Annotated in this window: 789 protein-coding genes, 3 tRNA genes, 31 pseudogenes and 5 riboswitches (1 of these 828 cut by a window edge); of the genes and pseudogenes, 458 read left to right on the top strand and 365 right to left on the bottom strand. The window is 72.1% G+C overall.

What is annotated here, in order from left to right; all coding sequences use genetic code 11:
• The first annotated feature begins 155 nt into the window (after positions 1–155).
• Positions 156–1,634 (top strand): serine/threonine-protein kinase, encoded by a 1,479-nt coding sequence (locus tag WBK31_RS23850; protein ID WP_378787475.1) that lies wholly within the window; start codon positions 156–158, stop codon positions 1,632–1,634.
• A gap of 16 nt (positions 1,635–1,650) precedes the next feature.
• Here the strand turns inward: WBK31_RS23850 and corA are convergent, their stop codons facing one another.
• The 4 genes from corA to WBK31_RS23830 form a co-directional block, all read right to left on the bottom strand.
• The gene (gene corA / locus WBK31_RS23845; RefSeq protein ID WP_378790209.1) at positions 1,651–2,829 is read right to left on the bottom strand and encodes a magnesium/cobalt transporter CorA; all 1,179 of its coding nucleotides are present in this window, start codon (positions 2,827–2,829) and stop codon (positions 1,651–1,653) included.
• A 402-nt stretch (positions 2,830–3,231) separates the two neighbouring features.
• Positions 3,232–4,050: a DUF817 domain-containing protein gene (locus WBK31_RS23840; RefSeq protein ID WP_406673157.1), complete on the bottom strand. Its 819-nt coding sequence runs from the start codon at positions 4,048–4,050 to the stop codon at positions 3,232–3,234.
• A gap of 63 nt (positions 4,051–4,113) precedes the next feature.
• Complete coding sequence (locus tag WBK31_RS23835) at positions 4,114–5,280, bottom strand: zinc-dependent alcohol dehydrogenase (RefSeq protein ID WP_364055811.1); 1,167 nt, start codon at positions 5,278–5,280, stop codon at positions 4,114–4,116.
• Positions 5,281–5,311: 31 nt separating this feature from the next.
• Entirely contained in the window at positions 5,312–5,770 is a 459-nt protein-coding gene (locus WBK31_RS23830; RefSeq protein WP_378787480.1) for a hypothetical protein, read from the bottom strand.
• Between the two features lie 379 nt (positions 5,771–6,149).
• Between WBK31_RS23830 and WBK31_RS23825 the strand changes: the two genes are divergently transcribed.
• The 5 genes from WBK31_RS23825 (at position 6,150) to WBK31_RS23805 (ending at position 12,360) form a co-directional block, all read left to right on the top strand.
• Positions 6,150–7,811, top strand: coding sequence for a ubiquinol-cytochrome c reductase cytochrome b subunit (locus tag WBK31_RS23825; RefSeq protein WP_364055805.1), 1,662 nt, complete (start codon positions 6,150–6,152; stop codon positions 7,809–7,811).
• A gap of 78 nt (positions 7,812–7,889) precedes the next feature.
• Positions 7,890–9,113 (top strand): site-2 protease family protein, encoded by a 1,224-nt coding sequence (locus tag WBK31_RS23820; RefSeq protein ID WP_406673156.1) that lies wholly within the window; start codon positions 7,890–7,892, stop codon positions 9,111–9,113.
• Between the two features lie 961 nt (positions 9,114–10,074).
• Positions 10,075–10,485, top strand: coding sequence for a hypothetical protein (locus WBK31_RS23815; RefSeq protein ID WP_364055799.1), 411 nt, complete (start codon positions 10,075–10,077; stop codon positions 10,483–10,485).
• Between the two features lie 382 nt (positions 10,486–10,867).
• The gene (locus tag WBK31_RS23810; protein ID WP_364055796.1) at positions 10,868–11,146 is read left to right on the top strand and encodes a hypothetical protein; all 279 of its coding nucleotides are present in this window, start codon (positions 10,868–10,870) and stop codon (positions 11,144–11,146) included.
• Positions 11,147–12,012: 866 nt separating this feature from the next.
• Positions 12,013–12,360, top strand: a complete 348-nt coding sequence (locus tag WBK31_RS23805) for a hypothetical protein (protein WP_364055790.1) — start codon at positions 12,013–12,015, stop codon at positions 12,358–12,360.
• Between the two features lie 189 nt (positions 12,361–12,549).
• On the opposite strand, the gene WBK31_RS23800 is transcribed toward WBK31_RS23805, so the two are convergent.
• Positions 12,550–13,560: a hypothetical protein gene (locus tag WBK31_RS23800; RefSeq protein ID WP_406673155.1), complete on the bottom strand. Its 1,011-nt coding sequence runs from the start codon at positions 13,558–13,560 to the stop codon at positions 12,550–12,552.
• A gap of 86 nt (positions 13,561–13,646) precedes the next feature.
• Here WBK31_RS23800 and WBK31_RS23795 point away from each other — a divergent pair, with 86 nt between their 5' ends.
• From WBK31_RS23795 to WBK31_RS23785, 3 genes are all read left to right on the top strand, one after another.
• Complete coding sequence (locus WBK31_RS23795; RefSeq protein WP_406675522.1) at positions 13,647–14,597, top strand: helix-turn-helix domain-containing protein; 951 nt, start codon at positions 13,647–13,649, stop codon at positions 14,595–14,597.
• Positions 14,598–14,803: 206 nt separating this feature from the next.
• Entirely contained in the window at positions 14,804–16,675 is a 1,872-nt protein-coding gene (locus WBK31_RS23790) for an ABC transporter ATP-binding protein (protein ID WP_406673154.1), read from the top strand.
• Entirely contained in the window at positions 16,672–18,375 is a 1,704-nt protein-coding gene (locus WBK31_RS23785) for an ABC transporter ATP-binding protein (RefSeq protein WP_406673153.1), read from the top strand. The genes WBK31_RS23790 and WBK31_RS23785 overlap by 4 nt, the downstream gene beginning before the upstream one ends.
• A 2-nt stretch (positions 18,376–18,377) precedes the next feature.
• Here the strand turns inward: WBK31_RS23785 and WBK31_RS23780 are convergent, their stop codons facing one another.
• Both WBK31_RS23780 and WBK31_RS23775 read right to left on the bottom strand, forming a co-directional pair.
• Positions 18,378–19,037: a helix-turn-helix domain-containing protein gene (locus WBK31_RS23780; RefSeq protein WP_364055775.1), complete on the bottom strand. Its 660-nt coding sequence runs from the start codon at positions 19,035–19,037 to the stop codon at positions 18,378–18,380.
• Between the two features lie 35 nt (positions 19,038–19,072).
• Positions 19,073–20,173: a hypothetical protein gene (locus WBK31_RS23775; RefSeq protein ID WP_364055772.1), complete on the bottom strand. Its 1,101-nt coding sequence runs from the start codon at positions 20,171–20,173 to the stop codon at positions 19,073–19,075.
• A gap of 202 nt (positions 20,174–20,375) precedes the next feature.
• Between WBK31_RS23775 and WBK31_RS23770 the strand changes: the two genes are divergently transcribed.
• Together WBK31_RS23770 and WBK31_RS23765 are read left to right on the top strand one after the other, a co-directional pair.
• A complete protein-coding gene (locus WBK31_RS23770) occupies positions 20,376–20,762 on the top strand; it encodes a DUF6578 domain-containing protein (protein ID WP_364055769.1) in 387 nt (128 codons plus the stop codon).
• Between the two features lie 111 nt (positions 20,763–20,873).
• Positions 20,874–22,121 carry an IS4 family transposase gene (locus WBK31_RS23765; protein WP_364055766.1) on the top strand — a complete coding sequence of 416 codons (1,248 nt, stop codon included), beginning with the start codon at positions 20,874–20,876 and terminating at the stop codon, positions 22,119–22,121.
• Between the two features lie 308 nt (positions 22,122–22,429).
• On the opposite strand, the gene WBK31_RS23760 is transcribed toward WBK31_RS23765, so the two are convergent.
• Positions 22,430–23,644, bottom strand: a complete 1,215-nt coding sequence (locus tag WBK31_RS23760; RefSeq protein ID WP_364055763.1) for a helix-turn-helix domain-containing protein — start codon at positions 23,642–23,644, stop codon at positions 22,430–22,432.
• Positions 23,645–23,751: 107 nt separating this feature from the next.
• Here WBK31_RS23760 and WBK31_RS23755 point away from each other — a divergent pair, with 107 nt between their 5' ends.
• The 3 genes from WBK31_RS23755 to WBK31_RS23745 are packed head-to-tail and all read left to right on the top strand — an operon-like array spanning position 23,752 to position 27,466.
• Positions 23,752–24,960 carry a M24 family metallopeptidase gene (locus WBK31_RS23755; protein WP_406675521.1) on the top strand — a complete coding sequence of 403 codons (1,209 nt, stop codon included), beginning with the start codon at positions 23,752–23,754 and terminating at the stop codon, positions 24,958–24,960.
• Entirely contained in the window at positions 24,957–26,174 is a 1,218-nt protein-coding gene (locus tag WBK31_RS23750; protein WP_364055757.1) for a pyridoxal-phosphate dependent enzyme, read from the top strand. Before WBK31_RS23755 ends, WBK31_RS23750 begins: the two co-directional genes overlap by 4 nt.
• Entirely contained in the window at positions 26,171–27,466 is a 1,296-nt protein-coding gene (locus WBK31_RS23745) for an MFS transporter (RefSeq protein WP_364055754.1), read from the top strand. The genes WBK31_RS23750 and WBK31_RS23745 overlap by 4 nt, the downstream gene beginning before the upstream one ends.
• A 139-nt stretch (positions 27,467–27,605) precedes the next feature.
• Here the strand turns inward: WBK31_RS23745 and WBK31_RS23740 are convergent, their stop codons facing one another.
• The gene (locus WBK31_RS23740; RefSeq protein WP_364055751.1) at positions 27,606–27,956 is read right to left on the bottom strand and encodes a hypothetical protein; all 351 of its coding nucleotides are present in this window, start codon (positions 27,954–27,956) and stop codon (positions 27,606–27,608) included.
• On the opposite strand from WBK31_RS23740, the gene WBK31_RS23735 reads away from it, so the two are divergent.
• From WBK31_RS23735 to WBK31_RS23715, 5 genes are all read left to right on the top strand, one after another.
• Positions 27,948–28,778, top strand: a complete 831-nt coding sequence (locus WBK31_RS23735) for an SDR family oxidoreductase (protein ID WP_406673152.1) — start codon at positions 27,948–27,950, stop codon at positions 28,776–28,778. The two genes, WBK31_RS23740 and WBK31_RS23735, sit on opposite strands and share 9 nt — an antisense overlap.
• Before the next feature lie 150 nt (positions 28,779–28,928).
• Complete coding sequence (locus tag WBK31_RS23730) at positions 28,929–29,219, top strand: phosphopantetheine-binding protein (RefSeq protein ID WP_406673151.1); 291 nt, start codon at positions 28,929–28,931, stop codon at positions 29,217–29,219.
• Complete coding sequence (locus tag WBK31_RS23725; RefSeq protein WP_406673150.1) at positions 29,212–30,393, top strand: cytochrome P450; 1,182 nt, start codon at positions 29,212–29,214, stop codon at positions 30,391–30,393. The genes WBK31_RS23730 and WBK31_RS23725 overlap by 8 nt, the downstream gene beginning before the upstream one ends.
• Complete coding sequence (locus WBK31_RS23720; RefSeq protein ID WP_406673149.1) at positions 30,390–31,664, top strand: condensation domain-containing protein; 1,275 nt, start codon at positions 30,390–30,392, stop codon at positions 31,662–31,664. Before WBK31_RS23725 ends, WBK31_RS23720 begins: the two co-directional genes overlap by 4 nt.
• Entirely contained in the window at positions 31,657–33,036 is a 1,380-nt protein-coding gene (locus WBK31_RS23715) for an amino acid adenylation domain-containing protein (protein ID WP_364055745.1), read from the top strand. The genes WBK31_RS23720 and WBK31_RS23715 overlap by 8 nt, the downstream gene beginning before the upstream one ends.
• On the opposite strand, the gene WBK31_RS23710 is transcribed toward WBK31_RS23715, so the two are convergent.
• Complete coding sequence (locus WBK31_RS23710; RefSeq protein ID WP_364055742.1) at positions 33,012–33,689, bottom strand: carboxymuconolactone decarboxylase family protein; 678 nt, start codon at positions 33,687–33,689, stop codon at positions 33,012–33,014. The genes WBK31_RS23715 and WBK31_RS23710 overlap by 25 nt on opposite strands.
• Before the next feature lie 23 nt (positions 33,690–33,712).
• Positions 33,713–34,546: an SDR family oxidoreductase gene (locus WBK31_RS23705; RefSeq protein WP_378787499.1), complete on the bottom strand. Its 834-nt coding sequence runs from the start codon at positions 34,544–34,546 to the stop codon at positions 33,713–33,715.
• A gap of 223 nt (positions 34,547–34,769) precedes the next feature.
• Here WBK31_RS23705 and WBK31_RS23700 point away from each other — a divergent pair, with 223 nt between their 5' ends.
• Positions 34,770–35,486, top strand: a complete 717-nt coding sequence (locus WBK31_RS23700) for a hypothetical protein (protein WP_364055736.1) — start codon at positions 34,770–34,772, stop codon at positions 35,484–35,486.
• On the opposite strand, the gene WBK31_RS23695 is transcribed toward WBK31_RS23700, so the two are convergent.
• Positions 35,471–38,176, bottom strand: coding sequence for an ATP-binding protein (locus WBK31_RS23695; protein ID WP_378787503.1), 2,706 nt, complete (start codon positions 38,174–38,176; stop codon positions 35,471–35,473). The two genes, WBK31_RS23700 and WBK31_RS23695, sit on opposite strands and share 16 nt — an antisense overlap.
• 84 nt (positions 38,177–38,260) lie before the next feature.
• Here WBK31_RS23695 and WBK31_RS23690 point away from each other — a divergent pair, with 84 nt between their 5' ends.
• The gene (locus WBK31_RS23690; RefSeq protein WP_406673148.1) at positions 38,261–38,653 is read left to right on the top strand and encodes a helix-turn-helix domain-containing protein; all 393 of its coding nucleotides are present in this window, start codon (positions 38,261–38,263) and stop codon (positions 38,651–38,653) included.
• 38 nt (positions 38,654–38,691) lie between these two features.
• Here WBK31_RS23690 and WBK31_RS23685 read toward each other — a convergent pair whose 3' ends face one another.
• A complete protein-coding gene (locus WBK31_RS23685) occupies positions 38,692–39,156 on the bottom strand; it encodes an SAM-dependent methyltransferase (protein ID WP_364055727.1) in 465 nt (154 codons plus the stop codon).
• A 212-nt stretch (positions 39,157–39,368) separates the two neighbouring features.
• Between WBK31_RS23685 and WBK31_RS23680 the strand changes: the two genes are divergently transcribed.
• The gene (locus WBK31_RS23680; protein ID WP_378787505.1) at positions 39,369–40,331 is read left to right on the top strand and encodes an alpha/beta fold hydrolase; all 963 of its coding nucleotides are present in this window, start codon (positions 39,369–39,371) and stop codon (positions 40,329–40,331) included.
• 97 nt (positions 40,332–40,428) lie between these two features.
• Here the strand turns inward: WBK31_RS23680 and WBK31_RS23675 are convergent, their stop codons facing one another.
• The 3 genes from WBK31_RS23675 to WBK31_RS23665 are packed head-to-tail and all read right to left on the bottom strand — an operon-like array spanning position 40,429 to position 43,993.
• Positions 40,429–40,668: a PQQ-binding-like beta-propeller repeat protein gene (locus tag WBK31_RS23675; protein WP_406675520.1), complete on the bottom strand. Its 240-nt coding sequence runs from the start codon at positions 40,666–40,668 to the stop codon at positions 40,429–40,431.
• Positions 40,617–43,145: a PQQ-binding-like beta-propeller repeat protein gene (locus tag WBK31_RS23670; protein WP_406673147.1), complete on the bottom strand. Its 2,529-nt coding sequence runs from the start codon at positions 43,143–43,145 to the stop codon at positions 40,617–40,619. The genes WBK31_RS23675 and WBK31_RS23670 overlap by 52 nt, the downstream gene beginning before the upstream one ends.
• Entirely contained in the window at positions 43,139–43,993 is an 855-nt protein-coding gene (locus WBK31_RS23665; RefSeq protein WP_364055718.1) for a hypothetical protein, read from the bottom strand. The genes WBK31_RS23670 and WBK31_RS23665 overlap by 7 nt, the downstream gene beginning before the upstream one ends.
• A 753-nt stretch (positions 43,994–44,746) precedes the next feature.
• Between WBK31_RS23665 and WBK31_RS23660 the strand changes: the two genes are divergently transcribed.
• The 9 genes and pseudogenes from WBK31_RS23660 (at position 44,747) to WBK31_RS23620 (ending at position 60,718) form a co-directional block, all read left to right on the top strand.
• The gene (locus WBK31_RS23660; protein ID WP_406673146.1) at positions 44,747–49,462 is read left to right on the top strand and encodes an amino acid adenylation domain-containing protein; all 4,716 of its coding nucleotides are present in this window, start codon (positions 44,747–44,749) and stop codon (positions 49,460–49,462) included.
• Positions 49,459–53,904 (top strand): amino acid adenylation domain-containing protein, encoded by a 4,446-nt coding sequence (locus tag WBK31_RS23655; RefSeq protein ID WP_406673145.1) that lies wholly within the window; start codon positions 49,459–49,461, stop codon positions 53,902–53,904. The genes WBK31_RS23660 and WBK31_RS23655 overlap by 4 nt, the downstream gene beginning before the upstream one ends.
• The gene (locus WBK31_RS23650) at positions 53,883–57,629 is read left to right on the top strand and encodes an amino acid adenylation domain-containing protein (protein ID WP_406673144.1); all 3,747 of its coding nucleotides are present in this window, start codon (positions 53,883–53,885) and stop codon (positions 57,627–57,629) included. The genes WBK31_RS23655 and WBK31_RS23650 overlap by 22 nt, the downstream gene beginning before the upstream one ends.
• Positions 57,521–57,898 (top strand): annotated as a pseudogene (locus WBK31_RS23645) (pyridoxal-phosphate dependent enzyme); the annotation flags it as partial. The gene WBK31_RS23650 and the pseudogene WBK31_RS23645, both read left to right, overlap by 109 nt.
• A 91-nt stretch (positions 57,899–57,989) precedes the next feature.
• Positions 57,990–58,574 (top strand): pyridoxal-phosphate dependent enzyme, encoded by a 585-nt coding sequence (locus WBK31_RS23640; RefSeq protein WP_406673143.1) that lies wholly within the window; start codon positions 57,990–57,992, stop codon positions 58,572–58,574.
• Positions 58,575–58,641: 67 nt separating this feature from the next.
• Positions 58,642–59,085, top strand: coding sequence for an SRPBCC family protein (locus WBK31_RS23635; protein ID WP_406673142.1), 444 nt, complete (start codon positions 58,642–58,644; stop codon positions 59,083–59,085).
• Between the two features lie 202 nt (positions 59,086–59,287).
• Positions 59,288–59,767 carry a hypothetical protein gene (locus tag WBK31_RS23630; RefSeq protein ID WP_364055703.1) on the top strand — a complete coding sequence of 160 codons (480 nt, stop codon included), beginning with the start codon at positions 59,288–59,290 and terminating at the stop codon, positions 59,765–59,767.
• A pseudogene (locus WBK31_RS23625) lies at positions 59,698–59,916 on the top strand (histidine kinase); the annotation flags it as partial. The gene WBK31_RS23630 and the pseudogene WBK31_RS23625, both read left to right, overlap by 70 nt.
• A gap of 190 nt (positions 59,917–60,106) precedes the next feature.
• A complete protein-coding gene (locus WBK31_RS23620; RefSeq protein ID WP_364055700.1) occupies positions 60,107–60,718 on the top strand; it encodes a response regulator transcription factor in 612 nt (203 codons plus the stop codon).
• A 15-nt stretch (positions 60,719–60,733) separates the two neighbouring features.
• On the opposite strand, the gene WBK31_RS23615 is transcribed toward WBK31_RS23620, so the two are convergent.
• From WBK31_RS23615 to WBK31_RS23585, 7 genes are all read right to left on the bottom strand, one after another.
• Complete coding sequence (locus tag WBK31_RS23615) at positions 60,734–61,441, bottom strand: hypothetical protein (RefSeq protein WP_406673141.1); 708 nt, start codon at positions 61,439–61,441, stop codon at positions 60,734–60,736.
• Positions 61,354–61,818: a hypothetical protein gene (locus WBK31_RS23610; protein ID WP_364055694.1), complete on the bottom strand. Its 465-nt coding sequence runs from the start codon at positions 61,816–61,818 to the stop codon at positions 61,354–61,356. Before WBK31_RS23610 ends, WBK31_RS23615 begins: the two co-directional genes overlap by 88 nt.
• Positions 61,819–61,943: 125 nt before the next feature.
• Positions 61,944–62,855, bottom strand: coding sequence for an NAD(P)-dependent oxidoreductase (locus tag WBK31_RS23605; RefSeq protein WP_364055691.1), 912 nt, complete (start codon positions 62,853–62,855; stop codon positions 61,944–61,946).
• Positions 62,852–63,052, bottom strand: a complete 201-nt coding sequence (locus tag WBK31_RS23600) for a hypothetical protein (RefSeq protein WP_406673140.1) — start codon at positions 63,050–63,052, stop codon at positions 62,852–62,854. The genes WBK31_RS23605 and WBK31_RS23600 overlap by 4 nt, the downstream gene beginning before the upstream one ends.
• Position 63,053: 1 nt before the next feature.
• The gene (locus tag WBK31_RS23595) at positions 63,054–63,320 is read right to left on the bottom strand and encodes a hypothetical protein (protein ID WP_406673139.1); all 267 of its coding nucleotides are present in this window, start codon (positions 63,318–63,320) and stop codon (positions 63,054–63,056) included.
• Between the two features lie 727 nt (positions 63,321–64,047).
• A tRNA-Ile gene (locus tag WBK31_RS23590) sits at positions 64,048–64,124 on the bottom strand.
• A gap of 425 nt (positions 64,125–64,549) precedes the next feature.
• Entirely contained in the window at positions 64,550–65,482 is a 933-nt protein-coding gene (locus tag WBK31_RS23585; protein ID WP_364055682.1) for a LysR family transcriptional regulator, read from the bottom strand.
• Positions 65,483–65,586: 104 nt separating this feature from the next.
• Here WBK31_RS23585 and WBK31_RS23580 point away from each other — a divergent pair, with 104 nt between their 5' ends.
• Both WBK31_RS23580 and WBK31_RS23575 read left to right on the top strand, forming a co-directional pair.
• Entirely contained in the window at positions 65,587–65,805 is a 219-nt protein-coding gene (locus WBK31_RS23580; RefSeq protein ID WP_364055679.1) for a DUF6158 family protein, read from the top strand.
• The gene (locus tag WBK31_RS23575; RefSeq protein ID WP_364055676.1) at positions 65,802–66,038 is read left to right on the top strand and encodes a hypothetical protein; all 237 of its coding nucleotides are present in this window, start codon (positions 65,802–65,804) and stop codon (positions 66,036–66,038) included. Before WBK31_RS23580 ends, WBK31_RS23575 begins: the two co-directional genes overlap by 4 nt.
• 57 nt (positions 66,039–66,095) lie before the next feature.
• Here the strand turns inward: WBK31_RS23575 and WBK31_RS23570 are convergent, their stop codons facing one another.
• Positions 66,096–66,878 carry a hypothetical protein gene (locus WBK31_RS23570; protein WP_406673138.1) on the bottom strand — a complete coding sequence of 261 codons (783 nt, stop codon included), beginning with the start codon at positions 66,876–66,878 and terminating at the stop codon, positions 66,096–66,098.
• A 187-nt stretch (positions 66,879–67,065) separates the two neighbouring features.
• Between WBK31_RS23570 and WBK31_RS23565 the strand changes: the two genes are divergently transcribed.
• A complete protein-coding gene (locus WBK31_RS23565) occupies positions 67,066–67,845 on the top strand; it encodes a putative hydro-lyase (protein ID WP_406673137.1) in 780 nt (259 codons plus the stop codon).
• Here WBK31_RS23565 and WBK31_RS23560 read toward each other — a convergent pair.
• Positions 67,808–70,027, bottom strand: a complete 2,220-nt coding sequence (locus WBK31_RS23560; protein WP_406673136.1) for an ATP-binding cassette domain-containing protein — start codon at positions 70,025–70,027, stop codon at positions 67,808–67,810. The two genes, WBK31_RS23565 and WBK31_RS23560, sit on opposite strands and share 38 nt — an antisense overlap.
• Before the next feature lie 52 nt (positions 70,028–70,079).
• Between WBK31_RS23560 and WBK31_RS23555 the strand changes: the two genes are divergently transcribed.
• Complete coding sequence (locus WBK31_RS23555) at positions 70,080–70,691, top strand: TetR/AcrR family transcriptional regulator (RefSeq protein WP_406673135.1); 612 nt, start codon at positions 70,080–70,082, stop codon at positions 70,689–70,691.
• Here WBK31_RS23555 and WBK31_RS23550 read toward each other — a convergent pair.
• From WBK31_RS23550 to WBK31_RS23540, 3 genes are read right to left on the bottom strand one after another with little or no spacing between them, the layout of a single operon-like run.
• A complete protein-coding gene (locus tag WBK31_RS23550) occupies positions 70,645–71,229 on the bottom strand; it encodes an ATP-binding protein (RefSeq protein ID WP_364055661.1) in 585 nt (194 codons plus the stop codon). The genes WBK31_RS23555 and WBK31_RS23550 overlap by 47 nt on opposite strands.
• Positions 71,230–71,252: 23 nt before the next feature.
• Complete coding sequence (locus tag WBK31_RS23545; protein ID WP_364055658.1) at positions 71,253–71,642, bottom strand: PPOX class F420-dependent oxidoreductase; 390 nt, start codon at positions 71,640–71,642, stop codon at positions 71,253–71,255.
• A 55-nt stretch (positions 71,643–71,697) separates the two neighbouring features.
• Positions 71,698–72,609, bottom strand: coding sequence for an aryldialkylphosphatase (locus WBK31_RS23540; RefSeq protein ID WP_364055655.1), 912 nt, complete (start codon positions 72,607–72,609; stop codon positions 71,698–71,700).
• 148 nt (positions 72,610–72,757) lie between these two features.
• On the opposite strand from WBK31_RS23540, the gene WBK31_RS23535 reads away from it, so the two are divergent.
• Together WBK31_RS23535 and WBK31_RS23530 are read left to right on the top strand one after the other, a co-directional pair.
• Positions 72,758–73,222, top strand: a complete 465-nt coding sequence (locus WBK31_RS23535; RefSeq protein WP_364055652.1) for a TIGR02611 family protein — start codon at positions 72,758–72,760, stop codon at positions 73,220–73,222.
• A 130-nt stretch (positions 73,223–73,352) separates the two neighbouring features.
• Positions 73,353–74,252, top strand: coding sequence for a TolB family protein (locus WBK31_RS23530; RefSeq protein ID WP_406673134.1), 900 nt, complete (start codon positions 73,353–73,355; stop codon positions 74,250–74,252).
• A 45-nt stretch (positions 74,253–74,297) separates the two neighbouring features.
• On the opposite strand, the gene WBK31_RS23525 is transcribed toward WBK31_RS23530, so the two are convergent.
• Positions 74,298–74,618: a co-chaperone GroES gene (locus tag WBK31_RS23525; protein ID WP_364055646.1), complete on the bottom strand. Its 321-nt coding sequence runs from the start codon at positions 74,616–74,618 to the stop codon at positions 74,298–74,300.
• A 75-nt stretch (positions 74,619–74,693) separates the two neighbouring features.
• Here WBK31_RS23525 and WBK31_RS23520 point away from each other — a divergent pair, with 75 nt between their 5' ends.
• Complete coding sequence (locus tag WBK31_RS23520; RefSeq protein ID WP_406673133.1) at positions 74,694–75,950, top strand: ArgE/DapE family deacylase; 1,257 nt, start codon at positions 74,694–74,696, stop codon at positions 75,948–75,950.
• A gap of 64 nt (positions 75,951–76,014) precedes the next feature.
• Here the strand turns inward: WBK31_RS23520 and WBK31_RS23515 are convergent, their stop codons facing one another.
• From WBK31_RS23515 to WBK31_RS23505, 3 genes are read right to left on the bottom strand one after another with little or no spacing between them, the layout of a single operon-like run.
• A complete protein-coding gene (locus tag WBK31_RS23515) occupies positions 76,015–76,821 on the bottom strand; it encodes an ABC transporter ATP-binding protein (RefSeq protein ID WP_364055640.1) in 807 nt (268 codons plus the stop codon).
• A complete protein-coding gene (locus WBK31_RS23510) occupies positions 76,821–77,828 on the bottom strand; it encodes an iron chelate uptake ABC transporter family permease subunit (RefSeq protein ID WP_364055637.1) in 1,008 nt (335 codons plus the stop codon). Before WBK31_RS23510 ends, WBK31_RS23515 begins: the two co-directional genes overlap by 1 nt.
• Entirely contained in the window at positions 77,825–78,925 is a 1,101-nt protein-coding gene (locus WBK31_RS23505) for an iron chelate uptake ABC transporter family permease subunit (protein WP_364055634.1), read from the bottom strand. Before WBK31_RS23505 ends, WBK31_RS23510 begins: the two co-directional genes overlap by 4 nt.
• An 89-nt stretch (positions 78,926–79,014) precedes the next feature.
• Here WBK31_RS23505 and WBK31_RS23500 point away from each other — a divergent pair, with 89 nt between their 5' ends.
• Complete coding sequence (locus WBK31_RS23500) at positions 79,015–80,034, top strand: ABC transporter substrate-binding protein (protein WP_378787534.1); 1,020 nt, start codon at positions 79,015–79,017, stop codon at positions 80,032–80,034.
• An 11-nt stretch (positions 80,035–80,045) separates the two neighbouring features.
• On the opposite strand, the gene WBK31_RS23495 is transcribed toward WBK31_RS23500, so the two are convergent.
• Positions 80,046–82,460 carry a helicase-associated domain-containing protein gene (locus WBK31_RS23495; protein ID WP_364055628.1) on the bottom strand — a complete coding sequence of 805 codons (2,415 nt, stop codon included), beginning with the start codon at positions 82,458–82,460 and terminating at the stop codon, positions 80,046–80,048.
• Positions 82,461–82,538: 78 nt separating this feature from the next.
• Positions 82,539–83,036, bottom strand: a complete 498-nt coding sequence (locus tag WBK31_RS23490; RefSeq protein ID WP_364055625.1) for an ATP-binding protein — start codon at positions 83,034–83,036, stop codon at positions 82,539–82,541.
• A gap of 230 nt (positions 83,037–83,266) precedes the next feature.
• Between WBK31_RS23490 and WBK31_RS23485 the strand changes: the two genes are divergently transcribed.
• The 5 genes from WBK31_RS23485 (at position 83,267) to WBK31_RS23465 (ending at position 86,351) form a co-directional block, all read left to right on the top strand.
• Complete coding sequence (locus WBK31_RS23485; protein WP_364057530.1) at positions 83,267–84,088, top strand: helix-turn-helix transcriptional regulator; 822 nt, start codon at positions 83,267–83,269, stop codon at positions 84,086–84,088.
• Positions 84,089–84,325, top strand: a complete 237-nt coding sequence (locus tag WBK31_RS23480; RefSeq protein ID WP_345400620.1) for a DUF397 domain-containing protein — start codon at positions 84,089–84,091, stop codon at positions 84,323–84,325.
• 88 nt (positions 84,326–84,413) lie between these two features.
• Positions 84,414–84,689 carry a hypothetical protein gene (locus WBK31_RS23475; protein WP_364055622.1) on the top strand — a complete coding sequence of 92 codons (276 nt, stop codon included), beginning with the start codon at positions 84,414–84,416 and terminating at the stop codon, positions 84,687–84,689.
• Between the two features lie 310 nt (positions 84,690–84,999).
• Positions 85,000–86,088 (top strand): hypothetical protein, encoded by a 1,089-nt coding sequence (locus WBK31_RS23470; protein ID WP_378787540.1) that lies wholly within the window; start codon positions 85,000–85,002, stop codon positions 86,086–86,088.
• Entirely contained in the window at positions 86,088–86,351 is a 264-nt protein-coding gene (locus WBK31_RS23465; RefSeq protein ID WP_364055616.1) for a sigma factor, read from the top strand. The genes WBK31_RS23470 and WBK31_RS23465 overlap by 1 nt, the downstream gene beginning before the upstream one ends.
• 104 nt (positions 86,352–86,455) lie before the next feature.
• On the opposite strand, the pseudogene WBK31_RS23460 reads toward WBK31_RS23465, so the two are convergent.
• Positions 86,456–87,036: pseudogene (locus WBK31_RS23460) on the bottom strand (histidine phosphatase family protein).
• A gap of 254 nt (positions 87,037–87,290) precedes the next feature.
• Here WBK31_RS23460 and WBK31_RS23455 point away from each other — a divergent pair.
• The 10 genes from WBK31_RS23455 to WBK31_RS23410 all read left to right on the top strand — a co-directional run bounded on the left by WBK31_RS23455 (position 87,291) and on the right by WBK31_RS23410 (position 99,684).
• The gene (locus WBK31_RS23455) at positions 87,291–88,154 is read left to right on the top strand and encodes a Gfo/Idh/MocA family oxidoreductase (RefSeq protein WP_364055610.1); all 864 of its coding nucleotides are present in this window, start codon (positions 87,291–87,293) and stop codon (positions 88,152–88,154) included.
• A 41-nt stretch (positions 88,155–88,195) separates the two neighbouring features.
• Positions 88,196–88,316: riboswitch (adenosylcobalamin-variant (AdoCbl-variant) riboswitch) on the top strand.
• A 37-nt stretch (positions 88,317–88,353) separates the two neighbouring features.
• On the top strand, positions 88,354–89,328 hold the full coding sequence (locus WBK31_RS23450; protein ID WP_378787543.1) for an ABC transporter substrate-binding protein: 975 nt from the start codon (positions 88,354–88,356) through the stop codon (positions 89,326–89,328).
• Between the two features lies 1 nt (position 89,329).
• On the top strand, positions 89,330–90,358 hold the full coding sequence (locus WBK31_RS23445) for an iron ABC transporter permease (RefSeq protein ID WP_364055604.1): 1,029 nt from the start codon (positions 89,330–89,332) through the stop codon (positions 90,356–90,358).
• Positions 90,355–91,128 (top strand): ABC transporter ATP-binding protein, encoded by a 774-nt coding sequence (locus WBK31_RS23440; protein WP_364055601.1) that lies wholly within the window; start codon positions 90,355–90,357, stop codon positions 91,126–91,128. The genes WBK31_RS23445 and WBK31_RS23440 overlap by 4 nt, the downstream gene beginning before the upstream one ends.
• Entirely contained in the window at positions 91,125–91,766 is a 642-nt protein-coding gene (locus WBK31_RS23435; protein ID WP_406673132.1) for an adenosylcobinamide amidohydrolase, read from the top strand. The genes WBK31_RS23440 and WBK31_RS23435 overlap by 4 nt, the downstream gene beginning before the upstream one ends.
• Before the next feature lie 164 nt (positions 91,767–91,930).
• Entirely contained in the window at positions 91,931–93,397 is a 1,467-nt protein-coding gene (locus tag WBK31_RS23430) for a hypothetical protein (protein WP_364055583.1), read from the top strand.
• The gene (locus tag WBK31_RS23425; RefSeq protein WP_406673131.1) at positions 93,397–95,082 is read left to right on the top strand and encodes a serine/threonine protein kinase; all 1,686 of its coding nucleotides are present in this window, start codon (positions 93,397–93,399) and stop codon (positions 95,080–95,082) included. The genes WBK31_RS23430 and WBK31_RS23425 overlap by 1 nt, the downstream gene beginning before the upstream one ends.
• An 857-nt stretch (positions 95,083–95,939) precedes the next feature.
• Positions 95,940–98,006 (top strand): DUF6421 family protein, encoded by a 2,067-nt coding sequence (locus WBK31_RS23420; RefSeq protein WP_364055577.1) that lies wholly within the window; start codon positions 95,940–95,942, stop codon positions 98,004–98,006.
• Positions 98,003–98,632 (top strand): SDR family NAD(P)-dependent oxidoreductase, encoded by a 630-nt coding sequence (locus tag WBK31_RS23415; protein ID WP_406673130.1) that lies wholly within the window; start codon positions 98,003–98,005, stop codon positions 98,630–98,632. Before WBK31_RS23420 ends, WBK31_RS23415 begins: the two co-directional genes overlap by 4 nt.
• On the top strand, positions 98,629–99,684 hold the full coding sequence (locus WBK31_RS23410; RefSeq protein WP_364055571.1) for a low specificity L-threonine aldolase: 1,056 nt from the start codon (positions 98,629–98,631) through the stop codon (positions 99,682–99,684). Before WBK31_RS23415 ends, WBK31_RS23410 begins: the two co-directional genes overlap by 4 nt.
• 54 nt (positions 99,685–99,738) lie before the next feature.
• On the opposite strand, the gene WBK31_RS23405 is transcribed toward WBK31_RS23410, so the two are convergent.
• Together WBK31_RS23405 and WBK31_RS23400 are read right to left on the bottom strand one after the other, a co-directional pair.
• On the bottom strand, positions 99,739–101,307 hold the full coding sequence (locus WBK31_RS23405; RefSeq protein ID WP_406673129.1) for a phytoene desaturase family protein: 1,569 nt from the start codon (positions 101,305–101,307) through the stop codon (positions 99,739–99,741).
• Positions 101,308–101,319: 12 nt separating this feature from the next.
• Complete coding sequence (locus tag WBK31_RS23400) at positions 101,320–101,946, bottom strand: DUF305 domain-containing protein (RefSeq protein ID WP_378787561.1); 627 nt, start codon at positions 101,944–101,946, stop codon at positions 101,320–101,322.
• Positions 101,947–102,079: 133 nt separating this feature from the next.
• Between WBK31_RS23400 and WBK31_RS23395 the strand changes: the two genes are divergently transcribed.
• A complete protein-coding gene (locus WBK31_RS23395) occupies positions 102,080–102,790 on the top strand; it encodes a DUF3105 domain-containing protein (RefSeq protein ID WP_364055562.1) in 711 nt (236 codons plus the stop codon).
• A 19-nt stretch (positions 102,791–102,809) separates the two neighbouring features.
• On the opposite strand, the gene ald is transcribed toward WBK31_RS23395, so the two are convergent.
• Complete coding sequence (gene ald / locus WBK31_RS23390; protein ID WP_364055559.1) at positions 102,810–103,925, bottom strand: alanine dehydrogenase; 1,116 nt, start codon at positions 103,923–103,925, stop codon at positions 102,810–102,812.
• Positions 103,926–104,088: 163 nt separating this feature from the next.
• Between ald and WBK31_RS23385 the strand changes: the two genes are divergently transcribed.
• Positions 104,089–105,015 carry a hypothetical protein gene (locus WBK31_RS23385; protein ID WP_406673128.1) on the top strand — a complete coding sequence of 309 codons (927 nt, stop codon included), beginning with the start codon at positions 104,089–104,091 and terminating at the stop codon, positions 105,013–105,015.
• Positions 105,016–105,105: 90 nt separating this feature from the next.
• Here WBK31_RS23385 and WBK31_RS23380 read toward each other — a convergent pair whose 3' ends face one another.
• The 3 genes from WBK31_RS23380 to WBK31_RS23370 all read right to left on the bottom strand — a co-directional run bounded on the left by WBK31_RS23380 (position 105,106) and on the right by WBK31_RS23370 (position 108,988).
• A complete protein-coding gene (locus WBK31_RS23380; protein WP_406673127.1) occupies positions 105,106–106,485 on the bottom strand; it encodes an NCS2 family permease in 1,380 nt (459 codons plus the stop codon).
• Between the two features lie 72 nt (positions 106,486–106,557).
• Positions 106,558–106,791, bottom strand: a complete 234-nt coding sequence (locus tag WBK31_RS23375; protein WP_364055550.1) for an EF-hand domain-containing protein — start codon at positions 106,789–106,791, stop codon at positions 106,558–106,560.
• Positions 106,792–106,813: 22 nt separating this feature from the next.
• The gene (locus WBK31_RS23370) at positions 106,814–108,988 is read right to left on the bottom strand and encodes a molybdopterin cofactor-binding domain-containing protein (RefSeq protein WP_364055547.1); all 2,175 of its coding nucleotides are present in this window, start codon (positions 108,986–108,988) and stop codon (positions 106,814–106,816) included.
• A gap of 95 nt (positions 108,989–109,083) precedes the next feature.
• Here WBK31_RS23370 and WBK31_RS23365 point away from each other — a divergent pair, with 95 nt between their 5' ends.
• Positions 109,084–110,577, top strand: coding sequence for a helix-turn-helix domain-containing protein (locus tag WBK31_RS23365; protein WP_364055544.1), 1,494 nt, complete (start codon positions 109,084–109,086; stop codon positions 110,575–110,577).
• 37 nt (positions 110,578–110,614) lie between these two features.
• Here WBK31_RS23365 and WBK31_RS23360 read toward each other — a convergent pair whose 3' ends face one another.
• A complete protein-coding gene (locus WBK31_RS23360) occupies positions 110,615–113,674 on the bottom strand; it encodes an AfsR/SARP family transcriptional regulator (RefSeq protein ID WP_406673126.1) in 3,060 nt (1,019 codons plus the stop codon).
• Between the two features lie 510 nt (positions 113,675–114,184).
• Between WBK31_RS23360 and WBK31_RS23355 the strand changes: the two genes are divergently transcribed.
• The 4 genes from WBK31_RS23355 (at position 114,185) to WBK31_RS23340 (ending at position 119,361) form a co-directional block, all read left to right on the top strand.
• A complete protein-coding gene (locus tag WBK31_RS23355) occupies positions 114,185–115,477 on the top strand; it encodes a tetratricopeptide repeat protein (protein ID WP_406673125.1) in 1,293 nt (430 codons plus the stop codon).
• Positions 115,478–115,864: 387 nt separating this feature from the next.
• The gene (locus WBK31_RS23350) at positions 115,865–116,482 is read left to right on the top strand and encodes a copper resistance protein CopC (protein WP_406673124.1); all 618 of its coding nucleotides are present in this window, start codon (positions 115,865–115,867) and stop codon (positions 116,480–116,482) included.
• Positions 116,479–118,455, top strand: a complete 1,977-nt coding sequence (locus tag WBK31_RS23345; protein ID WP_406673123.1) for a cytochrome c oxidase assembly protein — start codon at positions 116,479–116,481, stop codon at positions 118,453–118,455. The genes WBK31_RS23350 and WBK31_RS23345 overlap by 4 nt, the downstream gene beginning before the upstream one ends.
• A gap of 504 nt (positions 118,456–118,959) precedes the next feature.
• Complete coding sequence (locus WBK31_RS23340) at positions 118,960–119,361, top strand: sensor histidine kinase (protein ID WP_378787571.1); 402 nt, start codon at positions 118,960–118,962, stop codon at positions 119,359–119,361.
• 35 nt (positions 119,362–119,396) lie between these two features.
• Here WBK31_RS23340 and map read toward each other — a convergent pair whose 3' ends face one another.
• Positions 119,397–120,245 (bottom strand): type I methionyl aminopeptidase, encoded by an 849-nt coding sequence (map, locus tag WBK31_RS23335; protein ID WP_364055526.1) that lies wholly within the window; start codon positions 120,243–120,245, stop codon positions 119,397–119,399.
• A gap of 32 nt (positions 120,246–120,277) precedes the next feature.
• On the opposite strand from map, the gene WBK31_RS23330 reads away from it, so the two are divergent.
• The gene (locus tag WBK31_RS23330) at positions 120,278–120,454 is read left to right on the top strand and encodes a hypothetical protein (protein ID WP_364057596.1); all 177 of its coding nucleotides are present in this window, start codon (positions 120,278–120,280) and stop codon (positions 120,452–120,454) included.
• Here the strand turns inward: WBK31_RS23330 and WBK31_RS23325 are convergent.
• Positions 120,439–120,714: a hypothetical protein gene (locus WBK31_RS23325; protein ID WP_364055523.1), complete on the bottom strand. Its 276-nt coding sequence runs from the start codon at positions 120,712–120,714 to the stop codon at positions 120,439–120,441. The genes WBK31_RS23330 and WBK31_RS23325 overlap by 16 nt on opposite strands.
• A gap of 76 nt (positions 120,715–120,790) precedes the next feature.
• On the opposite strand from WBK31_RS23325, the gene WBK31_RS23320 reads away from it, so the two are divergent.
• Positions 120,791–121,759, top strand: coding sequence for a LysR family transcriptional regulator (locus WBK31_RS23320; RefSeq protein WP_364055520.1), 969 nt, complete (start codon positions 120,791–120,793; stop codon positions 121,757–121,759).
• Positions 121,760–121,862: 103 nt separating this feature from the next.
• On the opposite strand, the gene WBK31_RS23315 is transcribed toward WBK31_RS23320, so the two are convergent.
• The gene (locus tag WBK31_RS23315; RefSeq protein WP_364055517.1) at positions 121,863–122,441 is read right to left on the bottom strand and encodes a hypothetical protein; all 579 of its coding nucleotides are present in this window, start codon (positions 122,439–122,441) and stop codon (positions 121,863–121,865) included.
• A gap of 172 nt (positions 122,442–122,613) precedes the next feature.
• Here WBK31_RS23315 and WBK31_RS23310 point away from each other — a divergent pair, with 172 nt between their 5' ends.
• Together WBK31_RS23310 and npdG are read left to right on the top strand one after the other, a co-directional pair.
• The gene (locus WBK31_RS23310; RefSeq protein WP_364055514.1) at positions 122,614–123,756 is read left to right on the top strand and encodes a lipase family protein; all 1,143 of its coding nucleotides are present in this window, start codon (positions 122,614–122,616) and stop codon (positions 123,754–123,756) included.
• Between the two features lie 65 nt (positions 123,757–123,821).
• The gene (gene npdG / locus WBK31_RS23305) at positions 123,822–124,475 is read left to right on the top strand and encodes an NADPH-dependent F420 reductase (RefSeq protein ID WP_364055511.1); all 654 of its coding nucleotides are present in this window, start codon (positions 123,822–123,824) and stop codon (positions 124,473–124,475) included.
• Positions 124,476–124,618: 143 nt separating this feature from the next.
• Here npdG and WBK31_RS23300 read toward each other — a convergent pair whose 3' ends face one another.
• The 5 genes from WBK31_RS23300 to WBK31_RS23280 all read right to left on the bottom strand — a co-directional run bounded on the left by WBK31_RS23300 (position 124,619) and on the right by WBK31_RS23280 (position 128,997).
• The gene (locus WBK31_RS23300; protein WP_364055508.1) at positions 124,619–125,224 is read right to left on the bottom strand and encodes a response regulator transcription factor; all 606 of its coding nucleotides are present in this window, start codon (positions 125,222–125,224) and stop codon (positions 124,619–124,621) included.
• A 213-nt stretch (positions 125,225–125,437) separates the two neighbouring features.
• A complete protein-coding gene (locus WBK31_RS23295) occupies positions 125,438–126,550 on the bottom strand; it encodes a histidine kinase (RefSeq protein ID WP_364055505.1) in 1,113 nt (370 codons plus the stop codon).
• A gap of 10 nt (positions 126,551–126,560) precedes the next feature.
• Positions 126,561–127,274, bottom strand: coding sequence for an ABC transporter permease (locus WBK31_RS23290; RefSeq protein WP_364055502.1), 714 nt, complete (start codon positions 127,272–127,274; stop codon positions 126,561–126,563).
• Between the two features lie 61 nt (positions 127,275–127,335).
• Entirely contained in the window at positions 127,336–128,253 is a 918-nt protein-coding gene (locus WBK31_RS23285) for an ABC transporter ATP-binding protein (RefSeq protein ID WP_364055500.1), read from the bottom strand.
• 45 nt (positions 128,254–128,298) lie between these two features.
• On the bottom strand, positions 128,299–128,997 hold the full coding sequence (locus tag WBK31_RS23280) for an alpha/beta hydrolase (protein ID WP_364055497.1): 699 nt from the start codon (positions 128,995–128,997) through the stop codon (positions 128,299–128,301).
• Between the two features lie 223 nt (positions 128,998–129,220).
• On the opposite strand from WBK31_RS23280, the gene WBK31_RS23275 reads away from it, so the two are divergent.
• Positions 129,221–130,396 (top strand): aminotransferase class I/II-fold pyridoxal phosphate-dependent enzyme, encoded by a 1,176-nt coding sequence (locus tag WBK31_RS23275; protein ID WP_364055494.1) that lies wholly within the window; start codon positions 129,221–129,223, stop codon positions 130,394–130,396.
• A gap of 29 nt (positions 130,397–130,425) precedes the next feature.
• Entirely contained in the window at positions 130,426–131,358 is a 933-nt protein-coding gene (locus WBK31_RS23270; RefSeq protein ID WP_378787582.1) for a serine/threonine dehydratase, read from the top strand.
• Here the strand turns inward: WBK31_RS23270 and panB are convergent.
• Positions 131,349–132,200, bottom strand: coding sequence for a 3-methyl-2-oxobutanoate hydroxymethyltransferase (gene panB / locus WBK31_RS23265; RefSeq protein ID WP_364055488.1), 852 nt, complete (start codon positions 132,198–132,200; stop codon positions 131,349–131,351). The two genes, WBK31_RS23270 and panB, sit on opposite strands and share 10 nt — an antisense overlap.
• Positions 132,201–132,332: 132 nt before the next feature.
• Between panB and WBK31_RS23260 the strand changes: the two genes are divergently transcribed.
• The 3 genes from WBK31_RS23260 (at position 132,333) to WBK31_RS23250 (ending at position 136,182) form a co-directional block, all read left to right on the top strand.
• Positions 132,333–133,673 carry an MFS transporter gene (locus tag WBK31_RS23260; RefSeq protein WP_406673122.1) on the top strand — a complete coding sequence of 447 codons (1,341 nt, stop codon included), beginning with the start codon at positions 132,333–132,335 and terminating at the stop codon, positions 133,671–133,673.
• Positions 133,674–133,884: 211 nt separating this feature from the next.
• Complete coding sequence (locus WBK31_RS23255) at positions 133,885–135,447, top strand: MFS transporter (protein WP_364055482.1); 1,563 nt, start codon at positions 133,885–133,887, stop codon at positions 135,445–135,447.
• Between the two features lie 129 nt (positions 135,448–135,576).
• Positions 135,577–136,182: a TetR/AcrR family transcriptional regulator gene (locus WBK31_RS23250; RefSeq protein WP_364055479.1), complete on the top strand. Its 606-nt coding sequence runs from the start codon at positions 135,577–135,579 to the stop codon at positions 136,180–136,182.
• A 22-nt stretch (positions 136,183–136,204) separates the two neighbouring features.
• Here the strand turns inward: WBK31_RS23250 and WBK31_RS23245 are convergent, their stop codons facing one another.
• Both WBK31_RS23245 and WBK31_RS23240 read right to left on the bottom strand, forming a co-directional pair.
• Positions 136,205–136,996 (bottom strand): ABC transporter permease, encoded by a 792-nt coding sequence (locus WBK31_RS23245; protein WP_364055476.1) that lies wholly within the window; start codon positions 136,994–136,996, stop codon positions 136,205–136,207.
• On the bottom strand, positions 136,993–137,121 hold the full coding sequence (locus WBK31_RS23240; RefSeq protein ID WP_364055473.1) for a hypothetical protein: 129 nt from the start codon (positions 137,119–137,121) through the stop codon (positions 136,993–136,995). Before WBK31_RS23240 ends, WBK31_RS23245 begins: the two co-directional genes overlap by 4 nt.
• 136 nt (positions 137,122–137,257) lie before the next feature.
• On the opposite strand from WBK31_RS23240, the gene WBK31_RS23235 reads away from it, so the two are divergent.
• Positions 137,258–137,389, top strand: a complete 132-nt coding sequence (locus WBK31_RS23235) for a hypothetical protein (RefSeq protein WP_406673121.1) — start codon at positions 137,258–137,260, stop codon at positions 137,387–137,389.
• A 13-nt stretch (positions 137,390–137,402) separates the two neighbouring features.
• On the opposite strand, the gene WBK31_RS23230 is transcribed toward WBK31_RS23235, so the two are convergent.
• Positions 137,403–138,623 carry a hypothetical protein gene (locus tag WBK31_RS23230; RefSeq protein WP_406673120.1) on the bottom strand — a complete coding sequence of 407 codons (1,221 nt, stop codon included), beginning with the start codon at positions 138,621–138,623 and terminating at the stop codon, positions 137,403–137,405.
• An 84-nt stretch (positions 138,624–138,707) separates the two neighbouring features.
• Between WBK31_RS23230 and WBK31_RS23225 the strand changes: the two genes are divergently transcribed.
• Positions 138,708–139,388 carry a TetR/AcrR family transcriptional regulator C-terminal domain-containing protein gene (locus tag WBK31_RS23225; RefSeq protein ID WP_364055464.1) on the top strand — a complete coding sequence of 227 codons (681 nt, stop codon included), beginning with the start codon at positions 138,708–138,710 and terminating at the stop codon, positions 139,386–139,388.
• A 280-nt stretch (positions 139,389–139,668) separates the two neighbouring features.
• Positions 139,669–140,016: a hypothetical protein gene (locus WBK31_RS23220; RefSeq protein WP_364055461.1), complete on the top strand. Its 348-nt coding sequence runs from the start codon at positions 139,669–139,671 to the stop codon at positions 140,014–140,016.
• 432 nt (positions 140,017–140,448) lie between these two features.
• Here WBK31_RS23220 and WBK31_RS23215 read toward each other — a convergent pair whose 3' ends face one another.
• From WBK31_RS23215 to WBK31_RS23205, 3 genes are all read right to left on the bottom strand, one after another.
• Positions 140,449–141,516 carry a DNA alkylation repair protein gene (locus WBK31_RS23215; RefSeq protein WP_406673119.1) on the bottom strand — a complete coding sequence of 356 codons (1,068 nt, stop codon included), beginning with the start codon at positions 141,514–141,516 and terminating at the stop codon, positions 140,449–140,451.
• Between the two features lie 257 nt (positions 141,517–141,773).
• The gene (locus tag WBK31_RS23210) at positions 141,774–143,546 is read right to left on the bottom strand and encodes an NAD+ synthase (protein ID WP_364055455.1); all 1,773 of its coding nucleotides are present in this window, start codon (positions 143,544–143,546) and stop codon (positions 141,774–141,776) included.
• Between the two features lie 206 nt (positions 143,547–143,752).
• Positions 143,753–144,946 carry an MDR family MFS transporter gene (locus WBK31_RS23205; RefSeq protein ID WP_406673118.1) on the bottom strand — a complete coding sequence of 398 codons (1,194 nt, stop codon included), beginning with the start codon at positions 144,944–144,946 and terminating at the stop codon, positions 143,753–143,755.
• Positions 144,947–145,005: 59 nt separating this feature from the next.
• Between WBK31_RS23205 and WBK31_RS23200 the strand changes: the two genes are divergently transcribed.
• Positions 145,006–145,965, top strand: a complete 960-nt coding sequence (locus WBK31_RS23200) for a DUF5937 family protein (RefSeq protein ID WP_364055449.1) — start codon at positions 145,006–145,008, stop codon at positions 145,963–145,965.
• Positions 145,966–146,029: 64 nt separating this feature from the next.
• Here WBK31_RS23200 and WBK31_RS23195 read toward each other — a convergent pair whose 3' ends face one another.
• Together WBK31_RS23195 and WBK31_RS23190 are read right to left on the bottom strand one after the other, a co-directional pair.
• Complete coding sequence (locus WBK31_RS23195) at positions 146,030–147,088, bottom strand: terpene synthase family protein (protein ID WP_364055446.1); 1,059 nt, start codon at positions 147,086–147,088, stop codon at positions 146,030–146,032.
• Positions 147,089–147,142: 54 nt separating this feature from the next.
• Entirely contained in the window at positions 147,143–147,688 is a 546-nt protein-coding gene (locus tag WBK31_RS23190) for a hypothetical protein (RefSeq protein ID WP_364055443.1), read from the bottom strand.
• Between the two features lie 154 nt (positions 147,689–147,842).
• On the opposite strand from WBK31_RS23190, the gene WBK31_RS23185 reads away from it, so the two are divergent.
• Complete coding sequence (locus tag WBK31_RS23185; protein ID WP_364055440.1) at positions 147,843–149,204, top strand: glutamine synthetase family protein; 1,362 nt, start codon at positions 147,843–147,845, stop codon at positions 149,202–149,204.
• A gap of 269 nt (positions 149,205–149,473) precedes the next feature.
• On the opposite strand, the gene WBK31_RS23180 is transcribed toward WBK31_RS23185, so the two are convergent.
• A complete protein-coding gene (locus WBK31_RS23180; RefSeq protein ID WP_406673117.1) occupies positions 149,474–150,067 on the bottom strand; it encodes an AAA family ATPase in 594 nt (197 codons plus the stop codon).
• 526 nt (positions 150,068–150,593) lie between these two features.
• Here WBK31_RS23180 and WBK31_RS23175 point away from each other — a divergent pair.
• Entirely contained in the window at positions 150,594–151,319 is a 726-nt protein-coding gene (locus tag WBK31_RS23175) for a hotdog fold domain-containing protein (protein ID WP_364055428.1), read from the top strand.
• Positions 151,320–151,377: 58 nt separating this feature from the next.
• Here WBK31_RS23175 and WBK31_RS23170 read toward each other — a convergent pair whose 3' ends face one another.
• On the bottom strand, positions 151,378–152,232 hold the full coding sequence (locus WBK31_RS23170; protein WP_364055425.1) for an alpha/beta hydrolase: 855 nt from the start codon (positions 152,230–152,232) through the stop codon (positions 151,378–151,380).
• Positions 152,233–152,283: 51 nt separating this feature from the next.
• Between WBK31_RS23170 and WBK31_RS23165 the strand changes: the two genes are divergently transcribed.
• A complete protein-coding gene (locus WBK31_RS23165; protein ID WP_364055422.1) occupies positions 152,284–152,994 on the top strand; it encodes a type 1 glutamine amidotransferase in 711 nt (236 codons plus the stop codon).
• Here the strand turns inward: WBK31_RS23165 and WBK31_RS23160 are convergent.
• Positions 152,886–153,551: an HXXEE domain-containing protein gene (locus WBK31_RS23160; RefSeq protein WP_406673116.1), complete on the bottom strand. Its 666-nt coding sequence runs from the start codon at positions 153,549–153,551 to the stop codon at positions 152,886–152,888. The two genes, WBK31_RS23165 and WBK31_RS23160, sit on opposite strands and share 109 nt — an antisense overlap.
• Positions 153,552–153,590: 39 nt before the next feature.
• Between WBK31_RS23160 and WBK31_RS23155 the strand changes: the two genes are divergently transcribed.
• Both WBK31_RS23155 and WBK31_RS23150 read left to right on the top strand, forming a co-directional pair.
• Entirely contained in the window at positions 153,591–156,563 is a 2,973-nt protein-coding gene (locus WBK31_RS23155) for a bifunctional [glutamine synthetase] adenylyltransferase/[glutamine synthetase]-adenylyl-L-tyrosine phosphorylase (protein ID WP_378790213.1), read from the top strand.
• Between the two features lie 62 nt (positions 156,564–156,625).
• Positions 156,626–157,660, top strand: coding sequence for a hypothetical protein (locus tag WBK31_RS23150; protein WP_406673115.1), 1,035 nt, complete (start codon positions 156,626–156,628; stop codon positions 157,658–157,660).
• Positions 157,661–157,726: 66 nt separating this feature from the next.
• Here the strand turns inward: WBK31_RS23150 and WBK31_RS23145 are convergent.
• A pseudogene (locus WBK31_RS23145) lies at positions 157,727–158,467 on the bottom strand (aminotransferase class I/II-fold pyridoxal phosphate-dependent enzyme); the annotation flags it as partial.
• A gap of 49 nt (positions 158,468–158,516) precedes the next feature.
• Here WBK31_RS23145 and WBK31_RS23140 point away from each other — a divergent pair.
• The 3 genes and pseudogenes from WBK31_RS23140 to WBK31_RS23130 all read left to right on the top strand — a co-directional run.
• Positions 158,517–158,882, top strand: a pseudogene (locus WBK31_RS23140) (amino acid ABC transporter ATP-binding protein); the annotation flags it as partial.
• A 5-nt stretch (positions 158,883–158,887) separates the two neighbouring features.
• Positions 158,888–159,439 carry a GNAT family N-acetyltransferase gene (locus tag WBK31_RS23135; RefSeq protein WP_378787601.1) on the top strand — a complete coding sequence of 184 codons (552 nt, stop codon included), beginning with the start codon at positions 158,888–158,890 and terminating at the stop codon, positions 159,437–159,439.
• Positions 159,440–159,623: 184 nt separating this feature from the next.
• Complete coding sequence (locus WBK31_RS23130; RefSeq protein ID WP_364055393.1) at positions 159,624–160,325, top strand: phenylalanine--tRNA ligase beta subunit-related protein; 702 nt, start codon at positions 159,624–159,626, stop codon at positions 160,323–160,325.
• A 5-nt stretch (positions 160,326–160,330) separates the two neighbouring features.
• Here the strand turns inward: WBK31_RS23130 and WBK31_RS23125 are convergent, their stop codons facing one another.
• The 4 genes from WBK31_RS23125 to glnA all read right to left on the bottom strand — a co-directional run bounded on the left by WBK31_RS23125 (position 160,331) and on the right by glnA (position 163,587).
• Complete coding sequence (locus WBK31_RS23125) at positions 160,331–160,528, bottom strand: DUF5708 family protein (protein ID WP_364055390.1); 198 nt, start codon at positions 160,526–160,528, stop codon at positions 160,331–160,333.
• Positions 160,529–160,712: 184 nt separating this feature from the next.
• Positions 160,713–160,868, bottom strand: a complete 156-nt coding sequence (locus WBK31_RS23120) for a hypothetical protein (protein WP_364055387.1) — start codon at positions 160,866–160,868, stop codon at positions 160,713–160,715.
• A gap of 372 nt (positions 160,869–161,240) precedes the next feature.
• On the bottom strand, positions 161,241–161,957 hold the full coding sequence (locus WBK31_RS23115; protein WP_364055384.1) for a hypothetical protein: 717 nt from the start codon (positions 161,955–161,957) through the stop codon (positions 161,241–161,243).
• Between the two features lie 205 nt (positions 161,958–162,162).
• Entirely contained in the window at positions 162,163–163,587 is a 1,425-nt protein-coding gene (glnA, locus tag WBK31_RS23110) for a type I glutamate--ammonia ligase (protein WP_364057524.1), read from the bottom strand.
• Between the two features lie 229 nt (positions 163,588–163,816).
• Between glnA and WBK31_RS23105 the strand changes: the two genes are divergently transcribed.
• The 3 genes from WBK31_RS23105 to WBK31_RS23095 all read left to right on the top strand — a co-directional run bounded on the left by WBK31_RS23105 (position 163,817) and on the right by WBK31_RS23095 (position 165,897).
• Positions 163,817–164,278 (top strand): RDD family protein, encoded by a 462-nt coding sequence (locus WBK31_RS23105; protein ID WP_364055381.1) that lies wholly within the window; start codon positions 163,817–163,819, stop codon positions 164,276–164,278.
• A gap of 63 nt (positions 164,279–164,341) precedes the next feature.
• Positions 164,342–164,962, top strand: coding sequence for a helix-turn-helix domain-containing protein (locus WBK31_RS23100; protein ID WP_364055378.1), 621 nt, complete (start codon positions 164,342–164,344; stop codon positions 164,960–164,962).
• Positions 164,959–165,897 (top strand): hypothetical protein, encoded by a 939-nt coding sequence (locus tag WBK31_RS23095; RefSeq protein ID WP_364055375.1) that lies wholly within the window; start codon positions 164,959–164,961, stop codon positions 165,895–165,897. The genes WBK31_RS23100 and WBK31_RS23095 overlap by 4 nt, the downstream gene beginning before the upstream one ends.
• On the opposite strand, the gene WBK31_RS23090 is transcribed toward WBK31_RS23095, so the two are convergent.
• The 15 genes and pseudogenes from WBK31_RS23090 to WBK31_RS23020 form a co-directional block, all read right to left on the bottom strand.
• On the bottom strand, positions 165,878–166,642 hold the full coding sequence (locus WBK31_RS23090; RefSeq protein WP_364055372.1) for a methyltransferase domain-containing protein: 765 nt from the start codon (positions 166,640–166,642) through the stop codon (positions 165,878–165,880). The genes WBK31_RS23095 and WBK31_RS23090 overlap by 20 nt on opposite strands.
• Complete coding sequence (locus WBK31_RS23085) at positions 166,642–167,322, bottom strand: DUF4191 domain-containing protein (RefSeq protein WP_364055369.1); 681 nt, start codon at positions 167,320–167,322, stop codon at positions 166,642–166,644. Before WBK31_RS23085 ends, WBK31_RS23090 begins: the two co-directional genes overlap by 1 nt.
• A 68-nt stretch (positions 167,323–167,390) precedes the next feature.
• Positions 167,391–169,766 carry a glycoside hydrolase family 3 C-terminal domain-containing protein gene (locus WBK31_RS23080; RefSeq protein ID WP_364055366.1) on the bottom strand — a complete coding sequence of 792 codons (2,376 nt, stop codon included), beginning with the start codon at positions 169,764–169,766 and terminating at the stop codon, positions 167,391–167,393.
• 148 nt (positions 169,767–169,914) lie between these two features.
• On the bottom strand, positions 169,915–170,709 hold the full coding sequence (locus WBK31_RS23075) for an alpha/beta fold hydrolase (RefSeq protein ID WP_406673114.1): 795 nt from the start codon (positions 170,707–170,709) through the stop codon (positions 169,915–169,917).
• Positions 170,706–171,092: a VOC family protein gene (locus tag WBK31_RS23070; RefSeq protein WP_364055360.1), complete on the bottom strand. Its 387-nt coding sequence runs from the start codon at positions 171,090–171,092 to the stop codon at positions 170,706–170,708. The genes WBK31_RS23075 and WBK31_RS23070 overlap by 4 nt, the downstream gene beginning before the upstream one ends.
• Before the next feature lie 98 nt (positions 171,093–171,190).
• On the bottom strand, positions 171,191–172,147 hold the full coding sequence (locus WBK31_RS23065; protein WP_406673113.1) for a helix-turn-helix domain-containing protein: 957 nt from the start codon (positions 172,145–172,147) through the stop codon (positions 171,191–171,193).
• Between the two features lie 113 nt (positions 172,148–172,260).
• Positions 172,261–173,191 (bottom strand): annotated as a pseudogene (gene lipA / locus WBK31_RS23060) (lipoyl synthase).
• 42 nt (positions 173,192–173,233) lie between these two features.
• Positions 173,234–174,022 carry a hypothetical protein gene (locus tag WBK31_RS23055; RefSeq protein ID WP_406673112.1) on the bottom strand — a complete coding sequence of 263 codons (789 nt, stop codon included), beginning with the start codon at positions 174,020–174,022 and terminating at the stop codon, positions 173,234–173,236.
• Positions 174,019–174,213 carry a hypothetical protein gene (locus WBK31_RS23050; RefSeq protein WP_406673111.1) on the bottom strand — a complete coding sequence of 65 codons (195 nt, stop codon included), beginning with the start codon at positions 174,211–174,213 and terminating at the stop codon, positions 174,019–174,021. Before WBK31_RS23050 ends, WBK31_RS23055 begins: the two co-directional genes overlap by 4 nt.
• 84 nt (positions 174,214–174,297) lie before the next feature.
• Positions 174,298–174,990 (bottom strand): lipoyl(octanoyl) transferase LipB, encoded by a 693-nt coding sequence (gene lipB / locus WBK31_RS23045; protein ID WP_364055348.1) that lies wholly within the window; start codon positions 174,988–174,990, stop codon positions 174,298–174,300.
• A 37-nt stretch (positions 174,991–175,027) separates the two neighbouring features.
• Entirely contained in the window at positions 175,028–175,765 is a 738-nt protein-coding gene (locus WBK31_RS23040) for a peptidase E (RefSeq protein WP_364055346.1), read from the bottom strand.
• Between the two features lie 39 nt (positions 175,766–175,804).
• The gene (locus WBK31_RS23035; RefSeq protein WP_406673110.1) at positions 175,805–176,698 is read right to left on the bottom strand and encodes a TIGR01777 family oxidoreductase; all 894 of its coding nucleotides are present in this window, start codon (positions 176,696–176,698) and stop codon (positions 175,805–175,807) included.
• Positions 176,699–177,218: 520 nt separating this feature from the next.
• On the bottom strand, positions 177,219–178,667 hold the full coding sequence (sucB, locus tag WBK31_RS23030; RefSeq protein ID WP_364055341.1) for a 2-oxoglutarate dehydrogenase, E2 component, dihydrolipoamide succinyltransferase: 1,449 nt from the start codon (positions 178,665–178,667) through the stop codon (positions 177,219–177,221).
• A gap of 38 nt (positions 178,668–178,705) precedes the next feature.
• On the bottom strand, positions 178,706–180,070 hold the full coding sequence (lpdA, locus tag WBK31_RS23025) for a dihydrolipoyl dehydrogenase (RefSeq protein WP_364055338.1): 1,365 nt from the start codon (positions 180,068–180,070) through the stop codon (positions 178,706–178,708).
• 51 nt (positions 180,071–180,121) lie between these two features.
• Positions 180,122–181,591 carry a leucyl aminopeptidase gene (locus WBK31_RS23020; RefSeq protein ID WP_364055335.1) on the bottom strand — a complete coding sequence of 490 codons (1,470 nt, stop codon included), beginning with the start codon at positions 181,589–181,591 and terminating at the stop codon, positions 180,122–180,124.
• A gap of 105 nt (positions 181,592–181,696) precedes the next feature.
• Here WBK31_RS23020 and WBK31_RS23015 point away from each other — a divergent pair, with 105 nt between their 5' ends.
• The 3 genes from WBK31_RS23015 to WBK31_RS23005 are packed head-to-tail and all read left to right on the top strand — an operon-like array spanning position 181,697 to position 184,001.
• The gene (locus WBK31_RS23015; RefSeq protein ID WP_406673109.1) at positions 181,697–182,044 is read left to right on the top strand and encodes a GntR family transcriptional regulator; all 348 of its coding nucleotides are present in this window, start codon (positions 181,697–181,699) and stop codon (positions 182,042–182,044) included.
• Positions 182,041–183,000: a hypothetical protein gene (locus WBK31_RS23010; protein ID WP_406673108.1), complete on the top strand. Its 960-nt coding sequence runs from the start codon at positions 182,041–182,043 to the stop codon at positions 182,998–183,000. The genes WBK31_RS23015 and WBK31_RS23010 overlap by 4 nt, the downstream gene beginning before the upstream one ends.
• A complete protein-coding gene (locus WBK31_RS23005) occupies positions 182,997–184,001 on the top strand; it encodes a CPBP family intramembrane glutamic endopeptidase (protein WP_364055326.1) in 1,005 nt (334 codons plus the stop codon). Before WBK31_RS23010 ends, WBK31_RS23005 begins: the two co-directional genes overlap by 4 nt.
• A 78-nt stretch (positions 184,002–184,079) precedes the next feature.
• On the opposite strand, the gene WBK31_RS23000 is transcribed toward WBK31_RS23005, so the two are convergent.
• Positions 184,080–184,865, bottom strand: coding sequence for an adenosylcobinamide-GDP ribazoletransferase (locus tag WBK31_RS23000; protein ID WP_406673107.1), 786 nt, complete (start codon positions 184,863–184,865; stop codon positions 184,080–184,082).
• A gap of 34 nt (positions 184,866–184,899) precedes the next feature.
• Between WBK31_RS23000 and WBK31_RS22995 the strand changes: the two genes are divergently transcribed.
• Positions 184,900–185,700, top strand: coding sequence for an ABC transporter ATP-binding protein (locus WBK31_RS22995; RefSeq protein WP_406673106.1), 801 nt, complete (start codon positions 184,900–184,902; stop codon positions 185,698–185,700).
• 36 nt (positions 185,701–185,736) lie between these two features.
• On the opposite strand, the gene WBK31_RS22990 is transcribed toward WBK31_RS22995, so the two are convergent.
• Complete coding sequence (locus WBK31_RS22990; RefSeq protein ID WP_406673105.1) at positions 185,737–186,732, bottom strand: bifunctional adenosylcobinamide kinase/adenosylcobinamide-phosphate guanylyltransferase; 996 nt, start codon at positions 186,730–186,732, stop codon at positions 185,737–185,739.
• Positions 186,733–187,057: 325 nt separating this feature from the next.
• On the opposite strand from WBK31_RS22990, the gene WBK31_RS22985 reads away from it, so the two are divergent.
• Positions 187,058–187,207, top strand: coding sequence for a hypothetical protein (locus WBK31_RS22985; protein ID WP_378787632.1), 150 nt, complete (start codon positions 187,058–187,060; stop codon positions 187,205–187,207).
• Positions 187,208–187,279: 72 nt separating this feature from the next.
• Here the strand turns inward: WBK31_RS22985 and WBK31_RS22980 are convergent, their stop codons facing one another.
• Positions 187,280–188,278: an aldo/keto reductase family protein gene (locus WBK31_RS22980; RefSeq protein ID WP_364055311.1), complete on the bottom strand. Its 999-nt coding sequence runs from the start codon at positions 188,276–188,278 to the stop codon at positions 187,280–187,282.
• A gap of 57 nt (positions 188,279–188,335) precedes the next feature.
• On the opposite strand from WBK31_RS22980, the gene WBK31_RS22975 reads away from it, so the two are divergent.
• Positions 188,336–189,337, top strand: coding sequence for an SMI1/KNR4 family protein (locus WBK31_RS22975; RefSeq protein ID WP_364055308.1), 1,002 nt, complete (start codon positions 188,336–188,338; stop codon positions 189,335–189,337).
• A 13-nt stretch (positions 189,338–189,350) separates the two neighbouring features.
• On the opposite strand, the gene WBK31_RS22970 is transcribed toward WBK31_RS22975, so the two are convergent.
• A complete protein-coding gene (locus WBK31_RS22970; RefSeq protein WP_378787635.1) occupies positions 189,351–189,935 on the bottom strand; it encodes a DUF3043 domain-containing protein in 585 nt (194 codons plus the stop codon).
• A gap of 153 nt (positions 189,936–190,088) precedes the next feature.
• On the opposite strand from WBK31_RS22970, the gene WBK31_RS22965 reads away from it, so the two are divergent.
• The 8 genes and pseudogenes from WBK31_RS22965 (at position 190,089) to WBK31_RS22930 (ending at position 198,076) form a co-directional block, all read left to right on the top strand.
• Positions 190,089–190,922: a PspA/IM30 family protein gene (locus WBK31_RS22965; protein ID WP_364055303.1), complete on the top strand. Its 834-nt coding sequence runs from the start codon at positions 190,089–190,091 to the stop codon at positions 190,920–190,922.
• A pseudogene (gene pspAA / locus WBK31_RS22960) lies at positions 190,919–191,196 on the top strand (PspA-associated protein PspAA). Before WBK31_RS22965 ends, pspAA begins: the two are co-directional and overlap by 4 nt.
• 4 nt (positions 191,197–191,200) lie before the next feature.
• Entirely contained in the window at positions 191,201–192,100 is a 900-nt protein-coding gene (gene htpX, locus WBK31_RS22955; protein WP_364055297.1) for a zinc metalloprotease HtpX, read from the top strand.
• A gap of 4 nt (positions 192,101–192,104) precedes the next feature.
• Complete coding sequence (gene pspAB, locus WBK31_RS22950; RefSeq protein WP_364055294.1) at positions 192,105–192,662, top strand: PspA-associated protein PspAB; 558 nt, start codon at positions 192,105–192,107, stop codon at positions 192,660–192,662.
• Between the two features lie 94 nt (positions 192,663–192,756).
• Positions 192,757–193,896 carry a DUF998 domain-containing protein gene (locus tag WBK31_RS22945; protein ID WP_406673104.1) on the top strand — a complete coding sequence of 380 codons (1,140 nt, stop codon included), beginning with the start codon at positions 192,757–192,759 and terminating at the stop codon, positions 193,894–193,896.
• On the top strand, positions 193,818–194,486 hold the full coding sequence (locus WBK31_RS22940; RefSeq protein WP_406673103.1) for an alpha/beta fold hydrolase: 669 nt from the start codon (positions 193,818–193,820) through the stop codon (positions 194,484–194,486). The genes WBK31_RS22945 and WBK31_RS22940 overlap by 79 nt, the downstream gene beginning before the upstream one ends.
• 267 nt (positions 194,487–194,753) lie before the next feature.
• Positions 194,754–197,426, top strand: a complete 2,673-nt coding sequence (locus tag WBK31_RS22935) for a protein kinase domain-containing protein (protein ID WP_406673102.1) — start codon at positions 194,754–194,756, stop codon at positions 197,424–197,426.
• A gap of 50 nt (positions 197,427–197,476) precedes the next feature.
• Complete coding sequence (locus WBK31_RS22930) at positions 197,477–198,076, top strand: SIMPL domain-containing protein (RefSeq protein ID WP_364055285.1); 600 nt, start codon at positions 197,477–197,479, stop codon at positions 198,074–198,076.
• A gap of 63 nt (positions 198,077–198,139) precedes the next feature.
• On the opposite strand, the gene nadA is transcribed toward WBK31_RS22930, so the two are convergent.
• On the bottom strand, positions 198,140–199,297 hold the full coding sequence (gene nadA / locus WBK31_RS22925; protein WP_406673101.1) for a quinolinate synthase NadA: 1,158 nt from the start codon (positions 199,295–199,297) through the stop codon (positions 198,140–198,142).
• Between the two features lie 158 nt (positions 199,298–199,455).
• Here nadA and erpA point away from each other — a divergent pair, with 158 nt between their 5' ends.
• Both erpA and WBK31_RS22915 read left to right on the top strand, forming a co-directional pair.
• Complete coding sequence (erpA, locus tag WBK31_RS22920) at positions 199,456–199,809, top strand: iron-sulfur cluster insertion protein ErpA (RefSeq protein WP_364055279.1); 354 nt, start codon at positions 199,456–199,458, stop codon at positions 199,807–199,809.
• Positions 199,810–199,921: 112 nt separating this feature from the next.
• A complete protein-coding gene (locus WBK31_RS22915; RefSeq protein ID WP_364055276.1) occupies positions 199,922–200,908 on the top strand; it encodes a carbohydrate kinase family protein in 987 nt (328 codons plus the stop codon).
• A gap of 236 nt (positions 200,909–201,144) precedes the next feature.
• Here the strand turns inward: WBK31_RS22915 and WBK31_RS22910 are convergent, their stop codons facing one another.
• From WBK31_RS22910 to WBK31_RS22900, 3 genes are all read right to left on the bottom strand, one after another.
• The gene (locus tag WBK31_RS22910) at positions 201,145–201,579 is read right to left on the bottom strand and encodes a CBS domain-containing protein (protein WP_364055273.1); all 435 of its coding nucleotides are present in this window, start codon (positions 201,577–201,579) and stop codon (positions 201,145–201,147) included.
• A 69-nt stretch (positions 201,580–201,648) separates the two neighbouring features.
• A complete protein-coding gene (locus WBK31_RS22905) occupies positions 201,649–201,894 on the bottom strand; it encodes a sulfurtransferase TusA family protein (RefSeq protein ID WP_364055270.1) in 246 nt (81 codons plus the stop codon).
• Complete coding sequence (locus WBK31_RS22900) at positions 201,891–203,033, bottom strand: aminotransferase class V-fold PLP-dependent enzyme (protein WP_364055267.1); 1,143 nt, start codon at positions 203,031–203,033, stop codon at positions 201,891–201,893. Before WBK31_RS22900 ends, WBK31_RS22905 begins: the two co-directional genes overlap by 4 nt.
• 383 nt (positions 203,034–203,416) lie before the next feature.
• Between WBK31_RS22900 and WBK31_RS22895 the strand changes: the two genes are divergently transcribed.
• The 4 genes from WBK31_RS22895 to WBK31_RS22880 all read left to right on the top strand — a co-directional run bounded on the left by WBK31_RS22895 (position 203,417) and on the right by WBK31_RS22880 (position 207,442).
• Positions 203,417–204,007, top strand: coding sequence for a cytochrome c oxidase subunit II (locus WBK31_RS22895; protein ID WP_364055264.1), 591 nt, complete (start codon positions 203,417–203,419; stop codon positions 204,005–204,007).
• Complete coding sequence (gene ctaD, locus WBK31_RS22890) at positions 204,004–205,671, top strand: cytochrome c oxidase subunit I (RefSeq protein WP_364055261.1); 1,668 nt, start codon at positions 204,004–204,006, stop codon at positions 205,669–205,671. Before WBK31_RS22895 ends, ctaD begins: the two co-directional genes overlap by 4 nt.
• A complete protein-coding gene (locus WBK31_RS22885) occupies positions 205,671–206,084 on the top strand; it encodes a cytochrome c oxidase subunit 4 (protein WP_364055258.1) in 414 nt (137 codons plus the stop codon). Before ctaD ends, WBK31_RS22885 begins: the two co-directional genes overlap by 1 nt.
• 149 nt (positions 206,085–206,233) lie before the next feature.
• On the top strand, positions 206,234–207,442 hold the full coding sequence (locus WBK31_RS22880) for an Ig-like domain-containing protein (protein WP_364055255.1): 1,209 nt from the start codon (positions 206,234–206,236) through the stop codon (positions 207,440–207,442).
• 215 nt (positions 207,443–207,657) lie between these two features.
• Here the strand turns inward: WBK31_RS22880 and trpD are convergent, their stop codons facing one another.
• Both trpD and WBK31_RS22870 read right to left on the bottom strand, forming a co-directional pair.
• Entirely contained in the window at positions 207,658–208,704 is a 1,047-nt protein-coding gene (gene trpD, locus WBK31_RS22875) for an anthranilate phosphoribosyltransferase (RefSeq protein WP_364055252.1), read from the bottom strand.
• Between the two features lie 6 nt (positions 208,705–208,710).
• Complete coding sequence (locus WBK31_RS22870) at positions 208,711–209,136, bottom strand: hypothetical protein (protein WP_364055249.1); 426 nt, start codon at positions 209,134–209,136, stop codon at positions 208,711–208,713.
• 179 nt (positions 209,137–209,315) lie between these two features.
• On the opposite strand from WBK31_RS22870, the gene WBK31_RS22865 reads away from it, so the two are divergent.
• From WBK31_RS22865 to WBK31_RS22850, 4 genes are read left to right on the top strand one after another with little or no spacing between them, the layout of a single operon-like run.
• Positions 209,316–209,969 (top strand): heme-copper oxidase subunit III, encoded by a 654-nt coding sequence (locus WBK31_RS22865; RefSeq protein WP_364055246.1) that lies wholly within the window; start codon positions 209,316–209,318, stop codon positions 209,967–209,969.
• Between the two features lie 14 nt (positions 209,970–209,983).
• Positions 209,984–210,793, top strand: coding sequence for a c-type cytochrome (locus WBK31_RS22860; protein ID WP_364055243.1), 810 nt, complete (start codon positions 209,984–209,986; stop codon positions 210,791–210,793).
• Entirely contained in the window at positions 210,790–211,902 is a 1,113-nt protein-coding gene (locus WBK31_RS22855; RefSeq protein WP_364055240.1) for a Rieske 2Fe-2S domain-containing protein, read from the top strand. The genes WBK31_RS22860 and WBK31_RS22855 overlap by 4 nt, the downstream gene beginning before the upstream one ends.
• On the top strand, positions 211,899–213,587 hold the full coding sequence (locus WBK31_RS22850) for a cytochrome bc complex cytochrome b subunit (RefSeq protein ID WP_406673100.1): 1,689 nt from the start codon (positions 211,899–211,901) through the stop codon (positions 213,585–213,587). The genes WBK31_RS22855 and WBK31_RS22850 overlap by 4 nt, the downstream gene beginning before the upstream one ends.
• Positions 213,588–214,527: 940 nt before the next feature.
• Here the strand turns inward: WBK31_RS22850 and WBK31_RS22845 are convergent.
• Complete coding sequence (locus tag WBK31_RS22845) at positions 214,528–214,815, bottom strand: Lrp/AsnC ligand binding domain-containing protein (RefSeq protein ID WP_364055234.1); 288 nt, start codon at positions 214,813–214,815, stop codon at positions 214,528–214,530.
• Between the two features lie 17 nt (positions 214,816–214,832).
• A pseudogene (locus tag WBK31_RS22840) lies at positions 214,833–216,556 on the bottom strand (DEDD exonuclease domain-containing protein).
• A 75-nt stretch (positions 216,557–216,631) separates the two neighbouring features.
• Here WBK31_RS22840 and WBK31_RS22835 point away from each other — a divergent pair.
• The 4 genes from WBK31_RS22835 (at position 216,632) to WBK31_RS22820 (ending at position 222,101) form a co-directional block, all read left to right on the top strand.
• Positions 216,632–218,143, top strand: coding sequence for a serine/threonine-protein kinase (locus WBK31_RS22835; RefSeq protein WP_364055228.1), 1,512 nt, complete (start codon positions 216,632–216,634; stop codon positions 218,141–218,143).
• Positions 218,133–218,864 (top strand): serine/threonine-protein kinase, encoded by a 732-nt coding sequence (locus tag WBK31_RS22830; protein ID WP_406673099.1) that lies wholly within the window; start codon positions 218,133–218,135, stop codon positions 218,862–218,864. The genes WBK31_RS22835 and WBK31_RS22830 overlap by 11 nt, the downstream gene beginning before the upstream one ends.
• 5 nt (positions 218,865–218,869) lie before the next feature.
• Positions 218,870–219,595 carry a hypothetical protein gene (locus tag WBK31_RS22825; protein WP_406673098.1) on the top strand — a complete coding sequence of 242 codons (726 nt, stop codon included), beginning with the start codon at positions 218,870–218,872 and terminating at the stop codon, positions 219,593–219,595.
• Positions 219,596–220,598: 1,003 nt separating this feature from the next.
• The gene (locus WBK31_RS22820; RefSeq protein ID WP_378787655.1) at positions 220,599–222,101 is read left to right on the top strand and encodes a hypothetical protein; all 1,503 of its coding nucleotides are present in this window, start codon (positions 220,599–220,601) and stop codon (positions 222,099–222,101) included.
• A 128-nt stretch (positions 222,102–222,229) separates the two neighbouring features.
• Here the strand turns inward: WBK31_RS22820 and WBK31_RS22815 are convergent, their stop codons facing one another.
• From WBK31_RS22815 to WBK31_RS22790, 6 genes are all read right to left on the bottom strand, one after another.
• Entirely contained in the window at positions 222,230–225,226 is a 2,997-nt protein-coding gene (locus WBK31_RS22815) for an FtsX-like permease family protein (RefSeq protein WP_406673097.1), read from the bottom strand.
• Entirely contained in the window at positions 225,223–226,035 is an 813-nt protein-coding gene (locus WBK31_RS22810; protein ID WP_364055216.1) for an ATP-binding cassette domain-containing protein, read from the bottom strand. Before WBK31_RS22810 ends, WBK31_RS22815 begins: the two co-directional genes overlap by 4 nt.
• Entirely contained in the window at positions 226,032–226,700 is a 669-nt protein-coding gene (locus tag WBK31_RS22805; RefSeq protein ID WP_378787659.1) for an ATP-binding cassette domain-containing protein, read from the bottom strand. Before WBK31_RS22805 ends, WBK31_RS22810 begins: the two co-directional genes overlap by 4 nt.
• A gap of 253 nt (positions 226,701–226,953) precedes the next feature.
• Entirely contained in the window at positions 226,954–229,032 is a 2,079-nt protein-coding gene (locus tag WBK31_RS22800) for a PH domain-containing protein (protein WP_406673096.1), read from the bottom strand.
• Positions 229,033–229,079: 47 nt separating this feature from the next.
• The gene (locus WBK31_RS22795) at positions 229,080–229,571 is read right to left on the bottom strand and encodes a PH domain-containing protein (RefSeq protein ID WP_364055207.1); all 492 of its coding nucleotides are present in this window, start codon (positions 229,569–229,571) and stop codon (positions 229,080–229,082) included.
• Entirely contained in the window at positions 229,568–229,795 is a 228-nt protein-coding gene (locus WBK31_RS22790) for a hypothetical protein (RefSeq protein WP_364055204.1), read from the bottom strand. Before WBK31_RS22790 ends, WBK31_RS22795 begins: the two co-directional genes overlap by 4 nt.
• Positions 229,796–229,906: 111 nt before the next feature.
• Here WBK31_RS22790 and WBK31_RS22785 point away from each other — a divergent pair, with 111 nt between their 5' ends.
• The 8 genes from WBK31_RS22785 to WBK31_RS22750 all read left to right on the top strand — a co-directional run bounded on the left by WBK31_RS22785 (position 229,907) and on the right by WBK31_RS22750 (position 239,987).
• On the top strand, positions 229,907–231,139 hold the full coding sequence (locus WBK31_RS22785; protein ID WP_378787663.1) for a sensor histidine kinase: 1,233 nt from the start codon (positions 229,907–229,909) through the stop codon (positions 231,137–231,139).
• Positions 231,136–231,807, top strand: coding sequence for a response regulator (locus WBK31_RS22780; protein WP_378787665.1), 672 nt, complete (start codon positions 231,136–231,138; stop codon positions 231,805–231,807). The genes WBK31_RS22785 and WBK31_RS22780 overlap by 4 nt, the downstream gene beginning before the upstream one ends.
• 628 nt (positions 231,808–232,435) lie before the next feature.
• Positions 232,436–233,698, top strand: coding sequence for an NYN domain-containing protein (locus WBK31_RS22775; protein WP_364055196.1), 1,263 nt, complete (start codon positions 232,436–232,438; stop codon positions 233,696–233,698).
• A gap of 144 nt (positions 233,699–233,842) precedes the next feature.
• Positions 233,843–234,757: an NlpC/P60 family protein gene (locus tag WBK31_RS22770; RefSeq protein WP_364055194.1), complete on the top strand. Its 915-nt coding sequence runs from the start codon at positions 233,843–233,845 to the stop codon at positions 234,755–234,757.
• A gap of 914 nt (positions 234,758–235,671) precedes the next feature.
• Positions 235,672–235,835: riboswitch (cyclic di-AMP (ydaO/yuaA leader) on the top strand.
• Between the two features lie 157 nt (positions 235,836–235,992).
• Complete coding sequence (locus tag WBK31_RS22765) at positions 235,993–236,436, top strand: C40 family peptidase (protein WP_364055191.1); 444 nt, start codon at positions 235,993–235,995, stop codon at positions 236,434–236,436.
• Positions 236,437–236,509: 73 nt separating this feature from the next.
• A complete protein-coding gene (locus tag WBK31_RS22760; protein ID WP_406673095.1) occupies positions 236,510–237,328 on the top strand; it encodes a hypothetical protein in 819 nt (272 codons plus the stop codon).
• A gap of 11 nt (positions 237,329–237,339) precedes the next feature.
• Positions 237,340–238,890, top strand: coding sequence for a M48 family metallopeptidase (locus tag WBK31_RS22755; RefSeq protein ID WP_406673094.1), 1,551 nt, complete (start codon positions 237,340–237,342; stop codon positions 238,888–238,890).
• Positions 238,891–238,898: 8 nt separating this feature from the next.
• Complete coding sequence (locus WBK31_RS22750) at positions 238,899–239,987, top strand: glycosyltransferase family 4 protein (RefSeq protein WP_364055182.1); 1,089 nt, start codon at positions 238,899–238,901, stop codon at positions 239,985–239,987.
• Positions 239,988–239,993: 6 nt separating this feature from the next.
• On the opposite strand, the gene WBK31_RS22745 is transcribed toward WBK31_RS22750, so the two are convergent.
• The 3 genes from WBK31_RS22745 to WBK31_RS22735 are packed head-to-tail and all read right to left on the bottom strand — an operon-like array spanning position 239,994 to position 243,057.
• Positions 239,994–240,911, bottom strand: coding sequence for a carbohydrate ABC transporter permease (locus tag WBK31_RS22745; RefSeq protein ID WP_364055179.1), 918 nt, complete (start codon positions 240,909–240,911; stop codon positions 239,994–239,996).
• Positions 240,908–241,780, bottom strand: a complete 873-nt coding sequence (locus tag WBK31_RS22740; RefSeq protein WP_406673093.1) for a carbohydrate ABC transporter permease — start codon at positions 241,778–241,780, stop codon at positions 240,908–240,910. Before WBK31_RS22740 ends, WBK31_RS22745 begins: the two co-directional genes overlap by 4 nt.
• A complete protein-coding gene (locus WBK31_RS22735; RefSeq protein ID WP_378787676.1) occupies positions 241,780–243,057 on the bottom strand; it encodes an ABC transporter substrate-binding protein in 1,278 nt (425 codons plus the stop codon). Before WBK31_RS22735 ends, WBK31_RS22740 begins: the two co-directional genes overlap by 1 nt.
• A gap of 616 nt (positions 243,058–243,673) precedes the next feature.
• On the opposite strand from WBK31_RS22735, the gene WBK31_RS22730 reads away from it, so the two are divergent.
• Positions 243,674–244,819, top strand: coding sequence for a hypothetical protein (locus WBK31_RS22730; RefSeq protein WP_378787678.1), 1,146 nt, complete (start codon positions 243,674–243,676; stop codon positions 244,817–244,819).
• Between the two features lie 220 nt (positions 244,820–245,039).
• Here the strand turns inward: WBK31_RS22730 and WBK31_RS22725 are convergent, their stop codons facing one another.
• A complete protein-coding gene (locus WBK31_RS22725; protein ID WP_364055167.1) occupies positions 245,040–246,791 on the bottom strand; it encodes an AMP-dependent synthetase/ligase in 1,752 nt (583 codons plus the stop codon).
• Between the two features lie 173 nt (positions 246,792–246,964).
• Here WBK31_RS22725 and WBK31_RS22720 point away from each other — a divergent pair, with 173 nt between their 5' ends.
• From WBK31_RS22720 to WBK31_RS22690, 7 genes are read left to right on the top strand one after another with little or no spacing between them, the layout of a single operon-like run.
• Positions 246,965–247,732 (top strand): metallophosphoesterase, encoded by a 768-nt coding sequence (locus tag WBK31_RS22720; RefSeq protein ID WP_406673092.1) that lies wholly within the window; start codon positions 246,965–246,967, stop codon positions 247,730–247,732.
• A 49-nt stretch (positions 247,733–247,781) separates the two neighbouring features.
• Complete coding sequence (locus WBK31_RS22715; protein WP_364055161.1) at positions 247,782–248,219, top strand: SRPBCC family protein; 438 nt, start codon at positions 247,782–247,784, stop codon at positions 248,217–248,219.
• A 1-nt stretch (position 248,220) separates the two neighbouring features.
• Positions 248,221–249,399: an ArsA family ATPase gene (locus WBK31_RS22710; RefSeq protein WP_406673091.1), complete on the top strand. Its 1,179-nt coding sequence runs from the start codon at positions 248,221–248,223 to the stop codon at positions 249,397–249,399.
• A gap of 27 nt (positions 249,400–249,426) precedes the next feature.
• A complete protein-coding gene (locus WBK31_RS22705; RefSeq protein ID WP_406673090.1) occupies positions 249,427–249,930 on the top strand; it encodes a hypothetical protein in 504 nt (167 codons plus the stop codon).
• A gap of 25 nt (positions 249,931–249,955) precedes the next feature.
• Positions 249,956–250,888, top strand: coding sequence for an ROK family glucokinase (locus WBK31_RS22700; protein WP_364055152.1), 933 nt, complete (start codon positions 249,956–249,958; stop codon positions 250,886–250,888).
• 16 nt (positions 250,889–250,904) lie between these two features.
• The gene (locus WBK31_RS22695) at positions 250,905–251,618 is read left to right on the top strand and encodes an endonuclease/exonuclease/phosphatase family protein (RefSeq protein ID WP_364055149.1); all 714 of its coding nucleotides are present in this window, start codon (positions 250,905–250,907) and stop codon (positions 251,616–251,618) included.
• Positions 251,619–251,656: 38 nt separating this feature from the next.
• Entirely contained in the window at positions 251,657–252,766 is a 1,110-nt protein-coding gene (locus WBK31_RS22690; RefSeq protein ID WP_364055146.1) for a hypothetical protein, read from the top strand.
• Positions 252,767–252,845: 79 nt separating this feature from the next.
• Here WBK31_RS22690 and WBK31_RS22685 read toward each other — a convergent pair whose 3' ends face one another.
• Positions 252,846–253,337: a hypothetical protein gene (locus WBK31_RS22685; protein ID WP_364055143.1), complete on the bottom strand. Its 492-nt coding sequence runs from the start codon at positions 253,335–253,337 to the stop codon at positions 252,846–252,848.
• Positions 253,338–253,383: 46 nt separating this feature from the next.
• Positions 253,384–254,142, bottom strand: a complete 759-nt coding sequence (locus WBK31_RS22680; RefSeq protein WP_364055140.1) for an alpha/beta fold hydrolase — start codon at positions 254,140–254,142, stop codon at positions 253,384–253,386.
• A 161-nt stretch (positions 254,143–254,303) separates the two neighbouring features.
• Between WBK31_RS22680 and WBK31_RS22675 the strand changes: the two genes are divergently transcribed.
• Positions 254,304–255,014, top strand: coding sequence for a lysophospholipid acyltransferase family protein (locus WBK31_RS22675; protein WP_364057521.1), 711 nt, complete (start codon positions 254,304–254,306; stop codon positions 255,012–255,014).
• A 78-nt stretch (positions 255,015–255,092) separates the two neighbouring features.
• Here the strand turns inward: WBK31_RS22675 and WBK31_RS22670 are convergent, their stop codons facing one another.
• Positions 255,093–255,554: a MarR family transcriptional regulator gene (locus WBK31_RS22670; protein ID WP_364055137.1), complete on the bottom strand. Its 462-nt coding sequence runs from the start codon at positions 255,552–255,554 to the stop codon at positions 255,093–255,095.
• Positions 255,555–255,636: 82 nt separating this feature from the next.
• Between WBK31_RS22670 and WBK31_RS22665 the strand changes: the two genes are divergently transcribed.
• A complete protein-coding gene (locus tag WBK31_RS22665; protein WP_364055134.1) occupies positions 255,637–256,059 on the top strand; it encodes a DoxX family protein in 423 nt (140 codons plus the stop codon).
• Between the two features lie 87 nt (positions 256,060–256,146).
• On the opposite strand, the gene WBK31_RS22660 is transcribed toward WBK31_RS22665, so the two are convergent.
• Positions 256,147–257,094: a LysR family transcriptional regulator gene (locus tag WBK31_RS22660; protein WP_364055131.1), complete on the bottom strand. Its 948-nt coding sequence runs from the start codon at positions 257,092–257,094 to the stop codon at positions 256,147–256,149.
• A gap of 107 nt (positions 257,095–257,201) precedes the next feature.
• Here WBK31_RS22660 and WBK31_RS22655 point away from each other — a divergent pair.
• Positions 257,202–257,690: pseudogene (locus WBK31_RS22655) on the top strand (MFS transporter); the annotation flags it as partial.
• Between the two features lie 67 nt (positions 257,691–257,757).
• The gene (locus WBK31_RS22650; RefSeq protein WP_406673089.1) at positions 257,758–258,567 is read left to right on the top strand and encodes an MFS transporter; all 810 of its coding nucleotides are present in this window, start codon (positions 257,758–257,760) and stop codon (positions 258,565–258,567) included.
• On the opposite strand, the gene mmuM is transcribed toward WBK31_RS22650, so the two are convergent.
• The 3 genes from mmuM to WBK31_RS22635 all read right to left on the bottom strand — a co-directional run bounded on the left by mmuM (position 258,539) and on the right by WBK31_RS22635 (position 262,821).
• Entirely contained in the window at positions 258,539–259,405 is an 867-nt protein-coding gene (gene mmuM, locus WBK31_RS22645) for a homocysteine S-methyltransferase (protein WP_364055122.1), read from the bottom strand. The two genes, WBK31_RS22650 and mmuM, sit on opposite strands and share 29 nt — an antisense overlap.
• Before the next feature lie 141 nt (positions 259,406–259,546).
• Positions 259,547–262,030: a VIT domain-containing protein gene (locus WBK31_RS22640; RefSeq protein ID WP_364055119.1), complete on the bottom strand. Its 2,484-nt coding sequence runs from the start codon at positions 262,028–262,030 to the stop codon at positions 259,547–259,549.
• Positions 262,027–262,821, bottom strand: a complete 795-nt coding sequence (locus WBK31_RS22635) for a helix-turn-helix domain-containing protein (protein WP_406673088.1) — start codon at positions 262,819–262,821, stop codon at positions 262,027–262,029. Before WBK31_RS22635 ends, WBK31_RS22640 begins: the two co-directional genes overlap by 4 nt.
• Positions 262,822–262,937: 116 nt before the next feature.
• On the opposite strand from WBK31_RS22635, the gene WBK31_RS22630 reads away from it, so the two are divergent.
• Positions 262,938–263,405, top strand: a complete 468-nt coding sequence (locus tag WBK31_RS22630) for a DNA starvation/stationary phase protection protein (RefSeq protein ID WP_364055113.1) — start codon at positions 262,938–262,940, stop codon at positions 263,403–263,405.
• A 322-nt stretch (positions 263,406–263,727) separates the two neighbouring features.
• Positions 263,728–264,750, top strand: a complete 1,023-nt coding sequence (locus WBK31_RS22625; protein ID WP_364055110.1) for an alkaline phosphatase PhoX — start codon at positions 263,728–263,730, stop codon at positions 264,748–264,750.
• A gap of 33 nt (positions 264,751–264,783) precedes the next feature.
• Here WBK31_RS22625 and WBK31_RS22620 read toward each other — a convergent pair whose 3' ends face one another.
• Positions 264,784–265,722, bottom strand: coding sequence for a GNAT family N-acetyltransferase (locus WBK31_RS22620; RefSeq protein WP_406673087.1), 939 nt, complete (start codon positions 265,720–265,722; stop codon positions 264,784–264,786).
• Positions 265,723–265,753: 31 nt separating this feature from the next.
• Here WBK31_RS22620 and WBK31_RS22615 point away from each other — a divergent pair, with 31 nt between their 5' ends.
• Together WBK31_RS22615 and WBK31_RS22610 are read left to right on the top strand one after the other, a co-directional pair.
• Positions 265,754–266,668 carry a lactonase family protein gene (locus WBK31_RS22615; protein ID WP_406673086.1) on the top strand — a complete coding sequence of 305 codons (915 nt, stop codon included), beginning with the start codon at positions 265,754–265,756 and terminating at the stop codon, positions 266,666–266,668.
• A 52-nt stretch (positions 266,669–266,720) separates the two neighbouring features.
• A complete protein-coding gene (locus WBK31_RS22610; RefSeq protein ID WP_364055101.1) occupies positions 266,721–268,052 on the top strand; it encodes a N,N-dimethylformamidase beta subunit family domain-containing protein in 1,332 nt (443 codons plus the stop codon).
• A gap of 83 nt (positions 268,053–268,135) precedes the next feature.
• Here the strand turns inward: WBK31_RS22610 and WBK31_RS22605 are convergent, their stop codons facing one another.
• On the bottom strand, positions 268,136–269,605 hold the full coding sequence (locus tag WBK31_RS22605) for a glycerol kinase (RefSeq protein ID WP_364055098.1): 1,470 nt from the start codon (positions 269,603–269,605) through the stop codon (positions 268,136–268,138).
• Between the two features lie 152 nt (positions 269,606–269,757).
• Here WBK31_RS22605 and WBK31_RS22600 point away from each other — a divergent pair, with 152 nt between their 5' ends.
• Complete coding sequence (locus tag WBK31_RS22600; RefSeq protein WP_364055095.1) at positions 269,758–270,783, top strand: 6-phosphofructokinase; 1,026 nt, start codon at positions 269,758–269,760, stop codon at positions 270,781–270,783.
• Positions 270,784–271,039: 256 nt separating this feature from the next.
• Here WBK31_RS22600 and WBK31_RS22595 read toward each other — a convergent pair whose 3' ends face one another.
• Complete coding sequence (locus tag WBK31_RS22595; RefSeq protein WP_406673085.1) at positions 271,040–272,002, bottom strand: MHYT domain-containing protein; 963 nt, start codon at positions 272,000–272,002, stop codon at positions 271,040–271,042.
• Positions 272,003–272,229: 227 nt separating this feature from the next.
• Between WBK31_RS22595 and thiI the strand changes: the two genes are divergently transcribed.
• Positions 272,230–273,441 carry a tRNA uracil 4-sulfurtransferase ThiI gene (gene thiI, locus WBK31_RS22590; RefSeq protein ID WP_406673084.1) on the top strand — a complete coding sequence of 404 codons (1,212 nt, stop codon included), beginning with the start codon at positions 272,230–272,232 and terminating at the stop codon, positions 273,439–273,441.
• 55 nt (positions 273,442–273,496) lie between these two features.
• Here thiI and aroF read toward each other — a convergent pair whose 3' ends face one another.
• Positions 273,497–274,537, bottom strand: a complete 1,041-nt coding sequence (aroF, locus tag WBK31_RS22585) for a 3-deoxy-7-phosphoheptulonate synthase (protein ID WP_378787705.1) — start codon at positions 274,535–274,537, stop codon at positions 273,497–273,499.
• A 240-nt stretch (positions 274,538–274,777) separates the two neighbouring features.
• On the opposite strand from aroF, the gene WBK31_RS22580 reads away from it, so the two are divergent.
• From WBK31_RS22580 to WBK31_RS22560, 5 genes are read left to right on the top strand one after another with little or no spacing between them, the layout of a single operon-like run.
• Positions 274,778–275,374: a molybdopterin-dependent oxidoreductase gene (locus WBK31_RS22580; protein ID WP_364057518.1), complete on the top strand. Its 597-nt coding sequence runs from the start codon at positions 274,778–274,780 to the stop codon at positions 275,372–275,374.
• A gap of 54 nt (positions 275,375–275,428) precedes the next feature.
• Positions 275,429–276,607: a histidine kinase gene (locus WBK31_RS22575; RefSeq protein WP_364055084.1), complete on the top strand. Its 1,179-nt coding sequence runs from the start codon at positions 275,429–275,431 to the stop codon at positions 276,605–276,607.
• A gap of 58 nt (positions 276,608–276,665) precedes the next feature.
• Positions 276,666–277,406 carry a LytTR family DNA-binding domain-containing protein gene (locus WBK31_RS22570; protein WP_364055081.1) on the top strand — a complete coding sequence of 247 codons (741 nt, stop codon included), beginning with the start codon at positions 276,666–276,668 and terminating at the stop codon, positions 277,404–277,406.
• Between the two features lie 13 nt (positions 277,407–277,419).
• Positions 277,420–277,770 carry a hypothetical protein gene (locus tag WBK31_RS22565; protein ID WP_364055078.1) on the top strand — a complete coding sequence of 117 codons (351 nt, stop codon included), beginning with the start codon at positions 277,420–277,422 and terminating at the stop codon, positions 277,768–277,770.
• Positions 277,767–279,257 carry a sodium:solute symporter family transporter gene (locus WBK31_RS22560; RefSeq protein ID WP_364055075.1) on the top strand — a complete coding sequence of 497 codons (1,491 nt, stop codon included), beginning with the start codon at positions 277,767–277,769 and terminating at the stop codon, positions 279,255–279,257. Before WBK31_RS22565 ends, WBK31_RS22560 begins: the two co-directional genes overlap by 4 nt.
• Positions 279,258–279,867: 610 nt before the next feature.
• Here WBK31_RS22560 and WBK31_RS22555 read toward each other — a convergent pair.
• Positions 279,868–280,707, bottom strand: a complete 840-nt coding sequence (locus WBK31_RS22555; protein WP_364055072.1) for a deoxyribonuclease IV — start codon at positions 280,705–280,707, stop codon at positions 279,868–279,870.
• A 190-nt stretch (positions 280,708–280,897) separates the two neighbouring features.
• On the opposite strand from WBK31_RS22555, the gene uraD reads away from it, so the two are divergent.
• The 10 genes from uraD (at position 280,898) to alc (ending at position 289,408) form a co-directional block, all read left to right on the top strand.
• The gene (uraD, locus tag WBK31_RS22550; RefSeq protein WP_364055069.1) at positions 280,898–281,413 is read left to right on the top strand and encodes a 2-oxo-4-hydroxy-4-carboxy-5-ureidoimidazoline decarboxylase; all 516 of its coding nucleotides are present in this window, start codon (positions 280,898–280,900) and stop codon (positions 281,411–281,413) included.
• On the top strand, positions 281,410–281,709 hold the full coding sequence (gene uraH, locus WBK31_RS22545; protein WP_364055066.1) for a hydroxyisourate hydrolase: 300 nt from the start codon (positions 281,410–281,412) through the stop codon (positions 281,707–281,709). Before uraD ends, uraH begins: the two co-directional genes overlap by 4 nt.
• The gene (gene pucL, locus WBK31_RS22540; protein WP_364055063.1) at positions 281,710–282,570 is read left to right on the top strand and encodes a factor-independent urate hydroxylase; all 861 of its coding nucleotides are present in this window, start codon (positions 281,710–281,712) and stop codon (positions 282,568–282,570) included.
• 5 nt (positions 282,571–282,575) lie between these two features.
• Positions 282,576–283,436 carry an FAD binding domain-containing protein gene (locus WBK31_RS22535; protein WP_364055060.1) on the top strand — a complete coding sequence of 287 codons (861 nt, stop codon included), beginning with the start codon at positions 282,576–282,578 and terminating at the stop codon, positions 283,434–283,436.
• Entirely contained in the window at positions 283,436–283,906 is a 471-nt protein-coding gene (locus WBK31_RS22530; RefSeq protein WP_364055057.1) for a (2Fe-2S)-binding protein, read from the top strand. Before WBK31_RS22535 ends, WBK31_RS22530 begins: the two co-directional genes overlap by 1 nt.
• Entirely contained in the window at positions 283,903–285,288 is a 1,386-nt protein-coding gene (locus WBK31_RS22525; protein ID WP_364055054.1) for an 8-oxoguanine deaminase, read from the top strand. Before WBK31_RS22530 ends, WBK31_RS22525 begins: the two co-directional genes overlap by 4 nt.
• A 36-nt stretch (positions 285,289–285,324) precedes the next feature.
• Positions 285,325–285,537 carry an EF-hand domain-containing protein gene (locus tag WBK31_RS22520; protein ID WP_364055051.1) on the top strand — a complete coding sequence of 71 codons (213 nt, stop codon included), beginning with the start codon at positions 285,325–285,327 and terminating at the stop codon, positions 285,535–285,537.
• Between the two features lie 464 nt (positions 285,538–286,001).
• The gene (locus WBK31_RS22515; RefSeq protein ID WP_364055048.1) at positions 286,002–287,156 is read left to right on the top strand and encodes a glycerate kinase; all 1,155 of its coding nucleotides are present in this window, start codon (positions 286,002–286,004) and stop codon (positions 287,154–287,156) included.
• Positions 287,153–288,463 (top strand): allantoinase AllB, encoded by a 1,311-nt coding sequence (gene allB, locus WBK31_RS22510; protein ID WP_364055045.1) that lies wholly within the window; start codon positions 287,153–287,155, stop codon positions 288,461–288,463. The genes WBK31_RS22515 and allB overlap by 4 nt, the downstream gene beginning before the upstream one ends.
• On the top strand, positions 288,464–289,408 hold the full coding sequence (alc, locus tag WBK31_RS22505) for an allantoicase (RefSeq protein ID WP_364055042.1): 945 nt from the start codon (positions 288,464–288,466) through the stop codon (positions 289,406–289,408).
• A gap of 100 nt (positions 289,409–289,508) precedes the next feature.
• On the opposite strand, the gene pknB is transcribed toward alc, so the two are convergent.
• The 4 genes from pknB to WBK31_RS22485 all read right to left on the bottom strand — a co-directional run bounded on the left by pknB (position 289,509) and on the right by WBK31_RS22485 (position 293,991).
• The gene (pknB, locus tag WBK31_RS22500; protein ID WP_406673083.1) at positions 289,509–291,488 is read right to left on the bottom strand and encodes a Stk1 family PASTA domain-containing Ser/Thr kinase; all 1,980 of its coding nucleotides are present in this window, start codon (positions 291,486–291,488) and stop codon (positions 289,509–289,511) included.
• A gap of 238 nt (positions 291,489–291,726) precedes the next feature.
• The gene (locus WBK31_RS22495) at positions 291,727–292,482 is read right to left on the bottom strand and encodes a thiazole synthase (RefSeq protein ID WP_378787719.1); all 756 of its coding nucleotides are present in this window, start codon (positions 292,480–292,482) and stop codon (positions 291,727–291,729) included.
• On the bottom strand, positions 292,475–292,675 hold the full coding sequence (thiS, locus tag WBK31_RS22490; RefSeq protein WP_378787721.1) for a sulfur carrier protein ThiS: 201 nt from the start codon (positions 292,673–292,675) through the stop codon (positions 292,475–292,477). The genes WBK31_RS22495 and thiS overlap by 8 nt, the downstream gene beginning before the upstream one ends.
• Complete coding sequence (locus tag WBK31_RS22485) at positions 292,672–293,991, bottom strand: FAD-dependent oxidoreductase (RefSeq protein WP_364055033.1); 1,320 nt, start codon at positions 293,989–293,991, stop codon at positions 292,672–292,674. The genes thiS and WBK31_RS22485 overlap by 4 nt, the downstream gene beginning before the upstream one ends.
• A riboswitch (TPP riboswitch) is annotated at positions 293,979–294,095 on the bottom strand. It overlaps the preceding gene by 13 nt.
• A gap of 64 nt (positions 294,096–294,159) precedes the next feature.
• On the opposite strand from WBK31_RS22485, the gene WBK31_RS22480 reads away from it, so the two are divergent.
• Genes WBK31_RS22480 through thiE form a run of 3 tightly spaced genes read left to right on the top strand, consistent with a single transcriptional unit; the run spans position 294,160 to position 296,359 of the window.
• Positions 294,160–295,329, top strand: a complete 1,170-nt coding sequence (locus tag WBK31_RS22480; RefSeq protein ID WP_364055030.1) for an FAD-dependent oxidoreductase — start codon at positions 294,160–294,162, stop codon at positions 295,327–295,329.
• Positions 295,330–295,359: 30 nt separating this feature from the next.
• Positions 295,360–295,734: an Rv2175c family DNA-binding protein gene (locus WBK31_RS22475; RefSeq protein ID WP_364055027.1), complete on the top strand. Its 375-nt coding sequence runs from the start codon at positions 295,360–295,362 to the stop codon at positions 295,732–295,734.
• The gene (gene thiE, locus WBK31_RS22470; RefSeq protein WP_406673082.1) at positions 295,712–296,359 is read left to right on the top strand and encodes a thiamine phosphate synthase; all 648 of its coding nucleotides are present in this window, start codon (positions 295,712–295,714) and stop codon (positions 296,357–296,359) included. Before WBK31_RS22475 ends, thiE begins: the two co-directional genes overlap by 23 nt.
• A gap of 283 nt (positions 296,360–296,642) precedes the next feature.
• On the opposite strand, the gene WBK31_RS22465 is transcribed toward thiE, so the two are convergent.
• Positions 296,643–297,710, bottom strand: coding sequence for a polyprenyl synthetase family protein (locus WBK31_RS22465; protein ID WP_364055021.1), 1,068 nt, complete (start codon positions 297,708–297,710; stop codon positions 296,643–296,645).
• A gap of 93 nt (positions 297,711–297,803) precedes the next feature.
• Between WBK31_RS22465 and metF the strand changes: the two are divergent.
• A pseudogene (gene metF, locus WBK31_RS22460) lies at positions 297,804–298,723 on the top strand (methylenetetrahydrofolate reductase [NAD(P)H]).
• Positions 298,724–298,902: 179 nt separating this feature from the next.
• Here the strand turns inward: metF and WBK31_RS22455 are convergent.
• Positions 298,903–299,475 carry a GNAT family N-acetyltransferase gene (locus WBK31_RS22455; protein ID WP_406673081.1) on the bottom strand — a complete coding sequence of 191 codons (573 nt, stop codon included), beginning with the start codon at positions 299,473–299,475 and terminating at the stop codon, positions 298,903–298,905.
• 10 nt (positions 299,476–299,485) lie between these two features.
• Positions 299,486–299,968, bottom strand: coding sequence for a YbaK/EbsC family protein (locus WBK31_RS22450; RefSeq protein ID WP_378787726.1), 483 nt, complete (start codon positions 299,966–299,968; stop codon positions 299,486–299,488).
• Positions 299,969–300,067: 99 nt separating this feature from the next.
• Between WBK31_RS22450 and WBK31_RS22445 the strand changes: the two genes are divergently transcribed.
• Positions 300,068–300,889: a peptidoglycan-binding protein gene (locus WBK31_RS22445; RefSeq protein WP_406673080.1), complete on the top strand. Its 822-nt coding sequence runs from the start codon at positions 300,068–300,070 to the stop codon at positions 300,887–300,889.
• Here the strand turns inward: WBK31_RS22445 and WBK31_RS22440 are convergent.
• Positions 300,886–301,503: a hypothetical protein gene (locus tag WBK31_RS22440; RefSeq protein WP_364055006.1), complete on the bottom strand. Its 618-nt coding sequence runs from the start codon at positions 301,501–301,503 to the stop codon at positions 300,886–300,888. The genes WBK31_RS22445 and WBK31_RS22440 overlap by 4 nt on opposite strands.
• 60 nt (positions 301,504–301,563) lie before the next feature.
• Positions 301,564–302,169, bottom strand: a complete 606-nt coding sequence (locus WBK31_RS22435) for a TetR family transcriptional regulator (RefSeq protein ID WP_364055003.1) — start codon at positions 302,167–302,169, stop codon at positions 301,564–301,566.
• Between the two features lie 95 nt (positions 302,170–302,264).
• Here WBK31_RS22435 and WBK31_RS22430 point away from each other — a divergent pair, with 95 nt between their 5' ends.
• The 3 genes from WBK31_RS22430 to WBK31_RS22420 all read left to right on the top strand — a co-directional run bounded on the left by WBK31_RS22430 (position 302,265) and on the right by WBK31_RS22420 (position 305,178).
• Positions 302,265–303,464 (top strand): cytochrome P450, encoded by a 1,200-nt coding sequence (locus tag WBK31_RS22430; RefSeq protein ID WP_406673079.1) that lies wholly within the window; start codon positions 302,265–302,267, stop codon positions 303,462–303,464.
• Between the two features lie 6 nt (positions 303,465–303,470).
• Positions 303,471–303,662, top strand: coding sequence for a ferredoxin (locus WBK31_RS22425; protein WP_364054997.1), 192 nt, complete (start codon positions 303,471–303,473; stop codon positions 303,660–303,662).
• A gap of 1,069 nt (positions 303,663–304,731) precedes the next feature.
• Positions 304,732–305,178: an SAV_6107 family HEPN domain-containing protein gene (locus WBK31_RS22420; RefSeq protein ID WP_364054994.1), complete on the top strand. Its 447-nt coding sequence runs from the start codon at positions 304,732–304,734 to the stop codon at positions 305,176–305,178.
• Between the two features lie 1,291 nt (positions 305,179–306,469).
• Here the strand turns inward: WBK31_RS22420 and WBK31_RS22415 are convergent.
• The 7 genes and pseudogenes from WBK31_RS22415 to WBK31_RS22385 all read right to left on the bottom strand — a co-directional run bounded on the left by WBK31_RS22415 (position 306,470) and on the right by WBK31_RS22385 (position 312,779).
• Positions 306,470–306,964 carry a transcriptional regulator gene (locus WBK31_RS22415; RefSeq protein ID WP_026214021.1) on the bottom strand — a complete coding sequence of 165 codons (495 nt, stop codon included), beginning with the start codon at positions 306,962–306,964 and terminating at the stop codon, positions 306,470–306,472.
• A 302-nt stretch (positions 306,965–307,266) separates the two neighbouring features.
• A complete protein-coding gene (locus tag WBK31_RS22410; RefSeq protein WP_364054991.1) occupies positions 307,267–308,133 on the bottom strand; it encodes a universal stress protein in 867 nt (288 codons plus the stop codon).
• Positions 308,134–309,555 (bottom strand): amino acid permease, encoded by a 1,422-nt coding sequence (locus WBK31_RS22405; RefSeq protein ID WP_364054988.1) that lies wholly within the window; start codon positions 309,553–309,555, stop codon positions 308,134–308,136. It lies immediately after the preceding gene.
• Positions 309,556–309,564: 9 nt separating this feature from the next.
• Entirely contained in the window at positions 309,565–309,864 is a 300-nt protein-coding gene (locus tag WBK31_RS22400) for a hypothetical protein (RefSeq protein ID WP_406675519.1), read from the bottom strand.
• Between the two features lie 124 nt (positions 309,865–309,988).
• A pseudogene (locus WBK31_RS22395) lies at positions 309,989–310,501 on the bottom strand (carbamate kinase); the annotation flags it as partial.
• A gap of 1 nt (position 310,502) precedes the next feature.
• A complete protein-coding gene (argF, locus tag WBK31_RS22390) occupies positions 310,503–311,510 on the bottom strand; it encodes an ornithine carbamoyltransferase (protein WP_406673078.1) in 1,008 nt (335 codons plus the stop codon).
• A gap of 24 nt (positions 311,511–311,534) precedes the next feature.
• Positions 311,535–312,779 (bottom strand): arginine deiminase, encoded by a 1,245-nt coding sequence (locus tag WBK31_RS22385; protein WP_364054979.1) that lies wholly within the window; start codon positions 312,777–312,779, stop codon positions 311,535–311,537.
• Positions 312,780–313,016: 237 nt separating this feature from the next.
• Between WBK31_RS22385 and pyrR the strand changes: the two genes are divergently transcribed.
• The 34 genes and pseudogenes from pyrR to WBK31_RS22215 all read left to right on the top strand — a co-directional run bounded on the left by pyrR (position 313,017) and on the right by WBK31_RS22215 (position 349,562).
• Positions 313,017–313,598 carry a bifunctional pyr operon transcriptional regulator/uracil phosphoribosyltransferase PyrR gene (pyrR, locus tag WBK31_RS22380; RefSeq protein WP_364054976.1) on the top strand — a complete coding sequence of 194 codons (582 nt, stop codon included), beginning with the start codon at positions 313,017–313,019 and terminating at the stop codon, positions 313,596–313,598.
• Positions 313,595–314,512 (top strand): aspartate carbamoyltransferase catalytic subunit, encoded by a 918-nt coding sequence (locus WBK31_RS22375; protein ID WP_364054973.1) that lies wholly within the window; start codon positions 313,595–313,597, stop codon positions 314,510–314,512. Before pyrR ends, WBK31_RS22375 begins: the two co-directional genes overlap by 4 nt.
• Entirely contained in the window at positions 314,509–315,795 is a 1,287-nt protein-coding gene (locus WBK31_RS22370; RefSeq protein WP_364054970.1) for a dihydroorotase, read from the top strand. The genes WBK31_RS22375 and WBK31_RS22370 overlap by 4 nt, the downstream gene beginning before the upstream one ends.
• Complete coding sequence (gene carA, locus WBK31_RS22365) at positions 315,792–316,898, top strand: glutamine-hydrolyzing carbamoyl-phosphate synthase small subunit (protein WP_406673077.1); 1,107 nt, start codon at positions 315,792–315,794, stop codon at positions 316,896–316,898. The genes WBK31_RS22370 and carA overlap by 4 nt, the downstream gene beginning before the upstream one ends.
• Positions 316,885–320,184, top strand: coding sequence for a carbamoyl-phosphate synthase large subunit (gene carB / locus WBK31_RS22360; RefSeq protein WP_406673076.1), 3,300 nt, complete (start codon positions 316,885–316,887; stop codon positions 320,182–320,184). The genes carA and carB overlap by 14 nt, the downstream gene beginning before the upstream one ends.
• Positions 320,185–320,207: 23 nt before the next feature.
• A pseudogene (locus tag WBK31_RS22355) lies at positions 320,208–321,073 on the top strand (dihydroorotate dehydrogenase electron transfer subunit).
• Positions 321,063–322,040: a dihydroorotate dehydrogenase gene (locus WBK31_RS22350; protein ID WP_364054961.1), complete on the top strand. Its 978-nt coding sequence runs from the start codon at positions 321,063–321,065 to the stop codon at positions 322,038–322,040. Before WBK31_RS22355 ends, WBK31_RS22350 begins: the two are co-directional and overlap by 11 nt.
• Before the next feature lie 34 nt (positions 322,041–322,074).
• The gene (gene pyrF, locus WBK31_RS22345) at positions 322,075–322,767 is read left to right on the top strand and encodes an orotidine-5'-phosphate decarboxylase (RefSeq protein ID WP_364057509.1); all 693 of its coding nucleotides are present in this window, start codon (positions 322,075–322,077) and stop codon (positions 322,765–322,767) included.
• A 1,213-nt stretch (positions 322,768–323,980) separates the two neighbouring features.
• Entirely contained in the window at positions 323,981–324,304 is a 324-nt protein-coding gene (gene mihF, locus WBK31_RS22340) for an integration host factor, actinobacterial type (protein ID WP_055503120.1), read from the top strand.
• Positions 324,305–324,425: 121 nt separating this feature from the next.
• Positions 324,426–325,013 carry a guanylate kinase gene (gene gmk / locus WBK31_RS22335; protein ID WP_364054957.1) on the top strand — a complete coding sequence of 196 codons (588 nt, stop codon included), beginning with the start codon at positions 324,426–324,428 and terminating at the stop codon, positions 325,011–325,013.
• Between the two features lie 5 nt (positions 325,014–325,018).
• A complete protein-coding gene (rpoZ, locus tag WBK31_RS22330) occupies positions 325,019–325,288 on the top strand; it encodes a DNA-directed RNA polymerase subunit omega (RefSeq protein ID WP_364054955.1) in 270 nt (89 codons plus the stop codon).
• An 8-nt stretch (positions 325,289–325,296) separates the two neighbouring features.
• Positions 325,297–326,793, top strand: a complete 1,497-nt coding sequence (gene coaBC / locus WBK31_RS22325) for a bifunctional phosphopantothenoylcysteine decarboxylase/phosphopantothenate--cysteine ligase CoaBC (protein ID WP_378787743.1) — start codon at positions 325,297–325,299, stop codon at positions 326,791–326,793.
• Positions 326,794–327,231: 438 nt separating this feature from the next.
• On the top strand, positions 327,232–327,474 hold the full coding sequence (locus tag WBK31_RS22320; RefSeq protein WP_393197090.1) for a hypothetical protein: 243 nt from the start codon (positions 327,232–327,234) through the stop codon (positions 327,472–327,474).
• Between the two features lie 128 nt (positions 327,475–327,602).
• Entirely contained in the window at positions 327,603–328,790 is a 1,188-nt protein-coding gene (gene metK / locus WBK31_RS22315; RefSeq protein WP_364054949.1) for a methionine adenosyltransferase, read from the top strand.
• Positions 328,791–329,116: 326 nt separating this feature from the next.
• A pseudogene (locus WBK31_RS22310) lies at positions 329,117–331,200 on the top strand (primosomal protein N').
• 49 nt (positions 331,201–331,249) lie between these two features.
• Positions 331,250–332,737, top strand: coding sequence for a hypothetical protein (locus tag WBK31_RS22305; protein WP_364054943.1), 1,488 nt, complete (start codon positions 331,250–331,252; stop codon positions 332,735–332,737).
• A 37-nt stretch (positions 332,738–332,774) separates the two neighbouring features.
• Positions 332,775–334,130 carry a hypothetical protein gene (locus WBK31_RS22300; RefSeq protein WP_378787746.1) on the top strand — a complete coding sequence of 452 codons (1,356 nt, stop codon included), beginning with the start codon at positions 332,775–332,777 and terminating at the stop codon, positions 334,128–334,130.
• 55 nt (positions 334,131–334,185) lie between these two features.
• Positions 334,186–334,734, top strand: a complete 549-nt coding sequence (gene def / locus WBK31_RS22295; protein ID WP_364054937.1) for a peptide deformylase — start codon at positions 334,186–334,188, stop codon at positions 334,732–334,734.
• Positions 334,735–334,738: 4 nt separating this feature from the next.
• Positions 334,739–335,665 carry a methionyl-tRNA formyltransferase gene (fmt, locus tag WBK31_RS22290; protein ID WP_364054934.1) on the top strand — a complete coding sequence of 309 codons (927 nt, stop codon included), beginning with the start codon at positions 334,739–334,741 and terminating at the stop codon, positions 335,663–335,665.
• Between the two features lie 169 nt (positions 335,666–335,834).
• Positions 335,835–337,547: a transcription antitermination factor NusB gene (locus tag WBK31_RS22285; protein WP_364054931.1), complete on the top strand. Its 1,713-nt coding sequence runs from the start codon at positions 335,835–335,837 to the stop codon at positions 337,545–337,547.
• Between the two features lie 442 nt (positions 337,548–337,989).
• Positions 337,990–339,015, top strand: coding sequence for a phosphatase PAP2 family protein (locus WBK31_RS22280; protein ID WP_406673075.1), 1,026 nt, complete (start codon positions 337,990–337,992; stop codon positions 339,013–339,015).
• Between the two features lie 12 nt (positions 339,016–339,027).
• Positions 339,028–339,690 (top strand): ribulose-phosphate 3-epimerase, encoded by a 663-nt coding sequence (rpe, locus tag WBK31_RS22275; protein ID WP_364054925.1) that lies wholly within the window; start codon positions 339,028–339,030, stop codon positions 339,688–339,690.
• A 123-nt stretch (positions 339,691–339,813) separates the two neighbouring features.
• Positions 339,814–340,623, top strand: a complete 810-nt coding sequence (locus WBK31_RS22270) for an oxygenase MpaB family protein (RefSeq protein WP_406673074.1) — start codon at positions 339,814–339,816, stop codon at positions 340,621–340,623.
• A 333-nt stretch (positions 340,624–340,956) separates the two neighbouring features.
• Positions 340,957–341,087: riboswitch (FMN riboswitch) on the top strand.
• A 112-nt stretch (positions 341,088–341,199) separates the two neighbouring features.
• Positions 341,200–342,333 carry a bifunctional diaminohydroxyphosphoribosylaminopyrimidine deaminase/5-amino-6-(5-phosphoribosylamino)uracil reductase RibD gene (gene ribD / locus WBK31_RS22265; protein ID WP_406673073.1) on the top strand — a complete coding sequence of 378 codons (1,134 nt, stop codon included), beginning with the start codon at positions 341,200–341,202 and terminating at the stop codon, positions 342,331–342,333.
• Positions 342,334–342,924, top strand: coding sequence for a riboflavin synthase (locus WBK31_RS22260; protein ID WP_364054916.1), 591 nt, complete (start codon positions 342,334–342,336; stop codon positions 342,922–342,924).
• Entirely contained in the window at positions 342,921–343,607 is a 687-nt protein-coding gene (locus WBK31_RS22255) for a nicotinamide mononucleotide transporter family protein (RefSeq protein ID WP_364054913.1), read from the top strand. Before WBK31_RS22260 ends, WBK31_RS22255 begins: the two co-directional genes overlap by 4 nt.
• Positions 343,604–344,821, top strand: coding sequence for a bifunctional 3,4-dihydroxy-2-butanone-4-phosphate synthase/GTP cyclohydrolase II (locus tag WBK31_RS22250; RefSeq protein WP_364054910.1), 1,218 nt, complete (start codon positions 343,604–343,606; stop codon positions 344,819–344,821). The genes WBK31_RS22255 and WBK31_RS22250 overlap by 4 nt, the downstream gene beginning before the upstream one ends.
• Entirely contained in the window at positions 344,818–345,306 is a 489-nt protein-coding gene (gene ribH / locus WBK31_RS22245; protein ID WP_364054906.1) for a 6,7-dimethyl-8-ribityllumazine synthase, read from the top strand. Before WBK31_RS22250 ends, ribH begins: the two co-directional genes overlap by 4 nt.
• Before the next feature lie 9 nt (positions 345,307–345,315).
• On the top strand, positions 345,316–345,771 hold the full coding sequence (locus WBK31_RS22240) for a PH domain-containing protein (RefSeq protein ID WP_364054903.1): 456 nt from the start codon (positions 345,316–345,318) through the stop codon (positions 345,769–345,771).
• Between the two features lie 134 nt (positions 345,772–345,905).
• Entirely contained in the window at positions 345,906–346,679 is a 774-nt protein-coding gene (locus WBK31_RS22235) for an AAA family ATPase (protein ID WP_406673072.1), read from the top strand.
• Positions 346,643–346,825: a hypothetical protein gene (locus WBK31_RS22230; protein WP_406673071.1), complete on the top strand. Its 183-nt coding sequence runs from the start codon at positions 346,643–346,645 to the stop codon at positions 346,823–346,825. The genes WBK31_RS22235 and WBK31_RS22230 overlap by 37 nt, the downstream gene beginning before the upstream one ends.
• Positions 346,818–347,900 carry a VWA domain-containing protein gene (locus tag WBK31_RS22225; protein ID WP_364054897.1) on the top strand — a complete coding sequence of 361 codons (1,083 nt, stop codon included), beginning with the start codon at positions 346,818–346,820 and terminating at the stop codon, positions 347,898–347,900. The genes WBK31_RS22230 and WBK31_RS22225 overlap by 8 nt, the downstream gene beginning before the upstream one ends.
• Positions 347,893–348,996 carry an XdhC/CoxI family protein gene (locus tag WBK31_RS22220; RefSeq protein ID WP_364054894.1) on the top strand — a complete coding sequence of 368 codons (1,104 nt, stop codon included), beginning with the start codon at positions 347,893–347,895 and terminating at the stop codon, positions 348,994–348,996. The genes WBK31_RS22225 and WBK31_RS22220 overlap by 8 nt, the downstream gene beginning before the upstream one ends.
• On the top strand, positions 348,993–349,562 hold the full coding sequence (locus WBK31_RS22215) for an NTP transferase domain-containing protein (RefSeq protein WP_378787763.1): 570 nt from the start codon (positions 348,993–348,995) through the stop codon (positions 349,560–349,562). The genes WBK31_RS22220 and WBK31_RS22215 overlap by 4 nt, the downstream gene beginning before the upstream one ends.
• 56 nt (positions 349,563–349,618) lie before the next feature.
• Here WBK31_RS22215 and WBK31_RS22210 read toward each other — a convergent pair whose 3' ends face one another.
• Entirely contained in the window at positions 349,619–350,506 is an 888-nt protein-coding gene (locus tag WBK31_RS22210; protein ID WP_406673070.1) for an endonuclease/exonuclease/phosphatase family protein, read from the bottom strand.
• 91 nt (positions 350,507–350,597) lie between these two features.
• On the opposite strand from WBK31_RS22210, the gene WBK31_RS22205 reads away from it, so the two are divergent.
• From WBK31_RS22205 to WBK31_RS22160, 10 genes are all read left to right on the top strand, one after another.
• The gene (locus WBK31_RS22205; protein WP_364054888.1) at positions 350,598–351,638 is read left to right on the top strand and encodes an LLM class F420-dependent oxidoreductase; all 1,041 of its coding nucleotides are present in this window, start codon (positions 350,598–350,600) and stop codon (positions 351,636–351,638) included.
• A 216-nt stretch (positions 351,639–351,854) separates the two neighbouring features.
• Complete coding sequence (locus WBK31_RS22200) at positions 351,855–353,135, top strand: dicarboxylate/amino acid:cation symporter (RefSeq protein WP_364054886.1); 1,281 nt, start codon at positions 351,855–351,857, stop codon at positions 353,133–353,135.
• 168 nt (positions 353,136–353,303) lie between these two features.
• On the top strand, positions 353,304–354,965 hold the full coding sequence (locus tag WBK31_RS22195) for a serine/threonine-protein kinase (RefSeq protein ID WP_378787768.1): 1,662 nt from the start codon (positions 353,304–353,306) through the stop codon (positions 354,963–354,965).
• Between the two features lie 349 nt (positions 354,966–355,314).
• The gene (locus WBK31_RS22190) at positions 355,315–356,376 is read left to right on the top strand and encodes an aminopeptidase P family protein (protein WP_364054882.1); all 1,062 of its coding nucleotides are present in this window, start codon (positions 355,315–355,317) and stop codon (positions 356,374–356,376) included.
• A 26-nt stretch (positions 356,377–356,402) separates the two neighbouring features.
• Positions 356,403–356,963: an elongation factor P gene (efp, locus tag WBK31_RS22185; protein WP_364054879.1), complete on the top strand. Its 561-nt coding sequence runs from the start codon at positions 356,403–356,405 to the stop codon at positions 356,961–356,963.
• 1 nt (position 356,964) lies between these two features.
• Positions 356,965–357,375, top strand: a complete 411-nt coding sequence (gene nusB / locus WBK31_RS22180) for a transcription antitermination factor NusB (RefSeq protein WP_364054876.1) — start codon at positions 356,965–356,967, stop codon at positions 357,373–357,375.
• Between the two features lie 195 nt (positions 357,376–357,570).
• Positions 357,571–357,918, top strand: coding sequence for an MmcQ/YjbR family DNA-binding protein (locus WBK31_RS22175; RefSeq protein WP_364054873.1), 348 nt, complete (start codon positions 357,571–357,573; stop codon positions 357,916–357,918).
• A 770-nt stretch (positions 357,919–358,688) separates the two neighbouring features.
• Positions 358,689–359,408 (top strand): methyltransferase domain-containing protein, encoded by a 720-nt coding sequence (locus tag WBK31_RS22170; RefSeq protein ID WP_364054870.1) that lies wholly within the window; start codon positions 358,689–358,691, stop codon positions 359,406–359,408.
• A gap of 73 nt (positions 359,409–359,481) precedes the next feature.
• Positions 359,482–360,723 (top strand): DNA polymerase IV, encoded by a 1,242-nt coding sequence (locus WBK31_RS22165; protein WP_364054867.1) that lies wholly within the window; start codon positions 359,482–359,484, stop codon positions 360,721–360,723.
• A gap of 229 nt (positions 360,724–360,952) precedes the next feature.
• A complete protein-coding gene (locus WBK31_RS22160) occupies positions 360,953–361,357 on the top strand; it encodes a DUF3040 domain-containing protein (RefSeq protein WP_364054864.1) in 405 nt (134 codons plus the stop codon).
• A gap of 441 nt (positions 361,358–361,798) precedes the next feature.
• Here the strand turns inward: WBK31_RS22160 and WBK31_RS22155 are convergent, their stop codons facing one another.
• The 3 genes from WBK31_RS22155 to WBK31_RS22145 are packed head-to-tail and all read right to left on the bottom strand — an operon-like array spanning position 361,799 to position 366,562.
• The gene (locus WBK31_RS22155) at positions 361,799–364,231 is read right to left on the bottom strand and encodes a DUF3488 and transglutaminase-like domain-containing protein (protein ID WP_364054861.1); all 2,433 of its coding nucleotides are present in this window, start codon (positions 364,229–364,231) and stop codon (positions 361,799–361,801) included.
• Complete coding sequence (locus WBK31_RS22150; protein WP_364054858.1) at positions 364,228–365,487, bottom strand: DUF58 domain-containing protein; 1,260 nt, start codon at positions 365,485–365,487, stop codon at positions 364,228–364,230. Before WBK31_RS22150 ends, WBK31_RS22155 begins: the two co-directional genes overlap by 4 nt.
• A gap of 40 nt (positions 365,488–365,527) precedes the next feature.
• On the bottom strand, positions 365,528–366,562 hold the full coding sequence (locus WBK31_RS22145) for an AAA family ATPase (RefSeq protein ID WP_378787773.1): 1,035 nt from the start codon (positions 366,560–366,562) through the stop codon (positions 365,528–365,530).
• A gap of 448 nt (positions 366,563–367,010) precedes the next feature.
• On the opposite strand from WBK31_RS22145, the pseudogene mraZ reads away from it, so the two are divergent.
• The 18 genes and pseudogenes from mraZ to WBK31_RS22055 all read left to right on the top strand — a co-directional run bounded on the left by mraZ (position 367,011) and on the right by WBK31_RS22055 (position 389,782).
• Positions 367,011–367,443: pseudogene (gene mraZ, locus WBK31_RS22140) on the top strand (division/cell wall cluster transcriptional repressor MraZ).
• Positions 367,444–367,667: 224 nt separating this feature from the next.
• On the top strand, positions 367,668–368,633 hold the full coding sequence (rsmH, locus tag WBK31_RS22135; RefSeq protein ID WP_364054849.1) for a 16S rRNA (cytosine(1402)-N(4))-methyltransferase RsmH: 966 nt from the start codon (positions 367,668–367,670) through the stop codon (positions 368,631–368,633).
• Positions 368,623–369,411 (top strand): hypothetical protein, encoded by a 789-nt coding sequence (locus WBK31_RS22130; RefSeq protein ID WP_364054846.1) that lies wholly within the window; start codon positions 368,623–368,625, stop codon positions 369,409–369,411. Before rsmH ends, WBK31_RS22130 begins: the two co-directional genes overlap by 11 nt.
• A gap of 881 nt (positions 369,412–370,292) precedes the next feature.
• Positions 370,293–371,971, top strand: a pseudogene (locus tag WBK31_RS22125) (peptidoglycan D,D-transpeptidase FtsI family protein).
• 40 nt (positions 371,972–372,011) lie between these two features.
• Positions 372,012–373,541, top strand: a complete 1,530-nt coding sequence (locus WBK31_RS22120; protein WP_378787777.1) for a UDP-N-acetylmuramoyl-L-alanyl-D-glutamate--2,6-diaminopimelate ligase — start codon at positions 372,012–372,014, stop codon at positions 373,539–373,541.
• Positions 373,541–374,776 (top strand): annotated as a pseudogene (gene murF / locus WBK31_RS22115) (UDP-N-acetylmuramoyl-tripeptide--D-alanyl-D-alanine ligase); the annotation flags it as partial. The gene WBK31_RS22120 and the pseudogene murF, both read left to right, overlap by 1 nt.
• Before the next feature lie 652 nt (positions 374,777–375,428).
• A complete protein-coding gene (gene mraY, locus WBK31_RS22110) occupies positions 375,429–376,487 on the top strand; it encodes a phospho-N-acetylmuramoyl-pentapeptide-transferase (protein WP_364054837.1) in 1,059 nt (352 codons plus the stop codon).
• Positions 376,484–377,860 carry a UDP-N-acetylmuramoyl-L-alanine--D-glutamate ligase gene (murD, locus tag WBK31_RS22105; protein ID WP_406673069.1) on the top strand — a complete coding sequence of 459 codons (1,377 nt, stop codon included), beginning with the start codon at positions 376,484–376,486 and terminating at the stop codon, positions 377,858–377,860. Before mraY ends, murD begins: the two co-directional genes overlap by 4 nt.
• Positions 377,844–379,130, top strand: a complete 1,287-nt coding sequence (gene ftsW, locus WBK31_RS22100; protein WP_364054831.1) for a putative lipid II flippase FtsW — start codon at positions 377,844–377,846, stop codon at positions 379,128–379,130. Before murD ends, ftsW begins: the two co-directional genes overlap by 17 nt.
• Positions 379,131–379,142: 12 nt before the next feature.
• Positions 379,143–380,218, top strand: a pseudogene (murG, locus tag WBK31_RS22095) (undecaprenyldiphospho-muramoylpentapeptide beta-N-acetylglucosaminyltransferase).
• Positions 380,215–381,612 carry a UDP-N-acetylmuramate--L-alanine ligase gene (gene murC / locus WBK31_RS22090; protein WP_406673068.1) on the top strand — a complete coding sequence of 466 codons (1,398 nt, stop codon included), beginning with the start codon at positions 380,215–380,217 and terminating at the stop codon, positions 381,610–381,612. Before murG ends, murC begins: the two are co-directional and overlap by 4 nt.
• 91 nt (positions 381,613–381,703) lie before the next feature.
• Positions 381,704–382,372, top strand: coding sequence for an FtsQ-type POTRA domain-containing protein (locus WBK31_RS22085; RefSeq protein ID WP_364054822.1), 669 nt, complete (start codon positions 381,704–381,706; stop codon positions 382,370–382,372).
• Between the two features lie 337 nt (positions 382,373–382,709).
• Entirely contained in the window at positions 382,710–384,257 is a 1,548-nt protein-coding gene (gene ftsZ, locus WBK31_RS22080) for a cell division protein FtsZ (protein WP_406673067.1), read from the top strand.
• Between the two features lie 128 nt (positions 384,258–384,385).
• On the top strand, positions 384,386–385,078 hold the full coding sequence (locus tag WBK31_RS22075) for a YggS family pyridoxal phosphate-dependent enzyme (protein ID WP_364054816.1): 693 nt from the start codon (positions 384,386–384,388) through the stop codon (positions 385,076–385,078).
• A 138-nt stretch (positions 385,079–385,216) separates the two neighbouring features.
• On the top strand, positions 385,217–385,717 hold the full coding sequence (locus tag WBK31_RS22070) for a cell division protein SepF (protein WP_364054813.1): 501 nt from the start codon (positions 385,217–385,219) through the stop codon (positions 385,715–385,717).
• 81 nt (positions 385,718–385,798) lie between these two features.
• Positions 385,799–386,092, top strand: coding sequence for a YggT family protein (locus tag WBK31_RS22065; RefSeq protein WP_364054810.1), 294 nt, complete (start codon positions 385,799–385,801; stop codon positions 386,090–386,092).
• Positions 386,093–386,198: 106 nt separating this feature from the next.
• On the top strand, positions 386,199–387,080 hold the full coding sequence (locus WBK31_RS22060; protein ID WP_364054807.1) for a DivIVA domain-containing protein: 882 nt from the start codon (positions 386,199–386,201) through the stop codon (positions 387,078–387,080).
• Between the two features lie 62 nt (positions 387,081–387,142).
• Complete coding sequence (locus tag WBK31_RS22055) at positions 387,143–389,782, top strand: hypothetical protein (protein WP_406673066.1); 2,640 nt, start codon at positions 387,143–387,145, stop codon at positions 389,780–389,782.
• Positions 389,783–390,452: 670 nt separating this feature from the next.
• Here the strand turns inward: WBK31_RS22055 and ileS are convergent.
• Positions 390,453–393,602 carry an isoleucine--tRNA ligase gene (gene ileS / locus WBK31_RS22050; protein ID WP_406673065.1) on the bottom strand — a complete coding sequence of 1,050 codons (3,150 nt, stop codon included), beginning with the start codon at positions 393,600–393,602 and terminating at the stop codon, positions 390,453–390,455.
• Positions 393,603–394,054: 452 nt separating this feature from the next.
• On the opposite strand from ileS, the gene WBK31_RS22045 reads away from it, so the two are divergent.
• From WBK31_RS22045 to WBK31_RS22035, 3 genes are read left to right on the top strand one after another with little or no spacing between them, the layout of a single operon-like run.
• Positions 394,055–394,456 (top strand): TraR/DksA C4-type zinc finger protein, encoded by a 402-nt coding sequence (locus tag WBK31_RS22045; RefSeq protein WP_364057500.1) that lies wholly within the window; start codon positions 394,055–394,057, stop codon positions 394,454–394,456.
• A complete protein-coding gene (gene lspA / locus WBK31_RS22040; protein ID WP_406675518.1) occupies positions 394,429–395,019 on the top strand; it encodes a signal peptidase II in 591 nt (196 codons plus the stop codon). Before WBK31_RS22045 ends, lspA begins: the two co-directional genes overlap by 28 nt.
• Positions 395,012–395,941, top strand: a complete 930-nt coding sequence (locus WBK31_RS22035) for an RluA family pseudouridine synthase (RefSeq protein ID WP_364054795.1) — start codon at positions 395,012–395,014, stop codon at positions 395,939–395,941. Before lspA ends, WBK31_RS22035 begins: the two co-directional genes overlap by 8 nt.
• A gap of 416 nt (positions 395,942–396,357) precedes the next feature.
• Here the strand turns inward: WBK31_RS22035 and WBK31_RS22030 are convergent, their stop codons facing one another.
• From WBK31_RS22030 to WBK31_RS22010, 5 genes are read right to left on the bottom strand one after another with little or no spacing between them, the layout of a single operon-like run.
• Positions 396,358–396,669 (bottom strand): AzlD domain-containing protein, encoded by a 312-nt coding sequence (locus tag WBK31_RS22030; protein WP_364054792.1) that lies wholly within the window; start codon positions 396,667–396,669, stop codon positions 396,358–396,360.
• Positions 396,666–397,328 carry an AzlC family ABC transporter permease gene (locus WBK31_RS22025; RefSeq protein ID WP_364054789.1) on the bottom strand — a complete coding sequence of 221 codons (663 nt, stop codon included), beginning with the start codon at positions 397,326–397,328 and terminating at the stop codon, positions 396,666–396,668. Before WBK31_RS22025 ends, WBK31_RS22030 begins: the two co-directional genes overlap by 4 nt.
• A gap of 11 nt (positions 397,329–397,339) precedes the next feature.
• Positions 397,340–398,194 carry an AraC family transcriptional regulator gene (locus tag WBK31_RS22020; protein ID WP_364054786.1) on the bottom strand — a complete coding sequence of 285 codons (855 nt, stop codon included), beginning with the start codon at positions 398,192–398,194 and terminating at the stop codon, positions 397,340–397,342.
• Entirely contained in the window at positions 398,191–400,155 is a 1,965-nt protein-coding gene (locus tag WBK31_RS22015) for a protein kinase domain-containing protein (RefSeq protein ID WP_406673064.1), read from the bottom strand. The genes WBK31_RS22020 and WBK31_RS22015 overlap by 4 nt, the downstream gene beginning before the upstream one ends.
• Positions 400,156–400,165: 10 nt before the next feature.
• Entirely contained in the window at positions 400,166–402,100 is a 1,935-nt protein-coding gene (locus tag WBK31_RS22010; protein ID WP_406673063.1) for a protein kinase domain-containing protein, read from the bottom strand.
• 591 nt (positions 402,101–402,691) lie between these two features.
• Between WBK31_RS22010 and WBK31_RS22005 the strand changes: the two genes are divergently transcribed.
• Positions 402,692–403,393, top strand: coding sequence for a chorismate mutase (locus WBK31_RS22005; RefSeq protein WP_364054777.1), 702 nt, complete (start codon positions 402,692–402,694; stop codon positions 403,391–403,393).
• Here the strand turns inward: WBK31_RS22005 and WBK31_RS22000 are convergent.
• Positions 403,347–404,516 (bottom strand): SGNH/GDSL hydrolase family protein, encoded by a 1,170-nt coding sequence (locus WBK31_RS22000; protein WP_406673062.1) that lies wholly within the window; start codon positions 404,514–404,516, stop codon positions 403,347–403,349. The two genes, WBK31_RS22005 and WBK31_RS22000, sit on opposite strands and share 47 nt — an antisense overlap.
• A 132-nt stretch (positions 404,517–404,648) precedes the next feature.
• Positions 404,649–406,073 (bottom strand): amino acid permease, encoded by a 1,425-nt coding sequence (locus WBK31_RS21995; RefSeq protein WP_364054771.1) that lies wholly within the window; start codon positions 406,071–406,073, stop codon positions 404,649–404,651.
• A 167-nt stretch (positions 406,074–406,240) separates the two neighbouring features.
• Here WBK31_RS21995 and dnaE point away from each other — a divergent pair, with 167 nt between their 5' ends.
• Positions 406,241–409,768 carry a DNA polymerase III subunit alpha gene (gene dnaE, locus WBK31_RS21990; protein ID WP_364054768.1) on the top strand — a complete coding sequence of 1,176 codons (3,528 nt, stop codon included), beginning with the start codon at positions 406,241–406,243 and terminating at the stop codon, positions 409,766–409,768.
• 172 nt (positions 409,769–409,940) lie between these two features.
• Positions 409,941–411,323 (top strand): amidase, encoded by a 1,383-nt coding sequence (locus tag WBK31_RS21985; protein ID WP_378787795.1) that lies wholly within the window; start codon positions 409,941–409,943, stop codon positions 411,321–411,323.
• A gap of 3 nt (positions 411,324–411,326) precedes the next feature.
• On the opposite strand, the gene WBK31_RS21980 is transcribed toward WBK31_RS21985, so the two are convergent.
• A complete protein-coding gene (locus tag WBK31_RS21980; RefSeq protein WP_364054763.1) occupies positions 411,327–411,731 on the bottom strand; it encodes a hypothetical protein in 405 nt (134 codons plus the stop codon).
• A gap of 192 nt (positions 411,732–411,923) precedes the next feature.
• Here WBK31_RS21980 and murA point away from each other — a divergent pair, with 192 nt between their 5' ends.
• Both murA and WBK31_RS21970 read left to right on the top strand, forming a co-directional pair.
• The gene (murA, locus tag WBK31_RS21975; RefSeq protein WP_364054760.1) at positions 411,924–413,234 is read left to right on the top strand and encodes a UDP-N-acetylglucosamine 1-carboxyvinyltransferase; all 1,311 of its coding nucleotides are present in this window, start codon (positions 411,924–411,926) and stop codon (positions 413,232–413,234) included.
• A 52-nt stretch (positions 413,235–413,286) separates the two neighbouring features.
• Positions 413,287–415,911, top strand: a complete 2,625-nt coding sequence (locus WBK31_RS21970) for a transglycosylase domain-containing protein (protein ID WP_406673061.1) — start codon at positions 413,287–413,289, stop codon at positions 415,909–415,911.
• A gap of 1,232 nt (positions 415,912–417,143) precedes the next feature.
• Here the strand turns inward: WBK31_RS21970 and ybaK are convergent.
• Complete coding sequence (gene ybaK / locus WBK31_RS21965) at positions 417,144–417,599, bottom strand: Cys-tRNA(Pro) deacylase (protein ID WP_406675517.1); 456 nt, start codon at positions 417,597–417,599, stop codon at positions 417,144–417,146.
• Positions 417,600–417,658: 59 nt separating this feature from the next.
• Positions 417,659–418,396: an AraC family transcriptional regulator gene (locus tag WBK31_RS21960; protein ID WP_406673060.1), complete on the bottom strand. Its 738-nt coding sequence runs from the start codon at positions 418,394–418,396 to the stop codon at positions 417,659–417,661.
• Between the two features lie 55 nt (positions 418,397–418,451).
• Between WBK31_RS21960 and WBK31_RS21955 the strand changes: the two genes are divergently transcribed.
• Positions 418,452–419,585 (top strand): MFS transporter, encoded by a 1,134-nt coding sequence (locus tag WBK31_RS21955; protein WP_406673059.1) that lies wholly within the window; start codon positions 418,452–418,454, stop codon positions 419,583–419,585.
• A gap of 6 nt (positions 419,586–419,591) precedes the next feature.
• Here WBK31_RS21955 and WBK31_RS21950 read toward each other — a convergent pair whose 3' ends face one another.
• The 3 genes from WBK31_RS21950 to WBK31_RS21940 form a co-directional block, all read right to left on the bottom strand.
• Complete coding sequence (locus WBK31_RS21950) at positions 419,592–421,295, bottom strand: trypsin-like peptidase domain-containing protein (protein ID WP_406673058.1); 1,704 nt, start codon at positions 421,293–421,295, stop codon at positions 419,592–419,594.
• A 102-nt stretch (positions 421,296–421,397) separates the two neighbouring features.
• A complete protein-coding gene (ligD, locus tag WBK31_RS21945; protein ID WP_364054745.1) occupies positions 421,398–422,402 on the bottom strand; it encodes a non-homologous end-joining DNA ligase in 1,005 nt (334 codons plus the stop codon).
• A 30-nt stretch (positions 422,403–422,432) separates the two neighbouring features.
• A complete protein-coding gene (locus WBK31_RS21940) occupies positions 422,433–422,654 on the bottom strand; it encodes a hypothetical protein (protein WP_364054742.1) in 222 nt (73 codons plus the stop codon).
• A 521-nt stretch (positions 422,655–423,175) separates the two neighbouring features.
• Here WBK31_RS21940 and hisD point away from each other — a divergent pair.
• The 9 genes from hisD to hisF are packed head-to-tail and all read left to right on the top strand — an operon-like array spanning position 423,176 to position 429,170.
• Positions 423,176–424,492: a histidinol dehydrogenase gene (gene hisD / locus WBK31_RS21935; RefSeq protein ID WP_364054739.1), complete on the top strand. Its 1,317-nt coding sequence runs from the start codon at positions 423,176–423,178 to the stop codon at positions 424,490–424,492.
• Complete coding sequence (locus WBK31_RS21930; protein WP_378787802.1) at positions 424,489–425,559, top strand: histidinol-phosphate transaminase; 1,071 nt, start codon at positions 424,489–424,491, stop codon at positions 425,557–425,559. The genes hisD and WBK31_RS21930 overlap by 4 nt, the downstream gene beginning before the upstream one ends.
• Positions 425,556–426,149 carry an imidazoleglycerol-phosphate dehydratase HisB gene (hisB, locus tag WBK31_RS21925; protein ID WP_364054736.1) on the top strand — a complete coding sequence of 198 codons (594 nt, stop codon included), beginning with the start codon at positions 425,556–425,558 and terminating at the stop codon, positions 426,147–426,149. The genes WBK31_RS21930 and hisB overlap by 4 nt, the downstream gene beginning before the upstream one ends.
• A complete protein-coding gene (locus WBK31_RS21920) occupies positions 426,146–426,301 on the top strand; it encodes a hypothetical protein (protein WP_406673057.1) in 156 nt (51 codons plus the stop codon). Before hisB ends, WBK31_RS21920 begins: the two co-directional genes overlap by 4 nt.
• Positions 426,298–426,933, top strand: a complete 636-nt coding sequence (gene hisH, locus WBK31_RS21915) for an imidazole glycerol phosphate synthase subunit HisH (RefSeq protein ID WP_364054729.1) — start codon at positions 426,298–426,300, stop codon at positions 426,931–426,933. The genes WBK31_RS21920 and hisH overlap by 4 nt, the downstream gene beginning before the upstream one ends.
• Positions 426,930–427,259 (top strand): hypothetical protein, encoded by a 330-nt coding sequence (locus WBK31_RS21910; RefSeq protein WP_364054726.1) that lies wholly within the window; start codon positions 426,930–426,932, stop codon positions 427,257–427,259. Before hisH ends, WBK31_RS21910 begins: the two co-directional genes overlap by 4 nt.
• Positions 427,259–427,981, top strand: coding sequence for a bifunctional 1-(5-phosphoribosyl)-5-((5-phosphoribosylamino)methylideneamino)imidazole-4-carboxamide isomerase/phosphoribosylanthranilate isomerase PriA (priA, locus tag WBK31_RS21905; RefSeq protein WP_364054723.1), 723 nt, complete (start codon positions 427,259–427,261; stop codon positions 427,979–427,981). Before WBK31_RS21910 ends, priA begins: the two co-directional genes overlap by 1 nt.
• A 20-nt stretch (positions 427,982–428,001) precedes the next feature.
• Positions 428,002–428,412, top strand: coding sequence for a Rid family hydrolase (locus WBK31_RS21900; protein WP_364054720.1), 411 nt, complete (start codon positions 428,002–428,004; stop codon positions 428,410–428,412).
• The gene (gene hisF / locus WBK31_RS21895) at positions 428,409–429,170 is read left to right on the top strand and encodes an imidazole glycerol phosphate synthase subunit HisF (protein WP_364054717.1); all 762 of its coding nucleotides are present in this window, start codon (positions 428,409–428,411) and stop codon (positions 429,168–429,170) included. Before WBK31_RS21900 ends, hisF begins: the two co-directional genes overlap by 4 nt.
• An 8-nt stretch (positions 429,171–429,178) precedes the next feature.
• Here hisF and WBK31_RS21890 read toward each other — a convergent pair whose 3' ends face one another.
• The 3 genes from WBK31_RS21890 to WBK31_RS21880 all read right to left on the bottom strand — a co-directional run bounded on the left by WBK31_RS21890 (position 429,179) and on the right by WBK31_RS21880 (position 431,590).
• Complete coding sequence (locus WBK31_RS21890) at positions 429,179–430,540, bottom strand: glutamine synthetase family protein (protein WP_364054714.1); 1,362 nt, start codon at positions 430,538–430,540, stop codon at positions 429,179–429,181.
• A gap of 61 nt (positions 430,541–430,601) precedes the next feature.
• The gene (locus tag WBK31_RS21885; protein ID WP_364054711.1) at positions 430,602–430,763 is read right to left on the bottom strand and encodes a hypothetical protein; all 162 of its coding nucleotides are present in this window, start codon (positions 430,761–430,763) and stop codon (positions 430,602–430,604) included.
• A gap of 197 nt (positions 430,764–430,960) precedes the next feature.
• Positions 430,961–431,590 (bottom strand): TIGR03085 family metal-binding protein, encoded by a 630-nt coding sequence (locus tag WBK31_RS21880; RefSeq protein WP_364054708.1) that lies wholly within the window; start codon positions 431,588–431,590, stop codon positions 430,961–430,963.
• 116 nt (positions 431,591–431,706) lie between these two features.
• Between WBK31_RS21880 and WBK31_RS21875 the strand changes: the two genes are divergently transcribed.
• Together WBK31_RS21875 and WBK31_RS21870 are read left to right on the top strand one after the other, a co-directional pair.
• Positions 431,707–433,503, top strand: a complete 1,797-nt coding sequence (locus WBK31_RS21875) for an ABC transporter ATP-binding protein (protein WP_378790215.1) — start codon at positions 431,707–431,709, stop codon at positions 433,501–433,503.
• Positions 433,500–435,299 carry an ABC transporter ATP-binding protein gene (locus tag WBK31_RS21870; protein WP_378787810.1) on the top strand — a complete coding sequence of 600 codons (1,800 nt, stop codon included), beginning with the start codon at positions 433,500–433,502 and terminating at the stop codon, positions 435,297–435,299. The genes WBK31_RS21875 and WBK31_RS21870 overlap by 4 nt, the downstream gene beginning before the upstream one ends.
• A gap of 88 nt (positions 435,300–435,387) precedes the next feature.
• Here WBK31_RS21870 and WBK31_RS21865 read toward each other — a convergent pair whose 3' ends face one another.
• Together WBK31_RS21865 and WBK31_RS21860 are read right to left on the bottom strand one after the other, a co-directional pair.
• A complete protein-coding gene (locus tag WBK31_RS21865) occupies positions 435,388–435,777 on the bottom strand; it encodes an ATP-binding protein (protein ID WP_364054702.1) in 390 nt (129 codons plus the stop codon).
• Positions 435,770–436,591, bottom strand: coding sequence for an MEDS domain-containing protein (locus tag WBK31_RS21860; protein ID WP_364054700.1), 822 nt, complete (start codon positions 436,589–436,591; stop codon positions 435,770–435,772). Before WBK31_RS21860 ends, WBK31_RS21865 begins: the two co-directional genes overlap by 8 nt.
• Positions 436,592–436,733: 142 nt before the next feature.
• Between WBK31_RS21860 and WBK31_RS21855 the strand changes: the two genes are divergently transcribed.
• The 12 genes from WBK31_RS21855 to WBK31_RS21800 all read left to right on the top strand — a co-directional run bounded on the left by WBK31_RS21855 (position 436,734) and on the right by WBK31_RS21800 (position 445,980).
• Entirely contained in the window at positions 436,734–437,084 is a 351-nt protein-coding gene (locus WBK31_RS21855; protein WP_364054698.1) for an STAS domain-containing protein, read from the top strand.
• A 37-nt stretch (positions 437,085–437,121) separates the two neighbouring features.
• On the top strand, positions 437,122–437,469 hold the full coding sequence (gene hisI / locus WBK31_RS21850) for a phosphoribosyl-AMP cyclohydrolase (protein WP_378787813.1): 348 nt from the start codon (positions 437,122–437,124) through the stop codon (positions 437,467–437,469).
• 4 nt (positions 437,470–437,473) lie between these two features.
• The gene (locus WBK31_RS21845) at positions 437,474–438,055 is read left to right on the top strand and encodes a Trp biosynthesis-associated membrane protein (protein ID WP_364054692.1); all 582 of its coding nucleotides are present in this window, start codon (positions 437,474–437,476) and stop codon (positions 438,053–438,055) included.
• A gap of 109 nt (positions 438,056–438,164) precedes the next feature.
• Positions 438,165–438,836, top strand: coding sequence for a DUF4190 domain-containing protein (locus WBK31_RS21840; protein WP_364054689.1), 672 nt, complete (start codon positions 438,165–438,167; stop codon positions 438,834–438,836).
• Positions 438,837–438,882: 46 nt separating this feature from the next.
• Positions 438,883–439,314 carry a DUF2752 domain-containing protein gene (locus WBK31_RS21835; protein WP_364054686.1) on the top strand — a complete coding sequence of 144 codons (432 nt, stop codon included), beginning with the start codon at positions 438,883–438,885 and terminating at the stop codon, positions 439,312–439,314.
• Between the two features lie 121 nt (positions 439,315–439,435).
• Complete coding sequence (trpC, locus tag WBK31_RS21830; RefSeq protein ID WP_364054683.1) at positions 439,436–440,275, top strand: indole-3-glycerol phosphate synthase TrpC; 840 nt, start codon at positions 439,436–439,438, stop codon at positions 440,273–440,275.
• 23 nt (positions 440,276–440,298) lie between these two features.
• Positions 440,299–441,519: a tryptophan synthase subunit beta gene (trpB, locus tag WBK31_RS21825; RefSeq protein ID WP_378790216.1), complete on the top strand. Its 1,221-nt coding sequence runs from the start codon at positions 440,299–440,301 to the stop codon at positions 441,517–441,519.
• Between the two features lie 109 nt (positions 441,520–441,628).
• Positions 441,629–442,426 (top strand): tryptophan synthase subunit alpha, encoded by a 798-nt coding sequence (gene trpA, locus WBK31_RS21820; RefSeq protein ID WP_364054680.1) that lies wholly within the window; start codon positions 441,629–441,631, stop codon positions 442,424–442,426.
• Positions 442,427–442,848: 422 nt separating this feature from the next.
• Positions 442,849–443,328, top strand: a complete 480-nt coding sequence (locus WBK31_RS21815) for a MauE/DoxX family redox-associated membrane protein (RefSeq protein WP_364054677.1) — start codon at positions 442,849–442,851, stop codon at positions 443,326–443,328.
• Complete coding sequence (locus tag WBK31_RS21810) at positions 443,325–444,089, top strand: DsbA family protein (protein ID WP_364054674.1); 765 nt, start codon at positions 443,325–443,327, stop codon at positions 444,087–444,089. Before WBK31_RS21815 ends, WBK31_RS21810 begins: the two co-directional genes overlap by 4 nt.
• A gap of 26 nt (positions 444,090–444,115) precedes the next feature.
• On the top strand, positions 444,116–445,279 hold the full coding sequence (gene lgt, locus WBK31_RS21805) for a prolipoprotein diacylglyceryl transferase (RefSeq protein WP_406673056.1): 1,164 nt from the start codon (positions 444,116–444,118) through the stop codon (positions 445,277–445,279).
• The gene (locus tag WBK31_RS21800; RefSeq protein ID WP_406673055.1) at positions 445,276–445,980 is read left to right on the top strand and encodes a VIT1/CCC1 transporter family protein; all 705 of its coding nucleotides are present in this window, start codon (positions 445,276–445,278) and stop codon (positions 445,978–445,980) included. The genes lgt and WBK31_RS21800 overlap by 4 nt, the downstream gene beginning before the upstream one ends.
• Positions 445,981–448,238: 2,258 nt before the next feature.
• Here the strand turns inward: WBK31_RS21800 and WBK31_RS21795 are convergent.
• Positions 448,239–448,508: a hypothetical protein gene (locus tag WBK31_RS21795; RefSeq protein ID WP_406673054.1), complete on the bottom strand. Its 270-nt coding sequence runs from the start codon at positions 448,506–448,508 to the stop codon at positions 448,239–448,241.
• A 711-nt stretch (positions 448,509–449,219) separates the two neighbouring features.
• Here WBK31_RS21795 and WBK31_RS21790 point away from each other — a divergent pair.
• Both WBK31_RS21790 and WBK31_RS21785 read left to right on the top strand, forming a co-directional pair.
• Positions 449,220–449,972: a hypothetical protein gene (locus WBK31_RS21790; protein WP_364054662.1), complete on the top strand. Its 753-nt coding sequence runs from the start codon at positions 449,220–449,222 to the stop codon at positions 449,970–449,972.
• Between the two features lie 23 nt (positions 449,973–449,995).
• Positions 449,996–450,562, top strand: a complete 567-nt coding sequence (locus WBK31_RS21785; RefSeq protein ID WP_406673053.1) for a hypothetical protein — start codon at positions 449,996–449,998, stop codon at positions 450,560–450,562.
• A gap of 103 nt (positions 450,563–450,665) precedes the next feature.
• Here the strand turns inward: WBK31_RS21785 and WBK31_RS21780 are convergent, their stop codons facing one another.
• Positions 450,666–452,210: a bis-aminopropyl spermidine synthase family protein gene (locus WBK31_RS21780; RefSeq protein WP_364054656.1), complete on the bottom strand. Its 1,545-nt coding sequence runs from the start codon at positions 452,208–452,210 to the stop codon at positions 450,666–450,668.
• A gap of 627 nt (positions 452,211–452,837) precedes the next feature.
• Between WBK31_RS21780 and gltB the strand changes: the two genes are divergently transcribed.
• From gltB to pyk, 7 genes are all read left to right on the top strand, one after another.
• Entirely contained in the window at positions 452,838–457,343 is a 4,506-nt protein-coding gene (gene gltB / locus WBK31_RS21775) for a glutamate synthase large subunit (protein ID WP_364054653.1), read from the top strand.
• A 14-nt stretch (positions 457,344–457,357) separates the two neighbouring features.
• Positions 457,358–458,836, top strand: a complete 1,479-nt coding sequence (locus tag WBK31_RS21770; RefSeq protein ID WP_364054650.1) for a glutamate synthase subunit beta — start codon at positions 457,358–457,360, stop codon at positions 458,834–458,836.
• Between the two features lie 137 nt (positions 458,837–458,973).
• A complete protein-coding gene (locus tag WBK31_RS21765) occupies positions 458,974–459,564 on the top strand; it encodes a TetR/AcrR family transcriptional regulator (protein ID WP_406673052.1) in 591 nt (196 codons plus the stop codon).
• An 85-nt stretch (positions 459,565–459,649) separates the two neighbouring features.
• Positions 459,650–461,167: an MDR family MFS transporter gene (locus tag WBK31_RS21760; RefSeq protein WP_406673051.1), complete on the top strand. Its 1,518-nt coding sequence runs from the start codon at positions 459,650–459,652 to the stop codon at positions 461,165–461,167.
• A gap of 241 nt (positions 461,168–461,408) precedes the next feature.
• The gene (locus tag WBK31_RS21755; RefSeq protein ID WP_364054641.1) at positions 461,409–463,082 is read left to right on the top strand and encodes a S8 family serine peptidase; all 1,674 of its coding nucleotides are present in this window, start codon (positions 461,409–461,411) and stop codon (positions 463,080–463,082) included.
• On the top strand, positions 463,079–463,429 hold the full coding sequence (locus WBK31_RS21750; RefSeq protein WP_406673050.1) for a DUF2784 domain-containing protein: 351 nt from the start codon (positions 463,079–463,081) through the stop codon (positions 463,427–463,429). Before WBK31_RS21755 ends, WBK31_RS21750 begins: the two co-directional genes overlap by 4 nt.
• A 35-nt stretch (positions 463,430–463,464) precedes the next feature.
• Positions 463,465–464,895, top strand: coding sequence for a pyruvate kinase (gene pyk / locus WBK31_RS21745; protein WP_364054635.1), 1,431 nt, complete (start codon positions 463,465–463,467; stop codon positions 464,893–464,895).
• A 681-nt stretch (positions 464,896–465,576) separates the two neighbouring features.
• On the opposite strand, the gene dapD is transcribed toward pyk, so the two are convergent.
• From dapD to WBK31_RS21725, 4 genes are all read right to left on the bottom strand, one after another.
• A complete protein-coding gene (gene dapD, locus WBK31_RS21740; RefSeq protein ID WP_364054632.1) occupies positions 465,577–466,542 on the bottom strand; it encodes a 2,3,4,5-tetrahydropyridine-2,6-dicarboxylate N-succinyltransferase in 966 nt (321 codons plus the stop codon).
• 25 nt (positions 466,543–466,567) lie between these two features.
• Positions 466,568–466,990 carry a pyridoxamine 5'-phosphate oxidase family protein gene (locus WBK31_RS21735; protein WP_364054629.1) on the bottom strand — a complete coding sequence of 141 codons (423 nt, stop codon included), beginning with the start codon at positions 466,988–466,990 and terminating at the stop codon, positions 466,568–466,570.
• Positions 466,991–467,131: 141 nt separating this feature from the next.
• A complete protein-coding gene (locus tag WBK31_RS21730; RefSeq protein WP_364054626.1) occupies positions 467,132–467,902 on the bottom strand; it encodes a helix-turn-helix domain-containing protein in 771 nt (256 codons plus the stop codon).
• 64 nt (positions 467,903–467,966) lie between these two features.
• Positions 467,967–468,040, bottom strand: a tRNA-Leu gene (locus WBK31_RS21725).
• A 117-nt stretch (positions 468,041–468,157) separates the two neighbouring features.
• On the opposite strand from WBK31_RS21725, the gene WBK31_RS21720 reads away from it, so the two are divergent.
• A complete protein-coding gene (locus tag WBK31_RS21720) occupies positions 468,158–468,742 on the top strand; it encodes a response regulator (RefSeq protein WP_364054623.1) in 585 nt (194 codons plus the stop codon).
• Between the two features lie 502 nt (positions 468,743–469,244).
• The gene (locus tag WBK31_RS21715) at positions 469,245–470,546 is read left to right on the top strand and encodes an ABC transporter substrate-binding protein (RefSeq protein WP_406673049.1); all 1,302 of its coding nucleotides are present in this window, start codon (positions 469,245–469,247) and stop codon (positions 470,544–470,546) included.
• 57 nt (positions 470,547–470,603) lie between these two features.
• Here the strand turns inward: WBK31_RS21715 and WBK31_RS21710 are convergent, their stop codons facing one another.
• Positions 470,604–471,266, bottom strand: coding sequence for a hypothetical protein (locus WBK31_RS21710; protein WP_406673048.1), 663 nt, complete (start codon positions 471,264–471,266; stop codon positions 470,604–470,606).
• Positions 471,267–471,660: 394 nt separating this feature from the next.
• On the opposite strand from WBK31_RS21710, the gene WBK31_RS21705 reads away from it, so the two are divergent.
• Positions 471,661–472,953, top strand: a complete 1,293-nt coding sequence (locus WBK31_RS21705; protein ID WP_364054614.1) for an ABC transporter substrate-binding protein — start codon at positions 471,661–471,663, stop codon at positions 472,951–472,953.
• Between the two features lie 192 nt (positions 472,954–473,145).
• On the opposite strand, the gene WBK31_RS21700 is transcribed toward WBK31_RS21705, so the two are convergent.
• The 6 genes from WBK31_RS21700 to WBK31_RS21675 form a co-directional block, all read right to left on the bottom strand.
• Entirely contained in the window at positions 473,146–473,547 is a 402-nt protein-coding gene (locus WBK31_RS21700) for a hypothetical protein (protein WP_364054611.1), read from the bottom strand.
• Positions 473,548–473,616: 69 nt separating this feature from the next.
• Positions 473,617–474,459 carry an ABC transporter ATP-binding protein gene (locus tag WBK31_RS21695; RefSeq protein ID WP_406673047.1) on the bottom strand — a complete coding sequence of 281 codons (843 nt, stop codon included), beginning with the start codon at positions 474,457–474,459 and terminating at the stop codon, positions 473,617–473,619.
• Positions 474,456–475,400: an ABC transporter ATP-binding protein gene (locus WBK31_RS21690; RefSeq protein ID WP_364054605.1), complete on the bottom strand. Its 945-nt coding sequence runs from the start codon at positions 475,398–475,400 to the stop codon at positions 474,456–474,458. The genes WBK31_RS21695 and WBK31_RS21690 overlap by 4 nt, the downstream gene beginning before the upstream one ends.
• Positions 475,390–476,388, bottom strand: coding sequence for a branched-chain amino acid ABC transporter permease (locus tag WBK31_RS21685; RefSeq protein WP_378787832.1), 999 nt, complete (start codon positions 476,386–476,388; stop codon positions 475,390–475,392). Before WBK31_RS21685 ends, WBK31_RS21690 begins: the two co-directional genes overlap by 11 nt.
• Before the next feature lie 16 nt (positions 476,389–476,404).
• Positions 476,405–477,574 carry a branched-chain amino acid ABC transporter permease gene (locus tag WBK31_RS21680; RefSeq protein WP_364054599.1) on the bottom strand — a complete coding sequence of 390 codons (1,170 nt, stop codon included), beginning with the start codon at positions 477,572–477,574 and terminating at the stop codon, positions 476,405–476,407.
• Positions 477,575–478,142: 568 nt separating this feature from the next.
• Positions 478,143–478,514: a hotdog fold thioesterase gene (locus WBK31_RS21675; RefSeq protein ID WP_364054596.1), complete on the bottom strand. Its 372-nt coding sequence runs from the start codon at positions 478,512–478,514 to the stop codon at positions 478,143–478,145.
• A gap of 104 nt (positions 478,515–478,618) precedes the next feature.
• On the opposite strand from WBK31_RS21675, the gene polA reads away from it, so the two are divergent.
• From polA to WBK31_RS21635, 8 genes are all read left to right on the top strand, one after another.
• Positions 478,619–481,309 (top strand): DNA polymerase I, encoded by a 2,691-nt coding sequence (gene polA, locus WBK31_RS21670; protein WP_406673046.1) that lies wholly within the window; start codon positions 478,619–478,621, stop codon positions 481,307–481,309.
• A 105-nt stretch (positions 481,310–481,414) separates the two neighbouring features.
• Positions 481,415–482,509 carry a polysaccharide deacetylase family protein gene (locus WBK31_RS21665; RefSeq protein ID WP_364054590.1) on the top strand — a complete coding sequence of 365 codons (1,095 nt, stop codon included), beginning with the start codon at positions 481,415–481,417 and terminating at the stop codon, positions 482,507–482,509.
• A 192-nt stretch (positions 482,510–482,701) separates the two neighbouring features.
• On the top strand, positions 482,702–484,180 hold the full coding sequence (gene rpsA, locus WBK31_RS21660; protein WP_364054587.1) for a 30S ribosomal protein S1: 1,479 nt from the start codon (positions 482,702–482,704) through the stop codon (positions 484,178–484,180).
• A gap of 503 nt (positions 484,181–484,683) precedes the next feature.
• A complete protein-coding gene (locus WBK31_RS21655; protein WP_406673045.1) occupies positions 484,684–486,360 on the top strand; it encodes a hypothetical protein in 1,677 nt (558 codons plus the stop codon).
• Positions 486,361–487,375: 1,015 nt separating this feature from the next.
• Complete coding sequence (locus WBK31_RS21650; RefSeq protein WP_406673044.1) at positions 487,376–487,930, top strand: alpha/beta hydrolase; 555 nt, start codon at positions 487,376–487,378, stop codon at positions 487,928–487,930.
• 19 nt (positions 487,931–487,949) lie between these two features.
• The gene (locus WBK31_RS21645; protein WP_364057482.1) at positions 487,950–488,411 is read left to right on the top strand and encodes a GNAT family N-acetyltransferase; all 462 of its coding nucleotides are present in this window, start codon (positions 487,950–487,952) and stop codon (positions 488,409–488,411) included.
• 37 nt (positions 488,412–488,448) lie between these two features.
• Positions 488,449–489,051, top strand: a complete 603-nt coding sequence (gene coaE, locus WBK31_RS21640) for a dephospho-CoA kinase (protein WP_364054584.1) — start codon at positions 488,449–488,451, stop codon at positions 489,049–489,051.
• 191 nt (positions 489,052–489,242) lie between these two features.
• Positions 489,243–490,853: a glycoside hydrolase family 43 protein gene (locus tag WBK31_RS21635; RefSeq protein ID WP_406673043.1), complete on the top strand. Its 1,611-nt coding sequence runs from the start codon at positions 489,243–489,245 to the stop codon at positions 490,851–490,853.
• On the opposite strand, the gene WBK31_RS21630 is transcribed toward WBK31_RS21635, so the two are convergent.
• Entirely contained in the window at positions 490,850–496,438 is a 5,589-nt protein-coding gene (locus WBK31_RS21630; protein WP_406673042.1) for a TIR domain-containing protein, read from the bottom strand. The two genes, WBK31_RS21635 and WBK31_RS21630, sit on opposite strands and share 4 nt — an antisense overlap.
• 57 nt (positions 496,439–496,495) lie before the next feature.
• On the opposite strand from WBK31_RS21630, the gene WBK31_RS21625 reads away from it, so the two are divergent.
• Positions 496,496–497,668, top strand: a complete 1,173-nt coding sequence (locus tag WBK31_RS21625; protein ID WP_364054575.1) for an SLC13 family permease — start codon at positions 496,496–496,498, stop codon at positions 497,666–497,668.
• A 12-nt stretch (positions 497,669–497,680) separates the two neighbouring features.
• Here the strand turns inward: WBK31_RS21625 and WBK31_RS21620 are convergent, their stop codons facing one another.
• The 3 genes from WBK31_RS21620 to WBK31_RS21610 are packed head-to-tail and all read right to left on the bottom strand — an operon-like array spanning position 497,681 to position 500,143.
• Entirely contained in the window at positions 497,681–498,478 is a 798-nt protein-coding gene (locus WBK31_RS21620) for an inositol monophosphatase family protein (protein ID WP_406673041.1), read from the bottom strand.
• A gap of 13 nt (positions 498,479–498,491) precedes the next feature.
• Positions 498,492–499,109, bottom strand: a complete 618-nt coding sequence (locus WBK31_RS21615) for a hypothetical protein (RefSeq protein WP_364054569.1) — start codon at positions 499,107–499,109, stop codon at positions 498,492–498,494.
• Positions 499,106–500,143 (bottom strand): hypothetical protein, encoded by a 1,038-nt coding sequence (locus tag WBK31_RS21610; RefSeq protein WP_364054566.1) that lies wholly within the window; start codon positions 500,141–500,143, stop codon positions 499,106–499,108. The genes WBK31_RS21615 and WBK31_RS21610 overlap by 4 nt, the downstream gene beginning before the upstream one ends.
• A 199-nt stretch (positions 500,144–500,342) precedes the next feature.
• Here WBK31_RS21610 and WBK31_RS21605 point away from each other — a divergent pair, with 199 nt between their 5' ends.
• Positions 500,343–501,125: a class I SAM-dependent methyltransferase gene (locus WBK31_RS21605; RefSeq protein WP_406673040.1), complete on the top strand. Its 783-nt coding sequence runs from the start codon at positions 500,343–500,345 to the stop codon at positions 501,123–501,125.
• Between the two features lie 6 nt (positions 501,126–501,131).
• On the opposite strand, the gene WBK31_RS21600 is transcribed toward WBK31_RS21605, so the two are convergent.
• Genes WBK31_RS21600 through WBK31_RS21590 form a run of 3 tightly spaced genes read right to left on the bottom strand, consistent with a single transcriptional unit; the run spans position 501,132 to position 504,815 of the window.
• Positions 501,132–501,905: a sporulation protein gene (locus WBK31_RS21600; protein ID WP_364054560.1), complete on the bottom strand. Its 774-nt coding sequence runs from the start codon at positions 501,903–501,905 to the stop codon at positions 501,132–501,134.
• A gap of 10 nt (positions 501,906–501,915) precedes the next feature.
• Positions 501,916–503,163, bottom strand: a complete 1,248-nt coding sequence (locus tag WBK31_RS21595) for an SPFH domain-containing protein (RefSeq protein ID WP_406673039.1) — start codon at positions 503,161–503,163, stop codon at positions 501,916–501,918.
• The gene (locus WBK31_RS21590) at positions 503,163–504,815 is read right to left on the bottom strand and encodes an SPFH domain-containing protein (RefSeq protein ID WP_364054555.1); all 1,653 of its coding nucleotides are present in this window, start codon (positions 504,813–504,815) and stop codon (positions 503,163–503,165) included. The genes WBK31_RS21595 and WBK31_RS21590 overlap by 1 nt, the downstream gene beginning before the upstream one ends.
• A gap of 245 nt (positions 504,816–505,060) precedes the next feature.
• On the opposite strand from WBK31_RS21590, the gene uvrB reads away from it, so the two are divergent.
• Together uvrB and WBK31_RS21580 are read left to right on the top strand one after the other, a co-directional pair.
• Entirely contained in the window at positions 505,061–507,169 is a 2,109-nt protein-coding gene (gene uvrB, locus WBK31_RS21585) for an excinuclease ABC subunit UvrB (protein WP_406673038.1), read from the top strand.
• 830 nt (positions 507,170–507,999) lie between these two features.
• The gene (locus WBK31_RS21580; RefSeq protein WP_364054549.1) at positions 508,000–508,635 is read left to right on the top strand and encodes a PepSY domain-containing protein; all 636 of its coding nucleotides are present in this window, start codon (positions 508,000–508,002) and stop codon (positions 508,633–508,635) included.
• Between the two features lie 476 nt (positions 508,636–509,111).
• Here the strand turns inward: WBK31_RS21580 and WBK31_RS21575 are convergent, their stop codons facing one another.
• The gene (locus WBK31_RS21575) at positions 509,112–509,657 is read right to left on the bottom strand and encodes a PadR family transcriptional regulator (RefSeq protein WP_406673037.1); all 546 of its coding nucleotides are present in this window, start codon (positions 509,655–509,657) and stop codon (positions 509,112–509,114) included.
• Positions 509,658–509,789: 132 nt separating this feature from the next.
• On the opposite strand from WBK31_RS21575, the gene WBK31_RS21570 reads away from it, so the two are divergent.
• Positions 509,790–510,482 carry an alpha/beta fold hydrolase gene (locus WBK31_RS21570; protein ID WP_406673036.1) on the top strand — a complete coding sequence of 231 codons (693 nt, stop codon included), beginning with the start codon at positions 509,790–509,792 and terminating at the stop codon, positions 510,480–510,482.
• Positions 510,483–510,571: 89 nt separating this feature from the next.
• On the opposite strand, the gene WBK31_RS21565 is transcribed toward WBK31_RS21570, so the two are convergent.
• Positions 510,572–511,177, bottom strand: coding sequence for a hypothetical protein (locus WBK31_RS21565; protein WP_364054541.1), 606 nt, complete (start codon positions 511,175–511,177; stop codon positions 510,572–510,574).
• Positions 511,178–511,372: 195 nt separating this feature from the next.
• Between WBK31_RS21565 and WBK31_RS21560 the strand changes: the two genes are divergently transcribed.
• Entirely contained in the window at positions 511,373–512,173 is an 801-nt protein-coding gene (locus tag WBK31_RS21560) for an alpha/beta hydrolase (RefSeq protein ID WP_364054538.1), read from the top strand.
• A 95-nt stretch (positions 512,174–512,268) separates the two neighbouring features.
• On the opposite strand, the gene WBK31_RS21555 is transcribed toward WBK31_RS21560, so the two are convergent.
• The 3 genes from WBK31_RS21555 to WBK31_RS21545 all read right to left on the bottom strand — a co-directional run bounded on the left by WBK31_RS21555 (position 512,269) and on the right by WBK31_RS21545 (position 514,820).
• Entirely contained in the window at positions 512,269–512,874 is a 606-nt protein-coding gene (locus WBK31_RS21555; RefSeq protein ID WP_364054535.1) for a DUF4126 domain-containing protein, read from the bottom strand.
• A 211-nt stretch (positions 512,875–513,085) separates the two neighbouring features.
• Entirely contained in the window at positions 513,086–514,213 is a 1,128-nt protein-coding gene (locus WBK31_RS21550; protein WP_364054532.1) for a nitronate monooxygenase family protein, read from the bottom strand.
• Between the two features lie 163 nt (positions 514,214–514,376).
• Complete coding sequence (locus WBK31_RS21545) at positions 514,377–514,820, bottom strand: acyltransferase (protein ID WP_378787852.1); 444 nt, start codon at positions 514,818–514,820, stop codon at positions 514,377–514,379.
• Positions 514,821–515,133: 313 nt separating this feature from the next.
• On the opposite strand from WBK31_RS21545, the gene WBK31_RS21540 reads away from it, so the two are divergent.
• The 9 genes from WBK31_RS21540 (at position 515,134) to WBK31_RS21500 (ending at position 525,131) form a co-directional block, all read left to right on the top strand.
• A complete protein-coding gene (locus tag WBK31_RS21540; RefSeq protein ID WP_364054526.1) occupies positions 515,134–516,801 on the top strand; it encodes a CTP synthase in 1,668 nt (555 codons plus the stop codon).
• Complete coding sequence (locus WBK31_RS21535; protein WP_378787854.1) at positions 516,798–517,430, top strand: NUDIX domain-containing protein; 633 nt, start codon at positions 516,798–516,800, stop codon at positions 517,428–517,430. The genes WBK31_RS21540 and WBK31_RS21535 overlap by 4 nt, the downstream gene beginning before the upstream one ends.
• Before the next feature lie 15 nt (positions 517,431–517,445).
• Complete coding sequence (locus WBK31_RS21530; protein ID WP_378787856.1) at positions 517,446–518,351, top strand: site-specific tyrosine recombinase XerD; 906 nt, start codon at positions 517,446–517,448, stop codon at positions 518,349–518,351.
• A gap of 117 nt (positions 518,352–518,468) precedes the next feature.
• Complete coding sequence (locus WBK31_RS21525) at positions 518,469–519,410, top strand: ParA family protein (protein ID WP_364054517.1); 942 nt, start codon at positions 518,469–518,471, stop codon at positions 519,408–519,410.
• Entirely contained in the window at positions 519,407–520,225 is an 819-nt protein-coding gene (locus WBK31_RS21520) for a segregation/condensation protein A (protein ID WP_364054514.1), read from the top strand. Before WBK31_RS21525 ends, WBK31_RS21520 begins: the two co-directional genes overlap by 4 nt.
• A 1,099-nt stretch (positions 520,226–521,324) precedes the next feature.
• Entirely contained in the window at positions 521,325–521,858 is a 534-nt protein-coding gene (gene scpB, locus WBK31_RS21515; protein WP_378790218.1) for an SMC-Scp complex subunit ScpB, read from the top strand.
• A complete protein-coding gene (locus WBK31_RS21510) occupies positions 521,855–523,486 on the top strand; it encodes a pseudouridine synthase (RefSeq protein WP_406673035.1) in 1,632 nt (543 codons plus the stop codon). Before scpB ends, WBK31_RS21510 begins: the two co-directional genes overlap by 4 nt.
• 70 nt (positions 523,487–523,556) lie before the next feature.
• Complete coding sequence (aroH, locus tag WBK31_RS21505; RefSeq protein ID WP_364054508.1) at positions 523,557–523,916, top strand: chorismate mutase; 360 nt, start codon at positions 523,557–523,559, stop codon at positions 523,914–523,916.
• 126 nt (positions 523,917–524,042) lie between these two features.
• Entirely contained in the window at positions 524,043–525,131 is a 1,089-nt protein-coding gene (locus WBK31_RS21500) for a prephenate dehydrogenase (RefSeq protein ID WP_406673034.1), read from the top strand.
• Positions 525,132–525,434: 303 nt separating this feature from the next.
• Here WBK31_RS21500 and WBK31_RS21495 read toward each other — a convergent pair whose 3' ends face one another.
• On the bottom strand, positions 525,435–525,629 hold the full coding sequence (locus WBK31_RS21495) for a DUF2795 domain-containing protein (RefSeq protein WP_364054502.1): 195 nt from the start codon (positions 525,627–525,629) through the stop codon (positions 525,435–525,437).
• A gap of 166 nt (positions 525,630–525,795) precedes the next feature.
• On the opposite strand from WBK31_RS21495, the pseudogene WBK31_RS21490 reads away from it, so the two are divergent.
• The 6 genes and pseudogenes from WBK31_RS21490 to aspS all read left to right on the top strand — a co-directional run.
• Positions 525,796–525,960 (top strand): annotated as a pseudogene (locus WBK31_RS21490) (TetR family transcriptional regulator); the annotation flags it as partial.
• A 266-nt stretch (positions 525,961–526,226) separates the two neighbouring features.
• Positions 526,227–526,442, top strand: coding sequence for a hypothetical protein (locus WBK31_RS21485; protein WP_406673033.1), 216 nt, complete (start codon positions 526,227–526,229; stop codon positions 526,440–526,442).
• Positions 526,443–526,463: 21 nt separating this feature from the next.
• Positions 526,464–527,837 (top strand): carotenoid oxygenase family protein, encoded by a 1,374-nt coding sequence (locus WBK31_RS21480; protein WP_364054496.1) that lies wholly within the window; start codon positions 526,464–526,466, stop codon positions 527,835–527,837.
• 53 nt (positions 527,838–527,890) lie between these two features.
• Positions 527,891–528,547 carry a (d)CMP kinase gene (cmk, locus tag WBK31_RS21475; RefSeq protein WP_364054493.1) on the top strand — a complete coding sequence of 219 codons (657 nt, stop codon included), beginning with the start codon at positions 527,891–527,893 and terminating at the stop codon, positions 528,545–528,547.
• A 39-nt stretch (positions 528,548–528,586) separates the two neighbouring features.
• Complete coding sequence (gene der, locus WBK31_RS21470) at positions 528,587–529,975, top strand: ribosome biogenesis GTPase Der (RefSeq protein ID WP_364054490.1); 1,389 nt, start codon at positions 528,587–528,589, stop codon at positions 529,973–529,975.
• A 268-nt stretch (positions 529,976–530,243) separates the two neighbouring features.
• Positions 530,244–531,572 (top strand): aspartate--tRNA(Asn) ligase, encoded by a 1,329-nt coding sequence (aspS, locus tag WBK31_RS21465; RefSeq protein WP_364054487.1) that lies wholly within the window; start codon positions 530,244–530,246, stop codon positions 531,570–531,572.
• A gap of 102 nt (positions 531,573–531,674) precedes the next feature.
• On the opposite strand, the gene WBK31_RS21460 is transcribed toward aspS, so the two are convergent.
• From WBK31_RS21460 to WBK31_RS21445, 4 genes are read right to left on the bottom strand one after another with little or no spacing between them, the layout of a single operon-like run.
• Positions 531,675–532,547, bottom strand: coding sequence for a hypothetical protein (locus tag WBK31_RS21460; protein WP_406673032.1), 873 nt, complete (start codon positions 532,545–532,547; stop codon positions 531,675–531,677).
• Positions 532,499–533,590, bottom strand: a complete 1,092-nt coding sequence (locus WBK31_RS21455; RefSeq protein ID WP_406673031.1) for an MFS transporter — start codon at positions 533,588–533,590, stop codon at positions 532,499–532,501. The genes WBK31_RS21460 and WBK31_RS21455 overlap by 49 nt, the downstream gene beginning before the upstream one ends.
• A gap of 60 nt (positions 533,591–533,650) precedes the next feature.
• The gene (locus WBK31_RS21450; protein ID WP_406673030.1) at positions 533,651–534,298 is read right to left on the bottom strand and encodes an LppX_LprAFG lipoprotein; all 648 of its coding nucleotides are present in this window, start codon (positions 534,296–534,298) and stop codon (positions 533,651–533,653) included.
• Positions 534,299–534,357: 59 nt separating this feature from the next.
• Positions 534,358–534,816 (bottom strand): MarR family winged helix-turn-helix transcriptional regulator, encoded by a 459-nt coding sequence (locus tag WBK31_RS21445; RefSeq protein WP_378787869.1) that lies wholly within the window; start codon positions 534,814–534,816, stop codon positions 534,358–534,360.
• A 33-nt stretch (positions 534,817–534,849) separates the two neighbouring features.
• Between WBK31_RS21445 and WBK31_RS21440 the strand changes: the two genes are divergently transcribed.
• Both WBK31_RS21440 and WBK31_RS21435 read left to right on the top strand, forming a co-directional pair.
• Positions 534,850–535,317, top strand: coding sequence for a cation diffusion facilitator family transporter (locus WBK31_RS21440; protein ID WP_406673029.1), 468 nt, complete (start codon positions 534,850–534,852; stop codon positions 535,315–535,317).
• A complete protein-coding gene (locus tag WBK31_RS21435) occupies positions 535,314–535,775 on the top strand; it encodes a cation diffusion facilitator family transporter (protein ID WP_406673028.1) in 462 nt (153 codons plus the stop codon). The genes WBK31_RS21440 and WBK31_RS21435 overlap by 4 nt, the downstream gene beginning before the upstream one ends.
• Here WBK31_RS21435 and WBK31_RS21430 read toward each other — a convergent pair whose 3' ends face one another.
• Together WBK31_RS21430 and WBK31_RS21425 are read right to left on the bottom strand one after the other, a co-directional pair.
• A complete protein-coding gene (locus WBK31_RS21430) occupies positions 535,776–536,045 on the bottom strand; it encodes a hypothetical protein (protein WP_406673027.1) in 270 nt (89 codons plus the stop codon).
• Between the two features lie 24 nt (positions 536,046–536,069).
• Positions 536,070–537,461, bottom strand: coding sequence for an aminopeptidase P family protein (locus tag WBK31_RS21425; RefSeq protein ID WP_364054472.1), 1,392 nt, complete (start codon positions 537,459–537,461; stop codon positions 536,070–536,072).
• 128 nt (positions 537,462–537,589) lie between these two features.
• On the opposite strand from WBK31_RS21425, the gene WBK31_RS21420 reads away from it, so the two are divergent.
• The 4 genes from WBK31_RS21420 (at position 537,590) to WBK31_RS21405 (ending at position 541,204) form a co-directional block, all read left to right on the top strand.
• A complete protein-coding gene (locus WBK31_RS21420) occupies positions 537,590–538,018 on the top strand; it encodes a CBS domain-containing protein (RefSeq protein WP_364054469.1) in 429 nt (142 codons plus the stop codon).
• A gap of 110 nt (positions 538,019–538,128) precedes the next feature.
• Positions 538,129–538,740, top strand: a complete 612-nt coding sequence (locus WBK31_RS21415; RefSeq protein WP_406673026.1) for a hypothetical protein — start codon at positions 538,129–538,131, stop codon at positions 538,738–538,740.
• A gap of 77 nt (positions 538,741–538,817) precedes the next feature.
• The gene (locus WBK31_RS21410; protein WP_364054466.1) at positions 538,818–539,591 is read left to right on the top strand and encodes a cyclase family protein; all 774 of its coding nucleotides are present in this window, start codon (positions 538,818–538,820) and stop codon (positions 539,589–539,591) included.
• Positions 539,588–541,204 carry a thiamine pyrophosphate-binding protein gene (locus WBK31_RS21405; protein ID WP_364054463.1) on the top strand — a complete coding sequence of 539 codons (1,617 nt, stop codon included), beginning with the start codon at positions 539,588–539,590 and terminating at the stop codon, positions 541,202–541,204. The genes WBK31_RS21410 and WBK31_RS21405 overlap by 4 nt, the downstream gene beginning before the upstream one ends.
• A gap of 50 nt (positions 541,205–541,254) precedes the next feature.
• Here the strand turns inward: WBK31_RS21405 and WBK31_RS21400 are convergent, their stop codons facing one another.
• The 3 genes from WBK31_RS21400 to dhaK all read right to left on the bottom strand — a co-directional run bounded on the left by WBK31_RS21400 (position 541,255) and on the right by dhaK (position 543,300).
• Positions 541,255–541,617: a phosphoenolpyruvate--protein phosphotransferase gene (locus tag WBK31_RS21400; RefSeq protein WP_364054460.1), complete on the bottom strand. Its 363-nt coding sequence runs from the start codon at positions 541,615–541,617 to the stop codon at positions 541,255–541,257.
• A gap of 82 nt (positions 541,618–541,699) precedes the next feature.
• Positions 541,700–542,323, bottom strand: a complete 624-nt coding sequence (dhaL, locus tag WBK31_RS21395; RefSeq protein WP_364054457.1) for a dihydroxyacetone kinase subunit DhaL — start codon at positions 542,321–542,323, stop codon at positions 541,700–541,702.
• Positions 542,320–543,300 carry a dihydroxyacetone kinase subunit DhaK gene (gene dhaK / locus WBK31_RS21390; RefSeq protein ID WP_406673025.1) on the bottom strand — a complete coding sequence of 327 codons (981 nt, stop codon included), beginning with the start codon at positions 543,298–543,300 and terminating at the stop codon, positions 542,320–542,322. The genes dhaL and dhaK overlap by 4 nt, the downstream gene beginning before the upstream one ends.
• 329 nt (positions 543,301–543,629) lie before the next feature.
• Between dhaK and WBK31_RS21385 the strand changes: the two are divergent.
• A pseudogene (locus WBK31_RS21385) lies at positions 543,630–544,264 on the top strand (lysophospholipid acyltransferase family protein).
• A 209-nt stretch (positions 544,265–544,473) separates the two neighbouring features.
• Here WBK31_RS21385 and WBK31_RS21380 read toward each other — a convergent pair.
• From WBK31_RS21380 to WBK31_RS21370, 3 genes are read right to left on the bottom strand one after another with little or no spacing between them, the layout of a single operon-like run.
• Entirely contained in the window at positions 544,474–545,280 is an 807-nt protein-coding gene (locus WBK31_RS21380) for a serine/threonine-protein kinase (RefSeq protein ID WP_364054448.1), read from the bottom strand.
• Between the two features lie 56 nt (positions 545,281–545,336).
• Positions 545,337–545,870 carry an MFS transporter gene (locus WBK31_RS21375; RefSeq protein ID WP_406675516.1) on the bottom strand — a complete coding sequence of 178 codons (534 nt, stop codon included), beginning with the start codon at positions 545,868–545,870 and terminating at the stop codon, positions 545,337–545,339.
• Positions 545,810–546,349 carry a hypothetical protein gene (locus WBK31_RS21370; protein ID WP_406673024.1) on the bottom strand — a complete coding sequence of 180 codons (540 nt, stop codon included), beginning with the start codon at positions 546,347–546,349 and terminating at the stop codon, positions 545,810–545,812. The genes WBK31_RS21375 and WBK31_RS21370 overlap by 61 nt, the downstream gene beginning before the upstream one ends.
• A 163-nt stretch (positions 546,350–546,512) precedes the next feature.
• Here WBK31_RS21370 and WBK31_RS21365 point away from each other — a divergent pair, with 163 nt between their 5' ends.
• Entirely contained in the window at positions 546,513–547,190 is a 678-nt protein-coding gene (locus WBK31_RS21365; RefSeq protein WP_378787882.1) for an ArsR/SmtB family transcription factor, read from the top strand.
• A 319-nt stretch (positions 547,191–547,509) separates the two neighbouring features.
• On the opposite strand, the gene WBK31_RS21360 is transcribed toward WBK31_RS21365, so the two are convergent.
• The 4 genes from WBK31_RS21360 to WBK31_RS21345 all read right to left on the bottom strand — a co-directional run bounded on the left by WBK31_RS21360 (position 547,510) and on the right by WBK31_RS21345 (position 551,863).
• Positions 547,510–548,145 carry a DJ-1/PfpI family protein gene (locus WBK31_RS21360; protein ID WP_364054442.1) on the bottom strand — a complete coding sequence of 212 codons (636 nt, stop codon included), beginning with the start codon at positions 548,143–548,145 and terminating at the stop codon, positions 547,510–547,512.
• A gap of 5 nt (positions 548,146–548,150) precedes the next feature.
• Complete coding sequence (locus WBK31_RS21355; protein ID WP_406673023.1) at positions 548,151–549,113, bottom strand: GlxA family transcriptional regulator; 963 nt, start codon at positions 549,111–549,113, stop codon at positions 548,151–548,153.
• A 206-nt stretch (positions 549,114–549,319) separates the two neighbouring features.
• Positions 549,320–550,945 (bottom strand): L-glutamate gamma-semialdehyde dehydrogenase, encoded by a 1,626-nt coding sequence (gene pruA / locus WBK31_RS21350; protein WP_364054436.1) that lies wholly within the window; start codon positions 550,943–550,945, stop codon positions 549,320–549,322.
• Positions 550,946–551,863 carry a proline dehydrogenase family protein gene (locus WBK31_RS21345; RefSeq protein ID WP_364054433.1) on the bottom strand — a complete coding sequence of 306 codons (918 nt, stop codon included), beginning with the start codon at positions 551,861–551,863 and terminating at the stop codon, positions 550,946–550,948.
• A 75-nt stretch (positions 551,864–551,938) separates the two neighbouring features.
• On the opposite strand from WBK31_RS21345, the gene WBK31_RS21340 reads away from it, so the two are divergent.
• Positions 551,939–552,991, top strand: a complete 1,053-nt coding sequence (locus WBK31_RS21340; protein WP_364054430.1) for a helix-turn-helix domain-containing protein — start codon at positions 551,939–551,941, stop codon at positions 552,989–552,991.
• Between the two features lie 76 nt (positions 552,992–553,067).
• Here the strand turns inward: WBK31_RS21340 and WBK31_RS21335 are convergent, their stop codons facing one another.
• On the bottom strand, positions 553,068–554,171 hold the full coding sequence (locus WBK31_RS21335; RefSeq protein WP_378787884.1) for a glycosyltransferase: 1,104 nt from the start codon (positions 554,169–554,171) through the stop codon (positions 553,068–553,070).
• Between the two features lie 110 nt (positions 554,172–554,281).
• Positions 554,282–556,117 (bottom strand): SpoIIE family protein phosphatase, encoded by a 1,836-nt coding sequence (locus WBK31_RS21330; RefSeq protein WP_364054424.1) that lies wholly within the window; start codon positions 556,115–556,117, stop codon positions 554,282–554,284.
• A 58-nt stretch (positions 556,118–556,175) separates the two neighbouring features.
• On the opposite strand from WBK31_RS21330, the gene WBK31_RS21325 reads away from it, so the two are divergent.
• Positions 556,176–556,898, top strand: a complete 723-nt coding sequence (locus WBK31_RS21325) for a GAF and ANTAR domain-containing protein (RefSeq protein ID WP_364054421.1) — start codon at positions 556,176–556,178, stop codon at positions 556,896–556,898.
• A gap of 195 nt (positions 556,899–557,093) precedes the next feature.
• Here the strand turns inward: WBK31_RS21325 and WBK31_RS21320 are convergent, their stop codons facing one another.
• A complete protein-coding gene (locus WBK31_RS21320; protein WP_364054418.1) occupies positions 557,094–557,459 on the bottom strand; it encodes an STAS domain-containing protein in 366 nt (121 codons plus the stop codon).
• Positions 557,460–557,627: 168 nt separating this feature from the next.
• Here WBK31_RS21320 and WBK31_RS21315 point away from each other — a divergent pair, with 168 nt between their 5' ends.
• Both WBK31_RS21315 and WBK31_RS21310 read left to right on the top strand, forming a co-directional pair.
• Positions 557,628–558,398, top strand: coding sequence for a SigB/SigF/SigG family RNA polymerase sigma factor (locus WBK31_RS21315; protein ID WP_364054415.1), 771 nt, complete (start codon positions 557,628–557,630; stop codon positions 558,396–558,398).
• 28 nt (positions 558,399–558,426) lie between these two features.
• A complete protein-coding gene (locus tag WBK31_RS21310) occupies positions 558,427–558,828 on the top strand; it encodes an ATP-binding protein (protein ID WP_364054412.1) in 402 nt (133 codons plus the stop codon).
• Between the two features lie 172 nt (positions 558,829–559,000).
• Here WBK31_RS21310 and WBK31_RS21305 read toward each other — a convergent pair whose 3' ends face one another.
• From WBK31_RS21305 to WBK31_RS21290, 4 genes are all read right to left on the bottom strand, one after another.
• Positions 559,001–559,198: a hypothetical protein gene (locus WBK31_RS21305; RefSeq protein WP_364054409.1), complete on the bottom strand. Its 198-nt coding sequence runs from the start codon at positions 559,196–559,198 to the stop codon at positions 559,001–559,003.
• A gap of 6 nt (positions 559,199–559,204) precedes the next feature.
• Positions 559,205–559,870, bottom strand: a complete 666-nt coding sequence (locus tag WBK31_RS21300) for a hypothetical protein (protein ID WP_378787889.1) — start codon at positions 559,868–559,870, stop codon at positions 559,205–559,207.
• Between the two features lie 7 nt (positions 559,871–559,877).
• On the bottom strand, positions 559,878–560,426 hold the full coding sequence (locus WBK31_RS21295) for a hypothetical protein (RefSeq protein WP_378787891.1): 549 nt from the start codon (positions 560,424–560,426) through the stop codon (positions 559,878–559,880).
• A gap of 68 nt (positions 560,427–560,494) precedes the next feature.
• Positions 560,495–560,887: a hypothetical protein gene (locus tag WBK31_RS21290; RefSeq protein ID WP_364054400.1), complete on the bottom strand. Its 393-nt coding sequence runs from the start codon at positions 560,885–560,887 to the stop codon at positions 560,495–560,497.
• Between the two features lie 130 nt (positions 560,888–561,017).
• Here WBK31_RS21290 and WBK31_RS21285 point away from each other — a divergent pair.
• Positions 561,018–561,091: transfer RNA gene (locus WBK31_RS21285), tRNA-Pro, on the top strand.
• Positions 561,092–561,832: 741 nt separating this feature from the next.
• Positions 561,833–562,909: a hypothetical protein gene (locus WBK31_RS21280; RefSeq protein WP_364054397.1), complete on the top strand. Its 1,077-nt coding sequence runs from the start codon at positions 561,833–561,835 to the stop codon at positions 562,907–562,909.
• 74 nt (positions 562,910–562,983) lie between these two features.
• Here WBK31_RS21280 and WBK31_RS21275 read toward each other — a convergent pair whose 3' ends face one another.
• Positions 562,984–563,778 carry an ATP-binding cassette domain-containing protein gene (locus WBK31_RS21275; RefSeq protein WP_406673022.1) on the bottom strand — a complete coding sequence of 265 codons (795 nt, stop codon included), beginning with the start codon at positions 563,776–563,778 and terminating at the stop codon, positions 562,984–562,986.
• Positions 563,779–564,557: 779 nt separating this feature from the next.
• Here WBK31_RS21275 and WBK31_RS21270 point away from each other — a divergent pair.
• The 3 genes from WBK31_RS21270 to WBK31_RS21260 are packed head-to-tail and all read left to right on the top strand — an operon-like array spanning position 564,558 to position 567,632.
• Positions 564,558–565,682 (top strand): L-talarate/galactarate dehydratase, encoded by a 1,125-nt coding sequence (locus WBK31_RS21270; protein ID WP_364054391.1) that lies wholly within the window; start codon positions 564,558–564,560, stop codon positions 565,680–565,682.
• A complete protein-coding gene (locus tag WBK31_RS21265; protein ID WP_378787901.1) occupies positions 565,679–566,815 on the top strand; it encodes an L-talarate/galactarate dehydratase in 1,137 nt (378 codons plus the stop codon). Before WBK31_RS21270 ends, WBK31_RS21265 begins: the two co-directional genes overlap by 4 nt.
• 10 nt (positions 566,816–566,825) lie before the next feature.
• Complete coding sequence (locus WBK31_RS21260; RefSeq protein WP_364054385.1) at positions 566,826–567,632, top strand: FadR/GntR family transcriptional regulator; 807 nt, start codon at positions 566,826–566,828, stop codon at positions 567,630–567,632.
• Positions 567,633–567,638: 6 nt separating this feature from the next.
• On the opposite strand, the gene WBK31_RS21255 is transcribed toward WBK31_RS21260, so the two are convergent.
• Genes WBK31_RS21255 through WBK31_RS21240 form a run of 4 tightly spaced genes read right to left on the bottom strand, consistent with a single transcriptional unit; the run spans position 567,639 to position 572,042 of the window.
• A complete protein-coding gene (locus tag WBK31_RS21255) occupies positions 567,639–568,907 on the bottom strand; it encodes a glucarate dehydratase family protein (protein WP_406673021.1) in 1,269 nt (422 codons plus the stop codon).
• Positions 568,904–570,424 (bottom strand): tripartite tricarboxylate transporter permease, encoded by a 1,521-nt coding sequence (locus tag WBK31_RS21250; protein WP_378787906.1) that lies wholly within the window; start codon positions 570,422–570,424, stop codon positions 568,904–568,906. Before WBK31_RS21250 ends, WBK31_RS21255 begins: the two co-directional genes overlap by 4 nt.
• Positions 570,425–570,443: 19 nt before the next feature.
• Positions 570,444–571,010 carry a tripartite tricarboxylate transporter TctB family protein gene (locus tag WBK31_RS21245; protein ID WP_364054376.1) on the bottom strand — a complete coding sequence of 189 codons (567 nt, stop codon included), beginning with the start codon at positions 571,008–571,010 and terminating at the stop codon, positions 570,444–570,446.
• 24 nt (positions 571,011–571,034) lie between these two features.
• Positions 571,035–572,042: a tripartite tricarboxylate transporter substrate binding protein gene (locus WBK31_RS21240; protein ID WP_364054373.1), complete on the bottom strand. Its 1,008-nt coding sequence runs from the start codon at positions 572,040–572,042 to the stop codon at positions 571,035–571,037.
• A gap of 169 nt (positions 572,043–572,211) precedes the next feature.
• On the opposite strand from WBK31_RS21240, the gene WBK31_RS21235 reads away from it, so the two are divergent.
• The 3 genes from WBK31_RS21235 (at position 572,212) to WBK31_RS21225 (ending at position 575,525) form a co-directional block, all read left to right on the top strand.
• A complete protein-coding gene (locus tag WBK31_RS21235; RefSeq protein WP_406673020.1) occupies positions 572,212–573,138 on the top strand; it encodes a LysR substrate-binding domain-containing protein in 927 nt (308 codons plus the stop codon).
• A 134-nt stretch (positions 573,139–573,272) separates the two neighbouring features.
• Positions 573,273–574,187 (top strand): 5-dehydro-4-deoxyglucarate dehydratase, encoded by a 915-nt coding sequence (gene kdgD, locus WBK31_RS21230; RefSeq protein WP_364054367.1) that lies wholly within the window; start codon positions 573,273–573,275, stop codon positions 574,185–574,187.
• A 15-nt stretch (positions 574,188–574,202) separates the two neighbouring features.
• Positions 574,203–575,525 carry an enolase C-terminal domain-like protein gene (locus WBK31_RS21225; protein WP_364054364.1) on the top strand — a complete coding sequence of 441 codons (1,323 nt, stop codon included), beginning with the start codon at positions 574,203–574,205 and terminating at the stop codon, positions 575,523–575,525.
• A gap of 34 nt (positions 575,526–575,559) precedes the next feature.
• Here the strand turns inward: WBK31_RS21225 and WBK31_RS21220 are convergent, their stop codons facing one another.
• Positions 575,560–576,411, bottom strand: a complete 852-nt coding sequence (locus tag WBK31_RS21220; RefSeq protein WP_364054361.1) for a DUF72 domain-containing protein — start codon at positions 576,409–576,411, stop codon at positions 575,560–575,562.
• Between the two features lie 85 nt (positions 576,412–576,496).
• Between WBK31_RS21220 and WBK31_RS21215 the strand changes: the two genes are divergently transcribed.
• Positions 576,497–577,354: an NAD(+)/NADH kinase gene (locus WBK31_RS21215; protein WP_364054358.1), complete on the top strand. Its 858-nt coding sequence runs from the start codon at positions 576,497–576,499 to the stop codon at positions 577,352–577,354.
• A gap of 7 nt (positions 577,355–577,361) precedes the next feature.
• Here the strand turns inward: WBK31_RS21215 and WBK31_RS21210 are convergent, their stop codons facing one another.
• On the bottom strand, positions 577,362–578,729 hold the full coding sequence (locus tag WBK31_RS21210) for a YibE/F family protein (RefSeq protein WP_406673019.1): 1,368 nt from the start codon (positions 578,727–578,729) through the stop codon (positions 577,362–577,364).
• A gap of 74 nt (positions 578,730–578,803) precedes the next feature.
• Between WBK31_RS21210 and WBK31_RS21205 the strand changes: the two genes are divergently transcribed.
• Positions 578,804–579,523, top strand: a complete 720-nt coding sequence (locus WBK31_RS21205; RefSeq protein ID WP_378787910.1) for a DUF72 domain-containing protein — start codon at positions 578,804–578,806, stop codon at positions 579,521–579,523.
• Positions 579,523–580,491 (top strand): magnesium transporter CorA family protein, encoded by a 969-nt coding sequence (locus tag WBK31_RS21200; RefSeq protein ID WP_364054349.1) that lies wholly within the window; start codon positions 579,523–579,525, stop codon positions 580,489–580,491. Before WBK31_RS21205 ends, WBK31_RS21200 begins: the two co-directional genes overlap by 1 nt.
• On the opposite strand, the gene WBK31_RS21195 is transcribed toward WBK31_RS21200, so the two are convergent.
• From WBK31_RS21195 to WBK31_RS21180, 4 genes are all read right to left on the bottom strand, one after another.
• Positions 580,386–580,862, bottom strand: coding sequence for a hypothetical protein (locus tag WBK31_RS21195; RefSeq protein WP_406673018.1), 477 nt, complete (start codon positions 580,860–580,862; stop codon positions 580,386–580,388). The genes WBK31_RS21200 and WBK31_RS21195 overlap by 106 nt on opposite strands.
• 67 nt (positions 580,863–580,929) lie before the next feature.
• On the bottom strand, positions 580,930–581,883 hold the full coding sequence (locus WBK31_RS21190) for a TAXI family TRAP transporter solute-binding subunit (RefSeq protein ID WP_378787915.1): 954 nt from the start codon (positions 581,881–581,883) through the stop codon (positions 580,930–580,932).
• Complete coding sequence (locus WBK31_RS21185; protein ID WP_406673017.1) at positions 581,880–583,550, bottom strand: TRAP transporter permease; 1,671 nt, start codon at positions 583,548–583,550, stop codon at positions 581,880–581,882. The genes WBK31_RS21190 and WBK31_RS21185 overlap by 4 nt, the downstream gene beginning before the upstream one ends.
• Positions 583,451–583,936, bottom strand: coding sequence for a hypothetical protein (locus WBK31_RS21180; protein ID WP_406673016.1), 486 nt, complete (start codon positions 583,934–583,936; stop codon positions 583,451–583,453). Before WBK31_RS21180 ends, WBK31_RS21185 begins: the two co-directional genes overlap by 100 nt.
• Positions 583,937–584,320: 384 nt before the next feature.
• On the opposite strand from WBK31_RS21180, the gene WBK31_RS21175 reads away from it, so the two are divergent.
• Positions 584,321–585,292 (top strand): helix-turn-helix transcriptional regulator, encoded by a 972-nt coding sequence (locus WBK31_RS21175; protein WP_364054334.1) that lies wholly within the window; start codon positions 584,321–584,323, stop codon positions 585,290–585,292.
• Between the two features lie 13 nt (positions 585,293–585,305).
• On the opposite strand, the gene WBK31_RS21170 is transcribed toward WBK31_RS21175, so the two are convergent.
• Positions 585,306–585,758: an ATP-binding protein gene (locus WBK31_RS21170; RefSeq protein WP_364054331.1), complete on the bottom strand. Its 453-nt coding sequence runs from the start codon at positions 585,756–585,758 to the stop codon at positions 585,306–585,308.
• 169 nt (positions 585,759–585,927) lie between these two features.
• On the opposite strand from WBK31_RS21170, the gene WBK31_RS21165 reads away from it, so the two are divergent.
• On the top strand, positions 585,928–586,395 hold the full coding sequence (locus WBK31_RS21165; RefSeq protein WP_364054328.1) for an adenylyltransferase/cytidyltransferase family protein: 468 nt from the start codon (positions 585,928–585,930) through the stop codon (positions 586,393–586,395).
• Positions 586,396–586,419: 24 nt separating this feature from the next.
• Here WBK31_RS21165 and WBK31_RS21160 read toward each other — a convergent pair whose 3' ends face one another.
• Positions 586,420–586,926 carry a hypothetical protein gene (locus WBK31_RS21160; RefSeq protein ID WP_364054325.1) on the bottom strand — a complete coding sequence of 169 codons (507 nt, stop codon included), beginning with the start codon at positions 586,924–586,926 and terminating at the stop codon, positions 586,420–586,422.
• Between the two features lie 67 nt (positions 586,927–586,993).
• Between WBK31_RS21160 and WBK31_RS21155 the strand changes: the two genes are divergently transcribed.
• From WBK31_RS21155 to WBK31_RS21145, 3 genes are all read left to right on the top strand, one after another.
• Positions 586,994–587,626, top strand: a complete 633-nt coding sequence (locus tag WBK31_RS21155; RefSeq protein WP_364054322.1) for a TetR family transcriptional regulator C-terminal domain-containing protein — start codon at positions 586,994–586,996, stop codon at positions 587,624–587,626.
• A 193-nt stretch (positions 587,627–587,819) separates the two neighbouring features.
• Entirely contained in the window at positions 587,820–588,407 is a 588-nt protein-coding gene (locus WBK31_RS21150; protein ID WP_364054319.1) for a hypothetical protein, read from the top strand.
• 43 nt (positions 588,408–588,450) lie between these two features.
• The gene (locus WBK31_RS21145; RefSeq protein ID WP_364054316.1) at positions 588,451–589,194 is read left to right on the top strand and encodes a DUF427 domain-containing protein; all 744 of its coding nucleotides are present in this window, start codon (positions 588,451–588,453) and stop codon (positions 589,192–589,194) included.
• Between the two features lie 11 nt (positions 589,195–589,205).
• On the opposite strand, the gene WBK31_RS21140 is transcribed toward WBK31_RS21145, so the two are convergent.
• Genes WBK31_RS21140 through WBK31_RS21130 form a run of 3 tightly spaced genes read right to left on the bottom strand, consistent with a single transcriptional unit; the run spans position 589,206 to position 593,536 of the window.
• Positions 589,206–590,474: a M20/M25/M40 family metallo-hydrolase gene (locus WBK31_RS21140; RefSeq protein ID WP_364054313.1), complete on the bottom strand. Its 1,269-nt coding sequence runs from the start codon at positions 590,472–590,474 to the stop codon at positions 589,206–589,208.
• A complete protein-coding gene (locus WBK31_RS21135) occupies positions 590,471–592,330 on the bottom strand; it encodes a prolyl oligopeptidase family serine peptidase (RefSeq protein WP_364054310.1) in 1,860 nt (619 codons plus the stop codon). Before WBK31_RS21135 ends, WBK31_RS21140 begins: the two co-directional genes overlap by 4 nt.
• A 3-nt stretch (positions 592,331–592,333) precedes the next feature.
• Positions 592,334–593,536: a C39 family peptidase gene (locus tag WBK31_RS21130; RefSeq protein ID WP_364054307.1), complete on the bottom strand. Its 1,203-nt coding sequence runs from the start codon at positions 593,534–593,536 to the stop codon at positions 592,334–592,336.
• 214 nt (positions 593,537–593,750) lie between these two features.
• Here WBK31_RS21130 and WBK31_RS21125 point away from each other — a divergent pair, with 214 nt between their 5' ends.
• Positions 593,751–597,332 carry a DUF6493 family protein gene (locus tag WBK31_RS21125; protein WP_406673015.1) on the top strand — a complete coding sequence of 1,194 codons (3,582 nt, stop codon included), beginning with the start codon at positions 593,751–593,753 and terminating at the stop codon, positions 597,330–597,332.
• Positions 597,333–597,378: 46 nt separating this feature from the next.
• Here the strand turns inward: WBK31_RS21125 and WBK31_RS21120 are convergent, their stop codons facing one another.
• Positions 597,379–598,488, bottom strand: a complete 1,110-nt coding sequence (locus WBK31_RS21120) for a DUF5925 domain-containing protein (protein ID WP_364054301.1) — start codon at positions 598,486–598,488, stop codon at positions 597,379–597,381.
• Positions 598,489–598,707: 219 nt separating this feature from the next.
• Here WBK31_RS21120 and WBK31_RS21115 point away from each other — a divergent pair, with 219 nt between their 5' ends.
• The 5 genes and pseudogenes from WBK31_RS21115 to scpA all read left to right on the top strand — a co-directional run bounded on the left by WBK31_RS21115 (position 598,708) and on the right by scpA (position 606,326).
• Positions 598,708–600,573 (top strand): CASTOR/POLLUX-related putative ion channel, encoded by a 1,866-nt coding sequence (locus WBK31_RS21115; RefSeq protein ID WP_406673014.1) that lies wholly within the window; start codon positions 598,708–598,710, stop codon positions 600,571–600,573.
• 35 nt (positions 600,574–600,608) lie between these two features.
• Complete coding sequence (gene mtnA / locus WBK31_RS21110; protein ID WP_364054295.1) at positions 600,609–601,547, top strand: S-methyl-5-thioribose-1-phosphate isomerase; 939 nt, start codon at positions 600,609–600,611, stop codon at positions 601,545–601,547.
• Between the two features lie 81 nt (positions 601,548–601,628).
• The gene (locus tag WBK31_RS21105) at positions 601,629–602,393 is read left to right on the top strand and encodes an N-acetylmuramoyl-L-alanine amidase (protein ID WP_364054292.1); all 765 of its coding nucleotides are present in this window, start codon (positions 601,629–601,631) and stop codon (positions 602,391–602,393) included.
• Positions 602,394–602,438: 45 nt separating this feature from the next.
• Positions 602,439–603,854: pseudogene (locus WBK31_RS21100) on the top strand (methylmalonyl-CoA mutase subunit beta); the annotation flags it as partial.
• Positions 603,855–604,181: 327 nt separating this feature from the next.
• Complete coding sequence (gene scpA, locus WBK31_RS21095; protein ID WP_364054286.1) at positions 604,182–606,326, top strand: methylmalonyl-CoA mutase; 2,145 nt, start codon at positions 604,182–604,184, stop codon at positions 606,324–606,326.
• 52 nt (positions 606,327–606,378) lie between these two features.
• Here scpA and WBK31_RS21090 read toward each other — a convergent pair whose 3' ends face one another.
• Complete coding sequence (locus tag WBK31_RS21090) at positions 606,379–608,604, bottom strand: serine/threonine-protein kinase (RefSeq protein WP_406673013.1); 2,226 nt, start codon at positions 608,602–608,604, stop codon at positions 606,379–606,381.
• A 110-nt stretch (positions 608,605–608,714) separates the two neighbouring features.
• Here WBK31_RS21090 and meaB point away from each other — a divergent pair, with 110 nt between their 5' ends.
• The 5 genes from meaB (at position 608,715) to WBK31_RS21065 (ending at position 614,020) form a co-directional block, all read left to right on the top strand.
• Positions 608,715–609,674: a methylmalonyl Co-A mutase-associated GTPase MeaB gene (gene meaB, locus WBK31_RS21085; RefSeq protein WP_364054280.1), complete on the top strand. Its 960-nt coding sequence runs from the start codon at positions 608,715–608,717 to the stop codon at positions 609,672–609,674.
• 178 nt (positions 609,675–609,852) lie between these two features.
• A complete protein-coding gene (locus tag WBK31_RS21080; protein WP_406673012.1) occupies positions 609,853–612,156 on the top strand; it encodes a CehA/McbA family metallohydrolase in 2,304 nt (767 codons plus the stop codon).
• A gap of 153 nt (positions 612,157–612,309) precedes the next feature.
• Entirely contained in the window at positions 612,310–612,930 is a 621-nt protein-coding gene (locus tag WBK31_RS21075) for a TetR/AcrR family transcriptional regulator (RefSeq protein WP_364054274.1), read from the top strand.
• The gene (locus WBK31_RS21070; protein WP_406673011.1) at positions 612,927–613,658 is read left to right on the top strand and encodes an acyltransferase family protein; all 732 of its coding nucleotides are present in this window, start codon (positions 612,927–612,929) and stop codon (positions 613,656–613,658) included. The genes WBK31_RS21075 and WBK31_RS21070 overlap by 4 nt, the downstream gene beginning before the upstream one ends.
• Positions 613,580–614,020, top strand: a complete 441-nt coding sequence (locus WBK31_RS21065; protein WP_406673010.1) for an acyltransferase family protein — start codon at positions 613,580–613,582, stop codon at positions 614,018–614,020. Before WBK31_RS21070 ends, WBK31_RS21065 begins: the two co-directional genes overlap by 79 nt.
• Positions 614,021–614,067: 47 nt before the next feature.
• Here WBK31_RS21065 and WBK31_RS21060 read toward each other — a convergent pair whose 3' ends face one another.
• Positions 614,068–615,828 (bottom strand): AMP-dependent synthetase/ligase, encoded by a 1,761-nt coding sequence (locus tag WBK31_RS21060; protein ID WP_406673009.1) that lies wholly within the window; start codon positions 615,826–615,828, stop codon positions 614,068–614,070.
• Between the two features lie 427 nt (positions 615,829–616,255).
• On the opposite strand from WBK31_RS21060, the gene WBK31_RS21055 reads away from it, so the two are divergent.
• Both WBK31_RS21055 and WBK31_RS21050 read left to right on the top strand, forming a co-directional pair.
• Positions 616,256–618,109, top strand: a complete 1,854-nt coding sequence (locus WBK31_RS21055) for an ABC-F family ATP-binding cassette domain-containing protein (protein ID WP_406673008.1) — start codon at positions 616,256–616,258, stop codon at positions 618,107–618,109.
• A gap of 142 nt (positions 618,110–618,251) precedes the next feature.
• The gene (locus tag WBK31_RS21050) at positions 618,252–619,115 is read left to right on the top strand and encodes a hypothetical protein (protein ID WP_406673007.1); all 864 of its coding nucleotides are present in this window, start codon (positions 618,252–618,254) and stop codon (positions 619,113–619,115) included.
• A 66-nt stretch (positions 619,116–619,181) separates the two neighbouring features.
• On the opposite strand, the gene WBK31_RS21045 is transcribed toward WBK31_RS21050, so the two are convergent.
• Both WBK31_RS21045 and WBK31_RS21040 read right to left on the bottom strand, forming a co-directional pair.
• Positions 619,182–619,433, bottom strand: coding sequence for a zf-TFIIB domain-containing protein (locus WBK31_RS21045; RefSeq protein WP_364054259.1), 252 nt, complete (start codon positions 619,431–619,433; stop codon positions 619,182–619,184).
• Between the two features lie 59 nt (positions 619,434–619,492).
• A complete protein-coding gene (locus tag WBK31_RS21040; RefSeq protein ID WP_364054256.1) occupies positions 619,493–620,350 on the bottom strand; it encodes a phosphotransferase in 858 nt (285 codons plus the stop codon).
• Between the two features lie 258 nt (positions 620,351–620,608).
• On the opposite strand from WBK31_RS21040, the gene WBK31_RS21035 reads away from it, so the two are divergent.
• Positions 620,609–621,496, top strand: coding sequence for a TIGR03619 family F420-dependent LLM class oxidoreductase (locus WBK31_RS21035; protein ID WP_364054253.1), 888 nt, complete (start codon positions 620,609–620,611; stop codon positions 621,494–621,496).
• Here WBK31_RS21035 and WBK31_RS21030 read toward each other — a convergent pair.
• The 14 genes and pseudogenes from WBK31_RS21030 to murQ all read right to left on the bottom strand — a co-directional run bounded on the left by WBK31_RS21030 (position 621,493) and on the right by murQ (position 645,337).
• Positions 621,493–621,867 carry a VOC family protein gene (locus WBK31_RS21030; protein ID WP_364054250.1) on the bottom strand — a complete coding sequence of 125 codons (375 nt, stop codon included), beginning with the start codon at positions 621,865–621,867 and terminating at the stop codon, positions 621,493–621,495. The genes WBK31_RS21035 and WBK31_RS21030 overlap by 4 nt on opposite strands.
• A 9-nt stretch (positions 621,868–621,876) precedes the next feature.
• Positions 621,877–623,070 (bottom strand): cytochrome P450, encoded by a 1,194-nt coding sequence (locus tag WBK31_RS21025; protein ID WP_378787937.1) that lies wholly within the window; start codon positions 623,068–623,070, stop codon positions 621,877–621,879.
• Positions 623,067–625,040, bottom strand: coding sequence for a beta-ketoacyl synthase N-terminal-like domain-containing protein (locus WBK31_RS21020; RefSeq protein WP_406673006.1), 1,974 nt, complete (start codon positions 625,038–625,040; stop codon positions 623,067–623,069). The genes WBK31_RS21025 and WBK31_RS21020 overlap by 4 nt, the downstream gene beginning before the upstream one ends.
• Positions 625,037–628,225, bottom strand: a complete 3,189-nt coding sequence (locus WBK31_RS21015) for a non-ribosomal peptide synthetase (RefSeq protein ID WP_406673005.1) — start codon at positions 628,223–628,225, stop codon at positions 625,037–625,039. The genes WBK31_RS21020 and WBK31_RS21015 overlap by 4 nt, the downstream gene beginning before the upstream one ends.
• Positions 628,225–631,350 carry a non-ribosomal peptide synthetase gene (locus WBK31_RS21010; RefSeq protein ID WP_406673004.1) on the bottom strand — a complete coding sequence of 1,042 codons (3,126 nt, stop codon included), beginning with the start codon at positions 631,348–631,350 and terminating at the stop codon, positions 628,225–628,227. Before WBK31_RS21010 ends, WBK31_RS21015 begins: the two co-directional genes overlap by 1 nt.
• Before the next feature lie 41 nt (positions 631,351–631,391).
• On the bottom strand, positions 631,392–632,042 hold the full coding sequence (locus WBK31_RS21005) for a condensation domain-containing protein (RefSeq protein ID WP_406673003.1): 651 nt from the start codon (positions 632,040–632,042) through the stop codon (positions 631,392–631,394).
• On the bottom strand, positions 632,039–633,703 hold the full coding sequence (locus WBK31_RS21000; protein WP_406675515.1) for a condensation domain-containing protein: 1,665 nt from the start codon (positions 633,701–633,703) through the stop codon (positions 632,039–632,041). The genes WBK31_RS21005 and WBK31_RS21000 overlap by 4 nt, the downstream gene beginning before the upstream one ends.
• 73 nt (positions 633,704–633,776) lie before the next feature.
• Positions 633,777–636,462: pseudogene (locus WBK31_RS20995) on the bottom strand (non-ribosomal peptide synthetase).
• A 218-nt stretch (positions 636,463–636,680) separates the two neighbouring features.
• Positions 636,681–637,739: a MupA/Atu3671 family FMN-dependent luciferase-like monooxygenase gene (locus WBK31_RS20990; RefSeq protein ID WP_406673002.1), complete on the bottom strand. Its 1,059-nt coding sequence runs from the start codon at positions 637,737–637,739 to the stop codon at positions 636,681–636,683.
• A 38-nt stretch (positions 637,740–637,777) separates the two neighbouring features.
• Positions 637,778–641,551: an AMP-binding protein gene (locus WBK31_RS20985; RefSeq protein WP_406673001.1), complete on the bottom strand. Its 3,774-nt coding sequence runs from the start codon at positions 641,549–641,551 to the stop codon at positions 637,778–637,780.
• Positions 641,552–641,559: 8 nt separating this feature from the next.
• Positions 641,560–641,763, bottom strand: a complete 204-nt coding sequence (locus WBK31_RS20980; RefSeq protein ID WP_406673000.1) for an MbtH family protein — start codon at positions 641,761–641,763, stop codon at positions 641,560–641,562.
• Between the two features lies 1 nt (position 641,764).
• Positions 641,765–643,066 (bottom strand): MFS transporter, encoded by a 1,302-nt coding sequence (locus WBK31_RS20975; protein ID WP_364054223.1) that lies wholly within the window; start codon positions 643,064–643,066, stop codon positions 641,765–641,767.
• A gap of 183 nt (positions 643,067–643,249) precedes the next feature.
• Entirely contained in the window at positions 643,250–644,311 is a 1,062-nt protein-coding gene (locus WBK31_RS20970) for a serine hydrolase domain-containing protein (protein ID WP_364054220.1), read from the bottom strand.
• A 126-nt stretch (positions 644,312–644,437) separates the two neighbouring features.
• Positions 644,438–645,337: an N-acetylmuramic acid 6-phosphate etherase gene (gene murQ, locus WBK31_RS20965; RefSeq protein ID WP_364054217.1), complete on the bottom strand. Its 900-nt coding sequence runs from the start codon at positions 645,335–645,337 to the stop codon at positions 644,438–644,440.
• Positions 645,338–645,394: 57 nt separating this feature from the next.
• Between murQ and WBK31_RS20960 the strand changes: the two are divergent.
• Positions 645,395–646,450: pseudogene (locus WBK31_RS20960) on the top strand (exo-beta-N-acetylmuramidase NamZ domain-containing protein); the annotation flags it as partial.
• A 61-nt stretch (positions 646,451–646,511) separates the two neighbouring features.
• Here the strand turns inward: WBK31_RS20960 and WBK31_RS20955 are convergent.
• The 9 genes and pseudogenes from WBK31_RS20955 to WBK31_RS20915 form a co-directional block, all read right to left on the bottom strand.
• Complete coding sequence (locus tag WBK31_RS20955) at positions 646,512–646,844, bottom strand: GNAT family N-acetyltransferase (protein WP_406672999.1); 333 nt, start codon at positions 646,842–646,844, stop codon at positions 646,512–646,514.
• 203 nt (positions 646,845–647,047) lie between these two features.
• A pseudogene (locus WBK31_RS20950) lies at positions 647,048–647,224 on the bottom strand (GNAT family N-acetyltransferase); the annotation flags it as partial.
• A 161-nt stretch (positions 647,225–647,385) separates the two neighbouring features.
• A complete protein-coding gene (locus tag WBK31_RS20945) occupies positions 647,386–648,396 on the bottom strand; it encodes an ABC transporter ATP-binding protein (RefSeq protein WP_378787951.1) in 1,011 nt (336 codons plus the stop codon).
• Entirely contained in the window at positions 648,393–649,379 is a 987-nt protein-coding gene (locus WBK31_RS20940; RefSeq protein WP_364054205.1) for an ABC transporter ATP-binding protein, read from the bottom strand. The genes WBK31_RS20945 and WBK31_RS20940 overlap by 4 nt, the downstream gene beginning before the upstream one ends.
• Positions 649,380–649,382: 3 nt before the next feature.
• Positions 649,383–650,282, bottom strand: a complete 900-nt coding sequence (locus WBK31_RS20935) for an ABC transporter permease (RefSeq protein WP_364054202.1) — start codon at positions 650,280–650,282, stop codon at positions 649,383–649,385.
• Positions 650,279–651,289 carry an ABC transporter permease gene (locus tag WBK31_RS20930; RefSeq protein WP_406672998.1) on the bottom strand — a complete coding sequence of 337 codons (1,011 nt, stop codon included), beginning with the start codon at positions 651,287–651,289 and terminating at the stop codon, positions 650,279–650,281. The genes WBK31_RS20935 and WBK31_RS20930 overlap by 4 nt, the downstream gene beginning before the upstream one ends.
• A 10-nt stretch (positions 651,290–651,299) precedes the next feature.
• Complete coding sequence (locus tag WBK31_RS20925; protein ID WP_364054196.1) at positions 651,300–653,120, bottom strand: ABC transporter substrate-binding protein; 1,821 nt, start codon at positions 653,118–653,120, stop codon at positions 651,300–651,302.
• A gap of 145 nt (positions 653,121–653,265) precedes the next feature.
• The gene (locus WBK31_RS20920; protein ID WP_406672997.1) at positions 653,266–654,234 is read right to left on the bottom strand and encodes a zinc-binding alcohol dehydrogenase family protein; all 969 of its coding nucleotides are present in this window, start codon (positions 654,232–654,234) and stop codon (positions 653,266–653,268) included.
• Between the two features lie 54 nt (positions 654,235–654,288).
• Positions 654,289–655,518 carry a M20 family metallopeptidase gene (locus WBK31_RS20915; RefSeq protein WP_406672996.1) on the bottom strand — a complete coding sequence of 410 codons (1,230 nt, stop codon included), beginning with the start codon at positions 655,516–655,518 and terminating at the stop codon, positions 654,289–654,291.
• 100 nt (positions 655,519–655,618) lie between these two features.
• Here WBK31_RS20915 and WBK31_RS20910 point away from each other — a divergent pair.
• A pseudogene (locus tag WBK31_RS20910) lies at positions 655,619–656,360 on the top strand (HAD-IIA family hydrolase).
• Between the two features lie 86 nt (positions 656,361–656,446).
• On the opposite strand, the gene WBK31_RS20905 reads toward WBK31_RS20910, so the two are convergent.
• The 3 genes from WBK31_RS20905 to WBK31_RS20895 form a co-directional block, all read right to left on the bottom strand.
• Complete coding sequence (locus WBK31_RS20905; protein WP_364054184.1) at positions 656,447–656,983, bottom strand: NADPH-dependent FMN reductase; 537 nt, start codon at positions 656,981–656,983, stop codon at positions 656,447–656,449.
• Between the two features lie 200 nt (positions 656,984–657,183).
• Complete coding sequence (locus WBK31_RS20900; protein ID WP_364054181.1) at positions 657,184–659,214, bottom strand: AarF/UbiB family protein; 2,031 nt, start codon at positions 659,212–659,214, stop codon at positions 657,184–657,186.
• A 209-nt stretch (positions 659,215–659,423) separates the two neighbouring features.
• Positions 659,424–660,353, bottom strand: a complete 930-nt coding sequence (locus tag WBK31_RS20895; protein ID WP_364054178.1) for an acyl-ACP desaturase — start codon at positions 660,351–660,353, stop codon at positions 659,424–659,426.
• Between the two features lie 77 nt (positions 660,354–660,430).
• Between WBK31_RS20895 and WBK31_RS20890 the strand changes: the two genes are divergently transcribed.
• Positions 660,431–660,874, top strand: coding sequence for an NUDIX hydrolase (locus WBK31_RS20890; RefSeq protein WP_364054175.1), 444 nt, complete (start codon positions 660,431–660,433; stop codon positions 660,872–660,874).
• 400 nt (positions 660,875–661,274) lie between these two features.
• On the opposite strand, the gene arfB is transcribed toward WBK31_RS20890, so the two are convergent.
• A complete protein-coding gene (gene arfB / locus WBK31_RS20885) occupies positions 661,275–661,682 on the bottom strand; it encodes an alternative ribosome rescue aminoacyl-tRNA hydrolase ArfB (protein ID WP_364057470.1) in 408 nt (135 codons plus the stop codon).
• Between the two features lie 169 nt (positions 661,683–661,851).
• Between arfB and WBK31_RS20880 the strand changes: the two genes are divergently transcribed.
• Together WBK31_RS20880 and WBK31_RS20875 are read left to right on the top strand one after the other, a co-directional pair.
• A complete protein-coding gene (locus WBK31_RS20880; RefSeq protein ID WP_406672995.1) occupies positions 661,852–662,667 on the top strand; it encodes a hypothetical protein in 816 nt (271 codons plus the stop codon).
• A complete protein-coding gene (locus WBK31_RS20875; RefSeq protein ID WP_364054169.1) occupies positions 662,664–663,251 on the top strand; it encodes an HAD family phosphatase in 588 nt (195 codons plus the stop codon). The genes WBK31_RS20880 and WBK31_RS20875 overlap by 4 nt, the downstream gene beginning before the upstream one ends.
• A 343-nt stretch (positions 663,252–663,594) precedes the next feature.
• Here WBK31_RS20875 and WBK31_RS20870 read toward each other — a convergent pair whose 3' ends face one another.
• Entirely contained in the window at positions 663,595–664,302 is a 708-nt protein-coding gene (locus WBK31_RS20870) for an efflux RND transporter periplasmic adaptor subunit (protein WP_406675514.1), read from the bottom strand.
• A 21-nt stretch (positions 664,303–664,323) separates the two neighbouring features.
• On the opposite strand from WBK31_RS20870, the gene WBK31_RS20865 reads away from it, so the two are divergent.
• Positions 664,324–664,581, top strand: coding sequence for a hypothetical protein (locus WBK31_RS20865; RefSeq protein WP_406675567.1), 258 nt, complete (start codon positions 664,324–664,326; stop codon positions 664,579–664,581).
• Positions 664,582–664,751: 170 nt separating this feature from the next.
• Here WBK31_RS20865 and WBK31_RS20860 read toward each other — a convergent pair.
• A pseudogene (locus WBK31_RS20860) lies at positions 664,752–665,015 on the bottom strand (biotin/lipoyl-binding protein); the annotation flags it as partial.
• 191 nt (positions 665,016–665,206) lie between these two features.
• On the opposite strand from WBK31_RS20860, the gene WBK31_RS20855 reads away from it, so the two are divergent.
• The 7 genes from WBK31_RS20855 (at position 665,207) to WBK31_RS20825 (ending at position 672,865) form a co-directional block, all read left to right on the top strand.
• A complete protein-coding gene (locus tag WBK31_RS20855) occupies positions 665,207–666,280 on the top strand; it encodes an efflux RND transporter periplasmic adaptor subunit (RefSeq protein ID WP_364054163.1) in 1,074 nt (357 codons plus the stop codon).
• The gene (locus WBK31_RS20850; protein WP_364054160.1) at positions 666,277–667,008 is read left to right on the top strand and encodes an ABC transporter ATP-binding protein; all 732 of its coding nucleotides are present in this window, start codon (positions 666,277–666,279) and stop codon (positions 667,006–667,008) included. Before WBK31_RS20855 ends, WBK31_RS20850 begins: the two co-directional genes overlap by 4 nt.
• Positions 667,005–668,246 (top strand): ABC transporter permease, encoded by a 1,242-nt coding sequence (locus WBK31_RS20845; RefSeq protein WP_406672994.1) that lies wholly within the window; start codon positions 667,005–667,007, stop codon positions 668,244–668,246. Before WBK31_RS20850 ends, WBK31_RS20845 begins: the two co-directional genes overlap by 4 nt.
• A 10-nt stretch (positions 668,247–668,256) precedes the next feature.
• Positions 668,257–668,799 carry a hypothetical protein gene (locus tag WBK31_RS20840; RefSeq protein WP_364054154.1) on the top strand — a complete coding sequence of 181 codons (543 nt, stop codon included), beginning with the start codon at positions 668,257–668,259 and terminating at the stop codon, positions 668,797–668,799.
• Positions 668,796–669,488, top strand: a complete 693-nt coding sequence (locus WBK31_RS20835) for a response regulator transcription factor (protein ID WP_364054151.1) — start codon at positions 668,796–668,798, stop codon at positions 669,486–669,488. Before WBK31_RS20840 ends, WBK31_RS20835 begins: the two co-directional genes overlap by 4 nt.
• Entirely contained in the window at positions 669,485–670,990 is a 1,506-nt protein-coding gene (locus tag WBK31_RS20830; protein WP_364054148.1) for a HAMP domain-containing sensor histidine kinase, read from the top strand. The genes WBK31_RS20835 and WBK31_RS20830 overlap by 4 nt, the downstream gene beginning before the upstream one ends.
• A 645-nt stretch (positions 670,991–671,635) precedes the next feature.
• Positions 671,636–672,865 (top strand): cytochrome P450, encoded by a 1,230-nt coding sequence (locus WBK31_RS20825; RefSeq protein ID WP_406672993.1) that lies wholly within the window; start codon positions 671,636–671,638, stop codon positions 672,863–672,865.
• 23 nt (positions 672,866–672,888) lie between these two features.
• Here the strand turns inward: WBK31_RS20825 and WBK31_RS20820 are convergent, their stop codons facing one another.
• From WBK31_RS20820 to WBK31_RS20800, 5 genes are all read right to left on the bottom strand, one after another.
• Positions 672,889–674,295, bottom strand: a complete 1,407-nt coding sequence (locus tag WBK31_RS20820; RefSeq protein ID WP_364054142.1) for an MFS transporter — start codon at positions 674,293–674,295, stop codon at positions 672,889–672,891.
• Between the two features lie 67 nt (positions 674,296–674,362).
• Positions 674,363–674,959, bottom strand: coding sequence for a TetR/AcrR family transcriptional regulator (locus WBK31_RS20815; protein WP_364054139.1), 597 nt, complete (start codon positions 674,957–674,959; stop codon positions 674,363–674,365).
• Positions 674,960–675,011: 52 nt separating this feature from the next.
• Entirely contained in the window at positions 675,012–675,692 is a 681-nt protein-coding gene (locus tag WBK31_RS20810; protein WP_364054136.1) for a biliverdin-producing heme oxygenase, read from the bottom strand.
• Between the two features lie 98 nt (positions 675,693–675,790).
• Positions 675,791–676,804 carry an oligopeptide/dipeptide ABC transporter ATP-binding protein gene (locus WBK31_RS20805; RefSeq protein ID WP_364054133.1) on the bottom strand — a complete coding sequence of 338 codons (1,014 nt, stop codon included), beginning with the start codon at positions 676,802–676,804 and terminating at the stop codon, positions 675,791–675,793.
• Positions 676,788–677,789 (bottom strand): ABC transporter ATP-binding protein, encoded by a 1,002-nt coding sequence (locus WBK31_RS20800; RefSeq protein ID WP_364054130.1) that lies wholly within the window; start codon positions 677,787–677,789, stop codon positions 676,788–676,790. Before WBK31_RS20800 ends, WBK31_RS20805 begins: the two co-directional genes overlap by 17 nt.
• A gap of 129 nt (positions 677,790–677,918) precedes the next feature.
• On the opposite strand from WBK31_RS20800, the gene WBK31_RS20795 reads away from it, so the two are divergent.
• Genes WBK31_RS20795 through WBK31_RS20765 form a run of 7 tightly spaced genes read left to right on the top strand, consistent with a single transcriptional unit; the run spans position 677,919 to position 685,726 of the window.
• Entirely contained in the window at positions 677,919–679,127 is a 1,209-nt protein-coding gene (locus WBK31_RS20795) for a dipeptidase (RefSeq protein ID WP_378787971.1), read from the top strand.
• Positions 679,127–680,710 carry an ABC transporter substrate-binding protein gene (locus tag WBK31_RS20790; protein ID WP_364054125.1) on the top strand — a complete coding sequence of 528 codons (1,584 nt, stop codon included), beginning with the start codon at positions 679,127–679,129 and terminating at the stop codon, positions 680,708–680,710. Before WBK31_RS20795 ends, WBK31_RS20790 begins: the two co-directional genes overlap by 1 nt.
• Before the next feature lies 1 nt (position 680,711).
• The gene (locus WBK31_RS20785) at positions 680,712–681,665 is read left to right on the top strand and encodes an ABC transporter permease (protein ID WP_364054122.1); all 954 of its coding nucleotides are present in this window, start codon (positions 680,712–680,714) and stop codon (positions 681,663–681,665) included.
• Positions 681,662–682,516, top strand: a complete 855-nt coding sequence (locus tag WBK31_RS20780; RefSeq protein WP_364054119.1) for an ABC transporter permease — start codon at positions 681,662–681,664, stop codon at positions 682,514–682,516. The genes WBK31_RS20785 and WBK31_RS20780 overlap by 4 nt, the downstream gene beginning before the upstream one ends.
• Positions 682,513–683,682 carry a M24 family metallopeptidase gene (locus WBK31_RS20775; RefSeq protein WP_378787974.1) on the top strand — a complete coding sequence of 390 codons (1,170 nt, stop codon included), beginning with the start codon at positions 682,513–682,515 and terminating at the stop codon, positions 683,680–683,682. The genes WBK31_RS20780 and WBK31_RS20775 overlap by 4 nt, the downstream gene beginning before the upstream one ends.
• Positions 683,683–683,694: 12 nt before the next feature.
• Complete coding sequence (locus WBK31_RS20770) at positions 683,695–684,714, top strand: alpha/beta fold hydrolase (RefSeq protein WP_406672992.1); 1,020 nt, start codon at positions 683,695–683,697, stop codon at positions 684,712–684,714.
• Between the two features lie 19 nt (positions 684,715–684,733).
• The gene (locus WBK31_RS20765) at positions 684,734–685,726 is read left to right on the top strand and encodes an Lrp/AsnC family transcriptional regulator (RefSeq protein ID WP_364054110.1); all 993 of its coding nucleotides are present in this window, start codon (positions 684,734–684,736) and stop codon (positions 685,724–685,726) included.
• 72 nt (positions 685,727–685,798) lie between these two features.
• On the opposite strand, the gene WBK31_RS20760 is transcribed toward WBK31_RS20765, so the two are convergent.
• The 3 genes from WBK31_RS20760 to WBK31_RS20750 form a co-directional block, all read right to left on the bottom strand.
• Positions 685,799–687,160, bottom strand: coding sequence for a phenylacetate--CoA ligase family protein (locus tag WBK31_RS20760; RefSeq protein WP_364054107.1), 1,362 nt, complete (start codon positions 687,158–687,160; stop codon positions 685,799–685,801).
• A 341-nt stretch (positions 687,161–687,501) separates the two neighbouring features.
• Entirely contained in the window at positions 687,502–688,158 is a 657-nt protein-coding gene (locus tag WBK31_RS20755; protein ID WP_364054105.1) for a response regulator transcription factor, read from the bottom strand.
• Complete coding sequence (locus WBK31_RS20750) at positions 688,155–689,762, bottom strand: sensor histidine kinase (RefSeq protein ID WP_406672991.1); 1,608 nt, start codon at positions 689,760–689,762, stop codon at positions 688,155–688,157. The genes WBK31_RS20755 and WBK31_RS20750 overlap by 4 nt, the downstream gene beginning before the upstream one ends.
• A gap of 234 nt (positions 689,763–689,996) precedes the next feature.
• Here WBK31_RS20750 and lon point away from each other — a divergent pair, with 234 nt between their 5' ends.
• The 6 genes from lon to WBK31_RS20720 all read left to right on the top strand — a co-directional run bounded on the left by lon (position 689,997) and on the right by WBK31_RS20720 (position 699,277).
• Positions 689,997–692,357, top strand: a complete 2,361-nt coding sequence (gene lon / locus WBK31_RS20745) for an endopeptidase La (protein ID WP_364054099.1) — start codon at positions 689,997–689,999, stop codon at positions 692,355–692,357.
• 1,154 nt (positions 692,358–693,511) lie between these two features.
• Positions 693,512–694,474 (top strand): ATP-binding cassette domain-containing protein, encoded by a 963-nt coding sequence (locus WBK31_RS20740; RefSeq protein WP_364054096.1) that lies wholly within the window; start codon positions 693,512–693,514, stop codon positions 694,472–694,474.
• Positions 694,471–695,127, top strand: a complete 657-nt coding sequence (locus tag WBK31_RS20735) for a methionine ABC transporter permease (RefSeq protein WP_364054093.1) — start codon at positions 694,471–694,473, stop codon at positions 695,125–695,127. Before WBK31_RS20740 ends, WBK31_RS20735 begins: the two co-directional genes overlap by 4 nt.
• Positions 695,128–695,136: 9 nt before the next feature.
• Positions 695,137–695,964 carry a MetQ/NlpA family ABC transporter substrate-binding protein gene (locus WBK31_RS20730; RefSeq protein WP_364054090.1) on the top strand — a complete coding sequence of 276 codons (828 nt, stop codon included), beginning with the start codon at positions 695,137–695,139 and terminating at the stop codon, positions 695,962–695,964.
• A 376-nt stretch (positions 695,965–696,340) separates the two neighbouring features.
• Positions 696,341–697,876 (top strand): acyl-CoA synthetase, encoded by a 1,536-nt coding sequence (locus WBK31_RS20725; protein ID WP_364054087.1) that lies wholly within the window; start codon positions 696,341–696,343, stop codon positions 697,874–697,876.
• A gap of 159 nt (positions 697,877–698,035) precedes the next feature.
• Positions 698,036–699,277, top strand: coding sequence for a S1C family serine protease (locus tag WBK31_RS20720; protein WP_378787980.1), 1,242 nt, complete (start codon positions 698,036–698,038; stop codon positions 699,275–699,277).
• Positions 699,278–699,361: 84 nt separating this feature from the next.
• Here WBK31_RS20720 and WBK31_RS20715 read toward each other — a convergent pair whose 3' ends face one another.
• From WBK31_RS20715 to WBK31_RS20675, 9 genes and pseudogenes are all read right to left on the bottom strand, one after another.
• A complete protein-coding gene (locus WBK31_RS20715) occupies positions 699,362–700,102 on the bottom strand; it encodes an ABC transporter permease (protein WP_406672990.1) in 741 nt (246 codons plus the stop codon).
• On the bottom strand, positions 700,095–700,976 hold the full coding sequence (locus tag WBK31_RS20710) for an ABC transporter ATP-binding protein (RefSeq protein ID WP_406672989.1): 882 nt from the start codon (positions 700,974–700,976) through the stop codon (positions 700,095–700,097). The genes WBK31_RS20715 and WBK31_RS20710 overlap by 8 nt, the downstream gene beginning before the upstream one ends.
• Positions 700,973–701,314 carry a transcriptional regulator gene (locus tag WBK31_RS20705; protein WP_406672988.1) on the bottom strand — a complete coding sequence of 114 codons (342 nt, stop codon included), beginning with the start codon at positions 701,312–701,314 and terminating at the stop codon, positions 700,973–700,975. The genes WBK31_RS20710 and WBK31_RS20705 overlap by 4 nt, the downstream gene beginning before the upstream one ends.
• Positions 701,311–701,940, bottom strand: a complete 630-nt coding sequence (locus tag WBK31_RS20700) for a hypothetical protein (RefSeq protein WP_406672987.1) — start codon at positions 701,938–701,940, stop codon at positions 701,311–701,313. The genes WBK31_RS20705 and WBK31_RS20700 overlap by 4 nt, the downstream gene beginning before the upstream one ends.
• 79 nt (positions 701,941–702,019) lie before the next feature.
• Positions 702,020–703,741 (bottom strand): thiol reductant ABC exporter subunit CydC, encoded by a 1,722-nt coding sequence (gene cydC, locus WBK31_RS20695; RefSeq protein ID WP_364054071.1) that lies wholly within the window; start codon positions 703,739–703,741, stop codon positions 702,020–702,022.
• A complete protein-coding gene (gene cydD / locus WBK31_RS20690; protein WP_406672986.1) occupies positions 703,738–705,537 on the bottom strand; it encodes a thiol reductant ABC exporter subunit CydD in 1,800 nt (599 codons plus the stop codon). The genes cydC and cydD overlap by 4 nt, the downstream gene beginning before the upstream one ends.
• Positions 705,538–705,591: 54 nt before the next feature.
• The gene (locus WBK31_RS20685) at positions 705,592–706,356 is read right to left on the bottom strand and encodes a cytochrome d ubiquinol oxidase subunit II (RefSeq protein WP_364054065.1); all 765 of its coding nucleotides are present in this window, start codon (positions 706,354–706,356) and stop codon (positions 705,592–705,594) included.
• 13 nt (positions 706,357–706,369) lie between these two features.
• On the bottom strand, positions 706,370–706,711 hold the full coding sequence (locus WBK31_RS20680; RefSeq protein ID WP_406675513.1) for a cytochrome ubiquinol oxidase subunit I: 342 nt from the start codon (positions 706,709–706,711) through the stop codon (positions 706,370–706,372).
• A gap of 168 nt (positions 706,712–706,879) precedes the next feature.
• Positions 706,880–707,538 (bottom strand): annotated as a pseudogene (locus tag WBK31_RS20675) (cytochrome ubiquinol oxidase subunit I); the annotation flags it as partial.
• Between the two features lie 101 nt (positions 707,539–707,639).
• Here WBK31_RS20675 and WBK31_RS20670 point away from each other — a divergent pair.
• Positions 707,640–707,975 (top strand): helix-turn-helix transcriptional regulator, encoded by a 336-nt coding sequence (locus WBK31_RS20670; protein ID WP_364054059.1) that lies wholly within the window; start codon positions 707,640–707,642, stop codon positions 707,973–707,975.
• 22 nt (positions 707,976–707,997) lie between these two features.
• Here WBK31_RS20670 and WBK31_RS20665 read toward each other — a convergent pair whose 3' ends face one another.
• Complete coding sequence (locus WBK31_RS20665; protein WP_364054056.1) at positions 707,998–708,651, bottom strand: permease prefix domain 1-containing protein; 654 nt, start codon at positions 708,649–708,651, stop codon at positions 707,998–708,000.
• 172 nt (positions 708,652–708,823) lie between these two features.
• On the opposite strand from WBK31_RS20665, the gene WBK31_RS20660 reads away from it, so the two are divergent.
• Together WBK31_RS20660 and WBK31_RS20655 are read left to right on the top strand one after the other, a co-directional pair.
• Positions 708,824–709,186, top strand: a complete 363-nt coding sequence (locus WBK31_RS20660) for a metalloregulator ArsR/SmtB family transcription factor (RefSeq protein ID WP_364054053.1) — start codon at positions 708,824–708,826, stop codon at positions 709,184–709,186.
• Positions 709,143–709,607, top strand: coding sequence for an SRPBCC domain-containing protein (locus WBK31_RS20655; RefSeq protein ID WP_378787990.1), 465 nt, complete (start codon positions 709,143–709,145; stop codon positions 709,605–709,607). The genes WBK31_RS20660 and WBK31_RS20655 overlap by 44 nt, the downstream gene beginning before the upstream one ends.
• A gap of 175 nt (positions 709,608–709,782) precedes the next feature.
• Here the strand turns inward: WBK31_RS20655 and WBK31_RS20650 are convergent, their stop codons facing one another.
• Together WBK31_RS20650 and WBK31_RS20645 are read right to left on the bottom strand one after the other, a co-directional pair.
• On the bottom strand, positions 709,783–711,030 hold the full coding sequence (locus tag WBK31_RS20650; protein ID WP_406672985.1) for a pentapeptide repeat-containing protein: 1,248 nt from the start codon (positions 711,028–711,030) through the stop codon (positions 709,783–709,785).
• Between the two features lie 245 nt (positions 711,031–711,275).
• Positions 711,276–711,626 carry a hypothetical protein gene (locus WBK31_RS20645; RefSeq protein ID WP_406672984.1) on the bottom strand — a complete coding sequence of 117 codons (351 nt, stop codon included), beginning with the start codon at positions 711,624–711,626 and terminating at the stop codon, positions 711,276–711,278.
• 113 nt (positions 711,627–711,739) lie between these two features.
• Here WBK31_RS20645 and WBK31_RS20640 point away from each other — a divergent pair, with 113 nt between their 5' ends.
• Positions 711,740–712,849 carry an ExeM/NucH family extracellular endonuclease gene (locus WBK31_RS20640; protein ID WP_406672983.1) on the top strand — a complete coding sequence of 370 codons (1,110 nt, stop codon included), beginning with the start codon at positions 711,740–711,742 and terminating at the stop codon, positions 712,847–712,849.
• 117 nt (positions 712,850–712,966) lie between these two features.
• The gene (gene trxA, locus WBK31_RS20635; RefSeq protein WP_364054041.1) at positions 712,967–713,344 is read left to right on the top strand and encodes a thioredoxin; all 378 of its coding nucleotides are present in this window, start codon (positions 712,967–712,969) and stop codon (positions 713,342–713,344) included.
• A 62-nt stretch (positions 713,345–713,406) separates the two neighbouring features.
• On the opposite strand, the gene WBK31_RS20630 is transcribed toward trxA, so the two are convergent.
• The 3 genes from WBK31_RS20630 to WBK31_RS20620 form a co-directional block, all read right to left on the bottom strand.
• The gene (locus WBK31_RS20630) at positions 713,407–714,174 is read right to left on the bottom strand and encodes an SAM-dependent methyltransferase (protein ID WP_364054038.1); all 768 of its coding nucleotides are present in this window, start codon (positions 714,172–714,174) and stop codon (positions 713,407–713,409) included.
• A gap of 182 nt (positions 714,175–714,356) precedes the next feature.
• The gene (locus tag WBK31_RS20625) at positions 714,357–715,694 is read right to left on the bottom strand and encodes a class II 3-deoxy-7-phosphoheptulonate synthase (protein WP_364054035.1); all 1,338 of its coding nucleotides are present in this window, start codon (positions 715,692–715,694) and stop codon (positions 714,357–714,359) included.
• Positions 715,695–715,785: 91 nt separating this feature from the next.
• A complete protein-coding gene (locus WBK31_RS20620; RefSeq protein ID WP_364054032.1) occupies positions 715,786–716,982 on the bottom strand; it encodes an FAD-dependent oxidoreductase in 1,197 nt (398 codons plus the stop codon).
• A gap of 142 nt (positions 716,983–717,124) precedes the next feature.
• Between WBK31_RS20620 and WBK31_RS20615 the strand changes: the two genes are divergently transcribed.
• Positions 717,125–719,350, top strand: coding sequence for a M64 family metallopeptidase (locus WBK31_RS20615; RefSeq protein WP_406672982.1), 2,226 nt, complete (start codon positions 717,125–717,127; stop codon positions 719,348–719,350).
• Here WBK31_RS20615 and WBK31_RS20610 read toward each other — a convergent pair.
• The 6 genes from WBK31_RS20610 to WBK31_RS20585 are packed head-to-tail and all read right to left on the bottom strand — an operon-like array spanning position 719,294 to position 725,914.
• Positions 719,294–720,289 (bottom strand): aminoglycoside phosphotransferase family protein, encoded by a 996-nt coding sequence (locus WBK31_RS20610; RefSeq protein ID WP_364054026.1) that lies wholly within the window; start codon positions 720,287–720,289, stop codon positions 719,294–719,296. The two genes, WBK31_RS20615 and WBK31_RS20610, sit on opposite strands and share 57 nt — an antisense overlap.
• A 54-nt stretch (positions 720,290–720,343) precedes the next feature.
• A complete protein-coding gene (locus WBK31_RS20605; protein WP_364054023.1) occupies positions 720,344–721,342 on the bottom strand; it encodes a LacI family DNA-binding transcriptional regulator in 999 nt (332 codons plus the stop codon).
• The gene (locus tag WBK31_RS20600) at positions 721,323–722,735 is read right to left on the bottom strand and encodes a GH1 family beta-glucosidase (RefSeq protein WP_364054020.1); all 1,413 of its coding nucleotides are present in this window, start codon (positions 722,733–722,735) and stop codon (positions 721,323–721,325) included. Before WBK31_RS20600 ends, WBK31_RS20605 begins: the two co-directional genes overlap by 20 nt.
• Complete coding sequence (locus WBK31_RS20595; protein WP_364054017.1) at positions 722,732–723,562, bottom strand: carbohydrate ABC transporter permease; 831 nt, start codon at positions 723,560–723,562, stop codon at positions 722,732–722,734. Before WBK31_RS20595 ends, WBK31_RS20600 begins: the two co-directional genes overlap by 4 nt.
• Positions 723,559–724,515 (bottom strand): sugar ABC transporter permease, encoded by a 957-nt coding sequence (locus tag WBK31_RS20590; RefSeq protein WP_364054014.1) that lies wholly within the window; start codon positions 724,513–724,515, stop codon positions 723,559–723,561. Before WBK31_RS20590 ends, WBK31_RS20595 begins: the two co-directional genes overlap by 4 nt.
• 58 nt (positions 724,516–724,573) lie before the next feature.
• Positions 724,574–725,914: an extracellular solute-binding protein gene (locus WBK31_RS20585; protein ID WP_364054011.1), complete on the bottom strand. Its 1,341-nt coding sequence runs from the start codon at positions 725,912–725,914 to the stop codon at positions 724,574–724,576.
• 776 nt (positions 725,915–726,690) lie between these two features.
• Between WBK31_RS20585 and WBK31_RS20580 the strand changes: the two genes are divergently transcribed.
• Entirely contained in the window at positions 726,691–726,999 is a 309-nt protein-coding gene (locus WBK31_RS20580; protein WP_406672981.1) for a YciI family protein, read from the top strand.
• A gap of 130 nt (positions 727,000–727,129) precedes the next feature.
• On the opposite strand, the gene WBK31_RS20575 is transcribed toward WBK31_RS20580, so the two are convergent.
• Positions 727,130–727,669 carry a hypothetical protein gene (locus tag WBK31_RS20575; protein WP_406672980.1) on the bottom strand — a complete coding sequence of 180 codons (540 nt, stop codon included), beginning with the start codon at positions 727,667–727,669 and terminating at the stop codon, positions 727,130–727,132.
• 113 nt (positions 727,670–727,782) lie between these two features.
• Between WBK31_RS20575 and WBK31_RS20570 the strand changes: the two genes are divergently transcribed.
• Entirely contained in the window at positions 727,783–728,217 is a 435-nt protein-coding gene (locus WBK31_RS20570; protein ID WP_406672979.1) for a hypothetical protein, read from the top strand.
• Positions 728,218–728,370: 153 nt separating this feature from the next.
• Here the strand turns inward: WBK31_RS20570 and WBK31_RS20565 are convergent, their stop codons facing one another.
• The 3 genes from WBK31_RS20565 to WBK31_RS20555 all read right to left on the bottom strand — a co-directional run bounded on the left by WBK31_RS20565 (position 728,371) and on the right by WBK31_RS20555 (position 731,200).
• Positions 728,371–729,069, bottom strand: coding sequence for a CHAP domain-containing protein (locus WBK31_RS20565; RefSeq protein ID WP_364054001.1), 699 nt, complete (start codon positions 729,067–729,069; stop codon positions 728,371–728,373).
• Positions 729,070–729,081: 12 nt separating this feature from the next.
• Positions 729,082–729,218: riboswitch (cyclic di-AMP (ydaO/yuaA leader) on the bottom strand.
• Positions 729,219–729,335: 117 nt separating this feature from the next.
• Positions 729,336–730,289 (bottom strand): Gfo/Idh/MocA family protein, encoded by a 954-nt coding sequence (locus WBK31_RS20560; protein WP_406672978.1) that lies wholly within the window; start codon positions 730,287–730,289, stop codon positions 729,336–729,338.
• Between the two features lie 89 nt (positions 730,290–730,378).
• Complete coding sequence (locus WBK31_RS20555; protein ID WP_406675430.1) at positions 730,379–731,200, bottom strand: aldo/keto reductase; 822 nt, start codon at positions 731,198–731,200, stop codon at positions 730,379–730,381.
• Between the two features lie 93 nt (positions 731,201–731,293).
• Here WBK31_RS20555 and WBK31_RS20550 point away from each other — a divergent pair, with 93 nt between their 5' ends.
• Both WBK31_RS20550 and WBK31_RS20545 read left to right on the top strand, forming a co-directional pair.
• The gene (locus WBK31_RS20550; RefSeq protein ID WP_364053992.1) at positions 731,294–732,238 is read left to right on the top strand and encodes a hypothetical protein; all 945 of its coding nucleotides are present in this window, start codon (positions 731,294–731,296) and stop codon (positions 732,236–732,238) included.
• On the top strand, positions 732,235–733,401 hold the full coding sequence (locus WBK31_RS20545; protein WP_406675429.1) for a DUF6716 putative glycosyltransferase: 1,167 nt from the start codon (positions 732,235–732,237) through the stop codon (positions 733,399–733,401). The genes WBK31_RS20550 and WBK31_RS20545 overlap by 4 nt, the downstream gene beginning before the upstream one ends.
• Here WBK31_RS20545 and WBK31_RS20540 read toward each other — a convergent pair.
• The 5 genes from WBK31_RS20540 to WBK31_RS20520 form a co-directional block, all read right to left on the bottom strand.
• Positions 733,385–734,662: a polysialyltransferase family glycosyltransferase gene (locus WBK31_RS20540; protein WP_378788014.1), complete on the bottom strand. Its 1,278-nt coding sequence runs from the start codon at positions 734,660–734,662 to the stop codon at positions 733,385–733,387. The two genes, WBK31_RS20545 and WBK31_RS20540, sit on opposite strands and share 17 nt — an antisense overlap.
• A 1-nt stretch (position 734,663) precedes the next feature.
• Positions 734,664–735,650 (bottom strand): glycosyltransferase family 2 protein, encoded by a 987-nt coding sequence (locus tag WBK31_RS20535; RefSeq protein WP_364053983.1) that lies wholly within the window; start codon positions 735,648–735,650, stop codon positions 734,664–734,666.
• A gap of 33 nt (positions 735,651–735,683) precedes the next feature.
• Positions 735,684–737,792 carry an N-acetylneuraminate synthase family protein gene (locus WBK31_RS20530; protein WP_406675428.1) on the bottom strand — a complete coding sequence of 703 codons (2,109 nt, stop codon included), beginning with the start codon at positions 737,790–737,792 and terminating at the stop codon, positions 735,684–735,686.
• 62 nt (positions 737,793–737,854) lie between these two features.
• On the bottom strand, positions 737,855–738,556 hold the full coding sequence (locus WBK31_RS20525) for a response regulator (RefSeq protein WP_364053977.1): 702 nt from the start codon (positions 738,554–738,556) through the stop codon (positions 737,855–737,857).
• Positions 738,553–740,076, bottom strand: coding sequence for an ATP-binding protein (locus WBK31_RS20520; protein WP_406675427.1), 1,524 nt, complete (start codon positions 740,074–740,076; stop codon positions 738,553–738,555). The genes WBK31_RS20525 and WBK31_RS20520 overlap by 4 nt, the downstream gene beginning before the upstream one ends.
• Positions 740,077–740,185: 109 nt before the next feature.
• Here WBK31_RS20520 and WBK31_RS20515 point away from each other — a divergent pair, with 109 nt between their 5' ends.
• The gene (locus WBK31_RS20515) at positions 740,186–741,523 is read left to right on the top strand and encodes a cation:dicarboxylate symporter family transporter (RefSeq protein ID WP_364053971.1); all 1,338 of its coding nucleotides are present in this window, start codon (positions 740,186–740,188) and stop codon (positions 741,521–741,523) included.
• A gap of 101 nt (positions 741,524–741,624) precedes the next feature.
• Here the strand turns inward: WBK31_RS20515 and WBK31_RS20510 are convergent, their stop codons facing one another.
• Together WBK31_RS20510 and WBK31_RS20505 are read right to left on the bottom strand one after the other, a co-directional pair.
• A complete protein-coding gene (locus WBK31_RS20510) occupies positions 741,625–743,004 on the bottom strand; it encodes a sensor histidine kinase (protein WP_406675426.1) in 1,380 nt (459 codons plus the stop codon).
• An 85-nt stretch (positions 743,005–743,089) separates the two neighbouring features.
• The gene (locus WBK31_RS20505; RefSeq protein WP_364053965.1) at positions 743,090–744,598 is read right to left on the bottom strand and encodes a glycoside hydrolase family 13 protein; all 1,509 of its coding nucleotides are present in this window, start codon (positions 744,596–744,598) and stop codon (positions 743,090–743,092) included.
• Positions 744,599–744,885: 287 nt separating this feature from the next.
• Between WBK31_RS20505 and WBK31_RS20500 the strand changes: the two genes are divergently transcribed.
• From WBK31_RS20500 to WBK31_RS20480, 5 genes are all read left to right on the top strand, one after another.
• Complete coding sequence (locus WBK31_RS20500; RefSeq protein ID WP_378788022.1) at positions 744,886–746,160, top strand: extracellular solute-binding protein; 1,275 nt, start codon at positions 744,886–744,888, stop codon at positions 746,158–746,160.
• A 6-nt stretch (positions 746,161–746,166) separates the two neighbouring features.
• Positions 746,167–747,729, top strand: coding sequence for an ABC transporter permease subunit (locus WBK31_RS20495; protein ID WP_364053959.1), 1,563 nt, complete (start codon positions 746,167–746,169; stop codon positions 747,727–747,729).
• Positions 747,726–748,565: a sugar ABC transporter permease gene (locus WBK31_RS20490; RefSeq protein ID WP_364053957.1), complete on the top strand. Its 840-nt coding sequence runs from the start codon at positions 747,726–747,728 to the stop codon at positions 748,563–748,565. The genes WBK31_RS20495 and WBK31_RS20490 overlap by 4 nt, the downstream gene beginning before the upstream one ends.
• A 9-nt stretch (positions 748,566–748,574) precedes the next feature.
• The gene (locus WBK31_RS20485; protein WP_364053954.1) at positions 748,575–750,353 is read left to right on the top strand and encodes a glycoside hydrolase family 13 protein; all 1,779 of its coding nucleotides are present in this window, start codon (positions 748,575–748,577) and stop codon (positions 750,351–750,353) included.
• A 63-nt stretch (positions 750,354–750,416) separates the two neighbouring features.
• Positions 750,417–751,703, top strand: coding sequence for a right-handed parallel beta-helix repeat-containing protein (locus WBK31_RS20480; RefSeq protein WP_364053951.1), 1,287 nt, complete (start codon positions 750,417–750,419; stop codon positions 751,701–751,703).
• Positions 751,704–751,899: 196 nt separating this feature from the next.
• On the opposite strand, the gene WBK31_RS20475 is transcribed toward WBK31_RS20480, so the two are convergent.
• The 3 genes from WBK31_RS20475 to WBK31_RS20465 form a co-directional block, all read right to left on the bottom strand.
• A complete protein-coding gene (locus tag WBK31_RS20475; protein WP_406675425.1) occupies positions 751,900–752,817 on the bottom strand; it encodes an SDR family oxidoreductase in 918 nt (305 codons plus the stop codon).
• Positions 752,814–753,974, bottom strand: a complete 1,161-nt coding sequence (locus WBK31_RS20470) for a thiolase family protein (RefSeq protein WP_378788027.1) — start codon at positions 753,972–753,974, stop codon at positions 752,814–752,816. Before WBK31_RS20470 ends, WBK31_RS20475 begins: the two co-directional genes overlap by 4 nt.
• A gap of 69 nt (positions 753,975–754,043) precedes the next feature.
• Entirely contained in the window at positions 754,044–754,616 is a 573-nt protein-coding gene (locus WBK31_RS20465) for a TetR family transcriptional regulator (protein ID WP_364053939.1), read from the bottom strand.
• 56 nt (positions 754,617–754,672) lie between these two features.
• On the opposite strand from WBK31_RS20465, the gene WBK31_RS20460 reads away from it, so the two are divergent.
• The 6 genes from WBK31_RS20460 to WBK31_RS20435 all read left to right on the top strand — a co-directional run bounded on the left by WBK31_RS20460 (position 754,673) and on the right by WBK31_RS20435 (position 764,563).
• Positions 754,673–757,786, top strand: a complete 3,114-nt coding sequence (locus WBK31_RS20460) for a bifunctional cytochrome P450/NADPH--P450 reductase (RefSeq protein ID WP_406675424.1) — start codon at positions 754,673–754,675, stop codon at positions 757,784–757,786.
• A gap of 958 nt (positions 757,787–758,744) precedes the next feature.
• Positions 758,745–759,374 (top strand): amino acid-binding protein, encoded by a 630-nt coding sequence (locus WBK31_RS20455; RefSeq protein WP_364053933.1) that lies wholly within the window; start codon positions 758,745–758,747, stop codon positions 759,372–759,374.
• Positions 759,375–759,594: 220 nt separating this feature from the next.
• Positions 759,595–760,107, top strand: a complete 513-nt coding sequence (locus WBK31_RS20450; protein ID WP_364053930.1) for a MaoC family dehydratase — start codon at positions 759,595–759,597, stop codon at positions 760,105–760,107.
• 13 nt (positions 760,108–760,120) lie between these two features.
• Positions 760,121–761,284 carry an acyl-CoA dehydrogenase family protein gene (locus WBK31_RS20445; protein WP_364053927.1) on the top strand — a complete coding sequence of 388 codons (1,164 nt, stop codon included), beginning with the start codon at positions 760,121–760,123 and terminating at the stop codon, positions 761,282–761,284.
• A 345-nt stretch (positions 761,285–761,629) separates the two neighbouring features.
• Positions 761,630–762,946 carry an acyltransferase gene (locus WBK31_RS20440; protein ID WP_364053924.1) on the top strand — a complete coding sequence of 439 codons (1,317 nt, stop codon included), beginning with the start codon at positions 761,630–761,632 and terminating at the stop codon, positions 762,944–762,946.
• A gap of 426 nt (positions 762,947–763,372) precedes the next feature.
• Entirely contained in the window at positions 763,373–764,563 is a 1,191-nt protein-coding gene (locus tag WBK31_RS20435) for a hypothetical protein (protein ID WP_364053922.1), read from the top strand.
• Positions 764,564–764,682: 119 nt separating this feature from the next.
• On the opposite strand, the gene WBK31_RS20430 is transcribed toward WBK31_RS20435, so the two are convergent.
• The gene (locus WBK31_RS20430) at positions 764,683–765,975 is read right to left on the bottom strand and encodes an ATP-binding cassette domain-containing protein (RefSeq protein ID WP_364053919.1); all 1,293 of its coding nucleotides are present in this window, start codon (positions 765,973–765,975) and stop codon (positions 764,683–764,685) included.
• A gap of 242 nt (positions 765,976–766,217) precedes the next feature.
• On the opposite strand from WBK31_RS20430, the gene WBK31_RS20425 reads away from it, so the two are divergent.
• The 3 genes from WBK31_RS20425 to WBK31_RS20415 are packed head-to-tail and all read left to right on the top strand — an operon-like array spanning position 766,218 to position 769,575.
• Complete coding sequence (locus WBK31_RS20425; protein ID WP_364053916.1) at positions 766,218–767,687, top strand: glycoside hydrolase family 13 protein; 1,470 nt, start codon at positions 766,218–766,220, stop codon at positions 767,685–767,687.
• On the top strand, positions 767,684–768,709 hold the full coding sequence (locus WBK31_RS20420) for a LacI family DNA-binding transcriptional regulator (RefSeq protein ID WP_364053913.1): 1,026 nt from the start codon (positions 767,684–767,686) through the stop codon (positions 768,707–768,709). Before WBK31_RS20425 ends, WBK31_RS20420 begins: the two co-directional genes overlap by 4 nt.
• On the top strand, positions 768,706–769,575 hold the full coding sequence (locus tag WBK31_RS20415) for an adenosine kinase (RefSeq protein ID WP_364053910.1): 870 nt from the start codon (positions 768,706–768,708) through the stop codon (positions 769,573–769,575). The genes WBK31_RS20420 and WBK31_RS20415 overlap by 4 nt, the downstream gene beginning before the upstream one ends.
• 3 nt (positions 769,576–769,578) lie before the next feature.
• On the opposite strand, the gene WBK31_RS20410 is transcribed toward WBK31_RS20415, so the two are convergent.
• Positions 769,579–770,790, bottom strand: a complete 1,212-nt coding sequence (locus WBK31_RS20410) for an MFS transporter (RefSeq protein ID WP_364053907.1) — start codon at positions 770,788–770,790, stop codon at positions 769,579–769,581.
• Positions 770,791–771,134: 344 nt separating this feature from the next.
• Between WBK31_RS20410 and WBK31_RS20405 the strand changes: the two genes are divergently transcribed.
• Both WBK31_RS20405 and WBK31_RS20400 read left to right on the top strand, forming a co-directional pair.
• Entirely contained in the window at positions 771,135–772,040 is a 906-nt protein-coding gene (locus tag WBK31_RS20405; RefSeq protein WP_364053904.1) for a D-isomer specific 2-hydroxyacid dehydrogenase family protein, read from the top strand.
• Between the two features lie 322 nt (positions 772,041–772,362).
• Positions 772,363–772,626, top strand: a complete 264-nt coding sequence (locus WBK31_RS20400; protein WP_406675423.1) for a hypothetical protein — start codon at positions 772,363–772,365, stop codon at positions 772,624–772,626.
• 205 nt (positions 772,627–772,831) lie between these two features.
• Here WBK31_RS20400 and WBK31_RS20395 read toward each other — a convergent pair whose 3' ends face one another.
• From WBK31_RS20395 to zwf, 8 genes are all read right to left on the bottom strand, one after another.
• The gene (locus WBK31_RS20395; RefSeq protein WP_406675422.1) at positions 772,832–775,390 is read right to left on the bottom strand and encodes a protein kinase domain-containing protein; all 2,559 of its coding nucleotides are present in this window, start codon (positions 775,388–775,390) and stop codon (positions 772,832–772,834) included.
• A gap of 182 nt (positions 775,391–775,572) precedes the next feature.
• Positions 775,573–776,718 (bottom strand): cytochrome P450, encoded by a 1,146-nt coding sequence (locus WBK31_RS20390; protein WP_364053899.1) that lies wholly within the window; start codon positions 776,716–776,718, stop codon positions 775,573–775,575.
• A 136-nt stretch (positions 776,719–776,854) separates the two neighbouring features.
• A complete protein-coding gene (locus tag WBK31_RS20385; RefSeq protein WP_364053897.1) occupies positions 776,855–777,643 on the bottom strand; it encodes an IclR family transcriptional regulator in 789 nt (262 codons plus the stop codon).
• Between the two features lie 185 nt (positions 777,644–777,828).
• A complete protein-coding gene (locus WBK31_RS20380) occupies positions 777,829–780,984 on the bottom strand; it encodes an NACHT domain-containing protein (RefSeq protein ID WP_364053894.1) in 3,156 nt (1,051 codons plus the stop codon).
• Positions 780,985–781,000: 16 nt separating this feature from the next.
• Complete coding sequence (gene eda / locus WBK31_RS20375) at positions 781,001–781,612, bottom strand: bifunctional 4-hydroxy-2-oxoglutarate aldolase/2-dehydro-3-deoxy-phosphogluconate aldolase (protein ID WP_364053891.1); 612 nt, start codon at positions 781,610–781,612, stop codon at positions 781,001–781,003.
• Between the two features lie 61 nt (positions 781,613–781,673).
• Positions 781,674–782,642 (bottom strand): glucokinase, encoded by a 969-nt coding sequence (gene glk, locus WBK31_RS20370; protein ID WP_364053888.1) that lies wholly within the window; start codon positions 782,640–782,642, stop codon positions 781,674–781,676.
• A 127-nt stretch (positions 782,643–782,769) separates the two neighbouring features.
• The gene (gene edd / locus WBK31_RS20365) at positions 782,770–784,713 is read right to left on the bottom strand and encodes a phosphogluconate dehydratase (protein ID WP_406675421.1); all 1,944 of its coding nucleotides are present in this window, start codon (positions 784,711–784,713) and stop codon (positions 782,770–782,772) included.
• Positions 784,710–786,137 (bottom strand): glucose-6-phosphate dehydrogenase, encoded by a 1,428-nt coding sequence (gene zwf / locus WBK31_RS20360; RefSeq protein ID WP_406675420.1) that lies wholly within the window; start codon positions 786,135–786,137, stop codon positions 784,710–784,712. Before zwf ends, edd begins: the two co-directional genes overlap by 4 nt.
• 218 nt (positions 786,138–786,355) lie before the next feature.
• On the opposite strand from zwf, the gene WBK31_RS20355 reads away from it, so the two are divergent.
• Complete coding sequence (locus WBK31_RS20355) at positions 786,356–787,567, top strand: ROK family transcriptional regulator (protein ID WP_364053882.1); 1,212 nt, start codon at positions 786,356–786,358, stop codon at positions 787,565–787,567.
• A gap of 172 nt (positions 787,568–787,739) precedes the next feature.
• Here WBK31_RS20355 and WBK31_RS20350 read toward each other — a convergent pair whose 3' ends face one another.
• Positions 787,740–788,441, bottom strand: coding sequence for a DUF2470 domain-containing protein (locus WBK31_RS20350; protein ID WP_364053879.1), 702 nt, complete (start codon positions 788,439–788,441; stop codon positions 787,740–787,742).
• A gap of 77 nt (positions 788,442–788,518) precedes the next feature.
• On the opposite strand from WBK31_RS20350, the gene rpsD reads away from it, so the two are divergent.
• On the top strand, positions 788,519–789,133 hold the full coding sequence (gene rpsD / locus WBK31_RS20345; RefSeq protein WP_406675512.1) for a 30S ribosomal protein S4: 615 nt from the start codon (positions 788,519–788,521) through the stop codon (positions 789,131–789,133).
• Positions 789,134–789,135: 2 nt separating this feature from the next.
• Positions 789,136–790,353, top strand: coding sequence for a low temperature requirement protein A (locus tag WBK31_RS20340; protein ID WP_364053876.1), 1,218 nt, complete (start codon positions 789,136–789,138; stop codon positions 790,351–790,353).
• Positions 790,354–790,368: 15 nt separating this feature from the next.
• On the opposite strand, the gene WBK31_RS20335 is transcribed toward WBK31_RS20340, so the two are convergent.
• Complete coding sequence (locus tag WBK31_RS20335; RefSeq protein ID WP_406675419.1) at positions 790,369–791,259, bottom strand: ion transporter; 891 nt, start codon at positions 791,257–791,259, stop codon at positions 790,369–790,371.
• A 117-nt stretch (positions 791,260–791,376) separates the two neighbouring features.
• On the opposite strand from WBK31_RS20335, the gene WBK31_RS20330 reads away from it, so the two are divergent.
• Positions 791,377–791,685, top strand: coding sequence for a DUF4190 domain-containing protein (locus WBK31_RS20330; protein ID WP_364053870.1), 309 nt, complete (start codon positions 791,377–791,379; stop codon positions 791,683–791,685).
• A 96-nt stretch (positions 791,686–791,781) separates the two neighbouring features.
• Here WBK31_RS20330 and WBK31_RS20325 read toward each other — a convergent pair whose 3' ends face one another.
• Positions 791,782–792,513 (bottom strand): TetR/AcrR family transcriptional regulator, encoded by a 732-nt coding sequence (locus WBK31_RS20325; protein WP_364053867.1) that lies wholly within the window; start codon positions 792,511–792,513, stop codon positions 791,782–791,784.
• 67 nt (positions 792,514–792,580) lie between these two features.
• On the opposite strand from WBK31_RS20325, the gene WBK31_RS20320 reads away from it, so the two are divergent.
• The 6 genes from WBK31_RS20320 to WBK31_RS20295 all read left to right on the top strand — a co-directional run bounded on the left by WBK31_RS20320 (position 792,581) and on the right by WBK31_RS20295 (position 798,248).
• Entirely contained in the window at positions 792,581–793,339 is a 759-nt protein-coding gene (locus WBK31_RS20320; RefSeq protein ID WP_406675418.1) for an ABC transporter ATP-binding protein, read from the top strand.
• Between the two features lie 2 nt (positions 793,340–793,341).
• The gene (locus tag WBK31_RS20315; protein WP_364053864.1) at positions 793,342–794,067 is read left to right on the top strand and encodes an ABC transporter permease; all 726 of its coding nucleotides are present in this window, start codon (positions 793,342–793,344) and stop codon (positions 794,065–794,067) included.
• Between the two features lie 265 nt (positions 794,068–794,332).
• Positions 794,333–796,372 (top strand): spermidine synthase, encoded by a 2,040-nt coding sequence (locus tag WBK31_RS20310; RefSeq protein WP_378788048.1) that lies wholly within the window; start codon positions 794,333–794,335, stop codon positions 796,370–796,372.
• 148 nt (positions 796,373–796,520) lie between these two features.
• Positions 796,521–796,667, top strand: coding sequence for a hypothetical protein (locus WBK31_RS20305; protein WP_406675417.1), 147 nt, complete (start codon positions 796,521–796,523; stop codon positions 796,665–796,667).
• Positions 796,664–796,846 carry a hypothetical protein gene (locus WBK31_RS20300; protein ID WP_406675416.1) on the top strand — a complete coding sequence of 61 codons (183 nt, stop codon included), beginning with the start codon at positions 796,664–796,666 and terminating at the stop codon, positions 796,844–796,846. Before WBK31_RS20305 ends, WBK31_RS20300 begins: the two co-directional genes overlap by 4 nt.
• Before the next feature lie 193 nt (positions 796,847–797,039).
• Positions 797,040–798,248 (top strand): cytochrome P450, encoded by a 1,209-nt coding sequence (locus tag WBK31_RS20295; protein ID WP_406675415.1) that lies wholly within the window; start codon positions 797,040–797,042, stop codon positions 798,246–798,248.
• Positions 798,249–798,381: 133 nt separating this feature from the next.
• Here WBK31_RS20295 and WBK31_RS20290 read toward each other — a convergent pair whose 3' ends face one another.
• Positions 798,382–800,391: an LCP family protein gene (locus WBK31_RS20290; protein WP_378788052.1), complete on the bottom strand. Its 2,010-nt coding sequence runs from the start codon at positions 800,389–800,391 to the stop codon at positions 798,382–798,384.
• Positions 800,392–800,525: 134 nt separating this feature from the next.
• Positions 800,526–801,539: a neutral zinc metallopeptidase gene (locus WBK31_RS20285; protein ID WP_364053849.1), complete on the bottom strand. Its 1,014-nt coding sequence runs from the start codon at positions 801,537–801,539 to the stop codon at positions 800,526–800,528.
• 623 nt (positions 801,540–802,162) lie between these two features.
• Here WBK31_RS20285 and WBK31_RS20280 point away from each other — a divergent pair.
• A complete protein-coding gene (locus tag WBK31_RS20280) occupies positions 802,163–803,032 on the top strand; it encodes a LysR family transcriptional regulator (protein ID WP_364053846.1) in 870 nt (289 codons plus the stop codon).
• Between the two features lie 474 nt (positions 803,033–803,506).
• On the opposite strand, the gene WBK31_RS20275 is transcribed toward WBK31_RS20280, so the two are convergent.
• Together WBK31_RS20275 and WBK31_RS20270 are read right to left on the bottom strand one after the other, a co-directional pair.
• The gene (locus WBK31_RS20275; protein ID WP_406675414.1) at positions 803,507–804,853 is read right to left on the bottom strand and encodes an ATP-binding protein; all 1,347 of its coding nucleotides are present in this window, start codon (positions 804,851–804,853) and stop codon (positions 803,507–803,509) included.
• A complete protein-coding gene (locus WBK31_RS20270; RefSeq protein WP_364053840.1) occupies positions 804,846–805,520 on the bottom strand; it encodes a response regulator transcription factor in 675 nt (224 codons plus the stop codon). The genes WBK31_RS20275 and WBK31_RS20270 overlap by 8 nt, the downstream gene beginning before the upstream one ends.
• A 145-nt stretch (positions 805,521–805,665) precedes the next feature.
• On the opposite strand from WBK31_RS20270, the gene WBK31_RS20265 reads away from it, so the two are divergent.
• The 3 genes from WBK31_RS20265 (at position 805,666) to WBK31_RS20255 (ending at position 808,803) form a co-directional block, all read left to right on the top strand.
• On the top strand, positions 805,666–806,820 hold the full coding sequence (locus WBK31_RS20265) for a DUF2092 domain-containing protein (protein ID WP_364053837.1): 1,155 nt from the start codon (positions 805,666–805,668) through the stop codon (positions 806,818–806,820).
• An 86-nt stretch (positions 806,821–806,906) separates the two neighbouring features.
• Entirely contained in the window at positions 806,907–807,875 is a 969-nt protein-coding gene (locus WBK31_RS20260; protein ID WP_364053834.1) for an ABC transporter ATP-binding protein, read from the top strand.
• On the top strand, positions 807,862–808,803 hold the full coding sequence (locus WBK31_RS20255) for an ABC transporter permease (protein ID WP_364053831.1): 942 nt from the start codon (positions 807,862–807,864) through the stop codon (positions 808,801–808,803). The genes WBK31_RS20260 and WBK31_RS20255 overlap by 14 nt, the downstream gene beginning before the upstream one ends.
• An 86-nt stretch (positions 808,804–808,889) precedes the next feature.
• Here the strand turns inward: WBK31_RS20255 and WBK31_RS20250 are convergent, their stop codons facing one another.
• Together WBK31_RS20250 and WBK31_RS20245 are read right to left on the bottom strand one after the other, a co-directional pair.
• Positions 808,890–809,612, bottom strand: coding sequence for a YcnI family protein (locus WBK31_RS20250; RefSeq protein WP_364053828.1), 723 nt, complete (start codon positions 809,610–809,612; stop codon positions 808,890–808,892).
• 48 nt (positions 809,613–809,660) lie between these two features.
• A complete protein-coding gene (locus tag WBK31_RS20245; protein ID WP_364053825.1) occupies positions 809,661–810,197 on the bottom strand; it encodes an MFS transporter in 537 nt (178 codons plus the stop codon).
• A gap of 121 nt (positions 810,198–810,318) precedes the next feature.
• Between WBK31_RS20245 and WBK31_RS20240 the strand changes: the two genes are divergently transcribed.
• The gene (locus tag WBK31_RS20240) at positions 810,319–810,792 is read left to right on the top strand and encodes a hypothetical protein (RefSeq protein ID WP_364053822.1); all 474 of its coding nucleotides are present in this window, start codon (positions 810,319–810,321) and stop codon (positions 810,790–810,792) included.
• A 50-nt stretch (positions 810,793–810,842) separates the two neighbouring features.
• Here WBK31_RS20240 and WBK31_RS20235 read toward each other — a convergent pair.
• From WBK31_RS20235 to WBK31_RS20225, 3 genes and pseudogenes are all read right to left on the bottom strand, one after another.
• Positions 810,843–811,532 (bottom strand): annotated as a pseudogene (locus WBK31_RS20235) (ATP-binding cassette domain-containing protein); the annotation flags it as partial.
• Between the two features lie 2 nt (positions 811,533–811,534).
• Positions 811,535–812,323: an ABC transporter permease gene (locus WBK31_RS20230; protein ID WP_406675413.1), complete on the bottom strand. Its 789-nt coding sequence runs from the start codon at positions 812,321–812,323 to the stop codon at positions 811,535–811,537.
• A complete protein-coding gene (locus WBK31_RS20225) occupies positions 812,316–813,011 on the bottom strand; it encodes an ABC transporter permease (protein ID WP_406675412.1) in 696 nt (231 codons plus the stop codon). The genes WBK31_RS20230 and WBK31_RS20225 overlap by 8 nt, the downstream gene beginning before the upstream one ends.
• A gap of 346 nt (positions 813,012–813,357) precedes the next feature.
• Between WBK31_RS20225 and WBK31_RS20220 the strand changes: the two genes are divergently transcribed.
• The 3 genes from WBK31_RS20220 (at position 813,358) to WBK31_RS20210 (ending at position 817,183) form a co-directional block, all read left to right on the top strand.
• Positions 813,358–814,335, top strand: coding sequence for an alpha/beta hydrolase (locus WBK31_RS20220; RefSeq protein ID WP_406675411.1), 978 nt, complete (start codon positions 813,358–813,360; stop codon positions 814,333–814,335).
• Positions 814,336–814,429: 94 nt separating this feature from the next.
• Positions 814,430–815,266: a siderophore-interacting protein gene (locus tag WBK31_RS20215; protein ID WP_364053810.1), complete on the top strand. Its 837-nt coding sequence runs from the start codon at positions 814,430–814,432 to the stop codon at positions 815,264–815,266.
• Positions 815,267–815,587: 321 nt separating this feature from the next.
• Positions 815,588–817,183 carry a protein kinase domain-containing protein gene (locus WBK31_RS20210; RefSeq protein ID WP_406675410.1) on the top strand — a complete coding sequence of 532 codons (1,596 nt, stop codon included), beginning with the start codon at positions 815,588–815,590 and terminating at the stop codon, positions 817,181–817,183.
• 92 nt (positions 817,184–817,275) lie between these two features.
• On the opposite strand, the gene aceA is transcribed toward WBK31_RS20210, so the two are convergent.
• Positions 817,276–818,562 carry an isocitrate lyase gene (gene aceA / locus WBK31_RS20205; RefSeq protein ID WP_364053804.1) on the bottom strand — a complete coding sequence of 429 codons (1,287 nt, stop codon included), beginning with the start codon at positions 818,560–818,562 and terminating at the stop codon, positions 817,276–817,278.
• Between the two features lie 260 nt (positions 818,563–818,822).
• Here aceA and WBK31_RS20200 point away from each other — a divergent pair, with 260 nt between their 5' ends.
• On the top strand, positions 818,823–820,295 hold the full coding sequence (locus tag WBK31_RS20200; RefSeq protein ID WP_378788067.1) for a helix-turn-helix domain-containing protein: 1,473 nt from the start codon (positions 818,823–818,825) through the stop codon (positions 820,293–820,295).
• 61 nt (positions 820,296–820,356) lie between these two features.
• Here WBK31_RS20200 and WBK31_RS20195 read toward each other — a convergent pair whose 3' ends face one another.
• Both WBK31_RS20195 and WBK31_RS20190 read right to left on the bottom strand, forming a co-directional pair.
• Positions 820,357–821,529, bottom strand: coding sequence for an FAD-dependent monooxygenase (locus WBK31_RS20195; protein WP_364053801.1), 1,173 nt, complete (start codon positions 821,527–821,529; stop codon positions 820,357–820,359).
• 86 nt (positions 821,530–821,615) lie between these two features.
• Positions 821,616–822,158, bottom strand: coding sequence for a PadR family transcriptional regulator (locus tag WBK31_RS20190; RefSeq protein WP_378788070.1), 543 nt, complete (start codon positions 822,156–822,158; stop codon positions 821,616–821,618).
• 139 nt (positions 822,159–822,297) lie between these two features.
• On the opposite strand from WBK31_RS20190, the pseudogene WBK31_RS20185 reads away from it, so the two are divergent.
• Positions 822,298–822,471 (top strand): annotated as a pseudogene (locus WBK31_RS20185) (hypothetical protein); the annotation flags it as partial.
• 45 nt (positions 822,472–822,516) lie between these two features.
• Here WBK31_RS20185 and asnB read toward each other — a convergent pair.
• From asnB to WBK31_RS20165, 4 genes are all read right to left on the bottom strand, one after another.
• Entirely contained in the window at positions 822,517–824,355 is a 1,839-nt protein-coding gene (gene asnB, locus WBK31_RS20180) for an asparagine synthase (glutamine-hydrolyzing) (protein WP_364053796.1), read from the bottom strand.
• 81 nt (positions 824,356–824,436) lie between these two features.
• Positions 824,437–825,699 (bottom strand): cytochrome P450, encoded by a 1,263-nt coding sequence (locus WBK31_RS20175; protein WP_364053793.1) that lies wholly within the window; start codon positions 825,697–825,699, stop codon positions 824,437–824,439.
• A 319-nt stretch (positions 825,700–826,018) separates the two neighbouring features.
• Positions 826,019–827,353 carry an MFS transporter gene (locus WBK31_RS20170; protein ID WP_406675409.1) on the bottom strand — a complete coding sequence of 445 codons (1,335 nt, stop codon included), beginning with the start codon at positions 827,351–827,353 and terminating at the stop codon, positions 826,019–826,021.
• A 57-nt stretch (positions 827,354–827,410) separates the two neighbouring features.
• On the bottom strand, positions 827,411–827,860 hold the full coding sequence (locus WBK31_RS20165) for a MarR family transcriptional regulator (protein WP_364053787.1): 450 nt from the start codon (positions 827,858–827,860) through the stop codon (positions 827,411–827,413).
• Between the two features lie 65 nt (positions 827,861–827,925).
• On the opposite strand from WBK31_RS20165, the gene WBK31_RS20160 reads away from it, so the two are divergent.
• The 3 genes from WBK31_RS20160 to WBK31_RS20150 all read left to right on the top strand — a co-directional run bounded on the left by WBK31_RS20160 (position 827,926) and on the right by WBK31_RS20150 (position 829,617).
• Positions 827,926–828,312, top strand: a complete 387-nt coding sequence (locus WBK31_RS20160; protein ID WP_406675408.1) for an FAD-dependent oxidoreductase — start codon at positions 827,926–827,928, stop codon at positions 828,310–828,312.
• On the top strand, positions 828,309–829,082 hold the full coding sequence (locus tag WBK31_RS20155) for an FAD-dependent oxidoreductase (RefSeq protein ID WP_406675407.1): 774 nt from the start codon (positions 828,309–828,311) through the stop codon (positions 829,080–829,082). The genes WBK31_RS20160 and WBK31_RS20155 overlap by 4 nt, the downstream gene beginning before the upstream one ends.
• 172 nt (positions 829,083–829,254) lie before the next feature.
• On the top strand, positions 829,255–829,617 hold the full coding sequence (locus tag WBK31_RS20150; protein ID WP_364053784.1) for a peptidase inhibitor family I36 protein: 363 nt from the start codon (positions 829,255–829,257) through the stop codon (positions 829,615–829,617).
• 37 nt (positions 829,618–829,654) lie between these two features.
• Here the strand turns inward: WBK31_RS20150 and WBK31_RS20145 are convergent, their stop codons facing one another.
• Together WBK31_RS20145 and WBK31_RS20140 are read right to left on the bottom strand one after the other, a co-directional pair.
• Complete coding sequence (locus WBK31_RS20145; protein ID WP_364053781.1) at positions 829,655–830,290, bottom strand: TetR/AcrR family transcriptional regulator; 636 nt, start codon at positions 830,288–830,290, stop codon at positions 829,655–829,657.
• A 45-nt stretch (positions 830,291–830,335) separates the two neighbouring features.
• Positions 830,336–831,325 (bottom strand): LacI family DNA-binding transcriptional regulator, encoded by a 990-nt coding sequence (locus WBK31_RS20140; RefSeq protein WP_406675511.1) that lies wholly within the window; start codon positions 831,323–831,325, stop codon positions 830,336–830,338.
• Positions 831,326–831,830: 505 nt separating this feature from the next.
• Here WBK31_RS20140 and WBK31_RS20135 point away from each other — a divergent pair.
• From WBK31_RS20135 to WBK31_RS20100, 8 genes are all read left to right on the top strand, one after another.
• On the top strand, positions 831,831–832,787 hold the full coding sequence (locus tag WBK31_RS20135) for a carbohydrate ABC transporter permease (RefSeq protein ID WP_378788082.1): 957 nt from the start codon (positions 831,831–831,833) through the stop codon (positions 832,785–832,787).
• Positions 832,788–832,790: 3 nt separating this feature from the next.
• Positions 832,791–833,705, top strand: coding sequence for a carbohydrate ABC transporter permease (locus WBK31_RS20130; RefSeq protein ID WP_406675406.1), 915 nt, complete (start codon positions 832,791–832,793; stop codon positions 833,703–833,705).
• Positions 833,706–833,775: 70 nt separating this feature from the next.
• A complete protein-coding gene (locus WBK31_RS20125) occupies positions 833,776–835,137 on the top strand; it encodes a sugar ABC transporter substrate-binding protein (RefSeq protein ID WP_364053773.1) in 1,362 nt (453 codons plus the stop codon).
• 46 nt (positions 835,138–835,183) lie between these two features.
• A complete protein-coding gene (locus tag WBK31_RS20120) occupies positions 835,184–837,229 on the top strand; it encodes a beta-galactosidase (RefSeq protein WP_406675405.1) in 2,046 nt (681 codons plus the stop codon).
• A 469-nt stretch (positions 837,230–837,698) separates the two neighbouring features.
• Positions 837,699–838,625 carry a glucosyl-3-phosphoglycerate synthase gene (locus WBK31_RS20115; protein WP_406675404.1) on the top strand — a complete coding sequence of 309 codons (927 nt, stop codon included), beginning with the start codon at positions 837,699–837,701 and terminating at the stop codon, positions 838,623–838,625.
• Positions 838,626–838,710: 85 nt separating this feature from the next.
• Positions 838,711–839,919, top strand: coding sequence for an acyl-CoA dehydrogenase family protein (locus WBK31_RS20110; RefSeq protein WP_364053764.1), 1,209 nt, complete (start codon positions 838,711–838,713; stop codon positions 839,917–839,919).
• A gap of 491 nt (positions 839,920–840,410) precedes the next feature.
• Positions 840,411–840,644: a LapA family protein gene (locus WBK31_RS20105; RefSeq protein WP_364053761.1), complete on the top strand. Its 234-nt coding sequence runs from the start codon at positions 840,411–840,413 to the stop codon at positions 840,642–840,644.
• 4 nt (positions 840,645–840,648) lie between these two features.
• Positions 840,649–840,804 carry a hypothetical protein gene (locus WBK31_RS20100; RefSeq protein WP_378788088.1) on the top strand — a complete coding sequence of 52 codons (156 nt, stop codon included), beginning with the start codon at positions 840,649–840,651 and terminating at the stop codon, positions 840,802–840,804.
• Positions 840,805–840,808: 4 nt separating this feature from the next.
• Here WBK31_RS20100 and WBK31_RS20095 read toward each other — a convergent pair whose 3' ends face one another.
• Positions 840,809–842,608, bottom strand: coding sequence for an alkyl/aryl-sulfatase (locus WBK31_RS20095; RefSeq protein ID WP_406675403.1), 1,800 nt, complete (start codon positions 842,606–842,608; stop codon positions 840,809–840,811).
• A gap of 218 nt (positions 842,609–842,826) precedes the next feature.
• A complete protein-coding gene (locus WBK31_RS20090; RefSeq protein ID WP_406675402.1) occupies positions 842,827–844,209 on the bottom strand; it encodes a glutamine synthetase family protein in 1,383 nt (460 codons plus the stop codon).
• A 108-nt stretch (positions 844,210–844,317) separates the two neighbouring features.
• Between WBK31_RS20090 and WBK31_RS20085 the strand changes: the two genes are divergently transcribed.
• On the top strand, positions 844,318–846,027 hold the full coding sequence (locus WBK31_RS20085) for a GAF domain-containing protein (RefSeq protein ID WP_364053752.1): 1,710 nt from the start codon (positions 844,318–844,320) through the stop codon (positions 846,025–846,027).
• A 79-nt stretch (positions 846,028–846,106) separates the two neighbouring features.
• Here the strand turns inward: WBK31_RS20085 and WBK31_RS20080 are convergent, their stop codons facing one another.
• Positions 846,107–846,553 carry a pyridoxamine 5'-phosphate oxidase family protein gene (locus tag WBK31_RS20080; protein WP_406675401.1) on the bottom strand — a complete coding sequence of 149 codons (447 nt, stop codon included), beginning with the start codon at positions 846,551–846,553 and terminating at the stop codon, positions 846,107–846,109.
• A gap of 207 nt (positions 846,554–846,760) precedes the next feature.
• On the opposite strand from WBK31_RS20080, the gene WBK31_RS20075 reads away from it, so the two are divergent.
• On the top strand, positions 846,761–847,789 hold the full coding sequence (locus tag WBK31_RS20075; protein WP_406675400.1) for a LacI family DNA-binding transcriptional regulator: 1,029 nt from the start codon (positions 846,761–846,763) through the stop codon (positions 847,787–847,789).
• Positions 847,790–847,807: 18 nt separating this feature from the next.
• On the opposite strand, the gene WBK31_RS20070 is transcribed toward WBK31_RS20075, so the two are convergent.
• The gene (locus WBK31_RS20070) at positions 847,808–848,848 is read right to left on the bottom strand and encodes a PP2C family protein-serine/threonine phosphatase (RefSeq protein ID WP_364053743.1); all 1,041 of its coding nucleotides are present in this window, start codon (positions 848,846–848,848) and stop codon (positions 847,808–847,810) included.
• Positions 848,849–849,147: 299 nt separating this feature from the next.
• On the opposite strand from WBK31_RS20070, the gene WBK31_RS20065 reads away from it, so the two are divergent.
• On the top strand, positions 849,148–850,149 hold the full coding sequence (locus tag WBK31_RS20065) for a hypothetical protein (protein ID WP_378788097.1): 1,002 nt from the start codon (positions 849,148–849,150) through the stop codon (positions 850,147–850,149).
• Positions 850,146–850,661 carry a hypothetical protein gene (locus WBK31_RS20060; protein ID WP_378788099.1) on the top strand — a complete coding sequence of 172 codons (516 nt, stop codon included), beginning with the start codon at positions 850,146–850,148 and terminating at the stop codon, positions 850,659–850,661. Before WBK31_RS20065 ends, WBK31_RS20060 begins: the two co-directional genes overlap by 4 nt.
• Here WBK31_RS20060 and WBK31_RS20055 read toward each other — a convergent pair.
• Entirely contained in the window at positions 850,597–850,893 is a 297-nt protein-coding gene (locus WBK31_RS20055; protein ID WP_406675399.1) for a hypothetical protein, read from the bottom strand. The genes WBK31_RS20060 and WBK31_RS20055 overlap by 65 nt on opposite strands.
• Between WBK31_RS20055 and WBK31_RS20050 the strand changes: the two genes are divergently transcribed.
• The 5 genes from WBK31_RS20050 (at position 850,894) to WBK31_RS20030 (ending at position 854,870) form a co-directional block, all read left to right on the top strand.
• Positions 850,894–851,592 (top strand): hypothetical protein, encoded by a 699-nt coding sequence (locus WBK31_RS20050; protein WP_406675398.1) that lies wholly within the window; start codon positions 850,894–850,896, stop codon positions 851,590–851,592.
• Complete coding sequence (locus WBK31_RS20045; RefSeq protein ID WP_364053734.1) at positions 851,589–851,978, top strand: FixH family protein; 390 nt, start codon at positions 851,589–851,591, stop codon at positions 851,976–851,978. Before WBK31_RS20050 ends, WBK31_RS20045 begins: the two co-directional genes overlap by 4 nt.
• Before the next feature lie 278 nt (positions 851,979–852,256).
• The gene (locus WBK31_RS20040; protein WP_364053731.1) at positions 852,257–853,201 is read left to right on the top strand and encodes a sulfite exporter TauE/SafE family protein; all 945 of its coding nucleotides are present in this window, start codon (positions 852,257–852,259) and stop codon (positions 853,199–853,201) included.
• 18 nt (positions 853,202–853,219) lie between these two features.
• Entirely contained in the window at positions 853,220–853,849 is a 630-nt protein-coding gene (locus tag WBK31_RS20035; protein ID WP_406675397.1) for an RrF2 family transcriptional regulator, read from the top strand.
• Between the two features lie 466 nt (positions 853,850–854,315).
• Positions 854,316–854,870 (top strand): hypothetical protein, encoded by a 555-nt coding sequence (locus tag WBK31_RS20030; protein WP_364053725.1) that lies wholly within the window; start codon positions 854,316–854,318, stop codon positions 854,868–854,870.
• A gap of 66 nt (positions 854,871–854,936) precedes the next feature.
• Here the strand turns inward: WBK31_RS20030 and WBK31_RS20025 are convergent, their stop codons facing one another.
• From WBK31_RS20025 to WBK31_RS19980, 10 genes are all read right to left on the bottom strand, one after another.
• Positions 854,937–855,983, bottom strand: a complete 1,047-nt coding sequence (locus tag WBK31_RS20025) for an endo-1,4-beta-xylanase (RefSeq protein ID WP_406675396.1) — start codon at positions 855,981–855,983, stop codon at positions 854,937–854,939.
• Between the two features lie 122 nt (positions 855,984–856,105).
• Positions 856,106–857,245, bottom strand: coding sequence for a DUF418 domain-containing protein (locus WBK31_RS20020; RefSeq protein ID WP_364053719.1), 1,140 nt, complete (start codon positions 857,243–857,245; stop codon positions 856,106–856,108).
• Between the two features lie 155 nt (positions 857,246–857,400).
• Complete coding sequence (locus WBK31_RS20015; RefSeq protein WP_364053716.1) at positions 857,401–858,375, bottom strand: aldo/keto reductase; 975 nt, start codon at positions 858,373–858,375, stop codon at positions 857,401–857,403.
• A gap of 276 nt (positions 858,376–858,651) precedes the next feature.
• Positions 858,652–859,473 carry a class I SAM-dependent methyltransferase gene (locus tag WBK31_RS20010; protein WP_364053713.1) on the bottom strand — a complete coding sequence of 274 codons (822 nt, stop codon included), beginning with the start codon at positions 859,471–859,473 and terminating at the stop codon, positions 858,652–858,654.
• 127 nt (positions 859,474–859,600) lie between these two features.
• Positions 859,601–860,209: a TetR/AcrR family transcriptional regulator gene (locus WBK31_RS20005; RefSeq protein ID WP_364053710.1), complete on the bottom strand. Its 609-nt coding sequence runs from the start codon at positions 860,207–860,209 to the stop codon at positions 859,601–859,603.
• Positions 860,210–860,282: 73 nt separating this feature from the next.
• Positions 860,283–860,726: a CBS domain-containing protein gene (locus WBK31_RS20000; RefSeq protein WP_364053707.1), complete on the bottom strand. Its 444-nt coding sequence runs from the start codon at positions 860,724–860,726 to the stop codon at positions 860,283–860,285.
• Positions 860,727–860,853: 127 nt separating this feature from the next.
• Positions 860,854–861,516 carry a TrkA family potassium uptake protein gene (locus WBK31_RS19995; protein WP_364053704.1) on the bottom strand — a complete coding sequence of 221 codons (663 nt, stop codon included), beginning with the start codon at positions 861,514–861,516 and terminating at the stop codon, positions 860,854–860,856.
• Positions 861,509–862,861, bottom strand: coding sequence for a TrkH family potassium uptake protein (locus tag WBK31_RS19990; RefSeq protein WP_378788109.1), 1,353 nt, complete (start codon positions 862,859–862,861; stop codon positions 861,509–861,511). Before WBK31_RS19990 ends, WBK31_RS19995 begins: the two co-directional genes overlap by 8 nt.
• 153 nt (positions 862,862–863,014) lie before the next feature.
• A complete protein-coding gene (locus WBK31_RS19985) occupies positions 863,015–865,156 on the bottom strand; it encodes an ATP-dependent RecD-like DNA helicase (RefSeq protein WP_364053698.1) in 2,142 nt (713 codons plus the stop codon).
• A gap of 214 nt (positions 865,157–865,370) precedes the next feature.
• Positions 865,371–866,612, bottom strand: coding sequence for an acetate/propionate family kinase (locus WBK31_RS19980; protein WP_406675395.1), 1,242 nt, complete (start codon positions 866,610–866,612; stop codon positions 865,371–865,373).
• 114 nt (positions 866,613–866,726) lie between these two features.
• Between WBK31_RS19980 and WBK31_RS19975 the strand changes: the two genes are divergently transcribed.
• The 4 genes from WBK31_RS19975 to WBK31_RS19960 are packed head-to-tail and all read left to right on the top strand — an operon-like array spanning position 866,727 to position 870,610.
• Positions 866,727–867,215, top strand: a complete 489-nt coding sequence (locus tag WBK31_RS19975; protein WP_364053692.1) for a 2Fe-2S iron-sulfur cluster-binding protein — start codon at positions 866,727–866,729, stop codon at positions 867,213–867,215.
• A complete protein-coding gene (locus tag WBK31_RS19970) occupies positions 867,212–868,180 on the top strand; it encodes a xanthine dehydrogenase family protein subunit M (protein ID WP_364053689.1) in 969 nt (322 codons plus the stop codon). Before WBK31_RS19975 ends, WBK31_RS19970 begins: the two co-directional genes overlap by 4 nt.
• Positions 868,177–870,210, top strand: coding sequence for a xanthine dehydrogenase family protein molybdopterin-binding subunit (locus WBK31_RS19965; RefSeq protein WP_406675394.1), 2,034 nt, complete (start codon positions 868,177–868,179; stop codon positions 870,208–870,210). The genes WBK31_RS19970 and WBK31_RS19965 overlap by 4 nt, the downstream gene beginning before the upstream one ends.
• A 37-nt stretch (positions 870,211–870,247) precedes the next feature.
• Positions 870,248–870,610 carry a DUF6328 family protein gene (locus WBK31_RS19960; protein WP_406675393.1) on the top strand — a complete coding sequence of 121 codons (363 nt, stop codon included), beginning with the start codon at positions 870,248–870,250 and terminating at the stop codon, positions 870,608–870,610.
• Here the strand turns inward: WBK31_RS19960 and WBK31_RS19955 are convergent.
• The 6 genes from WBK31_RS19955 to WBK31_RS19930 are packed head-to-tail and all read right to left on the bottom strand — an operon-like array spanning position 870,519 to position 876,811.
• Positions 870,519–870,836: a monovalent cation/H(+) antiporter subunit G gene (locus WBK31_RS19955; RefSeq protein ID WP_364053683.1), complete on the bottom strand. Its 318-nt coding sequence runs from the start codon at positions 870,834–870,836 to the stop codon at positions 870,519–870,521. The two genes, WBK31_RS19960 and WBK31_RS19955, sit on opposite strands and share 92 nt — an antisense overlap.
• Complete coding sequence (locus tag WBK31_RS19950) at positions 870,823–871,104, bottom strand: monovalent cation/H+ antiporter complex subunit F (RefSeq protein WP_364053680.1); 282 nt, start codon at positions 871,102–871,104, stop codon at positions 870,823–870,825. Before WBK31_RS19950 ends, WBK31_RS19955 begins: the two co-directional genes overlap by 14 nt.
• The gene (locus WBK31_RS19945) at positions 871,101–871,634 is read right to left on the bottom strand and encodes a Na+/H+ antiporter subunit E (RefSeq protein ID WP_364053677.1); all 534 of its coding nucleotides are present in this window, start codon (positions 871,632–871,634) and stop codon (positions 871,101–871,103) included. Before WBK31_RS19945 ends, WBK31_RS19950 begins: the two co-directional genes overlap by 4 nt.
• Positions 871,635–871,656: 22 nt before the next feature.
• Positions 871,657–873,219, bottom strand: coding sequence for a Na+/H+ antiporter subunit D (locus WBK31_RS19940; protein ID WP_364053674.1), 1,563 nt, complete (start codon positions 873,217–873,219; stop codon positions 871,657–871,659).
• A 17-nt stretch (positions 873,220–873,236) separates the two neighbouring features.
• Complete coding sequence (locus WBK31_RS19935) at positions 873,237–874,049, bottom strand: Na(+)/H(+) antiporter subunit C (protein WP_364053671.1); 813 nt, start codon at positions 874,047–874,049, stop codon at positions 873,237–873,239.
• Positions 874,046–876,811 (bottom strand): Na+/H+ antiporter subunit A, encoded by a 2,766-nt coding sequence (locus WBK31_RS19930; protein ID WP_378788115.1) that lies wholly within the window; start codon positions 876,809–876,811, stop codon positions 874,046–874,048. Before WBK31_RS19930 ends, WBK31_RS19935 begins: the two co-directional genes overlap by 4 nt.
• 161 nt (positions 876,812–876,972) lie before the next feature.
• Here WBK31_RS19930 and WBK31_RS19925 point away from each other — a divergent pair, with 161 nt between their 5' ends.
• Entirely contained in the window at positions 876,973–877,113 is a 141-nt protein-coding gene (locus tag WBK31_RS19925) for a hypothetical protein (protein WP_406675392.1), read from the top strand.
• Between the two features lie 106 nt (positions 877,114–877,219).
• On the opposite strand, the gene WBK31_RS19920 is transcribed toward WBK31_RS19925, so the two are convergent.
• Positions 877,220–878,458 (bottom strand): alpha/beta hydrolase, encoded by a 1,239-nt coding sequence (locus WBK31_RS19920; protein ID WP_406675391.1) that lies wholly within the window; start codon positions 878,456–878,458, stop codon positions 877,220–877,222.
• Between the two features lie 823 nt (positions 878,459–879,281).
• Positions 879,282–879,491, bottom strand: coding sequence for a hypothetical protein (locus tag WBK31_RS19915; RefSeq protein WP_406675390.1), 210 nt, complete (start codon positions 879,489–879,491; stop codon positions 879,282–879,284).
• Between the two features lie 340 nt (positions 879,492–879,831).
• Here WBK31_RS19915 and WBK31_RS19910 point away from each other — a divergent pair.
• The 8 genes and pseudogenes from WBK31_RS19910 to rhaS form a co-directional block, all read left to right on the top strand.
• Positions 879,832–881,007 (top strand): annotated as a pseudogene (locus WBK31_RS19910) (TIGR02677 family protein); the annotation flags it as partial.
• A gap of 61 nt (positions 881,008–881,068) precedes the next feature.
• Positions 881,069–881,386, top strand: coding sequence for a DUF2397 family protein (locus WBK31_RS19905; RefSeq protein ID WP_406675510.1), 318 nt, complete (start codon positions 881,069–881,071; stop codon positions 881,384–881,386).
• The gene (locus WBK31_RS19900) at positions 881,383–882,597 is read left to right on the top strand and encodes a TIGR02678 family protein (RefSeq protein WP_364053655.1); all 1,215 of its coding nucleotides are present in this window, start codon (positions 881,383–881,385) and stop codon (positions 882,595–882,597) included. Before WBK31_RS19905 ends, WBK31_RS19900 begins: the two co-directional genes overlap by 4 nt.
• The gene (locus tag WBK31_RS19895) at positions 882,597–886,661 is read left to right on the top strand and encodes a TIGR02680 family protein (RefSeq protein WP_364053652.1); all 4,065 of its coding nucleotides are present in this window, start codon (positions 882,597–882,599) and stop codon (positions 886,659–886,661) included. Before WBK31_RS19900 ends, WBK31_RS19895 begins: the two co-directional genes overlap by 1 nt.
• 257 nt (positions 886,662–886,918) lie before the next feature.
• Complete coding sequence (locus WBK31_RS19890; RefSeq protein ID WP_378788119.1) at positions 886,919–888,424, top strand: sugar ABC transporter ATP-binding protein; 1,506 nt, start codon at positions 886,919–886,921, stop codon at positions 888,422–888,424.
• Between the two features lie 40 nt (positions 888,425–888,464).
• Entirely contained in the window at positions 888,465–889,493 is a 1,029-nt protein-coding gene (locus WBK31_RS19885; protein WP_378788121.1) for an ABC transporter permease, read from the top strand.
• Positions 889,494–889,554: 61 nt separating this feature from the next.
• Positions 889,555–890,625, top strand: a complete 1,071-nt coding sequence (locus WBK31_RS19880; protein WP_364053643.1) for an ABC transporter permease — start codon at positions 889,555–889,557, stop codon at positions 890,623–890,625.
• A gap of 32 nt (positions 890,626–890,657) precedes the next feature.
• Entirely contained in the window at positions 890,658–891,722 is a 1,065-nt protein-coding gene (gene rhaS, locus WBK31_RS19875; protein WP_364053640.1) for a rhamnose ABC transporter substrate-binding protein, read from the top strand.
• Positions 891,723–891,869: 147 nt separating this feature from the next.
• Here rhaS and WBK31_RS19870 read toward each other — a convergent pair whose 3' ends face one another.
• The gene (locus tag WBK31_RS19870; RefSeq protein WP_406675389.1) at positions 891,870–892,934 is read right to left on the bottom strand and encodes a PfkB family carbohydrate kinase; all 1,065 of its coding nucleotides are present in this window, start codon (positions 892,932–892,934) and stop codon (positions 891,870–891,872) included.
• Positions 892,935–893,051: 117 nt separating this feature from the next.
• Between WBK31_RS19870 and WBK31_RS19865 the strand changes: the two genes are divergently transcribed.
• Genes WBK31_RS19865 through WBK31_RS19850 form a run of 4 tightly spaced genes read left to right on the top strand, consistent with a single transcriptional unit; the run spans position 893,052 to position 896,930 of the window.
• The gene (locus tag WBK31_RS19865) at positions 893,052–894,080 is read left to right on the top strand and encodes a sugar ABC transporter substrate-binding protein (RefSeq protein WP_364053634.1); all 1,029 of its coding nucleotides are present in this window, start codon (positions 893,052–893,054) and stop codon (positions 894,078–894,080) included.
• A 2-nt stretch (positions 894,081–894,082) separates the two neighbouring features.
• Positions 894,083–895,069 carry an ABC transporter permease gene (locus WBK31_RS19860; RefSeq protein ID WP_378788127.1) on the top strand — a complete coding sequence of 329 codons (987 nt, stop codon included), beginning with the start codon at positions 894,083–894,085 and terminating at the stop codon, positions 895,067–895,069.
• Positions 895,066–895,878, top strand: coding sequence for an ATP-binding cassette domain-containing protein (locus WBK31_RS19855; RefSeq protein ID WP_364053628.1), 813 nt, complete (start codon positions 895,066–895,068; stop codon positions 895,876–895,878). Before WBK31_RS19860 ends, WBK31_RS19855 begins: the two co-directional genes overlap by 4 nt.
• A 17-nt stretch (positions 895,879–895,895) precedes the next feature.
• A complete protein-coding gene (locus WBK31_RS19850; protein ID WP_364053625.1) occupies positions 895,896–896,930 on the top strand; it encodes a LacI family DNA-binding transcriptional regulator in 1,035 nt (344 codons plus the stop codon).
• Between the two features lie 158 nt (positions 896,931–897,088).
• Here the strand turns inward: WBK31_RS19850 and WBK31_RS19845 are convergent, their stop codons facing one another.
• Positions 897,089–900,511: a S8 family serine peptidase gene (locus tag WBK31_RS19845; protein WP_406675388.1), complete on the bottom strand. Its 3,423-nt coding sequence runs from the start codon at positions 900,509–900,511 to the stop codon at positions 897,089–897,091.
• Positions 900,512–900,641: 130 nt separating this feature from the next.
• Between WBK31_RS19845 and WBK31_RS19840 the strand changes: the two genes are divergently transcribed.
• The gene (locus WBK31_RS19840) at positions 900,642–901,712 is read left to right on the top strand and encodes a helix-turn-helix domain-containing protein (protein WP_364053619.1); all 1,071 of its coding nucleotides are present in this window, start codon (positions 900,642–900,644) and stop codon (positions 901,710–901,712) included.
• 572 nt (positions 901,713–902,284) lie between these two features.
• Here WBK31_RS19840 and WBK31_RS19835 read toward each other — a convergent pair.
• The 3 genes from WBK31_RS19835 to WBK31_RS19825 all read right to left on the bottom strand — a co-directional run bounded on the left by WBK31_RS19835 (position 902,285) and on the right by WBK31_RS19825 (position 906,816).
• Positions 902,285–903,757, bottom strand: coding sequence for a PQQ-dependent sugar dehydrogenase (locus WBK31_RS19835; protein ID WP_406675387.1), 1,473 nt, complete (start codon positions 903,755–903,757; stop codon positions 902,285–902,287).
• Positions 903,758–904,559: 802 nt separating this feature from the next.
• The gene (locus WBK31_RS19830) at positions 904,560–905,384 is read right to left on the bottom strand and encodes a PIG-L family deacetylase (protein WP_406675386.1); all 825 of its coding nucleotides are present in this window, start codon (positions 905,382–905,384) and stop codon (positions 904,560–904,562) included.
• A gap of 10 nt (positions 905,385–905,394) precedes the next feature.
• Positions 905,395–906,816 carry a tetratricopeptide repeat protein gene (locus tag WBK31_RS19825; RefSeq protein ID WP_364053610.1) on the bottom strand — a complete coding sequence of 474 codons (1,422 nt, stop codon included), beginning with the start codon at positions 906,814–906,816 and terminating at the stop codon, positions 905,395–905,397.
• A gap of 118 nt (positions 906,817–906,934) precedes the next feature.
• Here WBK31_RS19825 and WBK31_RS19820 point away from each other — a divergent pair, with 118 nt between their 5' ends.
• Positions 906,935–907,663 carry an SDR family NAD(P)-dependent oxidoreductase gene (locus WBK31_RS19820; protein ID WP_406675385.1) on the top strand — a complete coding sequence of 243 codons (729 nt, stop codon included), beginning with the start codon at positions 906,935–906,937 and terminating at the stop codon, positions 907,661–907,663.
• Here WBK31_RS19820 and WBK31_RS19815 read toward each other — a convergent pair.
• The gene (locus WBK31_RS19815; protein WP_406675509.1) at positions 907,632–907,964 is read right to left on the bottom strand and encodes a hypothetical protein; all 333 of its coding nucleotides are present in this window, start codon (positions 907,962–907,964) and stop codon (positions 907,632–907,634) included. The two genes, WBK31_RS19820 and WBK31_RS19815, sit on opposite strands and share 32 nt — an antisense overlap.
• A gap of 349 nt (positions 907,965–908,313) precedes the next feature.
• Positions 908,314–909,639 (bottom strand): amidase, encoded by a 1,326-nt coding sequence (locus tag WBK31_RS19810; RefSeq protein ID WP_406675384.1) that lies wholly within the window; start codon positions 909,637–909,639, stop codon positions 908,314–908,316.
• Positions 909,640–909,698: 59 nt separating this feature from the next.
• Here WBK31_RS19810 and WBK31_RS19805 point away from each other — a divergent pair, with 59 nt between their 5' ends.
• Positions 909,699–910,991 (top strand): hypothetical protein, encoded by a 1,293-nt coding sequence (locus WBK31_RS19805; protein WP_378788138.1) that lies wholly within the window; start codon positions 909,699–909,701, stop codon positions 910,989–910,991.
• Here WBK31_RS19805 and WBK31_RS19800 read toward each other — a convergent pair.
• The 6 genes from WBK31_RS19800 to WBK31_RS19775 all read right to left on the bottom strand — a co-directional run bounded on the left by WBK31_RS19800 (position 910,927) and on the right by WBK31_RS19775 (position 915,658).
• Complete coding sequence (locus tag WBK31_RS19800) at positions 910,927–911,742, bottom strand: amino acid ABC transporter permease (protein WP_364053598.1); 816 nt, start codon at positions 911,740–911,742, stop codon at positions 910,927–910,929. The two genes, WBK31_RS19805 and WBK31_RS19800, sit on opposite strands and share 65 nt — an antisense overlap.
• The gene (locus WBK31_RS19795; protein ID WP_364053595.1) at positions 911,739–912,407 is read right to left on the bottom strand and encodes an amino acid ABC transporter permease; all 669 of its coding nucleotides are present in this window, start codon (positions 912,405–912,407) and stop codon (positions 911,739–911,741) included. The genes WBK31_RS19800 and WBK31_RS19795 overlap by 4 nt, the downstream gene beginning before the upstream one ends.
• Before the next feature lie 6 nt (positions 912,408–912,413).
• On the bottom strand, positions 912,414–913,256 hold the full coding sequence (locus tag WBK31_RS19790) for a glutamate ABC transporter substrate-binding protein (protein WP_364053592.1): 843 nt from the start codon (positions 913,254–913,256) through the stop codon (positions 912,414–912,416).
• Positions 913,257–913,286: 30 nt separating this feature from the next.
• The gene (locus WBK31_RS19785; protein ID WP_406675383.1) at positions 913,287–914,030 is read right to left on the bottom strand and encodes an amino acid ABC transporter ATP-binding protein; all 744 of its coding nucleotides are present in this window, start codon (positions 914,028–914,030) and stop codon (positions 913,287–913,289) included.
• 100 nt (positions 914,031–914,130) lie between these two features.
• Entirely contained in the window at positions 914,131–914,961 is an 831-nt protein-coding gene (locus WBK31_RS19780; RefSeq protein WP_364053586.1) for a glutamate ABC transporter substrate-binding protein, read from the bottom strand.
• A 10-nt stretch (positions 914,962–914,971) separates the two neighbouring features.
• Positions 914,972–915,658, bottom strand: coding sequence for a response regulator (locus WBK31_RS19775; RefSeq protein WP_364053583.1), 687 nt, complete (start codon positions 915,656–915,658; stop codon positions 914,972–914,974).
• A 154-nt stretch (positions 915,659–915,812) separates the two neighbouring features.
• On the opposite strand from WBK31_RS19775, the gene WBK31_RS19770 reads away from it, so the two are divergent.
• From WBK31_RS19770 to WBK31_RS19750, 5 genes and pseudogenes are all read left to right on the top strand, one after another.
• On the top strand, positions 915,813–918,686 hold the full coding sequence (locus WBK31_RS19770) for a response regulator (protein ID WP_406675382.1): 2,874 nt from the start codon (positions 915,813–915,815) through the stop codon (positions 918,684–918,686).
• Positions 918,687–918,830: 144 nt separating this feature from the next.
• Positions 918,831–919,378, top strand: a pseudogene (locus tag WBK31_RS19765) (ATP-binding cassette domain-containing protein).
• Positions 919,375–920,007, top strand: coding sequence for a hypothetical protein (locus WBK31_RS19760; RefSeq protein WP_406675381.1), 633 nt, complete (start codon positions 919,375–919,377; stop codon positions 920,005–920,007). The pseudogene WBK31_RS19765 and the gene WBK31_RS19760 overlap by 4 nt, the downstream one beginning before the upstream one ends.
• A 192-nt stretch (positions 920,008–920,199) precedes the next feature.
• Entirely contained in the window at positions 920,200–920,742 is a 543-nt protein-coding gene (locus WBK31_RS19755; protein WP_406675380.1) for a histidine kinase, read from the top strand.
• Positions 920,733–921,376 (top strand): annotated as a pseudogene (locus WBK31_RS19750) (response regulator). The gene WBK31_RS19755 and the pseudogene WBK31_RS19750 overlap by 10 nt, the downstream one beginning before the upstream one ends.
• Before the next feature lie 88 nt (positions 921,377–921,464).
• On the opposite strand, the gene WBK31_RS19745 reads toward WBK31_RS19750, so the two are convergent.
• Positions 921,465–922,346 (bottom strand): maleylpyruvate isomerase family mycothiol-dependent enzyme, encoded by an 882-nt coding sequence (locus tag WBK31_RS19745; RefSeq protein ID WP_406675379.1) that lies wholly within the window; start codon positions 922,344–922,346, stop codon positions 921,465–921,467.
• A 74-nt stretch (positions 922,347–922,420) separates the two neighbouring features.
• On the opposite strand from WBK31_RS19745, the gene WBK31_RS19740 reads away from it, so the two are divergent.
• On the top strand, positions 922,421–922,746 hold the start of the coding sequence (locus WBK31_RS19740; RefSeq protein WP_364053565.1) for a MerR family transcriptional regulator. It continues 640 nt past the right edge of the window; the window shows 326 of its 966 coding nt (coding positions 1–326); the start codon lies at positions 922,421–922,423; the stop codon falls past the right edge of the window.

Here is a 922,746-nt window from a genome sequence, read left to right as displayed (position 1 = left end):
CCGGAAGAAATACGTACGCGGGCTCCCGGCCGCCGGAAAGCCCGTACGGTATGGGCATCGCGGCGACGCCGGAGCGATGGCGGAAACCTCAAGCACCCGCCGGAGCGTTGGAGCGGGTGAGAAAGCAGGCGCGCCCAGACGGGGAAAGGCGGAGGATGACCTCGGGAACGAGCAGCACGCAGGCGCAGGACATGCTGGGCCCCTACCGGGTGCTCAGGAAGATCGGCGAGGGCGGCATGGGCGTCGCCCACCTCGGGCTCGACCCCGCCGGCCTGCATGTCGCGATCAAGGTGCTGCACCCCCACGTGGCCGCCGACCTCAAGGCGCGCGACCGGCTCATCCGCGAGGTCGAGACCATGCGCCGGGTGCGCAGCCGCTACGTCGCCGAGGTGATCGACGCCCAGATCGCGGGCGGCCGCCCGTACGTGGTGACGCGCTTCGCCGACGGCCGCACGCTCGAGGACACCGTGCTGAGCGACGGTCCGCTGAAGCCCCATGAGGTCGTCAGGCTCGCCCAGGGCCTGTGCCAGGCGCTGGTGGACATCCACGCGGCCGGGGTGATCCACCGTGACCTCAAGCCGTCCAACGTCATGCTGGTCGACGGCGAGCCGCTGGTCATCGACTTCGGCATCGCGCAGCTCGTCGACTCGGCCCGGCTGACGCAGACCGGGATGTTCGTCGGCACGCCGGGCTACCTCGCGCCCGAGATCATCCGCGAGTCGCTGATCACCCAGGCGGCCGACGTGCACGCGCTCGCCTCGACGGTGTTCTTCGCCGCCACGGGGCTGCCGCCGTTCGGCACGGGCACGTTCGAGTCGGTCTGCTTCAACACCATGGAGGGCCGCTGGCAGTCCGAGCACGCGCCCGGCTGGCTGCGCGGCTGGCTCACCCGCGCGCTCGACGTCGACCCCGCCGCCAGGCCCACCGCGCGGGAGCTCGCGCGCATGGCCGCCGCGCTCGACCCCGACGGCCGCCGTCCCACCGCCACCCCGGCGTACGACCGCACGCTCACCATGCCCGCCGGCCAGGACGCCGTCTCCGACCTGCTGCCGCCCGTCACCTACGCCACGAGCGTCCACGAGCAGGCGCACCCCGCGACCACCGCGGCCCCCACCGTTCACGAGGACAAGCCAGAGCCGCCGCGCCCCGCGCCGCCCCGCGAGCCGTTCGAGCTGCGCAGATTCCTGAAGAGCAGCGACTTCTCCGGCGTGCTCGTGCTCATCATGCTGGCCTCGATCACCGTGCTCAGGCCGGTCACCATCGGCCTGATCGCGGCGGGGCTCTCGGTGGCGCTGCGGATCGCCGGCCACTACCTCGACGACGAGCGCGAAGACCTCACCAGGGCCGCGCTCGTGACGGTCGGCCACCTGCTGCTGTCGCTGGCGTTCGGCATCGTCGCCGGCACGCTCCTCCACATGACCGGCTGGCTGAACGCGAGCCACGCCGAGTCGCTGGCGGCGGGGGCGTTCACGATCGGCCTGTTCGCGCTGCCCGGCGCGGGCAAGGTGCGGCAGGTCGCCTCCACCGCGCTCGCCCGCGTGCTGCCCGGCCAGAGCGCGGTCATCGTGAACACCGCGATCCTGGGGCCGATCGCGCTCATCACGGTGATCGCCGCCCTGAGCCAGGGCGTGTGAGCGGGTCCGGCGGGGGTCAGAGCCAGCCGCGCCGCTTGAAGATCACGTACAGGCTGAGGCAGGTCAGCGCCATCAGGCCGAGCGCGAACGGATAGCCGTAGGTCCAGCGCAGCTCGGGCATGTTCGGCGGCTCGAAGTTCATGCCGTAGACCGTGCCGATGAGGGTGGGCGCGAAGAGGATGGCGGCCCACGAGGAGATCTTCTTGATCTCCTCGTTCTGTGCCAGGCTGGCCTCCGTCATGTGCTTGATCTCCTCGTTCTGCGCCTGCGTGACGAGGGTGGCGTTGACGGTGAGGATGTCGGCCAGCATCTGGCGGAAGCCGTCCACCCGCTCGGCCACGGTGGTGGCGTGGTCGGCGACGTCGCGCAGGTAGCGCTGCAGCTCCTCCTCGGTGCCGTACTTGTCGAAGCCCGCCGTCAGGCCGTCGAGGATGGCGAGCAGCGGCCTGGTCGCCCGCTGGAACTCGATCACCTCGCGCGACAGCTCGTAGATGCGCCGCGAGACGCCGGGGTCGCCGCCGAACACCTGCGTCTCGATCTCGTCGATGTCGTTCTGCAGACCGGCGACGACGGGGGCGTAGCCGTCCACGACGTGGTCGAGCACGGCGTACAGGACGGCCTCGGAGCCGCGTGCCAGCAGCGCGGGGTCGGCCTCCATGCGCTCGCGCACCGCGTGCAGCGGGGGCGCGTTGCCGTGGCGGACGGTCAGCACGAAATCGGGGCCGCAGAACAGGTGGATCTCGCCGAACTCCACCTGCTCGGCGGCGTCGTCGTAGCGGGCGGCGCGCAGCACCACGAACAGGGTGTCGCCGTAGCGCTCCAGCTTGGGGCGCTGATGGGCGACGACGGCGTCCTCGATGGCCAGCTCGTGCAGCCCGAACTCCTTGCCGAGCACCTCCAGATGCTCCTCGTCGGGCTGGTAGAGGCCGATCCAGGCCATCGTGCCCGGCTCGTCGCGCAGCCGGGCGCGCACGTCGGCGGGGGACGACGGGCTGTCGAGACGCCGGCCGTCGCGGTAGAGGGCGGCGTCGAGCACCTGGCCGTCGAGCACCCGCACGCCGTCGCGCCGGGCAGGGCGGCGGCCGTGCGGATCCATCGACTCCTCGGGCGCGGGCTTGCGCTCGGGCTCTGCCTTGACGGCCGGAGCCGCGATACGCCGTACGGGACGCAGAACGCGTGAACGCCAGTCGGACATCATCGGTGGACCTCCGGAACGTACTCAAAGGGCGACGACCCGGCGCGCGCGACGGCATGAGGGCACGCGGCAGCGCCGGGTGGAGAAGGGGATGTCGGCTGCTCAGTGAGTGCGACTAGGAGGTTGACTGCTCATGCAGCCTCACCTCCTCGCCCTGGGGCCACGCGGACGGTGGCATCCGGAAGAACCCGCCCAACATACCGCACGCATATGACGCGCGGATGGACGGCGCGGGGCCGGCGGGTGTGCGGCCGCCGGCGGGTTCGCGGAACGGTTCGCGTCATGGAGCAAGCAGTGATCTTCATGACGGGGACGGTTTCGCGGTCGGTCTGTTTCGCGTACGGACGGTTGGGCCTGCGGACGGGACGGCTGCGCGTACGGGATGACGAAACGGCTCGCGCTTTACGAGGGTACCCGGCGCACCGGCGTCGCCCATCCGCGCACGCGTGCCGCGGCGGGCAGGTGCAGCCGCCCCCGGGTCGCCTGCCACGAGGCGACCATCACGAACGTGACGCTGACCAGCAGCGCCCACGCCCCGAACTTCGCCGGGTGCACCAGGTGCCAGGCGTCCTGCTGATGCGGGTACTGCCAGGCGCCCAGGAAGGTCGCGATGTTCTCCGCCACCCACAGGAAGAACCCGATGAGCGCGAGCGACAGCGCCAGCGGCATCTGGTAGCGGTGGCCGCCCACGGTGAAGTGCACGACCGTGCCCCAGGTGACGAGCAGCAGTGCGGCGGCCAGCGGGATGCGCAGGTCGATCGAGAAGTGCTGGCTGACGAAGTTCACGTAGATGGCCGAAGCCACCAGGGTCGTCGGCACCGTGCGGTAGCCGACCAGCCGCAGCTCGAAGATCCGCCAGGCGGAGCAGACGTAGCTGCCCACGGCCGCGTACAGGAAGCCGCTGTACAGCGGCACCCCACCGATCTTGGTGTGGGCGTCCTCGGGGTAGCTCCACGAGCCGATCCGTACCTTGAACAGCTCGAACGCCAGCCCCACCAGGTGGAAAGCGGCGATGACGGCGGTCTCCGCGCCGGTCTCCCAGCGGGTCAGGCGCAGCAGGACGGTCACCGCGACCGCGTACAGCAGCAGCGCGTCGTAGCGCGGGATCGGCAGCGGCACGACCGACGAGACGGCGAGGCCCGCGAACATGGCGACCGCGAACGTGCACGCCCGCGCCTCCGCCCAGGCGAAACGGAACAGCTGGGTGACGAAGAATCCCACGCCTGTATCCGATGGCCGCCACCGCGCCCGAGTTCATGAGATTGTGTGAAATATCGGTGCAGGTCACGGACGGAAGACCGCGCGGACGCAGCCGTCCAGCTTCCGCTTGAACAGCTCGTAGCCCTCCGGTCCGTCGTCCAGGCGCATCGGATGCGTGAGCAGGTGGGAGGCGTCGATCTCGCCCCGGCTCATCCGGTCCAGGATCATCGGGATGTAGCGGTGGCCGTGCTGCTGGGCGCCGCGCATCGTCAGGCCCTTGTTCATCAGCGCGCCCATCGGGAACTTGTCGACCATCCCGACGTACACGCCGAGCACCGACACCGTGCCGCCCTTCCTGCACGCCTGCACGGCCTGCCGCAGCGCGAGGCCGCGGTCGCTCTGCAGGCGCACCGCCTGCTTGGCGCGGTCGTAGACGTACTGCGGGCCGGTGCCGTGGCTCTCCATGCCGACCGCCTCGATGCAGACGTCGGGGCCGCGCCCGCCGGTCATCTCCTTGAGCGCGTCCAGCACGTCGGCCCGTTCGTAGTCCAGCGGCTCCGCGCCGATCGCGGCGGCCATGCCGAGCCGTTCGGGGAACCGGTCGATCGCGATCACCCGCTCGGCGCCCATCCGCAGGGACGCCAGCGCCGCCATCTGCCCGACGCCGCCGCACCCCCACACCGCCACCACGTCGCCCGGCCCCACCTGGCCGAGATCCGCGCCCATCCACCCGGTCGGCACCGCGTCGGAGGCGAAGACCGCGTTCGAGTCCGGCACGTTCTCCGGCACCGGGAAGGCGTTGACGTCGGCGTACGGGACGCGCACGTACTCGGCGTGGCTGCCCGCGAAGCCGCCCATGGCGTGGGAGTAGCCGAAGATCCCGGCGCTGGAGTGGCCGTTCAGCTTCTCCTGAACGCCCGGGTTCGGGTTGGTGTTGTCGCACAGCGACCACAGGCCCTCGCGGCAGTAGCGGCAGCGGCCGCAGCCCAGGATCGAGCACACCGCGACGCGCTCGCCCACCCGCCGCTCCTTCACGTCCGGGCCGACCTCGACCACCTCGCCGACGAACTCGTGCCCCAGCACGTCGCCGGCCAGCATCGCCGGGACGTAGCCGTCCAGCAGGTGCAGGTCGGAGCCGCACACCGAGCTGGCGGTCACCTTGACCAGGGCGTCCTGGCGGTTGAGCAGGTGCGGCTCGGGGACGTCCTCGACCGTCAGCTCGTTCACGCCCGTCCAGCACAGCGCCTTCATCGCCTCGCCCTCCCTCCGCGCAGCGCGCCGTTCATCGGGGTCCCCTTCGCGTCAGGTGGCGGATGACGGGAGCGGCGGTGCGGCCGAACGCCGTACGCCGGCCCTCCGGCTGGCCCTCGACCCGCAGCACCTCGCCGGTCTCCAGGAGCTGCTTGAGCGCGCGTACCTGCTCCCTGGTCGCGCCGTCGGCGGTGCGGACCGCGATCTCCGTGCCCCGCCCGCCCGGCGCGCGGCTGATACGGATCTCGTGCCGCTCGGCCAGCCTCGCGAGCAGGTCCGGCCGGTCCCTGCCGGTCAGCGCGGCGGGGTCGGCCTCGACCGTGACCGCGTACCAGGGGACGGTCTCGGGGCGTCGGGACCGCAGCGCGCGTGCCGCCATCGCCGCCGTCGCTCCCGCCGCGGCGGCGCCCGCCAGTAGCAGCCCCCGCCGTCTCGGGGCGCGGGCGCGGTGGTGTCGCGTGCGCCTGGTGAACGTGCGTGTGCGTTTCATGAGTGCGCGGCTGCCCGTCACACGTACCCGCAAACCGGCCGCAGCGCCCGCCGCGAACCGCCCCGGCCAGCGCCGCGCGCTCGTCCGCGAACCGCCCGGCCCAGCGCCGCGCGCTCGTCCGCGAACCGCCCCGCTTTCCGTCCGTGCCCACTCGCGGACCGCCCGCGACGCCTGCCTTCCACCCCCACTCCCGAGGGCGCCTGCGGGAGCCCTGCCGATGCCCGTTCGGAGAAGTCCTTGCTGGTGCTTGTGTTTTCCCGGGGCCGATCGGGGGCAGCCGCCTAACCAGTCGCCCCGGAGTTCCAGCGTGGGGCAGGCGATCGCGGGGGCGGAGATCGTCCCGCCGGTGCCGGGGCCGCGGCTATGGGGGAGGCCATCGATGGAGACACCGCCGAAGTTCATCAGCGGGCCGAGCACGTTCCTGGACGACCGTCTCGGCGGTGCCGCCTTCCTCAAGCGCAACATGCGCAAGATCTTCCCGGACCACTGGTCGTTCCTGCTGGGCGAGATCGCGCTCTACACGTTCATCATCCTGCTGCTGACCGGCACGTTCCTCACCTTCTGGTTCCGTCCCAGCATGGGTCACGTCATCTACGACGGCCCGTACGCGCCGCTGCTCGGCGTGCAGATGTCCGAGGCGTACGCGTCCACGCTGGAGATCAGCTTCGAGGTGCGCGGCGGCCTGCTGGTGCGGCAGATCCACCACTGGGCGGCCCTGCTGTTCGTGGCGAGCCTGGTCGTGCACATGCTGCGGGTGTTCTTCACCGGCGCCTACCGCAAGCCGCGCGAGCTGAACTGGCTCATCGGCATCGGCCTGTTCACGCTGTCGCTGTTCGAGGGCCTGACCGGCTACTCGCTGCCCGACGACCTGCTGTCCGGCGCCGGTCTGCGCATCACGCAGGGCGTGCTGCAGTCGATTCCGCTGATCGGTACGTACCTGTCGTTCTTCCTCTTCGACGGCGAGTATCCCGGCGAGACCGTGATCGAGCGCTTCTACGCCCTGCACATCCTGCTCATCCCGGGCATCCTGCTCGCGCTCATCACCGCTCACCTCGTACTGATGTGGGTGCAGAAGCACACCCAGATGCCGGGCAAGGGACGTACCGAGCGCAACGTGGTCGGCTCGCCGCTGTACCCCGCCTTCATGGGCAAGTCGGGCGCGTTCCTGCTGTTCACGCTCGCGGTGCTGTGCGGGCTCGCGACGTTCGCACAGATCAACCCCATCTGGCTCTTCGGCCCGTACTCACCGGCCGACATCTCCGCCGGTTCCCAGCCCGACTGGTACATGGGCTTCCTGGAAGGCTCGCTGCGGCTCATGCCGCCATGGGAGATCAACCTCTTCGGCACCGCCGGAGGGACACTGCCGCTGAGCGTGCTCATCCCGGCCCTCGTGCCGCTCGGGTTGATCATCACGGGGCTCGTGCTCTTCCCGTTCCTGGAACAGTGGGTCACCGGCGACAAGCGCGAGCACCACATCGCCGACCGGCCCCGCAACAACCCGCACCGCACCGCGATCGGCATCTCCGCCATCACGTTCTACGGGGTCCTGTGGCTGCTCGGCGCGAACGACCTGTTCGCCACCCACTTCCACGTCAGCCTCAACTGGACGACGTACGCCGGCCGCGCGCTCATCTTCATCGGGCCCGCGCTGGCCTACTGGATCACGTACCGGATCTGCCTCGGCCTGCAGCGCTCCGACGCCAATGTCGTCTCGCACGGCGTCGAGTCGGGGGTCATCCAGCGGCTGCCGCACGGTGAGTTCATCGAGGTCCACGCGCCGCCGTCCGAGGACATCGAGGCGCACGTCCTCGGCAAGAAGCCCGTCCCGATGCTGCCGTCGGGGCCGGACGGCGACGGCGTGCCGCCCAAGGTCGCGCGCGGGCCGCTCGGCAAGCTCAGGATCAAGATGAGCCGCGCGTACGGAGGCGAGAGGATCCGCCTCTCCAGCGGCGACGGCCACGGAGACGGTCACGGGCCCGGCACCGACGTCGAGGGCCGCGACACCCCGCCAACGGCCAGGACCGGCCCGCCCGAGCAGTAGCCGCACCCCCGCGGAGCGCAGGTGACCTTTCCTGCCCTGAGGGTAAGGGACGGCGACAGCCATTCCGCGGGAGGAAAGATGCGCTCCTCGATTCCTCTTGGCCGCATCGCCGGGGTCCGGGTCGGGCTCAACATCAGCGTGCTGGTCATCGTCGTCATCCTGGTCGTGGGGCTGGCCTTCGGGCGGTTCCCGGCCGTCTTCCCCGGGCGATCCCCGGCGGTCTACCTGCTGGCCGGGCTGGTCGCGGCCGTGCTGTTCCTCGCCTCGCTGCTCGCCCACGAACTGGCGCACGCGGTCACCGCGCGCCGCCACGGCATCGACGTCGCGCAGATCACCCTGTGGCTGCTCGGCGGCGTCGCCGAACTGCGCGGCGAGCCGCGCACGCCGGGCGCCGACCTGAAGATCGCGGTCGTCGGGCCGCTCACGAGCCTGCTGGTCGGCGTGGTCTCCGGGGCCATCGCGCTGCTCGCCGACGCCGCTCTGGGGACGCCGCTGCTGGCCGGCGTCTTCTGGTACCTCGCCGCCGTCAACGTCCTGCTCGCCATCTTCAACCTCATCCCCGCCGCGCCGCTCGACGGCGGACGCGTGCTGCGGGCCGCGCTGTGGGCGCGCTGGGGCGACCGTACGCGGGCGGCCGTCGCCGCCGCCCGTGCCGGCCGGGTCTTCGGGTACGTGCTCATCGCCCTCGGCTTCATCCAGGTGCTCGCCGGGCTCGGGTTCCAGGGGTTCTGGCTGGCCCTCATCGGCCTGTTCCTGGTGAACGCCGCCACCGCCGAGGAGCAGCAGACCCAGCTCGGCCACGCCCTCTACGGGCTGCGCGTGGCCGACGTGATGTCCGGCAACCCCATCACCGCCCACCCCGACGAAACCGTGGCCGGCCTCATCGACCGGGTCGTGCTGCGGCACCGGCTGTCCACGTACCCGCTGGTCGACGGGCACGGCACCTTCACCGGACTCGTCACGCTCAACCGCATCCGCCAGGTCCTTCCCCAGGAACGCGCCGTCACGCGGCTGAGCGACATCGCCTGCCCGGCCCACGAGGTGCCCAAGGCACGCCCCGACGAGCAGCTCACCGACCTGCTCCAGCGCATGGGCCGCAGCACGGACGGGCGCGCCGTCGTCCTCGACCCCACCGGCCGCCTCCTCGGCCTCATCACACCCAGCGACGTCAGCCGCGTCGTCGCCACGGCCGGCCTGCGCGCCACAGACCCCTACCTGGGGCCGCGGGGTGCGGACATCGCCGTACCGCACCAGCGCCGAGAGGAGCCCGGCCGCGTCCGCCACCACCACGACGCCACCTGACCGCTTCCACCTGGGGGTGGACCACCGCTTCTCCCTGCCTGCGCGGCCCTACTGCCCGGGCTTGCCTGCCCCAGCAACCTGGGCCCGCTTTCGACCGCGTCGCGCACCGTAACCTGGGCCTGCTCCTGATTGCGTCCCGCGCCGCAGCCCGGGCCCACTTCCGATCGCGTCCCGCGCTGCTACCTGGGCCCGCCCCCTGAGCGCGTCTCGTGCCGCAGCCGGGCCCGCTTTCGACCCCGCCCGCGCCACAACCCTGCGCCTGCGCCTGCCCTCGGACCACAGCCCGCGCCACAATCTGCGCTTGCCCTCGGACCGCAGCCCGCGCCACGCCCTTGAGCCCGCCTCACAGCCACGGCCCGCCCTACTACCCACGGCCGGCCCTACCTTCCACGGCTGCTCACGGTCGGCCGGATCTCCCACGGCTGGCCTGCTCCCTGAGCGGGACCCCAGCCCACGGCCGGCCTGCTCCTTGGGCGCGGCCTCAAGCCACCGTCGGCCCAACTGCGGCCCACCCCGCGATCCCGGTCACTCCGAGACCTCGACCTATCTCGCGACTTCGACCTGCCTCGAGACCTCGACAAGCCATCAGAGCCCGGCTCGCACCATGACTCGGACCCCGGCGTGCCCGCGCTGCCGGCCCACTGGCGCGAACGCCGCCCCTACGGGCACCGCCTCCTCGTCGTGGCCCCGCAGTCCTGCAGCCCGCAGCTCCCCGTACCCCCGCCCCTGCCGCCACCCGAAAGCTCGTAGCCCTCGCCCCCAGAAACCTCGTCTGGGGGCCGGTGGGCGTCGTGTTATTGAATGCAATCTGTGGGTTTTGACGGGTTGTTTGGGTTTAAGGAGGTAACTGAGAACATCTGCATGGGTACGTCTGCTTGCGTCTAGGTGTCCCGACAAAAGTGCGGGTGCCGGATTCTGGCCAATTTATCCAGGCAAGGAAACGAGTGCAGTGAATACCAACATGTCCCGCCGCGGACGGTACGCGATGCTGGCCGTGGCCGCCGCCGCTTCCAGCGTCATCTTCCTTCCGCTGGCCCAGGGTGTGGCCTCCGCCAGCGCGGGCTTCCACACCGTTCAGGCCGGCGGCCCGCCCGCTCCGGCGGCGCCGGTGCGCCACGTCACCAAGGTCCGCCACGTGCCCAAGGAGAAGCCCATTCTCCACAACCCGCGGTTCCACATGCCGCGGATCCGGGTGATCATCCACAACCGCAACCACAACAAGAACCGCCGCCACGAGCTGCGCCACCACCGCCACGAGCGGGTGCAGCCGCTGCAGGTCGAGCGCGAGGAAGTCGAAGCGCCAGAGGAAGAGGTCGAGAACGAGCCGGAGAGGAACGACGGCCGCTGGTGGTGGCCGAGCGAGCTGCGCTAATGCGCGATCGGTCCTCGTACGGAAGCGACAGGGTCGCGGTGTGAGTGGTGGGGTCTGCGGGCCTCCGGACGGGACGGCCCGCACGGACCCCGCACCAGCCGCCCGCACCGCGGCCCTGTCGCGGCACCGGAGAAAGGACCACTGGGCCCCGTATCATCCCGCTCGGCGAAAGCCGCCTCCAGTGAAAAGGCCGGTCGCCGCTCAACGAATGACCGACCGAAAAGCGACGGCCGATCATGCCTGGCACCTTCGTGGTTCTCCACAATTGGGCATGACTCGGCTAGCATCGTGATTCACTCGGATATTTCCGGCGGCGCGGGGAGTTTCCACGTTGACCTACCTGGGGGAGGATCCGCCGCGAGAGTGGCCCGACACTCTCGACGTGACCAAACTGCTGGACAACGGATGGCGCCCCCGCCCCTTCCGGCAACTCCTCCTGAAAGTGCACAGCCGCTGCAATCTGGCCTGTGACTACTGCTACGTCTCCACTCTCGCGGACCAAAGCTGGCGGTCGCAGCCCAAAGTCATGGCCCCGGAACTCGTCACCGCCGCCGCGGAACGCATCGCCGAACACGCCACCGCACACGGGCTCACCTCCGTACGCCTGATCCGGCACGGCGGCGAACCCCTGCTCACGGGCGCACCTACTTACGCAAGGTAGTCGAGGCCATCGGGCTCATCTGGTCGTGGAGACCGCCGGCACGATCGAGCAGACCGACTCACTCGAAGCCGCCGGCCACGGCGCCGCCGCGACCGGCCTGACGCCGGGTGGCGGCGGCAAGCAGAAGGCAAAGTCCTCGTCAGCGGGCTGCCGCAGTCCGAACGGTGGGTCACGCGCGCCCTGGGCGCCGAGTACGGGCTGTCCGCCACTAACGCGCACGCCGCGGTCATGCGGGCGCGCTCGTGCTCATCGTGGACGGCATCGAGGAACTCGAATCCACCCGACCTTCCGAGTTCCTGGCATGGGCGCGGAACACTCCTTGCGGCGTCGTGCTCACCGGACGGGACGCGGAGCCGGATGGATTCGAGACGGTACGCGTGCTCGGGACCGCGCCCTCCGAGGCCCGGCGACGGCTGGAGGGCCTGCTGACCGCCCGCGAGGCCGACCCCGACCGGCTGCTCGGCCTGACTCTGCGGCGAGTCGCCCGTGCATTTGGTACGGCGAGTGGTCACGTGGTGTCGGGCGAGAGCACCGACGTCCGGACCAAGCCGCGGGACGCGGGCGTGTACGACGTGCCAGGCCTTCCTGGACGCCGCCGTCGACGCGGGCCTTCTCTGCCCGGCAGGCGACGGGATCTACCATTTCGTGCATCCGCTGATTCGCGAGCACCTGGCCGCCGTCACACCCACTTCATTCATGAATTAGCGGAGAAACGCGCGTCCGTACGCCATGATTGTGCAATTTCAAGGCCGCCGGATGTTTCAATCCCGGGCGGCCGATGTGGCGGCGAGAAAGATTTTCCGGTGGCCACTTGACGGCTTCCCGTCGGCGTTCGTCACCATGGGCGGAGAGGAAGGGAGGGACACATGCTCAAAACAGCATGCGCCACCGCTGCCATGGTGGCCGCCGCCCTCGTCCCGTCAGCGTCATCCCAGGTCAACGCCGATACGGCGGATTGCTTCCGTACCGCCACCGGTGTCTCGGAGTCGCGCGCGGCGCCGTGTAAGTGGATGACCGGCGAGTCCGGTCGCAGATGCTTCTACTGCAAGGGGAAGCGCGGCGGCTGGAAACGCCAGTACTGCGAGCAGAAACAGACCAAGCCGAAGCTCAGGGAATGCGATACGGCGCCCGACACGACCAATCCGAAGAAGGTCTGCACGATATGTAAGGAGGACGGCACGGTGGTGTCGCGGGACTGCAAGACGACACCATAGTCCGGCCTGCTCCTCACCGCGTGAACGCCCCGGCCGTCGTATGGCGGCCGGGGCGGCGTGCGCCTCGGCCGTCGCGTGGCGGCCGGGGCGGTGTGCGCCTCGGCACCGGAGCCACCCCGTCGCGTCTGACCGGGCGGCCGTCGCGTCGGCTGGGATGGCGGGTGTGTTCACGCACGCGCGGCGTGCGCGTCAGCCCGGCACTAGTTCCGTGCGCAGCTCGTGGGAGCCGTCCGGGCGGCGGGCCTCGTAGAACAGGCGGTGGCCGCCTCCGGGCAGGGGCAGCACCTCCAGGTAGCGCACGTCCGCCACGGGCTCCGCGCCCACTGGGATGAGTAGCGGGCCGCTGACCGGATCCGCGCCTATCGGGGTGGGTAGTGGGCCGGCGACCCGATCCGTGCCTTCCGGGGTGGGTAGTGGGCAGGCGACCGGGTCCGCGCCCACCGGGGCGTTGACGGGCTCTGTGCCCATCGAAGCCGGCAGCGGGCCGCCAGCAGGTACGGCGATGCCCGCGCGTTCCCGCCAGTTCTCCGCGGCCGAGGCGCGGCCGTCGTAGGACGCGCGGCCGTCCGGCAGCACGGCGGTCAGCCCGGCTCCGCGGGCGTCCCAGGCGCCGGGGCGGCCGGTCAGGACCGTGCCGTGCCACCGCCAGGTCAGCCCGTCATCGCTGGTCGCGTACGCGGTGCTCATGCGGTCCTCGGCCCCCGGCACGTCCAGCGGGTGGCAGCACAGCCACGCCCGCCAGGTGCGGCCGTCGTGACGGATCACCGGGTCCTTGACCCCGGTACGAGAATCGCCCGCGAAGACCGTACGCACCCGGGCCGTCGCCAGGCCCTCCGGCGATGCGGCTTCGAGCACGCCGATCCACCAGTGCTTGGTCCCCGGCGTGGCGCAGCTGACGTACAGCCGCCAGCGCCCGGACGGCGTGCGGACCAGGGCGGGACGCTCCACCATGGCCGCGCGGAAGCGGTCGCGCGGCAGCAGCGCGACCGTGGTGAAGCGCCCGCCGTCCACCGAGCGGGCCACGACGTTGCGGTCCTCGCCGTCGCGTACCCGGTAGGCGAGTACGTACGTGCCGTCGTCGTCGAGCGCGGCGCTCGGCGCGCCGGCCCAGCGCTGCGGCCCGGGGCCCGGAGCGGGCACGGCGACCGCCGGGCGGCCCTGTCCGGGCAGCGGGAAGCGCGGGTGCGTGGTGATGGTCATGCCCCCAGCGTCGCGGGCGGCACCGGAGGCGGGGGAGTGGCAGGAATGACCAGATGCGGGAATTTCCTGCCAGAATCGCAGACGTGATCCGCGATGTCGTCGCCGTCGTCGGGGACGTGGCCGCCACGTTCGAGCTGGGGATCGTCTGCCAGGTGTTCGGCCTCGACCGTTCCGACGACGACCTGCCCGGGTACGACTTCGCGGTCTGCGCGCCCACGCCCGGCCTCGTGCCGACCACCTCCGGCTTCTCCGTCCAGGTCGAACACGGGCTCGACCGCATCGCCCGCGCCGACCTGGTGACCGTGCCCGCCTGGCCCGCGCTCGACGCGCCCGTGCCCGAGCCGCTGCTCGCCGCCCTGCGCGCGGCGGCCGAACGGGGCGCGCGCGTGCTCACCATCTGCACCGGAGCCTTCCTCGCGGCCGCCGCCGGGCTGCTCGACGGCCGCAGGGCCACCACCCACTGGCAGTTCGCCGGCCTGCTCGCGCGCGCCCACCCCCGTGTCAGGGTCGAGCCGGACATCCTGTACGTCTCCGACGGCCCCGTCCTCAGCAGCGCCGGAGCGGCCGCCGGGATCGACGCCTGCCTGCACCTCATCCGGCTGGAGTACGGTGCCGCCACGGCCAACGCCCTGGCCAGACGCCTCGTGGTGCCCGCACATCGGGCCGGCGGGCAGGCCCAGTACGTCGAGGCGCCCATGCCGCCGCCGCGCACCCCGTACGAGCTGTCGGAGCTGCTCGACTGGATCACCCGGCACCTCGACCGGCCGCTCACCGTGGAGGCGCTCGCCGCGCGCGCCGCCATGTCGCCGCGTACGTTCGCCCGCCGGTTCAAGGCGCTGACCGGCACCACGCCGCACCGCTGGCTGCTCGAACAGCGGCTGCGCCTCGCCGAAGAGCTGCTGGAGACCACCGAGCTGAGCGTGGACGCCGTGGCGGCGCGGGCCGGGTTCGGCGGCGCGGACACCCTGCGACACCACTTCGCCGCCCGGCGCGGCATCGCGCCCGCAGCCTACCGCCGCGCCTTCCGCCGCCTGTGATCCGCGCCTTTTTATGCGCTTTCCGCCCCTGTCCTGAGTTCCCACCGGTGGGCGGCACGTCTCAAGCTCTTCCACCGCGCCCTTCCATCGCGCCCTTCCATCGCGCCCTCCCTGCGCCCGAGCCCCATTCCGGACATCGGCTCGCGCACCCCACCTCCTTCTCGCATACCCTTATTCGTACGCGTACGAAAAATGAAGGGAGCGCGATGACCGCCATCGAATCCGCACCGGCGGCGGCGCGGCGCGAACGCGTCCGCGACCCCGCGCCCGACCCGGGCACGGCCGGACTCCTGCGCCCGCACATCCCGGGCTTCGCCGCCGTGGTGATCCTCCAGATCGCCGGGGCCCTCGCCGGCCTCGCCCCGCTGCTGGCCGTCGTCGAGCTGGGCCGCACGCTGCTCGCGCCGGGACCGATCGACGCCGGACACGTCCGTACGGTGGTGATCGCGGGCGCGGCCGGGCTGCTCGTCCGGCTGGTGTGCACCGCGACGTCGTCCGGCATCGGCCACCTGGTCGACACCGACGTGCAGCTCGCGCTGCGCAGGCGGCTCGCCGAGCGGCTCGGGCGGGCGCCGATGGGCTGGCTGTCGCGACGCCGCACCGGCGAGCTGGCCAAGGTGGTCGGGGACGACGTCAGCGCCATGCACCCGCTGATCGCACACACGCCCGGCGAGCTGACCGCCGCGTTCGTGGTGCCCGCGGCATCGCTGATCTACCTGCTCACCGTCGACTGGCGGCTCACGCTCATCACGCTGATCCCCGTCGCGCTCGCCCTCATGCTGGTGCCGCTGCTGATGCTGCCGGCCAGGGCCCGCGAGCAGCGCGAGTTCGAGGCCGCCATGGGGCGCATCGCGGACTCGGTGGTCGAGTTCGTGCAGGGGATCGCGGTGGTGAAGGCGTTCGGCGGGTCGCAGCGGGCGCACCGGGCGTTCATCACCGCCGTGGACGACTTCGTCGGCACCTTCCTGCGCTGGGTGCGCGGCATGTCGCCGATCGCGGCGGCGATGCGGCTGGTGCTGGCGCCGCCGTTCGTGCTGCTGGTCGTGCTGATCGGCGGTGCGGTGCGCATCGCGTCGGGCGGTCTGGCGCCGGCGGACCTGCTGCCGTTCCTGCTGCTCGGGCTCGGGCTGACCGCTCCGGTGGCGGCGCTCGGCCACGGGTTCGACGACGTGACCGCCGCGGGCCGCGCGCTCGGCCGCGTCAAGGAGGTGCTGTCCGTACGGCCGCTGCCGGAGCCGGAACGTCCGGTGACACCGAGCGGCCACCGGGTGGAGCTGCGCGGCGTGCGCTTCGGCTACGAGGAGGACCGCGAGGTGCTGCGCGGCGTGGACCTGGTGCTGGAGCCCGGCACCACGACCGCCGTGGTCGGACCGTCGGGCAGCGGGAAGTCCACCCTGGTCCGGCTGCTGCCGAGGTTCTTCGATCCGGCGGAGGGCGCGGTGCTGCTCGGCGGCGCCGACCTGCGCGACATCGCCGCCGACGAGCTCTACCGGCGGGTCTCGTTCGTCTTCCAGGACGTACGCCTGCTGCGCGCGTCCGTCGCCGACAACATCGCGCTCGCGGTGCCGCACGCCGATCGCGACGCCATCGTGCGGGCCGCCCGGCTGGCCGGCATCCACGATCGCGTCATGGAGCTGCCGCGCGGCTACGACACGGTCATCGGCGCGGAGGCCAGGCTGTCGGGCGGCGAGGCCCAGCGCGTCGCGCTCGCCCGCGCCCTGCTGGCCGACACGCCCGTCCTGGTGCTCGACGAGGCCACCTCCTTCGCCGACCCGCAGACCGAGCAGGCCGTACGCCGCGCCCTCGCCGGCCTCGGCGGCGACCGGACGATCCTCGTCATCGCCCACCGTCAGGAGACCATCGCCGGGGCCGACACCGTCGTCCTGCTGGAGGACGGCGTGATCACCGAACAGGGAGCCCCGGCCGAGCTGCTGCGGCGGGGCGGCAGGTTCGCCGCGTTCTGGCGCGCCCACGACCCGCGACAGGCCGGGGAGCGCCGGCCCGCGCACGACCCGGCACAGGCAGGCGCGTACGACGCGGCGCAGGCCGGGGAGCGGCAAGGAGAGGAGGCACGATGATCAAAACGCTGCTGCGGGTGCTCGGCGACCAGTACGCCCGCCCGATGCGCCGCACCCTGGCCCTGATGGCGGTGGCCGCCGTCGCCGAGGGCCTGTCGTACGCGCTGCTCGTCCCGGTCCTGCGCGAGCTGCTCGGCGGCGCGCCGGAGAGTGCCGTGCCGTGGCTGGCGGGGTTCGGGGCGGCGGTCGCCGGTTACGCCGTGCTGCGCTACGCCGCCGACCTGTCCGGCATGAGGGTCGGCACCACGATGCTGCGCGGCATGTACCACCGGCTCGGCGGCCACCTGGCCAGGCTGCCCATCGGCTGGTACGACACCGGCCGGGTCGGCGAGGTGTCCGTCATGGCGGGACGCGGCCTGCTCCAGGCGATGGGCGTGGCCGCGCACCTGCTGGCGCCGTTCGTCTCGGCGGTCGTGACGCCGCTGACGATCGTGGCCGTGATGTCCGTCTTCGACTGGCGGATGGGCCTGGCCGCGCTGGTCGCCGCGCCCGCCGTCGCGGGGGTCCAGGCGTACGCCGCCCGCGCGACGGCCGCCGCCGACGCTGACCGGCACGAACGCGACAAGGAGTCCACCGACCGGGTCATCGAGTATCTTCAGGCCCAGCCGGTGCTGCGGGCCGGCGGCCGGAGCGGGGAGCGGTTCGCGCTGCTCGACGACGCGCTGCGGCACGTACGGCGGGCCGCGCGCGCCACCCTGCTCGCCACGCTGCCCGCCGCCGTGGGCCTGACGCTCACCGTCCAGGTGGTGTTCACGGCGCTGCTGGCCCTGGGCGCGTACCTCGCGCTCGGCGGCGGCATCGGCGCCGCGGAGGTGCTGGCGATCCTGGTGCTCGCGGCCCGCTGCGCCGACCCGCTGCTGTCGCTGGCGGAGATCGGCGGCAAGCTGCGCGGTGCCCGCGCCGAGCTGGACCGGCTCGACACCGTGCTGCACACCGAGCCGCTGCCCGAGCCGGCGAAGCCCGTCCTGCCCGACCGCCACGACCTGCGGCTCGACGCCGTCACCTTCCGGCACGGCGACCGCACCGTCCTCGACGGGGTGTCGCTGTCCGTGGCGGAGGGCGAACGGCTGGCCGTGGTGGGGCCGTCGGGCGCGGGCAAGAGCACGCTGCTGCACCTGCTGGCCCGCTTCTACGACGTGGACGCGGGCGCCGTGCGCATCGGCGGTGCGGACGTACGCGACGTCGCCGCGGAAGACCTGATGTCGCGCATCGCCATCGTCTTCCAGGACGTCTACCTCTTCGACGGCACCATCGAGGAGAACGTCAGGCTCGGCCGCCCCGGCGCCACCGACGCCGAGGTGCGGGCGGCGGCCCGCGCGGCCCGGCTGGACGAGGTCGTCGAACGCCTGCCGGGCGGCTGGGCGGCGAAGGTCGGCGAGGGCGGGGCGCGGCTGTCCGGAGGCGAGCGCCAGCGCGTCTCGATCGCGCGGGCGCTGCTCAAGGACGCCCCCATCGTGCTGCTCGACGAGGTGACCTCCGCGCTCGACCCGGTCAACGAGGCCGCCGTGCACGAGGGCGTCGAGCGGCTGATGGCGGGCCGTACCGTGGTGATGGTCGCGCACCGCATGCGCACCGTGCGCCGCGCCGACCGGGTGATCTTCCTCGACGGCGGCCGCGTCGTGGAGGAGGGCACGCACGAGGAGCTGGTGCGCAGCGGCGGCAGGTACGCGGGGTTCTGGGAGTTGTCGGTGACGCCGTGACCTCAGGGCGCGGTGGTCCGCAGCAGCCCGTCGATGATCGCGGTCAGCCCTTCGCGGTGGGTGTCGCGGGCGTTCAGCTCGGTCCAGCGGTCGGCCAGCGACGACAGCCTCGGATGGGTGCCCGCGCGCAGCCCGGCGACGACCGACTCCTCGTACGAGGGGACGCTGGAACGCCGCCGGGCGCCCTTCGCCCGGATCATGAGGTCGCCGACGATGTAGAACCAGATCGAGCGGTAGATGAACAGGGCGCGCTCCGGCGGGTGGCCGCACTGGACGGCGGCGTCGATCATCTCTTCGACGAACCACAGCGCCGAGGGGGCGATGAGGTCGCCGCCCGCCAGCACCTCGACGATCCACAGGCGTTCGGAGAGCTGCTCGTGCAGCATGGTCGCCACCGCGATCAGCCGCTCGCGCGGGTCCTCGGGGAGCTCGGGGCGGGGGATGCTCCTCGCCTGCTCCTCCATCACGCGCAGCAGCAGCTCGTCCTTGTCGCGTACGTGGTAGTAGAGCGTCATCGGCGCGCTGCCCAGCTCCTGGGCGAGGCGGCGCATCGACAGCTTCTCCGGGCCCTCCGAGCGCAGGATGCGATCGGCCGCCTCCAGGATCGCCTCAAGGGTGAGACGCGGGGGACGGCCTACGCCCTTCGCACGCTCCTGTGCCATGGCCACCAGCCTACGTCCAGGCCGGGCGGCGGCGATCACAGCAGGCGATCCGTACGCGCGGCGGCCTCCTCCCGGGTGGCGGCGACGAACGCCGCCCGCGGATCCGGTGCGGCGGGCTGCACCCGCGGATCCGGTGCGGCGGGCCGATCGTGCCGCTCGTAGTGCAGCAGGCAGGTCCTGATGCCGTGCAGCAGGTTGCGTAGCAGGTCGGGGGCGGGCCGCACCGGGTCGAGCGCGGTGAGCGGCAGATGGACGGCCTCGGACGCGGGCTCGCAGCCTCCGTACCCGGCCGCGTGGACGAGGTCTCGTGCGGCGGCGAGCCGGCGCCGTACCTCGCGCAGGCCGCACAGGTGGCCCTCGGCGACGTGCAGGGCGGTGCGGATGAGCGGGATGACCGCCTGCCGGGCCCGGACGCCGGAGTCGAGGGCGGCGGTGACGCCGGTGAGGCTCTCGACGGCGAGCGGCCGTCCTGGCCGCCCGGCCGCGGCCACGATGCGCTCGGGCGGCAGACCGGTGTGCCGGGCGGTGACGGCGAGCGCGGCGTGGAACCAGTGGGCGGCGGCGATGGCGGCGGCCGTGGGGTCCACCTCGGTCAGAAGGGTCTCGCCGCCGCACGGATCGTCGCGCAGCAGCCGGTCGGCCCGGGAGATCTGCAGGGGCGAGGCGTCCTCGCGGCTCAGCTCGACCGCCTGCCTGGCACGTTCGGACAGGTCACCGCGCTCCGCCTGCTCGACCGCGGCCAGCTCGGCCGCGACGTCGGTGGTGACGAGCGTGGTGAGCTGGGACGCGCCGATCGTCTGCAGCACCCTGGCGACGTCGTGCGCGGCCCGCTCGACCTCGGTGCCGTCCGGCAGGTCGGGCGGCCGCCTGGTGGCGATGAGGGCGGGCAGCACCTTGGCGAACGCCTCGCGCTCCCGCCGCCGGTTCGCGTCGTGGAGATCGCCGCAGCCGGCGGGGTGCGTGTACGCGCGCCAGCAGAGGCCGGACAGGCGGGTCAGCGCGGCGGCGAGCCGGCACGTGTCCTCACGCGGCTGGTCGCGGGTGAGCGGGGCCACGACGGTGGCGGTGTCGCCGATGCCGGTGCTCCACTGGGCGAGCAGCGTGGTGTGGGCACGATCGATGGCGTACCGAGTCACGAAGACCTCTTTATGCGGAGAAGGGGGACCGGAGTAGGTGAGGGCCATGCTCGGGCCGAATTCGGCCATGCCCAGGATGCTGGATTCGCCGCTCATGCGGAGCCGTTTTGCCGTTGTCCCACGTCCCTGATCTGCGGTTTTGCGGGGTAGTGCGGCTTAAATCCCGTTGTTGCGGGGCGGACGATCTGCCTACATTGCCGGTGTGAAGGTGAACGTGTGGGTGGTCGAGTGGCAGATGGCGTGCTGCGGCGACCCCTTCAGCGTGGGGTCTGAGGTCTCCTGGACCCTCGCCCCGGCCGACCGTAAGTGGCTGACGCAAGCTCTCGGAGAGGAGACCGCCGCCACGATCGAATGGGTCGAGGAGCATCACGACGAGCCCACACCCGACTACATCACCGTCGAAGGCCAGGTCACCGGCATCTCCCAGATATACGTCCGCTACGAGTACGCGCTGAACGAGAGAGATCCCCACCCGGCCGGAGGAGTGCTCGTACCGGTGCACTCCACGCACGGCGTGGACCGGCCGTCCGACCTCGGCCGCGACTTCAGCTGCATCGGGTGGGTCGCCACCCTCGACGTGCCGTCCTGACGACGCGTTCTCGCGACGCTCGGGTACGCCCGCCGCGCGGCTGAGCCAGGTGTCACGGAAGCCTTCCGCGTGCGCCGCACTTCATGATCACGACGTTGTTAAGATCAACTAGTGCGTAGAGTCAGACGGCGGGTCAGGACGGGTAAGGAGCCGGGGCTGCCGGATCGGGTGGCGATCGGCGTGCTCGTGGCGGCGTACCCGCCGGACCTGGTGGACGCCGCGATCGACGCCTGCGAGGCCCGCGAGTTACGGCGGCGGGCCCTGCCCGCGCAGCTGGTGGCGTACTACACGATGGCCATGACGCTCTGCTTCGACCTGGGCTACGGCGAGGTCTGGAACACGCTGCTCGCCGGATTGTCCTTGTCGCCCGCCTCCCAGCCGCGGCAGGACGCCCGCATGCGGCCCTCGGCCGCGGCGATCAGCAAGGCGCGGGCGCGGTTGGGGTGGCGGCCACTGGCTGAGCTGCTGAGCATGGCCATGGCCCAGAACGGCCGGGAGCCCGCGCCGCGGGCGTACTGGCGGAATCTGCGCAAGCTCACGATCTCCGGCCTCGCCATGAAGGTTCCGGCCAGCCGGGCGAACGGCGCGGCGTTCGGCAGCGAACGGGAGGGCGGGCTGCCCCAGGTCGGGATGGTGGCCTTGACCGAGACCGGCAGCCGGGCGCTGGCGGGCGTACACGTCGGGCCGGCCGGCGAGGGCGAACAGGCCATGGCCCGGCGGCTGTGGCCGCTGCTGCGTCCCGGCGACGTGGTGGTGGCCGATCGGGGCTTCCTGTCGTACGCCAACCTCGACGCGGTGGTCCGCGCCGGGGCGCATGCGATCTTCCGCGCGGACGACGACGAGGACCTGCCGGTCCTGGAGCCGCTGCCCGACGGCAGCCATCTGTCGCGGATCACCGACACCTCGCACGACGGGGAAGCGGCGCCGACGACCGTGTACGGCGGGGAAGCGGCGCGGGCGGCCGCGCGCGGCGAGGGAGCGGCGCCGACGACCGGCCAGGGCATCCCGGTCCGGGTCATCGACTACCACGTCACCCGGAAGGACACGCCGGCCGACGAGCATGTCCGCCTGGTCACAACACTTCTCGATCGCGAGGCCTATCCGCTGGAGGAATTCCCCGCACGTCTCGCTGAACGCTGCGAGCTGGCGAGCGCCATTGGCGAGCTGGAGGCCCGGCTGCACGACGGGCCTGGCGTGCTGCTGCGCTCGAAGTCTCCTGACATGGTGCGGCAGGAGGTGTACGCGCTGCTCTGCGTTTATCAGGCGGTCCGCCACCTGGTGACGGCGTCCGCGGAGAACGAGGCGATGGACATGGGCCGCATCACCTTCACCCGCACCCCCGCCCCGGCAGCCTCGTAACCCGCCCCACGAGGTCACACGCGCAGCACGGTGACCGGTCGGCCGGACGGCGTGACCGCCTCTTCGAACGCGCCTAGCTCCGGCCACGGCGGTGCCTCGGGGCGGCGGTCGAAGATGACGAGTTTGCCGGTGGGGAGGGTGAGCCGGTCGAGGTAGCGGTCGAGCTGGGCCAGGCACTCGGGCAGCGGGTCGTCCTGGCGAGCGTCGCGGTGTTCGGCGTGATCGTCGCCGTCCTCGACTGGTTCGCATCCGTGATGACCGCGCAGGAGGCACAGGTGTGAGCCGGCGCGACCCCGTCGCGCGCGGCGTCACTGTCTCGGTGGGGTCGAGTCGAGGTGGTGGAGTGCGAGGAGGAGGTCGGTGAGTGAGGTGACGTCGGTGAGGTCGCGGCCGAGCAGGTGCTCGATGGTGCGCAGCCGGTAGGGGACCGTGTTCGGGTGCACGTAGAGCGCCCGGGCGGTGGCGCGGGCGGACATGCCGTGGCGGAGGTATTCGCGCAGGGTGGCGAGGAGTTCGGGGCGGTCGAGCAGGGGTGCGAGCCGCGCCGAGAGCACGGCGGTCGCGTCGGGGTTGCGGGCCAGCATGACGTCGAGGCAGACGTCCTCGAACGTGACGACGCGGTCGGTCCAGCCGCGGCGGGCGGCGATCTGCGCCGCCTCCCTGGCCTTGCCGCAGACGTCTGTGATGTCGTCGAGCGGGGCGCTGTCGCGGCTGGTGGCCAGCAGGAACGAGCCGGGCCTGTGCGGGTCGGTGACGCTGCGCCGCAGCAGCCGGTGCAGGATCTCGTGGCCGTCGTCCGGGCGGTCGCCCGGCCCGTCGCCGGGCATGGGGCAGAGCAGGACGAGGTGCTGGTCGATACGGCCGAGGAGGATGCGTCCCGTGGTGTGGCCGGCCAGGAGGGCGAGCAGGTGCCGTTCGATGCGCAGGCTGAGCCCGGCGTCGCAGGCGGCGACCACGACCACGATCGCGGCGTGCGGCTGTGCGGGGTCGCTGCCGATGGCCTGGGCCTGCTGCCGGATCTCGTCGGGGGTCGCCTGCTGCTCGCCCACCAGCCGGGCGACGAGGTCGGTGCTCAGCCGGTCGTAGTAGGCGGTGACCTCGTTCTGGGTGCGCCGGTACTCGGTGGCCGACAGGCGCGCCACCTCGCTGAAGACGACGTTCAGCTCGGTGATGACCTGCCGGATGTCGGCGACGGGGAACGCGCCGGCGTGCCGGAGCACGTGCTGGACGCAGATCCGCTCCGAGGTGTTCCAGGACTGCAGCATCGCCTCCAGCGGCACGCCCGACAGCGCCCGGCTGGTGCCGATCTCCTTGGCCGCCTGCCGCGCCGCGCCGGTCAGCCGGGCGCCGTTCTCCAGGGAGGCGAGCAGTGCCTGGATGGAGATGGGGATGCGGGCGGCGAGGTCCTCCTTGGGCATGTGGGCGGTGTCGTAGCCGGGGATGCCCCAGACGCTCTCGAACGTCTCCTTGTTGATCTCCTCGGCGGACTCGGCAAGCAGGCGCTTGATTTGTGTGATTGACACAAACGCAGCATAACCGCGCCTGGTTCTTTGCCCATATGACCTGGCCTGGCTCTGGAGCATCCTGTGTGAACCGCTGAATCGCGCCCGGAAGGAGCCGTACGGTGCCGATGGAGACCAGCCGATCGCCCGGGCTGCCCGCCCTGCGCAGGGAGCGGGTGCTGGCCGAGATGGCCGCCTCCGGGCTGGAGACCGTGGTGCTGAGCACGCCGGAATCGGTGCACTACGCCACCGGCCACCGCAGTCTCACCGCGACGCTGCACCGAGGCCCCGCGGTCGCCGCGGTCGTGACGGCCGCGCGTACGGTGCTGGTCGTCCCGGCCGGCGAGGCCGCGGCGGCGGAGGAGGCGCTGGGCGGGACCGGCGACCTGGTGACGTACGGGGAGTTCTACTTCGCGCACGCCGACGGGTCGGTGACGAGCGGCGACTATCCCGATCTGCCGTCCGCCCTCGGCGCGGTGCTGCCGAAGACGCCGGCCCAGAAGCCGGCCCAGAAGCCGGCGCAGAAGTCGGCGCAGAAGTCGGCTCTGAAGCCGGTGCGGAAACCGGCCGTGGAATGGGGCGGCCTCACCCGGCCGCCCGCCGCGCTCGACGGGGCGCCGGCCGCCGACGAGTGGATCAGGACGGTACGCGCCGTCAAGCTCCCCGGCGAGCAGGAGCTGCTGCGCAAGGCCGCGCGACTGGCCGAGGACGCGATCGCGGCCGCGCTGGACCAGGCGGCGGCGGGCGTGACCGAGCGCGAGCTGGCCGCTGTGATCGCGGGGGCGATGGCGGCCGGAGGCGGCGAGCCGGGGTTCGTGGTGGTGACGTCGGGGGAGCGGTCGGCGCTGTCCGACGCCTATCCGGCCGATCGCGCGTGCCGGCCGGGCGATCTGGTGCGCTTCGACGTGGGCTGCAGGTACCAGGGCTACTGGTCGGACGTGGCCCGCACCGCCGTCGTGGGCCCGCCGGACGAGCGGCGGCGCCGCTTCTACGAGGCGCTGGCGGCGGGCCAGGAGGCCGAGTTCGTCATGGCCAAGCCGGGGGTGCGCGCCTGCGACGTCTTCGCCGCCGCCGTACGCGCGGTCGAGGCGCACGGCGGCCCGCGCCCGTACCGGCGCCGCCACGTCGGCCACGCGATCGGGCTGTCGGTCTACGAGACCCCGGTGATCGAGCCGGCGGACGAGACCGTGCTGCGGCCCGGCATGGTGTTCAGCCTGGAGACGCCGTACTACGAGCTCGGCTGGGGCGGGATGATGGCCGAGGACGCCGGCGTGGTCACCGAGCACGGGTTCGAGCTGTTCACCCGGACCGATCGCGGGCTGCGGGTGATCCCGTGAGCATCACCTACCTCGGCGAGCTGGTGTGCCTGCGCTGCGCGGCCCGCTACGGCGAGGCGGCGGCCTTCGGCGGCTGCCCGGCCTGCGCCGAGCAAGGCGTGCCGGTCGCGCTGCGCCCCGACTACGCGATCACCCGGGACGGCGCCTCCTGGCGGTGGCGGGACGCGCTGCCGCTGGCGCCGGAGCGGCCGCTGGTGTCGCTCGGCGAGGGCGGCACGCCCCTGCTGCCGCTGCGCAGACTGGGCAGTGAGCTGGGCATCGGCGAGCTGTATCTCAAGGACGAGTCCCGCAATCCGACGTGGTCGTGGAAGGACCGGCTGGCCTCCGTCGCGGTCAGCAAGGCGGCGGCCGACGGGGCGGACACCGTGATCGTCTCCACCTCCGGCAACCACGGGGCCGCCGTGGCCGCGTACGCCGCCGCCGCGGGGCTGCGCTGCGTGGTGCTCACGATGCGGTCGGCCCCCGTGGCGATGCGCACGCTCATGCAGGTCTACGGCGCGGCCGTCTTCGCCTACGAGGACGGCCCGAGCCGCTGGGCGGTGATGAGGGAGGCGGTCCGGGCGCACGGCTGGGCGCCGATGTCCAACTTCGCCGATCCGCCGCTGGGCTCGAACCCCTTCGGCGTGGACGGCTACAAGACGATCGCGTTCGAGATCGTGCGCGATCTCGGCCGGGTGCCCGACGACGTCGTCGTCCCCGCCTCGTACGCGGACGGGCTGGCCGGCATCTACCGGGGATTCGCCGACCTCGTGGCCCTCGGCCTGGCCGAACGCGTGCCCAGGCTCATTGCAGGCGAGGTGTTCGGCCCCTACACTCGGGCGCTCGCGGCGGGCGATGAGGTCGCGGGTCCCGTGCCCGCCCGGGACACCAGGGCCTTCTCGATCGCCAGCCCGGTCGGGACGTACCAGGGACTGGACGCCCTGCGCCGCAGCGGCGGCCGGGCGGTCGTCGCGGGCGACGACCGCGCGCTGCTGGCCATGCAGCAGCAGGTGGCGGCCATGGAGGGGCTGTATCTGGAGGTCACCGGGGTGGTGCCTCTGGTGGCGGCGCGCACGCTCGCCGGCGGCGGGGCGCTGCGCGAGCGGACCGTGGTGGCGGTGGGCACCTCCACCGGGCTGAAGGACGTGGCGGCCACGGCGGAGCTCCTGCGGGACCCGCCGGTGCTGCCGCCCACTCTCGCCGCACTCGACAGGGCACTGGAGGATCGCACGTGAGGCAGACCCAGGACCGGCTCAGGCTCCGCGCGCTCGGCGCGAGCCTGGCGGGCAGCACGCTTGAATGGTACGACTACATGATCTTCGGGCAGGCCGCCGCGCTGGTCTTCCCCAAGCTGTTCTTCCCCGACAGCTCGCCGGTCGCCGGAGCGCTGAGCTCGTTCGCCGCGTTCGCGGCCGGGTTCGTCGCCCGGCCGGTCGGCGCCGTCATCGCCGGGCACTTCGGCGACCGGGTGGGCCGCCGCGGCGTCCTGCTGGCCACCATCGTCACGATGGGGGTGGCCACCTGCGCCATCGGGCTGCTGCCCACGCACGCCCAGATCGGCGTCTGGGCGCCCGTCCTGCTGACGGTCTGCCGGATCCTGCAGGGGCTCGCGCTCGGCGGCGAGTGGGGCGGCTCGGTGCTGCTCGCGGTCGAGCAGCTTCCCGGAGGCAGGCGGAAGGGGCTGCTCGGCAGCATCCCGCAGGCGGGCGACCCCCTGGGACTGCTGCTGGCCGGGGCCTCGTTCGCGCTGATGACGACGGTGGCCGACGACGCGGCGTTCCTGGCCTGGGGGTGGCGGGTGCCGTTCCTGTTCGGGGCGTCGATCCTGCTCGTGGGGCTCTGGCTGCGGCTGCGGATCACCGAGACGCCCGAGTTCCTGGAGAACGTGAAGAAGGCCGAGCCCGAGAAGGCGCCGCTGGTCGCGGTGCTGCGCACGAACCCGGGCAACTTCATCCTGTCGGTCGGGTGCCGGCTCGCGGTCGACATCGGCTTCTACATCTTCACCGTCTTCTCGATCACGTACGTCACCGCCCGCGGCCTCATGCCCGGCGGCGCCGTGCTGACCGCCACGATGGTGGCCGCGGCGCTCGCCCTCGTCACCACCCCGGCGTTCGGCGCGCTGGCCGACCGGGTGGGCGGCAAGAGAATGCTGCTGTGCGGCCTGGCCGGTCTCGGAGTCGCCGAGCTGCTGTTCTTCCCGCTGCTCGACACCGGCAGCACGGCGCTGGCCTCGGTGGCCATGGTGCTCGGCTTCAGCCTCGCGGGGATGGCGATCTGGGCGCCGTACGCGGGGCTCATCTCGTCGGTCTTCCCGCCGGCCACGCGCTACACGGGCACGTCGTTCAGCTTCCAGTTCTCCGGCATCATCGGCGGCGGCGTCGCGCCCTTCATCTCGACCGCGCTGTTCGACGCGACCGGCTCGTCGGCGTCGGTCACGCTCTACGGGATGATCGCCGTGGTGATCAGCATCGTGTGCGTGGCCGCCGTCCGCACCCAGGAGGAGCTGGTCCCGGCCGCCGCACGCTGACGGCCGCGTCCCGAGCCGGCGTCACGCCACGATCGGGCAGCCCGAAGCCGGTGTCGCGCCACGGCGATCGGAGTGAGGCCGGTGTCGCGCCACGGCGATCGGGCAGCCCGGGGCCGGCGTCACCTGCACGCGGGCGGTGTCACTTGAGGGCATTGGCGGCGAGCCTGAGGTCGGTGAAGGCGCGGTCGAGGTGGGTGTGCAGGTCGGCGGCGCGGTCGGCGCGCCAGCGGCGGATCGCGATGGAGTAGGTGTCGAGGCCCACCTGGGCGCACAGAGCGGCGATCGGCTCGGCGACGCCGCGGGCGCGCAGCGCGTCGCTGAGCGCGGCGGCCAGGGCCGCGTTCTTGGCCAGCGCGCACTCCTGCAGGGCCGGGGTGGCGGCGATGACCGGGTGCCGCCGCCCGGTGATCGGGAGGTTGCGCTCGATCAGCGGCACGGCCTGGTGGAAGGCGGCGCGCAGGGTGGGCAGCGGCTTGGTGCCGTGGGGCACCGCCGCGACCGCGCCGGTGAGCAGGTCGCGCAGCTCGGCCTCGCCGTCGAAGAAGACCTCGCGCTTGTCGGCGAAGTGGCGGAAGACGCCGCCAAGGGCGCGGTCGTGAACCTCATCCGCGGGCTCGCCGTCGACCTCGGCAGGTTCGGCATCAGGGTGAACACCGTCGCCCCGTCGCTGACCCTGCCGGAGGAGGGGCCGGAGGAGGGGCCGGAGGAGGGGCCGGAGGAGGGGCCGGAGGAGGGGCCGGAGGAGGGGCCGGGGACGACGCTGGACGTCGCCCTCTACCGCCCGGCGGCCGCCGCCGGGCACCGCATCGACCCGCACCGGATCGCGCTCGCCGGGGCCAGCGGCGGGGGAGCGCCCGCCACGGCCGTCGCGCTCATGGCGCGCGCTCGGGACGCCGTCCGGCCGCGCTCGCTGTCCCTGCTGTACCCGATGCTCGACGACCGCCTCCAGGTGCCGTCGAGCCACGAGGCCGCCTCCGAGGTGGTCTTCGCCCGCCGCGACTACCGCCTGGCCTGGGAGGCGGTCCTGGGCGACCGGCGCGGCACCGACGACGTGCACCCGTACGCCGCGCCCGGCCGGGCCACCGATCTCGCCGGCCTGCCGGACACCTTCATCGCGCTCGCCCAGTTCGACCTGCCGCGCGACGAGGGCCTCGACCTGGCGCGGAAGCTGATCGCCGCCGGCATGCCGGTGGACCTGCACCTGTACGCCCGCGCCTTCCACCCCTGGGACCGCTTCGCCGCCTCCTCAGCGCCGGCCCGATCGTTCGAGCGGACCTGGCACACCTTCCTCCGCCGCAACCTGCACGGCTGAACGGCGCTCCGATCGTCCCGGGTCAGCCGACTCGACGCGGAACTCGACGCGAACCCGACACGAGACTCAACACGGGCTCAACACGGGCTCAACAGGGACGGGCGCACGCTGACCCCCGGACTCGGGAGTTCACCTCACCACGGAGGCGGGATGGCCACGTCACGGGACGATCTGGAGCTGGAGTCGGCGTACGCGCCGCCGCGCACCGACATCGAACGCCGGCTGGCCGCCCTGTGGTCGGCCAAGCTGGGCGTCGCGCCGATCGGGATCGACGACGACTTCTTCGAGCTGGGCGGCGATTCGCTGCTCGCGGCCGACGTGCAGTTCGCGATCGACCGCGAGTTCGGTTTCGAGGTGCCCGCGTGGACGTTGTTCCTGCAGCCGACCATCGCCGAGCTGGCCGCGGTGATCGGCGTGCCGGCCTCGCTCGATCATGCCTGATCTCGGCGACCCCGCGCTGTTCGAGGCGGGCGGCCAGTACGACAGGTGGCGGTGGCTGCGCGAGCACGACCCGGTGCACCGGCACGAGCGGGGCTTCTGGTCGGTCACCCGGTACGCCGACGTGGACCGCGTCCTGCGCGACCACACCTGCTTCACCAGCGAGCGCGGCACGCTGCTGAACCTGCTGGGCCGTCCCGACCCGGCGGCCGGCAGGCAGCTCGCCGCCACCGACCCGCCCGAGCACGACCGCATGCGGGCCCCGCTGCAGAAGGTCATGGGGATGCGCTCGGCCGCCGCGTACGAGCCGGCACTCGTCGCGGCGATCGACGAGCTGCTCGCGCCCGGCCTGGACGGGCGGCCGTTCGACCTGGCCGCCGCCGTACGGGAGCTGCCGCTCGCGCTGATCGGGCCGCTGCTCGGCCTGCCCAGGGACGACCGGACGCGCCTGCTCGCGCTGGTCATGGCCGCGAGCGCCGAGGACGACCCGGACTACCAGATCGCGGGCGGCCCGGCCGCGACGCTGCGCCGGGCGCACCGCGAGCTGTTCGCGTACTTCCTGCAGCTCGTACGCGAGCGCGCCCGCACCCCGGGCGACGACCTGGTGAGCCTGATGCTGTCGCCGGACGGCGGCGGGATGGACCCGGGCGCGGCGGTCTCCAACTGCTACAGCCTGCTGCTCGGGGCGAGCGTGACGCTGCCGAACGTGATCAACTCCACGGTGTACGAGCTGGCCCGCAACGGCGGCTACCGCGCCTGGGCGCAGCGGCCCGGCCTGCTGCGCAGCGGGGTCGAGGAGGCGCTGCGCTGGGCGTCGCCGGGCAGCCACTTCATGCGGTACACGACCAGGCCGGTACGCCTGTCAGGCGTGGAGATCGGGGCGGGCGAGCCGGTGGTCGCCTGGATCGGCTCGGCCGACCGGGACCCGGCGGCGTTCCCCGGCCCGGACGTGTTCGACCCGGCCCGCACGCCCAACCGCCACCTCGCCTTCGGCAGCGGACACCACTACTGCATCGGCTCCCACCTGGCCAGGACGGCGCTGCGCCGGTTCTTCGAGGCGCTGTTCGCGGCCTTCGCCGACGTCGGGCTCGCCGCGGAGCCGGTCCGGGTGCGGTCGGCCTTCCTCACCGGCTTCAAGAAGCTGATCATCACGGGCGTGCCCAGGAGGGGCGTATGACGACAGAGATCCCGTTCACCTACGCTCAGCAGCTGCTGCTCGGGCTGGAGTACGCCGTGCCCGGCAGGGTGCTCAACCCCTCGCTCATCGTCCGCGGGGCCTACCGCGTGGCGCACGAGATCGACATCGGCGTGCTGCGCCAGGCCGTGGACGACCTCGTGGCCAGGCACGACGCGCTGCGCACGACCGTGTCCCGCGACCCCGACGGCGTCATCAGGGCCCGCGTGCACGACGCCGTGCCCGGCAGGTTGCTGGTGCACGACGTGGACGACGAGGACGCCTTCCTGGCGATGGCCACGGAGATGCCGTACCCGCCGGACGAGCCGCCGCTGCTCTGGGTGCACATGGGCCGATGCGCGGACGGCACGAGCCTGCTGGTGATCGTCACCCACCACGTCGTCTCCGACGCCTGGTCGCTGACGCTGCTGGCGCGCGATCTGTCCGACGCCTACACGGCCCGCCTCAGGGGCGGCCCGCCGCTGGACTCCGGCGTCCTGTCGTACGCCGAGGTCGCCGCCGACGACCACTCGCCCGCCTGGGAGCGGACCATCACCGACGCGCTGCCGTACTGGAAGGACCGGCTGACCGGCGTGGCGGACCTCGCGCTGCCGGTGCCGACGCCCGGCAGGCGGGGCGAGCAGCACACGCGCCGCTTCACCGTGCCCGCCGCGCTGTGGCGGCGGCTCGGCGAGGTGGCGCGGCGGCGCAGGACGACGCCGTTCCCGCTGCTGCTCACCGCGTTCGCCGCGGCGGTCTGGGCCGGGCGGCGCGAGGCCGTCGTGCCGATCATCACGGCGGGGCGCAAGCCGTCGGAGTGGTACACGGCCGGGTTCATGCTCAACCTGCTGTGGCTGCGCCTCACCGCCGGCGACCCCGGCGACCTGGACGAGCTGAGCCGCCGCGCCGACGCCGAATGCCGGGCGGCCTACCGGCACGACGTGCCGCTGCTGCGGGTGCTGCCCGAGGCGCCGGACCTCACCGCTTCGATCTTCGACCCGTCGGAGATCGTGGAGCGCACGTTCCCGGTGTTCCAGCTCATCCCGAAGTCGCCGTTCGCCCCTGCCGCCGGCGACCCGGCGCTGCTGCTGACGCCCGTGCCGGAGGAGCGGCAGCCCGCCCCCGTGATGCCCCTGCACCTGCTGTGGTCGATGCGGGTGGACGAGGAGGTGACCGGCATCGTCACCTACGAGGCCGAGATGTTCGGCGGTGACTGGGTGGCGGAGAAGATCGGCGCCTTTCTGAGCGCGCTGGAGCGGCTGGCCGATGCTTGAGCTGATCGAACCCCACCTGACCGGCGATGCCGTCGCGATCGCCGACCGCGAGGGAGAACTGTCCTACCGGGAGCTGGGCCGCCGCAGCGCCGCCCTGGCACGAGTGCTGCTGAACGCGGGCCTGCGGCCCGACGAGCCCGTGGTGATCCACGCCCACCTGTCCCGGTGGGCGGTGCTCGGCATGCTCGCCGTCCTGCGGGCCGGCGGCCGTTACGTGGCCATCGACGCCGCCTTCCCCATCCGGCGGCAGCAGGACGTCGCGCAGGCGTCCGGGGCGCGGCTCGCGCTCATCGAGCCGGACATGATCGTCTCTTTGATCGGGCCTGAGCGCCGCTTCGACATGTCGCGTACGGACCCGGTCGACGAACCGCCGCCCGCCACCGGAGCGCGGCTCGCCTACACCTGCTTCACCAGCGGCACGACCGGCACGCCCAAGCCCGTCACCGTCTCGCGTGCGGCCCTGGCCTGGTCCACCTCCGCGAGGCTCGCCTACTATCCGACGCCGGTCACCGGGTTCCTGCTCTGCTCGTCCATCTCGTTCGACAGCTCGGTCGCCGGGATCTACTGGACGCTGGCCTCCGGCGGCACGCTGGTCATCCCCAGCCAGCGCCCGTCCGACCTGGCCGCGCTCGCGCGCTTCGCCGCCGAGCACCGGCCGTCCCACCTGCTCATGGTGCCGTCGCTGTACGGGCTCGCGCTCCGCAACGGCCTCGCGGAGGCGTTCGCGTCCCTCGACACGGTGATCGTCGCGGGCGAGACCTGCCCGCCCGCGCTGGTCGGCGCGCACTACGCGATGCTGCCCGACGCGCTTCTCTACAACGAGTACGGCCCCACCGAGTGCACCGTCTGGAGCACCGTGCACCGCTGCGTCCCGCAGGACGCGCGGGCGGCCCGGGTGCCGATCGGCCGCCCGATCCCCGGAGCGCGGGTGGAGGTCGCAGAGCCGGGCGAGGACGGCGTCGGCGAGCTGGTGATCTCCGGCCCCGGCCTGGCCGAGGGGATCGGCGACGCCTACCGCACCGGAGACCTGGTCTCGCTGCGCTCCGACGGCGAGCTGCTGTTCCACGGCCGCGCCGACCACCAGCTCAAGCTGAGCGGCGCGCGGGTGGAGCGCGCGGAGATCGAGCACGCGATGGCGACGTTCCCCGGCGTGCTGGACGCCGCCGTCGGGGTGACGCGGGCCGCGGCGGGCGCGCCCCGGCTCAAGGGCTACCTGGTCACCGAGCAGGACCGCATCGACCGCCGGGCCCTGCGCGCCCACCTGCTCGACCGGCTGCCGATCGTGGCCGTCCCGGCGACGTTCCAGCGGCTGGACGCGCTGCCGCGCCTGCCCAACGGCAAGATCGACTACACCGCGCTCGACGACGGCTGAGGCGGCTCCAGGCGCAGCGCGCGGGCGGCCGCCCAGGCCCTCGGAAGGCCGAACTCGGCCACGCCGCGCAGCAGGTCGCGCAGCGTGTCGTCGGTCGCGCCGGCCGTCCTGGCCAGCTCGGCGTGCAGCCGCAGCGACTCGCCGAGCGTCTGGTGGAACACGTCCACCACCAGGCAGGCGAGGGCACGCTCCCGCACGCTGAGGTGCGGGCGCGCCCAGCGCTGGGCCAGCTGGTCCTCGGTGAAGGCGGCGAGGCCGGGGTCCACGTCCTCCAGGGCGTGCACGGCACGGGCGAGCGGCCCGGACAGCGGCGTCGGCTCGACCGGCTTGTCATCCTTCGCCTCCGGCAGGCCGAGCTCGGTCAGGCGCTGCAGCGCGGTGACCACGATCGGATAGCCGGTATAGGGCGCGAGATGCCGGTAGAGCTCGCGGATCGCCTCCGGGTCGGTGCCGTTGTCCAGCGCCATCCGCAGGTGCATGGCCAGGGGCTGCCCGAGGTGCGGGTGGCACAGGTCGGCGGTCAGGCAGACGAACGCCTTCTCCCGCATGGTCAGGTGGCGCAGGCCCCACAGGTTGTGCCCGGCGCCCACGGCGTACTGGGCGAAGACGGGGTCGAGCGCGGTCAGGGCTTCCGCGCCGGAAAGGCGGATCATGGGACTCCGTTCAGCAGGAGGGTTCAGGACAGGCCGAGCGCGCGCATGCGGACGGCGTCGAGGGTGTACTGGGGGAGGATGCGGCCCATCGTGCTCATCAGCCGGGACTTCTTGCCGACCGGGTAGCGGGCGCGCGGCTTGCGCGCGGTGAGCGCGTGCAGGATGGCGCGCGCCACCACGTCCGGGCTCGATCCGCTGCGCTCCTCCTTGAGCCCGGCGGCGGTCATGGTCCGGTACGCCCGGCCGTACAGCCGCCGCCCCTCCTCGCCGAGCGAGGCCAGGCGGGGCTCGACCTCGTCTTCGAGCTTGTCCACCGCGTCAGTGTGAATGGAGCCGGGCTCGATGAGCACGGCCGCCACCCCGTACGGCTTGAGCTCCATGCGCAGCGCGTCGTTGAGCGAGCGGACGGCGTGCTTGGACGAGCAGAGCGGCCCGCCGAACGGCAGCGTGATCCAGCTCCCGACCGAGCCGACCGTGACCACCCGGCCGCGCGAGGCGCGCAGCATCGGCAGCATCGCCTGGGTGACGGCGATCTGGCCGAAGACGTTGACCTCGTACTGCCACCGCAGCGCGTCCAGGGGGACGAACTCCAAAGGCCCGGTGACGCCGATGCCGGCGTTGTTGACCAGCGCGTCGAGGCGGCCGAGCCGCCGGGCGGCGCCGGCGATCTGCCCGGCGTCGGTGATGTCGAGCGGTATCGGGGTGACGGCAGGGCCGAGCGCCTGGCCGTCGGCCTCCTTGCGCACGCCCGCGTACACCGTGAAGCCCTCGCGGGCCAGCAGCAGGGCGGTGGCCCGGCCGATGCCGGTGGAGGCTCCGGTGACCAGCACGTTCTTGGACTCGGTTCTCGTGGACATGATCCGGACACTAGGAGGAACGCCCCGGAGTCCGCCTCCGTCACGTGACTGATGTTCGTACGGAGGTCACCCGGTCATGCGGCGGGCGCGCTCCGCACAGGCCCGGGGACGGCGCCGCGCTCAGGGCCATCGGAGCCGCGTTCCCGCTGGTGACAGGCCATAGAGGCGGGTTCAGCGCGATGACGGAAGCGGCCGGTCACGCGTGCGGTCTAGCGTCGGCGGCGTGAAGCTGATCAACGACCATCTGGCCGTCAAGGCCCGCCTTCTGCCCGCGACCGGCGATGGTTTCGTCGTGCTCGCCGGCGAGGCCGGCTCCTGGCGCGGCCCTTTCGCGTCCGCTCCCACCCGGCTCGCCGCGCGGCTCAAGGCGCTCGCCGCGGACGTCGAGGCCCGCGAGGCCAACGTGTTCCGCGCCGTGCTCCGCCCGCCGGGCGAAGGCGACGAACTGCTCGCCGCCAGGGGCGTGCCGCCCGCGCGCTACGACATCGTCGTGCTGATCCGCACCGCGTCCGTGGAGGCCGCCCACGCCGCACGCGAGAGCGCAGCGTACCGCGAGCTCGCCAGGACGCTGCGCGCGAGGGCCCGCCGCACGTACGAGACCGTCGCGGAGAACGCGGCCCGGCTCGGCGACGTGGACCACGGCCAGGACCACTACTTCCTGTTCAACTACTTCTACGCCGACGACCGCGACATCCTGCTGAAGGTCTGGGAGTACACCGCGGGCTGGTTCCAGGCCAAGACCGCGCTGCCCGACTCCGCGCTCATGCGGCCGGTCGAGGGCGAAGCCGGCGGCTACGGGCTCATCAACCACGCGAGCTGGCCGACGCTCGGCACCTTCCTGCCCGGCCTGATCTTCCGGCCGTCGTTCCGCAGCTTCGTGCTCGCCACCTTCAAAGCGAACGGCATCGCCGCGCAACCGATCATCTACCGCCGGGTCTGATCCAGCCTGGCCAGCTCGGCACGCGAGGCCACGCCCAGCTTCGGGAACGCCTTGTACAGGTGCGATGCCACCGTGCGCGGGCTCAGGAAGAGCTGGGCGGCGATCTCCCGGTTGGACGCCCCCGTGACCGCCAGCCGCACCACCTGCAGCTCCTGCGGGGTGAGCCTGGACATGAGGTCGTCGCCGCCACCGCCGGCGATGGACACGCCGGCCGCGCGCAGCTCGCCGGCCGCGCGGGCGGACCACGGCGCGGCGCCCAGCCGGTCGAACGCCTGCATGGCCGCCTCCAGGTGGGTGCGGGCCTCGCCGCGCCGCTGGTGCCGCCGCAGCCACTCCCCGTACACCAGCCGGGTGCGCGCCTGGTCGAAGGGCTGCTCGTGCTGCAGGTGCAGCTCAAGGGCGCGCTGATACTCCTGCTCTGCGCGGTGCTCATCGGCCATCAGCGCCCTGGCCCGGTGCTGGACGGCCAGGGGGCCCGGCTCCTCGGTCGCCCGCGCCCACTCCGCGTGCCTGCGCAGCGCCGTACGTCCCCGCTCGGGCGTGCCCGCCCTGACGGCCGCCTCGACGTAGTCGGGCCAGGCGTACCGCCAGATGAACGCGTGCCGCGACGGGCCCGCCATCGCCCGGTCCATCGCCTCCAGCGCCGCCTCGTAGCGGCCCCTGCCCAGGTCGAGCAGCACTCCGGCGAACTCGGCCCAGCACCGGCTCGGAAACCACCGCCGGGCCTCGGAGAGCCGGATCGCCTCGGCGGCCAGCGCGGCGTACTCCTCCTCCGCTCCGGCGACCGCGGCCAGCCAGGCGCGCAAACCCGCCAGGTAGCCGCGCCACACCGGCTGGCCCACGTCCGCGGCGAGCGTCATCCCCTCCGCCGCCGTGTCCCGCGCGCCCGGGTGCCCGCCGTCCATCAACTGGGCGATGGCCAGTATGGTCATCGCCTGCGGCATGCGTCCGAGACGCCCCTCCGCCCGGCACTCCCTGACCATCTCCACCGCGGCGTCGAGCATCCCCGCGCGGTCGGCGGGCATCACGGCCTGCAAGGAGACGATCAGCCGCAGGTCGAACGGCACCTCGTCCAGCCTGGCCGCGCGCGTGATGGTCACCTTGGAGCCGCCTTCTATGACCGTGCGGAAGTTCGCGTTCATCGCCTTCACCACCGCGGTCACCCCATCGCCGTCCGGGGTCAGCTCCTCGATGCGGCGCACCAGGTGGAGCTGGTCCGCATGCGCGGTGCTCGTCCAGGTGTAGTAGCTGGCCGTGCCGAGCAGCGACAGCCGGGTGAGGTGGTCCACGCCCGCCTGGGCGCCCTCCACCAGCAGCCGCGCGGCCTCCAGCGGGCGGCCCGACTCGACCGCCAGCCGCGCGCGTACGACGTCCAGCTCGGCTCTGACGGAACCCTCCGGCATCCCGGGTCCGGTCCGCCGCAGCGCCCGCGCGACCAGCTCGGCGGCGCGCTGCCCGAGCCCCGCCTCGACCGCCGCCGACGCCGCCAGCGTGTAGCGGCGTGCCGCCTCGGCGGCGCCGGCCGACAGCTCGGCGGCACGCGCGTAGGCCGCCGACACCGCGGCCTGCCCGCCGCGCCGCTGCGCGCGCAGCGCCAGCCGCTCCATCTCCATGGCCACCTGCTCGTCAGGGCGCAGCGTGACCGCGGCCAGATGCCAGGCCCGCCGGTCGTCGTCGACCGACTCGGCCAGCGCCCGGTGCGCCGCCATCCGGGCGGCGATGTCGGTGGCCATCAGCACCGCGGCCCGTACCAGCGGATGGTGGAAGGCGACGCCGTCGGGGGAGACCCGGATCAGGCCCGCACGCTCGGCCGGGGCGGCGTCGGCGAGCGAGGCCCCGAGCTTGCTCAGCGCGTGGGCGAGCACGCCCAGCTCGCCCCGGTCGTCGAGCGCGGCGACCAGCAGGAACGTACGGGTGCCCGCGGGCAGCGCGGCGACGCGGTCGCGGAAACCGGCGAGCACCCGGCCGGTCACCGGCGCCGCGCCGCCCAGGCAGAACGGCAGCGGGCCCGTCGCCTCCGGGCTCAGCATGCGCGGCAGCTCCAGGAGGGCGAGCGGGTTGCCCTGCGCCTCGGCCACCACCTGGTCGCGTAACGCCGGCGGGAGCGCCTCCGAGTGCTCGGAGAGAAGCCGGCGGGACGCCTCGGCGTCCAGGCTCCCCAGGTGAAGCTCGGGCAGCTCCCCGGAGGAGAGCCGGGCGCCGGTCCTCGCGGCGAAGAGCACGGCGACCGGCTCAACGTGCAGGCGGCGCGCGGCGAACAGCAGCGCGTCGGCCGACTCGCCGTCCAGCCATTGAGCGTCGTCGATCAGGCAGAGCAGCGGCCCCTGCGCCGACAGCTCCACGAGCAGGCTGAGCGTGGCCAGGCCGACGAGGAAGCGGTCGCCCCTGGTGGTGCCGCCCAGGTTGAACGCGCCCAGCAGCGCCTCGGCCTGCTGCTGCGGCAGCCCGCTCACCCGATCGAGCGCCGGGCGGAGCAGCAGGTGCAGCGCGGCGAACGGAAGCTCGGCCTCCGACTCGACGCCGGTCACCCGCAGCACCTGCCCGGTGAAGTTCTCCGCGGCGTAGCCGAGCAGGGCGGACTTGCCGATGCCCGCCTCGCCGCGCACGACCAGCACGCCGGGACGGTTCTCAAGGGTGCCGAGCAGCAACTCGTCGATGGCGGCCTGCTCCGCCGCCCGGCCGTACAACATGCCACTCCTCGCACCCTTTGTCCCTGGCGTCACCGTAACGTTCATGTTCCCGTCACGCCATCGCGCAGGCCAGGCGATGAACGCATGCGGGATCTCCCCACGGCGGAGTCGTGCGGGACCCCCGAGGAGGTGCGGTGGCGGGCCATCGAGGGCTACGTCGATGTGCACCTGCGCCACCGCGACACGCTGACCATGCTGGTCAGGGACATGACGCTGCTCGTGCAGGCGCCGATCGCGGACCGCTGCCGCACCGCCATCGCGCGGCGGATGAGTCTGGACGGCGCTCGGGCACTGCTGGAGGCGCGGGGGCGAGGCGGCGGACGCCCCGCCATCCTGGGCGACGAGCAGATCGCCCAGGTACGCGCCCTGCACGCCGAAGGCGTCGCCGCCGAGGAGATCGCCGCGAGGTTCGGCGTCTCCAGGGCGACGGTCTACCGCTGTCTCGAAAACTCAAAACCTCGAATCAAGACGACTTGATTTCGATACTGAGACGGGGCCGGGATCTCAGTAGCCGCTCAGTAGTAGGCGCGCATCAGCTCCGTCGCCCACTCCGGCTGCACCGTCTCGCCCTGCGGGCCGAACTCGGCCATGTAAGGCTTGACGTCCAGCACCGGGCTGCCGTCCACGGCGTCGAGACCGCGTACGTGGATGTCGAGCCCATCCACGGCGAGCAGGCGGCAGCGGGAGACGCCCAGAAGGTTCGGGCGGTTCTTGCCCCGCTGGGCGAAGATGCCGACCTTGGGCCAGTCGGTGTTGCCGCGCGGGTGGCGCGCCGACGTGGTGATGGAGCCCGGGTCCACGAGGTGGAACCGGTACACCACCTCCAGATGCGAGAAGTCCTCAAGACCGGCGAGCGCCTCCGGCTCGAAACGCGTCCCGTCGATGCGGATCACCGCGACTTCGGCGTCCCAGCCGTCGTCGAAGGGTTCGGCACGGCCGCCGACGACGCTGCCCACGGGTTCCAAGGTGATGGCCTGCACGGCGTTCCTCCCAGGGTGTCCTCGTACGTTGAGCGGGCCACGAACGTACGGCCCGGCCGAGGCGCACCGCATCAGTAAGAGGACTGAAGTCCGGCGAGGCCGCTTAAGCATCGTGACCGGATCCCACGACGTGTGATCGAGATCACCTCCGCCCATGTCACGCGGGCGTGCCTTCGCCCGTCCTTGCTGCGACGAACCACTGAGGGGGGATCATGATCAACGTTGAGCAGGCACGGGCGGGGCGCCCCGGCAGGCGGCGCGGGCGTCGTTGGCCGCGTCGGGTGGCGGGCGCGCTCGCGCTGCTGGTGGCCGTGACGCTGTTCATCGCGTACGTCTGGCAGCCGTCGTCCGTGGACGGCTACCGCTCGGCGTACGAGGGCGGCTACCTCGACACGCGGCGGGCGCGGTTCCACTACAGCAAGACGGGCAGCGGATCGCCGGTGGTGCTGGTGGCGGGCGGCGCGCAGTGGCTGTACTCGTACCGGGACACGATCCCGGCGCTCGCGCGCGAGCACACCGTGTACGCCGTCGATCTGCCGGGACAGGGCTACACCACGGTGAAGGGCGAGTTCGCCTACGACATCCCGGCCATGGCGGCGGCGCTCGGCGCGTTCCTCGACGCGGCGGGGCTGACCACGGTCTCCCTGGTCGGCCACTCCTGGGGCGGCGCCTGGTCGCTGTACTACGCCGAGCGCAACCCGTCCCGCGTCGACCGGCTCGTCCTGCTCGACTCCCCGGGCCTGGACAAGCCGCTCGCCTCGCAGACGGCGCTGTTCTCCGTACCGGTCGTGGGGGAGCTGGCGGTCAAGCTCATGGGCCGCTCCGACTTCGAGAAGAGCCTGCGCACCGCTTTCGCCCGCCAGGACCGCGTCACCGCCGAGGTCGTGGACGAGACCTGGCACTGGATGTCACGCCCCGACAGGCGGGAGGCTTTCGTCCGCCTCGTCCGTACCCAGGACTACCAGCCGACGGACGCCGGCCTCGCCGGCCTGCGCGCCAAGACCATGGTCATCTGGGGCGAGGACGACCAGTGGCTCCCGGCCGCGTACGCCCAGGAGTACGGCAGGCGCATCCCCGGCGCCACGGTGAAGATCGTCCCGGACGCCGGCCACAACGTCCACGAAGACGCTCCCGACCAGGTCAACCCGCTCCTCACCGCCTTCCTCCGGTCCTGATCCGGCAGGCACCGGTGCCGGTCACCGCCACCACCTCGATGGCGGCGCGCAGCCGCAGCGCGTCGCGCACGGGGCCGGAGGGGGTGAAGCCACCCGCTCAGGGGGTCGGGACGGGAAACCCGTACACGTTGCCGTTCGAGCTGCCGACGAAGACGAAACCGCCGGTCACGACGGGTTCGGTGGTGATGCGGCCACCGGCGCGGAAGCTCCGCCGCTCGACGCCGGTACCGGCGTCGAGCGCGTGCAGCGTGCCCTCGTCGTCCCCGATGTACACGGTCCCGTCCGTCACCACCGGGCCGGTTCCCCGGTCCCGGCCCAGGGGAAGGTCCAGCGCGATGTGCCGGTGGCGGCGTCGAGCGCGTGCAGCCTGCCGTCCAGTCCGCTGATGTACGCGCGCCCCCGGGCCACTGCGATGGCCCAGTTGTACTGGAATGCGCCGCCGGTCGTGTGGTGGTTCCACAGCGGCTTGCCGGTGGCGGCGTCCAGCACGTACGTCGTGCCCTCCTTGTCGCCGAGGTACAGCCGCCCGCCGGTCACCACGGGCCGGAAGCCGATGGCGGCGCCGATGGCGGCGCGCCAGAGGACTTCTCCGGTGGCGGCGTCCAGAGCGCGCACCTCGCCCCTGGCGCTCGCGGCATAGAGCACCGCGCCGCTCCGCGTCAGCTGGATGAAGTCCGTGGCGCCGCCGGCTCGAGCGCGCCACTTCCGGGCTCCCGAGGCGGCCTCCAGCGTGTCCACCATGCCGTTCCCGCCGCCGACGTGGACGGCATCGCCCATGAGAACGAGATAGGGCTTGACAGGGAAGAGACCCTTCGGCCGGAACGTCCACAACCTCTCGCCCGTGGCCTGGCTCAGCGCCACGAGCTCGGGCGTCGTCTCCAGGTGGGAGCGCCTCGTCCAGGCGTACAGGCGGCCTCCCGCACTGGCGAGGTCGCTGACGACGAGCAGCTCGCGGCTCCACCTCGGGCGGCCGGTGGCGGTGTCCAGCGCGACCAGGCGGCCGGACTCGTTCGCGGCGTACACGGTGCCGTCCACGACCACATGGCCGTTATGGATGACGCCGCCCGTCGGGAAACGCCACCGCCGCGCGCCCGAGGCGGCGTCCAGCGCGGTCACCGTGCCGTCGCCGCTGGTGGCGTATGCCACGCCGCCGGTCACCACCGGCCCGGCGTGGACGATCGCGTCCGTCGGGTGGCTCCAGCCGTCCGCGTGCGCGGGAACGGGGACGGCAGCGCCTGGGCGGTAACGGGCGAACAGCTTGTTCCGCAGCAACGGGGAGAGGAGCCGTACCGCCTGCCGTGACGGAGAGGTCAACCGGACGATGACGGGGCCCACGTTCATGAGCGTCCCGCCGTAGTACCCGTTCGTCTCATCCACGGTGTAGGTGAGAAATCCCGGGCTCTCGGTGGTGGGATCGACGTGATCGGTCGCTTCGATGGCTTGCTCGTCGCGAGCGAACAGCCGGCGCGCGCCGGCGTCCGACGGCGACACCCATTCCACCGAGAGCGAGACGACGGGGTCGCCGTCCCCGGGCGGCACCCAGTCGCATTTCCCGGCTTTGCCCGGTGGGCCGACCGGCCAGGGGACCGCGCGGTAGCCGTCCGCGACCAGGGACAGATCGCGCTCGGTCAGCAGGCCGCAGGCATCCGGCCAGGCGCTCGCCGGGACTCCGCCGAACCAGGAGCGTTCGCGAGGCGGGCCGTAGGTCAGCCTGTACGCGGTGATCCGGCTGCCACCTGGCCACTTGCCGTGCACGAAGGCCATGTTCGTGATCACCCCGGCGAGGGACGCCTGGGTGAAGGGCTGATCGATCGGCAGCCCGCCGAGCCGTCCCGTCCCGGGGTCGACGGAGATCAAGTAGGCGGGCAATGGCCAGCCCTCCTGCCGTCGGGCTCCCCCGGGGTCGGCCGCGGCCGAGAGAGTTCCGGCGTAGATCGGTGGAGACCAGCGCTCCGGGCTCGTGATGAATCCGGCCTCCCGCGCACGCGGCAGCGGGCGGCCGTCAGGTCCGTGGAAGGAGCCGCTGGAGCCGGTCAGGACATGTGTGTGACCTTCGGCGTCGGTCGTCAGGCCGATCGCGAGGCCGGCGTACGACTGATCGGACGGCTTCGACAGCGTCCGGCTCCACCGATGACGCAGCGTGCGCGGATCGATCGAGGCGAGCCGGAGCCCGTTCTCCTTGCAGCCGCTGAGCAGCGTCACCGACCGGGCGGTCCCGGCACTCGTCAGGTGGCAGCCCTGCCCGTACGTCGCCCGCGCCGTGTCCGCCCCGGTGCTGAGGTCGAGGGCCCGGATGTCGAGCGGGTCGGCCGAGCGTTCGAACACCACGACGCCGCGCTCGGTCACCAGGATCCGCGGGCCGTCGTACGCACCGACGTCGTCCCACACGGCCGGCTCGGTGGAGACAGTGATCGCGCGCCGCCACAGCACCCGGCCCGTGGCCAGGTCATGACCGGTGAGGGCATGTCCGGTGGCATCCGGCCGCTGGCGTGCCACGACCAGCGTGCCCGCGGCGATCCACACGCCGGTGACGATCGTGGACGGGGACGGGTCGGCGGGGATGGTGCGCCGGAGCTCACCGGTGCGGGGATCGCGGATCTGGACGGTGTTCTCGTGCGCGGCCATTGCGACGGCACGGCCGGACGCGGCGAAACGCGGGGTGTCGTACGTCTTGTCGATGTCGGCGTTCGCGGACACCGACCACACCGCACGCCACTCGATCGGGACGAGCCGCCGCCACGGCGCGTCCGCCGCCGCGCACGCCAGCACCGCCACCGCGAGCAGCACTCCGGCCACGCGACGCCCGCTCAGCATGCCGCCCTCTTGTGGCTCTGCCTGCCCATCGCACATGCTTCCGCGTTGGAGATGGGCCGCCAGCCGCCGAGCGGGGAGACGGCGTAGTAGGAGCGGTACGTGCCGGCGAGGCCGGTCACCCGGAACGGGCCCCCGTCCGGCCCTTCGACGCTCACCTGCTCGGTCCGGTCCTCGGCGAGCACGGTGACCAGGAGATCGAAGGCGTAGGACGCCGCCTTGCCCTTGACCGACAGGGAGAGCGTGACCCGCTCGTCCCGTTTCAGGTCGATCTGCTTCTTCCTGAAGTAGGGGGTCTTCCGGTCCGCCGCGGTCACGAAGCGGGGAACCGGCGTGTCGAGATCCGCGGACAGTTCGATGGTGTCGGTCGTGCCGGCGGAGCTGTAGATCAGCAGCGCGCCGTCCGCGACGGGCCCGCGATCGAGGATGCGCGGCTCGATGTCGACGATGCGCAGGCTGCTGCGGTTCCCGGTGAGGACGACCGTCACCGCCGCCTCTTCGATGGGGGCCGCCTGGTGCCGGGCCATGACCGCGTCGTGCCGCGCGCCGGACGCGTTGGCCCGCAGGACCGCCCGTTCTCCGGGATCGGTCACCGGCCTGCCCAGGGCGATCTCGTGCTGGGAGCGGTCGACGGCCACGTAGCCGACCTTGATGGGCGGCCCGCCGCTGAGCCGATCGACCGCGGCGGGACCGCGCGCGTTGACCCACGCGGTGATGACGGCGCCGATCGCCGCGATGATCACGGCACTGAGTATCCCCGCCGACCACCTCCCCACGGCCGTCCAGCGTCCCTCCTCGGCCTCCTTCGCGCGGGTGGGCGCGGCACGCCTTTTCTGACGTGCTCTGGCCATGGAGTTCTCCCTGGGAATGGCGGGGCACCGCTTGGTTTGACAACTGTATAGCGTTGCGGCGCGCCGGCCATCAAGTTTTCACACGCATCAATAAAATGCTCTGATAATGCCCGATGTCATCATTTTCATTGTTTTGATGGCCGGGGTGGACAGCGGTCAAGCCAGGCGTGAAGCCCCAGGCAGATCGGGTCTCAGCCGTGTGGTCCGGCCGTCGAATGGGCTACGCGACCCATCCGTACGAAACGGCGCCCGGGTTCGGTGGGCCTGCTCTCCCCATTCCTGAACGATTCCGGTGAGTATGTAGTCCTTCCGCTTTTCAAGCGTGATCGTGAGATTGTGCACCACCGCCTCCGGCCGTTCGTCGGGTGCGCCGCGGCTCCGATGAGAACGGCACTGCGTCGGGGTGCCGAGATCGTGCTCCTGGCGCTACCCGGCTCGTTGACCTCTGTCCGATCTGTCCTGACTCCAAGTTGACGTCTCAGCAAGGATTTTCGCAGGTCACACGTAGGAGACAGACCTGATCACATGCCCCCATCCCGGAGCATAATGATCGTCTGCGGAGAGCAGATGACCCCGAGGAGGACAACCCGCGCGGCGATCGGTCGCGCCGATTACGCGACGCTGGACCGCCCGCGCGACCTCGTGCGGCCGGCGACGACCTCGCCTTGGACCCGTGCGCCATCCCCAAAGGAGCGGACCCGTTCGCGACCGCCCACCCGGGCCTGCGTTTGACCCCTGCTGGAAAGAGGACACATGAACCCCCCTGTGACGGGCGCGAACCGCCCTCCCACAGACATGCCCGGCCGCCTCCACGAGGCTCTGGAGGCGCAGTGCCGGCGCACGCCCGATCGCGTCGCCGTCGTCGCGGGCACGACCCGGCTGACCTACGCCGAGGTCCACCGCATGGCCAACGGGATCGCCAACGCACTCGCCGCGCGAGGCGTCGGGCGCGGCGACCTCGCGGGGATCTGCCTGGACCGTGACGAGTGGCTGGTGCCGGCGCTGATCGGGGTGCTGAAGGCGGGGGCCGCGTACGTGCCGCTGGACCCGGCCTACCCGGCGGAGCGGTTACGTTTCATGGCCGAGGACTCCGGCGCGGGCGTGGTGGTCACCTCGGCGGCCCGGCGCGGCACCGCGTCGCTGACCGGCGCCGACACCGTGCTCGTCGACGACACGACACCCGCCGAGCGCGGGCCCGAGGTCCCCGGCGAGCCGTCCGACGCCGCGTACGTCATCTACACCTCCGGCTCCACCGGCCGCCCCAAGGGCGTGGTCGTGGAGCACCGCAACACGCTGAACCTGGTGCGCTGGGAGGCGTCCGCCTACACGGCCGAGGAGCTGAGCGGCATGCTGGCCGGCTCCTCCATCTGCTTCGACGCCTCGATCACCCAGATCTTCACGCCGCTGTCCGCCGGCGGCACCGTGATCATGGCGGATAACGTGCTGTCGCTGCCGACGCTGCCGGCCCGCGACGAGGTGCGCACGGTCTTCGGCGTCCCGTCAGCGCTGTCAGTGCTGCTGCGCGAGCCGCTGCCCGAGGGCGTGCGCATGGTGCTGTCCGGCGGCGAGCGGCTGACCGCCGCCCTGGTGGCGCGCATCTTCGAGAACCCCGGCGTGCGCCGCGTGCTCAACATGTACGGCCCCACCGAGTGCACGACCGGCAGCACCCTGTACGAGGTGACCCGCGGCCACCAGGGCGAACCGCCGCTGGGCGGGCCCATGGCGAACGCGGTGCTCAGCGTGCGCGACGCCGACGGCCGGCCGGTCAAGGACGGCGACGTGGGCGAGCTGTGGATCGGCGGTCCCGGCGTGACCCGCGGATACCTGGGCCAGGAGTCGGACGCGTTCCGCACCGAGCCGGACGGCTCCCGCGTCTACCGCAGCGGCGACCTGGTCCGCTGGGTGGACGGCGAGCTGCATTACGTGGGCCGCGCCGACGACCAGGTCAAGATCCGCGGCTACCGGGTGGAGCTGGGCGAGGTCGAGTCGGCGCTGGAACGTCACCCCGCCGTGCGCCGCGCGGTCGTGCTCGCGCACACCGACGACGACGGCATCGCCTACCTCGTCGGGCACGTGGAGGCCCCCGGTGCGACGGAGCCCGAGCTGCGCGACTGGTTGCGCGAGCGGCTGCCCGACTACCTGGTCCCGGCCAGGATCGGCGTGACCGACGAGCTGCCGATCGCCCCCATGGGCAAGGTGGACCGCGCGGCCCTGCCCAAGCTGCGCCCCGCGCGTACGGGAGGCGAGGCGCCGGTCGCGCCGCGCACGGACGACGAGCGCCAGGTGGCCGAGGTGATCGCGGACGTCCTCGGCCTGCCCGAAGTGGGGGTGTACGACCGGTTCCCCGACCTGGGCGGGCACTCGCTGGCCGCCGCCCGGGTGGTGACCGAGCTGTCGCGGCGGCTCGGGCACACCGTGCCGCTTGCGGCGTTTCTGACCGAGCCGACCGCGGCCGGGCTGGCGGCGCGCCTGCGCGAGCCGGGCTCGGCCCCGGTGCGGCGGACCGGCGCGACCCGCCACCCGCTCACCGCCACCCAGCGCGAGTTCTGGACGCTGCGCGAGCTGCACCCGGGCAGCCCGGTCACCACGGTGTCGGTCCGGCTGCGCGTGCGCGACCTCGACGGGAGCGGGCCGCTGCGCGCGGCGCTGGACGCGGTCGTCCGCAGGCACGAGTCCCTGCGCAGCACGGTCGCCGTCGGCGATGACGGCGTCCCGTACGCGATCGTGCACCCGCCCGCCGCCGTCCCGCTGACCGAGCACCCGGCGGGCACGGACCCGGTGAAGGCGGCGCGGGCCGCGGCGGAGCACGTGTTCGACGTGACGACCGAGGTGCCGCTGCTGCGCGCGAGCCTCTGCCCTGCGGGGGACCACACGGCCGAGCTGGTGCTGGTGACGGACCACCTCGCCTTCGACGGCGGTTCCGTCGGCGTGCTGATGGAGGAGCTGGCCGCCGAGCTGGCGGGCGAGCCCGTACCCGAGCCCGCGGTGCAGCTCGGCGACGTGGCGGTACGCGAGCAGGAGGACCGGCCCGGCCTCGACGGGCTGCGGGAGTTCTGGCGCGCCGAACTGGAGGGGGCGCCGGTGGCGGGCCCGCCGCCCGCCGACCTGACGACGGACCGGGTGGTCAGGCCGCTGCCCGAGGAGTTCACCGATGGCGTGGCGGCGCTGGCCCGCGCGTGCGGCACGACCCCGTACGCGGTGTACCTGGCCGCGCTCGCCCTGGCCTCCGGGGAGCCGGACACGCTGATCGGCATGGTCGCCGCGCGTCGCGCCGCACCGGAGCTGGCCAGGGTCGTCGGACCGCTCATCGACACGGTGCCGGTCCGGCTGCGCCCGGACGCCGCGCCGACCTTCCGCGATCTGGTCAGGCAGGCCGGTGAGGCCGCGACACGGGCGCTGGTGCACCAGGAGGTCCCGCCCGCCGACCTGCCCCGCGCACCGGTGCTGCTGGCCATGCAGCACGGCGAGGTGCCGGTCCGCGCCGGACGCCTGGACCTGCTGACCGAGGTGGGCTCGGGCGCGGCGGTGCACGAGTTCAGCGTCCTGGTCAACCGCACGGTCGAGGGCTCCGAGCTGCACCTGGAGTACGCGCTCGCGCTGCTCGGCAGGCGGCAGGCCGAGGCGTACCTCGACGGGCTGCTGTGGCTGCTGCGCGGCGCGGTGGCCGAGCCGGACCTGGCGATCTCCGCGTTCGAGCGGGTCACCCCGGACGAACGCGCCGCGCTGCTCGCCCGCGCCGCCGGGCCCGAGCTGCCCGGCGACCTGCCGCCGGTGCCGGTGGCGCTCGCCTCGCACGCGACGGGCACGGCGGTGATCGGCCCGGACGGTGCGACGCTGAGCCACGCCGAGCTGAACGACCGCGCCGACCGGATCGCGGCCGGGCTGCTGGCGCACGGGGTGTCGCGGGGCGACGTGGTCGGCGTCCGCGTGCCGAGGGACCGGATGCTGCCCGCGGTGCTGCTGGGGGTGTGGCGGGCCGGGGCGGCGTATCTGCCGCTCGACCCGGACCTGCCGGAGGAGCGGCTGCGGCTGCTGGCCGAGGACGCGGGCGCCCGCGTGGTGCTCACTCGCGGCGAACCGCCCTCCGCGGCGGCGACGCTCGACGCGGACCTGCTCGCCGAGGGACCGCGCGCCGACCTGCCGGAGGTGCGCTCCGGCGACCTGGCGTACGTCATCTACACCTCCGGCTCCACCGGCGCCCCCAAGGGCGTCGAGGTCACCCACGGCGGCCTGTCCGCCCTCGTGCACGGCATGATCACCGCGCTCCGCCTCGGCCCGGATGACGTGCAGCCCGCGGTCGCGCCGCTGAGCTTCGACGCCTCGGCCTCCGAGCTGTGGTGCGTCCTGACCGCCGGCGGCACGTCGGTGGTGGTGGACAGGACCACGGCCACCGACGGGCACGCGCTGGCCGAGCTGATCACCGCGAGCGGCGCCACGGTGATCGACCTGGTGCCGACCTCGTACCGGATGCTGCTCGCGGCCGGCTGGACCGGCGGCCCGGCGCTGCGCGCCGTGGTCGGCGGCGAGGCCCTGGACCCGGCGCTGGCCGAGCAGATCCTGCTCCGCGCCGGTGAGCTGTGGAACGCCTACGGCCCCACCGAGACCACCGTCACCTCCACGCTGCACCGGGTGCGCACGCATGAGGGCGACCGGGTGCCGATCGGGTCGCCGATGCCGGGCGAGCGGGCGTACGTGGTGGACGCGCGGCTGCGGCTGGTGCCGCCGGGCGAGGTCGGCGAGCTGCTGCTGGGCGGCGCCGGCGTGGCCCGAGGCTACCGGGGACGGCCCGACCTGACCGACTCCGCGTTCGTGGCCGACCCCTTCACGCCGGGCGGCCGCGCGTACCGGACGGGCGACCTGGCGCGGTGGCGGCCTGACGGGACGCTGGAGTTCCACGGCCGCCGCGACCACCAGGTGAAGGTGCGCGGGTACCGGATCGAGCCGAGCGAGATCGAGGCCGTGCTGCGCGAGCTCGCCGAGGTCGCGGTAGCCGTGGCGGGCACGGGCGCGGACGCCCACCTGGTCGGCTACGTCGCGCCGGAGACGGCGGACCTGGCCGCGATCCAGCGGCACGCCACGTCCAAGCTGCCCGCCCACATGGTGCCGCGCCGCTGGGTCACGCTGCCGGCCCTGCCCACGCTGCCCAACGGCAAGGTGGACCGCGCCGCGCTGCCCGAGCCGGACACCGGACCCGGGCAGGAGCGGGTCGCACCCGCCACCGACGCCGAGCGCCTGGTGGCCGCCGTCTGGGCCGAGGTGCTCGAACGGCCCGAGGTCTGGGCCGGCGACGACTTCTTCGCCCTCGGCGGCGCCTCGTTCGCCGCGACCAGGGTGGCCGCGCGCCTGCGCGAGATGTTGCAGGTCGCGGTGCCGGTGCGGCTGCTGTTCGACCGCCCGGTGCTCGCCGACTTCGCCGCCGCGCTGGAGGAGCTGCTGGCCGCCGAGCTGATGGAGGGGAACGAGGGATGACCGAGGTACATGAGGACCGGATCGCCGGGCTCGTCCGCTCCAGGCTCGCCGCCGCGCTCAAGCAGGCCGAGAAGGCGGCCCCCGGCATCCCCGTGACGCGGGCCACGGACATGCCGCTGTCGCCGACCCAGGAGCGGCTGTGGTTCCTGGCCCAGCTCGAGCCGGACACGCCCGCCTACAACGTGCCGCTGGCGCTGCGGCTGCGCGGCCCGGTGGACCTCGCCGCGCTCACCGGCGCGGTGGCCGACCTCGCCGAGCGGCACTGGATCCTGCGCGGCGTCATCGAAGACGGCCGGGTACGCCCCGTCCCCGCCGTGCCGGTGCCCGTGGTGGACGTGGACCCGGCCGACCTGGAGCGGGAGCTGACCGGGCACGCCTGGCGGCCGTTCCGGCTGAACGCCGAGCCGCCCATGCGGGCCACGGTGTTCCGGCTCGCCGACGACGAGTGCGTGCTCGCGCTCACCCTGCACCACATCGCCACCGACGCCTGGTCGGAGCGCGTGCTGCTGGACGACCTCGCCCGCCTGTACGCCGCCCGCCTCGGCCTGGAACCGGCCCCCGACGCCCCCGCCCTGCAGTACGCGGACGTCGCGGCGTGGGAGGCCGGACGGCAGGACACCGACCTCGACTGGTGGGCCGGGTACCTGGCGGGCCTGCCGCCGGTGCTCGACCTGCCGCTCGCCCGCCCCCGCCCGCCCGTGCCCGGATGGAAGGGCGCGGCGGTGCCGCTGGAGGTGCCCGAGCCGCTGGCGGCGAAGGTCCGCGCGGTGCCGGGGACGTCGCCCTTCATGGTGTTCCTCGCCGGGCTGCAGGCGCTGCTGAGCCGCCTGTCCGGCATGGACGACATCGCCGTGGGCGTGCCGCACGCGGGCCGTCACCACCCCGACGCCGAGCGGGTCGTCGGCTGCTTCGTCAACACGCTGGTGGTGCGCGGCGACACCTCGGGTGACCCGACCGGCGCCGAGCTGCTGGAGCGGGCCCGTACGGCGGCGCTGGACGCGTACGCGCACGCCGGCACGCCGTTCGAGCGGGTCGTGGAGCGGCTGCGGCCGGAGCGGAACCTCGCGGTCACGCCGCTGTTCCAGGTGATGCTCAACGTCTACGACACCGGCGCGCCGATCACGCTGCCCGGACTGCGGGTCGAGGAGGTGCCGCTGGAGGCGCCGACCGCGAAGTTCGACCTGAACATCGAGCTCGGCGACGACGGCACCCGCTTCACCGGCGAGCTGCGCTACCGCAGCGACCTGTACGACGAGACGACCGCGCGCCGCCTCGCCGGCTGGTACCTGGAGCTGCTCGACGGCATGCTCACCGACCCGGACGCGCCCGTGCGGATGCCGGCCGGCGACGACCTGCGCGGCCCGGCCGCGGACCTGCCCGTGGACGTGCCGCTGCACGCGCTGGTCGAGCGGGTGGCCGACGCGAGCCCCGACGCAGTCGCGGTCGGCACGCTCGGCTACGCGGAGCTGGACCGCCGCGCCAACCAGGTGGCCCACTGGCTGCTGGAGCGCGGGGTGCGCCCTGACGAGCCGGTCGGCGTGCTGCTGGAGCGGCGGCCCGAGCTGGTGGTCGCCATGCTCGGCGTGCTCAAGGCGGGCGCGGCCTACCTGCCGCTCGACCCGGTCTATCCGGAGCGGCGCAACCAGGCGGTGGTGGCCGACGCCGGGGCGCGGATCGTGCTCACCGAGGCCGAGCTCGCCGCCGCCGCGGACGCCTCCGCCGAACGTCCTGGCGTGGACGTGCGGCCGGAGCACCTGGCGTACGTGATCTACACCTCGGGCTCGACCGGGCGGCCGAAGGGGGTCGCGGTCGAGCACCGGCACATCACCCACTACCTCGGCGCGGTGGCCGGGGTCCTCCCCGCGGGGCTGGCCTCGTTCGCGCTGGTCTCCACCGCCGCCGCCGACCTGGGCATGACGAACGTGTGGTGCGCGCTGACCACGGGCGCCACCCTCCACCTGATCGACCACGAGACGGCCACCGACCCGGCCGCGTTCGCCGCCCGCCTGGCAGAGCAGCCGGTGGACGCGATCAAGATGGTGCCCAGCCAGCTCGAACTCCTCGGCACGGCCGCGCTCCCGGAGAAGCTGCTGATCCTGGCCGGCGAGGCGGTGCCCGCCGACCTGGTGGCGCGCGTCCGGCAGGCGCGGCCGGACCTGGAGGTGCAGATCCACTACGGACCCACCGAGACCACGGTGTCCGTGCTGGCCTGCGACGCGGACGAGAGCGCCCCCGGACGGGCGCCGCTCGGGCGGCCGCTGGCCGACGTGGTGTGCCGGGTGGCCGACCCGTCAGGACGGGCGCTGCCGCCCGGCGTGCCGGGGGAGCTGTGGATCGGCGGGCCCAGCGTGGCGCGCGGCTACCTGGGCCGCCCCGACCTCACCGCCGAACGTTTCACCGGCGGCTGGTACCGCACCGGCGACCGCGTCAGGGTCACCCAGGACGGGCTGATCGAGTTCCTGGGACGCGTCGACGACCAGGTGAAGGTGCGCGGCTTCCGCGTCGAGCTGGGCGAGGTCGCCGCGGCGTTACGAGCCCTGCCGCAGGTCGCCGAGGCGTACGTGCAGCCGGTCGGCGCCGGCCTGGAGCGGCGCCTGGCCGCCTGGGTGACCCCGGCCACGGTGGACGCGGCCGAGGTACGGGCGGCGCTGCGCGAGCGGCTGCCCGACTACATGGTGCCGGCCGCGATCGGCGTGCTCGAGGCCCTGCCGCTCACCCCGAACGGCAAGGTGGACCGGGCCGCGCTGCCCGAGCCCGAGGCCGCGCCCGCCGTGCGGGTGCCGCTCGGCACCCCGGCCGAGCGCCTGGTGGGCGAGATCTGGACCGAGGTGCTCGGCCTCACCGAGGTGTGGGCGGACGACGACTTCTTCGCGCTCGGCGGGCACTCGTTCGCCGCGACCCGGGTGGCCGGGCGGCTGCGCGAGCGGCTGGGCGCGGCGGTGCAGGTGCGGCTGCTGTTCGAGCACCCGGTGCTGGCCGACCTGGCCGCCGCGCTCCCGCAGCCCGCCGCCGCGGCGCGGGCGCGGCGCGCGCCGGTGGACGGGCCGGTGCCGCTGTCCGGGGTGCAGGCCAGGCTGTGGTTCCTGGCGCAGCTCGAACCGGACAGCAGCGCCTACAACGTCCCGATCGCGCTGCGGCTGCGCGGCCCGCTGCGGGAGGAGGCGCTGCTGGGCGCGGTACGCGACCTGGCCGAGCGGCACCACGTCCTGCGCAGCGTCGTCGACGACTCGGGACCCGAGCCCGTGATGGTGGTGCGGGACGCCGCCGAGGTGCCCGTCTCCACCGAGCGCGTGCACCGGTCCGAGGTCGAGGACGTGCTGGCCGCGCACCTCGCGACCCCGTTCGCTCTGGACCGCGAGCCGCCCATGCGCGCGACGTTGCTGACCGTCGATCACGAAGAGCACGTGCTCTCGCTCACCTTCCACCACATCGCCACCGACGCGTGGACGCGCGGCCTGCTGCTCGACGAGCTGTCCGGCCTGTACGCCGCCCGCCTCGGCCTGCGCCCGCCGCTCGGCCCGCCGCCCGCGCAGTACGCCGAGGTCTCGCCGGTCCCCGACCCGGCCGACCTGGACTGGTGGGCCGAGCGGCTGGACGGCCTGCCGCCGGTGCTCGACCTGCCCGCCGACCGGCCGCGCCCCGCCGTGCCCGGCCCCGGCGGCGCCGCGCTCGACCTGGAACTGCCGGCCGGGCTGAGCGAGCGGATCAGGGCGGTGGCCGCCGCCTACCGCTCCACGCCGTTCATCGTGCTGCTGGCCGGGCTGCAGGCGCTGCTGGCCAGGCTGTCGGCGAGCGCGGACATCGCGGTCGGCGTGCCGGTCTCCGGCCGCGACCACCCGGACACCGAAGGCGTGGTGGGCTGCTTCCTCAACACCGTCGTCGTACGGACCGACGTGGGCGGCGACCCGACCGGGCGCGACCTGCTGGCCCGCGCCCGAGAGTCCGCGCTTGGCGCGCTCGCGCACGCGGGCACGCCGTTCGACCGGGTGGTGGACCGGCTGCGGCCGGAGCGGAACCTGGCGGCCACGCCGCTGTTCCAGGTGATGCTCAACTACATCTCCGGCGTGGCGCGGCCGGAGCTGCCCGGCCTGGAGTCGTCCGAGATCCAGCTGCCGGAGCAGACCACCAAGTTCGACCTGAGCTGGCACGTCATCGACGAGGGTCCCGGCGCGCCGCTGCGCGGCGGGCTCGCGTACCGCACCGACCTGTTCGAGCCGGGGACCGCGGAAAAGCTGGCCCGCTGGTACACGGCCCTGCTCGACGGGCTGCTCGCCGACCTGGACGCGCCCGTGGGCGCGGTGCCGCTTGAGCCGGTGACAGGGCCCGTCATCGACGGCGGGCCGCCGCCCGAGCCGCCCGCCGGGGCGGTGCACCACCTGATCGAGCGCTGGGTGGACGAGACCCCGGCGCCCTCGCGGTGGTGGGCGCCGATCGTGCCCTGACGTACGCGGAGCTGGAGTCGGCCGCGAACCGGATCGCGCACTGGCTCCTGGACGCCGGCGTGCAAGCGGACGAACCGGTCGGCGTGCTGCTCGAACCCGGGGCGGACCTGGCGTGCGCGCTGTTCGGCATCCAGAAGTCGGGCGGCGGCTACCTGCCGATGGACCCGGCCTACCCGGCGGCGCGGATCGCCGCGATGCTGGAGGCCGCCGGAGTGCGGGCCGTGGTGACGGTGAGCGAGTTCGCGCCCCTCATCGGGGACGGCAGGCGGGTGCTGACGCTCGACCGGCCGCCGTCCCTGCCGGACACCCGGCCCGACGTGGACGTACGGCCCGGGCACCTGCACCACGTGATCTTCACGTCGGGCTCCACCGGCACGCCCAAGGCGGTGGCCGCCGAGCACCGCGGCGTGCTCAACTACCTGGGCGGCATGCTGCCGCGCATCGGCGTGCCCGGCGGGTCGTTCGCCGTGGTCTCCACGCCCGCCGCCGACTTCGGCCTGACCTGCGTGTTCGGCGCGCTGACCACGGGCGGCACGGTGCACCTGGTGCCGCGCGAGACCGCGATGGACCCGGCCGCGTTCGCCGGCTACCTCGCCGGGCACCGGGTGGACGTCGTCAAATGCGTGCCGAGCCACCTGGAGCTGCTGGCGTCGGGCGGCGACCTGGCCGCCGTGCTGCCGCGCGAGCTGCTGATCCTGGCGGGTGAGGCGTGCCCGTGGGACCTGGTCGAGCGGGCCAGGACCGCCCGGCCCGGGCTGCGCATCCAGAGCCACTACGGCCACACCGAGTCCACGATGATCTGCCTGGTGTGCGACACCGAGGAGATCCCCGCCGACCGGCGGACCGGCATCGTGCCGCTCGGCCGCCCGCTGCCCGGCGTGCACGGCCACCTCGTGGACGCGGCGATGCGCCCCGTGCCGCCCGGCGTGCCCGGCGAGCTGGTGGTCGGCGGTCCCGGCGTCACCCGCGGCTACATCGGCCGGCCCGAGCTGACCGCCGAACGGTTCGTCCCCGACCCGCTGACCGGGGACGGACGCTGCTACCGCAGCGGCGACCTGCTGCGCCTCACCTCCGACGGGCGGATCGAGTTCCGCGGCCGGGTGGACGACCAGGTCAAGGTGCGCGGCTACCGCGTGGAGCTGGGCGAGGTCACCACCGCGCTGCGGGCGCTGCCCCAGGTCGCCGAGGCCGTGGTGCTGCCCGTCGGCGAGGGCAAGGCCAGGCAGCTCGCCGCGTGGGTCACGCCCGCGACCGTGGAGGCCGCGGCCGTGCGCTCGGCGCTGCGCGAGCGGCTGCCCGACTACATGGTGCCCGCGCACGTCGTGGCGCTCGACCGGCTCCCGCTCAACCCGAACGGGAAGATCGACAGGGCCGCGCTGCCCGAGCCGGTGGCCGAGCGGGCCGCGTACGCCGCGCCCGCGACCCCCGAGGAGGAGCTGGTCGCCGGGGTCTTCGCCCGCGTGCTCGACGTGGAGCGGGTGGGGACCGACGACGACTTCTTCGCCCTCGGCGGTGACTCGTTCGCCGCGGTCCGCGCGGTCAAGGAGATCGGCCGCGGGCTGCGGGTGATCGACCTGTTCACCCGGCCGTCCGTCGCCGAGCTGGCCGCGTTCCTCGGCCGCGAGGACGGCGGCGAGACCGGCGGCGGGCTGCTGCATCGCCTGGGCGGCGGGCGGGCCAGCGAGTTCACGCTGGTGTGCGTGCCGTACGGCGGCGGCTCGGCGGCGGTCTACCAGCCGCTGGCCAAGGAGCTGGGCGACCGGGTGGAGGTGCTCTCCGCCGAGCTGCCCGGCCACGACCCCGCCCGCCCCGACGAACGGCCGCTGCCGCTGGAAGAGCTCGCGGACAGGCTGGCCGCCGAGGTGGCGCGGAGTGCGTCAGGACCGGTCGCGATCTACGGCCACTGCGTGGGCTCCGCGCTCGCCGTCGCACTCGCCCGCCGCCTGGAGGCGGACGGCGTGCACGTGCTGGGCGTGATCGCCGCCGCGAGCTTCCCCGCCGCACGGCTGCCCGGACCGATCAGGCGGCTGTTCGGCGGCGACCGCTGGGTGTCGGACCGGATGTTCCGCGACGCGCTGCGCGCCTCCGGCGGGCTGCTCGACGACATGGACGAGGCCGCCAAGCGCACCGCCGTACGCGCCATGCGGCACGACGCCGACCAGGCGCAGGAGTGGTTCACCCGCGAGCTGACCGGCGAGGCGGCGCCGCTGCGCGCCCCGATACTCAGCCTCGTCGGGGAGCGTGACCGCGCCACCCAGCTCCACGAGGAGCGCTACGCCGAGTGGGCGGCGTTCTCGCCCCGCGTGGAGCGGGCCGTGCTGCCCAGGGCCGGACACTACTTCCTGCGCCACCAGGCGGCACCCCTGGCCGCCCTGGTGCTCGGCCACCTGACCCGCTGGGCGGCCGGCGACCTGCCCGACCCGGTGCGCCCGCCCGAGCGCACCAACCTGCGGCCCTTCTACACGGTCGCCGCCGGGCAGATCGTCTCGGCGCTGGGCACGGCGCTCAGCTCGTTCGCGCTCGGCGTGTGGGCGTACCAGCTCAGCGGCGAGATCCTGGACCTGGCGCTGGTCACGATGCTGGCGCAGATCCCGGCCGTGCTGCTCACCCCGCTCGGCGGCGCGCTCGCCGACCGGATCGACCGGCGCACGATCATGCTGGCCTGCGACGCGCTGTCCGGGCTCACCATGGTGGCGCTGGTGCTGCTGCTCGTCACCGGGCGGCTGGAGTTCTGGAACGTCTGCCTCATCGTCGGCGTCACCTCGATCGTGTCGGCGTTCCAGCAGCCCGCGTGGATGGCGGCGGTCGCGCAGCTCGTGCCGAAACCGTACCTGCCACAGGCCAACGCCCTCGCGAACGTGGGCTTCGGCATCGGCAACGTGGTCGCGCCGCTCGCCGGCGGCGCGCTGATCGGCCTGTTCGGGCTGTCGGCGGTGGTCGCGGTGGACGTGGCCACGTTCGCGGTCGGCGTGATCACGCTGCTGCTGGTGCGCTTCCCCGACCGGCTCTTCCACCGGCGCGAGGAGACGTTCACGGCGGCGCTCACCGGTGGCTGGCGGTTCCTGCGCAGGCGGCGGCCGCTGCTGGTGATGGCGCTCTACTTCGCGGTGGTCAACTTCTGCACCGCCCTCATGTGGGTGCTCGTCACCCCGATCGTGCTGGCCATCGGCACCTCGGCCGACCTGGGCGTGGTGACCGCCGTGGGCGGTGTCGGCGCGGCCATCGGCACCGGCGTGGTGATGGTGTGGGGCGGCACCCGGCGGCGGGCCACCGGCATGATCGGCTTCGTCGCCGGGTCCGGCGTCGGCGTCATCCTCATGGGCGCGTGGCCGGTCGTGTGGCTGGTCGCGGCCGGGCTGTTCATCCGGCTGGCGTGCATGAGCATCGGCAACGCCCACTGGCTGTCGATCATCCAGGTCAAGGTGGGCCAGGAGCTGCAGGGCCGGGTGCTCGCGGTGAACATCATGATCGCCACCGCGATGCAGCCGATCGGCTTCCTCGCCGCCGACCCGCTGGCCGAGTGGGCCGGGCGGTTCGCCGGCGGGCCCGGCGGCGGCGCGGCGGCGGTGCTGCTGGCCAGCGGCGTCTTCCTGGTGATCTGGGGACTGCTGGGGCTGTGGTACCGGCCGCTGCACCACCTGGAAGACCGCGTTCCCGACGCCGCGCCGCCCGCGGAGGCCGCGGCCGACCTGGACGCCATCCAGGAGAGGGTGCTGAGCGCGTGAACGTGGAAAGCGCGGTGCGCACGGGGCTCGTCACCGCAGGCGACGTCCAGGCGGCGAGCGCCCGCATCGAGCCGTACGTGCGGCGCACCCCGCTGCTGCGGCTGCCCGGCGAGCGGCTCTGGGTCAAGCCGGAGAACCGGCAGCCGACCCGCTCGTTCAAGGTCCGCGGCGCGGTCAACGCCGTGGTCCGGCTCGCCCGGCACGGCGTACGGCACGTGATCGCGCAGTCGTCGGGCAACCACGCCCAGGCCATCGCCTACGCCGCCGCCGAGCAGGGGGTGCGGGCCACCGTCGTCCTGCCGGACACCGCACCCGAGCTGAAGGTGAGCGCCGCGCCGGCTCGGCGCCGAGGTGGTGATCGTGCCGCCCGCCCTGCGGGAGGACGCCTGCCTGGCGCTGTCCGACCGGTTCGGCGCGGCGATCATCCGCTCCGACGCGTTCGACGTCATCGCCGGGCACGGCAGCGCCGGAGCCGAGATCGTCCAGGACCTGCCGGACGCGGGCTCGGTCCTGGTGCCCGTCTGCAACGGCGGCCTGCTCGCCGGGATCGCGGTGGCGGTCAAGGCCACCTGCCCGGCGATCCGGGTGATCGGCGTCGAACCCGAGCTGGCCGCCGACGGGGCGGCCAGCTTCCGCTCCGGCACGCGTACGGCCTGGCCGGTGGAGCTCACCTACCGCACCCGCGCCGACGGGCTGCGCGCCCCCGTCCTCGGCGCCCTGGCCTGGGAGCACATCCACCGGTACGTGGACGACATGGTGACCGTGACCGAGGACGCCATCGACACCGCCGCCGCCCTGCTCCTGCGCGAGCTGGGGGAGCGCGCCGAGCCCAGCGGCGCGGTCGCCACGGCCGCCTACCTGGCCCACCGGGCTTCCCTGCCGCCGGGACCGGTCGTCACGATCCTCTCCGGCGGCAACGTCGCCTCCGCCGCGGCGGCGAGCTAGCGGCGGCGAACCAGTGGCGGCCGGGCGGGGCCAGCGCGTACGGAATACTTGCAAGCAGAGGAGAACCATGCCCAGTACGACGTTCAGCAACGTCTTCCACGTCCCTGCCCCGCCGCCCGCGGTGCTCGCGCATCTCAGCGAGCCGTCGAGCTACATCGGCCTGTCACCGCTCGTGGTGGCGGTCCGCGACGTGCGCAAGGAGCCCGGCGTGACCCGGTACGTGTCGGTGGAGCGCTTCCGCTTCCTCGGCTTCATCACGTACGACAACCTGATCGAGGTGACGCTGCGCACCACCGAGGACAGCGTCGAAGGCGAGGTGGACAGCCCCGGCGGCGTGCGGCTCGTCTACCGGTTCCGGCTGACCCCCGACGGCACGGGGACGGAGGTGGAGGACGTGCTGACGGTGCACGCCACGCTGGCCCCGGTGCTCTGGTACGCCGCCCGCAAGGCCCGCCAGGTCCAGCTCGCCCGCGCCGGCATCCTCGCCGCCCGCGCCGCGACCCTGACCTGAGCCTGACCGGAGACCGACCAGGCGTCGAGCCCGCCGGGCTCGACGCGTTCCACCAGGCCGAGACCGCCTGGCTTACCGGCACGGGACGGCGGCAGGCTCCCGGCCGCGCGCCCGGGAACACGATGACCCGGCGACCGCTCCGCTGCCATCTCCCCCTGCCGGGGGAGGGCACTTCCGGGGGCGTCGGCTAGGGTCGGGCCACGTGAAGCGCCACCTCACCCAGGCCGTGCGGGCCGGGGTCTACCAGCTGCTGGGCGCTGCGCTGTTGTCCCCGGTCGCCGCGGCGCTCGGCTTGCTGATCCTGACCGCGCTGACGCCGGGACGCGTACTGGTGCTGTGGGCGGCATGTCTGCCCGCCTCGGTGCTGCTCGCGATGCTGCCGCTGACGCGCCGCCTGGAGGTGGCCGCGCTGTCGGATCTGCTCGACGTCGTCGTGCCCGAGCGCGGTGACCGCCTCTACCTGGTGGCCCTGACCAGCCTGCACCTGTACGTCGGCGCGACGCTGAGCGCGGCCGTGCTGGCCCTGTCTCCCGGGCTGCTCCCGCGGGCGTGGCGGACGGCTCCGGTGAGGTGGCCGAGGTGCTGCTGCTCGCCGCCGTCGTGCTGGCCGCGATGGTCGCCGCGGGTCTCGGCCAGCGCTGGGCCGCGCGCCGGCTGCTGCGCTCAGAGCCGTCCCAGCTGATCGACGAGCTCGGCCGCCGCCAGTCGCTCGCTCTGGAACTGCACGACTCCGTCGGCCACGCCCTCAGCGTCGTCCTCGTGCAGGCCATGGCGGCCGAGGCGGCCCTGCAGCGAGCCGCCCCCGCGCTCGCCGCGCAGTCGCTCGGACACCTGACGGCCACCGCCCGCGATGCCCAGCAGCAGCTCGACGTGCTGCTCAGCGTGCTCGACGACGGCACGACGGGCAAGACGCCCACCCTGGAGGCGCTCGGCACGCTCACCCGCGGCCTCGACGTCAGGGTCAGCGCCGACCCCTTGGACAGGGTGCCTGTCGCGGCTCATCCGCTCGGGCTGGGCCACCATGCTCTCCCTCCACGACGACATCGAGGTGACCGCCGAGGCCGCCGACGGCCGCGCGGCGGTCACGGCCGGCGCCGGCGCGGACGTCGTGCTGATGGACATCCGCATGCCCGGGATGGACGGCCTGACCGCGACGCGGGAGCTGGCCCGCCGCTCCCCGAGGACGCGCGTCATCGTGGTCACCACGTTCGAGAGCGACCAGCTCGTCTGGGGCGCGCTGCGCGCGGGCGCCGCCGGGTACGTGCTCAAACGCTCGCCCGCCGGCGACCTGGTGGAGGCGATCCGCCTGGTGCACCGCCGCGACGCGGTGCTCTTCCCCGACGCGCTGCGCCGCATCGCCTCGCCGCACGTCGGCTCGGCCCGGCAGCGCGTACCGGTCGAGCTGACGCCGCGCGAGCTGGACGTCCTGCGGCACATCGCGCTCGGACAGAACAACGCCGAGATCGCCTCGGCGCTGCACGTCACCAGGGAGACGGTCAAGACGCACGTCGGCAACCTCCTGGACAAGCTGGGCGCCCGCGACCGCACCCAGGCCGCCGTGCTCGCCTACGAGCTCGGTCTCGTCGGCACCGGCGTCGCGGAGACGGCGGAGAGCCTCTGGCATCGAGAATGACCCGGGCCACCCCGATCAGGGCCGGACATGGTCCGCCCGGCGACGCAGCCAGTAGGCCAGGACGGCTCCGGCGAGCAGCACACCCCACAGCGGGTACGGCCAGAGCAGCAGCGCCACAGGCTGACCGCGCACGACGGAGTCGATGACGAGCCCCGGCGAGGCCAGGCAGCAGATGCCCGCGACCGTCCCTCCGGCGATGACCGGCAGCCGCACCGGGACGGTACGGCCGTGGACGATCGGCACCCAGCGCGGGAACACCTCGCCCCACCTGCTGATCAGCCCGAGGGTCAGCACGGCGCCCCCCAGCGCGGCGAAGGCGAGAAGCAGCCCCTGGAGCCGGGTGTCGGCCGCGAGCGGCCCGGTGACGCCGGAATCGGTGGGCCACGGGGTCAGCCAGGTCAGCCGGTACAGCGCGTACGGAAGCGGGCACATCGCCGCCCCGATCGTGGCGACGCGTCCCCACCTGACGGCGGACTCGGGCCTGATCCAGCGCGACGGCTCGCCCGTCCTGAACGCCTTCGCCGCGATCACCGTCCACACCGCGCAGGCCACGGCATTGGCCAGCGTCCAGCCGAGCCGCCCGCCGTACGAGGCGAAGTCCCTCGTGATGTTGCCCATATAGCGTCCCACCAGGCTCAGCGCACCGAACCCGGTGACCGTGTCCGCCACCGCCAGGACGGCCAGCGTGGCGACGCCCACCAGTCCGGACCACTTCCCGCGCACGGCCGCCACGACCACTTCCCGCGCACGGCCGCCACGACCACGACACCGAGCAGCGCCACGGGCCCCAGGATCGCCACACCATAGGCCGCGACCGACATGATGCCGGCGTCGGAGAGCACCACACCGAAGAACAGCAGCTCGGCGACCGCTCCGGCGCGCACCAGCGGCCCCGGCCCGACGATCACCGCCAGGCCCACGAGCCCGGCGGCCACGGTCATCGGGCCGGTCACGTCGTGCTCGAGCAAGTGCGTGAGCGACACCGTGACCCGGTCGGCCGCGCCGAACGGGTAACTCGCGGGGGTCGTCCACCACATGATCCCCACCGCGGTCACGGCGATCGACAGGAGTGCGCCCAAGATCCGGATGCTTCTGGTCATGCTGGTCACGCTAGGAACTCGCGGCCGTCGTCACCTCCCCCATCTGGGGGAAGGCGCGGAACCGGCCTTGCGGGGGCGCATCGCCCGCCGGCACGGTGATCCGGCACGGTGATCCTGGACGGCGTCTAGGCCAGGCCGGCCAGCCCTTCCCGGTAGGACGGGTAGGCGGGCGTCCACCCCAGCTCGTCCTTGGCCAGGCCGGTGCTCAGCCGCAACCGCGTGCCCACCATGAGGGCGTACATGTACGGCGTGGCGCGCAGCAGCCATCCTGGCACCGTCAGCGGGACGGGACCGCCGGCCGCCCTCGCCAGCTCCCTGACGTACTCGTCGAACCGGACCGGATGGTCGTCGGCGATGTTGTAGGCCCGGCACGGCCTGCCGCGCTCCAGGGCCGCCACCGTGGCGGCGGCCGCGTCCTCGATGTGGACGAGCGAGACGGTGCTCGCGGGGCGGGGGACGGGAAGCAGCCGCCTCCTGGCCATCCTCACCAGGCGCCAGGTGGTCGGTTCCGGGCCGTAGAACATGCCGTAGCGCAGGGAGATGCCGCCGATCGCGAACACCTGCTCCTCGTTGGCGCGCATCGAGCGCATGTGCGGGTCGAAGGCTCCCTGGCCGGGTTCGGCGAAGGGGCGATCCTCGGTCACCGGCTCGTCGCCGTGGTCGCGGTAGCCGTACCCGAGGAAGAACGACTGCGTGAGGAACCTGCGGGCGCCGACGAGCCCGGCGGCCTCCACGAGGTGCGCGGTGCCGCGCTCGCGCAGGGCGTCGGTGGCGTACAGGGCGCGGTGGAAGAGCGGGAGCCCCGTGATCGCGGTGGCCTGATGGATGACCGCGTCCGCCCGCAGGCCGTCGAGCGCGGTCAGGAGCGCGTCACGGTCCATCACGTCCGCGACGACGGCGGTGGCACCCGCATCGGCGAGCCTCCGGGCGCCCGCGGCGGATCTCGTGATGCCGCACACCTGGTGACCGGCGGCGAGCAGCTGACGTACCAGGACCGAGCCGAGCGTGCCGGTCGCGCCGGCGATCAGCACGTTCACGCGCCCGCCCCCTGACCCGCCCGGCGGGCGGACGGCACGCACAGCCCGGCCACCAGCCCGATGCCGATTTGGAACACCCCGGCGTCGCGCCGGAAGCGCACGCGGTTCGGCCTGGCCCAGGCGGCGAACCCGGCCGGATCCAGCCACGCCGACACACCCGCGACCAGCAAAAGGACGATCCTGATGAGGACGTTCATGTCAGACCTCCACACTCTCGCCGGCCTCGACGTGCCCGCGCGCGGCCTGCCCGTCGTACGGATGATGCGCCGGGACAGCGTGCCCGAAGCAAGGAGACAGACGCGGGGCGGCGACCCAGACGCTCGCCGCGCGGGCGAAGCAGTCCGCAAGCCCGATGCCGACGAGGGCGCGGACGAAGCCGTCGCCCGCGACGCCGGCCCAGGCGTGCGGCTGGACGAACGCCCACACGAAGTGCATCAGGGGGCGATGATCAGCCAGGGGACTCACGAAGGGCTCCTTCTACCAGCACTTCAAAGGCATCCGCGGCGATAAGTCCGACTCGCTCGCCCACATCGGGGCCGAGCATACCGGCCGCCTCATCGCCGGTGCGGACAAGCCACCGGCGCGAGCGGCGACAAGATGCACACCCTTCCCGACCTGGTGCTTGGAAGCCCACGCGGGCAGCCGGAACCTGGAGACGGCCGTACGCGCCTGGGCCCGGCAGAACGCGACGTCCAGGCGTTCCAGATATGCGTTGACCTCATGCGCATGGACCATCTGCGCTCGCTGTGGCTGGAACTCGGCGGCGGACCTGACGAGGCCGACGGCACGCGACCTCTCCGACGCCCGGCCGCCTGATCGACACGACCTGTGCCGCTCAAGACCTCGCCGCCGAAGGCACCTCTGCTGCTCAGGACGGTGTCGCTGAAGGGATCTGCTGCTCAGGGCCTAGCCGCTGAAGGCGCCGGTGCCGACCGATTCTGCGGCGGCGGCTCTCCGCGCACCACCACCAAGGCTCGCATCCAGACGCCGCGGCATTCGTCGTCGTCGATCACGGCGGACTTGTACACGACCGTGCGTGCCGGAGTTGGCGCGAGAGCCTGCGGAGGCGAGCGGCGCGATGGTGCCGCGGGCGGTCCGTGAAGGGTGACCGTCCTGAACTGATCCCCTCGGTCTCCCTGCGCCCGGATCGGGGGCTCCCCCGATCCGTGATCAAGGAATCCGCTGGTCAGCGTGGTAGGGCGGGTGGGACTTGAACCCACGACCCACGGATTATGAGTCCGATGCTCTGACCGGCTGAGCTACCGCCCCTGGATGAAGTTGTGTCGCGTGCGGCGCGGCGAGAAGGATCTTGCCGTGGCCTGGCGCTAACCAAGGCTAGAGCATCGGATCCGGTCGTGGTGCCGGGCCGGGCGGGAGAAACGGGCTCCGCCGACATCATTCCACGTCTTCCGGGCTTGGTGGAGTGCCAGACGATCATATTCTCCGTCGGCGTAGCGCCATGCGTGGCTGGTCGGGGTGGGGTGAGCGGGGACGGGGGCGGTAGGAGCCGGTCAGAGCGGGACCGAGGCCGGGTACGGCGGTCGCCGTGGCCTCTCGTCGGTGCCGGCCTCCGGCCTTATGGGAGCGGGGGTCGGCCTGCGGCCTCGTGAGACCGCGGCGGGCCTGTCCGGCCTTATGAGCCGGCGGGTCGGCGGTGCGGTCAGGCGGCGTGGCTCTCTGACGCGGATGCGGTGCTAGGGGGTGGTGCCGTAGCCGGGGTTGCGTACGAGCCAGTCGGAGTACACGGGGCTGCGGCGTACGGCGTCCCGATGCGCCTGCTTGGCCTGCGAGATGACCCACTCGGCCTCGGGGGCGGTGGGGTGGCGGCCGAGCAGTTGCCGCCAGCGCAGCGGCACTCCCTCCAGCGGCACCATGACCAGGCCCGGGGCGGCCTGGTGGGTGGCCTGGCACAGGACGACGGCCCGGCCGACCTGGGCGAGGTGGGTGCAGGTGGGCACGTCGGTCTCGTAGATCGTCCCCGGCGTGAACCCCGCCCGCGCGCACGCCATCGCGAAGCAGTCGGCGAAGCAGCCGTCGCCCGGCGTCACCGCCCACTGTTCGTCGGCGAGGTCGGCCAGCGACACCTCTTTCTCCCGCGCGGCCGGATGATCCTCGGAGACCAGCAGGAACACCGGGTCGATGCTGATGGTCTCCCAGAGGAGCGTTCCGGTGGGGGTGCCGGAGTCGCCGCAGGCACCCGTGAGCACGTAGTCGAGGCGGCCGAGCTCGACCATGCTGTTCAGCTCGTACGTCGACCACGACGTGTACGTGCTGACCTTCCGCTCGGCGGCGAGGCGGTCGACCAAGCCGCCCAGGATCGGCCCGTTGGTGGCGCCTATGCGGAAGCTGGGGGAGGGGGCCTGAGCGAAACGTACGGCTTCGTCCTGCAGTTCCTTGGCTGCGGGGAGAAGCACGCGCGCGCGGGCGAGCACGAGTTCGCCGAGGCGGGTGGGCCTGGCGCCGTGGCGATCACGCTCGAAGAGGGCGCCGCCGAGCGCCCTCTCGATGCGCTTGAGCTGCGCGGTCAGGGCCGGTTGTGCCAGCCCGAGCAGGGAGGCGGCCTTACTCACACTTCCCGCGTCCGCGACCGCGCGGACGATCCTGAGGTGCCTTAGCTCGAGGTCCATAACGGGAAGGTAAAGCGACGACATCTTACAGACAATGCCTAATTGTCAGGAAATGTGACAGATGTTGTCCGAACGTTCCTGGGTAGGGGGTTCGCATGACGACGATGGGAATTGATCCGGCCCAGCTCAGCGACGAGGACGTCGTGCGCGAGCTGCGCCAGCTGCACGCCACCAGGAGCGACACCTTCTTCCACGGATCGGACGACGCCCTCGTCCACCACACCTCGCGGACCAACGAGCTCGAGGCCGAGTACCTGCGCCGTTTCCCCGACAGGGAGGTCGACCCGGCCAGGCTGAGAGAGGGAGCGAGACAACGATCATGACTGACAGGCACGATGTGCAGGCCCTGTCGGACGTCGACATCTACGTCTACGAGGCCGTCGCCGCCCAGACCGTCGAGTCCGGCGGCGCGTGGCTCGACGGGTTGACGCACGCGTCAGGGCTGAGCGAGGAGGAGGTGCGGGAGAGCCTCGCGACGTTGATCGGGCACGGGTACGTGGTGCCGCAGGGCGACGGCTACGGGCTCGGGCCGCACACCTTCGAAGTCGAGTACTGAACCGCACACGTTCGAAGTCGAGTACTGAACTCCACCAGTCCCCGCCCCGCCGTCAGCTCACCTTGTGGTCGCTGCCGGCGATGGTGTCATGCCGCCGGCCCATGCGCGGGTCCCCTGCCGCCGGCCCCGCCGCCCTTTCAGAGCGGGTCGGTGGTGAACGATGACCGTGCTCTGAGCACGCCTGCGCGCTCCGCCGTCAGCCGCGTGGCCAGGCGGGACCGGCCATGGGACGCGGTGCGGGCGCTCGCCGGCGAGGTGCCTGCGGGCGGCGACGTGTGCGACGACCGAGCCGAGCACGGCGTGCACTCGGTCCACGCGGGAGGGCAGCGGGGCGTCCCGGGGCCGGCGAGCAGGGTCTCCGGGTCGGGCAAATTTGAGGTCGCGCAGCCAGGAGAGCAGCTCGTATCCGGCCGCCTCGCCGACCGCGCCGGTGACCAGCTCGGCCCGTACCTCGTCGGGGGCCTTGATCGTGTGCGCGAGTGCGATGGCGGCCGGCTCCCAGGTGCGGGGGCTGGGCCAGGCGCGGGCGGGCCCGTCGGGGACGTTGAGCACCGGCTCGGGCCGTACCCGCAGGAAGGCGCCCACCAGCGCCCGCGTCCGGTCCACATCAGCGCAGACGCCGTAGCCCTCAAGGGACGGAGTGGAGAAGCCGCCGGTGAACCCGTCGGCGACCGAGGCGGCGCTGACCGTCCAGTCGAGGTGGATCAGCCGGTTGGCCAGCGGCGCCGGCAGGTCCCACCCGTCGGCGGCCTGCTCGGGCGGGTTGGCGGCGGCGACGATGCGTACGGAGGCGGGCAGCGTCAGGTCGCCGACGGCCCGTTCGAGCACGACCCGCAGCATCGCGGCCTGCACGGCGGGCGGGGCAGGCTCGCCGTGACGGCGACGGACAACGCGTCCAGGGTGCACAACCCCCTGAAGCGGGTCACCGAAGTTGACGCAGATATCATCGTCAACTTAGGTTGACGGACACGAAGATGTCAAGCCCGCGATGGTGGACCGGCGCACCCCGCGCTCTTACTGTCGAGAGGTGAACGTCGCCGACCTGAGCCCCGCGCAGGCGCGGGAGCGGTTCCGTTCCGGCGAGCGGGGGCCGACCGCCGGCTGGTGCCGGGGCTGGACGCAGGCCAACCTCATCGCCGTGCCCAGCGAGCTGCGCTACGACCTGCTGCTGTTCGCCCACCGCAACCCGCAGGCGTGCCCGGTGCTCGACGTGGGCGAGCCGGGGGCGTACTCGACCGAGCTGTTCTCCGGTGACCTGCGCACGGACCTGCCCGGCTACCGTCTCTACCGCGACGGCAGGGCGGTGGCCGACCTGGACGAGGTGGTGGAGGAGTGGCGGGCGGATCTGGTGCCGTTCCTCATCGGGTGCAGCTTCACGTTCGAGCGGGCGCTGCTGGCCGCCGGGGTGCCGGTGCGGCACCTGGAGGCGGGGACGAACGTGCCCATGTACGTCACGTCCATCCCCTGCGAGCCGACCGGCAGGCTGTCGGGGCCGCTGGTGGTGTCGATGCGGCCGGTGCCCGAGAAGCTGGTGGCGACCGCCGTCGAGGTGAGCGGCCGCTACCCGAGGGTGCACGGCGCGCCCGTGCACATCGGCGACCCGGCCGCCATCGGCATCCGCGACCTGGGCGCGCCCGACTACGGCGAGCCGGTCGAGGTGCGGGACGGCGAGGTGCCGCTGTTCTGGGCGTGCGGGGTGACGCCGCAGCAGGCGGTGCTGGCCGGCGGCGTCGAGTACGCGATCGGCCACCTGCCCGGCCACATGGCGATCATGGACGTCCGAGACGACCGCTATCGAGTGACCTGACGAGATATTTCGCCGTGTAGGTGGAGGCGGAGCACAGCTCGGCCGGCGTGCCCTCGAACATCACCTCGCCACCGAGCCGCCCCGCCTCCGGCCCCATGTCGATCACCCAGTCCGCGTGCTTGACCACGTCGAGGTCGTGCTCGACCACGATCACCGTGTTGCCCGCGTCCACCAGCCGGTCGAGCAGCGCCAGCAGCGTGTCCACGTCGGCCGGGTGCAGCCCGGTGGTCGGCTCGTCGAACACGTAGACCCGGCCCCGCTCCCGCAGCCGGTGCGCCAGCTTGAGCCGCTGCCGCTCGCCGCCCGACAGCGTGCTGAGCGGCTGCCCCAGCGTCAGATAGCCGAGCCCCAGCTCCACCAGCCGGGCCACGCCCGGCAGGCCGAACAGCTCCGCCGCCTCCTCGGCCGTCATCGCCAGCACGTCCGCGATCGTCCGCCCGGCCAGCCGGTACGACAGCGCCTCGGCGTTGTAACGGCTGCCCCCGCACGCGTCGCAGACCCGGGTCACCGGATCCATGAACGCCAGGTCCGTGGTGATCTCACCGCGCCCCTTGCACGCCGGGCAGGCGCCCGCCGAGTTGAAGCTGAACAGCCCGGCCGGCACCCCGTGGGCCTCGGCGAACATCCGGCGCAGCGGGTCCATGGCGTCGAGGTAGGTGGCGGGCGTGGAGCGGGACGAGGCGGCGATGGGCGACTGGTCGATGAGGATCGTCTCAGGGTGCTGCTCGACCAGCTCCTTGCGGACGAGCGTGCTCTTGCCCGAGCCGGCCACCCCCGTCACGGCGGTCAGCACGCCGAGCGGCAGGCGCACGGTGACGTTCTTGAGGTTGTGGGCGCTTGCGTCCGCGACGGTCAGCCTGCCGGACGGCCGGCGGACGCGCTCCTTGAGCCCGCGTGCGCGCCGCAGCATGCGCCCGGTCAGCGTGTCGCCCGCGGCGAGGCCGGACACCGGGCCCTCGTAGACCACGCGGCCGCCCGCCGTACCCGCGCCGGGCCCCATGTCCACCACGTGGTCGGCGAGCGCGATCAGGTCGCGGTCGTGCTCGACCACCAGCACCGTGTTGCCCTTGTCGCGCAGCTCGAGCAGCAGATCACCGAGCCGGTGCACGTCGCGCGGGTGCAGGCCGGTGCTGGGCTCGTCGAAGATGTACGTCATGCCGGTCAGGCTGCTGCCCAGGTTGCGCACGGTCTTCAGGCGCTGCGCCTCGCCGCCCGACAGCGTGGGCGTCTCCCTGTCGAGGCTGAGGTGGCCGAGCCCGACGGCGTCGATGCGGCGCAGCGTCTCCACGGCCGCCTCCGCCACCGGGTCGTCGAGCCCTTCGAGCACCTCGATCAGGGAGGTGACCTCCATCGCGCAGTAGTCGGCCAGGTTGCGCCCGCCGATCGTGGAGGCCAGCGCGGCGGCGTTGAGCCGGGCGCCGCCGCAGGCGGGGCAGGTGCGCTCGGTCACGTAGGGGCGGGCCTCCTCGTCCACCTGCTCGCGGGCCCGCTTGAGGTAGAGGCGCTGGAAGCGGAGCGCGACGCCCTCGTACGTGTTGTCGTACTTGCCGCGCTTGACCTTGAAACCGCTGCCGTACAGCAGCAGCTCGCGCTCGCGCGGCGTGAACTCGCGCAGCGGCTTGGCCGGGTCGAACAGCCCCGACCGCGCGTAGATCTGCCAGGCCGCCGAGCCGATCGGGAGCAGCGCGAGCGCGCCCTCGTCGAGCGAGCGGTCCTCGTCGATGAGCTTGCCGAGGTCGAGCTCCACCTTGCGCCCCAGGCCGTCGCACTCGGGGCACATGCCCTGCGGGTCGTTGAACGAGTACGCCGTCGCCGGGCCGGCCGACGGCTCGCCGCGCCGCGAGAACAGCACCCGCAGCAGCGCGTGGACCTCGGTCATCGTGCCCACCGTCGAGCGCGCGCCGCCGCCCACCGGCTTCTGGTCCACGACGACGGCGGCCGTCAGATTGGCCATGCGCTCGGCCTTGGGCCGCTCGTGCTTGGGCAGCCGGTGGCGGACGAACGCGCTGAACGTCTCGCCGAGCTGCCGCTGCGACTCCACGGCGATCGTCCCGAACACGATGGACGACTTGCCCGAGCCGGACACGCCGGTGAACACCGTCAGCCGCTCCTTCGGCAGCCGCAGTGAGACGTCCTTCAGGTTGTTCTGCCGCAGGCCGATCAGCTCGATGTCACGCGACACGGTGGCACACCCCCATAGCTTTGGCTAACAGTATTAGCCTAAGCTAACGGGTATGACCGGCATTCCGGATCGGCGGGCCCGCCGCAGGGCCGAGACGCAGGCGGAGATCCTCGGCATCGCGCTCGACGTCATGGCCGAGGAAGGCGTGGCGGGGCTGAGCCTGGCCACCGTCGCCAGGCGGCTCGGGGTCCGGCCGCCCTCGCTGTACAAGTACTTCCCGTCGCGGCACGCGGTCTACGACGCGCTGTTCCGCCAGGGTCAGGAGGGATATCTCGCCGCCGTGCGCGGGCCGGGCGGGCAGGGGCTGGCGGGGGTGGGCGCGGCGCTGGAGGCCGGCGCCCGGTGGATCATGGACAACCAGGTGCTGGCGCAGCTGCTGTTCTGGCGGCCGGTGCCCGGCTTCACGCCCTCGCCCGAGGCGTACGCGCCCGCGCAGGCCGTACACGAGCACTTCCGCACGCTGATCGAGCAGGCCGTCGAGCGCGGCGAGCTGCACCCCGACGCCGCCGGGCCCGAAGGGCTCGACCTCGCCTCCTCCCTCATCGCCGGGGTCGTCTCGCAGCAGCTCGCCAACCAGCCCGGCGTCACCTACGAGCAGGGCCGCTTCACGCGGCTCGTCAGCCGGCTGCCGGACGTGCTCGCGGCGGTATACCCGCCGCCGTGAGCTGCTCGCCGATCGCCGGCGCGCCCGGCCGGTTGTCGATCTCCAGATGCGGTACGGCGGGCGGCTCGTCCACCCGGATGTTGCGCAGGTAGTCGTCGAAGGCGGCGAGCTTGCCCGCGTCGCGCGAGAGCCCCCTGGCCACCAGCCGCTCGCGCAGCGTCGGCCCGTCGGAGCGCACCCACAGCAGCCGCACCGGCGGCCCGCCCAGCTCCGCCACCCACCGCTCCCAGCGGGCCGCGTCGTGCACCTGCGCGGTGAACGGGCCGTCCAGCGCGACCGGGCAGCCGTGGCCGCGGATCTGCCGGGCGATCCTGGTCAGGCCCGCGTACTCGTACCGCTTGATGTGCTCGTCGTACCAGGGGCCCTCGCGCTCGCCGTCGGGGCGGCCGTGGGCGCGCAGCACCGCGGCGGCGAAGTCGCCGTACACGGTGTCCTTGTCGAGCAGCGCGGGCACCGGGTCGAGCCGGGCGAGCAGTTCCGCCGCGACCGTCGACTTGCCCGCGCCCGGCGGCCCGCTGATCACCCATACGGTCGTCATGCGATCACCGTACGCGGGTCCGGTCAAACGGTGCGGCTCCGCCGGTCGCCGTCCAGGCCCCAGGAGATGACCTTGGACGGGGTGATCCTGATGACCTCGCGGGAGAAGTACGGTAGCGGCGGGTCCACGTCCGCCAGCGCCTGGGCGGTGCCCCTGATCTCGATCCCGCGCACCACCCACGGGTCCACCGAGGCCAGGTCGTCCACCACGAGCGCCACCGTGCTGCCCTGCCGCACGTTGGCGAACTTCTTCGACCTGCCCATCGCGTGCCCGCCGATGGTGATCGTGCCGGTCCCGGCGTCGACGAAGAAGCCGACCGGGTTGTTCTGCACCTGCCCGTCGGGGGCGACCGTGGCCAGGCGGCCGAGCCGCTGACCTGCGAGATAGTCCAGTTCGGCTGCTGTGAAGATCATGCGGCTCAGTCTGCAACCTTGACTTCGGTTGAGGTCAAGGGCGAGGGACGACGGGTCAGGAGGCGAGGCCCTCGGTGAGCCAGCGCAGCGGGTTGTCGTGGGTGATCGAGCGGATCACCTCGTCGCCGGCACCCGCCTCGCGCAGGCGCGGCAGCAGCGCGTCGAACAGGTCGGCGTAGCCGGGGCCGTCGTAGCGGCGCACCTGGGCGACCCGGCTGAGACCGGTGCTGAGCAGCAGGCGGCCGGCGTGGCCGTCCTCGATGAGGCCGAGCGCGATCCTGGCCGTCTCGTCGGCGCCGCGGGCGAGCGAGCCGAGGGAGACGTACGCCCCCGCCTCGGCGATCTTCCTGGCCGTGCCGAGGTCGCCGCCCGTGTAGCCGACGGCGACGCGGGAGGCGGGCAGGTTCTGGCCGAGCAGGATCTCCAGCAGCGCGAACGCGTTCCTGCCGTGCGTGGCGACCGGCAGCCGGGTGCGCAGGGACGCGCGGGCGGCGGCGATCAGGGCGCGCTCCTCGAACGCGGTGGGCTCGGCGCCCCAGCAGCCGACCTCACCGATCACGCCGGGGAAGACGCCGGTGCCGTCCAGGCCGCTGAGGATCTCCTCCATGAGGCGGGCGGTGAGCTTGTCCACGTCGGCGTCGCGGGTGTCGCTGAACGGCTGAGCGTACAGGCCGGTGGAGGCGATGACCGGGACGCGGCTGGCCGCGGCGATGCGGGCGAGCGCGGCGGCGTCGCGGCCCATGCCGATGCAGGTGAGGTCCACGACGAGGCCGAGCCGTCCGGACAGGCGGAGCTCGCGCAGCTCGGCGGCGACGGTCTGCTCCTCGTCGAGCCACCGGTGCGGGTCGGAGTCGATGCCGACCGCCCAGCGCATGTCGTTACGCAGGTGCTCGTGGGGGAGTACGGCGCCGTCGATGGCGTCCAGGCGTACAGGGCCGGTGACGGTACGGAGCAGAACATCGGGCATAGCAGACATTAACCGATGTTTGCCTGGCATGGCCTGCTTGAGCAGGAAATTTTACAGAAAACGGCGTTTCAATGCCTTGCTAGTCATCTGCAAGTGGCGGCGAAGGACGGGCCGTATCCTGGGGTGCACACCGACTGCAGGGGGACGTGTGCAGGTACAGAACTCCGACACCGGCGACGCCGACGTGGTGAAGGACGAGGCGGCCGCCCGCTCCAGCATGCCCGCACGCCGCAGGGGCCTGCACGGCTGGCTGGACGGCATCAGGGCCACGCGCACGGGCGCTCTCACGCTGAAGATCGTGGTCGGCCTGGTCGGGACCGTCATGGTGGTCGGCGGGCTGATCATGGTGCCGTTCCCCGGGCCCGGCTGGCTGGTCGTGTTCGCGGGGCTCGCGGTGCTGTCCACGGAGTTCCACTGGGCGCGCAAGCTGCTGGAGTTCGGCAAGCGCACGCTGCACGCCTGGACGGAGTGGTACAAGCGGCAGGGCTGGATCGTCCGCATCCTGGTGCTGATCGTCACCGCGGCCTGCGCCGCGGTCATCGTCTACGCCGGGCTGCGCACGCTCGGCATCGACATCATCAAGCTCGGTCTCGGCTTCGTCCAGACCCGATAGGCCCAGACCTGATAGGCATCGCTGCGGAAATCCGGCGATCGGCCTGTCTAGTCTGCGGGACGTGATCGCTCACCTTGCCGCCGCACTGACCTTATCTGTTTCTGCATCCGTCTCTGCAAGCGTCTCCGCCGTGCCCGCCGCCGCCCAAAGCGCCGCCGACCTGCGGTTGCCGGGCACGAACGGCATGACCTACCGCGAGCAGCAGGGCGATCCCGTCCGCCTGTCGGCCTACGGTCTCGGCACCAAGCGCACCTACCTGCGCACGCCCGCGGGCAACGCCTTCACCTGGGAGAAGAACCTGTCGGAGGTGTCGGTCGCGCCGGGCGGCACGCTGACGGCGGGAGTGCCGGCCGCGTACCGGTCCGGCTACGACTCCCTGGTCGTCACCGACCGCGCCACCGGCCGCAGCACCACCATCCGCACCGTGAAGAAGCCGCTGACCGCCTCTTACGCCTCCTGGTCACGCGACGGCAGGCGGGTCGCGCTGACCGTCGAGCAGAAGGTGCGCGGCGCCTGGCAGGTGCTCGGCTTCACGGTGGTGGACGTCGCCGCCAAGCAGGCGCGCACCGTGCGGATCTCCGGGCTCAGCCCCAAGGCGGGCTTCTGGTGGAGCCCCGACGGGAACCTGGTCGCGCGCCACGGCACCGGCCTGCGCGTCCACCGGCCGTCGGACGGGGCGGTGCTGCGCACGTACGCCAGCGCCGGCCTGCCCACCGGCCCCGAGGACGCCTACTCGCCGTCGGGCCGGCGGCTCGCCACCTGGTGCCCGGCCCGCTTCAAGGAGCCGATCTGCCTGGTCGACGCGGCCACCGGCACGATCGCGCGCAGGGTGGCGGCACGGCCGGAGGCGGTGTTCGGCTGGTGGGACGAGAGCCATCTCATCGCCGTCATGGCGCAGGGGAACGCCCACCGGCTGGCGGTGATCGACTTCAGCGGGAAGGTGACGCGGGTGCTGGCCGGAGTGCCGGCCGAGACGTGGGACTCGGACCTGTGGCTCTCCTTCACGCGGACGAAGCCGCAGGGATCATAGGGAGCCCGCGAGTCACGGGGGAGTGAGGGGTCGGACGGGCGCTGATCAGAGGTAGAGGCCGGTGCCGTGGTCGGTCTCCTGGGTGGCCACCGCGTGCAGGTCGCGCTCGCGCATCACAAGGTAGACCTGCGCGTGGATCTCCACCTCGAACTGGTCTTCGGGGTTGAACAGCACCTTGTCGCCGACCTTGACCGAGCGCACGTTCGTGCCGACGCCGCAGACCTCGCCCCAGGCCAGGCGGTTGGCCATCTTGACCGTCGCGGGGATGACGATCCCGGAGCCGCTGCGCCGCTCTTCGGCCTCCGGCTCCATCTTGATCATCACGCGGTCGTGCAGCATCTGAATCTCGAACTTGGGCTCTTCCACGGCTCAAGTTTACGAGCAGGCGGACGCACCGGGCTCCAGGACGGTGGCCCGCGCACCCGTGAGAAGGTGTGCTCCATGCACGACGTGGAAGCCCGGGTCCTCGATGCCATCGACGAGCCCGAGACCGTGAACCTGCTGGCCGAGACCGTCAAGGTCCCCAGCGTGACCGGCACCGACGCCGAGTCCGAGCTGCAGCACCGCGTCGCCCGCCTGCTCACCGAGGCGGGCATGGACGTGGACGTCTGGAAGCTCGATCTGCCCGACCTGACCGCCCGCCCCGGCTTCCCCGGCACCGAGGCGCCGAGGAGCGAGGGGTACGGCGTCGTCGCCGTCACCCCCGGAGGCGAGGGACCGCCCGCCCTGGCACTCCAAGGTCATGTGGACGTGGTGCCGACCGGCGACCTCGCCAAGTGGGCGGGCAGCGACCCGTTCGCCGCCCGCATCACCGGCGACGTACTGCACGGCAGGGGCGCCTGCGACATGAAGGCCGGCCTGGTGGCCAACCTGGCGGTGGCCCGCGCGATCCACCGCGCCGGCGTCAAGCTGGCCAGGCCGCTGGCCGTGCACTGCGTGATCAGTGAGGAGGACGGCGGGCTCGGCGCGTTCGCCACCCTGGCCAGGGGGCACACCGCCGACGCCGCGGTCATCACCGAGCCCACCTCGGGCGCGGTGATGACCGCGAACGCGGGCGCGCTGACGTTCCGCATCGAGATCGCGGGAAGGGCCGCGCACGGCGCCACCAGGAACGAGGGCGTCAACGCGATCGAGGCGTTCTGGCCGGTGTTCGCGGCGATCAGGCGGCTGGAGGCCGAGCGCAACCGCGACGTGCCCGAGCTGTTCGGCGACAACAGGCTGCCGTACCCGATCGAGGTGGGCACGGTACGCGCGGGCGACTGGGCGAGCACCGTGCCCGACCTGCTGGTCGCCGAGGGGCGGCTCGGGGTGCGGCTGGACGAGGACCCCGCGCAGGCGCGGGCGGCGTTCGAGTCGGCGATCGCCGACGTGTCCGACCCCTGGCTGCGGGCCAACCCGCCGGTGGTCACCTGGCCTGGCGGGCAGTTCGCCAGCGGCCGGCTGCCTGCCGGGCACGAGCTACTCGGGCAGGTGCGCGACGCGGTGGCCGCCGTCACGGGCACGACCCCGGCCGAGACCGCCGCACCGTACGGGAGCGACCTGCGCCTGTACGCGGCGGGCGGCATCCCGACCCTGCACTACGGCCCCGGCGACGTCCGCTTCGCGCACGCCCCCAGGGAGCAGGTGCGGCTGAGCGAGATGCTGGAGGTGACCCGCGCGATGGCGCTGCTCGCGGTCCGCCGCTGCGCAGCCCGCTGAGGAGCGGCCCCGAGGGACGGCCCTGAGGGACGGCCCTGAGGAAGGGCACTGTAGACGCGACCGGTCAGGCGGTGGCGGCGGCGACCCGGCGGCGCGCCTCGGGGACGATGAGCGGGGTGCCGGTCTGCGGATCCTGGATGATCTCGCACCGCAGGTCGAACACCTGCTCCACCAGCTCCGGGGTGACGATCTCCGTCGGGTCGCCCGCCGCGACGATCTCGCCTGCGCGCATCACGATGAGGTGGGTGGCGTACCGGCACGCCTGGTTGAGGTCGTGCAGCACCGCCACCATGGTCCGGCCCGCCTCGTGCAGGTCGGCGCACAGGTCGAGCACCTCGATCTGGTGGGAGATGTCCAGGTACGTGGTCGGCTCGTCCAGTAGCAGGATCGGCGTCTCCTGCGCCAGCGCCATGGCCAGCCACACCCGCTGCCGCTGCCCGCCCGACAGCTCGTCCACGATCCGGTCGGCCAGCCCCGCCACGTCGGTGGCGCGCATGGCCTCGGCCACCGCCGCCTCGTCGGCCTTCGACCACTGCCGCATGAGCTTCTGGTGCGGGTAGCGGCCGCGCGCCACCAGGTCGGCCACGGTGATGCCGTCCGGCACGATCGAGCTCTGCGGCAGCAGGCCGAGCCGCCGCGCCACCTCCTTCGACGGCAGCGAGGTGATCACGCTGCCGTCCAGGTGCACCGCCCCGGCCTTCGGCTTGAGCATCCGCGCCAGCGCGCGCAGCAGCGTCGACTTGCCGCACGCGTTGGGGCCGATGATCACGGTGAAGGACGCGTCGGGAATGGTCACGCTCAGGTCGGTGGCCACGACGCGCTGGTCGTAGGCGAGGGTGAGGCCGGTGCCGGACAGGCGGGAGGAGACCATCAGTGGCGGTCCTTTCGCAGAAGCAGGACGAGGTACGTGCCGCCGATCGCGGCGGTCAGCACGCCGACGGGAAGCTGGGTGGGGGCGAGCAGTCGCTGCGCGGCCAGGTCGGCGGCGGTCAGCAGCACGGCGCCCATCAGCGCGGATGACGCCATGGTGACGCCGGGCGAGCGGGTGAGCCGCCGGGCGAGCTGGGGCGAGGCCAGCGCGACGAAGGCGACAGGGCCGGCCGCGGCCGTGGCCACGCCGGACAGCAGCACCCCGGCCGCGATGGCCGCCGCGCGGACCACCTCGACCCTGATGCCCATGGCCCTGGCCGCGTCGTCGCCCATCTCGATCATGCGCATCGGCCGCGAGATCGCCGCGCACAGCGGCAGCAGCACGGCCAGCGCCAGCGCGACGGGCACCGCGTGGTCCCAGCCGCGCCCGCTGAGGCTGCCGGTCAGCCAGGCGCCCGCGGTGGCCGCGTCGTTGATGTTCGCCCTGGTCAGCAGGTACGAGTTGACGGCCAGCAGCAGCGCGTTGGCCCCGATGCCGACCAGGACGAGCCGGTAGCCCGCCACGCCGCCGCGGTAGGCGAGCAGGTACACCAGCGCGGCCGTCGCCACGCAGCCGAGCAGCGCGCCGCCCGCGATCACCAGGGCGGAGCCGCCCGCGACCACGGCGAGGATGCCGCCGGTCGAGGCGCCCGCGGTGAAGCCGATGAAGTCGGGGCTGCCGAGCGGGTTGCGGGTCAGGCTCTGAAAGATCGCGCCGCTCAGCCCGAACGCGGCCCCGACCAGCAGCCCGGTCACCACGCGCGGGGCGCGCAGCTTGCTGACGATCAGCTCGGCGACCGGCGTGCCCTGGCCGAACAGGGCGTCGATGATGTCGGGCACCGGCACGGTGAACTCGCCCGTCGCCAGCGCGGCCACGCTCACCGCGCAGCCGATCAGGATGAGCAGGACGGTGACGAGCAGCGCGCGGGGCGCGAGCCGTACGGACCAGGATCCGACGCGGACGTTCACAGCGCCGCCACCCGCTTCCTCCTGGCCATGAGGATGAAGATCGGCGCGCCGATCACCGCCCACACGATGCCCACCTGCACCTCACCCGGCCGGGCGATGAGCCGCCCGATCACGTCGGCGCCGAGCAGCAGCACGGGCGCGGCCAGCGCCGAGTACGGCAGCACCCACCGCTGGTCGGGCCCCACGGCGGCGCGCACCGCGTGCGGCACGATCAGCCCGACGAACCACAGCGGCCCCGCGGCGGCGGTGGCCGCCCCGCACAGCAGCGTGACCGCCACGCCGGTGAGAATCCGCGTGCGGTTGACCGCCACGCCGAGCGCCTTGCCCGCGTCGTCGCCGAGCGCGAGCATGTTGAGCGGCCTGGCCAGCAGCAGGCCCAGCACCAGCCCGGCGGCCATGAACGGCGCGAGCCGCACCAGCGTGTCGGCCGTCTGCCCGGCCAGCGAGCCGGTCAGCCAGAACCGCATGCGGTCGAACGTCTCCGAGTCCATGCGCAGGATCGCCGACGAGATCGCGGTGCACACCATGCCGAAGGCGACGCCGGCCAGGGCCAGGCGTACCGGGCTCGACCCCGAGCGGCCCGACGAGGCCAGCGTGTACACGATGAACGAGGCCAGCGCCGCGCCGCCGAAGGCGAACCAGAAGTAGACGGTGGGGTCGCCGAGCCCGAACAGGCCGAGCGCCAGCGTGACGCCGAGCGCCGCGCCCTGGTTGATGCCCAGCAGGCCGGGGTCGGCGAGCGGGTTGCGGGTCAGGCTCTGCATGAGCGCCCCGGCCAGCCCGAGCGTCGCGCCGACACCGAGGCCGAGCAGCGTGCGGGGGACGCGCAGTTCCCGGATGACCGTGTGGTCGCTTGAGCCGTTCGGGGCGATGAAGGCGTCGATCACCGTGCCGAACGGCACCGACCGCGCGCCCAGCGCCACGCTGGCCAGCGCGACCAGCACCAGCACCCCGAACGTGACCACCAGTCCCGCGACCAGCACCGGAGGCCGCCGCCCGGCTTTAGCGTCGGGGACGCCGCCGGTGCCTGCGACGGGTTCGCTCACGGCCAGGCCCGCCGCCTCTGCGGCGTCGGCCGTTTCCTCAGCCGGGCGCACCCGACCCCCTCTCGTCGTAAGTCAAACTTAGGCAAGGCTAATCTAATGGTCCAGCAAGCAGACAAGGCCAGGCAACTGAGGAGATGCACATGTCGGGACCGGTACTGCCGCGCAGGGGTTTCCTCGCGGGCGCGGCGGGGATCGCCGCGGCCCTGACACTCGCGGCGTGCGGTGAGGGCGGCGGCACGGAGGCGGCGCCCGCCTCGTCCACGGGCGCGTCCGGCGCGCCGTCCGCGCAGGGGTGGACGTTCACCGACGACCGCGGCAAGAAGATCGACCTGCCGAAGGTTCCCACCAGGATCGTCGCTCAGGTCGGCGCCGCCGCCGCGCTGTGGGACTTCGGCGTCCGCCCGGTCGGCGTGTTCGGCCCGCACAAGCTCGCCGACGGCGGCAAGGACCCGCAGGTCGGCAACGTCGACATCACCAAGGTCACCGGCCTTGGCAACGTCTGGGACGAGTTCAACGTCGAGCAGTACATCGCCCTGCAGCCCGACCTGCTCGTCAGCAGCATGTACGTCAAGGGCACCCTGTGGTACGTGCCCGAGAAGTCGAAGGACACCATCGAGCAGGTCGCACCCACGGTCGGCGTCATGCTCACCGGCAGGAGCGCCACCGAGGTCATCGGCACCTACGAGAGGCTCGCCCAGTCGCTCGGCGCCGACATGGCGGGCGTGCCGGAGGCCAAGGCCCGCATGGAGGCGGCCACCAAGAAGCTGGCCGACTTCAAGGACCTCAGGGTGCTCATGGTGTCGGGCGGTGCCGACGCGTTCTGGGTGGTCAACCCGCCCGAGTACCCCGACATCGTGCACCTGACCAACGCCGGCCTGAACGTCGTCAAGCCTGACAAGGTCGACGAGGGCGGCTTCTTCCAGACGCTGAGCTGGGAGAACGCCGACACCTACGACGCCGACGTGATCCTCTACGACACCCGCACGCAGGCGCTCAAGCCCGAGGAGATGATGAAGAAGCCCACCTTCGCCAAGCTCCCCGCGGTCAAGGCCGGCCAGCTCTACCCGTGGGCGGCCGAGGCGCCCTTCAGCTACCACGGGTACGCCGACTTCCTCGAGGACCTGGTGGAGAACCTGGCGAAGGCCAAGCCGCTGAAGTAGCGCGCGCCGCGTCAGTAGGCGCCGCGCACCTCGACGATCTCGGCGAGCGGGAACTCCAGGTAGTCGCCCGCCTCCTCGCACCAGGCGTCGAGCGCGGCGCCCTTCAGCTCCCCGTGGCTGATCGTCGCGGTCAGCCCGTCGGCCAGCGTGATACCGGCCCGCACGCCGCGATCGACCACGAACCCGAGCAGCGACTGCTGCGCGGTCGGCAGCCGGGTGGCCATGCGGCCGATGATGGCCCAGGTGCGGCCGTTCTTGTCGTCCTCGGGGCGGTCGGCGGCGAGCAGCCTGCGGGCGTGCTCGTACGGGTCGGGCGCGGGCTCGGCCAGCATGTACGGCGGCGTCTCGGTGATGCCGGGAAAGTCGGACAGCTCGGCCACCTGGCCGCCGGGCAGCAGGATGAGCTTGCCGCCCGCGGGCTCCTCCGGCTTGGCCCGGTGGACGGTGATCTCCCCGGTGTCGGAGACCGGCACGGGGGAGTAGCCGACCTCGCGCAGCGCGGCCAGCGTGCGGTCGGCGGGCGCCTTGCTCACCAGCACCGTGGGCGCGAGCAGCCGCAGCCCGAGCCGGCCGAGCCGCCGGTGCGCGGCGATCTCGGCGAGCAGCGCCGGGTCGGCGGCCTGCACGACGCAGCCGACCGTGGTCACCGTCACCTCGCCGTGGCGGCGGGCGGTGTCGCGGATCAGGTATTCGAGCGGCTGCGGGATCGTGCCCACGGCCGCCAGCTCGTCGAGCAGCTCGTCGGCGTCGTAACCCTGGTCGAGCGCCCGGCGCACGCTCTCGGTGGTGAAACGCCACACCGAGGCCGCGCCGCGCGACTCGCGCTCGGCGGTGCGGTCGAGCAGCGCCGCCAGCTCGGCCGACGGCGGGCCGGTGACGACGGCGGTCAGGTCGGGGCCGAACAGCGCGCTCCTGCGGACGCTGGCCAGCGCCCGGGTGGCCGCCTCCGCCAGCACCGGGTCGTGCTCCACCATGGGGACGGCGTCGTCGTTCTCGCCGCCCGGCTTCGCGGTGAGCCCGGCCAGCGCCCGGCCGAGATCGGTCAGCGCGTTGTTGGCCAGCAGCCCGAGCAGCCTGGCCTCGTCGAGCACGGCCGGCGCCGACGAGCGCAGCAGCGCCACGTCGAGCAGCGGCGCGTGCCAGTGGACTGCGGTGATGAGGCTGTCGCGATCGGCGAACGCGGTGCCCGCGGGCAGGTGGGCCAGCACCGACAGCACGGCTCTGCGGATCTCGGCCAGCGTGCCGCCCGCGGGGTCGTCGCCGAGCACGGTGCCGTACTTGCCGTCGACCTTGCGCAGGGACGAGCGCTCCATGCGCCACCAGGCGGCCAGCAGCACCCGCAGCCGCGCCGAGCCCTCGTCCAGCCGCCACCGGTCGAACCGCTCGGTGGGGATCATGCCGCCGGACGGCTCGTCCCAGGCCAGCAGCCTGGCCACCGCGCAGATCTCCAGCAGCAGGCGGGTCTCGTCCTCGTCGCAGCCGGTCTCCTTGGCCACCCTGCGCACCTCGCGCACGCCGACGCCGCCGGTCTTGAGCAGCGGCAGCGGGGTCTTGGAGGTGTTGTCGAGCAGCGCCGCGCAGCGTTCGACGACGTGCGGCGCGGCCAGCGTCATGAGGTGATCGACCTCTTCCGGGTCGATCGGGATCGTGGCGATCTCGGGGGCCACGGGCTGGAAGGGCGGGTGGTAGCCGGGGCCGCGCAGCCTGATCGCCACCTCGCGGGGGATCTCGGCGACGTGCCAGCTCGGGCGGAAGAGCAGGCCGTGGTCGGCGCACCACTTCTCCGGCGTGCCGGGGGTGACGAACCTGCCGCCGTCGACGTCGAGCGAGGGGCCTTTCCAGGCGAAGCGTTCGAGCAGCTCGGCGGTGCCCTGGGGGGCGGAGCCGAGGAGCGCGCGCAGGCGGCCGGCGTCGCTCAGCGCCTCGATGACGCGGGTGATCGTACGGCGCTTGTTGCCCTGGACGGGCAGGCCGAGCGAGCGGGCGAGCGCGTGCAGCGCGTCGTTGCTGATGGACCAGGAGTTGAGGTAGTGCTCAAGCGGCTCGCCCAGGCTGAGCGGGGCCGACCAGTGGCGGGCGACGCCTTCGGCGAAGTGGATGACGCCGTCGTCGCCGGGCCAGGCGAGGGCGTGGTCGTAGAGGTGGTCGAGCCAGGAGGTGACGTGGTCGAGGTCGCTGTCGAGGAAGCGGGCGAGGGAGTCGGCGGTGGGGCGGCTCATGGCCAGTGCGGCCTCGGCGAGCTGCAGGCAGGGGAGTGGCAGCCGGCGCAGGGTCTCCATCACGGCGAAACCGTTGCCGAGCCGCTGGGCGAGTGTGTCGAGACGGCGGGGCCAGGGCGCGGCGATGGCGTCGGGCCTGTTGGCCAGGATGCGCCCAAGCCTGTCCTCGTCTAGTGTTCGTAGCCAGCCGAGCAGGTGATCTTCCATCTGTCAGCACTCTCATGGGGTCGCGCGCGGGACTCACCGTGAGCCATGACCATCCACGGTAATGCAGATCACCCCCGGTCAGGAGAGGACTGCCCAGACGATCTTTCCGCGGGGCGCGAGTGCGGACCAGCCCCAGCGGAGGCTGAGCGATTCGACGATGTGGAGTCCGAGGCCGCCGGTGTCAAGGGGGCCAGGGTATCGCAGCACCGGCACCGATGAGCCTGGATCGGTGAAGGCGCTGGTCACGAGATGACCGCGGCGTACCAGGGAGAACTGCACCGAGCGCCGCGCGCTGTCGGGGTCGTCGAGGCACAGGCCGTGGCGCAGCGCGTTGGTGGCGAGCTCGGAGACCACCAGCTCCATGTTCTCGGCCATGTCATCGAGACCCCAGCCGGCCAGCGTGCCGGAGCTGAAGCTGCGAGCGGAGTGTACGGAGGACGCCGTGGGCGGAAGGACGAACGTGGCGCTGGCCGACGGGCCCGGGACCAGAAGGTCGCGAGCCGCCTCGGGCCACCAGCCGATCGGGGGCCACCAATCGAACGTGGTCCACTGGCCGTGCGCCGGGGTGGATTGCACGTGATCATTCTGCGTCAAACTCTCGTGCAGGTGCAAGAGCGAATGCACGTGCAGAGTGAGCGTGCACACGCTACGGTTCTCTTCAAAAGGTCAATTTGCGGGAAAGGGGATCTTGTCCGCGGCCATGATCTTTCGGCCGTGAAGTGACACACTTGGTGGCAAGGAAACGACCAAGGAGCAAGCACGTGTCCATTGATCCGCCAGGGACCGGTTCGACCGTTCGGCGCATCATGCTGGGGGCGAGCCTCAGGCGTCTCCGCGAGCGCTGCGGGCTCGACCGGGCACAGGCCGGATTTCACATCCGGGCATCCGAGTCCAAGATCAGCCGCATGGAGCTCGGGCGCGTGGGTTTCAAGACACGTGACGTGGAAGACCTCCTCACCCTGTACGGCGTCGTCGACGATGCCGAACGCCGTGCCCTGCTGGAGATGGTGCGCGAGGCCAACACCCCCGGGTGGTGGCACAAGTACTCGGCCGTGCTGCCGCACTGGTTCACCACGTACATCGGCCTGGAAGAGGCCGCGAGCGTGATCAGGACCTACGAGGTGCAGTTCGTGCCCGGCCTGCTGCAGACGGCCGCATATGCGCGCTCGGTCTACCAGCTCGGCAACCCCGATGCGACTCCCGAGGACATCGAACGGCGCGTGCACCTGCGCATGCAGCGCCAGGAGCGCTTCACCCGGAAGGACGGGCCCAAGCTGTGGGCCGTCATCGACGAGGCGGCGCTCAAGCGGACCATCGGCGGGCGGGAGGTCATGATCGAGCAGCTCGAGCATTTGCTGGAGGTCGCCGCCCTTCCCAACATCACCATCCAGGTGATGCCTTTCAAGTTCGGCAAGCACGCCGCTGAGGGAGGCGCGTTCAGCATCTTGCGGTTTCCCGAGTCCGATTTGTCGGACGTGGTCTACGTCGAGCAGCTCTGGGGTGCCCTGTACCTGGACAAACGTGAGGACATCGATCCGTACCTCACGGCCATGGAGCAGTTGTGCGTGGAGAGCACCACGCCAGGAGGCACCGTCGAGCTCATCGGCGGTCTTCTCAGAAAGATGTAGATGAACCAGACCTACAACGGCATGCCGGCGGCGGACCTGACGGAGGTCGCCTGGCGCAAGAGCCGCTACAGCAACTCCCAGGGCAACTGCGTCGAACTCGCGGAGCTCCCCGACGGGGGCATCGCGGTGCGCAACTCGCGCTTCCCCGACGGGCCTGCCCTCATCTATACCCGTGACGAGATCCGGGCCCTGGTGCTCGGTGTGAAGGACGGAGAGTTCGACGGCCTGCTCGTGTAACAACGTGTTAACCTCCGGCGCGCCTGCTTAACGGCGGCGCGCCGGAGGTGTAACCGCCCGGCCTCGTCGTGCGGCGAGTATCAGGGTCATGCTCGACCAGATGACCCTGTATCCGATCGCCGACGACGTGCTGTTCGCGCCGGGCGGCAAGGTCGTGATCCGCACATACGGTGTCGCGCCCGCGACCGGCGGGGCCAGCGGGAAGGAACCGGTCACCGTCTCCTACCGCACCTGGGTGACGGGCATCCGGGACCAGCCCCGCTACTGGCACTGGGGCCACTTCGAGGACGCCGCCACCGGCCACCGCAAGGTGCTCGAATGGCTGACCGGACGCGGGCCGCAGCCCGCCCAGGCGCTGGCCTGACCGAGGCCGGGCGCGTGTCCGGCCGCAGGGCCCGCCGTGCCCGGGACGGCCTCTTACGCGAGCCGCCGTCTTCATGACGGCCGCGGCGACGGGAGCACGCCGCGTCCGAGACGGCCCGCGAGCACGGGAACCTGCCGTGTCCCCGATGGCCGCGGGGGCGGGAGTCGTCACGCCAGGGACAACTGCGGATAAAACGCGTTCGCGTCTATCTGGAAAGCCCCTGGCGTGAGACGCTGCTGGCACCGTTCTCCGGCCGCCGTCCGGCGCGCCCGGAAACGGGCCGGGACAGCGTCGGCTGCGGAGGTGGCCAATGGCGGACTCCTACCTCTTCGACGGGCAGAGCCCGAACGAGCACGTCGCCTCGTGCATCGACTGCGGCGCGGCGATCGCGCTGCTCGATCATCCGGAGACCGTCGCCGAGCCGCCTGGCGGAGCGCCACTCGAGCCGCTCGCCGAGCCGCCGCCCAGGCTGCGCGAGGCCGTGCTGTCCGCGGCGCGCCGCCGCCGCAACCCGGCCGCCGTGGGCGTGGCCACCGTCGCCGTCCCGTACGCCGAACTGGTCGCGGGCATGGACGACGTGCTCGCCGAGCTGAGCCCCGTCCAGTGGGCGGCGCCGGTGCCCAAGCACGGCACCGTCAGGAGCTTGGTCGAGCACCTGACGGCCAACGACGCGACCGTGGCCCGCTTCATGGGCGTCCCGGCCACGGTGACCCGCGTTTCGGCCGGTGTTTCCGGCGGCAACGGCACCGCTCCAGGCGCTCCGGCCGGTACTCGCACCGGTCCGGATGCTCGCGCTGGGAACGGCACCGTTTCCGGCGCTCGGGCCGGTACCGGCACCGGTCCGGACCTTTCCGCCGGGACCGGCGCCGGGCAAGGCGTCGCCGTGCCCGAGCACCGGCGCTGGCGGGAGCAGGCGGGCCTGCTGCTGTCGCGGGTGGCGGCGGGCAGCGAGGTGCTGCTCGGCGTGGAGGTGGCGCTCGCCGGAGCGCGACCGGCCCGCGCGCCGCTGCGCCAGGCCATGATCCAGCGCACGTTCGAGACCTGGACGCACACCGACGACATCAGGGCGGCCACCGGCCGCGCCAAGGCCGAGCCGAGACCCGAGCACGTGCACATGATCGCCGAGTTCGGCCTGGCGCTGCTGCCGCGCGCGCTGCGCGGGCCGCGCCGCGACGTCTCGGCCACCATCGTGCTCACCGGCCCCGGCGGCGGCACCTGGACCATCCCGCTCTCGCCCGCCTCCGACCACGTGGCCGTGCTCATCTCGGCGGACGCCGCCGACTTCTGCCGCCTGCTGGGCAACCGGTGGCCACCCGGCGCCTTCCCGTACGCCGCCGAGGGCGACCCCGTGCTCGCCCGTGACCTGATCGCCGCCGCCGCGACGCTGGGGTGCGACTGATGAGCGACATGGATGTGCGTGCACGATTGGCCGCCGGCGACCTCGACGCGCTGGCCGACGCCTACGACCGGCACGGCCCGTACGTCTACGGCGTCGCCGTCAAGGTCACCGGCAGCCAGGCGCAGGCGGAGGAGATCACGCAGCGCGTGTTCGTGGCGTTGTGGGAGGAGCCGCTGTCGTACGACCCGGCCCTCGGCTCGCTGCGCGGCTGGCTGGCCGGCCGGGCGTTGCACGAGTCCGCCCTGCGGGCCCGCGTCGGCTGAGCTCCCCCGGCCGAGCCGCGCGCTGCCCGGACGGCCCTACGCGTCCGGGCCGGCTGAGCCTTTTCGTCCGAGTCGGTGCGGCGCGACCACCGGCCCGGGATCGGTCAGGTGACGGGGGCGTTCCAGGCCAGCAGCACCGGCTCATCGTGCTCGTACCCGAGGCGCGAGTACGTACCGGTGTCGAGCCTGAGCAACCGGCCGTCCTCGGGAGCCAAACCCAGCCAGCGGGCGGCCAGCACCCGCAGGAAGTGCCCGTGCGCCACCAACGCCACCCGGCCCTGCACAGCACGGGCCCGCGCGATCACCCGGTCGGCCCGGACCGCCACCTCCGAGGCGCTCTCGCCCGGATGCTCGGCATCGCCGGGGATCACGCCGTCACGCCACAAGTACCAACCGGGCCGCGTCTCACGGATCGTCGCCGTGGTGATGCCCTCATAGCCGCCGTAGTCCCACTCCCACAGGTCGGGATCCACCTCATACTCGGTCAAACCGGCCAGCTCCGCCGTTCGCCTCGCCCGCTGCGCGGGGAGACGAGCACCAGGTCGAAAGGCTCCTTGATCAGCGGCGCCAAGGCTCTGGCCTGCTCCTCGCCGTGCTCCGTCAAGGGCAGGTCCGTACGGCCCGTGTGCCTGCCCGCCTTACTCCACTCGGTCTCTCCATGCCGAAGCAGCAGCATCTCGTTCATGGCTCCCATCATCCGGCACGCCCGATCGCGCCCCACCGCCAGGTGCCCGCCCGCCTCTTTCTCGCGGCGCGCCGGTCGGTGATCGGCACCGCCGCCCGCGGGTCGCTCGCGCGGAGCGGGAGGAGCCGGCACGCCCGCGTCCGCCGACCGCCCACGCAGCAGGGCGGCTGATGTGCGTTCGTGGAGGTGCGGGCGATCTTTGGCGATATGTCATCTAAGGTGAAAGATCAGATGACTTGCGAAGGAGGACGTGCATGGAACCGGTGGCGGTCGGACTGATCGGCGCGGGGCCCTGGGCGCGGATGGCGCACGCGCCCATGCTGGCCAAGAGCCCGCACACGAGGCTGGCCGGCGTCTGGGCCCGCCGTCCCGAGGCCGCCGCCGAGCTGGGCGCGCCGGTGTTCGCCCGCGTCGAGGAGCTGTTCGAGCACTGCGAGGCGGTCGCGTTCTGCGTGCCGCCCGCCGTCCAGGCCGAGTACGCCGTCCGCGCCGCCCGCGCCGGCAAGGCGCTGCTGCTGGAGAAGCCGCTCGGCGACTCCCTGGAGTCGGCTCGGCGCGTGGCGGACGCGGTGGCCGAGGCGGGCGTCGCCTCCCAGATGGTCTTCTCCATGCGCTACACCGCCGCCGCCCGCGGTTTCCTGGCCCGCTGCGCCGAGGTCGAGCCGTTCGGCGGTCACGCCGCCAACATCTCCGGCGCGCTGCTCGGCGACCACCCGTTCGCGACGCCCTGGCGGCTCGAACGCGGCGCCCTGCTCGACGTGGGACCGCACGTGATCGACCTGCTGGACGCCGCGCTCGGCCCCGTCACGGGTGTGCGCGCGCACGGCCACCCGCTGCGCTGGGTCGGCCTGCTGCTCGAACACGAGGGCGGCGCCGTCAGCGAGGCGTCGCTGAGCATGGCCGCGGGCGGCGAGACGCCGCCGTCCAGCATCGCCGTGTACGGCCGCAACGGCAGCGCCGCCCTGCCGCCGCATGACAAGGACGACGACTACCTGGCCACGGTCGCCGAGGAGTTCGCCGCGACCGTCCGCAAGGGCGGCGGCCACCCGCTCGACGCCGCGCACGGGCTGCGCATCCAGAAGATCATCGCCGAGGCGGAGGCCCAACTGACCCCTTGACTCCTCCGGCGGACGGGGAATTGATACCGTTTGCCCGACGCGCAGTGCGCAGCGAAGTCCGGTGAGATTCCGGCGCTGTCCCGCAACTGTCATAGCCAGGTCGCCTGCCTCTGCGCCGACGCACATCAACCCTCGTGGAAAAGGGTGATCCGTCACTACAAGCGGGTCTCTCGGTTCCAACAGTGTGAAAGGACTTCTCGTGAGGCCCGTACGCACGGTTCTCGCGGGCGCGCTGCTGGGAACGCTCGCTCTGGCCGGTTGCGGCCAGACCGGCACCACAGCCGGCCCTGCCGCCCCCTCGTCCGCCGCTTCCTCCACCGCTCCCGCCGCCGGCGGCTTCCCCGTCACCGTCGAGGCCGCCAACGGCAAGGTCACCATCCCCAAGCGGCCCGAGCGCATCGTCTCGCTCTCGGCCACCCACACCGAGACCCTGTACGCCATCGGCGCCGGCTCGCAGGTCGTCGCCGTGGACGACCGCTCCAACTACCCGCCGGAGGCCCCCACGACGGAGCTGTCCGGTTTCAAACCGAACGTCGAGGCCATCGTCGCCCAGAAGCCCGACCTCGTCGTGGTATCGGACGACATCGACGACATCGTCTCCGAGCTGGGCAAGGTCAACGTGCCCGTGCTCCACCAGCCCGCCGCCACGAACCTGGACGAGGCGTACGAGGAGATCTCCGAGCTGGGCGCGGCCACCGGGCACCAGGCCGAGGCCGACAAGGTCGTCGCGGACATGAAGAGCGCCATCGACGACGTGGTGTCCAAGGCGCCCAAGGACGCCGAGCTCACCTACTACCACGAGCTCGACCAGACGCCGTACGCCGTGACGTCCAAGACGTTCATCGGCCAGATCTACGGCATGTTCGGCCTGACCAACATCGCCGACAAGGCCCCCGACGCGGCCGGCGGATACCCCAAGCTGTCGGCCGAGTTCGTCGCCCAGGCCGACCCCGACCTGATCTTCCTCGCCGACGTCAAGTGCTGCCAGCAGAACAAGGAGGCGCTGGCCGCCCGGCCCGGCTGGAAGAACCTGTCCGCCGTCAAGAACGACCGGGTGATCGAGCTGGACGACGACATCGCGTCCCGCTGGGGGCCGCGCGTCGCCGACCTGGCCAAGAGCATCGGCGCGGCCGTGGCCGACGCGGCGCGGGCGAAGACCGACGGCGCGAGCTGACGTGGCGACTCAGGCCCGCCCCGCACGGGCCCGGCCGCTGTGGCTCGCCGGCGCCCTGGTCCTGCTGGCCGCCTGCATGATCGCCGGCATGCTCGACGGCGCCGCCGACATCTCGCCCTGGCAGGTGGTGCTCCAGGTCGCGGACTGGCTGCCGTTCACCCACGTCGACTCCGGCCTCGCGCCGGTCGAGCAGGGGCTGCTGTTCGAGCTGCGGCTGCCCAGGGTGCTGGTCGCGGCCGTGGTCGGCGGGCTGCTCGCCATCGCGGGAGCCGGGTACCAGGGCGTCTTCCGCAATCCGCTCGCCGACCCGTACCTGCTGGGCGCGGCGGCGGGGGCCGGGCTCGCGGCGACGGCGGCGATCGTGCTGCTGCCGTCCGCCAGCGTGCCCGTGGCCGCCTTCGCGGGCGCGGTGGGTGGCGTGTTCCTCGCGTACACGCTGGGCAACACGGCGGGGCGCAGCGGCGGCACGGCCACGCTCGTGCTGGCGGGCGTCGCGGTCACCTCGTTCCTCACCGCGATCCAGACCGTACTGCAGCAGCTCGAGGTGGAGAAGCTGCAGCGCATCTACGCGTGGATACTCGGCGACCTCGGCGGCGGGTGGGATCAGCTCCTGCTCGTGCTGCCGTACGCCGCCGTCTCCGCCGTGCTGCTCCTGCTGCACGGGCGCATGCTCGACGTGCTGTCCGTCGGCGACGAGGAGGCCGCCGGGCTCGGCGTGCGGGCCGGGCGGGTGCGGTTCGTCGTGCTGCTCGCCGCCTCCCTGGCCACCGCGGCGGCCGTCGCGGTCAGCGGGCTCATCGGGTTCGTCGGCATCGTCGTCCCGCACGTGGTGCGGCGGCTGGCCGGCGGCTCGTACCGGATCGTGCTGCCGCTGTCGCTCATCGGCGGTGCGGCGTTCCTGGTGCTCGCCGACCTGGTCGCCCGCACCGTGCTCGCCCCGGCCGAGCTGCCGATCGGCGTGGTCACCATGTTCGTGGGCGCGCCGTTCTTCGTCGCCGTCCTGCGCATGACCAGGCGGGTGGTCACGTGATCAGGGCGCGCGATCTCACCGTACGGCTCGGCGAGCGCGAGGTGCTCTCCCAGGTGAGCCTGGACGTGCGGCGCGGCGAGTGGACCGCCGTCATCGGGCCCAACGGGGCCGGCAAGTCCACCCTGCTCAAGAGCGTCATGGGGCTCGTCGCGCACCAGGGCCGGGTCGAGCTGGACGGCCGGCCGGCCGCCGCGCTCAAGCCGCGCGAGCGGGCCAGGCTCGTCGCGTACGCCCCCCAGACCCCGGCCCTGCCGCCCGACATGACGGTCTTCGACTACGCGCTGCTCGGGCGCACGCCGTACATCCCCTATCTGGGGAGGGAGAGCGCGCGGGACCGGGCCGTCGCCGAGTCCGTCCTGGAACGGCTCGACCTGACGGAGCTCGCCATGCGGCCGGTCGGCGAGCTGTCCGGCGGCGAGCGGCAGCGCGCCGTGCTGGCCAGGGCGCTCGCGCAGGAGGCGCCGGTGCTGCTGCTCGACGAGCCCACCACCGCGCTCGACCTCGGTCACCAGCAGCAGGTGCTGGAGCTGATCGACCGCCTGCGCCGCGCCGACGGGCTCACCGTCGTGACCACCCTGCACGACCTCACCGTCGCCGGCCTCTACGCCGACTCCCTCATGCTGCTGGCCGGCGGCCGTGCCGCCGCCACCGGCGAGCCCGCCGCCGTGCTGACCGAGGAGCTGGTCGGGCGGCACTTCGACGCGCATGTGAAGATCGAGCCGGGCCCCGACGGGCGGCCCGTCGTGCACCTGGTCAGGGGAGGCCCATGAAGCTCACCTACCGCGTCGAGGACGGCGCCAGGCTCGGCTCGCTGCTGTGGGAGTTCGGGCCAGGCTGGCGGATGATCTCCTCCGCGCTGCTCGGCGGCGGCATCGGCGAGCGCGAGTGGGTGCTGAACGCCCAGGTCGTGGCCGGGTACGCGCGGATGGACCCGGTCGATCACCTCATCTCGCTCGGGCCTTCGCACGGGGCCGGGGTCGGCATGATGACCGCGGCCTCCGTCGACCGGTACGTCCGCGCCACCGACGGCGGCGTGGAGGCGTGGGCCACCGTCGGGCTGCGCGTCCCCACCTGGGCCGCCGCCCCCGAGGGCCACCAGGACCCCGAGCTCGCCCCCATCCGCGTCGGCACCATCAACATCGTGGTCGAACTGCCCGTCGCCATGACGGACGCGGCGCTGGTCAACACCGTGATGACGGTCACCGAGGCCAAGACCCAGGCCATGCTGGAGGCGGGCTTCGAAGGCACCGGCACCGCCTCCGACGCCGTCTGCGTCGCCGTACCGGTCGAGGGGCCGCAGGAGGTTTTCGGCGGCCCCCGCTCGGACTGGGGCGCCCGCGTGGCCCGCGCCGTCCACACCGCCGTGTTACGCGGCGCCGAAGCGTGGCGCTCCCATCAATCCGGGTGAGATCTTCGGGGTAAGCGGCGTGTGCACGGGGCCGTGTTTCCCGATACTGGGCGGGCGACCGCGAACGTGATGTTTCCCGAGCAAGTGCTTGTCTGCATCGTGGTCTATTGACTTACGGCACCTGCTTGGGACGCTGGTCCTAGTCGTGCGTTTGGAGCGGAGAGATGGCGCGCTGCAGAGCCCTTGCCGGTGGCATCGCGGTGGCCATGGTGCTCATCGGCTTACCGGCCTCGGCGCACGAGCACCCCAGCGGGATCACCGACCTGGTGACCCCGGCCGTCGTACGGCTCGAGGCCGTCTCCCACGTGGAGATCACCCTGCTCGACCACGTCGGAGAGCTCAGACATGTGGAGCGCTCCTACGACTTCCCCTTCGCCGAGGGAACGGGCACCGTGATCAGCCCCGACGGCACGATCGTCGCCCTGCGGCGGCTCGCCATCAATCCCGACGACGTCGCCGTCTACGCCGCCAACAAGATCTTCGCCGAGCACCACAAGGTCAAGATCCCCGCCGACGACAAGAAGCACCGCCTCAAGAACCCCATCCTCGACCGCCACCTCCAGCAGTGCTACAAACCCGAGAGCGACACCGCCACCTGCATCATCGACGTCACCACCGAGATCACCGCCTACCCCAACGTCTCGCCGGCCAGCACTGACGGCTTCAAGGTCACGTGCATCAAGGCCGGTCCGAAACCCGACTCGCCGGCCGTGCTGGTGCCGGTGACCCCCATGTCCGGCGGCGTCGGCATGCCGACCGCGCCGCTCGCCGACAAGGTGCCCGACCAGGTCGGCGCGCCCGTCAGCGTGGCCGGCTTCACGGGCCGCCCCGGGGCCAAGGTCAAGCACACCGTCGAGATCGCCCACCTCGGCAAGGGCGGCTCAGGGGGCGACGGCGGGCGCCCGTTCGCCGACCCCGAGAACAAGGTGGACGAGCCGGTCAAGCTCGGCGGCCTGGCCGACAAGGGGATGATCGGCGCGCCCGTGATCGGCGACAAGGACGGCCACGTCATCGGCCTGCTGGTCGGAGGCGGCAAGGACGGCCGGATGATCGGCATCAGAGAGGTCACCGGCCTCCTGGGCGAGGCCAAGGTCGTGCCGCGCAGAGGCGCCATCGACACGGCCTTCGAGGCCGCGCTCACCCGCTACCACACGCAGTACTACACCGAGGCCGCGCCCGGCTTCCAGCGCGTCCTCGAGCTCTATCCGGGCAACGTGGTGGCCGCCGAGCTGCTGAAGGACTCGCTGGCCAAGCGGGGCGGCCCCGAGGACCAGGGCACCAGGCAGGCAGCGGCGCGGCAGGACGAGCGCTCAACGCCCCTGTGGCCGCTCATCCTGGCCGCCGGGATACTTTTCCTGGCCGCCGGCGGCGGGGCGTATCTGCTGTGGCGCCGCCGTACTCCCGAAGTAGTGACAGAACCGCCACAGCCCCTGGCGGCCGGCCCACCGCTCGACGACCCCGCCGACCAGACCGTGGTCGTACGGCGGTCCCAGCCGTTCCAGGTGGCCTCGCAGCAGCAGCAGGTGATGACCGCGCCCAACCCGGCGATCAAGTACTGCACGTCGTGCGGCATGAGACTCGGGCCGGCGCACCGCTTCTGCGGCTACTGCGGCCACCCCATCGAGACGTGATGCCAGTGAACGAAAGATCGCTCATCGGCCAGGAGGTGGCCGGGTACTACATCGAGGACATCGTCGGCAAAGGCGGCATGGCCGTCGTCTACCTGGCGCTCGACCCCAGGCTGAGCCGCCGCGTGGCGCTGAAGATCCTCAACCCGGTGCTCAGCGTCGACGACAGGTTCAGGCAGCGCTTCATCCTGGAGTCCAGAACGGTCGCCAGCATCGAGCACCCCAACATCATCCCCATCTACGAGGCCAACGCCGACGCCGACGGCGTGCTCTACATCGCCATGCGCTACGTCGACGGGCTCGACCTGCGCCGCCTCATCTACGACCGCGGCCCGCTGCCGCTCGGCCCCGCCAACCAGATCTTCGCCCAGGTGGCCGCCGCGCTCGACGCGGCCCACGCCCACGACCTCATCCACCGCGACGTCAAACCGGCCAACATTCTGCTGGCCGGCGACCACGTCTACCTGACCGACTTCGGCATCACCAAGCACCGCTCGTCCATCTCCGGGCTCACCCAGACCGACCAGTTCATCGGCACGCCCCGGTACATGTCGCCCGAGCAGATCAACAAGGAGCACATCGACGGCCGCAGCGACCAGTACGCGCTGGCCTGCGTGGTCTACGAGGCCCTGTCGGGGCGGCTGCCGTTCCAGCGCGAGAACGACATCGCGCTGCTGTGGGCCCACCTGGCCGAGCAGCCCGTGCCGCTGTCGCAGATCAGGCCGGAGCTGCCGCCCGCGGTGGACGCCGTGATGAGCCGTGCTCTGGCCAAGTCGCCGGACCAGCGGTTCGCCACGTGCACCGAATTCGTGGCCGCGCTGCGGGATGCGATCAGCGGCCCGCCGTACGACCCGTACGGGGTGCCGGGCGAGCTGTACGGCGGGCAGCACCGTGCGCCGGGCTCTGGCCCGAACCTCATCCCCAGGCCGAGCCCCAGCCCGCACTCGGGCCCGCACGCCGTACCACACCTGGCCGCCCCCGCTCCGGGCTCCGCCACGCCACCCCGGACCGGCACGGACCCCGGCACCGGGCCGGGAACGGGACCTGGTGCACACACCGCCGCCACCACCACAGGGCAGAAACGGCCGGGCCGCCTGCCGGTCGTGATCACGACCCTGATCGCCGCCTTAGCCGCGCTCGCCCTCGTAGCGGTCGTCATCGTCAACAACCGCGCCGAGACCTGGACCCGCTACAAGACCAGCGCCGCCGCCCCGCTCACGTTCGAGTACCCGGGCGACTGGACCGTGCGCACCCACCAGGACCTCTTCGCCATCGTCTCCCCGCACGCACAGGAAATGGAGCAGCTCTTCGTGGCCGGCCCCGGCGCCGACTGGTCGCGCATCGCCGAGATCTTCGAAGACGACCCGGAGAGCCTGACCGGCGTGTACGTCCAGGTCTCCGACACCCTCGACGCCGGTGGGACATCGGAGATGATGAAGCCCAAGATGGAGGCCCTGCTGCCCGGCCGCGTCGACCTCGGCAAGCCCGTACTCGACCAGGCCGGCAACAGCCCCGCAGCCCGCTTCGACGGCTCACTCCACGACCCCGCCACCGGCACCCGGCTGGGCTTCGTCAGCTACGTGATCGACCGCGAACCCAAGACCATGCTCGTCATGTACTTCTGCCCCCGCACCACCTGCGACGACGCCACCCAAGCCCGCATCCGCCAGAGCGTCCACATCCCCTGACCCGCCCGCACGAACACGCCGACGCCATCGGGCGCCCGGCGACGACCGGCCACACCCAGCGGACCCACGGCGCTGAACCGCCACCGGCCGCCCGCCGGGATGCTCAGCGTGCCGCTGGGGTGCTCAGCGTGCCGCTGGGGTGCTCAGCGTGGGGCCGGGGTGCTCAGCGTGGGGCCGGGGTGCTTGGTGTGCTGATTAGGGGGCGGTCGCTTGAGCGCCGCGTCCAGGCGCGGCCCCGCTTGCGGGGCTGTGTGGCGGGGTCCGGCCCGCAGGCTGTGCGCGGCGGCCAGGGCGCGGGCCCCAGCCCGGCGGCGGCCGCGCTGCGGCGTCCGCCCTGCGACGCGCTGCCTGGCCCGACTGCGCCGCCGGACGGGCGGCGGACGGAGCGCGGCGGCGGCGACGTGCGGCGCTGCCCACTCCGCAGGTGCGCAACGCACCGCTCGCCATGCCGATGCCGCTGCACACTGAGGCGGCCGTCGCGCGCTCCTGAGCCATCACCCGTGGGCGTGCCGCGGCGCCAAGCGCCGGGCGGGGTTTCCGCGCGCCGTCGCACCCGGGTCGGGTGTCGCCTCGCTCGGCGTAGCGTCCGGGCCGGGTGTCGCCTCGCGCGCCTTCGCACCCGGGTCGGGTGTCGCCTCGCTCGGCGTAGCGTCCGGGTCGGGTGTCGCCTCGCTCGCTGTCGCGTCCGGGCCAGGTGCCGACTGGCGCGGCGGCGCCTGGCCCGGGCACCGGTCCCGCGTGGTGCCGGCGCCTCGAGCCGGCCCAAGACTGTCTCGGTATTCGGGAGGGATTGGCGGGGCATGCAGGAAGGGTGTGTATATTTTCCTGCATAAGGCGGTAGAAACAGGAGAAATTTCATGCGATCGTTCCCTCGGGTGCTGTTCGACGAGGCGCACAGCGAGTCGTGGACCATCCGCCGCGAGCTGGCCGAGACCGTCAACCCGGCCCACCCCGACGACACCAGCTACGCCCGCGCGGCCGGGCTGCTGCGGCACCTGGGGCACACGGTCGACGCTCACACGGGCGGCCCGCTCGACGCGGAGACGCTCGCAGCCCAGGACGTCCTGGTCATCGCCCACCCCTCGGACGCGCGCTGGGAGCGCACGACCGGACAGGGCAGCCCCGTCTTCACCCCGGCCGAGCTGGACGCGATCGAGTCCTACGTACGCGACGGCGGCGGCCTGGTGGTGCTGGCCGAGGAGGAGCAGGACAAGTACGGCAACAACCTCGCCGACCTGCTGGCCCGCTTCGGCGTCCGCGTCGAGCACACCACCGTGCGCGACCCCGGCCACTCCTACCGCGGAGTGGCCACCTGGGTGCTGGGGGAACGCTCCACGGAGTCCGGGCTGCTGGCCGGCGTGCGTACGGCCTGCTTCTACCGCTCGGGCGTGCTGGCCGCGGGCGAGGGCGCCGAGGTCCTGTTCCGCACCTCGGCCGCGGCGGCGCCGGCGAACGCCCCGCTGGCCGTCGCGCTGCGGCACGGCAAGGGCCGGGTGGTGGTGTTCGCCGACTCCGACCTGTTCGGCGACGACTCGATCGAGGACCACGACCACCGCAGGCTCTGGGGCAACGTGATCACCTGGACCGCCCGCGTACCCGACGACGAGACGGACCGGGCGCCGCGCGATGAGATCAAGGCCGCCCGCTTCGCCCGCCTGAAGGAGGCCGTGGAGGAGCTGCGCCCGCTGCAGGTCAAGGACGGCTCGGTGCCGGACGAGCACAAGGAGCGCGCCGCCGAGCTGGTCGCGACGATCGCGGAACGGGTGGCCGAGATCGCCCCGCACTTCCCGCACGACGCCGCCTACCTGGAGGCCGTCCGGGCGGACCTGGGCAAGTGGGCCGCCCAGGGGCTCGGCGTGCCCGACTTTCTCGACTCGCTCGACCTGTTCCACCCCGACACCCAGCGCGAGGACGGGCTGGAGCACGTCGTGGTCTTCCCCATGTACACCCAGAACGGCAACCCCAACAGGAACCTGGAGGCCGTCTGGGTCCGCACGATCTGGCCCGGCTGGCTGGCCGAGCTGGAGGCGGGCGGCTACGACAACCCGATGTTCGTGCCGATCGCGTTCGAGGACTTCACCTCCGGCTACGACACCCACTCGGCCGTGCTGTTCCCCGAGACGGTCGCCGTGCGCACCACCCCGGCCCGCTTCACCTGGGGCGGCATCTTCGCCGACCGCGAGGCCGCGAGGTTCCGCAGGGTCGCCGGGGCCGCCGCCGAGACGCTGCGGCTGGACCTGCCGCCGGACGCCGAGCGGCTGCTCGCCTCGCAGCGGCTCGCCCAGGACACGTACGTGCTGTGGGACCTCGTCCACGACCGCACCCACAGCCACGGCGACCTGCCGTTCGACCCGTTCATGATCAAGCAGCGGATGCCGTACTGGCTGTACTCGCTGGAGGAGCTGCGCTGCGACCTCACCGCGTTCGGCGAGGCGGTCAGGCTGGAGGAGCGCGGGGTGCCGCACGCCCGCTACGTCCAGATCGCGATCCTGTTCGACCGGCTGTTCCGCTTCCCGATCACGGGGGAGCGGGTGCGCAACTACGACGGGCTCGGCGGCCAGCTGCTCTTCGCCTACCTGCACCGCAACGACATCGTGCGCTGGACCGACAACCGGCTCTCGATCGACTGGGAACGGGTCGCGATCGGCGTCGCCGACCTGCGCGGCGAGGTGGAGAAGCTCTACCGCGACAGCATCGACCGGTCCAAGCTGGCGCACTGGCTGGCGGCGTACGAGCTGGTCAGCGCGTACGTGCCGCCGCACCCCGCGTCCGTGTGGGCCAAGGGTGTCGAGGCGCTGCCCGAGGAGCAGAAGGCCAAGGTGGACGCGGTGCTGCCCGACGAGTTCCCCCTCAGCATGTTCTACGAGGCGCTGCGCCGTAAGCTGGCGGACGTGGTCGAATCGACAAAGGGACTCCGCGCATGATCATCGTGGTGACCGGGGCAGGAGGCCCCACCGGCGCGGCGGTGTCGGCATATTTCCGTAAGGGCGGGCACACCGTCATCGAGGTCGGCAGGAAGGACACCGACCTGCTCGACCGCGCCGCCGTGCACGAGCTGGCCGCCCGCGTCGAGCGCGAGCACGGCCGCGTCGACGGCGTCGTCCACCTGGTGGGCGGCTGGCGCGGCGCGCCCTCGTTCGCGGAGACGAACCTCGACGACTGGGACTTCCTGCACGACCGCATCATCCGCACGCTCCAGCACGTGTCGCTGGCGTTCGAGCCGCTGCTGCGGCGCAGCGACAACGGCCGGTTCGTGATCGTCTCGGCCCAGGCCGCGCAGGCGCCCGCCGCGGGCGGCGCCGCGTACGCGGCCGCCAAGGCGGCGGCGGAGGCGTGGACGCTCTCCCTCGCCGACGCGCTCAGGGGAACCGGCGGCGCGGCCGTCATCCTGGTGGTCAAGGCGCTGGTCAACGACGCCATGCGGGCGGCCAAGCCGGAGGCGAAGTTCGCGGGGTTCACCGACGTCGACGACCTGGCAGCGGCCATCGGCGGCCTCTACGACCGCCCGGCCGAAGAGATCAACGGCACGCGATTGGACCTCACCTCTTGAATCCCCGGCACGACCCCCTGCTGAAGGCGTTCGGCAGCGACAACTACGCAGGGGTGCACCCCGAGATCCTCCAGGCCATCGCCACCGCCAACGGCGGCCACCAGGTCGCCTATGGCGACGATGTCTACACCGAGGCGACGCGGGAGGTCTTCCGCCAGCACTTCGGCGAGACGGCGCAGGCATGGCCGGTGTTCAACGGCACCGCGGCCAACGTCGTCTCCCTGCGCGCCATGACCGCCCCCTGGGAGGCGGTCATCTGCCCCGAGACCGCCCACATCAACACCGACGAGGGCGGCGCGCCCGAGGTGGCGGCGGGCATCAAACTGCTGACCGTGCCCACACCCGACGGCAAGCTCACCCCCGAGCTGATCGACCGGCAGGCGTGGGGCTTCGGCGACGTGCACCGCGCCCAGCCGAAGGTGGTCTCCGTCTCCAACGTCACCGAGCTCGGCACCGTCTACACGCCCGGCGAACTCGCCGAGATCTGCGCCCACGCCCACGGCCTCGGCCTGACCGTCCACCTCGACGGCTCGCGCCTGGCCAACGCCGCCGCCGCGCTCGACGTGCCGCTGCGGGCGCTGACCACCGACGTCGGCGTGGACGTGCTCTCCTTCGGCGGCACGAAGATCGGCCTGCTGTACGGCGAGGCGGTCGTCGTGCTCAACCCCGACGCGGCCCGCGGCGTCGACTACCTGCGCAAGACGTACATGCAGCTGTCGTCGAAGATGCGGTTCGTGTCGGTGCAGTTCGAGGCGCTGCTCTCCGGCGACCTGTGGCTGCGCAACGCCCGCCACGCCAACGCCATGGCGCGGCGGCTGGCCGCGGCCGTCGAGGGCATCCCGGGCGTGCGGCTGAGCAGGCCCGTCGAGGCCAACGCGGTCTTCGCGGTGCTGCCCGCCGACGTCGCCGACCGGCTGCGCAAGCGCTTCCGCTTCTACACCTGGAACGAGTCCACCGGCGAGGTGCGCTGGATGTGCGCGTTCGACACCACGGAGGAGGACGTGGACGCCTTCGCCGCCGCCCTCGCCGAAGAGGCCGCCGCCTCGGCGTGACCGCTGGTGCCGCCGCCTCGGCGTGCGGTCCGTGCCGCCGCCGGCCCGTGCCGGTCAGCGGCGGCGCAGGGCGAGGCGGGCGGCCTGCCAGCCGCCCATCCCGTGCACCCCGGGCCCGGGCGGCGTCGCCGACGAGCAGAGGAACACCCCGGGCAGCGGCGTCCGCCACGGCGCGGGCGACCAGACCGGCCGCCGTACGAACTGCCCGAGGCTCGCCAGCCCGCCCGCGATGTCGCCGCCCACCAGATTGGCGTCGGCCGCCTCCAGTTCGGCCGGGCCCATCGCGTGGCGGGCCAGCACCCGGTCGCGAAAGCCCGGCGCGTAACGCTCGATCTGCGTCTCGATGGCGTCGCTCATGTCCATCGCGGAGCCGTTGGGAACGTGGCAGTAGGCCCACAGCGTGTGGCCGCCGCGCGCCGGGTCGGCCGCGTACGGCTGGACGAGCAGCACGTACGGGCGGGGCGAGTGCCGCCCGGCGGCCGTCTCGGCCTCGCTCAGCGCGATCTCCTCCAGCGTGCCGCCGAGGTGCACCGTGCCCGCGCCCGCGACGGCGGGATCGCGCCACGGCACCGGCTCGTCGAGCGCCCAGTCCATCTTGAACACGCCGGGCCCGTGCCGGTAGCGGGCGAGCCGCCGCCGGTAGCGAGCGGGCAGGAGGTCGCCGGCCATGGCGAGGAACTGCCGGGGCGTCACGTCGAGCACGACGACGGGCGCGCGCAGCTCGGCCAGCCGGCGTACGCGGTGGCCGGTCACCGCCTCGCCGCCGAGCGCGCGCAGCTCGGACACCAGGGCGTCGGCCAGCACCTGCGAGCCGCCGCGCACCAGCGGCCAGCCCACCAGATGGGCCAGCGACGCCAGCATGAGCCCGTAGCCGGCCGTGAGCGGGGAGCGCAGGTCGAGCAGCGAGTGCGCGGCCATCCCCGCCAGCAGCGCGCGCGCCTCCACCGTGCGGAACGCCGTACGCGCGAACGTCGTCGCCGGCAGCGCCGCCATCGCCCCGAACGCGGCCGCCCGCACGAACGCCGACACCGGCAACGCCCCCACCGCCAAGGCGTCCCCGGATGGCGCTCCCGCTCCGCATGCGGCCCCGTCGATCGGCGCGGCCCCGAATGCGGCCTCGTCGATCGGCGCCGCCCCGGATGCGGCCTCATCGGCCGGTGCCGCCCGTCCCGAGCCGCGCCCCAGCGGCGGGGCGATCCGCCACGGCCCCAGAGGCTTCAGCAGCAGCTCGGCCAGCGGAAGCCCGCCGCGCGCCACCATGCCCGCGCTCGCCAGCCAGGCAGGACCGTCACGCCCGAGCCCCCGCGCCGTACGCCGCACGTCGCGATGCACCAGCACGGCGGGCCGGTCGTCGAGGGGATGGGCGGCGGGCACCGGGGGATGCGCGAACTCGACCCCTTTGAGCCCCAGCGCGCGGAACGCCGGCGAGGCCAGCGCCATCGCCATCACGGTCGCCCCCACGTCGTGGACGCGCCCCGGCAGCGTCAGCTCGGCCGAGCCCAGCCCGCCGCCGAACCGGTCGGCGGCCTCCAGCAGCGTCACCCGCAGCCCGGCGCGGGCCAGCAGGACGGCGGCCACCAGCCCGTTGGGCCCCGATCCCACGACGACCGCGTCGGCGCTCATCGGCTCAGCGGCCTATTCGGGCTTGAGTATCGACGGGAGGGGCTCGGCGCCCCGCTTGGCGAGCAGATCGGTCATCAGCTTGATCTCCGCGGACTGCCCGTCGATGATCTTCTGGGCCATGCCGACGACCTCGGTGCGCGTGGACAGCTGCCGCAGCCCCTCGGCCATCTGCACGCCGCCCTCGTGGTGGCGGATCATGAGCTGCAGGAACAGCACCTCGGCGTCGCGCCCCTCTGCCTGCTTGAGCTTGGTCAGCTCCTCCGGCGTGGCCATGCCGGGCATCTGGCCCTGGACGCCGGGAGAGGCGGCGGCGCTGTGGCCGTGGCCGCTCATCCAGGCCATGGGCCGCTGGTCGGTGGCCTGGCTCAGCCCCCACTGCTGCAGCCAGCCGAGGAACATGCCCCGCTGGTTGGCCTGGGTGTTGATGATGTCGAAGGCCAGACTGGAGATCTCTTTGGCGGGGCCCTTGTCCCTGATCGTGAACGCCATGTCGACGGCCTGCGCGTGATGCGCGGCCATGTCACGGGCGAACCCGGCCTCGGGCGAGGTGTCGCCCGGGGTGCCGGCACGGCCGAACAGCAGGAACGCGGCCGCGGCGAGCACCAGCACGCCGCAGATGATCAGGAACGGTTTCCTCACGGGCTTTTCCATGGCCCGTCCAGCGTACCCACCCCGGTGCGAAGCCGTGATCGCATGCTTATGCAGGCCTTATTCTCCACATACGCCCGGAGGGCATAGGGTGACCCGAGGTTGGTACGCCGATGGAGGAACGATGACGAAGGAGAAGGCGCAGGCGCGGCGCGAGCATCTGCAGAAGATGCGGGCCGAGCAGCGGCGCAAGGAGCGTCGCGCGGCGCTCCTCATGTGGGGCACTGGCGGGCTCATCATCGTGGTGCTCGTCGGCGTGGTCGGCTTCTACCTCGTCAAGCGGGCGCAGGAGACCTCACTCGACGCCGTGGTCAGCACCAAGTACGACGCGGGCCAGCACGTGTGGACGGCGGTCGACTACAAGGAGACGCCGCCGATGGGCGGCGAGCACAACAACTACTGGCAGCAGTGTGACATCTACGACAAGCCGATCCACAACGAGCACGCGGTCCACTCGCTCGAGCACGGCGCGGTCTGGATCACCTACCAGCCGGAGCTGCCGAAGGACAAGGTCGAGAAGCTCAGGGAGGCGGCGACCTCGGTGGGCCAGCAGGACTACCTGCTGATGAGCCCGTACCCGGGTCTGCCCTCGCCGATCGTGGTGTCCTCGTGGGGGCACCAGCTCAAGCTGACCGATCCGGAGGACCCGAAGCTGGGGGCGTTCATCAAGCGCTACCAGAACGGCCCCGACACGCCTGAGCCGGGCGCGACCTGCGGCGGACCCGACGCGATCACCACGACCGCCGACCAGGCTCCGCTGCCGCCCGAGCCCACCGGCGATCAGCAGGCGCCGATGGAGAACCTGCAGCCGTCGCCGAGCGAGTCGAAGCAGTAGGCCGGCACCGGCACAGGGTTCAGCCGAGCACTTCCTCGAGGGCCGTCCACTCCAGCCCGTGCGCCTGCGCGACCGGTTCGCTGGTGAGGCGGCCCTCGTGCGTGTTCAGGCCGAGCGCGAGCGCGGGGTCCGCGCGCAGGGCCTGCTGCCAGCCCAGGTCGGCGATGGCCAGCGCGTACGGGAGCGTGACGTTCGTCAGCGCGAACGTCGAGGTGTGCGGCACGGCCCCCGGCATGTTGGCCACGCAGTAGAAGATCGAGTCGTGCACCCGGTAGACGGGCTCCTCGTGCGTGGTCGGCCGGGAGTCCTCGAAGCAGCCGCCCTGGTCGATCGAGACGTCCACCAGCACGGAGCCGGGCTTCATCCGGGAGACCAGGTCGTTGCTCACCAGCTTCGGCGCCTTCGCGCCGGGCACGAGCACCGCGCCGATGACGAGATCCGCCTCCAGCACGGCACGCTCGATCTCCAGCGTGTTGGACGCCACGGTCTGGCAGTGGCCCTGGTAGATGAGGTCGGCCTGGCGCAGCTTGTCGATGTTCTTGTCGAGCAGCAGCACCTCGGCCTGCATGCCGAGGGCGACGGCGGCGGCGTTCATGCCGGACACCCCGGCGCCGATGACCACGACGTTCGCCGCGTGCACGCCGGGCACGCCGCCCATCAGCACGCCCCTGCCGCCCGCCGAGCGCATCAGGTGGTAGGCGCCGACCTGCGCGGCCAGCCGTCCCGCCACCTCGGACATGGGCGCGAGCAGCGGCAGCGCGCCGTCGGGCGTCTGCACGGTCTCGTACGCGATCGCCGTGCAGCCCGACTCCAGCAGGGCCTTCGTGCAGCCGCGCGATGCGGCCAGATGCAGGTACGTGAAGAGCACCTGGCCCTTGCGCAGCCGGTGGTACTCCTCAGGCTCCGGCTCCTTGACCTTCATCACCAGGTCGGCCTCGCCCCACAGCTCGTCGGGCTCGGGCACCAGGACGGCGCCCGCCGCGGCGTACTGCTCGTCGGGGATGGCCGATCCGACCCCCGCGTAGCGCTCCACCAGTACCTGGTGCCCATGGCGGACGAGCTCGTGCACCCCCGCCGGGGTCAGCGCCACTCGGTATTCGCTGTTCTTGACCTCTCGCGGCACTGCGACCTTCATGGCGTAACTCTTTCGCCGAAATGTGCGATCCTGCCCCTACTCTTCTTCCCATTTCCGGGTCAAGCATGGAACTTCCGCTTGATTACCTCGCTGCGGCCTCATCTCGATAGGCTCACCGGCAGCCCGACCGTCGACATGGGCCGTCAGGATGGGAACGTCATCGATGGACAAGCCGGAAGAGCCGCAGATCGCGGATCCGGGGGAGCCTAAGGCCAGCAGATTCACCACCATCGTGCTGATCGTCTCGCTGGTCCTCGTCGTGATCATCGCGGGCGTGCTGGGCACGGTCGCCGTCCTGATGACCCGCAATCCTGACACGCCCCTGTTAGGGGGCACGCCGCCGCGCCACCTCGCGGTGCCGATCCACTTCGCGCCGGTCACGGAGACCAAGCAGGCGCCCTGCCCCGGCGACCCGGCCGTGCTCGACGAGCAGCAGAGCACCTGCTATCTGCTCGAAGACGGGGTCACCGTGCCGTCGGTGCAGCGCATCGAGCCGCTGCGCGAGCGTGACGGCTCCTACTCGGTCCGCATCGCGGTCGCCCCGGCGTACAAGGAGCGGCTGACGGATCTGATCGACGAGATGGCGCTCGACCAGCGGCAGGTGGCGATCGTGCTGGCGCCCGAGCAGGCCGACCAGCCCAAGATCGTGCTGGCCGCGCCCATCGTCACCCAGCCCATGGAGGGCGACAGCGTCAGCATCGCCGGCTTCACCAAGGAGGACGCCGAGGCGCTGGCGGCGCGCATGCTGGGCGACGCGCAGGGCGGCACCCCCACCGGGCAGCCGTCCCCCGGCCAGACCCAGCCGGGCACCGGGCAGACGCCGGGGCAGGACCAGCCGACCCAGCCGGGGGCCGTGCAGTCGCCCCCCGGCACGGGCCAAACGGGGCAAACAGGTCAGACGGGGCAGACGGGTCAGACGCAGCCGGGCGTGGGTCAGACGCAGCCGGGCGTGGGTCAGACGCAGCCGGGCGTGGGGCAGACCCAGCCAGGCGCCCAGCAGACGGGCACGACGGGCACGCAGACGGGCGTCGGCGGCCGCGTCCCCGACAAGCGCTTCGCGAGCTGCAAGGAGGCCGTGGCGGCCGGCTGACGGCCCGTACCACAGGGGCCGCCACGAGGAGTACGCCTGGTACGACGACGTCGACAACAACGGCGTGGCCTGCAACAGCGCCGACATCCGCTAGGCGAACAGCTCCTGCAGCCCTTCGATGGCGAAGTAGGCGAAGAACACCAGCGAGACGATCCACAGCAGCACCGGGATCTCCGAGAACCGGCCCTTGACCGCCTTGATCAGCGTGTAGACGATCACCCCGGCGCCCACGCCGTTGGTGATCGAGTACGTGAACGGCATCAGCGCGATGGTGAGGAACGCCGGCACGGCCACGTCGAGATCGTCCCAGGGCACGTTCCTGCTCTGCGTCATCATCAGCGCGCCCACCAGCACCAGCGCGGGCGCCGCCGCGGCGGCGGGCACCACCCCGGCGAGCGGCGTGAACAGCAGCGTCAGCGCCATCAGCGCGCCCGTCACCACGCTGGCCAGACCGGTACGCGCCCCCTCGCCGACACCGGCCGCCGACTCCACGAAGACGGTGTTGGCCGAGGAGCTGACCGCGCCGCCCACCACGCCGGCCACGCCGTCCACGGTGAGGATGCGGCCCAGCCTGGGCACCCGGCCCTCGTCGTCCACCATGCCGGCCTCGTCGCTGACGCCGATGATCGTGCCCATCGCGTCGAAGAACCCCGACAGCACCAGCGTGAACAGCACGACCGTGGCCGTCAGCGCCCCCGCCCTGGCGAACCCGCCGAACAGGTCGAACTGCCCGACCAGCCCGAAGTCCGGCGCGGCGACCAGCGACTCGGGCAGGCGCGGGGTGACCACGCCCCACGTGCCCTCCTCGACCGTGGCCGTCTCGTTGACGACGATGGCGAGCAGCGCGGTGATGGCGATGCTGATGAGGATGGCGGCAGGGACCCTGCGGACGTACAGCAGGATCATCAGCAGCAGGCCGAAGCTGAAGACCGCGACCGGCCAGCCGGTGAGGTGGCCCGTCGCGCCGAGCTGCACCGGCGTGCCCGAGCCGCGCGCGACGAAGCCCGCGTCCACGAGCCCGATGAGCGCGATGAACAACCCGATCCCCACGCTGATCGCGTGCTTGAGCGCCAGCGGGATCGCGTTCATGATCAGTGTGCGCAGCCCGGTGACGGCCAGCACGATGATGACGACGCCTTCGAGCACCACCAGGCCCATGGCCTCGGGCCAGGTCATGCGCGGCGCGGCCTGATAGGCGACCACGGCGTTCAGGCCGAGCCCGGCCGCCAGGCCGAACGGCGCGTTGCCGACGAACGCCATGAGCAGCGTGGAGATCGCGGCGGCCAGGGCGGTGGCGGTGGTGAGCTGCGCGATGGACAGCCGGGCGCCGGTGACGTCCGTCGCGCCGGCCAGGATGATCGGGTTGAGCAGGATGATGTAGGCCATCGCCATGAACGTGGTGAGCCCACCACGCACCTCGCGGCCGACGGTGCTCCCCCGCCCGGTCAGCTCGAAGAACCTGTCGAGCACCGGCACGACTCCCCTCGTGTCCCCTCGCGATCACGGGGGAGTGCCCGGTTGCCTACCCAGCGGCGGGGGAGATCACGCCTTCTCGTGGCGGCCGTGGCCGACCAGCGCCACGAACTCCTCCAGCTTGATGGAGCCGTCGCCGTCGGTGTCGGCGGAGGCGATGAACGCCTCGATCTCGCTCTCGGTGACCCCCTGCCCGCCCAGCGCCTCGTTGGCCTTCCTGATCTCGTCGGCGGTCAGCAGGCCGTCGCCGTCGGTGTCGAAGCGCCGGAACTCGGCCTCGGCCGCCTCGCGCGCGCTTGCCATGAGATGCCCCCTTGTCGAGCCGTCATTCGGACAAGGCGATATCCTCCGGCCTGACGGGAACGCGAGTCAACCGACGTCCCGTGGCCGCTCTGACCGCGGCGGCGATGGCGGGCGTTGAAGAGAGCGTGGGCGGCTCGCCGGCGCCGCGCAGGCCATAGGGGGCCGCCGGGTCCGGATATTCCAGGATCTCCAGCTTCATGGGCGGCATGTCGAGGATGGTGGGGATGAGATAGTCGGTGAACGACGGGTTCAGCACCCGCCCGTCGCGCACCTGGATCTCCTCCATCAGCGCCAGCCCGAGGCCCTGCGCCGAGCCGCCGTGGATCTGGCCCTCAAGCGCCTGCGGGTTCAGTATCCGCCCGACGTCCTGCACCGCCGCCAGCTCGACCACCTTGACCAGGCCCAGCTCGACGTCCACGTCCACGACCGCGCGGTGCACGCACAGCGCGAGCTGCGTGTGCGAGTCGCCCTGCCCGGTCACCGGGTCCATCGGGTACGTCGGCCGGTGCCGGTACTCGCGCGTCTCCTCGATCGGGCCGAACCGTTCGAGCGCCTCCTTGGCGGGCAGCCCCTTGAACCGCTCGCGCACCGCCTGGCAGGCGGCCCTGACCGCGCCGCCCGTCACGTACGACTGCCGCGACGCCGACGACGAGCCCGCCGACCCGACCGAGGTGTCGGCCGTGGCCACGGTGACGTTCGGGATGCCGAGCTCGGTCCGCGCGATCTGCGCCTGCACGGTCACCAGGCCCTGACCCACCTCGGCCGCCGCCGTGTGCACGGTGACGTGCGGCTCCCCGCCGACCAGCTCGGCCCGCACCCGCGCGGTCGAGTAGTCGTCGAAGCCCTCAGAAAAGCAGATGTTCTTGATGCCGACGCCGTAGCCGACGCCGCGCCGCACGGACTCGCCGTGCGTGGTCTGCGAGACGCCGCCGGGCAGCGAGCGCAGATCGGTGTCCGTACGCTCGGGCGGCAGCGGCATCGACGCCAGCCGCTTCAGCATGTCGGCGAGCGGCGCCGGCGAGTCGATCACCTGCCCGGTCGCCAGCCGCGAGCCCTGCGAGACCGCGTTGCGCACCCGGATCTCGACCGGCGACAGCCCGCACGCCTCCGCCAGCCGGTCCATCTGCGACTCGTAGGCGTAGCACGCCTGCACCGCCCCGAACCCGCGCATCGCGCCGCACGGCGGGTTGTTGGTGTAGACGCCGGTGGCGTCGATGTGCACGTTCGGCACCTCGTACGGCCCCACGCCCAGCGACGCCGCGTTGCCCACCACCGCCCGCGACGAGGAGCAGTACGCCCCGCCGTCCAGCAGGATGTCCGCCTTGACGTAGACGAGGCGGCCGTCGCGGGTGGCGCCGTGCTCGTAGCGCATCCGTGCCGGATGGCGGTGCACGTGACCGAAGAACGACTCCTCGCGGCCGTAGGAGATCTTGACCGGGCGGTTCAGCCGCAAGGCCAGCAGGCACGCGTGGATCTGCATCGACAGGTCCTCGCGCGCACCGAACGCGCCGCCGACGCCCGCCAGCGTCAGCCGCACCTTCTCCGGCGGCAGGCCCAGGCAGGGCGCGAGCTGGTCGCGGTCCACGTGCAGCCACTGGGTGGCGATGTAGAGGTCGACGCCGCCGTCCTCGGCCGGCACCGCGAGACCCGCCTCCGGGCCCAGGAACGCCTGGTCCTGCATGCCGACCTCGTACTCGCCGCGGACCACGACCTCCGCCTCGAAGGTGTCGCCGCGGCGTACCGGCTGGTAGCGGACGAACCGCTGCGACTCACGCGGATCGGTCACCGCGGGGCGGGGCTCGTAGACGACCTCGATCGCCGCCGCGGCCCTGCGCGCCGTCTCCGGATGGTCGGCCGCCACCAGCGCCACCGGCTCGCCCTGGTAGCGCACCTCGTCGATGGCCAGCACCGGCTGGTCCTTGTGCTCAAGGCCGAAGTACTTCTCGCCGGGCACGTCCTCGTGCGTCAGCACCGCACGTACGCCGGGGATCCGCAGCGCCGGGCCCACGTCGATGGAGCGGATCCACGCCGACGGGTGCGGGCTGCGCAGCGTCGCGCCCCACACCATGCCCTCCAGCCACAGGTCGGAGGCGTAGGCGAACTCGCCGGTCACCTTCAGCGTGGCGTCGGGCCGCCGCGCGCTCTCGCCGATCCCGTGCAGGATCGCGGCAGCCGTCTCGTCAGCCGTTCGCGTCATCTTCCGAGTAGAGCACCGGCCGCCCGGTCCGTCCTATGCGCCTGACGTGAAATGTCGGTCAGCGGTTGTCCTGCCCGCCTTGTACATTCCTACAGGTGCGCCTCTCCGACCTGCTGGCCATCGAGGACCTGCGCCTGACCCTGCTCACCGGCGACCCCGCCCGCGAGTTCGCCGGCGTGCACATCACCGACCTGCCCGAGCCCGGCCGCTACCTGGCCGGAGGCGAGCTGGTGCTGACCGGGCTGACGTGGTGGCACGCGCCCGGCGACTCCGACAGGTTCGTGGCGGCGCTGGCCGAGTCGGGCGTCGCCGCGCTCGGCGCCGGTCAGGCGCTGCTCGGCCGCGTGCCCGGCGACCTGGTCTCCGCCTGCGAGCGGGCCGGGCTGCCGCTCGTCGAGGTGCCGACCGAAGTCTCCTTCCGCACGCTCGCCGAGCTGGTCGCCTCGCGGCTGGCCGGCGACGCGCGCGACGCGCTCGGCCGCCACCGCAGGCTCGTCGCGGCGCTCGCCGAGGGCGCCGGGCTGGCCGAGCTGTTCGAGCTGACCGCCGCCGAGCTGGGCGTCACCGGCGCCGTCCTGACGCCGTCGGGCGAGATCCTGGTGGGCGCGGCCGACGACCCGGTGGGGCTGGCCAAGGCGTACCTGACCGCGCCCAGCCTGCCCGTGGTCGCCGGAGGCCACACGATCTTCGCCGTCGGGCGCGGGCACCGGGCCGCCGGCTGGGCGCTGGCCTGCGACGGAGACCTGCTCGACCGGGCCGACGTCGGCTACGAGCTGGCCGCCTGCGTGGGACTCGAACGCGGCCGCGTCGAGGAGGGCCGCCGCGTCGAACGCCGCCTCGCCGAGCAGCTCATCGTCGCCGCGCTGGCCGGGGCCGACCCCGCCGAGCTCAACGCCAGGCTGCGCACCTGCGGGATCGGCGCGGACGAGCCGTACGCGGTGGTCAACGCCGTCGCCGTCAGGCCCGGCGCCACCCGCGGCCCCGACCCCGCCACCCTCGGAGGCCGGATCGTGGAGAACCTGCTCGGCCGCGAGGTCGTGGCCGCCGCGGGCGCCGACGGCGCGGTGGCCGTCGTGCCGCTGCGCGACGGCGGCGCCGGCGAGCTGGCCGCCCGGCTGCGCGCGGGCGCCGAGGTGCTGGCCGCGCTGCCCGACACCCGCCTGTGCGTCGGGCTCAGCGGCGCGCTCACCGGAGCCGCCGCCGTCAAGGGCGGCGTCGAGGAGGCCGGGCACGCCCGCCGCCTGGCCGAGGACCGCGACGGCGGCGTCGTCACCAGCGACGAGATCTACACCCACGCGCTGCTGCTCGCCACCGTGCCATCCGACGTGCGCCGCTCGTTCTCCCGGCGGCTGCTGTCGCCGCTGCTCGACTACGACCGCAGGCACCAGTCCGACCTGGTGCGCACGCTCGGCGTCTTCCTCGACCGGGCCGGCTCCTGGCACTCCTGCGCCGAGCAGCTCCACGTGCACGTCAACACCGTGCGCTACCGCGTGCGCAGGATCGAGGAGCTGACCGGCCGCGACCTGTCCACGATGGCCGACCGCGTCGACTTCTTCCTCGCCCTGAGGGACACCGCCCCACCGCCGTGACGCGCCGCCTCGCCGTTCATCGGCTCGCCATGGCCGCTCATCGGGTCGTCATGGCCGCGCGCGCCGCGATGGCAAGCGCCCGCTCGGCCTTCGCCTCTTCGAGCCAGTACGTGCTCCCGGCCCGCTCGGCCATCGCGACCGCCTCGACGCCGCGCCGCACGGCCTCGTCGATCTGCCCCAGCATGCGGTGGGCCCGCGCCAGATACACCAGGCAGCCCATCTCGGTCGTCCTGGACAGGATCCGGCCCCGCTCCAGTACCCCGGTGAGCAGGCCGAGAGCCGCCTCGCACCGGCCCAGTGCGATCATGACCCGGCCGCGCCACACCGCGAACTCCGTGGCGCTGTGCACGTCGCCCGCCCGCTCGGCCATCGCCGCGCCCTCGTCCAGCACGCCCACGGCCTCCTCGACGCGGCCGAGCTCCACGTACGCCCGTGCCGCCGCCAGCAGCGCGTAGCGCTCGCCGACGTCCGAGCCGATCTCGCGGGCGATCGCGCGCTGCCCTAGCGCATGGTCCAGCGACTCCTCGAAGCGCTCCCAGCGCAGCAGCGTGGCGGCCAGGTTGCCGTGCGCCCGCTGCTCCTCGAAGCGGTCGCCGAGCCGCCTGGCGAGCGCGAGGTGCCGCTCGTTGTGCGCCAAGCAGGCGATATCGTTCAGGAAGTAGCGCCCGGTCGCCATGTGCGCGTACCCATGCATCTCGATGACCTCGTCACGCAGGCGCTCGCCGGTCGCGACCAGCCGCTCGCCCGTCGCCACCAGGTCGGTCACGCGGTAGTTCTTCTGCTGGTACCACCACAGGGCCAGGCCGATCGCCGCCCCCGCCCGCGCCACGCCGTCGTCGGGGTCCGCCATGGCCTGGTACGCGGCGGCCAGCAGCGTCGCCTCCTCTCTGCCGAGCCAGTCGTCCGCCTCCGCCGCGTCGCAGAACGTGCGGCCCGTCGCGTCGATCGGCGGATACAGGCAGTGGACCCGGTGCGGGTCGCTGGTGCGCGCGGCTGCCCTGGCCGACTCGGCGTAGAAACCGAGCACCCGCAGCAGCGGCGCGGTCCGCCCGCCCGGGGGCGGCAGCTCGGCGGCGAACAGCCGGACCAGGTCGTGCGGGTGGTAGCGGCCGGGCTCCCCGGCCTCCAGGAGGTGGGCGTCGCACAGACGCTCCAGCGCCCGCTCCACTTCGGGCTCCGGATCGCCGGACAGCGCCGCGGCCGCCTCCACCGTGACGTCGGGCACGTGCAGCAGGCCGAGCAGGGCCAGCAGCCGTGCCGCCGCCGCATCGGTCTCGCGGGTGCTGCCGCTGAGCGCGCTCCAGCTCGCCGCCAGGCTCGACCGTACGGCCAGGTCACCCGCCTCCAGTTCGCGCAGCCGCCGCCGCTCGTCGCTGAGCCGCTCCGTCAGCGCCGCAACGCTCCAGTCGGGGCGGTCGGCCAGCCGTGCCCCCGCGATGCGCAGCGCGAGCGGGAACCCGTCGCACAGGCGGACCAGCCGCCCGGTCTGCTTCAGGTCGGCGGACACCCGGTCGGCGCCCGCGTACTTGGCCAGCATGGCGGTGGCCTCGGCGTCGGACATCGGCCCCAGGCGCACCTGAGCGCAGCCGTCGCCTGCCGCCAGCGACTCCCTGCTCGTGACCAGCACCGCCGTGCCGGGCGGCAGCGCGGCGAACGGCCTCACCTGCGCGTGATCCGCGGCGTCGTCGAGGAGCACGAGCAGCCGCCGGCCGTGGAGCGTGCTCCGCAGCAGGGCGGCGGCCTCGTCCTCGTCGGCCGGAATGGCCGCGCCGGGCGTGCCGAGGCCGCGCAGCAGCCGGCAGAGCACCTCGTACGCGGACGGTCTGGGCACGTTCGGCGTGCCGCCGCGCAGATTGACGTACAGCCGGCCGTCGGGGAACCGGTCGCGCACGGCGTGGGCGACGTGTACGGCCAGAGTGGACTTGCCGACGCCCGGCGGGCCGCAGATGACCACGAACGGGTGCGGCGGCTCCCCGCCCCACGGGTCGAGCAGGGACTTCAGCCGGACGATCTCCCGCGCCCGCCCGACGAACGCCGCCGGGTCCCGGGGAAGCTGCCGCGGCACGTGCCTTCCGGCGGGCTCCACCCCGCCGCCCGCACGGTCCGCGCGGCCGGAGGGCGGCTGCATGTCGGCCTCGCCCGGGGTGCGGTGGGAGGGCGGCTGTACGCCGGCCTCGCCCGGGGCGCGGTGGGAGGGCGGCTGTACGCCGGCCTCGCCCGGGGCGCGGTGGGAGGGCGATCGCCCGCCTTCGCCCCGGGAACGGACGGAAGCGGGTTCGCGCCGGGCAGGGGCGGCGGGCGGGTCGTCGCCTGAGGCGGACAGGACGAGCCGGTGGGCGTGGCGCAGGCCGTCGCCGGGGTCGGCGCCCAGCTCCTCGGCCAGCACGCGCCGTGCCTCCTCGAAGGCCCGCAGCGCTTCGGCCTGCCGCCCGCACGCGTGCAGGGCGAGCATGAGCAGCTCGTGGGGGCGTTCGCGCAGCGGATGGCGGCGGGCCAGCTCGCGCAGCGGGGCGAGGGCGTCCTCGGGGCGGCCGAGCAAGGTCAGCACCTCGGCCCTGGCCTCGACGGCGGTCAGGTGGAGCTCGTCGAGCCGGGCCCGCTCACCCTCCGCGAACGGCCCGGGGACACCGCTGAGCGCCGGGCCACGCCACAAGGCGAGCGCCTCGTCGAGGGCGCGCAACGCGGCGGAGAGGTCGCCGGCCGTACGTGCCTTCGACGCCGACTCCAGCCGGGCGGAGAAGAGGTGCGCGTCGATCGCGAGCGGGTCGAGCCGTAAGAGGTAGCCGCCGGGGGCCTTGGTCACCGTACGGGGCGGTTGCCGCCTGCCGCGTCCGGGCTCGAAGGCGCGGCGCAGCCCGGCGATGTAGGTGTAGACGCTCTGCTGGGAGCTGTTAGGAGCGGTCTCACCCCAAAGACCGGCGATGAGCTGAGGTAGGGTCACCACCCTGCCCGGCCACGTCGCCAGCATCGCGGCGACGGCCTGTTGGAGTGGCGGGCCGAGATCGAGCGCTTTGCCGTCGCGCGTTCCCACCACCGGGCCCAGGAGGCCGATGACCAGGCCGGACGTTGAAGGAGGTCGGGGATCGGCGGGATGCACGTAGGGAGCTTAATCGCGATCCCTGGAGAGGGGAGGGCCCACGCGAGCGTGTAGCTGGAATGTAGATGCGGTCGGTAGCTTGTCAACCGGCCGTGTCTGATGTGTAGTGGGTCACGTGGGCCCTTGATCAGCGACTCAGGCGAACGACGCGCGACCAGCAGGTGCCGGGACCCGAAGGCCCCCCACCGGCGCGGACGAGCGTGCGCGCACCGCGGCGGGCGAGGCGAGTGCGGCGCCTTCCCTGAGCGGTGTGCCGCCTGGGCGTTCATTCCGGACGACGTCCTCGATCATCTCGTGGACGGCGACCAGGACGGTGGTCGTCGCTCAGCAGCAAGAGGACTCGGAGAGTGCGCTCGAGAGGGGAGACGCTGAGGCATTCGCGGCCGTACCATTACCCGCAAGGGCTACCGCGGTGCCGATCGCGACGGCCAGGACTGACAGGGCAATGCGCTTGCGCATGGGGGTTCTCCCTCGCCTAGGTGGGTTGCTCGGACTTCATCTTCTCAGGGAGTGGCGGTTGTGACCACATCGGATCTCGTCGGACTCCGCATCAAGACGGTTCGCCGGCAGCGCGGTCTTTCGCAGGCTCAGTTGGCACACCCCGAGTTGTCGGACAGTTACGTTTCGCTGATCGAAAGCGGTAAGCGTACTCCCACTCCTGCGGTATTGGAGTTGCTGGCCGCGAAGCTGGACTGCTCGCTGTCCTACCTGATCAACGGTGTCACCGCCGAGCAGATGGAGGACATCGAGCTCGCCCTGGGCTATGCGCGGCTGGCACTCGAAAACGGTGAGGTCGCCGAGGCCCGCACGCGTTTCGCGGAACTCCTGGAGAACAGTAACTTGTCAGGCTTGACATCGCTTCGTCAAGAAGCGGAGTTCGGCCTGGCACTCGCCACAGAGGCGGCCGGCGATCTCGGCGAGGCGATCTCCATCATGCTGCGGCTGCGCGAGGAAGAACTGCCTCAGGAGCGCGCTCTCGAAGTGGCCATCGCGCTGTGCCGGGCGTACCGCGAGAGCGAGCGGCTGCACGAGGCGGTCGAGGTCGGCGAGCAGCTGCTCATCGGCAACAACCGCGAACCCTGGTCCGACCTGCGGGTCGAGCTGGGCGCGACCCTCCTGTCCGCCTACTACGAGCGTGGCGACATGCTGCGCGCCCGGCAGTTCGCGGCCGAGCTGCTCAACGCCGCTGACGCGCTCGGCACCCCGCGCTCGATCGCGGCGGCCAACTGGAACGCCTCCTTCATCGCCCGCGCCACCGGTCACTACGACGAGGCGGTGACGTTCATCGAGCGGGCCCTGGCCGTGCAGCTCGAGCACGGGCAGCCGCGCAACACCGCGAGGATGCGGCTGCAGGCCGCGCGTACCAAGCTCAGGACCGGCGCGCAGGACCCGGCGAGCGCTCGCGACGTGCTGCGCGCGGCGATCAAGGAGTTCGAGCAGACCTCCACGAGCACCATCGACCAGGCCACCCTGTACCTCGAGCTGGCCTGCGCCGAATACATGAACAACGATCTCGACGAGGCCGCTCAGCACGCCGTCAAGTGCCGCGAGCTGCTGCCGCAGTACGGCAATGTGCTGGGCGCCGAGGCCAACCTGCTGCTCGGCCGCATCTACGGCGCCGCCGGCCGGGTCGACGAGGGCCGCGAGCACGCCGCCGCCGTCGAGCGGTGGCTGCAGCCGCTGCCCGACTCCCGCCGTTCGGCCTCCCACTGGTACGCCACCGCCGAGACCATGGAGCAGCTCGGCGACACCGACCGCGCGGTCGACGCCTACCGGCGCGCGCTCGCCTGCGCGGGCCTGTGACCGCCGCCGTCGCCTGATGTCGTGGCCGGGTGAGCACGCCCGGCCACGACCGTTCTCGCCTCCATCTCCACGCCGCGCATCCGGCGCAGCTCGGCTGGGCCCGTTCGGCGCGTCCGGAGCCCGGCCGGGTCAGCGGCGCGCCCGGAAAAGGCCGATCACTCGGCCGGAAACGCGACTCGGGGCCGACCCGAACGGCGGCTCGGGGCCGACCCGAACGGCGGCTCGGGGGCGGACCCCGAACGGCGGCTCAGCGGCCGGGCCGGAAGGTGGGGCGGCGGCGGGCCGGAAAGCGGACTGCCCGAATGTGGGCATAGGGGCGGAATTGTAGACGTGTGTTGGAGGAGTGAGGTCCAGACCGGCCGGGTGCGTCGGTAGCCTGGGGTTGTCATGAACAGATCCCCGCTCGCGGCCCTTACCGCGATTCTCGCCGCCGCCCTGTTCGTGTTCGGCACCGCCGCTCCCGCGCTGGCGCACGACAGGCTCAAGAGCAGCAACCCGGCCAAGGGCGCCGAGGTGGAGTCCCTCGACGAGGTCAGGCTCGAATTCAGCAGCAAGGTGCGCATGCCCTTCGTCAGCGTCCGCGGCGACGGAGACGCCGAGCACCAGAGCGGCGAGCCCGAGGTCGACGGCGCCGTGGTGACCCAGGCGGTCAAGGGGCCGCTGCCCGACGGCACGTACACGATCGCCTACCGGGTCGTGTCGTCCGACGGGCACCCCATCGAGGGGGAGATCCCGTTCCGGGTGAAGGGCGCGGAGAAGGCGGCCGAGGAGGCGTCACCCGGCGCCGAGCCGTCCGATGGCGCTTCCGAGACGGCCGCGCCCGCCGAGACCGCGGCCTCGCCGCCGGCCGAGCAGCCCAGTGCTTCCATCGAGGCCGGCAACGCGGCCGCCGAGCAGGACGCCCAGCAGGACGTCACGTTCCCCGTCTGGCTGATCGTCGTCATCGGCGCGCTCGTCGGCATCGGCATCGGCTTCCTCATCAGCGCGAGGAAGAAGCAGCCATGACCCGGACGGCGCGCCTCGCCCTCGTGACCGCGGCGGCCGCCGTCGCGGCCCTGGTCATCGGCATGATCGCGGGTGGCAGGGCGTTCCCCAGGATCATCCCCGGCCTGCCCGACTCCGGCGCGTTCGTCCGCTGGGGCCTGCCGGTGTCGAAGCTGCTCATGGACGCGGCCGGCGTCGTCACCGTCGGCCTGCTGCTCATGGCCGCCCTGCTGCTGCCCAACGACAAGGGCGTGCTCGGCAAGAGCGCCGTCGACTACGTCAAGGCCGGCTCGTGGGCTGCGCTGGTCTGGGCGGGAGCGGCGTTCGCCTCGATCCTGTTCGGCGCCGCCGAGAGCATCGGCCGCACCATTCCCCAGATCCTCGACCGCACGATCCTCACCAGCTACGCCACCCAGACCACGCAGGGCGTCGCGCTGACGCTCGTGGTGCTGTTCGGGGTGGCCATCGCACTGTTCTCGCGCGGCGCCATCACCGCGGGGGCCGCGGCGGGGCTGCTGGTGTTCGCGCTGGTGACGATGCTGCCCGCGCCGCTCACCGGCCACACCTCGTCCTCGCCCAACCACGACCTGGCCACCTCGTCGGTCGCGCTGCACCTGCTCTCACTCGCCCTGTGGGTCGGCGGGCTCGGCGTGCTGGCCCTCCACGCGCTGCGCAAGCAGCCGCAGCTGGAGATCGCGGCGGAGCGCTTCTCCCGGCTCGCGCTGTTCTGCTACGTCGGGGTGGGGCTCTCGGGCGTCTTCGCGCTGGTCGCCCGCCTCGGCGCGGTCTCCGACCTGTGGACCACCGAGTACGGCCTGCTCGCCCTCGCCAAGATGGTGGCCTTCGTGCTGCTGGGCTACGTCGGCTACTGGCACCGGCAGCGCACGCTCGCCGACCTCAAGGCGGACAAGCCGCGGGCGTTCACCCGGCTGGCCGGCGGTGAGGCCGTGCTCATGTTCGCCACCATCGGCGTGGCCGTGGCGCTCTCGCGTACGCCGCCGCCCGACTACAGCATCCCGGCCGACCGCGCCTACGAGCTGCTCGGCTTCCCCATGCCGCCCGAGCTGACGCTGGGCAACGTGTTCACGCTGTGGTGGTTCGACCTGTTCTTCGCCGTGGTGGCGGCGGTGCTGGCCGGTCTGTACGGGGCCGGCGTGCGCCGTCTGCGAAGGCGCGGCGACCACTGGTCGTGGGGGCGCACCGCCTCCTGGTACATCGGTGTGGCGGTGCTGGTGTTCTGCACCCAGAGCGGGCTGGCCCGCTACGCCAAGGTCATGTTCGACATGCACATGATCGAGCACATGACGCTGTCCATGGTGGTGCCGATCTTCCTGGTCCTCGGCGGGCCCGTCACCCTGGCCCTGCGCGCGCTCAAGCCCGCCGCCAGGAGGGGCGACAGAGGGCCGCGCGAATGGATCACCACGATCCTGCACAGCCGGTTCACCAAGGTCATCTCGCATCCCGTGGTCGCCACCGCGATCTTCGTCGCGTCCACGTACGCGCTCTACTTCACGCCGCTGTTCGAGTCGGCCATGAACGAGCACCTCGGCCACATCTGGATGACCCTGCACTTCCTGCTCAGCGGCTCGCTGTTCTTCTGGGTGATCATCGGCGTCGATCCGGGCCCCAGCCGCCTCCCGCACGTCGGGCGGCTGCTGATGCTGTTCGTCACCATGCCGTTCCACGCCTTCTTCGGCATCGCGCTGATGATGATGGGCACCGTGATCGCGTCCGGCTGGTACGAGCAGCTCGGCCGCACCTGGGGCGACACGCTGCTGCAGACCCAGCGCGACGGCGGCGCCATCGCGTGGGGCTTCGGCGAGATCCCGACGCTCATCGTGCTGATCGCCATCGCCGTGCAGTGGTACCAGAACGACGACCGGCAGGCCCGCCGCGCCGACCGCAAGGCCGACCGCACCGGCCAGGGCGACGCCGAGCTCGACGCCTACAACGCCTATCTCGCCCGCCTCAACCGCGCGGACAAGGGCGAGTAGGCGCACAGCCGGCCCAGTCGCGTGGCCGATCGGAGATGGCGCGCAGGCGCGCCCGGCTCAGCCGTGTGATCGGGTGAGGCGGCTGTCGGCTCTGTGCGCGAAGGTGGAGCGAGTGTGCGCGCCGGGTTTGTGGGAGGGCGCCGGGCTCAGCCGCGTGGCCGCGTTGGCGCCTGTCGGCGGTGCGCATGTGGGCGGGGCGCGTTGGCGCGGGCCGAGCCTGGGCCGGTGTGCGCGCTGATCTCAGCGTGCAGCCGATCGGATGCGGGGGAGGGACGGGGTCGGGCCGTGGCCGCGTAGCCGTTCGGACATGGGCTTCTTCCTTACCACTACACGCCCGTGGAGCGACGGGTAGCCTTTCTCCCAGGGGAGACGGGTATAACCCCGAGTGGCAGCGTGCGTGGTCTTGAGGGGGATGCGCGCCGCGTCGACGGGAGCGCCGGAGTGGGGACCGGCGTGCGGCCCGGGTGCCAAGAAAGGCGAAACCAATTGTCGGAAGAGACACGGATGCGCGGGGGGCAGAGCCTGGCGGAGGCGCTGGAAAGCTGCCTGGCCGACTGGTCGGAGCGCACCGGGATCAGGGTCGAGACCTGGGCACTGCCGGCCACAGACGTGCCGTCACGCGTGTCGAGCGGCGTCATGACCACCTTGCGGGAGGCGCTGTCCAACGTCGAGCGGCACAGCAGGGCGAGGACGGTGTCCATCGCCGTGACGGTGGGCAAGAGCGGGCTGCGCATGACGATCAGTGACGACGGCCAGGGCTTCGACCCGGCGACGCCGGGGCGCGGCATCGCCCGCATGCGGGCGGCGTTCGCCGAGGCCGGGGGAGCCTGTCGGTCAACAGCGTGCTCGGTGAGGGGACCACGGTGTCCGGGGTGGTGCCGCCGCAGCGCGGCTGACCCCGGTTGACGCGCCCGGCGGCTCGCCCCCGCGACCGGGGCGGATCAGGGCAGGGTGAGGATCTCGCTGCCGGTCTCGGTGACCACGATCGTGTGCTCGAACTGGGCCGTGCGCTTGCGGTCCTTCGTCACCGCCGTCCACTTGTCGGGCCAGATCTCGTACTCGATCGTGCCCAGCGTCAGCATCGGCTCGATGGTGAACGTCATGCCCGGCACCATTTCGACCTTCAGGTTGGGGTCGTCGTAGTGGGGCACCATGAGGCCGGAGTGGAACGTGGTGCCGATGCCGTGGCCGGTGAAGTCGCGTACGACGCCGTAGCCGAAGCGCTTGGCGTACGCCTCGATGACGCGCCCGATGACGTTGAGCTGACGGCCCGGCGCGACCGCCTTGATGGCCCGCATCATCGCCTCGCGGGTGCGCTCGACCAGCAGCCGCGACTCCTCGTCGACGTCGCCCACCAGGAACGTCGCGTCGGTGTCGCCGTGGACGCCGCCGATGTAGGCGGTGATGTCGACGTTGATGATGTCGCCGTCCTGCAGCACGGTGTCGTCGGGGATGCCGTGGCAGATCACCTCGTTGATCGAGGTGCACAGCGACTTCGGAAAGCCCCGGTAGCCCAGCGTGCTGGGGTAGGCGCCGTGGTCGAGGAGGAACTCGTGGCCGATCCTGTCGAGCTCGTCGGTGGTGACGCCCGGCCGGACGTGCTTGCCGACCTCCTCGAGAGCCTGGGCGGCGATCCTGCCCGCCACCCGCATCCGCTCGATGATCTCGGGGGTCTTCACGTCGGACTCGCCGGTCTTGGGGCGCTTTTTGCCGACGTACTCCGGCCGCTCGATGTGGGCGGGGACCTTCCGCATGGGCGAAACTCGCCCTGGCTGGAGCAGTGTCGTCATGAAACACGAGTCTACGGGGCAGAATTGACCCCGTGAGCGAAGGCCAGTGGTGGTTCTGTCTCAAGCACATGCGGGTCGAGCCCGACAAGGGTTGCCCCAATAAGGACCGGATGGGTCCGTACGCGTCGGAGGAAGAGGCGGCGGGTGCGTTGCAGCGCGCCGCCGACCGCAACAAGGCGTGGGACGAGGCCGATCAGGACGACGACTGACGTCCGGCCGTCCTCGGCAGCGCCGCCCTGGCGAGTTTGATCAGGGCGGTGACGCCGATGGCGGCCCAGATCAGGTTGAGCGCCGCGGACGGCCAGGCGGCGTAATAGGCGCTGTTGATCATCAGCCCGACGGAGCCGGCGAGGTTGATGAGCTGGTACGCCACTCCGTCGCCCGAAAGACGGGACGACGAGACGAGGGCGTAGCCCGCCAGCAGCAGGGCGGCACCCAGCCAGCCGAGGGCGTCGAGCAGGAGATCCATGGGTAACATTCTCCGGATTCGCACCCTCGCGACACAATCACCGCAACTTCCTGGTGTGCGGGCTTAGGCTGGCCGTGTGGAGATCGACCCCCGGCGCTTGCGCGTGCTCCGCGAGGTGGCCAGGCGCGGTGGCGTGCTGCGCGCCGCCCAGGCCCTGCACCTGACCTCCTCCGCCGTCTCCCAGCAGCTCGCCCAGCTCGAACGCGAGGTCGGCCTGCCCCTCATCGACCGCTCCCAGCGCAGCGTCTCGCTCACCCCGGCAGGTCGCGTGCTGGCCGGTTACGCCGAGCGGGTCGAGGAGGAGCTGACCGAGGCCAAACGCGAGCTCACCCGCTTCACCGAACGCCTGGCCGGGCCCGTGCGCATCGCCGCGTTCCCCACCGCGATCAGCCACCTGCTCGTGCCCGCGATGCGAGGGCTGGCCCGCCGCCATCCGAAGATCGCACCGGCGATCCGCGAGATCTACGGCCCGCCGGCGCTCCAGGAGCTGCGGCTCGGGTCCGTCGATCTGCTCATCACCGAGCAGGACATGGGTCTGCCCGTCCTGGCGCAGCCGTCGCTGACCAGCCGCCTGCTGTACGTCGACGCATACCGCATCGTCGTGCCGCCGTCCTGGTCCGATCCGCCGTCCACCGTCGAGGAGCTGTTGCAGCGGCCGTGGGTGGCGGCCGATCCCGGGCAGGCGTGCGGGCAGGCGCTCGACCGGCTGGCCGGGCTGCACGGCATCGAGCCGCAGAAGCCGCACGTCATCGGCGAGTGGGGGCCGGCGCTCGCGCTGGTCGCGGCCGGGCACGGGGTGGCGATCGTGCCGGAGCTGGCGCTGCTCGACGTGCCGGAGGGCGAGGTACGCGTGAGCGACATCCGCGGCATCGGGGCCCGCAGGCTCGACGTCGTCACCCGGGCGAGCCGTAGGCGGTCGGGGGAGCCCGATCCGGTGCAGGCCGTGGTGATCGAGGCGATCGAGGAAGTGACGAAGGAGCTGGCCGCCACCTTGCGTTCCCGCATCTCCGACCCTGCCGACGAGGAGGCCGCCGACCGGGCTTGACGGCCGCGCCGCACGACGGTGGCGAGGGGCCGCGAGGCGGCCGGTGTCTGCGGTGGCGGCCTGAGACGGCCGGTCTCGGTGGTGGGGGTCTTCAGGCGGGCGGTCAGTCGGTCAGGCGGGGGCCGCTGACCTTGTCGAGCAGGCGGGCGAGCCGCTCGCGCAGCCCCGGCCGCTGCCCGGCCTCGCCGGCCGCCGCGCTCACCAGGTGCTGGGCCCCGTCGAACGTCATCGGCCCCTCGCGCGGCACCTCGATCGCGTCGTGGGCCAGCCCGGCCAGCTCGCGGTCGCCGCCTTCGATCGCCAGGATCGTGGCCCCTGTGCGGCGGGCGTCGTTCACGCGCTCCAGCAGCGGCACCGGCGCCTGCTGCTCCGACAGCACGAACAGCGTCTCCCCGCGCCCGGCCTGCTCCAGGCGCTCGATTCCGACCCGCAGGTGGGGCGGCGCGTCGGGCGGCGGAGACCAGCGCAGCAGGGTCGGGGTGAGCTGGGGCAGGCCGGAGTACCTGGCCTCGTCGGCCAGATGGGCGGTCACGTGCCAGGGCTCGTCGTCGGGGGTGCCGACCACCAGCAGGCCGCCGGGCGAGCGGGTGGCGCGCAGGGCCAGGCCCAGCTCGCGGGTGCGTTCGAGCCAGCCGGTGCCGGCCAGGAGTTCGCGCAGGAGGGCCACCGATCCTGAGTCCATGCCTCCATGGTGCCTGACGGGCCCGTCGCGGGGTGGCCGCTTCCCATGTGACGCATTTACACGAAACGTATTTCTCCGTCATTTCGGGCCTTGACATGGAGTTACTCACGGGTAACGATCGGCTCGCGGCGCGCCGTCCCCCAAGCGCAGACCTCACGGAGAGGGGCGGCACATGACCTTACGTGTGCGCGTCAGCATGTCCTTGATCGTGTTATCGATCCTGTCGTTCATCGCGGCGCCCGCCCGCGCCGCGGCACCGGGAGACGTCGTCTCCGCCCAGCCCACCACCGTCTACCTGCTGCCGGGCAAGCTGCTCGAAGTCCCGGTCAACGCCTGGCACCTGCGCTACACCTCCACCTCCGCCACCGGCACGCCCAACGTCGTCTCCGGCACCCTGCTCGTGCCCAAGGCGGGCTATCCGCTCGGCCGCCGCCCGATCATCGGGTACGCCGTCGGCACCCACGGCCTCGGCGACCAGTGCGCGCCGTCCGTCAGCATGAGCCAGGGCCGCGAGGCCGAGCTGGCGCTGGTCAGCCTGTTCCTGCTGAAGGGGTACGCGGTCGCGATCACCGACTACGAGGGGCTCGGCACGCCGGGGCAGCACACGTACATGGCGGGCATCTCGCAGGGGCACGCCGTGCTCGACTCGATCAGGGCCGCCACCCGCGTGCCCGGCGCCGGGCTGTCCGACGAGGCGCCGGTCGGCATCATGGGCTACTCCCAGGGCGGCGCGTCCGCCGGGTGGGCCGCACAGCTCCAGCCGTCGTACGCGCCTGAGCTGCGGCTGCGCGGCGTCGCCGCCGGCGGGGTGCCGGCCGACCTGGGCGAGGTGGCGCGCAACCTCGACGGCGGCCCGAACTTCGGGCTGGCCGCAGCCGCCGGGATCGGCCTCGACGCCGCCTACCCCGAGCTGGACCTGGAAGCGGACCTCAACGACCGCGGACGGGAACTGCTCGCCGACGCGGCCGACGACTGCGTGAACGACCTCGGCAAGCTCGCCGGGCTCGGTTTCTCCGACATCAGCCCGATCGACCTGATGAACCAGCCCAAGTGGCAGGCCCGCCTGGCCGAGAACCGGCTCGGCGGCATGCCGCCGCGCGTGCCGATGTTCCTGTACCACGGGCGGGGCGACGAGATCATCCCGCTGTCGGTCGGGTCCACCCTGCGCTCGGAGTACTGCCGGGCAGGCGTGAACGTGCGGTGGGCGTCCCTGCCCGCGCCCGACCACGTGACGGGCGCCATCGAAGGCGGGCCGCTGGCCATCGAATGGCTGGCCCTGCGCATCCTCGGGCTGCCCGCCCACGGCAACTGCTGACCGCTGCATGCCCGTCCCGGCCCTCCTTCGCGGGGGCCGGGAACGGGCGCGACATGATCTGCGTTATGACCGACGTGAGCAAACTATCCATTGGAATCCTCGGCGGCACCGGAGACCAGGGCAAGGGTCTTGCCCGCAGGTTCGCGCTGGCCGGGCACCCCGTGTTGATCGGTTCTCGTAACGCCCAGCGCGCCCAGGAGGCGGCCGAGTCCATCGGCGCCGGCGCGAGCGGTGGCGAGAACGCCGACGTCGCCCGCCGCGCCGACATCGTGATCGTGGCGGTGCCGTACGAAGGGCATAAGGCACTGCTGGAGTCGCTGCGCGACGAGCTCGCCGGCAAGATCGTCGTCGACTGCGTCAACCCGCTCGGGTTCGACAAGAAGGGCGCCTACGCGCTGCCGGTCGAGGAGGGCAGCGCCGCCGAGCAGGCGGCCGCCGTGCTCCCTGACAGCCGGGTGGTGGCCGCGTTCCACCACGTGTCGGCCGTGGTGCTGCTCGACCCCGAGGTGGAGAAGGTCGACCTCGACGTGCTGGTGCTCGGCGACGATCGCGAGGCCACCGACACCGTCCAGGCGCTGGCCGAGGCCATCCCGGGGGTGCGCGGCGTGTACGGCGGGCGGCTGCGCAACGCCCACCAGGTCGAGGCGCTGACCGCCAACCTCATCTCCGTCAACCGCCGCTACAAGGCCCACGCCGGCATCCGCATCACTGACATCTGACCCGGCCAGGGGAGGGGCCGGGACAGGCCGCACGGCGCCGAGGTGCCGGGGCCGTCGCGGCAACGAACGGGGGGTACGCCGCGCCGCCAGGAGGCCGGCGCGGCGGTGGAGGCGCGCCAGGCCGCGAGCCCGCGGGTGGGGGGTCACAGCCAGCCGGCGTCCTGGGCGATGCGGATGGCGTCGATCTTGTTGCGGGCGCCGGTCTTGGTGATCGCGCCCGTGAGGTAGTTCCGTACGGTGCCGGCGGACAGGTGCAGGGCGGCGGCGATGTCCTCCGCCGACGCGCCCCTGGCGGCCTCCTTGAGCACGGTGGTCTCCCTCGGCGTGAGGGGGCTTTCGCCGTACTCCATGGCGGCCGAGACCAGCTCGGGATCCAGGACGCGCAGCCCGGCGGCCGTACGCCTGATCGCGTCGGCGAGGCGGTCGCCCGGGGCGTCCTTGACCAGGAACGCCTCGATGCCCGCCGCCAGCGCCCTGCGTACGTTGCCCGGCTGGCCCATGGCCGTGAGCACCAGGATCCGGCAGGACGGCAGCCGCTGCCGCAGCGTGGCGGCGGCGGTGATGCCGTCGATCACCGGCAGGTCGATGTCCACCACCGCGACGTCCGGCCGCACCCGCAGCGCCTCCGGGACGATCTCGTCGCCCCCGGTGACCTCCGAGACCACCTCGATGTCGGACTCCAGCCGCAGCAGCGCGGTGAGCGCGGCGCGGATCATGTGCATGTCCTCGGCCAGCAGCACCCTGATCACGCCTGCCCTCCTTTCCACCACCTCGTCACCTGTCGGTTCACCGCGACCCGCCCGCCGGGACCGGCCGGACGGCGTGCCCGCCTGCCGCGACCCGGCCGTGCGGCCGGCCGATGGGCGGTGGGGCGGTGTGCCCGTCCGCACCGCCCCGGCCGCGCCGACCGCGGGCGGGCGGCCGGGCGGCGGACGTTGCGCCTCGTGCGGGCGCGTGGCGGGTCACGCGCTCACCTCCATCGCCAAGACGAAACCGCCGTCCGTGCGGGTGGCGGTGCAGGTGCCGCCGGCCTGGGCGGCGCGCTCCGCGAGCCCCGTCAGACCGCCGCCCGCCGTGCCGGGTCCGGTCGTGGCAGCGGACCCGGCGGCGGTCTCCGTCGGCACGCCGTCGTTGGCGATCTCCAGGCGGACCCTCGCACCGTGTACGGACGTGGTGATCGTGCAGGTCGTGGCGCGGCTGTGGCGGAGCACGTTCGTGACGCCCTCGCGTACCGCCCACGCCAGCGCCTCCTCCGACTTCGGCGGCGGCGTCGCGTCGGCGAGGTGCACCTGCACGCTCACCCCCGACGATTCCAGCAGCGCCGCCGCACGGTCCACCTCTCCGGACAGCGACATCGCCCGGTAGCCGCGCGCCACCTGGCGGACGTCCTGGGCCGCCTCCCTGGCCACCTGCACCAGCTCGCCGACCTCGGTGCGGGCGGCGGACGGGTCGCGTTCGATGAGGCGGGCGGCCAGGTCGCCCTTGAGCGCGATGGCGGTGAGGCTGCGGCCCAGCCCGTCGTGCAGGTCGCGGGAGATCCGCAGCCGCTCCTTGAGCACGGCGGCGTCCGCCAGCTCGGCCCTGGCCTGCTGCAGCTCGGCGGTCACCCGGGTGAGCCGGACCAGCGCGTACGTCATGGCCCCCGTGGTCGGCACGGTCATGACGTAGAACGCGGTGACGACGAAGAGCCCGGCGCCGGCCCAGAGCACGCTGCCCTCGTACAGCATCATGACGACGATCAGCGCGCAGCCCCACGGCAGCGGCAGGAACACCAGCAGCGTCCCGGCCAGCAGCGGCGCCGTCACCGCCGACCAGCCGGCGGGCAGCAGCACGTCGGGCAGATAGGTGATCACGGCCTGCAGCACCAGCGGCAGCGGGTGGAGGGGCGGGCGCTCGCCGCGCAGCCCGGCCCGCATGTTCACGTAGTGCGCCGCGATCACGGCGAGCATGCAGGCGGCGGCCGACAGGCCGTACCCCACGCCCCATGGGAAGTAGGTGAGCGAGATCGCCGAGTAGGCGCAGGCGACGGCGGTGATGAGCCAGCTCGCCAACCGTTGGGCGGCGGAGTGAAGCACGCCGAAGACCTTACGACCTGCGCGGTTCCCAGCGGAACCAGAGCCGCAGCGCGACCAGCCCGAGCGCCGTCCAGGCGGCGATGCCGAGCAGCGGCACGATCAGCTCGCCGGTCCTGATGGCGTGCACGGCGGCGCTGGTCGGCAGCAGGTCCAAAGCCGCCTGCAGCCGGCCGGGCAGCGGGATCGGCCCCATCCCGCCCGTCGCGGCCGTACAGATCATGAAGACCGGCATGGTGTAGACGGAGGCCAGCTCGGCGCGGGGGACGAGCGCCGTGAACGCCGCTCCGAGCAGCGCCATCGCGGCGGACCCGGCGAGCGTCGCGACGATGAACGCCACCGGGTGGGCAGGCAGCGGGATGCCGGCGGTGAGCCGCACGGCCACCGTGCACAGCAGGACGATGACGATGGACTGCGTGGCCGCGCCGGCGATCTGGCCCGTCAGGATCTGCCAGTCGGTCAGCTCGCTCGCCCGCAGCCGCTTGAGCACGAGCCGGTCGCGGCGCGCGGTCAGCGTCACGGTGACGCTCATGAACGCGGTGATCGACAGGACCAGCGCGAGCAGGCCCTGGAAGACGTGGACGGCGTTGTCCGCAGGCGTCACCTGCCGGAGCAGGGTGGGGATGCCGATGGTCAGGCCGACCGGCGTGATCACCGACGCGAACAGGTTGACACGGTCGCTCCAGAACAGGCGGGTGCCGAGGCGGTAGGTGGCGGCCAGGCTCATCGCGACTCCTCCATGGCGGCGGTCGTGCTCATCGCGGTTCCTTCGTTGGCGGGGGCCGTGCTCATCGCGGCTGCTCCGTGCTCTCCGTGGCGGCGGTGGTGAGCGTCGCGCTCTCCATGAACAGGTCTTCCAGGGTGGCGGGGCGTACCTCCAGGCCCTCAAGGCGCAGCCCGCGCGCCGCGGCCCAGGTCAGCAGGGTCTGCGCGGCCAGGTCGGGGTCCTCGGCGCGGCAGACGGCCCGCCCGTGCTCGACCGTGACGGGCAGCGGAAGATCGCCGGGCGGTATGTGCGCGGGCATACGGAACGAGACCTTGCCGGCGTGCGCCGCCAGCGTCTCGGCCATGTCGCCGCCCGCCACGACGCGGCCGGCGTCCATGATGGCCAGCCTGGACGCCAGGCGCTGCGCCTCGTCGAGGTAGTGGGTGGTCAGCAGGATCGTGGTGCCCTGCCTGGCCAGGTCGCGGACGACGGCCCAGGTGGCGGCGCGCGCCTCGGGGTCCATACCGGCGGTGGGCTCGTCGAGGAAGAGCAGGTCGGGGCGGCCGAGCAGGGCGAGCGCCAGGTCGAGCCTGCGCTTCTCGCCGCCGGAGAGCTGGCGGACGCGGGTGCCGGCCTTGGCGGTCAGGCCCGCCAGCTCCAGCGCCTCGTCCCGGGGGCGGGGCGCGGAGGTGAAGTCGCGCCAGGTGTCGATGGTCTGGGCGACGGTCAGGTCAGGGAAGAACCCGGCCTCCTGCAGCATCACGCCGGTGCGCCCGCGTACGGCCGCGCGGTCGGCCCAGGGATCGAGGCCGAGCACGCGTACGGTGCCCGCGTCGGCCCGCTGGAAGCCGGCCAGCACCTCCACCGTGGTGGTCTTGCCCGCGCCGTTCCTGCCGAGGAGCGCGAAGATCTCCCCCTCCGCCACCTCGAACGAGATGCCCTTCACCGCCTCGAATCCCTGATGGCTCTTGCGCAGCCCGCGTACGTCGATCGCTGTCATGCGCTCCACTGTCGCGAAGCGCGGCCGCGGACGGCAGTGAAGAATTCACGACTTCCTGGACAAGCCGAGCAGCGCGCCGGCGACGCCCTCGGGGTCGATGAGCTGGTGCAGGTGGAGGCCGGGCAGCCGGGTCACGGGCCAGCCGCGCTGGGCCGCGCGCTCGGCGGCGTCCGCGTAGCCGGGGCTGAACCACAGGCACGAGCACCTGACCTCGTCCCACCCGGCGGGGACGGGGACGGGCTGGGTGTAGTAGTCGAGCGGCAGGCGGGGCTGCTCGCCGGCCACGCGGACGCGCACGGCCGGGTCGGGCAGCATGGCCACGACGTCCTCCTCGTCCCACCAGTCGGTCCAGCGCGGCAGCACGCCGTCGGGGCCGGCCAGGTCGCGCAGGAACGGCAGGAACTCCTCCTCGGCCGTCGTGATCAGCCCGTCGGCGGGCGGCACGTGCGCGTCGGCGAACACGCAGGCCACGACCCGGTCGCCGAGCCCTTCCTTGATCACGGGGAGGAAGAACCCGGCGTTGCTGTGCGCGACCAGCACGACCGGCCCTTCGGGCGCGCTCGCCGCCAGCTCGGCGCGTACGGCCTCGACCACGCGCGGCCAATAGGGGGCGCCGCCCGCGCTGATTCCGGTCAGGTCGGGCACCACGGCCGCGTGCCCGCGCCGCTCCAATGCCTCGGCCACGGGCGCCCACGTCGAGGGGCCGACGGAGGGGCTGTGCACGAGTGCGAACGTCGTCTGCATGCCCTCCACCCTCGCAGACCGCGGGAGCCCGCGCCGCCGCCGCGTCGGCGGAGGCCCAGCGCAGGCCGGGTGTTCACCGCTCGCGAAAGAGACGGCGGGCCCAGCGTGTTCCACATCTCGGTACCCGGGTCTGCCATGTGGACGGCCGACAAGGGATCCTGCTGGTATGAACGATTTCCGCCCCGAGGCGCAGTCCCACGCACTATCCGGCGCTACATCCGAGATGTCGTCCGAAACGCGGCCGGAGACCAGGACCGTGCACGTGCCGCACGTCCCCATCGAGGGCAGCCGCCCCATCGCCGTGCCGATCTACCAGACCTCGGGGTTCTCCTTCGACGACCCGGCCGTGATGGCCGAGTCGATGGGCCACCCCGACAAGTCGTTCGTCTACGGGCGCTACAGCAACCCCACCGTGCGCTCGCTCGAGCAGGCCGTGGCCGGCCTGGAGGGCGGCGCGGCCGCCGTGGCCACCGGCTCCGGCATGGGCGCCATCAACACCGTGCTGCTCGGCCTGCTCAAGCCCGGCGATCACCTGGTGGCCCAGAACTCGCTGTACGGCGGCACCGCCGCCATGCTCAACGAGCTGATCGACAGGTTCGGCATCGAGGTCACGTACGTGGCGGAGAACGACCCCGCCGCGCTGCGCGCCGCCGTACGGCCGCAGACCAGGCTCGTCTACCTGGAGACCATCAGCAACCCCATGACGCTGGTGGCCGACCTGCCCGGCATGTGCGCGGTGGCCCGCGAGCTGGGCATCCTGTCGGTGGTGGACAACACGTTCGCCTCGCCGCTGCTGTGCCGGCCGATCGAGCACGGGGCCGACATCGTGGTCCACTCCTCGACCAAGTACCTGGGCGGCCACAGCGACATCGTGGGCGGCATCGCGGTCTTCGCCGACGCCGCCCTGTACGAGCGGGTCTGGCACTTCGCGATCGAGCTGGGCGCCTCGCCCGACCCGTTCGCCGCCTGGCTCACGCTGCGCGGCATGCAGACGCTGGCGCTGCGCATGGAACGCCACTGCTCCAACGCCCTTCACCTGGCGACCAGGCTTCAGGAGCACCCGGCGGTCACCGCCGTGCACTATCCGGGGCTGGCCTCGCACCCCTCGCATGAGCTGGCGGGCAAGCTGCTGTCCGGGTGCGGTGGCGTGTTCTCGTTCGACCTGGCCGGCGGGCGGGAGGCGGGGGAGCGGTTCATGAGCTCCGTACGCCTGGCGCTGCTCGCCCCCTCGCTGGGCGGCGTGGAGACGCTGGTCCTGCACCCGGCGACCACCTCGCACCGTGCGCTCAGCGCCGAGGAGCTGCGCCGCTGCGGCATCGGCGAGGGCACGGTCCGCGTCGCCGTCGGCATCGAGCACCCCGAGGATCTGTGGGCGGATCTCGCGCGAGCGCTGGCATAGCCTGGATCGCGACGATCTGAGGGGGAGACGTGACCACAGTCACCTATGACGATGTGACGGCGGCGGCCGCCCGGATCTCCGGGCATGTCCTGCGCACACCCGTGATCGAGGTCGCGCCGCGGCTCTGGCTGAAGCTGGAGCAGCTGCAGCACAGCGGGTCCTTCAAGGTGCGCGGGGCCTTCAACCGCATCATGTCCGCGGGTGACCTGCCCGCTGCCGGGGTGATCGCGGCCAGCGGCGGCAACCACGGGCTCGCGGTGGCGTTCGCCGCGCGGGCGCTCGGCGTGCGGGCGGAGATCTTCGTCCCTACGGTGACCAGCCCGGTGAAGGTGGCCGGGCTGGAGCGGCTGGGCGCGCGCATCACGCAGACGGGCGCCATCTACGCCGAGGCGGCCGAGGCCGCGGCCAAGCGGGCCGCCGAGACCGGCGCGCTGTCCGTGCACGCCTACGACCAGCCCGAGGTGGTGGCCGGGCAGGGCACGGCCGGGCTCGAGCTGATCGAGCAGACGGGCGGCGTCGACACCGTGCTGGTGGCCGTGGGCGGCGGCGGCTTCGCGGCCGGCGTCACGCTGGGCACGTCGGTGTCAGGGCCGCGCATCGTGGCCGTCGAGCCCGAGCGCATCCCCACGCTCAACGCGGCGCTGCGGGCGGGCGAGCGGGTGCAGGTGGAGGTCGGCGGCATGGCGGCCGACGCGCTGGGGGCCAGCATGATCGGCGGGCTCGCGTTCGAGATCCTGTCCGGCCCCCGGGTGGAGAGCGTGCTGGTGAGCGACGAGGCGATCGTCGCGGCCCGGCGTACGCTCTGGGAGCGCCACCGGGTGGCGGCCGAGCACGCCGGTGCGGCCGCCTACGCGGCGCTGCTGTCGGGCGCGTACCGGCCCGAGCCGGGCGAGCGCGTGGCGGTGGTGGTGTGCGGAGCCAACACCGACCCCGCCACGCTCGTCTCCGGGAGTCAGCCGTAGGTGTGCTCGGGCGCCGGGAAGGCGCCCGAGACCACGTCGTCGGCGAACGCCCGCACCGCCCGGTCCAGCTCGGCCCCGAGGTCGGCGTACCGCTTGACGAACTTGGCCGGGCGCGGCGTCAGCCCCATGAGGTCCTGCCAGACCAGCACCTGCGCGTCCGTCGCCGCCCCCGCGCCGATCCCGATCGTGGGGATCGCCAGCGAGGTCGTCACCCGCTGCGCGAGGTCGGCGGGCACGCATTCGAGCACCACCGCGAACGCCCCGGCCCGCTCCAGGTCCTTGGCGTCCGCCATCAGCTCGGCACCCGCCTGGCCGCGCCCCTGGACGCGGTAGCCGCCCATCACGTTGACCGACTGCGGGGTCAGCCCGAGGTGCGCCATCACCGGCACACCGGCCGAGACCAGCGTCTCGACCTGCGGCAGCACCCGGCGGCCGCCCTCCAGCTTGACCGCGTGCGCCCCCGCCTCCTTCATGAACCTGGCCGCCGACTCCAGCGCCTGCTGCGGCGAGCCCTGGTACGAGCCGAACGGCAGGTCGGCCACCACGAGCGCCCGCGACGAGCCGCGTACCACGGCCGCCGTGAGTGGCAGCAGGTCGCCGACGGTGACCGGCAGCGTGGAGTCGTAGCCGTAGACGACCATCGCCGCCGAGTCGCCCACCAGCAGGACGGGGATGCCGGCGGCGTCGAACACCTTGGCCGTCATGGCGTCGTAGGCGGTGACCATGGGCCACCGCTCTCCGCGCTCCTTGGCGGCGGCGAGGTCGCGGACGGTGACGCGGCGTCCGGACGCGCCGCCGTACAGCGTCGTTGAAGAGGTGGATGGGGTGGTTGAAGAGGACATGTGACAACCCTCCAGAAACGTCTCGAGGCGCCCTGGTGCGTCCCCGGACTCTCTTGATGATGGCACGCGGAAAACCGGTGGCGAAAACGTCGGAGGGCTTTGCCACAATCGGTGCGGAGGTAACGAACGTACATGGCTCTCGACCCTTACCGAAGACTGCTGAAGATCCCCGGCGTGCCCACGCTGCTCCTGGTGGGGCTGCTCGCGCGGGTGCCGACCACGGCCACCGCGATGACGCTGACGCTCCACGTCGCCAACACACTCGACCTCGGGTACGGCAAGGCCGGGGTGATCACCGCGGTCAACACGATCGGCATGGCGGTCGGGTCCCCGCTGTCGGGCAGGTTCGTCGATCGTCACGGGCTGCGTCCCGTGCTCATCGTCACCACCCTGGCCCAGGCGGCTTTCTGGTCGTGCGCGTGGGCGCTGCCGTTCCCCGCGCTGGTCGTCGCGGCGGGGCTGGCGGGGCTGCTCGCCATGCCGGTGTTCAGCGTGACCCGGCAGTGCCTGGCCGCGATGGTGCCGGTCGAGCAGCGGCGCAGCGGTTTCGCGCTCGACTCCGTACTTGTCGAGCTGTCCTACATGGTGGGTCCCGCGCTGGCCGTCGCGGGCCTGACCACGGCGGGCAGCACGGCGACCATGCTGGCCATCGGCGCCGGCATGACGATCGCGGGGCTGGGGATGATCCTGCTCAACCCGCCCATCAGGTCCGAGGAGGAGGACAACGAGCAGGGCGTGAAGGTGCCGCGGCGGCAGTGGCTCACACCCGGGTTCGCGGCGCTGCTCGGCACGATCGCCGCCGCCACGTTCGTGCTCACCGCGACCGAGCTGTCCCTGGTCGCCACCATGAACGAGGCGGGCCAGACCGAGTGGGTGGGCCTCGCGGTCGCCATCTGGAGCTGCTACTCGCTCGTCGGCGGCCTCATCTACGGCGGCCTGTCGCGGGGCTTCTCGCCGCTGCTGCTGATCGGCGGCATGGGGGCGCTGACCATCCCCGTCGGCCTGGTCGGCGGCGGCTGGCACTGGCTGGTGCTGGCGCTGCTGCCGTCCGGCATCCTGTGCGCGCCGTCGCTGTCGTCCACGGTCGACGCGATCAGCCGGTGGGTGCCGAGCGCGGCCAGGGGCGAGGCGATGGGCCTGCACGGCACGGCGCTGCTGATCGGCGGCGCCGTCTCCGCGCCCATCGCGGGCTCCGTCATCGACGGTACGGGGCCGTCCTGGGCCTTCGCGGTGGCCGGGCTGACCGGTGTGGCCATGGTGCTGGTCGCGCTGCCGTTCTGGCGCCGCCGACCGGCCGAGCGCTCCTGGACGCCCGCCGCGGAGCCGCCGGTGGATGCCGCCATGGATGCGCCCGTCGAGAAGGCGGCGGCCGTTCCCGCGGCCGGGGAGGCCGGCGCGGCTCCTGCCGCTGGGAAGACGGGTGCGGCTCCTGCCGCCGGGAAGGCCGGCGCGGCGGAGTCCGATCCGATGTGAGCCGTCTCACGCTCGTCGCCGCGGCCGGGGTTCGCGCGAACCCCGGCCGCGCCCTTTTGTGGCGCTGACCTGCGGCTTCACCGCATCGTTCGGCGTGCTGAGCGCCTCCGTTCACCGCGGAGTTACGAAACGAGACCGTTGCGTATCGGAATACCAAGCGATACGGTCGCGTTGCGAAACTTGGTCGTATCGAAATTAAGGAACTGTGCCAATGGATCCGATGACGGGACATCCGCGCCGATGGGGCATCCTCGGTGTCCTGGTGTTCAGCCTGCTGGCGGTCGTGCTGGACAACACCATCTTGAACGTCGCGATGAAGACCATCGCCGACGAGACCGCCGGCCTCGGCGCCACCCAGAGCGAGCTGGAGTGGGCCATCAATTCCTACACGCTGGTGTTCGCCGGGTTGCTGTTCACCTTCGGCGTGATCGGCGACAGGACGGGCCGCAAGCGCATGCTGATCATCGGCATGGTGCTGTTCGGCCTGTCCTCGCTGGCCAGCGCCTACGCCCAGGACCCGACCCAGCTGATCCTGGCCAGGGCGGCGATGGGCATCGGCGGCGCGGCCATCATGCCGGCCACCTTGGCGATCATCTCCAACGTGTTCCCGCCGGGTGAGCGAGGAAGGGCGATCGGCGTGTGGGCGGCCGGCGTGGGCCTCGCCGTCGCGATCGGTCCCATCACCGGCGGCCTGCTCATCGAGCACTTCTGGTGGGGGTCGGTCTTCCTCGTCAACGTGCCGATCGTGATCGTCGCCACCATCCTCATCACGACCCTCGTGCCGGAGTCGCGCGACCCCAAGCCGTCCAAGCTCGACCCCGTCGGCGTGGTGCTGTCGATCATCGGGCTCGTGGCCGTCGTGTACGGCATCATCCGCGGCGGCGAGCTGGCCACGTTCGCCGGCGCCGAGGTGCTCGTCCCGACCCTGTTCGGGCTGGCGGTGCTGGGCGTCTTCGTGTGGTGGGAGCGGCGCATCGACCACCCGGTCTTCGATGTGCGCAGCTTCGCCGACATCCGCTTCAGCTCGGCCATCGGCATGATGGGCATCGTCTTCTTCGCGATGATGGGCGGGATGTTCTTCTTGACGTTCTACCTGCAGATCGTGCTGGGCTACACGCCGGTGCAGGCGGGCGCGCTGATGATCCCGTTCGCGGCGGCGCAGCTCATCTTCGCCCCGCTCAGCCAGCGGGTGACGCAGCGTCTGGGAGCCAAGCTGTCGGCCACCCTGAGCATGATCCTGATCACGTTCGCGCTCGGTAGCTACGCCCTGATGGACCAGAACACCCCGATCGTGCTGATCGAGATCGTCTTCTTCGTGCAGGGCGCCGCGATGGCCAACATCATGCCGCCGGCCACCACCGCCATCATGGAGTCGCTGCCCAGGGAGAAGGCCGGCGTCGGCTCGGCCATGAGCAACACCGTCCGCCAGGTCGCCGGCGCGCTCGGCGTGGCCGTGCTCGGCTCGGTGCTGTCGTCCAGCTACCGCGGCGAGATCGCGCCCGCGCTCGCCGGGCTGCCCGCCGGTGCCCAGCACGCCGCGGGCGAGTCCATCATGGCCACGATGGGCGTGGCCCAGGAGCTGGGCGCTCGCGGACAGGCGCTCATCCAGCCGGCGTTCACCGCCTTCATCGACGGCATGCACGTCACCGCGCTGGTCTCGGCCGCGATCACTCTGGCCGGCATCTTCGCGGTGGCCCGGTGGATGCCGGGGAAGCAACGCAACGCCAAGCACGCTGAAAAGAGGGAGCCGGTGCTGTCGTCGTCGAGAGGGTGACGGCCATGCCGGTGGGCACATACCGTTCATCACGGGAGCGCACGGGAGGAGGCGTCCGCGCCGCCTCCGAGCCCCTGTGGCGGCATGGTGCGGATGCCGTCCGCGCCGGAGATGTATGGTGAGGCCGCGATGTCGAACCAGCAGACAGTGACCGCCCGCCCCGCGGGCCGTCCGCGCAGTGAGAAGGCCGAGAAGGCGATCATCGAGGCGACCCTTGACCTGATCGCCGAGGGCATGGGCGTATCCGAGCTGAGCATCGAGGCGATCGCGGCGCGGGCGGGGGTCGGCAAGACCACCATCTACCGGCGCTGGGCCAACAAGGAAGAGCTGGTCGCCGACGCGCTGTCCACGCTCAAGCGGCCCGTGCCGCCGCTGCCCGGCTCGTCCGTACGCGACGATCTCATCGCGCTGGTCGACAGCATGAGCAGCGACGCCGACACCCGCAACCGCCGCGTCATGAACATCGCGATGAGCGAGGCCGACCGCTACCCGCGCCTGATGGAGCGCTTCGTCAAACGCGCCATCGAGCCGCGCAGGAAGGCCGTGCTCGGCGTCATCGAGCGCGGCATCGCCACCGGCGAGCTCAGAAGCGACCTCGACCCGCACCTGGCGCTCGCCATGATCCAGGGCACGATGATGTACCTGAACAAGTGGGGGCCGGGCCTCGGCCTCGGCCTCGACCCCGACGTGGGGGCGCGCGTCGTCGACGCGATCCTCGACGGCCTGGCCCCCTGACCGTCCCGGCGTTCAGGCCGGCTCAACGGCCGGCCGTCCTGCGGCGGAACAACAGCGCAGCCGCCGGCACGCCCAGCGCCACCGCGCCCGCCAGCCACGCCGCCGCCACCGTGCCCGACGCCCCCACGGGCATGTCCAGGAGCAGCCCTCGCAGGGCCGCGACGATCGGCGTGTACGGCTGCGCGGCGGCGAAGTCCCGCAGCACGCCCGGCATCGTCTCGGCGGGCACGACACCGTCCGACACGTACGGCAGGAACAACACCACGAAGCTGAACGCGCCCGCCGCCTGCGTCGACCTGACCAGCAGCCCCCACACGGCCGCCAGCGCCGACACCGCCAGCACGTGACCCGTCACCAGGGCCAGCGTCAGTGCCCAGCCGGCGAGCGAGGCGTCCGGGCGGAACCCGAGCAGCAGCGCCACGGCCAGCGCGATGGCCGATGCGCCCACGTTGCGGATCACCGAGGCCACCACGTGCCCCGCGGGCACCACCCAGCCGCCGATCGGCAGGGTGCGGAAGCGGTCGATCATGCCGGCCGTCATGTCCTCGCACATCGCCACGGCGGTGAGCGCGGCCCCGTAACCGCCGGACATGACCAGCACGGCGGGCACCACGAAGTCGATGTAGGCGAGGCCGCTCGATCCGGTGGTGATCGCGCCGCCGAACACGTACACGAAGAGAACCATGATCATCACGGGCATGGCCGTGCTGATGATGAGGCCGTCGAGCACGCGCAGTTCGCGGCGCAGGTCGCGGAGCACCAGGCGGCGCAGGTCTCCGGCGGCGCTGATCCCGGGTGCGATGAGCGCTTTCATGCCGCCGCCGTCAGCTCGATGAAGACGTCGTCCAGAGTGGGGGTGCGCAGCCGTACGCGCTCGACCGCGACGCCGGCCCGGTGCAGCGCGTCCAGGGCGCGGCGCAGGTGGTCGGGGTCCTGCAAGGCCAGCGTCAGCTCGCCTTCCGCCGAGACCGGGTTCCCCGGCTTTGACCAGGACGGTGTCGAGGGCGCGGCCGACTACGGCGAGCTGCTCGCCGAGCTGCTCGACCCCGATGCGTACCCGGCGCTGTCGGCCGCGATGCGCAGCGGTGTCATGCGCGGCGCCACCGGGTGGATCGACGACGCCGACTTCACCTTCGGCCTCGACCTGCTGCTCGACGGCTTGGAGCAGCTCATCGCCCGGCGGTCGGCGCAGGGCGACTCCGGCTGATGTCCGTTGCGGGTCAGGTGAGGTCGGCGGGGATCAGCCGTTCGGTGATCAGCCGCCGCACGCGCTCAGACCCGGTACCCCGCTGATGCGCAGTGGCCCGCTCAGGCGCGGTGACCCGCTCAGGACCGGTGGGCTGGTCAGGCGCGGTGACCCGCTCAGGCTCGGTGACCCAGCGGCGCACCAGCTCCCATCCGTGGAAATACCCGAAGATGTACGGACTCATCGGCGACGGCCGGAGGATGCCCAGCGCGGCCGCGGCCTCCTCCTCGCCGGCGAGCGCCCAGCGCCGCAGGTAGCCGGTCAGCTCCGCCTCGCCGCGCCCCTCGTCCGCCATCAGCGCGACGTTCCCCCAGACGCCCCACAGCACGTTCTTCGCGTGGTGCACGGCCGCCAGATCGGCGTCGATCGGCTCCAGCCCCACCTTGGGCAGGATGTTCGCGTTCAGCCAGTCGCGGGCCTCGTTCCCCGGGAAGATCACCTCCTCGGCCACCAGCCCGAGACCCTCGCTGAGCGCGAACGACGGCGACAGCATGAACCGCACCTTCTCGCCCTTCAGCATCGACTCGGCGATGTGCCCGGGATGACCCTCGTGGGCGACGAGATACAGCAGGTCGGCCAGGTTGAATGGAATGTCGTTGTTGATGTGAATCGTCGACTTGTGCCCGCCCTCGTATGAGCCCGCGCCGTGGTACGTCACGCCCTGCACCAGCCGGCACTCGACCACCTCGTCATCCGGCAGCGGCACGATACGGGCGTTCGTCCGCGCCCGCGTCTCGGCCACCGCCGGCTCTGCGAACTCGGGCAGCCGCTCGATCGGGTCCAGCGTGTACGCCGCCGGCCAGGCCCGCCACCGCTCCTCCAGTGAACCCCGTGTCTTCGGCAGCGCCCGGTCCAGCTCGTCGTGCGCCTGCTCGAACACCTCCTCGGGCACCCACCGGACCTCCATGCCGAGGCACTCGCTCGCGTACTCGGCCAGCGGACGCCGCTCACCGTCCAGGTGACCCGCGGCCGCGCGCATCGCCCGTACCTGGGCGGCCGCGTAGGCGTCCGGTGCCCGCTCCAGCAGCCGCTCCGCCTCCTCCTTCAGCGCGCCCGCCGTCGCGGGCGGCTCGTTCGCGACCTGCTCGCTCCACTCGGCAGGGCCGTCGTAGATGAGCGCGGTGCCCGTCGCGCCGCCGGTCATGAGCCGATTGAGCCGCAGGGCCAGCAGGGCATGCTCGCGATCCCAGTCCATGACGTCACTTCCCTTCCGTCTGAACCTCAGCGGGCGGCTTAAGCTACCTGTACGGATTTCCGTACAGTGCACGGAAGGAGGGAGATGCCGGAGTCCATCTGGTTCCGCGAGGACGCCCGCCCGCGCCGCCCTCGCCTGTCCCGCGAGCGCATCGTCACCGCCGCCGTCGGGCTGCTCGACGCCGAGGGCGTGACCGGGTTCTCCATGCGCGCCCTCGCCGCCCGCCTGCAGGCCGGCACGATGTCCCTTTACGAGTACGTACGGAGCAAGGAAGACGTCCTCGACCTCGCACTCGACGAGGTCTTCAGCGAGATCGGCGAACCCTCGGCGGACGGCACGTGGCGCGAGATCCTGACCGGGCACCTCACCCGCAGCAGGGCCGTCATGCGCCGCCACCCGTGGATGCCCGCCCTCATCGCCACCCGCCCCCTGCTCGGCCCGAACGCGCTCGCCGGTTCCCGCGCCGTCTACGGCGCGCTCGCCCGCGAGGGCCTGCGCCCGCCCGAGCTCACCGCCGCGATCGGCACGCTCTCCTCCTACCTGTACGGCTTCGTCGCCTCCGAGAACACCTGGTGGGCCACCGTCCGCACGCCCGCCGCCGACGCCGAACTCCGCGCCCGCGTGACCGATCACCTGCTCGCGCACGAGGCCGAGCTCGGCCACCAGGCCAGGGTGGATGACGCCGACTTCGACACCCACTTCCTGCTCGGCCTCAACCTGATCCTCGACGGCATCGCAGCCCGCCTCCCCGAAGACACCCCCTGAGCGCCCCCTTCGTCGCAGGCGTCTCGTGGCCGGCCTGCACGAGCGCCTCGCGGCCGGGCAGCACTAGCGCTTCGTGGCCGGCCTGCACGAGCGCCTCGCGACCGCGCCGCACAAGCACTTCGCGCCCCGGCCGCGCGACCGCCTCGTGGCCGGGCTGCACGAGCGCTTCGTGGCCGGCCTGCCTAAGCGCCCTGTCCGGGCCACCCGGACTTCCGGCCGGGCTTGACCGAGCGCCCGGTGCCCGCGCGGATGATCGCCTGCGCGTTAGGCTGGCGGAATCATGTGCACCTACGCGTTTGTCGACTACAAGGTCCACTACGTGTGCGTGCCGTGCCGCCGCAGCTTCAAGCAGCCCAGGCGACGGCAGGAACCACGCTGTCCCCGCTGCGCGCGCCCGATGCGCTACGCCGGGCACGACTTCGCCGCGCCTCGCCGTGGCGACGAGCGCCGGTGGCGCGCCGTCGAAGCGGTGCTGGAGGCGGGCCTGCGCTACGACGGCTTCGAGCCCTGCGGATGCGGACGGCAGCCCAAGCCCCGGCCGCGGACGAGCGCCCAGGTCCGCGCCCGCCGCCGCCTCGCCGCCCGCACCGGCCTCCCCGAAGCCGACGCCTTGTCCCTGCAGCTGTAGCCCTGGCCCGCTCGAAACCGGCGTCCTGCCCATGCGCCCGTGACCCGGGCCGCTCGATGCTGTCTTGTCCACGCGCCGGTCATCCAGGCCACCCGCCGCCGACGGCCTCTTCCTGCGCTTGTGACTCCGGCCTGCCTGAAGCCGAAGCCTTACCCCTGCGTCTGCGCCCCGCCCGCTTACGCGCGCGGGCAGCGCCCATTGGCCTGGGTGACGACTGGCGGCTTGCGTCCGAACCCGAGCTGCGCGGGCCGTTGTCGCCTGCGCCGGTGTCGCCGGGACCGGCGTCGCGCGTGCCGGTGCTGCCCGGGTGGGTGCGCGTCCGGCTATTTCCTGAGGGCCGTCGTCTCGCCTGCCGGTCATCGGGAGGCGGGGGAGCGGGGAGCATGGCGGTCATCGGGAGGCGGGGAGCGGGGAGCTTGGCGGGACCTCTGGTCACGAGGTGAGGGTGAAGGGGACGGTGGCGGCTACGCGGCCGTTGACGATGACGTCGAGCTCTCTGGCTCCCGGTGGCTCGTCGCGGGTGGTGACCGGGCGGAACGAGTGGTTCTTGCGTACGGTGAACCGCGCCCCGGCGTCGGCGGCCTCGCGCTGTCCGAGGTGGAACACCCGGCGCGAACCCGTGCGCCTGATCGCGTACTTCAGCACCACCGGCCCCGCCGCGCCCGCCGTCACCGTGACCGCGAAGGCCAGTTTGCCGCCCACCGCCACCGTGTCGCTCTCCAGCGCCACGTCCTCCACAGAGCCGCTGCCCGGGGTCGCGCCCACCAGGGCCAGGGCCTCGGGGTGGCCGGCGCGCAGCAGGCCGCGTACGGCATGACGCAGCACCCGCTCCACGTGGGAGCCGCCGTCGGCACGCCACCGCCCGAGCAGGCGCAGCGCCACCTCGGGATGGTCTTCGGCCAGGTCGTTGACGTGGTTGGCGACCGAGCGGCGGACGTATTCGCTCGGGTCGTCGCGCAGCCGGTCGAGCAGGGGCAGAGTGGGGCCTGGCGTCATCAGCCAGGACACCCGGGTCGCCCACGGCAGCCGGGGACGCGAGCCCTCGGAGGCCAGGCGGCGCAGGTGCTCGTCGGGTGACTCCGCCCACCCGTACATGATCTTGAGGGCGTCTTCGCGGTGACGCTCGAGCAGGGGGCGTACGGCGAACTCGCCCGTCGCGTACGGCGTGAGCACGGCCAGTGTCCGCATCGCGTCGCCGAGGTGGTCGAGGCCGTGGACGGCGGTGTGCTCGGTGACGGGCCAGCCGCTCCACATGTCGAGCCGCACCCGCGTGGCCGCCTCGCGGACGACCTCGGCGGCGTGCGGGTAGGGGAGCGGCAGCGCCTCGCCGAGCGCGGCGGCGACGTGGGAGACCCGGGCCTTCAGCTCCAGCCCGTCGAGCCCGTGGACCGCCCGCGCGACGAACCGGTCGCGCGGGAACGGCGCCCAGGCCGCGGCCAGACCGTCGGCCAGCGCCGACACCGACCCGAGGTTGATCATTTCCTTGAGAGGTTGAGCCACGGGAAGACCCTGCCAGGCGCCACCGACAATTCCGCCCTCAGGAGACCCACATTCCGGGTCCGCTAGGAGGTCCTCCCGCGCTCTGGGTTCCCCAGGCGGCTCTCTCACGCTCGGGGTTCCCCAGGCGGCTCTCCCGCGCTCTAGGTTCCCCTACGCGTTCCGGGTGAGGGTGCCGGGCGCCGGATTCCGTGGTGAAGCGACCCGTACGCGAAAAAGCCCCGGCTCAACGAAAGCCGGGGCCTTGCACGCGAACGGAGTCAGGTGGTCTCGCGCCAGCGGTTGGTGATCGGGAGGCGGCGGTCGCGCCCGAAGTTCTTCGGCGTGATCTTGGGGCCGGGCGGGTACTGCCGCCGCTTGTACTCCGCCAGGTCCACCAGCCGGATCACCCGCGCCACCAGGTCGGGGTCGTGCCCGGCCGCGATGAGCTCCTGCGAGCCCATGTCCTTCTCCACGTAGTCGTCGAGCAGCCGGTCGAGCACCTCGTACGGCGGCAGCGAGTCGGTGTCGCGCTGGTCGGGACGCAGCTCGGCGCTCGGCTCCTTGGTGATGGAGTTCTCGGGGATGGGCCGCTCGGCGTCGAGCAGGAAGCCGGGGAGCGTGTTGGCGTTGCGCCACTTGGCCAGCTCCCACACCATCGTCTTCGGGACGTCCTTGATGGGCGCGAAGCCGCCGGCCGAGTCGCCGTAGAGTGTGGAGTAGCCGGTGGCCAGCTCGCTCTTGTTGCCGGTGGTGAGCACCAGGTGGCCGTGCTGGTTGGACAGCCCCATGAGCAGCATGCCCCGCACCCGCGCCTGAAGGTTCTCGGCGGCCAGGCCGGACAGCTCGATCTCCTTCTCGTACGCGTTGACGATCTCGGCGATCGGCACCACCCGGGAGTGGACGCCCTGCCTGCGGACCAGCTCCTGCGCGTCGGTCAGCGAGTGGTCGGAGGAGTAGCGGGAGGGCATGAGGACGACGTGGACCCGCGAGGGGCCGATGGCGTCGGAGGCGATGGTGGCGGTCAGCGCGGAGTCGATGCCGCCGGACAGGCCGAGTATGACGGAGTCGAAGCCGTTCTTGGCCACGTAGTCGCGGACCGCGAGCACCAGCGCCGCGTAGACCTCGGCGTGCGTGTCGAGGCGCGGCGCGATCGTGGCCTGCTGCGCCGGGTAGGGGGCGACGGGCTCGTCCGACAGCACCAGGCGCTCGACCGTGATGGTGGAGCCGTCGCCCGCGTCGTACGGGTACGTCCCGGGCTCGGCGTCGGACACCGGCAGGTCGTCGAGGTCGACGATCAGCAGCTCCTCCTGGAACTGCCCGGCCCGCGCCACCAGCTCGCCGGAGGCGTCGACCACGATGGAGTCGCCGTCGAAGACCAGCTCGTCCTGCCCGCCGACCTGGTTGACGTAGACGAGCGCGCAGCCGGCCTCGCGGGCGCGCCGCGCGCACAGCTCCAGCCGTACGTCGTCCTTCTCCTTCTCGTACGGCGAGGCGTTCGGCGAGATGAGCAGCCCGGCGCCCGCCTGGCCCACGACGGCCACGGGGCCGCCCTCCTGCCAGAGGTCCTCGCACACCGCGATGGCCACGTCGACGCCGTGCAGCCGGAAGATGGGCAGCCGGTCGCCGCGCACGAAGTAGCGGTATTCGTCGAACACGCCGTAGTTGGGCAGGTGGTGCTTGGCGGTCCTGGTGACCACCTCGCCCCTGTGCAGCAGCGCGGCGGCGTCGAGCGGGGCGCCCTTGGGCTGCCCGACCCTGGGGGCGAGGTTGGCGCGGTCGACGTAGCCGACCACGACCGGCAGCTCGCCGAGGCCCTCGTCGGCGAGCCTGCGCGCCACCTCGTCAAGCGTCCTGATGCTGGCCTCCACGAAGGACGTGCGCAGCACCAGGTCCTCCACCGGATAGCCGGTGAGGAACATCTCGGTGAAGACGACGAGATGGGCCCCGCGTCCGGCGGCCTCGCGAGTCCACGAGATGAGCCGGTCGGCGTTGGCGCTCAGGTCGCCCACGGTCGGATTGGTCTGTGCCAGGGCAATGCGCAGTTGTGCCACGCGACCAGCCTAGTACGCCCCGATTTTTATCGTCCAAGAGACGAAAAGTGTGCTTTATCTCCTTTTGAAAGACCGGATCGGCGGCGGCGGGGGAGGACCCGGTCGGCGTGAGGGGAGACTGGATCGGCGGCGGTGGCCGGGTCTGCGGTGACGGGGAGACTGGATCGGTGGCGGGGGATCGGGTCGGCGGTGACGGGGAGGCCGGGTCAGCGGCGGCGGATGGCGGGACCGAGGAGGAGCATGCCGCCCGCCGCGATCGCGCCGACGCCGCCGATCGTGAACCACAGCGTCGCGGAGCCCCTCTCGAGCAGCACGCCGCCGAACGTCGGCGCCAGCACCGCCGCCAGCGACCAGGAGAACCCGAACAGCCCGGAGTAGCGCCCGCGCAGCTCTGGCGGTGCCAGCCTGGCGACGATCGAGCCGGGGATGCCGGCGGTGATGATCTCGCCCGCCGTCCACACCGCGATCGTCAGCACCAGCCCCCACATGGTGGTGACGAACGCGGTCATCGCGAACCCGGCCGCCATCACCGCCAGTCCCAGCGCGAACGTGCGCGCAGGGTCGTGCCGCCCCAGCCACCCCGACACCAGCGGCTGGACGACCACGATGAGCACGCCGTTCAGTGCCATGGCCAGGCCGTACTCGCCGGGCGTCAGCTTGACCACCTCGGTCATCGCCACCGGCAGCATGGAGAGCGTCTGGGAGTAGACCAGCGCATTGCCCAGGGCGACCAGCGTGAACCCGACCATGACCCGGTCGCGCAGCACCACGCCGAACCCGCCGCTCGACTCGCGGCCCTGCGGCCGGGTCTCCGGCACCGCCCGCCACACCAGCGCGGCGAAGACCAGGCAGGACACCGCGTCGATCCAGAACAGCCACAGGAAGCCGAGCTGCGCCAGCCAGCCCCCGGCCGTCACGCCGACCGAGTAGCCGAGGTTGATGCCCCAGAACAGCAGCCCGTACGCCCGCGGCCGCTCCTCGGGCGAGACCAGGTCGGCGACCAGGGCGTTGGAGGCCGGCCGGTAGATGTCCGTGACCAGGCCGAGGAAGAACATCGACACCAGGATCGCGGGCAGCGAGGTGCTGTAGCCCAGCGCCAGCATGAACGCGGCCGTGGCCACCATGCCGCCCGCGAGCGTGGCCCGGCGCCCGACGCGGTCGGTGAGCACACCCGCCAGGAACTGCGACAGCAGCGACCCGGCGCCGAACACGCCCATCACCAGGCCCGCGGCGGCGACCGGAAGGCCGCGGCTCTGGGTCAGGAAGACGCCGGTGAAGGGCATGACCATGGTGCCCAGGCGGTTCACCAGCGTGCCGCCCCACAACGCCCAGAAGGGGCGGGGCAGCCCGCCGATCTGCGCCTTGATGAAGGAGGGATTCTCGACAGTAGGCCTCGACACGCCCGATAGCGTGATATGTCGGAATTCGCGGCGCGAACGATTTAGGCAAGACTGAAAGCATGCCCATCACCTGGCGCTTCACATCGGATGACGTCGCCCGCATCCGCTTCGCGTTCTCCCCGATGTGGGAGCTGGTGGCCAGCCTGCGCACGCTGCGGGCGCCCGCCAGGCAGTCGGTCCACCTGCCCTGGCTCAAGGCCGTACGCCCCCGGCTGGCCGGGCTCGACCTCACCGAGCTGTTCGCGCTCGTGCCGCCGACCGGCTACCTCGCCGACTTCCTCACCCCGCCGCCCGACACGCCGATGCCGGACTTCGCCGATGAGCTCGGCCGGGTCAGGCGCAGCGACCCCGGACGGGTCACGGAGGAGGCGGCCCGGCTGCGGGCCGGCGCGCCCGAGGTGATCGACCGGTTCATGGCCGACCCCGAGGCCGGCATCGCGCGGGTGGCCGACACGCTGGAGGCGTACTGGGAGCGGTGCTTCGCCGAGTTCTGGCCCCGCGTGTACGGCCTGCTCGAACGCGACGTGCTGCGCCGTTCGCGCCGCCTCGCCCAGGGCGGGGCCCGCGAGCTGTTCGCCGGGCTCGCCCCCGCCGTGCGGTGGACGGGGGAGCGGCTGATCGTCGACCGCCCCTGTGACATCGAACGGCTCCACGGCGACGGGCTCGTGCTCGTGCCCAGCGCCTTCCACTGGCCGGCCGTGGCCGTGATGTCGGCTCCGTACCAGTCGATGCTCGTCTACCCCGTGGAGGGCGTCGGCACGCTGTGGGAGCAGGGCCCGCCGCCCGCGCCCGACGCGCTCGCCGCGCTGATCGGCAAGAGCCGGGCGCGCATCCTGCTCGCGCTCGCCGAGCCCGCCACCACCTCCGCGCTGGCCGCCCGCATGGACCTCACGCCCGGCGCGGTCAGCCAGCACCTGAGCGTGCTCAGCCGCGGCGGGCTGGCCGTGGGGATGCGGATCGGCAAGCAGGTCGTCTACCGCCGCACCCTCGCGGGCGACATGCTGGCCGGCACCCGCTGACCGCCCCGACGATCAGGGCCGACGATCAGGGCCGACGATCAGGGCCGACGATCAGGGCCGGTGATCAGGCGTACCGCTTCGACTCCAGCAACCAGTCGAGGTGGGCGCGCGGCGCCGCCAGATACGCGCACGCCACCTTGCTCACGTCCCGTGCCACCGCGGGCGCGAGGTCGTCGAGCGGCAGCCGCCGCGCGGCCTCGCGCATGTCCTCGCAGCGCCTGGCGATCCTGTCGAGCACCCAGGCCGTCGCCTCCCGCTCGCCCAGCCCGAGCTGCCGCATCGCGAGCACCACGAAGTTGTGCACGTCGCCGCGCTCCTTGGGCCGCGACGCGACGTCGTTGCACCACGCCGTGACGTCGCTGCAGGCGTCCACCAGCAGCCGCCACGGCTCCGACCGCTGCACCCAGACCGGCACCTCGACCCGCAGGCACGGCTCGACCAGGTCGTACAGGTACGGGCCCACGGTGCCCCTGCGCAGCGCCGGATACTCCTCGATCGTCGGCATCCGCCCCGCCGCCCGGTTGTCGGCCTCGGTGCGGCAGGCGTCGTACTGGCGCTGCAGTCCCACCGCGAACCTGGCCCGCCAGCTGTCGCTCATCCGCGCGCTCGTCACCCGCCACAGATCGGCGAAGGCCGCTTCGAGCGGATGGCGGGCGGCGCCCTTGAGCAGGCCGTGGAAGACGTCCAGCGGGCCCGACCGCTCGTCCAGCTCGTCGTCCAGGTGGAACAGCCACGTCAGCCACTGCGCGAACAGCGCCGCGGCCGCGGCGTCGAACTCGGAGAACACCCGGCCCGCCACCCGGTGGTAGCCGACGCCGGGATCGGCGGGCAGGCCCGTACGCCTGGCCCAGTCGATGACGGCCGCCTCGATCGCGTACACGGCCGGGTGCATCCGGCACTGCGCGGCCATCGCGGGCACCCGCTCGGTCAGCGGCAGCAGCGCCGTCGCGGGCGCGTGGCCCCTGCGCGGCAGCGGCAGCAGCGACGACAGCGCCGAGCGCAGCGCGGTGCGCACCGTGGACAGCACGGTGCCGGACGTGGACGGGCTTGCGGCTTGGCCCGATGGCGCGTCGGCGGGCGCGGGCTCCCCACTGTTCGAAGGACTGTTGACTGTGCTCTTCATGGGCTTTTCACCGTGTTCTCTACGTGCTTCTCACAGCGCTCTTCACAGTGCTCTTTACAGAGGGCCGAAAAGCCAGTTGCCGACGGCGTTGGGGTCGTCGCTGCGGTAGTAGTCGGCGAAGGCCGCGACCAGCTCGTCCGTGGTGAGCGCGCCCCTCGCGGACCTGTCGAGCCGGTCGAAGGCCTGGTCCACGTCGTCGTAGGCGACGCCGTACGCCGACAGCAGCGTCCTGAACTCGCCCATGCCGATCTCGCCGTCCCGGTCGCCGTCGCACAGCTCGGCCACCGCCACCGTGGCCGGCCGGAACACCGGGTCGTAGTGCTCGCCGGTGACGAACGCCGCGGTCATCCCCTTGAGGAAGTCGGGGCGCGCGATGCCGGAGTCGCCGTCGCGTTCGAGCGCGTACGAGAGCGTGAACCAGATGCGGTCGAAGCCGTCGACGAGGCGCGCCCCGGTGACCGAGGTGGGGGACTCCCCGAAGCCCACCAGGATGCGGGCGCCCAGCCCCAGCAGGTCCTCACGCTCGACGACGCCGTTGCCGTTCGCGTCGATGTGGTCGAACGCCCGATCGAGCTTGTGATTGAGCAGGTCGATGGCCACCAATGCCTCCCCCGAGACTGACTGCGTTGATCACAGTAGGTCGGGGGAGGCCCTTTGTCAGCGAGGCTCGCACCGGCGACCCTCGTAACGTGTGCGAAACACGGACACGGCATGCTGGTAAGTGACCTGTAGTTTCGTCGATCGAGGGGATGCTGTGGACCGCCAGCAGGAGTTCGTGCTCCGCACGCTCGAGGAACGCGACATCCGGTTCATCCGGCTGTGGTTCACTGACGTGCTCGGCTTCCTCAAGTCCGTGGCGATCGCGCCCGCCGAGCTCGAAGGCGCCTTCGCCGAGGGCATCGGGTTCGACGGCTCGGCGATCGAGGGCTTCGCCCGCGTCTACGAGTCCGACATGCTGGCCAAGCCCGACCCGGCGACGTTCCAGATCCTGCCCTGGCGCAGCGAGGCGCCCGGCGCGGCCCGCATCTTCTGCGACATCCTCATGCCCGACGGCTCGCCGTCCCACGCCGACCCGCGCTGGGTGCTCAAGCGCACGCTCGCCAAGGCCGCCGACATGGGGTTCACCTTCTACACCCACCCCGAGATCGAGTTCTTCCTGCTCAAGAGGAAGCCGGAGCCGGGCGAGCGGCCCGAGCCCATCGACTCGGGCAGCTACTTCGACCACACGCCGCACAGCGCGGGCCACGACTTCCGCCGCCAGGCGATCATGATGCTGGAGTCGATGGGCATCTCCGTCGAGTTCAGCCACCACGAGGGCGCGCCCGGCCAGCAGGAGATCGACCTGCGCTACGCCGACGCGCTCACCACGGCCGACAACATCATGACCTTCCGCCTGGTCATGAAGGAGGTCGCGCTGGAGCAGGGCATCTGGGCCTCGTTCATGCCCAAGCCGTTCACCGAGCACCCCGGCTCCGGCATGCACACCCACATGTCGCTGTTCGAGGGCGACAGAAACGCCTTCTACGAGGCCGGCGCCGACTACCAGCTGTCCAAGGTGGGCCGCTCGTTCATCGCGGGCCTGCTCAGGCACGCCGCCGAGATCACCGCCATCACCAACCAGTGGGTCAACTCCTACAAGCGGCTGTGGGGCGGCGCGGAGGCCATCGCCGGGCAGGGCGGCGAGGCGCCCTCCTACATCTGCTGGGGCCACAACAACCGCTCGGCCCTGGTCCGGGTGCCGATGTACAAGCCGCACAAGACCGGCTCGACCCGCATCGAGTTCCGCTCGCTCGACTCCGCCTGCAACCCGTACCTCGCCTTCGCGCTCATCCTGGCCGCCGGGCTCAAGGGCATCGAGCAGGGCTACGAGCTGCCCGCCGCCGCCGAGGACAACGTCTGGACCCTCACCAGCGCCGAGCGCCGCGCCCTGGGCATCCAGCCGCTGCCCGGGTCGCTCCACGACGCCATCGAGGTCATGGAGCGCAGCGAGCTGGTGGCCGAGACGCTGGGCGAGCACGTCTTCGACTTCTTCCTGCGCAACAAGCGCACGGAGTGGCGCGAATACCGCCGCACCGTGACCGAGTTCGAGCTGGGCCGCTACCTGCCGATCCTCTGACCCGAGCCCGCAGCCGGCCCCGGCCCGCAGGCGCGCTGCGGGCCGGGGCGGGGCGCCGCACGACCGGGGGCTTGCAGCGCTGGGGTGCCGCTGCCGTCTGGAGGCGCCTGCGGTGCTGGGGTGACCGCTACCCCGGTGGGGGCCCGTGGTCCTGGGGTGCCGCTGCCGTCCGGCGGAGCCTGCGGTGCTGTGGCGCCGCCGCCGTCCGGCGAGTCTCGCCACCTGCGGGTTCTCGCCGTTTCTCCGGCCCCGCCGGCTGCGCGTGGGCGTCACCCGCTGATGTGGTGGGCGGGGGTGTCGAAGACGATGGCCTCCAGCAGGTCGGCCTGGGCGCGGTCCACGACGTGCGCGCCCGCGGCCGGGGCGGGGTCGCCGCCTTTGACGCGGGTCAGCAGGCTCCGCACCCGGCGCTGGTGGCGGGCGAACGTCCGCGGCGAGACCACCCGGCCCCGCGCACGCTGCCCGGCCAGCGCCTCCTCGGGCGGCGCGTCCAGCAGCAGCAGGTGGAAGTCCGCGCCGTGCCTGCGGGCCAGCCAGGCGAAGCCGCGCAGCACGTACGGCGCGCAGCCCCGGTTGTGCGCCACCACCGACGCGCCCTGCGCCAGCGCCCGCCGGATGCGGCTCACGTGGGTGACGAACACCACGGCCCGCCGCAGCGGGTAGGGCGCCCAGGTGAGCCTGCCGTCCCAGCGCCGCCGCGACTGCGATGAGTCGATCACCACGACCGTGCCGGCGGTCACGGGCACGCTCTCGTCGCCGTGCAGGCCGTACAGGCGGCGCAGCAGCGTGCTCTTGCCCGCGCCCGGCAGCCCCGTCAGGATGACCAGGGACCCCGGCGGGTACCGCAGCCTCGCCCCCTCCACGCTCCCCACCCCCGCCGATCACGCCTTTTCCGATCTTGTACGCCGCGCCAGGATAGGCCGTGCGCACCTCCAGCCTCTGCGACACCGGCGAAATCCGCGCACTCCCGGCTCCGGCGGGCCGCCCGGTACGGGGGTCAGGACGGGTGCTGACCAGGGGCGATCGGGCATGCCTGCGCATGCTTTGACGGGCTCCTCACCGGATTCGGCGGAATCGTTCGCGGCATGCGGGAAACCCCGTTAAGGTACTGCCAACGCCTTGATCGGCCTCACTCCTGAAGTGGTTCGGAGTGAGGCCGATTTTCGTTCCTTCTCACGCCCGGGACACGTCCCCGCGATGCGCGGCACCTATCGTCGTGAAACCCCCTGGGCGAGGGAAGTTTCGGGCCCCTTCGAGGCGTTATGGAGGAGCACCGAGTGGCCGCCAGGACCCCCGTCCCCTGGTAAAGCGGGAGTCCAGTAAAATCGGCCTGCTCTTTACGATATTTTCGGACTTTTCGCCGATTGGGGCGATATAGGAGGGTGTGGCATGACGACGGCTGCCTTGCAGACCGTGTTGACCGTTCCCAAGCGCTTCCGTGGTCCCGTGGGCGTCGCCAATGGCGGCTGGATCGCGGGCACCATGGAGGAGGCGCTGAACGGTGGCCGATCAGGTAGCCGATCAGCCGTCGAGGTCACCCTGCACGCTCCGACTCCGCTGGAGACCGAGCTGCGTCTCGACCACATGGCCAACTCCGCCTCCCTTTTCCACGGCGACAAGCTGCTGGTCGAGGCCATCCCCGTGACGGAGGACCTCGAGGGCCCCGGCTTCGTGCCGTTCAACGACGCGGCCCGCGCCGAGGCCGGGTTCGCGGGCCTGCGCAAGCACCCGTTCGCCGAGTGCTTCGCCTGCGGCCTGCGCGAGCCCGGTGACGGCCTGCGCATCTTCCCCGGCCCGGTCGAGGGCAGTGACCTGGTGGCGGCCGGCTGGCGGGTGCCGTTCACGGTGACCGACGAGGACGGCGTCCCGGCCTCCATCATCGGCGCGGTGCTCGACTGCATCACCGGCTGGGCCCACTTCGGCCCGGGCGAGAGCGCCCTGCTGGGCCGGCTGACCCTGCAGATCCGCGGTGAGATCCTGCCGGGCGGCCGCTACTCCGTGGTGGCCCGCCCGACCGGCCGCGACGGCCGCAAGCTCTACGGCCAGAGCGGCATCTACGAGGTGGACGGCACGCTGGTCGCGGCGGCCAAGGCCACCTGGATCGCTCCACGCTGAACCGCGTAGCGCAAGGGGCCTCCGAGCGCGTCTCGGAGGCCCCTTCGCATGTCCGGGGTCAGGACGTGAGCCGCTCCACGACGATGTCCGCGCAGCGCTCGTCGAACAGGATCGTGTAGTGATTGCAGTCGGGCACCACCTCGTCGCGCAGCTTCGGCAGGCGCTCGATCCAGGGCCTGACGAGATCGTCGGGCAGCATCCCCACCGGCTGGTCGAGCAGGCCGCGCGGGGCCCGCAGCAACGTCAGCGGCGCGGAGATCCGCTCAAGGGCCGCCGCGATCCTGTCCCGCTCGGCGTGCAGCCACCGGCCGTCCTCCAGCACCGCCTCGCCGACCGCCCGCGGCCGCAGCGCGCCCTCGGGCCCGGTGAGGTCATAGCGCGCGTACGCCTCGACGTCGTCGGTCCACTTGCCGGCGAAGGCCGGGTGGGCCTTGAAGAACTCCACGTACTCCTCGGGCGAGGCGTACGTCTGCCGCAGCCGTTCCAGCGCCGGGCCCAGCAGGGCCCGGGTGGCCGTGTCCGGATCCTGGCCTTCGGGCAGCGGGGCGAACGGGATGCCGCCGTCCACCAGCACGACCTTGGCGAACTCCCGCTGCGCGGCGGCCAGCACGGCCACGTACGCGCCCATCGAGTGCCCGGTCAGCACCGCGCCGGGCCCCGCGCCGACGCGCTCGGCGATCCGCAGCACGTCCTCGGCGTGCCGGTCCAGCCCGTACGGGCCGGGCAGCGAGTCGCTGTGCCCGCGTCCGCGCAGGTCGATGGCGACCAGCGACCAGCCGTCCGGCAGCCGCCTGCCCACCGTCGCCCAGGCCATGAGCGAGGCCGAGATGCCGTGCGCGGCGACGATCTTGCGCGGGCCCTTGCCGAACGTGGCGATGCGCTGCCCGTCCACCTCAGCGAATTCAACAGTCATGCGGGGCAGCATAGAGACCGGCACTGGCAAAATGGCCGGATAATTGTGGATATGCGGATCACGGTCATCGAACACGAGGCCGAGGCCGGTCTCGGGTACCTCGCCGGCTGGCTCGGCGTTCCCTGCGACGTCGTGCGGCCCTACCTGGGGCAGGAGGTGCCGGAACGGGCGGCCGACGGGCTGATCGTGCTCGGCGGCGCGGCGGCGGCCTGGGAGGACGAGCGCAGCCCCTGGCAGCCCGCCACCCGCGACCTGCTGCGGCGCGCCGTGGACGAGGGCACGCCCACGCTGGGCATCTGCCTGGGCGCGCAGCTGCTCACCATGGCCTGCGGCGGCACGGTCGAGCGCGGCCCGGCCGGCCTTGAAGTGGGCGCGTGCGAGGTGATCGCGCTGCCCGCCGCCGCCTCCGACCGGCTCTTCTCGGGCGTCGGCGAGCGGGCGGTGGCCGTGCAGTACCACCAGGACGCGATCACGCGGCTGCCGGACGGCGCGGTGCCGCTGTTCACCGGAGACCGCTACCCCAACCAGGGCTACCGCCTGGGCGAGGCGGCCTGGGCGGTGCAGTTCCATCCGGAGGCCACGCCCGAGATCTTCGCCGCCTGGACGGCGCAGTCCGCTCACTCCGCCGAAGGTGACAGCCTGAGCGCCCAGGGCTACCGAGCCGAGGAGCTGAACGCCGAGGTGAAGGCCGCCGAGGACCGGCTGGTGGCGACCTGGCGCCCGGTGGCCGAGGCTTTCGGGGCCCTGGTCAAGAACTCCTGAGCCCGCCGCGCCAGGGTCTGCGCGTTCTTCGAGTTCCCGCGGCGGCCGGTGAGGGCGTGGGCGAGCGCGTGCACGCCCGCCAGCACCAGCGGCAGCGCCGCCAGACCGCCCGTACGCGACGTCACCGGCACCTCGGCGGCCCGTAGCCGCCGCCAGGCCCACACCGCGTACGGGAGCACCACCAGGGGAGCGGTCACCACGCCGGGCACGTACCCCCTGACCAGCGCCGCCTGCGCCAGATGCAGCACCCCGTGCACCCCGAACCCGGCCAGCGCCGCCTGGAAGACCGGGCTGCGCCCGCCCGTACGCGCTCCCAAGGCCGCCGCGCCCGCGACGACCCCGCCCATGAGCCCGATGGCCGCGTTCACGTGCGCCTGCGACACCTCAAACCGCTCCCACGGCACCCCGGGGAAGCAGGACTCCAGCCGGGGCCGCGCCTGCCGCGTCCACCGCGCCATCGTGGCCAGCTCCTCGGCGTCGTGCACGACCCACGCCCCCAGCAGCCCCCACGCCACACCGGCGGGGACCCGGCCCGCCACTCCCTCGTCCCGGCTCATCAGCACGCCTCCTCGATTGCAACGCAACGTTGCGTTGTGATGTCATGCTACGGCCGTACGGGAAAGAGCTGTCAAGATGGAGGGGTGCCCAGGATCGAATCCACCGCGGCCAGGCTCGCCAAACTCGGTTTCGCCGACGGCGCCAGGGCCGCCCAGCTGGTCAGCCAGTCACCGGCCGATCTCGACGACATCCTGGAGGCGCTGGTCGACGTCGCCGATCCCGATCAGGCGCTGGTCTCGCTCACCCGGCTGATCGAGCGCGAGCCCGCCGTCCTCGCCACGGTGCGCGGCGACGACCGGCTCAGGAGCCGCCTGCTGGCCGTGCTCGGGGTGAGCGCGGCGCTCGGCGACCACTTCGTCCGCCACCCCGGCCACATCGCCCTGCTGGCGCAGGACGGCCTCGGCGACGCCAGGGCCGAGCTGCTGCGCGCCGTCGGCGCGGAGCCGGACGAAAGCGAGCCGCGCGCGCAGGCCGGCGGCAACGACGCGCTCACGGCCCTGCGCGTGGCCTACCGCGGCAGGCTCGCCCACCTGGCAGCGCGCGACCTCACCGGCACGCTCACGCTGCAGGAGGTCACCGCCGAGCTGTCCGAGCTCGCGGGCGCCGCGCTGGAGGCCGCGCTCGCCATCGCGCGCGCCGAGATCGACGCCTCCGACGTGCGCTTGGCGGTCATCGGCATGGGCAAGTGCGGCGCCAGGGAGCTCAACTACATCAGCGACGTCGATGTGATCTTCGTCGCGGAGCCCAAGGACGGCGCCGACGAGACCAAGGCGCTGCGCACGGCCACCCGGCTCGCCCAGGCCATGATGCGGGCCTGCTCGGCCACCACCTCCGAGGGCTCGCTGTGGGAGGTCGACGCCGGGCTGCGGCCCGAAGGGCGCTCGGGGCCGCTGGTCCGCACGCTGGAGAGCCACCTCGCCTACTACCGCCGCTGGGCCAAGACGTGGGAATTCCAGGCGCTGCTCAAGGCCAGGCCGGTGGCGGGCGACCTCGACCTCGGCGCCTCCTACGTCGCCGCCGTCAACGAGATGGTCTGGTCGGCCGCCACCCGCGAGCACTTCGTCGAGGACGTCCAGGCCATGCGCCGCCGGGTCGAGGCCCACGTGCGCGAGCAGGGCGACCGGCATCTCAAGCTGGGGCCAGGCGGGCTGCGCGACATCGAGTTCGCCGTGCAGCTGCTCCAGCTCGTGCACGGCAGGCTCGACCCGCTGCTGCGCCGCAGGGCCACGCTGCCCGCGCTGGCCGCGCTCTCCCGGGGCGGCTACGTCGGGCGCGACGACTCGCGGAGCCTGGCCGAGGCGTACTCGTTCCTGCGCCAGGTCGAGCACCTGCTGCAGCTCCACCGGATGCGCCGCACCCACGTCGTGCCCACCGACGAGGCCGATCTGCGCCGCCTCGGACGGGCGCTCGGCATGTACGCCGACCCGGTGGGGGAGTTCACCACCCGGTGGCGCCGCCACGCGATGGAGGCCAGGCGGCTGCACGAGAAGCTGTTCTACCGGCCGCTGCTGCAGGCCGTGGCGCGGCTGCCGGAGTCGGAGGCGCGGCTGTCCGCCTCGGCCGCCGAGGCCCGGCTGAAGGCTCTCGGCTACGTCGATCCCGCCGGCGCGCTGCGCCACATCGCCGCGCTGTCCACCGGCGTCTCCCGGCGGGCCGCGATCCAGCGCACGCTGCTGCCGGTGATGCTCGGCTGGTTCGCCGACACGCCCGACCCCGACGCCGCGCTGCTCGGCTTCCGCCAGGTCAGCGACAAGCTCGGCAGCACGCCGTGGTACCTGCGGCTGCTGCGCGACGAGACCGCCGTCGCGGCCAGGATGGCGCGGCTGCTCGGCACCAGCCGCTACGCCACCGGCCTGCTCATGCACGCCCCAGAGGCGGTCGCCATGCTGGGCTCCGACGACGAGCTGACCCCGCGCCCGCCCGAGTCGCTGCTGGGCGAGGCGTCGGCGGCGGTCTCCCGGCACGGGGGCGACCCCGAGGGCGCCGTCACCGCGGTGCGGGCGTTGCGGCGCAAGGAGCTGTTCCGCACGGCCGTGGCCGACATCTCCGGCCTCATCGACATCGAGACCGTCGGCACGGCGCTGTCGCGGCTCAACGACGTGACGCTGCAGGCGGCGCTCGACGCGGCGTTCGGCGAGGCGCGCGAGCTGACCTCGTTCGCGATCATCGCGATGGGCAGGCTCGGCGGTATGGAGTGCTCCTACGCCAGCGACGCCGACGTGATGTTCGTGCACTCGCCGCTGCCCGGCGTGGACGAGCGGGCGGCCACCGACGCCGCCTTCGCCGTCGCCAACGAGGTGCGCAGGCTGCTGGCGCTGCCCGCGCCCGACCCGCCCCTGCACGTCGATCCTGGCCTGCGCCCCGAGGGCCGCCAGGGGCCGCTGGTGCGCACGCTGGCCTCCTACCGCTCCTACTACGAGCGCTGGTCGTCGCCGTGGGAGGCGCAGGCGCTGCTGCGGGCCAGGTTCTCGGCGGGCGACCCCGAGCTGGGCGAGGCGTTCACGGCCGTGATCGACGAGCTGCGCTACCCGCGCGACGGGCTGAGCGCCGGCGCGGTCAGGGAGATCAGGCGGCTCAAGGCCCGCATGGAGGCCGAGCGGCTGCCGCGCGGCGCCGACCCGGCGCTGCACACCAAGCTCGGCCCCGGCGGGCTGTCCGACGTCGAGTGGGTGGCCCAGCTCCTGCAGCTGCGCCACGCCGGCACGCGGCCGTCGTTGCGCACCACGCGCACGCTGGAGGCGCTGCGCGCGGCCGTGGCCGAAGAGCTGCTCGCGCCCGAGGACGAGGCGGTGCTGGCCGAGGCGTGGCGCTTCGCCTCCCGCGTCCGCGACGCGATCATGCTGGTCAAGGGCCGGCCCGGCGACAGCGTCCCGAAGGACTCCACCGAGCGCGGGCTGATCGCCCGCACGCTCGGCTACCCGCCCGAAGGCTCTGAGGACTTCCTCGACGACTACCGCCGGGTCACCCGGCGCGCCCGCAAGGTGGTGGAACGCGTCTTCTACGGCGACTGATCCGCATTTCCGGGGGTTCCTGATGCGCTGCGTCATTGCGCCATCACCCCCGCGGGTGTTTCATGGCCGCCGTGTTATCCGTGTATCTGGACCTCGCACTCGGCCTGGTCGTGACGTTCCTGCTGCTGTCGTTGCTGGTGAGCGGCATCAACGAGGCCGTCGTACGGCTGCTGTCCATCCGCAGCAAGTTCCTGTGGGCCTATCTCAGGGACACCATGGACGGCGCGGGACCCCACGGTTCATGGCTGCCCACGAGGGTGGTCGACGTGTTCAAGACGATGCCGTTCCTCCGCGACCCGCGGCCCGCCCACGAGGCCAGGCCCGCGCCCGCCAGCGCCGGCGAGGTGCCGGAGACCGGCACCGGCGCCTCCATGATCAACCTGCTGTACGAGCGGGTCAGGGAGATCGACCACGGCAAGCAGGGCAGGACCAGCATCGCCGAGATCCCGCCCGCCAGGTTCGCGGTGGCGGTGATGGAGCTGGCCGCCGCGAACGGCGACGTCGAAGGCCTCCTGGCCAGGCTCAAGCAGATGGGCAGCCCGCTCTACGGCCACCTCAAGGGCGTCTGGGAGTCCGCGCAGGGCGACCTCGACCGGTTCAGGAAGGGCGTCGAGAGCTGGTTCGACGGCGAGATGGAACGCCTGTCGATGCTCTACAAGCGCTACGCCAAGTGGGTGCTCGCCGTGCTGGGCGTCGCGGTGACGCTGCTGTTCAGCATGGACGGCCTGGAGTACGCCAAGACGCTGCTGCGCGACGACGCCTTCCGCGCCTCGGTGACGGCCGTGGCCGGGTCGGGGCAGGGCGCGTACGACGAGCTGAAGGCCCGCTGCACCGGCGCCGGCGATCCGGTCACCTGCGTCACCGAGACGCTCAGCGAGCCCGCGCTGGTCAAGCTGATGGGCCAGGCGCTGGTCAGCGTCTCGCTCCCGGCCGACGGCGAGCCTGAGGTGCGTTGGAACGGCGGCGCGTGGTGGGACCGCGTCAGCACGCCGAGCCACTGGCCCGGCTTCGTGCTGACCTCCGTCGCGCTGCTGTTCGGCGCGCCGTTCTGGTGGGACGTGCTGCGCCGCATCGCCGGGCTCAGGTCGCGGCGCTGACAGCGCGTCGCGTACGGGGACCCAGAGCACCAGCCCGTCGCCGCCGCCGGTGCGCACGCCGCGCGCCGCCAGCTCGGCGGCCATCCGCGCCCGCCGCCGCGCGTAGACCTCGCGGGCGCGGGCCACGCACGCCTGCGCGCCCGCGTCCTCGAGCAGGTGGGCGAGCGCGTCCTGAAGGATCCTGCTCGTCCAGCCGGTGCCGAAGCTGCGCAGCACGCGCACCCGCTCCACCGCGTCGGCCGCGCCGCCGATCACCGCGATCCGCAGGTCCGGCCCGTGCGACTTCGAGTACGAGCGCACCAGCACCGTACGGTCGGGAAAGCGCGTCCCCATGCTGACCATCGGCGAGACCGACAGCTCGCCGATGCCGTCGTCCTCCACGATGAGCGTGGTGGCCGGCTCCAGCAGGCCGGCCAGCTCCGCCGAGCGCTCCGGCGTGACCGCGTGCCCGCACGGCGACTGCCCGCGCGGCTGGTAGACGAACGCCACCGGCCGCGCCTTCAGCGCCTTGGCCAGCGCGTCCGGCAGCGGCCCTTCCTCGTCGCAGGCGACCGGGATGATCTGTACGCCGATCGTCTCCAGGATGTCCAGGTCCACGGCCAGGCGGTCGCCCCAGTGGCCGAGCCGCTCATACCGGATGGGGCGCGGCGCGTCGGGCGGCCCGAGCACCACCGTGCCGCGCCGCCGATCGGTCTTGATCATGCCGTGCCTGCGCAGCTCCGACCATGCCTCCGCGACCGTGCCCGAGCTGACGCCGAGCTCCCTGGCCAGGCCGCGGACCGTGGGCAGGCGCGCCTGCGCCGTCACCGTCCCCTCCCTGATGAGGTCGGTGAGTGCGGCGGCGATGCCGCGCGCGCTGCTGCGCCGCGTCGGCCTGGAGGACAAGGCGGACAGCTACCCCCGCCGGCTCCCGGGCGGCCGGCAGCAGCGGGTCGCGATCGCCAGGGCCCTCGCCATGCGGCCCAAGCTCATGCTGTTCGACGAGCCCACCAGCGCGCTCGACCCCGAGCTCGTCGGCGAGGTACTGGCCACCATGAAGAGCCTCGCCGAGGACGGCCTCACCATGATCGTGGTGACCCACGAGATCGGGTTCGCCCGCGAGGTGGCCGACCGCGTGGTGTTCATGGACGGGGGAGTGGTCGTCGAGTCCGGCCCGCCGGCCAAGGTGCTGGACGATCCGAGCAACGAGCGGACCAAAGCGTTCCTGAGCCGCGTACTGTAGCTCTGATGGAAACGGCTCGACTGGAAACAGAGCGGTTGATCATGCGCAGGTGGCGCGAAGAGGACCGCGAGCCCTTCGCCGCCATGAACGCCGACCCCGAGGTCATGGAGCACTTCCCGGCCCTGCTCACCCGCGAGCGGAGCGACGCCCTCGTCGACCGGATCGAGCGGCACTTCGACGAGCACGGCTACTCGCTGTGGGCGCTCGAACTGCGCGGCAGCGGGCGGTTCATCGGCTTCGCCGGGCTGATGCTCCAGACCTTCGACGCACCGTTCCTCCCGGCCGTCGAGATCGGCTGGCGGCTGGCCCGCTCCGCGTGGGGCCACGGCTACGCCATCGAGGCCGCCAGGCGCGCCGCCCGCTACGCCTTCGAGGAGGCCGGCCTCGACGGGCTCATCTCGATGACGGCCGTGCAGAACCGGCGGTCGCGGTCGGTCATGGAGCGCCTGGGCATGACCCGCGATCCGGCCGAGGACTTCGACCACCCCCTCGTCCCGAAGGACAGCCCGATCTCCCGCCACGTGCTGTACCGCCTGCGCCGCCCCGCGACGACCTGACCCCGGCCAACGGCGGCCCGGACCGGCCCCTGGCGACGCGACCCGGCCGCTGGTGACGCGACCGGCCGCTGATGGCGTGGCCCGGCCGCGTTGACCGGGCGCCGGGGCCGCCCCGCTATAGGCTGCCGGAAGAAGATCCCGATCCCGGCAGCCTGCACAGCGCAGTACAGGGGAGTGAGGACCGATGCGTTTCCAGCATTCGCCCGCCATCTGGAACGACTTCCCCGCACTGGTCCCCGCGGCGCTCTACGCCGAGGGCATCACGCCCGAGGTGTCCGTGGCGGACCGCGTGCCCGCGTACGCCGCGCGCGCCGCGGCCAGGCTCGCCACCGCCTCCGAAAGCGACCTGCCGGAGATCCAGGCCTGGCGGCGGGCCTTCTCCCGCATGGGCCTGAAGCCCACGCAGTACCGGTGCGCCTCGGAGTCGCTGCTGCGTCGCTTCAGGAAGGAGGGCGCGCTGCCGTCCCTGCACCTGCTGGTGGACCTGTGCAATGCGATCTCCATCGCGTACGCGGTGCCGATCGCGGTCTTCGACGTCTCGCGGATCGCCCGCTACCTCGAGGTCCGCCACGCCACCGGCGACGAGACGTACCTGACCTTCTCCGGCGAGACCGAGCACCCCGCCCCCGGCGAGGTGATCTTCGCCGACGCCGAGGGCCGCGCGCACGCCCGCCGCTGGACCAACCGCCAGAGCGGCCTGTCGGCCGTGCGCGACTCGACGTCGAACGTGCTGATCGTCGCCGAGGCCCTGCACGCCTCGGCCCCGGCCGACATGGACTCCCTGGTGGCCACCCTCACGACCGAGCTGAACGCGCTCTGGCCGGTCACCCCGAAGTCGGCCGTCCTCACCGCCGCCGAACCCGCCTTCGACTTCGCCGGCGACTAGGCCGGTCAGCCGCGGGCGTCGCCGGGGCGCAGGACCTTGTAGAGGCCGTACAGGGCCTCCACCCCGCCGATCACCATGAGGACGACGCCGATCTTGGACGGGGTGAAGACGAAGATCTCCTCATCGAGCCCGAACAACCAGAGCGCCAGCCCCACCACGAAGGTGAGCGAACCGGTGAACAGCGTCTTCCTGGCAGAGGCCATGAATAATCCTCACAAAGGGGATTCGCGTGCTGATGACCCTGCACACCCTAGTGAGGGGCGCCCCGGCGGGGCCTCCTGCCGCTGAGGGAGATCGCCGTACACCTTTCGGCTGACCCCCGTACGCTCACCCGCAGCGCTCCTGCGCGCGCGGGCCGCCACCGGGGCGTCCGTGACGGTCCGGCGCTCACCACCGGTCGTGGCGGCCGCGCAGCTTGTCGAGCAGGCCGTGCAGCCGCTGCCGCTGACGGGGGTCGCGCGTCATGCGCCTGCCCTTGTCGACGTGCCTGCGGCCCTCAGGGCTGCTCAGGAAGTGGCGAACCTTGTTCATCAGGGATGTCATGATCTCCTCCTCGGGTTTCGCCATCCTCTACCCCGGATACCGGCTGGTTCACGGGACCGCCCGGCCCCGACCGCCCGGCGCACGCCACGGCACGGGGCGTGGGAGGGGGCGTGTCCGGCGTGCGTGGTGGGGGGCGTGTCCAGTCGCGTGGGTGGGGGCGTGTCCGGGTCGCGTTCGCGGGGGCAGATTTGGTCGCGTCGGCGGGTGTATCCGGGTCGCCAGAGCGAGAGCACGCCGGCGGGGCGTGTCCGGACGTTACGGCGCGGGTGCGGAACAGGGCGCGCCCGGTCGCCAGGGCGCGTCGGCGTAGGGCCGTCACCCCACGGCCGCGCGGGCCCGCCGCACGCGGGGTCGTCACCCGGCCGGCCCGGCTCAGCCGAAGCGCGTCGTCCACTCGCCGGGCAGCTCGGCGCGGACCCGATCGAGGGCCTCCACGGTGCGGGCCCGGACCTGGATCATGGCGCCGTCATCGCGGATGATCACGTCGCGACCGGCGTACCAGCGGATGCCAGGCGCCGCCTGAGACGTCGGATAGTCAGGCAGCGGCAGCCGCGTGAAGCGCCCCTCCAGTACGCCGCCCTCGTCATCGTCCAGCTCCCTGCCGTCGGCGAGCTCCTCCGGCGAGACGAGCGACTCCGACAGCACCATCTCCACGCAGGCGTGCGAGAAGCGGTCGAGCCAGCCGTCCCAGCTCTCGGAGGCCTTGTCGGCGAGGTCCAACCGGATCATCACCGGGGGATCGGGCCGCTCCAGCTCGGCGAGCGGAATGCCCCAGCGAGCCGCGCCCTGGCTCTCGACGCGGAACACCAGCGCCTTGTCGACGATGTGCAGCTCATCGGGGCCGAGGAGAACGTCCTGCACCCCGACCAGGTCGGTGCGGCGGCCGAAGAGCCCGTACGCCTCGCGCAGCGCCACGGGCAGGCGCACGCCCAGCCGCGCCTCGGTGGCGTCGAGCTCGGGCTCGGACCAGCCGTCGCCGTCGGCCGGCGGCGAGCCCCACGCCGCCGCGAACCCGCGGATGAACCGCCACGCCCCCTCCCGGCCGGCCATCGCCGCCGGGAACTCCCGGATCACCTCGAAGCCCGTCATGCGCCGAGAGGGTAACGCCACCCACCGACAATCGAGCATGAGAAGGCCTCGCGGCGAACGCCCGGAGGCCCGGGGCGAGGCACATCTCCTCGCCCCGGGCCTCCGGGGTTCACGACCTGTGGCGGACGACCGCCGCCCACGCGGACGGGGCGGCACCGGCCGGACGCCGCGCGCCGCCCGCAGCGGGCCGGCGTGCGGCGGCCGATCACACGTCGTAGTAGAGCTCGAACTCGTGCGGGTGCGGGCGGAGACGGATCGGGTCGACCTCGTTCTCCCGCTTGTACGACAGCCAGGTCTCGATCAAGTCCGGCGTGAAGACGCCGCCCTCGAGCAGGTAGTCGTGGTCGGCCTCGAGGGCGTCCAGCACCTCGGGCAGCGAGCCGGGCACCTGCGGGATGTTGCGGGCCTCCTCCGGCGGCAGCTCGTAGAGGTCCTTGTCCACCGGCTCCGGCGGCTCGATCTTGTTGCGGATGCCGTCGATGCCGGCCATCAGCATGGCCGAGAACGCGAAGTACGGGTTGCACGACGGGTCGGGCACCCGGAACTCGATGCGCTTGGCCTTCGGGTTGGAGCCCGTGATCGGGATGCGGACGCAGGCCGACCGGTTGCGCTGGGAGTAGACCAGGTTGACCGGGGCCTCGTAGCCCGGCACCAGACGGTGGTAGGAGTTGACCGTCGGGTTGGTGAACGCCAGCAGCGACGGGGCGTGCTTGAGCAGGCCGCCGATGTAGTAGCGGGCGGTGTCGGACAGGCCCGCGTAGCCGACCTCGTCGTAGAAGAGCGGCTGGCCGTCCTTCCACAGCGACTGGTGGCAGTGCATGCCGGAGCCGTTGTCACCGAAGATCGGCTTCGGCATGAACGTCACCGTGTGGCCGTACTCGAGCGCCGTGCTCTTGATGACGTACTTGTAGAGCATCAGGTTGTCGGCGGTCTTGAGCAGCGTGCCGAACTTGAAGTCGATCTCCGCCTGACCGGCGGTGCCGACCTCGTGGTGCTGCATCTCGACCTCGATGCCGGCCTCGATGAGGTTGCGCACCATCTCCGAGCGCAGGTCGGTGAAGTGGTCCATCGGCGGCACCGGGAAGTAGCCGCCCTTGTAGCGCGGCTTGTAGCCGAGGTTGCCGCCCTCGGTGGCCTTACCGGTGTTCCAGGCGCCTTCGATGGAGTCGATGTAGTAGTAGCCGGCGTTCGCCTTCGTCTCGAAGCGCACGTCGTCGAAGATGTAGAACTCGGCCTCGGGGCCGAAGTAGACCGTGTCGGCGATGCCCGTGCCCTTGAGGTATTCCTCCGCCTTGCGCGCGACGTTGCGCGGGTCGCGGCTGTAGGCCTCACCCGTCAGCGGGTCGTGCACGAAGAAGTTGATGTTGAGCGTCTTGTGCTGACGGAACGGGTCGAGCACGGCGCTGGAGGGGTCGGGCAGCAGAAGCATGTCGGACTCGTGGATCTGCTGGAAGCCGCGGATCGACGAGCCGTCGAACATGAGTCCGTCGGTGAAGACGCTCGCGCTGAAGTTCTCAACCGGGAAGGTGAAGTGGTGCGTCGTCCCCGGCAGGTCGGTGAACCTGACATCGACGAACTGCACCCCTTCGTCGCTGATGAACTTCAGGACGTCGTCGGCGGAGTTGAACACTCTCAAACCTCCCTGGGGACTGGCCACTCATGCGAAAGCTAGGGCGTAGCGGTTTCCGCATGGTGTCCCGCTTGTTTCGCACGTGTTACGCGCGGTCTGCCTGGTCACAGGGCGTGCGGGCGGCCGCTCACGTCTCCCCGGGCGGCGAGTCGTCCCCGTCGCGGCGGACCGGAGTGCGGCGCGCGCCCTGCGATTCGGACCGCCCCTGCCTGCGGCTACCGTGGAGTCCATGAGCAGCAAGGAGCCTCGGTGGACGCAGACCTGGCTGGGCGGCGTCCGTTCCGCAGGGGTCGATCTCGGCTACCCGGGTGAGCGCCTGGGGCTGCCCCAGGAGGGCAGCGGGTCGGTGTCGGGATGGGGGCGCAGGATCGGCGCGCTCGTCATCGACTGGATGATCTGCACGTGGGTGGTGGTGCAGCTGCTGCTCAGGATGAACCCCGCGGAGTCGCCGTGGGCGCCGGCGCTCGTGTTCGCCGTGCAATACCTGCTGCTCGTCGGCTTCATGGGGCAGACGTTCGGCCACCGGCTCATGGGCATCAGGGTCGCCGCGATGGACGGCGGCGACCCGCGCTGGCTGCCCGTCTTCGTCCGTACGGTGCTGCTCAGCCTGGCCATTCCCGCCGTCATCTGGGACCGCGACCACCGCGGCGTGCACGACCGCGTCTCCAACACGGTCGTCGTCCGCATGTAGCGCCCGAGCCGCAAAAACCGTACTGGGTATGATTTTGTACCCGGTAGGGTTTATGCTGTCCGCATGATGATGGCGGGGCTCAGAGAGCGCAAGAAGGAGCAGACCCGGCAGCGCATCGCGGAGACCGCGCTGCGGTTGTTCGCCGAGCACGGCTACGACGCGGTGACCGTCAACGAGATCGCCGAGGCGGCCGGGGTCGCCAAGGTGACGCTGTTCGCGTACTTCCCCAGCAAGGAGAGCCTGGTCCTCGACCAGATCAAGGACGACTACGCCGCGGTCGTGCGGAACCGGCCCGAGGGGATGCCGCCGCTCGGCGCGCTGCGCGAGCACTTCAGGGGCATCGCCAGGCGCGGCGTCGAGGCGCCGGTCGAGACGCTGCTGACCAGGGTCCAGGTGATCGCGTCCAGCCCCGCCCTGCTGTCGGGGGTCTCCCAGACGAACATGAGCGAGCGCGAAGAGCTGGCCGCCGCGCTCGAAGCCGCCATGCCGGACGCGGGCGTCGTGCCCCGGCTCATGGCGGCGCAGATCACCGCCGTCATCACCACGCTCCAAGAGACGTTCTTCCAGCGGCTGGTCAAGGGTGAGTCGCTGGAGAAGGCGGTGCGGCTGCTGGAGGACGAGGTCGAGCTGGCCTTCGACCTCCTCGAACGCGGACTTTCCTGGCAGGAGGGGACTGACTCATGAAGAAGGGCATCAACTATGACACCGGCTTCCTGCCGGGCGACGACCTGTCGCGCAAGAGCTTCGACCCCGCCGCCGTCGCGCGGGAGATGCGCGTCATCGCCGATGACCTGCACTGCCAGGTCGTCCGCGTCTCAGGCCGCGACCCGCACCGGCTGGCCGTCGCCGCCGAGCGGGCCGCGCAGGCCGGCCTCGAGGTCTGGTATGCGCCGTTCCCCGTCGACCTCACCGCGGACGAGATGATCGACCTGTTCGCCGAGGCGGCCGGGCAGGCCGAGTCGCTGCGCCGCGACGGCGCCGAGGTCGTGTTCGTCACCGGCTGCGAAATCACCGCCTTCGGCCCCGGCTACATCGAGGGCGAGACCTACCGCGACCGTCTCAAGGCGATGGGGGCGGGCGACGTCGCCTGGTGGACGGAGCTCTTGCGGGTCATGCCGCGCTTCAACGCCTACCTTGCGCGGGTGGCCGAGGTGGTGCGGGAGCGCTTCGGCGGGCGGGTGACGTACGCGGCGGGGCCGTGGGAGCTGGTGGACTGGGCGCCGTACGACATCGTGGGCGTGGACGCCTACCGCGCCTCCTACAACGCCCACGACTTCACCGATGAGCTGCGCGCCCGCTTCGAGTACGGCAAGCCGGTCGCCGTCACCGAGTTCGGCACCTGCCCCTACCGGGGAGCGGGCGAGCTGGGCGGCATGGCCTGGGCGGTGCCCGAGGGCGCGGTGCGCGACGAGGGCGAGCAGGTGCGTTACTTCACCGAGCTGATGGACGTCTTCGAGGCCGAAGGCGTGGACACCGCCCTGTGGTTCACCTTCGCCGCCTACAACCGCTTCGGCGACGACGACCTCGGCTCCTACGGCGTCGTCACCATGCTCGACGAGACCCGCTGGCGGCCCAGGGAGCTCTTCCACGCCATGGCCGCTAGATATTCGCGCAGCTGAAGATGGCCGTGCCCGGAATGTGGCGGCCGCGCAGCGGGCTCCAGCCGCCCCACACCCGCTCATGGCCCTCCGGCCACTCGGGCTCGATCAGCCCGGTGATCGTCAGGCCGGACGCCACCAGCAGGTTGACCCAGTCGGCCATCGTCCTGTGGTGCTCGACGTAGGTGAGCCTGCCGTGCTCGTCGCGCTCCTCGTACGGCGACCGGTCGAAGTAGGAGCGGTCGGAGGTCAGCCCGCGCGGCCCCGGATCGTCGGGGAACGCCCACCGGATCGGGTGGCTCACCGAGAACACGAACCGGCCGCCGGGCCGCAGCACCCTGCGCACCTCGCGGAAGACCGCCAGCGGGTCGGCCACGAACGGCAGCGCACCGTAGGCCGAGCAGGCCACGTCGAACGCCGCGCCGGCGAACGGCAGCACCTCGGCGTCGGCCTGCACCACCGGCACGGACACCCCGGTGTCGAGGTCGATGCGCTGGGAGTGGCGGAGCTGGCGGTGCGAGATGTCGAACGCCGCCACCCGCGCACCCTGCGTCACCAGCCAGCGCGCGCACTGGGCGGCGCCGCAGCCGATCTCCAGCACCCGCCGCCCGCGTACGTCGCCGAGCAGGCCCGCATCGGCCTCGTCGAGTCCTTCAGGCCCCCACACGAAGCCGGTGTCGCGCAGGAAGTCGCCGTGCTCGACCTGGTAGTCGTCGGCGTTGCCGTCCCACCAGCCGCGGTTGGCCCGCGACGAAGGCGACAGCACTAGCGCATCTTGGGGCCGCGCGGGATGCGGGCGCCCTTCGGCATCGGGCCCTTCGGCAGCGGCATGTTGCGCGGCAGCGAGCGCAGGCGGTCCTTCACCTCGTTGACCGACGGCTTCTTGAGGTTGCGCGGCAGCTTCATCAGGTGGCGCTGCAGCTTGGCCAGCGGCACCTGGCCCGGGCCGTCGCCGCACTGCACGTCGTAGATCTCGACGCCGAGCACCACGCGCGAGATGCGCTGCTTCTCGGCCTTGAGCAGCTTCGCCACCCGGTTGCCGGGACCCTCCGACACCAGCACCACGCCGGGATAGCCGACCACGAGGTGCACGACGTCCTGGTCACGGTTGGCCGCGATGGCGGGCGTGACCTGCCAGTTTCCGCGCATGCCCTGCAGCACGGCCGCCGCCGCGCCCTTCTGGCCGTCGAGGAGGGAGTATTGCGCCTTCTGGGCGAACTGCCCGAAGACCACGAGCCCGACCGTGAACGCGGCCAGCAGGCCGATGAAGATCGAATACCACAAGTAGTCCGTGACCAGACCGATCACGACGACCACCGCCAGCGTGCCCACCGCCGAGAGGAAGACGATCGGCATCCCCTTGGGGTTGGCCTGCTTGATGATCTGCGCGATCATGCGGAGCTGCTTGATGCGCCCCGGCTTCTCTGGGTCCTCGGACTTTGCCATGCTCAGAAGGATACAAACCAACAGGTGCAGGAGAGAAAACGCGGCCCCTGCCGTTTTTCCCTTGTGACCTAGATTTTCACCGTTGCCGCCAGGGGGAGGTCCGCCGCGTTACGCCCGGCGCGTACGACGTGCTCGCCCTCGACGGTCCGCCAGCCGCCGTCCCACACCTGAAAGGCCCGCTCGGGCAGGAACATCGTGGTCACGACCGTCTGCCCCGGCTCCGCCTCGACCACGTCGAACGCGGCCAGCCGCCCCCGCGCGTACACCTGCACGACCTCCCGGCCCGCGCGGTCGCCCGTGTTGGTGACCGAGACGGTGACGCTCGTGCCCTCGGCCGCGATCGCGTCGTACGACCAGGTCGTGTAGCCGAGCCCGTGCCCGAACCAGAACGCCGGCGACCCCTCCCACGCCCGGTAGCCGATCTCCTCCCCGTAGACCAGCCGCCCGTCCACCGGCCTCACGTCCGGCACCGGCGCGTCGGACAGCCGGCGCGGCCACGTCGTCGGCAGCCGGCCGCCCGGCTCGCCGTCGCCGAACAGCACCTCGGCCAGCGCCGCGCCCGCCTCCTGGCCGGGGAACCAGGTCAGCAGCACCGCCGCCACCTCCTCCAGCCACGGCATCTCGACCGGCGCTCCCGCGTTGACCACCACGACCGTGCGCGGGTTCGCCGCCGCCACCGCGCCGACCAGCTCGTCCTGCCTGCCGGGCAGCCGCAGGTCCCGCCGGTCGAACCCCTCGCTCTCCACCTCCGGCGTGGTCGCCACCACGACCACCGCGACGTCCGACTCCGCGGCCACCCGGACCGCCTCGGCCATCAGCTCGTCGTCGCTCGGCGCGGGGTCCGCGTGGCCGAGGGTGAGCGACACGAACGGCAGGCCCGCGAGCGTGCCCGCGGGGTGCGTCAGCGCCAGCTCGTACGTCCTGCCCGCCTCCATCGGCACCCGCACCCGGCGCTCCGGCGGCGTCAGGAACCCCGCCGGGTCGCCGTGCTCCGGTTCGAGCCGCTCGTCCATGACCACCGCGCCGTCCACGGTGAGCGTGAACGCGCCCACGCCCGCCGCCGACAGCTCGTGCGCCCCGGAAGTCTCCGCCCGGTACGCCGCCCGCAGCCGCACCGCGGCCAGCCGGTCGGCGTCCACGCCCGGCGGCAGCCCGCCCAGCCAGCGGCACTCGCCGTCGGCCACCTGCTGCTCGGCCAGCACCGCACCCGCCCCGTCCAGGAACTGCGCGGTCAGCGGGCCGGGCAGCGGGGCCAGGCGGATGCGGGGGTCGGTGCCCGTCGCGTACCTGACCTCCGTACGCTCCGACAGCGCCGCCAGCGGCGAGACGACCCGCTCGGGGTAGACCTGGGCGCTGCCGCCGCCCATCGCCCGCGCGTGCCGGGCGGCGGCCCCGATGAGCGCGATCGTCGTGCCCGGCGCCAGCGGCAGCACGCCGTCGTTGACCAGCAGCGTGCTCCCGCGTACGGCCGCCTCCCGCGCCAGCGCGGCCCCGTCGATCGCCTCATCCGTACGGACGGAAGCCGCGCCGGCCGGGGGAGTGGCAGTGCCAGGGGGAGCTTGAGTGCTCAGGGGCACCGGGTCGCCCGCAGGCGTGCGAAGCGCGCCGACGCGGGCGGCCAGGCGGAGGATGCGGCGGACCCGGTCGTCGATCGCCGACTCCGGCACCCGCCCCTCGCGGACGGCCCGCTCAAGCCGGGAGCCCCACGGACTGTCCGGGCCCGGCATGGCGACGTCCGTGCCGCCCAGCGCGGCGGCCTCGGTGGAGCGGACGGCCGTCCAGTCCGACACCACGAACCCGTCGAACCCCCACTCGCTCTTCAGCACGCCGTGCACCAGCTCGGCGTTCTCGGTCATCGTGGTGCCGTTCACCGAGTTGTACGCGCTCATGATCCCCCACACGCCCGCCGCCACCACGCGCTCGAACGGCCGCAGGTACAGCTCGCGCAGCGCCCGCTCGCTCACCCGGACGTCCAGGGTGAGGCGGTCGGTCTCGGAGTCGTTGGCCACGAAGTGCTTGGCCGCGGCGGCGACCCCGCCCTCCTGCACGCCCTCGACCAGCGCGGCGCCGATCTCACCGGTCAGGTACGGGTCCTCGGAGAAGTACTCGAAGTGCCGGCCGGCGAGCGGTGAGCGGTGCAGGTTGAGCACGGGGGCGAGGAGCACGTGCACGCCCTTGCGGCGCGCCTCCTGAGCGAGCAGCCGGCCCGCCCGCCTGACCAGGTCCACGTCCCACGTGGCGGCCAGCGCGGTGGGGCTGGGCAGGGCGATCGAAGGGTCGCCCGAGCGCCACTGCCTGCCGCGTACGCCGATGGGCCCGTCGCCCATCACGATCGCGTCGAGCCCGATCTCGGGCAGCGGCGGCAGCGACCACAGGTCGGCACCGGTCAGCAGGCGGATCTTGGCGGAGAGGTCGAGGCGGGCGAGCAGCGCGTCGAGGTCCACGACCCCAGTGTCCCTCGCGCACCGCCCGCCCGCAGTCTGTTTTCCGCCGGCCCCGGCCCCCGTCTCGGCGCCCCAGGCCGCCGGGTTCCGCCACCGGCGGCACGTCGCGCGATCGGCCCTGCCCCGCCGTCGCCCCCGCCGTCCGGCGTCACGCCGCCACGAAGAACTCCAGCAGCTCGGGCACCAGCGCCTCGGGCGCGACGTTGTGCGCCTGACCAGGCAGCACCCGCCGCACCGCGCCGGGCACCGTGGCCGCCACCGCCGCGCCCGCGTTCACCATCCAGCCGGGGCTCGCGCCCCCGTTGAGCACGAGCGTCGGCTGCGTGAGCCCGGCCAGGCGCGCGGCGGGCAGGGCGTTGCCAGGACCCAGCACCGCCGCCTCGTACACCAGCGTGTGCGCAAGCGCCTCCATGTCCGCCCAGGACGGGTGCTCCCGCATCCCGGCCAGGACGGGCTCGGGCACCTCGGCCGCCTCCACCATGAACCGCTCGACCACCTCGCCCCGCCGCCCGGCCGCGACGAGCGCGGCGAGCTGCTCGGCGAAGTCGGAGGGCAGCGGGGGAGCGCTGTCGTCCACGTGGTACGGCGGCTCCCACACCGCCAGATGCGTGACGCCGGGGAGCACCATGGCGGCCTCCAGCGCCAGCGCCGCGGCCGACGAGCCGCCGAACACCCTGGCGGTCCCGCCCGCCTCGGCGATCACCGCGGCCAGGTCCTCGATCTCCCGCTCGACCGCGTACGGTGCGGTGTCGCCGCTGCCGCCCCGCCCCCGCCGGTCGTAGGAGTACACCGTGAACCAGCGGGACAGCCCGTTCGCGATGGCCGCCATCGTCGGGTCGCTCCGGTCCGCGAACGCGCCCTGGACCAGGACCACGGCGGGGCCGGAGCCGTGGCGGTCGCAGGCGATGGGCGTGCCGTCGGCCGAGCGTACGACCGTGCTCACTGCGCGGGCTGAACCAGGCACAGCGCCTCCCAGTGGTGGCCGTCGAGGTCGGCGAAGCCGCGCTGGTAGCGCACGCCGTCTTCCTGCCGCACGCCCGCCGGGGTGGCCCCGGCCGCCAGCGCCTTGTCCACCAGCTCGTCCACCTGCGCCGGGTTCTCCATGCCGAGCACCAGGATCGCCTCGGTGCTCGTGCCGGCGTCGGCGATGTCCTTGGTGGTGTACCGGGAGAACACCGGCTCCTCAAGCAGCATGACCTGCGTCTTCTCACTGATGATCAACGACGCCATGCCCTCGGCCATGCCGAACAACTCGAAGCCCAGGCTGGTGAAGAACTCCGTGGACTTGGCGAGATCCTTCACGGGCAGATTCACGAAAAGCTGCATCGCTGAGGTCCCTTCTTCTCATCGCGCCTTCTCAGCTGTGTCGATCATGCCGGGCGCGGGACCCGCGGTCTTGCACGTGAGTGCCAGGAGATTGACGTTCAGCGCACGGCGTTGGCACGGCGGAACTCGGCGGGCGGCACGCCGTACGTACGCCGGAACAACCTGCTGAAGTGCGCCGAGTCGGGTAAGCCCCAGCGCGCGCCGACGGCGCTGACCGGCTCCGCGCCGCCCGCGAGCAGGTCGGCGCGGCAGCGTTCGAGCCGCCGCCGCCGGATCCACGCGGCCACCGTCGTGCCCTCGGACTCGAACAGCCGGTGCAGGTAGCGCACGGAGATGTGGCAGGCCGCGGCGATGGTGGCCGGGTCGAGTTCCGGGTCGCCGAGCCGCTGCTCGATGAAGGCGTGCACCTGCGTCAGCAGCGCCCGCCGCCGCGCGTCGTCGGGCAGCTCGTCCGTACGCCCCGCGCGCTCGGCCACGGCGGTGCCGATGAGGTCCATCGCCACCGTGGCCAGTCTGGCGGCGCTGTCGGGCCGGTAGGTCGCGTGGTCGTCGGCCACCCTGCGCAGCAGCGGCGCGGCCAGCGCCCCCGTGCCCGAGCCGCTGTCGATGGGCATCGCGGTGAACGGCGCCACCCGCCCTTCGGGCAGCGCGAGCAGGTCCCGCGGGAAACTGAACACGGCGAGCCGCACAGAGGCGTCGTAGGCCAGCTCGTACGGCCGCCCGAAGTCGTAGATCGCGAACTCGCCCGCGCCGAGCCGCGCCTGCCTGCCGTCCTGCTCCAGCCGGACGCCGCCCGAGAGCACCAGCACCACCCGGTAAAGGTCGGGGTCGTCGCGGCGGATCAGCCCGGGTGTGCGGTGCATGCTGTGGGGCGTGGAGGCGCGCACCCGGCCCACGCTCATCGGCCCCAGCCGGCCCAGCTCGATCTCGCCGCGCAGCGGCGCGCCGGGCGCGATGCGGGTGTCGAGCGGTCCGAGCACGTCGCACACGATGCTCCGCCACGTCTGGTGGCGCTCTTTGGCGGGCAGGTCGCTCGTACGGAACAGCATGGCCATGCGGTATCCCTCGCGAACACGGTCGGCTGCGCCGACATCGTAACGACGCCGCACCTGCCCCGCACACGGGCATGATCAGGCCCCGGGACGCGCCCGGGGCCTCAGCTGTTCGGTCAGGCGGTCTGCCTGGCCTCGATGGCCTGCTTGTAGAGCCAGGCCCGCGCGGTACGACGAGCGCACCAGCGGACCCGACATCACGCCGGCGAAGCCGATCGCCTCGGCCTCGGCCTGCAGCTCCACGAACTCCTCCGGCTTGACCCACCGCTCCACCGGGTGGTGGCGCGGCGTCGGCCGCAGGTATTGGGTGATCGTCAGCAGGTCGGTGCCGGCCTCGTGGAGGTCGCGCATGGCCTGGAGGACCTCCTCGCGCGTCTCGCCCATGCCCAGGATCAGGTTGGACTTGGTCACCAGCCCGGCCTCGCGGGCCATGGTGAGCACGTTGAGCGAGCGCTCGTAGCGGAAGGCCGGCCTGATGCGCTTGAAGATGCGCGGCACGGTCTCGATGTTGTGGGCGAACACCTCCGGCTTGCTGGAGAAGACCTCCTCCAGCTGCTCGCGCTTGCCGTTGAAGTCGGGCACCAGCAGCTCGACGCCGCAGTCGGGGAGCAGCGCGTGGATCTGCCGGGCGGTCTCGGCGTACAGCCAGGCGCCGCCGTCGGGCAGGTCGTCGCGGGCGACGCCGGTCACGGTGGCGTACTTCAGGCCCATCTGCTGGACCGACTCGGCCACGCGGCGCGGCTCGTCGCGGTCGTACTCCTTGGGCTTGCCCGTGTCGATCTGGCAGAAGTCGCAGCGGCGGGTGCACTGGTCGCCGCCGATCAGGAAGGTCGCCTCGCGGTCTTCCCAGCACTCGTAGATATTGGGACAGCCCGCCTCTTCACAGACCGTGTGCAGGCCCTCCCGGCGCACGAGCGATTTCAGCTCGGTGTATTCGGGGCCCGTCTTCAGCTTGGTCTTGATCCACGGGGGCTTGCGCTCGATAGGGGTTTCGGCGTTACGCACCTCCAGGCGGAGGAGCTTTCGGCCTTCAGGAGCAACGGTCACCTCTTCAGCTTACGTCTCCTGGCAAAACGCCCGGGTCGAGGGTCAGGAGATGAGGCCGAACCCGCGAACCGCCCGCGCGTAGTGACCGGTCAGCTCCTCGTCGATCCGTTCCGACTCCTCCACGCCGAGCAGCTCCGACGGCGGCGGCGCCGGGAGCACGCCGTCATCGGTGAGCTGGAACTTCGTGAGCGCCGTACGCCTGATCGCCGCGACGCTCTCGCCGCGCAGCGCCGCCGCCTGCATCGGCGCGAGATAGCGGCCGCCCGCCGCCTGCTCGTCCAGCTCGGCCAGGTCCTCCTCGGGCACCGCCCGCCTGGCCAGCGCCCGCTGCCTGGCCCGGACCCGTGGCTCGCCCGAGCGGGCCAGCCACGACAGCGCGTACCACAGCAGCAGCACCGGGACGCCCAGCACGCGGCCGAGCACCCGGCCGAGGAAGCTCGCCACGTCGTACGGGGTGTCGGGGGTCTGCGTGCCGCCCAGCGCGTACGCGATGCGTTCGCCGGCCGCCTCCCTTGCCGTCAGCGGCGCGGAACCCATCAGGGCGTCGCGCCAGGCGTCCAGCGTGGCCAGCGCCTGGCGCACCACCCGCTCGTCGCCGGTCGGCAGCCGCGCGTACGCGGCCGCGAGCAGCGCCACCCGCTGGCGGGGCGGCAGCGCCAGCCACAGCGGCAGCCCGACGAGCAGGACCGGGGTGCGGGCCACGCCGATCCGGTCGTAGGAGGTCACCGGGCTGAGGTCGACGAGCGCGATCGCGCGCGGCGGCCGCACCCCCATCCTGGCGGCCACCCGGGCGGCGACCGCGTACAGCTCGGGCGCGCTCGCCCGGCTCACCGGCTCGGCGCCGGCGGCATCCGGCCCAGCCGGGGACGCAGCGCCCACCCGACGGCCAGGCAGAGCAGCCCCAGGAGCCACCACAGGACCGACCCTGGGTCCCGCACGATGATCCAGCCGCCCAGCACGACGAACGCCAGCGTCAGCAGATGGACCACGAGCGCGAGCGCGAGAGCGGTGAGGCGCTTCACAAGCGGATGGTAAGCAGAACCGCCGCGAACCTTCCGCTGCTTTTTCGTGCCGATTCGGTCACCGGGGTCGCTTACCGGCCTGAACTACCGCCGTAGCAGATCTTCTTCGTGGAGATCGAACGGCTGCTTGCCGAGCGCCTCCGCCAGCCGCTTCTCCGCGATCGGCATGACCTCCTCGACCACGATGCGCCGGCCCGTCTCGGCCGACAGCGAGGAGACGCCCACGTCGGGGATGCCGCACGGCGTGATGCGGTTGAACCAGCTCGGGTCGTTGGCGCAGTTGAGCGCGAACCCGTGCATGGTGACGCCGCGCGACAGCCGCAGCCCCACCGCGCCGAGCTGACGGTCGGGCAGCCCGAGCGCGGGATCGCCGGACGCCCACACGCCCGCGCGCCCCTTCACCCGCCGGGCGGTCACGCCGAAGTCGGCGCACACCTGGATCATCGCGTCCTCGAGCCGGCACGCGTAGTCGACCACATCGGTGATGGCCACGATCGGGTACGCGACGAGCTGCCCGGGGCCGTGCCACGTCAGCCGCCCGCCCCGATCGACGTCGACGACCGGGGTGCCGTCGGAGGGCCGCTCATGCGGGGCCGTACGCTTGCCCGCCGTGTAGACGGGCGCGTGCTCGAGGATCAGAACGGTGTCGGGAAGCTCGCCGGCGACCCGCTTGCCGTGCACCCAGCGCTGCAGCGACCAGGCCTGCTCGTAGGGGACGTCGACTCCGAGACGGACGATGGCGAGTGCGTGGGGATCGTCCCCGGGGATGGGGCGCATGAGCCTATTGTGCCGTTCCCTCACCCTTGAAGGGTAATCAGGGGGTCAGCGACCGCGGCTCGATCCTCAACTCCTTTACCCCATCCGTACCGTCACGCTCCACCTTGTACGCATATCCGCCCGGCGCCACGCTCACCGCCTGGATGAACTCCGTGCCCACGTAGTGCAGCGCCACGCCCTCGTCGGCCGCGTACGCCTCCGGCAGCTCGCCCGAGGCCACCGACGCCTGCAGCAGCGGCCGCCGCTGCGGCTCGGAGTCGTAGTGGACCCCGCACGCGTAGGGCAGCAGCCCCATGCCCTCGGCCCACACCCGCAGCTCGGGCCCGAAGGAGTCGGTGTTGCCGCCGACGTGCCAGCACAGCGCGCCCGCGCTCTGCCCCGACAGCACCACGCCGGACCGCCACGCCTCTTCGAACGCCTCGTCAAGCCCGTGCAGCCGCCACAGCGCCATCAGGTTCGCCACGCTGCCACCGCTGACGTAGATCATGTCCTGGTCGAGCATCCAGGCGCGCGGGTCCTCCACGTTCGGCATCGGGAAGACCGTCAGGTGGCTCACCTCGACGTCCCAGCCGGCGAACGCGCCGTACATCTTCAAGATCCAGTCGGCGGAGTCGCCCACCGCGGTGGCCACCAGGCCCAGCTTCGGCCGGTCCTGGCCGGTGAGGTCGAGGCCGTAACGCAGCAGCCCGCTCGCCTCGATCTGGCCGTGCCGCTTGCTCGGGCGGAACGACCCGCCCCCGATCGCCAGGATGTGCGACTGTCCGGACCGGTTCATGTCAGGGATCCCCCACGCTGTGAAAACGATGAACGGCCACTAGAGTACGGCGCGCAGCGCCTCGTCGATGCTGGTATGGGCGAAGCGGTACCCGCCGTCGAGCAGCTTGGCCGGCCGGAGGCGGTGGCTCGACAGCAGCCCCTCGCGGGCGAACTCGCCGAGCCCCGCGGCCAGCGCGAACGCCGGCACCGGGATCGGCATCGTGCTCTTGCGCATCGCCTTGCCGAGCGCGCGGGTGAACTCCGCGTTGGTGACGGGGGAGGGCGAGACGAGATTGACCGGCCCGGCGATCTCCCGCTCGGCCAGCAGGTGCAGCACCGCGCCCACCCAGTCGTCCAGGCTGATCCACGACCAGTACTGCCTGCCCGTGCCCAGCGGCGCGCCCAGGCCCAGCCGGAACAGCGGCAACATCCGGGCCAGCGCGCCGCCCCGCCCGCTCAGGACCAGCCCCGTACGCAGGAACGCGGTCCTGATGCCCGCCTCCTCCGCCCACGCCGCCGCGCCCTCCCACCGCTCGCACAGGTCGGCCAGGAAGCCGCGGCCCTTGCCCTGCGCCTCGTCCACCACCCGGTCGCCGGTGTCGCCGTAGAAGTCGACGCCCGAGGCCGACAGCAGCACCTCAGGCGGCCTGTCCAGGCCGCGCAGGGCGTCCACCAGCACCTGCGTACCCTGCACCCGGCTGGCGAGCAGCTCCCGCTTGTACGCCGGAGTCCAGCGCCGGTCGGCGATCGGCGCCCCCGCGAGATGCACGACCGCCTCGGCACCCTCCAGCGGCGCCAGGTCCACTGTCTGCTCGGCCGGCTGCCAGAACGCCTCACCGGCCCCGCGCGGCGGCCGGCGCACGAGCCGGACCACCGTACGCCCCTGCGCCTCCAACGCCTTCACCAGCGCCGACCCGAGCAACCCCGACGCCCCCGTCACGATGATCGCCATACCCGCACCTTACGTCCCACCCCCGCGAAACCGCCCGCTCAACGCGCCCCACCGCACAGGCGGCGGTCGGGGAGGCGCACATGACGGCAACCCCATGGCGGCGCGCGCCGGGCAGACCGGCGGCGGCGAGGTGCTGTCACGCGTCGCGGTGCGGCTTCGCGCCCCTGCGCATCCGGCCCTGGCCGGCCTCCGCACACGCGGACGGGTGCCGAGCGGTGGGGTGGCGGGTTCGCGCGCACCTGGGCGCTCTGCCGTGGCGGGTGGGTCTGCGCGCGGCCTTTGTGCTGATGACGCGCCGAGGGCGGGCCGGCGGCCGCGCGCGCCGGACGGCGTGCGCTGCTCCTGTGCGCCCCCGCGCACTGCCCCGCCGCAGAGGCGCGCCACCCCTGTGCGCTGCCGATGTGCAGGGGCGGGCCGGGCATCCCGCGAAGACCCGGGCAGCGGGACGCCGTGGAAACGCGACGGCCGGGCGGCCCCTCGACGGGGCCGCCCGGCCGGTCAGCGGGCGAGCGCCGCGTGACTACGCGAGGCCGAGCTGCGCCTCGAAGCGGCCCTCCTCCAGACGACGCTTGATCGTCGTGAGGAAGCGGGCGGCGTCGGCGCCGTCGACGAGCCGGTGGTCGTAGGTCAGCGCCAGGTAGACCATCGAGCGCACCGCGATGACCTCGCCCTCGGGCGAGTCGATCACCACGGGCCGCTTGACGACGGCACCGGTGCCGAGCATGCCGACCTGCGGCTGGTTGAGGATCGGCGTGTCGAACAGCGCGCCACGGCTGCCGGTGTTGGTCAGCGTGAACGTGCCGCCGGTGATCTCGTCGGGCGTCACCTTGTTGGCGCGGGTGCGCTCGGCGAGGTCGGCCGTCTTGCGGGCCAGGCCGGCGAGGTTGAGGTCACCGGCGTTCTTGATGACCGCCGCGATGAGGCCGCGCTCGGTGTCGACCGCGATGCCCAGGTGCTCGACGTCGAAGTACGTGACCTCCATGGTCTCGTTGTTGATCGTCGCGTTGAGCTTCGGGTGCTGCTTGAGCGCCTCGATGGCGGCCAGCTCGAAGAACGGCATGAACGTCAGCTTGACGCCCTCGCGCCGCAGGAAGTCCTCCTTGGCCCGCTCGCGCAGCCGGGCGATCTTGGTGACGTCGACCTCGACCACGGTGGTGAGCTGGGCGGCGGTGTGCAGCGACTCGACCAGGCGCTTGGACATCGTCTGGCGCAGGCGCGACATCTTCTCGGTGCGGCCGCGCAGCGTGGTGTCGACCTCGACCGGCTCGGGCCCGGCGGCGACCGGGGCCTGGGCGGCCGGCGCGGCCTGAGCGGGAGCCTGGGCCGGAGCGGCCTGCGAGGCGGCCTGAGCCTGGGCCTTCTCGCGCTGCGCCCTGGCGGCCTCGAGCACGTCCTGCTTGCGGATGCGGCCGCCCACGCCGGTGCCGGTGATGGAGTCGAGGTCGACTCCGTGCTCGGCGGCGAGCTTGCGCACCAGCGGCGTCACGTAGGGGCTCTCACCCGACGGCACTGCGGGAGCGGGCGTGGGCGCCGGCGCGGCCTGCGGAGCAGGCTGGGGAGCCGCCTGCGGCGCGGGAGCCGGAGCCGGCGCGGGGGCCGGGGCGGGCTGCGCCGGGGCGGGCTGCGGGATCGAGGAGGCCGGCTGCGCCGGGGCGGGCTCGGGCTCCGGCTCGGGCTGCGGCGCCGGCGGAGCGGCGGCCTCGGGAGCGGGGGCTGCGGCGCCCGGCTGGCCGTTCTCGTCGATGATGGCGAGCTCGGCCCCGACCTCGACCGTCTCGTCCTCAGCCACGACGATCTTGGTCAGGACACCCGCGGACGGCGACGGGATCTCGGTGTCGACCTTGTCGGTCGACACCTCGAGGAGCGGCTCGTCGGCCTCGACGCGCTCGCCCTCCTTCTTCAGCCAACGGGTTACCGTGCCCTCGGTCACGCTCTCGCCGAGCTGGGGCATCTGTACGGAGACCGGCATCGTTATCTTCTCTCGCGTTCTGGATCTCGAGGGCTGGACTAGTTGTGTACGTGCAGCGGCTTGCCGGCGAGAGCCAGCATCGCCTCACCCATGGCCTCGGACTGGGTCGGGTGTGCGTGAATGAGCTGGGCGACCTCTGCGGGCAGGGCCTCCCAGTTGTAGATGAGCTGGCCTTCGGTGACGAGCTCGCCGATGCGCCGGCCCACCATGTGGACGCCGACGACGGGCCCGTCCTTCTGCGCGATGACCTTCACGGCGCCCGACGTGCCGAGGATCTGGCTCTTGGGGTTGCCCGCGAGGTCGTAGACCTGCTCGACGATCTCGATGCCGCGCTCTGCCGCCTGCTTCGAGGTGAGGCCGACCGAGGCCACCTCGGGGTCGGAGTAGGTGATGCGCGGCACGCCCGCGTAGTCGATGGGCGGCGGGTTGAGCCCGGCGATGTGCTCGGCGACCAGGATGCCCTCCGCGAACCCCGCGTGCGCGAGCTGCGGGGTCGGGATGAGGTCGCCGATGGCGTAGACGCCGGGCACGGAGGTGCGGCAGTACTCGTCCACCACGACGGTGCCGCGCTCGATGGCGATGCCCTGCTCCTCGAAGCCCATGCCGGAGGAGACCGCGCCGCGGCCGACGGCGACGAGCAGCACCTCGGCCTCGAGCGTCTTGCCGCCCGCGAGGGTGACGATGACGCCGGACTCGGTGGTCTTGGCGCTGTCGAAGAAGACGCCGAGCTCGTACTTGATGCCGCGGCGGCGGAAGGCCCGCTCGAGCAGCTTGGAGCTGGACTCCTCCTCGGTGGGCAGCAGGTGGGGCAGCGCCTCGACGATCGTGACCTCCGCCCCGAAGGAGCGGTAGACGCTGGCCAGCTCGACGCCGATCACGCCGCCGCCGAGCACGACCACGGAGGCGGGGACGCGCTCCATCTTGAGCGTGTGCTCGCTGGTGATGACGCGCTCGCCGTCGATCTCGAGGCCGGGCAGCGTCTTGGGCGCGGAACCGGTGGCCAGGACGATGTTGCGGCCCTCGTAGACGTCGGAGCCCACCTGGATCCGGTTGGGGCCGACGAGGCGGCCCTCGCCTTCGACGATCGTCACGCCCGCGGCCTTCAGCAGGCCCTGCACGCCCTTCCAGGCCCGATTGACGATCTTGTCCTTGAAGGCGTGGACGCCCTGGACGTCGATGCCCTCGAAGCTCGCCTTGACGCCGTAGGACTCGCTCTCACGGGTCTCGTCGGCGATCTCGGCGGAGTGCAGCAGGGCCTTCGTGGGGATGCATCCCCTGTGGAGGCAGGTGCCGCCGATCTTGTCCTTTTCGATCAGGGCGACCGACTTGCCCAGCTCAGCCGCCCGCAGGGCACAGGCGTAACCGCCGCTGCCGCCTCCTAGGACGACGATGTCATAGGCCACAGGAAGGCTCCTTGTCGGGGTGTTCGTGATGCCGTCATCTTTTCATTTGTTTCAGATGCTCGCGTGCCGCTCCGCGACTCCGATCAGGGTGCGGGTGAAGGCGCCCGTGCCGCCCTTGGGGATGTAGCCGTACGGCTCGCCCTTGTTGTACGCGGGACCGGCCATGTCGATGTGGGCCCAGCGCACGCCGTCGGGCACGAACTCCTTCAGGAAGATCCCGGCCGCCAGCATGCTGCCCCAGCGCTCGGGCTGGAGGTTGGCGATGTCGGCGACGGCCGAGTCGAGGCCCTTGCGCAGCTCCTCGGGCAGCGGCATGCCCCACGCGCCCTCGCCGGCGGCGCCGGCGGCCTCGACCACCAGCTCCCTGACGGCGTCGTCGTTGGCCATGACGCCGGCGGTGCGCCAGCCGAGCGAGACGATCTGGGCGCCGGTGAGCGTGGCGACGTCGACGATCAGGTCGGGCCGGTCCTCGGCGGCGCGGGCGATGCCGTCCATGAGCACCAGGCGGCCCTCGGCGTCGGTGTCGAGCACCTCGACGGTCTTGCCGCTGTAGCTGTGGATGACGTCGGAGGGGCGCTGGGCGGTGCCGCTCGGAAGGTTTTCCGCCAGGCAGAGGTAGCCGATGGCGTTGACCGGCAGGCCGAGCCTGGCGATGCCGATGAGCGCGCCGAGCACGGCGCCCGCGCCGCCCATGTCGGACTTCATCCAGTCCATGGAGGCCGACGGCTTGAGCGACAGGCCGCCGGAGTCGAACGTGATGCCCTTGCCCACGAACGCGAGCGTCTTGCTCGCCTCGGGGTGGCTGTAGGAGAGGCGGACCAGGCGCGGCGGGTTGGACGAACCCTGGCCGACGCCGATGAGGCCGCCGTAGCCGCCCTCCTTGAGCTGCCGCTCGTCGAGCACCTCGACGGTCAGGCCGGCCTTGCCGCCCGCCTGCTCGGCGAGCTCGGCGAACCTGGCCGGCCACAGGTCGGACGGCGGGGTGTTGACCAGGTCGCGGACCAGTGTGACGGACTCGGCGAGCACGCTCGCGCGCTCGGCCACGCCGTCGCCCTGGCCGGACAGCACGGTCAGCTCGGCGACGGGAGCCTTCTGGTCGCCGCCGGTGCGGTAGCGGGAGAACGCGTACGCGCCGAGCAGGCCGCCGAGCGCGACGGCCTCGGCCTCTTCCGCGGTGCCGGCGGGCAGCGCGAGCGCGGCCCTGGACTGGCCGGCGACGGAGCGCACGGCGGCACCGGCGGCGCGGCGCAGCGCCTCGAGGTCGGGGGAGTCGCCCAGGCCGACGGCGACGAGGAGGGGAGCGGTGACCGAACCGAACGTGGGCAGCTTCGCCAGCTCACCCGCCTTGCCGGTGAAGCCGACGGCGTCGAGCGACGCGGCCAGCTTGCCGCCGAACGCGGAATCCAGGGCCTCGGCGCCCACCGCGGGGACGGGGCCGTCCTGGCCGGACCGGAAGCCGACGATCAGGGCGTCGGTGTCGATGGAGACGGGATCTGCTGAGTTCAGCCGCACTGTGGTCACGTAAACCGATGCTATCCACGGTTTCTGCGTACTCACAAACAGGGGTTCATCCCACGAATCACGGCCGCGCGGTGATCGAATAATGGTGCTAGTGTCATTGGCACCATGTTGCTGACGCTCGATCTCAACGACGCCCGGCCGCTCCACGAGCAGGTGGCCGGCGCGATCCGCCGTGCCATAGGCGAGGGCTCCTACCGGCCGGGCGACCGCCTGCCGCCGGCCTGCGACCTGGCCGGCGCCCTGGGCATCAACTCCAACACCGTGCTGCGCGCCCTGCGCGAGCTGCGCGACGAGGGGCTGCTGGAGTTCAGGAGGGGCCGCGGCGTCAGCGTCGCAGGGCGCGCCGACGGGCGCGCGCTGCTCGTCCAGCGGGCCCGCGAGCTGCTGGAGGAGGGCAAGAGATACGGCTACAGCCGTGACGACCTCATCACCATCCTGGAGGGATTGACGTGATTCCCCGAGCCGTCGCCGCCGTCTGGTGGCTGGCCGTGACCGCCGTGCTGGTCCTGTCGACCTTCGCCGTGCGCGACCGGCTTCCCGATCCCATGGCCACCCACTGGTCGGGGTCCCTGCCCGACGGCTCGAACTCGCTCACGGGACACCTCATCACCAGCACGGCCATCTGGGCGGTGCTCGGCGTGGGCCTGGTCGCGTCGGCCGCGCGGGCGCAGGCCCGCCGCGTGCCCCGGATGACGTGGTGGTCGATGCTGTTCGGGATGGGCACGCTGCTGATCGGCGCCCAGGTCTCGACGCTGGCCGCCAACCTCGACGTCCCCGAGTGGACGGCCGCCACGCTGCCGGGCTGGCACATCCCCGCCGTGCTCGCGGGCATGCTCGCCGTCATGGGGCTGGCCGCCGTGCTCGCCAAGGGAGAGCCCGACGAGCCGTCCCCGGGAAACCTGGAGCCGCCCGTGCTCAAGCTCCGCTCCGGCCAGCGCGCGGTCTGGGTCGGCCGAGTGGTCAACCGCAAGATCACCTGGGCCGTCGTCGCGGCCTTCGCCGTCACCGTGCTGATGGCCGTGTCCGGCCTGCGCGGGCAGGGACAGTCCCTGGTGAGCGCCATCCTCCCGGGCGCGATCATCCTCCTGCTGGTCGGGCTCGCCACCATGGCCGTGTCCGTACGCGTCGGCGACGGCGTGATCAGGATCGGGTTCGGCCCGTTCGGCTGGCCCGCCCGGCACATCAAGCTGTCGGCCGTCGAGTCGGCCTGGGCCGAGGAGCGCTCGCCCGCAGAGACCGGCGGCTGGGGCTTTCGCGGGCTGCCGGGAGCGGCCACCATCATGTTGCGCGGCGGCGAGTGCCTCGTGCTCCGCTACCGTTCCGGTGGGCAGCTCGCGATCAGCATCGACGACGCGGAACGCGGCGCCGCCCTCATCAACGCCCTCATCGCGGAGCGTGCACAGACATGAGAAGACCGCTGCTCGTCTACATCGTCCTCGCATTCGGGCTTTCCTGGGCCGCGACGCTGCCGCTGTGGTTCGGCGACGGGCTCGGCACGCCGCTCAAGGTGCAGGCGCTGGGCGCGCTGATGATGTTCACCCCCACCATCGGCGTGCTCGGCGTGTGGGCCACCACGCGCGTCCCGTTCCGCCAGTGGGCCAGGGAGACCGGGCTCACCCTCGGCGAGCGCAAGGGCCGCACCGGCCGCCTCGTGCTCGCCGCCTGGTTCGGCGTGCCGCTGCTGACGCTGCTCGCCATGGGGATCAGCGCCGCCGTCGGCCTGGTTTCGCTCGACCTCGACACGTTCAGCCTCCTCGCGGAGGTGCTGCGGGCCCGCGGCGCCGAGCCGCCCGCCGACATGACCGCGGTGGCCGTCACCCAGCTCGTGCTGGCGTCGCTGCTGGTGCCCGTGCAGATCCTGATCCCGGCGCTGGGCGAGGAGTGGGGCTGGCGCGGCTGGCTGCTGCCCCGCCTCATCGCCGCCAACGGCGTCGTCGCGGGCCTCATCTACTCCGGGCTCATCTGGGGACTGTGGCACGCCCCGCTCACCCTGCTCGGCTACAACTACCCGCGGCTCGGCTCCTGGGCGGCGCTGGCGTTCATCGGCTTCTGCGCGGTGGCCGGCGTGGCCATCGGGTGGCTGCGGCTGCGGTCGGGCAGCGTGTGGCCCGCGGTGGTGGCGCACGCGTCACTGAACGCCGTCGCCGGGCCCGTCCTGCTGCTCGGCGACGCCGCAGAACCGCCGAACGAGATCCTGGCCGGCATCACCGGCGTGGTCGGGTGGGTGCTGCTCGCCCTGGTGGGCGCGGCCCTGCTCCGCTTCCTCCCGGTGGGCGTCCCGCGCCCCGCCGCACCCGAGGCGGCGGGGCAGTCCGATGAGGACGGGCCTGATGCCGGTGCCGCCGACTCCGACGAGCCGGAGCCCGAATCGGCCGGGTCGGGATCCACCCGTCCCGCCGACGCGGACTGAGGCTCGTGCCACGCGGTCTTGTGACGCGGGCTGAGGTTCCTCGCATGCGACCCGCCGGCGTGCTGCTGTCCGGCCGCGTCAGGCGAGCAGCGCGTACGCCACCAGCGCCGCCGTCGTGGCCGTCTCCACGAGCGCGCCGAGCACGTCCCCTGTGATGCCGCCGAGCCGCCGCCTGGCGCGCCTGAGCAGCAGCAGGGCGGCGGCGAGCCCCGCGAGCAGCGCGGCCGGCGCCGCGAGCGCTCCGGCGGGCGGGAGCTCTTCGAGCCCGCCCGCCGCGACCAGGCCGATCACGGCGGCGACGACAAGCGCGGCCACGGTGACGAGCACGGCGGCGGGGCGGCGTACGGTGCCCGCGACCATCGCGCCCAGCCCCTCGGGGCGGGCGGTCGGCACGCCCTCCCGGCAGGCCCACGTCAACGCCAGCCGCCCGGCCAGGCAGGCGGTCACCAGGGCGGCATGGCGTACGAGATGGCCGCCGCCGATGGAGGCGAGGGCCGCGACCTGGACGAGCAGCGTGAGCACCAGCGTCACCACGCCGAACGGCCCGATGTCCGACTTTTTCATGATGTCGAGCGCCTGGGCGGCCGGTTTCGCGCTGCCCAGCCCGTCCGCGAGATCGGCGAGCCCGTCCAGATGCAGCGCCCGGGTGAACAGCGCCAGCAGCGCGATCGCCAGCGCCGCCCCGAGCAGCGGCCGGCCGCTGAGCAGCGCCGGCGGCAGCCCCGCGACCAGCCCCAACGCGAGACCGACGGCCGGGGCGAGCGCCATCGCCTGCCCCGCCACGCGCCGATCCACCCGCTCCACGCGTACGGGAAAGACGCTCAGCGTGCCCACGGCGAACCGCAGCCCGTCCATCGATCGCATAACGGGCGATCCTAGGGCCCACTAGGGTGGCGGGATGCACGTGCTCGAACTGCAAGGCGTCGGCGTCAGGATCGCAGGCAAGACGCTGCTCCACGGCGTCGACTGGCAGGTGGACTACGGCGATCACTGGGCCGTCCTGGGGCCCAACGGCGCGGGGAAGACGACGCTGATGTCGCTCGCGGCGGCGGTGCGCCACCCCAGCGAGGGCACGGTCAAGGTGCTCGGGCACCGGCTCGGCCGCGTCGACGTGCGCGAACTGCGCCGCCACATCGGGCTCGTCGCCTCCAGCCAGCGGCTCGTCGACGAGGAGCTGATGGAGGAGGAAGGGGCGACCGCTCACACGGTGGTGCTCACCGGGCACACCAGCACGAGCGTTCCGCTGTGGGACCGGTACGGCGACGCCGAGCACGACCGCGCGCACCGGCTCCTCGCCGACCTCGGCTGCAAGGAACTCGCCGAGCGGCCGTTCCGCGTGTGCTCCCAGGGCGAGCGGGCCCGCGTACGGGTGGCCAGGGCCCTCATGTCGGAGCCCGCGGTGCTGCTGCTCGACGAGCCGTTCGCGGGCCTCGATCTGCCCGCCCGCGAAGACCTCGTCAGCGCCGTCGAGCACCTCGCCGCCGTCCGTCCCGTGCTCACCACCGTGACCGTCACCCACCACCTGGAGGAGGTGCCCGCCACGACCACGCACGCCATGCTCATGCGCGAGGCCAGGGTGCTCGCCGCGGGCCCGGCCGAGGACGTGCTCACCTCCGAGCTGCTCAGCGAGTGCTTCGGGCGGCCGCTCCAGGTGGACAGGATCGACGGCCGCTGGTACGCCCGCGCCGCCCGCTCCTGACCACCGCCGGGCCGGGTGCGGGGCTGACGGCTTCGCTCACAGTTCGAGTACGCGGCCCGCGACCACCAGGGCCACGTACTCCGATTCGGCGGCCAGGCGCTCGTTGAGGCGTCCCAGGGCGTCTCTGAACGCGCGTCCGCTGGCCGTCGCGGGCACCACGCCCATGCCGACCTCGTCCGAGACGGCCACCAGCGGCTGCGGCGCCTGCCGCCAGGCGGCCACCAGCTCGTCGCAGCGGGCGGACACCGGAGCCCGGTCGCCCTCCCAGGCCCCGTGCTCGTCGAAGACCGCCGCCAGCCACGTGCCCAGGCCGTCGATCAGCAGCGGCGTGGTGGCGGAGCGGATCGCCGTCGCGAGATCGGTGGTCTCCAGGGTGTCCCAGTGCGCGGGCCTGCGCTCCCGGTGCGCCCGTACGCGCGCCGCCCACTCGCCGTCGCCCGCGCAGGAAGGACCCGTGGCCACGTACGTGACGTGCGGCTCCGCCGCCAGCCTGGCCTCCGCCTCCGCCGACTTGCCCGACCTGGATCCGCCGAGCAGCAGCGCCCGCCGTGGCATCCGCGCCCGCACGCCCTGTCCCGGTGTCACCTCCGTGCCGTCGGATACGACGATCGCGCCCCACAGCCGCAGCCGCCGGGCCAGCTCATCCTCCGAACGGATCCGGTGGTCGAGCCCGACGGCCACCACCGTGGTCGCCGCGCCCGCCAGCCCGGCCCTGCGCAGCTCTCCGAGACGTTCCGGACGGCCGAGGAGGTCGATGAGCACGACGTCGTACGGGGCGGGCTCCGGCGCGGGCACGGGGACGCCCCGGGGGAGGTGCAGCAGCCGGGCGCCGTCGGGGCAGACCAGCCCGAGGCCGCCTGCGGACGTGCGGTAGCCGGCGGGCAGGCCGCGGAAGGGGTACGTGACGCGGCCGTCGACCACGAGCCCGAACGGGCGGCGATGACCGGCGGGCAGCGCGGCGCACGAGGCGCACAGGCAGCCGGCCTCCGGCCAGCCCGCGCCCCCGGCCGTACCGGTGAGAAGGGCCTTCACCGCGCCGAGCGTACAAAGGGAACGGCCGCGCGCCCCCGCCGGGTCCCGCGCGTCAGACAGGAGTGAGGGGGACGCGGAACCGGGGGAGACAGAGGAAGGCGCGCGGGGCAGGCCGGCGGGAAGGTCGGAGGCCAGGGGCGGAGGGTGCGCCGGCGAAGCCGTCACACTCGCTCCGCGAAAGGCGCGCGGGACAGGCCGGCGGGGAAGGCTCGACGGTAGGGTTCGCAGTGCCTGCGAAGGGTGCGCCGGCGGATAAGGAGCGTGTGGCATGACATGGCGATGGCGTTATGAGAACGCGCGTGGCGCAGAGGTGGCGGATCGCCCTTTGCCGCGAGAGGTCTTCCCGAGCCAGGCCGACGCCGAGTCCTGGCTCGGCGAGAACTGGCGTGAGCTGCTCGAGGCAGGTGTCGAGCAGGTCGCGTTGCTTGAGGAGGACCGCGTGGAGTACACGGGATTGTCGTTGCGCCAGGAGTAAGGCAGAAAGAGCCGGAGGAAACGAAGAACCCCTTGAGCGGAGTACGGCTCAAGGGGTTTCGTCGTACGGGGGCTACGGCCGGGTGGCCGGGCTCACCGTCTTGGACGGGTCGCGCTCGACCACGTCGCCGAGCACGTCGTCGATCTTCTTCAGCACGTCGGCGTCGAGCTTGACGCCCGCCGCCTTGACGTTGTCGCGCACCTGCTCGGGGCGGGTGGCACCGACGATGGCGCTGGAGACGTTCGGGTTCTGCAGCACCCAGGCGACCGCCAGCTGAGCCATGGACAGGCCCAGGTCGGCGGCGATGGGCTTGAGCTCCTGCACGCGGGTCAGCACGTCGTCCCGCATGAAGCGGGCGATCATGGCGGAGCCGCTCTTGTCGGTGGCCCGGGAGCCCTCCGGCGGCTGCTGGCCGGGCAGGTACTTGCCGGTCAGCACGCCCTGAGCGATCGGCGACCAGACGATCTGGCCGACGCCCTCCTTCTCACTCAGCGGCACGACCTCGGACTCGATGACCCGCCACAGCATGGAGTACTGCGGCTGGTTGGACACGATCCGGTCGAAGCCCATCTCATCGGCGATCTTCAGAGCGCGGGCGATCTGGTCGGCGGTCCACTCGCTGACACCGACGTAGAGGACCTTGCCCTGGCGTACGAGGTCGTCGAACGCCTTGAGCGTCTCCTCGAGCGGGGTCTCGTAGTCGAAGCGGTGCGCCTGGTAGAGGTCGACGTAGTCGGTCTGCAGGCGGCGGAGCGAGCCGTGGATCGACTCGAAGATGTGCTTGCGAGACAGGCCGCGGTCGTTCTTACCGGGGCCGGTCGGCCAGTAGACCTTGGTGAAGATCTCCAGCGACTCCCTGCGCACACCCTTGAGGGCCCGCCCCAGCACCTCCTCGGCCTTCGTCCCCGCGTAGACGTCGGCGGTGTCGAACGTGGTGATGCCCTCGTCGAGGGCCGCCTGGACGCACTGCTTGGCGGCGTCCTCCTCGACCTGAGAGCCGTGGGTGAGCCAGTTGCCGTAGCTGATCTCGCTGACCATGAGACCGCTGCGGCCAAGGTGTCGGAATTCCATGCATCCGACTCTAATGGCCATACATCGGATGATCTGATTCGGGATAGGGTGCGCGACGTGCTGAAGCTCGTACGGCTGGCGCTCACCGCCGCGATCCTCACCGCCATCGTGGTCCGGCTGCGCCGTCGCGCCCGCATGCCCGCCAGGCCGGACGCAGGACGGACCGCCACAGTGCCCTGGCCGGGCGGCTCGGCGCGCCGCACGAGGGTGTGGCCGGTCTGGGCGGCGGTCGCGGCGATCGCGGCCGTGGTGCTCGCGGTCGCGCTGATGCCCCCGTACGACGCCTCCGGCGCGCACGAGCGGGCCCGGCGGGAACGCCAGAGCGCGCTGATCGCGGCGGCCGAGCGCACTGCCGAGCCCATGACACCGTCCACCCCGGAGCCGGTCCCGACGCCCGACCCGTACTGCGCGCCCGCGCTGAGCACGGGGACGGCCCGCCCGGAGACCGGCCGCACGACGAGCGGCCGTGCGGTGACGATCCGCCCGATCGACCCCGAGGTCAGGCGGGCGGTGAACCGTCAGTGGCGGCGCATCGAGCGGTGGCTGAAGGCGAACGCGCCGCGTACGTACCGCGAACTCGGCAGACCCGGCAGGGCGCGCACGATCGCGATCGCCGAGGCGCAGATGGGCGTGCGCTTCCCCGACGACCTGCGCGCCTCGCTGCTGCGCCACAACGGCGCCGCGGGCTTCGGATTCGGCGCGGACCCCGATGGAGTGTCGAACCTGCCCATCCGCGAGATCAGGGACACCTGGCGCCGGGAGTGCGGGCACGACCCCACCGACAGCGGTGACGACCCCTGGAGGGAGCTGTGGAGCGGCAGGATGATCCCGTTCCTCGCCTTCACCGGCAGGGCGGACGGCTCCGCGACGTACGCCTTGATCGACTCCGCCGACGGCACGGTCGGCTGGGACGACGGGAGCGCCGGCATGGGGCGGCGGCTGCCGTCGTACTACGCGCTCATGCGGGCCGTCGCCGACGCCCTGGAGAACGGGACGGAGTTCGACGGCCGGCGGCCCGCGGTGGAGCGAGGCGTGCTGCGCTGGGAGTACGCGGACTAGGCGACCCGTGCCGTCACTTCTTGGTCGGCACCGGCTCCTCGCCGACCTGCACCCTCGGCGGCGGGAACCGCAGCTTGCGGATCTGCAGCGCCCGCATGGCCGCGTAGAAGCCCACGCCCTTGACGCTCTCGTTCGGCATCTTCTCGGCCACCAGCTTCTTCACCTTGAAGGCCACGTAGACCGAGGTGAACAGCACGCCGAGCATCATGATCGGCCAGCCGATCGTCACGACGTAGCCCAGCACCTGGGCGCGGATCGACATCGGCCACGGAATCCAGGTGGCCAGCAGGATCACTAGCGAGAACGGCAGGAAATACTGACTCGGCAGCCGCCGGGAGTCGACCCAGTCGCGCGCGAATTTACGCGCGGGGCCCTTGTCGCGGGCAGGCAGATATCGCTCGTCACCGGCGAGTATGCCCTGACGGACCTTTTCCCGCTCGGCCGCCTGCTTGGCACGCATCTGCCGGTACGCCTCTTTGCGGTCTTTCGGCGCGGAAACGTACTGGCGCCGCCTGCCTTCGGCATCCCGGCGCTTGGGTGTGGGACGACCTTTACCCTGGGGCTTAGGATCGTCAACGGGGACGGGGGTGTCGTCCACAGAGGTTTGGGAACGGCGTCGCAACACGACGTCAACCCTACCTGGAGTGCAACTTAGTGACGCCCTCGTGCGTTATGCGTAGGGTAATCCCAAGGCGGCTGCGCTGCATCGGGATGTACACCAGCACGACCTAGAAGGGGACGGCCGACGCGCATGAGCGTGATGAAGAGACTTTCGATGATCTTCAAGTCCAAGGCCAACAAGGCCTTGGACAAGATGGAGGATCCGCGCGAGACCCTTGACTACTCCTACCAGCGGCAGCTCGAGCTGCTGCAGAAGGTGCGCAGGGGGGTGGCCGACGTCGCCACCTCGCGCAAGAGGGTGGAGCTGCAGATAACCGGCTTGGAGAACCAGGCGAGGAAGCTGGAGGAGCAGGGTCGCAAGGCGCTGTCCGTCGGCCGCGAGGACCTGGCCCGTGAGGCGCTGCAGCGGCGCTCCAACCTGCAGGCCCAGATCGCCGATCTGAAGGTTCAGCACGACAACCTCCAGGCCGAGGAGGAGAAGCTGACGACGGCCTCGCAGCGGCTGCAGGCCAAGGTCGACTCCTTCCGTACGAAGAAGGAGACCATCAAGGCCACCTACACCGCCGCCGAGGCGCAGACGCGCATCAACGAGGCGTTCTCCGGCATCTCCGAGGAGATGGGCGACGTCGGCCTGGCGATCCAGCGCGCCGAGGACAAGACGGCGCAGATGCAGGCCCGCGCCGGCGCCATCGACGAGCTGCTCGCCAGCGGCGCGCTCGACGACTTCAGCGGCACCCGCGGCGACGACATCCAGGCCGAGCTCGACCGCATGGGCGGCGGCATGGACGTCGAGCTGGAGCTGGCCAGGATGAAGGCCGAGCTCGGCCAGGGCCCGGCGCCGCAGCAGGCCATCGAGCAGGGCCAGCCGCAGCAGCAGGCGCAGCCTCAGCCGCAGCAGCAGGCCCAGCCGCAGCAGCAGGCCGGTCCCACCCAGCAGTACCGCCAGCCTGGGGAGGGCGCATGATCGTCAGAATCATGGGCGAGGGTCAGGTGGACATCTCCGCCGACGACATCGCCGTACTCAACGAGCTCGACTCCGAGCTGGAAGCGGCCATCGACGCGGGCGACGAGAAGGCCTTCCGCGTCAAGCTGCACGCGCTGCTCGACAAGGTGCGCCAGGTGGGCAAGGCGCTACCCGACGACAGCCTTGAGCCGTCAGAGCTGATCCTTCCCCCGCGGACGCCTCGATCGAGGAGGTCCGGGAGATGCTGGGCGACCAGGGCCTCATCCCGGGCTGACCCCGTGAGCACGCGGTTCGCGTCCGACCCCGGCCTCAGCCGCCGGATGGTCGTGACGCTGTTCCTGCTCGGGTTGCTCTATGTCGTGTTCGTCGGCGTACTGATCGCCCTCGGCGCTCAGGCGCTGACCGTGCTGGTGCTGGCGGGCGCCTTCCTGCTGGTGCAGTACTTCCTGTCCGACCGCATCGCACTGTTCGCGATGCACGGGCGGGAGGTCTCGCCGCAGGAGGCGCCCGAGCTGCACGGCATGATCGACCGGCTCTGCGCGCTGGCCGACATGCCCAAGCCGCGGGTGGCGATCGCGCAGTCCGACGTCCCCAACGCGTTCGCCACCGGGCGTGACCAGAAGCACGCCGTCGTCTGCGTGACCACCGGCATCCTGCGCCGCCTTGAGCCGCAGGAGCTGGAGGGCGTGATCGCTCATGAGCTGTCCCACGTCGCACACCGCGACGTGGCGGTCATGACCATCGCCTCGTTCCTCGGCATCGTGGCGGGGCTGATGACCAGGTTCGCGCTCTACACGGGGCTCGGCGGCCGCCGCAACGGCGGCCAGGGCGGGCTGCCCATCGGCGTCATCATCCTGCTGGTGTCCGTCGTCGTGTACGCCGTCAGCTTCCTGCTCACCCGCGCCCTGTCGCGCTATCGCGAGCTGGCCGCCGACCGGGCCGGTGCCCTGCTCACGCAGCGCCCGTCCGCGCTGGCCAGCGCACTGACCAAGGTGTCCGGCGACATGGCCAGAATCCCGACGCGCGACCTGCGGGAGGCGGAGCCGTTCAACGCCTTCTACTTCGCGCCCGCGCTGGCCAAGGGGGCGACGCTGGCCGCGCTGTTCTCGACGCATCCGCCGCTGGAGCGCCGCCTGGAGCAGCTGGCCGGCATCTCCCGCCAGCTCGGAAGGGGCTGAGGCCATGGGCTGGCTCGACGTGCTGCTCGGCCGGTCGAAGCCCGTCAAGCCGAATCTCGACGCGCTGTTCGCGCTGCCGTCCGCGGCGGTGACGCTGCAGGCGGCGACCGGTCTCACGCCCACCGGGCTGGGCTCCGTCGCCTTCCGCGCCGCCGAGGGCGGCGCCTTCGCCAGTCTCGAACGCGACGTCCAGGCGCTGCTGGGCGATCGCGTCGAGAAGTCATCCGACGGCTACGGCTACACCTGGCTGCTCGTACGCCGCCCGCCGGAGGCGCTCAGCGACCTGGTCACCGAGCTGCACGCGGTCAATTCCTCGCTGGAGGGCGCCGGGTTCGGCCCGTCGCTGCTGTGCTCGCTGGTGTCGTTCGCCCGGCGGGACGGCGGCCGGCTCGCCGTCGTCTACCTGTACAAGCGCGGCACCTTCTACCCGTTCGCGCCGCTGCCGGGGGAGAAGCGCGACAACGCGCTCGAACTGCAGGCCAGGGGTGCGCTGGAGGGCGAGCTGCCGCTGGAGAAGGATCTCGGCCGCTGGTTCCCGGTGTGGGGCGCTCCCGGACTCTGAGGCTTCGGGGCGCTTCGAGACGCCGGCGCCTCGGGGAGGCTTATCCGCAGGGGCGCTCATCTGCGACTATCGCACCGAGTGATCTAATTGTCACGTGGGGCGAAGGTTGTACGTGTTCGCCGCGTGCGCGTTCATCGTGGCGGCGGTGCTGGGCAGCGCCTGGATCACCGGCCAGTTCACCACGCCCGCGGTCGACAGGACGCACGGCTTCGTCAGCGAACTGGCCGCCCGCGACCAGCCGTGGACCCGGCTGTTCCGGGTCAGCGACGGGCTGGCGGGGCTCGCGTGCGTGCTCGGCGTGCTGCTGGTGCCCCGGGTGGCCCGCGAATGGCCGGGCTGGCTGGCGCTGGCCGCGTTCGGGCTGCTCACCTTCGCCGGCGGGCTGTTCCCGCTCGACTGCGCCGCGCTCAGCGACCCCTCCTGCGGCGCCGCCGGCGTCTCGCTCGCCCACCGGCTGCACGAGACGGCCGGCACGCTCGCCACGCTCGCCGTCCTGGCCGCCATGGCGTTCCTCGCCGCGTGCTGGCGGTCGTGGGTGGCGTGGCTGCTGACCTGGCTCAGCCTGGTCACCACGCTGCTCCTGGTGATAGCGCTGCTGGCGGGGCACGGCGCCGGCCTCGCGCACCGCGCCCAGCTCACGGTGATCGCGTTCTGGCTCGTGTACGTGGCACTGCACCTCTTGGTCACCGACGACGTCTCTCCGGAGCGCGTTGACGGCGATGCCGCCGAGGGCCGGATGGCCGGTGACGCGGCCGCGGACCCGCCTGCTGACGGCGTCGCCGGCCGTGCGGACGGTCCCGGGGCCGCCACCGATGACCCGTACGGCGAGGGCTGCCTGCGGGTCGCGCCCGGCCGCATGGGCGGCGTGGGCGGCGCCCGCGTCCTGCCACCACCGCCCGCTGAGGGCCGTGTGGCGTTTCCACCGCCCGCTGAGGGCGGTATGGCGCCTCCGCCGCCCGCTGACAGCCGCGTACCGCCTCCACCCCGTGCGGGAGGTAGCCGCGTAGTGCCTCCGCCCCCGCCGGCGGTTGCGTCCTGCCTCCGCCGCCCGCAGGCGCGTCGCAGGGCGCCGGGCCGCATGTCGTCGAGCAGGGTGAGGGGCCCGCCGTGCTCATCACCGCAGGTCCCGGCGGCGCCTGGTTCCATTGGGACGCCGTGGCCGAGCTGTTGGCGGGGAGCCGCCGTGTCATCCGCTTCGATCGCCCGGGGCTCGGACGCAGCCCGCGTCCCGTGACCCCGCCGACCCTGTACGCCGAGGTCGCCCGCCTGGCCGCGCTCGCACCCGCGCACCCTGAGCAGGTGACGCTCGTCGCGCACGGTGTCGCCTGCTGGCATGCGGAGGCGTTCGCCCGGCTGCACCCGCTGTGTCTGGCCGGGCTCGTCCTGGTGGACCCGGCCTGCGTGGCCGGACGCCGCCCGTACGCCGCCGCCAGGAACGCAGGGCGGTGGCTGCCCGCGCTCGGCGGCACGTGGGGCGCGGCCGTGCTGGCCCGCATGACGGGTCCCGTCGCGCACCGGCTGCTCACCGGCCTGCCCGACCCGTCCGGCGTGTACGTCCTGGGCAAGGTGCCCGCCGCCGTCGTGGGGGAGTGGCTCGCCCGGGGTGACATGGCCGCCGATCTGCTCCTGCTCCGCGCCGACAAGCCCTTCCCCGCCGTCCCGGTCACCGTGATCAGTGGTGAGGACGCCGACGAGTGCCAGGCCCGGCTCGCCGCCACGCTCGGCGGGAGGCATGTACGGCTGCCGGGGATCGGCCGCCGCATCCCGCTCCGCGCCCCGCAGGCCATCGCCGGCGCCGTGACGGCCGGGCACGTGGATGCCTGACGTGTGCCCCGGGCAACGCCCGGCGCACGGCCGGATCAAGGCGTGCAGCCCGTTCCGGCGATCCCGTGACGTGCGGCCGGATGAGGGCGTGACGTGCGGGTGGTGATCGCGTGACGTGCGGCCGGATGAGGACGTGATGTGCGGCCCGGCGTACGCGCCATGTGCGGCCCGGTGAACCTGTGACGGGCGGTCCGGTGATCACGTGACGGGAAGCCCGGCGAACCGCCAGAATGGCGGTAAAGTCGCCATTTCGTGGGGGATGTGCCAATGCCGGACCACGCGCCCCTGCGTCCTGGCGACCCCGCGGCGGTGGGCGGCTATCGCCTGACCGGGCGGCTCGGCGAGGGCGGGCAGGGCATCGTGTACCTCGCCACGGGCGCCGACGGGACGCGTGTCGCGGTCAAGCTGCTGCGCGCCGACCTGGTGGGCGACGCCCAGGCGTCGGAGCGGTTCGTCCGCGAGGTGGCGATGGCCAGGCGGGTGGCGCCCTTCTGCACCGCCCAGGTCATCGAGACCGGGCTGAGCGACGGGCGGCCGTACATCGTGAGCGAGTACATCGACGGCCGCACCCTGACCGACGTCGTACGCGAGCAGGGCCCGCGCACCGGCACCGCCCTGCACCGGCTGGCCATCGGCACGGTCACCGCGCTGGTCGCCATCCACCAGGCCGGCATCGTGCACCGGGACTTCAAACCGTCGAACGTGGTGCTGGCCTCCGACGGGCCGCGCGTCATCGACTTCGGCATCGCCAAGGCGCTCGACCTGGCATCGACGCTCACCAGCGCCGTGGTCGGCACGCCGTCGTACATGGCGCCCGAGCAACTCGGCGACGAGGGCCCTGGGCCGAAGTCGGACATGTTCGCCTGGGCGGGCACGATGGTCTTCGCCGCGTCGGGACGGCCGCCGTTCGGGCAGGACAGCGTGGCCGCCGTGGTGAACCGCATCCTGCACGCCGAGGCCGACGTCTCCTGCATCGGCGACCCCGCCCTGCGCGCGCTGGTCTCCGACTGCCTGGCCAAGGACCCGGACAGCAGACCGGCGGCCGACGAGGCCCTCATGCGCCTGCTCGGCCACGTCCCTGCCGCGCCACGGCACCCCCTGCCGCCCCAGACCGCGGGCCAGCCCGCCTCGCAAGCCTCACCGCCCCAGAACCCGCCGCCTCATGGCTCGTTGTCTCAGAGCTCCTCGCCCCAGAGCCCGTCCTCTCGGGACGCGTCGCTCGAAAGCTCGTCGCCTCAGGGCTCGTCGTCTCGGGGCCTGGCGCTTCAGGGGCTGCCGTCTCAGGCAGGGCCGCAGCAGGGCCTGCTCTTAGAGGGCAGCGCCGCCTCGCGGAACACGCCCTTAGAGCCCAGCGGGCAGGCCGCGCCACCCGCGCCACCCCGGCCGGGTGCCCAGACGGCACCGCCCAGCCCGGGGGGCCCGGCCACACCGCCCGAGCATGGTGGCCAGGCCGCATCGCCCGCCCCGGCCGCGCCGCCCAGGCGGGACGGCCCGGCAGCGCCGCCCGGTGAGACGGCACTTCCCCCCATGGCCACGCCGCCAACGTCAGGTGGCCGGGTCGCGCCGCCGGCCCAGGCCGCCGCACAGCCCGGTCCGGGTGCCCGGACGCCGCCCGGACCGAGCGGCCCGGCCGCATCGTCCAAGCCAGGCGGCCAGGTCACGCCGCCCAGTCACGTCACACCGCCCAGTCACGTCACACCGCCAGGTGCGGTCGCGCCGCATGGTCAGACGGCATCACCCGCTCAGACCCCGTCGCCCACGTCAGGTGGCCAGGCCCCATTGCGCGGGCCTGCCGAGCCGGTGCCGTCGCCTGGGGCGGGCGGTGCGGCCACGCCGGCCGGGCCGCGCGGTCAGGTCGCGCCGGCCGCCCCAGGTGACGGGCCTGAGAGGGCGGCTCGGCGGCGAAGGGCCAGGTTGGTGGTGGCCGGAGCCACGGCCGGGGTGCTGGGGCTGGCCGCTGCGGTCACGCTGGTCGCCGTACGGCTGAGCACGCCTGCGTCGCCCACCGTCAGCCCGACCCCGTCGGCGGCGGCCATCACGACGGCGGGGACCACCGCCACGCCCGAGCTCCGTACGTTCACGCTGCCGGGCACCTCCGTGGAGGTCCGGGAGAGCGACGCCGACCCCGTCAAGCTGGTCTCCTACACGCTGGACGGCGGCAAGCGCCTCTACGTGCGCAAGCACGACGCGAACGAGTTCGCCCCAGAGGAGCGCTACTTCGAGTACGCCCTCGACCCCAGGACGAACCTCGCCCTGGCCACCGACGTGGACTACAGCACGGACCTGTTCTCCACCGTCTCGATCGTCGATCACCGCACCGGCACCAAGCGCGTGGTCAAGCTCAGCCCGAAGCCGGTCTTCCCGACCACGCCCCGCTGGTCGCCGGACGGTGAGCGGGGCCTGGTCACCCTCTACAAGGGCGAGGGCGACGCCGTGCAGACGTACGGCTTCGGCGTCATCGACGTCGCCGCGGGCCGGGGCGAGGTGTTCGAGGTGCGGGAGAAGGGCGCGGGGGAGTGGCGCTTCTTCTGGGACGCGGGCGGCCGCGCGGTGGGCACGTGGGCGGGCGGCGCGATGACGTTCTACGGCCTGGACGGCAAGGTGCTGCGCACGCTCAAGGACGTCGGCTCGCCGGTGTGGGTGGAGGGCGACGACGTCTCGCCGTCCGGCGGCCGGTTCCTGGCGCACTGTACGCCTGCGGGCACCGCGCTGTGCGTGCGCCCGACGGCGGGCGGTGACCCGGTCACCGTGCCGATCGCCGCCGAACGGCTCATCGGCTGGTGGGACGACGACCACCTGGCGGTGTGGCGGCGGGCGGGTAACGGCTACGAGGCGGTCGTGGTGGACCTCAAGGGCCAGGTCGGCAGGGTGCTGGCGAAGGCTCCCGACAAGGCGCAGTTCGAAGCGATGGGTTTCCGCTTCGCCAGGCCCACCGCGTAGCGCGTACCCGATCTAGGATCGGGGCCTGGACCCACCTGAGGGGGTTGCCCGTGGACATCACCGTGATCGGCGAGGGCTCGGTCCTGGCCGCGCCCGACATCCTGCGGCTGCACGCGGGCGTGGAGGTCCGCAGGGCCTCCGCGGCCGAAGCGTTCTCCGCCGCCCGCGCCGCCGCGACGCGGCTCGCCGAGGCGCTGGACCGGGCGGGAGTGACCGCCCGCGACGTGACGACGGTCGAGCTGTCCCTGGGCCCCGAGTACGCGGCGTACCCCAAGGTGTCGGCCTACCGGGCGGCGCAGGGCGTGGAGGCCGTCGTCCGCGACGTGAGCAGGGCCGACCACGTCATCGACACGGTGGCGGGCGTGGGCGAGGAGGTCAGGCTCAACGGCGTGGCGTTCGAGCTGTCCGACCCCGCGAGGGCGCTGGCCGAGGCCAGGGAGCGGGCATTCAGGGACGCCGCCGCCAAGGCCGTCCAGTACGCCGCGCTGGCGGGCCGGCCGCTCGGCCGCGTGGTGTCGGTGAGCGAGCTGCGCCAGGCCCCGCCGCAGCCGATGCGGGCGGCGGCGCTGGCGGCCGAGGCCGGGGCCTCGATCAGCCCCGGCACGCGGCAGGTCACGGTCTACGTGGAGGTCGGATACGACTTCGCCTGACCCTTGCGCGGGTACGACTTCGCGTGACCCTCACCGGGTCACTTCGCGCGACCCGGCACCGGGTTACGGCAGCGCCAGCATGCGGTCGAGCGCGACCTTGGCCCAGTGGGCGGTGTCGTCGTCCACTGTGATCTGGTTGACGACCTCGCCGAGCACCAGCGACTCCAGCGCCCACACCAGGTGCGGCAGGTCGATGCGGTTCATCGTGGAGCAGTAGCAGACCGTCCTGTCGAGGAACGAGATGTTCTTGTCGGGGAAGGTCTGGGCGAGCCGCTTGACCAGGTTCAGCTCGGTGCCGACGGCCCAGCTCGAACCGGCCGGCGCGGCTTGCAGCGTCTTGATGATGTACTCGGTCGAGCCGATGTAGTCGGCCTTGGTCACGACCTCGTGGCGGCACTCGGGGTGCACGAGCACGTTGACGCCGGGGATGCGGGCGCGCACGTCGTCCACGGACTCGGCGGTGAAGCGGCCGTGCACCGAGCAGTGGCCGCGCCACAGGATCATCTTCGCCCGCTCCAGCTCCTCGCGGGTCAGGCCGCCGTTCGGGCGGTGCGGGTTCCACACCACGCAGTCGTCGAGCGACATGCCCATCTCCAGCACGGCCGTGTTGCGGCCCAGGTGCTGGTCGGGCAGGAACAGCACCTTCTCGCCCTGCTCGAACGCCCAGTCCAGGGCGCGGCGGGCGTTGGACGAGGTGCACACCGCGCCGCCGTTGCGCCCGCAGAACGCCTTGATGTCGGCGCTGGAGTTCATGTACGTGACCGGTACCACCACGTCGGCGAGCCCCGCGTCCTCCAGCTCCTCCCAGCACTCCTCGACCTGGTCGTAGGTCGCCATGTCGGCCATGGAGCAGCCCGCCGCCATGTCGGGCAGGATCACCTTCTGGCCGTCGCCGGTCAGGATGTCGGCGGACTCGGCCATGAAGTGCACGCCACAGAAGACGATGTACTCCGCCTCGGGGCGCGCCGCCGCCTGCTGGGCGAGCTTGAACGAGTCGCCCGTCACATCGGCGAACTGGATGACCTCGTCGCGCTGGTAGTGGTGGCCGAGCACGAACAGGCGGTCGCCGAGCGCCTCCTTGGCCTTCCGGGCGCGTTCCACCAGCGCGGGGTCGGAGGCGGGAGGCAGCTCGCCGGGGCAGTCGACCCCCTTCTCACTGTGCGGATCGGCTCCCCTGCCGAGGACGAAAAGCGGCAGTCCGGTCTGGGTGGCCATCGCCATACCCCCTTATCGTCGGTTTGACGATACTCATGATGACATACCGCCGAAACGGTTTATTCCGGGATGTCCGGTACTCGGGAATGTGTGGACACTCGCAGGTGTTGGTAGCGTCATCTGTAGGACGTCGAAAACAGACAGCCGGGTTAGGGAGTCAGCAGATGACGGTTGAGAGCAGCGAGACCACGGCACAGGGCCTGATCCTGACTGACGCGGCCGCCGCCAAGGTCAAGAGCCTGCTGGAGCAGCAGGGTGAAGAGGGTCTGCAGCTGCGGGTCGCCGTGCAGCCGGGCGGGTGCTCCGGCCTGCGCTACCAGCTCTTCTTCGACGACCGTTCGATGGACGGTGACGTCGTGTCCGAGTTCGGTGGTGTGAACGTGGTCACCGACCGGATGAGCGCTCCCTACCTCATGGGCGCGACCATCGACTTCGTCGACACCATCGAGAAGCAGGGCTTCACGATCGACAACCCCAACGCCACGGGCTCGTGCGCCTGTGGTGACTCGTTCAACTAAGAGCGGGTCGTCCGCAACCACCGCAAGGTCCCGTCCGCCTTTGAGCGGGCGGGACCTTCGCGTATTCTCGTGGGGCTCATTTGGCCTGCTGACAACGAGGAAGAAGAATCCCGTGCGCATCGCCGTAACCGGCTCCATCGCGACAGACCACCTGATGACGTTCCCCGGCAGCTTCGGCGACCAGCTGATCGCCGAGCAGCTCGACCGAGTGTCGCTCTCCTTCCTGGTCGACGATCTGCAGATCCGTCGCGGGGGATGCGCGGCGAACATCGCCTTCGGAATGGCCTGTCTCGGCCTGCGGCCGATCCTCGTGGGCGCCGTCGGCAACGACTTCGCCGACTACCGCTCCTGGCTGGAGCGCCACGGCGTCGACTGCGACTCCGTGCACGTCTCCGAGACCCAGCACACCGCGCGCTTCCTGTGCACCACCGACGAGCACCACAACCAGATCGCCTCCTTCTACACCGGGGCCATGGCCGAGGCGCGGCTCATCGAGCTCAAGCCGGTCGCCGACCGTGTGGGCGGGCTCGACCTGGTCCTGATCAGCCCCAACGACCCCGACGCGATGCTGCGCCACACCGACGAGTGCCGCCAGCGCGGCATCCCGTTCGCCGCCGACATCTCCCAGCAGCTCGCGCGCATGGAGGACGAGCAGATCCGCCAGCTCGTCGACGGCGCCGCCTACCTGTTCTCCAACGACTACGAAAAGGGCCTCATCGAGCAGAAGACCGGCTGGTCCGACGCGGAGATCCTCGACCGCGTCGGCGTCCGGATCACCACGCTCGGCCCCAAGGGCGCGGTCATCGACCGCAAGGGCGAGCCGTCCATCCAGGTCGCCCCCGCCCCCGAGCGCGGCAAGGCCGACCCGACCGGCGTGGGCGACGCCTTCAGGGCGGGCTTCCTCGCTGGCCTGGCCTGGGGCCTGTCGCTGGAGCGGTGCGGGCAGATCGGCAACCTCACCGCCACGCACGTGCTCGAGCGCGTGGGCGGTCAGGAGTACGAACTGGGGCAGAAGGAGTTCCTGGAGCGCTTCGGAGCCGCGTACGGCGCCGACGCGGCCGCGGAGATCGCCCAGCACGTCCGCTGCTACCACCCCTGACCGATCCAGGGCCTTTCCCGCACGCGAAAGGCCCCTTTCACGCGCCAGGCCGGGCCGCTCACCGGCGGTCCGGCCCTTTCTGACATGAGCGCCCGGTACGGCCCCTCCCAGGCGCTCAGCGTGGTGCGACGGGCGCTCGGCCGGGCGTCCCGCGTGGCGTGCGGGCGCGCAAAGCGGCGTGCCCTGAGCGGCGCGCGGCTGCGCAAAGCGGCGTGCTCTGCGCGGCGTGCGGGCGCTCAGTGCCGCGCGTAGACGCGGTGCACGAACTCGGCGAGCTGGTCGTCGCTCAGGTGCGCGGCCAGGTCCGCCTCGCTGATCATGCCGACCAGCCGGCCGCCGTCCATCACCGGCAGCCGCTTGATCTGGTGCTCCTCCATGCGTGAGAGCGCCTCCTCCACCGTGGCGTCCGGCGCTACCCAGACCAGTCCGGTGGCCAGCTCGCCCGCCGTCGTCTTGGCCGGGTCGTGCCCCGCGGCGATGCACTTGATCACGATGTCGCGGTCGGTGATGATGCCCGTCACCCGGTCGTCGGGCCCGCACACGGGCAGTGCCCCCACTTCGTGCTCGCGCATGAGCTGCGCGGCCCTGTCGAGGGTTTCGTGCGTGCTGATGCACTCGGCGCCCGTGCTCATGACGTCGCGTGCGCAGTTGTGCGACTGTGAGCTGATCATGGCTTTCCCCTGGTGTCGGCGACTTCCTTCGGAAGTCCCCTACCCCCCATACAGGGACAAATCGGACCCCTAGTAATTGCGGCGGACGTGGATGGCCCAGCCGCCCTCGGGCAGCTCGTACGAGCCGACATGGCGATGCGACTTCAGCCTGCACCACGCCGGCACGTCGTTGTACGCCGCGGGATCGTCGGCCAGCACGGCCACCACCGCGTTCAGCGGGACGTGGTTGATCTGCTCGGCGAGCATGATGATCGGGATCGGGCACTTCTTCCCGAGCGCGTCGATCGTCAACGCCGGCTGGGTAACCTCGGTCATGCGACTCCTGCGTCCTGGCGGATGCGGTGCACCAGCTCGGGCAGCACGGCGAGGAACGCGTCGACCTCGGCCGCTGACGTGCCCCTGGGCAGCGACACCCGGACATTGCCATGCGTCAGCACGCCCATCGCTTCAAGAACGTGCGATGGACGAAGCGTACTAGCGGTGCACGAACTTCCGGAGGATACCGCGAAGCCCGCCTTGTCCAGTTCGGTGAGCAGCGCCTCGCCGTCGACGTACAGGCACGAGAAGGTCACGATGTGCGGCGCCCGCTCGACCGGGTCGCCGATGACCTCCACGTCCGGCACGAGCTGCGGGACCCGCTCCCTGATCCGGTCGACCAGCGCCGACAGCCGGGCCTGCTCCGCCTCCGCCTCGGCGGCCATCGCACGCAGCGCGGCCGCCGCCGCGACCACGGCGGGCACGTTCTCGAAGCCCGGCACTCGCCGGCGCTCGCGCTCGTCCAGCGGCAGGGGAGAGCGGAAGCGCGTGCCCTTGCGCACGGCGAGCACGCCGACCCCGGCAGGGCCGCCCCACTTGTGCGCGCTGGCCGTCAGCACCGACCAGCCCGGCGGGATCGGCAGCCGCCCGGCCGTCTGCGCCGCGTCCACCAGCAGCGGCACGCCGTGCTCCCGGCAGGCGGCGGCCACCTCGGCGACCGGCTGGAGCGTGCCGACCTCGTGGTTGGCCGTCTGCAGGCACGCGAGCGCCGTGCCCGGCCGCGCGACCGCCTCGGCGAAGGCGGCGGCGTCGGCTTTGCCGGTGATGTCCACGCCGACCGTCTCGACCGTCCCGCCGTCGCGTTCGTGCACTTCACCGGCGTGCAGGACGCTCGAATGCTCCACGGCACTGGTGACCAGGTGGCGCCCGGCCCTGCGCCTGCCGTGTAGGGTTCCGAGCACACCGAGATGCACGGCCTGTGTGCCGGACGAGGTGAACGACACCTCGTCGGGTCGCGCGCCGAGCACCTCGGCCACCTCCGTGCGGGCCTGCTCCAGCAGCAGGTGCGCACGGCGGGCAGCGCCGTATAGTCTCGCGGGGTCGGCCCAGCCGGCGTCCAGCGCCGCCAGCAGCGCCTCACGCGCCTGGGGGTGCAGCGGTTCGGTTGATGCCGCATCGAAGTACGCCACGAGACTCATCGTCCCACTTCCGGCGCCATGGAGGGGTCGCGCGGTGGGGCGAGGCACCTGCACGCTAATGTGTCTGCAATCAAGCTGTGCATCAGGAAATACGAGCGCCCAGGGGAAAGACTCTTGGGCTTCATCTGTGGGGTAGGCGATCCGTGAGTCCGACTCGCCGTACGACGCGGCGTTCGTTGGCCCGGCGCAGGGTGCCACGCGCCGCCGCTTTGGCGTTGCTGCTGGCCACTGCTACGGCGTGTGCTAATGACGTCCCCGAGGCCAAATGGTCTCGCGGCCTTCTTCCCGATCACGTCACCGAGCAGGGCGGGGTCGTCCAGAGCCTGTGGAACGGGGCTTGGATCGCCGCTCTCGCCACGGGCGCCGTCGTCATCGTTCTGATCTTGTGGGCGTCGATCTTCCACCGCAAGCGCAGGGCCAAGGCCGACCTTCCGCCGCAGGTGCGTTACAACCTGCCCATCGAGATCCTCTACACGGTCATTCCGCTGGTGATGGTCTCGGTGTTCTTCTTCTTCACCGCGCGCGACAGCGAGACGCTCACCAAGGTGAGCGGCGACGCGCCGGTCAAGGTCAAGGTCGAGGCGTTCCAGTGGAGCTGGCGCTTCACCACGACCTACAAGGGCAAGACGATCGAACCGGTCGCGGGCGTGCCGGTCAGCGACTACAACCAGGGCCCTCAGCTGGTCCTGCCGAAGAAGACGAAGGTCGAGTTCGACCTGTCGACCGACGATGTCATCCACTCGTTCTGGGTGCCGGAGTTCCTCTTCAAGCGTGACGTCATCCCCGGCATCCCCGAGGACAACCCCGGCCGTAAGTTCGAGATCACCACGCTCGACAAGACCGGCACCTTCGCCGGCCGCTGCGCCGAGCTCTGCGGTGTCGACCACAGCCGGATGCTCTTCTCGGTCAAGCTCGTGGACCAGACCGAGTTCGAACAGTACATCGCGACCCACCAGGCTGGGAGTGCCCAGTGACCGCCATCCAAGAACCACTGACGACGACGCCGCGGGTCCGGCCCAGCACCAAGGGCCAGATCATCGCGAAGTGGATGAGCTCGACCGATCACAAGATCATCGGGCACATGTACTTGATCACGTCGTTCGCCTTCTTCCTCATCGGCGGCGTGATGGCGCTGGTCATGCGGGCCGAGCTGGCGCAGCCGGGGCTGCAGTTCACCACCAACGAGCAGTTCAACCAGCTGTTCACCATGCACGGCACGATCATGCTGCTGATGTTCGCGACGCCGCTGTTCGCCGGCTTCGCGAACGAGCTGATGCCGCTGCAGATCGGCGCCCCCGACGTGGCGTTCCCGCGCCTGAACATGGTCAGCTACTGGCTCTACCTGTTCGGCAGCATCATCGCCGTCTCCGGCTTCTTCACCCCGGGCGGCGCCGCCTCGTTCGGCTGGTTCGCCTACACGCCGCTGTCCAACGCGATCAACTCGCCGGGCATCGGCGGTGACCTGTGGATCATGGGTCTGGCGCTGTCGGGTCTCGGCACCATCCTCGGTGCGGTGAACTTCATCACCACGATCATCTGCATGCGCGCGCCCGGCATGACGATGTTCCGGATGCCGATCTTCACCTGGAACGTCCTGCTGACCAGCATGCTCGTGCTGATGGCCTTCCCGGTGCTGGCCGCCGCGCTGCTGGCGCTCGAGGCCGACCGCAAGCTCGGCACCCACATCTTCGACTCCGAGTTCGGCGGCGCGCTGCTGTGGCAGCACCTGTTCTGGTTCTTCGGCCACCCCGAGGTGTACATCATCGCGCTGCCGTTCTTCGGCATCGTGACGGAGATCCTGCCGGTCTTCAGCCGCAAGCCGATCTTCGGTTACATCAGCCTCATCGGCGCGACGATCTCGATCGCCGGTCTGTCCATCACGGTCTGGGCGCACCACATGTTCCCGACCGGGCAGGTGCTGCTGCCGTTCTTCTCGTTCATGACGTTCCTCATCGCGGTGCCGACCGGCGTGAAGTTCTTCAACTGGATCGGCACGATGTGGCGCGGGCACCTGACGTTCGAGTCGCCGATGCTGTTCTCGATCGGCTTCCTCGTCACGTTCCTGCTCGGCGGTCTGACCGGTGTCATCCTGGCCTCGCCGCCGCTCGACTTCCACATCAGCGACACCTACTTCGTCGTGGCCCACTTCCACTACGTGGTCTTCGGCACCGTCGTGTTCGCGATGTTCGCCGGGTTCTACTTCTGGTGGCCGAAGTTCACCGGCAAGATGCTCAACGACAAGCTAGGCAAGCTGCACTTCTGGCTGCTGTTCATCGGCTTCCACACGACGTTCCTCGTCCAGCACTGGCTCGGCATGCTCGGCTTCCCGCGCCGCTACGCCGACTACAGCGCGGCCGACGGCTTCACCGACCTCAACCTGCTGTCGTCGGTGGGCGCGTTCATCCTCGGCGCCTCCACTCTGCCGTTCTTCTACAACGTCTGGAAGACCTGGCGCAGCGCGCCCAAGGTCACCGTCGACGACCCGTGGGGTTACGGCGGTTCGCTCGAGTGGGCGACCTCCTGCCCGCCGCCGCGGCACAACTTCACCTCGCTGCCGCGCATCCGGTCCGAGCGCCCCGCGTTCGACCTGCACTACCCGCGCACCTCGAGCAAGTCCACCGAGGAGGTTGAGGCCTGATGAAGGTCCAAGGTTGGCTGTTCCTGCTGTGCGGGGTCTTCTTCGCCGGCGTCGACATCGCGTACTGGTTCTGGACCAAGGCCGCCACCGGTCAGGGTGAGCCGGTCGGCACCACCGCGATGGCCATCTCGGTCGGGTTCGCCTTCATGGTGGGCTACTACCTGATGTTCACCGCGAAGCGCATCGGCGCCCAGCCGGAGGACAACAAGCAGGCCGAGATCAGCGAGGGTGCGGGCGAGCTCGGGTTCTTCAGCCCGAGCAGCTGGTGGCCGCTGTTCCTGTGCCTGGCGGCGGCGTTCGCCTTCGCCGGGTTCGTGATCGGCTTCTGGATGTTCCTGATCGGGGTCTTCCTCGTGATCATGGCCATGATCGGGTTCGTGTTCCAGTACTACCGGGGCCACTTCTCGCACTGAGCCACTGAGCCGCACACCTGAAGCGGGCGGCCTCCCTTGGGGAGGACGCCCGCTTTTTGGTGTTCTTTAACGGTGTACGGATGTGGTGATTCGATCACTCAGGGTAATAAGGAGGCGGAAGCGGTTCGATAAGGGACGAGGGAGTACTCGTGGGGCGCGGTACGTATGGATGCGGCCTGCTGGCCATGGCGCTGCTGGCGGCGTGCTCGGCGGGCGAGCCGGCCGACGACCCCAAGAAGGGCGTCGCCATGGCGGGCAAGGCCTACAGCGCCCCCGTGGGCGTCACTCCGGCGGACAAGTCGTCGAACGTCCCCACCGACCGGCCCGTGGTCGTCTCCGCCCAGGGCGGCACGCTCAAGAGCGTCCGGGTGGACGGCGGCAAGTCGGGGCCGCTGAAGGGCGTGCTGAGCGCCGACCGTACGCGCTGGCGCAGCCTCGGCACCGCCAGGCCCGGCGCCTCGTACACGGTGACCGCGGTCTCCGTGGACGCCACGGGCAAGGAGCACGAGACCACCAGCAAGTTCAGCACGGTCAAGGCCACCAAGACGTTCGACATCGAGAGCATCACCCCGAACAAGGAGGTCACCGGCCTGACCGTCGGGGTCGGCATGCCGGTGATGATCGCCTTCGACCAGCCCATCCAGGACCGGGTGGCCGTCGAGCGCAACCTCATCATCCGCAGCTCCAAGCCGGTGGAGGGGGCCTGGCACTGGTTCGACGACCAGCACGTGGACTTCCGGCCGAAGAAGTACTGGCCGGCCAGGACCAAGGTGCGGGTGGAGGCCAAGCTGGCGGGCGTGCGCGGCGGGCCCGGCATGTACGGCAAGCGCGACGTACGACTCGACTTCAAGATCGGCCGCCAGCAGATCACCAAGGGCAGCGTCAACGAGCACGTGCTCGTGGTCAGGCGGGACGGCAAGAAGATCCGTACGATGCCGATGAGCGCAGGCCAGGGCGGCCAGTGGAAGTACCACACGACCTCGGGCATCCACCTGGCGATGTCCCGCGAGCCCGTCACGATCATGACCTCGCCCGGCATCGGGCCCGGCCAGCCCGGCTACTACCAGATGACCGTCTACAACACCGTCCGCATCTCCAACAGCGGTGAGTACGTGCACAGCGCGCCCTGGTCGGTCGGCTCGCAGGGCCGCGCCAACGTCAGCCACGGCTGCGTGAACATCAGCCCGGCCAACGCGATCTGGTTCCTCAAGAACACGCTGATCGGCGACCCCATCATCATCACCGGCTCGCCGCGCAAGCTGGAGCCCACCAACGGCTGGGGGCACTGGCAGGAGGACTGGAAGCAGTGGCTCAAGTGGAGCTCGCTCAAGGCCGGTCCCACCATCGCACTGTCCTGACCGCGCGTACCTCGTCGCCTCCGGCGCGACGCGCGCTCTTGCGGCGCTGACGGGCGGGATCCCGTTCCGAGGCGCTGAGAAGGACGCTCACGGCATGAAAACGGCGCCGCCACTCCTGGTGAGGGGCGGCGCCGTCGCGCCAGGTCAGAGTCCTCTCAGAGCCGTCTCGGCGGTGGCGCTCCCGTGGGGGAGCCGGGACGCGAGAAGGCCAGGGGTCAGGAGCGCGGGAAGGCGCTGCTGACCTCGATCCAGCGCTCCAGCGTGGCCTTGGCGGCGCCGGAGTCGACGGCCTGCGCCGCGCGGGCGTAACCGTCGATCATCGCGGAGTCGAGGTCGTCGCCGGGCCCGTCGAGCGCCACGAGCGCCGCGGCCGCGTTGAGCAGCACCGCGTCGCGCACCGGCCCCGTCTTGCCCTCCAGCAGGTCGTGCACGGCCTGGGCGTTGAACGCGACGTCGCCGCCGCGCAGCGCGCCCACGTCGGCCCGCGGGATGCCGAGCACCGCCGGGTCGAACGTGGTCTGCGTCGCCGTGCCGTCCTTGACCACCCAGACGGTGGAGGTGGCGGCGATGGTCAGCTCGTCGAGGCCGTCGTCGCCGCGGAAGACCAGGGCGGAGACGCCGCGCTCGGCGAAGACGCCGGCCAGCACCGGCAGCATGCGGGCGTCGTAGACGCCGATGGCCTGCGCCGACGGGCGGGCCGGGTTGGTCAGCGGGCCGAGGAAGTTGAAGATCGTCGGAACGCCGATCTCCTTGCGCGTCGGACCGGCGAAGCGCAGCGCCGGGTGGTAGACCGGCGCGAAGCAGAAGGCGATGCCCGCCTCGCGCGCCACCTGCGCCGTCTGCTCGGGCGTGAGATCGAGCCGGATGCCGAGGTGCTCCAGGACGTCGGCAGCGCCGCACGAGGACGACGCCGCGCGGTTGCCGTGCTTGACCACCCTGGCGCCCGCGGCGGCGGCCACGATGGCGGCCATCGTCGAGACGTTGACCGTGTGGGCGCGGTCGCCGCCGGTGCCGACGATGTCGACCACCGGGCCCTCGACCTTCAGCGGCGTGGCCAGCTCCAGCATGGTGCGGGCCAGGCCCACCACCTCGGCCACGGTCTCGCCCTTGGCCCGCAACGCGACCACGAAGGCGGCGATCTGGGACGGCGTCGCGGCGCCGGACATGATCTCCCGCATCGCCCAGGCCGACTCGTCGGAGGTGAGGTTCTCTCCCGACAGGAGAGCGTTGAGCAGGGTTGGCCAGGTCGTCCGGGAGTCCATGGTCACCTACTTAGCGTTGAGACGGGTGGCGGAGCGGCGGCGCATGAGGTCGGCCACGGTGTCGGCGAGCACCAGCGGCTCGAGCGGCTGCGAGACGACGGCGTCGGCCTTGGACCACTCGGCCAGCCAGCGGTCGTCGCGCCTGGCGATGATCAGGCAGATGGGCGGGCAGTCGTAGACCTCGTCCTTGGCCTGCCGCGAGACGCCCATGCCGCCGGCGGGCTGGGTCTCGCCGTCGAGCACGGCGACGTCGATCTCACCGGAGCCCAGCCACTGGTGCACCTTGGGCTCGGTGGCGCACTCCACGATCTCCACGAGGGGTACGTCGGCCGCGGGACGCCTGCCGATGGCCTGGATCACCTCGGCCCTGGTGGCGGCGTCGTCGCTGTAGACGAGGACTTTCATCTTCTCGTCGGTGCTCCCACTGGACATCGGTCGCGCTCACTATCAGTCGAAGAGGTATGGTCACCTGGGATCGTACCGGTGCGTGGGCATGCGTACCCAGGCCACCATGCCTGGCGGGTGTTTTATGGCGATTATCCCAGGTTGGTCGGTGGTTCGTACCTGCTAACGGGGGGTCGTGCGCCGGACCGACCACCGGAGCCGCAATAATGCTGCCCGTGGCGACAGCATCCGCAATAACTTCGACGACGACAGCACAGTCGTACCGCAGACCCAACCTGGTCAGCGTGGGCACGATCGTGTGGCTGTCCTCTGAGCTCATGTTCTTCGCGGCGCTGTTCGCGATGTACTTCACCATCCGGTCGGTGAGCGTCGGGAAGGGCCTCGAGTGGGGTCCGGCGCTGCTCCCTGCGGGCGCAGAGGCAGGCGACGTCGCTCATCTGAACATCCCGTTCGCGACGGTCAACACGATCATCCTGGTCCTGTCGAGTGTGACGTGCCAGCTGGGCGTGTGGGCCGCAGAGAAGGGGCAGGTCGGAAAGCTCCGCTTCTGGTACGTCGTCAGCTTCCTCATGGGCGCGATCTTCATCGCCGGGCAGCTGTACGAGTACGGCGAGCTGGCGTCAGAGGGCGCGACCTTGTCCGCTAACGCTTACACCTCGGTGTTCTACCTGACGACGGGCTTCCACGGCCTGCACGTGACCGGTGGCCTGATCGCGTTCCTCTTCATGCTGGGACGCACGTACGCCGCGAAGCGCTTCACGCATGAGCAGGCCACCAGCGCGATCGTCGTGTCCTATTACTGGCACTTCGTAGACGTCGTCTGGATCGGTCTTTTCGCGACCATCTACATCATTCGTTAAGGAACGGGATCTCTGTGACTAGGATCACCGCTTGGCGGCGGCATCCCCTCGCGAGATACGCCGTCCTGATTTTGGCGTTGGCGCTGGTCGGGATGGTATACGCCGCCTTTGTCCAGGCGGGTAAGCCTGCCGACGCGGCGCTGGCGGCCGGCAAGGTCGACGACGTGGCCGAGGGCAGGAGCCTGTTCGTACAGCACTGCTCCAGCTGCCACGGCATGAACGCGGAGGGCACCAGCTCGGCGCCCACGCTCATCGGTGTCGGCGCCGCGGCCGTCGACTTCCAGATGAGCACCGGCCGCATGCCGGCGGGCGCGCCCGGCCCGCAGGCGCCGCGCAAGCCGCCGGCGAACTGGGTCAACGAGACCACGACCCGCCAGATCGCCGCCTACGTCCAGTCGCTCGGCGGCGGGCCGCAGGTGCCCGGCCACGAGCAGGTCGACCCGAAGCTCGGTGACGCCGGCAAGGGTGGTGAGCTGTTCCGCGCGAACTGCATCCAGTGTCACAACTGGGTGGGCGCGGGCGGCGCGCTGACGCAGGGCAAGTACGCGCCCAACCTCAACGAGGCGACGCCCACGCAGATCTACGAGGCGATGATCACCGGCCCGCAGGCGATGCCGGTCTTCAACGACACGACGATCACGCCCGAGGAGAAGCGGAGCATGATCGCCTACATCACCCAGGTTCGCGAGCAGAGGGACCCGGGCGGCTTCGGTCTCGGCCGCATCGGCCCGGTCACCGAAGGTCTCGTAGCGTGGGTGGTGGGCCTGAGCGCCCTCGCACTCGCCGCCATCTGGATCACCGCGAAGAAGCGACAGAAGTCATGACAGACAACGAGCACGAGATCGAGCAGCCGGACGAACGCGTCCCCAAGCGCGTCATCGGCACCCCCGCACCGGGCACCTCGATGCTCGGCACCGAGGAGGCCGACAAGGCCGAACGCGACGTCCCCGGCGTGACGCTGCAGGACGAGGCCAAGGCGCGCAAGGCCGAGAAGATCGTGGCGCTCTGCTTCACGATCACCTTCCTGGCCGCCATCGCGTTCATCATCTCCTACGTGGTGTTCCAGGTCGGCAGTCCCGAGGCCACGGGCACCTCCAACCTCGCGCTGGGCTCCTCGCTCACGGTCGCGATCCTCGCCCTGGCGATCGGCATCGTGATCTGGGTCCGCCAGATCATGCCGAAGTACTCGCTGGTGCAGGAGCGCCACACGATGGCCTCCGACGAGGACGACCGCGAGGTCGTGAGCGAGACGTTCGTGCAGGGCGCCAACGAGAGCGGCTTCGTCAAGCGGAAGCTGCTCCGCCGCACCCTGCTGCTGGCCGCCGCGCCGCTCGGCCTGGTCCCCCTGGTCATGCTGCGCGACCTGGACAACAGCAAGATGCCGGGCGCCAAGTTCAACAAGACGCTGCGGCACACCGTCTGGGGCACCACCAACAAGGAGGGCAAGCCGCTCAGGCTCGTCGTCGAGGGCACCGGCCAGCCCATCAGGGCGGCCGACTTCAACTCGCCCGGCGGCATCCTGTCGGTCGTGCCCGAGGGCTACGAGCACGACCTCAACGCCCTCGCCAAGGCCACGCTGATCCTGATCAAGTTCCGTCCCGAAGAGCTCAAGGACGGCACCAACAAGAACTGGACGCACGACGGCATCGTCGCGTACTCCAAGATCTGCACCCACGTGGGCTGCCCCGCGGCCCTGTACGAGCAGAACACCCACCACATCCTCTGCCCGTGCCACCAGTCGACGTTCGACGCCGCCGACGGCGCGAAGGTCATCTTCGGCCCGGCCGCCCGGCCGCTGCCGCAGCTGCCCATCACCGTCGACTCCGAGGGCTACCTCATCGCCAAGGGCGACTTCGCGGTGCCTGTCGGACCCAGCTACTGGGAACGCGGTGACGCGGAGGCCGAGGCCAGGTCGAAGGGAGGCCAGGCATGAGCACCGAGCTCAAGTCCGCGCCCAAGGCCATCGCAGGCCCGTCGAACTGGCTCGACGAGCGTCTCGGCGGTGCCAGTTTCCTCAAGCGCAACATGCGCAAGATCTTCCCGGACCACTGGTCGTTCCTCCTGGGTGAGATCGCGCTCTACTCCTTCATCGTCCTGCTGCTGACCGGTACGTTCCTGACGTTCTGGTTCAAGCCCAGCATGATGGAGGTCGCCTACGACGGCTCGTACGCGCCGCTCAAGGGCGTCATGATGTCCGAGGCCTACGCGTCGGCGCTGGAGATCAGCTTCGACGTCCGCGGTGGTCTGCTCATCCGGCAGATGCACCACTGGGCGGCCCTGCTCTTCGTGGCCGGCATGATGGTCCACGCGCTGCGTGTCTTCTTCACCGGCGCGTACCGCAAGCCGCGCGAGATCAACTGGCTCATCGGCGTGCTGCTGCTGACGCTGGCGCTCGCCGAGGGCCTGACCGGCTACTCCCTCCCCGACGACCTGCTCTCCGGCGCCGGTCTGCGGATCACCGAGGGTGTGGCGATCTCGCTGCCGCTGGTCGGCACGTACATCACGTTCTTCCTGTTCGGCGGCGAATACCCGGGTGAGGATGTCATCTCCCGGTTCTACTCGCTGCACATCCTGCTCATCCCGGGCATCATCCTGGCTCTGGTCTCCGCCCACATGGTGCTCATGTGGGTGCAGAAGCACACCCAGATGCCGGGCAAGGGCCGGACGAACAAGAACGTGGTCGGCGCGCCGTTCTACCCGGCCTTCATGGCGAAGGCGGGCGCGTTCTTCCTGTTCACGCTCGGCGTGATCACCGGTCTGGCGACGTTCACCCAGATCAACCCGATCTGGCTGTTCGGCCCCTACACCCCGGCCGACGTCTCCGCCGGTTCGCAGCCCGACTTCTACATGGGCTTCCTCGAAGGCGCGCTGCGCATCATGCCGCCGTGGGAGATCAACCTCTTCGGCACCGCCCACGCCGGCACGCTGCCGCTGAGCGTCATCATCCCGGCCCTGGTGCCGATGGGCATCATCATGACGGGCCTCGCGCTCTATCCGTTCCTCGAACGGTGGATCACGGGCGACAACCGCGAGCACCACATCGCCGACCGTCCGCGCAACAACCCCCACCGCACCTCGATCGGCGTCTCCGCCATCACGTTCTACGGGGTGCTGTGGCTGCTCGGCGCCAACGACGAGATCGCGGCCAACTTCCACATCAGCCTCAACTGGACCACCTACGCCGGTCGAGTGCTGATCTTCGTCGCCCCGGCCCTGGCCTACCTGATCACGTACCGGATGTGCCTCGGCCTCCAGCGCGCCGACCAGGCGATCATCTCGCACGGCGTGGAGTCCGGCGTGATCAAGCGGCTGCCGCACGGTGAGTTCATCGAGGTCCACACGCCTCCGTCGGAGGACATGGAGGCGCACATGCGCGGCAAGGAGCCCGTGCCGATGCTTCCGGTGGACGAGGACAACTCGGGCATCCCGCCGAAGGGCATGCGCGGGCCGCTCGGCAAGCTGCGTGGACGCATGTCCCGTGCCTACGGCGGGGAGAAGATCCCGCTGGAGGACCCGCACGGGCACGGCCACGACGAGCACGACGAGCACGGGGAGGAGCACGCCGCCGTCGGCGCCGGTGCCGGCGCGAGCGACGAGCAGCACAGCATCACCCGCTGATCCCTGACGCCACAACCGCACGGGCCCGGCCGAGCACCTCGCTCGACCGGGTCCGTCGGTGTTTCCTGAGGAATTTCGCGGGGGCCTGCGGGGCCGGAAAACGCGCCGTTTCGCGAGGGGCTGGGGAACGCGCCGGACACGTCTCGCGCGCCGCACTGCGTTCCTGCTGAAGGTGACACGCCCGTTTACGTTCGTGCGGAAGGCGACACGCCGTTCACGCACGTCTCGACGCCCGGCGGGCGGACGGCGCGTGGGAGCGTCGCCGCGCCACCAGGGTGTCGCTCACGCCACGGGCGAGGCGCTGACCTCCGATCGTTCGCGGCACGGAGCTGTGCCGGGCCGGCTGCGTCGTGAGGGCGTCTGCGCGGGTGGCACGCGCTACGTCGGCCGGGGCGCGGCGGTCCGTGCCCGCCTGCCCGTCAGCGGCGACCGGGCGCGCCGTGTGTTCGCTTGCTCGCCCCAGGGCCTTTCAGCGGGCCGTGAGGGCGCCGGGGGTGCGCCGCTTACGTCAGCGCGGCTCCGCGAGTGCTGTCCGGTCGGTGCGGGAGCGGGCCGGCGGCGTGCGTGCGCCTGCGGGCCGCGACCGAGTCCGGCCAGGGCGTCGGGAAGGCGCACCCGCGAGAACGGTTCGCGCAGAGGCGCCTTCGTGCACGCGGGCGCGCGCATTCCTGCACGGGGGCGCGCAAGCGGGCAGGGAAGAGCGGCTGACCTGCTCAGGGCGTGCGCGGGTGGGGGTGGCGGCCGGTCGGCTCGGTGGGCGTTCGGGGTGGGACGCGTGGAGCGCACTATCTGCTCGCACAGGCCCAGAGGGACCGGCCGATGGGCAGCACTGAGTGGCCGACCGGGTCGGCGGGGGACGCCAGGGCGCGGTCGGATTGAAGGGGGCGCGGCCCGACAGGTGCGGGCCGCGCCGGTTTGCGAGGTGTGGTCGGTGGCCGAGTCAGTCGGCTTCGGGGAAGCCGATGGAGAAGGCGGCGTCGAGGTCGTGGCGGGAGTAGGCGCGGAAGGCGATGTGCGTCTCCGTGTTGAGCACTCCGGGCACCTTGTTGATCCGCCCCGGGACGACCTCGGCGATCTCCTCGTAGGCGGCGACCCTCACCATGGCCAGCAGGTCGTACTCGCCGGTGATGGAGTAGACCTCGCTGACCCCTTCGATCTCGGCGATCGTCTGGGCGACCTCCGGGATCCGGTCTACCTCTGCATTGATGTGGACGATAGCCGTGACCATGCCACAACTCTATCGTTTCACCTCAAAGGTCGCCCCTCCCGAGGACGGCGTTGATCAAGATGCCGGTACGCGAGGTCAATGCGCGCCTTATGTCGCGCCGCACCCCACGCGGGCAGGCTCCACTCGCCGTCGACCTCCACCAGCCGCACCCCCGGCGACTCCAGCCAGCGCAGGATGCACTCGGTCTCCTCGGCGCTGGCCGCGTGGACCGGCCCGGGACCGGGTTGCACCGACTCTGCGCCGGCCTTGAGCGCGGCCACGAAGGGAGTGGGATGGGTGCCCTTGGGCATGACCCCGGCGGCGGCCAGACGGCCGTACCGGATGACGTGGATGTCCCAGCCGCCGCCGAAGGCCGGGCTCGCGGCCACTAACTCGGGGATGCGGGTGATGGCGCTCAGCCGCTGCATGCGGGCCGCCGTACGGACGAAGGAGGCGAGCCGGTCGCGATCGACGGACGCCTCCTCGTAGCGCTGCTCGACCGAGAGCCGCTCCATGCGGGCGGTCACGGCGGTGAAGACGGGGGTGGCGTCCTGGGTCATGGCGCGGCGCGCGTTCTCGACGTGGACGGCGTACTCCTCGGGGCTCTCGCGTCCTTCGCAGGGCGCGCCGCAGCGGCCCATCTCGTGCAGCACGCACGCCGAGCGCCGGGTGCGCAGGGTCACCGGCTGCGTGCACTGCCGCAGCGGGACGGCCTCGTGGAGGGCGATGCGGGCGTCGTCGGCCAGCCGGGCGCTGCTGAACGGCCCGAGATAGGTGGCGCCGTCGTCTTTGAGATCGCGCACGATCGACAGGCGCGGGAAGACCTCGCTGGTCAGCTTCAGCCACAGCATCTTCTCGGGGAAGCGGGAACGGCGGTTGTAGCGCGGCTTGGCCCCGCCGATCAGGCGCAGCTCCCTGACCTCGGCCTCCAGCGCGGTGGCGCAGACGATGTGGCGCACCCGCTCGGCGATGCCGATCATCTCGCGGATGCGCGGCCGGGTCTCGCCCGCGGTGAAGTAGGAGCGTACGCGGTTGCGCAGGTTGGTGCTCTTGCCGATGTAGAGGATCTCGCCGCGCGCGTCCTCGAACATGTAGACGCCGGGCGCATGGGGCACGGACTCGGCGAGGTGGCGCTTGCGCTGCTGCTCGGGCGTGGGCGCGCGGACGAACGACTTGAGCTCTTCGAGCGTGTGGACCTGGAAGGACCCGGCCCGCTCGATCAGCCCGTGGAGCACGTCGACGGTGGCGCGGGCGTCCTGCAGCGCGCGGTGGCACGGCTCGACGGGGCTGCGGAAGAACCTGGCCAGCGTGGACAGCTTGGCGTTGGGGATCTCGTCGCGGGTCAGCACGCGCCGGGCGAGATCGACGGTGTCGAGCACGGGATTGGCCGGCGGGGATAGCCGAGCGCGGCGCAGGCCGCCTTGATGAAGCGGGTGTCGAACCCGGCGTTGTGCGCCACCAGCGTGGCGCCCCTGATGAACTCGAGGAAGCTCGGCAGCACCGACTCGATCTTCGGTGCGGCCATGACCATGGCGTCGGTGATGCCCGTCAGCACCGAGATGAACGGCGGGATCGGCCCCCCGGGATCGACCAGCGTGGAGAACTCGCCGAGCACCTCGCCGGCCCGCACTTTGACCGCGCCGATCTCGGTGATCGCGTCCTCGGCGGGCGCGCCGCCGGTCGTCTCGAGGTCGAACACGACGAACGTGACGTCGCTCAGCGGCGTGCCGAGCTCGTCGAGGGTGCCTTGAACCGGGTCCACGTTCCAAGACCATAGAAGGACGGACCGACAGGAACGAGTAAGCACCCCCCTTGATCCTTAGTTACCCTTCCCTTTATGTCCGCGGGAAGACTTGCCGGTCGCTACCTCCTTCTGCGCCCTCTGGGCGCGGGCGGCATGGGGAAGGTGTGGCAGGCCAGGGACGAGATGCTCGAGCGCGATGTCGCGGTCAAGGAGCTCACGCTGCCCGAGGGCATGTCGGAGAAGGAGCGCGCCGAGGCGGTGACGCGGGCGGTGCGCGAGGCGCAGGCCATGGCGCGGCTGCGCCATCCCGGCATCGTGGCCCTGCACGACGTGGTGGTCGAGCAGGACCGTCCGTGGCTGGTCATGGAGCTGCTGCGCGGCCGTACGCTGGGCGACACCATACGCGACTTCGGCCCGATGCCCGCCGACTACGCGGCCAGGGTGGGCGCCGACGTCCTCGAGGCGCTGATGGCCGCCCACGCCCAGGGGCTGCAGCACCGCGACGTCAAGCCGGGCAACGTGTTCCTGACCGAGAGCGGCCGGGTGGTGCTGACCGACTTCGGCATCGCCAGGCAGGAGGGCCAGGCCACGCTCACCCAGCAGGGCCTGATGGTCGGCTCGCCCGGATTCATCGCGCCCGAGCGGCTGGAGGGCCACCCCGGGGGTCCCGCCAGCGACATGTGGTCGCTCGGCGCCACGCTCTACGCCGCGCTGACCGGCACGCCCGCCTACGTCGGGTCGGTGGCCGAGCGCGTACGCGCCACGCTCACCCAGCCGGTGCCGGTCGCGCCGGGTCCGCTCGGGCCCATCGTGGCCGCGATGATGGCGCAGAACCCCGCCGCACGCCCCGAGTCCCGGCTGGTCGTGCAGGCGCTCAGACAGGTCGCCGCGGGCGGCCCGGCGCCCGCGCTGCCGGTCCCCGAAGTGCCCACCCAGCCGAGCGGGACGGGAGGTCACGGCCGGATGGCCGTGCTGGTCGCGGCAGTCGTGGTGGTGGCGCTGGCCGCGGCGGCCACCACCGTGTTCCTGTGGCTGCGCGACCGCGACGGCGCCGCGGCGGCCGGGTTCACCACGCCCATGGACGTCTGCACGATGATCAGCAAGCAGGAGCTGAGCGGCATCCTGCGTACCAGGAACCTGCCCGAGGACCAGCCGGACGCCGACGAGGCGGGCCCGGAGTGCGCCTGGACGCTTCCTCAGGCCGGGACCGGCGTGAGCATCCAGGTGCAGAAGGACTCCGACACGGTCGATCCCTGGTCGATGACCGAGGCGTCGGCGCGCAAGCTGTACCAGAGCCAGAAGCGCTGGTGGAGCAGGTACGACTCGCTCGACTGGACCTGGCCCGAGATCGGCCAGAAAGAGAGCACCAAGGCCGCCCGCACCCCGTTGCGCGACATCCCTGAGCTCGGCGACGAGGCGTTCGGCTTCGAGCTGGCGGGCCCCACCGGCCAGATGCACACCTCGTACATCATCTACCGGGTTGCCAACCTCGTGGTGGCCGTCATGTACACCACGCTCGCCGACGGGCCGACCGACGAAGACATCAAGCAGCGGGCTCTGAGAGCCGCGCAGGCGAGCATACGGACGTTGCGCGATGGTGGCTGAGCTCTATCTCCTGGCGGGCCGCTACCGGCTCATCGAGCGGCTCGGCCAGGGCGGCGCCGGCACGGTGTGGCGGGCCATCGACGAGGTGCTCGACCGGCAGGTCGCCGTCAAGCAGGTACGCGTGCCCGAGGGCATGTCCCAGCGCGAGCACGCCGAGTTCATCGACCGCGCCATCCACGAGGCCAGGTCCGCGGGACGGCTGCGCGACCCGGCCATCGTGCTCGTCCACGACGTCGTCATCGAGGGCGCGCAGCCGTGGATCATCATGGACCTGGTCAGCGGCCGCTCGCTCGACAAGGTGATCAAGGAGAGCGGTCCGCTGCCCCCGGGGTACGTCGCCGCGATCGGGCTGCGCGTGCTGTCGGCGCTGGAGGTCGCGCACGCCCACGGCATGCTGCACCACGACGTCAAGCCGGCCAACATCCTGCTCGACGCCGACGGCACGGCGATGCTCACCGACTTCGGCATCGCCACGCCGATGAGCGGTCAGGGCGGTCCCTTCGGCCACGCGGGCTCGCCCGGCTACATGGCTCCAGAACGGCTCAACGAGCAGCCCTCGGGCCCCGCGTCCGACCTGTGGTCGCTCGGCGCGAGCCTCTACACCGCGGTCGAGGGGCGCGCGCCGTTCGACCGCGGGATGCCCGCCGCGATCGCCGCCGCGGTGCTGCTGCACGAGCCGCCGTATCCGGCCAGGGCCGGCCGCCCCTGGGCGACCTGCTGATGGCCATGCTCGCCAAGGACCCGGCGGCGCGGCCGCCGGCGGCGCACGTACGCCAGGTGCTGTCCGCGGTGACCACCATGACGACCCCATCGGGCACCTCCACCGCGCCCCGGCCCGCCCGGCGCCGCCGGTGGGTGCTGCCCGTGGCGCTCGCCGCCGTCGCGGTGCTGGGCGCGGGCGGCTGGTACGCGGTCAGCGCGCTCGGCACGTCCACGGCCCCCGCCGGCCGGTACGCCACCGCGCCCGACCCCTGCAAGCTGCTGACCACCGAGCAGGTCACCAAGCTCATGAAGGCCGACCAGGTCCGCGTGTTGCCCTCCATGACGGGGGAGTGCCAGTGGAAGGACGACACCACCCAGTACATCCTCACCGTGCGGGTCCGGGCCGAGCAGCCCACGAAGGACGTCAGCGGGCCGCAGGTGGCAGAGCGCCGGTTGGCCAGCGAGCGGCGGACGCGGGCCGCGGCCGAGGGCACCTCCCAGCGGCAGCTGTGGGGGAGCGTCCGCGACGTCGAGGGCATCGGGGAGCAGGCGATCCTGCAGAACGGCTGGAAGAGGTATCTCAACTCCGGCACAGAAGGTTCATCGGACAGCCGGTTGCTCTTCCGTACAAGTAACCTGCTGGGCGAGGTCATCTGGCATCGGGAGGATGTCAACGGCAAGACGGAGGCCAACGACGAGAAGACCGCGATAGACGCCGCCCGCCTGGTCGTCGCGGCACTACCGGAATAATCCGACGATCGTGTCGCAAGCGCCTCGCAAGGGGTGTGGCTAGCATGTTTCCCCGCAAGCCAGGGCAACCTCAGGAGTCGCAGTGAATCCCGGTAGTGATTACGGGCCGCCGAACCCCTATCAGGTCCCGGGCGGGCAACCCCAGCCACCACACCCGCCGCAGGACGGAGCGGCAGGCGGTCCTCCCGACGGACCGACCCCTCCGCAGGACGGCCCTCCGGGGCATCCGGGCGGTCCTCCTGGCGGGTATCAGGTCTGGCCTCCGAACGAGCAGCAGCAGCCTCCGCCGCCCCCGGGCGGGTTCCCCGGGCCCTATGGCGGGCCCCCGTACATGCCGCCGAACGGCCCCCACCCCGCCCCGCCGGGCGCCTACCCGCCCCCGGGGAGCGGTCCTTCGGGCTGGCCGCAGGGCGGATACCCGAACGGCCGCCAGGGAGGTCCGCCAAGCGGACCTCACGATGGGAGCGCTCCTGCGGGTTGGTCGCCGAGCGCGTATCCGAGCGGCCCCCAGGGCGGGCCGCCGAGCGGTGCGCAGGACGGGCCGGGAAGCGCTCCTGCGGGCTGGCCGCCGGAGGGTGCCCTGCCGGGTGGTCCCCAGGACGGGGCGGGCAGCGGGCCTTCGGGGTGGCCGCAGGGTGGACCGCCGAGCGGACCTCACGATGGGAGCGCTCCTGCGGGTTGGTCGCCGAGCGCGTACCCGAGCGGCCCCCAGGGCGGGCCGCCGAGTGGCCCGCAGGACGGGGCCGGCAGTGGCTCTTCGGGCTGGTCACAGGGTGGGTTCCCGAGTGGCCCGCAGGACGAGGCGGGGAGCGGGCCTTCCGGCTGGCCTCAGGGCGGGCCGCCGAGTGGCCCGCAGGACGGGGCCGGCAGTGGCCCTTCGGGGTGGCCGCAGGGCGGATACCCGAGCAGTCCTCAGGGTGGGCCGCCGAGCGGGCCACAGGATCGGGCGCCGGGTGGGACCGCGTACCTGCCGCCCACACTGCCCCCGACCCTGTCGCCGCAGATGCCGCAGGACCAGGCGGCCATGCCGCCCACGCTGCCGCCAACCAACCCTCCGGTGCTCACGCCGGACGGCGGCTCCAAGCGCCCGGCGTGGATGATGCCCACGCTCGCCGCCGCGCTCGTCGTGCTGGTGGCCGCGGCGGGGGTGGGCGCGTTCCTGCTGTGGGGCCCGGAGGACAGCGGCGGAGGCGGCAACCCGCCGGTCGCCCGTACGTCGGGCGAGGGCACCGCGAGTCCGAGCGCGACCGGCGTGTCCGTCGATGTGTGCTCGATGCTGCCCAAGGACGAGGCCGACCGCCTGGTGCCGGGCGCGACCGTGGAGAAGCGGTCCCGGGAGGACGACTACACGATCAACTTCTCCTGCAACTGGCTGAACAACCGCATCTCGTACGGCGAGTACTGGCGCAGCCGGGAGATCGACGTCAAGATCAACCAGCACAAGGGCGAGGGCACCAAGACGGGCCGCGCGATGGCGCAGAACTCGTACGAGGCCGACTATCGCGGCGGCAAGTACCGCGAGACGGCCAAGCCCGAGCTCGATCCGGACGAGAAGGAGTACATCTCGCCGGTCAAGGACATCCCGAACGTCGGCGACGGCGCGTTCGCCCAGTACACCTGGCGCCGCTCGGGCAAGCTCCTGTGGTACGCCTACGGCACCGCGTACGCGCGGGTCGGCGACATGACGATCGAGGTCAAGTACCAGGCCGGCCAGCAGCGTAAGGACGCGGCCATCCTGTCGAACGAGACCGCGCAGGCGGTCACGGAGGAGAACGCGATCCGCGAGGTGAGCGGCCTGATCGTGCACTTCGCCAAGGGCGTGGCCGAGTGGCAGCGCAAGCACCCTGACGTGCTGGCGCAGGCGGACCCGACGCCCACGGCGACCACCCCGTCCACCCCGGCGCCGACCGCCACTCCGACGCCGTCGCCGACGGTGCTGGCCTCGTTCCCCGCCGAATGCGCGGCCGTCACCGACACCGCGCTCAAGCTGGTGCCCGACGCGGAGACGCGGGCGCGCGGTACCCAGGTCGGCGACGACAACCAGACCGAGTGCCGCTGGCTCAACAGGAACCTTCCGGCCGGCGAGGGCAAGATCAAGATCCGCAGCGCGCTCATCACGGTTCACCGCTTCACCAACCGGGCGGGGGCCGAGGACGTGGGCGCCGCCAAGGACTTCTACGCCACCGACCGCGGCCGGGCCAAGGGCACCGCGGAGTCCACGATCGGCTTCATCACCTGGGGCAAGCTGACCGACATCAAGGGGCTCGGCGACGAGGCGTTCAAGCAGTACGTCCAGCACAGGGGCGGCGATGTGGCGGCCTCCAGCGGCTCGTACGTCATCCGCAAGGGCTCGATGGTGATCAGCGTGGACTACTCGGGGCACCAGCGGCCGGAGAAGGCGGAGATGAACGCGCCCAACGTCGAGATGATGTCGGAGAAGGAGGGCTTCGAGAGCGCGCTGACCCTGGCCAAGGCGTACCTGGCCACGCTGTCCTCCGGCGGCTGACGATCCAGCACGTCAGCCGCCGGAGGGCTGACGGTCCGGCACGTCAGCCGCCGGAGGGCTGACGGTCCGGCACGTCGGTCCGAGGGGTGACGGTCCGGCACGTCAGGCGGGGGTGACGGTCCGGCGCGTCAGGCCGGGGTGTCGCGGAGGCGTTCCACGCGGATGCCGCGCAGCAGCAGCTCCGACACCGCCGCCGCGGCCAGCAGGCTGAGCAGCAGGGCGGCGCCCACGACGAGCGCGACGGGCGCCGCCGCGATGTCGTGCGGCAGCGGCGGCGTGACCGGCGGCTCGGTGAACTGCGGGATGCGCCGCAGCGCCGCGCTCGCCGCCGCCAGCCCGGCGAGCAGCCCGGCCAGCGTGCCCGCCGTGACCGTGATGAGCTGTTCGAGCAGCAGCGCGACCCGCAGCGCCGACACCCGGGCGCCCGCCGCCTCCAGCGCGGCCAGCTCGTACGCCCGCCGCCGGGCCGCCGTGCGCAGCGCCAGCACCGTACGTCCGAGCGCGAGCGCCGCTGCGGCCAGCGCCGACACCAGCAGCAGCAACAGCGCAAGGCCCGGCCCGCGCGCCGCGAACGAGGCGGCCAGCTCGCTCGCGTGCCGCCGGCTCACCACCGTCAGCCCCTGCTCGGTCAGCGCCCGCTCCAGCGCGGCCACGTCGGCCGTCCGCGTCCACACCTGGAACTGGGCCTGCTCGTGCACGCCGTACGCCATCCTGTCGGCCTGCTCCAGGTCCACGATCGCGCCCGCGTCGGTCAGGCCGGGCGCGGCGGACGAAGTCGCGACGGCGTGGGCGGGTGCGGCGTAGCCGTTGTCCAGGCCGGGCAGCGCGCGGCTGCCGACGACCCCGACCACCAGGGCGGCCGGCTGGGGCCGGTAGGTGTCGGGGCGCAGCGTCTGGTTGCCGACCGGGGTGATGCCGAACGTGCCGCCGCGCTCGCGCGGGTTCTGGTCCACCCGCCAGGGCGGCAGGTCGAGGGCCTTCCAGCGGCCCTGGTCGCGTACGGACATGGCGGTGACGCGCACCCGTACGAACGCAGACTCCGCGTACTGGGCGGGGGAGATCGGCTCGCCCTGGAAGGCGCGCAGCTCGCAGGGCGACTCCCGGCAGATCGGCGGCAGGTTCCACGCGTGCACGCCGGAGCGCCCGCGCAGCTCGCCGAGCGGGATCAGCGTGGGAGTGCGCCGGTCGGGTACGCGCAGCAGCGCCGACAGCCGGATCGTCCAGCCCTCGGGCGGCAGGTCGTGGGCGACCGTCACGCGGAAGCGCTCGCCCTTCAGCCACACGCGCGGCGTTTGGGGGCCCTTCAGTCCGGACAGCGCGTCGGCCAGCGATCGGCCGCCCGCCAGCTCGGGACGCCAGTGGCCGACGGCGGCGAGCCGGTCCGGGTCGGTGGCGATGAGCTGCGGCGGCCCCGGCATCTTGATCACCGGCGCGGCCATGGTGCCCGACCGGTCGGCGGCGGCCACAGCGGCCATCAGCCGGCTCGGCTCGACCGGGCGTACCGTGATGGCGGTCGGCGCGCCGTTGTGGAACCTGGCCGCCTCCTCGTAGTCGCCTGACGTCGCGCTCCACGCCGACACCGCGAACGTCGCCAGCCCGAACGCCGTCCCCAGCACGATCACGCTGCCCGCCGTCACCGGGCCGCGCGCGACCTGCCGCAGCGCGAGGAACGGGCCCAGCCCGCCGCGCCGCCTGGTCACCCCGAACAGCCGCCCCGCCAGCACCGGAACCGCCCGGCTGGCCAGCAGCGCCGTGCCCAGCGCGATCAGGCCGGGCACCGCGAGCGCGCCCGAGCTCTGCCCTGACACGTCGGTGATGACGCCCGTGGCCAGCAGCTCGACCAGGCCGAGCGCGGTGATCGAGAGCACCGCGACGTCCAGCACCCAGCCCCGCGCCGACCTGCGCGGCGTGCGCCGCCACTCCTCCGTCACCGGGCGGGTCGCGGTGCGCCAGGCGGCCAGCGCCGCCGCCAGCACCCCGCCCAGCATGGCCGCCACCCCGGCCGCCGCCGCCTCCGGCGGGAACGTGACCGGGATGCCCGGCGGCAGCAGCACCCTCGCCATCGCCTCAGCGGCCACCCGGCCGAGCAGCAGGCCGAGCGGCACCGCGACCGCCAGCAGCAGCACCGGCTCGGTGAGCGCATACCGCCACACCCGCGCCCTGCCGTGCCCGCGCAGCCGGGCAAGGGCCAGCTCCGCGCTCCTCGCCCTGACCAGGTCGCCCACCGTCTGGAACAGCAGCATCCAGCCGAGCCCGACGAGCTGGGCCACCACGAGCAGCGTCGGGACGCCGAGCGAGCCGGTGTCGGCGGTCAGCCGCTTGAGCGTCTCGGCGATCCGCGAGTACACGATCGCCTCGCTCTCCCGGCCCGCCTGCTCCGCGCTCGCCTGCATGGCGGCCAGCTTCGGCACGTCGTCGCCCTCGACGCGGGAGGGATCCACATAGACGATGCCGTAGTCGGTCCAGCCGTTCGGCCGGCCCGAGGCGTCGGTGCCGCCGCCCAGCGCGTACGTCTGCAGCCGGGTCTCCGGCACCGTGAACAGCGCGTCCGCCTTGCCGTCGCCCGGGTCGCCCGTCGTGGAGAACAGCGTGCGGCCGAACCAGAACGGGTCCGTCGGCGAGCCTGGACGGTACAACCCGACGACCGTGAGCGGCGCGGGCACCCGCCGGTTCGCACTCTGCTCCATCTCGACGATCGAGCTGAGGCGCAGCCGCTGCCCCACCGTGAAGCCGGACGCCTGGCTCGCCATCACCTCCCTGCCCGCGCTCGGGCAGCGGCCCTTCGCCAGCGTCAGGTGCTCGCACTGGCCGTCCTGCCAGATCAGCGTGTAGACGGCCTCGTCGTTCACCCGGCCGCTGGTCGTCTCCATGCCCAGGATCGGCGGTGCGGTGAAGCCGGCGCCCGCCGTGAACGCCGCCAGCTTCCCCTCGATGTCGCCCGTCTTGGTGGTGTAGCGCCAGCCCCGGCCTTCGAGCGGCGCCGTGGTCAGCGCGTTCCTGGCGATCGCCGTGCGCGCCGCGGCCGAGTAGACGGGGCCGGCGGCCGCCGACGCGATTGGCACCACCGCGATGAGCAGCACGACCAGCGAGAGCGTGCGGCGCTCCCACAGACCCCGCAGGATCACGGCTCGGCCCTCCTGAGCGCGATGCCGTCAGGCAGCTCCTCGATCCGCGCCATCGAGCCAGGGGGCAGCAGATGGTGGTACTCGGGCGGCACCTGGACCCCGCCTTCCCTGCCCACCACCACGAAGTCCTCGCCGCGGCGGCCCTCGGCGCCGACCCGGCCGTCCCTGATCGTCACCGTACGGCTCAGCGCCGCGCTCACCGCCGTGTCGTGCGTGACGACCACCGCCGTCGTGCCCTCGGCCGCCGCCGCCCGCTTGATCAGCTCGACCACCCGCGTTCCGGACTCCTCGTCGAGCTGGCTGGTCGGCTCGTCGGCCAGCAGCAGCCTGGGCCGGTTGGCGAGGGCGACCGCCAGCGCGAGCCGCTGCTGCTCGCCGCCCGACATGCGCCCCGCCGGCCGGTCGCCGGCGCCGTCCAGCCCGACCAGGCGCAGCAGCTCGCGGGCCCGCCGCCGGTCCCGCTTGACCGCACGCTGGGCGAAGGCGACGTTCTGAGCGGCGTTCAGGTAGCCGATGAGGTTGCGCGCCGGGTTCTGCAGCACCATGCCGATCCTGGACGCCCGCAGCCGGTCCAGCCTGCGCTGGTCGAGGCGGCCCATGTCGATGCCGTCCAGCCACAACCGGCCCGCGCTCGGCCGCAGCAGCCCCGCCAGCAGCCACAGCAGCGTCGACTTGCCCGCCCCCGACGGGCCCAGCAGGGCGACCGTCTCGCCCTCGTTTATCACCAGATCCACATCGCGCAGCGCCACGACCTCCACATCGCGCGCCTTGTAGATCTGCACGATCCCGTCGCATCTCACCAGGCTCATGAACTGCCCTTCCCGGCACGGGGCGGCGCGCCGGCGCGCAGGTTGACGACGCGGTCGCAGCGCTCGGCCACCTCGGGGTCGTGGGTCGCGATCACCAGCGTGGTGCCCTGCCCGGCCGCCGCCAGCAGCTCGTCCAGGACGATCTCGCGATGGTCGGGGTCCTGCTCGGCCGTCGGCTCGTCGGCCAGCAGCACCCGGGGCCGCAGCGCCAGCGCCCTGGCCACCGCCACCCGCTGCTGCTGCCCGCCGGACAGCTCCTCCACCAGGTGGTCGGCGAACTTCGCCACCCGTAATCGCTCCAGTGCCTCCGCCGCCAGCCGCATCGCCTCCGGTGGCGGGATGCCCGCGGCGCGCAGCGCGACCTCGACGTTCTCGGCCGCCGTGAGCAGGCTCAGCAGCCCGTACGACTGGAACACCAGGGCCAGCTCGGCCCGCAGCTCCGGCTGCGCGTCCAGCGGCACCCCGTGCACCAGCACCCGGCCCGCCGCGGGCGGGAGCAGCCCGGACAGCGTGGTCAGCAGCGTCGTCTTGCCCGAGCCCGACGGGCCCATGAGCGCGACGCGTTCGCCGGGGAAGAGCTCCAGCGTGAAATCGGAGATGATCGTGCGGCCGTCGGCGCGGCAGGCGAGGGCGCGACACGCGAGCGCCGGTCCTCCAGTCGTCACGCGCGGATCATCCTCTGGCGGAACGAACCCCGTCAACGGTTAAAGGGGCTGCAACCCGGTTGCAAGTCGGACAAATAGCGTTATCAGGGCAGGCGCCTGAGCCGCGCGATCGCGTTTGCCCAGTACAGGGGCATGGGCAAACGCTGGGGGATCGCGCGGCTCGTCTGCTTTCCCGCGCCTGCTCACGGCGTCTCGGCCGGACCTTCAGCGGCTTACGGAGCTTGGCGGGTCTCTACGGACCCCGGGTGGGTCCCTACGGCGGGTCCAGGGTGAGGCCCTCGATCGTGTCGGGTGAACTTCGTGGACCGGGCGGGACCCTCGGACGCACGGAGGTGCGGCGGTCGCTCGGAGCCTCGCGGACGAGGAACGGGTCGAGCAGGCCGGGGACGGTGGCGGCGGCCAGGTCGAGGCCGTCCGAGCGGCCCACGTCCACCACCTCGTAGTGGCCGCGTCCCGCCGCCGTCGTGGCCGAGACCGTGAGCAGGCCGGAGCGGCGCTGGAAGAACGTCTCGGTGAACGTCCAGCCCGCGACACCGCGCCGGTCGAGCGCGACCGTGCGCCGCACCACCGCACCCCTCCTGGTGATCAGGTGGCGAGGGCTCAGCGCGTGACCGAGGTTCGCGGCACCCGCCACGGCCAGCCACAGCCCGTACGCCAGCACCGCCACCGGCACGGCCACCGCCGCCACGATCCAGCCCCCGCCGATCGCACCTGCGCCGATCCAGTCCCCGCCGATCGCACCTGCGCCGACCCAGCTTCCGCCGATCGCATCGTCGCCCATCCCGCTACCGCCGACTGAGCCTGCGCCGACCCCGCTCTGGCCGCTCATACCCGCGCCGATCAGGCCCTCGGCCCACGGCACGGCCCCCGCCCGCACAGCCACCACCAGCCCCGCCGACAGCATCGCCACGGCCCCGGCCGCCGCCAGCGCCCGTACCACGCGCCTGCGCAACGCGGCGACCGGATGCCGCACGGGCGCCACCAGGGCCCGAGCCAAGTCGCTCTCCTCCGCCACCGCCGCCACTGCCGCCGAGCCCGGCGCAGCAGCGGTGCCCGGCCGCTTGGGGCCGCCCGGATGCGCGCCTTCGGACGCAACCCCCTGATGCCCGGGCAGCGGCCCGAGGCGGTCGGGCGCGGGGACCTGATGCCCGGGCAGCGGCCCGTCGCTGAGGCGGTCGGGCGCGGGGTCCTGATGCGCAGGCAGTGACCCATCGCCAAGGCGGTCGGGCGCGGGCACGCGGGGTGGAAGGCCGGGCGCCGGTGCGAGCCCTGGACGTCCAGACACGGGGACGGGCGCCCACGCCCGGTCCAGCGCCTCGGGCGCGGGTGCGGAAGGGGGACGCGCGGGCACAGAGGCGAGCGGGCTGTGCGTCGCGACGGCGGTGGCGATGTGGAGGGCGGTGGCGCGGGGGAGTGGCGGGGTCAGGGCGGCGGTGTCCTCGGTGTCCTCGTCGTCGGTCTTGGCCAGTCCTGTGGCGATGGTCTTGACGCGGGCGGCCCCGGCCAGGCGCAGCAGGAGGGGCTCGTGCAGCTCCACCCCGCGCAGGCGGCGTTCCTCCAACGTCAGCGAGCGGGTGGTGAGCAGGCCGCGCCGGAGCCGGATCCTGCCGGGCTCGCGGTCGAGCCGGTAGCGGCCCCACGACTCGGCGAACAGCAGCATCGCGCCCGCCACCCCCACCACCACATGCACAGCGAGCAGCAGCGGGATGGCGAGCAGCGGCTGCGTCACGACCCACTCCCACAGCTCGCGCGCCAGCCGGGTGGTGACATTCTTCAGCCCGAACGAGTCGAACATCTTGAACAGCGCCGCGAGCAGCGCCGCCGTCCCGGTGAACGTCCACACCGATAGCGGCGCGTACCTGATCCACGACCACCGCAGCTCGGCGAGCGGCCCGTCGCAGGATTCGGCCGTCTCGCCCTGGTGCAGCAGTGCGCGGCGCAGCGCCTCGGCGTCGTGCCGGGTCAGCGGGTCGAGCGCCAGCTCAGGTTCGTCGCCCGCGTGCTCGCCGGTGCCGACTTTCACCACGGTGAGCCCGAAGACGCGGCGCACGGGGTCGGCGCGCAGATCGACGCTGCGCACGCGGTCGCGGGGGACCGCGCGGTGCCGCCGGGTGGTGATGCCGGAGCGCAGCTCCAGCCGTTCGGGGGTCAGCCGCCAGCGGGTGGTGCGCAGCCTGAGCACGTCGTACGCGACCGCCGCCGCCACGATCAGCACCGCGGCCCCGGCGCACGCCGCGACGACGCCGCCGGGCGGCAGGTCAAGGCCGGTGAGCAGCCGTACGAGGCCGAACGCGGCCCCCGCCGCGACCGCCAGCGACTTGACCCCGGTCACCCACAGGCTCCGCCGCGAAACCGTCCGCCACCGCGTCGAAGGCCCGTTCACGTCGCGTCCCCCGGAGTGGCCTGGGTGCGGGCGGTGAGGTGGTCGGCGAGGTCGGCCGCCAGCTCGTGGCCGAGCCCGCCGATGGTGATCGCGCCCGCCGACGACGCGGTGGTGACGGTGACGTCGGCCAGCCCGAACAGCCGCTGCACCGGCCCACGCGCGGTGTCGACCCGCTGGATCCTGGACATCGGCGCCACCCGCCACCGGTGCGTCAGCAACCCCGTACGGGTGTAGACGGCGTCGTCGGTCACCTCCCACCGCTCCACCCGGTAGGACACGCGCGGCGCCACCACGGCCAGCGCCAGGCACCCGAGCGCGAAGACCGCCACCAGCGCGCCCAGCCAGCCGGGCCGCGAGGTGAACAGCGCGTACGCCGCCACCGCCGCGCCCGCCAGTGGCGCCATCAGCATGAGCCACTGCACCGTCCACCACGAGACCGCCCGAGGGTCGGCCTGGTGGCGCGGCGGACGCAGCCCGGTCGCGCTCATCCGTCCTCCTCTTCCCGCCGCAGCGACCCGGCCGTGGCCAGCAGCGCGACCCCGAGCACGCCGATCACGATGGACGCGAACACCTCATATCCCTTGAGCACCGGCAGGACGTTGACCACGAGCAGGCCGTCCGCCCACTTCCACCAGCCCCACACGGCGTCGGCCAGGCCGGCGACCCCTTGCAGGAGCAGCAGCCAGCCCGCCACCGTCAGCACCGCTTGCATGCCGCCAAGCCTGGCCCGGCCGATGCGGCGGGCGCGTCGGCCGTAGGTCTCGTCAGGTATCGACTTTGGTCGCTGTCGGCGCACCCCCGGTAGGGCCTAACCTCGATGAACGTGACGGAACTGCGGGGAGACGAGGCGCCCGTCCACGCATACCGGTGGGCCCTGCCGTCGGTGCTGCTGGGCGACGCCCGCGACGGCGGGCGCGTGCGGCGCTCCACTCGCGACTGGATCGTCGACATCCTCATGTTCCTGGCCGCCTGCTTCATCACCTTGGTGTCGCTCGGCGAGCTGGAGAAGCAGCCGACGTCCGAGCCGCTGATGGCGGTGGAGCAGGTGGCGGGGGCGCTGGCCTGCGCGTCGGTGTGGCTGCGGCGCCGCTGGCCGGTGGCGCTGTCGCTGGTGCTCGCGGTGCTGTCGTCCTACCTGGAGCTGGTGGGCGGGGCGTGCGTGGTGGCGCTGTTCACGGTGGCGGTGCACCGGCCGTTCAAGATCTCGGCGCCGATCGCGCTGATCAACTTCCTCACCCTGGCCCCCTACGTGGTCCTGCGCCAGCAGAGCGACGACGACCGGGCCTGGGCGCTGGCGCTGGGCGTGACGGTCGTGCTGATGGTGTTCGCGTGGGGCGTCGTGGTCAGGGCGCGGCGGCAGCTCGTCTGGTCGCTCAGGCAGCGCGCGGAGAGCGCCGCCCAGCAGGCCAAGCAGCTCGAACGCGAGCGCATCGCCAGGGAGATGCACGACGTGCTGGCCCACCGCATCTCGATTCTCAGCCTGCACGCGGGCGCGCTGGAGTTCCGTCCCGACGCGCCGCCGGAGGAGATCGCCAGGGCGGCGGGTGCCATCAGGACCAGCGCCCACCAGGCGCTGCAGGACCTGCGCGAGGTGATCGGCGTGCTGCGGCACGGCGAGCCCGACGCCGACCTGGTGCCCGACCGGCCGCAGCCCACGCTGGCCGACCTGCCGGCCCTGGTCGAGGAGTGCCGCCAGGCGGGCATGGACGTCCGGCTCGACCTGCGGGCCGGCGGAGTGCCCGAGGGGCAGGGCCGCAACCTCTACCGCATCGTCCAGGAGGCGCTGACCAACGCGCGCAAGCACGCGGGCGACGTCCCGGTGACCGTCACCGTCGGCGGGGAGCGCGGCAAGGAGCTGACGGCGGAGGTGCGCAACCCGCTGGCGGCGCGCCACGGCGCCCGCCTGCCCGGCGCGGGTGCCGGGCTCATCGGACTGACCGAGCGTGCCGAGCTGGCGGGCGGCCGGCTCGAGCACGGTCCGACGCCGGAAGGAGAGTTCGTGGTACGCGCCTGGCTGCCGTGGCCGGTGGAGGCGACCAGGGAGGAGACCTCATGACCACACCCGCCGACGGCGGTCCCATCACGGTGCTCATCGTCGACGACGACCCGATGGTGCGCGCCGGGCTGACGATGATCCTCGGCGGCGCCGGCGACATCAAGGTGGTGGGGGAGGCGGCCGACGGCTCGGAGGTGCCGCCGCTGGTCGCCGAGCACCGGCCGCGCGTGGTGCTGATGGACATCCGCATGCCGGGCGTCGACGGGCTGACCGCCACCGAGGCGCTGCGCCGCACGTCCGCGCCGCCCGAGGTGGTGGTGCTGACCACGTTCCACGCCGACGCGCAGGTGCTGCGGGCGCTGCGGGCGGGCGCATCCGGGTTCCTGCTCAAGGACATCGCGCCCGCCGACCTGGTGGCGGCCATCAGGAAGGTCGCGGCGGGCGAGCCCATCCTGTCGCCCGCGGTGACCCGCCAGCTCATCAGCCACGTCTCCGACGGCGGGGCGGACGAGCGCACCGCGCGGGCCAGGAAGCTGCTCGCGCGGCTCAGCGAGCGCGAGCTGGAGGTCGCCAGGGCCGTCGGGCAGGGGAAGTCGAACGCCGAGATCGGGCGCGAGCTGTACATGAGCGTGCCCACGGTCAAGGCGCACGTCTCACGCATCCTCACCAAGCTCGACCTCAACAACCGCGTCCAGGTGGCGCTGCTCGTCTACGACGCGGGTTCGTAGCGGGCTCGCGGCAGGTGCGGCGGACGCCGGCGCGGCGCATGAAGCCCGGCTCGCCGGGGGTGAAGACCGTGCGGTGCAGGGCCGCCCTCAGCGGCGCCGGATCCGGCTCGAACCAGAGCGCCCGTGGTGCTGGGATCCCAGCTTTTTCGCGCACCAGGCGCATCAGCCCGCACCGTGTGCGCAGGTCGTCGTCCGGAAAGCCCGGAACCGCCTGCGGCGCAGGTGCCAGGCGGGCCGCACGGCGGGTGTCACGGCCGTCCCGACCGGCGGTGGAGAGAAGGGTCTCGCTGGACAGGCCGTTCTCCGACGGCCTGGTGAGCTCCGAGACCGGCGCGTCCGCGCCGGCCTTCTTCGGGAGCCGGGCGTTGGCGCGTTCCCGCAGTTCGGCCAGGTCGCGGGTGGAGGTGCGAAGCCGCCCGGCGACGACGGACCTCCCGGGCGGACACGGGGCCCATGACGGTCATAAAGCGCCTAGCGAGCGCTTGTCCACCTTGGGGCGGCCGTTACGGTCAGGTACGCGACGGCCGTACCCTTGTCTGAAAGGGCATGTCACGAAGGGACAAGTGGGATGAGTTCAGCGGGTGAAGGCCTGTCTCGCCCGCTTCCCGAGCAGGTGAGGCTCAACGTCGTGGACCTGGCCTCTCAGGTCCTCGGCTCGATGCCGCCTGCCGCCATCCCGCCACCCCTGCGTGGCATCGCCAAATTCGATCCCCGTAAGCGCGCGAAACTCGGCAGCGCGCCCATCGCGGCACAGCTCGAAAACGACAAGAAGTTCCGCGAGCTGGTCGCCGAGTCCGTCGCCGCCGGCTGGCCGGAGCTCGTCGCCGCGCTGGCCGAGGGCAACGTGCCACCGGCGGCCGATCCCGTCCTGGTGGCGGCGGCAGCCTACCTGACCCGGCCGCCCGGTTGGGCGGAAATGATCGAAATCGCCCGAGCCGACCTCGAACGTTCGGCCGTGGCGGCGGAGGACTCCGAGCGCGAGGAGGCGGTCGCCCGCCTGCGCGAGCAACTCGCCGCGCAGAAGAGCGCCGCGAAGGAGGAGGCCGACCGGCTGCGCGAGCAGCTCAAGGCGGCCCGCGCGGAGAACTCCGACCTGCGCCGCAAGCTCCACGACGCCCGCGAGCGCGCCAAGGCGGCCACCCGGCGGGCCGAGGAGATGGAGCGGGCGGCCGAGGAGGCCAGAGCGGCTGCCTCCCACGCCGGCAGCGGCGCCGAGGCCGAGCTGCGGCGGCTGCGCGAGCGCCTCGCCGACGTGGAGAAGCAGCTCGAAGCATCGCGCCGGGCCGCACGCGAGGGCAGGAGCATCGAGGACGCCCGCATTCGCGTGCTGCTCGACGCGCTCCAGGACGCCTCCGCCGGGCTGCGCCGCGAGCTGGCGCTGCCGACCACGATCAGCCGGCCCGCCGACTCGGTCGCCGCGATCACCGGCGAGCGCCCCAGCGTGCGCGGCGTGCCCGCGCGCGCCCTGGCCGACGACGACCCGCAGCTGCTCGACCAGCTCCTCGCGCTGCCGCAGATCCACCTCATCATCGACGGCTACAACGTCACCAAGACCGGCTACGGCACCCTCACCCTCGCCGACCAGCGCACCCGCCTGATGAACGCGCTCGGCGGCCTCGTCGCCCAGACCAGGGTCGAGGTGACGGTGGTCTTCGACGGGGCCGAGCTCAACGCGCCGGTGCAGGTGGTGGCGCCGCGGGGGGTGCGCGTGCTGTTCAGCGCGCCGGGGGAGATCGCCGACGACCTGATCCGCCAGCTCGTACGCGCCGAGCCGCCCGGCCGGGCCATCGCCGTGGTCTCCTCCGATCGGGAGGTCGCCGACTCCGTACGGCGGATGGGTGCGAGACCCGTTCCGTCGGGATTGCTGCTGCGCCGGCTTAGCCGCGCATAATTACGAATTGGTGCGTTTAGCCTTACCTCACGCGCCACTTCTGTACTATTTCGCCCCAGATTAAGATCCCTGGGAGGCGATACAGTGAGGTGTGGCCGGGTGCCGATGGCCGCGGGTCTCGCGTTCGGACTGATGCTGACTCCGATGGGAGCGGCCCTCGCTGATCCCAAACCCACGATCGCCCAGGCGAAGGCCAAGCTGGAGAAGCTCAACGACAGGGCGGACAAGGTCGTCGACCGCTACAACACCGCCACCGAGCGCTACAAGAAGGCCAAGAGCACCTACACCAAGCTCGACACGAGCTACAAGCGCAAGCTGGCCACCGTCGCCGACCTCCGCACTCAGGTGGTCGGCATGGCCGTCGACAGTTACAAGCTGGGCGAGGACCTCACGTCCTGGCCTGGAATCTTCGGCTCCAACGACCCGCAGGGCAGGTTGGCCGGCCTCGCCGTGGCCGGGCAGCTCGCCCAGGAACGGCTGCAGAAGCTGGCGGCCTTCGACCGGGAGAACCGGGGCCTGAAGATCGAGCGTGACAAGGCGCAGAAGGCGCTCAAGGAGGCCGACAAGGAGCGCGACGCCGTCCAGAAGGAGCGCGCGGAGGTGCTCAAGCTCATCGCGCAGCAGAAGAAGCTGCTCGACAGGCTGGGCGCCTACAACCCGGGCAACCCGAACAGCACCGGGCTCAAGTACACCGGGCCTGCCTCGGGAAGCGCCGCGGCGGTGCTGCGGTTCGCGTACGCGCAGATCGGCAAGCCGTACGTGTTCGGCGGCACCGGTCCAGGCGGGTACGACTGCTCGGGGCTCACTCAGGCGGCGTGGGCGGCCGCGGGCGTGCGGCTACCGCGGACGACCTGGCAGCAGTGGGCGTGGGGCGCGAACCGGCGGGTGTCGCTCGACGACCTCCAGCCCGGTGACCTCATCTTCAGCGAGGGTTTGGGGCACGTCAGTATTTATGCGGGCAACGGGCAAATCGTCCACGCGCCGCAGACGGGTGACGTCGTCAAGGTGGTCAAGCTTTCCGCGTACGGCCGCCGCCTCGTCGGCGCGATCCGCCCGTAAGGCTGACGTGGCGGGGTGACCCGCCTGGTTGCACCCGTTTCTCAAGGGCCGGCCCGCTCGTACGAAGGTCTGCGACGTAGCGCGCAGCCTCTATGAGCGGGCCGGCCGCTTTTGTCAGCGCTCCTCCAAGGCCATCGCCCGCCCATTCGGCCGCTCCGCGGGGCGGGGAACCGGCTTCGGCCGGTCTGCGGGGTTCGGCCGGTCCGGTGGGGTGGTGAACCGGCTTCGGCCGGTCCGGTGGGGTGGTGAACCGGCTTCGGCCGATCCGGTGGGGTGCGATCCAGCCGAGTGGCAGGGGGATCTCGGGCTTGGTGACGAGGCCGGTCCGGCGGGGCGGGGAACCGGCCCGAAAGCCTGCCATCCGGCCGTTTTCGATCGGTCACCATGTGGAGCCGCTATTCCTTTTAGTCGCCGTTCTTCGATGTGTGAATCGCGTCGCTCTCCTTCTACTACGCCACTTCGTAGGGAGCGTGGTGGCGACGGACTTGATCAGTGGCCACGGGCGTGATCTTGCTGCTAGGGCCTGTCGGAAATCGGGGAAATTCGGAAGTTACGTCTGTCACAACAACCGTTCGCCCAGGCCGGAGATCGCGCGGGAACGATGTTCACGTTTGTGACCAAGGTGACAGTTGTGGCGGATGGGACCTTACACAGCAGCGGGAAAAGAATTGTGAGTGAGGTCACATTTTGGTCACGGCGCCTGGGGTCCCAGCAGCGGTTCTGAGTCTGACAAATACCCCTATCTGATCTTTACAGCGTTACTCGGGCTTTGCCGATTCGTGACCGTTCGGCGTAACTTCTGGCGTCGCGGCGGACAAGCCATGTCGTCGCGAACCGATCATCGGTCCCTCCCGATGTGAGACAGCTACATATCCGCCGGTCGGCCCCGACATCCCCATCGCACTCATCGATCGGGGCGCGACCTGCCGAATCCGTGCAGACAGGAGGCACGGAGCCGGGGACCCAGCGATCCCACGTCCCCAAAGGATCAGGGGTGAATCGGCGCGCCATCGCGCCGTAGGGCGACTTCCACGCCCGAATCCGTCAGCTAACCCGGTAGGCGTTCGTGGAAGACCCAAGGAGAAATCCTGTCTGAATCCCTGCAGAACCCCCGCCTGTCCCGCCTTGCCCTGAGTGGTGTCGCACTCACGTTGACTGTGACAGCCGGAGGTATGGTCCTCCATGCCCCCGAGGCTCAGGCGGCGACGACCCGCGAAGCCAGTGCGGCGGCCGGAATGACGGTGAAGGCGGCCACCACCGCCCGCACCGCCATCTCGGCCAAGGCCCGCAAGAGGGCCGCCAGAGCCGCCCTGCAGAGGGCGAGGGCCAGCAAGGCCGTCGCCGTGGCCAAGAAGCAGATCGGTGACCCGTACCGTTACGGAGCCACCGGACCTGGTTCGTTCGACTGCTCCGGTCTCGTCCAGTACGCCTGGAGGAAGGCCGGCGTCAAGCTCCCGCGCGTGGCGAGCAGCCAGTTCGCCCGCGTCAGGAAGAAGGTCTCCTGGCGCAACCTGCAGCCTGGTGACCTGATGTTCTTCAACGGGCTCGGCCATGTGGGCATGTACGTCGGCAAAGGCAGAATGATCCATTCACCTCGGACGGGTGAACGGGTACGCATCGACAAGCTGAGCGGATGGCGTAAGGCGTCCTTCGTCGGCGCCGTCCGTCCCGGCGCGTGAAGAAGCCCCGTGCGGATCCTCCCCGATCCGGACGGGGCTCTCGCGTGTCAGGGGACCACCTACCATCGGGGCTGTGCCTGAGCAGGTGAGCCGACGTGCCCTGGCGGCCGGGCTGGTGCTCGCCGCCGCCTCGCTCGCGTCGGCCGCCGCCCCGCTGCCCGGCGCGCCGATCCTGCCCCAGCCGGTACGCGACCTGTGGCCGGGCCCGCACATCGTGCGCCGCGGCACATGGTCCACGGTCGTGGGCCACGACGCCACGGGGCTCGGCGAGCTGGCGCGCAGGGCCGACACGGCGAGCCGAAGGGTCTCGGCGGTGCTCGCCCGCCCCGTACGCCCCCTGATCGTCGTACCGGCCGATGCCCGCGAGGCCGCCGCGCTGGCCCGGGTGGGCGGCGTGGACGGGCTCGCAGCGGTCGCCGACGGCGAACGGGTGATCGTCGTGCCCGAGTCGTTCGCCAGGCTCAACCCCACGGGCAGGGACGTCGTCCTCGCCCACGAGCTCACCCATGTCGTCGCCGGCACCGGCGGCCTGCCCGTCTGGCTGTACGAGGGCTTCGCCGACTACGTCGCCTACCGCGACGCCGGGCTGCCCGTGACGACGGCCGCCGCCGAGCTGGCCGCCGAGGTACGGGCCGGCCGCCTCCCGACCGTTCTGCCCGGACCTGCGGCTTTCGCGGCGAACGGCGGTGACCCTGCCGCGCTCGCGCGGGCGTACCAGGAGGCCTGGCTGGCGTGTCGCTTCCTCGCTGACCGGTTCGGTGAGGGGACCCTGGTGGGGCTCTACCGTGCGGCCCGCGTACGCGGGACCGATCGGGCACTCGCCGCGCTCGGGCTCTCCGTCGCGACGCTGACCGCGCGGTGGCGCGCGTACGTGCGGGATCAGCTCGTGTGAAGGGGAGGCAGATGAGCGAACGACAAGACCCGGACGACCGGGAGACGGACCGCCAGGAGAAGACCCAGGGGGCGAAGGACGGCGCTCGCGCGGCGGAGGAGGCGCTGGCCACGGTGGGCGCCGCCCACCCGCCGGGCGCGCCCGCCGCGAGCGGCGCCCAGGACGCGGAGGCCGCGGGCAGCGGCACGCGGGCCCAGGACGCGGAGGCCGCAGGAAGCGGCGCACAGACGAACACGCCGGCCTCGGACGGAGGCGGCGGAAAGGAGCACGTTCAGGCCCTGGGCAGCGGGAAGGGTGCGGGCATGGACGAACGCGGAACCACCACCCCGGCCCTGCGCCGCCAGGCGGCCCTGGCGCTGGTGCTGCTCGGCATCGTGATCATCGCCGTGGCCGCGTTCACCACGCCCTGGGACGTGCTGACCGGAGGCCCGCCCGACCCGGCCCGCGACTTCACCGCCGCCCAGATCGCCAGGGGAGAGGCGTTCGACGCGGCGACCAGCCTGCCGAGCTACCTGTCGCTGGCGCTCACGCTCATCTTCGCCGGGGTGCTGGTGGCCACCCCGTTCGGCGCGAAGGTGCTGACCTGGCTGAGGGGCCCGTGGTGGCTGCGGGTGATCCTCGGCACGGTGGTGATCACGGCGATCGTCGAGGCGCTCAGGTGGCCCCTGGGCATGTGGTTCGAGACGATCCTGCGCGAGTACGGCCTGTCCACGCAGGACTGGGCGGGCTGGACGGCCGACCGGCTGAAGAGCCTGGGCGTGGAGACGGGCCTGCTCTGTCTCATGCTGCTGGTCCTGGTGGCGCTGGCCCGCAAGGTGCGGCGCTGGTGGATCCCGGCGGCGGCCGGGGCGTTCGCGTTCACGGTGGCGGCGTCGTTCGTCTACCCGGTGGTGTTCGAGCCGCTGTTCAACGACTTCACCTCGATGCCGCAGGGCACGCTGCGGACGAACCTGCTCGACATGGCCGCGCGCGACGGCGTGCCGGTGAAGGACGTGCTGGTGGCCGACGCCTCGCGCAGGACGACGGCGCTCAACGCGTACGTGTCGGGCTTCGGCGCCACCCGCAGGATCGTCGTCTACGACACGCTGCTGCAGGCCCCGCAGAAGGAGGTGGAGCTGGTCGTGGCGCACGAGCTGGGCCACGCCAAGTACGACGACGTGCTGCACGGCACGCTCATCGGCGCGCTCGGCTCGGCCTTCGGCGCGATCCTGCTGTACGTGATCTTCGACCCGCTGCGGCGGCGTACGAAGGTCATGTCGATCACCGATCCGAGGGCGGTCGGCGCGCTCATGGGGCTGATGACGATCGGCGGGTTCCTGCTGGGCCCGGCTCAGAACCTCATCAGCCGCCACATCGAGGCCAGGGCCGACGTGCACGCGCTGGATCTGACGCGGGATCCGGCCACGTTCATCGCCATGCAGAAGCGCCTGGCCACAACCAACATTTCCGACTTGACGCCGAATGCGGTGGAATATGTGCTCTATGCCTCCCATCCGTCAAGTCCCGAGCGCATCGCCATGGCCCGCGCGTGGGCGCGGCTGAACGGCGTACCCCTGCCGTGACACATCCCGTGCTCTTCGTCACGAACGACTTCCCGCCCCGCACGGGCGGGATCCAGTCGTTCGTGCACGGACTGGCGCTGCGCACGCCAGGCGTGACGGTCTACGCCCCCGCCTGGCCGGGCAGCGCCGAGTTCGACCGGCGCCAGCCGTACCGTGTGGTGCGGCACCCGACGCGCCTCATGCTGCCCACCCCGGCCGTCGCCCGCAGGGCGGCCGGGCTGGTCGCCGCGTGCGGCGCGCGGACCGTGGTGTTCGGGGCGGCGGCGCCGCTCGGCCTGCTCGCCCCGCGCCTGCGCCGGGCGGGCGCCGAGCGGATGGTGATGCTCACCCACGGCCACGAGGCGTCGTGGGCGAGCGCGCCCGGCTTCCGCTCGGTGCTGCGCAGGATCGGGGAGCACGCGGACGTGGTGACGTACCTGGGCGACTACACCCGCGCCAGGCTCGCCGCCGCCATCCCCCAGGACAAGCTGGTACGGCTCGCGCCCGGCGTGGACGTCGAGCAGTTCCGCCCCGCCCCGGCCGACCGGCCGGCCAAGGCCCGGCTGGGGCTCGCGGGCCGCCCGGTGGTGGTGTGCGTGTCGCGGCTGGTGCCGCGCAAGGGCCAGGACCGGCTCATCAGGGCCTGGCCGCGGGTGCTGCGCTCGGTGCCGGACGCGGTGCTGCTGCTGGTGGGCGGCGGCTCGTACCGGCGGACGCTGGAACGGCTGGCCGACGGGCACGAGTCGATCAGATTCGCGGGCACGGTCCCGGCGGCCGACCTGCCCGGCTACTACGCGGCTGCGGACGTCTTCGCGATGCCGTGCCGCACCCGCCTGCGCGGCGTGGACGTGGAGGGGCTCGGCATCGTGTTCCTGGAGGCGTCGGCGACCGGGCTGCCGGTCATCGCGGGCCGGTCGGGCGGCGCGCCCGATGCCGTACGTCCCGGCGAGACCGGCCTGGTCGTGAACGGCGAGGACCCCCGCGAGATCGCCGAGGCGGTGATCGAGCTGCTCACCGACCCCGACAAGGCGCGCAAGATGGGCGAGGCCGGCCGCGAGTGGATCGCCGCCGAGTGGTCGTGGGACCAGGTGGCCGCCCGCTTCCGCGCCCTGCTCTGACGAGCGTCACCCCTTCGTCGACCCCAGCGTCAGACCGGCCACGAACTGCTTGTGCAGGAGCTGGAAGACGATCAGCGTCGGCAGCGCCACCAGCATCGCCCCGGCGGCCAGCAGGTTGTAGTCGGTGAAGAACTGGCCGCGCAGGTTGTTCAGCGCCGAGGTGACCGGCAGCTTGTCGCCCGACGACATCAGCACCAGCGCCCACAGGAAGTCGTTGTACATCCAGGTGAACTGCAGCGTGCCCAGCGCCGCCAGCGCCGGACGGCACAGCGGCAGCGTCAGCGTCCAGTACCGCCGCCACACCCCCGCGCCGTCCACCAGTGCCGCCTCGGAGATCTCCTCCGGGATCGTGCGCATGAAGTTCGCCAGCACGAACACGCAGAAGCCGAACTGGAACGCCACGTGGATGAGGATCAGCCCCAGGTAGGAGTCGTACAGCGACTGCGAGTCCGACAGCCACGCGGGCAGGGGCACCATCGTGTAGAGCGTGTAGAGCGGCGTGATGAGCACCTGCGGCGGCAGCAGATTCCCCGCGGTGAACACGATCAGCAGCGTCTTGCGCCCCGGGATGCGCAGCCGGGCGATCGCGAACGCCGTGAACGAGGCCAGCAGCAGCGTCACCAGCACGCCCGGTACCACCACGTACAGCGTGTTGAGGTAGTAGCGGGGCAGCTCGGCCTGCGTCCACGCCTGAGCGTAGTAGCCGAGCGTCAGGTTCTCCGGCAGCGAGAAGTAGCCCAGGCGGGCGGTCTCCTCGTACGGGCGCAGCGAGGCGTACACGGCGAGCGCCAGCGGCAGCAGCCACCCCAGCGCCACCAGCACCAGGAACGCGTGCAGCAGCACCCGCAGCGGCCGGACCGGGCGGCGCGCCGGCGGCGTGACCGCCTGCGACGGGGGAGCGGACGCGGGGGCGGTGACCGTCATCGCTCCTCCTTGAACAGCTGCGACAGGTACGTGGCGATGAACCCCAGCGAGATCACCAGCAGGATCACCGCGATCGCCGAGCCGAACCCGATCCTGCTCGCCTCGCCCACGATGTTCTCCGTGACCAGCACCGACAGCAGCTCAAGGCCGTTCCTGCCCTTGTTGATCGCGTAGACGATGTCGAACGCCCGCAGCGCCTCGATCACCGTGATCACCAGCACGATCACGTTGACCGGCCGCAGTGTGGGGAGGATCACGCGGAAGAACGCCTGCCGCTCGTTCGCGCCGTCGATGGCCGCGGCCTCCTTCAGCGCCGGATCGACCGCCTTGAGCCCGGCCAGGTAGATGATCATGACGTATCCGACGTGCCGCCAGGCCGCCGCCACCATGACCACCCAGATGTTGATCGACCGGTCGCCCAGCCAGTCCACGCTCAGCCCGGTCACCGCGTTCAGCACGCCGTAGTCGGAGGAGTAGACGAGCTGGGCGATGAAGCCCACCACCGCGAGCGACAGCACCACCGGCATGTAGAGCGCGCTCTGGTAGAACCGCGACAGCCGCAGCCGCCGGTCCAGCAGCACCGCGCAGAACAATCCGAACGGCGTCGCCACCAGCCCGAGGAAGGCCAGCCACAGCACGTTGTTGCGGACCGCCGACCAGAACGGCGGATACTCCGCCGCCAGGTCGTGGTAGTTCCGCCCGCCCACCCACTCGATGGGCCCGATGCCGCTCCAGCTCGTGCCGGACAGCCCGATGGAGGCCAGCGTGGGCCCCCAGATGAGGCCCACGTTGACGGTGATGGCCACCCCCAGCCCGATGACCAGCACGGTCACGTCGCGGGCGGAGTAGCGACGGGTCTTGACGGCCATCAGCGGAAGATGTTCGCCTTCTGCTGCTCGATGCCGGCCAGCAGGGAGTCGATCTCGTTGGGTTTGTCGATGAACGTCTGCAACGACGGGATCATCACGGTCGAGGCGAAGTCGGGCCGGGTGTCACGGTCGAGGAACTGCGCGATGTGCTTGGCCTTCGACACCAGCTCCGCGCCGCGCTTCTGCAGCGGGCTGTAGCCGGAGGTGTCGGCCTTGGAGCTGGCGGCCAGCGTGCCCGGGTCCATCTTCGTGGCGATGTTCTGCGAGGACGCCTGCGCGAAGTGCTTGAGCAGGGCCTTGGCGCCCTCCACGTTCTTCGCCTTGGCGGAGATCATGTAGCCGTCGATGGGCGCGTCGATCGAGTCGGTGCCGTACGCCGGGTTGATCTCCGGGAACGTGAAGAAGTCCAGGTCGTCCCGGTCGGCCTCGGGGAACTGCTGGGCGACGAACATCCCGAGCAGGTACATCCCGGTCTTCTTCTGCGCCAGCGACTGACCGGCCTCCTGCCAGGTACGTCCCAGCGCGGCCGGCTGGTGGAACTCCATCAGCCCCCGCCACGTGTCGAACACCTGCTTCACCCGGGGGTCCGTCCACGACTCCTTGCCGCCCATGAGCGAGATGTGGAAGTCGTAGCCGTTGATCCGCATGTTGAGGATGTCGAACGTGCCCATCGCCGGCCAGCCGTCCTTGTCGGCGAACGCGATCGGGATCAGGCCGTCGGACTTCATCTTCCTGCACAGCGCGGTGAGCTCGTCCAGCGTCGCGGGCGGCTCGTAACCGCGCTCCTCCCACACGCTCTTGCGGTAGAAGACGGCCCACGGATAGTACGTGAACGGGACGAAGTACTGCTTGCCGTCCACGCCCGTCGACTGATCCTTGAACGCCTGCGTGTAGTCCGCGCCGATCTCCTGCCACACGTCCGAGATGTCCACCGCGAGGCCCTGCTGGGCGAAGAACTGCATCCGGTACCCCGCGAACCAGGTGAACACGTCCTCCGGGGTGCCGCGCAGGTAGCGGTTGATGTTCTCCTGGAAGGTGTTGTGATCGACGGTGTTGATCCTGGTCGTGGCCTGGGTGAAGCCCTTGACCACGGCTTCCAGCGTCTTCTTGGGGATCTCGTCGGAGGCGTTCGAGCCGATCGTGACCGTGCCCAGATCGCCGCCTCCTCCTCCGGGCGATGGGGCGTCCGAGCCGCAGCCTGTCAGGACGGCGGGAACGCCGAAGGCGGCGGCTCCTAAGAGAAGATTGCGACGGGAGATCGGCGACGGTTGGTCCATGTGGGTGCCTCCTTGCCGGACCCTTCAGATTCCCCCGAGTTCGCTCACTTTCCTTCATCGAAAAGCCCACATTTCGGACTGTCAACGCACGGTTTCATGACAAATTCCGAAACGCTCAAACTCGCCGCGCCGAGGCAGGGGCGCGACGGCCGCTGCGATCACAGCACGCTCCGCCGCCGCGCACCAGGCCCCGCCCAGCCCTCGGCCGGGGTGCGGAATCCATGTGCGGGCTGAGCCCTGTCCAGTCTTCGGCCGGGTGTGGAACCCGCGTGCGGGCTGAGCCCTGTCCAGTCTTCGGCCGGGTGTGGAACCCGCGTGCGGGCTGAGCCCTGTCCAGTCTTCGGCCGGGTGTGGAACCCGCGTGCGGGCTGAGCCCCGTCCAGCCCTCGGCCGGCGTGACGGCTGCGTGCGCTTGGGGCGGTCGGTGGCCGCCCGGTGGCGGGACGGGCGGGTGTGTGGCGGCGATGTCGTGAATAATCCGCCTATGCTCTGGCGACCTGTGCCGGTGGTTCCGGCGGTAGTGGCGGTGCTTGTCAGCTTGGCCGGATGTACGCCGGCCGCACCCGGCTCCGCGGCGCCCGCAGCCACTCCGGGCCAGGGGAGATCCGACGGCTCAGTGGCCGACTGTACGAAGGCGGGGGCGCGGGACTTCGACGGTGACGGCCGGGACGATGTGGCCGTCGGCAACAGGGCGCTCACGGGCGGCCAGGTCTCCTTGCTGACGGCGGGCAGGCTCGTCCCGCTCGCCATCCCCGACGAGGCGGCCGACGCCATCGGAGCGTCGGTGACGCTGACCCGGGTGGACGCCGACGGCTGCGCCGACATCGTCGTCGGAGCCCCGTACACGAAGGTGGACGGCAAGGGCGGCGCGGGCGCGGTCTACGTCCTGTACGGCGGCGGCGCCCGCCCGTACCGCAAGATCGTCTCGCCCGAGCCGCAGCAGAACGCCAGGTTCGGCAGCTCGGTGGCCGCGTACGGCGGCACGATCGCGGTCGGAGCGCCCATGGAGAAGGAGCGCGACGGCGCCGGCGAGGCCGGGGCCGTGTACGTCTTCTCCGGCGCGGCCGCTCCTCGCCGCATCACCCAGGACACCGACGGCGTGCCGGGCAACAGCGAGAAGGGCGACAACTTCGGCGAGTCCCTGGCGCTCGGCCCGCTGCCGGACGGGCGGCTGCGGCTGATCGTGGGAGCGCCGCGTGAGCGCGCGGACGGCCCGGGGCGGCAGCGCCGGCTCAGGTCCGCACGGAGCACGGGCGCCGTCACCGTGATCGACGACGTACGTGCGGAGAAGCTTGCCGCGGTCAAGTACGACGGAGAATCGGAGGAGTGCGGGTATGGCGCGGCAGTGGCGCACCTGCCCGGCGGCCGATGGGCGGTCACCGCGCCGCGCTGCGGCATGGCGTACATCAACGACCGGACCGGCCCCATCAGGAAAACCGGGTGCCGGGCCTGCGCGGCGTCCAGCCATCCGATGTCGGCCCTGGCCGTCTCCCCGGACGGACGCCTGGCGGTGGCCTGGGGCGACTCGGCGACGGTGCTGTCTCCGGACGACGAGCGGGGCGCGGGCGACCAGGTCGTGCCCACCCTGCCCGGCGGTGACTGGCCGGTCGCCTTCTACGGCTCCGAACTGGTCTTCGGCCGCCCCAGGGACACTCCGCCGCAGTCGGTGACCGTCTACGACCCGGCGACGGGCAAGCACGAGGAGGTCGGCCCCGAGGGCGGCCCCGGCGACGTGGAGGGCATCGGCGAAGCCCTCGGCTGACCACTTCCGGCCGCCCGCCATCGACCATCCGGCCTGCTGCGAGATCCGCCGCCGCCCGCTACCTGCCGTGTTGCCGGCGGTGGCGTTCGGGCGGGCGGCTCTCTGCGCCCAGCCGGCCGTGGAAGGGCGATGCACCGGTACTGCGATCGCTCCGCGGAGCGGCCCCGGGCTCCCGGCTCGAGGCGCGTTGCCGGGCGACGGCCCGCTCACCGGGCGCCATCTACGACTGGGAGTCGTAGATGGCGTCGATCTCCTTGGCGAAGTCGCGCATCACCAGGTTCCGCTTGACCTTGAGTGTGGGCGTGAGGTGGCCGCTCTCCTCCGTGATGTCCGCGTCGAGGATGACGAACTTCTTGATCTGCTCGGCCTTCGACACCAGCGCGTTCGCCCGGTCCACCGCCGCCTGGATCTGCGCCAGCACCTCCGGGTCGGACTTCAGCGAGGAGACGGTGGCGCCGTCCGGCAGGGCCTCGGGGTCGAGGGTGATGAGGGCGGCGACGAACGGCCGCCCGTCGCCGATGACCATGGCCTGCGAGATCAGCGGGTGGGCGCGCAGCGCGTCCTCGAGCGGCCCGGGGGCGACGTTCTTGCCGGCGGCCGTCACCAGGATCTCCTTCATCCGCCCGGTGATGCGCAGGTAGCCGTCGTCGTCGAGCTCGCCCACGTCGCCGGTGTGGAACCAGCCGTCGGCGTCGATCACTTCGGCGGTGGCCTCCTCGTTCTTCCAGTAGCCGTGGAAGACGTTGCGGCCCTTGGCCAGGATCTCGCCGCTGTCGTCGATGCGTACGGTGACGCCGGGCAGCGGCTTGCCGACGGTGCCGATCTTGTTGGCGCCCGGCAGGTTGACCGAGACGGGCGCGGTGGTCTCGGTGAGCCCGTACCCCTCGAAGACCTCGATGCCGACGCCGCGGAAGAAGTGGCCGAGCCGGTCGCCGAGCGCGGAGCCGCCGCTGATCGCCGCGGAGAGCCGGCCGCCGGTGGCGGCGCGCAGCTTGCCGTACACCAGCTTGTCGAAGATCGCCCGCTGCAGCCGCAGCCCGAGCGGCGCGCCGCCCGAGCTCTCGGCCTTGCTCCAGGCCACCGCGACGTCGGCGGCGCGGGCGAAGATCTTGCCCTTGCCGCCGGTGATGGCCTTCTGCTCGGCGGCGTTGTAGACCTTCTCGAACACCCGGGGCACGCCCAGCAGAAACGTCGGCTGGAAGCTCTGCAGGTCGGGGGCGACGTTCTTCATGTTGGGCGTGTGGGCGATGATCGCGCCGGCCTCGACGAGCGCCACCTGGATGATGCGGGCGAAGATGTGCGCGAGCGGCAGGAACAGCAGCGCGGCCGGCTGCTTGCCCGCGAACAGCGGCTCCAGCGGCCCGCGCACCACGTTGCGCGCGGTGAACAGCAGGTTGTCGTGAGTGATCCGGCAGCCCTTGGGACGCCCGGTGGTGCCGGAGGTGTAGACGACGGTGGCCAGGTCGGCGGAGGTGACCTGCTCCCTGCGCGCGGTCACGTCGGCGTCGGTGACGCCGCCGGTCTCCAGCGTGGCGTCCACCCGCCACAGCGACTTCAGCTCGGGCGCGGCCTCCTTGACGGCCTGCTCGTGCGTGTCGAGCTCGACGAACGCGGCCTTGGCCGCGCTGTCGGCGAGGATCCACCTGATCTGCTCGACGGAGGAGGTCTCGTAGATCGGTACGGTGACCGCGCCGATCGTCCAGAGGGCGTAGTCGATGAGCGTCCACTCGTAGCGGGTGCGCGACATGAGCGCGACCCGGTCGCCGTGCTCGATGCCCGCCGCGATGAGGCCCTTGGCCAGCTCGGCCACCTGATCGCGGAACTCGGCCGCGGTAACGGCGGGCCAGCCCGACTCGGTCTTGCGCCGCATGACCACGGCGCCCGGCTCCTGCTCGGCGCGCCGGAAGACGGTGTCGGGCAGGCCGGCGTCGACAGGCACATCGACCAGGACGGGGACGCTGTACTCGCGCACGAACTCAACTCCTCTTCGGGCTCCGCCTGGACGTTACCGTCTGAAGTTACGCGCCGGTAGCTTTGTCATTGAGGCGTTATGAAGGGTCTTTCACACACGCTAGCAAGCCGGAGCCGGTCCCGCGGTGATGCGCGAGCGGCGGGCGGCCGGTGCCCGCGCATAGGATCTTCCCCATGAGGGTCCACGTCGTCAGCGACGTCCACGGCAGGGCGGACGCGCTCGCCAGGGCGGGTGACGGGGCCGACGCGCTCATCTGCCTGGGCGACCTGATCCTGTTCATCGACTACGACGACCACGCCAAGGGCATCTTCGCCGACCTGTTCGGCGCCGAGAAGGCCGCGGAGTTCATCGCGCTGCGCACGGCCAAGCGGTTCGACGAGGCCAGGGCCATGTCGGCGCGGCTGTGGGCGACGCTCGACGGCGACCCGCGCGAGCACATCGAGCGCAACGTCCGCGCCCAGTACGCCGCGCTCTTCGAGGCCATGCCCACCCCCGCCTACCTCACGTACGGCAACGTCGATCTGCCGCGCCTGTGGTCCGACTACCTCAGGCCCGGCCACCAGGTGCTCGACGGGCAGGTGGCGGAGATCGGCGGGCTGCGGTTCGGGTTCGTCGGCGGCGGGCTGAAGACGCAGTACCGCACGCCGTACGAGATCAGCGACGAGGAGTACGCCGCCAAGGTCGAGGCGCTCGGCGAGGTGGACGTGCTGTGCTGCCACATCCCGCCCGCGCTGCCCGAGCTGCTCTACGACGTGGTGGCCCGGCGGTTCGAGCGGGGCAGCGAGGCCACGCTGGAGGCGATCAGGCGGACGCAGCCGCGCTACGCGCTCTTCGGCCACGTGCACAATCCTCTTCACGCGCGCGCCCGCGTGGGCCGCACCGAGTGCGTGAACGTCGGCCACTTCCGCAGCCGGGGCGTCCCGTACGTCCTGGAATGGTGATCTGCGGCCTTACGCCGTCACCGGTGGTTTGTGCACTAACGTGGTCGCCATGGCTGATCGGACCACTTCGAGCACCACGATCGGCGCGACGCGCGCCGACATCATGGCGGTCATCGCCGACTTCCCCAGCTACCCCCAATGGGCCGGCCAGGTCAAGAGCGCCGAGGTCCTGACCAGCGACGACGACGGCCGCCCGAGCACGGTGCGCTTCACGCTCGACGCCGGGCCGATCAGCGACACCTACACCCTCGGCTACACCTGGCAGGGCGACGACGCCGTGAGCTGGCAGGTGGTCGAGCCCGGGAAGATGGTCTCCGACCTGCGCGGAAGTTACCGGCTCTCCGAGTCGGGCAGTGGCACCGACGTGACGTACGAGCTGACGGTCGACCTCAGCGTTCCCATGATCGGGCTCATCAAGCGCAAGGCCGAGAAGGTCATCGTGGACACCGCGCTGAAGGGCCTGAAGAAGCGCGTCGAAGGCCGCTGAGGTGCATCCGCGGGTTCTGCTCTTCACCGGCAAGGGCGGCGTCGGCAAGACCACGGCGGCGGCCGCGACCGCCACGCTGGCGGCCAGGCGCGGGCTGAAGACGCTGATCGTCTCCACCGACACGGCGCACTCGCTGGGCGACGCGCTCGCGGCCGAGCCCGGCGAGATCGCGCCCGGCCTGCACCTGCACCAGGTGGACACGCAGAAGTCGATGGAACGCCACTGGGGCGAGCTGCGCGATTACGCCAGGAACGTGCTGGCCGAGCTGGGCCTCGACGAGATCACCTCCGAAGAGATCACCGTCCTGCCGGGCGCCGAGGAGCTGATCGCGCTGCTGGAGCTGCGCAGGCACGCCCGCGACGGCTGCTGGGACGTCATCGTGGTCGACTGCGCGCCGACGGCCGAGACGCTGCGGCTGCTCGCGCTGCCCGAGGCGCTCGACTGGCACGTCAACCGCCTCATGCCGGTCGGGCGCAGGCTGATGCGGCTGGCCGCGCCGTTCGTGCGCGGCGTGGCCAGGGTCAGCGCGCCGGACGACGAGGTGATGAGCGCGGGCGAGCGTTTCCACCGCGGCCTGATGGAGGTGCGCGAGCTGCTCACCGGCGACCACGCCTCCGTGCGGCTCGTGTTCACCCCCGAGTCGGTGGTGCTGGCCGAGGCCAGGCGCACGCTGACCTCGCTCAGCCTGTACGGCTACCGCGTCGACGCCGCCATCGCCAACCGGGTCTTCCCCAGGGAGGACGCCGACGAGTGGCGCACCGGCTGGGTGGCCGCGCAGTCGCGGCTGCTGGCCGAGGCCGAGCAGTCGTTCGCGCCGCTGCCCATCCACGTCGTGCCCTACCTGCCCGCCGAGCCCGTCGGCGAGGACGCGCTCGCCGCGGTGGGCGCCGCGATGTACGGCGCGTCCGACCCCTTCGCCCCCCACTCCGTACGCCCGCCGCTGCGGATGAGCGCCGACGAGCTGGAGCTCGCGCTGCCCGGCGCCGGCCGGGGCGACGTCGACCTGGCCCGCAAGGGCGACGAGCTGATCGTCACCGCGGGACCGTACCGCAGGATCCTGGCGCTGCCGGCGGCGCTGGCCCGCAGGCAGATCAGCGGGGCGACGCTGCGCGACGGTGTGCTTCGCGTCACGTGGTCCGCCGAGGGAGCGAATCCGCGACCTGATGAGTTGAATGGATGAGCGACCCCACGAGCTTGGAGGACCAGGATGACCGAGAGCAGCGACAGGAACGGCAGAGACCCTTATCGGGACACCGGCCGCGACTCCGCCGGTGACACCGGCAGGGACACCCGGGGCGGCGCAGAGCGGGACCCCATCGGTACGGTTGCCGACGAGGCGCGCAAGCTGTTCGAGTCGCTTCAGGAGCGGGCCACCCGCCAGGTCGGCAAGAGCGTCTTCGACTCTTTCGCCGGCACGCTGAGCGGCGCGGTCGGCGGCCGGTCCCGCAGGGAGCGCGACGTGTGGGAGGAGGCCGTCTCCGAGCCCCACGACGAGTACATCTGCCGGGCCTGCCCGGTGTGCCGGGCGATCGCGGCGCAGCGCGAGTCGGGCAACGACGTGGCCGGCCACCTGGTGGCCGCGGGCGGTGAGCTGTTCGCCGCCTTCCGCGGCGCGCTCGACGCGCTGAGCAGGCCTGCCCTCGCGGGCCACGTGACCGGCGCGATGAGCCTCGCGACGATCGCGGTCATCGCGACAACGTTCAACATATAGATCTGGGATAGGGAGACACGCGGCAATGCTCACGATCGGTGTCGACATCGGCGGGACGAAGGTGGCCGCCGGTGTGGTCGACGACAACGGCGAGATCGTCGAACACACGCTCAGGCCCACCGCCGCCGACCGCCCCGACAAGGTGGCGGAGACGGTGGCCGACGTCGTTCGCGAGCTGTCCGAGGGCCGCGACATCGAGGCGGTGGGAGTCGGCGCGGCCGGATTCGTCGACGAGAGCCGGTCCGTCATCCGCTTCGCGCCCAACCTGGCCTGGCGCGAGGAGCCGCTGCAGAAGAAGATCAGCGGGCTGGTCGGCCTGCCGGTCGTGGTCGAGAACGACGCCAACGCGATGGCCTGGGGCGAGACCAGGTTCGGCGCGGGCAGGGGCCAGTCCCACGTGGTCTGCATCACGCTCGGCACCGGCATCGGCGGCGGCCTCGTCTTCGACGGCAAGCTCTACCGGGGCCGCTGGGGCATGGGCGCCGAGCTGGGCCACATGCAGGTGCAGCCGGGCGGGCGCGAGTGCGGCTGCGGCAACATCGGCTGCTGGGAGCAGTACGCCAGCGGCAACGCCCTGGTCAAGGAGGCCAAGAAGCTGGCCGAGGAGCACCCCGAGCGGGCCGCCACGCTGCTCGGCCTGGCCGGGGGCAAGATCGAGGGCGAGGAGGTCACCGAGGCCGCCAGGCACGGCGACGAGGTCTCGCTGGAGGCGTTCCGCAGCCTGGCCGACTGGCTCGGGCAGGGCATGGCCGACCTCGCCGCCATCCTCGACCCCGGCTGCTTCATCGTCGGCGGCGGCGTGTCCAGGGCCGCCGACCTGTTCATGGACCGGGCCAGGGAGGCGTTCGCCGAGCGGCTCACCGGGCGCGGACACCGGCCGCTCGCCGAGATCCGGCTCGCCGAGCTGGGCGCGTCGGCGGGCGTGGTGGGCGCGGCCGACCTGGCCAGGCGGCGCTGAGGTCCCCGGCCGTCCCGTGACGGTCCCGATCCGGGTCGCGACGTACAACCTGCACGGGCTGCGCGACGACGTGGCCGCGCTGACCAGAGTCATCGCCGCGCTGCGCGCCGACGTGCTGTGCGTGCAGGAGGCGCTGAGGTTCGGCCGCTGGCGGGCCAGGAGGGCCGCGCTCGCGGCCTCGGCCGGGCTCACCGTCGCCACCCACGGCAGGGTGGGCGGCGTCGCCGTGCTCACCGGGCCGCGCGTGCGCGTGCTGCACGCCGAGCACCACGCGCTGCGCGCCTTCCGCGGGCTGGAACGGCGCGCGCTGGCCGTGGCCGTCGTGGAGCCCGTGCGGGGCGACGGCGGCGGGGCGCGGCTGGCCGTGGGCTCGTTCCACCTCGACCTCGACCAGACGGCGAGGACGTGCCACGTCGCCGAGATCACCGCGCTCATGGAGGACGTCGCCGCCCGCCACGGCGCCTCCATCGTGCTCGGCGGCGACCTCAACGAGCAGGACCACCAGCCTGCCTGGCGGCACCTGGCCGCCCGGCTGGCCGACTGCCACGCCGAGGCCCCTGCGGGCGGCGGGCCCACCTTCCCCGCGCGGGGCCCGCACCTGCGGATCGACGCGGTGTTCGCCGCGCGCGACACTCCGGTCGTCTCGTGCGCCGTGCCCGCGACCGGCCCCGACGCGGTGCGGGCCAGTGACCATGTCCCGGTCGTGGCGGAGTTGAGAGTTGGGCACTAACGGGCAAGACCGGCGCGCAAGCCCGTAGCATTTCCTACATGACCCGTCGCTCTCAGCGGCGTGCGCTCTCTCTGATCTTGGCGACGTCCGTGGCCTTGACGCAGGTCACGCCCGCCGCGCATGCCGATCCCCGGCCCGCCGCCGAAGCGTGGCAGCAGTCGACCAGCGTGCGCCTCCAGGCCGACGGCTCGCTGTCCGACGTGCTCGCGATCACGCCCGACGACGTGTGGGCGGTCGGCCAGCAGGAGATCTGGGACGTCTGGAAGAACCGCGGCACCATCCGCCACTGGAACGGCAGCAGGTGGTCCGAGATCGGCATCCGCGACGCCACGGCCGCGGGCAACCTGCGCAGCCTGGCCGCCGCGTCGGCATCCGACGTGTGGGCGGTCGGCGACGGGCACGACGGGCTGCCGTACCTCGCCCACGGCGACACCAACGGGTTCGACAGGGTCAGGCCGCCGGGGCTGCGCGCCGGCGACTGGCTGGGCGGCATCGACGCCAAGCCGGGGCGGGTCGTCGCGGTCGGCAGCCGCGAGAAGAACGGGCTCATCATCACCGGCCAGGGCAGCACCTGGACCGTGCAGCAGACCAAGGAGAAGGGCGCGCTCTACGCGGTCTCCAGCGGCTTCGCGGTCGGCGACACCGGCACCAGGCCGCTGATCGTCCACTACACGGGCGGCTCGTGGAAGTCCATGACGCTGCCCTCCATCCCCGGCGGCTACCTGCGCGACATCCAGGTCGACAGCCCCAAGCGGGCGGTGGCCGTGGGCGGCATCTACCGCGGCCCCGGCGACATCTCGCCGCTCGCCCTCATCTGGAACGGCAAGCGCTGGAGCCGCCTGCGGCTGCCCGGCTCGTCCGAGGCCCGGCTCTACGGCGTCACCGGCGACGGCAAGGGCCGCTACTGGATGACCGGCTACGACCCCGAGCACGCCAACGTGCCGTTCATGCTGCGCTGCGAGAAGGGCTCCTGCACGATCATCAGGGGCGCCGCGCAGAAGGACAGGGACAGCGTGCGCCTGCAGGCCGTCACCTACGTCGCGGACAAGGGCACGGTCTGGGCGGTCGGCCACGCGGTCGACCCGGACGACCAGTACACCGACGTGGTGGAGTCGTTCGTGCCCAAGACGAGCACGCAGAAGTCCTGACCCGCGCCCGCGAAACGCTGGCACCCCCAGTGGGTCGGCGCCGCCTGGAAGCGGCGCCGTCGTCCCGGCCGGGCCGGCTTCAGAGGCGGGCGCCGTCGTCCCAGCCCGAGTCGTTGGGCGGCCCGTCGCCCATGCGCACCACCAGCGCCACGAAGCCGCCGATGAACGCCGCCACCGCCGTGAACAGCGCCCACCCCTCCATGTGCCAGCTCGCCATGGCCGCCACCAGGAGGTAGGCGGGCCCGCCGAACAGCGCCACCCACGCCAGCTTGGTCGGCAGGTCGAGCTTGGGCAGCGGAGGCGGCGGCGGGGGCACGTAGTGGCCCTCGTCCTCCTCGTCACGGTCGGCCGCGTCGTCGGCGGCGTCGAGACCGCCGTCGATGCCGTCGGGAAGCGTGGCGCCGTTGACGCCGTGCTCGGTCTCGGACGGCTTGACCACCCGGCGGGTCGGCTCGGCGGGGAGGTTTTCGCTGTCCGGCCATGGCTGGTCGGCCGAGTCACGCTCGGCTGTGTCGTTGAAGGACGCGACGATCTGCCGCCAGACCTCGTCCTCGTCACTCTGGGGCGTCACCTAGATGGGCCTCTCCGCAGCGATCGCGACTTCCCCCTGGGTGCGATCAGTCCCTCTGCAAGGGTACCGAGGCATGTGTCCGGATGAAGTCGAGGCTACCGGCAAAGATCCTGTCGGCATCGTTGTCCAGCGTCGCAACATGGTAGCTATCGGTAAGCTCCTCGATCGTGGCCTGCGGGACCTTCGCGCGGATGATCGCGACACTCGTCGGCTTCACCACATGGTCCTCCGTGCTGTGGAAGACCAGCAGCGGCTGCGTCACCTTCGCCAGGTCGGCCTGCACCAGCGACCACAGGCTCGGCAGCGAGGCCGCGGCCTTGACCGGGGTGCGGGTGTAGGCCAGCTCCGTCACGCCGGGCTTCTTGACGTCGTTCGCGACGCCGGGCACCGACGGGACGAACCACTTGAGCAGCGGAGCCAGCCTCAGCAGCGGCACGTCGAGCGCGATCGAGGGGTTGACCACCATCACGCCCCTGATCGCCGGGCCGTGCACCTCGGCGAGCCGCAGCGCCAGGCAGCCGCCCAGCGACAGCCCCGCCACGAACACCTCCGTGCAGCGACCCTGGAGATCGGCGAACGCCTTCTCCACCTCGGCGTACCAGTCCTCCCAGCGAGTGCGGTTCATCTCCTGCCACGTGGTGCCGTGACCGGGCTGGCGGGGCAGCGACACGCTGATCCCGTGCCCGGCGAGGTACTCACCCCACGGCCGCAGCGACTGCGGCGTTCCGGTGAACCCATGGCACAACAGCACGCCCACCGGACCTGCATCATGGTGGTAGGGTTCCGCGCCTGGCATGAGCGGCATAACAGCTCCTCCGTGCTGTTTCATTCCGGCGATTTCTTCCGGAACGGCCCGATCGTCGCACGTTCTGGGGTAATTGTGCGAGAGGTGCGGTAGGAGCATGGCCCACGAGGTGGGAAGATGACTCTGCCGATCTCGACGACGTGAGCAGGAAGAGGTGCCAGGTGTTCTACTGGGTGGTCAAGGCCATTCTGGGGCCGTTCCTCCACCTCGTGTTCCGGCCCTGGACCGAGGGCGCGGAAAACGTGCCCAAGCACGGGCCCGCCATCCTCGCCGGAAACCACCTGTCCTTCGCCGACCACTTCTTCGGCCCGCTGCAGATCCGCCGCAAGGTCATCTCGCTCGGCAAGGCCGACTACTTCACCGGCACGGGCATCAAGGGCTTCTTCACCCGGATGTTCTTCAGCGGTGTCGGCACCGTGCCCATCGACCGCTCCGGCGGCAAGGCCAGTGAGGCGGCGCTGCGCACCGGCCTGCGCATCCTGCGCGAGGGTCAGATCCTCGGCATCTACCCCGAGGGCACCCGCTCGCCCGACGGCCGCCTCTACAAGGGCAAGACCGGCGTGGCCAGGCTCGCCCTGGAGTCGCGTGCGCCGGTCATCCCGTGGGCGATGATCAACACGCACGAGATGATGCCGCCGGGGCGCCTGTTCCCCAAGCTCGGCATCCGTCCTGGCGTGCGGTTCGGCAAGCCGCTCGACTTCTCCCGCTACTACGGCATGGAGGACGACCGGCTGGTGCTGCGCGCGGTGACCGACGAGATCATGTACGCGCTCATGGAGCTGTCGGGCCAGGAGTACGTCGACAAGTACGCCGCCAGCGCCCGCGTGGAGATGGAGCGCGCGGCCCGCGCGGCGGCGGCCGGCAAGAGCTGATCCCGGTCTCCCGCCTCCCGGCGGGTCGGGTTTCACGAGCGTTCCGCGAGCGCGCCCGCGAGGGGGCGGCCGGGATGATCAGGCGGAGGAGCGTAACGCCTGCTCCGCCTTGCGCATGGCGTCCGTCATCGCCTGCAGCTCCTCGCGGCTGAGCCGGTCGATGAGGTACGCCCGTACGACCTCGAGATGGCCGGGCGCCACCCGCTCCAGGCACCGCATGCCCTCGTCAGTGAGCACGGCGAGCACGCCCCGGTCGTCCGACGGGCACGTCTCGCGCGCCACCAGCCCCGCCTTCTCGAGCTGGGTCACCTGGTACGTCAGCGCGCTCTTCGACGCCACCACCACTCTGGCCAGCTCGGTCATGCGCATCCTGCGCCCGGGGGCCTCCGAGAGCCGCACCAGGATCTCGTACTGCGGGTGGGTGAGCCCTGCAGCGGACTTGAGCTGCTCTTCGATGCGGCGCTCAAGCAGGTGGAAGGTGGAGAGGAAGGCGCGCCATGCGGCCATCTCCGTCGAGTCCAGCCATCGGGGGTCCGTCACCGATTCAGTGTACTGTCGTTCGAATTTGAACTATCACTGCTAGAGTGGTCGTTCAAATCTGAACATCACACGAGGAGCACGCATGGTGGATCAGGCGCGTCCCGTCGTTCTGCTTGTCGCCAGGGTCGCCGTCGGGGTGATCTTCCTGGTGCACGGCTACCAGAAGTTCGCGACCATGGGCATCGCGGGCACGACCGAGTTCTTCGAGTCGGTGGGCATCCCGCTGGCCGGCGTCGCCGCGCCCGCGGTGGCCGCGCTGGAGGTGCTCGGCGGGCTGGCGCTGATCCTCGGCGCCGCGCTGCCCATCGCGGGGATACTGCTGGCTCTCGACATGGTGGGCGCCATCGTCTTCGTGCACGGCGCCAACGGGCTGGCCGGCGAGGGGGGATACGAGTTCGTGCTGGCGCTGGCCGCGGCGAGCCTGGCGGTCGGTTTCACCGGCGGGGGAGCGTTCGCGCTCGACAACGTCCTGCTGCGCCGCCGCAGCGCTCCCGCCATCGCCTAGCCGCCGCTTACGCGACCGGGCGGCCGCCGCAGCGCATCCGCCATCGCGCAGCCGCCGCAGCGCCCCGCGGTCGCGTAAGCGCGGCCTTCACGCCTTGCGATCATCCGGCGCCGCGTTCCCCGACGTCTCGGGGAACGCGGCGCCGACGACGTTCCGCACCTGGGCCCGCAGCCACGCATGCCCGGGGTCGGCGTCGTGGCGCGGGTGCCACGCCTGCGACAGCGTCATCTCCGGCAGCTCGAACGGCAGCGGGAACGTCACCAGCCCCAGCGCCTCGTACATCGGCCGGGTGAGCCGCTCCGCCGTCAGCCCCACCAGCTCCGACTCCCGCACCGCCAGCAGCATCGCGCCGAACGTCGGCACCGAGCCCGCCACCCGCCGCGACAGCCCCATGGCGGCCAGCAGCTCGTCCACCGGCCCCGCGCCACGGCCGCGCCTGCTCGCGATCACGTGCTCGGCCGCCGCCAGCCGCTCGGGCGTGACCGGGCCGTCGAGCAGCGGATGCCCGGGACGTACGACGCCGACCGGCCGGTCGACGAGCAGCGGCTCCACCCGCGTCTCCGGCTCCGGGTCGGCGATCGCCGCCAGCACCAGGTCGGCGCTGCCCCGGCGCAGCGCGGGCTCGTCCTCGTGCCCCTCGGGGATGAAGTGAAAGCGCACACCCGGCGCCGCCGCCCGCACCTCGGTCAGCAGCGGCACGCTGAGCGCCGTGATCATCGCGTCGGACGCCATGATCACGAACCGCCGCTCCAGCGTGGCCGGATCCGGCTCCTCCTGCGGCGTCAGCACCCTGCGCGCCGCCTCCACCAGCGCCCGCACCTCGCCGTGCACGGCCAGCGCCCGCGGCGTCGGCACCATCTGCCGCCCCGACCGCACCAGCACGGGATCGCCCATCGCCCGGCGGATGCGACCCAGCGTGCGGCTCATCGCCGGCTCCGACAGGTGCAGCCGTCGTGCGGCGGCCGAGACGCTGCCCTCCTCCAGCAGCGCGTCCAGCGCGATCAGCAGGTCGAGGCTAGGTTGCGTTTGACGCATATATCACCTGATGAAGATGCATTTGAGGTCATGTCCGGTCCGAGTCTACGGTGAAGCCCGCGGGAGGCCTCCGCCCACCTTCACCCTTCTCTGACCGGGGGTTCTGCATGCCTGCAACCGCTTCCATGACCGGCCCTGATACGGGCCATCCCGCGCGTACGCGGATCACCGCCCTCATGGCCGCCTCCGTGATCGTCGCGGTCTCCCTGGTGGCCGCCGTCAACCTGGCCATCCCCGTGCTGCTCGCCAGCGAGCTGCGCCCGTCGCCGGCCCAGCTCACGTGGATCGTCGACGCGTACGTCATCGTCTTCGCCTGCCTGCTCATCCCCGCGGGCGCGGCGGGCGACCGCTACGGGCGCAAGGGCGTGCTGCTGACCGGGCTCGGCGTGTTCGCGGCCGGCTGCCTGGCCGCCGCGCTCGCGCCGGGCACCGGCACGCTCATCGCCGCCCGCGCGCTGAGCGGCGCGGGAGCCGCCCTCATCATGCCCTCCTCGCTGGCCCTGACCGTCGGCGCGCACCCCGCCGCCCTGCGCGGCCGGGCCGTCGCCACCTGGACCGCCGCCACCGGCGTCGCGGGCGTCGCCGGCAACCTCGGCGGCGGGCTGATCATGGAGTACCTGCCGTGGCGGGCGCTGTTCGCCGTGCCAGGCGCTGCCGGCCCTCGTGCTCGCGGCACTGGTGGCCGCCGTGGTGCCGCGCGCGCCCCGGCACCCCGCCGCACTCGGCCTCACCGGTACGGCGCTGCTCACCGCCGCCTCCGTGGCCCTGCTCGCGGGCATCATCGAAGGCCCGGACGCCGGGTGGGCGAGCGGGCCGACGCTCGGCGCGTTCGGGGCGGCCGCCGTGCTCTTCGCGGTGTTCGTCGCCCACCAGCTCCGCGCCCGCGCGCCACTGCTCGACCCGCGCCTGTTCGCCTCCGCGCGGCTGCGGGCCGGCACGCTCGGCATCGCGGTGACCTTCTTCGGGCTGTTCGCGCTGTTCTTCGTCAACGCCCGCTACCTGCAGGAGGTCAAGGGCTTCTCGCCGCTGCTGACCGCCGTGGCGATCTTGCCGGTCGCCGTCCCCATGATCACCATCACCCGGATGGCGGGCCGCTTCCGCCCGCGCGCCGCCGTCGCGGCCGGACTCGCCGGGAACGCTGCGGGCCTAGCGCTGCTGTCGTTCGCCGACGCCGCCATGCCGTACCCCGTCTACGCCGCCGGGCTGATCGTCATGGGCGCCGCCATGGGACTCTCCGTGCCCGTGCTGTCGCACGAGATCATGGCGGCGCTGCCGCGGGAGCGCGCGGGGCTCGGCTCCGGGCTCAACAGCGCCACCCGCGAGCTGGGCAGCGCCGTCGGGGTGGCCGTCATGAGCACGGTCATGACCGCGTACGGGATGGGCGCGGGCTTTCGCGTGGTCGCCGCCGTCGTGCTGGCGGGCGGACTGCTGACCGGCTGGTGGCTCAGGACAGGTGCGCGCGGATCTGCCTGATGTGCTCGGGCGTCGTACGGCAGCAGCCGCCGATCAGCGACGCGCCCGCCTGCTGCCACTCCTTGGCCGCCTGGCCGAACTCCACCGGGTCGGCCAGGCCCGTCCATCGGTGGTCGCCGGCGTCCCACGTCTCGCCCGAGTTCGGGTAGACCACCACGGGCAGCCCGCCCGACAGGCAGCCGATGAGGCTCGGGATGTGGCGCGGGGCCGTGCAGTTGACGCCCACGGCCACCACCTGCGGGTTGCCGCCGAACAGGGCGGCCGCCTCGGCGATCGGCGTGCCGTCGCTCAGCCGCTCGCCGTCGCGGCACGAGAAGCTCACCCACGCCTTCACCCCCTGCGTGGCGGCCAGCAGCCGGGCGAGCGCCCGCGCCTCGGGGTAGGACGGGATCGTCTCGCAGGCCAGCAGATCCGCCCCGGCGCCGGCGAGGATCTCCCAGCGGGGGCGGTGCCAGGCGTACAGGCCGTCCTCGTCGAGGTCGTAGTCGCCGGTGTACTCGGCGCCGTTGGCCAGATAGGCGCCGTACGGTCCCACCGAGGCCGCCACCAGGCCGCGCCCGTGCTCGTCGCGGGCCTGCGCCGCCAGCTCGACCGACAGCCGCAGCAGCCGCTCCGCCTGGGCGGCGTCGAGCCCGCGCCGCGCGAAGCCCGGCAGCGTCGCCTGGTAGCTGGCCGTGGTCGCCACGTCCGCGCCCGCGGCGAAATAGCACGCGTGCGCCCGCCGGATCAGCTCCGGCTCCTCCACCAGCAGCCGCGCCGACCACAGCTCGTCGCGCAGGTCGGCGCCGAGGCTTTCGAGCTGGGTGGCCAGCCCTCCGTCCAGGACAAGAGTCGTCACCCGTTCAGCCTACGAGCCGCCGCGCGTGCCCGGCGCGCCTCCCGGCGTGCGCGTGGCCGATGGCCGAGCGGAGCTGCGGCCTGATCCGGTGCGCTTCCGGAAGCCGCCCGTCGCTCCTCGCCCGAGTCCCGGGCCGCCTCGTCAGCCGCGCTTCCAGAAGGGGCCGCGGGGACGAGGGCCGCCGGGCCCGCCGCCGGAGCCCGGGTCGCCGCCAGGACCGGCGCCGGAGGCCGGGTCGCCGCCAGGACCGGCGCCGCCCGCCGGGGGAGTGGCGGAGGAGCCGGTGAGCGCGGCGAGGACCTGGACGGCGCGCTCGTGCAGGGCCTGGGCGTCCGTGCCCGGCCGCTCGGCCGCCGCCAGCTCCTCCGCCAGCCGCTCCAGCTCCTCGTTCCCCCCGAGGTACGCCGCCAGCGCCTGCAAGCGGGTGCCCAGGTCGGCCAGGTAGAGCAGGTCGGGTGCGGGCATGGCCGTCAGCCGGTCGAGCTCGGCGAGAAGCTGGGGACGTACCGACTCCAGCCGCCCGCCGGCCGCCCGGCCGCGGCCACCCCGGCCGAACCTGCCGGCGACGGGGCCGCCACCGGAGCCTCGCCCGCCTGCCGTGCGGCCGCGCGCCACACCCGAGCGGCCGTAAGCCGTTCGGCCTCCAGCAGGACTCCCAGGCCCGGATGCGGGGGCGGGCGGGCCTCCGGCGAAGAAGCCCTGCTCGGCCTGGATGCCCAGCCCCGGCTGCGGCACACGCATGCCGGACGGGCTCGCGGGCGCGGCGGCCAGCATCACGTTCGCCCCGAACGCGCCCATCCCCGGCGACTGCGGCATCTCCCATCCGCTCGGCGGCTCGACGGGCTGGATGACGCGGTGCTCCGGCCCCTCGCCGGCGACCTGCCGGGTGTCCACCGCCACGTACGCGGTGAACCGGCAGAGCACGCCGTACTCCAGCGAGGTGCGCACGATGCGCTCCTCCAGGTCGTGCTCGCCCATGGCGTACCGGTCCTCCAGCTCCCGCAGATGGGCGCGGGCCCACACCGCACGCAGGGCCGGGTTGTCCACGGTGACGCCGTCCACGCGCTCCTCCCACGGCCCCTGCGAGGTGAGCCCCCGCACGGTCACCGATGAGCCCTCGCGGTAGCGCCCGTACGCGCGCAGCGGCACCCCCGGGAAGATCGACCCCAGGTGGGTGACGGTGTCCGGCTCGACGCCGAGGTCCTTGAGCGCCAGGTCGGTGACCAGGGGAGCGCCGATCCTGCGGTGAATGTGGTCCATGGCCGCGTCGAGCCGGTCCTCCGACTCGACCAGCTCGCACCGGCCCGCGCCGAGCCCCGCGAGGCGGCCGAGGAACCCGGCGTTCACCGCGCGGTCGATGCCCACCGTGTGCACGCGCATGGCCGACAGCGCGCCGCCCGCCTGCTCCAGGATCTGGTCCTCGTTGCCGACCTGGCCGTCGGTGACGAGCACGACGACCCGCTCGCGGCCCTCGGCGCGGCCGTCGAGCAGCGCGATGGCCCGCCGCAGCGGTTCGAGCATCTCGGTGCCGCCCCTGGCGTCCACCCCGGCCAGGTGCTCGACCGCGCGGTAGCGGTTGCGGTCGGACGCCTCGGCCAGCCCCTCGAACGCCTCCTCGACCACCGAGTCGAACGTCAGCACCGCGAACCTGTCCTGCGCGGTCAGCGTGTCGACGATGCGGGCGGCGGCCCTGCGGGCGCACACCATCTTCCAGCCGCCCATGCTGCCGGAGCGGTCGAGCAGCAGCACCACGTCGCGCGGCGCGCGGGCGGCCTGCAGCGGCGGCGGCAGCACGGTCAGCGCGAACGTGCCCCGCCCGTCCAGCTGCAGCGCCGTGGACGCGTCGAACGACAGCCGCAGCACGAAGTCGCGGTCGAGCCGCTCGCCGGGCCGCAGCCGCACCGTGCGCCCGCCGTCCGCGCCGCCCTCCTCCTCGACCACGTGCAGGCTGGAGGCGAGCTCGCGCAGCTCGAGACCGGCCGCGTCCACCGTGGCGGCCAGCGACAGCCGTACGGGGTTGGGGAAGCCGGGCAGCAGCACCGGCGGGCTGATCCTGGAGGCGTCGGGCACGGCGCCGGTGTCGGGTGCCGTGCCGTCACCGGCGGCAGGCCCGTCGATCGGGCTGCCGGGGATGTAGCGCGGCGCCACCACCAGCGGGAACCTGAACGTGGCCGCGCCGTCCTCGTACGGGAGCGGCTGGCTCATGCTCAGGTGCACCGAGACGCGCTCGCCCGGCAGGATGTTGCCGACCCTGATCGTGAACACGTCGGGCCGGTCCTCCTCGGCGATCGCGGCCCGCTTACCCTCGCGCAGCGCCTGGTCGTAGTCGGCCCTGGCCTGGCCGCGCTCCTTGAGCACGCCTTCCACGACCCGGTCGTCGGCCTCCATGCGGAAGCCGGTCACCGCAGCCCTGTCCGGCAGCGGGAAGACGTACGTGGCCTCCAGGGTCACGTCGTACGGGTTCGTGAAGCCCTGCGTGACCTCGACCCCGGCGACGAGACCCGTGATGCCGGCGGCCACGTCCACGCTCTCCAGCGGCAGGTTGCCGCGCTCGGTCCGCAGCGCGCCGAACCCGGCGTCCGGCACCGGCAGGCACCGCGCGGGCTCCAGCGAAGTGATCTTCATGTCAGCTCCCTCTCTTCGAGCACCGCGAGCAGCGGCCCGGCCGCCGCCAGCACCGCATGAACGTCCTCGTCGGTCAGCGCCCGGCCCTCGTCGAGCACCAGCCGCACCCCGTCGGCCAGCTTGACCCCCCTCATCGCCACGGCCCCGGCCTCCCGCCCGTTCACGGGTGCCCGCCGCGCGGCCCGGGAGCCCGCATGTTCGGCGTCCCGCCCGTTCACGTCGGCCCGAGGGGCCGTGTGCTCGGCCGCAGGCGTGTGCCGCGCGGCCGGAGAACCCGCGGGCTCGGGCCTTGCGGCCGTGGGGTCCGCCGGCTCCAGCAGCAGGCGACCGGCGGCGGCGTCCGGTCCCTCCGGTCGGCTACCCGGGCGCTCCGCCCAGAACCGCGTCCGTCCCGTGAGCGGCCGGGCGCTCACGGCCGGCTCTCCGGTGGGGCAGGCGCCGTCGCGGACGGCTTCGGGAACGGTCTCCGGGCGCGGCAGATGCAGTCCGGAGACCGCCTCCAGGGTGTGATCTTCAGCACCCGCGAGCGCCGTCTGGATCTCGGCGATCGAATGGCCGGCCGCCTGCATGCGCTTGATCGCCACGAGCTGGAGGAGGTGGCGGCGGCCGTAACGGGCGACTCTGCCGCGCCGGGTCAGCGGCGGATCAACGAGCCCGATCGTCGTATACCACCTGATCAGCCGCTCGCTGGGCACGTCGCGGACCCGGCCGTTGACAGGTGCCGCCGCGCCGTCGCGCAGGGCGCGGGCCGCGTGCTCGGCCAGCTCGCCGATGGTCCAGGTCTCGCCCATACCTCCACATTGACACTGTCATTATTGCAGTGTCAATGTCTCCGGCCCGGAAGAAGCGGAGGGGGAGATTGGTTGGGGGCAGGTGTAAACACCGACAGGCGGGGAGGAAAGTAGTCATGGCTACCATCACCGGACCTCTTACGGACGACGCCAAGAACACCGTCGTCCAAGCTCTCCAAGGCGCCCTCGTCGACCTCATCGACCTCACCCTGGTCGCCAAGCAGTTCCACTGGAACCTCATCGGCTCCCACTTCCGACCCATCCACCTGCAGCTCGACGAGCTCGTCTCCATCGCGAGGGAGCACGCCGACACCGTCGCCGAGCGCGTGGTCGCCCTGGGGGCCAACCCCGACGGCCGCGCCGCCACCGTCGCCCGCGACACCAAGCTCCAGCAGCCCGAGGGCGGCTGGCAGGAGGACGGCAAGGTCGTGGCGGCCATCACCGAGATCCTCAGCGGCATCAGCAAGCGCATGTACGAGCGCATCGAGGCCACCGACGAGCCCGACCCGGTCAGCCAGGACCTGCTCATCGCCGTGGCGAAGGAGATCGACAAGCAGCACTGGATGTTCCAGGCGCAGCGCTGACCCACCACGGCACCACCGGCTCACGGCGGGCGGGCGCCGTACGACGAAGGAGAGCCCGGGCACGCGGCCCGGGCTTTCGCATGCCCGGAGGCGATGGCACGCCGAGGTTTTCCCGCCCGATCGCAGGAAGGCGGGAAACGATTCCATCGTCACGTACGGTGACGCTCGCCCCCGGCGGGGGCGGGCCTCCTCCCGGAACGATGCACGGAGCGTCACGGCCCGGCCGATCACAGGCGGGGTTTGCGGATTGTTTGATTACCCGAGTCCCTGCCATTCATGTCCGTGCGGTCGACTAGCGTGGCACCTAGAGGGAGGCCCCACGATGTCGCACAAGACTCTCCTCCGCACGGGCCCGCTCTTGCCGGGCGGCATCAGCCCGTACGGTCCGCTCGGACTGCCGGGTCCCGACGGCCTGGCGCTGCCCCCGGGGTTCACCGGCCGGGTGGTGGCCCGCAGCGGTGCGAAGGTCGCCGGTCTGACCTGGCACGCCGCCCCCGACGGCGGCGCCTGTTTCCCCGACGGCGACGGCTGGATCTACGTGTCCAACTCCGAGCTGCCCCTGCTCGGCGGCGCGTCGGCGCTGCGCTTCCGCCCCGACGGCAGCATCGGCGACGCCTACCGGATCCTCTCCGGCACCGATCTCAACTGCGCGGGCGGCGCCACGCCGTGGAACACCTGGCTGTCGTGCGAGCTCGGCCACCGCGGTCGCGTCTTCGAATGCGACCCGTACGGCGCCCGCGCCGCGCGCCCCCGCCTGGCGATGGGCCGGTTCAAGCACGAGGCCGCCGCCTGCGACCCCGAGCGGCGGGTGATCTACATGACGGAGGACGAGCCCGACGGGTGCTTCTACCGGTTCCGGCCGAGCGACTGGGGCGACCTGACGGAGGGCACGCTCGAGGTGCTGTGCGAGTCGGGCCGCTGGGAGCCGGTGCCCTCGCCGGCCGCCCTGCTCAAGGAGGCCCGCCACCAGGTCGACGACGCCCGCCACTTCGACGGCGGCGACGCCTGCCACTACGCGGGCGGGGTGTGCTACTTCACCACCAAGGGCGACACCGGCCTGTGGGCCTACGACGCGCAGACCTCCACGCTCGACCGGCTCTGCGAGGGCGTGCGCGCCATCACCGCCGCGCCGTCCGGTGACCTCTACGTCGCCAGGGAGCGCCCCGAGATCGACGTGATCGCGCCCGACCGTGCGGTCACGCCGTTCCTGCGGCTGGAGGGCCACGACGGGGCGGAGCTGACCGGGCTGGCGTTCTCGCCGGACGGGCAGCGGCTCTACTTCTCGGCCAGGCGCGGCCGCACCGAGGGCCAGACGTTCGAGGTCACCGGCCCGTTCCGCCCCTGACCAGCGGGCCGGCGGCGGTCCGGGCACCGGCGCTCACGCGGAGCCGGCCGCGGGTGGCGTGGACAGGTCGAGCGTCCACATCTCCTCCACCAGCTCGATCCCGTTCTCCGAGCCCTTCTCCGACGACTCCAGCTCGAACCCGGCCGCCCGGTAGATGCGCCGCGCGCTGGTCAGGCAGTCGCGGGTCCACAGCGTGATGCGCCGGTAGCCCTCGGCGCGGGCGTGCCGTACGCACTCGTCCACCAGCCGCCGCCCGATGCCGAGGCCGCGCGCCCACGGCTCGACCAGCAGCAGGCGCAGCTTGGCGGTCTCGTCGTCCTGCCGCATGCAGAAGATGCACCCGGCCCGCTCGCCGTCCACCTCGGCGATCCAGCCGGTGTCGTGCGCGGGGTCGAACCCGGCCACGATCCCGGCGACGAGCTGTTCGAACGCGGTGCCCCAGCCGTACTCGGCGCTGTAGAGCTCGCCGTGCCGGTAGGCGACCCAGCCGAGGTCGCCGGTGCGCGGCGGCCTGATCACGTACGAGCGCCGCTCCCGCGTCCCGTCGAGCACCTGCCGGATCGTCGCCATGCCCTCGACCAGCCGCGCCTGGTCCCCGTCGGACAGCCCGCCGAGCAGCTGCTCGATCTCCTCGCCGGAGCGCCGGTCGAGCGCGGCGAAGACCTCCGCGCCCTTCGGGGTGAGGCTGACGAGCTGCTTGCGCCCGTCGGACTCCGAGCGCTCGCGCTCCACGAGCCCGTCGTTGCCGAAGCGGGTGAGGATGCGGCTGAGGTAGCCCGCGTCCAGGCCGAGCAGCGCGCGCAGCTCGCCGGTCTCCAAGCGGCCGGCCTGCGCCAGCTCGAAGAGCACGCGCACCTCGGTCAGCGAGTACGGCGAGTCGAGCAGCCCCGCCTGGAGCGCGCCGATCACCTTCGTATAGAACCGGTTGAAGGCTCTGACCTGAGAAACCCTTGCCTCTGTCAACGAACTCATTGCCTTAGTCAACCATAGGAGGATCCCCGCTGTGAAGCACGTGCGCATTGGCGGATACGGTCCCGGCATCGTCACGATCGGCGATGGTGAGGCACGCGGCCTCGCACGGGTGACGGCACCGTCGTTCCTGGCCGCCCACCCGACGCTCCCGGTGCTGTACGCCGTGGGCGAGCTCGAACGCGGCTGGCTCACCGCCCTGGAGGTCACCGGCGAGCTGACCCCGTTCGACGAGCGCCCGAGCGAGGGCCACAGCCCGTGCCACGTCGCGGTGGACCCCACCGGCACGCTGCTCGCGGCGGCCAACTACGGCGACGGCACCGCCGTGATCTGTCACCTCGACGAGCGTGGCGCGTTCTCCGGTGAGCCGATCGTGCTGCGCAACGAGGGCTCGGGCCCGAACGCCGAGCGCCAGGAGGGCCCCCACGCCCACCAGTGCGTCTTCCACGACGGCCTGCTGCACGTCTCCGACCTCGGCACCGACGAGATCCGCCGCTACCGGCCCGACGGCACCCGGCTGGAGCCGATCAGGCTGAGCCCCGGCACGGGCCCGCGCCACTTCGCGTTCGCGGGCGGCCGCCTGTACGTCGCGGGCGAGCTCGACGGCACCGTCACCCTCATCGAGGGCGAGCGCCGCACCACCGTGCCCGCCTCGCAGCAGGACGGCGCCAACGCGCCCTCGCACCTCCAGGTCGAGGGCGACCTCGTCTACGTCGCCAACCGCGGCCCCAACACCGTCACCGTGCTGCGCGCCGGCGACCTGTCGCGGGTGGCCGAGGTGCCGACGGGCGGCGACTGGCCCCGCCACTTCGCCATCGACGGCGAGGTGATGTACGTGGCCAACCAGTACGCGAACAAGGTCACCCGCTTCGCCCTGCGCGACGGGGTGCCCGAGCCAGACGGCACCTCGTACGAGGTGGACAGTCCCGCCTGCGTGCTGATCGTGTAAGGAGTTCACCAAGTCGCCGCCGATCCGGAGGGCGGGCCCCGACCATGGCCTCGTGCGCAAGGTGCCCGTCGTCGCCGCCCTCCTCGTCGTGCTCGCCGCCGGCTGTGGCGAGCCGCCTCCGTCCGCGCCCGTCCCCGTCGATCCGCGGATCCCGACCGAGCTGGACGTGCAGGAGTCCTGGCGGATCACCAGGCTCGGCGCGGACCACGAGATCGAGGGGTACGCCGACCGGGTGAGCGTGCTGCCCGGCCAGCCGCTGCGCCTGCACGTCTCGACGACCGCGCCCCGCTTCACCGCCCGCGCCTTCCGCATGGGCGCCAACCCGGCCAAGGTGTGGGAGTCCGACCCGGTCAAGGGCACGCGGCAGCCGCCCGCCAAGGTCGTGGACGGCATGGTCACCGCCGCCCACTGGCCGCCCTCCCTGACCGTGGACACCACGGGCTGGCCGGAGGGGTCGTACCTCATCAGGCTCGACGCCTCCACCGGCGCCCAGCGGTACGTGCCCGTCACCGTGCGCTCGGCCTCCACCGTCGGCCGCGTGGTGCTGGTGAACGCGGTCACCACCTGGCAGGCGTACAACCTGTGGGGCGGGCGCAGCCTCTACACGGGCCCGGGCGGGTACGCCGGCAGGTCGCGCGCCGTCACCTTCGACCGCCCGTACGACGGCGTCGGCGCCCGCCTCTTCCTCGACTTCGAGAAGGAGGTCATGGCGGTCGCCGAGAAGAGCGGCGTGCCGCTCGCGTACCTCACGAACCTCGACCTCGTGCCGGGCGCGCTCGACGGCGCCCGCGCGGTGATCTCGCTCGGCCACGACGAGTACTGGACGCCCGGCATGCGCCAGGTCGTCACCCGCGCCAGGGACAGCGGCACCAACCTGGCCTTCCTCGGCGCCAACGCCGTCTACTGGCGCATCGCCGTGCACGGCAGGACCGTCGCCTGCGACAAGGAGAGCCAGTGCCGGCTCTGGCGCGACACCCGCCCGGAGAGCGCGCTGGTGGGCCAGATGTACGACTGCTTCCCCGCCGAGGGCGCCTACCGCGTCACCAGGCCGGATCACTGGATCTTCGCCGGGACGAAGGGCCGCGTCTTCCCCGGGCTGGTCGGCGTGGAGACCGACCGGGTCTCGCGCGGCTCGCCCGCGGGGGTGCAGGTGCTGGCCGAGTCGCCGTTCTCGTGCGGCGGGCGGCCCACCGTCGCGCACAGCACCTACTACACGGCGCCGAGCGGGGCCGGCGTGTTCGCCTCCGGCACGATGCGCTGGGTGTGCGGGCTGCGCGGCAAGCGCTGCGGCCACGGCGTCACCGACGACGCCGCCGCCTTCACCCGCCGCGCCACCATCAACATCCTCACCCGCTTCGCCCAGGGCCCCGCAGGCCGAGCGTGAGCCTTCGCCCAGCGCTCTATGGGGCGAGCCTGAGCCTTGGCCCAGGTCCCGTGTGGCGAGCCTGAGCCCAGTCCTCAGCCCGGTCAGGTGTGGCGGGCGGCCGTGCGGGTCAGCTCGACGGCGGCCCGCCAGCGCGCGTACGCCGCCTCGTCCCGCTCACCGGGCTCGAAGCGCCGGTCGAGGAGCCACGTCTCGCGCAGCTCCGCCTCCGACCCCCACACGCCCGCTCCGAGCCCGGCCAGGAACGCCGCGCCCAGCGCCGTGGTCTCCTGCACGGCCGGCCGCTCCACGGCGGTGCCGAGCTGGTCGGCCTGGAACTGCATGAGCAGGTCGTTGGCGCTGGCACCGCCGTCGGCCTTGAGCACCGGCACCGACCCGGCCGTCATCGACTCCACCACGTCGCGCACCTCGAACGCGATGGCCTCCAGCGTCGCCCTGACCAGGTGCGCCCGCGTCGTGCCGCGCGTGATGCCGGTGATCAGCCCGCGCGCGTCCGGCTCCCAGTGCGGCGCGCCGAGGCCGGTCAGCGCGGGCACGAACACCACGCCGCCGCTGTCGGGCACCGTGCGCGCCACCGCCTCCGATTCCGGCGCGGTGCCGATCAGCCCGAGCCCGTCGCGCAGCCACTGCACCGCCGCGCCGGTGACGAAGATCGACCCCTCCACCGCGTACGTGCGCTCGCCGGACGGCGTCTGCCAGGCGACCGTGGTCAGCAGCCCGTTCTCCGGCCTGGTGATCTTGTCGCCGATGTTGGCCAGCACGAACGAGCCGGTGCCGTAGGTGCACTTCACATCGCCCACGTCGAAGCAGGTCTGCCCGAACAGCGCCGCCTGCTGGTCGCCGGCCACCCCGCTGATCGGCACGTCGAGCCCGAGGAAGACGGACGGATCCGTACGCCCGAGCGGCCCGTAGTTGGGCACGATCTCCGGCAGCGCCCGCTCGGGCACGCCGAACAGCTCGCACAGCTCCGGCTCCCAGCCGCCGGACGCGAGCCCGTACAGCAGGGTGCGGGAGGCGTTGGACGGGTCGGTCACGTGCTGCGCGCCCGCCGTCAGCCTGGCGATGAGGTAGGAGTCCACCGTCCCCACGGCGATGTCGCCGGACTCGACGCCCGCCCACACCCCGGGGTCGTGCTCGGCCAGCCAGGTGAGCTTGGTGGCGGTGAAGTACGGGTCGAGCCGCAGCCCGGTCAGCTCGCTCACCCGCGGCTCATGACCGGCGTCGCGCAGCCGCACGCACAGCCCGGCGGTGCGGCGGTCCTGCCAGACGATGGCCCGGCGCGGCGCGGCCAGCGTGTGGCGGTCCCACAGCACGGCGGTCTCGCGCTGGTTGGTGATGCCGACGCAGGACGGCCGCAGCGAGGTGCCGCGCAGCGCGGCGGCGCAGGCCGACAGCGTGGCCTGCCAGATGTCCTCGGGATTGTGCTCGACCCAGCCGGGCTCGGGGAAGTGCTGGGCGAACTCCTCGTATCCCTTGCTCGCCACGCTTCCGTCCTCGGCGACGACGAGCGCCGTCACTCCCGTCGTCCCGGCGTCGATGGCCAATACGCTCACGAAAACTCCTCCTCGATCGATGGCGGCACGAGCGGGCGCCCAGGTTTCATTCCCCAGCCTCGCGTTTGGTCTAGACCACTGCGTGTGATGCCGGGCACAATGCGAGTCTGACACTAGGTCTGGTTCGTGACCCCTATCGGGAGGAACCCGCCATGCGTATTGGAGTGCTCACCGGAGGCGGCGACTGCCCCGGCCTCAACGCCGTCATCAGGGCAGTGGTGCGTAAGGGGGTGAGCGTCTACGGGCACGAGTTCGTCGGCTTCCGTGACGGCTGGCGCGGCCCCCTCGAAGGCGACACGATGCCACTTGACATCCAGGCCGTGCGCGGCATCCTCCCGCGCGGCGGCACCATACTCGGCTCCTCCCGCACCAACCCGATGAAGATCGAGGGCGGTGTCGACCGGATCAAGGAGAACCTCGCCGCGACCGGCGTGGACGCGCTCATCGCCATCGGCGGCGAGGACACCCTCGGCGTCGCCAAGCAGCTCTACGACCGCGGCGTCCACGTCGTGGGCGTGCCCAAGACCATCGACAACGACCTGTCCGGCACCGACTACACCTTCGGCTTCGACACTGCCGTCAACATCGCGACCGAGGCCATCGACCGGCTGCACACCACCGCGGAGTCCCACCACAGGGCGCTCATCTGCGAGGTCATGGGCCGCCACGCCGGCTGGATCGCGCTGCACGCGGGCATGGCGGGCGGCGCCAACGTCATCCTCATCCCGGAGAAGCCGTTCGACATCGACCGCGTCTGCGAATATGTCGAGTCCCGCTTCCGCACCCGCTACTCGCCGATCATCGTGGTCGCCGAGGGCGCGCACCCGGTCGAGGGCCAGATGGCGCTGCAGACCAGCACGCTCGACGCGTTCGGCCACGTCCGGCTCGGCGGCATCGGCGAGGTGCTGGCCAAGGAGATCGAGAAGCGCACCGGTAAGGAGGCCCGCACCACCGTGCTCGGCCACATCCAGCGCGGCGGCACCCCCACGGCCTACGACCGGGTGCTCGCCACCAGGTTCGGGCTGCAGGCCATCGACGCGGCGCACGAGGGCGACTACGGCAAGATGGTCGCGCTGCGCGGCACCGACATCGTCCGCGTCGGGCTCGACGAGGCCACGGCCGAGCTCAAGACCGTGCCGGTCGAGCGGTACGAAGAGGCCGAGGTGTTCTTCGGCTGACTGTAAGCGGCCTGCAAGCGCGCGGCCGTACCGTCGGGGTCAGCGGGGTCAACCGCTACAACCCCCTCAGGGTACGGCCTGCGCCGCGACACGTCGGCGGCCCACCTGTGCGTCGCAGGCCGTACTCATGACATAGATCGACCGTGGGGCGTGCCGGAGAGATCGGTCTCGGCACGCCCTCCGCGTTCGCGCGGCGCGCCCGCGAGGCCCGCCGGCCTTCTCGCCGCCGTCTTCTGTCGTCCCGGCGTTCGCCCGCTCACCGGCGCCTGCTGCGCATCGGCTGCTGCCGGGCGGCGGGCTGCGGCTGGGCGGCCTGCATCGGCTGCTGCTGCCTGGGCTGCGCCGGTTGCATCGGCTGCATCGGCTGCGGCCAGGCGACCGGGGCCGCGAGCGGGGCGGAGGCCCCCGCCGGGTAGGTCAGCTGCTGCTGTTGCTCGGAGTTGCGGCGGCGCTCCTCCAGCTTGGCGAGCAGCTCGGCGTCCTCGCTCAGCTCCTCCTCGGAGGGGGACAGGATCACCATGAGCAGCATGGTCAGCGTGATCAGGCTGATCACGGTCATGAGCGGGACGAGGAAGTCCAGGGCGTCGGCGCCGAGCACCTCGCCGGGCTGCGGGTCCACCGTGACGTGCATCGCGAACATGCCGGTGTAGTGCATGCCGGCGACCGCGAGGCCCATGACGAGGGCGGCGCCGGTGATCCAGATGGGCTTCTTGACCCGGGTGGTGAACCAGAGCGCGACGGTGGCCGCCACGACCGCGATGACGACGGAGAGGCCGACGAGCAGGCGGTCGTAGGAGACGCGGGCCGACATGTTCATCGCGTACATGCCGAGGTAGTGCATGGAGGCCACGCCGAGGCCGGTGAGCAGGCCGCCGCCCAGCAGCGCGGGCAGCCGGCCGTTGCCGTAGGAGACGAGGAACAGGCCGGTGCCGACGACCACGACCGCCACGAGGGCCGAGGCCGCGGTGAGCCAGACGTCGTACTTGATCTGGGTGCCCTCCACCTGGAAGCCCATCATGGCGATGAAGTGCATGACCCAGATACCCGTGCCGCCGATGGAGACGGCCGCGCCCAGCAGCCAGCGCACGCGTGCTCCGCCGCGTGAAGCGTGCGCCTGGGCGGTCAGCCGCAGCCCGAGCATCGAGCCGATGCAGGACATGACGTACGCGAGCAGCGGCGTGAGCAGTCCGTAGGTGAAGTGGTCCACAGCGGAGGTCATCTATCGGTCCTTGCGAATTAGGGGTCCACGGATTTTGCCATCCTGGATGTCCTATTCGCATGGATATTGCAACTATCTGTCAACTTAACCGGTCGGGAACATGAGAAGTGCTCACAGCTGAGTGATCTCCGCAGGCGAGCGAGCCGCAGTCCGGCGCGGACTAAACTCAAGACGTCGCGACGTTGCCATCAACGGCCGCGTTTCCCCATCTTCCCGGAGGTTCCACCATGACGATGTCCGCCCTGGGCGAGCCGTGCGTTCTGCTCAAGCTGGGCGAGATCGTCCTCAAGGGCAAGAACCGCGAGCTGTTCGAACGCCGTCTGATCGGCAACATCCGTGACGCGCTCAAGAGCGTCGGCGTCCAGGTGGACGTGCGCAGGCGGCACGGCGTCATCGCGATCTTCCTGCCCAAGGGCGCCACCGCCGAGCAGGCCGAGAGCGTCGCTCAGCGCGTCGCCGACGTGCCCGGCCTGGTCTGGATCCACCGCGCCTGGCGCGTCGCCAAAGACCCCGACACGGTGCTCAAGGCCGGTCTCGAGCTGGCCGGTGAGAGCGAGGTGGCCAAGCGCGGCGGCACCTTCGCCGTCCGCTCCCGCCGCCGTGACAAGCGCTTCCCGCTCAGCTCCAACGAGCTCGACCGGCTCGTGGGCGGCGCCATCAACGACGAGTACAAGCTGCCCGTCGACCTGAGCAAGCCCGACCTGACGGTCTTCATCGAGGTCGACAGGGACGAGGTGTTCGTCTTCACCGACGGCATCCCCGGCCAGGGCGGCCTGCCGGTCGGCAGCAGCGGGCGGGCGCTCGTGCTCATGTCGGGCGGCATCGACTCGCCGGTGGCCGCGTACCGCATGATGCGGCGCGGGCTGCACGTCGACTTCCTCCACTTCTCCGGCATCCCGTTCACCACCTCCGAGTCGATCTACAAGGCGTACGCGCTGGTCAAGAAGCTCGACCGGTTCCAGGGGAAGTCGCGGCTGTGGGTGGTGCCGTTCGGCAAGGCCCAGCAGTCGATCCGCAACTCCGGCCAGGACCGCCTGGCGGTGATCGCCCAGCGGCGGCTCATGCTCAAGACCGCAGAAGAGGTCGCCCACCGCATCCACGCCTCGGCGCTGATCACCGGCGACGCGCTCGGCCAGGTGTCCTCCCAGACGCTGGCCAACATCACCGCCCAGGACAACGCGGTCGACCTGCCGATCCTGCGGCCCCTGGTCGGGTGGGACAAGACGGAGATCATGGCCGAGGCGCGGCGCATCGGCACGCTGGAGATCTCCGAGCTGCCCGACGAGGACTGCTGCTCGCTGCTCGCTCCCCGGCGGGCCGAGACCAGGGCCAAGATCGAGGACCTCAAGCAGATCGAGAAGCGGCTCGACGCCGAGGAGCTGTGCGTCCAGCTCGCCGACTCCATCCAGGAGTACACGATCTCAGCCGGCCCGCCCTGAGGCCCACTGAGACCGTCTGAGGCGCCCGGGGGAGGGGTTCCCCGGGCGTCACGCGTCAGGCCGTGGCAGGGGCGGCGGCCGGGGCGGCGGTCTTGCCGAGCAGCGGCGGGAAGTCCGTCATGATCTGGGCGAGCGCCCCCAGATCGGCCTCCACGAGCGCCTGCGGGCCGTCCACGAGGGCCTGCTCGGGCTGCGGATGCACATCGATGATCACCCCGTCGGCGCCCGCCGCGACCGCCGCCCTGGTCAGCGGCAGCACCAGGTCGCGGTGCCCGCCCGAGTGCGACGGGTCCACGACGACCGGCAGGTGCGACAGGCGCTGCGCCACCGGCACCGCCGAGACGTCCAGCGTGTTGCGGGTGGCCGTCTCGAACGTCCGCACGCCCCGCTCGCACAGCACGATGTCGAGGTTGCCGCGCTGGGCGATGTACTCGGCGGCCATCAGCCACTCCTCGATGGTGGCGGTCATGCCGCGCTTGAGCATCACCGGCCGCCCGGCCGCGCCGACGGCCTGCAGCAGCGCGAAGTTCTGCATGTTGCGGGTGCCGATCTGCAGCATGTCGGCGTACGAGGCCACCAGCTCGACGTCGCGGACGTCCAGGACCTCCGTGACGATCGGCAGGCCCGTCTCCGCGCGCACGTCCGCCAGGATGCGCAGGCCCTGCTCACCGAGGCCCTGGAAGGCGTACGGGGAGGTGCGCGGCTTGAACGCGCCCCCGCGCAGCAGCACCGCGCCGGCGGCCTGCGCCATCCTGGCCGCCGCCAGCGTCTGCTGGTGCGTCTCCACCGCGCACGGCCCCGCGATCAGCGTCACGGTGCCGGGGCCGATGGGCACGCCGCCCACGTGCACGGTGGAGCGTTCCGGATGGTTCTCCCTGCTGACCAGCTTGTACGGCGTCGAGACCCGCATGACGTCGCGCACCCCGCCCATGCCCCGCAGGGCGGCGGCGTCGAGCTGCGTCACGTCGCCGACCAGGCCGACGATCGTCCGGCTCACACCCTTGCTGACGAACGCCTCGACTCCGGCCGCCTCGACGACCGACACGATAGCCGCGAGATCGTCCGCGGTGGCCTCCGGGCCCATCACGATCACCATGTGCTGCTTCTCCTTGTCCGGAAAACGCGAAAGGCCCCGGGTCCTGTGCGGACCCGGGGCCTTTCGTTCGCCTGTGTGCTAGCGCAGCGTCACATGGCGAGCGGACTCGGGTCCGTCGCCATACCAAAACAGGAACGCTGCGTGCATAGCCCCAAACAATAGCGCACCGCACCCGCTGCCGAGCCACTCGGCGTGCGATGGCAGGATGGCGTGAGACGCGAGACGGTGAAGGGAGTGTTCGTGGAGGAGTCGCGCCTGCCCCCAGGTCAGTACGTCCCACGCGGCAGGCCCGTGATCCACTACGGTCGCGTGCCCACGTTCAAGCCCGAGACCTGGGACTTCCGCGTCTTCGGCGCGACCGCGTCCGGCGAGGAGCACGCGCTGCGCTGGCCCGAGTTCGAACGGCTGCCGCGCATCACGCGCGTCGAGGACTTCCACTGCGTCACCAAGTTCTCGCTCATGGCCAACGAATGGCGCGGCGTCACCCCGGCCACGATCATGGACATCGCGCCGCCCGACCCCGGCGTGCGCCACGTGATGATCTGGGCCGAGTACGGCTACAGCGCCAACCTGCGCATGTCCGACTTCACCGCGCCCGGCACGCTGTTCGCCCTGGAGCTCGACGAGAAACCGCTCAGCCCCGAGCGCGGCTACCCGGTGCGCATCGTGGTGCCCCACCTGTACGCCTGGAAGAGCGTCAAGTGGGTGCGCGGCATCGAATACCTGCTGGAGGACCGCCGCGGCTTCTGGGAGGAGCGCGGCTACCACAACATCGCCGACCCCTGGCGCGAGCAGCGCTACTCCTACCAGGAGGAACCCGGCGAAGGACCGGACTGATCTCACCGTCCGTTCCCGCCCGCGCACGCTGCGTTTGCGGCTACGGTGTGCCGCATGCCGATCATCGCGTGCGTGGCGCCGCCCGGCGCTCCCGTCCTGCTGGGGGTCCTCCTGCCGGGGGCCTTCGCGCTGGGGTACGCGCTCGCCAGGGCCGCCTGCCGCCGTCAGGCGCCGCCGCGCAGGGCGGACGACGCCACGTTCGCCACGCTCCACGTCGCCGCCATGGCCGCGCCCGCCCTGCGCGCGGGCCTCGACCGCGACTCCGCCCGCAAGGCCGTACGCCACCTGCGCACGCTGCTCGGCACCCGGGCCGTCGCGCTCACCTCGGCGGACGCGGTGCTGGCCGCCGACGGGCCCGGCGCGGGCGGCGTGCTCGGCCACGCCCAGGCCGCCCTGGCCGCCGGGCGGGCGCAGGTCTTCCCCGACGAGCCGTACGGGGCGGTGGTGGTGCCGCTGACCGTGGACGGCACCGTCGTCGGCACGCTGGCCGCGCTCGACGACGAGGTGAGCGCCGCGCTCGTGCGCACCGTCACCGAGGTCGGCCGCTGGGTGTCCGGCCAGCTCGAGCTCGCCGAGCTCGACGCCTCACGCCGGCGCGCCATGGAGGCCGAGATGCGCGCCCTGCGCGCCCAGATCTCCCCGCACTTCGTCTACAACGCGCTCACCACGATCGCCTCGTTCGTCCGGACGAACCCCAGGCGGGCCCGCGAGCTGCTGCTCGACTTCGCCGACTTCTCCCGTTACGCGCTGTGCCGCGCCCACGACTTCACCACCCTGGCCGACGAGCTGACCTGCGTCGACCGCTACCTGCTGCTCGAACGCGCCCGCTTCGGCGACAAGCTGCGCTTCAGCATGCAGGTCGCGCCCGAGGTGCTGCCGGTGCCGGTGCCGTTCCTGTGCCTGCAGCCCCTGGTCGAGAACGCCATCAAGCACGGCATGCGCGGCCGCGGCGAGCCCGGCGAGGTGCGGGTGGTGGTCCGCGACGCCGGGCCGGAGGCGCACATCACGGTCGAGGACGACGGCGCGGGCATGGACCCCGAGGCCGCTCGCCGCCTGCTCGACGAGGACCCCGCCCGCGAGGGCAGCGGCATCGGCCTGGCCAACGTGGACCTGCGCATGCGCCAGATCTACGGCGACGGTTACGGCCTGGTCGTGGAGACGGCGCTCGGCGCGGGCACGAAGGTGCGGCTGCGCGTCCCCAAATTCCACCATCATCTCTCCGTAGTCGAATAATTACGCTATGCTGGTGTGTCTCTTGTGACCTCTGCTTTCATACGACAGCGTGGTGGACATGCTGAGAGTGCTGGCCGTCGACGATGAAGTGCCTGCTCTGGAGGAGCTCGCCTACTTGTTGCGCCAGGACGACCGCATCGAGCACGTCACGACCGCGGCCGACGGCGTCACGGCCCTGCAGGACATGGTGCAGATGATCGGCGGCGGCGAGCGGCTCGACGGCGTGTTCCTGGACATCCGCATGCCCGGTCTCGACGGGCTCGACCTCGCCCGGCTGGTCGGCGGGTTCCCCAGCCCGCCGCGGCTGGTCTTCGTCACGGCCCACGAGGAGTGCGCGGTGCAGGCGTTCGAGCTGGAGGCGGTCGACTACCTCCTCAAACCGGTCAGGGCCGAGCGCCTGTCCGAGGCCGTGCGCAGGCTTGAGGCGGCCACCTGCCCCGCGCCCGAGCCCGGCCAGGACGACGTCATCCCCGTCGAGCTGGGCGGGCGCACCCGGTTCGTGCCACAGCAGGCCGTCTGGTTCGCCGAGGCCAAGGGCGACTACGTACGCCTGCACACCGTCGACGGCAGCTACCTCGTCCGCATGTCGCTCGCCGCCCTCGAGCGGCGCTGGTCCGGCGCCGGGTTCATCCGCATCCACCGCAGCACGCTCGTCTCCGGGCGGCACGTCAGCGAGCTGCGGTTCGAAGGCGGGCGCGTCACGCTCACCGTCGGCACCGAGACCCTCCAGGTCAGCCGCCGCCACAGCCGCCAGGTCCGCGACCAGCTCGTCCGCCAGCACCGCGGCGTGATCCCGTGAGGAGCGTGACGCGTTGAGCGCGCAGCGGCGCGTCGTCGTACGGCGGCGCGCCGCGCTCCGGGGCTCCCGGCGGACGGCCGCGCTCGCCGGTCCCGCCGGTTCCGGCGACTACGGCCTGACCGGTTCCGCCATGTACGGCGTGGCCGGGCACGATGTGCCGGGCGTGCCGGCGATCGTGGGCCTGCAGCTGCGCCAGGCGCTGCGCACCGTGGGCGCCGTCGCCGCCCTGCTCGTCGGCGCCCCCGTGCTGGCCGCCTGGCTGCCCGAGCCGGGCGCGTGGGTGGCGATGTCGGTGGCCGTGCACCTCGCGTGGGTCGGGCTGGCCGTACGCCAGCTCAGACGCGCGGAGCGGCTGGAGCGATGACCGTCGCGGTGCTGACCGGGATCGCGTTCGTGTCGGTCCTGGGCGTGATGGCGGGTGCCGCGAGACCCCGGCGCTCGGTCGGCGTGGCCGACTTCCACGTGGCCGCGAGGACGGTGCCGCCCTGGTGGAACGGCGCCGCCATCACCTCCGAGTCCACCTCCGCCGCCGCCTGCCTCGGCACGGCCGGGCTCATCGCCATCCACGGCTCGCCGATGCTCTGGTATCCGGCGGGTGCGGCGGCCGGGTTCGTCGTCGTGCTGGCGCTGGTGGTCGCGCCGCTGCGGCGGTCGGGGACGTACACGCTGCCCGACTTCGCCGGCTGGCGGCTGCGCTCGGCCCGGCTGCGCCGCTTCACCACCGCCTTCGTGCTGCTCGTCGGGCTGGCGTTCCTGGTCGCGCAGTTCCACGCCGCCGGAGTGGTGGTGCGGCTGCTCACCGGGCTGCCGCCGTGGCTGGGCTGGGCGGCCGTGGCCGGGGCGGCTCTCGCCGTGGCGTACGGCGGCGGCGCGGGCAGCGTCACCAGCGTGCAGGCGTGGCAGTTCTGGCTGAAGCTGGTCGTCTTCCTCGGCGTCGGCCTGGTCTGCTGGTGGGCGGCCGGCTCGTGGCCGGTCCCGTGGCCGGAGGGCGCCTACCGCGCCGGTGGGGCCGGGCTCGCGGGGACGGGCGACCCGTCGCTGCCCGGCGTGCTGGCCGTGCTGCTGGCCTGCGCACTCGGCACGATGGGGCTGCCCCACGTCATCGTGCGCGTCTACACCAGCAAGGACGGCACGGGAGCCCGCCGCTCGATCGTCGCCGCCCAGGCCATGCTGGCCGCCTTCTGCGTGGTGCCGCCCCTGTACGGCGTGCTCGGCCACGTCCACGCCCGCGACGCCGCCGCCGACGAGATCGTGCTCCTGCTGCCCGCCAGGATGGTCCCGGGGGCCGCCGGCGAGCTGCTCACCGGCCTGCTGGCGACCGGGGCGTTCGCGGCCTTCCTGGCGACCGCCGGGGGCGTGCTGGTGGCCGTGGGCGGCGCGGTGGCGGCGTGCGTGCCCGGCGCGGGGGCGCGTGCCTTCCGTACGGCCGTACCGGCGGTCCTGGCGGCCGCGCTCGTCCTCACCGCCGTCTCCATGCCGGGCGTGTCGGTGGCGCTCGTGCTGCTCGGGCTCAGCCTCTCCGCGGCCACGCTCTGTCCGATGCTGGTGCTCGGCATCTGGTGGCGGCGGCTGACCGACGCGGGCGTCGCGGCCGGGTTCGTGCTCGGTGGGGGCGTGACGGGGGCGTTCGTGCTGGGGGAGCAGGTGGGTGTGAATCCGGGCGCGCTGACGTCCTGCCCCGCGCCCGTCGCGGTGCCCGCCGCGTTCGCCGCCATGGTCGTGATTTCCCTGGTCACGCCCGGTCGGCTGCCGCAGGGGGTGGGTTTCATGATGGCCAGGATGCATCTCCCCGAGCGACTCGCGCGCCCCCCTGCCTACCGTTCGTCGCGCCAGGACGACCGCTGGTCGTGAGACCACTCTCCGTATGGCGATGACTACTGACCGCTCAACGAGCTGCCCGTGAAGAGGGTTTCGCCCGCAAGATCGCAACCGTAGTGTTTCGGCATCGGAAGCCATCCCGGCGCATCGGGAGGGACGAGCCGGGGGGCTCACGACAGGCTCGATGCGCCGGCTTCACCGGCGACGCGCAGGTCGCCGCGGCGGCCGGGCCCTTGACCGGGGGTAGGGCCCGCCACGCCGGATCCGTGAAGGGGCGCCCGCGAGGCCGCGCACCAGGGCCCCGCGATCCGGCACGCGGGGGCGGCCGTATCGCGCAAGCGGGCGCCCCTATCACGATCCCGGCGACGCCTTCCGCCCCACCCCGATCGCGGGGGTTCCCGTCTCCCGCGTGCGGGGTTCCCGCCTGCTCACGCTGCTCGCAGCGCCTGCTGCGGTGCATGGTGCTCCCACGTCGTTTGAGCGGATGCGTTGCCCTGCTTCCTCCGCCTGCCGGGGAAAGCGCGCACCGGCGCACCTCGACGTGGTAGCGCTCGCCCTGCTTCCTCCGCCTGCGGGGAAAGCGCGCCGCCCGGCTCTCACCGCCGCCCGCCGGCGGGGTGCCGGGCACCGCCGTCGAAGCCCGTCAGCCGTCGCGGAGTTTCTTCAGCAGGGCGATGTCCTCGGCGTGCTTCGGGGCCTTGCCCGGCGTCTCGATGCAGAGCGGGACCCCCGCCACCGCCGGGTGGCGCATCAGGTCGGCGAACGGCTGGATGCCGATGTGGCCGGCGCCGATGTTCTCGTGGCGGTCCTTTTTGGAGCCGCAGACGTCCTTCGAGTCGTTGGCGTGGATGAGCTTGAGCCGGCCGGGCGCGATGGCGTGCAGCGCGTCGAAGGTCTCCGTCACCCCGCCATCGGCGGCGAGGTCGTGGCCGGCGGCGAAGGCGTGGCAGGTGTCGAGGCAGACCCCGGCGCGCGGATGCCAGTCGAGCTGAGCGAGGTAGGGCTCGAGGTCCTGGACGGTGGCGCACAGCATGGCGCCCTGGCCCGCCATCGGCTCAAGGAGCAGGTCGGGCCCGCCGTCGGGGATCTCGTCGAGCAGCGGCAGCAGGTTTTCGCGCAGCTGGCGCATCGCGTCGTCGCGCGGCTGCGTGACCGCCGAGCCGGTGTGCACGACCACGCCGCGCGCGCCGGTCTGGACGCCGCGCCGCAGCGTGTGGCGGACGATCGCGACGGAGTTGGCCAGCGTCTCGGGGTTGGGCGAGCCGAAGTTGACGAGGTAGGGCAGGTGGATGAACGCCGGGACGCCCGACTCGGCGAGCTTGGCGTCCTCGTCGGGCTTGCCTTCGGTGAGCGCCCACCCGCGCGGGTTGGTGACGAACACCTGGATCATCTCGGCGCCGATCTCGGCCATGTACTTGAGGCCGCCCGTCGCCAGGCCGCCCGTGACGGACACGTGCCCGCCGATCAGGGATGTCACGGTCATGATGGCACCCAGTCTAGGGCCGCCGCCGGACACCTCCGCAGTTCAGCGCCGCCGCGCGAAACCGCGGCGCCCCGGACGTCACGAAGGCCCGGCGATTGGAGCATGACACGAAAAGTGCCCGCGTTCCTGGTCGTCAGTTGGGAGTTCTGGCGGATGGACCGGGCACGGAAGGGCTGTGTGTACTTCTGCCATGGCGCACCCGCACGACGGCAACCTCGCCGCGTTCAACGCCCGGCCCCGGGCCGAGGCCGTGGCGGACCTGCTCACCTGCTGTGCCTCCCCGGCGTTCGCCGAGGAGGTGGCGGCGCGCAGGCCGTACGGCGACCTCGACGACCTGCTCGACACCGCCGCGCGCGCCGTGCGGGACCTCGGCTGGGACGAGGTGCTGCGGGCGCTGAGCGCGCACCCCCGCATCGGCGAGCGCCCGGCGGGGGAGGGGAGACAGGCGGCCTGGTCGCGGCAGGAGCAGTCGGGCGTGCCCGACGCCCTGCGGGCGGCGCTGGCCGACGCCAACCGCGCCTACGAGCGCCGCTTCGGGCACGTCTACCTGGCGTGCGCCACCGGGCTCACCGGCGCGCAACTGCTGGCCAGGCTGGAGGAGCGGCTGGCCAACGACGAGGAGAGCGAGCGCGAGGTCGTCCGCGCGGAACTCGCGGCGATCGCCCGGCTCAGGCTGGCGAAGCTGCTGAAGGAGGAGGGGGCATGAGCCTGTCCACCCACGTGCTCGACGCGGTCACCGGCCGGCCCGCCGCCGGCCTGCGCGTACGGCTCGAACACGACGGCCGGGTGGTGGCCGAGGGCCGCACCGACGACGACGGCCGGATCAAGGGCTGGAACCCGGGCGCCGGGGTGCACCGGCTGGTCTTCGACACCGGGGCGTACCTGGAGGACACCTTCTACCCGGAGGTCGTCGTCACCTTCACCGTGGCCGACCCGGCCGCGCACCATCACGTGCCGCTGCTGCTCAGCCCGTACGCCTACAGCACGTACCGAGGGAGCTAGATGACCGTCAAGCTCGGCGCCAACCGCTACGGAAAGGCGGAGACCAGGCTCGTTCACGTGGTCAAGGACGGCCCGGTGCACCACCTCAAGGACGTCAACGTCAGCATCTCCCTGTCGGGCGACATGGAGGCCGTGCACCTGACCGGTGACAACGCCGCCGTGCTGCCCACCGACACGCAGAAGAACACCGTCTACGCCTTCGCACGCAAGTACGGAATCGGCCAGATCGAGGTGTTCGCGCAGCGGCTGGCCACGCACTTCGTGGCGACGCAGGAGGCCATCAGGCACGCCAGGGTGGAGATCGAGGAGTACGGCTGGCGGCGGCAGGGCCCGCACTCGTTCGTCCGCGACGGCGGTGAGGTGCGCACCTGCCTGATCCACCACGACGAGGACGGCCGCACCACGGTCGTGTCGGGACTGAAGGACCTGGTGGTGCTGAACACGACCGGCTCGGAGTTCCACGGCTTCGCCGTCGACGGGTACACCACGCTGGAGCCCACCACCGACCGCATCCTCGCCACCGCGGTCCACGCCCGATGGCGGCACGCCGGCGAGCCCGCCTCGTACGGGACGTCGTACGCCCAGGTCAGGCAGGCCCTGCTGGACGCCTTCGCGAACACGCACAGCCGCTCGCTGCAGCAGACCCTGTACGCCATGGGCGAGCGCACGCTGCTGACCTGCGAGGGGGTCTGCGAGATCCGGCTGGCCCTGCCCAACAAGCACCACTTCGCGGTGGACCTGTCGCCGTTCGGCCTGACCAACGACAACGAGGTCTTCTACGCCGCCGACCGCCCGTACGGGCTGATCGAGGGCGGCGTGCTGCGCGAGGACGCACCCGACGCCGGATTCGCCTGGGAGTAGACGCGATGGACTTCTTGCGCCCCACGACGTGGGAGGAGGCGCTGGCCGCCAAGGCGGACCGGCCCGACGCGGTGCCCATCCAGGGCGGCACCGACGTGATGGTGGAGATCAATTTCGGCGTGCGCAGGCCGGCCGCGCTGCTCGACCTCAACCGGGTGGCCGAGCTGCGCGAGTGGTCGATGACCGGGGACGCGTGCCGGCTGGGGGCCGGGGTGCCGTACGCGGTGATCGTCGACCGGCTCGGCGGCGAGCTGCCGGGCCTGGCGCAGGCCGCGCGGACGGTCGGCTCGCCGCAGATCCGCAACCGCGGCTCGGTCGGCGGGAACCTCGGCGCGGCCTCGCCCGCGGGCGACAGCCACCCGCCGCTGCTCGCCACGGGCGCGACGGTCGAGGTGGAGTCGCGCGACCGCGGCGTACGGATGATCCCGGCCGACGAGTTCTACCTCGGCGTCAAGCGCAGCGCGCTGGAGCCGGACGAGCTGATCAGGGCCGTGCACGTGCCGCGCGCCACGGGACCCCAGTACTTCTCCAAGGTCGGCACCCGCAACGCCATGGTGATCGCGGTGTGCTCGTTCGCGGTCGCGCTGCATCCGCGGGAGCGGCGGGTCGGCACCGGGATCGGCTCGGCCGCGCCCACCCCGCGCCGCGCCCTGGAGGCCGAGGAGCTGCTGGCCGCCGAGCTCGACTGGGACGCGCCGCTCGATCCCGCGCTGGCCCGGCGGTTCGGCGAGCTGTGCGCGCGGGCCGCCGCCCCGATCGACGACGTGCGCGGCAGCGCCGCCTACCGGGTGCACGCCATCGGCGTGCTGGCCCGCCGCACGCTCGCCTGGGCGTGGAACGACCACCTGGGAAGGAGGGCGGCCTGATGCGCGTCACGTTCACCGTCAACGGCCGCGAGGAGAGCGCCGAGGACGTCTGGGAGGGCGAGAGCCTGCTGTACGTGCTGCGCGAACGGCTCGGCCTGCCCGGCGCCAAGAACGCCTGCGAGCAGGGCGAGTGCGGCTCCTGCACGGTCTACCTCGACGACGTGCCGGTCTGCGCCTGCCTGGTGGCGGCCGGCCAGGCGGAGGGGCGGCAGGTGCGCACCGTGGAGGGCCTGGCCGAGGGCGACCGCCTCGACCCGGTGCAGGAGGCGTTCGCCGAGAGCGGGGCCGTGCAGTGCGGCTTCTGCACGCCGGGGCTCATCGTCCAGGCGCACGACCTGCTCGAACGCGTCCCGCACCCGTCGGACGCGGAGATCAGGGAGGCGCTGGCGGGCAACCTGTGCCGGTGCACCGGCTACGAGAAGATCCTCGACGCCGTACGCCTGGCCGCCGAGCGCAAGGCGGCGCCGTGACGCTGATCATCGACAACGTCCGCATCGCGCCCGTCTCCGGCCCCGAGATCCCCTCCGGCCACATCACGATCGAGGGCGACACGATCGCCGGGCTGGGCCCCGGCCCCGCGCCCGCCGCGCCGGGCGCCGAGCGCATCGACGGCGCGGGCTGCCTGGCCACCCCCGGCCTGGTCAACACCCACCACCACCTCTACCAGTGGGCCTCGCAGGGCCTGGCCCAGGACGCCACCCTCTTCGAATGGCTCGTGGCGCTCTACGAGGTGTGGGCCGCCATGGACGCCGAGGTCGTCGAGGGCGCCGCCACGGCCGCGCTCGGCTGGCTGGCGCTGTCGGGCTGCACCACCTCCAGCGACCACCACTACATCTTCCCCAAGGGCCGGGGCGACCTGCTGGCCGCCGAGATCGAGGCCGCCCGCGCGATCGGGCTGCGCTTCCACCCGGCGCGCGGCTCCATGGACCGGGGCCGCTCGCAGGGCGGTCTGCCGCCGGACGAGGTGGTCGAGGAGCTGGACGACATCCTGGCCGCCACCGCCGAGGCCGTGGACGCCCACCACGACCCGTCGCGCTCCTCCATGCTGCGGGTGGCGGTCGCGCCGTGCTCGCCGTTCTCGGCCAGCGGCGCGCTGATGACCGAGTCCGCCGCGCTGGCCAGGGACAAGGGCGTACGCCTGCACACCCATCTCGCCGAGACCCTCGACGAGGACGAGCACTGCCTGGAGCAGTTCGGGCTGCGGCCCGTGGACTACATGGAGAAGCTGGGCTGGCTCGGGCCCGACGTGTGGTTCGCGCACACCGTGCACCTGAGCGACGCCGACATCGGCAAGCTCGCCGCCACCGGCACCGGCTCGGCACACTGTCCCTCGTCCAACGGGCGGCTCGGCGCGGGCATCGCGCGGGTGTCGGAGATGCTGCGGCGCGGCGCGAACGTCGGGCTCGGCGTGGACGGCAGCGCCTCGTCCGAGCTGACCCCGATGGCCGGGGAGATGCGGCAGGCCCTGCTGTTCCAGCGCGCCCGCTACGGACCGCGCGCCCTGACCGCCGCGCAGGCGCTGGAGCTGGCCACGCTGGGCGGCGCGCGCAACCTCGGCAGGCAGGACGAGCTGGGCACGCTGGAGCCCGGCAAGCTGGCCGACGTCGTGCTCTGGCGAGTCGGCGGGCCGTTTCACGCCGCCGTCACCGACCCGGTCTGCGCGCTCGTCTTCGGGCCGCCTCCGCCGGTCGAGCTGGTGCTGGTCGGCGGACGTACGGTGGTCGCCGGCGGCGAGCTGCGCACGGTCGCCCAGGACGCGGCGGGACGGGCGGGCGCCGAGGCGCATCGCCGGCTGCTGCGGCTGGCCGCGGAACGCGGAGTCGCCGCCGCCCGCCGAATCCACGACGACTAATGTGGAGATATCCGGACGATCAGGAAAGGCGGTCCCGTGTCGGCGGAACTCCCAGACGAGCGGCTGGCGGAGCTCAAGAGCACCTTCGCGGCCATCGACACCGACGGCGACGGCTACATCACCGAGGCCGAGTTCAAAGCGCACTTCCCCGACCTGCCGGCGGAGGCGCTCGGGGCGATGAGCCAGGAGGCCGACTCCGACCAGGACGGGCGCTACTCCCTGGAGGAGTTCATCCGCACCCTCTCCTGACGGGCCACCCGCCTGCCGTCCCCGCCGCACCCCGCTCGGGGCGGGGCCCCGTGCGCGGAAAGCGCCGGGGTGCCGGTGCTCCCGCCCCTGGCTGGTACGCGAGCGGGCCGATGCGCCCCTGCTCCGAAAGCGCCTGGGCCGGCGCTTCGCCCCGCCCGGCGCGCGAGCGGGCTGCGTCCCCGCTTCGAAGAGGCCGGGGCGCCGGTGCTCCCGCCTCTGCCCGGCGCGCGAGCGGGCTGCGTCCCCGCTTCGGAGAGGCCGGGGGACCGGTGCTTCCGCCCCTGCCCGGCGCGCGAGCGGGCTGCGTCCCCGCTTCGGAGAGGCCGGGGGACCGGTGCTTCCGCCCCTGCCCGGCGCGCGAGCCGGGCGGGGCGGGATGTGATGATGAGTCACGCCTTCCTGCCCGCTCGCACCGGGCAGGAAGGCGTGTCAGCACATTCTTCATCATCAGGTGGGAGTTCGTAGTGGTTCAGCACGTACTGGTGGCCCCCGACAAGTTCAAGGGCTCGCTGACGGCCGCCGAGGTCGCCTCCCACGTCTCGGCGGGCCTCGGCGTGCCCACGGTGGAGCTGCCGGTGGCCGACGGCGGCGACGGCACCGTGGACGCGGCCGTGGCGAGCGGCTACAGCCGGATCACGATCGAGGCCACCGGGCCGACCGGGCGGCCCGTCTCCGCCTCGTACGCCTGGCATCCCACCGGCACCGCCGTGGTCGAGCTGGCGGAGGCCTCCGGGCTGCGCCGCCTGCCGGGCGAGCGCGAGCCGCTGACCGCCACCAGCCGGGGCACCGGCGAACTGATCGCCGACGCCGTACGCCGCGGCGCGAAGCGGGTCGTGCTCGGCCTGGGCGGCAGCGCCTGCACCGACGGCGGCGCGGGCCTGGCGCAGGCGCTCGGCGCCCGGTTCCTCGACGCGGAAGGCAACGACCTGCCCCCCGGCGGGGCCGCGCTCAAGAAGCTCGACCGCATCGACATGTCGGGCTTCCTCGACATCTCGGGCGTCGAGTTCGTGGTCGCGAGCGACGTGGACAACCCGCTGCTCGGCCCGCACGGCGCCGCCGCCGTCTACGGCCCGCAAAAGGGCGCGACCCCCGACGACGTCAAGACGCTGGAGGCCGGCCTCGCACGCCTGGCCGCCATCGCCACCGCCACCCACGGGCTGATGGGCGCTGTCGAACACGACGACGTGCCCCGGGCGATGGGCGTGGCGGGCGCGCCGGGCGCGGGCGCGGCGGGCGGCGTCGGGTTCGCCGCGCTCGCCTTCCTGCACGCCGAGCTGCGTCCCGGCATCGACTACCTGCTCGACCTGCTCGGCTTCGACGCCCACGCCGAGGGCGCCCGCCTGGTGATCACCGGCGAGGGCTCGCTGGACGAGCAGACGCTGCGCGGCAAGGCCCCCGCGGGCGTCGCGCGGGGGGCCGCGCGGGCGGGAGTGCCGGTGGTGGCGGTCTGCGGGCGTACCACGCTCTCGGCATCCGACCTGAAGGCCGCCGGCATCGAGGCCGCGTACGCGCTGACCGACATCGAGCCCGACCCCGCCCGCTGCATGGCCGAGGCGGGACCGCTGCTCGAACGGCTCGCGGCCAGGATCGCCGCAGAACGCCTCACGGAGGGCGCATGACACCGTACGACCTGGTCGTCCGATCCCGCAGGACCGTCACGCCCGAGGGGGAGCGGGCCCTGGCCGTCGCCGTGCGCGGCGAGCGCATCGCCGCGCTGCACGACCACGCCGAGCCGCTCGCCGCCGCCGAGGACGTCGACCTGCGGGATCTGGTGCTGCTGCCCGGCCTGGTCGACAGCCACGTCCACGTCAACGAGCCCGGCCGCACCCACTGGGAGGGCTTCGCCTGCGCCACCAGGGCCGCCGCGGCGGGAGGCGTCACGACGATCGTGGACATGCCGCTCAACAGCCTGCCGCCCACGGTCAGCACCGAGGCGCTGGAGATCAAGCTGCGTGCCGCCGAGGGCCAGTGCCACGTGGACACCGCGTTCTGGGGCGGCGCGATCCCGGGCAACCTCAAGGAGCTGCGGCCCCTGCACGAGCGCGGCGTGCGCGGCTTCAAGTGCTTCCTGTCGCCGTCGGGGGTCGAGGAGTTCCCGCCGCTGAGCGCGGGCGAGCTGCGGCAGGCCATGACGGAGGTGGCCGGATTCGGCGGGCTGATGGTGGTGCACGCCGAGGACCCGGCGCTGCTGGGCGAGCCGGACGGGCCCGGCTACCGCGCGTTCCTCGACTCGCGGCCGGGCGCGGCCGAACGCAGCGCCGTCGAGCACGTCGTCCGGCTGGCCGCCGAGACCGGCTGCCGGGTGCACATCCTGCACGTCTCCAGCGCCGAGTGCCTCGACGTGCTGGAGGCCGCCAGAGCCGAGGGCGTGCCGGTCTCGGCCGAGACCTGCCCCCACTACCTCACGCTGACCGCCGAGCAGGTGCCCGAGGGCGAGACGGCGTACAAGTGCTGCCCGCCCATCCGCTCCGCGCGCAACCGCGACCTGCTGTGGGACGGGCTGGCCAGGGGAGTGCTGAGCTGCGTGGTGTCCGACCACTCGCCGTCCACCGCCGACCTCAAGGTGCCCGACTTCGCCGCCGCGTGGGGCGGCATCGCCTCGCTCCAGCTCGGGCTGGCCGCCGTCTGGACCGAGGCGGCGCGCAGGGGCCACACCCCGTCGGACGTGGCCCGCTGGATGTCCGCCGCGCCCGCCGAGCTGGCCGGCCTGTCCGGCAAGGGCGCGATCGCGGCCGGCAACGACGCCGACCTCGTCGCGTTCGACCCCGACGCCGAGACCGTCGTCGACGCGGCCCGCCTGCACCACAAGAACCCCGTCACGCCCTACCACGGCCGCACGCTCAAGGGCGCCGTCCTGACCACCTGGCTGCGCGGCCGCCCCGTGGACGGCGAGCCGCACGGACGATTCCTGCTGGGAGCGCGATAGATGGCCGACTTCACCCGTCTGCCCGACCTGGCCCTGCGCACGTACGGCGGCTCGGTCGTGGCCGCGAGCGACGAGTCGTTCGCCGAGAAGGAGAGCCTGATCAAGCCGGGCCGCCCCGGCTTCCAACCGGAGACGTTCGGCAACAAGGGCCAGGTGTACGACGGCTGGGAGACCCGCCGCCGCCGCGAGCCCGGCCACGACTGGGCGCTGGTACGCCTCGGCATGCCCGGCGTGATCCGCGGCGTGGTGATCGACACGGCCTGGTTCAAGGGCAACTACCCGCCGCACGCCTCCGTCGAGGCCGCATCCGTGCCCGGCCACCCGTCGCCCGGCGAGGTGCTCGACGCGTCCTGGACCGAGATCGTGCCGCTGTCGCAGCTCAGGGGCGACCGCGAGCACTTCTTCCCCGTCGCCGACGACACCCGCTACACCCACGTACGGCTCAACATCCACCCCGACGGCGGCGTGGCCAGGCTGCGCGTGCACGGCGAGGCGCGTCCCGACCTGTCCGTCTACGACGGGCTCGGCTTCGACCTCGCCGCACTCGCCAACGGCGGGCTGGTCACCGCCTGCTCCGACGAGTTCTACTCATCGCCCAACAACGTCATCGCGCCCGGCCTGGCCCGCCACCAGGCCGAAGGCTGGGAGACCGCGCGGCGGCGCGGCGGCGGCAACGACTGGCTCGTCATCCGGCTCGCCGGGCGCGGCGTCATCAGGCTCGCCGAGATCGACACCACGAACCTGCTGTACAACGCGCCCGCGGCGGTCTCGCTCACCGGCATCGACGGCGACCGCGAGGTGGAGTTGCTGCCCAAGACGCCGCTGCAGCCCGACACGCCGCACCGCTTCCGCCTCGACGGCGACACGCCGGTCACGCACGTGCGCGTGGACATCCACCCGGACGGAGGGCTGGCCCGCGTACGGCTGCACGGCCACCTGGCCTGACTCACCGGCACCCCGGCCGCGCTCCTCAGGGCCGGCCGGGGCCGCGTCAGCGCCGGAGCCGGTGCCGGAGCCGGAGCCGGTGCCGGAGCCGGTGCCGGAGTCAGTGCCAGAGGATGACCGTGCTGCCCGGCGGGCGCTCGCTGTTGGGCAGCGGCCGCTGGAACTGCACCACGGGGGCGTTGGCCAGCCGCTGCACGCGTACGCGGAAGCCCAGCGCCTCCAGCTCGGACTTGGCGTCGTTGACGTTCTTGCCGATCACCCCGGGCACCATGGCGAACTGCTGGTCGTCGCGGGCCTCGTTGTCGCCGTTCCTGAACCAGTCCAAGAACGGCGTCTGGCAGCGCGCCACCGTGATCATCGCGGGCGCGCCCCTGTCCACCTCGGCCTTGGCCTTCGGCGACTGGGCGATGACCGTGCACGGCTCGGCGTCGTCGTCGACCTCGTTGACCTGCACCTGGAAGCCCTGCGAGCCGAGGAACTGGGCCGCCTCGTCCTTCGGCATGCCGGACACGTCGGGCATGGTCAGCCCGGCGCTGACGAAGATGTTGACCTTCGCGCTCTTCCTGACCCGCTCGCCCACCTGCGGCGAAGTGCGGATCACCTTGTCACGCTCGACCTGCTGGTTGGGCTGGCGCTTGACGGTGCCGACGGTCAGCCCGGCCTTGGCGATGGCGGCCCGGGCGTCGTTGCCGCTCATGCCGGTCACGTTGGGCACCACGATGCGCTCGGGGCCGAGGGAGAGCGTCAGCGTGACCGTCGTGCCCTTCTCCAGCTCGGTGTTCGCCGCCGGGTCGCTGCTCAGCACCAGGCCCTCGGCCACCTTCTCGTCGTACTGGCTCTCGCCCTTGCGCGCCTTCAGCCCGGCGTTCGCCAGGTCCTTCTCGGCCAGCGCCAGGTCCTTGCCCACGACGTCGGGCACCTTGACCTGCTCGGGCAGCGAGAAGTACCAGCCGGTCAGGCCCACCGCGATCACCATCACCGCGGCCAGGCCGGCCAGGAACAAGCTCGGACGGAACCGGCGCCGCGGCTCGGGCTGGGCCACCTCCATCCGCGGCTGGATCAGCGTGTGGGCCGGCGCCGCGTGCGGCACCGACGGAGCCGAGTGGACGGAGTGCGCCTGCCGACCCGACGGGGCCGGGGTGTCCGGCTGGATGGCCGTGAGCGCCGCCGTCTGCTGCGAGTGGAACGCCGCCATGCCCGGCAGCGAGGCCGTGCCCGGCGGGATCGACGTCTGCGGCAGCACGCGGTGCGCCTCGACCGCCGCCACCAGCATCGCGGTCGCGTCGGCCGGCCGGTCGTCCGGCTCGCGGGCCGTCGCGCTCGCCACCAGCCGGTCGATCAGATGCGGGACGTCGGGGCAGATCGACGACGGCGGGGGAACGGTGTCGTGGACGTGCCGGTAGGCCACCGACATCGGGGTGTCACCGGAGTACGGCTGCTGCCCGGTCACCAGCTCGAACAGCATGATGCCGGCGGCGTAGACGTCGCTGCGCACGTCGGCGGCGCCGGTCAGCACCTGCTCGGGCGCCATGTAGCCGATCGTGCCGATCAGCATGCCGGTGCGGGTCTGGTTGGTCGCCTCGATCGCCCTGGCCAGACCGAAGTCGACGACCTTGACCCGGCCGTCGTCGGTCATCAGGACGTTCTCCGGCTTGACGTCGCGGTGCACCATGCCGGCCTGATGGGCCGCGCCCAGGGCGGCCAGCACCGGGATGAGGATCTCCAGCGCCTCGCGGGCCGGCAGGCGGCCGCGTTCGCGCAGGATGTCGCGCAGCGTGCGGCCGGGGACGTACTCCATCGACAGGTAGACGACGTCGTTGTCGGTGCCCTGATCGAAGACGGCCACCACGTTGGGGTGTGACAGGCTGGCGACCGACTTCGCCTCGCCGATGAACCTCCTGACGAACGCAGGGTCCTCGGCGAGCGAGCGATGCATGACCTTCAGCGCGACGGTCCGGTCGAGCCGGACGTCCAGCGCGAGATAGACGGTCGCCATACCGCCCCGGGCGATCCGGCCCTCGATGCGGTAACGCCCATCGAGGAGCCGCCCGACCAGGGGGTCCGCAGTCGTCGTGTCCACCCCGCTGAGTTTACGGGCGATTTGCCACCGGGATGGCCTTGCCGCCCGAAACCGATGCGGAGACGTTCCCGTCCGCACCGCCGCGGGGATGCCGATGTGGCCCCGGCGTGTCGCCGGGGCGCACGAAACGGGCCGCTCGCGCGGGCGGCCTCCCAGGAGGCACGCGCGAGCGGCCCCCTGGAAGGCTCACGCGGGCCGTCTTATGGAAGCGGGGCTACGGCCTTCTTCTGGAAGCGGGCTACGGCGTCATGGGGGAGGACGCCTCGGCGTAGCGGCGGCGCGGGATGCGGCCCGCCTGGGCCGCGAGCCGCCCGGCGATCACCGCCTGCTTCATCGCCGCGGCCATCAGGTCGGGCCGCTGCGCCCGCGTCACGGCCGTGGCCAGCAGCACGGCGTCACAGCCCAGCTCCATCGCCAGCGCGGCGTCGCTGGCCGTGCCGATGCCCGCGTCGAGGATCACCGGCACGGACGCGGCCTCGACGATCAGCTCGATGTTGTGCGGGTTGCGGATGCCGAGCCCGGAGCCGATGGGCGCGCCCAGCGGCATGACGGCCGCGCAGCCGGCCTGCTCGAGGCGCCGCGCCAGCGCCGGGTCGTCCCCGATGTACGGCAGCACCACGAACCCGTCGGCCACCAGCCGCTCCGCCGCGTCGAACGTCTCGATCGGATCGGGCAGCAGCGTGCGCTCGTCGGCGATGACCTCCAGCTTGACCCAGTTGGTGCCCAGGGCCTCTCTGGCCAGCCGGGCCGTCAGCACGGCGTCGCCCGCCGTGAAGCACCCCGCCGTGTTGGGCAGCACCTTGATGTCGCGCTTGCGCAGCACGTCCAGCACGGAGCCGCGCGCCGACGGGTCGAGCCGGCGCATCGCCACCGTGGTCAGCTCGGTGCCGGACGCGGCCAGCGCCTGGTCCAGCACCTCCAGCGAGGGCGCGCCACCGGTGCCCATGATGAGCCGGGAGGAGAACTTCTCACCGGCGATGATCAGCTCATCCACCTTGCACCGCCGTCAGCACCTCCACGCGGTCACGGTCGCTGAGCGCCGTCGTCTCCCAGGCGCTGCGGGTGACCACCTCGTCGTTCACGGCCACGGCCACGCCGGTGGTGGCCGTCGTCAGCGTCCGTACGGCCTCCGCCACGGTGGTGCCGTCGGCCACCTCGCGCTCAGACCCGTTAATGGTGACAATCATGAAATTTCCTGAAACCTCCCTGGCGAGCACAGGGTCGCCAGCTCGCTCTCCTCGCCCATCAGGATGGCCGCCGTCAGCGGGGCCATCAGCACCCCGCCGCGGTGGTGCCCGGTCGCGTACGTCAGCCCCGGGGTCCTCGCCGGGCCGATCACCGGAAGGTTGTCGGGGGTGCCCGGCCGCAGGCCCGCCACCACGTCGGCGACCTCCATCTCGGTGACGCCGGGCACCAGCTCCCTGGCGTCGCGCAGCAGCTCGTACAGGCCGCCCGCGGTCACCGTCGTGTCGAAGCCCAGCTCCTCCTGCGTGGCCCCCACCACCAGCTCGCCGTCGCCCCGGGGGACGAGGTAGACCGGCGAGCCGTGGACGGTGCCGCGTACGCAGTGGGTGAGCAGCGGCTGCGGCGAGCGCAGGCGCATGATCTGGCCCTTGACCGGACGCACCGGCACGTCGGCCAGCTCACCGCTCCACGCCCCGGCCGCCAGCACCACCCGGTCGGCCGCCAGCACGTCCCCGTCCGCCCACGCACCGTCCGCCTCACCGGCCCCGGCGACGTCAAAGGCCCGCTCGGCACCGTCACCGGCGGCCCGTTCGCCGGCATCGGCGGGGTACGGCGCGGCAGGCGGTCCGCCGACGTGGTGAGCCCCGAGACGCAGGCCGGTCGCCGGTGCGCCGGTGGGCTTCGACAGGCGTACGCCCGTGACGGCGCCGTTCGTACGGACCAGCTCGCTGACGCGCGCCCGCACCAGCGGAACGCCGCGCCGCTCCAGGGCGGTCAGCAGCGCCGCCGTCACCCGCCGCGGGTTCACCCAGGCGTCGCCGGGCGCGAGCAGCCCGCCGCGCACGGAGGGGGCCAGCATCGGCTCCAGGCGGCGGCACTCGCGCCCGGTCAGCCGTTCGACCGGCAGGTCCAGCTTCTCCATGAACGCGGCCAGCTCGTCCAGCATCGCCATGTCGTCGGAGCCGAACGCGACGTCCAGCGTCCCCTCGGCCCGCAGATCCAGCCCGCCCGCGCCAAGCCCCGAACGGGGGCCGCGGGCCAAGGCACCGGCGGCGGAGACCTCGCCGGCGGGGAGTCCGGCGTCCTCGGCCAGCTCGGCGGCGAAGGCGGGCCAGCGGCTCAGCGCCGCCATGCCCAGCCGCAGCAGCGGCGCCTCGGTGTAGGTGACCTCGCTCACCGGCGCCAGCATCCCGGCGGCCGCGTGGGAGGCCCCGGTGGCGGGCGCGGGATCGACCACGGTGACCGGCCGTCCCTCGCACGCGAGCCGCCAGGCCACGGACAGCCCGACGACCCCGCCGCCCACGATCACGTCCATCATGCGCTCCCTTCGCCGGCATGATCCGGATCAGGTGTCTTGCGGTCGAAGGCCCGTCACAGCCTTCCTCTCAGCCCGGTCACGGCCGGACTCCCGCGCGTCTTACCGCCCACAGCCTACGACCTCGGTACGGGGCGCACGCACCGGCCCCTTATGGTCGCCGTTATGGTCATGAGCGTGAACCATGTCGTGGTGGCGGGAGCGGGTCTCGCGGGTGTGCGTACGGTGGAGGCCCTGCGCGGGCGCGGCTTCGACGGCCGCATCACGCTGCTGGGCCAGGAGCGCCATCGCCCCTACGATCGCCCGCCGCTGTCGAAGGCGGTGCTGAAGGGCGACGCCGACACCAGCTTCATCGACACCGACCTCGACGCGCTCCAGATCGACTTCCGGCCGGGCGTCGCGGCCACGTCGCTGCGCGCGGGCGTCGTGGAGACCACCGAGGGCGAGCTGCCCTACGACGGCCTGGTCATCGCCACCGGCGCCGACCCGATCAGGTTGCCCGGCGACGGCCCGCAGCACGTCCTGCGCACGCTCGACGACGCTCACGAGCTGCGGGTGATGCTCGTACCCGGAGCGCGGGTCACGGTCATCGGCGCGGGCTGGATCGGCGCGGAGGTCGCCACCGCGGCCCGGCGCGCGGGCTGCGCGGTCACGGTCATCGAGGCGGCGCAGACGCCGCTCGCCGCCGCCGTCGGCATGGAGCTCGGTGGCCGCACGATCCCCTGGTACGAGGGCATCGACCTGCGGCTCGGCACCATGGTCGAGTCGGTCGAGGAGGGCGGCGTCCGCCTGGTGGGCGGCGAGTTCGTCGAGTCCCACGTGGTCGTCACCGGCATCGGCGTGCGCCCGGCCGTCGAGTGGCTCGCCAACGCCGACATCGACCTGCACAACGGCGTCGTCACCGACGAGCACCTGCGCACCTCGCTGCCCGGCGTGGTCGCGGTGGGCGACTGCGCCGCGTGGTGGTCGCGCCGCTGGGGCACCCGCCTCAGGGTCGAGCACTGGGACACCGCGCTCAACGCCCCCGACGTCGCCGCCGCGACGCTCATGGGGGAGGAGGCGGTCTACGACCCGGTGCCGTACTTCTGGTCGGAGCAGTTCGGCCACATGCTCCAGTACGCCGGACACCACACCGAGGCCGACCGCCTCGTGTACCGGGGCGAGCCCGAGGGCAAGTGGTCGGCCGTCTGGCTCACCGACGGCGACACGCTCGCCGCGGTGCTCGCCGTGGACCGGCCGCGCGATCTCGTACAGGGCCGGCGCATCATCGAAGCGGGCCATCGACTGGACGCGGAACGCCTGGTAGATCCACAAGTGCCCCTACGAGATTGTGTTGTTTGAGCAAGCACGCCATGTGGTAGTTGTGGTTTCGTGACGCTTTCTGTTGCACAGATCGACCGGGAGACCGAGCAGCTCGTCGACGAGTGGCTCACCCTCCCCGAAGTGGCCCAGCGCCTCGAGCTTCCGATCGGCCGGGCCAAGCAACTCCTCAAGGACCACAAGCTGCTCGGCGTGCGCCGCGGCAGCGGCGGGCCGCAGGTGCCCGCGAAGTTCCTCGACGGAAAGGACGTGATGAAGGGCCTGCCCGGCACGCTCACCGTGCTGCAGGACGCCGGTTACGACGACGTCGAGGCGCTTCGCTGGCTCTTCACCCCAGACGACTCGCTGCCGGGGTCGCCCATCGAGGCGATCAGGGCAGGGCGTCACACCGAGGTCAAGCGGCGTGCCCAAGCCCTCGCTTTCTGAGGCCCGCCTCTACCTCTGCACAGACGGCCGCCGCGACCGCGGCGATCTGGCGGAGTTCCTCGACGCCGTGCTGGCGGGCGGTGTGGACATCATCCAGCTGCGGGAGAAGGGTCTCGAGGCGCGCGAAGAACTCGCGCTGCTCGAAGTCTTCCGCGACGCCTGCGACCGGCACGGAAAACTGCTCGCTGTCAACGACCGGGCGGACGTCGCCTACGCCGCCCGGCCCGACGTGCTCCACCTGGGGCAGGACGACCTTCCTGTGACGGTCGCGCGAGAGATACTCGGCGACGACATCGTCATCGGACGGTCCACCCACTCCGCAGCCGAGGCGTCCGCCGCGGCCGTGGAAGAGGGCGTCGACTACTTCTGCTGCGGCCCGATCTGGCCGACCCCCACCAAGCCTGGGCGCCCCGCGCCGGGGCCGCCGCTGCTGCGGCACGCCGCCTCGCTCGGCACCTCGCGTCCTTGGTTCGGGATCGGCGGCATCGACCTGGGCAACCTCGACGAGGTGATGTCGTACGGCGTGAGCCGGGTGGTGGTCGTCCGCGCCATCACCGAAGCCGACGACCCAGGGGCGGCCGCGGCCGAGTTCGCCAAGCGGCTGGCCGCCGGGCAGGCCCGCTGAAACCTCCGAGGCGCCCGCGCTCCCCGCACGGGCGCCTCCCGTCCTTCCCCGGCCCTCCGGGGTCTTTTCCCGGCCTTCCGCGACTCCTCGGCGGTCTTTCCCAGGCCCTGCGACTCCTCGCGGCCCTTCACGTCCTCCGCACCTTTCGCCGGCCCCGACCGCCTTTCCCCGCCCCGTCCGTGACGAGGCTTCGGAGCGTCCGTGACACGGCGGCGCGTGCCGTCCGTGGCACGGGAGCGCTCCCGCTACGAGGCGGCGGTGTCCGTGACGAGGCGGCGCGCGGTCAGGTCTTGCGGGACGTCGCCGCGATCGCCAGCTCGGTCAGCGCCGCACGGGCCTCCGGCGTGACCGGCGCCGCTTCGAGCGCGGTCAGCGCCTGGCCGAGATAGTCGGAGATCAGGTCCTCGCACTCCTGCAGCGCCCCGCTGTCCTCGATGATCGTGCGCAGCTCCGCCACGCCCCGCGCGTCCAGCTCGGGGTCCCCGAGCAGCCGGCGTACGGTGGCGGCCCCGGCGGGGGAGGCGGCGGCGAGGGTGCGCGCCACCAGCATCGTGCGCTTGCCCTCGCGCAGGTCGTCACCGGCCGGCTTGCCCGTCTCCGCCGGGTCGCCGAAGACGCCCAGGATGTCGTCGCGGAGCTGGAAGGCGATGCCGACGCGCTGGCCGTAACCGGTGCACAGCTCGTCCATCCACGGCGTCAGCTCGCGGGCGGCGAGCACCAGGCCGAGCCGCAGCGGCTGCTCGACCGAGTACCTGCCGCTCTTGTAGAGCGCCACCCGCAGCGCCGAGTCGAACGTGTTCTCCCCGGTGGCCTGCTCCAGCAGGTCGAGGTACTGGCCGCACATCAGCTCGCTGCGCATGTGGTCGTGGAGGGGCTGCGCCGCCTCCAGCGCCTCGCGCGGCAGGCCGCAGGTGCGCCACATCTCGCCCGACCAGAGCAGCAGCAGGTTGCCCAGCAGGATCGCCGCGCCCTCGCCGAACTGCCCGGACGAGCCGTGCCAGCCCGCGCTCTCGTGCATCGCCTGGAAGCGGCGGTGCGCCGACGGCATGCCCCTGCGCAGGTCGCTTTTGTCCATCACGTCGTCGTGCACCAGCGCGCTGGCCTGCAGCAGCTCCAGCGAGGCGACGGCGGTGAACACGGCGGGCTCGTCGATGCCGCCCGCGCCGCGCCAGCCCCAGTAGCAGAACGCGGGCCGCAGCCGCTTGCCGCCCGACAGCAGCGCGTCGGCGGCCGTGCGCAACGGCTTGAACTCGGGCTCGCCCCCGGCGGGGAGCTTCTGTTCGACGAACTCCGCGAGCGCGCGCTCCACATGGGCGCGCAGGATCTCCATGCCGGCGGCGTCAGTGGTCATGCCTTGAGCGTAATGGCCGAAAGGGCGCGGTTCGATCTCGGAGGGGCCGCTCTGGCCGGTGCGACAGGAGTTCCACGGGGTAGCCTTATCGTCATGGCTCTTGGTCGACCCTCCGTCCGGCCCGATCGCGTTCCGACGGTCCGCGAAATGCTGGCCTCCGGCGCCAGGTCGTTCTCGTTCGAGTTCTTCCCCCGAAGACCGACGAGGGCGAGCGGCAGCTCTGGCGCGCGATCAGGGAGCTGGAGTCGCTGCGGCCGACGTTCGTCTCGGTGACGTACGGCGCGGGCGGCTCCACCCGCGACCGCACGGTCGACATCGTGGAGCGCATCGCCCACGACACCACGCTCACGCCGGTGGCCCACTTCACGGCCGTCAACCACTCCGTGCGCGAGCTGCGTCATCTCGTGGGCCGCTTCGCCGACGCCGACGTGCGCAACATCCTGGCCGTGCGCGGCGACCCGCCGGGCGACCCCACCGGCGAGTGGGTGCCCCACCCGGAGGGCGTGATGTACGCCGAAGAGCTGGTGCGCCTGATCCGGCAGTCCGGCGACTTCTGCGTGGGCGTCGCCGCCTTCCCGTACAAGCACCCGCGCTCGCCGTCCATCGAGTCCGACACCGAATACTTCGTGCGCAAGTGCCGGGCCGGTGCCGACTACGCGATCACGCAGATGTTCTTCCAGGCCGACGACTATCTGCGGCTGCGTGACCGGGTGGCGGCCAAGGGGTGCGAGACGCCGATCATCCCGTGCATCATGCCGGTCACCCAGATGAGCACGATCGCCCGCTCCGAGCAGCTGTCGGGGGCGCCGTTCCCGCCCGGCCTCGCCGCCCGCTTCGAGAAGGTCAAGGACGACCCGGCGGCGGTGCGGGCCCTGGGCATCGACCACGGCGCCGAGCTGTGCCAGCGGCTGCTCGACGAGGGCGCGCCCGGCATCCACTTCATCACGTTCAACCGGTCGAGCGCGTCGCGCGAGGTGTTCCAGCGGCTGCAGCCCGCCGGCCTGCCGGCATAAGGCCTACCGGCCTGCCCGCATAAGGGGAGCCCGCCACCCGCCCGCAGGGGGACCGGGCGGGTGACGGGCAGGGGACACTAGACGGTGGGTAAAGTGTCGGCTACTTTCTGTCATCAAAGGTGCCCGTGCGTCATCCCCGGTAAACCTGTGGTCACCTGGTCTCCAGCAGGTCACCCAGATCAGGTGAGCGGGAGGCGGCGGCCCGCGATCGCGTACTCCTCGTGACCGCCGGGGAAGGCGAACTTCGTCAGCAGATCCATGAAGCCCATGCTGGCGTAAAGGTGGCGGGCCGCCGTGGGCTGGTCGTGCGTGGACAGGATGGCCGTACGCTCGCGCCGCCCCGTGCACAGCGTCTTGATCATCCGGCGGCCGATGCCCTTGCCCTGGTAGTCGGGGTGCACGTGGATCTCGGCCAGCTCGAAGGCGTTGCCCATCCAGGCCTGCGCGGCCTCCTGGCCGATGCGGTCGGCGAGGCCCCGTACGACGACGTCGTGCCACCACTGGCCGGGCGCGCCGCGGAAGCCGTAGGCGAAGCCCACGATGCGGGGTTCCACATCGCCCCCACCCGGGGATGAATCACGCAACTCCGCGAAATAGCACTGGAAGTAGGGATATGTCGCGTGATTGCGCATGATGGTCTGGCGCCCGGTGATCTGGTCGAGAGGCGGGTTCATGGCCGCCGTGTAGATGTCGATCACCGTGTCCAGCCGCTCGGTGAACTGGGCGGGACCGGCTCCGCGAAACTCGATCACCCGTCGCACACTACTCGACGTCCACCGGTGTGCCCCCGGTGATCCGCACCAGCTCGTCGAACGTCGTCGGGAACACCGTGTGCGGATGCCCCGCGGCCGCCCACACCACCTCGTGCTTGCTCAGCCAGTTGTCCACCAGCGTGCGCACCGGAGACGGATGCCCCACCGGAGCCACGCCGCCGATCGGCTGGCCGGTCGCCGCCCTGACGAACTCCGGCGTGGCCCTGCGCACCCGCTGGACGCCCGCCGTACGGGCGATCAGCTCGGTGTCGACCCGGTGTGCGCCGCTGGTCAGGACGAGCAGGGGAGTGCCGTCGGCGTCGAAGATCAGGCTGTTGGCGATGGCGCCCACCTCGCAGCCCAGCTGGGCCGCGGCAGTGGCGGCCGTGGGGGCCTTCTCCGGCAGGACCACGATCTCGCCGGTCGCGCCCAGCTCGCGTAGCGCTGACTCGACGATGACGGCGTTCGACGGCAACGGCAACTTCTCAGACATGGGGACACTCTAAACAGAATGGCCGCCCGATTACCGATTCATGGTGACTGGTGTATGGTCCCGTGATCTGTTCTGTACGGATTGTGAGAGGTGGTACCTGTGGGGTTTCCACGGCTGCCCGGGGTGGCTGCCCTCCTGACGGCCGGCGCGGTCGCCGTCTCGGGTTGCGGAACGCAGAGCGCATTACGTACGGCCGCCCCGCCCCCGAGCAGCCTCGGGGCCTCCGTCGCGCCGCCCGCGGCGGGGAAGAACGCGCCCGCGGCCGAGCCCGCGGTGGTGGCGCCGCGCAAGACGCTGCGGCTGGGCGCCAAGGGATCGGCGGTCAAGTGGCTGCAGAAGCGGCTGATCGAGCTCGGCTACCGGCCCGGCAAGGTGGACGGCCAGTACGGCACCACGACGCTGGCCGCCGTATGGGCGTTCCAGAAGGTCAACGGGATCAAGCCGACCAGCACCATCGCCCGCCGCACCTGGGAGGCGCTGGAGAGGCCGAGAGCGCCGCGCGTGCTGGTGCCGAACGGCCGGCCGACCCGCGCCGAGGTCGACCTGACCAGGCAGGTGATGACCCTGTACGTGCGCGGCAGGCTCAAGCTGATCAGCCACATCTCGTCGGGCAGCGGCATCCCCTACTGCGAGACCGCCACCTGGCAGGGCAGGATGCAGCGCTTCTGCGGCTCGGCGGCCACTCCCACCGGTGACTACCGCACGACGTGGCGGGTCGGCGGGTGGCACAGGTCGTACCTGGGCCAGCTGTACAACCCGATCTTCTTCAACGGCGGCATCGCCTTCCACGGCGCGCTGTCGGTACCGCTCTATCCGGCCTCGCACGGGTGCGTGCGCATGCCCATGAACGTCGCGGAGGAGCTGCCCGGCCTGCTCGGCAAAGGCGTGCCGGTGCACGTCAGGGGCAAGTTCCGCCGCTAGGAGCCCATGCCGGGCCCGCCGGGCTGCCGCAGGCTCGGCGGGCTCTCCGGACCCGGGGGACTCGGCGAGCTCTCCGGGGCCTGCTGAGCCTCACGGGCCTTGTGCGCCGCCGCCGCGCGCCTGCCGTCGGTGGCGGCCATGACCATCCCGACGGCCTGCGCCACGCCGCCGATGAGGATCAAATACGCCGCGTACGACTGCCAATCGGGCAGCCCCGACACGAAGCCGGACTGGTCGGTCAGCGCGGCGAGCGCCCTCGCCGGGTTGAGCAGCGCGATGGCGAACGCCAGCGTGTACGGCAGGATCAGCAGGCCCGAGACCACCAGCAGCGCCGTGCGGCCCCGTCCCGGGCGGCGTAACAGCAGGCCGATGACCAGATAGGCGAGCGCCACCAGACCGGCGAAGAGCGCCGTCAGCAAGATGATCCGCCACGCGTCGGCGCCCATCGTCGTCATGCCCGAGGCGTCGATCCTGCCGCCCTCCCACTCGGGGTCGGCGATCTGCGCTCGCACCGCCGCGCGGACGCCCAGGTAGCCGGCGCCCGCGTACGCCGCCGCCAGCACGGGACCCAGGGCCAGCAGCACGAGACCGGCCGGTCGTCCCCTGCCCGCCATGCGCTCTCCTTCCCGCTCGTCGGTCCGGGCCTCCGGGAGACAGCTTCTCACCGGATCGCGCTAGCCGAGCGAGCCCAGCCCGGCGATCGTGACATCCCCTGCCCTGCGTACGGCCGCGATGATCTCGTCGATCGGCTTGCCCTCGTCGACGCTCGTCATCACCGTCACCATGATCGCGCCGATCAGCGCGCCGACGGCGGTGCCCGCGTCCTGCAGGCTCAGCCGGTCGGGGAACGCCTCGTGCAGCGCCTTGGCCAGGGTGAGCTGGCTGTCGAGCAGCAGGTGCAGCGCCCGCGCCTGCAGCGACGGCACGGTCAGCACCAGCCGCGCCCGCAGCGCCGCGGCGTCGTACGTGCCGGTGCCGGTGATGACCTGCTCGATGCTGTCCTCGAGGAACTGCCGCAGCAGGTCGGCCACCGTCTGGTCGGGCGTTTTGGCCGCCAGCCGCGTCATCGCCCTGTCGAGCCGCTGCTGGGAGTCGAAGAAGAGCACGTCCTCCTTACTGGCGAAGTAGCTGAAGAACGTGCGCGTGGACACCTCGGCCTCCGCGGCGATCTCCGCAAGCGTCGTCTCCTCGTACCCCTTCTCTTCGAACAACCGCAGCGCCGCCTGGATCAGCGCCTGGCGGGTGCGCTGCTTCTTGCGCTCGCGCAGACCTTCGACCATGGCCGAACTATAGTGCACCGGATTATTCTTTTCACTCGTTGCATTTTTGCACTCGTTGAGGTTTTCTGGAGGGGAGCGAAGGAAAGGAGCCGACCATGACCGAGACGTCCGCGCTGACCTTGTCCATGACCCGCCAGCGTCCGCTCGACCCACCGGACGAGGTCGCCGGCCTGCGCCGGCACGGGGCGATCCACCGCATGAAGTACGCCGACGGCCACCTGGGCTGGCTCGTCACCGGCTACGCCGCCGCCCGCGCCGTGCTCGCCCACCCGCACTTCAGCAACCGCCCGGAGACGCAACACCCGCCGATCGCCTCCACCCGGCTGGAACTCGCTCAACGCGACTTCAAGCTGCCGCCGGGGTTCTTCCTGCGCACGGACGCACCCGAGCACACCCGCTACCGCAAGCTGCTGACCGGGCAGTTCACCGTGCGGCGGATGAAGATGCTCGAACCGCGCATCACCGAGATCACCAACGACTGCATCGACGCCATGGAGGCCAAGGGCGGGCCGGTGGACCTGGTGGAGGAGTTCGCGCTGCCGATCCCGTCACTGGTGATCTGCGAGCTGCTCGGGGTGCCGTACGAGGACAGGGAGACGTTCCAGAGGGAGTCCAGGACGCTCTTCGACCTCGACGCCGGGGCCGACGACGCGGTGGCGGCGCTGGGGCGGATCTGGGCGTACCTGATGGAGCTCATCCAGCGCAAGCGCGAGCAGCCGGCCGACGACCTGCTCAGCGGGCTGGTCCAAAGCGGGGAGCTGAACGACGAGGAGCTCACCGGGGTCGGCGTGCTGCTGCTCGTCGCCGGGCACGAGACGACCGCCAACATGCTCGGGCTGGGCACGTACGCGCTGCTCACCAACCCCGAACAGCTCGCCCTCCTGCGCGACGACCCCTCGCTGGCCGAGAACGCCGTCGAGGAACTGCTGCGCTACCTGACGATCATCCACCTCGGCCCGGTCCGCGCGGCGACCCAGGACGTCGAGATCGAGGGCGTCACGATCAAGGCGGGCGAGGCCGTCACCCTCCACCTGCCCGCCGCCAACCGCGACCCCGCGCGCTTCCCCGACGGCGAGCACCTCGACCTCACCCGGCCCGCCTGCGGCCACCTGACCTTCGGCCACGGCATCCACCAGTGCCTCGGTCAGCAGCTCGCCCGTACGGAGATGCGCATCGCCTACCCTGCGCTGCTGCGGCGGCTGCCTGGCCTACGCTTGGCGGTAACACCCGAGGAGGTGCCGATGCGCTCGAACATGTCGATCTATGGAGTGCACCGCCTCCCTGTCACTTGGTAGGTCACCATGAAAATCAAGGCAGACGAATCGGTGTGCATCGGGGCGGGCATGTGCGCGCTGACGGTGCCCAAGATCTTCGACCAGAGCGAGGACGAAGGCACGGTCGTGCTGTTGCAGGATGTGCCGCCTGCGGATCTGGAGGACGCCGTGCGGCGCGCGGTGACCCTGTGCCCATCGGGAGCCATCTCGATCGAGTGAGGCCCCGGGCGGGCCCCGGATGTCGGCTCGGCGCCGCTATGCGAAGGCGCGGATCTCGGTTGCCGCTCTCGTGGGCGCGGATCATCGGTCGGGCACCGCTGGGCGGACGCGGATCGATTGGACGCCGCGGGAGCGGACCGCGGATCGGTTGGACGCCGCGGGAGCGGACCGCGGATCGGTTGGACGCCGCGGGAGCGGACCGTGGATCGGTTGGACGCCGCGGGAGGGGGCCGTGGGTCGGTTGGATGCCGTGTGAGCGGGCGCGGGCGCCGCTACGCGGGCGTGGACGCCGGCGCAGCGCCGCTTCACGGGCCTGCCGTTGCACGGACCTTCCCGCTCCGCTCTGACGGCCCGACCGGCTGCGGCGCCACGTTCGCATGTGCGCCGCGCTGGACGCGGCCGGTCGCTTGGCGTGCGTGACGTGCGGGGCTGGTCCGGAGAGTGCGCGCCGGGCGGGGATGAGGCTTGTTCTTGGCTCGGGTGTCGCCGGGGTGGCCAGTCGCCTGGCGCGCGTGTCGCACGGGTGCTGCTCCTCGGAGCGCGTGCCACAGGGAACTTGACCGCTCCGGGGTCCTCACAGCCTCGGGCACCGTGCGCCGCGGCCGTGACGCCGTCATCGCCGTCACGTCGACACCACCACACCGCCGCCGTCACCACGGCGGCGGCTTTTCCTGCGGACGCGCGTTTTCGAGCGGGTACGCGCCCTCCACGTCTTCGTGTGGGTACGCATCCGTCACTTCAAGGTCATCGAACCTTTGTTCGCGAACCGGTTGACAACGTGGCGTGATCGAAATTATGTTCGACCTAGTGACGGTGAGGCTCGCGGCTCAACGTCACACGGGCCTGGTCGCGGACGTCGCTACCCCAGCGAGCCCCCCGCGGCCAGGCTCCCTGGGCGAAGGGCACGTCCTCGTCGTCGGCGGAGGCGAGTGGGCGTGTCCTGGCCGGACGGGGAGAGGGGAAGCTCCTCGTCCGGCCGGCCCGGCGGAAATGTCGGTGGCGTCTGCGATTGTTGTCACCACCGGCGGAGACGCCGGCGCCGCCCACGACTCCAAAGGAGGCGCGCAAGATGGCACCACGGCCTAGAGAAACGCCCGGGCCCCGGCTGTCGCCTGCGGTTCGGGCACACCTGACCGATTCCCGTTCCTGCCTGGCGGAGGCGAGCGCCGCTCGCACCCCGGCATCGCGCTACGTCGCCGCCCACCTGGCGGCGCTGCGCGCGGCGGCGGCGATCCTGGCCGCCCATCCCCGGCCCATGGAGGGCCGCAGGCGGCGCCTGCGCAGCGCGTGGGAGCAGCTTCCCGAGGTCGAGCCCGAGCTGGCCGAGTGGGCCGCCTACTTCACGACGACCGCCGCCAAGCGCGCCGCCGCCGAGGCGGGCATGGTGCGGCGGGTCAGCCAGGCCGACGCCGACGAGATCCTCGCCGAGGCCGAGACCTTCGTCTGCACGGTCGAAGACCTGCTCGGCGTACCGGGCCAGCCCCAATTGCCAGTGGACGTCCCACTGGCGGGCTGACCCCTCCTCACCGGCCCCTCCCACCCGGGCCGGACTGATGTCATCCCGCCACGGCGGCCGACCTGACCGCGCCACGGGAGACGAACTTCCCCCGCCCACGGCGTACCTGGTCCGTCGGCGCAGCGGCAGCCCCGGCGCACTCCCGCGAAGGCGAACGGGTCGCCGGACAAGTTACTGTAGCCACGGTGGCCCGGGTTCGGTCGCGCTACGGCAGTTCCAGTTCAGTTGCGCTGCGGCAGCCCCGCCGGCCTCAATGCGGGCATGGGATTCCGTCGCAGGAGCCTCGACGTTGCTCCACCGCCAACGACGTGCTCTTCTGTGGTGCGGGCGGCCTGTCCGGAGGAGTATTGCGGCGGGTTTCGCCGTCTAGGGCATCTGACGGCGCCTCGCGCCGATGATGGTTCCTCCGAGCGGGGATTTCCGCCCGGATCTTCGGGCTGGTTGCACTGCGGCAGCCCCGGCCGGCCCTGCTACGGCGGACGGGCTACGGGCTTCTGTCACGGGGAAGCCGACGTCACCTCGCCGACGACGATGCGCGTCTGTCCTGCGGCGACTTGGGCGGACGGCGCGGCGTAGAGCGAGTTCCTGCCGTCGCGGCGACCGGATCGGATGGCGCGCCGTAGGGACGTTCTTGCCGTTGCGGTGTCTTCTTCCGCCTTCCACGCCGGAGACGGATCCTTTTCGCCGCAGGCGAGGCGCATGGGGAGGAGCTTGCTCGGCTTGTACGGTCGGCTGCCAGGCCGGCTCGGCCGCCATGGCTCGCTCTGTTTGCGGCTCTCCACCCCGCGAAGCCCGCCCGCCTCTTCATGTGACCTCGGCACGTCGCCGTTGTGCGCGGCGGGCGGTCGCCCGGCGGGTGCGGGCGGTGGCGGCCGGGGTTCGTCGCGAGTTGGGCCTGGTCGTGCAGGCGGTCAGGGGGTGGCGGTCCACTCGAAGAGCGGTCGCCGGCTCTTCGTCCGCCGGTGCCGGTTTTTCCTTGTGGGTCTTGCCGGGTGCGTGGGCGGTGACCGGTCACACCGGCCCTTCGCGGGCCTCCGTGGGCGCTGGCGGGCGTTCACGGCCGGCCCAGCCCTTCAACGCCATCCCTGGGGTGCGCGAGCCCTGCGGCGTTCTGGGCGCGTCAGATCGTGCTGAAGGCCCGCCGCGGGACGGCGAGCCTTCAGTGAGCGGGTGACCTCGCAAGCGGTGCCCCCGCGATGCCCGGCCGATAAGACCGGGGACCGTCAGGCCCGAGGGAGACAGCCTCGGAAGCCGTACGGGCCCCGGCGCCGGTCCGGGGACCGCGGAGGGCTCAGAACGACTCGACGGCCCTGCGGGCCTCGGCGTCGAGAACGCCCCAGCTGATGAGCTCCTCGGTCAGCTCGCTCGGCGACTTGTCGTAGATCACCGCCAGGGAGCGCAGGTCCTCCTGGCGGATCGACAGCACCTTGCCGTTGTAGTCACCGCGCTGGCTCTGGATGGTGGCGGCGTAGCGGGCGAGCGCGCCGGCCTTCTCCTTCGGCAGCGTGGCGAGGCGCTCCAGGTCGATCACAAGCTTGGGCGTCGGCCCGAGCGGGCTGGGGGCGGCACCGCCCGGCAGCAGCTCGGAGACGGGCACCCCGTAGAAGTCGGCAAGCTCGGCAAGCTTCTGCACGGTCACAGCGCGGTCGCCACGCTCGTACGACCCCACGACGACGGCTTTCCACCGGCCACGAGACTTCTCTTCGACTCCATGCAGGGACAGGCCCTGCTGGGTGCGGATGGCGCGGAGTCGTGCACCCAGCGACTTTGCGTACTCAGACGGCATGGTGTGGCCCCCCGGCTCTCGTATGTATCGCTCTCAGTAGATTGTGCTCCCTTGCGGCGTATGCCCGGGCCACCGGGGGGTCTGGTGCCGGGCTCGGCACCATCGGTAGCCATGGCCCTGGGTTTACCCCAGAACGCCGCGCGGTGTGGTTACGCACAGTGACGGTAAAGGGGTGGGCGCCTGAGGTCAAGCTGATTGGAAAAAAGATGCCGAATCCGGTCCGGTAGGGATCGCCACAATCGCCCCTCATGTCGCGCTGGTAACAGTACTTCGTCAGAGTTTGACGAGGAATCGACACCAGGTCAGGGTTGCCTGGTCAAGATCATGACGGGACGGGTGGCGGCCTTGAGGATCTTGATTGAGGTGTCGCCGAGAAAGACCCTTCTGAGTGGCCCGGTGTCGCTGGAAGCGCATATGATCATCTCGCCGGGCAGCCACGAGGCCGCGCCCAGCGCCTGCGCCACGTTGCGGCCCTCCAGCACCTCGACCTCCACGGGGGAGCGTCGCCGCTGGCCGCGCGCCGCCGCGCGCAGGTCGGCCGCGGCCTGGTCGCGCAGGCGTACGAGCATCTCTTCCTCGATCCTCGCCCGCCTGCCGCTGCTGAGCACGAGCGTGACCAGGCGCAGCGGCACGTCCAGCGTGGCCGCCGTCCTGGCCGCGACCTTGACCGCCTGGTCGCAGCCGGGGCCGCGCCGGTAGGCGAGCGTCACCCGGTCGAAGGCGGCAGGGGGCGCGTCGGCGAAGCCGCGCGGCGCGAGCATGACGGGGACGGAGGAGGAGTGCAGCAACTGGTCGGCGGTGCTGCCCAGGCTGATGCGGCCCTTGCCGCCGCCCGGGGCCGGGCCGATCACCACGACGTCGGCGCCGCGCCTGCGCGCCAGCTCCACCAGGCCGCGCCCGCTGCCGCGATGGGCGGTCACCACGTAGTCGGCGTCCTCGCCGGCCAGCTCGCGGGCCTGGGCGAGCGCGGTGTCGGCCTGTTCGCGCAGGTACGCCAGCCACGCGCTCTCCTCGGCCCGCGCGGGCCCCGGCGTGGTCACCGCGGGCGGCCGCACGTACGCGACCGACAGCCTGGCGTGCGCCTGCCGCTTGAGCAGCACGGCCAGCGCGAGCCCGTCGTTCCCGCGGGGACCCGGCATGTATCCGGCCAGCACGTCGTCGAGCTTCATTCAGGACACCTCGGCATTCAGCCGCGAATGGCCATAGCCGTACAGGAAGTAACAGATCAGGCCGACGAGCATCCACAGCGCGAAGGCCAGCCACGTCACGCCCGCCAGCCCCGCCATGACGACGACGCACAGGATCGCGCCGATCACCGGCGTGGCGGGGAACAGCGGCGTCTTGAAGCTGCGCGGCAGCTCGGGGCTGCGGTAGCGGAGCACGAGCACGCCGACGTTGACGATGGCGAAGGCGAACAGCGTGCCGATGCTGGTCGCCTCGGCGAGCTGCCCGAGCGGCACCAGCCCGGCCAGCAGGGAGATGAACGCGGCCACGATGAGCGTGTTGAGCACCGGCACCTGGCGGCGCGGGTTCACCCGCTGGAAGACGCGCGGGATCAGGCCGTCGCGCGACATCGCGAACAGGATGCGGGTCTGGCCGTAGATGACGGTCAGCACGACGCTGGCGATCGCGATGACCGCGCCGAACGAGACGATCAGCCCCGGCCAGGTGGCGCCCAACGCCAGATCGGCGATGTGCGACAGGCTCGCCTCGGTGCCCTCGGGGTCGAAGTCCTGCCACGGCATCGCCCCGATCGCGGCCAGGGCCACCGCCACGTACACGATGGTCACGATGAGCAGTGACAGCAGGATCGCGAGCGGCAGGTCGCGCTTGGGGTTCTTGGCCTCCTCACCTGCGGTGGACGCGGCGTCGAAGCCGATGTAGGAGAAGAACACCTGCGAGGCCGCGGCCGTGATGCCGGCCAGCCCCATGGGCGCGAACGGCGCGAGGTTGCCCGAGTCGAAAGCGGTGAACGCCACCGCGCAGAAGAACGCCAGCACCGCGACCTTGATGAGCACGAAGACGGCGTTGGCGGTGGCGCTCTCGGACGCGCCGTACAGCAGCAGCCAGGTGGCCAGCAGCACGATGACGATGGCGGTGACGTTCACCACACCGCCGTCCTGGCCGGGGGAGCGGGTGATCGCGTCGGGCAGCGCGAACCCGAACGCCGAGTCCAGGAACGCGTTGAGGTACTCGCCCCAGCCGACCGCCACGGCCGCCACGGAGACCGCGTACTCCAGCATCAGGCACCAGCCGCAGATCCAGGCCACCAGCTCGCCCAGCGTCGCGTACGCGTACGAGTAGGACGAGCCGGCCACCGGGATCGTCCCGGCCAGCTCGGCGTACGACAGCGCGGAGAACAGCGCCGTGACCGCCGCGAGCACGAACGACAGCACCACCGCGGGCCCCGCCTTGGGCACCGCCTGCCCGAGGATCACGAAGATCCCCGTGCCGAGTGTGGCGCCCACGCTGAACAGCGTGAGCTGCCACAGCGACATCGTGCGGCGCAGCTCGCCGCCCTCGCCGTGACCGCCCTCGGCCACGATGCGACCTGTCGGCTTCGTACGCAGAAGCCGTCGGGCCAGTGTCACGCGCGCCCCCTACAGCGTGCTCGTCAGCGGCCACCTGCCGTTGGGCGTCACGATCGTTCCCGCCGTGCCGTCGAGTATGCGTTGTGCCTGGTCAAGTCTGCCGATCGCGGCCATGTCGCCGGTCGTCTCGACGAAGCGGCAGACCGCCTCGACCTTCGGCCCCATGGACCCGGCGGGGAAGTCGAGCGCGCGCAGCTCGTGGGGCGTGGTGTGGCGGATCGGGCTCTCGGCCGGCGTGCCGAAGCCGCGCAGGACGTGCGGCACGTCGGTCAGCGCGAGAAAGGCGTCGCAGTCGAGCGCCTCGGCCAGCAGCGCGGTCGTCAGGTCCTTGTCGACGACCGCCTCGACGCCGGTCAGCCAGGCCGCGCTCGTCGCGCACGACGGGGATGCCGCCGCCGCCCGCGCACACCACGATCACGCCTTCGCCCATCATCCGCCGGATCAGCCGCGTCTCCACCACGCGCTGCGGGGCGGGTGAGGGCACGACGCGCCGCCACTGCCCGCCGTCCTGCTTGACGGTCCAGCCGTGCTCGGCGGCCAGCTTCTCGGCCTCCTCGCGGTCGTAGGCCCGCCCGACGAACTTGGAGGGCGCCGCGAACGCCGGATCGACGGCCGACACCAGGGTCTGCGTCACCATGGCGAGCACCTGGCGGCCGGGCAGCGCGTTCTGCAGCGCCTGCTGGATCCAGTAGCCGAGCAGGCCCTGCGTCTGCGCCCCCAGCGCGTCGAACGGATAAGGACGGCTCAGCCCTGGGTCGGAGGCGCTCTGCACGGCCAGCATCCCCACCTGCGGCCCGTTGCCGTGGGTGATGACCAGCTCGTGCCGCCCGGCCAGCCCGGCCAGCGTCCTGACCGCGGTGCGGACGTTGGCGAGCTGCGTGGAGGCGTCGGGACGCTCGTCGCGCCGCAGCACCGCGTTGCCGCCGAGCGCCACGATGACCCGCATCTCAGCGGCTCCCCAGCGTCGCGACCATGACGGCCTTGACCGCGTGCAGCCGGTTCTCGGCCTGGTCGAAGACGATCGAGCGGGGCGAGTCGAAGACGGCGCCGGTCACCTCCAGCGCGTCGAGTCCGGTCCTGTCGAAGATCTCCCTGCCGATCCTGGTGCGCCGGTCGTGGAAGGCCGGCAGGCAGTGCATGAACCGCACCGACGGGTTGCCCGTCGCCCGCACCACGGCGTCGTTCACCTGGTACGGCAGCAGCAGCTTGATCCGCTCGTCCCACACCTCGGCGGGCTCGCCCAGCGACACCCACACGTCGGTGTAGAGGAAGTCCACGCCCTTGACGCCCTCGATCACGTCGTCGGTGACCGTGATCCGCGCGCCCGTCGCCGCGGCCAGCTCCTCGGCCGGGCCCACGGCGAGCCCGGCGTCGGGCCACAGCGCCTTGGGGGCGACCACCCGCACGTCCATGCCGAACATCGCGCCCGTCACCAGCAGCGAGTGCCCCATGTTGTTGCGCCCGTCGCCCAGGTAGGCGAACGACACCTCGCGCAGCGGCAGGCCGGCGTGCTCCTTCATGGTCAGCACGTCGGCCAGCGTCTGCGTCGGATGCCAGGAGTCGCTCAGCCCGTTCCACACCGGCACTCCGGCCAGCGCCGCCAGCTCCTCGACGTCGGCGTGGTCGCCGCCGCGATACTCGATGCCGTCGTACATCCGGCCCAGCACCCGCGCGGTGTCGGCGACCGACTCCTTGTGCCCGAGCTGCGAGTCGCCGGGGCCCAGGTAGGTGGTGTGCGCGCCCTGCTCGTACGCCGCCACCTCGAAGGCGCAGCGCGTACGCGTCGAGGTCTTGCCGAAGACCAGCGCCACGGCGCGGCCGGTGAGCCGCGGCCGCTCGGTGCCGGCGCGTCGCTCGGCCTTCAGCTCGGCCGCCAGCTCCACCAGGTGGCCGAGCTCGCCCGGTGTGAAGTCGAGCTCTTTGATGAAGCTGCGGTTGCGCAGGTCGAATGCCATCGGTCGGTGTCCCCCCGGATTCCCCTAGACGGCGTCACGCTCGAGCGGGCAGCTCATGCACCGCGGCCCCCCGCGCCCCCTGCCGAGCTCGCTGCCCCTGATCGTGATCACCTCGATGCCGTTGTCGCGCAGGTAGTTGTTGGTGGTGGCGTTGCGCTCGTAGGCCACGACCACGCCGGGCTCGATCGCCAGCCCGTTGCAGCCGTCGTCCCACTGCTCCCGCTCGGCGGCGTAGACGTCCTGGGTGGCCGTCAGGACCGTGATGTCCGGCAGGTCCAGCGCGTGCGCGATCGCCTTGTGCATGTCCTCAGGGGGATGGTCGGTGACCTTGAGCTCCTTGGACGTCTCCCCGGGCTCGATCGTGTACGCCGGCAGCATGCCGAGGCCCGCGTACTTGGTGAACACCCCCACGTCCAGCATCGTCATCACGGTGTCGAGATGCATGAACGCCCGCGCCTTCGGCATGTCGAGCGCCACGATGCGGCTCGCCGAGCCGGCCCTGAACAGCCGCTGCGCCAGCATCTCCACCGCCTGCGGCTGGGTGCGCTCGCTCATCCCGATCAGCACCGCGCCCCGCCCGATGACCAGCACGTCGCCGCCCTCGATGGTGGCCGGCGCCACCGCCCTGCCGGGCATCCAGCAGTGGTAGCCGCCCTGCTCGGGCCGGTTGAAGCCGTCGGCGAACGTCGGGTGGTACATGTAGACGGCCTCCATGTTGACCGTCTCCCGCATCCTCGCCTTCTTCTTCATCGCGTTGATGGACACGCCGTCGTAGATCCAGCAGGAGGTGTCGCGGGTGAACAGGTGGTTGGGCAGCGGCGGCAGCACGAAGTCGTCGTCGGCCAGCGTGTGGAAGGTCAGCGCCTTGGGGTTGCAGCCCAGCTCGACCAGCTCCCGCTTGGTGATGCCGCCCGTCAGATAGACCTGCAGGGTGGCCGGGTCCATGCCGTCGAGGGTGTTGCGCACGTCGTCGATCGCGACCGGGCCGAGCCAGCGCTCGTCCACCACGGCGTCGAGGATGTGCTTGCGCGCCTCGGGGATCTCGACGGTCTCCCTGAGCAGGTCCGACAGCAGGTGGACGCGGATGCCGCGGCTGGTGAGCACCTGCTGGAACTCCTCGTGCTCCTCGACGGCCCGCTGCACCCACAGCACGTCGTCGAAGAGGAAGGCGTCCTTGGTGGTGGGGGTCAGCCGTTTGAGCGCCAGGTCGGGCTTGTGCAGCAGGACCTGCCGCAGGCGCCCGACCTCGCTGTCAACATGAAAGGTCATCTTCGATCCATCCCCTCCGGCGGCCGGCCTCACGCCCGTACGCCCGCCGCCGCGCGCGGGTCCTGTGCCCCGCGCGGACCGCTCCGACACCGGCGAGGCCGGGAAATTACCTGATCAGGGAGATCGCGCCGCCCGGGAGGGTGCGCACGTTGTAGCTGGTAGCCCCTGATACTGTGTGTCCGACCAACACCCTTTTAAGACCCGTCCCGTGAGGCGGGAAAGGTGGTGAGCTTCGCCATGTCCGCAGAACCCGATACCAGGGAGCCCGGCCATAAGGGAGACTCCCGGGCGGTTCTCGAAGCCCCCGACATCCACCGGGCGCTGACCCGGATCGCGCACGAGATCCTCGAACGCACCAAGGGCGGCGACGGCGTCGTGCTGCTCGGCATCCCCACGCGCGGCGTCACGCTGGCCCGCAGGCTCGGCGAGCGCATCGAGCGTTTCGAGGGCCTGAAGATCCCCGTCGGCTCGATCGACATCACCATGCACCGCGACGACCTGCGGCGCGGCCCCGTGCGCCCGCTGGGGCACACCGAGGTCCCCGCCGACGGCATCGACGGCAAGGTCGTCGTGCTGGTCGACGACGTGCTCTACTCCGGCCGCACCGTGCGCGCCGCGCTCGACGCGCTCAACGACATCGGCCGCCCCACGGCCGTGCAGCTCGCCACGCTGGTCGACCGCGGCCACCGCGAGCTGCCCATCCGCGCCGACTACGTCGGCAAGAACCTCCCCACCGCCAAGAGCGAGAAGGTCAAGGTCTACCTCGAGGAGACCGACGGCCGGGACGCCGTGCTGCTCGTGAAGGGGGGTTCCCGGTGAAGCGGCACCTCATCTCCGCGGGAGACCTGACCAAGGACGACGCCCTCCTCATCCTCGACACCGCCGAGGAGCTGGCGAGAGTCTCGGAACGTTCCATCAAGAAGCTGCCGACGCTGCGCGGGCGCACGGTCGTCAACCTCTTCTTCGAGGACTCCACCCGCACCCGCATCTCCTTCGAGGCGGCGGCCAAACGGCTGTCGGCCGACGTCATCAACTTCTCGGCCAAGGGCTCCAGCGTGTCCAAGGGCGAGTCGCTCAAGGACACCGCGCTGACCCTGGAGGCCATGGGCGCCGACGCGGTCGTCATCCGCCACAGCGCCTCCGGCGCGCCGCACCGGCTGGCCGGCTGGGTGCGCGGCAGTGTCGTCAACGCCGGCGACGGCACCCACGAGCACCCCACCCAGGCGCTGCTCGACGCCTTCTCCATGCGCCGCCGCCTCGGCGGGCTCGAGGGCCGCAAGGTCACCATCGTCGGCGACGTGCTGCACAGCCGGGTCGCCCGCTCCAACGTGCTGCTGCTGCACACCCTCGGCGCCGAGGTCACCCTCGTCGCCCCGCCCACGCTGCTGCCCGTCTCGGTCGGCAGCTGGCCGTGCGAGGTCTCCTACGACCTCGACGCCGTGCTGCCCAAGTCCGACGCGGTGATGATGCTGCGGGTGCAGAAGGAGCGGATGAACGCCGCGTACTTCCCGAGCGAGCGCGAGTACTCCCGCCGCTACGGCCTCGACCGCGACCGCTTCGCCAAGATGCCCGACGACGCGATCGTCATGCACCCCGGCCCGATGAACCGGGGCATGGAGATCGCCGCCGAGGTGGCCGACTCGGCCCGCTCGACGATCGTCGAACAGGTCGCCAACGGCGTGACCATCCGCATGGCCGTCCTGTACCTGCTGCTCGGGGGAGAGACCGCATGATCATTCGAAACGTCAGGATCCTGGGCGGCGAGCCCGCCGACATCCGCATCGCCGACGGCGTGATCGCGGAGATCGGCACCGGTCTCAAGGACGGCGAGGTCGTCGACGGCGGCGGCGCCATCGCGCTGCCCGGCCTCGTCGACCTGCACACCCACCTGCGCGAGCCCGGCCGCGAGGACGCCGAGACCGTGCAGACCGGCACCCAGGCGGCCGCCAGGGGCGGCTACACCGCCGTGCACGCCATGGCCAACACCTCGCCCGTCGCCGACACCGCCGGCGTGGTCGAGCAGGTCTGGCGGCTCGGCCGCGAGTTCGGCCACTGCGACGTGCACCCGGTCGGCGCCGTCACCGTCGGCCTGGAGGGCAAGCAGCTCGCCGAGCTGGGCGCGATGGCCGACTCCGCGGCCCGCGTCCGCGTCTTCTCCGACGACGGCCACTGCGTCGACGACGCGGTGCTCATGCGCCGCGCCCTGGAGTACGTCAAGGCGTTCGACGGCGTCGTCGCCCAGCACGCCCAGGAGCCCAGGCTCACCGCCGGCGCGCAGATGAACGAGGGCGAGGTCTCCGGCAGGCTCGGCCTGACCGGCTGGCCCGCCGTCGCCGAAGAGGCGATCATCGCCCGCGACTGCCTGCTGGCCGCCCACGTCGGCTCCCGGCTGCACGTCTGCCACGTCTCCACCGCGGGCTCGGTCGAGATCCTGCGCTGGGCCAAGTCCAAGGGCTGGAACGTCACCGCCGAGGTGACCCCCCACCACCTGCTGCTCACCGACGACCTCGTGGAGGACTCGCCGGTCGGCGCCTACAACCCCATCTACAAGGTCAACCCGCCGCTGCGCACCCGCGCCGACGTCGAGGCGCTGCGCGCCGCGCTGGCCGACGGCACCATCGACATCGTGGCCACCGACCACGCGCCCCACCCGGTCGAGGACAAGGAGACCGAGTGGAGCGCGGCGGCCATGGGCATGGTCGGCCTGGAGACCGCGCTCAGCGTCGTGCAGGCCGCCATGGTCGACACGGGCCTGCTCGACTGGGCGGGTGTGGCCGAGCGCATGTCGATCGCGCCCGCCCGCATCGGCCGCCTGGCCGGTCAGGGACGGCCGCTCGCCGTGGGCGAGCCGGCCAACATCACGCTGTACGACCCGTCCGTGCGCACGGAGGTCGACCCGTCCGCCTTCGCGTCCAAGAGCCGCAACACCCCCTACGAGGGGATGACGCTGCCCGGACGCGTGGTGGCCACGTTCCTGCGCGGCAGGCCGACCGTACTCGAAGGGAAGCTGGTTTGAACACAGCGGTGCTCGTCCTGGAAGACGGCCGCGTCTTCCACGGATCTCCGTACGGCGCCGAAGGCGAGACGTTCGGCGAGATGGTCTTCAACACCGGTATGACCGGCTACCAGGAGACCTTGACCGACCCGTCCTACCACCGGCAGATCGTCGCCATGACGGCCCCTCACATCGGCAACACCGGCGTCAACGACGAGGACCCCGAGTCGGGCCGCGTCTGGGTGGCCGGCGACGTCGTGCGCGAGCCGTCCAGGATCGTCTCGAGCTGGCGGGCCAACCGCTCGCTCGACGACTACCTCAAGGAGTACGGCGTGGTCGGGATCGCCATCTCCGGCACCCGTGCGCTCACCCGCCACCTGCGCGAGCGCGGCGCCATGCGGGCCGGCATCTTCAGCGCCCCCGACGCGCCGGTCGAGGAGCTCGTCGAGCGGGTCAGGCGCTCGCCCGGCATGGAGGGCGCCGACCTGGCGCGCGAGGTCGCCACGAAGGAGCCGTACGTCGTGCCGGCCATCGGGACCAGGCGCTTCACGGTCGCGGCCGTCGACCTCGGCATCAAGGGCATGACCCCGCGGCGCATGGCCGAGCGCGGCTGCGAGGTGCACGTGCTGCCGGCCGACGCCACCTTCGAGCAGATCATGGCGGTGCGCCCCGACGGCGTGTTCTTCTCCAACGGGCCGGGCGACCCCGCCACGGCCGACGTCACCCCGCTGCGCCAGGTGCTGCAGGCCAAGGTGCCGTTCTTCGGCATCTGCTTCGGCAACCAGCTCTTCGGCAGGGCGCTCGGGCTGTCGACGTACAAGCTGCGCTACGGCCACCGCGGCGTCAACCAGCCGGTCCAGGACGTGCGCACCGGCAAGGTCGAGATCTCCGCCCACAACCACGGGTTCGCGGTCGACGCGCCGCTCGACGGGCCGTTCGAGACCCCGTTCGGGCCGGCCGAGGTCAGCCACATCAACCTCAACGACCGCTGCGTGGAGGGGCTGCGCCTGCTCGACGGGCGCGCCTTCAGCGTCCAGTACCACCCCGAGGCCGCCGCGGGCCCGCACGACGCTGCCTATCTTTTCGACGAGTTCTGCGAGGTCATGAGCCGTGCCCAAGCGTGAGGACATCAGGTCGGTCCTGGTGATCGGCTCTGGGCCGATCGTGATCGGCCAGGCGTGCGAGTTCGACTACTCCGGCACCCAGGCGTGCCGGGTGCTGCGGGCCGAGGGGTTCCGCGTCATCCTGGTCAACAGCAACCCCGCGACGATCATGACGGACCCGGAGTTCGCCGACGCCACGTACGTCGAGCCGATCACCCCCGAGTACGTCGAGAAGATCATCGCCAAGGAGCGGCCCGACGCGCTGCTGCCCACGCTGGGCGGCCAGACCGCGCTCAACACGGCCGTGGCCCTGCACGAGTCGGGCGTGCTGGAGAAGTACGGCGTCGAGCTGATCGGCGCCGGCTTCGAGGCGATCCAGGCCGGCGAGAACCGCGAGCGGTTCAAGGAGATCGTCGCCAAGGTCGCCCGCGAGCACGGGCTCAACGCCGAGTCGGCCAGGTCGGCCATCTGCCACAGCATGGACGAGTGCCTGGCCGCGGCCGCCGAGCTGGGCTACCCGCTGGTCGTGCGGCCCTCGTTCACGATGGGCGGCGCCGGCTCCGGCTTCGCCTACGACGAGGCCGACCTGCGCCGCATCGCAGGCGCCGGGCTCGACGCGTCTCCGACCACCGAGGTGCTCCTGGAGGAGTCCATCCTCGGCTGGAAGGAGTACGAGCTGGAGGTCATGCGCGACAAGGCCGACAACGTCGTCATCGTCTGCTCCATCGAGAACATCGACCCGATGGGCGTCCACACCGGCGACAGCGTCACGGTCGCGCCCGCGCTGACCCTGACCGACCGCGAATACCAGAACATGCGCGACGTCGCCATCGCGGTCATCCGCGAGGTCGGCGTGGACACCGGCGGCTGCAACATCCAGTTCGCGGTCGATCCGCGCACCGGCCGCATGATCGTCATCGAGATGAACCCGCGCGTGTCGCGCTCGTCGGCGCTCGCCTCCAAGGCCACCGGTTTCCCGATCGCCAAGATCGCCGCCAAGCTGGCCATCGGCTACACGCTCGACGAGATCCCCAACGACATCACCAAGGAGACCCCGGCCTCCTTCGAGCCGACGCTCGACTACATCGTGGTGAAGGTGCCGCGCTTCGCGTTCGAGAAGTTCCGCGGCGCCGACCCGACGCTCACCACTCATATGAAGTCGGTCGGCGAGGCCATGGCCATCGGCCGCTCTTTCCCCGAGGCGCTGCAGAAGGCGCTGCGCTCGCTGGAGAAGAAGGACTCCTCCTTCACCTGGGCGGGCGAGGTGCGGCCCAAGGACGAGCTGCTGGCCGCCTGCCGCACGCCGCACGACGGGCGGCTGCGCACGATGCAGCAGGCCATCAGGGCGGGCGCCACGCCCGAGGAGCTGCACGAGGCGACCAGCATCGACCCGTGGTTCATCGACCAGCTCTTCCTGCTGCACGAGGAGGCCGAGGCCGTCGCCGCCGCGCCCGAGCTGACCGCCGAGGTGCTGGAGCGGGCCAAGCGCCACGGGTTCAGCGACGTGCAGATCGGCGAGATCCGCGGCATCGACGAGGCCCGCGTGCGCGACCTGCGCCACGCGCTCGGGCTGCGGCCGGTCTACAACACGGTCGACACCTGCGCCGCCGAGTTCGCCGCCAAGACCCCCTATCTCTACTCGACCTACGACGAGGAGAGCGAGGTCCCGTACGGCGAGCGGCAGAAGGTGATCATCCTCGGCTCCGGGCCCAACCGCATCGGCCAGGGCATCGAGTTCGACTACGCGTGCGTGCACGCCTCGTTCGAGCTGTCCAGGGCCGGGTTCGAGACCGTCATGGTCAACTGCAACCCCGAGACCGTCTCGACCGACTACGACACCTCCGACCGGCTCTACTTCGAGCCGCTCACCCTGGAGGACGTCCTGGAGGTCGTGCACGCCGAGCAGCAGACAGGCCCGGTCGCGGGCGTCATCGTGCAGCTCGGCGGGCAGACGCCGCTCGGGCTCGCGCAGGCGCTCAAGGACGCGGGCGTGCCCGTCGTCGGCACCTCGCCCGAGTCGATCCACCTGGCCGAGGAGCGCGGCGCGTTCGGGCGGGTGCTGGCCGAGGCCGGGCTGCCCGCGCCCAGGCACGGCACCGCGCTGACCGTCGCCGAGGCACGGGAGATCGCCTCCGAGATCGGCTACCCGGTGCTCGTGCGGCCCTCCTACGTGCTCGGCGGGGCCGGCATGGCCATCGTGTACGACGAGGAGACGCTCACCGCGTACATGGCGGCCCAGGAGCAGCCCGACGGGGCCGGTCACCCGGTGCTCATCGACAAGTTCCTCGACGAGGCCATCGAGATCGACGTCGACGCGCTCTACGACGGCGAGGAGCTGTTCCTCGGCGGCGTCATGGAGCACATCGAGGAGGCCGGCATCCACTCCGGCGACTCGGCGTGCGCGCTGCCGCCCATCACGCTGGGCAGCGCCGACATCACCGCCATCAGGGAGGCCACCAGGGCCATCGCCCAGGGCGTCGGCGTGCGCGGGCTGCTCAACGTCCAGTACGCCATGTCGGCCGGCGTCCTGTACGTCCTGGAGGCCAACCCGCGCGCCAGCCGTACCGTGCCGTTCGTGTCCAAGGCCACGGCCACGCCGCTGGCCAAGGCGGCGGCCCGGGTGATGCTCGGCGCGTCGATCGCCGAGCTGCGCGCCGAGGGCATGCTGCCCGCCACCGGCGACGGCGGCACGCTGCCGCTGGAGTCGTCGATCGCGGTCAAGGAGGCGGTGCTGCCGTTCAACCGGTTCCGGGGCGTCGACACCGTCCTGGGGCCGGAGATGCGCTCCACCGGCGAGGTCATGGGCATCGACGAGTTCTTCGGGATCGCCTTCGCCAAGTCGCAGGCCGCGGCCTACGGCGAACTTCCGACCAAGGGACGCGCCTTCGTATCCGTGGCCAACAGGGACAAGCGTGCGATGATCTTCCCTGTGAAGGCGCTGGCGGATCTCGGGTTCGAGATCCTGGCCACCGAGGGGACCGCCGAGGTGCTGCGCCGCAACGGCGTCCATGCCAAGATCGTGCGAAAGCACAGCGAGGGAGCGGGTCCCGGAGGTGAGCCCACAAGCGTGCAGGCCATTCTCGACGGCGAGGTCGACCTGATCGTCAACACGCCGTTCGGCAGCCCGGGGCAGTCGGGGCCGCGCCTCGACGGCTACGAGATCCGCACGGCCGCCGTGCTGCGCGGCATCCCGTGCATCACCACGGTGTCGGGGCTGGCCGCCGCGGCGGCGGGCATCCAGGCGATCGTGCGCGGCGATGTGGGCGTACGGTCCCTTCAGGAGCACGCACAGGCAATCAGGGGATGACCCCGCACGGGAGGTGAAGACGACTGGCCGGCACACCGGTGCAGGTGACGGGCACGGTGCTCACGACGCGCCGGGTCGACGCCTACCATGCGCTGACGGTGGTGGCGCCCGGCATCGCCGAGCGTTACCGTCCCGGCCACTTCGTCTCCGTGGCGGTCGGCGGGGCGTACACGTCGATGGTGACGCGCCGCGCGCTGTCCATCCATGACGTGAAGTCCGACTACGGCGGGACGGTCGAGCTGGTCTTCACCACGCGCGGCCCCGGCACCGCCTGGCTGGCGGAGCGGCGCGCCCGGGACACGCTCGACCTCGTCGGGCCGCTCGGGCGGCCGTTCCCGCTGCCGCGCGACCCGGTCAACTGCGTGCTGGTGGGCGCCGAGTACGGCTCTGCCGTGCTGTTCCCGCTGGCCGACGCGCTGCTGGCGCGCGGCTGCCGGGTCGACTTCGTGCTGGGCGGCGCGGGCGCCGAGCGGGTGTTCGGCGCGATGCGGGCCCGCAGGATGGCCGAGACGACCACGCTGACCACCGAGGACGGGTCGCTCGGCCTGCGCGGCAAGGTCACCGACGCGCTGCCGTCGGTGATCACCGACACCATGGCCGACGTCGTCTACGCCTGCGCGCCCATGGAGACGCTGCGGGCGGTGACGGCGGTGGCGATGGAGTTCGACATCCCGGTGCAGGTGGCCGTCGAGGAGTCGATGGCCTGCGGCATCGGGGTGTGCATGACGTGCGTGTTGCCCGTCATCGGCGACGACGGCTCGACCAGGATGGTCAGGGCGTGCGCCGAGGGGCCGGTGTTCCGGGGGAGCGGGTGCGCTTCGAGGACGTGGGAACGATCCCGTTCGACGCGCTGGGCGCCCCAGGGGGCGGTGCACGACATGTCAGTTGATATGCGGACTTTTCTGGCGCACGTGGAGCTGTCGAACCCCATCACCACGGCCGCCGGATGCGCCTCGTCGGGCCGCGAGCTGGCGCAGTTCTTCGACCTGCACCGGCTCGGCGCCCTGACCACGCGGTCCATCACCATGGCGCCGCGCGCGGGCCGTCCCACGCCGCGCATGGCCGAGACGCCCTCCGGCATGCTCAACGCCGTCGGGCTCCAAGGGCCCGGCATCGACGCGTTCCTCGAACGCGAGCTGCCCTGGCTGGCCCAGCGCGGCATCAAGACCATCGTCTCCATCGGCGGCGGCACCGTCGCCGAATACTCCGAGCTGGCCCGCAGGCTCGCCGACGCGCCCGGCGTGACCGCGCTGGAGGTCAACCTCTCCTGCCCCAACATCGAGGACCGCGGACGCGTCTTCGCCCGCGAGGGCAGCGCCGCCGCCGAGGTCATCGCCTCCGTACGCTCGATCATGCGCTACGACGTGCCCGTCGTCGCCAAGCTCGCGCCCGACGTGGCCGACATCGTCGCCGTCGCCCGCGCCTGCGTGGACGCCGGCGCCGACGCGCTCTCCATGATCAACAACCCGCTGGGCATGGCCATCGACACCGAGGCGCTGCGCCCCTCGCTCGCCGCCGTCACCGGCGGGCTGTCGGGGCCGGCCATCCTGCCGCTGGCCGTACGCTGCGTCTGGCAGGTCCACGCGGCCCTTCCCGGCGTGCCGCTGATCGGCATGGGCGGCGTGATGACCGGCAGGGACGCCTTCCAGCTCGTGCTGGCAGGCGCCTGCGTGGTCGGGGTGGGCACGGCGCTGTTCCACGACCCGTACGCCTGCCTGCGCATCGAACGCGAGCTCGAGGACCTGCTGCGGGCCCGCGGCTTCCAGCGGCTGGCCGACGCCGTCGGCCTCGCCCACCGCCCGCCGGGGAGCGCACCCCGGCACCTGTTGGTAGACATCGAGGAGAGCACGCCTTGACTCCCGAGCGCCTGGAGAGCACGCCTTGACGCCCTTGACCCCCGCACCCATCGCCGTCGCTCTCGACGCACCCGACCTGGAGACCGCCGCGCGCTGGGCCGCCCTGGTCACCCCGCACGTCAGCACCGTCAAGGTCGGCCTGGAGCTCTACCTGCGCTACGGGCCCGACGTGATCGCCTCCGTGCAGGGCGCGAGCGGCGTGAACGTCTTCCTCGACCTCAAGCTGCACGACATCCCCAACACCGTCGCCGGGGCCGCCAGGGCCGTGGCCCGGCTGCGTCCCGCGATCCTCACCGTGCACGCCGCCGGAGGGACCGCCATGATCAAGGCGGCCGTCGAGTCCGCGCCGCACACCCAGATCGCCGCCGTCACCGTGCTCACCTCGCTCACCGAGGCCGACCTGGAGCGCATCGGGCTCGCCGGGCCCGCCGACGACGCCGTACGCCGCCTGGCATCGCTGTCGGTCGAGGCCGGCGCCACCGCGCTGGTGTGCTCGCCGCACGAGGTCGCCGCCGTACGCGCCGAGGTCGGCGGCGGCATCACGCTCATCACCCCCGGCGTCCGGCCCGCCGGCGCCGACACCCAGGACCAGAAGCGGGTCGCCACGCCCGAACGGGCGCTCGCCGACGGGGCCGACCTGCTTGTGATCGGCCGCCCCATCACCGCCTCACCCGACCCGGGGGCCGCCGCCGCGGCGATCGCCGCCTCACTGCGCCGGGCATCCTGACGCGGGGTCTGGGCCGCCGTACGGGGGTGCCGTCTCGTCCGGGTGCTGCGGGCGTGTGGCGCGCGGCCTGGGCGGCGACCGCGGGCGTCGCGGGTGTGTGTGCGGCGTAGGTTGCCGGCCTCCGGTGCGCCGTGGGTGCGTGCGGTGTGGGTGCCGTCCCCGCGCGGCGTGCTTCCGTGCGGCGCTGCCTCCATGCGTGCGTGAGCGCCCGTCCGCACGACGCCAGTGCCACGCACGCCTCGGGGCCTTTGACGTACGGGTGCCACCTCGGGTGTCGCTGTCGCGTGGGCGGCCGGCCCGGCGTGACGGAGGCGTTGGTCTGGGAGGGCATTGGCTGCGTCCGTGCGGCATGGGCATCATCGGCCGCCTGCCTGGCACGGGCACTGTCCTTGGGCGGCGGCGCAGGCTCGCTCGTGGGGCGCGGACGTCGTGTGCTTGGTGCCGCCGCGCCTGGCGCAGGTGTCGCCTGCTCCGTGGCGTGGCCGGCGTGCTGCGACGTCCTTGTCGCGCGCGATGCGCGAGTGCCGCATCTGCGGCGGGTCCGCCCTCCGTGCGGCGCGTTCGCACTGCGCCTACTCGGCCGTGCGTCCACTCGGCGGCCGTGCGTCTACTCGGCCGCGCCGGGCACTGCGCGTGGGCGAGTACTGCGCGTGCCTTGCGAGCACCCCAAGGGACCGAACGTAGGCGTCGCCCGCGTTCGCCTAACGGCGCCGCGCTGTGCACATGGTGCCGATGGCGTTCGCGAGGCCGACCCGGCCGCCTTCGGCCGCCGCATGGAACGGAAGCCGACGGCACCCGTACGAACCCCGGAGCGGCTCCTCACCGCAACGGTCGCACGGGGGTGGAACGGCCGGGGTGTGAGGACGGCGCACCGAGGGCCCGGAAGGGCCGCGCTAACAAGATCATAAGGCATCCGTCAGGGCCGTGCGCAAGATCGCGAAAAAGGGTTTCGGCCCAGGTGCGGCGGGGGTTTCGGACATCGAAGGGTGTCTCGAAATCGATCTTCGTTGCGTTTCGCGACAGCGGCGCGAGCCGACGCGCGTAGGCGGATGTGAGGGCGATTTGATCAGCGTAGGGTGACTTTACCCTTACGGAGAGTGATGAAGTGGATTTTGTCGCGAGAGAAACGGCTCTTGACGTTGCTTAGGGGGCGATGACCAGCTAGTTTCCCTTCCCGTCCGAGTACATCGACAGAAATTCGAGGTGACCCGGCGTGGCTCTTCCTCCCCTGACCCCTGAGCAGCGCGCCGCAGCCCTGGAGAAGGCTGCCAAGGCCCGTAAAGAGCGTGCCGAGGTCAAGAACCGGCTCAAGCATGGCGCGGTTTCTCTGGCTGAGGTGCTCAAGGATGGGCAGACCGACGACGTCATCGGCAAGATGAAGGTGTCGGCTTTGTTGGAATCGCTCCCCGGTGTCGGCAAGGTCCGTGCCAAGCAGCTCATGGAGCGGCTTGCCATCGCCGAGTCCCGTCGCGTGCGGGGCCTCGGTGCGAACCAGAGGGCTGCCCTCGAGCGCGAGTTCGGTGGCAACGAGAGCTAATCTCTGTTCCACACGAAAACGCGGGTTCAACGGGGGGTAGGAAGTGACCGAGAGGTCCTGGTCCGGCGATGTCAGTGCCCACGAGGCGGTCGGGCCTGGAACGGAGGTCGGATTCCTGCCCATGAGCGAACGGCGGCTGACGGTCCTTTCAGGGCCGTCGGGCGTCGGTAAATCCACGGTCGTCGCCGAGCTCCGGCGGGCACACCCCGAGGTGTGGCTGTCGGTCTCGGTGACAACCCGGCGACCCCGTCCCGGCGAGGTGCACGGGGTCCACTACTTCTTCGTCGACAACGAGGAGTTCGACCGGCTCATCGAGTCCGGTGAGCTGCTGGAGTGGGCGGAGTTCGCGGGCAACCGCTACGGCACCCCTCGCGAGCCGGTGCTGAAGAAGCTCGCCGAGGGCGTGCCCACCCTGCTCGAGATCGACCTCGAAGGCGCCAGGCAGGTGCGCAGGAGCATGCCGGAGGCGCTGCTGGTCTTCCTGGCCCCGCCCTCATGGGAGGAGCTGGAGAAGCGGCTGCGCGGGCGCGGCACCGAGCCGGAGGAGGTCATCGCCCGCCGGCTGGAGGCCGGGCGCAACGAGATGGCCGCGGAGCACGAGTTCGACCTCTCACTTGTCAACACGAACGTCCAAGACGTGTGCCATCGGCTGATAGCCTTGATGACCGACCCTCAGGGGGTCACGACAACCACCAACCGAGAGGTCTGACAATCGTGGCAGGCACCACCCCGGCCGCGGAGGGCATCACCAACCCGCCGATCGACACGCTGCTCGACATCGTCGACAGCAAATACTCCCTGGTGATCATGGGCGCCAAGCGCGCTCGCCAGATCAACGCCTACTACTCCCAGCTCGGCGAGGGCCTGCTGGAGTACGTCGGCCCGCTGGTCGAGACGCACGCCCAGGAGAAGCCGCTGTCCATCGCGCTGCGAGAGGTCTCCGAGGGCCTGCTCAACGCCGAGCCCATCGAAGGCGCGGTCTGACCCCTTCGATGAAGGTCGTCCTGGGCGTCAGCGGCGGCATCGCCGCGTACAAGGCGTGTGAGCTGCTGCGCCTGTTCACCGAGTCCGGGCACGAGGTACGGGTCGTCCCGACCCGCGAGGCGCTCAAGTTCGTGGGCGCGCCCACCTGGGCCGCCCTGTCGGGCAACCCCGTCTCGGCCGAGGTGTGGGACGACGTTCACGAGGTGCCCCACGTACGCATCGGCAAGAGCGCCGATCTCGTCGTGGTCGCACCCGCCACCGCCGACGTGCTGGCGAAGGCCGCCCATGGGCTGGCCGGCGATCTGCTGACCAACACGCTGCTGACGGCCACCTGTCCGGTCGTGTTCGCGCCCGCGATGCACACCGAGATGTGGCAGCACCCGGCCACGCGCGCCAACGTCGCGACGTTGCGTTCGCGGGGCGCGGTCGTGATCGACCCGGCCGTCGGCCGGCTCACCGGCGCCGACACGGGCCCGGGACGGCTGCCCGACCCCGCCGAGATCTTCCAGGTCTGTCTGCGCGTCGCCAGAGGGCGGCCGCTCGACCTGGCCGGGCGCAAGGTCGTGGTCTCCGCCGGCGGCACCCGCGAGGCCATCGACCCCGTCCGCTTCATCGGCAACCGCTCGTCCGGGCGCCAGGGTTACGCCTTGGCCCGTACGGCGGTCGCCCGCGGGGCCGAGGTGACGGTCGTGGCGGCCAACGTGACGCTGCCCGACCCGGCGGGGGCCACCGTCGTGCGCGTGGAGTCGGCGTCCGAGCTGCGCGACGCCGTGCTCGCCGCCTCCGCCGACGCCGATGTGGTCGTGATGGCCGCGGCGGTGGCCGACTTCCGGCCTGCGGAGCGGCACGACACCAAGATCAAGAAGACGGACGGCGAGCCCGAGGCCATCCACCTGGTCAAGAATCCCGACATTCTCGCTGAGTTGGGTGAACGTCGGCGGGCGCGGGCAGGGGCACCCGCTGGGTCCGCATCGCCGGCCGATTCCGCATCGCCCGTCGGGTCTGCATCGCCCGCCGGGTCTGCACCGTCCGCTGGGTCCGCACCGTCCGCCGGGTCCGCACCGTCCGCCGGGGTCGGGCCGGCCGTTGCGGCGGAGGCGGCGGTTTCCGCCCGTGCGCACGTTCCGGGCCCGCCTGCCTCGGGTGACGCTGCCACGGAGTGCGCTCCCGCCCCGGGCGGCACGCCCTCCGAGCCGGCCGAGCCGGTCGGGAGCGACACGCCCGGGCGTCTTGCCGAGGAGAAATTCGCCGGCGCCGGGCCGCGCGTGATCGTCGGGTTCGCCGCCGAGACGAACGACGTGATCGCCAACGGGCAGGCCAAGCTCGCCCGCAAGGGTTGCGATCTGCTGGTCGTCAACCAGGTCGGCGAGGGCCTCGCCTTCGGTACGGCCGACAACGCCGCGACGATTCTGGTGGCCGGCGGGGAGCCGGTCGAGGTGCCGTTCGGGCCCAAGGAGGACCTGGCCGACACCGTCTGGGACCTGGTCGCCGCCCGCCTCTCCTGAGCCCGGGCCATCCGGTCTTCCCAAGCCCGCGATAAGGCGGGCCTTGGCCTTATGCACGCTGCAGGTCGCGTGCGCCCTCCTTGTCGACGATCTCGCTTGAACCCGGCCGGTTCATCGCCGAGCGGTCATGGATCTGAACCCGGGCGGTCGCCGTTGACGGACTCGGTGTTCCGCGCTGTACGGCCGCATCTGTGGGGCGTTCCAAAGAGGTAATGGGATGCCGGGGCGTCGATCGTACAAAGCGTGCAAATCCCACTACTCGATCACCTGTTGCAACACCCCCGCACGCCTGCGGATACTTGGGGCAAAGGGGGATGGAATGCCGGTGGGTTCTGCTGTAAGAGACCGTTGTAGAACGTTGCTCGGTGACCAAGAGGAGATTCACTACCTCTTCCCCGCCTTATCCTCGGGCCGGCGGGAACAGGGCATTTCCTGATCGTGGTCACGCGCACGGCCATTTCCGTGCTGGCGACGAGGACGCTGCGGACCGATCGGCCGGTGTCGGTGTTCGCGGAGTTCCCGCGGCGCACCCGGCTGGGTCCGATTCTCCCGGGCAATGCGCTCGAGCTGGGCTCGATGGTCTTCGAGTTCGATGAGGAGTACGCGGCGGTGGTGTCGGCCGCGGACGCCGAGATTTTCGCGCCCGAGCTGCTGCCGCCCGACCCTTTGCCCGAACTCTGATGGGAGACAAATGGTGGACGGTTTCGCCGCGGGGCGCATGGTAGGGCTAGACTTCGGCGAGGCCCGGCCATGCCCTTCGGCTCCGGGCCTTACATCCGTCAGCAGCCGCTGCATGAGGAGCCACTGAGTTGTCACGTCGCCTGTTCACCTCCGAGTCGGTCACCGAAGGCCACCCGGACAAGATCGCCGACCAAATCAGTGACGCGATTCTCGACGCCATGCTCAAAGACGACCCCAAGAGCCGGGTCGCGGTCGAGACGCTGATCACTACCGGCCAGGTCCACGTCGCAGGCGAGGTGACGACGGAGACCTACGTCGACATTCCCGGCGTCATCCGGGAGAAGATCCTGGAGATCGGTTACGACGCCTCCCACAAGGGTTTCGACGGCGCCTCGTGCGGTGTGTCGGTGTCGATCGGCGCGCAGTCGCCCGACATCGCGCAGGGCGTCGACGACGCCTACGAGCACCGGGTGACCGGTGACGGTGACGAGCTCGACCGCCAGGGCGCCGGCGACCAGGGCCTCATGTTCGGCTACGCCTGCCGTGAGACCCCCGAGCTGATGCCGCTGCCGATCACGCTCGCCCACCGGCTCGCACAGCGCCTCGCCGAGGTGCGCAAGACGGGCACCGTGCCCTACCTGCGCCCCGACGGCAAGACGCAGGTCACCATCGAGTACGACGGCGACACGCCGGTCCGCCTCGACACCGTGGTCGTCTCCACGCAGCACGCCGCCGAGATCGACCTGCAGGAGATGCTGACCCCCGACATCAAGGAGCACGTGGTCGACCACGTGCTCGCCGGCCTCGACATCGAGACCGAGGGCTACCGCCTGCTGGTCAACCCGACGGGCCGCTTCGAGATCGGCGGTCCGATGGGCGACGCGGGGCTCACCGGCCGCAAGATCATCATCGACACCTACGGCGGCATGGCCCGCCACGGTGGCGGCGCGTTCTCCGGCAAGGACCCGTCCAAGGTCGACCGTTCCGCCGCCTACGCCATGCGCTGGGTGGCCAAGAACGTCGTGGCCGCCGGGCTGGCCGACCGGTGCGAGGTCCAGGTGGCCTACGCGATCGGCAAGGCCAAGCCGGTCGGCCTGTTCGTCGAGTGCTTCGGCACCGAGAAGCTGCCGGTCGAGAAGATTCAGGAGGCGGTGCTCCAGGTCTTCGACCTGCGTCCCGCCGCCATCATCCGCGACCTCGACCTGCTGCGTCCGATCTACTCCGAGACCGCCGCCTACGGGCACTTCGGTCGCGAGGGCTTCTCCTGGGAGTCCACCGACCGCGCCGAGGCCCTGAGGACCGCCGCCGGTTTCTGAACGACGTGACGGCCGCCTGACGGCCGTTGCGCTCAGCACCAACCCGATCGGTGCCGTCCGCCCTTTTCGCGGGGCGGGCGGCACCGATCGGTGTCTTGTGCACGCACAGCCGGGGGGTGATGGCGGGATCGCCCGCACGCCGCCCCTCGGCTGCTCTGGCGTGGCGTGGGTGAGTCGAGGCCCGTCTCCGGCGTTGTGCGTGCGATGGCGTCCGTCCGGGGCCGGGTGGGGCTGTTCGGTGTCGTACGTGCTGCGGGTGGCGTGATGGTGTTCCGGTGGGATCGCCATGGGCGATGGCGGAGGCGGGGGTCTGGTAGACGTTGTTCGTGACCGACTCCTCCGACGACGCCCTCCTGCCGCTCGAAGCCGTGCGGCCCCCGGCGTCCGAGAAGGACACCAAGGGGGCGGTGCTCCCGGCCCCGGAAAACCCCGTGGCCAAAGTGGTCGTCGACAGCCCGCTGCCGCACCTCGACCGCCCCTTCGACTACCTCGTCCCCGACCGGCTGCACGAGACGGCCGAGCCGGGCGTGCGGGTGCGGGTGCGGTTCGCCGGCAAGCTCGTGGACGGCTTCCTCCTCGAACGCGTCCAGGAGAGCGACCACGAGGGCAAGCTCACCCCGCTCGAACGCGTCGTGTCCCCGGAACGCGTGCTCACCCCCGAGATCGCCGGCCTGGCCAGGGCCGTGGCCGACCGGTACGCCGGCACCCTGACCGACGTGCTGCGCCTCGCGGTCCCGCCCCGGCACGCCAGGGCCGAAGCCGAGACGCCCAAGCCCGTCCCGCCGCAGGATCGCCCGCCGGCGCCGTCACCGAGCGCCTGGGACGCCTACCCGGCAGGCCCCTCCTTCCTCGCCGCACTCCGCGACGGGCGCGCGCCCCGGGCCGTCTGGCAGGCGCTGCCCGGCGCCAAGGGCTGGGCCGGCCCCTCGCCGAGGCCGTCCGCGCGACGCTGGACGGCGGCAGGGGAGCGGTCGTCGTCGTCCCCGACGGCAAGGACGTGGCGCTGGCCGACACCGCGTTCCTGCGGGTGCTCGGCCCCGGCGCCCACGTGGCGCTCACCGCCGACCTGGGCCCCGCCGAGCGCTACCGCAGGTGGCTGCGGCTGCTCAGAGGCGAGGTCAAGGCGGTCGTCGGCACCAGGGCGGCGATGTTCGCGCCGGTCGCCGATCTCGGCCTGGTGGCGATCTGGGACGACGGCGACGACCTGCACGCCGAACGCTTCGCCCCCTACCCGCACGCCCGCGAGGTGCTCGGGCTGCGCGCCCACAGGGCCGGCGCGGGCATGCTCATCGGCGGCTACGCGCGTACGGCCGAGGCCACCCAGCTCGTCGCGAGCGGCTGGGCCAGGCCGATCGTGGCCGCGCGTACGACGATCAGAAGCCTCGCCCCGCGCGTGCGCCCGGCGGGGGATGACGCCGAGCTGGCCAAGGACCAGGCCGCCAGGCAGGCCCGCCTGCCCAGCATCGCCTGGCGGGCCCTGCGCCACGGCCTCGACAGCGGCCCGGTGCTCGTGCAGGTGCCCAGGCGCGGCTACCTGCCCGCGCTGGCCTGCCGCCACTGCCGCACCCCGGCCCGCTGCGTCCTGCCGCCCACCAGGAAAGCACCCGGCGACACCCTCACGATGGAGACCGGCGAGGGCCCGCTGTGCCACGGGCCGCTCGCGCTGCGGAGCGGGCACGCGGCGCCGTACTGCCGCTGGTGCGGCCGCGTGGACGCCTCCTGGCGCTGCCCGTCCTGCGGCAGCCCCAGGCTGCGCGCGGTGGTCACCGGCGCCAGGCGTACGGCCGAGGAACTGGGCAGGGCGTTCCCTTCCGTGCCGGTGCGCACGTCCGGCCGCGACGGCGTGCTGGCCACGGTGCCCGCCGCCCGCGCGCTCGTCGTCGCCACCCCGGGAGCAGAGCCGGTGGCCGAGGACGGATACGCCGCCGCGGTGCTGCTCGACGGCTGGGCCCTGCTCGGCCGGGCCGACCTGCGAGCCGGCGAGGAGACCGTGCGCCGCTGGATGAACGCCGCCGCGCTGCTGCGCCCCGGTGCCGAGCTGGTGGTGCTCGCGGACGCGGCGCTGCCGGCCGTACAGGCGCTGCTGCGCTGGGACCCCATCACCTTCGCCGAGCGCGAGCTGGCCGACCGGGCCGAGCTGGGCTTCCCGCCCGCGGTACGGATGGCCACGCTCACGGGCCCGGCCCATGCGGTCAGGCAGATGCTCGACGAGACCCGCCTGCCGTCCGACGCGCAGGTGCTCGGCCCCGTCCCGGTGGCCGGCGACGGCCAGGAGCGCGCCATGATCAGAGTGCCCAGACCGGAAGGCGCCGCACTGTCGGCCGCGCTCAAAGCCGCCGGCGGAGTACGCGCGGCACGCAAGACACCGGATGTCGTGAGGGTGTGTGTCGACCCCCTCGACCTGATTTAGCCCGTTTCCCCGATTCGCTCATCCGTTGGCCAGCCGTTAGCGTGCCCCTGTGTCGATCGAATGGGTGAACCAGGCCATCGACGACCTGCGCGCTTGGGGGCGCGCGCGGGACGTCGAAGTGGACGCGGACGAGGTCCGCCTGCTCTGCGACTACGCCAGCGACTACCTCAACGTCAACGAACTTCGCGACTTCACTCCCGAGACCTTCGACGAGCTGCTGCTGTCCATCTATCCGCGCAAGGTCATCGCACCGCCGGAGAGCGCACCCGAGACCATCGCCGCCGCCCGCACGCTCGTCGACTACCTCAGCGAGACCGGCCACGTGAGCGCGGAGACCGCGGACGCCATGCGCGCCCGGCTCGACGACATCGAGCCTCGCATGCCCGAGGCGCTCGCCGACCCGGCGAACTTCGGCATGGCCAAGAGCCTGTTCAGCTCCATCGGCCCCGAATCGCTCGAGCAGTCGATCGCCATCCCCGCGGGCGAGCTGCCAGACATGCCCGACCTGGGAGACCTGGGCGAGGCGCCCTGCGACTGCCCGGCGTGCACGCCGCTGCCCGCCGTACGCCTGGCCGGGCCCGGCGAGCTGCGTACGGCGCTGGAGAGCATCCCCATGCTGGCCGAGCAGCCGCTGCCGGGCGGCGACGACCCGCTGCAGGCGTGGGCGAGGCGCGTCGCCGACCTGCTCGACCACGACACCGGCGGCGCCGTCACCGGCCACGCCGAGCTCGACGAGAGCCTCTACGACCTGTTCGACATGCTCTACCGGCTCCAGACGCGCGTGCCCGTCACGGTGATCGGCGACCACATCGACGAGATCGACGCCGACGGCGAGATCGACCTGCGGGCCGTGCTCGACCGGCTGGAGTGGACGGGCCTGCTGCGCGTCACCGGCGACACCGCCGAGCTGACCCCCGCCGGCGTCTGGGCGCTGCGCGAGCACTACCTGTCCATGGGCGTCGAGGCCCCCGAGGCGCCCGACCTCGCCGAGGCCGACGCGCACGGCCTCATCGAAGGGCTGCTCGACGGCGTGCCCACGGAGGTGGCCGAGGCCGACATCGACCGCTGGCTGGCCGGCCGCGAGCCCGCGGAGGCCGCCGCCGAGCTGCTCGCCGCCGCCTCCGGCGCGCCCGCCGTGGCGCGCGGCATCGCCATCACCATCGTCGACCGGCTCGGCCCCGAGGCCGAATCCGCCGTACGCGGCTATCTCGACGACCCCGAGCTGCGCCCGCACGCCATCCACTGGCTGGCCGCGAGGAAGCTGTCCGCGCCGCCCCTGACGCAGGACGAGCTGCTGTGGGTCAGCGTCGACATGCTGGCGCTGGCCATGCCCGCCGCCGAGGAAGACCCCGAGATCTTCGCCGAGAACATGGCCGCATCGGGCCCGCCCGCCCACCTCATCGAGGAGATGTGGCGGGTCGATCACCCCGACGTGGTCGAGGTGCTCGAGCTCCTCGGACGTTCCATCCCCGACGGCGCGGTCGCCAAGGCGGCCCGCAAGGCCGCGTTCAAGGCCCGGTCGCGAGCGATCCGTTGAGTACGCTCATGTGACCGGTGTGCAGTAAGTTTCGTGGGTGGCAAACAACGTCTTCGACCTCGCCGAGCTGCGCAAGCTGATCGATGAGCAGGCCGCCGTGCCTCCACGGCCCCCTGAGGAGACACCGGAGGAGCGCGAGGCCCTGACGTTCCCGCCGGTCGCGACGGCGCCGGACGCCGAGCTGGCCGCCGCGGTGCCGACGGTGCCGCTCGTGGCCGACGCCATCCGGCTCACCAACTGGACGGGCACCCGCGAGGTCGGCCCCGACGGCCACCTGAGCCCGGCCGACGCCGAAGCCGCCGCGGCCCACCTCGGCGTTCCCGTCTCCCGCGTACCCCTGATCTGGGTCGTCGCCGTCAACACCGGCCTGCTGCGCATCCTCGGCGGCAAGGCCAGCCGGGGCCCGCTGTCGATGCAGCTCTCGGTCGAGGCCACGCTGGAGTTCTGGGACGGCGTGGTCATGGACGTGCTCGACCGCGCCGACGACGGCCTGACCGGCTCCGCCGTGGTCGACGGCCACCTCGCCGAAATGCTCGCCACCATCTACTCCGTACGCTCGGGCGTCGCCACCGCCAACCTGGCCCGCGGCATCCTGCAGTCGCACGAGGTCGCCTGCGCGCCCGGCCCCATGGAGATGCGCAAGATCGCCGCCTCCCTGCCCGGCGAGCTGCTGGAGGCGCTGTCGCTGCTGGCGTACTGCGGGCTCGTCGAGCAGACACCCGCCGGCCGCACCGCGCTGACCCCGCTCGGCGTATGGGCCATCCGCCGCGACCTGCTGCGCGAGGGCCACGACGCGCCCACCACCGCGGAGGTGGAGGTGTTCGCCGACCTGTCGGCGGCCGAGCTCGTCGAGGCGCTGGTCAAGGGCAGCGCCACGCAGAGCGCGGTGGCCGGGTGGCTGGAGCGCCGCTCGCCCGAGTCCGCCGCCCGCGACCTCGTCGAGATCGCCGCCACCGGCACGGCCGGCCAGCGCGGCGCCGTCGGAGCCATCCTGGAGGAGCTGGGCCCCGAGGCCGAGGCGCCCGTCAGGGAGGCGCTGCAACACCCGCTCACGCGCCGCTACGCCGCCTCCTGGCTGCACATCCGCGACCTGCCCGCCCCCGCGCTCAGCCCCGAGGACCACACCTGGCTCGCCGTCGACTCCCTGGCCGCCCTCATGCACCTGTCGGGGCCTGCCGCGGGCCGCATCGACCCGCCCGAGCCCGGCGAAGACCTGATCAAGCTCATCGGCGACATGCCCGGTGTCGGACACCCCGACACCGTCGCCGTGCTCGACATGCTCGCCTCCGCCCACGACGACCCGGCCGTGGTCAAGGCGGCGCGCAAGGCCGCGCTGAAGGCCCGCACGCTGGAGCACGCCAGGAAGCACGCCAGGAAGCACGGCCACCGGTGACACCGGCGGCTGCACTAAACTGGGCTGATCCACGCATGAGAACGGAGTGACCCCCTTGGCGATCCAGCCCATCAGGCTGTTCGGAGATCCGGTGCTGCGCACCCCGGCGGCCCCGGTCGTCGACTTCGACAAGGAGCTGCGCAAGCTGGTCAAAGACCTGACCGACACGATGATGGACGCCCCGGGCGCGGGCCTGGCCGCCCCTCAGATCGGCGTGGGGCTGCGGGTGTTCACCTACTACGTCGACGAGCAGCTCGGCCACCTCGTCAACCCCGACCTCGACCTGTCGTCCGAGATCGACGAGGAGGGCGAGGAGGGCTGCCTGTCCTTCCCCGGCCTGTCGTTCCCCACCCCGCGGGCGGTGCGCGCCGTGGCCAAGGGCTTCAACATGTACGGCGAGCCCGTCGTGCTCGAGGGCACCGACATGATGGCGCGCTGCTTCCAGCACGAGACCGACCACCTCGACGGCATCCTGTTCATCGACCGCATGGACCCCAAGCAGCGCAAGCTCGCCATGAAGGCCGTGCGCGAGGCCGAGTGGAGCGGCCTTGCCGCGCCCGTGGTCAAGTTCTCGCCCCACGCCACCCGCGGAAAGGCACTCTGACAGCATGCGTCTGGTCTTCGCGGGCACACCCGAGACGGCACTCCCGTCGCTGCGCACCCTGATCGACTCGCCCCGGCACGACGTCGTCGCGGTCGTCACCCGCCCCGACGCGCAGTCGGGCCGGGGGCGCAAGGTCCACCCCTCCCCGGTCGCGGAGCTCGCGGAGGAGGCGGGCATCGAGGTGCTGCGCCCGCAGAAGGCCGGCGACCCGGAGTTCCTCGACCGGCTGCGCGCGCTGGAGCCCGACTGCTGCCCCGTCGTCGCCTACGGCGCGCTGCTCCCGCAGAGCGCGCTCGACATCCCCAGGCACGGCTGGGTCAACCTGCACTTTTCGATCCTGCCCGCCTGGCGCGGCGCGGCCCCCGTCCAGCACGCCATCCTCCACGGCGACGAGATCGGCGGGGCCAGCACGTTCCAGATCGTCAAGGAGCTCGACGCCGGGCCCGTCTACGGCGTCGTCACCGAGGAGATCCGCCCCACCGACACCAGCGGCGCGCTGCTCGATCGGCTCGCGGTCTCCGGGGCCGGGCTGCTCGCCGCCACCCTCGACGGCATCGAGGACGGCACGCTCGAGCCGCGCCCCCAGCCCGCCGACGGCGTCACCATCGCACCCAAGATCACGGTGGCCGACGCACGCATCGACTGGACCAAGCCCGCCATGCACGTCGACCGGCTGATCCGCGCCTGCACGCCCAACCCCGGCGCGTGGACCGAGTTCCGCGGCCTGCGCATCAAGATCGGGCCGGTGCGCCCGGCGCCCGGCGAACGGCTCGCCCCCGGCGAGCTGGCCGCCACCAAGGCCCGCGTGCTCGTCGGCACCGCCACCGACGCGGTCGAGCTGGGCGAGGTGCAGCCGCAGGGCAAGCGGCTGATGACGGCGGGGGAGTGGGCCCGCGGGGTGCGCCTCGAGGGCAAGGAGACCTTTCAGTGACACGGGGCCGGCGGTCCGCGCGGTGGCCGGGCCGCCCGGGTGACGTGCCGGGTGCCTGCCGAAACGGCGCGTGGGACGCTCGCCGGAGTGACGCGCGGGGCACTGACCGGAGTGGCGCGTGGAGCGCTGGCCGGGCCGGCGTGCCTGGCGCTAGTGAGGGTTCGTGGGCATGAAGACCAGGGGGCACCAAGGGACCGGCTCGGGCGGCGGCAACCGTACGCGCAAGCCGCGCAGGCCGGCGCGCGATCCGGCCCGCAACGCCGCCTACGACGTCGTACGAGCCGTCGACGAGCGCGACGCGTACGCCAACCTGCTGCTGCCGCGCCTGCTGCGCGAGCGCGGCATCAAGGGTCGTGACGCGGCGCTCGCCACCGAGCTGGCCTACGGCACGCTGCGCGGGCTCGGCACGTACGACGCGATCATCGAGATGTGCAGCGACCGCGCGCCCGACCCCGACGTGCGCGACGCGCTGCGCATCGGCGCGCACCAACTCCTGCGCATGCGCGTGCCGCCGCACGCGGCCGTCGGCACCACCGTCGATCTCGTACGGCTGCGCATCGGCGCGGGAGCCGCGAAGTTCGTCAACGCGGTGCTGCGCAAGATCGGCTCGAGGACGCTCGACGAGTGGCTGCCCATCGTCGCCCCCGACCCGGCCGACGACCCGGTCGGCCACCTCGCCATCGCCTACGGCCATCCCCGGTGGATCGTCTCGGCTTTCCGCGACGCGCTCGGCGCGCCAGGCGAGATGCCCGATCTGCTTGAGGCCGACAACGCCCGCCCGCTGGTGACCCTGGTCGCCCGTCCCGGGCGGTCGTCGGTGGAGGAGCTGGAGGCCGCGGGCGCCCTGCCGGGGCGATACTCGCCGTACGCGGCGTACCTGCGCGAAGGCGACCCCGGCGGCATCGACGCGGTCGCCGAGACGCGCGCCGCCGTCCAGGACGAGGCCAGCCAGCTCGTCGCGCTCGCCCTGACCCGGGTGCCCGTGGAGGGCGACGGCGAGGAGCTGTGGCTCGACATGTGCGCCGGGCCCGGCGGCAAGGCGGGTCTCCTCGACGCCATCGCCACCCACGGCGACCTCGCCGGTCTGGCCGAAGAGGCACGGGTTCGTGCCGGGACGTCGGCCGGCAAGCCTGCCGCGTCGTCGGGTGGCGCGTCGGTCGGGGAGCCTGATGTGGCACGTGGCTCGGTCCCGGGCGCTGTGACGGGTGGGGAGCCGTCCGGGGCGAGGGACGCGGCGGCTGGTGGCGCGCCTGGCGGGACGCCAGGTGCGGTCTCAGGCGCTGTGACGGGTGAGGAGCCGTCCGGGGCGCGGGATGTGGCGGCCGGTGGCGCGCCTGGCGCGGCGCGGGGCCGGTCCGGGGGAGTGGCCTTTCCCGGTGGGGCTCGGTTGCTGGCCGCCGACGTGCAGCAGCATCGGGCCAGGCTCGTCCGCGAGACGACCAAGGACGCCTCGGTGATCACCGCCGACGGCACCGAGCCCGCGTGGCGGCCCGGCGTGTTCGACCGCGTGATGCTCGACGCCCCCTGCACCGGGCTCGGGGCGCTGCGGCGGCGGCCCGAGGCGCGGTGGCGGCGCGACCCCGCCGGCATCGCCGAGCTGGGCAAGCTACAGCGGCGGCTGCTCGCCACCGCGCTCGACGCGGTGCGGCCAGGGGGCGTGGTCGCATATGTGACGTGCTCGCCGCACCTCGCCGAGACCCGGGTCGTGGTCGGCGACCTCCTGGCACAGCGCGATGACGTCGAGCAGCTCGACGCCCGCGACTACCTGCCCGAAGTCGAAGGGCTCGGCGACGGCCCGCACGTCCAGTTCTGGCCGCATCGGCACGGCACCGACGCCATGTTCCTGGCCCTGCTCCGCAAGAAGCCCGCCCAGCCCGCCTGACCCACCTGCCGGCCCGCCGGATGCGCCCACCTCCCGGCCGGATCCGTGCCCTCAGCCTGCCGGGTCCGACTGCCGGTCTGTCGGATGCGCCTGCCAGTCGGCCGGATGCGTGCGCCCAGCCTGCCGGGTCCGTGCGTCTGCTTGTTCGAGGGGTCGTTCGGGCACGTGCGTCCGCGGGGTCACGTTCACGGGCGCAAGCGCCTGGTTCCTCAGGGCCGGGCGATGCTCGGGGTTCTGGCGGGCCGCCCCCGAAGGCTCGGCGTCTGCGGACCCGTCCGGGGTCGAAGGCCGCCCTGGCTCGCTGTGCGTGGCAGGGGTTCTTCGCGGAGGCCGTTCTGATCGGGGCGTGTTTCCGGGGCGGCGCGGGGCAGGGGGTCGGGCGATGCGGCCGGGTGGTGAGTGGGGTGGCATGTGGGGGCGGAGGTGTGCTCCGATCGGCGGCGTGGACTTCCTCGATGATCTTCACCTGGCGGAACTCGCGCCTATCGCCTGGCTTCAGAGCTGGCCCGACGCCGTCAGGCCGATCATGGAGCTCATCTCGTTCTTCGGCACGAACGCGTTCTTCCTGCTCGTCCTCCCCATCCTGTACTGGTGCGTCAACCCGGCGCTCGCGCTGCGCCTCGGGCTCACCGTGCTGGCGGCCGCCGGGACGAACGCGGTCGGCAAGCTCGCCTTCCACCAGCCGAGGCCGTACTGGATCGACCCGCAGATCCACGCGTTCGCGGTCGAGCGGAGCTTCGGGCTGCCGTCGGGGCACGCGCAGACCGGCACCGCCGCTCTGGGGCGGCTGGCGGTGGCGGCGGCGCGGCCGTGGGCGTGGTGGGCGGCGGGGGCCGGGGTCGCGCTGGTGTGCCTGAGCCGGGTCTATCTCGGCGTGCACTTCATCTCCGACGTGGTGGCGGGCGTGGCGCTCGGGGCCGCCGTCCTGGTGCTCGTCGTACGGCTGGAACGCCCGGCGACGGCGTGGTGGCGGCGGCAGGCGCTGTGGGCGCAGCTCGGCCTCTCCTTGGCGGTGTCCGGGGTACTGCCGGTGGCGGCGGTGCTGGCCGCGCTGCCGTACGGGGACTGGGTCGTGCCGCCCGCCTGGAGCGCGGCCGGGGAGATCGATCCCGAGAGCATGGACACCGTCGTCCTGATGTCCGGAGTGCTGTTCGGCACGCTGGCGGGGACGTCGGTAATGTACCGGATCGGGTGGTTCGACCCGGGCGGCCCGCTCAGGCTGCGGATCGGGCGGTGGGTGCTCGGCACGGGGGTGGCGGTGCTCATCTGGTACGCCGAGCGCGAAGTGCTGCCCGAGGCCGAGGTGTCCACCTACCTGGCGTACGCGGTGCTGGCGTTGTGGGTGCAACTGGGGGCGCCGGTGCTGTTCATCCGGCTGAGACTGATGGAGCCCGCGGGCAGGGCACGCGGCGCGGAGACCGTGGAGGCACGGGGCGGCGCGGGCGGAGAGCACGGGCGGGGTCATTAGACTTGGCGCATCATGGCCGTACAGATCTCGCCCAGCATCCTCGCCGCCGACTTCGCCAGGCTCGCCGATGAGGCCGCCGCGGTGCCCAACGCCGACTGGCTGCACGTCGACGTCATGGACTACCACTTCGTGCCCAACCTGACGCTCGGGCTGCCCGTGGTCGAGGCGCTGCGCAAGGCGACCGACAAGCCGCTCGACTGCCACCTGATGATCGCCGACCCCGACCGCTGGGCGCCGCGGTACGCGGAGGCCGGGGCGGGCAGCGTGACCATCCACGCGGAGGCGGCCAAGGCGCCCATCCGTACGCTGCGGGAGATCCGGGCCCTGGGCGCCCGCGCCGGGCTGGCGCTCAACCCCGCGACGCCCGTCGAGCCGTACGAAGACCTCCTCGAGGAGGTCGACATGCTCCTGCTGATGACCGTCGAGCCGGGGTTCGGCGGGCAGAAGTTCCTCGAGATGGTGCTGCCGAAGGTGCGCAGGGCGCGCGAGATGGTCTCGCGGCACGGCGGCCGGGTGTGGCTGCAGGTCGACGGGGGAATCGACGAGGACACGATCGGCCGGTGCGCCGAGGCGGGGGCCGACGTGTTCGTGGCGGGCAGTGCCGTCTACGGCGCCTCCGACCCGGTGGAGGCGATCGACAAGCTCCGCGCCGCCGCCGACCGAGCCATCTCGTGATCCGGTTGCGCCTGCCACTGGCTCTTCCGGTCCTCCTCCGGGTACGTGGGGTTCCGCAGCGTCGTGCGGTCTCCGGAGTTGCGGGTGACATGAAATATCCGTCATCAGGGTAACTATTCACTTATGACCGACTATGGGATCTTCGGGCCCCGCTCGGTGACATGGCGGGTGATGGGGGAGCCGATCCTGCTCGTCGGCGGCTTCCGTGCGCTGCTCATGCAGGGGCTGCACCCCAGGGCGATGCGCGGGGTGCTGCAGAACTCCGCGCTCATGGACCCGCACGAGGCATGGTCCCGGTTCGTACGGACGACCGAGTTCGTCCGCGTGCGTACGTACGGCACCCATGAGGAGGTCGAGCGGGCCTGCCGCTGGGTGCGCAAGATCCACGCCGGCCTGACCGCCTATGACCCGGACACCGGCGAGACGTACCGGCTCGACGAGCCCGCCGCGCTGCGCTGGGTGCACGTGGGCGAGGTCGATTCGTACCTGTCGGTCGCCCGCAGGGCCGGGGTGCGGCTGACGGACGCCGAGGCGGACGCGTTCGTCGCGGAGTGGCGGAGGGCCGCCGAGGTGGTGGGCCTGCCGGCCGACGAGGTGCCCGGGTCGGTGGCGGAGCTGCGCGACTACATCGAGGCCGAGCGTCCGCATCTGCGGTTCGTGCCCGAGGCGTCCCATCCGCTGCGCATGTCGCTGAACGCCCCGCTCCCGCTGCTGCTGACGCCGCTCAAGCCGGTGATGCCCGCGCTGACCCTGCTCGCCTTCGCCACGCTGCCGCGCTGGGCCAGACGCCTGTACGGCCTGCCCGCCACGCCGGTCGGCGACCTGTGGGCCACGGCGACGCTGCGCACCCTGCACACCGGGATCGGGCTGGTCCCCGGGCACGTCCTGCACAGCCCGGCGGCACGCCGCGCCCGCCGGCTCATGGCCGCCTGAGCCGAACCCCCATGGCCCCTGAGCCGAACCCCTCATGGCTGCCCGAGCCGAACCCCCCATGGCCGCCCGAGCCGGATGCCGCCGTCCGATCCGGCGGTACACGACCGCATGCGGGCTCGTCTGATCCGGCGGTGCGCGAGCGCATGCGGGCTTGCCGGATCCGGCGGTGCGCGTGCGCAGGCTCGCGCGTGTCGTCCGATGGCCGCTGCATCGCGCTCCGCTCCCACCGCCCTGACCAGCCCGTTCGCCCTTCACAAACGAGCGCTTGGTCAAAAGTGGAGGGGTGGTCGCGTGCTTTGCGAAGGACGTGGCAGACTGGTAGCGAAAGAGAGCTAGCGTGCTCCGGGGTCGGTGAAAGTCCGAACCGGCGGTGAAAGTCCGCGACCCGGCCGATGCCATCGGCCGGTTGACCCGGTGGAACTCCGGGACCGACGGTTAAAGTCCGGATGGGAGGAAGCGCGCGAGGCGTCCGGTGTCCCCACCGGCCGCCTGCCGAGGACGTATGGCATGCGTCCCGGCGAAAAGATCCCCCGGGGCCCGCCGTGGCTTGGAGCTACTGGCGAGTAGGAGACCCGGGTGGAGATACCCGAGCAGGACGTCGCGCACATGGCGCGCGCCGTCGAACTGGCCGGTCGTGGACACGGCAGCACCACCCCCAACCCCGTCGTCGGCTGCGTCGTGCTCGATGCCGCAGGGCAGGTCGCGGGCGAGGGCTATCACGCGTACGCGGGCGGGCCGCACGCCGAGGTCGTCGCCCTGGCACAGGCGGGGGAGCGGGCGCGGGGCGGCACCGCGTACGTGACGCTCGAACCCTGCGACCACACCGGACGCACAGGCCCGTGCAGCCGGGCGCTGCTGGACGCGGGCGTGGCCCGCGTCGTGATCGCGGTGTCCGACCCCAACCCCACGGCCGCGGGAGGCGCGGCGCGGCTGCGCGCCCACGGCGTGTCCGTCACCACAGGAGTGCTGACCGAGGCCGCCGAGCGGGTCAACGAGGAGTGGCTGACCTTCATGCGCCTCGGCCGCTCCCACGTCACCTGGAAGTTCGCCGCCACCCTCGACGGCAGATCCGCCGCCGAGGACGGCACCAGCAAGTGGATCACCTCGCCCGAGGCGCGCGCCGACGTGCACCGCATGCGGGCCGCCTCCGACGCCATCGTGGCCGGCATCGGCACGGTGCTGGCCGACGACCCCCGCCTCACCGCCCGCCCCGGAGGTGAGAAGCCGGCGCGGGCGCCCGTACGCGTGGTCGTGGACCCCGACGCGAGGACGCCCGCGACGGCGCGCGTCCTCGACGACGAGGCGCCCACGCTGATCGCGGTGGCCGACGACGTGGACACCGGCCTCAAGGCCGACCTGCTGCGGCTGCCCCGCCACGACGCCGGGCTCGACCTGCGCGCCCTGCTGGCGGAGCTGGCCGCCCGGCAGCTCGTGAGCGTGTTCCTGGAGGGCGGCCCGGCGCTGGCCGGGTCGTTCGTCAAGGAAGGGCTGGTCGATCGCGTGGTGGCGTACGTGGCGCCCGCGCTGCTCGGCTCCGGCAAGGCGGCGCTGGGTGCGGCCGGTGTGGGCACGATCGGCGAGCTCCACCGCCTCAGATTCGACGACGTCACGGTGATCGGACCGGACGTACGGCTCATCGCACGACCCGTCCACCCCTCGACCCCGCGAGAAACCCGGCCGGCAGGCCCGCAACCAGGCAGGGAGCAGTGAATGTTCACCGGAATCATTGAGGAAAAGGGCGAAGTCACCGCCATCGAGCGCGCGGGCGGCGGCGCCCTGCTGTCGGTACGCGGCCCGCTCGTCACCTCCGACGCGGGGCACGGCGACTCGATCGCGGTCAACGGCGTCTGCCTGACCGTCGTCGAGGTCGACGGCGACGTGTTCACCGTCGACGTGATCAAGGAGTCGCTCGACCGCAGCTCCCTGGGCGGCCTCACCGAGGGCTCGGCGGTCAACCTCGAACGCGCCGTACGCGCCGACCAGCGCCTCGGCGGCCACATCGTGCAGGGCCACGTGGACGGCACCGCCGTGCTGCTGTCCAGGCAGCCCGGCGAGAGCTGGGACGACCTGCGCTTCTCGCTGCCTCCGGCGCTCAGCCCGTACGTCGCCGAGAAGGGCTCGATCGCGATCGACGGAATCAGCCTGACGGTCACCACGGTTGACGACGAAAGCTTCGGCGTGAGCCTCATCCCCACCACGCTCAAGCTGACGACCATGGGCGAACGCCAGGTGGGTGACGTGGTGAACATCGAGGTCGACGTGATCGCCAAGTATGTGGAGAGGCTGGTGGGCAGGAAGTGAGCTGGGCCGAGGCCGGATTCGAGATATTCGGCGCGCACGTGATGTGGACCGACCTGGTGGGCAACATCGCCGCCCTGGCCACGGTCCTGCTGGCGATACGCAAGTCGATGTGGACGTGGCCGGTGCAGTTCACCGGCGCGGTGCTGCTGCTCATCGCCTCGATCAGCGCCCACATCACCGGCAACGCGCTCAAGCAGGCGCTGTTCGCCGGTCTGGCGATCTACGGCTGGTGGGCCTGGCGGCGCGGCACCCAGAACGGCAGGGACCTGGCGGTCCGGCCGGCGCAATGGTGGGAGCGTGTGCTGCTGATCGGCGGCATGCTGGTGGGCACCGTCGTGATCGGGCTGCTGTTCTGGGTCACGGGCCTGTCGTGGGGCGCGCACGTGCCGCCGCCCGCCGGTGTGTTCCTGGTGCTCGCCGACGCCTACATCTTCGTCGGCAGTGCGATGGCGACCTGGGCGCAGGGCCGGGCGCTGGTGGACTTCTGGATCGTGTGGGTGGCGGTGGACCTGGTCGGGGTGCCGCTGGCGTTCAGCTCGGGGCTGGTGGTCTCGGGCGCCGTCTACGGGATCTTCTTCGTCCTGGTGCTCATCGGGTTCGTCAAGTGGCTGCGTGAGTACCGCGCCGCCGCGCCGGGTGCGCCGGTGGCCGGGGAAGTGGCGGCCGAGGGAGTGGCCCGATGAGCGACATCACGCTCGACCCGATTGAGCGCGCGATCGAGGACATCCGCAACGGCAAGCCGGTCATCGTGGTGGACGACGAGAACCGCGAGAACGAGGGCGACCTCATCTTCGCCGCCTCCAAGGCCACGCCGGAGCTGTGCACGTTCACCATCAGGCACACCAGCGGCATGATCTGCGTGGCCATGGAGGGCAAGGAGCTCGACCGGCTCGGCCTGCCGCTCATGGTCGTGCACAACACCGAGCGCATGCGCACGGCGTACACGATCACGGTGGACGCCCGCGACGGCGTCACCACCGGCATCTCGGCGGCCGACCGCGCCACCACCATCCGCACGCTCGCCGACCCGGCCACCGGGCCGGACGAGCTCGTACGCCCCGGCCACGTCTTCCCGCTGCGCTACCGCGAGGGCGGCGTGCTGGCCAGGCGCGGCCACACCGAGGCGGCGGTCGATCTCGCCAGGCTGGCCGGGCTGCGTCCCGCCGGGGCGCTGGCCGAGGTGGTCAACGACGACGGCACCATGGCCAGGCTGCCCGAGCTGCGCCGCTTCGCCGACGAGCACGACCTCGCGCTGGTCTCGATCGAGCAGCTCGTCGATCACCGGCGGCGGGTCGAGAGCATGGTCACCAGGGTCGCCGAGACGCGGCTGCCGAACGCGTACGGGATGTGGCGGGCGTACGGCTACGCCGGCGCACTCGACGGCGGCGAGCACGTCGCGCTCGTCTACGGTGACCTGAACGGCGGCGAGAACGTCCTGGTCAGGGCCCACTCCGAGTGCCTGACCGGCGACGTGCTCGGCTCGCTGCGCTGCGACTGCGGCGTGCAGCTCGACAACGCCATGGCGGCCATCGCCCGCGAGGGCCGGGGTGTGATCGTCTACCTGCGCGGGCACGAAGGCAGGGGGATCGGGCTGCTGGCCAAGCTCAAGGCGTACAGCCTGCAGGACGCCGGCAGCGACACCGTCGACGCCAACGTCGAGCTGGGGCTGCCGGTCGACGCGCGGGAGTTCTCCGACGCCGGGCAGATCCTGGCCGACCTGGGGGTCAAGTCCGTACGGCTGCTGACCAACAACCCGGCCAAGCTCAAGGGCCTGGACGGCTACGGCGTCAAGGTCATCGGCAGGGAGCCGATGCCGGTGGCCATGAACCCTTACAACGAGCGCTATCTCAGGGCCAAGCGGGAGCGGCTCGGCCACGACATCTCGGAGGCGTCATGAGCGGTGAAGGACGGCCGGTCGCGAGCGCGCCCGACGCGGCGGGGCTGACGGTGGGCGTGGTGGCGGCGAGCTGGCACGCCGAGATCACCGACCAGCTCCTGGCGCGGGCGTTGCGGGCCTGCGACGACAGCGGCGCGAGCGCGACCGTGGTGCGGGTGCCGGGGTCGCTGGAGATCCCGGTGGTCGCGCAGGCGCTGGCGCGCCGCCACGACGCGGTGGTGGCGCTGGGCGCGGTGATCCGCGGCGAGACCGCGCACTTCGACTACGTCTGCGACTCGGTGACCTCCGGCCTGACCAGGGTCTCGCTCGACGAGGAGACACCGGTCGGCAACGGCGTGCTCACCTGCGAGACGGTGGAGCAGGCACTCGACCGTTCCGGCCTGCCGGGCAGCAAGGAGGACAAGGGGTACGAGTCGGCCGTCGCCGCACTCGAGACCGCCTTGCTGCTGCGGCGGCTGCGCGTTCCCGAGGCGCAGCTGCGGTAGGTTTCCCTCGTGTCAGAGCCCGTGTCCCCTCCGCCCCTGCCCGTCACCTGGCGTCCGCGCCGGGCCCGCGTCGTCGCCTACGGCTTCGCCGCGCTGATCGTGGTGGGGGCGGTGGTGATGGCAGTGCTCATCGCGCCGCCGTTCCAGATCGCCGACCGGGTGGCGATCGTGGTGTTCGGGTGCGCGGTGGCGTACGTGCTGCACCTGCTCGGCCGGGTCAGGGTCGAGGCCGACGAGGAGGGCATCACGATCGTCAACGCCGTGCGCACCCACCGCTACACCTGGCCCGAGGTCATCGACGTGACGCTGCTGGTCGGCGAGCCGTGGCCGCGCATCGACTTCTCCGACGGCCGCACCATCGGCGCGATGGGCATCCAGGGCTCGGAGAAGGCCCGCGCCCGCCGCGCCACGGCCGAGCTGGCGGCGCTGATCAAAGAGCGCGGCGAGGCGCACGAGGAGCGCTGAGACGCGGGCGGAGCCTTGACAGCGGCCCGGACGCCGTTGAGGGCCGCCGGCCCGGACGCGCCGCGAGGAGCGCTGAGACGCGCCGCAGGCGGCAGGGCATCGCCTGCGGCGCGGTCGCGACGTAGCCTGAAGGCGTGCTGCGGCGGACAATCAGGGCGACGGACATCAAGTCGCCGGACGAGCTGATCGAGCTTCTCGACCGGCACGCCTACCTGGCCGACGAGGGGCTGGCCACGGCCGCCTTCCTGGCCCTGCGCATGGGGCGGCCGCTGTTCCTCGAAGGCGAGGCGGGGGTCGGCAAGACCGAGCTGGCCAAGACGCTGGCCGCCCTGCTGGACGCGCCGCTGATCAGGCTGCAGTGCTACGAGGGCCTGGACGCCGCACAGGCGCTCTACGACTGGGACTTCGCCCGCCAGCTGCTCCACCTCAAGGCCGCGGAGGCCGCCGGGATCACCGACGTCGGCAGGCTGGAGGGCGAGATCTACGACCGGCGCTTCCTCATCGCCAGGCCGCTGCTGAAGGCCATCGAGACGCAGCCGAGCGTGCTGCTGGTCGACGAGATCGACCGCGCCGACGACGAGTTCGAGGCGTTCCTGCTCGAGGTGCTCTCCGACTTCACGATCTCCATCCCCGAGCTGGGCACGGTGAAGGCCGGGACGCCGCCGGTGGTCGTGGTGACCTCCAACCGCACCCGCGAGGTGCACGACGCGCTCAAGCGGCGCTGCCTCTACCACTGGCTCGAACACCCGAGCTTCGAGCGCGAGGTCGCCATCCTGCGCCGCCGCCTGCCCTCCTGCACCGAGAAGCTGGCCGAGCAGGTCGCCGCGGCGGCCTGGCGCTGCGCCAGGCCGACCTGGTCAAACCGCCGGGCGTGGCCGAGACGCTCGACTGGACGGAGGCGCTGCTGACGCTGGGCGCCGAAGAGCTCGACCCCGGGCGGGCCGCCGCCACGCTCGGCGCGGCGCTGAAGTACCGGGAGGACGTCGCGGCCGTGCTCGGCAACGGCCTGCTCGACCAGGCGCTGAAGGCGAACGGGCGGTCCGGCCGTGCGTGAGCCCGCCGCCCTCATGACGGGGTTCGCGCGGACGCTGCGCGCCGCGGGCGTCGCGGCCGACCACGAACGCACCCAGAACCTGCTCAGGGCACTCGACCACCTCGACGTGACCGACGCGGCCGCCGTCTACTGGGCCGGGCGGCTGACGCTCTGCGCGGGGCCCGACGACCTGCCCCGCTACGACCGCTGCTTCGCCGCGTACTTCGGCGGGCACAGGGCGACGCCGGCCCGTACGGCGATCACGACCGTCACCCGCCACCTGGCCGAGCGCGACGGCGGCGACGAGGGCGAAGGTGAAGGGGACGACGAGACCCCGGCACCGGCCGGGGCGAGCAGGATCGAGGTGCTGCGGCACCGCGACGTCGCCAGGCTGACCGAGGCCGAACGCGCCGAGGTGCACCGCATGCTCGCCATGCTCAGGTGCGGCCGGGCCAGGCGCCGCTCCCGCCGGTTCGAGCCCGCCCACCAGGGCAGGCTCGACCAGCGCCGCACCATCCGCGACGCGCTCAGGAAGGGCGACGTGGCCAGGCTGCGCCGCCGCAGGCACACCACCAGGCCGCGCCCCGTCGTGCTGTTCGTGGACGTCAGCGGCTCTATGGCCCCGTACGCCGAGACGCTGCTGCGCTTCGCCCACGCGCTGGTCAGGAGCGAGCCCAGGGCCACGCGGGTCTTCTCGGTCGGCACCCGGCTCACCCCGATCACCGCCGAGCTGCGACACCGCGACCCCGGCACGGCGCTCGCCGAGGTGTCCAAGGCCATCCCCGACTGGAGCGGCGGCACCAGGCTCGGCGAGGAGCTGAAGGAGTTCCTCGGCCGTTACAGCGCCAGGGGTGCGATCGCGGTGATCGCCTCCGACGGGTGGGAGCGCGGCGATCCCGAGCTGCTGGGCACCCAGATGGGGCGGCTCGCCCGGCAGGCGTACCGGGTGATCTGGGTCAACCCGCACAAGGGTTACGACGACTACCAGCCGCTCACCGGCGGCATGCGGGCCGCCCTGCCCCATCTCGACGACCTGGTGGCCGGGCACAGCCTGGCCGCGTTCGAGCGACTCAGCGAAAGGCTCGCGCATGCGTGACGTGCTGCCGGAGATCATGAAGTGGTGGCGGTCCGGGGAGAAGTTCGGGCTGGCCACCGTGGTGGGCACCTGGAGCAGCGCCCCCAGACCGCCGGGCGCGGCCATGGCGGTGCGCGGTGACGAGGTGGTCGGCAGCGTCTCCGGCGGCTGCGTGGAGGGCGCGGTCTTCGAGCTGGCCTCCGAGGCCGAGGAGCCGGTGCTGCAGCGGTACGGCGTCAGCGACGACGACGCGTTCTCCGTCGGGCTGACCTGCGGCGGCATCATCGACATCCTCGTCGAGCCGGTCTCGCGGGAGACCTTCCCCGAGCTGGGCGAGATCGCCGCGGCGGTGGAGGAGCGCCGCCCGGTCGCGGTGGCCACCGTCGTCTCCGGCCCCGGCGAAGTGGGCGCCCGCCGGGTCATCTGGCCCGACCGCGCGAGCGGCAGCCTCGGCCTCGAACGGCTCGACGCGGCCGTGGACGACGACGCCCGCGGCATGCTCGCCCAAGGGCTGACCGGTCTGCGCCGCTACGGCGGGCAGGGGGAGCGGCGGCTCGACGACCTCGCGGTGTTCGTGCAGTCGTTCGCGCCGACGCCGCGGATGCTGGTGTTCGGCGCCATCGACTTCGCCGCCGCCGTGGCCAGGATCGGCAAGTTCCTCGGCTACCACGTCACGGTGTGCGACGCGCGGCCGGTCTTCGCCACCTCCAAGCGCTTCCCCGACGCCGACGAGGTCGTCGTCAAGTGGCCGCACGACTACCTGTCGTCGGTGGAGGTCGACGAGCGCACGGTGATCTGCGTGCTGACCCACGACCCCAAGTTCGACGTGCCGCTGCTGGAGGTGGCGCTGCGCACCGACGCCGGGTACGTCGGCGCCATGGGCTCGCGCCGCACCCACGAGGACCGCTTGGCGCGGCTGCGCGAGTCGGGGCTCACCGAGGACGAGCTGGCCAGGCTGCGCTCGCCCATCGGGCTCGACCTCGGCGCGCGCACCCCGGAGGAGACCGCCGTGTCCATCGCCGCCGAGCTGATCCAGATGCGCTGGGGCGGCTCAGGCCGCCCGCTGTCCACCACCGGCGGCCGCATCCACCACGACATGCGGCACGAGACGCCGTGAAGGACGCGAGAGTGGCCGGGCTGCTGCTGGCCGCGGGCGAGGGCGCGCGGCTGGGGCGGCCCAAGGCGCTGGTCGAGTACGCCGGCGAGCGGCTGGTGGATCGGGGCGTGCGGCTGCTGGCCGAGGGCGGCTGCCATCCCGTCGTCGTCGTGCTGGGCGCGGCCACGGTGCAGGTGCGCGGCGCGGTGACCGTGCGCAACCCCGACTGGTCTTCTGGCATGGGCTCGTCGCTGCGCGCCGGGCTGGCCGCCCTGCCCGAGCAGGCGGAGGCGGTGGTGGTCGCGCTGGTGGACCAGCCGCTGATCGGGCCGGGCGCGGTGCGCGCGCTGATCGGCTCGGGGGCGGAGCTGGCGGTCGCCACGTACGGCGGGCGGCGCCGCAACCCGGTGCTCATCGGCCGTGCGCACTTCGCCGGGGTGGCGGAGCTGGCCGTCGGCGATGTGGGGGCGCGGCCGTACTTGAAGGCGCATCCCGAGCTGGTCACCGAGGTGCCGTGCGACGAGCACGGCGACCCCGCCGACATCGACACCCCCGCCGACCTCGACCGGCTGCTGCCCCGCGCTTGACGGGCGCGGCCGGTGTGCTTGAGAGGCGCGGGACGGAAGCTCGAGAGGAGCGGTCGTCAGAAGCGCAGCCAGGCGATCGCGGCCCGGTGGTCGCTGCCGGTGGCCGGCGCCACGCCTGCCTTGGTGGCCGTCATGCCGCGATAGAGGATGTGGTCGGGCCTGGTCACCGGGAAGCTCGCCGGCCAGGTGAACCCGAACCCGTCGCCCGCCTCGCTCTGCGCGTCGATCAGCGGCGGCGTGAGGCCCCGCATGCCGCGGTCGGTGGTGGCGGTGTTGAGGTCGCCGAGCAGGATGATGCGCTTGCTCGGGTCGGCGTCGATCAGCTCGCGCGCCTTGGCCAGCGAGGCGTCGCGCGAGGTGGTGTGGCCCGGCCTGGCCGACGCGAGGTGCATGACGTACACGGTGACCTTGCCCTTGGGCGTGGTGACGACGGCGCGCAGGGCGCGCGGCCAGCCCATGCCGACGTCGAGCGGCTCGGTCTCGCTCAGCGGGTAGCGGCTCCACAGCCCGACCGTGCTGACCGGGTAGTGGTACTTGAACATCTTGTTGAGCTGCTTGGCCGCCGGGCCGCCGCGGGTCAGCTCCTGCGCGGCCAGCAGGTCGAGGTCCTTGGCGATGGTGCGTACGGCCTCGCCGGAGGCGTTGTTGCGCACCCCCACGTTGACGGTGCCGACGGCCAGATCGCTGGGGCCGCCGGGAGGCGTCTGCAGCAGGGTGGAGCCGAACATCGCGGCCCAGACCGCCCCGGGCAGCAGCGCGGCCAGCACGGCGCCGGTGGAGCGTGCCAGCGCGGCGGCCGTCAGCAGCAGCGGCACCGCCAGGCCCGTCCACGGCAGCAGGCTCTCCAGGATCGGCGTGAACCCTCCGAGCGCGGGGATCAGCCGGTGACCCGCCAAAGTCGCGGAAACCGCGACGGAGACGACGATGACGACCCGCTTCAGCACCCGAACCAGGCTAGCGGCTCCTGCGAGAGGCACCGTCGCGATACCATGGTGCCGACTCAACAGAACATCATTCGGTCGGTGGGAGCCCTGAATGCGCATCGGTATGGCACTCAACTACGCGGGCGGCTTCAAGGAGTCGGTGGCCGAGCTGGCCGACTACGAGAAGGCCGGGCTGGACATCGTCTTCGTGGCCGAGGCCTACTCGTTCGACGCCGTCAGCCAGATGGGCTACATCGCGGCCAAGACCGAGCGGCTGCAGATCGCCTCGGGCATCCTGCCGATCTACTCGCGCACGCCGACGCTGCTCGCCATGACGGCCGCCGGGCTCGACTACGTCTCCGACGGGCGGTTCACGCTGGGCCTCGGCGCGTCGGGGCCGCAGGTGATCGAGGGCTTCCACGGGGTGCCGTACACCGCGCCGCTCGGGCGTACGCGGGAGGTCATCGAGATCTGCCGCCAGGTCTGGAAGCGCGAGCGCGTCCAGTACGAGGGCCGCCACTACACCGTGCCGCTCCCGCCCGGCCAGGGCACCGGCCTGGGCAAGCCCCTGAAGATCATCAATCACCCCGTACGGTCCCGCATCCCCATCATGGTGGCCGCCATCGGCCCCAAGAACGTCCAGCTGGCCGCCGAGCTGGCCGAGGGCTGGGAGCCGATCTTCTACATGCCCGAGAAGGCCGCCGACGTCTGGGGCGCCGCGCTGGCCGCGGGCAAGGCCGAGCGCGACCCCGAGCTGGGCGAGCTCGACGTCGTCGCGCACGCCACGCTGGCGATCGGCGACGACGTGGCCGGGCTGCGCGAGTTCGGCCGCCCGATGGCCGCCCTCTACATCGGCGGCATGGGCGCCAAGGGCCGCAACTTCTACAACGACCTGGCCAGGCGCTACGGCTACGAGAAGGAGGCCGAGCAGATCCAGGACCTCTACCTGGAGGGCAAGAAGGACGAGGCCGCCGCACTGGTGCCGGCCGAGCTGCTGGAGAAGACCTCGCTGATCGGCAGCGAGGGCTTCGTGCGCGACCGCGTCCAGGCGCTGAAGGAGTCGGGCGTGACGACGCTCAACGTGGCGCCCATCGCGTCCACGCACGAGGAGCGGGTCCGCCTCATCGAGCAGATCAAGGAAATTGTTGCGTAGATCACACTAGGTGGGGGAATTTCCGGCATTCTCCGTTGGTTGTGCCGGGCTGTGAGGTTTTCCGTGGTGATCGTGTGGCTCATCGAGCGGCTGCACATCGATCTGTGCCGGCTGCACGCATCGCTCTGTAGCTGACGCCCCTTCCCGTCAACTGTCGAACAACATCCTCACTCCCGGCATGCCACAAGCATGCCCGCAACGCGAAGGCATCCCCCCGTGAAGAGATTCTCCTTCTCACTCCAACTGCTGCTCGGTCTCGTCGTCGGCATAGCCCTGGGCTTCGTCGCCAAGATCTGGGACGTCACCTGGCTCGCCGAGACGCTCACCAAGGTCGGCTCGATCTTCGTCCAGCTCCTGAAGCTCGCCGTACCGCCGCTGGTCTTCACCGCCGTGCTGGTCAGCGTCGCGAACCTGCGCAACGTCAACGGCGCCGCCAGGCTCGCCACCAAGACGCTGGTCTGGTTCCTGATCACCGCGGCGATCTCGGTGGCGCTGGCCATCGGGCTCGGTCTGATCATCAACCCGGGCCAGGGCGTCACGCTCGACACCGGCTCGGCCAAGGCGCCCGAGCACACCGGCACCTGGCTCGACTTCGTCACCGGCATCCTGCCCACGAACATCGTCACCGCCTTCACCGACGTGGAGGTCCTCCAGATCGTCTTCCTGGGCGTCGTGCTCGGCGCGGCCGCCCTGGCCGTCGGCGAGAAGGCAGAGCCGTTCCTCAACCTCGCGCGTTCCGTCCTTGAGCTGGTGCAGAAGGCGCTGTGGTGGGTCATCCGCCTGGCCCCCATCGGCACCGCGGGCCTGATCGGCAAGGCCGTCGCCACGTACGGATGGGACCTGCTCGCGCCGCTGGCCAAGTTCAGTGCCGGCGTCTACGCCGGCTGCTTCCTGGTGCTGCTGGCCGTCTACCCGACGCTGCTGGCCGTCTGGGGCAAGGTCAACCCCCTGCGCTTCTACCGCAACGCCTGGCCGGCGATCGAGCTGGCGTTCGTCTCCCGCTCCTCGGTCGGCACGCTGCCGCTGACGCAGCGGGTCTCCGTCGAGCGCAACGGCGTGGACGCCGACTACGCCTCGTTCGCCGTGCCGTTCGGCGCGACCACCAAGATGGACGGCTGCGCCTCCGTCTACCCGGCGCTCGCCGCGATCTTCGTGGCCCAGGTGTTCGGCATCCCGCTCGGGGTGGGCGACTACCTGCTCATCGCGTTCGTCTCCGTGGTCGGCTCGGCCGCCACGGCGGGCCTGACCGGCGCGACCGTCATGCTGACGCTCACGCTCAGCACGCTGGGGCTTCCGCTTGAGGGCGTCGGCCTGCTGCTGGCCATCGACCCGATCCTCGACATGATCCGCACCGCCACCAACGTGACCGGCCAGATGGTCGTCCCGGTGCTGGTGGCGCGGTCGGAGGGCCGCCTCGACACGGCCGTGTTCGACGCGCCGCCGCAGCCGCTCGACCAGCCGCGCGCGGCCCGCGTGGCGGAGCCGGCGACGGCCTGAGGTTCTTCGCGAAGGGGGCGGGGCACACCCGCCCCCTGTTTTTGTGCCCGTACGTTTCCGCCGCCCGTACGCCGTCCGGCCGCGTGTACGCGAAGCGGCCGGGGCCGTGGGGGCCTAAGGTAAGTCGGAACTCCTGAAAATTCCGGAATCCGAGTATTTGGCGGGGATATGTCCGACGCGGAGCGCGAACCCTCCTTGATCGCCGGCCGCTACCGGCTCGACGAACGCATCGGCAGCGGGCCGATGGGCGAAGTGTGGCGAGGGTACGACACGCGGGCCGACTGGGTCGTGGCCGTCAAGGTGCTCGGCGCGAGAGCGGCGGGCGCCGCCACCCGTGAGGTGCTCAGGCAGCACGCCCAGGCCGTCGCCAAGGTCATCCACCCCAACGTGGCCATGGTCCTAGACGTCGGCGAGCACGACGGGGCGCCGTTCCTCGTCATGGAGCACCTGACCGGGCTCAGCCTGGGCGAGGAACTGGCGGCGCGCGGCGGCCTGAGCATCGTCGAGGTGTGCGACCTCATCGGGCAGGCCGCCGCCGGGCTCGACGCCGCGCACCGGGCCGGCGTCGTGCACGGGCAGGTCGACCCCGACGCCTTCAGGATGGCCGCCAGCGGCGTGCTCAAGGTCGTCGGGTTCGGGATGGACGGGCGTGAGCCCGTACGCGGGAGCGGCCGTTACGCCGCGCCCGAGCGCGTTCCCGGGCAGCCCGCCGAGGCGCCGGGCGACATCTACGCGCTCGGCTGCGTCTGCTACGAGCTGCTGTGCGGCCGTCCTCCCTTCGAGGACGGCGCGCCCAGGGGCCAGGCCGCGCCGCCCAGCACCCTCAGGGCCGAGGTGCCGCCCGAGCTCGACCGCCTGGTGCTCGCCATGCTCGACGAGGACCCGGCCAAGCGGCCTGCCAGCGGCGAGTACATCAGGCGTACGCTGGCCGCGATCGCCCGACCCAAGCCCGCCGCGCCGAACCAGACGGGCGCGTTCGGCGCCCCAGGGGCCGCAGGGGCCGCAGGGGCCGGTGGGGCCGGGGCTGCTGGGGGAGTGGGCGCACCCGGGAACGCCGTTCCTGGAGGCGCCGTGCCTGGGGGCGCCGTGCCTGGGGGCGCCGTGCCTGGGGGTGCTGTGCCGCAGACCGGGGCGTCGTTGCGCGGGGCCGGGTTCTCGCAGGGGCCAGGGCAGGGGCCGGGCGGCGCCACCGAGGTCTACCCCGTGCCGCCGCCGCGGGCCGGTGACACCGCCGTCTACCAGGCGGCCGATTTCGAGCCCGAAGCGCCGTCGGGATCGGTCAACCGCAAGCTGGTGCTGCAGCTCGGCATCGCCGTCGCGGTCATCGCGGCCGTGACCGTGGCCATGGTCATGATCGCGGGGCAGCGTGAGGAGCAGCCGCTCGCCGAGGCCACGCCGACCCCGAGCCCTTCCCTCACGACGCAGACGGAGCCCACCGAGCCGCCCGTCACCCCCACCGCCGACTCCACGCCGGAGGTCGTGACCACGATCGACGAAGAGGACATGACCGCCCTGCGGGAGATCGCCACGCCCAAGGCGACCCTCGGCAGGTCGGTCCCGGCCGGTGGGTACGAGACCTGGTTGCAGCGGTTCGACCAGGCGCTGATGGCGCAGGAGGCGATGGGTGGGATCGACCCGCACGTCGCCGGCAAGGCCCGCGAGAAGCTCAGGAAGGCCGCGAGGAAGCTCGGCGAGGGCCACCTGGACTCCACGCTCAACCACGTCGCGGGCGTCTACCGCGACCTGCTGCGGGCCCAGGAGAAGGGCCGCATGGAGCAGTCTGGCCCGGCATCCGACTTCATGCGCGACTGGAGCGTGCGCCTGCGCTGACCGCTTCGCGCGAGGAGACCGGAGCGTGCGCCTGCGCTGACCGCTTCGCGCGAGGACATCGCGGCGGCACGGGTGGCTGCCGGCGGCAAGGGCGACACGGTCGCGGGACGTCGGAGGGCGATGCGGTCGCACGGCGGCGGGGGCGATGCGGTCGCGGGGCGGCGGGGGCGATGCGGTCGCGGGGCGGCGGGGGCGATGCGGTCGCGGGGCGGCGGAGGTGATGCGGTCGTGCGGCGGCGCAGGCGCGCGGGACGCCGGCCGGCGCGGGAGGCATCCGCGCGGGACGGTCGCCGGCGTGGGCGGCATCGGGCGGTGCCCGCGTTCTGTCCGGAGCGCGTAGATTGGCGGGATGACCTTCGACTACGCGGCGCGGCGGGCGCGGCTGGCCGAGTCGCTGCCCGGCCACGGGGTCCGCGCCCTGCTGGTCACCTCGCCCGTCAACGTCCGCTACCTGACCGGCCTGGCCAGCTCCAACGCCGCCGTCCTGGTGAACGCCGACGGCACGGCGAGGCTGGCCACCGACAACCGCTACATCGGCGCGGCCCGCGAGCTGGACCTGCCCGTCGTGGAGGCCGGCGACGTCGCGGCCGCGCTGCTCGCGTCCGGCCCCGGTGACGGCCCAGGTGACAAGGTGGGCATCGAGGCGGCGGCCATGAGCGTGGCCACGTACCTGCGGCTGGGCGAGGGCCTCGTACCGCTCGAACAGGCCGTGGAACGCCTGCGCGCGGTCAAGGACGAGCAGGAGCTCGACCTCATCCGCACCGCCTGCGCGATCACCGATCAGGCGTTCGCCGACGTCACGCCCAGGATCGTCCCCGGCATGACCGAGCGCGAGCTGGCCCGCCTGCTGGAGCGGCGGATGGCCGAGCTGGGCGCCGACAAGCCCGCGTTCGACACGATCGTGGCGGCGGGGGAGAACGGCGCGATCCCGCACCACAGCCCCACCGACCGGGAGCTGCGCGCCGGGGACCTGGTCACGATGGACTTCGGGGCCCGCTACCACGGCTATCACGCCGACATGACGCGTACCGTCAGCCTGGGCCCGCCCGCCGGCTGGCAGCGCGAGCTGTACGATTTGGTGGCCGACGCCCAGCGGGCCGGGCGCCACGCCCTGGCCCCCGGCGCGGGAGCCCGGGAGGTGGACGCCGCCGCGCGGTCCGTCGTCGAACGCGCGGGCCACGGCGAGCACTTCAGGCACGGTCTCGGCCACGGCGTCGGCCTGGAGATCCACGAGGAGCCGTTCCTGGGCCCTTCGCGGACCGGTAAACTAGAGGATCGAGTTCCGATCACCGTCGAGCCAGGGGTCTATCTCCCAGGCCGGGGCGGGGTTCGCATCGAGGACACCCTCGTGACACGTGAGGGCGGGCCGGAACTCTTCACCAAGACGACCAAGGAGCTGCTCGTCCTTTAGAGCGGCCACACGCGGGAGAAGAACGAGTGGCGACGACCAACGACCTCAAGAACGGCATGGTGCTGAAGCTCGAGGGCGGTGAGCTCTGGAGCGTTGTCGAGTTCCAGCACGTCAAGCCGGGCAAGGGCGGCGCGTTCGTGCGCACGAAGCTCAAGAACGTCCTCTCCGGCAAAGTCGTCGACAAGACCTTCAACGCCGGGGTGAAGGTCGAGGTGGCCAACGTCGACAAGCGCGAGATGCAGTTCTCGTACAAGGACGGCGACGAGTTCGTGTTCATGGACACCGAGACCTACGACATGGTCAACGTGCCGGCCGCCACCGTCGGCACCGCCGCCAACTACATGCTGGAGAACACTCTGGCCACGGTCGCGTTCAACGAGGGCTCCGCGCTCTACGTCGAGCTGCCGGCCGCCGTCGAGCTGACCATCGCCAACACCGAGCCTGGTCTGCAGGGCGACCGCTCCACCGGCGGCACCAAGCCGGCCACGCTGGAGACCGGCGCCGAGATCAAGGTGCCGCTCTTCATCACCACCGGCGAAAAGGTCAAGGTAGACACCCGTAGCGGCGAGTACCTCGGCCGGGCCTGAGGTGTCGGCACGCGGCAAAGCACGCAGGAGAGCGCTCGACATCCTCTTCGAGGCCGAGCTGCGCGGCGAGGATCCGCTGAAGATCCTCGCCGAGCGCGTGGAACGGAAAGAACCACCGGTCAACGAGTACACCTCGGCCATCGTCGAGGGGGTCGCCCGGCACCATGCGCGCATCGACGAACTGATCACGACGTACGCCGAGGGCTGGACACTCGACCGGATGCCCGCCGTCGACCGTAATCTGCTGCGCGGCGGCACGTACGAGCTGCTGTGGATGCCCGACGTACCCGAGGGCGTGGTCATCAGCGAATGGGTGCACCTGGCGGGGGAGCTGTCCACCGACGAATCGCCGCAGTTCGTCAACGGGCTGCTGGCGCGGTTCAAGCAACTCAAGCCAAGCCTCACCCTTTAGACACCCTTTAGGCACCCCGTTTCGGGGGACCGGAGGGGCGCGTTCGAGGTACGTTTCGAGCACGCCGGTTTCCGTACGGAGGAGGGGCGCGTCACCAGCCGCGACGCGCCCTTCTCCGCGCCGGCCCTGCTTCGCGGTGATTCCGCCCGGCCGGCCGCCGGTTTCTTGTCGGTGGCGGTGGCTAGGGTGACCGGCATGGTGACGGAAGAGGACGTACGGCGGCTGGCCCTGGCGCTGCCCGAGGTGGCCGAGCGGACCATGTACGGCACGCCCGCCTTCTCCGTACGCGGCAAGTGGTTCGCCCGGCTGCGCGAGGAGGGCGACCTGCTGGTGCTCCCGGTTCCGTCGGAGGAGCACAAACGCGAGCTCCTGACCGCCGATCCCGCCACGTTCACCACCACGCCCCACTACGACGGCCACGCGAGCGTCCTGGTCCGGATGGGGGCGGTGGACGCGGACGAGATGGGCGAGCTCCTGGCGGAGGCCTGGCGCCTACGCGCCCCTAAACGCCTCGCGGCCACCCTGGGCCCGCCCTCTGGCTGACGCCTCCCCGGACCGGGAGGGCCGGGTGGTGCTGACCGACTTCGGCATCGCCGGGCAGGTCCCGTGCGACGCTCCTTCGGGTGCCCGGATGACGAGCCTCGGCACGCTGGTGGCGAGCGCCGGCACGCCGCTGCGCACCGGCACGAGGGGTGAGAGGCCGCGCGGGGCCCGTGGCGCCCGCGATGGGCCCGTGCCACGCGCGCCTGCGCAGGCGCTTTCCACGCGCAACCGTGCCGGGCTCCCACGAGAGGCTACGCGCGGCATCCGAGAGCTGGGGACGGCGCAGATCGCCCGGGTGCTGCGCGCCGATGCGCATCCCCAGCATCCCAGAGCCACCGTGCAGGGCGTTCCCACCAGGCGCCGCTGACGGCCGTTCCCGAGCCGAGGCGGGGGACTCCTGGGCAGGCGGCGCGCACCATCCCGCGCGTCGTCGCCATGCGCTTCCGTACCGGCGTGGGAGCGGCGAGCCGGACGGCCTCGTGTGACGGCCGCCAGGGATGCGGCCTGGCGACGGGTGGGGCGGCCGGGGCCGGCGGCAATGGGTCTTCCTGGTGTGGAGCGGGCGCTGCCGCGTACGGCGTAGGCTGGGGCGCGTCCACGTAGAAAGCCGTCCGCGAAGTGCACGTTTCGCAGGACGCGCGTTCGCGGAACCGCGCGTTGAGCGGCGGATGCCCGGGGCGTCCGGGAGCCGCCGCAGGGGCGCCGGTCGCGGCGGAGAGGGAGGCGAGCCGAGGTTGCGGGCAGAAGGCGTCACCACGAGGACCCCGGCGGTGCGCACCGCCGTCGTCTGGGAGGCGTTGCGGTCCATGCTGGCCGAGCGCACGGCGGCCACCGGGCGGGAGTCGCTCGACATCGTCGACGCCGGCGGCGGCACCGGCGGGTTCGCCGTGCCGCTGGCCGAGCTGGGTCACTCCGTCACCGTCGTCGACCCGAGCCCCGACTCGCTGGCCGCGCTGGAGCGCCGGGCCAAGGAGCGCGGCGTGGGCGTACGCGGCATCCAGGGCGACGCGGCCGACCTGAGCGACCTGCTCAGCCACGAGTCGGCCGACCTTGTGCTGTGCCACAGCGTGCTGGAGTACGTGGAAGACCCGACCAGCGCGCTGACCGCGGTCGCGGGGCTGCTGCGCAAGGGCGGCACGGTCAGCGTGCTGGCCGCCAACCCGGTCGCGAGCGCCATCCACCGGGCGCTGGCCGGGCAGTTCGAGGAGGCCAGGGCGGTGCTGGCCGATCCGGTCGGCACGTGGGGCGACCGCGACCCGACACCGCGCCGCTTCTCCGCGGATACGCTGGCCGAGCTGCTGGAGGCGGCCGGATTCACGGTGGGCTCCATCCACGGCGTGCGGGTCTTCGCCGACCTGGTGCCGAGCCGGCTGATCGACGGCGAGCCCGGCGCGGCGGAGTCGCTGGTCGCGCTCGAACAGGCCGCCTCGACCCATCCCGTGCTCCGCGACATCGCCACGCAGCTCCACGTGCTCGCGCACCGGGCCTGAGCCGGAGGAAAGAGAAGGGAAACGATGGCCGCTCCCCTCGGTATAGAACGTCTGTTCGGATAGAATCGGCTGCGTGTCTCGCAAGCAGATCACCGGCATCGGCCCCGCTCCGCGCACCGGGGCCGATGACAGCGGCTGCCCGATCCTCCACGTCGACATGGACGCCTTCTACGCCAGCGTCGAGCTGCTCGAGCGACCCGAGCTGAAGGGGCGTCCGGTGATCGTGGGCTCGCCCGCCGGGCGCGGCGTCGTGCTCAGCGCCACGTACGAGGCGAGGGCGTTCGGCGTGCACTCGGCGATGCCGATGAGCCGGGCGCGCCGGCTCTGCCCCCAGGCCACGATCATCCCGCCGAGCCACGGTAAGTACGCCGAGGTCTCCAAGGGCGTCATGGAGATCTTCCACGCCATCACCCCGCTGGTGGAGCCCATCGCCTCCGACGAGGCGTTCCTCGACGTGGGCGGTGCCAGGCGGCGGCTCGGCCCGCCCGCGACGGTCGCCGCCATGATCAGGGAGCAGGTGTTCGAACGCTACGGCATCACGTGTTCCGTGGGCGTGGCGAGCAGCAAATTCATCGCAAAACTCGCTTCCAAGCAGTGCAAGCCCGACGGCCTGCTGGTGGTGCCCGCCGACGAGGTGGTCGACTTCCTCCATCCGCTGCCGGTCTCGGCGCTGTGGGGCGTCGGCGAGCGCACCGAGCAGGCGCTGGTGCGCCTGGGCATCCGTACGGTCGGCGACCTCGCCAAGGTTCCGCCCGCCACCCTCCAGCGTGAGCTGGGGCAGGCGGTGGGCGGTCATCTGGCGGCCCTGGCCTGGGGGCGCGACGAACGCCCGGTGACCGCGCACGTGCCCGACAAGAGCATCGGAAACGAGGAGACGTTCGCCACCGACGTCGACGATCCCGACGTGATCAAGCGCGAGCTGCTGCGCCTGTCGGAGCGGGTCGCAGCTCGCATGCGTAAGGCCGGTCACGTGGGAAGGACAGTAAGTGTGAAGCTACGCCGAGCCGATTTCACCACGATCAGCCGGTCGCGTACGCTGCGCGAGCCGACCGACGTGGCGCAGGTGATTTACGCCACCGCCTGCGAGCTGTTCGAGGCGGCCGGGCTTCAGCGGGTGCGGCTGCGCCTGGTGGGGGTCCGGATGGAGAACCTGCGACCGGCCGGCGAGGCCACCCGCCAGCTCAGCATCGGAGAGAAGGAGACCGGGTGGCGCGAGGCGGAGCAGGCCATGGACCGGGCCATCCAGAGATTCGGTCCCGACGCGGTGCTCCCGGCGTCGCTGGTACGTGGCAAGCTTGATGAAATAGAGACATGACGTTCGATGTCAGGACTTGCTGGGGGCGTCCGTGTCAGGATTTGGGGGAAGGGGGGCGAGATGAGCCACAATAGAGCTATGACGTCGCCTCCGGTTTGGTCTGCGTTGGACGTTTGCTTTCGCCTACGTCTACAGCCTCGTATTCTGGGGATAACCGACCGCGAGGTTCGGACACCCCGTGTCGTCCGTTGCCGTCTTCCCCGTCCTGGGGCCGTCCTTGGGAGGCGCCGTGCCGCTCTCTGAGCACGAGCAGCGCTTGCTCGACCAGATCGAGCAGGCCCTCTACGCCGAGGACCCGAAGTGGGCCAACACCGTAAGGATCAGCGACCCGCGCAGCCATTACAAGCGTCGCCTGGTCAAAGCCTCCATCGGCTTTGCGCTCGGCGTCGTCATCATGATGGTCGGCGTGGTCATCAGCGGCACCGCCCTGATCCCGCTCGGCGTCGGCGGTTTCGTGGTCATGCTCGCCGCGTGTCTGTGGGGCCTGTCCAGCTGGAAAAAGATGAATGGATTCGGCGACGGCCCCGGTGCCGGCACGGCCACCCCTCCGGGCAAGCAGGCCCGCCGGGGCAACCGAGGCACCTTCATGGAGCGCATGGAAGAGCGCTGGCGCCGTCGTCACGACGAACGCTGACCCATCCGGGCAAGCGTCGCGGCCGCCCCCGGTAGGGGACGGCCGCTGGCACGCCCACCGTCAGCCGGTACCGGCAGCTTGTCCGTGCCCCGTCCAGGCTTCACCGGGTGCCGGATCCCGTGCCCGGTTCTCTCGCGTCCTCCCAGCACCATCCCGGCCATCGTCTTCCGGCCGCCGCTCCGTTCAGGCAACGTCGAGCCTCGCACCCCGTCGCCGGCAGGAGTCCGTAGGCGTCGCTCTCGTTGAGCCGCGACACCCGCCATCGTCGGCTGCGGTCGGTCGGCGGCCACCTCGTCCAGACGGCCGCGCGCTCTTCACCGCCGTCGTCGGCTTCCTCCCGCGAGCGTCGTTTCGGGCCGGGCCTGCCGGCACAACACTCCCAGACGCGGCGCGACCGCCCAGCCCGTGAAAGCAGAGGGCTGGGCGGTCGCCTTCCGTGGGTCAGGCGCCTCGCTGGGCCGAAGTGCGGCGCAGGCGGATGGTCTCCAGCAGGTCGAACCCGTCGAGCAGCCGCTCGCCCACCTGCCGCATCCGCCGCAGCGTGGACGGCGGCAGCAGCACGGCGCGCACCCGCCGCCCGCGCGAGACGGTGGCCGCCAGCGCCAGGCGTACCCGGCGCAGCTCCTTGCCCATGGGAGCGATCCGGCCTGGATCGCGGGCGAACAGCACCCGCTCGACGCTCTGCGCGATGGCCGCCATGGCCGCCGCGGACTCGGCGTCGAACTCGTACTGCTCGGTCAGCCGCCGGGCCAGCGCGCGCGGCGTCTCGCTCGGCAGGCGGGCCATGCCGTAGTCGTACAGGACGTCGTCGAGCTCGGCCCATACGGCGGCGACGGTCGCCTGGCCGCGGCGGGTGACCATCCTGGCGGTCAGCTCGTCGGACGGCTGGGAGACCTTCCAGGTGAGGCGGCGTACCCGGCGGTTACGGGAGATCAGCCGCAGACCGGCCGGGATCAGCAGGACGAGCAGCAGCGCGCCCGCCCCGATGCCGATCTTGGCGGCCAGCGGCATCGAGTCGTCCGGCGGCGTCGTGCCGGTCGCGACCGTGCCCTCGCGGTCCAGCTCGCGGGTGTTGCGCCGGGCCTGCGGGTTCTGCGGCTCGTCGGCCTCGGAGCTGGTGGTGCCGGTCGACGGCTCGCTGGTGGAGCCGGTCGACGGCTCGGGCCTGGGCTGGGAGTACTCGGGCACCCGGGCGCTGCCCTGCCCGGCGGCGCCGGCCGGCGTCGGCTCGAACGGCAGCCAGCCCACGCCTTCGAAGTACAGCTCGGGCCAGGAGTGGGAGTCGTTGGTGCCGACCTCCCAGTGGTCGCCGACCTTGGTGCCGCCGGTGTAGCCGATCGCCACCCGCGACGGGATGCCGACCAGCCGGGCCAGCACCGCCATCGAGGCGGCGAACTGCTCGCAGTAGCCGGCCCGGGAGCGCAGCAGGAAGTCGGCGAGCGCCGAGTTGCTGTGCCCCTGCGTCTCCAGGCTGTAGATGAAGCCGCCGTCGGTGGTGAAGAACTTCTGCAGCATCACCGCGGCCTCGTACCGGGTGCGCGCCTCGGCGGTCACCTCGTCGGCGAGCTCCCTGATGCCGGGCGGCAGGTTCTCCGGCAGGGCGAGGAAGCGGTCGTCCGCCTCGGACGGCAGGCTGTCGGTCGCGTCCAGCAGGTCGGCGGTGGGCTCCGGCTCGGTGGTGCGGACCTCGTACTCGGCGCCCGCGGCCTCCTCGCGGGTGGAGAAGACCATGAGCGTGTCCACGTCGGCCCGCCAGTCGCCGTCGATGTCGATCTGCCGGGGCGGATACGGCAGCGGCAGGAACTGCAGCTTCGCGATCTCGTCGCTGATCCGGATGTTCGTCCGGACGTCCCTGATCTTCGGCCGCGGGCCGAGCCCCGGAGGGTCGGGCAGCGGGCCGTTCTCGGTCCTGTTCTGCGGCGCGCCCTTCGGCTGGGTCATGCCGAACTGCTGCCCGTCGAACGTGTCCAGAGCGTAGATCCGCAGGTAGCGCGGCCTGTTGTCGCTGTTGGAGTAGGTCAGCACCACGCGCCGCTGCGGCAGCTGGAGCTGGCCCTTGAGGTTGGCGATGGGGTTGGGGATGCTGATCGAATTGCCGGGCCCCGAGCCCCTGCCGCCCACGCCGAAGGTGAAGAACGACACCGGCTCCATCGTGGGCAGCGCCGCCGGCAGCAGCACGGCCAGCAGGATCGCCGCGAACCCGATGCGCTTGCCCGACAGCCGCAGCCCGCTGGTGTCGGCGGTGTCGCGCGGCGTCCTCTCCTGGGAGAGATTGACCGCGCGCGTACGGCGTACCAGCACCGCACGCCCCCAGTGGCCGATCCGCTCGCGCCCGTCGGAGATGAGCAGCCCGATGAAGCCGAGCGAGGCGATGATGAACGCGGGCCAGCTGATCGGGTCGGCGAGGATCGTCGCCGGCACCGTGGCGAGCGCCAGCAGCGGCAGCCCGGCCAGCGCCGCCCGGCGCAGCCGCGCGGCGAGCAGGTCCACGGCGATCGCGATGAGCGCCACGCCGCCCGCCGTCAGCAGCGTGATGCCCTCGGTGTCCGGTACGGGCGCCGCGAACCGCTGGATGTCGGCCCATCCGACGCCGAGCAGCCTGATCAGCTCCGCCACCGAGTCCTTGGTGGGCACCACCAGCGCCCACGCCTTGCCGGACGCGAACGAGACGGTCAGGAAGATCCACGCGGCCGCCAGCCCCACCAGCGGCGCCGCCCACGCGGGCAGCGACAGCCGGCTGCTCAGCAGGCCCGCCGCGACCACGGAGAGTACCGCGCCGAGCGAGGTCCAAAACCACGAACCGCCCGAGAAGAGGGGGTAGAGCAGGAAGGCGGCGGCGAAGGAGGCCGCCCCCGAGGCGATCGTCAGTCTCATGCCGCCCCTCCCGTGGGATCGAGCACGTATCTGCCGCGGTTGGCGGCGTCCGGCCAGACCGAGGCGATGGAGACGCCGGCGGGCAGGTTGACGATGCGCCAGCCGTACCCGGCCAGGATCGTCTGCACGGCCAGGTGGTTCTCCGCGGCGGTGCGGTCACCGCCCTCCCAGGAGCTCACGTCCAGCAGCACCGCCACCCCGGTGATGCTGCTGTGCCGCAGCCTGGCCAGCTCCCTGGCCTCCTCCGGCTCCATCGCGCCCAGCACGGCCACGATCAGCCCGTCGCCGCCGCCCTGGCGCAGCGCGGACACGCCCATCTCCAGGGAGCGCGCCGGGCTGTGCCTGATGACGGCGAGCGTGTCGAGCAGCGACTGGCTGCCCTGGTCGGTCAGGTGCTCGGCGCCCTGGTCGGTGACCAGCCGCAGGCCGAGGCCCTCGCGGGAGAGGTGCACGCCGATCGAGGCCGCCGCCGAGACGGCCACCTCGAACGACGAGCGCGGGCCCTCGCCGCGGTGCGCGTGCCTGCGGGTGTCGAGCAGCAGCGCGCCGCGGCTCTGCCACTGCTGTTCCTCGCGCCGCACCATCAGCTCGCCATGGCGGGCGGTCGAGCGCCAGTGCACCCGGCGCAGGTCGTCGCCCTGCCGGTATTCGCGCGGGGCCACGTCGTCGTCGCCGGCCGCCGCCACACTCCGCGTACGGCTCTCGCCGCCGCCCGCCCACTCGCCCGACAGCCGTACGTGGGGCAGCGCCACCACCTGCGGCGTCACCACGAGCGTGTCGCTGATCGTGAACGAGCGGGTCAGCTCCACCAGTCCGAACGGGTCGGCGATGCGGATCGACAGCGGCCCGATCGTGTAGCGCCCGCGCAGGTCGGAGCGCACCCGGTAGTCGATCTCCCGCACGCCCCTGGCCTCGACCCGGTCCAGCACGAACCGGGGGCGGACGCCCAGCGCGTACGGCACCGTGTCCTCGATGAGCAGCAGGCCGGTGGGCAGGCGGGTGACGTTCTCCAGCCGCAGGGTCACGGTGGCCTCGCCGCCCACCTCGGTGCGTGCCGGGTCGAGCCGGCGGGCGCAGCTCAGCCGGTAGCGGGTCCGCGCCACCACCATCGCGGCGAGCAGCGGCAGCGCCGTGATCAGGACACCGATTCTGAACAGGTCGTTCTCGCCCAGCAGCAGCGCCATGAGCAGCGCCGCGATCCCCGACGCCAGGAACGACCTGCCACGGGAGGTCAGTGCCCGCAGCCCGGCCCTCACCGCGCCCTGCCCCGCGGGCGCAGGTCCTGGATGCCCGTCATCAGGTGCCCCGCGTCTCCGGCACCGGCACCCGCCTGACCAGGTCGGCCACGACGTGCTCCGGCAGGCGGCGCTGGCCCTGGGCCTCGATGCTGGGCAGCAGGCGGTGCGCGAGCACGGGGATGGCGAGGTCCTGCAGGTCGTCGGGGATGACGTAGTCGCGGCCGGACAGCGCCGCGTGCGCCCTGGCGGCGCGCACGAGCTGCAGCGTGGACCTCGGGGAGGCGCCGAGCCGCAGGTCGGGGGAGTGGCGGGTGGCCACGACGAGGTCGATGGCGTACTTCTTGATGGCCTGGGAGACGTAGACGCCGCGTACGGCCTCGATGAGGGCGCGCACCTCGGCGGTGGTCGCGACCGGCTCCAGCTTGTCGAGCGGCGAGGTGCCGCCGTGCACGTCGAGCATCTCCAGCTCGGCGGTCGGCTCGGGGTAGCCCATCGCCACGCGGGCGGTGAAGCGGTCGCGCTGGGCCTCGGGAAGGGGGTAGGTGCCCTCCATCTCGACGGGGTTCTGGGTGGCGATCACCATGAACGGCGACTCGAGCTGGTACGTCCGCCCGTCCACCGTCACCTGGCCCTCTTCCATGCATTCCAGGAGCGCGGACTGCGTCTTGGGCGAGGCCCTGTTGATCTCGTCGCCGACGACGATGTTGGCGAACACGGGACCGGGCTTGAACTCGAACTCCCGCGTCTGCTGGTTGTACGCGCTCACCCCGGTGATGTCACTGGGCAGCAGGTCGGGGGTGAACTGCACACGGCGCACGGGACAGTCGATGGAGCGGGCCAGCGCCTTGGCGAGCATCGTCTTGCCGACGCCCGGCACGTCCTCGATCAGGAGGTGGCCTTCGGAAAGCAGGACGGTAAGGGTGAGGCGGACGGCGTCGCTCTTGCCCTCGATCACCGATTCGATGGCCTGCCGGATCCGGTGGGCGGTGGTGACCAGCTCGTCGAGCTGGGGAGGGACGTCATGGGTAACTGCCACCAGGCCTCCATGAGAAGTGCGACGGCTGTCCCGGTACGGTGCCTTTGCGGGAGCCATGCCATTCCTTTTCCATTGTTCTGTACGACCCTACGACGCTGCGGGTTCCGTAGCGACATTTGTGGATATTCAGGGAACACCGGTCATGTTCCGGTTCTTGTGGCATGGTCGTGCGAATCCCGTGACACAGCGCACTCCAAGGACCGCGGGAAGGCCCCGGCGCCGCCCTCCACCGAGCGCTCCACTTTCCTCCACTCCACGCTTCGCCCCTCCCCTGAGGGGCCTATTTGAAGGCGGTTTCAAAGCCTCGACACGCCCATGGCGGGGACCGCCGCCGCACCCCGCTCCACCCTGAGCCATGCCTCTGACCTGCGGTAACGCAAGGGAAACCAATGATGAAGACGGTTCGAATCAGTTGACGGTGGGGAGAAGTGGAGTATGGTGGTGCGCAGTGGAGGGCACGGTGCACCAGCGCTGAGCGCTTCACGAGGCACGGGAGGTGGGGCCGGTGTTCCTCGGCACCCATCAACCGCGTCTGGACGACAAGGGACGGCTGTTCCTGCCGGCTGAAGTACCGTGAGGAGCTGGCGGAGGGTCTTGTGATCACCAAAGGCCAGGAGCGATGCCTCTACGTCTTTCCCGTGGAGGAGTTCCAGCGCATTACCGAGGCTCTCAGCACCGCCCCGGTCACCGCCAAGGCGGTGCGTGACTACAGCCGCGTCTTCTTCGCCAGCGCGTCCGACGAGAAACCAGACAAGCAGGGACGCATCACCATTCCACAGAGTCTCCGCACGTACGCGGGCCTGGAACGTGACTGCGTCGTCATCGGGGCCAACACCCGGCTGGAGATCTGGGACGCACAGGCTTGGGACAGCTATCTCAGTGCACAGGAGCAGGCGTTCGCCGAACTGTCCGAGGAGGTGCTGCCAGGGATTCTGTAAAAGAACCACGGTCGATCCGTCGGTGATGTCGTTCGGCGAGGTCTCCACCCGCAACCACTGTCCGTCAGCTGATGCACCTTCCCCGGTGTCAGATGGCGGGCGTCCACGAAGAGGGTGCGGATGGGGACCTGGCCGGGCGGCGCCGGTTGGGGACCCAGGAATGACCGGCGATCGATCGATGAACGCGTCATCCGCGAGCAAGGACGCGAAAGGGGGGGTTGGAGATGGACGACAGCGTCGCCACGGGCGGTCACGTTCCGGTGATGCTCGACCGCGTTCTGGAGCTGCTCGGCCCCGCGCTGTCCGGCCCCGACCCCGTCGTCGTCGACGCCAACCTCGGACTCGGCGGTCACTCCGCCGCTCTGCTCGCCGCCCACCCGGCGCTCCACCTCATCGGCATCGACCGCGATCCCTACGCGATCGAACACTCCACCCGCAGGCTGAGCCCCTACGCCGACCGCATCACCCTGGTCCACGCCTCGTCCGCAGACCTGCCCGACGTGCTCGCGCGTGCCGGGCGCACCACGATCAACGGGGCGCTGTTCGACCTCGGCGTGTCATCGCCGCAGCTCGACGAGGCCGAGCGCGGGTTCGCCTATTCCTATGACGCGCCGCTCGACATGCGCATGGACACCTCCCAGGAGCTCACGGCCGAGCAGGTGGTCAACACGTACTCCGCCGCCGACCTCACCCGCATCCTGCGTGACTACGGCGAGGAGAGATTCGCTCAGCGTGTCGCGGGCCTGATCATCAGAGAACGTGCCAAAGAGGCAATAACCTCGACGAAGCGGCTCGCGGACATCGTTCGCGAGGCCATCCCCGCCGCGACCCGGCGCACCGGGGGCAACCCCGCCAAGAGGACTTTCCAGGCGCTGCGCATCGAGGTGAACGCGGAGCTGTCCGCCCTGGAGGCGGCGCTGCCCGCGGCGCTCGACGCGCTGGCGCTCGGTGGGCGAGTCGTCGTGCTCTCCTACCACTCACTCGAGGACCGGCTCACCAAGCAGGCCCTCACGGCGCGAACCAGGGACACCAGCCCCCCCGGGCTGCCCGTCCCGCTTCCGGCTCACCAGCCGAGGTTCCGCCTGCTGACGAGGGGAGCAGAGCTCCCGAGCGAAGAAGAGATCGCCCGCAACCCGCGGGCGGCCTCGGCCCGGCTACGGGCGGCAGAGAGGATCCGTGTTGACGACTGAGCAGGAGACCGGCCGGGGGGCTCCCGTCCGCCGCGCGGTGCCCAGGACGGGCGTCCGCAGGCCGGCCGTGTCGCAGCAGCCCAAGCTCCGGCCCCGTCCCGACGTGCGGGCCGAGGCGCGAGCCGACGTGCGCTCCGAAGCGGCGGGCAGGCGCTCGGCCGCCGAGCGCGCGCGCCTGGACGCGCGTGCGGGCGGCTCCACGGGCGCTGCCGCGGCGAGCGGCGCTCCCGCGCGCGGTCGTGCCAAGGCGGCTCCCGTACGCGGCAAGGCGCCCGCGCCCGAACGGACCAAGGCTCCCACGCGCGGCAGGACCGCCGCACCCGAACGCGGCAAGCCCTCCACGCGCGCCGCCGCGCCCGCCACCGCGCCTGTCACCGCGCCTGTCACTGCGCCCGCCAGTGAGCGCAGGCCCGGCGAGGCGGCCGGCGCACGCGTGCGCAAGGCGCCCGCAGCACGCCCCTCGGGCGGCCGTGGCCCCGCGCGCCGGCAGCGCACGCCGTTCGTCCTGCTCGTCGTCGGCCTGCTCTGCGGCGGCCTGGTGAGCCTGCTGCTGCTCAACACGATGCTGGCCCAGGACACGATCACCGACGCCAAGCTGCGCGAGGAGATCGCGGTGGCGCGGCGCGAGAACGAGAAGATCGACCAGGAATATCAGCTCAAGACCCAGCCGGGCAACATCGCCCGGCTGGCCGAGATGCAGGGGCAGCACCCCGACTGGGACGAGGTCAACGCCTACACCAGCGACGGACGGCCGAACCAGGCGGACACGGAACGGTGAGGGAATCAGGCGGCAGGGGGCAGGGCCCCGGCCGCGGCGCAGGCGGCGCCGGCTCTCAAGGAGGGCCCGGCGCCGCTCGTCGTACGCCGGGCGGTCCCGGAAGGACGACACGGCAGAGCGGCGGCTCGGGGCGCGGCGGGCCCTCCGGTGAAGGCCGCCCGCCGTCGCAGGAGCCGCCGCGCCGCCGTCGCGACCCCGACGACCCCCTCGACCTGCCGTTCGGGCCCGAGGCGTTCGGTCCCGCAGGCGACGCGCGGGGCCGCTCGCGCGGCGACGACCGGCCGGCCGGGCGCAGGCGTCCCCGTGACGACGATGACGCGGGCCCCCGCAGGGCTCCCCGCGACGACGAGCGGCCGAGAGGGCGCGCGGCCCAGGGCCGTGACGACGACGGCCGCCCGCGCGGGCGCGCCCCCCGCGACGAGGCCGACCGGCTGCGCGGGCGCGTGCAGGGGCGCGACGACGATCGGGGCAGGACCGCCAGGCCCGGCGGCGCCGGCAGGCCGGGTCCCGCCGGCCGTACGGGATCGGCGGCGGGCTCCAAGGCGGCCGGGCAGCCCGGCGGCAAGGCGCGCCGTCCGGGGGACGAGGAGCCCCGGGGGCGCGGCCAGGACGGCCCGCTGCGCCGCACACCGTCCGGTGCCCCCCGAGGAGCCGCGGGCGCCCCGCCGGGAGGTCCCAGAGGGGCCGCAGGCGCCCGGCAGGACGCCGCCCGGGACCGTGACGGCGCGGCGGCCAGGCGCACCCCCCACAGCGGCTCTCGCGGCGCCTCCCGTGGCGGTGACGTGCCGCCGCCCAGGGGACCGCGGCGGCCGCCGCCGCGCCCGCCGCTCGTGCTGCGGCTCGGCAACCCGCGCAGGCGCATCAACATCGGCCTGATCGGCATGACGTTCGTGCTGTCGATCTTCGCCGGCCGGCTCATCCAGATGCAGGGGCTCGACGCCAAGGTGTACGAGGCCGCGGCGGCCGAGCAGCGCGTGCAGACTGTGGCGATCCCGGCCAAGCGCGGCTCGATCACCGACGTCAAGGGCCACTACCTCGCCGTCACCCGCGAGGCGCGCGACCTGTCGATCGACCCGACGAAGGTGCCCTCGGGGAAACGCGCCGAGGTGGCGAGCGTCCTCGCCCAGCAGCTCGGCAAGAGCGAGCAGGAGATCGCCGCCAAGCTGGCCAGGACGGACACCCGCTACCAGCTGCTCGCCAGGGGCGTCGACCCGTTCGTCGCGACCCGGCTGCTGCAGGCCAAGATCCCGTCGCTGGCGGCGAAGAAGACCTACCGCAGGGACTACCCAGCGGGCGACCTCGCCGGCAGCCTCATCGGGTTCGTCGGCGACGACGGCACCGGGCTCGGCGGCATCGAGCGCGAGAAGAACGAGCTGCTGGCCGGCCGCGACGGCAAGATGCGCGTCGAGACCGGCCGCGACGGCCAGCAGATCCCGATGACCAGCAGCGAGCAGACGCCGCCTGTCGACGGCCGTGACGTGCGCCTGACCATCGACCGCGACATCCAGTGGGCGGCCCAGAAGTCCATCGCCGATCAGGTGAAGAAGTCGGGCGCCGACAGCGGCACCGTGATCGTCATGGACGTCCAGACGGCTCAGATCATCGCCATGGCCAACGCGCCCGAGCTCGACCTGAACAACTGGCGCAAGGCTCCCGAGTCGAGCTTCGTCAACAAGGCGGCCTCCGTCGTGTTCGAGCCCGGCAGCACCAACAAGGTGATCACCGCCGCGGCGGCGCTGGAGGCCAAGGTGGTGACGCCCGACACGGTCTACCGGGTGCCCGACCGGATCAAGTGCGCCGACCAGGTGCTGCGCGACGCCCACAGCCACAAGACGGAGCCGATGACGTTCCGCCAGGCCATGGCGCAGTCCAGCAACGTGGCCACGGTCATGGCGGCGCGCAAGGTCGGCAGCGAGCGGCTGCACGCCATGCTCAAGGCGTTCGGCTTCGGCAGCAGGCCAGGCGGCGGCGTGCCCGGCGCGAGGCCGGCCTGCTGCCCGACTACAAGAAGTGGTCCGGCAGCCAGAACTGCACGGTCGCCTACGGGCAGGGCGTCTCGGTGACCGCGCTGCAGATGGCCAGCGTCTACCAGACCATCGCCAACGGCGGCGTCAAGATCGAGCCGCAGATCGTGGCCGGCACGACGGACGAGCACGGCAGGTTCGTCCCCGCTCCTCCCGGTAAGCAGACCAGGGTGGTGAGCGAGACGACGGCCAAGGAGATCACGACGATGCTGGAGAGCGCCGTGGGCGAGGAGGGCACCGGGCAGCTCGCCGCCATCGACGGATATCGCGTTGCGGGCAAGACGGGCACCGCGAACCGCTACGATGCCGAACTCGGCCGCTATGACGGCTATACGGCGTCGTTCGCCGGGTTCGCGCCGGCCGACAAACCACGCCTGGTGGTGCTGTCGGTGCTGCAGAACCCGAAGAACGGGCACTTCGGCGGGCAGCTCGCGGCCCCCGTCTTCAAGGATGTGATGACGTTCGCCATCAAGAGCAAGAAGATTCCTCCCACAGGCTCGGCCGTCTCGCCGGTGCGGGTCGGCGCGGGACAGTGACCAGGGAAGGTACGCTCTCGCCGTGCGTCCCCCGTCGTCTATGCGTCCCACGACCAGCCCGCCCCGCCCGCTGAGCGGGCTCGCGACCATGCTCGACGCCGAGTCGGGCACGTCGCGCTCGCCGCACGCCGTGCTGACCGGCGTCACCATCGACTCGCGCGAGGTCAGGCGCGGCGACCTGTACGTCGCGCTGCCCGGCAACCGCGTGCACGGCGCCGAGTTCGCCGCCGACGCGATGGCGAACGGGGCCGCGGCCGTGCTCACCGACCGCGCGGGCCGCGAGGCCGCGGTGGCCACCGGGCTGCCCGTGCTCGTCGTGTCCGACCCGCGCGCCCTGCTCGGGCAGATCTCCTCCTGGGTGTACGGCCAGCCGGCCCACGACATCCAGATACTCGGCGTGACCGGCACCAGCGGCAAGTCCACCACCACGTTCATGATCAAGGCCGGCCTGCGGGCCGCCGGTCACCGTGCGGGCCTGGTGGGCGGCGTCGAGATCCACGCCGGCGAGCTGCGCTTCCAGCCCAGGCTCACCACGCCCGAGGCGACCGACCTGCACGGCCTGTTCGCGCTCATGCGCGAGGAGGGCGTCACGGCGGCGGCCATGGAGGTCTCCAGCCACGCGCTGGCGCTCGGCAGGGTCGACGGCGTCTACTACGACGTCGCCCTGTTCACCAACCTGTCGCAGGACCACCTCGACTTCCACAAGGACTTCGAGGACTACTTCGCGACCAAGGTCAGGCTGTTCCAGCCGGAGATGAGCCGCGTCGGGGTGACCAACATCGACGACCGCTACGGCCGCGAGCTGCTGGAGCTGGCGAAGGTGCCGCTGACCACGTTCTCGGCGCTGGGCGACCCCGAGGCCGACTGGCGGGCGGTGGACACCAGGCTGGGCTCCGACGGCAGCGCGTTCCGCGTGGTGGGCCCCGGCGGGGTCGAGGCCGACGCGACCGTGGCGCTGCCCGGGCCGTACAACGTGGCCAACGCGCTCGGCGCCGTGGTGACGCTCGTCGAGGCCGGCGTGCCGCTCCAGGCGGCCGTGCACGGCATCGGCACGCTCGCCGGGGTGCCGGGACGCATGCAGCGCGTCACGGGCGCCGACGACGAGTTCCAGGCCGTCGTGGACTACTCGCACAAGCCGGGGGCCGTGGAGTCGGTGCTGCGCTCGCTGCGCTCGGTCACCGAGGGCCGCCTGACGATCGTGCTCGGCTGCGGCGGCGACCGCGACAGCGGCAAACGCCCACTCATGGGGGAAATCGCCGCGCAACTGGCCGATGTGGCAATCTTTACGAGCGACAACCCGCGATCCGAGGATCCGCTGGCCATCCTCGCCGCGATGATGGAAGGGGCGCTCCGCGTTCCCCGGCACCACCGCGCTCATGTGATCATTGAGCCCGACCGCGCGGCCGCCATCGGCCTGGCGATCGCCCGGGCCGGGCGCGGCGACGTGATCGTCGTAGCGGGCAAGGGTCACGAACAGGGCCAGTACGTCTCAGGCGAGGTGATCCCCTTCGACGACCGCGAAGTGGTCGCCGAAGCGATCGACGCACGCAAGGAAAGCAGGAAGCACTAATGATCCCGTTGCCTCTGGCCAGGATCGCCGAGATTACCTCGGGCGCCCTGTCGGGCATGGCCGATCCCCGCGCGGTGGTGCGCGGGCCCGTCGTGATCGACTCGCGGGCCGTAGAACCGGGATCCCTCTTCGTCGCCATCAAGGGCTCGCGGGCCGACGGTCACGACTTCGCCGCCCAGGCCGTACGCGACGGAGCCGTCGCCGTGCTCGCGAGCAGGCCGGTCGACGCGCCCGCGGTGATCGTCCCCGACGCCGCCGCCGCGCTCGCCGAGCTGGCCGCCGCGCAGGTGCGCACGCTCACGAAGGCGACCGTCATCGGCGTGACCGGGTCGGCGGGCAAGACCACCACCAAGGACCTGCTGGCCCGCCTCACCGGGCGGATCGGGCCGACCATCGCGCCCGTCGGCAGCTACAACAACGAGCTCGGCCACCCGCTCACCGTGCTGCGGGCCGACCTCGACACCCGCTACATGGTGCTGGAGCTGGCCGCGCGCAACATCGGCCACATCAAGGAGCTGACCCGCGTCGCGCCCCCGAAGATCGGCGTCGTGCTCAACGTCGGCACCGCCCACCTCGGCGTGTTCGGCGGCAAGGAGGCCATCGCCAAGGCCAAGGGCGAGCTGGTCGAGGCGCTGCCGCGCGACGGCGTGGCGGTGCTCAACGCCGACGACCCGCTCGTGCGCGGCATGGCCTCGCGCACCGAGGCGCGGGTGACGTACTTCGGGCAGGGCGAGCAGGCGGCGATCAGGGCCGAGAACGTCGTGGTCGACGTGCGCGGGCGGGCCTCGTTCACGCTGCGCACCCCCTCGGGCTCCGCGCACGTGTCGCTCAAGCTGATCGGCGCGCACGCCGTCGAGAACGCGCTCGCCGCCGCCGCGGCCGCCTACGAGCTGGGGCTGCCGGTGGCCACCATCGCCGAGGAGCTGTCGGCCGCCACGCCGGCCAGCCGGTGGCGGATGGAGGTCACCGACCGGCCCGACGGCGTCACCGTGGTCAACGACGCCTACAACGCCAACCCCGACTCCATGCGGGCCGCCTTCCAGGCGTTCGACGTGATCGGCCGCGGGCGGCGGCGCTTCGCGGTCATCGCGGCGCTGCGCGAGCTCGGCGAGGACAGCGGGGAGCTCAACACCGAGCTCGGCCGTCTGGCCGGCGGCGCCGGTCTCGCCGGGCTCATCGTGGCGGGTCCCGACGCCGAGCCGGTCCTGCAGGGGGCGCGCGCCGCCGCCATGGAGACGGCCGCCGCGCTGGAAGCCGCCGCCCAGGAAGCCGCCCAGACCTCCGCGCCGCCCGAGCCCGCTTCCGACCCCCAAGGTCCCGGGGCGCCCGTGTCCGGTCCTCAGGCCGCGGGTCCGCAGGGGCCCGGCGCCCCCGCCTACGGGCCGCAGGCCCCGGGCGCGCCCGTCCCGGGTCCCGGTGCCCCCGGTCCTCAGGGCGCGGTTCCGCAGGCTCCCGGTGTTCCCGGGGCTCAGGGTCCGCAGCTTCCCGGAGCGTCCGTTTCCGGCCCTCAGGGTCCGCAGTTTCCCGGGCCGCAGGCTTCCGGTGCCCCCGCCGGTGTGCCTCAGGCGCCCGGTGCGTCCGCCTCCGGGCCGCAGGGCCCCGGTGGGCCCGTTCCCGGTGTGCCCGGTGCGCCCGCGCCGGTGCAGGGGTGGCAGCCGCCCGCGGGCGGGCCGCCCATCGGACCTCCCGGCGGACCGGCGGGCGGTCCGCCCCGGCCGTCCCCGGCGGCTTCGGCCGCCCCACGACCGTCGTGCACGTCTCCGACGCCGAGGCCGCGGCGGCGCAGCTCGCCGCGTGGCTGCGGCCAGGTGACGCGGTATTGATCAAGGGCCCGCGAGCGATGGGCCTGGAGCGAACGGCCGAGCTGGTGCTCGGAGGTGCCCCCCAGTGACCAACATCATCATCGCCGGCGCGGTTGGCCTCGTCCTCTCGATGCTGTGCACCCCGCTGGCGATCCGGCTGTTCTCGCGGCGCGGCATCGGCCAGCAGGTCCGCGAGGAGGGCGTGCAGGCGCACCTCGGCAAGCGGGGCACCCCCACCATGGGCGGCACGGTGTTCGTCCTGGCCGCCCTGCTCGCCTACGGCGCCTCACACCTGGCCACCCTGACCCCCGTCACCGTGTCGGGCATGCTGGTGCTGTTCCTGATGACGGGACTCGGCGCGGTCGGCTTCCTCGACGACTTCATCAAGATCTACAAGCAGCGCAGCCTGGGCCTGCGCAGCGGCGCCAAGGCGCTCGGCCAGCTCATCGTGGGCGCGGTCTTCGCCGTCCTGGTGGTCCGCCAGCCCAACGTGTACGGCATCACGCCCGCCGAGACCCGGCTGTCGTTCCTGCGCGACTTCGGACCCTCGATCGGCATCGTCGGGTTCACCATCTGGGTGCTCATCATGATCGTCGGGTTCTCCAACGCGGTGAACCTCACCGACGGTCTCGACGGCCTGGCCAGCGGTGCGACCGGCACGGTGCTCGCGGCGTACGTGCTGATCGGCAACTGGCAGCTGCGCAACAACTGCATCGACCAGCTCGGCCCCAACTGCTACTGGGTGCGCGACCCGCTCGACCTGGCCGTGGTGGCCGCCGCCGTGCTCGGGGCGCTCATCGGCTTCCTGTGGTGGAACGCGCCGCCCGCCCGCATCTTCATGGGCGACACCGGCTCGCTCGCGCTGGGCGGCGTGCTGGCCGGCCTGGCCATCGCCACCCGTACCCAGCTCCTGCTGATCATCCTGGCCGGCCTGTGTGTGATCATCACGCTGTCGGTCATCATCCAGGTCGGATCCTTCAAGATGACCGGGAAACGGGTGTTCAGAATGGCGCCGTTGCAGCACCACTTCGAGCTCAAGGGCTGGGCGGAGACCACGATCGTGGTCCGCTTCTGGCTGATCGCCATGCTGTGCGCGGCGCTCGGCCTCGGGCTGTTCTACGTCGAGTGGATGCCCAGGCCATGACGTACACGTGTGTCGCCGGGCTCGGCGTGTCCGGCACCGCCGTGGCCGAGGTGCTGGCCGCGCGGGGCGAGCGGGTCGTGGTGGTCGAGGCGACGGAGGGCGAGCGGCAGCTCGCCGCGGCGGCGGAGCTCGCCCGCGTCGGCGTGGAGAGCAGGTTCGGCGAGATGGCGCTGCCGGAGGGGGTGACGCGGCTGGTCACCACCGGCTGGCCGCCGCACCACCCGCTCATCGACGCCGCGCTGAAGGCCGGGGTCGAGGTCGTCGGCGAGGTCGAGCTGGCCTGGCGGCTGCGCTCCGGGCAGGCGGCGCCGTGGCTGGCGCTGACCGGCACCAACGGCAAGACCACCGCCGTGCGCATGCTCACCTCGATCCTGCTGGCCGCCGGCCGCAAGGCGCTGGCCGTGGGCAACGTGGGCGTGCCCGTGGTGCGCGCGGTGGGGGAGCCGTACGACGCGCTGGCCGTCGAGCTGTCGAGCTTCCAGCTCCACTGGTCGTCCACGCTGGCCCCGCACGCCGCCGCGGTGCTCAACGTGGCGCCCGACCACCTCGACTGGCACGGCTCCATGGAGGAGTACGCCGCCGCCAAGGGCCGGATCTTCGAGCGCGCCGGCACGGTGATCTACAACGCCGACGACCCCGAGGCCGCCAGGCTGGCCGCCCCCTACCCGGGCGCGGTCGGGTTCACGCTGCGCATCCCCAGGCGGGGCGAGATCGGCGTGGTCGAGGACCTGCTGGTGGACCGCGCGTTCGTGGCCGACCCCGTGGACGCCGCAGAAGAGCTCGCCACCCTTGACGACATCAAGCCGTTCGCGCCGCACAACGTGGCCAACGCGCTGGCCGCCGCCGCCCTGGCCCGCTCGCTCGGCGTGCCCGCCGAGGCCGTACGCCAGGGGCTGCGCGACTTCGTGCCCGACCCGCACCGGCTCGCCCACGTCGACAGGATCGGCGAGGTCGACTACGTCGACGACTCCAAGGCCACCAACCCGCACGCCGCGGCCGCGGCGCTCGCCTCCTACCGCTCGGTGGTGTGGATCGCGGGCGGCCTGCTCAAAGGCGCGGACGTGGAGGACCTGGTACGCCAGGCCGCCCCGCGGCTGCGCGCGGCGGTGCTGATCGGCGCCGACCGCGCCAGGATCGCCGAAGCCCTGGCGCGACACGCGCCGAATGTCCCCCTCGTGGACATCGCGGATCGGGACACTGGTGCGATGGACAAAGTCGTCACCGAAGCGGCCCGGCTGGCCTCGCCAGGCGACACCGTGCTGCTCTCCCCGGCGGGGGCATCCTTCGACATGTTCGCGAACTATCCGGCGCGAGGGGAGGCCTTCGCGCGTGCCGTACGCGAGCTGAGGGCGCGACGTGAGCACGAGCGCTGAGGAGCGGGTGCGGCCGGCGCGCGCCGAGGAGAGCCCGCAGAGCTTCCTGCGCGAGCAGCTGCTCGCGCTCAAGGAGCTGCTCGACAAGCCGCTGGCCACCTACTACCTGATCATCATGTGCAGCGCGCTGCTGCTCGCGCTCGGGCTGATGATGGTGCTGTCGGCCTCCAGCATCGAGGCGCTCAACAAGACCGGCAGCCCGTTCTCGTGGTTCATCAAGCAGTCGCTGTCGGCCGCGATCGGCGTGCCGCTCATGTACGTGTGCTCGCGGCTGCCGGTCAAGTTCTTCCGCTGGGCCGGCTACCCGCTGATGGCGCTGTCGATCATCGCGCTGGTCATGGTGCTGTTCGTCGGCTCGGCCGAGTGGGGCGCGCAGCGGTGGATCTACCTCGGCCCGCTGACCATCCAGCCGTCGGAGCCGGCCAAGCTCGGGCTCGCGCTGTGGGGGGCCGACCTGCTGGCCAGGCGGGCCAAGCAGGGCCGCATCGAGTGGCGGCAGATGCTGCTCCCGCTGCTGCCCGGCACCGCGATCCTGGCCGTCATGGTCATGCTGGGCAGCGACCTCGGCACCACGCTCGTACTCTTCATGATCTTTCTCGCGCTACTGTGGGTGGTGGGCGCGCCGATCAAGCTGTTCGGCGGCTTCATGGCGCTCGCGGTGCTGGCCGCCGTCATCGCGATCAAAGTGGAGCCGTACCGCACCGCGCGCATCAGCTCCTTCCTCGACCCGTGGGCCGACGCGCAGGGCGACGGCTACCAGGCCGTGCAGGGGCAGATCGCGATCGGCTCGGGCGGCTGGTTCGGCGTCGGCCTGGGCGAGAGCCGGCAGAAGTGGAGCTGGCTGCCCAACAGCGAGAGCGACTTCATCTTCGCCATCATCGGCGAGGAGCTGGGGCTCATGGGCACGCTCACCGTCGTGGCGCTGTTCGGGCTGCTGGGCTACGCGGGCCTGCGGGTGGCCATACGCGTCAACGACGCCTTCACCAGGCTCGCCGCGGCCGCCACGGTGGCGTGGGTGGTGGGTCAGGCGACCGTCAACATGGGCGCGGTGCTGGGGGTGCTGCCGATCACCGGCATCCCCCTGCCGCTGGTCTCGTACGGCGGCTCGTCACTGCTGCCCACGCTCGCGGCGCTCGGCATGCTGCTGTCGTTCGCCCGGCGCGAGCCGGGAGCGCGCGAGGCCTTGGCGGCACGTGGCCCCGGACCGGCCGCCCGGGCCCTAAGCTGGCTGGGCCTGCGGCGTACGACCAGAGGCCGAGCGACACGTTAGGGAGTGACCGAGATGAGGGTGGTCCTCGCCGGTGGGGGACGGCCGGGCACATCGAGCCCGCGCTCGCCCTTGCGGACGCGCTGCGCCATCTTGACCAGAGCGTCGGCATCACCTGCGTGGGCACGGAACGCGGCTTGGAGACGCGGCTCGTGCCTGCGCGGGGTTACGAGCTGGAGCTGGTGCCCGCCGTGCCGCTGCCCAGGACCCTCACGCCGAGCCTGCTCACCGTGCCCGGGCGGCTCGCGGGGGCGATCAACGCCGCGGCGGGCATCCTCGACCGGGTGCAGGCCGACATCCTGGTGGGCTTCGGCGGCTACGTCGCCACGCCCGCCTACCTCGCGGCCAAGCGGCGCGGCCTGCCGATCGTCGTCCACGAGGCCAACCCGCGTCCCGGGCTGGCCAACCGGCTGGGCGCCCGGCTGACCGAGCACGTCTTCACCGGCTTCCCCGACTCCGCGCTGCCCAAGGCCGAGTTCGTCGGCACGCCGCTGCGCCGCGAGATCACCACGCTCGACCGGCTGTCCATGGGCGACAAGGCGCGCTCGTGGTTCGGCCTTGAGAACGACCGGCCGACGCTGCTGGTGTTCGGCGGCTCGCAGGGCGCCAGGTCGATCAACCAGGCCGCGCTGGCCGCCGCGCCCGCGCTGCGCAGGGCCGGGGTGCAGGTGCTCCACGTGCTGGGCCCGAAGAACACCGTCGATCACGAGCCGCCGCCCGGCGACCCGCAGTACGTCCTGCTGCCCTACGTCGACCGCATGGACCTCGCCTACGCCGCCGCCGACGTCGCCCTGTGCCGCAGCGGCGCGCTGACCTGCGCCGAGCTGACCGCGGTGGGGCTGCCCGCCGCGTACGTGCCGCTGCCCCACGGCAACGGCGAGCAGCGCATCAACGCCGAGCGCATCGTCGCGGGCGGCGGCGGGCTGATGGTCGACGACGCCGAGCTGTCCGCCGAATGGATCATTCAGAACGTGCTGCCCATGCTCCACGACCCCGAGCGGGTCGCCGTCATGTCGGAGGCCGCCTCCAGGCTGGGGAGCAAGGACGCCGATATCATGCTCGCCAGGAAAGTGTTGGAGATAGCCCGATGAGTCTCGTGAAGCTGGTCGATCCCGTCGCCGTCGAAGATCTTGGGCGCGTGCACTTCATCGGCATCGGCGGCGCGGGCATGTCGGGCATCGCCCGCATCCTGCTCAAGCGCGGCGTACGCGTGACCGGCAGCGACGCGCGCAGCTCCGAGCTGATCACCGAGCTGCGCGAGCTGGGCGCCACGGTCCACATCGGGCACGCCGCCTCCCACATCCGAGACGTCGACACCGTCGTGGTCTCCACGGCCATCCGCGACTCCAACCCCGAGCTGGGCGAGGCGCTCAAGCAGGGGCTGCGGATCATCCCGCGGGCCGCCGCGCTGGCCTCCGTCATGGCCGGGCGCACCGGCGTCGCCATCGCCGGCACCCACGGCAAGACCACGACCACCTCCATGCTCACCGTGGCGCTGCAGAAGTGCGGCGCCGACCCGTCCTACTGCGTGGGCGGCCAGCTCGTCACCACCGGGCTCGGCGCCGACGACGGTCAGGGGCGGGTGTTCGTGGCCGAGGCCGACGAGAGCGACGGCTCGTTCCTCATGCTCGCGCCCGACATCGCCGTGGTCACCAACGTCGAGGCCGACCACCTCGACAACTACGGCGACCCGCGGGCCGTGCACGACAGCTTCGCGAGGTTCGCCGAGCGGGTCGGCTCGCTGCTCATCTGCTGCGCCGACGACCCCGGGGCGGCCGAGCTGGCGCGCCGCGCCACCGAGCGCGGCCTGCGGGTCAAGACCTACGGCGTGCGCGGCGACGACTACCGCGTGGGCGAGGTGCGGCCCGACGGGTTCGGCACGGTGTTCTCCATCGAGGGCAGGGGAGAGGTCAGGCTGGCCGTTCCCGGGGCTCACAACGCGCTCAACGCCACGGCGGTGATCGCCGTGGCCGATGAGCTCGGGATGCCGTTCGAGGAGATCAGAGACGGCCTGGGGGCCTTCACCGGGGCCAAGCGCCGCTTCGAGGCCAAGGGCGAGGCCGGGGGCGTGGCGGTCTTCGACAGCTACGCCCACCACCCGACCGAGCTGGCCGCCGACCTGCGCGCCGCCCGCGACGTGGTGGCCTCCTACTCCGGCACCGGCCGGGTCATCGCGATCTTCCAGCCGCACCTGTACTCGCGCACCCGGTTCTTCGCCGACGAGTTCGGCGCCGCGCTGGGGCTCGCCGACGAGGTCATCGTGCTCGACGTCTACGGCGCCAGGGAGGACCCGGAGCCGGGGGTGTCCGGCGCCATGGTGGCCGGGCGGGTGCCGCTGCCGCCCGAGCGGGTGGTGTACGCGCCCGACAGGTCGGCCGTGCCGGCGCTGGTGGCCGAGCGGGCGCGGCCCGGCGACATCGTGCTGACGATGGGCGCGGGCGACGTCACCGAGCTGGGGCCGCAGATCGTCGCCCGCCTGTCCTGAGCGAGGCGCGCTCTTGGGCGTGGCGCGCGGGCTTCAGGCCGCCGTCGGCGTAGGTTCGGTGCCGACATGAGCCGCATGCTGGGGGAGGGCGATGAAGGCGCGTACGGCGTTCCTGGTGCTGTTGACGGCGGGCGTGGTGGGCATCACCGCGTGGCTGGTGTTCTTCTCGCCTGTGCTGGGGGTGCGCTCGATCGAGATCGTGGGAAATCTCACAGTGCCGAGCGAGCGCATCAAACAGCAGGCGGGCGTGCCCGAGCTGCATCCCCTCGCCACCGTCGACCTCGCCGGCGTCGAAAGCCGCGTCCTCGGCATCCGGCAGCTCGCCTCCGCCAAGGTGGACCGGGTCTGGCCCGGCACGCTCAAGATCGAGGTGGTCGAGCGCGAGCCGGTCGCCGCGATCGAGACCGGCGGCAAGGTGGCGGTCGTCGACGGCGAGGGCGTGGTGATCGAGGTCAAACCGACGCTGCCGCCCCTGCTGCCCGTGCTCAAGGTCGACCGCCCGGTGCCCGGCGATCCGGTCATGACGGCCGCGCTCAAGGCCGTCCAGGCCGTTCCGCCCGAGGTGGCGGGCAAGGTCAGGCGGGTGCGCGCGGGCACGGCCGAGGGGATCACGCTGGAGCTGTCCGACGGGCGTACGGTCCTGTGGGGCGGCTCCGACCGTCCCGAGGAGAAGGGCCGCATCCTGGCCTCGCTGCTCAAACGGGAACGATCCGCCACCTTCTACGACGTCAGCTCTCCGGACGTGGTGACGCTGAAGTGATCGTGATCGTCAGGGTCCGGCAAGTCAGCGGCAAGCAGATCGCCGAGCCTGTACGAGCCGGGGCCCGGAACATGAGAGCCTGTAAGCCGGACTTTCGGCAGAGGAGGCGCGCCATCTGGCGCGGCGGCGGAGCGAAACGGACAGCGCGCGACACGCCGGACGTGCTTGCGGCGCGGTTAGTTGACCGGCCCGGAGCGTAACTCCTACTGTCCGTATCAATCATCAGGTTGACATAAATCTAAATCTCAACCTGAGGTTGAGAGTTACCTGAAGTGACAAAAAAGCGGAGACAATCCGCACCGGAATGGCAAGTCAACGAGCGGAAAGGCCCCTCGTCGTGGCAGCACCGCAGAACTACCTCGCGGTCATCAAGGTCGTCGGCATCGGCGGCGGCGGAGTCAACGCCGTCAACCGGATGATCGAGGAGGGACTCAAGGGCGTCGAGTTCATCGCGATAAACACCGACGCCCAGGCGCTGCTGATGAGTGACGCCGATGTGAAACTCGACGTGGGCCGCGAGCTCACGCGCGGGCTCGGCGCCGGCGCCAACCCCGATGTCGGCCGCAAGGCGGCCGAGGACCACCGTGAGGAGATCGAGGAGGTCCTCAAGGGGGCCGACATGGTCTTCGTCACAGCGGGCGAGGGCGGCGGCACCGGCACGGGCGGCGCGCCCGTCGTGGCCAACATCGCGAGGTCGCTCGGCGCGCTCACCATCGGCGTCGTGACCCGTCCGTTCAGCTTTGAGGGACGACGCAGGGCCTCGCAGGCGGAAGCAGGCATCGAGACGCTGCGCGACGAGGTCGACACGCTCATCGTGATCCCCAACGACCGGCTGCTGTCGATCTCCGACCGGCAGGTCAGCGTGCTCGACGCGTTCAAGGCGGCCGACCAGGTGCTGCTGTCCGGTGTCCAGGGCATCACGGACCTGATCACCACGCCCGGCCTGATCAACCTCGACTTCGCCGACGTCAAGTCGGTCATGTCGAGAGCCGGCTCGGCGCTCATGGGCATCGGCCACGCGCGCGGCGACGACCGCTCGGTGGCGGCCGCCGAGATGGCCGTCTCCAGCCCGCTGCTGGAGGCCAGCATCGACGGCGCGCACGGCGTGCTGCTGTCCATCGCGGGCGGCTCCGACCTCGGCCTGTTCGAGATCAACGAGGCCGCCCAGCTGGTGTCGATGGCCGCCGCGCCCGACGCCAACATCATCTTCGGTACGGTCATCGACGACGCGCTCGGCGACGAGGTGCGGGTCACGGTGATCGCGGCCGGCTTCGACGACGTGCCGGGCCCGTCCGACAAGCAGGCGCCCAGGCCCGCGGGCCGCCCCGCGGCGCCGCCCGTGTCGTCTCCTGCGCGGCCGAACGCGGCCTCCCCGAGTGTGAAGTCCGACCCTCCTCCGTTGCGCGCTGAGCCGCGTTCTGAGCCGCGTACGGAGTTCCGCCCCGAGCCGCGCCCCGAGCCCCGCGCCGAGGTGCGTCCCGAGCCGCGGCCGGAGGTCAGGCCTGAGCCGCGCATCGAGCCCCGTGCCGAGGTGCGTCCCGAGCCGCGTCCTGAGCCGCGTACGGAGTTCCGCCCCGAGCCGCGCGCCGAGGCCAGGCCCGAGCCGGTGCGGCCGGTCGAGCCCGTGCACGACTCGGCGCCGGAGCGTTCCGACGGCAGGGCCGACAACCGGAACGACGGCAGGAGCGAGGGCCGCGACGAGGGGAGGCAGGAGTCCGGAGAGGCCGACGGACCGTCCGGCCCCGTCTCGATCCCGAGGCCCACGCCCGAGCCGGCCAATCCGCCCACGCCCATCACCTCCCGCATGTCGGAGCCTCCCAAACGTCCCCGGGTGATCTTCGAGGAGCAGGAAGAGGAACTCGACGTTCCCGACTTCCTCAAATAGCCGGTCAACGAGTCGTTCGCCTGACGCCGCTCCCCGCAGCGATCCGGGAGCGGCGCCGTCGTGCGTACGGCGGCAGGGCGCGCCGGACCGGCGGGGCAGCGGGCGGCGCGGTAACGAAGGAGAGGCACGTGAGAAGGGACGAGATCGCGGCCGGTCTCGCCGAGGTCGAGGAGCGCATCACCGCGGCGTGCCACGCCGTGGGCCGCGACCGGAGCGAGGTCACGCTGATCGCCGTCACCAAGACCAGGCCGGCCGACGACATCCGCATCCTGGCCGAGCTGGGCGTGCGCGACATCGGCGAGAACCGCGACCAGGAGGCCGCGCCCAAGGCGCGCGAGCTGGCCGGGCTGCCGCTGACCTGGCACTTCGTCGGTCAGCTGCAGACCAACAAGGTCCGCTCGGTGGTCTCGTACGCCGACGTGATCCACTCCGTCGACCGTTCCAAACTGGTGAGCGCCATCAGCAAGGAGGCGGTCAGGCAGGGCCGGCGCATCGGCTGCCTGGTCCAGGTCGCGCTCGACGACGACCCCGGCAGGGGCGGCGTGCGGCCCGACGACCTGCTCGCGCTGGCCGACGAGGTGGCCCTGGCGGAAGGCGTGTGGCTGGGCGGCGTCATGGCGGTGGCCCCGCTGGGCGAGGAGCCCGCCAAGGCCTTCGCCAGGCTCCGCGAGCTCGCCACGGCGCTGCAGGAGCAGCACCCCCGGGCCACCATGGTCTCGGCCGGGATGAGCGGCGATCTCGCCGAGGCGATCGCGTACGGCGCGACACACGTTCGGGTCGGTACGGCGTTGCTCGGTCGTCGCAAGCCCTTCGTCAGGTAATGTCCCCTCAAGTGGGTCTTCAGGCCCATGACCAAGTAGAGGTCGATCAGCGGTGAGCTCCAGGGGGTACGCCTACCGCCTCAGGGCACGGCGACGGGCCCGAGCGAGTGCGACCATGAGCAGGAGGACGACGTAGCGATGGCCGGCGCGATGCGCAAGATGGCGGTCTACCTCGGTCTCGTGGAGGACGACCGCTACGAGAGGTACGAGACCTACACCGACGACTACGCCTACGACGACGACGTGCAGCGCCCCGGTGAGGAGCGTCCTGTCGCGGTCCAAGACCGCGACGACGAGCCCGAGACCGGCGGCCCCGCGCCCAGGCCGACCACGACCATCGTGGAACGCCGTACGACGGATCTGGCTCGCATCACGACCCTGCATCCTCGCACGTACAACGAGGCGCGTACAATCGGTGAGCACTTCCGTGACGGGACCCCCGTCATCATGAACCTGACCGAGATGGTCGACAGTGACGCGAAGCGGCTGGTTGATTTCGCGGCAGGTCTCGTCTTTGGCCTACATGGCAGCATTGAACGTGTTACCAACAAGGTGTTCCTGTTGTCCCCTGCCAATGTCGAGGTGACCGCCGAGGACAAGGCTCGAATCGCGGAACGCGGGTTCTTCAATCAGAGTTAGAGTCTCTGTGTATGCCTATCGGACCCAACCAGGTCTCCCCAAGGCCTGGAGGCACATCAGAAGTGGAGGCGCGGCCGGGCCGTGGAGATCGTTAGTGGGATCTTGGTCGTAGTCCTGTCTCTCTACTTGGTGCTGCTCATCGGCAGGATGATCTTTGAGACGGTGCAGGCGTTCGCACGTCAGTGGCGTCCGTCGGGCGTGGTGCTCGTCGTGGCGGAGGCCACCTACACCGCAACTGACCCACCCCTCAAGTTCCTCCGCCGTTTCATTCCTCCGCTCCGGTTGGGTACGGTGGCCTTTGACCTAAGCTTCACTGTCCTGTTCATCGTGGTTCTGATCTTGATTCAGATCGCCCAGGCTCTCGGCCCACGGTGAGCATGGCCTGTGAGGCCGCCGGTCGTGTTCCAACTCGTGTCCGCGCTGAAGTGATTCGGGTTACCGTCCTCCGGACAGACTCCAAGCGCGCCAAGGAGACCAAAAAATGCCGCTGACGCCCGCTGATGTGCGGAACAAGCAGTTCAGTACCACCCGGCTCCGGCCGGGCTACGACGAGGAGGAGGTCGACGCCTTCCTCGACGAGGTGGAAGCTGAGCTTGACCGCCTGATCCAAGAGAACGAGGAGCTCCGCGCCAAGCTGGCCGAGTGCCTGCGCGGGAAGGTGCCGGGCGGCATGAACATGCCCATGGCCTCGGCGCCTGTCCAGGAACAGCCCAAGCCGGAGATGATGCAGCCGCCGCAGCCGGAGCCCATGCGGGCGCCCGAGCCGCAGCAGCAGCAGCCGCAGCAGCCCCAGGTCCCCGTGGGCATGAACATGCCGCCCGCCGAGGACAACATGGACACCGCGGCCCGCGTGCTCGCTCTGGCCCAGCAGACCGCCGACCAGGCGATCGCCGACGCCCGCCGGGAGGCGGACGAGACGGTGACCCGGGCCCGGCGCGAGGCCGACGAGATCCTCACCAAGGCACGCCGCCAGGCCGAGCAGGTCATCGGCGACGCCAGGGCTCGCGCCGAGACGCTCGAGCGCGACGCCCAGGAGCGCCACCGCCAGGCGATGGGCTCGCTCGTGCAGACCCGCGACGAGCTCGAGCGCAAGGTCGAGGAACTCCGCAGCTTCGAACGCGAATACCGCAGCAGGCTCAAGCTCTACCTCGAAAACCAGCTCGCCGAGCTCAACGTGTCCGCCGAAGGCAGCGGTGGCTTCCCCGTGCTGTCCGGCGGTCCGCAGGGCCAGGCACCCGCCATGTCGCACGCCGTGCCCCAGAGCGGCCAGCAGCCGCTGCCCGGAGGCCCCGCTCCGTTCGGCGGCGACGCTCCGCAGGGCGCTTTCCCCGGCGGTGACGGTCCTCACAACGACCGGCGGTAAAGTAACGGGTCACTAGGACCTGCCACTCGAAAGAGCCCTCTGTGATCCTTATCAGTGCTGGTTTGGTGCTCGCGGCAGTGGTGCTGCTGATCGCGGGCTTCGTACTGGCGAAGCCGTTCCTGATCATGTGGTCCATCGTGGTCAGCGTGCTGTCCGCGTTGTTCCTGGTGATCGGGGCGTTTCTGCGGCGGAACGAGCTTTTTCCCGGAGGTGGGCAGGCCGCTGCGCCGGCCACCCCCCCGAAGGGGCTCATGCCGTCCGCGGCGCCGTACACCCAGACCGGCCCCATGGCTCATCAGCCGCCCCCGCAGCCCCGACCGCATCCGCAGGCACCGCAGCAGCGCACGGCGGCCACCCCGGCCACCGCACCGCGCCGCCCCGCGGCCGCCGGCATCGCGCCGGATGCGATCGTGCTGGTCATCCCTGGACGCAAGCGCTACCACGTCCACGGGTGCAGGCAGCTGGTCGGGCGGGAACACGAGGAGCTCACGTACGAGGAGGCACGCGAGGAGGGCTTCACGCCCTGCACGGCGTGCCTGCCCGACGCCGCGCTCGGCGGACGGCAGCTGCCGCCTGCCGCCGACCCCGAGCCCGCCGTCCACTCCAGCACCGCTTCTGCCAAGAACCGAGCAGAAGACTCCGCGGAGACCCGCGACGTTCGTCCGCAGGTCACCCCGCCGAAGCCCGGCACGAAGGCTTCCACCCCCAGCCCGGAGCCTGCCGCCGCCCACGAGGAAGGCGCCGCCGGGTGGTTCGGCCGTCCCAAGGCCGCCCCGGCCGACCAGGCATCGGGCTCCACCTCCGCCGCCCCCGAGACCGGCACCGGCTCGGACGATGAGCAGGCGGAGTCAGAGACTTCCTACTTCCGGCCGTCGCCCTCGCGCGGGGCCGGCACCGCGCCCTCCCGATCCGGATCTCCGAAGGCCGGTCCTTCGAAGGGCGGCCCTTCCACGCCCGGGGCCGGCGAGTCCGGCTCCTCGGGTGGAGCGCCCGGGGCCTCGGGAGGAACGTCCGGCAAGCCCGGCTCCCCGAAGGGCGCGCCGTCGAAGGGCGCGCCGTCGAAGGGCGCGCCGGCCAAGGGCGCGCCGGCCAAGGGCACGCCCGGTAAGGGCGCGTCCTCGCCGAAGACCGCGTCCGTCGCCTCTCGGGAGTCCGCCGCCACCGCCGGGGGCTCCGACGACGAGACCTCTCCCAACGTTCCCAGCCCGGCCAAGGCAGCCCAGGGCTCGGGTCCCAGCCCGGCCAAGGCCGTCCAGGGCTCGGGCTCGGCCCGCCCCGATCGGCCCGGCGACAAGCCCGGCCGCCCAGGTGCCACTGGTCCGTCCGGCGGCGCGCCTGGCCGCCCGGGTGCCGCTCCTTCCGGTGACGCATCTGGCCGTCCGGGTGCTGGTTCGTCCGGTGACGGTCCTGGTCGTCCGGGTGGTGCCGGCTCGTCAGGTGGTGAGGCCGGTCGTCCCGGTGGGCCCGATGGCAAGCCCGGCACCGCCGCCGCGTCGACGCCCGCCAAGCCTGGAACGCCCGGTGCGTCTGCCCCCGGGAAGCCCGGAACGTCCAGCACACCCGCGCCCGCAAAGTCCGGAGCGTCCGGTGTGTCCGCGTCCGGGAAGCCGGGTGCTGCGGGCGGGTCCGCTTCCGGCAAGCCTGGGACGAGCGGGGAGCCGGCGTCCGGGAAGGCCGCCACGGCCGCCGGTGCGTCCGGGGCCGCGAAGCCGGGCACGGCCGCTGGGGCCACGGCTGGAAAGCCTGGGACATCCGGCTCGTCCGCACCCGGGAAGCAGGGGACGACGGGTGCGTCCGCGTCCGGCAGGCCCGGCGCGTCCAGTGGGTCTGCGTCCGGCAAGCCCGGTACGGCCGGTGCGTCCGCGTCCGGCAGGCCCGGTACGGCCGGTGCGTCCGCGTCCGGGAAGGCAGGACAGGGCAACGGCAAGGCCGGGCAGGGGGCCGGTCCTGGCGAGCGCGATGACGACGCCGGGCCCGTTACGGCGCCGCAGCCTCGGGTGACCGCGTCGGGCAGCCCGCAGCGTCCCGGATCGTCCGGTGCGCCGCAACGCCCGGGGACGTCCGGGTCGTCCGAGGTTTCGGAGCGGTCGTCGGCGTCGGGAGGCGAGTCGGCCAAGCGCCCGTCCGGCGGTGGCGACGAGCCCGCGCCGGGGGAGACCGTCATCCTGCACGAGCGGCCCGCGTCCTCGGCAGAGGCGACCGCCAAGCCTCGGGGGCCGCTGCCTCCGGGCGCGCCGGTCACGTCCTCCGGTGCCAAGCCCGGGGCCACGCCGGGGAAGAGCGGGGCGTCCGGTGGCGGTGAGCAGGCCGCCTCGTCCGCCGGTAAGGGAGCGTCGGCCGCCAAGGGGAGCGCTTCTCCCGGGCAAGGGCCTCGCGATCAGGGGAGCGGCCCGTCCAACGGTGGTGCCGCAGCCAAGGCCGCAGATCCCAAGGCTGCGGGTGTCAAGGCCGGTTCGTCCGGTGGCAAGGCCGGTGACGGCTCCACCGGGGCCAACGGCAACGCGAACGGGGCCGGAAACGGCAAGGAGCGAGGGCCGCAGACCGTCAAGGTCATCATCGGCACCCGCCGCTACCACGGCTCGGCGTGCCCGCTGGTCCGGGGAGCGGGTGACGGCGTCGAGTCGATGACCCTCGCCGCCGCCCAGGCCGCCGGGCTGACGAGCTGCCCGGTCTGCCAGCACGACCGCGAAACCGTCAGCTGACGCCCCCGGCCACCTGCCTTGCCGTAAGTCAGTCTCTGCCGCAGGCCACTCAGGATGTTTTTCTGCGGGGCGTCTCTTCGTGGGGGTGTCCTGCCGTGGGCTGTTCTGTCGGCGTTGCGGGGTGTCCTGCCGTGGGCCGTTCTGTCGGGCGTTGCGGGTCGTCCTGTCGAGGGCCGTCCTTTCGAGGGCTGTGAGGCGTTCTTTCGTGGGGCGTTCTGGCGGGGCTGCGGGGCGTTCTTCCGTGGGGCGTTCTTTGAAGCTGTGGGGCGATCTTCTGCGGGGTGTCCATCCGCGGGGGCGTCATTCCTGCGTGCGGAACTGTGCGGAACGCAGCCATTCCTGTGTGCGAGACGTAGCCGCGCCGCGCTGCCTTTCCGTCAGAGCGAGTGGGCTACGCGCATCCGCCTTCGGCGCTGGGTGGTCGCCTGTTCCTGCCTGCGCGGGTGAGGTAACGCATCTCTCTGGTGCGGGCGGGTGAGGTCAGGCATCTCCCTGCGCGGGCGGGTGAGGTGAGGGTGTCTCTGCCTGCGTGGCGGGCGGGGTGGGGGTGCCGTCTCCTGCGGGCGCCATCACACAGCCTGACGCCACGAAGCGGGCCCCGGGTGCTGGTACCCGGGGCCCGCTCGATGGGTCCTTACCGTCCGGGGTGCGTACGCCCCCGGACGAGCGGCTACTGAGCGCGGCGGAGCTGGAAGGTGAGGCCGAGGTCCTCGTCTGCGTGGGTGGGCAGGTCGGGGGCGGTGCCCTCGGTGAACGAGGTGGCGAGCACCTCCTCGGTCACCACCTGGCCCTGGGTGCGCAGCGCCGTGGCCAGGTCGGGCGAGGACGCGCTCCACCACAGGTCGATGCGGTCGGTGATGGACAGGCCGGTCGACTTGCGGGCGTCCTGGACCAGGCGGATGACCTCGCGGAGCAGGCCGGCGCGGCGCAGCTCGTCGGTCAGCTCCAGGTCGAGCGCCACGGTCTCGCCGGTGCCGGTGCCGATGGCGCCGGTCTCGACGGCCCAGCCGGAACGGGGCTGCTCGTTGACGATCACCTCGTCGGGGCCGAGCATGACCTCGCCCAGCTCCTCGGCCTCGACCATGACGGTGGAGCCGGAGCGCAGGGCGCGCGCCACGCGGGTGGCGTCGGCGGCGGCCAGCGCGGCGGCCACCAGCTTGGTACGCGGCCCGAACCGCTTGCCCAGCGCCCGGAAGTTGGGCTTGACCGTGTAGGACACCAGGTCGGCGCTGAAGCCCGACATGTCCTCGAGCGCCTGGACGTTGAGCTCCTCGGCGACCAGCCCGCGCAGCTCGTCGGGCAGGGACGGCCAGCCGTGCGCACCCACCAGGGCCCGCCGCAGCGGCTGGCGGGTCTTCACCCCGGAGGAGGCACGGGCCGAGCGGCCCAGCTCGACCAGGCGGCGGACGAGGGCCATCTGCTCCGACAGCTCGGTGTCGATGAGCTCCTCACGCGCCTGCGGCCAGGAGACCAGGTGCACCGAGGTCGGCGTGTCCTCCCCGCGCAGGACGTCCCACAGGTAGTCGGTGATGAACGGCGTGATCGGCGCCATCAGCTTGAGCACCGTCTCCAGGCACTCGTACAGCGTCGCGAACGCCTCTTCCGAACCCTGCCAGAAGCGGCGGCGCGAGCGGCGCACGTACCAGTTGGACAGGTCGTCGAGGAAGTCGGCCAGGCGGCGGCCGGCGCGCTGGGTGTCGTAGTCGTCGAGCGCCGCGGTGACCTCGGCCACGGTGCGGTGCAGCTCGGACAGCGCCCAGCGGTCGAGCAGCGGGCGCTCGGCCGGCGGGACGGCCTCGGCGAGCTTGGCAGGCGACCAGGACTCGGCGTTGGCGTACAGGGTGAAGAAGGAGGCGGTGTTCCAGAGCGTCAGCAGGACCTTGCGGACGATCTCCTCCAGCGTGGCGTGCCCCACGCGGCGGGCCGCCCACGGCGAGCCCGAGCAGGCCATGAACCAGCGCAGCGCGTCGGCTCCGTGCCGGTCCATCAGCGGGATCGGCTCGAGGACGTTGCCGAGGTGCTTGCTCATCTTGCGGCCGTCCTCGGCGAGGATCAGGCCCAGGCAGAGCACGTTCCGGTAGGAGGACTGGCCGAAGACCAGCGTGCCGACGGCCATCAGCGAGTAGAACCAGCCGCGCGTCTGGTCGGTGGCCTCGCAGATGAAGTCGGCGGGGTAGACGCCCTCGGGCTTGCCGCGCTCGCCCCACTGCGCGAACGGCATGGAGCCGGAGTCGTACCAGGCGTCGATGACGTCGGGCACGCGGCGGGCGAGAGCGCCGCAGGTCGGGCAGTCGAACGTGACGTCGTCGACGTACGGGCGGTGGGGGTCGAGGGCGGAGACGTCACGGCCGGCGAGCCTGCCCAGCTCCTCCAGCGACCCGACGCACGTCACGTGGGACTCGTCCTGCTCGCACACCCACAGCGGCAGCGGCGTGCCCCAGTAGCGGGAGCGCGACAGCGACCAGTCGACGTTGTTGCGCAGCCACTCGCCGAAGCGGCCCCACTTGATGGTGTCGGGGTACCAGTTGGTGCCGGAGTTCTCGGCCAGCATCTGGTCCTTGACGGCGGTGGTGCGGATGTACCAGGACGGCAGCGCGTAGTAGAGCAGCGGGGTGTGGCAGCGCCAGCAGTGGGGGTAGCTGTGCTCGAAGTGGCCGCCCTTGAACAGCAGGCCGCGCCGCCGCAGGTCCTCGGTCAGCTCCTCGTCGGCGTCCTTGAAGAAGCGGCCGCCCACCATGGGGACGTCCTCGAGGAAGCGGCCGTCGGGGCCGATCGGGTTGACGATCGGCATGTCGTACCGCTTGATGACGGCCATGTCGTCGGCGCCGAAGGCGGGCGCCTGGTGGACCAGGCCGGTGCCGTCCTCGACGGTGACGTAGTCGCCGAGCACGACGTAGTGGGCGTCGGGGATGTCGACCAGGTCGAACGGCCGGCGGTAGGTGGTGCGCTCGAGCTCGCGGCCGGTGTAGCGGGCGACCTCGGTGACGCCCTCGCCCAGCACGGACAGCAGCGGCTCGGCCACGACCAGCACCTCGCCGTCGGCGGTGCGGGCGGCGACGTACGTGACGTCGGGGTGCACGGCGACCGCGGTGTTGGAGACCAGCGTCCACGGCGTGGTCGTCCAGATCAGCAGCGAGGCGCCCAGCTCGGCCAGCGGGCCGGAGGTGACGGGCATGCGGACGTACACCGACGGGCTGGAGATGGTCTCGTAGCCGCCCGGCTGGCCCAGCTCGTGGTCTGACAGCCCGGTGCCGCAGCGCGGGCAGTAGGGCGTGATGCGGAAGTCGCGGAACAGCAGCCCCTTGTCGAAGATGACCTTCAGCGACCACCACACGGACTCGACGTAGGACGGATCCATCGTGCGGTAGGCCTGCGACAGGTCGATCCAGTAGCCCATGCGCTCGGTCATCTGCTCGAACGCGTCGACGTGCCGCAGCACCGACTCGCGGCACTTGGCGTTGAACTCGGCGATGCCGTAGGACTCGATGTCCTTCTTGCCGGACAGGCCCAGCTCGCGCTCCACGCTGACCTCCACGGGCAGGCCGTGGCAGTCCCAGCCGGCCTTACGCGGAACGCTGAACCCGCGCATCGACTTGTAGCGCGGGAACAGATCCTTGAACACGCGGGCCTCGACGTGATGCACGCCGGGCAGGCCGTTGGCGGTGGGCGGGCCCTCGTAGAACACCCACGAGGGGTTGCCGGCGTTCTGCTCGACGGAGCGCTCGAAGATCTTCCCGTCCCGCCAGCGGTCCAGGACCTCGCGCTCGAGCGCGGGCAGGTCGACCTGCGCGGGAAGAGAGCGGAACGTTGGGGAAGACATCTCGGGCGTGACCTCCACGCGTGAATCGGCCGATAGGGCTGTGGCGTGAAGGGACGAAGCCTCGCGGCCCCGCGGTACCACCCTTCTTGACCCCGCCCGAAGGCGAGGCCCTCTTCATTTGACTGCTGCCGGTTCTAATAAGCTCGCGCAAGCCGTTCTTCCGGCGGCTCCGGGGTGATATCCCTCACAGCGGGCCCCATCAACGCCTTGCAGACTCAAACCATAACGCAGAGTCGAGGTCAAGGCTTCCACGTTTCCCGCCTCAGGAGGTCACCCGCCTCCCAGCGGTACGTGAGTCGTAAAGGGCGCAAAGATGTGGGAATGGACGCCGCTGTGGAGGAGTTGAATGCGCGAGGCGGGATAGTACGGGCTAGGTAAACCGTCCGGCGGGTCGTTTGCCGTTCCGTTATCAGGATCCTAAGCTGCCCGCACCATTCACGGCCTTGATCAGCATGGAGGCAGCCATGGCGGCAGGCACGCAGACCGCTACACCGTCGATGTGGTCGGATGAGGAGCTGGCCGAGGTACGCGGCAGGCTCCAGAAGGAGATCGACGAGCTCGAGGCGGACATCCTCCGTCACGAGACGGAGATAGCCTCTGGGGACGTCACGCAGGGCGCGGGCGACGACCAGGCCGACGCCGGCGCGAAGACGTATGAGCGCGAACGCGAGATCGCCCTTACCCTGAATGCGCGCGATCTGGTCGCGCAGAACGAACGTGCGATCGCCAGGATCGACGCAGGGACCTATGGAGTGTGCGAATCGTGCCACAAGCCGATCGGCAAGGAACGCCTCCAGGCGTTCCCCAGGGCGACGCTGTGCGTGGCCTGCAAGCAGAAGGAGGAGCGCCGGTAGGCCGGCGGAGCACCGCCGGCAGGCCACGCGGGCGCCTGGTCGCCGTCCTCGTCGCGCTGGCGGCCGTGATCTACGCGGCCGACCTCGTCACCAAGACGGTGGTGTTGCGCACCCTCGAGGGTGAGGCGCCCCTGGTCGTGATCCCAGGCGTGCTCCAGTTCCGGGTCATCTTCAACTCCGGTGCCGCCTTCAGCATCGGCACCGGGATGACGTTCGTCTTCACCTTCATCGCGGCCGGCGTGGTCGTCGCCATCATCCGTACGGCGCGCAAGCTCGGCAGCCGTTCGTGGGCGGTCGCGCTCGGCCTGCTGCTGGGCGGCGCCGTCGGCAACCTCACCGACCGGCTGCTGCGCTACCCCTCCGGGTTCGGACGCTCCACGCAGCTTCAGGGCCACGTCGTGGACTTCATCGAAGTGCTGCCGGGCAACTTCCCGGTCATCGACTACTTCCCCGTCTTCAACATCGCCGACTCGGCCATCGTCTGCGGCGGCATCCTGGCCGTGATCCTGGCCTGGCGCAACGTGCAGATCGACGGCTCGAAGGAGGTGGCCGAGGATGGCTGAACGGCGCAGCCTGCCCGTGCCCGACGGGCTGGAGGGCGAGCGGCTGGACGCCGCGCTCTCGCGACTTTTCGGGTTCTCCCGCACCCGCGCGGCCGAGCTGATCGGCGCCGGCGAGGTGCTCGTCGACGGCCGCGTGCCGAGCAAGTCCGACCGCGTGCACGCCGGCGCGTGGCTCGACGTCACGATGCCCCCGCCCGTCACCGCGCCCATGCCGGTGGCCGAGCCGGTGCCCGGCATGACGATCGTGTACGAGGACGACGACATCATCGTGATCAACAAGCCCGTCGGCGTGGCCGCGCACCCCACGGTCGGCTGGACGGGCCCCACCGTGATCGGCGGGCTCCTGGGAGCCGGTCACACCATCGCCACCAGCGGCGCCGCCGAGCGCCAGGGCATCGTGCACCGCCTGGACGCCAACACCACGGGCGCGATGGTGGTGGCCAAGAGCGAGCACGCCTACTCGTTCCTCAAGCGGGCCTTCAAAGAACGCACGGTCGACAAGCGCTACCACGCGCTCGTGCAGGGGCATCCCGACCCGTTCAGGGGCACCGTCGACGCGCCCATCGACCGGCATCCGTCGGGCGACGGCCGCTGGGCCGTCGTCGCCGGTGGCAAGCCGTCGGTGACCCACTACGACACGGTCGAGGCGTTCCGCGCCGCCTCCCTGCTCGACATCAAGCTGGAGACGGGGCGTACGCACCAGATCCGCGTCCACATGTCGGCGCTGCGCCACCCGTGCGTCGGCGACATGCTCTACGGCGCCGACCCCACGCTGGCCGCCCGCCTGGGCGTCACCCGGCAGTGGCTGCACGCGGTCTCGCTCGGGTTCGAGCATCCGACGACCGGCGAGTGGATGTCGTTCAGCACGGACTATCCGCAGGACCTGCAGAAGGCGCTCGACCTGGTACGCGCGGAGTCCTGAGCCGCGCGCCCGCCGGTCCTGCCGCCTTCACGCCCCGGATCGGCCGCCGTCCGAGCCGGATCGGCCGCCGTCCGAGCCCTCGATCCGGCCGGGCGCCTCTGAGGGGGACTCGCCGCTTTCCTCCGTCCCGTCCGGTGTCTGTGCCGTCCGCCCGCTCTGAGCGGCTGTCCGTGCGTTCTGAGCGCGTTCCGGACGTGCTGGGGCGCGGTTCGGGGTCCTGTGTGCGCACCCCCGCCTCCGTGGCCCTGGGCTGGACGCGGGCGGGCGGCGGCGTGCCGCGCGGCGTGACCGGACCGGACCGGCCGCCGCCGCGCGTGACGTGCGCGCCGCGAAGACCTCGCGTCCGGCGTCCGTCAGGTCAGGAGGCGGGGCACCTCCTTGATCGCTTCACCGCGCACTCGGACATGCACCGCCGGCTACCCCAGAAGGAACCGGACGAGCGCCGTCATCGCCGCCGCGGCCGCCAAGACGACCAGGAAAGGCGCGCGGAGCAGGAGGGCCACGATGCCCGCGCCGAGCCCCGCCGTACGGGCGGCGTCGAAGCCCAGCCCGCCCTCCTGCGTGAACATCTGCACCGCGATCAGCGCCGCCAGCAGCGCCACCGGCACCAGCTCCGCGAACCTGCGCACCTTCGGATGGTCGAGCACCGCGCGCGGCGCGGCCAGGCCCGCCAGCTTCAGCGCGTAACAACCCGCGCACACCAGCGCGATCGCCCACCACAACGTCATCGCACCATCACCACCAGCACCGCCACCGCCGACAGCAGCACCGGCACCCCGGGCGGGAAGAACGGCGTCGTGCACAGCGCGATCGCCGCCGCGCTCGCGGCCAGCGCGCGCAGCTCGCCGCTGTCCTTCAGCCGGGGCCACAGGATCGCGAGGAACGCCACCGGGCCCACGACGTCCAGGCCGAGGACGCCGGGGTCGCCGAGGGACGAGGTGCCGTACGCGCCCGCCAGCGTGGTCAGGTTCCAGGTGATGTAGAGGGTGGCGAACGTGGTGACGAAGCCCGTACGCGCCGAGCGGGGGTCGGGCTGGGCCATCGCCACGGCCGTGGTCTCGTCGATGACGCCGTGGGCGGCCAGCAGTTTGCGCGGGCCGCGTACCTGGAGGAGGTCGGCCAGGCGCAGGCCGTACAGGGTGTTGCGGCCGCCGAGCAGCAGCGCGCCGAGGCCGGCCGCCAGCAGGTCGCCGCCCGCGCCCACCGCGCCCGTCAGCGCGAACTGTGAGGCGCCCGTGAACGCCAGCAGGCTCAGCACGCACGCCTGCGGCACGGACAGGCCCGCCGTGATCGCGGCGGCGCCGAAGGCGAGCCCGGACAGCCCCACGGCCAGGCCCACGCCGAGACCGTCCCGCACGGCCGCGGAACGGTGAGTTGTCGGTTCCATGCCTACCGAGGCTATGTGCCGCCTGAATGTCGGGTCTTGTACGATCCTGCGGCCCTTTGGTACACGGCGGGCGGTACGCCCATGACCCGCTTGAAGTGCCGGTTGAGGTGGGCCTGGTCGGTGAAGCCTGCCTCGGCGGCCACCTGCGCCGGGCGCATCCCGCTCAGCAGCAGCTCGCGCGCCCGGCGTACCCGCAGCGAGATCAGGTAGGCGTGCGGCGGCATTCCCGTCGCCGCCTTGAACGCCCGCAGCAGCGGGAACGGCCGCGCCCCCACCGCCTCCGCCAGGTCGTCGAGGGTCGGCGGGTCCACCAGGCTCTCGTGCAGCAGCTCCAGCGCCGCGCGCACGGCCCGGCCGCTCTCCGCCGTCCCGGTGGCGGGCGGTTTGGGCGCGGCGTGCCGCATCAGCAGCCGGGCGAACAGCGTACGGCTCAGCGTCGAGGTCGCCAGCGCGTCGCCCCGCTCGGCCGCCTGGTGCGCGCGCCGCAGCAGCGCCGCCACCTCGTCGTCGCGCACCACCTGCTGCGGGAAGTACGGCGTCCCGCCGGGCCCGCCCAGCTCGCGGGCGATCGCCGAGACCGTCTCGATCGACGGATAGAGCATCCGGTACGCCCACCCGCCCGGCACCCCGGCCTGCCCGGTGTGCACCGTTTCCGGGTTGACCAGCACGATCTCGCCCGCCCCCGCCCGGTGCAGCGTGCCCCGGTAGTCGAACTCCTCGACCCCGGAGACGATCAGCCCGATGGCGTAGCCGTCGTGCACGTGCCGGGAGAAGCGGTGGGTGACGTAGCGGGCCTTCAGCAGATCGGTCTCCGGCACCGCCGGATGCCGCCAGAACGTCGCCCGCTCCTCGGTGATCTTGCTCATAGCGGTCTGAACGTCCTGAGGAAGTCGTCGAAGTAGTGGCGGTCCCGCTCCCAGCGGTCCTGCGTGGTCTCCCACATGACGGCGAACGGGCGGCCCTCGGCGGTGCGCAGGCCGCGGTCGATGACGTGGATCGTCACGCCCTGATCAACGCGGGTGAACTCCCAGTCGGCGGCCGGGCGGCCCTGGAACTCGGTGGGGGTGATGGCGATCCGCCGGTACTGCTCGAAGTCGCCCTTCCTGCGGATCTCCGCCTCCAGGAGGACCCAGTGGCGTTCGGGGTCCTTCCAGGGGACGTCGGGGATCGTCCACTCCACGAGCAGCCTGCCGGGGGTGCCGGGGCGGGTGAACTCGACGCTGTCGCGGCCCGCCGTCTTCGTCGCCCGCCAGCGCGGAGGGACGGCGATCTGGAAGCGCCCCGCGGTGTTCCGGTACGCCCGCCAGCCGTCCGGGATCTCGGGCTCGTCGACGGGCTCCTCGGTGGGCTTTACGGCCGGCTCCTCCGTGGCCTCCCTGGTGGGCACGCCGGTCGTGGGGGCGGTCGTGACGTTCTCCTGCGAGGGCTCCTTCGAGGGCTCCTTCGACGGCTGCTCCGCGGGCTGCTCCGCGGGCTGCTCCGTGGGCTGCTCCGTGGGCGCGGGCGTGGGGGAGGGCCGGGGAGCGGCGGCCGTACCCGTGAGGCGGTCGTACAGCAGCACGCCACCGCCGCCCAGCGCCGCCACGGCGAGCACCGCCGCCGGCAGGGCGATCAACATCGCCTTGCGCCGCCCGCCGCCTCGCCCGTCGAGCGTCGCATCGGGGCGGCCACCGGTCGGGATGCCGTCGTGCGCGCTGCGCGGCGTCTGGTGCCACGAGGCATCGGGCGGCGGGGTGCCGCCGTCAGCGGGGACGGCAGGCGGCGTGTCGGGCCGTGAAGCGCCGGGAGGCGGTGTGGCACGCCAGGAGCCGTCGGCAGGCGGCGTGTCGGGTCGTGAAGCGCCGGGAGGCGGCGTGGCAGGCCAGGTGCCATCCGGAGGCGGCGTGTCGCGCTGAGAAGCGTTCGGAGGCGGGGTGCCGCGCCAGGAGCCCTCCTGAGGTGATGTGGCGCGCCATGAGCCCTCCGGGGAGGGGGAGCCCGCGGGGGCCTGCCAGGGGGCGTCCGCGGTGGCGGCAGGGCGCGGTGGAGCGGTGGCGGCGACGTCGTACAGGAGCCTCGCGGCCTCGGCGGCGGGCAGGCGCGCCTCGGGCTCGCGCCGCAGCAGCCCCATCACGATCGGCCCGAGCGCCCCGGCCCGCGCGGGCGGCTCGGGGTCGTCGCGCAGCACCGCCGCCACGGTCGCCGCCCACGAGTCGCGCTTGAACGGTGGCCGCCCCTCCACGGCGGCGTACAGCGTCGCGCCGAGCGACCACAGGTCGGACTCCGGCCGCGCGGGCTCGCCGTTGAGCCGCTCGGGCGGCATGTACGCGGGCGTCCCCACCAGCCCGCCCGTCGCCGTCAGCCCGCCCTCGGTCTCCAGCGCCGCGATGCCGAAGTCGGTGAGCACGACCCGGCCGTCATCGGCGAGCAGCACGTTCTCGGGCTTGACGTCGCGGTGCAGCACCCCGGTGGCATGGGCGGCCCGCAGCGCGTCGAGCACCCGGCCGCCGATCACCGCGGCCTGCTCGGGACGCAGCGGCCCGTCCTCGGAGATCACCCGGGCCAGGGAACGGGAGCGTACGAGCTGCATGACGATCCACGGACGGCCGTCCTCCTCGACGACGTCGTGGATGACGATCACCGACGGATGGTCGAGCCGCCCCGCCGCCCTGGCCTCGCGGATGGTACGGCGGTTGAGCTCGGCCCGCTTGGCGTCGCCGACCCCGGTGTAGCGGACCTCCTTGATCGCCACCGTACGGTCGAGCAGCTCGTCGTAGGCCCGCCAGACCACCCCCATGCCGCCCTCCCCGATCGGCTCGAGGAGGCGGTACCGATTGCTGACGTGCACGTCGCGCAGCCTACTTCTTGGGCTTGAACGTCGCGCAGAACCCTTCGAAGAAGTGGTAATCGTCCTTCCAGTGGCTGTTCAGCGTGTGCCAGTAGATCGCGTACGCCTTGCCGTCCTCGGCGATGAACCCCCGGTAGCGGATGCGGGACTTGCCGGTCTGGGTGGGCCAGATGAAGTCCCAGTCGGCCGCGGCCTCGCGGTAGGACACCTTCTTGATGCCGAGCTTGCGATAGCCGCCGTACTGGTGCTTCAGCCGCGGCTCCAGCTTCTTCCAGCCCTTGAGCGGGTCCTTGCCCAGCTTGGACGCCCGTTCGATGCGGACGTGCGCGTTGGGCGCTCCGCCCGGCCCCTTGAACTCGACGCCGTTGCCGGTGCGCTGCCACTCGTCCCAGCCCTTGGGCAGCCCGATCGAGAAACCGAGCTTCTTGTCCGTGTGCATCTTCCAGCCGGACGGCAGCGCGGCCCTCGTCTCCTTGGGCTTCGGCTCGGGGCTCGGCGACTGCGGCGCGGCCGGCGACGTCTCGCCCGCCGGGGAGGCCGAGGGGGACGCGGGCGGCGACGCGGGAGACGTCTGCGGCGCGGACGCGCTCGGCGCTGCCGGGACCGTGCTGACCGCCGCCTGGTTGCCGTCGGCGCCGTCAGGGGCCGAGCTCAGGCCCAGGTAGCCGCCGACGCCCGCGACCAGTAACACGGCCGCGGCCGCCGCCAGGATCGGCAGCACGCGCCGCTGCTCGCCCTTGGCGGTCGCGTCCATCGTGGACTCTCCGATGGGCGGCGCCGGGGCCTGCACGGGCGGCTGTGCGGACTGCTGCGGCGCCGCCGTCGGCGCCTGCGACAGCCGTACCCCGGTCTCCGGCACGCCTCCGGCGGACGAGGGCGCGGCCTGCGAGCGTGCGGGCGCGAGGCCGGGGTCGGTGGGAAGGTCGTCCTCCACCGGCGCGTACGGCCGCCGCGCCTTGGCCGGACCCGGCCGCTTCGGCCTGGCCGGCTGCGGCCCGGACCCCGGGGCAGGCGGCTGCACCGGCTTGCGGGCCGGCTTCTGCGCGGGCTCTGGCACCCGCAGCTCCTGCGCGGGGAACCGGGCGGCGGGGAACTGCGCCGTGGGCGCCGGGCTCGGCTGCGACAGGACCGCGATGGCGTCGCGCAGCATGCGCTGCGTCTCCTCGTACGTCAGCCGCTGCACCGGCTCCTTGGCCAGGAGCCCCATGATCACGTCGTGGAGCGGTCCCAGGTTCGGCGCGGGGTCGGGCTCGTCCGTGAGCACGGCGTGCATGGTCGCCAGCGCCATGCCGCGCTCGTGCGGCGAGCGTCCCTCGACCGCCGTGTAGAGGGTGGCGCCCAGCGACCACAGGTCCGACTCGCGGCGCGCGGGCAGGCCCTTGAGCCGCTCGGGAGCGATGAACGCCGGCGTCCCCGCGAGGCCCGTCACCGTCAGCTGCGTCTCGGTCTCCAGCGTCGCGATGCCGAAGTCGGTGAGCACGACCCGGCCGTCGTCGGCGAGCAGGACGTTCTCGGGCTTGACGTCGCGGTGCAGCACGCCCGCCTCGTGGGCGCGGTGCAGCGCGTCGAGCACCGCCAGGCCGATCTCCGCCACCCGCTTGGGCGGCAGCGGCCCGTCCTGTTTGATCACGGCACCGAGCGAGCGCGACTGGACGAGCTGCATGACGATCCAGGGCCGGTCGTCCTCCTCGATCACGTCGTGCACGACGATCACGTTGGGATGCTCGAACCTAGCCGCCGCCCTCGCCTCGCGCATAGTGCGCCGGTTCAGCAGCTGCACCTCCTCGCCGAGGGCGGCGGCATACCTGACCTCCTTGACCGCCACCGTGCGGTCCAAGAGCTCGTCGTAGGCACGCCAGACGATGCCCATCCCGCCCCTGCCGATGGGTTCCTGCAGCTGGTAGCGGCCGGCGATGCGGCGTCCCTCCTGCTTACGATCCGACATCAACGGCCTCAAACCCTCCTCTAGGCCAAGAAATACTCCCATAGGCAGGGATCAACGGCGACTCGCTCGAAGGCCACTCCGGCATGCGAGAAGTGCCGACCAGCAGGTGGAGGCCGGGTGTAGAGTTCAAACATGACCTTGCGTCGCTACGCGTTTACCGAGCCGGCTCCAGGAGAGCCGGTCGTACGCTAGCGACCACCTGGAGTCGGCACGAGGCAGAGACCACCGTCTCTGCCTTTTTCGTTTCCCCGCCGGCTCCAGGGGGCCGGCCTTTGACGAGGAGTCGGTATGTCATCGACCTTGGAACGTCAGCAGGAATGCCGGTCGCGGATCACGCTCGGCGGCGTGCCGCTCGGCGACGGCCCCGCCGTGGTCATCGACACCCGGATCAGCCTCCGCGATCGCCCCGCCGAGCCCCCGAGAGCCCCCGCAGCGCCGCCGTGGGCGCCACCTGAGGGGCGTTCTGAGGTCCCGTCCGGGAGGACGCCTGGAAGGCCGTCTACGGCGCTGTCCGCAGTGCCGTCCGGGGCGGGGTCAGCACGGCCCGCGGACGACGTCGCAGGGGCGCGGCCCGGGGCGCCGGGGCGTGGTGTGACGCTCGTCGAACCGGCCGGCGCGGCGGACCTTCCGGCGATCGCCGCGCACGCGCATGCGGTCATCGTGGGGGCGTCGTGGACCCGTGACATCCCCCTCGTACGCGCGGCGGCCGGGCTCGGGCTGCCGGTCGTCGTGGAACGGCGTCCCGGAGCGTCGCTGGAGGAGTGGCTGGGGCTGGCCGACTACTGCGCAGCCGAGGGCGACGGGCGGGTGATCCTGTGCGAGGGCGGGCGGCCCGATCTGAGCCTCGTACGCGCGGCTCGGGCCGCCTCGGGACGTCCCGTGCTCGTGGACGTCACCAGCGACCCCGGCCTGTCCGCCGCGGCCGTCGCCGCCGGTGCCGACGGGCTGATCGCCGGCCAGGACGGCCGGGCACTCGCCGAGGAGGCCGTCACCGTCGTCGGCGGCCTGCTGCGCCCCGAGTCGCCCGCCACGCTGCCCGAGTGCCGCGCGGCGATCGACCGGGTGGACGCCGCGCTGGCCACGCTCCTCGAACGCCGGGTGGAGCTGGCGGGCATCGTCCAGCGCATCAAGCCGGTCGGGGGCTTCGCCGGACGCGACATGGACCGCGAACGCGCCCTGGTCGCCCGGATGGCCCTGCGCGCCCCGTCTCTCGGCGAGTCCGGCCTGGCCCCGATCATGAACGCGGTCATCGAGGCCGGCCTGCGCCTGTCGGAGCAGCGCGCACCCCGCTGACCGGGCGACACGCGCGCCTTGCGGTGCCGGGACCGCGCCTCGGCGGACGACCCTGAGGACGGCCCGGCCCGCACGCAAGGCGCGTCATCCGGGCCGTACGCGACGGGCCCTGGGTCAGCCGGGGGTGCCGGCTGAGGCGGAGGTTGTTGAGCGGGCGGCCGGGGCCGTCGGCGATCTGCTTGATGATCAGCTCGGCGAAGCGCCGGTAGCCCTCGCCCGTCGGGTGGTAGCTGCGGGCGTTGACGCGCAGCTCCTTCACGTCCACCGCCAGCCCGTTCAGGTACGGCGCGGGCTGCCCCACCTCGTGCCCGCTGAACGCCTCGTAAGCGTCGATGTACTCGGCGCTTCCAGGCGCGCCGAAGGCCGCGATGGCGCGGTCGAAGTCCCTGACCACCGACCCCACGGTGTCGTTGAGCCGCCGCGTGACGTCGTTGAGCCAGCGCTGGTCGGCCACGCTCAGGTTGTCGACGGTGGCCACCGGGTCCTCGGGGAACGGCCGCGGGTAGCCGAGCACGATCACGCGCGCCTCAGGCGCGCGCACCCGCAGCTCCCTGAGCACCTGGAGCACGCTCGTACGCAGCTCCTCGATGCGCCGGCTGACCGCGGTCTCCTGATCGACGCACGCCGACGACCAGGGGAGCTTGGCGATGCACCCGGTGAGCACCTTGCTGAAGCCGGCGTCGTTGCCGCCGATGCTGAGCGTGATCAGGCTGGTGCCCGCGCCGACCCGGGAGATCTGCGGCGGCTGGCCGTGCTGCCCGGTCAGCAGCTGGCGGGTGGTGGCGCCGCTGCAGGCGTAGAAGGCGGTGCCGCCGCCGAACCGGTACGCCTTGGCGACGAGCGGCACGTACGAGCCGGTGGCCCGGTGGCAGCGGTCGGCGCCCTCGTTGATCGGCTGCTCGTCGAGCTCGTAGACGCCCTCGCCGGAGGAGTAGGAGTCGCCGAGCGCCACGTAGGTGCCGCTCTGCGCGGCCTGCAGGGCGGTCAGCCGGGTCACCCGCGGCAGGTCGCCGGCGGGCGAGCCGGGCGGGCAGCCCGCGTCGAGCAGCGCGCAGGCCAGCTTCGGATAGACCCCCAGAGGCAGGCAGGCCAGCGCCAGCACCACGCCGGTCGCGACCGCCACCCCGACCTTGATGAGCGACCACCTGGTGTCCCGTCCAGCCCCGTCCAGCGCGACCTCCCCGAGCGGCGACTCCTCATGGCTGCGCTGACGAGACTACCGAGCCGATCTCCGGGGCGGGTATGTCCGGACGGGTCAGGGCCGGGCGACCGGATCGGCCGGATCGGCCGGGTCCGTGGGGTCCGTGGGGCCGGTCGGGTCGGCCGGGCCCGGCGGCTCCGGCGTGTGGCGGCGCCGCTTGACCACGTGCCAGCCCAGCGCGATGCCGAGCGCGAGCACCGGGATGAGGAAGAACGCGACGAGCTGGTCCTCGTCGGCGAACGGCATCAGCAGCACCACCAGCGCGAGGAAGCCCAGCGTCAGCCAGTTGGTGTAGGGGGAGCCGGGCATCGGGAACGTGGAGCGGTGGCCGCTGCGGCGCAGGCGGGTCTGGCAGAACACCAGCACGCCCCACGTGGTGATCACGCCGAGCGAGGCGCAGGCGGTGGCGATGTTGAAGGCCCGCTCGGGCAGGAAGTAGAACAACGCCACCCCGCCGAGCAGCATCGACGCGGTGAACAGGATGCCGCCCATCGGCACGTGGCGTGAGCTGAGCGTGGCGGCGAAGGAGGGGGCCTCCCGCTTCAGCGCCATCGAACGCAGGATGCGGCCGGTGGCGTACAGGCCGGAGTTGCACGACGACGCGGCGGCGGTGATCACCACGAGGTTCATCGCGTCGGCCGCCCAGGGCACGCCGAGCCCGGCGAAGACGGTCACGAAGGGCGAGGTGCCGGCGCGGTAGGCGGTCCACGGCAGCACCATGGCGAGCAGCAGCACCGAGCCGACGTAGAAGATCGCGATGCGCCACACGACGCCGTTGATCGCGCGGGGCATGACCTCGTGCGGCCTGGCCGTCTCACCGGCGGCGATGCCGACCAGCTCGATCGAGGCGTACGCGAAGACGACCGACTGCAGGCTCATCAGCACCAGCGGGAACCCGGTCGGGAAGAACCCGCCGTGCGCCACCAGGTTGTGCGGCCCGGCGTCGCCCACCGCGAACACCACCAGCACCAGCCCCACGATCAGGAAGGTCGAGATGGCCAGCACCTTCAGCAGCGCGAACCAGAACTCCAGCTCGCCGAAGAGCCGCACGGACAGCAGGTTGACGGTCATGACGATGCCGAGCGCGATCAGCGCCGTCATCCACTGCGGGAAGGCGGGCGCCCAATAGTGGATGTACGCGGCGATCGCCGTCAGCTCGGCGATGCCGGTGAACGCCCAGTTGATCCAGTACATCCAGCCGCTGGCGAAGGCCGCCCACGGTCCGATGAACTCACCCGCGTACTCGACGAACGAGCCCGCCACCGGCCGGTAGAGCACCAGCTCGCCGAGCGCCCGCATGACGAAGAACGCGGCCAGTCCCGCGATGGCGTAGGAGAGCACGAGGGCGGGCCCCGTGGCGGCCAGGCGGCCTCCCGCGCCCAGGAACAGGCCCACGCCGATCGCCCCGCCGATGGCGATCATCTGGACCTGCCGGTTGCCCAGCGCCTTGCGGTATCCCTCGTCCGTCTCCGTGCGCACCGAGTCACTCCTTGGCTACGAAACGTGACATCGAGGATATCGGTGCCGTGTGCGAAGCCCGCCGCCGCCTCGCCGGTCCGCTGTGGCCGGGAGGAGATACGGACTGTCAGTGGCGGGGATTAAAGTCTGATCCGCACGTCCGCTTCGAGACTGGGAGGCGCGGTTCCATGTCGTCCAGCGACTCGTTCGTCCACCTGCACGTCCACACCGAATACTCGATGCTGGACGGAGCCGCGCGGCTGAAGCAGATGTTCCAGGTGGTCGGCGAGCTGGGCATGCCGGCGATCGCCATCACCGATCACGGCAACATGCACGGCGCCTACGACTTCTACAAGCAGGCGACGGGGGCGGGCGTCAAGCCGATCATCGGCATCGAGGCGTACGTCGCGCCGGAGTCGCGCCACAACAAGCGGCCGGTGCTGTGGGGCGAGCCGCACCAGCGCAAGGACGACGTGTCGGCGGGCGGTTACTACACCCACATGACGATCTGGGCCCGCAACAAGACGGGCCTGCACAACCTCATGAAGCTGTCCTCGCGCGCCTACACCGAGGGCTTCGTGCGCAAGTGGGCCCGCATGGACGCCGAGCTGCTCGCCGAGCACGCCGACGGGCTCATGGCCACCACCGGCTGCCCCTCCGGCGAGGTGCAGACCAGGCTGCGCCTCGGCCAGTACGACGAGGCCCTGAAGGCCGCCGCGAAATATCAGGACATCTTCGGCAAGGACAACTTCTTCCTGGAGATCATGGACCACGGCCTCGACATCGAGCGCCGCGTCCGCGACGGCCTGATCCGCATCAGCCGCGAGCTGGACATCCCGCCGCTGGTCACCAACGACTCCCACTACACCTACGAGTCCGACGCCGCCTCCCACGACGCGCTGCTGTGCATCCAGACCGGCAAGCGGCTGTCCGACCCCGACCGCTTCCGCTTCGACGGCACCGGCTACTACATCAAGAGCGCCGACGAGATGCGCGCCGTCGACTCCTCCGACCTGTGGGCCGAGGGCTGCCGCAACACGCTGCTGGTGGCCGAGAAGGTCGACACCAGCGGCTTCTTCGAGCACAAGAACCTCATGCCGACGTTCCCGATCCCCGACGGCATGAGCGAGACCGAGTACTTCCGCAAGGCCGTCTGGGAGGGCATGGCCCGCCGCTGGCCGGAGGGCTACGACGAGGAGCACCGCAAGCAGGCCGAGTACGAGATCGGCGTCATCGAGCAGATGGGCTTCCCGAGCTACTTCCTCGTGGTCGCCGACTTCATCAACTGGGCCAAGCAGAACGGCATCCCGGTCGGTCCCGGGCGAGGCTCGGCGGCGGGGTCGCTGGTGGCGTACGCGCTGGGCATCACCGACCTCGACCCGCTCCCGCACGGCCTGATCTTCGAGCGGTTCCTCAACCCCGAGCGCGTGTCGATGCCCGACGTCGACGTGGACTTCGACGAGCGCAGGCGAGGCGACGTCATCCGCTACGTGACCGAGCGGTACGGCGCCGACAAGGTCGCCATGATCGCCACGTTCGGCACCATCAAGGCCAAGGCCGCCATCAAGGACGCGGGCCGCGTCCTCGGCTACCCCTACGCGCTCGGCGACCGCGTCTCCAAGGCGTTCCCGCCCGCCGTCATGGGCAAGGACATCCCGCTCTCGGGCATCTTCGACCCCGACCATCCGCGCTACGCCGAGGCGGGCGAGCTGCGCCGCCTCTACGAGGAGGATCCCGACGTCAAGGCCACCATGGACCTCGGCAGGGGCCTGGAGGGCCTGATCCGGCAGACCGGCGTCCACGCGGCCGGCGTGATCATGTCGCGCGAGGTGCTGACCGACCACATCCCGATCATGCGCCGCGACTCCGACGGCGCGATCATCACGCAGTTCGACTACCCGACGTGTGAGACGCTCGGCCTGCTCAAGATGGACTTCCTAGGCCTGCGCAACCTCACCATCATGGACGACTGCCTCAAGCTGATCGAGGCGACCACGGGTGAGAAGGTCGATCTGCTCTCGCTGCCGCTCGACGACCGCAAGAGCTACGAGCTGCTCGCCAAGGGCGACACGCTGGGCGTGTTCCAGCTCGACGGCGGCGGCATGCGTTCGCTGCTGCGCCTCATGCGTCCCGACAACTTCGAGGACATCTCCGCCGCCCTCGCCCTCTACCGGCCGGGCCCGATGGGCGCCAACTCCCACACCAACTACGCGCTGCGCAAGAACGGCCAGCAGGAGATCACGCCCATCCACCCCGAGCTGGAAAAGCCGCTCGAGGACATCCTGGAGACCACCTACGGCCTGATCATCTACCAGGAGCAGGTCATGGCCATCGCCCAGCGGGTGGCCGGCTTCTCCCTGGGCGCCGCCGACCTGCTGCGCCGCGCGATGGGCAAGAAGAAGAAGGCCGAGCTGGACAAGCAGTACGCCAGCTTCGAGCGCGGCATGAAGGAGAACGGCTTCTCCGCCGAGGCCATCAAGGCGCTGTGGGACATCCTGCTGCCGTTCTCCGACTACGCCTTCAACAAGGCCCACACGGCCGCCTACGGCCTCATCGCTTACTGGACCGCCTACCTCAAGGCCAACTACCCGGCGGCTTACATGGCGGCGCTGCTGACGTCGGTCAAGGACGACAAGGACAAGTCGGCCCTCTACCTCAACGAGTGCCGCCGCATGGGCATCAAGGTCCTGCCGCCCGACGTCAACGACTCCGACTTCGACTTCACTCCGCGCGGCTCCGACATCCGCTTCGGCCTGTCGGCCATCCGCAACGTCGGCGCCAACGTCGTCGAGGGCATCATCAACGCCCGCAAGCAGAAGGGCCGCTTCACCGACTTCAAGGACTTCCTGCGCAAGGTGCCCGCCGCCGTCTGCAACAAGCGGGTGATCGAGTCGCTGATCAAGGCGGGCGCGTTCGACTCGCTCGGCCACCAGCGCAAGGGCCTGGTCATGGTGCACGAGCAGGCCGTCGATGCGATCATCGACATCAAGAAGAACGAGGCCATCGGCCAGGACTCCCTGTTCGGGGCGATCGACGGCGGCGACGACCAGACCTTCGACGTGCAGATCCCCGAAGGGGAGTGGGACAAGACCACGCTGCTGCAGTTCGAGCGGGAGATGCTCGGCCTGTACGTCTCCGACCACCCGCTGTTCGGCGTCGAGCACATCCTGGCGGCGGGGGCCGACTGCTCGATCGCGGCCGTACAGGACGAGAGCAGGCCCGACGGGCAGGTGGTGACCGTGGGCGGCATCCTGAGCGGGGTCCAGCGCAAGGTCACCAAGAAGGGCGACACCTGGGTGCTGACCCAGCTCGAAGACCTCGCGGGCTCGATCGAGGTGATGATCTTCCCGTCGACGTACCAGCTGTGCTCGACGGTCGTGGCCGAGGACGCCATCGTGTTCGTCAAGGGCCGCATCGACAAGCGGGAGGACGTCGCCAAGATCATCGCCATGGAGGTGACGGTGCCCGACCTGACCCAGGAGGCGGGCGGGCCGGTGAAGGTCAACCTGCCGCTGGCCCGCTGCACGCCGCCCGTGGTCGGCAGGCTGAAGGAGATCCTCACCACCCATCCCGGCACGTCCGAGGTGCACCTGCAGGTGCGCAACGGGCCGCGCACCACCGTCCTGCGGGTCGACGACCGGCTGCGGGTCACGCCGTCGCCGGCGCTCATGGGCGACCTCAAGCAGCTCCTCGGCCCGGCCTCCGTCACCACCTGACGGCCCGGCTGTATCGCCGCCTGACGCCCGCGCCCCGGCCTGCTCCACCGAGGTCGGCCGGGCGCGGGCCTACGGCCGCGGGCCGGGCGGCGTTCGGATCACGGAGCGGGCCGGGCGGCGTTCGGTAACCCTCGCCGTCGCCTCCCCGGCCGGCGTGGGGCAGGATCGCATCGTGAGCGAACTGCACTACCTGACCGCGACCGAGCTGGCCCGCCTCATCAAGACCCGGGAGGTGAGCGCCGTGGAGGTTCTCCGCGCCCACCTCGACCGCATCGACAAGGTCAACCCCGCCGTCAACGCCATCGTCACGCTCGCCGCCGACCAGGCGCTGCGGGCGGCGGAGGCGGCCGACGCGGCCCTCGCGGCCGGCGAGCCGGTGGGGCCGCTGCACGGCGTGCCGGTCGCGCACAAGGACCTGCTCGACACGGCCGGCATCCGCACCACGTACGGATCGCCGCTGTTCGCCGACCACGTGCCGGAGCAGGACGACCTGGTCGTCAGGCGGCTGCGCGCGGCGGGCGCGATCAGCGTGGGCAAGACCAACACCCCGGAGTTCGGCACCGGCTCCCACACGGTCAACGAGGTGTTCGGCGCCACCAGGAACCCGTACGACCTGACGAAGTCGGCGGGCGGCAGCAGCGGGGGAGCGGCCGCCGCGCTGGCCACCGGCATGGTGCCGCTGGCCGACGGCACCGACATGGGCGGCTCGCTGCGCAACCCGGCCTCGTTCTGCAACGTCGTCGGGCTGCGGCCGACGCCGGGCCGCGTCCCCACGCCGTCCGTCACGGCCGCCTGGTACACGCTGTCGGTGTCCGGGCCGATGGCGCGGACGGTCGACGACGTCACGCTCATGCTCGGGGCCATCGCCGGGTTCGACCGGCGCTCCCCGTTCGCGATCAAGGAGAGGTTCGCGCCGGAGCCCGAGCAGGGCGTGGCGGGGCTGCGGGTGGCGTGGAGCCCCGACCTGGGCGGCCTGCCGGTCGATCCGCGCACGGCGGCGGTGACCGCGGCCGCACCCGCCGTGTTCGAGGGGCTCGGCGCCCGCGTGGAGGAGGTCGAGCTCGACCTCGAGGACGCCGACGACGCGTTCAGAACGTACCGGGCCTGGTTCTACCTGCTCGCCCACGGCGACAAGAGCGGCCTCGGCCCCAACACCGCCTGGAACGTCGAGCAGGGCCGCAAGGTCACCGGCGCCGACCTGGCCAGGGCCGAGATGGCGCGCAGCCGCCTCTACCAGCGCATGGCCGACTTCTTCGACACCTACGACGTGCTGATCGCGCCGGTCAGCCAGGTGCCGCCGTTCCCCGTCGAGCATCCGCACGTGAGCGAGATCAACGGCCAGAAGCTGCCCGACTACCTGTCGTGGATGCGCTCGGCCTACCTGATCAGCGTGCTGCACGCGCCGGCCGCGTCCGTGCCCGCCGGGTTCACCGAGGACGGTCTGCCGGTGGGCGTGCAGATCGTCGGGCGGCCGTTCGAGGACGCCAGGGTGCTGCGGGTGGCGCGGGCGTTCGAGCACGCCACCGGCCACGGGCGGCGCAGGCCCCCGCTGTAGCGGCTAGAGCCGGTCCGGGTCGCCGGGCTCGATGCCGTACGGATGCCGCAGCGGCGACTCGCGATAGCCGTGCATGCCCTCAAGGAGGGCGAAGAACCCCACGGCCAGCAGCGGCCAGCACACCAGCACGCCGGAGGCGGTCAGCTTCAGCGCGCCGGGCACGATCGTCACCCCGGGCGCGGCGGCCGCCTCCACCGTGACCGCCCCGATGGTGAACGTGGACCCGATCCACAACGTCAGAAAGGACGCGAGCACCCCGCCCGCGCAGAGCCCCAGCAGCACCGGCAGCATCCACCGGCGGGCGATGAACCAGGCGACCCCGCCGCACACCAGCCCGAGACCGCCGGTGATCACCGCGAACCAGCCGTCGGCCGCGATCAGCGCCTGCGTGGTGGGGTCGGCGAGCACCGTCTGGCCCTGCCCGGTGACCTGGTAGGGAGCCCGGGGCGACAGCCCTGACCAGAGCAGGCCGGCGGCGGCTCCGAGTGTGGCGAGAGTGAGGACAGTTACCGCAAATGCGCGTACTTCCCTCGCCACGCCACTCCCCCTCACATGTACGTCCGAATCAGCTCGATGGTATCTCCCGGTTAGGCTCACTTCGTGATTGCTGAAGAGGTCTGGCTGATAGAACCCTCCGGTCCCCTCCGGGGTGACGTCGAAGTACGCGGTTCCAAGAACGGCGTGTCCAAGCACATGGTCGCCGCCATGCTCGGCGACGGCGAGAGCAGCATCCACAACGCCCCCGAGGTCGGTGAGGTGGGGATCACCGCCGAGATGCTGCGCGCCCTTGGCATCCACGTCGAGATCTCCGGTACGGAGATCAGGATCGAGCGCGGCGCCGAGATCGAGCCGCGGGTGCCCGACGCGTTCACCGGCCTGAACCGCATCCCCATCCTCATGCTCGGCCCGCTGCTGCATCTGGCGGGCGAGGCGTTCGTGCCGCTGGTCGGCGGCGACCCCATCGGGCGGCGGCCGGTCAACTTCCACGTGGACGCGTTGCGGGCGATGGGCGCCGAGGTCGAGGTGAAGGAGACCGGCATCTACGCCAAGGCCAAACGCCTCAACGGCACCCGCATCGAGCTGCCGTACCCGAGCGTGGGCGCCACCGAGACCGTGCTGATGTCGGCGGTGCTGGCCGACGGCAAGACCGTGCTGAAGAACGCCGCCACCGAGCCCGAGGTGGTGGAGCTGGCGCTGTTCCTGCAGCGGATGGGCGCGCGGATCGAGCTCTCGCCCGACCGCAGGATCGTCATCGAGGGCGTCGACCACCTGCGCGGCGCCTCCACGTGGCTGACCGGCGACCGCATCGAGGCGTTCTCGTACCTCGCCGCCGGGCTCATCACCCAGGGCGAGGTACGCGTCCACGGCTGCCCCCAGGACCGCCTGGTCACCGCCATCACCACGCTGGCCAGGATGGGCGCCCAGTTCGAGATCAACGACGAGTACCTGTGCGCCACCGCGCCGCCCGAGGGCCTGCGCGCGGCGGCCGTGCAGACCGACACCCACCCGGGCTTCATGACCGACTGGCAGACGCCGCTCATGGTGCTGTTCACCCAGAGCCACGGCATGTCCGTGCTGCACGAGACGGTCTTCGAAAACCGCCTGGTGTACGTGCCCGCGCTGCAGAAGATGGGCTGCGAGATCGAGGTGTTCGACCAGTGCCTCGGCGGCCCCGCCTGCCGCTACCACGACACCAACGCGCGCCACTCGGCCGTCGTGCGCGGCGTGTCCAAGCTCAAGGGCGCCGACGTGACGCTGCCGGACATCAGGGCCGGGTTCTCGGCCGTGCTGGCCGCGGCCGTCGCCGACGGGCCCTCGACGCTGCGCGGCGTGCACCACATCGAACGCGGTTACCACCGGCCGTTCGAACAGTTCGCCTCGCTGGGTCTGAACATCCGCAGGCAACGGTAAAGAGCTGCCAGCCGGGCGTTTGCCGCCGATCGGGACGTCGCACACAACTCACGTGAGCGTACTCAGATCCATCGGGGCACTCGGGCTGGCGGGAGCGCTGGGCGGGCTGCTCACGGCCGCGCTGGCCGTCCCGGTGGTGGGCGGGGGCGGCATCGCCACGAAGAACGCCGTGAACCACTTCGTGGACCTGCCGCCCGCCCCGCGCGAGGAGCAGCTCTCCCAGGTGACCAGGCTGCTCGACAGGAACGGCCGGCCGTTCGCGCAGTTCTACGAGGCCAACAGGACCGTCGTACGGCTGGCCTCCGTCGCGCCCGCGATGCGCAAGGCCATCGTGGCCATCGAGGACGCCCGCTTCTACGAGCACGGCGGCCTCGACGTCAGGGGCACGCTGCGGGCGCTGCTCACCAACACCCAGGCAGGCGGCATCAAGCAGGGCGGTTCGTCCCTCACCCAGCAGCTCGTCAAGAACATCCTGGTGGAGAGCGCCCGCACCGATGAGGAGCGCGACCGGGCCCGTGCGCCCAACCTCGCCCGCAAGATCACCGAGCTGCGGCTGGCGCTCGCGCTGGAACGCAAGTACCGCAAGGACGAGATCCTCGAGCGGTACCTCAACATCGCCTACTTCGGGGCCGGCGCCCACGGCGTGGAGGCGGCGGCCAGGCGGTTCTTCTCCACCTCCGCGGCCAAGCTCACGCTCACCCAGGCGGCCACGCTGGCGGGGGCGGTGCGCATGCCGTACTCGACCGACCCCTCGCTCGGACGCGAGCACCGCGAACGGCTCAAGGCGCGGCGCGACCTCGTCCTCGACCGCATGGCCGGGCTCAAGTGGATCACCCAGCAGCAGGCGGCCCAGGCCAAGAGCTCACCCCTCGGGCTGCGGCTGCGGCCCGAGCCGGGCGGCTGCGCGCAGAGCGACTACCCCTTCTACTGCGTGTACGTCCAGCAGGAGCTGCTGTCCAACCCCGTCTTCGGCAACACCGCCGCCGAGCGGCGCCGCCGCATGGCCAGGGGCGGCATGACGATCAGGACCAGCCTCGACCCCGTCGCCCAGCGCGCCGCGGAACAGGCCATCCGCAGATACGTCTCGCCCAAGGACACCGAGGTGGCCGCCGAGGCCATGGTCGAGCCCGGAACCGGGCGCATCAGGGCGATGGCCGCGAGCAAGCACTTCGGCCCCAACCCCGGCAACCGCAAGAACGGCCCCAGGACCACCTTCAACCTCGCCGCCGACGTCGCGCACGGCGGCGGGCAGGGCTTCCAGGCCGGATCGACGTTCAAGGTGTTCACCCTGGCCACCGCGCTGCAGCAGGGCTGGCGCTTCGGCGACGGCTTCCAGACGCCCGGCTCGCTGACGCCGTCCCAGGGCTACCGCAACTGCGCGGGACGCCCCGTGAACGACCCCGGCACCCGCATCCACAACGCCAGCGGCGAGGGCGAGGGCGGCCCGCACAGCATCGAGACCGGCACCTGGAAGTCGGTCAACATCTTCTACATGATGCTGGAGCGCAAGGTCGGGCTCTGCAACGTCGTCCGCACCGCCAAGAAGCTCGGCATCGTCAGGGCCGACGGGCAGCCGCTGCGCGAGGTGCCGACGTTCACGCTCGGCATCAACGAGATGGACCCGGTGACCGTGGCGGCCTCGTTCGCGGCCTTCGCGGCGCGCGGGCGCTACTGCCGGCCGCTCGCCATCGTCGAGATCACCGGCAGGGACGGCCGGCGCACGCACATCCCGCCCGCCTGCGAGCAGGCCATCGAGGCGCCCGTCGCCGACGCCGTCAACCACGTGCTCACCGGCGTCTTCGACAAGGGCACGATGAAGGGGCAGAGCATCGGGCGGCCGGCCGCCGGCAAGACCGGCACCAACAACGGCTACACCTCCGCCTGGTTCGCCGGCCACACGCCCGACCTGGCGGCGGCGGTCAGCGTGGGGGACATCCGGGGGTCGTACCGGTATCCGCTGCAGGGCGTGGAGATCGGCGGGCGGCACTACGGGTCGGTGCAGGGGGCGTCGCTGCCGGGGCCGATCTGGGTGGAGTCGATGCGGAAGGCTCTGCGGCGTACGGAGCCGACCCGCTTCCACAAGCCCGACATGTCCCGCTTCGGTGGCGGGCACACGCCCGGCCTGGAGAAGGCGCTCGCCGAGGAGGAGCGCAAGCGGCGCATGCATCCCTTCCTGCGGCGGCACCGGCGGCTCTTCGAGTGGCTGCTCGGGCAGGACGCGATCACCTCGCCGCGGCGTGGGCGCACGGAGTTCACCCTCGAATGGCCCCCGCTCCGCCGCCACCACCCCGCCACCCACACCGCCCCACCCGCCCAACCGAGCACGGCCCCACCCGCGCAGGCGCGCCCGCAGCCTCCCGCGCGGTCCCGCCCGCAGCCGCCGGCTCAATCGCGCCCGCAGGCGCCCGTCCAATCGCGTCCGAAGCCGCCCGCGCAGGCGCGCCCGCAGCCGCCTGCTCAGTCCCGCCCGCAGGCGCGTCCGCAGCCGGCCGCCCAACCGCGTCCGCAACAGGCGGCGCAGCCCCGCAGGCAACCCCCTGCGCAGTCTCGCCCTCAGGGCCCTGCTCAGAACCGCTCACAGCCGTCTGCTCAGCAGCGTCGGCAGCCTTCTGCTGGTGACCGCTCGCAAGGCAGCGGATCCGGCCGGGCGCAGGGTCGCGGGTCAGGTCGTTCGTAGGGCGGCTGATTTGGCCGCGTGTTGCGTGGCGGGTCCGGGTTGGGCGCAGGGTGGCGGATCGGGTCGTTCGTAGGGCGGCTGATTTGGCCGCGTGTTGCGTGGCGGGTCCGGGCCGGGCACAGCGTGGCGGGCAGACCGCGCACAGGGTGCTGCTCCGCCCCAGTCCTAGCGGGCCCGCCGCAGCTCGTTTCGCCAGTCGTGGTTGCGTGGCTCGGAGGGGCCGTCGGGCCAGAGGCCAGCGCGCCCGCAGACCCGCCTGCGAGCGTGCCTCCAGCCCCCGCCCACGCGCGCTCAGCACTGCCTCCAGCCGTCCGCTGGTGATCGCGCGCAAGGGAGCGGGACAGGCCATGCACAAAGCGGCGGGGCAGGTCGTGCGCAAGGGTGGCGGGGCAGGCCAGGCGCAGGGTGGCAGGGCCGAACTCGCCGTAGGGTCCCGCTCTGGCGCGGTCGGTGGCCGGGTTCTCGCAAACTCGTCGCTAGGGTGCCTCCGGCCAATTGTCGTCCCACGGCTCGGGGCTCCTCGGGCGAGGCATGGTTTGCGGCTCCGGCGCAGTCGTCGGCGCGGTGCAGCATTTCGGGTGGGGCGCAGCTTGCCACCACGGCGAGGTCGTCAGCCTGGTCGCAGGCGTCCTGCCCTGGCCCTGCGGCAAGCGGAGCGCAGGCTTCCTTGCGAGGCTCCGCTCGGCACCGCTTCGAGCCGTCTAGCCAGGCACCATCGCCAGCCCCTGCGGTGGCCGGTCGCAGGCGGCTCGTCTTGGTTGAATGCGGCCTGTCACTCCCCGGCGCGGTGCCGGGCCGGTCTCAGCCAGAGCGGCCCACCCGAGGTGCCAAGAGGCTCACCCGAGGTGCCGGGAGCTGGTCTGAGGTGCCGGGAGGCCGGTCTGGGGCGGGTAGTCCCGCGTTCGGAGGGGGCTCGTCCGGGGCGGGCGGTCACGCATTCGGAGGGCTCGTCCGGGGCGCTCAGGCGTGTGCTCGGCGAGCCGGTCGAGGGCGGGCAGACTCCCACGGTTCGGTCGGCGCACCTGGCTCTACGGAAGGCGCCGTCACACTCCGGTTCTATGAAAGCGCCGATGCACTCTGGCTCTACGGAAGCGCTGACATACCCCCGCTCTACAGAAGTGCTGACACACACCGGCCCTGCGGAAGCGCTGACGCACCCCCGCTCTACGGAAGCGCCGTCGCACCCTGGCCTTGTGGAAGCGCCGACACCCCTGCCCTGCCGAAGCGGGTGGTCAGGCGGGTTTGGCGATGGGGGCGGTGAGGGCACGGGTGAGGGTGATGAGGTTGGCGGGGGCGGTTTCGATCTGGAGGCCGCGCTTGCCCGCCGAGAAGTAGATGGTCTCGAAGTCGAGCGCCGACGAGTCGACCACGGTGGGCAGTTGCTTGCGCTGACCGAGGGGGCTGATGCCGCCGACGACGTAGCCGGTGACGCGTTCGACCTTGGCGGCGTCGGCCATCGCGGCCCGCTTGCCGCCGAGCGCGCCGGCCAGCGCCTTGAGGTCGAGTTTGCCGGCCACGGGCACGACGGCCACGGCCAGCCCGCTCTCGACCTCGACGACCAGCGTCTTGAAGATCCGCTCGTAGGGGACGCCGAGCGCGTCGGCGGCCTCCTCGCCGTAGGCCTGCGCGGAGGGGTCGTGCTCGTAGGGGTGGAGGGTGAACTCGGCTCCGGCCTTGGTCAGCGCCATGGTGGCCGGGGTGCCGCCCTTGCCCTTCGTTTTGCTCACAACCCTCCAGTGTAGCGAATCTACAATGTAAAGGCCCGGCCGGGGGTGTACCCGAAGGCCTTCTTGAACACGTCGATGAACGCGCTGGCCGTCGCCCACCCGCAGCGATGCGCGACGGCGGTCACCGGCAGCCCGTCGGCCAGCAGCAGGAGCGCGTGGTGCAGCCGGAGCTGGGTGCGCCACTGCGGGAAGCTCATGCCGAGCTCGGCCCTGAACAGCCGGGCGAGGGTGCGTTCGCTGGTGCCGGCGCGGGCGGCGAGCTGCGCCAGCGTGGCGGGGTCGGCGGGGTCATGGTGCAGGGCGGCGCACGCGGTGGCCAGGCGCGGGTCGCGCGGGGTGGGCAGGTGAAACGGCTGCTCGGGGGCGCGCTTGAGCTGATCGAGCAGGACGGCGAGGAGACGGGCGCGCTCGGGCTCGGAAGCGGCGGATTCGGCGGTGTACGCGATGATCAGCTCGCGCAGCAGGGGACCGACGGCGAGCACGGCGGGCCGTCCGAGCCGCAGCGGGTTGCGGGTGAGCCCGACGAGGCGCAGGTCGGTGTCGCCGTGGGCGCGATGCTCGTGCACGGTGCCTGCGGGCACCCAGATGGCGCGGTTCGCAGGGGCGACCCAGGTGCCGGCGTCGGTGGTGACGGACAGGACGCCGCGGCAGGCGTACACGATCTGGTGGGTGTCGTGGCGGTGGGCGTCGATGCCGGCGCCGGTGGTGAGGGGCCGGTGTCCGGTGGGCGCCTCCGGCATGTGGCGGATATTCGACATACATTGGCACTTTATCGGAAGCGTGCCAGCGGCCGTCCGAATCACCATCGGAGGCATGAACAGGATTCCTACGCTCGCCGCGGGTCACGCGGCGGTGGACTTCTACCAGGGCGCGGTTCCCGCGCTGGTGCCGTTCTTGGTGGCGCAGCGCGGTTACGGGTACGTGGCCGCGTCCGGCATCGTGCTGGCGGCCACGCTGTCGTCGTCGATCGTGCAGCCGCTGTTCGGAGTGCTGACGGACAGGTGGCGGATGCCGTGGCTGATCCCGGTGAGCACGGTGCTGGCCGGGGCGGGGGTGGCGGCGGGCGGCCTGTCCGGCTCGTACGCGCTGACGTGGCTGGCGGTGGCCCTGTCGGGCCTGGGCGTGGCCGCGTACCACCCGGAGTCGGCGCGGCTGGCGCGGATCGCGAGCGCGGGCGGCCATGTGCGGATGAGCTGGTTCTCGCTGGGCGGGACGCTGGGGTTCGCCTGCGCGCCGGTGCTGGTGACGCCGCTGCTGGCGGTGGGCGGCCTGGAGGCGTCGCCGTTCCTGGTGGTGCCCGCGGTGGCGGGCGCGCTGGCGACGCTGCCCGCGGTGCGGGCGCTGACGGGCGGCACGCGGGCGGCGAAGGCCGCGCCGGTGGCGCGCGGCAGGGACGACTGGGCGGCGTTCGCCAGGCTGACGCTGGTGATCGTCTTCCGTTCGGTGGTGTACGTGGGGCTGAGCGCGTTCGTGGCGCTGCTGATGGGCGGCGGCGCGGCGGGTGCGGTGGCGCTGTTCGTGCTGTTCGCGGGCGGCGCCGTGGGCACGGTGCTGGGCGGCAGGCTGGCGGCGCGGTACGGGCGGGTGCGCACGATGCGGATGGCGTACGCGCTGGCCGTGCCCGCGGTGGCGGGCGTGGTGCTGGTGCCCGGCCCGGCGGCGTACGTGTTCGTGGCGGCCTCCTCGATCGCCCTGTACACCCCCTTCTCCCTGCACGTCACGCTCGGCCAGGACATGCTGCCGAACAGGGTGGGCACGGCCGGCGGGGTCACGCTGGGCCTGGCGGTGAGCGTGGGCGGCCTGGCGAGCCCGCTGGTGGGCGCCGTGGCGGAGGCGTCGTCGCTGCGTACGGCGCTGGCCTGCCTGATCGTGTTCCCGGTGCTCGCCTGGCTGCTCGCGCGCACGATCAAGGAGCCGGAGCCGCTGCCCGCGGCCGAGCCGGCGTGAGCGGGGTCAGTGGCGGGCGCGCAGGCGCCGGGTGCCGGTGTTGTCGCGCTGGTCCGGGTCGAGGCTGGTGGAGACGACCCGGGCGGTGACGGGCAGGCGGCGCGGGGCGTCGGCGGCGACGTGCAGGCGGGCGGTGATCTTGACGGGCTTGCCGGGACGTACGACCGGGATGACGCAGGTGGCGTGGCGGCGGGTGGGCTTGCAGGCGACGCCGCGCACGGCGGTCAGCCCGGCGCCGCGCGGCGCGCTGAGCGTGACGGGCACCCGTGCGGCGGCCATGACGCCGCGCATGGTGACGGTGGCGGTGACGGTGGTGTTCTCGCCGCGCTCAACGGCTGTTGCAGGGCCGGTCAGCTTGACGGACAGGGCGTCGTAGACGCCCTTCGGGTCGGCCTGCCGGACGATGGCGCCGTAGCCTTCGAGGTTGAGCGCGGTGGCGACGGAGTTGCCGTCGGCCTCGCCGTCCTCCTTGCCCGCCGAGAGCACGCCGACGAGGTCGCCGGTGTCCTTGAGGAACCAGGGCCCGCCGGAGTGGCCCTTGTAGAGGTGGCAGTTGTACGTCGCCATGCGCCCGTCCCTGGTGGCCCGGTCGGTGGCGGGCAGGTGGGTGGTGTGGGCGGCGAGCACGGTCTCGGCCGGGGCGACGCCGGCGGTCTGACGGGTCCTGCCGAGGCACCAGAGCTGGTCGCGCCCGTCGTACGGCTGCCTGCCGAGCAGCCCCGGGTAGCCGGTGGTGGCGATGGTGTACCTGCCGCCCTGGTTGAGCATGGGGGTGAAGGCGCCGACGGCGTCCTGGAGGGTGCGGTCGCGCTTGCCGACCTCGATGAGGGCGATGTCGTAGCTGGAGTTCCAGTCGCCGCCGTGCAGGCCGGTGTAGCCGTCGGGCTTCCACGCACGGCGGCCGCCCCAGCGCCCGTACGGCTCGCGCCCGCGCACGGTGGTGGCGCGGCCGTCGTAGGCGGGCACGAACGCGAAGTCGCGGTGCCAGCGGCCGATGGTGGTGCCTTCGGAGACGCTGTAGACGCAGTGGGCGGCGGTGGCGATGAGCAGGCCGCTGGCCGAGCGTACGACGGAGGCGGTGCAGGAGTCGCCCTGCCCGGAGGAGTTGATGAAGAAGAGGCGGCCGCTGATGCGGCTGTAGGGGACGGCGGTGTACGGCCTGGGGACGCGGGCGTAGCCGTTGACGTCGCCGCCGGGGGTGAGGCGCTTGGCGGTGGGGACGCTGAGCAGCGCGACGGTGCGGGCGGCGCCGATGCGGCTCTTGGGCTCGGGGCTCTGGGGCAGGTCGGCGGTTCTGGCTTCGGCCTGCTTGGCGGCGGTCCAGTATTTGACGGCGCGGCCCGGCCGCATCAGCGGCGACGCCTCGGCGCCCCAGGGGAAGGCCGCGGCCTGGGTGGCGGTGCCGGTGGTGGTGCTGGTGCTAATGGTGGGGGGCGGCGCGGCCTCCCGGCCGGCGGCGCTTGACAGGGCCCGGCGGTCGGTGACGAGGGGCGGGGCCTGGCGGTCGGTGACGAGAGACGGGGCCTGGCGGCCGGCGACGGTGGGGGAGATCTGCCGGTCGCCGTGCCTGACGGCGGGCGCGGCCTGATGGGCGGCCTGGGTGGAGACGGCGGGCGGCTGGTCGGCGGTCGCATGCGGGACGGGCGTGGCGGCGGCCAGGCCGGTGAGCCCGGCCAGCCCGGCCATGGTGGTGACGAGAGTTCTGCGCACGATGTCCCCCGAACCGTTCAATGTGCCTCTCGGTAACTCTAAGTCACCATATGGGGACGATTCGTGGTCAGGGGTGGTGTGTCAGGGATAAGCCGTTACGTGTCAGCCGGCGGCGGCGTCGCCCCGGTGGGGGAGGAGCCCGTCGGTGCGGGCCTCGGCGGGCTCGCGGTCGGGCCGCAGCCCCCGCCATGAGGGGTGGCGCAGCCGCCCGTCGCCGGTGACCTCGGCGTACTGGACCTCGCCGACGAGCGCGGGGCGTACCCAATGGGCGTCGCGGGCGTGCTCGCGCGGCACCTCCTCGTCGAAGGGCGGCTCCGGCTGCTCCAGGGGGAGCAGCCGGTCGCGCAGGTCGCGCAGCGCCCGGTCGGTGAACCCGGTGCCGACGTGGCCGACGAAGCGCAGCCCGCCGCCCTGGTCGTACGCGCCGAGCAGCAGCGACCCGATCGTGCTCGCACGCCGCCCGCTGCCCGGTTTCCACCCCCCGATGACGACCTCGGCGGTGCTGACGTTCTTGACCTTGGTCCATTCGCTGCTGCGCCGCCCCGGCCGGTACGGCGAGCCGAGCCGCTTGCACACGACCCCTTCGAGCCCGAGCCGCCGGGAGGACTCGAAGGCGCGGGTGGCGTGGTCGGTGAACCAGACCGGCACCTGCCACCGGTAGCCGGGCGTGAGCGTGCTCTCCAGGATCTCGCGGCGTTCGGTGTAGGTCCGCGAGACGGTGCTGGTCTCGTCGAGATGCAGGATGTCGAAGGCCATGTACGTCACCGGCACGGCCCTGGCCAGCGCGGCAGCGGCGGCCGGGTTGCGCTGGTGCATGCGGGGCTGCAGGGCTTCGAAGCTGGGCCGCCCGGTCTCGTCGAAGGCGACGATCTCCCCGTCGATGACGGCGTCGCGGCCGCCGGTGGCGCCGGCCATGAGCTGCAGCTCGGGGTAGGCGGGGGTGATGTCCTTGGCGTTACGCGACATCAGGCGTACGGCGCCGTCCTCGATGTAGGCGAGGGCGCGCACGCCGTCCCATTTCATCTCCACGGCCCAGCCGGGGCCCTGGACGGCGGTCAGGGTGCCGGGCTGGGCCAGCATCGGGGCGTAGACCGGCAGCCGGACCATGGTGCATGCCGTACCCCGTCCGCTTGCTCGTCAGTGGCGGTCAGGGGTCTGCAGATGGTCAAGCGGCCGGTCGTCGGCGCGTTCGACGAGCTCGGCGAGGTCGACGCCGTGCTCGCTGAGCTCGTCGACGGTGGCGCAGTAGCCGCGCAGGTAGGTGCGGCCGTTGACGCGATGGGAGACGCGCAGGAGCGGGCGATCGTCCAGGATGATCGCCTCGACCAGGATGCCGTCGGGTCCGTGCCACTGTCCCATGCCGCTAAGGGTAAAAGGATGGACATAATGGACAGATAATCTCCGGCGTCCCGCTCCACGTCTCGCCGTAGTACCGCGCCGCGCGGTTTCCGGCGTTTCGCCACAAGCCCCGCGGTTCCGAAGTCCCCGGAGCCCCGAAGTCCCCGCGGTCCCGAAGTCCCCGGAGCCCCGGAGCGCCACAGGCCCGCCGAGCCGGTCGCGCCGCGCGACGGCTGGAAGATGTGGCTAAAAATCACGCAACGTCACCTTGTCGCGCCGCAAAGTTTGTCTTGAGAATCCGGGTTAGAGACCGTGTCTCCCGGGCAGTGGAGTTTCCCGTGACTTTCCCCGGCCGTGGCCGTACCCCCGTGACGGCTACGGCGCCGGCCCCGGCAGGCCCGGTCCGGGGCCGCGACGGCCGCGAGGGGCGTGCGTCGGCGAGCGCCGCCCCCGCGGCCGTCGAGCACCGGCCGCGGGGCGTCCGCGCTGTCCGCATGATGGACGCAACCTGAACCGGAGCCCGGACTCCGTAGACTGTGAGGGTGATTTCCCGTATCGACATGCGCGGTTCCCTGCCTGCGGACCTGCGCGACGTGCTGCCCCGCGCCGAGCTCGACGTCGAGGCCGCCCTGGAGAAGGTGCGGCCGATATGTGAGGACGTGCGCCATCGCGGGGCGGCAGCCGTACGGGAGCTGACCGCCACGTTCGACGGTGTTGAGATCGCCTCTACTCGCGTGCCCGCCGAGGCGCTGCGCGACGCGCTGGCCGCGCTCGACCCGCGGGTGCGCGCCGCCCTTGAGGAGTCGATCAGGCGGGCCAGGCTCGTCCACCGCGACCAGCGGCGCACCGACGTCACCACCCAGGTCGTGCCCGGCGGCACGGTGACCGAGCGGTGGGTGCCGGTCGACCGGGTCGGCCTGTACGTCCCCGGTGGCCGCGCGGTCTATCCGTCGAGCGTCGTGATGAACGTCGTGCCCGCCCAGGAGGCCGGCGTCGGCTCGCTGGCGGTCACCAGCCCGGCGCAGAAGGAGTTCGGCGGGCTGCCGCACCCCACGATCCTGGCCGCGTGCGCGCTGCTCGGCGTGGACGAGGTCTACAGCGTCGGCGGCGCGCAGGCGGTGGCGATGTTCGCCTACGGCACCGAGGAATGCGAGCCGGTGTCCATGGTGACGGGCCCCGGCAACATCTTCGTGGCCGCCGCCAAGCGGCTGCTCAAGGGCCGCATCGGCATCGACTCCGAGGCGGGCCCCACCGAGATCGCGATCCTCGCCGACGAGACGGCCGACCCGGTCCACGTCGCCGCCGACCTGATCAGCCAGGCCGAGCACGACGTGATCGCCGCCTCCGTGCTGGTCACCACCAGCCCCGAGCTGGCCGACGCGGTCGAGAAGGAGCTGCCCGGCCAGATCTCGGCGACCAAGCACTCCGAGCGCATCACCGAGGCGCTGAGCGGCCGCCAGTCCGGCATCGTGCTGGTGAGCTCGATCGACGACGGCCTGAAGGTGGTCGACGCCTACGCCGCCGAACACCTGGAGATCCAGACCGCCGACGCCGCCGCCGTGGCGGCGCGGGTGCGCAACGCCGGGGCGATCTTCGTCGGCCCCTACTCGCCGGTCTCGCTCGGCGACTACCTCGCCGGGTCCAACCACGTGCTGCCGACCGGCGGCTGCGCCTGCCACTCCAGCGGCCTGTCGGTGCAGTCGTTCCTGCGCGGCATCCACGTCGTCGACTACACCCGCGAGGCGCTCGCCGGCGCGGCGGCCCATGTGTCGGTGCTGGCCGACGCCGAAGACCTGCCCGCACACGGCGCCGCGATCCGCGCCCGATTCGACTGGCGAGTGCCGACGGAGACCTCGTGAACCTCGACGACCTGCCCATCCGTGACGATCTGCGCGGCAAGACGCCGTACGGCGCGCCCCAGATCGACGTGCCCGTACGTCTCAACACCAACGAAAATCCCTACCCGCCATCGCCCGAGCTGGTCGCCGACCTGACGGCGGAGATCGGGCGGCGGGCGGGCGAGCTCAACCGCTATCCCGACAGGGACGCCACCGAGCTGCGCGCCGACCTGGCCGGCTACCTCGGCCACGGCCTGACGGCCGCGCAGGTGTGGGCCGCCAACGGCTCCAACGAGGTGCTCCAGCAGATCCTGCAGGCGTTCGGCGGCCCCGGCCGCACCGCCATCGGGTTCGAGCCCTCCTACTCCATGCACCCGATCATCACGGGCGGCACCAGCACCGAGTGGATCAGTGCCTCCCGTGAGGGCGACTTCTCGCTCGACCCGGACAAGGCGGTCGCCGCGATCGAGGAGCACCGCCCCGACGTGGTCTTCCTGACCTCGCCCAACAACCCCACGGGCACCGCCCAGCCGCTGGAGACGATCAAGGCGGTGCTGGCGGCGGCCCCGGGCATGGTGGTGGTCGACGAGGCGTACGCCGAGTTCGCCCGCGAGGGCACGCCGTCGGCGCTGACCCTGCTGCCCGACCACCCGAGGCTCATCGTCACCAGGACGATGTCGAAGGCGTTCGCGATGGCCGGCACCCGCCTCGGCTACCTCGCGGCGCACCCGGCGGTGGTCGAGGCGCTGCTGCTGGTGCGGCTGCCGTACCACCTGTCCACGCTGACGCAGGCGGCGGCGCGGGTGGCGCTGCGCCACCGCGACGAGCTGCTCGGCACGGTCGACGCGCTGCGCCGCGAGCGCGACGCCACCGTTGACTGGCTGCGCGGCAAGGGGCTGGAGGTCGCCGACTCCGACGCCAACTTCGTGCTGTTCGGGCGCTTCCCCGACCGGCGCAAGGTGTGGGAGGGGCTGCTGGAGCGCGGAGTGCTCATCCGCGAGGTGGGCCCGCCGGAGTGGCTTCGGGTGACGATCGGCACGGGCGAGGAGATGGCGGCCTTCCGCGCCGCCCTGGAAGGAGCAATGTGAGCCGCGTAGGTCGCGTCGAGCGTGTCACGAAGGAGACCTCGGTCCTGGTGGAGGTCGGCCTCGACGGCACCGGCCGGGTGGAGGTGTCCACGGGGGTCGGCTTCTACGACCACATGCTGGCCCAGCTCGGCAAGCACGGGCTGTTCGACCTGACGGTCAAGACCGAGGGCGACCTGCACATCGACTCCCACCACACGATCGAGGACACCGCGCTGGCGCTGGGCGCCGCGTTCCGCGAGGCGTTGGGCGACAAGTCCGGCATCAGGCGGTTCGGCAGCGCGTCGTGCCCGCTGGACGAGTCGCTCGCCCAGGTCACCGTCGACCTGTCGGGCCGCCCCTACCTCGTGCACACCGAGCCCGAGGGCATGGCGCCGATGATCGGCCCCGACTACGACACGACGATGACCCGCCACATCCTGGAGTCGTTCGTCGCGCAGGCGGCCATCTGCCTGCACGTTCATGTGCCTTACGGCCGCAACGCGCACCACATCGTCGAGGCGCAGTTCAAGGCGCTGGCGCGGGCGCTGCGCGAGGCGTCCGAGCTCGACCCGCGCGCGAGCGGGGTGCCGAGCACCAAGGGCGTGCTGTGACCGACAACCTGCTCGCCGCGGTGCTGGTGTTCATCGGGCTGTTCCTCGGCGGCGGCGTGTACTCCCTGGCCAAGCAGGGGCTGAAGGCGGGCGCGGCGATGTGCGCGGTCGGCGCGGTGATGGCGATTACGGCGGGAGTGTTGTGGTGGTGAAGAAGAACGTCGTGGTGCTCGACTACGGCTCGGGCAACCTGCGCTCGGCCGAGCGCGCGCTGACCAGGGCGGGCGCCGAGGTGACGGTGACGTCCGACTTCCAGACGGCCCAGGAGTGCGACGGCCTGGTGGTGCCGGGCGTGGGCGCGTTCGCCGCCTGCATGGAGGGCCTGAAGGCGGTGCGCGGCGAGCAGATCATCGGCCGCCGCCTGTCCGGCGGCAGGCCCGTGCTCGGCATCTGCGTCGGCATGCAGATCCTGTTCGCGCGCGGCGTCGAGCACGGCGTCGAGACCGAGGGCTGCGGCGAGTGGCCGGGCACGGTCGAGCAGCTCGACGCGCCCGTGCTGCCGCACATGGGGTGGAACACCGTCAAGGCGCCCGCGGGCAGCGTGCTGTTCGACGGGCTCGACGCCGACACCCGCTTCTACTTCGTCCACTCCTACGGCGTGCGCGACTGGGTGCTGCGCACCGGCGACGGCTTCTCCGAGCCGCTCGTCACCTGGGCCGAGCACGGCGTGCCGTTCGTGGCCGCCGTGGAGAACGGCCCGCTCATGGGCACCCAGTTCCACCCGGAGAAGTCCGGCGACGCCGGCGCGGCCCTGCTGCGAAACTGGGTCAAGGCGCTGCCGTGAGCAAGGAGCGTGCGCGCCGCAGGGCGGAGCGGGAGGCCGAGCGGGCGCGCGCGATCCGGGCCAACGAGGAGCGGCAGGCCCGCAGGGCCAGGCGTCGCGCCCTCATCGCCCGGCTGACGCCGCGCCCGGTGCGCATCCGCCGCCAGGGCGGGCTGCTGGCCCGCCGCCATCGCGCCCAGAACGCCGTGGTGGCGCTCGGCTTCCTGCTCGTCCAGGTGATCGCGTGGCTGGTGTGGGGATCGCTCCTGGCCAGCTTCGCCGTCCTGGTGCTGTCGGTGCTGTTCGTGCCCGTCGTCGTGACGCTCGCTTTCGACCGGAGGACCTGATGTCACTCACATTGCTGCCCGCCGTCGACATCGTCGACGGCCAGGCCGTACGCCTGGTGCAGGGCGAGGCCGGCACCGAGACCGGCTACGGCGAGCCGCTGGCCGCCGCGCTGGCCTGGCAGGAGGCGGGCGCGGAGTGGATCCACCTGGTCGATCTCGACGCCGCCTTCGGCCGGGGGAGCAATCGCGAGCTGATCGCCGAGATGATCGGCAGGCTCGACGTCAACGTGGAGCTGTCGGGCGGCATCCGCGACGACGACTCCCTGGCCCAGGCGCTGGCCACCGGCTGCCGCCGGGTCAACATCGGCACCGCCGCGCTGGAGAACCCCGCCTGGTGCAGCAAGATCATCGCCGAGTACGGCGACCGCATCGCGGTGGGCCTCGACGTGCGCGGCACCACACTGGCCGCGCGCGGCTGGACCGAGGACGCCGGCGACCTGTGGGAGGTGCTCGACCGGCTCGAAGCCGACGGCTGCCCCCGCTACGTCGTCACCGACGTCACCAAGGACGGCATGCTCCAGGGCCCCAACCTCGACCTCTACCGGCGCATCCTGGCCCGTACCGACAAGCCCGTGGTGGCCAGCGGCGGCGTCTCCAGCATCGACGACCTGGTCGCCCTCGCCTCCCTGGTCCCCGACGGCCTGGAGGGGGTCATCGTGGGCAGGGCCCTGTACGCTCGCGCGTTCACCCTGGAAGATGCGCTGGCAGCGGTACGCGTGTGACCGTGCCAGGAGGGGGCGAGATGAGTATCGGGAGCATCGGCATGGAGAGCACCGGTTACCGAGTGTTCTCAGGCGGCATCTGGGAGGAGAAGTACGGTTACGCCCGCGCGGTGGTCGCGGGCGGCCGGGTGATCGTGTCCGGCTGCACGGCCACGGTCGACGGAGAGGTACGCCACGTCGGCGACCCGTACAAGCAGGCCCTGACCGCGATCGAGATCGCGCTCGAAGCCGTCCTGATGGGCGGCCTGACGCGTGAGGACGTCGTCATGGTCCGCTACTACGTGGTCGAGCAGCGCCACTTCGACCCCGTGGGCAAGGCTATCCACGAGGTCTTCTCGAAGGTGCGTCCCGCCTGCACAGGGGTGCGGGTGGCCGGGCTGGTCGACCCGAGAATGCTGGTAGAGATCGAGATCGAGGCACTGCGAACATGAGCGTGGCGGTAAGAGTCATCCCCTGTCTCGACGTTGACGGCGGCCGCGTGGTCAAGGGCGTCAACTTCGAGAACCTGCGCGACGCGGGCGACCCCGTCGAGCTGGCCAGGCGCTACGACGAGGAGGGCGCCGACGAGCTGACCTTCCTCGACATCACCGCCTCCTCAGGCGAGCGCGAGACCATGCTCGACGTCGTACGCAGGACCGCCGAGCAGGTCTTCATCCCGCTCACCGTGGGCGGCGGGGTGCGTTCGGTCGACGACGTCGACCGGCTGCTGCGGGCGGGGGCCGACAAGGTGTCGCTCAACACCGCCGCCATCGCCAGGCCCGAGCTGCTCACCGAGGCGTCCAGGCGGTTCGGCGCGCAGTGCGTCGTGCTGTCGGTGGACGCCCGGCGGGCGCCGGGCACGGCCAGCGGGTTCGAGGTGACCACGCACGGCGGGCGGCGCGGCACCGGCATCGACGCCGTCGAGTGGGCCGCCCGCGGCGAGGAGCTCGGCGTCGGCGAGATCCTGCTCAACTCGATGGACGGCGACGGCACGCTCGACGGCTACGACCTGGAGATGCTGCGCGCGGTCAGGGCGGCCGTGCGGGTGCCGGTGATCGCCAGCGGCGGCGCCGGCCGGCTGGAGCACTTCCCTCCGGCGGTGGCGGCGGGCGCCGACGCCGTGCTGGCGGCGAGCGTGTTCCACTTCGGCACGCTGAAGATCTCCGAGGTCAAGGAGACGCTCAGGAACTCCGGCCACCCGGTCCGCTGAGCGGGGGCTCAGAACACCCGCATGTGGTGGAAGAGCTCGAAGGAGGCGTCCTCGCCCGCGAACGCCGCGGCCTCGGACCGCTTGACGGCCAGATACGCGCTGCGCCGCAGCGGTCCGAGCGCCTCCATGAGCACCTCGTCGGCCTCCAGCGCGTCCAGCGCCTCATCCAGCGAGGACGGCAGGCGGGGATAGCGGCCGGGCCGGGTGTCGGGATCGACGTCCACCGGCTCGCCCGGGTCGAGCTTGCGCCTGATGCCGTCGAGGCCGGCGTGGATGACCGCGCCGAGCGACAGGTAGGGGTTGGCGGAGGAGTCCGACGGCTTCAGCTCCAGGTTCGGCTCGCCGGTCTCGCCCAGCGGTGAGCAGACGCGGACGGCGGCCTCGCGGTTGTCGGGGCCGTAGACGGCGTACGCGCTGGACCACATGCGGGGCGCCAGGCGGCGGAAGCTGTTGACGCTGCCGCAGGTCAGCGCCGTGAGCGCGGGCAGGTGGGCGAGCAGGCCGCCGATGAAGGCGTCGCGCACCTCGTTGCCGGTGGCGAAGACGTTGCGGCCGTCGTTCCACAGCGACAGGTGCAGGTGGGCGCCGTTGCCCGCCTGGTCGGCCAGCGGTTTGGGGGCCAGCGAGGCCCACATCTGCATGCGCAGGGCGACGCCGCGCACGGTCTCGCGGTAGAGCACGTGGTTGTCGGCGGCGCGCAGCGCGGGCGCGTGGCGGATCGACAGCTCCTGCTGGCCGTGGCCGAGCTCGGGATGGTAGTGCTCGACGCGCAGCCCCTGCGTCTCCAGCGCGCGCACCAGCGCCATCGTGTAGTCGTGGGCGATGTCGAAGCCGATGGCGGCGTAGCAGAGGGCGTCGTCGATGGGCACCAGCCGGTCGGGCCCGCCCGACGGGTCGGGCAGCCGCCGGCCGAGCGTGAACTCCGGCTCGAACGCCGCCTCCAGCGCGTAGCCCTCATCACGCAGCTCGGCGATCGCGTCCTTCAGGAACGTGCGCGGGCACGCCTCCCACGGGCTGCCGTCGGGCAGGCACAGGTCCGACAGCATCGCGGCGGCGCCCGGAGCGTACGGCAGCGGCACGTACGTGGCGGCGTCGGGCACGATGCGCACCTCGCCCACCGGCCCCATGTGCTCGACCTCCTGCAACTGGTCGAGCATGTTCATCGCCATCATGGCCACCGTGTGCCCGATGCCCGAGCTGAGCCGCTCGGCCAGCCGGGACCTGGCCGCCGCCTTGCCGCGGATCACGCCTCCGTGGTCGGCGTACAGGAAACGGATGAGCTCGATGCCCTCGAGCTCGGCTCGCTCGAGGGTGCGCCGGGCGGCGGCGCCGAGCTGATGCGGTCTGGTGCCGGTGGGGCGATCTGTCACCCTGCCTGCGTAACACGAACCGGCGGTGCGCGGAAGCACCGCACGCAGACAGAACCCAAGGTCAGGTCAGGATGCTCGAGAAGAACACCGCCAATTGGTTGGCTCCATGGATGATTCCGTCGAACACACCGTTGACCGCGGCGGCGGCCTGGGCCGGCCGGGTGAACAGGTAGAAGACCACGAACGCGATAGCCACGTAGGTGATCACCTTCTTGACCTGCATGGGGGGCCTCCTGCAGTCCGTTCCCAGCCGTATATACCCGAGTCTGGGCGATCCTTAGGCATCTCTATAGATGTACAAGATCCTAACCGGGGGGCTTCTTTCCTTTGCCATGGTAAGTGCAGTGTCCGGAACGCGAGCGCCTGCCCCGCCGGGTTTTCCGGGCATTCCGCACACCGAGCCGCCCCCACGGGGGCAGGTCAGACCCCGAGAGGAGCCTCGCGCAGCGCCTCCACGGCCGCCGGGTCCCCGGTCAGCTCGACCCGGGCGTGTCGCTGCCGCCCGAAGCAGAACATCAGCAGCTCGGCCGCTCTGCCGGTGACCTCCACGCGCGAGCGTCCCTTGGGGCCGCCGAGCACCACGCCGCCGCCGAGCCGGTGCAGCACCACGCCGACGGGCGCCTTGCGCAGCATCAGCCGGGCCCCTGCGGACACCCGCTTCCAGATGAGCCGCTCGAACTCGGGGTCCAGCTCGCGGGGCTCCCACGACGGCTGGGCGCGGCGCACGTCCTCGTGGTGGACGAACATCTCCAGCGTGTTGACGGCCGAGTCGAGCGCGGGCACCAGGCCGTAGACGCCGCCCGGCCGGCGGACGAGGCCGACCAGCTCGGGGTAGGGGTGGGCCTCCTTCATCCGCTGCTGGACCTTGGCGGTGTAACCGGCCAGCGGCTTGAGCCCGATGCCCGGCATGGCGTCGGGCCTGCGCTCGCGCACGACGAGGTGCGCGGCCAGGTCATAGGTGCTCCAGCCCGCGCACAGGGTCGGCGCGTCCGGGCCGAGCCGGTCGAGCAGGGTGCAGAGCGCAGCGCGTTCGCCACGAGCGTGAGTCACGTGGATCAGCCTACCGCTGGGAATAACCGTGTGATCGGGCGTGATAGGGACATACGTACAAACATCAGACCTGGAAGGAAACGTACCGAGTGGCGAGCAAGGTCACCTCGGCCGTGATGCGTCAAGGGCTCCGCGTCCTTGGGGTGGCCATTCGCACGGAGAAGACGGTCTTCACGCTCGCGGTGCTGGCCAGCGCCGTGTACGGCGGCATGACCGTCGCCTCGGCCTCCGCCCTCGGATGGGCGACACAGAACGTTGTACTGGCCGCGTTCCGCGACGGCGACGTCACCGCGGGAGCGCTCTGGACCGGCGTGTCGCTCATCGTCGGCGCCGCGCTGCTCAAGGCGATCGGCGTCGCGGGGCGGCGCATCCTGGCCGGTCTCCTGCAGTACCGCATGCAGGCGCGCTCCCGGCGCGACGTCACCAAGCAGTACCTGCGGCTGCCGCTGGCCTGGCACCACCGGCACCCGACCGGGCAGCTGCTGTCGAACGCCAGCTCCGACGCCGAGGCCGCCTGGGCGCCGCTCGCGCCGCTGCCGATGGCCGTCGGCGTGATCGTCATGCTGATCACCGCGGCGGTCGCGATGGTGCTCACCGACCTCGCGCTGGCGCTCGTGGGCTTCCTCATCTTCCCGGCCATCGCCGTGCTCAACCTCGTCTACCAGCGCAAGCTGAGCCCGCTGGCCACCCGCGCGCAGCAGCTGCGCGCCGAGGTCAGCGAGATCGCCCACGAGAGCTTCGACGGCGCGCTCGTCGTCAAGACGCTCGGCAGGGAGGAGCTGGAGACCGAGCGGTTCCGGCGGCGCGCCCAGGAGCTGCGCGACGCCAACATCGCCGTCGGCCGGGTGCGCGGCCTGTTCGACCCCATGCTGGAGGCGCTGCCCACGCTCGGCGTGCTCGCCGTGCTGGGCGTCGGCGCGGCCCGGCTGTCCGCCGGCGCGATCGACCCCGGCGACCTGGTGCAGGTGGCGTACCTGTTCACGCTGCTCGCCTTCCCGATCAGGGCGCTCGGCTGGGTGCTCGCCGAGCTGCCGCGCAGCGTCGTCGGCTGGCAGCGGGTGCAGGCCGTGCTCGACGCCACCGGCTCCATGGAGTACGGCACCGCCACCCCCGGCACCTCGGCCGGCCCCGCCGAGCTGAACGTCAGAGGCGTCTCCTACGCCTACGGCGAGTCGAAGGTGCTGCACGACGTCACCTTCGACGTGCCGGCCGGGCGCACGGTCGCCATCGTCGGCCCCACCGGCTCGGGCAAGTCCACGCTCGTGCAGCTCCTGGTGCGCCTGGTGGACCCCGACTCGGGTCAGGTGCTGCTGGACGGCGTGGACCTGCGCGACCTGCCCTACGGCGGAGTGGCCGCATCGGTGGCGCTGGTGCCGCAGCAGACGTTCCTGTTCGACGACTCCGTACGCGGCAACGTCGCGCTCGGCGGCGAGGTCACCGACGAGGACGTGCGGGCCGCCCTGCGCCTGGCCCAGGCCGACGGCTTCGTCGGCCGCCTGCCCGACGGCCTGGACACTCGCGTCGGCGAGCGCGGCGCCTCGCTCTCCGGCGGCCAGCGCCAGCGCCTGGCCCTGGCCCGCGCCGTCGTGCGCCGCCCCCGCCTGCTCATACTCGACGACGCGACCTCCAGCGTGGACCCGCAGGTCGAGGCCAAGATCCTGCACGGCCTGCGCGACGCCGCCGAGGCGTCCACCGTCGTGGTCGTCGCCTACCGGATGGCCACCATCTCCCTGGCCGACGAGGTCGTCTATCTCGACCACGGCCGCGTGGTGGACCGGGGCACGCACGAGGAGCTGATCGGGCGCTGCGAGGGTTACCGCAACCTGGTGACCGCCTACGAGCGCGAAGAGGCCGAGCGGGCCGCGATCGAGCTGTCCGACATCGACATCGAGGAAGAGGGGGTCAGCGCATGACCGCGCAGAGCATCCACGGCAACGCCGAGCGCTCCGCGCTGGCCACTATCCGGCAGGGCCTGTCGCTGACGCCCGAGTTCCGCACCGGCCTGCTCGGCACGCTGGCTCTGGCCGTCGTCGCCACCATCGGCAAGGTCATCGTGCCGATCGCGGTGCAGCAGGTCATCGACACCGGCCTCAAGACCGGCACGCCCGACATCCCGTACATCACGCGGGCCGTGGTGATCTGCGCCGTCGCCGTGGTGGTGACGGCCCTGGCCGGGTACGTCATGAACGTCCGCCTCTACAAGGCGACCGAGTCCTCGCTGGCCACCCTGCGCGTACGCGGCTTCCGCCACGTGCACGACCTGTCGGTGCTCACCCAGAACTCCGAGCGCCGCGGCGCCCTGGTCTCCCGCGTCACCAACGACATCGACCAGATCAGCACGTTCATGCAGTGGGGCGGGCTGATGATCATCGTCTCGCTCGGCCAGCTCTTCGTGGCCACCGTGCTGATGTTCGTCTACTCCTGGCAGCTCACGCTGCTGGTGTGGGCCTGCTTCATCCCGCTGATGATCGCCCTGCCGCGCTTCCAGCGGCTGCTGTCGCGGGCGTACACCACCGTGCGCGAGCGCACCGGCGACATGCTGGCCGCGGTCAGCGAGTCGGTGGTCGGCGCCGCCGTCATCAGGGCCTACGCCTCCGAGCGGCGCACCGCGGAACGCATCGACAGGGCCGTGGACGCCAACAAGAGGGCCCAGGTGCGGGCGCAGACCATCGTCGGGTTCGTCTTCCCGCTGACCGAGATCGTGGCCGCGATCGCCATCGCCGGCATCGTGCTGCTCGGCGTGCGGCTCGGCCTGTCGGGCGGCATCTCGCAGGGCGAGCTGGTGGCGTTCCTGTTCCTCGTGACGCTGTTCATCTCGCCGCTGCAGACCGCCACCGAGGTGCTGAACGAGGCGCAGAACGCCGTCGCGGGCTGGCGGCGCATCCTCGGTGTGCTCGACACCCCGCCCGACGTCGCCGACCCCGGCGAGCGCGGCGTGACGCTGCCGCGCGGCCCCATCGAGGTGGCCTTCGAGAACGTGCACTTCGCCTATCCCGGCGGCGCGCCCGTGCTGCGCGAGGTCACCGTGTCCATCCCGCCGCGCTCGCGCGTCGCCATCGTCGGCGAGACCGGCTCGGGCAAGACCACGTTCGCCAAGCTGCTCACCAGGCTCATGGACCCCGCCTCGGGCCGGGTCACCGTGGACGGCCACGACCTGCGCGACGTGCGCTTCTCCTCGCTGCGCGAGCGCATCGTCATGGTGCCGCAGGACGGCTTCCTGTTCGACGGCACGCTGGAGGAGAACATCCGCTACGGCAAGCCGTCGGCCACCAGGGAGGAGATCGAGCTGGCGCTGACCGAGCTGGGCCTGGCCGACTGGCTGGAGGGCCTGCCCGCGGGCCTCGACACCCCGGTCGGGCAGCGCGGCGAGTCGCTGTCGGCGGGCGAACGGCAGCTCGTCGCGCTGGCCCGCGCCTACCTCGCCGACCCCGACCTGCTGCTGCTCGACGAGGCCACCTCCGCCGTCGACCCGGCCACCGAGGTGCGCCTGGCCCGCGCGCTCGAAGGCGTCACCCGGGGCCGCACCGCCGTCTCCATCGCACACCGGCTGTCCACCGCCGAGAACGCCGACGAGGTGCTGGTCTTCGACGCGGGCCGGCTGGTGCAGCGCGGGCCGCACGCCCAGCTCGTGCAGGAGCCCGGCGTGTACGCCGACCTGCACGCCTCCTGGGTGTCGGCGGCGCGCTCGGAGACGACCCGCAACTCGTAGATGCGCTCGCAGGCCGAGCCGCGTCGCCTCGGGAGCGCGCCCGCCCGCCGCGCGTCGCTACGGGCGGGGTTCGCGGGCCTGGCGGGCTTCAGTCGCAGAGGGCGGCGAACGTCACGGTCGTCCCCGCCGGCCCTGAGACGATCATGACCTGGTCGCACAGCATGCCGGTCAGCCACAGCCCGCGCCCGCGGTGGTCGAGCCGCTCCGGCGGCCGGCCGTCGCCCATCCACCCGGCGGGCAGCCCCGGCCCCTCGTCGCTGACCTCGCACCACAGGCGGCCGCCGTGCGACCACATCCGCAGCCGGCCGTGGCCGCCGCCGTGCAGCACGGCGTTCGTGGCGACCTCGTTGACCGCCAGCACGAAGTCCTCGAGGCGGCCGCCGGTCAGCCCGTGCCGCCTGGCGTGCTCGGTGACGGTCCTGCGCAGGAGCGTGATGCGGCCGCGGGCGAAGCTGGTGCGGAGCGCCTGGCTAGTCATCGTCGGCCCGCCGTACGGCGAGATGCTGGTCCGCGCCGATCAGCCGCAGCACCCGCGCCATGGGGGCGCGGCAGATCACCGTCGTCGTGCCGCGCGGCCTGGCCATCGCCGTGGTGGCGAGCAGCTGGGCCGAGCCCGCGTCGATGAAGCCGAGCCCGCCCGCGTCGATCACGACCTCGCCCGGCTGCCTGACCAGGGGCCGCAGCAGGGAGGCGAACGCCGGGCGGTTGGTCAGGTCCACATCGCCCCACACCCGCAGCCCGGACCCGGCGCGGGCGAAGCGCAGCAGCGCCTGCTCGGGGGAGATCGGGTGCACGGCCGCCGCCTCCTCCAGGGCGTCGCGGGGGAAGACGCCGCGGTCGTACTGGCAGACCGCCGCCAGCCAGCCCTCGCCGAACAGCTCGTTGACGGCCGCCTCGAACGCCGCGTGCCCCGGCGCGTCGCCGAGGCCCCAGGAGGCGTCGACCAGCGCGTACACGCCGTGTCCTCCGGCGCGGTCGCGGGCGGCGGCGAGGCCCGTGCGCAGCCGCGCCGGATCGAGTAAGCCGTCGGTGAAGTGGGTGTCGGCGCAGGCCAGGATCTCGATCCGGCCGGCCGACTCGGCCTCGGCGAACCCCGGCACCAGCGGCGCCAGCCAGGTGCGCGTGCGCTCGGGGGTGTCGGTGTGCGTCATGATCACTACTTTGACGCGGCGGAGCAGGCCGTTCACGGTGAAGACCCGGGTGACCGTCATCCGCTCGCGCTCGCCGTCGAACGGCAGGCAGACATGGTCGCCCAGATCCGGGTCCAGGACGGAGCCCGCGACGTGCACCACGATCCTGTCCTCCCTAGCACGCGAAGGTCGGGTCAGAAGGTACTCGCACGGATGTGATCACGTACCGCATTCTCAGCAAAACCCACCGTGATGCGAGGCGGACGGGTGTACGTTTTCGGCGGAGCCGCCCACGGGAGGGGTCATGAGGAACATGGGCGTGGATGTGCTGGAGATGTCGCGACACGATCACGGGGGCTCGGTGGTGGTGAGGTTGTCGGGGGAGATGGACGTCGACAACGTCTCCCAAGTGCGGAAATGTCTGGATGAGGCGGTCGCGACGAACGAGCCGCGGCTCGTGGTCGATCTGACGGGGCTGACGTTCATCGACACCACGGGTCTGGGGGTGCTGGTACGCCTGCTCGCCTCGCTGCGCGAGCGCGGCCGCACCATGGCCCTCGTCGCCCCCGACGGCCTGGTGCTGCGCCGGCTCAGGCGCACCAACCTGGCGCCGCTGTTCCCGATCTACGACACCCTGCCCGAGGCGCTCGCCTGACGGCCGGGGCGCGCGGGCGGCCTGGTTGAATGGCAGCATGTCCCTCGATCCCAAGATCGCCGCGCGGTTGAAGCGCAACTCCGACGGCCTGGTGCCCGCGATCACCCAGCAGTACGACACCGGCGAGGTGCTCATGCTGGCCTGGATGAACGACGAGGCCCTGCACCGGACGCTCACCACCGGCAAGGCCACCTACTGGTCGCGCAGCCGCCAGGAGCTGTGGGTCAAGGGCGCCACCTCGGGCAACGTCCAGCACGTGAAGTCGGTGGCGCTCGACTGCGACGGCGACACCGTCCTGGTCAAGGTGGACCAGGTGGGCGGAGCCTGCCACACCGGCGACCGCACCTGCTTCGACGCCGACGAGCTCGAGATCGCGATCGGCTAGCACCATGCGCAGCGACAAGCGGGAGCTGTCGATCTGGGTCGTCGCCACCGCCCTGGGCTGCCTGCTGGTGCTGCTCGCCGCCGGCCGCGAGTGGGTGCGGGTGCTTCAGGACGGCGCGGCGGGCGTGACCACCGGGCCCACCGGCGGCGATCTGAGCCCGGCGCTCACGCCCGTGGCGCTGGCCGGGCTGGCCGGCGTGGTGGCCGTGCTCGCCACCAGGGGCACCGGCAGGCGCGTCGTCGGCGCGGTGCTCGCCCTGTGCGGCGCGGGCGTGGCGGCGGCGACCTGGGCGGCGATCGACGGCGGCAACGTCACCGGCTGGCTGAGCGAGCGCAACGTGCTCCACGGCGCCTCGGGCGTGCCCTGGGAGGCCGCGCCGCTGTGGCCCGCCGTAGCCGCGGCGGGCGCGCTGCTGATGCTCGCGGGCGGGATCACCGCGATCGTGCGCGGCGGTCGCTGGGCGGGCATGTCCGCGCGCTACGACCGCGCCAAGGGACCGGACGGCGAGGCGAAGGCGCAGGTCAGCGACGATCGGGCGCTGTGGGACGCGCTCGACAGGGGCGACGACCCCACCGAAGGCCGCTGACTCGCGGCGCTGACGAAACCTCCACTGTTCTGAATCCTTGTCTTCTTGGCAAAGAAATCCTCACTAAGCTGCCGTACCAACTCGCCACGAACGATTGAGGAGCCAGCTCATGAGCTACGGGGATCAGAGCGGTAGCGGCGGCTACGGCGCGCAGCCGCCCGGCGGCGGCTACGGGCAGCAGCCCGGCTACGACGGAGGCTATGGACAGCAGGCCTCCAGCGGTGGTTACGGCCAGCAGCCGCCGAGCGGAGGTGGCGGGTACGGCCAGCAGCCTCCCAGCGGCGGCGGCTATGGCCAGCAGCCCCCGAGCGGTGGAGGTTACGGTCAGCAGCCCGGCAGCGGCGGCTACGGTCAGCAGCAGCCGAGCGGCGGCTATGGACAGCAGCCGCCCAGCTACCCGCAGGACCTCAGCTACGGCCAGATGCCCGCGAGCGGCGGCTACAGCGCCCAGCCGCCGGGCTACGGCGGCTACGACCAGCAGCAGGCCTACTACGGCCAGCCGCAGCGCCCGACCAACGGCATGGCGGTGGCCTCGCTCGTCCTCGGTATCATCGGCCTGGTCTTCTGCGGGCTCACCAGCATCCCCGGCGTGATCTGCGGCCACATCGCGCTCAACCGGATCAAACGCAACGGCGAAGAGGGCTCGGCCCTGGCCATCGGCGGCCTGGTCACGTCCTACATCACCGTCGTGATCTGGGTGCTCACCTGGATCTTCCTCGGCGGTATCCTGCTGTCGTTGGTCGGGCTGGCCGGAGCCGCCAGCACCACCTACGACTACTGACCCGGCCACGCGGCACGGGCCGACCGGGAAGGCGGACATCGGGGGCATGAGTTTCGCGACCATCGAGCGGCCGCGCGCGCGGCGTATGAGAGCGCTGCTTGCGCCGCTCGGCGTCGCGGCCGTCACGGCCGCGGCCTTCGCGGTCGCGGGGCTGGTCGACCCCAACGAGCCCGGCCACTACCCGACCTGCCCGTTCCTGTGGCTCACCGGCCTCTACTGCCCGGGGTGCGGCACGCTGCGCACCATGCACGCGCTCGCCCACCTCGACCCCGTCGCCGCGCTCGGCCTCAACCCGCTGTTCGTGGCGATGATGCCGATCCTGCTGTTCTGGTGGGTGCGCTGGGTCGTGCGCGCGTGGCAGGGCAGGCCGCCGAGCACGGCCGTGCCTCACCCGGCGTGGCTGTGGGCGTTCATCGCCGTCGTCATGGTCTACTGGGTAGTCCGTAATCTGCCTTTCGGGGCGTTCCTCGCCCCCTAGGCGGGGACCGGTGGTGAGCGCGCCCCGCAGAGGCCGATACCATCGCAGGACAAGGCAGAGAGCGGACGCGACGCGAACTCTCCGCCACCCCCTTACAGCCGACCGGAGGGACCTCAAGCGCGTGAGTGAGCGGACGGAAGGGCCGAGTGTCCTCGACGACATCCTCGACGGGGTGCGCGCCGACCTCGCCGCCCGTCAGCAGGCCGTCTCTATCGACGAGCTCAAGCGGCGAGCCGAGCGTGCGCAGCCGCCCAGAGACGCCATGGCCGCGCTCGGGGGCGATCGGGTCTCGGTGATCGCCGAGGTGAAGCGTTCCAGCCCGTCGAAGGGCGCGCTCGCCGCGATCGCCGATCCGGCCGCGCTGGCGGCCGACTACGAAGCGGGCGGTGCCCACGTCATCAGCGTGCTGACCGAGCGGCGCAAGTTCGGCGGCAGCCTCGACGACCTCGCGGCCGTCCGTGCCCGTGTCGACATCCCGATCCTGCGTAAAGACTTCATCCTGACCTCCTATCAGCTCTGGGAGGCCCGCGCCTACGGCGCCGACCTGGCGCTGCTCATGGTCGTCTGCCTCGAGCAGGAGGCGCTGGTGTCGCTCATCGAGCGTGCCGAGTCCATCGGTCTGACCCCGCTGGTCGAGGTGCACACCGAGGAGGAGCTCGAGCGGGCCGTGGCGGCCGGCGCGCGGGTCATCGGGGTCAACGCGAGAAATCTCAAGACACTCGAGGTCGACCGCGATGTCTTCGCGAAGATCGCGCCTAAGATCCCCGATAATGTGATCAAGATCGCAGAGTCGGGCGTGCGCGGTCCGCACGACCTGCTCGCCTACGCCAGGTCCGGCGCCGACGCCGTCCTGGTGGGGGAGAGCCTGGTCACCGGCAAGGACCCGCGCAAGGCAGTGGAGGCGCTGGTGACCGCCGGTGCACATCCGTCGACGCGCCCCGACCACTCGACAGAGGGATAGCAGTGGCAAACGAAGGCACCATTCTGACCGCCGCCGACCTGGCGGGCAACGGCGCGCACGGCGACGACCCCGATGTGCACGGCAAGTTCGGCATCTTCGGCGGCCGATACGTGCCCGAGGCGCTGATCCCGGCGCTCGACGAGGTGGCCGCGGTCTACGAGAAGGCCAAGAACGACGCGCAGTTCATCAAGGAGTTCGACCACCTGCTGCGCACCTACGCGGGCCGCCCGACCACGCTGACCGAGGTGCCGCGGTTCAGCGAGCACGCCGGCGGCGCCCGCATCATCCTCAAGCGCGAAGACCTCACCCACACCGGCGCCCACAAGATCAACAACGTGCTGGGCCAGGCGCTGCTGACCAAGCGGCTGGGGAAGAAGCGGGTCATCGCCGAGACCGGCGCGGGCCAGCACGGCGTGGCCACCGCCACCGCCGCCGCCCTGATGGGCCTGGAGTGCACCATCTACATGGGCGCCGTCGACTGCGAGCGCCAGGCGCTCAACGTGGCGCGGATGAAGCTGCTCGGCGCCACCGTCGTGCCGGTCAAGAACGGCTCCCAGACCCTGAAGGACGCCATCAACGAGGCGTTCCGCGACTGGGTGACCAACGTCGACACCACCCACTACCTGTTCGGCACCGTCGCGGGCCCGCACCCGTTCCCCGAGATCGTGCGCGACTTCGCCCGCATCATCGGCGTCGAGGCGCGCCGCCAGATGCTGGAGCTGACCGGCCGGCTGCCCGACGCGGTGTGCGCCGCGGTCGGCGGCGGCAGCAACGCCATCGGCGCCTTCCACGCGTTCATCGGCGACGAGGGCGTGCAGCTCCACGGCTACGAGGCCGCGGGGCGTGGCCTGGAGAGCGGCGAGCACGCGCTCACCCTCACCGCCGGCTCGGTGGGCGTGCTGCACGGCTCGCGCACCTACGTCCTGCAGGACGACGAAGGCCAGACCATCGAGTCCCACTCGATCTCCGCCGGCCTCGACTACCCGGGTGTCGGCCCCGAGCACGCCTGGCTGAAGGACTCCGGCCGCGCCACCTACCACGGCATCACCGACGATCAGGCGATGGCCGCGTTCTCGCTGCTGGCCAGGACCGAAGGCATCATCCCGGCCATCGAGTCCTCCCACGCGCTCGCGGGCGCGCTCGAGCTGGGCCGCGAGCTCGGCCCCGAGGCGATCATCCTGGTCAACCTCTCCGGGCGCGGCGACAAGGACATGGGCACCGCCATGAAGTACTTCAACCTGTGACACCGCCGGCCCGCGGACGCCCGCGCCCTCGACACGACGTCCTGAGAGGCTTCGAACCGGGCGCGGAGCAGGGCATCATGGTGGGACTAGACCTTCGAAACGGACAGACATGACGACTCTTCAGACGGTCTTCGCCAAGGCGAAGGCGGACAACCGGGCCGCGCTCGTCGGCTACCTGCCCGCGGGCTTCCCGTCGAAAGACGGCGCCATCGCCGCCGCCGCGGCCCTGGTGGAGGCCGGCTGCGACGTCATCGAGATCGGCCTGCCCTACTCCGACCCGCTCATGGACGGGCCGACCATCCAGGACGCCGTGCACCGGTCGCTGACCAACGGCACCCGCATCGCCGACGTCATGCGCACCGTCGAGGGTGTGGCCGCCACCGGAGCCGCGACGCTCGTCATGACGTACTGGAACCCGATCGACAAGTACGGCGCCGACCGCTTCGCGCGCGACCTCGCCAACGCGGGCGGCGTCGGCACGATCACGCCCGACCTGACGCCCGAGGAGTCCGAGCCGTGGCGCGCGGCCTCCGCGGCGGCCGGCATCGACACGGTGTTCCTGGTCGCGCCCAGCTCCACCGAGCAGCGCATCAAGGCCGTGGTCGACTGCTGCACCGGCTTCGTCTACGCCGCCTCGCTCATGGGCGTCACCGGCGCCAGAGAGACCGTCAACTCCGCCGCCAAGGGCCTGGTCGAGCGCACCCGCGCCCACACCGAGCTGCCCGTGTGCGTGGGCCTCGGCGTCGGCACCGGCGCCCAGGCGGCCGAGGTCGCCGCGTACGCCGACGGCGTGATCGTGGGCTCGGCGTTCATCCGCCGCATGCTCGACGCGCCCGACGAGGCCGCTGGGCGCGAGTCCATCGCCGCGCTGGCCCGCGACATGGCCAAGGGCGTCCGCAGCCGCTAGCCGTCCGGTCTCATCGGCCGCCTCGGGGCGCGCGCCGGCGCGTCGTCGTGGGCGTGCCGCTGGTCCGCCTCGGTGTGCTGTGGATGCGTGCGTCTGGCCGGGCTCGGGCGCCGCGCAGAGGCGCGCGGAGCGGGACGGGGCTCGGGCGTGCGGACGCCTGCCGCCGGACCGCGCTCGGGGCGCGAAAACTCGCCGAGGCACGCCTGAGTATGTATCGGAACGCAGGCCTTCCACTTTGTCCGATTGATGGCTTATTGCGAAGACCCTCCCAGGTCAGCGGCGGGGTACGCGCTTAGCTGACGCTTATCCCAGACGTGATCGGATGGGACCGGGTACTGTGCGCATTCCGGCGCAGAGAAAAGAGGAGAGGACTCGTGGCCGCGTCTCAATCGTCACCATGGGCGAGAACGGCGATACCCTGGGTGACGACCGTCGCCCGGCTGGTTCTGGGCGGGGTGCTGATCGTCGCGGGTGCGCTGAAGATCGGCAACCCGGCCGACTCCGTGGTCGCGGTCAAGGCTTACCAGTTGCTGCCGGAGTCGGTCGCCATCGCGGTGGGCTACGCGCTGCCCATCGTGGAGATCGTGGTCGGCGTGCTGCTCGTCGTCGGTCTGCTGACCAGGGTGGCCGCGGTGATCGCCGCGCTGCTGATGTTCGCGTTCGTCTTCGGCATCGCCTGGGCGTGGGCGCACGGCCTGCGGATCGACTGCGGCTGCTTCGGCGGTGGTGGCCAGCTGGGTGCCGGACAGGAGCCGACCTACCTGCTCGACATCCTGCGCGACTTCGGCCTCGTGCTGCTCGGCGCGTGGACTGTGCGCTTCCCGCCGGGCCGTTTCGCGCTCGACGGAGCTCTCGGCCTCGGGGGCGACAATGGTGTTGATGAGGGGGAGGACGAACAATGAGCAAAGGCGAGCGCACCAAGACGAAGGCGCAGTCGGCGCGCGAAAAGATCAAAGCGCAGCAGGCCGCCCAGCGGGCCCGCGAGAAGCGGCGGCGCATCGTGACGTACACGACCGCGAGCGTGGTCGCCATCGCCGCCGTCGGCCTCGGCTGGTGGTACACCGCCAGCCAGTCGCGCTCTGAGGAGGCGCTCGGCACCGTCGCGCCGATCACCGTGCAGTCCGACGGCAGCGTCGTGATGGCCCAGAACGGCGTCACCTCGCCCGTCGTCGACATCTACGAGGACTTCCAGTGTCCGGCCTGCAAGGAGCTGGAGCGCGTCAGCGGCCAGACCTTCAAGAACCTCGCCGCCGAGGGCAAGGCCAAGGTCGTCTACCACCCGATCACGATCTTCTCTCAGGACCCGACCAGGGCCAACTCCGTGCGCGCCGGCAGCGCCATCCGCTGCATCGCCGACGGCAAGCAGTGGCTGGCCTTCCACGACCTGCTCTTCAAGAACCAGCCGCCCGAGACCGAAGAGGGCTTCCTGCCCGACCAGCTCAAGGAGTGGGGCAAGGAGGCGGGGGTCGACACGCCCGGGTTCGACCAGTGCGTGACCAGCAACAAGAACGCCGACGCGCAGCTCTCGTACAGCAAGAAGGTCAGTGACGAGCAGAAGCTCGACCACACGCCGACAGTGAAATTGAACGGAACAGAAATCGACAATCAGGTACTGTTCACTCCTTCTCAGCTGCGTGAAGAGATTACCGAGGCGGCCAAGTAGGCCCGCTTCCGCTACCCTCACCTGACATGCCCCTAGCCTCGATTCCCAGCCCTTCAGAAGGGGTCTGGCATCTCGGAATCATCCCGATCCGGGCTTATGCGCTTTGCATCGTGCTCGGCGTCATCGTCGCCGTCTGGCTGAGCGAGCGGCGCTGGCGCGCCCGCGGCGGCCAGGCGGGGACGATCGTGGACATCGCGGTTCCCGCGGTCATCTTCGGCCTCATCGGTGGCCGGCTCTACCACGTCATCACCGACTGGCAGACCTACTTCGGCAGCCGGGCGATCAAGGAGCCTTACCAGGCGCTGTTCATCTGGGAGGGCGGCCTCGGCATCTGGGGCGCCATCTCGCTGGGCGCGCTCGGCGTCTGGCTGGCCGTACGCAAGCGCGGCCTGTCCATGAGCGCCGTCGCCGACACGGTCGCGCCCGGCATCGCCTTCGCGCAGGCCATCGGCCGCTGGGGAAACTGGTTCAACCAGGAGCTCTACGGCTCGCCGACCACCCTGCCCTGGGGCCTGGAGATCGACGTCGACCACGGCGGCGAGCCCGGCGTCCTCTACCACCCGACGTTCCTGTACGAGTCGCTGTGGGACGTCGCGCTCGGCTTCGCGCTCATCTTCGCCGGCCGCCGCTTCGCGCTGCACCACGGCCGGCTGTTCGCCCTCTACGTCGCGGGCTACACGCTCGGCCGCTTCTGGATCGAGGGGCTGCGCATCGACCCCGTCGGCGGGGTCGACCACGCGGTCATGTTCCTGGGGCTGCGCATCAACCAGTGGACCTCGATCGTGCTGTTCGTGCTCGCGCTGGTGTACTTCTTCGCCACGCGCGGCAAGACCGGCGAGGAGATCGTCGTCGTGCCCGAGTCCGGCTCCGACGGCGAGGCGGTCGATCCGGCCCACGACGCGGGCCAGGCCGACCCCCGTGCCGGCGAGTCCTCGGCGCAGGCGGACGAGTCCGCGTCCGGTGGGTCCGCGTCCGGTGGGTCCGCGTCCGGCGGGTCCGCGTCCGGCGGGTCCACGGCCGGTGACTCCGCGTCCGGCGATGGCGCGGACACGCCGTCCGGTGACGCGCAACCGGAGGCCGCCGCCGAGCCTGCGCAGCCCGAGGGCGTCACCTCAGGCGGCCAGGAGGAGGGTGAGCAGGCGGGGCCCGCCGAGGCCGAGACGGTGACGAAGGAGAAGAACACTCGATGAGCGAACGCGCGGAGGCCCACCACGCCCATCGCGACGTCACCGGAGGGTGGCTACGGCCCTCGGTGTTCGGCGCGATGGACGGCCTGGTGTCGAACTTCGCGCTCATCGCAGGCGTGGCGGGCGGCACCGCCAACCCGAGGGTCGTCGCGCTCGGCGGCGTCGCCGGGCTGGCCGCGGGAGCCCTGTCCATGGCGGGCGGCGAATACGTCTCCGTCGCCAGCCAGCGCGAGCTCGCCCAGGCCGAGATCGCCGCAGAGCAGCGCGAGCTGGCCCACCATCCCGAGGACGAGCAGGCAGAGCTGGCGCAGACCTTCGTGGACAAGGGCGTGGCGCCCGACCTGGCCGCCGAGATCGCCCGCCAGATCTCGCAGAACCCCGAACGCGCGCTAGAGGTGCACTCGCGTAACGAGCTCGGCGTGGTGCCCGGGGAGCTGCCGTCGCCGGTCGTGGCCGCCGTCTCGTCGTTTCTGTCGTTCGCGGTGGGGGCGGCGCTGCCGCTGCTGCCGTACCTGTTCGGGGCGCGCGAGCTGGTGATCTCGGCCGCGGTGTCCTGCTGCGCGCTGTTCGCCGCCGGTGCGCTGGTGTCGGCGGTGACCGCCCGCACCTGGTGGTACTCCGGGCTGCGGCAACTGCTCGTCGGGGCGGTGGCGGCGGCGGTCACCTTCTCCGTCGGCAACGCCATCGGGGCGGCGGGGCTGTGATGGCCCGCCGACGCGGCACCCCGGGCTCCGGCCGCTCCGGCGGCGACGGCACCGGCCGCTCCCGCCGCACCCGCCGCACCCCGCCTGGCTCCGGGGCCGAATTCGAGCCCGGCTCTGAATACGGGTCCGGGGTGAGGCCTGAGTACGGGTCCGGAGCGGGGCCCGAGTACGGGTCTGACTACGGGACCGGGCCCGAGTACGGGTCTGACTACGGAACCGGGACCAAGACCGGGGCTGGGCCTGCGTACGGGGCTGACTACGGAACCGGGCCTGGATCTGGGCCTGAGTATGGAGCCGGTGCTGATTACGGGGCTGGTGCCGGGGTCGGCGGGCGTGGCCGGCCCGGCGCGGACGTCCCCGCCGCCGGACGACGTGACGGCGCCGTCAGCGGCTCTACCGGCGGCTTCTTCGACGATGGCGCGGGTGGCGGCGTCGGTGGCGTTGCCGGTGGCGGCGCGGACGGCGACTGGCCGAGCGCTGCACCTGGTGGTTCGGGCGGTGCACGCGGCAGGCTCGGCGGCCGTGGGGCCCGCGGGGATCACGGCGACGGGACGCCCGGCGGCCATGACAGCGGTGCGGGCGGTTACGACGGCCATGGCGTGGGGCCTGATGGTGGGCAGGCGTTCGGAGAGAGCCGTGGCCGGAGCCGCCGCCGCAGCCGGCGTGCTGCCGGAAGCCCTCAACCGCCGACCGGCCCTCAGCCCATCGACGACGGCCGCTCCGGCACGGGCGGCTGGCCCGCCGGCGACGGCCGGTCAGGCACAGGTGGCTGGCCTGCCGACGGCGGCCTGTCGGGTACGGGCGGCTGGTCCGCGGCGGGTGACCAGGCAGGCACCGGTGGTTGGCCCGCGGGTGATGGTCGGTCGGGGACTGGCGGTTGGGCTGCCGGTGATGGTCGGTCGAGTACGGGTGGCTGGGCTGCTGGTGATGACGGCCGCTCGGGTGCGGGCGGCGGGCGTGCCGCCGACGGTCGCTCCGGCACTGGCGGCTGGCCCGTAGGTGATGGCCGGTCGGGGACCGGCGGTTGGTCCGCGGGTGATGCCCCGTCGGGTACAGGCGGCTGGGCTGCGGGTGATGGCCGGACGAGTACGGGTGGCTGGCCTGCCGGTGAGGACGATCGCTCGGGCGCCGGTGGTCGGCGTTCCAGGGACCGCAGGTCGGACACTGGTGGCTGGGCCGCGGATGAGGAGCGCTCGAATACCGGAGGCTGGTCCGCTGGTGACGGTCGATCGGGCACCGGTGGCTGGGCTGCCGGTGATGGTCGGTCGGGGACCGGCGGGTGGGGTGTCGGTGACCTTGGTGCCTCGGGTGGCAGCCGGCCTGGCACTGGTAGTTGGTTCATCGGCGAGGGGCGTTCCGCTGGAGACGGCGGTGAGCCTGGGAGCGGTCGCCCGGCCGGTGACGCGGTGCCGGAGGCGGAGGCCGAGGGCGGCAGGAGAGGACGTTCGGCGGGGCGGCGCTCGCGTCGTCACGGCCGGTTTGCCGACACGGGCACGGACGCCGGTGGGTGGCCCGCGACGGGTGACGGAACGGCCGGCGATGTCTGGTCGGCCGCTGGGACGGACCCCGGGAGGCACGGTGCCGGGACCCGGAGCGGCGGCTGGCAGGCGGCCGAGAGCGGCAGGCCGTCGGCGTCCGGTGACGAGGGCGGTCAGGCGGCAACGGGAGCCGGTCAGGCGGTAACGGGCTCGGGCGACGTCTGGGGATCGGGTGCTGAGGGCCGATCCGAGGGTGAGCCGTCCAGGCGTTCCGCGCGCGGTCGGCTCGGGCGCAGGGCTGCTCGCCGAGCCGAGCAGGGCGCCCAGCCTGCCAGCGGAGAGTGGCCGGCAGGCAGGCCGTCCGCTAGCGGTGAGTGGCCGGTGGGCAGGCCGTCTTCTGGTGGGGAGCGGTCGTCGGCTGCATCGGCTGTCAGTGGTGAGTGGCCGGTGGCCGGGTCTCCCGCGAGTGGTGAGTGGCCGGCTGGTCGGCCGTCTGCCAGTGGTGAGTGGCCGGTGGGCAGGCCGTCTTCTGGTGGGGAGCGGTCGTCGGCTGCATCGGCTGTCAGCGGTGAGTGGCCGGTGGCCGGGTCTGCCGCCAGTGGTGAGTGGCCGGCGGCCGGGCCGGACGGTGATGGGCGCGCCGCGTATGGTCGGGGGCGGCGGTCGGTCGCCGATGAGGGCGACGGGTTCGCGGGCGGTGACCGTTCGGCTGCCACGCCCGAGGACGGTGGGCGTGCTGCCGGTCGAGGCCGACGGCGCGCGAGCGGCGACAGCGGCCGGTCAGCCACGGGCCGTGACGACCAGGGCTGGGGAGCAGCTCAGCGTGATGGTCGCGCTCGGGCTGAAGGCCATGGTGGTCCCGATGAAGCCGAGGTCGTCGGCCTCGGCCACGCTGCCCCCGATGGGGGCCGCCGGGGACGGGCCGGTGCCGAGGGTGGTGGCCGTCGGGCTGCCGGTCGCGGCGACCGTCACCTTGGCGAGGGCGCTGGTCGTGGCCGGGGCGCCGAGGCTGAGCCCGTCGGGGATGCTGGCGAGGCGGGGCTTGGCCACGCTGCCGGTGACCCTGACGGCCGCCGAAGGGCCGGTCGTGATAAGGACCGTCGTCGGGCTGCTGCTGAGAGTGATGGCCGGGGCCGCGGCAAGGGTCGGAGCCGGGCCGACGCCTCGGGCGACGGCGGCTGGGCTGCGGACGACGGCGACGAGGACTTCTGGAGCGCCGACCCCGGCGCGGACGAGGGTGGTTCGCAGCGGCGGCGTTTGGGGCTGCTGGGGCGTGGCCGGGGCAAGGGCGGCGGCAAGCGGTCCGGTGAGGAGTCCGAGGCCGGGTCGCGGGCGGAGAGCGGATCCGGTATTTCGGCTGGACCGGAGGACGAGCTCGGCCTGGGCATGCCGCCGGGCGGGATCGTCGCGAGCCGTAAGCGGGCGGCCGGTCGGCCCGGGAGCGGCGGGCGTACGCGGGATGACGGCGCCGGGGGGCCGAACGCCGGCTCTCAGTCCGATGAGTGGCCGGACGCGGGTCCTCGCGCCGGGCGGCGGTCGGACGCCGGCTCTCAGTCCGATGAGTGGCCGGACGCGGCTCCTCGCGCCGATGGGCGGTCGGGCGCGGGCGCTCGATCCGATGGGCGGCCGGGTGCCGGCGCTCGGCCTGATGGGCGGTCGGACGCCAGTGCACGGCCCGACGGGCGGGACGGCGGTCTGGATGATGGCAAGGCGGCGTCGCGCAAGCGGCGGAGGACGCCGCGGTCCGACTGGCAGTTCCCGGTGCTCACCGAGATGGGCATGCCGCCGGAGCGTCAGCGGCTGCTGGTGATCATCGCGACGGTGGTCGGGGTGATCGCGGCCGGGGTCGGGTTCGTGTCCGTGGTCAGGTCGCTGGGGACGTACCAGCCGGAGAGGCAGGCCACGGCGGCGGTGCTCGCGCCGGACGCGGTGCTGCCCGCGGTGTTCCACGGCTGGGAGTCGCCCAAGCTGTTCGACCCCGTGGCGGAGCGCGCGAAGGACGCCAAGCCGCTGACGGAGAAGGAGGTGTTCAGCCAGAAGGAGCTGACCGTCTCCAAGAAGCTCAAGCTGAAGCTCGCCGCCAAGAAGCTCGACAGCGACTGTACGCAGGCGTTGCAGGGGGAGGAGTTGCTGCAACTGGCGGAGGACGCGGGCTGCACCCAGACCGCCCGCGGCCTGTATCTCAGCTCCGACGGCCGCTACGTGGGCCAGTACACGCTGCTCAACCTTGAGGACGCCGAGTCGGCGGGCGAGCTGGTGGAGCAGCTGAAGGTGCTCTATCGGGGCGGCTGGGTGCAGCCGCTGTCGTCCGGCAAGGCCGTCTTCCCGCCCGGCGGCTACTCCGAGGCGGGCGGTTACGCGCTCGGCCACTACGTCGGCCTGGTGTGGCTGGGCCGGGTGGACGGCGCCGAGCCCACCGCGAAGGACGACTACGTCACGCTCACCCTCGCCCTGCGCGGCGCCGAGAAGGCGGTCTACCGCCGGGTCGTGTCGATCACGGGGCCGTCGTCCTGATGTCCAGGCGTGTGCTTCTGTCCGTGGCGGCCCTTGTGCTGGTCGTGGGCCTCGGCGTGGCCGGGTGGCTGTGGTTCGGGGCCGAGACGCCGCGCCCGTCCGCCCTGCGTGCCGAGTCCACCTCCGCCTTTTACGCGGCCATCGACAGCCGTCAGAGCGACGCCGCGCCGCTCACCCCCGATGAGGTCTTCCCCGCCTCGTCCGAGACCCTGGGGACCCTGAAGCGGGTCGCGGCGGACGCGTTCACCGACTGCTCCGAACTCCTCGTGGGCGCCTCGGCCGAGGGGTGCACGCAGGCGCTGCGGGCGACGTACAAGGGCGGTTCCCTGGCCGGCCAGTTCGTCATCTTCAACCTCGCCGACGGCAAGGCGGCCGACGCGCTGGTGGCGGCGCTGCGCCAGGACGCGTTCGTACGGCAGGACATCCCGTTCGACGTCCAAGGCAGCAGCGCCCAGGTCCGGGCCATGGGGCACTACGTGACGGTGAGCTGGGTGGGCGGCAAGGCGTCCGCACAGGACCTGGTCACCGCACTCATCGCGCTCGACGGCCTGGGACGGGTGGTCCAGGATCGCATCGTGGCGGCCACCTGACGCCTGGCCCGGAGCCGTATCGTGGCGGCCACCTGACGTCTGGCCCGGAGCCGTATCGTGGCGGCCACCTGACGTCTGGTTCGGAGCCGCATCTGACGCGTGGTCAAGTCGTGCTGGTGAGCGCGGTCACCGTCGTCTGAACGGCGGACGGCAGGGCGGACAGCCGGTGCAGGGGCGCCTCGATCGGGGTCAGCCCCTCCGACCAGCCGGCGGCCTCGCGGATCAGGGCGCGGGCCTCGTTCTTGGTGAGCGTCGTGCCCTGGGCCCGGGCGACCGCGATCAGGCCCTCGCGCCAGGAGTTGGCGAGCTTGCCGTGCCCATTGTCGAGGATCCTGCGCAGCACCGTCTCGGCCTCGCCGGTGGGCTGAGGGCGTCGTACGGCGTCGAAGGCCGTCTCGCTCGCGTTGCGCACCTCGTACACGGTGGTGAGAACCTCGGGGAGAGGCGGCAGAGCCGAGCCGACGACGCGGACGTGCTCCGCGCGCGTGGCCAGCAGCAGGCGCGCAAGCGCCGCCTCCAGGCCGGGCGGCACGGCGACGGCCACCCGGGACGGCGTGGCGGCGTAGGGCTTGGCGAGCCACGTCGAGAGCCTGACCCGGGGCTGGGAGAGCTCCTTGGGCCACTCGCCGACCAGCAGGTCCGGCTCGAAGTCCGCGAGCGCCTCGGCCGGGGCCACGGACGGACCCGCGCTTTCGACCGCCTGCGGCCCCTGCGTGTAGATGGCCGTGGACTGGCGTGACAGGCGTGACTGCACAGCGGGGCGGGTCTTGCTGGTGGGACGCAGGATGTACAGGTCGGCGGCCGAGCCGATGGCCTCCGCCCCGAGATACCGGTTGAAGTCGGGATAGATGGCCTCGTAGGCGAGGTTCAGCTCGGTCAGCTCCTGCTGGACCTTGAACGCCAGCATCGGCGTACGCTCGCTCGCCCCGTACGCCAGCAGTACCCGCCCGTCCTCGCGCAGCCCCTCCACCGCGCGCGCCACGAACAGGCCGATGCCCTCCGGCGTGTACGGGGGATCGGTGAGCGCCAGGTCGTGGTCGCGTGCCGAGGCCGGCAGGCCGAGCCGCAGGTCGGCCCAGCGCGTACGGACCCCCAGCCGCTGCTCGTCGATGTAGGCCAGGATGCGCTCGTCGACGTCCACCACCGTCACGTCCGTCTCGGGATGCACCAGCTTGACGGCCAGCGAGGTGAGGTCGTGGTCGCCCACGCACAGCAGCCGCGCGCCGGGCAGCCAGAACCGGGCACCGAGCAGCAGCGCCCGCCGCAGCACGGTGCCGGGCGTCGCGGAGACGTGGTCGAGCACGTGGCGGGCGCGCGGCGCCTTGGCGACGAGGCCGGTGAGGCGGTCGAGCACGTGGGCGTAATGGGGGACGAGGTGCGCGACCGGGTCCTCAGGAGGCGGCGCGACCGCGATGAGGTCCTGATAGGCGGGGGTGTCGATGGGCGGGACCCGCATCCGGTCGCCGTCGCGCTCCAGGACCAGCTCTCCGAGCAGGGCCTCGATGGTACGCCGTGACGTCGCGGTCTCCCTGACCAGGTCGGGCAGCGTCCACCACTGGCCGTCGCACAGCAGGGCCAGGGCGTGCCGCAGCCGCCTGCTGTCGGCCCCGGCCTCGGTGAGCAGCCGTTCCACCCCGTCGCGCTCCATGAGCGAACCCTATCGGTGCCGCGGCCCCAAGATCTCGCCTGACGCCGCCCGCTTGCGGCCAGGTCGTCGATGTCGCTGGTGAGGGTGGGCGCTGGTCAGGGAGACCGGGGTGTGGGGGCCGTGCGGGCGAAGACGGAGGCGCCGGGGGAGGAGCGCACGCATGGGCTCGTGGGGGTGGAGGTGGAGGTGGGGAGCAAGCGCGTACGGAGGCTGGTGCGGGGTGGATGTGGAGGTGTGGAGCAAGCGCGTCATGAGGCTGATGCGGGGTGGATGTGGAGGTGGAGAGAAAGCGCGTCCCGAGGCTGGTGCGGGTGGAGGTGGGGAAGGCGCGCGTGGAGCCGGGCCAGGGGCGCGGGCTGGGAAGCGTGTGCCGGCCTCAAGGGCCGGGGGAGGACTCGATCCCGCTCGCCGGGATCGCCGTCTACAGCGGGAATTCCGCGCCAGGTGTCCGGGGTTTGGGATGGGAAGTTCGGATGCCGGGACCTGCCCAAATGTTCGCAATACGGACGCGGCGGGCACCATTCCGGCAGGGTGAGGTAACCTCTACCCACGATATGCAGCAGGGCCAACGTCGTCCCTCGCCTGTACAGCGGTTCCAGACAGACGAAAGACGACGGGAGGGATTCAATGCCTGCTGCCCGCCTCGGGTTCCCCGAGCCTCAGGGTCTTTACCACCCCGCCAACGAGCATGACGCCTGCGGTGTCGCCATGGTCGCCGACGTCGCGGGACGGCGTGATCACGGCATTGTGGTCAAGGCGCTGACGGCGTTGTGCAATCTCGATCACCGGGGGGCCAAGGGTAGCGAGCCTGACACCGGCGACGGAGCCGGTATCCTCACGCAGATCCCCGATGAGTTCTTCCGGGCCAGTGTGCCGTTCACACTGCCCGAAGCCGGTTCGTACGCGGCCGGCATCGCCTTCCTTCCGGTCGAGGACGAGGCCAGGGCGGCCGCCGTCCGCCTGATCGAGGAGATCGCGGCCGAGGAGGGCCTGACCGTGCTCGGCTGGCGGGAGCTGCCCGTCGACCGCGACCTGCCGGGTCCGAGCGCGCGGGCTGTGATGCCCCACTTCGCGCAGCTGTTCGTGGCCGACCCGGGCGGTCGTTCCGGGCTCGACCTCGACCGGCTGGCGTTCTGCCTGCGCAAGCGGGCCGAGCACGAGGCGAAGGTGTACTTCCCCTCGCTGTCCTCGCGGACGATCGTCTACAAGGGCATGCTGACGCCCGAGCAGGTCGAGCCGTTCTTCCCCGACCTGAGCGACGAGCGTTACAAGACGGCGATCGCGCTGGTGCACTCGCGCTTCTCCACCAACACGTTCCCGAGCTGGCCGCTGGCCCACCCCTACCGCTTCATCGCCCACAACGGCGAGATCAACACGGTCAAGGGCAATCGCAACTGGATGCGGGCGCGCGAGGCGATGCTGGCCTCTGCCCACATCCCGGGCGATATTTCGCGACTTTTCCCCATCTGTGACCCGGATGGCAGCGACACCGCCAGCTTCGACGAAGCGCTCGAGCTGCTCCACATGGGCGGCCGCAGCCTCCCTCACGCCGTGCTCATGATGATCCCCGAGGCGTGGGAGAACCACACGGAGATGGACCCCGCGCGGCGCGCGTTCTACGAGTTCCACTCCACGATGATGGAGGCATGGGACGGCCCCGCCTCGATCACGTTCACCGACGGCACCGTCGCGGGCGCCGTGCTCGACCGTAACGGCCTGCGCCCCGGTCGTTTCTGGGTGACCGCCGACGGCCTGGTCGTGCTGGCCTCCGAGGCCGGCGTGCTGGACATCGCCCCTGAGGACGTCGTCCGCAAGGGCCGCCTGCAGCCGGGCCGGATGTTCCTCATCGACACCGCCCGCGGCAAGATCATCGAGGACGACGAGATCAAGGCGGAGCTCGCCGCCGAGCAGCCGTACGCCGACTGGCTGCACGCCGGGCTCGTCCGCTTCGAAGAGCTGCCCGCCCGCCAGCGGGAGATCCCCACGCACGAGGCGCTCGTCAAGCGGCAGCAGACCTTCGGCTACACCGAAGAGGAGCTGCGCATCATCCTGTCGCCGATGGCGCGCACCGGCCAGGAGCCGATCGGCTCCATGGGCACCGACACGCCCGTGGCCGTGCTGAGCGAGAAGCCGCGGCTGCTGTTCGACTACTTCACCCAGCTGTTCGCGCAGGTCACCAACCCGCCGCTGGACGCCATCAGGGAAGAGCTGGTCACCTCGCTGGCCAGCACGCTCGGGCCCGAGGGCAACCTGCTCGACCCGGGGCCGAGCTCCTGCCGCCAGCTCGTGCTGCCGTACCCGGTGATCGACAACGACGAGCTCGCCAAGATCATCCACATCAACGACGAGCACGACCTGCCGGGCTTCCACCCGTACGTCATCAGCGGCCTGTACGAGGTCGCCGGCGGCGGCCAGGCGCTGCTGCGGCGGCTGGAGGAGATCAGGGCCGAGGCGTCCAGGGCGATCGCCGACGGCGCCCGCATCATCGTGCTGAGCGACCGCGGCTCCAACGACACGCTGGCGCCCATCCCGTCGCTGCTGCTGACGGGCGCGGTGCACCACCACCTCATCCAGGAGAAGACCCGCACCAAGATCGGCCTGGTCATCGAGACCGGCGAGGCCCGCGAGTGCCACCACATGGCGCTGCTGATCGGCTACGGTGCCGCCGCGATCAACCCGTACCTCGCCATCGAGACCATCGAGGACCTGGTCGACAGCGGGGTGCTCAAGGTCGACAAGCACAAGGCCGTGCGCAACCTGATCAAGGCGTACGGCAAGGGCGTCATCAAGATCATGTCGAAGATGGGCGTGTCCACGGTGGCCTCCTACACCGGCGCGCAGATCTTCGAGGCGCTCGGCCTGAGCCAGGAGGTCATCGACTCCTGCTTCACCGGCACCACCTCGCGCCTCGGCGGCGTCGGCTTCGACGTGCTGGCCGAGGAGGTCGCCCAGCGTCACCGCCACGCCTACCCGCGGGTGGAGAACCCGCACCGCAGGCTCCAGGTCGGCGGCGAGTACCAGTGGCGGCGCGAGGGCGAGCCGCACCTGTTCAACCCCGAGACCGTCTTCAAGCTGCAGCACGCCACCAGGACCCGCCGCTACGAGATCTTCAAGGAGTACACGAGGCTCGTGGACTCCCAGTCGGAGCGGCTGATGACCCTGCGCGGCCTGTTCAAGCTCCGCAAGGGCAAGTCGATCCCCATCGAGGAGGTCGAGCCCGTCGAGAGCATCGTCAAGCGGTTCTCCACCGGCGCGATGTCGTACGGCTCCATCTCCAGGGAGGCCCACGAGACGCTCGCCATCGCGATGAACCGGCTCGGCGGCAAGTCCAACACCGGTGAGGGCGGCGAGGAGCCCGAGCGCCTGTACGACCCGGCCCGCAGGTCGGCGATCAAGCAGGTCGCCTCGGGACGCTTCGGCGTCACCTCCGAATACCTGGTCAACGCCGACGACCTGCAGATCAAGATGGCGCAGGGCGCCAAGCCCGGCGAGGGCGGCCAGCTTCCCGGCCACAAGGTCTACCCGTGGATCGCGAAGACCCGCCACTCCACGCCCGGCGTCGGCCTCATCTCGCCGCCGCCGCACCACGACATCTACTCGATCGAGGACCTCGCCCAGCTCATCCACGACCTGAAGAACGCCAACCCGGAGTCTCGGGTCCACGTGAAGCTGGTCGCCGAGGTCGGTGTCGGCACGGTCGCGGCCGGCGTGTCGAAGGCGCACGCCGACGTGGTGCTCATCTCCGGCCACGACGGCGGCACCGGCGCATCGCCGCTGACCTCGCTCAAGCACGCCGGCGCCCCCTGGGAGCTCGGCCTGGCGGAGACCCAGCAGACGCTGCTGCTCAACGGCCTGCGCGACCGCATCGTGGTGCAGGTGGACGGCCAGCTCAAGACCGGCCGCGACGTCGTCATCGCGGCGCTGCTCGGCGCCGAGGAGTACGGCTTCGCCACCGCGCCGCTGGTCGTCTCCGGCTGCGTCATGATGCGGGTCTGCCACCTCGACACCTGCCCGGTGGGCGTGGCCACGCAGAACCCCGAGCTGCGCAAGCGCTTCACCGGCAAGCCGGAGTTCGTGGTCAACTTCTTCGAGTTCATCGCCGAGGAGATCCGCGAATACCTGGCCGAGCTGGGCTTCCGCTCGCTCGACGAGGCGATCGGCCACGTCGAGATGCTCGACACCACCGCGGCCGAGGAGCACTGGAAGGCGAACGGCCTCGACCTGTCGCCGATCCTGCACAAGCCCGAGCTGCCCGCGGGCACCGCGCTGCGCAAGGTCGTCGAGCAGGACCACGGGCTGGAGCACGCGCTCGACAACACGCTCATCCAGCTCGCCGAGGGCGCCATCGACGACGGCACCCCGGTCACGCTGGAGCTGCCCATCCGCAACGTCAACCGCACGGTCGGCACCATGCTCGGCTACCAGGTGACCAAGCGGCACGGCGGCAAGGGGCTGCCCGACAACACCATCGACATCTCCTTCACCGGCTCGGCGGGCAACTCGTTCGGCGCGTTCGTGCCGCGCGGGATCACGCTGCGGCTGACCGGCGACGCCAACGACTACGTCGGCAAGGGGCTGTCCGGCGGGCGCATCATCGTCAGGCCGCACGAGGAGGCGCCGCTCGACGGCCACATCATCGCCGGCAACGTCGCCCTCTACGGCGCCACCTCCGGCGAGGTGTTCATCCGCGGCGTCGTGGGCGAGCGGTTCTGCGTGCGCAACTCCGGCGCCACGGCCGTCGTCGAAGGCGTCGGCGACCACGGCTGCGAGTACATGACCGGCGGCCGGGCCGTGGTGCTCGGACCCACCGGGCGCAACTTCGCGGCCGGCATGTCGGGCGGCATCGCGTACCTGCTGGACCTCAAGCCCGAGCGGGTCAACCGCGAGATGGTCGCCATCGAGGAGCTCACCGAGGCGGACGCCGAGTTCCTCAAGGAGACCGTCGAGAAGCACTTCGCGGAGACCGGCTCGCCGGTCGCCAAGCAGCTGCTGGCCGACTGGGACGCGGCGCTGGCCAGGTTCGGCAAGATCATGCCGACCGACTACAAGCGGGTGCTCGAGGCCGCCGAGGCCGCGCGCATCGAGGGCAGGGACATCGACGAGGCCGTCATGGCGGCCGCGGTTCAGGGTTAAGGGAGGCGTACCGAATGGCTGACCCGAAGGGTTTCCTCACGCACGAGCGGGAGCTGCCGGCGCGCCGTCCCGTCGACGTCCGCATCAGCGACTGGCGGGAGGTCTACGAGGACTTCCCCCGCGAGAAGCTGACCAAGCAGGCGGCCCGCTGCATGGACTGCGGCATCCCGTTCTGCCACAACGGCTGCCCGCTGGGCAACCTCATCCCCGAGTGGAACGACCTGGTCTATCGCACCGACTGGCGCGAGGCGATCGAGCGGCTGCACGCCACCAACAACTTCCCCGAGTTCACCGGCCGGCTCTGCCCGGCTCCGTGTGAGGCGGCGTGCGTGCTCGGCATCAACTCCGACCCGGTGACGATCAAGCGGGTCGAGGTCGAGATCATCGACCGCGCGTTCGCCGAGGGGTGGGTGCGGCCGCAGCCGCCGGCCGTCAAGACCGGCAAGAAGGTCGCGGTCGTCGGCTCGGGACCGGCCGGTCTGGCCGCCGCCCAGCAGCTCACCAGGGCCGGGCATGACGTGGTGGTGTTCGAGCGGGCCGACCGCATCGGCGGCCTGCTGCGCTACGGCATCCCCGAGTTCAAGATGGAGAAGCGGCACATCGACCGCCGCCTGGAGCAGATGCGGGCCGAGGGCACCGAGTTCCGCACCGGCGTCAACGTCGGCGTCGACATCACCGCCGCCGAGCTGCGCGAGCAGTTCGACGCCGTGGTGCTGTCCGGCGGCGCCACCCAGTGGCGCGACCTGCCGGTGCCGGGGCGCGAGCTCAAGGGCATCTACCAGGCGATGGAGTACCTGCCGCTGTCCAACAAGGTCCAGGAGGGCGACTTCCCCGTCTCGCCCGTCTCGGCCGAGGGCAAGCACGTCGTCGTGATCGGCGGCGGCGACACCGGCGCCGACTGCATCGGCACCGCCATCCGCCAGGGCGCCAAGTCGGTCACCCAGCTGGAGATCATGCCGCAGCCGCCCGCCACGCGGCCGGCCAGCCAGCCGTGGCCGACGTACCCGATGCTGTTCAAGATGGAGAGCGCCCACGAGGAGCTGGCCAAGGAGGGCGGAGAGCGCATGTACGCGGTCTCCACCACCGAGTTCGTCGGCGACGAGGACGGCAACGTGCGGGCGCTGCGCCTGGTCGAGGTCGAGGGGCCGCAGACCGGGTTCAAGCCCATCCCCGGCACCGAGCGGGAGATCCCGGCCGAGCTGGTCACGCTCTCCATGGGCTTCCTGGGGCCGGAGAAGGGCCCGCTGCTGCAGGACCTGGCCGAGGTCGCCGGTGACGGCTTCTTCGACGCCAGGGGCAACGTGGCGCGCGACAAGACGTACATGTCGAAGGTCGACGGCGTCTTCGTGGCCGGTGACATGGGGCGCGGCCAGTCGCTCATCGTGTGGGCCATCGCCGAGGGGCGCTCCGCCGCCTCCGGCGTGGACCGGTACCTCACGGGCGACACGGCGCTGCCGTACCCGATCCTGCCGACCGCGCGTCCGCTCGTCTGAGCCCGCCTCTTTTGAAGCGCCCGCCCCTGTGGCGGGCGCTTTGGTTTTTGCAGGGTCTGTACGGATTGCACGGCATGCATTCTTTGCATGACCTGCATGACTTGCAGAGTCTGCAAAAGATGCATATAGTGCAAAGCATGGAGAGTCCGCAGGAGCGGCGCGAGCGCCGCCGAGCCGAAAAGCGGCAGGCGATCAGGAACGCCGCCGTCCGCATCGCGCTCGACCAGGGGCTCGAAGCCGCCACCGTCGAGGCCATCAGCGCGGCGGCCGACATCTCGCCGCGCACCTTCTTCAACTACTTCGCCTCCAAGGAGGAGGCGCTCGCCCCCGTGCCGCTGTGGACGCCCGAGGAGTTCATCGAGCTGCTCAGCGCCAGGCCCGCGGACGAGCCCGCCTTCCAGTCGCTCAAGGTCGTGGCGCGTGCGCTCGCGCAGCGGCTGCGGCCGGTCATGGCCGACCTCAAGCCGTTCATGGAGCTGCGCAACCGCTACCCCGAGCTGGCCGCCAAGGCCAGGGCCGCCGACGAGACGAAGCTGCTGGAGAGCTTGCTGGGCGCCGTCAGGAGCCGTCCCGGCGTCACCGGCGCCTTGCACGCCAGGCTCCTCGTCGTCGCCACCTTCGGCGCGGCCGCCTCGGCCGTGCAGGAGTCGGTGTCCGGCGGCGGGCCGGTCGAGGAGCTGATCGAGGAGGCGTTCACCCTGCTCGAAAACGGATTTCGACTCTCCTGAAGACAAAGGCGGCGACCGGGGTGGCACCCCCGATCGCCGCGGATCACTCCTGCCCTCTCGCGAAAAAGAAGCAAGGAGTCTGCTCATGGTAGCGACAAACCCCCAGCAGTCCACCTCACGGCGAACACTGTGGGTGGTCATGGGGTCACTCATGCTCACCCTGTTCCTGGCCGCGCTCGACCAGACCGTCGTGGCCACCGCCATGCCCACCATCGTGGGGGAGCTGCACGGGCTTGAGAGCCTGTCCTGGGTGGTCACCGCGTTCGCCCTGACCTCCGGCATCGCCACCCCGCTGTTCGGCAAGCTCAGCGACATGTACGGCCGCCGCACCCTCTACCTCGCGGCCATCGTGCTCTTCCTCATCGGCTCCGCCCTGTGCGGCGTCGCCCAGTCGATGGGGCAGCTCATCGCCTTCCGAGCCTTCCAGGGCATCGGCGCGGGCGGCCTCATGGTGCTGACCTTGACCATCGTCGCCGACGTGTCCACACCCCGCGAACGCGCCCGTTTCCAAGGCCTGTTCGGCGCCGTCTTCGGAATCGCCTCCATCGCCGGGCCGCTCGTCGGCGGCTTCCTCACCCAGCACATCTCCTGGCGCTGGATCTTCTACATCAACCTGCCGCTCGGCGCCCTCGCCCTGGCCGTCGCCTTCACCGTGCTCAAGCTGCCCAAGCGCACCTCGCCGCACCACGTCGACTGGCTCGGCGCCGCGCTCATCGCCGGGGTGCTCACCTGCATGACCCTGTTCGCCTCATCGGCAGGCAGCACGTACGCGTGGACCTCACCCGTCATCATCGGGCTCGGCGCCGGCGCGGTGCTCCTCGGCCTGCTGTTCGTCCTCGTCGAACGGACCGCCGCCGAGCCCATCCTGCCGCTGCGGCTGTTCCGCTCGCGCTCCTTCACCATCCCCGTCGTCACCATCGTGCTCCTGGCCACCGCCCTGGTCGGCATGGCGACGTTCCTGCCCATGTTCCTCCAGCTCGTGCGCGGCGCCGGCGCGGCCGACTCCGGGCTGCTGCTGCTCCCGCTCATGGGCGGCATGATCGTCGCCTCCACGCTCGGCGGGCAGATCGTGACCAGGCTCGGCCGCTACAAGTGGATCATCGTGGGCGGTGCCGTCTGCTCCGGAATCGCCGGAATCCTGTTCTCCACCATGGACGTGACCACCGGCCCGGTCGTGTCGGGGGCGTACATGGTGCTGTGCGGGCTCGGGCTCGGCGTGATGGGGCAGAACCTCATGCTCGCCGTCCAGACCACTGCGCCCGTGGCCGACCGGGGAGCCGCCACCTCGGCCGTCACGTTCGCCAGGAACGTCGGCGGCGCCGTGGGCGTGTCCGTGCTCGGCGGCGTCTTCGCCGCCGGACTCGCGCCCGGCCAGGAGTCACTCACCCCCGCCGCCATCCAGGCGCTGCCCGAGGCCACCCGGCACGCCACGCAGCTCGCCTTCGCCGACGCGATCACCGGGGTGTTCGCGTGGACGGGGCCGATCATGCTGGTCGCGGCGGCGCTGCTGGCCTTCCTGCCGGACGTACGGCTGGGGTCGGAAGCCGCGGACGTACGGCCCGGCCGTCGCGAGCCCGACGCCCAGCCGAGTCACCACGCCTGACGCCCCGATCGGCTGACTGCCCACCTACCCGCCTACCCGCCTGTCCGCCTACCCGCCTGTCCGCCTGTCCGCCTGCCCGTCGCCGAGCGACGGGCAGGCACGGCCGTCACGCGCCCGTGAGCTGGGGCAGGACGAGGGGTCCCCTTCGCCCACCATCGACCGAAATTTCACCACTCGGTTGCATCACTGGTTGACTGTCGGGAAGATTCAGATTCTGCGGCATTCAGGCGTAGGGGGAGATATGCGGCGTGTCGCCTCGGGCATGACGGCTCTGGCCGCCGCACTCGCACTCGCCGCCTGCTCGGCCACCGCGCCGCACCCGAGCCAGGCCGGCCCCAAGCCGGAACCGAGCCAGGCCGACCGCAAGCCGGAACCGAAACCAGGACGGCCCGAATACCTCGTCTTCTACGAGTGGGGCCACCAGGGCCAGGCCAAGGCCGCCGTCGAACGCGCCGGCGGCACCGCCCTCTCCGACGACACCAGGCTCGGCTACCTCCTGGCCAGCGGCGGCGACGGCTTCCAGGCGGCCGTGGGCGACGACCCCTCCGTCGTCGGCGTCACCCCCGATCGCAGCATCGGCCGTACCGCGGGACGATTCATCACCAACCCCGCGGCCCTGCCCGACGAGCAGGCGTTCACCAAGCGCAAGGGAGAGCCGCTCGCCCCCCGCCAGTGGGACATGCGCATGATCGGCGCCGACCGCGCCAACGCCAAGGTCCCCGGCAGCAAGAAGGTCCTCGTCGGCGTCATCGACACCGGCGTGGACGGCAAGCACCCCGACATCGCGCCCAACTTCAACCGCGAGCTCAGCCGCAACTTCGTCACCGACCGTCCCAAGGACGACTACGGCGAGACGCTCGACGGCCCCTGCGAGGCCCGCGACTGCAAGGACCCCGTGGACGTCGACGACGACGGCCACGGCACCCACGTCGCCAGCACCATCGCCTCGCCCATCAACGGCATCGGCATCGCCGGCGTGGCGCCCGGCGTCCAGATCGTCAACATCAGGGCGGGCCAGGACTCCGGCTTCTTCTTCCTCAAGCCCAGCATGGACGCCCTCACCTACGCCGCCGACATCGGCGTCGACGTGGTCAACATGAGCTACTACGTCGACCCCTGGCTGTTCAACTGCCGCGCCAACAAGTCCGACACCAAGAAGCAGCAGCTCGAACAGCGCGCCATCATCACCGGCATGCAGCGTGCGCTCGACTACGCGCGCGAACGCGGCGTCACGCTCATCTCCGCCCTCGGCAACGGCTCCACCGACCTCGGCAAGCCCAAGATCGACAGGCAGAGCCCCGGCTACCCCAAGGGCGACGAGAAGACCCGCACGATCGACAACTCCTGCATCAACGTGCCCGCCGAGTCCAAGGGCGTCATCTCCGTCTCCGCGCTCGGCCCCTCCGGCCGCAAGGCCGCCTACAGCGATTACGGCGTGGAGCAGACCGACCTGTCCGCCCCCGGCGGCGACGTACTCGACGGGCAGGGCATCAACGCCACCAGGGGCATCCTGGCCGCCGCACCCGAACACGTGCTGCGCGCCACCGGCCGCATCGACCGCGACGGCAAGCCCAAGGGCGCCGACGTCGTACGCGACTGCACCCGCGGCACCTGCTCCTACTACCAGTACCTCGAAGGCACCTCCATGGCCGCGCCGCACGCCACCGGCGTCGCCGCCATCCTCATCAGCCGCTTCGGCAAGCCCGGCAAGGGCGGGCTCGAACTCGCCCCCGACACCGTCCAGGAGCTGCTCTACAAGACCGCCACACCCAAGGCGTGCCCCACGCCGCGCGAGTACTCCTACGACTCACTCGGACAGACCCAGAAACACCTGTGCGAGGGCGGCACCTCCGACAACGGCTTCTACGGTCACGGCGTCGTGAACGCCTGGAAGGCGGCAACCGCCGAGCCATGATGTACCGCCTCCTCGCCGACGCCGCGATGGTGGTGCACTTCGCCTTTCTCGCCTACATGGCCGTGGGCGGCTTCCTGGCCTGGCGCTGGCCGCGCACGATCTGGATCCACCTCGCCGTCGCCGCCTGGGGAGTCATGTCGGTCGTGACAGGCGTCGAATGCCCGCTCACACTCGTGGAAGACTGGGCACGTCGCCAGGCGGGCCAGGACGGCCTGCCCCCCAGCGGCTTCATCGACCACTACATCGAAGGCGTGATCTACCCGGAGGAGTACACGAACGTGGCGCGACTGGGGGTCGCCGTTCTCGTTCTGTTCTCTTATGCCGGGTACGTTCTCCGTCGTCAGTGACTGTTAAGTGGTCTGTACCAATTAAGGTAGGACTCGTGACTCGTCGCGCGAAAATCGTCTGCACTCTAGGCCCCGCCACATCGTCCAAGGAACGCCTCCGCGAGCTCATCGCCGCCGGCATGGACGTCGCACGGTTCAACCTCAGCCATGGCAACCATGACATGCACAGAGAGGTGTACGACCGGGTCAGGGAGGTGGCGGCCGACCTCGGCCGCGGTGTAGGCGTGCTCGCCGACCTGCAGGGCCCCAAGATCCGCGTCGGCACGTTCGAGGAGGGCCCCGTCAGGCTCGGCTTCGGCGACGTCTTCACCATCACCACCGAAGACGTGCCGGGAGACCGCGAGCAGGTCTCCACCACCTACAAGGGGCTGCCCAAAGACGTCCACCCGGGCGACACCATCCTCGTCGACGACGGCCGCCTCGTGCTCGAGGTCACCAGGGTCGACGGCGAGCGCGTCATCACCCGCGTCGTCATCGGCGGCATGATCTCGGACAACAAGGGCCTCAACCTGCCCGGCGTCAACGTCAGCGCCCCCGCGCTGACCGACAAGGACGAAGCCGACCTGCGCTGGGCGTTGCGCACCGGCTTCGACATGATCGCCCTGTCCTTCGTGCGCCGCCCGTCCGACGCCGACGTGGTGCGCAACATCATGGAGCAGGAGGCCGTACGCCTGCCGCTGCTCGCCAAGATCGAAAAGCCGCAGGCCGTCGAGCGCCTCCCCGAGATCGTCGACGCCTTCGACGGCATCATGGTCGCCCGCGGCGACCTCGGCGTCGAGCTGCCGCTCGAGCAGGTGCCGATCGTCCAGCGCCGCATCATCGAGCTGTGCCGCGAGAAGGCCCACCCCGTCATCGTGGCCACCCAGATGCTCGACTCCATGATGAACTCCCCGCGCCCCACCCGCGCCGAGGCCTCCGACGTCGCCTACGCGGTCATGGACGGCGCGGACGCGATCATGCTCTCCGGAGAGACCTCCGTCGGCAACTACCCGGTCGAGGCCGTCTCCACGATGGACCGCATCGCCTGCGCCGCGGAGAAGTCCTCCCTGCAGGCCACCCACACCCTCGACCGCATGCCCGAGACCACGGGCGGCGCCATCGCCAGGGCCGCGGCCGAGGTGGGCGCCATCGTCGGCGCCAAGGCGCTGATCGCGTTCACCATGTCCGGCGAGACCGCCCGCCGCCTGGCCCGCTACCGCTCGCCCATCCCGCTGCTGGCCTTCACCTCCGCACCCCATGTGCGCGGCCAGCTCTCGGTGACGTGGGGCGTGGAGACCTTCCACGTGCCGTTCGTGCACCACACGGACGACATGGTGCGCCAGGTCGAGGCGTCGCTGCTGTCGCTCGGACGGCTGGAGAAGGGCGACAAGGTCGTCATCGTGGCCGGCTCGCCTCCCGGCACGCCCGGCTCCACCAACGCGCTCCGCGTCCACACCATCGGTTCCGCGGTCTCTCACGCCCACTGACAGGCGGCGTTCCGGGCCGTCCGGCGTTCGACTGGGCCGCCGGTCCGGTCCGGCACCGGCCATCCGACCGGTGCGGCTCGCCTGGAGGGTAGGCAGGCACGGGCCTGGCCCGTCCGGGGTCGGGGGCTGCACTGGCCGGGCCCGCCCGGTCTGCCTGGCGTGGCCACTGTCCTGGGGTTGCCTCCGGTGCCGCCTTGGCCCCGCTCGACGCCCGCTCGCCGGTCCGGTGTTCGGCGTGGTCGCCGAGGCGCTGGCCCTCTGGCGGCGCGACGCCCCACCGGCTCCTGACGCGGCCGGCGTGCCGGGCACCGCAGCTCGCCCCGTGGCGGGGCTGGATCTACGGCCCGCTTCGCGCCCGCTCGACGCCCGCTAACTCCCTCCGGACGCCCGCTCGGTCCCTCCGCTGGTCGCCCCGCGGCTAGTGAGGTGCCTGCTCGGTTCGGTGGTGATGGTGCTGACACGGCTCGTTGGGCACCCGCCGGGTCCGCCAGGGCTTGCCCCGCGTTCGGCGCTCACCCAACCCGCCTGGTCAGTGGGGCGCTCGGGCCGCCGGTAAGAAAGCGCTGGGGCCGCCGACGGCGACGCTCGCCCGCCTGCGTCCGCCCCGGGCGGTCCTGCCCCAGGTCCGCCCTGAGGTGGGCCGCCCGCTCCACGGCGGCCCACCTGGAGTCATTCGCCAAGTCAGTCGTTGGCGTGCAGGGCGGCGTTGAGCTCGACCTTGCCGCCCTGGCGCGGCAGCGCCTCCACGACGCCCGTCTGCGAGTTACGCCGGAACAAGATCCCGTTGGACCCCGACAGCTCGGCCGCCTTGACGACGGTGCCGTCGGGCAGGGACACGCGGGTGCCCGCCGTGACGTACAGGCCGGCCTCCACCACGCAGTCGTCGCCCAGCGAGATGCCGAGGCCCGCGTTCGCGCCCAGCAGGCAGCGCTCGCCGATGGAGATGACCTGCTTGCCGCCGCCCGACAGCGTTCCCATGATCGAGGCGCCGCCGCCCACGTCGGAGCCGTCACCGACGACCACACCGGCCGACACCCGGCCCTCGATCATCGAGGCGCCCAGCGTGCCGGCGTTGAAGTTCACGAAGCCCTCGTGCATGACCGTGGTGCCCGGGGCGAGGTGGGCGCCCAGCCGTACGCGGTCGGCGTCGGCGATGCGCACCCCGGAGGGCAGCACGTAATCGACCATCCGGGGGAACTTGTCCACCCCGTAGACCGTCACCGGCCCACGCCCGCGCAGCCGCAGCCGGGTCCGCTCGAAGTCCGGCACCGGGCACGGCCCGTAGTTGGTCCACACCACGTTGGCCAGCAGGCCGAAGATGCCGTCGAGATTCACCCCGTGCGGGCGGACCAGACGCGCGGACAGCAGGTGCAGGCGCAGGTAGACGTCGTGCGCGTCGGCCGGAGGCTCGGAGAGCTTGGCGATGCCGGTGCGCACCGCCACCACCTCCACCCCGCGCGCCGCGTCGGGGCCGGTCAGCTCGGCCAGCTCCCCGGCCTCATCGCCGGACAGCCGCCGCGTGCCCGCGGCCGGCGCGTCGCCCAGCTCAGGGGCGGGAAACCAGGTGTCGAGTACGGTGCCGTCAGCGGCGATGGTCGCCAGGCCGGTGCCGAAGGCACCGATCGAGGTCGGGTCGATAGCAGTCACGGGCCCAAAAATACCGGTCCGCAGCTCAGCCCAGCGCGCCCAGGTCGGCCGACAGCCAATGTTCCGGCCGCATCCTGAACGTCACCAGCACGTTGAGATCGGACCCCTGCACATAGCCCGACACGGCGTCGGGCGGCAGATAGCGGGAGGAGATCCTGGTCAGGTCCTCCAGCGTCGTCGGCCCCGACCGCACCACCGGACCCTCTACGGACACGTACCGGTACGTCGGGCTCGAACGCTGCACCAGGAGCGAGAACCGCCCGGCCTTCGCGATCAGCCTGGCCTTCACAGAATCCCCATCGGTCAGGAACCTCACGTCGCCACCCGGGGAGTAGTCGTACCAGACGGGGACCGTCAGCGGGCCCCGCCCGTCACCGGACTCCACCGCCAGGCTCGCGATGTGCGGCTCCGCCAGGAACTCCTCCCGGTCAGCCAGGCTCAACGGCATGCCACCCCACCCCCGTGCGTTCGTCGATCTGGAACGGTGATTCCCGCCGTGCGGGATTCCGAAAAGTCCCGAACCCACCATCCTTCGCTGTTCTCTCCCTGACGCCTCCACGCACACCCGCCCCATCTGCCGCAGAAACGGTCAGTATTTGGGGCCGACGTGGCGATCGAGCAGCTCAACGGCCTCCCGCCGCGCGACGGACAACTCGTTGCGCTTGTTGTAGCGCCAGGCGACGCCGAGCAGGTCGAGGGCCTCGCCGCACAGGGCGAGGATGTCCGCCGACTCGTTCTTGAACAGGTAGCGGGGGTATTCGTACCAGCGGACACCGCTGGGCAGGTCGCGGCGGACGCGGTTGACCCCGCGGTAGCCGTCGGAGTGCATCAGCCCGCGCACGAAGCGCCCCGGATGCGTGGTGACGATCTCCCTCTGCCAGGAGAGGAGGGTGATCTCGCGGTCGTGTTTCTTGCCGGGGCCGTGCTGGGGGAAGAGGTGCGGCCAGTGCTTGGAGTAGGAGTTGACCTCGCTGCACCCCTGCCGCCGCAGCACCCGGACCTTGTTGGTCGGCCGGATCGCCCGTAGCGCCTCGACGCACTCCCGCACGAGGCCGGGCCAGCTGTCGGCGCACATGATCCGCAGGGACCAGACGCGCTTGGCCCGGTCTCCGACCCAGGAGATGCAGCCGTCGCCGAGATAGAGACCCAGGAGATAGGCGTAGTCGCCGGTGGGCGCAGGGAGATGGGGCGCCGCCGCGCAGCGGGGGCAGGTGCCGGTCATGGGGGAGTCGTGCGCCGGACGGTCGCGCCACTCGCGGATGGCGGCGCGGCTGACTCCGGTCTGACGGCTCGCCTCGCTGATGCTGAGCCCTGAGGCGAGCAGGCGGAGGGCCTGCTCACGGACCGTGAGATCGTACACGCGGAGAGTGTCGCATCCGGGTACGACAAAACCGCCCGGCCGAATGCCAGGCGGTCGTGTCAGGTGCCCCGGGTGGGATTCGAACCCACACTGTGCGGGTTTTGAATCCGCCTTCTCTGCCAATTGGAATACCGGGGCTGAGATCCGGATATGTCCGGAGGCGTGGGGGTCCCGCGCGTTGGAATCCTAGCCTAAGCATGGGCCGGATCGATCCAGCGTGGATCTAATCTACCGGACGTCGGTACTCTTCTGCTCGTGAGTACGCAGCGGCGAGTAGTGATCGCGGAAGACGAGGCCCTGATCCGCCTCGACCTCAAGGAGATGCTCCAGGAGGACGGCTACGTCGTCGTGGGCGAGGCCGGTGACGGTGAGCAGGCGATCCGGCTGGCCGCCGAGCTGAAACCCGACCTGGTCATCCTCGACGTGAAGATGCCCGTGCTCGACGGCATCTCGGCGGCCGAGCGGATCACCGAGATGCGCATCGCCCCGTGCCTCATCCTGACCGCCTTCTCCCAGCGGGACCTGGTGGAGCGGGCGCGGGATGCGGGGGCGATGGCCTACCTGGTCAAGCCGTTCACGAAGGCGGATCTGGTGCCGGCGATCGAGATGGCGGTCAGCAGGCACGACGAGATGGTGGCGCTCGCGAACGAGGTGTCGAACCTGTCCGAGCGTCTGGAGACCCGCAAGCTGGTCGAGCGGGCCAAGGGTCAGTTGATGGCGCAGCACGGGTGGACGGAGCCCCAGGCGTTCCGTTGGATCCAGAAGGCGTCGATGGACCGGCGGCTGAGCATGCGCGAGGTCGCGCAGATCGTCATCCAGGACGCGGCGGAGCGTTCCTGAGGGTGCCGATCCGGGCTTCTGCGGGCGCCTCCTCCGAGCTCTGAGGGGGCGGTTCCGTGGCGGGAGCTCCTGTGCGCCGGTTCTCGGGCGGGTGGCGCCTGGGCTGAAGGCGGTGTCCGCCCCTGTCGTCGGGCGTGCCCGGCCGTGCTCCGGTGTGTGTCGCGGTCGGGCACGCCTTTTCGGCGTGCTTCCGGGAGTTTCGGTCCGTACGGAACCCTGGGCGCGGATCGCCCTGTGGCCGCCCGGTCGCCCCAGAAATTGGGACGCAAGGGACTGTTGGTGTATTTGACCGCTGATCCCGAAATATCACCTCCCTGTCCTGGTGTCGGCCACGCTCGTAACGCTCATGAAACAAACCATTACCATCCGTGCTTGCGACATTACGAATCGGCATAAAAACATCGGGAGAACTCCCCATTTCACCCCACACCGGGCATGCTGAGCCCGTTAAACCCGGCGAAGGCGATCGTCCCTTCGTTGAGATAGGGGGAGTCTCATTTTGATGAACCGCATTGCTCCGGCTGGGCGCGTCCTGGCGGTCGCGGCCGCGGCGAGCCTGGCTTTGACGGCATGTGGCAGTGGCGGCGGCGACACGGCCGCGCAGGAGTCCGCCGCCCCGGCGTCCTCGGCGGCCTCCTCGGCCCCGGCGGCGAAGGGCGACGGCACCTTGACGCTTGGCACGGTCCTGCCCCAGACCGGTTCGCTGGCGTTCCTCGGCCCGCCCGAGTTCGCAGGCGTGGATCTCGCGGTGAAGGAGATCAACAAGGCCGGCGGCGTGCTCGGCAAGCCGATCAACGTGGTGCACACGGACTCGGGCGACACCAGCACGAACATCGCCTCGCAGTCGGTGGACAAGCTGATCGCGCAGAACGCCGACGCCATCATCGGCGCCGCGTCCTCGTCGGTGTCGGAGTCGATCATCGACAAGATCACGGGTGCGGGGATCGTGCAGTTCTCGCCGGCCAACACCTCCGACAAGTTCACCACGATCAAGGACGACGGCCTGTACTTCCGTACGGCTCCGCCGGACAAGCTGCAGGGCCGCGTCCTCGGTGACGTGATCGCGGCCGACGGCAACGACACGATCGGCATCCTGGCGATGCAGGACTCGTACGGCTCCGGCCTGGCCGACCAGGTGACGGCGACGGCCGAGGCGGCCGGTGCGAGCGTGGTGGAGCGGGTCGACTACGACCCGAAGGCGGCCGACTTCTCCGCTGACGTCGCCAAGATCAAGGCGAAGAACCCGAAGGCGATCGTGCTGATCGGCTTCGAGGAGGGCGCCAAGGTCGTGGCCGAGCTGGTCAAGCAGGGCCTGACGGCGGACAAGCACAAGTGGTACATGGTGGACGGCAACATGTCGAACACCAACTACGCGGGCATGCCGAAGGGCACGCTGAAGGGCGTCAAGGGCACCATTCCCGGCGCTGAGGCGCCGGACGCCTTCAGGGACAAGCTCAAGGACATCAACAAGGACCTCGACGACTACACCTACGCCGCCGAGTCCTACGACGCCGCGAACCTGATCGCGCTGGCCGCCGAGGCCGCCAAGGACGACAGCGGCCGCTCCATCGCCGCCAAGCTGCCCGAGGTCAGCAAGGAAGGCGAGAAGTGCAAGAGCTTCAAGGAGTGCGTCGAGCTGCTGAAGGCGGGCAAGGACATCGACTACGACGGCATCAGCGGTCCGGTCGAGTTCGACGACAACGGTGACCCGCAGGTGGCGACGATCGGCGTCTACCAGTACGGGGACGACAACAAGTACCCGAGCAAGGCTCTCGAGTACCGGACGGGCAAGATCGCGGGCTGATCCCGCCTGTCACCGAGACCGCCTCTCCCGCGCCGCGCCCGCGGGGGAGGCGGTCTTTCATTTGGGGCTTCCGGGCTGCTGGGGCAGGCCGCAGGTGCGGGCGGCGTACAGGATGAGCCGGTCCTGCAGGGGCTTGGGCGGTGAGACGATCACGACGCGCTCCTCTCCGCCGTCGAGCGTGACGCGTACGGGGAACAGGAACGCTTTCTTGGCCTCGGCGAAGGCGTGGGCGTCGCAGCGGCCGGGGGAGAGCCGGATCGGCGCCCGGGTCTGCTGCGTTCCCGGGTCGAGCACGCCGAGCGGCTCGTCGTGGCCGACGATGTAGTGGGTGGTGCCGCCCATGGAGACGAGGCGGACGGCGCCGGGGCCGCGCCGCGTGACGATGAGGTCGCCCCGCATGACCGCGTCCGCGCCGGAGCCGGTCTCCTTCCATTCCGGCCCGAACTCGATGTCGACGGCCTGTTTGACCAGGTATTCGGAGCATTCGTCGCGCAGCACCCTGGCCAGCAGCGGGTCGGGGTGCGGCACCGGGAAGGCGACGGTCCTGGGCGGCTCGTCACCGACGCTGATCCTGGCGACGATCTTGGCGGGTGCGACCTCGGGCAGGCCCTTGGGCAGGCAGTTGGCGGGGCCGTAGGGGAGCGGGAGGTCGGTGCGTTCGGTTTTGCCGATGACGGCGTCGGCGCGCTGCGGCGGCAAGGTCTTGAAGGACGCCGACACGAGCTGGACATCGGCGAAATAAACGCGTGTTTCATAAATGTTTCGGACGGCCACCAGAAGCCGGTGGGCCGCTTCATCCGAGCGATATTGCGCCAGCGAGACCGTGACCCCTGGCGGCGGCGCGGCAGGGGCAGATGAAGCCGGTTCGGTGGTGCCGCAACCGGCCGCGAGCAGCACCGTCGCAAGAACGGGGGTTATGCGCTTCACCTATCGCACATTAAGCGTCCTTGCCCAGGTCCGTAAGTTGAGGAGTGATTACGACTCCGCATCCAAGTGCCGACAGTTCCCCACCGCATCTGGTTGGATCATGCGACGGTTTTGTACGTTTCCTGCATTCGATCGGGAACGCTCGGCGGTGCTGACGGATCCCGGCCTGGAATGAAGGAGACACTTCATGATCCGCATTGCTCCCGTGGGGCGGGCGCTGGCTGTCGTGGCTGCCACCAGCCTCGCCCTGACAGCCTGCGGTGGTGGCGGTGACACCGCCACGCAGACTTCCGAGAGTGCCGCTCCGGCCTCTTCCGCTCCCGCGGCGAAGGGCGATGGCACGCTCACCCTTGGCACCCTGCTGCCCCAGACCGGTTCGCTGGCGTTCCTCGGCCCGCCCGAGTTCGCAGGTGTCGACCTGGCGGTGAAGGAGATCAACGAGGCGGGCGGCGTGCTCGGCAAGCCTGTCGTCAAGCACGACACCGACTCCGGTGACACGACGACGAACATCGCCTCGCAGTCGGTTGACAAGCTGCTCGCCCAGAACGCGGACGCCATCATCGGTGCGGCGTCCTCGTCGGTGTCGGAGTCGGTCATCGACAAGATCACGGGTGCGGGCGTGGTGCACTTCTCGCCGGCCAACACCTCCGACAAGTTCACCACGATCAAGGACAACGGCCTGTACTTCCGTACGGCTCCGCCGGACAAGCTGCAGGGCCGCGTCCTCGGTGACCTCGTCATCTCCGACGGCAACGACACCGTCGGCATCCTGGCGATGCAGGACTCGTACGGCACCGGCCTGGCCGACCAGGTCCAGAAGACCGTCACCGACGCCGGCGGCGAGGTCGTCGAGCGCGTCGACTACGACCCGAAGGCGGCCGACTTCTCGGCGGACGTCGCCAAGATCAAGGCCAAGAACCCCAAGGGCATCGTGCTCATCGGCTTCGAGGAGACCTCCAAGGTCATCCAGGAGCTGGTCAAGCAGGGTCTGCCGGCCAGCAAGCACAAGTGGTACATGGTGGACGGCAACATGTCGAACACCAACTACGTGAAGATGCCGAAGGGCACGCTGAAGGGCGTCAAGGGCACCTTCCCCGGCGCCGCCGCTCCCGACGAGTTCCGCGACAAGCTGCTCGCCGTCGACCCCAAGCTCGAGGACTTCACCTACGCCCCCGAGTCGTACGACGCGGCGAACCTGATCGCGCTGGCCGCCGAGGCCGCCAAGAGCGACGCGGGCCCGGACATCGCGGCGAAGCTGGGCGAGGTCAGCAAGGGCGGCGAGAAGTGCACGAACTTCAAGGAGTGCGTCGACCTGCTGAAGGCCGGTAAGGACATCGACTACGAGGGCGTCAGCGGTCCGGTCGAGTTCAACGACGCCGGTGACCCGGCCGTCGCCACCATCGGCATCTACCAGTACGGCGACGACAACAAGTACCCGGCCAAGGCGCTGGAGTACCGTACCGGCAACATCGAGGGCTGAGCAGCACCCGGCACTCGAGTTGAGGGCCCGGCCATCACGGCCGGGCCCTTTCCCGTGTCAGGGGCCCTTCCTCGTGCCAAGCCCGTGCCCACCGGCGAAGGAGCCCGCTCAAGGGCGGAGGTTCTTGCGCTGAAGGGCGAAGGGGTCGCTCAAGGGCGAACAGGCCCGTGCCCACCGGCGAAGGGCCCGAGGTCACTTGCAGCCGGCCACGATCCGGTCGGCGGCCGCGCGGTACTGCTTGAGCAGCGCCACCTGCCGCTCCCGGGGGACGTCGCTCTTCGACAGGCGGGCCGTGGTGGCCTTGACGGTCTCGGCGGCCGGCTTCAGCGAGCCGGGCAGCCGGTCGGCGAACTCGGTCGTGATGCCGTACGCCTCGGCCAGGCGGCCGATGACGGCGTCCTCGAAGTTCTGACGCTCCTCCTGGCCCTGGGGCTCCAGCAGCAGGTCGGCGTACCCGATGGCGGAGACCACGCGCGCGCACGGGTCGTCGGCGGGGTCGCCGCCGGTGCTGTACTTGGCCGAGGAGGACGCGGCCTCCTGGCAGCCGACGAGGAGGGCGGGGACGATGAGTGCGACTGCCGCGAATCGTTTCACAGCGCACATTCAAGAACGGGAAGGGCTCCCGAGGGAGGCCCTTCCCCGTCTTGCGGTTGATCCGTTACGTTACGCCTTCGCGAGCGTGCCGAGGTACAGCTCGATGACCTTGGGGTCGTCGGCGAGCTGCCGCCCGGTGCCGGTGTAGGCGTTGCGGCCCTGGTCGAGGACGTAGCCGCGGTGGCAGATCTGCAGGCAGCGGCGTGCGTTCTGCTCCACCATGATCACGGTCACGCCCGCCTTGTTGATCTGCTGGGCCTGGATGAAGACCAGGTCCTGCAGCTTCGGCGACAGGCCCGCGGACGGCTCGTCCAGCAGCAGCACGGACGGTTCGGTCATGAGCGCCCGCGCCATCGCCACCATCTGCCGCTCACCGCCCGACAGGGAGCCGGCGCGCTGCTTGCGCCGCTCCTTGAGCGCGGGGAACAGCTCGGCCACGAACTCGAAGCGCTCCTTGAACTTCCCCGGCACCTGGAAGGCGCCCATCTCGAGGTTCTCCTCGATGGTGAGGCTGGGGAAGACGTTGTTGGTCTGCGGGACGTAGCCGACGCCCCGCGAGACCAGGTCGTGCGCCTTCATGTTCGTGATGTCCTCGCCCTTGAGCAGGACGGTGCCGCTGCGGATGGTGACCAGCCCGAACATGGCCTTCAGCAGCGTCGACTTGCCGGCGCTGTTGGGACCGATGATGCCGATCAGCTCGCCCGGCTTCACGTACAGGTCGGTGCCGTTGAGGATGTTGACGCCCGGCAGGTAGCCCGCGATGAGCTCGTCGCAGCGCAGCACCGCGTCCTTGGCGCCCTCCAGGTGGGCGCTGCGGTCGGTGACGGCGCGCGCCGACTTCGCCGGGGCGGCCTCCGGGGTGGGCTCTTCGGCCTGCCCGTTCGCCGGGGTCGGCGATTCGTCGGCGCTCACTTCTGGGCCTCCTCTTCGATCTCGGCTTCGAGGGCCTCCTCGGCCTCGTGGAGCTGGGACTCAAGCTCGGTGTCGGTAAGCGGCGCGTCGTGGTGGGCGCCCAGGTAGGCGTCGACGACGCGCTCGTCCGACATGATCGTCGAGGGCGGGCCCTCGGCGATGACCGCGCCCTGAGCCATGACGATCACCCAGTCGCTGATGTCGCGGACCATGTCCATGTCGTGCTCGACGAACAGCACCGTCATGCCCTGCTCGCGCAGGTCCTTGACGTGGCCGAGCAGCGACTGCGTCAGCGCCGGGTTCACACCGGCCATCGGCTCGTCGAGCATGACCAGCTCCGGCTTGACCATGAGCGCGCGGGCCATCTCCAGCAGCTTGCGCTGGCCGCCGGACAGCGAACCGGCGAAGTCGTCGCGCTTGGCGTCGAGCTTGAACCGGGCCAGTAGCTCCTCGGCCCGCTCGGTGATCTCCGCCTCCTGGTCGCGCCAGAAGGCGGGGAACATGGCGCGCCAGAAGCTCTCGCCTTTCTGCTGCTGGGCGCCCAGGCGCATGTTCTCCAGCACGGTCAGCCGGGACAGCGCCTTGGTGAGCTGGAACGTGCGCACCATGCCGGCGCGGGCGACCTTGTGCGCGGGCACGCCGTTCATGGGCTTGCCGTTGAAGGTCCACGTGCCGGAGTCGGCCGTGTCGAAGCCGGTGAGCTGGTTGAAGAACGTCGTCTTGCCGGCGCCGTTGGGCCCGATCAGCGCGGTGATGGAGCCGCGCTGGATCTCGACGTGATCGACGTTGACGGCGGTGAGACCGCCGAAGCGGCGCACCACCTTGTCGACCACGAGGATGGGATCCGGCTTGGGCACGCCCGGGTCGCGGGGCAGGTCGGCGAACGCGGCCAGTGCGGCGGCCTTGCGCTCGCTGGTCGTGTTCTGGGTCTCAGCGTGCATCGATCGCTATCTCCCTCTTGTCACCGAAGATGCCCTGTGGCCGGAAGACGAGCAACAGGATGAGGCCGAGACCGACCAGGACGTACCGCAGCGCGCCGACCTGGTTGACGTCGATGAAGGTGATGTCGCCGGCCGCGACGGCCTCGCTGAGCACGCCGTTGAGCAGGACCAGCAGCACCCAGAACAGCATCGCGCCGACGACCGGGCCGAGCACGCGGGCCGCGCCGCCCAGAATGATCATCGTGTAGAGGTAGAACGTGGTCTCGGTGCCGAAGACGTCGGGCTGCACGGAGCCGTACGCCAGGCCGTAGATGAAGCCGCCCAGGCAGCCGATGACGCCACCGAGGATGAGCGCCTGCATCTTGTACGAGAACACGCTCTTGCCCAGGCTGCGCACCGCGTCCTCGTCCTCGCGGATGGCCTTGAGCACGCGGCCCCACGGGCTCTTCATGAGCATGAAGACGATGAGGCAGCACAGCGCGATGAGCACCCAGCCGACGGTCAGCACCCACATCGAGCGGTTGTTGAAGAACAGCGGGATCGGGCCGAGGTTGAAGCCGTAGTCGCCCTCGGGGTACGGGTTCAGCGCGTAGAAGCCGTCGCTGAAGCCGCGCTGTCCGTCGGAGCCGCCGAAGATGTCCTTGAACGTCACCGAGCGGAAGATGAGCCGGACGATCTCGGCCGCGGCGATGGTGACGATGGCGAGGTAGTCGGCGCGCAGCTGCAGGGTCGGGATGCCGAGCAGGAACGCGAGGACGACCGCGCCTGCGATGCCGACCGCGATGCCGACCCAGAACGGCAGGCCCATGACGGTCACCATGACCGCCATGCCGTAGCCGGCCACGCCCATGAACGCGGCCTGGCCGAAGTTGAGCAGGCCGGTGTAGCCGAAGTGGATGTTCAGGCCGATCGCGGCCAGGCCGTACAGCACCGTCTCCACGTTGATCGCGGACTTGATGGTGGTGCTGAGAATCGTGATCCAGTCCATTCTGATCCTCCCCCGATCAGCCGATCCGCTCGCGGCGGCCCAGGATGCCCTGCGGCCGAACGAGGAGCACGATGATGAGCACGGCCAGCGCACCGACGTTCTTCAGCTCCGGCGGCACCCACAGCGTGGAGACCTGGATGAACAGGCCGACCACGAGCGAGCCGACCAGGGCGCCGAACGCGGTGCCCAGGCCGCCGAGCGTCACGCCGGCGAAGATGAGCAGGAGGATCTCCTGGCCCATCGTGTACTTCAGGTTCTGGGAGAGCGCCAGCATGATGCCGGCCAGCGCGGCGATGGCGCCGCCGCCGGTCCAGATGATCCTGATGACGCGGTCGACGTTGATGCCGGAGGAGGCCGCGAGCGCCGGGTTGTCGGCCACCGCACGGGCCGCCTTGCCGGTCCTCGTCCGCAGCAGCGCGAACCCGACGATGATCAGCACGACGAGCTCGATGCCCATGGCGACCAGGTTCTTGGGAGCGGCCGAGATGGGGCCGATCTCGATGCCCGGTTGCGCGTTGTACTGGGCGTACGCTTCGGTCTGGCCGCCGAAGAAGATCAGGAACATGTAGCGCATGAAGAGCGCCACACCGATCGAGATGATCATCATGGCGATGATGCCGGTGCCCCGCTTACGGAGCTTGCCCCAGAACAGGCGATCCTGAAAGTAGCCGAGCACCGCTGCGACGAGGACGGCGATGATGGCGGCCGGGATCAGGTGCAGGCCCAGGCCGACGTTGAAGCCGTAGGCCAGCAGGGCGCCCAGGGTGACCAGCTCGCCGTGGGCGAAGTTGGTCAGGCCGGTGGTGCCGTAGATCAGCGACAGGCCGAGCGCGGCCAGCGCGATGATGAGGCCGAGGTTGAGGCCTTCGAAGGTGAGCTGGGCGGCCTGCGCCCAGAACGTGCTGCCGCCGCTGGTGCCGCCCTCCTCCTGCTGCTGCTCGCCGGCCGCGCCCTTGGGCTGGAGCGCGAAGAGGACGGTCGAGCAGTTGCCTTCGTAAACGGTCGGCGTACGGGTGTTGTTGCCGCCGCGCACCTCCGCGTTCTGCGGAAGGGTGCTGACATCGAGCGTGACCTTGTACTTACCCGGTTTGTCGACCTGTACTTCCCACGTGCCCTGGGGATTGGTGGTGACCTCCTCGACGGGTTGCCCGCTTTCGGTGGTCACGGCGATTTTGGCGCCGTTCACTGGCTGGCCTTGGAGTTTGAGCGTTCCCCTCAACCCCTGGCAATCGGCTGGATCCGCGTGCGCGGGGCCGGCAAGCAGGAAGATGAGTCCACTCAGAAAGGCCGTGAACGCGATCACGGCTCTGCGCAATGGTGCTCCCTCAAGTAGGTCAAGGCGGGGTTGTGCCCCTCCATCTCGACACGCGCGCATCGCAGGCACAACTGGGATGCAATGGCGGGAGCTTATTGCGGCTACGCCCGTTTCAGTATCGTTCGTCACCAATTAGTGACATGCGTGTGTCACTGATGTGAGCAAACAACGTGGCAGGTCAGGGGCTAAATCGGGGTAGACACCTGGCGCGCGGAGGAAACGATCTCGTAACGATCGGAAGATAAGGGTGGACGAGCCCGCGGGGGCGGCCGTTGGGGCCATGTCAGGCGCCGTCGGCCGTACACGGGAGCACCCCGCATACGCGGGGCCGGACACGTTTTCTACTTGGCCTCCCCGCGGGCTCTGGTGAAACCACCGTAGCGACCCGCGGGGGGCATGCGCAAAGGGTCAAAGAGAGTGACGTATGGGACGCTTCTGGTCAAGCGTCACGAAGCATGCAGGTGAGGCGTGAGGTGCACACGCGCCTGCCCTGCTCGTCGGTGATCTCGATGTCGTACGTCGCCAGCGTCCTGCCGCCGTGCAGCCGGGTCGCCACCCCCGTGACCCAGCCCTCGCGGGCCGAGCGGTGATGGGTGGCGTTGATCTCGATGCCCACGGCGATCCGGCCGGCGCCGGCGTGCACGGCCGCGCCCACCGAGCCCAGCGTCTCGGCCAGCACCGCCGAGGCCCCGCCGTGCAGCAGCCCGTACGGCTGCGTGTTCCCCTCGACCGGCATCCGGCCCACCACCCGCTCCGCCGAGACCTCGAGGAACTCGATGCCCATCCGGTCGGCGAGCGTGTTCTTGTGCATGTCGCGGAGTATCGAGACGTCCATAGGGTCGGTCTGCGTCAAAGTGACGCCTCCACTCTTCCGAGCTCGGGTTTTCTGTCGGAGACGCAGACTAGGCTGCGGGTGTGCCGAAGAGTGAAGTGACCCCCAGCCGCCCGTGCCTGCTGCTGCTCGACGGGCATTCGCTGGCCTATCGCGCGTTCTACGCGCTCAAAGACGCCAACCTCATGACCACCGACGGTCAGCACACCGAGGCGGTCTACGGGTTCACCTCGATGCTGACCAACGTCCTGCGCGACGAGCGCCCCACGCATGTCGCGGTGGCCTTCGACCGGTCGGAGCCGACGTTCCGCCATGAGGAATACGCCGACTACAAGGCCAACAGGGCCGAGACGCCCGAGGACTTCCGCGGCCAGATGCAGCTCATCTTCGAGCTGCTCGACGTGCTGCGCATCCCGCGCCTGTCCAAGGCCGGCTTCGAGGCCGACGACCTCATCGCCACCCTGGCCACCCGTGCGCGCGAGCAGGGCATGGACGTTCTGATCGTCACCGGTGACCGCGACGCGCTGCAGCTCGTCGACGAGCACGTCACGGTCCTGATGACGCGGCGCGGCATCAGCGACATGACCCGCTTCACCCCCGAGGCGGTCCAGGAGAAATACGGTCTGACCCCGGCGCAGTACCCCGACTTCGCCGCCCTGCGCGGCGACCCCAGCGACAACCTCCTGAGCATCCCCGGCGTGGGGGAGAAGACCGCGGCCAAGTGGGTGCGCGAATACGGCTCGCTCGCCGCGCTCGTCGACCGGGTCGACGAGGTCAAGGGCAAGGTCGGCGACAAGCTGCGCGAACACGTCGCCCAGGTGCTGATGAACCGCCGGCTGACCGAGCTGCTGCGCGACGTCCCGATCGAGGCCGAGCCCGCCGAGCTGAAGCAGGGCGCCTGGGAGCGCGAAGAGATCGACAAGCTGTTCGACACCCTGCAGATCCGCGGCGAGCTGCGCGATCGGGTCTTCAAGGTGCTCGGCACCGGCGAGCAGGAGCCCGAGCAGGGCTTCGAGGTCGAGACCGTGCTGCTCGGCCCCGGCCGGGTGGCCGGCTGGCTCGCGGCGCTGCCCGAGGGCCGGGCCGGGCTCGCGTTCAAGGGCGTCTACGGCAGGGGCACCGGCCGCATCGACGCCATCGCCATCGCCTCGCCCGACGGCACCGCCGCCCACATCGACCCGGTCAAGCTGACCGAGGAGGACGAGGCGGCCCTGCGTGCCTGGCTGGGCGACGACACCAAGCCCAAGGCCGTCCACGACGCCAAGGGGCCCATTCTGGCGCTGTGGGCGCAGGGCATGGAGCTGCGCGGGCTGAGCTGCGACACCGCGCTCGCCGCCTACCTCGCGATGCCGGGCCAGCGCACGTTCGCGCTCGAAGACCTCGCCCGCCGCTACCTCCACCGCGACCTGCGCGCCGAGCACGAGGACAACGGGCAGGCCGCGCTCTTCGGCGACGACGAGGACGCCCCGGCCAAGGACCTCGCGCTGCGCGCCCACGTCGTGCTCGAGCTGGCCGAAGCCCTGGAGAAGTTCCTGGCCGGCCGGGGCGGCACCCAGCTCCTGGCCGACGTCGAGCTGCCGCTGCTGTCGGTGCTCGCCGAGATGGAGCGGACCGGCATCGCGGTCGACCGGGACTACTTCGCCGCCCTCGAGGCCGAGTTCGGCGCCGCGGTCAAGCAGGCGGTGGAGGAGGCGCACCGCTCGGTCGGCGAGCAGTTCAACCTCGGCTCGCCCAAGCAGCTGCAGGAGATCCTCTTCGTCCGGCTCAACCTCCCCAAGACGAAGAAGATCAAGACCGGCTACAGCACCGACGCCGACCAGCTCGCCTGGCTGGCCACCCAGACCGACCACGAGCTGCCCACGATCATGCTGCGCCACCGCGACCAGCAGAAGCTGCGCACCACGGTCGAGGGCCTCATCAAGGAGATCGGCGACGACGGGCGCATCCACACCACGTTCAACCAGATCATCGCCGCCACCGGCCGGCTGTCGTCGGAGAAGCCCAACCTGCAGAACATCCCGATTCGCACCGCCGAGGGCCGCCGCATCCGGCAGGGCTTCGTGGTCGGCGAGGGCTACGAGACGCTGCTGACCGCCGACTACAGCCAGATCGAGCTGCGCATCATGGCCCACCTGTCGGGCGACGAGTCCCTGATCGAGGCGTTCGAGTCGGGCCACGACTTCCACCAGGCCACCGCCGCCCGCGTGTTCGACCTGCCGCCCGAGCAGATCGACGGCGAGCTGCGGGCCCGCATCAAGGCGATGAACTACGGCCTGGCCTACGGCCTGTCCGACTTCGGGCTCGCCGGGCAGCTCAACATCCCGGTGGCCGAGGCGCGGGCGCTGAAGGAGGAGTACTTCGAGGAGTTCGGCGGTGTCCGCGACTTCCTGCAGGCCATCGTCGCCCAGGCGCGCAAGGACGGCTACACCGAGACGATCATGGGCCGCCGCCGCTACCTGCCCGACCTCACCAGCGACAACCGCCAGCGCCGCGAGATGGCCGAGCGGATGGCGCTCAACGCCCCCATCCAGGGCTCGGCGGCCGACATCATCAAGGTCGCCATGCTCAACGTGCACCGGGCGATCGCCGAGGAGGGGCTGGCCTCGCGGATGCTGCTGCAGGTCCACGACGAGCTGGTGTTCGAGGTCGCGCCGGGCGAGCTGGAGCGGCTCACCCAGCTCGTACGCGAGCAGATGAACGCCGCCTACCACCTGCGCGTCCCGCTGGAGGTCTCGGTGGGCGTCGGCCGCACCTGGGAGGACGCCGGACACTGACCGGGCGGGGCCGGGGAGGGCTTGGGGCGGTAGCCGCGAAAGCCGCGCCGTGGGCGGTTCTGCACTAATGTGTGGAGCCGTCATCACCGAACGGCCGGGAGTTTCGTGCGGTTACCAGCGTCACTCACGCGGATCATCGTCGTCGCGAACGTAGCGGTGATCACGGTCGCCGTCATCGGGCTCGTCCTCATGCCAGGCGAGCCGAGACCGCACGCCAGACCCGAGGCCGCCACCACCGTCCAGGGCAGCGCGGAGCCGCCCGCGCCCACCCCGGTCGGAGAGCCGCCGGGGGTGGTGTCCACGCCCGAGTTCGCCCGGCAGGTGCGCGCCAACGAGGCGGGGCTGGTGCCGGTGCTGATGTACCACCGCATCCTCGCCAAGCGGCGCGCCTCGCTCGACCGTACGCCCGCCCAGCTCCGCAAGGAGCTGGAGAAGCTGGCCAAGCGCGGCTACGTGCCCATCACGGCGGCCGAGTTCGTCAAGGGCGACATCAGGGTGCCGGCCGGCAAGTTCCCCGTCGTGCTGACGTTCGACGACGGCCACCCCAGCCACTTCGCGCTGGACGCCAAGGGCCGGCCGCGGCCCGACACCGCCGTGGGCATCATCCAGGAGGTGGCCGCCCGATATCCGGGCTTCCGGCCGGTGGCCACGTTCTGGGTGAGTAAAGAGCCGTTCGGGCTGCGCGAGCACGACGCGCAGGCGGCGGCCGTGCGGTGGCTGGTCGACCACGGCTACGAGGTGGCCAACCACACCTGGAGCCACCCCGACCTGCGCACGCTCAAGAGCGAGAAGGTCAGGGAGCAGATCGCCCGGCTCGAGCGGCTGCTGAAGAAGCTCGGCGCGCCGCCGTCCCAGACCATGGCTTTGCCGTACGGGTCGATGCCCCGGGGGAAGAAGACGGCCAGGAAGGGCTCGTGGAAGGGCACGCGCTACGACTTCGCCGGCGTGTTCCTCGCCGGGGCCGAGCCGTCCGTTTCGCCGTACGCGAAAAAGTTCGACCGCGGGGCGATCCAGCGCATCCAGAGCAACGGCAAGAAGGGGGAGTGCCGCAAGTGGTGCTCCCAATACTGGCTCGAGTGGCTGGACCGCCATCCCCGCAAGCGCTTCGTGAGCGACGGCGACCCGGAAAGAATCTCCATTCCGAAGAAAGCTCGGGGTAATATCGTCGCCAAGCATGGGCTCCAGGTCATCACCTACTGAGACCTCCCCGGATTGACCCCGTGGCGTTGGTCTCATATGCTGATCGCTGCGCTGTGGGCTCGCGCGCGCCTCAGACGGAGCGGGCTCGCGCTCGGTCACGTCGATGTCGTAATTCCTCGGCTTGATGCGGAAGAGGGCCTGCCGCGCATCCGCCACATCGACATCCTGTCCGCGTTCGGAGCAATTCCACACATGACGTCCAGCACTGAGGCCACCTCGAGCACCCCGCAGGTAGCGGTCAACGACATCGGGTCCGAGGAAGCCTTCCTCGCGGCGATCGACGAGACCATCAAGTACTTCAACGACGGCGACATCGTCGAGGGCACCGTCGTCAAGGTCGATCGAGACGAGGTTCTTCTCGATATCGGCTACAAGACCGAGGGTGTCATCCCCTCGCGCGAGCTTTCGATCAAGCACGATGTCGATCCCGCTGACGTCGTGGAGGTCGGCGAACACGTCGAGGCTCTCGTTCTCCAGAAGGAGGACAAGGAGGGCCGCCTGATCCTGTCCAAGAAGCGTGCTCAGTACGAGCGCGCCTGGGGCACGATCGAGAAGATCAAGGACGAGGACGGCATCGTCACCGGCACCGTCATCGAGGTCGTCAAGGGTGGTCTCATCCTCGACATCGGCCTGCGGGGCTTCCTCCCCGCCTCCCTGGTCGAGATGCGCCGTGTTCGCGATCTGCAGCCGTACGTGGGTCGTGAGCTCGAGGCCAAGATCATCGAGCTTGACAAGAACCGCAACAACGTCGTCCTGTCGCGCCGCGCCTGGCTCGAGCAGACGCAGTCCGAGGTTCGCCAGACCTTCCTCAACACCCTGCAGAAGGGTCAGGTCCGCAAGGGCGTCGTCTCCTCGATCGTCAACTTCGGTGCCTTCGTGGACCTCGGCGGCGTCGACGGTCTGGTCCACGTGTCCGAGCTGTCCTGGAAGCACATCGACCACCCGTCCGAGGTCGTCGAGGTCGGCCAGGAGGTCACGGTCGAGGTCCTCGACGTCGACATGGAGCGCGAGCGCGTCTCCCTGTCGCTCAAGGCCACCCAGGAAGACCCCTGGCAGCAGTTCGCCCGCACCCACCAGATCGGCCAGGTCGTGCCGGGCCGCGTCACCAAGCTGGTGCCGTTCGGCGCGTTCGTCCGGGTCGAGGAGGGCATCGAGGGCCTGGTCCACATCTCCGAGCTGGCCGAGCGCCACGTGGAGATCCCGGAGCAGGTCGTCCAGGTCGGCGACGAGATCTTCGTCAAGATCATCGACATCGACCTCGACCGTCGCCGCATCAGCCTCTCGCTGAAGCAGGCGAACGAGGGCGTGGGTGCCGAGGTCGAGTTCGACCCGACGCTTTACGGCATGGCCGCCACCTACGACGAGCACGGCAACTACATCTACCCCGAGGGCTTCGACCCGGAGACCGGGGAGTGGCTCGAGGGCTTCGACAAGCAGCGCGAGGAGTGGGAGCGGCAGTACGCCGAGGCCCAGCAGCGCTACGAGGCCCACAGGCGGCAGATCGAGGAGGCCCGCAAGGCCGAGGCGGAGGCCGGCGAGGCCGCTCCCTCGTCCTACAGCGGCGAGAGCCAGGGCCAGCAGGGCGGCTCGTCCGCTCCGGCCAGCGGCGCGCTCGCCTCTGACGAGGCGCTCGCCGCGCTGCGCGAGAAGCTCGCGGGCGGCCAGAGCTGACGCCCCGCACCGGGCATCGGCCGCCGCCTGAGGCTTAGCCGCCTCGGGTTCGTGGCCGGAAAGAAGTGGCGGAAGGCCCCGCACGGATCACCGTGCGGGGCCTTCCGCATGCCGGGGAGGTTTTCCGCTGCTTTTGTTACGCCGGCGCCGCGCTCCTGGGGCCGCTGCCGTGCTGGATCGGAGGCCGGGTGTTCTCGCGCCGACGACCGCCCCACCAGCCGCGTGCCCTGCACCGCCCCCAGGCCCCGGCGGTCGCAGACGCGGGCTGCTTTTGCCGCCCTGGGGCGTGCTTCTCCTCGCTCACCGGGCGCGTTGGAACCCCGGCGGCGTGTTGCGAGTCGTCAGCCCGCTTGACTCGCACACGACATGAGCGAACTTTTCCGGATTCGTCGGCTGGCGCGCCGAGATTTTACTTGAGGGTCTTTGCAAACCTGTGACCTGTGGTGATGGGCGCTGCCAAACTGGGCGGCGCTTGGTGGCTGCGACTGTCAGGAGCGACGTACGTGGGCATGGTTCAGCCGGTCATCCGGGCGGCGGCGGGTCTCACGGCGGTCATCGCCGTCCTCGCTGCCGCCGTACCGGCCGCGTCGGGCGTGGCGGACCCGGCGGACGCGCCGAGAGGGCGTGACGATGGCGGGCTGTGGGCGGAGCCGCCCGGCGCGGCGAACGGCCGGCTCGGGCGGGTGCGATGGCGGGAGTGCGGCGACGGGCTCAGGTGCGGGAGACTTTCGGTGCCCGTCGACTGGAAGCGGCCCGGCGGGACGCGTACGGAGATCGACCTGGCCTGGCTGCCCGCCCGCGACCCGCGCCGCAGCCTGGGCCCGCTGATCGTGAACACCGGCGAGGGCTCCACCATCCAGGGCGTGCGCGCCCGGCCCGACACGGTGAGCGAGCTTGCCCGGTGGTTCGACGTGGTGCTCTTCGAGCCGCGCGGCATCGGTGACCGGGGGAGCACCGCCATGGTGCGCTGCTCCGTGCCGCCGCCCGACCCCCGGAGGCTCCAGCTGGCCTCCACAGAGGCCGCATGGCGCTCCTACGCCGGTCACAACGCCGCCTATGACAGAAGCTGCCGGATCGCCTCCGGGCCCGCCTACGACGGCCTCACGGCCTGGCAGGTGGCACACGACCTCGACGTCCTGCGGGACGCGCTCGGCGAGCGTCGCCTGCGGTACTTCGGCAACGGGTACGGGGCCGTCTACGGGCAGGCGTACCTGGAGTTGTTCCCCGGCAAGGTCGGGCGGATGTACCTGGAGGGCGTACCCGATCACTCCGAGCCCAGCCTGGGCAGGCGGCTCATCGCCCGCGCCCGTGCGGCCGAGCGGCGGCTGCGCTCCTTCCGCGACTGGTGCGCCGGTCGGCTGGGGTGTCCGCTCGACGGCGATGCGATCGCGGTCTTGGACGACCTCCTCGAACGCGCCCCCTTGCCGGTCCAGCCTGAGCACGGACGCACCCCGCTGCCTACTGGTCCGGGACGCGACCTCGCCTCTCCGTCCGTCGATCCGGGGCGCACAACACTCGCTCCTTCGTCCGTTGGTCCCGGGCGCCAAACACTCGCTCCTTCGCCCGCTGGGCCTGGACGTGATCCCGCCCCTTCGCCCGCTGAACCTGGACGCGAACGCCCGTCTCTGTCGGCCGGTTCCGGGCAGGAGCGCGCGTCTCTGTCGGTCGGTTCCGGGCACGATCGCGTGCCTCTGCCGGAGGGTCCCGGGCAGGAGCGCGCGCCCGCCGGAACACCGGCGGCACGCGGGCATGTGCGTGCGGGTTCTCTTGGCGAGCCCCGTTCCGCTTCCGGCCCTGATCTCGGCTCCCTGCTCGGCAAGGCTCCGCTGGTCGCGGGCGTCGGGCTTGGCGGGTTGCTGGCCGGTGCGCCTGGCGTAGCCGTTTCTGGGCCGGCGGGCTGGTCGGCCTCGTCTCTCCAGAGGCGGTGCGCCCCGGTGGCGATGCCCTGCTCGGTGGGAAGTCCTCGACGGCGGGCACTGGTGACGGTGGGCTGCCCGGCGAGGAGCCTTCGGTGGCGGGCGGCGGAGCCGGTGGGCCGGCCGGCAGGGTGCCTGCGGCGGCGGGTTCTGGGGCGGCGGGTCCTGGGGTGGATGTGCTGCTTGGGGAAGCGCCTTCGGCGGCGGCTCGCGGGTTTGAAAGGTTGCTGGGCGCGGCGCCTCTGGTGGCGGGTCCTGAGGTGAGTGGTCTGATCGGTGAGGCGGCTTCGGCTGCGGGTTCTGGGGGCCGGGGGTCGCGTGGCGGTGCTTCTTCGGAGGTGGAGCCTCGGGTCGATGGGCTGCTCGGCGAAGAACCTCTGGTAGGGGGGTCTCGGCTCGGTCGGCTGCTGGGTGCGGCGCCCTTGGTCGATGGCGGCTTGCTGAGTGGGGAGCCGTCGGCCGTCGCTCCTGGGCGTGGTGGCGCGGTGAAGAGACCGCCTTCGGAGCACCGTGCGGCACGCGACGAGGAGCATGAGCGGCTGCCGGGTGGGCGTGATGCGCTGCGTGGGCGGGCGGGGGAGGGCGTCCGGGCCGGGCGGGTGATCGACGAGCGGAGGATCACCGCCGCCGTGCTTGCCGGGCTTGAAGCGCGGCGGTGGCCGGAGCTGGCCAGGGCGCTCGCCGCTGCAGAGGAGGGCGATGTCCGGGCGCTGGCGGCGCTCGCCGCCGTGCGGCGGCCTGACGCGCCTGCCACCGTCTCCCGTGCGATGCACTGCCACGACTTCATGCCCGTCGTGCCCGGTTACCGGAGCTTCCTGCGCATGGAGTCCCGGCTGCGTGAGGTGGCACCTCGGGTGGGGTGGCTGACCGCTCGCTACGAGGTCGGCAAGTGCCTCGGCTTGGACACCCGCCCGAGCTGGCGGCCTCACCCCCTGCGGATCGACCGGTCCCGGCTGACCGGTGCTGAGGAGTCCGCGCCGGCCGGAGGTGGTGACGAGTCCGCGCCGGCCGGAGGTGGCGGGCAGCCCGCGTCAGCCGGAAGCGGCGAGGGCCGGCCTCTTCGGGAGCGGCCGGAAGCCGGTCGGCGCGGACCGGCGCCACCAGCCCTTCGCCCCACGGCCGCGGCGTATGGGAGCCCGGTGCCACCGTCCCCACGCCCCGAGGCGGTGACGCTTCTGAGCCCAGCGGCCTCGGCGCCTCGCCCCGCTATGGTGCTGGGTCGGAGGTCGGCGCCGTCGGTTCCTCGCCCCGAGGTGGTGCCGGTGATGATGCCGGCTCCGTGGGCCGGAGTGGCGGCGAACCGGAGGCCGGTGGTGGTGACCCCTTGCTCAGAGGTGGTCGCGGGCCGCAGGGCAGTGCCACCGGCTCGGCGGCAACCCCGGACGCGGGTGCCGGCCGCGAAGTGGATGGTGAGGTGGGCCGGACCCGTGGTGGCGAATCGGCGGTCATCGGTGGTGGCGGGTCGGCGGATGGCGATGGCGGTGGGTCGGCGGTCATCGGTGGCGGCGGGTCGGCGGGTGCCGATCGTGGTGCGTCACGAAGCGGTCGTGCTGCGCGACCCGCTGAGAGAGGGTCAGGGGCGGTTGTACTGGTCGGGATCGGGCGGCTCGACGTGGTGAGCCCGCCTGCGGCGGCGGCTCGGCTGGCCAGGCAGATCCCCGGCGCGGTGGTGCTGTGGCACGGGGACGGGCACGACGCGTACCTCCTGCAAGGGGCCGCCAAGCTGCGGGCCGCCTGCCTGCGGGCACGCGTGCACGACTTCCTGGTCAACGGCGTGGTGCCCAAGCCGCGTACGGTGTGCCCCGGCGAGCTCACGGCGGGGGAGGGCCGCTGAGGGTAGGCTGCGACGGGTGGTGATCGAGCAGGCGGTGCCCGACGACGCGGGCGAGGTCCTGACCTTGCAGCGGGCGGCCTACGTCAGCGAGGCCCAGCTGTACGGCGACCCCTACATCCCGCCGCTGGTCGAGTCGCTCGAACAGGTGCGCAAGGTCATCGAGGACGCGGTGGTGCTCAAGGCGGTCGAGGCGGGCCGCATCGTCGGCGCCGTACGCGGCCGCCTGGCCGGCACCACCTGCCTGGTCGGCCGGCTGATCGTGGCCCCCGACCTCCAGGGCAGAGGCATCGGTACGGCCCTGCTGCGCGCCCTGCACGAGCGGGTGCCGCAGGCGCAGGCGTTCGACCTGTTCACCGGTCACCTGTCGGAGGCCAACCTGCGGTTCTACCGGAGGCTGGGCTACCGCGAGACCCACCGCGAGCGCATGGACGACCACCTGACCCTGATCCACCTGCGCATGACGCCGGAGCCGGCGGCCTGAGGGACCGGCGGGGATGGCGGGCGATAGGCTTTCCCGCGTGTTGAAGATCGGGCTCACCGGCGGGATCGGTTCCGGCAAGAGCGAGGTGTCCAAGCGGCTCGCGGCCAAGGGCGCGATGGTGATAGACGCCGACGTGATCGCCCGCGAGGTGGTCGAGCCCGGCACGCCGGGGCTGGCGCGGGTGGTGGAGACGTTCGGCGAGGATGTGCTGCGTCCCGACGGCTCGCTCAACCGGGAGAAGCTCGGCTCGATCGTCTTCAACGACTCGGAGAAGCTGGCGGCGCTCAACGCGATCGTGCATCCGCTGGTGGGGGAGCGGGTGGCGGAGCTGCAGCGTACGGCCCCCGACGACACGATCATGGTGTACGACGTGCCGCTGCTCGTGGAGAACAACCTGGCCTCCATGTACGACGTGGTGATCGTCGTCGACGCCCCCGACGAGCTGCGCATCCGCCGCCTGGCCGCATACCGCGGCATGGCGGAGGCCGACGCCAAGGCCCGCATCGCCGCCCAGGCGAGCCGGGACGAGCGGCTGGCCGCCGCCGACATCGTGATCCCCAACGACGGCTCGCTGGAAGATCTGGACGCCCGTGTGAACGAGGTCTGGGACGAGCTGCTGCGCCGTGCGGCCCACGCCTGAGCCTGCGCGCCTTTCTGCGGTCGCCTTCTGCGCCTGAGCCCTTCAAAAGCCTGAGCCCTTTGAAGGCGGTCCTCGACTGAGAACCGCGCATGCCCTGTTCGCAAGGGTCTGTCCCCAAGATGCCTTGACGGCATGACATCCTTCCCTGACGATCAGAAAGATCGACCGGCAAGATCGTGGAAGGATCGCCGATGCCGCGCACGTCGCCGTGGCGGGCCGCTCACGTGGTGCTCGCCGCACTCATCGTCGCCCTGAGCCCGTCGATCCATGCACCCGCCCAGGCGGAAACGGCATCAGCCCAGGCCCAGCCCGCGGCCGCACCGGCCCAGCCTGCGGCGGCACAGGCCCAGACCATAGCGGCACCGGCTCAGGCCGTAGCGCCACGGGACCAGGCCGTAGCGCCACCGGCCCAGGCCGTAGCGCCACCGGCCCAGGCCGTAGCGACTTCGGCCCACGCGGCCTCGTACGAGCCGAAGCCCGGCACAGCGCGCGCGGCCGACTCGTTCCGCAACCCGGTCAACCCCTCCGCCGACCCCAGCCTGATCTACCACGACGGCTCCTACTACGTGGCCACGACCAGGGGCGACCGGATCGGCATCTGGCGGTCGCGCAGCCTGGCGACGCTGCTGGCCGAGCCGGAGCAGGTGGTGTGGCGGGACGGCGACGCGAGCCGTGACAAGCAGATGTGGGCGCCGGCCTTCCGGCACGTCGGCTCCCGCTGGTACATCTACTACACGGCGTCGGACGGGGTGGACGCCAACCACCGTATGTACGTCCTGGAGTCGGCGGGCGACGACCCCATGGGCCCGTACGCGTTCAAGGCCAAGATCGCCGACTTCGGCGAGTACGCGATCGACGGCGAGCCGATCACCCACAACGGGCAGATGTACTTCGTCTGGGCGGGCCCCGGCCGCGGCATGGGCGGGCCCGCGCAGCTCTACATCGCCCGCATGAGCAACCCGTGGACGGTCACCGGCGGCCGGGTGGCGATCCCGGCGGACGGCGGCTGCCCCGAGGTGCGCGAGGGACCGACACCGCTCTACCGCAACGGCCGGACGTTCCTCACCTACTCGACGTGCGACACCGGCAAGCCGGACTACCAGCTCTGGATGCTGAGCATCGCCGACGGCGCCGACCCGATGGTGACGTCGAACTGGCGGCAGCACCCGGGGCCGGTGTTCTCGAGGAACGACGAGACGGGCGTGTGGGGCCCCGGGCACCACTCGTTCTTCCGCTCGCCCGACGGCACCGAGGACTGGATCGCCTACCACGCCAAGAACACCAGCACCTACACCTACGACTTCCGCACCACCAGGGTGCAGCGCTTCACCTGGAACGCCGACGGCACCCCGCACTTCGGCCGCCCGCTCGCGGCCGGCGCCACCCAGCGGCTGCCGTCCGGCGACCCCGGCGCCGCCACCTCGGTGATCAACGACTTCGACCCGCAGGTCACGTACGCGGGCACCTGGCAGTCCGGCTCGGGCTGCGGCAACCAGTGCTTCTGGGGCAACGACCACTGGAGCGGCCAGGCGGGCGCGACGGCGACGGTCACGTTCACCGGCAGCCGGGTTGCGCTGCTGAGCGTGCGCGACCGCGGCAACGGCATCGCCGCCATCTCCATCGACGGCGGCCCCGAGCAGCGAGTCGACTACTACAGCGGGATCCGGGTGGGCGAGCAGCTCAACTACCTGAGCCCGGTGCTGCCGTACGGCACGCACACGCTGCGCGTCCGGGTGACCGGCGAGCGCAACCCGGCCTCGGGCAGCACCGTGATCAGCATGGACCGCATCGAGGTCTACTAGAACGGCTCGTCGAGCGGCACCTGACGCACCTCCGGCAGGTACGCGTCCAGCTCGCCCAGCTCGAACCGCGCCATGCCGACCACGTGCCAGAACTGCCCGCCCGGCTCGCCCTGCACCTTGTAGCGGCCGTCGGGCGCGATGGCCGCCCACCCCTCGGGCAGCCCCAGCAGCGTCGCCAGCCGCCGGTCGCCCTCCCAGAGGATGACCACGCCGTCGTCGCCGGCGCTGGCCAGCAGCTCGGAGTCGGGTGCGGGGCTGAAGGCGACCGACCAGATGCGGCGGTTGTGCCCGGCCAGGATGCGCCGCAGGTCGCCGGTGGCGGCGTCGTAGATACGGATGAGCGCGTCGTCGCCCCCGGTGGCCAGCAGTGAGCCCGTCCCGTTGAACGCCGCGCTCCACAGCCGCCCCTCGTGCCGCAGCGTGTGGACCAGGCGCGGCGCCAGGCCGGGCGGCAGCTCCCACACCATGGCCCGGCCGTCGTTGCCGGCGCTGACGAGGTGGCGCCCGTCGGGGGAGTAGGAGACGGAGTAGACCCGGTCGGTGTGCCCTTCCAGGACGGCGACCCGGCGTCCTGTGCGGATGTGCCAGACGCGGACTAGCGTGTCGTCGCAGCCGGTGGCCACGTAGGCGCCGTCGGGGCTGAACGCGATCGAGCGCACCCTGCCGCGATGCTCGGCCAGGTTGCCGGAGAGCCGCCCGGTCGGCCGGTACCACAGGCGTACCGTGTCGTCGTCGTTGGCCGTGGCGAGCAGGTCGCCGTCGGGGCTGAACGCCTCGGCCCACACGTGCTCGGTCTCGGCGTTGAGCTCGCGCTCGTAGTCGCCGGTCGCGGCGTTCCAGAAGTGCACGCCGCCGTCGTTGCTGGCGGTGGCGAGCACCGGGCCCGCGGGGGAGAAGGACGCCGAGATCAGCCGGTCGGAGCTGCCGGTGAACTCGCGCAGCCGGCGGCCGGTGCGCGGCTCCCACAGCCGCACGATGCCGTCGTTGCCGCTGGTGGCCAGCATCGAGCCGTCGGCGCTGAAGGCGACGGAGGAGATGCGGCGGCCGTGGCCGCGCAGCACCCGCTGGCACTGGCCGGTCTGCGGGTCCCACAGGCGTACGGTGCCGTCGTTGCTGCTGGTGGCGAGCTGCTGCCCGTCGGGGCTGAACACGAACGGCCACACCGAGCTGCGGTGCCCGGTCAGCTCGACCTTGCCGGAGTCGCCGACGCGCTGCAGGCGCACCACGCCGTTGGCGTCGCCGCTGGCCAGGATCTGCCCGCCGGGGCTGAAGGCGACCTGGTAGACGCTGGTGGCGTGGGTGGTGTGCACGCCGCGCGTCTCGCCTGACGAGGTCCACAGGCGCACCGACCCGGCCGTGTCGCCGCTGGCCAGCAGCGTGCCGTCGGGCGAGAACGCCAGCGAGTAGACGCTGCCGAAGTGGCCGGTCAGCTCGTGCAGGCGGGTCCAGGTGGCGGTGTCCCACAGGCGTACGGTGCCCGCCTCGTCGCCGGTGGCGAGCAGCTTGCCGTCGGGGCTGTGCACGGCGCGGTAGACGCTGCCGCGGTGCTCGCCCAGCGTCTCCTTCATCTGCCCGGATCCGATGTCCCACACGCGCACGACGCCCGCGGCGTCGCCGGTCACCAGGGCCGAGCGGCCGAACGACGCGGTGTAGATCGGCGCCTGGTGCCCGGCCAGCTCGTGCAGCAGCCGGCCGGTGGCGCTCTCCCACACCCGGACGATGCCGTCGCCGCCGCCCGCCGCCACCAGGTCGCCCGAAGGGCTGAGCCGCAGCGGCCAGACGCCGCCCGGGTGGCCGTCCAGGCGGCGTACCGGCTCGCCGGTCAGCGCGTCCCACAGCAGCACCACGCCGTCGCTCGCGCCGGTCGCCATCAGGTCGCCGGCGAACGTCACGGCGTAGACGCGGCCCCGGTGACCCTGGAGCGTGCGCACGGGCGCGCCGCCGACGCACAGCAGCACGCCGCCGTCCTCGTTGCCGACCGCGATGGTCGCGCCGTCGGGGCTGTAGGCGATCGGCTCGGGCAGGCGGCTGTTCTGGAAGTGGTAGCCGTACGGGACGCCGATGCCGGCCGGGGCGAACTCCACCTCGACCGGCTGCCCCGGCACCACGGCGGCGCCGGGCAGGCGCGGCAGCGTGCCGGTCACGTCGATGAGCGTGGCGCGGTGCCAGCGGGCGCCCTCGACGGCCGCGTCGCTCAGGTCGACGCGCGCCAGCCGGGCCCCCGACAGGTCGGCGCCGCGCAGGTCGGCCCCGGTGAGCTGGGCGCCGTCGAGCCTGGCCCCGGTCAGGCGGGCCTCGCGCAGCACGGCCCTGGACAGGTTCGTGCCGACGAGCGTCGCCTCGGACAGGTCGGCGCCGGTCAGATCGACCTCGCGCAGGTCACGGGCCGACAGGTCCTCGCCCTTGAGGTTGGCGCCGCGCAGGTCCGTACGGGCGGGCGTGCGCAGCCTGGCGGCGATCTTGACGGCGTTGGCGCGGGAGACGTCGTCCTGCGGCGGGTCGTTCACCCAGGCGCGCAGCGCCCGCACGTCGGCCAGGTCGCACAGGAACTCCACGGTCAGCGCCGACAGCGGCCGGCGCGACAGCAGCTCGGGGCCGTCCATGGTGGCGGCGATGTGGCGGGCGATCAGCCACTCCATCACCGAGGTGTGGATGAACCCGAACATGCCCTCCTCGGTGCGCACCAGCAGGCTGCCCGAACCCATGCGGAACGCCGCGTGCGCGGCCGTGAGCTGCCCGTCGGCCAGGTCGGTCAGCGTCTCGCCGATCTCGGTCAGCTCGTCCATGCCGAGCAGCGACTCGCCCGACTCCCACAGCCGCACCGCCAGCGCCGTCACCGCCTGCCACAGCTCGTCCACGCTGAGCCCGCCGGTGGAGCCGGGAACCTTGGCCCGCCGCTCCTCGAAGGTCAGCCAGGAGGTGAGGATCTCCTCGTACAGCAGGGCCGGGCTGATCGTGTGGCGGGCCTGGGCGACCGTACGGAGGCGGTCGGCGTCGAGGTCGGCGATGAAACTCAGCATGCGCGGGTTCTGGGCCAGCGCGAGCAGGTCCTCCATCTCCCGCATCAGCGCCATGCGGGCGCCCGCCTCGGCGTCGTCGCCGAACCTGTTGGCCAGGTAGGAGCTGATCTGGTCGGGCGCGAAGTTCTCGACGCCGAGCACCCGCCGCTGCGGCAGCACGCCCACCATCTCGCCCAGCGAGGTCAGCACCTGGCTGTGCGACTTGAAGTGCTGCGTACGGCTGGCCACCACGATCTTCGCCTTGTCCTCGGCCGCGGCGAGCAGCGTCGCCAGGTGGTCGGCCGCGCGGTCGTAGGTGAGCCGGGTCACCAGCTCGTCGAACCCGTCGAACAGCAGCACGATGCGGCCCTGCCTGAGCAGGTAGCGGAACGCCTTGAGGTCGATGACCTCCTCGCCGTGGCTCGCCAGGTGGGCCGCCACCAGCGCGTCCACCGAGTGCGCCTTGTCGAGCGCGCGCAGCTCGATGAGGATCGGCGTCAGGTGGGGCAGCTCGGTGGGGATGCGGCGGGCCAGCTCGCGCAGCGCGAACGTCTTGCCGTGGCCGAAGTCGCCGAGCAGCAGCACGAAACGGCCGTGGTCGGCCGACAGCAGCCGCATCAGCTCGTCGGTCAGCCCGGCCTTGACCTGGCTGCCGGGGCGGTCGAGCTCGCGGTAGCGCTGGGGGACGTACAGGCTGGGCGGGTAGCGGCGGTCGGAGGTGAGCCGCGCGGTCTGCTCGGCGACGTAGCCGCTCAGGTCGAGCAGGCCCTGGAACTCGGTGAAGCTGCGCAGCCGCACGCCCTTGCGCATGAGGTCGTCGCGGACCGCGCGCGGCGCGGGCGGTCCCTGATAGACCAGCTCGGCCGACAGCCCGGCGGCGTGGGCGGTGCGCACGAACGCGGCGGCGCTCTCCGCGGTGACCTCGCCGACGTACGCGCCGATCATGGTCTGCCGGACGAACCCGTCCTCGGGGTGCGTGACCACGAGGTGGGTGTCGAACCTGCGGATCCTGGCCCGCTCGTGCCGCGCCTCGCACACCTCGGCGATGCGGTCGAGCAGCAGCTCGACGGGGCTGGGCGCGCGCCGCTCCGGCTCGGGCGCGGGCGGCGGCGCAGGCGGGGTCTGCCCGGTGAACGTGGTCTGCGCGGACCGCCACCTGGCGCGCACCCGCTCGGGCAGGCCCGCGTCGGGCAGCCATGTGCGCAGGCCGTCGGGGCCGATCTCGATCACCTGGTGCCGCCCGGCGCGCGGCGCGGCGATATGGCCCTCGCCCGCCGGGCCCGTGCCGCCGTGGAAGAGCAGGTTGAGGCGGTGGCCGAGGAGCCGCTCGTAGGTGGCGGCGTCGCGCAGCTCGGCCGGCGGGTGGCCCATCGCGCCCAGGCGCAGCCACGCGCGCTCCTCGTAGGGGCGCAGCCGTTCGGCGAACCAGGCCGCCTGCGCCTCCCCGATCATCGCGTACGCGTCGCGCTCCAGGTGGCTCATCGCCATCGTGGAGTTGAGCCCGGCCACGACCACCTGCAGGTCGGGCACCTCGAACATGGTCCACGGCTGCCCGCCGTCGAACACCCGGTCGTCCAGCCCCTGGTAGACCTCCCCGAACAGGGAGGCGAAGTGCCGCCACTTGGGCCAGTAGGGCGGCTGCGGCGCGACGTCGTCGGCCTCGCAGGTCAGGAAGTAGGCGCTGGCGGCGGCCTTGGTGACGTCGCGCGGGCCGGGCAGCAGGATGAGCCGGTGCGGCTCCAGGCCGAGCAGCAGCCGCAGGTCGGTGACGAACCGGGTGGCCTGCCCGAACTGGCCGAGCGTGCCCGACTCGGTGAGGTCGCCCGCGATGACCATGAGGTCGGGGCGCGGCATGCCGCGGTCGTACATGGCGGTCAGGTCGGCCCAGATGCGGGCCTGCATGTCCTCGGGCGTGAACGGGTCGCCCGGGTCGGGCAGCGCCCGGCCGAAGCGGGGCCCGCCGATGTGCAGCACGCTGATCGTCTCGCGCCCGCGCCCGGTGGCCGCGGCGGGCGGGAACGTCGGCGCGGTCACCGGCCTGCGCCTGGCCCTGGCCGGCTCGGCGGACTCGGGCAGGGCGGGCAGGGCCGGCGGCGGGGCGGGCACGGACGCCGGCACCGAGGAGCCGTCCGGGAACGCGGGCGGGACCTCGGGCTTGGCCCGGCCCGCCAGCGCCTCCCTGACCCGGCCGAGCAGCAGCGCCCTGGCCTGGCCCGGGTCGGTGACGCCCAGCAGGTCCACCCAGGTGATGGTGGACAGCAGCCCTTCGAGCGGCACGTCCTCCAGGCGGATGGTGACGAGCTTGTTGGACGGGTTGTCGGGGTCGGCGCGCAGCGCGGCCTGCCACTCCATGCGGCCGTAGCGCGAGCCGAGGTAGTTGCGCGAGAGCACGGCCACGACGAGCTTCGCCTCGCTGACGCCGCGGTCCATGAAGTCGATGAAGTTGGTGCCGGGCACGAAGTCCCACGCCTGGATCATGGTCTTGTAGCCCGCCGCCTCGAGCTCCCACGCGATCCAGGTCGCCCAGGCCGTGTCGGCCGGGGAGTAGCTGACGAAGATGTCGATCGGCCTGCCGTCACGTGCCATCTGCTCAGTATCTCCTGTGGGATCGGCGTTTTGCAGCGTGTGTGCGATCATCGTCAGGTGTTGCGGCGTCTTGGCGTACTCGACTGGATCAGGATCGGGCTGCTGATTCTGGGGCTGGTCTTCGTGGCGACCGGGTTGCTGCCGTGGGAGGCGGCCGTCGAGAGCCTGAGCGAGATCGGGCCGCTGCTGGTCTTCCTGGTGGCGATCATCGTGGTGGCCGAGCTGACCAAGGAGGCGCAGGTCTTCGACGCGATCGCGGCGAGGATGGCGGTGCTCGGCCGCGGCAACTATGCCGCGCTCTTCCTCCTCTGCACGGCCTTCGCGTCCCTCGTCACGATCTTCCTGAACCTGGACACGACGGCCGTCCTGCTCACCCCCGTGATGCTGGCCCTGGCGCCCCGCGCGCGCATCGCCGCGCTGCCTTTAGCCATGACAACGATCTGGCTGGCCAACACCGCGAGCCTGCTGCTGCCGGTCTCCAACCTGACGAACCTCCTCGGCATGACCAAGATCGGTCTTACCACGCAGGAGTTCGCCGCCCGCATGTGGGCGCCCCAGCTCGCCGCGATCGCGGTGACGATGGCGTTCCTGTGGGTGTTCTTCTGGCGCAGGGGCGAGCGGCGCGATCTGCGCTACGTCCCACCGGTGCTGGAGCCGGTGGCCGACCGGGTGCTGTTCGCGACGGCGGCGGCCGGCTGCCTGCTGTTCATCGTGCTGCTGCTGCTCGGCGCGCACGTCGCGGTGGCGGCCGTGGCGGCGGCGGTCATCGTCGTGGCCGCGTTCCTGGTGCGCGCCCGCGAGCGGCTGAGGTGGAGCCTGATCCCGTGGCAGCTCATCATCTTCGTGACCGGGCTGTTCCTGGTGGTGCCCACGCTCAGCGGCAACGGCCTGTCGGCACTGATGACCTGGCTGATCGGCACCGACGACGATCCGCTGCGCATCGCCGCCGTGGGGGCCGGGCTGGCCAACCTGATCAACAATCTGCCGGCGTACAAGGCGGTCGAGATCGTCATCCCGGCCGTCCAGCAGGACCACCTGCTGGCGCTGCTGGCCGGCACCAACGTCGGCCCGGTCATCACGCCGTGGGCGTCGCTCGCCACGCTGCTGTGGTTCGAGTCGTGCCGCCGCCACGACGTGACCGTGCCGATGCCGCGCTTCCTGCTCACCGGCGCCGGCCTCGCCGTCGTGGGCACGGCGGCGACGGTGTGGGCGCTGGTCGCGTTCGGCTGATCGTTCAGGCCGTCACTGGAGCAGCGCGAGCAGGCCGGGCAGGGCGCGCGGATGCGCGGCCACGTAGCTGCGCTCATCGGCCGCGCCCTGGATGCGCTCGTCGTACGGGCCGCCGTCCAGCGCCCTGATCTCGATGCCCGCCTCCTGCGCGAGCAGCGCGCCCGCCGGCAGGTCCACCACCCCGGTGCGGTAGCCCACGATGCCGTCGATGTCGCCGCGGGCCAGCATCGCCCACGACAGCAGCGGCGTCCACAGCTGCAGCACTCGGCGGGCGTGGAGGTCGAGCGCCGACTTCAGCCTGAGCACGGTCGCGTCGTCCCTGGCGATGCCGTAGCCCTGGATCCAGGCCAGCAGCGGCCCGTGCGGGCTCGGCGCGTACGGCGCGGACAGCCGCCGGCCCGACGACGCCAGCGCGCCCCTGCCTTTGATGGCCGACCACGTCTGCGCCGAGACCGGGTCGTGCACCACGCCGAGCTGCGGCCAGGCCCGGCACAGCGCCACCCCCACCACGTACGCGGGCAGCCCGATGGCGATGTTGTTGGTGCCGTCGAGCGGATCGACCAGCCACGTCCACTCGCAGCCCGCCGCGCCGTTCAGCCCCGACTCCTCGGCGATCACCGCGTGCGACGGGAACGCCGTCAGGATCCGCTCAAGCAGCAGCTTCTCCGACGCGAGGTCGAGGTCGGTCACCACGTCTCCGGCGTCGCCCTTGGCGTGCACCCGCAGGCTGCGCCGCGTGCCCTCCCGGATCAGCGCCCCCGCGGCCTCGGCGGCTTCGACGGCGACCGTGCGAGCGTGGTCCAGGTCCATCGGCGTTGCCCTCTCAGGTCAGATGCGCGGTGATCAGGCGGACGGCCAGCGCCGTCTCCTCGGCGTCCAGCGGCTGCCTCGCCACGTGGTGGGCGCCGCCGTCAAGCGGGCCCAGCGACAGGTCGCGGGCGCCCGGCCTGCCACGGCCGAGCGCGATGGTGGCCGCCTCACCATCTTCGGGCACGACGCTGCTGTGGAAGCGGTCGGCGGCCAGCGTGTACGTGTCGCCGGGGCCGAAGACCTCCACCAGCCCCGTCGCATGGCGCACGGTGCGCCCGGTGGGAGAGATGCGGTCGCCGTCGGCGCCGCTGACCACCTCGTAGACGCGGTGGGTGGCGTCGGCTCCCGCGTCGGTGACGACCACGTGCACGTTGCGCACCTGGCCGTAGAGCACGTGACTGACCAGGTCCCAGCTGTGGCAGTGGATCTGCGAGGTGGTCACCTCGGCGTGGGCGAGCGAACCGGACCACACGTGCAGGCACACGCCGTCGCCGCCGTCGCGCTCGATCGGCAGGCAGACGAACCCGAGCGGATGACGCACCGCGGTCAGGCCCGGCCGCGACAGCTCCTCCAAGGCCCACGCCCTGGCGCGCCCCTCGTCGACCAGCCGCCGCACCCCTTCGATGCTCATCCGTACGGGTCCACGGCACGCAGCGCCTTGCGCGCGATGTCGACGACGTCGCGCCCGTTGTAGGACTTGGGCAAGGGCAGCCCCACGCGCTCGAACAGCTCCTGCACCTCCTCGATCGTGGGCTCGTCGCTCAGCGGCACCTTCCGGTACATCTCCAGCGGCACCCGCCGCGCCTGCTCGAAGCTGAGCCGCAGCTCGGTGTCGCAGTTCTCGTAGTAGAAGGTGTCCCTGAGCGCCGTCATGGCCTTGTTGGGGTCTTCGACCGTCATGATGACGCGGCTCGACGACAGGTCCCAGCGGAAAGTGGTCATCGTGGACGACAGGGCCACCCCGATGTCGAGCAGGCCGTAACGCTGGCGGTGCCAGAAGGCGGCCAGCACGGTCGCGTACGACTCCTTCCTGACCCGGTCGGTCGTCCACGTCTCGCCGGTGCCGTCGGGGGCGTCGGACAGCGAGCGGCGGTAGTGGGCGTACGTCTCGCACACCTCCAGGTCGGAGGGGTCGATGACCTCGATGCGCACGGTGAGGTGGCGCTTGTCCTTGCGGGCGGCGGCCACGCACTGCGGCAGCGTGACGGCCCGCAGGTAGGTGCCGGTGCCGCCCTTGAAGATCCACCGGGTGGTGTCGCGCCTGGCCTCGGCGTGGCACTGCGCGATCTCCTGCCTGCTGCCCAGCACGCGGACGAGCTGCAGCGCGTCGAGGGCGTGCCGGGTGCTGTGGGCCAGCGTCTCGATCTCCTCCAGGCGGGCCAGCCTGATCGGCAGCTCGGCCAGCGCGCCCGAGGTGATCGTCTTCTCCACGGGGGCCTGGCGGGCGCGGTCGCGCAGCAGCGCGGTGGCCACCAGCGCCATGATCACCAGGGCCGACGCGTTCACGAGCTGCGTCTGGATCTCGTTGCCGTCTTCGCCGAAGAGCTCCGGCGGCAGGATGCCGAGCACGCCCACCACGAAGGCAAGCCCGAGCGCGATGGCGCCGTCGGCGTTGCGCGCCCCCCACAGGGCGGTCCTGCGCATCGCCGCCTTGAACCGTCCCATGCGCCCCGCCCCGCCGTCTCATGATCAGTCAGTGCCTGTCGTCATGGTAACGATCGCACCATGGCACTGCCAGCTCGCGCAAAGGCGCGAAACCCCTACTGCGCCGGGGATTCCGTGCCGGGGTTCTGGCCTCGGGCCGGGGCTTCGCGCCGGGGATAATCGCTCGCCTCGCCCGCGGGGCGGCGCTGAGGATCGCGCCATGATCACCGATCCCGTCCTCATGGCCTACTACGAGCGCGGCGGCGAGCGTACCCGGCTGCGCGAGGGACGCGGCCGGCTGGAGTACGGGCGCACGCGCGACGTCCTGCGCCGCACCCTGCCCCCGGCCCCGGCCCGCGTGCTCGACGTGGGCGGCGGCACCGGCGTGCACGCCGGGTGGCCGGCCGAAGAGGGCTACGAGGTCGAGGTGATCGACCCGGTGCCGCTGCACGTGGCCGAGGCGGGCGAGCTGCCCGGCGTGACGGCGCGCCTCGGCGACGCCCGCGACCTGCCGGTCCCCGACGGCGAGGCCGACGCGGTGCTGCTGCTCGGCCCGCTCTACCACCTGCCCGAGCGCGACGACCGGCTGCGCGAGGCCCGCCGCGCCGCCAAGCCGGGCGGGGTGATCGCCGCCGCCTTCATCAGCCGGTACGCCGCACTCCACGACACCGTGCACCTCGGCATCTACCCGCAGGGCGCGTGGCGCTTCGCCGTGCACACCTCGCTCGAGACCGGCCTCCTGATCACCGGGGAGGGCGCGGGGAGCGGGTTCCGCGCCTACCTGCACGACCCCGACGACATCCCCGGCGAGTTCGCCGACGCCGGGCTGCCCGAGCCGCGGCGTTACGGCCTGGAGGGCGCCTTCTGGCTCTACGGCGACGTCAACGACTGGCAGGACGACGAAGGGCGGCGCAAGCTGCTGCTCGACGCCGCCCGTCGGGTGGAGTCCGTGCCGTCGCTGCTGGGGGTCAGCGGCCACCTGCTCGCGGTGGCACGGCTCTAGGACGCGCTAGAACCAGCCCCTGCGCCGGGCCATCGCCTCCAGCCCGCGCTGCAACGCCGCGTCCGCCGCCTGCGGCGGGTCGTCATAGCGCACGGTGAAGCGGTTGTACGCATCGTGGCCGGAGGTCAGGAAGCCGCCCTTCTTGTCGGCCTCCAGGATGACGTCCATCTGGTGCGGCCCGGCGATGAACGTCAGCTCCAGCTCGTTGAAGCGGCGCCGCCACTCGCCTCCCGCGTAGTACTCGATCTCCTGGAAGAACGGCATCGTCGAGCCGTACAGCGTGCCGCGCTCCAGGTCGGCGCCCTTGAACCGGAAGCCCATCCGGTCCAGCGCCGCGAGCACGTGGTTCTGGGCCGGCAGCGGGCTGACGTACAGCGGGTCGAGGTCGCCCTTGTCGAGCGCGCCCGCCAGCGCCAGCTCCGTGTGCACGCCCAGCTTCATGCCGTGCAGCGGATGCCCGCCCACCGCGCTGATCGGGGTCTCCCACGGGATCGGGACCTCGAACGGGTGCTGGTGCTGCGCGCCCGCCGCGAGCTGGAACGTCCCGGCGACCTGCGTGCGCTGGAAGCTGTAGCTCGTCTTGTACTCGCTGTCGCCCGACTCGACCTCGACCACGGCCGTGAGGTCGATGTAGATGCCCTCGACCTTGTAGTCGGACTTGCCGCCACGGAAGTGGACGACGCCGCGCAGCAGCTCGCCCGGCCGTACGTCCCTGCCGGTCAGCACCGTGTCGACCTCGACGCCCGCGCCGAAAGCGGCCATCAGTTTGCGGAACACCATGGAGGTTCTCCTAAGCGGAAGCGGAAGTTGTGTGGCCGTTCACGTTTGCCGACCCGGCTCCCGAGATGCGGGGGAGGAGCTGGGCGAGCAGGAGGGTGCTGAGCGCGGAGTCCGACTGGCCCTGCTGGGTGCGCACGACCAGCGGCTGCGGCGCGTTCTCCGCGAGCTTGGCGCCCACGTCGAGGCGCCTGCGGGCCAGCTCGTACTGCAGCACGGCCCGGTTGTCCCGGTACGACTCGGCCAGCCGCCGCAGCGCCTTGGCCTCGTTCTCGGCGGCGGTCAGCTCGGCCCTGCCGCGCGCCTCGATCTCCCACGTCACCCGCTGCGCCTCGGTCTCCTGCTCCTCCAGCATGCGCGCCACGTCCTTGCGCGCGGTGTTGTAGGCGGCCTTGACCTCGACCACGCGGGCGTCACGCGTCTTCTTCGAGCGCTCGATCTCCATCAGCAGCGTGTCGATGCGGCGCTTGCGGGTCAGCTCCCACTCGCGCTCGTAGGCCGACATCTCCTTGGCGACCTTCTCGCGGGTGGCCAGGTGCTGCTGGTACTGGTCGGGAAGCTGCACGTCGGGGATGTTGGCGCCGGTGATGCGCACGCCATAGCGGCCGAGCTGGCGGTTGAGCGCGTCCTGCATGTCGCCGACGTCGGAGCCGCGCAGGTCGTACGCCCGCTCGGTGTGGACCTTGCGGCTGCGCTGCCTGATGGCGTCCTGCACGGCGCTGGAGAGCACCAGGTCGAAGTTGCTCGCCCCGATGGTGCGGACGAACGCGACCGGGTCCACGATCCGGAACTTCAGGAAGAACTCGATCGACTTCAGCGGCACGTTCTCGGCCGTGGGGCAGGCCACGATCGGCGCCGAGTACGGGATCTCCGTCGAGGTGTCCACCACCGCGTCCACCCGGTCCCACGGCAGCCACAGGTAGTGGCGGCCCGGCGGGAGGGTGCCGGTGATGGCGCCCCAGCGGCTGCGCACGCCGGTCGTGCCCTCCTCGATCTCGATGATCGCCTTGCGCCACACCGTGAGCAGCGCGAGCAGCAGGAACACCAGCGCGGCGAGCGCCGCGATGAGCGTCAGGTCGGTGAGCACGGCCATGCCGGCGAAGTAGATCGCCAGGAACACCAGCGTCATCCACGCGAAGCCGCGCCGGTCCTTGGGGATGACGACCGGCACGAGCTGGCCCTGCTCGCCGCCGCGCAGGAGCTGGCGGATCTCACTCCAGGAGGCCAGCGACTCCTTGATCTTCGAGAATTCCCTGCTCATCAGATGGCACTCCCAGGCTCTCCGTGGTGCGGGCCGTTCGGCAGCAGCCGCTCCACCGTGCGTTCGAGGTCGGCGTCGGACACCTGCGCCTGCGGCGGCGTGTGCGGTGGCGGCTCCTCCACGTCGGCCGCGGCCTTCTGCAGCAGACCGGCGATCTCGGCCTCACGGGCGCGGACGCGCGCCGCGATCTCGTCGAGCCTGCCGCGGATGGCGGCCATGTCCTCCTCGGAGAACAGCGCCGCGTCCTTGCCGCCCACGAGCTGCTGGGCCAGGGCCAGGAAGTCGATCTCGGTCTCGTCGCCCACCTGCACCACCTGGGGCAGCCTGGCGGCGACGGACTCCAGCTTGTTCAACAGGTCCTGCTGGAAGCGGTAGTCGAGGATCTCGGGCGCCTCGGCGGCCGACAGCGCCCTGATGTCCAGCGCCTGCGCCTCCAGGAGCGCGGCGTTGGCGTTCGCCTTGGACTCCGCCTCGATGAGGCGCTGCCTGGCCTGCGCGGTCGCCTGGTGGGTGGCGCGTTCGAGCGCGGTGTCCATACGGGCCTGGTAGCTCGCGATCTCCGCCTGGATGGCGCTCAGCGTCTCCTGCAGCCCGGCCAGCTCCTTGACCAGGTCACCCTCGTTCTGCTCCTTGCGCAGCTGGAGCTCGTACTCGTAGGTGTAGGCCTCCTTGGCGACGCGCACCATCTCGGGCGCGGCCAGGTCCATGCGGTACTCCTGGCTGGACGGCTCGGCGTGCGTGATGTTGACGTCGGTGAGCCGTACGGCGGGCAGGAACTGCTGGTTGAGGCTCTCCAGCATGCCGACCGTGCTCTCGCCGACGAGGTCGTAGATCTCCTCGGCCCGCTGGGCGTAGATCAGGGAGCGGGTGACCTCGCTGATGGCGTTCTGCAGCTTGGACTGAAAGCCGCTGACCGAGCCGAGCACGAAGATGAACTCGGCCGGGTTCTCGATCCTGAACTGCAGGAACAGGTCCACGCTCGCCTTGACGCCCTGCTGCGTGGGCGCCTCGCTGATCGGGGCGTTGAACGGGTACTCGCGCGTGGTGTTGACGATGTAGCTGACCCGCTTCCACGGGTTGAACAGCGTCACCCGCCCGGGGTCGGCGATGTGCACGAGCTTGCCGAACTGCGTGATGAGCGCCTTGCAGCCCTCGGGCACCATCACCACGCTGCGCCGCCACCACAGGAACGCGGCGGCGAGCACCAGCACGATCCAGTAGTGGAGGCCGAAGAGCACCTCGGCGTTGGGGATGATGTTGCCGAGCGCGCCGATGAGGCCGAGCACCACCAGGACGCTCAGCGGCACGACCACCTTGGCGGTGCTGCCCTTGGGGATCACCACCGGGGAGATGACGTGCATCCCGTTCTCGGTCCAGCTGCGGTTGACGATCTCGCCGGCCTCGTTCAGCGAGGCGGTCCTCGCCTCGATCGAGGTCCCCAGCGACTGACCGCCGTCGCGGGCCGCGGCGAAGTCGTGCGGATTCAGCGCGAAGCCCTGGCCGGGCTGACCGCCTTGGTTCGGCATCGCTCCGGCCTGACCGGCCATCTGTCCCACGGCCTGTCCGACGGCCTGGCGGACGTCACCCCCTTGGGCCACCGCCTGGGCTACGCCCCGTCCTGCCTGGATCAGTGCCTCTCTGGGTCGTGACATCGAACCTTCCTTTTCCGCTACAGGCGGATTCGACCGTATCGGGTATGGCTTACGGTTCGCTTGCAATGTGATGCCATATGGGTATTGCTGGCTGTAGCGGAGGGGCGACCGACGGCGATCATGGACACCGATCGCGGCGCCGCATCCCCTGCCCGCCAAGGGATCGCGGCGCGCCATCGCCGCCGGCGCCCGGGTGGGCTTCCGGCCTGACTTTTTCTGTCAGTCGGGCCGCCTACAGTGGCAACATGCGACCGGTCACTGATTTGCAGCGGAAGGTGGCGCCGTTCAAGGTCGTCACCGAGATGACTCCATCAGGCGACCAGCCGACGGCCATCGCCGAGCTGGAGCGCCGCATCAAGGCCGGGGAGAAGGACAGCGTCCTGCTCGGCGCCACCGGCACGGGCAAGACCGCCACCATCGCGTGGCTGATCGAGCGGCTGCAGCGGCCCACCCTGGTCATGCAGCCCAACAAGACGCTCGCCGCGCAGTTCGCCAACGAGCTGCGCGAGATGCTGCCCAACAACGCGGTCGAATACTTCGTCTCCTACTACGACTACTACCAGCCGGAGGCGTACGTCCCGCAGAGCGACACCTACATCGAGAAGGACTCGTCGATCAACGACGAGGTCGAGCGGCTGCGCCACTCGGCCACCAACTCGCTGCTCACCCGCCGCGACACCGTCGTGGTCGCATCGGTGTCGTGCATCTACGGCCTCGGCACGCCGCAGGAATACGTCGACCGCATGACCCGCCTGCGCGTCGGCATGGACATCGACCGCGACCAGCTCCTGCGCCGCCTGGTCGACATGCAGTACACCCGCAACGACATGGCCTTCACCCGCGGCACGTTCCGGGTGCGCGGCGACACCATCGAGATCATCCCGAAGTACGAAGAGCTCGCCGTCCGCATCGAGATGTTCGGCGACGAGATCGAGAAGCTCTCGACCATGCACCCGCTCACCGGCGAGGTCATCACCGAGGACGAAGAGCTCTACATCTTCCCCGCCTCCCACTACGTCGCGGGCGAGGAGCGCATGGCGGCCGCCATCGCGGGCATCGAGGCCGAGCTGGCCGAGCGGCTGGCCGAGCTGGAGCGGCAGGGCAAGCTGCTGGAGGCCCAGCGGCTGCGCATGCGCACCACGTACGACATCGAGATGATGCGCCAGATCGGCACCTGCAACGGCATCGAGAACTACTCGCGCCACATGGACGGCCGCGAGCCGGGCAGCGCGCCCAACACGCTGCTCGACTACTTCCCAGAAGACTTCCTGCTGGTCCTCGACGAGTCCCACCAGACCGTCCCGCAGATCGGCGCCATGTACGAAGGCGACGCCTCCCGCAAGCGCACGCTGGTCGAGCACGGCTTCCGGCTTCCGTCGGCGCTCGACAACCGGCCGCTGAAGTGGGAGGAGTTCCTGGAGCGCATCGGCCAGACCGTCTACCTGTCGGCGACGCCGGGGCCGTACGAGCTGGCGCGGGTCAAGGGCGAGGTCGTCGAGCAGGTCATCCGCCCGACCGGCCTGGTCGACCCGGAGATCGTGGTCAAGCCCACCAAGGGCCAGATCGACGACCTGGTCCACGAGATCCGCGAGCGCGCCGAGCGCGACGAGCGCGTGCTGGTCACCACGCTGACGAAGAAGATGGCCGAAGACCTCACCGACTACCTGCTGGAGCTCGGCATCCGGGTCCGCTACCTCCACAGCGAGGTCGACACGCTGCGCCGCATCGAGCTGCTGCGCGAGCTGCGCACCGGCGAGTTCGACGTGCTGGTCGGCATCAACCTCCTGCGCGAGGGCCTCGACCTGCCCGAGGTGTCGCTGGTGGCTATCCTCGACGCCGACAAGGAGGGCTTCCTGCGGTCGGAGACGTCGCTGATCCAGACCATCGGCCGCGCCGCCCGAAACGTGTCGGGCCAGGTCCACATGTACGCCGACAAGATCACCCCGTCCATGGAGCGGGCGATCGACGAGACCAACCGGCGCCGGGCCAAGCAGATCGCCTACAACGAGGCCCACGGCATCGACCCGCAGCCGCTGCGGAAGAAGATCGCCGACATCCTCGACTCGCTGCAGCGCGAAGACGCCGACACCCAGCAGCTCATGGGCGGCGGTCGCCAGCAGTCCCGCGGCAAGGCCCCGGTGCCCGGCCTCAGCGCCCGCCAGGCCGGCCAGCACGCCAAGGCCATCGCGGGCGAGATGCCGCGCGCGCAGATGGAGTCCCTCATCGAGTCGCTGACCGAGCAGATGCACCAGGCGGCGGCCGACCTGCAGTTCGAGGTGGCGGCGCGGCTGCGCGACGAGATCAAGGAGCTCAAGCGCGAGCTGCGCGACATGCGCGAGGCGGGGGTCGAGTAGGGGGCGCGCCGCTCCGGGGGCGACGGGCACGGGCATGCCGCCGTTGCCGGGCCTGGCACCGTCGCCGGGCCTGGCACCGTCGCCGGGCCTGGCACCGTCGCCGGGCCTGGCACCGTTGCCGGGCCTGGCATCGTCGCCGGGCACAACCCTGCGCGACGCCTCCGCTTCAGCACCCGCCGCACCCGGCTCCCGCTGTAGTCGGCTTCCGCCGCGCTCACGGCCTGGTGTGCTTGTGCTCGCCGCGCTCACGGCCTGGTGTGCCGGTGCTCGCCGCGCTCATCGCCTGGTGTGCTCGTGCTCGCCACGCTCATCGCCGGGCGTGCTTGTGGCTGCCACGCTCATCGCCGGGCGTGTGCGCGCCCGCCGTACACCGCGCCCACCGCGCTGAACGCCGGCCGCGCTCGGCACACGCCGCGCTCGGCACCCGCCGCAGCCGGTACCCGCCCGGCGAAGGTGCTGTACCCAGCGAAGGCGCCGTGCCCCTCAGGGTTTGGACCCGCGATGGGGCGGTCTGATGAGGGCGCTGTGTCCGGCGACGGGGCGTGTCTGTGATGACGTGCGTATCCGGCGGCGGTGGTGCGCCTGGTGACGGATGGCGGCGTGCCCGGCGAAGGCGCTGTGCCCCTGAGGGCCTTGGGCCCGCGATGGCGGCGGGCCCGGTGACGGCGGGGTGTCTGGCGAAGGGCTGCTGGCGAGGACGGCGTGCCTGGTGAGGGTGGTGTTCCCGGCGACGGGGGCGTGTCCGGCGGCGGGGTGGGCGCAGCGGCAGACGCGTTCCGGTGGCCTGACCTGGGCGAATGCTTTACCTTCTGGCGGGCAGCGTCCAGGGTATGAACAAGTCGATCATCGGTGCCCTGGTCGGCGCCACGGTGCTCGCAGGGGGCTGCGGGGCGGTGACGAGCGAGGCCGAGCGGCTGGCCGTACGGTCGTCGCCGACCCTCGGCACGCCCACGGCCGAAAGCACCGACATGCCGATCAGCCCTGGCACCGCCACGCCGGACGGCAGCCCCGGCACGCCGGGCTCCGCCCAGCAGAGCCTGGAGGAGTTGAAGCAGGCCGGGCAGGCGGCGCTGGCGGCCGTACCCGGCTCCAAGGTGATCTCCATGGAGGCCGAGGAGAACGGCAGCCGCTGGGAGGTCCAGGTCGTCGGCGAAGACGGCACGGAGTACCAGCTCGACGTGGAGGGCGGCAAGGTCGTGACCGGCCCGACCAGCGAACAGGACGACGCCGACGACAAGGCCGAGCTCCGCGACCGGGTGGCCGCGGCCAAGCTCGACTACGCCCAGGCCGCCGACAAGATCACCGCCGCGGTGCCCGAGGGGCGCATCACGGAGCTGGCGCTGGACGACGAGCGGGACAAGACCGTCTGGGAGTCCGACGTCGTCACGACTGACGGCGCCAAGCACGAGGTCACCATCGACGCCGCCACCGGCGACGTCATCCGCACCAGCCCCTCCCCGTCCTGACCCTTCACTTCGAGAACCCCTCCCGGGCCGCCGCGCACCGACCACCCCGAGCGTGGTGGCGGCCCACCCCCCGCACCTCGCACAACCAGTGGCCGTCCGCTTACTTGGCTCGCAACGGCCGGCTCAGTGCTCGCACGCCATACGCCCGCCCGCCGTCTCTCCCGGCTTGCGGCGGCCTGTCCTGCTCTTCAGGCGGTTTGTAGCGCCGGCTTCGTGCCTCGCACGGCTCGCGGCCGCTCCGTTGTCGTGGCTTGCGGTGGCGCGCCCTTAGCGTCTCGCGCGGCTTGTAGCTGCCCGCCCTGCGGTTTGCGGGGGGTTCGGCTGGGGCTGGGGAGCGCGATCGGCGGTAGGCCGTCCCCTTGCTTCGCGGCGGGTGCGCCGAATAACACGCGTGTGCCGATGCGCCGTGTCTGGCTGACCGGGGGACCGGCTGTGCTGTGTCCCCGCTGCGGGCGGGCCGCGGTGTCCTGGCGTGTTCAGCTGGGCGGGGTTTCGCCGGGCGTTTCCAGGGCGGCGAGGGTGGTGTGGAGCCAGGCCAGTTCGGCTTGGCTGGTGGCGTGGGCGATGGTGAGCAGGCCCTGGCGGAACGGGTCGGGGAACTCCTCGGTGGCCATCGGCCGGTCGCCGTCGTAGAAGAAGCTGGTCGGCTCCTCCAGGAAGGCGAGCCGCCGCCGCAGCACCGCCGCCTGCTCCTTCGGCTCCCCGAGGTGCCTCAGGAACGCCAGCAGCGTGAACCACCGGTTCTCGTCGCTGATGTCGAGGTCGGCGGGCTCGCGCAGCCGGCGTTCGAGCTCGGCCTGCCCCTCCGGCGTCAGGTAGAGCATGCGGCGGGGCGCCGCGGCCACACCGGGCTCGTCCTTCCTGAGCACCCAGCCGGCGTCGGCCAGGCGCTTGATCGCGGGGTAGAGGGTGCCGTCGGCGATCGGGCGTACGTGGCCCATCAGGGCGGCCACACGCGTACGCAGGTCGTATCCGTGCAACGGCTGATCCCTCAAGAATCCCAGGATGGCCAGCTCCAGCATGCCCCGATTATACATCGGGTTCGATATATATTGGCTTCGATACATGAGGAGGGCTGTCATGCACGATGCCATCGTTCATCCCAGCGGCGCCCGCATGCGCTGGGTCGAGCTGCCGGGCGGGAGCCGGCCCGCGTGTACGTCCACGGCCTCGGCGCCACGTCGGCCCCCTACTACGCGGAGGTCGCGGCGCACCCGGCGCTGCCGCGCCGCCGTTCCCTCCTCATCGACCTGCTCGGGTTCGGCATCAGCGACCGCCCGCAGGACTTCTCGTACACGCTGGAGGCCCACGCCGACGCGCTCGCCGAGGCGCTGCGCAAGGCGGGTGTGGCGGGCGCGGCGGTGATCGCGCACAGCATGGGCGGGGCCGTCGCCATCGTGGCGGCGGCGCGGCATCCCGGCCTGGTCGCCGACCTGATCCTGGTGGACGCCAACCTCGACCCCTATCCGGTGACGCCCCCGCGCCCGGGCACCAGCGGCATCGCCGCCTACGGCGAGGAGGAGTTCGTGTCGGGCGGCTGGAAGGAGGTGCGCGACCGGGTGGGGCCGCACTGGTGGTCCACGATGCGCCTGGCCGACCTGCGCGGCCTGCACCGTACGGCGGTCAGCCTGGCCCAGGGCACCACGCCGACCATGCGCGAGCTGCTGATCGGGCTGACCGCCATTCCGCGTGCCTTCCTCTTTCCCGAGGGTGACGAGCCGGACGGGGCCGGGGAGCTGCGGGCGGCCGGGGTGCGGGTGCTGGGCATCCCGGAGTCCGGGCACAACATCATGCTCGACAATCCGGAGGCGTTCGCGCGTACTCTCGCGACCCTGCTGCCCTCCTGACGATCCTTTTCGGGCGCTCGCCCAGGGGCCTCTGCGCAGGTCTCGGGCGCTCGCCCAAGGACCTGTGCGCAGGTCTCGGGTGCGGCCCGTCAGGGGAGGTCTTTGCGCTCCTGCATCGTGCGGCGATACAGATCGTCGATCTCGTCGAGCGGGTCGGGGGCGGGGCGGCGGGCCTCGATCTCCAGGTCGGTGCGCTGGGTGAGGTCGGCGATGCCGGCCCCGGTGTGCTGGACCTGGTTGCTCAGCAGGTCGGCGCGGATGCGGGCGCACATGGCGGTCAGCGTGGCCTGGTGCCGGCGCAGGCGGTCGAGCGTGGCGTGATCGACGTACGGGGACATGCGGCGCTGCTGCGCGTACATGCCGAGCTGCTGGTCGTGGACGTCGGCCTGCGCGGTGAGGTCGGCCAGCAGCCGGGGCAGCTCGCCGAGCCCCCAGCCCTGGCGCTGGGCCTGTTCGACGGCCTGGCGGGTGAGCGAGACCTCGCGGCGCAGGTCGAGCCGGAGACGCTCCACCTCGGCGGCGTCGCCCGTGCCCATGGCGTTGACGTGGGTCGTGATGCGGGCGGTGGCCTCCTTGGCCTTGACCGCGGCCTTCTTGGCCAGCTTGACGATCAGGAAGATGCCGAGGCCGCCGAGGAACAGGAGGAACGCCAGGATCACCAGTACGACGATGAGGAACTCGCTGATCGTTGCCACCTCCTGTTGGCGCTGCTGCTTTGAAGGATAGTGCGCGCGGGCGGTTCAGGGGCGGGGCGCGTGACGGCGTACCCGAGCAAGCTCTTGATCGGGCCCGGACGCTGTGCTGACATGGCGGCAGGGATCACGCTCGCGAAGGGCGGGCCGGCATGGGCGGCGGGCGAGACGCCGCTGCTGCGGAGGGTCGGAGGCTAGGTGCCGTACGCGCAGGTCGAGCCGGGCGTCCGGCTCTTCTACACCGACGACGGCGAGGCGGGCGGCGAGCCGCCGCTGCTGCTCGTGCACGGCTGGGGCGCCGACTCCCACCAGTGGTCGTGGCACATCGACGCGCTGTCCGCCGGGCACCGCGTCATCGCGGTGGATCTGCGCGGCCACGGCTACTCGTCGGTCCCCGAGACCGGGAACACGCCGCGTGCGATGGCCGAGGACCTTGAGGTCATGCTCGGCCGCCTCGGCATCCCGCAGGTGGTGGCGGTCGGCCACTCCATGGGGGCGCAGGTGGTCTCGATCCTGGCCGTCGAGCATCCCCAGCGCGTACGGGCACTCGTCGCCCTCGACCCCGGCTACGGCATGAGCGCCGAGATCGCCGCCGGCTTCCCCGGGATGATCGCGGCCCTGCGCGGCGAGCGCCCGCACGAGGCCGCCGAGCGCATCGACGAGTGGTGCACGAACGCCGGCACCCCCGCCCTCATCCGGCGCTGGCACAAGCGCCGCCTGTACGGCATGCCGCCGCACGTGCTGGCGCAGGCGTTCGAGGCCATGTTCGTCAGCGGGGACGCGATCGGGGTGCGCCCGGCCAGCGACGACTATCTCGCACGCAGGCGCTGCCCGGTGCTGTCGATCTGGGCGGACCCCGGGCGCGCGCAGTGGGAGAGCGGGCTGCTCAAGGACCCGGCCTCGGCGGTGCTGTGCTGGGAGGGCGCGAGCCACCGGCTGCACGAGGAGCGGCCCGAGGCGTTCGTGCACGCGGTGGAGGGCTGGCTGCGCCGCCTCTGACCGCCCACGCGCCGGGCCGGGCGGGGTGGAGAGCCGCGGCCGGGCGGGGTGGAGAGCCGCGGCCGGGCGGGGTGGAGAGCCGCGGCCGGGCGGGGTCACAGGGGCGGGCCGGTACGCGCCTCCCTCTTGCGGGCGCGCGCCCGCCGTACCCGCCGGATCAGCAGGAAGGCGAGCACGGCGAGCACCAGCAGCGCGACCAGCACCAGCACGGGCGCGAACACCGCGACCAGGCTCATCCCGATGGAGCCCGCGTCCTCGGCGGTGCTCAGCACCGGCGCGCCGAACCCGGCCGTGCCCGCGTTGACCACCGGACGGACGAGCGCCTTGACCGCGTGTACGGCCAGCGCCGCCACGATGCCGATCAGCCACCCGGCCCAGGGGTGCTCGCTCATCCAGGCCGAGCGTTCGAACTCGGCGGCGGCGTTGGTGGCGGAGAAGACCACGCCGCCGGACGCAGGGCGGATCACGGTCTGGATGGTGTCGTTGACGCTGTCGATCGCGGGCACCTTGTCCAGCACCAGCTCGGCGATCAGCAGCACGGCGATGATCGCGAGCACGCCCCAGTTCGACAGCCAGGAGTAGCCGTCCGGCAGGCGTACGGCGTCGGTGAAGTTGGCGAGCACACCCACGATGAGGAGGGGGATGTAGGCGTTGAGGCCGGCCGCCGTGGACAGCCCCAAACCGGTCAGAGCGGCGAGCATCCCCCTAGTCTGCCCTGGCGGCCTCGTCCATGAGGTCCCGAAGACCGGGGTCGGTGACTTCGGTCAGCGCCCGGTCGAGCGGCCGGGCGCGGGCGATCTTGTGGCGCAGGCGTCGTTGTCGCACGGGACGGTGCCCTCGTCCCTGACGGCCAGGCACGCCCTGATGCGGTCCGCGACGGGGATGGAGCCGAGGTGGCGGGGCGGCAGCCGGTCACTCCGCTGTGAGCCTGCCCAGGCGCTCGACCGCCTCGCCGAACTCGCTGATCATGTCGTACACCACGTCCCTGGCCGGGCGTACCTGGTCGAGCTGGCCGACGACCTGCCCGACGAAGTAGTTGACCAGCTCGATCGCGCCGGGCTCGCCCTTCTCCGCCGCCGCGCCGATCCGCGCCATCGCGCCCTCGGCGAGCAGCAGCTGCAGCGGCATGCCCAGCGGTCCCGGGCTCTCCTCGGCGCCGTCCCACTCCTCGGTCCAGGCGGACTTGAGCTGGCGGGCGGGCTTTCCCGTACGGGAGCGCGAGCGCACGGTGTCCAGCGACGAGGCCGCGAGCAGCTTCCGCTTGACCGCGGGCGACGTCTCGGCCTCCTCGGTCGTCAGCCAGACCGAGCCGCACCACACGCCCTCCGCGCCGAGCGCCATGGCCGCCGCCATCTGCCGCCCGGACGCGATGCCGCCCGCGGCCAGCACGGGAACGGGCGCGACCGCGTCCACGACCTGCGGCACCAGCACCATCGTGGAGACGTCGCCGGTGTGGCCGCCCGCCTCCGTGCCCTGCGCCACGATGATGTCGGCCCCGGCGGCGATCTGCCTGCGCGCGTGCTCGACGGTGCCCACCAGGGCCGCCACCGGCACGCCCGCCTCCCTGGCTCTGGTCACCATCTCGGGCGGCGGCGGCCCCAGGGCGCTGGCGATGAGGCCGATGCGGTGCTTGAGCGCCACGTCGATCAGTCCCGTCGCGCCGGCCGCGGTCACCCGCCTGCCCATCTCGTCGGCGGTCGCGCCCATCGGCCTGACGGGCGTGCTGACGCCGTACTTGGTCATCAAGTGCGTGATGAAGTCGCGGTGCCGGTCGGGCACGGCGTCCATGAGGTGCGCGCGCCGGTCGTGGGCCGAGGCGTCGATCGTGCCGGGGACGAGCACGTCCACCCCGTACGGCCGGCCGCCCACCTGCTCGTCCAGCCACGTCAGCTCGGTGTCGAGCTGCTCGGGAGAGTACGCGACCGCGCCCAGCACCCCGAACCCGCCCGCGTTCGTGACGGCCGCCACCACGTCACGGCAGTGGCTGAAGGCGAACAACGGGAACTCGATCCCTAAACGCTCACATATCGCGGTCCGCATGCACCGACGCTAACCGTCAGAAGCTTGTTCGGTCCATCCCCGGAACCGCCGTCGCGTGCGGGGGTGGGGTGCGGTGGGCAGGGGGTTCGGCGTGCGGGACCGCGAGTGACGGGCGCGACGGCGGACCGGGCCTCAGCGCGTAGGGCCGGAATCGCTGCGGTGCTCAGCGCATGGTGGCGTCCTGCGTGACGGGCGTGTGCCAGCCCAGCTCGGGCGAATAGCCGCGGACCCGCCTGGCCGGCACCCCGGCGACCACGCTGTGATCGGGGAACTCACCGCGCACCACCGCGCCGCCCGCGACCACGCACTGGCGGCCCAGCGTGGTGCCGGGCAGGATGATCGCGCCCGCGCCCAGCCAGGAGCCCGAGCCGATCGAGACCGGGCTGTTGCGCGGCCACTGCCGCCCGATCGGCACGTCGGGGTCGTCGTAGACGTGGTTCTGGTCGGTGATGTAGACGTACGGGCCGGTGAAGACGTGGTCGCCGATGTCGATGGACTGGTGCGCGACGATGTGCGAGCCCCGGCCGATCGAGCAGCCGCCGCCGATGCGCAGGATGGAGTCGGGGCCGAGGTCGTGACCGGGCACCATGCCGCACGACAGCGACACCCGCTCACCGACGAGCGTGTGATCGCCGATCTCGATCCACTCCTCGCCGAAGATCGCGCCAGGGGGAAGGCGATGCTGACGCCGTCACCGATACGCCGGAATCGGTAGCCCGATGGCGTGGACGGGGTGATCGCTCCGGCATGGCGGATCGCCGCGTACGTACGGTGAATCAACGCCCCCAAAGCCCGCCGAACGAGTGACATAGGGACCAAAGTTACCGCTAGGTCAAGCCGTTCGGGCATGTGAAGGGCGTTGTTTGATATCCTGAGAGCCCGTGGACATTCCGACCACACCTCGAGCCACGGGAGCCCCTTTGCGCAGCGCATCGCAAACCAAGCATCTGTTCGTCACCGGCGGTGTCGCCTCCAGTCTCGGCAAGGGGCTCACGGCATCCAGCCTCGGTCGCCTTCTCAAGGGGCGCGGTCTCAGGGTCACCATGCAGAAGCTCGACCCTTATCTCAACGTCGACCCCGGGACCATGAACCCGTTCCAGCACGGTGAGGTGTTCGTCACCGAGGACGGCGCGGAGACCGACCTCGACATCGGTCACTACGAGCGCTTCCTCGACACCGATCTCCACGGCTCGGCCAACGTCACCACCGGCCAGGTCTACTCCAACGTGATCGCCAAGGAGCGGCGGGGCGAATACCTGGGCGACACCGTGCAGGTCATCCCCCACATCACCAACGAGATCAAGGACCGCATCCGGGGCATGGCCGGTCCTGACGTGGACGTGGTCATCACCGAGGTGGGCGGCACGGTCGGCGACATCGAGTCCCAGCCGTTCCTCGAGGCCGTGCGCCAGATCCGGCACGAGGTGGGCCGCGACAACGTGTTCTTCCTGCACGTGTCGCTGCTGCCGTACATCGGGCCGTCGGGCGAGCTCAAGACCAAGCCGACCCAGCACAGCGTGGCAGCGCTGCGCAGCATCGGCATCCAGCCCGACGCGATCGTGCTGCGCTCCGACCGTCCGGTGCAGACCGCGATCAAGCGCAAGATCAGCCTGATGTGCGACGTCGACGAGGACGCGGTCGTCTCCGCCGTCGACGCGGCCTCCATCTACGACATCCCGAAGGTGCTCCACGCCGAGGGCCTCGACGCGTACGTCGTGCGCCGGCTCGGCCTGCCCTTCCGCGACGTCGACTGGACGGAGTGGGAGCAGCTCCTGCGCCGGGTGCACCGCCCGGCCAAGGAGGTCACGATCGCGCTGGTCGGCAAGTACATCGACCTGCCGGACGCGTACCTGTCGGTCACCGAGGCGCTGCGCGCCGGCGGCTTCGCCAACGACGCCCGCGTCAACATCCGCTGGGTCAAGAGCGACGACTGCGAGACCCCCGAGGGCGCAGAGCGCGAGCTCGACGGCGTCGACGGCGTGCTGATCCCCGGAGGCTTCGGCGTGCGCGGCATCGAGGGCAAGATCGGCGCCATCCGCCACGCCCGCGAGAACAAGATCCCGCTGCTCGGCATCTGCCTCGGCATGCAGGGCATGGTCATCGAGGCCGCGCGCAACCTGGCCGGGCTCGAGAACGCCAACTCCTCCGAGTTCGACCCCGACACCAAGCACCCGGTCATCTCCACCATGGCCGACCAGGAAGACGTCATCGCCGGCGAGCGCGACATGGGCGGCACCATGCGGCTCGGCAGCTACACCGCCAAGCTCGGCGAGGGCACGCTGGCCCGGGAGCTGTACGGCGGCAAGGCCAAGGCCGACGAGCGCCACCGCCACCGCTACGAGGTCAACAACGCCTACCGCGAGCGGCTCGAGCAGGTCGGCCTGGTCTTCTCCGGCCTGTCGCCCGACGGCCGGCTGGTCGAGTACACCGAGCTGCCCACCGACGTCCACCCGTTCTTCATCGGCACCCAGGCGCACCCCGAGTTCAAGTCGCGGCCGACCCGGGCCAACCCGATGTTCAAGGGCCTGATCGCCGCCGCGCTCGTCTACGCCGACAGCCGCGTCGGCAGCGCCAAGGTGCACCCGTGAGCGGGCGCCCCGACGGCCCGCTGATCGCCGACACGCCCGAGTCGTGGGACGTCGTCGAAACGCGTCATCGCTTCAAGGGCCACATCATCGACGTCGTCACCGACACCGTCAGGATGCCCCGCGACGAGGTCGCCGAGCGCGACTACGTCGTCCACCCGGGTGCCGTGGCCGCGCTCGCACTCGACGAGCACGACCGCGTCCTGCTCATCAGGCAGTACCGCCACCCCACCCGCCACCTGATGTGGGAGCTGCCCGCGGGGATCCGCGACGTGGAGGGCGAGCCGCTGGTCGAGACCGCCGCGCGCGAGCTCGCCGAGGAGGCCGGCGACCGCGCCGAGACCTGGCACACCCTGGCCGACCTGCGCTCGTCGCCCGGCATGACCGACGAGCGGGTCAGGGTGTTCCTGGCGCGCGGCCTGACCAAGATCCCTGACGAGGAGAACGACTTCGTCCAGCGGCACGAGGAGATCGGCATGCCGGTCGAATGGGTGCCGCTGGCCGACGCGGTCGAGAAGGTCCTCCAGGGAATGATCCACAATTCCACGGCCGTGGCCGGTATCCTCGCCGCGTACGCGGCTTCGGCTGAGGGGTTCGCCCGGTTGCGCCCCGCCGACGCCCCGGAGGCGTGACGGAAGGACCTGTTCGTGGAGGCGGTGCTCTCCAGCTACCTCGCCCATCTCGCGGTAGAACGTGGTCTGGCTGCCAACACGCTCGCGTCCTACCGCCGTGACCTGCAACGCTACGTCGAGCATCTCCGGGCGCGCGGCCGCCTGGCGCTCGACGAGGTGGGGGAGGCCGACGTCCAGGCCTTCCTCGCCGCGCTGCGCGAGGGCGACGGCGAGCATCCCGCCCTCGTGGCCAGCTCCGCCGCCCGCGCCGTCTCCGCCGTGCGCGGGCTGCACCGCTTCGCCCTGCGCGAAGGCGTCACGGCGCACGACCCCGCCCATGAGGTGCGCCCGCCGCGCCGGCTGCGCCGCCTGCCCAAGGCGATCGGCGTGGACGAGGTCGAGCGGCTCATCGCCGCCTCAGGCCCCGACGGGGCCCCTCTGACGCTGCGCAACCGCGCCCTGCTCGAAGTGCTCTACGGCACCGGCGCGCGCATCTCCGAGGCCGTCGGGCTGGCCGTGGACGACCTCGAGGACGACCAGGTGCGCCTGCACGGCAAGGGCGGCCGCACGCGGATCGTGCCGCTCGGCCGCTACGCGCGCGCCGCGCTGGACGCGTACCTGGTGCGGGCCAGGCCCGGGCTGCTCGCCCACGGGCGCGGCACCTCCGCCGTCTTCCTCAACGCCCGCGGCGGCCGTCTGACCCGGCAGGGCGCCTGGGAGGTGCTGCAGGCCGCCGCCGAACGAGCCGGACTCGACGGGATAAGTCCCCACGTACTCCGGCATTCCTTTGCAACTCACCTTTTGGACGGCGGGGCGGACGTTAGGGTTGTGCAGGAGCTGCTCGGCCACGCCTCGGTGACGACCACCCAGGTCTACACCCTGGTCACGGTCGACAAGCTCCGCGAGGTCTACGCCGCCGCGCATCCGCGTGCCCGGCAGTGATCTATAGTCTTTTGGGACGTGCGCCGCCCACGGCGTGCCGCCTTGCCGCGTTAAGTGGCGACGCCATAGTGTCCGTCCGGACGGTCCGGTTCGGGATCGTCAGGGAGGTTCGAGCTGGTGACTGTGACGACCAACGGTTCGACCCCGGGGACCCCCGACAACCCCTGGGGCGACACCAAGACCAACGCGCCCTCCAACGGCGTCAATTTGGGCCCGACGCAGCGGCCCAGACCCGTGTTCCCCGAGCCGGTGCCTCCCACGGTGCACGGCCCGGCGCGCGTGGTTGCGATGGTCAACCAGAAGGGCGGCGTGGGCAAGACCACCACGACCATCAACCTCGGCGCCGCGCTCGTCGAATACGGCCTCAAGGTCCTGCTGGTCGACTTCGACCCGCAGGGCGCGCTCTCCGTCGGGCTCGGCATCAATCCGCTGCAGCTCGACCTCACGGTCTACAACCTGCTCATGGAGCGCGGGGTCACCGCGGAAGACGTCCTGCTGCAGACCGGCGTCGAGGGCCTCGACCTGCTGCCGAGCAACATCGACCTGTCCGCGGCCGAGGTGCAGCTCGTCACCGAGGTCGCCCGCGAGCAGGTGCTGAGCCGGGTCATCAAGCCGCTGCTGCCCCACTACGACGTCTGCCTCATCGACTGCCAGCCGTCGCTCGGCCTGCTCACCATCAACGCCCTCACCGCCGCCCACGGCGTCATGGTGCCGCTGGAGTGCGAGTTCTTCGCGCTGCGCGGTGTCGCCCTGCTCATGGACACCATCTCCAAGGTGCAGGAGCGGCTCAACGAGGGCCTGGAGCTCGAGGGCCTGCTCGCCACCATGTACGACGCCCGTACCCTGCACGGCCGCGAGGTGCTGGCCCGCGTCGTGGAGGCGTTCGGCGACAAGGTGTTCCACACCGTGATCAACCGTACGGTGCGCTTCCCCGACGCCACCGTGGCAGGCGAGCCGATCACGACGTTCGACCCGTCCTCGCTCGGCGCAAACGCCTACCGTGAGCTGGCCCGAGAGGTGCTCTCGCGCTGGCGCGCGCCTGCCACAATGGCCAGGTGACCGAAGAGCAGACCGAGCCCCAAGGCTTCCAGGTCCACCTGGACGTCTTCGAAGGACCCTTCGACCTGCTCCTCGGCCTCATCGCCAAGCACAAGCTCGACATCACCGAGGTCTCGCTCTCCAAGGTCACCGACGAGTTCATCGCCTACATCCGCTCGCGTGGGCCGGAGTGGGACCTCGACCAGACCAGCCACTTCCTGCTGGTCGCGGCGACCCTCCTCGACCTCAAGGCGGCCAGGCTGCTGCCGTCCGGCGAGGTCGAGGACGAAGAGGACCTGGCGCTGCTGGAGGCCAGAGACCTGCTGTTCGCGCGGCTCCTGCAGTACAAGGCGTACAAGGAAGTCGCGAAGATCTTCGCCGCGCGGATGGCCGAGGAGTCCCTGCGCTACCCGCGTACGGTGCCGATGGAGCCGCAGTTCGCCAACCTGCTGCCCGAGCTGGTGCTCGGCATCGGGCCCGAGCAGCTCGCGAAGATCGCGGCCAAGGCGTTCACCCCCAAGCTGCCGCCCACCGTGAGCACCGGCCACATCTACCAGCCGCTCGCCAGCGTCAAGGAGCAGGCCGCCATCCTGGTGAGCCACCTGCGCCGGCTGCGGCGGGCCACCTTCCGCGCGCTGACCGCCGACTGCCAGGGCACGTTCGAGGTCATCGCGCGCTTCCTCGCCGTGCTCGAGCTGTTCCGCGAGTCGGCGGTGACGTTCGAGCAGGTCGAGCCGCTCGGCGAGCTGCACGTGACCTGGACGGGCACCGACGACGGCGAGGTCGCGGTGGGGGACGACTACGAGGAATCGGCGGAGAAAGCGACCCATGACTGACGACAACCGGCTGCCCGGCCCGCGCCGCTCGCCCGACTCCGAGCCGCCGCTGCCCGCCTGGATGACCCTCCCGGGCTCCCTGGCCCAGCCGGGCGCCCCCCGCCTCGAGGACCCCGACCTCCTCCCGCCCATCACGGGTGCGGAGAACACGGCGTCGGCGGGCCCGGATCCCGCCGTCGCGGAGACCGACGAGACGGAGGCACGCGAGGCGGGCGCGCGCGAGACTGACACGCGGCAGACCGCCGACACGGACGCCCGCGACGCGGGGTCTGGCGGCGTGGACGCGCGCGGCGAGGCCGCCGACACGGGCACCCGCGCGGCGGGTGCCGCCGTGGCGGAGGATGCGCCGCGACCCGCTGAGGACACGCAAGGGGCCGAGCCGCCCGCGCCTGGCCTGGGCGCGTCGCGGCAGGGCGCGCATGAGGCCGCAGGAAGCGCCGACGTCGGGGGCCGGGAGGCCGCAGGAAGTGCCGTCCTCGGAGGCCGGGAGGCGCTGGGCGACGCCGTGAAGGCGCCCGAGGAGCCGACGGTCCCTGCGACGCCGGAGCCTGCAACAACGGCGTCAGCACCTGCCACGGCGGCTGGATCACCTGCCACGGGGGCTGGATCGCCCGCTAGCGGGGCCGGATCGTCCGCCCCGGTGGCTGGATTGTCCACCGAAGCGCCGGAGGGCTCCGCTGACGGAGGGCTCGGCACCGACGCAACGGCGGTCGGGGGTGACGGCGAGGTTCGTGCCGCAGCGTCGGCGGTTTCCGGAAGCGGCGAGCTTTCCGGCGCGGCGCCGGAGGCTTCGGGCGGCGGCACGGTCGGTGCCGCGCTGCTGGCGGGCTCCGGCGACGAGCCCTTTGGCGCGGTGGCGCTGCCCTCCGGTGACGGTGAGCCTTCCGGCGCGGTGCCGGTGCCTTCGGCCGCCGGTGAGGCCTTCCTTGAGACGAGTGCCAGGGGTGAGGCTGATGGGGCCGCCACCAGCGCTTCGGGCTCCGAGCGGCGGAATGGGGCCCGGGGAGACGGCGCTTCGGCGGCGGCAGGCGCGGGAGAAGGCGACGCTGAGGGGCGTGAGGACGAGGGCGTCGGCGGGGGCTCTGAGGAGGGGCCGTCGTTGGAGGCGGCGCTTGAGGCTATCCTGATGGTGGTCGACGAGCCGGTCGCCGAAGTGACGCTGGCTCAAGTGCTGGAGCGGCCGACGCACGAGGTGGCCGCTGCGTTGCGCGCGCTCGCGGCGGAATACACCGCCGCAGGGCGGGGTTTTGATTTGCGAGAAGTCGCGGGCGGCTGGCGTTTCTACACGCGCGCCGAGTGCGCGCCTATGGTCGAGCGGTTCGTACGCGACGGCCAGCAGACGCGGCTCACCCAGGCCGCTCTGGAGACACTCGCGGTCGTTGCCTACCGGCAACCGGTGAGCCGTGCCCGCGTCGCCGCGGTGCGCGGCGTCAACAGCGACGGCGTCATGCGGACGCTCGTCGCCAGGGGGCTGGTCGAGGAGGCCGGCACCGACCCGGAGAGCCAGGCAGTGCTCTACCGGACAAGCTCATACTTCCTTGAACGTCTGGGACTGCGGGACCTGAGCGAGCTCCCCGAGCTCGCGCCCTTCCTCCCCGACGACGTGGAAAATCTCGAGGAGACGACAAAGTGATCAACAGGCGTAGCACCCCGTCCGGTGATGGACGCGGTCGTGGACGTGCCGGCGGCTCCGGCCGTGGCGGGCGTCCCGCCTTCCGCTCCGGTGACACCCGCGGCGGCGGCACGCGTGGAGGGGATTCCCGCGGTGCCCGCGGCGGCCGGGGCGACTTCCGTGACGACGACTTCCGCGGCCAGGACGACTTCCGTGGCCGTCCGTCGCGCGACTCCCTGCGCGCCGACCGTAGCGGCACCCGCGCCCGGTACGGCCGCAGCGACAGGACCGACAGGTTCGACAGGTTCGACAGGTTCGACAGGTTCGACACGGGCGAGCGTTACGAGCGCGGCGAGCGGTTCCGCGACGAGGGCCGGGACGGTCACCGGTCCGGCCGGCGCGACGACCGTTATGACGACCGCTATGACGACTGGCGCGGCGACGACCGTGACGACCGCCGTGACGACCGCCGTGACGACCGGCGCGACGAGCGCGGCCCGAGCGTGTTCAGGGCCGGACGCGGCGGACGGCGCGAGGACGTCGCCCCCAAGCCCGTGACCTCCACCCGCGCCCGCTACGGCCGGCGTGACGACGATGACAGGCCGGGCCGGCGCGACTGGGCCGACCGCCCCGAGCGCGACCGCGACGAGTACGGCGGCCGCCAGGAGCGCTCCGGCAGGCGCGACCGGTCCGAGAGCGTGCGCAGCGGCCGCGGCGGCCGTCCCGCGACGCGTACCGGGCGCAGGGACACCGGGCGCAGGGACACCGGGCGCAGGGACGTCGTGCAGACCATCGGCGGCAGCAGCCGGCGCGGCGGCTCCGGCAGCCCGCAGCGCGACCGCGTCAAGGCGGCCCGCCAGCCGATCCGCGACCGCGACTTCTACCCCGAGGGCTACACCGACGAGCGCGACACCACCGAGGTCCCCGACGGCGTACGCCTGCAGAAGGTGCTCGCCCAGGCGGGCGTGGCCAGCCGCAGGGCCTGCGAGGAGATGATCGGCGAGGGCCGCGTCACCGTGGACGGCCAGGTGGTGCGCAGGTTCGGCGCCAAGGTCGACCCGGCCAAGCAGGTCATCCACGTCGACGGCAGGCGCATCCCGACCGCGCCCGACCTCGTCTACTACGCGCTGAACAAGCCCATCGGCGTCGTGTCCACCATGAACGACCCGCAGGGCCGGCCGTGCCTGGCCGACTACGTCGAGGACCTGGCGCCTCGGCTGTTCCACGTGGGGCGGCTCGACACCGAGACCGAGGGCCTGCTGCTGCTCACCAACGACGGCGAGCTGGCCAACCGGCTGACGCACCCCAGCTACGGCGTGCCGAAGAAGTACTGGGCCAAGGTGCCGGGCCCGATCCCGCGCAGCCTCGCCCGCAGGCTCAAGGAGGGCGTCGAGCTGGAGGACGGCATCGTCAGGGTCGACTCGTTCTCGGTGGTGCAGGAGCACGGCCAGCAGGCGCTGGTCGAGGTGGTGCTGCACGAGGGCCGCAAGCACGTGGTCAGGCGGCTGCTCGAAGCGGTCGGCCACCGGGTGATCGATCTGGCCAGGATCGAGTTCGGCCCGGTGAAGCTGGGCCGGACGAAGCCTGGCACGGTCAGGGCGCTGACGCTGAAGGAAGTCGGCGACCTGTACGCGGCGGTGAAGCTGTAATCTGGCCGGACGCAGGAGCCCGTGCGCGAACTCCGCACGGGCTCTACGGCTCTGGAAGGGGACGAAGCACATGGTGCGGGCGATCCGTGGTGCGATCCAGGTGGACGCCAACGACCGCGACTCCATCATTTCGGGCACGACCGAGCTGGTCAGCGTGATCATGGAGCGTAACAGCCTGACTCCGGACGACGTGATCAGCGTGCTGTTCACCGCGACGCCCGACCTGACGGCCGAGTTCCCCGCGCTCGCCGCGCGTAAGCTGGGTTTTCACGAAGTGCCGCTGATCTGCGCCACCGAGATCGACGTCCCCGGGGCGCTGCCGCGCGTGGTGCGCCTGCTCGCCCACATCGAGACCGACCGGCCGCGTTCCGAGATCCACCACGTCTATCTGCGGGGCGCGGTGGCGCTGAGGCAGGACATCGCCCAGTAGATTCGCTCCAAGCCCAGGACCACCCAGCCCAGGACCAACCAGCCCAGGACCAGGCACAGGACGCGGCAGGCAGGCCGGCCGCGCGGCACCTCTCAACCGTTCAGCCCGACCAATCAGGACATCGAGATGGATCTTCGTACCGTGCTCGTCGTCGGCACCGGTCTCATCGGCACCTCCACGGCGCTGGCGCTGCGCAAGCGGGGCGTCCGGGTGCTGCTCGCCGACCGCGACGAGGGAGCCGTACGGCTGGCACGGGAGCTCGGCGCAGGCGAGGAGTGGCGGCCGGGCACGGCCCAGGCCGAGGGTGTGGACCTCGCGGTCATCGCGGTGCCGCCCGCGGCCGTGGCGACCGAGCTGCACGAGCTGCAGCGCATCGGCGCCGCCCGCTTCTACACCGACGTGGCCAGCGTCAAGGGCGAGCCCATCCACCGGGCCAGGCAGCTCGGCTGCGACCTGGCGTCCTACGTCGCCTCGCACCCCCTCGCCGGGCGGGAGAAGTCGGGGCCCGGCGCGGCCAGGGAGGATCTGTTCCTGGGGCGTCCGTGGGCGCTGTGCCCGACCGAGGAGGCCGATCCTGAGGCGAAGGCGGCGGTGCTGCGGCTGATCGAGCTGTGCGGGGCCAACGCCGTCGAGGTGAGCGCCATCGACCATGACCGCGCGGTCGCGGTCGTCTCGCACGCACCCCACGTGGCCGCATCGGCGGTGGCGGCCCGGCTCGCCGACGCCACCGACGTCGCGCTCGGGCTGGCCGGCCAGGGCATCCGCGACGTCACGCGGATCGCGGGCAGCGACCCCGGGCTGTGGCTCGGCATCCTGTCCGGCAACGCGGGGCCGGTGGCCGAGGTGCTGGAGGCCGTGGCCAACGACCTCGTCGACGCGGCCAGCGCGCTGCGCGCCCTGGCCGAGGGCGACGGCACCGCCACCGACGAGATCACCCAGTTGCTCAAGCGGGGCGTGGCGGGGCACGACCGCATCCCCGGCAAGCACGGCGGGCCCGCCTCCGCGTACGCCGTCGTTCAGGTGGTCATCGGCGACCGTCCCGGCCAGCTCGCCCGGCTGTTCCAGGTGTGCGACGAGGTCGGGGTCAACGTCGAGGACGTCCGGCTGGAGCACGCCCCCGGCCTGCCGCTGGGCATCGCCGAGCTGTCGGTCGAGCCCGGCGCGGCCGCCACGCTCACCGAGGCGCTGCACGAGCGCGGCTGGCAGGTCCCCTGACTCCCCTGACGCACCACTGCCGACGACCGCGTCCAAGCCGCCTCTGACGCCCCGATGTCCGCGTTCAGGCGGCCCTGATGCGCGGTTGTCCGCATTCAGGCGGTTTCTGATGCGCGGTTGTCCGCGTCCAAGCGGCCCCTGGCGCGCGGTTGTCCGCGTTCAGGCGGCTTCTGACGTGCGGTTGTCCGCATCCTTGGAGGCAACGCCTGCGTGGAGCCGTCGGCGGCGACGGGCCGCACCCCGTGCCGGGACACGGATCGGGCGGAGCCCTGTGGGGCCCCGCCCGATGTCCTGCCGGGCGAATCAGCGTTTGGTGATCGCCTGGCTGACGGCGTTCGGGCCGTCGTATTCGCGGTCCGGCATGGATTCGAGTGCCTTGAGAATGTCCTTGCTCGCGTTCTGCTCGCGAGCCGCCTTGATCAGATCCTGCTTGCTGGCCGGGTAGTCGACCCCGCTCAGGTGCTTCTGCAGGTCGATCGGGTTAGGTGCGGTTGTCATACCTGCCTGATGCCCCCCAATCACGATACGTAACGACTTGCTCGCAGTGAGTTGGTAGATCCCGTTTCCACGTGTTAGGTCCGGCTCTACAGGACGCGTCCCGGGCTGAGCGCCCCGGTCTCCGGGTTGACGGGCCGGGCGGCTTCGCGTACAAAGATCGGTAACAGTGTTACCGACAAGAAACGGCGTTACCGTGAGCACCCCGTACCAGCAGGCCCAGCGCGAAGGGCAGGACGTCGTCAGGGCGACCATCCTCGAAGCGGCCAAGAACCTGCTCATCAACGAAGGGCCGGCGGCGCTGACCGTCCGGCGCATCGCGTCCGAGGTCGGCTGCTCCACGAAGGTCATCTACACGCTCTTCGGCGGCAAGGACGGCCTCAGCGAGGCCCTCTGGCTGGAGGGCTTCGCCCGGCTGGAGCGGCGGCTGCTGGACGTGCCGAGCGACGGCGGCCCGCTCGACCGGCTGATGGCCATGCTGGCCGCCTACCGCGACCACGCACTGGCCGAGCCCGACTACTACCGCGTGATGTTCCTCGGCGCCCTGCCGGGGTTCAAGGCGGGGAGGAGGCCATCCGGACGGCCAAGCGCACGTTCGGCATGCTCGTGGCGGGCGTGGCCGCATGCCTGGAGGCGGGGGAGCTGGCCGGGGCCGAGGCGCCGGAGATCGCCGACCTGCTCGGGATGGCCGTTCACGGGGCGGTCAGCCTGGAGATCTCCAGCTACTTCGAGGAGGCCGACACCTCGGCCCGCTACCGGCTGCTGTGCACCTCGGTGCTCACCCCGTTCATGACCCGGGACGGACGCCGTACCTGATCACGACAGGAGAGGGAGATCATGAGCACCACACCGTTCACCGGAGGCTTCGCCCCCGCCACCGAGGAGATCACGGCCTTCGACCTGGAGGTCACCGGCCGCATCCCGGCCGAGCTGAACGGCCGCTACTTGCGCAACGGCCCCAACCCGATCGGCCTCGACGACCCGGCCGCCGCCCACATGCTCCTGCCCGAGGGCATGGTGCACGGCATCAGGCTGCGCGACGGCCGCGCCGAGTGGTACCGCAACCGGTGGGTGCGCAGCGCCTCCGTCGCCGAGCGGCTCGGCGAGGAGCCGCGCTCCGGGCCGGTGCACGCCGGCCTGGACCTCGCGCCCAACACGTACGTGATCGGGGTGGCCGGCCGCACGTTCGCGACGCAGGAAGGGGGAGCGCGGCCGTACGAGCTGACGTACGAGCTCGACACGATCGGCCCGTGCGACTTCGGCGGGAAGCTGCCCGGCGGCTACACCGGCCACGCCCACCTCGACCCGGTCACCGGCGAGCTGCACGCGATGGCGTACTTCTTCGGCTGGGACCACCACCAGCACATCGTCATCGACGCCAAGGGCGAGGTGACGCAGGTGACGAAGATCCCGGTCCCCGACGCGCCGATGATGCACGACTTCGCGCTCACCGAGCACTACGTGGTGATCTACGACCTGCCGGTGACGTTCAGCATGGAGCAGGCCGAGAAGGGGACGACGCTGCCCGTCGCGTGGAACGAGGACCACGCGCCGCGGCTCGGCCTGCTGTCGCGGGCGACCGGCGAGGTGCGCTGGTTCGAGGTGGCGCCGTGCTGGGTGTTCCACACGCTCAACGCCTACGAGGAGGGCGATGAGGTGGTCGTGGACGCCGTGCGCTACCCCAGGCGGTTCGTGGACGGCCGATTGGATCTCGGGGGCGCGCCCACGCTCGACCGCTGGCGCATCGACCTGTGTACGGGAACGGTGACCGAGACGCGGCTCGACGACCGGCCGCAGGAGTTCCCGCGCATGGACGAGCGCCGCACCGGCCGGCCGTACCGCTACGGCTACACCGTCGCCACTTTCGACGTGGAGGAGCGCTTCTACCCTGGCGCCACCGATCTTGAGGACATGCCGGACTCGGCGTTCGACAACACTTTGATCAAGCACGACCTGACGACCGGCACGCGGGAGACGCGGCGGATGGGGCGCGACGCGTACGCGGGGGAGCCGGTCTTCGTCCCGGCGGGCGACGGCTCAGGCGCGGCCGAGGACGACGGCTACGTGCTCGCCTACGTCAACAACCCCGGCAGGGGAGCGGCCGATCTGGTGATCCTGTCCGCGCAGGACTTCACCGGCGAGCCCGTCGCCACCGTGCATCTTCCCGTACGCGTGCCGCTCGGCTTCCACGCGAGCTGGATCGCCGACTGACCCGGAGGCGGTAGCCTCTTTCCGGCAAGCCGAAACGTGAAGAGGGAGAGACCGTGGCCGGTCTGGTCGTCGCGATGGACGGCCCTTCGGGGTCGGGTAAGTCGAGCGTGTCGCGCGGGGTCGCCCGCGCGCTGGGCCTGCGTTACCTGGACACCGGGGCGATGTACCGCGCGATGACCTGGTGGATGCTGCGCGAGGGCGTCGATCTGACCGATCCCGCCGCCATCGCGGCCCGCTGCGGCGAGCCCGAGGTCGTCTCCGGCACCGACCCTGACGGCCCCACCATCCACGTCGACGGCGTCGATGTGGCGGGGCCGATCAGGGAGGCCGACGTGACCGGCGCGGTCTCGCTGGTGGCGGCGGTCCCCGAGGTACGCGCCCGCCTGGTGGCGCTCCAGCGCGAGATCGTCGGCGACGGCGACATCGTGGTGGAGGGCCGCGACATCGGCACGGTCGTCTGCCCCGACGCCGCCGTGAAGGTCTACCTGACGGCCAGCCCCGAGGCCCGCGCTCTGCGGCGCAGCGCCGAGGTGGCCGGCTCGACGGTGGAGGCGCAGCGCGAGGCCATGGCCAGGCGTGACACCCTTGACTCGACACGGAAGACAGACCCGCTCTCGATGGCGGAGGGCGCCGTCGAGCTCGACACCACCGACCTGACCTTGGACGAGGTCATCGCGGAAGTGTTGAGACTGGTCAAAGAGCGCACCTGACCCGAAGTCCGGTGCGGGACTCACAAAGGACGATGAATAGTGACAACGGGGGATTGGGTCGAGGCCGACCTCGAAGACCTTGAGATAGGCGAGCACGAGGACAGCACGCCGCTGCCCGTCGTGGCCATCGTGGGCCGGCCGAACGTCGGCAAGTCCACGCTGGTCAACCGCATCATCGGCCGCCGTGAGGCGGTCGTCGAAGACGTGCCGGGCGTCACCCGCGACCGGGTCACGTACGACGCCAACTGGCGTGGCCGCCGCTTCACCGTGGTCGACACCGGCGGCTGGGACCCCGACGCCACGGGCATGAACGCGCGCATCGCCGAGCAGGCGCAGGTGGCCGTCGAGCTGGCCGACGTGATCGTGTTCGTGGTCGACGCCACCGTGGGCGCCACCGACGCCGACGAGATCGTCGGCTCGGTGCTGCGCCAGTCGGGCAAGCCGGTCGTGCTGGCCGCCAACAAGGTCGACAACCAGCAGCTCGAGCTGGAGGCCAGCGCGCTGTGGTCGCTCGGGCTCGGCGAGCCCCACCCGGTCTCCGCGTTGCACGGGCGCTCCAGCGGCGACCTGCTCGACGTCGTGCTCGACCTGCTGCCCGAGACGCCGAAGGTCACCTTCGACGGCGAGCGCGGGCCCGCCCGCGTGGCGCTGCTCGGCAAGCCCAACGTCGGCAAGTCCTCCCTGCTCAACAAGCTGGCGGGGGAGGAGCGCGTGCTCGTCGACCCGATGGCCGGCACCACCCGCGACCCCGTCGACGAGCTGATCGAGCTGGGCGGGCGCACCTGGCGCTTCGTCGACACCGCCGGCATCCGGCGGCGCGACCGCGAGCTGCAGGGCGCCGACTTCTACGCCGCCATGCGCACCCGCGCAGCGCTCGAGCGCAGCGAGGTCGCGGTCGTGCTCATCGACGCCAGCCAGCCGCTCACCGAGCAGGACCTGCGCATCATCGGCCTGGTCATCGAGTCGGGCCGGGCCATGGTCGTCGCCTTCAACAAGTGGGACCTGCTCGACGAGGACCGCCGCTACTACCTGGAGAAGGAGATCGACCGCCAGCTCGTCCGCACCCCGTGGGCGCTGCGCGTCAACATCTCCGCCAAGACCGGCCGCCACCTCGACCGGCTCGTGCCCGCCCTGGAGAAGGCGCTCGACTCGTGGTCCACGCGGGTGCCGACGGCCCGGCTCAACGCGTTCCTGACCGACCTGGTGCGCGAGACCCCGCCGCCGGTGCGCGGCGGCAAGCAGCCGAAGATCCTCTTCGCCACCCAGGCGGCCATCGAGCCGCCCAAGTTCGTGCTGTTCACCTCCGGCTGGCTGGAGGACACCTACCGGCGCTTCATCGAACGGCGCATCCGCGAGGAGTTCGGCTTCGCCGGCTCGCCCATCGAGGTGACGATGAAAATCAGGGAGAAGCGCAAGAAGGACAAGTGATAAGGTCACCGGCAACGCGTTGACGGAGACGAGTAGCCGCGGGACCCACGGCCGCAGAGAGCCGCCGGTAGCTGCGAAGGCGGTGCCGTGACCCGCCGGTGAAGACACTCCTGAGTGCGGGGAGGAAATGCCCCGCCGGTTGACCCCCGTCATCGGGTCGTAACGAGGCCGCCCCCGTTCGCCGGGGGCGGTGAAAGTGCGGTGGCACCGGGAGCTCCCTTCTCCCCCGCACTCCCAAGGGGTCATGCAATTCTTCGCAGGAGTTGTGATGATCTCTCGTGTTCTGTCGGCGGAGCTCGCTGAGCACGCCGGGCAACGAGTGACGGTCGCCGGCTGGGTCCATCGCCGCCGGCGACTGAAGTCCGTGTCCTTCCTCGTCGTACGCGACCGCGCCGGGCTCGCCCAGGCCGTCACCGCGCACGACCCGCCTTCCGAGGTCGGCCCGTCAGGGGGCGGCCTGTCTTCCGCGAACGGCTCGGCCGAGAGCGACCTGCCTGCCGAAGAGACAGTGGTCGCGGTCACCGGCACCGTGGCCGCCAACCCGCAGGCGCCCGGCGGCCATGAGCTGGTCGAGCCCTCGATCGAGGTGCTGGCCGAGACGGGTGCGGCGCCGCCGTTCGACCTCTACCGGCCCGCGGTCAACGCGGCGCTGCCGACCGTGCTCGACCACGCGCCGGTCGCGCTGCGGCACCCGCTGCTGCGGGCGCCCCTGGAGATCGCGGCCGCGGGCGTCGCCGGGTTCCGCGAGACGCTCGACCGGCTCGGGTTCACCGAGATCCACACGCCGAAGATCGTCGGCTCGGCCACCGAGTCCGGCGCGAACGTCTTCGCCATCGACTACTTCGGCAGGCCCGCCTACCTCGCGCAGTCGCCGCAGTTCTACAAGCAGGCGATGGTCGGGGTGTTCGAGCGGGTCTACGAGGTCGGGCCCGTCTTCCGCGCCGAGCCGCACGACACCGTACGGCACCTCGCCCAGTACACCAGCCTGGACGCCGAGCTGGGCTTCATCCGCGACCACCGGGACGTGATGGCGGTGCTGCGCGAGGTGGTGGCGGGCATGCTGGAGTCCGTACGCCGCCGGGCCGGGCACGCCGTGTCACTGCTCGGCGTACGCCTGCCCGAGGTGCCCGCCGAGATCCCGGCCGTGCACTTCACCGAGGCGCAGCGGCTGACCTCGTCGCCGGAGCCCGACCTGTCGCCCGCGCAGGAACGGTGGCTGTCGGAGTGGGCCGAGCGGGAGCACGGGTCGGAGTTCCTCTTCGTCACCGGCTACCCGATGTCCAAGCGGCCCTTCTACACCCACCCCGACCCCGAGCGGCCCGGCTACACCAACGGGTTCGACCTGCTCTTCCGCGGGCTCGAACTCGTGACCGGCGGGCAGCGGCTGCACCGCTACGACGACTACGTCCGCGCGCTGGCCGACCGGGGCGAGGACACCGGCCCGTACGAGGGGTATCTCCAGGCGTTCCGGTACGGGATGCCGCCCCACGGCGGCTTCGCCCTCGGCCTCGAACGCTGGACGGCCAAGCTGACCGGCGCCGCCAACGTCCGCCAGGTCACCGCGTTCCCGCGCGACCTGCACCGCCTGACGCCCTGAACCTGCGCCGAGGGGCGGCCCTCTGCTCGGAGGGCTCGTGGGCCGCCCCTCAGCGGCGGGCCGGTAGGTCGGCGGGCACCACCGCCCGCGTGGGGCCGCCTTTCAGCGGCGGGCCGGCATGCGGGCGGCCACCACCGCCCCCAGCAGGCAGATGACCGCCGTGACCAGGAACATCTCGGTGTACTCGGTGTGCAGCGCAGCCTGCACCAGCTCTGTGTACTCGGCCAGCTGCCGGCGGTACGTCTCCGCGTCCACCCCGAACGGCAGCGGTGTGTCCAGATGCGCCGTCAGCGACTGGAACCGGTAGAAACCCCACGCCGACACGGCCGCGATGCCGATCAGCATGCCCATCATCCTCGCCACCACGACCGCCGCCGACGCCACGCCGTGCTGGTCCGCCCGGCTCACCCGCAGCACCGCCGACGACACCGGGGCGATCACCAGGCCGAGCCCCAGGCCCGCCAGGACCAGCGTGAGGTCCACCCTCAGGCCCGCCTCGGCCAGGTCGAGCGGCCAGCGGCTCATCAGCGCGTAACCGGCCGCCGCGGACACCATGCCGGCCACCGCCACCACCCGCTCGCCCAGGCGGCGGGCCAGCAGGCCGCCCAGGAACGCCGCCACCGTCAACGCCGCCAGGAACCTCGCCAGCACCAGCGACGCGCCCAGCTCGTCGGCGCCGAGCAGAGTCTGGGCGGTGATCGGCACGAACACCATCGTGACCAGCAGCGCCGCCCCCGCCAGGAAACTGACCGCCAGCGTGGCCAGCAGGGGGCCCTTGCGGGTGCCGGTCAGGTCGAGCAGGCGTACGGGGGAGCGTACCTCCCACCACACGAACCCGGCTCCCGCCACCACGCTCGCCCCGATCAGCGGCAGGCCCCACGGCGGGAGCACGGCGGCGGCCGGGTCGGGGTTGTAGAGCCCCACGATCAGCAGCGCCAGCGTGACCGCCAGCAGCGCCCCGCCGACCACGTCCACCCGCCCCGCGCCCGCTTTCGCGCCTGCGCGGGCCTCGCCCGCTTTCGGGGTCGATCCCGTGCCTGCGCTGGCCTCGTCCGCTTCAGTGGCCGTGTCGGTCTCGGGCCGGCGGCTTCTGCGTGCGTCTCTGCGGCCGCGCCGGTTCCGAGTGCGAGGGTTTCGGTGCGCGGGTCCGCCGCGTTGCTGCGCTCGCCCGCTTCCGCGAGCGTGGCGAAGCGGGCGGGTGCCGGCGGCGCGGCGGTGTCGCGCGGCTGCGAGCCCGCGCCAGGACCGGCCACCTCGCCCTCGCCGTACTTCCCGCCTCCTGCACCGGTGATGGGCTGGGCGCTCGCGGCGGGCGCGGGAGCCTGAGCGGGTTCGGTGTGCACGTCCACCGCTGAGCGCGCGGCCGCTCCGGACTTCCCGGGCGGGCTGCTCTCGCCAGAGGAGGGCGGCGGGGGCACGAGGTGGCCGGGTGGGAGGGCGCGGTGGACGGCCAGGGCGGCGAGGGCGGAGAGCGGGACGTTGATCCAGAAGATGGCGTGCCAGCCGCCCAGCTCGATCCCCGCGACCACCGTGCTCGGAACCCCGGCGAGCAGGCCGCCGTACAGGGGCCCGAGCGCGCTGCCCAGCTCCTGCGCGGCGCCGACGGCACCCAGGGCGACGGAGCGCTCGCGCTCCTCCCACAGGTCGCCGATGACCGCCATGGTGATCGGCAGCAGCGCACCGCCCGCGACCCCCTGCACGGTGCGCCCGGCCACCACTGTGATCTCCCCGCTCGCCAGCGCGGTCAGCACGGAGCCGAGCGCGAACGCGGCCAGGCAGGCGTGGATGAGCGGGCGGCGGCCGTACCGGTCGGAGAGCCGCCCGAGCAGCGGCATCGCGGCGACGTACCCCAGCAGGAAGCCCGTCACGATCGGGGTGGCGCGTTCGAGGTGGTTGAGCGGGATGCCGACGTCCTCGGCGATGCCGACCAGGACCGTCACCACCACGTACGCGTCCAGTGCGGCGAGCAGCACCACCGCGCCGCCCGCGCCGAGCACCACCCGCCGGGCGCGCCTCACTGCGCCCTCCTCATCGAGCACTTCCCGTCAAGCTCGCCTCACGTCCCGTCTGCAACGGCCTCACTGCGCGGGCGGCTTGATCGTGACCGGCGCGTCGTAGTCGCTGAACGACACCGTCACCGTGCCGCCCTCCAGCGGCAGGCTGGCCTTGGTGAGCCTGCCGCTGGCCTGGTCGATCCAGATCTTGGCGTTCACGCCCTGCGTGACGCCGGGGACGATCTGGCCGACGACGCTGCCGGGGAAGGTGGTGGCGACCCGGTAGGAGCCGTTCTCGACGGCCTCCACCTTGGGGTCGGTGCCGGAGGCGAGCAGCTGCGCGACGCCCTTGGTCGGCTCCAGGATGACCGACGGGTCGTAGATCTGGGCGAGCTGCTGCCGCGTCATCTTCTGGAAGCCGCCCGTGGCGCCCTTGAAGTGGACGGTGTCGCCGACCACGGCGAAGGTGACCTCAAGGAGGCTGCCCAGCGCCTCGAGCGTGATCGTGCCGTCGGCGTCCCCCTCCGCCGTGAGCCGCCCGTCGGCCTTCTTCAGCGGCACGTTCGGCTTGCCCTCGGTCGCGATGGAGAAGCCGGCCGACTTCACCGTCTTCATGGCGTCCACGGCCTTCTTCATCACGTCGGGCCCGGCCGGCAGCTCCGCCCCCGCGCCGCCTGACGAGCACGCCGTCGCGAGCGCGAGGACCGCCACGATCAGTAGCTTTCTCAGCATGACCGGATGCTAGCCAGCGCGGAGATCGCGCGTGGCCGCTCGCGTATATCGGTTGGGTGTCAGCGCAGCTTCTTCAGATGCTCGACGATCGGCGCGTACGCCGCCACGATCGCGTCGAGCTGGTCGTCGGTGAGGCGGTCGACGAAGTGCTCGCGCACGCCCCGCACGTGGTGCGGCGCCACCCGCTGGATCGTCTCCCAGCCCTCGTCGGTCAGCACCGCGTAGGTGCCCCTGCGGTCGTCGCGGCAGTCCTCCCTGACGACCAGGCCCTTGGCCTCCATGCGGGAGATCTGGTGCGACAGCCGGCTGCGCGACTGGATGGTGACGTCGGCCAGCTCGCTCATCCGCATGCGGCGGCCCGGGCTCTCGGAGAGGTTGACGAGGATCTCGTAGTCGTTGAGCGAGAGCGAGTGCGCGTGCAGCTCGCGGTCGAGCCGGTGCATGAGCAGCTTGTGCACCGCCAGATGCGTACGCCACGCACGTTGTTCGGCAGGCGACAGCCAGCGGGGCTCACTCACGCACTCAATCTAGCGCACGTAAGGTGGGGCGCTATGGGCGAGAAGTCTGGGGAGAGCCTGGGCACCGTGCTCGTGGCCGGCGCCGCGAACCTGGCGATCGCGCTGGCGAAGCTGATCGCCGGTCTCATCGGCGGCTCGGCCGCCATGCTGTCGGAGGCGGCGCACTCCGCCGCCGACACCGTGACCGAGCTGCTGCTGCTGGTGGCCGTGCGGCGGTCGGGCAAGCCGGCCGACCGGCGGCATCCGTTCGGGCACGGCAAGGCGGGTTTCGTCTGGGCGCTGATGGCGGCGGTGGCGACGCTGGTGGGCGGGGCCGGGTTCTCCATCACCCACGGCCTGCACGAGGTCGGCCACGGCGAGGAGCTGGCCGACCTCACCCCCTCGTACGTCGTGCTGGCCGTCGCGTTCGTGCTCGAGGGCACCTCGTTGCTCAAAGGGCTGGCGCAGCTGCGCCGCGAGGCCGCACGTTACGCATCCCGCCCCTACGGCTCGTACGGGTGACCTCCGACACGGCGCTGAAGGCCGTGCTGTTCGAGGACGGCGCCGCGCTCATCGGGCTGCTGGTGGCCGCCGGAGGGCTGCTCGGCTCGCAGCTCACCGGATCGGCGCTCTGGGACGGCGTCGCCTCCGTCGTGATCGGCCTGCTCCTGCTGGTCGTCGCGGTCACCCTGATCAGGACGAACCTGTCGCTGCTCATCGGCCAGGCCGCGCCCGAGAGCGTGCAGAACGGCATCCGCGCCGTGCTGCTCGACCAGCCCGAGGTGGCCGGCGTGGTGGAGCTGCTGACGATGGTGATCGGGCCGGGCGCGGTCCTGGTCGCCGCGAAGATCGATTTCCAGGACGAGGCCACGGCCCGTGGCGTCGAGAAGGCCGCCGACGAGGTGGAACGGCGGCTGCGCGAGCAGTTCCCCCAGGTACGGCAGGTGTTCCTCGACCCCACGCCGACCTGCCGCCGCTGATCACTTGTCGGCGGGCTTGCCGTCCAGGCTGTACCGGTCCCCCGACGCCGCGCCGAGCACGGTCACGTCGTTGATCTTCCTGGTGCCCTTCTCCTTCACCGTGCTGATCTCGAGGTGGGGGTCCTTGACGGAACGGATCGCCTCCGAGGTGTTCACCTGCTGGTCCACGACCACGATGGCGTGCGCGGTCGCCTCGTCCACGTCGGCCAGGTGGACCTCGCGCACGGTCGCCTGCGAGGTGGCCTCGAGCTTGACGATGACCTGCGCCATCGCGCCGCCGACGTGCCCGGCTCGCTACAGGAGCCCGCCCATCCAGGACTCGATCTCGTCGGGGTGGCGGGGCAGGCCGTCCGACAGCATGGTCGCGCCGTCCGCCGTGATCAGCAGGTCGTCCTCGATGCGCACGCCGATGCCGCGCAGCTCCTGCGGCAGCGTCAGATCGTCCGGCTGGAGGTACAGGCCGGGCTCGACGGTCAGCACGTGGCCCTCCTCCAGCACGCCGTCCAGGTAGACCTCGGCCCTGGACTTCGCGCAGTCGTGCACGTCGAGGCCCAGCATGTGGCCGCTGCTGCAGAGCGTGTAGCGGCGGTACAGGCCGGTCTCCATGAGCGTGTCGGCCGACTCCTTGAACAGGCCCCACTCGCGCAGGCCGTCGCAGATGACGCGCATGGCCGCCAGGTGGAAGTCGCGGAAGCGGGCGCCCGGCCGCAGCGTCGCGATGGCCGCCTTCTGGGCCTCGTACACCAGCTCGTACACCTGGCGCTGCACCGGGCTGAAGCGGCCGGACAGCGGGATCGTACGGGTGACGTCGGCGGTGTAGAGGGTGTCGGACTCGACGCCGGCGTCCATGAGCAGCAGGTCGTCGCGGTGCAGCGCGCCGTCGTTGCGGATCCAGTGCAGCACGCAGGCGTGCGAGCCCGAGGCCACGATGCTCTCGTAGCCGACCGCGTTGCCCTCAAGGCGCGCCCGCAGCCCGAACACGCCCTCCAGGTACCGCTCGCCGCGCGGGTGGCCGATCGCCTGGGGGAGCGCGCGTACGACGTCCTCGAAGCCGCGCACGGTCGCGTCCACCGCCGAGCGCAGCTCGCCCACCTCCCACTCGTCCTTGACCAGCCGCATCTCCGACAGGAACGACTCCAGCTCGGCGTCGCCGTCGCCGCGCTCGACCCGCGCGTCCACCGACGGGTCCACGCCGCGCAGCACCCGCGCCGGGCCCTTGAGGTCGAGGTCGCGGATGTGGGCGCACTCGATCTGGTACAGCTCGGACGCCTCCGCCAGGTCGGGGCGCGGCCCGGCCCAGAACTCGCCGTAGCGGCGGTCGCGGTAGAACTCCTGGCCCTCGGCGCGCGGGGCGCGCGGCCTGACGTACAGGACGGCCTCGCCGGACGGCTCGATCACCAGCACGTCGTCCGACTCGTTCGCCCCCGTCAGGTACGAGTACGCGCTGTGCGGCCGGAACCGGTAGTCGCAGTCGTTGCTGCGCACCTTCAGCGTGCCCGCCGGGATCACCAGCCGCTCGCCGGGGAAGCGCTGTGCCAGCGCGGCCCGCCGCTTGGCCGCCCACGGCGCGATCGGCCGGGGCGCGATCTCCGCCCGCCGCTCGCTCGCCCACCCGGTCCGCATGAACGCGGCCAGCTCCTCGGTGACGGGCAGATCATGGCTTCCGGTATTGAGCCGCTCGGTCATTTCTCACGGTCCCTGAGTGACGTGTCGGATTCGTACGCAGGCAGCCTACGGGACCGCTTGACTGGGCCCCCACCCGCTTGTTTGCTCTGGACACGGGCTTGGAACACTGAGGGACAGAGGTGGTGCACATGCTCATCGGTACGATCCTTCGGAACAAGGGCAGCGACGTGACCTGCGTGGCACCGTCCGCCACCGTCCGCGAGCTGCTCGCCAAGCTCGCCGAGCGCAACATCGGGGCGGTGGTCGTCTCCTCTGACGGCGTGACGATCGAGGGCATCGTCTCCGAGCGCGACGTCGTGCGCCGCCTGCACGACCGGGGCGCCGCCGTCCTCGACATGCCGGTGTCGTCGATCATGACGACCGAGGTGACCACGGTGGGGCCGGGGGAGAACGTCGACTCGCTGCGCCGCACCATGACCACCCAGCGCTTCCGCCACATGCCCGTCGTCGACCAGGGCCGGCTCGTCGGCATCGTGAGCATCGGCGACGTCGTCAAGAGCGCCATCGAGGAGCTGGAGACGGAGAAGGCGTCGCTCGTCGACTACCTGCACCGCTGACCCGGCGCATGCGGGGTTGACAGGGGTGGCACGCTAAAACCCGTGATGTACGGGCCGCCTCCCCCGACTACCCGCAATACCCCCGTGCGACGAGCAGCCCGCCGATCATCGTGCTCGTCGCGGGGCTGGCCGCGCTGCTGGGATTCCTGCTGGGGGTGTTCGTCGGGTTCGGCGCCGGCTCCCCGTCGTCGAGCGGCGAGCCCGCGCCCAGGGTGACGGTGACGGTCGAGAAGAGCCAGTCGCCTCCCGCGGACGCCGGTCTGCCCGCGCAGCCGACGCAGGGGGTGCCCACCGATCCGGCCCAGACCCCACCCGCGCAGACTCCTCCTCCTGGTCAGACCCCGCCTGCCCAGACCCCGCCTGCTCAGAGCGGGCCTGCTCAGAGCGGGCCTGCTCAGAGCGGGCCGATCGAGACTCCGCCCGTGCAGACCCCGCCTGGTGAGACGCCCGCCCAGAGCGTGCCCCCGCAGACGCAGCCCGGCGGGACCCTCACCAACTCCGCGTCCCTGCGCACCCTCCGCGTCGGCACCGACATCCAGCCGGGCACCTACCGCACCACCGGCCCGGCCTCCGGGTTCACGATGTGCTACTGGGCCCGGCTGCGCGACGAGAGCGGCGACGTGATCGCGGCCGGCATGCCGTCCGGCGCCGCCGTGGTCACCATCCAGCCCACCGACAAGGCGTTCCAGACCGGCGGCTGCGCGGAGTGGACGAAAGCCTGACGCGCGAGGTATCGGCGTGTTTGCTCTGGTAAGGCGAGCGTAGGAGGATGCGGCTCAGCCCTACCGAGGAGGAAGACATGTCGGTGTTGCAGAGCTTCGTGGACAGCGTGCGCAGCGGGGCGATCGAGGTGATCGACCTGACCGCGCCACTCACCGCGGAGACACCGATCCTCCAGCTGCCCGAGCCGTTCGCCAACACGATCCCGTTCCGGCTCGAGGAGATCAGCCGGTACGACGACCGCGGCCCGGCGTGGTACTGGAACGACATTCACACCGGAGAGCACACGGGCACGCACTTCGACGCTCCCGTCCACTGGGTCACCGCCCGCGACGGGCAGGACGTCTCCCAGGTGCCGGCCCGCAGCCTCATCGCGCCCGCCGTGGTGCTCGACTTCGCCGACGAGGCGGCGAAGGACCCCGACTTCCTCCTCCAGATCGACCACGTCGAGCAGTGGGAGCGCGCCAACGGCCCGCTCCCCGACGGCGGCTGGCTGCTCTACCGCACCGGCTGGGACGCCCGCTCCGGCGACCAGGCCGCGTTCATCAACGCCGACGACAACGGCCCGCACACGCCCGGCATCTCCGCCGAGTGCGCCGAGTGGCTGGCGTCCGAGACGCCCATCCTGGGGATCGGCGTGGAGACCGTCGGCACCGACGCGGGCGCCGCGCACTCCTTCGACCCGCCGTTCCCGTGCCACTCCTTCCTCCTGGGCGCGGGCAAGTACGGGCTCACCCAGCTCCGCAACATCGACCGCCTGCCCGTCACCGGCGCCGTCGTGGTCGCGCCGCCGCTGCCCATCGTGGGCGGCTCCGGCAGCCCCGTCCGCGTGCTCGCCCTGGTGGAACGTTGATCGTCGCCGAGGCCGTCGGCCGGGCCCTGGCCGCCTGCGGAGCCGAGACCGCGTTCGGGGTGGTCGGCAGCGGCAACTTCCACGTCACCAACGCCCTCGTGGCCGCCGGCGTGCGCTTCGTCGCCGCCCGTCACGAGGGCGGGGCCGCCACCATGGCCGACGCCCATGCCAGGATGAGCGGCCGGCCCGGCATCGTCTCGGTGCACCAGGGTCCCGGGCTGACCAACGCGCTGACCGGCATCACCGAGGCGGCCAAGAGCCGCACGCCGCTGGTCGTGCTGGCCGGCGAGGCCACCGAGCCGCAGTCCAACTTCCACATCGACCAGGCCGGGCTCGCCACGGCGGTGGGCGCGGTGGCGATGCGCGTCACCGACGCGGGCGATGCGGTCGCGCAGGCGGCGCGGGCGTACCGGCTGGCGGCGGGGGAGCGGCGTACGGTGCTGCTCAACCTGCCGCTCGACGTCCAGGCCGCGCCTCACTCCGGCGGACTCGACGTGCCCGCCGAGCCGGCCGCGCCCCGCGTGGAGCCCGAGATCGGCGAGCTGGCCGCCGCGCTGGAGACGGCCGGGCGGCCGGTGTTCATCGCCGGCCGCGGCGCCCGGCACGCCCGCCGCGAGCTGGAGGCGCTGGCCGAACGCACCGGGGCGCTGCTCGCCACCTCGGCCGTGGCCAAGGGCCTGTTCCGCGGCAGCCCGTGGGACCTCGACGTCTCCGGCGGTTTCGCCACCCCGCTGGCCGCGGAGCTGATCCGGGACGCCGACCTCATCGTGGGCTGGGGCTGCGCGCTCAACATGTGGACCACCCGGCACGGCTCGCTCGTCTCGCCCGGCGCCAGGGTGGCCAAGGTGGACCTCGAACCCGCCGCGCTCAAGACCCACGTGCCCGCCGGCATCGGCGTCGTCGGCGACGTGGCCGAGGTCGCCGCGGCGCTGGCGGACGCGGTGCCGCAGCGCACCGGCTACCGCACGCCCGAGCTGGCCGGGCGCATCAGGGCCGAGGGACGGTGGCGGGCGGTGCCGTACGACGACGACGGCGCGGGCGGCAGGATCGACCCCAGGACGCTCACCATCGGCCTGGACGACCTGCTGCCCGCCGAGCGCGTCGTCTCCATCGACTCCGGCAACTTCATGGGATATCCGTCGATGTTCCTGGACGTGCCGGACGAGAACGGCTTCTGCTTCACCCAGGCGTTCCAGTCGGTCGGTCTGGGCCTTGCGACCGCGATCGGCGCCGCGCTCGCCCGGCCCGACCGGCTCCCCGTGGCCGCGCTCGGCGACGGCGGCTTCCTCATGGGGCTCGCCGAGCTGGAGACCGTGGTCCGGCTGGGGCTGCCGATGGTGATCGTCGTGTACGACGACGAGGCGTACGGAGCCGAGGTGCACCACTTCGGCCCGCACGACCACCCGCTCGGCACGGTCACGTTCCCACCCGCCGGCCTCGCCGCCATCGCGCGCGGCCACGGCATGGACGCCGTCACCGTCACCCGCCGCGAGGACCTGGCGGGCGTCTCCGCCTGGCTCTCCGGGCCCAGGGACCGTCCGCTGCTGGTACACGGCAAGGTGACCAGGGAACGCGGCTCCTGGTGGCTGGAGGAGGCGTTCAAGGGCCACTGACGGGCGTTCAAGGGCCACTGACGGGCTCTGCCCGCCGAGGGGCGCCCGCGTCAGAACTTGCGGTGGGTGCGGGCCTCCTCGGCGGCCGCCACGACCTCGGCCAGCGTCTCTCCCGCGCCCGCCGTCACCGCCGCCGCGATCGCGCCTTCAAGGAACGGCACGTCGACCACCACCGCCTTGCCCTCATCGGCCAGCAGCCGGGCGTTCAGCACCGAGCTGCCGATGTCGGGGATGAGCACCACCCCGTCCCCGTCGTCGACGCTGCGCACCGCCTTCTCGATCACCTCCACGCTGCTGCCCAGCCCGCCGTCGGCCGTCCCGCCCGCGGCCGCCACCGGCACGTCATCGCCCGCGATGCCCCGGACCAGCCGCACGGCCTCGGCCGCCAGCCCGGCACTGTGTGAGACCAGCACCACGCCCACCGTCACAGCGCCTCGCCGCCCAACGATCGCACCGCCTTTCTCAAGCCCGGCCACGAGCGCGCACCCGCGGCCCTCATCCCGCCACGCTCGCCAGCGCTTCGAGCAGCAGCGCCGCCGAGGCCGCTCCCGGGTCCTCGTGGCCGATGCTGCGCTGCCCCAAGTAGCTCGCCCTGCCCTTCTTCGCCTGCATCGGGATCGTGGCCTTGGCCCCTTCCAGAGCCGCGTCCGCCGCCTTGACCAGCGCCTCGTGCACGCCGACGCCGTCGCGTACGGCCAGCGCCAGCGCACGGGAGGCGGGGGTGAGCGCGTCCACCATCGTCTTGTCGCCCGGCGTGGCCTTGCCCAGCCGCTCGATCGCCACCACGCCGTCCTCGAACGCCGCCGCGAAGCCCGCGAGCGTCACCGGCGACTCCCGCAGCGCCCTGCCCATCTGCCGGAACAACGACCCGTACAGCGGCCCCGCCGCGCCGCCCACCCGGCGGATCAGGATCGTCCCCGCCGTCGTCAGCACCTCCGACGCCGAGCCCGGGGGATCGTCGGCCAGCGCCTTGCACACCTCGGAGAAGCCGCGGTCGAGGTTGGTGCCGTGGTCGGCGTCGCCGATCGCCGCGTCCAGCCTGGTCAGGCGGTCGCGTTCGCGGCGGATCAGCCTGGAGCTCTCCTCGAACCAGGCCACGAACAGATCGGTGTCCATCATCGCCCCCAGCGCAGTCCCGGCGTCTCGACCGGCGCGTCCCACAAGCGGGTCAGCTCGTCGTCCAGCAGGCAGACGGTGACCGAGAAGCCCTGCATGTCGAGGCTCGTCACGTAGTTGCCCACCAGCGAGCGCGCCACCCTCGCCCCCCTGCCCTTGACGTACGCCGCCACCTCGCCGAACACCACGTACAGCTCCGACAGCGGGGTGCCGCCCATGCCGTTGACCATGACCAGCAGGTCGCCGCGCAGCGGCATGTCGCCGTGGATCGCGTCCATCGCCACGCCCGCCAGCTCGCGCGCCGGTGCGATCGGCACCCGGGTGCGGCCAGGCTCGCCGTGGATGCCGATGCCCAGCTCCACCTGGTTCTCCGGCAGGTCGAAGATGGGCTTGCCGGCGGAGGGCGGCGTACAGGAGGTCAGCGCGATGCCGAACGACCGGCTGCGCCGGTTGACGTCGGCCGCCACCGCGGCGACGTCCTCCAGCGGCCGGCCCTCCTCCGCCGCCGCACCGGCGATCTTCTCCACGAACAGCGTCGCGCCCGTGCCGCGCCGGCCCGCCGTGTAGAGCGAGTCCTGTACGGCGACGTCGTCGTCCACCAGCACGCTCGCCACCTCGACGCCCTCGACCAGCTCGGCCGCCATCTCGAAGTTGAGCACGTCGCCGGTGTAGTTCTTGACGATGTGCAGCACCCCGGCGCCGCCGTCCACGCTCGTGGTCGCCTCGATGATCGGGTCGGGCACCGGCGAGGTGAAGATCTCGCCGCAGCAGGCGGCGTCGAGCATGCCGTAACCGACGAACCCCGCGTGCAGCGGCTCGTGCCCCGAACCCCCGCCCGACACCAGGCCTACCTTGCCCGGCCTCGGCCCCGCCGCTCGATAGACCACGTTGTCGCGGACCCGCAGCGACGGGTGAGCCGCGGCCATGCCGTTCAATGCGTCCTCAACGACGGAATCAGCCGTGTTGATGAGCTTCTTCATGGTCAGAACATCTGCCCTTTTTCACGACCGCGCAAGCGTCATGGCGCGGGCGGGCTGGATGTCGTGCTCAAGCCGGCCGGCGCGGACGCTCAGGCCGGGGCCGCGACGGACGCGGTGGCCGGGGCCGCGACGGACGCGGAGGCCGGGGCCGGGACGGACGCGAACGGCCGGGCTCCCACGTCCGCCGGAGCCGCCCGAGTAGGTTACGGTCTGCTCATGGCTGAGATCGTGTACCCGCCGGTGATCGCCGCCGCGCGGACCCTCTTTCGCGTGCTCGACATCCGCTTCCACATGGAGGGGACCGAGCACGTGCCGCGGTCGGGGGAGCGGTGCTGGTCAGCAACCACATCAGCTACCTCGACTTCATCTTCGCCGGGTTCGCCGCGTTGCCGTCGAAGCGGCTGGTGCGGTTCATGGCCAAGGAGGACGTGTTCAAGCACCCCGTCTCCGGGCCGCTGATGCGCGGCATGCACCACATTCCGGTCGACCGGGGCGCGGGGGCCGGCTGTACGCCACCGCCCTGCGCATGCTCAAGGCCGGCGAGGTCGTCGGCGTGTTCGCCGAGGCCACGATCAGCCGCTCGTTCACCGTGAAGGAGATCAAGAACGGCGCCGTCCGCATGGCCCAGGCCACCGGCACCCCCGTGATCCCCGTCGCGCTGTGGGGCAGTCAGCGCCTGTGGACCAAGGGCCGACCGCGCAAGCTGCTGCAGCGGCACATCCCGATGACCATCCTGGTGGGCGAGCCGATGTATCCCAAGCGCGGCGAGAACGTGGCCGATCACGTCGCCGACCTGCGCGGGCGGCTCACCGAGCTGGTGGACCGGGCGCAGCGCACGTACCCGGAGATCCCGCCGGGCGTCTGGTGGCAGCCGGCCCACCTCGGCGGCACCGCCCCCACCCCCGAAGAGGCCGAGGCCATGGACGCCGCCGAGGCGGAGGCCCGCGCCAAGAAGGAAGGCTGACGCGCCTGCCACGACGTTGAGGCCGCTGACGCGCCTGCCACGGCGTTGAGGCCCCTGCCACGGCGTTGAGGCCGCTGACGCGCCCACGGCGCGCGATGGGCGCCGGGCGGCTGCGCTCGCGAGGAGCGGCTGAACGCTGGGACGCGCACACCTTCCGGACCTCGCCTCGGCCGGCGCTCGACGGCCGAGGCGTCACCGGACGGGTGTCGTCAGATGGCCGCCTGGTAGGCGCTGGCGCGCATGCCGGCCAGCAGGCCCGCCGTCTGCTCCAGGGTGAACCTGCGCACCGGGTCGTGGTGCAGCAGGCCCTCGATGAGCGGGCGCATGATCCCGGCGCGGCGCGGCGGCGGGTAGGGGCCGCTGCGCGCCATGCCGAGCACGGTCGCCGCGTCCTGGCCAGGGTAGGGCGGCTGGCCCTCGATGGCGCTGTACAGGGTGGCGCCGAACGACCACATGTCCGCTTCCTTGCTGGCCGGCCCGCCGTGCAACCGCTCAGGCGCCATGAACGCCGGGGTGCCGCGCAGCCGCCGCGACGTGGTCATGCGGATGTCGCCTTCGGCCGTCGCTATGCCGAAGTCGGTGAGCACCACCCGGTCGCCCGTCAGCATGACGTTGGCGGGCTTGACGTCGCGATGGAGCACACCCGCCTCGTGGGCGGTACGCAGCGCCGCCAGCAGGTGCTGGCCGATCGCCGCCACCGACTGCGCGGGCAGCGTGCCCACCTGGGAGAGCAACTGGTGCAGTGAGAGCCCGTCGAGGTACTCCATCACGATCCAGAGCTTGCCGCCCTCCTCGATCAGGTCGTGCACCGTCACGATATTGGGGTGGCTCAGCCCGGCGGCCATCCTGGCCTCACGAAGCACCCTCCGGCGTACCATCTCGACCTCGCCGGTAAGGGTCAGCTCCTTGAGCGCCACCGTACGGTGAAGGAGCTGATCGAACGCCCGCCAGACAACTCCCATACCCCCACGACCGGCCTCCTCGTTCAGGAGGTACCGTCCGCCGATCTGCCGCATACCATCCCCTCATGCTCGGGGATAATCATGTCACTTCCGTACAGGCTCTTGGGTGCCTAACGTGATCCGGATATGCCGGAAAGTGTGGCGGTGCTGGTCAGAGGCGTGGAATTTCGACCCGACAAAGCGCGCCACAGCAGCCCGACAGCCACCAAACATACTCCAGTCGCGCCTGTGAGGACGGCAGGAACCCCGGTGAATTCGGCCACGACGCCTCCGAGAGCCGCTCCGAGCGGCATCGCGCCCATGCCGATGAGCCGGTACGCCGAGTTGACCCTGCCGAGCAGCTCCACCGGGATGAGCCGCTGCCGGGTCGAGATCACCAGGACGTTGACCGCCGCGCCGGCCACGCCCCAGAGCACGGCGGTGGGGTGGAGGGTCCACGGGGACGGCACGAGCAGGGGCACCAGGAGCAGCAGGCTGCTGGCCAGCCAGCCGCCCAGGAGCGTACGCAGCTCTCCGAACAGCCGCGTCGCCCACTCCGACAGCAGCGACCCCGGTATGGCGCCTGCCGCCAGCGCCGTGGTCATCAGGCCGTACTGGGCGGGCTCCAGTCCGATCGCCGACTTCTCGCCGACCGCCCAGAGCACGAAGACGCCGAAGTAGGCGGCGTTGGCGAAGTTGACCGTCCCGGCCGTGAGCGCCAGGCAGCGCAGCACCCGGTGCGACCACAGGAACGCCAGCGCCTCTTGATGTCGGCCCGCATCGGCCGTACGCGGGCGGGCGCGGCCGGCGCGAACGTGCCCCGCATGCCCAGCAGGAGCAGGCCGGCGGCGGCGGCGTACAGCAGGGCCGGGGCGCCGAACAGGACGGCGGGCACGAGGGCGACGAGCAGGCCCCCGAGCGGCGCGCCGACGAATTCGTTGCCGATCATCATGGCGGTCGAGACGCGGCCGTTGGCCCTGGTCAGGTCGCGGCCTGAGACGGTCATCGGCAGGATGGACCGCGCGGAGAGGCCGGCGAACACCTCGCTCACCCCGGCCAGCGGTACCGCCGCGAGCAGCAGCGGGTAATGGAGTGTCCCTGTGAAGGCGAACGCGGTGACCAGGGTCAGGAGCGCGGCGCGCACGAGGTTGGCCCCCCACCTTCAGCAGGCCGTCGGCCAGGTTGGACAGCGCAGTCGATAACAACAGGAAGGCGAACGGACGCCCCAGGCCCGCCGTCGTCTCCTCCGATAGTCTGTGTAAGGAAAAGTGTGCACAGTATTCTTTGCAAAGAGCGGTTTGCACAAGATGGGGAGCAAGAGCTACCCGGCCAGGACACTCGACGCGAACGCCCTCAAGTCGTTCGCCCACCCGCTGCGGCTGCGCATCTACGAGCTGCTCGACGAGCACGGGCCGTCCACCGCCACCCGCCTCGCCGGCCTGCTCGACCAGAACACCGGCACCACCAGCTACCACCTGCGCGAGCTGGCCAGGCACGGCATGATCGAGGTGGTGCCCGGGATGGGGCGCGGCAAGGAGAAGTACTGGCGCATCCCGCCGGGTGGCTACTCCTACGGCGACCGGCCCGACGACGACCCCGAGACCGCCAAGGCCGTCGACTACCTGCTCGACGATCTGGTCCGTCAGCGTGGCGCCGAGCTGGCCCGCTGGCGGCGGATGCTCGGCAAGGCGCCGCAGGAGTGGGTGGAGGTCAGCGGCTTCGGCCGCCGCTCACTTCGGCTGACCGCCGAGGAGACGGCACGGATGCAGGACGAGGTGTACGAGGTGCTGGAACGCTACCGTGCCCTGTCGGACGCCCGCGCCGGGGTTGCCGCCTCCGCGGGCCCGGCCGGTTCCGGAGGGGCGGCCGTCTCTGGGGAGCCGGTCGAGACCGCCGCGACGGACGGGCCGGCGGGCGAGGCGGGGGTCGAGCACGTGGTCGTCCACTTCGACGTCCTGCCCCTGGGCGTCGCGCGCGAAGAATGATCGGGAAGAGATGATGGGGAGCGCGCGCCCGTACGCCTGCGAATGATCGGGAACGCGTGCTCGTACGCCAGCGAATGATCGCGCGCCCGCGCGCCCGCCACGGTCACGACAGCCCTCGGCGCGCCGCCGTCTGAGCAGTGGTCCGCGGCCGGTCGTGACAGCGGGGCGGTGAGGAGGTGAGGCTCAGCGCTTGGCGCGGCCTGCGGAGACACCACCCACCGCCCGGAGTGAGGCGTGGGGCGGTCGTGCCGCTCTCCGGGTTCGGGGGCGTTGCCTGCTGGGCCGGTCGCCGGTCGAAGACCGGGACGGCGGTGGGCTTCTAGGCGGGGACGTCGGTCAGGAGGTGGAGCGCGCGGTCGGGGATGCCTTCCGGGGCGCCCCGCAGGGAGCCGGAGGTGAAGGGCGGCTCGGGGTCGTACTCGATGGCCAGTTGCACGGCCTGGGCGGTGGCCTCGTCGGCGGCCTCGGCGAGGAGCGTGAGCGCCATGTCGATGCCCGCCGACACCCCCGCCGCCGTGACGATCTTGCCGGTCGTCACCACCCGCGAGCTCACCGGCTCGGCGCCGTACTGCTTGAGCATGTCGAGGAGCGCCCAGTGGCCGGTGGCCGGGAGGCCCTTGAGTATGCCGGCCGCGCCGAGCAGGAGGGAGCCGGTGCAGACGGAGGTGGTCCACCGGGTGTGCCGATGCGCCTGGCGGATCCAGCCGACCAGCGCCTCGTCGGAGAGCGCGTCGAGGGTGCCGGTGCCGCCGGGCACCATGATGACGTCCGGCGCGGGCACCTCGTCGTACGAGGCGGTGGCCTCGAGCCGGAACGTGCCCCAGTCGTCGGAGACGAGACCGCGCTCGGCGGCGACGAGCGTGACGGAGAACCCGGGCGCCATGTTCAGCACCGTGTACGGCCCGGCCACGTCGAGGGCGGTGAAGCGGCGGTAGAGCGGGATGGCGACGTGCATGAGGATTACCTCTCCTTGGACTGGAACCGGCGCCGGTGGTCGCCGGGGGAGATCCGCCAGTGCCGCCTGAAGACGCGGTAGAGGGTCTCAGCAGAGCCGAGCCCGGACTCCCTGGCCACGGCGTCGAGCGGCAGCGAGGTGACCTCCAGGAGCCGCCTGGCGGTGTCGGCGCGGCTGCGCTCGACGTACCGGCCGGGTGACATGCCGGTCTGTGCGGTGAAGACGCGGGAGAAGTGGCGCTGGCTCATGCCGGCCCGCGCGGCGAGCGCGGGCACGCTGAGGTCGGCGGCCGGGTTCGCGTCGATGTAGCCCTGCAGCTCCCTGAGCGGCTCGCTGCGCGGCGTCAGCGCCCGCATGGCGGTGCTGAACTGGCTCTGCCCTCCGGGCCTGTGCAGATAGACCACGAGCCCGCGGGCGACCTTCCTGGCGAGGTCGTGGCCGTGGTCCTTGGCGACGAGGGCGAGCGCGAGGTCCACGCCGGACAGCACGCCTGCCGACGTCCACACGTGGCCGTCCTCGATGTAGAGGGGGTCGGCGTCCACGTCCACGCCGGAGTAGCGGCTGCGCAGGTCGTCGGCGACGAGCCAGTGCGTGGTGGCGCGCCGCCGTTCGAGCAGGCCGGCCTCGGCGAGCAGGAACGCGCCGTTGCACACCGACGCCGTACGCCGCGCGCCCGCGGAGAGCCGGGCGATCTGCCCGATCAGCTCGGCGTCGCCCAGCCGGTCGGGTACGGAGGGCCCGCCCGCCACCATCAGGGTGTCCACCGGTTCGCCGATCCCGGCGAGCGGCCGGGTGGTGACGGTCACGCCGTTGCCCGCCGTGACCTCGCCGCCCGCCGCCGACCCCACCTCGACGGCATAGCCCGCCTCGGGCCGGATGTGCGTGGCGGTGGCGAAGACGTCGGCCTGCCCGGCCATGTCGAGCAGCTGGAAACCGGGGAAGACGACGATGAGGACTCGTCGCTGCATGCCTCCCATGCTGGGCGCGGCCCGGCGAAGGCGTCAATGACACGATCATTGCACTTCATGCCATCGGCAGAACGCCGAGAGCCATGCCGGGACCCCGAGAGCCACGCCGGGACCCCGAGAGCCAGGCCCGGACCCCCTGAAGCCATACCGGTAACGCCGAGAGCCTCCCGGGCAGGACCGGGAGGCTCTCGGCTGTGATGGGCGGTTCAGCCCATGTGCGGGTAACGGTGGTCGGTGGGAGGCACGAACGTCTCCTTGATCGCGCGGGCGCTCACCCACCGCGTCAGGTTGTGGATCGAGCCCGCCTTGTCGTTGGTGCCGGAGGCGCGGCCGCCGCCGAACGGCTGCTGGCCCACCACGGCGCCGGTCGGCTTGTCGTTGATGTAGAAGTTGCCGGCCGCGAAGCGCAGCCGCCGGGAGGCGTCGGCGATGGCGTACCGGTCGTCGGCGACGATCGAGCCGGTCAGCGCGTACGGCGCGATGCCCTCCATCTGGTCGAGCACCTTGTCGTAGTCGCCGTCGTCGTAGACGTGCACGCCGAGGATCGGCCCGAAGTACTCCTTGACGAAGATCTCGTCGGTGGGGTCGGCGCACTCCAGGATGGTCGGCTTGACGAAGTAGCCGACGGAGTCGTCGTACGAGCCGGTGAGCACGTCGATGTTCGCCGCCGCCCGCGCCCGGTCGATGGCGGTCTTGTGCTTGGCGAAGGCGCGCGCGTCGATGACCGCGCCCATGAACGTCGACAGGTCCCCGGCCACGTCGCCGACGGTCAGCGACTCGGCGGTGGCGACGAAGTCGTCACGCATGCGGTTCCAGACCGAGCGCGGCACGTACGCGCGGGAGGCGGCCGAGCACTTCTGGCCCTGGTACTCGAAGGCGCCCCTGATCAGCACGGTCGAGAGCACGGCCGGGTCGGCGGAGGGGTGGGCGAGCACGAAGTCCTTGCCGCCCGTCTCGCCGACGAGGCGCGGATAGCCGCGATAGCCGGAGATGTTCTCGCCGACGGTGCGCCACAGGTGCTGGAACGTCGCGGTGGAGCCGGTGAAGTGGATGCCGGCCAGCGCCGGGTGGGTGAGCGCCACCTCGGAGACGGCCTGCCCGTTGCCGGTGACCAGGTTGATCACGCCGGGAGGCAGCCCGGCGGCCTCCAGCAGCCGCATCGTGAAGTGCGCGGCGAACTGCTGGGTGGGCGACGGCTTCCAGACGACGACGTTGCCCATCAGCGCCGCGGAGGTCGGCAGGTTGCCGGCGATGGCGGTGAAGTTGAACGGCGTGATCGCCAGCACGAACCCTTCGAGCGGGCGGTACTCCATCCGGTTCCACACGCCGGGCGAGGAGATCGGCTGGTCGGCGTAGAGCTTGCGCGCGTACGAGACGTTGAAGCGCAGGAAGTCGATCAGCTCGCAGGCCGAGTCGATCTCCGCCTGCTGCACCGACTTCGACTGCCCGAGGATGGTCGCCGCGTTCAGCGTCGCCCGCCACGGCCCGGCCAGCAGGTCGGCGGCCCGCAGGAAGATCGCCGCCCGGTCGTCGAACGACATCGCGCGCCAGGACGGCGCCGCCGCGAGCGCGGCGTCGATGGCGTCCTGCACGTCCCGGGCCGTAGCGTCGTTGGTACGGCCCAGGACGGAGGCATGGTTGTGCGGCTGCACCACGTCGATGGGGGCGCCGCCGCCCAGACGCTGCTCGCCGCCGATGGTCATGGTGAGCTCGGCCGTCGAACCGGCCAGCTCCTTGATGCGGTCCTCCAGCGCGGCCCGCTCGGGGCTGCCGGGCGCGTAGCCGTACACACGCTCGTTCGCGGGCACGGGGACGTTGCTGATGGCATCCATTTACTTACCCCCAAGGGCACGAAGGAAGAAGGCGACGTTGGCGGGGCGCTCGGCCAGGCGGCGCATGAAGTACCCGTACCAGTCGTCGCCGTAAGGAACGTAGACGCGGACCGTGTGGCCTGCCCCCGCCAGGGACTCCTGCAGGTCGGTCCTGATTCCGTAGAGCATCTGGAACTCGTGGTCGCCGATCGTCCGCCCGAACCGGTCGGCGAGCAGCTCCGTGATCGCGATCATGCGATCGTCGTGCGTCGCCACCATGGGGTACCCCTTCCCCGCCATGAGGATCCGCAGGCATCGCACGTACGCCTTGTCGACGGCGGTCCTGCCCTGGTGCGCGACGGAGGCGGGCTCGCGGTAGGCGCCCTTGACCAGGCGTACGCGGGAGCCCTCGGCCGCGAGGTCCCGGCAGTCCTGCTCGCTCCTGAACAGGTACGCCTGGATCGCCACCCCGGTGCCGGGGTAGTCCTCGCGCAGCTTGCGCAGGATCGTCAGCGTGGAGTCGACCGTGGTGTGGTCCTCCATGTCGAGCGTCACGGTGGAGCCGTTGGCCGCGGCGGCGGCGCAGATCTCGCGGGCGTGCTCAAGCGCCATCGACTCGTCGAGCCGCTGGCCGACGGCCGACAGCTTGACCGACACCTCACCCCGCCCGCCCAGGTCGAGCGGCTTGATGGTCTGCAGCAGCGTGATGTACGCGTCGGTGGTCGCCTCGGCGGCCCGCGCGTCGAGCGTCTCCTCGCCCAGGTGGTCGATCGTCACGGCGAGCCCCGCGTCGCGCAGCCGCTCGATGGCGTCACGGGCCTGCTGAACGCTCTCACCCGCGACGAACCGCTCCACGACTCTCTTCGTGAGCGGGAAGCTTGACACGGAACGGCGTACGAGCCCGCTCCGTGAAGCGGCGAGCAGCAGTTGACCCAGCATGCTTCGAGTCTAAAAAGCCAGCTCAGAGGGGGCCATCGACGCGCGTAACGCCCGGTGTGGGAGGCTGTCGTACAAATGCACAACTCGGCAGATCTGCAAGAGATCGTGGACGAGATCGCCGCCCGGCTGGGCGCGTCCGCGACGCTGGAGGACCGCTCGTTCCGGCTGCTGGCCTACGGCGCGCAGCACGGCGACATCGACACGGTACGCCAGGAGTCGATCCTGCGCCGGCGCGCCACCGGAGAGGTGCGCGAGTACTTCGAGCGCTACGGCATCGCCCGCGCGAGCGGCCCGGTCAGGATCCCCGCCGACGCCGAGCTGAAGGTCCTCGCCAGGGTCTGCTGGCCGTTGCGACACGCCGACGTCACCTACGGCTACCTGTGGCTGCTCGACTCGGGCGAGCTGACCGACGAGCGGCTCGCGTCGGCCGCGCCGCTGGTGGCCAGGGCCGCCGCCGCGCTCGCCCAGGAGGCGCGCAGCCGCCAGGACCTCGGGTACGGGCTGCGCGCCCTGCTGTCGGCCGACCCCGAGGAGCGCGCGTCGGTCTCGCTGGAGGTGACGGGGCCGGTGACGGCCATCGCGGTACGCGAGTCGCCGGAGCGCGTGGCCGCCCTGTGGACGCTGCCGCGCGGCGTGCTGGCGCGTACCGGCTCTCCTGTGGCGCTGCTCGCCCCCTCACACCTGGCGGAGGAGGTGGCGCGTACGGTCCAGGGCGCCTACGGCACCGCGGCCGGCGTCGGCGCGCCCCGCGACGACCCGGGAGAGGCGTGGCTGAGCTGGCGCGAGGCCCGCCAGGCGCTGCGCGTCGCCGAGCACTTCCCGCGCCACGCCCCGATCGCCCGCTGGGAGGACCTGGGCGTGCACCGCCTGCTCGCCCGGCTCAGCCAGGCCGACCTGCGCGAGCTGGCGGCCGAGGCGGCGGCGCTGGACGCGGAGCTGGCCCACACGGTGGAGGTCTATCTGGATCGGGGCGGCCACGTCCAGCAGACCGCCGCGCAGCTCGGCGTGCACCGCCAGACGCTCTATTACCGGCTGGCCAAGGCCGAGCGGCTCACCCACCGCGACCTGTCGGACGGCGACGACCGCCTGGCCGTGCACCTGGCGCTCAAGGCCGCCCGTCTCCTCTGAACTCCTGGCAGGGAGACGGCAGGTGGCCGGAGCCACCTGCCGGGGTAGATGCGGGGGAGGGCGTGGGGCAGCAGGGTCAGGCGCAGGACTCGTAGACCCGGACCAGCTCCTGGCTCACCCGCTCCCAGGAGTAGCGCGAGCGTGCCCGGTCGGCGCCGGCGTAGCCGAGTGCGGTGCGCAGCGTGGGGTCGTAGAGCAGCTCGCGGGCCAGGTGCGCGGTGCGGGCCGGCCGGTCCGGCGGCACCAGCAGCCCGGTGACGCCGTCGATGATGGAGTCGAGGTGCGCGCCCACGGCCGAGGCGATCACCGGCACGCCGCAGGCCATGGCCTCCAGCGCCACGATGCCCGTCACGGCCTCGCGCGGCACCGACACCACGGCGTCCGCGCTGCGCATCAGCTTCGGTACGGCGGCCCGCTTCACCTGGCCGAGCAGCGTCACCCGGTCGGCGACGCCGAGCTGCTCGGCGAGCGCCCGCAGGCGGCGGGCGTCGCGGTCCTGCTCCAGCTCGTCCGGCTCGGGCCCGCCGGCGATGACGAGCTCAACGTCGTCGCCGAGCCCGGGAAGAGCCCGCACGATCGTGTGCGCGCCCCGGTCGATCGACAGCGGGCCGACGTGCAGCAGGCGCTTGCGGCTGCCGCGCGTGGCCACCGCGCCCCGGCGCTGGAAGCGCTCGGTGTCGACGCCGTACGGCACCACGGAGATGTTCCCGCGCGGGACGCCCAGCCGGATGAGCGCGGACTCCTCGTCGCCCGAGCCCGCGATGACCGCGTTGGCCCGGCGTCCGAGCGCCCGCTCCAAGTCCTTGTGTCCGGCGTCGACCCGGTGGAACGTCTGCGTCACCGGCACCCCGAGACCCTCGGCGCCCGCCACCGCGACCAGCCCGCCTGTCCACGAAAAGGCGTGGATCACGTCGGGGCGATCCTGCGACCAGCGCTTGCCGAGATGCAGGCCCACCTCGTTCAGGTACGGCGCCACCTCGTCGGCGGCCAGCTCCTTTGCGGGCCCAACGTCGATGTTCTCCAGCGTGACACCCGGGGCCACCCGCGTCTTGGGCTTGCCGTCGGCGCTGTCACGGCGGGAGTAGATGGTGACGTGGTGCTCGCGCCCCAGTTCTCGTGCCACGGAGAGAATGCGGTGGCGCTGGTTGCCGTTCGTGGAAGCGACGATTGCGATATTCATGGCACACCTCAGCGTGAAAGAGCAGCTTCAAAGGTGTGCCTGCGTCTTAGGCACGTCGTTCTACTTCTCCGACCATACCCAGGTTTGTCCAGATCGCAAACCACCGCGAATCAGACACCGCGGAGTGCGAACACCACAATCTCATCCCAAACCTGGCCGCCGGAGAACGCGTGCCGGTCATCCTCGACCGTCTTGACCACGGCAGACGGCGCCTGGCCCGCGCACCGGCCCAGCACGTCGGCCAGCCGCTCCTCGCCGTACGGCTCGCCGCGTTCGTTGCGCGAGGAGACCAGGCCCTCCGAATAGAGCACCAGCGTCTCGCCCGCCGCCACCGTGAGCGTCTGGACCTCGGTCTCGGCCTCGGCGGAGATGCCCAGCGGCACCCCGCCGCCCGCCGCGAAGCGCACCGCGCCGTCCGGCTGCAGGATGGCCGCCGGATGGTGGCCGGCCGACGACAGCCTGATCCGCCGGCCCTTGACGAAGCCCGCGACCGCCATCACGAACATGCCGGTGCCCTGCGCCACCAGGGCCTCGTTCACCTTGCGCATGACCGGCTCAGGGTCGGACTCCCAGACGCTCAGCACCCGCAGGCCGCCCCTGACCATCGCGCTGACCGAGGCCGCCTCCTCGCCCTTGCCCGCCGCGCCGCCCAGCGCGAAACCCCAGCCGCCGCCCGCGACCGGGAACACGTCGTAGAACTCCGCGCCCACCGACGAGCCCGGGTTGTAGACGGCCGCCGCCTCGTAGCCGGGCACGTCGGGCAGGTTGCGCGGCGCGACGCTCGCCGACAGCGCGTCCGCGGCCCGCGAGCGGCTCTGGAAGCTCACCTGGGCGCGCAGCGCCAGCCCGAGCTGCAGCCCCACCTCCTGCATGACGCCCAGGTCGGCGAGCCCGAAGGGAGGCCGGTCATGCGCGCGTACGAGCGTCAGCACGCCGTCGCCGTGCCCGATCGGCACCGACAGCAGCGAGCCCGCGCCCATGGCGGTCAGCAGCGGACCCTCCGCGCAGAACCCGAGCAGCGTCTCGTCGTCCACCATCTCCCGCACCACGCCGGTGCGGTGGTCGAGCACCCGCATCACGATCGAGCTGCCCGCCGGGTCGGCCGACTCCACCTGCCTGACCAGGTCGCCCAGCGGATGGTTCTTGGGCGCCATGACGGCCGCGCGGTGCGGCAGGCCGTCGCGCAGCAGGTCCGCGATCACCCAGTCGGCCCACTCGGCCGCGAGCAGCCGCGTGGCCCGCTGCAGCGCGCCGGGACGCATCAGCGCGTCCTCTTCCAGCAGCAGCCTGGCCATCCTGCTCAGCAGGTCCTGGCGCTTGGCCGCGGCCAGCAGCAGCGCGCCGTCGGCCTGCTCGGGCCGCCGCGCGCCCGGCTCCGGCAGCTGCACCTCCGTCGGCAGCGCCACCGCCGCCACCATCTGCTGCGGCTCGCCGGGCATCGTCAGCCTGGTCAGCGCGAGCTGCACGGTGTGCGTACGCCCTTGGTGCGCCAGCCGCGTCTCGAACGCCGACGGCTGCCCCGTCTGCAGCACCGCCGTCAGATGCGACCGGAACGCCGCCCGCCGCGACACGTCCACCAGCAGCGGGAACGAGCGGCCCACGAGATAGCCGTCGGGGCTGCCCAGCATGCGCGAGGTCTCGGGGTTGATCCGCCTGACCACGCCGCCGCCGTCCAGCACGATGACCGGCACGGGAAAGGAGCGGAACACCTGGCGCAGCAGCTTCAGCTCCCGCTGCCCGCCGTCCTTCTTGCCGCCCGGCCGCCTCGGCGCCTTGCGCAGCTCCTCGCGGGCCTCGGCGAGCAGCTCGGTGGCGGTGTCGAGCTCGGCCAGCGCGGCGTCGAGTGTGGGCGCCAGGTCGCTGGGGTAGGCGGCCCTCGCTTCGCGCAGCGAGGCGACGCGCCCGGCCAGCGCGTCAAGCGCGTGTTCGAGGTCCGGCATGGTCATGTCTGAACGCTACGCCACCCGGGATAACGCTAGCCATAAGGGGTAGATGCTTGTTGCTATGGAATCGACCGCGATGATCACCCCCGGACTCGCGCGAGACCTCGCCGCGCTCGGCCGCCTCGGTGAGGACACCTCGACGGAGAGCGTGCTGCGCGGGCTCACCGCGGCGCTGACGGCGGGCGTGCCCGGCTGCTCGGGCGCCTCGGCCGAGCACTGGCGCGACCACCGGGTGCTGGTCTCCGGCTCACATAGCGAGCTGATCCTGCTCGTCGAAGGCGAACGCGAGCTCGGCGAGGGCCCGTCCATCGAGGCCAGGCAGAGCGGCGGCCGCGCCACCGTGACCGACGTGCTCACCGAGACCCGCTGGCCCCGCTACGACGCGCTGGCCACCCGCTCGGGCGTCCGCTCGGTGCTCGTGGTACCCATCGAGGTGCCGCCCGCCCTGCTCATCGTCGGCCTCTACTCCGTACGCCCCGGCGCGTTCTCGCCGCAGGGCGCGAGCTCGCTCGCCGACATGCTGGCCGAGCAGGTCGGCGTGGCCATGGCGAACATGTGGGAGTTCGAGGAGGTGCGCACCGACGCCGCCCAGCTCCAGGAGGCCCTGGCCGGCCGCTCGCTGATCGACCAGGCCAAGGGCATCATCATGCAGACCAGCGGGTGCAGCGCCGAGGCCGCGTTCGAGGAGCTGCGCCGCATCTCCCAGCACCACCAGGTGAAGGTGGCCGACCTGGCCAGGCTCCTGGTGGAGGAGCACCAGCGCAAGTCGTCGAAGCGCAGCTGACGCGGGTGGCGCCGCCGCAAGGCGTGAGAGCGCGCCTGAACGTCGCTCCCGCCCTCATCGCCCGCCTGCGGCCCGCCCGCTTTCGACCGCCTCCGCCCCCCTGCGGCCCGCCGGATCCGTCCGCTTCGCCCGTCCGTGCGTCGGGAACGCGCCGTCCGCTTCGCCCGTCTGCGCGTCGGGAACGCGCCGGCGCGGCTACTTGTTGATGGCGGCCAGCGCGTCCTCGAGCGTCTCGTAGATCGGCAGCCTTTGGGCGAGACCGGTGATCCACATCACCTTCGACTTGGTGTATTCCACGCCGATGAGGGCGAACTTGGCATCGGCCGAGAGGCTGGCCTGCCAGCGATGCACGATCAGCCCGAGCGCGCGCGAGTCCATGAACGTCACCCCGGCCAGATCGAGGATCAGGTCGGAAGCGGCCATGGTGAGATAGTCGGCGAACTGGGCGCGCGTCGTGGCGTCGAGCACGCCGTCGACCCGCACCACGGTGATCCCGTCCACGGTCGACGACGTCAGGCTGAGGGACGCCACGGGCTCCCCGCCGTTCTCCGGCAATGTCACGGAGCAACCCTACTGTCACCAGGCGATCGAGGAATACTTCCGGCCGCACGGGGGACACTGGTTCCGGAAGTCCAGCAGAGGGCTTCGGTCTCGCGACCAGACGAGGCGTGCCTCTGCATGGGCTTTTTCCCTTGCGGGGGCCGCCTGCGATCCATATGAGGAGCAGCGATGGCTCTGCAGGAATACGTCCTCGAGGATATGACCGCGGAAGAACTCCTTGCCGAAATGGTCAAGGAAGAGACGCCCGACAGCCACAGGGAACGCCTGCGCGAGCGCATCGTCGAGATGCACAGGCCGCTCGCCATGGAGATCGCCCGACGCTACCGCTACCGCGGCGAGCCTTTGGAGGATCTCCTTCAAGCCGCGTATGTTGGCCTGATGAAAGCCGTCAACGGCTTCGACCCGACCCTCGGCCACGCGTTCAGGGGCTACGCGGTCGTGACGATGACCGGCGAGGTCAAGCGGCACTTCCGTGACCGCACCTGGGCCATCCGGGTGCCGCGCCTCTACCAGGAGCGACGCTCGGAGCTCAACCGGCTCGTCGCCGACCTCAGCCAGGACCTCGGCAGGTCCCCGACCGTGGCGGAGCTCGCCGCCAAGATGAACATCACGGAGGAGGACGTCCTGCTGACGCTCGACGCCTCGGCCGCGTACAGCACGCTCTCGCTCGACGCGCCGCTCGGCACCGACGACGACGCCGCCTCGCTCGGCGACGTCATACCGGAGGACGACGACACGCTGAGCACCATGGTCGACAGGGAGGCCGTCAAGCCGCTCATCGACGCGCTGCCGTCCCGCGAGAAGCACATCCTGCTGCTGCGCTTCTTCGGCAACATGACGCAGGCCGAGATCGCGGCCGAGTTCGGCATCTCGCAGATGCACGTGTCCCGCATCCTGCGCAAGGTCCTCGACCAGCTGCGCGCCGAGCTGGTCTCCTGACGGGGGCGGTCACCGGGTGAACGAGGGCGTGGAGCCTCAGCGGGGCCGTACGGGCCCGCCGCCCGGCGCGCCCGTGAAAAGCCTGCGGTTCACGCTGCCGGACCTGCCGCTGGTCCGGCGGCACGCCGAGGAGGAGGCCAGGGCCGCGGGCATGCCCGAGGAGGCCATCGGCGACTTCGTCATCGCCGTCAACGAGGTCGCCACCAACGCCGTCACCCACGGGCACGACCACGCGTCCATGCGCACGTGGACGCACGACGGGGACGTCGTCGTCGAGATCCACGACGACGGCTCGTGGAAGCCCGGCCCGATGCCCGGCTCCGTGGGCGGCATGGGGCTGTGGGTGGCCCGCCTGCTCTCCTCCGACCTGACCCTGCACGTCGGTGGCGGGGGCAGCACGGTCACCATGCGTTTCCCCGGCAAAGCCTGACGTCCCGTTCCCTTACCTCGCTTATGTCGTCGTATGTCGGCTTATGTCGCAGAGGCCCGGATATTACGTCGGGGAGGCCCGGATCTGACGTCGGAGGGACCCGGAGATCCGGGCCCCTCCGCTCGTCCCGCCGGTGGGTTCTCCGCCCTGCCGGCGGGCCCTGTGCCTTGTCCTACCGGCGGGCCCTGCTGCGCCAGCCGCCGGAGCCCGAACGGACGCCGGCCGTGCCGACCCCCGCCTGATGCAGCGCCAGCAGCGTCAGCCCCAGCAGGACGAACGTCATGCCGGAGAACCCGCCGGGGATCGACGCCCCTACCAGATCCAGCAGGAAACCGAGGCCGAAGATGACGGCCGCCACGATCGCGAGCATGGCACGTCACCTCGTTCCCAGAACGCTGTGCCGGGCCTCGGCGGCCTGCCCGGCGCCCTGCTGGGGGCTCGGGGAGCCGGAGAGCGCCAGCAGGCGCTCCAGCACGTTGCGGTAGTCGCGCAGCGCCAGACGAAGCTGCTCGGTCTCCGCCCCACCCGCGTCCTTCCAGCGGCCGCGCAGCGCCGCCGTACGGCTCGTCAGGCTGCTGGTGAGCGACTCCACCACCTCGCCGACCAGCCCGTCCGCGCGCCGCACCGCCTCGCCGGGGTCGTCCACGAACGACGCCTGCAGGTCGCGCCAGCGCGCCTGCACCTGGGTGGGGTCCTGGTCGAACAGGACGATGTCATCGGGGGCCGCGTGCGCCGGGGCCTGCTCCGCGCAGGGGCCGCCGGGCGGATCGTCGTCGTGATCGCCCATGGCCTGCGGGGGAATGCGGTCGGTCCGCGCCTCGGACCGCGCCAGTTCGTCGCCGTCACGGCTGGTCGCGTGGTCGTGCGCCGGCTCGTTACCGGTCCGGGCGGTCGCGTCTTCGCCGTCCCTCAGACCGTCTCTGAGGCCGTCTCCGGGGCCGTCCTGGACCCTCTCCCTGAACTCGTCCGTGCCGTCCCTGCCGTCCCTGCCGTCCCTGTGCGGGTCGCTGTGGGGGGCCTTCAGCTCGTCGTTGCCGCTCATGTCGTGCTCACCGTCCTCGGGTGGTCTCGTGGAGCAGCTCTTCGAACAGCGCGCGGTAGTGCACCATGGCCTGCCGGAGGTCCTCCGTGGAGGCGTCCTTCCTGGCCGCGCGCCCGCTGATCTCGTGAGCCGTTCTGTAGTGGTCGAGGGTCTCCGCGTGCCCAACCGACAGGTCGGACAGGCGCTGCTCGAAGTCCTCGGTGGGGTAACCGCGCTCGGCCATCACGGCCGTCACGAGCTGGTCCGCCTCCGTCACCGCGTAGCCGGGCGCGTCGACGAAGCGCTCCTGCACCTCGGTCCAGCGGCTCGCGTACGTGTCGCGCGACTCCTCCGGCAGCGGCCTGATGTCCAGCTCGGCGTGCCGCTGCTCGCGTTCCAGCAGCTCCTGCTCGGCCTCGCGGCGATCGTCGTGCTCGGCGACCGTGCGTTCGTACTCGGGGCCGAAGCGTTCGCGGAGGTGGGAACGACGCGTCTGCCGCTGCAGCACGAAATATCCCACTGCGGCGAGCGCCACCACCGCGACCACGACGACGGCCACCCATATCCAGGTGGTCATGTTTTCGCCTCCGGTCTCTCTGTTGAGGACCAGCGACTGCCCTGAGCGGGTATGCCGAAACCCACGCTTCAGCGAGCTTCGAGTGCCTTCCTGGCCGCCTCGAGCATCTTCGCGACGTGTGAGCCCTCCGGGGAGGCGGGGACCTCGCTGAAGCCCTCCTCGGGGTCGTAGGCCACGTCCAGGCCCGCGTCCACGAGCCGCTGAGCCCACCGCAGCGCGGTGTTCAGCCGTTCGGAGGCGGGCGGCTTGCCCTGGGCCGCCGCCGACAGGTTGCGCAGGTTCGTGGCCGGCCCCGACTGGGAGTGCTTCCTGGCCAGCTTCCACGGCAGTGCGGCGCTGTGGTCGAGCATCGGCTTGGCCAATCCGGCGGCGCGCTTGGCCTGCAGCACCCCCGATTCGCTCACCCCGAAGTGAGCCGCCAGCTCCTGCACCGTCCGCCCTTCAGCGACGAGTCTGGCCAACTCTTCGCGATCGATGCTCGGCCTACGCCCCACTGGCCGCCTCCGCTCCCGCTTTCCGTGTACGCGTGCACCTCCGATGTGCGCTAAGGTTATGACGTCCCACCCCGCAGGGGGCGGCCGACACAACCACCGGGACGTAGCGCAGCTTGGTAGCGCACTTGACTGGGGGTCAAGGGGTCGCAGGTTCAAATCCTGTCGTCCCGACTGGTGGAAGAAGGGGTGCCAGAATCTCTCTGGCACCCCTTCCGCGTTGTGGGGAGCCGAACGAGGAGCCACTGCTCTACCCGGCTCGTGACGCGAAGAACTGCTTCATGGCCACCGCGCCCCCGGCAGGCCGGTGAACGCGGCGTCCCAGGGCCGCGTGGGCCGCAGAGCAACCGGCCACCGGTGCCGGGCACCAGGTGGACCTGCGAACGAACCTCACCGGCGACGGCAAGGTGAGCCCGGCGCCGCGTCCCCCGCCGCAACGCCTGTATCCCCGCGCCCGCTCGCGGCTCTGTTCTCTGTGGGGTTCTCTGTGGGGACTTGCGCCTGCCGACGGTCTCTGTGGGGACTTGCGTTCGCCGACCGGAGGGGATCTTGCTGACCGGGCCTCATCCTCATCCTCATCCCGTTGTCCGAGGTGCCGACGGCGCCGTATGCATCCGAGGCTCCCCACGCCGGTGACGCCAAGGGTGCTGAACAATCAGCTCAGCTGAATTTCGTTTTTCGCGCCGTCCGAGAATGAGGAATTGCGGACGGCGGTGATCTCGCGCGATAAGCGTCGGTGTCAGGGTTTGGCTGTGTCGTGCGCGAAATTCGGAAACGTTCCGGAAATCGTCGCGATCCGAACATCATCCCGTCATTCCGCGGCTCGCGAGAAGTTTCTGACCGGCCCCTTTACGTGAAGGAAAGTTGCGCACATGATGAGGTGGTTTCGCCGATCACCTATGGAAGGGAAGAGTCATGAGCGCACGCTCAAGGCGCGCCGCAATCGTCGTCTTAACGGCGTTGCTGGCGGTCTCGGGGATGAGCGCGACCGCCTCCGGCCAGACCTCCGCCACCGGCACCGCAGCACCATCGCCCGACACATTGTCGAAGGGGGTGGTGAACAAGGCCGGCAGTGAGCGGATCCTCAGCTACTGGACCGAGGAGCGGATCCGCGCGGCCACGCCGGAACCGATCCCTTCGTCCCCGCCGCTCATCCAGAAGGGTGAGCCGCCCAAGAACGTCCTGCCGGGACAGAAGGCCGAGGGCTCGCTGCCGGCCAGGAGACTCGACCGGCCCATCGGCCCGTCGGCCGACGTCAACGCCGGGGCGCGGGCCGAGCGCTGGTACGGCCAGGGGAGCATGCCCGCCATCACCATCGGCAAGATCTACTACCGTCGCAACGACGGCTCGCCGGGTTACTGCAGCGGCAGCGTGATCACGGCCGCCAACAGGAACACCGTCTGGACCGCCGGGCACTGCATCCACGCAGGCGGCGGCGGTGACGCCAACTGGTTCAGCGACTTCATCTTCGTCCCCGACGCCGACAACGGGCTCGAACCGCACGGCCGGTGGACCTGGCGCTACGCCGCCACCGCCAACGGCTGGTGGGAGGACGGCGACTGGAGCTACGACGTCGCGGCCATCGCCTTCGACCCGCAGTCGCAGCACGGAAACCTGCAGGACTGGGTCGGCTCGCAGGGCTACCGGTTCGGATACGGCCAGGACTTCACCGACATCCACGCCTTCGGCTACCCCCAGGACGGCTACCAGCGCACCGACTTCACCGGTGACGATCTGTGGTACTGCTTCGGCGACGTCAGCCGGGCGGGCCTCTTGGACGACCGCATGGACATGGATTGCGACATGTTCCACGGCTCCAGCGGTGGTCCTTGGCTCCAGGAGCTACAGCTCGACCGGGGATGGGGCTACATCGTCGGGGCCAACAGCCACCGTACGGTCGACAACAACGGGAACCCGACCGACATCGTCTACAAGTCGCCCAACCACGGTGACGCCGCCATCAACGTCTACAACGACGTGAGCGCGAACTAGCCCGCCGCCGCGTGCGAGGGGTCTCCGTTCGCGCGGCTCCTCGCACGCGCTTTTCTCTCACCCCTCGGTTTCTCTCACCCTCCGGTGGCCTCGTCCATGCGCTCCCTGGTCCAATAAGACGAGACCTCTTCTGGAGATCGGGTGTTCTCCACGCCTCTGGAGGTCTCCTCGGGAGCCGTGTTCCCCAGGATCACGACCGCTCCGGCCACGACGAAGGCGGCGGCGATCACCAGCAGTGCGACGCCTTTTCGGCTCATACGGCCATCGTACGGCCGACGCGGAAGAAAAACGGGTCGGCGGTTTCGCAGCTCCGTGAATCGTTCGTCCCCGCCTCGGTGATCGAATACCGGTGACCATCCCTTTTGCGGCTCCGTGGCCTTCGTCGTTGCGATTCTTCGGCGCATCGGATGCCTCCCTGGCACAGGCGTGGGGGATATCAGCGCGGCCTGGCGCCGGCCGGTGGTCAGCTCGTCGAGCACCACCAGCTCGGGGTCGCCCGCCAAGGCGAGCGCGAGCTGCAGCCGTTGCTTCTGGCCGCCGGACAGATCGCAGAACGCCTTGCCCGCCAGCGGTTCCAGGCTCCACCGCGCCATCACCTGGCGCCAGTCGGCCGGCTGCGGATAGAACGCGGCGAACAGCCGCAGCGCCTCACCGACCTTGATCCGGTCGGGCAGCGATCCCTCCTGCAGTTGCACGCCGATCCGCTGGGCCAGCTTGCGGCGCCGGCGCACCGGGTCGAGGCCGAGCACCTTCACCGAGCCGCCGTCCGGCCCGCGCAGCCCCGTCAGGCACTCCACGGTCGTCGTCTTGCCGGCTCCGTTGCGGCCTGCGATGCCGAAGGTCTCGCCCCCGGCGATCTCGAAGGACACGCCGTCCACGGCGACAGTGCCGCCGTATCTCTTGCGGAGCCCGCGTACCTGTACTGCCGCCATTCCGCTAGTTTCACCTCGCGCGCGTTGAAGGCGACATCCTCCAGGACGGCCGAACCCATCCTCCCTTCGGAGGATGGCGCCGCCAGCGGACGCCCCTGGAACGGGCAGGTTGTCGTCGCGGCACGGCGGCCTGGATACGCCCGATGCATCGTCCACGCGGCCGGTGAGTCTCCATGCGCGCTCATGTGAGGTCCGTGAGTCGCATTTCGGTGACGGCATGACGGCGCAGTCGATCTGGTGACCGATCTTCTGCGATATCCGGCCTGCCCGTGAACCCGGCGGCCTGCCCGGAGCGGCGGGCCGACCATCTGCGAAAGCGACTCGTGCACTTCGCGGCCGGCTGCGGGCGGGGTGATGATGTCGGTGCCGAAAGCCATCGCCAGGCACGGACGGGTTAGCCCGCCCCATGCCGCCCGCCGGTCTCCGATGACGCTGACCTCGTACTGCGCGCTCGGTCCCGCGCCGGAGAGCGGACATCGCCGCGGCAATCAACGGCACCGTCGTGCTGGGCCCGGCCCTCACCCACCTGGGCCTGCTCTCCGGCCTGGCGGGCTTGGGGCTGCCGCAGGCCGACGCCGCCCTGGGGCCGCTACGGCGCGCCGTCTGACCATCTCGTCGCGGCAGCGGTGGGGGAGAACGGGGCAGTTGTCGTATGAATGGCGGATTTGTACGATGACTTGCGTACCACGCCCACCCTGACCCCGCGAGGTTCTGTCATGGCCGACCGCATCCGCCACGTCACGCTCTCCTCCGTCACGCTTCCCCTCGACGTGCCCGTCAGTGACGCCAAGGTGCTCACCGGGCGGCAGAAGCCGATGACGGAGGTGGTGTTCCTGTTCGCCGAGATCGCGACCGAGGACGGCCACTCCGGCGTCGGGTTCAGCTACTCCAAGCGGGCGGGCGGCCCCGCGCAGTACGCGCATGCCAAGGAGGTCGGGGAGAACCTCATCGGGCAGGATCCGTCGGACATCGGCAAGGTGTACGAGTCGTTGTTGTGGGCGGGTGCGTCGGTGGGCCGCTCGGGTGTGGCCACGCAGGCGCTGGCGGCCGTCGATGTGGCTCTGTGGGATCTGAAGGCCAAGCGGGCCGGTCTGCCCTTGGCCAAGCTGCTGGGGGCCTACCGCGACTCGGTGAGGACGTACAACACCTCGGGCGGGTTCCTGCACGCGCCGATCGAGGAGGTGAAGCAGCGCGCTTCGCAGTCCCTGGCGGACGGCATCGGCGGGATCAAGATCAAGGTGGGTCAGCCGGACATGCGGGAGGACCTGCGGCGGCTGGCGGCGGTCCGGGAGCACGTGGGCGATGAGGTGCCGCTGATGGTGGACGCCAACCAGCAGTGGGACCGGATCTCGGCGCTGCGCTTCGGGCGGGCGGTCGAGGAGATGAACCTGGTGTGGATCGAGGAGCCGCTGGACGCGTACGACGCCGAAGGCCACGCCCGGCTGGCGGAGGCTCTGGACACGCCGATCGCCACCGGCGAGATGCTCTCCAGCGTGGCCGAGCACGTACGGCTCATCGAGGCCCGCGCCGCCGACATCATCCAGCCCGACGCCCCGCGCGTGGGCGGCATCAGCTCCTTCCTGCGCATCGCCGCCCTCGCCGATCACGCGGGGCTGCAGCTCGCGCCGCACTTCGCCATGGAGATCCACCTCCACCTGGCCGCCGCCTACCCGCGCGAGCCGTGGGTCGAGCACTTCGAGTGGCTCAACCCGCTGTTCAACGAGCGGCTGGAGACGCGCGACGGCCGCATGATCGTGCCGGACCGTCCGGGGCTCGGGTTCACGCTGAGCGAGCAGTGCCGCGCCTGGACGACCGACCGCGTCGAGTTCGGCAAGGCGTGACGACGGCCGTGGGCGACGCGATCGCGTCCGTACGGCTCGGCAGGTACGCGGTGCCGCTCGCGACCCCCGTGAGCGACGCCAAGGTGGCCACGGGACGCCAGCGGCCCCTGTCCAGGATCGACGTGCTGACCTGCGAGATCGGCACCCGCGACGGGCTGCGCGGGCTCGGCTTCTCCTACACCACCCGCGCCGGCACGCCCGCGCAGTACGCGCATGCCAAGGAGGTGGGGGAGCACCTGCTCGGGCAGGATCCGTCGGACATCGGCAAGGTGTACGAGTCGTTGTTGTGGGCGGGTGCGTCGGTGGGCCGCTCGGGTGTGGCCACGCAGGCGCTGGCGGCCGTCGATGTGGCTCTGTGGGATCTGAAGGCCAAGCGGGCCGGTCTGCCCTTGGCCAAGCTGCTGGGGGCCTACCGCGACTCGGTGAGGACGTACAACACCTCGGGCGGCTACCTCCAGGCGCCCCTGGACGAGGTCAAGGAGCGCGCCTCGCGCTCCCTGGCCGGGGGGATCGGCGGGATCAAGATCAAGGTGGGTCAGCCGGACATGCGGGAGGACCTGCGGCGGCTGGCGGCGGTCAGGGAGCACGTGGGGGACGAGGTGCCGCTGATGGTGGACGCCAACCAGCAGTGGGACCGGATCTCGGCGCTGCGCTTCGGGCGGGCGGTCGAGGAGATGAACCTGGTGTGGATCGAGGAGCCGCTGGACGCGTACGACGCCGAAGGCCACGCCCGGCTGGCGGAGGCTCTGGACACGCCGATCGCCACCGGCGAGATGCTGACCGGCGTCCCCGACCTCGTCCGGCTCATCGGGGCCGTCGACGTCGTCCAGCCCGACGTGCCCCGCGTCGGCGGCATCACCCCCTACCTCAAGGTCGCCGCACTCGCCGACCACGCGCACGCCCAGGTCGCGCCGCACTTCGTCATGGAGATCCACGTCCACCTGGCCGCCGCCTACCCGCGCGAGCCGTGGGTGGAGCACATCGAATGGCTCGCGCCGCTGTTCGAGGAGCGGCTGCGCATCGAGGACGGGCGCATGCACGTGCCCGACCGTCCCGGGCTGGGGCTCAGCCTCGCCGGGCGGGCGCGCGACTGGCTGATCGACGACGTCGAGTTCCACGGCCCCGGCCGGTAGATTGTCCGCCGTGCCGCGCAACCCTAAGGGCAACCCCGAGGACGCCGCGCCGCGCAGCCCCAAGGACCCCGAGGACCTTGAGGACGCGGTGCCGCCACGGAACGCCGCCCACCGTCCCAAGGGCCGCAGGGGCGGCCGGGGCCTTGCTCATGAGGTGGTCGAGCGGCTCAGGGCCCGCATCCTGGCCGGCGAGATCCAGCCGGGCGAGAAACTGCCCACCGAGTCGTCGCTGATCGAGGAGTTCGGCGTCAGCAGGACCGTGGTCCGCGAGGCGATCTCCCGGCTGCAGGCGGCCGGGCTGGTGGAGACCTTCCAGGGCCGGGGCTCGTTCGTGCTGGCGCTGCCGCCGCCCACGGCCTTCTCGGTGGAGGCGGCGCAGGTGCGCACCCACCGCGACGTCCTCGACATGATCGACTTCCGCATCGGCATCGAGACGGAGGCCGCGGGCCTCGCCGCCGAGCGCCGTACGGACCTGCAGCTCAAGGCCATCGAGCGGGCCCTGATCGACCTCGGGCGCTCGGGCGAGCAGCCGGGCCACGCCGTCGAGGCCGACTTCGCCTTCCACATAAAGGTGGCGCTGGCGTCCGGCAACAGGTTCTACTCCGACCTGCTGGCCTCGCTCGGCCCCATGATGATCATGCTGCCGCGCACCCGCCTCGAACACGTCTACACGGTCTCCGACGCCACCCACCTCACGCGGGTGACGCTGGAGCACGAGAACATCTACCGCGCCGTCGCCGACCGTGATCCGGCGGCGGCGCGGGCGGCGATGCGGCTGCACCTGTCCAACAGCCGCGCTCGCCTCCAGGCGCCGTAGGACCGGCTACCAGCGGGCGGTGTTCGGGGTGAAATCGGGCACGATCGACTGCATGTACGCGGTGTCCTCGCGCCCGCGCTGACCGCACTTCAGGTACTGCTCGTGCAGCGCGGCGAGCGCGTCCTCGTCCAGCTCGACCCCCAGGCCGGGCCCGCGCGGCACGGCCACGCCGCCGTCGCGGAACTCCAGCACGCCCGGCTTGACGACCTCCTCGGTCTTCCACGGGTAGTGGGTGTCGCAGGCGTAGGTGAGGTTGGGGGTGGAGGCGGCCAGGTGCGTCATGGCGGCCAGGCTGATCCCCAGGTGCGAGTTGGAGTGCATGGACAGCCCCATGCCGAACGTCTCGCAGATCCCGCCGAGCAGCGCCGAGCGGCGCAGCCCGCCCCACAGGTGGTGATCGGAGAGCACGACCTGCACCGCGTCGGCGGCCACGGCGGGCTTGATGTGCTCGAAGGCGATCACGCACATGTTCGTGGCCAGCGGCAGCTCCGTGTGCTTGGAGACCTCGGCCATGCCCTCGATGCCGGGCGTCGGGTCCTCCAGGTACTCGAGCACCCCGGACAGCCAGGCCATCTCGACGGAGGTGCCGACCGTCCAGGCGCCGTTGGGGTCGATGCGCAGCTTGTGCCCGGGGAACGCGTCCGCCAGCGCCTCGACGGTCTCGGCCTCGTGGCGGGGCTCGTACACGCCGCCCTTGAGCTTGATGGCGGTGAAGCCGTACTCGTCGACCATCCGGCGCGCCTGCGCGACCATCTGCTCGGGCGTGCGGCCCTCGCCCCAGTCGTCGTCCTCCTGACCCGGGTGCCCGGCCCACTTGTAGAACAGGTACGCCGAGTACGGCACCCGCTCGCGTACGGCGCCGCCCAGCAGGTCGCTCAGCGGCCGCCCCATCGCCTTGCCCTGCAGGTCGAGCAGCGCCACTTCGAACGGCGACACCACGGTGTCCACGGCGCTGGAGACCTCCAGCATGCCGCCGAAGCTGGCACCGGCGCCGCCGGTCGACTCACCCAGGGCCTCGGCGACGATGCGCCGCAGGCCGTGCAGGTCGAAGACGTCCGCGCCGGGCAGGGCCGCAGCCACCGCCTCCAGGCGGCCGAGATGGGCCTGGTCGGCGTACGTCTCGCCGAGCCCGACCAGCCCCTCGTCGGTGTGCACCTGGACGATCGCGCGCAGCACGTACGGCTGGTGCACGCCCACCACGTTCAGCAGGGGAGGGTCGCGGAAGGCGACGGGCGTGACGACGACCCGGCTGACCCGGCCGGCGGAAACGGTCATGAAATCCTCTCCTCAACAGGGTCGGCGGCGCTGGGCGCGGGCTTGCGGCGTATCGCCTTGCGGATCAGCGGCCAGGCCGCGACGATCACCACGATGGCGAGCACTGTGCCAGAGATCGGGCGGGTGAGGAAGCCCGCGGGGTCGCCGCCGAAGATGAGCAGGCCCTGCCGCGCCGAGCTCTCGATCATCGTGCCGAGCACGAACGCCAGCACCAGCGGTCCCGGCTCGAAGCCGAACTTCTTCATCAGGTAGCCCAGCACGCCGAACGCGATCACGAGGAAGATGTCGTACACCTGGTTGCGCACGGTGTAGGCGCCGAGCAGCGTGATCAGCACCGTGATCGGGGCGAGGACGGCCTGCCGCACCCGCAGGATCCTGACGAACACCCCCACCATGGGGATGCTCATGATCAGCAGCAGGATGTTGCCGATGTACATCGAGTTGATGACGCCCCAGAACACGTCGGGGTGCTCGGTGACGAGCTGCGGGCCCGGCTGGATGCCCTGGATGAGCAGCGCGCCGAAGATCAGCGCCATCGTGGCGTTGGCCGGGATGCCCAGCGTCAGCAGCGGGATGAACGACGAGGTGGCGGCGGCGTTGTTGGCGGTCTCCGGCGCGGCCACGCCCTCCACCGCGCCGCGGCCGAACCGCTCGGGCTGCTTGGCGCGCCGCTTCTCCAGCGCGTACGCCGCCAGCGACGACAGCACCGCGCCGCCGCCGGGCAGCACGCCCAGCACGAACCCGACCAGCGAGCCCCGCCCGATCGCGCCCTTGGCCTGGCCCAGGTCGCGGCGCGACGGCCACACGTTGCCGACCTTGGCGGGGGAGTGCACCTTGTTGTGCCGCTCCTCCAGGTTGTAGAGGATCTCGCTGAGGCCGAACAGCCCCATGGCGATGGGGATGAAGTCGATGCCCTCGGCCAGGTTGAGGCTGCCGAAGGTGAAGCGCTCCGCGCCGGTGAAGGTGTCGCGGCCCACGGTCGCGATCAGCAGGCCGACGCAGGCGGCGATGATGGCCTTGAGCTTGTTGCCGTTGCCGATCGAGGAGATCAGCAGCACGCCGAGGATGCCGAGCGCGGCGTACTCGGGCGGGCCGAAGTCGAGCGCGAAGCCGGCCACGATCGGCGCGACCAGCGTCAGGCCGATGATCGAGATCGTGCCGCCGACGAACGAGCCGATGGCCGCGATGCCGAGCGCCGTGCCCGCCCTGCCCTGCTTGGCCAGGGCGAAGCCGTCGAAGACGGTCACCACCGACGACGCCTCACCGGGCAGGCGCAGCAGGACCGAGGTGATCGTGCCGCCGTACTGGGCGCCGTAGAAGATGCCCGCCAGCATGATGATCGCCGAGACCGGCCCGATGCCGTACGTGATCGGCAGCAGGATGGCGATCGTCGCGCCGGGGCCGAGGCCGGGCAGCACGCCGATGAGCATGCCGATGATGACGCCGATCAGGCAGTAGAGCAGGTTGGCCGGCTCCAGCACGACGCCGAAGCCGTCGAGGATCGGGGAGATGTCCATGGGGTTTTCTCGGACTTCCTCAGATGAGGCGGGGGAGCGGGATCTGCAGCAGCAGCACGAAGAGCACGTAGAACGCGGCCACGGCGCAGATGCTGATCACGATGGAGGAACGCCACGACTCCTTGCCCAGCCAGCGCAGCCAGACGAACATCAGCAGCAGCGCGGGGATCTCGAACCCGATCAGCGGCAGCAGCGCGGCGAGCGCCACCAGCGTCACCAGGCCGATCAGGGTCTGCAGGCTCGCGCGGGAGAACCGCTCGGAGTCCTGCAGGCCGCGGCCGGTGACGAGGAGCACCACCGAGAGCACGGCGATCACGACGCTGATGGCGAACGGCCACAGCCCGGGCCCGGGCTGGGTCAACTGCCCCAGGCCGAGCCCGTAGGAGCCGATCGCGCCGAGCACGCCGACGGCCAGCGCCACCAGCGCGGCCCCGACCTGGGCGGCCGGCCCCGCGTGCGGCGGCCTGGCCTCCTCCATCTCGGCCGCGAGCCGGTCGGCCTCGGCCTGCAGCAGGGCGGCCTCGTCCGCCTCAGAGGCCGAGGCCGGTGGCCGGACCGGGTCGGAGGCCGGGTCGGACACGGACATGCAAACTCCTTCGCAGGAAGGGGATCAACCGGCCAGGCTGATGCCGAACTCGTCGAGCTTCGCCTTGTACGTCGAGGCGTCCTTCTGCAGCGAGTCGATGACCTCCTGCGGGGAGACCTCCATCGGCGTGAGCGAGTTCTGCTCGTTGAACTTCTTGTACTCCTCCGTGGCGAACGTCTTCTTGGCCGCCTCCAGCAGCTTGGCCTTGACGTTCTCCGGCGTGCCCTTGGGCGCGGTGAGGAAGCGGTACTGCGTCACCTGGACGTCGAAGCCCTGCTCGATGGCGGTCTTGACGTCGGGCAGGTAGGGGATGCGCTCCTTGGAGAAGACGGCGAGCGGGATGAGCTTGCCGGCCTTGATGTTCTCGATGGCCTCGCCGATCTGCATGGTGGAGACGTCCACCTGGTTGCCGAGCAGGGCCGTCAGGTTGGGCGCGCCGCCGTCGAACGGCACGGCCGTCGCGTCGATGCCGGCGGTCTTGAAGGTCAGCGCGGAGGCGAGCTGGGCGCCGGTGCCGACGCCGGTGGTGCCGTACCGGATGGTCTTGCCGGCCTTCTTCATGTCGTCGATCGACCTGAAGCCGGACTTGGGGTTGGTGGCCATCACGTAGTCGTCGCGCGAGACACCGGTGATGACGTCGAAATCCTCGATCTTGACGGCCTCGGACGGCGACACCGTGAGCGGGGTGATCGTGAACAGCGAGGCGTTCTGCACGGCGACCTTGTATCCGTCGGGCTTGGCGGCCTGCAGCTCCTTGGCCGCCAGCGCGCCGTTGGCGCCCGGCTTGTTGATCACGGGCGCGGAGACGCCGAGCTCCTTGGCGATGCCCTGGGCGAGCGCGCGGCTGATGAGGTCGGATGAACCGCCGGCGGACGCGCCGACGCTGAACTCGATGTTGCCCGACGGATAGTCCCCGTCGCCGCCACCGGAGGAGGTCGTCTTGACGCCACCGCACGCGGTCAGCGTCATCGCGGTGACGACGCCGACGACACCCATGAGGATGCGGCGGGGGGCTGTCCGAGATGTCGGCATGGACTTCTCCTTCATGCGGGCGAGGACCGCCCGTGGATCTTTCGTGCGCGGAGATGGAGTTGCGTCAGGTTACGGCAAGGTTTCCGCTTTGTGGTTCTCCGGAGACTAAGGACCTGCCTTGATGCCTGTCCAACGTCATTTCGGTATCAAGTGATACTCTTGCGGCATCATGCTAACCCTCGATCAGATTCGGGCATTCGTCGCGGTTGCCGAAGAACTTCACTTCGGCCGCGCCGCCGACCGGCTGCGCATGACCCAGCCGCCGCTCAGCCGCCACATCCAGAAGCTGGAACGGGCGATCGGCGTGACGCTGCTGGAACGCGACAACCGCCGCGTCGTGCTCACCGACGCGGGCCGCGGCTTCCTTGAGGACGCCCGGCGCATGCTCTCCCTGGTCGACACCGCCGGGGACCGGGCGCGCAGGATCGCGAGCGGCGCGGCCGGCACCGTACGGCTCGGCTTCACCGCCGTCTCCGCCATCAGCATGCTCGGCACGCTGCTGCGCCGCCTGGCCGAGCAGCTCCCCGACATCGACGTCATCCTGCACGAACGGGTGACCGCCGGGCAGGTGGACGGCCTGCTGCGCGGCGAGCTGGACCTGGGACTCGCCCGCCCGCCGTTCGACATCGCCACCCTCGACTCCCGCATCGTCTTCCGCGAGCCGCTGTGCGCCGTCGTCCCCGCCGGGCACCGCCTCGCCACGCTCGGCCGGCCGCTCGCCCCCGACGACTTCGACGGCCTGCCGGTGATCAGCTATAACCCCGTGCAGTCGCGCTACTTCCACGAGCTGACCGTCCGCTTCCTCACCAACGCGCACCCCCGCATCGAGCAGCAGGTGCACCAGATCCTCACCGCCGTGCTGCTGGTCGCGGCCGGGCGCGGCGTGGCCCTCGCCCCCGCCAGCGCGCGCTCGCTCGGCGTGGACGGCGTCGCCTTCTGCGACCTGGTACGCGGCGGCGGCGACCCCCTCGACCCGGCCGGCGCCACCGGCGAACCCGTCGAGCTGCACGTCATCTGGGACCGCAACTCGACCAACCCCGCGCTCGGCCGGGTGCTCGAACTGCTGCCCGCCATCGGGGAGCCGCACGACCAGTGATGCTCGTACGGCATCGCTGGATAGAGAATCGCACTTGGACAGGAATCGCTCCTCCTTCTTAGCCTGGCGGACGTCGGACCTTTCAGCCGGTGCGGGGAAACCCCACGGCCGCATGTCAAGCGAGGAGCCTCGTCATGCCCAGTTACTCCCCGCAGGAGTTGGCCAGTCAGCTCAAGAGCGGACTGCTGTCGTTCCCCGTGACCCACTTCACCGAGGACCTGCAGTTCGACGAGAAGAGCTACCGCGAGCACCTGTCCTGGCTGAGCGGCTACCCGGTGGCCGGCCTGTTCGCCGCCGGCGGCACGGGTGAGGGCTTCTCGCTGACCGGTGAGGAGATCGACCGGGTCGTGCGCGCCGCCGTCGACGAGGTGAACGGCCGCCTCCCCGTGATGGCCCCCGCCACCGGCGGCACCGCCAACGCCGTCGCCCAGGCCAAGGCCGCCGAGGCGGCGGGCGCCGACGGCATCCTGCTCATGCCGCCGTACCTCACCGAGGCCGGGCAGCAGGGCCTCATCGAGCACATCTCCGCCGTCTGCTCCGCCACGAGCCTCGGCGTGATCGTCTACAGCCGCGCCAACGCCGTGCTCAACGACCGCTCCGTCGCCACCCTCGTCGACCGCAACGAGACGCTCATCGGCTTCAAGGACGGCGTGGGCAACATCGAGAACCTCACCCGCATCTACGCCGCCGTCGGCGACCGCCTGGCCTACATCGGAGGACTGCCCACCGCCGAGACCTTCGCGCTGCCGCTGCTGCAGCTCGGCATGAGCACCTACTCCTCGGCCATCTTCAACTTCGTGCCGCAGTACGCGCTCGACTTCTACGCCGACGTGCTGGCCCAGGACCGCGAGGCCGTCTACCGGCGCATCCGCGAGTTCATCCTGCCCTACCTCGACATCCGCGATCGCATGAAGGGATACGCGGTCTCTATCATCAAGGCCGGGCTGGCCGCCGTCGGCCGTCCCGCAGGGCCGGTGCGCCCGCCGCTGCAGAATCTCACCGAGAGCGAGCTCGCCGAGCTGACCGCGCTCATCGACAAGATCCGCTAGGGGGAACCTCCCGAGATGTCGCCCACCATCGAGAGCGTCGAGGTCGTCCCGGTCGCCGGGTACGACAGCATGCTCCTCAACCTGAGCGGCGCCCACGGGCCGTTCTTCACCCGCAACGTCGTCATCGTCACCGACTCCGACGGGCGTACCGGGCTGGGCGAGGTGCCCGGCGGCGAGGCCATCAGGCAGACCATCGAGGAGGCCGCCGCGCTGCTGACCGGGCGGCCGGTGGCCCGCTACCGCGCCCTGCTGCGCGAGGTCGCCGACCGCTACGCCGCCCGCGACGCGGGCGGGCGCGGCCAGCAGACCTTCGACCTGCGCACCACCGTGCACGCCGTCACCGGCCTGGAGTCCTGCCTGCTCGATCTGCACGGCCAGTACCTCGGCCTGCCCGTCGCCGACCTGCTCGGCGAGGGCCGGCAGCGCGACCGGGTGCCGATGCTCGGCTACCTGTTCTACGTCGGCGACCCCGGTAAGACGGACCTGCCGTACCTGGTGGACGACGAGGGCGAGGACCGCTGGTCGCGGCTGCGCCGCCGCGAGGCGCTCACCCCCGACGCGGTGGTGGCGCTGGCCGAGGCCGCCCAGGAGCGCTACGGCTTCACCGACTTCAAGCTCAAGGGCGGCGTGCTGCCCGGCGAGGAGGAGGTCGAGGCGGTCAAGGCGCTGGCCCGCCGCTTCCCCGACGCCCGCGTCACGCTCGACCCCAACGGCGGCTGGCTGCTGGCCGACGCCGTACGCCTGTGCCGGGGCCTCGGCGGCGTGCTCGCCTACGCCGAGGACCCCTGCGGGGCCGAGGGCCGCTTCTCAGGGCGGGAGACGATGGCGGAGTTCCGGCGGGCGACCGGGCTGCCGACCGCGACCAACATGATCGCCACGGACTGGCGGGAGCTGGCCCACGCCGTACGCGCGGACGCGGTGGACATCCCGCTGGCCGACCCGCACTTCTGGACGATGGCCGGCTCGGTGCGCGTCGCGCAGCTCTGCCACGACTTCGGGCTGACCTGGGGCTCGCACTCCAACAACCACTTCGACATTTCGCTGGCCATGTTCACCCACGTCGGAGCGGCCGCGCCGGGCGAGATCACCGCGCTGGACACGCACTGGATCTGGCAGGACGGCCAGGCGCTCACCACCTCGCCGCTGACGATCGAGGACGGCGCGGTGCGGGTGCCCGACAAGCCGGGGCTCGGCGTCGAGCTGGACAGGGACGCGCTGGCCGAGGCGCACGAGCGCTACCTCCGCCACGGGCTGGGCGCGCGCGACGACTCGATCGCCATGCAGTACCTGATCAAGGGGTGGACGTTCGACCCGAAGCGCCCCTGCCTGGTCCGCTGACGGCCGGGCCGCGCCGGGCCTCCCGAAGACGGCGTCAGAACAGCGTGAGCGGCTGGTGCGGCTCGGGGTCGGGCAGCGGGGCGAGCTCCGGCACCAGGGCGCGCACCTCGTCGTGGAAGCGGCGGGCCAGCGCCGGCGCGTCGGCGTTGTCGGGGGTGTGCACGAACACGGTCGGCGAGCGGCCCTCGCGCAGCCACCGGGCGACCGTGTCCACCCACGGCCGCCAGCCCGCCACCGTGCGCTCCTCGTCGTCACGGCCCAGGTAGCGCACGATCGGATGGCCGGTGAGCGCCCGTGCGCGGCGCGGCAGGCGCGGCTTGCGCTCCCACGCCTCACGCTCGGCGTCGCTGGTGGGCGGCGCGGCGAACATCACCGTGGTGTCGAACGGCACCCACTCGGCACCCGCGCCGTCCAGCACCCGCTCCAGCAGGCGGGCCGCCCGCTCGTCGGTGAAGAACGCCGGATGGCGCACCTCCACGGCGTAGCGGTGGCCCTGCGGCATCCGGCGCAGGAAGGCCGCGAGCGCGCCTGCGTCGTTCGGGCCGAACGAGCCGGGCACCTGCACCCAGAACGCGTGCACGCGCGGCCCCAGCGGCTCCATGGCGTCGAAGAACGCGCGCAGTTCGGCTTCGCCGCCCATCAGCCGGTGGTCGTGGGTGACGGCCTTCGGCAGCTTGACGACGAACCGGAAGCCGGGCGGGGTCTGCGCCGCCCACGACTCCACCGTGGCGCGGGCCGGGGTGGCGTAGAACGTGGTGTTGCCCTCGACCGCGTCGCACCACCCCGCGTACGCCCTCAGACGCTCGGCCTGAGGCAGGTGGGCGGGCACGAAACGCCCCTGCCACCGCGCGTGCGCCCACATCGCGCATCCCACATGAAGCCGCATGGGCACGACGCTACCGGACCCTCGCGCGGGCAAGATCCCGGTCCCGCCGCGCCCGCACCGTGACGGCCCACGTAAGGTTGGCGGCATGGGCATGGTCGGGACGGTCGGGCTGGTGCTGCACCCCCAGCGCGACTCGAAGAAGGCGATCGACACCATCCTGAGGTGGGCGGCCGACAAGGGCGCCACCGTGCTCGGCCTGCCCGAGGAGGTGGGCCGCATCGACTGCACCGCCGTCCCCGTCGACGCCGGCGCCCTGGTCGAGCGGGCCGACCTGGTCGTCGGGCTGGGCGGCGACGGCACGATGCTGCGCACGATGCGGCTGCTCGCCGGGCGGCCGACGCCCATCCTGGGGGTCAACCTCGGCAAGCTGGGCTTCCTCGCCGAGATCGGCGTCGACGAGCTGCCGGAGACGCTGTCGGCCATCGACCGGCACGAGTACACGATCGAGCCGCGCATGGCCATCCGCAGCGAGCTCAACGGCACCAAGGTGACGGCGTTCAACGACATCGCGCTCGTCCGCACCCCCGGTGACGGGCTGGCCGGCGTCGCCGTCACCCCGGCAGGCAGCCCGTTCGTCCGCTACTCCTCCGACGCCGTCATCGTGGCCACCACCACCGGCTCCACCGCCTACAGCTTCTCCGCCGGCGGGCCCATCGTCTCGCCCCGCGTGGAGGCGGTGCTGGTCGTGGCGGCGGCCGCGCACTCGGCGTTCAACCGGGCCCTGGTGCTGCCCGCCGACGAGGAGGTGACGCTCACCGTGCTGCCCAGCAGCGGGCGGCTGGCCGTCGAGGTGGACGGCAGGGTGATGGGGCACCTGTTCCCCGGCGACAGCGTCACCGTGACCGCCTGGCCGGGCGCGGCCAAGGTGGTCCGCCTGGGCACCACGTTCTACGAGCGCGCCCGGCGCAAGCTGCGGGTCGACGGCAGCCTGCAGCCCGACTGAGCCCCCGTCAGGCGCCCGCCCGCCGCCGGTGCCGCGCCGCCCGCTGCGGCGCCGTACGGTGCGGCGGCCCGGCCTCGCGGGGCGTGAAGAAGTCGCCGGGCTCCCGGCCGGCCGGATCCCGATCCCCGCGGTCCCGGCGCGGGGCGTCCCGCTCCTCGTCCTCCCAGAAGCCGCCCTCGTCGTGCGGATCGTGGCCGGGGTGGTCGCGGTCGCGGTCGCGGACGGCGGCCAGGGCGGCCAGGGCCGTCGTGATGGGCACGGCCGCGATGAGCCCGAGCGTGCCGACCACGCCGCGCACGATCTCCTGCGCGATCACCGGCGTCGTCAGCACCTGGCCCAGGGGCTGCGCGCCGATGCTGAACAGCAGCAGCAGCGGCAGCGACGCACCCGCGTACGCCAGGATGATGGTGTTGATCACCGACGCGATGTGCGCGCGCCCGATGCGCCCGGCCGCGCGGTAGAGGCGGGCGAAACCGTAGGACGGGTTGGCGCGGGCCAGCTCGGCCACCGTCACGGCCTGGGTGACCGTGACGTCGTCGAGCACGCCCAGCGAGCCGATGATGATCCCGGCCAGCAGCAGGCCCTGCGTGTCGATGGACAGGCTCATGCCCAGGGTGAGCGCGCTGTCGTCGGTGACGCCGTTCAGGCTCGCCAGGCCGAGCGCCGCGTACGACAGCAGCCCGGTCAGCGTCAGGCTGGCCAGCGTGCCGAGCACGGCGACCGACGTGGACGGCGAGAAGCCGTGCGTGAGGTAGAGCACGGTCAGCATGATCGCCGCCGACCCGACGATGGCCACCAGCATCGGCGGCCGGCCCTCCAGGATGCCGGGGATGACGAACGTCAGCAGCAGCACGAACGTCACCGCGAGCCCGGCCAGCGCCGTCACCCCGCGCCAGCGCCCGAACGCGATCACCGCCAGCGCGAACGCGATGCCGAACAGCCACAGCGGCATCGACCTGTCGTGATCGGAGAGCTGGTAGGCGCCGTCGGCGTCGCGCAGCAGGATCACGTCGTCGCCGGGCGCGAAGCGCTGCGCCCCCGGCCCGCCCGGCAGCCGCAGCTCGACGTCCCTGCCGCTGTCGCGGCCCTCGGTCAGCTTGACGACGGCCTTGCCGCAGGTGGCGGGGTCGGGCTTGGGCGCGCCCTCGGGAGCGGCGGGGCAGCGCTTCAGCGTGACGCTGGTGACCGTGCCGGTGAGCCGCTCGACGCCGGACTCCGGCGCGGGCCCCGCGGTCGTGCCCTCCGGCCAGAGCCAGACGAGCGCGGCCAGCGTGATGATCGCCAGCGGCACCAGGACGGCCAGCGCGGCCACCACGGTACGCCGCGAGGCGCGGGAACGGGAGACGGCGGTGCCGTGCGCGTGGTTGGCGCCCATCGCGTGAAAGGTCCTCCTCGGCCTGACGAAGTAGGACAGTACTGCACCCGGCGGGCCGGGGTAGACGCAACGGCATGACGTGGCTGGTCGGCACCTCGGGCTGGCAGTACAAGGACTGGCGCGGGGTGCTCTATCCGGAGGGGGTGCCGCAGCGGCTGTGGCTGGAGACGTACGCGCGCGAGTTCCCCACCGTGGAGAGCAACAACGCCTTCTACCGGCTGCCGAGCAGGCAGGTGTTCGCCTCCTGGCGCGAGCGCACGCCGCCCGGGTTCGTGATGGCGGTCAAGGCCAGCCGGTTCCTCACCCACATCAGGCGGCTCGGCGAGCCCGGAGAACCGGTGGCGCGGCTCATGGCCGCCGCGGCCGGGCTGAAGGAGAAGCTGGGGCCGGTCCTGCTGCAACTCCCGCCGTCGCTGAAGGCCGATCCCGCCCTGCTCGACCACTGCCTGGCCTGCTTCCCGCAGGGCGTGCGGGTGGCCGTGGAGCCGCGGCACCCGTCGTGGTGGAGCGAGGAGACGCGGGCGGTGCTGGAGGCGCGGGCGGCCGCCCTGTGCTGGGCCGACCGGCTGGGACGGCCGCAGGCGCCGTACTGGCGTACCGCGCCGTGGGGTTACGTACGCCTGCATGAGGGCAGATCCGCTTACGCGTACGGGGAGCGCGCGCTGCGGACGTGGGCCGCCCGCGTCGGCGAGGCCGCCTGGCCCGACGCCTACGTCTACTTCAACAACGACCCGGGAGGAGCGGCCGTGCGTAATGCTCGACGTTTCGCGGCACTCCTGGCCAGGATGGGCTGATGCACACGCGTCTGTACCGCGGTGGCCGCCTGGAGAAGGAGGGCTTCCCCATCGCGGAGGTTCCCGGCCATCTGGACGACCCCGAGGCCACGGTCTGGTTCGACCTGTGCTCGCCGACGCGGGACGAGCTGGACAAGCTGGGCGACGAGCTGGGGCTGCACGAGCTGGCCGTCGAGGACGTGCTGGCCGGCCACCAGCGCCCGAAGCTGGACATCTACGACAACCACCTGTTCGTCGCGGCCTACGGGGTGCACTTCGACGGCGAACGTGTGCACGCCGTCGAGGTGGACGTCTTCGTCACCGCCAACGCGCTGGTCACCGTGCGCGAGAGCGCGCACTTCGACATCGGCGAGGTGGTCAAGCGCTGGGACGCCGCCGCCCACCTGGCGGGGCACGGCGTGATGTTCCTGCTGCACGGCCTGCTCGACTACGTCGTGGACACCCAGTTCGACGTGGCGCAGGACCTCGACGCGCAGGCCGAGACGCTGGAGGAGTCGCTGTTCGCGGGCGAGCTCACCGACGACGAGAGCCTCCAGCGCACCCTGTACGTGCTGCGCAAGAACGTCACCAAGCTGCGCCGGGTCTCCCTGCCGATGCGCGAGGTCATCGGCACCCTGCTCAGGCGGGACGAGGCGCTGATGAGCGACCCGGTGATGGCCCCCTACTACGAGGACGTCCGCGACCACGTGCTGCGCGTCGGCGAGTGGGTGGACGAGGTCCGCGACATGCTCGCCAACGTCCGCGACACCCGCCTGTCGCAGCAGGGCTTCCGGCTCAACGTGATCATGAAGAAGATCACGAGCTGGGCGGCGATCATCGCCGTGCCCACCGCGATCACCGGCTTCTACGGGCAGAACGTGCCCTACCCGGGCATCGGCGAGCTGTGGGGGTTCTGGCTGTCCATGGTGCTGATGGCGCTCACCTCGGTCGCGCTGTACGTGGTGTTCAAGAAGAACGACTGGCTCTGATCGCAGGGCCCGCCCCGCACGTCGCGGGTGAGCCGCAGCGCCACCCGCACCTCGGCCGCGCCGTCGCGGGGGTAGAGCGGCAGGCAGCGCCCGCCCGACAGCAGCGTCCTGCGCCCGAGCGAGGTGGTCAGCAGCGGCAGCTCACGGTACGTCACCGGCTCGGCCAGGCGCAGCACCCACCCGCCGCCCGGCAGCCTGGCCCGCTCACCGTCCAGCGCGTAGTAGTCGAGCACGCCGCCGCTCAGCGAGAGCACCGCCCGCATCGTGAACCGGCCGCCCAACACGGTGAACACCTCGGCGGACGGCGCCCGGTACATCGAATGCACGTACGTGATCGCGAAGCGGCCCGCGACGACCGGCAGGCCGTTCACGGTCAGCCGCCCGGGCCGGCGGCGGTGCCGAGCGCCGCCACCGCCGCCAGCGCGAGAACCAGCCTGATCAGCCCTTCTCCCGGAAGTAGCGGGCCGCGCCCGGATGCAGCTCGACCGGGGCCACCTGCTGCGCGAGCGCCGGGTCCAGCTTCTTCGCCTCCGGGTGCACCTTCTCCAGCTCGGCCTTCTTCTCGAACAGCGTCTTGGTGATGTCGTAGGCGAGCTGCTCGTTCATCGAGTCGGGCACCAGCAGCATGTTCGCGATGCCGACGGTCTTGATCGTGCCGCCCTGCAGCTTGTACGTGGACAGGTCGATGTCGAGGCCGACGTACTGCTCGCCGTAGGTGGCGCGCATCTTCTCCAGCACGTCGGAGGTGTCCATGATCTTCATGTCCGGCTTGCTCACCGCGAGGTCGGTGATGCCGGCCGTGGGCAGGCCGCCGACCCAGAAGAACGCGTCGATCGTGCCGTCCTTGGCGGCCTGCACCGACTCGTTGATGGACAGCTGCTGCTTGCTGATGTCGTTGTCGGGGTCGAGCCCGGCCGCCTCCAGCACACGCCGCGCCACCACCTGGGTGCCGGAGTTGGCGGGACCGAGCGAGACGCGCTTGCCCTTCAGGTCGGCCACCGTGGCCGCGTTCACGCCGGGGGAGACCACCAGGTGCAGGTAGTTGTCGTAGATGCGGGCCAGCGCCTTGATCGGCTGCTTGGCGGTGAAGCTGTCCTTGCCGTTGACCGCGTCGGCCGCCGTGTCGGCCTGCGAGAAGCCGATCTGCGCCTTGCCCGAGGCCAGCAGCTTGATGTTCTCCACCGACGCCGAGGTGACCGAGGCGGTGGCCTGCGTGTTGGCGATGCCGGCCGACAGCTGCTTGGCCAGGCCGCCGCCGTAGACGTAGTAGACGCCCGTCGTGCCGCCCGTGGCGATCGAGATCCGGTTGCCCGAGCCGCCGCCCGCGCCACCGCCGCCGCAGCCGGCCACGGTCAGGACTGCGGCGGCGACGATCGTGAGTATCCGCTTCACCTTGGGTCCCTTCTCCTTCTTCTGACGAGGTGCACGACGGCGGCCACGGCGAGCACGCCCAGGCCGGCGACGATGGGGACGGGTTCGAGGAACAGCAGCAGCACCGCCGCGACCGCCGCGAGCACCCGCTCGGGCCAGGCCGCCGCGCCGCCGGTGGCCACCGCGAGCGCGGCCACCGCGACCGCCGACACGGCGGTCATCAGCAGCACGGTCCCGAACGGGCCCTGCCCGAGCAGCGCCTGCCCGTTGGGCGTGAGCACGAAGGCGAACGGCACGAGGAACGCGGGCAGCGTGTACCGCCAGGTCATCAGCATCGTCCGGTACGTGTTGCCGCCCGTGATGGCCGCCGCCGCGACCGCCGACAGCGCCGTGGGCGGGCTCACCTCCGACAGCACCGCGTAGTAGAAGACGAACATGTACGCCTCGGGCCGCGTCACGCCGAGGTCGAACAGCGCCGGCCCGATGATCACCGCGGCGATGATGAAGCTCGCCGTCACCGGCACCGCGAGACCCAGCAGCAGCACCGCGACGGCCGCCATGACCGTGGTCGCGATCAGGTTGCCCGCGCCGATGTCCACGATGATGTCGGCGAGGTTCTGGCCCAGCCCGGTCAGCGTGATCGCGCCGACGATGATCCCGGCCGCCGCGCAGACCGCGGTCACCGGCAGCACCTCGAGCGCGCCCTTGGCCAGCGCCCGCCCGATGCGCCGCGGCCCCATCCGGTGCCGCGGATCGAGGAACGACAGGCCGAACGCGACCGCCGTGGCGATCGTCACCGCCTGGAACGCCGACCGGTCCAGCGCCATCAGCACCACGATGAGGAGCAGCGAGCTGAAGTGGTAGCCGAAGCGCAGCAGCAGCTTCCCCGCGCGCGGCGCGTCCACCTCGACCGCGCGGGTGCCGAAGCGGCGCGAGTCGATCTCGATGGCCAGGAAGATGCCGAGGTAGTACAGCAGCGTCGGCACCGTCGCGTACAGCAGGACCTGCAGGTAGCTCACGCCGAGGTACTCGGCGATGATGAACGCCGCCGCGCCCAGCGTGGGCGGCGACAGGATCGCGCCGATGCCGCCCGCCGCCAGGATGCCGCCCGCCTGCTCCCTCGGGTAGCCGGCCCGCCGCAGCACCGGCCAGGCCACGCTGCCCAGGCTCACCGTGGTCGCCACGCCCGAGCCCGACACGGTGCCGAGCAGGAAGCCCGCCGTGGTCACCGTACGGCCGGGCGCCGACCGCGACCTGCGGAAGGCGGCGAAGCTCAGGTCGATGAAGAACTTGCTGGCGCCCGAGTAGTCGAGCACCGCGCCGTAGATCGTGAACAGGATGATGTAGCTGGCCGCCACCTGCATCGGGACGCCGAAGAAGCCCTCGGTGCCGGTGTAGAGCTGCGCGACGATCTGCGAGATGTCGAAGCCCGGGTGCCCGATCGTCCAGTCGATCGGCAGGTACGCGCCGTAGTAGGCGTACAGCAGGAAGACCACGCAGATGACGGCGAACGTCAGGCCGACCGTGCGGCGCACCGCCTCCAGCAGCAGCACCGTCAGCACCACGCCGGCCGCCACGTCGAGGTCCGTCAGTGCCGCGCCCGAGTCGCGCTCGCGGAAGGCGTCCATGTCGAGCAGCGGGTAGACCAGCACGGCCAGCGACGCGGCGGCGAGCAGCCAGTCGGCCACGCTCGGCCGCTCGGCGCGCTTCCCCTGCTCTGAGGGCTCGGGGCGCTCCGAGGGGGGTCAGGGTGCTCTGAGGACTCAGGGCTTTCCGAGGGCACGGGGCTGGGGCGCTCCGAGGGTTTCGGGGCGGGGCGCCGCAGCAGGCGGCGCACCCGCAGGTCCAGCCCTGAGCGGTAGCAGAGAAAGACCAGCGGCAGCGCGACCGCCAGGAACGTCATCCGGTGCTGGATCGCCTCCACCGGCTGGAACACCACCAGCAGCGAGTACGCCGACAGCACCCCGCCCACGACCCACACGCCGGCCTTGAGCGGACCGCCCAGCTCGCGCGCGGGGCGCTCCTGCTCGTGGGCGGACACCAGCTCGGCCTCACGATCGCTCAGCTCGGTCAAGCCGTCCTCCTCGGACCTCGGCCGTTGGAGCGGACTTTACGAGCCGTTCACACGATCGGGGAAGCCTCTGTTACCCGATTGATCACCAAGCGTCAGCCGAAACGGCCGGGACCAGCTCGGCCCGCAGCCCCGACGCAAGGCAGCGCCGCAGCACGCTCTCCGCGGCCGGCAGCTCGGCGTCCGACAGCGGCAGCACCACCGCCTGCACCGGGGCCAGCCAGGCGGGGAAGGCGCCGCCGCGCCTTCCGCTGCGGGTCCTGCCCGCCTCCCTGCTGGCGCCCGCCTTCCGCTCCGGGCCCCGCCCCCACCGATGCTCAGCCGCCGCCCCAGGTAGGCATTCGGTAAAGGGAGGGTCGGAAAACCGTAAATGATATAAAGGCAGGCGTGGCCCAGATCACCGTTGACGTGCGCCATCTTCAGGCGTTCGCCGAGGTCGGCTACCAGGTCGCGGGCGGTGGGGGCGCCCAGGGCGCGATGGCGGCGCTGCGCCGCGTCGTCCCGCTCGACGCGTACGAGTTCGTCGCCTACGACCCCGCCACCGGCCGCCACCACAGCGTGATCTCCGAGGGCCACCCGCGCATCGACCACGACGCGGCCGAGGAGTACGCCGGGCTCGACGCCTACCGCAGGGCGCTCGCCACCCGCGAGCCCGTCGAGATGCCCGAGCCGGACACCGAGCGTTACTTCCGCCGCCACCTCGCGCCCTACGGCTGGCGGGCCGGGCTGACCGCGCCGCTCTTCCTCGATGAGGGCCGCTTCACGGGCCTGCTCCACTTAGCCGCCAGGAAGGCGTTCCCGCCGCGCACCGGCGCGCTGGTGTCGGCCGTCAGCCCGCTGCTCGCGCACATCACCGACCTCAACCGGTGCGTGATCGATCCGGTGGGGCTGCCGCCCGGGTTCCGGGCGGTCGCCTTCGACCGGCTCGGCACGCGGCGCGAGGTGCCCGGCCACGAGGTCTCGCCGGTGCTGTGGGACGACCCGGCGATGGCCGCGTACGCGCGGTCCTTCATCGACTCGCGCGAGCTGAGCAGGCACGGCCTGTGGCTCGGCGGTGACGGCGGCTGGCACGAGGTGCGGCTGGTCAGGGCCGGGGTCGGGTTCCAGGGCTCGCTGCAGGGCGCGGTGGTGGCCGAGCGGCCGTGCACGCTGCCGTACGACCTGACCGGCCGCGAGATCGACGTGCTCACCAGGGTCGCGGCCGGCGACTCCAACCCGCAGATCGCGGCGGCGCTCGTGCTCAGCGTGCGCACGGTGACCACGCACCTGGAGCACATCTTCGCCAAACTCGGCTGCGACAGCCGTACCCGCCTGACCACCAAGGCGCTCGCCGAGGGCCTGTGCCGCCTCGACCTCTGACGCCCCCGCCGCGTCAGACGGCCAGGCCGGCGGGCAGCCGCTCGCCGACCAGCTCGAACCAGACCGTCGTCGAGCCCTGCTGGCGGGTGAAGCCCCAGCGGTGGCTCAGCGCCTCGATCAGCGGCAGCCCCCGGCCGCTGGTGTCCTGCGCCCCCGTACGGCACACGCACGGCGGCCGGTCCGATCCCGAGTCCGTCACGAACACCCGTACCGCGCCGCGCGAGCTGGCCAGGCTCACCGTGAACGAGCCCCCCGCACCCGATCTGCTGTGCAGCACCGCGTTCGTGGCCAGTTCGCTCGTCAGCAGCACCACGTCGTCGTAGAGCGGATGATCACGGCCGAGCGCCGACGCCACCAGCGCCCTGGCCCTCGACACCTGCGACGGTTTCCCCGGCAACCGGACCACGTGATCGTTCGGGCCGGGCCGGTAGTCCTCGATCACCTGCTGCGTGTCCGGCGGTGCCACGGCGACCTCCCCCATATCGGTGACGTAATGAGACGCGCGAACGGGGGCCCGGGGACTATCGCGAAAAGGTAGGAATCGCCTTTCCGAGGTCGCCTGCACGGCCTGCTGCGCCGACCGAGTACGCTGCGATCGACGAGTCGTCTAGGCCCATGGGGGAGCAGGAGGTCGCGTGAGCAGCCTGGAGGCCGTCTGGGTGCAACCGTACGACCGGCCTGGCGCGGCGGTCGTCACCGGAGTCTTCGACATCCTGCATGTGGGCCACGTGCGCTACCTCGGCGCGGTGGCCGCCCGGGGGCTTCCCCTCGTCGTCGGCGTCGAGGACGATCCGCGCGTACGCGCCTGGAAGGGGCCGACCCGGCCGGTCAACCCGGCGGCGGAGCGGGCCGAGGTGCTGGCCGCGCTCCGGTTCGTGACGGGCGTCTTCATCGTGGCCGGGCCGCCCGAGGCGCACGGGCCCGAGGACTACATCGACCTGCTCGCCCCCATGCGTCCCGGCGCGCTCGCCCACACCGCCGGCGACCCGCACGCGGGGGCCAGGGCCGCCGCCGCGGCCATCCTGGGGGCCGAGTGCTGGGAGATGGACGCCATCCCCGGCCGCTCCACCACCCGCATCGTCAACGCCGCTTCCAAGGGCTGAGCCTTCGCGGCCGGCGGGCCGGCCTCAGCGGCGACCGGCCAGGCGGTCGAGCAGAGAGTCGTCCCCGCCGGGCGCGAAGGGTGCGCCCAGCGTACGGGCGCGCAGGCCGAGGGCCGCGGCCTCGCCGAGCAGGCTGACGCCGATGGAGAGGGCCATCGGGCGGACCTGGTCGGGGGTGCCCGCCGCCGTCGCCAGGGCGCCGATGCCCGCGTTGATCCCGGCAGAGACGGCCCACGCGAGCAGGGTCCAGCCGGTGTAGCGCTGCCAGATGTGGCCGTCGCGGACGTACAGGCGCGGAGTGAGCCCCCGCACGGCGCCCAGCAGCACTCCCGCCACCGTGCCCGCCAGCACCCAGGCGAGGTCCGCCCCCGCCGGGTGCACGTCCTTGACCAGCGTGTACGCGCCGATGCCGATGAGCACGACGGGCGGTGTGAACAGGTCGCGGGCCCGCAGCGGCTCACCTTTGAACCGCCGGATCACCACCACGACGACCATCGCCACCACGAGCAGGGGGGACAGTGCATCGCTCATGTACGCCTCCGTTTATAGCACGACCATGCCAAAAAGAATCTAGCATGACCGTGCTATAAAAGAGCCCGTGCCGAAGATCGTGGATCCGGAGGAGCGGCGGCGCGCGGTCGCCGAGGCGGTGTTCCGCGTGATCTGCCGCGACGGCATCGAGCAGGCGTCGCTGCGCAACGTCGCCGCCGAGGCCGGGCTGGCCATCGGCTCCGTACGCCATTACTTCGCCGGGCACACCGAGCTGATGGTGTTCGCGATGCGGGAGATGGCCGCGCGGCTGATGACCCGGCTGACCGCCCACGCCGAGCGCCTCCTCGACCCGTCCGCCCCGCTGTCGCCCGGCGAGCAGCGCGAGATCGTCGCCGGCATGCTCGCCGAGCTGCTGCCGCTGGACGACGAGCGCAGGACCGAGGTCGTCGTCTGGCTGTCCTTCGCGGCCGCCGCCCGCACCCGGCCGGAGCTGCGCGCGTACGCCGACGAGCTGTACGACGGGCTGCTCGCGCTCACCACCCGCGTGCTGGAAGGCGCGCGCCGCTCGGGGAGGCTGCGCCCGGGCGCCGACGTCGCCCTGGAGGCCCGCCGCCTCTGCGCCCTCCTCGACGGCCTGGCCCTGGAAGCCGCCTTCTACCCGGATCGGCTGGAGCCCGACACCCTCCTCGCCGTCCTCCGCACCCACCTCACCGCCCTGACCCCCGGCCCACCCTCCTGACCACGCCCCGTTGCCACGCCGCTGCCACGGCGCCTTGCCGCGCCTCACCGCTTCGCGGGTGCTGCGGTCGGGGCGCCTGGGTGACGGGTCAGGGCACAGAACGGGTGGAGAAGGTGGGTATACGAGGGCTTACCTGGGGTTTTGCCGGGTCGGTTGGCCGGATGCGGGGCATGATCGCGTACTGTTTCGTGACATGACGGCCGAGCTGGTGGCGAAGCGGGTGACGAACATCCTGGCACCTCAAGTGCTGGTGATCGTCATGCCGCCCGCCGTCGGGCTGCTCGCGCAGGGGTGGAGCGGCGCCGCCTGGGGGCTGGTGGCGTCGGCGCTCTGCGGCGGGGTGCCGGCGGCGGTGATCGCGGTGGGAGTGCGCAGAGGGTGGCTCGACTCGCATCACATCGTGGACCGCACGCGCCGCACCAAGCCGCTGCTCGCGGCCGTGGCGGCCGTGCTGGTCGCGCTGGTGCTGCTGATCCTCATGGGCGCGCCGACGCTGCTCGTGGCCACGGTGACGGCGATGCTGATCGCGCTGGGCGTGACCGTCCCGATCACGCTGCGCTGGAAGATCTCCTTTCACGCCGCCGTCTCCGCGGGCACGGTCGTGGTGCTCGCGCACGTGCTGCCCGCCTGGCCGGCCGTGCTCGGCGGGGCGGCCGTGGTGGCGCTGGTGTGCTGGGCGCGGGTACGGCTCTCGCACCACACCTGGTCCCAGGTCACCGCGGGGGCGGCGGTCGGCGCGCTCATCACGTGGGGGACGCTGGCCGCCTTCGGTCTCAGCTGACCGGCGGCGGAATAGGCGTGCGGGCGGCCGGGTTGCCGCCGGTATGGATGCCAAGAGCCGCGGCCGGGTGCGCGTCGAGCGTACGGCCAAGCGTGTCAGGACCTACCTCGGCGGCCGGGTGGTGGCCGACACCACCTCCGCCCTCCTGGTGTGGGAGGTGCCCTACTACCCCACCTACTACTTCCCGCCGGCCGACGTCGAGGAGTCCGCGCTCAAGCCGACCGGCGCGACCAAGCACTCCCCGAGCCGCGGCGACGCGGTGGTCTACAACGTCGTCTCCGGCACGTCGGAGGCCGCGGACGCCGCCCTCGTCTACCCCGACTCACCCCTTGAGGAGATCAGGGGCCACGTGCGGTTCGAGTGGGACGCCATGGACGCCTGGTTCGAGGAGGACGAGGAGGTCTTCTTCCACCCGCGCGACCCGTACACGCGGGTGGACATCCTCAGCAGCTCACGGCACGTCCGCATCGAGGTGGACGGCGTCACCGTGGCCGACTCGCACAGCCCGCGGCTGCTGTTCGAGACCGGGCTGCCCACCCGCTACTACCTGCCCAAGACCGACGTACGGCTCGACCTGCTGGAGCCCACCGGCACCGTCACGCACTGCCCGTACAAGGGCACGGCCGAGTACTGGTCGGTCAACGGCAAGAAGGACCTGGCCTGGTCCTACCGCACGCCGCTGCCCGAGAGCGAGAAGATCGCCGGGCTGATCGCGTTCTACGACGAGAAGCTCGACGTCTACGTGGACGGCGTGCTGCAGGACCGGCCGAAGACCAAGTTCGCCTGACTGGCGGGCGGTCAGGCGGCCGTGAGCAGGCGGGTCAGCACGCGGGTGCCGAACTCCAGGCCCTCCACCGGCACCCGCTCGTCCTTGCCGTGGAACATGCCGAAGTAGTCGAGGTCGGGACGGAGCATGAGCGGCGCGAAGCCGTAGCCCTTGATGCCGATCCTGGCGAACGACTTGGCGTCGGTGCCGCCCGCCATCACGTACGGCACCGGCCGCGCCTTCGGGTCCTCGGCCATCAGCGCCCCGGCCAGCTCGTCGAAGAACGCCGACGGGTAGGGCGCGCCTGGCGCGTCCTCCAGGTTGACGAACTCGCGGGTCACCTTCGGGCCGAGCAGGTCGTCGATCACGTCGAGGAACTCCTCCTGCAGCCCCGGCAGGTAGCGCCCGTCCACGTGCGCCTCGGCCGTGGAGGGCACGACGTTCACCTTGTAGCCGGCGTCCAGCATGGTGGGGTTCGCCGAGTTGCGGATCTGGCCCTTGAACAGGTGGCCGAGCGCGCCGAGCCGGGCCGCCTCGGCGTCCAGGCGGTCGAGGTCCACCGGCTGCCCGGTGATCTCGCCGAGGTCCTTGATGAGCGCCGCGACCGGGGGCGTCAGGCGTACCGGCCACTCGTACGACGCCACCCGCGACAGGGCGTGCGCCAGCGTCGCGACCGGGTTGTCGGCCGGCGGGCGGGAGCCGTGACCGGCGACGCCGTGCGCGGTCAGCTTCATCCAGGCGGTGCCCCGCTCGCCCACCGCGATCGGGTAGACCCGGTGCTCGCCCGAGGTGACGCTGAACCCGCCCGACTCGCTGATGGCCTCGCTCACCCCGTCGAACAGCTCCCGGTGCTCGCCCACCGCGTGGCGCGAGCCGTAGTCGCCGGTCGCCTCCTCGTCGGCGAGGAACGCCAGCACCAGGTCGCGCTTGGGCCGCTCGCCGCGCTCCGCCATGCCGAGCACGGTCGCCAGCGTCATGGCGCACGAGCCCTTCATGTCGACCGCGCCCCTGCCGTACACGCAGTCGTCCACGATCTCGCCCGAGAACGGGTGCATGGCCCACTCGGACGGGTCGGCGGGCACCACGTCGAGATGGCCGTGGATCAGCAGCGCGTCGGGCGAGTCGCCGTCGATCCTGGTCACGACCGTGGTCCGCTTGGGCGCCGACTCGAAGACCACCGGCTCCATCCCGGCGTCGGCCAGCAGCGTGGCGACGTACTCGGCGGCCGGTCGCTCTCCGGAGCCGGGATTGGTGGTGTCGAACCTGATCAGGTCCGAGCAGATCTCGGCGACGCTCTTCACGCTCTCCCCTTCAGTGTCAGAGGCGGCACGTCGGGGGTCTCCATGTCGAAGATCAGCCCGTAGAAGGCCAGCTCGGCCTCCAGCACCGCGACGATGGTCTCTTCCCTGCGCCAGCCGTGCTGCTCGCCGGGGAAGGTGAGCAAAGCCCACTCTTTACCGTGTTTGTCCAGTTCGGCGGTGAACCGCTGGGCCTGGCTCACGTCCACGATCGCGTCCTCCAGGCCGTGCAGCATGAGGCACGGGCCCGACGCGCGGAAGGCGTTCAGGAGCGGGGAGCGTTCGGTGTAGCGCTGCCGCGTCTCGGGCAGCGGGCCCACCAGGCCGTCCAGATAGCGCGACTCGAAGTCGTGGGTCTCGGCGGCCCAGCTCTCCGGGTCGGTGATCGCGTAGTGCGCGACCCCGCCCGCGAACACGTCGCTGTGCACCAGCGCCGCCACCGTGGTCCAGCCGCCCGCGCTGCCGCCCCTGATGGCGATCCTGCTCGCGTCGGCCACGCCGCGCTCGACCAGCCCGCGCGCCACCTTGGCGCAGTCCTGCACGTCCACCACGCCCCACTGGTGGCGCAGCCGCTCCCGGTAGGCGCGGCCGTAGCCGGTCGAGCCGCCGTAGTTGACCACCGCGACGCCGATGCCCCTGCTGGTGAAGTAGGCGATCTCCAGGTCGAGCAGCAGCGGCATGGAGCCGGTGGGGCCGCCGTGCACGAAGATCACGTACGGGCCGGGTCCCTGCGCGCCGGACGGCGGGTACAGGTGTGCGTGCACGCCCTCGATCGTCACCGTCTCCGGGGCCGGCAGCAGCGCGCGGTCCGGCAGCGGCTTGGGCGGCGAGACGACCTCGTGCGCGCCGTCGTCCAGCCCGACTAGCGTGACCTCCAGCGGCGTGTACGGCGTCCCCTTCACCGCCGCCGCCTTGCCGCCCGCCACCGAGACGGTCGCCGACCAGTGGGTGGCGTCACCGCCGACCTCGCGCAGCTCGCCGGTCTCCGGGTCGAGCACGCCCAGGCGGCGGTGGTCGGCGGTGCCGTGCACGACCACCAGGCGGCCGTCCTCGGCCACCGCGAACGTGGCGAGGCCCGGCTTCCACATCGCCACGCCGAACTCCGACTCCATCGGGGTCAGGTTGCGGGCGGGGCCGCCGCCGAGCGGCACGAGGTGCACGTTCCACCAGCCGGTCGGATCGGTGACCGCGTACAGGCTGCCGGCGTCGCGCCACTCCGCCTGCGTGACCGACTCGCTCGGGCCGCCCGCCACCACCTCGTACGGCCCCGCCGTGCCGTCGTCGTTCAGCGGCGCGACGCACAGCTCCGTGCCGTCCCAGGGCATGTTCGGGTGGTCCCAGCCGATCCAGGCGACCTTGCGGCCGTCGGGGGAGATGCGCGGGTTCATCAGGAAGTGCTGCGCTTTGACGATGACCCGTACGCCGCCGCCGTCCAGCGGCACCGCCACCAGGTCGCGCACGTCGTTCGTCTCCCTGACCGCCCACACCTCGGCGCGGCCCGGCGGCAGGTACAGGTCGCCGTAGCGCGACGGGCCCTCGGGCGTGAGCGGCACCGGCGTCCCGCCGTCGTCCAGGCGGTAGAGGCGCTGGTCGGACCAGTTCGTGAAGACCAGGCCGCCGCCGGGCAGCGGACGCCAGGAGCGGCCGCCGTACTCGACGAGCCGGTTGCGCGCGTTCCAGCCCTCGGGGAGCGCGTCCGTACGGGTGCCGTCCGGCAGGCGGCGGACCACGCAGCGCCGTCCGCCCTCGTGCGGGCGGGGCTCGTCCCACCAGACCTCGACCCCGGCGGCGGTGGCCACCGCCTCCACCCATTGGGGGCCGCCGTCGGTCCTGGCCACATCGATCGGGCTAATGCTCATAACTCACCAATTGCCGTTGGTACTCGGAGGAAGAGGAACGTCTGGAGGGTGTAGCACGTACACGATGCCGCCGCTTCCCGAACGTCGGAGCCACACGTGCTCGAACGCGGCCCGCGGGTAGACCCGCCTGACCTCGTCGTCCGTGGGAGCGGCGGGATCGTTGACCACGACGTCGCCGCCGGCCGTGAAGCCGGTGACGACCAGGATGTGGCCGTCGGTGCTGTAGCAGGAGCCGGGCAGCTCGTGCGCCTTGAACGACTGCGAGGTGATCACCGGGATGCCGGCCCTGATGAACGGCTCGAGCTCCGCCGCCGACCGCAGCCGGGTCACGAAGCCTTTCAGACCGTAGCGGCCGGCGTAGGCCACGTTGAACGGCCAGTTGCCGGTGCCCTGGTAGCTCGCGTCGTACGTGCCCGCCGCCGCGTGGTCCACCGCCGGTGCGGGGTCGCCGTCGCCCACCCAGGCCAGCTCGTCCGGCGACGGGCCGCGGCCCCAGTACGCCAGCACCATCGCCACCGAGGCCGGGCTGCACCAGTTGGCGCCGCCGCCGTCGTAGCGCGGGTGGTGACCGGCGTGCGCGTACTGCGAGTGGCGGGGCACGTCCAGCTCCACCGCGCCGCCGGGGCCGAAAACGCTCGTGGACGGCGGGCGGGGTGGCAGGGCCGAGGCCATCACGCCCAGCCCGGTCACCTCGGCGCCGCCGCCGTGCCAGGTCACCCGTACCTGGTAGGCCGTCACCGGCCGCCTGGCCACGAACGTGTCCACCGCGACGTCGCCGTCCTCGTCGCCCTGGCCGGGCACGGACGTGCGCGGGTCGCCGTGCTCGGACCAGCGGCCCATGACGTACCACTTGGTCCACCTGCCCGGCTCCGCGGCGGGCCTGGCGCGTAACGCGATCTCGATCCATGAGCCGGGCGGGGTGCGGGCCGTCCACGACGGGATGATCTGGGTGGCGGCGAAGCCGATCGGGTGCTCCTCGCTCGTCCACTCCGCGCTTTCCTGGACCGTCGGTACGGTGCCTTCCGGAGCCGTCGGCACGGGGCTTCCGAGGAGCGTCGCCGCAGGGCTTCCGGGGGTCGTCGGCGCGGGGCTCCCCGGGGTCGTCGATGCGGCGTTTTCCGGGGTCGTCGGTATGGCGAAGCGGGTGAAGGCGACGCGGGCCGGATCGACGGTGAGCACCAGCCACATTGTGGTTTTGCGCGGCATGTCGCACATCGGATGGTTTACGTACCGGGGGATTGTCGGTCCGCCACCTTAGGGTTCGGCTCATGACTCCTGTATCTCAACGGCACACGCGCCCCGGGCGTCGCCCCGCGGGCCCCATCCCCTGGCACCGTCCTGCGGACGCCGGCAGGCCCGCCCCCACGCTCTCCGGCGAGGGGCCGTCACCCGGCTTACCGGCGGCGCGGGAGGTGGCGCCGTGAGCGTCGAGGAGGAGCCGGTCGCCGCGTCGTGGGCGGCGGTGGCGGCGGCCATCGGCTCCGGCGACGCCGATGTGGCCGCCGACCTCCTGCTCCGCCTCGACCCCCGCACGTTGTCGCCCGGCCCGCACACGCACGGGCACCCCGGCCCTGCGGCTCTCGCAGAGGACGCGGTGCCGGCCTCCGAGGGGCCCGGCCCGCGGGTTGCTGCGGAGCACGGCTTGCGCGCCTCTGAGCGGCCCGGCCCGCGGGTTGCTGCGGAGCACGGCTTGCGCGCCTCCGAGCGCTCCGGCCGGCGGGACGCCTCCCGTGCGCCTTACGGGCCCGACTCGCAGGCTCCCCTGGACCGCGGCATTGATGCCGCCGAGCGGTCCGCGCTGCGGGCTCCTGCGCAGGACGCTTCCGGCGCGCCGTACGAGCCCGGCGTGCCGGAGCCTTCAGAGGACGGCCTGCAGGTCGCCGCTGATCGGCCAGGTCCGCAGGCTCTGGTGGAGCATGGCCCGCACGCGGCTCGCCACGCCGGGCCCCAGGCACCGCATCACGCCACCTGCAAAGGCCGTCACTCGGAGCACGGGCGGCGGCGGGGACGATCGGGCGGCGCGGGCCCGCGTGGTGGGCGCGTCCGGAGTGACGACGATCCCGGCGACGCCGCCCTGTTCGGGCTGCTCGCCGACGCCATGGCCGGGCGTACGGCGGAGTGGCGGGCCGAGTTCGCCACCCTGGCCGCGCTCAAGCTGGTCCCTGGGCCGCGACGGCGCGGCGGACCCGGGCAGGGGGTCCGCATGGTGCTCGCCCTGCTACGCCACACCGGCGTGGTGCCGCCCGTACACGACCCGCTCGTCCTCACCTGGGCCGCGTGCACGCCCGACGCCGCCGCGCTGCGCGCCGACCCGCTGCTCGACCACCTCGTGCCGAGGCTGTTCGACGCCGATGGCGTCGGGGCGCTGCTGCGGGACGAACGCTCAGACCCGCCCAAGCCCCGCTCCTGGCTGGCCGCGCTGCACGAGCTCGCCGCCGACGGGCGGATCGAGCGCGACCTGCTGCTCGACGGGTGCCTGCGGCGTTTCCTGCGCGGCGGGCAGCCCGCCGACCTGCGCTTCTTCGTACGCCTGCACGAGCTGCTCCAACCCACCTACGACGAGGTGAGCGGGCGCCGCAGCGCCTACCTGGAGCTGCTGTCCGCCGCGCCAGGGGCGGTCGCCGAGACGGTGCTCAGGCACGTACGGCGGCTCGGGGACCTGGAGCCCGGCGAGGTGACCGGGGCGCTGCGGGCGTTGCTGTCCAGGCGGGAACGCAAGCTCCAGACGGCCGGCGTCACCTGGCTCGACGAGGTCGCCGCCGCCGATCCGGCCGCCGGGCTCGACGAGCTGGCGTCGGCGCTCGGGCGCGCGTTCGGTTCGGAATCCGCTGACGTGCAGGGGCGGGCCGTGCGGGTGGCGGTCAAGCACGCCAAGCGGTTCACCGCCGACGGAGCGCGGGCGATCAGGGAGGCGGCGCAGGCACTGCCGCAGGAGCTGCGGGAGACGCTGGCGGCCGTCTTCGGCGGGAAGACGGGGGAGGGGGCCCGGCATCCCGACGGCTTCCGCCCCGTGCCGCTGCCCGAACCGCTTCCTGTTGGAGCGTTCCCTTCGCCGGTGCGGGCGGCGTACGAGCTGGATCCCTGGCCGGGTGCCGGGTGGCAGGATGCGGAACGGTGGCTCGCCGGAGTCGTCCATCTGTACGGTCACGACCCGATCGGTCTCGCCGCCCGGCTCACCACTCGCCGCCCGCCCCCGAACCCGCCGTCCGGCCCCTGGCTGGACATCGACCAGTGGGCTCAGGCGATCACTCGCCTCATCCTCACCCTGCCCCGCACCACCAGGCCGCGCAGAGGTGCCGCCACTCGCTTATCCGGCCGTACGAGCCGGGTCGGCGGGGGTGTCGCGGGCGACGCAGGGCGCGGTGGAGACGGCTCCGGCACCACCCTCGCCGCTCGTGGGGCAGGCATCATGCCCGGCGCGCGGGCGGCGGGCGTCCCTCCCGCCGCCCGCGAGGTCGGCGTCGCACCTGGCGGCCAGGGGGCCGTCGCCGCCATCCGTGCGGGTGAGGGGGACGTCGGCTTCGGAGAGAGCGGGTTTGGCGTCGCGGCGGGCGCGCGTGAGGTGGGCGGCGTGTCCTCGGCTGCCTTGCAGCGGCTGCCGCAAGCCGGGGATGTGCCGGGGCCGCACCTGTTCCTGCTGCGGCGCTGGGCCGAGGTGCACGATGCGCTCGCGGCCGGAACGCCCCCGCCTTACCTGCTCGCCGAGCCCACCGACGACGCCGGAGGGCTCGACCCCGCGGTCCTGGTCGAGCGGCTGGCGGGCTACGAGCGGGCCGGGGCCGAGGCCCTGCCCGCCGACCTGCAGCAGGCGCTGCTACGGCTGCCACGCGTGATCCCGCAGGAGGTGGTGGTGCGCGCGGCCGGGCTCACGTCCAAGGCCGGCCGGGCCGCTGCCCGCTGGATGACCGGTGGGCGGCCGGAGCCGGTCGCCGAACTCCTCTGGTGGTGCCCCATCCTCGGCGGCCCCGGCGTGGACCTGTCCGGCGCCGCCCTGACAGAGCCCGCCCTGGCGAAGTCCGGCGCGTCCGGCGCGTCCGGTCCCGATCTGGCGGAGGCCGGTCCGTACGGCGTGTCCGGTCCTGGCCTGGCGGAGTCTGGCGTGTCTGGCGTGTCTGGTTCCGGCCTGGCGGAGTCCGGTTCGTACGGCGCATCCGGTTCCGGCGTGGCCGGTGCTCCCGGGACCGGCACGGGCGCTGCTCGCCACGGCGGTCCGGGCGGTGAAGGCGCCGGCCGGGGCCGGGGCATCGGCGGGTCTGCCGGTGAGGCGGCACCGCACGACAGGTGGCAGTGTTGTGCGGCGAGGGCCGGACGGGTGCATGAGCTGGGCGCGCGCCTGCGGCTGGCCGCGCCGACCGGGCTGGCGCTGGTGGACGGGCTGCTGGGCGGCTCGGCGGCGCACGGGTTACGCGATCACGGCGGTTACCTGGGGTGGTGGCCGTACCTGATGCCGTCGGATCGCGAGGCCGTGGCGGCGTACTTCGTTCCGCATCTCATGGAGCGGTGGCGGCGGGCACGAGTGGAGGCGGCGCAGGCGCCGGCCCTGGCGGCGGCGGGTGGGCCGCCCGGGGACGCGCTCGCGCTCGTCGTGGCCTACCTCGCGGCGGACCGGTCGCGGGCGGCGGCGAAGGAGCGGGCCCGCCCGGTCGTCGAGCTGGCCGCGCGCGGGGAGCTGGACGCCGAACGGGTGGGACGGCGGCTCGCGCTGCTGCTCCGCCGTACGGAGCTCAAGCCGGGCCCGGCGTTCGAGACCCTGGAAGCGGCGGCGGCGCTCGGCGCGCAACGGGAGGTGTGGCGGATCATGACCGCGTTCCTGCCGGGGTTCCTGCCGGGGCCGGGGGAGCGGCCGCACACCCGGCACACCCAAGGGCTCGTCTTCGCGCTGCGGGCCGCAAGGTGGGCGGGGGCGCGCGGTGCGGTGCCGTGCGTGGCGGAGATCGCCGGGCGCAAGGCGTCGAACACGTTCGTGCGTGAGGCCCGCCGCCTGCACACCTATCTCACCTGATGCCGGCGGTTCGGGGGCGCACGCCTTGCGCCCCCGAAACCGGCCGTTACAAGTAGAGGCCGGTCGACTCGTCGCCGGGCGTCGGGGTGATCTCGCGGCCCGCGCGCAGCGCATACAGCTGGGCCAGGGTGGCGCCCGACGGGCCGACGCCCTCGGACGTGCCGAGCCACGCGATCGCCTCCTCCTTGCTCAGCGGCCCCACCTCCAGCTGCGCCAGGCAGCGGCCGGGGCGGACGACGGCGGGGTGGAGGCGGGCGAGGTCCTCGTTCGTGGTGATCGCGACGAGCACGTCGCGGCCCTGCCCGAGCAGCCCGTCGGTGAGGTTGAGCAGCCGGGAGAGCCCTTGGCCCGCCTGCGCCTTGGCGCCGGAGCTGATGAGCTCGTCGCAGTCTTCGAGTACGAGCAGCCGCCAGCGCTGGGACTCCTCGTCGGTGTCGTAGCCGACGGCGACCTCCATGAGGTAGCCGGGCTCGTTGAACAGCCGCTCGGGGTCGAGCACGCAGTCGACCTGGCACCAGTCGCGCCACTGCTTGGCGAGGGTGCGCAGCAGCGTGGTCTTGCCGGTGCCGGGCTCGCCGTGCAGCAGGATGAGGCGGCCGTTGACGTCCTCAGGCGTGATCGACATGAGCCGGTCGAGCGCGGGGCGGATCTTGGCCGAGTAGTTGCCGCTGATCTCCGACCAGGGCTGCGCCGTGATCGGCTTCTCGGACCGGGTGCCGCCGTGCATGCCGCGCCACCAGAAGCCCATCTCCACGTGATCGGCTTCTGGTACGGGCTCTTCCGCCCCCTCGATGCTCTCCGCGAGCACGCTCTGGGCGAGGTCCTCGTTGACCGCGGTCACGCTGACCGTCGCCGTCCGGTTGCGGTGGCGCACGACCCGCAGCGTCCAGCCGTCTCCGCAGATGAGCTTCGACTCCGGGCCGTCCTCGACCCGGGCGGTGCGCAGCACCCGGCCGCCGGCGGGGGCGAGCGGGGCGTCAGGGCGTACGCGCTCCAGGTTGGCCAGGCGCGACCACGGCTGCACGCCTGTCGCGAACGGCGACAGCGCCAGCGCGTCGATCACGTCGATGGCGGAATCGGCGTCGTCGATCCAGATGTTCATCGGGAGCTCAGAGGAGTCCGGGCTGGGGAACGGCACCTCCTTGATCACAGACATACCGTTGATGATCTCCGTCTCGGGGCCGTATGTCGACGAGTTTTCGGCTGGGGACACGTATATCCCTCTGAGCGTACCCGGCCGGGTGATGAGGAGGGGGCCGGGCGCGCCAGCCCCTATGGCGTAGGGGATTCGGAGCGCTTCGCCATGCGTAGACCAACATCGCCCGGTACCTTGTGACGTCGGGTAAATCAGTGCTTAAGCGGAGGTATGGGGGAAGTGTCGAAAGTCACGTTCCGCGAGCGGGCGAGGTACTGGTTCGACAACACCATGTCGAAGGGCACGGCCTCGCTCATCGGGTGGCTGGCGATCGTGTCGCTCGCGCTCATCGTGGTCGTGACCGGGTTGACGCTGTGGCTGGCCCCCAACGAGCCCGAAGGTGTGCAGCACGCCGGCGAGGTGGCGTGGATCGCCCTCATGCACGCGCTCAGCCCGGGCAAGGTGGCCAGCGACGAGGGCTCGTTCGCGTACGTGGCGGTCATGTTCGCGATGTCGCTCGGCGGGTTGTTCATCGTCAGCATGCTCGTCGGTCTGCTGTCCAACGGGTTGAAGCAGAAGGTGGACCGGCTGCGCAGAGGGCGCTCGCGGATCGTGGAATCGGGGCACACGGTGATCCTCGGCTGGTCCGACCAGGTCTTCACGATCATCTCCGAGCTGGCCAAGGCCCAGGCCAGCCAGAAGCACTCCGTCATCTCGATTCTCGCGGAACGTGACAAATTGGAGATGGAGGAGGAGATCCGCGAGCGGCTCGGCGACCTCGGCCACACCCGCGTCGTCTGCCGTACGGGACGCCCGACCGAGCCGCGCGACCTGGAGCTGATGAACCTCGCCACCGCCCGCTCCGTTGTCGTGCTCTCGCCCGAGCGCGACGACCCCGACGCCCACGTCATCAAGATCCTGCTCGCGCTGGCCAAGCGCGAGGGCATCCGCCCGCCCGTGGTGGCCGCGCTCACCTCCAGCCGCAACATGGCCGCCGCCCGCCTGGCCGGTGGTGACGACGTGCACCTGGTCGACTCCGACGACACCGCCTCCCGCCTGATCGTGCAGTCGTCCCGCCAGTCCGGCATGTCCGTGGTCTGCATGGACCTGCTGAACTTCGACGGCGGCGAGATCTACCTGCGCACCCCGAAGAAGCTCATCGGCGTCACGTACGGAGAGGCGCTGCACGCGTACGAGACCGCCTCCGTGATCGGCCTGCGCCGCCCGACCGGCGTCGTGCTCAACCCGCCGTTCGACACCGTCATCAACGCCGACGACCAGGTGATCGTCATCGCCAACGACGACTCCCACGTCCGGCTGGCCGCCGACGAGCCGCACATCGAGGAGGCGGCGATCATCGCGTCGGAGAAGGCGCCCACCGAGCCCGAGCGCACGCTGCTGCTCAACTGGAACGGCCGCGCCGAGCAGATCATCCGCTACCTCGACGGCTACGTCGCCCCCGGCTCGGTGCTGGAGGTCGCGACCGACCACCCCAAGGCCGCCATGGAGCTCACGGGCCTGCGCAACCTCACCGTCAACGTCAAGGACTGCGACACCACCGACAGGTTCGCGCTGGAGGCGCTCGGCGTCGGCCTGTTCCAGCACGTCATCGTGCTCTCCGACGACCGCTTCGACCCGCACCACGCCGACACCCGCACGCTCATGACGCTGCTGCAGCTGCGCGACATGCAAAAGACGCTCGGCGAGCACTACTCGATCGTCAGCGAGATGCACGACGAGAACAACCGCGCCCTGGCCGAGGTCACCGAGGCCGACGACATCGTGATCAGCAACACGGTCATCGGCCTGCTGCTCGCCCAGCTCGCCGAGAACCGGCACCTGGCCGAGGTGTTCTCCTACCTCTTCGACTCGCGCGGCTCGGAGATCTACCCGCGCCCGGCCACCGACTACGTGAAGACGGGCGTGGAGGTGTCGTTCTCCACCGTCGTGGAGGCCGCGCGGCGCAGGGGCGAGACCGCCATCGGCTACCGCGACAACAGCGCCAGGAACGATCCGCCGCACTACGGCATCGTCCTCAACCCCGACAAGAGGAAGCCGATCGTGCTGGGCGAGCGCGACTCCGTCATCGTGCTGTCCGAACGCTGATTGCCGCAACGAGAGATTGGGTTAGCGTTTCTGCCGTGAGGACCATCGACTGGGTGGACGGCGCCGTCGAGATCATCGACCAGACCCTGCTGCCCGACAAGTGCGTCACGCTGCGCATCCACACCGTCGCCGAGCTGATCGACGCCATTCAGCGGCTGGCGGTGCGCGGCGCGCCCGCGCTCGGCGTGGCGGGGGCGCTCGGCGTCGTGCTGGCCGACGGCGACCCCGACCAGATCGCCGCGCTGCGCGCCGCCCGGCCCACCGCGGTCAACCTCGCCTGGGGCGTCGACCAGGCGGCCGCCCACCTGAGCGAGGGCCGTGAGGCCGTGCTGGCCGCCGCCCTGCGCGTACGCGACGACGACCTGGCCGCCAGCAGGGCCATGGGCGAGCGCGGCGCCGACCTGCTCGAGGGCGACCGCCTGCGCGTCATGACCGTGTGCAACACCGGCGGGCTCGCCGCCGTCGAGCGCGGCACCGCGCTCAGCGTCGTGCAGACGCTGCACGAGCGCGGGCGGCTGGCCGAGGTGCTGGTGCTGGAGACCCGGCCGCTGCTGCAGGGCGCCCGGCTCACCACCTGGGAGCTGGCCAGGATGGGCGCGCCCCACCGGCTCATCGCCGACTCCGCGGGCCCCTACCTGCTGGCGCAGGCCGACGTCGACGCGGTGCTCATCGGCGCCGACCGCATCGCCGCCAACGGCGACACCGCCAACAAGATCGGCTCGTACGCGCTGGCGCTCGGCGCGGAGCGGGCCGGCGTGCCGTTCATCGTGGTCGCGCCCGAGTCCACGATCGACCCCGACACCCCGTCGGGCGACAAGATCGAGATCGAGGACCGCGGGGCCGAGGAGATCGTCTCCATCCGCGGCGTGCGCATCGCCCCCGAGGGCACGCAGGCGCTCAACCCGGCCTTCGACGTGACGCCCCACGACCTCATCACCGCGATCGTGACCGAGCAGCGGGTCATCAGACCGTAAAGGAATATCGCCGATCCCCTGACCGGTCCGCGCCCTCCGGGTTACGCTCAGTTGCCAAGACAGCGAATCTCGGAGCTCACGGTGGCCATCGACCTGGTGTTAAGGCGCGAATGGAACGCCCGCGCCCCGCGCGGCGACTACACACAGCTCGACTCCACCAAAGGAGTCAAGGTCCACTACACGGGCGGCAGGGTCGACGAGGCCATCGTGTCCGACCATGCCCGTTGCGTGGCGTTGGTACGTTCCATCCAGGCCTACCACATGGACGGCAACGGCTGGATCGACATCGGCTACAGCTACGTCGCCTGCCCGCACCGCAAGGTGTTCGAGGGCCGGGGCCTGCACCACCTGCCCGCCGCCAACGGCCCGGGGCTGAACGCCGGCCACTACGCCGTGCTCGGCCTGGTCGGCAACGCCGGCCTGGTCCGCCCGCCCGACGGCGTGCTGCACGCCATCGTCGACGCCATCGAGTTCGTCCGGCGGAACGGCAGCGCCGGCAAGGAGATCAAGGGCCACCGCGACGGCTACGCCACCGACTGCCCCGGCGAGCCCCTCTACGCCTGGGTGCGGCGCGGCGCGCCCCGCCCGGCCGGCGGCGACGAGGGCGGCGGCCCTCCTGCGGCTCCGCCGTTCCCCGGACGGCTGCTCGGCTACCCGCCCGTGATGCACGGCGAGGACGTGCTCACCTGGCAGTCGCAGATGCGGCGGCGCGGCTGGGAGCTGGACGTCGACGGCGCGTACGGACCGCAGTCGCGCGACGTGTGCCGCCGCTTCCAGCGGCAGCAGGGCGTGACCGCCGACGGCATCGTGGGACCGATCACCTGGCGCCTGACCTGGGAGGGTTAGACCCGGGGTTACTGGGTTCGGGGGGTTCCGCCTACTATCCGAACCATGGAACTGGCAGCGGGGTTCGCTCCCACCTCACGGGACGACTGGCGGGCGCTGGCCGCGCAGGTGCTGCGCAAGTCGGGGATCGAGACGGACTCCCCGGAGCAGGCGCTGTCCAGGACGACGTACGACGGGCTGACGATCGCGCCGCTCTACGACGCGAACGACCTGCCCGGCGACCCCGGCCGCCCCGGAGCCGCCCCCTACGTGCGGGGCTCGCGCGTGCGCGGCGGCTGGGACGTGCGGCAGCGGCACGCCGTGCCCGACCCCGATGCCGTGCTCGCCGACCTGGAGAACGGCGTCACCTCGCTGTGGCTGGTCGTCGGCGACGGCGCCATCCCGGTGAGCGCGCTCGGCACCGTGCTCAAGGACGTCTACCTGGACCTCGCGCCCATCGTCCTGGAAGCGGGGGAGCAGACCCCCGAGGCCGCCGAGGCCCTGCTCGCGCTGGCCGCCGAGCGCGGCGTCGAGCCGTCCGGCAACCTGGGCGCCTCGGCGGCGCGCGGCACCGGCGGTGCCGAGCTGGCGCAGCGCTGCCTGGAGCGGCATCCGGGGCTGCGGGCCGTGACCGTGGACGCCACGCCGTACCACGACGCGGGCGGCAGCGACGCCGAGGAGCTGGCCTGCTCGATCGCGGCGGGCGTCGCCGAGCTGCGCGCGCTCACCGCTGCCGGGCTCAGCGCCGAACAGGCGCTCGGGCAGATCGAGTTCCGGTACGCCGCCACCGCCGACCAGTTCGCCACCATCGCCAAGCTGCGGGCCGCGCGCCGCCTGTGGGCCAGGGTCGCCGAGGTCTGCGGCGCGCCCGGCGCGGGCGGCCAGCTGCAGCACGCCGTCACCGGCTCGGCCATGATGACCGTCCGCGACCCGTGGGTGAACCTGCTGCGCACCACCCTGGCCTGCTTCGGCGCCGGGGTCGGCGGGGCCGCGGCGATCACCGTGCAGCCGTTCGACGCCTGCCTCGGGCTGCCCGACGACTTCTCCAGGCGGCTCGCCCGCAACATCCAGTCGCTGCTGCTCGAGGAGTCGGGGCTCGGGCGCGTCATCGACCCGGCCGGCGGCTCCTGGTACGTCGAACGCCGCACCGCCGACCTCGCCTCCGCCGCGTGGTCCTTCTTCCAGGAGATCGAGGCGGCCGGCGGCATCCTGGAGGCGGGGACGCTGATCGCCGAGCGCATCGCCGCCACCCGCGCGCGCCGCGACGACGACATCGCGCACCGCCGCTTCCCCATCACCGGGGTGAGCGAGTTCCCCGACCCGGCCGAGAAGCCGCTGCGCCGCGCTAGCGCGCCCGTGCCGCGCGAGTCCGGGTCCGGGCTGCCGAGGATCCGGTACGCCGAGCCGTACGAGCGGCTGCGCGACCTCGCCGACGCCCAGCCCGAGCGGCCCACGGTGTTCCTGGCCACGATCGGCCCCCTGGCCGCCCACAGCGCGCGGGCCACGTTCGCCGCCAACCTGTTCCAGGCGGGCGGCCTCGCCGTCGAGACCGCGGGGCCCGGCACCGACCCCGAGGAGATCGCCGCCGCGTTCGCCGCCAGCGGCACCTCCGTCGCCTGCCTGTGCTCCACCGACCGGCTCTACGAGCAGCACGCCGTCTCCGTCGCGGCCGCGCTGCGCAGGGCCGGGGCGAAGAAGGTGTGGCTGGCGGGGAAGGGACGTTACGAGGGGGTGGACGCGAACCTCTACGCCGGTTGCGACGTGCCAGGCCGTGCTCCGCGAGACGTTCGACGACCTGGAGGTGACCCGATGATCCCGGACTTCTCCGGCATCCCGCTCGGCCCCCTGCCCGAGCCCGCAGGGGCCCCCGAGCCGGACGGCGAGGTGTGGGAGACGCCCGAGGGCATCGCGGTCAAGCCGCTCTACACCGCCGCCGATCTGGACGGGCTCGACTTCCTGCGCACCTACCCGGGCGCGCCGCCGTACCTGCGCGGGCCGTACCCCACCATGTACGTCAACCAGCCGTGGACCATCCGCCAGTACGCCGGCTTCTCCACCGCCGAGGACTCCAACGCCTTCTACCGGCGCAACCTGGCGGCCGGGCAGAAGGGCCTGTCGGTGGCGTTCGACCTGGCCACGCACCGCGGCTACGACTCCGACCACCCGCGCGTCGCGGGCGACGTGGGCATGGCGGGGGTCGCGATCGACTCGATCTACGACATGCGGCAGCTCTTCGAGGGCATCCCGCTCGACCGCATGTCGGTGTCCATGACCATGAACGGCGCGGTGCTGCCCGTCCTGGCCCTCTACATCGTGGCGGCGGAGGAGCAGGGCGTCGCGCCCGAGCAGCTCGCGGGGACCATTCAGAACGACATCCTCAAGGAGTTCATGGTCCGCAACACCTACATCTATCCACCGGCGCCGTCGATGCGCATTATTTCGGATATTTTCGCTTATACGAGCGAAAAGATGCCGAAATTCAATTCCATCAGTATTTCCGGCTATCACATCCAGGAAGCCGGCGCCACGCTGGACCTGGAGCTGGCCTACACGCTCGCCGACGGCGTCGAATACCTGCGCGCGGGCACCGCCGCCGGGCTCGACATCGACCGGTTCGCGCCCCGGCTGTCGTTCTTCTGGTGCATCGGCATGAACTTCTTCATGGAGGTCGCCAAGCTGCGCGCCGCCCGGCTGCTGTGGGCCAAACTCGTCTCGCAGTTCGGGGCGAAGAACCCCAAGTCGCTCAGTTTGCGTACGCACAGCCAGACCTCCGGCTGGTCGCTGACCGCCCAGGACGTCTTCAACAACGTCGCCCGCACCTGCGTCGAGGCCATGGCCGCCACCCAGGGCCACACCCAGTCGCTGCACACCAACGCCCTCGACGAGGCGCTCGCCCTGCCCAGCGACTTCTCCGCCCGCATCGCCCGCAACACCCAGCTCCTCCTGCAGCAGGAGTCCGGCACCACGCACGTCATCGACCCGTGGGGCGGCTCCTACTACGTCGAACGCCTCACCCACGACCTCGCCGCCCGCGCCTGGCAGCACATCCAGGAGGTCGAGGAGGCCGGCGGCATGGCCAAGGCTATCGAGGCGGGGCTGCCCAAGCTGCGCATCGAGGAGGCCGCCGCCCGTACGCAGGCCCGCATCGACTCCGGCAGGCAGCCGGTGATCGGCGTCAACAAGTACCGGGCCGACGAGGACCGCGACATCGAGGTGCTCAAGGTCGACAACAGCGCCGTACGCGCGAGCCAGCTCGAAAAACTCGCCCGGCTCAAGGCCGAACGCGACCCCGACGCCGTGCGGCGCGCTCTCGACGCGCTCACCAAGGCCGCCTCGCACCCCGCGCCCGGCCTGGAGCACAACCTGCTCAAGCTGTCCGTGGACGCCGCCCGCGCCAAGGCCACCGTGGGCGAGATCTCCGAGGCCCTGGAGAAGGTGTTCGGGCGGCACGCCGAGCCGGTGCGTACGATCACTGGCGTGTACCGCGACGAGTCAGGCCAGGCCGCCGGCATCGAGCGGGCCCGCCGCGCCTGCGACGCCTTCGCCGAGACCGAGGGGCGCAGGCCGCGCATCCTGGTCGCCAAGATGGGGCAGGACGGCCACGACCGCGGCCAGAAGGTGATCGCCACCGCCTTCGCCGACCTCGGCTTCGACGTCGACGTCGGCCCGCTGTTCCAGACCCCTGAGGAGGTCGCCAGGCAGGCGGTCGAGGCCGACGTGCACATCGTCGGCGTCTCGACGCTGGCCGGCGGGCACCTCACGCTGGTGCCCGCGCTGCGCGACGCGCTCGCCGCGCTCGACGCCTCCGACATCATGATCGTCGTCGGCGGCGTCATCCCGCCCGGCGACGAGGACGCGCTGCGCGCCGCAGGCGCCGCCGCCATCTTCCCGCCCGGCACCGTCATCGCCGACGCCGCCTTGGACCTCCTGGAGCAGCTCAGCAAGCGCCACTAGCCGGGCGCGGCCCCCGAAGCGCCGCCGGTCCTGGCGGCTCAGGCGGCGGGCGTCAGTAGGTGCCCTGCTCGCACATCGGGACCGAGACCGTGCGCTCGACGGCCACCGGCGCGGTGATGCGCAGCGTCACGCGGTGCACGCCGCCGGTGCTGCGCAGGGTGCGGGGCGCGGCGAGGTAGCGCTCGCCGTTCGCCGAGATCACCGCCGAGGAGCGGCCGATCGCGGTGCCGTCGACCAGCCAGGTGTAGCTGAACGTCGTCGCCGCGCCGCTGCGCCGCACCAGCGCCTGCAGCGTCACCTGGCCGCCCGACCAGCAGTCGCCGGTCCTGGTGCCGCCCGCGCGCACGTAGACGAGGCGCAGCCGGTTCGTCGCGTTCGACGCGGTCTGCGTCTTGCGGTCGTCGGCCGGGAGCGTGGACGCGGTGACATCCGGGCCGGCGGTGGACCGCTGGGCGCCCGCATCCGACGACTCCTCGGCCGGCTGCTCCTCGGACGACGGCGGCTCGGCCGGCGCGGTGGCGGGCCGGGTGGCCGCAGGTGTGGTGGGGACGTTGCTGGTGGCGGGCACATTCCCCGTCTTCGGGGTGGGTTCGGTCGGGGTGAGCCAGATGATCGCGGCGCCCAGCACGCATACGGACACACCGGAGACGCCCGCGATGGCCAGCGTCTTGACCCGGCGCCGCCGCGACGGACGGGCCGCGGGCCGCTCCTGGCCGTCCCCGCCGTCCCCGGTTCCCTGACCGCTCTCCTGGCCGCTCGCCGCCGTGCCGCCCGTGGTGCCCTGGCCGACGGCGGCGATCAGGCTGCCCGTCGCGCCGGGCGCGCCTGCGAACCCGCCCGCCGGAGCGCCGAACCCGGCGGACGCAGAGCCGGAGCCGCCCGCCGACGAACCCGGGCCGCCCGCCGGAGCGCCGAACCCGGTCGAGCCGGAGCCTCCAGCGGCCGGGCCCGACCCGCCCGTCCTGTCCCCGAAGCCGGGGCGCGCAGACGCCGGCTCGAAGCCGTGGGCACCCGCCCCGCCACCGGAGCCGGCGTGGTCGCGGGGCGATCGCGTACCTGCCGGCGGCGCGTCGAAGGCGACCGGCGCGCCCAGCGGCACGGCGCTCCCTCGCCGGTCCCGGGCGCCGGAGGGCGGCTCCACCGGCGACGACAGGTCGAACAGCGCCTGCAACGACGCGGCCGTCTGGCCGTTCTGGGCGCTCACGTCGTGCTCGCCCTGCTCGGGCCCGCGCCGCTCCTCGCGGGAGCGCTCGCCCCCATGAGCCTGGGCGTCGTCCGAACGGGCCGCGCCATGGGCGTCACGCGGGTGCCCGCCCGCAGCGTGGGCCTCTGCGGCCTGGGCCGCGCCCGGCCGGTCAGAAGGGGCGTCCTGGGCGGCGGCGGAGCCGAAGTCGCGGGTGGTGGCCTCGGCGGGACGGCGGCGCGGCAACGGCGGCACGTTCTGCCGGTCGGGTGTGTCGTAGGCGTCCGGGGCGGCGTGCGGTGCCAGGGTGCGCCGGGAGGGCGAGGTCAGCTTGAGCAGCACGTCACGCATGGACGGCCGCGCGCCCGGGTCCTTGGCCAGGCAGGCGGTGACGACGTCGCGCAGCGGCCGCTCCAGCTCACCGAGCTCCGGCTCGTCGTGCAGGATGCGGTTGATCACGGCGGGCAGCGCGTCGTCGCCGAACGGCGGCACGCCGGTGGCCGCGAACACGATGACCGAGGCCCACGAGAACACGTCGGCCGCCGCGCCCACCGGCCGCCCGGCGAGCTGCTCGGGCGCCATGTACGCGGGCGTCCCCACGATGTTGCTGGTGGCCTTCATGCCCGAGCCGAGCACCGCGGCGATGCCGAAGTCCACGAGCTTCGCGCCGTCGGGGCCGAGCAGCACGTTGGACGGCGTGAGGTCGCCGTGCACGACGCCGGCCTGGTGAATGGCGTCGAGCGCGGTCGCGGTGGCCACGGCGAGCCGCTGCAGCTCCGCGCCGCCGCGCCGGCCCGCCTGCTGCAACGAGGGCCCGTCCACGTACTCGGAGACGATGTACGGCCTGCCGCTGGTCGAGGCGTCGAGCACCCGCGCGAGGCAGAACGGCTCGACCTTGCGCGCGGCGGCGACGGCCGCGGCCAGGCGGTCGTCCACGGCCAGGCCCTCGCGCAGCAGCTTGACGGCGACCGGGGTTCCGTTGCGTGCCTGGCCGAGGTAGACGACACCGTGGCCGCCCGCGCCGAGGCGTCCGACCAGCCGGTAGGGCCCCACCGCTGCCGGGTCGCCCTCGCGGAGGGGTTCGACGTTGGGCATGAGGGGAGTGACTCCTGTGACGGCTGTGAAACGAACTCCAGCACCCTACTGGCAAAAGTCAACATTTGTCAGAAGTTAGGCTCATCAACTGCGAAGAAAGGGGTGGTGGGGTGCACTCGCTGGAGGACTACGTCCGGGGCGTGCGAGCCGGTTCCCGTACGTGGATCGCCCGCGCGATCACGCTGGTCGAGTCGACCAGGGCCGATCACAACGCGCTCGCGCAGCGGCTGCTCGTCGAGCTGACCCCGCTGACCGGGCAGGCCCGCAGGGTGGGCGTGTCCGGCGTGCCGGGTGTGGGGAAGTCCACGTTCATCGACGCGCTCGGCACGAAGCTGACCGGCGAGGGGCACAAGGTCGCCGTGCTGGCCGTGGACCCGTCGTCCACCAGGACGGGCGGCAGCATCCTCGGCGACAAGACCCGCATGGCCCGCCTGGCCGCCGACCCCGGCGCCTTCATCCGGCCCTCGCCCACCTCCGGCACCCTCGGCGGCGTGGCCAAGGCCACCAGGGAGGCCATGGTCGTGGTGGAGGCGGCCGGCTTCGACGTCGTCGTGGTGGAGACCGTCGGCGTCGGGCAGTCGGAGACCACGGTGGCCGACATGGTGGACACGTTCCTGCTGCTCACCCTGGCCCGCACCGGCGACCAGCTCCAGGGCATCAAGAAGGGCGTGCTGGAGCTGGCCGACGTCATTGCGGTCAACAAGGCCGACGGCGAGTACGCGCTGCCCGCCAAGAAGGCGGCGCGCGAGCTGGCGGGCGCGCTGCGCATGCTGCGTACGGACTCGGCCCCGCCGCCCGTGCTGACCTGCAGCGCGCTGACCGGCGAGGGGCTGGACGAGGTCTGGGAGAAGGTGCTCGCCCACCAGGACGGCCTCGACCTGGCCGCCAAGCGCCGCCGCCAGCAGGTGGACTGGACCTGGGCGCTGGTGCGCGACCGGCTGCTCGCCGAGTTGCGCACGCACCCCCGGGTGGCGGAGATCAGCGCGGAGGTCGAGCGCGCGGTGCTGGCGGGGGAGGTGACCCCCGCGCTGGCCGCGGAGCGCATTCTGTCCGCATTCACCCGATCCTGATCCGGCAGGCGGAGCAGCATCGGAACCCCTCAGGTTGAGATACCTCTCCCGGGGATGAGGATTCCCCCTCCGCCCCGCTCCGGCCCGGCGAAACCGCCGTGTGATCCGTGCCACGATGGCGCGCAACCGACGTGGGGGAGGGGCGCACATGGGTGCGGATTCGATGCTGCCCGGAAGGGTGACCGACGAGCTCGAGGAGTACGGCCGCCTCCTCGACCGCCACGGCATCACCTGGGGAGAACCGGAGATCCATTACGTGAAGTTCTTCGCCCGGCGGAAGGTTCTGCCGCCTGCGCTTTTCGACCGCTTCTGGAGCCTGGTCCACCAGGCCGTGGCGGACGAACATCCGGGCGAGCCATGTGACCGGCTCGCCGCCCGGCTCGCCGAGCCCGACTACGACCGCGTCCTGCGCGACACCCTCGACGGGGAGCTGCCGGGACACCTCGTCGCCGTCCGCATCGGGCCAGGCGCGGTCTCGCTGGAGGGCGCGCCGCGCACGGTGCTGGTCACCGCAGAGGACACGGCGGGGAGGCGTGCGGAGGCGGGCGGGCAGCTTGCGGAGGCGGGCGGGCGGCTTGCGGAGGCGGGCGGGCGGCTTGCGGAGGCGGGCGGGCGGCTTGCGGAGGCGGGCGGGCGGCTTGCGGAGGCGGGCGGGCGGCTTGCGGAGGCGGGCGGGCGGCTTGCGGAGGTGGAGGCGGGCGGGAAACCTGCCGAGGCGGCCGGGCGGGGAGGCTCCGCCGCACCCTGGCAGGGGGAGCGGGCGCCGCTGCCGGGACGCGGGGTAGAGCGGATCTCGCTGCTGTTCGACTCCAGGCGCGACGAGCCCTGCACGGTCAGCGTGGACGACACCCGGCGGGTGCTCGCGCCGCGCGGCGCCTGGCTGGTCGAGGCGGACCAGGACAGCGTGATCGTGGTGGGCGGCGAGCGCGTACGCCTGGACAGCCTGCTGCGTCCCGTGCGCGCGGCCAGGCTGCGCCTGTCGGCGGGGCTGCCGTGCCGGTGGAGCGTGGTGGCCGAGGACGGCAGCGGCTGGTTCCCGTCCGGCGTGCCGCACCGCTACGACTACCACGGCCGCCCGTACTTCCACGGCGACGACCTCGTGGTGGAGGTCCCCTGCCTGCCGCTGACCGTGCGGGTGGCCAGGGGCATGGAGTACGGCGAGCGCGAGCTGGCGCTCACCCCGGTCCCCGGCGCCGAGCAGCTCGTTGAGCTGATCCCGGACCGCCTGTACGACGCCGCCGCCCGCGGCTGGTACGGCGGCGACCTGCACGTCCACCTCAACTGGGCGGGCGACCTGGTGGCCGTGCCCGCCGACGCGGCCGCCGCGCAGCTCGGTGAGGACCTGCACGTGCTCAACCTGCTGGCGGGCAACGTGTCGGGCCGCCGCGTGTACGACAGGGAGGCGCTCGAACACTGGACCGGCCGCGACCTGCCATGGTCGGACGCCACCCACGTGGCCAGGATGGGCGTCGAGTACCGCAACGACCTGCTCGGCCACATCTACGCCTTCGCGCCGCGCTCGGCCCCCGGCCGCTATCACACGGGGTTCGAGGACGACGCCGACTGGCCGCCGAACGCCGACGGGCTGCGCGAGCTGCGCGGACTCGGGGCGCTCGTCGGCTACAGCCACCCCTTCCACGGCGCGATCGGCGACGGGGACTCGCCGTCCGGCGTGGTCTCGCCGGTGCCGCGCGACTGCACCGCCCGCGAGCTGGTCGCCGACGCCGCGCTCGGGCTCGTGGACAGCCTCGACGTGCTCACCCACGCCTCCATCCCGGCCACGGCGGCCGTCTACCGGCGGCTGATCGGCGCGGGCAACCGGCTGGCGGTCACCGCGGGCACGGACGCGATGATCTCCTTCACGCGTTCCGACACCCACTCGAACCCGCCCGGCTGGGCGCGCGTCTACGCGCAGGTCGAGGGCGAGCTGACCGCGCGCTCGTTCGCCGCCGCCGTGCGCGCGGGCCGCACGTTCGCCACCACCGGCCCGTGGCTTGAGCTGGACGTCAACGGCCACGGCCCCGGCCACGTCATCCACGCCACGGAGGGCGACCGGGTCACGGTCACGGCCGCCGCCGTCGGGCCCGAGGTGGTGGCGGTCCGCATCCGCACCGCCGAGGGCGTGCGCGCCGGGGCCGAGCGGCTGGCACCCGACGGCCGCGACGGCGGTGACGACGTGCTGACGGTGACGGCGGAGCTGACGCTGGACGCGCCCACGTACGTGGTGGCCGAGGCGCTCTGCGAGCCGCACCCGCGCACGCTGACCGCCACCGGGTACGCGCTGACCAGCCCCGTCTACGTGAACGTGGAGGGCAGGCCGGTGGCGCGGCGCGAGGACGTGCTGTGGTGCCTGGAGTGGCTTGACCTGCTGGAGGAGCTGATCCGCCAGCACGGGAGGCTGGTGAGCCCGTACCAGTTCGGCGACCACATGTCCCTGCTGGAACAGGCCAGGACGGTCTACCTGAGCCGCCTGGAGTCCTGAGCCGCCCCGCATCGAGGACACGGGCCTGCCACTGGGGCCGCCTGGAGTCCTGCGCCGGCCTCATCGAAAAGACGGGCCCGCCACCGGCGGGCCCGTTCGCATGCCCGGGCCCTGCTCATTCGAGCCTCTGGCCGAGTGTGTTAAATTTTGGCCATGCGGTCAGAAAATGGGACGAGCGGCCAGAAGTCGCGCTCGTTCATCGAGGAGGCCAGGCGGGCGCAGATCGTGGCCGCGGCCATCGAGGTCATCGCCGAGGCGGGGTACGGCCAGGCGTCGCTCGCCCGGATCGCCAAGCACGCCGGCATCAGCAAGGGGGTGATCTCCTACCACTTCGCCGGCAAGGACGAACTGATGGAGGAAGTGGTCGAGCGGACCTACGGCGGCATCGCCGAGCACGTCATGGCCAGGATGGAAGGGCTCACCACGGCGACCGAGCTGCTCCGGGCGTACGTCCTCGCCGTGGCCGAGCACATGCGCGGCCACCGTGCGCAGCTCGCGGCGCTCGGGGAGATCTTCCACAACTTCAGGGACGCCGACGGCAAACCCCGCTACGGCGTGCACACCAGCGAGCAGATCTACCAGACGCTCGAGCACTTCTACCGGATGGGGCAGGAGAGCGGCGAGTTCCGCGACTTCGACGTCCGCGTCATGGCCGTCACCCAGTCGGCCGCCATCGACAACATGTTCGCCTACTGGGCCGCCCACCCCGAACACGACCTCGACGCCCACGCCAATGAGCTCGCCGACCTCTTCGAAAGGGCCTGCCGCGCATGACGACCGCCACCACCACCCCCGACACCACAAGGACGCTCAGGCTCTACGCCATCGACAACCTGCGCATCGTGCTGACCGTGCTGGTGGTCGCCCACCACGTCGCGGTCACCTACGGCACCATCCCCGTCTGGTACTACCTGGAGCCCGCCCGTGACTCCACCGGCGGCCTGCTGGACCTGCTGGTGGTCGTCAACCAGGCGTTCTTCATGGGGTTCTTCTTCCTCATCTCCGGCTATTTCACCCCGGGCTCGCACGCGCGCAAGGGCGGGCGCGGGTTCGTCCGCGACCGGCTGATCAGGCTCGGCATCCCGCTGCTCGTCTTCCTCCTGCTGCTGCGCCCGATCGTGACCGCCGGCGTGTACGCCGACCTCGACGGCCTGCCGTACTGGCAGTTCTACCTGCTCTCCTGGGACCCGGGCCCCATGTGGTTCGCCGAGGTGCTGATCGTCTTCGCGCTGCTCTACGCCGCCTGGCGGGCCCGCAGGCCGCTGCCCGAGCGGCGGGACCTTCCGCTGCGGGCGCGGCAGATCGTGCTGTTCGCGCTGGGGCTCGCGGCGGTGACCGCCGTGTGGCGGATCTGGGTGCCGGCCGCTCGTACGTGCCCGTGCTCGGCCTGCCGTCGCCCCACTTCCTGCCGCAGTACGCCGCCATGTTCGCGGCCGGATGCGTGGCCTGGCGGCGCGGCTGGTACACCTCGCTGCCCGCGCGCGCCGGCCGGATCGGGCTGATCGCGGCCGCCGTGTCGACCGCGACCGTGCTGCCCGCCTCGCTCATGACGACCGGGATGGTCTCGACCGCGCTGATCGCGCTGTGGGAGACGGCCTTCGCGATCAGCATGATCATCGGGCTGACCGTGCTGTTCAGGGAGCGCTTCAACACGCAGGGGCCGCGCGGGCGCTTCCTCGCCCAGCACGCCTTCACCGTCTACATCGTCCACCCGCTGGTGCTCGTCGGGCTCGGCTACGCGCTCCGCCCGCTGGAGGCGATCGCGATCGTCAAGTTCGCGATCATGCTGGTGCTCGCGCTCCCGCTGTGCTGGGGGCTGGCCTACCTGGTGCGCTCGCTGCCGGGCGCCAAGCGGGTGCTGTGAGCCGCGCCCGGCAGCCGTGAGCGGACCGTCCCAAGGTCCTCAAACCCTCAAGCGTCGTAGAAGCCGTCGAGGACGCTGCCGTAACGCTCCTCGACGGCCTTCCGCTTGATCTTGAGGCTGGCGGTCAGCTCGCCCGTCTCCACCGTGAAGTCGCTGCCCAGGATGGCGAACTTCTTGACCGTGGCGTAGCTCGCCTCGCCCGCGTTCACCTGCTGGATCGCCTTCTCCACCTCGGCCCGCATGCGCGGGTGCTCGCGCAGCTCCTCGGGGTCGAGCGGCAGCGACTGGGCCTGCGCCCACGGCCTGACCACCTCCATGTCGAGGGTGACCAGGCAGGTGACGTAGTTGCGGCGGTCGCCGTGCACGAACACGTGCGACACGTACGGGCAGGCCGCCTTGATCTTGCCTTCCAGGTAGGTCGGGGCGACGTACTTGCCGCCCGAGGTCTTGATCAGCTCCTTCTTGCGGTCGGTGATGCGCAGCCGGCCCACGTCGTCCAGCTCGCCGATGTCGCCCGTGTGCAGCCAGCCGTCCTCCAGCGCCTCGGCGGTGTCCTCGGGCAGGTTGTGATAGCCGCGCATGATGCCGCGCCCCTTGATGAGGATCTCGCCGTCGTCGTCGGCGATGCGCACCTCGGTGCCGGGGAACGGCAGGCCGACCGTGCCGAACTTGACCGACTCCGGCCGGTTGAGGAACGTGCCCGCCGACGACTCCGTCAGGCCGTAGCCCTCGAGGATGGTCAGCCCGGCGGCGTCGAAGAACTCGGCGATGTCCTGTGACAGCGGGGCCGCGCCCGAGATGAAGTAGCGGATCCTGCCGCCGAACCGCTCGCGCAGCTTGGCGAAGACCAGCCGGTCGGCGAGCGCGTACTCGATGCGGGTGGTGATCGGCACCGGCACGCCGCGCTGGCGGGCCCGTACGACCCTGATGCCGGTCTTGCGCGCCCACTCGAAGATGCGCAGCTTGAGCCCGCCCTCGTTGCGCATGTTCGCCACGACCGTGTTGTGGATCTTCTCGAAGATGCGCGGTGCGGCGGCCATGAACGTGGGCCGCAGCACGCCGAGGTTCTCGGCGATCTTGTCCAGGCGGCCGTCGATGGCGGTCGGCACGCCCTGGCCGATCATCACCACCTCCAGCAGCTTGCCGAACGAGTGCGACAGCGGCAGCCAGAGGAAGTGCAGGTCGGACGGGGAGATCAGGTTGATCTCGCGGACCGCATCGGCGGTGTAGAGCCAGTTGTCGTGGGTCAGCTCCACGCCCTTGGGGCGGCCGGTGGTGCCCGAGGTGTAGATGAGCGTGGCCAGGTCGTCCTGGGCGATGGCGTCCACCATGGCGTCGTAGTCGCCCTCGTCCGCGGGGACCGAGTCGAGCGGGATCACCCAGCCGTCGTCGCTGGGCGTGCCGTCGATGACGATCACATGGCTGACGCCGGGCAGCTCCTTGCGCACCGACTCGAGCTTGGCGACCTGGTCGTCGTTCTCGGCGATGACGATCGTGCTGCCCGAGTCGCTGATGATGAACGCGGACTCCGCCGCGGTGTTGGACGGGTAGATCGTGGTCGTCGCCGCGCCGGTGGCCAGCACGGCCAGGTCGCACAGGATCCACTCGAGACGGGTCGAGCAGAGTATCGACACGCGGGCGCCGGGGCCGGAGCCGAGCTTCGCCAGGCCCAAGGCCAGCCCGCGTACCCGGTCGCCCACCTCGCGCCATGACAGCGAGACCCACCCGTCGTCCGAGGGCACACGGTACGCCTCGGCGTCGGGGGTGGCCGCGATCCGGTCGCGGAGCAGGGAGGGAATGCTGGACATGCCTGACCTCCTGGGGGGTGGTTGGCCCCGACTTTAAGGTGAGTGCGGCCTTTCCGTCGATGGTTGATCAATGACGCCGCCGCCGGTGCTCTCCCCACGGCGGAGCGTCTTGCCTGGCCCGGAGGCTTCGCGTAAGCTCCCCACGTCCTGTCGCCGATCTGTGAGGGCAGCAGATTTGAGGATCTGAGGTCGCGGGCACCGCGCCGTGCCGCCCTGCCGTGAGCACCCGTACTCGGGCACCCCGTTGTGGGCGCCCTGCCGCGGGCCGCGCCTGGGCGTGCGCGCGTCACCTGGACCTCCGGCGGATCCTCGTCGTTCGTTTCGCAGGCCGCGGACTCTTCCTGCGAGCCTCCACGCTGACGCGTGCGCATGCGGTGATTCCCGCAAAGTCGCGATATTTCCGACTTTTGTGATGGGAGCCGCTTTTATGGCCTTTTCGATTGTTGTGGATCACGTGTCCTTTTCCTGGCCGGACGGCACGTCTGTGCTCGACAAGCTCGACGCCGCCTTCCCCGCCGGGCGTACCGGGCTGATCGGGGTCAACGGGTCGGGCAAGTCCACGCTGCTGCGGATCATCGCCGGAGAGCTGGCGCCGCGCTCGGGGTCCGTCACCGTCTCCGGGGTGCTCGGCCACCTGCCGCAGACCGTGCCGCTGCGCGCCGGCCGTACCGTGTCCGACCTGCTGGAGATCACCCGCAAGCGGGAGGCGCTGCACGCCATCGAACGCGGCGATGTGGCCGAGGAGCACTTCGCCGTCATCGGCGACGACTGGGACGTCGAGGAGCGCGCCCGCGCCGAGCTGGACCGCCTCGGGCTCGGCCATGTCGGGCTCGACCGTACCGTGGGCACGCTGTCCGGCGGCGAGGCCGTCATGGTCGCGCTCGCCGCGCAGCTGCTCAAGCGCCCGGACGTGCTGCTGCTCGACGAGCCGACCAACAACCTCGACCTGGACGCCAGGCAGCGGCTCTACGCCGCCGTCACCGCCTGGCAGGGCGTGCTGCTCGTCGTCAGCCACGACCGGGCGCTGCTCGAGCTGGTCGACCAGATCGCCGAGCTGCGCGACGGGGCCGTCCGCCTGTACGGGGGGAATCTCAGCGCGTACGAGGAGCAGGCCGCCGCTGAACAGGAGGCCGCCGAGCGCGGCGTGCGCACGGCCGAGGGCGAGGTCCGCCGCCGGCAGCGCGAGCTGATCGAGGCGCGGACCAGGATCGAGCGGAGCGCCAGAGCCGGGAGGAAGGCGTTCGAGAACAAGAAGGTGAGCAAGATGGCCGCGGGCGCGCTCAAGCGCAAGGCCCAGGTGACGGCGGGCAAGCAGCGCGCCCTGCACGAGGAGCGGCTGGCGGAGGCGCGCGAGCGGCTGCGCGAGGCCGAACAGGCGGTGCGCGACGACGCGGAGATCCGCATCGAGCTGCCCGGCACCGAGGTGCCCGCGGGCCGCGTCGTCCTGGACCTCCCGCTCGACCCGCCGCCCGCCAGGCTCCTAGACCCGCCCGCCAGGCTCCTAGACCCGCCCGCCCCGCCCTCTGGTCCGCTCGCAGATCCGGTCGGGCCGCCGGTTCAGCCGGACGGCGCGGACGGACGGCGGGACGGCGTGAGCGGGCGCCGGGACGGCGCGGACGGGCAGGTGGACGGGGTCGATGGGCCGGCGGACGAGGCCGACGGGCCGAGGGGCGAGGTCGACGGGCCGAGGGGCGAGGCCGACGGGCCGAGGGGCCGGGTCGGTGGGCCGGGGGACGGGGCCGATGGGGTGCGGAGGATCGTGCTGGAGAGGCTGGTCGTGCGCGGGCCCGAGCGGATCGCGCTGCTCGGGCCCAACGGCTCCGGCAAGACCACGCTGCTCAAGCGCATCGTCGCCCACGGCGCGAACGTGCCCGTCCGCTACCTGCCGCAGCGGCTCGACCTGCTGGACGACCGGCTGAGCGTGGTGGACAACGTCCGCGCCGTGGCACCGTCGGCCTCGATCAACGAGGTACGGGCCCGCCTGGCCCGCTTCCTGTTCCGCGGGGAGCGCGCCGAGCGGCAGGCGGGCACGTTGTCGGGCGGCGAGCGCTTCCGCGCGACGCTGGCCGCGTTGCTGTCGGCCGAGCCGCCGCCCCAGCTCCTGCTGCTCGACGAGCCGACCAACAACCTCGACCTGGCCAGCGTCAGGCAGCTCGCCGAGGCGCTGTCGACGTACCGGGGCGCGCTGATCGTGGCCAGCCACGACATGCCGTTCCTGGAGACGCTCGGCATCACCCGCTGGCTGCGGCAGGACCGTGAGGAGGGACTGTCGGCATCGTAATTGACGGTTAGGGATCAATCCGGAGATAGTGTGGCAGGTGGCTACACCCCGGTTGATTTCCTGCGTTCTCGCCCTCGCTACCGTCACCGCCCTCGGCGCGTGTTCCTCGGCCGGGGAGTCACCGACCGGGGGAGACTCGAAGGTGTCCGGCGTCGCGGGCGGCGACGGCACCGCCTCCGATGGCGGCGAGTCGAAGGCGGCGCTGACGCCCGAGGCGTACAAGGAAGAGCTGCAGAGCCGGCGCAAGGCGATGACCGACGCGATCACCGGGCTGGCCAAGGCGCGCGGGCTCAAGGCGCTCGACCAGCGGGTGGACAAGGCCGAGGAGACGCTGAGCGGCGCCGCCGAGGCGCTTGCCGCCATCACGCCGCCCGAGGACGTGCGGGCCCAGCACGAGGCGTACGTCGCCGGCCTGCGCGACGTCGCCACCGGGCTCGGCTCCACGGCCGGCAAGGTCGGCGCCCGTGACCTGTGCACCTCCTCGGCCGTGCTCGCCGACCTCCGTGACAAGCTGGCCGCGCTCGACAAGGCGGGCCGCGCCCTGCAGACCGCCGGCGACTACCCGGCCGACGTCGTCAACGTCAAGGCCGGGGAGCGCCGCACGCGGCGGCTGCGCAACGGCGCGTTCGTCCGCAAGGGCGGCACCCTCGACGGCCGCAGCACGCTGGAGATCGACAACGGCGGAGACCTCGACGCCGTGGTGACCGCGCTCAGGGGCGGCAGCAAGGTGTTCAGCGTGTACGTGCGCAAGAAGGCGACGTTCAAGGTCAAGGGCGTGCGCGACGGCAACTACAAGATCTACTTCACGCACGGCACCGACTGGGACGGCAAGACCGGCGCCTTCACCCGGGACTGCAGCTTCGAACGGTTCGAGAAGACCGTGAAGTTCAAGACGACGTACACGGCGACGCAGATCCTCTGGCACGACTGGCGGCTCACGCTGCACGCCATCAGCGGCGGCAACGCCCGCACCACGCAGGTGGACCCCGACGACTTCCCGGGCTGATCCGGACCTCGTGAGACGGGGAAGGCCGCGCTTCCCGGCAGGAGCGCGGCCTCGAAGACGATCAGATCAGGTGGAGAACAGCATGCCCACCCAGCTGCGCTGGCGGTGGTGACCGTAGTGGCCGTGGTGGGGAGCACCCCAGGCCGGGCCGGGGGCGGGCGGAGGCGGGGGCGCCGCGTGGTACTGAGCCTCCAACCTGGTCAGCGTCTCGAGCTCGCCGTAGTCGAGAAAGATACCCCGGCAGTTGTCACACTGCTCGATGTGGACGCCGTTGCGCTCATAAGTCCGCATGTTTCCGCGGCACTTGGGGCACTGCATCTAAGTCGTTCTCCTTGGCTTCCGAGGTCTCGAAGTGAAACCTACCGCGCGCAACCCCGTCACGCCCTGACGATTCTGTTGCACGCCTCGACTAACGAATGCTCGACCTCGTCCAGTTCCCGGCCTTCGCGGTCGGCGTTCACCACGGCCGCGGCGGCGAGCTGGATGGTGAGCGCCCTGGCCGGAACGTCCAGCCACCGCCACGGGTCGTCGCCTGGGCCGAGCGCGGGCCCTCCCGAGGCGAGGTAGGCGCCCAGGAACCGCTCCCACACGGCCGGTTCGAGCAGGCCGGCGGCGTACCAGGCGGCCGGTCTCGCGAGGTCCCACGCGGGGTCGCCCACACCGAGGTCGTCGACGTCGATGAGCAGCCAGCGCTCGCGGTGGACGAGCTGGCCGAGGTGCCAGTCGCCGTGCGTCAGCAGCCCCGGCGCGGGCGGCGGGTCGGGCAGCTCCTTGAACGCCCGCCGGATGAGCTGCTCCACCGGCCCGTCGCCCGGCATGCGATCGACCGCGCGCGCCGCCCTGGCCGGGCCGCCCGCGGGCGGCAGCTCAGGAAGCAGCGTCAGCGGCACGGCGTGCAGCCTGGCCAGCAGCCGCGCGCCCTCCTCCCAAGGCGCCGCGCCCGGGTCGTCGTCCTGCGAGATCGGCCGCCCGGCCGGCCACACCGTCACCGCGCGGCCCGCCGCCGACAGCACCTCGGGCTCCAGCGGGGCCAGCATCACGCCGCTCAGCGCGGCGCTCGCCGCCGCGCGCAGCCTCGGTCGCAGCGCCTCCGGGTCGTCGCGCGCCGAGTGGGCCTTCACCACGACCTCGCCCAGCCGTAAGACCCTCACGTCGGTGCGCGTCGGATGCCACACGGGCGTGCCCGTCCCGCCGTACGCGGCGGCGATGCCCGCCAGCTCCTCCTCCAAGCCCACGCCTCCAGACTATGCGCCGCCGCCGCGGACGATCATCGGGTCAGCCGCAGTGCACGTTGCCGCACTTGACGGACGTCCAGGCGGGCGAGCCCCCCAAGACGTCGATGCACTGGCCGCGCGCGGAGACGTACACCGGGCCCGCCTGGTAGAGGTGCTCGCCGGGGCCGGTGCCGCAGGGCCCGGTCGCGCTCGCGGGGGCGGCGCCGGGCTCCGGACAGGCGGCTGTCCAGGGGAGATCAGGTCGGTCAGACTAGGCGTATGAGAGTTGGTTTCGCCGTACCCGTGTCAGGGCCGTGGGCCACGCCGGAGCATGTGCGCCGGGTCGCCGTCAGGGCAGAGGAGCTCGGCTACGCGGAGCTGTGGACGTTCCAGCGGCTGCTCTATCCGGTGGGCAGCAGCATGGGGCCCACCTACCGCGCCGTCCACGATCCGCTGATCACGCTGGCGCACGTGTCGGGCGTGACGAGCCGCATCGGGCTCGGCGTCGCCGTGATCAACGCGTACGTGCCGCCGGTCCTGCTGGCCAAACAGCTCGCCACCCTGCAGACGCTGTCGGGCGGGCGGGTCACGGCGGGCATCGGCCTGGGCTGGCTGCCGGAGGAGTTCGAGGCCAGCGGCGTGGACATGGCGCGGCGCGGGCGCAGGGGCGAGGAGTTCGTCGAGCTGCTGCGCCGGGCGTGGACCGACGACGTGGTCGCCCACAGCGGCGAGTTCTACCGGGTGCCGCCCGCCCACATCGACCCCAAGCCGGAGCCGGGGCCACCGCGCGTCCTGCTCGGCGGGACGGCCGACGTCGCGCTGCGCAGGGCCGCCCGGCTGGCCGACGGCTGGGTCAGCTCCAGCAGGGAGGACCTGACGGCCATCGGCGGCAGGATCCGGATGATCAAGGAGGAGCTGGCGGCGGCAGGGCGCGACCCGGAGGCGTTCAGGTTCGTGGTGCGCGGCGTGACGCGGGTGCGGGAGGCCGGCGAGGAGCGGCCGCTGTCGGGCACGTACGACAAGATCCGCCGCGACGTGGCCGAGCTGGCCGAGGCCGGCGTCACCGACGTCTTCCACGACCTCAACTTCGACCAGGACATCGCCTCGGCCGACGCCAAGGAGGCGATGCGCAGGGCCGAGGAGGCGCTGGAGGCGCTCGCGCCCTAGCCGCCGTACGGCACGGTGATGATCTCCAGGTTGTGGCCGTTGGGGTCGGACCAGTAGAGCCCGCGCCCGCCGTCGTTGCGGTTGATCCGCCCCGGCTGCCGGTGGTACGGATCGGCCCAGTACGTCAGGCCGCGCTCCCTGATCCGGCCCCAGATCTCATCGAACTCCTCCTCGCTCACCAGGAACGCGTAGTGCAGTGCCGGCACCTCGCCGGCCTGCGCGACGTCGAGCGAGACCCCGTTGCTCAGCGTCACGACGCGGAAGGGACCGTAGACCGGCGCCGGCTCCAGGCCGAGCACGTCCACGAGGAAGTCCGCCGTGGCGTCCCGGTCCCTGGCCGGCACGATCGTGTGGTTCAGCTGGACGCTCATATTCGCAGGCTATGTCAAGGCGACCGGCAGGGACGCGACGCCGCGGATGAAGTTCGACGGCAGCCACGTCACCGGGCCCGTCACCTCGATCGACGACACGGTGGCGCGCAGCTCCGACAGCAGCGCCCGCAGCTCGGCGCGGGCGAGCTGGGCGCCCAGGCAGAAGTGCGGGCCGTGGCCGAAGGTGAGGTGCCGGTTCGGCTTCCTGCCGATGTCGAAGGTGTCGGGGTCGTCGAAGACGGCCTCGTCGCGGTTGGCCGACACCGTCCACAGCGCCACCACGTCGCCCGCCGCGATCGCCCGGCCGCCCAGCTCCGTGTCGCGCACGGCCGTCCTGCCGACGTGCGCGGCCGGCGTGGTCCAGCGCAGGATCTCCTCGGCGGCGGGCTCGACCAGCTCGGGGTCGGCGCGCAGGCGGGCCCACTCCTTGTCGTGCTCGGCCAGCGCCAGCACGCCGCCCGCCAGCGCCAGCCGGGCCGTCTCGTCGCCGCCGATGATCAGGTTGTAGCAGTTGAGCAGCACCTCCTCCTCCGTCAGGTCGGCGGAGACGAGCAGGCTGATGACGTCGTCGCCGGGCGCGTCCCTGCGCTCGGCGGCCAGGCGGGTGTAGTAGAGCAGGATCTCGCTCTGGGCGATCCTCGCCTCGGCGCCCGGCGTCCCGGTGCCGCTCTCGCCCAGCATCGCGCGGCCGGTCAGCTCCAGCACCCGCTGCCGGTCGCGTTCCGGCACGCCGAGCAGCTCGCAGATCGCGCGCAGCGGCACCTGCGCGGCCACCTCTTCGACGAAGTCGCCGCCGCCCCGCCGCACCAGCCCGCCCAGCAGGTCGCGGGTGGCCGCCTCGATCGAGCGGGTGATGGGGCCGAGCGTACGCGGGCCGAAGCCGGGGGTCAGCAGGCGGCGCAGGACCGCGTGCCGGGGCCCGTCGGTGACCACGATCATCCGGCCCGCGCCCGGGTCGTGGCCGCGTAGCAGCGTGCGCAGCATGTTGCCCTTGAGCGAGGTGAACGTCTCGGTGTCCCGGACCGCGGCCAGCACGTCGGCGTGCCTGGTGACGCTCCAGAACCCGGCGTGCCTGCGCACCGGGTCGTGGGCGCGCAGGTGCCGCCAGTAGGCGGTCAGGTCGTAGTCGGCGTGCAGGCGCGGATCGAGCAGGTCCAGGTCGTCGTAGGTGCCCGGATCCGGCTGCGGGCGGCCCCCGCTCATCGCTCGAACTCGTCGAGGAGGTCGCCGAGCAGGTCGTCCTCCTCGCCGTTGACGGCCCTGCCGATGATCTCGCTGAGCGGCAGCTCGGTCAGGAACAGCTCGATCGGAACCTCCAATCCGAACCTGTCGCGCAGCTCGCTCGCCAGGAAGACGGCGGTCAGCGAGTCGCCGCCCACGGCGAAGTACGTACGGGACAGGTCGCCGGGGCCGGACAGGGCGAGCGTGGTCATGAACAGCTCGGTCACCGCCGCCGTCACGTCCTCCTGAGGCGCTCGCGTGTCCTGCTCCGGCTGCGGGCGGGGGCGCAGGGTGAGCGCGCCGTGCCGGTCCCCGGCGAACGGGTACGTGGGCAGGTGCACCCGCCGGCCCGCCGGCCAGGCGACCTCCTCGCCCGCCAGCCACGCATCGCCCAGGGGATCGCCCCGGTCCCACCGCCGCGCCTCCAGGGCGGCGGCGGCCTGCTCGTGGCCGGTCGCGATCACGTACGCCCGCGCGTCCAGGGCGGCGCGGCCGTGCGCCAGCGTGTACGCGACGTCGGCCAGCGCGGGCGCGTCCGGCTCGCGCAACGCCGCCGCCAGCCGCCGCGCGGCCGTGGCCAGCTGCTCCTCGGTCCGCGCCGACAGCGGCAGCACGACACGGGGCGCCGTCTCCGTACGCGTCCCTGCGGCGGCCGGGGCCTCCTCCAGGACCACGTGGACGTTGGTGCCGCCGATGCCCAGCGACGACACCCCGGCGAGCCGGGGCCCGGAGGCCGGGGCCGGCCACTCCTCGGTGGCGGTGAGCAGGCGGAACGGGGTGGCGTCCAGGGAGAGGTCGGGGTGGGCGCGGGTGACGTTCACGGTGGGCACCATCGTGCGGTGCCGCAGCATCAGCGCCACCTTGATGAGCCCGGCGATGCCGGCGGCCGCGTTCAGGTGGCCGACGTTCGACTTGACCGAGCCGATCGCGCAGCGGCCCGGCCTGCCGGACCCGTCCTCGAAGGCGGCGGCCGCGGCGGCGATCTCGATGCGGTCGCCGAGGTCGGTGCCGGTTCCGTGCGCTTCGAGGAACTGGGCGTCCGACGGGTCGAGCCCGGCCGTCGCCCACGCCTCCACGATGGCCGCGACCTGCCCGTCCACGCCCGGCGCGGTGAAGCCGACCCGGCCGGGGCCGTCGTTGGTCGCCGCCGTGCCCCGGATGACCGCGTAGATCGGGTCGCCGTCGGCCAGCGCGTCCTCCAGCCGCCGCAGCACCACCAGGCCGACGCCGTCGCCGCCGACCGTGCCCGCGGCCTTCTCGTCGAACGGCCGGCAGCGGCCGTCGGGCGAGGAGATGCCGCCGGGCTCGTACACATAGCCGCGCGGGTACGGCGACTCGATGGACACGCCGCCCGCGAGCGCCAGGTCGCACTCGCCGCCGAGCAGCGCCTGCACGGCGACGTGCACGGTCGCGAGCGACGTCGAGCAGCCCGTCTGCACGGTCAGGCTCGGCCCGGTCAGCCCCAGCCGGTACGACAGCCACCCGGCGAGGAACTCCCGGTCGGTGAACACCCGCACGTGCATCGGCCCCAGCCGGGACCGCAGAGTCCCGTCCACCTGGGCCGCGACGGAGTGCTCCGACGGCCCGCCGCCCACGTACACGCCGGTCCTGGCGGGCGGGCGGCGCGGGTCGTACCCGGCGTCCTCCAGCGCCGACCAGGCCGTCTCCAGGAGCTGGCGGTGCTGCGGGTCGAGCGCCGCCGCCTCCGTGGCGTTGAACCCGAACAGCGGATGCTCGAACCTGTCGGCGTCGGCCAGGAACCCCTTGGCCGCCACGTAGCCGGGGCCGCGCAGCTCGGCCGGGTCCACCCCGGCGGCGAGCAGCTCGTCCTCGCTGAAGTCGGTGATCGAGCAGACGCCCTCGCGCAGGTTGCGCCAGAACTCGGCCACGTTCCCGGCACCAGGGAAGCGCCCGCTCATGCCCACGATGGCCACCGCCGGTACGTCGCTCAATGCCTTTCACCTCTCTGTGCGTTCCTGCGGGCGGCGAGCAGCTCGCGCCGCCGCTGCCCGCGCCGCCTGGCCTCGCCGTTTCCCGCGGTTCGCCGATCGGGGGCGCCGCCGTCGAGCCGGGCGGCCAGCGCGGCGACCGTGGGGTGGCGGAACAGGTCGACCAGCGTGAGCCCGCCGTCCCTGCCGCGCTCGCGCAGCGCGGCGAGCACGGCGAGCAGCCTGATCGAGTTGCCGCCCAGGTCGAAGAAGTTGTCGTGCAGGCCGACCCTGGTCAGGCCGAGCGCCTGCGCCCACACCTCGGCCAGCATCCGCTGCGTGTCCGTCTGCGGGGACACGTACGGTCTGTGCAGGTCGGGGCGGGTGAGCGGCGGGTCGGGCAGCCGGGACCTGTCGATCTTGCCGGACGTGCCCAGCGGCAGCTCGTCCAGGAAGACGACCGTGTCGGGCACCATGTAGCCGGGCAGCCGCTCGGCCAGCCACTCCCGTACGTCCGGCACCGTCGGCGGTCCCTCCCCGTCAGCGGGGACCGCATAGACGGCCAGCCGGTCGCCGCGTACCGTCGCCGCCGCGACCGACACGCGCGGGTGCGCGGCCAGCACGGTCTCGATCTCGCCCAGCTCGACGCGGAAGCCGCGCAGCTTGACCTGGGTGTCCACCCGGCCCAGGTAGGACAGCACGCCGTCCGCGTCGTAGCGGCCGAGGTCGCCGGTCCGGTACATGCGCGCGCCCGGCGGCCCGAACGGGTCCGCGACGAACCGCTCGGCCGTCAGCCCTGGCCGGTTGGCGTAGCCGCGCGCCACGCCGTCGCCCGCGATGTAGATCTCGCCGGTCACGCCGACGGGCACCGGGCGCAGCCGCTCGTCCAGCACGTACGCCCGCGCGTTCGCGACCGGCCTGCCGATCACCACGGGCCGCCCGGGTTCGAGGTCGGCGGTGGTCGCGTACACGGTGGTCTCGCTCGGCCCGTACGCGTCCACCACCCGCCGCCACGGCGTGGCCCAGCGCTCCACCAGCTCGGGCGGGACCGCCTCGCCGCCGATGGCGAGCGTGCGCAGGTCGGGCAGCGCGTCCTGCGGGCACGGCAGCGACATGGCGGCCGACGGCGGCAGGAAGGCGTACGTGATGCGGGAGTCGCGCAGCCGGGCGTACAGCTCGTCGCCGAGCCGCTCGTCCTCGCCCGCCACATGCAGCTCGGCCCCTGCCACGAAGGTGAAGAACAGGTCGGAGACGGCCACGTCGAAGCCGAACGACACGTACTGCAGCACCCGGTCGCCGGCGGTCACGGGGAACTGGGGGCGGACGGCGGTGGCCAGGTTCAGCAGCGCGCGGTGCTCGACGGCGACGCCCTTCGGCCTGCCGGTGGAGCCGGAGGTGTAGAGGATGTACGCGAGGTCGTCGAGGGTGGGATGCGTGTCGCGTACCGGGCCGACGGGCGGGATCGGGCCGTCGTCGCCGTAGATCGTCACCGGCGCGCCCAGGTCGGCGGGGGCCGCCGTGATCAGCAGCCGGACCCCGGCGTCGGCGACCATGAACCGCAGCCGGGCCGGCGGATGCGCCGGATCGAGCGGCACGTACGCGCCACCGGCGCGCAGCACCGCGAGCGCCGCAACGGCCATCTCCGCGCCCCTGGGCAGGCAGAGGCCCACCGGCACACCGGGGCCGACGCCGGCCGCGCGCAGCCGGGCCGCCAGCCGGTCGGCGGCCGCCAGCAGCTCCCGGTAGGTCAGCCGGGCCGAGCCGTGCACCAGCGCCGTCGCGCCGGGCCGCGCCGCCGCCTGCTCGGCCACCAGGTCCGGCACCAGGCGCCGGGGGACGGGCACGGCGGTGCGGTTCCAGTCGCGCAGCACGCGGCGGCGTTCGCCGTCGGCGAGCAGCTCGTGCGCGGTGACCGGCAGCTCGGGGCGGCTCAGCAGCCCGCCGAGCAGCGTCTCGAACGCCCGCGCCCAGTGCCGGATGGTCGCCGCGTCGAACAGGTCCGCACGGTAGACGAAGTGGGCGGCCAGCCCTTCGCCGTCGCGCTGGACGTTCAGCAGCAGGTCGAACTTGGCGTCGTCGAGCAGCAGCTCCAGCCGCTCGACCTGCGCGCCCGGCAGGTCGAGCGTCATGCCGGGGTCGTCGTCGTAGGCGAGCATGACCTGGACGAGGGGGTCGTGGCTCAGCTCGCGGCCCGGCGACACCGCCTCCACCACCGCCTCGAAGGGCGCCTCCTGGTGCGGCCGCGACTCGCGCAGGCGGTCGCGTACGCGCTCGATCAGGTCGAGGTACGACGGCTCGCCCGTCACGTCGGCCCGCATCGCGAGCGTGTTGGCCAGCAGGCCCACCAGGTCCTGCACGTCGGGGTGGTCGCGACCGGAGACCGGCACGCCGACCACGAAGTCGCGCTGGCCGGTGACGCGGGTGAGGAACGCGGCGAAGGCGGCGAACACGGCCGCGAACGGCGTCGCGTTCCGCCCCGCCGCCACCTCCGCCAGCCGATCGCGTACGCCCTCGGGCAGGTCCAGGCGTACGACGCCGCCCGCCGCCGACTGCACCGCCGGCCGGGGACGGTCGGTGGGCAGGGCCAGCGTCTGCGGGACGTCCTTGAGCGCGCCCGCCCAGTACGCGACCGCCTCGTCCAGGGCGTGCCCGGCCAGCCGGTCGCGCTGCCAGGCGGCGTAGTCCGGGTACTGCACCGGCTGCTCGCCGTTCCTGAAGGTGATCGTCTCGCCTTTCAGGCGGGCGGAGTAGGCGGCGGCCAGGTCGCGCAGCAGCAGGCGGAGCGACCAGCCGTCGCAGACCACGTGATGCGCCACCAGCAGGACGAGATGGGTGCCGTCGCCGAGCGCGTAGACGGTGCAGCGCAGCAGCGGGCCCCGCGTGACGTCGAACGGCTCGGCCGCGTCCGCCGCCATCCGCGCCCGCGCCTCGCCCGCCGGCACGTCACGCTCGATGCGCAGGCAGGCCCGCGCCCGCTCCGCCACGACCTGCACGTACTCGCCGCCGTGCGGGCGGAACACCGTGCGCAGCGCCTCATGCCTGTCCACCACCGCGTCCAGGGCCGCGCCGAAGGCCGCCACGTCGAAGCGCCCCCGCACCGCGAACGCGACCGGCACGTTGTACTGGGCGGTGCCCGGGTTGAGCTGGTCAAGCACCAGCATCCTGGCCTGTGCGGGGGACACGGGGAACTCGTACTCGACCGGCGTCATCAGAACTCCCTCAGGATCGGTTCGAGGACTTCGGCGATCTCGGCGGCCGGGCCCGGCCTGAGCAGGTCGCTGTGCCCGCAGTCCAGGTCGTGCACCCGCACCTTCGCCGGCGCCCACCGGGCGGCCTTGGCGGGCGAGGGCAGGCCGCCGGGCTGGGCGGTGGCCGAGAAGAGCAGCACCGTCCCGTCGTACGGCGCGGGCCGGTACGTCACCGCCAGCCGCAGATGCCCCGCCACGGCGTCCGCCACGGCCGACAGGCGCTCGTCGTCCAGCCCGGACAGCGGCCCCTCGCTCTCCCTGACCGACGCGAACACGCGGGCCCGCTCCAGGCGGCCGGGCTCGGCGTAGGGGCGCAGCGTGCGGGTGCGCAGCAGGATCGTCAGCGCCTCCTGCTCGGCGTCGCCGGGGTCCGCCTGCGTGCCCGGCGGCCAGGGGACCGCGTCCAGCGAGGCCACCAGCCCGGCCTCCTGCCCGTCCGCGCGCAGGCGGGCGGCCATCTCGTACGCGAGCAGCCCGCCGAAGGAGTGCCCGAGCAGCAGGTACGGACCCTCGGGCCGGACCCGCCTGATCCGCGCCAGGTAGTCGCCGGCCAGCTCGCGCATCGTGCCGGGCGGCCGGTACGAGGGGTCCTGGAGCACCGGCGACTGCAACGCGTACACCGGGCGGCCGGACGCGAGGTGGGGGAGCAGCGCCGTGTAGGACCAGCCGATGCCCCGTCCCGGATGCACGCAGAACAGCGGCGGCAGGTCGCCCTCGGCCCTGAGCGTCAGCAGCGGCGACAGGTCCAGCTCGGGCGCGGCCCTGTCGAGGCGGGCGGCCAGCCCGGCCGGGGTGGGCGACTCGAACAGCGCGGCGATCGAGGTGCGCAGGCCCAGCGCGTGCTCGACCGCGGCCATCAGGCGCATGGCGAGCAGCGAGTCGCCGCCCGCGGCGAAGAAGTCGGTGCCGGCGTGCGCCTCGGGGATGTTCAGCACCTCGGCGAACAGGCCGCACAGCTCCTTCTCGCGCGGTGTGGCCGGAGGGGTCCCCGAGGGCTCGGCCGCGTGCGCGGCGGGACGCGCGGCGGCCCGGCCGCCGGTGGCCCGGCTCCCGGGCGGGCCGTCGCCCGGCAAGCCGGAGCCGGGGATCCCGGAGTTCGGGAGGGCGGCGGAGGGGAGGGCGGCGCGGTCGATCTTGCCGTGCGGGGTGAGCGGCAGGTGCCCGAGCACCTCGTACCGGGAGGGCAGGAGGTGGCGGGGCAGGTGGGCGCCGGCGTGCCCGCGCACCCGGTCGAGCCGCCCGTTCCCGGTCAGCAGCAGGTACGCGACCAGCCGCCGCCCGGACGGCGACTCCGGCGCGGTGACGACGGCGCGCTCCACGTCGGGGCAGCCCTCCAGCACCGCCTCCACCTCGCCGGGCTCGACCCGGTGGCCGCGGATCTTGACCTGCCCGTCCGCCCGGCCCGCGAACTCCAGCTCGCCGGCCGGCGTCCACCGCGCCAGGTCGCCGGTCCGGTACATCCGCCCGCCCGGCGGGCCGAACGGGTCGGCGACGAACCGTTCCGCCGTCATCCCCGGACGGCCGAGATAGCCGCGGGCCAGGCTGGTCCCCGCGATGTACAGCTCGCCGATCACGCCCACGGGGGCGGGCCGCAGCCGGGCGTCGAGGACGTACACGCGGGTGTTGTCCAGCGGCCGCCCGATCGGGATCGGCCCCGCCGCCGGCTCCTGGGGCACGCGGTGGCTGGTGGCGAACGTCGTGGTCTCGGTGGGGCCGTACCCGTTGACGACCCGGACGCCGCGCCGCGCCAGCCGCCGCGCCGCGTCGGCGGGCAGCACGTCACCGCCCGCCCACACCTCGCCCGCCCTGGCCAGCGCGCCGGGCGCGAGGTCGGCGAGGGTGCGGAACAGCTCGGCCGTCAGCCACACCGCGTCAAGGCGGCTCCGCTCGATCGTGCTCGCGTGCAGCGGGCCCGGCGGCGCGATGACGACGGTGCCGCCGTTGAGCAGGGGGATCCACAGCTCGTACGTGGCCGCGTCGAAGGTGTGCGGGCTGTGCAGCAGCACCCGCCGGTGCCCGGCGAAGCGGCGGTCGGCGGCCAGCTCAAGGATGTTCTGGTGGGTGACGACCACGCCCTTGGGCTCGCCGGTCGAGCCCGAGGTGTACATGACGTACGCGGCGGCATGCGGACGCACCGGCACGGGCACGAACTCGCTGCTGCCGGTGTCGCAGCCGGCGGAGGTCAGCACGATCTCGGCGCCGCTGTCCGCGAGCAGCCGCTCCAGCCGGGCGGCCGGCTGCGCCGGGTCGAGCGGCACGTAACAACCGCCGGCCTTCAGCACCGCGAGCTGGGCGATCACCAGGTCGATCGAGCGCTCCATGAGCAGCGCCACCGGCGTCTCCGGCGCCCCGCCGGGTCGCGTGCGCGGCCGCATGCGGGCGGCGAGCCAGGCGGCCAGGCGGGAGGAGCGCTCGTCCAGCTCGGCGTAGGTCAGCGTACGCTCGCCGAACTCGACCGCGACCGCGTCCGGGGCATGCTTGGCCTGCGCCGCGAACCGCTCGGGCACCGACCCGCCCGCGGGCTCGCGCGCCGTGTCGTTCCAGGCGGTCAGCAGCCGGTGCCTTTCCGCCTCCGGCAGCACGTCGGCACCGTCCACGCCGGCGCGTTCGAGCGCGGTGACCAGCCGGGCGGCCACGGCCTCCGCCTCCGCGCGGGACACCACGCCCGCCCGGTAGCCGAGCCGCAGCCACAGCCGCTCGCCCGCCACCACCGTCACCGTCAGCGGGTAGTGGGTGGCGTCGTGGACACCGGTCAGCCGCAGGCCGGGGGTGTCGAGGCCGGAGCGCGGATAGTTCTCGAAGGCCAGCAGGGTGTCGAACAGCTCGCCGGTGCCGCGCTGCACGTCCGCCAGCCGTACGTGGTGGAACGGGGTGAGCGCGGCCTGCTCGTCCTGGAGGCGGCGCAGCAGGCCGGGCGCGGCGGTTCCGACGCGTACCGGGACGGTGTTGACGAACAGCCCCACCATCGACTCCACGCCCGGCACCTCCGGCGGGCGGCCCGACACCACCGCGCCGAACACCACGTCGTCGCTCCCGGTCATCCGCGCGAGCACCAGCGCCCAGGCGGCCTGCACCAGCGTGTTCACCGTCACTCCCGCCTCGCGGGCCCGCCGCCGCACGTCCGCGCTCAGCTCGGGGACAGCTCCAGTTCCAGCGCCTCCTGCCGGGCGGCGTCCGCTCCCACGCCGGGCCTGAGCAGCGTCGGTCCCGGCAGACCGGCCAGTGCCTCGCGCCAGGCCCGCAGCGCCCGCTCACCGTCCTGCTCGCGCAGCCAGGCCAGATAGTCCCGGTACGCGGGTGCGGGCTCCGGCAGGGTGCCGCCCGCGTACAGGGTGGCCAGCTCGCGGGCCAGGATCGGCATCGACCAGCCGTCCACCAGGAGGTGGTGCAGGGTCAGCACCAGCTCGCGCAGGCCCACCAGCATGGCGCGCACCAGCGGCGGCCTCGTCACCTCGAACGGGCGCAGCCGGTCCGCCTCCAGCATGCGGTCCAGCTCGGCCTCCGACGGCGGGTCCACCTCCGTCCACGGCAGGCGGACCCGGTGCGGGATGAGCTGGACCGGGCGGTCCAGGCCCTTGTGGCGGAAGCAGGCCCGCAGGTTCGGGTGGCGGCCGAGCAGCGACTCCAGCGCCGCCCGCAGGCGGGCCGGGTCGGCGGGCTCGTCCAGCGCGAACCTGGCCTGCACCACGTACGGGTCGTGGCCGCCGTACAGGGCGTGGAAGAGCAGGCCCTCCTGGGCGGGGGAGAGCGGCAGCACGTCCGCCAGACGGGCGCTCACCACTCGCCGTCCAGGTCGGCCGTGAGCTCGTCGAGCTGGGTCTGGGTCAGCTCGACCAGCGGGAAGTCACCGGCCGCCGGGCCCGCCGCCTCCGCCCGCCCCGCCAGCTCGGTCAGCGCCGACTCGAAGTGGCCCGCGAGGTCCGCGACCTGCTCCTCGGTGAGGGCCTCCGCCGCGTACGACCAGCTCGCCACCAGCTCGCCGGCGCGGGTCAGGGCGTCCAGCTCCACCGCGTACGCCATGGGCGCGTCCTGCATGCCGAGCAGCTCGCCGTCGAACCTGCCCAGGTAGTTGAAGCGCAGGTCGGGGGCGGGGAGCGCGGCCAGTTCCGCTGCGGTGGCGGGGTTGAGGTAGCGGAGCAGGCCATACCCGAGTCCGTTACCCGGCACGGCGCGCAGGCGCTCCTTGGTCCGCTGGAGCGCGTCCGCCGGCGTGCCGGAGGCGTCCAGGGCGATCGGGTACTGGGCGGTGAACCAGCCCACGGTGTTCGAGATGTCCACGTCGTCGGTGAACGGCTCCCGGCCGTGGCCCTCCACCTCCACCAGCACGTCGGTGCCGCCGCGCCACCTGGTCACCGCGATGGCCAGCGCGGTCAGCAGCACCTCGTCCGGGCCGCAGCGGAAGGCGGCGGGCAGGTGCGTGACGGCCTGCTCGGTGAGGCCGGGCGGGAGGACGGAGGTGAACGTCGCCCGCTTCCCCCGGCCCCGCCCGGCCGGCAGGAGGGGAGCGGCGTTCGCGGCGATGTCCTTCCACAGCGGCAGCTCGGCCGCCACCCGTTCCGGGTTGCGGGCCTCCGCCGCGAGCAGCCGCGCCCAGCGGGCGAACGACGTGCCGGGGGCGGCGGGCCGCGCGTCCGGGTCGCGGAGCAGCGCGTCCAGTTCGGAGCCGATGACCCGCCAGGACACCGCGTCCACGGCCAGGTGATGCGCCGTGAGCAGCAGCCGATCCGGCGCCACCCATGCGGCCGTCAGCATCACCCCCCGCTCCGGATCCGGCCGCGTCGCCGCTTGCCGCCCGCTGACGGCCGGGTGGATGAACGGGATGTCCTGGGGCTCGTCCGGGATCTCCAGCTCCCAGGCGGAGTCCGGGCGGCGGAGGAGGCGCATGCGCAGGGCCGCGTGCCGGGCCGCCAGCGTGCGCAGCGCCGTCCTGATGCGGTCGGCGTCGCAGCCGTCCGGCACGGGCACGATCAGCGACTGCGTGAACGACTCCAGCGGCCCGCCGTGCTCGCGCCACCAGTGCATGATCGGCGTGATCGGGAACCTGCCGGCCGGGGAGTCCGCGACCGGCCCGCCCACCGTCCGCGCCAGGGCGGCCAGCGCCGCCGGGGTCCTCGCGGCGAACACCTCGCGCGGCGTCAGCGCGAGCCCCTGGGCGCGGGCCCGGCTCACGAGCTGGATCGCGGTCACGCTGTCGCCGCCCAGCCGGAAGAAGTCGTCGTCCGCGCCCACCTCGGGCACGTCGAGCAGCTCGGCGAACAGCCCGCACAGGACCGACTCCCGCTCGGTCGCCGGCTGACGCGACGCCTCCAAGGCCGGGCCCGGTGCGGGCAGCGCGGTCCGGTCCAGCTTGCCCTGCGGCGTCACGGGCAGCGCGTCCAGCACGACGAACTCGCTCGGCACCATGTGCGCGGGCAGCACCGCCATCGCGTGCGCCAGCACCTCCCCGGTGTCCAGCCCCGCCCGGCCCGGGCCGGCCCCGGCCCCCGGCACCGGCCCGGCCCCCGGCACCGGCCTAGCGCCCGGCACCGGCTCGTTCGGGGCCTGGCCGGTCGCCGCCGGTCGCTGCGCCGGGGGCGTGCCAGGCCGTGCTCGCGTCCCTTCCGGTGGAGACGAGGTAGGCGATGAGGCGGGAGCCGTGGAGGGCGACCGCCGCCTGGGCGACGCCGGGGTGGCGGCAGAGCGCGGCTTCGATCTCGGCGGGTTCGATGCGCAGCCCGCGGACCTTGAGCTGGTCGTCGCTGCGGCCGAGGAAGTGGAGCTGGCCGTCCGGGCGGCGCTGGACGAGGTCGCCGGTGCGGTACATGCGCGTGCCGGGCGCGCCGTACGGGTCGGCGACGAAGCGCTCGGCGGTCAGGCCGGGACGTCCGAGGTAGCCGCGCGCGACCCCGGCACCGGCGACGTACAGCTCGCCGGGCACCCCGACGGGCACCGGACGCAGGCGGGCGTCCAGCACGTACGTGCGGGTCCCGGCGAGCGGCCGCCCGATGGGAGGCAGCGTGCCGTCCGGGGAGAGGGTCGCTGACGGTGGCGGCGACGGTGGTCTCGGTCGGCCCGTACGCGTTCCAGAAGCGCACACCCGCCGCCGTCCACGCCGCCACCAGCTCGGGCGGGCACACGTCCGCCCCGGAGGCCAGCCCGCGCAGGCCGGGGCAGTCACCAGGCGGCACGGTGGCGAGCACCGAGGGCGGCACCAGCGCGAACGTCACCCGCCCGTCCCGCAGCACCCGCGCCAGCTCGCCGCCCACGAGGGGACCGCCGGGCGGGACGACGAGCGTGCCGCCGGAGCCGAACGCCATGCACAGCTCGGCCACCGAGATGTCGAACGTGGCCGGGCCGAGCTGCGGGATCCGGTCGCCGGGTCCCAGCTCGAAGCGGGTGACCAGGGAGTGGGCGAGCGCGGCCAGGCCGGCGTGGGTGACGACGACCCCCTTGGGCCGCCCGGTGGAGCCGGAGGTGTAAATGACGTACGCCGCACTATCCAGCGAAATAGCTGGAAATTTCGTGACCTGCGCGGTGTCGCGCGGCGAGACCCGCTCCGCGTCCAGCTCGGGCAGCACCCCCGGCTCCGCGATCAGCAGCGAGGCCCCCGCGTCCGCCATCATGGACGACAGCCGCTCCGCCGGATGGCCGGGATCGAGCGGCAGGTACGCGCCGCCCGCCCGCTGCACCGCCAGCATCGCCACCACGCGGTCGACCGAGCGTTCCAGCGCGAGCGCCACCACCCGCTCGGGCCCCACGCCGCGCGCGAGCAGCGCCCCGGCCAGCCCGTCGACCCGCGACAGCAGCTCCCGGTACGTCAGCCGCTCGCCGCCGGACTCGACCGCCACCGCCTCGGGCGCGCGCAGGGCCTGCCGCGCCACCAGCTCCGGCAGGTTCGCCCCGGGCGGCGGCGCCTCGCCCGCGCACGCGGGCGGCTCGCGCAGCAGCGCGGCCCGCGACACGGGCTCGTCCGGCGCGGACACCAGCGACTCCAGCAGCACCGTGAAGGAACCGGCCCAGGCCCGCACGACCTCGGGGTCGTAGACGTCGGTACGGACCTCCAGGCTCGCCTCGAACCCGTCGTCACCGTCGCGCACGATCCCGACCAGGTCGTGCTCGCCGCCGGTGTGCACCCGCTCGGGGTCGGTGATCTCGCGCAGCCTGGCCACGCTCTCCTGCTTCGTCAGGTGCATGAACACCCACGAGTACAGCGGCGAGCGCCCGGCCACCCGCTCCGGGTTCACGGCCTGCACGATGCGGCCCACGGGCACGTCGCCGTTCGCCATGATCTGCGGGAACTCGGCGGTGAACCGGGCCAGCAGCTCCGCGAACGTCGTGTCCCGCCCGATCCGCCAGCGGACGGGCAGCGAGTTCATGACATACCCGATGACCCGCTCCAGGCCCCTGGCCGACCTGTTGGCGACGGGGGTTCCGGTGATCAGGTCGGACTCGCCGGTCAGCCGGTGCGCGAACACCGCGAAGGCCGTCATCAGCACCCCGTAGACGGTGGCGCCGCGCTCCCTGGCCAGGCGGCGTACGGCGGCCTCGATGCGCGCGTCGATGCCGAACGCGATCTGCTCGACGCCGAAGGGCCGGCCCGGCGCGGCGGAGCCGACCGCGAGGGGTTTCGGCGGGCCCGCGAGGTAGTCGCGCCACCAGGCGAGCTGGGCGTCGAACACCCCGGCCGCCTCCAGCTCTCGCTGCCAGCCCGCGAAGTCGGCGTACTGGACGGACGGGCGGCCCAGCCGGGGCGCGCCGCCCTCGCGCACGGCGCGGTAGGCGTCGCACAGCTCGTTGTGCAGCACGTCGAACGACCACCAGTCGGTCGCGATGTGGTGCAGCGCGAGCACCAGCGTCGCCCGCGTGTCGTCGACGGTGATGAAGCCGCCCCTGATCAGCGGGCCGCCGTTCAGGTCGAACGTGCGGCGGCTGAAGGCGTGCAGCGCCTCGCGCAGCGTGACGCCCGTGCCGCGCAGGTCGATGCGCTCAAGACGGAACGGCTCCGGCGGCGCGAACGTCACCCGCAGGTCGTCCACGTCCCCGGTGATCCGCATGCGCAGCGTGTCGTGGTGGCGCAGCACGATCGTCAGCGCCGCCTCCAGCTCAGCCGGGTCCACGGGGCTGTCGAAGTGGTACGAGCAGCACAGGTTGAGCGCGGCCGTGTCCGAATACAGCGACTCGAACACCCACAGGTCCTCCTGCGCCGGGCTGAGCCGCACCGGCTGCGCGGGGTCGCGCGGCGGCACCACCTCGGGGATCGCCTCCAGCTTGCCCGCCGCCACCAGCCGCCGCAGCAGCTCGACGCGGCGCTCCCCGCTGAGCGCGGCGAACCGCTCACTTGCGCTCTTGCCCGCCGTCCGCTTGACGGCGGGTCCTGCCCCCGTCCGGGTCCCGATCCCGGGCACGGTCCCAGGTACGGCCCCAGGTACGGTCTCAGTCACAGTCCCTCCCGCAGGTCGGCGAGGCGTTCCAGGCCGGCGAGCACCTCGTCGCGGCCGAGCCCGAAGTCGACGAAGCAGGCCACCTCGTCGCAGCCCAGCTCGGCGAGGTCCGCCAGGCTCATGCGGCACGTCTCCGGCGAGCCGATGAGGCCGCCCCAGGCCAGGTAGCGGCGGAAGGCGAAGTCGGTGAGCGCCGTGAGCTGCGCCTCGCTCAGCGCGGCCGCCCCGCCGTCCGGGCCGCCCTTGTTCGCGGCCGTCTGGGCCACGTACGACCGCAGGTACGCCTTCAGCGGCCCGGCCGCGCGCTCCCGCGCCTCCTCGTCCGATGCGGCCACGTAGGTGTGCGCCATGAGCGTCACCGTGCCTCTGGGCGGGGCGCCCGGCCGGCCGGGCGCCGCGTCGTAGGCGTCGCGATAGGAGGCGATCTTCCCGGCCAGCTCCTCGCGGGTCTGGCCGATGGTCGCGCCGAGGATGTTCGTACGCATCCGTCCGGCCGCCTCCCACGTGCTCGGGCTGCCCGATGTGGTGGTCCACAGCGGCAGGCTCGCCGAGTACGGCCTGGGCTGCGGCGTCACCTGAACCCGTCCGCCGGTCCCGTCGGTGAACTCGGCGGGTTCGCCCGCCCACAGCCGCCGCAGCAGCTCCAGGTCGCGGAAGGCGCGCTCCCTGCGGTCCTCGTACGCCTCAGGAGCCAGCACGAAGTCCCGCGAATGCCAGCCCGTCGCCACCGACAGGCCGACCCGGCCGCGCGACAGGTTGTCCACGACCGCCCAGTCCTCAGCCACCCGCAGCGGGTGGTGCAGCGGCAGCACCAGGCTGCCGGCGCGCAGGTGGATGCGTTCTGTGACGGTGGCGAGCGCGGCGCTGAGCAGGGCCGGGTTCGGGAACACCTGCCCGACCTGCTGGAAGTGCCGCTCAGGCGTCCACAGTGCGGTGAAGCCGAGCCGGTCGGCGGCCCGGGCGATGGCCAGGATGTCGTCGTACTTGGCGGCGTGTCCGCCGGTGCCGCCGGCGTCGGCCGGGTCGGCGCCGAAGAACATCACGCTGAGGTCCATGGACGTGCTCCTCACGGGCGCCCGCGACACGGGCTGCCTCAGTTGGTGCGGGTACGCGGGGTCCTGGGCAGTCGGGTGATGGCGGGTTCCGCCCTGGCCGGTGTCCGCGCCAGCAGGGCGGCCAGGGCGGCGACGGTGGGGGCCTCGAACAGGTGGGCGGCCGTGGCGGGCAGGCCCTGGGCGGACAGGCGGGCGGCGACGCGTACGGCACTCAGCGAGTTGCCGCCGAGCGCGAAGAACCCGTCGTCGGGCCCGACCCGCGCGACCCCCAGCACCTCGGCCCAGACAGCGGCCACCACCCGCTCGATCTCGGAGGCGTCCCGCCCGGGCGGCGGTGCCGCGCGCTTCCCGCCGTCCCGCCCGGGTCGCGGTACCGCGGGCTCCCCGCCGTCCCGCCCGGGTCGCGGTACCGCGGGCTCCCCGCCAGCCAGCCCGGGTCGCGGTACCGCGGGCTCCCCACCGGCCGGACGCGCCGGGCGGACGGGCGGCGGCGGCACGCCGATCCCCGAGACGGGAGCGTCAGGGGCGGCGCACATGCCGTCGAGCACCAGGACGAACGCCTCGGCCAGCCACTCCATCACGGCCCGCTCGAAGGCGTCGGCGCGGTACTCGACCGTCACCGCGATCCCGTCGGGCGCGCCATCCGCCGTGTAGGTGTCGGTGACGTCCACCAGCAGCTCGAACCTGGCCGCGCCCGTCCTGACGACCTCGACCCGCGCCTCCACGCCGGGCAGCGCCAGCTCGGCCCGCGCGTTGTTCTGCAGCGCGAGCACGACGTCCACGAGCGGCGGCAGTCCTGGCCGCCGGGCCGGGTTCAGCTCCTGCACGACCCGCTCGAACGGCGCCTCCTGGTGCGAGAACGCCTCCAGGTCGGTCTCCCGCACCCGGGCGATCAGCTCCTCGGCCGTCGGATCCCCCGACACGTCGGTACGGAGCACGAGCAGGTTGACGAAGAACCCCACGAGGTCGTCCACGGGCCCGGTCGACCGCCCGGCCACCGGCGCACCGATCGGCAGGTCCTCGCCCGCGCCCGCCCGCCGCAGCACCTCGGCCAGCCCGGCCTGAAGCACCATGAACAGCGTGGCGCCCTGTCGCCGGCCCAGCTCGGCGAGCCGCGCGTGCAGGCCGGCGTCGATATGCCGGACGACGGTCTGCGCCGCCCCGCCGAAAGCGGAGGAAGCGGCGGGTGAATCGGTGCCGGAAAGGGACGGGGAACCGGCCCCGGGAATTCCGGCGCCGGTGGCCGCGGAATCGGCGGGGGATCCGTTGGCGGAAACGCCGGGAAAAGCGCCGGCGGAAACAGCGGGGGAGCCGTCGGAGGAAACACCGGCGGAACCTGCAACGGAAACCCCGGGGGAACCCGCGCTGGAAACGCCGGGCGAGTCCGTAGGGGAAACACCTCGCGAGTCCGCAACGGAAATGCCGGAGGAGCCCGTAACGGAAGCGGCGGACGTGCCGATGCGGGGCAGCGTGAGCCGTTCCGGCAGCCCTTTCAGCGCCTTTCTCCAGTACGCCAGCTCATCGCCTGCGATGGCGGCCACGCGGTCGCGGTGCAGGACGGCGTACTCGGCGTACGTGATCGGCAGCGGCGGCCAGGTCACGGGCATGCCGTCGAGCCGCGCCCGGTAGGCGCGCGACAGATCCCGCATGAGCGGCGGCAGCGACCAGCCGTCGGTCGCGATGTGGTGCATGACCAGCAGCAGCGCCGACGACTCCGGCCCCGTGACGAACAGCACCGCGTGGATCGGCAGTTCGGCTTCCAGGTCGAAGCGGTGCCGCGCCGCCTCGGCCACGCGCGCGTCCAGCTCGTCCTCGGTCACCTCGACGACCTCGAACCCGGGCCGCGCCTCGGCCACGGGCAGCACCCGCTGGGCGGGCTCGCCGTCGTGGACGGTGAAGACCGTGCGCAGCGGCTCATGCCTGGCCACCACGTCCGCCAGCGCCCCGCCCAGCGCGCCGGCGTCCACGGGGCCGCGCAGGCGGACGAGCATCGGCATGTTGTAGGCGACGCCCGCGTCCACCTGATCGAGGAACCACAGCCTGCGCTGCGCCGCCGACAAGGGAGACGTATCCCCGGCCGCCCTGGAGTGCTGAGCCTCAGGCCGCGGGGAGGAAGCGGCAGGCACACCGCCGCCGGGCCCGGGACGTTCGCCGACGTGGCGGGCGACGGCCGCGACCGTGGGCGTCTCGAACAGCGTCCTGACGCCGACCTCCACGCCCAGCACGGCGTGGATCCTGCTGAGCAGCCGCGCCACCATCAGGGAGTCGCCGCCCAGGTCGAAGAAGTCGTCGTGCACGCCGACCCCGGGCACCTTCAGCACCTCGGCGAACAGCTCGCACAGCGTCTTCTCGATCTCGTCACGCGGCTCGTCGCGAGGTCCGGCGGACGCCTCAGAGGGCTCGCCGTAGACGGGCGCGGGCAGGGCGGCGCGGTCGAGCTTGCCGGTGGCGCTCAGCGGGAGCGCCTCCAGCGTCACGAACGCCGCAGGCACCATGAACTCCGGCAGCACCGCCGCGACGTGAGCGCGCAGCACACCGGGATCGACGGGGCAGCCCGACCGGTCGCGCGGCACCACGTACGCGACCAGCCGGCGGTCACCCGGCACGTCCTCCCTGGCCACCACGCAGGCCCGCCCGACCGACGGGTGGCCGGACAGCACCGACTCCACCTCGGCCGGCTCGATGCGGAACCCGCGCACCTTCACCTGGTCGTCGGCCCGGCCCACGTATTCGAGCACGCCGTCAGGGCGCCGCCGCACCAGGTCGCCGGTGCGGTACATGCGGCCGCCCGGCGGGCCGTACGGGTCGGCCACGAAACGCTCGGCGGTCGCGCCGGGACGGCCGAGGTAGCCGGTCGCCAGACCGTCGCCCGCCGCGTACAGCTCGCCCACCTGACCGTCGGGGACCGGCCGCAGCCGCGCGTCCAGCACCCGCACGTGCTTGCCGCGCAGCGGCGTGCCGATCGGCACGGGGCCGTCCACGGCGGTCACGGGATGCGTGGTCAGGAAGATCATGCCTTCGACCGGGCCGTAGCCGTTGCGCAGGCGCAGCCCCGGATGCAGGGCGAGGGCCCGGCCGACGTGCGCGGGGGAGAGCGCTTCGCCGCCGACGATCAGGTGGCGCAGCCCGGCCAGCGCGTCCGGGCACTCGTCCACGATCACGTTGAACAGGCTGCTCGACAGGTACATGCTGCTCACGCCGTGCTTGGCGATCAGGCGGCCGAGCACGAGCGGGTCGGGACGCGCGCCCGGATAGAGCACGCAGGTGCCGCCCGACAGCAGCGGGCCCCACAGCTCCAGCACGAACGCGTCCCACGACGTCGGCGAGCACTGCAGCCACACGGCGTCGAACGGCGCGTACTCCTGGCCGGTGACCGTGGCCGTGATCGCCCGGTGCGGCGCGGCCACGCCCTTGGGACGGCCGGTGGAGCCGGAGGTGAACATCACGCACGCGATCCCGTCGTGCCGGGCGGGATCGGACCGGCGCTCCAGCCCTTCCGGGGAGAGCACCGCCGACACGCCGGCGTCGTCCGCCATGACGCGCAGCCGCTCCTCGGGGAACGCCGGATCCAGCACCACGTACCCGGCTCCGGCCTTCAGCACCGCGAGCAGCGCGACCACCAGCTCGACGCCGCGCTCCATGCGCACGCCGACCAGGCTCCCTGCGGGGACGCCCAGCCCGGCCGCGCGCGCCGTGGCCCGCGCGTCCAGCTCGGCGTAGGTGAGCCGCTCCGCCCCGCAGACCAGCGCGACCCGCTCGGGGGTACGCGCCACCTGCGCCGCGAACGCCTCATGCACCAATGGTTCGGGCACGCTCATGGTCAGGCCCGGATGAGGCTCGCCGGGCGCATGTCCGTCCAGTGTGTCGCGATGTGCTCCAGGGCCGCGGCGCGCGCGGCGGGGCCGAAGGTCGTGCGCCAGCCCGCGGGCACGTCGATGTCCGCCGGCCACAGCGAGTGCTGGTTCTCGTCGTTGACCAGCACCAGGTAGGAGCCGTTCTCGTCCTCGAAGGGGTTGGTGGTCATGTCAGCCTCCCGCGGGTTGCTTCTCGAGGTCGGGCGTGAGCACGTCGATGTGGCGTACGGCACGCTGGGCCAGCCCCCACAGGGCGGCGGCGGCGCCCAGCAGCCCGGCGATGAGCAGCATGGCCGCCATGCCGCTGCCAGGGCCGGTGCCGATGAGCGGCGCGAGCAGGCCGGGCACGCCGGTGCCGGCCGCCGCCTGGGGTTCGAAGACGTGGTCGGCGAGCGGCCCTGAGAAGGCCATCGCGACCGGAGAGGAGATCTGCGAGACGAACATGACGGCCCCGAACACCCGTCCCTGCCGTTCCTCCGGCACCTTGGTCTGGATGATCGACTGCATGGAGCCGTTCACGATGGGCATGATCATCGCGCCCACGAGGATGGCCGCCGTCCACGCGACGACGCCCTGGACGACGGACATGACGATCTGCGCGCTCAGGCACATGCCGACGACGCCGAGCATCATGCCGCGCACCCGGTTCTTCGGCCCGCCCCAGGCGGCCAGCAGCAGGCCGCCGGCGATGCCGCCGGCGCCGATCCCCGCGTTCACGCTGGCGAGGACGGACACGTCGCTGCCGGTCCTGGCCAGGATCATCGGCTGCACGACGGCGAAGCCGAACACCATGACCAGGTTGACGGTGAAGAACACGAGGATCAGGCCGCGCAGGCTGGGCTGGGCGAACAGGTAGCGCAGCCCCTCCAGCGAGTCGGCGCCGAGCCGCTTGCGGGCCCCGCTCTCGCCCGCCCGGTCGCCGTCCAGGCGGACCAGGCGGATGGTGGCCAGCGCGACCGCGAAGCTGATCAGGTCGATCACGAGCACGGCGCCGAGCCCGCCGGTCACCACGAGCAGCCCCGCCAGGGCGGGGCCGCCGACGTCGGCGACGCTCTTGGCGGTGGCGAGCAGCCCGTTGGCGCGCTGGAGCTGCTCCTTGCCGACCAGCATCGGCACGGCCGACGACAGCGCGGGGAACTGGAAGGCGGCGCACGCCCCGAGCAGCGCGACGGTCACGTAGACCTGCCAGAGGTGCAGGTCACCGAGGAAGTACACGGCCGCCATGGCGCCGACCGCGACGAGGCCGCCGAGGTCGGCGAGTTGCAGCGCGGTGCGCTTGCGGCAGCGGTCCACGAGGGCCCCGGCGGTCGGGCTGAGCAGCATCTGCGGCAGCAGCGCGCACAGCGAAAGCGCCACCACCTGCGTGGCCTGGTGATCGACCGTCCACGCCTGGATCACCAGGGAGAAACGGAGAACGGAATTACCGATGAGGGTGACGACCTGGCCACACCACACCAGGCCGAAACGGCCCATTCCAGAAAATCGCTGGAGAAATCGGTTTTGGAGGGACGAGGGAGGTTGACCCATGCTGCCCGAGGCCCTTCTGGTGAAAGGAACCTGTGAGAGGCCAATTTGTCCTCGGCCGTCTCACTTGTACCATCACACACAGTTTGGCACCGGGCAATAAGCGGTTTGTGGTCTGGTAATTACTTCCCGTCAAGAAACGAGGTCAGCCAGCCTTAACGCTTCTTCCGCCACTTTGTGACGCAGGGTGCGGATGCCTTCACGCCCGCGTACCGGGTGCACGAAGTTCGTCAGCAGCACCACGGTGAGACGGCGGTCCGGATCGACCACCAGCGACGTGCCGGTGAAGCCCGAGTGGCCGTAGGCGTCCTTCAGCGGGCCGACGATGCCGGGATCGCCGATGCGCACGCCCAGCCCGTGGCGGAACGGCGCGTCTTCGACGCCCTGGTCCCGGGTCATCTCGGCCACGGTCGCCGCGCTCAGCACGGGCCCGCCGCCGAGCCGCAGCGCCTCGCCGAAGGCCAGCAGGTCGTCGGCGGGGGCGAACAGGCCCGCGTGCCCGGCCACGCCGCCCAGCGCGTACGCGGTCTCGTCGTGCACCTCGCCCCGCACGCACCCCGGCCCGGGGCGCTCGGCCTTCCACTCGGTCGCGGCCACCCGATCGAGCAGCTCGGGGCCCGGCCGGTAACCGGTGCAGGACAGCTTCAGCGGGCCGGTGACGCGCTCGCGTACGAGCACCTCCAGCGGCGCCCCTCCGGCCAGCTCCGCCAGATGGCCCGCCATCACCATGCCGACGTCGCTGTAGAGATAGGGGCCGCCCACCGGGTGGGCGGGCGGCGTGGCGACCATGGCGGCCAGGCGCTCGGCGGGACCGGCCTCCGGCAGCTCCCTGTCGATGCGCCGGCTCGCGGGCAGGCCCGCCGTGTGGGTGAGCAGGTGGCGCGGCGTGATGCGCGGGTCGGCGGCGGGCAGGCGCCCGGTCACCGGCTCGTCGAGGTCCAGTCTGCCCTCCTCGGCCAGCGAGAGCAGCACGACGGTGGTGAACAGCTTGCTGACGGAGGCAAGGTCGAAGATCGAGTCGCGCCGTGCCCGCGGGCGGTCCGCGGCGAGCGTGCCGTCCGCGCCGGCGTACCTGACCAGCTCGCCGGCCGCCGCCGCGGCCGCCACGGAGCCGTCCACGGCGATCAGCGCCACCGCGGCGGGGCACACCTCGGGCACCGCGGCCGCCAGGATCTCCTCCAGCCGGTCCGACATCCCCGTACTCCTCCTCTTCATCCGGCACCAAGACGTCCACCACACGCCGTAAACCACGCGGCCCGCCGTGCGCAAGCCCTCCCGCGCGTCCGGTGTTCGCGCGGCACCCCGGCCGGACCGCCCGGTTCAGCCGCTGAGCGCGTCGCTGAGCCGCTCGCCGTGCGAGCGCAGCAGCTCCCTGGCCGCCTCGGCGTCGAGCCCGTGCCGGATCATCAGCACCGCGATCTTCGCCTGGCCGCCGGCCGCGTCCAGGGCCGCCTCCGCCGTCGCGTGGTCGGCCCCGGTGATGTCGCTGACGATGCGCAGCGCCCGCCCGGCGAGCTTGCTGTTCATCGCCGACATCTCGATCATCTTGTTCCCGTACGTCCGGCCCAGCTTGACCATCGTGATCGTGGAGATCATGTTGAGCACGAGCTTCTGGGCCGTGCCCGCCTTCAGCCGGGTCGAACCGGTCACCACCTCGGGGCCCACCACCACTTCGATGGCGTGCTCGGCGGCCGCCGACAGCGGGGCGTCGTCGTTGCACGACAGCGCCACGGTCAGCGCGCCGCGATCTCGCGCCTCCGCCAGCGCGCCCAGCACGAAGGGAGCCCGCCCGCTGGCGGACACGCCCACCACCGAGTCGAGCGGTCCCACCTCCAGGTCCTTCAGCGCGGCGGCGCCGGCCTCGGCGTCGTCCTCGGCACCTTCAACGGAACGGGTCAGCGCCTCCGGCCCGCCCGCGATGATGCCCTGCACCATCGACGGGTCGGTGCCGAACGTCGGCGGGCACTCGCTGGCGTCGAGCACGGCCAGCCGCCCCGACGTGCCCGCGCCCACGTAGAGCAGCCGGCCACCCTCGTTCATCCTCGCGGCGATGGCGTCGATCGCCTCCGAGATCGCCGGCAGCGCCAGCGCCACCGCGGCGGGCACGGCGGCGTCCGCCTGGTTCATCAGCCGGGCGATCTGCAGGGTCGGCAGCCGGTCGATCTGGGCGTAACGGGGGTCGCTCTGCTCGGTGGACGCCTCTGATAGCGGATCAATCATGTCGCTAATTTCCACCCTCTACTTCTCTCTTGTAAATATCTTTCAGACAATGGGTTCATGCCACACGTGAGAACAGGAGCCGAACGGCTGGCCGCGGATCCCGCCCTGGCGGGCGGTACGCGCCTCGGCCTGATCACCAACCCGACCGGCGTCCTGCCCGATCTGACCCCCACCCCCGACGCCCTGCTGGCCGCAGGGCTCAAGCTCACCGCGCTCTTCGGTCCCGAGCACGGCATGCGCGGCACCGCGCAGGCCGCCGGCAGCGAGGCCGACGGCGTGGACGAGCGGACCGGCCTGCCGGTCTACGACACGCACAAGCGCTCCGGCGCGCCCCTGGACGAGGTGGTGGCCGCCTCCGGGGTGGACACGCTCGTCTTCGACATCGCCGACGTGGGCGCCCGCTTCTACACCTACGTGTGGACCATGTACGACCTCATGGCCTCCGCCGCCCGGCTCGGCCTGCGCTTCGTGGTGCTCGACCGCCCCAACCCGCTCGGCGGCGCCGTGGAGGAGGGACCGCTGCTCGACCCGGCGTTCGCGAGCTTCGTCGGCCGCTTCCCGCTGCCGCTGCGGCACGGCAGGACGGAGGGGGAGCTGGCCGGGATGTTCGGCTTCGACCTGGACCTGACCGTGGTCACGATGGAGGGCTGGCGGCGGGAGATGAGCTACGCCGACACCGGCCTGCCCTGGGTCATGCCCTCGGTCAACATGCCGACCCTCGACACCGCGCTGGTCTACCCGGGCACCGGGCTCTTCGAGGGCACGAACTTCTCCGAGGGGCGCGGCACCACCCGGCCGTTCGAGCTGATCGGCGCGCCCTACGCCGACGCGCGCTTCGCGCCGGCGCTCAACGAGCTGGGCCTGCCGGGGGTGCGGTTCAGGGAGGCGTGGTTCACGCCGACGTTCCACAAGCACGCCGGCGTCCCCGTACGGGGGGTTCAGCTCCACGTGCACGACCCCGCCGCCTTCCGCCCCGTGCTGACCGGCCTGTCGATGCTGCACGTGGCCCGCACCCTCTACCCGGACGAGCTGAAGTGGGCGGGGCCCGAGCTGTTCCTGGACCACCTGTGGGGGTCCGACTCCCTCAAGAAGTGCCTGGAGGCCGGGGAGGACCCGCGGGCGCTGTGCCCGCCGCCGGCCCGCCCGAGGGAGGACTTCTGTACTGACCGGCTCATCACGCCAGATCGCGCCGGTAGAGCCAGAAGACGCGTTCGGCTCGCGCGCCCACGGCGCGCGAGTAGAACCGCAACGGCCCCACCCAGCCGATCTGGGCGTGGTCCTGCCCGGCGGCCCGCTGCTCCGCCAGGCACCTGCGCAGCAGCACCCGCCCGAGGCCGAGGCCCCGGGCGTCGGGCGCGGTGCCCATGGGGCCGAACCAGGCCGGCCGCGCACCCCACGCGGCGAAGCCGAGCACCCGGCCATCGCGCTCGGCGTAGTGCAGCCCGGCCGCGTTGACCGCCTCCCAGGCCCATCGATCGTTCCACTGCTCCTCGACGAAGGCCGCCACCCGCTCCCGGCCGGCCGCGCGTCACCGGGACCGCCGAGCCCGTGCACCGAGACGCCCGCGCGCTTGAGCCGCGCGAGGTCGTCCTCGACGCCCAGGTCGGCGTGGCGCAGGTCGGCGGTCATGTTCCAGGCCACCTGGTAGCGCTCGTAGCCGAGGCTCTCGGCCAGGCACGCGGCGGCGGTGTAGCGCACGTCGATGCCCGGCCAGGCGTAGCACGGCGGGTTCCCGGCGAAGCGGGCCTCGCGGGCCCCCTGCCCGCGCAGCCACTCCTCGGCCGCGCGCACCAGCGCGCGCCCGCGCCCCGCGCCCTGCGCCGAGGGGTGCACGGCCAGCAGATCGACGTGCCCGACCGCGGGGTCCACGGTGTTGACCGAGGCCATCACCACGCCGCCGTCCACGGCCAGCGCCGTCCAGCGCCGCTCCGCAGGGGGCCGCGACAGGCTGCCCACCAGGGCGGCGGCCTCGCCGGCGTCGAGCGTCAGCGCGGCCTGCGCCACCCGCGCGGCCTCGCCCGGGTCGAATTCCCGCACCGAGTGCGCCATCACACCTCGCTCATCGGGCGCGCGATCACGCTGCGGCGCTCGGGGTAGAAGCAGGCGTGCTCCTGCGGGACGCCCTCGGTGCGCCCCAGCACCGGCCGCTCGGACATGCAGCGGTCGGTGCGGAACGGGCAGCGCCGGGCGAACAGGCAGCCCTCGTCGGGCCGGCTCTCGTCCAGCGACTCCAGCGGCACCACGGGCTGCTCGCCCGGCTGCTCGAGCCCGTGCAGCACCGGGATGGCCGACAGCAGCGACTGCGTGTACGGGTGCACGGGGTCGGCGATGACCGTGTCCACCGCGCCGCGCTCGACGACCTGGCCCCGGTAGATGACGTACAGCTCGCCGTCGTCGCCGATGTAGCGGGCGGTGGCCACGTCGTGCGTGATGAACAGCACGCTCACGCCGAGCCGCTCGCGCAGGTCCTTCAGCAGCGCCAGGATGCCCAGCCGCAGCGAGACGTCGATCATCGAGACGGCCTCGTCGGCGACCAGCATCTCCGGGTCCACGGTCAGCGCGCGGGCGATGACCACGCGCTGGCGCATGCCGCCGGAGAGCTGGTGCGGGTAACGCGCCAGCACCGTGCCGGGGTCGAGGCCGACCAGCGACAGCACCTCGGCCGCCCGCTCCTCGATCCACGCCCGCGACCTGCCGGTCTGCTTGGCCCGCAGGCTGAGCGGCGCATGCAGCGTCTGGTGGATGGTCCTGGTCGGGTTCAGGGCCGAGTACGGGTCCTGATGGATCATCTGGATCTTGCGGAAGTGCGGCTGGCGCTGCTTGGGCTTCAGGCTCGACATCGGCACGCCGTCGATCTCGATCTCGCCCGCGTCGTACGACTCCAGCCCGGCGATGATCCGCCCCAGCGTGGTCTTGCCGCACCCGGACTCGCCGATGAACGAGGCCGCGCCGCCCTTGGGGATCGCGAAGTCCACGCCCCGCAGCGCCTGCACCTCGCGGGCGCCGAGCACCTTGCCCCGCTGCTTGAACGTCTTGACGACGCCGGTTCCGGTGATCATGCGTGCTCCTTCACGGTCACGGCGTGGCAGGCCACGGTGCGCGAGCCGTCCGCGACGGCCTGCGGGTCCTCGGTCTCGCACACGTCCATGCGCAGCGCGCAGCGCTCCCTGAAGACGCAGCCCTGCTGGGGCACGGTCGCCAGCGTGGGCGGCCGGCCGGGCAGCGCCTGGGCCTCGGAGATGTCGCCGACGAGCCGCGGGATCGCCTTGATCAGGCCGCGCGTGTACGGGTGGCGGGGCGCGCCCAGCACCTCCGTGGTGGGGCCCTGCTCGACGATGCGGCCGCCGTACATGACGGCGAGCCGGTCGGCCACCTCGGCGACCACGCCGATGTCGTGCGTGATGACCAGCGTGGTCAGGCCGCGCTCGGCGTGCACCTCGCGGACGATCTTCAGGATGTTCGCCTGGGTGATCATGTCGAGCGCGGTCGTCGGCTCGTCCAGGACCACCAGGTGGGCGTTGAGCACCAGCGCCAGCATGATGCCGACCCGCTGGCGCATGCCGCCGGACAGCTCGTGCTGGTGCGAGTCGAGCACGCGGGCGCCGTCCAGGCCCATCCTGGCCAGCAGCTCCTTGGCCTCGCGCACCAGCCCGCGCAGGTCGTCCACGCCGTGCGAGCGGCCCAGGTCGAGCAGCTGCTTGCCGACCGTCTTGAGCGGGTTGAGAGAGTTCTGGGCCGCCTGGAAGACGTAGCCGATGTGCTTGCCGCGCGCCTTGCGCAGCTGCTCGCCCGACAGCGCGGCCACATCGCCCAGCCCGTCGATCTCGACGGTGCCCGCCGCGATCCTGCCGGGCGGCTGCACGGCGTTGAGCAGCGACAGCGCGAGCGTGGACTTGCCCGAGCCGGACTCGCCGACGATGCCGGTGATCGAACCCGGCTCCAGGGTCAGGCTGACGTCCCTGACGGCGGGCAGCTCGCCCGCGGGGGTCTTGTAGACGACCGTCAGGCCGCCGATGCGCACTCCTGGCGCCTTGTTGCTCACCCTCTACTCCTCGCGCAGCCGGGGGTTGAAGATCTCGTCCATGGCGTCGACCACGAGCACGATGGCCAGCGTCAGCAGCAGGATCGCCAGCAGCGGGCCCAGCAGGAAGCCGAGCGCGCTCGGCACGGTCAGCGCACCCGAGCGGAACACGGCCGTGTTGAGCATCTGGCCCCAGTTGTTCGACTCGTACGGCAGCACGCCCAGGAAGAACAGGCCCACCTGCGAGTACACGCCGCCGGTGATCGCGATCAGCATGTTCATCGCGATGTACGGCGCCATGCTCGGCAGCAGCTCCTTGCCCACGATGTGCGTGGTGGACAGGCCCAGCCCGCGCGCCGCCTCGATGAAGCCGCGCTCGCGCAGCGACAGCGTCTGCGACCGCACGGCCCTGGCCACGCCGCCCCAGCTCAGCAGCCCCAGCACCAGGCCCATCTGCACCGCGCTGCTGAACTTCCACACGGTGGACAGCACCAGCAGCAGCGGCAGGCCGGGGATGGTCAGCTTCATGTCGGTCAGCCGCATCAGCACGGTGTCCCAGCGGCCCCGCTTGAAGCCGGAGAACAGGCCGATCGCGGTGCCCAGCACGACCGTGATGACGGCCGTCACCAGTGCGGCCAGCAGCACGTAGCGGGAGCCGGTGACGACCAGCGCGATCACGTCGCGGCCCTGGTCGTCGGTGCCCAGCCAGTGCTCCCAGCTCGGCGGCCTGGTGATCTGGTTCGGGTCACGGGGCAGCGGGTCGGGGTAGAACATCGGGCCGAACGCGCCCATGAACACGAACCCCGCCATGAGCACCACGCCCACCAGGCGGCTCGGCTTGCGCCGCATCACCCGCCACACGCCCGACCAGAAGTTGCGGCGCATCGCCGCGCTGGTGGACGAGCTCTCCAGCAGGACACTCATGCCGACACCTCCTCCCCGCTGCGGACCCGCGGGTCGATGACGCTGTAGAACAGGTCCGCGAGGATGTTCGCCACGATGATCGACACCGTGATCAGCAGGAACGCGCCGCCCATCAGCGCGTAGTCGCGCATGGTGATGCTCTCGATGAGCAGCAGCCCGAGACCCGGGTAGTTGAAGATGCGCTCGATGAACACCGCGCCGCCCAGCAGCAGGCCGAGCGAGAGCGCGAGGATCGTGAACAGCGGCAGGATCGCGTTGCGCGCGATGTACCGGAAGATGATCGAGCGCTTCATGCCGCGCAGCTCGGCGGCCAGGATGAAGTCGTCACCGAGGACGGTCACGACGCTCGACTTCATCGCCAGGATCCATCCGCCGTAGGCGGCCAGCGCGTACGTCGCCACCGGCAGGATCGCGTGCTCGATGAGGGAGCCGATGTCGCCGGCGTTGAACCCGGGCTCGTACAGGATGTCCACCGGGCCGTCGGCCGGCAGGATCGGGATCAGCGTGGCGAAGATCGCGCTGAGCAGCAGGCCCAGCACGTACTGCGGCACGCCGTGCAGCAGCGACCCGGAGATCGCCAGCACGTCGCCGAGCTTGCCGGACCGCTTGATGGCCGCGTAGACGCCCATGATGACGCCGACGAGGAAGCTCAGCAGCGTGCCCGCCAGCACCGGTAGAACGGTCCACTTGGCCGCCTCGGCCAGCACGTCCGTCACCGGGGCGCCGGCGTGCGTGACCGACTGGCCGAGGTCGAAGGTGAACAGCCCGCCGAGGTAGCCGGTGTACTGCTCCCAGAGCGAGCCCTTCGGCTGGAAGCCGTAGAGGACGCGGGTGGCCTGCTCGGCTGCCTCGGGAGACATGCCCTGCTCGACCAGTTTCTGCACGTTCGCCGCCACGGGATCGCCCGGGATGCTCCTGACGATGAAGAAACTGATCGTGGCGACCACGAGGATCATGACGACCCCGCGGGCCAGGTGGCCCGCGAGTCGCCGTGCGATGACCGTCATAAGTTCTCTTCTACTGCTTGGCCTTGATCAGACCGAGCTGGATCCAGACACCGGCCGGCAGGCGGAGCAGGTCGCTGTCCTGCTCGGGCCACCCGGTGAAGCGAGAGGTGTTGACGAACTGCGTGTTGACGTAGTCCCAGAGCTGGATGACCGGTAGGTCCTGGTTGGCCGTCTTGGCGAGTTCCACCATGATCGGCTTGGCCTCCTCCGCGGTGGCGGAGTTCAGCTTCGCGGTGAGCTCGCCGGGGTTGACCTTCCCGACGCCCTCGACCTCGATCTCCTCAGGGCCGCCCATCCAGTTGCCGCCCTTGCCGGGGGCGCTGTGCTTGACCTTGCCCGCGACGTTGGTCCACCCGTTGGAGGCGCCGTAGAGGCGCTGGAAGATGTCGTACGGCGCGGGGCCGAGCGCCATCAGCCAGAAGCCGACGTCGTACTTGCCGGCCGCCAGCTCCTCCAGGTAGACGGGGTAGTCGGCGACGGTGACGACCTCGGCGTCCACGCCGTTCTCGACGAGCTGGCTCTTGATGTTCTCCTGGGCGGAGATCCAGTCGGAGAAGCCGGACGGCGCGGTCATCCTGACCTTCCACGGGGTGCCGTCGGCCAGCGTCCACTTGCCGTCCTTCTTCTGCAGGCCGGCCTCCTTGAACTCCGCCTCGGCCTTGGCGACGTCGTGGTTGTACGGCTCGAGCTTGTTCAGCTCGTCGCCGATCCACTCCTGCGCGGGCTTCTGGTGGATGCCGGAGGTCGTCACGGCCGGGGTGCCGCCGTCGGGCGAGGCTACCTTGGTGACCTGCTGGCGGTCGATGAGGTAGGCCAGGCCGCGGCGCACGTGCACGTTGTCGTACGGCTTCTTGGACTGGTTGAACGCCATGCCGACGGCCACCGGCGAGAAGCCGGTGATGGTCTGCGAGCCCGGAGCCTGCTTGATCCGGTTCATCACGTCCGGCGGCGCGGCGACGAAGCCGGAGTGGTCGAGCTTGCCGGCTGACAGGTAGTTCCAGATCTGCTCGTTGCCGCTGTAGTTCAGGAACTTGACCTGGTCGGGAGCGACGTTCGCGGCGTTGTAGAAGTTCTTGTTCTTCACCAGCAGCGCCTCGCCGGGGTTGACCCGCTCCAGCGTGAACGGACCGCCGGAGACGTCCTTGGGCGGCGCGAAGGACAGCACCTTCTGGCCCAGGCCGGTGATCTCCTCGCGGGCCTTCTCGGCGTCGGGGCCGTCGCCCTGGGCCGTCTTCAGCTTGTCCCAGAAGTCGGCCGGCAGCAGGCTGCCCCACACGTGCGCGGGAACGACCCAGTTGTCCATGACACCGCGGGCGAACTTCGAGCTCGGGTTGCTCATGTCCTGGGTGACCTTGATGGTCTTGTCGTCCACGACCTCGATGTCGGCCGCGAGGCCGGCCGCGCCGGGCGTGGTCGCGAACGCGGTGCTGCCGGTGGTGTAGGCGAGGCCGATCGAGGTCTTCACGTCCTCTGCGGTGATCGGCTTGCCGTCGGACCACTTGCCGTTCGGCTGCAGGTGGATGGTGATCGACGAGTTGTCAGGCGCGATCTCCCAGCTAGCCGCGATGCCCGGGTAGAACTGGTTCGGGTCGGTCAGGTGGTTCTTGACCCAGCCGAGCTTCATGGCGTTGTAGCCCTGGAAGGAGTTGCCCTTCGGGGCCCAGGGATTCGCGGGCGCCGACGCGTCGAGGCCCGGCCTGTTCACATCGATCGTGGTGAAGAGCCCGCCGCCTCCACCGCCCGACCCGGACTTGTTGGTGGTGCCACCGCTGCACGCTGCAGTCGCGGTGGCAAGGCCCAGCAACGCCACTACCGCTGCCAGTCGCTTCATTTGCCGCTCCGGGGGATGTCTCTAGGGATTGACCGGACATTACGATCGCGCCAGATCGGCGTCAATAATCTCCAGCGGTTGTGAGGCTAATGTAACTTTCCTTCATGAGTGTAGGAAGTGGCGCTCAGCGCCATCAAGTAAAACCTCAGGTCAGGGTCAAGACGGCCGCCCCGTTGACCCGGTCGGCGGCCAGATCGGCCAGCGCCCGGTCCGCCTCCTCGAAGGCGTAGGGGACCGCCGACACCCGCGGCGGATGCGCGAGCGCCAGCTCCAGGTACGCCCGCCCGTCGGCCCTGGTGTTGGCCGTCACGCTGCGCAGCGTGCGCTCCTGGAACAGGTGCCGCTCATAGTCGAGCGGCGGGACGTCGGTCAGATGGATGCCCGCCACGGCGAGGGTCCCGCCCCGGTCGAGCGCCTCCAGCGCAGGCGGCACCAGCGTGCCCACCGGCGCGAACAGGATGGCCGCGTCCAGCGGCTCGGGCGGCCGGTGCTCGTTCGCCGAGGCCGCGCCCAGCTCAAGCGCCAGCCTACGTGCTTGTTCCGACCGCGTGACCACATGAAGGGCGGCGCCCCGCGCGATGGCCGCCTGCGCGGTCAGATGCGCCGACGCGCCGAAGCCGTAGATGCCGAGCCGCCCATCGGGCGGCAGGTCGCACCGGGCCAGCGCCCGGTAGCCGATGATGCCCGCGCACAGCAGCGGCGCCAGCCACTCGGCCGGCCGGTCGCCGGGCAGCGGGTAGACGTAGTCCTCGCGGGCGACGACGTACTCGGCGTAGCCGCCGTCGGCGTCCCACCCCGTGTACGTCGAGTCCGGGCACAGGTTCTCCATGCCCCTGCGGCAGTAGCGGCACCGGCCGCAGGTGGAGCGCAGCCACGCCACGCCCACCCGGCGGCCGCCGCCTGCGATCCTGCCGACCACCTGGTGCCCGGGGGTGGTGCGCGGCCGGCGCGGCTCCAGGTCGCCCTCCGCCAGGTGCAGGTCCGTACGGCACACGCCGCACGCCTCCACCTGCACCAGGACCTCGCCGGGCCCCGGCACGGGCGTCTCCCGCTCGATCAGCCGCAGCGGCCCCGACGCGATGGGCCCCGGCCGCTCCACCACCCAGGCGCGCATGTGTCAGCTCCCTCCCCGGTTCACGCGGCCTCCCGGTTCACGCGGCCTCCCGGTTCACGCTGGCTCCCCGCTCGTGGCGGCCGCCCGCGCGAGCCTGGCGTGGGCCAGAGCGGCGTACAGGGCGGCGCCGTCGGGCAGCACCGAGTCGTCGAAGACCGCGTCGGGGGAGTGGTTGTAGGGGGCCGTCGCCGGGTCGCGGTCCGGCGGGCAGGCGCCCAGGAAGATGAACGCGCCGGGCACGTTCTCCAGCACGTACGAGAAGTCCTCAGAGCCCATGATCGGGTTCGGCGCGACGGCGTAGCGGCCGGGGCCGAACAGCTCGTCGGCCGTCGTGCCCGCGAACTCCGCCTCCGTCGGGTCGTTCACCGTCACCGGGTAGCCCATGCCGAACGACGTCTCCGCCGTCATCCCGTACGCGGCCGCGATGCCCTCCACGACCTCCACCAGCCGCCGCTTGGCCAGCGCCCGGTTCTCCTTGCTGAAGGTCCGCACCGTCGCCTCGAAGTGCGCCTCGTCCGGGATGATGTTGTCGGCCGAGCCCGCCTGGAACTTGCCGACCGTCACCACGACCGGGTCGAACACGTTGAACGTCCTCGTCACCATGGCCTGGATCGAGGTCACCATCTCGCAGGCGGCCTGGATCGGGTCCAGCGACAGGTGCGGGGTCGAGCCGTGCCCGCCGCGCCCCTTCACCGTCACGAGGAACGTGTCGGCCGCCGCCATCAGCGGCCCCGGCCGCGACGCGAACACCTTCGGCGGCAGCACCGACGACACCACGTGCATGCCGTACGCGGCCACCGGGCGGGAGCCCGCCGCGTCCAGCACGCCCTCCTCGATCATGTGCCTGGCGCCGTCGTGGCCCTCCTCGCCCGGCTGGAACATGAAGATCACATCGCCGGCCAGCTCGTCGCGCCGCGCGCTCAGCAGCCGCGCCGCGCCCACCAGCATCGCCGTGTGCAGGTCGTGGCCGCAGGCGTGCATCCGGCCCGGCTCTTGGGAGATGAACGGCAGGTCGTTCTTCTCGGTCACGGGCAGCGCGTCCATGTCGCCCCGCAGCAGCACCGCCGGGGCCTGTCCGCCGCCAGGACGTCCGCCGCGCAGCACGGCCGTCACCGAGCTGAGCGCGGACCCGGTCGTGATCTCCAGCGGCAGCCCCTCCAGAGCCGCCAGCACCTTCTCCTGGGTGCGCGGCAGGTGCAGGCCGATCTCGGGGGTGGTGTGCAGGGAGCGCCTGAGCTGGACGATCTCGTCCCGCATGTCTTGGGCGGTTTCAGTGAACGACATGGGGAACATTCTTCATCTGCGGGACGGGAAGTCGATAAGGCCCTATCGGTACGATGGGCGCGTGACTCAGCGTAAGCGGATCGACGCCTGGTTGTCCGACATGGACGGCGTGCTCGTTCATGAAGGGCGGCCCATCCCCGGTGCGGACGAATTCATCAAGAAGCTCAGCGAGTCGGGGCGCAAGTTCCGGGTCCTGACCAACAATTCGATCTACACCCCACGCGACCTGTCCGTCCGCCTCGCGAACGCCGGCCTCGACGTGCCAGGCCGAGTCCATCTGGACCTCCGCCCAGGCCACCGCGCAGTTCCTCGACGACCAGCGGCCCGGCGGGTCGGCGTACGTGATCGGCGAGGCCGGGCTGACCACGGCGCTGCACGAGGTCGGCTACGTGCTGACCGACCTCGACCCCGACTACGTGGTGCTCGGCGAGACCCGCACCTACAGCTTCACCCAGATCACCCGCGCCATCCGGCTCATCGAGGGCGGCGCCCGCTTCATCGCCACCAACCCCGACCCCATCGGCCCCTCCACCGAGGGCTCGCTGCCGGCCTGCGGCGCCGTCGCCGCCATGATCACCAAGGCCACGGGCGTGGAGCCGTACTTCGTCGGCAAGCCCAACCCGCGCATGATGCGCAGCGCGCTCAACGAGATCGAGGCGCACAGCGAGACCACGGCGATGATCGGCGACCGCATGGACACCGACATCGTCTCGGGCATGGAGGCCGGGCTCTACACGATCCTCGTGCTCACCGGGGTCACGCAGCGGCGGGAGATCGAGCGGTTCCCGTACCGGCCGTCCCTGGTCGTCGAGTCGGTCGCCGAGCTCATCGACCTGATCTGAGCCCGGCTCGGCCGGGGTGGCGCGACGAGGCGCGGGCAGGGCGGCATTCGCCGCCCGCTCACGCGGGGAGGCCGGGCGCGCCCGCGTCACAGCACCGAAAGCGCCGGCTCCATGACCTCGGCAGGGCAGAGCTGCCGGATCACCCGCCGCACCTGATCGCGCAGGTCGGCGGAGGTCAGGTGGCCGTTGTCGTCGAAGTGCGGCCAGGCCGGCGAGATGACCAGCTCGGCGCCCGACACCACGGCGCCCGCCCCGAGCAGACGCTTGTACAGCTCCGCCTGCGCCCACATGGCACCGCAGGCCCGCGCGCTCGCGCTCATCACCGCCACGTGCTTGCCCGCCAGCCCGTCCCGCGCGGCCATCCAGTCCAGTGCGTGGGTCAGCTCCATCGGCAGCAGGCTGTGCTCAGGAGCCGTGAGCAGGATCGCGTCGCTCCCGGCCACCAGCGAGACCAGCTCCCGCGCCGGTGCGGGAACGGGCCCCGGCTGGTACGGCGGGATATCGCTCAGCCCCCGCCACACCTCGAAACGCACGCTCTCCGGCAATTCGCCGCCTGCCGCGTCCAGCAATCTGGTGATGAATGACCCCGCGTGGAGACTGGCGGCGATCCCGATGATTTTCACCCACTGCTCCCAAGGGGTTCCGGTGTTACCGGGAACCTGCCCGATGCCGCGGATGTCCAAGACCATGCAGAAGTCAAGAGGCGCACAGTCTTCCCCGAACCGTCGCCTTTGTGACGTCGGCTCGGGGTGTACCGGTCCGGCCGGACATGTGCCCAGCGCGTACCCGGACGAGCGCGCGTCGTACCCGGCGGAACGCCGGTTCAGCGTGCGCCTTCCCGCACATCGGAGTCCCTCGGGCGGCGGAAGATGAGCGCCAGCACGCGCAGGCCCAGGATCGCGGCGATCATCAGCAGGTTGTAGCCGATGAGGTGAAGCAGCGTCGTCGAGCCCGTCAGCACGGGCCCGCCGTCGGTGGTCAGCAGGATGACCGCCATCAGCCCCGCCGTCGCGCCCAGCACCGTGAGCAGCACCTGGTGCAGCAGGCCCGTCAGGTAGCGGCGGTCGCGCTCGTCGGCGAGCAGCCGCACGTTCATCGTGAACCGGCCGTGCTCGGCGGCGCTGGCGATGCGCTCGACCCGGCGCGGCAGGCGGCGCAGCATCGGCACGAGGGCGGTCAGCTCCTGGGTGAGCGAATCGCGGACGGTCTCGGGCGTGATCTGCTCCGACAGGTAGCGTCCGGCGAACGCGCGGGCCTCGCTGATGAGGTTGAAGCCGGGCGACAGGCGCACCAGCGTGCCCTCCAGCGTGGCGAGCGCGCGGAAGACGGCGGCCACCTCGGGCGGGATCGACAGCCCGTACGCCGAGACGATCTTGAACAGGTCGGTGAAGAGCTGCGCGCTGTCCAGACCGGGCCCGAGATGCCGGGCCATGAACTGCCCGACGGCCCGCTCCAGCGCCGGCTCGTCGATCTCCTCAGGGCGCGGCACCACCTCCAGGAGCGCGTCCGTGACGCCGAGGGGGTCCTGGCGGTTCATGGCCAGCAGGAAGCGCTGCAGCGCCGCGCGGACGGAGCCGTCGAGCCGGCCCACCGAGCCGAAGTCGAGCAGGCCGAGCGTGCCGTCGTCCAGCAGCATGAGGTTGCCGGGGTGCGGGTCGGCGTGGAAGACGCCCTCGATCAGGATCTGCCTGAGCAGGCAGTCGAGCAGGCCACGGGCGAGGCGTGTCCCCTGGCCGGGGTCGGCGGCGGTGACCGGGCGTCCCGACAGGCGCTCCATGACCAGCACCCGCTCGGAGCACATCGCGCTGATCGGCGCGGGATACCTCACCGGCACCGTGCTCCCGGAGCTCCCGGAGCCCCAGGACCCGCCCCGGTCGCCTGAGCCGCGGGCCGGGAGGGAGGCCGAGACGGCGGCCATGTTGGCGGCCTCGACGCCGAAGTCCAGCTCCTCCATGATCGCCGTGGCGAACCCCTCGGCAAGGTCGCACAGGCCGAGCGAGCGGCCCCACCGGGTCCTGCTCTCCAGCGTGGCGGCCAGCCGCCGGACGATCTCCAGGTCCCGGCCGACGACCGCCTCGATGCCCGGCCGCCGTACCTTGACCACGACCTCGCGGCCGGAGTGGAGCCGGGCGGCGTGCACCTGGCCGATGGAGGCGGCGGCCAGCGGGGTACGGTCGAACGCGGCGAACACCTCGTCGACCGGCCCGCCCAGCTCCTCGCGCAGCACCGGCTCGATCTGCTCCCACGGGGCCGGGGCGACCTGGTCCTGCAGCCGTCCCAGCTCCTCGACGAACTCGGCGGGCAGCAGGTCGCGCCGGGTGGACAGCACCTGGCCGAGCTTGATGAACGTCACCCCGCCGTCGTCGAGCGCCGCACGCAGCGACGCGGCCAGGCGCAGCTTGCCCGACCGGTCGTCCAGGCGCTCGCCCCGGCCGCGCAGGTACGGGCCGAGGCCGTGCCTGACGGCGATCCTGGTGATCTGCGAGTAGCGCCTGGCCCGCGACAGCCGCCCGCGTACGGACCTGGCCAGCTCCAGCGGCCCCGGCACCGACCCGGGCGGCACCAGAGCCTCGGCCAGCACCAGCAGCGCCATGGGGATCAGCACCATGGCCATGAGGACCAGCAGCAGCACGCCCAGCGCGGCCGCGTCGGGCGGCTGACGGCCGTCCGCCGGGACCACGGTGGCGACGATCGGCCGCAGCACCGACTGGCCCAGCCCGAGCGCGAGCAGCGCCGCAAGGAACGTGCGCAGCGCCCCGAACCTGACGCCCAGCAGCCGCTGCGTGACGACCGCGAGGAGCATGATCGTCAGCAGCGTGGCGATCCCGACGACGACCGATGAGGGGAAGTCCATGGGGCAGGATCCTCCCACGTCACCGCAGATCGCCACATCATGATCCTCGCTGAGGACGAACCACCACCAGCCGGCCTGCCGGACCTCGCCGGGGCACGAACGGGCGGCCGGGGAGTGCCGGTCACCGCCCGCACGGGCGGACCGGGGGCGCGGGCGGGCGATACCGCCTTGCCCCTGGCGGGGTCACTTCCGAGTCGTCGCCGGGCGGGTCACTGGCGGGCGGCCATGCGGGCGCGCCGCTCCTCGCGGCGCTCGACGAAGCGGGTGGCGGTCGCGTCGGTCTTGGCCAGGAACGCGGCAAGCTCCTCCCGCGCCTTCTCGCCCTCGTCGTCCAGCCCGGTCTTGTCGAACACCGACCACTGCCGCAGCACCGGCATGAGCACGTCGTCCAGGTGCAGCCGCAGGTCGTAGATGCCCTCGTTGGCGATGATCAGAGACTTGCGCGCGAAGCCCTCCATGCCCTGGCCGGGCATCTGGAAGGTGGTCACGACGTCGGTGACCGCCCGCATGGTCTGGTTGGGGTCGAGCTCGAAGGCCGCCTTGAGCAGGTTGCGGTAGAAGAGCATGTGCAGGTTCTCGTCGGCGGCGATCCTGGCGAGCAGGCGCTCGCAGCCCTCGTCGCCGGAGGCCTTGCCGGTGTTGCGGTGTGCGATGCGGGTGGCCAGTTCCTGGAAGGAGACGTACGCGATCTGCTGCAGCATCGTGGCGTACTCGGTCTTGAAGCCCTGCTCCATGTGGCGCATGCGGGCGCGCTCAAGAGCCACGGGATCCACGGCGCGGGTCACGGTGAGGTAGTCGCGGATGGCGCTGCCGTGGCGGTCCTCCTCGGCGGTCCAGCGATGCACCCACGTGCCCCAGGCCCCGTCGCGGCCGAACGTCGTGGCGATCTCGTGGTGGTAGCTCGGCAGGTTGTCCTCGGTCAGGAGGTTGACGATGAGCGACACCCTCGCGGCCTCGGGGAGCTTGGAGTCGCTCTCCTGCCACGCCTCACCCCCGTAGATGCCGTCGAAGTCGCGGCCTTCGCTCCACGGGATGTACTCGTGCGGGAACCACTCCTTCGCCATCTTCTCGTGGCGGTCGAGTTCTCGGGCCACGACGGGCTCGAGCTCGTGCAGCAGCTCCGTCTGAGTCATCGCCATAAAAGATCTTCTCCTTCAGGTTACGGTACCGTAGGTTAGGCTACCCGAAGGACGTACCGGTCAAATAGGGTGGATATATGCGACCCAGTGTCCGTGGTGTCCTTCTCGACCACGACGAGCGGCTCGTTCTGTTCCGTCGTACGGTGCCGGGACGCGCGCGCTACTGGACGGTGCCGGGCGGGCACGTCGAGCCGGAGGACGGCACACTCGAGGACGCTCTGCATCGCGAGCTGCTGGAAGAGCTGGGTGCCACGGTCTACGCGGTGCGCCACCTCGTGACCGTGTCCTACCCGTGGATGGGCGAGGTGAAGACCCAGCACGTGTACGGGTGCCGTCTTGTGACCATGGACCCCGCGCTGCGCACCGGCCCCGAGTTCTCCGATCCTGCGCGCGGGGTGTACGAGGTGGAACGCGTACCGCTGAAGCGGTCTGAGCTCTTCGCGCGGAACCTCATTCCGCAGGCGGTGGCCGGCTACCTCTCGGCCACCATCACCGCCCTTCCCCGCCTCATCGTCCCCTGACGCGCCGGGAGGGTTTCCACGCCGCAAGCCGCCCTTCCGGCGGGCCGAGGCAGAGGGATGCGGCCGCGTCAGGCCGGTGACGGGCGCAGACGTGAGGTGGCGCCGGCATAGCGGAGAGGAGCGGGCCGTTCGCGGCGGGGCGTGGGCCTCGGTGCGGTGGGCTGTTCGCGGCGGGGGATGGGCCTCGGTGCGGTGGGCTGTTCGCGGCGGGGGATGGGCCCCGGTGCGGTGGGCCGTTCACGGTCCGAACAGTGGCTCCGACGCGCGGTGGCGACGTGCGGGCCGGCCGTTCGCCGCCGGATGGCGGGCCCGCCGGTGGCGGGCAGCGGGCCGAACCCCCGGTGGGGTGGCGAGGGCGTGCGGCCGGAAGCGCGGTCGCTGGAGACCGGCGAGTGAGCGGTCAGGGGTCGCGGCGGAGGCGCTTGAGGTCGGAGCGGTGCTTCTTGGCGGCGATGCGCCGCTCGACCGCGCCCCGGCTGGGCTTGGTCGGCCGCCGGCGCTTGGGCGGCGGGGCGATCGCCTCGCGCAGCCGCTGCGCGAGCCGGTTGGCGGCGGCTTCGCGGTTGCGGAGCTGGGAGCGGTGTTCGGAGGCGGCGATCGTGATCGTGCCGCTGCCGAGCCGGCTGAGCGCCCGCGCCTTGAGCGCGGGCGGCAGCGCCGTGGTCGCGGACACGTCGAAGATCAGCTCCACCCGGCTGTCGGTGGTGTTGACGCCCTGGCCGCCAGGACCCGAGGAACGCGAGAAACGCCAGACGAGCTCGGCGTCGGGGATGACGACCGAGTCGTTGACGATCAGCGGGCCGGGCATGGCGGGAGACTCCTGTTCGCGAAGTGCTGCTACGTACGACATGTCACCGTATACGGGCGGCATATACCACCTGCAACGGCATTTTCCGCTTCATCCTTCCGTTGACGCCCCGGCGGGCGGCGGCGTATGCCACTATCGCGCGAGAGGACACGGGGATGGGGGAGGCGCGATGCCCGGCATCGTCGGCGTGCACGGAATCGGCAAGTACGACTACTACCTCAGAGCCGGACGTTCGGTGCCCGGCGCGGAGGCGGCCATGCGCCGCAAGTGGGACCGCTACCTGCACGCGGCACTCGGCGGCGAGGCCAAGCCCTACTTCGCGGAGATCGCCTACTACTCCCACCTCCTGAACGACGGCGGCGACCTCGACGCGGCGCCCAAAGATGCCATGGAGGCGCAGGCCCACCAGGTCCTCGCCGAGTGGGCCAAGAACCTGGGGATCGGCGAGCACGTCACGGGCGCGCTCAAGTCGTTCACCGGCTGGCTGCTGGAAAGGCTGGACGAGCGGTCGGCGGCGTTCGCCAAGCTGTTCGCGCCCGAGGTGGCCACGTACCTCACCGACCAGGGCAGGCGGGAGAAGTGCCGGGGGCTCGTGGCCGACGTCATCCGGCGGCGTCGGCCCCGCGTGGTCATCGCGCACTCGCTCGGCAGCGTGGTCACGTACGAGGCGCTGTGGGCCTGCCCGGACATCGGCGTGGACCTGCTCGTCACCCTCGGCAGCCCGCTCGGCATGCGCAACGTCGTCTTCGAACGCCTCCTGCCGGCCCTCGTCAACGGCCGTGGCGAGCGCCCGCCGGGCGTACGCCGCTGGGTGAACATCGCCGACAAGGACGACATCGCCGCCATCCCGCCCGAGCTGGCCGGGTGCTTCACCGGTGTGGACGCCGAAGAGCTGGTCAACCTCGACTGGATCGACTTCCACACCGCCGAGAAGTACCTGGGCTGCCCGGCGCTCGGCGCGCATCTGCGACCATTCCTCGCATGACGTGGATCGTGTTCGACTACGGCGGCGTGCTCTCCCTGCCCCAATCGGCGGCCGACGCCGAGGCGATGGCGCGGGCGGTGGGAGCCGACCCCGACGAGTTCCAGCGCGGCTATTGGGAACATCGCCTCGCCTTCGACCGTGCCGACCTGAGCCCGCAGGCGTACTGGAGCGCCGTGCTCGGCCGCACCGCCACCGCCGAGGAGGTCGCCCGGCTGGTCGCCATGGACGTCGCGAGCTGGGCCAACCCCGACCCGGGCACGGTCGGGCTGCTCGCCGAGCTGCTCGACGCCGGACGTGACGTGGCGCTGCTGTCGAACGCGCCCATCTGCGTCGGCGACGGCCTCGACCAGCTCCCCTGGATCTCCGCCATCGGCCACCGCTTCTACAGCGGCAGGATGGGCCTGGTGAAGCCCGACCGGGCGATCTACGACGAGCTGGCGCGCGGCATCGGCGCCGACCCGTCCGAGATCGTCTTCATCGACGACCGCGAGGAGAACGTCGAGGGCGCCCGGCGCGCCGGCATGCGCGCCGTCCACTTCACCGACGCCACCGCCCTGCGCGCCGCCTTGCCCTTGTCGGCTTGACGGCGGACTGCGGACGTCCTCCGGGCGCCGCCCGCCCGGACGCTGCCGGATGCCCGCCCGGCGGATGTGGCCTGGCCGGGACACGGACCGACCCGCGTGGACCGCTTGCCGGCCGTCACCGCCCGCTGGGTCGTCCGGCCGGCCGCGGTGCTCGCCGCGCCGAAGCGCGTCGCCCTCCGACGCCGCGCAGGCGGGGAGGTTCTCTGGAAGGTTGCTGAAAGGCGGCTGTGGGTTTGCTCAATCGCGGGTGGGGTGGCCGGGCCCCGGCGGTGGCAGGTGATGCCGGGGTCCGGCCGGGTGACCGGGCCGGACGGGCGGGTGGTGACCGTCCGGCCCGGTCGGCTCAGGTGCCGGGCCAGCTCGCGTCGGGGAACTCGCCCGACGTGCCGCCCGGCATGACCACCTGGTCCTGCTCGCTCAGCCCCGAGACGACCTGTACGTACTGGTCGCCGCGCACCCCCGTGCGCACCACCTTGGCCGCGTCCCGCCCTCCGGCGCGTACGGTGACGACCTGGGTCCCGTCGGGACGGCTGCGAACGGCGGACGCCGGCACGTACAGCGCGTCCTTGACCTCGTCCGTGGTGATCGTCACCGAGGCGGTCTGGCCGAGCATGAGCCCGGACGGTGGCTTGTCGAAGGCCAGCGTCACCCCGTACTGGACCAGCCGCCCTGACACCGTCGCGGCGGGCGCGATCGCCGTCACCGTGCCCGCGTACCGCTCCCCGGCCCGGGTCGCCAGCGTGATCGCGGCCTTCTGCCCGACCTTCAGCCGGTTCACGTCGGACTCGGTGACCATCGCCCGCACCTGCAGCTCGTCCAGGTCGCCCAGGGTGATGAAGGCGCCGGTCCCGGCCTTGTCACCGGCCGCGCCCGCGATCGAGAGGACCGTGCCCGCCGCCGGGGCGACGATCCTGGTCCCCCGTACGGCGTCCGCGGCCTCCTCGACGGCGGCCTCGGCGCGTTCCACGTTCGCGGTGGCCTGTTCGGTGCTGAGCCCTCCCTTGGCCTGCCGCCGCCGGTCCTCGCCTGCCGGGTTCCGTCCTGCGCGCAGCTGTCCCGTTCGGTGCGGGGCTTGGACTCCTTGGACGTCCTCGCCGTCGTCGGTCTGCCGGTGGCCGCCGGCCTGCCGCTGGTGGCGGGTCTTGCCGAGGGACCGGGGGTGGTCGCTTGCGGCGTCTCGCCGGCCTCGTCCGCGTCACCGGTCCCGGGAATGCCCTGGAGCCTGTCGGATGGGGTGGCGGGTGGTTCGTCAAGGGCGGGTGGGGGAGTGGCGGTGACCGTGGCCGTGACCGTCACGGTGGCCGTCGCGGTGACCGTCACCGTCGGCTGAGGTTCCGGCCCGGGCTCCCCGGGTTCGGGCGTGGGCGTCGGATGCGGCGTGTACGGCGCCTCGGGCCCCGCCACGCCCCCAGCCGCCGATGCGCACCCCGGCGGCGTCCCGCCCGCAGCGGCCGTTGACGCCTTGTCCAGCGCCTCCTGAGCCGCCGCGAGATCCGCCTTGGCCGCCTCGTACGCCTCCCGCGCCGCCCGCCCGTCGATCCTGGCCAGCACCTGGCCCTTCTTCACCTTGGCCCCGACCTTGACGTACACCTTCGTCACCGTCCCGGCCGAGCCGAACGCCAGGTCGCGACGGGAGCCGTCCACGGTGTTGCCCGCCGCGCTGACCGAGGCCGTGACCTGCCCGCGCTGCGCGGCGGCCAGCCGTACCTGGGCGGCGGGCACGGGGTCGTCGCGCAGCGCCAGCGCCAGGCCGGTCCCGGCCATGAGCACGGCGAGGGCGAGCCCGCCCAGCGCGATTGTCGGTCTCATGACGGGACATCCTGGCCGAGCAGGTTGGCCGCAGCCTGCGCGCACCCTCAGAGTTTCCTGGACGCCGCCGGGACGCCGCCGTCGTCCAGCGAACGTTCAGCTTGCTCGCGGCTGCGTCACAGCCTGGTGTGCGAGGGTCACCGCTCGTGAAGGTGTCGATCAGACGCAGGGCGCTGGTGACCAACGGGGTGCTCACGGTGCTCCTGCTGGGCGGTGCCGGCCTCGTGTACGCGCAGCTCGGCACGGACCGGGCCGCGGGTGAGACGGCCGTGCGCACGGTGACCGCGAGCCGCGGCTCGGTGACCGCGTCGGTGTCGGCCTCGGGCGCGGTCGAGAGCGCGCGGGCCCGCGCTCTGTCGTTCGGTACGAGCGGGACCGTCGAGAAGATCTACGTCAAGGCCGGCGACAAGGTGGCCAAGGGCGACATCCTGGCCAGGCTGGACGACACGGCGGCGCAGGAGAACCTGGCGGCGGCCAAGGCCGCGTACGACAGCGCCGTGGCGGACGGCACGGACACGGCGCAGCTCTACGCCGCCTACATCAAGGCACGCAACGCCTACCGGCAGGCGCAGCGCACGGTGGCGGCCACGGTCATCAAGGCCCCGTTCAAGGGCACGGTCACCGCGGTGAACGGCTCCGTCGGAGGCCAGAGCACCGGCGGCACGGGCGCAGGAGGCGACCAGGCGGCGGGCGGCTTCATCGAGCTGGCCGACACCACCAAGCTCCGCCTCGTCGGCACGTTCACCGAGTCGGACGCCGGCCGTCTCAAGAAGGGCCAGCAGGCCACGATCACGTTCGACGCGCTGCCCGGCGTGACCGCGACCGGCAAGGTGACGCAGATCGAGCCGGTCGCCGCCACCAGCGACAACGTCGTGCGCTACCCGGTGACGATCACGTTCACAAAGGTCCCGGAGCAGGTCAGGCTGGGACAGACCGCCACGGTCGAGGTCGTGGTCGGCAGGGCCGAGAACGTCGTCACCGTCCCCTCCACCGCGGTCTCCACCAGCGGCGGGCAGACCACGGTCACCGTGCTCAGGGACGGCCGCCAGGTCAGGACCCCGGTCGAGGTCGGCGTCCAGGGCGCCGCGCTCACCGAGATCGTCTCCGGCGTGTCGGAGGGCGAGCAGATCGTGCCGCCCTCCACCCCGACCGGCGGCACCGGAAGCGGCCCGGACGGCCGGCGGTTCGGCGGCGGCTTCCCCGGCGGAGGCCGCAGATGACGGTCCCGGTCCTGCGGGTGCGCAACCTGGTCAAGGAGTACGGCGAGGGCGAGGCCAAGGTACGGGCGCTGCGCGGCGTCAGCCTCGACGTCGAACAGGGCGACTACGTGGCCATCATGGGCGCGTCCGGCTCCGGCAAGTCCACGCTGATGAACATCCTCGGCTGCCTCGACGTCCCCACCTCGGGCACGTACGAGATCGACGGCACCGACGTGGGCCGCCTGGACGAGCACCAGCTCGCCGTGCTGCGCAACCGCCGCGTCGGCTTCGTCTTCCAGGCGTTCAACCTGATCCCGCGCATGAGCGCGCTGGCCAACGTGGAGCTGCCCCTCGTGTACGGCGGCGTCGCCCCGGCCGAGCGGCGCGCCCGCGCGCTGGCCGCGCTGGAACGGGTCGGCCTGGCCGGCCGGGTGCACCACGAGCCGAACCGGCTCTCCGGCGGCCAGCAGCAGCGGGTGGCCGTGGCCAGGGCCCTGGTGACCGCCCCGGCGCTGCTGCTCGCCGACGAGCCGACCGGCAACCTGGACACCGCCTCGACGGCCGACGTCCTGCAGATCCTGGACGGGCTCAGCGCGTCCGGCCGCACGATCGTGCTGATCACACACGAGGACGACGTGGCCGCGCACGCCAAGCGGGTGATCCGGCTGGTGGACGGCGAGATCGTGGACGACCGCCGCCAGGCCCCGGTGGACGGCCCGCCGCCCCGCCTGGTGGAGGCCGCCCGGTGAACCAGATCGAGATCCTCCGCTTCGCCCTGCGCGGCCTGCTGGCGAACAAGCTGCGCAGCGCGCTGACCACGCTCGGCATCCTCATCGGCGTGGCCGCCGTGATCATGCTGGTGGCCATCGGCGAGGGCTCCTCGCGCAGCATCCAGCAGAACATCCAGCGGCTGGGCGCCAACACGCTGACGATCTCGCCGTCGTTCTCCGGAGGAGGGGGCCAGCGCGGGCCTTCCGGCGGCAACACCGGGCCGCGCACGCAGGCCAGGCAGCTCAGCCTCGCCGACGCCAGGGCGCTGACGGACAAGACGCTGGCCCCGTCGGTGAAGAGCGTCTCGCCGGTGGTGACGGTCTCCGCGGCCCAGGCGGTGTACGGCGCCGCGAGCCACCCGATCGCGCAGCTCGTCGGCACCTACCCGAGCTACTTCGAGGCCGTCAACAAGCCGGTCGCGAAGGGCGCCTACTTCTACAACGACGACGTGCTCGCCGCCAGGAAGGTCATGGTCATCGGCCAGACGGTCGCGGACGAGCTGTTCGGCGCGACCGACCCGATCGGCCGGCAGGTCAGCGTGAAGGGGGTGCCGTTCACGGTGGTCGGGGTGCTCAAGGCGGCCGGGTCGAGCGGCGCGCAGGACGCCGACGACGTGGCCGTGGCGCCGCTGCCCGCCGTACAGCAGAGCCTGAGCGGGTTCGGCTCGCTGAACCAGATCGTCGTGCAGGCGACCGGAGCGAAGACCACCTCGGCGGCCCAGGCGGAGGTCACCGCTATTCTCAACCAACGACACGGCATCACGAACCCCCACAACCCCGACTATCGCCTCCTCAACCAGGCGACGTTGCAGGAGACCGTCAGCGAGGCCACCGGCACCTTCACCGTGCTGCTCGCCGCGGTCGCCGCGATCTCGCTGCTCGTGGGCGGCATCGGCATCACCAACATCATGCTGGTGACGGTGACCGAGCGCACCCGCGAGATCGGCATCCGCAAGGCGCTGGGCGCGCCCAGGAGCGCCATCCTGGGCCAGTTCCTCATGGAGGCCACGCTGCTGAGCCTGGTCGGCGGGCTGTCGGGGGTGCTGGTGGCGTTCGCAGGGACCCGGTTCAGCATCGCCGGCATCGAGCCGGTCCTCGTGCCGTCGTCGGTCGTGCTGGCGCTGGGCGTCTCGGTGGGGATCGGGCTGTTCTTCGGCGGCTACCCCGCCAACCGGGCGGCCAAGCTCAGGCCGATCGAGGCCCTGCGCCACGAGTAAGGAGAAGGAGATGGACAAGCTGGACTCCTCGCCGTTCCCCGGCGACCTGCGTGAGGAGCTCGCCGTCCGGCCGGCGAGGGGCGTCTCGAAGGTCACGCTCGCGCTCGGCGCCGGGGTCGTGCTGGTGGCCGGGATCCTCATCGGCATCCAGGCGCACAGCGCGTTCGGCTCGACGTCCCGGGCCGGTGCGGGCCCCCAGGCGGGCCCCCTGGCCGGCGCGGCGCGGCAGGCGACCGGCGAGCAGGCCGGCGCCGGGCAGCGCGCCCGGCAGCCGGGCCGCTTCGGTGGTCAGGGCAGAGGAGCGGGCGGTACGGCCGGCACGATCGAGAAGGTCGAGGACGGCACGATCCACCTGAAGACCGCGGCCGGCGAGACCGTCACCGTCGCCACCACCGGCGAGACCACCGTGCTGATCTCCAAGCCGGGCGAGCTCGCCGACCTCAAGGCGGGCGACACGATCGTGGTACGCGGCACGCCCGGCGCCGGCGGCGCGGTGACCGCGACCTCCATCACCCAGGGCGGCCCCGCGCCGCGAGGAGGGGGCCCGCGATGAGCGAACCCGAGGCCAGGCTGCTGGTGGTCGACGACGAACCCAACATCAGGGAGCTGTTCTCGGCGAGCCTGCGCATGGCCGGGTTCGAGGTGCTGACGGCGGCCGACGGCAAGGAGGCCCTGCGGGTGGCCGAGGAGAGCTCGCCTGACCTGGTGATGCTCGACGTGATGCTGCCCGACCTGGACGGCCTGGCGGTCGCGGGAAGGCTGCGGTCCCGCGGCCGCCGGGTGCCCGTCCTCTTCGTGACCGCCAAGGACACGCCGGAGGACCGCATCGCCGGGCTGGGGCTCGGCGAGGACTACGTGACCAAGCCGTTCAGCCTCGAGGAGGTCATCGCGCGCATCAGGGCCATCCTGCGCAGGACCCGCCGCGGCACCCCGCCGCCGAACCGGCTGCGGGTCGCCGACGTCGAGCTGGACGAGGAGAGTCACGAGGTCTGGCGCGACGGCGTCCTCGTACGGCTGTCGCCCACCGAGTTCCGGCTGCTGCGCTACTTCATGCTGAACGTGGGCCGGGTGCTGTCGAAGAAGCAGATTCTCGACCACGTCTGGAACGGCGACTGGCGCACCGACGTCGGGCTCGTCGAGTCGTACGTCTCCTACCTGCGCCGCAAGATCGACACCGGCGAGGAGAAGTACCTCCACACCCTGCGCGGGGTCGGTTACATCCTGCGCCCGCCCCGCCTATGAAGAAGATCAGGAAGCACCTGTCCAGGACGCCGCTCTGGCTGCGGCTGGTCTCGGCCACCCTGCTGCTGGTCACCCTCGCGATCACACTGACCGGCCTGTTCGCCGTGCGGCTGCTGCGCAGCTATCTCGTCGAACGCGTCGATCGCCAGCTTCACGTGGCCGCCATGCCGCGCGAGGCCCCGCTGCCCGTCGAGCCCCGCGCCGACGGGCGTCCGCAGCGCTTCTTCGGCCTGTTCCACGGCGTCGTGCTGAGCCCGGAAGGCGACGTCGTCAGGACCTTCAGCGAGTCCACCGAGGAGTACAGGCCCGCCCTGCCCCGCATGACCGGCGCCGAGGTGCGGGCCCGCGCCGGACGCCCGTTCACCGTGGAGTCCACCGCCGCGGGCGGGCCGAGCTGGCGGGTCGTCGCCGCGCCCGCCCGCGACGGCCACAACAGGATGATGGCCATCAGCCTCGGCGAGGTGGACGCCACCGTCTCCCAGCTCGCCCTCATCGTGGCGGTGGCCGGCGGCGGCACGCTCGCCGTCCTCGGGTTCCTCTGTTATTGGCTGGTACGCAGGAGCCTGCGCCCGCTCGGCGAGATCGCGCGTACCGCGAACGACATCGCCGGCGGCGACCTGTCGCGCCGCGTGCCGCTCTGGGCCGGCACCACCGAGGTCGGCAGGCTCGGCCGCTCGCTCAACACCATGCTCGCCCGCATCGAGAGCGCGGTCCGCGAACGGGAGGAGGCCGCCGAGGCGGCCCGCGAGTCCGCCACCGCCGCCCGCCGCTCCGAGGAGCTGATGCGCCGGTTCATGGCCGACGCCTCGCACGAGCTGCGCACGCCGCTCACCTCCATCAGGGGGTTCGCCGAGCTGTACCGGCTGGGGGAGAAGAAGGACCTGGACGAGGCCGTACGGCTGCTCGGCCGCATCGAGGGGCAGGCCGCCAGGATGGGGCTGCTGGTCGAGGACATGCTGCTGCTGGCCCGCCTGGACCAGCGGCGCGAGCTGGCGATGCGGCCCGTGGACCTGCTCAGCCTGTGCGCCACCGCCGTCATCGACGCCCAGACGCTCGCCCCCGACCGGCGGATCGAGCTGGTACGGCTCTTCGACGGCGAGGGCGAGGTCGTCGTCACCGGCGACGAGACCCGGCTCGGCCAGGTGCTCAACAACCTCGTCACCAACGCGCTCACCCACACCCCGCCCGGCACCCCCTTCCAGGTCCGCGTGGGGATCGACGGCGACCACGCGGTGGTGGAGGTCGCCGACGAGGGGCCCGGGTTCGCGCCGGAGGTGGCGGAGCGCGTGTTCGAACGCTTCTACCGCGCCGACCCGGCCCGCAGCACCGGCGGCTCCGGGCTGGGGCTGTCGATCGCGGCGACCCTGGTGGAGGCGCACGGCGGCGTCATCATGGCGGAGTCGGAACCCGGCAAGGGCGCCCTGTTCCGCGTCATCCTCCCCATGGACCCCGAACAGCCGCCCGAGAACCCCGCCCCTCAGCCCCCCGCCCCCGGCTCCTGACCCGGCCGCCTCGCCCTCCGGCCCCGACCTCCCACCCGCGCCGACCCCGGCTCTCAAGGCCGCACCGCGCGACGGCCCGCCGTCCACCTGTGGCATCGGCACTCCGCCCCTTGAGTGGCTCGCCTGCGCGACGGCCCGCCGCCCGCCTGTGGCATCGGCACTCCGCCCCTTGCGGCTTTAGCGGCCCGCCGCTCCTCACTTTCTCCTTCAAGGGACCTCAACCCGTTCTGTGGGTTGCGCCCGTGCGGTGGGAGGCGGGCAGAGCGGGAGGAGGGCGCGCCTGCGCCGGGAACCGGCCGACGGCGCAGCCGCTCCGCGTGCCGGCCGGCGGCGCAGCCGGAGCCGGCCGGGGAAGCCGCCGCTGCGGGCGTCGGCCGGCGGCGCAACCGGAGCCCGCCGGAGGATCGCCCGGCGAGCACCTGCACCGCCTTCCCCGGGCACGCCGAGGGGGAGCGCCAGGGGAGCGGCGAGCAGCGCGTTCGTACCGCCAGTAAGACCAAGCGTCACGAATAAGGGCTGAACGCTACGAGAACGGGTCAGAAGGGCAGGATGCACATCCGTGTCGGTCCCGCAGGCCCGTGATATCCGGGCTTTCCGTCCGGCGTCGGTGGCGGGACCGGCCTGGGAACGTGCCAGGATAGGCGGGTGGACATCGACCTCGCTGATCTGGATTTCTGGCGCAAGCCGCTGAAGGAGCGGAACGAGGCTTTCGCCCGGCTCCGGCAACTGGAGCACCCGGTGTTCTTCCCCGAGAAGAAGGTGCCGTTCCTTCGCTCGGGCAAGGGCTTCTACGCCCTCGTACGCCATGCCGACGTCGTCGAGGCCAGCCGCAATCCGAAGATCTTCTCCAGCGAGCCGGCCGTCACCAACCCCGAGCCGCCCGGGTGGATCAAGCAGGTGTTCGGTGAGTCGATGGTCAACATGGACGACCCGCGCCACGCCCGCCTGCGCCGCATCGTGACCCGCTCGTTCAGCCCGAAGATGCTGGCCGGCCTGCAGAGCGACATCGAGGCCGCGTGCAAGCGCATCGTCGACGATGTCATCAAGGACGGCCCGCGCGACTTCGTCTCCCAGGTCGCCGCCCGGCTGCCCATCCACGTCATCTGCGACATGCTGGACATCCCGCAGGAGCTGCGCGAGCGCGTGCACAAGCATGTCGACATCTCCACCGCCTACACCGGCGTGCGCCCCAGCCTGGCGCGCAGCGTCCAGATGGCCGGCCAGAACATGATGGCCCTGCTCGCCCTCCAGCGCATGGTCATCAAGCTCGGCCACGAGCGCGCCGCGAACCCCAAGGGCGACCTGGTCTCCCTGCTGGTCACCGCCAACGTCGACGGCGAGAAGCTGACCGACAAGGAACTCGGCTCGTTCTTCTCGCTGCTGCTGGTCGCCGGCAACGAGACGACCCGCAACGCGATGGCCCACGGCATCCGGCTGCTCACCGAGAACCCCGCACAGCGCGAGCTGCTGCTGAGCGACTTCGACGCGCACATCAACAACACGATCGAGGAGATCGTCCGGTACGTCTCGCCCATCATGCAGTTCCGCCGCACGGTCACCCAGGACTACTCGCTGCGCGGGCTGGAGCTGAAGAAGGGCGACAAGGTCGTGCTGTTCTACGGCTCCGCCAACCGCGACGAGTCGGTCTTCCCCGACCCCGACACGTTCGACATCACCCGCGACACCAAGCCTCACGTCGGCTTCGGCGGGCCCGGGCCCCACTTCTGCCTCGGCGCCAACCTGGCGCGGCAGGAGCTGCGGACGATGTTCCGCGAGCTGTTCACCCGGCTGCCCGACATCCGCACGGTGGGGGAGCCGGAGCTGCTGCTGTCGAACTTCGACAACAGCGTCCGCAGCCAGCGCTTCACGTTCTGATTCCGGGCAGGCCGCGGGCGCGGTCAGTCGCCGGCGGCCAGCACGTTCGACCTGATCGTCACCCACGTGATCGCCGCCGCGACGGCCATCATCGCCGCCGAGATCAGCATCGCCGTCCTGAACCCGGCGTCGAACACCGGCGGGTTCTGGAAGGCGTCGCCCACCAGCCCCACCAGCGGCGGCACCGCGGCCACCGCCAGCAGCCCGCCGGTGCGCGCGACCGCGTTGTTGACGCCGCTGGCCATGCCCGCGTGCCGTTCGTCGGCCGAGGCGAGCACGGTCGCCGTCAGCGGCGCGACCGTCGCCGACAGCCCGAGCCCGAACAGGAACACCGCGGGCAGCACCTGGAACGGGTAGGAGGCGCCGAACCCGATCGTGCTCATCGCCAGGAACCCGCCGCCCGCCGCCAGCATCCCGAGCGTCATGGGCGTGCGCGGCCCGAACCGCTTGGCGAGCTCGCCGGCCCTGGCCGACAGCAGCATCATCAGGATCGTCGCGGGCAGCATCGCCATGCCCGCCGCGATGGGCGAGAACCCGGACACCACCTGGAGCTGCACCACCAGCAGGAAGAACACCACGCCCATGGCCGCGTACATGATGAGCGTCACGATGTTGACGGCCGTGAACACCCGGTCGCGGAAGATGCCCACCGGCACCAGCGCGTCCGGCGACCTGCGCACCTGCACCACCACGAACGCCGCGCCCAGCACCACCCCGGCGGCCAGCGGCGCCACCGCGCCCCGCTCGATCAGCCCGTACGTGAGCCCGGCCAGCGCCAGCGCCGCGAGCACCGAGCCGAGCACGTCGAAGCGTCCCGCCGCCTGCTCGTCCCGGCTCTCCGGCACGTGCCGCAGCGTGACGAAGACGATGAGCGCCGCGAACGGCAGGTTGATCAGGAACGCCCACCGCCAGCCGGCCGACTGCACCACCCAGCCGCCGACCAGCGGCCCGACCGCGCTGGCCACGCCGCCGAGCCCCGACCACACGCCCACCGCGCGCGGCCGGTCGTGCCGCAGGAAGCTCGCCTGGATGATCGCCAGCGAGCCCGGCGTGAGCAGCGCCCCGCCGACGCCCTGCAGGGCGCGCGCCGCGATGAGCATCTCGATGCTCCGCGACAGTCCGCACAGCGCCGATGCGACCGCGAACCAGACGACCCCGATGAGGAAGATCCGGCGGCGGCCGTAGCGGTCGCCGAGCGAGCCGCCCAGCAGGATGAGCCCGGCCAGGGTCAGCGTGTACGCGTTGATCGTCCACTGCAGCCCGTCCATGCGGGCGTCCAGGTCGCGGCCGAGGAACGGCAGCGCCACGTTCACCACGGTGCCGTCGAGCAGCGCGAGCCCGGACCCGAGCACCGTCGCCGCCAGGATCCACCGGCCACGCGCCGACTTGACGGCGACGTGCCCATCGGCCTGCTGGGACGGGTTGCTCATGCGAACATCATCCAGCCCTGGCCTGGATCACCCGTACGCGGGGGTGCGCGGCTGGGCCCGAGGTGCGTCAGCGGCGCTCGATCGCCCGGAGCACGAACTCCGACACCAGCTCCCCGGCTCGCTCCACCGTGACGTCGCCGCTGATGAGCGGCACCCGCTCGGCCCCGATGACCGCGAGCACCATGCGCGCGGTGGCCGCCACATCCAGCACGCGGAAGTCGCCCGCCTCGATCCCGCTCTGCAGGATGCCGGCCAGCACCTGCTGCATCGGCGCGACGTGCTCGGCCAGCCGCTGGTACGCGTCGGGCCCCAGCGCGGCGCTCAGATCGGCGGCCCCGGGATGCGGATGGGCGAGCAGCCCGGCGAGCTGCAGCCTGACGAACGCCCGCAGCCGCTCGGCCGGCGACGCCCTCTCGGGCAGCTCACGCTCGTAGCTCTCGATGAAGTACCGCGTCACCCGCTCGGTGAAGGCCAGCAGCAGCGCCGCCTTGTCGGGAAAGTAGTTGTAGAGAACGGTCCGCGTGATGCCGGCCTCGTTGGCCACGTCCGTCATCGAGATCTCATCGATGCCCTGCACCCGCGACAGCCGGGAGACGGCCTGCAGGATGCGGTCGCGCGTCTGCGCGCGATGCTCACCGATGGTGGCGGCCGAGATACGGGGCATACCCACCATCGTAGGCCGCCCCGCTCACTCCGCCCCCGTCAAGCAGGGATGATCACGCGGCCTTCCTGATGACGCGGTGGAGGTCGGTGAGGACGTCGGTGTTGAGCCGGTACGCCAGGCGCACCTCGGCGATCATCCGCTGCCGCTCGGCCTCGTCCAGCTCCTCGCCCAGGGCGTCGAGGCGGGCGCGGTACTCGCTTTTGAAGCGGGGCAGGCTGCCCAGCTCGTCGAAGACGTAGAAGTCGACGCCCCCGCCCCTGCCGTAACCGTAGATCTTCTGCAGCTCCATCCGGATGAACTGGCCGCCGGACAGGTCGCCGAGGTAGCGGGTGTAGTGGTGGGCGACGTAGCCGCCAGGCCAGCCGGCGACCTCGCGGATGCGGGCCACGAGGGCGCGGGTGGACTCCGACGGCGCGATGCGGTCGCGCCAGCCGGGGCCGTAGATGGCGGCGAGGTCGCGTTCCAGCGCCGCCTCCCGATAGAGCTCGGGGAAGACGAAGCGGCCCGCCACCGGGTGGCCGGCCAGCTCGCGGGAGACGCCGTCGAGCGCGGCGTAGGCGAAGTAGTGCTGGGCCACCATCTCGCCGTATTCCTGCTCGGTCAGGCGGCCGGCCATCAGCGCGGCGAGGTATCCGCCGGACTCGGCGGACTCGTGGTCGGACCACGTGGCGTTCCGCAGCGTTTCGGAGAAGGTCGAGGTCACGGCCCACCTCTGCTCGTGCCGGCGTTTCATGACGAAGTGTCACAAACGGCGGCGGGCGGCGTCAAGAAGATGACGACAGTCTGTCAGCAAAGTCTGCCTCTCCTTTCCGCTGCCAGGAAAAGGCCACGTCAGGCCGGGCGTTCGGCGTAATGGCAGGCCGCGAAGTGGCCGTCCACCTCTTCGAACGCCGGCTCGACCTGCCCGCACCGATCCGTGGCCTTCCAGCAGCGGGTGTGGAAGCGGCAGCCGGGCGGTGGCGCCACCGGGCTCGGCGGGTCGCCGGCCAGCATGATGCGCTTGCGGCCGCGCAGGGCGGGCTTCGGCACGGGCGCCGCCGACAGCAGCGCCATCGTGTACGGATGCGCCGGCGCCGAGTACACCTCGGCCGCCGTGCCCAGCTCCGCCATCCGCCCCAGGTACATCACGCCCACCCGGTGGGAGACGTGCCGGACGACGGCGAGGTCGTGCGCGATGAACACCAGCGCCACCCCGAGCGTGCGCTGCAGCTCGGCGAAGAGGTTGACCACCTGCGCCTGCACCGACATGTCGAGCGCCGACACGGGCTCGTCGCAGACGATCACGTCGGGCTCGGTGGCAAGGGCGCGGGCGATGCCGATCCGCTGCCGCTGGCCGCCGGAGAACTCGTGCGGGAAGCGGCTCATCCGGTCGGGCGACAGGCCGACCAGGGTCAGCAGCTCGGCGACGCGCTCGCGCATGGCGCGGGAGTTCGGCGCCAGGCGGTGCACGCGCAGCGGCTCGGCCACGATGTCGTGCACGGTCATGCGCGGGTTGAGCGAGGTGAGCGGGTCCTGGAAGACCATCTGGACCCGCCGCCTGATGTCGCGCGGCACGCCGCCCCTGGTGAAGAAGGGCCGGCCGCGGAAGGTGACCTCGCCCTCGTCGGGACGTTCGAGGCCGACGAGCATGCGGGCCAGGGTGGACTTGCCGCAGCCCGACTCGCCGACGATGCCGAGGGTCTCGCCGGGATAGAGGTCGAGGTCCACGCCGGAGACCGCGCGTACGGCGCCGCCCCTGGACAGCAGGCCGCCCCGGTACGTCTTGTGCAGGTTCACCGCCCGCAGCACCGGCTCGCTCTCCTGCTCGGAGGTCCTGGTGGGGGCGGCGTCAGGTGAGAGCGCCATCGAGCATCTCCTCCGCGTGGTGGCAGGCGACGTAACGGTCCGATCCGGCCCGCAGGACCGTGAGCGGCGGCCGGGTCCGGCCGCACACCTCGCTCGCCCGCGCGCAGCGCGGCGCGAACGAGCACCCCGGCGGCACCTCGGCCGGGCTGGGCGGCGCGCCGGGAATGGCGCGCAGCTCCGATGCCGGGCTGTCCAGGTCGGGGACGGCGGCGAGCAGCGCCTCCGTGTACGGGTGCGCGGGCCGCTCGTACAGCTCGCCGACCTCGCCGCGCTCGACGATGCGCCCGGCGTACATGACCGCGATCCGGTCGCTGACCTCGGCCGCGACGCCGAGATCGTGCGTGATGAGCAGCACGGCGGTGCCCAGCTCGCGCCGCAGCCGGTCGATGAGCTCCAGGATCTGCGCCTGGACGGTCACGTCGAGCGCGGTCGTCGGCTCGTCGGCGATGATCAGGTCGGGCTCCAGCGCCACCGCCATGGCGACGAGGATGCGCTGCCGCATGCCGCCGGAGAACTGGTGCGGGTAGTCGTCGATGCGCTTGGCGGCGGCGGGGATGCCGACGAGGTCGAGCATCTCGATGGAGCGGGCCCGCGCCTCCTTGCGCGACAGGCCGCGGTGCACGCGGAACAGCTCGCCGATCTGGTCGCCGATGCTGAGCACGGGGTTGAGCGCCGACAGCGCGTCCTGGAAGACGAGCGTCATCGCGCTGCCGCGCAGCGCTCTGAGCTGCTCGGCGTCCATGGCGAGCAGGTCGCGCCCGCCGAGCCTGGCCGACTCGCAGCGTACGCGGGCGTTCGGCTGGTCGAGCAGCCCCATGACGGCCTTCGCGGTGACGGATTTGCCCGAGCCCGACTCGCCGAGCAGCGCCAGCGTCTGGCCGCGCTCGATGGTCAGGTCGACCCCGCGGACCGCCGGGATCTCGCGTCCCTGGACGGTGAAGGTGACATGCAGGCCGCGGATCTCCAGGGCCGGTGGTTCGCTCACCGCACCCCCTCCTCGATTGTGACGAATACTGGCGCTGATGGATGGTCTGCTGCCGAAAAACAACTCGGATATTGTCTTTGGCGCCTGATCCTGGCAAACTTCCGGCAATCGGACAAGAGGGGATACCAGATGCTGGAAGCCGCGAAGAGCTACAAGGGCTACCGTTCGTACGAGTACCTCGAAGAAGGTGTCGACTACCGGCACTTCGACCTGGCCCCCGAGATCGGCCGCGTCCCCGCCTACCAGGGGCCCGAGCTCACCACCGAGCAGACCGAGCGCGTACGCCGTCTCCTCACCGAGAGCCTCGTCGTCTCCCTGCACGACCACCCGTCGGTCTTCCCCGACGACATCAGCCAGACCGTCGACTACAACCGCACCGCCCGCCACCGCACCGGCTACGAGGGCCTGGCCCGCTCCGGCATGACCGTCGTCTTCGACAACCTCATGGACGGCACCTGCTGCGTCACCAGCCAGGCCGGCTGGAAGTGGACCGACGTGGTCGCCGACATCGGCATGCGCCTGTCGGACATCGCGCACCAGGACTACCTCATCAAGGTCGAACGCCTCGCCGACGTGTACGAGGCGCACAACAGCGGCCGCATGGGCCTCGTGCTCGCCCTGGAGGCGGCCACGATGATCGAGAACGAGCTCGACAGGATCGACATGCTGTACGGCTTCGGCGTACGGCAGATGGGCATCGCCTACAGCGAGGCCAACACGCTCGGCAGCGGCCTGAAGGAGCGCCGCGACGGCGGCCTGACCCTGTTCGGCGAGAAGGCCGTGCGCCGCATGAACAAGCTCGGCATCGCCATCGACGTCTCGCACTCCGGCGACCAGACCTCGCTCGACACGATCAGGCACTCCACCAAGCCGATCCTCATCACCCACGCCGGCGCCCGCGCGGTCTGGCCCACCAACCGCATGAAGCCCGACGAGGTCATCAAGGCGGCGGCCGAACGCGGCGGCGTCATCGGCCTGGAGGCGGCCCCGCACACCACGCTGTCGCCGAACCACCCCAGGCACAGCCTGGAGTCGGTCATGGACCACTTCACGTACTGTGTGGACCTGGTCGGCATCGACCACGTGGCCTTCGGCCCCGACACGCTCTTCGGCGACCACGTCGGGCTGCACGACACGTTCGCCGACCACCTGTCGATCAGGGAGGCGCACGCCGGGATCGACTACGAGAAGGTCGAGTACGTGGACGGCCTGGAGAACCCGGCCGAATGCTTCTGGAACATCATCTCCTGGCTCGTCGCCCACGATTACTCGGACGACGAGATCACCAAGGTCGTCGGGGGCAACGTCATGCGGGTGCTGGAAGAGGTCTGGATCTGATGAAACGTGTCACGCTCGCCGCGGCGCTGGCCGCCGCACTTACCGCCATCACGGCTTGCGCCCCCAGCGTGCCCGGCCAGTCGGGCTCACCGTCCGCACAGCAGGCCGCTCCGGCCTCGGCCGACCGGCTGACCATCGGCACCACCGCCGACGTGGTCAACTACAACCCGCTGGTCGGCAACAGCCGTACCGACTCGTGGGTCACCAGCCTCATGTACCCCCACCTCATGCAGATGGACGAGGCCGGCAAGCGCACCCCGTACCTCGCCACCGAGTGGTCGTACGCGGAGGACGGCAAGAGCGCCACCGTCAAGCTGCGCGACGACATGAAGTGGTCCGACGGCAAGCCGGTCACCGCCGACGACGTGGTGTTCGCGATCACGGCGGTACAGAAGGAGCAGTTCGGCGTCGTGGCCGGGCTCATCACCGCGCTCGACAAGGCCGAGGCCGTCTCGCCCACCGAGGTGCGCTTCACGCTGACCCGCCCCGACGGCACGTTCCTCGACAACGTGGGCTTCTGGCTGCCGATCGTGCCCAAGCACGTCTTCGAGAAGGCCCCGAGCGTGCAGAAGTTCGCCAACGACAAGGACTGGGTGAGCGCGGGGCCGTTCAAGCTGACCAAGGTCGAGCGCGGCCAGCGCTACATCATGGAGCGCGTCGACGACTTCGGGCCCGGCAAGCCCACCGTCAAGGAGGTCGTCTTCCGCGTCTTCCCCGACGTCAACACCGAGGTGCTGGCGCTGCGCAACGGCGAGATCGACCTCATCGGCAACGTGCTGCCGCCCGCCACCGCGGCCGAGCTGAAGAACGACCCCAAGGTCAAGCTCCAGCAGATCCCCTCGCTCGGCTGGGCCCACCTGCAGTACAACACCAAGCGCAAGCCGCTGGACGACGTGCGCGTGCGCCAGGCGCTGGCCCACGCCGTGGACTACGAGGCCATCAGGAACATCGCGCTGAAGGGCTTCGCCAAGTCCTCCAACTCCAGCGTGCTCACCCCCACCCTGCCCGACTGGACCGACCCGACGTCCAAGGAGTACGCCTTCGACCCCGAGCAGTCCAAGAAGCTGCTCGCCGAGGCGGGGCAGACCGGCCTCAAGCTCGGCATGATCTACGACCAGGCCGACCCGAACATCGCCCGCTGGGCGCCCATGGTGCGCGACTCGGCGAAGAAGGCCGGGATCACGATCGAGCTGCAGGGCCTGGAGCGCAACACGTACCTGGACAAGACGGCCAAGCGCGACTTCGACATCTACGCCGGATCGTGGGCGATCATGGACAACCCGCCCGCGAACCTGGGGCTGGCGTTCAAGACCGGTGGGTTCATCAACTACGCCCAGGTCGAGGACCCCAAGCTGGACGCGCTCATCGACAAGGCGCAGCGCGCGCTCACCGTCGACGAGGCCAGGGGCCCGATCCAGGAGGCCGCCCGCATCATCCACGACCAGGTCTACGACAACGTCCTGTACGTGGAGACGTTCAACATCGCCTACTCCGCGAAGTGGACCGGCTTCAAGCCGATGCCGAGCGAGCTGCTGTCCATCCTGAACCCGCTCTCCCTCGCCTCGGCGAAGCCGGCGGGCTGATATGCGGTTCATCGGCCTACGGCTGGCCCGCGGCCTGCTCACCCTGTGGTTCGCGGTCACGGTGACGTTCTTCCTGGTCCGCCTGCTGCCGGGCGACCCGGTGCTGGCCGTGGCCGACCCGAACATGACCGAGGAGCTGCGCCGGAAGCTGCTCGCCGACTTCGGCCTGGACAAGCCCCTGGCCGCACAGTACGTCGACTACCTCGGCCAGCTCCTCCACGGCAACCTCGGCATGTCGTTCCGCCAGTCGGTCCCCGTCACGACCGTGCTGATGGAACGGCTGCCGTGGACGCTGATCCTCACCGGCTCGGCCATGGTGGTGACGATCGCGCTGGGCATCCCGCTCGGCGTGCTCGCCGCCACCAGGGCCAAGGGCTGGCTCGACCGGGTCATCCAGCTCACCGGCGTCACCGCCCAGTCGCTGTTCGTGCCCAGCGTCGGCATCTTCCTCATGTACGTGCTGGGCGTCTGGCTCGGCTGGTTCCCCATCGGCGGCGCGGTGGACCTCGACGCCACCGGCATCGCCGCCACCGTCAGCATGGTGCACCACCTGGTGCTGCCCTGCCTGTCGCTGGTGCTCATCCAGCTCGGCGGCTACGTGCTGACCATGCGGACCACGCTCATCGAGGCGCTCGGCGAGGACTACGTCTCGCTGGCCAGGGCCAAGGGCGTACGGCCCGGGACGGTCGTGTGGAAGCACGCGCTGCGCAACGCGCTGCTGCCCACCACCACCATCGCCGGACTGCAGCTCGGCACCCTGGTCGGCGGCGCGGTGCTGACCGAGACCATCTACGCCTACCCGGGCATCGGCCGCGCCATCTACGAGGCGGTCGGCCAGCTCGACTTCCCCGTCCTGCAGGGCGCGTTCGTGCTGCTCGCCGCCGCCGTCGTGGTGGCCAACCTGATCACGGACGTGGCCTACGGCATCCTCGACCCGAGAGTGCGCACCACATGACCGCCATCGCAGCGGAGCTCACCCCGCGCAGGCGGACCTGGAGCTCCTTCCGCCGCAACCCGCTCGGCATGGCCAGCGCGGCCGTGCTGCTGCTGATGCTGCTCATCGCGATCTTCGCGCCGCTCATCGCGCCCTTCCCCGAGGGATACGGCCCCGACACCTCGCAGCCGCCCTCGGCCGCCCACTGGTTCGGCACCGACGACATCGGCCAGGACGTCTTCGCCCAGGTCGTCTGGGGCACCAGGGTCAGCATGGCGGTCGGCGCCAGCGCCTCCGTGCTGGCCATCGGCATCGGCCTGCTCATCGGCGTCAGCGCCGCGTACTTCCGCCGCCTCGACACCCCGCTCGGCGTGCTGGTCGACCTGTCGCTGTCGCTGCCCGTGCTGCCGCTGATGATCCTGGTCGCCGCGCTCGCCGGGCCCAGCGTGCGCACGCTGGCCGTGGTGATCGCGCTGTTCAGCTGGCCCGAGGTGGCCCGCGTGGTGCGCTCGCAGGCGCTGGCCATCGTGCCCATGCCGTTCGTGTCGGCGGCCAAGGTCGTCGGCGGCTCGTCGTGGTGGATCGTCCGCAAGCACCTGCTGCCCGGCGTCGTCCCCGTCGTCGGCGTGTCCGTCGTGCTCACCACGTCGCGCGCCGTGCTGTCGGAGGCCGGGCTCTCCTTCCTCGGCCTGGGCGACCCGAACAGCTGGTCGTGGGGGACCATCCTGCACAAGGCGCAGCAGTCGGGGGCGCTCGCCTCCGCCTGGTGGACCACGCTGTTCCCGTCGCTGGCGATCCTGCTGCTCGTTCTCTCCACCACGCTGCTGTCCGTGGCCTACAACGACGCCCGCAACCACAGGAGCGACACATGACCTTCTCCCAGCGGCTGCCCGGCTCCTTCTACGCGGGCGCCCTCGACCGGGTGCGCGCCCGCATGGCCGCCGACGGGCTGGCGGCGCTGCTGCTCGACGACCCGCTGGACGTCGCCTACCTCACCGGATTCCACCACTTCCCGAACGAGCGCCCGGTCGCCTGCTGGCTGCCGCTCGACGGCGACCCCGTGCTGCTCGTGCCCGACCTCGAACGCGAGTACGCCGAGGACCAGGGCGCCAGGGCCGAGATCCTCGCCTACCCAGAGTTCCCCGGCACCCGCTCGCCGTTCGCGGTGCTCGCCGCGCACGTCCCCGCCCCCGCCACGGCCGGGTACGCGCCGTCCACCTCGATCGGCCGTACGGCGGCGCTGGCCGAGGCGTTCCCCGGCACCCGCTGGCGCGTCTGCGACGCCGTCGGCCAGGTGCGGCTGCGCAAGCAGCCCGAGGAAATCGCGCTGCACGAGGAGGCCGCCCGCATCGCCGACCGGATGATCGACGCCGGCGTGGAGCTGGTCAGGCAGGCCCTCGAAGCGGGCGGCGAGCTGCCCACCGAGACCGAGCTGGCCGGCCACGTCATCTCCTACGGCTCCCGCCTCATGTACGCCTCCCACGAGGACGTCGTGGTCGTCCCCATGCTGACCGGCGGCCTCGTCTACGGCGGGCCCAACTCCGCCCAGCCGCACCGGCTGCCCGGCGGTGACCGGCTCAAGGCGGGGGAGACGTTCATGCTCTCGCTCGGCTGCGCCGTCGGCGGCCGGTTCGTCGAAAGCGAGCGCACGTTCGTCATCGGCGAGCCCACGCCCGAGCAGGCCCGCTACTACGAGGCCGTACGCGAGGCGCAGGAGATCGGCACCGAGGCGCTCGTCCCCGGCATCACCTGCGAAGAGGCCAACCGCCGCTGCCTGGCCGTCATCAAGGAGGCCGGCGACGGCGCGCACCTGCGCCACCGCCAGGGGCACGGCATCGGGCTCGGCTTCCACGAGCCGCCGTGGCTGTCCGACGGCGACGCCACCGAACTCGCCCCCGGCATGATCCTGTCCAGCGAGCCCGGCGTCTACGTGCCGGGCCACGCCGGCTACCGCATCTCCGACACCGTGCTCGTCACCGAGTCGGGTCCGCGCCGGCTCACCGCGTACCCGCGCGAGCTCACCGACGTCGTCATCTGAGAGAGGACACCTGTGTACGTCGACATCAACGGCAACCGCCTCAACGTCGAGATACTCGGCGACGGCGAGCACGTCGTCATCGCCCACCACGGCGCACCCGGACTCGGCTCGCTCGCCGAACCCAAGGCCAGCTTCGGCCGCCTCGCCGACGCCTACCGGGTGCTCGTCTTCGACGCGAGAGGTTCCGGGGCCAGCGGGCTCAACGGGCCGTTCACCCACGAGCAGTGGGTGGCCGACGTCGAGGGCCTGCGCCAGTGGATCGGCGCCGAGAAGATCGTCATGGCCGGCGGCTCGTACGGCGGCTTCATCGCCATGGAGTACGCCGCCCGCCACCCCGACCGCGTCAGCGCCCTGGTCCTGCGCGACACCTCGGCCGACAACGCCAACCAGGACCTCGCCATCCGCAACGCCGCCGCCTCCTCCCGGGTGACGATCGACCGCGACAAGCTCGACCGCATCATGTCGGGCACCGTCCGCGACGACGACGACCTGCGCGACTGCTGGCGCGAGATCCTCCCCCTGTACGACCACGACTACGACCCCGCCAAGGTCGAGCAGCGCGTGGCCGCCACCCCGTACCACTACCAGACGCACAACTACGCCTTCGCCCACAACCAGCCGAACTACGACATCAAGCACCTGCTGCCCGGCATCACCGCGCCGACCCTCGTCACCGTCGGCCGCCACGACTGGATCACGCCGCCCGAGTGCAGCGAGACCATCGCCCGCCTCATCCCGGGTGCCGAGCTGCGCATCTTCGAGAAGTCCGGGCACTCGCCGCAGGTCGAGGAGGCCGAGCTGTGGGAGGCCACCGTCCGCGACTTCCTCGCCAGAGCGCTCGCCGGCACGTCCGGCTCCTCGGGCACCGCCGTTTCGGCGGGAGCGTCCGGCTCCTCGGGTACCGCCGATTCTGCTGGCGCGTCCGGCTCCTCGGGTACCGCCGATTCTGCTGGCGCGTCCGGCTCCTCGGGTTCCGCCGGCTCTGTCAGCGAGGAGCCGGGTGGCGCGCGGCAGGTGCGAGAACGGCCCTGATCGCGCGATGATGCCCCCGATGGAAGATCTCGACGACCTCGACCGCAAGATCCTCGCCGCGCTCCACGTGAACGGCCGGGCGAGCTGGACCGACATCGCCCAGCTCATCGGCACCTCCACCACGACGGTGGCGCGGCGGGCCCAGCACCTGTTCAGCGCCGGCCTGGCCCGGGTCGCGGTGCTGCCGCACCTGGAGCACGAAGGACCCGTCCACGTGTTCCTCGTACGGCTGACCTGCGCGCCCGGCAGCCAGCTCAGGGTGGCGGGCCTGCTGGCCGCCAACCCCGACATCCGGTACGTCACCATCGTCACCGGCGGCTACGACATCGTGTTCGAGCTGGTCGCACCCAAACACCGCGACCTGTACTCGATGCTGGTCGACTTCGTCCAGTCCATCCCCGGGGCGCAGCAGAGCAACGCCGACCTGGTGCTGCACACGTACAAGGTGAGCTACGACTGGAGCGCGCCGCTGCTCGGGCAGGGCGCGAGCGCCTTCGCCACGCCCATGCCCGGCCACACCTGCGAACCCGGGCACCTCGACGACGTCGACCGCGAAGTGCTCGCCGCGCTCCGCGACGACGGCCGGGCCAGCTTCCAGTCCGTCGGCCGGCGCATCGGCATCAGCGAGAGCACCGCCAGGAGGCGGCTCGAGGCCATGCTCGAACGCGGCTGCGCCAGCGTCACCACGTTCATCCCCGCCGCCGCCCTCGGCTACGAGGCCGAGATCCTGTTCTGGCTGTCCATCGAGCCGAGCATGCAGGACAGCGTGGCCGAGCGGCTGTCCGGCGAACGCGGCGTCCGCATGATCGCGTCGGTGCTCGGGCAGGCCTCGCTCATCTGCGAGGTCATCGTCCCCACCACCGCCGACCTGCACCACTTCACCTCGCGCACGCTGGCCTCCGTACCCGGCATCCAGTCGTGGACGGCCGGAGTGCAGGTGCTGACCGTCAAACGCGGCTTCCTCATGGTGCCGTGGGCCGAAAGCAGAATCGCCGCGGCCCTGGCGGGCTGACCGGCCTCGGACCTGGCACGACCGGGGATGCGGCGCAGCGGCGCTGATCACGCAAAGGGGAGCCCCCGGGAGCTAGCGGGTGTAACGGTGCTTGGCGCCCGGAGGGAAGTACTCCGGGTCGCCGGCCTCGCGCAGCCGGATCACCGGCCGCTGCCGCTCGGGAGGCACGTAGGCGGCGAACTCGCTGTTCAGCCGGAGCAACCGGCCCAGGATCGCCTCGCCCGCGGCCGCCGCCACCTCCTCCGACGGCCGTACGCCCGGCATCAGCTCCACCGTGACCGTCAGGGCCCGGTCGCGGCGCTCGTCCTCGGCCACCTCCAGCACGAACTTGCCGGTCACCGCCCCGCTCACCTCCGGCTGCTCCAGGCCGACCGCGATGTTCTCCGGGTAGACGTTCGCGCCGTAGAAGGAGACCGTGAAGTGGCTGCGGCCGAACACGTACACGAACGGCCGCTCCGGGCCGCTCGCCGACGGCTTGAACCCGTGCTCCGCGACGTACGACAGCAGCCTGTCGTACGGCAGCACGCCGCCCTCGTCGGCGATGTGGTAGCGGATCAGCGGGACGCCGTTGTCGCCGGTGAACAGCAGCGTGCCCTCGTGCTCCTCGAAGTAGCGGACCCGCGGGTCGTACTGGACGAGGGTCGGCAGCCGCGACTCGCCGAAGATCTCTCTCGCCAGGTCCGGCCTGCCCGACAGGAAACGGCGGATCTCGGCCGACAGCGGCGTCTCGTTGCCCAGCACGCCGGCGTCGGCGGTGCCGTACAGGGAGGCGATGCCGCGCAGGGGGTCGGCGATGCCCGCCCGCTCGGCCACCAGCGCCCGCCACTCCTCGCTGAACACCTCGCCCGCCGTCACCAGCTTGAGGTCCCACTCGTGCCACGGCAGGTCCTCGGTGTCGATCACGTTCTTCAGGAACGGCGGGTAGCCCAGCAGCACCACCTGATCGAAGTACGGGGCCAGCGCGGGCAGCACCCGCCGGATCTCCCGCCGGTCGGTGCCCGGCGCGACCACCGTGATCGGAAACCCGCGCTCGGCCAGGTGACGGCAGCAGCTCACCGTGAACAGCCCGCCCACCCACGTGCCGAGCGCGAAGCACACCACCGCCAGCGTGCGCCGCTCGCGGGCCCCGAACGCGTCGCCGAACACCTCCGCGAACCGGTCCGTGATCACCCGCTCGTCCGACGCCGAGCGCGGCCAGAACGACGGCTCGCCCGTCGATCCCGACGACACGGCGACCATGTCCCCGATCACACCGTTCCTGCACAGGTCGGGCAGGGGATGGCGGCGCGTGTAGCCGTCCTTGGTCGTCATCGGCAACGTCGCGAAGTCCGCGAGCGTCCGCACCCTCGCCGGATCGACCTGATGCTCGGCCAGGAACCTGCCGTAGGCGGGCACGGTGGCCGCCACCTCGTGAAAGAGCTCAACGGGATCCACTCGCCGACTGTACGACCCCACCGCCTCCCGGAAAACCACCCCGGCCCGCGCGTTCCCCGCCGGACGCGCTTTCGTCACAGGAGCGGGTGCGGGGCGGTGTGTCCCAGCGCGTTGCGGGTGTGGTTGGTCGGGACGTGATGGGGGTGGGTGCGGGGCCGTCTGCTTCAGTGCGTTACGGGCGCGGTTGGTCCGAACGTCACAAGGGCGGGCGCAGGGGCGGTGTGCTCCAGCGCGTTGCGGGTGTGGTTGGTCGGGACGTGATGGGGGTGGGTGCGGGGCGGTGTGTGTCCCAGCGCGTTGCGGGCGTGGTTGGTCCGGGCGCGACAGGGGCGGGCGCGGGGTCACTCGCCGGGGCGGACGAGGCCGGATTCGTAGGCATAGACGATCGCCTGGGCGCGGTCGCGCAGGCCTAACTTCATCAGCACCCGCCCCACGTGCGTCTTGACCGTCTGCTCGGCCACGAACAGCTTTTCGGCGATCTCCTGGTTGGACAGCGCCTGGGCGACCAGCAGGAGCACCTCGGTCTCCCGCTCGGTCAGCTCGTCGAGCCGCCGCCCCGGCACCGGGCGCGGCGAGCCGAGCCGGGCGAACTCGGTGATCAGCCGCTTGGTGATGGCCGGCGCGAGGAGCGCCTCCCCGGCCGCGACCACGCGTACGGCCTCCACGAGCTGCGCCGCCGATGCGTCCTTCAGCAGGAACCCGCTCGCCCCTGCCCGCAGCGCCTCGTAGACGTAGTCGTCGAGGTCGAACGTCGTCAGGATGAGCACTTTCGCCCCGATGTCGCGGGCCATGAGCTGCCGGGTCGCCTCAAGGCCGTTCATGACCGGCATGCGCACGTCCATCAGCACCACGTCGGGCTTGAGCTCGGCGGCCCGCTCGACGGCCTCGCGCCCGTCGGCCGCCTCGCCCACCACCTCGATGTCCGGCTGGCCGCTCAGGAACACCGTGAACCCGGTGCGCACCATGCCCTGATCGTCCGCGATCAGCACCCTGATCACGCGCTCTCCCTTCCCGCGATCGGTAACGTGGCCCGCACCTCGAACCCGCCACCGGGCACGGGACCTGCCTTCAACGTGCCGTCGAGCAGCGCCACCCGCTCCCGCATGCCGATGAGCCCATGACCGCTCCCCGCCGGCCGGTCCCGCACGGCCCCGCCACCCGGCACCTCGTCCCGCGGAGCCGCGTCGTCCGGCGCATCGTCGCGCGAAGCCCGGCTGCCCGGCGCATCGCCGCGCCGGAGCCCACCGCCCACTGCGCCGGCTCGCGAAACCCCCTGGCCCGGCGTCTCTGCCCGCAGCGCCCGGCCGCCCACCTCGGGCTCGCCGGCGTCCCTCGAACCGCCGTGCTCAGACCCGCCCCGGCCCAGCTCGCCGGCCGGTCGGTGGCCGAGCGCCAAGACCCCGCCCGACGGGTCGCGGCCGGCGCCCTGCGGCAGGGCGGGGCCGGGGCCGTTGGTGACGGTGAGGTGGAGCTCGTCGCCCACGCGGGCGATGTCGACGGCGACGGCCGCCCCGGGCGCGTGCCGCATCACGTTCGACAGCGACTCCTGGACGATCCGGTACGCCGACAGCTCCACCGCCGACGGCAGCCCGCTCAGCTCCCCGCTCCGTTTGACCAGCACCGCGAGCCCGGCGGCGCGCGCGTTGGCGGCCAGCTCGTCGATGCGGTCGAGCCCCGGCTGCGGCGCGGTGTCGGCCCGCCCGGTGGGGTCGCGCAGCACGCCGAGCACCTGGCGCAGCTGCGCGATGGCCTCGAGGGACAGCCCTCTGATCTCGGCGAGCCCCGCCTCTAACTGCGCGGGGTCGCCCGCCGCCTTGAGCGGCACCGCCTCGGCCTGAATGGCGATCACCGACATGTGGTGCGCGACCACGTCGTGCAGCTCACGCGCGATGCGGGCCCGCTCTTCCAGCACCGCCTGCGCGCTCTCGGCCTGCTTGGTGCGCCGCTCCTCCTCGACGAGTTTGGCGGTGGCGCTGCGCCGCACGCGTACGTTGTAGCCGAACAGCAGCGCGACCGTCGTGAAGACGGCGACCAGCGGCATGGAGTTGGGGTGGATGATCCACGCCGCCAGCACCGTGAGAACCCATACGCCCACCGTGATGCGCCGCTCGCAACGCACGGCGACGGAGTAGAGCACCAGCGGGTAGGCGATGGTCATCGAATCGGGGTAGGGGGCGAGGTCGGGGGCGCGGCTGAGCTCGACCCAGACGCTGAGCGGGACCGCCGCGAAGGCCACTCGCCAGGCGGCCAGCGGCCAGCGGTGGCGCAGGGCCACGGGGAGCGCGACGCCCAACGCGGTCAGCGTCGGATAGGTGTCGGAGACGGGAGCCTGAGGCCCGTTGCGCGCCATCAGCACAGCGGCCTGGGTGTTCCACTCCAGCACCCAGGAGATGGTCACGTTGAAGAGGATGAGCGCCAGCAGCAGGTCGGCGATCTGCACGAGGTCGATGGTCCGCAGCGGCAGCACCCGCTGCACCGGTTGCGGCATCCGGAACGTCAGCCGGCGCCGCTGCGTCGGCGGGTCGGCCTCGCCGCGGTAGAGGGCGAGCACGATCGGCTGCACCAGGGCACTCGTCGTACGCCACACCGCCCCCTTCTTCACGACACCCCCGTCCGGTCACCAGCTCCTCCGGCGAGCGGGGGAGGAGCAGAGGAAACGCCTGCTCAACAATAAATCGCGACCTTCGCCGGAGTCGTCACACCGAGGTCTGATCCTGACTCAACCCTAGGTATGGCTTACATCATTACGATCGCCGTGAGCGAACATCGGCAAGGAAGGGAACAATGCGAGGCTCCAATGAATTGAGTCGGTATAACTCAACCCTTTGGAGTTCGTATGAGTGAGAGCTTGACCCTGCCGGTCCTGCCGCTTGACGACGCCGTCGTCCTGCCGGGCATGGTGGTTCCGCTGGACCTGTCCGACTCCGAGGTGCGCGCTGCGATCGAGGCGGCCCGTGCATCCGGTGGCAACAAGCCACGGGTCCTCCTCGTTCCCCGCATAGACGGCCGCTACGGCGCCATCGGCGTCAGTGCCGTCGTGGAGCAGGTCGGGAGGCTGCCGGGCGGCGAGCCCGCCGCGGTGGTGCGCGGCGTCGACCGCGTCCGCGTGGGCACCGGCACGACCGGCCCCGGCGCCGCGCTGTGGGTGGAGGCCGACACCATCGATCCCGTCCCCGCCGGCGACCGCGCCCACGAGCTGGCCAAGGAGTACAAGGCGCTGGCCACCACGATCTTGCAGAAGCGCGGCGCCTGGCAGGTGGTCGATCAGGTCAACCAGATCGACGACCCCTCGGTGCTCGCCGACAGCTCCGGCTACACCCCGTGGCTCAGCACCGCGCAGAAGGTCGAGCTGCTCGAGCAGCCCGACCCGGCGGAGCGGCTGGCCAAGCTCATCGAGTGGTCCCGCGAGCACCTGGCCGAGCTCGACGTCGCGGAGACGATCCGCAAGGACGTCCAGGAGGGCATGGAGAAGCAGCAGCGCGAGTTCCTGCTGCGCCAGCAGCTCAACGCCATCCGCAAGGAGCTGAAGGAGCTGAACGGCGACTCCGCCGAGAGCGAGGAGGAGGACTACCGCGCCCGCGTGGAGGCCGCCGACCTGCCCGACAAGGTGCGCGAGGCCGCGCTCAAGGAGGTCGACAAGCTGGAGCGGACCCCCGATCAGTCGCCCGAGACCGGCTGGATCCGCACCTGGCTCGACACCGTGCTCGACATGCCGTGGAACGTCCGCACCGAGGACAACTACGACCTCGCCAACGCGCGGGCCGTGCTCGACGCCGACCACACCGGCCTCGCCGACGTCAAGGACCGCATCATCGAGCACCTGGCCGTGCGCAAGCGCCGCCAGGACAAGGGGCTCGGCGTGGTGGGCGGCCGCCGCAGCGGCGCCGTGCTGGCGCTCGCCGGCCCTCCCGGAGTCGGCAAGACCTCGCTCGGCGAGTCCGTGGCGCGCGCGATGGGCCGCAAGTTCGTCCGCGTCGCGCTCGGCGGCGTACGCGACGAGGCCGAGATCCGCGGCCACCGCCGCACCTACGTCGGCGCGCTGCCCGGCCGCATCGTCCGCGCCATCCGCGAGGCCGGCTCCATGAACCCGGTGGTGCTGCTCGACGAGGTCGACAAGGTCGGCGCCGACTACCGCGGCGACCCCACGGCCGCCCTGCTCGAGGTGCTCGACCCGGCCCAGAACCACACGTTCCGCGACCACTACCTCGAGGTCGAGCTCGACCTGTCCGACGTGCTGTTCCTGGCCACCGCCAACGTGCTGGAGGCCATCCCCGGGCCGCTGCTCGACCGCATGGAGGTCGTCACGCTCGATGGCTACACCGAGGACGAGAAGGTCGCCATCGCCCGCGACCACCTGGTCCCCAGGCAGCTGGAGCTGGCCGGGCTCACGGCCGAGGAGGTCACGGTCGAGGAGCCGGCGCTGCGCAAGCTGGCCGCCGAGTACACCCGCGAGGCGGGCGTGCGCTCGCTCGAACGCTCCGTCGCCCGCATCCTGCGCAAGATCGCGGCCAAGGACGAGCTGCCCGTCACCGTACGCGAGGAGGACCTGGTCGACTACCTCGGACGGCCGAGGTTCGTGCCCGAGTCGTCGCTGCCGGAGAACAAGCAGCGCACCTCCGTCCCCGGCGTGGCCACCGGCCTGGCCGTCACAGGGGCGGGCGGAGACGTCCTGTACGTCGAGGCGTCGCTGGCCGACCCCGAGACCGGCGAGACAGGGCTCACGCTGACCGGCCAGCTCGGCGACGTGATGAAGGAGTCGGCCCGCATCGCACTGTCCTACCTGCGCTCCCACGGCGCGGAGCTGGAGCTGCCAGTCACCGCGCTGAAGGACCGCTCGGTCCACGTGCACTTCCCCGCGGGCGCCGTGCCGAAGGACGGACCGTCCGCCGGCGTGACGCTGACGACGGCGCTGGCCTCGCTGCTGTCCGGCCGGCTGGTCCGCAGCGACGTCGCCATGACCGGCGAGATCTCGCTGACCGGGCGCGTGCTGCCGATCGGCGGTGTCAAGCAGAAGCTGCTCGCCGCCCACCGGGCCGGCATCACGACCGTCCTCATCCCGGCGCGCAACGAGCCCGACCTCGACGACGTGCCCGAGGAGGTCCGCAAGGAGCTCACCATCCACACGGTGAGCGACGTGCGCGAGGTCCTCGACATCGCGCTCAGCCCGGCCGAGGTCGCGACCACCGTCGCGGCCTGACCGCCGCCCGGCCCGTGCCGCGCCACGAGCCACCGCCCCGCCGTACCTGGCCTCCTGGGGTACGGCGGGGCGGTCATGTCCGCGCCCCATGGCGGAGTACGGCGGGGCCGTCCTGCCCGCCGCCACGGTCGAGGAACCGCGCCCCCACGCGCCCAGTGCCCTGCGCCCCGCCCCCACACGCGCCCCGCGCTTGGCGCTCGCCCGGCGCTTGGCGCTCGCCCCGCGCCCTGCGCTCCCGCTCCCGCTCCCGTGCCCGCGCCTCGCTTCCGCGTTCGCGCGCCCCGCGTTGGCGCGCCGCGCGTTGCGCGCCCCGCGTCCGTGCGCCCTGCGGCCGGTGTCCGCGCGCTCTGCGCCTGCGACCCTGTATCGCCTGCGTCGTTGGCTCCCTGCGTCGCGCCGCGAGCCCCGCCCCTGCTCGCACCCGGTCTCCCGGGTTGTGGTGGGACGGCTGTGTGGGCGTCACTTCGATAACACCCTGCTGCATTCGCCGCCCTACCGCTTCTGCCCGCTTTGGCGTGCTGCGCAGGGTGGGGCTGTTGTGTGTGGCCCTTCGGGGGCCGTGCCCGGCTCCGTCCCTTACTGCTCCCGTCCTGCTGTGCAGGCGGGGTGGCTGTGTGCGCGGCTCTTCGGGGGCCTGCTGGCTTCCGCCGCCCGTCCACACCTGGTCATCTGGCCTGCCTGGGGCGGGCGTGTGCCAGCCCTTTGAGGGAGGCCCTGTCGGGGGAGGCCCGCCTGCTTTCGCCACCCCTCTGCCCATCGCCTCCCGGCCTACGGCGGGGCGGTCGTGCGCGAGGGGTCATCGCCGGGCGTGACGTATATCACTGAAAAGACCGGGAATAGCGGAAAAGATCACCGTCGTTGACCCGGGCGTGAACGAGGCATACGCGACCGATCGCTGCGTCCCCGAGGGCGCCGCGTGTCGCCGCATGCGTATGGGGCGAATGCCGGCCCGCTAGAAGCAGACCCACCCGCCCGTTCCTCGAAGTCGAAGGTCGTCATGATCAGACCAGGTCACGTGCTGCGCAGGCTGAGTCACCTGCCCTTCCACCCCGGCATGCACTGACTTCGGCGCGCCTCAGGCGCGCGCCAGCCCTTCCGGTGATGTTCGTTCCCGCGGCCCGCCACGCGGCCGCCCTCAGTCGTGGGGATTCTCCGTGATCCAGGCTTCCGGCCTGCGCAAGCAGTACGGCGACACCGTCGCGCTCGACGGCGTCGATCTGCATGTGCGCGAAGGCGAGATCTACGGCGTGCTCGGCCAGAGCGGCGCCGGCAAGAGCACGTTGCTGCGCTGCGTCAACCTGCTCGAACGCCCCACCGCGGGCACCGTCACCGTCGCGGGACAGGACCTGACCGCGCTCGGCGACCGCGAGCTCAACCGCGCCAGGCAGCGCATCGGCATGATCCACCAGCACTTCGCGCTGCTCTCCTCGCGCACGGTGGCGGGGAACGTGGCCTTCCCGCTGGAGATCATGGGCGTGCCCAAGGCCGAGCGCGAGCGCAGGGTGGCCGAGCTGCTGGAGCTGGTCGGCCTAGAGGGGCGCGGCAAGGACCGCCCGCACCAGCTCTCCGGCGGCCAGAAGCAGCGCGTCGGCATCGCCAGGGCCCTGGCGGGCAACCCGTCGGTGCTGCTGTCGGACGAGGCCACCTCGGCGCTCGACCCGGGTACCACGCAGTCGATCCTCGCCCTGCTCAAGCGGCTCAACACCGAGCTGGGCCTGACGATCCTGCTCATCACCCACGAGATGAACGTGGTCAAGAGCGTCTGCGACTCGGTCGCCATCATGTCGCGCGGCCGCATCGAGGAGTCCGGCGCCATCGCCGACCTCATCAGGACCCCGGGCTCCCGGCTGACCAGGGAGATCTTCCCGCTGCCCGAGCCCGCGCCCGCGGGGTCGGTGACGCTGACGTTCACCGGCGACCCGCGCCAGCCCGTGGTGTCGGAGGTGGTGCGCAAGTTCGACGTGGACCTCAGCATCCTCGGCGGCTCCATCGAGGACCTGGCGGGCGGCTCGGTCGGCCGGCTGCGCGTCGTGCTCGACGGCTCCGACCGGCAGGCGGCGCTGGCGTACCTGCGTGACTGCGGGCTGATCGTGGAGGAAGCGGGGGAGGCCGCGTGACCTGGGAAGAGATGCTGCCGCTGCTGGGCCCGGCGACGCTGGAGACGGCCGCCATGGTCGGCTGGTCCACGCTGTTCACGCTGCTGCTCGGGCTGCCGCTCGGCGTGGCGCTGGTGGTGTTCGACCGCGACGGCCTGCGCCCGCTGCCCGCGCTGAAGTCCGCGCTCGGGTTCGTCGTGAACGTGGGGCGCTCGCTGCCGTTCATCGTGCTGATGATCGCGATCATCCCGTTCACCCGGCTGGTCGTCGGGACCACCATCGGGACGGCCGCCTTCGTGGTGCCGCTGACCGTCGGCGCGGTGCCGTTCTATGCCCGGCTGGTCGAGACCGCGCTGCGCGAGGTCGGCAAGGACGTCGTGCAGGCGGCGCAGGCCATGGGCGCGAGCAGGACCGCGATCGTGCGCAAGGTCCTGCTGCCCGAGGCGCTGCCCGGCCTGGTCGCGGGCCTGACCGTGACCGTGGTGGCGCTCATCGGCTACTCCGCCATGGCCGGCACGCTCGGCGGCGGCGGGCTCGGCGACCTGGCCGTCCGGTACGGCTACCAGCGGTTCGAGACGCTCCTGATGATCGTGACGGTCGTGCTGCTGCTCGTCATCGTGCAAGTCCTGCAGAGCCTGGGCGACTGGGTCGCTCGGCGCCTATCGCACAAGTAAGGAAAAATCATGAAAATTCACCGCATTGTGGGTGCTGTCGCGCTGGCTCTGTCGCTCGCCGCATGCGGCACGTCGCAGTCGGCGACCGGCCCCACGCAGGCCGAGTCCGCCGACGACGTGATCAAGGTGGGCGTCAATCCGGTGCCGCACGCGGAGATCCTCAACTTCGTCAAGGACAACCTCGCCCCCGCCGCCGGGCTCAAGCTCGAAGTCGTCGAGTTCACCGACTACGTGCAGCCCAATGTGCAGCTCGAAGAGGGCAAGCTGACGGCCAACTACTTCCAGCACCGGCCGTACCTCGACGACTTCAACAAGAGCAAGGGCACGAACCTGACCTTCGTCGCGGGCGTCCACCTGGAGCCGCTCGGCCTGTACTCCAAGAAGGTCACCGACGTGTCGGCGCTGCCCAGCGGGGCCACCGTGGCGCTGCCCAACGACGCCACCAACCTGGGCCGCGCGCTCAAGCTGCTCGCCGACAACGGCCTGATCACGCTCAAGGACGGCGTCGGCACCGCCGCCACCGAGCGCGATGTGGCGCAGAACCCGAAGAACCTGCAGTTCAAGCCGCTGGAGGCGGCGCAGCTCCCGCGCTCGCTGGAGGACGTGGACGCCGCGGTCATCAATGGCAACTACGCCATCGAGGCCGGTCTCAAGCCCGCGTCGGAGGCGCTGGTGCTGGAGAAGACCGAGGGTAACCCGTACGTCAACGGCCTGGTCGTGCCGAGCGGCCACGAGAAGGACGCCAACATCGTCACCCTCGGCAAGCTGCTGCAGGACCAGAAGGTCAAGGACTTCATCCAGCAGAAGTACCAGGGCTCGGTCATCCCGGCCCAGTGATCCAGGCCGTCACCACCGGTGCAGCCGACGTGAGCGCCCGCCCGCGATAGAGCGCCCGCACGGGTCCGGCCCGGTGCGTCGCGGTTCCCGCGCGAACTCCGGTTCGCGCGGGCGTGAGATCCCGGCCCGGTGTCCGTTGCGGCCCCCGCGTGAGTTCCGGCTCGCGCGGGGGCTGTTCCGGTTCTGGCGGGGCTGTTCCGGTTCTGCTGGCGTTGCGGTTCTGCTGGGCTGTTCCGGTTCTGCTGGGCCGTTGCGGTTCCGGCGGGGCTATTCCGGTTCTGCTGGGCCGTTGCGGTTCTGGTGTGGGCCGTTCCGGCTCTGATGCCGGCTGTTTCGGTTCTGGCGGGTGGCAAAGTAACCGAATACTGTTCTGTTCATGTATCCGGGAGCCATCGCAGCAGTCACCCCCGACAAGCCCGCTGTGATCATGGCGGGCTCCGGACGCGTCATCACCTACCGCGAGCTGGACGAGGAGTCGAACCGGCTGGCCCACCTGTTCCGCTCCGCCGGCCTGCGCCCCGGCGACCACGTCGCCTTCATGCTGCCCAACCACCCGCTCTTCCTCGCCGTCGCCTGGGCCGCGCACCGCGCCGGCCTGTACTACACCCCCATCAGCTCCCGGCTGCAGACCGACGAGCTGGCCTACATCGTCGGCAACTGCGGCGCCCGGGTCTTCATCTCCAGCGCCGACCTGGCCGCCGTCGCCACCTCCGTCACCGCCGCCACCCCGGACGTCGAGCTGCGGCTCATGCTCGACGGCGAGGCCGAGGGCTTCACCTCGTACGAGCGGGCCGTCGCCGCCCACCCGGCGACGCCCATCGCGGACGAGTGCACCGGTGCCGACATGCTCTACTCCTCCGGCACGACCGGCCGCCCCAAAGGCGTCAAGGTGCCCGCCTCGCACGGCCCGCTGGAGGAGCCCGGCATGCTGCTCAAGCTCATCCAGGCCCTGTTCGCGCCGACGGCCGGCAGCGTCTACCTCTCGCCCGCCCCGCTCTACCACGCCGCGCCGCTGCGCTACTGCATGTCGTTCCAGCGCCTCGGCGCCACGGTGGTGGTGATGGAGCGCTTCGACCCCGAGCAGTACCTGGCGGCGGTCGAGCGGTACGCGGTGACGCACACGCAGCTCGTACCGACGATGTTCATCAAGATGCTGAAGCTGCCGCAGGAGGTCCGCGCCAAGTACGACGTCTCCTCGCTCAAGTACGCCATCCACGCCGCCGCGCCCTGCCCCATCCCGGTCAAGGAGCAGATGATGCAGTGGTGGGGACCGATCATCCACGAGTACTACGCGGGCACCGAGGGCAACGGCTTCCTCTACGTCGGCCCTGAGGACTGGCTGACGCACAAGGGCACGGTCGGCCGCTCCCTGCTCGGCATCGTGCACATCTGCGACGAGAACGGCGATGACCTGCCGCCGGGCGAGCACGGCACGATCTACTTCGAGAAGGGCGGCCGCTTCGAGTACCACGGCGACCCCGACAAGACCCGCTCGGCCCAGGACCCGAAGGGCAGGGGCTGGACGACGCTGGGCGACATCGGCTACCTCGACGAGGAGGGCTTCCTGTATTTGACCGACCGCCGCTCGTACATGATCATCTCAGGTGGTGTGAACATCTACCCGCAGGAGGCCGAGAACGTGCTGTCGGTGCATCCGAAGGTGGCCGACGTGGCGGTGTTCGGCGTGCCGGACGAGGAGATGGGCGAGCAGGTCAAGGCCGTGGTCGAGCCGGTGAACATGGACGAGGCGGGACCGGAGCTGGAGTCGGAGCTGATCGCGTACTGCCGCGAGCACCTGGCCCACTACAAGTGCCCCAAGTCGGTGGACTTCCGGGCCGAGCTGCCCCGCCACCCGACCGGCAAGCTTTACAAGCGGCTGCTGAGGGACGAGTACTGGCCCGCCGGACGTTAAGAAAGATCGAACGGAGGCTCCGCACCCCGCGCGCCCGCCGCGAGCTCGTCCGATGAGCGCCGCATCAGGGCGTGCGGCGCCCGCGGAATTCCGCTCTTAGCCCGCTCTTACGAGAGTCTTGACACCCTTGAAGCAGAGGGATTCGAGGGAGATGACAGGATGAACGCGAACGAGCCTCGCGAGCAGGGTCCCGAGCGGCGGGACTCCGGTGGGTGGAGCCAGTTCGGCGCCACCCCGCCGATAGCCGGGGGCTTTCCCCGACGGGAGACGATCGTCATGGAGGTGCCGCCGCCACCGCCGGCGCAGCCCGAACAGGCGCGCTTCACCGTCGGCCAGAAGGTCATCGCGGGTCTCGCCATGGCCGCCATGGCCGTCGTCGGCGGCGTCGTGGGGGCCGCTGTCGCCACCTCGTTCCAGCCTGAGCCGGTCGCGAGCAGCGCTCCCGTGACTCCCGGCCCGGTCTTCAAGTCGGCCTCCGACCAGCTCACGGTGGCCGAGGTGGCGGCCAAGGTGCAGCCCACGGTCGTGATGATCAAGGGGCAGACCGGTGAGGGCTCCGGCGTGGTGCTGTCGGAGGACGGCATGATCCTCACCAACAACCACGTGGTCGTGGGGGCGGGCCAGGGCGGCCAGATGACGGTCAAGTTCAGCGACGGCAAGACAGCGCGGGCCACCATCGTCGGCACCGACCCGGCGACCGACCTCGCCGTCATCAAGGCCGAGGGCGTCTCGGGCCTGGTCAAGGCCACGCTCGGCGACAGCGACAAGCTCAGGGTCGGCGACCCGGTGCTGGCCATCGGCAGCCCGCTCGGCCTCGACGGGTCCGTCACGGCGGGCATCGTCAGCGCGCTCGACCGTACGCTGAACCTCGGCAACCAGGAGCGCAGGCAGCTCCCGCCCGGCTGGCCGCAGGCCAATGAGAGCATGCCCACCACGATCGGTGGCGCCATCCAGACCGACGCCTCGATCAACCCCGGAAACTCCGGCGGCGCGCTGGTGAACGCGGCGGGCGAGCTCGTCGGCATCAACACCGCGATCGCCTCCGAGGCGGCGGGCGGCGGCGTCGGCTTCGCCATCCCGGTCAACACCGCCAAGCAGGTCTCCGAGCAGCTCATCTCCAGCGGCAAGGTCACGCACGCCTGGCTCGGCGTGAGCGTGACCGACGCCACCGGCGACGTGCCAGGCGCGCTGATCAGAGAGGTCACCCCCGGAAGTCCGGCGGACAAGGCCGGACTGCAGCAAGGCGACCTCATCACGAAGATCGGTGACAAGATGGTTGACGGAGGCGATACCGTTGTTGGGCAGGTCAGAGGTTTCAAACCCGGCCAAGAGGTCAAGATCACATATATGAGGGATGGCGACAGTCACGAGGTGAACGTCACCCTCGCGGAGAACGCGTAACACACGGGACCCCTCATGGACGGGTGTGTCGTCGAGATCGCTGCGGACTCGGCGGCACACCCCCCAGTTCTCCGGCACATCCCCTCAGGTGAAGCGCCGCCCCTCGTCGCGGCGGTACGCCCACACGGCCCCTACGGCGGCCAGCACCGTCCAGCCGGCCAGCGCCGCCAGCGCCACCCCGTCGGGCGTCGTGCCCGCCGTCACCGCCCACAGCAGCTCGGCCACGCCACGCGCGGGCGTGAACGGCGAGACCGCCTCCACGACCCCCGGCAGGATATGCGGCGGCAGCAGCAGCCCGCCCAGCACGCCGAGCGGAAAGAACAGCAGCTGCGACACCGCGATCGCCGCCTTGGCGGTCAGCAGGAACCCGACGCACAGCCCCATCAGCATGAACGGCACCGAGCCCGCGACCAGCGTCGCCAGCGCCGCGAGCAGCCGCACCGGCGTGATGACGGCCTCGGTGAACAGCGCCGCGACCAGCAGCACCGGCACCACCCCGAGCAGGATCTGCACCACCGCGGCGAGGATCCGCCCCGCGAAGCGGGGGAACGGCCCGGCGGGCAGCGTGCGGACGTAGGGGTTCCAGGGCTGCTCGCGGTCCTGCGACACCGTGACCGCCAGCCCGATGATCGCCTGCGACATCGCGCCGAACAGCATCAGCGACGCCGTCGCCATCGTGGCCGCCCGCGGATCGTCACCGGCGAACGGCACCACGAACGCCAGCAGCGCTATGGCCGGGAACAGCGCGCCCGCCGCCAGGCCGATGGGCACTCTGAGCTGTTCGAGCAGCAGGACGCGGGTGTGCGCGGCGACCAGGCTAGACATGGGCCGACTCCTTGCCGGTGATCGTGAGGAACGCCTCTTCCAACGTGGTGGGCCTGATCTCCAGGCCGGAGAACGGCGCGCCGCTGCGGACCAGCTCGACCACCAGCCGATCGGGGTCGGTGGTGACCAGGCTGATCCGGTCGCCGGCCCGCTCGCTGCCGAGCACGCCGGGCAGCTCGGGCAGGCGCTCGGCCACCAGCGAGACGCGCCGCACGCCCACCAGGCCGCGGATCGCGTTCACCGTGTCGTCGGCCAGCACCCGGCCGTGGCCCAGCACCACGACCCGCTCGGCCAGCGCCTCGATCTCCTCCAGGTAGTGGCTGGTCAGCAGCACCGTGCCGCCGCTGTCGTGAAAGGCCGTGACGCCCGCCCACAGGGCGTGCCTGGCCTCGACGTCGAGACCGGTGGTCGGCTCGTCGAGGAAGACCAGCCGCGGGTTCCCGGCGAACGCGAGCGCCACCGCCAGCCGCCGCCGCTGACCGCCCGACAGGCCGCCGACCTGACGCCCGGCCAGGTCGGCGAGCCCGAACCGGCCGAGCAGCTCCTCCCTGCCGACCGGATCGGGGTAGTGGGCGCAGACGAAGTCGACCACCTCGCCGACCCGCAGCGACTCCGGCAGCCCCGTCTCCTGCGGGGTCACGCCGATGCCGCGCCGCGTCACCGGGTCGAGCGGCGAGCCGCCGAGCAGCTCGATGGTGCCCGACGTCGGCCGGCGCAGCCCGGCGAACAGGCTGAGCAGCGTGGACTTGCCGGCCCCGTTGGGGCCCAGCAGGCCGACCAGCTCGCCCGCCCCGATGTCGAGCGAGACGCGGTCGAGCGCCACCACGTCGCCGTAGCGGCGGGTCACCTCTAAGGCGCGGGCCAGAACCGTCATCGGACTCCTCCAGCGTTGTCCAGCAGGGCGCGGATCGCCGCGGTGTACTCCTCGAAGGCCAGCCGCCCGCGCTTGGTCAGCGCCACGTACGTGACGGGCGTGCGGCCCCTGTGTGTCTTGGTGATGCGGACGTCGCCGGCGTCCTCCAGCTTGGTGAGGTGCACCGACAGGTTGCCCGCCGTCATGCCGAGCAGTTCCTTGAGCGAGTTGAACGCCATCTCGTCGCCGTCGGCCAGCACGTTGAGCGCGGCCACCACGCGCAGCCTCGCCTGGGCGTGGATCACCGGGTCCAGCTCGGGCGGCGCGCCCCCTGGCTTGTTCTCCGCGTCCCCGCTCACCCGCGCTGCCTCCGCCACAGCCACAGCCCGGCCGCGATGAACCCGCCGCCCAGCAGAACCGCCGTCAGCAGCGCGTGCGGGCCGGGGCCGAGCAGCACGCCCAGCGCGTTCACACCGGCCGTCCAGCCGCCGATGAAGAACATCGGCCAGTTGAGCCAGATGGCGCCGCCCAGCATGTAGAGCAACGCGACGACCAGCAGCGGGCCGCCCGCCCACAGCAGGCCGCGCTCGGCGGCGGGCAGCATCGGGCCCAGCCTGATCGCGATGAGCGAGGCCAGCACCATGCCCGCCAGCCACGCGTAGCCGTACATCGCGCCCCTGGCCGAGGTGTCGCCGCGCACCGACTTGTTCATCTTGACGATCCCGTACGCGGACACCGCCCCCGCCACGATCATGGCCCCCATCAGCACGCTCACCGCCTGCATCTGCGAGATCGGCAGGTAGGAGCGCCCGTCGAGGCCGTAGTGCAGGAACAGGGCGGCGAAGCCGAGCAGCCAGGACACCCCCCACGGGACGTAGAGCAGGCGCGGGTCGCCCTTCAGCAGCCGCACGGTGGCGTGGCTCTGCTCCTCGATGACCCGCAGCATCTCCTCGGGGCTGGGCGCGCGCTCATCGTCATCGGCCATGCAAACTCCTCGAATCAATAAAGTAGTTTGCACTTTAAACCTGATGGCGTCGCCAACTCAACTCGCGGGCACGGGGCGGTCACCGCCGGGTGAGGACCTCCGACTCCCACAGGTCGCGGTAGTAGCCGGGCACGCGTACCAGCTCGTCGTGCGTGCCGCGCTGCGTCACCCGGCCGTCCTCCAGCACGATCACCTCGTCGACCGACTCCAGGCCCTTGAGCCGGTGGGTCACCAGCAGCGTCGTGCGGTCGCGGGTGACGTCGAGCAGATCCTCCATGAGCCGGTCGGCGGTCTCCTCGTCGAGCGCCTCGGCCGGCTCGTCGAGCAGCAGCACAGGCGGGTCGTACAGCAGCGCCCTGGCCAGCGCCAGCCGCTGGAGCTGGCCGCCCGACACCGTCCTGCCGTCCTCGCCCAGCTCGGTGTCCCAGCCGGTCCGCTCGACCCAGCCGTCCAGGCGGGCGTCGCGCACCGCCCGCAGCAGCCGCTCGTCGTCCGCGTCGGGGCCCGCCAGGCGCAGGTTGTCGCGCAGGCTCGCGCGGAAGATGTACGGGTCCTGGGTGAGGCCGGTCATGAGGGCGCGTACGTCGTCGCCCGGCAGGTCGCGCACGTCCACGCCGTTCACCGTGATGCGGCCGGAGTCGGGCTCGACCAGGCGCATGAGGGCGGCCAGCAGCGTGCTCTTGCCCGCGCCGCTCGGCCCGACGATCGCCACCCGCCGGCCGGGCTCGACCCGCAGCGACACCCCGTCGAGCGCCGGGCGACCGCCGTAGGGGGCCGGGTGGTCGCCGTCGCGTGCCTCCCCGTCGAGCGCCGGGTGGCGGACCACGAGGTCCTCGATCTCGATGGTGAGCGGCGGCTCGGGGCGGGGCTTGGGCGCGGCGGGCTCGGTGACGGCCGGCTCCGACGAGCGCACCTCGCGCAGCCGCCGCAGCGCCGCCGTGATGCCCGCCATCCGCTCGCCCGCCGCCGCCAGCGGCAGCACCGGCTCGAACGCCACCAGCCCGGTCAGAGCGAGCACCGCCGTGCCGACCGAGTCCACGCCCGCCGACTGGGCGAGCAGCACCACGGCCGCCACGGTCAGGCCCTGCAGCAGGGTGCCGCCGGCCAGGGCGGCGGCGTGCACGCGGGCCTGGCGGCGTTCGAGTGCGGCCAGCGCGTCATCGGCCGCCAGCGCCCGGTCCAGGGCCGCCCCGTCCGCGCCGTACGCGGCCAGGTCGGCCGAGCCGTGCACCAGGTCGGCCACCCGGCCCGCCAGCGCCGCCCGCGCCGGGGCGATCCGCGCCGACCAGCGGCGCGCCGCGGCGGCCGTGCCCGCGGGCAGCAGCACCCCGGCCAGCGCCAGGCCCGCCAGCAGCACCAGCGCCGCCACCGGCAGGATCGTCAGCCCGATGACCACGGCCGCGAGGCCGGCGATCGCCGCGGCCACGGCCGGCAGCAGGCAGCGGACCAGCAGGTCCTGGACGGCCTCGGTGTCGTCCACCATGCGGCTCAACAGGTCGGCACCGCCGTGGCGGGGGCGCTGCGGCGGGATGAGCGCCTCGTACAGGTCCTCCCTGGTGCCCGCCTGGGCGCGCAGGGCGACGTCGTGGCCGGTGAGGCGCTCGGCGTAGCGGAAGACGCCCTTGCTCGTGGCGAACGCCCTGGTCGCCACGATCGCCACGCTCAGCGCGGCCAGCGGCGGCTGCTCGGCGGCCCGGGTGATCAGCCAGGCGGCCGCCGCGATGAGCCCGAGACCGGCCAGGTCGGCCGCCGACCCGGCCAGCACCGCCCACCACAGGCGCAGGCCCAACCGCCGCTTCATCGTCCGCTCCCTTCCCCACGTGCTTGCCCGGCAGGCGCGCCGTCCCGAGCCTCCGCGTGTGCCTGCTGGGCCCGCTCGCCGTCCTCTGGCTCCGCGTGTGCCTGCTGGGCCCGCTCGCCGTCCTGAGGCGCCACGCGTACGTCCTCGGCCGCCGCGCCATCCGCCCGGGTGCCGGTCCTGGCGGTGTCGGAGAGGATGCGGCCGTCGTGGACGCGGATCACGCGGTCGGCGAGCTCGATCATGGCGGGCCGGTGCGCGACGATGACCGCCGTACGGCCCTGGGCCAGCTTGGCGGTGGCCGCCACCACCGCGGCCTCGCTGCGGCCGTCGAGCCGGGCCGTGGGCTCGTCGAGGAGCAGCACCGAGGCGTCGGGGCGGCAGAAGGCGCGGGCCAGGGCGACCCGCTGGCGCTGCCCCGCCGACAGGTTCGCGCCGCGCTCGCCCAGCACCGTGTCGAACCCCTGCGGCAGATCGGCGACGAAGTCGGCGTGCGCCGCCTCGGCCGCCCTGCGCACGTCGTCGAGCGAGGCGGAGGGGGCCCCGAGCCGGATGTTGTCGGCCACCGACGCGGCGAACAGATGCGGCCGCTGCGCCACGAAGGCGAGCCTCGCCCGCCACCCCGCGAGGTCGAGCTCGCGCAGGTCGGCACCGTCGATCAGGACCCGGCCCGAGGACGGCTGGACGAAACCGAGTATGAGGTGGAGCAGCGTGCTCTTGCCGCCGCCGCTCTCGCCCACCAGCGCCACCCGCTCGCCCGGCGCGATGGTCAGCGAGACGTCCTCAAGGGCGGGCGTGTCGCGGCCGGGGTAGCGCACGGTGACGTTCTCCAGCCGGATCTCCGGCGCGCCGCCGCCCGCGACCTCGCGGGTCCCGCCCGTGCGCTCGCCGGTCTCGGCGTCCAGGACGGCGAAGGCCGCGTCGGCCGCCGCCACGCCCTCCATGGAGGCGTGGAAACGCGTCCCCATGGCCCGCAGCGGCAGGTACGCCTCAGGCGCGAGCAGCAGCACCAGCAGCGCCGTCGTCAGGTCCAGCGAGCCGCCGAGCAGCCGCAGCCCGATCGGCACCGCGACCAGTGCCAGCGACAGCGAGGCGCACAGCTCCAGCACGAGCGACGACAGGAACGCCACCCGCAGCGTCCGCATGGTGGCGCTGCGGTGCGCGTCGGCGACCTGCCGGATGACGCCGGCCTGGTAGCGGGCCCGGCCGAAGGCGCGCAGCGTGGGCAGCCCGCGCACGACGTCGAGGAAGTGGCCGCCGAGCCGCGACAGCGCCTTGAACTGACGTTCGGTGACGGCCTTGGTGGTCATGCCGACGAGCGCGCCGAAGATCGGGATCAGCGGCAGCGTCACCAGCACGATCACGGCGCTGGCCAGGTCGGCGGCGAACAGCCGGACGAGCACGGCCAGCGGCACGACACCGGCCACGGCGATGGACGGCAGGTAGCCGGTCAGGTAGTTGTCGAGCCCGTCGAGACCGCGTCCGGCGAGCGTGACGAGCTCGCCGGAGCGGTGGGCGGTCAGCCGGGCGGGGCCCAGCTCGCGCAGCCGTCCGAGCAGCCGCCGGCGCAGCGCGGACTTGACGCCGGTGGCGGTGCGCCCGGCGAAGACGCCCTGTGTCCAGGCCAGCAGCGCCCGCACCCCGACCACGGCCGCCAGTACGCCGAGCGCGGCCGCGGTGAACCGCCCGGACAGCACGCCCGCGAGCAGCTCGGCCTGCACCAGCACGAGCAGCCCTGCGAGCACGGCGGCGGCCATGGTGACGGCGAGATGCGTGCGGACCGCGCGCTCGGCCCGCATGAGCGAAAGCAAACCCTTGTGCACAGAGCCCCTAGTAGTAGCCCTCGGTGGTCCTCAGAAGAACGACGGGAGCAGGACGGCGTCCTTGCCTGGCCGGAAAGTGCGCCATACCCATACTTGCGCCCCTACCAGGATGGGCGCGACAGGCAGGACCATGAGACTGAGCACATTCAGCGTGGCCGGGGGAGCGGTGTGCTCCAGCAGGTACGGCATCGCGGCCACCAGCACTCCGAGCGCGGGCAGCGCGGCCGCCGCCCCCGACACCAGCAGCGCCCGCCCGGACCGCGCGGCCCCGAACACGCCGGGCGTGCGCCAGGCCAGGAACGTCCAGCCGTGGAAGGCGAACAGCAGCGTCACCACGACGCCGAGCAGCAGCCCGAGCGGGTGCACCGCGGGGGCCTGGAAGCCGGTGGCGGCGGCGTACAGGGCCATGCCCCAGCCGGCGGACAGGCCGAGCGAGCCGAATGCGATGGCGGCGTCCCAGAAGCCCCGCCAGACCGTGCCGCCGGCCCTGCGGCGGAACCACAGCCCGGCATCGCGCAGCACCCAGCTCAGCAGCATGGCCACGACCAGCGGATACAGGGCGGACAGCACCCGGCCGTCCAGCAGCGGGTAGACCCCGGCGAGCGTCCCGCCCACGGCGACCAGCCACACCTCGTTGGCCAGCACGTACGGGGCGATCGCGGCCACCATGCGGTCCCGGTCGGCGCGCGTCCTGCCGAGCAGCGGCAGCAGCAGCCCCACACCGAGGTCGAAGCCCTCAAGGGCGAAGTAACCGGTCAGCAGCACCGTGAAGACGGCGAACCACAGCAGCTCCATCGTCAGCACCTCTTCAGTAGGTCAGGGCGGGGGAGGGCGTGCTCTCGGCGGCGGCGCCGAGGTCGGGCGCCTGCGGGCCCCGCCTGATCGCGCGGGCGATGAGCACGTAGTCGACGACCGCCAGCAGCCCGAGCACGGCGGTGAATCCGATCAGCGAGGTCGTCACCATGCCGGCGGTCAGGCCGGGCGTCATGGCGTCGGCGACGGTGAGCCGCTCCCAGATCATCCACGGCTGCCTGCCGATCTCCCTGGCCATCCAGCCGAGGATCGCCAGGATGAACGGCAGCGGTGTCATCAGCATGAGCACCGGGTGCGCCCAGCGGGCCCGCGGCAGCACCCGGATCAGCGGCAGCATCACGAACAGCACGACCAGCGCCAGGAGCTGGCCGATCTCGATCATGAAACCGAGCGCCACGGACGCCGGCACGTTGCCGCTGCCGAACTTGCCCTCGGCGACGCCGCCGAACTGGGCGTAGCCGAAGGCGACGGTCACCATGATGCCGAGGGCGGCGGCGAGCACGCCAGTGCGCAGCGACCGGCCGAAGAACTCCGTCTCCTCCGCGCGCCGCCACAGCCGGTACGCGCTCGCGCCCACCAGCACCATCCCGCCGGTGAACAGCCCGGCCCCGATGACGTGCGGGAACGAGAAGGTCAGCGCCTTGTTGGTGAGCAGCGCGCCGAAGTCCGCCAGCCGCAGCCGCTCGCCGTCGGCGACGGCGCCCGCCGGGTTCTGCAGGAACGAGTTGGCGACCATGATGAAGAACGCGCTCGCGTACGCGGTGAGCGTCACCGCCCAGATGCAGGCCACGTGCGCCCACTTGGGCAGCCGGCCCAGCCGAAGATCCACAGGCCGAGGAAGGTGGACTCCAGGAAGAAGGCGAGCAGCGTCTCCATGGCGAGCGGCGCGCCGAACACGTCGCCCGCGTAGTCGGTCAGCCCGCTCCACGCCAGCCCGAACTGGAACTCCATGACGAGCCCGGTCACGATGCCGAGCGCGTAGTTGATCACGTAGATCTGCCCCCAGAAGCGCGTCATGCGCTCGTGCAGCGGCTGCCCGGTCCGTGCCCACCGGGTGTGCATGATCGCCACGAGTGGCGCCAGGCCCAGCGTGAGCACCACGAACAGGAAGTGCAGGCTGCCGGTCAACGCGAACTGTGTGCGTGCCAGATCCAGGACGTCCATCACCGCTCCGAAGTCGTGTCCCTCGATACGTAGGTAGCCTACACGTAGAAAGTCTACATGTAGACTGGCTACATGGGAGACCGGTCACTAGGATCGAAGTCATGAATCCGGACGCGTTGCGCGGGCACATGGACGCTCTGCTGCTCTCCGTGCTGGAGGACGAGCCGCTGCACGGCTATGCCATCATCGAGGCCCTGCAGGAGCGCAGCGGGGGAGTGCTCAGCGTGCCCACCGGCACCGTCTATCCGGCGCTGCGCAGGCTCGAGCGCATCGGTTACCTGTCGAGCGAGTGGGCGACCGTGGGCGGGCGCAAGCGCCGCACCTATCGGCTCACCGAATCGGGGAGGAAGCAGCTTCAGGGAGAGCGATCGGCCTGGCGGGAGTTCTCCACCGTGATCGGCAGCGTGCTGCGCGCCGAGTCCGCAGCGCTGGGGTGAGCCGGGCTGGGGTGAGCCGGGCTCAGGAACGCGTCACGCGCACGCACTGCGTGGCGCCGTAGATCTGCAGGCCCCACATCGCCGAGGTGACCAGGTTCGCCAGCAGGGCCGGCAGCGGGGCGAGCGAGGCCGAGGTGTCCAGGGCGAGCGACAGCACCAGCGACAGCCCGGCGGTGATCGCCAGCGTGCCGAAGACCATGAAGGCCATCGACCTGATGGCGAGACGGGGCCGCTTGATCCAGCGGGCGCCCCTGCTCAGCGCGAAGACCACCAGGCCGCCGTACACGCCGGTGGCGAGCTGGAGCACGTCGATCAGCTCGGAGACGACGCCGGACCAGGCGGGCGCGGCGGCCCAGGCGGCGGCGTCGCCGGGGTAGATCCGCCACAGCACCGACCACATCGCGACCGTGATCGGCACGCTCACGAACAGCAGCGTGCCCAGCCGCCGGCCCGACGCGGCGGTCAGCTCCATCTGGTAGCCGGGGGTGATCTCGGCGATGTCGCCGAACTCCTTCACCGCCTGCCGCTCGGCCTCCTCCCGATCGAGCCCTTCGGCCTCGAGTGCCTCGGCGGTGTCGAGCAGGCTGTCACGTGCCTCGACGACCAGGTCGCGCTTGGGTCCCGGAGGGCCGCACAGGGCCCGATCAAGCTCGGACACGTAGTCGTCGATGAGCATGGCTCAAGTCTAGAGAGCACGACCCTGGGCTTCATCGGGGAATTCCCTGATATTGCGCCGGAGGCCGGGGGTGACATGTAGGAAAAAACCTACGTATAGTGTCCGACATGCCCATCTCCTTACTCGCGACCGTCGCTGCTCGCGCCCGCGGCCATGTGAAGGGCGGCCGGACGTGAGCACCGACCACGTCTTCAGCGCCCTGGCCAGCCCGGTGCGGCGCGAGCTGCTGCGCCTGCTGCTCGACGAGGGCGCCCAGCCCGCCGGGCGGCTGGCCGAGCACTTCGACATGAGCAGGCCCAGCGTGTCGGAGCACCTCAAGGTGCTCAAGGACGCGGGGCTGGTCTCCGAGAGCCGCAGGGGCCGCGAGCGCCACTACCGGCTGGAGGCGGGGCCGCTCATGGAGATCCGCGACTGGCTCAGCCCGTACGAGCGCTTCTGGCGGGAACGTCTCGCCGCGCTCTCCACCCTGCTCGACGACATGGAGGACGACGATGCCACCGACCCTGCCCCCGGCGGGAACCCCCAAGACCGATGACGACCGCCGGGCCATCAGGCTCGATCAGGTCCTCGCCCACCCGCCGGCCAAGGTGTGGCGGGCGCTCACCGAGCCGGAGCTGATGGCCCGCTGGCTGATGCCGAACGACTTCAAGCCCGAGGTCGGCCACCGCTTCACGTTCACCACCACGCCCAGGCCGCAGGTCGGCTTCGACGGGATCGTGCGCTGCGAGGTGCTGGCCATCGAGCCGGAGAAGCTGCTCAGGCTCGCCTGGAGCGACGGCCGGGCGGACTGGACCGTGACGTGGCGGCTGGAGCCCGAGGGCAAGGGCACCCGGCTCTTCCTCGACCACGAGGGCTTCGATCCGGACGACGAGCTGCAGCAGATGTCGCGGCGCATCATGGGCGGCGGCTGGCGCGGGCACTTCGCCGCCATCGAAGAGATCGCCGCCGAGTTCTGACCCCTGCCTGGGCGGCGGTCGGCGGGGAACGCCCCAGTGAGCCGGGGACGCGTCCGGTGCGGCCTGTCCAGGCCGCCCTTGCCGCGGAACGACCCGGCGCGCCGGGGACGCGTGCTCGCCGGTGCGCGAAGCCGCGTCGTACCGGAATCCGTGTCTCACAGAACGGCCGCCCGGGTCAGCGCCCCCACCGGCCGTGACCGGCTCGGCGGCGCATCTCCGTCGTGGCGAAGGCGAAGCCGGCGTCGGTGGCCTGGTCGCCGGGCCGCAGGCCCGCGTAGAGGGCGGCCGGCCCGTCGGGCGCGGCGCCGGTGTCGTCGGGGCCGTCGCCGCGGCTTCCGCTTCCGTGTTCTCCGCTGTGTTCGCTCCCGTGCAGCGTGCGCTCGCCGGCCGGTGCCCGCCGCCGGGAGAGCCGGCGCAGCATCGGCCAGCGCAGGCTGAGCCGCACCCCGCGCGGCGTGAACGCGAACGTGCAGTCCTCGACCCGCACCCCCGACGGGTGCACCAGCCCCGCGAAGCGGCACGTCGTCAGGTCGAGCCCGTGCAGGACGAGGTCGCCGGCGTCGACATGGCGCAGCGAGGTGAGCGTGGACCTGCCGCGCCCGGTCACGGTGGCCGGGCCGTGCAGCACCGCGCCCTCCAGATCGGCCTGGGAGTCGGTGAGGCGCACGTTGGCCGGGCCGGTCACCTCGACGCCTCGCAGGTCGACGCCGCAGCGCGCCACCGCCACGTCGAGCAGCCCGTCGGCGCGCGCCCTGGCCGCCGACAGCCGGCCGGTGGCCGACAGGTAGGCGTCGGAGGCGAAGTGGGCGGCCTCGAACCAGGCGTGCCCCCTGACCTTGCGGAACGACAGCGTACGGCCGAAGCGCGCGCCCCTGAAGACCCCGCCGTCGCCCAGGCCGGCGCCGTCGAAGGTGGCGTACCCGTCGAACCTGGCCCGCTCGCACGACAGCCCGTGCCCGAAGTCGGCCTCGCTGAACAGCGCGTCGCGCGACATCACGGCCTGGTCGAGCGAGACGTGCCCGCGTACGGTCACGCCATGGAAGGACAGTTCGCGGCCGAACCTGACGCCCGCGAGCGACACGTTGCCCTCGAAACGGGCCCCGAAGAACGAGGCCAACCGGTCGAACCTGGCGCCGTCAAGGGACACGTCGCCGCAGAAGGTCACCCCGGACAGCCGCACGTCGCCGGTGAACCTGGCCCGGTCGAGGCGGGCGCGTCCCGGGCGGCCGCCGGTGGCGTCGAGCACCATGCCGAGCAGGGTACTGGTGACGGTGGTGCCGCGCAGGTCGAGCAGGCGGCCGGGGGAGAGCCCGGCGAGCGCCGCGCGCGAATCCTCGGGGCCGAGGTGGGCAAGGCACAGGCCGGTGGGACGGCTAGCGATTCCTGTGCAAGCAGCGGAATGCGCGCAGGTGACCCAGTCCATGCACAAGTGATACCCGCAACCGCCGATGTCAAGGTTCGACAATTTAATGTTCTAGCCATCTTTATGTGGAAATAGGCAGCCGGAATTAGCCGTAAAGTGCCGGACATGCAAGCTTTATCGCGAGCGTCCCTGGCCGCCGTCGTCGCGGCCTGCGCGGCGCTGCCCGCCGCCCCGGCCGCCGCCGACCCCGCTCCAGGGGCGAGCGCCGCCTGCGCCACCCCCGCCTCCCACCGCATCGCGCAGGTTCAGGGCGCCGGGGACGCCAGCCCTCTGGCCGGACAGACCGTGCGCGTCGAAGGCGTCGTCACCGCCGACTTCCAGCGGACCGACCAGCTCAGCGGCTTCTTCCTGCAGGATCCGCGGCCCGACGCCGATCCGGCCACGTCCGAGGGGCTGTTCGCGTACGCCCGCGAGTCGGTCAGGGACGTCAAGGTCGGCGACCGCGTCCTGATCACCGGCACGGTCACCGAGTACAACGGCCGGACCGAGCTGTCGCCCGTCACCGCCGTGGACGTCTGCGGCACGGGCCGGGTGGCGCCGCTGCCGTACCGGCTGCCGGTGGCGGCGGGCGCGAGCCTGGAGCAGGTCGAGAACATGCTGCTGACCTTCCCGCAGCCGCTGACCGTCAGCGACCACTACAACCTGGGCCGCTACGGCGAGGTCACGCTCTCCGCGCAGGGCCTGCTTCCAGCCGACCGACCGGCACGGCGTGGACGCCGCCGGGAACGAGCGCCGCGCGCTGCTCGTGGACGACGCCTCCACCCGGGAGAACCCCGCGACGCTGCCGCCCGTCGTACGCGCGGGCGACGTGGCGCGCGGCGTCACCGGCGTGCTCGGCTACGGCTTCGGCTCCTACCGGCTCCAGCCCACCGAGCCCATCGCGTACGCGAGCGCCGGCCCGCGCCCGGCCAGGCCGGCCCGGGTGGGCGGCAACGTCAAGGTGGCCTCCTTCAACACCCTCAACTGGTTCACCACGCTCGGCTCGCGCGGCGCGGACAACGCGGAGGAGCAGCGGCGCCAGCTCGCCAAGCTGGTGTCCGCGCTCAAGGGGCTCGACGCCGACGCGGTCGCCCTCATGGAGGTCGAGAACAACGGCCAGACCGCGCTCCAGGCGCTCGTGGACGCGGTCAACGCCGAGGTCGGCGCCGGTACGTACGCCGCGCTCGCGCACCCGTACCCCGGCACCGACGCCATCCAGGTCGGCATCATCTACAAGCCGGGCAAACTGACCCCGGTCGGCGCGGCGACGTCGTCGCAGGACCCGGTGTTCAGCCGTCCGCCGCTGATCCAGACCTTCCGCAGGAAGGGCGGCGGCCAGCCGTTCACCATGCTGGTCAACCACCTCAAGTCGAAGGGAAGCTGCCCGTCCGGCGGGCCCGACGCCGACCAGGGCGACGGCCAGAGCTGCTGGAACGCCACCCGCGTCGCCCAGGCCAAGGCCCTGCTCGGCATCATCGAGGAGCAGGACCTGCCCCACCCGATCGTGCTCGGCGACCTCAACGCCTACGGCGAGGAGGACCCGATCCGCACACTCGAAGCGGGCGGCCTGGCCAGTGTCACCAAGCGGTTCGTGCCCGCCGGGCAGCGCTACAGCTACCTGTTCGACGGGCTGGCGGGCGAGCTGGACCACGCCCTCGTCGGCCGGCAGCTGCTCAAGCGGGTCAGCGGCGCCACGATCTGGCACATCAACGCCGACGAGCCGCGCATCCGCGACTACAACACCGAGTTCAATCCGCCGGATCTCTACCGGCCCGACGCCTACCGATCTTCCGACCACGATCCCCTGGTCATCGGCCTGAACCTGCCCGGCGGCCGCTGATCCGCGCGGGCGCGGTCGCCAAGAGGGGCCGCGCCCGGCGCCGGAGCATGGAATGCTGGGTGTGGGTACGTGGTTGAGACGGATGCACTGCTAGCGACAACGAGCAAGGAGCCACTTGTGGCGACCATCGAAGTAACCGAGAAGAACTTCAACGAGATCGCCGACAAGGGGATCGTGCTGCTCGACTTCTGGGCCGAGTGGTGCCCGCCGTGCAAGAAGTTCGGTCCGATCTTCGAGCAGGCGTCGGACAAGCACGAGGACATCACCTTCGGCAAGATTGACACCGACGCTGAGCAGGGGCTGGCTCAGGGGTTCGACATCACCTCGATCCCGACGCTGATGGCCATCCGCGACGGCATCGTCGTCTTCGCGCAGGCCGGCGCCATTCCGGCGCCCGCGCTTGAAGACCTCATCCGTCAGGTCAGGGCCCTCGACATGGACGCGATCAGGGCCGAGCTCGCCGAGGAGCTGAAGAACGCCCAGCAGCAGAACTGAGCTTCCGACACGCGTGAGGCCCCGCCGGACGACGGCGGGGCCTCACGCGCGTGCGGCCGGCGTCAGAGCTTGCGTGCGACGCCGACGTAGCCGAACGTGATGTTGTCGCCGAGCGGCTTCTCCTCGTCGGGACGCCAGCGGGCCGGGAACGTCAGCCCGGGCTCGGCCAGCTCGTAGCCCTCGAAGAAGCGCTCGATGTCCTCGCGCGTGCGCAGGTTGAGCTGGGCCGTCGACTTCTTGTAGATCTCCAGCGCCTGCGGCGTGATGTCCGGCGTCGGGTCGACGGCGTGGCTGATCACCAGGTAGCTGCCGGGCACGCTGGCCGCGCGCAGCTTGGCCACCAGGTCGTAGGCGTGCTCGTCCTCGATGAAGTGCAGCAGCGCCAGCATCAGGAACGCCACCGGCTTGTCGAAGTCGATCAGCCCGCGCAGCTTGCCGAGCAGCACGTCCGGCTCGCGCACGTCGGCCTGGAGGAAGTCGACGTTCTCCTTCCTGGCCAGCAGCGCCCTGCCGTGCACGCACACCACCGAGTCGTAGTCCACGTAGACGACGCGCGCCTGCGGGGCGATCTCGTGCGTGTTGCCCTGCGTGGGCAGGCCGGCGCCCAGGTCCACGATCTGCTCGATGCCGGCGTCCACCAGATAGCGCACGGCGCGGCGCAGGAAGTCGCGGTTCGCCCTGGCGCCTTCCTTGGTGTGCGGGAATTTCTTCAAGATCTCTTCGGCCGCTGCCCGATCGGCCGCGAAGTTGTCCTTGCCGTCGAGGAAGTAGTCGTACATACGCGCGACGTTGGGGACGTTCGGGTCGACCCCCTCCGGAGCACCAGCCACGTCATTTCTCCTGAAATATGAGAGCTTTTGCGGGCGATCATAGCTCTCATACCTCACCTTTCTCTCAGGTTCCGGAATGCCCGCCGATGAGACCTGGATCACTCTTTATCGGAAAGCGCGAACGGCGGGCCGGAGCATCACTCCGGCCCGCCGTCCGGCCACGCTGAGTAAGCCGCGACGCGTCAGCCGCGGTAGAGCTCGGCCACCTGGAAGGCGAGGTCGAGCGACTGGCTGCGGTTGAGCCGCGGGTCGCAGGCCGTCTCGTAGCGGGTGGCGAGATCGGCCTCGTTGATCTCGTGGCCGCCGCCCACGCACTCGGTCACGTCGTCACCGGTGAACTCGATGTGGATGCCGCCGGGGTGGGTGCCGAGCGAGCGGTGCACCTCGAAGAAGCCGGCCACCTCGTCGAGCACGTCGTCGACGCGCCGCGTCTTGTGGCCGCTCGGCGCCTCGAACGTGTTGCCGTGCATCGGGTCGCACACCCACGCGACCCGCGCGCCGGACGCGGTGACCTCTTTGACCAGCGCGGGCAGGTGCTCGCGGATCTTGGATGCGCCCATCCTGGTGATGAACGTCAGCCGCCCCGCCTCGTTGGCCGGGTTGAGCTTCTCCACCAGCGCGAGCGCCTCGTCGGGCGTGGTGGTGGGCCCGAGCTTGACGCCGATCGGGTTGCGGATCTTGGAGAAGAAGTCGACGTGCGCCCCGTCGAGCTGGCGGGTGCGCTCGCCGATCCAGACCATGTGGGCCGACACGTCGTACGGCAGCCCCGTGCGCGAGTCGATGCGCGTGAGCGCACGGTCGTAGTCGAGGATCAGCGCCTCGTGCGAGGAGTAGAACTCGACCGTGTGGAACTCCTCGGGGTCGGCCCCGCAGGCCCGCATGAAGGCGAGCGCCTGGTCGATCTCCCTGGCCAGCTGCTCGTAGCGGCGGCCCGCGGGTGACTCGGCGACGAAGTCCTGGTTCCACGCGTGCACCTGGCGCAGGTCGGCGTAGCCGCCCTTGGTGAAGGCGCGGGCCAGGTTGAGCGTCACGGCGGAGGAGTGGTACGCCTTGAGCAGCCGCCACGGATCGGGCGTGCGGGCCTCCGGCGTGAAGTCGAACCCGTTGACCATGTCGCCCCGGTACGCCGGCAGCTCCACGCCGTTGCGGACCTCGGTGGGCTTCGAGCGCGGCTTGGCGAACTGCCCCGCGACCCGGCCGATCTTGACGACCGGCACCCGGCCGGCATAGGTCAGCACGATCGCCATCTGCAGCAACGTCTTCAGCTTCTGCCGCACGTTGTCGGCGGTCGCGCCCGCGAACGTCTCAGCGCAGTCGCCGCCTTGCAGGACGAACGCCTCACCGCGCGCTACGGCCGCCATCTGCTCCTTGAGCTGGTCGCACTCGCCGGCGAAGACCAGCGGGGGCAGGCCGCCGAGCTCGGCGACAACCTTGTCGAGCTCGCCGCGGTCGGGCCAGTCAGGCTGCTGTGCCGCGGGGAGGGCTCGCCAGGAATCGAGATCCACTAGATTGCTGCTCACGAGATACGAGGGTATTCCACTGGCTCGACCCCACCGACCCCCTTGTCCACGTTGTGAGAATGCGGTTATACGGGTGCGAACCCAGAGGAGGTCAAGGCTCCTTTGCCAAGAGGTGCTCGGGCCGTACGCCGAGGCCGATCATCCGCGCCGCCAGCGCGTTGAGCACCGGGATCCGCGTCAGGTCGCGGGGCAGCCTGTCGGGGTCGAAGCCGTCGGTGAGCGCGGGGCTGATGAACCTGTCCTGCACGAACCGCTGCACCGCCTGCGTGATCAGGGTGGGCGGCATGCGGCGCCGCTGCACCAGGTGCAGCGCCCGCTCGGGGAGCGGCCTGCCGTACCTGAGCGGTCCGGCCAGCAGGTTGGCGGTGGCGACCGCGTCCTGCACGGCCAGGTTGATGCCCACGCCGAAGACGGGCGACATCGCGTGCGCGGCGTCGCCGATGCACAGCAGCCCCGGCAGGTGCCAGCGGCGCAGCCGGTCGAGGCGGACGGTCAGCACGCTGACGTCGTCGAAGCTCCTGATCAGCTCGGTCCGGCCGGCCAGCCAGGGCAGCAGCTCAGCAGCAGGCCCGCGCAGCGCGTCGATGCCCTGGCGTGTCAGGCGGTCGTAGCCGCCCTTGATGATCACGTACGCGAGCTGCCAGTAGTCGCCCCGGTTGATGGCGACCATGAGGCGGTTCTTCGCGATCCGCAGGAACGGGTCCTGCCGGTCGCCCGGCTCCCGGGGCAGCCGGAACCACACCACGTCCATGGGCGCGCCGAGGTCCTGCGGCACCAGGCCGGCCTTCGCGCGCAGCACCGAGGTACGGCCGTCGGCGGCCACGGTCAGGTCGGCCCTGATCTCGTGCTCGCCTGACGGGTCGCGGTAGCGCAGCCCGCGGACCGCGCCGTTCTCGCGGATCAGGTCCGTGGCCTCGGCGTTCATGAGCAGTTTGAACGTGGGGTACCGGGCCGCCGCCCGCGTGATGAGCGTGAGGAAGTCCCATTGCGGGACGAACGCTATGTAGTGGAACTTGCCGGGCAGGTGGCTCATGTCGGCCAGCCTGATGGCGCCGGAGTCCGAGACGAGGCTGAGGTTGTACGCCTTGTAATGGGGGAGCTTGTGGAACTCCTCCGCCAGGCCCAGCTCGTCGAGCACCTGCAGGGTCGAGGGGTGGATGGTGTCGCCTCTGAAGTCCCGCAGGAAGTCGTTGTGCTTCTCCAGCAGCGTCACCTCGACGCCTGACCTGGCCAGGAGAAGGGCCAGCATCGCACCGGCCGGGCCGCCTCCCGCTATGACAGTTCCCATAATTCATCACCTAATGAGATTCTACCTCTCGGGTTCTCGCTCGCCGAGGGCCATCCGGGAGGGCTCGTGCGCCAAGCGATGAGCCCCAAGGCGTGATCGGAACGAGATGGACTATCGGGTCTGATCACCCGATAGTGCGATCATGCGTATATTCGCGGCCGTGACACTGGCCGCCACCGTGTTCACCGCTCCGGCAGCGCCCGCGCACGCCGCCGAGCCGGGCTCGGCCACCGTCGTGCCCGTGCAGGTCACCGGAGCACCGGCCAAACGGTTCAACCTGATCGTGATGGGCGACGGCTACACCGAGGCCGAGCAGGACGAGTACCGCGCCGATGTGGACCGGCATCTCAACGTGATGTGGTCCATCGAGCCGTTCAAGTCGTACCGGAACTACATCAACGTGTACCGGATCGACATCGTCTCCGGAGAGTCCGGCATCAGCTGCGATCCCGGCCTGGACGCGCCGCGCCGGGACACGCCGCTCGGCATGGGCTTCTGGGGCGGCTGCAACCCCTCGAGCGTGCAGCGCCTGATCACCATGGACAACGCGGCCGCCACCCGCTACGCCGACATGGTCACCGGCACCGACGCGGGCAACCGGCAGATCCTCGCGCTGGCCAACAGCGGCACGTACGGCGGCGCCGGCGGCGCGTACGCCACCGCCTCGGGCAGCAACAGCATGTCGGCCCTGATCAGCCCGCACGAGCTGGGCCACTCGCTGGGCGGCCTGCAGGACGAGTACGACTACTACCAGCGCGGCGTCCCCGGCGGCGCCTACACCGGACCTGAGCCGGCGTCGGCCCACCACACGCTGCTGACCGAGCAGCAGATGCGCGAGCAGCGCACGAAGTGGTGGCGCTGGCTGGGCGAGGAGAGCGAGTCCGGCGGGAAGATCGGCCGCTACGAGGGCGGCCTGTACTACACGACGGGCGTGTGGCGGCCGAGCGCCCACTCCATGATGAAGACCCTCGGCTACGCCTACGACCAGGTCGGCCGCGAGGTCATGGTGCAGCGCATCACCGCCAAGACCGCGGTCATCCAGGACGCGACGCCGGCCGAGGCCCCGGTGGGCGCGGACCGGGTGCTGTGGGTGGAGCCGATGCGGCCCGTCGGCCACTCCCTGGTCACCACCTGGACGGTGGACGGCGAGGAGATCGAGGGCGGCCGCGACGCGCTCGACCTGCGCACGCTGGAGCTGTCGCCGGGCAGGCACACGGTCACCGCGACGGTCACCGACCCCACCGAGTTCATCAGGGATCCGGAGATCAGGAAGGCCGTCAGCGCCACCCGCACCTGGACGGTGGACACCGCGATCACCACCCCGCCGGACGCCACCCGGCCGGCGTTCGTCTCCTCCACGCCGACGGACCGCCCGGTGGGCCGCGACGATGTCGTGTACGTCGAGACCACCCACCCGGCCACGTCGCTCCCCGAGGTCACCTGGACGCTGAACGGCCGCCGGTACCAGGGCACCGACCTGGACCTCGGCGAGCTGGACCTGCCCGAGGGCACGCACACGCTCACCGCGACCCTGGCGGGCGAGACCCGCACCTGGACGGTGGACGCGACCGCGCCGCGCACCGCGTACGAGCTGTCGGAGCCGCTGGCCAGGTCCGGCGACACCTACGTCTACAACGGCCCGTTCACGATGAAGCTGACCGGCGAGGACGACCACGACGGCTACGTGGTCTCGGAGTCGCGGGTGGACGGCGACGGCTGGTTCAACTACTTCGGCTGGCCCACCTCGTCCGAGCTGCCGTGGAGGTTCTCCGAGGAGGGCACGGAGATCGACTCCCTGGTGTACGGCAAGCTGCCGCGCGGCCGGCACACGATCGAGTACCGCTCGATGGACGCGGCGGGCAACTACGGCGAGCCGAGGAGCTTCACCGTCACCACGATCGCCCCGCCGCCCGCCTGCACCCGCACGATCACCGGCGCGCACCGGGGCCCGCTCACCGTCACCGGCGGCGTCACCTGCCTCGACGGCGCGGAGGTCACCGGCGCGGTCACGGTACGGCGCGGCGCGTCGCTGGTGGCGTCGGGCGGCCGGATCACCGGGGCGTTCAGCGCGGACCGGCCCGCCGAGGTGCACCTGCTCGGCACCCGGGTGAACGGCGCGCTCGCGGTGCACGGCGCGGAGAACCTGACCGTCGTGGGCGCCGACCTGCGCGGCGCGGCGCGGCTCACCGGCCTGACGGGCACGGCCGTGCTGTCCGGCAGCACGATCACGGGGGCGCTGTCCTGCTCCGGCGGCACCCCGGCCGACCTGGGCGTGCCGAACGCGGTCAAGGGCGGCAGCGGCTGCGGCGACCTACCCGACGGGGCGCGCGGCCGCGCGTACGAGGCGGTCCAGCACGTCCGTCAGTGACGCGGTCGCGATCGTGCGGACCCTGGCGTACTCGTCCGGCGGGTACTGCCGGGGTCCGTTCTCGATGAGCAGGATCAGATAGAGGTAGGCGCGGTAGAGGTCGATGCGGACGCGCGCCGCCGGGGTGAGCTCCAGCGGCGTCACCTCGCGGTAGCCGGCGAGCAGCGGGTCGTCGCCGGCCAGCTCGCCGAAGATCGTCGGCGTGACGAACTCGGCCAGCGGGTCGCCCCAGAAGGCGCGCTCGTGATCGATGATGGCCTGGATCTTCGGCGGCCCGGTCAGGTCGAGGAAGACGTTGCCCGCCCACACGTCGAAGTGCACCAGCCGGGGCGTGGTCACCTCGTCGAGCACGGGCGCCGCCGCCTCGACGATCGCCATGATCTCGGCGGGCGGGAGCGGCAGCGGCGTCGGGTAGCGCTCGGTGTCGCCCAGCAGCGCCGCCACCATCGCGAGGAACGCCGCCCGCCAGGTGGGGCCGGTGATGCCGGCGTGCGGGTAGCCGAACACCTCGCCGGTCACGCTGTTGAAGCGCGCCAGATGCCGGCCCAGCTCCCTGCGCAGCGCGGCCTCGCCGTCCGGCTTGACGTCGTTCCAGGACACCCCGTCGAGCGCGGCCAGGAACAGGTAGTCGCCGCCCAGCACCGGGTCGTCGAACCCGGCGCGCAGCAGGCCCGCCACCGGCACGCCCGCCCGCGCCGCCAGCTCGATGGCGACGGCCTCCATGCGCAGCAGGTTGCGCTCGTAGCTGAGCTGGTCGAGATCGGGAGGCGGGCTCAGCTTGAGCACCGCCTCGCGGCCGTCGTCCAGCGCGAGCCGCCACACGGCGTTGGCGTAGCCGTCGGTCAGCTCGGTGGCCGAGGCGACGCCCGCCCCGACGGCACGGCGGGCCAGGGCGTCGAGCTCGGCCGCCGCTAAGCGGCGTTTGGTCCTGCTGTCCACGGCGGCCTCACCCTGCCTCTCGTGCCGCTGCTCACCCGCGTGCGCGCCGGTCCGTCAGGCGGACTCCCTGCGTACGAGGTGAGTGTCGAGGATCACCACGGGCTGGCGCAGCTCTTCGCCGTTGATGCGGGCCACCAGAAGCTGCGCCATCTGCCGTCCCATCGCCTCGGTCGGCTGGTGCACCGTGGTCAGCGGCGGGTCGGCGTGCAGCGCCGCCTTGGAGTCGTCGAAGCCGATCACCGCCACGTCGTCGGGGATCCGGCGCCCTTCGGCCTTGAGCACGCGCATCGCGCCCAGCGCCATCGGGTCGGAGGCGGCGAAGACCGCATCGAGATCGGGGTGGGCGCGCAGCAGCTCGGTCATCGCGGCCGCGCCGCTGTGCTCGGAGAAGTCACCGTAGGCCACGAGCTCGGGAAGGCCCGTCGGCAGCAGCGCGTCTCGGTAGCCCGAGAGCCGGTCGACGCCCACACCCATGTCCTGGGAGCCGGCGATCGTGGCGATCGCGGTGCGGCCGAGGCTCAGCAGGTGTTTGACCGCCTGCCTGGCCCCTGCCCTGTTGTCCATGTCCACATAGCTGTAGGGGTCGAGGCCGACGGGGCGGCCGCCCAGCACGGTCGGCACTCCCATCGCCTCCAGCCTGCCCGGCAACGGGTCGGCCCCGTGCAGGGACAGCAGCAGCACGCCGTCGACGTGCTGGCCCGTCAGGTAGTGCTCGAGCCGCGCGTGCTCCTCCGGGGTGCGCGCCATCGCGAGGATGAGCTGCAACCCGGTCTCGGCCAGCGCCGAGCCGATGCCGCGGATCGTGCCCGCGAAGTACGGCTCGTCGAAGACGCGGAACTGGGACTCGGACACCACCAGCGCCACCGTGTCCGTGCGGCGCGTCACCAGGGCGCGCGCCGCACGGTTGGGCACGTAGCCCAGCTCGCGGATCGCCAGCTCGACGGCCTCGCGGGCCTTCGCGCTGACGTTCGGCGAGCCGTTGATGACTCTCGACACCGTGCCCCGGCCCACCCCGGCCCGAGCAGCGACTGCCTCAAGAGTCGGTCGGTTCATAACGCCTATTCTGCCGGATGATCTCCGAGTACCAGAGTGCGCTGTCCTTCAGCACCCGCTCCTGCGTCTCGAAGTCCACCCGAACGAGGCCGAAGCGCTTGCCGTAACCCCAGGCCCACTCGAAGTTGTCCATCAACGACCAGGCGAAATAGCCCTCAAGAGGCACGCCCTTGTCGATGGCCTCCTTGCAGGCGCCCAGATGCGCCTCCACGTACGCCCGGCGCTCCGTGTCGTGGACCCGGCCGTCCTCCAGCACGTCGTCGAAGGCGGCGCCGTTCTCGGAGACCACCATCGGGATCGGCGGGTACTCGCGCGCCACCCTGGTGAGGATCTCCACCAGGCCGCTCTCGTCGATCTCCCAGCCCATCGCCGTCACCGGGCGGCCCCCGCTGACGAACGAGACGTGCTCGCTGCCGACCCACGGCGAGCCCGAGTCGGTGGGCGCCGCGGCCGCCGACTGCCTGCCGCCGGGAGCGCCCGAGACCGTGAAGCGGCTGTAGTAGTTGACCAGCAGCACGTCGATGGGCGCGTTGATGATCTTCATGTCGCCCGGCTGGATGTAGGCGTCCGGCTCGATCGGCAGGTCGGCCAGCACGTCCTCCGGGTAGCGGCCGAGCAGCATGGCGTCCAGGAAGAACCGGTTCTGCAGCCCGTCGATGCGGCGGGCCGCGTCCAGGTCGCGCTCGCTGTCGGTCTCCGGCGTCACCGCGTACAGGTTGACGCAGCCGCCGACCCGGCGGGCGTTCATCGCCTGCACGGCCAGCCCGTGGGCCAGGTTGAGGTGGTGCGCGCCCCTGATCGCGTTCTCCGGCTCGCGGCGGCCGGGGGCGTGCTCGCCCGAGGCGTAGCCGAGGAACGCGGCGCACCATGGTTCGTTGACCGTGCTCCACGTGTGGACGTAGTCCTTGAGCGCATCGTGGACCGCCGCCGCGTACTCGGCGAAGCGGTAGGCGGTGTCGCGGTTGGGCCAGCCGCCCTCGTCCTCCAGCGCCTGGGGCAGGTCCCAGTGGTACAGGGTCAGCCAGGGGTCGATGGAGTGCTTGCGCAGCTCATCGCAGAGCCGCCGGTAGAAGTCGAGGCCCTTCTGGTTGATCCGGCCCGAGCCGGTGGGCTGGATGCGAGGCCAGGAGACCGAGAACCGGTAGGCCGACAGGCCCAGCTGCGCCATGATGGCGACGTCTTCCCGGTAGCGGTGGTAGTGGTCGATGGCCACGTCCGCGTTGTGCCCGTTGAGCACCTTTCCCGGCTTCTTGGTGAAGGTGTCCCAGATGGACGTGCCGCGCCCGTCCTCCGCGACCGCCCCTTCGATCTGGTACGCCGAGGTCGCGGCCCCCCACGCGAAGCCCGCAGGGAAGCGCAGCCCGGAACGCGTCTGTTCCTCTTGTGTCGTCACGCTTTGACCGCACCTTCCATGAGGCCGCCGACGATCTGGCGGCCGAATGCGACGAATACTGCGATGAGCGGAATGATGGACAACGCGGTGCCCGCGAAGATCAACGAGTACTCCGTGGAGTACCTCGCGTTGAGGCCGTTGATCGCGATCTGCACGGTCGGGTTGTCCTGGTTGAGCACGATCAGCGGCCACATGTAGTCGTTCCACATGAGCATGAACGTGTTGATCCCGAGCACGGCCATGCCGGGCCGCACCGCGGGCAGCACGACGTTCCACCAGATGCGCAGCGTGGCGGCGCCGTCCACCCGGGCGGCCTCGACCAGCTCCATCGGCACCGATTGGCGCGTGTACTGCGTCATCAGGAAGACGCCGAACCCGTTGAGCAGGTACGGCAGGATGACCGCCTTGAGCGTGCCCGTCCACTCCAGGCTCACCATGAGCCGGTAGAGCGGCACCACGCCCATCTGCTGCAGCGGCACCGCCATCGTCAGCAGCACCAGCAGCAGCAGCGCGTTCCTGCCGCGGAAGTTCAGGTTGGCGAACGCGAAGCCGGCCAGCGTCGAGATGATGATCACCGAGACGGTGACGACGCTCGCCACGATGAACGAGTTCGTCAGCCCGGCCACGAACTTCGCCTCGGGATGCTGGAGCACCGCGAGGATGTTCTGCCCCAGATTGCCGCCCGGCAGGAACTTCGGCGGCGAGGCCACCGCGTCGGAGTTCGTCCGCGAGGCGATGACCAGCATCCAGTACAGCGGGAACGCCGACAGGAAGATGGCGAGGCCGAGCAGCACCCGCGTCAGGACGGTCGGTTTCCAGATGGTCATCGCGTGCCCCCGATCCTGCGCACGAACGCGAAGTTGATCGCCGCTCCGATGAGGATCAGCAGGAACAGCAGCCAGGCCGCCGCCGAGGCGTAGCCGTAGTCGAACTCACGGAACGCCTCCTTGTAGACGAACATGGCCACCGTCTGGAACTGGCCCTGCGACCCGCCGTCCGGATTGCCGTTGTAGAACGTCATCGGCTCGGAGAACAGCGTCAGGCCGCCGATCGTGGAGTTCAGCACCACGAAGATCATCGTGGGGCGCAGCATCGGCAGCGTGATCTGCCAGAACTGCCGGCGCTGCGAGGCCCCGTCGATCGAGGCGGCCTCGTACAGATCGCGCGGGATCGTCTGCATGCCGGCCAGGAAGATGATCGCGTTGTAGCCGGTCCAGCGCCAGTCGACCATGGTCGCGATCGCGATCCACGACGGAACGCGCTCGGCGCGCCAGTTCAGCGGGTCCACCCCGAACATGCCGAGGATCCAGTTGACCAGGCCCCAGTCGCGGGCGAACAGCTGCGTGAACACCACCGCGACCGCGACCACCGACGTGACCAGCGGCAGCAGCACGCTCATCCGCAGCGCGAGCCGGAACCGCATGCGCTTGTTCAGCGCGTTGGCCAGGAACAGCGCGAGCAGCATCTGGGGGACGGTGGCGATGATGAACATGGCCACGGTGTTGATCGTGGCCCGCCAGAAGTCGTCGTCGCTCAGCAGCGCCGCGTAGTTGCCCAGCCCGGCCCACTCGACGGTGCCGGTCAGGTCGTAGTCGTACAGCGAGTAGTAGAGCGTGAACGCCAGCGGGAAGAACCCGAAGGCGGCGAACAGCAGGAAGTACGGGGACACCAGGACGTACGGCATCGCCTTGACGTCCAGACGGGAACGCCAGCGGCTGCCGGGCGGGCGGGCGCGGCGGTGATTGCTCCGCGTCGCCCGCGGAAGGGGGTCGAGGCTCATAACAGACCTTTCGGCGGCAACAGGCCCGGCCCGCCCCTGAGGCGGGCCGGGCGGGAGATCAGCCCGCGGCCTTCACCGCGTCGTCGACCAGCTGCTGCCAGGCCTTGTCGTACGGGACCGAGCCGTCGTCCACGCCCTGGATGACCGACTCGATGGCGTTCTTGACCTGGGCGTGCTTCACGCCGAGGAAGACCGGCTGGAGGCTGGAGGCGGACTTGGCGAAGATCTCACCGACGGGGGCGTCGTTGAAGAACTCGTTCTTCGCGCCCTGCACCGCCGGGTCCTGCTGCGCCTTCGTGTTGCTCGGCATGTTGCCGAAGTCCTTGAAGACGCTGGCCTGCGTCTCCGCCTGCGTCAGGTAGTCGGCGACCATCGCCGCCTCCTTCGGGTGCTTCGACTGCTTGGGCACGGCCAGCCAGGAGCCGCCCCAGTTGCCGCCGCCGCCCGGCACCGCGGCCACGTCCCACTTGCCCTTGGCGTCCTCACCGGCGTTGTCGCTGACCACGCCGAGCATCCAGGACGGGCAGCCGAGCGTGGCGAACGCGCCCTTCTGGGTGCCCGTCGCCCACTCCTCGGTGAAGTTGCGCAGCTTGGCGGTCAGGCCCTGCTGGCTCAGCTTCGTCGCGAAGTCGAAGGCCGTCTTGACCGCCGGGTTCTTGTCGACGATCAGGTTGTTGTCCTTGTCGAAGTAGGAGACGCCGCCGTTCTTCTCCGCCTCCTGGTACAGCACCACCTGGTACAGCGTGTTGGTGCCGTCGGCCCACTTGGTGTCCTTGACCTTCGACTGGAACTTCTCGCCCACCTTGAGGTAGTCGTCCCAGGTCGGCCAGAGCGCGCTGACCTCGTCGCGGTCGCTCGGCAGGCCGGCCTTCTCGAACAGGTCCTTGCGGTAGCACAGGCTCATGCCGCCGACGTCGGTGCCCAGCGCGAACAGCTTGCCGTCGGCGGTGACGCCGTTCTCCCACTTCCAGGCGGGGTAGTCGGCCTTGCGCGACTCCAGGCCGTACTCCTTCAGGTCCGCCCACCACTCGCTGCGCGCCTTGGCCAGGCCCATGCCGCCCTCGTCGATGCCGACCACGTCACCCGCGCCGCTGCCGGCCTGGAGCCACTGGATCATCTGCGGCCAGTACTGCTGCTCGAACTGGTCGGTCAGGTTCTCGTACTGGATCTGGATGTCCTTGTGCTCGGCGTTCCACTTGTCGACGGCGTTCTTGTAGCCGAAGTTGCTGCCGCCGCCGAACGTCTGCAGGCGGATGGTGATCGGCCCCGAGGCTGAGGAGGATGCCGAGGCGCCGCTCTGCTCTGCGGTGCCGCCGGAACCGCACGACGCGACGGCGAGCGCCGCCGCGGTCAGCGCCGAGGCCGCGGCCAGGGTGCCGCGACGCTTCCTGATCATCATGGTGGAGCCCTTCTGGGGGTGATTGGTGTGAGGGCACCGCGACATGCGCTCTGCCGCGGTGGAACTTTTGGGAGCGCTCCCACAAAGGGTGCACTTGCGTGGGTGGCCCGTCAATGCTGCGAAACGTAACCGTTACCAATGGGGCGGTTTGGAAGAATGAAACCGGATTTATGGGGATATACTGCGCAAAGAGCTGATTGGGAGCGCTCCCATCACAAGAGGCATCTTTTGTGTCGCATCGGGGCATGTCTCCCCCGCTCGAGCGCCGGTCGGATCGCCCCGTGGCCAGGGGGCGGCCGGGCCGGCGCGGGGAGCGGCCGGGGCGGGGTGTGCTCGGCGAGGGTGCGCCGCGCCGGATGGCCGCTCGAGGCGCGCTCGGGCGGCGTGGGAGTGTTCATCGCTCCCACCGGCCCTGCGCTCTGCCTCTGTGCCGCCGTGTGGGCGACCGAGTTGCGGCGAGGCTGGGTGTCGCCCGCCGCGGGGGTGAGCCGCGTTTCCGGCGAGGCTCCGCCTGTGCGCCTTCCATCCGTCCCTGCCGAAGCTGCTGAGCTGGGGCTCGGCGGGCGGATGAGCGCGAAGGCCGGCGTGTGCCGGCGAAGGGGGGCCGCGTCGAGCGGGTGGGCGGATCTCGCCGCCGAGCAGCGCACCGTGTCGCGGCTGTACGGCGTTCCGTTCTCAGAAATCTACAACGTAAAGGCGCTGTGAAGGGACAGCTCGCCGGAGTCCGTGCGGGGTGGGTGCCATCATGGGGCGGCACTGATGAGCAGGGGAGTGAGATGTTGCATCTGCTGTTGCTGCGTTACACGGGCTCGGAGGAGGCGGCCGGGCCGTACGTCGCCGCCCACGTCGAGTTCCTGGAGCGGCACCATCGCGCGGGCGTGTTCCTGGCCTCCGGGCAGACGGTGCCCACGTCCGTGGGCGGGGCGATCGTGGTGTGCGGGGTCGATCGCGAGGAGGCCGAACGGATCGCGGCGGAGGACCCGTTCGTGGTGGCCGGGGTGGCCGCGTACACGATCACCACGATCGACGTGGGGCGGGCGCACCCGGTGCTCGCCGAGATGCTCGGAGCGCGGGCCGTCGGCTGAGACGGTGGTCCGCCGAGGTCTCAGGTGAAGCGCCGTCCGCCGGCCGGGCGGCCTCCGCCTGCCGCGGCGCGGCCGGCCCGCGGCCGATGAGCCGGCCGTACCGGGCGGCCTTTCCCGGTGGACGGCCCCGTCACGGCCACGGCGGAGGCTCGGAGAGGTCCCGCAGCGCCTCGCGGGCGTTGTGACCCGCACCGGCGGAGACCTCCCTGCCGTCGCGGTCGCGGGCGACGGCCAGCACCAGCCCTTCGGCCGGGTTGTGGGTGAGCGTGATCGTGTGGCCGCCGACCAGCAGCGCGTCGGCGGCGGACGGGCGTTCGGGGCCCTCCTTGCCGAGCAGGACGTGCGCGCCGACCAGGCCGGCGACGGGCTTGCGGTGCCGTCCGAGCACCACCGGCTCGCTGTACGGGTCGGCGACCTGGCGGACGAGGTCGCCCAGCTTGGACCGCGCGGTGGACAGCCCCACGAGCGGCAGGCCGGTCAGCACCCCGCCCACCTTGGACAGCGGCACGAGCGCGGCCCACTCGCAGCGCTCGCGGATGATCATGACGGTCCGGCCGCTCTTCGCCTCCTCGATGAGCCCGCCCCAGCGGGTGCGGGCGTCCTCGACCGTGATGGGCACTCCCAGCATCGACACCAGCTCGTCGTACGACGGCCGCTCACCATGGATCACCGAAGCATCGTAAGCTCAGGTGATGTCCAATGTGATCACATCGGATTGACCGGCCCAACCGTGCCGGGTCGCCGACCCGGGTGGGGCAAACCAATGTGATCACATTAGATTGATTGCGGGAGAGCAGGGACCTGTACTTCGCGGTGTGGGCGCTCGCCCTGGTGGCCGAGCACGCCGTGCGGATCGGGCTGGGCGTGGCGCTGCTCGCCGCCGTGCATCCGCTGCTTCCGCTGCTGCTCGGAGCGGCCGTGCTGCCCTCGCTGCTGGTACGCGGCTACGCCGCCGCACGCATCGACGCCGCCACTGAGCAGACCGCCGAGACCGCCCGCCTGGAGCTGAGCCTGTCGGAGACGGCCACGTCCGCGGTCGCCGACCGCCGCGCTGGACGCCCCGTCCGGGAGCGCGGTCTTCGCCCGGTACGCCGAGGCGGCGAAGTGCCATCCAGGAGCCGTCACGCTGCTGATCACCCACCGCTTCCCGACGGTGCGGATGGCGGACCTCATCGTCGTACTCGACGGCGGCCGGATCGTGCAGTGCGGCACGCATGACGACCTCGTCGCGGTCCCGGGGCTCTACGCCGAGCTTGACGCCGTCCAGCGCCGGGCGTTCGAGAGCCCTGCATGACGAAACGCGCACCCCGGTGATGGGGCACGCGTTCTGCCGTCACGAAGAAGGTGGGAGCACCCGCCGGTGGGAGTGCGTCAGGAGGCGTACTCGGGGTAGCCGTAGCCGACGACCTGCGACTTGGGCCGGACCCGCTCCTCGACCTTGCCGTTGCCGGTGTTGCCCTCGATGGTGGTGATGGTGCCGTCGCGGTTGTCCTTGACGACGAAGCCGACGTGCTGGATGTCCTTCAGCGCCTTGCCGCCCTTCCAGGAGAAGAACACCACGGCGCCGGGCTTGGCCTCGTGGCCGAAGCGCTTGTTGGCGGCGAACCACTTGGCGTGGGCGACGGTCCAGGCGTCCCAGCCGACCTGCGGGCGGGCGCCGGTCTTCTCGCCGACCCAGGAGACGAACATCGAGCACCAGGCGGCGTTCAGGTAAGCGGTACGGCTGCCGCCGTCGCGGGCGACGGTCTCGGCCGCGCGCTGGGAGTTGGCGTACCACTGCTGGTACGGGGTGCCGCCGCCCTTGGCGTTCTCGGAGGTGCCGATCTGCGACCTGGCGACCGCGAGCACCTGGTCGGCGGTGACGTTGATCTTCGTCTCGTCCCGCTCGCCCGCCTTGTGGGCGGAGCGGGCGGTGTCCGGGTGCTTCGCGGCGGTGGCCGCGGCGACGGCGATCGAGGTGTCGGCGTGGGCCGCGGTGGGGACGCCGAGGGCCGAGGCCAGGACGCCGGCGCCGAGCACGGCGCGGGCAATGGTGTTCTTCGAGACAGCGGTAAGACGGTGCTTGGCCATCGAGGGGATTACTCCTTGCTTCCATGCCGCTTACCGGGTTAGCTGACGGGTTCGGGCGTGGAAGCTGCCCTACGGCACCGAAGTGCCGATTCACCCCAAAGGACGTGGGTCCCCGGTTCCGCACGTGGCGGATTCAGCGGTCACAGGACAAACCTGTGATCTTTCGTGCGATGGTCTGACATAGCCGGACAAACCGGACGTATGCCTTAAGATGCCCCATAAGGTAATACACGAGGCAAGAGGATTACAAATCCATAAAAGTAAAGTCAGCCGAGCTGACTGCGAGCCTCGGCCAGAAGCCCCATCATGGCAAGGGATTCGTCAAGAGGCATGATCGAGGATTCGGTCCTGCCTTCGGCCGTGGCGGCGCGGACTTCGCGGAGCTCTCCGGCGTAACCGTTGTCCGCCGGATTGAGCACGTGCTCCTCCGGCTCCATCGACGGCCCGGAGAGCACGATCCGCTGCGGTGCCCAGAACGGCGCCTGGATGTCCGCGCGCATCTGAGTACCCACAACGCTGGCCTGGTTCGGGTAATTCCCGAGCAATGAGGTCGCCACGAGAGCGTGCTTGCCGCCGGGGTAGAGCAAGACGCCGGCCGCCTCCGCGTCAACGCCGTTCGGGGCGAGCTTACCGGTGACGTGCAGGCCGGTGGGCATGCCGAGCAGGAGCTGGGCCAGCCCGAACGGGTAGATCCCCAGATCGAGCAGGGCTCCGCCGCCCAGCTCCGGCGCCCACAGCCGGTGTGCGGGGTCGTACGGGTGGGCGAAGCCGAAGCTGGCCTGCACCGACCGGATCTCGCCGAAGCGCGGGTCGTCCTTGATCAGCTGGATGAGCGGGTTGAAGCGCATCCACATCGCTTCCATCAGGAAGACCCCCGCCTCGCGGGCCAGGCGCACCATCTTCTCGGCGTCGTCCACGGTCGCGGCCAGCGGTTTCTCGCACAGCACCGCCTTGCCCGCCGCGATGGCGGCCTCGGCCACCCGCAGGTGCTGGGCGTGCGGGGTGGCGACGTAGACGGCGTCCACCGCCGGGTCCGCGCACAGCTGTTCGTAGGAGCCGTACGCCGACTCGGCGCCCAGCTCCGCCGCCAGGGCCTGCGCCCTGTCCAGGCTTCTCGATCCGACGGCGGCCACCCGCATGCCGGGTTCCGCCACGATCACCTTGCCCACGGTACGGGCGATGCCGCCGGTGGCGGCTATTCCCCAAGTGAAATCTCGCACGCCGGCGATCGTATACGGAAGGTAAAAACGCTTAAATGGCGGGTGGTGCCGGAAATATCAGAAATGTCCGGCAGTCACATCCGTCACATTCACACCCCGTGGAATGTGCCGGGGTCGGGCCCGAGTCGCTGCCCCCTGCTCATCGCACTGATGGCCGCGAGGTCCTCGTCGTCGAGGAAGAAGCCGAAGACGTCGATGTTCTCGGCGATCCTGGCCGGCGTGATCGACTTCGGGATCACCACGTTGCCGATCTGGAGGTGCCAGCGCAGCACGATCTGCGCGGGCGTCTTACAGTGCTTGTCGGCCAGCACCCGCAGCGCCGGGTCGTCGAGCAGCCCCCTGCCCTGGCCGAGCGGGCTCCACGCCTCGGTGAGTATGCCGTTGGCCTCGTGGAACTCCCGCATCTGGCGCTGCTGGAAGTACGGGTGAAGCTCGATCTGGTTGATCGAGGGGACGATGTCGGCCTCGTTCATGAGCCGGGTGAGCGTCTCGACCGTGAAGTTGGACACGCCGATGGCCTTGGCCCGGCCGTCCCGGTAGATCCTCTCCATGGCCTTCCACGCCTGCACGTACTTGTCGTGCTGGGGCATCGGCCAGTGAATGAGGTAAAGGTCGACGTAGTCGAGGCCGAGCCGGGCCAGCGACTCCTCGAAGGCGGCCTCGGCGCGGTGGTGCTGGCCGTTGGCCAGCTTCGTGGTCACGAACACCTTCTCGCGGGGCAGCCCGCTGGCGCGCACCGCGCGTCCCACGCCCTCCTCGTTGCCGTAGGCGGCGGCGGTGTCGATGTGCCGGTAGCCGGCCTTGAGCGCGGTCAGGACCGCCTGCTCGGCCTCTTCGGCCGGTACCTGCCAGACGCCGTACCCGAGCTGCGGGATCTGCACGCCGTCCGTGTTGAGCATGAGCGAGTTCATACCCTCCATTGTTCACGTCGCGTTTCTGGCGGCTTAAGGCGGTGGGGCTAGCTTGAAGCGGTCGTGAACGGCCCATCACCCGGGAGGGCAGGAGTGGTCGAACAGGCGTCGGCCTGGGTGGAGTCCCCGCTCCAGATGCTGTGCGCCGTCGAGGCCCACCATGCCGGGCTGCTCGGCCCGGCCACCGCCATCGTGCCGCGCGCCGGCCTGCGCCCGCTCAAGGCGACCAGGCGCGAGCTGCGCTCCATGGCGCTGCCCGAGGGCCTGGAGCTGGCCGAGCCGCGTGAGCGCATGCCGCGCCACGTGCAGGCCGTGGGCGACGCCTTCTCCGGCAAGGTGCAGCTGCGCTGGCTGCTGTCCAGACCGGGCCGCGTCGTGGTGGTCGACGACGGGCTGGCCACGCTGCGGCTGCTCGAACTGCTCGCCGGAGGCCCGTTCCGGCCGCTGCTGCGCGCCCGCGCAGCGCCGGGGCCGCTGCGCAGGGCACTCGGCCTGGCCGCGGCCGTCCGGCTGCGCCTCAGCGACGTGTCGATCTTCACAGCGCTGCCCGTGGACGACGCGCTCGCCGAGGCCGTACGCCGCGCCGGCGTGCACCTCGTACACCACGAGTTCGCCTGGCTGCGCGCCCAGCCGCCGAGCGCCGAGTGCCCGGCCGAGCGTACGGTGGTGCTCGGCACCGCGCTCGTGCGCAACGGCCTCGTCCGCCGCGACCACTACCTGCGCTGGCTGACCGACCTGGCCGCGCGCGAGCCCCTGGCCTACTACCCGCACCGCCGCGAGGACCCCGTGGACGTCGCGCTGATCCGGGAGCGCCCCGGGATCACCGTCCACGACGCCGGCGTGCCCGCCGAGCTGACGCTGCGCGGCCTCGGTGCCGGCCAGCGCGTGCTCAGCCTCCCCTCGACCGCGATCACGTCGCTGCGCGTGCTGCTCAGCCCGCGCGGCGTCGCCGTCGAGCCGGTGGACGTTCCCGATGACTGGTGGACCAGCAGGGCGGCGCCCGCCCTGCGCTCGCATTTGACAGGAGTTCCCGGGTGAGAGTGCTGGCCGTCGCCGACTCCGACTCGTATCTGAAGTGGGCGGCCTGCCTGCTCGGCGATCTGCCATCGGAGTGCGCGACGGAGGTGGTCGTGGTGCGCACGCCGATCGCTCCCTCGCCCGAGCAGATCGCCGCCGCAGTGGGCGATCTGCCCGCGCCGCCGGTGCTGTCGGCGCGGTCGGTGCGGCGGCTGGCCGAGCGCACCCGGCCGGACGCGATCCTCGTGGCCTGCACGGGCCCGGTGGTGGACGTGCTGGTCGCCGACGTGCTCGACGGGCTGAAGCCGCGCCCGGTGTTCGTCTCCGGGCTGCCCGGCATCTCGGTGCCGGCCACCGAGAAGGCGTGGACGTTCCGCAGCGGCTGCGACCTGTTCGTGGTGCACAGCGAACGCGAGGTCGCCGAGTTCTCCGAGATCGCCGCGAGGCTCGGCGGCGGCGGCGCGGTGGGACTGGCCAGGCTGCCGTTCCTGCGGCCCCAGCGGGGCGCCGGCGGCGGCGACCGGGTGGTGTTCGCCACCCAGGCCAAGGTGCCGCGCCGGCGCGACCAGCGCGAGCAGATCCTGCGGTCGCTGGCCGCGCTGGCCGCCGTCCGGCCGGACCTGGAGGTCGTGGTCAAGCTGCGCGCCCTGGAGGGCGAGCGGCAGACGCACAACGAGCGGCTGCCGTACCAGCGGCTGTGGCGGGAGATGGGGGAGCCGGGGCGGCTGGCGTTCGCGGCCGGGTCGATGCGCGAGCACCTGGAGCAGGCGGCCGGGTTCGTCACGGTCAGCTCGACGGCGGCGCTGGAGGCCATCGCGATGGGTGTGCCGTCGCTGGTGCTCGGCGACTTCGGGGTGAGCGCCGAGATGATCAACCTGGTGTTCGAGGGCAGCGGCCTGCTGGGCACGCTCGACGACCTGGCGCAGGGCCGCTTCCGCACGGCATCGCCCGATTGGTGCGCGGCCAATTACTTCCACCCCGCAGATCGCGACGACTGGGCGCGGCGGCTGTCGGAACTGGTGGAGTCGGGGCCGCGCACGCCCGCCGTGTCGCTGCTCGACGGGCCTGAGCACGCGGCGGCGCGGCGCAGGGCCAGGCTCAGGGTGGAGGTGCCGCCCAAGATGCTGCGGGTCGGCTACCTGGCCAAGCGCCGCGTGCGCCGCTATCTCAAAGCGCTGACCTGAACTTCCTGCGGATCCTGGTGAGCGCGCCCGGCCGGGTCTGCTGCTTCGGCGGCGGAGGCTCGGCCAGGCCCAGCGCCTCCAGCCGGCGGCGCTTGAAGTAGCGCGGGTCGAACGCGGTGCCCTCGTCCGGCCGCAGGCCGGGATAGGCGTCGGACTGCATGCAGTAGCCCACCGCGCGCACCAGGGCCGGCAGGTCCGTCTCCGGCGGCGGCTCGACGCCGCCGTCCGCCGACAGGCGCGGCAGCAGCGCGTCCACGATGGTGGCGGGGATCCTGTTGCTGTTCTCGTACGGGGTCAGCCGCTCCAGCACCAGGTCCGTCCCGTACGAGGCGACCCGGAGCCCGAAGTAGCGCCACGCGGTGACCAGGGCCGTGGAGAAGCAGCCCACGACCAGCTCGGGCCGCAGCGCGGAGAAGCACACCTCGGCGGGCACGCTCTCCCCGGCCACCTCCAGCCGCACGCCCGCGGCCTTCGCGGCGGCCCGCAGGAGCCGGGCGTGGCGGCGTCCGGCGGCCGGGTGCGGCTTGAAGACGACGTGGGCGTGGCCGCGGGCGGCCAGCGCCTTGAGCATCGTCTCGTGCAGCCCGGCCTCCTCCTCCGGCGTGACGATCTCCAGCGCCGACAGGTACTGGCCCAGGATGACCGCCTGCCCCGGCCGGGGGACCGGCGCCTGGGCACGCGTGAAGACCGCCACCTCGTCCACGACCGCGAGGAAACGCTCGGCGGGCAAGGCCTCGGGGGCGACGCCGTACTCGCTGAGCAGCAGCGGCGCCAGCCCCGGCACCAGGTCCAGATGGAGCAGCCGGGTGATGCGGCGGAAGATCTCGGCGGGCAGCGGGTCGCGGGTGGGGCCGTAGCTCATCAGCCCGTCGGAGTAGACGGTGATCGGGCAGTCGCGCACCAGCCCGGCGATCGTCCGCGCGGGCGGCACCGCGATCGACTCCAGCACCAGCTCCGTCACGCCGTCCAGCCCCCAGTGGGCGCCGATGAGGCGCTCCAGCATCGGCACCTCGATGACGCGGGCCCGCCAGTCCGACGGGTGCAGCGGGGCGATCAGCTCGTTCCACGAGCGCACCTCGTGGAAGCGGGAGCGCAGCGCGGCGAAGCCGGGCGTCTCGTCCAGCGGCGTCGCCACCTCGGGCACCGCCGCGTTCGTCGAGACGATCAGCAGCCTGCGGCCGTCGTCTCCGAAGCGGCCGTCGTCGATGGCCGCCGCCAGCGACATCGCCCCGAACAGCGTCGAGGCGTAGAAGACCTGCACGTCACCTCTCCTCACGGTCGCGGCGGACCCCGGCGCGCGCTCCCGATGACGCGGGCAGGCCGGGCAGCAGGTCACGCAGGGCGGCCTCGCGCTCGGCGGTCATGCCCGCCAGCGACTCGGCCACCATCTCCCGCGGCAGCGTGGCCAGCATGTCCCTGCCGCGCTCCGCGAAACGGGCGCGCAGCTCCGGCGTGAACCGGTCGCCGATGGTCAGGTGGTGGGCGAGCAGCGCGCAGAAGTTGCGCACCGCCTTGGGCAGGAACTCCGGCTCCAGGTCCTTCAGCACCAGCTCGAAGGCGTCGAAGAAGTGCAGCTGGCGCTCGTCGCCCGCCTGGGTGAGCGAGCCCGGCACCATGCGCCGGTAGAACACGCCGGCCAGCGACACCACCGCGAACGAGGCGGCCTCGCGGTGCAGCCGCCAGATCCACGGCCGGTCCTCGGCGGTGTGCAGCGAGCCGGGGAAGTGCAGCAGATCGCCGAGCGAGCGCCGGTAGACGCCCGCCCAGGCGTACGGGTAGTCCACCATCGTGCGCACCCCGGCGGGCAGGATCGCCTCGCGGGGGTCGAGCACCACGCCCCGTCGCGCCAGCGGGGCGCGGTGCACGACCCGCTTGCGGCCCTCCGCCTGCACATGGTCGGTGCGCACGAAGTCGCAGCCGAGCCCGTCGATCGCCGCGACGAGCCGTGCCAGGTGGCCGGGGGCGAGCCAGTCGTCGCCGTCCATGAACGTGACGTACCGGCCGGACGCCGCCGCCAGGCCCGCGTTGCGCGCGTCCGCAAGACCCACCGGCGTGGGATGGCGCAGCACGGTCAGCCCCGGCAGGTCACCGGCGAAACCGCCGATGATGTCCGCCGTGGCGTCGGCGGACCCGTCGTCCACGACGATGAACTCGAAGCCGGGGGCCGCGTTGCGGCACAGGGAGGCCAGCGCGTCGGCGATGTGGCGCTCGCCGTCCCGCACCGGCACGACGACCGAAAGCGTGGTCAAAGCGGCTGGTCTCCAGGGGGTGGGGGAGCGGGCTCAGACGGTCACCCGGCGCAGGCGGGCCTTGGGCGCCTCCTCGCCGGGGAAGACGCGCTTGACGCCGTCGCCCAGGGCCTGCTCGATGATGCGGATGTCGCGTACCAGGTGCTCGAGCCCGGCCGGCTCCAGCGAGGCCGCGTGGTCGGAGCCCCACATCGTCCGGTCGAGCGTGATGTGCCGCTCCACGCAGACCGCGCCCAGGGTGACCGCGGCCAGCGAGATCTGCAGGCCGCGCTCGTGGCCCGAGTAGCCGACCGGCACGCCGTAACGCTCCTTGAGCGTGGTGATCGTGCGCAGGTTCGCCTCCTCAGGCGGCAGCGGGTACGTGGAGGTCGCGTGCATCATGATCAGCTTCTCGGTGCCGAGGATCTCCACGGCCGCGTCGATCTCCTCCAGCGTGGACATGCCGGTCGACAGGATGATCGGCTTGCCGGTCGCCGCCAGCGCACGCAGCAGCTCGTGGTCGGCGACGCCGGCCGATGCCACCTTGTGCACCAGGACGTTCATCTCCTCGAGGAACTCCACCGACGGCACGTCCCACGGCGAGGCGAACCAGTGCAGGCCCCGCTCGTCGCAGTACTCGGCGATCTGCGTGTACTCGTCGCGGCCGAACTCGGTGCGCTCCTTGTACTCCAGGTACGTCATCTCGCCCCACGGCGTCTGCCGGATCTGCCCCTTCTGCTCCTCGGGCACGCAGATCGACGGGGTGCGTTTCTGAAACTTGACCGCCTGGCAGCCCGCGTCGGCGGCCACGTCGATGAGCCGCCTGGCGATGTCGAGGTCGCCGTTGTGGTTGATGCCGATCTCGCCGATCACGTACACCGGCTGCCCGTCGCCCACCAGCACGTCACCGATCGCGACCGGCTCGGGGCGCGGACGCACGCTCGCTCCAGCGACGACCGGCGAGACGGCCGACGCGACGACCGGCGCGACGACCGGCTGCGTGGCGGCGGCGGGCCGGGCGGCGACGGGCTGCTCCGGGCGGGCCGCCAGCACCCGGTCGCACAACTCGCGCACCGCGCCCGACCCGCCCGGCCTGGTCAGCACCACGCGGGCGGCGGCACGCACCCTCGGGTGCGCGTCGGGCGTCGCGACCGGCCAGCCGACCTCCGCCATCGGGCCCAGGTCGTTGACGTCGTTGCCGACGTACGCCACCCGCGCGGGGTCGAGGTTCTCGATCCTCAGCCAGTCGCGCAGCACCGTGCGCTTGTCGGCCAGGCCCTGCAGCACCGGCACGCCCAGCTTGCGGGCGCGGGCGGTCACCACCGGGTTCTGTTCGGTGGACATGACCAGCACCTTCACACCCGACCGCGTCAGCAGCGAGACGCCCATCCCGTCGGAGCGGCTGACCAGCACCATCTCGCGGCCATCGGAGTCGACGTAGGCGCGGTCGTCGGTGTGCACGCCGTCGAAGTCGGTGATGACGCAGTCCACGTCGATCGGCTCGGGCTCGTCGATGAACGGCGCGAGCGCCCTGACCAGCTCCAGGTCCTCGGGCTCGTCGATCTCGATGGCGTGCCGCGACGGCACCGGCTGCACCGCGATCCTGCCGAAGAAGCGATGGCCGTGCGCGCGCAGGCCGGAGGCGCGCATCACGTAGAAGGCGCCGTTCTCGCGGAACTGCGGCTCGCGATCCTGCCGGCGCGGGCGGAACGCCGGATCGTGGTTGACACCGGCGCCGGTGGCCGTCCACAGGAACTCGTGCGTGGGCAGCCCGGACACGACCGAGTCGGCCTCGCCGTCGAGCACCTTGCGCACCGCCGCCGACAGGTCGGCCGGGTCGATGAACGCGCTCGTGCACTGCACGAGCACCACCACCTCGGGGTCTTCGCCGAGCGTGTCGAGCGCGTGCAGCACCGCGGACTCGCTGGAGGCGGTGTCGCCGCTCAGCTCGGCGGGCCGCTCCACCACGAGCGCGCCCGCCTGCCTGGCGGTCTCGGCGATCCCGTCGTGATCGGTGCTCACCACCACCTGGTCGATCAGCTCGGCGCGCCGGCAGGCCCGCACGGCCCTGGTGACCAGCGGCACGCCCCCGACCAGGGCGAGGTTCTTCAGGGGTACGCCCGCCGAACCTCCGCGGGCGGGAACTACGGCCAGGACTCGCAAGGTGTCTCCTCAGTGCATCGGATTGCACCCAGAAGCTAGAGGCCGGTGTTGAACGGCCAGCGTCACCGTCCTGAACTCTGCGTGGGGATCCGGTAGAGCAACTCTGGCCTGCCCACCCCGCCGTACTGCGGGATGCGGGCCGCCACGCCCAGGTCCACCAGGTATTCGAGGTAGCGCCGCGCGGTCACCCTGGAGATGCCGATCGCGTCCGCCACCGCCTGCGCGCTCATCCCCGCGGGCCGCTCGCGCAGCTGCGCGGCCACCGCGTCGAGGGTGTCCTGCGCCATGCCCTTCGGCAGCTCGGCCGCGGTGCCCCGCAGGGTGCCGAGCACCCGGTCCACGTCGCCCTGGCCGACCGCGAGCCCGGCCTCCTCCTTGAAGCGGGCGTAGCGGGTCAGCCGCTCGGCCAGCGCCGCGAACGTGAACGGCTTGAGCAGGTACTGCACGATGCCCAGCGACACCGCGGAGCGCACCATGGCGAGGTCGCGCGCCGAGGTCACCGCGATGACGTCGCACAGCAGCCCGGCCGCGCGCACCGCCCGGCACACCTCAAGGCCGTGCATGTCGGGCAGGTAGAGGTCGAGCAGGATGAGGTCCACCGGCCTGCGGCGCAGGAAGCGCAGCGCCTCGCCGCCCGACCTGACCACCCCGGCCACCTCGAAGCCGGGCACCCGCTCCACGTAGATGCGGTTGGCCTCGGCGGTGATCTCCTCGTCCTCGACCACCAGCACGGTGATGGGCCCGCCGCCCGGTTGCGCGGTCACGACACCGGCTCCTTGCGCGGTGCGGGCAGACGTACGGTGAAGACCGAGCCGTCCACCTCGATCGTGCCGCCGAGCCGCCGCACCGCCTGGCCCACCAGCGCCAGGCCGAGGCCGTGGCCGTCGCCCTTGGTCGTCCAGCCCTTCTCGAACGCGGCCCTGTCGGTCAGCCCCGGCCCGTCGTCGGCCACCCTGATGAGCACGCCGCGCTCGTCGCCGCTGATGTGCACGTCGACCCGGTTCGCCGCGTCGATGGCGTTGTCGATGAGGTTGCCGACGATCGTGACCAGGTCGCGCGGGTCGAGACCCAGGTCGTCCAGCTCGCTGTCCTCGCTGATCACCAGCTCGCTGTCCTCGCTGATCACCAGCTCGGAGCCGCGCTCGGCCGCCTCTGCGCTCTTGCCCAGCAGCAGCGCCGCCAGCACGGGCTCGCGCACCGAGCCCACCACCCGGTCGGTCAGCTCCTGCGCCGCCCGCAGCTCCGCCGTGCCCAGCGCGATCGCCTGCTCGGTGCGGCCCAGCTCCACCAGCGTGATCACAGTGTGCAGCCGGTTGGCGGCCTCGTGCGCGGCCGAGCGCAGCGACTCGGCGAAGCCGCGTTCGGCGTCGAGCTGGCCGGACAGCGCCTGCAGCTCGGTGTGGTCGCGTACGGTGACGACCGTGCCGAGCCTGCTGGCCGCGCTGTTGACCGCGAGCACCCGGTCACCGGCGAGGTGGATGCGCTCTTCGGTGTCGGCCACCATCTCCGCCAGGCCCAGCTCGGCCACATGCTTGCCTTCGGCGTCGGCGGGCAGGCCGAGCAGCTGCCTGGCCGCGTCGTTGCACAGGGTCAGCATGCCGTCCCTGCCGACCAGCAGCAGCCCCTCCCTGACCGCGTGCAGGACGGCGTCGTGGTGCTCGTGGATGCGGCCCAGCTCCACCGGGCCCAGGCCGTGCGTCTGGCGGCGCAGCCGGGCGGTCACCAGCCAGGTGCCCGCCGCGCCGAGCCCGAGCGCGAGCGCCACGATGAGGCCGCCCCAGGCGAGCTGCTCGCGCAGCCTGGCGTCGATGCGGTCGATGGTGATGCCGGCGCTGACCAGCGCCCGTACCCGGCCGTCCGCCACGACGGGCGTCACCGCCCGCTTCGACGGGCCCAGCGTGCCGGTGTAGGTCTCGGTGAACGTCTGGCCGCGCAGCGCGGGCTCGATGTGGCCGAGGAAGCGCCGGCCGATCTCCGCCGGGTTCGGGTGGGTGTAGCGGGTGCCGTCGGTACGCATGATCGTGATGAAGTCGACGCCCGTCGCGGCGCGGACGCGCTCGGCGTACGGCTGCAGCCGCGCCGTCGGGTCGGGCTCGTCGAGCGCGGCCAGCACGTCGGGCGAGGCCGCCACGCTGACCGCCACCGCCCGCGCCGTGCCGCCCGCCTCCTCGGTGAGCAGCCGGTGCGCCTGCACCAGCGCGAGCGTCGCGCCGCCCGCCGCCGTGACGGTCACCACGAGCAGCTGCAGCACCAGCATCTGGCCGGCCAGGCTCCAGCGCCGCATGCTCCACCCTCCCCGTGAACGAAACTTACGCAATGGTGACCTGCATCACTCGTGAGGCGCATAGTCGCACGGAGAGAAACCCGCTCCCAAACCGCCGGAGAACCCCCCTATGCGCGATCGCACCCGTTATCTCTATCTGGCCGTCGTCGTGGCGGTCCTGCTCGGCATCGTCGTCGGCTTCGTCGCGCCCGACCTCGCCGTCCAGCTGAAACCCATCGGCACGGGCTTCGTCTCGCTGATCCAGATGGTGATCGGGCCGGTCATCTTCTGCACGATCGTGCTCGGCATCGGCTCGGTACGCCAGGCGGCCAAGGTCGGCAAGGTCGGCGGGCTCGCGCTCGGCTACTTCATCGCCATGTCCACGGTGGCGCTGATCATCGGCCTGGTGGTCGGCAACGTCATCGACCCCGGCTCCGGCCTGCAGCTCACCGACGCGGCCAGGGAGCGGGCCGAGGCGGAGGCGGCCAAGGGCGCCGAGGCGAGCATGGTGGACTTCCTGCTCGGCATCATCCCGAAGACGCTGGTCTCGGCGCTCACCGAGGGCTCGGTGCTGCAGGCGCTGCTCGTCGCGCTGCTGACCGGGTTCGCGCTGCAGGCCATGGGCCGCAAGGGCGAGCCGATCCTGCGCGGCATCGAGCACTTCCAGCGGCTGGTCTTCCGCATCCTCGCCATGATCATGTGGGCGGCGCCGGTGGGCGCGTTCGGCGCGATCGCGGCCGTCGTCGGCGACACCGGCATCGAGGCGCTCAAGAGCCTGGCCATCATCATGATCGCCTTCTACGTCACCTGCGTGCTGTTCGTCGGCGTCGTGCTCGGCGCGATCCTGTGGCTGGTCGCCAGGATCAACCTGTGGTCGCTGCTGCGCTACCTGGGCAGGGAGTTCCTGCTGATCCTGTCCACCTCGTCGTCGGAGACGGCCCTGCCGCGGCTCATCGCCAAGATGGAGCACCTCGGGGTGAGCAGGACGGTGGCCGGCATCACCGTGCCGACCGGCTACTCCTTCAACCTCGACGGCACCGCCATCTACCTCACCATGGCCACGCTGTTCATCGCCACGGCCACCGGGTCGCCGCTGGGCTTCGGCGAGCAGGTCACGCTGCTGCTGTTCATGATGATCGCCTCCAAGGGCGCGGCGGGCGTCACCGGCGCCGGCCTGGCCACGCTGGCCGGCGGCCTGCAGGCGCACCGGCCCGAGCTGGTGGACGGCGTGGGCCTCATCGTCGGCATCGACCGGTTCATGTCCGAGGCCAGGGCGCTGACGAACTTCGCGGGCAACGCCGTGGCCGCCGTGCTCATCGGCACCTGGACCGGCGAGTTCGACAGGGAGCGCGCGGGACGCGTGCTCGCCGGGCAGGCGCCGTTCGACGAGGCCACCCTGCTCGACGACGGCGATGACAGCGGTGACGAGGATCCCCGCGAACCCGCCAAGGAGCTGTCGCCCGCCTGACATCGCGCCCGCGTCTTCCGCCGCTCGTCCGCCTGACACGGCGCCTGCGCCTCCCGCCGCTCGCCCGGCCGGGAGGCGCGGCGCTTTCGCCGTGCGGGCGGTCATGCTATCGGGAGGCGCAGCACGAAGCGGGCGCCTCCCGGACGGTCCTCGACGCGGATGGTGCCGCCGTGGGCGATCGCCACGTCGCGCGCGATGGCGAGGCCCAGCCCGGTGCCGCCCGCGTCGCGGCTGCGGGCCGCGTCGAGGCGGGTGAACCGCTCGAAGATGCGATCGCGGTCGTGCGGGGCGATCTCGACGCCGTCGTTCTCCACGGCCAGTACCACCATGGCGTGGCTCTCGGCGCCGTTGTCCCGGCGCGGCACTCTGCCGCGCTCCTCGCGCACGGTGACGAGGACCATGGTCTCGGCGTGCCGCTGGGCGTTGTCCAGCAGGTTCGTCAGCAACCTGGAGAGCTGCAGCCGGACGCCCTCGACGTACGCGCCGTCCGCCAGGTCCACTTCGACGGGGATCTTGTCGCCGCGGGTGGCCAGCTCCTGGCGTACCAGGCAGGACAGGTCGAGGCGCTCCCTGACGATGTCCACCCGCGAGCCGATCCTGGCGAGCAGCAGCAGGTCGGAGATGATGGCCTCCAGCCGGTCGGTGTCGCGCAGCGCGCTCTCCACCAGGGCCTCCAGGTCGGTGTCCTCCGGGTAGAGCTGGGCGCTCTCCAGCTGGGCGCGCAGCCCGGCGATGGGGGTGCGCAGCTCGTGCGAGGCGTCGGAGGCGAACTGGCGCTGCTGCTCGGCGGAGCGTTCGAGCCGGGCCAGCGTGCCGTTGATGGAGCGGGCGAGCTGGGCCACCTCGTCCTCGCCGGGCGGCTGGGTGACGCGGCGGCTCAGGTCGCCGGCGTGCACGCGGTCGAGCTCGGCGCGCATGGTGGCGACGGGCCGCAGCGCCCGGCCGGTGACCAGCCACGTGGACCAGGCGGCCAGGGCGATGAGCATGGTGACCTCTATCGCCACGACGATCTCCAGGGTGCGTGTCTGCAGCACGTCGGGCGAGCTGCGGCCGGCGTAGACGATGGGGGAGTCGGGGGAGACCGACACCCGCACCGCCGAGACGTGGATGCATTCGGTGGGCAGGCAGTTCGTGGTGTTGATGACGCGGTCGGCGGGCGTGGGCCGGATGTCGCTGAGCGGCGGCAGGGTCCTCGCGCCGTCGCTGGCGCCCAGCAGCAGCCCTTCGGCGCTCACCACCTGGACGAGGTCGACGGTCGGGTTGGGCACCGGGATGGCGGCGCCCAGAGGCAGGACGCCGCCGCGCAGCTCGAACGCGATCCGCTCGGCGGTGTCCTGCGTGTCGTTGAAGACTCCCTCGGCGACCAGCGTCTTGGTGACGACGATCCCGGCGATGGCAACGGGGATGAGCACGAGGGCGGCTATGGCCGTCGCGATGAGAGTGAAGCGTCCCCGCAGGGATCTGGCCCACCAGGGTGCCATCCCCTGAGGCTACCGAGGGTAAATGCAGCGATTTGTCCGCTATGTGCCGGGTAAGGGAAAAGATTCGGCAAGTGCAGCGGTTCGGTCAGCGCTGCAGCCACACGGTGGTGTCCGGGGGGACCGCGCCGTCGTCCGCCAGCGGGCCGCTGGACAGCAGCACCTCGCCGCCCAGGTCGAGGCGTACCGGCTCGTCTCCGGTGTTGAGCACCACGACCAGGCCGGGATCGCGCTCGATCACCAGCACGTCCTCAGAGGGGGAGTCGAGCCACGTCAGCGTGCCGCCGCCGAGCGCCGGGTGCCGCTTGCGCAGCCGCAGCGCGGCGCGGTAGAGGTTCAGCGTCGAATCCGGGTCGTCCTCCTGCGCCTCGGCCGACAGCGCCGCCCACTCCGGCGGGATCGGCAGCCACGGGTCGCGCCAGCCGAGCCCCTCCGACGACGTCCACGGCAGTGGCACCCGGCAGCCGTCGCGGCTCTCGCCGCGCCGCAGGAACGCCGGGTCCTGGCGCAGCTCGTCGGGGATGTCGAGCACCTCGGGCAGGCCCAGCTCCTCGCCGTTGTAGAGGTAGGCGGAGCCGGGCAGCGCCAGCATGAGCAGGGTGGCCGCGCGGGCGCGGGCCAGGGAGCCGTGGCGGGTGACGTGGCGCGGCTTGTCGTGGTTGGACAGCACCCACGTGGTGGGCGCGCCGACCAGCTCGGCCTCCTTCAGCGACTTCTCGATGACCGAACGGAACGACTTGGCGTGGAAGTCGGCCATCATGAACTCGAAGTTGAACGCCTGGTGCAGCTCGTCGGGCCCGACGTACCGGGCCAGCCGCTCGGGCGAGGACACCCACGCCTCGGCCACCGCCATGCGCCCGCCGGGGTAGGAGTCGAGGATCGGCCGCCACTCGCGGTAGATGTCGTGCACGCCGTCCTGGTCGAAGTACGGCACCTGCTCGTCGCCGAGCATCTCGGCCTGCGGGCCGTCCTTCTGCCCCACGTCGGGCAGGCCCTCGGCCTTGATCATGCCGTGCGCCACGTCGATGCGGAAGCCGTCCACGCCCCGGTCCAGCCAGAAGCGCAGGATGTCGCGGAACTCGGCCCGCACCTCGGGGTTCTCCCAGTTGAGGTCGGGCTGCTCGGGGGCGAACAGGTGGAGGTACCACTGCCCGTCCTCGACCTGGGTCCAGGCGGAGCCGCCGAAGATGGACTCCCAGTCGTTCGGCCGGTCGCGGAAGATGTAGCGGTCGCGCCGCTCGCCGCGCAGCGCCTGCTGGAACCAGGGGTGCCGGTCGGAGGAGTGGTTCGGCACCAGGTCCACGATGACCCTGATGCCCTTGGCGTGCGCGTCGGCGACCAGCGCGTCGAAGTCGGCGAGCGTGCCGAACATCGGGTCCACGTTCCGGTAGTCGGCCACGTCGTAGCCGCCGTCGGCCATCGGCGAGGTGTAGAACGGGCTCAGCCAGATGGCGTCCACGCCCAGCTCGGACAGGTAATCGAGGCGCTGGCGCACGCCCTCGAGATCCCCCATGCCATCGCCGTTGGCGTCGGCGAAGCTGCGGGGGTAGACCTGGTACACGACGGCGTCCCGCCACCAGTCGTCGTTGCCGAGCATGTGCGTCCTTCCCGGGAGGGTCCGGATGTCCGGTGTGGTTCTGGTGAAGGATGTCCGATTCACCGCACGAAGGTCAAGTGCAAGTTTCCGAAAGTTGCAGATCTCTGTCCCGCCGTCATGATCGGGTGTCCACCAGGTCAGGACCATTCGTGAGGGTGATGATCGGGTAACGCTCTTGCGCAAGTTCTTCCACTTTTTGCAAAGAGCCGCTAACGTCCCGGAAACGTCGAGCCAACCTCGGCGGCGGCGCGAGCCGCCGTTCCTCCGTGACCTCAGGAGGTCCCCCCATGCGCATCCGGGCTCTGGGTGTGGCAGCTCTCGCGACTCTGGCGTTCGCGGCGACCGCGTGCGGCGGATCGTCGTCACAGACCCCGGCGGAAGGCACGGCGTCATCCGCCGCGTCATCGGCCCCCGCGACCGCGGGCGGCACCCTCGTGATCTGGGCCGACCCCAACAGGGTCAAGGCGCTCAAGCCGTTCGCCGACCAGTTCGGCACCGAGAACGGTGTGACCGTCGAGGTCAAGGAGATCAGCAAGGACAACCAGACGACCTTCCTGACCGCCTCACAGCAGGGCAGCGGCCCCGACATCATGATCGGCGCGCACGACTGGATCGGGAACCTGGTGCAGAACGGCGCCATCGACCCGGTCACCCTCACCGAGGAGCAGAAGGCGGCCTTCTCCCCGAAGGCGATCCAGGCGATGACCTTCAACGGGCAGATCTACGGAGCCCCGTACGCGGTGGAGAACATCGCCCTGATCCGCAACACCGAGCTCGCACCCGACGCCCCCGCGACCATCGAGGACATGATCGCCAAGGGCAAGGAGCTCAAGAAGGACGGCAAGGTCAAGGAGGTGCTCTGCCTGCCGGTCGGCCAGAAGGGCGACGCCTTCCACGTCTACCCGATCTTCGCCTCCGGCGGCGGCGCGCTGTTCGGCACCACCTCCAGCGGCGACCCCGACCCCAAGCAGGTGCTGCTCGGCTCCGAGGGCTCGGTCAAGGCGTTCGAGAAGCTCGCCGAGCTGGGCGAGAAGGGCGAGGGCGCGCTGCGCACGTCGCTGACCAACGAGAACTACATCCCGACCTTCGCCGGCGGCAAGTGCGCCTTCCTCATCTCGGGCCCGTGGGCGATCGGCGAGATCAAGAAGGCCGGCGTCTCCTACGACATCACCGCCGTCCCGCCGTTCAAGGACGGGCAGCCGGCCACCCCGTTCGTCGGCGTGCAGGCGTTCTTCGTCGCCTCCAAGGGCAAGAACAAGGCTCTCGCCCAGGAGTTCGTCGCCAACTACGTGACTAACAAGGACGTCGCCAAGGCGCTCTACGACGCCGACCCGCGGCCCCCGGCACTGTCCGCCGCCCTTGAGGAGGTCCAGGCGAGCGACCCCGACGCCGCCAAGTTCATGGAGGCCGGCAAGGACGGCCTGCCGATGCCCGCCATCCCCGCGATGGCCGCCATCTGGGAGCCGTTCGGCATCGCCGAGACGTCCGTGGTCAAGGGCGGCGACCCGGCCAAGGCCGCCGCGGCCGCGCAGAAGGCCATCGACGGCGCGCTCAAGAACTAGCCGCTCATGACGACGGACGTGCGCGAACCCGGGCGCGCGGCACCGCGGCCACGCCCGGAGCGGACCACCGCGTTCGTGGTGAGCAGGATCGCGGTCCTCGGCGTGGCCGCCGCGATCCTGCTCTACGCCGTGCCGCCGCTGGTGGCCGCCGAATCGTGGGTGCCGCTGACGCTGCTGTGCGCCGCCACCGCGGGCATCTCCTACCTCTATCTGACCCGGCGCTTCATACCGGCCAAATACCTCATCCCCGGCACCGTCTTCCTCATCGCCTTCCAGGTGTTCCCCGTGCTCTACACGGTGACCACGGCGTTCACGAACTTCGGCGACGGGCACCGGGGCGACAAGGCCGCCGCCATCGCGGCCATCCAGAGCGGCTCGGTCCGGCAGGCGCCGGGCTCGCCCGAGTACACGCTCACCGCCGCCCTGCGCGGCGAGGAACTGGTGTTCCTGCTCGTGGACCCGAAGACCGAGCAGGTCTCGTTAGGCACGAAGGACGGCGTGGAGCCGCTGCCCGGCGCGCAGGTCGGCCTCACCGGCAAGGTGCTCGCCGCACCCGGCCTCACCGTGCTCAAGGCACCCGAGGCCGCCGCCCGGGGGCAGGAGATCAGCGCGCTGGCCGTCCCCACCCGCGACGGCCTCATCAAGGCGAACGGGCTCAGCCGCGCCGTCGAGGGCAAGGCGACCCTGGTGTACGACGCCGCCTGCGACTGCATCCAGGGCGAAGGCGGCCCCTGGCAGGCCGACGAGTCGCAGGGCTACTTCGTCAACGCCGAGGGCGAGCACCTGGCCCAGGGCTGGCAGGTCAACGTCGGCTTCGACAACTTCCTGCGGGTGCTCACCGAGCCCACCATCTCCCGCTACTTCGCCGGCGTGCTGGGCTGGAACCTGGTCTTCGCGCTCGCCTCCGTGCTCGGCACGTTCGCGCTCGGCATGTCCGTCGCCCTCGCCCTGCACCATCCGCGCATGCGCGGCACCCGCGTCTACCGGATCGTGCTGATCCTGCCGTACGCGATGCCGGCCTTCGCGATGCTGCTGGTCTGGCGCGACATGTTCAACCGCGACTTCGGCCTGATCAACCAGCTACTCGGGGCCGAGATCGACTGGCTCGGCCAGACCGCCACCGCCAGGCTCGGCGTCGTGCTGGTCAACCTGTGGCTCGGCTTCCCGTACATGTTCCTCGTCACCACGGGTGCGCTGCAGGCCATCCCGCGCGAGCTGACCGAGGCCGCGGCCATCGACGGCGCCACCCCGTGGAAGGCGTTCCGCCGGGTCACGCTGCCGCTGCTGCTCGTCGCGCTCACGCCGCTGCTGATCTCGTCGTTCGCCTTCAACTTCAACAACTACAACGCCATCGCCCTGACCACCGACGGCGGGCCGTTCCCCGCGGAGAACCCGATGGTCGGCGGCACCGACCTGCTCATCACCTACACCTTCAGGCTCGCGTTCGGGCCGGCCGGCGCGCAGTTCGGCTTCGCGGCGGCGATCTCGGTGTTCATCTTCGCCATCGTGGCGATCATCTCGGCGGTGGCCTTCCGGCGTACCCGCAAGCAGGAGGAGGTCTACGCGTGAAGCTCGCCCTGCGGCACGTCTTCGTGCTGGCCGTGTGCGCGTTCGCGGTCTTCCCGATCCTCTTCGTGATCTCCGCGGCGCTCAACCCGCTGGGCACGCTGGCCTCGACCGAGCTGCTCCCCACCGGGGCCAGCCTGGAGAACTTCGGCGACCTGCTGACCTCCGAGACCTATCCCTTCGGCCGCTGGTTCTTCAACTCGGTGTTCATCGCGCTGGTGTCGTCGTTCGCCAGCATGGTGCTGTCGCTGATGGCCGCGTACGCCTTCAGCCGCATGCGCTTCACCGGCCGCCGGGTCGGGCTGCTCGCGCTGCTGCTCATCCAGATGTTCCCGCAGTTCCTGGCCATCGTGACGATCTTCATGATCTTCACCAGGGTGACCGAGCTGTACCCCGCGCTCGGCTTCGACACCGTGTGGGGCCTGCTGCTGCTCTACCTCGGCGGCGCGCTCGGCGTGAACACCTGGCTGATGAAGGGCTTCCTCGACACCGTGCCCAAGGAGCTGGACGAGGCCGCCACCGTGGACGGCGCCACCCACGCCCAGATCTTCTGGCGCATCATCCTGCCGCTGGTCACGCCGATCCTCGCGGTCACCGCGCTGCTGGCGTTCATCAGCACGATGAGCGAGTTCCTGATGGCGAACGTGTTCCTGCGCGACCCCGACAGCAAGACGCTCGCGGTCGGCATGTACGGCATGATCGCGGGGGATCACCGCAACACGAACTTCGGCATGTTCGCCGCGGCCACCCTGATCACCGCCGTGCCCACGGTCGGCGTGTTCCTGTGGCTGCAGAAGTACATCGTCTCCGGCCTGACCGCCGGAGCCGTCAAGGGGTGAAAGGGCACAGTGCGTTACCTCGGGGAACCTCATCACGACGGCTCCGCCCTGTACGTCTCCGACCAGCGGCCCGAGCTGGGCGCGCGGGTCACGCTCTGGCTGCGCGCCCCGCTGGCCGCCGGGGTGACCGGCGTGCACGTGCGCGCCGTGCACGACGGCGAGCCCCGCTACGCCGAAGCCCGCGTCGACGAGACACGCCAGGGCGCGGGCGGCTACGGCAGGACCGACGTGTGGTGGCGGGCCGAGATCACCGCGGTCAACCCCGTCACCCGCTACCGCTTCCTGCTGCGCACCCGCGCCGGGCAGCGGTGGCTGACCGCGGCGGGCCTGGCCGCGCACGACGTCACCGACGCCACCGACTTCCGGCTCATCTGCCACGAGCCGCCGCCGTCGTGGCTGGCCGACGCGATCGTCTACCAGATCTTCCCCGACCGGTTCGACCGCTCGGGCCCCATGCCCGAGACGCCGGCGTGGGCGCTGCCCCGCGACTGGGACCGCGACCCCGTCATCCCCAGCGGCCCCGGCACCTCCACCCAGTTCTACGGCGGCGACCTCGACGGCATCACCCGCAGGCTCGACCACGTGAGCGCACTCGGCGCCGACACCGTCTACCTCACGCCGTTCTTCCCCGCCCGCTCCAACCACCGCTACGACGCCTCGACCTTCGAGCACGTCGACCCGCTGCTCGGCGGCGACGCCGCGCTGCACCGGCTGTCGGACGCGCTGCACGCGCGCGGCATGCGGCTCATCGGCGACATCACCACCAACCACTGCGGCGACGCCCACGAGTGGTTCACCACCGCCGTCTCCGACGTGCACGCCCCCGAGCGGGAGATGTTCTACTTCGACTCCGCGACCGGCGACTACGAGTCCTGGTGGGGCTTCAAGTCGCTGCCCAAGTTCAACTGGGGCAGCGAGCTGGTGCGCGAGCGCATGACCGCGGTGCTGAAGCGCTGGCTCGGCCCGCTCGACGGCTGGCGGGTGGACGTCGCCAACATGACCGGCCGCCTGGCCGCCGACGACTACGCGCACGAGGTCGCCGCCATGCTGCGCGCCGAGGTCGGCCCCGACGCCGCGCTCATCGCCGAGCACAACCACGACGCATCGGCCGACCTCGACCGCGGCGGCTGGCACGGCACCATGAACTACGGCGGCTTCACCCGCCCCGTCTGGGCCTTCCTGCGCGGCCCCCAGGTGGACCTGGAGCACTTCCTCGGCACGCCGGGCGGCATCCCCGAGCGCGACGGCCCCGCCACGGTGGCCACGTTCCGGCAGTTCGCCGCCCACATGTCGTGGCGCTCGTACGTGCACTCCTGGCAGCTGCTCGACTCCCACGACTCGCCCCGCGTGCGCACCGTGACCGGCTCGCGCGAGCGCCACCTCGTCGCGGCCGGCCTGCAGGCCACGCTGCCCGGCACGCCGATGATCTTCGCGGGCAGCGAGTTCGGCCTGACCGGCGTCAACGGCGAGCACTCGCGCACCCCCATGCCCTGGAACCGCCCGGCCGACCAGGACCTCGCGACGCTGGCCGGCTACCGCGAGCTCTTCGGCCTGCGCAGGGCCGAGCCCGCCCTGCGGCACGGCGGCCTGCGCTGGCTGCACGCCGACGCCGACTGCCTGGTGTTCGCGCGGGAGACGTACGAGGAGACGATCGTGGTGTGCGCGCGTCGGGCGCCCGGCGCGCCGATCCCGCTCGGCGAGCACGCCACCGGCCTGTACCAGGCGGCCGACGCAGACGTCATACCAGGCGACGGACCTTTGGTGAGTATGTGGCGCCTGAGACGTTGATCACGCTACGGTGGCACCCGTTGATTCTCCGTACCTTCTCATCTCGATAGTGGTGTGCCACGTATGAGGTTGGTGTCTGTAGCCGTCATTGCTTCGCTCCTGCCCGCCGTTCCTGCCGCCGCCGCGACGGAGTCCACGCGGTCCGCGCCATCGACCGCGAGCGCGAAGGCGGGCACCACCTATTACGTCGACTCCCGTGCCGGTGACGACTCCGCCGACGGCACGAGCGAGCGCACCGCGTGGAAGACGCTGGCGAACGTCAACGCCGCCGAGCTCAAGCCGGGCGACACGATCGCCGTCAAGCGCGGCAGCACCTTCACCGGCCCGCTCACCCTTGAGGCCGACGGCACCGCCGCCAAGCCCATCGTCGTGCGCGCCTACGGAAAGGGCCCGCTCGCCAAGATCGGCGGCACCGAGGACGACTGCGTGATCGTCAAGGGCGACTACTGGCGCATCAGCGGGCTGCGCGCCTCCGGCTGCCGCTGGGCCGGCTTCCGGCTCGACGGCCGCCGCATCGAGCTGTCCGGGGTGAAGGCCGACCGCAACATCGCCGGTGTGATGGTCGCGCCGTCCGGCTCGCACAACACCATCCGCGACAGCGTGCTGACCGACAACAACCGGATGAGCGTCAACGACTCGGGCGGCGACAACGACTCGGGCGCGTTCGGCGTGCTGCTCAACGGCGACGACAACCTCGTGACCGGCAACACCATCACCGGCAGCTACGCCAAGAGCAAGGACTACGGCACCGACGGCGCCGCCGTCGAGATCTTCAACGGCGACCGCAACGTCGTCACCCACAACATCGCCCGCGACAACGACACGTTCACCGAGCTCGGCGCGAAGAAGGGCAAGACCGCGACCGGCAACGTGTTCGCCTTCAACGTGGTCACCTCCAAGCGCAGCCGCGGCTCGTTCCTCATCACCCGAGGCCCGCGTCACATCGTCGGCCCGGTCAAGGGCACGATCGCGGTGCACAACTCCGTCTACCTGCCGGCTCGTGACACCATCGGCTGGTCCTGCCACGACGGGTGCTCGCCGTCGATCCTGAAGCTGCGCAACAACGTGATCCACGTCGGCGGCGAGGCCGGCTTCGCCGACGGCAAGGGCGCCGACGAAGCCGGCGGCGTCTACAAGGGGCGTACGGCCAGGTTCAAGCCGGGGCCGAAGACGGTGATGGCCGATCCGCAGTTCGTCTCCCGCACGGACCTGCGGCTGCGTCCCGGCTCCCCGGCGATCGGCCGTGGCGTGAAGCTGAGCTCCAAATGGTACGGCGGCAAGGCGATCCGCAAGGACGCCGCCGGCAAGCTCCTCACGTCCGCGCCCGACGCGGGTGCCTACCAGCACTGAACGCGATGCTGGATTCCGAGCACCTCGCGGCGCGCCGGGAGCTGGTGCGCAGGCTCGCCGAGTCCGACGCCCCCAGGCGCTACTGGCACCTGGGGGACGCCGGCGGGCGGGCCTGGCTCTTCGAGAGCGTCGAAGGCGACGGCGAGCACTGGGCCGTACGCCAGGTGGAGGTGGGCGCCGACCGGGCCGCCCGCCGCTACTGGTGGCGCCGCCTCCAGGACGACCAGGGGTTCCTCGCCGACCAGCCGCTGGAGATCTGGGAGCTGGCCGAGATCACCCCTGAGGCGTTCGAAGCGGTCTGGGACGCCGCCGGCTGACCTGCAACCGGTGCCCGCGGCGCCGCCCGCCGGCCTGAAACGGCCCGCCGCCTGCGACGCCGCGGGCCACTCAGAGCGGCGACCGCCGCTTTCCTGCTCGGCTTACTCGGCGAGGGCCGGATAGAGCACGTCGAGGCCGGCGGACAGACCGGACCTGGCCTGCTTGCTGACGTCGTCGGCCAGCACCTCGTACGCCCCCGACTCCAGCCCGTCCAGCGCCGCCGCGACCGCCGTCTCGGGGAGATCTTCGGCTCGGTGAGGCCGGCGACCATGTCGGTGTCGATGTCGCCGGCGTGCACGCCCACCACCTGCGTGCCCTGTTCGAGCAGTTCGAGCCGCAGCGCGTTGGTCAGCGACCAGGCCGCCGCCTTCGACGCCGCGTACGTGGTGACGCGGGGGAAGGTGATCCACGACAGCACCGACAGGATGTTCACCAGCGCGCCGCCGCCGTTGCGGCCCAGGACGGGCGCGAAGGCGCGGCTCATGGCCAGCGTGCCGAAGTAGTTCACCTCCATTTCGGCCCTGGCACCGTCCAGGTCGGCCGCGGGGCCGCGCGAGATCCCCGCGTTGTTGATCAGCAGGGTGACGTCACCGCACTGCTCGGCGGCTGCGGCCACGGCGGCCGGGTCGGTCACGTCGAGCGCGATCGGGGTGAGTGCCGGGTCGGTGATCGTCTCGGGGTCTCTGGCGGCGGCGTAGACCTTCGCCGCGCCGCGCTCGAGGAGGGCGCGGGCGAAGGCGGCCCCGAGGCCGCGGTTGGCGCCGGTGACGAGCGCGACGCTGTCGGTGATCTTCACGAGATTCGCTCCAGGATGAGGGCGTTGGCCAGGCCGCCGGCCTCGCACATGGTCTGCAGGCCGTAACGGGCGCCACGCTCGTGCAGGGCGTGGACGAGGGTGGTGGTGATGCGGGCGCCGCTGGCGCCCAGAGGGTGACCGAGGGCGATGGCGCCGCCCTTGACGTTCACCTTGCCCGGGTCGGCTCCGGTCTCCTGCTGCCAGGCCAGCACGACGCTGGCGAACGCCTCGTTGACCTCGAAGAGGTCGATGTCGGCGAGGCTCAGCCCGGCTTTGCGCAGCACCTTCTCGGTGGCCGGGATCACGCCGGTGAGCATGAGCAGCGGGTCGGAGCCGGTGACGGCGAAGCTGTGCAGCCTGGCCAGGGGCCGCAGGCCGAGGCGGGCCGCGGTCTCCGACGTGGTGATCAGCACCGCCGCGGCGCCGTCGTTGATGGGGCTGGAGTTGCCGGCGGTGACCGACCAGTCGATCTGGGGGAACCGCTCGGCGTAGCCGGGGTCGGCGAAGGCCGGCTTGAGCCCGGCGAGGATCTCGGGCGTTGTGGTCGGACGTACCGACTCGTCCCTGTCGAGCCCGGCGAGCGGCGCCATCTCGGCGCTGAAGTCGGCCGCGGCGGCCTTGGCGTGCGACTGCGCGGAGAACGCGTCGAGCCGCTCGCGGCTGAGCGACCACTTGGCGGCGATCAGCTCGGCGCTGATGCCCTGCGGCACCAGGCCGTCGGGGTAGCGGGCGGCCAGGCCGGGCCCGAACGGGTCGGTGCCCGGCGGCACGTTCGACCACATGGGCACGCGGCTCATCGACTCCACGCCGCACGCGATGACCAGGTCGTACGCGCCCGACATGACGCCCTGGGCGGCGAAGTGCACGGCCTGCTGCGACGAGCCGCACTGCCGGTCCACGGTGACGGCCGGCACGGAGTCGGGGAAGCCGGCCGCCAGCCAGGCGTAGCGGGTGGTGTTCATGGCCTGCTCGGCCACCTGGTCGACGCAGCCGCCGATGACGTCGTCCACCTCGGACGGGTCGATGCCGCTGCGCTCGACGAGCGCTTTCAGCGCGTGGGCGAGCAGATCGACCGGGTGCACGCCGGACAGGGCGCCGCCGGGTTTTCCCTTGCCGATGGGGGTGCGTACGGCCTGCACGATGACGGCGTCACGCATCGCGGACCCTTCCTCGTAGGTTGGATTTTCCAACCCACCATAAGTGAGTTGGAAAATCCAACGCAACTCCTACGAGGTCGGCGAGGAGAAATTCGCCAGGCCGTGGATGATCAGCCGGATCGCGGTGTCGAAGTCGCGCTCGATCTCCTCGGGGTCGTCGGGCAGGTGGCCCTGCGTCTCGGCCATGACGAAGCCCGTGACGAACGCGTGCAGCACGTCGCTGGTGCGCCGCAGCTCGGACTCCGGCACTCCGGCAAGGCGCAGGATGCGGTAGAGCGCCTGCCAGAGCGCGTGCTTGCGGTCGGAGATGATCTCGGGGTGCTGGTGGAGGTAGGCCCACAGATTCGAGTGGGTGCGGGTGTGCTCGTGATAGGCGATCGCGAGCCGCCTGAGCTGGTCCTGCCAGGGTGAGCCGTCGTCGGCGGGCAGCTTGATGCGCTGGTCGGCGGTGGTGCAGAGGATCTTGATCAGCGCCTCTTTGTTCTCCACGTGGTGGTAGAGCGACATCGGGTTGACTCGTAGCTCGGCCGCCAGCTTGCGCATGGACAGCGCCTCCACGCCGCCCTCTTCCACCAGGCGCAGTGCCGTGGTGCAGATCTCTTCGATGGTCAGGGGTGTGCCTCTGCGCGCGCTCACAGCCATACGCCGTATGGTAGCGTCAGCCATACGGTGTATGGCTAATGGAAGGGAGCAAACCCATGGCGCGGATTCCCGCCCCTAAGGGCCTGCCGATCGTCGGCAACACCTTGCAGATCCCCTCGCACGCCCCGGTCGAGCACTTCATGAAGGTGGCCTCGCAGTACGACGAGGGCATCGTCCAGTTCGAGGTCGCCGGCCGCCGGATCGTGATGGTCTACGACCCCGACCTCGTGGCCGAGGTGTGCGACGAGAGCCGCTTCGTCAAGCGCATCAGGCCGCCGCTGACGATCGTGCGCGACTTCGGCGGCGACGGGCTGTTCACCGCCGACTCCGACGAGCCGGTCTGGGGCCACGCCCACCGCATCCTCATGCCCGCCTTCAGCCAGCGCTCGATGAAGGCGTACTACCCGCAGATGCTGGAGATCGCCGAGCAGCTCGTCGCCTCGTGGGCCGCCCGCCAGGGGCAGGACCTGCGGGTCACCGACGACACGACCAGGCTCACCCTCGACACGATCTCGCTCACCGGCTTCGGCTACCGCTTCCGCTCCTTCGACTCGCCCGAGCTGCACCCGTTCCTGACCGCGATGGGCGGCGCGCTGACCGAGGCGATGCTGCGCAACCAGCAGCTCCCGATCGTGACCAGGCTCAAGAAGTCGCACGAGCGCTCCTACCGGCGCGACATCGCCACCATGCAGTCGCTGGTGGACGACGTGATCAAGCAGCGCAGGGCGGAGGGCGGCGGCGAGTCCGCCAAGGACCTGCTCGGGCTCATGATGGAGGCCGCCGACCCGCAGACCGGCGCCCGGCTGTCGGACGAGAACATCCGCAACCAGGTGCTCACCTTCCTCATCGCCGGCCACGAGACCACCAGCGGGCTGCTCTCGTTCGCCCTGTACAACCTGCTGCGCGAGCCGCACACCCTGGCCCGCGCCTACGACGAGGTGGATCGGCTGCTGCCCGGCGACGAGCCGCCCACGTACGAGACGATCATGAAGCTGGACGTCATCCCCCGCGTCCTGGAGGAGACGCTGCGGTTCTGGTCGCCCATCCCGCTCTTCAACGTCAGCGCCATCCGCGAGACCACGATCGGCGACTACCTCATCCCCGAGGGCCAGGGCGTCGGCGTGCTGCTGCCGCTGCTGCACCGCCACCCCAAGGCGTGGGAGCGGCCCGACGAGTTCGACATCGACCGCTGGCTGCCGGAGAACAGAAAGCACCACCACCCCGCCGCGTACAAGCCGTTCGGCAACGGCGAGCGCGCCTGCATCGGCCGCCAGTTCGCGCTCACCGAGGCCCGGCTCGCGCTCGCGATGATCCTGCGCCGCTTCGCGCTGTCCGACCCCTCCGCGTACCGGATGAAGCTCAAGCAGACGCTCACCTTCAAGCCCGACGGCTTCACGCTGCGGGTCCGCGAACGACGGCCGCACGAGCGCGCCGTGCCCGCCGAGCCGACCGCGCAGGAGAGCGAGCAGCAGGACGTCACGGTGACCGGGGTGCCGCTCACCGTCGCCTACGGCTCCAACCTCGGCACCAGCGCCGACATCGCCGAGCGGCTGGCCGAGCGGGCCGGGCGGGCCGGCTTCGCGGTCACCCTCACCACGCTCGACGAACTCACCCCGCCGAGCGAAGGCCTGCTGATCGTGGTCGCCTCCTCCTACAACGGCAAGGCGCCCGACAACGCCCAGGGCTTCGACGCCCTGGAGAGCCTGCCCGACCTGTCGGGGGTGCGCCTGGCCGTGCTGGGCTGCGGCAACACGCAGTGGCCGACGTACCAGGACTTCCCGCGGCGCGCGTACGACAAGCTCACCGCCGCCGGGGCCGTGCCGATCGTCGAGCGGGGCGAGGCCGACACCGACGGCGACTTCGACGGCGACGTCACCGCCTGGACCGCCCGCCTGTGGGCGGCCCTCGCCGAGGAGTACGCCGCCGACGCGGGCGGCGCAGGGCCTCGCTACCGGATGGAGGTGCTCCCCGAGACCGAGGTCAGGCCGTCGGTGGTGTCGGAACGCGCCGTGCCGTTCACGGTGGTCGCCAACGAGGAGCTGACCGGCGACCCCGAAGGGCTGTGGGACTTCTCCGTCGAGGCGCCGCGCCCCGGTGTGCGCTCCATCGTGGCCAGGCTGCCCGAAGGCGTCACCTACACGGCGGGCGACCACATCGCGGTCTTCGCCAAGAACGACCCCGAGCTGGTCGAGTGGGCGCTGCGCTGCCTGCGGGTGCCGCGCGAGCAGGTCGTCCGGCTGCACGCCGACGGCGCCACCCACCTGCCCGTCGGCACGCCGGTCACCGCCGGGCTGCTGCTGACCGAGTTCGCCGAGCTGCAGGAGGTCGCCACGAGGTCCGGCCTGGAGGCGCTCGCCGCGCACACCGAGTGCCCGTGGACCAAGCGGCAGCTCGCCGAGCTCACCTCCTCCTACGCCGACGAGATCCTCGCCAAGCGCATCTCGCCGCTCGCGCTGCTCGACCGCTTCCCCGCCATCGAGCTGCCGCTGCCGGTGTTCCTGGAGATGGCCGGGCCCATCAAGCCGCGCTACTACTCCGTCTCCTCCTCACCGCTCGCCGACCCTGGTCTCGTCCGGCTCACCGTCGGCCTCGTCGAGGGCCCCGCCTGGTCCGGCAACGGCACCTACCAGGGCATGTGCTCGGCGTACCTGGCCGGGCTGAAGGAGGGCGACGTCTTCTACGGCTACGTACGTGTGCCCGCGCCGCCCTTCCGCCTGCCCGCCGACCCCGCCACGCCGGTCATCCTCGTCGGCCCCGGCACCGGGTTCGCGCCGCTGCGCGGCTTCCTGGAGGAGCGGGCGCTCACCGGGGCCCGCGGGCGCGCCGAGGTCTTCACCGGCTGCCGGCACCCCGAGCACGACCTGCTGTACGGTGACGAGCTGGCCGCCTGGGAGCGGGCCGACGAGGTGAACGTGCACCGGGCGTACTCGGCGGTCGCCGGGCATCCGTACCGGTTCGTCCAGGACGCCGTGGCGGCGCACGCCGACGAGGTGTGGGAGCTGCTGGAGCAGGGAGCCCACGTGTACGTCTGCGGCGACGGCCTGCGCATGGCCCCGGCGGTCCGGCAGGCCCTGCTCGACATCCACCGGGACAAGACCGGCGAGGACGGCACTGCCTGGCTGGCGGAGCTGGAGGCCCAGGGCCGCTATCAGCAGGATGTCTTCGCCTGACGCCGACCCGCTCCGCGCGGCACGTCTGTGCGCGGCGCCGCCGTGCCAGGTCCGCCGTGCCAGCGCCCCCGTGTGCAGCGCCGCCTTGTGCAGCGCCGCCTTGTGCAGCGCCGCCTTGTGCAGCGCAGTCCGTGTAAGCGTCGCCTTGTGCGGCGTCACCCGTGCAAGCCGGCCGTCCAGGCCCGCCGCACGCACCCTCTGCCCCACCCAGGTGCGCCGTACACAACCCCCGCCCCCGCCCAGGGCGCCGCACACGACCCCCGCCCTGTACAGGGGCGCCGTACGCGGGATCGCCGTGTGCTACGTCCGCGACGCGCGGGATCGCCGTGCGCACCCCCTGCACCGTACGGGATCGCCGTGTGCGACCCCCGCGACGTGCGCGATCGCCGTGTGCAACCCCCGCCAAGTACAGGCTCGCCGTGCATAAGCCCACTGTCCAGGGCGCGCCGCACAAAGCTCGCCGTGCAAAGCGCGGTGCGCTTGGGCGCGGCGGGCTGCCAGTGCGAGGTACGCGCGGCAGGCCTGCTTGGCTGGCTTAGGTGCGGCGACCGGCACGCTGCGCCTGGCGGGCTGTGGCGGCGGGATTAGGTGCCGGCGAGCGACGGGAATGCGTCGGCGGGCTGTGCCTGGTGGTCTGTGGCGGTGGGTTGCCGTGTGGCGAGCGGAGGGCTGCGCGTGGTCAGCCTGCGTGCGGCGCATGGCGAACCTGTGTGGTGCGGGTGGCGAGCCTGTGTGGTGCGGGTGGCGGGCTCGTGCGTGGCGTGCTGCGTGTGGCGGGCTTGTGTCGCGGTGAGCTGTGCTTTGTCGGGTGATGCGTCTTGGCGGACGCTCCCTTTATCGACAATCCGGACTTAACACAGCAATGTTGGAAATAACCGCAGCATGTACGACATATCCGTGGAACATGCTCGAAACCTTTCCACGGCAATGTGAGAGCCTCTGCGGAAAGGGGGCGGACATGCTGCTGCGTCTGAGGGTGTCGCTGCCCGACAGGCCCGGCGGTCTCGGCCAGGTGGCCAAGGCGCTGGGCACCCTGGGTGCCGACATCCTGCAGGTCACCGTGCTCGAACGCGAGGCCGGGCGGGCGGTGGACGACTTCACCGTCTCCTGGCCGGCGCCGGTGACCGCCTCCGAGGCGCGCGAGCGGCTCTCCGCCCTGCCCGGCGTACGGGTCGAGGGGGTGTGGCCGACCAAGGAGGTGCCCGGCTCGGCCCCTGACTACGACCTGCTCATGCACGTCGCCAGCGAGCCCGCCAGGGGTTTCGCCACGCTCGTGGACGCGCTGCCCGGGCTGTGCGGGGCCGAGTGGTCGCTGGCGGTGGCCGACGGCGTCGTACGGCACGCCTCGCTGGCCGCGCCCGCCTCGTTCGAGCTGCCGGAGCCGCCGCCGCGGCCGGTCACCATGGACGCCGAGAAGCTGCGCCTGCTCCTGCTGCCGGTCGCCGCCGCCGGGATGCACCTGGTGGTGGCGCGGTCCGACGGCCCCCACTTCCACCGCGCCGAGGTCGAGCGCGTGTCGCGCATCGTGGACGTGGTGTCGAAGCTGGCCGCTCGCGCCGACCCGCAAAAGCCGGCCGCCCGCGCCTGACCGGCGGCCCCGCGGCCCAGCGCGAGACGCCCGCGGTCAAACGCGGACCATGACTCGGGGCGCGCGCGGCCTGATACGGACCATGACTCGGGACGTCGCGCGGCCCGATGCGGACCATGGCTCGGGATGCGCGCGGCCCGGCGCGGATCATTGACCGAACATTGATCTGGTCACTAACGTGGGCGTTCCGACGGTGTGCACAGCTGCCGAGGAGCCGCCCTTGACCGTCCACCAGCCCGCCATCGGCCGCTACTACGAGGACTTCACCGTCGGGGACGTCTACCAGCACCCCATGGGCCGCACGATCAGCGAGGCGGACAACACCTGGTTCACGCTCCTGACGATGAACACGAACCAGAACCACTTCAACGCCCACTTCGCCGCCAAGGCCCCCACCGGGAAGATCATCGTGAACTCGGGGCTGACCGTGGCGATCGTGCTCGGCCTGTCCGTCATCGACATCAGCCAGACCGCGATCATGAACCTGGGCTGGACCGACATCAAGCTCACCCACCCGGTGTTCGTCGGCGACACCCTCTACGCCGAGTCGAAGGTGACCGCCAAGCGGGAGTCGAAGTCGCGCCCGTACGCGGGGATCGTCACCGCCTACACGCGCGGGCTCAACCAGGACGGCGACGAGGTCATGTCGTGGACCCGCACGGTCATGGTGTACAAGCGCGACGCCCCGCACGACAAGGGCTACTTCCCCCAGGCCAAGACCGGCCCGCTCTGAGGAGGCGACCCGCATGGACTTCGAGCTGACCGACGAGCAGAAGGCGTTCCGCGAGACCCTGCGCGCGTTCGTGGACAAGGAGATCATGCCGGTCGCGATCGAGTGGGAGCACTCCGGGCGCTACCCGGCCGAGATCATCGACAAGATGAAGCAGATGGGGCTGTTCGGACTGTCGGTGCCCGAGGAGTACGGCGGTCTCGGGGCCGACATGGTCACGTTCGCACTCGTCTTCGAGGAGATCGCGCGCGGGTGGATGGGCGTGGCCGGCACCATCGGCTCCCACTCGCTGGCCTGCTGGATGATCGCCCGCCACGGCACCGACGAGCAGAAGCGCCGCCACCTGCCCGACCTCGCCACCGGCGCACGGCGCACCGCCATCGCGCTGACCGAGCCCGGCGCCGGCACCGACCTGCAGGGCATCCAGACCCGCGCGGTACGCGACGGCGACCACTACGTCGTCACCGGCACCAAGACCTGGATCACCAACGCCCGCCACGCCGACCCGCTGCCCGTCCTGGTCAAGACCTCGATCGAGGAGCCCGCGCACAAGGGCATGTCGGTGCTGCTCGTCGACCCCGACCTGAAGGGCTTCAGCGTCAGCCGCGACCTGCCCAAGCTCGGCTACAAGGGCACCGAGACCTGCGAGGTCGTACTCGACGAGGTGCGTGTGCCCGTCTCGTGCCTGCTCGGCGGCGTCGAGGGACGCGGCATGCAGCAGGTGCTGGGCGGGCTGGAGATCGGCCGTATCAACATCGCCGCCCGCGCCGTCGGCGTCGCCCAGGCCGCGTACGACGCCGCGCTCGCCTACTCCCGCCAGCGCACCGCCTTCGGCCAGCCCATCTCCGACTTCCAGGCCATCCAGCTCAAGCTCGCCGACATGGCCACGGAGATCCAGGCCGCGCGGCTGCTCACATACTGGGCCGCCTCCCAGGCCGACGGCGGCCGCCGGGTGGACATGGAGGCCGGCATGGCCAAGTACTTCGCGTCGGAGGTGGCGCTGAAGGCGTCGCTGGAGTCGATGCGCATCCACGGCGGGTACGGGTACTCGCAGGAGTACGTGGTCGAGCGGCTCTACCGGGACGCGCCGCTGATGGCGATCGGCGAGGGCACCAACGACGTACAGCGCATGGTCATCGCCCGCGCGCTCATCTCGGGCAAGGGCAAGGTCGGCTGGTGACCCCGCCGCTCCCCGGGCCGCTCGACGCCGCTGCTCATGCTGGCCGGGAGCACGCCGCGGGGGAGCGAGGAAGACCACGTCCGACCGGCCACATCCCGCCCCGGCGCCTGGTCACGGGCATGGGAACGGACACGGCCACGGGCACGGGCATGCGGGGCGCCGGCGGGGGACAGGGGCGGTTCTCGCCGGGTTCGTTCACGCCATCAGGCCCCGCGGCATGGAGGCGCGGCGGCACAGCCGTCAGGTGGAGGTGCGGCGGCACAACCGTCAGGTGGGGGCGTTCTTGAGGGGTTGTTCGCCCGTCCTCCGCGCATCGTTCAGCCGGTAAAGGGTAGGTTGGGGCGGGTGTCCGCAGCCACTTCACCCCCTGTGTCCCCGTCCGCCGTCACCTCCGCCGGCCGCCTCGCCTGGCTGGACGCCCTGCGGGGGATCGGCGCGCTGGCGGTCGTGGCCGAGCACATGCTGCCGTGGTTCGTGCCCAGCCTGCGGCCCTACTGGTTCAGTCTCGGCGTCTACGGGATTCTCGTCTTCTTCCTGGTCAGCGGCTACATCATCCCGGCGTCCCTGGAACGGCACGGCGACGTGCGGGCGTTCTGGATCAGCCGCTTCTTCCGCCTCTATCCCCTCTACCTCGCGGTCATCGCCGTCGTGCTGGCGCTGTCGTGGTGGGTGCCGGTGCGGGAGGCGGTGGTGCGCGACGGCAGCGCGGTGGCGGCGCACGCGACGATGCTGCTCGACGTGGTGGGCATCGGCGGGGTCGCCGACACCATGTGGACGCTCTCGTACGAGATGGTCTTCTATCTGGTGGTCACGGCGCTGTATCTGACCAGGGGACATGAGCGCAGCGGGACCTGGGCGATCGTGTTCGCGGTCGCGGCGGTGCTGGTGGGTCTGGTCGCGTCCGGCGCGGTGTTCGGCGGCGGATGGCCGGCGTACGTGTCGTGCGCGGTGTTCGTGCTGGGCCTGACCGGCGTGCTGGTGGGCCGCCTGCGCACGTTCTCGGCGTGCGCGCTCGGCGTGATGGCGGTGGCCTGCCTGCTGCTGAGCAGCCGGGTGCCGTGGCTGGGGACGGCGGTGCTCGCGGTGATGTTCGCCGGCACGGCGATCTACCGGTGGGAGCGGGGCACGGGCCCGCTGTGGCCGGTGGCGGTGACCGGGGCGCTGGTGGTGATCGCGCCCGTGTGGGCGATCGAGAGCGGCTGGTGGTGGGTGCAGGCGGACGTCTGGCTGACCACGATCCTGCTGGCGGCGGCCACGTTCGCGGGCGGTATGGCGCTGCGGGGGCGGCGGCTGCCCAGGATCCTGGTGTGGTTCGGGCTGATCAGCTACTCGCTCTATCTGGTGCACCACCCGCTGCTGCGGTACTTCGTGCGGGTCAGCGGCGACCTGCGCGGCGAGCCGCTTGCGTACCAGCTGGTGATGACGGCGGCGGCGCTGGTCGTGATCATCGCGGTGAGCGCGGTGACGTACCGGTTCGTGGAGAAGCCGATGCAGGACCTGGGACGGCGGATCTCACGCCGGTGCCGCGGCGGGCCGCAGGGCGGCGGCGAGGTGCGGGTGCCGGGCGAGAGCACCGGCGACGACCGGGTCCTCCGCCATGAGGAACGCCAGGTGCCGCACCGCGTGAGCGACGACGTTGACCAGGGCGAATCGGTCGGGTGACGGCGCGGCGGGAGTGCTGCCGCGGGCGATCTCCAGCACCGGCGCCTCGGTCGCGGGCAGCCAGGGCTCGGGGTCGGGGCAGATGGCGTACGTGAGGACGACGGTGCCGTCCGGCTCGTAGCGCCAGCTCGTGGAATGGACGACGGTCCCGGGGTCGGCGGCGGAGATCCCGCCCAGCCGCCTGGCCGCCTCGTCCGGGCTCTCCCCGGGCCGGGGGATCGTCGAGGCCGTCCGGTACGACCAGCGGCCGCCGGCGTCCACCCTGAGCATGAGCGTCTCAACTGAGACCACGTGTCCTGCCGTCATCGCCACCAACTTACTGCCAATCATGTGCAGGTGCGTTGAACTGGCATGTCCCGTGTCGGTCTTGAAACGCCCGGGCGGCCGGGTTGTGATCGATGGCGTGTGAGGAGGTGGCCGACGGTGATGCCCGGTTTGCTGGTGTTGATGGGGTCGGGGGAGACGAGCCCGACCATGGTCGAGGTCCACCGCGCCGCGGCGCGGACGTTGCGCGCGGGGGCGCGGGCCGTGCTGCTCGACACCCCGTACGCCTTCCAGGAGAACTGCTCCGACATCTCCGCTCGCGCCCGCCGCTACTTCGCCCGCAGCGTCGGGCTCGAGGTGGAGGTGGCGCCGTCCATCGCCGGAGCGGACTGGGTGTTCTCGGGGCCTGGCAGCCCCACGTACGCGCTGGACCGCTGGGCCGCCTCCGGCGTGGCGGGCGACCTGCGCGCCCGGGTGCGCGCCCGTGAGGGCGTGACGGTGCTCGCCTCGGCGGCGGCCTGTACGGCGGGCCTGGCCACCGTACCGGTCTATGAGATCTACAAGGTGGGCGCGGACCCGCACTGGCGCGAGGGCCTCGACCTGCTGGAGCCGCTGGGCCTGCAGGCGGTGGTGATCCCGCACTTCGACAACGCCGAAGGCGGCACCCACGACACCCGCTACTGCTACCTGGGGGAGCGGCGGCTGTCGCGGATGGAGCGCGAGCTGCCGCCGGGCACCGCCGTGCTGGGCATCGACGAGCACACCGCGCTGATCATCGATCTGGCGAGCGAGGAGGTGCGGGTGGCGGGGCGCGGCGGGCTGACCGTGCGCAGGGCCGGGTCGGCGACGGTGCTGCCGTCCGGGACGCGTACGGACCTGGCCGGGCTGCGCCGCCTGGCCGAGGGCGGTACGGCGGGCGGCTCACCCGTCCTGGCGCCGCCTCAGGACCAGGCCGCGCCCGCCGAGGTGACGCTGGAGGAGTCGATCCGCTCGTGCGAGGAGACGTTCGCCGCCGCGGTAGCCGGGCGCGACCCGATGCGGGCCGCGGAGGCGGTGCTCGACCTGGAGGCGGAGATGGTCAAGTGGGCCGCCGACACCGAGGAGGACGCAGGCGGCGTCGAGCAGGCCAGGGAGCTGATGCGGCTGCTGATCGCCCGGCTCGGCGAGCTGGCCGCCGAGTCGGGCCGGCGCTCCGAGCAGCTGACCGCCCTGGTGGAGCCGCTGCTGGAACTGCGGGCCGAGCTGCGCGCGAGCGGCCGGTACGACGTGGCCGACGCCCTGCGCGCGGCCCTGGTCAGGGGCGGCGTCGCCGTCGAGGACACCCCCGAGGGCTCCCGGTGGAGCCTCGCGTGACGCCGTACGCCGGCTGCGGGGCGCGGCGCGCTCCGGCGGCGGGCCGGATCGGCCCCGGGCGCGGCCCACGAGCCGGGCAGTCCGGACTTCGGTCAGCGGCGGGGCGGTGCAGGCTTCGGTCAGCGGCGGGGCGGGTCGATGCGGGCGCCGTCCAACGTGAAGATCATGATGCGGGAGAGGTCCACGGCGACCTTGGCCGGGTCGCCCTGCCGCCAGATGGGCCGCCCGCCGAGGCGCACGATCAGGTCGGAGCGCCGGTGGACGCCGCTGCCGTTCGGGTGCTGTCCCACCCGCTCCTGCTCCTGCCACTCCTCTTCCTCGCGGGAGAGCAGCCGCCGCACCAGCCCGGTCAGCCTGCCGCCGCCCGCGGAGCCGCCGTTGGAGCGGCGGCGCTGACGCGGGTCCGGCGGCTCGGGCACCGGCACGCCCGGCATTCCGCACTCCAGGTACGCCAGCCACTCGTGCCCGTGGTACTCAAGCGCACGGACGCGCCCGAAGAACGACGGCCCCTCGTACGACTCGGGCACCGGCGCCAGCCCGTCGGGCCGCAACCCGACGAGCACCTGCCCGCCGGTGTGCTGCGAGACCGCGTACGCCCTCGGATCGCTCCACGGCATCGTGAGCCGGTGCGTGCCGAAGTCCAGCATCACGTACTGGTTCTGCGGCGTCCTGACGGTGGCCGCGAGCAGGTTCAGCTGCTGCGAGTTGAGGAACGCGGCGACGAACGCGGTGGCTGGATCGTTGTAAATCTGGGCCGGTGTGCCCACGTCCTGGAGGACCCCGCGGTTCAAGATGGCGATCCTGTCGGCCAGGGTCAGGGCCTCCACCTGGTCGTGGGTGACGTAGATGGTGGTGACGCCGAGCGACCTGACCAGCGCTGAGATCTCCATGCGCAGCTCGGTGCGCATGCCCGCGTCGAGGTTCGACAGCGGCTCGTCCATGAGGAAGAGCTTGGGCTGGCGGACGATGGCCCGCCCCATCGCGACCCGCTGCCGCTGGCCGCCCGACAGCGTGCCGGGGCGGCGGTCGAGCATCTCGTCGATGTGCAGCGCCTTGGACAGCTCGGTGACGCGCTCGCGGACCATCGCGGGGTCGGCCTTGGCGATCTCCAAGGGGAAGGCGATGTTCCCGCGGACCGTCCTGTGGGGGTAGAGGGCGCCGTTCTGGAACACCATCGCCACGTCGCGGTCGCGCGGGGCTAAGTGGTTGGCCAGCTCGCCGTCCAGCCATAGGTCGCCCTCGGTGATGTCCTCCAACCCCGCGATCATGCGGAGCAGAGTGGACTTGCCGCAGCCTGACGGGCCGAGCAGGACGAGGAACTCACCGTCCTGCGCTTGAAGGCTCAGCCGGTCGACTGCGAGATAGCCACCCGGATACACCTTGGACACTTTGTCGAGAACGACCGAGCTCATGGGCCCACACCTTGCGCGCGTGTCACCTGTGACGGGGCTGATTGAAGAGGTAGTACATCGCGCCTTAACACTCGATGTCCACCCTTGACATAAAGAATCTCATTCGGTCGGGGTTTCGGACGGGAGTTTTGGGGGCCCGAACGCCTAGATTTCCGAATCTGATGGGCGTGGAAGCAGTTGCGCAAACTTGCGGAAAGGGATTTCATAGTCGAGGCGTGCTGGGGAGACCTCGGGGGAGACCGATGACCGACTGGTGGCGAAATGCGGCGATTTATCAGGTCTACGTGCGCAGCTTCGCCGACGGCAACGGCGACGGCGTGGGCGACCTGATCGGCATCCGCGATCGCCTGCCCTATCTCGCCGGCCTCGGGGTCGACGCCATCTGGCTCACGCCCTTCTACCCCTCCCCGATGGCCGACTTCGGCTACGACGTGGCCGACTACCGCGACGTCGACCCGCTCTTCGGTACGCTCGCCGACGCCAAGGCGCTCATCGACGAGGCGCACGGCCACGGGCTGCGCGTCATCGTCGACATCGTCCCCAACCACACCTCCGACCGGCACCCCTGGTTCCAGCAGGCGCTGCGCGGCGAGCGGCGCGACCGCTACATCTTCCGCGACCGGCCGAACGACTGGGAGTCCATCTTCGGCGGCTCCGCCTGGAGCCAGGTCGAGGACGGGCAGTGGTACCTCCACCTGTTCGCCCCCGAGCAGCCCGACCTCAACTGGGACAGCGAGGAGGTGCGCGGCGAGTTCGAGTCGATCCTGCGCTTCTGGCTCGACCTGGGCGTGGACGGCTTCCGGGTGGACGTGGCGCACGGCATGGTCAAGCCGCGCGGCCTGCCCGACATCGGGCGCGGCGACCAGGCCACGATGGTCGGCAGGGAGCCGGTGCCGTTCTTCGACAACGACGAGGTGCACGAGATCCACCGCTCCTGGCGCCGGGTGCTCGACTCCTACCCGGGCGAGCGCATCGGCGTGGCCGAGGCGTGGGCGCCCACGCCCGAGCGGCTGGCCATGTACGTCCGCCCCGACGAGCTGCACCAGGCGTTCAACTTCCACTACCTGTTCGCCCCCTGGGACGCCGCCGCGCTGCGCGAGGTGATCGACGACTCGCTGGCCACGGCCGGGTCGGTCGGCGCGCCCACGACCTGGGTGCTGTCCAACCACGACGTCAAGCGGCACGTCACCCGCTACGGCAGCCTGGCCAGGGCACGCGCCGCCGCGCTGCTCACGCTCGCGCTGCCCGGCTCCGCCTACCTCTACAACGGCGAGGAGCTGGGCCTGCCCGAGGTGCTCGACCTGCCGGCCGAGCTGTGCCAGGACCCGCAGCGGCTGCGCGACCCCGACAGCGGCCGCGACGGCTGCCGCGTGCCGCTGCCGTGGACGCGCGACGGCGGCTGGCGCGACCCGTGGCTGCCCATCCCCCGGGAGTGGGCCGAGCTGAGCGTGCAGGCCCAGGAGGGCGTGCCGGGCTCCACGCTGGAGCTGTACCGCACGGCGCTGCGGCTGCGCCGCGACCTCGACGGCGACCTGGTCTGGCACGACTCTCCGGAGGGCACGCTGATGTTCTCCCGGGGCTCGTTCGTCTGCGCCGTCAACCTCACGGGCGAGCCCGTCGACTTCGGCGTGGACGGCGCGCTGCTCATCGCCTCCGACGTCCCTGGAGCAGCCGATTCGGCGGCCTGGTGGAAAGTAAAGTGTCTGCCATGAACGGTCACGCTCGCCTCGCCGACATCGCCGCCCAGGCAGGGGTGAGCGAGGCCACCGTCAGCAGAGTGCTCAACGGCAAGCCGGGCGTCTCTGCGGCGACCCGGCAGGCCGTCATGGCCGCGCTCGACCTCATGGGGTACGAGCGCCCGCCCCGCCTGCGGCAGCGCAGCAACGGCCTGGTCGGCCTGGTGACGCCCGAGCTGGACAACCCGATCTTCCCCGCGTTCGCCCAGGCCATCGAGAAGGCGTTGACCCAGCACGGCTACACGCCCGTGCTGTGCACCCAGCTCCCCGGCGGCGCGCCCGAGGACGAGTTCACCGAGCTGCTCGTCGATCGCGGCGTGAGCGGCATCGTGTTCGTCTCCGGGCTCCACGCCGACACCACCGCCCGCATGGACCGCTACACCCGGCTGACCGACCGCGGGCTGCCGATCGTGCTGGTCGACGGCTACAACGAGCACATCGACGCGCCCTTCATCTCGCCCGACGACCGCATGGCCGCCAGGCTCGCCGTGCAGCACCTCGTCGACCTCGGCCACGAGCGCATCGGCCTCGCGCTCGGGCCGCGCAGGTTCGTCCCCGTCATCAGGAAGATCGAGGGCTACCGGCAGGCCATGGCGCAGCTGCTCGGCGCGACCGACGTCGATGAGCTGATCTCCCACTCGCTGTTCTCCGTCGAGGGCGGCCAGGCCGCCGCCGCGCAGCTGCTCAGCAGGGGCTGCACCGGCATCGTGTGCGCGAGCGACCTCATGGCGCTCGGCGCGATCAGGGCGTGCAGGGAGAAAGGGCTGTCGGTGCCGGGCGAGGTGTCGGTGGTCGGGTTCGACGACTCGCCGCTCATCGCGTTCACCGATCCGCCGCTGACCACCGTGCGCAAGCCGATCGGCGCGATGGCCTCGGCCGCCGTGCAGACGCTGCTCGAAGAGGTCAACGGCGCGCCCGCCAAACACATCGAGCTGATCTTCCAGCCGGAGCTCGTCGTGCGCGGCTCCACCGGCTCGGGCCCGCTGGTCAACCGGTGAGCGGCCACGACCTGCTGGTGCTCGGCGGCTCCGGCGTCGACACCACCGTCTACGTCCCCGAGCTGCCGCTGCCGTACCGCGACACCTGCCACGTGCCGCCCGTCGCCGACCGCATCGGCAACACCGGCTCCGGCGTCGCGCTCGGCTGCCACGCGCTCGGGCTCAGCGTCGCCTTCGCCGACCTCATCGGCGACGACCCGCAGGGCGCGCTCATCCGCGACGCGCTGCGCGGCCTCGACTGCCGCTTCGGCCGCGCCGCCGCGGGCACCCGCCGCAGCGTCCTGCTCGTCGGCCCCGACGGCCGCCGCACCTCCCTGCACGACGCCAGGACCACGCCCGGCGAGCGCCTGCCGCGCGAGCTGTACGCCGGCCTGCCGGTCAGGCATGCCCACGTGTCGATCATCGACGCCTGCCGCGACGTCTTCGACGACCTCGACGGCGTGCCCGTCTCCACCGACCTGCACGACTGGGACGGCGTCAACGACTACCACGAGGACTTCGCCTACCGCTCCGACCTGGTGTTCCTGTCCGCCGCCGCGCTGACCGACCCGGCCGCCACCATGCGCGCCATCGTCGAGCGCGGCCGGGCCCGCACCGTCGTCTGCACGCGCGGCGCACTCGGCTGCCTGGTGCTCACCCGCGGCTCCGCCGTGCGCGCCTTCCCGGCCGCGCCGCTGCCCGGTCCGGTGGCCGACACCAACGGCGCGGGCGACGCGTTCGTCTCCGGCTTCCTGTACGGCACCCTGCGCGGCAGGCCCTTGGAGGAGTGTGTACGCCTCGGCGCGATCGCCGGTGCGCACGCCTGCACCGTGCCCGGCACCCACGAGTCCCCGATCAGCGAGGAGCTGCTGCTCGCCCGCGCCTGACCCTCAGCCTCTGAACGGGCGGGAGCGGTCCAGCTCCCGCCAGGTGCGGAAGACGAACGGCGGCACCGAGATCAGCACGTACACGCAGGTGAACATCAGCAGCGTCACGTCCAGGCCGGTCAGGGAGCTGAGCGAGCCCGCGAGCAGGCCGCCGATGGGCATGCCCGCGTACATGGCCGCCGTCATCGTGCCGATCACCCGGGCCCGCAGCGGGGCGGGGATCCTGTCGTACTGCAGGATGCCCAGGATCGGGTTGATCGCGCCCGCCGCGAACCCCGACACCGCCGTCACCGCCAGCGCCACCGGGAACGGCGCGCCCAGGGCCAGCACCAGCACGCGCGGCACCCCGGCGAGCAGGAAGGCCAGCCCGTACGTCAGCCGCATCGGCAGGCGCTCGCCGGTGGCGCCGTACACGATGGTCCCGGCCACCGCGCCCGCCCCCAGCACGCCCGTGAGCAGGCCGAAGGCGCGCGGGTCGCCCACCACCTGGCGCGAGTAGAGCGCGAGCAGCACCTGCGTGACGCCCGTGTCCAGCAGGTTGACCACCACGACCATGACGGTGGCGCTGAGCTGCAGCCGGTCCCGCCACAGGAACGCCAGCCCGGCCCGCAGGTCGCCGAGGTAGCCGGTCGAGTGCCGCTCGCCCCGCCACACGCGCGGCACCCCCGACCCGATCAGCAGCGCCGACAGCAGGAACGACACCCCGTCCACGAACAGCAGCAGGTGCGGGCCGAACCACAGGATCAGCACCCCCGCCAGCGGCGCGCCCACCATCGCGGCCGCCCGGTAGACCCCGTCGTAAGCCGCCGCCGCCCGCTCGATGCGCACGTCCGCCGCCACCGACAGGTCGGGCAGCATGGCCTTGCGCGCGGTCTCGCCGGGCGTGGTCACCAGCCAGCGCAGGAAGAGCAGCAGCAGGAGCAGCGGATAGCCGAGCTCTGAGGTCACGAACAGCAGCGGCACGGCCAGCGCCACCACCCCGCTCGCCAGGTCGGACAGTACGCTCGTCGCGCGGTACCCGAGCCGGTCCACCAGCGTGCCGCCGAACGCGGCGGAGATCACGATGGGGAAGGTGGTGGCGAACGAGGCCAGCCCCGTCAGCACCGCGCTGTCGGTCGTCTCCAGCACGAACCAGGGGACGGCGAGCAGGGAGAGCATGTTGCCGGTGACGGATAAGGCGTTGGCGGCCAGGAAGATGATGAATGGACGCCTCACGCGATGCCCCCGGCAACGGTTGTCGCTACAGCGTTGCTCATGGGTGGCTTATGGTCAAGCGCCCCACTTTACGACTTGAGTCCCGATAAATCGGGATGATCTGCCGGTACGGCGTGCGTAAACCGATATTTCGGAAATGCCGAACGCCGGAACGGGTGACGCGCCGTCAGCTTGACCGCCGAGCGAAGCCCGGCCCCTGTGCACGCGCCAGAAGCCGAGGAGGGCGCTGTCCTGGCCGTCGCGGGCGGAGTGTGCCCGTCCGGCGGAGACCTCGGCAGACGGCGGCCTTTGCGGGCCGGATAAGCTCGTGCCCGATCCACGCGTACCACCGGGAGGCAGCCCCGATGACCGTCGCCGTCCACGTCGGCCCCGAACCCGTTCCCGTGCTCATCGACGCCGTCAGCCGCGCCGGCGGGCGGGTCGTCCCGCTGGAGCAGGCCGAGGCGATCGTCTACTACGGCAACGACGACCCGGAGGAGCTGCGCGGCATGCTGCACGAGGGCATCCGCTGGGTGCAGCTCCCGCACGCCGGCATCGAACGGTGGGCCGACGCCGGCATCCTCGCCGACCACCCCGTCTTCACCGCCGCCACCGGCGCCTACGGCCCGGCCGTCGCCGAGCACGCGCTCGCCCTCATGCTGGCCGCCGCCCGCTCCCTGCACCGCCACGCCAGAGCCACCACCTGGGGCCGCAACGACTCCCGCGTGCTGGCCGGATCGACGGTCGCCATCGTCGGCGCGGGCGGCATCGGCAGGTCGCTGACCCGGCTGCTGGAGCCGTTCGGCTGCCGCGTCGTGGCGGTCAGCGACCGCGGCGAGGTGCCGGGCGCCGACACCATCCTGCCGCGCGCCCGCTTCCGCGAGGCGCTGCCCGAGGCCGATTACGTCGTCGTCGCCGCGCCCGCCACTCCCGAGACCAGGGGGATGTTCGGCACGCACGAGTTCGGGCTCATGCGCGAGGACGCCTGGCTGGTGAACGTCGCCAGAGGCAGCCTCGTCGTCACCGACGAGCTGGTGGAGGCGCTGCGCTCGGGCGCCATCGGCGGGGCGGCGCTCGACGTCACCGACCCCGAGCCGCTGCCCGACGGCCACCCGCTGTGGACCCTGGAGAACGTGCTCATCACCCCGCACAGCGCCAACCCGCGCCCGGCCTACTGGCGCGGCCTGGCCGACCGGGTCACGGCCAACGTCCGCCACCTCATCGCCGGCGAACCCTTGGAAGGCATCGCCTCCCCCTCCCAAGGCTTCTGACCCTTGCCCTTCCCGGCGGTCTGACCGCTCTTCCCGGTTGTTTGACCGCTCTTCCCGGTGGTCTGAGCGTCCTTCCCGGCGGTCAGATCGCCCCTCCAGGCCATCTGACCGCCCCTCCGACCGGCCTGACCGCCCCTCCCGCCTTCCCGCCCCTCCCGGGTCGCCTGATCGCCCTCTCGACCGCCCGAGCGTCCCTTCCACCACCGCCTGACCTCCCAACCGCCGGTTCGGCTCAGGCGCCTGCCGCGGGGAAGGCGGGCCTCCGTATCCGGCGGTCGAGGGCTCCGCCTCCCGGCTGCCGTCGCTGAGGATGGCGGCCGACTTGCCACGCCGCCGCGGCCGTGGCGAGCTGGATCTGCTGGTGGCGGCGCGGCTGATGCCGGCCGAGCCGGAGACCGACCGGGCGCGGCAGGTGCCGGTCGCACACCGCGGATGGGTCACCGCCTCCAGCGTGCCGGGTGTGCCGGGTCCACGCGTCTCGCCGGTGCGGTGGGTGCGGCGGATCCGCCCGTCTCGTCGGGCGCCCACCTTGAGCGTGGGGGTCGCGGCGTTCCGGCTCCGGTCGGTCGCCTCGCCGTTGTGCTGAGTGCGGCGGATGTGCGCGTCTCGTTGGGTCCGGTTCCACCCCCAACTGCTGCGGTGGTCCGCACCCGGCGGGCTGCCTTGGCAGCGGGGGTTCGGCGGGGTGCTGTCCCGCTGTGGGCAGCGGGGTGCGCCTTGCCGGGGTCAGTGCTCGCTCGCCCGTGCGGCGGCGGGTGCCTGGCTCGGGCTGGGGCTGCAACCCCCTCGGATCAGTCGAGGTTGAGGCGGGCGCCTCGGCTCAGGCCGGAGTCGTGGACCTCCAGGCCCAGCGGGTCGAGGTCGTTCGGCAGCTCGAACACCAGCGCCCCTTTGAACGTCCGGCCCGCCTCGATACGGACCGGGGTGATCTCCTTGCCGTCCTCGTCGAGCAGCTTGGTGCCGCCGTGCAGGGCCTTGTCCTCGTCGATCAGCTTCTGCTGACCGGGGTAGAGCACGCGGGCCTCCTGGCCGACGTTCCTGACCTGGATGCCGACCTCGCACGTACGCTTGGCCGCCGCCTTCCCCGTGTCGGCGCAGTTCACGCCGGTCACCGCGAAGCGGAGCTTGCCGTCCTGCACCGGCCCGTCCTCGCCGACGGCGGGCGAGCGGAAGAACCAGGACAGCCCGGATATCACCACCACCATCAGCACGGCGACGATCGCCACCGCGGCCAGGCAGCCGGTGGCCACGCCGCGCTTGGGGTTGCCGTAGAGCTGGCGCGGCCCCCGGCCCGGCCGCTGGGGCATGGGCCTGCCCTGGCGTGGCGGCACGGGCACCTGCGGCATCGGCCCGGTCCACTCCAGCGGCGGCTGCTGCGGCGGGTGCGACACCCTCGGCAGCGGTCCCGTGCGCTCGGCGGGCGATGGCGGCTGCGGGTGTGCGCCACCCGGCCGCGGCCCGGTGCGTTCGGCGGGCGGCGGCTGCTGGGGCGGGCGTGACGAGCCCGGCCGGGGTCCGGTCCGCTCGGCGGGTGGCGGTTGGTGCGACGAACCGGGGCGCGGTCCCGTGCGCTCGGCCGGTGACGGCGGCTGTGGGTGCGCCCCACCGGGCCGTGGTCCGGTGCGTTCGGCGGGCGGCGGCTGCGGCGCACCCCCTTGCGGTGCGCCTTGCGGGGCGCCTCCTTGGGGTGCGCCTTGCGGAGCGCCTCCTTGCGGGGCACCTTGCGGAGCGCCACCTTGCGGGGCGCCTCCCGGTACGACCTGCTGCGGCGCGTGCGCCGACGCGGCCTGCGGCACGTTCGGGCCGGGCTGCGGAGCCCCCGGCCCGGCCTGGCCACCCTGAGGCGCGCCAGGCCCACCCTGCTGGGCGCCAGGTCCGCCTTGCGGCGAGCCCGGCCCACCCTGAGGTGCTCCGAGGCCGCCTTGAGGCGTGTTCGGTCCGGGTGGGGGCGTGGCGGGGCCACCTTGAGGTGCTACCGGGGCAGGCTGGGGTGCTCCCGGGGCGCCTTGCGGCGTGTTCGGTCCGGGTGGGGGCGTGGCCGGGCCGCCTTGGGGTGCTCCAGGGCCCGGTTGGGGCCCGCCGGGGCCGGCCTGGGGCGCACCTGTCCCACCTTGGGGTGCGGCGGGGCCGCCCTGCGGCCCGCCAGGGCCTCCCTGAGGGCCCGGCTGGGGCGTGCCAAGGCCGGGCTGGGGCGTGCCGGGGCCGGGCTGGGGCGCAGGTGCGTGGGCCGGGCCGGGCTGTGGGCCATGGGAGGGGCCTGGGGCGCCCTGCGGTGCGACGTGAGGGGCCGCGCCGGGGTGCGGTGCCGGACCGGGAACGGGGCCGCGATCGCCAGGCGGCTGCGGTGCCCGGGAGGTGCCGGGCGTCGGGCCGGTGCGCTCGGCCGGCGGCGGCTGCGGCGGAAGGTGGGCAGCGGGGTGGGCCCCGGCGTGGGCGACGTCGGGCGGGGGCGGCATGAGCGGCCCGAACTCCGACGGGTTCCACGCGTTGGTCAGATGCTTGGTGGCGGCGAGCTGCGCGGCGGGCTCGTCGGCCGCGCCCACCAGTTCGAGCAGCAGCTGCCGGGCGGCGGGCCGGCGCGCGGGGTCGGGGTGGATGGCCGCCGCGACGAGCCGGTCCAGCGGCTCGGGCAGCCCCCGCAGGTCGGGCGGCGCCTGCCGGGCCCTGGCCGCCATCACGTACGCGTCGCCCTCGCCGAACGGATGCCCGCCGAGCCCCGCGTACGCGATGAGCGACCCCCACGCGAACACGTCGCCGGCCGGGCTGGTCTGGCCCTCGAAGACCTGCTCGGGAGCGATCCACCCGGGCGTGCCCATGACCATGCCGGCGTTGGTGTGGCGGGAGTGGACGTGGGTGGATCGGGCCAGCCCGAAGTCGATCACGCGCGGCCCGGCCAGCGTCAGCATCACGTTGGCGGGCTTGAGGTCGCGGTGGACGAGCCCGGCGGCGTGGATGGCGGTGAGCGCGGCGGCCACGCCGACGGCGGCGGCGTGCAGCACGGACGGCGACAGCGCGCCGTGCTCGATGAGGTGGTCTTCGAGCGAGATGCCGTCGATGTACTCGGTGACGAGGTAGAGCCGCCCGCGGTCCTCGCCGTGGTCGAGCACGCGCGCGGTGCAGAACGAGGCGACCTTGCGCGCGTTGGACACCTCTTCGTGGAACCGCGCCCGGTAGACCGGGTCGGCGGTGAAGTCGCGCCTGATCGCCTTGACCGCGACCTTGGAGCCGTCGGGGGCCTTGGCGAGGTAGACCACGCCCATGCCACCGGAGCCGAGACGGCGGATCAGCTCGTAGGGGCCGATCGCCGGCGGGTCTTCCGGCTCAAGAGGAGTGCCTGCGGAGCGCCCCAACGTCGCCGTCCTCTCGCCGTCGTCATCCCGTCGCAACCCGAACCGTTCCTCCCGCCGGTTCGTATCGTGTGACAACCCGAACTGTCCCCGCGCCCGGCATCCCGTTTGTACCCCAGACTCTAACGGAGACAGGCGATGTCCGTTGGCCACTAGGCCGTGCATGGCCCCAACGGGTAGGCCGTTCAGCAGCCTCGGGCGGGGTCGCGGCGCAGGGGCCGCATGGAGACGCGCAGGCGGGCGAGATCGATGGCGTGCGGCAGCGGCCGGTGGGGCGAGAGCAGCCTGCCGACGGGCTTGGGGCGTGCGGTGCGCAGGATGGCGCCGAGGAAGGCGGTGCCGACGGCGAGCGTCAGGTGCACGCCGTCGCAGCCGGGCCGCGCCCACCACTCGGTGGCGGCGGTGCCGTCGAGCCAGATCTCGGGGGCGAAGGTGTCGGCGTACGGCAGGCGCGGGCTGCGCTGGTGCGCCGCGACCGGCACGAGGACGGGGGTGCCCGCGGGCACGGTGGAGCCGTACCACTCGGTGTCGGTGGTGGTGACCCGCGACAGCGCCGGCACCGACGGCCACAGGCGCAGGCCCTCGCGCAGGCAGGCGCGCAGGTGGTCGGGGTCGTTGCGGGCGGTCTTGCGGTGGCCGGGGTGCGCGGCGAGCAGCGCCAGCGTCTGCGTCAGCCCGGCGGCGGCGCAGCCGAACCCCATGAGCCAGTACGCCGCCTGCATGAGACCGCGCGCCTCGGGCTCGGGCGTCTCGGCGATCAGTCCGGCCAGGCTGCCGGGCTCGGCCCTGCGCAGGTGGTCGATGATGCGGGCGTCGTAACGTCCTGACAGGATCTCCTGGCGGCGGCCCGCCCGCCACCGGCCGGCCCGCGTGATGCCTTCGAGCAGGCGGGTGAGCTCCTCGTCGCGGGCGGCCCCGTCGCCGTAGACGCAGCGCCTGGCCACGCGCTGCCAGCAGGCGTTCAGCCGCGAGTGGTCGACCACGCCGCTGGCCAGCTCGCCGGCCTCCTCCTGGGCGATCTCGGTGAAGCGCGGCCGCAGCACGTCGGTGGGCAGGCCGAAGGGACGCTCGTCGAGCGCGGGCGCGAAGGCGTCGTCGTCCCCGTCCAGGACGCGCAGGGCGTCGCGCTTGGACAGCACGAGCAGGGCTGCCCGGCGCGGCTTGCGGACGAGCACGGGACGGCCGCCGTAGCGGGCTTCGAGGTCGGCCAGCAGCGCGCGCGAGCGCAGCAGGTCGCGGCCGTGCGTGACGTGCGGCATGCCCGGCGGGAGGAGCAGGGCGGTCAGGCGCAGGCTCTCCAGCAGGGTGGTCCTGGGCAGCCCCCTAGGCACGCGTGGCCTTGCGGAGAACGGGTGGGTAGGTCATGGATCGATGTGATCGTCCCTGCGACGCCGCCGCAATGCGGGGTCTCGGTCAATGGAACACTTCCGGCTTCAAGATCGGTCGGTGTTCCGGCCACCGGAACGATCACCTGCTGAGCAGGGCCCCGGAGAGTGCCTGGGCGGCCCCGCGTACGGAGATGTCCAGCCGCGCCAGCGGCAGGTGGGCAGGCGCCGCCACCGCCACCGCCATGCAGACCCGCCCGCCCGGGCCGAACACCGGAGCCGCCACGCAGGACACGCCCTCGGTGTACTCCTCCCGCGCGTACGCGACGCCATACCTGCGCACCTGGGCAAGCTCACGTTCGAGCGCCGCCAGGCCGGTGATCGTGCGGCGCGTCATCCGCTCGAACGGGCTGCGCGCCGGCAGCCCGTCGCGCAGCTTCGGGTCGAAGGCGAGCAGCGCCTTGCCGGCCGCCGTGCAGTGCAGCGGCGCACGGTCGTCGCCGTCGGAGCGCGAGCGGACCCGGTCGTGGCCGTAGATGCGCTCGACGTAGCGCACCTCGAGACCGGCGGGCACGGCCAGGTTCACCGTCTGCCTGGTGGCCTCGTACAGGTGGAGCAGGTAGGGCAGCACGAGCCTGCGAGTGCCGGGGATGCGCGGGCAGGTCACCCCGGCCATCGACTCCAGCAGCTCGCCCGGCAGGTACGCGCTGCCCACCCGCCTGGCGAGCGCGCGCGAGCACAGCACGCCGAGTATGCGGTGGGCGGTCGACTTGGGCAGGCCCGTGCTGCGGCACAACTGCGACAGCGTGACGGGCCCTGAGGCGGCGCTGAGCGCGAGCAGGATGTCGATGCCCCGCTCCAGGCTGCCCGGCTGGGACGCGGGGCGCTCGTCCGGCACCGTGTGCGCTTGGCTGATCGTTTCCGTCGGCATCGATGTCCCTTTCGCTCTCCGAGGAGCAGAAGGGGCTTCCCGGGGCTGCGGTTGGGCTTGCTGTTACAACCGCTCACCTACCCGGCCGCCGCCCGGTGATACCACGCTCAGTGAAGAGGGATGATCTCTCTGTACGCGGACACGGTGACCTCCGCCCTGCCGTGCGCGTCTCGATCTGGAGCTGATCAGAGACGCCGCAGCCGCTTCCCGAGGAGCTCTCCGTTCTTCGCCTTCTGGCCTCCGAGCAGGTACACCTTCAGCCGGGTGTTTCCCGCCAGCGGGGCGAGGTCGAGGCCAGGAGGGCACGCCGCTAGCGACAGCGCCCGCAGCTCGGGCAGCTCTGCCAGGGGCGAGAGGTCTCCCACCGGCGTTTCCACGAGCTGGAGGTCGCGCAGCGTCCGGCAGGCAGCGAGGGGCGAGAGGTCATTCAGACAGGGGACGCGGAAGAAGGCGAGCTGGGTGACGCCGGTGTGGCCGAGCGCGTCAAGACCGGTGAGGCGATCCTGGCGCCCTATCGCCAGGAACTCTAGGGCGGGGGCGCGCTCGACGAGATCGCGGACCGAGGCCATGAGCGGCGTGCCGTAGATCGCCAGCGACCGCATCCGGTCCAGCGGGGGCAGGCACTCCCACGTGGTCAGGGAAGAGGCGTCTGCTATTTCCAGGTGTTCGAGCCCGATGAGGTGGTTGAGGAGAGCGACGCCGGAGCCGGACGGCACATGACCCAGACTGAGCGAGGAGAGGCGCGGCAGGTCCGCCAGAAATTCCAGGCACTCCGCGCTGCCCACGGAAAGGTCCGTCAGCGCACTGAGCCGGCGCAGGACGGAGACCCCCGCCGCGTCGATGACGCTGTTCACGTTGAGCCGGGTCAGCGTCGTGCGGTGGGCGAGCAGCGGCTCCAGATCTCGCACCGCCGGCATGACGATGTGGATGTACTCCTGCGGTGGCAGCCCGCGCACGGCTTCCATCTGCCCAGCCGTGGTCACGAGGAGCCGGCGCGGGCTCTTCACAGCGGAGATCACCCGCCGGGCGTAGGCATGCGGTTCGAAGTATCGCCAGCCGTCCACCAGCTCCTCCTGGACCCGCTCATCACGGGCATACCCGGCCAGCAGGTCCAGTGCGGCGGGTCCATTGATCATTTGCGCGGTTGCGGTGCAGGCGCGGGCGACGGCGGGAGAGAGGCCGCTCAGGTCCTTCGGGAGGCGGTCCACAACCACCTGGCCGGCCAGGGACAAAGAGCGGGCCGCACTGATGTCCCTCGGCGGGATGAGGTCGTCCAGGCATTTGTCCACGGCCTCGCGGAGGCGCTCCGGGACCGAGGGCAACGTTTCCAGGCAGGCGCAGACGACGATCTTGAGGCGGCGGGCGCGGCGGGGTTCGGTGGCGATGCGGTGCAGCAGCCCCTCCAGCAGGGCCTCGCGCAGGGGGCCGTTCGCGTGGCCGGCGGCCATCACCACGACCTCACGCCACTGATCACGATGGGCGTTGGAGACCAGCGGCTCCACATCACCGACCTCGGCGGCGGCCCGCGCCGTCAGGTACTCCTGCACGGTCCGGTGCACGAAGTCGATCCGCCCTTCCACAGGTTCGCGGATGACGCCGCTCCGGGCGAGCAGGTAGTCGAGCACCTGCCCGCCGTCGGCACGCACGCGGGGCATCGTGGCGACCACCCGGTCGACGTACCCCCGCGCCGCCTGCTTGGACAGCTCGACCCGGTTGGTGACGGACAGCTGCCAGGCCAGCTCCTGCAGCACCTGGAGCTTCTGCGCCCGGTTCAGGTGCAGCTCGCCGTAGCTGGGGATGACCCGCTCGGCGTCCCTGCGTTCGAGCAGCATCTCCAGCGCCGCCGCGTACAGGCCCATGCGGTCGGGCGGGAGCTGGGAGGTGCGGTCGAGGTTGAGCGCGCAGAGCATGGAGGCGAGCAGCGGGGTGGCGGCCAGGGCGCGCAGGTGCGGGGCGCTCTCCAGGTGGGACAGCAGCCGCTCGCGCACCACGGGCAGTTGCTCGGGCGGGCAGGGCAGGTCGGCGCTGCTTCTGATGGCCTCGTGCCAGTGTTCGATGAGCGCCCGCGTGTCGGCGGGCGTCATGCGTTCGAGGAACGCGGGCGCGAAGCCGTCCTCCTCCAGCCACGCCGCCGACGCGGCAGAGGGGCGGCTGGTGACGAGCACGCGGATCGAGGGGAACTCGGCGAGCAGCCCGCTCAGCCACGGCTTGATGGCCCTGCGCTGGCCGCCGGTGAGCTCGTCGACGCCGTCGATCAGCAGCAGCGCCCGGCCGGATGCGAGCTGCCGGTGCACCCAGCCCGCCGGCATCAGCCCGGCCAGCGGCCCCGCGGTCAGGTCGAGGAACTGTTCCGGTCTCGGCAGCTCGCGGTCGGCGTAGCTGCGCAGCTTCACCAGGAACGGCACGCAGCCGTTCCAGCCGGCCAGCTCGCCTTCGAAGCCGCCCTTGGCGGCGGTGACCGCGAGCCGGCGCAGCAGCGTGCTCTTGCCGCCGCCGGCCTCGCCCCGCAGCAGGATGCGGCGGCCCTGGCCGAGCGCGCTCTCCACGCGCATCGCGGCGAGCTCGTCGGGTACGTCATGCCAGGCGGCGTGCAGGCCGCTCGCGGCGCGCGAGGCCGTCACCGACAGGCTGATGTAGGCCACGCTCAACGACATCCGCGGACGGAACCGCTCGACCCGGACGCCCAGCAGCTCCAGGTTGTCCAGCGTGCGGGAGATGTGCTCCAGGTAGCGGCGGCGGAATTCGGCGTCGAGGTCGGACCCTTCGGGAGCGAACAGGGTGCGCGCGGGTAACCGTTCGAGCATCGCGGCGAGCTGCTCGCCCAGGCCGGTGAGCCGCGACAGCGTCTCGGCGGCGGCGCGCGGCTGGAACTCGGGCAGGTGCCGCACCACCCGGACCAGGCAGTCGCAGCACTCGTCGAGCACGACCTCGTACAGCCGCGCCTGCGGCTCGCTCAGGTCCTTGGAGGCGGGCAGGGCCCTGCGCAGCTCGCGCGCCAGCCGTACGGGGTCGGCGTCGGCGGCGAAGATGGCGCGGTCGGACAGGTCGGCCCGCCCCAGCGCGTCGGTGACCTCGGCGAGCACGACGAGCCGGTCGTCGTCGCCGAGCCCGGGGTACTCGTGACCGCACAGCTTGGTGATCCGCGCGGTCACGGCGTCGGCGATGTCCTCGATCTGCCGCTGCGCCTTGCGGCGGACGAGCTGGTCGGGGAAGCGGGCGCGCATCAGCTCGACGAGCGGCAGCCGGCCGCTCTCGGCCGACGACCTGGCGGCCAGCCAGGCGCGTACGGCCCGCTCGCCGACCGCCGTGCCCGCCTTCAGCGCGGCTGTCTCCCATGCCACCCCGCCATTATCGGGGTCAGCGGAGCGCGGCGGCCTCCGCGGCCAGCTTCTCCACGCGGGCCCAGTCGCCGGCCGCCAGCGCGTCGGCAGGGGTGAGCCAGGTGCCGCCGACGCAGCCGACATTGGGCAGCGCCAGATAGTCGGGGGCGGTGGCCAGGCGGATGCCGCCGGTGGGGCAGAAGCGCACGTCCGGCACCGGGCCGCCGATCGCCTTCAGGTACGGCACGCCGCCCGCCGCCTCGGCGGGGAAGAACTTCATCTCCTTGATGCCGCGCTCGGCCAGCGCCATCACCTCCGAGACGGTGGCCGCGCCCGGCAGGTACGGCACCCCGCTCGAGTCCAGTGCCTCCACCAGCGACGGCGTGGTGCCGGGCGAGACCAGGAACTTCGCGCCGGCCGCGACCGACGCGATGACGTCCTCGGCCGTCCTGACCGTGCCCGCGCCCACCGTGGCCTCCGGCACCTCGGCGGCGATCGCGGCGATGGCCTCGCGCGCGGCGGGCGTGCGCAGGGTCACCTCGATGACCGGCAGCCCCCCGGCGACCAGCGCCCGCGCGAGCGGGACGGCGGTGGACGCGTCCTCGATCACCACGACGGGGATCACGGGGGCGAGATCGAGCAAGCTCATGCGGTTTTCTCTCTCCTCATCGGCACTCATGGAAGAGGCCGTCTCATCCGGGGGCGGGTGGTCAGCCCACCAGCTCCCTGCGGGCCCGATGGCTCAGCCAGGCGGCCGCGCCGGTCATGCCCGGCTGGGCCGCCACGATGAGCGACGTCCCGATCCCTGACAGGTAGGCGGCCATGTCGGGGTTGGACTCGAACCGCGTGCGGAAGGCGCTGCCGCGCACGCGCTCCACGATACGGGGCAGCACGCCGCCGGCGAGATAGACCCCGCCCCGCGCGCCGAGCGTCAGCGCCACGTTGCCGGCGAAGCCGCCGAGCAGCGCGCAGAACATCTCGACGGTCTCGGCGCACAGCGAGTCGTCCACCCTGGCCACGATGTCGGCGGCGGTCAGCTCCGGCGCGGTGACGCCGTTCACCAGGGCGAGCGCCCGGTGCAGCCGCACCAGGCCGGGCCCGGACAGCAGGTGCTCGGCCACCACGTGCTCCACGCCCTGCGAGCGCAGCGCGCGGACCACCTCGAACTCGCGCGGCTCCACGACCGGCACCGTGACGTGCCCGCCCTCGCCGGGCACCGGCACCCAGCCCTGCCCGGACGGCACCAGGCCGCCCACGCCGAGCCCCGTGCCGGGGCCGAGCACCGCCTTGACGCCCTCGTCGCCGGGCGGCGGGCCGCCCAGCGAGACGAGCTCGTCGCCCTCCAGGTGGGGCAGCGACACGGCCAGCGCCTCGAAGTCGTTGAGCAGCCGTACGTACGGCACGTCGAGCTCGTGGACGCTGCCCGCCCACGAGGAGTTCGTCAGCCGGTAGCGGTCGCCCTCGATCGGCCCCGCCAGCGCCAGGCAGGCCGCGCCCGGCCTGACACCGCCCGCGTGCTCGGCGAGGTAGGCGGCCATGGCGTCGGGCAGCGTCGGGTAGTCGCGGCCGGGCAGCACCGCCACGTGCGAAGGGCGCGCTCCGAGCGAGGTGACCAGGCCGAACCTGGCGTTGGTCCCTCCGATGTCGGCGACGAGCCACGGAAGGTCAAAGGCACTCACGCATACCTCCGGCGTTCAGGGGCGGCGTCAAGATCGCGCAGCCGATTGCTCCACCGAAGGATGCCACGGCGGCTCACGACCGCCCAGAGGGGGTCGTGAGCACCGCGTCGTACGGGAGGGCGAACGTTCACCGGACCAGTCCGGCGGGCCGCGCGCCGACCGGCGCGCCCGTCTCCAGGTGCGAGGAGCCGGCCTGGGCGGGGAAGCCGAGGCCGGGGCCGTGGTCGGGCGACTCGGCGCCGCTCACGCCGAAGATGCCCGCGCCCTGCTCGGCGTGGCCGGCCATGCGGCGGAACGCGGCGAACAGCTCGCGGCCGGTGCCGACCCACTGGGCGTCGCTCAGCGGCCGGCCCTCGGGCGTGCGCCTGGCCAGCTCCTCGGCCGGCACCAGCAGCTCCAGCGTGCCCTGCGCGGAGTCCAGCCTGATCACGTCGCCGTCGCGTACCAGCGCGATCGGCCCGCCGTCGGCGGCCTCGGGCGACAGGTGGATGGCGGCCGGCACCTTGCCGGACGCGCCCGACATGCGGCCGTCGGTGACGATCGCCACCCGCTGCCCCCTGTCGAGCAGCACGGCCAGCGGCGGGGTGAGCTTGTGCAGCTCCGGCATGCCGTTCGCGCTGGGGCCCTGGTAGCGGATGACCGCCACGAAGTCCTGGCCGTCCAGCTCGCCCGCCTCGAACGCCTTCAGCAGCTCGAGCTGGTCGTCGAACACCTTGGCCGGCGCCTCGATCACCAGGTGCTCGGGCTTGACCGCCGACACCTTGCTGACCGCGCGGCCCAGGTTGCCCTCCACCATGTGGATGCCGCCGTCGGGCGCGAACGGGTCGGAGACCGGGCGCAGCACGTCGAGGTCCTTGCTGCCGCCGGTGACCGGCGCCCACACCAGCTCGCCGTCCACCAGCTCCGGCGCCTCCCGGTAGCGGTCCAGGCCGGGGCCGGCCACGGTCATCACGTCGCCGTGCAGCAGCCCCGCGTCCAGCAGATCGCCGATGAGCACCTGCATGCCGCCGGCGTCGCGGAAGTGGTTCACGTCCGCCTGGCCGTTGGGGTAGACCTTGGTCAGCGACGGCACGACCCGCGACAGGCAGGCCATGTCGTCCCAGGTCAGCACGATGCCCGCGGCGGCGGCCATGGCCACCAGGTGCAGCGTGTGGTTGGTCGAGCCGCCGGTGGCGAGCAGCGCCACGCAGGCGTTCACGATCGTCTTCTCCGTCACCAGCTCGCCGATCGGCGTGTACGCCGGGCCGTGCGCGGTGATCTCCACCGCGCGCCGCCCGGCCGCCTCGGTGAGCGCGTGCCGCAGCTCGGTGTGCGGGTTGACGAACGTCGAACCCGGCAGGTGCAGGCCCATGACCTCCATCAGCGCCTGGTTGGAGTTCGCGGTGCCGTAGAAGGTGCAGGTGCCGGGGGAGTGGTACGACTTCGCCTCGGCGTCGAGCAGCTCGTCCCTGCCGACCTTGCCCTCGGCGAAGAGCTGGCGGGTGCGCGCCTTGACCTTGTTGGGCAGGCCCGAGGTCATCGGCCCGGCCGGCACGAAGATCGCGGGCAGGTGCCCGAAGTGCAGCGCGCCGATGAACAGCCCAGGCACGATCTTGTCGCACACGCCCAGCAGCAGCGCGGCGTCGAACATGTCGTGCGACAGCGCGATCGCGGTCGACAAGGCGATCACGTCACGGCTGTAGAGCGACAGCTCCATGCCCGCGCGGCCCTGCGTGATGCCGTCGCACATGGCGGGCACGCCGCCGGCGACCTGCGCCACGCCGCCCGCCTTGCGCACGGCCCGCTTCAACTCCGGCGGGTACGTCTCGTACGGCTGGTGCGCGGACAGCATGTCGTTGTAGCTGGTCACGATGGCCACGCCGGGCTTGGCGGTGCCGCGCAGCGCCGGCTTGTCCTCGGCGGGGGCGCCGGCGAAGCCGTGGGCGAGGTTCGCGCAGCCGAGGTGGGCGCGCGCCGGGCCCTTCGCCCGCGCGGCCTCCCCGTCGCGGCGGATCCGCTCCAGGTACGCGGCCCGGCTGGCGGCGCTCCGCTCGGTGATGCGCTCGGTGATCTCCTGAATGACGGGGTTCACAGTTCCTCCTCGTGCCAGGCGCGACCGCTGCGGCCGAGCAGCTCGTGGGCTCCGGCGGGGCCAGTGGTTCCTGCGGGGTAGGGCTCGGGCAGCGCGGGGTCGGCCTTCCACGCCTCCAGGATCGGATCGATCCAGCGCCAGGCCGCCTCGACCTCGTCGCGCCGCATGAACAGGGTGGGGTTTCCGGCGAGCACGTCGGTCAGCAGCCGCTCGTACGCCTCGGGCACCCGCGTCGTGAACGTCTTGCCGAAGCTCAGCGACAGCGGCACCGGCTTGAGCGTGACCTCGCCCGCGCCCGGCTCCTTGGCCATGATGTGCAGCTCGATGCCCTCTTCAGGCTGCAGCCGCAGCACCAGCCGGTTGGGCGAGCCGCCGGGGAAGATGGAGTGCGGCACGTCCTTGAACTGCACCACGATCTCGGAGCGCCGGTACGGCATGCGCTTGCCGGTGCGCAGGTAGAACGGCACCCCGGCCCAGCGCCAGTTCTTGATCTCGGCCCGGATCGCGGCGAACGTCTCCACCCGGCGCGAGGCCTCGGTCGGCGGCGTCGAGGCGGGCTCGTCCAGATAGCCGGGCATGTCACCGGCGCCGGTGTACTGGCCGCGCACGGTGAAGCGTTCCACTTCGCCGCCCGTGATGGGCCGCAGCGCCTGCAGCACCTTGACCTTCTCGTCGCGGATGGCCTCGCGGTCGTTGCGGGTCGGCGGCTCCATCGCGGTCAGCGTGAGGAGCTGCAGCAGGTGGTTCTGCACCATGTCGCGCAGCGCGCCCGCCTGGTCGTAGTAGCCGCGCCGGCCCGGCGTGCCGACGGTCTCGGCGGCGGTGATCTGGACGTGGTCGATCCACAGGGAGTTCCAGATCGGCTCGAGGAAGGCGTTGGCGAAGCGCAGGACCAGCAGGTTCTGCACCGTCTCCTTGCCCAGGTAGTGGTCGATGCGGAAGATCTGGCGCTCGTCGAAGATCTCGCCGACCTCGTCGTTGATGCGCTGGGCGCTGGCCAGGTCGTGGCCGAGCGGCTTCTCCAGCACCACCCGCGAGCGCGGCGTCACCAGGCCCGCCCGGTGCACCTCGCGGCAGAACGGGCCGAACGTCGCGGGCGGGCTGGCCAGGTAGAAGACGCGGTCGCGCTGCTCGTACCCGGCGAGCAGGCGGCTCAGCGCGCTCCAGCCGGAACGGTTCTGGCCTCCCACGTCCACCGACACGTGGTGCAGGCGGCCGAGGAAGCGCTGCCAGCCGTCCGGGTCGTCCGCCGGCACCTGGCCGCGTACCTCGGCGTCCACCTTGCCGCGGAAGTCGGCGTCGGTCAGCCCGCCCCTGGACATGGCGATGATCCGGGTCTCCGGGGCCAGCCGGCCGTCGCGGTCGCTGTGATACAGCGCGGGGATCAGTTTGCGCATGGACAGGTCGCCGGTACCGCCGAACACGACGAGGTCGGCGGTGTAGGCGACGGCGGGGTCCGCAGGGGTGGGTGCGTCTAGGACGGGGGACGGACGGGGACACGGTAGGGGCTCCGAACGATGTACCAAGCAAGGACAGAACGGACACTAACGAGAGTTCTGGTCGTACACAAGCGGAGTTTTGGTATTTGAGATAAAAAAGTCTCGACTTTTCATGACAGAACCCCATGTGGTTCACTTAAGCGATGCCTCGACGTACCGCCTCCGGCCTCGCCACGAGCGGCGAGGTGCTCCGCCTCATCCGCAGTGGAGAGGCCGTGACCCGGGCCGACCTCGGCCGGGTGACCGGCCTGTCGCGGCCCGCGGTGCAGCTGCGCGTCGCCGAGCTGCTGGAACGCGGCCTCGTCGTCGAGCGGACGGACGGCCCGTCCACCGGTGGGCGCCCGCCGGTCCGGCTGGAGTTCAACGCCGAGGGCGGCGTCGTGCTGGTGGCGGCGCTCGGCGCCAGCCGCACCCGCGTCGCCGTGTGCGACCTGGCAGCCCGCGAGCTGGTCGGCCGCGAGTTCGCCATGGACGTCGAGCAGGGGCCCGACATCGTGCTGCCGCTGCTCATGGACACCTGGGAAGAGCTGCTCGGTGACCGGCCGCATTCGATGATCCGCGGCGTCGGCATGGGCGTGCCCGCCACCGTCGAGTTCGCGCAGGGCCGCACCGAGAGCGCCCGCGTCATGGCGTCGTGGACCGGCGTGGTCATCCCGCCGATCATCCGCGAGCGCTTCCCCGTTCCCGTGCTCGTGGACAACGACGTGAACGTGCTGGCCATCGGCGAGCACCGCGGCGTCTACCCCGACCTCGACGATCTGATGTTCGTCAAGATCTCCACCCGGATCGGCGCGGGCGTGATCGCCGGAGGCGGCATCCTGCGCGGCGCGCTCGGCGCGGCCGGCGAGATCGGCCACATCCCGGTCATCGACGGCGGCGGCGTGCTGTGCCGCTGCGGCAACTACGACTGCGTCGACTCCGTCGCCAGTGGCACCGCCCTGCTGCGCGACCTGCGCGCCATGGGCAAGGACGTCAAGACGATCGCCGACGTGACGGCGCTCGTACGGGCCGGCGACGCCGAGACCATGGCCACCGTGCGCGAGGCGGGCCGCCGCATCGGCGAGGTGCTCGCGGGCGCGGTCAACATACTCAACCCGTCGGTCGTGGTGCTCGGCGGCGACGTCGCGGAGGCGTTCGGGCCTCTGGTGTCGAGCATCCGCGAGGTCGTCTACCGCCGCTCCACCGCCCTGGCCACCCGCCGCCTGCGCATCGAGCCCAGCAGGCTCGGCGCCGGTGCCGGCATCAGCGGGTGCGCGGTGATGGTGCTCGACCACGTGCTCTCGCCCGAGGCCATCGACGAGACGATGACCCTCGCCTCCCTGCGCCGCGACCGCGCCACCTCCGCCGCGGGCTGATCACAGGTCCCAGCGAGGCTGGGCGCTCTCCCGTACGACGTCGGCGAACCAGCGGTCGTGCGTGACCGCCGGCACGCCGGAAGGGAGTCGTCGGGGCGGGCCTGAGCCGGGACGCCATCGCAGGCGCTCGCAGTTCTCCGCCACGCGAAGGCGTCAGAGGGCGTCAGGGAGATCAGCAGGTGCACAGCAGGCCGCGCAGCGCCGTCTCCAGGCACAGCGTGGAGCGCGCGGGCCGCGGCCAGGGGAAACGGACGAGCGTCTCGCCCACCCGTACGGTCGCGCCGTAGCGGTCCAGCTCCCACAGCCACACCTCGTCGGCGGGCTCGCCGAGCCGCCTGGCCACCCCGGCGGCGAGCTGGGCCCGGTGCGCGGCGTTGACGTGGGCGAGCACGCGCTCGGCGACGTCGGCGAGCGGGTCGGGCGCGGCGCCCAGGTACTCGTCGGCGTCGAGCATCCCCGACTCCTGCCCGGTCAGGTACACGACCTGGCCGATGTCCAGCCGGAACAGGCGCGGCGCGCCGGGCGCGCCGAAGCGTTCGAGCGCGTCGAAGAGATTCTCATCCGGGCAGCGCGCCGCGACGGTCACCGCGGCCGCGCGGGCCTGCTCCTGCGGCACCGGCTCCGCCCAGCCCTGCACCTCGATCGACCCGCGCGGATGGGTCGCCGAGCCGAGCCGCCGCATCGAGGTCAGGTTCACCGCGACCACGGCGTCCGACCGCACCCGGTGCAGGGTCTCACCGGGCAGCACGAGCAGCACCGGGCGCCCGCGCTCGTCCACCGCGCCCCGCGCGGGCGAGGGGGCGCCGTCCACGGTCAGCTTGGCGACGTTCGCGGTGGCGGCGAGGGTGCGGACCCGCTCGGGGATCGGGAGCATGGACGCCTCCTTGAGGGCAGCAACTCATATAGGTTAGCCTTACCTAAGTAAGGACTACCTAACCACACGAGGTGAACGTGCGCTACACCGGCCCGAAGGTGCGACTGTCACGTCGCGCGGGCGTCCCGCTGACCAGGAAAGCCGTCCGCTACTTCGAGCAGCGCCCCTACCCGCCGGGCGAGCACGGCCGCAAGACCAACCGCCGCAACACCGGCGACTACGGGCTGCGGCTGATGGAGAAGCAGAAGCTGCGCTGGTACTACGACGTCTCGGAACGCCAGCTCCGCCGCTACTGGGACCTCGCCGTCCGCAAGCCGGGCGCCTCGGGCGCCGAGCTGGTCGCGCTGCTGGAGAGCCGCCTGGCCTCGCTCGTGCTGCGCGCCGGGCTGGCCCCGTCGATCTACGCGGCCCGGCAGTACATCAGCCACGGCCACATCGCCGTGGACGGCCGCAAGGTGGACATCCCCAGCTACCTGGTCAAGCCCGGCCAGACCGTCTCCGTACGCGAGCGCTCCCGCAGGATGCAGCCCTTCGTGGCGGCCGCCGAAGGCGTGCACGCCGACGAGCGCACCGCGCCGTACCTGTCGGTCGATCTGCCCGAGCTGCGCTTCACGCTCACCCACCGGCCGGAGCGCGAGCAGATCGCCGTCCCCGTCGACGAGCAGCTCGTGGTGGAGTTCTATTCTCGTTAGCCATGAGCCAAGCGGGAGAGCGTCACGCGAGCTGGCTGGAGCTGTTCTTCGATCTGGTCGTCGTCGTGGCGGTGGTGCAGCTCGCCCATCGCCTGGCCCATCCCACCTGGCCGGACGTGGCGCTCTTCGTGCTGCTCTACTACGCGGTGTGGAACGCGTGGACGTCGCTGACCCTCTACTCCAACGTCCGCGGTGAGAGCGCCGGCGTGCGCAACATGCTGGTCGGCATGGCCGGCATCGCGGTGATGGCCGCCGCCGCGCCGGACGTGGCCCACGAGATGCCCACCGGCGGCACGCACGACGTGTGGTTCATCGGGGCGTACATCATCGCCAGGATCAGCGCCTCGCGCAGCCTGCAGCGCGCCGGCACCGTCCTGACGGCCTGGCCGGCCGCGCAGCTCGGCGCGGGGCTCACGCCGTGGATCGTCTCCTTCTGGGCCGAGGGCACCTGGCGGTACGTGCTGTGGGGCCTCGGCGTCCTCCTCGACCTCGCCTTCTCCATCCTGAGCGGCCGCCGCCCCGACCGGCTGCTGGCCGAAGTGCGCGAGCGGGCCGACAGGGCGGAGGCGCGCATGCTGCGCCGGGCCGCGACCGCCGCCCGCCGCGGCGGCACGGCCGAGGTGCGCCCGCGCCCGGTGCCGCGGGTCGCGCCCGCCGTGCTGGAGCTCGCCCACCTGGGGGAGCGGCTCGGGCTTTTCGTGATCATCGTGCTCGGCGAGGCCGTCATGCAGGTCGTGCTGGCCTCGTCGGGGCACACCTGGGGTCCTGAGCTCGGCCTCGCGGCGCTGGCCGGGTTCGGGCTGATCTGCTCCCTGTGGTGGCTCACCCTTCAGTACGGCCTCAGCGCCGTCCCCGGCGCCACCGAGAGCGGGCTGAAGCCGTACGTGGCGCTGCCCGCGCACTTCGTCATGACGGCGGGCATCACCGCGACCGCGGCCGGGCTCGGCGCGGTGGCCGCCGCGCCCGCCGAGCACCTGCACGGCGGCGTCGGCTGGGTGCTGGGCGGTGGCCTCGCGGTCTACTTCGCCGCCTCCACGGCGGTGGGGCTGGCCATGCGCGCCGAGCGGCGGTGGATCTGGGGCTGGGCGGTGCCCTCCGTGCTCGCCTCGCTGGTCGTGGCGGGGGTGTCGGCGCTGCTGCCGGGATGGCTGGTGGTGGCGCTGCTGCTGATCCCGGCGCTGTGGCTGGTCGCCTACCGGCACCGCCCCGCCGGGGTCTGACTCACCGTACGGGGCTCACCTGCGGCTCTTCTTGGCGCGCGAGCCGTTGCCGTTGTGGCCGTTGCGCCGCGCCTTGGACGACCCGTTCTGCGCCGCGCCGGCGGCGGCCGCCACCGGCACGGCGGTCTGGAGCGCCCGCAGCTCGGCGACCTCCTTGCGCAGCTCGGCCAGCTCCGCGAGGATCCGCTCGGTCTGCGAGGCGGCGTCCTGCTTCTGCGCCACCCGCTCCTCGGCGTTCTCCTCGTCCATGGCGCTCACCACGACGGCGAGGAACAGGTTCAGCACCACGAACGTGCAGACCAGGATGAACGAGGCGAAGAAGATCCACGCCGAAGGGTGCGTGGCCATCACCTCGCGGGCGATGTTGCCCCAGTCGTCGCCCGTCATCGTCTGGTAGAGCGTGAACAGCGAGGTCGGCAGGGTGCCGAAACGGTCGGGCGCGGTCGCACCGTACAGTTTGGTGGCCATCACGGCGGCCACGTACAGCACGAGCGAGAGCAGCACCACGATCGAGCTCATCCCCGGCATCGCCCGCAGCAGCGCCGAGACGACGCGGCGCAGGCTGGGCACGACGGACAGCAGCCGCAGCACCCGCAGGATGCGCAGCGAGCGCAGCACCGACAGGCCGCCGTTGGTGCTGGCGAAGGCGATGCCGACGATGATCGTGTCGAAGATGTTCCAGGGATCGCGCGCGAAGGCGGTGCGCTCGACGTACAGCTTGCCTAGCAGCTCGGCGGCGAAGATGTAGAGCGCCATGTGGTCGACCACGGTCAGCAGGGTCCCGTAGCGCTCGACGACGGCGGGGAAGGTCTCCAGGCCGAGAGTGGCCGCGTTGATCAGGATGACGCCGATGATGAAACGCTGGAAGTACGGGTGCGCGAGAAGGGCGCGGATGCGTTCACGCACGGGGGCAGGCTCCTCAGGGGTGGACATGTGCCTCACCATGATGGCGCAAACATGATCAAGAGGGTGACTGTGGTATAAACCCACCTGACCTTGACCACGTGAGGGGACCACAAACGCATGTCCTATCCCGACTACGGCCCTGGCTACTACGGACCGCCTCCGCAGAGCCATCCCAACGGCACCACGATCCTCGTGCTGGGCATTCTCAGCATCGTGGTGTGCAGCTTCATCGGCCCGTTCGCGTGGGTGATGGGCAACAAGGCACTCAAGGAGATCGACGCCAGCGGTTACTACTACGAGAACCGCAGCCAGATCCAGGCCGGCCGCATCTGCGGCATCATCGGCACGGTCTTCCTCATCCTCGCCGCTCTCTTCGTCGCCTTCATCATCACGATGAGCGTCATCGCGAGCATCAACACGTACTGATCGCGCCGGACGTCTGAGCCCGGCTCACGCGGGACGGCTCCCGCCTGAGCCGGGCTCTTCGCCTTTTCGCGTCACGCCGCCCTCTTGGGCCGTCCGCTAGGCGGGCGGCTCCTGCGCGCCAGACTCCCCGCCGCCGGGCCCGCCGCCGCCGCGCTCCCCACCGCCGGGCTCGCCGCCGCTGGGCTCGCCGCCGCCGGGCTCGCGGCCGAGCGCCCCCAGCCCGGACTCCAGCAGGTCGAAGGCGCGTTCGGCCTGCTCGCGCAGCATGGGAGCGATGCGCTCCCACACCTCGCCCGCGACCATCATGGTCATCGCGCGCTCGCTCAGTATGCGCGTGGTGCCGAGCAGGTGCGCCGCCACGAGGCGCGGCGTCAGGTCGTCAGGATGCGCGTCGAGCTCCTCGGCCAGCGCCCGCGCCAGCGTCTCCTCCTGCGCGACCGCGATCTCGCGCATGCGGGCCGTCAGCGCCGGGCTGTCATTGACGATCTTCGAGAAGACGTGGCTGCCCTCGTTGAGCCCGTAGCGCCAGTGGCGGGTCTCGATCGCCTCGAGGTAGTCGCGCCGGAACGCGCGCACGATGCTCTCGCCCGGCCGCCGCTCCCGCAGCACCCTCGGCGCCTGCTCCACCACCTCGTCCTGCCGGTCGGCGAACAGGTCCTCCTTCGTGCCGAAGTAGTTGAAGACCGTGTTGACCGAGACGTCGGCGGCCCGCGCCACCTCGGCCACCGTCACGTTGTCGAACCCCCGCGCCATGAAGAGCCCCGTCGCGACGTCGGAGATGCGCTGCCTCGTCGCGCGCTTTTTCCGCTCCCGCAGTCCCTCGGTCATGCCTGCCATCGTACCAAGTTTGCAGTCGCACCAAAATTGTGGTTGCTTAAATTTTGGAGGCAGTGAAATGATCATTGAGACATCGGGTCTGAGCAAGACCTTCAAAGGCGGCGTGCAGGCCGTCGCCGGCGTCGACATGACGGTGGAGCCGGGGGAGATCGTCGGCTTCCTCGGCCCCAACGGCGCGGGCAAGACCACGACCATGCGCATGCTGACCACGCTGCTGCGCCCCACCGGGGGCACCGCGACCGTGGCCGGGCACGACCTGGTACGCGAGCCCGCCCAGGTGCGCCGCCGCATCGGCTACGTCGCTCAAGGCAGCGGCCTGCCGCCCGTCAGCCCTCTGAGGGGCGAGCTGGAGCTTCAGGGCATGCTCTACGGGCTCGGCCGCGCCGAGGTCGCCGGCCGCATCACGGACGTGCTGGCGCGGCTCGACCTGACCGGCCTCGCCGACCGCGCGGCCGTGACGCTTTCCGGCGGGCAGCGCCGCCGCTTCGACATCGCGTTCGCGCTGTTGCACGAGCCCGTGCTGCTCTTTCTCGACGAGCCCACCACCGGGCTCGACCCGCAGAGCCGCGCCGGCCTGTGGCAGCACATCCGCTCCCTGCGCGACGAGCGCGGCATGACCGTGTTCCTGACCACCCACTACCTCGACGAGGCCGACGCGCTCTGCGACCGCATCATGATCATGGACGGTGGCCGCATCGTCGCCGAGGGCACCCCCGCCGAGCTGAAGCGCGGCGGGCGCACGCTGGACGACGTCTTCCTCGACATCACCGGCAGGTCGCTGCGCGAGGAGAGCGCGATGAGCGGGCAGGGGGTGTGACGATGCTGCGCGACACCTGGTTGCTCTTCCGGCACGGCCTCGGCGTCACGCTGGGGCAGCGCGTCGGCATCGTGGTCGGGGCGATCCAGCCGCTGCTGTTTCTCGTGCTGTTCGGCCCGATCTTCGTCACCATCGGTACGTGGGAGACGCTGGTGCCCGGCCTGATCATCCAGCTCGGGCTGATGAGCGCGGGCATGGCCGGGTTCGGCATCGTCTTCGACAAGCGCTCGGGCGTGCTGGAGCGGCTGCGGGTCACCCCGGCGAGCCGGCTCGCGCTGCTGCTCGGACGGGTGCTCAACAACGTGGTCACGCTGGTCATCCAGACCGTGCTGCTGCTCGCCGTGGCCTACGCGTTCGGACTGCGGGCGCCGCTCGCCGGGATCGCGGGCGGGTTCGTGCTGATCGTGGTGCTGGGCGCGAGCCTCGCGGCGCTGTCGTACGCGATCGCGCTGACCATCGACGACCACCTGTTCCCGCCGGTGATGACCACGGCGGTGGTGCCGCTGATCCTGCTGTCCGGCTCGTTCCTGCCCATGTCGATGGCGCCCGGCTGGCTGGACGCGCTGTCGCACATCAGCCCGTTCAGGTACGTCCTGGAGGCGCTGCGCGACCTGTTCCACGGCCACTACCTGACCGGCACGGTGGCGATCGGCGCGGCGGTCACCGTCGTCTTCGCGGTGTTCAGCCTCGCGATCGGCACCCGCGTGTTCAACCGCGAGCAGGCGTGAGCACGCGGGGCCCCCATAGGCGCCGGGCGTGAGCGCGGGGCCGGGTCGCGTGCCCGGTTCCGCATGCCCGCACCGTGAAACCCGCTCCAGGGGCGTTCGGGCGGTATGAAACGAAGCTCCCCGCATTCCCGCTCCGCCGCTGAACGCCCCGGCCATTCTGCGGCTTTTGAGCTGCGCGAACCTCTCAAAGAGTGCAAATAGCGTCATCTCGCCCCGGCGGCGTCAGGCTTCCGTGTTCCCAGCACGTTCACTACGGTGAGGGCTTATGACGCTGCAGGCGCAAAAGCCCGTCGACGACGGTGAGAAAACCCACTGGCTGGCGGTCCGGCCGAGGCTCGTCCTCGCCAGCGCCTTCATGCTCTTCCTGGAACTCGCGCTGATCCGGTGGACCGGCTCCAACATCGTCCATCTGAGCTATTTCACCAATTTCGTACTGCTCGGCTCTTTCCTCGGCATCGGGCTCGGCTTCCTGCGCGTCGGACGGTCGAACCGGCAGCCCTACTACTCGCCGGTCGTGCTCGCCCTGCTGGTCATCGTCGTGCTGGCGTTCCCCGTCACCGTCGACCGCGACACCGAGGGCGTCCTGTACTGGACGAGCCTGTCCACCAGCGGCCCGCCCGCCTGGGCGATCCTGCCGGTCGTCTTCTGCGCCGCCGCTATCGTGCTCATGGGCCCCGCCGAGCTGGTCGGCCGGTGCTTTCCCGAGCTGCCGCGCCTTGAGGCGTACCGCTACGACCTCATCGGCAGCCTCACCGGCATCGCGGCGTTCACGCTGCTGTCGTTCCTCAGCGCGCCGCCCGTCTTCTGGGGGCTGATCGCGGCCGGCTGCTACGCCGTGCTGCTCGTGCCCCGCCCGCCCGCGCTGTACGCGGGCCTCGTCGTCGTGCCCGCCGTTGCCGTCATCGGGCTGCTGCTGGCCGAGACGGTCACCGCCGGGGCCCTCTGGTCGCCGTACTACAAGGTCACCACCAAGCCGCTCGTGCTGGCCGGCGTCCCCGTCACCGACATCGCGGTCAACGGCATCCCGCACCAGCAGGCCGTGCCCGCGGAGGTCCGCCTGCAGTGGGAGGCGCAGTACGGCCTGCCGTACGAGCGCACCACCAAGCAGCCCAAGGACGTGCTCATCGTCGGCGCGGGCAGCGGCACCGACGTGGCGATCGCGCTGTCGAAGGGCGCCACCCGCGTCGACGCCGTCGAGATCGACCCCAAGCTGCGCGAGCTGGGCGGCTCCACCCACCCCGACCGCCCCTACGACGACCCGCGGGTCACCACCCACATCACCGACGGCCGCGCGTTCCTTGAGCGCAGCGGCGACACCTACGACCTGATCCTCTTCGCGCTGCCCGACTCGCTCACCCTCGTCTCCGGCGCGAGCTCGCTGCGCCTGGAGAGCTACCTGTTCACCGAGGAGGCCATGCGGGCCGCCCGCGCCCACCTCAAGCCCGGCGGCACGTTCTCGATGTACAACTACTACCGCGAGAGCTGGCTCGTCGACCGCCTGGCCGCCACCATGCAGCGCGCCTTCGGCCACGCGCCGTGCGTCGACGTCGTCAGCACCGCGGGGCAGCAGGCCGTGATCACCGCCGGGCTGACGGCCGCCGACCAGCGCTGCGCCACCGAGTGGCCGGGGGCCGCACCCGGCACGCCCGAACCCGCCGGAGACGACCGGCCCTTCCTCTACCTCAAGGACGCCACGATCCCGCCGATCTACGTCATCACGCTCGGCCTGATCCTCGTGGTGAGCCTGCTGGCGGTGCGCGCCGTGGCCGGGCCGTACCGGCGGATGCGCCCGTACGCCGACCTGTTCCTGCTCGGCGTCGGCTTCATGCTGCTGGAGACCAAGAGCGTGACCGGGTTCGCGCTGCTGTTCGGCACCACCTGGGTGGTCAACGCGATCGTCTTCGCCGGTGTGCTCGTGGCGGTGCTCTGCGCGGTCGAGGTGACCCGCCGCTTCCGCACCCCGCCGCTGCCCGTCATGTACGCCGTGCTCTTCGCCGGCCTGCTGCTCGCCTGGCTGGTGCCCAACGAGTGGCTGCTCGCGCTGCCGGTGCCGCTGCGCGCCGTGGCGGCGGTCACGGTGGCGTTCCTGCCGATCTTCGCCGCGAACGTGATCTTCGCCAAGCGCTTCGCCGACACCGCCGACGCCACCACGTCGTTCGGCGCGAACCTCCTCGGCGCGATGGTCGGCGGCTGCCTCGAATACGTCGCGCTCGTCGTCGGCTACAAGGGCCTGCTCATCGTCGCCGCCGTGCTCTATCTCGGGGCGCTCGTGCTGCTGCCGCGCCGTAACTCCGTCACCGCCTGACAATCGCCGGAGACCGTATAGGAAAATATGAAACGGTCTCTGATTTTGCCGGCGGCCGGTCGGATGAGTTCCTGCGCGGCCTGCGGCGCGCCGGCTGGTTCCCGAACCGGCCGCGCAAGATCGGCGTGGCCACCGGCACCGGCGGAACGTGCCACTCGATGCCAACGGCGCCGCCGACGGGACCGGCAGGAACGTGCCGCCCGACGAGCAGGTCTTCGCCTGGGACGCACTCGACGGCCTGGCCGGCGCCACCATCGACGCGCGGTTCCGCTGGCGTGCCTCGTCCCGTCGGTGAGTCCCGTCGCCCTGCGGTTCGACCCCGTGGGCCTGCCGGTGGACCTGTACACCGACATCACGGCGCTGTCGCCCGAGCAGAGCGAGCTCGACGACTTCCCATGCGACGCGCACAACAGCGAGCACGGCCAGGTGACCGCGACGCTCGCGGAGTGGATCCTGGACCGGCTCGGCACGTGAGCTCTCCCGGCGCTGCGGGCCCATGGGGGCAGGATGGGACCGTAGCCGACGTCCGGGGAGCCGCATGACCGCGCACACACCACCGTCCGAGCGCCCGTCGCCGTCCGCGAGCCCGTCTTCGGAGGGTTCGCCGTCCGAGCACCCGTCGCCGTCCACGAGCCCGCCTTCGGGGAGCTCGTCTTCGGAAAGCTCGTTGCCGGCGAGTCTGCCGGTCGGTGAGGCGATGCTGTGGGAGTCGCTGCCCGACCCGTACCCGCTCTACGCGCGGCTGCGCGAGGAGGGCGCGCCCCGGCTCGTACGCCTGCGCAGCGGCCTGTACGGCCGGCTCGTCACCCGCTACGACGACGCCCGCGCCGCGCTGGCCGACCCCCGGCTGAGCAAGGACCCCCGCCTCGCGCCACCCGACTGGCAGGAGGCGGGGCGCGGCCGCCCGCTTGAGGACCGATCCGGACTGGGCACCCACCTGCTGACCACCGACCCGCCCGAGCACACCCGGCTGCGCCGCCTGGTCTCCCGCTACTTCACCGCGCGCCGGCTGGCCGGCATGCGCGACGGGATCGAGGCCCGCGCCCGCGACCTCGCCGCCGCGCTGAAGCCCGGAGACGACCTGGTGGCGGACTTCGCCTCGCCGCTCCAGGCCGGCGTCATCTGCGACGTGCTGGGCGTGCCCGCGCAAGACCGTACGGACTTCCGGCGGTGGACGGCGGCCGTGGTCTCGTCGGAGCCGGGGGAGCGGGACGCCAGGCCGGCCGCGATGCGAAAGCTGGCCGCGTACGCACGCGAGCTGGTGGCCGCCAAGCAGTGCGAGCCCGGTGACGACGTGATCAGCGCCGTCACCGAAGCCGCGCGGGACGGCGACGGGATGACCGGCGACGAGCTGCTGTCGATGCTCTTCCTGCTGCTCGTCGCCGGATACGAGACCACCGTCGGGCTCATCGCGCTCGGCACGTACACGCTGCTGCGCCACCCCGACCGGATGGCCGAGCTGCGCGCCCGCCCCGAGCTGGTGGAGCAGGCCGTGGAGGAGCTGCTGCGCTATGACGGCCCCGTCGAGCTGGCCACCTGGCGGTTCGCGCGGGAGCCCGTGGAACTCGGCGGAATGCGCCTGGAGGCCGGTCAGCCCATCCTGGTCGCCCTCGCCGCCGCCAACCGCGACCCCGGCCGCTTCGACGCGCCCGACGTGCCGGTGCTGACCCGCGAGGACAACGCCCACCTGAGCTTCGGCCACGGCCCGCACCACTGCCTGGGAGCGCCGCTGGCCAGGCTCGTCGCCCGCGCCGCGCTGACCGAGGTCGCCGGCCTGCCGGGGCTCGCGCTCGCCGTCCCGCCGGAGGCGCTCCGCTGGCGCGGCAGCATCACCGTACGCGGCCCCCGCGCGCTGCCCGTCACTTTCTCCCGCTGACGGGCCTTCGCCGGCTTCCCATCACTTCACCCGCCGGCCTCTCCCAACGGCGGCTCCCGCAGCTTCCTCCCGCTGACGGGTCCCCGCCGGCTGCCCGTCACCTTCACCCGGTGACCGGTGGCGCGGCGGGGGATCAGAGGCCGCAGAGCTCGTCGAGGGACTGGGCCTTCGCGGCGTTCTTGGTCGGCGTCTGCGTGGGCGCCATCGCGCGCGTCCGCGTCGGGCTCGCGCCGGTGACGCTGGGGGAGGCGGAGACGTTCGCGGTCTGCGCCCTGCGGGCCGGACGGACCGAGTCGGCGATGGCCTTCTTGGTGGCGCGGCGGATCTTGGCCCAGTCGGGGCGGCCCGAGTAGAACTCCGGCGGCACGAACTGCAGGCTCGTGATCTTGGCCTGCTTCACCTTGAGCGCCAGCTCGACCAGCGGCTGCACCAGGTGGCGGGGGATGTTGGTCTGCGCGAGCCGCTTGGCCGCCCTGGCGATCTTCTCGAACCTGGCGAGGATCACGGCCGGCGTCGCCTGCTGGGCGAACGCGCCGATGACGCAGCGCTGGCGGGCCATGCGGGAGAAGTCGTCGCTGCCGACGCGCGAGCGGCCGTACCACAGGGCCTCCTCGCCGTTCAGCTTCCGGTAGCCCGCCTTGATGACACCGGCCGTGCCGTACAGGCCACCCCACTTGATGTCCTTCTCGACCCTGATCTTCAGCCCGCCGATGGCGTCCACCAGGTCGGCGAAGCCGTACATGTTCATCAGCATGTAGTAGTCGATCTTCAGGCCGAGCGTGTAGCCGATGGCGTCCATGAGGGCGCGCGGGCCCTGGTTGCGGCCGCCCATGACCTGCGGGTGGTCGTTGGCCCACTGCCAGACCTCGTTGAGCAGGCCGCCGTTGGGCAGCTCGGCCATGAAGCCGTTCGGGAACTGCTTGCGCAGCGGCGAGCTGGGCGGGAAGCGGACGTGCTGCAGGTTGCGCGGCAGGCTGAACAGCACGGTGGCGCCGGTCTTCAGATCGACGCTGGCCACGTTCATGCTGTCGGTGCGGACGCCGGTGCGGTTGCCCGCCGCGTCACCGCCGATGAGCAGGAAGTTCACCCGCTCCTTGTCGCCCCACGGGTTCTCGGGGTCCTTGGCGGCGACAGTGGCCTGCGGGTCGTCGGGGTGCGAGGGGAAGATCGCGCCGATCGAGTCGCGGGCGGCGATCACGTAGTTGGCGGTCAGCGCGAACGGCGACATCACCGCCACGCACAGCACGCCCACCACGATGCCGGTCACCACCTGGCCCTGCTGGGGCAGCCTGCTGGGGCCGAGTGCGATGTACGAGGTCACCAGCAGCGCGAACCACGCCAGCGCGAACACCACCGCGAGCACGATCACCGTGGTCATCGCAGTGTCGTCGGCCAGGAACGCCGCGTTCGACAGGTCGCTGGCCACACTCAGCCCGTAGGCGAGCAGACCGAGCAGCAGCACCGCGTACGCGCTGATCAGCACCAGTCCGGTACGGCGGTGCCCGGCCCGCAGGTGAGCGGCGCCGGGCACGATGGCGGACAGGGCGGTCCAGCCGAGGAAGGCGGCCGGGGACAGCGGCTTGGCGAAGCGCGGCGCGGCGGAGCCGGAGCCGGGCTTGCGCGCGGGACGCGCCTTCTTCGAGCCGTCGGGGCGGGAGGACGAGCCGGGCCGCGTCCGCGACGGGCTCTCCGAGCGGTTCCTGGCGCCGGAGCGGGCGGACGACTTGCCGGAGGACGAGCCGCCGGGCCTGGCCGCCCCCGAGGCGGCCCGCCCGCCGCCGTCCCTGGCGGAGTCCTTTCCGGAGCCGGGCTGCCGGGGCGCGGCGCCCTCGGGCCCGGCCGCACGGGAGCGGTCCGAACGGGCGCGCGGAGCCTCAGGCCCCGGCGTGCGAGAGCGCGACGCGGAAGACTCAGACCCCGGCGTGCGAGAGCGCGACGCGGAAGACTCAGGCCCCTGCCCGCGGGACCGGTCCGAGCGGGACGAGGCCGGCTCCGAGCCGGACGAGCGGGACGCCGACGGCCCCGCTACCGGAATGTCCTGACCGGCCGCCCCCGGCTCGGTGCTGCCACCCGTGCGCGATCGTCGCTGGGGGCGCCGTTTCCTGCCTTCTGGCACGGTGTCTTCCCCATCGCGATTGCTCACACCCGGCTCCTTATCACGCCTACCAGGCAAAACTGACGTTTGCCCCCCGTTGGGCACAAGATTGCCAGGATTCTAGTCCCCATATCTGGACAACCGAGACATGTGCCCAACCTGAGATGAACATCAGGGGAGCATCAGGAGACGGTCGAGGCGGGCGCCATCCACGTGTTGCACTGGTATGCCTGGTTCCGCTCCCAGCCCTGCCGGAACCACCGGTGGTTGTTGACGGGTTTGCCGTGGTCGCGGGGCCAGCCGGGGTAGTCGCCGACCTGGCCGTAGAACCAGAACAGCTTGTTGCGGTTGGCGGTGCTGACCGGGTACGACGCCGCCACCGACCGCATCCACATGCCACCGAAGCAGGTTGCCTGGAGCTCCAACCTTCGGCTGAGTGCGAGCTTGCCGCTCTGGCTGCTCGACGCGAGGGTCTGCCGCCAGAAGGAGTCCATCAGGCCGGTGATGTTCTGCACGTGGTGGCCGTACTCGTGCGCCATCATGCTGATGATGCCGCCGTGCCAGCTCAGGATCTGCCCGTAGCCGCGCGCGTTGCCGTTGCCTCTGGCCATGGCCGAGGTGGAGGCGTAGATCGTGTTGTTGCGCGGGCAGTAGTACGGCACCATGCTGCCGGGCTGCGGGTAGTCGCCGCACGCGCCGCGCCCGCGCCCTGAGGCGATGGCGTACCGCGGCGGGCTGAACTTGATGCCCTGCTTCTCCAGGATCGGCTTCCAGGCCCGGTTCATGCACTGGCCGGTCTTCAGGATCAGCGCCTTGAGCTGGCTGTGGCTGTAGATGCTGGCGTTGCCCGCCGGGCACCGCAGCCGGGGCAGCATGCCGGCCTTGTACATCGTGTTGGTCTTCAGGCTCGTGTCGAGCGTGACCTCCGGCTCCGGCCGCCGCGTCGGCTCCCTGCTCGGCGTCGGCTTCTCGCTGCGGGTCTCCTCCTCGTCCGGCCTGTCGGAGGTGTCGTACGAGGGCACCTCGGACGGCTCGTCGTCATCCGGGTCGTACGAGGGGATCGCGACCGGCGTCGTCGTGTCCTTGCTCGACGCGCCGTCCAGCAGCGCCGCGCCCACGATGAGGAGCACGAACAGCGTCGCCAGCGACCCGAGCACCAGGCCCAGCGTTCCCCCGACGCCGAGCCCGCGCTTCACGGGCGGTCCCTGCCAGCGCTGCGTCGGCACCGGCGGCAGGAGAGGAGGGGGCGGAGGCGGCGGCTGCCCGTACCCTTGGCCGTGCGGCGGCCGGGGCGGCTGCTGCCCGTGCGGCGGTTGCGGCGGCCCGTACGGCGGCTGCCCCTGCGGCGGCCCGTACGGCGGCTGTCCCTGCGGCGGCCGCCCGTAGGGAGGCTGTCCCTGCGGTGGCTGCCCATAAGGTGGATGGGGCTGCCCGTACGGCGGTGGCGGAGGCGGCCCCTGCTGCGGATGCGGCTGTGGCGGCTGCTGTGGCTGTGGGTACGGGCCGCCCTGCTGCTGCGGCCCCCGGTAGCCCGGCGGCGGCCAGGGCAACGAGGGTGGCCGTTGAGGCTGCCCTGGCCCTTGTGGCGGGGGTGGATAGTGCCCGTTCCCTGTCAACCTGTCTCCCCGTTTAGCTGGATGTCTGCATTTGCCATGGTTTGGGACATGGCTTGCCGGACCCTTGCCAAATTTGGGGCAAAAGCATACTGACGTATCACCCGTCACGGATGTAGCAGCACTCGGTTACAGTTCGTAATCAGTCGAGGTGATCTCCGCTATATCCCGGTCTCGACGGCGGGCATTGTCCTAGCTTCTTTGGCATGAATCTCCAGCAGCTCCGCTATGTGGTCGCGACTGCGGAGCACCGCACCATGACCGATGCGGCCAGATCGCTCTATATCGCGCAGCCTGCGCTTTCCCGCGCGATCCGCGATCTCGAGCGCGAGCTCGGCATGACACTTTTCGCTCGCTCCGGACGCGGGGTGGTCGTCACCGCGCAGGGACGCCGGGTGGTCAAGCTGGCGAGGGAGGCACTCGACGCCGTTCACGAGATCGAGGGCCTGGCCAACCAGACGACGGTCACCGAGGCGGAACTCCGCATCGCCGCCACTCCCAGCCTGGAGCCCGGCCTGGCAGGGCGGCTGCTGCCCGCCTACGCGGCCGAGCATCCGGGCGTGCGCGTCCACATCGTGCGCTGCGACGGCCGCGACGGCGTCGTCAGCGCCATCCGGGATCAGCGCGCCGACCTGGGTCTCACCGACCTGCCGGTGCCCACCGATCTCATCACCCATCCACTCGAACGCCAGGAGATCGTCCTGATCTCCCCGCCGGGGCTGGAACTGCCCAACCCGGTGCCCATGGGCAGGCTGCACGGCATGCGGCTGGCCCTGCCCGCCCGGGGGAGCCTGCGCCGCAGGGAGCTGGACGCGATGTTCGGCAAGTTCTCGGTCACCCCGAAGGTCGTGCTCGAAACCGACGAGCGCAACGGCTGGCTCAACGCCGTGCGCGCCGGGCAGGCCTCGCTGCTGTGGTACCGGGGCATGGCCGAGCAGGCCGCGCGCGCGGGCCTGGTGGTGCGCTCGCTCGAACCCGCGGTGCGTCGCGTCGTCGCGGTCGTGCACGCACGCCGCCGCCTGCCGCTCATCGCCCAGGACTTCCTGGCCACCGCCGAGAAAGGAACCGCAGCCTGACATACCCATCTGGAACGATCCATTTCCGCATGGCGAGCCACGCCATCCCGGTGACGCCGCCTGCCCCTGAGGCGCCGGCGCCGTGGCAGCCGCAGCTTCGTCAGCGGACCGACAACACCCCCCGGTGAACCCCGGAACTCCCGGAACCCCCTGCTGATCCCCGCGAGGACGTCATGCGCGCATGCTCCGGCGGCATGCGCGGATCCGGCGACGGCCTCGAGCACAGGCCCAGGCGAGAGTCCCTGCGCAAGCCGGGGCACGAGTCCACGCACGAGTCCGGACACGGGCTCAGGGCCTGCCTCACGCGGCGTCGCAGGGGGAGTGAGCGCAGGCGCGGGAGCGGGCGCCGCCATGGAGGCGGCGCTCCGATCGAGCCCCGATGGCCGGTCCCGTACCACGCGCATGACCCGTGCGTAACACGCAGAGCCCCGCGAGACCAGGGCCCAGCCCCTCCATGGACACCAACGGGTATGGCTAGCGGGCAGGCGGCAGCGTGACGACCGCCCGCAGCCCCGGTTCGGCGTCCTCCAGCCGGACGGTCCCGCCGTGTGCGCGCACGGTCTCCCGGACGATCGCCAGCCCCAGCCCGGCGCCGCCTTCGTCGCGGCTGCGGCCGGTGTCGAGCCGGGTGAAGCGGTTGAAGACCCGCTCGCGATCCTGCTCGGGAATGCCGGGACCGTCGTCGGTGACGGTCAGCACGCCGTCACCGGTCAGCGCCACCTCGACCGTGGAGGTGGTGTGGCGTACGGCGTTGTCCAGCAGGTTCGTCAGCACCCGGCTCAGGTCCAGCGCATCGCCCGTGACCACCACCGGCTCACAGGCGGTCAGCCGGACCTCGGGATAGCGGTCCACGGCCCGCCGTACGACCTCGTCGAGATCGACGGGCTCGCGGCGGGCCAGCACACCCCCGCGCTCGTCCAGCCTGGCCAGCGCCAGCAGGTCCTCGGCCAGCCTGGACAGCCGCAGGGTGTCTTCGAGCACGCCCTCGGCGGTCTCCTGCCAGTGCTGACCGTCGGGGTGGCCGAGCGCCACCTCCAGCTGCAGCCGGATGCTGGCCAGCGGGCTGCGCAGCTCGTGGGCGGCGTCGGCGACCAGCGCGCGCTGGCGCTGCTCGGCCTCTTCCAGCCGGGCCAGCATGTCGTTGAGCGTGGTGGCCAGCGAGTGCACCTCGTCACGCGACTCCGGCACCGGCAGGCGGCGCGAGCGGGCGGTGTGCGTGATCTCCGCGGCGCCCCTGCGCAACGCGGTGATCGGCCGCAGCGTACGGCCGATCATCAGCCAGCTCGCCACCGCCAGCAGCACGATCAGCGCGGGCGTGCCGACGAAGAGCACCTTGCCGGCGGTGGCCAGGCTGGTCTGGATCTCGTTGACCGGCCGGGCCGCCACCACGGTCTGCCCGCGGTCGGCGCGCAGCACGACGACGCGCAGGAACCCGGGGATCGCGTACGGCCGCCCGTCCAGCAGCACGGGCTCGCCCTTGGCCAGCACCTTGGCCCTGCCCTCCGCGTCGAGCAGCGGCACCAGCCTGTCCGCGCCGTACGTCACGTGCGTGATCCGCCCGCCGGCGTCGATGACCTGCACGATCGTGCCGTCGTGAGTGGTGATGGGGCTGGTCAGCGTGCCCGCGTCGGCCGCCACCCTGACGGCCTGCGCGTGCTGCCTGGTGGTGTCGTCGACCGTGGAGATCAGCGCCCGGTCGAGCACGCTGAGCAGCACCGACGCCGACAGCGCCAGCGCCAGCGCGAGCACGGCGGCGGCCGCGACGGTGAGCCGGAAGCGCAGCCCCTGCCGCCGCCACCAGACCAGCGGCGAGTCAGCCACCGTCGCCCGCCAGCCGGTAGCCCGCGCCGCGCACGGTCTGCAGCGCGTTCCTGCCGAACGGGGCGTCGATCTTGCGGCGGAGATAGCCGACGTAGACCTCGACCACGTTGGGATCGGTGTCGAAGGTGTCCCACACGTGTTCCAGGATCTCCGACTTCGACACCACCTCGTCCCGCCGCCGCATCAGGTACTCGAGCAGCGCGAACTCCCTGGGCGTCAGCTCGATCGCGGTCCCGCCCCGCTCCACCCGGCGCCTGGCCGGATCCAGCGACAGGTCGCCGGCCAGCAGCACCGACGGCCGCCGCCCGGCGTCCCGCCGCATCAGCGCCCGCAGCCTGGCCACCAGCACCACGTACGAGAACGGCTTGGTGAGGTAGTCGTCGGCCCCCAGGTCGAGCCCGTCGGCCATGTCGTACTCGCCGTCCTTGGCCGACAGCATGAGGATCGGCACCCAGTTCTCCTCCGCGCGCAACTGCTTGCACACGTTGTAGCCCGAGAGCTTGGGCAGCATGATGTCGAGCACGACCACGTCGTAGTCGCCGTGCCGGGCGGCGTGCAGGCCCTCCTCGCCGTCGTGGGCGAGGTCGACGGCGAAACCCTCGGCCTGGAGCCCCCGCTGGAGTGCGGCGGCCATCCGGCGCTCGTCCTCGACGACAAGTACTCTCATGTGCTGATTCTCCCGTTCCGGCGCTGAGACTGCGCTGAGAAGACTGAGAGCCGTCTCAGACTGTCTCAGGATCGCCACAGGATCGCTGACGCAGGCTCTGAGCATCGACATACCGTGAAGGAGTGAGATGCGAAGAGGCACGCTCGTGAGGTGGGGGGTCCCGGTCGCGGCGGCCGCCGTGATCGGAGCCGCGATCGGCGCCGGCCCCGTCATCGCCGCCGTGAGCGGCGAGCCCGTGCTGCCGGAGCGCTCGGCCGAGCAGCTGCTCGCCGACGCCGTGGCGGCGACCAGCAAGGAAGGCGGCATCCCGCCGATGTCCGGCACCGTGCAGCAGACGGCCTCGCTCGGCCTGCCCGCGCTACCGGCCGCCGCCACCGGCTCCTCGCCGCTGAGCCTGCTGTCCGGCTCGCACGAGGTGAAGGTCTGGTACGGCGCCGATGACAAGCTGCGCGTGGCCATGCCGACCCAGCTCAACGAGACCAACCTGATCCTGAACGGCGGCCAGGCGTGGTACTGGGACAGCGCCACCAACACCGCCACCAAGCTGACCATCAAGCAGGGCGGGCCGGAGCGGCCGGAGACGCCCGTGCCACAGCCTACGGACTTCACTCCGCAGCAGGTGGCCGAGCGCGTGCTGGCCGAGGCGGGCGAGCACACCGCCGTCCGGGTGATCAACACCGCCGAGGTGGCCGGGCGGCCCGTGTACCAGCTCGTGCTCTCGCCCAAGGCGGAGAGCTCGCTGGTGCAGGAGGTGCGCATCGCGCTCGACGGCGAGACGTACGTCCCGCTCCAGGTCCAGATCTACGCCAAGGGCTCGGCCGAGCCCGCCTACCAGGTGGGCTTCACGCAGGTCACGTTCACGCCGCCGGCCGCCGAGAACTTCACCTTCACCCCGCCCGCGGGCGCCAAGGTGGAGGAGAAGGAGATCGGGCTCGACCGGGCGGCCCACGCCGAGCACGCCGAGCACGCCAAGGACGTCGCGGACACCGCGAAGATCGTCGGCGAGGGCTGGGCGAGGGTGGCGGTGCTGCCGTTCGACCCCGGCGAGCTGTCGGCCAAGGCCGAGCAGGCGCGCGAGGACGGCTCCGGCCACCGCGGCCACGGCAGGTTCGACGGCGGCGGCGACCCGCAGGCGGTGCTCGACAGCGTCTTGAACAGCGCCACCCCGGTCAGCGGCCCGTGGGGCTCAGGCAGGCTGATCAAGACCAAGCTCGTCACCGCCCTGCTCACCGACGACGGCCGGCTGCTGGTCGGCGCGGTCACCCCGGAGGAGATCATCCGGGCGGCGGGCGTCAAGTGACGTCGGTCACGCACGAAGCGGGGGCGCCCTCCGGGGCGGCCCCGCCCTCCGGCGGAGGAGGATTCAGTACGGATGCGGGGGAGACGATGGACACGGCGACGCGTGCGGACGCGCCGGACACGCTCGTGGAGACGGTGGGCGCGGCGATCGTCACGCGGGGGCTGACCAAGCGCTTCAGGAGCGGCCAGGTGGCGGTCGACGCGCTCGACCTGACGGTGCCGCGCGGCTCGGTGTTCGGCTTCCTCGGGCCCAACGGCTCGGGCAAGACCACCACCATCCGCATGCTGCTCGGCCTCGTGACGCCCACCTCGGGCGAGCAGTCCGTGCTCGGGCTGCCGCCCGTCCAGGCGCTGCCGAAGGTGGGGGCGGTGGTCGAAGGGCCGGCGTTCTACCCGTACCTGTCGGGCGCCGACAACCTCATGCGCTTCGACGCGGCCGACCCGACCGCTTCGCGCGCCACCGCCCGGCGGCGGATCGCCGACGCGCTCGACCGGGTCGGGCTGGCGGCCGCCGCGGGCAAGCGCTACCGCACCTACTCGCTCGGCATGCGCCAGCGGCTGGCCATCGCCGCCGCCCTGCTCAGGCCGCGCGAGCTGCTCGTCCTGGACGAGCCCACCAACGGGCTCGACCCGCAGGGCACCCGCGAGGTGCGCGCGCTGGTCAAGGAGATCGCCGCCGACGGCACCACGGTGTTCGTCTCCTCCCACCTGCTGGCCGAGGTCGAGCAGATGTGCACGCACGCGGCGATCATGCGTGCGGGAAAGCTCGTGGCGCAGGGCACGATCGCCTCGCTCAGCGCCGGGCTGGCCGTCCGCATCCGCGTCGAGACGCCGGACGCGGCCGCCGCCGTCCGGGTGCTGGAACGCCTGGGCATGGACGACGTGCGGACCGGGGACGCGCACGTCACCGCCGAGCTGGGCGGCCACGCGCCGGAGCGGGTTAACGCCGCCCTGGTGGGGGAGGGCGTCGCCGTACGCGGGCTGGCCGTGGTACGGCCGAGCCTTGAAGACGTGTTCGTGGGACTGACAGGGGAGGGCTTCGATGTCGACGGCTGAGAACGGGGGATCGGCCGGCACGTTCACGCTCGACCGGCGCTCCCCCGGCTCCGCCGCCGGGACCGCCGATGGCGGCCGGACGGCCGGGGCCGTCGCCGGGGTGGGGCGGCCGGTGGCGGCGTTCTGGCGGCTGCTGGCCTCCGAGCTCGGGCTGACCTTCCGCCGCCCGCGCAACCTGGTGATCCTGGGCGTGCTCGCCCTCGTGCCGGTCATCGTCGGCATCACCTTGCGGGCGGTCGGCGGCTCGGGCGAGGGCATGGACGGCATCGTCCAGGACGTCGCGGGCAACAGCCTGATGCTGACGTTCCTGTCGTTCTCGTTCCTGGTGCTGCTGATGATGCCGGTGGCGGTGAGCGTGGTGGCGGGCGACTCGATCGCCGGCGAGGCCGGCGCGGGCACCCTGCGCTACCTGCTGGCCGCCCCGGCGGGCCGCACCCGGCTGCTCGCGGTCAAGTTCCTCAACGCGGTCGTCTACTCCTACGCCGTGACCGCGGTGGTGGCGCTGTCGGCACTGCTGACGGGGCTGCTGCTGTTCCCGGCCGGGCCGGTGACGCTGCTGTCGGGCACCACCGTCACCATGACCGAGGGCCTGCTGCGGATCGTCGTCTGCGTCGGGTACGTCGGCGCCGGGATGGCCGCGCTCGCCGCGATCGCGCTTGCGCTGTCGACGTTCACCGAGGTGTCCATCGGGGCGATCGCCGGCACCATCGTGCTGGTCATCGTCTCCCAGGTGCTGCGGGCCATCCCCGACCTGAACGCGGTCACCCCGTACCTGCTGCCGACCAGGTTCACGGACTTCGACGCGGTGCTGCGCAGCCCGATCGACGTGGCCGCGCTGCGCGACGGGCTGCTGGCGTTCGGGGCGTACATCCTGCTGTTCGGCTCGATCGCCTGGGCGCGCTTCTCAGGCAAGGACATCACGTCCTGAACGTCGGGAGCGTCAGGGCGTCGTGAGCGTCCTGGGCGCCCGTGCGGCGCTCGGGGCGTGACCCGAGCGCCGCACGGACGAAGGGGTCAGGCCGAGGGGCGGCGGCGCAGGCCGAGCACGCCGACCACGACGCCGGCGGCACCGACCAGCAGCCCGGCCCCGCCGAGCAGCCGCGCCGTGGTGTCCGACGCCGTTTCGGCCGCCGCCACCGGCGCGACAGACGGCGCGGAGCTCGCCGGAGCGGTCGCGGCGGTCGTGGCCGCGCCGTTCTCGTCAGCGGCGGCGGGGACCAGCTTGAGCAGCGGCGCCGGGTGCTCGGGCTCCGAGCCGTCCGCCTTCGGCGCCTCCGACCAGTCGACGACCTCGCCGTTCGAGTACGTCTGCTTCGTCGGGAACATCAGCGAGTCGACGTCCTTGGGCAGCTGCCCCATGGACACCTCGAACTCCTGGAACTGGCCGGGCTCGACCTTGCCGCCCGACCAGACGACCTTGGTGACGGCCTCCTTCAGCTCGCCGTACTCGGTCGTGACCGGCTTGGGCAGCTCGCCCTCGGTGACCTCGACCTTCCAGCCGGGCACCGGCTTGACCGAGACGAACGCCAGCGGGTGATCGGTGGGGAAGGACACCTCGATCTTGGTGGTCGAGGCGTTGTCGCGCTCGTTGGGCACCCGGAAGGCGACCTTGGTGAAGCCGCCCTGCTCGGCCGAGCCGGGCTGGATGGAGACGTGGGCCATGGCGGGCAGGGCCAGGGCGGTGGTGAGCGCGGCGGTGGCGGCGAGCACGGTCGCCGCACGGCGTACGAAGGACATGCGAGAACTCCACGTGTGATCGGGGGGTTGGACAGGGGCGTCAGAAGGTCAGGCGGGAAGCGGCGGACCGCGCCTGGCCACGCTGTGCCGGAAGACCGGCCGCAGCGGGAGCACCCTGGTCACCACGGGTGGAGCGCACCGGGGCCGCACGGGTACGGCGGGCAGGACGAGCAGCACGAGGCGGCGGCCGAGCCGGCGCAGCACCGACCAGAGCGCGGCCTCGCCGCGCGCCAGCCACAGCCCGGTGATGATCGTCGCCGTCAGGTGGGTCACCAGCATGCCCGCGTTGACCCCGAGCCCGCCCTGCGCGTGGCCGTGCACCGACACGTAGCCGGCGCCCTCGCCCGCGAACAGCTCGTGCAGCCCGATCTGCACCCCGACCAGCGCCAGGTTGATCGTGCCCGCCGAGCGTTCCCTGCCGCACAGGGCCAGCCCCAGCACCGACACCCCGGCGAGGCCGAGCGCGGCCGTCCACGGAGCCGGGGCGGCACCGCCGCCGAGCACGTGGGCGAAAGCGGCCAGCGCCACGCAGACGGCGGCGAAGGCGGCCGTCCGCGCGAGCCTCATCGGGAGTTGCGCACGCATGGGTGTGCTCATGGTCTCACGGGCCGAGGCCGGTGGAGACCCAAGCTGCCCAATGCCTGGGCCGTATATGGCATTTGTCGCTAGTGTCAGTGCCGACCACGTTGACATAGAGGTGAGAACGTTGCGGCACTTAGCTGGATTGCTCGTCGGTGTAGTCGTGACGGCGGCCGTGCTCGGGGGCGGCGGATGGGCGGTCCGGCACGCGCTCGATGTCGCGGCGGCGACCACGGTCGACGAGAAGACCCTGTGGATCTCGCTGGGCTCGATGGCCGCGGTGGGTCTCGTCGTCGGGCTCGTGACCGCCGGCCGCATCTCGCCGCTCGCGACGTTCGTGCCCTCGATGGTGCTGCTGGCCTGGACCGTCGTGTACGCCCTCGACGTCAACAGGGCGCTGTCCTTCATCCCGTCGGGCCAGTCGATGAACCAGATCGTCCTCGAAGCCGGCGAAGGCGCGAGGACGCTGCTCACCAGCGGTGTGTACGCGCTGCTCGGCGTGGCCCTGTTCATCCCCGTGCTGATGCCGTCACGCTGGTCGCGGCAGCAGGACGAGTACGACGAGGAGTACGAGACCAGCCGGCAGGGCGGCTACTACTGATTCGCCCCCGTGTACAGGCGGGTGACCACCTCCTCCAGAGACGACTGGCCGGGCGCGGTGGCCATCAGGTCGTCGAGCGTCCCGTCGAAGGCCAGCCGCCCGTGGTCGATCAGCATCACCCGCCGGCACAAGCGCTCGATGTCGCCCAGATCGTGCGTGGTCAGCAGCACGGTCGTGCCCCGTTCGGCGTTGAGCCGGAGCAGGAAGTCACGGATTCCGGCCTTGCTGACCACGTCGAGCCCGATCGTCGGCTCGTCGAGCACCAGCACGTCGGGCGCGTGCAGCAGCGCCGCCGCCAGGTCGCCGCGCATGCGCTGGCCGAGGCTGAGCTGCCGCACCGGCGTGCGCAGGAAGGAGCTGAGGTCGAGCGTCTCGGTCAGCTCGTCGAGCCGGGCCCGGAACGTGGCCCGCTCCACCTTGTACAGGTGGCGGATCAGCTCGAAGCTGTCGCTCAGCGGCAGGTCCCACCAGAGCGTCGTGCGCTGGCCGAACACCACGCCGATGCGCCGCGCCAGCGTGGTGCGCCGCCGCGACGGCTCCAGCCCGGCCACCCGTACGGTGCCCGTCGTGGGGGTGAGGATGCCGCACAGCATCTTGATCGTGGTGGACTTGCCCGCGCCGTTGGGCCCGAGGTAGCCGACGAACTCCCCAGGTTGCACGGTGAAGGTCAGGTCTCGTACGGCATGGACGACTTTGCCGCGCACCTTGAACGAGCGCCCGGCCCTGTCGAGCTCGATCATCATCAACTCCCCGTGGATCGGTAGTGCCGTACGCCCTGCCGCCAGGCGAACCCGGCCACCAGGGCGAGGACCAGCGCGACGGCCGGCCCCAGGAACCGCATGAACTCCGGTGTGCCGAAGGGGTCGGCACGGCCCAGGACGTACAGGCCGGGCTGCCAGTTGATGAAGGCGAGCGGCAGCACGTACGTCACGCCCGCCACCAGGTCGCGGGCATAGATGCTGAGCGGATACTGGTTGAGCTGCTGGCTGCCGTAGGTGAAGGAGTTGACCACCTCCGGCGCGTCGGTCAGCAGGAACTGCGCGGCGCCGGCCAGCGTCCACAGCGCCGCGAAGATGACGATGCCGGTGATCACCATGACGGGGATCATCCAGGCCCGCCGCGGGTCGATGCCGAGGGCGGCGATCGCGTAGCCGAGCACGAGGCCCGCCTGCACGATGCGGCCGACCCTGGTGGGGTTGAACCGGTCGGTGGCCAGCTGCAGCCACGGGCTGACCGGCCTGATGAGGATCGTGTCGAGCGTGCCCGCCTTGATGTGCTGGCTGACCCGGTCGAGGTTGCTGACGAACGTGTCGCACACGGTGAACGACACGCTCGCGGCGCCGTACAGGAACAGCACCTCCTCGCGGGAGAAACCGGCCAGGCTGGTGGTGTTGGCGAAGACCACCAGGATGACGCCCACGTCGATCGCCGCCGTGATGAACCCGAAGAGGGTCATCATCACGAACGAGGCGGGGTAGGCGGCGGCGGAGCGGGTCCACGTCCAGACGAGCAGCAGGTACGTCCTAACCACCCTGGATCACCACCTTGTGGCGGATCGCGCGGGTGCCGAGCGCGCCGAGCCCGAGCAGGACGACCGTCCAGAACACCTGGAAGGCCAGCGCCTCCACGACGTCGGCCTTGCCGAGGTAGAGGTCGGCGGGCACCTGAACCATGGCCGCCCAGGGCAGCACGGCGACGATGTCGCCGAAAGCGCCGGGGAAGAGGTGCAGCGGCACCATCATCCCCGAGAAGAACGTCATCAGGACCAACGACAGCACCTGGACGCCCCGGTCGTCGAGCAGCCAGCAGACCGACAGGGCGAGCAGGTAGCGCCAGGCGAAGCTGAGCACGACGGCGATGGCGAGACCGGCCACCACCGCGGCCCACTGACCCGCGCCGGCGGGCACCTTGATGCCGAACAGCACCGCGCCGATCAGCATCGGCGGGATCCCGCGCACGAGGAACAGGTAGGCGGCCCTGCCGATGTCCTCCGACAGCGTCCACAGCTGCAGGGACGCCGGGCGTACCAGGTCGAGCGCGATGTCGCCGCTGCGGATGCGCTCGGGGATGGTCAGGCCGCCGCCGAAGAGCTGCATCGGCGCGATGAACGCCTGGGTGAGGAAGCAGAAGGTCACGGCGTCGGTCACGTCGTAGCCGGCCAGCCCAGGGCGAGCCTGCCAGAGCGCGATGAGGACGTAGGCGCGCAGGACGCCGAACACGCTGTTGGTGAACGCGCCGGCGAGTGCGGCCCCGAGGTAGGTGGCGTGTTTGCGAAAGCCGTACCGGACGAGCCGGGCATAGAGCGGTATGGTTTGGCACCTCCGGGGAGTGATGGCGCGGTGACGTTCCGTGCCTGGGCCCGCACATGGGTCCGCGATCGGGAAGCACGGAATTATGCGCTGATGCGGCGGCTCTTGGCAACGCCTTTTTTCCGTACCGCGGGTGGATCGCCGGGGGTATCGGCAGCGGTCGTCACCGTGCCGAAATGTCCGGGTAAGAGATGAGTTACTTACTCGCCGGTAGGAACGCGATCTCCAGGGAAGGACATCCTTGGAGGGTCACACAATGCGGATCGACACGGACGTGGTTCCCGACTACCCCCTGAGCTGGCAGGCCCGCGCGCTCACCGGCCTGATGTGGAGCACTGTCAAACCGGTCTCCAGCCTGCTCATGCGCCATCCGCTCGCCCTGGCGGGCGCCGCGCGGCTGGGCGAGCTCGGACGGGTGGTGCGGGTGCCGTGTCCCGAGCACGTCGTGGTGGAGGCCGCCGCGTTCTCGGCGTGCGGCGGCGAATGGGTGCGCGCCGGGCGGGAGCTCGACGAGCGCAAGGCGGTGCTCTACTTCCACGGGGGCGGCTACTTCTCGTGCTCGCCGCGTACGCACCGGTCCATCACCTGGCGGCTGTCGGCGGCGGCCAGGCGTCCGGTCCTCGCGCTCGACTACCGCCAGGGGCCCGTGCACAAGCTGGCCGACTCGCTCGCCGACGCGCTCGACGCCTACGACTGCGTGCTGGGCCAGGGGTACGCGGCAGAGGACGTCGTGCTGGCGGGCGACTCCGCCGGTGGCCACCTGACGCTCGCGACCCTGCTGGCGCTGCGCGACGCGGGCCGGCCGCTGCCCGCAGCGGCGATCTGCCTGTCGCCGTGGGCCGACCTCACCGACATCCCGCGCCGCGAGAACCGCTGGCAGGACCCGATGCTGCCGGCCGGGCGGGTACGCTGGCTGGCCCGCTGGTGGACCTCGGGCCTCGACCCGTGGGACCCGCTGGTCTCGCCGGTGCACGGCGACTTCACCGGGCTGCCGCCGCTGATGATCGTGACCGGCTCGACGGAGGTGCTGCGCGACGAGGCGCACAGGGTGGCCGCGCGGGCGCGGGAGGCGGGCGTGCCGGTGCGGTACGAGGAATGGCCTCGGATGCCGCACGTCTTCCCGATCCTGGCCGACGTGCTGCCGGAGGCGCGCCAGGCGTTCCGGCACATGTCGCGCTTCCTGGGGGAGGTGGCAGGAGCGGGGTCCGCCGCGGGTGACACGGCGGCGGCCTGAATTTTTGCCTGTCCCATTTGTGGGCAAAGGCATACGCTGAGAAATGAGGGCAGTGTAAGGTTAGGTATACCTAACTTGCTCAGGGGGACTGCTCATGCCGGAGAACCACGTTGACCACCATCGGGGGGTCGTCCAGCGCACCGAGCGCATCTCGCGCCACATGGTGCGGCTCGTCGTCGGTGGTGACGGGCTTTCCGGCTTCTCGACGAACGGGTATACGGACCACTACGTCAAGCTCGTGTTCCCGTACGAAGGGGTCGACTATCCCCGGCCGTTCAGCATGAAGATCTGCCGCGAGACGATGCCGCGGCAGCTCTGGCCCAGGCTGCGCACCTACACCGTGCGCGCGTGGGACCCCGACGCCCTTGAGCTGACGCTCGACTTCGTCGTGCACGGTGACGAGGGCCTGGCGGGCCCCTGGGCGGCGCAGGCCGCGCCCGGCGACGAGGTGATCATGCTGGGCCCCGGCGGCGGCTACGCGCCCGACCCCCGGGCGGATTGGCACCTGTTGGTGGGTGACGAGAGCGCGCTGCCGGCCATCGCCGCCTCGCTCGAAGCGCTGCCAGAAGACGCTCTTGCGCACGTGTTCGTGGAGGTCGACTCCCCTGAGGACGAGCTGAAGCTGGAGACCTCCGCAGACGCCCGCATCACCTGGCTCTACCGGGGCGACCGGCCGGTGGGCGAGAAGCTCGTCGCCGCCGTGCGCGCGCTCGGCTTCCCCGAGGGTGACGTGCACGCGTTCGTGCACGGCGAGGCCGGGTTCGTGAAGGAGCTGCGCCGCTTCCTGCGGCTGGAGCGGGGGATCGGCCTCGATCGGCTGTCCATCTCCGGCTACTGGCGGGCGGGCGTGGACGACGAGGCGTGGCGCGCGGTCAAGCGCGACTGGAACCGCCAGGTGGAGGCCGAGGAGGCCGCGGCGATCGCGTCCTGACCAGCGTTCGGCGCCGGAAAAGGGCAGCGCCGGAAAGGGCAGCGCCGGAAGGGCAGCGCCGGAGCAGGGCCGGAGGGCCGGAGCAGGGCCGGAGCAGGGCAGGGCCGGAAGGGGCGTGGCCACCCTGAGGGCATAGCGCCACTTCGGACCGCTATGTCACTTCATTCACTCACCTAGAAGGTACGACCGCCTTACCTTCAATACCCCTTGTGTAAGGCATGCGGAAAGCATCCGCGGATGCCGCCACAGTGTGCTCTGGCAGGACACTGATCAGGGAAGGCGGTCCGGATGGCGCGTGGTGCGAGCGGCATGCCTCCCGGCGTGCGGCCGCTTACGGTGGCGGACCCGGTCATCATCGGCCGTTATCTGCTGCTCGGCCGCCTCGGCGCCGGCGGGATGGGCGTCGTCTACCTCGCCGAGCACCCGCAGGGCGGCCTGGTCGCACTCAAGACCCCGCATCCGGTGCATCTCAACGATGCCACGTTACGCGCCCGCTTCGCGGAAGAAGTCGCATACTCCCGCAGATTGGTGCCCTTCTGTACGGCCGCCGTCATCGAGGACGGCGCCGACAGGGACCGCCCGTACCTCGTCACCGAGTACATCCCCGGCCCCGCGCTCTCCCAGGTCGTCACGGCCGGCGGCGCGCTCACGCCCGACCTGGCCTACGGCGTCGCGCTCGGCGCCGCCGCCGCGCTGGTGGCCGTGCACGAGGCCGGGCTGGTGCACCGCGACCTCAAACCCGCGAACGTGCTGCTGTCGCCCGACGGGCCGCGCGTCATCGACTTCGGCATCGCCCGCGACGTGGACGTCTCCGCCGCGCACACTCAGGCGGGACAGGTCATGGGCAGTCCGGGATGGGTGGCGCCCGAGCGGCTGACCGGCGGGCCCGCGCTGCCCGCGTCCGACGTCTTCGCCTGGGGCTGTCTGGTGGCCTACGCCGCCACCGGGCACCACCCTTTCGGCAGCGGCGACGACGACGTGCTCACCCGGCGCATCCTGTTCGAGCCGCCGCGCCTGGACGGCGTGCCCGCGCCGCTCCGGCCCACCGTCGCGGCCGCCCTGGCCAAGGACCCTGCCGAGCGGCCCCTGGCCGCCGCCCTGCTGCGTGCGCTGCTCGCGGCGGGCGGCGTCGGCGATTCGTGGAACCCGCGGCAGGCGGTGTCCGAGGTGCTGGCCAGGATCTGGACCCCGGTGCCGCACCCGGCAGCGGCCGGTCCCGGCCACACGGCCGGGCTCGCACGTACCCCGGAAGCGGCCACCGCCGATGTGGACCGTTCCCGTGCGGCCGAGCGCGGCCGGCGGGCCCGGCAGACCGCGCATCTCGGGCACGCGGGCTTCGCCGCGCTGGCCACCGTCTCCATCGCGGCGCTCACCGTGATCGCTGCGGCCGGCGGCGGTGACGGGACGGGCGGCGAGGGCGGCGCGCTGCCGCCCGCCGACCCGCCCGCCGTCGTGGAGACGTCCGGCAGCGCGCACTCGACCATCCGGCCCACCGCCTCGGCCTGGCGTGGCCTGCCGGTGGTGCGCCCGGCGACGACGGCTCCGCCGCCGGGCACGTCCACGGTGGTCGTCACGGAGACCATGACGAAGGAGCCGGTCAGGACACTCGCACCGCCGTCCCGCAGCACGTTCACGACTCCCCGTACCCCGCCGCGCACCTTCGGCCCGGACGGCAGGGACGGCGATCGCGGCCGGGGGCGCGGCGACGACGAGCCGGAGACCTGCGCGTGGCCCGGCGGCCATCGGACGCGGCCGGGGAACCGCCCGATCAGGCGTCCGGTGCAGCGCCGCGCCTGCCCCATCCCGTCGGCCTCGATCAGCGGCATCCCGCAGGAGGGCCCAGGGGAGCCGGGAGAGCCCTCACCGGCGCCCTCGCAGAGCCCGGCCACGGGCGACCCCACACCGTCGGGACGCTGAAGGGCCGCGCCGGTGCTGGGGGAAACCGGCGCGGCCCGTTCGCCGGGGAACACTCCCATGCCCTGGAGGCGTCCGGCGAGCCTTGATCGAGGTCAGTGTGCGAACTGCTCCTCTTCCGTCGAGCCCTTGAGCGCCGTCGTCGAGGAGTCGGGCGCCACGGCGGTGCTGACCAGGTCGAAGTAGCCGGTGCCGACCTCGCGCTGGTGCCGGGTGGCGGTATAGCCGCGCGCCTCGGCCGCGAACTCGGCCTCCTGCAGCTCGACGTACGCGCTCATGCCGTCGGTCGCGTACGCGTGTGCCAGGTCGAACATGCCGTAGTTCAGCGAGTGGAACCCGGCCAGCGTGATGAACTGGAACTTGTATCCCATGTGCCCCAGCTCGCGCTGGAACTTGGCGATGGTGGAGTCGTCGAGGTGCGCCTTCCAGTTGAACGACGGTGAGCAGTTGTAGGCGAGCATCTTGTCCGGGTACTCGGCCTTGATCGCCTCGGCGAACGCGCGGGCCACGTCGAGGTCGGGCGTGCCGGTCTCCATCCAGAGCAGGTCGGCGTACGGCGCGTACGCCAGGCCGCGCGCCACGCACGCCTCCAGCCCGTTCCTGACCCGGTAGAAGCCCTCGGCGGTGCGCTCGCCGGTGACGAACGGCTGGTCGCGCGGGTCCACGTCGCTGGTCAGCAGGGTCGCGGCCTGTGCGTCGGTCCGCGCGATGACCAGGGTGGGCACGCCCGCGACGTCGGCGGCGAGCCGGGCGGCGTTGAGCGTCTTGATGTGCTGGCCGGTCGGGATGAGCACCTTGCCGCCGAGGTGGCCGCACTTCTTCTCGGAGGCGAGCTGGTCCTCCCAGTGCACGCCCGCGGCGCCGGCCGCGATCATCGCCTTCATCAGCTCGAACGCGTTGAGCACGCCGCCGAAGCCGGCCTCGGCGTCGGCCACGATGGGCGCCAGCCAGTGCGGCGCGTCGTCCGCGCCCTCGGCCCAGGTGATCTGGTCGGCCCGCAGCAGCGCGTTGTTGATGCGGCGCACGACCGCCGGCACGGAGTTCGCCGGGTAGAGGCTCTGGTCGGGATAGGTGTGCCCGCTCAGGTTCGCGTCGGCGGCGACCTGCCAGCCGGACAGGTAGATGGCCTTCAGGCCGGCCCGCACCTGCTGCACGGCCTGGTTGCCGGTCAGCGCGCCGAGGCTGTTGACGTAGTCCTCGGTCTGCAGGAGGCTCCACAGCCGCTCGGCGCCGAGCCGGGCCAGCGTGTGCTCCTCCTGGACGCTCCCACGCAACCTGATCACGTCCTCGGCGCTGTAGGTGCGCTCGACGCCCTCCCAGCGAGGGTGGTTCTCCCATTCGTCCCGCAGCTGCTCGGCAGCTCCCTTGAGGCGATCGTTCACCGTTCACTCCTTCGGTCGTCCCCTGGGGCTCACGCCGAAGTCTCTGCCCTGGCAACCATGGTCAAATAGGGCATCGAGCTGAGAAGATTCGCTGATTTTTCGTGTGCATGCATTACTTGTTGGTATTCAAGTGTGAAGAAATCGCGAGTTTTACCTTTGGCCTAGACCAATCCCGCGGGCGGTGGGCGGTCGCGGCCCAGCGTCGCTCTGTGGGGCGCTGCTTCTAGAAAATGCCCGGAATTTCTGTCTAAGATTCCGGCATGGCGTCCGTGCTGAGCGAAGAACCGCTGTCTTTGACGCAAGAGCTCGATCTGATCGCGTTCGGACAGCGGCTGCGCCACCTGCGCAAACAGCGCGGCCTCACGCTGTCCGACCTCGGCGCGCGCGTCGGCCGGGCCCCGAGCCAGCTCTCCCTGCTGGAGAACGGCAAGCGCGAGCCGAAACTCTCCCTGCTCAAGTCACTGGCGAACGCCCTGGGCGTACCCATCGAAGAGCTGCTGCGCCGGCAGCCGCCCAGCCGCCGCGCCCAGCTGGAGATCGCGCTGGAGGAGGCGCAGCGCGACCCCATCTACGCCGGTCTCGGCCTGCCCAGGCTCAAGGTCTCCGCCCGTGTCCCCAACGACGTGCTCGAACACATCCTCGGCCTGTACGGCGAGCTGCGCGCCCGCCAGGCCAGGGGCACCGCCACGCCGGAGGAGGCCAGGGCCGCCAACGCCGAGCTGCGCCGCCGCCAGCGCGAGGTGGGCAACTACTTCCCGGAGATCGAGAAGGCGGCGGCCGAGGCCCTGGAGGCGGTCGGCTACCGTACCGGCGCGCTCTCGCAGAGCATGATCCAGAGCCTGGTCACGCACTTCGGCTACACCGTGCACACCGCGCAGGACCTGCCGCGCTCGGTGCGCTCCATCACCGACCTGCGCCACCGCCGCATCTACGTCAAGCACGAGCAGCTCGGCATGCACACCCCGCGCACGATCCTGCTCCAGACGCTCGGCCACCTCGCGCTCGGCCACGACAAGCCCCGCGACTTCGCCGACTTCCTGCGCCAGCGCACCGAGGCCAACTACTTCGCCGCCGCCATCCTCGTGCCGGAGAAGGCCGCCGCGCTCTACCTCCAGGAGGCCAAGGCCGACCGCGCGCTGTCGGTGGAGGACCTGCGCGACGTCTTCGCCGTCTCGTACGAGATGGCCGCACACCGCTTCACCAACCTCGCCACCCACCACCTCGGCCTGGTCTGCCACTTCGTGCGCAACGACGCGGGCGGCATCATCTACAAGGCGTACGAGAACGACGGCATCGTCTTCCCCGCCGACGAGCAGGGCGCCATCGAGGGCCAGCGGATGTGCCTGCAGTGGTCGGGGCGTCAGGTGTTCGCCTCACCCGACCGGTTCTCCGTCTACTACCAGTACTCCGACTCGCCCACCGGCACCTACTTCTGCGTGGCCCACGTCGACCCGTCGCGCGAGCGGGACTTCGCGATCACGCTGGGGGTGCCGTACAAGGAGTCGCGCTGGTTCCGCGGGCGCGAGACGACCAACCGCACCCGCTCCAACTGCCCCAACGGCGACTGCTGCCGCCGCCCGCCCGCCGAGCTGGCCGAACGCTGGGAGGGCTACGCCTGGCCGTCGGCGCGCGCCAACAGCCACGTGCTGGCCGCGCTGCCGCCCGGATCGTTCCCCGGCGTGGACGAGGCCGACGTCTACACGTTCCTGGAACGGCACGCGGCCGACGCCTGAGCAGGCCTGGAACGGCGGCCTCCGCCCTTGAAGGTCACTCGGCCGATGCCTGAAGCCGTGCTCAGCCGCGCCCGGTGATCCGCGACCACCACGACGACGCCTGCTCCACCGCCCGGTCGAAGCGGTAGTACAGGCGCGGCGGCACGTGCGGCAGCACCGGCGAGTGCCGCTGCCCGAGCAGCGCGAGCAGCTGGTCGGGCGGCAGGTGGACGTAGCGCGGCAGGTTCTCGTACCAGCGGGCGCTGTAGCGCGCCGCCTTCTGGGCGCGCCGGATCGTACGCTGCCGGCCCCGCTCGTAGCTCGCCAGCGCCGACGGCAGGTCCCGCTCGGTGGTGAGCGCGTGCACCAGGTAGGCCGCGTCGCCGAGCGCGAGCGCCGTGCCCGCGCCGATCGAGTAGTGGGTGGTGTGCGCGGCGTCGCCCATCAGCACGACGTTGCCGTGGTACCAGCGCTCGTTGGTCACCGTGCGGAAGTTCAGCCAGCGGGCGCTCTCGCCGGCGTCGTCGCGGCCGATCAGCGGATGGCCGTCGAGGATGTCGGCGAACAGCTTCTCCAGCATGGCGAGGCCGTCGGCGTCGGTGGCCTCGTGCAGGCCCAGCCCCTCCCACGTCTCCGGTGAGCACTCGATGACGCAGGTGCTGTGGCCGGGGTCGTATCCGTAGCCGTAGCACCAGATCCAGCCGTACGGGGTGTCGGCGAAGGAGAACGTGAACGGGCCGAACGCCTTGGTCGTGCCCAGCCACAGGTAGGCGTTGCGGCCGGCCGTGACGGCGGTGCCGAAGTGTCCGGCGTGCCGCTCGCGCAGCCCGCTGTTGACGCCGTCGCAGGCCACGATGAGGTCGCAGTCGGCCAGCTCCTCCTCGCCGGAGATCTCACGGCCGTACTCGATGTCCACGCCGAGCGAGCGTGCCCGGTCGGCGAGGATGGCGAGCAGCACGCTGCGGCCGATGCCGAAGCCGCCGTCCCAGTGGCTGATCCGGGCGGGCGGCTGGTCGCCGACGCGGGCCACCCAGGTCTTCCAGCGCACCGAGGCGTCGCGGATGGCGTGCGCGGACTCCGGGTCGATGGCGCGCAGGTTGGCGTACAGCTCGTCCCAGTACGTCACGCCCCATCCGTACGTCGAGCCCTCGGGATAGCGCTCGTAGACCGTGACCTCGCACGCCGGATCGGTGCGCTTCAGCAGCGACGCGAAGTAGAGACCGGCGGGACCGCCGCCGACGCACGCGACCTTCACCCCAAACCCCCGATGTGACGCAATGACAGCAGAACGTTACAGAGGGTAACAGAGCGTGGCGCGGTGGCCGGTGGGAGGGTCCGCGCTCACGCCGGGTCGCCGTCGAGCATCTCGTGCAGCCAGGCGCGCTCGGCGCGGCTGGTCGCCCGCGCGATGACGAGCATGCCGCGCCGGTAGGGATCGCTCATGTCGGCGGCGCGCAGCGGGCGGTCGCCGTCGTGGAAGAAGCTCGCCGGCTGCTCCAGGAAGGCGAGGCGGCGGCGGAGCACGGCCGCGCGCTCGCCCGGGTCGGGCAGGAGGGACAGGAAGGCCAGGATCGTGAAGAAGCGGCTGCCGTCGGTGATGTCGTGCTCGGCCGGCTCGCGCAGGCGGCGCAGCAGCTCGTCGCGGCCGGCCGCGGTGAGCGTGAGCGTCTGGCGCCGGGCCGCCGCCGCGCCCGGCTCGTCGCGGCGGTCGAGGAGGCCGGCCTTGACCAGGCGGTTGATCGCCGGATAGAGGCTCCCGTCGCTGACCGGGCGGGCGTGGCCGGACAGTGCGGCGACCTTGCGGCGCAGCTCGTAGCCGTGCAGCGGCCCTTCGGCCAGGAATCCCAGTATCGCCAGCTCCAGCACGCTGCTATCGTGCCACATCGAAACGAGGTATATCGAATCGAGGTATAAGCCGTGATCTACACCGAGGAGTGGGTGACGCAGCGGGCGCGCGAGGCGTACGAGCGGGGGCGGGCGGGTTTCGACGTCCACGCGGAACGGTCGGCGCTGCTGCTGCGGCACCACCGCCAGGCAGGCGTACGAGCGGGGCTACCGGGTGGTCTTCGGCTCCGACGTCACCGCCACCGACGACGAGTCACGTCAGGAGCCTGAGCTGGCCGTGCTGCGCAAGGGGTTCGCGCTGGTGCTGACGGCCGGCGAGATCGCCGGCCGGCTCTCCGGGCGGCATCTCTGATCGGCACCTGGGCGGCCCTTTGAGCGGCCCCTCCGGGCAGCTCGGTCAGAGCGCCAGGTCGACGCGGTAACGGCTCAGCCAGTGGTGGAGCTGGACGAACCGCTCCAGCGCCGCCCGCGTCTCCGGCGAGGCGGGCTCCTCGACGGTCGCGCGGGCCTTGTCCCAGTCGACCAGCCGCGCCGCGGGGGAGTCGGCGATGTCGAGCAGCTCGCGGGCCCGCTCGCGCAGCCCCTCGTCGTACGCGGGATCCTGCGTGGCCGGATACGGGCTCTTGACCCGCTGCAGGATGCTCTCCGGCAGCAGGTCCGCAGACGCCGCCCTGAGCAGGCTCTTCTCCCGCCCGTCGAAGGTCTTCAGCGACCACGGCGCGTTGAACACGTACTCGACCAGGCGGTGGTCGCAGAACGGCACCCGCACCTCCAGGCCGTTCGCCATGCTCATCCGGTCCTTCCTGTCCAGCAGGACCTGCACGAACCGGGTCAGATGCAGATAGCCGATCTCCCGCATGCGCCGCTCGTGCCCGCTCTCGCCCGGCAGGTGCGGCACCTCGGCCAGCGCCTCGCGGTAGCGCTCTTCCCGGTAGCCGGACAGGTCGAGCTGCCGCTGCAGATCGTCGTGGAACAGGCGCTCCGCGCCCGCGTGCGCGGACAAGGCCGGACTGGCCAGCCACGGGAACATCTCGGCCGACACCGTCTCCGGGTCGTGAAACCACCGGTAGCCGCCGAACACCTCATCGGCCGACTCGCCGGACAGCGCCACCGTCGAGTGCTCCCTGATCGCCTTGAACAGCAGGTAGAGCGAGGTGTCCATGTCGCCGATGCCCATCGGCAGGTCGCGCGCCCGCAGCACGGCCGCGCGCACCTCACGGTCCATCAGCGCGGCCGAGTCGAGCACGATGTCGCTGTGGTCGGCCCCGGCGAAGCGGGCCAGCTCGTGCACGTACGGCGTGTCGGGCGTGGAACGGGTGAGGTCGGGCTTGAAGTTCTCGGTGTACCCGGCGAAGTCCACCGAGAACGAGCGCACGGTGCCGAGACCCTGCTCGCGCAGCAGCCTGGCCGCCAGCGAAGTGATCATGCTGGAGTCGAGGCCGCCCGACAGCAGCGCGCACAGCGGCACGTCGCTGATGAGCTGCCTGGCCACGATGTCGTCCAGCAGCTCGCGCACGGTCTTCACGGTCGTGGCCACGTCGTCAGGGTGCTCGCGGGATTCGAGTCGCCAATAGCGGCGCTTGACCAGGCCGTCCCTGTCCACCAGGACGATCTGACCGGGGCGGACCTCGTACAGGCCGGACAGCACGCCGTGCTCCGGCGTCTTGACGAACGCCAGCAGCTCGCGCAGCCCCTCCAGATCCAGCACGCGGCTCGCCAGCGGGTTGGCCAGCACGGCCTTGGGCTCGGAGCCGAACAGCACCCCGTGCTCGGTGGGGTAGTAGTAGAGCGGCTTGATGCCCATGCGGTCGCGCACCAGCAGCAGCCGCTCGGCGCGGGGGTCCCAGATCGCGAACGCGTACATGCCGTTGAGGTGCTCGGCCAGGTCCTCGCCCCATTCGAGGTAGGAGCGCAGCAGGACCTCGGTGTCGCTGCGGGTGCGGAAGACGTGGCCGCGGCTCGACAGCTCGGCGCGCAGCTCCTCGAAGTTGTAGATCTCGCCGCTGTAGGTCAGCACGGCGAGCTCGCGGCCCTCCTCCTCGGCCACCATCGGCTGCCGCCCGCCCGCCAGGTCGATGATGGCCAGCCTGCGGTGCCCGATCGCGGCGTGCGGGGCCAGCCACAGCCCCTCGTCGTCGGGCCCCCGGCAGGCCATGGTGCCGGTCATCTCCTGCGCGGTCTGCCGCTCCCGCCGCAGGTCGCGCTCGAAGTCCACCCAGCCGGCGATGCCACACATGTTCGGTCCCCCGTCTCACCCCAGGCTCGGAATCGTGCCCGGTAACGGGTAGACCGTTGGGAAAAGGCGCGGCAAAGGTGGTCATCGCGGGCGGGCGATCACGCGGCAGCCCGCCGCCGGCACGTTGCAGAACGCCTTCCACCTGACCCGCTCGTCACCCGGCCAGGCCGGCGACAGCGCCAGCTCGCGGGTGAAGACCTGCAGGAACGTCCGCATCTGCACCATCGCGAGGCGGTCGCCCAGGCAGGTGTGCGCGCCGCCGCCGAACGGCATCCACCCGTAGCCGGCCGGCCTGCCGTCGAGCCAGCGCTCGGGGCGGAACGCGGCCGGGTCGGGATAGAGCGCGGGGTCGTGGTGCAGCGTCCGCAGGTGCACGATGACCGTGGTGCCCGGGACCAGCACCCTGCCGCCCAGCTCGAACGGCCGTCTGACCGTACGGCCGAAGAACGTGACCGGCGGGCGCACCCGCAGCGCCTCGTACGTCACCGCGCTCGCGTACGCGTCGCCCTCGCCCCGCTCGCTCTCGCCGGTCACCCGGCGCAGCACCTCGGGGTGGCGCACCACCCGCTCGAACACCCAGGCAAGACCGTTCGCCGTGGTCGTACGCGCCCCCGCGATCATGCTCATCACCTGGTCGCGCACCACCGCGTCGGGCAGCGGCGCATCGTCGTCGTCGCGGGCCCGCAGCAGCGCGCCGAGCAGATCGCCGCCCTCGCCGCCGGTCTTGCGCCGCCGCTCGATCTCGGCGTGGATCAGCCGGTCGCACGCCTCCTTCGCCCGGTGGTAGCCGGGCCACCAGTCCAGCGCGCCCGCGTGCCGCAGCGCGTAGCGCACCGTGACCTCGTACGAGTCGGCCCGGCGCAGCAGCTCGCGCAGCGGCACCCGCCAGGCCCGCTGCCGCTCGGGGGAGAGGCCCACGATCAGCTCCAGCACGGCCTCGAGCAGCGCCCTGTGCAGCAGCGGGCGCAGCGGGAACGGCCTGCCGCGCGGGCACTTGGCGGCGGCCCGCAGCGCCAGCCGCTCCGTGGCCGCGCGCAGCCGCTCGTGCACCCGGTCGCGGACCACCGGCACCATGATCGAGCGGATCTCGCGATGCTCGTCGCCCTCCAGCCGCGCCAGCCCGCGCGGCCCTATCACCGGCTCGCGCATCCGGCCGGCCGGGCTCGCCGCCATCACGCCGTCGGGCGCCCGCATGACCGCTCTGACCAGCGCGGGATCGGACACCACCACGGCCCTGCCCAGGCCGGGGGCCCACAGGCCGAACATGCCTCCCGTACGGCGGAGCATGCTCTCCACGACGCCGTCGCCGGCCAGCAGCGCGGCAGGCAGCGCGCCGCTGCCCACCAGGGTTTCCCAGGGTCGGGGGGTACTGCGGCAGACCGTCACGAGAGAGTAACTTACCGTCATATGACATACGCGCAGCGTGATTCCCGAGACTCCGGTGGCCCCGCGCGGCCGTCGATCGCCATCATGCGTCCGCTCCGAGGTGGCCGGCGCAGGAGCGTCGCCATCAGGCGTCGGCCGCGCTCACTTGACGATCTCGCGAGCCGAGGTCCCTTCAGGGAGGGAGAAGAGGGCGACGGGACCGGGCGCTCGCTCGGGTGGCGCGTCCGGACGATCTCGCGGCGGCGGCGGACGGCGCCGGAGGCTCGGCGGATCGAGGTCAGGCGTCGGCGGGGGCTCTGCGGCGCCGGCGCGGGCGGTGGCCGGTGACCTCGTTGCCGGCGTCGGGGTGCAGGCGCAGCATCAGCAGCGCGCCCGTCAGCGCGATCGCGCCGGTCACCCAGAAGGCGGCTGTGAAGTCGCCCTGCGTGAGCGGCGTACCGGACCCGCCGTGCGCGAACTGCAGCGCGATCGCCGCCACCGCCACTCCCAGCGCCACGGAGAGCTGCTGCATCATGCTGAACAGCGTCGAGGCCGAGGCGCGATCGGCGGAGCCGACGTCGGCGAACGACAGCGTGTTGGTGCCGGTGAACTCGATCGACCGGGTGGCCCCGGCCACGAACGCCACCACGGCCGCCACGGCGAAGGCGGTACGCGCGTCCAGCAGCCCGAACGCCGCGATCGACAGCGCCACCGCGATCCCGTTGCCCACCAGCACCGTGCGGAAGCCGAGCCACCGCATCAGCGGCGTCGTGATCACCTTCACGACGAGGTTGCCGAGGAAGTACACCAGCACGAGCTGCCCCGCCTCCAGCGGCGTCTGCCCCCACGCCTCCTGCAGCATGAGCGGCAGCAGGAACGGCGTCCCGCTGATCGCCAGGCGGATGAGGGTGCCCGCGTGCAGGCTGGCCGCCGCGAACGTGGGCACCCGCAGTGGCCCGAGACCGACCAGCGGATGCTCGGCCCGCAGGAACCACCACACGGCGGCCGCGCCTGCCGGCAGCCCGACCGCCAGCAGGGCGAGGTCGAGACCCACCGCGGACGGGTGCGCCAGCTCGGACAGTCCGTAGATGGTCAAGCTGAGCGACGTGACGATGAGGACGGTGCCGGCGCGATCGAGCGGCTTGGGCTCGCTGTCGCGCACGCTCGGCACGAACGCCAGGACGAGGGCGGTCCCGGCGAGGGCGAGCGGCGCGTTCAGCAGGAAGATCCACTGCCAGCCGTACCAGGTGGTGAGCGCGCCGCCGAGCACCGGGGCGATGACCGGCGCGACCAGCCCCGGCCAAGTGATCAGCGCGGTCGCGCGCATGAGGTCCCGCTTGCCGGCGTTCTTCAGCACGATGATGCGCCCGACCGGCATCATCAGCGCGCCGCCCGCGCCCTGGACGACGCGGGCCACGACGAACTGCCATAAGGAGGTGCAGGCCGCGCAGGCGACCGAGGCCAGGCCGAACATCACGATGGCGGTCGCGAACACCCGCTTGGCCCCGTACCGGTCCGACAGCCAGCCGCCCACCGGGATGAAGGCCGTTCCCGAGGCGCGTTCGTCATGTCCTCCCTGTGGTGCGCGCTGCTGCCTGGCGGGGGAGGTCCGGGAGCGCCTCCCGGAGGGCAACTTTAACTCCGCACCCCATGACGGAAATGTCGGGCCACTCGGCGGTTCGGCGGAAGGTCAGCCCGCCTCGGCGCGCAGGTCGCGGAGCGCGGTCCGGTAGGCGGAGCCGACCATGGCGAAGACCTCCAGCATCATCGGCATCCGCTCGATCCCGTGCTGCTGTGCGAGCGCTTCGAGGTGTTTCCTGGTGGATTCGCAGGCGGCCTCGTACACCGCCAGGCCCTCGGGCACGAGCTCCACGGTCACCATGCGGCGGTCGCGCTCGCCGCGGACGCGCCGGGCGTACCCGCCCTTCTCCAGACGGTCGATCAGGCGGGTGGTCGAGGCGGACGGCAGCCCCAGCTCCTCGGCGATCGTGCCCACGGCGAGCGGGCCGCGCGTCTCGAGCAGCATGAGGGCGGCCACGTCGGCGGGTTGCAGGCCGAGACGGTCGGCGAGCGCGTCGTTGTGCACCAGGATCGCGATCACGAATTCGCGGAAGACGGCTTCTGGTTGCGCGGAACCCACCGGGCCACCCTACTTGCCGCCAATGTAACTTCGAAGCGAAGATACATCGAAGCGGAGAAAATCGGATGGATGTCATCGTCATCGGCGCGGGGATCGGCGGGCTGGCCATCGCCCGCGTGTTACTGGCCGCGGGTCACCGCGTCCGCGTGTACGGGCAGGCGCCCGAGCGCCGCACCGGCGGCAAGGCGCTGCTGGCCTGGAGCAACGGCAACGCGATACTCGACGACCTCGGCATCTCGCTCGCCGGCGTCGGCGCCCGCATCGACAGGATCGACGCGCTGACCCCGCGCGGCAGCTGCGCACCACCATGGACCTCACGCACGCCGCCGCCCGCTACGGCTTCCCGACCAGGGCCGTCCCGCGCGCCACCTGCTCGACCGGCTGGCCGCCGGGCTGCCCTGCGACGTCGTCCGCTACGGCATGGCCTGCCGCGACGTACGCCACAACGATGACGGTGTCACCGCCGTCTTCGCCGACGGCTCCACGGCCACCGGCGACGTGCTCGTGGGCGCGGACGGGCACCACTCCGTCGTACGCCGGAACGCTGTGGGGCGAGGGCACCGTACGGCCCGCCACGTTCGGCACCTGGCAGGGCATGAGCCGCATCGACATCGAGATCACCGGTACCACCAGGCACCTCATGATCAGCGGGCGGGAGGGCGCCTGCGGCCTCATGCCCGCGGGCGGCGGGCTGCTGCAGTGGTGGTTCGACGTCCGCTGGTCACCCCGCGATCCCCGGCCCGCCGCGCCGCCGGCCGAGCTGCGGCGCAGGTTCGGGCGCTGGCGCTCGCCGGTCTCCGACGTGCTCGCCGCCGCCCGCGAGGAGGACCTGGAGTTCTTCGGCCACCACTGGAGCAAGGTGCCCGAGGTGTGGGGCGCGGGGCGGGTGACGCTGGCCGGCGACGCCGCGCACACCATGCCGCCCACCCTCGGCCAGGGCGCCAACCAGACCCTGGAGGACGCCTGGGTGCTCGGGCGGGCCTTGGCCGGCGCGGGCGACCCGGGCGGCGCGGCTGCGCGCGTACGAGCGGGCCCGCTACCCGCACATCTCCCTGGTCTCCCGGCTCGCCAGGCGCAACCCGGCGAACTGGCGCACACCGCCGATCCTCGCCCGGCTGGTCCCGGAGACGGCGCAGACGACGATGCCGGCCCGCTTCAGCAACCGCCTCTCCGTCCAGGTGGGCTGACCCGTCATCACGCCGTCTCGCTCGAACCCCGTTGACCTGCATGTTCTCCCTTTCCGTCGCGGGCGTCAGCTCGCCCCACGAGGTCAGAGGAGTGATGGTCCTTCCGAAATAGGGGCCGGGCAGTGAGATCCACCTTACTCATCGTGTTCATTCGATGACGTCGCGTATAACGTCCCGTGGTGTTCCAGCAGACACGGAAGGAGCATCATGAAGATCCTCAGCGTGATCGCCGCGCCCGCCCTCGCCGCCGCTCTCCTGGCGGTGCCCGCCGCGACGGCCCAGGCGGCCGTGCCGGCCTGCCACGCCCACGTGTGCCTGTGGACCGGCGCCAACTACACCGGCGCCGTCTACACCTGGTGGGAGGCGAACGGCAACAGGTTCATCGGCAGCACGCACGCCGACAACGTCGGCTCGTTCGTCGCCACGAGCGGCGCGTGCTTCGTCGACACGGCCGACTCCGAGTGGAACTGGCGCGCCAAGCGCCTGGCCTCGCGGGGCGACTACAGCTCCAACTACAAGGGCAGGTTCGGCGGCGTGATGGACCGCATCGCGCCCGCACGCTACTGCTGATCCACCGGCTGGCGCGGCCGGCGGCCGGGGATCCCCCTCACCCGGCCCCGCCGCGCTCCGGCGAATACAGCTCGGCGATGGCGGCGAGGACGCGGTCGCGGGCGACCGGGCCCGGGGTGACGCCGGTCAGCACGTACGCGGCCAGCCCCTCGGCCAGCGCCACCAGGGAGAGCGCCGTCCCGTGCGGGTCGAGCCCGGGGTCGATACGGCCGGCCTGCTGGTCCCTGCGGATCAGGTCGGCCATCCGGCGGTGGAAGCCGGCGTACAGCACCCGCATCCGCGCGGCGATGGACTCCTCGGCGAAGGCGAAGGCGTGAAACGACTGCCGCACCCGCATGTGCGCCTCGGTGACCGCGTCGTACGGCACCAGCTCGGTCAGCACGGTTGTGAGCACCAGGCGCGGATCGGCGGCCTCCAGATCGGATCCGGCCTTCTCCCTGATGCGGGCGGCCGACAGCGCGTTGCCCCGCTCGAACGCCGCCTCAAGCAGCTGCCGCTTGGCGGGGAAGTAGTGCTGCACCCGGCCGGGGGAGATGCCCGCCTGCGCGGCCACCTCGGTCAGTGAGACGGCCCCGAGGCCCCGCTCGGCGACGATGGCGAGCACGGCGTCGGCGATCTCGGCGCGCCGCTCCTCGTGGTGTGCCCCCGGTCCCCTGGTACGCCGCTCCGCCACGTACGCTCACCCCCTGATCGATGCGATCGCATCGGAGTGTAGCGGTCAGGCGGGCGGCGGGGCCGTGCTGGCGCGGACGACCAGCCGCGTCGGCACGAGGTCCGTGCCCGACGGCGCGGTGCCCCCCTCGCGGATCTGCCGCAGCACGAGCTGCACGCACCGCCGCCCGACCTCGGCGAAGTCCTGGTGCACGGTCGTCAGCGGCGGCACGAAGCAGGCCGAGTCGGGGATGTCGTCGAACCCGACCACGCTGACCTCGCCGGGCACCGAGCGTCCCCGCTCGTGAAGCGCCCGCAGCACGCCCAGCGCCATCTGGTCGTTGGCGACGAACACCGCCGTGCAGCCGGGCTCCTCCGCCAGCCGGAGACCGGCGGTGTACCCGGACCCCGCCGACCAGTCGCCGTGCAGCGGCGGCGGCACCGGCCGGCCCGCCTCCTCCAGCGCGAGCCGCCACGCCTGGGCGCGGCGCTGCGCGGCGAAGGACGACTCCGGCCCGGTGACGTGCCAGACCGTACGGTGTCCGAGGCCGAGCAGGTGGCGTACGGCCGACCGGGCGCCCTCGGCCTGGTCGGTGTCCACCACGCTGTAGCGATCGCCCGCGTCGGAGTCGACGACCACCGCGTGCACCCCGGGCGGCAGCGTCACCGTGCCGGCGTTGAGCAGGTGCACCTCCAGGATCACGATGACCGCGTCCACGGCCAGCTCGCCCATCCTGGTGAACGCGCCCAGCACGTTGTCCTGGGTCGGCACGTCGATGGGGATGAGCGTGATCGCGTAGCCCTCGGCGGCGGCGTGGGTGGCGATGGCCTCGACGGTGCGGCTGTTGCCGATCGTGGACAGGTTGAACAGGATCACGCCGATCGTGTTGAACTGCCCGTACCGCAGGGCGCGGGCGGCGCTGTTGGGCCGGTAGCCCAGCTCGCGCATCGCGGCCAGCACCTGCTCGCGGGTGGAGCCGATGACGCCGGGATGGCCGTTGGCGACCCGCGAGACGGTCTGTGACGACACGCCGGCCAGCCTGGCCACGTCGGCCATCGACACGCGCTGCCTGCGCCGCCCGCCGGGAACCCCCGATCCGCGTCGCGCGCCGCCGGCGGGCCGCTCGCCACCGGCCTGCCGTGCGTGATCAGCCGGGCGTGCGCCCTCCGCGGGGCGCGCCTTCTCAGCCGGGTGCGCGTCCCCCTCTGATTGCGCACCCCCGCCCGGCCGCGCACCGCCGGTCGGCGCCTGCCGTTCGGGGTCGTCCAGATCCATGCCCGTGCCGCTCCTGCCTGCCGGTCTAGGTCGCTGACTCTCTGCTCGTGTCCGTCCGGTACGCGCCCGCCCCGGCCGGCGTCCGAGCCGTTCAGCCAGGAAATCCTTTGTGGAGGTCCCGGCCGCTGTCAATGAGGGGGCGCCCCTTGACCCCAGGTCAGGCGGGTGCCACCATACCGCAGCAGACGTTAACGTAAACATCACTGCGGCATCCCCCACCATCGCTCTGCGTGACATGCGTCCGCGGTCGATGTTTACGTGAACATGGCAGCGAGAGGAGTGACCGGTGGTCACGGAAGGCTACGCGCCCGGCAGGCAGGCGCGAGGGCGCCCGCCCGCGGCGGCCCAGCGCGGCCGGGGCACCAGAAGGCGCGGGACCGGCGGGCGGTCCTGGACCGGCTGGCGGTTCGTGGCGCCGTTCATGGCGGTGTTCGCGCTCGTCTTCCTGGCGCCGATCGGCTATTCGATCTACCTCAGCCTCTACCGCACCCAGCTCGTCGGCGGCACCGCGTTCGTCGGCCTGGACAACTACATCAAGGCGTTGCAGGATCCGCAGTTCTGGTCGGGGTTCGGCAGGGTGGCGCTGTTCCTGGTCGTGCAGGTGCCGATCATGCTGTTCCTCGCGCTGCTGGTGGCCCTCGCGATCGACAGCGGCCGGCTCTACGGCGCGGCGTTCTTCCGCATCTCGGTGTTCCTGCCGTACGCGGTGCCCGCCGTCGTGGCGACGCTGATGTGGGGCTTCATGTACGGCACCAGGTTCGGCCTCATCGGCAACCTCAACGAGGCGCTCGGCTGGTCGCTGCCCGACCCGCTCTCGCCCGACCTCATCCTCGCCTCCATCGGCAACATCGTGACCTGGGAGTTCGTCGGCTACAACATGCTGATCCTGTACTCGGCGCTGCGCGTGGTGAGCCCCTCGCTGTACGAGGCCGCCGAGATCGACGGCGCCGGCCAGTTCCGCATCATCTGGTCGATCAAGCTGCCCGCCCTGCGCGGCGCCCTGGTGATCGCCACGATCTTCTCGATCATCGGCAGCTTCCAGCTCTTCAACGAGCCCAGCATCCTCAAGACGCTGGCGCCGAACTCGATCACCACCTATTTCACGCCCAACCTGTACGCCTACTCGCTGTCCTTCGCCGGCCAGCAGTTCGACTACTCCGCCGCCGTCGCCATCATCATGGGCGTCATCACGATGATCATCGCGTACATCGTCCAGCTCCGCGGCATGCGAAAGGCGGTCTGAGCCATGACCGCAACCGCACATCCCGGAGCCCGCGCAGGACGCGGCCCGCTGGTGATCCGCCACCAGCGCCCGCGCCACCGCCGCCGCAGCCGCACGCTCACCGCGCTGACCACGCTCATGCTGGTCTACACGCTGCTCCCGCTGGCCTGGCTGCTGATCAACGCCACCAAGACGCAGGAGAGCCTGCTGTCGTCGTTCGGCCTGTGGTTCTCCGGCGACTTCGCGCTGTTCGACAACATCGCCCAGACCTTCAGCTACAACGGCGGCGTCTACACGCGCTGGCTGCTCAACACGCTCCTGTACGTGGTCGCCGGCGCGGGCGGCGCGACCCTGCTCGCGACACTGGCCGGCTACGGCCTGGCCAAGTTCGACTTCCCCGGCAAGAAGGCCGTCTTCGCGGTGGTGATCGGCGCGGTGGCGGTGCCCGGCACGGCGCTGGCCGTACCGACCTTCCTGCTCTTCTCCGACATGGGGCTCACCAACACCCCGTTGGCGATCATCATCCCGTCGCTGATCTCGCCGTTCGGCCTCTACCTCATCTGGACGTACGCCGCCGACGCGGTGCCGAAGGAGATCCTGGAGTCCGCGCGGGTGGACGGCGCGGGCGAGTTCCGCACGTTCTTCCGGATCAGCCTGCCGCTGCTCGGCCCCGGCATCGTCACGGTCCTGCTCTTCAACGTGGTCGCGACCTGGAACAACTTCTTCCTGCCGCTGATCATGCTCAAGGACCCCGACTGGTACCCGCTCACCCTTGGCCTGCACGCCTGGAACCAGCAGGCGGGCACGGCGGGCGGCGAGGCCGTCTTCAACCTGGTGATCACCGGATCACTGCTCACCATCGTCCCGCTGATCGCGGCGTTCCTGCTGCTGCAGCGGTACTGGCAGTCGGGCCTCGCCACGGGGAGCGTCAAGGGCTGACCCGGCGCCGCCGGAGCGCCGGCGACACGAACGCGTACACCAGAGCAGACATTTCAGAAAGGCAACGCCCATGACGATCAACCGTCGTCACGCCCTCCTGCTGGGCGCGGCACTGACCGTGTCACTCGCCGCCACCGCCTGCGGCTCATCCGGCGGCGGCGACGGCTCAGGCGCGACCGCCACGGCCGCCGCCTCCCAGAGCGTCTCCGACGCCGACCTGCAGAACGCGCTGAACGCGGGCGGCGACCTCACCGTCTGGGCGTGGGAGCCGACGCTCAAGCAGGTCGTCGCCGACTTCCAGGAGAAGTACCCCAAGGTCAAGGTCAACCTGGTCAACGCCGGCACCGGCAACGACCAGTACACCGCGCTGCAGAACGCGATCAAGGCCGGATCCGGCGTGCCCGACGTGGCACAGATCGAGTACTACGCGCTGCCGCAGTTCGCGCTGTCGAAGTCGGTGACCGACCTCAGCGCGTACGGCGCCGGCTCACTCGAAGGCACCTTCACCCCGGGCCCGTGGAACTCCGTGCACGCCGGCGGCCCCGCCGTCTACGGGCTGCCCATGGACTCCGGCCCGATGGCGATGTTCTACAACAAGGAGGTCTTCGACAAGCACGACATCGAGGTGCCGAAGACCTGGGACGAGTACGTGGCCGCCGCCGAGAAGCTGCACAAGGCCGACCCCAAGGCGTACATCGGCAGCGACAGCGGCGACGCGGGCTTCACCACCAGCATGATCTGGCAGGCGGGCGGCAGGCCGTACAAGGTGGACGGCACCAGCGTCGGCATCGACTTCTCCGACGCCGGCACCCAGAAGTTCACCGCGACCTGGCAGAAGCTCATCGACGGCAAGCTGCTCTCGCCCGTCGTCGGCTGGACGGACGAGTGGTACAAGGGCCTGGCCGACGGCACCATCGCCACGCTGGTGACCGGCGCCTGGATGCCGGCCAACTTCGAGTCGGGCGTCAAGGCCGCCTCCGGCAAGTGGCGGGTCGCGCCCATGCCGCAGTGGGAGGCCGGCGGCAAGGTCACCGCCGAGAACGGCGGCAGCTCTCTGGCGGTGCCCGAGGCGTCCGCGAACAAGACCCTCGCCTACGCCTTCATCAAGTACGCCACCGTGGACGAAGGCGTGCAGACCAGGATCGACGGCGGCGCCTTCCCCGCCACCACCGCGCACCTGCAGGACCCGAAGTTCAGGGACAAGGAGTTCCCCTACTTCGGCGGCCAGAAGGTCAACCAGGTGCTCGCCGAGTCGGCCGAGCAGGTCGCGCCCGGCTGGTCGTACCTGCCGTTCCAGGTGTACGCCAACAGCATCTTCAACGACACCGTCGGCAAGGCGTACACCTCCGGCACCACGCTCCAGGACGGCCTGAAGGCGTGGCAGGACGCCTCCATCAAGTACGGCCAGGAGCAGGGCTTCACCGTCCAGTAACCGATCGACATTCTCCGCCAGGAACAGCACGAGACAGGAGCAGACGTTGCAGGTCGATCACGGCCGCCGGTGGGTGCGCTGGCCGTCAGAGCCGGACAGGGCCAGGCTGGCGTTCGGCGCGGACTACAACCCGGAGCAGTGGCCCCGGGAGGTGTGGGACGCCGACATGCGCGCGATGCGGGCGGCCGGGGTCAACATCGTGTCTCTGGCCATCTTCTCGTGGGCGCATCTCCAGCCCGCCGAGGACAGGTGGGACTTCGCCTGGCTCGACGAGGTGATGGACCTGCTGCACGCCAACGGCATCGCCGCCGACCTCGCCACGGCGACGGCCTCGCCGCCGCCGTGGCTGACGGCCAAGCATCCGGAGATCCTGCCGGTGGACCAGCAGGGCCGCACGCTCTGGCCGGGCGCGCGCCAGCATTGGCGCCCCACCTCTCCGGTCTTCCGCCGGTACGCGCTGCGCCTGGTCGAGGCCCTCGCCACCCGGTACGCCGGCCACCCGGCGCTGGCCGCCTGGCACGTGTCGAACGAGCTGGGCTGCCACAACGTCTACGACTACTCCGACGACGCCGCCACCGCCTTCCGCGACTGGCTGCGCGCCCGCTACGGCACACTCGACGAGCTGAACCGGGCCTGGGCCACCGCGTTCTGGTCCCAGCGTTACGGCGACTGGGCGGAGATCCTGCCGCCGCGCCTGGCCGCGTCCTTCCCCAACCCGACGCAGCAGCTCGACTTCAAGCGCTTCTCCTCCGACGCGCTCAAGGAGCACCTGCGCGCCGAGCGCGAGGTGCTGCGCCGGATCACCCCAGACGTCCCGGTCACCACCAACTTCATGGTGATGGGCGAGACCAAGGGGATGAACTACGCCGACTGGGCTTCCGAGGTCGACTTCGTGGCCAACGACCACTACGTGCTGACCGGCCCGCAGGCCCAGGACGAGCTGTCGTTCTCGGCCAACCTCACCGGCATGCTGGCCGGCGGCGAGCCCTGGTTCCTCATGGAGCACTCCACCAGCGCCGTCAACTGGCAGCCGGTCAACCTCGCCAAGCGGCCCGGCGGCATGGCCCGCGACTCGCTCACCCACGTCGGCTACGGCGCCGACGCCGTCTGCTTCTTCCAGTGGCGGCAGTCGGCGGGCGGCGCCGAGAAGTACCACTCGGCGATGGTGCCGCACGCGGGCGAGGACAGCGACGTGTTCAGGGCCGTGACCGACCTCGGCGCCACGCTGGCCGCGCTCGCGCCCGTCGCGGGCAGCAGGCGGCGGCCCGCGCGCGCCGCGATCCTGTTCGACTGGGAGTCGTGGTGGGCCGCCGAGCTGGACTCCCACCCCACCTCCCTGCTGCGCTACCGGCAGGAGGCGCTCGACTGGTACTCGGCGTTCCTCGCGGCGGGCGTGCGCGCCGACGTGGTGCCGGTGGCCGCCGAGCTGTCCGGCTACGACCTGGTGGTCGCGCCCATCCTGCACGTCGTGCCCGCCGCGCTGGCCCGCCGCCTGGAGGCGTACGTGGCGGGCGGCGGCCACCTCGTCGCCACCTACTTCTCCGGCATCGTGGACCAGGACGACCGCGTCTGGCTCGGCGGCTATCCGGGCGCGCTGCGCGACCTGCTCGGCATCCGCATCCAGGAGTTCGGGCCGCTCCTCGACGGCGACGGCGTCGATCTCGACCTCGGCGTCACCGGTACCCTGTGGACCGACCGCATCGACCTCGCCGGGCCGGAGACCGAGGTGCTTGCGGCGTACAAGACGGGCGAGCAGGCCGGGCGTCCGGCGATCACCCGCCGCCGCTCGGGTGCGGGGACGGCCTCGTACGTCTCCACCCGCCTCGGCCCCGACGGGCTGGCCGTGCTGCTGCCGCTGCTGCTGGAGCCGGCGGGCGTCGGCTCCGAGCTGCCCGACGAGCTGCGCGGGCAGGTCGAGCTGGCCGTACGCACCGACGGGAGGTACGACTACTGGTTCCTCGTCAACCGCGGGGACCGGCAGGTGGACGTGTCGGCGCTCGACGGGGAGCCGCTGACCGGGCCGTCGCTGGCGCCCGACGCCGCGCTCAAGCCCGGCCAGGTGCGCGTGCTGCGCCGCCCGGCGGCCTCATAGGGCCTTTCCTGGCCGTCTCATTGCCGAACCCGGACGGATCAGCCGGCACCGGCGGGCCGTCCGGGCGCGGAACGGACGAGGGCCGGGCCGATGACGCGCCCCACGGGCCGCCGGGCCGTCCAGGCGGGGGACGGACGAGACCGGGCCGTCCAGGCGGGGGACGGACGAGACCGGGCCGTCCAGGCGGGGGACGGACGAGACCGGGCCGTCCGGGCGGGGGACGGCCCCGAGCCACCCGCTTGAAAACCGGAACCGCACCCCGCCTGTACACAGGAACCGGCCACCTCACCACGAAGCGCTTATTCCTTGAGCGCGCGAACCTTGCCCGCGCTCCGGTCGCGCCTTTGCGACGGCGTTACTTACCGCCCGAACTTTCTCAAAGCCCCTTGACCCGCGAAGACGATCGCTTCTCGGGCTTAATGGGCATCTCACATACGCTGACATATCGGGATACGGAGGGAGGGGTCGCATGCTTCCTGAAGTGCACGGATGGTTGCGACGCCGCACTTCGTCCGCCGGGGACTGGCCGGTTCAGGACCTGGTGGCCGCCAAGGGTGATACCACCGTCAGCGTGGTGCTCCCGGCCCGCGACGAGCGCGAGACCGTGGGAGAGATCGTCGGCGTGATCCGGCGGGAGCTGGCTCCGCTCGTGGACGAGCTCGTGGTCATCGACTCGCGTTCGACCGACGACACCGCCCGGGTGGCCGCCCGGGCAGGAGCGAGGGTGCACGCTCAGGATGAGATCCTTCCGGGACTCAAGCCCATGGACGGCAAGGGAGAGGCGCTGTGGAAGTCGCTGGCCGTCACGTCGGGTGACGTGCTCGTCTTCGCCGACGCCGACATCCGCAACTTCCGCGCCTCGCTGATACTCGGCGTCCTCGGGCCGCTGCTCTCCGACCCGACCGTCATGTACGCCAAGGGATGCTACGACCGCCCGCTCCATGGCACCCCCAACGGCGGCGGGCGCGTCACCGAGCTCGTCGCACGCCCGCTCATCAACCTGTACTGGCCCGAGCTGGCCGGGTTCATCCAGCCGCTCGCCGGCGAGTACGCCGGCCGCTGCTCCGCGCTCGAACGCATCCCGTTCCTCACCGGGTACGCCGTGGAGCTCGGCCTGCTCATCGACCTGCTGGAGCTGGGCGGGCTCGACGGGCTCGCACAGGTGGACCTGGGCTCGCGCGAGCACGCGCCGCAGTGCACCGAGGCGCTGGGCATGATGTCCGCCCAGATCATGCTCGCCGCCTGGTCCCGCCTGGAACGCCAGGGCCGCATCAGCTCGGTCGCCCCGCCGGCGACGCGGCTCTGCCAGTTCAGGAGGGGGCTGGAGGGGCACGAAGTGCTCATCCGCGACATCGGCATCGGCGAACGTCCACCGATGATCACCGTCAACCCCTGAACCGCACTCGCGGGACCGCAGGGCCTACTCGCCGGTAAGGTGTTGCCACCGCGAAACGGCGACGCGGTCCGAGGGGTGCGGCGACATGACGGGTTTCTGCCCGGAGCTCAGCGACGACGTCAAAGAGGTGCGCGACTGGGTCCACGCCTTCGCCCGCGACGTGATCCGCCCCGCCGGCGCCGAATGGGACGAGCGCGAAGAAACCCCATGGCCGGTCATCCAGGAGGCCGCCAAGATCGGCCTGTACTCCCTCGACTTCTTCGCCACCCAGTGGTTCGAGGAGAGCGGGCTGGCGCTGCCCGTGGCGTTCGAGGAGATCTTCTGGGGCGACGCCGGCATCGGCCTGTCGATCACCGGCACCGGCCTGGCCGCCGCCGCACTCGCCGCCAACGGCACCCCCGAACAGATGGGGGAGTGGCTGCCACAGATGTTCGGCACCGAGAACGACGTCAAACTCGGCGCCTTCTGCGCCTCCGAGCCCGACGCCGGCTCCGACGTCGGCGCCATCCGCACCCGCGCCGTCCGCGACGGCGGCGACTGGGTGCTCAACGGCGTCAAGACCTGGGCCACCAACGGCGGCATCGCGAACGTTCACATCGTCGTCGCCTCCGTCGATCCCTCGCTCGGCACCCGAGGCCAGGCGTCGTTCATCATCCCGCCCGGCACGCCGGGGCTGTCCATGGGGCAGAAGTTCCGCAAGCACGGCATCCGCGCCTCCCACACCGCCGAGGTCGTCCTGGAGGACGTCCGGGTGCCCGCCTCGTGCCTGCTCGGCGGCGAGGAGAAGCTGAAGGCGCGGCTGGCCCGCGTACGCAACGGCGAGCGCGCAGGCGAGCAGGCCGCGATGCGCACCTTCGAGACCACCCGCCCCTCGGTCGCCGCCATGGCGGTCGGCATCGCCCGCGCCGCCTTCGAGTACGCCAGGGACTACGCCCGCGAACGCACCCAGTTCGGCCGCAAGATCGGCGAGAACCAGGCGATCGCCTTCCTCCTCGCCGAGATGGCCACCCGCGTCGACATGGCCCGCCTGCTCACCTGGCGCGCCGCCTGGATGGCCCGCAACGGCCGCCGCTTCGAACAGGCGGAAGGCTCGATGTCGAAGCTGGTGGCGGGCGAGACCGCCGTGTGGGTCACCGAACAGGCCATCCAGATCCTCGGCGGCGCCGGCTACACCAGGGACCACCCGGTGGAACGCTTCCACCGCGACGCCAAGATCTACACCATCTTCGAAGGCACCTCGGAGATCCAGCGCCTGATCATCGGCCGCGCGGTCACCGGCCTCCCCATCCGATGAGACCACTGCACTTCGGGGAGGTCTTGTCCGCAACCCGCCATCCCTCGCGCTCACCGACAGGCTCACTACGGCCTCGTGCGTTCGCCGATCACCGTCCTCCGCCCTGGGCGCCGGCAGGCCGGTAACTCAGGCGAAGCGACCGGCAACCGCCCGGCGAAGAGCGAGGGCGCGCCGGAAGTCGTTCGAGAACGCGCCCGCCGCCCAGGGTCGCCGTTCTGGTTTTCGGCAAGATTGCCCAGCCGCACGCCATATGCGGCGCAGTGTTCGGCGTGTACGGCGACGAATGCCGTGGACGTCGCGCATGCTCGGTGGACCCCGGTCAGCCAGCCGCCGGCCGCTTCGACGCCGTCAGCGATGGGAGCGTCCCGGCCGGCACGGCGGTTCCTGAGGCGACAGCCCAGACGGCGGGGAAGGCGGGCCGAGCCGCCCTTCCGGTCGCGCTGGGGACGGCCTGATCGAAACATCGGCGCTCACAACATCTGGAGGGTTTCGTGGCAGAGCAGGGTCCGGGAGGCCGTCTCGGGGCGGTGCCGCCGCGCGTGTGGCTGGCGCTCGTGCTGCTGGTGCTGGCGGTCGCGTTCATCCTGCAGAACCGGCAGGACGCGGTGATCCGCCTGTTCACGATCGCGGTGACCGCCCCGCTGTGGGTCGCGCTGGTGGCATGCACCGTCGTCGGGATCCTGATCGGCGCGCTGGCAGGCAGCAGGAGCCGAAAGGGCCGGTGACGGCGTGCGCAGCCGGCTGCGGGAGCGCGTCCAGTCCGCGGCGCAACGCCGCCCGCGCAAGGCAGCACGATCCACGCCGGCCAGGTGGGTGCACCCTCCTATGATCCTGGCGTCCGGCCTGCCGTTCCTCGCCAAGGGCATGGCCGGCCCGTTCGCCTGAGAGGTCACGGCGTCACGATCGCGAACGCGGGATCGGGGTCTTCCAGGACGGCGATCAGGCGGGCCAGGACGTTCATGTCGCCCTCGTGCTCGATGCCGTCGGCGGGCCGGCCCGTGAGCAGGCCGAGAAGCTGCTGCTTGGTGAGCGCGAGCGTCAGGTCCGCCGGCTGCCGTGGCGGCGGATCGGCCTGGTGGATGAGCGCGCCGTTGGACAGCGTGGTGCGGTGGTACTGGTTCAGATCCGTCAGGTGCCAGTCGATGGCCAGGCTCTCCTCCCACGCTCGGGGGCCGTCGACGCGGATGGCCAGGGAGTCGAAGATCTGCTCGACCGTCAGAGCCGCCATCAGCTCCGGCGAGGAGGTGTCGATATCGGCGGGGACGACGCCGCCGGTCAGCTCCAGCGCGCCGACCAGGTAGAAGTTGCGCCAGGTGCCGTTCTCGGAGCCGTGGCCGAGCCGGGTGTAGACCTCGGCGAGCATCGATCGCGCCTGGTCGTCGTGCTCGTCGGCGAAGACCGCGTGGTTGAGCAGCGAGGCGGCGAAACGCAGGTCGCCGTCGTCGAGGTAGCGGCGGGCGAAGGCGAGGACGCCCTCGCGCCCGCCCATGCACTCGACGTACCGGCGTGCCTGCTCGACCGGGGGATGCTCCCACAGATGGGCCGGGTTGCCGTCGAACCAGCCCAGATAGCGCTGGTAGATGGCCTTGACGTTGTGGCTGACCGAGCCGTAGTAGCCGTGCGTGTGCCACGTCTGTTCCAGGGCCGGAGGCAGCCGCATCGCCTCGGCGATCTCGATGCCCGTCATGCCCTTGTTCAGCATGCGCAGCGTCTGATCGTGCAGGTACGCGTACATGTCACGCTGCCGGCTGACGAACCGCACGATGTTCTCCCGGCCCCAGGTGGGCCAGTGGTGGGAGGCGAAGACGACGTCGGCGTGGTCGGCGAACAGGGCGATCGCCTCGGTGAGATAGCGCGCCCAGACACGGGCGTCGCGGACCTGAGCGCCGCGCAGCGTGAGGATGTTGTGCTGCGTGTGCGTGGCGTTCTCGGCCATGCACAGCGCCCGGCGGTCGGGGATGAGGAAGTTCATCTCCGCCGGGGCCTCGGTGCCCGGGGTGATCTGGAAGACGATCCGCACGCCGTCGAGCGTCTCCTCCTGGCCGGTACGGGTGATGTCCTTGGTCGGCGGGATGAGGGAGATGGTGCCGGTCGACGTGGTCATGCCGAGCCCGCAGCCGATCTGGCCCTCCGGCGAGCGGGGCAGAGCAGGGCCGTACATGTAGGTGGCGCGCCGGTTCATCGCGGTGCCGGCGTAGACGTTCTCCGACACCGCGTGGTGCATGAACCCGGCCGGCGCCAGGATCGGCACACCGCCGCCGGTGACGCCGCGTACCCCGCCGAAGTGGTCGGCATGGGAGTGCGTGTAGATCACCGCGGTGACCGGGCGGTCGCCCCGGTGGTCGCGATAGAGCTTCAGCCCGGCCGCGGCGCACTCGACGGACAGCAGCGGGTCGACCACGATGACGCCGCGCTCGCCCTCGATCAGGGTCATGTTCGACAGGTCCAGGCCGCGGATCTGGTAGATGCCGTCGGTCACCGCGTACAGGCCCTGCTTGACGCACAGCTGCCCCTGCCGCCACAGGCTGGGATGCGCCGTGTCCGGGCACTCCTGCTGCAGGAAGGAGTAGGACTCGGTGTCCCACACCGCGCGCCCGTCGGCCGTCACGGTCGCCGGGTCCAGCGCCGCCACGAATCCGCGGTCAGCGGCCTCGAAGTCCGCCCGGTCGTCAACGGGAAGATCTGCCATGCACCCAGACGTTCCCGCCGGTGCGCCCGCTCCGCACCGCGAGCCGCTACCCTCACCCGCCCGTGACCGTCTCTTTGACAGCGTCACCACAGCGTCACGGCATGCTCTCTGCATCGGCCACGCCACGGCTCCGCCGGCACAGGACGGCCCAAGCCCCCGGCCAGGCCGCCGGCGGCTCGTCGCCGCCCTGTCGTAGAGGATCCACCCAGCGTGCAGGGTCAGTAGAGCCAGCGGTACGAGCGGACGATCTCGGCGGCGTCCTGGCCCTCCGCTCTGGCCGCGTCCGACTGGCGTACCACGCGGAACGCGTCGGTCAGGTCCTCGCCCAGCGCCCCGCGGATGCGGGCGTTGCCCAGCAGCGCCCCGAGCTGCTGCTCCACCGTCGAGGGCAGGCGGTGCACGCCGTGCTCGGCGCGCCGCGCCTCGCTCCAGTCGCCGGGGTTGTCCTGTACGGGGGCGGGCGGCACGAGACCCTCTTCGATGCCGCCGAGCCCGGCGGCGATCACCACGGCCAGCGCCAGGTAGGGGTTGGCGGCCGCGTCGGACGGCTTCAGCTCGACGTTGGCGTGGCCGGGGCCGAGCAGCGGCGTGGCGGGGACCAGACGCAGGGCCGCCTCGCGGTTCTCGACGCCCCAGCACGCGTACGCGCCGCACCAGTAGCCGGGCCGCAGCCGCTGCAGCGACGACAGGCTGGGCGCGGTCACCGCCACCACGGCGGGCAGATCGCGCAGCAGCCCCGCGAGGTACGCCGCCCCCTCGGCGGTCATCCCCGCGGGCACGTCGCCGCCCGACAGCAGGTTGCGTCCGGCCCGCGACACCGAGGTGTGCAGGTGCCAGCCGTTGCCCACCTGGCCGAGCGTGACCAGGGGAGCGAAGCTCGCCCGCAGCCCGTGCGCCCTGGCCGCCGCGTGCACGGTCTGGCGGGCCAGCAGCTGCCGGTCGGCCGCCGTGACCGGGTCGGCGGGGGCGAGCGAGAACTCGAACTGCCCGGGGCCGTACTCGCCGTGGAACTGGACCACGGGCACGCCGTTGTGGTGCAGGTCGCGCAGCAGCTGCTCGGCGAAGCCGTCGACGGACAGCATCTTGGCCGGACCGTAGGAGGGACCGTCGTAGATGGGGCGGACCTCGCCGTCGCCGTCATCGTCGCCGGCCCGGCTCAGGTGGAACTCCATCTCATCGCCGGCCCGGAACTCCAGCCCCAGCGCCGCCGCCCGTTCGACTTGACGCTCCAGCACCCCGCGCGGGCAGTACGGCCACGGCGACCCGTCGGCCGCCACCTGGCGGCCCGGCACCCAGGCGAACCCCGGCTGCCCGGCCAGCCGGACCATCCGATCGACGACCGGCACCAGCCGGATGTCGCCAGAAGGCCCGCCCAAGGGGGCGTGGCCGAAGCAGATGGTGTCGTGGGAGTCGAACACCGCGAACAGCGGCGTGATCCCGACCCCGCGCTCGGCCACGGCGTCGAACGCGGCGGCCGGCACCGTACGGGAACGGGGGATGCCGTTGTTGTCGGCCCACACGATCGTGATCCCGGCGACGCCGAGCGGGTCGAGGGCGTCCGCCCCGTGCTGCGCCGCACCGGCGATGGCTTGATCGAGCATGGGCCACCCCTTCGTCACCTTGCGTAGTCGTGTGATCACTCTACAGCGGCCCTGCGATGAGCGCGGGCAGGTTTCGACCCCGGCGACCCCCGGTGCGACACTGGCCGTATGTCGGAGAGCGAGCATCGCCCGCTGCTCCCCCAGATGCGCCTCGACGAGCTGCTGGCGGAGCTGCAGACCAGGCTCAACGCGGTGCTGGCCACCCGCGACAGGGTGCACGCGCTGCTCGAGGCCGTCGTGTCCGTGGGCAGCGACCTCGACCTCGAGACCGTGCTGCGCCGCATCGTGGAGACCGCCACGAAGCTGGTCGACGCCGGCTACGGCGCTCTGGGCGTGCTGGGGGAAGATCAGACGCTCGTCCAGTTCATCCCGGTCGGGCTGACCGAGGAGGAGATCGCCCGCATCGAGCACTGGCCGCACGGCCTCGGCATCCTCGGCCTGCTCATCAAGGACGCCAGGCCGCTGCGGCTGGCCCGCATCTCCGACCATCCCGAGTCGTACGGCTTCCCGCCCGGCCACCCGCCCATGGGCAGCTTCCTCGGCGTGCCGCTCCGCGTACGCGACGAGGTGTTCGGCAACCTCTACCTCACCGAGAAGCGCGGCGGCGGCGAGTTCGACGAGGACGACGAGGCCGTGGTGGTCGCGCTGGCCAGCGCCGCCGGCGTCGCCATCGAGAACGCCCGCCTGTACGAGGAGTCGCGCCGCCGCGAGACCTGGCTGCAGGCGTCCGCGGAGGTGACCACCAGCCTGCTGTCCGGCGCCGACACCCGGCTGGTGCTGAGCACCATGGCCGCCCGCGCCCGCGACATGTGCGACGCCGACGTCGTCGTGGTGCTGCTGCCCGACCCGGAGGGCCGGACGCTGACGGTGGAGGTGGCCGAGGGCGAGCGGGCGGAAGAGCTGCTCGGCACCACGTACGGGATGTCCGGCACGGCGCTCGGCGAGGTGTTCACGCGCGGCGAGCCGCGAGCCGAACGCGACCTGCGGGACGCGCCCGACACGTCCGCCGCGGCCCGCAAGCTCGGCCACGGACCCGGGCTGATGATCCCCCTCGGCGCCGCCCCGAGCGTGCGCGGCGTGCTCGCGCTGGCCAAGCGCAGCGGCAGGCTGCCGTTCAGCGACGCCGACCGGCGCATGCTGGAGTCGTACGCGGGCCAGGCCGCGATCGCGCTGGAGCTGGCCGAGGTCCGGCGCGACGCCGAACGGCTGAGCCTGCTGGAGGACCGCGACCGCATCGCCAGGGACCTGCACGACGTGGTCATCCAGCGGTTGTTCGCGACCGCGATGACGCTGATGAGCACCGCGCGGCTGGTGGACCATCCCGAGGCGTCGAAGCGGCTCCAGCACGCCATCGACGAGCTGGACGAGACGATCCGGCAGATCCGCTCGTCCATCTTCGCCCTCCAGGGGCCGCACGAGGAGGCCGTGCCCGGACTGCGCTCGCAGATCGTCGGCCTGGTGGAGGGCGCGGGAGCGCACCTGGGGTTCATGCCCGGTCTGCGCATGGAGGGGCAGCTCGACACGCTGGTGCCGGAGCCGGTCGCCGAGCACCTGCTCGCCGTGCTGCGCGAGTCTCTGTCCAACGTCGTACGCCACTCACGCGCCACGCGCGCCGAGGTGTCCGTCGAGGTCGGGGGCGGCGTGCTCACGCTGACGGTCACCGACGACGGGGTCGGCGTGGGCGGCGGCGGACGCCGCAGCGGCCTGCGCAACATCGAGGAGCGCGCCGCATGCCTGGGCGGGACGGCCGAGCTGGAGACGCCCGGCGAGGGCGGCACCCGGCTGATATGGCGCGTCCCCATCGAGCAGCCCGGATGATGCGGGAAGAGGCCATGACGGCGGCTCCATCGAGCGGCCGGGTCGATGCGGGAAGGGGCCGTGACGCGCCCCCCGCCGATCAGGACGGTTCGTACGCCACCTGCGCGGGCACCAGCACGAACCCCGTGACGATCTCCGGCCGGATGCGGATCACCTGGTCCATCTCGCCCGTCACCCACGGGCGCACCAGGCCCCTCAGCCGGGCCGCCTCCTCGGGGTCGGTCACCGGCGCGGCCACCCCGGTCACGATGACGCTCCAGCCGAGCCGCTCCTGCCCGTCCAGCTCGTCGGCCTCGTACGCCACCACCGCCTGCTCCATGTGCCCGCCGATGATCATGCCGGGGGTGGTCCTGATCACGATCGCGCCGTCCACCACCGCGTGGTTCACCGGCCTGACCGCCGGCAGGGCGTGCCGGGTGAAGACGATGCGGCCGAGCGGCGCCCTCGCCAGCAGCCGCATCGCCTCCGCAGCGGGCAGCTCGCGCAGATCCCGGGCGCCGTTCAGCCCGTCTTCCTGGTACGTCACCTGGCCAGCGTGCCCGGCGCACCGGCCGTACAGGTAGGGACCAAAGTCCCTTTACCCGCCGGGACGAGGTCACGTCACCGCGCCGTCTGCTCGGGGACCGCGTACATGTGAGGAAAGTCCTAGCAATCGATTGCCTCGCCCGACCGGCCCGATCTCACCGCCAGTAGGATGGCGGGAGCGAGGTTTCGGGAAAGCAGGGGGAAAGCGATGGGGAAATTGGAGCGTCACCCCACGATCTCCGACGTCGCGGCGCTGGCCGGGGTGTCGGTGGGCACGGCCTCCAAGGCCCTCAACGGCCGGGGCTCGCTGCGCGAGGAGACCCGCGCGCGGGTCAGGGACGCGGCCAGGCAGCTCAACTTCGAGGTCAACGCGGGGGCCCGCAGCCTGCACTCCAGACGTACGTACACCGTCGGCATGATCACCACCGACACCATCGGGCGGTTCAGCATCCCCGTCCTCATGGGCGCGGAGGACGCGCTGGGCGCCGGGCAGATGTCGGTGTTCCTGTGCGACGGGCGCGGCGACCCGATCCGCGAGCAGTACCACGTCAAGACCCTGCTCAGCCGCCGCGTCGACGGCATCATCGTCACCGGCCGCCGCACCGAGGCCCGCGCGCCCATCGGGCGTGACCTGCCGGTGCCCGTGGTCTACGCGTTCATCAGCTCCACCGACCCGGCCGACTGCTCGGTCGTACCGGATGAGGAAGGCGGGGCGCGCAAGGCGGTCGAGCACCTGATGGCGATCGGCCGCACCCGCATCGCCCACATCACCGGGCCCGAGCACCACCACTCCGCCCGTGTCCGCGCGGCCGCCGCCGAGGAGCGGCTGGCCGAGGCGGGGCTCGCGCTCGCCGGTGCGCCGCTCTACGGCGCCTGGAGCGAGATGTGGGGGCGTCAGGCGGTCGGGATGCTGCTCGCCTCCGGCACCGAGTTCGACGCGGTGTTCTGCGGCAGCGACCAGATCGCCCGGGGCGTCGCCGATGCGCTGCGAGCCGTCGGGCGGCGGGTGCCGGAGGACGTGGCGCTCGTCGGGTTCGACAACTGGGAGGTCATGGCCGAGGCCAGCCAGCCGCCGCTGACCAGCGTCGACATGAACCTCGACGGGCTCGGCCGCACCGCCGCGGAGATGCTGCTCGCCGCCATCAACGGCAAGCCGTCGCCCGGTCGCCACCCCCGTCCCTGCCATCTGGTGGTGCGGGAGTCCACCACGGTCCCGCTGGTGCCCGGCGGCGCCTGACCGCCACCCGGCGGCGGATCAGTGCCCTGGGCGATGGATCAGGAGCATGGCCGCGTCGTCCAGCAGCGGGCCGCCCACGTGCTCGACCAGGTCGGCCCGCAGCGCGTCCAGCGCCACCTGCGGGTCCTCGCGGCGCAGCAGCGTCGTCCGCTCCTCCAGTGGGTAGAACTCGCCCTCGGCGTTCCTCGCCTCGATCACGCCGTCGGTGAAGAACAGGATGCGGTCGCCCCGGTGGAACGGCACCCGGTACGGCTTGGCCCGCGCGGCGTCGAACACGCCGAGCCCCAGCGGCAGCCCCTGATCCGGCGGCTCGGCGACCTGCACGCCGCCGTCGGAGCGGAGCAGCAGCGGCGGCGGGTGGCCGAAGCTCACCAGCGACACCTCCGTGTCGTGGATCTCCGCGATGATCGCCGTGACGAACTGCTCGCTGGTCAGATGGCGGGTCAGGCTCGCCTCCAGGCGCTCGCCGATGTCCACCAGGTCGGCCTCGTCGTAGGCCGCCTCGCGGAACGCGCCGAGGACCCAGGCCGCCGTCTCGACCGCCGCGAGGCCCTTGCCCTGCACGTCGCCGATCAGCAGGCGTACGCCCTGCGGGGTGGTGACGACTTCGTACAGGTCGCCGCCGATGCGGGCCTCGGCGGCCGCCGACGTATAGGACAGTCCCACCCGCAGATCGCCCGCCCGCCGCGGCACCGGCCGCAGCAGCACCCGCTGCGCCGCCTCCGCCACCTGCCGGACGCTGGCCAGCTCGCGCTCGCGCTGCAGCCGCAGCCTGGCGGCGAGCATGCTCGCGCCCGTCACGCCGGCGATGCCGACGACGGTGAGGCAGTTCTCCCAGGTGAGCAGCATCTCGTTGTAGAGCGCCATGGGCACGCAGATGCCCAGCGCCACCGCGCCGACGAAGGCGGTGCGGCGCACGCCGCCCGACACCGACGCGAAAGCCGGGCCGAGCGTGAGCAGCGGAAGGAAGACGAGGGAACGGCCGGCCAGGATGTCCAGCAGCGCGACACCCGCCATCACGACGAAGGGCAGCCAGCGCAGGACCCGCAAAGAGCTCATCCCACCCCCGAATCGACCACCGATCGCTGCTGACGTACCAGCATCGCGCAGGCCGAGGGCGGTTCTCAAGCCAACGCTCCGGTGAGAACCACGACAGATGGGCATTTATCACGGTAATTTCTGTCCGTTACGTGTTCATCACAGTACCCAGCGTCAATAACACGGCTGAAAACATCGGCCGCGCGCCAATTCACGAAAGAGAGCTAGATTCTCCACTGATGGAAAGGAGTCAAGAAGTGGCGATGGCCGACGCCGGCATTCGGCGATTACTGGTGGATTCCGGGGAGCCTCGCACCTGGGTGACCCCGAGGACAGACCTGGTCACGGCCCTGCTCGGCATCTGGTTCGGTGTCGGATTGATGATCGACGCTTGGGCGCACACCAACCTCTCCGAGCTGGAGACCTTCTTCACGCCGTGGCACGCGGTGTTCTACTCGGGGTTCGCGGTCGTGGCCGGCTGGATCATCTGGCAGGTCTGGCGCAACGTACGCGCGGGGCGGCAAGGGCTCGCCGCGGTGCCGGCGGGATATCTCGCCGGGCTGATCGCCATACCCGCGTTCGCGGCGTTCGGATTCGCCGACATGATGTGGCACACGATTCTGGGCATCGAGACGAACATTGACATTCTGTTCAGCCCATCACATCTCGGGCTGGTCTCGACGATGCTCCTCATCATCACCACTCCAGTGCGTTCCATCTGGAACGCCCCCGACATCGGCGAGAGCCCGACGCTCGGGCGGCTGCTGCCCGCCATCATCGGGCTGGCGTTCGCCACCACGCTGGTGTCGCTGTTCCTGTCCTACGCCGACGCGATGCAGTACCGTCCCGAGACGATCGTGGAGGCGTTCTCCGCCGTCCGTGACTCCGGCGCGGGCGACCTGGCCGCCGCCATGGTCGTGAGCAACGTCATCCTGCTCGCCCCGGTGCTGCTGCTCGCCCGTCGCTGGCAGCTGCCCTTCGGGTCGGTCACGATCATGTACGCCTTCGCGGTTCTCATGCCCGGTGCGCAGACCGAGTTCGAGAACCTGCCCGTCCTGCTGTCCATCGTGGCGGGCGGCCTGGTCAGCGACCTGCTGATCGCCTGGCTGCGCCCGTCGGCCACGCGGCGCGGCGCCTACTGGGCCTTCGCCGGGCTGTCGGCGCTCGCCACATGGTCGCTCTACATCGCGGTCGCCTCGGTGACCGGTGGCGGCCTGCCGGCCGTGCCCGAGCTGTGGACCGGCGCGCCCGTCGTCGCCGGCCTCGTCGGGCTGACGCTCGGAGCGCTGTTCCTGCCCGACGCCCGCCCCGAGCGGGCATGATCCGAGCCCTGTGGCTGGCCGCCGTCCTGGTGCTGGCGATGGCCGTACCCGCCGCGGCGCACAACGTCACGGCGGGCGCGGACCTGCGCTTCGCGCAGACCATCGCCGGCGCCGAGGTCACGGTGGTGATCAAAGGAACCTCCCGGGTGCCGGGGCCGCTGCGGATCGGGGTGATCGCGTACGAGCCGGTCGCCGGGCCTGTCTTCGACCTCGAGGTCCGGTCGGTCGAGGACGGCCGTACGGTCACCGGCACCGCCCGCGCCGCCGCCGACCCCGCGTACACCGAGCTGCGGGTCGAGCGCACCGGGCCGCACGAGCTCAAGCTGAGCGCCGGGGGTGAGGTCGCCGTGGTGCCGTTCCGGGTGCTCGTCGATCGTGGATCCCCTGGCGACTTCCTCATCTACGGCGGCCTGTTCGTGGCCGGGCTGCTGCTGGTGGGCGGTCTGCTCACCGGGGCGCTGAGCCGGCCGGGCCGGCGATGGGGCTGGCCGCCGTCGCCGCCGCCGGGGTGACCGTGGCGGCCATGGTGGTCGTGTTCGAGCCGCAGCTCCCGCCCGCCCCGCCGGACGGCGCCGCGCCGACCGCCACGAACGCCGCCGGGCGGCCGTACGCGCAGGCCCGGGTCTCCACCGTGCCGGAGCGGCCCGGCGCGGGGAGGAGTACACGCTGCGCATCGACCTCCTGGACGGCTCGACCGGGCGGCCCGTTGACGACCTCGTCGTGCACCACGAGGCGCTCGCTCACGTGGTCGTCACCTCCGAGGACGGACGGTACTTCCGCCACGTACACCCGCTCCGCACCGCCCCGGGCCGCCTCGAGGTGCGCATGCGCGCCGACCGCTCGGGGCGCTACCTGGCCTACGCCGAGCTGGAACGCGAGGACTCGGGCGGCCAGCTCGTCTCGTCCTCCTTCCAGGTCGGCAAGGGGAGCGCTGACGACAGCGAGGAGGAACGACCGGAGACCGGCGATGCGGCACCGGTCCTGCGGCCCGCCGTCCCCGTGGCGGGACGCCCGGTGACGATCGAGCTGGCCGCGCCCGCCGGCGTACGGCCCTGGCTCGGCATGACCGGCCACCTCCTGGTGCGCAACGAGGACGGCTCCTTCCTCGGCCACGTCCACGAGATGGGCACGCCCGGCTCCCGCCTGCGCTTCACGTTCAGCTTCCCCGAGCCCGGCCGCTACCTCGCCTGGGCCCAGTACGCCACCCGCGACCGCATCGTCACGGCCCCGTTCACGGTGAACGTGACAGGTGACGCGCCCGGGACCGCGGCGGAACCGACGGGTGAGGCCACCGGCCAGGACACTGGGGAGAGCGCGGCGGGCGCCGAGGCGGGGGACACGGCGCGGAATGAGGCAGGTACGGCCGCGTGGACTGCCGCGAGGGAGGCGGCACGCGGCGAGACGGGGGAAGCGATGGGTGACATGACGGGGAGCGGCCGATGAGACGTGTGCTGATCGCCGCCGGGCTGGTGGCCGTGGCGGTGACGTTCTTCGTGGTGGGCAGGAGCGCGTCGGCCGAGCCGGTCCGCGTGACCAGCAACGGCGCCCGCTATGCCGCCACGGTGCTCATCGGCGACCCCACCCCGGGGCCCGGCACGGTGGAGGTCGTGGTGGACCGGGGCGACGCCGACACGGTGAACGTGTCGGCGGTGATGGCCGACATGGGACACGCCATGCCGGAGCTGACGGCCACCGAACGGGAGCCCGGCCGCTTCGCCGCCGAGGGCGAGCTGTTCTCGATGGCCGGAGTCTGGGAGGTGACCGTCCACCTCGACGGCCCCTCCGGCCCGGAAGACCTCACGGTCAAGGCCCTGATCACAGAAGAGTGACACCACGGCGCTGAACCCCGGCCCCGCGCCCTGAGCCGGGACGATCGGTCGTGCGTTCCCCCGCCGTGCTCTCGGTCGCGCGGCGGCACCGGTCGTGCGCCACCCGCACAGGTGCCGCCGCCGGACCCACGGAAGACGACCGCCTCTCGGACCCTGCCGATACGAGGGGAGCCGCTCGCAACCGGATGGGCTTTACCTGGACGTGACTTGACAGGACGATGCGCGGCTTAAAGTATTATTCCTACTTCTATAGTAGGAATGGTAGGGAGAGGGAGATCGTGCGAGCGCTCATCCTGCTCGGGCTGGTCGGTTTCGCGGCCCAGCTCGTCGATGGCAGCCTCGGCATGGCGTACGGCGTCACGTCGACGACGCTGCTGCTGGCCATCGGCACCAACCCGGCGGCCGCGTCCGCCACCGTCCACCTCGCCGAAATCGGCACCACGCTGGCCTCGGGCGTCTCCCACTGGCGTTTCGGCAACGTCGACTGGAAGGTCGTCGGCAAGATCGGCATCCCCGGCGCCATCGGCGCGTTCGCCGGCGCGACGTTCCTGTCCAGCCTCTCCACCGAGGTCGCGGCTCCGGTGATGTCGCTCATCCTGCTGGCGCTCGGCGTCTACATCCTCATCCGCTTCACCGCGTTCGGCCTCCCGCGCGGCAACCTGGGCAAGCCGCTGCGCAGGCGCTTCCTGGCCCCGCTCGGCCTCGTCGCCGGCTTCGTCGACGCCACCGGCGGCGGCGGATGGGGCCCCGTGGGCACGCCCGCCATCCTCGCCAGCGGCCGCCTGGCCCCGCGCAAGGTCATCGGCTCCATCGACACGAGCGAGTTCATCGTCGCCATTGCCGCCAGCGTCGGCTTCTTCGTCGGCATCGGCTCCGAGCGGATCGACTTCGCCTGGGTGGCCGTGCTGCTGCTCGGCGGCGTGATCGCCGCGCCGATCGCGGCCTGGCTGGTCCGCCACATCCCGCCGCGCATCCTCGGCTCCGCCGTCGGCGGCATCATCATCCTCACGAACGTCCGCACGCTGCTGCGCAGCGACTGGATCGACGCCCCCGGCAACGTCCAGACCGTCGCCTACATCGCCATCGCCATCATCTGGGCGGGCGCCATCGCGTACTCGGTGCGTGAATACCGCCGCGACAAGGCCAACGAGTCCGTCGAGGCGGTGGAGAGCGAGCTGCAGAAGCGCGGCGCCGAGGAGGAGGAGACGACGGCGTCCGCCTGAGGCGGCCCCAGACCTCGTATGAGAATCTCCGCCCGCACGCAGTACGCACTCGGCGCCATGCTCGCCCTGGCCACGGCCGACCGTCCGGTCCACGCCGAACGCATCGCCGCCAGCCAGGAGATCCCGCGCCGGTTCTGTGACAACATCCTGCTCCAGCTCCGCCGGGCCGGGCTGCTCCGTAGCCAGCGCGGCCCGGACGGGGGCTACTGGCTGGCCCGGCCGCCGGGGGAGATCGCCCTCGCCGACGTCATCCGCGTCACCGAGGGTGCGGAACAGGCCACCCGGCCGTTCCCCCGCGCGGCCGCGCCGCTCGCCGCCATCTGGGAGCGGCTGCGCAGCCACGAGAACGCGCTGCTCAGCGAGATCACCCTGGCCGACGTGGTCGCATCGGGAGCAGACCACGTCGGCGACGGCATCTCCGGCGACGGCACTTCCGGCGACGGGGCTGCCGGCGACGGGGCTGCCGGCGACGAGGCTGCCCGGGACGGCACTTCCTTTACGGCCGCATCCGTGGCCAGCTTCACGGCCGGTTCTCCGGCCGCCTCCACAGCCGCCTCCACAGCCGGTTCCCCGGCCGCCTCCACAGCCGATGCGGTCGACGCGCGCCCTCCGGCCGGATCCGGCAAGCCGACCGAGCCGGCTGAGTAGGCCGGGTTCGTCGAGTCGGCCGCGCCGGTTCGGCCTGACCCGCAGAGACGGTCAGACCTGCTGGTTCGGCCGCGCTCGCCGGTTCGGTCAGACCCGCCGAGCCGCAGAGCCGCCGAGGCCGCTGAGCCGCTGAGGCCGCTGAGCCGCTGAGGCCGCTGAGCTGCCGAGCCGCTGAGCCGCTGAGGCCGCTGAGCCGCTGAGGCCGCTGAGCTGCCGAGCCGCTGAGCTGCCGAGCCGCTGAGCCGCCGAGGCCGCTGAGGCCGTCAGGCCCGTCGAGTCCTCCGGACACCCTGGGACGCCCTGCCCCCTGACTCCCTGTCTCCGCCTTCCCTCTGGTCTCGGTCGCGGGCCTCGGGCCAGGGTCCGGGTCCCGCGGCGGCGCGGTGGCCACGGCGGGCTCCCCGCGCCGGGCCCAGCCTCTCCGTGCGAGTTCCTGCGACGGAGCCGGGGCTGGCAGGGTGGGGGAGTGACGTTCGGTGTACGCGAGTTCGAGCTCGCCCTGATGCATCGCATGCGCGACCTCAACCCCGAACGGGTCGAGGAGGCGCTGCGCGAGATGGGCGCGTCGAGAGCCGAGGTACGCGCGGCGCACGCGCACTGGACGCGGCTGGCCCACGCGCCCAGGGCTCCCAAGGGGGCGGCGGCGCTGCGGATGGCGCTCGGGCCCGCGCCGTACCGGGGGAGGAGACCGGCGGGCAGCCTCACCTGCACCGTCCTGCGCTGGACGCTCCCGTCATGGCCGGGCCTCGCCTACGAGGCGCTGCTCGGGCCCGGTGACGAGCTGTGGAACCAGTGGTTCGTACGCCCGTCCGGCCCCGCCGCATCACTCACCTTGGCCGATCTGGCGCCCTGGACGTGCGTGGTGGCCGACATCGGCGCGAGCTTTCCCGGCGCCGTGCAGATGGAGGGCCCGGCGCCGCACCACTGGACGGTCGACGTCCCGTCCGGCGGGCGGACCTACCGGGCCAGTTTCGTGTACGGCCTCCTCCAGCGCCTCGACCCCGCCCCGGCGACCGGATGAGGGGAACGCCCCGCGGAGCATCTCCGCGCGGCCTCCCCATGCCGGGAAAGGCGCCGGCGGGCCGGGCTACTTGCGGCCTCTCACCGCCAGCAGCGCCTTGTACGCGGGCTTCGGGGCGAGGTTCTCGTCGAGCAGCGTCGCCGCCCCCTCACCCTCGAACCAGCCGGGCACCCACGAGTGCCGGTCGGTGAAGCCCCAGACGGTCATTTCGCGGCAGGCGCGGACGCTCAGGCAGTCGGTGAGCGCGCGCCGGTAGTACTCGGCCTGGGTGGCGAGCTTCTCCGGGGTGACCGGCAGCACCATGCGGACGTCCAGCTCGGTGATGGCGACCTCGAGACCGAGGTCGGCGAAGCGCCGCATGACGTTGGCCCAGTCGGCGGGGTAGTCGTACTGGATGCCGAGGTGGCCCTGGAAGCCGATGCCGTGGATGGGGACGCCCTGCGCCTTCAGGTCCTTGACGATGGACAGGGTGGTCTCGATCTTGGGGGCGTTCCACTCGAGGTTGTAGTCGTTGATGAACAGCCTGGCGTGCGGGTCGGCGCGGTGGGCCCAGCGGAAGGCGTCGGCGATGTAGCCGGGGCCGAGGTGCTGGAGCCAGATGCTCTGCCGCAGCGAGCCGTCCTCCTCCACGACCTCGTTCACCACGTCCCAGGCGCGGATCTTGCCCTTGTAGCGGCGCACCTGGGTGGTGATGTGCTCGCGCAGGATCTCGCGCAGCTCGGTGGCGTCGATCGTGCCGTCCTCGACGCCGCTGGTCAGCCAGGCGGGGAGCTGGTTGTGCCAGAGCAGGGTGTGGCCGCGGATCTGCTGGTGGTTGCGGCGGGCGTTCTCGACGAGGGCGTCGGCGTCGTCCCAGGTGTAGACGCCCCGCTCCGGTTCGACGGACTCCCACTTCATCGCGTTCTCGGCGGTGACGTGGGTGAACTCGCGGTTGAGCCGTTGGCGGTAGTCGGGCTCGTCGCGCAGGGCGGCGATGTCGACCGCGGTGCCGATCTTGATGCCGTGCTGCTGGGCGAGCTGGCGCAGGTCCTTCGCCGGGTGGGGGTGGGGGTGGGGGTGTGGGTGCGCAGGAGGCGCGGGTGCGGCGAGCACGAGCGCCAGTGCGAGGATCAAGGGCTTCACCGTACGGACCTCCGATACCGGAGCAGGGGATGCCAGGGACGTTTCCGAAAGTTTCGGAAGGATGTCGATAATTTCACCGACTGCCGGAACGGTAAGCGTTCACGAAGGCCCCGTCAACCACTCACACCCCGGCCTTGGCCCGCGCCCGCCGCATGCTCGCCACGTGTCCGCCATGGGGCCTGGTACGCCCACTGCCAGACCAGCTCCAGCGGCCCGCGGTCGAAGCGGCGCAGCCACAGCGACGTCCCCGCCATGAAGCCCAGGCAGACCACCGCCCAGGCCACCGGCACCCACCAGGGCCGCAGGCCGGCGAAGCGCTCGGCCAGCCCCAGTCCCCAGCCGTAGCAGAGCACGCTCGCGGCGAGGTTCTGGAACACGTAACAGGACAGCGCGGTGCGCCCCACGCCGGTGAGGCTGCGCCGCATCGGGCCCGGCGCGCCGCGCATGCCCTGCACGATGGAGGTGACCAGCGCCAGCAGGCCCACGGAGACCAGCGGCGCGGCCACGTACCTGTCCACGATGGCCCAGGACGGTCCCGCGAAAGAGGTGGCCAGATTCAGCGGCACGCCGATGCCGAGCCCCACCGCCGCGAGCCGCGCCCGCAGCGCCGCCCCGCGCTCCTCGAAGACACCCGCCCGCATCAGCCGCGCCCCGAGCAGGAACAGCACCGTCCCCAGCGGCAGGATGACGACCAGCTCGGCGCGGAAGACCACGACGTTGTCCAGCCGCATCCGCACCTGGCCGAGCCAGTCCCGCGGCGGCATCCCGCTCGGCGACGGCGCGGGCCCGGCGAGCAGCGCGGCGGTGACCAGGGCGACGATGGCCAGGTGCACGGTGCCCGCCGCGATCATCCACGCCGTCACGGCCCGCTCGCTCCGCCCCACCAGGTACGCCACCACGATCGAGGTCAGCGCGTACCCCATGAGCACGTCGAACTCGAAGACCAGCACGTAGTGCAGCACGCCCTCGCAGAACAGCAGCGCCGCCCGCCACAGATACCGGCCCGGCCAGCGCAGCCCCTTGCGTACGGCGCTGCGATACTGCAGCTCCAGCCCCACCCCGAACAGCAGCGTGAGCAGGCCGAGGAACTTGCCGTTCGACAGGAACCGCAGGAACGTCTCCACCGCGCCGCCCGAAGGGCTCAAAGCCTCCAGCGGCCCCGCCGGCGAGGTGAAGAGCCAGATGTTGGTGCCGAGCGTGCCCAGGATGGCCACCCCGCGCAGCACGTCGAGTGCGTCGATGCGTCGCGTCACAGTCTCCACTGTGCTGGCCGCGCGGGACCCCGCCCTCGTCCCGAGGAGCGAAAACGCCGGTACATCGATCGATGTACCGGCCTCCGTCTTTCGTCGCTCAGGGGCCCGGGTCCGAGCCGCCGCGGGCGACCCGGCCCGGGCCCTGAGATCGCGCGTCAGGAGGAGACGCCGGCCTCCTTGGCGGCCTGGTCGATGGCCGCCAGCTCCTCCTCGGTGAAGCCGAGCCGGTCCACCGCCGCCACGTTCGCCTCGAGCTGCTCGGGGCTGGACGCGCCGACCAGCACCGACGTGATGCGCGGGTCGCGCAGCGCCCAGGCCAGCGAGAGCTGCGCCACCGTCTGACCGCGCGACTCGGCCAGCTTGGACAGCGAGCGGACGAACGCCAGCACCTCAGGCGTCACCCGGTCGGCGGTCAGGAAGCGGCCCTCGGCCGCCCGCGAGTCGGCCGGAATGCCGTTCAGGTAGCGGTCGGTGAGCAGACCCTGGGCCAGCGGCGAGTACACCACGCAGCCCACGCCCTCCTCCTCCAGCACGCCGAGCAGCGCGTCCTCGATGCCGCGGTTGAGCAGCGAGTACGGCGGCTGGTGCACCAGCAACGGGGTGCCGAGCTCGCGCAGCAGCCTGGCGGCCTGCGCGGTGCGCTCGGGGGAGAAGTTGGACACGCCGACGTAGAGCGTGCGGCCGGTGCGGACCATGTGGTCCAGCGTGGCCACCTGCTCCTCCAGCGGCGTCTCCTCGTCGTCGCGGTGCAGGTAGAAGATGTCCACGTAGTCGAGGCCGAGCCGGGCGAGCGAGCGGTCGAGCGTGGCCAGCAGGTGCTTGCGGGAGTTGCCCTTCCCGTACGGGCCGTCCCACATGGGGTTGCTGCCCTTGGTGGTGACCACGACCTCGTCGCGCAGCGACCGGGGGAAGATCCGGCCGAACACGGACTCGGCGGCGCCGATGGGCGGGCCGTAGCGGTCGGCGATGTCGAAGTGGGTGATGCCGAGGTCGAGCGCCTTGTGCAGGATCGCGCGCTGGGTCTCGATCGGCTTGCCCTCGCCGAAGTTGTGCCACAGGCCCAGCGACACGGCGGGGAGGAGCAGGCCGCTGCGGCCGCACCTTCTGTACGGCTGGCGTTCGTAGTCCAAGGGTGACCTTCCGCGATACAGGGGGTGAAACGTTTTTACGGGTCCAAGTTAAGCACTTCCGCCCGCACTGCCGGCCGCCCTCCCCGCGCGATGGATCGTGCTCTACCTCGGCACCTCCACCGTCATCTTCAGCCTCACCCGCGTACCCGACCAGGTGGCGGCGAGCGTCATGACCGCCTGCCACCGGGCAGTGGCCGGTGGCGTGCGGCCACCCCGCGCCGATATCCGCTCGGCCTGCGAGACGGTCCCCAGGAAGCGTGACCTGGGGTGCGCGCGTCAGGCGGCGCGCAGGGTGGCGGTGAGCACGACCGTCGCGTACGGCATCACGAACTCCCCGCCCAGAGCGTCCACCGCCGCGCCCATCTGCCGCAGCAGCTCCTCGCGCTGCTCGGCGGGCAGCAGGCTCTGGCCGCCGAAGGTGGGCACGGCGTCCAGCCACTCGTCCCGCGTGTACGTGCGTTCCCAGTCGGCCTGCCACCGCTCGGGCTCGTCGAACGCGCCGCACGCTTCGATCCCCTCGCGCGCCTTGCCCGCCATGGCGTCGTACGCCTGCATGGCGGGCCCCGCCGCGCCCACGGCCGGCATCTGCGGCAGCACCCGCCGGTAGACCTCGGCGAAGGCGTCGGCCACCGGGGGAGAGGGCTGCATGACGTTCCAGAGCAGCGCCAGCCGGCCGCCGGGCCGCAGCACCTCGGCCGCCTTGGCGGCGCCCGCGACCGGGTCGATCCAGTGCCAGGTCTGCGCGGAGACCACCGCGTCGAAACGGCGCCCGCGGGCGTCCCACGTCTCGAACGAGGACACCTCGACCTCGAGGCCGCGTTCCCGCGCGAGTGCGGCCATGCGCTCGTCCACGTCCACGCCGAGCACCCGGCAGCCGGCCGTCTGGAACTGCCGGGTGGCGATGCCGGTGCCGCAGCCGACATCGAGGACGTCGGGGCCGGGGGAGGCGGCGGCGATGCGGGCGATCAGGGAATCCGGGTAGCTGGGACGCGCCCGGTCGTAGCGGTCGGCCTCGGTGCCGAAGGACTCGGCGACCTGGCGGAGCTGATGGGTCTCCTGCCCGGGCGGCAGCCCGGGCGCAGGGGAAGTTGTGGGCATGCGCCCACAGTAGGTGGGCATTCGCCCACTCGGCAAAGGGAGACAGCGGCTCCCAGCCCAGGTTTCGCCCGAAGCGGACGCGGCAGGCTCTCGGCCCGGGTTCGCTGGAAGCGGGCTCAGGAGGCTTTCAGCCGCGTTTCTGCGGGGGCGGGCGCAGCAGTGACAGCATGGTGGTCACCAGCACCTTCTCCACCTCGCCAGGAGACAGCCGGCCCGCCTCCCGCTCCTGAGCCGCGCTGTGCACGATCGCGAAGAACGCCGTCACCAGCCACTGCAACGGCAGGTCCGTACGGAAGTCGCCCGCCCGCCGGCCCCGCGCGATCAGCCGCTCCACCCGGCGCAGCGGGCGCTCGTGATGCTCCCTGATGCGCTCGGTGGGCAGCGTGCGGTCGGCGGCGAGGAAGATGCGGCGATGCCGGTCGAGCACCTCCCACGACGAGCGCAGCAAACCCTCCATGGCCTCGGACGGAGGGTCGCTGTCGATGCTGTCGTCCTCGATCACGGCGTCCGCGAGGCCCACCGTGTGGTCGAGCACCGCGTCCACCAGCGACTCGCGGGTGGGGAAGTGGGCGTACAGGGTCACGCTGCCCACCCCCGCCTCCCGGGCGATCTCGGCCACGCCGGCGGCGGGATCGGCGCTGAGCAACCGCGTCCCGGCCTCCAGGATCGCGGCGATGTCGCGCTCGGCGTCCGCGCGCCGGGCGGGTACGGGCTCTCTGGCCACGGCCTTCACCATGACCCCAGCCTACGCGCCTCCGTCCGTTTTCCCTGGTAAGCCGGTTTCGCGCCCGCGGCCAGGGGCGGCGGCCTCAGGGCCGGAGGGCGTGTGCGAGCAGGGACTGCAGGGTGACCGCGCCGATCAGCCGCCCGTCGTCCACCACCGCGACCAGCGGGCTGTGCATGCGCGCCATCAGCGCCGCGAGCTCCAGCATGGTCGCCTTCGGCTCGGCCACCGGCAGCTCGCGCGGCTCCTCCGGCAGGCACTGGCGTACGGTCCTGTCGTCGAGCCGGCGCAGGAACCGGTCGGCGTGCGCCTCGTCCACCACCCTGGCCAGCGCCGGGTCGTCCTGGCAGTAGGCGGGCACCGCGAGCCGCAGCACCTGCGTGCCGGGCAGGATGCTGCAGGGCAGGCCGTCCGGGCCGACGACGATGAGCCCCGGCAGGTCGCGGTCGGCGAGGAGCCTGGCCGCCTCCAGCGCCGGAGTGTCGAGGGTGACCGTCGGGAACTCGGCGGCGAGATCCTGTGCGCGCATGCGATGACCTCCTCTGCCAGGGTAGGCCGCGCCTCCGCCCGGGCCGCAGGCGGCCCGGTGCCGGGGCGGCTCGCGGTCAGGGCCGCTCAAGACCAGGGGGCGGCCCGGTGTCAGGCAGGCTCCGGAGTCAGGGCAGTTCGGCGAAGCGCTCCACCTGTTCCGTCCGCCCCGAGACGAGCACGATGTCGCCGTACGACAGCTCCGTATCGGCCGTCGCGTACGTGAACTCCTCGCCCGGCGGCTTGACCGCCACGATCGTCACGCCGTATTTGCGGCGCAGGTTGGACTGGCCGAGCGGGATGCCGACGTACTCCTTGGGCGGGCTGGTCTTGGCCAGCGCGAAGTTCTCGTCGACCTGCATGTAGTCGAGCATGCGGCCGCTCACCAGGTGCGCGACGCGCTCGCCCATGTCGTGCTCGGGGAAGACGACGTGGTGGGCGCCGATGCGGCTCAGGATACGGCCGTGCTGGGTGCTGATGGCCTTGGCCCAGATGTCGTTGATCTCCAGCTCGACCAGGAGCGACGTGGTGAGGATGCTGGCCTCGATGTCGCTGCCGACCGCCACCACGGCCTGGTAGAAGTCGGGCACGCCGAGCTGGCGCAGCGCCTCCATGTCGGTGGCGTCGGCGGTCGCGATCTGGGTGATGCGACCGGCCAGGCTCTGGGTGATCTTGGGACGGTTGTCGATGGCCAGGACCTCGGTGCCGCGCCGGGTGAGCTCCAGCGCCAGCGACGTGCCGAACCTGCCCAGGCCGATGACGACGACCGGGTCGCCTCTGTACTCAGCCAACGATCACTCGCTCCTCGGGTAGTTCGTAATGCCGGGCGCGCTTGTTGAGGGCCAGCGCGGAGCCCAGTGTGAGCGGGCCGATGCGGCCCACGAACATGAGCATGACGAGCAACACCTGCCCGGCCGTGCCGACATCAGCCGTGATGCCGGTGGACAGCCCGGCCGTGCTGAACGCCGACACCACCTCCAGCATGACCTGGTCGAGGCTGTACGGGGAAAGGGCGAGCAGCACGTACGTGGCCGCGCCCACCAGCGCCACCCCCAGCGCCGTGACGGTGACGGCCTGCCGCTGGGTGGTGTCGGGCAGACGGCGGTGGCCGACGTTCACCCGGCTCTCGCCGCGCAGCTCCGCCCAGACGACGAAGGCGAGCAGGCCGACCGTGGTCACCTTGATCCCGCCCGCGGTGCCGCTGCTGCCGCCGCCGATGAACATGAGCAGGTCGGTCAGCAGCCAGCTCGACGGGTACATGGCCGAGACGTCGAGGGTGTTGAATCCGGCCGAGCGCGGCATGACGGCGGTGAAGAACGCGGCCAGCAGCTTGTCGGGCTCGTCGAGCGCGCCGAGTGTGCGCGGGTTGCGCCACTCGGTCATGAGGAAGACGAGGGTGCCGAGCACCAGCAGGGTGACGGTGACGCCGAGCGTGATCCTGGTCAGCACGCTCCACCGGTGCGGGTGGCGCCAGGTGCGGGCCAGCTCGAACACCACCGGGAAGCCGAGCCCGCCGACGATGCAGGCGATGGCGATGGTCAGGCAGATCCACGGGTCGGTCACGAACCGCATGAGGTTGTCGGGCCACAGAACGAACCCGGCGTTGTTGAACGCCGACACCGCGTGGAAGCCGCCCAGGTAGAGCGCCCGGCCGAACGGCTCGCCGTACGCGATGAGAAAACGGCCGGTCAGGACGGCGGCGGCGACGGTCTCGCACAGCAGCGTGAACAGCACCACCTTGCGGACCACCCGGCGGATGTCGCTGGCGCTGAGCGCCTTGCTCTCGGCCTGCGCCACGATCTTGGCCCGCAGGCCTAACCGCCCCGAGACAAGCAGCGTGAACACCGTGGCGATCGTCATGATGCCGAGCCCGCCCACCTGGAACAGCCCCGCGATCACCAGTTCGCCGAACACCGACCAGTGGGAGGCGGTGTCGACCACCGTGAGCCCCGTCACGCAGACCGCGGAGGTGGCCGTGAACAGCGCCTCGACCAGCCCGGCGGGCTCGCCGGACGCGGTGGCGGCGGGCAGCGACAGCAGCGCCGCGCCGATCGCGATGGCGAGGCCGAACCCGAAGACCACGACCTGGGCCGGCTGCTCGAAGCGGGACGTCAGCCAGGCGAGCAGGCGATTCATGCACGCGCCCCGATGCGACGAGCACGGCTACGATCACGCATTCGTGAACGCCTCCCCCGACCGTCCGGCCGGCAGTCCATGCCGAACCAGACTTTCCGGCGTACCGCGCACTACCGTAACAGGCCCGCCGAGCGCCTTGGCCCGGGTGGCCGTTCAGCCGCCGAGCGCGAGCGCGAGACGCCTGGCCAGGCCCGTGTCGCGGCGCCGCCCGACGCGGTGGACGGCCAGCTCCAGCGCCTCGCGCTGCCCCACCAGCACCACCCACGCCCTGGCCCGGGTGACCAGCGTGTAGAGCAGCTTGCGGCGCAGCATGATGCCGCCGGACTCGGCCACGATCGGCGCGACCACGAACGGGTATTCGCTGCCCTGCGACCGGTGCACGCTGATGGCGTAGGCGTGGGTGAGGTCGTCGAGCTCGTCGAACCCGTACGTCACCCGCTCCCCGTCGTCGGTGCGGATCTCGACCGCGCGCTCCTCCCGCACCACGGCCGTCACCGTGCCGGTCTCGCCGTTGAAGACGCCCTTGTCGTAGTTGTTGCGGATCGGCATGACCCGGTCGCCCACCCGGAACACCGTGGAGCCCGACCAGTGCTCGGGCTTGTCGTCGGCGGCGGGATTGAGGCGGTCCTGGATGAGCCGGCCGAGCGCGGTGGCGCCCGTCTCGCCCTTGCGCATCGGGCACAGCACCTGCACCTGGCCGGGATCGACGCCCTGCTTGCGGGGGATCGCCACCATCGCGAGATGCGCCACCCGCTGCGCCACCTGCGCGGGATCGTCGAGCTCTTCGAACCAGAACCCGCCGCCGCCCGGCGTCGCGGGCAGCCGCCCCGCGCGGATGCGGTGGGCGGCCTCGATGATGCCGCTGCCGCCGGCCTGGCGGAAGACGTGGGTCAGCTCGACGCGGGGGATCGCCTCGACCCGCAGCAGGTCGGCCAGGACGTCGCCGGCGCCGATGCTGGGCAGCTGGCCGGCGTCGCCGACGAAGAGCAGGTGGCTGCCGGGCCGCACCGCGGCGGTGAGCCGGGTGGCGAGGTGGAGGTCGAGCATGGACGCCTCGTCGACCACGATCAGATCGGCCTGCGACGGCCGCTCGTCGAACAGCGTCTCGGGATCGGGGTCGGGCTGCTGGGCGAGCATGCGGTGGACGGTCATCGCGGGCATGCCGGTCAGCTCCGACAGCCGCTTGGCGGCCTTGCCGGTGGGCGCGGTGAGCGTGACCGTGCCGCCCGATGCCCGCACGATGGCGGCGATGGCCTTGACCGTGTGGCTCTTGCCGCATCCCGGGCCGCCGGTGATGATCGAGACCGTGCTGGTCAGCGCCATGGTGACGGCCGCGCGCTGGTCGTCGTGGAGCGTCGGGTCCTCGCGGAACGAGCGCAGCGGCAGCGTGGAGCGGGCCCGCATGAGCGCGGCGAGCCGCGCGGCCAGCGCCACCTCGCGGCTGTGGACGTGTTTGAGATAGGCGACGTGGACGTCGGGCCGGTCGGGCTGGTGCGGATGCGTCTCGACCACCAGCCGCCGCTCGGCCGCCAGCGCGTCGACCATCGGGCGTACGAGCTCCTGATCCTGCTCGATGAGCTGGGCCGTCTCCCTGACCAGGGCCGCCACCGGCACGAAGCAGTGGCCGTCGCGGTTGCCCGCCGCCTCCAGCCGGTCGAGCAGCGCCGCCTTGATCCGCTGCGGGCTGCGCTCGGGCACCCCTGAGCGCAGCGCGATGCGGTCGGCGATGCGGAACGCGATGCCCCTGACCCGGCCGATGAGCTGGTAGGGGTCGGTGGTCAGGACCTCTTCTGCGTCTTTGCCGAACGCCTGGTGGATCTTGGAGGCGAGCAGCGGGCTCACCCCGAGCCCCTGCAGGGTGACCATGAGCGCGGCGATGGCCTTCTGCTCCTGCCACGCCTGGACGATCTGCCCCTGCCGCTGCGGCCCGATGTTGACGACCTCGGTGAGCCGCTCGGGCTCGCCGTCGATGACCTTGAGCGTGGCCTCGCCGAAGTGGTCGACGATCGCGTACGCGAGCTTCGGCCCGATGCCCCTGATCAGCCCCGACCCCAGGTAGGCGCGGATGGCGCGGACCGACGACGGCGTCACCCGCTCGCACCCGCTGACCGCGAAGCGCCGCCCGTAACGGGCGTGCCTGCCCCACTCGCCGAACAGCCGCAGCGTCTCGCCCGGCTGCACCCCGGCGAGCGCCCGGCCGGTGGCGATGAAGTCGGGCTCGCCGTCGGCGCTCATGCGCGCGACGGTGTACTCGTCATCGCGGACGTAGACGAGCTGCTCGACGGAGGCTTCCACACAGCAGATCCAACCAAACGTCACCGACAACCGCGCGGCACGGCCCGCGGCCGGGACAGGGGAGGGGAGATGGGGCATCGCACGGGACGGCGGACCGCACGGCCGGGGCATGGGAGGGGGAGGCGGGGCATCGCGCGGCATGGCCCGCACGGCCGGATGGGCAGGGGAAGCGGAGGCGGGGCATCGCACGGGACGGCGGACCGCGCCGGGCGCTTCACAGGGCGGGGTCCGCCTCGGGGCCGTCGAGCAGCAGCAGGCACTCGCGGGCGAGCTGCAGCTCCTCGCGCACCTGTACGACCAGGACGGGGATCGCCGCCGCGTACGCGCTGACCGGCCCGTCCTCGGACCGCTCCCGCAGCTCAGGCGCCTCGATGCCGAGCGGCCCGAGCCGGCGGCAGACCGCCTCGCGCACCTCCGGCTGGTCCCAGCCGATCTCCCCGGTGAAGACGAGCGCGTCGATGCGCGGCAGCGAGGTCGCCGCGGCGGCGACCTCCTCGGCCACCCGGCGGGCGAACACCCGCAGCGCCAGCCCGGCCGCCGCGTCGCCGTCCCGCTCGGCCGCCACCAGCGCGCGCGTGTCGCCGGACCGGCCGCCCGACAGGCCGAGCAGCCCCGAGCGGCGCTGCAGGCCCTCGCGCAGCTCGGCGATCGACAGGTGGCCCTGCTCCAGCAGCCACACCAGCATGCCGGGGTCCACGCTGCCGGACCGCCTGCTCATCGGCAGGCCGTCGAGCGGCGTGAACCCCATCGAGGTGAACACGCTGCGCCCGCCGGACAGCGCGCACACCGACGCGCCGCCGCCCAGGTGCGCGAGCACCAGCTCAAGCTCGGCCACCGGCCGTCCGAGCAGCTCGGCCACCCGGTCGGCGGCCCAGGCGTAGGACAGGCCGTGGAAGCCGTAGCGGCGCAGGCCGTGGCGCTCGCGCCACTCGGGCGGCAGCGCGTACACGGCGGCCTCGTCGGGCAGGCCGGCGTGGAAGGCGGTGTCGGGGCAGAGCACGTGCGGCACGGCGGGAAGCTGCTCGCGGGCGGCGTCCAGCAGGTCCAGCGCGGGCGGCAGGTGCAGCGGGGCGAGGCCGGTCAGGGCGCGCAGCGCGGCCACGGTCTCGTCGTCGGCGACGGCGGGTGCGCGCAGCACGTCGCCGCCGTGCACCAGCCGGTGCGCCACGGCCCTGATGTCGCGGTCGAAGTGCCCGCCCAGGAACTCCGACAGGGCCTCCCACGCGGACGCGGCCCCCGCCGCTCCGTCCGCGCCGCCGCCCGGCCCGCCTTGCCCGCCCGGCCCGCCTGACCCGTCCTGCCCGCCCGGCCCGCCCGAGGGTGCGGCGAGGTCGGCGTGGGCGCTGTCGATCACGCAGCCGCCCTGGACGAGATCGAGCCGCAGGCTCGACGAGCCCGCGTTCACGGTGAGTATCGCCGCCTGCCGGTCCGCCTGCTCGTCCAAGGCCAGCCCCATGCCCGCCCGGCTACCCGCCACCACCCCGGCAAAACCGGACGTACAGGGATGTAAGACGACCGCCTTTACCGCTCTCAGGGGTTGTCGCTCACGGCGCTCGGGTAGTCGTGCGAAATGAACATCACCCTGCAGGTCAACGGCGTACCGCGCACGGTGGACGCAGACCCGCGAACGTCGCTGCTCGACCTGCTCCGCGAACGCCTCGGTCTCATCGGCGCGAAGAAGGGCTGCGACCACGGCCAGTGCGGCGCCTGCACGGTGCTGATCGACGGGCGGCGGGCCAACGCCTGCCTGGCGCTCGCGGTGGCGGTGGACGGCAGGGAGATCACCACCGTCGAGGGCCTGGCGAGCGGCGGCGAGCTGCACCCGCTGCAGGCGGCGTTCATCGAGCACGACGCGTTCCAGTGCGGCTACTGCACCCCGGGGCAGCTCTGCTCGGCGGCAGGGATGCTGGGCGAGCCTGGCCCGAGCGCCGTCACCGCCGACCTCGCCACCGACCCCGCGCTGACGCCCGAGGAGATCAGGGAGCGGATGAGCGGCAACCTGTGCCGGTGCGGCGCGTACGTCAACATCGTCAGCGCCATCCGCGAGGTGACGTCGTGAAGCCCTTCGAGTACGCCCGCGCCGCCACCCCGGCGGAGGCCGTGCGCGACTTCACCCCCGGCACCATGTACCTGGGCGGCGGCACGAACCTGGTCGACCTCATGCGGCTGGGCGTGGCCGAGCCCGAGCGCCTGGTGGACGTCAGCCGGCTGCCGCTGGACGAGATCGAGCAGGCGGGCGACCGCGTCCGCGTCGGCGCCACCGTGCGCAACACCGACCTGGCCGTGCACCCGCTGATCCGCACCCGCTACCCCATGCTGGCCAGGGCGCTGCTGTCGGGCGCGTCCGGGCAGGTGCGCAACATCGCCACCGTGGCGGGCAACCTGCTGCAGCGCACCCGCTGCCCGTACTTCCAGGACGTCTCCAGGCCCTGCAACAAGCGCAGGCCGGGCTCCGGCTGCCCGGCCATCGCCGGCGACCACTCCGGCCTGGCCGTGCTCGGCGCGTCGGATGCGTGCGTGGCCACCCACCCCTCCGACATGGCGGTCGCGCTGGCCGCGCTGGAGGCCGAGGTGCACGTCACCGGGCCCGCGGGCGACCGCATCGTGCCCATTCCCGGGCTGCACCGGCTGCCCGGCGACCGGCCCGAGCGGGACACCGTGCTGGAGCCCGGCGACCTCATCACCGCCGTCGAGCTGCCCCCGCCGCCCCCGGGGGCCCAGATGTACCGCAAGGTGCGCGAGCGGTCGTCGTTCGCGTTCGCGCTGGTGTCCATCGCCGCCGCGCTCGACGTGCGCGACGGCCGGGTGGCCGGCTGCCGCATCGCGCTCGGCGGCGTGGCCCACGTGCCCTGGCGGGCCGGACGGGCCGAGCAGGCGCTGACCGGCGGCCCGGCGACGGGGGAGGCGTTCCTCCAGGCCGCCGAGGCCGAGCTGGAGCAGGCAAGGCCGCTGCCGCGCAACGCGTACAAGGTGCCGCTGGCCCGCAACCTCATCGTCGCCACACTGGAGGAGCTCGCGCCGTGAACCGCATCGAGGGCCGCGTCAAGGTCACGGGACTGGCCACGTACGCGGCGGAGTACCCGGTCGAGGGCGTCACCTACGCCTACCCCGTGCAGTCACGCATCGCCAGGGGCCGCGTCAAGCGGGTGGACGCCGGGCCCGCCCTGGAGCTGCCCGGCGTGCTCGCCGTGCTGTCGTGCGAGGACCCGCCGCCGTTGCCCGAGGACGCCGACCCCGAGCTCGCCCTGTTCCAGAGCCGCGAGGTCGCCTACCGCGGCCAGATCGTCGCCGCCGTCGTCGCCGACACCTACGAGCGCGCTCGCGCCGCCGCCGGCGCCGTCCGCGTGGACTACGACCCCGGCGACCACGACGTCACCCTGCGCATGGACCATCCCGGCCTGTACCGGCCCGGGGTGGTCAACCCCGGCTACCCGACCGACACCGAGAAGGGCGACGTCGAAGCCGGGCTGGCCGCCGCCGCGACCACCGTGGACGTCGTCTACGAGACGCCCGTCCTGCACAACAACCCGATGGAGCCGCACGCGGCGCTGGCCTATTGGGACGCCGATGGCCGCCTCATGGTGTACGACACCGCGCAGGGCATCTCCACCAGCCGGAACATGATCGCCCGCACCCTGGGCCTGCCGCGCGAGCAGGTCAGGGTGGTGTCCAGGCACGTCGGCGGCGGGTTCGGCTCGAAGGGCACCACCAGGCCGCAGGCGATCCTGGCCGCACTGGCCGCCAGGGCGGTGGGCCGCCCGGTGAAGATCGCGCTGACCCGGCAGCAGATGTTCGACGTCACCGGCTACCGCACGCCCACCATCCAGCGGCTGCGGCTCGGCGCGGACGCCGGCGGCAGGCTCACGGCCATGGAGCACGTGGCGTACGTGCAGACATCGACGCTGGTCGAGTTCGCCGAGCAGACTGCCGTGCCCGCCAGGGTCATGTACGCCGCGCCCGCGCTGCGCACCGCACACCGGGTGGTCAGGCTGGACGTCGCCACCCCCTCGTGGATGCGCGCGCCCGGCGAGTGCCCCGGCATGTACGCGCTGGAGTCCGCCATGGACGAGCTTGCCTACGCCGCCGGCCTGGACCCCGTCGAGCTGCGCATCCGCAACGAGCCGGAGACCGAGCCGGACAGCGGGCTGCCGTTCAGCTCCCGGCACCTCGTGGGCTGCCTGCGCGAGGGCGCCCGCCGCTTCGGCTGGGAGCACCGCGATCCGGCGCCCGGCATCAGGCGCGAAGGGGAGTGGCTGATCGGCACCGGCGTGGCCGCCTCCACCTACCCGGCGCGGCGGTCGCCGTCGAAGGCGCTGGCCAAGGTGCTCGACGACGGCGACATCCTCGTCCAGGTGGGCGCCGCCGACATCGGCACCGGCGCGCGTACCGCGCTGACCAGGATCGCCGCCACCGCGCTGAACGTCGCCCCCGAACGGGTGCACGTCGAGCTGGGCGACAGCGACCTGCCGGACGGCCCGGTCGCGGGCGGCTCCATGGGCACCGCCTCGTGGGGCTCGGCCGTCGTACGCGCCTGCGAGGAACTGGTCAAGGACGGCAAGGAGGGCCGCGCCGACACCACCGACGAGGTGAAGAAGGAGGCCGAGCTGGCCAGGCACGCCTTCGGCGCTCAGTTCGCCGACGTGCGGGTGAGCGCCGTGACCGGCGAGGTACGGGTCTCGCGGCTGCTCGGCGTCTTCGCCTGCGGGCACATCGTGGACGCCAAGCTGGCCAGGTCGCAGTTCATCGGCGGCATGACGATGGGGCTCGGCATGGCGCTGATGGAGGAGACGCTGACCGACGAGGAGTTCGGCGGGTTCCTGAACCGCGACCTCGCGCAGTACCACATCCCGGTCTGCGCCGACGTCCGCGACGTGGAGGCGTACTGGCTGGACGAGCAGGACGACGCGCTCAACCCGATGGGCAGCAAGGGCATCGGCGAGATCGGCATCGTCGGCACCGCGGCCGCCATCGGCAACGCCGTCTTCCACGCCACCGGCCACCGCGTGCGCGACCTGCCGATCACGCCCGCGAAGGTGCTGCGGAACACGCTTTAACGGCTCTTGGTCCATCGCGCCGCCCGCGCAGCACCGCGTGCTGTTCCGTCAGGGCCGCAAGGAGACGCTGGTACGCCGCTCCGACCTGTACGGCATCCTCGGCGCGCTCGCGCTGGCGGTGTCGATGACCACGGCCACCATGTTCGTCATCGACTACCTGTTCGACGCGACGGTGGCGTGGCTCACCGCGGGCCTGCTCGCGCTGCTCGCGCTGTGGACCTGGTTCGGGCAGCCCGCGCTGGACCGCTCCGGCGCGCTGGAGCACGGCGGCGCCGGAGAGGAGCGGCGGAGGGCGGCTCGCCGCACGCTCAGTCCTCCGACGGCAGCCCGGTGTCGTCGCGGGAGGACTGACGGGCGTTCGCCGCCCGCGCCACCACGTACGCCGCGACCGACACGGTGATCACCTGGGAGAGCGCCACGAGCAGCAGCGGCCCCACGTACGCCAGGGACGGCCGGTGCAGCCACAGCGCCAGCAGCACCAGCAGCACGCCGAGCACCTGCGGTTTCGTGCCGGCGTGCATGCGATCCAGCGTGGTGCGGAAACGCACCAGCCCGATGCCGGCCGACAGCGCGAGCAGCGCGCCCAGCAGCAGGCAGCCGGCCGCGATCGTGTCAAGAACGCTCATCGCCCCTCCGCTCCTCCTTGCCGGAGAAGAAGCGGGCCAGCGACACCGACCCGACGAACCCCAGCAGCGACAGCACCATCAGGATCGGCAGGTCCGAGTAGTCGTCCCTGGCCACCGCGTATGCACCGGCCCCGCACATCGACAGCGACGTGAACACGTCCAGGGCCATCGCCCGGTCCAGCATCGACGGCCCGCGCCCCACCCGGTACAGCGCCGCGGCCGCGCCGCAGCCGAGCAGGGCCAGTGTCACCAGGTACACCGTGTTCACACCAGCTCCTCCTTGTCCCTCGAAGTGCCGAAGGCGGTGACGATGCGCTCCTCCAGACCGGCTACGTCCCGGCGTACGGGCTCGGCGACGTCTCCCGGGCGGCCCAGCACGTGCAGCAGCAGCTCGCCGGGATAGCGCTCCACGACCAGGCTGCCCGGCACCGTCGAGATCGCCACCATGACCAGCACCGTGATCGGCTCGGACGTCGTGCGCAGCGGCACCCGGACGAACTGGGCCGGCGGATCCCCGGGACGCAGCACGTAGAACACCACCCGCCCCGTCGAGATCACCAGGTCGAACGCGAAGTACGCGAGGAACCGCACCAGCGGGAGCGGGTGCAGCCGGATGCCCCGGTCGATGGGCGGCATGGGCAGCAGCCACGTCACCACCAGCCCGGTCACCAGCCCGCCCAGCACGGTGCCCACGCTCACCTCGCCCCACAGCGCCGTCCACACCAGCGTCAGCCAGGCCGCCAGCGGCAGCGGCACCCGCCGGCCGAGCAGCCGCGGCCGCAGCGCCTCCCGTCTCATCGCCACCTCCCCTGGACGCCTCTCATCGGGGACGCTCCAGCACCGCCGACACGTACGGCTCCCGCGCCAGCAGCTCGTCCGCCGCCCGCTCGGCCAGCGACGTCAGCGGCCCCGCCAGCACCGTGAACGACAGCCCCAGCACGACCAGCGCGGCCACCGACAGCGGCAGCGCCGCAGGCAGCGAGGTCGTGGTCACGGTCGGGTCCTCGCCGGTCTGCTCCTCGCTCTCCAGCACCCGGCCCACCGCCTCGGCGCGCGGCGTACGCCAGAACGCCTTGCCCCAGGTCTTCGCCACCGCGTACAGGGTGAGCAGGCTCGTCGCAAGACCGGCCGCCACGAACGTCACCGGCAGCCAGCCGCCCGCTGCCAGTCCGGCCTGCACCAGCATCAGCTTGCCCAGGAACCCCGACAGCGGCGGGATGCCCGACAGGTTCATGGCCGGCACGAAGAACAGCACCGCGATCAGCGGCGTCGCCCGCATGAGCCCGCCGAGCCTGGTCACCGACGTCGTGCCGGTGCGCCGCTCCACCAGGCCCGCCACCAGGAACAGGCTCGTCTGCACGGTGATGTGGTGCACCACGTAGAACACCGCGCCCGCCAGGCCCGCCACCGTCGACAGCGCCACCCCGAACACCATGTAGCCGATGTGGCTCACCAGCGTGAAGGAGAGCATCCGCTTCATGTCGGTCTGCGCCACAGCGCCCAGCACCCCGGCCACCATCGTCGCCAGCGCCACCCACATCAGCAGCGTCGAGACCGGCCCCACCGGGAACAGCAGCGCCTCCAGCCGGATGATCGAGTACACGCCGACCTTCGTCAGCAGCCCCGCGAACACGGCCGTGGCGGGGGCGGGCGCGGTCGGGTAGGAGTCGGGCAGCCACGCCGACATCGGGAAGATCGCCGCCTTGATCGCGAAGGCCAGCAGCAGCGTCAGCTCCACCAGCAGCTGCACCTGCTCGGGCAGCGCGGCGAAGCGCTCGGCGAGCTGCGCGAGCGACAGCGTGCCCGTGGCGCCGTAGGTGACGGCCAGCGCGATCAGGAACAGCATCGACGAGGCCAGCGCCATCAGCGTGTACGTCGCGCCCGCCCTGATCCTGAACTCGGTGCCGCCGAAGGTCAGCAGCACGTACGAGCCGCTCAGCAGCAGCTCGAAGGCCACGAACAGGTTGAACAGGTCGCCGCTGAGAAACGCGTCGGCCACCCCCGCCACCATCACCAGGAACGCCGGATGGAAGATCGCCATCGGCGCGTCGTGCTCCTGGTCGTCGTAGGCGTTGGCGACCGAGTACACCATCACGCAGAGCGTCACCGCCGACGACACCACCAGCACCAGCGTGGACAGGCGGTCGGCGACCAGCGTGATGCCGATCGGCGCCGGCCAGCCGCCCAGCTCCGTCACCAGCGGGCCGTGCGTGTCGGCCGCGACCATCAGCACCACCGACACGCACAGCGACACGCCCAAAGTGATCACGCTGATCAGCGACTGCAGCCGGCGCAGCCGCCCGCCGATCGCCAGCTTCACCCCGGCGGCCAGCAGCGGCAGCAGCACGGGCACGCAGACGAGACCGTCCAGCCCGCCGATCACCGCTCACCGCCCATGGCTCAGTCGTCGCCCTCCAGCTCGGGGTCCTCCGCCAGGGCCTGCCTGGCGCGTTCCCTCCTGATGGCCGCGCGCATCTGCTTGCGCGCCTCCCGCTGGCGGGCCTTGAGCTGCTTGCGCAGCTCGCGCTCCCTCGCCTCCTGCTTGAGCCTTCTGCGCTCGAACTCCTCGCGCAGCTGCTCGATGCGCTCGGCGTTGCTGATCCCGCCGGTGTCCGCGCGCAGCCCCACGTCCTCGAAGCGGCGCTGCAGCTCCTCCTCCGACAGGCCCTGCGCGCGCAGCATCCGCATCCACTGCTCCAGCTCGGTGTGCACGCGGGCGATGCGCCGCTCCAGGTCGGCCTCCTCAAGCCGCTCCCGCTCGGCCCGCTCCGCCTCCAGGTTCGCAAGCTCCGCCCGCTGCTCGACGATCAGCCGCCGGTACGCGTCCCGCTTGGCGCGTACGGCGTCGCCCAGCTCGCCGCGCCGCGCGCGCAGCCGCACCCGCCGGTCCTCGGTGTCGTCCTGCACCTCATCGCTGCCGGTGAGCTGCCAGGAACGGTGCACCATCGCCAGCAGGAACCCGGTCACGCCCAGCGTGATGACGATCGCGGTGAGCACCATGGCCTGCGGCAGCGGATCGGCCATCCCGGTCGTGCCGGTGAACGGCGGGCCTCCCGCGTCCCCGCCCGAGGTGACGATGAGCAGGTTGACGCCGTTGCCCAGCACGATGACGCCGGCCATCACCCGTACCAGGCTCCGTTCGAGCAGCAGCGTCACGCCCGTCGTGATGAGCACGCAGCACGCGGCGAACGGCACCAGGGAGACGCTGTTCACGGGGTCTCCCCGGCGTCGATCTGCCGGTCCAGCTCCGCGCCCAGCGCGCGCAGCAGGTCCTGCACCATGCCGATGACCGAGAGGTACACCCCGAGGTCGAACAGCAGGCCCGTCGACAGGTGCAGGTGACCCACCAGCGGCACGCTCACGTCCGTGGCCAGCATGGCCAACGCCGCCTCGCCGAACAGCAGCCCGATCAGCGCCGTGCCCGCCGACAGCGTCAGCCCCACGCCCATCAGCACGCCCGCGTGCACCGGCACGGCGGCGGCCAGCTCGTTCCTGCCGCCCGCCAGATAGCGCACCGTGATCGCCAGCCCGGCCACGATGCCGCCGGCGAACCCGCCGCCGACCCCGCTGTGCCCGACGAACAGCAGGTACACCGAGAGCACCAGCACCGTGTGGAACGTCAGCCTGGCCGCCACCTCGAACGCCAGCGCCCGCTGGCTGCGCGGCAGCGTCGAGGCCAGCCAGTGCGTCCCCTCCGTCGGGCGGTGCTCGGTCGTGGCCCGCTCGATGGCGTACGACCTGCGCCGCAGGAACACCAGGCTGGTCACGCCCAGCGTCAGCACGATGAGCACCGCGCTCTCGCCCAGCGTGTCCCAGGCGCGCACGTCGAGGATGATGGCGCTGACCACGTTGCCCGCCCCCGCCTCCTCGGCGGCCTCGGGCATCGACGCGCCCACCGGCTCGGTGCCGCGCGCCGCCATCGCCAGCATGCCCGCGCCCGTCGCCACCACCCCCACCGCCAGGCCCACCGCCAGCCGGAACGGCATCGGCAGCCGCCCGCCCGCCGGCTCCACCGGCAGCCGCCGCAGCACCAGCGCGAAGATCACCAGGCTCAGCGTCTCGGCGAGGAACTGGGTCAGCGCCAGGTCGGGGGAGCCGTGCACGAGGAACAGCAGGGCCGTGCCGTACCCGGTCAGGCCGATGACGACGGCGACCAGGATGTAGGCGCGGGCGAACATCGCCAGCGCGGCCGCCGCCGCGAGCAGTACCGCGATCACCGGCTGCTCGGGCCGCTGCCAGGGGACGACCGGCACATCCAGGTGCGGCGGGCCACCGTACGCGAAGGAGAACAGGCCCACACCGACCGTCGCGAGCAGCGTCAGCAGCAGGTAGTCGGGCACCGAGCCGCGCTGGATGAGGCCGGTGAGCTGGATCGCGAACCGGTCGAGGCGGCGGATCGCCGTCCAGAAGACCTGCCCCGAGTCCACCACGTGCAGCGCCGCGCCCGCCCTGGCCATGGGGCGGCGCGCCAGGAACAGCACGAATCCGGCCGCCAGCGCCGTCGCCGACAGCAGCAGCGGCGTCGAGACGCCGCTCCACGGCGCCAGGTGCGCGTCGTGCCCCGGGTCGGCGTACGTGCCGGTGTAGCCGGACATCGCGCCCTCATACCAGGGGGCCAGCGGCCCCATCGCCAGCCCCAGGGCGGCCAGCAGCACCACGGGCACGGCCATCACCGGCGGCGTCGGATGCGCCGGAGTCGGGTCCAGCCCCGGCTTGGCGGCGAACGCACCCCACAGGAACCGCAGCGTGTACGCCGCCGTCAGCGCCGAGCCCGCCACCACCCCCGCCAGCACGGGCGGCGTGTCCAGCAGCGACTCCAGCGCCGCCTCCTTGCCCGCGAAACCCACCAGCGGCGGCAGCCCCGCCATCGACGCCCCCGCGAGCACCGCCGACCCGCACGTCCACGGCATCGTCCCGGCGAGCCCGCTCAGCCGGCGCAGATCCCGCGAACCCGTCACCCGATCGACGATGCCCACCACCAGGAACAGGGCCGCTTTGAACAGCGCGTGCGCCAGCAGCATCCCGGCGCCCGCCACCGCCGTCCCCTCGGTGCCCGCCCCGAACAGCAGCGCGAGCAGGCCGAGCTGGCTGACCGTCCCGTACGCGAGCAGCCGCTTCAGATCCGTCTCCCGCAGCGCCCGCCAGCCGCCCAGCAGCATCGTCACCACGCCGAGCGGCACCGTCACCGACCGCCACAGCGCCAGCTCGCCGAACGCCGGGCCGAGCCTGGCCAGCAGGTACACCCCGGCCTTCACCATCGCCGCCGCGTGCAGGTAGGCCGAGACCGGGGTCGGCGCGGCCATCGCGGCCGGCAGCCACGTGCTGAACGGGAAGATCGCCGACTTCGACAGCGCCCCTGCCAGCACCAGCACCAGCGCGACCGGCGCCATGTCGGGCGGGCGCGCGACGATCTGCGAGATCTGGTACGTGCCCGCCGCCTGCCCCAGCAGCACGAACCCGGCCAGCATCGACAGGCCGCCGAATGTCGTCACCGCCAGCGCCTTCATCGCCGCCTGCCTGCTCGTCCGGCTGGCCGGGTCGTGGCCGATGAGCAGGTAGGAGAAGACCGTCGTCAGCTCCCAGAACACGTACAGCAGGAGCAGGTCGTCGGTCGCGACCAGGCCCAGCATCGAACCGGCGAAGGCCACCATCACCCCGCCGTAGCGGCCCAGCCCCTCCTCGCCCGCCGCGAAGTAGCGGGCGCTGTAGCACAGCACGAGCACGCCGACCCCGGTGACCAGCGCCATCATCAGCACCGTCAGCGGGTCGGCGCGGAACGACAGCTCCAGGCCCAGCACCGGCACCCACGACCTGCTCTCCCGCACCGGCAGGCCGCGCAGCGCCAGCCACCCCGTGTACACCAGCCCGGCCGCCGGAGGCACGGCCAGCACGGCGAACGAGGCCCGTCCCAGGCGGGCCACCAGCCAGGGAGCGCAGACGGCCGCCACCGCATGCAGGATCAGCAGCGACTCCATGGGCTCCTCGGGAGGGAATTTCCAGCTACGTCCGCCCAATCTCTCCCACGGCGGCGGCGCCATCGCGCAGGCGCGGCCAGGGTTGACCCGAACGTCACCACTCCCACACCGAGGTGTGGTGTCACCTCAGACGCCGCCTGGAACGACCGGCCGGAACGAAGGTGGGAGCGACCGGCTGGGGCGACCGGCTGACCGGCTGGGGCGACCGGCTGACCGGCTGGGGCGACCGGCTGACCGGCTGGGGCGACCGGCTGACCTGCCGGTCCGACTGGCTGACCGGCAGAGGGCATCAGGCGGGCTGACCGCCTGATGCCCTCTGCGCGGCCCTCGGGCATGGCTGAGGCCCCCTGGCGTCGGATGTGCCAGGGGGCCTCAGCAATGGGTCCTGCGGGTGGCTCTGCGCCCGTCTCAGGCGCTGACCTTCGCCCCCGCCTTCGCGGTGGCGTCGGCGTCGGTCTTGCTGTCCGGCTTGCACGTGGCCGGCCGGGGCGCCTTCGCCGTCAGCAGGTAGGCGTCGATCTTGCTGTCCAGGCAGGACGAGCCCCTGCGGTAGCCGGTGTGGCCGTCGGCGTCGTTGGTCAGCAGCACGCCGTGCTCCAGCTGCCGCGCGAGCGCCTGAGCCTCCTTGTACGGCGTCGCCGGGTCACGCGTCGTGCCCACCACCACGATCGGCGGCGCGCCCTTGGCCTGCACCTTCTTCGGCAGGCGGTTGCCCTTGACCGGCCAGAACGGGCACGGGCTCTCCGGGTGGTCGACGCAGTTGATGGCCATGAGGGCCTCGAAGCTGTTGTCGTAGCGACCGTTGGGCCGCCGCCCGTTGCTCTCGTCGGCCAGCAGCAGCAGCTTCGTGCCGTCGCCCTTGTACGCCTGCGCCAGCGCCTGACGCAGCCGCGGCCAGGTCGCCGTCTGGTACAGCGAGTACTCGACCGCGCTGCGGACCACGGCCTCGGTGACCTGGCGGGCGTCGTACTCGTTGCGCAGCGGAGCCCGGTCGGCGCGGTCGTAGAGCCGGTCGAGCTTCTTGACCGCCGCCTTCACCGAGTGCTTCTTGAACGGGCAGTCCTTGGCCTTGAAGCAGTCGCGCAGGAACGACTCCGTCGCCAGCTCGAAACCGCGGTCCTGGTCGCGGACGAAGTCGTCGGTGTCCTGCGACGGGTCCTCGGCGCCGTCCAGCACCATCGCCCGCACCTTGTCGGGGTACATGTCGGCGTACAGCGAGCCGAGGTAGGTGCCGTACGAGAAACCGAGATACGTCAGCTTCTCATCGCCCAGCGCGGCGCGTATCACGTCCATGTCGCGCGCGGCGTCGACCGTGCCGACGTGCGCCAGCAGCTTTTTACCGGAACGCTTCGCACACGAATTTGCGAAGGCTTTGTCCCACTTTTCCTGACGCTTTACTTCTTCCTCGGTGTCGGGCGTCGGATCGAGGGTGAAGTACGAATCCAGATCGAGCGGCTTCATGCAATGGATGGGCGACGACCCGCCGACGCCGCGGGGGTCGAAGCTGACCACGTCGAAATGCTCGCGGATCGCCGGAGAAACGACGTCCTTGCTCTGCATCAGCGTGTCCACGCCGGACGCTCCGGGGCCGCCGAAGTTGAGCACGAGTGAGCCGATCTTGCGCCCCGTCGCAGGCAGACGCGCCATGCTGAGCCCGATGCGTTCTCCCTCAGGGTGCGCGTAGTCCAACGGGACCGACAATTTCCCGCACTCGTAGCCGTCGCCGCAGCGGGACCAGGCCAGGCGCTGTCCGTAGAAATCGCCAAGCCGTTCCGGCGCGGCGGCCCGGGCGGGACCGGTGACTCCGGTGAGGGTCAGCAGGCCCGCCAGAGCAGGCGTAAGGAAACGGAATAGTTGTCGCATGTCTCAGGGGAGGTAGGCAACGGTTTCGCCGTTCTTTATAGACGTTGCTCCACATCGAGGGCAAGTCTGCAAAACACCTGAATTCCCATACGGGAAAAGATCTACTGAGGGGCATTGGACTTTCCGGCGTGTCCCGGGACGGAAATCCCGCCGCCGCGGGGCTTTCCGGGTGATGAAAGGGCTCGATGTTCGGCCACCGCCCGGCCTCGCCTCGACCCGGCGCCGTGCGCGGGGCGGCGCCCGCGATGTTCGCCGCCGATGGCGGTCACCGCAAATGGCGGTCACCGCTCTCGGCGATCACCGCCCCGCAGCCAGTCGCCCGCCGACCCTCGGTCTTCATCGCGCTTCGGACGGGTCGTCCGGCGGCCGGCGGGGTGGGCCGAACGGGCGGTTTCCCGATGGCGGAGCGGGCCGCACGGGCGGGCTCGCGGGCGGCGGGGGAGGGGCGAGCGGTTCCTGGCGGCCACCTGAAGACGCCGCTGCCGGCCCGGTGCCGGCGACGGACGAGGGGCGGCGCTCGCGAGGGTCGCCGCCCACCACGGATTCCGGCGGCGGGGGAGGCCGCTCGGATAGCGGCTCCGGCGGCGGGGGAGGGGCGTTGAGCCGGTCAGCCGGCGTCGGAGACGCGGCGCTGGACCTCGTCGGCGAGGCTGTCGAGGGAGCGGTCCAGCAGGCCGCGGACCTCGTCGGCGCGGGTCCCCGTGTCCGGCTCGTCCAGGAGGCTGATGTGCACGGTCACCTCGCTGGTGCCGGCGGCCGCGTCGGACACCTGGAGCCAGCCCGAGTAGTCGGGGTGGTCGCGCCCGCCCCACTCCACCCTGAGCTGCTCCTCCGAGGTGCGGAAGAGCCCTTCGTCCGGCCTGCGCCGGGCACCAGTGAGCCGTCGGCCTCCACGGTGCCGGGCCCCGCGTCGTGGACCGACAGGCCCTGCGGCAGCCACCGATCCATGAGTTCCACATCGGATGCCACCCCGAACACCACCATGCTCTCCGCCGGCATCCCGCGAGTCGCCTCGAACTCGGCCATACCGTCCCCCCGAACCCCTGGGTTCCAATGCCAGCGCCGTACCCCCGTGATGTGCGGGCAAACAGCGGCACCCGCGACGGTGCGTCCCGCTACGGTTGCGTGGGGTAATCGAGCGGCGAGGGGAGCGGGTGATGGCGAGCGCGCCACAGGTGCCGCCGGAGATGTTCCGGTTCACCACGACGGAGCGGGCCGACCTGCACACGGCGGTGCTCTTCGCCTTCGGCGAGGCCGACGAGCGCCTGGAGACGGCGCTGACCGCCGACGAGGTGCGCGAGCGGCTGCGCGCCACCGGCTGCTACGCCCCGGTGGGCGAGCAGGACCTGGCGGGCACGCTGCGGCAGCTGGCCGGGTGGGGGCTGCTCGACGTGGTCTTCGACCACTCGGGCGGCTTCGCCACCGCCGAGGAGTACGAGCGCAGGAACCTGCAGTACGCGCTCACCAGGCGCGGCGCGGCGGCCATCGCCGGGCTCCAGCACGCGACGTCCGTGCTGGAGACGGGAGGAGCGCTGCAGACGGCGGTGCTGGACGCGATCGCCGACCGCCTCGGCGAGCTGGACGAGCTGCTGCGCGACCCCGGACCCGGGCGCAACCGGCGTATCTTCGCCTGCCTGCTGGAGCTGGAGGGCCATCTCGACGCGCTGCGCGCCGACACCCGCCGCTTCAACGCCGAGCTGCAGCGGCTGCTGCGCGCCGAGGGCACGAACCTCGCCACGTTCCACGAGGTCAAGACCGCCACCGTGGCCTACCTGCAGGACTTCGTGACAGACCTGGAGCAGCGCGGCGACACCATCGCCGCCGCCGTGCGCGCCATCGCCGAGCAGGGGGTCGAAACGCTGCACGCCCGCGCGCTCGACGGGGCGGACCTGCCGAAGGTGCCGGGGGCCGACCACGCCACGCCGTGGCTGGCGGCGCGGGCGGAGCAGTGGGAGCGGCTGCTGGCCTGGTTCGCGCCCGTGGACGGCAGCGTGCCGAGGGTGCGCAGGCTGCACGACGTGGCCAGGCGGGCCATCGTGGCGCTGCTGCAGGTGCTCGACCGCATCACCGATTCCCGCCGCCGCTCCTCCAGTGCCGCCGCCGACTTCCGTACGCTGGCCCGCTGGTTCGCCACCGCGCCGGCGGAGGACGACGCGCACCGGCTGTGGGATGCGGCGTTCGGGCTCGGCTCGGCCAGGCACGCCCACCTCGGCCACGCCGACGCCGAGCTGATCCCGCCGGGGGTGCCGTGGGCGGAGGCCGAGCCCGTCGAGGTGTCGGCGCTGCTGCGCGCGCGGGGACGTACCGAGCGGATGGGCCGCACGGGCAGGGTGCGCGACGTGGCCGAGCTGCGGGCACGCCGGCGGGGCCCAGGCCGAGCGCGAGCGCGCCGAGCTGGAGGCCGCATGGGCGGCGCTGGCCACGACGGGCCCGATCAGGCTGTCGCAGCTCGGCGAGCTCGACCACGACGCCTTCGGCCGGCTGCTCGACCTGATCGGCAGGGCGCTGGCCGAGCGGCCCGACCCGACCGGGTTCCGGCGGGCGGTCACCTCCGACGGCCGGGTGGAGATCGTGCTGCGCGCCCCCGACGACACGCCCACCGGCCGTGCGGTGGCGGTGCTGCGTACGTCCGAGGGCTGGTTCCGCACCCCCGACTACCTCATCGACGTGCGCGCGCCCGGAACGCTGCGCGAGCGGGTGGTGGGCGCGTGAGCACCCTCGCCAACCAGCTCGTACGCGCCGAGAAGGAAGAGCTGGCCCGCGCCATCAGGACCCTGCTCGGCCGCCCCCTCGTCTCCGCGCACGACGACCCGGCCGCCTTCGACCTGGTCAGGAAGCGGCGCGGGCCGCTGATCCAGTGGTTCGACTACTTCTGCGGCTGGCGGCTGATCGTGGAGCCGCGCCAGGGCTACGCCCGCCTGGTCAAGGTCAGGTCCGAGCCCGGATCCACCCGCCCGGCCCGGCGCCGCCGCACCACCAGGGCGCCGTTCGACCGCCGCCGCTACACGCTGCTGTGCCTGTGCGCGGCCGAGCTGCTCACCTCGCCCGTCACCACGATCGGGATGCTGGCGGGCCGGGTGGCGCAGGCCGCCGCCGTGGAGCCGGGCGTGCCCGCGTTCGAGCCGGTGCGGGTGGAGGAGCGCGCCGCGTTCGTGGACGCGGTCAAGCTGCTCGAGCACTACGGCGCGCTCACCGCGATGGACGGCGCCACCGACGCCTACCTCGACGACGAGGAGGCCAAGGTGCTCTACCGGGTGGACACCATGCGGATCATCCGCCTGCTGGCCGCGCCGGTGCCGCCGTCGGAGGCGGCGGCCGCAGAGCCGGTCGAGAGCGTGTGGGAGGGCGGCGGACCGCCGGTCGCGCTGACCGCCGAGGCGCGCTACGGCGCGGGCGAGCCCAGCGAGACCCAGCGCGCCCTGCACGCCCGCCACACGCTCATCCGCCGCCTGCTGGACGAGCCCGTCGTCTACCGCGACGAGCTGACCCCCGCACAGGCGGCCTACGCCGCCTCCCTGACCGGCCGCAGGATCCTGCGCCGCGCCGCGGAGGAGGCCGGGTTCGTGCTGGAGGAGCGGGCCGAGGGGTTCCTGCTGGTGGACCCCGACGGCATCGCCACCGACAGCAGGTTCCCCGACGACGGCAACCACGCCAAGGTGGCCGCCCTGCTCATGCTCGACCTGCTCGTCACCTCGGGCCCCGTCAGCGCCGCCCGGCTCGACGAGGAGGCCGCCGAGCTGCTGCGCCGCTTCCCGCAGTGGGCCAAGGCGTACCAGTCGGACGGCGGCGGGCCGCGGCTGGCCGCCGACGCGCTTGAGGTGCTCGTACGGTTCGGGCTCGCCCGCCGTACGGGTGACCGGGTCGCGGCCCTGCCCGCCGCGGCCCGCTACCGGGTCGATCGCGCGGCCGTACAGGAGGATTGATGACCGTTACCGAGCTCGCCCCGCAGCGCGCCGCGCAGGGGATGGACGCCCGCTGGGTCCCGGTGCGCGCCGGGATACTCAACGTCTGGCGCTACTACGACGAGGTGTTCGAGTTCCACCGGGGGCGGCTGCTGCTGCGCGGGCCCAACGGCAGCGGCAAGTCGAAGGTGCTGGAGCTGCTGCTGCCGTACCTGCTGGACGCCAGCCTCAAGCCGAGCAGGCTGTCCACGTTCGGCGGCGGCGAGCGGACCATGCACTGGAATCTCATGGGCGACGGCGCGGGCGGCGGCACCACCCGCGTCGGCTACGTGTGGCTGGAGTTCCGCCACGCCGACGGCCGCTGGTTCACCTGCGGTGCGCGGCTGCAGGCCACCGTGCACACCAAGAACGTCACCGCCACCTACTTCACCACCGACGCCCGCGTTGACGCCCCCGACGGCATCAGGCTCACCGGCGAGGGCGGCCAGCCGCTGACCAAGGCCCAGCTCATCGACGAGCTGGGCCCGTCCGGCACGGTCCACGAGACCGCCGAGTCCTACCGCGACGTCGTGCGCAGGACCCTCTACCGCGAGCTGAACGAGCAGCGCTACGACTCCCTGCTGACCGCGCTGCGCCAGCTCCGCACCCCCAAGCTGTCCGAACGCCTCGACCCCGGGCTGCTGTCCGACCTGCTCTCCAGCGCCCTGCCGCCGCTCGGCGAAGGCGAGATCCACGAGATCGCCGAGGGGTTCGAGCGGCTCGACCGGCAGCGCGAGGAGCTGCGGCGGCTCGACCGCGACGTGGAGGAGGCCGACCGGCTGGCCGAGCGGCAGCGCGGCTACGCCCAGCGCGTGCTGCGGGCCGCCGCCGCGGCGGTGACGTCCGCCTGGGAGCGGGTGGAGTCGCTGGCCGCCGAGGTCAAGGAGCGGCGCGAGGCGCTCAAGGAGGCCGAGCGCGAGCTCGCGGCCACGACCGTGCGGCTGGGCGAGGAGGAGGCGCGGGAGCTGGCCCTGGCCGCGCGGATCGACGGGCTGAAGGAGAGCGCGGCCTACCGCGAGGGCGGCGACCTGCACCGGCTGCGCAGCGAGGCGCAGGCGGCCCACGAGACGGCGGCCCGGCTGCGCGACCAGGCCGGCCAGGCGGCCAGGGAGGTCTCGGCCCGGCAGGAACGTGCCGAGCGCGCCGCGGCCGCCGCCCGCACGGCCGCCGCCCTGGCCGACCGCGCCCGCGCCGAGGCCCGGCAGGCGGCCGCCCGCGCCGGGCTGCTCTCCGTCCATGAGGAGGCCGAGCACCCCGGAGGGTCCGGCGGGGACATGAAGGCCGGCGCGGGCGACGCCGAGGCCGCCGTACGGCGGGCGCGCGAGCTGTCGCGGGCCGCCGTGACCAGCAGGACCGCGCAGATCCGCGAGGTCAGGGCCGGGGTGCTGGCCCACGAGGAGGCCGTCGGCCGCCGCACCGCCGCCGAGCGCGACCGCGACGAGGCCCGCGACGACCTGGCCGCCGCGCACGAGGAGCGCGAGCGGGCCGAACGCCTGCGCGACGAGCGGGCCCGCGACCTCGCCGCCGCGCTGGCCGACTGGGCGGGCGGCTGCACGCAGCTCCAGCTCGACCCCGCCACGCTGGCCGGGCTCGCCGAGGACTTCGAGCGGGCCGACGACCTGGTGAGCACCGCACGTACGATGGCCGCCGTCGAGCTGGCGGCCCGCGAGCAGCAGCTCACCGGGCTGCGCGACCGGCTGGCCGCCGAACGGGCCGGGCTCGCCGAGGAACGCGAACGCCTCAGCGACCAGACCGCGCTCGAACCGCCCGCCCCGCCCACCCGCACCGCCGCCGGGCGGCTGGCCCGCCCCGGCATACCGCTGTGGCGGGCGGTCGCGTTCCGGTCGGGACTCGACCCGGTGGCGCAGGCGGGCGTGGAGGCGGCGCTGGAGGCGTCCGGGCTGCTCAACCTGTGGCTGCGGCCGGACGGCGGGTTCGACCCCGGCGAGCACGACGCGTTCGCGGTCGCCGCGCTGGCCCGCCCCGCACCCGGCTACAGCCTGGCCCACGTGCTGCTCACCGAGCCGGACTCGCCGGTCTCCGCGGACGCCGTGCTGGGCGGCATCGCGTTCGCGCCCACCGCGATCGGCGTCGACCACCCGGCCGTCATCGGCGCGGACGGCACCTGGCGGCTCGGCCCTGCGGCGGGCCGCTGGGTCAAGCCCGAGCCCGCCTACATCGGCGCGACCGCCAGGGAACGCGCCAGGCGGCGCCGCGTCGCCGAGCTTGACGACCGGCTGGGCGAGCTGGCCGGACGCATCGCCGAGTGCGACCACCTGCTCGCCGTGGTGGACGCCGAGCGCGAGACGCTGGCCGCCGAGCTGCGCCGCAGGCCCGACAGGAGGCCGTACGCGCAGGCCCTGCAGGCGCTCGACGGCGCCGAGCGCAAGGTGGCGCTGCTGGAGGACCGGCTGCGCGCGTACGAGGAGCGGCTGCACGAGCGCGAGCAGGATGTGGCCAGGTCGCTGCGCCGCCTGACCGAGCTGGCCGACCGGCACGCGCTGCCCGCGGCGCCGTCCGCGCTGGACAACCTGGAGCAGGCGCTGCGCACCGCCGAGACCACCGGCGCCGTCTGGCACGACCGCCGCGCCGACGCCCGCGCCGCCGCCGAGCACGCCAGGCTGGCGGCCGAGACCGCCGCCCAGTACGAACGGCTCGCCCTCGACGCCGTCGAACGCGCGGAGCGCGCCGCGTCCGCCGCCGTCGTGCTGGCCGAGCGGCTGGCCGCGATCGAGGCCGTGGTCGGCGCCGAGCAGCACGAGGCGCTCGCCCGGCTCCAGGAGGCCCAGGCCGCTTACCAGGAGTGCCGCCACGCCATCAAACAGGTCAACGAGGGGCTGGCCAGGCTCAACGCCCGCCTCGGCCGGCTCAGGGGCGAGCTGGGCGCGGCCGAGGAGCGGCACGCCGAGGCGGCGCGGGCCCGCGACGAGGTCTCCGGGCGCTTCCGCCGGCTGGTGGCCGGGCACCTGCCGGCCGACGCGCGGGTGACGGTCGCGCCCGCCCCCGAGGCCGGCGGGCGGGCGGTGCTTGAGGCTGCTGAGGCGGTGGCCGCAGAGTTGGACGCAGGGCTGGACGGGGTCCCGTACGAGCACAAGCACGTCAGGGAGGCCGAGGCGCGGCTGCGTGACGCCTTCCACCACGCCAGGGAGGCGCTGGCCGGGCGGGCGGACCTGCAGCTGACCCCCGACGAGGACGTCCAGGTGCTCACCGCCACCGTGGGCGGCGTGCGCGCCGGCGCGGCGGCGCTGTGCAGGGCCCTGCACAAGGAGCGGGACGCCCGCCGCCGCGACATCACCGAGGCCGAGCGCGACCTGTTCGACCGCACGCTGGCCGGGGACACGCGGCGGCATCTCGCCGACCGCATCAGGCAGGCGACGGCGCTGGTCGAGGCCATGAACCAGCGCCTGGAACGGGTCCGCACCGCCTCCAAGGTCGCGGTGCGGCTGGTCTGGCAGGTCGATCCCACGCAGTCGCCCGGCACCCGCGCCGCCCGCGACCTGCTGCTGCGCGACCCGGCCGGGCTCAGCGAGGCCGACAAGGAGGCCCTGTACGTCTTCTTCAGGGAACGCATCGAGGAGGCGCGGGCCGACGACTCGTCGGCGAGCTGGGAGGACCAGCTCATGAAGGTCCTCGACTACACCGCCTGGCACCGGTTCGTGGTCAAGCTGGACCGGGGCGACGGCCAGGGCTGGCAGGAGCTGACGCGGAAGCTGCACGGGGCGCTGTCGGGCGGGGAGAAGGCGATCGCGCTGCACCTGCCGCTGTTCGCCGCCGTGGCCGCGCACTACCTGACCGACCCGGGCTGCCCGCGCTTCATCCTGCTCGACGAGGTGTTCGTGGGCGTGGACAGGGCCAACCGGGGCCAGGTGTTCGACCTGCTGGTGAACCTGGGGCTGGACCTGGTTCTGACGTCCGACCACGAGTGGTGCGAGTACCGCGAGCTGGACGGCATCGCCATCCACCAGCTCATCACGGGCGACGGCGACGACGCGGTGACGACGGCCAGGTTCGTGTGGAACGGCTACCGCACGGTGCCGGCCGAGTGACCCGGGCCTCGCCACGAGCCGGTGGTGGCGCACACACCTGCGGCCGCCGCGCCGGGGCCCGCTCCCGTGCGACCGGTGGTGGCGCCCATGCCCGCGCCGGGGGATCCGTTCCTGTGCGACCGACTAGTGTCTAAATCGTTTTAGAAAATTTATGGCCAGGCGCAAGTCGCGTACGAGCAGTATTGACACGTAACTCCCCGCCGTTTTACGTTCTGGACACATTAAAACGTTTTGCCGACAACGGCGCCGGAGGGCGTATGAGCGAATCTCCTCCCATCATGTCGCTACGCGATGTCAGCAAGTCCTTCGGTGCGGTCCAGGCCCTGTCGGGCGTGCGGCTCGACCTGTACGCCGGAGAGGCGCACGGCCTGGTGGGAGAGAACGGGGCCGGCAAGTCGACGCTGGTGAAGATCCTCGCCGGCGCCCATCCCGCCGACACGGGCACGCTGACCGTGGACGGGAAGGAGCTGGCGTTCTCCGGCCCCGCCGACGCCCAGGCCGCCGGAATTGCGGTGATTTATCAAGAGCCAACACTATTTCCGGATTTGTCGGTCGCCGAGAACATCTTCATGAGCCACCAGCCGCTGCGCAGCATGCGGCGCATCGACGCCAACGCCATGCGCGCGGCCACGTCCGAGCTGTTCGCCAGGCTCGGCGTCGGGCTCGACCCCGACCGGCCCGCCCGCGGCCTGTCCATCGCCGACCAGCAGCTCGTGGAGATCGCCAAGGCGCTCGCGTTCGACGCCCGCGTCCTCATCATGGACGAGCCCACGGCCGCGCTGTCCGGCGTGGAGGTCGAGCGGCTGTTCTCGGTCGTCGGGTCGCTGCGCGAGTCGGGCGCGGCCGTGCTGTTCATCTCCCACCGCTTCGACGAGATCTTCACGCTCTGCTCGCGGATCACGGTGATGCGCGACGGCCGCTGGGTCTCCACCGACCCGGCCGCCGAGCTCACCGTCGAGGAGCTGGTCCGCAGAATGGTCGGCCGCGAGGTGTCCTCGCTGTACCCCAAGACGGCGGCCGCCGTCGGCGAGTCCCGCCTGGAGGTGCGCGGCCTGACCAGGCACGGCGTCTTCGAGGACGTCTCCTTCGCCGTGCGCGGCGGCGAGATCGTGGCGCTCGCCGGGCTCGTCGGGGCCGGGCGCAGCGAGGTGGCGCGGGCCGTGTTCGGCGTTGACCGGCCCGACGCCGGCGAGGTGATCGTGGACGGCAGCACGCTGCCGCCCGGCGACACCGCCGCCGCCATCGCCGCGGGACTGGCCCTCGTCCCCGAGGACCGCCGCCAGCAGGGCCTGGTCATGGAGCTGTCGGTCGAGCGCAACGCCACCCTCACCAGGCGCTGGTCGCTGAGCCGGCTCGGGCTGCTGTTCGGCGGCGCCGAGCGGGCGGCGGCCCGCATGTGGAGCGAACGCCTCCAGGTCAAGACCGCCCGCCTCACCGACCCCGTCTCCACGCTGTCGGGCGGCAACCAGCAGAAGGTGGTGCTGGCCAAGTGGCTGTCCACCGAGCCCGGCGTGCTCATCGTGGACGAGCCCACCCGCGGCATCGACGTGGGCACCAAGGCCGAGGTGCACCGGCTGCTGTCGGAGCTGGCCGGGCAGGGCGTCGCGGTGCTGATGATCTCCAGCGAGCTGCCCGAGGTGCTCGGCATGGCCGACCGCGTGCTCGTCATGCACGAAGGCCGGCTGGTGGCCGACATCCCGCGAACGCAGGCGGATGAGGAGTCGGTGATGCTGGCCGCGACCGGACAGGGCGGTGGCGCATGACGGCGATGACCGAAACGGCCACGGGACAGGACGGTGGCGCATGACGGCGGTGACGCAGGCCCCCACGGGAGCGCGCGAGGGCACCCGGCTCGTGCACCGGGTGTTCGTGATCAGAGAGCTGGGCATCGCCGCCGCGCTGGTGCTGCTCGTGGCCGTGACCACGCTGGTCAACCCGCGCTTCCTCACCGCGCAGGGCATCAAGGACCTGCTGCTCGGCTCCACCATCCTCGCGGTGCTCGCCGTCGGGCAGAGCATCGTCGTCATCACCCGCAACGTGGACCTGTCGGTCGGTTCGGTGCTGGGACTGTCGGCGTTCGCGACCGGCAGCCTCTTCCTGGCGAACCCCGGTCTGCCCATCCCGGTGGCGCTGATCGCCGGCGTGCTGCTCGGCGCGGCCTGCGGGGTCGTCAACGGCGCGCTCATCGCCGCCGCCCGCGTCCCCGCCCTGGTGGTGACGCTCGGCACCCTGTACGTCTTCCGCGGCGTCGACTACACCTGGGCCACAGGACGGCAGATCAACGCCGCCGACATGCCGCCCGGCTTCCTGCGGATGGGCAGCGCGACCCTGCTGGGCGTGCCGGTGCTGGCGCTGTTCGCGGTGATGGTGCTGGTGGCCGCCGGCTACTACCTGCGGACGTACCGCAGCGGCAGGGAGCTGTACGCCATCGGCTCCAGCCCGCCCGCCGCCCGCCTGGCCGGGATCCCGGTCGGCAAGCGGGTCTTCGCCGCGTTCGTCGTCTCGGGCGCGCTGGCGGGCCTGGCCGGCGTCCTGTACGCGGCCCGCTTCGGCACCCTCGACGCCAACGCCGGCAACGGCTTCGAGCTGAACGTCGTGGCCGCCGTGGTGGTCGGCGGCGTGGCCATCTTCGGCGGCAGCGGCTCGGTCTACGGCGCCGCGCTCGGCGCGGTGCTGCTCACCACGATCAGCAGCGCGCTGCCGGTGCTCGGCGTGAGCCCGTTCTGGCAGCGGGCCGCCGTGGGTGCGCTCATCCTGGCCGCGATCGGCCTGGACCGGGCGCTGGCCGTCCGCATGGCGAGGTCCCTGCGAGGAAGGAGCGGCCGTGGCTGACCGGGTGCGTGACGAAGCGGCGAAAAGTGCGGGGGACGCGGCGAAAAGCGCGGGGGACGGCGTGAACGAGAGCACGGCGCGCGGCATCCGGACCGGCACCAGGACCGGTAGCGGAAGCGGGGCGGCAGCGGATGCGGGCGGCGGCCTGCTGCGGCGGGTGCGGCCGGTCGTCGGCTCCTGGGACGCCGCCCTGGTCGTGGCGCTGATCCTGGTCGTCGCGGCCGGCGCGCTCACGATCGAGGGCGTGGCGAGCCCGCGCTTCTGGCGGTTCGTGACGCTGGAGGTCATCCCGATCGCGCTCATCGCGCTGCCCATGACCCTGGTGATCATCACCGGCGAGATCGACCTGTCGGTGGCCAGCATCCTGGGTCTGACCTGCACCGTCATGGGCCAGCTCTGGCTGTGGGGCGTCACCTCGCTGCCCGTGGTGATCGTGCTGTGCCTGCTGCTGGGCGCGCTGCTCGGCGCGGTCAACGGCCTCTTCGTGACCGGCTTCGGGCTGCCGTCGCTCGCGGTGACGATCGGCACGCTGGCGCTCTACCGAGGGCTCGCGTACGTGGTGCTCGGCGACAAGGCGGTGGCCGACTACCCGCCCGAGTGGACCATGGGCGCGATCGCCCCCATCCCCGGGCTGACCATCCCGTGGATGATCCTCGTGGTCGCCGCCCTGGCGATCGTCTTCGCGCTCGTGCTGCACGCCACCCCGATCGGCCGTGGCCTGTACGCCATCGGCAACAACGCCGAGGCCGCCCGCTTCACCGGCATCGGCGTGGCCCGCACGAAGTTCTGGCTCTTCGTCGCGACCGGCGCCATGTCGTCGCTGGCCGGCGTCTTCTGGACGCTGCGCTTCGCCAGCGCCCGCGCCGACAACGGCATGGGCCTGGAGCTGGCCGTGGTGGCCGCGGTGCTGCTCGGCGGCGTGTCCATCTTCGGCGGGCGCGGCGGGCTGCTCGGCGTCATCGCCGCCGTCATCCTGCTCGGCACGCTGCGCAACGCGCTGCAGCTCGCGTACGTGCCGGCCAACACCCTGACCATCATCACCGGATCCCTGCTCATCGTCTCCGTAGTGGGACCCAACGTCGCCGGCATGGTGCGCGAGCGGTTGCGCCGCCGGCGATCCGTCACCCCCTGACCGCGATCGCGGGCCGCGAAAGGAACCCCATCATGGCAGCGATAACTCGAGGAGGCAGGGCCGTCGCCCTGGCGGTGCTCACCGCGTTCAGCCTCGCCGTCTCCGGCTGTGCGAGCCAGGAAGAGGTAGCCCAGCCCACCTCCGGCGCCTCCGCAGGCACGGGGACGATCAAGGAGGGGCTGAAGATCGCCTTCCTGCCCAAGCAGGTGAACAACCCGTACTTCGACGCCTCCGACAACAAGGGCGGCAAGATCGCGGTCGAGGAGTTCAAGGGCGTCTACAGTCAGACGGGTCCCTCGGAGGCCAGCCCGTCGGCGCAGGTCAGCTACATCAACACGCTGTCGCAGCAGGGCACCGACGTGATCGTGGTCTCCGCCAACGACAAGGACGCGATCTGCGGCGCCCTCCAGGAGGCCCGCACCGCCGGCGCCAAGGTGGTCACGTACGACTCCGACACCAACCCGTCCTGCCGGGACCTGTTCATCAACCAGGCCAGCGCGGAGGGCATCGCCGCCTCGCAGATCAAGCTCATCAGCGAGGCGATCGGCGAGGAGGGCGGTGAGATCGCGATCCTGTCGGCGACCGCGAACGCCACCAACCAGAACACCTGGATCGAGATGATGAAGACCGAGCTGGCCAAGCCCGAGTACGCCAAGCTCAAGCTGGTCGACACGGTCTACGGCGACGACGACGACCAGAAGTCGTTCCAGGAGACGCAGGGCCTGCTGGCCAAGCACCCCGACCTCAAGGGCATCATCTCGCCCACCACGGTCGGCGTCGCGGCTGCCGCCCGCTACCTGTCCGCCTCCGAGTACAAGGGCAAGGTGCAGCTCACCGGGCTCGGCACGCCCAACCAGATGCGCGCGTACGTCAAGGACGGCACGGTCAAGGCGTTCGCCCTGTGGAACCCGTCCGACCTCGGCTACCTGGCCGCCTACGCCGGCGGCGCGCTGGCCTCCGGGCTGATCACCGGCAAGGAGGGCGAGACGTTCAAGGCCGGCAAGCTCGGCGACTACACGGTCGGCAAGGACGGCACGGTCCTGCTGGGCGACCCGTTCGTCTTCACCAAGGACAACATCGACGACTTCGACTTCTGACGCACGGAACGGCCGGGACCGCACCTGAGGCGCGCGGCCCCGGCCTCCGCGTTCTCCATCGGGCTCCGTGCCTGCGCCCGGGCCGGCCTCCGCGTTCCCAGCGGGCTCCGCACCCGCGCCACGGTTCGGCCCCCGCGCTTTCCCGGCTCAGAGCTGGTGCGACCAGGGTGGGTCGGCGCCGGGGACCGTGCACGTCAGCGCCGCCACGCGGGCCGCGAACGTGGCCGCCGCCACGGCGGTGTCCAGGTCGAGCCCGTCCAGCCGCCCGCCGAGCAGCCCCTTGCCCTCCAGGTGGTGCAGCAGCCCGGCGGTGAACGCATCGCCCGCCCCGACCGTGTCGGCCACCTCCACGGGAACGGCGGGCACGGTGGCGCGCTCGCCGTCCAGCGACACCAGCGCCCCCTTCTCGCCGAGCGTGACCACGATCAGCCGGGCCCCGGCCGCGTGCCAGCGGTCGCAGGCGGCCTCCGCCGTGGTGCCCGGCAGCAGGAACGCGAGGTCGTCGTCGCTCAGCCGCAGCACGTCGGCGTACGCGCACCATCGTTCCACCTGATAGTCGTCCCGCGCGGCGAGGCTGGGCCGCACGTTGGGGTCGATCGAGACTGTGACCCGCTCGGCGGCGGCGGCCGCCGCGAACTCCTCGACGGCCGCCGCGCCCGGCTGCTTGACCAGCGCGAGCGAGCCGGTGTGCAGGCACGAGGCGGTGCCGAGCCGCGCAAGGTCCAGCTCGTCGCGCGTCCACTGCCAGTCGGCGGTGCCCTGGGCGTAGAAGGTGTACGCGGCCCGCCCGCTCTCGTCCAGCGCGGCCACCGCCAGCGTGCTCGGCTCTGCGGCCGCGACCGCCGCCGACAGGTCCACGCCCGACGCGGCCAGCCGGGCGCGGAACATCTCGCCGAAGACGTCACCCGACAGCCGCCCCAGGAAACGGGCCCGCGTGCCGAGCCGGGCGAGCGCCACCGCCGTGTTCGCCGGCCCGCCGCCGGGCAGCACCCGCAACCCCAGCCCCGCCCCCGCGCCGCCCTCACCGTTCGCGCCGCTGGGCCCGTTCGCGCCGCTGGGCCCGTTCGCGCCGCTGGGCCCGTTCGCGCCGCTGGGCCCGTTCGCGCCGCTGGGCCCGCTCGCGCTGCTCGGACCGCCCGGCACGCTCGCGTCGCCCGCCGGTGGGGACTCGGTGAAGCCGTCGGCGACGCACTCGCCGAGCACAGCGATCATCGGACCAGCCTCTCTTCCCGGGTACGCTGCCGTGTCCGCACAGTCAGGAGCGCGGTCATGTGCATTGACGCCCTCCTGGACGCAGTTCATCATCGCAGCACGGCCCGGATGTCATCGATGACACCTGACATCGATGACATCGCCAGCACCGCGATGGGAACCGCCATGAACGTCAGAATTCCGGCCGGACTCCTCGTCACCGCTCTCCTCATCGCCGGCTGCGGCGGCGCCGACCAGGCCGCCACCGCCACTCCCAAGGTCGGCCTCATCACCAAGACGGAGACGAACCCGTTCTTCGTCAAGATGAAGGAAGGCGCCCAGAAGGCGGCCCAGGCCGAGGGCCTGGAACTGATGAGCGCCGCAGGCAAGTTCGACGGCGACAACGCCGCCCAGATCACGGCCATCGAGAACATGGTCGCCGCCGGCGTCAAAGGCATCCTCATCACCCCGAGCGACACCAAGGCCATCGTGCCCGCCATCAAGAAGGCGCGGGACGCGGGCGTCCTGGTCATCGCGCTCGACACGCCGACCGAGCCGCAGGACGCCACCGACGCGCTGTTCGCCACCGACAACTTCAAGGCCGGTGAGCTGATCGGCCGGTACGCCAAGGCCGCCATGGCCGGCACACCCGCCAAGATCGCCACCCTCGACCTGGCGCCCGGCATCACGGTCGGGCAGCTCAGGCACGACGGCTTCCTCAAGGGGTTCGGCGTCCAGGAGGGCGACCCGTCGATCGTCTGCTCCCAGGACACCCGCGGCGACCAGGCCAAGGGCCAGACCGCGATGGAGAACTGCCTGCAGAAGGCTCCCGACATCAACGTCGTCTACACCATCAACGAGCCCGCCGCGCTGGGCGCCTACACGGCGCTGAAGGCCAAGGGCAGGGAGAAGGACGTGCTGATCGTGTCCGTGGACGGCGGCTGCACCGGCACCAAGGCCGTGCAGTCCGGCCAGATCGCCGCCACCAGCCAGCAGTACCCGCTCAAGATGGCCGAGCTGGGCGTCAAGGCGGTGGCCGCGTTCGCGAAGACCGGGCAGAAGGCCACCGGCTACACCGACACCGGCGTCACGCTCATCACCGACAAGGCCGTCCCCGGCGTCGAGGCCGAGGACACCGCCTACGGCCTGGCCAACTGCTGGGGCTGACGATGGCCGTGCTGGAAGCGCCGCCGCTGCGGCGCCGCCTGATGGGCCGCCTGATCGCCACCCCCGTCGCCGGGCCCCTCGCGGCGCTGGTGCTGGCCTGCCTGTTCTTCGGGCTCAACAGCGCCCAGTTCTTCACCGGGCCCAACTTCTCGCTGATCATTCAGCAGGTGATGGTGGTCGGCACGCTGGCCATCGGGCAGACGCTGATCATCCTGACCGCGGGCATCGACCTGGCCTGCGGCGCGATCATGGCGTTCGGCGGGATCGTCATGACCAAGCTGGCCGTGGACTCCGGCTGGCCGCCGCTGCTCGCCGTCGCCGCAGGGCTCGCGGTGTGCGCCGGGTTCGGGCTGGTGAACGGGCTGCTGGTGACGCGGATCGCGCTGCCGCCGTTCATCGTGACGCTCGGCATGCTGAACGTCGTCTTCGCGCTGACCCACATCTACTCGGCCGAGCAGACGGTGACGAACCTGCCGGCGCCGCTGACCTTCCTCGGGCAGACGTTCCGCATCGGGCAGACGAACGTCACCTACGGTTCGCTGCTGACGATCCTGCTGTTCCTGCTGTTCGCGTACCTGCTGGGCTCGACCGCCTGGGGCCGCCACGTCTACGCGCTCGGCAACAACCCCGAGGTGGCCCGCCTGACCGGCATCAGGACCCGCCCCCTGCTGGTCGGCGTCTACACACTGGCCGGCCTCGTGTACGGCGTCGCCGCCCTGCTGCTGGTCTCCCGCACCGGCGTCGGCGACCCGCAGGCGGGGCAGACCGACAACCTCGACAGCATCACCGCGGTCGTGCTCGGCGGCACCAGCCTGTTCGGCGGGCGCGGCCTGGTCATCGGCACGCTCATCGGCGCGCTGATCGTCGGGGTGTTCCGCAACGGCCTGCAGCTCATGGGCGTGCCGTCGATCTACCAGACGCTCATCACCGGCGTCCTGGTCATTCTGGCGGTCGCCGTCGACCAGCTCTCCCGCAGGAGGACGCGATGACCACACCGGTGCTGCAGGCCCGCGGCCTGGTCAAGCGGTACGGCCACGTGACGGCGCTGGACGGCGCCGACTTCGACCTGATGCCGGGCGAGGTGCTCGCGGTCGTCGGCGACAACGGCGCCGGCAAGACCAGCCTGATCAAGGCGCTGACCGGCGCGCTGCAGCCGGACGCCGGCGAGATCAAGATCGACGGCGAGCCCGTACGGCTGCGCGACCCGCTCGACGCCCGCAGGCACGGCATCGAGACGGTCTACCAGGACCTCGCCGTGGCCGCCTCGCTCGACATCGCCACCAACATGTTCCTCGGCCGCGAGCTGCGCAAGCCCGGCCTGCTCGGCACGGTCTTCCGCATGCTGGACAAGAAGCGCATGCGGGAGGAGTCGGCCAGGCACATGGCGGAGCTGAAGATCGGGCTCGGCTCGCTCACCCAGCCGGTCGAGACGCTGTCCGGCGGGCAGCGCCAGGGCGTGGCCGTGGCCAGGGCGGTGGCGTGGGCGACCCGCGTCGTCGTCATGGACGAGCCCACCGCCGCGCTCGGCGTCAAGGAGTCCGGGCAGGTGCTCGACCTCATCAGGCAGGTACGCGACCGCGGCACCCCCGTCGTGCTGATCAGCCACAACATGCCGCACGTGTACGAGATCGCCGACCGCATCCACGTCCAGCGGCTCGGCCGCCGGGCCGCCGTGCTGAACCCGCGCGAGCACGGCATGGCTGAGGTGGTCGCCATCATGACCGGGGCCGTGCGGGTGTCGGACGGCACGTCCGTCGTCGCCGACGAGGACGCGGCGCGGGCGATCGGCCTGTCCTGACCGGCCGGGCTCCGGTCATGCGGCGCGCGCGGCGGCCCGCGGCGAGCACGATGCCCACGCTGGCGGACGTCGGCCGCGAGGCCGGGGTGACCGCCAAGACCGTCTCCCGCGTGCTCAACGGCGACGGCCCGGTCGCCGGGCGGACCCGGGAACGGGTGCTCGCGGCGGTCAGGCGGCTCGGCTACCGGCCCAACCTCATGGCGCGCAACATCAGGATCGGCGCGCGGGACGCCACGGTCGGGCTGGTCATCCCCGAGCTGGGCGACCCGTTCTTCGGCGCGGTCGCGGGCGGCGTCGAGCACGCCGTACGGGCGCGCGGGCTCACGCTCATCGTCGGCTCGTCCGAGGAGACGGCGGCACGTGAGGAGGCGCTGATCGCGACGTTCCTGAACCGCCGGGTCAGCGCCCTGCTGATCGTGCCCGCGGCCGGCGGCGACCACCGGCACCTGCGCGCTGAGCGCGCCGCCGGGCTGCCCGTCGTCTTCCTCGACCGGCCGCCCGCGCGGCTCACCGCCGACTGCGTGGTCAGCGCCAACCGGGAGGGCTCGCGAGCCGGCGTCGCCCACCTGATCGCCCGGGGCCACCGCAGGATCGGCTTCGTCGGCGACCTGCCCGCGCTCTACACGCGGCGCGAGCGGCTGCGCGGCTACCGGGACGCGCTCGCCGCCGCCGGCCTGCCGTTCGAGCGCACGCTCGTCACGACCGGGCACGGCCCGGAGGCCGCCGCCCGCGCCACCCTGCGATTACTCGGCCTGCGCGAGCCGCCTACCGCGCTGTTCGCCGGCAACGACCTCGCCGCCCTGGGCGCGGTGGTGGCGCTGGCCAGGGCCGGGCGCAAGGACGTGGCGCTGGTCGGGTTCGACGACCCGCCGCTCGCCGAGGCGCTCGACCCGCCGCTGACCGTGGTCGCCCAGGACCCGGCGGGCATCGGGGGAGCGGCGGCCGAGCTGGCGCTGGCCCGGCTGGACGGTGACCGCTCGCGGGCCCGCCGCACGGTCGTACCGACCCGCCTGATCGCCCGAGGTTCGGGCGAGCTGCCGCCGCCCGGCTGAGCCCGCACGCGTGGAGAAGAGCCCCGCCCGGCCGAGCCCGCGCGGGGTCCCCACCCCTGAGCCCGCACACGCAGAGGGGGCCGCCCCTTCCGGGACGGCCCCCTCGTCATGTGATCATCGTCCGGCCGTGGAGCGGCCGGGCAGCGGCGTTGGACGCTTCACCGCTTGACCGTGAAGTGGCCGGTCAGCGGGCCGAGCGTGACGGTGTACGTGCCCGCCTGGGTGCGCCGCAGCTCGAACGAGACCTTCGCGTCCTTGCCGGGCTTCAGCGTCACCGCGCGCCGCTGCTCCTCGGCGCCGTTCACGCGGACCACGGCGTCGTACGTCCCCTCGCGCTCGCCGATGTTGCGCACCTGCGCGCTCACCCGCACGTGCCCCGAGGGCGACGACTCCGGCGTCACCTTCAGGTCGCTCACCACGAACAGCGCCTCGGGCCCGTTCACCAGGTCGTGCACGAAGATGTCCGAGCGCTTGTTGGTGTCGCCGTCGACCAGGTTGGTCGAGGTGCTCTCGAACGTCACGTACCGGCCGTCTGCGCTGATCGACGGCAGGTACGAGCGCCCGTCGCCCTCACCGCCCCCGGGCACGGCGGACACCCGGGAGGTGGTGCCGGCCGCGACGTCCCGGACGAAGATGTCGTTGAGGTTGTTGGTGTCGCCCTCGACGAGGGTGTCGGCGCTGCTGTAAAAGGCGACCTTGCTTCCGTCGGCGGAGAGCGAGGGGGCGAAGGTCAGGGCGTTCGCGCCGGTCCCGTCCAGCGTCACCGACACCATGTCGGCCTTGCCGGTGGCCAGGTCCTGCACGTAGATCTCGCCGAGCCCGAAGCCGTTCGAGTACGCGATCTTGGTGCCGTCCGCGCTGATCACGGGGCCGTCGGTGGAGGTGGCCGGGTCGGGGCCGGTGATGCGGGTGAGCGTGCCCGTCCGCCGGTCCAGCAGGAAGGTGTCGATCTCCCCGTTGTCGTCCCCTGGCACCAGGTCGGATGCGTCGCTCTGGAAGGCGATGTACCGGCCGTCGGCGCTGATCGTGGCCTCGCGGGCGTTGCCGTTCGACTGCTCGCCGTCCTGCGTCACCGAGATCCGCTCGGTGGTGCCGGTCTGCCGGTCGTGCAGGAACACGTCGTTGCGGCCGTTGGTGTCGCCGGGCACGAGGTTGGTCGCCATGCTGTCGAAGACGGCGTACCGGCCGTCCGCGCTGAGCTTCGGCGAGCCCGAGTTGTCGTCGCCGGGCTCACCGCTGGACGACACCGAGACCATCTCGGTCGTCCCGGTCTGCCGGTCGCGGACAAAGGAGTCCGTCCGGCCGTTGTCATCGCCCTCGACGAGGTTGGTCGCGCCGCTGCTGAACCCGACGTACCGGCCGTCGCGGCTGACCGTCGGCGTCAGCGAGAACGAGTCGGCGATCCCGCCGTCGGCCGCCACCGAGATCCGCTCGGTCACGCGGGTGCGCAGGTCGGTGGCGAAGATGTCCAGCTCGCCGTTGGTGTCGCGCTCGTCGGTGAGGTTGGTGGCGAAGCTCGCGTACACCACCGTGCTGCCGTCGCCGCTCAGCTCGGCCCACCAGGAGTCGTGGTTGGCCTGCCGGCCGTCCGTGCCGAGCGAGACCCGCTCGGTGGGGGAGCGGCGGGGCAGCGTGAAGTCCGCCGACGCCTTGTGCTTGTCCACCGTCACCTCGATCTCAGGCGACCTGGAGACACCGGTGGCCTGTGCGGCGATCTTGTACGCACCGACCGGCACGTCCTTGATCGTGTAGTGGCCCTTGGCGTCGGTGGTGGCGGCCAGCTCGTCGGGCACGCCCAGCACGCTGACCGTGGCGCCGGGCACGGCCGTGCCGGTCGGCCCGTACGTCACCCGCCCCGAGATCGTGCTCCACCTGGTCCGCTCCAGCTCGAACCGCGTGTCGGAGAGCCGGTTCTCGCGCACCGTGACGGTCTTCTTCACGTCCTCGTAGCCGAACCTGGACAGCGTCAGCTCGTGCTTGCCCGGGGGCATCCGCAGCTCGAAGCGGCCGTTCTCGTCCGTCTCCGTGCTGCGCCCGTCGGGCCTGGTCACCCGCACGCCGGCCAGCGGCTTGCGGCCGCGCTTGTCGACGACGGTGCCGCGCACGCCGCTGGTCAGCGTCGCCTCGGCGACCGCCGCGTACGCGTCGATGCGGCCACGGCCGTAGCGGGAGTTCGGCAGCGGGCCGTAGCGGTCGTCGGCGACCGCCGTGCCGGCCAGGATCTCCTCGGCCGCGTCCACGGTCAGGTCGGGGTGGGCCTCCAGCATGAGGGCGACCGTGCCCGACACGTGCGGGGTGGCCATCGAGGTGCCGTTCAGCGCCGCGTACCCGCCGCCGGGCATCGTCGACACCACGTCCACGCCGGGCGCGGAGACGTCGGGCACCACGTACGAGTCCGGCCACTCCGGCGGCGCGTCGAACCAGTCGGTCGACTTGACCACGCCGCCGCAGGAGAAGTCGCCCACGTTGTCGTCGGCGTCGGTCGCGCCCACGGAGATCGCCTCGTACACGTTGGCGGGGCTGGAGGACGCGCCCTCCGCGCAGTTGTTGCCGACGGCGAAGGCGGGGAACGCGCCCGCCCGGTAGATGTTCCTCGCGGGCTCGACCATCTCGTCGAAGTAGCCCTCGGCGCCGAGCGACATGCTGACCACGTCGGCGGGCTCGCCTGCCGGGGTGCCGTCGGCGGCGTACGGCGCGATCGCCCACTGCATGCCCGCGATCACCTGCGCGAACGTGCCGTTGCCGCCCGGGATGGTCAGCGCGGCCATCAGCTCGGCGCCGGGCGCGACGCCGATCTGCGTGCCGGAGGTGTCGCCGCCCGCGATCGTGCCCGCCACGTGGGTGCCGTGGAAGGCGCTGTCGTGCGGCTCGCTGGCCACGGGCTTGCCGTCAGGGTCGAACTCGATCCAGCCGCCCGCGTGCTCCGGGCCCGAGCCCACCAGCTTGCCCTGCAGGTCGGGGTGGGTGATGTCGATGCCGGTGTCGAGCACGGCCACCCGGACGCCCTTGCCGGTCAGGCCGCGCTCCTTCTGCACGCGGTCCGCGCCGATCTTGGCGATGCCCCAGGTGGTCTCCTCGGCCGCCATGGTCCTGGGCTGCGGCGCGCGCTCCGGCTCGGGCGCGGTGAGGGTGAAGTTCGGGATGATCCGATCGACCAGCTCGAGCTCGGCAAGCGCGGCCAGCGTGGCGGGCGTGGCACGTACCAGGATCATGTTCTTCAGCCAGAACGTGTTGACCACCTGGTCGCCGCGCGAGCGCACGAACTCGGCCACCGGGTCCTGCACCGGCTCCGCGCTCTCCTTGAGCGCGGCGCGCGCCTGCACGGGGGTGTCGGCCGGGGGCGGCTCCTTCAGCGTACGCAATACGACGAGCGCCTCGATGCGACCGCGCGCGCTCTTCATCTGCTCGGCAAGCTTGGCGTCGATCTTGCCGCCCCGGTCGGGGGCGGGGGCCGTCTGCGCCGCGGCCGGGCTCGCGGTCGCCGGGACGAGCGTCCCGAACGTCGCGGTCGTCAGCAGAACTGCAGGTAAGACGGCTGCCAGCAGTCGGCGACCAGGCGAGCGACGAGGGGACAACGGCATGATGCTCCTTCATTCCTGTGGCCACTGGGGCCGATGGTGCTCAAGAACGCTGACATCTTCCGCCAATTACTGACAAGATCTGTTAGTGGCGAGTTTCCGCCATGTGTCGTTATCCGGACAGGAGGATCGCGTGCTGGAGGCGATCGGGCTCAGCCCTCAGGACGAGGAGGTCTACCACGCGCTCGTCCGCCGAACCCAGGCCACCGTCGCCGAGATCGTCGCCGACTGCCACCTGCCGGCCACCGCCGCCCGCCGCATTCTGCAGACGCTGCTCGACCTCGGCCTGGCCACCCGCTCCACCGGCCGGCCCACCCGCTACGTCGCCGTCTCACCCGACAGCAGCCTGGAGGCGCTGCTGCGCGAACGGGAACGCGAGCTGGACGGCGTACGCGCCCACATCCGCGCCCTCATGGACGTCTACCGCGCCAACACCCGCTTCGCCCACCCCGGCGAGCTGGTCGAGGTCGTCTCCGGGCGTGACGAGGTCAACCAGCGGTGGGTGCAGATGCAGCGGGACACGCGGGCGCAGATGCGCGGCTTCGACTGCCCGCCGTACGCCGCCCCGGCCCAGCACCGCGAACCCAACTCCGTCGAGCTCGACCTGCTGCGGCGGGGCGTGCGCTACCGGGTCATCTACGACACCAGCGTGCTGGAGATGTCCGGCTGGCTGGAGGACGTCACGATCGGGATGCAGCACGGCGAGCAGGCGCGAATCCACGCCGGGCTGCCCATGAAGCTCGGCATCTCCGACGACCGGCTCGCCATCATCCCGCTGATGCGCGCCGGGGACGACGTGCTCACCGCGTCGTACCTGATCCACCCGTCGCCGCTGCTCGACGCGCTGATCGCCCTCTTCGAGGCGCTGTGGGACCGCAGCGTCCCGGTCCGCCTCCCCGGAGCCGGCGGGCCGGGCGGGCAGGGCGGGCCGGACGGGCTCACGGGAGCCGCGGGGTCGGGCGGGGCCGGCGGGCTCGGTGGCGAGCTCGGGGGCGGCGAGCCCGCACCCGATCGGGACCTGCCACCCGACGAGGAACGCCTGCTGACTCTGCTCGCCGCCGGCGCAACGGACCGCTCAGCGGCACGCGCCCTGGGGTGGAGCGAGCGCACGGTGCAGCGGCACATCACCAAGCTGATGCACCGGTTAGGGGTCCGCACGCGCTTCCAGATCGCCATGGAAGCCACCAGACGCGGCTGGATCTGACCCCACGCCGCCGCCCCGCCCCACTGGTCAGGGAGGCTCTGACCAGCGCCGACGCCCCAGCCCGGAATGTCCCATCCCGGCTCTTGGCCTCCCGGGACGAGAAGGCTCGTCGGCCTGCGTCGCCCGCGAGCCCGGTCTCGTTCATCGTGCGGGCCTGGTCTGGTTCGCCGTGCGGGCCTGGTCTGGTTCGCCGCGCGAGCCTGGTTCTGTTCGCCTGCCCAGCCCCGCCGGCTGGTCAGGGCCGCCCGCCGCGTGTGTTCAGGGCCGGCCTCCCCTGCAGGCTCAGCTCGGTCTCGGCCCCTCGGGCGACCCGCTTGCCCCTTGCCTGCCTGGCCGCTTGCCTGCTTGCCTGCCTGGCCGCCTGGCCGTCCGACGGGTCCCACCTCGTTCCCCCTTCGGTGCCGGGGCCCCCTTCGGTGCCGGGGCGTTCGTTGCCGCTGCGGCCAGGACCGCCGGACGAGGTCGAGGTCGCCGCCGATGCCGCCGCTCGCGACGATGACGGCCTGCGCGGTCAGCTCGAAGGAGCCGGTTGCCAGGGTCCGCTTGGCCGGGCTTACCCCTTGCGGCTCAGCTCAGGAGCACTGGTAGCCAGAGGGGACGCTGGTGTCGCCGGAGGGGCGGGTGGCTTGGAAGCCGAACGTGGTGCTCTGGCCGGCCGCGAGCGTGCCGTTGTGCGCGGTGTTCCTGGCCGTGACCGTCTGGCCGGAGACGGTCAGGGTCGCGTTCCACGAGCCCGTCACCGCGTGGCCGTCGGGCAGCGTGAACGTCACCGTCCAGCCGTTCTGCGGCGCGGTGCCGGTGTTGGCGACGGTCACCGGCTGAATCACGTAGCCGGTGCTCCACTGCGTCTGCGTGGTGGCCGTCGCCGTGCAGGTGCCGGACGGCTCGCCGCCACCGTCCGTCGCGGGCGGGATGCGGATGATGCGATCGTCCTGCGCCACCGGGGTGCCGCGACCGTCGCGGTTGCTGGTCGCCACCCAGAGGTGGCCGTCCGGGCCCGCCGCGACCGCGCGCAACCGGCCGTACGACGAGCGCAGCTCCGCCACCGGCGTGCCCGGCGTGCCGGCGTTCAGCGGGATCGTCCAGAGCCGCTGCCCGCGCAGCGCCGCCACGTAGAGGGCGCCGTCGGCGTAGGTCAGGCCGCTGGGCGACGCCTCGGCGGTGGACCATGTGACGATCGGGTCGCGGTAGGAGGAGTTGCCGCACCTGCCCTCGCACACCGGCCAGCCGTAGTTGCCGCCCGCGACGATCTGGTTGACCTCGTCCCACGTGTTCTGGCCGAACTCGCTCGCGTACATCCGGCCTTCGTCGTCCCACGCCAGGCCCTGGACGTTGCGGTGGCCGTAGCTCCACACCCGCGAACCGGGGAACGGGTTGCCGTCGGGGACACCGCCCTCGGGCGTCATGCGCAGGATCTTGCCGGCCGGGCTGTTCAGGTTCTGCGCGTTGGAGGTGTTGCCGGCGTCGCCGGTGGCGATGTACAGCATGCCGTCCGGGCCGAACGCGATGCGGCCGCCGTCGTGGATCGTCCCGCTCGGCACCCCGGAGAAAAGCACCTCTTGCGTCTGCGGGGCAGAAAGCTTCAGCCTGACCAGGCGGTTGTCGCCGGCGGTGCTGGTGAAGTACGCGTACACCCAGCCGTCCTGCGCGTACGCCGGCGAGACCGCGATGCCCAGCAGGCCGCTCTCGCCAGAGGCCCGCACCCCGCTGATCGTCGCCACCGGCGTCGGCGTCTGCCCCGGGCGTACCTGCATGATGCGGCCGGTGCTGCGCTCGGACACCAGCGCGCTGCCGTCGGGCAGGAACGCCAGCCCCCACGGCACCTGCAGCCCGGTGACCGACACCTCCGCCCGCGAGAAGTCGAACCCGTTCTGAGCGGCCCCCGGCTCGGCCTCGCGCGCCGTGTCCCGTTCGGCCCTCTTCGCGACCCCCAGCGCGGTGCCCTGCGCCGCCTCCGGCTCAGCAGTCTGTGCGCCGGCCGGTGGCGCGCCGAGGCCGAGGGTCAGGAGGGCGAGGGCAAGGACCGGGATGAGGCGGGCGCGCATGACAGGCTCCTTGACCGGATCTCCGGGTGCGTTTGTCAGCACTGTAGGCGGCGGTGTGGCCGATCACCATCACCGCGACTTCAGGGCTCCGCACAAGCTGCAAAGACAGCCGTTCGCCGATGAAACTTTCACCCCGGCCGTTTCACGCAACGCTCCGGCTGTTTCGCCCGACGCCCTTGGCCGGTCTCGCGTAGTGCCCTAGCTGTCTCCCTCCGCGTCCGGCTCCCTCCGCGTCCGGCTCCCTCCGCGTCCGGCGGCCTCGCGCAGCGCCCCAGACGTTTCACGTAGCGCTCCGGCTGTTTCGCCCAGTGCCCCTGGGCCGTCGCGCGTAGTGCCCCGGCTGACTTCCCCGCATCGGGCGGCCTCGCGCAGCGCTCCGGCCGCCTCGCCTGGTGCCTCACCCAGCGGCCCCATCCCCGCGCCCCACCGCCTCGCCAGCCGCTTCGGACGCCCCACCGAGCGGACCGGGCGCCTCGCCCGGTGGCCCGGCTGCCTCACCCGGCACCCGGGCACCGGTGGTGGTGGTCGCGAAGGAGTCGGGGAGTCGGAGGGCGCGGGGAGGGGCCGTCGCCGTGTGAGGGGCAGCGGGTGTCAGCGGCGGCTTGTGCCGAGCGCCGCGCCGCGTTACGGGCGTCGCCCGCACACCTTCGGTTTCGGCCCTGGCCGCGCACACTCAACGCCGGCACCCGCACCCGCACCTGCGGCCTCGGCCGCAGTCGTGCGAACTTGGCGCCGACGCCCACCACCCTCAGGTTTCGGGTGCCGCCCGCACACCTGCGATCTCCGGCGCCGCCCCGCACGCCTACGAGCGCAGGCCGGCGAACAGGTCGTCCTCGCGGGCGGGCGCGTCGACCTTGCACAGCACGCGCTCGAACGCCTCGTGCGAGAACGCCTGCTGCTGCGCCTCCTCCGGCATGCGCAGGAAGAAGATGTTCTCCCCCTGGCTCTCGTGCGCCTGCAGCGCCTTGAGCTTGCGCTCGGTGTAGGCGGAGACGTCGACGATGGTGGTGACCTTCTCGTCAGGGGTGCCGAAGTCGTCGGAGGGGACCTCGCCGCCGAGGTCGATGCCGTGCGCGCGCATCAGCTCGAACATGCGCTTGATCGCGGCCCGGGGGATGGCGGTGTGATAGAGCTTGTCGGGAATGCCGGTGCGCTCGGCGGCGGCCATCGTGATCTGGTGGGCGCGCACGTGGTCGGGGTGGCCGTAACCGCCGCCGCCCGTCTCGTCGTACGTCACCACGACCTGTGGCCGGTAGCGCTCCATCAGCTCGGCGAGCCGCCCGGCCGACGCCTCCAGCGGCACGTTGGCGAACGCCTCGGGATGAGAATTGGCCGCCCAGCCCTGCATGCCGGAGTCGCGGTAGCCCAGCAGCTCGAGGTGCTCGACGCCGAGGTGGGCGACCGACTCGCGCAGCTCGCCGAGCCGCTGTCTGGCCACCGCGGCGTCGTCGTGGCCGGGGTCGCCGGGCTTGACGCCGCCCTCGCCGTCGCCCTGCTCGCCGTTGGTGCAGGTGACCAGGACCGTGCGGATGCCCTCGTCGGAATAGCGGGCGAGGACGCCGCCGGTGCTGAGGCACTCGTCGTCGGGGTGGGCGTGCACGACCATGAGGGTGAGTTGCCGTTCCATGCCCTGCAAGCTACTCGACGGCACCGACATTCTCGCCGGCCCCGCCGCCGCGCGCGAGGTCATCGGCGCGGACCCGGGCCACGGCCGCCGCCGCGCCGTCGCCGAGCGCGTCGGCCAGCGCCGCCTGTTTGAGCCAGTTGTACGGGCTGCACGGCCGCAGGCTGATCCGCTCGCTCACCAGCACCCTGGCCAGGTGGTGCCGCCCGGCCCGCAGGGCGGCCTCCAGCAGCGTGCGCTGCACGGCGTCGCGCTGCGCGTGGCTGCCGCCGAACTCGGCGATCCGGTGCCTGATCGGATAGAGCAGGTCCACCACCGCGTCGTAGTCGCCCCGCCCGAACGCCACGATCGCCTTGCACACCGGCAGGCCCACCCGCAGTGTCATGCCGTGGTTGGTGACTCCGGGCAGGGGCCGCGCCACGTACGCCTCCCGCTCGGCGACCAGCTTCTCCGCCTCGCCGATCCGCCCGGCGCCCACGTACGACATCACCGCGTGCATGTCGTTGAACGAGTAGAACGGCTCGGCCACCCGCGCCGGCCACCGGTCGGCCAGCGCCCGCCACCGCTCGTGCTGGTCGGAGCCCTCCAAGTGCAGCCGCCACAGCAGCGCGGCGGCGTCCAGCAGCTCCAGGCACGACTGCCCGTCGGCGAGCACCGAGTCGTAGATCGCCAGCACCCGCGCCAGGTCGCCGCTCTCCAGCGCGTACAGGCAGTAATGCCACCAGGTGTGCACGTTGAAGAACGTCCCGGCGGACCAGTCGGGCAGCCGGGCGTCGAGGTAGCGCAGGCCCTTGCCGAAGCGGCCCTGCTCCTCGTACGTGTGCACCACCGCGTGGATCGCCCACACGTCGCGCGGGTTCAGCTCGACCGCCCGCAGCCCGGCCTCCTCCGACCGGTCGTGGTGCCCGGTCTCCTCCAGCCCGAACGCGTACATGCCGAGCAGGTGACCGAAGTGCGGGTCGTCCTCCGGCCAGGCGGTGAGCGCGCCGCCGACGCGGTCGCGCAGCATGCGCGCGTCGCCGGTGAAGAAGTCGATCTGGTGTCCGACCGCGAGCGCCAGCGCGTCGCGCGGGTACGCGGCGGTCAGCTCGGCGAGCAGCGACCCGCAGGTGAGGAAGTCGCCGTCGAGCAGCGCCCGCACCGCCGCGACGTGCGCCCGCTCGCGGGGCAGCAACTCGGCGCCCTCCGTCCTGCGCTGGAACGCCGCGAACCTGGCCCGCGCCGTCCGCGCGTCCTCCACCTCGGTGGTCAGCAGCCCGAGATAGGCCACCAGGACGTTGCCCATCGGGAAGCCGGGCGACTCGGCGACGGCGGCGTTCGCCTCGGCGTCCACTTCGGCCCTGAAGTGCAGCAGCTCGTCGATCGCCTGGTCGTAGTGGCGTACCGCCGCCGTGCTTGCGCCCGTCATGGCCAGGCCGTGCCGATCGTGGCTCACGGCCTCACTGTAACCAGCGGATCCGCCGCGGGCACGGCTCGCTTGGTCGTGCCGCGTGCCGCGTACGGCGGGTGGGCACGAAGTGAGGGATAACGGTGATCACGGGGCTGGAGGGGACATGGAGGATCTTGACGGGCGGGTGGCGCTGCTCACCGGGGCGTCCGGCGGCATCGGGCAGGCGATCGGACGCCGCCTCATCGCCGCCGGGGTGCGCACGGTCTTCGCGTACGGCGGCCGCGCCGCAGAGGCCGGGCAGCTCGTCGCGGAGTCGGTGGCGGCCGGGGTGCCCGCGCTGGCGCTGCCCGGCGACATGGCCGACCCCGACGTGCCCCGCGCCCTGCTCGACACCGCCGCCGGTGAGCTGGGCCCGGTGGACCTGCTCATCGCCAACGCCGGATACGCCGAGCCGCTCGGCTACGCCGAGGTCGGCCTGGAGACGTGGGAGCGCACGATGGCGGTGAACCTGCGCGCGCCGTTCCTGCTCGCCCAGGCGGCGCTGCCGGGGATGGTGGAGCGCGGGTTCGGGCGGGTGCTGTTCATGTCGTCGGTGGCCGGGTTCACGGGCGGGATCGTGGGGCCGCACTACGCGGCGTCCAAGGCGGGGCTGCACGGCCTGGTGCACTTCCTGGCGCCGCGCGTGGCGGCGGATGGGGTGACGGTGAACGCGGTGGCGCCCGCGCTCATCGAGGACACCGCCATGCTCCCGCCGGGTGCGAGGCCCGGTGCGCTGCCGGTGGGGCGGTTCGGGCGGCCCGAGGAGGTGGCCGACCTGTGCATGGCCGTCCTGCGCAACGGCTACCTGACGAACCAGGTGCTCAGCGTGGACGGCGGCGCCCACCCGAGGTGAGCGCCGCGCCGGCGCGCGCATGACGGGCCGGTCGGCCTGGTCGGTCTCCGTGCCCCGGCGGCGCGGAGACCGGCCAGGCCGCTGAAAGGCCGATGGCTTCAGAAGCCGGCGGCGATGATGTGCTCGATGTTGCGCTCGGCCGGCGCCGTGATCGAGACGTGCCCTCCCTGGCGTTGATCTTGTCGAAGATCGTCTTGGCCATGTCGATCGACGGCCGCTTCCAGGCGGCCCGCCAGCTCAGCTCGACCCTCTGTGCCGCCGCGTTCCAGGTGAACTCCGCCCGGTGCGGGTTGTTCGTGATCGACAGGTAGAGGGACGCTCACGTCTCGATGCCCGCCGGCAGCGGCGCGACCTCGGCGAACGCGCCACCGGCCGCCCAGTTGCCGATGCCGCAGCAGGGGGATGGCCGACTGCGGCGTGCCGGTCGGGTCCCACAGGTGGTTGGCCCGGCCGCACATCACGTTGCCGTTGTCGCCCCAGCCCTTGCCGCCCGCCGACGGGTTGCCGCCCTCGTCGGCGGCCTCCAGCGCGTCGTTGGCCCAGCCCGGGTCCACGCCGGAGGCGAAGAACGACCCGCCGCCCTCCGCGACGGCCTTCAGCGACACGGGCCTCGACGCCGGCGTCCTCGAAGGCCGCCGGTTCCCCGGACCTCAGGCGGTGAGACGGCGGGCGGCCGAGAAGAGGAGGGCCTCGTCGCCGGGCCGGGAGACGAGCTGCAGGCCGACCGGCAGTCCGGCGACCGTGCCCGCGGGGACGGTCAGCGCGGGGAAGCGCAGCACGTTCCAGGGGCAGGTCAGCGAGAGCAGCGCGACCCCTACGGGCACGGTCTCGCTTCCGAGAGCCACCTCACGCCGGTCGATCGGCGGGGCGGTGATCGCCGCCGTCGGCAGGGCGAGCACGTCGTGGTGCTCGAACAGCGCGCCCGCGGCGGCGATCAGCCGCTCGCGGTCCTGCACGGCGCGCACGTAGCGACATCCGGGCACCTGCGCCGCGCCGCGCAGCCGTTCCAGCACCTCCTCGCCGAACAGCTCGGGCGCCCGCTCCATCCGCTCGGCGTGCACGGCGACCGCCTCGCACGACTGGATCGTCCGGTACGTGCGCAGCACCTCCTCGGCGAACCCCTCGGGCAGCCGTACCTCGGGCGGCTCACCCGCCGAGCCGGCCGCCGCGCGGGCGACCGCGACCACCTCGGGGTCGCCCGCGAACAGGTCGCTCGCGTCCAGCCACGCCACCCGGGCGTCCTCCGCCCGCTCGGGCACCTCGTCCCCGGTCAGGCAGCGGTAGGCGGTCAGGCAGCTGTCCGCGTCGCCCGCCAGCACGCCGACGTGGTCGAGCGAGCGCGACAGCGGGAACACGCCGTCGGCGGAGATGGCGTCGTACGCGGGCTTGAACCCGGCGACCCCGCACAGAGCGGACGGGATGCGGACGGACCCGCCCGTGTCGGTGCCGAGCGCCAGTGGCACGATGCCCGCCGCCACGGCGGCGCCGCTGCCCCCGCTGGAGCCGCCCGACATGCGGCCGGTGTCGTGCGGGTTGCGCGAGGCGCCGTTCGCCGAGCGGTCGCCGGTGGGGCCGTAGGCGAACTCGTGGGTGGTCGTCTTGCCCACGATCACCGCCCCGGCCTCCCGCAGCCGGGCCACGCAGGCGGCGTCGCGGCCGGGGACGTAGCCGGTGAAGTGCCGGGAGCCCATGGTGGCGGGCAGTCCGGCCACCTCGATCAGGTCTTTGACCGCGACCGGGATCCCGTGCAGCGGCCCCCGGTCCCGGCCCGCGGCCAGCTCGTCGTCGGCCGCCTTGGCCGCCTCCAGCGCGCCGGTGCCGTCCACGGTGACGAACGCGTTCAGCGCAGGGTCGAGCGCGGCGGCGGCGCCGAGCGCCTGCTCGGTCAGGTCGGTCGAGGTGGTACGGCCGTCGCGGAGGTCCTGGGCGAGCCGGGCGAGAGTGCGGCCTATGAAGGGGCCGGGGGGAATGGGCATGGCATCTTTCTACACATTTCCTGCCATCCAGATCGACCCCCGCCACTACGATCGGCCCGATGCCCGCAGCCCTGTCCCTCCGGTCCGTCAGGCGCGCAGCGCGGCGGGCGGCCGCCGTCGTGGCCGGCCTGTGCGCGCTGCTCGGAGCCGTACGCCTGATCGCGCCCGCCACCGCCGCCGACGGCGAGCCGCCGGGGGTGCGGCGGCAGCTCACGTTCCTGCGCGCCGAGCTGGACGCGGGCGCCGGAGACGAGGCGCAGGCGCTCTTCCCCGAAGGCTACTTCTTCCTGCACGTCCTGTACGGCCTGGCCTGGGTCGAGCTCGGCCACCGCCGGCCGGACGAGCGGGCGGCGGCGCTGCGCGAGGCGAGGTGGGCGCTGGCCCGGCTGGACGGCCCAGGCGGCAGGGCCCCGTTCGACCGGTCGCTCGATCCGCCGTTCGGCGTCTTCTACCGGGGCTGGGGCAACTGGCTGCTCGGCGGCGTGCTGAGCCTGCAACAGGACGGGCGGCGCGACCCGGCCGAGCTGCGCCGCTTCACCGAGGACTCGGCCGCCCTGGCGCGCGCGTTCGACGCGGCGCGCTCGCCGTTCCTGGAGGCGTACCCCGGGCAGGCGTGGCCGGTGGACTCGACGGTCGCGGTCGCCTCGCTGCGGCTGCACGACGCGCTGACCGGCGAGCCGCGCCACGCGGGCACCGTCGCCCGCTGGCTGGAGCGGGTACGCGAGCGGCTCGACCCGCGTACCGGCCTGATCCCGCACGTCGTCGCGGCGGACACCGGCGAGCCAGAAGGAGTGGCGCGCGGCAGCTCGCAGAGCCTCATCCTGCGCTTCCTCGTGGACATCGACCCGGCCTTCGCCGCCGCCCAGTACGCCCGCTTCCGCGAGCTGTACGTCGCCGCCCCGCTGGGCCTCGGACCGGCCGTCCGCGAGTACCCGCACGGCATGGACGGCCCCGCCGACGTGGACTCCGGGCCGCTCCCGCTGGGCGTGAGCCTGTCGGCCACCGCGGTCGCCCTCGGTGCGGCACAGGCCCAGGGCGACGCCGCGCTCGCCGGGGCGCTGGCCAACTACGGGGAGCTGGCCGGGCTGCCGATCGGCACGCCCTGGACCAAGCGGTACGCCTTCGGCCTGCTCCCCATCGGCGACGCCTTCCTCGCCTGGTCCAAGACCGCCCGCCCCTGGGTCTCGCCACCGCCCGCCACCCCACCCGCGACGGTCGGCTGGTGGTGGCGGCTGCCGCTGCTCGCGCTGCTCGCGCTGATCGGTCTCGCGCCCTGGCTGCCCGCGATCACGCGGGCCGTGCGCGGGCGCTCGCGCCCAGCCGGGCGGCCAGCCGGTCCAGCGCCATGTTGATCGCGATGAAGATGGCCGCGATGAGCACGGCCGCCTGGATCACGTTCGAGAAGTTCGCCGCGATGCCGTTCAGCCCCCGGTCCACCAGCTCGTCGTAGCCGACGATCAGTCCCAGCGCCGAGTCCTTCAGCAGCACCACGAACTGGCTGATCAACGCGGGCAGCATGGCCTTGACCGCCTGGGGCAGCAGCACGAGCCGCATCACCTGCCCCTTGCGCATGCCCACCGCGTACGCCGCCTCCCGCTGCCCCTTCGGCAGGCTCAGCACCCCGGCGCGGATGATCTCGGCGATCACCGAGCCGTTGTAGAGGGTGAGGCCGAACAGCACGGCGGCGAAGGCCGAGATGTTCACGCCGATGAGCACGTACGAGCCGAAGAACGCGAAGAAGATCAGCAGCAGCAGCGGCACGGACCTGAAGAACTCCACCACCACCGCCGCCGGGATCCGCACCCACCGGTGGTCCGACAGCCGCGCGGTGGCGAAGACCAGCCCGAACAGCCCGGCCAGCACCACGCCCGCCACGGCCGCCGCGAGCGTCCCCGCCAGGCCGGGCAGGATGAACGTGGCCCAGACGTCGGCGCGCAGCAGCGGTGTCCACTTCTCGGCGGCCCACTGGCCCTTGGCGTCGAAGCGGGCGTACACGAAGGCGGCCACGGCGAGCAGCGCCAGCACGACGAGCACGGTCAGCACCCGGTTGCGGCGCACGCCGCGCGGGCCCGGAGGCTCGTACAGGGTGGTGCAGACGCTCATCGGGCCACCGCCAGCCGCCGCGACAGCCAGCCGAACGCGAGCCCCATCGGCAGGCAGAGCAGCACGAACCCGGCCGCGAAGCCGAGGAAGATCTCGATCACCTGGTCTCCGTACGTCTCGATCATCTCGCGCATCCGCACCGACGCCTCGGCCACGCCCACCACCAGCGCGATCGTGGTGTTCTTGGTGAGCGCGATGAGGATGCTGCCGAGCGGTGCCACCACCGCGCGGAACGCCTGCGGCAGCGTGATCAGTGCCAGCGTCCTGGCGAAGCCCAGGCCCAGCGCGCGGGCCGCCTCCGCCTGCCCCACCGGCACCGTGTTGAGCCCCGAGCGCAGCGCCTCGCACACGAACGCCGAGGTGTAGGCGGTCAGCCCGATGACGGCGAGCCAGAAGTTGTTGGTGGCGATGTCGTCGGACAGCTCAAGGCCCAGGTTCGCGCCCACCCCGAGGCCGGTGAAGAGCAGCACGAGCGTGAGCGGGGTGTTGCGGGCCACGGTCACGTACGCGGTGGCGGTGGCGCGCAGCGCGCCCAGCGGCGCCACCCGCATGGCGGTCAGCAGCGTGCCCAGCACCAGCGAGCCGAGCGCGCTGACCGCCGTCAGCCGCACCGTCATCCAGAAGGCGGCGATGATCGTGCCGCCCTCGGTCAGCAGCGCTTCCATGGCGCCTCAGTACCGCTCGAGCTGCGGGGCCTGGGGCAGCGCGAAGCCGGAGGCGCCCACGCTGTCCTGCAGCGCCTTGGTCCAGCTCCCGTCGGAGAACATCTTCTCCAGCGCGTCGTTGATCGCCTTGCGCCCGGCGGCGTCGTCCTTCTTCAGCCCGATGCCGTACTTCTCGGTGCTGAACGGCTTGCCGACGACCTTGAGCTTGCCGGCGTGCTGCGCGGCGTAGCCGGCCAGGATGACGTTGTCGGTGGTGATCGCGTCGAGCTGGCCGCCGAGCACCCGGTCCACGCACGCCGAGTACGTGCGCTCCTCCTGCAGCTGCACCTCCTTGGCGTACTCCGCCTTGACCTTCTGCGCCGGGGTCGAGCCGGCGACCGAGCAGAGCTTCTTGCCGTTGAGCGCCTCGGGCCCGGTCAGCTCGGTGTCGTCGGCCCTGACCAGCAGGTCCTGCCCGGCCACGAAGTACGGCCCGGCGAAGGAGACCTTCTGCTTGCGCGCGTCGGTGATGGAGTACGTGGCCACCACCATGTCCACCTGGCCCTGCTCGATGAACGCCTCCCGGTTGGCCGACACGGTCTCCTTGAACGTGATGTCCTTCTCCTCGACGCCGAGCTGCTTGGCCACATACTTGGCGACCTCGATGTCGAAGCCGGTGAACTTCCCGTCGGGGGTGCGCAGCCCGAGCCCCGGCTGGTCGGCCTTCACGCCGATGACCAGCTTCTTGTCGTTCTTGGCCTTGTCCACGATGGACGCGGTGGAGGCGTGGCTGTCGGCGCCGCACCCGGACGCGGCGGCTGCCACGGTCAGCGTCGAGGCGATCACGGTGAGTAGCGATATGCGGGACATGACGACTCCTCAGGAGGTCTCTGCGGTCGGTCAGTGGGTGAGGATCTTGGCGAGGAAGTTCTGGGCGCGGTCGCTGCTCGGCGCGCCGAAGAAGGCGGCGGGGGTGTCCTGCTCGACGATCTGGCCGTCCGCCATGAACACGACCCGGTCGGCGGCGCGGCGGGCGAAGCCCATCTCGTGGGTGACGACGACCATGGTCATGCCCTCGCGGGCCAGCGCCGTCATGACCTCCAGCACCTCGTTGACCATCTCCGGGTCGAGGGCCGAGGTGGGCTCGTCGAACAGGATCGCCTTCGGGTCCATGGCCAGCGCCCTGGCGATGGCGACCCGCTGCTGCTGCCCGCCGGACAGCTGCGCCGGGTACTTGTCCGCCTGGCCGCCGATGCCGACCCGGTCGAGCAGTTCGCGGGCCCTGCGCACGGCCTCGTCCTTCGGCCGCTTCAGCACGTGCACCTGCCCGAGGACGACGTTCTCCAGGACGGTCTTGTGCGCGAAGAGGTTGAACGACTGGAACACCATGCCGACCTCGGCCCGCAGCCGGGCCAGCGCCTTGCCCTCGGCCGGCAGCGGCACGCCGTCCAGGGTGATCGTGCCGGAGTCGATGGTCGCCAGCCGGTTGATCGCCCGGCACAGGGTGGACTTGCCCGCCCCGGACGGCCCGATGATCACCACGACCTCGCCCTGCCGCACGGTCAGGCTGACGTCCCTGAGCACGTGATGGTCACCGAAGCGCTTGTTCACCCGGTCCAGCACGATCAGGTCCGCGTGGCTCATGCGTCACGCTCCTTGTCTCGGTCGGCGTTGGCGTAACCGTAAGAAGCGGGACCCGCCGCGAAGCGACTTATGATCGTTTAGATCCTTCTGATCGTTTAATTCAGGGGTTGGCCGGTCGCGACGAGGCGGACGTGGTGCCGGTGACCCCGATCGTGGCGACGAACGCGCGGTCCCACTGCCCGTCGCGCAACCAGCGCGCGATCAGCCCGTTGAGGTAGTCGCGGAACACCGCGTCCCCCTTGCGGATGCCGATCCCGTACGGCTCGCGCCCGAACGGCTTGCCGACTAGCCGCAGCGTGTCGGGATGCTGGGCCAGCAGACCGAGCAGGATCGTGTCGTCGGTGCTCACCACGTCCACCCGCCCCGAGATCAGCGCGGGCACGCAGATGCTGTAGGCGTCCACGATCTCCAGGTGCGCCGTGGGCACGGTCGAGCGCAGCCGATCGACCGACGTGGAGCCCTTGGCCGTGCAGACGGTCTTGCCCTTCAGGTCCTCGACGCCGTTGATCGTCGTGTCGCCCACCCTGACCAGCAGGTCCTGCCCGGCGTAGTAGTACGGGTCGGTGAACGACACCACCTTGGCCCGCTCCGGCGTGATCGAGTACGTCGCCACCACCAGGTCCACCAGCCCCTGGGTGATGAAGTTCTCCCGTTCGCGCGAGACCGTCTCCACGAAGCGGATGTTGCGCTCGCTGCCCGTCAGGTCCTTGGCGATGAGCCTGGCGATCTCCGCGTCGAAGCCGGTGATGCGCCCGCTCACCGGGTCCTTGTAGCCGAACATCGGCTGGTCGAACTTGATGCCGACGGTGAGCACGCCGCGCTCCCTGATGCGCGCCATCGTCGAGTCCTCGGGGAAGGGGTCCGGCTCGCCGCAGCCCGCCGGCGCCAGGCAGATGAGCACCGCCGCGAGTAAGGCCCGCAACCCTTTCACCGGTCCTCCCTCATCGGACGCGGTACCGGTGCTGCGGCCGCCCTGTCGGTCCGTACCTCGGGCGGCCCTCGACCAGCCCGCGATCGGCCAGGTGCTCCAGGTAGCGGCGGGCGGTGGCGCGGCTGACCCCGATCATGCCGGCCAGCTCGTGCGCCGAGGCGTCCTCCTCGACCTCCGCCAGGGCGTCGAGCACGGCCTGCTCGGTGGCGGGGGAGATGCTCTTGGGCCGGGAGGCGGAGTCGAGGTGCATCGAGCGGAAGATCCGGTCGATCTCCTGCTGCTCGGCGAAGCTGTCGCCGGACTCGAGCTGCTCCAGGGTGGCGGCGTACCGCAGCAGGGTCTGCTCCAAGGTGCCCGCCCGCGTGGGTTTGACCAGGTAGTAGAGCGCGCCGCGCTGGATCGCGGCGCGCACGGTGGCCGACTCCTTGCGGCCGGAGATGACGATCACGTCGGCAGGGGGCTGCTCGGGCCTGCGCAGGCGATGAGCCACCTCTAAGCCGGGCATATCCGGAAGGTGAAGATCGAGCAGGACGAGACGCGGCGCGAAGCGGGCGGCGGCGGCCAGAGCGGCGTGACCTGTATGGGCGATCCCCACGACCCTGAACCCCAGTACCCGGTTGACCTGGGCGTGCAGTGCGGCGGTCACCACGGGGTCGTCGTCCACGATGAGTACGGTGATGTCCCTGAGCTCAGGCATCGCCACGCTCCTCGTCTAACTGGTCGATCAATGCAGCTTAGGCGGGTTTTGCCGAAAAACATCGACTTTTGCTCGTTCTGTTCATCGGGAACCGGCGCGAACGCCGGAACCCTCCTACTCTGTACCCCAACGAGAGGGGGAGGGACGGACGCCCGTGCGATGGTTGCTCGCGGTGACGGCCCTGTGGACGTTGCTCGGCCTGCTGCCGCTGGCGCTGCTCACTTCGTCCAGCATCTCGCTGTCGGAGGGCGCGGTCAGAGACGAGGTGAGCGACCGCGTCAAGACCACGGCCTCGGTCAGCCGGGTCGTGGTCGAACAGCAGATGGACTCGCTCAAGCAGCTCGTCACCGCCTTCGCCCAGCGGCCCGAGGTACGCCAGGCCGTCAAGAGGACCGAGCCCGGCACATTGGCCGGCTGGCTGGCCGAGCTGAAGCGCATGCGCGACGGCGTCAGCGGCGTCGTCATGATCTCGCCGGAGGGGCAGACGCTCGGTGTCGAGCCGCCCGTCGTGCTGCCCCAGGACACCGCCAGCACCGACTGGTACCGCGCCGTGCGCGACCAGCGGGCCGCCTACGTCTCGCAGGCGTACACGCCGACCATGCGCGACGTCTCCAGAGCCGTCGCCGTGGCCGCGCCCATCCCCTCCGCCGACGGCGTGGGCATGGTCGGCATGCTCGCCGTCGTCTACAGCCTCGACGCGATCCAGCAGTTCGCCGAGAAGGCCGCCGACGCGCAGGACATCCGGCTGCTCATCACCGACAAGGCCGGCGTGCTCGTCGCCGACGACCCCAGCAAGAAGATCAACGCCCTGACCTCCCTGCGCGAGGACCCGCGCGTGGACAACGCGCTCAACGGGCAGGCGTGGAGCGGCGAGTACAAGGGCATCGACGGCGTCGTGCTGTCGGCGTCCGAGCCCATCCCGAGCATCGGCTGGACGGTCACCGCCGAGGTGCTCGCCGCCGAGGCGCTGGCCTCCGCCGAACGGGTGCGCACGAACGTGCTCACCGTCGCCGCCCTGCTCGCCCTGCTCATCCTCATCGGCCTCGGCCTGCAGATCCACAGCACCCGCGGCCGCCGCCGCGCCCAGGCCACGCTCGCCAGGTACGCCGCCGAGCTGGCCGCCGCCCGCGACGAGGCGCTCGACGCGTCCAACGCGAAGTCCGAGTTCGTCGCCAAGATCAGCCACGAGATCCGCACCCCCATCAACGGCGTGCTCGGCATGAACTCGCTGCTCATGAACACCCGCCTGGACGACGAGCAGCGCTACTACGCCACCACCGCCCAGGAGGCCGCACAGAACGTGCTGCGCCTGCTCGACGACTTCCTCGACCTGTCGCGCATCGAGGCGGGCCACCTCCAGGTGGAGGCCGTGCCGTTCGACCTGCCGCGCCTGTGCGACGAGGTCGTGGCGCCGTTCGCGCCGCACGCCTACGAGCAGGGCCTGTGGCTCACGCTCCGGCTCGACGAGAACGTCCCCAGACAGGTCGTGGGCGACCCCGCCCGGCTGCGCCAGGTGCTGACGAACCTCGTCGGCAACGCCCTCAAGTTCACCGTCCAAGGCGGCGTCGACCTGCACGTCACGCTCGACGAAGGCGAGCCTGGACAGGACCGCGTGGTGCTCAGGTTCGCCGTGGCCGACACCGGCATCGGCGTCGGCCCGCAGGACCGCGAGAAGGTGTTCGGCGTCTTCCGCCAGGTGGACACCCCGATCACCCGCAGGACCGGCGGCAGCGGCCTCGGCCTGGCCATCAGCCGGCAGCTCGTCGAGCTGATGGGCGGGCGCATCGGGCTGGACAGCGTGGAGGGCGTCGGCAGCCGGTTCTGGGCGACGCTGCCGATGGACGTGCTCGACTGGTCGGAGCCCGGCGCCGCCGCCCTGGAGGGACGGCGCGCCCTCGTCGCCGACCAGCGGCCCGAGGACCGCGCGCTGGCCGCCCGCTTCCTCGCCCAGGCGGGCGCCGACGTGGAGGAGACCAGGGACGTCGAGTCCGCCCTGCGCATGCTGCGGGCCGCCGCGGGCAGCGGGGAGCCGTACGAGCTGGCCGTCGTCGCACTCGACCTCAGCGCCGGACCGTACAACGGCGAGTCCTCCGACGTGCCGCGCTCGCTGGCCCACGCCATCCTCGTCGATCCGCTGCTCCAGGCCACCAGCGTCATCGTGGTCGTCACCCCCGGCCGCTCGGGCGTCGCCTGGCCGGCGCCCGCGGGCGAGCGGGCCGTCCAGTCGATCACCCGGCCGCTCAGCCGCCGCCGCCTGCTCGCCGCCGTGGAGAACGCCCTCGGCACCGCCGAGAACCCCGGCGGCGCCTCCGGCGGGTCCGGCGCTTCCGGCGGCGGGCCGACCGGCGGCGCGCGCATCCTCGTCGCCGAGGACGACGAGGTCAGCCGCCAGGTCGCCATGCTCGTCCTCAGCCAGGCCGGGCACGAGGTCGAGACCGTGGACGACGGCGAGCAGGCGGTGCGCGCCGTGCTCGCCGGCGACTACGACCTGGTCTTCATGGACTGCCAGCTGCCCGTGCTCGACGGGCTCGCCGCCACCGAGGAGATCAGGAGCCGCGAGGAGTCCCACACCCCGATCATCGCCATGACCGCCGCCGCCATGCCGGACGACCGCATCCGCTGCCTGGAGGCCGGCATGGACGACCACCTCGCCAAGCCCGTCGACTGGGCGCGCGTGCTGGCCAGGATCCCCGAGTGGACCGCCTCCGCCGGGCTGCCGCCCGAGCTGGCCGGGCTCTCCGCCGAGGCGCTCGCCGACGTGGCACGGGCCTACCTGGCGACCGCGCCGCGCACGTTCGAGGAGCTGCGCCAGGCCGTACGCGACGGTGACCGGCCGCAGGCGGCGGCGCTCGCGCACCGCCTCAAGGGCGCCTGTGCCACGGTCGGCGCCACCAGGGAGGCCGAGCTGTGCCGGCGCGTCGAGGAGATCTCCAGGGCCGGCGGCGTGGTCGGGGAGGCGCTGTTAGAGGAGCTGGAGGCGCTGCTGAACGAGGTCCCGGACTGGATGGGCGCGGTCCGCTCACCCTGACCCGTCTCCGCTCGGGAAGACCGGAGGGCCGGGCTCGGCACCGCTTGGAAAGGCCGGGTCCGCCGCCGTTTACGGTTTTCCGCCATCGAGGTCGGCGGATCGCCCCCATGGTCCGCGCCGTCCTCCACTCCTAGCGTGAGCGCCGTGATCAGTTTGCAGGGCTTGACCAAACGCTACGGCGACCGCCTCGCCGTGGACGATCTGACGCTGGAGCTGCGGCCGGGCAAGGTGACGGGCTTCCTCGGCCCGAACGGCGCGGGCAAATCCACCACCATGCGCCTGGTGCTCGGCCTCGACCGGCCCACCGCGGGCACCGCGCTCGTCTGCGGCCTGCCGTATCACCGCATGGAAAACCCGCTGCGCACGGTCGGGGCGCTGCTCGACGCGCGCGCCGTGCACCCGGGCCGCAGCGGGCACGCCCACCTGACGGCGCTGGCCCGCAGCAACGGCATCCCGGTGCGGCGGGTGGGAACGCCGGGGACCTCGCCGACCGGCTGCGCGCGGCCGGGCTCGCCGTCGAGCGCCTCGGGGAGAACGAGCTGGAGGTCACCGGCGCCACCGTCGAACGCGTCGGCGACCTCGCGTACGAGGCCGGTGTCCGCCTGCACGAGCTGCGTACCAGGCATGCCTCACTCGAGCAGGTCTACCAGGAGCTGACCTCCGGCAGCGTCGAGTACGGAGCGGGCGTATGAGCCGGATCGCACCTTCGACGCCGGCGCGCGTCGTGACGCGGGCCCTGCCGCAGGCCGTCGCCGCGGAATGGGTGAAGGCGTGGTCGGTCAGGTCCACCTGGTGGTGCCTGGCCTGCGCGGTCGTGCTCGGCGTCCTCGCCGCCGCCACGCTGGCCGGCGCGAACGCCACCGACGCCGTACGCGAGGGCGGCGCAGTGCGCATCCCGGCCAGCGAGGCCGTGGTGTCGGCCACCTCGTTGCTGTCGCTCGACGCGTTCGGGCACCTCGTCGTGCTGCCGCCCGGCGAGGTCGCGCTCGACCTGCTCCGCACGGGCGTCTACTTCGCGCTCGTCGGCGTCATGACCGTGGGCGTCGGGGTCGCGATGCGCAGCGCGGCGGGCACGCTCTCCGTGGTGTTCATGCTGCTCATGGGGCTGCCGCTGCTGCTCACCATGACCGGCACCGGGCTCGCGGTCGAGGCGTCCCTGCGCATGCCGATGTTCGCCGGGCTGGCGTTCATGGACAGCGCCGGCAACCTGACCGGAGGGCCGATCCCGTACTCGGCGGGGGAAGGGCTGGCCTGGCTGCTCGCCTGGACGGCTCCGGCCATGGCGGCGGGCCTGACCGTCCTGCACCGGCGCGACGCGTGACCCCTCCCGCGTCCGGCGCCGGCTGTGGGAGGGAACCTGCGCCCGGTGCCGGCTCCGGGAGGGAACCCGCGCCCGGAGCCGAGACGGGGAGCCGTGTCCGGTGCTGGGGCGTCTGGTCCGGGCGCAGGCGGCGGCATAGATCTCACGGCCGTGTCAGGCAGCCGGATCGCCCGTGCCCTCGCCGGAGTCCTCATGGGCGTCCCGCTCGGGCTGGCCGAGCTGGCCTTCCTCGCGATGGCCGGTCCTGCGGCGCTCGTCCCGGCGCTCGAGCTGCCCGGCGTCCGGCTCGTCACCGGCAGCGGCATACTCGGCGTGGGCGGCGGCGCGGTGCTGCTCGCGGTGTCCATCCTGCTGCTCCTGGCCATGGCCGCGCTCGAACGCCGCCTGGCCACGTACTTCCTGGGCCCAGGACCCCAGGAGCTGATGCGGGCCCGCATCGCCGAGCTGACCGCCACCCGTTCCGGCATCGTCGAGGCAGTGGACGACGAGCGCCGCAGGATCGAGCGGGACCTGCACGACGGCGTGCAGCAGCGCGGCGTCGCCCTGGCCATGCTGCTCGGCCGCGCCCGGCACGCCCGCGACCACGACCGCATGGCCGAGCTGGTCGCCCAGGCGTACACCGAGTCGCGTCGCCTCCTCGACGAGCTGCGCAGCGTCGCCTGGCGCGTCTACCCGACCGCGCTCGACGAACTGGGCCTGCGCGCCACGCTGCCGAAGGCGCCGCCGTGCGCGTGATACTCGCCGACGACTCCGTGCTGCTGCGCGAGGGCCTGACCCGGCTGCTCGACGACGCGGGCCACGAGGTGGTGGCCGCCGTCGGCGACGCGCCCGCGCTGCTCGACGCCGTCGAGCGTCACCGGCCCGAGGTGGCGGTCATCGACGTGCGCATGCCGCCGGGGCACAAGGACGACGGCCTGCGGGCGGCCCTGGAGATCCGCGAGCGGCTGCCGGAGGTCGGGGCGCTCGTCCTGTCCCAGTACGTCGAGCAGCACTACGCCGCCCGCCTCCTGGCCGGTCCCGCGGAAGGGCTCGGCTACCTGCTGAAGGACCGGGTCTCGGAGGTGGCCGAGTTCCTCGACTCGCTCGAACGCGTCCGCGCCGGCGGCACCGTACTCGACCCCGAGGTGGTGCGCCGGCTGATGGCCCGCGCCGCCCGTACGGACCCGCTGAGCACGCTCAGCCCCCGCGAGAGCGAGGTGCTGCGCCTGCTCGCCGAGGGCTTCGTCAACGCCGCCATCGCCGAACGCCTGCACGTCTCGCTCAGCACCGTGGAGAAGCACGCCAACGCCATCATGGAGAAGCTCGACCCGCCCGCGACCCCGGCTACAGCCGCCGCGTGCTGGCGATCCTGCGCTACCTCGACGCCTGACCTCGATCCAGCGCTCGGACCGGCGTGGCGGCGACGGGGCATCTCATCGGCCTGACCATCGGGCTCAGAGGGCTGCCCGCAACAGCGCTCAGAACGCGGTGTGGCCGAGCCAGTGCCGCAGCAGCGCCAGGTCACCGCCCACCCGGCGAGGCGGCACCCGCCGCGCGAGCACCAGCATGCACTCGGCCACCGGACCCGACACCACCACGTCGGCCTCCGTATCGGACCGCTCCCACCGGGGCCCGCCGGGCGTCCTGGTGATCAGCCAGCCGGGCATGCCGTCCGCCCGCACCGCCAGCCGCTCGCCCCGGCCGCGCAGCGCGGCCAGCTCCGGCTTGAACGCCTCCACCCCCGGCGCCGTCACGAGCTCCAGGGCCTCGGTGATCACGTCGGCGGCCAGGTCGTCGGCGATCGCGTAGGCCACGCCCGTGGTGGTCGCCGCGTCGTGATGATGTACGGCGGTCTCGCAGAACATCCGGCGCAGCCAGAAGGCAGGCGGCACCGCACCCGTGAACGACCAGACGGGCGCGTCCGGCGCCGCCGACCGTACGGCCGCGATCAGCTCCTCTGCCCCGTCCCGCAGCCACGCACCCCATGCGGCGGGCGAGCCCGGCAGGCCGTCATGCGGATCGGGGACGGGCAGCGGCGCACGCGTCGCCCGGGCCTGCCCGTTGCTCGGTGGGTCATCGAGTGGGTCGGGGAGAGGCGGCGATGCGCTGGCCGCGCGGGCCTGCCCACTGTCCGGCAGACCGTCTGCAGGGTGGGAGAGGGGCGGCGGTGTGCTCGCCGCGCGGATCAGGCCGGCCGCCCAGCGGGTGGCCTGTCCCACGTGTCCGACCAGGTCGCGCAGCCGCCACTGCGGGCAGGCCGGCACCTTCGCCTCCGGGTCGCCGCCCGCGACGGCGCGGCCGAACGCCGCCGTCTGCTCCCGCAGCCCTTCCACCAGCCGGTCCGGCTCCAGGGTCGTCATGGTCTCCACCCACTCCTCGCTCCGTTGGCCGAGATCGCCGGTAGCGTAGGAACTCCACCCGGGTGGAGGTTCAAGTGCCGTTTCGCGACGAGACGCTCGCCATCGGCGACCTGGCCAGGCTCACCGGCGTGCCCGTGCGGACCATCCGCTTCTACTGCGACGAGGGCGTGATCGCGTCCGTGCGCAGCGCGGGCGGCCACCGCAGGTTCGACCGGGCGGCCGTCGAGCGGCTCACCCTGGTCAGGCGGCTGCGCGGGCTCGGGCTCGGGCTGAGCGCGATCGGCGCGGTACTGGAGGGCGAGACCACGCTGGCGCGGGCGGTGGCGGACGAGCGCGCCGCCCTCGACGTACGGCTGCGCGAGCTGGCCTGGCGACGCGCCCGGCTGCGGGCCATCGAGGA

Origin of the sequence: Nonomuraea sp. N2-4H (genome assembly GCF_045291505.1) — a bacterium.
Classification (GTDB): domain Bacteria; phylum Actinomycetota; class Actinomycetes; order Streptosporangiales; family Streptosporangiaceae; genus Nonomuraea; species Nonomuraea fastidiosa.
Note: the sequence above shows the minus strand (reverse complement) of the source record. Positions and strands in the feature narration are given on the sequence as shown.

What these genes read in the sequence shown, in the direction of transcription:
- WBK31_RS23850 (WP_378787475.1), top strand. Translation starts at nt 156, where the DNA reads ATGACCTCGGGAACGAGCAGCACGCAGGCGCAGGACATGCTGGGCCCC.
- corA (WP_378790209.1), bottom strand. Translation starts at nt 2,829, where the DNA reads ATGTCCGACTGGCGTTCACGCGTTCTGCGTCCCGTACGGCGTATCGCG.
- WBK31_RS23835 (WP_364055811.1), bottom strand. Translation starts at nt 5,280, where the DNA reads ATGAAGGCGCTGTGCTGGACGGGCGTGAACGAGCTGACGGTCGAGGAC.
- WBK31_RS23830 (WP_378787480.1), bottom strand. Translation starts at nt 5,770, where the DNA reads ATGAAACGCACACGCACGTTCACCAGGCGCACGCGACACCACCGCGCC.
- WBK31_RS23825 (WP_364055805.1), top strand. Translation starts at nt 6,150, where the DNA reads ATGGAGACACCGCCGAAGTTCATCAGCGGGCCGAGCACGTTCCTGGAC.
- WBK31_RS23820 (WP_406673156.1), top strand. Translation starts at nt 7,890, where the DNA reads ATGCGCTCCTCGATTCCTCTTGGCCGCATCGCCGGGGTCCGGGTCGGG.
- WBK31_RS23815 (WP_364055799.1), top strand. Translation starts at nt 10,075, where the DNA reads ATGTCCCGCCGCGGACGGTACGCGATGCTGGCCGTGGCCGCCGCCGCT.
- WBK31_RS23805 (WP_364055790.1), top strand. Translation starts at nt 12,013, where the DNA reads ATGCTCAAAACAGCATGCGCCACCGCTGCCATGGTGGCCGCCGCCCTC.
- WBK31_RS23800 (WP_406673155.1), bottom strand. Translation starts at nt 13,560, where the DNA reads ATGACCATCACCACGCACCCGCGCTTCCCGCTGCCCGGACAGGGCCGC.
- WBK31_RS23790 (WP_406673154.1), top strand. Translation starts at nt 14,804, where the DNA reads ATGACCGCCATCGAATCCGCACCGGCGGCGGCGCGGCGCGAACGCGTC.
- WBK31_RS23785 (WP_406673153.1), top strand. Translation starts at nt 16,672, where the DNA reads ATGATCAAAACGCTGCTGCGGGTGCTCGGCGACCAGTACGCCCGCCCG.
- WBK31_RS23780 (WP_364055775.1), bottom strand. Translation starts at nt 19,037, where the DNA reads ATGGCACAGGAGCGTGCGAAGGGCGTAGGCCGTCCCCCGCGTCTCACC.
- WBK31_RS23755 (WP_406675521.1), top strand. Translation starts at nt 23,752, where the DNA reads ATGGAGACCAGCCGATCGCCCGGGCTGCCCGCCCTGCGCAGGGAGCGG.
- WBK31_RS23730 (WP_406673151.1), top strand. Translation starts at nt 28,929, where the DNA reads ATGGCCACGTCACGGGACGATCTGGAGCTGGAGTCGGCGTACGCGCCG.
- WBK31_RS23725 (WP_406673150.1), top strand. Translation starts at nt 29,212, where the DNA reads ATGCCTGATCTCGGCGACCCCGCGCTGTTCGAGGCGGGCGGCCAGTAC.
- WBK31_RS23720 (WP_406673149.1), top strand. Translation starts at nt 30,390, where the DNA reads ATGACGACAGAGATCCCGTTCACCTACGCTCAGCAGCTGCTGCTCGGG.
- WBK31_RS23715 (WP_364055745.1), top strand. Translation starts at nt 31,657, where the DNA reads ATGCTTGAGCTGATCGAACCCCACCTGACCGGCGATGCCGTCGCGATC.
- WBK31_RS23710 (WP_364055742.1), bottom strand. Translation starts at nt 33,689, where the DNA reads ATGATCCGCCTTTCCGGCGCGGAAGCCCTGACCGCGCTCGACCCCGTC.
- WBK31_RS23705 (WP_378787499.1), bottom strand. Translation starts at nt 34,546, where the DNA reads ATGTCCACGAGAACCGAGTCCAAGAACGTGCTGGTCACCGGAGCCTCC.
- WBK31_RS23695 (WP_378787503.1), bottom strand. Translation starts at nt 38,176, where the DNA reads ATGTTGTACGGCCGGGCGGCGGAGCAGGCCGCCATCGACGAGTTGCTG.
- WBK31_RS23690 (WP_406673148.1), top strand. Translation starts at nt 38,261, where the DNA reads ATGCGGGATCTCCCCACGGCGGAGTCGTGCGGGACCCCCGAGGAGGTG.
- WBK31_RS23680 (WP_378787505.1), top strand. Translation starts at nt 39,369, where the DNA reads ATGATCAACGTTGAGCAGGCACGGGCGGGGCGCCCCGGCAGGCGGCGC.
- WBK31_RS23670 (WP_406673147.1), bottom strand. Translation starts at nt 43,145, where the DNA reads ATGCTGAGCGGGCGTCGCGTGGCCGGAGTGCTGCTCGCGGTGGCGGTG.
- WBK31_RS23665 (WP_364055718.1), bottom strand. Translation starts at nt 43,993, where the DNA reads ATGGCCAGAGCACGTCAGAAAAGGCGTGCCGCGCCCACCCGCGCGAAG.
- WBK31_RS23660 (WP_406673146.1), top strand. Translation starts at nt 44,747, where the DNA reads ATGAACCCCCCTGTGACGGGCGCGAACCGCCCTCCCACAGACATGCCC.
- WBK31_RS23655 (WP_406673145.1), top strand. Translation starts at nt 49,459, where the DNA reads ATGACCGAGGTACATGAGGACCGGATCGCCGGGCTCGTCCGCTCCAGG.
- WBK31_RS23635 (WP_406673142.1), top strand. Translation starts at nt 58,642, where the DNA reads ATGCCCAGTACGACGTTCAGCAACGTCTTCCACGTCCCTGCCCCGCCG.
- WBK31_RS23620 (WP_364055700.1), top strand. Translation starts at nt 60,107, where the DNA reads ATGCTCTCCCTCCACGACGACATCGAGGTGACCGCCGAGGCCGCCGAC.
- WBK31_RS23610 (WP_364055694.1), bottom strand. Translation starts at nt 61,818, where the DNA reads ATGACCAGAAGCATCCGGATCTTGGGCGCACTCCTGTCGATCGCCGTG.
- WBK31_RS23600 (WP_406673140.1), bottom strand. Translation starts at nt 63,052, where the DNA reads ATGAACGTCCTCATCAGGATCGTCCTTTTGCTGGTCGCGGGTGTGTCG.
- WBK31_RS23585 (WP_364055682.1), bottom strand. Translation starts at nt 65,482, where the DNA reads ATGGACCTCGAGCTAAGGCACCTCAGGATCGTCCGCGCGGTCGCGGAC.
- WBK31_RS23580 (WP_364055679.1), top strand. Translation starts at nt 65,587, where the DNA reads ATGGGAATTGATCCGGCCCAGCTCAGCGACGAGGACGTCGTGCGCGAG.
- WBK31_RS23575 (WP_364055676.1), top strand. Translation starts at nt 65,802, where the DNA reads ATGACTGACAGGCACGATGTGCAGGCCCTGTCGGACGTCGACATCTAC.
- WBK31_RS23570 (WP_406673138.1), bottom strand. Translation starts at nt 66,878, where the DNA reads ATGCTGCGGGTCGTGCTCGAACGGGCCGTCGGCGACCTGACGCTGCCC.
- WBK31_RS23555 (WP_406673135.1), top strand. Translation starts at nt 70,080, where the DNA reads ATGACCGGCATTCCGGATCGGCGGGCCCGCCGCAGGGCCGAGACGCAG.
- WBK31_RS23550 (WP_364055661.1), bottom strand. Translation starts at nt 71,229, where the DNA reads ATGACGACCGTATGGGTGATCAGCGGGCCGCCGGGCGCGGGCAAGTCG.
- WBK31_RS23545 (WP_364055658.1), bottom strand. Translation starts at nt 71,642, where the DNA reads ATGATCTTCACAGCAGCCGAACTGGACTATCTCGCAGGTCAGCGGCTC.
- WBK31_RS23540 (WP_364055655.1), bottom strand. Translation starts at nt 72,609, where the DNA reads ATGCCCGATGTTCTGCTCCGTACCGTCACCGGCCCTGTACGCCTGGAC.
- WBK31_RS23520 (WP_406673133.1), top strand. Translation starts at nt 74,694, where the DNA reads ATGCACGACGTGGAAGCCCGGGTCCTCGATGCCATCGACGAGCCCGAG.
- WBK31_RS23515 (WP_364055640.1), bottom strand. Translation starts at nt 76,821, where the DNA reads ATGGTCTCCTCCCGCCTGTCCGGCACCGGCCTCACCCTCGCCTACGAC.
- WBK31_RS23500 (WP_378787534.1), top strand. Translation starts at nt 79,015, where the DNA reads ATGTCGGGACCGGTACTGCCGCGCAGGGGTTTCCTCGCGGGCGCGGCG.
- WBK31_RS23495 (WP_364055628.1), bottom strand. Translation starts at nt 82,460, where the DNA reads ATGGAAGATCACCTGCTCGGCTGGCTACGAACACTAGACGAGGACAGG.
- WBK31_RS23485 (WP_364057530.1), top strand. Translation starts at nt 83,267, where the DNA reads ATGCTGGGGGCGAGCCTCAGGCGTCTCCGCGAGCGCTGCGGGCTCGAC.
- WBK31_RS23480 (WP_345400620.1), top strand. Translation starts at nt 84,089, where the DNA reads ATGAACCAGACCTACAACGGCATGCCGGCGGCGGACCTGACGGAGGTC.
- WBK31_RS23475 (WP_364055622.1), top strand. Translation starts at nt 84,414, where the DNA reads ATGCTCGACCAGATGACCCTGTATCCGATCGCCGACGACGTGCTGTTC.
- WBK31_RS23470 (WP_378787540.1), top strand. Translation starts at nt 85,000, where the DNA reads ATGGCGGACTCCTACCTCTTCGACGGGCAGAGCCCGAACGAGCACGTC.
- WBK31_RS23465 (WP_364055616.1), top strand. Translation starts at nt 86,088, where the DNA reads ATGAGCGACATGGATGTGCGTGCACGATTGGCCGCCGGCGACCTCGAC.
- WBK31_RS23455 (WP_364055610.1), top strand. Translation starts at nt 87,291, where the DNA reads ATGGAACCGGTGGCGGTCGGACTGATCGGCGCGGGGCCCTGGGCGCGG.
- WBK31_RS23435 (WP_406673132.1), top strand. Translation starts at nt 91,125, where the DNA reads ATGAAGCTCACCTACCGCGTCGAGGACGGCGCCAGGCTCGGCTCGCTG.
- WBK31_RS23430 (WP_364055583.1), top strand. Translation starts at nt 91,931, where the DNA reads ATGGCGCGCTGCAGAGCCCTTGCCGGTGGCATCGCGGTGGCCATGGTG.
- WBK31_RS23425 (WP_406673131.1), top strand. Translation starts at nt 93,397, where the DNA reads ATGCCAGTGAACGAAAGATCGCTCATCGGCCAGGAGGTGGCCGGGTAC.
- WBK31_RS23420 (WP_364055577.1), top strand. Translation starts at nt 95,940, where the DNA reads ATGCGATCGTTCCCTCGGGTGCTGTTCGACGAGGCGCACAGCGAGTCG.
- WBK31_RS23415 (WP_406673130.1), top strand. Translation starts at nt 98,003, where the DNA reads ATGATCATCGTGGTGACCGGGGCAGGAGGCCCCACCGGCGCGGCGGTG.
- WBK31_RS23405 (WP_406673129.1), bottom strand. Translation starts at nt 101,307, where the DNA reads ATGAGCGCCGACGCGGTCGTCGTGGGATCGGGGCCCAACGGGCTGGTG.
- WBK31_RS23395 (WP_364055562.1), top strand. Translation starts at nt 102,080, where the DNA reads ATGACGAAGGAGAAGGCGCAGGCGCGGCGCGAGCATCTGCAGAAGATG.
- ald (WP_364055559.1), bottom strand. Translation starts at nt 103,925, where the DNA reads ATGAAGGTCGCAGTGCCGCGAGAGGTCAAGAACAGCGAATACCGAGTG.
- WBK31_RS23385 (WP_406673128.1), top strand. Translation starts at nt 104,089, where the DNA reads ATGGACAAGCCGGAAGAGCCGCAGATCGCGGATCCGGGGGAGCCTAAG.
- WBK31_RS23375 (WP_364055550.1), bottom strand. Translation starts at nt 106,791, where the DNA reads ATGGCAAGCGCGCGCGAGGCGGCCGAGGCCGAGTTCCGGCGCTTCGAC.
- WBK31_RS23370 (WP_364055547.1), bottom strand. Translation starts at nt 108,988, where the DNA reads ATGACGCGAACGGCTGACGAGACGGCTGCCGCGATCCTGCACGGGATC.
- WBK31_RS23350 (WP_406673124.1), top strand. Translation starts at nt 115,865, where the DNA reads ATGAACAGATCCCCGCTCGCGGCCCTTACCGCGATTCTCGCCGCCGCC.
- WBK31_RS23345 (WP_406673123.1), top strand. Translation starts at nt 116,479, where the DNA reads ATGACCCGGACGGCGCGCCTCGCCCTCGTGACCGCGGCGGCCGCCGTC.
- WBK31_RS23340 (WP_378787571.1), top strand. Translation starts at nt 118,960, where the DNA reads ATGCGCGGGGGGCAGAGCCTGGCGGAGGCGCTGGAAAGCTGCCTGGCC.
- map (WP_364055526.1), bottom strand. Translation starts at nt 120,245, where the DNA reads ATGACGACACTGCTCCAGCCAGGGCGAGTTTCGCCCATGCGGAAGGTC.
- WBK31_RS23325 (WP_364055523.1), bottom strand. Translation starts at nt 120,714, where the DNA reads ATGGATCTCCTGCTCGACGCCCTCGGCTGGCTGGGTGCCGCCCTGCTG.
- WBK31_RS23315 (WP_364055517.1), bottom strand. Translation starts at nt 122,441, where the DNA reads ATGGACTCAGGATCGGTGGCCCTCCTGCGCGAACTCCTGGCCGGCACC.
- WBK31_RS23310 (WP_364055514.1), top strand. Translation starts at nt 122,614, where the DNA reads ATGACCTTACGTGTGCGCGTCAGCATGTCCTTGATCGTGTTATCGATC.
- npdG (WP_364055511.1), top strand. Translation starts at nt 123,822, where the DNA reads ATGACCGACGTGAGCAAACTATCCATTGGAATCCTCGGCGGCACCGGA.
- WBK31_RS23290 (WP_364055502.1), bottom strand. Translation starts at nt 127,274, where the DNA reads ATGAGCCTGGCCGCCACCTACCGCCTCGGCACCCGCCTGTTCTGGAGC.
- WBK31_RS23285 (WP_364055500.1), bottom strand. Translation starts at nt 128,253, where the DNA reads ATGACAGCGATCGACGTACGCGGGCTGCGCAAGAGCCATCAGGGATTC.
- WBK31_RS23280 (WP_364055497.1), bottom strand. Translation starts at nt 128,997, where the DNA reads ATGCAGACGACGTTCGCACTCGTGCACAGCCCCTCCGTCGGCCCCTCG.
- WBK31_RS23275 (WP_364055494.1), top strand. Translation starts at nt 129,221, where the DNA reads ATGTCGTCCGAAACGCGGCCGGAGACCAGGACCGTGCACGTGCCGCAC.
- panB (WP_364055488.1), bottom strand. Translation starts at nt 132,200, where the DNA reads ATGTCCTCTTCAACCACCCCATCCACCTCTTCAACGACGCTGTACGGC.
- WBK31_RS23260 (WP_406673122.1), top strand. Translation starts at nt 132,333, where the DNA reads ATGGCTCTCGACCCTTACCGAAGACTGCTGAAGATCCCCGGCGTGCCC.
- WBK31_RS23255 (WP_364055482.1), top strand. Translation starts at nt 133,885, where the DNA reads ATGGATCCGATGACGGGACATCCGCGCCGATGGGGCATCCTCGGTGTC.
- WBK31_RS23250 (WP_364055479.1), top strand. Translation starts at nt 135,577, where the DNA reads ATGTCGAACCAGCAGACAGTGACCGCCCGCCCCGCGGGCCGTCCGCGC.
- WBK31_RS23245 (WP_364055476.1), bottom strand. Translation starts at nt 136,996, where the DNA reads ATGAAAGCGCTCATCGCACCCGGGATCAGCGCCGCCGGAGACCTGCGC.
- WBK31_RS23235 (WP_406673121.1), top strand. Translation starts at nt 137,258, where the DNA reads ATGCGCAGCGGTGTCATGCGCGGCGCCACCGGGTGGATCGACGACGCC.
- WBK31_RS23230 (WP_406673120.1), bottom strand. Translation starts at nt 138,623, where the DNA reads ATGGACTGGGATCGCGAGCATGCCCTGCTGGCCCTGCGGCTCAATCGG.
- WBK31_RS23225 (WP_364055464.1), top strand. Translation starts at nt 138,708, where the DNA reads ATGCCGGAGTCCATCTGGTTCCGCGAGGACGCCCGCCCGCGCCGCCCT.
- WBK31_RS23220 (WP_364055461.1), top strand. Translation starts at nt 139,669, where the DNA reads ATGTGCACCTACGCGTTTGTCGACTACAAGGTCCACTACGTGTGCGTG.
- WBK31_RS23200 (WP_364055449.1), top strand. Translation starts at nt 145,006, where the DNA reads ATGCCCATCACCTGGCGCTTCACATCGGATGACGTCGCCCGCATCCGC.
- WBK31_RS23195 (WP_364055446.1), bottom strand. Translation starts at nt 147,088, where the DNA reads ATGAAGAGCACAGTCAACAGTCCTTCGAACAGTGGGGAGCCCGCGCCC.
- WBK31_RS23175 (WP_364055428.1), top strand. Translation starts at nt 150,594, where the DNA reads ATGACGACGGCTGCCTTGCAGACCGTGTTGACCGTTCCCAAGCGCTTC.
- WBK31_RS23170 (WP_364055425.1), bottom strand. Translation starts at nt 152,232, where the DNA reads ATGACTGTTGAATTCGCTGAGGTGGACGGGCAGCGCATCGCCACGTTC.
- WBK31_RS23165 (WP_364055422.1), top strand. Translation starts at nt 152,284, where the DNA reads ATGCGGATCACGGTCATCGAACACGAGGCCGAGGCCGGTCTCGGGTAC.
- WBK31_RS23160 (WP_406673116.1), bottom strand. Translation starts at nt 153,551, where the DNA reads ATGAGCCGGGACGAGGGAGTGGCGGGCCGGGTCCCCGCCGGTGTGGCG.
- WBK31_RS23155 (WP_378790213.1), top strand. Translation starts at nt 153,591, where the DNA reads ATGTCATGCTACGGCCGTACGGGAAAGAGCTGTCAAGATGGAGGGGTG.
- WBK31_RS23150 (WP_406673115.1), top strand. Translation starts at nt 156,626, where the DNA reads ATGGCCGCCGTGTTATCCGTGTATCTGGACCTCGCACTCGGCCTGGTC.
- WBK31_RS23135 (WP_378787601.1), top strand. Translation starts at nt 158,888, where the DNA reads ATGGAAACGGCTCGACTGGAAACAGAGCGGTTGATCATGCGCAGGTGG.
- WBK31_RS23130 (WP_364055393.1), top strand. Translation starts at nt 159,624, where the DNA reads ATGCGTTTCCAGCATTCGCCCGCCATCTGGAACGACTTCCCCGCACTG.
- WBK31_RS23125 (WP_364055390.1), bottom strand. Translation starts at nt 160,528, where the DNA reads ATGGCCTCTGCCAGGAAGACGCTGTTCACCGGTTCGCTCACCTTCGTG.
- WBK31_RS23120 (WP_364055387.1), bottom strand. Translation starts at nt 160,868, where the DNA reads ATGACATCCCTGATGAACAAGGTTCGCCACTTCCTGAGCAGCCCTGAG.
- WBK31_RS23115 (WP_364055384.1), bottom strand. Translation starts at nt 161,957, where the DNA reads ATGACGGGCTTCGAGGTGATCCGGGAGTTCCCGGCGGCGATGGCCGGC.
- WBK31_RS23105 (WP_364055381.1), top strand. Translation starts at nt 163,817, where the DNA reads ATGAGCAGCAAGGAGCCTCGGTGGACGCAGACCTGGCTGGGCGGCGTC.
- WBK31_RS23100 (WP_364055378.1), top strand. Translation starts at nt 164,342, where the DNA reads ATGATGATGGCGGGGCTCAGAGAGCGCAAGAAGGAGCAGACCCGGCAG.
- WBK31_RS23095 (WP_364055375.1), top strand. Translation starts at nt 164,959, where the DNA reads ATGAAGAAGGGCATCAACTATGACACCGGCTTCCTGCCGGGCGACGAC.
- WBK31_RS23085 (WP_364055369.1), bottom strand. Translation starts at nt 167,322, where the DNA reads ATGGCAAAGTCCGAGGACCCAGAGAAGCCGGGGCGCATCAAGCAGCTC.
- WBK31_RS23070 (WP_364055360.1), bottom strand. Translation starts at nt 171,092, where the DNA reads ATGCAGCTTTTCGTGAATCTGCCCGTGAAGGATCTCGCCAAGTCCACG.
- WBK31_RS23065 (WP_406673113.1), bottom strand. Translation starts at nt 172,147, where the DNA reads ATGGCCATGCTGTTCCGTACGAGCGACCTGCCCGCCAAAGAGCGCCAC.
- lipB (WP_364055348.1), bottom strand. Translation starts at nt 174,990, where the DNA reads ATGCGCCCCATCCCCGGGGACGATCCCCACGCACTCGCCATCGTCCGT.
- WBK31_RS23040 (WP_364055346.1), bottom strand. Translation starts at nt 175,765, where the DNA reads ATGAACCGGTCCGGACAGTCGCACATCCTGGCGATCGGGGGCGGGTCG.
- WBK31_RS23035 (WP_406673110.1), bottom strand. Translation starts at nt 176,698, where the DNA reads ATGGCGATCATCGTGACGGGGGCGTCGGGGTTGCTCGGGTCGGCGCTG.
- sucB (WP_364055341.1), bottom strand. Translation starts at nt 178,667, where the DNA reads ATGCCGGTCTCCGTACAGATGCCCCAGCTCGGCGAGAGCGTGACCGAG.
- WBK31_RS23015 (WP_406673109.1), top strand. Translation starts at nt 181,697, where the DNA reads ATGTTGCTGACGCTCGATCTCAACGACGCCCGGCCGCTCCACGAGCAG.
- WBK31_RS23005 (WP_364055326.1), top strand. Translation starts at nt 182,997, where the DNA reads ATGAGAAGACCGCTGCTCGTCTACATCGTCCTCGCATTCGGGCTTTCC.
- WBK31_RS23000 (WP_406673107.1), bottom strand. Translation starts at nt 184,865, where the DNA reads ATGCGATCGATGGACGGGCTGCGGTTCGCCGTGGGCACGCTGAGCGTC.
- WBK31_RS22995 (WP_406673106.1), top strand. Translation starts at nt 184,900, where the DNA reads ATGCACGTGCTCGAACTGCAAGGCGTCGGCGTCAGGATCGCAGGCAAG.
- WBK31_RS22980 (WP_364055311.1), bottom strand. Translation starts at nt 188,278, where the DNA reads ATGGAATTCCGACACCTTGGCCGCAGCGGTCTCATGGTCAGCGAGATC.
- WBK31_RS22965 (WP_364055303.1), top strand. Translation starts at nt 190,089, where the DNA reads ATGAGCGTGATGAAGAGACTTTCGATGATCTTCAAGTCCAAGGCCAAC.
- pspAB (WP_364055294.1), top strand. Translation starts at nt 192,105, where the DNA reads ATGGGCTGGCTCGACGTGCTGCTCGGCCGGTCGAAGCCCGTCAAGCCG.
- WBK31_RS22935 (WP_406673102.1), top strand. Translation starts at nt 194,754, where the DNA reads ATGCCGGACCACGCGCCCCTGCGTCCTGGCGACCCCGCGGCGGTGGGC.
- nadA (WP_406673101.1), bottom strand. Translation starts at nt 199,297, where the DNA reads ATGGCGATGGCCACCCAGACCGGACTGCCGCTTTTCGTCCTCGGCAGG.
- erpA (WP_364055279.1), top strand. Translation starts at nt 199,456, where the DNA reads ATGACGGTTGAGAGCAGCGAGACCACGGCACAGGGCCTGATCCTGACT.
- WBK31_RS22910 (WP_364055273.1), bottom strand. Translation starts at nt 201,579, where the DNA reads ATGATCAGCTCACAGTCGCACAACTGCGCACGCGACGTCATGAGCACG.
- WBK31_RS22905 (WP_364055270.1), bottom strand. Translation starts at nt 201,894, where the DNA reads ATGACCGAGGTTACCCAGCCGGCGTTGACGATCGACGCGCTCGGGAAG.
- WBK31_RS22900 (WP_364055267.1), bottom strand. Translation starts at nt 203,033, where the DNA reads ATGAGTCTCGTGGCGTACTTCGATGCGGCATCAACCGAACCGCTGCAC.
- WBK31_RS22885 (WP_364055258.1), top strand. Translation starts at nt 205,671, where the DNA reads ATGAAGGTCCAAGGTTGGCTGTTCCTGCTGTGCGGGGTCTTCTTCGCC.
- trpD (WP_364055252.1), bottom strand. Translation starts at nt 208,704, where the DNA reads ATGGACTCCCGGACGACCTGGCCAACCCTGCTCAACGCTCTCCTGTCG.
- WBK31_RS22870 (WP_364055249.1), bottom strand. Translation starts at nt 209,136, where the DNA reads ATGTCCAGTGGGAGCACCGACGAGAAGATGAAAGTCCTCGTCTACAGC.
- WBK31_RS22865 (WP_364055246.1), top strand. Translation starts at nt 209,316, where the DNA reads ATGCTGCCCGTGGCGACAGCATCCGCAATAACTTCGACGACGACAGCA.
- WBK31_RS22855 (WP_364055240.1), top strand. Translation starts at nt 210,790, where the DNA reads ATGACAGACAACGAGCACGAGATCGAGCAGCCGGACGAACGCGTCCCC.
- WBK31_RS22850 (WP_406673100.1), top strand. Translation starts at nt 211,899, where the DNA reads ATGAGCACCGAGCTCAAGTCCGCGCCCAAGGCCATCGCAGGCCCGTCG.
- WBK31_RS22845 (WP_364055234.1), bottom strand. Translation starts at nt 214,815, where the DNA reads ATGGTCACGGCTATCGTCCACATCAATGCAGAGGTAGACCGGATCCCG.
- WBK31_RS22835 (WP_364055228.1), top strand. Translation starts at nt 216,632, where the DNA reads ATGTCCGCGGGAAGACTTGCCGGTCGCTACCTCCTTCTGCGCCCTCTG.
- WBK31_RS22830 (WP_406673099.1), top strand. Translation starts at nt 218,133, where the DNA reads ATGGTGGCTGAGCTCTATCTCCTGGCGGGCCGCTACCGGCTCATCGAG.
- WBK31_RS22825 (WP_406673098.1), top strand. Translation starts at nt 218,870, where the DNA reads ATGCTCGCCAAGGACCCGGCGGCGCGGCCGCCGGCGGCGCACGTACGC.
- WBK31_RS22820 (WP_378787655.1), top strand. Translation starts at nt 220,599, where the DNA reads ATGCCGCAGGACCAGGCGGCCATGCCGCCCACGCTGCCGCCAACCAAC.
- WBK31_RS22810 (WP_364055216.1), bottom strand. Translation starts at nt 226,035, where the DNA reads ATGAGCCTGGTGAGATGCGACGGGATCGTGCAGATCTACAAGGCGCGC.
- WBK31_RS22795 (WP_364055207.1), bottom strand. Translation starts at nt 229,571, where the DNA reads ATGAGCGCGACCGGGCTGCGTCCGCCGCGCCACCAGGCCGACCCTCGG.
- WBK31_RS22790 (WP_364055204.1), bottom strand. Translation starts at nt 229,795, where the DNA reads ATGCAAGCGGTGCTGACGGTGGCGGGCTGGCTGCTGCTCCTGCAAGGG.
- WBK31_RS22780 (WP_378787665.1), top strand. Translation starts at nt 231,136, where the DNA reads ATGACCACACCCGCCGACGGCGGTCCCATCACGGTGCTCATCGTCGAC.
- WBK31_RS22770 (WP_364055194.1), top strand. Translation starts at nt 233,843, where the DNA reads ATGGGAGCGGCCCTCGCTGATCCCAAACCCACGATCGCCCAGGCGAAG.
- WBK31_RS22765 (WP_364055191.1), top strand. Translation starts at nt 235,993, where the DNA reads ATGACGGTGAAGGCGGCCACCACCGCCCGCACCGCCATCTCGGCCAAG.
- WBK31_RS22755 (WP_406673094.1), top strand. Translation starts at nt 237,340, where the DNA reads ATGAGCGAACGACAAGACCCGGACGACCGGGAGACGGACCGCCAGGAG.
- WBK31_RS22745 (WP_364055179.1), bottom strand. Translation starts at nt 240,911, where the DNA reads ATGACGGTCACCGCCCCCGCGTCCGCTCCCCCGTCGCAGGCGGTCACG.
- WBK31_RS22740 (WP_406673093.1), bottom strand. Translation starts at nt 241,780, where the DNA reads ATGGCCGTCAAGACCCGTCGCTACTCCGCCCGCGACGTGACCGTGCTG.
- WBK31_RS22735 (WP_378787676.1), bottom strand. Translation starts at nt 243,057, where the DNA reads ATGGACCAACCGTCGCCGATCTCCCGTCGCAATCTTCTCTTAGGAGCC.
- WBK31_RS22720 (WP_406673092.1), top strand. Translation starts at nt 246,965, where the DNA reads ATGAGGGTCCACGTCGTCAGCGACGTCCACGGCAGGGCGGACGCGCTC.
- WBK31_RS22715 (WP_364055161.1), top strand. Translation starts at nt 247,782, where the DNA reads ATGGCTGATCGGACCACTTCGAGCACCACGATCGGCGCGACGCGCGCC.
- WBK31_RS22705 (WP_406673090.1), top strand. Translation starts at nt 249,427, where the DNA reads ATGACCGAGAGCAGCGACAGGAACGGCAGAGACCCTTATCGGGACACC.
- WBK31_RS22700 (WP_364055152.1), top strand. Translation starts at nt 249,956, where the DNA reads ATGCTCACGATCGGTGTCGACATCGGCGGGACGAAGGTGGCCGCCGGT.
- WBK31_RS22690 (WP_364055146.1), top strand. Translation starts at nt 251,657, where the DNA reads ATGACCCGTCGCTCTCAGCGGCGTGCGCTCTCTCTGATCTTGGCGACG.
- WBK31_RS22680 (WP_364055140.1), bottom strand. Translation starts at nt 254,142, where the DNA reads ATGCCGCTCATGCCAGGCGCGGAACCCTACCACCATGATGCAGGTCCG.
- WBK31_RS22665 (WP_364055134.1), top strand. Translation starts at nt 255,637, where the DNA reads ATGGTGGATCAGGCGCGTCCCGTCGTTCTGCTTGTCGCCAGGGTCGCC.
- WBK31_RS22660 (WP_364055131.1), bottom strand. Translation starts at nt 257,094, where the DNA reads ATGCGTCAAACGCAACCTAGCCTCGACCTGCTGATCGCGCTGGACGCG.
- WBK31_RS22640 (WP_364055119.1), bottom strand. Translation starts at nt 262,030, where the DNA reads ATGAAGATCACTTCGCTGGAGCCCGCGCGGTGCCTGCCGGTGCCGGAC.
- WBK31_RS22635 (WP_406673088.1), bottom strand. Translation starts at nt 262,821, where the DNA reads ATGGGCGAGACCTGGACCATCGGCGAGCTGGCCGAGCACGCGGCCCGC.
- WBK31_RS22630 (WP_364055113.1), top strand. Translation starts at nt 262,938, where the DNA reads ATGGCTACCATCACCGGACCTCTTACGGACGACGCCAAGAACACCGTC.
- WBK31_RS22625 (WP_364055110.1), top strand. Translation starts at nt 263,728, where the DNA reads ATGTCGCACAAGACTCTCCTCCGCACGGGCCCGCTCTTGCCGGGCGGC.
- WBK31_RS22620 (WP_406673087.1), bottom strand. Translation starts at nt 265,722, where the DNA reads ATGAGTTCGTTGACAGAGGCAAGGGTTTCTCAGGTCAGAGCCTTCAAC.
- WBK31_RS22600 (WP_364055095.1), top strand. Translation starts at nt 269,758, where the DNA reads ATGCGTATTGGAGTGCTCACCGGAGGCGGCGACTGCCCCGGCCTCAAC.
- WBK31_RS22595 (WP_406673085.1), bottom strand. Translation starts at nt 272,002, where the DNA reads ATGACCTCCGCTGTGGACCACTTCACCTACGGACTGCTCACGCCGCTG.
- thiI (WP_406673084.1), top strand. Translation starts at nt 272,230, where the DNA reads ATGACGATGTCCGCCCTGGGCGAGCCGTGCGTTCTGCTCAAGCTGGGC.
- aroF (WP_378787705.1), bottom strand. Translation starts at nt 274,537, where the DNA reads ATGGTGATCGTGATGGGCCCGGAGGCCACCGCGGACGATCTCGCGGCT.
- WBK31_RS22575 (WP_364055084.1), top strand. Translation starts at nt 275,429, where the DNA reads ATGCCGATCATCGCGTGCGTGGCGCCGCCCGGCGCTCCCGTCCTGCTG.
- WBK31_RS22570 (WP_364055081.1), top strand. Translation starts at nt 276,666, where the DNA reads ATGCTGAGAGTGCTGGCCGTCGACGATGAAGTGCCTGCTCTGGAGGAG.
- WBK31_RS22560 (WP_364055075.1), top strand. Translation starts at nt 277,767, where the DNA reads ATGACCGTCGCGGTGCTGACCGGGATCGCGTTCGTGTCGGTCCTGGGC.
- WBK31_RS22555 (WP_364055072.1), bottom strand. Translation starts at nt 280,707, where the DNA reads ATGACCGTGACATCCCTGATCGGCGGGCACGTGTCCGTCACGGGCGGC.
- uraD (WP_364055069.1), top strand. Translation starts at nt 280,898, where the DNA reads ATGGCGCACCCGCACGACGGCAACCTCGCCGCGTTCAACGCCCGGCCC.
- uraH (WP_364055066.1), top strand. Translation starts at nt 281,410, where the DNA reads ATGAGCCTGTCCACCCACGTGCTCGACGCGGTCACCGGCCGGCCCGCC.
- pucL (WP_364055063.1), top strand. Translation starts at nt 281,710, where the DNA reads ATGACCGTCAAGCTCGGCGCCAACCGCTACGGAAAGGCGGAGACCAGG.
- WBK31_RS22535 (WP_364055060.1), top strand. Translation starts at nt 282,576, where the DNA reads ATGGACTTCTTGCGCCCCACGACGTGGGAGGAGGCGCTGGCCGCCAAG.
- WBK31_RS22530 (WP_364055057.1), top strand. Translation starts at nt 283,436, where the DNA reads ATGCGCGTCACGTTCACCGTCAACGGCCGCGAGGAGAGCGCCGAGGAC.
- allB (WP_364055045.1), top strand. Translation starts at nt 287,153, where the DNA reads ATGACACCGTACGACCTGGTCGTCCGATCCCGCAGGACCGTCACGCCC.
- alc (WP_364055042.1), top strand. Translation starts at nt 288,464, where the DNA reads ATGGCCGACTTCACCCGTCTGCCCGACCTGGCCCTGCGCACGTACGGC.
- thiS (WP_378787721.1), bottom strand. Translation starts at nt 292,675, where the DNA reads ATGATTGTCACCATTAACGGGTCTGAGCGCGAGGTGGCCGACGGCACC.
- WBK31_RS22485 (WP_364055033.1), bottom strand. Translation starts at nt 293,991, where the DNA reads ATGATGGACGTGATCGTGGGCGGCGGGGTCGTCGGGCTGTCCGTGGCC.
- WBK31_RS22480 (WP_364055030.1), top strand. Translation starts at nt 294,160, where the DNA reads ATGAGCGTGAACCATGTCGTGGTGGCGGGAGCGGGTCTCGCGGGTGTG.
- WBK31_RS22465 (WP_364055021.1), bottom strand. Translation starts at nt 297,710, where the DNA reads ATGACCACTGACGCCGCCGGCATGGAGATCCTGCGCGCCCATGTGGAG.
- WBK31_RS22450 (WP_378787726.1), bottom strand. Translation starts at nt 299,968, where the DNA reads ATGTCTGAGAAGTTGCCGTTGCCGTCGAACGCCGTCATCGTCGAGTCA.
- WBK31_RS22440 (WP_364055006.1), bottom strand. Translation starts at nt 301,503, where the DNA reads ATGGCGGGCAGGGGACGACCGGCCGGTCTCGTGCTGCTGGCCCTGGGT.
- WBK31_RS22435 (WP_364055003.1), bottom strand. Translation starts at nt 302,169, where the DNA reads ATGGTCGAAGGTCTGCGCGAGCGCAAGAAGCAGCGCACCCGCCAGGCG.
- WBK31_RS22430 (WP_406673079.1), top strand. Translation starts at nt 302,265, where the DNA reads ATGACCGAGACGTCCGCGCTGACCTTGTCCATGACCCGCCAGCGTCCG.
- WBK31_RS22425 (WP_364054997.1), top strand. Translation starts at nt 303,471, where the DNA reads ATGAAAATCAAGGCAGACGAATCGGTGTGCATCGGGGCGGGCATGTGC.
- WBK31_RS22420 (WP_364054994.1), top strand. Translation starts at nt 304,732, where the DNA reads ATGGCACCACGGCCTAGAGAAACGCCCGGGCCCCGGCTGTCGCCTGCG.
- WBK31_RS22415 (WP_026214021.1), bottom strand. Translation starts at nt 306,964, where the DNA reads ATGCCGTCTGAGTACGCAAAGTCGCTGGGTGCACGACTCCGCGCCATC.
- WBK31_RS22410 (WP_364054991.1), bottom strand. Translation starts at nt 308,133, where the DNA reads ATGAAGCTCGACGACGTGCTGGCCGGATACATGCCGGGTCCCCGCGGG.
- argF (WP_406673078.1), bottom strand. Translation starts at nt 311,510, where the DNA reads ATGGCATTCGACCTGCGCAACCGCAGCTTCATCAAAGAGCTCGACTTC.
- WBK31_RS22385 (WP_364054979.1), bottom strand. Translation starts at nt 312,779, where the DNA reads ATGACCTTTCATGTTGACAGCGAGGTCGGGCGCCTGCGGCAGGTCCTG.
- pyrR (WP_364054976.1), top strand. Translation starts at nt 313,017, where the DNA reads ATGTCCGCAGAACCCGATACCAGGGAGCCCGGCCATAAGGGAGACTCC.
- WBK31_RS22370 (WP_364054970.1), top strand. Translation starts at nt 314,509, where the DNA reads ATGATCATTCGAAACGTCAGGATCCTGGGCGGCGAGCCCGCCGACATC.
- WBK31_RS22350 (WP_364054961.1), top strand. Translation starts at nt 321,063, where the DNA reads ATGTCAGTTGATATGCGGACTTTTCTGGCGCACGTGGAGCTGTCGAAC.
- gmk (WP_364054957.1), top strand. Translation starts at nt 324,426, where the DNA reads ATGAGCGAACGGCGGCTGACGGTCCTTTCAGGGCCGTCGGGCGTCGGT.
- coaBC (WP_378787743.1), top strand. Translation starts at nt 325,297, where the DNA reads ATGAAGGTCGTCCTGGGCGTCAGCGGCGGCATCGCCGCGTACAAGGCG.
- fmt (WP_364054934.1), top strand. Translation starts at nt 334,739, where the DNA reads ATGCGTCTGGTCTTCGCGGGCACACCCGAGACGGCACTCCCGTCGCTG.
- WBK31_RS22285 (WP_364054931.1), top strand. Translation starts at nt 335,835, where the DNA reads ATGAAGACCAGGGGGCACCAAGGGACCGGCTCGGGCGGCGGCAACCGT.
- rpe (WP_364054925.1), top strand. Translation starts at nt 339,028, where the DNA reads ATGGCCGTACAGATCTCGCCCAGCATCCTCGCCGCCGACTTCGCCAGG.
- WBK31_RS22270 (WP_406673074.1), top strand. Translation starts at nt 339,814, where the DNA reads ATGACCGACTATGGGATCTTCGGGCCCCGCTCGGTGACATGGCGGGTG.
- WBK31_RS22260 (WP_364054916.1), top strand. Translation starts at nt 342,334, where the DNA reads ATGTTCACCGGAATCATTGAGGAAAAGGGCGAAGTCACCGCCATCGAG.
- WBK31_RS22250 (WP_364054910.1), top strand. Translation starts at nt 343,604, where the DNA reads ATGAGCGACATCACGCTCGACCCGATTGAGCGCGCGATCGAGGACATC.
- ribH (WP_364054906.1), top strand. Translation starts at nt 344,818, where the DNA reads ATGAGCGGTGAAGGACGGCCGGTCGCGAGCGCGCCCGACGCGGCGGGG.
- WBK31_RS22220 (WP_364054894.1), top strand. Translation starts at nt 347,893, where the DNA reads ATGCGTGACGTGCTGCCGGAGATCATGAAGTGGTGGCGGTCCGGGGAG.
- WBK31_RS22205 (WP_364054888.1), top strand. Translation starts at nt 350,598, where the DNA reads ATGCGCATCGGTATGGCACTCAACTACGCGGGCGGCTTCAAGGAGTCG.
- WBK31_RS22195 (WP_378787768.1), top strand. Translation starts at nt 353,304, where the DNA reads ATGTCCGACGCGGAGCGCGAACCCTCCTTGATCGCCGGCCGCTACCGG.
- WBK31_RS22190 (WP_364054882.1), top strand. Translation starts at nt 355,315, where the DNA reads ATGACCTTCGACTACGCGGCGCGGCGGGCGCGGCTGGCCGAGTCGCTG.
- WBK31_RS22175 (WP_364054873.1), top strand. Translation starts at nt 357,571, where the DNA reads ATGGTGACGGAAGAGGACGTACGGCGGCTGGCCCTGGCGCTGCCCGAG.
- WBK31_RS22155 (WP_364054861.1), bottom strand. Translation starts at nt 364,231, where the DNA reads ATGAGACTGACGATCGCCTCGGGGGCGGCCTCCTTCGCCGCCGCCTTC.
- WBK31_RS22145 (WP_378787773.1), bottom strand. Translation starts at nt 366,562, where the DNA reads ATGGCTCCCGCAAAGGCACCGTACCGGGACAGCCGTCGCACTTCTCAT.
- rsmH (WP_364054849.1), top strand. Translation starts at nt 367,668, where the DNA reads ATGGACGACAGCGTCGCCACGGGCGGTCACGTTCCGGTGATGCTCGAC.
- WBK31_RS22120 (WP_378787777.1), top strand. Translation starts at nt 372,012, where the DNA reads ATGCGTCCCACGACCAGCCCGCCCCGCCCGCTGAGCGGGCTCGCGACC.
- murD (WP_406673069.1), top strand. Translation starts at nt 376,484, where the DNA reads ATGACGTACACGTGTGTCGCCGGGCTCGGCGTGTCCGGCACCGCCGTG.
- murC (WP_406673068.1), top strand. Translation starts at nt 380,215, where the DNA reads ATGAGTCTCGTGAAGCTGGTCGATCCCGTCGCCGTCGAAGATCTTGGG.
- WBK31_RS22085 (WP_364054822.1), top strand. Translation starts at nt 381,704, where the DNA reads ATGAAGGCGCGTACGGCGTTCCTGGTGCTGTTGACGGCGGGCGTGGTG.
- WBK31_RS22070 (WP_364054813.1), top strand. Translation starts at nt 385,217, where the DNA reads ATGGCCGGCGCGATGCGCAAGATGGCGGTCTACCTCGGTCTCGTGGAG.
- WBK31_RS22060 (WP_364054807.1), top strand. Translation starts at nt 386,199, where the DNA reads ATGCCGCTGACGCCCGCTGATGTGCGGAACAAGCAGTTCAGTACCACC.
- ileS (WP_406673065.1), bottom strand. Translation starts at nt 393,602, where the DNA reads ATGTCTTCCCCAACGTTCCGCTCTCTTCCCGCGCAGGTCGACCTGCCC.
- WBK31_RS22045 (WP_364057500.1), top strand. Translation starts at nt 394,055, where the DNA reads ATGGAGGCAGCCATGGCGGCAGGCACGCAGACCGCTACACCGTCGATG.
- WBK31_RS22035 (WP_364054795.1), top strand. Translation starts at nt 395,012, where the DNA reads ATGGCTGAACGGCGCAGCCTGCCCGTGCCCGACGGGCTGGAGGGCGAG.
- WBK31_RS22030 (WP_364054792.1), bottom strand. Translation starts at nt 396,669, where the DNA reads ATGACGTTGTGGTGGGCGATCGCGCTGGTGTGCGCGGGTTGTTACGCG.
- WBK31_RS22025 (WP_364054789.1), bottom strand. Translation starts at nt 397,328, where the DNA reads ATGGAACCGACAACTCACCGTTCCGCGGCCGTGCGGGACGGTCTCGGC.
- WBK31_RS22020 (WP_364054786.1), bottom strand. Translation starts at nt 398,194, where the DNA reads ATGAGCAAGATCACCGAGGAGCGGGCGACGTTCTGGCGGCATCCGGCG.
- WBK31_RS22010 (WP_406673063.1), bottom strand. Translation starts at nt 402,100, where the DNA reads ATGTCGGATCGTAAGCAGGAGGGACGCCGCATCGCCGGCCGCTACCAG.
- dnaE (WP_364054768.1), top strand. Translation starts at nt 406,241, where the DNA reads ATGTCGTCCAGCGACTCGTTCGTCCACCTGCACGTCCACACCGAATAC.
- ybaK (WP_406675517.1), bottom strand. Translation starts at nt 417,599, where the DNA reads ATGGCGCTGACCAAGGCCGGAGCCGAGTTCACCCTCCACCCCTACGAG.
- WBK31_RS21960 (WP_406673060.1), bottom strand. Translation starts at nt 418,396, where the DNA reads ATGTCGAATATCCGCCACATGCCGGAGGCGCCCACCGGACACCGGCCC.
- WBK31_RS21955 (WP_406673059.1), top strand. Translation starts at nt 418,452, where the DNA reads ATGAACAGGATTCCTACGCTCGCCGCGGGTCACGCGGCGGTGGACTTC.
- ligD (WP_364054745.1), bottom strand. Translation starts at nt 422,402, where the DNA reads ATGGTCCGGCTGCCGGTCTACGCCCCGATGCTGGCCCAGCCCGGCACC.
- WBK31_RS21940 (WP_364054742.1), bottom strand. Translation starts at nt 422,654, where the DNA reads ATGGGACAGTGGCACGGACCCGACGGCATCCTGGTCGAGGCGATCATC.
- priA (WP_364054723.1), top strand. Translation starts at nt 427,259, where the DNA reads ATGTCACTCACATTGCTGCCCGCCGTCGACATCGTCGACGGCCAGGCC.
- WBK31_RS21900 (WP_364054720.1), top strand. Translation starts at nt 428,002, where the DNA reads ATGAGTATCGGGAGCATCGGCATGGAGAGCACCGGTTACCGAGTGTTC.
- hisF (WP_364054717.1), top strand. Translation starts at nt 428,409, where the DNA reads ATGAGCGTGGCGGTAAGAGTCATCCCCTGTCTCGACGTTGACGGCGGC.
- WBK31_RS21885 (WP_364054711.1), bottom strand. Translation starts at nt 430,763, where the DNA reads ATGCAGGTCAAGAAGGTGATCACCTACGTGGCTATCGCGTTCGTGGTC.
- WBK31_RS21875 (WP_378790215.1), top strand. Translation starts at nt 431,707, where the DNA reads ATGCGTCAAGGGCTCCGCGTCCTTGGGGTGGCCATTCGCACGGAGAAG.
- WBK31_RS21870 (WP_378787810.1), top strand. Translation starts at nt 433,500, where the DNA reads ATGACCGCGCAGAGCATCCACGGCAACGCCGAGCGCTCCGCGCTGGCC.
- WBK31_RS21865 (WP_364054702.1), bottom strand. Translation starts at nt 435,777, where the DNA reads ATGACTAGCCAGGCGCTCCGCACCAGCTTCGCCCGCGGCCGCATCACG.
- WBK31_RS21855 (WP_364054698.1), top strand. Translation starts at nt 436,734, where the DNA reads ATGAGGAACATGGGCGTGGATGTGCTGGAGATGTCGCGACACGATCAC.
- hisI (WP_378787813.1), top strand. Translation starts at nt 437,122, where the DNA reads ATGTCCCTCGATCCCAAGATCGCCGCGCGGTTGAAGCGCAACTCCGAC.
- WBK31_RS21845 (WP_364054692.1), top strand. Translation starts at nt 437,474, where the DNA reads ATGCGCAGCGACAAGCGGGAGCTGTCGATCTGGGTCGTCGCCACCGCC.
- WBK31_RS21840 (WP_364054689.1), top strand. Translation starts at nt 438,165, where the DNA reads ATGAGCTACGGGGATCAGAGCGGTAGCGGCGGCTACGGCGCGCAGCCG.
- WBK31_RS21835 (WP_364054686.1), top strand. Translation starts at nt 438,883, where the DNA reads ATGAGTTTCGCGACCATCGAGCGGCCGCGCGCGCGGCGTATGAGAGCG.
- trpA (WP_364054680.1), top strand. Translation starts at nt 441,629, where the DNA reads ATGACGACTCTTCAGACGGTCTTCGCCAAGGCGAAGGCGGACAACCGG.
- WBK31_RS21810 (WP_364054674.1), top strand. Translation starts at nt 443,325, where the DNA reads ATGAGCAAAGGCGAGCGCACCAAGACGAAGGCGCAGTCGGCGCGCGAA.
- lgt (WP_406673056.1), top strand. Translation starts at nt 444,116, where the DNA reads ATGCCCCTAGCCTCGATTCCCAGCCCTTCAGAAGGGGTCTGGCATCTC.
- WBK31_RS21800 (WP_406673055.1), top strand. Translation starts at nt 445,276, where the DNA reads ATGAGCGAACGCGCGGAGGCCCACCACGCCCATCGCGACGTCACCGGA.
- WBK31_RS21780 (WP_364054656.1), bottom strand. Translation starts at nt 452,210, where the DNA reads ATGGAGCGCGACGGGGTGGAACGGCTGCTCACCGAGGCCGGGGCCGAC.
- gltB (WP_364054653.1), top strand. Translation starts at nt 452,838, where the DNA reads ATGCCTGCTGCCCGCCTCGGGTTCCCCGAGCCTCAGGGTCTTTACCAC.
- WBK31_RS21770 (WP_364054650.1), top strand. Translation starts at nt 457,358, where the DNA reads ATGGCTGACCCGAAGGGTTTCCTCACGCACGAGCGGGAGCTGCCGGCG.
- WBK31_RS21765 (WP_406673052.1), top strand. Translation starts at nt 458,974, where the DNA reads ATGGAGAGTCCGCAGGAGCGGCGCGAGCGCCGCCGAGCCGAAAAGCGG.
- WBK31_RS21760 (WP_406673051.1), top strand. Translation starts at nt 459,650, where the DNA reads ATGGTAGCGACAAACCCCCAGCAGTCCACCTCACGGCGAACACTGTGG.
- WBK31_RS21755 (WP_364054641.1), top strand. Translation starts at nt 461,409, where the DNA reads ATGCGGCGTGTCGCCTCGGGCATGACGGCTCTGGCCGCCGCACTCGCA.
- WBK31_RS21750 (WP_406673050.1), top strand. Translation starts at nt 463,079, where the DNA reads ATGATGTACCGCCTCCTCGCCGACGCCGCGATGGTGGTGCACTTCGCC.
- WBK31_RS21735 (WP_364054629.1), bottom strand. Translation starts at nt 466,990, where the DNA reads ATGCCGTTGAGCCTGGCTGACCGGGAGGAGTTCCTGGCGGAGCCGCAC.
- WBK31_RS21715 (WP_406673049.1), top strand. Translation starts at nt 469,245, where the DNA reads ATGAACCGCATTGCTCCGGCTGGGCGCGTCCTGGCGGTCGCGGCCGCG.
- WBK31_RS21705 (WP_364054614.1), top strand. Translation starts at nt 471,661, where the DNA reads ATGATCCGCATTGCTCCCGTGGGGCGGGCGCTGGCTGTCGTGGCTGCC.
- WBK31_RS21690 (WP_364054605.1), bottom strand. Translation starts at nt 475,400, where the DNA reads ATGCACGCTGAGACCCAGAACACGACCAGCGAGCGCAAGGCCGCCGCA.
- WBK31_RS21685 (WP_378787832.1), bottom strand. Translation starts at nt 476,388, where the DNA reads ATGGACTGGATCACGATTCTCAGCACCACCATCAAGTCCGCGATCAAC.
- WBK31_RS21675 (WP_364054596.1), bottom strand. Translation starts at nt 478,514, where the DNA reads ATGCACAAGAACACGCTCGCCGACCGGATGGGCATCGAGTTCCTCGAG.
- rpsA (WP_364054587.1), top strand. Translation starts at nt 482,702, where the DNA reads ATGACGTCCAGCACTGAGGCCACCTCGAGCACCCCGCAGGTAGCGGTC.
- WBK31_RS21635 (WP_406673043.1), top strand. Translation starts at nt 489,243, where the DNA reads ATGCCGCGCACGTCGCCGTGGCGGGCCGCTCACGTGGTGCTCGCCGCA.
- WBK31_RS21630 (WP_406673042.1), bottom strand. Translation starts at nt 496,438, where the DNA reads ATGGCACGTGACGGCAGGCCGATCGACATCTTCGTCAGCTACTCCCCG.
- WBK31_RS21620 (WP_406673041.1), bottom strand. Translation starts at nt 498,478, where the DNA reads ATGGACCTGGACCACGCTCGCACGGTCGCCGTCGAAGCCGCCGAGGCC.
- WBK31_RS21615 (WP_364054569.1), bottom strand. Translation starts at nt 499,109, where the DNA reads ATGAGCATCGAAGGGGTGCGGCGGCTGGTCGACGAGGGGCGCGCCAGG.
- WBK31_RS21610 (WP_364054566.1), bottom strand. Translation starts at nt 500,143, where the DNA reads ATGGGACGGTTCAAGGCGGCGATGCGCAGGACCGCCCTGTGGGGGGCG.
- WBK31_RS21605 (WP_406673040.1), top strand. Translation starts at nt 500,343, where the DNA reads ATGATCACCGATCCCGTCCTCATGGCCTACTACGAGCGCGGCGGCGAG.
- WBK31_RS21600 (WP_364054560.1), bottom strand. Translation starts at nt 501,905, where the DNA reads ATGGTGTTCCGCAAACTGATGGCCGCTTTCGGCGCGGGCGTCGAGGTC.
- WBK31_RS21595 (WP_406673039.1), bottom strand. Translation starts at nt 503,163, where the DNA reads ATGAGCAGGGAATTCTCGAAGATCAAGGAGTCGCTGGCCTCCTGGAGT.
- WBK31_RS21590 (WP_364054555.1), bottom strand. Translation starts at nt 504,815, where the DNA reads ATGTCACGACCCAGAGAGGCACTGATCCAGGCAGGACGGGGCGTAGCC.
- uvrB (WP_406673038.1), top strand. Translation starts at nt 505,061, where the DNA reads ATGCGACCGGTCACTGATTTGCAGCGGAAGGTGGCGCCGTTCAAGGTC.
- WBK31_RS21580 (WP_364054549.1), top strand. Translation starts at nt 508,000, where the DNA reads ATGAACAAGTCGATCATCGGTGCCCTGGTCGGCGCCACGGTGCTCGCA.
- WBK31_RS21575 (WP_406673037.1), bottom strand. Translation starts at nt 509,657, where the DNA reads ATGCTGGAGCTGGCCATCCTGGGATTCTTGAGGGATCAGCCGTTGCAC.
- WBK31_RS21555 (WP_364054535.1), bottom strand. Translation starts at nt 512,874, where the DNA reads ATGCTCGCCGCTCTGACCGGTTTGGGGCTGTCCACGGCGGCCGGCCTC.
- WBK31_RS21550 (WP_364054532.1), bottom strand. Translation starts at nt 514,213, where the DNA reads ATGCGGACCGCGATATGTGAGCGTTTAGGGATCGAGTTCCCGTTGTTC.
- aroH (WP_364054508.1), top strand. Translation starts at nt 523,557, where the DNA reads ATGGTGCGGGCGATCCGTGGTGCGATCCAGGTGGACGCCAACGACCGC.
- WBK31_RS21500 (WP_406673034.1), top strand. Translation starts at nt 524,043, where the DNA reads ATGGATCTTCGTACCGTGCTCGTCGTCGGCACCGGTCTCATCGGCACC.
- WBK31_RS21495 (WP_364054502.1), bottom strand. Translation starts at nt 525,629, where the DNA reads ATGACAACCGCACCTAACCCGATCGACCTGCAGAAGCACCTGAGCGGG.
- WBK31_RS21485 (WP_406673033.1), top strand. Translation starts at nt 526,227, where the DNA reads ATGCTCGTGGCGGGCGTGGCCGCATGCCTGGAGGCGGGGGAGCTGGCC.
- WBK31_RS21480 (WP_364054496.1), top strand. Translation starts at nt 526,464, where the DNA reads ATGAGCACCACACCGTTCACCGGAGGCTTCGCCCCCGCCACCGAGGAG.
- aspS (WP_364054487.1), top strand. Translation starts at nt 530,244, where the DNA reads ATGATCTCTCGTGTTCTGTCGGCGGAGCTCGCTGAGCACGCCGGGCAA.
- WBK31_RS21450 (WP_406673030.1), bottom strand. Translation starts at nt 534,298, where the DNA reads ATGCTGAGAAAGCTACTGATCGTGGCGGTCCTCGCGCTCGCGACGGCG.
- WBK31_RS21440 (WP_406673029.1), top strand. Translation starts at nt 534,850, where the DNA reads ATGGGCGAGAAGTCTGGGGAGAGCCTGGGCACCGTGCTCGTGGCCGGC.
- WBK31_RS21430 (WP_406673027.1), bottom strand. Translation starts at nt 536,045, where the DNA reads ATGGCGCAGGTCATCGTCAAGCTCGAGGCCACCTCGCAGGCGACCGTG.
- WBK31_RS21425 (WP_364054472.1), bottom strand. Translation starts at nt 537,461, where the DNA reads ATGACCGAGCGGCTCAATACCGGAAGCCATGATCTGCCCGTCACCGAG.
- WBK31_RS21420 (WP_364054469.1), top strand. Translation starts at nt 537,590, where the DNA reads ATGCTCATCGGTACGATCCTTCGGAACAAGGGCAGCGACGTGACCTGC.
- WBK31_RS21410 (WP_364054466.1), top strand. Translation starts at nt 538,818, where the DNA reads ATGTCGGTGTTGCAGAGCTTCGTGGACAGCGTGCGCAGCGGGGCGATC.
- dhaL (WP_364054457.1), bottom strand. Translation starts at nt 542,323, where the DNA reads ATGATGGACACCGATCTGTTCGTGGCCTGGTTCGAGGAGAGCTCCAGG.
- dhaK (WP_406673025.1), bottom strand. Translation starts at nt 543,300, where the DNA reads ATGAAGAAGCTCATCAACACGGCTGATTCCGTCGTTGAGGACGCATTG.
- WBK31_RS21380 (WP_364054448.1), bottom strand. Translation starts at nt 545,280, where the DNA reads ATGCGGCAGATCGGCGGACGGTACCTCCTGAACGAGGAGGCCGGTCGT.
- WBK31_RS21365 (WP_378787882.1), top strand. Translation starts at nt 546,513, where the DNA reads ATGGGGAGCAAGAGCTACCCGGCCAGGACACTCGACGCGAACGCCCTC.
- WBK31_RS21360 (WP_364054442.1), bottom strand. Translation starts at nt 548,145, where the DNA reads ATGCACGTCGCCATCCCGCTCTACCGCCGCTTCACCGCCCTCGACGTG.
- WBK31_RS21355 (WP_406673023.1), bottom strand. Translation starts at nt 549,113, where the DNA reads ATGCAGCGACGAGTCCTCATCGTCGTCTTCCCCGGTTTCCAGCTGCTC.
- pruA (WP_364054436.1), bottom strand. Translation starts at nt 550,945, where the DNA reads ATGGATGCCATCAGCAACGTCCCCGTGCCCGCGAACGAGCGTGTGTAC.
- WBK31_RS21345 (WP_364054433.1), bottom strand. Translation starts at nt 551,863, where the DNA reads ATGCTGGGTCAACTGCTGCTCGCCGCTTCACGGAGCGGGCTCGTACGC.
- WBK31_RS21340 (WP_364054430.1), top strand. Translation starts at nt 551,939, where the DNA reads ATGCACAACTCGGCAGATCTGCAAGAGATCGTGGACGAGATCGCCGCC.
- WBK31_RS21335 (WP_378787884.1), bottom strand. Translation starts at nt 554,171, where the DNA reads ATGAATATCGCAATCGTCGCTTCCACGAACGGCAACCAGCGCCACCGC.
- WBK31_RS21330 (WP_364054424.1), bottom strand. Translation starts at nt 556,117, where the DNA reads ATGACCATGCCGGACCTCGAACACGCGCTTGACGCGCTGGCCGGGCGC.
- WBK31_RS21325 (WP_364054421.1), top strand. Translation starts at nt 556,176, where the DNA reads ATGGAATCGACCGCGATGATCACCCCCGGACTCGCGCGAGACCTCGCC.
- WBK31_RS21315 (WP_364054415.1), top strand. Translation starts at nt 557,628, where the DNA reads ATGGCTCTGCAGGAATACGTCCTCGAGGATATGACCGCGGAAGAACTC.
- WBK31_RS21305 (WP_364054409.1), bottom strand. Translation starts at nt 559,198, where the DNA reads ATGCTCGCGATCGTGGCGGCCGTCATCTTCGGCCTCGGTTTCCTGCTG.
- WBK31_RS21300 (WP_378787889.1), bottom strand. Translation starts at nt 559,870, where the DNA reads ATGAGCGGCAACGACGAGCTGAAGGCCCCCCACAGCGACCCGCACAGG.
- WBK31_RS21295 (WP_378787891.1), bottom strand. Translation starts at nt 560,426, where the DNA reads ATGACCACCTGGATATGGGTGGCCGTCGTCGTGGTCGCGGTGGTGGCG.
- WBK31_RS21280 (WP_364054397.1), top strand. Translation starts at nt 561,833, where the DNA reads ATGAGCGCACGCTCAAGGCGCGCCGCAATCGTCGTCTTAACGGCGTTG.
- WBK31_RS21270 (WP_364054391.1), top strand. Translation starts at nt 564,558, where the DNA reads ATGGCCGACCGCATCCGCCACGTCACGCTCTCCTCCGTCACGCTTCCC.
- WBK31_RS21255 (WP_406673021.1), bottom strand. Translation starts at nt 568,907, where the DNA reads ATGACCGTTTCCGCCGGCCGGGTCAGCCGGGTCGTCGTCACGCCCGTC.
- WBK31_RS21250 (WP_378787906.1), bottom strand. Translation starts at nt 570,424, where the DNA reads ATGGACATCTCCCCGATCCTCGACGGCTTCGGCGTCGTGCTGGAGCCG.
- WBK31_RS21245 (WP_364054376.1), bottom strand. Translation starts at nt 571,010, where the DNA reads ATGTCCGTGTCCGACCCGGCCTCCGACCCGGTCCGGCCACCGGCCTCG.
- WBK31_RS21240 (WP_364054373.1), bottom strand. Translation starts at nt 572,042, where the DNA reads ATGCCGACATCTCGGACAGCCCCCCGCCGCATCCTCATGGGTGTCGTC.
- WBK31_RS21235 (WP_406673020.1), top strand. Translation starts at nt 572,212, where the DNA reads ATGCTAACCCTCGATCAGATTCGGGCATTCGTCGCGGTTGCCGAAGAA.
- kdgD (WP_364054367.1), top strand. Translation starts at nt 573,273, where the DNA reads ATGCCCAGTTACTCCCCGCAGGAGTTGGCCAGTCAGCTCAAGAGCGGA.
- WBK31_RS21225 (WP_364054364.1), top strand. Translation starts at nt 574,203, where the DNA reads ATGTCGCCCACCATCGAGAGCGTCGAGGTCGTCCCGGTCGCCGGGTAC.
- WBK31_RS21220 (WP_364054361.1), bottom strand. Translation starts at nt 576,411, where the DNA reads ATGCGGCTTCATGTGGGATGCGCGATGTGGGCGCACGCGCGGTGGCAG.
- WBK31_RS21215 (WP_364054358.1), top strand. Translation starts at nt 576,497, where the DNA reads ATGGGCATGGTCGGGACGGTCGGGCTGGTGCTGCACCCCCAGCGCGAC.
- WBK31_RS21210 (WP_406673019.1), bottom strand. Translation starts at nt 578,729, where the DNA reads ATGGGCGCCAACCACGCGCACGGCACCGCCGTCTCCCGTTCCCGCGCC.
- WBK31_RS21205 (WP_378787910.1), top strand. Translation starts at nt 578,804, where the DNA reads ATGACGTGGCTGGTCGGCACCTCGGGCTGGCAGTACAAGGACTGGCGC.
- WBK31_RS21200 (WP_364054349.1), top strand. Translation starts at nt 579,523, where the DNA reads ATGCACACGCGTCTGTACCGCGGTGGCCGCCTGGAGAAGGAGGGCTTC.
- WBK31_RS21160 (WP_364054325.1), bottom strand. Translation starts at nt 586,926, where the DNA reads ATGAGCGATGCACTGTCCCCCCTGCTCGTGGTGGCGATGGTCGTCGTG.
- WBK31_RS21150 (WP_364054319.1), top strand. Translation starts at nt 587,820, where the DNA reads ATGACGGCCGAGCTGGTGGCGAAGCGGGTGACGAACATCCTGGCACCT.
- WBK31_RS21145 (WP_364054316.1), top strand. Translation starts at nt 588,451, where the DNA reads ATGGATGCCAAGAGCCGCGGCCGGGTGCGCGTCGAGCGTACGGCCAAG.
- WBK31_RS21135 (WP_364054310.1), bottom strand. Translation starts at nt 592,330, where the DNA reads ATGAGCATTAGCCCGATCGATGTGGCCAGGACCGACGGCGGCCCCCAA.
- WBK31_RS21130 (WP_364054307.1), bottom strand. Translation starts at nt 593,536, where the DNA reads ATGCCGCGCAAAACCACAATGTGGCTGGTGCTCACCGTCGATCCGGCC.
- WBK31_RS21120 (WP_364054301.1), bottom strand. Translation starts at nt 598,488, where the DNA reads ATGTCTGTGATCAAGGAGGTGCCGTTCCCCAGCCCGGACTCCTCTGAG.
- scpA (WP_364054286.1), top strand. Translation starts at nt 604,182, where the DNA reads ATGATCCCGGACTTCTCCGGCATCCCGCTCGGCCCCCTGCCCGAGCCC.
- WBK31_RS21090 (WP_406673013.1), bottom strand. Translation starts at nt 608,604, where the DNA reads ATGCCCAACGTCGAACCCCTCCGCGAGGGCGACCCGGCAGCGGTGGGG.
- WBK31_RS21075 (WP_364054274.1), top strand. Translation starts at nt 612,310, where the DNA reads ATGCGGTCAGAAAATGGGACGAGCGGCCAGAAGTCGCGCTCGTTCATC.
- WBK31_RS21070 (WP_406673011.1), top strand. Translation starts at nt 612,927, where the DNA reads ATGACGACCGCCACCACCACCCCCGACACCACAAGGACGCTCAGGCTC.
- WBK31_RS21065 (WP_406673010.1), top strand. Translation starts at nt 613,580, where the DNA reads ATGTTCGCGGCCGGATGCGTGGCCTGGCGGCGCGGCTGGTACACCTCG.
- WBK31_RS21060 (WP_406673009.1), bottom strand. Translation starts at nt 615,828, where the DNA reads ATGTCCAGCATTCCCTCCCTGCTCCGCGACCGGATCGCGGCCACCCCC.
- WBK31_RS21055 (WP_406673008.1), top strand. Translation starts at nt 616,256, where the DNA reads ATGGCCTTTTCGATTGTTGTGGATCACGTGTCCTTTTCCTGGCCGGAC.
- WBK31_RS21045 (WP_364054259.1), bottom strand. Translation starts at nt 619,433, where the DNA reads ATGCAGTGCCCCAAGTGCCGCGGAAACATGCGGACTTATGAGCGCAAC.
- WBK31_RS21035 (WP_364054253.1), top strand. Translation starts at nt 620,609, where the DNA reads ATGAGAGTTGGTTTCGCCGTACCCGTGTCAGGGCCGTGGGCCACGCCG.
- WBK31_RS21030 (WP_364054250.1), bottom strand. Translation starts at nt 621,867, where the DNA reads ATGAGCGTCCAGCTGAACCACACGATCGTGCCGGCCAGGGACCGGGAC.
- WBK31_RS21025 (WP_378787937.1), bottom strand. Translation starts at nt 623,070, where the DNA reads ATGAGCGGGGGCCGCCCGCAGCCGGATCCGGGCACCTACGACGACCTG.
- WBK31_RS21015 (WP_406673005.1), bottom strand. Translation starts at nt 628,225, where the DNA reads ATGACGCCGGTCGAGTACGAGTTCCCCGTGTCCCCCGCACAGGCCAGG.
- WBK31_RS20990 (WP_406673002.1), bottom strand. Translation starts at nt 637,739, where the DNA reads ATGGACCTCAGCGTGATGTTCTTCGGCGCCGACCCGGCCGACGCCGGC.
- WBK31_RS20980 (WP_406673000.1), bottom strand. Translation starts at nt 641,763, where the DNA reads ATGACCACCAACCCCTTCGAGGACGAGAACGGCTCCTACCTGGTGCTG.
- WBK31_RS20975 (WP_364054223.1), bottom strand. Translation starts at nt 643,066, where the DNA reads ATGGGCCGTTTCGGCCTGGTGTGGTGTGGCCAGGTCGTCACCCTCATC.
- WBK31_RS20970 (WP_364054220.1), bottom strand. Translation starts at nt 644,311, where the DNA reads ATGTCGGACCGGCTGGAGGAGATCCTGGCGGCCGCGGTGCCCGAGGTG.
- murQ (WP_364054217.1), bottom strand. Translation starts at nt 645,337, where the DNA reads ATGATTGATCCGCTATCAGAGGCGTCCACCGAGCAGAGCGACCCCCGT.
- WBK31_RS20945 (WP_378787951.1), bottom strand. Translation starts at nt 648,396, where the DNA reads ATGATCACCGGAACCGGCGTCGTCAAGACGTTCAAGCAGCGGGGCAAG.
- WBK31_RS20935 (WP_364054202.1), bottom strand. Translation starts at nt 650,282, where the DNA reads ATGAGTGTCCTGCTGGAGAGCTCGTCCACCAGCGCGGCGATGCGCCGC.
- WBK31_RS20930 (WP_406672998.1), bottom strand. Translation starts at nt 651,289, where the DNA reads ATGACGGTCATCGCACGGCGACTCGCGGGCCACCTGGCCCGCGGGGTC.
- WBK31_RS20925 (WP_364054196.1), bottom strand. Translation starts at nt 653,120, where the DNA reads ATGAAGCGACTGGCAGCGGTAGTGGCGTTGCTGGGCCTTGCCACCGCG.
- WBK31_RS20920 (WP_406672997.1), bottom strand. Translation starts at nt 654,234, where the DNA reads ATGCGCGCCTGGGTGGTGGAGCGGCCGGGGCCCATCGCGTCGGGGCCG.
- WBK31_RS20915 (WP_406672996.1), bottom strand. Translation starts at nt 655,518, where the DNA reads ATGTCGTTCACTGAAACCGCCCAAGACATGCGGGACGAGATCGTCCAG.
- WBK31_RS20900 (WP_364054181.1), bottom strand. Translation starts at nt 659,214, where the DNA reads ATGGACTTCCCCTCATCGGTCGTCGTCGGGATCGCCACGCTGCTGACG.
- WBK31_RS20895 (WP_364054178.1), bottom strand. Translation starts at nt 660,353, where the DNA reads ATGGCGATGACTCAGACGGAGCTGCTGCACGAGCTCGAGCCCGTCGTG.
- WBK31_RS20890 (WP_364054175.1), top strand. Translation starts at nt 660,431, where the DNA reads ATGCGACCCAGTGTCCGTGGTGTCCTTCTCGACCACGACGAGCGGCTC.
- arfB (WP_364057470.1), bottom strand. Translation starts at nt 661,682, where the DNA reads ATGCCCGGCCCGCTGATCGTCAACGACTCGGTCGTCATCCCCGACGCC.
- WBK31_RS20880 (WP_406672995.1), top strand. Translation starts at nt 661,852, where the DNA reads ATGCCCGGCATCGTCGGCGTGCACGGAATCGGCAAGTACGACTACTAC.
- WBK31_RS20875 (WP_364054169.1), top strand. Translation starts at nt 662,664, where the DNA reads ATGACGTGGATCGTGTTCGACTACGGCGGCGTGCTCTCCCTGCCCCAA.
- WBK31_RS20850 (WP_364054160.1), top strand. Translation starts at nt 666,277, where the DNA reads ATGACGGTCCCGGTCCTGCGGGTGCGCAACCTGGTCAAGGAGTACGGC.
- WBK31_RS20840 (WP_364054154.1), top strand. Translation starts at nt 668,257, where the DNA reads ATGGACAAGCTGGACTCCTCGCCGTTCCCCGGCGACCTGCGTGAGGAG.
- WBK31_RS20835 (WP_364054151.1), top strand. Translation starts at nt 668,796, where the DNA reads ATGAGCGAACCCGAGGCCAGGCTGCTGGTGGTCGACGACGAACCCAAC.
- WBK31_RS20830 (WP_364054148.1), top strand. Translation starts at nt 669,485, where the DNA reads ATGAAGAAGATCAGGAAGCACCTGTCCAGGACGCCGCTCTGGCTGCGG.
- WBK31_RS20820 (WP_364054142.1), bottom strand. Translation starts at nt 674,295, where the DNA reads ATGAGCAACCCGTCCCAGCAGGCCGATGGGCACGTCGCCGTCAAGTCG.
- WBK31_RS20815 (WP_364054139.1), bottom strand. Translation starts at nt 674,959, where the DNA reads ATGCCCCGTATCTCGGCCGCCACCATCGGTGAGCATCGCGCGCAGACG.
- WBK31_RS20810 (WP_364054136.1), bottom strand. Translation starts at nt 675,692, where the DNA reads ATGAAACGCCGGCACGAGCAGAGGTGGGCCGTGACCTCGACCTTCTCC.
- WBK31_RS20805 (WP_364054133.1), bottom strand. Translation starts at nt 676,804, where the DNA reads ATGGCGCTCTCACCTGACGCCGCCCCCACCAGGACCTCCGAGCAGGAG.
- WBK31_RS20795 (WP_378787971.1), top strand. Translation starts at nt 677,919, where the DNA reads ATGCTGGAAGCCGCGAAGAGCTACAAGGGCTACCGTTCGTACGAGTAC.
- WBK31_RS20790 (WP_364054125.1), top strand. Translation starts at nt 679,127, where the DNA reads ATGAAACGTGTCACGCTCGCCGCGGCGCTGGCCGCCGCACTTACCGCC.
- WBK31_RS20785 (WP_364054122.1), top strand. Translation starts at nt 680,712, where the DNA reads ATGCGGTTCATCGGCCTACGGCTGGCCCGCGGCCTGCTCACCCTGTGG.
- WBK31_RS20780 (WP_364054119.1), top strand. Translation starts at nt 681,662, where the DNA reads ATGACCGCCATCGCAGCGGAGCTCACCCCGCGCAGGCGGACCTGGAGC.
- WBK31_RS20775 (WP_378787974.1), top strand. Translation starts at nt 682,513, where the DNA reads ATGACCTTCTCCCAGCGGCTGCCCGGCTCCTTCTACGCGGGCGCCCTC.
- WBK31_RS20765 (WP_364054110.1), top strand. Translation starts at nt 684,734, where the DNA reads ATGGAAGATCTCGACGACCTCGACCGCAAGATCCTCGCCGCGCTCCAC.
- lon (WP_364054099.1), top strand. Translation starts at nt 689,997, where the DNA reads ATGAGTGAGAGCTTGACCCTGCCGGTCCTGCCGCTTGACGACGCCGTC.
- WBK31_RS20730 (WP_364054090.1), top strand. Translation starts at nt 695,137, where the DNA reads ATGAAAATTCACCGCATTGTGGGTGCTGTCGCGCTGGCTCTGTCGCTC.
- WBK31_RS20725 (WP_364054087.1), top strand. Translation starts at nt 696,341, where the DNA reads ATGTATCCGGGAGCCATCGCAGCAGTCACCCCCGACAAGCCCGCTGTG.
- WBK31_RS20720 (WP_378787980.1), top strand. Translation starts at nt 698,036, where the DNA reads ATGAACGCGAACGAGCCTCGCGAGCAGGGTCCCGAGCGGCGGGACTCC.
- WBK31_RS20715 (WP_406672990.1), bottom strand. Translation starts at nt 700,102, where the DNA reads ATGTCTAGCCTGGTCGCCGCGCACACCCGCGTCCTGCTGCTCGAACAG.
- WBK31_RS20710 (WP_406672989.1), bottom strand. Translation starts at nt 700,976, where the DNA reads ATGACGGTTCTGGCCCGCGCCTTAGAGGTGACCCGCCGCTACGGCGAC.
- WBK31_RS20700 (WP_406672987.1), bottom strand. Translation starts at nt 701,940, where the DNA reads ATGGCCGATGACGATGAGCGCGCGCCCAGCCCCGAGGAGATGCTGCGG.
- cydC (WP_364054071.1), bottom strand. Translation starts at nt 703,741, where the DNA reads ATGAAGCGGCGGTTGGGCCTGCGCCTGTGGTGGGCGGTGCTGGCCGGG.
- cydD (WP_406672986.1), bottom strand. Translation starts at nt 705,537, where the DNA reads ATGCGGGCCGAGCGCGCGGTCCGCACGCATCTCGCCGTCACCATGGCC.
- WBK31_RS20685 (WP_364054065.1), bottom strand. Translation starts at nt 706,356, where the DNA reads ATGGAGCTGCTGTGGTTCGCCGTCTTCACGGTGCTGCTGACCGGTTAC.
- WBK31_RS20680 (WP_406675513.1), bottom strand. Translation starts at nt 706,711, where the DNA reads ATGCTGCCGCTGATCCGGGTGCTGCCGCGGGCCCGCTGGGCGCACCCG.
- WBK31_RS20670 (WP_364054059.1), top strand. Translation starts at nt 707,640, where the DNA reads ATGAATCCGGACGCGTTGCGCGGGCACATGGACGCTCTGCTGCTCTCC.
- WBK31_RS20665 (WP_364054056.1), bottom strand. Translation starts at nt 708,651, where the DNA reads ATGCTCATCGACGACTACGTGTCCGAGCTTGATCGGGCCCTGTGCGGC.
- WBK31_RS20655 (WP_378787990.1), top strand. Translation starts at nt 709,143, where the DNA reads ATGCCACCGACCCTGCCCCCGGCGGGAACCCCCAAGACCGATGACGAC.
- WBK31_RS20650 (WP_406672985.1), bottom strand. Translation starts at nt 711,030, where the DNA reads ATGGACTGGGTCACCTGCGCGCATTCCGCTGCTTGCACAGGAATCGCT.
- WBK31_RS20645 (WP_406672984.1), bottom strand. Translation starts at nt 711,626, where the DNA reads ATGTTCTCGACCTGCTCCAGGCTCGCGCCCGCCGCCACCGGCAGCCGG.
- WBK31_RS20620 (WP_364054032.1), bottom strand. Translation starts at nt 716,982, where the DNA reads ATGGGAACTGTCATAGCGGGAGGCGGCCCGGCCGGTGCGATGCTGGCC.
- WBK31_RS20615 (WP_406672982.1), top strand. Translation starts at nt 717,125, where the DNA reads ATGCGTATATTCGCGGCCGTGACACTGGCCGCCACCGTGTTCACCGCT.
- WBK31_RS20605 (WP_364054023.1), bottom strand. Translation starts at nt 721,342, where the DNA reads ATGAACCGACCGACTCTTGAGGCAGTCGCTGCTCGGGCCGGGGTGGGC.
- WBK31_RS20595 (WP_364054017.1), bottom strand. Translation starts at nt 723,562, where the DNA reads ATGACCATCTGGAAACCGACCGTCCTGACGCGGGTGCTGCTCGGCCTC.
- WBK31_RS20590 (WP_364054014.1), bottom strand. Translation starts at nt 724,515, where the DNA reads ATGAGCCTCGACCCCCTTCCGCGGGCGACGCGGAGCAATCACCGCCGC.
- WBK31_RS20585 (WP_364054011.1), bottom strand. Translation starts at nt 725,914, where the DNA reads ATGATGATCAGGAAGCGTCGCGGCACCCTGGCCGCGGCCTCGGCGCTG.
- WBK31_RS20580 (WP_406672981.1), top strand. Translation starts at nt 726,691, where the DNA reads ATGTTGCATCTGCTGTTGCTGCGTTACACGGGCTCGGAGGAGGCGGCC.
- WBK31_RS20565 (WP_364054001.1), bottom strand. Translation starts at nt 729,069, where the DNA reads ATGGCCAAGCACCGTCTTACCGCTGTCTCGAAGAACACCATTGCCCGC.
- WBK31_RS20555 (WP_406675430.1), bottom strand. Translation starts at nt 731,200, where the DNA reads ATGAACTCGCTCATGCTCAACACGGACGGCGTGCAGATCCCGCAGCTC.
- WBK31_RS20520 (WP_406675427.1), bottom strand. Translation starts at nt 740,076, where the DNA reads ATGCGGCGCTGGAGCCTGGCCGGCCAGATGCTGGTGCTGCAGCTGCTC.
- WBK31_RS20515 (WP_364053971.1), top strand. Translation starts at nt 740,186, where the DNA reads ATGCGCGATCGCACCCGTTATCTCTATCTGGCCGTCGTCGTGGCGGTC.
- WBK31_RS20510 (WP_406675426.1), bottom strand. Translation starts at nt 743,004, where the DNA reads ATGGCACCCTGGTGGGCCAGATCCCTGCGGGGACGCTTCACTCTCATC.
- WBK31_RS20505 (WP_364053965.1), bottom strand. Translation starts at nt 744,598, where the DNA reads ATGCTCGGCAACGACGACTGGTGGCGGGACGCCGTCGTGTACCAGGTC.
- WBK31_RS20500 (WP_378788022.1), top strand. Translation starts at nt 744,886, where the DNA reads ATGCGCATCCGGGCTCTGGGTGTGGCAGCTCTCGCGACTCTGGCGTTC.
- WBK31_RS20495 (WP_364053959.1), top strand. Translation starts at nt 746,167, where the DNA reads ATGACGACGGACGTGCGCGAACCCGGGCGCGCGGCACCGCGGCCACGC.
- WBK31_RS20480 (WP_364053951.1), top strand. Translation starts at nt 750,417, where the DNA reads ATGAGGTTGGTGTCTGTAGCCGTCATTGCTTCGCTCCTGCCCGCCGTT.
- WBK31_RS20470 (WP_378788027.1), bottom strand. Translation starts at nt 753,974, where the DNA reads ATGCGTGACGCCGTCATCGTGCAGGCCGTACGCACCCCCATCGGCAAG.
- WBK31_RS20465 (WP_364053939.1), bottom strand. Translation starts at nt 754,616, where the DNA reads ATGGCTGTGAGCGCGCGCAGAGGCACACCCCTGACCATCGAAGAGATC.
- WBK31_RS20460 (WP_406675424.1), top strand. Translation starts at nt 754,673, where the DNA reads ATGGCGCGGATTCCCGCCCCTAAGGGCCTGCCGATCGTCGGCAACACC.
- WBK31_RS20455 (WP_364053933.1), top strand. Translation starts at nt 758,745, where the DNA reads ATGCTGCTGCGTCTGAGGGTGTCGCTGCCCGACAGGCCCGGCGGTCTC.
- WBK31_RS20445 (WP_364053927.1), top strand. Translation starts at nt 760,121, where the DNA reads ATGGACTTCGAGCTGACCGACGAGCAGAAGGCGTTCCGCGAGACCCTG.
- WBK31_RS20435 (WP_364053922.1), top strand. Translation starts at nt 763,373, where the DNA reads ATGCCCGGTTTGCTGGTGTTGATGGGGTCGGGGGAGACGAGCCCGACC.
- WBK31_RS20430 (WP_364053919.1), bottom strand. Translation starts at nt 765,975, where the DNA reads ATGAGCTCGGTCGTTCTCGACAAAGTGTCCAAGGTGTATCCGGGTGGC.
- WBK31_RS20425 (WP_364053916.1), top strand. Translation starts at nt 766,218, where the DNA reads ATGACCGACTGGTGGCGAAATGCGGCGATTTATCAGGTCTACGTGCGC.
- WBK31_RS20420 (WP_364053913.1), top strand. Translation starts at nt 767,684, where the DNA reads ATGAACGGTCACGCTCGCCTCGCCGACATCGCCGCCCAGGCAGGGGTG.
- WBK31_RS20405 (WP_364053904.1), top strand. Translation starts at nt 771,135, where the DNA reads ATGACCGTCGCCGTCCACGTCGGCCCCGAACCCGTTCCCGTGCTCATC.
- WBK31_RS20385 (WP_364053897.1), bottom strand. Translation starts at nt 777,643, where the DNA reads ATGCCGACGGAAACGATCAGCCAAGCGCACACGGTGCCGGACGAGCGC.
- eda (WP_364053891.1), bottom strand. Translation starts at nt 781,612, where the DNA reads ATGAGCTTGCTCGATCTCGCCCCCGTGATCCCCGTCGTGGTGATCGAG.
- WBK31_RS20355 (WP_364053882.1), top strand. Translation starts at nt 786,356, where the DNA reads ATGCCTCGACGTACCGCCTCCGGCCTCGCCACGAGCGGCGAGGTGCTC.
- WBK31_RS20350 (WP_364053879.1), bottom strand. Translation starts at nt 788,441, where the DNA reads ATGCTCCCGATCCCCGAGCGGGTCCGCACCCTCGCCGCCACCGCGAAC.
- WBK31_RS20340 (WP_364053876.1), top strand. Translation starts at nt 789,136, where the DNA reads ATGAGCCAAGCGGGAGAGCGTCACGCGAGCTGGCTGGAGCTGTTCTTC.
- WBK31_RS20330 (WP_364053870.1), top strand. Translation starts at nt 791,377, where the DNA reads ATGTCCTATCCCGACTACGGCCCTGGCTACTACGGACCGCCTCCGCAG.
- WBK31_RS20325 (WP_364053867.1), bottom strand. Translation starts at nt 792,513, where the DNA reads ATGACCGAGGGACTGCGGGAGCGGAAAAAGCGCGCGACGAGGCAGCGC.
- WBK31_RS20320 (WP_406675418.1), top strand. Translation starts at nt 792,581, where the DNA reads ATGATCATTGAGACATCGGGTCTGAGCAAGACCTTCAAAGGCGGCGTG.
- WBK31_RS20315 (WP_364053864.1), top strand. Translation starts at nt 793,342, where the DNA reads ATGCTGCGCGACACCTGGTTGCTCTTCCGGCACGGCCTCGGCGTCACG.
- WBK31_RS20310 (WP_378788048.1), top strand. Translation starts at nt 794,333, where the DNA reads ATGACGCTGCAGGCGCAAAAGCCCGTCGACGACGGTGAGAAAACCCAC.
- WBK31_RS20280 (WP_364053846.1), top strand. Translation starts at nt 802,163, where the DNA reads ATGAATCTCCAGCAGCTCCGCTATGTGGTCGCGACTGCGGAGCACCGC.
- WBK31_RS20270 (WP_364053840.1), bottom strand. Translation starts at nt 805,520, where the DNA reads ATGAGAGTACTTGTCGTCGAGGACGAGCGCCGGATGGCCGCCGCACTC.
- WBK31_RS20260 (WP_364053834.1), top strand. Translation starts at nt 806,907, where the DNA reads ATGGACACGGCGACGCGTGCGGACGCGCCGGACACGCTCGTGGAGACG.
- WBK31_RS20255 (WP_364053831.1), top strand. Translation starts at nt 807,862, where the DNA reads ATGTCGACGGCTGAGAACGGGGGATCGGCCGGCACGTTCACGCTCGAC.
- WBK31_RS20250 (WP_364053828.1), bottom strand. Translation starts at nt 809,612, where the DNA reads ATGTCCTTCGTACGCCGTGCGGCGACCGTGCTCGCCGCCACCGCCGCG.
- WBK31_RS20245 (WP_364053825.1), bottom strand. Translation starts at nt 810,197, where the DNA reads ATGCGTGCGCAACTCCCGATGAGGCTCGCGCGGACGGCCGCCTTCGCC.
- WBK31_RS20220 (WP_406675411.1), top strand. Translation starts at nt 813,358, where the DNA reads ATGCGGATCGACACGGACGTGGTTCCCGACTACCCCCTGAGCTGGCAG.
- WBK31_RS20215 (WP_364053810.1), top strand. Translation starts at nt 814,430, where the DNA reads ATGCCGGAGAACCACGTTGACCACCATCGGGGGGTCGTCCAGCGCACC.
- WBK31_RS20200 (WP_378788067.1), top strand. Translation starts at nt 818,823, where the DNA reads ATGGCGTCCGTGCTGAGCGAAGAACCGCTGTCTTTGACGCAAGAGCTC.
- WBK31_RS20190 (WP_378788070.1), bottom strand. Translation starts at nt 822,158, where the DNA reads ATGTGGCACGATAGCAGCGTGCTGGAGCTGGCGATACTGGGATTCCTG.
- asnB (WP_364053796.1), bottom strand. Translation starts at nt 824,355, where the DNA reads ATGTGTGGCATCGCCGGCTGGGTGGACTTCGAGCGCGACCTGCGGCGG.
- WBK31_RS20160 (WP_406675408.1), top strand. Translation starts at nt 827,926, where the DNA reads ATGGATGTCATCGTCATCGGCGCGGGGATCGGCGGGCTGGCCATCGCC.
- WBK31_RS20155 (WP_406675407.1), top strand. Translation starts at nt 828,309, where the DNA reads ATGACGGTGTCACCGCCGTCTTCGCCGACGGCTCCACGGCCACCGGCG.
- WBK31_RS20150 (WP_364053784.1), top strand. Translation starts at nt 829,255, where the DNA reads ATGAAGATCCTCAGCGTGATCGCCGCGCCCGCCCTCGCCGCCGCTCTC.
- WBK31_RS20140 (WP_406675511.1), bottom strand. Translation starts at nt 831,325, where the DNA reads ATGGCCGACGTGGCCAGGCTGGCCGGCGTGTCGTCACAGACCGTCTCG.
- WBK31_RS20130 (WP_406675406.1), top strand. Translation starts at nt 832,791, where the DNA reads ATGACCGCAACCGCACATCCCGGAGCCCGCGCAGGACGCGGCCCGCTG.
- WBK31_RS20125 (WP_364053773.1), top strand. Translation starts at nt 833,776, where the DNA reads ATGACGATCAACCGTCGTCACGCCCTCCTGCTGGGCGCGGCACTGACC.
- WBK31_RS20115 (WP_406675404.1), top strand. Translation starts at nt 837,699, where the DNA reads ATGCTTCCTGAAGTGCACGGATGGTTGCGACGCCGCACTTCGTCCGCC.
- WBK31_RS20110 (WP_364053764.1), top strand. Translation starts at nt 838,711, where the DNA reads ATGACGGGTTTCTGCCCGGAGCTCAGCGACGACGTCAAAGAGGTGCGC.
- WBK31_RS20095 (WP_406675403.1), bottom strand. Translation starts at nt 842,608, where the DNA reads ATGGCAGATCTTCCCGTTGACGACCGGGCGGACTTCGAGGCCGCTGAC.
- WBK31_RS20090 (WP_406675402.1), bottom strand. Translation starts at nt 844,209, where the DNA reads ATGCTCGATCAAGCCATCGCCGGTGCGGCGCAGCACGGGGCGGACGCC.
- WBK31_RS20085 (WP_364053752.1), top strand. Translation starts at nt 844,318, where the DNA reads ATGTCGGAGAGCGAGCATCGCCCGCTGCTCCCCCAGATGCGCCTCGAC.
- WBK31_RS20075 (WP_406675400.1), top strand. Translation starts at nt 846,761, where the DNA reads ATGGGGAAATTGGAGCGTCACCCCACGATCTCCGACGTCGCGGCGCTG.
- WBK31_RS20070 (WP_364053743.1), bottom strand. Translation starts at nt 848,848, where the DNA reads ATGAGCTCTTTGCGGGTCCTGCGCTGGCTGCCCTTCGTCGTGATGGCG.
- WBK31_RS20060 (WP_378788099.1), top strand. Translation starts at nt 850,146, where the DNA reads ATGATCCGAGCCCTGTGGCTGGCCGCCGTCCTGGTGCTGGCGATGGCC.
- WBK31_RS20045 (WP_364053734.1), top strand. Translation starts at nt 851,589, where the DNA reads ATGAGACGTGTGCTGATCGCCGCCGGGCTGGTGGCCGTGGCGGTGACG.
- WBK31_RS20035 (WP_406675397.1), top strand. Translation starts at nt 853,220, where the DNA reads ATGAGAATCTCCGCCCGCACGCAGTACGCACTCGGCGCCATGCTCGCC.
- WBK31_RS20010 (WP_364053713.1), bottom strand. Translation starts at nt 859,473, where the DNA reads ATGCCCACAACTTCCCCTGCGCCCGGGCTGCCGCCCGGGCAGGAGACC.
- WBK31_RS20005 (WP_364053710.1), bottom strand. Translation starts at nt 860,209, where the DNA reads ATGGTGAAGGCCGTGGCCAGAGAGCCCGTACCCGCCCGGCGCGCGGAC.
- WBK31_RS20000 (WP_364053707.1), bottom strand. Translation starts at nt 860,726, where the DNA reads ATGCGCGCACAGGATCTCGCCGCCGAGTTCCCGACGGTCACCCTCGAC.
- WBK31_RS19990 (WP_378788109.1), bottom strand. Translation starts at nt 862,861, where the DNA reads ATGAATCGCCTGCTCGCCTGGCTGACGTCCCGCTTCGAGCAGCCGGCC.
- WBK31_RS19980 (WP_406675395.1), bottom strand. Translation starts at nt 866,612, where the DNA reads ATGGGGCTGGCCTTGGACGAGCAGGCGGACCGGCAGGCGGCGATACTC.
- WBK31_RS19975 (WP_364053692.1), top strand. Translation starts at nt 866,727, where the DNA reads ATGAACATCACCCTGCAGGTCAACGGCGTACCGCGCACGGTGGACGCA.
- WBK31_RS19955 (WP_364053683.1), bottom strand. Translation starts at nt 870,836, where the DNA reads ATGAGCGTTCTTGACACGATCGCGGCCGGCTGCCTGCTGCTGGGCGCG.
- WBK31_RS19945 (WP_364053677.1), bottom strand. Translation starts at nt 871,634, where the DNA reads ATGAGACGGGAGGCGCTGCGGCCGCGGCTGCTCGGCCGGCGGGTGCCG.
- WBK31_RS19930 (WP_378788115.1), bottom strand. Translation starts at nt 876,811, where the DNA reads ATGGAGTCGCTGCTGATCCTGCATGCGGTGGCGGCCGTCTGCGCTCCC.
- WBK31_RS19920 (WP_406675391.1), bottom strand. Translation starts at nt 878,458, where the DNA reads ATGGCGCGTCTGCCTGCGACGGGGCGCAAGATCGGCTCACTCGTGCTC.
- WBK31_RS19895 (WP_364053652.1), top strand. Translation starts at nt 882,597, where the DNA reads ATGACCGTTACCGAGCTCGCCCCGCAGCGCGCCGCGCAGGGGATGGAC.
- WBK31_RS19890 (WP_378788119.1), top strand. Translation starts at nt 886,919, where the DNA reads ATGAGCGAATCTCCTCCCATCATGTCGCTACGCGATGTCAGCAAGTCC.
- WBK31_RS19885 (WP_378788121.1), top strand. Translation starts at nt 888,465, where the DNA reads ATGACGGCGGTGACGCAGGCCCCCACGGGAGCGCGCGAGGGCACCCGG.
- rhaS (WP_364053640.1), top strand. Translation starts at nt 890,658, where the DNA reads ATGGCAGCGATAACTCGAGGAGGCAGGGCCGTCGCCCTGGCGGTGCTC.
- WBK31_RS19870 (WP_406675389.1), bottom strand. Translation starts at nt 892,934, where the DNA reads ATGATCGCTGTGCTCGGCGAGTGCGTCGCCGACGGCTTCACCGAGTCC.
- WBK31_RS19865 (WP_364053634.1), top strand. Translation starts at nt 893,052, where the DNA reads ATGACACCTGACATCGATGACATCGCCAGCACCGCGATGGGAACCGCC.
- WBK31_RS19860 (WP_378788127.1), top strand. Translation starts at nt 894,083, where the DNA reads ATGGCCGTGCTGGAAGCGCCGCCGCTGCGGCGCCGCCTGATGGGCCGC.
- WBK31_RS19855 (WP_364053628.1), top strand. Translation starts at nt 895,066, where the DNA reads ATGACCACACCGGTGCTGCAGGCCCGCGGCCTGGTCAAGCGGTACGGC.
- WBK31_RS19850 (WP_364053625.1), top strand. Translation starts at nt 895,896, where the DNA reads ATGCGGCGCGCGCGGCGGCCCGCGGCGAGCACGATGCCCACGCTGGCG.
- WBK31_RS19845 (WP_406675388.1), bottom strand. Translation starts at nt 900,511, where the DNA reads ATGCCGTTGTCCCCTCGTCGCTCGCCTGGTCGCCGACTGCTGGCAGCC.
- WBK31_RS19835 (WP_406675387.1), bottom strand. Translation starts at nt 903,757, where the DNA reads ATGCGCGCCCGCCTCATCCCGGTCCTTGCCCTCGCCCTCCTGACCCTC.
- WBK31_RS19830 (WP_406675386.1), bottom strand. Translation starts at nt 905,384, where the DNA reads ATGGAACGGCAACTCACCCTCATGGTCGTGCACGCCCACCCCGACGAC.
- WBK31_RS19820 (WP_406675385.1), top strand. Translation starts at nt 906,935, where the DNA reads ATGGAGGATCTTGACGGGCGGGTGGCGCTGCTCACCGGGGCGTCCGGC.
- WBK31_RS19810 (WP_406675384.1), bottom strand. Translation starts at nt 909,639, where the DNA reads ATGCCCATTCCCCCCGGCCCCTTCATAGGCCGCACTCTCGCCCGGCTC.
- WBK31_RS19805 (WP_378788138.1), top strand. Translation starts at nt 909,699, where the DNA reads ATGCCCGCAGCCCTGTCCCTCCGGTCCGTCAGGCGCGCAGCGCGGCGG.
- WBK31_RS19800 (WP_364053598.1), bottom strand. Translation starts at nt 911,742, where the DNA reads ATGAGCGTCTGCACCACCCTGTACGAGCCTCCGGGCCCGCGCGGCGTG.
- WBK31_RS19795 (WP_364053595.1), bottom strand. Translation starts at nt 912,407, where the DNA reads ATGGAAGCGCTGCTGACCGAGGGCGGCACGATCATCGCCGCCTTCTGG.
- WBK31_RS19790 (WP_364053592.1), bottom strand. Translation starts at nt 913,256, where the DNA reads ATGTCCCGCATATCGCTACTCACCGTGATCGCCTCGACGCTGACCGTG.
- WBK31_RS19785 (WP_406675383.1), bottom strand. Translation starts at nt 914,030, where the DNA reads ATGAGCCACGCGGACCTGATCGTGCTGGACCGGGTGAACAAGCGCTTC.
- WBK31_RS19775 (WP_364053583.1), bottom strand. Translation starts at nt 915,658, where the DNA reads ATGCCTGAGCTCAGGGACATCACCGTACTCATCGTGGACGACGACCCC.
- WBK31_RS19760 (WP_406675381.1), top strand. Translation starts at nt 919,375, where the DNA reads ATGAGCCGGATCGCACCTTCGACGCCGGCGCGCGTCGTGACGCGGGCC.
- WBK31_RS19755 (WP_406675380.1), top strand. Translation starts at nt 920,200, where the DNA reads ATGGGCGTCCCGCTCGGGCTGGCCGAGCTGGCCTTCCTCGCGATGGCC.
- WBK31_RS19745 (WP_406675379.1), bottom strand. Translation starts at nt 922,346, where the DNA reads ATGACGACCCTGGAGCCGGACCGGCTGGTGGAAGGGCTGCGGGAGCAG.